Annotated in this window: 761 protein-coding genes, 8 tRNA genes, 3 rRNA genes and 6 pseudogenes (1 of these 778 only partly in view); 353 read left to right on the forward strand and 425 right to left on the reverse strand. The window is 33.4% G+C overall.

The window, feature by feature from the left end:
- Positions 1-502: 502 nt before the first annotated feature.
- The 4 genes from AABD74_RS09500 (at position 503) to AABD74_RS09515 (ending at position 9,982) form a co-directional block, all read left to right on the forward strand.
- Positions 503-1,702, forward strand: coding sequence for a hypothetical protein (locus AABD74_RS09500; RefSeq protein ID WP_406845365.1), 1,200 nt, complete (start codon positions 503-505; stop codon positions 1,700-1,702).
- A 247-nt stretch (positions 1,703-1,949) separates the two neighbouring features.
- Positions 1,950-5,429: an RHS repeat domain-containing protein gene (locus AABD74_RS09505; protein ID WP_406845366.1), complete on the forward strand. Its 3,480-nt coding sequence runs from the start codon at positions 1,950-1,952 to the stop codon at positions 5,427-5,429.
- Positions 5,430-5,441: 12 nt separating this feature from the next.
- The gene (locus AABD74_RS09510; RefSeq protein ID WP_406845367.1) at positions 5,442-9,065 is read left to right on the forward strand and encodes a DUF6443 domain-containing protein; all 3,624 of its coding nucleotides are present in this window, start codon (positions 5,442-5,444) and stop codon (positions 9,063-9,065) included.
- A gap of 206 nt (positions 9,066-9,271) precedes the next feature.
- The gene (locus AABD74_RS09515; RefSeq protein WP_406845368.1) at positions 9,272-9,982 is read left to right on the forward strand and encodes a hypothetical protein; all 711 of its coding nucleotides are present in this window, start codon (positions 9,272-9,274) and stop codon (positions 9,980-9,982) included.
- Between the two features lie 57 nt (positions 9,983-10,039).
- Here AABD74_RS09515 and AABD74_RS09520 read toward each other — a convergent pair whose 3' ends face one another.
- Positions 10,040-11,284 carry a relaxase/mobilization nuclease domain-containing protein gene (locus AABD74_RS09520; protein WP_406845369.1) on the reverse strand — a complete coding sequence of 415 codons (1,245 nt, stop codon included), beginning with the start codon at positions 11,282-11,284 and terminating at the stop codon, positions 10,040-10,042.
- Positions 11,269-11,664 carry a plasmid mobilization protein gene (locus AABD74_RS09525; protein ID WP_406845370.1) on the reverse strand — a complete coding sequence of 132 codons (396 nt, stop codon included), beginning with the start codon at positions 11,662-11,664 and terminating at the stop codon, positions 11,269-11,271. Before AABD74_RS09525 ends, AABD74_RS09520 begins: the two co-directional genes overlap by 16 nt.
- A 608-nt stretch (positions 11,665-12,272) precedes the next feature.
- Here AABD74_RS09525 and AABD74_RS09530 point away from each other — a divergent pair.
- The gene (locus AABD74_RS09530) at positions 12,273-12,950 is read left to right on the forward strand and encodes a DUF6904 family protein (protein ID WP_406845371.1); all 678 of its coding nucleotides are present in this window, start codon (positions 12,273-12,275) and stop codon (positions 12,948-12,950) included.
- 114 nt (positions 12,951-13,064) lie between these two features.
- Positions 13,065-13,499 carry a DUF5713 family protein gene (locus AABD74_RS09535; RefSeq protein ID WP_406845372.1) on the forward strand — a complete coding sequence of 145 codons (435 nt, stop codon included), beginning with the start codon at positions 13,065-13,067 and terminating at the stop codon, positions 13,497-13,499.
- A 109-nt stretch (positions 13,500-13,608) separates the two neighbouring features.
- Here the strand turns inward: AABD74_RS09535 and AABD74_RS09540 are convergent, their stop codons facing one another.
- Positions 13,609-14,025, reverse strand: a complete 417-nt coding sequence (locus tag AABD74_RS09540) for a helix-turn-helix domain-containing protein (protein WP_012025658.1) — start codon at positions 14,023-14,025, stop codon at positions 13,609-13,611.
- A gap of 173 nt (positions 14,026-14,198) precedes the next feature.
- Between AABD74_RS09540 and AABD74_RS09545 the strand changes: the two genes are divergently transcribed.
- From AABD74_RS09545 to AABD74_RS09620, 16 genes and pseudogenes are all read left to right on the forward strand, one after another.
- The gene (locus AABD74_RS09545) at positions 14,199-15,056 is read left to right on the forward strand and encodes a hypothetical protein (RefSeq protein WP_406845373.1); all 858 of its coding nucleotides are present in this window, start codon (positions 14,199-14,201) and stop codon (positions 15,054-15,056) included.
- A gap of 13 nt (positions 15,057-15,069) precedes the next feature.
- A complete protein-coding gene (locus AABD74_RS09550) occupies positions 15,070-15,408 on the forward strand; it encodes a hypothetical protein (protein WP_406845374.1) in 339 nt (112 codons plus the stop codon).
- Positions 15,409-15,436: 28 nt separating this feature from the next.
- On the forward strand, positions 15,437-15,754 hold the full coding sequence (locus AABD74_RS09555) for a hypothetical protein (protein ID WP_406845375.1): 318 nt from the start codon (positions 15,437-15,439) through the stop codon (positions 15,752-15,754).
- A 380-nt stretch (positions 15,755-16,134) separates the two neighbouring features.
- The gene (locus AABD74_RS09560) at positions 16,135-16,698 is read left to right on the forward strand and encodes a hypothetical protein (RefSeq protein ID WP_406845376.1); all 564 of its coding nucleotides are present in this window, start codon (positions 16,135-16,137) and stop codon (positions 16,696-16,698) included.
- Between the two features lie 4 nt (positions 16,699-16,702).
- The gene (locus AABD74_RS09565) at positions 16,703-18,373 is read left to right on the forward strand and encodes a hypothetical protein (protein WP_406845377.1); all 1,671 of its coding nucleotides are present in this window, start codon (positions 16,703-16,705) and stop codon (positions 18,371-18,373) included.
- 180 nt (positions 18,374-18,553) lie between these two features.
- The gene (locus AABD74_RS09570) at positions 18,554-19,471 is read left to right on the forward strand and encodes a tyrosine-type recombinase/integrase (protein WP_406845378.1); all 918 of its coding nucleotides are present in this window, start codon (positions 18,554-18,556) and stop codon (positions 19,469-19,471) included.
- A 10-nt stretch (positions 19,472-19,481) separates the two neighbouring features.
- On the forward strand, positions 19,482-20,357 hold the full coding sequence (locus AABD74_RS09575; RefSeq protein WP_406845379.1) for a tyrosine-type recombinase/integrase: 876 nt from the start codon (positions 19,482-19,484) through the stop codon (positions 20,355-20,357).
- Positions 20,358-20,455: 98 nt separating this feature from the next.
- Positions 20,456-20,968 (forward strand): hypothetical protein, encoded by a 513-nt coding sequence (locus AABD74_RS09580; RefSeq protein WP_406845380.1) that lies wholly within the window; start codon positions 20,456-20,458, stop codon positions 20,966-20,968.
- A gap of 5 nt (positions 20,969-20,973) precedes the next feature.
- Positions 20,974-21,444 (forward strand): transcriptional regulator, encoded by a 471-nt coding sequence (locus AABD74_RS09585; protein WP_406845381.1) that lies wholly within the window; start codon positions 20,974-20,976, stop codon positions 21,442-21,444.
- A gap of 391 nt (positions 21,445-21,835) precedes the next feature.
- Positions 21,836-22,012: a hypothetical protein gene (locus tag AABD74_RS09590; protein WP_406845382.1), complete on the forward strand. Its 177-nt coding sequence runs from the start codon at positions 21,836-21,838 to the stop codon at positions 22,010-22,012.
- 103 nt (positions 22,013-22,115) lie between these two features.
- Entirely contained in the window at positions 22,116-23,801 is a 1,686-nt protein-coding gene (locus AABD74_RS09595; RefSeq protein ID WP_406845383.1) for a hypothetical protein, read from the forward strand.
- Between the two features lie 38 nt (positions 23,802-23,839).
- Positions 23,840-24,397, forward strand: a complete 558-nt coding sequence (locus AABD74_RS09600) for a hypothetical protein (RefSeq protein ID WP_406845384.1) — start codon at positions 23,840-23,842, stop codon at positions 24,395-24,397.
- Between the two features lie 157 nt (positions 24,398-24,554).
- On the forward strand, positions 24,555-25,469 hold the full coding sequence (locus AABD74_RS09605) for a PIN domain-containing protein (RefSeq protein WP_406845385.1): 915 nt from the start codon (positions 24,555-24,557) through the stop codon (positions 25,467-25,469).
- Entirely contained in the window at positions 25,456-28,461 is a 3,006-nt protein-coding gene (locus tag AABD74_RS09610) for a hypothetical protein (protein WP_406845386.1), read from the forward strand. Before AABD74_RS09605 ends, AABD74_RS09610 begins: the two co-directional genes overlap by 14 nt.
- Positions 28,462-28,635: 174 nt before the next feature.
- Positions 28,636-29,430 (forward strand): annotated as a pseudogene (locus AABD74_RS09615) (RHS repeat-associated core domain-containing protein); the annotation flags it as partial.
- Positions 29,408-29,941 (forward strand): hypothetical protein, encoded by a 534-nt coding sequence (locus tag AABD74_RS09620; protein ID WP_406845387.1) that lies wholly within the window; start codon positions 29,408-29,410, stop codon positions 29,939-29,941. The pseudogene AABD74_RS09615 and the gene AABD74_RS09620, both read left to right, overlap by 23 nt.
- A gap of 267 nt (positions 29,942-30,208) precedes the next feature.
- Here AABD74_RS09620 and AABD74_RS09625 read toward each other — a convergent pair whose 3' ends face one another.
- Together AABD74_RS09625 and AABD74_RS09630 are read right to left on the reverse strand one after the other, a co-directional pair.
- Positions 30,209-31,540 carry an IS1182 family transposase gene (locus AABD74_RS09625; RefSeq protein ID WP_406845615.1) on the reverse strand — a complete coding sequence of 444 codons (1,332 nt, stop codon included), beginning with the start codon at positions 31,538-31,540 and terminating at the stop codon, positions 30,209-30,211.
- A 136-nt stretch (positions 31,541-31,676) separates the two neighbouring features.
- Positions 31,677-31,946 (reverse strand): helix-turn-helix domain-containing protein, encoded by a 270-nt coding sequence (locus AABD74_RS09630; RefSeq protein ID WP_406845388.1) that lies wholly within the window; start codon positions 31,944-31,946, stop codon positions 31,677-31,679.
- A gap of 707 nt (positions 31,947-32,653) precedes the next feature.
- Here AABD74_RS09630 and AABD74_RS09635 point away from each other — a divergent pair.
- From AABD74_RS09635 to AABD74_RS09645, 3 genes are all read left to right on the forward strand, one after another.
- Positions 32,654-33,142 (forward strand): hypothetical protein, encoded by a 489-nt coding sequence (locus AABD74_RS09635; RefSeq protein ID WP_406845389.1) that lies wholly within the window; start codon positions 32,654-32,656, stop codon positions 33,140-33,142.
- A gap of 14 nt (positions 33,143-33,156) precedes the next feature.
- Positions 33,157-33,705, forward strand: a complete 549-nt coding sequence (locus tag AABD74_RS09640) for a hypothetical protein (protein ID WP_406845390.1) — start codon at positions 33,157-33,159, stop codon at positions 33,703-33,705.
- A gap of 463 nt (positions 33,706-34,168) precedes the next feature.
- Complete coding sequence (locus tag AABD74_RS09645; RefSeq protein ID WP_406845617.1) at positions 34,169-35,500, forward strand: IS1182 family transposase; 1,332 nt, start codon at positions 34,169-34,171, stop codon at positions 35,498-35,500.
- A gap of 150 nt (positions 35,501-35,650) precedes the next feature.
- Here the strand turns inward: AABD74_RS09645 and AABD74_RS09650 are convergent.
- Positions 35,651-35,723, reverse strand: a tRNA-Met gene (locus AABD74_RS09650).
- 149 nt (positions 35,724-35,872) lie between these two features.
- Here AABD74_RS09650 and era point away from each other — a divergent pair.
- Positions 35,873-36,754, forward strand: a complete 882-nt coding sequence (gene era / locus AABD74_RS09655; RefSeq protein WP_232682320.1) for a GTPase Era — start codon at positions 35,873-35,875, stop codon at positions 36,752-36,754.
- Positions 36,755-37,078: 324 nt separating this feature from the next.
- Positions 37,079-38,386 carry a ribosome biogenesis GTPase Der gene (gene der / locus AABD74_RS09660; protein WP_406845391.1) on the forward strand — a complete coding sequence of 436 codons (1,308 nt, stop codon included), beginning with the start codon at positions 37,079-37,081 and terminating at the stop codon, positions 38,384-38,386.
- Between the two features lie 82 nt (positions 38,387-38,468).
- Here der and AABD74_RS09665 read toward each other — a convergent pair whose 3' ends face one another.
- Positions 38,469-40,343: a hypothetical protein gene (locus AABD74_RS09665; protein ID WP_406845392.1), complete on the reverse strand. Its 1,875-nt coding sequence runs from the start codon at positions 40,341-40,343 to the stop codon at positions 38,469-38,471.
- A gap of 342 nt (positions 40,344-40,685) precedes the next feature.
- On the opposite strand from AABD74_RS09665, the gene AABD74_RS09670 reads away from it, so the two are divergent.
- Positions 40,686-43,442, forward strand: coding sequence for an outer membrane beta-barrel protein (locus AABD74_RS09670; RefSeq protein ID WP_406845393.1), 2,757 nt, complete (start codon positions 40,686-40,688; stop codon positions 43,440-43,442).
- 107 nt (positions 43,443-43,549) lie between these two features.
- Here the strand turns inward: AABD74_RS09670 and AABD74_RS09675 are convergent, their stop codons facing one another.
- From AABD74_RS09675 to AABD74_RS09715, 9 genes are all read right to left on the reverse strand, one after another.
- On the reverse strand, positions 43,550-44,284 hold the full coding sequence (locus tag AABD74_RS09675; RefSeq protein ID WP_232682316.1) for a DUF2490 domain-containing protein: 735 nt from the start codon (positions 44,282-44,284) through the stop codon (positions 43,550-43,552).
- Positions 44,285-44,698: 414 nt separating this feature from the next.
- Positions 44,699-45,244 (reverse strand): hypothetical protein, encoded by a 546-nt coding sequence (locus AABD74_RS09680; RefSeq protein ID WP_232682923.1) that lies wholly within the window; start codon positions 45,242-45,244, stop codon positions 44,699-44,701.
- 227 nt (positions 45,245-45,471) lie between these two features.
- Positions 45,472-48,018: a TonB-dependent receptor gene (locus AABD74_RS09685; protein WP_406845394.1), complete on the reverse strand. Its 2,547-nt coding sequence runs from the start codon at positions 48,016-48,018 to the stop codon at positions 45,472-45,474.
- A 248-nt stretch (positions 48,019-48,266) separates the two neighbouring features.
- On the reverse strand, positions 48,267-48,680 hold the full coding sequence (locus tag AABD74_RS09690; protein ID WP_232682921.1) for an Rrf2 family transcriptional regulator: 414 nt from the start codon (positions 48,678-48,680) through the stop codon (positions 48,267-48,269).
- Between the two features lie 116 nt (positions 48,681-48,796).
- Positions 48,797-49,615: a TPM domain-containing protein gene (locus AABD74_RS09695; protein ID WP_406845395.1), complete on the reverse strand. Its 819-nt coding sequence runs from the start codon at positions 49,613-49,615 to the stop codon at positions 48,797-48,799.
- A gap of 3 nt (positions 49,616-49,618) precedes the next feature.
- A complete protein-coding gene (locus AABD74_RS09700) occupies positions 49,619-50,056 on the reverse strand; it encodes a TPM domain-containing protein (RefSeq protein ID WP_406845396.1) in 438 nt (145 codons plus the stop codon).
- 64 nt (positions 50,057-50,120) lie between these two features.
- Complete coding sequence (locus AABD74_RS09705) at positions 50,121-50,705, reverse strand: LemA family protein (protein WP_232682918.1); 585 nt, start codon at positions 50,703-50,705, stop codon at positions 50,121-50,123.
- Positions 50,706-50,739: 34 nt separating this feature from the next.
- Entirely contained in the window at positions 50,740-51,072 is a 333-nt protein-coding gene (locus AABD74_RS09710) for a MerR family transcriptional regulator (protein ID WP_053470537.1), read from the reverse strand.
- A gap of 46 nt (positions 51,073-51,118) precedes the next feature.
- On the reverse strand, positions 51,119-52,096 hold the full coding sequence (locus AABD74_RS09715) for a peptidoglycan DD-metalloendopeptidase family protein (protein WP_232682917.1): 978 nt from the start codon (positions 52,094-52,096) through the stop codon (positions 51,119-51,121).
- 278 nt (positions 52,097-52,374) lie between these two features.
- Between AABD74_RS09715 and alaS the strand changes: the two genes are divergently transcribed.
- A complete protein-coding gene (gene alaS, locus AABD74_RS09720; RefSeq protein WP_406845397.1) occupies positions 52,375-55,011 on the forward strand; it encodes an alanine--tRNA ligase in 2,637 nt (878 codons plus the stop codon).
- A 292-nt stretch (positions 55,012-55,303) separates the two neighbouring features.
- On the opposite strand, the gene AABD74_RS09725 is transcribed toward alaS, so the two are convergent.
- Complete coding sequence (locus tag AABD74_RS09725; RefSeq protein WP_232682914.1) at positions 55,304-57,049, reverse strand: ABC transporter ATP-binding protein; 1,746 nt, start codon at positions 57,047-57,049, stop codon at positions 55,304-55,306.
- Positions 57,050-57,377: 328 nt separating this feature from the next.
- Here AABD74_RS09725 and AABD74_RS09730 point away from each other — a divergent pair, with 328 nt between their 5' ends.
- The 5 genes from AABD74_RS09730 to AABD74_RS09750 all read left to right on the forward strand — a co-directional run bounded on the left by AABD74_RS09730 (position 57,378) and on the right by AABD74_RS09750 (position 67,635).
- Positions 57,378-58,148, forward strand: coding sequence for a hypothetical protein (locus AABD74_RS09730; protein ID WP_232682913.1), 771 nt, complete (start codon positions 57,378-57,380; stop codon positions 58,146-58,148).
- A gap of 80 nt (positions 58,149-58,228) precedes the next feature.
- Positions 58,229-59,185, forward strand: a complete 957-nt coding sequence (locus AABD74_RS09735; RefSeq protein ID WP_406845398.1) for a GSCFA domain-containing protein — start codon at positions 58,229-58,231, stop codon at positions 59,183-59,185.
- A 230-nt stretch (positions 59,186-59,415) separates the two neighbouring features.
- Entirely contained in the window at positions 59,416-64,530 is a 5,115-nt protein-coding gene (locus tag AABD74_RS09740) for a translocation/assembly module TamB domain-containing protein (protein WP_406845399.1), read from the forward strand.
- Positions 64,514-66,832 (forward strand): BamA/TamA family outer membrane protein, encoded by a 2,319-nt coding sequence (locus AABD74_RS09745; protein ID WP_406845400.1) that lies wholly within the window; start codon positions 64,514-64,516, stop codon positions 66,830-66,832. Before AABD74_RS09740 ends, AABD74_RS09745 begins: the two co-directional genes overlap by 17 nt.
- 173 nt (positions 66,833-67,005) lie before the next feature.
- On the forward strand, positions 67,006-67,635 hold the full coding sequence (locus AABD74_RS09750) for a DUF4230 domain-containing protein (protein ID WP_232682908.1): 630 nt from the start codon (positions 67,006-67,008) through the stop codon (positions 67,633-67,635).
- A 483-nt stretch (positions 67,636-68,118) separates the two neighbouring features.
- Here the strand turns inward: AABD74_RS09750 and AABD74_RS09755 are convergent, their stop codons facing one another.
- From AABD74_RS09755 to AABD74_RS09765, 3 genes are all read right to left on the reverse strand, one after another.
- Positions 68,119-69,894, reverse strand: coding sequence for an aromatic amino acid hydroxylase (locus AABD74_RS09755; RefSeq protein ID WP_406845401.1), 1,776 nt, complete (start codon positions 69,892-69,894; stop codon positions 68,119-68,121).
- A 137-nt stretch (positions 69,895-70,031) separates the two neighbouring features.
- Positions 70,032-70,478, reverse strand: a complete 447-nt coding sequence (locus AABD74_RS09760) for a hypothetical protein (RefSeq protein WP_406845402.1) — start codon at positions 70,476-70,478, stop codon at positions 70,032-70,034.
- 89 nt (positions 70,479-70,567) lie between these two features.
- Positions 70,568-70,978 carry a group III truncated hemoglobin gene (locus AABD74_RS09765; RefSeq protein WP_406845403.1) on the reverse strand — a complete coding sequence of 137 codons (411 nt, stop codon included), beginning with the start codon at positions 70,976-70,978 and terminating at the stop codon, positions 70,568-70,570.
- A gap of 384 nt (positions 70,979-71,362) precedes the next feature.
- On the opposite strand from AABD74_RS09765, the gene AABD74_RS09770 reads away from it, so the two are divergent.
- Positions 71,363-73,513, forward strand: coding sequence for an RICIN domain-containing protein (locus AABD74_RS09770; RefSeq protein WP_406845404.1), 2,151 nt, complete (start codon positions 71,363-71,365; stop codon positions 73,511-73,513).
- Positions 73,514-73,591: 78 nt separating this feature from the next.
- Here AABD74_RS09770 and ilvA read toward each other — a convergent pair whose 3' ends face one another.
- The 4 genes from ilvA to AABD74_RS09790 all read right to left on the reverse strand — a co-directional run bounded on the left by ilvA (position 73,592) and on the right by AABD74_RS09790 (position 78,360).
- Positions 73,592-74,836, reverse strand: a complete 1,245-nt coding sequence (ilvA, locus tag AABD74_RS09775; protein WP_180858554.1) for a threonine ammonia-lyase IlvA — start codon at positions 74,834-74,836, stop codon at positions 73,592-73,594.
- 335 nt (positions 74,837-75,171) lie between these two features.
- On the reverse strand, positions 75,172-75,708 hold the full coding sequence (locus tag AABD74_RS09780; RefSeq protein WP_053470523.1) for a DUF4136 domain-containing protein: 537 nt from the start codon (positions 75,706-75,708) through the stop codon (positions 75,172-75,174).
- A gap of 162 nt (positions 75,709-75,870) precedes the next feature.
- Positions 75,871-77,847, reverse strand: coding sequence for a urocanate hydratase (locus AABD74_RS09785; RefSeq protein WP_406845405.1), 1,977 nt, complete (start codon positions 77,845-77,847; stop codon positions 75,871-75,873).
- 327 nt (positions 77,848-78,174) lie between these two features.
- Positions 78,175-78,360, reverse strand: coding sequence for a DUF5522 domain-containing protein (locus tag AABD74_RS09790; RefSeq protein WP_073418076.1), 186 nt, complete (start codon positions 78,358-78,360; stop codon positions 78,175-78,177).
- Between the two features lie 116 nt (positions 78,361-78,476).
- Here AABD74_RS09790 and AABD74_RS09795 point away from each other — a divergent pair, with 116 nt between their 5' ends.
- The 5 genes from AABD74_RS09795 to hemL all read left to right on the forward strand — a co-directional run bounded on the left by AABD74_RS09795 (position 78,477) and on the right by hemL (position 82,304).
- The gene (locus AABD74_RS09795) at positions 78,477-78,821 is read left to right on the forward strand and encodes a hypothetical protein (RefSeq protein WP_232682901.1); all 345 of its coding nucleotides are present in this window, start codon (positions 78,477-78,479) and stop codon (positions 78,819-78,821) included.
- An 81-nt stretch (positions 78,822-78,902) separates the two neighbouring features.
- Positions 78,903-79,811, forward strand: coding sequence for a 1-aminocyclopropane-1-carboxylate deaminase/D-cysteine desulfhydrase (locus AABD74_RS09800; RefSeq protein WP_232682900.1), 909 nt, complete (start codon positions 78,903-78,905; stop codon positions 79,809-79,811).
- Entirely contained in the window at positions 79,804-80,703 is a 900-nt protein-coding gene (locus tag AABD74_RS09805) for a glucosaminidase domain-containing protein (protein ID WP_406845406.1), read from the forward strand. Before AABD74_RS09800 ends, AABD74_RS09805 begins: the two co-directional genes overlap by 8 nt.
- A gap of 27 nt (positions 80,704-80,730) precedes the next feature.
- A complete protein-coding gene (locus tag AABD74_RS09810; protein WP_232682898.1) occupies positions 80,731-80,982 on the forward strand; it encodes a hypothetical protein in 252 nt (83 codons plus the stop codon).
- A 35-nt stretch (positions 80,983-81,017) separates the two neighbouring features.
- Positions 81,018-82,304, forward strand: a complete 1,287-nt coding sequence (gene hemL, locus AABD74_RS09815) for a glutamate-1-semialdehyde 2,1-aminomutase (RefSeq protein ID WP_406845407.1) — start codon at positions 81,018-81,020, stop codon at positions 82,302-82,304.
- Positions 82,305-82,439: 135 nt separating this feature from the next.
- Here hemL and AABD74_RS09820 read toward each other — a convergent pair whose 3' ends face one another.
- Positions 82,440-83,180 carry a hypothetical protein gene (locus AABD74_RS09820; protein ID WP_406845408.1) on the reverse strand — a complete coding sequence of 247 codons (741 nt, stop codon included), beginning with the start codon at positions 83,178-83,180 and terminating at the stop codon, positions 82,440-82,442.
- Positions 83,181-83,353: 173 nt separating this feature from the next.
- Positions 83,354-83,794: a hypothetical protein gene (locus AABD74_RS09825; RefSeq protein WP_406845409.1), complete on the reverse strand. Its 441-nt coding sequence runs from the start codon at positions 83,792-83,794 to the stop codon at positions 83,354-83,356.
- Positions 83,795-83,981: 187 nt separating this feature from the next.
- On the opposite strand from AABD74_RS09825, the gene AABD74_RS09830 reads away from it, so the two are divergent.
- Positions 83,982-85,001, forward strand: a complete 1,020-nt coding sequence (locus AABD74_RS09830) for a 2-hydroxyacid dehydrogenase (protein ID WP_406845410.1) — start codon at positions 83,982-83,984, stop codon at positions 84,999-85,001.
- A gap of 125 nt (positions 85,002-85,126) precedes the next feature.
- A complete protein-coding gene (locus tag AABD74_RS09835; protein WP_406845411.1) occupies positions 85,127-85,723 on the forward strand; it encodes a hypothetical protein in 597 nt (198 codons plus the stop codon).
- Between the two features lie 440 nt (positions 85,724-86,163).
- On the opposite strand, the gene AABD74_RS09840 is transcribed toward AABD74_RS09835, so the two are convergent.
- The gene (locus AABD74_RS09840) at positions 86,164-86,397 is read right to left on the reverse strand and encodes a hypothetical protein (protein WP_406845412.1); all 234 of its coding nucleotides are present in this window, start codon (positions 86,395-86,397) and stop codon (positions 86,164-86,166) included.
- 100 nt (positions 86,398-86,497) lie between these two features.
- Positions 86,498-88,201, reverse strand: a complete 1,704-nt coding sequence (gene lysS / locus AABD74_RS09845) for a lysine--tRNA ligase (RefSeq protein ID WP_406845413.1) — start codon at positions 88,199-88,201, stop codon at positions 86,498-86,500.
- A 344-nt stretch (positions 88,202-88,545) separates the two neighbouring features.
- Here lysS and AABD74_RS09850 point away from each other — a divergent pair, with 344 nt between their 5' ends.
- The 3 genes from AABD74_RS09850 (at position 88,546) to AABD74_RS09860 (ending at position 91,259) form a co-directional block, all read left to right on the forward strand.
- A complete protein-coding gene (locus tag AABD74_RS09850; RefSeq protein ID WP_232682889.1) occupies positions 88,546-89,301 on the forward strand; it encodes a hypothetical protein in 756 nt (251 codons plus the stop codon).
- 5 nt (positions 89,302-89,306) lie between these two features.
- Positions 89,307-90,008: a lipoyl(octanoyl) transferase LipB gene (gene lipB, locus AABD74_RS09855; protein WP_406845414.1), complete on the forward strand. Its 702-nt coding sequence runs from the start codon at positions 89,307-89,309 to the stop codon at positions 90,006-90,008.
- Between the two features lie 396 nt (positions 90,009-90,404).
- The gene (locus AABD74_RS09860) at positions 90,405-91,259 is read left to right on the forward strand and encodes a nuclear transport factor 2 family protein (protein WP_406845415.1); all 855 of its coding nucleotides are present in this window, start codon (positions 90,405-90,407) and stop codon (positions 91,257-91,259) included.
- Positions 91,260-91,368: 109 nt separating this feature from the next.
- On the opposite strand, the gene AABD74_RS09865 is transcribed toward AABD74_RS09860, so the two are convergent.
- Positions 91,369-92,037, reverse strand: a complete 669-nt coding sequence (locus AABD74_RS09865) for a ribonuclease HII (protein WP_232682886.1) — start codon at positions 92,035-92,037, stop codon at positions 91,369-91,371.
- 171 nt (positions 92,038-92,208) lie between these two features.
- On the opposite strand from AABD74_RS09865, the gene AABD74_RS09870 reads away from it, so the two are divergent.
- The 4 genes from AABD74_RS09870 to AABD74_RS09885 all read left to right on the forward strand — a co-directional run bounded on the left by AABD74_RS09870 (position 92,209) and on the right by AABD74_RS09885 (position 97,341).
- Positions 92,209-94,188: a putative porin gene (locus AABD74_RS09870; RefSeq protein WP_406845416.1), complete on the forward strand. Its 1,980-nt coding sequence runs from the start codon at positions 92,209-92,211 to the stop codon at positions 94,186-94,188.
- A gap of 51 nt (positions 94,189-94,239) precedes the next feature.
- Complete coding sequence (locus tag AABD74_RS09875; protein ID WP_232682884.1) at positions 94,240-95,601, forward strand: pyridoxal-phosphate dependent enzyme; 1,362 nt, start codon at positions 94,240-94,242, stop codon at positions 95,599-95,601.
- 153 nt (positions 95,602-95,754) lie between these two features.
- Entirely contained in the window at positions 95,755-97,026 is a 1,272-nt protein-coding gene (locus AABD74_RS09880; RefSeq protein WP_232682883.1) for a DUF2851 family protein, read from the forward strand.
- A gap of 87 nt (positions 97,027-97,113) precedes the next feature.
- Complete coding sequence (locus AABD74_RS09885) at positions 97,114-97,341, forward strand: PspC family transcriptional regulator (protein WP_007810860.1); 228 nt, start codon at positions 97,114-97,116, stop codon at positions 97,339-97,341.
- An 81-nt stretch (positions 97,342-97,422) separates the two neighbouring features.
- Here the strand turns inward: AABD74_RS09885 and AABD74_RS09890 are convergent, their stop codons facing one another.
- On the reverse strand, positions 97,423-98,874 hold the full coding sequence (locus AABD74_RS09890; protein ID WP_232682881.1) for an amino acid permease: 1,452 nt from the start codon (positions 98,872-98,874) through the stop codon (positions 97,423-97,425).
- A 285-nt stretch (positions 98,875-99,159) separates the two neighbouring features.
- Here AABD74_RS09890 and AABD74_RS09895 point away from each other — a divergent pair, with 285 nt between their 5' ends.
- The 19 genes from AABD74_RS09895 to AABD74_RS09985 all read left to right on the forward strand — a co-directional run bounded on the left by AABD74_RS09895 (position 99,160) and on the right by AABD74_RS09985 (position 116,921).
- The gene (locus tag AABD74_RS09895; RefSeq protein ID WP_406845417.1) at positions 99,160-100,035 is read left to right on the forward strand and encodes a ComEA family DNA-binding protein; all 876 of its coding nucleotides are present in this window, start codon (positions 99,160-99,162) and stop codon (positions 100,033-100,035) included.
- 14 nt (positions 100,036-100,049) lie between these two features.
- Entirely contained in the window at positions 100,050-101,192 is a 1,143-nt protein-coding gene (locus AABD74_RS09900) for an acyl-CoA dehydrogenase family protein (RefSeq protein ID WP_232682879.1), read from the forward strand.
- A 275-nt stretch (positions 101,193-101,467) separates the two neighbouring features.
- Positions 101,468-101,662, forward strand: coding sequence for a 30S ribosomal protein S21 (gene rpsU, locus AABD74_RS09905; protein WP_012024008.1), 195 nt, complete (start codon positions 101,468-101,470; stop codon positions 101,660-101,662).
- A 136-nt stretch (positions 101,663-101,798) separates the two neighbouring features.
- Positions 101,799-102,692: a tyrosine-type recombinase/integrase gene (locus AABD74_RS09910; protein ID WP_406845418.1), complete on the forward strand. Its 894-nt coding sequence runs from the start codon at positions 101,799-101,801 to the stop codon at positions 102,690-102,692.
- A gap of 34 nt (positions 102,693-102,726) precedes the next feature.
- A complete protein-coding gene (hpf, locus tag AABD74_RS09915) occupies positions 102,727-103,029 on the forward strand; it encodes a ribosome hibernation-promoting factor, HPF/YfiA family (RefSeq protein ID WP_042564006.1) in 303 nt (100 codons plus the stop codon).
- 90 nt (positions 103,030-103,119) lie between these two features.
- Positions 103,120-103,193: transfer RNA gene (locus AABD74_RS09920), tRNA-Thr, on the forward strand.
- Between the two features lie 123 nt (positions 103,194-103,316).
- Positions 103,317-103,397: transfer RNA gene (locus AABD74_RS09925), tRNA-Tyr, on the forward strand.
- Positions 103,398-103,512: 115 nt separating this feature from the next.
- Positions 103,513-103,584 (forward strand) — tRNA-Thr (locus AABD74_RS09930).
- A 55-nt stretch (positions 103,585-103,639) separates the two neighbouring features.
- Positions 103,640-104,827 carry an elongation factor Tu gene (tuf, locus tag AABD74_RS09935; RefSeq protein WP_109192121.1) on the forward strand — a complete coding sequence of 396 codons (1,188 nt, stop codon included), beginning with the start codon at positions 103,640-103,642 and terminating at the stop codon, positions 104,825-104,827.
- A 62-nt stretch (positions 104,828-104,889) separates the two neighbouring features.
- Positions 104,890-104,960: transfer RNA gene (locus AABD74_RS09940), tRNA-Trp, on the forward strand.
- 19 nt (positions 104,961-104,979) lie between these two features.
- A complete protein-coding gene (secE, locus tag AABD74_RS09945) occupies positions 104,980-105,177 on the forward strand; it encodes a preprotein translocase subunit SecE (protein WP_008466927.1) in 198 nt (65 codons plus the stop codon).
- A 10-nt stretch (positions 105,178-105,187) separates the two neighbouring features.
- Complete coding sequence (gene nusG / locus AABD74_RS09950) at positions 105,188-105,739, forward strand: transcription termination/antitermination protein NusG (protein WP_007807444.1); 552 nt, start codon at positions 105,188-105,190, stop codon at positions 105,737-105,739.
- Positions 105,740-105,805: 66 nt separating this feature from the next.
- Positions 105,806-106,243 (forward strand): 50S ribosomal protein L11, encoded by a 438-nt coding sequence (rplK, locus tag AABD74_RS09955; protein ID WP_026713295.1) that lies wholly within the window; start codon positions 105,806-105,808, stop codon positions 106,241-106,243.
- A gap of 13 nt (positions 106,244-106,256) precedes the next feature.
- Positions 106,257-106,946: a 50S ribosomal protein L1 gene (gene rplA / locus AABD74_RS09960; RefSeq protein ID WP_012024013.1), complete on the forward strand. Its 690-nt coding sequence runs from the start codon at positions 106,257-106,259 to the stop codon at positions 106,944-106,946.
- 22 nt (positions 106,947-106,968) lie between these two features.
- Entirely contained in the window at positions 106,969-107,469 is a 501-nt protein-coding gene (gene rplJ, locus AABD74_RS09965; protein ID WP_035651992.1) for a 50S ribosomal protein L10, read from the forward strand.
- A 92-nt stretch (positions 107,470-107,561) separates the two neighbouring features.
- Positions 107,562-107,933 (forward strand): 50S ribosomal protein L7/L12, encoded by a 372-nt coding sequence (rplL, locus tag AABD74_RS09970; RefSeq protein ID WP_025572412.1) that lies wholly within the window; start codon positions 107,562-107,564, stop codon positions 107,931-107,933.
- 264 nt (positions 107,934-108,197) lie between these two features.
- Complete coding sequence (gene rpoB, locus AABD74_RS09975) at positions 108,198-112,010, forward strand: DNA-directed RNA polymerase subunit beta (RefSeq protein ID WP_232682876.1); 3,813 nt, start codon at positions 108,198-108,200, stop codon at positions 112,008-112,010.
- A gap of 280 nt (positions 112,011-112,290) precedes the next feature.
- The gene (gene rpoC / locus AABD74_RS09980; protein WP_406845419.1) at positions 112,291-116,598 is read left to right on the forward strand and encodes a DNA-directed RNA polymerase subunit beta'; all 4,308 of its coding nucleotides are present in this window, start codon (positions 112,291-112,293) and stop codon (positions 116,596-116,598) included.
- An 11-nt stretch (positions 116,599-116,609) separates the two neighbouring features.
- On the forward strand, positions 116,610-116,921 hold the full coding sequence (locus AABD74_RS09985) for a DUF3467 domain-containing protein (protein WP_012024017.1): 312 nt from the start codon (positions 116,610-116,612) through the stop codon (positions 116,919-116,921).
- Between the two features lie 333 nt (positions 116,922-117,254).
- On the opposite strand, the gene AABD74_RS09990 is transcribed toward AABD74_RS09985, so the two are convergent.
- Positions 117,255-118,592: an IS1182 family transposase gene (locus tag AABD74_RS09990; protein WP_406844377.1), complete on the reverse strand. Its 1,338-nt coding sequence runs from the start codon at positions 118,590-118,592 to the stop codon at positions 117,255-117,257.
- 197 nt (positions 118,593-118,789) lie between these two features.
- Between AABD74_RS09990 and AABD74_RS09995 the strand changes: the two genes are divergently transcribed.
- Both AABD74_RS09995 and AABD74_RS10000 read left to right on the forward strand, forming a co-directional pair.
- Positions 118,790-119,269 carry a DUF1203 domain-containing protein gene (locus AABD74_RS09995; RefSeq protein WP_232682587.1) on the forward strand — a complete coding sequence of 160 codons (480 nt, stop codon included), beginning with the start codon at positions 118,790-118,792 and terminating at the stop codon, positions 119,267-119,269.
- Positions 119,270-119,978: 709 nt separating this feature from the next.
- Entirely contained in the window at positions 119,979-120,713 is a 735-nt protein-coding gene (locus AABD74_RS10000) for a hypothetical protein (protein ID WP_406845420.1), read from the forward strand.
- 75 nt (positions 120,714-120,788) lie between these two features.
- Here AABD74_RS10000 and AABD74_RS10005 read toward each other — a convergent pair whose 3' ends face one another.
- Entirely contained in the window at positions 120,789-122,381 is a 1,593-nt protein-coding gene (locus AABD74_RS10005; protein ID WP_406845421.1) for a peptide chain release factor 3, read from the reverse strand.
- Between the two features lie 156 nt (positions 122,382-122,537).
- The gene (locus tag AABD74_RS10010) at positions 122,538-123,980 is read right to left on the reverse strand and encodes an alpha-amylase (protein ID WP_232682872.1); all 1,443 of its coding nucleotides are present in this window, start codon (positions 123,978-123,980) and stop codon (positions 122,538-122,540) included.
- A gap of 491 nt (positions 123,981-124,471) precedes the next feature.
- Between AABD74_RS10010 and AABD74_RS10015 the strand changes: the two genes are divergently transcribed.
- From AABD74_RS10015 to AABD74_RS10030, 4 genes are all read left to right on the forward strand, one after another.
- Positions 124,472-125,899, forward strand: coding sequence for a peptidylprolyl isomerase (locus AABD74_RS10015; protein ID WP_406845422.1), 1,428 nt, complete (start codon positions 124,472-124,474; stop codon positions 125,897-125,899).
- Positions 125,900-125,977: 78 nt separating this feature from the next.
- Positions 125,978-126,931 (forward strand): MoxR family ATPase, encoded by a 954-nt coding sequence (locus tag AABD74_RS10020; RefSeq protein ID WP_232682870.1) that lies wholly within the window; start codon positions 125,978-125,980, stop codon positions 126,929-126,931.
- Positions 126,932-127,331: 400 nt separating this feature from the next.
- Entirely contained in the window at positions 127,332-130,103 is a 2,772-nt protein-coding gene (locus AABD74_RS10025) for a bifunctional aconitate hydratase 2/2-methylisocitrate dehydratase (protein WP_406845423.1), read from the forward strand.
- Positions 130,104-130,224: 121 nt separating this feature from the next.
- Positions 130,225-132,489 carry an aconitate hydratase gene (locus AABD74_RS10030; protein ID WP_406845424.1) on the forward strand — a complete coding sequence of 755 codons (2,265 nt, stop codon included), beginning with the start codon at positions 130,225-130,227 and terminating at the stop codon, positions 132,487-132,489.
- Between the two features lie 192 nt (positions 132,490-132,681).
- On the opposite strand, the gene AABD74_RS10035 is transcribed toward AABD74_RS10030, so the two are convergent.
- The 5 genes and pseudogenes from AABD74_RS10035 to AABD74_RS10055 all read right to left on the reverse strand — a co-directional run bounded on the left by AABD74_RS10035 (position 132,682) and on the right by AABD74_RS10055 (position 134,831).
- The gene (locus AABD74_RS10035) at positions 132,682-133,098 is read right to left on the reverse strand and encodes a VOC family protein (RefSeq protein ID WP_232683034.1); all 417 of its coding nucleotides are present in this window, start codon (positions 133,096-133,098) and stop codon (positions 132,682-132,684) included.
- A 67-nt stretch (positions 133,099-133,165) separates the two neighbouring features.
- Positions 133,166-133,738, reverse strand: coding sequence for a Crp/Fnr family transcriptional regulator (locus AABD74_RS10040; RefSeq protein ID WP_406845425.1), 573 nt, complete (start codon positions 133,736-133,738; stop codon positions 133,166-133,168).
- Positions 133,739-133,936: 198 nt separating this feature from the next.
- The gene (locus AABD74_RS10045) at positions 133,937-134,179 is read right to left on the reverse strand and encodes a hypothetical protein (RefSeq protein WP_232683036.1); all 243 of its coding nucleotides are present in this window, start codon (positions 134,177-134,179) and stop codon (positions 133,937-133,939) included.
- Between the two features lie 84 nt (positions 134,180-134,263).
- A pseudogene (locus AABD74_RS10050) lies at positions 134,264-134,398 on the reverse strand (Kelch repeat-containing protein); the annotation flags it as partial.
- A 22-nt stretch (positions 134,399-134,420) separates the two neighbouring features.
- Positions 134,421-134,831, reverse strand: coding sequence for a carboxypeptidase-like regulatory domain-containing protein (locus tag AABD74_RS10055; RefSeq protein WP_406845426.1), 411 nt, complete (start codon positions 134,829-134,831; stop codon positions 134,421-134,423).
- A 177-nt stretch (positions 134,832-135,008) separates the two neighbouring features.
- Between AABD74_RS10055 and AABD74_RS10060 the strand changes: the two genes are divergently transcribed.
- Positions 135,009-136,484 (forward strand): LysM peptidoglycan-binding domain-containing protein, encoded by a 1,476-nt coding sequence (locus AABD74_RS10060; RefSeq protein ID WP_406845427.1) that lies wholly within the window; start codon positions 135,009-135,011, stop codon positions 136,482-136,484.
- Here AABD74_RS10060 and AABD74_RS10065 read toward each other — a convergent pair.
- The 4 genes from AABD74_RS10065 to AABD74_RS10080 all read right to left on the reverse strand — a co-directional run bounded on the left by AABD74_RS10065 (position 136,476) and on the right by AABD74_RS10080 (position 139,715).
- Positions 136,476-136,877 (reverse strand): response regulator, encoded by a 402-nt coding sequence (locus AABD74_RS10065; RefSeq protein ID WP_232683039.1) that lies wholly within the window; start codon positions 136,875-136,877, stop codon positions 136,476-136,478. The genes AABD74_RS10060 and AABD74_RS10065 overlap by 9 nt on opposite strands.
- On the reverse strand, positions 136,867-138,291 hold the full coding sequence (locus tag AABD74_RS10070; protein WP_406845428.1) for a sensor histidine kinase: 1,425 nt from the start codon (positions 138,289-138,291) through the stop codon (positions 136,867-136,869). The genes AABD74_RS10065 and AABD74_RS10070 overlap by 11 nt, the downstream gene beginning before the upstream one ends.
- 382 nt (positions 138,292-138,673) lie before the next feature.
- Positions 138,674-139,090, reverse strand: a complete 417-nt coding sequence (locus AABD74_RS10075; protein WP_406845429.1) for a DUF5958 family protein — start codon at positions 139,088-139,090, stop codon at positions 138,674-138,676.
- Between the two features lie 88 nt (positions 139,091-139,178).
- Positions 139,179-139,715 (reverse strand): hypothetical protein, encoded by a 537-nt coding sequence (locus tag AABD74_RS10080; protein ID WP_232683041.1) that lies wholly within the window; start codon positions 139,713-139,715, stop codon positions 139,179-139,181.
- A gap of 320 nt (positions 139,716-140,035) precedes the next feature.
- Here AABD74_RS10080 and AABD74_RS10085 point away from each other — a divergent pair, with 320 nt between their 5' ends.
- Complete coding sequence (locus tag AABD74_RS10085; protein ID WP_406845430.1) at positions 140,036-141,445, forward strand: APC family permease; 1,410 nt, start codon at positions 140,036-140,038, stop codon at positions 141,443-141,445.
- 241 nt (positions 141,446-141,686) lie between these two features.
- On the opposite strand, the gene AABD74_RS10090 is transcribed toward AABD74_RS10085, so the two are convergent.
- The 7 genes from AABD74_RS10090 to AABD74_RS10120 all read right to left on the reverse strand — a co-directional run bounded on the left by AABD74_RS10090 (position 141,687) and on the right by AABD74_RS10120 (position 147,568).
- Positions 141,687-142,091: an MFS transporter gene (locus tag AABD74_RS10090; RefSeq protein ID WP_406845431.1), complete on the reverse strand. Its 405-nt coding sequence runs from the start codon at positions 142,089-142,091 to the stop codon at positions 141,687-141,689.
- Positions 142,092-142,244: 153 nt separating this feature from the next.
- Positions 142,245-142,706 carry a DUF1810 domain-containing protein gene (locus AABD74_RS10095; protein ID WP_232683045.1) on the reverse strand — a complete coding sequence of 154 codons (462 nt, stop codon included), beginning with the start codon at positions 142,704-142,706 and terminating at the stop codon, positions 142,245-142,247.
- A gap of 156 nt (positions 142,707-142,862) precedes the next feature.
- Complete coding sequence (locus tag AABD74_RS10100) at positions 142,863-143,489, reverse strand: alpha-ketoglutarate-dependent dioxygenase AlkB (RefSeq protein ID WP_232683046.1); 627 nt, start codon at positions 143,487-143,489, stop codon at positions 142,863-142,865.
- Positions 143,490-143,496: 7 nt separating this feature from the next.
- On the reverse strand, positions 143,497-144,273 hold the full coding sequence (gene xth / locus AABD74_RS10105) for an exodeoxyribonuclease III (RefSeq protein ID WP_406845432.1): 777 nt from the start codon (positions 144,271-144,273) through the stop codon (positions 143,497-143,499).
- A gap of 53 nt (positions 144,274-144,326) precedes the next feature.
- Positions 144,327-145,715, reverse strand: coding sequence for an exonuclease domain-containing protein (locus AABD74_RS10110; RefSeq protein WP_406845433.1), 1,389 nt, complete (start codon positions 145,713-145,715; stop codon positions 144,327-144,329).
- 42 nt (positions 145,716-145,757) lie between these two features.
- Positions 145,758-147,017: a Y-family DNA polymerase gene (locus AABD74_RS10115; RefSeq protein WP_406845434.1), complete on the reverse strand. Its 1,260-nt coding sequence runs from the start codon at positions 147,015-147,017 to the stop codon at positions 145,758-145,760.
- A gap of 101 nt (positions 147,018-147,118) precedes the next feature.
- Complete coding sequence (locus tag AABD74_RS10120; protein ID WP_232683050.1) at positions 147,119-147,568, reverse strand: LexA family transcriptional regulator; 450 nt, start codon at positions 147,566-147,568, stop codon at positions 147,119-147,121.
- Positions 147,569-147,665: 97 nt separating this feature from the next.
- On the opposite strand from AABD74_RS10120, the gene AABD74_RS10125 reads away from it, so the two are divergent.
- On the forward strand, positions 147,666-148,439 hold the full coding sequence (locus tag AABD74_RS10125) for a LexA family transcriptional regulator (protein ID WP_232683051.1): 774 nt from the start codon (positions 147,666-147,668) through the stop codon (positions 148,437-148,439).
- 191 nt (positions 148,440-148,630) lie between these two features.
- Here AABD74_RS10125 and AABD74_RS10130 read toward each other — a convergent pair whose 3' ends face one another.
- The 15 genes from AABD74_RS10130 to AABD74_RS10200 all read right to left on the reverse strand — a co-directional run bounded on the left by AABD74_RS10130 (position 148,631) and on the right by AABD74_RS10200 (position 163,780).
- Positions 148,631-149,071: a DinB family protein gene (locus AABD74_RS10130; protein ID WP_232683053.1), complete on the reverse strand. Its 441-nt coding sequence runs from the start codon at positions 149,069-149,071 to the stop codon at positions 148,631-148,633.
- 18 nt (positions 149,072-149,089) lie between these two features.
- Positions 149,090-149,410, reverse strand: a complete 321-nt coding sequence (locus AABD74_RS10135; RefSeq protein WP_406845435.1) for an ArsR/SmtB family transcription factor — start codon at positions 149,408-149,410, stop codon at positions 149,090-149,092.
- The gene (locus tag AABD74_RS10140; protein ID WP_232683056.1) at positions 149,410-149,838 is read right to left on the reverse strand and encodes an SRPBCC domain-containing protein; all 429 of its coding nucleotides are present in this window, start codon (positions 149,836-149,838) and stop codon (positions 149,410-149,412) included. Before AABD74_RS10140 ends, AABD74_RS10135 begins: the two co-directional genes overlap by 1 nt.
- Positions 149,839-149,978: 140 nt before the next feature.
- Positions 149,979-150,740 carry a phosphatase PAP2 family protein gene (locus tag AABD74_RS10145; protein ID WP_406845436.1) on the reverse strand — a complete coding sequence of 254 codons (762 nt, stop codon included), beginning with the start codon at positions 150,738-150,740 and terminating at the stop codon, positions 149,979-149,981.
- Between the two features lie 334 nt (positions 150,741-151,074).
- Positions 151,075-152,793 carry an ATP-binding protein gene (locus AABD74_RS10150; RefSeq protein ID WP_406845437.1) on the reverse strand — a complete coding sequence of 573 codons (1,719 nt, stop codon included), beginning with the start codon at positions 152,791-152,793 and terminating at the stop codon, positions 151,075-151,077.
- Between the two features lie 195 nt (positions 152,794-152,988).
- A complete protein-coding gene (locus AABD74_RS10155; RefSeq protein ID WP_232683059.1) occupies positions 152,989-154,116 on the reverse strand; it encodes a sensor protein KdpD in 1,128 nt (375 codons plus the stop codon).
- A 217-nt stretch (positions 154,117-154,333) separates the two neighbouring features.
- The gene (locus AABD74_RS10160) at positions 154,334-155,413 is read right to left on the reverse strand and encodes a porin (RefSeq protein ID WP_406845438.1); all 1,080 of its coding nucleotides are present in this window, start codon (positions 155,411-155,413) and stop codon (positions 154,334-154,336) included.
- Positions 155,414-155,839: 426 nt separating this feature from the next.
- On the reverse strand, positions 155,840-156,391 hold the full coding sequence (locus AABD74_RS10165) for a K(+)-transporting ATPase subunit C (protein WP_232683061.1): 552 nt from the start codon (positions 156,389-156,391) through the stop codon (positions 155,840-155,842).
- 94 nt (positions 156,392-156,485) lie between these two features.
- A complete protein-coding gene (gene kdpB / locus AABD74_RS10170) occupies positions 156,486-158,543 on the reverse strand; it encodes a potassium-transporting ATPase subunit KdpB (protein ID WP_232683062.1) in 2,058 nt (685 codons plus the stop codon).
- 255 nt (positions 158,544-158,798) lie between these two features.
- Positions 158,799-160,520: a potassium-transporting ATPase subunit KdpA gene (gene kdpA, locus AABD74_RS10175; RefSeq protein WP_406845439.1), complete on the reverse strand. Its 1,722-nt coding sequence runs from the start codon at positions 160,518-160,520 to the stop codon at positions 158,799-158,801.
- A gap of 74 nt (positions 160,521-160,594) precedes the next feature.
- The gene (kdpF, locus tag AABD74_RS10180) at positions 160,595-160,672 is read right to left on the reverse strand and encodes a K(+)-transporting ATPase subunit F (RefSeq protein ID WP_081909388.1); all 78 of its coding nucleotides are present in this window, start codon (positions 160,670-160,672) and stop codon (positions 160,595-160,597) included.
- Between the two features lie 172 nt (positions 160,673-160,844).
- Positions 160,845-161,126: a hypothetical protein gene (locus AABD74_RS10185; RefSeq protein WP_026730398.1), complete on the reverse strand. Its 282-nt coding sequence runs from the start codon at positions 161,124-161,126 to the stop codon at positions 160,845-160,847.
- A gap of 369 nt (positions 161,127-161,495) precedes the next feature.
- Entirely contained in the window at positions 161,496-162,851 is a 1,356-nt protein-coding gene (locus AABD74_RS10190) for a sigma-54 dependent transcriptional regulator (protein WP_232683064.1), read from the reverse strand.
- Positions 162,852-163,170: 319 nt separating this feature from the next.
- The gene (locus tag AABD74_RS10195; protein WP_406845633.1) at positions 163,171-163,470 is read right to left on the reverse strand and encodes a histidine kinase dimerization/phosphoacceptor domain -containing protein; all 300 of its coding nucleotides are present in this window, start codon (positions 163,468-163,470) and stop codon (positions 163,171-163,173) included.
- A 13-nt stretch (positions 163,471-163,483) separates the two neighbouring features.
- Positions 163,484-163,780, reverse strand: a complete 297-nt coding sequence (locus AABD74_RS10200) for a hypothetical protein (RefSeq protein ID WP_406845440.1) — start codon at positions 163,778-163,780, stop codon at positions 163,484-163,486.
- A 348-nt stretch (positions 163,781-164,128) separates the two neighbouring features.
- Between AABD74_RS10200 and AABD74_RS10205 the strand changes: the two genes are divergently transcribed.
- A complete protein-coding gene (locus AABD74_RS10205; RefSeq protein ID WP_406845441.1) occupies positions 164,129-165,358 on the forward strand; it encodes a hypothetical protein in 1,230 nt (409 codons plus the stop codon).
- 136 nt (positions 165,359-165,494) lie between these two features.
- Here AABD74_RS10205 and AABD74_RS10210 read toward each other — a convergent pair whose 3' ends face one another.
- From AABD74_RS10210 to AABD74_RS10225, 4 genes are all read right to left on the reverse strand, one after another.
- Complete coding sequence (locus tag AABD74_RS10210) at positions 165,495-169,034, reverse strand: M1 family aminopeptidase (RefSeq protein ID WP_406845442.1); 3,540 nt, start codon at positions 169,032-169,034, stop codon at positions 165,495-165,497.
- A 4-nt stretch (positions 169,035-169,038) separates the two neighbouring features.
- Complete coding sequence (locus AABD74_RS10215) at positions 169,039-169,923, reverse strand: ABC transporter ATP-binding protein (protein WP_406845443.1); 885 nt, start codon at positions 169,921-169,923, stop codon at positions 169,039-169,041.
- A 117-nt stretch (positions 169,924-170,040) separates the two neighbouring features.
- Positions 170,041-170,247 carry a helix-turn-helix transcriptional regulator gene (locus tag AABD74_RS10220; protein WP_012024053.1) on the reverse strand — a complete coding sequence of 69 codons (207 nt, stop codon included), beginning with the start codon at positions 170,245-170,247 and terminating at the stop codon, positions 170,041-170,043.
- A gap of 2 nt (positions 170,248-170,249) precedes the next feature.
- Positions 170,250-170,765 (reverse strand): DUF2975 domain-containing protein, encoded by a 516-nt coding sequence (locus AABD74_RS10225; protein WP_232683074.1) that lies wholly within the window; start codon positions 170,763-170,765, stop codon positions 170,250-170,252.
- A gap of 173 nt (positions 170,766-170,938) precedes the next feature.
- On the opposite strand from AABD74_RS10225, the gene AABD74_RS10230 reads away from it, so the two are divergent.
- The 6 genes from AABD74_RS10230 to rrf all read left to right on the forward strand — a co-directional run bounded on the left by AABD74_RS10230 (position 170,939) and on the right by rrf (position 178,349).
- Positions 170,939-171,955, forward strand: coding sequence for an LLM class flavin-dependent oxidoreductase (locus AABD74_RS10230; RefSeq protein WP_406845444.1), 1,017 nt, complete (start codon positions 170,939-170,941; stop codon positions 171,953-171,955).
- Between the two features lie 1,078 nt (positions 171,956-173,033).
- Positions 173,034-174,547: ribosomal RNA gene (locus AABD74_RS10235) — 16S ribosomal RNA — on the forward strand.
- 126 nt (positions 174,548-174,673) lie between these two features.
- Positions 174,674-174,747: transfer RNA gene (locus tag AABD74_RS10240), tRNA-Ile, on the forward strand.
- Between the two features lie 169 nt (positions 174,748-174,916).
- Positions 174,917-174,990: transfer RNA gene (locus AABD74_RS10245), tRNA-Ala, on the forward strand.
- A 195-nt stretch (positions 174,991-175,185) separates the two neighbouring features.
- A 23S ribosomal RNA gene (locus AABD74_RS10250) occupies positions 175,186-178,067 on the forward strand.
- 172 nt (positions 178,068-178,239) lie between these two features.
- Positions 178,240-178,349: ribosomal RNA gene (rrf, locus tag AABD74_RS10255) — 5S ribosomal RNA — on the forward strand.
- The 16S, 23S and 5S rRNA genes sit together here with 2 tRNA genes alongside, the layout of an rRNA operon.
- 205 nt (positions 178,350-178,554) lie before the next feature.
- Here the strand turns inward: rrf and AABD74_RS10260 are convergent.
- Complete coding sequence (locus AABD74_RS10260) at positions 178,555-179,568, reverse strand: proline-specific peptidase family protein (RefSeq protein ID WP_406845445.1); 1,014 nt, start codon at positions 179,566-179,568, stop codon at positions 178,555-178,557.
- Between the two features lie 138 nt (positions 179,569-179,706).
- Between AABD74_RS10260 and AABD74_RS10265 the strand changes: the two genes are divergently transcribed.
- The 21 genes from AABD74_RS10265 to AABD74_RS10365 all read left to right on the forward strand — a co-directional run bounded on the left by AABD74_RS10265 (position 179,707) and on the right by AABD74_RS10365 (position 212,688).
- The gene (locus tag AABD74_RS10265) at positions 179,707-180,156 is read left to right on the forward strand and encodes a PepSY-like domain-containing protein (RefSeq protein ID WP_232680982.1); all 450 of its coding nucleotides are present in this window, start codon (positions 179,707-179,709) and stop codon (positions 180,154-180,156) included.
- Positions 180,157-180,237: 81 nt separating this feature from the next.
- Positions 180,238-181,266 (forward strand): LacI family DNA-binding transcriptional regulator, encoded by a 1,029-nt coding sequence (locus AABD74_RS10270; RefSeq protein ID WP_406845446.1) that lies wholly within the window; start codon positions 180,238-180,240, stop codon positions 181,264-181,266.
- An 83-nt stretch (positions 181,267-181,349) separates the two neighbouring features.
- Complete coding sequence (locus AABD74_RS10275) at positions 181,350-182,186, forward strand: helix-turn-helix domain-containing protein (RefSeq protein ID WP_406845447.1); 837 nt, start codon at positions 181,350-181,352, stop codon at positions 182,184-182,186.
- Positions 182,187-182,274: 88 nt separating this feature from the next.
- Positions 182,275-182,820, forward strand: a complete 546-nt coding sequence (locus AABD74_RS10280; RefSeq protein WP_232680987.1) for a YbhB/YbcL family Raf kinase inhibitor-like protein — start codon at positions 182,275-182,277, stop codon at positions 182,818-182,820.
- 295 nt (positions 182,821-183,115) lie between these two features.
- A complete protein-coding gene (locus AABD74_RS10285) occupies positions 183,116-185,269 on the forward strand; it encodes an alpha-glucuronidase family glycosyl hydrolase (protein WP_406845448.1) in 2,154 nt (717 codons plus the stop codon).
- A gap of 185 nt (positions 185,270-185,454) precedes the next feature.
- A complete protein-coding gene (locus AABD74_RS10290) occupies positions 185,455-186,192 on the forward strand; it encodes an SDR family NAD(P)-dependent oxidoreductase (RefSeq protein ID WP_406845449.1) in 738 nt (245 codons plus the stop codon).
- Positions 186,193-186,292: 100 nt separating this feature from the next.
- A complete protein-coding gene (gene uxuA, locus AABD74_RS10295) occupies positions 186,293-187,456 on the forward strand; it encodes a mannonate dehydratase (RefSeq protein ID WP_406845634.1) in 1,164 nt (387 codons plus the stop codon).
- Positions 187,457-187,698: 242 nt separating this feature from the next.
- Positions 187,699-190,305 carry a glycosyl hydrolase 115 family protein gene (locus AABD74_RS10300; RefSeq protein ID WP_406845450.1) on the forward strand — a complete coding sequence of 869 codons (2,607 nt, stop codon included), beginning with the start codon at positions 187,699-187,701 and terminating at the stop codon, positions 190,303-190,305.
- Positions 190,306-190,509: 204 nt separating this feature from the next.
- Positions 190,510-191,619, forward strand: a complete 1,110-nt coding sequence (locus tag AABD74_RS10305) for an endo-1,4-beta-xylanase (RefSeq protein WP_406845451.1) — start codon at positions 190,510-190,512, stop codon at positions 191,617-191,619.
- 283 nt (positions 191,620-191,902) lie between these two features.
- On the forward strand, positions 191,903-193,336 hold the full coding sequence (locus AABD74_RS10310) for an MFS transporter (RefSeq protein ID WP_406845452.1): 1,434 nt from the start codon (positions 191,903-191,905) through the stop codon (positions 193,334-193,336).
- Positions 193,337-193,359: 23 nt separating this feature from the next.
- Positions 193,360-194,394, forward strand: coding sequence for a glycoside hydrolase family 43 protein (locus AABD74_RS10315; protein ID WP_232680996.1), 1,035 nt, complete (start codon positions 193,360-193,362; stop codon positions 194,392-194,394).
- A 285-nt stretch (positions 194,395-194,679) separates the two neighbouring features.
- On the forward strand, positions 194,680-195,690 hold the full coding sequence (locus AABD74_RS10320; protein WP_232680998.1) for a GntR family transcriptional regulator: 1,011 nt from the start codon (positions 194,680-194,682) through the stop codon (positions 195,688-195,690).
- 3 nt (positions 195,691-195,693) lie between these two features.
- Positions 195,694-197,175 (forward strand): xylulokinase, encoded by a 1,482-nt coding sequence (locus tag AABD74_RS10325; protein WP_406845453.1) that lies wholly within the window; start codon positions 195,694-195,696, stop codon positions 197,173-197,175.
- A gap of 8 nt (positions 197,176-197,183) precedes the next feature.
- A complete protein-coding gene (gene xylA / locus AABD74_RS10330) occupies positions 197,184-198,509 on the forward strand; it encodes a xylose isomerase (protein WP_406845454.1) in 1,326 nt (441 codons plus the stop codon).
- Between the two features lie 686 nt (positions 198,510-199,195).
- Complete coding sequence (gene fsa, locus AABD74_RS10335) at positions 199,196-199,852, forward strand: fructose-6-phosphate aldolase (RefSeq protein ID WP_406845455.1); 657 nt, start codon at positions 199,196-199,198, stop codon at positions 199,850-199,852.
- Positions 199,853-200,385: 533 nt separating this feature from the next.
- On the forward strand, positions 200,386-203,553 hold the full coding sequence (locus AABD74_RS10340; RefSeq protein WP_406845456.1) for a SusC/RagA family TonB-linked outer membrane protein: 3,168 nt from the start codon (positions 200,386-200,388) through the stop codon (positions 203,551-203,553).
- A gap of 12 nt (positions 203,554-203,565) precedes the next feature.
- Positions 203,566-205,197 carry a RagB/SusD family nutrient uptake outer membrane protein gene (locus AABD74_RS10345; protein WP_406845457.1) on the forward strand — a complete coding sequence of 544 codons (1,632 nt, stop codon included), beginning with the start codon at positions 203,566-203,568 and terminating at the stop codon, positions 205,195-205,197.
- Between the two features lie 34 nt (positions 205,198-205,231).
- Positions 205,232-206,599, forward strand: a complete 1,368-nt coding sequence (locus AABD74_RS10350) for a glycan-binding surface protein (RefSeq protein ID WP_232681010.1) — start codon at positions 205,232-205,234, stop codon at positions 206,597-206,599.
- 13 nt (positions 206,600-206,612) lie between these two features.
- Positions 206,613-208,811, forward strand: coding sequence for an endo-1,4-beta-xylanase (locus AABD74_RS10355; RefSeq protein WP_406845458.1), 2,199 nt, complete (start codon positions 206,613-206,615; stop codon positions 208,809-208,811).
- Between the two features lie 85 nt (positions 208,812-208,896).
- Positions 208,897-210,525, forward strand: coding sequence for a DUF5597 domain-containing protein (locus AABD74_RS10360; RefSeq protein ID WP_232681015.1), 1,629 nt, complete (start codon positions 208,897-208,899; stop codon positions 210,523-210,525).
- Between the two features lie 255 nt (positions 210,526-210,780).
- A complete protein-coding gene (locus AABD74_RS10365; RefSeq protein ID WP_406845459.1) occupies positions 210,781-212,688 on the forward strand; it encodes a sialate O-acetylesterase in 1,908 nt (635 codons plus the stop codon).
- 294 nt (positions 212,689-212,982) lie between these two features.
- Here AABD74_RS10365 and hmpA read toward each other — a convergent pair whose 3' ends face one another.
- On the reverse strand, positions 212,983-214,194 hold the full coding sequence (hmpA, locus tag AABD74_RS10370) for an NO-inducible flavohemoprotein (RefSeq protein WP_406845460.1): 1,212 nt from the start codon (positions 214,192-214,194) through the stop codon (positions 212,983-212,985).
- An 885-nt stretch (positions 214,195-215,079) separates the two neighbouring features.
- Between hmpA and AABD74_RS10375 the strand changes: the two genes are divergently transcribed.
- Together AABD74_RS10375 and nagB (AABD74_RS10380) are read left to right on the forward strand one after the other, a co-directional pair.
- The gene (locus AABD74_RS10375) at positions 215,080-217,179 is read left to right on the forward strand and encodes an alpha-L-fucosidase (protein ID WP_406845461.1); all 2,100 of its coding nucleotides are present in this window, start codon (positions 215,080-215,082) and stop codon (positions 217,177-217,179) included.
- A gap of 140 nt (positions 217,180-217,319) precedes the next feature.
- Positions 217,320-219,233, forward strand: coding sequence for a glucosamine-6-phosphate deaminase (gene nagB / locus AABD74_RS10380; RefSeq protein WP_232681022.1), 1,914 nt, complete (start codon positions 217,320-217,322; stop codon positions 219,231-219,233).
- Between the two features lie 366 nt (positions 219,234-219,599).
- Here nagB (AABD74_RS10380) and AABD74_RS10385 read toward each other — a convergent pair whose 3' ends face one another.
- Together AABD74_RS10385 and AABD74_RS10390 are read right to left on the reverse strand one after the other, a co-directional pair.
- Positions 219,600-220,313: a LytTR family DNA-binding domain-containing protein gene (locus AABD74_RS10385; protein ID WP_232681025.1), complete on the reverse strand. Its 714-nt coding sequence runs from the start codon at positions 220,311-220,313 to the stop codon at positions 219,600-219,602.
- 74 nt (positions 220,314-220,387) lie between these two features.
- Positions 220,388-221,446 carry a sensor histidine kinase gene (locus tag AABD74_RS10390; RefSeq protein WP_232681026.1) on the reverse strand — a complete coding sequence of 353 codons (1,059 nt, stop codon included), beginning with the start codon at positions 221,444-221,446 and terminating at the stop codon, positions 220,388-220,390.
- Positions 221,447-221,566: 120 nt separating this feature from the next.
- Between AABD74_RS10390 and AABD74_RS10395 the strand changes: the two genes are divergently transcribed.
- The 16 genes from AABD74_RS10395 (at position 221,567) to AABD74_RS10470 (ending at position 248,809) form a co-directional block, all read left to right on the forward strand.
- Complete coding sequence (locus AABD74_RS10395; RefSeq protein WP_406845462.1) at positions 221,567-223,810, forward strand: GH92 family glycosyl hydrolase; 2,244 nt, start codon at positions 221,567-221,569, stop codon at positions 223,808-223,810.
- Between the two features lie 43 nt (positions 223,811-223,853).
- Positions 223,854-225,731, forward strand: coding sequence for a sodium:solute symporter family protein (locus AABD74_RS10400; protein WP_406845463.1), 1,878 nt, complete (start codon positions 223,854-223,856; stop codon positions 225,729-225,731).
- Positions 225,732-225,888: 157 nt separating this feature from the next.
- Entirely contained in the window at positions 225,889-226,854 is a 966-nt protein-coding gene (locus AABD74_RS10405; protein WP_056203439.1) for a glycoside hydrolase family 130 protein, read from the forward strand.
- Positions 226,855-226,862: 8 nt separating this feature from the next.
- A complete protein-coding gene (locus AABD74_RS10410; protein WP_232681032.1) occupies positions 226,863-227,933 on the forward strand; it encodes a carbohydrate-binding family 9-like protein in 1,071 nt (356 codons plus the stop codon).
- A gap of 6 nt (positions 227,934-227,939) precedes the next feature.
- Positions 227,940-229,016 carry a putative glycoside hydrolase gene (locus AABD74_RS10415; RefSeq protein WP_232681033.1) on the forward strand — a complete coding sequence of 359 codons (1,077 nt, stop codon included), beginning with the start codon at positions 227,940-227,942 and terminating at the stop codon, positions 229,014-229,016.
- Between the two features lie 171 nt (positions 229,017-229,187).
- A complete protein-coding gene (locus tag AABD74_RS10420) occupies positions 229,188-230,213 on the forward strand; it encodes an isoaspartyl peptidase/L-asparaginase family protein (protein WP_406845464.1) in 1,026 nt (341 codons plus the stop codon).
- A gap of 164 nt (positions 230,214-230,377) precedes the next feature.
- Positions 230,378-232,690: a beta-N-acetylhexosaminidase gene (locus AABD74_RS10425; RefSeq protein ID WP_406845465.1), complete on the forward strand. Its 2,313-nt coding sequence runs from the start codon at positions 230,378-230,380 to the stop codon at positions 232,688-232,690.
- 240 nt (positions 232,691-232,930) lie between these two features.
- A complete protein-coding gene (locus AABD74_RS10430) occupies positions 232,931-234,781 on the forward strand; it encodes a beta-galactosidase (protein ID WP_406845466.1) in 1,851 nt (616 codons plus the stop codon).
- Positions 234,782-234,836: 55 nt separating this feature from the next.
- On the forward strand, positions 234,837-236,321 hold the full coding sequence (locus AABD74_RS10435) for an alpha-L-fucosidase (protein ID WP_406845467.1): 1,485 nt from the start codon (positions 234,837-234,839) through the stop codon (positions 236,319-236,321).
- Positions 236,322-236,325: 4 nt separating this feature from the next.
- On the forward strand, positions 236,326-238,569 hold the full coding sequence (locus AABD74_RS10440; RefSeq protein ID WP_406845468.1) for a GH92 family glycosyl hydrolase: 2,244 nt from the start codon (positions 236,326-236,328) through the stop codon (positions 238,567-238,569).
- A gap of 12 nt (positions 238,570-238,581) precedes the next feature.
- A complete protein-coding gene (locus AABD74_RS10445; RefSeq protein ID WP_406845469.1) occupies positions 238,582-241,242 on the forward strand; it encodes a glycoside hydrolase family 3 N-terminal domain-containing protein in 2,661 nt (886 codons plus the stop codon).
- Positions 241,243-241,505: 263 nt separating this feature from the next.
- Positions 241,506-244,592, forward strand: a complete 3,087-nt coding sequence (locus tag AABD74_RS10450) for a SusC/RagA family TonB-linked outer membrane protein (RefSeq protein WP_406845470.1) — start codon at positions 241,506-241,508, stop codon at positions 244,590-244,592.
- Positions 244,593-244,609: 17 nt separating this feature from the next.
- Positions 244,610-246,196, forward strand: coding sequence for a SusD/RagB family nutrient-binding outer membrane lipoprotein (locus AABD74_RS10455; RefSeq protein WP_406845471.1), 1,587 nt, complete (start codon positions 244,610-244,612; stop codon positions 246,194-246,196).
- 90 nt (positions 246,197-246,286) lie between these two features.
- Complete coding sequence (locus AABD74_RS10460) at positions 246,287-247,336, forward strand: exo-alpha-sialidase (protein WP_406845472.1); 1,050 nt, start codon at positions 246,287-246,289, stop codon at positions 247,334-247,336.
- Positions 247,337-247,353: 17 nt separating this feature from the next.
- The gene (locus AABD74_RS10465; RefSeq protein WP_406845473.1) at positions 247,354-247,686 is read left to right on the forward strand and encodes an L-rhamnose mutarotase; all 333 of its coding nucleotides are present in this window, start codon (positions 247,354-247,356) and stop codon (positions 247,684-247,686) included.
- Between the two features lie 151 nt (positions 247,687-247,837).
- Positions 247,838-248,809 carry a M20/M25/M40 family metallo-hydrolase gene (locus tag AABD74_RS10470; protein ID WP_406845474.1) on the forward strand — a complete coding sequence of 324 codons (972 nt, stop codon included), beginning with the start codon at positions 247,838-247,840 and terminating at the stop codon, positions 248,807-248,809.
- A gap of 559 nt (positions 248,810-249,368) precedes the next feature.
- Here the strand turns inward: AABD74_RS10470 and AABD74_RS10475 are convergent.
- From AABD74_RS10475 to AABD74_RS10550, 16 genes are all read right to left on the reverse strand, one after another.
- The gene (locus AABD74_RS10475) at positions 249,369-249,533 is read right to left on the reverse strand and encodes a hypothetical protein (protein WP_406845475.1); all 165 of its coding nucleotides are present in this window, start codon (positions 249,531-249,533) and stop codon (positions 249,369-249,371) included.
- Between the two features lie 992 nt (positions 249,534-250,525).
- Complete coding sequence (locus AABD74_RS10480) at positions 250,526-251,170, reverse strand: hypothetical protein (RefSeq protein WP_406845476.1); 645 nt, start codon at positions 251,168-251,170, stop codon at positions 250,526-250,528.
- A gap of 486 nt (positions 251,171-251,656) precedes the next feature.
- Complete coding sequence (locus AABD74_RS10485; protein WP_406845477.1) at positions 251,657-252,295, reverse strand: hypothetical protein; 639 nt, start codon at positions 252,293-252,295, stop codon at positions 251,657-251,659.
- A 23-nt stretch (positions 252,296-252,318) separates the two neighbouring features.
- Positions 252,319-256,020, reverse strand: coding sequence for a DUF6443 domain-containing protein (locus AABD74_RS10490; protein ID WP_406845478.1), 3,702 nt, complete (start codon positions 256,018-256,020; stop codon positions 252,319-252,321).
- 17 nt (positions 256,021-256,037) lie between these two features.
- Positions 256,038-259,445, reverse strand: coding sequence for an RHS repeat domain-containing protein (locus AABD74_RS10495; protein ID WP_406845479.1), 3,408 nt, complete (start codon positions 259,443-259,445; stop codon positions 256,038-256,040).
- Between the two features lie 188 nt (positions 259,446-259,633).
- Complete coding sequence (locus tag AABD74_RS10500) at positions 259,634-260,770, reverse strand: type II secretion system F family protein (protein ID WP_406845480.1); 1,137 nt, start codon at positions 260,768-260,770, stop codon at positions 259,634-259,636.
- Complete coding sequence (locus AABD74_RS10505) at positions 260,760-261,236, reverse strand: type II secretion system protein J (protein ID WP_406845481.1); 477 nt, start codon at positions 261,234-261,236, stop codon at positions 260,760-260,762. The genes AABD74_RS10500 and AABD74_RS10505 overlap by 11 nt, the downstream gene beginning before the upstream one ends.
- Positions 261,218-261,562 carry a hypothetical protein gene (locus AABD74_RS10510; protein WP_406845482.1) on the reverse strand — a complete coding sequence of 115 codons (345 nt, stop codon included), beginning with the start codon at positions 261,560-261,562 and terminating at the stop codon, positions 261,218-261,220. Before AABD74_RS10510 ends, AABD74_RS10505 begins: the two co-directional genes overlap by 19 nt.
- A complete protein-coding gene (locus tag AABD74_RS10515; protein ID WP_406845483.1) occupies positions 261,550-262,833 on the reverse strand; it encodes a hypothetical protein in 1,284 nt (427 codons plus the stop codon). The genes AABD74_RS10510 and AABD74_RS10515 overlap by 13 nt, the downstream gene beginning before the upstream one ends.
- Positions 262,830-263,315: a hypothetical protein gene (locus tag AABD74_RS10520; protein ID WP_406845484.1), complete on the reverse strand. Its 486-nt coding sequence runs from the start codon at positions 263,313-263,315 to the stop codon at positions 262,830-262,832. The genes AABD74_RS10515 and AABD74_RS10520 overlap by 4 nt, the downstream gene beginning before the upstream one ends.
- 7 nt (positions 263,316-263,322) lie before the next feature.
- Positions 263,323-264,438: a hypothetical protein gene (locus tag AABD74_RS10525; RefSeq protein ID WP_406845485.1), complete on the reverse strand. Its 1,116-nt coding sequence runs from the start codon at positions 264,436-264,438 to the stop codon at positions 263,323-263,325.
- Position 264,439: 1 nt separating this feature from the next.
- Entirely contained in the window at positions 264,440-265,633 is a 1,194-nt protein-coding gene (locus AABD74_RS10530) for a hypothetical protein (protein WP_406845486.1), read from the reverse strand.
- Between the two features lie 4 nt (positions 265,634-265,637).
- A complete protein-coding gene (locus tag AABD74_RS10535) occupies positions 265,638-266,525 on the reverse strand; it encodes a hypothetical protein (protein ID WP_406845487.1) in 888 nt (295 codons plus the stop codon).
- 5 nt (positions 266,526-266,530) lie between these two features.
- A complete protein-coding gene (locus AABD74_RS10540; protein ID WP_406845488.1) occupies positions 266,531-267,517 on the reverse strand; it encodes a hypothetical protein in 987 nt (328 codons plus the stop codon).
- A 54-nt stretch (positions 267,518-267,571) separates the two neighbouring features.
- Positions 267,572-268,504: a hypothetical protein gene (locus AABD74_RS10545; protein ID WP_406845489.1), complete on the reverse strand. Its 933-nt coding sequence runs from the start codon at positions 268,502-268,504 to the stop codon at positions 267,572-267,574.
- A gap of 46 nt (positions 268,505-268,550) precedes the next feature.
- A complete protein-coding gene (locus AABD74_RS10550) occupies positions 268,551-269,279 on the reverse strand; it encodes a hypothetical protein (RefSeq protein WP_406845490.1) in 729 nt (242 codons plus the stop codon).
- Between the two features lie 283 nt (positions 269,280-269,562).
- On the opposite strand from AABD74_RS10550, the gene AABD74_RS10555 reads away from it, so the two are divergent.
- Positions 269,563-270,540, forward strand: a complete 978-nt coding sequence (locus tag AABD74_RS10555) for a hypothetical protein (protein ID WP_406845491.1) — start codon at positions 269,563-269,565, stop codon at positions 270,538-270,540.
- Between the two features lie 456 nt (positions 270,541-270,996).
- Here AABD74_RS10555 and AABD74_RS10560 read toward each other — a convergent pair whose 3' ends face one another.
- The 6 genes from AABD74_RS10560 to AABD74_RS10585 all read right to left on the reverse strand — a co-directional run bounded on the left by AABD74_RS10560 (position 270,997) and on the right by AABD74_RS10585 (position 280,352).
- On the reverse strand, positions 270,997-271,164 hold the full coding sequence (locus AABD74_RS10560; RefSeq protein WP_406845492.1) for a hypothetical protein: 168 nt from the start codon (positions 271,162-271,164) through the stop codon (positions 270,997-270,999).
- A 262-nt stretch (positions 271,165-271,426) separates the two neighbouring features.
- Entirely contained in the window at positions 271,427-271,783 is a 357-nt protein-coding gene (locus tag AABD74_RS10565) for a hypothetical protein (protein WP_406845493.1), read from the reverse strand.
- A gap of 52 nt (positions 271,784-271,835) precedes the next feature.
- Positions 271,836-272,102, reverse strand: coding sequence for a DUF4372 domain-containing protein (locus AABD74_RS10570; protein ID WP_406845494.1), 267 nt, complete (start codon positions 272,100-272,102; stop codon positions 271,836-271,838).
- 121 nt (positions 272,103-272,223) lie between these two features.
- Entirely contained in the window at positions 272,224-273,114 is an 891-nt protein-coding gene (locus AABD74_RS10575) for an ankyrin repeat domain-containing protein (RefSeq protein ID WP_406845495.1), read from the reverse strand.
- Positions 273,115-273,141: 27 nt separating this feature from the next.
- Complete coding sequence (locus AABD74_RS10580) at positions 273,142-276,834, reverse strand: DUF6443 domain-containing protein (protein ID WP_406845496.1); 3,693 nt, start codon at positions 276,832-276,834, stop codon at positions 273,142-273,144.
- A gap of 17 nt (positions 276,835-276,851) precedes the next feature.
- Positions 276,852-280,352 carry an RHS repeat domain-containing protein gene (locus tag AABD74_RS10585; RefSeq protein WP_406845497.1) on the reverse strand — a complete coding sequence of 1,167 codons (3,501 nt, stop codon included), beginning with the start codon at positions 280,350-280,352 and terminating at the stop codon, positions 276,852-276,854.
- A gap of 335 nt (positions 280,353-280,687) precedes the next feature.
- Between AABD74_RS10585 and AABD74_RS10590 the strand changes: the two genes are divergently transcribed.
- The 8 genes from AABD74_RS10590 (at position 280,688) to AABD74_RS10625 (ending at position 289,019) form a co-directional block, all read left to right on the forward strand.
- A complete protein-coding gene (locus AABD74_RS10590; protein WP_406845498.1) occupies positions 280,688-281,098 on the forward strand; it encodes a type IV pilin protein in 411 nt (136 codons plus the stop codon).
- Positions 281,098-281,574, forward strand: coding sequence for a hypothetical protein (locus AABD74_RS10595; protein WP_406845499.1), 477 nt, complete (start codon positions 281,098-281,100; stop codon positions 281,572-281,574). The genes AABD74_RS10590 and AABD74_RS10595 overlap by 1 nt, the downstream gene beginning before the upstream one ends.
- A complete protein-coding gene (locus tag AABD74_RS10600; RefSeq protein ID WP_406845500.1) occupies positions 281,575-282,975 on the forward strand; it encodes a GspE/PulE family protein in 1,401 nt (466 codons plus the stop codon). It abuts the gene before it with no gap.
- A 37-nt stretch (positions 282,976-283,012) separates the two neighbouring features.
- Positions 283,013-285,202, forward strand: coding sequence for a type II secretion system protein GspD (locus AABD74_RS10605; protein ID WP_406845501.1), 2,190 nt, complete (start codon positions 283,013-283,015; stop codon positions 285,200-285,202).
- Entirely contained in the window at positions 285,202-286,395 is a 1,194-nt protein-coding gene (locus tag AABD74_RS10610) for a hypothetical protein (protein ID WP_406845502.1), read from the forward strand. The genes AABD74_RS10605 and AABD74_RS10610 overlap by 1 nt, the downstream gene beginning before the upstream one ends.
- Position 286,396: 1 nt before the next feature.
- Positions 286,397-286,918 (forward strand): hypothetical protein, encoded by a 522-nt coding sequence (locus AABD74_RS10615; protein WP_406845503.1) that lies wholly within the window; start codon positions 286,397-286,399, stop codon positions 286,916-286,918.
- 161 nt (positions 286,919-287,079) lie between these two features.
- Complete coding sequence (locus AABD74_RS10620; RefSeq protein WP_406845504.1) at positions 287,080-288,177, forward strand: hypothetical protein; 1,098 nt, start codon at positions 287,080-287,082, stop codon at positions 288,175-288,177.
- Positions 288,178-288,188: 11 nt separating this feature from the next.
- Positions 288,189-289,019 carry a hypothetical protein gene (locus AABD74_RS10625; protein WP_406845505.1) on the forward strand — a complete coding sequence of 277 codons (831 nt, stop codon included), beginning with the start codon at positions 288,189-288,191 and terminating at the stop codon, positions 289,017-289,019.
- Positions 289,020-289,075: 56 nt separating this feature from the next.
- Here the strand turns inward: AABD74_RS10625 and AABD74_RS10630 are convergent, their stop codons facing one another.
- The gene (locus tag AABD74_RS10630) at positions 289,076-289,417 is read right to left on the reverse strand and encodes a hypothetical protein (protein ID WP_406845506.1); all 342 of its coding nucleotides are present in this window, start codon (positions 289,415-289,417) and stop codon (positions 289,076-289,078) included.
- A 246-nt stretch (positions 289,418-289,663) separates the two neighbouring features.
- Between AABD74_RS10630 and AABD74_RS10635 the strand changes: the two genes are divergently transcribed.
- Entirely contained in the window at positions 289,664-290,080 is a 417-nt protein-coding gene (locus tag AABD74_RS10635; RefSeq protein ID WP_406845507.1) for a helix-turn-helix domain-containing protein, read from the forward strand.
- Positions 290,081-290,203: 123 nt separating this feature from the next.
- Here AABD74_RS10635 and AABD74_RS10640 read toward each other — a convergent pair whose 3' ends face one another.
- The 33 genes from AABD74_RS10640 to AABD74_RS10800 form a co-directional block, all read right to left on the reverse strand.
- A complete protein-coding gene (locus AABD74_RS10640) occupies positions 290,204-290,962 on the reverse strand; it encodes a hypothetical protein (RefSeq protein WP_406845508.1) in 759 nt (252 codons plus the stop codon).
- Positions 290,963-290,972: 10 nt separating this feature from the next.
- On the reverse strand, positions 290,973-295,289 hold the full coding sequence (locus AABD74_RS10645; RefSeq protein ID WP_406845509.1) for an RHS repeat domain-containing protein: 4,317 nt from the start codon (positions 295,287-295,289) through the stop codon (positions 290,973-290,975).
- Positions 295,290-295,392: 103 nt separating this feature from the next.
- Complete coding sequence (locus tag AABD74_RS10650) at positions 295,393-300,441, reverse strand: hypothetical protein (protein ID WP_406845510.1); 5,049 nt, start codon at positions 300,439-300,441, stop codon at positions 295,393-295,395.
- A gap of 11 nt (positions 300,442-300,452) precedes the next feature.
- The gene (locus tag AABD74_RS10655; protein ID WP_406845511.1) at positions 300,453-301,055 is read right to left on the reverse strand and encodes a hypothetical protein; all 603 of its coding nucleotides are present in this window, start codon (positions 301,053-301,055) and stop codon (positions 300,453-300,455) included.
- A complete protein-coding gene (locus AABD74_RS10660; RefSeq protein WP_406845512.1) occupies positions 301,042-301,575 on the reverse strand; it encodes an OmpH family outer membrane protein in 534 nt (177 codons plus the stop codon). Before AABD74_RS10660 ends, AABD74_RS10655 begins: the two co-directional genes overlap by 14 nt.
- 338 nt (positions 301,576-301,913) lie before the next feature.
- Complete coding sequence (locus tag AABD74_RS10665) at positions 301,914-304,217, reverse strand: mechanosensitive ion channel domain-containing protein (RefSeq protein WP_406845513.1); 2,304 nt, start codon at positions 304,215-304,217, stop codon at positions 301,914-301,916.
- A gap of 148 nt (positions 304,218-304,365) precedes the next feature.
- A complete protein-coding gene (locus AABD74_RS10670) occupies positions 304,366-305,451 on the reverse strand; it encodes a hypothetical protein (protein WP_406845514.1) in 1,086 nt (361 codons plus the stop codon).
- A gap of 181 nt (positions 305,452-305,632) precedes the next feature.
- Positions 305,633-306,382: a LamG-like jellyroll fold domain-containing protein gene (locus AABD74_RS10675; RefSeq protein ID WP_406845515.1), complete on the reverse strand. Its 750-nt coding sequence runs from the start codon at positions 306,380-306,382 to the stop codon at positions 305,633-305,635.
- Between the two features lie 2 nt (positions 306,383-306,384).
- Complete coding sequence (locus AABD74_RS10680) at positions 306,385-307,128, reverse strand: hypothetical protein (protein ID WP_406845516.1); 744 nt, start codon at positions 307,126-307,128, stop codon at positions 306,385-306,387.
- Positions 307,129-307,198: 70 nt separating this feature from the next.
- Positions 307,199-308,914, reverse strand: a complete 1,716-nt coding sequence (locus AABD74_RS10685) for a hypothetical protein (protein WP_406845517.1) — start codon at positions 308,912-308,914, stop codon at positions 307,199-307,201.
- A 216-nt stretch (positions 308,915-309,130) separates the two neighbouring features.
- On the reverse strand, positions 309,131-310,117 hold the full coding sequence (locus AABD74_RS10690; protein WP_406845518.1) for a hypothetical protein: 987 nt from the start codon (positions 310,115-310,117) through the stop codon (positions 309,131-309,133).
- A gap of 191 nt (positions 310,118-310,308) precedes the next feature.
- Positions 310,309-311,457 (reverse strand): DUF5977 domain-containing protein, encoded by a 1,149-nt coding sequence (locus AABD74_RS10695; RefSeq protein ID WP_232681063.1) that lies wholly within the window; start codon positions 311,455-311,457, stop codon positions 310,309-310,311.
- A gap of 3 nt (positions 311,458-311,460) precedes the next feature.
- Positions 311,461-312,321 (reverse strand): DUF5977 domain-containing protein, encoded by an 861-nt coding sequence (locus AABD74_RS10700; protein ID WP_406845519.1) that lies wholly within the window; start codon positions 312,319-312,321, stop codon positions 311,461-311,463.
- 79 nt (positions 312,322-312,400) lie between these two features.
- Entirely contained in the window at positions 312,401-312,769 is a 369-nt protein-coding gene (locus AABD74_RS10705) for a tail fiber assembly protein (protein ID WP_406845520.1), read from the reverse strand.
- A gap of 25 nt (positions 312,770-312,794) precedes the next feature.
- Positions 312,795-313,946: a hypothetical protein gene (locus AABD74_RS10710; protein WP_406845521.1), complete on the reverse strand. Its 1,152-nt coding sequence runs from the start codon at positions 313,944-313,946 to the stop codon at positions 312,795-312,797.
- 88 nt (positions 313,947-314,034) lie between these two features.
- Complete coding sequence (locus tag AABD74_RS10715) at positions 314,035-319,800, reverse strand: hypothetical protein (RefSeq protein WP_406845522.1); 5,766 nt, start codon at positions 319,798-319,800, stop codon at positions 314,035-314,037.
- 13 nt (positions 319,801-319,813) lie between these two features.
- The gene (locus AABD74_RS10720) at positions 319,814-327,187 is read right to left on the reverse strand and encodes a hypothetical protein (RefSeq protein ID WP_406845523.1); all 7,374 of its coding nucleotides are present in this window, start codon (positions 327,185-327,187) and stop codon (positions 319,814-319,816) included.
- A gap of 332 nt (positions 327,188-327,519) precedes the next feature.
- Positions 327,520-328,695 carry a hypothetical protein gene (locus tag AABD74_RS10725; RefSeq protein WP_406845524.1) on the reverse strand — a complete coding sequence of 392 codons (1,176 nt, stop codon included), beginning with the start codon at positions 328,693-328,695 and terminating at the stop codon, positions 327,520-327,522.
- A 435-nt stretch (positions 328,696-329,130) separates the two neighbouring features.
- The gene (locus tag AABD74_RS10730; protein WP_406845525.1) at positions 329,131-329,481 is read right to left on the reverse strand and encodes a hypothetical protein; all 351 of its coding nucleotides are present in this window, start codon (positions 329,479-329,481) and stop codon (positions 329,131-329,133) included.
- Between the two features lie 22 nt (positions 329,482-329,503).
- A complete protein-coding gene (locus AABD74_RS10735; RefSeq protein WP_232681074.1) occupies positions 329,504-329,905 on the reverse strand; it encodes an EndoU domain-containing protein in 402 nt (133 codons plus the stop codon).
- A gap of 8 nt (positions 329,906-329,913) precedes the next feature.
- Positions 329,914-330,462, reverse strand: coding sequence for an REP-associated tyrosine transposase (locus tag AABD74_RS10740; RefSeq protein WP_406845526.1), 549 nt, complete (start codon positions 330,460-330,462; stop codon positions 329,914-329,916).
- A gap of 89 nt (positions 330,463-330,551) precedes the next feature.
- On the reverse strand, positions 330,552-331,028 hold the full coding sequence (locus AABD74_RS10745; RefSeq protein WP_406845527.1) for a hypothetical protein: 477 nt from the start codon (positions 331,026-331,028) through the stop codon (positions 330,552-330,554).
- Between the two features lie 7 nt (positions 331,029-331,035).
- Positions 331,036-334,173, reverse strand: a complete 3,138-nt coding sequence (locus AABD74_RS10750) for a hypothetical protein (protein ID WP_406845528.1) — start codon at positions 334,171-334,173, stop codon at positions 331,036-331,038.
- A 1-nt stretch (position 334,174) separates the two neighbouring features.
- Positions 334,175-336,355, reverse strand: a complete 2,181-nt coding sequence (locus AABD74_RS10755) for a hypothetical protein (RefSeq protein WP_406845529.1) — start codon at positions 336,353-336,355, stop codon at positions 334,175-334,177.
- Positions 336,356-336,383: 28 nt separating this feature from the next.
- Positions 336,384-336,881 carry a hypothetical protein gene (locus tag AABD74_RS10760; RefSeq protein WP_406845530.1) on the reverse strand — a complete coding sequence of 166 codons (498 nt, stop codon included), beginning with the start codon at positions 336,879-336,881 and terminating at the stop codon, positions 336,384-336,386.
- Between the two features lie 21 nt (positions 336,882-336,902).
- Entirely contained in the window at positions 336,903-337,361 is a 459-nt protein-coding gene (locus AABD74_RS10765; RefSeq protein ID WP_406845531.1) for a CHAP domain-containing protein, read from the reverse strand.
- Positions 337,358-337,645 carry a methyl-accepting chemotaxis protein gene (locus AABD74_RS10770; RefSeq protein WP_091290755.1) on the reverse strand — a complete coding sequence of 96 codons (288 nt, stop codon included), beginning with the start codon at positions 337,643-337,645 and terminating at the stop codon, positions 337,358-337,360. The genes AABD74_RS10765 and AABD74_RS10770 overlap by 4 nt, the downstream gene beginning before the upstream one ends.
- A 319-nt stretch (positions 337,646-337,964) precedes the next feature.
- Positions 337,965-338,210, reverse strand: a complete 246-nt coding sequence (locus AABD74_RS10775; RefSeq protein ID WP_053471137.1) for a hypothetical protein — start codon at positions 338,208-338,210, stop codon at positions 337,965-337,967.
- Positions 338,211-338,646: 436 nt separating this feature from the next.
- Positions 338,647-338,847 carry a hypothetical protein gene (locus AABD74_RS10780; RefSeq protein ID WP_053471136.1) on the reverse strand — a complete coding sequence of 67 codons (201 nt, stop codon included), beginning with the start codon at positions 338,845-338,847 and terminating at the stop codon, positions 338,647-338,649.
- Entirely contained in the window at positions 338,819-338,980 is a 162-nt protein-coding gene (locus tag AABD74_RS10785) for a hypothetical protein (protein ID WP_406845532.1), read from the reverse strand. Before AABD74_RS10785 ends, AABD74_RS10780 begins: the two co-directional genes overlap by 29 nt.
- Positions 338,970-339,686, reverse strand: a complete 717-nt coding sequence (locus AABD74_RS10790) for a DUF3164 family protein (protein ID WP_083598141.1) — start codon at positions 339,684-339,686, stop codon at positions 338,970-338,972. Before AABD74_RS10790 ends, AABD74_RS10785 begins: the two co-directional genes overlap by 11 nt.
- A 34-nt stretch (positions 339,687-339,720) precedes the next feature.
- Positions 339,721-339,996, reverse strand: coding sequence for a hypothetical protein (locus tag AABD74_RS10795; RefSeq protein ID WP_406845533.1), 276 nt, complete (start codon positions 339,994-339,996; stop codon positions 339,721-339,723).
- Complete coding sequence (locus AABD74_RS10800; protein WP_157849152.1) at positions 339,989-340,126, reverse strand: hypothetical protein; 138 nt, start codon at positions 340,124-340,126, stop codon at positions 339,989-339,991. Before AABD74_RS10800 ends, AABD74_RS10795 begins: the two co-directional genes overlap by 8 nt.
- Positions 340,127-340,430: 304 nt before the next feature.
- Between AABD74_RS10800 and AABD74_RS10805 the strand changes: the two genes are divergently transcribed.
- On the forward strand, positions 340,431-341,114 hold the full coding sequence (locus tag AABD74_RS10805) for a helix-turn-helix transcriptional regulator (protein ID WP_406845534.1): 684 nt from the start codon (positions 340,431-340,433) through the stop codon (positions 341,112-341,114).
- 297 nt (positions 341,115-341,411) lie between these two features.
- On the opposite strand, the gene AABD74_RS10810 is transcribed toward AABD74_RS10805, so the two are convergent.
- The 11 genes from AABD74_RS10810 to AABD74_RS10860 form a co-directional block, all read right to left on the reverse strand.
- The gene (locus AABD74_RS10810) at positions 341,412-341,561 is read right to left on the reverse strand and encodes a Fic/DOC family N-terminal domain-containing protein (RefSeq protein WP_406845535.1); all 150 of its coding nucleotides are present in this window, start codon (positions 341,559-341,561) and stop codon (positions 341,412-341,414) included.
- A 17-nt stretch (positions 341,562-341,578) separates the two neighbouring features.
- Complete coding sequence (locus tag AABD74_RS10815; RefSeq protein ID WP_406845536.1) at positions 341,579-341,707, reverse strand: hypothetical protein; 129 nt, start codon at positions 341,705-341,707, stop codon at positions 341,579-341,581.
- 1,006 nt (positions 341,708-342,713) lie between these two features.
- Positions 342,714-343,367, reverse strand: a complete 654-nt coding sequence (locus tag AABD74_RS10820) for a YoaK family protein (RefSeq protein ID WP_406845537.1) — start codon at positions 343,365-343,367, stop codon at positions 342,714-342,716.
- A 1,032-nt stretch (positions 343,368-344,399) separates the two neighbouring features.
- Positions 344,400-345,818 carry a carboxymuconolactone decarboxylase family protein gene (locus tag AABD74_RS10825; RefSeq protein ID WP_406845538.1) on the reverse strand — a complete coding sequence of 473 codons (1,419 nt, stop codon included), beginning with the start codon at positions 345,816-345,818 and terminating at the stop codon, positions 344,400-344,402.
- 34 nt (positions 345,819-345,852) lie between these two features.
- Positions 345,853-346,764, reverse strand: a complete 912-nt coding sequence (locus AABD74_RS10830; protein WP_232681109.1) for an alpha/beta hydrolase — start codon at positions 346,762-346,764, stop codon at positions 345,853-345,855.
- A gap of 15 nt (positions 346,765-346,779) precedes the next feature.
- Complete coding sequence (locus AABD74_RS10835; RefSeq protein WP_232681111.1) at positions 346,780-347,349, reverse strand: flavodoxin family protein; 570 nt, start codon at positions 347,347-347,349, stop codon at positions 346,780-346,782.
- 124 nt (positions 347,350-347,473) lie between these two features.
- A complete protein-coding gene (locus tag AABD74_RS10840) occupies positions 347,474-348,421 on the reverse strand; it encodes an aldo/keto reductase (protein ID WP_406845539.1) in 948 nt (315 codons plus the stop codon).
- 114 nt (positions 348,422-348,535) lie between these two features.
- A complete protein-coding gene (locus AABD74_RS10845; RefSeq protein ID WP_406845540.1) occupies positions 348,536-348,898 on the reverse strand; it encodes a putative quinol monooxygenase in 363 nt (120 codons plus the stop codon).
- A 101-nt stretch (positions 348,899-348,999) separates the two neighbouring features.
- Positions 349,000-350,121 carry an amidohydrolase family protein gene (locus AABD74_RS10850; RefSeq protein ID WP_406845541.1) on the reverse strand — a complete coding sequence of 374 codons (1,122 nt, stop codon included), beginning with the start codon at positions 350,119-350,121 and terminating at the stop codon, positions 349,000-349,002.
- Positions 350,114-350,764 carry a TMEM175 family protein gene (locus AABD74_RS10855; RefSeq protein WP_406845542.1) on the reverse strand — a complete coding sequence of 217 codons (651 nt, stop codon included), beginning with the start codon at positions 350,762-350,764 and terminating at the stop codon, positions 350,114-350,116. Before AABD74_RS10855 ends, AABD74_RS10850 begins: the two co-directional genes overlap by 8 nt.
- Before the next feature lie 27 nt (positions 350,765-350,791).
- A complete protein-coding gene (locus AABD74_RS10860; protein ID WP_406845543.1) occupies positions 350,792-351,577 on the reverse strand; it encodes a helix-turn-helix transcriptional regulator in 786 nt (261 codons plus the stop codon).
- Positions 351,578-351,755: 178 nt separating this feature from the next.
- On the opposite strand from AABD74_RS10860, the gene AABD74_RS10865 reads away from it, so the two are divergent.
- Complete coding sequence (locus AABD74_RS10865; RefSeq protein ID WP_232681118.1) at positions 351,756-352,493, forward strand: hypothetical protein; 738 nt, start codon at positions 351,756-351,758, stop codon at positions 352,491-352,493.
- Between the two features lie 646 nt (positions 352,494-353,139).
- On the opposite strand, the gene AABD74_RS10870 is transcribed toward AABD74_RS10865, so the two are convergent.
- The 17 genes from AABD74_RS10870 to AABD74_RS10950 all read right to left on the reverse strand — a co-directional run bounded on the left by AABD74_RS10870 (position 353,140) and on the right by AABD74_RS10950 (position 369,585).
- Positions 353,140-353,224: transfer RNA gene (locus tag AABD74_RS10870), tRNA-Ser, on the reverse strand.
- Between the two features lie 151 nt (positions 353,225-353,375).
- Complete coding sequence (locus AABD74_RS10875) at positions 353,376-353,774, reverse strand: acyl-CoA thioesterase (protein WP_073487190.1); 399 nt, start codon at positions 353,772-353,774, stop codon at positions 353,376-353,378.
- Positions 353,775-353,779: 5 nt separating this feature from the next.
- Positions 353,780-354,910, reverse strand: a complete 1,131-nt coding sequence (ribB, locus tag AABD74_RS10880) for a 3,4-dihydroxy-2-butanone-4-phosphate synthase (protein WP_232681131.1) — start codon at positions 354,908-354,910, stop codon at positions 353,780-353,782.
- A gap of 2 nt (positions 354,911-354,912) precedes the next feature.
- Positions 354,913-356,376 (reverse strand): LptF/LptG family permease, encoded by a 1,464-nt coding sequence (locus AABD74_RS10885; RefSeq protein ID WP_232681132.1) that lies wholly within the window; start codon positions 356,374-356,376, stop codon positions 354,913-354,915.
- Positions 356,377-356,384: 8 nt separating this feature from the next.
- Complete coding sequence (locus AABD74_RS10890) at positions 356,385-357,077, reverse strand: outer membrane lipoprotein carrier protein LolA (RefSeq protein WP_082356391.1); 693 nt, start codon at positions 357,075-357,077, stop codon at positions 356,385-356,387.
- 7 nt (positions 357,078-357,084) lie between these two features.
- Positions 357,085-359,541 carry a DNA translocase FtsK gene (locus AABD74_RS10895; RefSeq protein WP_232681133.1) on the reverse strand — a complete coding sequence of 819 codons (2,457 nt, stop codon included), beginning with the start codon at positions 359,539-359,541 and terminating at the stop codon, positions 357,085-357,087.
- Positions 359,542-359,554: 13 nt separating this feature from the next.
- The gene (locus AABD74_RS10900; protein ID WP_053471127.1) at positions 359,555-359,929 is read right to left on the reverse strand and encodes a diacylglycerol kinase; all 375 of its coding nucleotides are present in this window, start codon (positions 359,927-359,929) and stop codon (positions 359,555-359,557) included.
- Between the two features lie 13 nt (positions 359,930-359,942).
- The gene (gene tpx, locus AABD74_RS10905) at positions 359,943-360,440 is read right to left on the reverse strand and encodes a thiol peroxidase (RefSeq protein WP_406845544.1); all 498 of its coding nucleotides are present in this window, start codon (positions 360,438-360,440) and stop codon (positions 359,943-359,945) included.
- A gap of 343 nt (positions 360,441-360,783) precedes the next feature.
- The gene (locus AABD74_RS10910) at positions 360,784-361,041 is read right to left on the reverse strand and encodes a DUF6952 family protein (protein WP_008462029.1); all 258 of its coding nucleotides are present in this window, start codon (positions 361,039-361,041) and stop codon (positions 360,784-360,786) included.
- Between the two features lie 66 nt (positions 361,042-361,107).
- Positions 361,108-361,416, reverse strand: a complete 309-nt coding sequence (locus tag AABD74_RS10915) for a thioredoxin family protein (protein ID WP_406845545.1) — start codon at positions 361,414-361,416, stop codon at positions 361,108-361,110.
- Positions 361,417-361,642: 226 nt separating this feature from the next.
- Complete coding sequence (locus AABD74_RS10920; RefSeq protein ID WP_232681139.1) at positions 361,643-362,281, reverse strand: peroxiredoxin; 639 nt, start codon at positions 362,279-362,281, stop codon at positions 361,643-361,645.
- A gap of 125 nt (positions 362,282-362,406) precedes the next feature.
- A complete protein-coding gene (locus AABD74_RS10925; protein ID WP_406845546.1) occupies positions 362,407-364,020 on the reverse strand; it encodes a glycoside hydrolase family 3 protein in 1,614 nt (537 codons plus the stop codon).
- Positions 364,021-364,022: 2 nt separating this feature from the next.
- Positions 364,023-364,469, reverse strand: a complete 447-nt coding sequence (locus AABD74_RS10930; RefSeq protein WP_406845547.1) for a GNAT family N-acetyltransferase — start codon at positions 364,467-364,469, stop codon at positions 364,023-364,025.
- A gap of 193 nt (positions 364,470-364,662) precedes the next feature.
- Complete coding sequence (locus AABD74_RS10935) at positions 364,663-365,004, reverse strand: hypothetical protein (protein WP_053471121.1); 342 nt, start codon at positions 365,002-365,004, stop codon at positions 364,663-364,665.
- Positions 365,005-365,025: 21 nt separating this feature from the next.
- A complete protein-coding gene (locus AABD74_RS10940) occupies positions 365,026-366,564 on the reverse strand; it encodes an MFS transporter (protein WP_406845548.1) in 1,539 nt (512 codons plus the stop codon).
- The gene (locus AABD74_RS10945) at positions 366,551-368,122 is read right to left on the reverse strand and encodes a glycoside hydrolase family 10 protein (protein WP_406845549.1); all 1,572 of its coding nucleotides are present in this window, start codon (positions 368,120-368,122) and stop codon (positions 366,551-366,553) included. The genes AABD74_RS10940 and AABD74_RS10945 overlap by 14 nt, the downstream gene beginning before the upstream one ends.
- A gap of 254 nt (positions 368,123-368,376) precedes the next feature.
- Positions 368,377-369,585 (reverse strand): anhydro-N-acetylmuramic acid kinase, encoded by a 1,209-nt coding sequence (locus AABD74_RS10950; protein WP_406845550.1) that lies wholly within the window; start codon positions 369,583-369,585, stop codon positions 368,377-368,379.
- 325 nt (positions 369,586-369,910) lie between these two features.
- Between AABD74_RS10950 and AABD74_RS10955 the strand changes: the two genes are divergently transcribed.
- From AABD74_RS10955 to AABD74_RS10965, 3 genes are all read left to right on the forward strand, one after another.
- The gene (locus AABD74_RS10955) at positions 369,911-370,465 is read left to right on the forward strand and encodes a LemA family protein (protein WP_232681146.1); all 555 of its coding nucleotides are present in this window, start codon (positions 369,911-369,913) and stop codon (positions 370,463-370,465) included.
- Positions 370,465-371,421 (forward strand): DUF3137 domain-containing protein, encoded by a 957-nt coding sequence (locus AABD74_RS10960; protein WP_406845551.1) that lies wholly within the window; start codon positions 370,465-370,467, stop codon positions 371,419-371,421. Before AABD74_RS10955 ends, AABD74_RS10960 begins: the two co-directional genes overlap by 1 nt.
- Before the next feature lie 322 nt (positions 371,422-371,743).
- Positions 371,744-374,275, forward strand: coding sequence for a DEAD/DEAH box helicase family protein (locus AABD74_RS10965; RefSeq protein WP_406845552.1), 2,532 nt, complete (start codon positions 371,744-371,746; stop codon positions 374,273-374,275).
- Between the two features lie 121 nt (positions 374,276-374,396).
- On the opposite strand, the gene AABD74_RS10970 is transcribed toward AABD74_RS10965, so the two are convergent.
- Entirely contained in the window at positions 374,397-374,630 is a 234-nt protein-coding gene (locus AABD74_RS10970; protein WP_406845553.1) for a hypothetical protein, read from the reverse strand.
- Between the two features lie 339 nt (positions 374,631-374,969).
- Here AABD74_RS10970 and AABD74_RS10975 point away from each other — a divergent pair, with 339 nt between their 5' ends.
- Positions 374,970-375,404, forward strand: a complete 435-nt coding sequence (locus AABD74_RS10975; protein WP_406845554.1) for a DUF6896 domain-containing protein — start codon at positions 374,970-374,972, stop codon at positions 375,402-375,404.
- A 231-nt stretch (positions 375,405-375,635) separates the two neighbouring features.
- Here the strand turns inward: AABD74_RS10975 and AABD74_RS10980 are convergent, their stop codons facing one another.
- The gene (locus AABD74_RS10980; RefSeq protein WP_406845555.1) at positions 375,636-376,445 is read right to left on the reverse strand and encodes a mechanosensitive ion channel family protein; all 810 of its coding nucleotides are present in this window, start codon (positions 376,443-376,445) and stop codon (positions 375,636-375,638) included.
- A gap of 198 nt (positions 376,446-376,643) precedes the next feature.
- Here AABD74_RS10980 and AABD74_RS10985 point away from each other — a divergent pair, with 198 nt between their 5' ends.
- From AABD74_RS10985 to AABD74_RS10995, 3 genes are all read left to right on the forward strand, one after another.
- A complete protein-coding gene (locus AABD74_RS10985) occupies positions 376,644-379,550 on the forward strand; it encodes an FAD-binding and (Fe-S)-binding domain-containing protein (RefSeq protein ID WP_406845556.1) in 2,907 nt (968 codons plus the stop codon).
- A gap of 369 nt (positions 379,551-379,919) precedes the next feature.
- Positions 379,920-381,854, forward strand: a complete 1,935-nt coding sequence (locus AABD74_RS10990; protein WP_406845557.1) for an amino acid permease — start codon at positions 379,920-379,922, stop codon at positions 381,852-381,854.
- A 141-nt stretch (positions 381,855-381,995) separates the two neighbouring features.
- The gene (locus AABD74_RS10995) at positions 381,996-383,090 is read left to right on the forward strand and encodes a DUF695 domain-containing protein (RefSeq protein WP_406845558.1); all 1,095 of its coding nucleotides are present in this window, start codon (positions 381,996-381,998) and stop codon (positions 383,088-383,090) included.
- Positions 383,091-383,156: 66 nt separating this feature from the next.
- On the opposite strand, the gene AABD74_RS11000 is transcribed toward AABD74_RS10995, so the two are convergent.
- Together AABD74_RS11000 and AABD74_RS11005 are read right to left on the reverse strand one after the other, a co-directional pair.
- Positions 383,157-387,086 (reverse strand): starch-binding protein, encoded by a 3,930-nt coding sequence (locus AABD74_RS11000; protein ID WP_406845559.1) that lies wholly within the window; start codon positions 387,084-387,086, stop codon positions 383,157-383,159.
- 419 nt (positions 387,087-387,505) lie between these two features.
- Entirely contained in the window at positions 387,506-388,735 is a 1,230-nt protein-coding gene (locus AABD74_RS11005) for an aminotransferase class I/II-fold pyridoxal phosphate-dependent enzyme (RefSeq protein WP_406845560.1), read from the reverse strand.
- A 366-nt stretch (positions 388,736-389,101) separates the two neighbouring features.
- Here AABD74_RS11005 and AABD74_RS11010 point away from each other — a divergent pair, with 366 nt between their 5' ends.
- From AABD74_RS11010 to lpdA, 4 genes are all read left to right on the forward strand, one after another.
- On the forward strand, positions 389,102-389,560 hold the full coding sequence (locus tag AABD74_RS11010; protein ID WP_053471104.1) for an Lrp/AsnC family transcriptional regulator: 459 nt from the start codon (positions 389,102-389,104) through the stop codon (positions 389,558-389,560).
- Positions 389,561-389,880: 320 nt separating this feature from the next.
- On the forward strand, positions 389,881-390,126 hold the full coding sequence (locus AABD74_RS11015; RefSeq protein WP_232681160.1) for a hypothetical protein: 246 nt from the start codon (positions 389,881-389,883) through the stop codon (positions 390,124-390,126).
- A gap of 30 nt (positions 390,127-390,156) precedes the next feature.
- On the forward strand, positions 390,157-390,405 hold the full coding sequence (locus AABD74_RS11020; RefSeq protein ID WP_406845635.1) for a type II toxin-antitoxin system RelE/ParE family toxin: 249 nt from the start codon (positions 390,157-390,159) through the stop codon (positions 390,403-390,405).
- Positions 390,406-390,788: 383 nt separating this feature from the next.
- Positions 390,789-392,192, forward strand: coding sequence for a dihydrolipoyl dehydrogenase (gene lpdA, locus AABD74_RS11025; RefSeq protein WP_406845561.1), 1,404 nt, complete (start codon positions 390,789-390,791; stop codon positions 392,190-392,192).
- Between the two features lie 762 nt (positions 392,193-392,954).
- Here lpdA and AABD74_RS11030 read toward each other — a convergent pair.
- Entirely contained in the window at positions 392,955-393,329 is a 375-nt protein-coding gene (locus AABD74_RS11030; RefSeq protein WP_232681163.1) for a DoxX family membrane protein, read from the reverse strand.
- A gap of 207 nt (positions 393,330-393,536) precedes the next feature.
- Positions 393,537-394,430 (reverse strand): DUF4349 domain-containing protein, encoded by an 894-nt coding sequence (locus AABD74_RS11035; RefSeq protein ID WP_232681164.1) that lies wholly within the window; start codon positions 394,428-394,430, stop codon positions 393,537-393,539.
- A 182-nt stretch (positions 394,431-394,612) separates the two neighbouring features.
- Between AABD74_RS11035 and AABD74_RS11040 the strand changes: the two genes are divergently transcribed.
- The 3 genes from AABD74_RS11040 (at position 394,613) to AABD74_RS11050 (ending at position 399,596) form a co-directional block, all read left to right on the forward strand.
- Entirely contained in the window at positions 394,613-395,899 is a 1,287-nt protein-coding gene (locus AABD74_RS11040) for an anthranilate synthase component I family protein (RefSeq protein WP_406845562.1), read from the forward strand.
- 299 nt (positions 395,900-396,198) lie between these two features.
- Positions 396,199-397,509, forward strand: coding sequence for a tRNA lysidine(34) synthetase TilS (gene tilS, locus AABD74_RS11045; RefSeq protein WP_406845563.1), 1,311 nt, complete (start codon positions 396,199-396,201; stop codon positions 397,507-397,509).
- A complete protein-coding gene (locus AABD74_RS11050; protein ID WP_406845564.1) occupies positions 397,509-399,596 on the forward strand; it encodes a cytochrome c biogenesis protein CcdA in 2,088 nt (695 codons plus the stop codon). Before tilS ends, AABD74_RS11050 begins: the two co-directional genes overlap by 1 nt.
- 324 nt (positions 399,597-399,920) lie before the next feature.
- Here AABD74_RS11050 and AABD74_RS11055 read toward each other — a convergent pair whose 3' ends face one another.
- Positions 399,921-401,237: an ammonium transporter gene (locus AABD74_RS11055; protein ID WP_232681169.1), complete on the reverse strand. Its 1,317-nt coding sequence runs from the start codon at positions 401,235-401,237 to the stop codon at positions 399,921-399,923.
- A 317-nt stretch (positions 401,238-401,554) separates the two neighbouring features.
- Here AABD74_RS11055 and AABD74_RS11060 point away from each other — a divergent pair, with 317 nt between their 5' ends.
- Together AABD74_RS11060 and AABD74_RS11065 are read left to right on the forward strand one after the other, a co-directional pair.
- Positions 401,555-402,526, forward strand: coding sequence for a Gfo/Idh/MocA family protein (locus tag AABD74_RS11060; RefSeq protein WP_406845565.1), 972 nt, complete (start codon positions 401,555-401,557; stop codon positions 402,524-402,526).
- A gap of 79 nt (positions 402,527-402,605) precedes the next feature.
- Complete coding sequence (locus AABD74_RS11065; protein WP_406845566.1) at positions 402,606-404,141, forward strand: YifB family Mg chelatase-like AAA ATPase; 1,536 nt, start codon at positions 402,606-402,608, stop codon at positions 404,139-404,141.
- A gap of 140 nt (positions 404,142-404,281) precedes the next feature.
- Here the strand turns inward: AABD74_RS11065 and AABD74_RS11070 are convergent.
- The 13 genes and pseudogenes from AABD74_RS11070 to AABD74_RS11130 all read right to left on the reverse strand — a co-directional run.
- A pseudogene (locus tag AABD74_RS11070) lies at positions 404,282-404,500 on the reverse strand (ABC transporter ATP-binding protein); the annotation flags it as partial.
- Positions 404,501-404,746: 246 nt separating this feature from the next.
- The gene (locus tag AABD74_RS11075; protein ID WP_406845567.1) at positions 404,747-405,115 is read right to left on the reverse strand and encodes a nuclear transport factor 2 family protein; all 369 of its coding nucleotides are present in this window, start codon (positions 405,113-405,115) and stop codon (positions 404,747-404,749) included.
- A gap of 35 nt (positions 405,116-405,150) precedes the next feature.
- On the reverse strand, positions 405,151-405,588 hold the full coding sequence (locus AABD74_RS11080) for a hypothetical protein (RefSeq protein WP_232681175.1): 438 nt from the start codon (positions 405,586-405,588) through the stop codon (positions 405,151-405,153).
- 1 nt (position 405,589) lies between these two features.
- On the reverse strand, positions 405,590-406,459 hold the full coding sequence (locus AABD74_RS11085; protein WP_406845568.1) for an alpha/beta hydrolase: 870 nt from the start codon (positions 406,457-406,459) through the stop codon (positions 405,590-405,592).
- Between the two features lie 83 nt (positions 406,460-406,542).
- Complete coding sequence (locus tag AABD74_RS11090) at positions 406,543-407,028, reverse strand: SRPBCC domain-containing protein (RefSeq protein ID WP_406845636.1); 486 nt, start codon at positions 407,026-407,028, stop codon at positions 406,543-406,545.
- 54 nt (positions 407,029-407,082) lie between these two features.
- Positions 407,083-407,583, reverse strand: coding sequence for an SRPBCC domain-containing protein (locus AABD74_RS11095; protein WP_232681178.1), 501 nt, complete (start codon positions 407,581-407,583; stop codon positions 407,083-407,085).
- Positions 407,573-407,899 carry a helix-turn-helix transcriptional regulator gene (locus tag AABD74_RS11100; protein WP_073409874.1) on the reverse strand — a complete coding sequence of 109 codons (327 nt, stop codon included), beginning with the start codon at positions 407,897-407,899 and terminating at the stop codon, positions 407,573-407,575. Before AABD74_RS11100 ends, AABD74_RS11095 begins: the two co-directional genes overlap by 11 nt.
- Positions 407,900-408,055: 156 nt before the next feature.
- A complete protein-coding gene (locus tag AABD74_RS11105; RefSeq protein WP_406845569.1) occupies positions 408,056-408,958 on the reverse strand; it encodes a PhzF family isomerase in 903 nt (300 codons plus the stop codon).
- Between the two features lie 65 nt (positions 408,959-409,023).
- The gene (locus AABD74_RS11110) at positions 409,024-410,211 is read right to left on the reverse strand and encodes a hypothetical protein (RefSeq protein ID WP_406845570.1); all 1,188 of its coding nucleotides are present in this window, start codon (positions 410,209-410,211) and stop codon (positions 409,024-409,026) included.
- A gap of 225 nt (positions 410,212-410,436) precedes the next feature.
- Complete coding sequence (locus AABD74_RS11115) at positions 410,437-410,889, reverse strand: hypothetical protein (RefSeq protein WP_406845571.1); 453 nt, start codon at positions 410,887-410,889, stop codon at positions 410,437-410,439.
- A 54-nt stretch (positions 410,890-410,943) separates the two neighbouring features.
- Positions 410,944-411,897: a hypothetical protein gene (locus AABD74_RS11120; protein WP_232681182.1), complete on the reverse strand. Its 954-nt coding sequence runs from the start codon at positions 411,895-411,897 to the stop codon at positions 410,944-410,946.
- A 5-nt stretch (positions 411,898-411,902) separates the two neighbouring features.
- The gene (locus AABD74_RS11125) at positions 411,903-412,265 is read right to left on the reverse strand and encodes a hypothetical protein (RefSeq protein WP_406845572.1); all 363 of its coding nucleotides are present in this window, start codon (positions 412,263-412,265) and stop codon (positions 411,903-411,905) included.
- A 29-nt stretch (positions 412,266-412,294) separates the two neighbouring features.
- Positions 412,295-413,083 (reverse strand): hypothetical protein, encoded by a 789-nt coding sequence (locus AABD74_RS11130; protein ID WP_406845573.1) that lies wholly within the window; start codon positions 413,081-413,083, stop codon positions 412,295-412,297.
- A 566-nt stretch (positions 413,084-413,649) separates the two neighbouring features.
- Here AABD74_RS11130 and AABD74_RS11135 point away from each other — a divergent pair.
- Together AABD74_RS11135 and AABD74_RS11140 are read left to right on the forward strand one after the other, a co-directional pair.
- Positions 413,650-414,267: a hypothetical protein gene (locus AABD74_RS11135; protein ID WP_406845574.1), complete on the forward strand. Its 618-nt coding sequence runs from the start codon at positions 413,650-413,652 to the stop codon at positions 414,265-414,267.
- Between the two features lie 35 nt (positions 414,268-414,302).
- The gene (locus tag AABD74_RS11140) at positions 414,303-414,743 is read left to right on the forward strand and encodes a hypothetical protein (RefSeq protein WP_406845575.1); all 441 of its coding nucleotides are present in this window, start codon (positions 414,303-414,305) and stop codon (positions 414,741-414,743) included.
- Positions 414,744-414,913: 170 nt separating this feature from the next.
- Here AABD74_RS11140 and lysA read toward each other — a convergent pair whose 3' ends face one another.
- From lysA to gltB, 3 genes are all read right to left on the reverse strand, one after another.
- Positions 414,914-416,137: a diaminopimelate decarboxylase gene (gene lysA / locus AABD74_RS11145; protein WP_406845576.1), complete on the reverse strand. Its 1,224-nt coding sequence runs from the start codon at positions 416,135-416,137 to the stop codon at positions 414,914-414,916.
- Positions 416,138-416,603: 466 nt separating this feature from the next.
- Positions 416,604-418,058, reverse strand: a complete 1,455-nt coding sequence (locus AABD74_RS11150) for a glutamate synthase subunit beta (RefSeq protein WP_406845577.1) — start codon at positions 418,056-418,058, stop codon at positions 416,604-416,606.
- Between the two features lie 174 nt (positions 418,059-418,232).
- The gene (gltB, locus tag AABD74_RS11155; protein ID WP_232681190.1) at positions 418,233-422,750 is read right to left on the reverse strand and encodes a glutamate synthase large subunit; all 4,518 of its coding nucleotides are present in this window, start codon (positions 422,748-422,750) and stop codon (positions 418,233-418,235) included.
- A gap of 416 nt (positions 422,751-423,166) precedes the next feature.
- Between gltB and sucC the strand changes: the two genes are divergently transcribed.
- A complete protein-coding gene (sucC, locus tag AABD74_RS11160; protein ID WP_111377869.1) occupies positions 423,167-424,360 on the forward strand; it encodes an ADP-forming succinate--CoA ligase subunit beta in 1,194 nt (397 codons plus the stop codon).
- A gap of 322 nt (positions 424,361-424,682) precedes the next feature.
- Here the strand turns inward: sucC and AABD74_RS11165 are convergent, their stop codons facing one another.
- From AABD74_RS11165 to AABD74_RS11180, 4 genes are all read right to left on the reverse strand, one after another.
- Positions 424,683-425,147 carry a DUF1456 family protein gene (locus AABD74_RS11165; protein WP_406845578.1) on the reverse strand — a complete coding sequence of 155 codons (465 nt, stop codon included), beginning with the start codon at positions 425,145-425,147 and terminating at the stop codon, positions 424,683-424,685.
- Between the two features lie 212 nt (positions 425,148-425,359).
- Entirely contained in the window at positions 425,360-426,379 is a 1,020-nt protein-coding gene (locus AABD74_RS11170; protein WP_406845579.1) for an aminotransferase class I/II-fold pyridoxal phosphate-dependent enzyme, read from the reverse strand.
- Between the two features lie 2 nt (positions 426,380-426,381).
- Complete coding sequence (locus AABD74_RS11175) at positions 426,382-427,392, reverse strand: dipeptide epimerase (RefSeq protein ID WP_406845580.1); 1,011 nt, start codon at positions 427,390-427,392, stop codon at positions 426,382-426,384.
- Positions 427,393-427,422: 30 nt separating this feature from the next.
- Positions 427,423-428,181, reverse strand: coding sequence for an alpha/beta hydrolase (locus AABD74_RS11180; protein WP_406845581.1), 759 nt, complete (start codon positions 428,179-428,181; stop codon positions 427,423-427,425).
- A 90-nt stretch (positions 428,182-428,271) separates the two neighbouring features.
- Here AABD74_RS11180 and AABD74_RS11185 point away from each other — a divergent pair, with 90 nt between their 5' ends.
- Positions 428,272-428,673, forward strand: coding sequence for an excinuclease ABC subunit B (locus AABD74_RS11185; RefSeq protein ID WP_232681196.1), 402 nt, complete (start codon positions 428,272-428,274; stop codon positions 428,671-428,673).
- On the opposite strand, the gene uvrB is transcribed toward AABD74_RS11185, so the two are convergent.
- The 12 genes from uvrB to trmD form a co-directional block, all read right to left on the reverse strand.
- Positions 428,670-430,661, reverse strand: coding sequence for an excinuclease ABC subunit UvrB (gene uvrB, locus AABD74_RS11190; RefSeq protein WP_406845582.1), 1,992 nt, complete (start codon positions 430,659-430,661; stop codon positions 428,670-428,672). The genes AABD74_RS11185 and uvrB overlap by 4 nt on opposite strands.
- A gap of 503 nt (positions 430,662-431,164) precedes the next feature.
- Positions 431,165-432,106 (reverse strand): alpha/beta fold hydrolase, encoded by a 942-nt coding sequence (locus tag AABD74_RS11195; RefSeq protein WP_406845583.1) that lies wholly within the window; start codon positions 432,104-432,106, stop codon positions 431,165-431,167.
- 91 nt (positions 432,107-432,197) lie between these two features.
- A complete protein-coding gene (locus tag AABD74_RS11200) occupies positions 432,198-432,428 on the reverse strand; it encodes a uroporphyrinogen decarboxylase (RefSeq protein ID WP_406845584.1) in 231 nt (76 codons plus the stop codon).
- 133 nt (positions 432,429-432,561) lie between these two features.
- Positions 432,562-433,650: a 23S rRNA (adenine(1618)-N(6))-methyltransferase RlmF gene (gene rlmF / locus AABD74_RS11205; protein WP_406845585.1), complete on the reverse strand. Its 1,089-nt coding sequence runs from the start codon at positions 433,648-433,650 to the stop codon at positions 432,562-432,564.
- A 109-nt stretch (positions 433,651-433,759) separates the two neighbouring features.
- On the reverse strand, positions 433,760-434,422 hold the full coding sequence (locus AABD74_RS11210) for a thiamine diphosphokinase (RefSeq protein ID WP_232681203.1): 663 nt from the start codon (positions 434,420-434,422) through the stop codon (positions 433,760-433,762).
- A 136-nt stretch (positions 434,423-434,558) separates the two neighbouring features.
- Positions 434,559-435,005 (reverse strand): DinB family protein, encoded by a 447-nt coding sequence (locus tag AABD74_RS11215; RefSeq protein WP_232681204.1) that lies wholly within the window; start codon positions 435,003-435,005, stop codon positions 434,559-434,561.
- A 44-nt stretch (positions 435,006-435,049) separates the two neighbouring features.
- On the reverse strand, positions 435,050-435,532 hold the full coding sequence (locus AABD74_RS11220) for a GyrI-like domain-containing protein (protein WP_406845586.1): 483 nt from the start codon (positions 435,530-435,532) through the stop codon (positions 435,050-435,052).
- A 5-nt stretch (positions 435,533-435,537) separates the two neighbouring features.
- Positions 435,538-436,359, reverse strand: coding sequence for a DUF4249 domain-containing protein (locus AABD74_RS11225; protein WP_406845587.1), 822 nt, complete (start codon positions 436,357-436,359; stop codon positions 435,538-435,540).
- A 35-nt stretch (positions 436,360-436,394) separates the two neighbouring features.
- Entirely contained in the window at positions 436,395-438,776 is a 2,382-nt protein-coding gene (locus AABD74_RS11230; RefSeq protein ID WP_406845588.1) for a TonB-dependent receptor, read from the reverse strand.
- Positions 438,777-438,921: 145 nt separating this feature from the next.
- A complete protein-coding gene (locus tag AABD74_RS11235; protein ID WP_406845589.1) occupies positions 438,922-441,144 on the reverse strand; it encodes an NADP-dependent isocitrate dehydrogenase in 2,223 nt (740 codons plus the stop codon).
- A gap of 281 nt (positions 441,145-441,425) precedes the next feature.
- On the reverse strand, positions 441,426-441,776 hold the full coding sequence (gene rplS, locus AABD74_RS11240) for a 50S ribosomal protein L19 (protein WP_073487327.1): 351 nt from the start codon (positions 441,774-441,776) through the stop codon (positions 441,426-441,428).
- 233 nt (positions 441,777-442,009) lie between these two features.
- Positions 442,010-442,690, reverse strand: a complete 681-nt coding sequence (gene trmD, locus AABD74_RS11245; protein WP_406845590.1) for a tRNA (guanosine(37)-N1)-methyltransferase TrmD — start codon at positions 442,688-442,690, stop codon at positions 442,010-442,012.
- A 766-nt stretch (positions 442,691-443,456) separates the two neighbouring features.
- Between trmD and tnpA the strand changes: the two genes are divergently transcribed.
- The 8 genes from tnpA to AABD74_RS11285 all read left to right on the forward strand — a co-directional run bounded on the left by tnpA (position 443,457) and on the right by AABD74_RS11285 (position 449,437).
- On the forward strand, positions 443,457-443,918 hold the full coding sequence (tnpA, locus tag AABD74_RS11250; protein ID WP_406845591.1) for an IS200/IS605 family transposase: 462 nt from the start codon (positions 443,457-443,459) through the stop codon (positions 443,916-443,918).
- 32 nt (positions 443,919-443,950) lie between these two features.
- Positions 443,951-444,865: an archaemetzincin gene (locus tag AABD74_RS11255; protein ID WP_406845592.1), complete on the forward strand. Its 915-nt coding sequence runs from the start codon at positions 443,951-443,953 to the stop codon at positions 444,863-444,865.
- Complete coding sequence (locus tag AABD74_RS11260; RefSeq protein ID WP_406845593.1) at positions 444,862-445,392, forward strand: NADPH-dependent FMN reductase; 531 nt, start codon at positions 444,862-444,864, stop codon at positions 445,390-445,392. Before AABD74_RS11255 ends, AABD74_RS11260 begins: the two co-directional genes overlap by 4 nt.
- Positions 445,393-445,422: 30 nt before the next feature.
- Positions 445,423-446,295 carry a sugar phosphate isomerase/epimerase family protein gene (locus AABD74_RS11265; RefSeq protein ID WP_406845594.1) on the forward strand — a complete coding sequence of 291 codons (873 nt, stop codon included), beginning with the start codon at positions 445,423-445,425 and terminating at the stop codon, positions 446,293-446,295.
- 50 nt (positions 446,296-446,345) lie between these two features.
- A complete protein-coding gene (locus tag AABD74_RS11270) occupies positions 446,346-446,693 on the forward strand; it encodes a cupin domain-containing protein (protein WP_406845595.1) in 348 nt (115 codons plus the stop codon).
- Positions 446,694-446,902: 209 nt separating this feature from the next.
- Entirely contained in the window at positions 446,903-448,051 is a 1,149-nt protein-coding gene (locus tag AABD74_RS11275) for an MFS transporter (protein ID WP_232681227.1), read from the forward strand.
- 60 nt (positions 448,052-448,111) lie between these two features.
- Entirely contained in the window at positions 448,112-449,044 is a 933-nt protein-coding gene (locus AABD74_RS11280) for a peptidylprolyl isomerase (RefSeq protein WP_232681229.1), read from the forward strand.
- Between the two features lie 93 nt (positions 449,045-449,137).
- Positions 449,138-449,437 carry a cytochrome c gene (locus AABD74_RS11285; RefSeq protein WP_406845596.1) on the forward strand — a complete coding sequence of 100 codons (300 nt, stop codon included), beginning with the start codon at positions 449,138-449,140 and terminating at the stop codon, positions 449,435-449,437.
- Between the two features lie 111 nt (positions 449,438-449,548).
- Here AABD74_RS11285 and AABD74_RS11290 read toward each other — a convergent pair whose 3' ends face one another.
- Both AABD74_RS11290 and AABD74_RS11295 read right to left on the reverse strand, forming a co-directional pair.
- Positions 449,549-449,944, reverse strand: coding sequence for a GreA/GreB family elongation factor (locus AABD74_RS11290; protein ID WP_406845597.1), 396 nt, complete (start codon positions 449,942-449,944; stop codon positions 449,549-449,551).
- A 388-nt stretch (positions 449,945-450,332) separates the two neighbouring features.
- Positions 450,333-450,887, reverse strand: a complete 555-nt coding sequence (locus AABD74_RS11295) for a thioredoxin family protein (protein WP_232681232.1) — start codon at positions 450,885-450,887, stop codon at positions 450,333-450,335.
- A 224-nt stretch (positions 450,888-451,111) separates the two neighbouring features.
- Here AABD74_RS11295 and AABD74_RS11300 point away from each other — a divergent pair, with 224 nt between their 5' ends.
- Positions 451,112-451,447 (forward strand): tRNA-binding protein, encoded by a 336-nt coding sequence (locus AABD74_RS11300; RefSeq protein WP_406845598.1) that lies wholly within the window; start codon positions 451,112-451,114, stop codon positions 451,445-451,447.
- A 639-nt stretch (positions 451,448-452,086) separates the two neighbouring features.
- A complete protein-coding gene (locus tag AABD74_RS11305) occupies positions 452,087-453,172 on the forward strand; it encodes an IS110 family transposase (RefSeq protein WP_406843547.1) in 1,086 nt (361 codons plus the stop codon).
- A gap of 278 nt (positions 453,173-453,450) precedes the next feature.
- On the opposite strand, the gene AABD74_RS11310 is transcribed toward AABD74_RS11305, so the two are convergent.
- The 4 genes from AABD74_RS11310 to AABD74_RS11325 form a co-directional block, all read right to left on the reverse strand.
- Positions 453,451-454,005 carry an alpha/beta hydrolase gene (locus tag AABD74_RS11310; protein WP_232681234.1) on the reverse strand — a complete coding sequence of 185 codons (555 nt, stop codon included), beginning with the start codon at positions 454,003-454,005 and terminating at the stop codon, positions 453,451-453,453.
- Between the two features lie 19 nt (positions 454,006-454,024).
- A complete protein-coding gene (locus AABD74_RS11315; RefSeq protein ID WP_406845599.1) occupies positions 454,025-454,855 on the reverse strand; it encodes an alpha/beta hydrolase in 831 nt (276 codons plus the stop codon).
- 150 nt (positions 454,856-455,005) lie between these two features.
- A complete protein-coding gene (locus tag AABD74_RS11320; protein ID WP_053471040.1) occupies positions 455,006-455,374 on the reverse strand; it encodes a PUR family DNA/RNA-binding protein in 369 nt (122 codons plus the stop codon).
- 69 nt (positions 455,375-455,443) lie between these two features.
- A complete protein-coding gene (locus tag AABD74_RS11325; RefSeq protein WP_406845600.1) occupies positions 455,444-457,222 on the reverse strand; it encodes an ABC transporter ATP-binding protein in 1,779 nt (592 codons plus the stop codon).
- 204 nt (positions 457,223-457,426) lie between these two features.
- Here AABD74_RS11325 and AABD74_RS11330 point away from each other — a divergent pair, with 204 nt between their 5' ends.
- The 3 genes from AABD74_RS11330 (at position 457,427) to yajC (ending at position 460,135) form a co-directional block, all read left to right on the forward strand.
- Positions 457,427-458,533 carry a Glu/Leu/Phe/Val family dehydrogenase gene (locus tag AABD74_RS11330; RefSeq protein ID WP_406845601.1) on the forward strand — a complete coding sequence of 369 codons (1,107 nt, stop codon included), beginning with the start codon at positions 457,427-457,429 and terminating at the stop codon, positions 458,531-458,533.
- Positions 458,534-458,762: 229 nt separating this feature from the next.
- Complete coding sequence (gene nusB, locus AABD74_RS11335; RefSeq protein WP_232681238.1) at positions 458,763-459,674, forward strand: transcription antitermination factor NusB; 912 nt, start codon at positions 458,763-458,765, stop codon at positions 459,672-459,674.
- Between the two features lie 185 nt (positions 459,675-459,859).
- A complete protein-coding gene (yajC, locus tag AABD74_RS11340; protein ID WP_232681239.1) occupies positions 459,860-460,135 on the forward strand; it encodes a preprotein translocase subunit YajC in 276 nt (91 codons plus the stop codon).
- A gap of 439 nt (positions 460,136-460,574) precedes the next feature.
- Here yajC and AABD74_RS11345 read toward each other — a convergent pair whose 3' ends face one another.
- The 4 genes from AABD74_RS11345 to AABD74_RS11360 all read right to left on the reverse strand — a co-directional run bounded on the left by AABD74_RS11345 (position 460,575) and on the right by AABD74_RS11360 (position 464,512).
- Positions 460,575-461,168 (reverse strand): YdeI family protein, encoded by a 594-nt coding sequence (locus AABD74_RS11345; protein ID WP_232681240.1) that lies wholly within the window; start codon positions 461,166-461,168, stop codon positions 460,575-460,577.
- 9 nt (positions 461,169-461,177) lie between these two features.
- A complete protein-coding gene (pepT, locus tag AABD74_RS11350) occupies positions 461,178-462,455 on the reverse strand; it encodes a peptidase T (protein ID WP_406845602.1) in 1,278 nt (425 codons plus the stop codon).
- Positions 462,456-462,575: 120 nt separating this feature from the next.
- Positions 462,576-463,718, reverse strand: a complete 1,143-nt coding sequence (locus tag AABD74_RS11355) for a formylglycine-generating enzyme family protein (protein WP_232681242.1) — start codon at positions 463,716-463,718, stop codon at positions 462,576-462,578.
- Positions 463,719-463,834: 116 nt separating this feature from the next.
- Entirely contained in the window at positions 463,835-464,512 is a 678-nt protein-coding gene (locus tag AABD74_RS11360; protein ID WP_406845637.1) for a DUF6515 family protein, read from the reverse strand.
- Between the two features lie 588 nt (positions 464,513-465,100).
- Between AABD74_RS11360 and AABD74_RS11365 the strand changes: the two genes are divergently transcribed.
- Positions 465,101-466,135 (forward strand): quinone-dependent dihydroorotate dehydrogenase, encoded by a 1,035-nt coding sequence (locus AABD74_RS11365; protein ID WP_232681244.1) that lies wholly within the window; start codon positions 465,101-465,103, stop codon positions 466,133-466,135.
- Here AABD74_RS11365 and AABD74_RS11370 read toward each other — a convergent pair.
- Positions 466,121-466,837 (reverse strand): DUF3307 domain-containing protein, encoded by a 717-nt coding sequence (locus tag AABD74_RS11370; protein ID WP_232681246.1) that lies wholly within the window; start codon positions 466,835-466,837, stop codon positions 466,121-466,123. The genes AABD74_RS11365 and AABD74_RS11370 overlap by 15 nt on opposite strands.
- Complete coding sequence (locus AABD74_RS11375) at positions 466,834-467,448, reverse strand: hypothetical protein (protein ID WP_406845603.1); 615 nt, start codon at positions 467,446-467,448, stop codon at positions 466,834-466,836. Before AABD74_RS11375 ends, AABD74_RS11370 begins: the two co-directional genes overlap by 4 nt.
- A 404-nt stretch (positions 467,449-467,852) precedes the next feature.
- Between AABD74_RS11375 and AABD74_RS11380 the strand changes: the two genes are divergently transcribed.
- The 4 genes from AABD74_RS11380 to guaB all read left to right on the forward strand — a co-directional run bounded on the left by AABD74_RS11380 (position 467,853) and on the right by guaB (position 472,390).
- On the forward strand, positions 467,853-468,719 hold the full coding sequence (locus AABD74_RS11380) for a hydroxymethylglutaryl-CoA lyase (RefSeq protein ID WP_232681248.1): 867 nt from the start codon (positions 467,853-467,855) through the stop codon (positions 468,717-468,719).
- Positions 468,720-468,786: 67 nt separating this feature from the next.
- Positions 468,787-469,338: a hypothetical protein gene (locus AABD74_RS11385; protein WP_232681249.1), complete on the forward strand. Its 552-nt coding sequence runs from the start codon at positions 468,787-468,789 to the stop codon at positions 469,336-469,338.
- Positions 469,335-470,729: a DUF5723 family protein gene (locus AABD74_RS11390; protein ID WP_406845604.1), complete on the forward strand. Its 1,395-nt coding sequence runs from the start codon at positions 469,335-469,337 to the stop codon at positions 470,727-470,729. The genes AABD74_RS11385 and AABD74_RS11390 overlap by 4 nt, the downstream gene beginning before the upstream one ends.
- Positions 470,730-470,917: 188 nt before the next feature.
- Positions 470,918-472,390 carry an IMP dehydrogenase gene (gene guaB / locus AABD74_RS11395; RefSeq protein WP_232681251.1) on the forward strand — a complete coding sequence of 491 codons (1,473 nt, stop codon included), beginning with the start codon at positions 470,918-470,920 and terminating at the stop codon, positions 472,388-472,390.
- 61 nt (positions 472,391-472,451) lie between these two features.
- Here guaB and AABD74_RS11400 read toward each other — a convergent pair whose 3' ends face one another.
- The 16 genes from AABD74_RS11400 to AABD74_RS11475 all read right to left on the reverse strand — a co-directional run bounded on the left by AABD74_RS11400 (position 472,452) and on the right by AABD74_RS11475 (position 490,364).
- Complete coding sequence (locus AABD74_RS11400; protein ID WP_406845605.1) at positions 472,452-473,282, reverse strand: hypothetical protein; 831 nt, start codon at positions 473,280-473,282, stop codon at positions 472,452-472,454.
- A 165-nt stretch (positions 473,283-473,447) separates the two neighbouring features.
- The gene (locus tag AABD74_RS11405; protein WP_406845606.1) at positions 473,448-474,332 is read right to left on the reverse strand and encodes a L,D-transpeptidase; all 885 of its coding nucleotides are present in this window, start codon (positions 474,330-474,332) and stop codon (positions 473,448-473,450) included.
- A 109-nt stretch (positions 474,333-474,441) separates the two neighbouring features.
- Complete coding sequence (locus AABD74_RS11410) at positions 474,442-475,935, reverse strand: S41 family peptidase (protein WP_406845607.1); 1,494 nt, start codon at positions 475,933-475,935, stop codon at positions 474,442-474,444.
- A gap of 35 nt (positions 475,936-475,970) precedes the next feature.
- Complete coding sequence (locus tag AABD74_RS11415; protein ID WP_406845608.1) at positions 475,971-476,555, reverse strand: NUDIX domain-containing protein; 585 nt, start codon at positions 476,553-476,555, stop codon at positions 475,971-475,973.
- A gap of 54 nt (positions 476,556-476,609) precedes the next feature.
- On the reverse strand, positions 476,610-477,881 hold the full coding sequence (locus AABD74_RS11420) for an adenylosuccinate synthase (RefSeq protein ID WP_232681256.1): 1,272 nt from the start codon (positions 477,879-477,881) through the stop codon (positions 476,610-476,612).
- Between the two features lie 93 nt (positions 477,882-477,974).
- Complete coding sequence (locus AABD74_RS11425; protein ID WP_053471018.1) at positions 477,975-478,439, reverse strand: Fur family transcriptional regulator; 465 nt, start codon at positions 478,437-478,439, stop codon at positions 477,975-477,977.
- Positions 478,440-478,623: 184 nt separating this feature from the next.
- The gene (locus AABD74_RS11430; RefSeq protein WP_232681257.1) at positions 478,624-479,166 is read right to left on the reverse strand and encodes a hypothetical protein; all 543 of its coding nucleotides are present in this window, start codon (positions 479,164-479,166) and stop codon (positions 478,624-478,626) included.
- Positions 479,167-479,252: 86 nt separating this feature from the next.
- The gene (locus AABD74_RS11435) at positions 479,253-481,475 is read right to left on the reverse strand and encodes a bifunctional (p)ppGpp synthetase/guanosine-3',5'-bis(diphosphate) 3'-pyrophosphohydrolase (protein ID WP_232681258.1); all 2,223 of its coding nucleotides are present in this window, start codon (positions 481,473-481,475) and stop codon (positions 479,253-479,255) included.
- Between the two features lie 338 nt (positions 481,476-481,813).
- Positions 481,814-482,602, reverse strand: a complete 789-nt coding sequence (locus tag AABD74_RS11440; RefSeq protein ID WP_406845609.1) for a TrmH family RNA methyltransferase — start codon at positions 482,600-482,602, stop codon at positions 481,814-481,816.
- A gap of 193 nt (positions 482,603-482,795) precedes the next feature.
- The gene (locus tag AABD74_RS11445) at positions 482,796-483,881 is read right to left on the reverse strand and encodes a phosphoglyceromutase (protein WP_406845610.1); all 1,086 of its coding nucleotides are present in this window, start codon (positions 483,879-483,881) and stop codon (positions 482,796-482,798) included.
- A 120-nt stretch (positions 483,882-484,001) separates the two neighbouring features.
- Positions 484,002-484,784, reverse strand: a complete 783-nt coding sequence (locus AABD74_RS11450; protein WP_232681264.1) for a hypothetical protein — start codon at positions 484,782-484,784, stop codon at positions 484,002-484,004.
- A gap of 37 nt (positions 484,785-484,821) precedes the next feature.
- The gene (locus AABD74_RS11455; RefSeq protein WP_406845611.1) at positions 484,822-486,153 is read right to left on the reverse strand and encodes a DUF58 domain-containing protein; all 1,332 of its coding nucleotides are present in this window, start codon (positions 486,151-486,153) and stop codon (positions 484,822-484,824) included.
- A gap of 133 nt (positions 486,154-486,286) precedes the next feature.
- Positions 486,287-487,300: an AAA family ATPase gene (locus AABD74_RS11460; RefSeq protein ID WP_406845612.1), complete on the reverse strand. Its 1,014-nt coding sequence runs from the start codon at positions 487,298-487,300 to the stop codon at positions 486,287-486,289.
- Between the two features lie 99 nt (positions 487,301-487,399).
- The gene (locus tag AABD74_RS11465; RefSeq protein WP_406845613.1) at positions 487,400-488,605 is read right to left on the reverse strand and encodes a DUF4350 domain-containing protein; all 1,206 of its coding nucleotides are present in this window, start codon (positions 488,603-488,605) and stop codon (positions 487,400-487,402) included.
- The gene (locus AABD74_RS11470) at positions 488,605-489,372 is read right to left on the reverse strand and encodes a DUF4129 domain-containing protein (RefSeq protein ID WP_406845614.1); all 768 of its coding nucleotides are present in this window, start codon (positions 489,370-489,372) and stop codon (positions 488,605-488,607) included. Before AABD74_RS11470 ends, AABD74_RS11465 begins: the two co-directional genes overlap by 1 nt.
- 11 nt (positions 489,373-489,383) lie before the next feature.
- Positions 489,384-490,364, reverse strand: a complete 981-nt coding sequence (locus tag AABD74_RS11475) for a stage II sporulation protein M (RefSeq protein ID WP_232681270.1) — start codon at positions 490,362-490,364, stop codon at positions 489,384-489,386.
- A gap of 20 nt (positions 490,365-490,384) precedes the next feature.
- Here AABD74_RS11475 and AABD74_RS11480 point away from each other — a divergent pair, with 20 nt between their 5' ends.
- The 7 genes from AABD74_RS11480 to AABD74_RS11510 all read left to right on the forward strand — a co-directional run bounded on the left by AABD74_RS11480 (position 490,385) and on the right by AABD74_RS11510 (position 497,149).
- Entirely contained in the window at positions 490,385-491,128 is a 744-nt protein-coding gene (locus AABD74_RS11480) for an RDD family protein (RefSeq protein WP_406842942.1), read from the forward strand.
- A 108-nt stretch (positions 491,129-491,236) separates the two neighbouring features.
- Positions 491,237-492,082, forward strand: a complete 846-nt coding sequence (locus AABD74_RS11485) for a hypothetical protein (protein WP_232681272.1) — start codon at positions 491,237-491,239, stop codon at positions 492,080-492,082.
- Between the two features lie 68 nt (positions 492,083-492,150).
- Positions 492,151-492,753 carry a trimeric intracellular cation channel family protein gene (locus tag AABD74_RS11490; protein ID WP_232681273.1) on the forward strand — a complete coding sequence of 201 codons (603 nt, stop codon included), beginning with the start codon at positions 492,151-492,153 and terminating at the stop codon, positions 492,751-492,753.
- Between the two features lie 106 nt (positions 492,754-492,859).
- The gene (locus AABD74_RS11495) at positions 492,860-493,807 is read left to right on the forward strand and encodes a FemAB family protein (protein WP_406842943.1); all 948 of its coding nucleotides are present in this window, start codon (positions 492,860-492,862) and stop codon (positions 493,805-493,807) included.
- Positions 493,804-494,904 (forward strand): DegT/DnrJ/EryC1/StrS family aminotransferase, encoded by a 1,101-nt coding sequence (locus AABD74_RS11500; protein ID WP_406842944.1) that lies wholly within the window; start codon positions 493,804-493,806, stop codon positions 494,902-494,904. The genes AABD74_RS11495 and AABD74_RS11500 overlap by 4 nt, the downstream gene beginning before the upstream one ends.
- 3 nt (positions 494,905-494,907) lie before the next feature.
- A complete protein-coding gene (locus tag AABD74_RS11505; RefSeq protein WP_406842945.1) occupies positions 494,908-496,416 on the forward strand; it encodes an O-antigen translocase in 1,509 nt (502 codons plus the stop codon).
- Positions 496,403-497,149: an acyltransferase gene (locus AABD74_RS11510; RefSeq protein ID WP_406842946.1), complete on the forward strand. Its 747-nt coding sequence runs from the start codon at positions 496,403-496,405 to the stop codon at positions 497,147-497,149. The genes AABD74_RS11505 and AABD74_RS11510 overlap by 14 nt, the downstream gene beginning before the upstream one ends.
- 116 nt (positions 497,150-497,265) lie before the next feature.
- On the opposite strand, the gene AABD74_RS11515 is transcribed toward AABD74_RS11510, so the two are convergent.
- Positions 497,266-498,165: a glycosyltransferase gene (locus AABD74_RS11515; protein WP_255669466.1), complete on the reverse strand. Its 900-nt coding sequence runs from the start codon at positions 498,163-498,165 to the stop codon at positions 497,266-497,268.
- Between the two features lie 222 nt (positions 498,166-498,387).
- On the opposite strand from AABD74_RS11515, the gene AABD74_RS11520 reads away from it, so the two are divergent.
- From AABD74_RS11520 to AABD74_RS11530, 3 genes are read left to right on the forward strand one after another with little or no spacing between them, the layout of a single operon-like run.
- Complete coding sequence (locus AABD74_RS11520; protein ID WP_406842947.1) at positions 498,388-499,488, forward strand: glycosyltransferase; 1,101 nt, start codon at positions 498,388-498,390, stop codon at positions 499,486-499,488.
- Between the two features lies 1 nt (position 499,489).
- The gene (locus tag AABD74_RS11525) at positions 499,490-499,894 is read left to right on the forward strand and encodes a sugar 3,4-ketoisomerase (RefSeq protein ID WP_406842948.1); all 405 of its coding nucleotides are present in this window, start codon (positions 499,490-499,492) and stop codon (positions 499,892-499,894) included.
- Positions 499,891-500,976, forward strand: a complete 1,086-nt coding sequence (locus AABD74_RS11530; RefSeq protein ID WP_406842949.1) for a glycosyltransferase family 4 protein — start codon at positions 499,891-499,893, stop codon at positions 500,974-500,976. Before AABD74_RS11525 ends, AABD74_RS11530 begins: the two co-directional genes overlap by 4 nt.
- 183 nt (positions 500,977-501,159) lie before the next feature.
- Here the strand turns inward: AABD74_RS11530 and AABD74_RS11535 are convergent, their stop codons facing one another.
- The gene (locus AABD74_RS11535) at positions 501,160-502,032 is read right to left on the reverse strand and encodes a glycosyltransferase family 2 protein (RefSeq protein WP_406842950.1); all 873 of its coding nucleotides are present in this window, start codon (positions 502,030-502,032) and stop codon (positions 501,160-501,162) included.
- Entirely contained in the window at positions 502,032-502,715 is a 684-nt protein-coding gene (locus tag AABD74_RS11540; RefSeq protein WP_053471180.1) for a cell division ATP-binding protein FtsE, read from the reverse strand. Before AABD74_RS11540 ends, AABD74_RS11535 begins: the two co-directional genes overlap by 1 nt.
- Before the next feature lie 361 nt (positions 502,716-503,076).
- Here AABD74_RS11540 and AABD74_RS11545 point away from each other — a divergent pair, with 361 nt between their 5' ends.
- The 13 genes from AABD74_RS11545 to AABD74_RS11605 all read left to right on the forward strand — a co-directional run bounded on the left by AABD74_RS11545 (position 503,077) and on the right by AABD74_RS11605 (position 526,480).
- Positions 503,077-506,094 carry a tetratricopeptide repeat protein gene (locus tag AABD74_RS11545; RefSeq protein WP_406842951.1) on the forward strand — a complete coding sequence of 1,006 codons (3,018 nt, stop codon included), beginning with the start codon at positions 503,077-503,079 and terminating at the stop codon, positions 506,092-506,094.
- 97 nt (positions 506,095-506,191) lie between these two features.
- Positions 506,192-507,055, forward strand: coding sequence for a PhzF family phenazine biosynthesis protein (locus tag AABD74_RS11550; RefSeq protein WP_406842952.1), 864 nt, complete (start codon positions 506,192-506,194; stop codon positions 507,053-507,055).
- 154 nt (positions 507,056-507,209) lie between these two features.
- Positions 507,210-508,964 carry a TonB-dependent receptor gene (locus AABD74_RS11555; protein WP_232681287.1) on the forward strand — a complete coding sequence of 585 codons (1,755 nt, stop codon included), beginning with the start codon at positions 507,210-507,212 and terminating at the stop codon, positions 508,962-508,964.
- Between the two features lie 170 nt (positions 508,965-509,134).
- Positions 509,135-509,584, forward strand: coding sequence for a hypothetical protein (locus AABD74_RS11560; RefSeq protein ID WP_232681289.1), 450 nt, complete (start codon positions 509,135-509,137; stop codon positions 509,582-509,584).
- A 783-nt stretch (positions 509,585-510,367) separates the two neighbouring features.
- Positions 510,368-512,044 (forward strand): asparagine synthase B, encoded by a 1,677-nt coding sequence (gene asnB, locus AABD74_RS11565; protein ID WP_406842953.1) that lies wholly within the window; start codon positions 510,368-510,370, stop codon positions 512,042-512,044.
- A 313-nt stretch (positions 512,045-512,357) separates the two neighbouring features.
- Positions 512,358-513,974, forward strand: coding sequence for an asparagine synthase B (gene asnB, locus AABD74_RS11570; RefSeq protein WP_406842954.1), 1,617 nt, complete (start codon positions 512,358-512,360; stop codon positions 513,972-513,974).
- Positions 513,975-514,197: 223 nt separating this feature from the next.
- Positions 514,198-516,933 carry a M16 family metallopeptidase gene (locus AABD74_RS11575; protein ID WP_406842955.1) on the forward strand — a complete coding sequence of 912 codons (2,736 nt, stop codon included), beginning with the start codon at positions 514,198-514,200 and terminating at the stop codon, positions 516,931-516,933.
- Positions 516,934-517,288: 355 nt separating this feature from the next.
- Positions 517,289-519,229: a DNA topoisomerase (ATP-hydrolyzing) subunit B gene (gene gyrB / locus AABD74_RS11580; protein WP_406842956.1), complete on the forward strand. Its 1,941-nt coding sequence runs from the start codon at positions 517,289-517,291 to the stop codon at positions 519,227-519,229.
- Positions 519,230-519,337: 108 nt separating this feature from the next.
- The gene (mdh, locus tag AABD74_RS11585) at positions 519,338-520,273 is read left to right on the forward strand and encodes a malate dehydrogenase (protein ID WP_406842957.1); all 936 of its coding nucleotides are present in this window, start codon (positions 519,338-519,340) and stop codon (positions 520,271-520,273) included.
- Positions 520,274-520,500: 227 nt separating this feature from the next.
- Positions 520,501-523,491: a protein translocase subunit SecDF gene (gene secDF, locus AABD74_RS11590; protein WP_406842958.1), complete on the forward strand. Its 2,991-nt coding sequence runs from the start codon at positions 520,501-520,503 to the stop codon at positions 523,489-523,491.
- A gap of 263 nt (positions 523,492-523,754) precedes the next feature.
- Complete coding sequence (locus tag AABD74_RS11595) at positions 523,755-525,095, forward strand: hypothetical protein (protein WP_406842959.1); 1,341 nt, start codon at positions 523,755-523,757, stop codon at positions 525,093-525,095.
- A gap of 11 nt (positions 525,096-525,106) precedes the next feature.
- Positions 525,107-525,688: a DUF6705 family protein gene (locus AABD74_RS11600; protein WP_406842960.1), complete on the forward strand. Its 582-nt coding sequence runs from the start codon at positions 525,107-525,109 to the stop codon at positions 525,686-525,688.
- A 177-nt stretch (positions 525,689-525,865) separates the two neighbouring features.
- Positions 525,866-526,480 (forward strand): acyloxyacyl hydrolase, encoded by a 615-nt coding sequence (locus tag AABD74_RS11605; RefSeq protein ID WP_406842961.1) that lies wholly within the window; start codon positions 525,866-525,868, stop codon positions 526,478-526,480.
- Positions 526,481-526,538: 58 nt separating this feature from the next.
- On the opposite strand, the gene lgt is transcribed toward AABD74_RS11605, so the two are convergent.
- The 6 genes from lgt to AABD74_RS11635 form a co-directional block, all read right to left on the reverse strand.
- Positions 526,539-527,471: a prolipoprotein diacylglyceryl transferase gene (lgt, locus tag AABD74_RS11610; protein ID WP_406842962.1), complete on the reverse strand. Its 933-nt coding sequence runs from the start codon at positions 527,469-527,471 to the stop codon at positions 526,539-526,541.
- Between the two features lie 66 nt (positions 527,472-527,537).
- On the reverse strand, positions 527,538-527,786 hold the full coding sequence (gene yidD, locus AABD74_RS11615) for a membrane protein insertion efficiency factor YidD (RefSeq protein WP_406842964.1): 249 nt from the start codon (positions 527,784-527,786) through the stop codon (positions 527,538-527,540).
- 108 nt (positions 527,787-527,894) lie between these two features.
- Positions 527,895-529,373, reverse strand: a complete 1,479-nt coding sequence (gene cysS, locus AABD74_RS11620; RefSeq protein ID WP_406842965.1) for a cysteine--tRNA ligase — start codon at positions 529,371-529,373, stop codon at positions 527,895-527,897.
- 82 nt (positions 529,374-529,455) lie between these two features.
- Positions 529,456-529,821 carry a four helix bundle protein gene (locus AABD74_RS11625; protein WP_406842966.1) on the reverse strand — a complete coding sequence of 122 codons (366 nt, stop codon included), beginning with the start codon at positions 529,819-529,821 and terminating at the stop codon, positions 529,456-529,458.
- 88 nt (positions 529,822-529,909) lie between these two features.
- On the reverse strand, positions 529,910-530,581 hold the full coding sequence (folE, locus tag AABD74_RS11630; RefSeq protein ID WP_232681302.1) for a GTP cyclohydrolase I FolE: 672 nt from the start codon (positions 530,579-530,581) through the stop codon (positions 529,910-529,912).
- 203 nt (positions 530,582-530,784) lie between these two features.
- Positions 530,785-531,981 (reverse strand): pyridoxal phosphate-dependent aminotransferase, encoded by a 1,197-nt coding sequence (locus tag AABD74_RS11635; RefSeq protein ID WP_232681303.1) that lies wholly within the window; start codon positions 531,979-531,981, stop codon positions 530,785-530,787.
- Between the two features lie 122 nt (positions 531,982-532,103).
- On the opposite strand from AABD74_RS11635, the gene AABD74_RS11640 reads away from it, so the two are divergent.
- From AABD74_RS11640 to AABD74_RS11660, 5 genes are all read left to right on the forward strand, one after another.
- On the forward strand, positions 532,104-533,429 hold the full coding sequence (locus AABD74_RS11640; protein ID WP_406842967.1) for a PDZ domain-containing protein: 1,326 nt from the start codon (positions 532,104-532,106) through the stop codon (positions 533,427-533,429).
- A gap of 150 nt (positions 533,430-533,579) precedes the next feature.
- Positions 533,580-536,213, forward strand: a complete 2,634-nt coding sequence (locus AABD74_RS11645) for a gliding motility-associated C-terminal domain-containing protein (RefSeq protein ID WP_406842968.1) — start codon at positions 533,580-533,582, stop codon at positions 536,211-536,213.
- Positions 536,214-536,232: 19 nt separating this feature from the next.
- The gene (locus AABD74_RS11650; protein ID WP_232681306.1) at positions 536,233-537,162 is read left to right on the forward strand and encodes a type IX secretion system membrane protein PorP/SprF; all 930 of its coding nucleotides are present in this window, start codon (positions 536,233-536,235) and stop codon (positions 537,160-537,162) included.
- Between the two features lie 10 nt (positions 537,163-537,172).
- Positions 537,173-539,302, forward strand: coding sequence for an OmpA family protein (locus tag AABD74_RS11655; protein WP_406842969.1), 2,130 nt, complete (start codon positions 537,173-537,175; stop codon positions 539,300-539,302).
- Between the two features lie 94 nt (positions 539,303-539,396).
- Positions 539,397-539,876: a hypothetical protein gene (locus tag AABD74_RS11660; RefSeq protein ID WP_406842970.1), complete on the forward strand. Its 480-nt coding sequence runs from the start codon at positions 539,397-539,399 to the stop codon at positions 539,874-539,876.
- 104 nt (positions 539,877-539,980) lie between these two features.
- Here AABD74_RS11660 and AABD74_RS11665 read toward each other — a convergent pair whose 3' ends face one another.
- Positions 539,981-540,361, reverse strand: a complete 381-nt coding sequence (locus AABD74_RS11665) for a DUF1573 domain-containing protein (RefSeq protein ID WP_232681310.1) — start codon at positions 540,359-540,361, stop codon at positions 539,981-539,983.
- A 254-nt stretch (positions 540,362-540,615) separates the two neighbouring features.
- Between AABD74_RS11665 and AABD74_RS11670 the strand changes: the two genes are divergently transcribed.
- Positions 540,616-543,249 carry a valine--tRNA ligase gene (locus tag AABD74_RS11670; RefSeq protein ID WP_406842971.1) on the forward strand — a complete coding sequence of 878 codons (2,634 nt, stop codon included), beginning with the start codon at positions 540,616-540,618 and terminating at the stop codon, positions 543,247-543,249.
- A gap of 109 nt (positions 543,250-543,358) precedes the next feature.
- Here AABD74_RS11670 and AABD74_RS11675 read toward each other — a convergent pair whose 3' ends face one another.
- The 6 genes from AABD74_RS11675 to AABD74_RS11700 all read right to left on the reverse strand — a co-directional run bounded on the left by AABD74_RS11675 (position 543,359) and on the right by AABD74_RS11700 (position 554,016).
- A complete protein-coding gene (locus AABD74_RS11675) occupies positions 543,359-543,982 on the reverse strand; it encodes a GyrI-like domain-containing protein (protein WP_232681312.1) in 624 nt (207 codons plus the stop codon).
- Between the two features lie 68 nt (positions 543,983-544,050).
- A complete protein-coding gene (locus AABD74_RS11680; protein WP_406842972.1) occupies positions 544,051-545,364 on the reverse strand; it encodes an APC family permease in 1,314 nt (437 codons plus the stop codon).
- A 177-nt stretch (positions 545,365-545,541) separates the two neighbouring features.
- Complete coding sequence (locus AABD74_RS11685) at positions 545,542-547,776, reverse strand: TonB-dependent siderophore receptor (protein ID WP_406842973.1); 2,235 nt, start codon at positions 547,774-547,776, stop codon at positions 545,542-545,544.
- Between the two features lie 255 nt (positions 547,777-548,031).
- Positions 548,032-548,757: a hypothetical protein gene (locus AABD74_RS11690; RefSeq protein WP_406842974.1), complete on the reverse strand. Its 726-nt coding sequence runs from the start codon at positions 548,755-548,757 to the stop codon at positions 548,032-548,034.
- Between the two features lie 287 nt (positions 548,758-549,044).
- Positions 549,045-551,501, reverse strand: a complete 2,457-nt coding sequence (locus AABD74_RS11695) for a TonB-dependent siderophore receptor (RefSeq protein ID WP_406842975.1) — start codon at positions 551,499-551,501, stop codon at positions 549,045-549,047.
- 193 nt (positions 551,502-551,694) lie between these two features.
- Positions 551,695-554,016 (reverse strand): TonB-dependent siderophore receptor, encoded by a 2,322-nt coding sequence (locus AABD74_RS11700; protein ID WP_406842976.1) that lies wholly within the window; start codon positions 554,014-554,016, stop codon positions 551,695-551,697.
- A gap of 238 nt (positions 554,017-554,254) precedes the next feature.
- Between AABD74_RS11700 and AABD74_RS11705 the strand changes: the two genes are divergently transcribed.
- On the forward strand, positions 554,255-555,415 hold the full coding sequence (locus tag AABD74_RS11705) for an MFS transporter (RefSeq protein ID WP_232681318.1): 1,161 nt from the start codon (positions 554,255-554,257) through the stop codon (positions 555,413-555,415).
- Positions 555,416-555,671: 256 nt separating this feature from the next.
- On the opposite strand, the gene AABD74_RS11710 is transcribed toward AABD74_RS11705, so the two are convergent.
- The 7 genes from AABD74_RS11710 to AABD74_RS11740 all read right to left on the reverse strand — a co-directional run bounded on the left by AABD74_RS11710 (position 555,672) and on the right by AABD74_RS11740 (position 563,260).
- On the reverse strand, positions 555,672-556,148 hold the full coding sequence (locus tag AABD74_RS11710) for a DUF6265 family protein (RefSeq protein ID WP_232681319.1): 477 nt from the start codon (positions 556,146-556,148) through the stop codon (positions 555,672-555,674).
- Between the two features lie 324 nt (positions 556,149-556,472).
- The gene (locus AABD74_RS11715) at positions 556,473-558,791 is read right to left on the reverse strand and encodes a DNA topoisomerase 3 (RefSeq protein ID WP_406842978.1); all 2,319 of its coding nucleotides are present in this window, start codon (positions 558,789-558,791) and stop codon (positions 556,473-556,475) included.
- A gap of 134 nt (positions 558,792-558,925) precedes the next feature.
- Positions 558,926-560,155, reverse strand: coding sequence for a hypothetical protein (locus AABD74_RS11720; RefSeq protein ID WP_406842980.1), 1,230 nt, complete (start codon positions 560,153-560,155; stop codon positions 558,926-558,928).
- 4 nt (positions 560,156-560,159) lie between these two features.
- Positions 560,160-561,080 carry a hypothetical protein gene (locus AABD74_RS11725; protein WP_406842981.1) on the reverse strand — a complete coding sequence of 307 codons (921 nt, stop codon included), beginning with the start codon at positions 561,078-561,080 and terminating at the stop codon, positions 560,160-560,162.
- Between the two features lie 6 nt (positions 561,081-561,086).
- Positions 561,087-562,118 carry a hypothetical protein gene (locus AABD74_RS11730; protein WP_406842982.1) on the reverse strand — a complete coding sequence of 344 codons (1,032 nt, stop codon included), beginning with the start codon at positions 562,116-562,118 and terminating at the stop codon, positions 561,087-561,089.
- A 276-nt stretch (positions 562,119-562,394) separates the two neighbouring features.
- Positions 562,395-562,889, reverse strand: a complete 495-nt coding sequence (locus AABD74_RS11735; RefSeq protein ID WP_406842984.1) for an SRPBCC domain-containing protein — start codon at positions 562,887-562,889, stop codon at positions 562,395-562,397.
- 14 nt (positions 562,890-562,903) lie between these two features.
- The gene (locus tag AABD74_RS11740) at positions 562,904-563,260 is read right to left on the reverse strand and encodes a hypothetical protein (RefSeq protein WP_406842985.1); all 357 of its coding nucleotides are present in this window, start codon (positions 563,258-563,260) and stop codon (positions 562,904-562,906) included.
- A 163-nt stretch (positions 563,261-563,423) separates the two neighbouring features.
- Between AABD74_RS11740 and AABD74_RS11745 the strand changes: the two genes are divergently transcribed.
- Positions 563,424-563,750 (forward strand): hypothetical protein, encoded by a 327-nt coding sequence (locus AABD74_RS11745; protein ID WP_406842987.1) that lies wholly within the window; start codon positions 563,424-563,426, stop codon positions 563,748-563,750.
- Positions 563,751-563,851: 101 nt separating this feature from the next.
- On the opposite strand, the gene AABD74_RS11750 is transcribed toward AABD74_RS11745, so the two are convergent.
- Entirely contained in the window at positions 563,852-565,024 is a 1,173-nt protein-coding gene (locus AABD74_RS11750; RefSeq protein ID WP_406842988.1) for a M57 family metalloprotease, read from the reverse strand.
- A 592-nt stretch (positions 565,025-565,616) separates the two neighbouring features.
- Between AABD74_RS11750 and AABD74_RS11755 the strand changes: the two genes are divergently transcribed.
- Together AABD74_RS11755 and AABD74_RS11760 are read left to right on the forward strand one after the other, a co-directional pair.
- Entirely contained in the window at positions 565,617-565,994 is a 378-nt protein-coding gene (locus AABD74_RS11755) for a GreA/GreB family elongation factor (protein ID WP_232681324.1), read from the forward strand.
- 204 nt (positions 565,995-566,198) lie between these two features.
- A complete protein-coding gene (locus tag AABD74_RS11760) occupies positions 566,199-566,984 on the forward strand; it encodes a DUF5995 family protein (protein ID WP_406842989.1) in 786 nt (261 codons plus the stop codon).
- Between the two features lie 204 nt (positions 566,985-567,188).
- Here AABD74_RS11760 and AABD74_RS11765 read toward each other — a convergent pair whose 3' ends face one another.
- From AABD74_RS11765 to AABD74_RS11805, 9 genes are all read right to left on the reverse strand, one after another.
- Positions 567,189-567,788: an REP-associated tyrosine transposase gene (locus AABD74_RS11765; RefSeq protein WP_406842990.1), complete on the reverse strand. Its 600-nt coding sequence runs from the start codon at positions 567,786-567,788 to the stop codon at positions 567,189-567,191.
- A 350-nt stretch (positions 567,789-568,138) separates the two neighbouring features.
- Entirely contained in the window at positions 568,139-568,549 is a 411-nt protein-coding gene (locus AABD74_RS11770) for a DUF6157 family protein (protein WP_406842991.1), read from the reverse strand.
- A 186-nt stretch (positions 568,550-568,735) separates the two neighbouring features.
- Positions 568,736-568,936, reverse strand: a complete 201-nt coding sequence (locus AABD74_RS11775) for a YqaE/Pmp3 family membrane protein (RefSeq protein WP_232681332.1) — start codon at positions 568,934-568,936, stop codon at positions 568,736-568,738.
- A gap of 150 nt (positions 568,937-569,086) precedes the next feature.
- Entirely contained in the window at positions 569,087-569,461 is a 375-nt protein-coding gene (locus AABD74_RS11780; RefSeq protein WP_406842992.1) for a superinfection immunity protein, read from the reverse strand.
- Between the two features lie 272 nt (positions 569,462-569,733).
- The gene (locus AABD74_RS11785; RefSeq protein ID WP_232681334.1) at positions 569,734-570,753 is read right to left on the reverse strand and encodes a hypothetical protein; all 1,020 of its coding nucleotides are present in this window, start codon (positions 570,751-570,753) and stop codon (positions 569,734-569,736) included.
- Between the two features lie 295 nt (positions 570,754-571,048).
- Positions 571,049-571,498 (reverse strand): hypothetical protein, encoded by a 450-nt coding sequence (locus AABD74_RS11790; RefSeq protein ID WP_406842993.1) that lies wholly within the window; start codon positions 571,496-571,498, stop codon positions 571,049-571,051.
- Positions 571,499-571,552: 54 nt separating this feature from the next.
- Positions 571,553-572,041 carry a hypothetical protein gene (locus AABD74_RS11795; RefSeq protein WP_406842994.1) on the reverse strand — a complete coding sequence of 163 codons (489 nt, stop codon included), beginning with the start codon at positions 572,039-572,041 and terminating at the stop codon, positions 571,553-571,555.
- A gap of 44 nt (positions 572,042-572,085) precedes the next feature.
- Positions 572,086-572,487, reverse strand: a complete 402-nt coding sequence (locus AABD74_RS11800) for a hypothetical protein (RefSeq protein ID WP_406842995.1) — start codon at positions 572,485-572,487, stop codon at positions 572,086-572,088.
- A gap of 172 nt (positions 572,488-572,659) precedes the next feature.
- Complete coding sequence (locus AABD74_RS11805) at positions 572,660-573,232, reverse strand: hypothetical protein (protein WP_406842996.1); 573 nt, start codon at positions 573,230-573,232, stop codon at positions 572,660-572,662.
- 301 nt (positions 573,233-573,533) lie between these two features.
- Here AABD74_RS11805 and prfA point away from each other — a divergent pair, with 301 nt between their 5' ends.
- Together prfA and AABD74_RS11815 are read left to right on the forward strand one after the other, a co-directional pair.
- A complete protein-coding gene (prfA, locus tag AABD74_RS11810; RefSeq protein WP_232681339.1) occupies positions 573,534-574,610 on the forward strand; it encodes a peptide chain release factor 1 in 1,077 nt (358 codons plus the stop codon).
- Between the two features lie 279 nt (positions 574,611-574,889).
- Complete coding sequence (locus tag AABD74_RS11815) at positions 574,890-576,221, forward strand: DUF5723 family protein (protein WP_406842997.1); 1,332 nt, start codon at positions 574,890-574,892, stop codon at positions 576,219-576,221.
- 344 nt (positions 576,222-576,565) lie between these two features.
- Here the strand turns inward: AABD74_RS11815 and AABD74_RS11820 are convergent, their stop codons facing one another.
- The 10 genes from AABD74_RS11820 to AABD74_RS11865 all read right to left on the reverse strand — a co-directional run bounded on the left by AABD74_RS11820 (position 576,566) and on the right by AABD74_RS11865 (position 582,911).
- Positions 576,566-576,922, reverse strand: a complete 357-nt coding sequence (locus AABD74_RS11820) for a hypothetical protein (RefSeq protein WP_406842998.1) — start codon at positions 576,920-576,922, stop codon at positions 576,566-576,568.
- A 37-nt stretch (positions 576,923-576,959) separates the two neighbouring features.
- Positions 576,960-577,313: a hypothetical protein gene (locus AABD74_RS11825; RefSeq protein WP_406842999.1), complete on the reverse strand. Its 354-nt coding sequence runs from the start codon at positions 577,311-577,313 to the stop codon at positions 576,960-576,962.
- A 46-nt stretch (positions 577,314-577,359) separates the two neighbouring features.
- Positions 577,360-577,632: a YtxH domain-containing protein gene (locus tag AABD74_RS11830; RefSeq protein ID WP_232681343.1), complete on the reverse strand. Its 273-nt coding sequence runs from the start codon at positions 577,630-577,632 to the stop codon at positions 577,360-577,362.
- Positions 577,633-577,683: 51 nt separating this feature from the next.
- The gene (locus tag AABD74_RS11835; protein ID WP_232681345.1) at positions 577,684-577,836 is read right to left on the reverse strand and encodes a lmo0937 family membrane protein; all 153 of its coding nucleotides are present in this window, start codon (positions 577,834-577,836) and stop codon (positions 577,684-577,686) included.
- A gap of 35 nt (positions 577,837-577,871) precedes the next feature.
- Positions 577,872-578,516, reverse strand: a complete 645-nt coding sequence (locus AABD74_RS11840; RefSeq protein ID WP_406843000.1) for a porin family protein — start codon at positions 578,514-578,516, stop codon at positions 577,872-577,874.
- A gap of 34 nt (positions 578,517-578,550) precedes the next feature.
- On the reverse strand, positions 578,551-579,120 hold the full coding sequence (locus tag AABD74_RS11845; protein WP_232681347.1) for a DUF4142 domain-containing protein: 570 nt from the start codon (positions 579,118-579,120) through the stop codon (positions 578,551-578,553).
- A 143-nt stretch (positions 579,121-579,263) separates the two neighbouring features.
- Positions 579,264-581,048: a CHASE3 domain-containing protein gene (locus AABD74_RS11850; RefSeq protein WP_406843001.1), complete on the reverse strand. Its 1,785-nt coding sequence runs from the start codon at positions 581,046-581,048 to the stop codon at positions 579,264-579,266.
- A 12-nt stretch (positions 581,049-581,060) separates the two neighbouring features.
- Positions 581,061-581,510, reverse strand: a complete 450-nt coding sequence (locus AABD74_RS11855; RefSeq protein ID WP_232681349.1) for a response regulator — start codon at positions 581,508-581,510, stop codon at positions 581,061-581,063.
- A gap of 21 nt (positions 581,511-581,531) precedes the next feature.
- Positions 581,532-582,083: an AraC family transcriptional regulator gene (locus AABD74_RS11860; RefSeq protein ID WP_232681350.1), complete on the reverse strand. Its 552-nt coding sequence runs from the start codon at positions 582,081-582,083 to the stop codon at positions 581,532-581,534.
- 354 nt (positions 582,084-582,437) lie between these two features.
- On the reverse strand, positions 582,438-582,911 hold the full coding sequence (locus AABD74_RS11865; RefSeq protein WP_406843002.1) for a Dps family protein: 474 nt from the start codon (positions 582,909-582,911) through the stop codon (positions 582,438-582,440).
- Positions 582,912-583,072: 161 nt separating this feature from the next.
- Here AABD74_RS11865 and AABD74_RS11870 point away from each other — a divergent pair, with 161 nt between their 5' ends.
- From AABD74_RS11870 to katG, 4 genes are all read left to right on the forward strand, one after another.
- On the forward strand, positions 583,073-585,256 hold the full coding sequence (locus AABD74_RS11870) for a DUF5723 family protein (RefSeq protein WP_406843003.1): 2,184 nt from the start codon (positions 583,073-583,075) through the stop codon (positions 585,254-585,256).
- Between the two features lie 109 nt (positions 585,257-585,365).
- Positions 585,366-586,193, forward strand: coding sequence for an orotidine-5'-phosphate decarboxylase (gene pyrF, locus AABD74_RS11875; RefSeq protein ID WP_232681353.1), 828 nt, complete (start codon positions 585,366-585,368; stop codon positions 586,191-586,193).
- 255 nt (positions 586,194-586,448) lie between these two features.
- The gene (locus AABD74_RS11880) at positions 586,449-587,249 is read left to right on the forward strand and encodes an ABC transporter substrate-binding protein (protein ID WP_406843004.1); all 801 of its coding nucleotides are present in this window, start codon (positions 586,449-586,451) and stop codon (positions 587,247-587,249) included.
- An 840-nt stretch (positions 587,250-588,089) separates the two neighbouring features.
- Positions 588,090-590,282: a catalase/peroxidase HPI gene (gene katG, locus AABD74_RS11885; RefSeq protein WP_406843005.1), complete on the forward strand. Its 2,193-nt coding sequence runs from the start codon at positions 588,090-588,092 to the stop codon at positions 590,280-590,282.
- Positions 590,283-590,711: 429 nt separating this feature from the next.
- Here katG and purU read toward each other — a convergent pair whose 3' ends face one another.
- From purU to AABD74_RS11915, 6 genes are all read right to left on the reverse strand, one after another.
- Entirely contained in the window at positions 590,712-591,566 is an 855-nt protein-coding gene (purU, locus tag AABD74_RS11890) for a formyltetrahydrofolate deformylase (protein WP_406843006.1), read from the reverse strand.
- Between the two features lie 103 nt (positions 591,567-591,669).
- The gene (locus AABD74_RS11895) at positions 591,670-592,389 is read right to left on the reverse strand and encodes a DUF4197 domain-containing protein (RefSeq protein ID WP_232681356.1); all 720 of its coding nucleotides are present in this window, start codon (positions 592,387-592,389) and stop codon (positions 591,670-591,672) included.
- Positions 592,390-592,561: 172 nt separating this feature from the next.
- Positions 592,562-592,978, reverse strand: coding sequence for a cytochrome c oxidase assembly factor Coa1 family protein (locus tag AABD74_RS11900; protein WP_406843007.1), 417 nt, complete (start codon positions 592,976-592,978; stop codon positions 592,562-592,564).
- 117 nt (positions 592,979-593,095) lie between these two features.
- Positions 593,096-593,965: a hypothetical protein gene (locus AABD74_RS11905; RefSeq protein ID WP_406843008.1), complete on the reverse strand. Its 870-nt coding sequence runs from the start codon at positions 593,963-593,965 to the stop codon at positions 593,096-593,098.
- 380 nt (positions 593,966-594,345) lie between these two features.
- Positions 594,346-594,687 carry a hypothetical protein gene (locus AABD74_RS11910; RefSeq protein WP_232681359.1) on the reverse strand — a complete coding sequence of 114 codons (342 nt, stop codon included), beginning with the start codon at positions 594,685-594,687 and terminating at the stop codon, positions 594,346-594,348.
- Between the two features lie 181 nt (positions 594,688-594,868).
- The gene (locus AABD74_RS11915) at positions 594,869-596,476 is read right to left on the reverse strand and encodes a murein L,D-transpeptidase (protein WP_232681361.1); all 1,608 of its coding nucleotides are present in this window, start codon (positions 596,474-596,476) and stop codon (positions 594,869-594,871) included.
- A gap of 293 nt (positions 596,477-596,769) precedes the next feature.
- Between AABD74_RS11915 and AABD74_RS11920 the strand changes: the two genes are divergently transcribed.
- Positions 596,770-600,210 carry a methylmalonyl-CoA mutase family protein gene (locus AABD74_RS11920; protein ID WP_406843009.1) on the forward strand — a complete coding sequence of 1,147 codons (3,441 nt, stop codon included), beginning with the start codon at positions 596,770-596,772 and terminating at the stop codon, positions 600,208-600,210.
- Between the two features lie 113 nt (positions 600,211-600,323).
- Here AABD74_RS11920 and AABD74_RS11925 read toward each other — a convergent pair whose 3' ends face one another.
- The 3 genes from AABD74_RS11925 to AABD74_RS11935 form a co-directional block, all read right to left on the reverse strand.
- Complete coding sequence (locus AABD74_RS11925) at positions 600,324-601,169, reverse strand: hypothetical protein (protein ID WP_406843010.1); 846 nt, start codon at positions 601,167-601,169, stop codon at positions 600,324-600,326.
- A 148-nt stretch (positions 601,170-601,317) separates the two neighbouring features.
- Positions 601,318-602,178: a hypothetical protein gene (locus tag AABD74_RS11930; protein ID WP_406843011.1), complete on the reverse strand. Its 861-nt coding sequence runs from the start codon at positions 602,176-602,178 to the stop codon at positions 601,318-601,320.
- A 737-nt stretch (positions 602,179-602,915) separates the two neighbouring features.
- Positions 602,916-603,143, reverse strand: coding sequence for a hypothetical protein (locus AABD74_RS11935; protein ID WP_406843012.1), 228 nt, complete (start codon positions 603,141-603,143; stop codon positions 602,916-602,918).
- 203 nt (positions 603,144-603,346) lie between these two features.
- Between AABD74_RS11935 and AABD74_RS11940 the strand changes: the two genes are divergently transcribed.
- Both AABD74_RS11940 and AABD74_RS11945 read left to right on the forward strand, forming a co-directional pair.
- Positions 603,347-603,766, forward strand: a complete 420-nt coding sequence (locus AABD74_RS11940; protein ID WP_406843013.1) for a helix-turn-helix domain-containing protein — start codon at positions 603,347-603,349, stop codon at positions 603,764-603,766.
- A 167-nt stretch (positions 603,767-603,933) separates the two neighbouring features.
- Entirely contained in the window at positions 603,934-604,689 is a 756-nt protein-coding gene (locus AABD74_RS11945) for a Bro-N domain-containing protein (RefSeq protein WP_406843014.1), read from the forward strand.
- A 136-nt stretch (positions 604,690-604,825) separates the two neighbouring features.
- On the opposite strand, the gene AABD74_RS11950 is transcribed toward AABD74_RS11945, so the two are convergent.
- The 4 genes from AABD74_RS11950 to AABD74_RS11965 form a co-directional block, all read right to left on the reverse strand.
- Complete coding sequence (locus AABD74_RS11950; RefSeq protein WP_406843015.1) at positions 604,826-605,212, reverse strand: T9SS type A sorting domain-containing protein; 387 nt, start codon at positions 605,210-605,212, stop codon at positions 604,826-604,828.
- Positions 605,213-605,583: 371 nt separating this feature from the next.
- On the reverse strand, positions 605,584-605,985 hold the full coding sequence (locus AABD74_RS11955; RefSeq protein ID WP_232681373.1) for a secretion protein: 402 nt from the start codon (positions 605,983-605,985) through the stop codon (positions 605,584-605,586).
- Positions 605,986-606,413: 428 nt separating this feature from the next.
- On the reverse strand, positions 606,414-606,779 hold the full coding sequence (locus AABD74_RS11960) for a DUF3244 domain-containing protein (protein WP_406843016.1): 366 nt from the start codon (positions 606,777-606,779) through the stop codon (positions 606,414-606,416).
- 513 nt (positions 606,780-607,292) lie between these two features.
- The gene (locus tag AABD74_RS11965; RefSeq protein WP_232681377.1) at positions 607,293-607,694 is read right to left on the reverse strand and encodes a T9SS type A sorting domain-containing protein; all 402 of its coding nucleotides are present in this window, start codon (positions 607,692-607,694) and stop codon (positions 607,293-607,295) included.
- A gap of 449 nt (positions 607,695-608,143) precedes the next feature.
- Between AABD74_RS11965 and AABD74_RS11970 the strand changes: the two genes are divergently transcribed.
- From AABD74_RS11970 to AABD74_RS11980, 3 genes are all read left to right on the forward strand, one after another.
- Complete coding sequence (locus AABD74_RS11970) at positions 608,144-609,016, forward strand: AraC family transcriptional regulator (RefSeq protein ID WP_406843017.1); 873 nt, start codon at positions 608,144-608,146, stop codon at positions 609,014-609,016.
- A 398-nt stretch (positions 609,017-609,414) separates the two neighbouring features.
- Positions 609,415-610,284 carry an alpha/beta hydrolase family protein gene (locus AABD74_RS11975; RefSeq protein WP_232681379.1) on the forward strand — a complete coding sequence of 290 codons (870 nt, stop codon included), beginning with the start codon at positions 609,415-609,417 and terminating at the stop codon, positions 610,282-610,284.
- A gap of 86 nt (positions 610,285-610,370) precedes the next feature.
- Positions 610,371-610,892: a hypothetical protein gene (locus AABD74_RS11980; RefSeq protein WP_406843018.1), complete on the forward strand. Its 522-nt coding sequence runs from the start codon at positions 610,371-610,373 to the stop codon at positions 610,890-610,892.
- 54 nt (positions 610,893-610,946) lie between these two features.
- On the opposite strand, the gene AABD74_RS11985 is transcribed toward AABD74_RS11980, so the two are convergent.
- The 3 genes from AABD74_RS11985 to AABD74_RS11995 all read right to left on the reverse strand — a co-directional run bounded on the left by AABD74_RS11985 (position 610,947) and on the right by AABD74_RS11995 (position 614,570).
- Positions 610,947-611,915, reverse strand: a complete 969-nt coding sequence (locus tag AABD74_RS11985) for a hypothetical protein (protein ID WP_406843019.1) — start codon at positions 611,913-611,915, stop codon at positions 610,947-610,949.
- A gap of 176 nt (positions 611,916-612,091) precedes the next feature.
- The gene (locus tag AABD74_RS11990; RefSeq protein WP_232681382.1) at positions 612,092-613,057 is read right to left on the reverse strand and encodes a TerC family protein; all 966 of its coding nucleotides are present in this window, start codon (positions 613,055-613,057) and stop codon (positions 612,092-612,094) included.
- Between the two features lie 496 nt (positions 613,058-613,553).
- Positions 613,554-614,570: a glutamine synthetase beta-grasp domain-containing protein gene (locus AABD74_RS11995; RefSeq protein WP_232681383.1), complete on the reverse strand. Its 1,017-nt coding sequence runs from the start codon at positions 614,568-614,570 to the stop codon at positions 613,554-613,556.
- Positions 614,571-614,999: 429 nt separating this feature from the next.
- Here AABD74_RS11995 and AABD74_RS12000 point away from each other — a divergent pair, with 429 nt between their 5' ends.
- The 4 genes from AABD74_RS12000 to AABD74_RS12015 all read left to right on the forward strand — a co-directional run bounded on the left by AABD74_RS12000 (position 615,000) and on the right by AABD74_RS12015 (position 620,276).
- Positions 615,000-617,189, forward strand: coding sequence for a glutamine synthetase III (locus AABD74_RS12000; RefSeq protein WP_232681384.1), 2,190 nt, complete (start codon positions 615,000-615,002; stop codon positions 617,187-617,189).
- 192 nt (positions 617,190-617,381) lie between these two features.
- Entirely contained in the window at positions 617,382-618,560 is a 1,179-nt protein-coding gene (locus tag AABD74_RS12005) for an AIR synthase related protein (RefSeq protein ID WP_406843020.1), read from the forward strand.
- Between the two features lie 143 nt (positions 618,561-618,703).
- A complete protein-coding gene (locus AABD74_RS12010; RefSeq protein WP_232681386.1) occupies positions 618,704-619,060 on the forward strand; it encodes a hypothetical protein in 357 nt (118 codons plus the stop codon).
- A gap of 607 nt (positions 619,061-619,667) precedes the next feature.
- Positions 619,668-620,276: a GNAT family N-acetyltransferase gene (locus tag AABD74_RS12015; protein WP_406843021.1), complete on the forward strand. Its 609-nt coding sequence runs from the start codon at positions 619,668-619,670 to the stop codon at positions 620,274-620,276.
- A gap of 718 nt (positions 620,277-620,994) precedes the next feature.
- Here AABD74_RS12015 and AABD74_RS12020 read toward each other — a convergent pair.
- Entirely contained in the window at positions 620,995-621,618 is a 624-nt protein-coding gene (locus AABD74_RS12020) for a M949_RS01915 family surface polysaccharide biosynthesis protein (RefSeq protein WP_406843022.1), read from the reverse strand.
- A 168-nt stretch (positions 621,619-621,786) separates the two neighbouring features.
- On the opposite strand from AABD74_RS12020, the gene AABD74_RS12025 reads away from it, so the two are divergent.
- Both AABD74_RS12025 and AABD74_RS12030 read left to right on the forward strand, forming a co-directional pair.
- Positions 621,787-624,078, forward strand: a complete 2,292-nt coding sequence (locus AABD74_RS12025; RefSeq protein WP_406845638.1) for a GH92 family glycosyl hydrolase — start codon at positions 621,787-621,789, stop codon at positions 624,076-624,078.
- Positions 624,079-624,387: 309 nt separating this feature from the next.
- Positions 624,388-624,831 carry a hypothetical protein gene (locus AABD74_RS12030; RefSeq protein ID WP_406843023.1) on the forward strand — a complete coding sequence of 148 codons (444 nt, stop codon included), beginning with the start codon at positions 624,388-624,390 and terminating at the stop codon, positions 624,829-624,831.
- Positions 624,832-624,989: 158 nt separating this feature from the next.
- Here AABD74_RS12030 and AABD74_RS12035 read toward each other — a convergent pair whose 3' ends face one another.
- The 16 genes from AABD74_RS12035 to AABD74_RS12110 all read right to left on the reverse strand — a co-directional run bounded on the left by AABD74_RS12035 (position 624,990) and on the right by AABD74_RS12110 (position 639,637).
- On the reverse strand, positions 624,990-626,846 hold the full coding sequence (locus AABD74_RS12035; protein ID WP_406843024.1) for a peptidase M61: 1,857 nt from the start codon (positions 626,844-626,846) through the stop codon (positions 624,990-624,992).
- A gap of 99 nt (positions 626,847-626,945) precedes the next feature.
- The gene (locus AABD74_RS12040; RefSeq protein ID WP_073416753.1) at positions 626,946-627,224 is read right to left on the reverse strand and encodes a DUF2805 domain-containing protein; all 279 of its coding nucleotides are present in this window, start codon (positions 627,222-627,224) and stop codon (positions 626,946-626,948) included.
- Positions 627,225-627,336: 112 nt separating this feature from the next.
- A complete protein-coding gene (locus tag AABD74_RS12045; RefSeq protein ID WP_232681393.1) occupies positions 627,337-628,173 on the reverse strand; it encodes a sterol desaturase family protein in 837 nt (278 codons plus the stop codon).
- A 115-nt stretch (positions 628,174-628,288) separates the two neighbouring features.
- Positions 628,289-628,531 (reverse strand): GlsB/YeaQ/YmgE family stress response membrane protein, encoded by a 243-nt coding sequence (locus AABD74_RS12050; protein WP_232681394.1) that lies wholly within the window; start codon positions 628,529-628,531, stop codon positions 628,289-628,291.
- Between the two features lie 30 nt (positions 628,532-628,561).
- Complete coding sequence (gene aqpZ, locus AABD74_RS12055) at positions 628,562-629,269, reverse strand: aquaporin Z (RefSeq protein ID WP_232681395.1); 708 nt, start codon at positions 629,267-629,269, stop codon at positions 628,562-628,564.
- 33 nt (positions 629,270-629,302) lie between these two features.
- Positions 629,303-629,659, reverse strand: coding sequence for a DoxX family membrane protein (locus tag AABD74_RS12060; protein WP_406843025.1), 357 nt, complete (start codon positions 629,657-629,659; stop codon positions 629,303-629,305).
- Between the two features lie 71 nt (positions 629,660-629,730).
- Entirely contained in the window at positions 629,731-630,642 is a 912-nt protein-coding gene (locus AABD74_RS12065) for an EamA family transporter (protein WP_406843026.1), read from the reverse strand.
- Between the two features lie 214 nt (positions 630,643-630,856).
- Positions 630,857-631,972: a peptidylprolyl isomerase gene (locus tag AABD74_RS12070; RefSeq protein WP_406843028.1), complete on the reverse strand. Its 1,116-nt coding sequence runs from the start codon at positions 631,970-631,972 to the stop codon at positions 630,857-630,859.
- A 56-nt stretch (positions 631,973-632,028) separates the two neighbouring features.
- On the reverse strand, positions 632,029-633,102 hold the full coding sequence (locus AABD74_RS12075) for a peptidylprolyl isomerase (protein ID WP_406843029.1): 1,074 nt from the start codon (positions 633,100-633,102) through the stop codon (positions 632,029-632,031).
- Positions 633,103-633,117: 15 nt separating this feature from the next.
- A complete protein-coding gene (gldI, locus tag AABD74_RS12080; protein ID WP_406843030.1) occupies positions 633,118-633,771 on the reverse strand; it encodes a gliding motility-associated peptidyl-prolyl isomerase GldI in 654 nt (217 codons plus the stop codon).
- A gap of 7 nt (positions 633,772-633,778) precedes the next feature.
- The gene (locus AABD74_RS12085) at positions 633,779-634,783 is read right to left on the reverse strand and encodes a DHH family phosphoesterase (protein WP_406843031.1); all 1,005 of its coding nucleotides are present in this window, start codon (positions 634,781-634,783) and stop codon (positions 633,779-633,781) included.
- Between the two features lie 100 nt (positions 634,784-634,883).
- On the reverse strand, positions 634,884-636,371 hold the full coding sequence (locus tag AABD74_RS12090; protein ID WP_406843032.1) for a rhomboid family intramembrane serine protease: 1,488 nt from the start codon (positions 636,369-636,371) through the stop codon (positions 634,884-634,886).
- A 66-nt stretch (positions 636,372-636,437) separates the two neighbouring features.
- Positions 636,438-637,697: a chloride channel protein gene (locus AABD74_RS12095; RefSeq protein ID WP_406843033.1), complete on the reverse strand. Its 1,260-nt coding sequence runs from the start codon at positions 637,695-637,697 to the stop codon at positions 636,438-636,440.
- Between the two features lie 176 nt (positions 637,698-637,873).
- Positions 637,874-638,257: a RidA family protein gene (locus AABD74_RS12100; protein WP_232681404.1), complete on the reverse strand. Its 384-nt coding sequence runs from the start codon at positions 638,255-638,257 to the stop codon at positions 637,874-637,876.
- Between the two features lie 164 nt (positions 638,258-638,421).
- Positions 638,422-638,727: a chaperone modulator CbpM gene (locus AABD74_RS12105; RefSeq protein WP_232681406.1), complete on the reverse strand. Its 306-nt coding sequence runs from the start codon at positions 638,725-638,727 to the stop codon at positions 638,422-638,424.
- On the reverse strand, positions 638,720-639,637 hold the full coding sequence (locus AABD74_RS12110; protein WP_406843034.1) for a DnaJ C-terminal domain-containing protein: 918 nt from the start codon (positions 639,635-639,637) through the stop codon (positions 638,720-638,722). The genes AABD74_RS12105 and AABD74_RS12110 overlap by 8 nt, the downstream gene beginning before the upstream one ends.
- Positions 639,638-639,952: 315 nt before the next feature.
- Between AABD74_RS12110 and AABD74_RS12115 the strand changes: the two genes are divergently transcribed.
- Positions 639,953-640,663, forward strand: a complete 711-nt coding sequence (locus AABD74_RS12115; RefSeq protein WP_406843035.1) for a hypothetical protein — start codon at positions 639,953-639,955, stop codon at positions 640,661-640,663.
- Positions 640,664-640,803: 140 nt separating this feature from the next.
- Here AABD74_RS12115 and AABD74_RS12120 read toward each other — a convergent pair whose 3' ends face one another.
- A complete protein-coding gene (locus tag AABD74_RS12120; RefSeq protein WP_232681409.1) occupies positions 640,804-641,331 on the reverse strand; it encodes a hypothetical protein in 528 nt (175 codons plus the stop codon).
- A gap of 185 nt (positions 641,332-641,516) precedes the next feature.
- Here AABD74_RS12120 and guaA point away from each other — a divergent pair, with 185 nt between their 5' ends.
- The 10 genes from guaA (at position 641,517) to AABD74_RS12170 (ending at position 655,826) form a co-directional block, all read left to right on the forward strand.
- Positions 641,517-643,046: a glutamine-hydrolyzing GMP synthase gene (gene guaA, locus AABD74_RS12125; RefSeq protein WP_406843036.1), complete on the forward strand. Its 1,530-nt coding sequence runs from the start codon at positions 641,517-641,519 to the stop codon at positions 643,044-643,046.
- A gap of 62 nt (positions 643,047-643,108) precedes the next feature.
- Positions 643,109-645,013 (forward strand): LysM peptidoglycan-binding domain-containing protein, encoded by a 1,905-nt coding sequence (locus AABD74_RS12130; RefSeq protein WP_406843037.1) that lies wholly within the window; start codon positions 643,109-643,111, stop codon positions 645,011-645,013.
- A gap of 93 nt (positions 645,014-645,106) precedes the next feature.
- Positions 645,107-647,224 (forward strand): LysM peptidoglycan-binding domain-containing protein, encoded by a 2,118-nt coding sequence (locus tag AABD74_RS12135; protein ID WP_406843038.1) that lies wholly within the window; start codon positions 645,107-645,109, stop codon positions 647,222-647,224.
- The gene (locus AABD74_RS12140; RefSeq protein ID WP_406843039.1) at positions 647,224-647,625 is read left to right on the forward strand and encodes an OsmC family protein; all 402 of its coding nucleotides are present in this window, start codon (positions 647,224-647,226) and stop codon (positions 647,623-647,625) included. The genes AABD74_RS12135 and AABD74_RS12140 overlap by 1 nt, the downstream gene beginning before the upstream one ends.
- A 387-nt stretch (positions 647,626-648,012) precedes the next feature.
- Positions 648,013-649,974 carry a glucosamine-6-phosphate deaminase gene (nagB, locus tag AABD74_RS12145; RefSeq protein ID WP_406845639.1) on the forward strand — a complete coding sequence of 654 codons (1,962 nt, stop codon included), beginning with the start codon at positions 648,013-648,015 and terminating at the stop codon, positions 649,972-649,974.
- Between the two features lie 217 nt (positions 649,975-650,191).
- Positions 650,192-650,425, forward strand: a complete 234-nt coding sequence (locus tag AABD74_RS12150; RefSeq protein ID WP_073482724.1) for a DUF3820 family protein — start codon at positions 650,192-650,194, stop codon at positions 650,423-650,425.
- Positions 650,426-650,597: 172 nt separating this feature from the next.
- Entirely contained in the window at positions 650,598-652,211 is a 1,614-nt protein-coding gene (locus AABD74_RS12155) for a CTP synthase (RefSeq protein ID WP_232681415.1), read from the forward strand.
- 82 nt (positions 652,212-652,293) lie between these two features.
- The gene (gene yidC / locus AABD74_RS12160; protein ID WP_406843040.1) at positions 652,294-654,207 is read left to right on the forward strand and encodes a membrane protein insertase YidC; all 1,914 of its coding nucleotides are present in this window, start codon (positions 652,294-652,296) and stop codon (positions 654,205-654,207) included.
- Positions 654,208-654,352: 145 nt separating this feature from the next.
- Positions 654,353-655,069 carry a toxin-antitoxin system YwqK family antitoxin gene (locus AABD74_RS12165; protein WP_406843041.1) on the forward strand — a complete coding sequence of 239 codons (717 nt, stop codon included), beginning with the start codon at positions 654,353-654,355 and terminating at the stop codon, positions 655,067-655,069.
- Positions 655,070-655,268: 199 nt separating this feature from the next.
- On the forward strand, positions 655,269-655,826 hold the full coding sequence (locus AABD74_RS12170; protein WP_232681418.1) for a DUF4956 domain-containing protein: 558 nt from the start codon (positions 655,269-655,271) through the stop codon (positions 655,824-655,826).
- Between the two features lie 245 nt (positions 655,827-656,071).
- Here the strand turns inward: AABD74_RS12170 and AABD74_RS12175 are convergent, their stop codons facing one another.
- Entirely contained in the window at positions 656,072-657,949 is a 1,878-nt protein-coding gene (locus AABD74_RS12175) for a PEP/pyruvate-binding domain-containing protein (RefSeq protein WP_406843042.1), read from the reverse strand.
- Between the two features lie 142 nt (positions 657,950-658,091).
- Between AABD74_RS12175 and mnmA the strand changes: the two genes are divergently transcribed.
- The 5 genes from mnmA to AABD74_RS12200 all read left to right on the forward strand — a co-directional run bounded on the left by mnmA (position 658,092) and on the right by AABD74_RS12200 (position 663,074).
- Positions 658,092-659,279 carry a tRNA 2-thiouridine(34) synthase MnmA gene (gene mnmA / locus AABD74_RS12180; protein ID WP_406843043.1) on the forward strand — a complete coding sequence of 396 codons (1,188 nt, stop codon included), beginning with the start codon at positions 658,092-658,094 and terminating at the stop codon, positions 659,277-659,279.
- 43 nt (positions 659,280-659,322) lie between these two features.
- A complete protein-coding gene (locus AABD74_RS12185; protein WP_406843044.1) occupies positions 659,323-660,924 on the forward strand; it encodes a S8 family serine peptidase in 1,602 nt (533 codons plus the stop codon).
- 8 nt (positions 660,925-660,932) lie between these two features.
- Positions 660,933-661,877, forward strand: coding sequence for an NAD(P)H-dependent flavin oxidoreductase (locus tag AABD74_RS12190; RefSeq protein ID WP_406843045.1), 945 nt, complete (start codon positions 660,933-660,935; stop codon positions 661,875-661,877).
- A gap of 20 nt (positions 661,878-661,897) precedes the next feature.
- Complete coding sequence (locus AABD74_RS12195; protein WP_232681424.1) at positions 661,898-662,308, forward strand: hypothetical protein; 411 nt, start codon at positions 661,898-661,900, stop codon at positions 662,306-662,308.
- A 130-nt stretch (positions 662,309-662,438) separates the two neighbouring features.
- The gene (locus AABD74_RS12200; RefSeq protein WP_406843046.1) at positions 662,439-663,074 is read left to right on the forward strand and encodes a Pr6Pr family membrane protein; all 636 of its coding nucleotides are present in this window, start codon (positions 662,439-662,441) and stop codon (positions 663,072-663,074) included.
- Between the two features lie 119 nt (positions 663,075-663,193).
- Here the strand turns inward: AABD74_RS12200 and AABD74_RS12205 are convergent, their stop codons facing one another.
- Positions 663,194-663,631: a DUF4268 domain-containing protein gene (locus AABD74_RS12205; RefSeq protein WP_073482703.1), complete on the reverse strand. Its 438-nt coding sequence runs from the start codon at positions 663,629-663,631 to the stop codon at positions 663,194-663,196.
- Positions 663,632-663,722: 91 nt separating this feature from the next.
- On the opposite strand from AABD74_RS12205, the gene AABD74_RS12210 reads away from it, so the two are divergent.
- Both AABD74_RS12210 and AABD74_RS12215 read left to right on the forward strand, forming a co-directional pair.
- On the forward strand, positions 663,723-664,376 hold the full coding sequence (locus AABD74_RS12210; protein ID WP_232681427.1) for a CoA pyrophosphatase: 654 nt from the start codon (positions 663,723-663,725) through the stop codon (positions 664,374-664,376).
- A gap of 122 nt (positions 664,377-664,498) precedes the next feature.
- Positions 664,499-665,308: a 1-acyl-sn-glycerol-3-phosphate acyltransferase gene (locus tag AABD74_RS12215; protein ID WP_232681428.1), complete on the forward strand. Its 810-nt coding sequence runs from the start codon at positions 664,499-664,501 to the stop codon at positions 665,306-665,308.
- Between the two features lie 152 nt (positions 665,309-665,460).
- On the opposite strand, the gene AABD74_RS12220 is transcribed toward AABD74_RS12215, so the two are convergent.
- The 3 genes from AABD74_RS12220 to AABD74_RS12230 all read right to left on the reverse strand — a co-directional run bounded on the left by AABD74_RS12220 (position 665,461) and on the right by AABD74_RS12230 (position 667,799).
- On the reverse strand, positions 665,461-666,093 hold the full coding sequence (locus AABD74_RS12220; RefSeq protein WP_232681429.1) for a hypothetical protein: 633 nt from the start codon (positions 666,091-666,093) through the stop codon (positions 665,461-665,463).
- Between the two features lie 6 nt (positions 666,094-666,099).
- Entirely contained in the window at positions 666,100-666,594 is a 495-nt protein-coding gene (locus AABD74_RS12225) for an RNA polymerase sigma factor (protein ID WP_007810116.1), read from the reverse strand.
- 143 nt (positions 666,595-666,737) lie between these two features.
- Entirely contained in the window at positions 666,738-667,799 is a 1,062-nt protein-coding gene (locus tag AABD74_RS12230) for a DUF3810 domain-containing protein (RefSeq protein ID WP_406843047.1), read from the reverse strand.
- Between the two features lie 83 nt (positions 667,800-667,882).
- Here AABD74_RS12230 and AABD74_RS12235 point away from each other — a divergent pair, with 83 nt between their 5' ends.
- The 3 genes from AABD74_RS12235 to AABD74_RS12245 all read left to right on the forward strand — a co-directional run bounded on the left by AABD74_RS12235 (position 667,883) and on the right by AABD74_RS12245 (position 670,012).
- Positions 667,883-668,095: a hypothetical protein gene (locus AABD74_RS12235; protein ID WP_232681431.1), complete on the forward strand. Its 213-nt coding sequence runs from the start codon at positions 667,883-667,885 to the stop codon at positions 668,093-668,095.
- Positions 668,092-668,385, forward strand: coding sequence for a type II toxin-antitoxin system RelE/ParE family toxin (locus AABD74_RS12240; protein WP_232681432.1), 294 nt, complete (start codon positions 668,092-668,094; stop codon positions 668,383-668,385). The genes AABD74_RS12235 and AABD74_RS12240 overlap by 4 nt, the downstream gene beginning before the upstream one ends.
- Positions 668,386-668,551: 166 nt before the next feature.
- Positions 668,552-670,012 (forward strand): aminoacyl-histidine dipeptidase, encoded by a 1,461-nt coding sequence (locus AABD74_RS12245; protein ID WP_406843048.1) that lies wholly within the window; start codon positions 668,552-668,554, stop codon positions 670,010-670,012.
- Between the two features lie 322 nt (positions 670,013-670,334).
- Here the strand turns inward: AABD74_RS12245 and AABD74_RS12250 are convergent, their stop codons facing one another.
- The 4 genes from AABD74_RS12250 to AABD74_RS12265 form a co-directional block, all read right to left on the reverse strand.
- Positions 670,335-671,108 (reverse strand): carboxypeptidase-like regulatory domain-containing protein, encoded by a 774-nt coding sequence (locus AABD74_RS12250; RefSeq protein ID WP_232681434.1) that lies wholly within the window; start codon positions 671,106-671,108, stop codon positions 670,335-670,337.
- 447 nt (positions 671,109-671,555) lie between these two features.
- A complete protein-coding gene (locus AABD74_RS12255; RefSeq protein WP_232681435.1) occupies positions 671,556-673,460 on the reverse strand; it encodes a DEAD/DEAH box helicase in 1,905 nt (634 codons plus the stop codon).
- Positions 673,461-673,653: 193 nt separating this feature from the next.
- Positions 673,654-674,232: a non-canonical purine NTP diphosphatase gene (locus tag AABD74_RS12260; RefSeq protein ID WP_232681436.1), complete on the reverse strand. Its 579-nt coding sequence runs from the start codon at positions 674,230-674,232 to the stop codon at positions 673,654-673,656.
- Positions 674,207-674,629: a DUF2809 domain-containing protein gene (locus AABD74_RS12265; RefSeq protein WP_406843049.1), complete on the reverse strand. Its 423-nt coding sequence runs from the start codon at positions 674,627-674,629 to the stop codon at positions 674,207-674,209. Before AABD74_RS12265 ends, AABD74_RS12260 begins: the two co-directional genes overlap by 26 nt.
- A gap of 307 nt (positions 674,630-674,936) precedes the next feature.
- Between AABD74_RS12265 and AABD74_RS12270 the strand changes: the two genes are divergently transcribed.
- From AABD74_RS12270 to AABD74_RS12290, 5 genes are all read left to right on the forward strand, one after another.
- Positions 674,937-676,115: a glycoside hydrolase family 88 protein gene (locus AABD74_RS12270; protein ID WP_406843050.1), complete on the forward strand. Its 1,179-nt coding sequence runs from the start codon at positions 674,937-674,939 to the stop codon at positions 676,113-676,115.
- 12 nt (positions 676,116-676,127) lie between these two features.
- Positions 676,128-676,532 carry a hypothetical protein gene (locus tag AABD74_RS12275; RefSeq protein WP_406843051.1) on the forward strand — a complete coding sequence of 135 codons (405 nt, stop codon included), beginning with the start codon at positions 676,128-676,130 and terminating at the stop codon, positions 676,530-676,532.
- Positions 676,533-676,740: 208 nt separating this feature from the next.
- Entirely contained in the window at positions 676,741-677,172 is a 432-nt protein-coding gene (locus AABD74_RS12280) for a hypothetical protein (protein WP_232681440.1), read from the forward strand.
- Between the two features lie 150 nt (positions 677,173-677,322).
- Positions 677,323-678,099, forward strand: a complete 777-nt coding sequence (locus tag AABD74_RS12285; protein ID WP_406843052.1) for a hypothetical protein — start codon at positions 677,323-677,325, stop codon at positions 678,097-678,099.
- A gap of 2 nt (positions 678,100-678,101) precedes the next feature.
- Positions 678,102-678,791, forward strand: a complete 690-nt coding sequence (locus AABD74_RS12290; RefSeq protein ID WP_406843053.1) for a hypothetical protein — start codon at positions 678,102-678,104, stop codon at positions 678,789-678,791.
- A gap of 52 nt (positions 678,792-678,843) precedes the next feature.
- Here the strand turns inward: AABD74_RS12290 and AABD74_RS12295 are convergent, their stop codons facing one another.
- On the reverse strand, positions 678,844-680,358 hold the full coding sequence (locus tag AABD74_RS12295) for an FMN-binding glutamate synthase family protein (RefSeq protein ID WP_406843054.1): 1,515 nt from the start codon (positions 680,356-680,358) through the stop codon (positions 678,844-678,846).
- Positions 680,359-680,395: 37 nt separating this feature from the next.
- A complete protein-coding gene (locus tag AABD74_RS12300) occupies positions 680,396-681,175 on the reverse strand; it encodes an NYN domain-containing protein (RefSeq protein WP_232681445.1) in 780 nt (259 codons plus the stop codon).
- Between the two features lie 201 nt (positions 681,176-681,376).
- On the opposite strand from AABD74_RS12300, the gene AABD74_RS12305 reads away from it, so the two are divergent.
- From AABD74_RS12305 to AABD74_RS12320, 4 genes are all read left to right on the forward strand, one after another.
- Complete coding sequence (locus tag AABD74_RS12305; protein WP_406843055.1) at positions 681,377-681,826, forward strand: RrF2 family transcriptional regulator; 450 nt, start codon at positions 681,377-681,379, stop codon at positions 681,824-681,826.
- A 24-nt stretch (positions 681,827-681,850) separates the two neighbouring features.
- Positions 681,851-682,375, forward strand: a complete 525-nt coding sequence (azu, locus tag AABD74_RS12310; RefSeq protein WP_232681447.1) for an azurin — start codon at positions 681,851-681,853, stop codon at positions 682,373-682,375.
- Between the two features lie 113 nt (positions 682,376-682,488).
- Positions 682,489-683,211, forward strand: a complete 723-nt coding sequence (ric, locus tag AABD74_RS12315) for an iron-sulfur cluster repair di-iron protein (protein WP_406843056.1) — start codon at positions 682,489-682,491, stop codon at positions 683,209-683,211.
- 239 nt (positions 683,212-683,450) lie between these two features.
- A complete protein-coding gene (locus AABD74_RS12320) occupies positions 683,451-684,674 on the forward strand; it encodes a hypothetical protein (RefSeq protein ID WP_406843057.1) in 1,224 nt (407 codons plus the stop codon).
- A gap of 42 nt (positions 684,675-684,716) precedes the next feature.
- On the opposite strand, the gene AABD74_RS12325 is transcribed toward AABD74_RS12320, so the two are convergent.
- From AABD74_RS12325 to nirK, 3 genes are read right to left on the reverse strand one after another with little or no spacing between them, the layout of a single operon-like run.
- Complete coding sequence (locus AABD74_RS12325) at positions 684,717-685,310, reverse strand: SCO family protein (RefSeq protein ID WP_406843058.1); 594 nt, start codon at positions 685,308-685,310, stop codon at positions 684,717-684,719.
- A gap of 10 nt (positions 685,311-685,320) precedes the next feature.
- The gene (locus AABD74_RS12330; protein WP_406843059.1) at positions 685,321-686,103 is read right to left on the reverse strand and encodes a formylglycine-generating enzyme family protein; all 783 of its coding nucleotides are present in this window, start codon (positions 686,101-686,103) and stop codon (positions 685,321-685,323) included.
- Between the two features lie 16 nt (positions 686,104-686,119).
- Positions 686,120-687,562, reverse strand: coding sequence for a copper-containing nitrite reductase (gene nirK / locus AABD74_RS12335; protein WP_406843060.1), 1,443 nt, complete (start codon positions 687,560-687,562; stop codon positions 686,120-686,122).
- Positions 687,563-687,854: 292 nt separating this feature from the next.
- On the opposite strand from nirK, the gene AABD74_RS12340 reads away from it, so the two are divergent.
- The gene (locus tag AABD74_RS12340) at positions 687,855-689,114 is read left to right on the forward strand and encodes an aminotransferase class I/II-fold pyridoxal phosphate-dependent enzyme (protein ID WP_232681452.1); all 1,260 of its coding nucleotides are present in this window, start codon (positions 687,855-687,857) and stop codon (positions 689,112-689,114) included.
- A 119-nt stretch (positions 689,115-689,233) separates the two neighbouring features.
- Positions 689,234-689,719, forward strand: coding sequence for a hypothetical protein (locus tag AABD74_RS12345; protein ID WP_406843061.1), 486 nt, complete (start codon positions 689,234-689,236; stop codon positions 689,717-689,719).
- A 92-nt stretch (positions 689,720-689,811) separates the two neighbouring features.
- On the opposite strand, the gene AABD74_RS12350 is transcribed toward AABD74_RS12345, so the two are convergent.
- Both AABD74_RS12350 and AABD74_RS12355 read right to left on the reverse strand, forming a co-directional pair.
- A complete protein-coding gene (locus AABD74_RS12350) occupies positions 689,812-690,930 on the reverse strand; it encodes a GTP cyclohydrolase (RefSeq protein WP_232681454.1) in 1,119 nt (372 codons plus the stop codon).
- Positions 690,931-690,973: 43 nt separating this feature from the next.
- Positions 690,974-691,942 (reverse strand): transporter, encoded by a 969-nt coding sequence (locus AABD74_RS12355; protein WP_406843062.1) that lies wholly within the window; start codon positions 691,940-691,942, stop codon positions 690,974-690,976.
- A gap of 124 nt (positions 691,943-692,066) precedes the next feature.
- Between AABD74_RS12355 and AABD74_RS12360 the strand changes: the two genes are divergently transcribed.
- From AABD74_RS12360 to AABD74_RS12380, 5 genes are all read left to right on the forward strand, one after another.
- Positions 692,067-692,354, forward strand: a complete 288-nt coding sequence (locus AABD74_RS12360) for a DUF4834 family protein (protein WP_044048302.1) — start codon at positions 692,067-692,069, stop codon at positions 692,352-692,354.
- Positions 692,355-692,405: 51 nt separating this feature from the next.
- On the forward strand, positions 692,406-694,841 hold the full coding sequence (locus tag AABD74_RS12365; RefSeq protein ID WP_406843063.1) for a YfhO family protein: 2,436 nt from the start codon (positions 692,406-692,408) through the stop codon (positions 694,839-694,841).
- Positions 694,842-694,991: 150 nt separating this feature from the next.
- The gene (locus AABD74_RS12370; protein WP_232681458.1) at positions 694,992-696,275 is read left to right on the forward strand and encodes a glycosyltransferase family 4 protein; all 1,284 of its coding nucleotides are present in this window, start codon (positions 694,992-694,994) and stop codon (positions 696,273-696,275) included.
- 77 nt (positions 696,276-696,352) lie between these two features.
- Entirely contained in the window at positions 696,353-697,822 is a 1,470-nt protein-coding gene (locus AABD74_RS12375; RefSeq protein ID WP_406843064.1) for a polysaccharide biosynthesis C-terminal domain-containing protein, read from the forward strand.
- 339 nt (positions 697,823-698,161) lie between these two features.
- On the forward strand, positions 698,162-698,461 hold the full coding sequence (locus AABD74_RS12380; protein ID WP_053473773.1) for a hypothetical protein: 300 nt from the start codon (positions 698,162-698,164) through the stop codon (positions 698,459-698,461).
- Between the two features lie 94 nt (positions 698,462-698,555).
- On the opposite strand, the gene uvrA is transcribed toward AABD74_RS12380, so the two are convergent.
- Positions 698,556-701,351: an excinuclease ABC subunit UvrA gene (gene uvrA, locus AABD74_RS12385; RefSeq protein ID WP_406843065.1), complete on the reverse strand. Its 2,796-nt coding sequence runs from the start codon at positions 701,349-701,351 to the stop codon at positions 698,556-698,558.
- Between the two features lie 246 nt (positions 701,352-701,597).
- Between uvrA and AABD74_RS12390 the strand changes: the two genes are divergently transcribed.
- The 9 genes from AABD74_RS12390 to AABD74_RS12430 all read left to right on the forward strand — a co-directional run bounded on the left by AABD74_RS12390 (position 701,598) and on the right by AABD74_RS12430 (position 716,147).
- Entirely contained in the window at positions 701,598-704,399 is a 2,802-nt protein-coding gene (locus AABD74_RS12390) for a triple tyrosine motif-containing protein (RefSeq protein WP_311202629.1), read from the forward strand.
- Positions 704,400-704,640: 241 nt separating this feature from the next.
- Positions 704,641-707,679: a SusC/RagA family TonB-linked outer membrane protein gene (locus AABD74_RS12395; protein ID WP_406843066.1), complete on the forward strand. Its 3,039-nt coding sequence runs from the start codon at positions 704,641-704,643 to the stop codon at positions 707,677-707,679.
- Positions 707,680-707,690: 11 nt separating this feature from the next.
- Positions 707,691-709,190 (forward strand): RagB/SusD family nutrient uptake outer membrane protein, encoded by a 1,500-nt coding sequence (locus tag AABD74_RS12400; RefSeq protein ID WP_232681462.1) that lies wholly within the window; start codon positions 707,691-707,693, stop codon positions 709,188-709,190.
- 12 nt (positions 709,191-709,202) lie between these two features.
- Complete coding sequence (locus AABD74_RS12405) at positions 709,203-710,810, forward strand: hypothetical protein (protein WP_406843067.1); 1,608 nt, start codon at positions 709,203-709,205, stop codon at positions 710,808-710,810.
- A gap of 56 nt (positions 710,811-710,866) precedes the next feature.
- Positions 710,867-712,525: a family 16 glycosylhydrolase gene (locus AABD74_RS12410; RefSeq protein WP_406843068.1), complete on the forward strand. Its 1,659-nt coding sequence runs from the start codon at positions 710,867-710,869 to the stop codon at positions 712,523-712,525.
- 71 nt (positions 712,526-712,596) lie between these two features.
- Positions 712,597-713,355: a family 16 glycosylhydrolase gene (locus tag AABD74_RS12415; protein ID WP_232681466.1), complete on the forward strand. Its 759-nt coding sequence runs from the start codon at positions 712,597-712,599 to the stop codon at positions 713,353-713,355.
- Positions 713,356-713,664: 309 nt separating this feature from the next.
- Positions 713,665-714,249, forward strand: a complete 585-nt coding sequence (locus AABD74_RS12420) for an RNA polymerase sigma factor (protein ID WP_406843069.1) — start codon at positions 713,665-713,667, stop codon at positions 714,247-714,249.
- 50 nt (positions 714,250-714,299) lie between these two features.
- Positions 714,300-714,443 carry a hypothetical protein gene (locus AABD74_RS12425; protein WP_406843070.1) on the forward strand — a complete coding sequence of 48 codons (144 nt, stop codon included), beginning with the start codon at positions 714,300-714,302 and terminating at the stop codon, positions 714,441-714,443.
- Positions 714,444-715,076: 633 nt separating this feature from the next.
- Positions 715,077-716,147: a hypothetical protein gene (locus AABD74_RS12430; protein WP_406843071.1), complete on the forward strand. Its 1,071-nt coding sequence runs from the start codon at positions 715,077-715,079 to the stop codon at positions 716,145-716,147.
- Between the two features lie 17 nt (positions 716,148-716,164).
- On the opposite strand, the gene nth is transcribed toward AABD74_RS12430, so the two are convergent.
- Complete coding sequence (gene nth / locus AABD74_RS12435) at positions 716,165-716,821, reverse strand: endonuclease III (RefSeq protein WP_232681469.1); 657 nt, start codon at positions 716,819-716,821, stop codon at positions 716,165-716,167.
- A 98-nt stretch (positions 716,822-716,919) separates the two neighbouring features.
- Between nth and bcp the strand changes: the two genes are divergently transcribed.
- Positions 716,920-717,372, forward strand: a complete 453-nt coding sequence (bcp, locus tag AABD74_RS12440) for a thioredoxin-dependent thiol peroxidase (protein ID WP_406843072.1) — start codon at positions 716,920-716,922, stop codon at positions 717,370-717,372.
- Positions 717,373-717,622: 250 nt separating this feature from the next.
- Here bcp and AABD74_RS12445 read toward each other — a convergent pair whose 3' ends face one another.
- Positions 717,623-719,083, reverse strand: a complete 1,461-nt coding sequence (locus tag AABD74_RS12445) for a TonB-dependent receptor (protein WP_232682780.1) — start codon at positions 719,081-719,083, stop codon at positions 717,623-717,625.
- A gap of 90 nt (positions 719,084-719,173) precedes the next feature.
- Here AABD74_RS12445 and AABD74_RS12450 point away from each other — a divergent pair, with 90 nt between their 5' ends.
- From AABD74_RS12450 to AABD74_RS12460, 3 genes are read left to right on the forward strand one after another with little or no spacing between them, the layout of a single operon-like run.
- Positions 719,174-719,938, forward strand: a complete 765-nt coding sequence (locus AABD74_RS12450; RefSeq protein WP_232682781.1) for an MBL fold metallo-hydrolase — start codon at positions 719,174-719,176, stop codon at positions 719,936-719,938.
- A 12-nt stretch (positions 719,939-719,950) separates the two neighbouring features.
- Positions 719,951-720,454, forward strand: coding sequence for a hypothetical protein (locus AABD74_RS12455; RefSeq protein WP_232682782.1), 504 nt, complete (start codon positions 719,951-719,953; stop codon positions 720,452-720,454).
- A gap of 47 nt (positions 720,455-720,501) precedes the next feature.
- Positions 720,502-720,927, forward strand: a complete 426-nt coding sequence (locus AABD74_RS12460; protein WP_406843073.1) for a hypothetical protein — start codon at positions 720,502-720,504, stop codon at positions 720,925-720,927.
- A 99-nt stretch (positions 720,928-721,026) separates the two neighbouring features.
- Here the strand turns inward: AABD74_RS12460 and AABD74_RS12465 are convergent, their stop codons facing one another.
- The 5 genes from AABD74_RS12465 to AABD74_RS12485 all read right to left on the reverse strand — a co-directional run bounded on the left by AABD74_RS12465 (position 721,027) and on the right by AABD74_RS12485 (position 726,637).
- Positions 721,027-722,100, reverse strand: a complete 1,074-nt coding sequence (locus AABD74_RS12465) for an acyltransferase family protein (RefSeq protein WP_406843074.1) — start codon at positions 722,098-722,100, stop codon at positions 721,027-721,029.
- Positions 722,101-722,118: 18 nt separating this feature from the next.
- Positions 722,119-722,763, reverse strand: coding sequence for an alpha/beta hydrolase (locus tag AABD74_RS12470; protein ID WP_232682785.1), 645 nt, complete (start codon positions 722,761-722,763; stop codon positions 722,119-722,121).
- 214 nt (positions 722,764-722,977) lie between these two features.
- Positions 722,978-723,304, reverse strand: a complete 327-nt coding sequence (locus AABD74_RS12475; protein ID WP_232682786.1) for a hypothetical protein — start codon at positions 723,302-723,304, stop codon at positions 722,978-722,980.
- A gap of 4 nt (positions 723,305-723,308) precedes the next feature.
- Positions 723,309-724,559 (reverse strand): dihydroorotase, encoded by a 1,251-nt coding sequence (locus AABD74_RS12480; RefSeq protein ID WP_406843075.1) that lies wholly within the window; start codon positions 724,557-724,559, stop codon positions 723,309-723,311.
- 149 nt (positions 724,560-724,708) lie between these two features.
- Positions 724,709-726,637 (reverse strand): BatA domain-containing protein, encoded by a 1,929-nt coding sequence (locus AABD74_RS12485; RefSeq protein WP_406843076.1) that lies wholly within the window; start codon positions 726,635-726,637, stop codon positions 724,709-724,711.
- A gap of 269 nt (positions 726,638-726,906) precedes the next feature.
- Between AABD74_RS12485 and AABD74_RS12490 the strand changes: the two genes are divergently transcribed.
- Complete coding sequence (locus AABD74_RS12490) at positions 726,907-728,019, forward strand: lactonase family protein (protein WP_406843077.1); 1,113 nt, start codon at positions 726,907-726,909, stop codon at positions 728,017-728,019.
- Positions 728,020-728,166: 147 nt separating this feature from the next.
- Here the strand turns inward: AABD74_RS12490 and AABD74_RS12495 are convergent, their stop codons facing one another.
- The 4 genes and pseudogenes from AABD74_RS12495 to AABD74_RS12510 form a co-directional block, all read right to left on the reverse strand.
- A complete protein-coding gene (locus tag AABD74_RS12495) occupies positions 728,167-729,519 on the reverse strand; it encodes a DEAD/DEAH box helicase (protein WP_406843078.1) in 1,353 nt (450 codons plus the stop codon).
- Positions 729,520-729,709: 190 nt separating this feature from the next.
- The gene (locus AABD74_RS12500; protein ID WP_406843079.1) at positions 729,710-730,474 is read right to left on the reverse strand and encodes a TIGR02757 family protein; all 765 of its coding nucleotides are present in this window, start codon (positions 730,472-730,474) and stop codon (positions 729,710-729,712) included.
- A gap of 72 nt (positions 730,475-730,546) precedes the next feature.
- Positions 730,547-730,996, reverse strand: a pseudogene (locus AABD74_RS12505) (ABC transporter ATP-binding protein); the annotation flags it as partial.
- A 216-nt stretch (positions 730,997-731,212) separates the two neighbouring features.
- Positions 731,213-731,425, reverse strand: a pseudogene (locus AABD74_RS12510) (ATP-binding cassette domain-containing protein); the annotation flags it as partial.
- Between the two features lie 254 nt (positions 731,426-731,679).
- Here AABD74_RS12510 and AABD74_RS12515 point away from each other — a divergent pair.
- Positions 731,680-731,976 carry a hypothetical protein gene (locus AABD74_RS12515; protein WP_232682793.1) on the forward strand — a complete coding sequence of 99 codons (297 nt, stop codon included), beginning with the start codon at positions 731,680-731,682 and terminating at the stop codon, positions 731,974-731,976.
- Here AABD74_RS12515 and AABD74_RS12520 read toward each other — a convergent pair.
- The 6 genes from AABD74_RS12520 to AABD74_RS12545 form a co-directional block, all read right to left on the reverse strand.
- Positions 731,973-732,275, reverse strand: coding sequence for a DUF6787 family protein (locus AABD74_RS12520; protein ID WP_406843080.1), 303 nt, complete (start codon positions 732,273-732,275; stop codon positions 731,973-731,975). The two genes, AABD74_RS12515 and AABD74_RS12520, sit on opposite strands and share 4 nt — an antisense overlap.
- A gap of 30 nt (positions 732,276-732,305) precedes the next feature.
- Positions 732,306-732,743 (reverse strand): DUF6146 family protein, encoded by a 438-nt coding sequence (locus AABD74_RS12525; RefSeq protein WP_232682795.1) that lies wholly within the window; start codon positions 732,741-732,743, stop codon positions 732,306-732,308.
- 188 nt (positions 732,744-732,931) lie between these two features.
- Positions 732,932-733,495, reverse strand: a complete 564-nt coding sequence (locus AABD74_RS12530; RefSeq protein WP_232682796.1) for a DUF937 domain-containing protein — start codon at positions 733,493-733,495, stop codon at positions 732,932-732,934.
- A 102-nt stretch (positions 733,496-733,597) separates the two neighbouring features.
- Complete coding sequence (locus tag AABD74_RS12535) at positions 733,598-734,548, reverse strand: D-2-hydroxyacid dehydrogenase (protein ID WP_232682797.1); 951 nt, start codon at positions 734,546-734,548, stop codon at positions 733,598-733,600.
- Between the two features lie 167 nt (positions 734,549-734,715).
- Entirely contained in the window at positions 734,716-735,786 is a 1,071-nt protein-coding gene (serC, locus tag AABD74_RS12540) for a 3-phosphoserine/phosphohydroxythreonine transaminase (RefSeq protein ID WP_406843081.1), read from the reverse strand.
- A 92-nt stretch (positions 735,787-735,878) separates the two neighbouring features.
- The gene (locus AABD74_RS12545) at positions 735,879-736,952 is read right to left on the reverse strand and encodes an acyl-CoA reductase (protein ID WP_406843082.1); all 1,074 of its coding nucleotides are present in this window, start codon (positions 736,950-736,952) and stop codon (positions 735,879-735,881) included.
- Positions 736,953-737,103: 151 nt separating this feature from the next.
- On the opposite strand from AABD74_RS12545, the gene AABD74_RS12550 reads away from it, so the two are divergent.
- Entirely contained in the window at positions 737,104-737,454 is a 351-nt protein-coding gene (locus AABD74_RS12550) for a 4Fe-4S dicluster domain-containing protein (protein WP_232682800.1), read from the forward strand.
- 170 nt (positions 737,455-737,624) lie between these two features.
- Positions 737,625-738,785, forward strand: coding sequence for a hypothetical protein (locus AABD74_RS12555; protein ID WP_406843083.1), 1,161 nt, complete (start codon positions 737,625-737,627; stop codon positions 738,783-738,785).
- Positions 738,786-738,986: 201 nt separating this feature from the next.
- Here the strand turns inward: AABD74_RS12555 and AABD74_RS12560 are convergent, their stop codons facing one another.
- A complete protein-coding gene (locus AABD74_RS12560) occupies positions 738,987-741,620 on the reverse strand; it encodes a TonB-dependent receptor (protein ID WP_232682803.1) in 2,634 nt (877 codons plus the stop codon).
- Positions 741,621-741,913: 293 nt separating this feature from the next.
- Between AABD74_RS12560 and ychF the strand changes: the two genes are divergently transcribed.
- The 9 genes from ychF to AABD74_RS12605 all read left to right on the forward strand — a co-directional run bounded on the left by ychF (position 741,914) and on the right by AABD74_RS12605 (position 753,652).
- Positions 741,914-743,008: a redox-regulated ATPase YchF gene (ychF, locus tag AABD74_RS12565; protein WP_232682804.1), complete on the forward strand. Its 1,095-nt coding sequence runs from the start codon at positions 741,914-741,916 to the stop codon at positions 743,006-743,008.
- A gap of 360 nt (positions 743,009-743,368) precedes the next feature.
- Positions 743,369-744,046, forward strand: a complete 678-nt coding sequence (locus AABD74_RS12570) for a TIGR02117 family protein (protein WP_232682805.1) — start codon at positions 743,369-743,371, stop codon at positions 744,044-744,046.
- A 508-nt stretch (positions 744,047-744,554) separates the two neighbouring features.
- The gene (locus tag AABD74_RS12575) at positions 744,555-745,466 is read left to right on the forward strand and encodes a YihY/virulence factor BrkB family protein (RefSeq protein WP_232682806.1); all 912 of its coding nucleotides are present in this window, start codon (positions 744,555-744,557) and stop codon (positions 745,464-745,466) included.
- Between the two features lie 124 nt (positions 745,467-745,590).
- Positions 745,591-746,115 (forward strand): NADPH-dependent FMN reductase, encoded by a 525-nt coding sequence (locus AABD74_RS12580; RefSeq protein WP_406843084.1) that lies wholly within the window; start codon positions 745,591-745,593, stop codon positions 746,113-746,115.
- A gap of 3 nt (positions 746,116-746,118) precedes the next feature.
- Positions 746,119-747,099, forward strand: coding sequence for a transglutaminase domain-containing protein (locus AABD74_RS12585; RefSeq protein WP_406843085.1), 981 nt, complete (start codon positions 746,119-746,121; stop codon positions 747,097-747,099).
- A gap of 82 nt (positions 747,100-747,181) precedes the next feature.
- The gene (gene pncB, locus AABD74_RS12590) at positions 747,182-748,357 is read left to right on the forward strand and encodes a nicotinate phosphoribosyltransferase (protein WP_406843086.1); all 1,176 of its coding nucleotides are present in this window, start codon (positions 747,182-747,184) and stop codon (positions 748,355-748,357) included.
- A 161-nt stretch (positions 748,358-748,518) separates the two neighbouring features.
- Entirely contained in the window at positions 748,519-750,387 is a 1,869-nt protein-coding gene (locus AABD74_RS12595; protein WP_406845640.1) for a DNA topoisomerase IV subunit B, read from the forward strand.
- A gap of 56 nt (positions 750,388-750,443) precedes the next feature.
- Positions 750,444-753,164, forward strand: coding sequence for a DNA gyrase/topoisomerase IV subunit A (locus tag AABD74_RS12600; protein WP_406843087.1), 2,721 nt, complete (start codon positions 750,444-750,446; stop codon positions 753,162-753,164).
- Positions 753,165-753,322: 158 nt separating this feature from the next.
- A complete protein-coding gene (locus AABD74_RS12605) occupies positions 753,323-753,652 on the forward strand; it encodes a hypothetical protein (protein ID WP_406843088.1) in 330 nt (109 codons plus the stop codon).
- Between the two features lie 12 nt (positions 753,653-753,664).
- On the opposite strand, the gene AABD74_RS12610 is transcribed toward AABD74_RS12605, so the two are convergent.
- From AABD74_RS12610 to murQ, 7 genes are all read right to left on the reverse strand, one after another.
- The gene (locus AABD74_RS12610; protein ID WP_232682812.1) at positions 753,665-754,294 is read right to left on the reverse strand and encodes a PolC-type DNA polymerase III; all 630 of its coding nucleotides are present in this window, start codon (positions 754,292-754,294) and stop codon (positions 753,665-753,667) included.
- A 2-nt stretch (positions 754,295-754,296) separates the two neighbouring features.
- Positions 754,297-756,219 carry a DUF294 nucleotidyltransferase-like domain-containing protein gene (locus AABD74_RS12615; protein ID WP_232682814.1) on the reverse strand — a complete coding sequence of 641 codons (1,923 nt, stop codon included), beginning with the start codon at positions 756,217-756,219 and terminating at the stop codon, positions 754,297-754,299.
- A 175-nt stretch (positions 756,220-756,394) separates the two neighbouring features.
- Positions 756,395-756,766: a DNA topoisomerase IV gene (locus AABD74_RS12620; RefSeq protein WP_232682815.1), complete on the reverse strand. Its 372-nt coding sequence runs from the start codon at positions 756,764-756,766 to the stop codon at positions 756,395-756,397.
- An 86-nt stretch (positions 756,767-756,852) separates the two neighbouring features.
- On the reverse strand, positions 756,853-757,428 hold the full coding sequence (locus AABD74_RS12625; RefSeq protein ID WP_406843089.1) for a DUF1572 family protein: 576 nt from the start codon (positions 757,426-757,428) through the stop codon (positions 756,853-756,855).
- 101 nt (positions 757,429-757,529) lie between these two features.
- Positions 757,530-758,102: a pentapeptide repeat-containing protein gene (locus AABD74_RS12630; protein ID WP_232682817.1), complete on the reverse strand. Its 573-nt coding sequence runs from the start codon at positions 758,100-758,102 to the stop codon at positions 757,530-757,532.
- A 67-nt stretch (positions 758,103-758,169) separates the two neighbouring features.
- A complete protein-coding gene (locus tag AABD74_RS12635) occupies positions 758,170-758,391 on the reverse strand; it encodes a DUF6095 family protein (protein WP_406843090.1) in 222 nt (73 codons plus the stop codon).
- A gap of 174 nt (positions 758,392-758,565) precedes the next feature.
- Entirely contained in the window at positions 758,566-759,378 is an 813-nt protein-coding gene (gene murQ, locus AABD74_RS12640) for an N-acetylmuramic acid 6-phosphate etherase (protein ID WP_406843091.1), read from the reverse strand.
- 227 nt (positions 759,379-759,605) lie between these two features.
- Here murQ and AABD74_RS12645 point away from each other — a divergent pair, with 227 nt between their 5' ends.
- Positions 759,606-760,487 carry an outer membrane beta-barrel family protein gene (locus AABD74_RS12645; protein ID WP_406843092.1) on the forward strand — a complete coding sequence of 294 codons (882 nt, stop codon included), beginning with the start codon at positions 759,606-759,608 and terminating at the stop codon, positions 760,485-760,487.
- A 73-nt stretch (positions 760,488-760,560) separates the two neighbouring features.
- On the opposite strand, the gene AABD74_RS12650 is transcribed toward AABD74_RS12645, so the two are convergent.
- Positions 760,561-761,229: a ZIP family metal transporter gene (locus AABD74_RS12650; protein ID WP_053473655.1), complete on the reverse strand. Its 669-nt coding sequence runs from the start codon at positions 761,227-761,229 to the stop codon at positions 760,561-760,563.
- Positions 761,230-761,326: 97 nt separating this feature from the next.
- Positions 761,327-762,091 (reverse strand): class I SAM-dependent methyltransferase, encoded by a 765-nt coding sequence (locus AABD74_RS12655; protein WP_406843093.1) that lies wholly within the window; start codon positions 762,089-762,091, stop codon positions 761,327-761,329.
- Between the two features lie 135 nt (positions 762,092-762,226).
- Between AABD74_RS12655 and AABD74_RS12660 the strand changes: the two genes are divergently transcribed.
- The 3 genes from AABD74_RS12660 to AABD74_RS12670 all read left to right on the forward strand — a co-directional run bounded on the left by AABD74_RS12660 (position 762,227) and on the right by AABD74_RS12670 (position 764,429).
- Positions 762,227-763,390, forward strand: a complete 1,164-nt coding sequence (locus tag AABD74_RS12660; RefSeq protein WP_406843094.1) for a class I SAM-dependent RNA methyltransferase — start codon at positions 762,227-762,229, stop codon at positions 763,388-763,390.
- A gap of 91 nt (positions 763,391-763,481) precedes the next feature.
- Positions 763,482-763,718, forward strand: coding sequence for a hypothetical protein (locus AABD74_RS12665; RefSeq protein ID WP_406843095.1), 237 nt, complete (start codon positions 763,482-763,484; stop codon positions 763,716-763,718).
- An 18-nt stretch (positions 763,719-763,736) separates the two neighbouring features.
- Positions 763,737-764,429, forward strand: coding sequence for an aspartate/glutamate racemase family protein (locus AABD74_RS12670; protein WP_406843096.1), 693 nt, complete (start codon positions 763,737-763,739; stop codon positions 764,427-764,429).
- Between the two features lie 86 nt (positions 764,430-764,515).
- Here the strand turns inward: AABD74_RS12670 and AABD74_RS12675 are convergent, their stop codons facing one another.
- The 3 genes from AABD74_RS12675 to rlmD are packed head-to-tail and all read right to left on the reverse strand — an operon-like array spanning position 764,516 to position 767,311.
- Entirely contained in the window at positions 764,516-765,340 is an 825-nt protein-coding gene (locus AABD74_RS12675) for a DUF6048 family protein (RefSeq protein WP_232682824.1), read from the reverse strand.
- The gene (locus AABD74_RS12680; RefSeq protein WP_232682825.1) at positions 765,312-765,884 is read right to left on the reverse strand and encodes a DUF6452 family protein; all 573 of its coding nucleotides are present in this window, start codon (positions 765,882-765,884) and stop codon (positions 765,312-765,314) included. The genes AABD74_RS12675 and AABD74_RS12680 overlap by 29 nt, the downstream gene beginning before the upstream one ends.
- Before the next feature lie 14 nt (positions 765,885-765,898).
- Positions 765,899-767,311 carry a 23S rRNA (uracil(1939)-C(5))-methyltransferase RlmD gene (rlmD, locus tag AABD74_RS12685; RefSeq protein WP_406843097.1) on the reverse strand — a complete coding sequence of 471 codons (1,413 nt, stop codon included), beginning with the start codon at positions 767,309-767,311 and terminating at the stop codon, positions 765,899-765,901.
- A 333-nt stretch (positions 767,312-767,644) separates the two neighbouring features.
- Here rlmD and AABD74_RS12690 point away from each other — a divergent pair, with 333 nt between their 5' ends.
- The gene (locus tag AABD74_RS12690) at positions 767,645-768,520 is read left to right on the forward strand and encodes a sensor histidine kinase (protein WP_406843098.1); all 876 of its coding nucleotides are present in this window, start codon (positions 767,645-767,647) and stop codon (positions 768,518-768,520) included.
- A 382-nt stretch (positions 768,521-768,902) separates the two neighbouring features.
- On the opposite strand, the gene AABD74_RS12695 is transcribed toward AABD74_RS12690, so the two are convergent.
- From AABD74_RS12695 to AABD74_RS12705, 3 genes are all read right to left on the reverse strand, one after another.
- A complete protein-coding gene (locus AABD74_RS12695; protein WP_232682829.1) occupies positions 768,903-769,889 on the reverse strand; it encodes an aldo/keto reductase in 987 nt (328 codons plus the stop codon).
- Between the two features lie 168 nt (positions 769,890-770,057).
- Positions 770,058-770,945 (reverse strand): cysteine synthase CysM, encoded by an 888-nt coding sequence (gene cysM, locus AABD74_RS12700; protein WP_406843099.1) that lies wholly within the window; start codon positions 770,943-770,945, stop codon positions 770,058-770,060.
- A gap of 1 nt (position 770,946) precedes the next feature.
- Positions 770,947-771,738, reverse strand: coding sequence for a serine O-acetyltransferase (locus AABD74_RS12705; protein ID WP_232682831.1), 792 nt, complete (start codon positions 771,736-771,738; stop codon positions 770,947-770,949).
- A gap of 191 nt (positions 771,739-771,929) precedes the next feature.
- Here AABD74_RS12705 and AABD74_RS12710 point away from each other — a divergent pair, with 191 nt between their 5' ends.
- On the forward strand, positions 771,930-772,631 hold the full coding sequence (locus AABD74_RS12710; protein ID WP_232682832.1) for a DUF1003 domain-containing protein: 702 nt from the start codon (positions 771,930-771,932) through the stop codon (positions 772,629-772,631).
- A gap of 16 nt (positions 772,632-772,647) precedes the next feature.
- Here AABD74_RS12710 and AABD74_RS12715 read toward each other — a convergent pair whose 3' ends face one another.
- Positions 772,648-772,932, reverse strand: coding sequence for a DUF2752 domain-containing protein (locus tag AABD74_RS12715; protein ID WP_232682833.1), 285 nt, complete (start codon positions 772,930-772,932; stop codon positions 772,648-772,650).
- A gap of 104 nt (positions 772,933-773,036) precedes the next feature.
- Between AABD74_RS12715 and AABD74_RS12720 the strand changes: the two genes are divergently transcribed.
- Positions 773,037-773,222 carry a hypothetical protein gene (locus AABD74_RS12720; RefSeq protein WP_232682834.1) on the forward strand — a complete coding sequence of 62 codons (186 nt, stop codon included), beginning with the start codon at positions 773,037-773,039 and terminating at the stop codon, positions 773,220-773,222.
- Positions 773,212-773,763 carry a Smr/MutS family protein gene (locus tag AABD74_RS12725; protein ID WP_232682835.1) on the forward strand — a complete coding sequence of 184 codons (552 nt, stop codon included), beginning with the start codon at positions 773,212-773,214 and terminating at the stop codon, positions 773,761-773,763. Before AABD74_RS12720 ends, AABD74_RS12725 begins: the two co-directional genes overlap by 11 nt.
- 142 nt (positions 773,764-773,905) lie before the next feature.
- Here AABD74_RS12725 and AABD74_RS12730 read toward each other — a convergent pair whose 3' ends face one another.
- On the reverse strand, positions 773,906-774,892 hold the full coding sequence (locus AABD74_RS12730; protein ID WP_406843100.1) for a hypothetical protein: 987 nt from the start codon (positions 774,890-774,892) through the stop codon (positions 773,906-773,908).
- Positions 774,893-774,978: 86 nt separating this feature from the next.
- Here AABD74_RS12730 and AABD74_RS12735 point away from each other — a divergent pair, with 86 nt between their 5' ends.
- The gene (locus AABD74_RS12735) at positions 774,979-776,103 is read left to right on the forward strand and encodes a cysteine desulfurase family protein (RefSeq protein ID WP_406843101.1); all 1,125 of its coding nucleotides are present in this window, start codon (positions 774,979-774,981) and stop codon (positions 776,101-776,103) included.
- A gap of 213 nt (positions 776,104-776,316) precedes the next feature.
- Here AABD74_RS12735 and AABD74_RS12740 read toward each other — a convergent pair whose 3' ends face one another.
- Both AABD74_RS12740 and AABD74_RS12745 read right to left on the reverse strand, forming a co-directional pair.
- Positions 776,317-776,889, reverse strand: coding sequence for an L-threonylcarbamoyladenylate synthase (locus AABD74_RS12740; RefSeq protein WP_406843102.1), 573 nt, complete (start codon positions 776,887-776,889; stop codon positions 776,317-776,319).
- A gap of 40 nt (positions 776,890-776,929) precedes the next feature.
- Positions 776,930-778,006, reverse strand: a complete 1,077-nt coding sequence (locus AABD74_RS12745) for a DegT/DnrJ/EryC1/StrS family aminotransferase (protein WP_406843103.1) — start codon at positions 778,004-778,006, stop codon at positions 776,930-776,932.
- Between the two features lie 253 nt (positions 778,007-778,259).
- Here AABD74_RS12745 and AABD74_RS12750 point away from each other — a divergent pair, with 253 nt between their 5' ends.
- From AABD74_RS12750 to AABD74_RS12785, 8 genes are read left to right on the forward strand one after another with little or no spacing between them, the layout of a single operon-like run.
- Positions 778,260-778,490 carry a phosphopantetheine-binding protein gene (locus tag AABD74_RS12750; RefSeq protein WP_056206255.1) on the forward strand — a complete coding sequence of 77 codons (231 nt, stop codon included), beginning with the start codon at positions 778,260-778,262 and terminating at the stop codon, positions 778,488-778,490.
- 4 nt (positions 778,491-778,494) lie between these two features.
- A complete protein-coding gene (locus AABD74_RS12755; protein ID WP_406843104.1) occupies positions 778,495-779,550 on the forward strand; it encodes a ketoacyl-ACP synthase III in 1,056 nt (351 codons plus the stop codon).
- A 1-nt stretch (position 779,551) separates the two neighbouring features.
- Positions 779,552-780,289 (forward strand): SDR family NAD(P)-dependent oxidoreductase, encoded by a 738-nt coding sequence (locus AABD74_RS12760; protein ID WP_406843105.1) that lies wholly within the window; start codon positions 779,552-779,554, stop codon positions 780,287-780,289.
- A 5-nt stretch (positions 780,290-780,294) separates the two neighbouring features.
- The gene (locus AABD74_RS12765; RefSeq protein WP_406843106.1) at positions 780,295-781,383 is read left to right on the forward strand and encodes an aromatic ring-hydroxylating dioxygenase subunit alpha; all 1,089 of its coding nucleotides are present in this window, start codon (positions 780,295-780,297) and stop codon (positions 781,381-781,383) included.
- Positions 781,373-782,380 (forward strand): 3-oxoacyl-ACP synthase III family protein, encoded by a 1,008-nt coding sequence (locus AABD74_RS12770; protein ID WP_406843107.1) that lies wholly within the window; start codon positions 781,373-781,375, stop codon positions 782,378-782,380. Before AABD74_RS12765 ends, AABD74_RS12770 begins: the two co-directional genes overlap by 11 nt.
- A gap of 2 nt (positions 782,381-782,382) precedes the next feature.
- Positions 782,383-783,018, forward strand: a complete 636-nt coding sequence (locus AABD74_RS12775; protein ID WP_406843108.1) for a sialic acid O-acetyltransferase — start codon at positions 782,383-782,385, stop codon at positions 783,016-783,018.
- Between the two features lie 13 nt (positions 783,019-783,031).
- The gene (locus tag AABD74_RS12780) at positions 783,032-784,201 is read left to right on the forward strand and encodes a glycosyltransferase family 4 protein (RefSeq protein WP_406843109.1); all 1,170 of its coding nucleotides are present in this window, start codon (positions 783,032-783,034) and stop codon (positions 784,199-784,201) included.
- Complete coding sequence (locus AABD74_RS12785; RefSeq protein ID WP_406843110.1) at positions 784,201-785,199, forward strand: glycosyltransferase; 999 nt, start codon at positions 784,201-784,203, stop codon at positions 785,197-785,199. Before AABD74_RS12780 ends, AABD74_RS12785 begins: the two co-directional genes overlap by 1 nt.
- Positions 785,200-785,202: 3 nt before the next feature.
- On the opposite strand, the gene AABD74_RS12790 is transcribed toward AABD74_RS12785, so the two are convergent.
- Positions 785,203-786,222 carry a glycosyltransferase family 2 protein gene (locus AABD74_RS12790; protein ID WP_406843111.1) on the reverse strand — a complete coding sequence of 340 codons (1,020 nt, stop codon included), beginning with the start codon at positions 786,220-786,222 and terminating at the stop codon, positions 785,203-785,205.
- A 117-nt stretch (positions 786,223-786,339) separates the two neighbouring features.
- Between AABD74_RS12790 and AABD74_RS12795 the strand changes: the two genes are divergently transcribed.
- Positions 786,340-787,206 carry a hypothetical protein gene (locus AABD74_RS12795; RefSeq protein ID WP_232682851.1) on the forward strand — a complete coding sequence of 289 codons (867 nt, stop codon included), beginning with the start codon at positions 786,340-786,342 and terminating at the stop codon, positions 787,204-787,206.
- 1 nt (position 787,207) lies between these two features.
- On the opposite strand, the gene AABD74_RS12800 is transcribed toward AABD74_RS12795, so the two are convergent.
- A complete protein-coding gene (locus AABD74_RS12800) occupies positions 787,208-788,284 on the reverse strand; it encodes a glycosyltransferase family 1 protein (protein ID WP_232682852.1) in 1,077 nt (358 codons plus the stop codon).
- 79 nt (positions 788,285-788,363) lie between these two features.
- On the opposite strand from AABD74_RS12800, the gene AABD74_RS12805 reads away from it, so the two are divergent.
- Complete coding sequence (locus AABD74_RS12805) at positions 788,364-789,134, forward strand: Kdo domain containing protein (RefSeq protein WP_406843112.1); 771 nt, start codon at positions 788,364-788,366, stop codon at positions 789,132-789,134.
- Here the strand turns inward: AABD74_RS12805 and AABD74_RS12810 are convergent.
- The 3 genes from AABD74_RS12810 to AABD74_RS12820 form a co-directional block, all read right to left on the reverse strand.
- Entirely contained in the window at positions 789,112-789,900 is a 789-nt protein-coding gene (locus AABD74_RS12810; protein ID WP_406843113.1) for a glycosyltransferase family 2 protein, read from the reverse strand. The genes AABD74_RS12805 and AABD74_RS12810 overlap by 23 nt on opposite strands.
- A gap of 2 nt (positions 789,901-789,902) precedes the next feature.
- The gene (locus AABD74_RS12815; RefSeq protein ID WP_406843114.1) at positions 789,903-790,967 is read right to left on the reverse strand and encodes a glycosyltransferase family 9 protein; all 1,065 of its coding nucleotides are present in this window, start codon (positions 790,965-790,967) and stop codon (positions 789,903-789,905) included.
- A 107-nt stretch (positions 790,968-791,074) separates the two neighbouring features.
- Positions 791,075-791,890 carry a 2,3,4,5-tetrahydropyridine-2,6-dicarboxylate N-succinyltransferase gene (locus AABD74_RS12820; protein WP_406843115.1) on the reverse strand — a complete coding sequence of 272 codons (816 nt, stop codon included), beginning with the start codon at positions 791,888-791,890 and terminating at the stop codon, positions 791,075-791,077.
- Between the two features lie 274 nt (positions 791,891-792,164).
- On the opposite strand from AABD74_RS12820, the gene AABD74_RS12825 reads away from it, so the two are divergent.
- The 5 genes from AABD74_RS12825 (at position 792,165) to AABD74_RS12845 (ending at position 795,652) form a co-directional block, all read left to right on the forward strand.
- Positions 792,165-792,797 (forward strand): PAS domain-containing protein, encoded by a 633-nt coding sequence (locus tag AABD74_RS12825; RefSeq protein WP_406843116.1) that lies wholly within the window; start codon positions 792,165-792,167, stop codon positions 792,795-792,797.
- 142 nt (positions 792,798-792,939) lie between these two features.
- The gene (locus AABD74_RS12830) at positions 792,940-793,149 is read left to right on the forward strand and encodes a hypothetical protein (protein ID WP_406843117.1); all 210 of its coding nucleotides are present in this window, start codon (positions 792,940-792,942) and stop codon (positions 793,147-793,149) included.
- Positions 793,150-793,163: 14 nt separating this feature from the next.
- Entirely contained in the window at positions 793,164-793,607 is a 444-nt protein-coding gene (locus AABD74_RS12835) for a hypothetical protein (RefSeq protein ID WP_232682860.1), read from the forward strand.
- A 10-nt stretch (positions 793,608-793,617) separates the two neighbouring features.
- Complete coding sequence (gene ruvX / locus AABD74_RS12840; RefSeq protein WP_232682861.1) at positions 793,618-794,034, forward strand: Holliday junction resolvase RuvX; 417 nt, start codon at positions 793,618-793,620, stop codon at positions 794,032-794,034.
- 124 nt (positions 794,035-794,158) lie between these two features.
- Complete coding sequence (locus AABD74_RS12845) at positions 794,159-795,652, forward strand: malate:quinone oxidoreductase (RefSeq protein WP_232682862.1); 1,494 nt, start codon at positions 794,159-794,161, stop codon at positions 795,650-795,652.
- A 360-nt stretch (positions 795,653-796,012) separates the two neighbouring features.
- Here AABD74_RS12845 and AABD74_RS12850 read toward each other — a convergent pair whose 3' ends face one another.
- Positions 796,013-798,235 carry an FUSC family membrane protein gene (locus AABD74_RS12850; protein ID WP_232682864.1) on the reverse strand — a complete coding sequence of 741 codons (2,223 nt, stop codon included), beginning with the start codon at positions 798,233-798,235 and terminating at the stop codon, positions 796,013-796,015.
- A gap of 199 nt (positions 798,236-798,434) precedes the next feature.
- On the opposite strand from AABD74_RS12850, the gene def reads away from it, so the two are divergent.
- From def to mazG, 4 genes are all read left to right on the forward strand, one after another.
- Positions 798,435-799,025, forward strand: a complete 591-nt coding sequence (gene def, locus AABD74_RS12855) for a peptide deformylase (RefSeq protein ID WP_232682865.1) — start codon at positions 798,435-798,437, stop codon at positions 799,023-799,025.
- Between the two features lie 62 nt (positions 799,026-799,087).
- Positions 799,088-799,576, forward strand: a complete 489-nt coding sequence (locus tag AABD74_RS12860; RefSeq protein WP_406843118.1) for a DUF5606 domain-containing protein — start codon at positions 799,088-799,090, stop codon at positions 799,574-799,576.
- A 252-nt stretch (positions 799,577-799,828) separates the two neighbouring features.
- On the forward strand, positions 799,829-800,626 hold the full coding sequence (locus tag AABD74_RS12865) for a carbonic anhydrase (protein ID WP_406843119.1): 798 nt from the start codon (positions 799,829-799,831) through the stop codon (positions 800,624-800,626).
- 93 nt (positions 800,627-800,719) lie between these two features.
- On the forward strand, positions 800,720-801,490 hold the full coding sequence (gene mazG, locus AABD74_RS12870; RefSeq protein WP_406843120.1) for a nucleoside triphosphate pyrophosphohydrolase: 771 nt from the start codon (positions 800,720-800,722) through the stop codon (positions 801,488-801,490).
- 1 nt (position 801,491) lies between these two features.
- Here the strand turns inward: mazG and AABD74_RS12875 are convergent, their stop codons facing one another.
- Positions 801,492-802,172 (reverse strand): Crp/Fnr family transcriptional regulator, encoded by a 681-nt coding sequence (locus tag AABD74_RS12875; RefSeq protein WP_232682440.1) that lies wholly within the window; start codon positions 802,170-802,172, stop codon positions 801,492-801,494.
- Positions 802,173-802,370: 198 nt separating this feature from the next.
- On the opposite strand from AABD74_RS12875, the gene AABD74_RS12880 reads away from it, so the two are divergent.
- The 8 genes from AABD74_RS12880 (at position 802,371) to AABD74_RS12915 (ending at position 811,346) form a co-directional block, all read left to right on the forward strand.
- Entirely contained in the window at positions 802,371-804,758 is a 2,388-nt protein-coding gene (locus AABD74_RS12880; protein ID WP_406843121.1) for a heavy metal translocating P-type ATPase, read from the forward strand.
- A gap of 114 nt (positions 804,759-804,872) precedes the next feature.
- Positions 804,873-805,064, forward strand: coding sequence for a cbb3-type cytochrome oxidase assembly protein CcoS (gene ccoS, locus AABD74_RS12885; protein WP_406843122.1), 192 nt, complete (start codon positions 804,873-804,875; stop codon positions 805,062-805,064).
- A gap of 3 nt (positions 805,065-805,067) precedes the next feature.
- The gene (gene ccoN, locus AABD74_RS12890) at positions 805,068-807,254 is read left to right on the forward strand and encodes a cytochrome-c oxidase, cbb3-type subunit I (protein WP_406843123.1); all 2,187 of its coding nucleotides are present in this window, start codon (positions 805,068-805,070) and stop codon (positions 807,252-807,254) included.
- Positions 807,255-807,261: 7 nt separating this feature from the next.
- Positions 807,262-807,456: a CcoQ/FixQ family Cbb3-type cytochrome c oxidase assembly chaperone gene (locus AABD74_RS12895; RefSeq protein ID WP_053473606.1), complete on the forward strand. Its 195-nt coding sequence runs from the start codon at positions 807,262-807,264 to the stop codon at positions 807,454-807,456.
- A gap of 2 nt (positions 807,457-807,458) precedes the next feature.
- Positions 807,459-808,400 (forward strand): cbb3-type cytochrome c oxidase N-terminal domain-containing protein, encoded by a 942-nt coding sequence (locus AABD74_RS12900; RefSeq protein ID WP_232682444.1) that lies wholly within the window; start codon positions 807,459-807,461, stop codon positions 808,398-808,400.
- Between the two features lie 10 nt (positions 808,401-808,410).
- On the forward strand, positions 808,411-809,829 hold the full coding sequence (gene ccoG / locus AABD74_RS12905) for a cytochrome c oxidase accessory protein CcoG (protein WP_232682445.1): 1,419 nt from the start codon (positions 808,411-808,413) through the stop codon (positions 809,827-809,829).
- Positions 809,830-809,842: 13 nt separating this feature from the next.
- Positions 809,843-810,292 carry a FixH family protein gene (locus AABD74_RS12910; RefSeq protein ID WP_406843124.1) on the forward strand — a complete coding sequence of 150 codons (450 nt, stop codon included), beginning with the start codon at positions 809,843-809,845 and terminating at the stop codon, positions 810,290-810,292.
- 352 nt (positions 810,293-810,644) lie between these two features.
- Positions 810,645-811,346, forward strand: coding sequence for a sulfite exporter TauE/SafE family protein (locus tag AABD74_RS12915; protein WP_406843125.1), 702 nt, complete (start codon positions 810,645-810,647; stop codon positions 811,344-811,346).
- On the opposite strand, the gene hemN is transcribed toward AABD74_RS12915, so the two are convergent.
- The 8 genes from hemN to prfB all read right to left on the reverse strand — a co-directional run bounded on the left by hemN (position 811,343) and on the right by prfB (position 819,276).
- Positions 811,343-812,707 (reverse strand): oxygen-independent coproporphyrinogen III oxidase, encoded by a 1,365-nt coding sequence (hemN, locus tag AABD74_RS12920; RefSeq protein WP_406843126.1) that lies wholly within the window; start codon positions 812,705-812,707, stop codon positions 811,343-811,345. The two genes, AABD74_RS12915 and hemN, sit on opposite strands and share 4 nt — an antisense overlap.
- A 125-nt stretch (positions 812,708-812,832) precedes the next feature.
- Positions 812,833-813,303: a hypothetical protein gene (locus AABD74_RS12925; RefSeq protein ID WP_406843127.1), complete on the reverse strand. Its 471-nt coding sequence runs from the start codon at positions 813,301-813,303 to the stop codon at positions 812,833-812,835.
- A 112-nt stretch (positions 813,304-813,415) separates the two neighbouring features.
- Complete coding sequence (locus AABD74_RS12930) at positions 813,416-813,763, reverse strand: hypothetical protein (RefSeq protein ID WP_406843128.1); 348 nt, start codon at positions 813,761-813,763, stop codon at positions 813,416-813,418.
- A gap of 114 nt (positions 813,764-813,877) precedes the next feature.
- Positions 813,878-814,300: a DoxX family protein gene (locus AABD74_RS12935; protein ID WP_053473598.1), complete on the reverse strand. Its 423-nt coding sequence runs from the start codon at positions 814,298-814,300 to the stop codon at positions 813,878-813,880.
- A 121-nt stretch (positions 814,301-814,421) separates the two neighbouring features.
- A complete protein-coding gene (locus tag AABD74_RS12940; protein WP_406843129.1) occupies positions 814,422-816,050 on the reverse strand; it encodes an acyl-CoA carboxylase subunit beta in 1,629 nt (542 codons plus the stop codon).
- A gap of 272 nt (positions 816,051-816,322) precedes the next feature.
- Positions 816,323-817,321 carry a UDP-3-O-(3-hydroxymyristoyl)glucosamine N-acyltransferase gene (gene lpxD / locus AABD74_RS12945; RefSeq protein WP_232682452.1) on the reverse strand — a complete coding sequence of 333 codons (999 nt, stop codon included), beginning with the start codon at positions 817,319-817,321 and terminating at the stop codon, positions 816,323-816,325.
- A gap of 320 nt (positions 817,322-817,641) precedes the next feature.
- Positions 817,642-818,088 (reverse strand): peptide-methionine (R)-S-oxide reductase MsrB, encoded by a 447-nt coding sequence (gene msrB, locus AABD74_RS12950; protein ID WP_406843130.1) that lies wholly within the window; start codon positions 818,086-818,088, stop codon positions 817,642-817,644.
- An 89-nt stretch (positions 818,089-818,177) separates the two neighbouring features.
- Positions 818,178-819,276, reverse strand: a protein-coding gene (gene prfB / locus AABD74_RS12955; protein WP_232682454.1) for a peptide chain release factor 2 whose coding sequence is annotated in 2 segments (ribosomal slippage) — positions 818,178-819,212 and positions 819,214-819,276 — 1,098 coding nt in all. Because the reading frame shifts where the segments join, the coding sequence is not laid out codon by codon here.
- A 348-nt stretch (positions 819,277-819,624) separates the two neighbouring features.
- On the opposite strand from prfB, the gene AABD74_RS12960 reads away from it, so the two are divergent.
- On the forward strand, positions 819,625-820,644 hold the full coding sequence (locus AABD74_RS12960) for a low specificity L-threonine aldolase (protein WP_232682455.1): 1,020 nt from the start codon (positions 819,625-819,627) through the stop codon (positions 820,642-820,644).
- A 221-nt stretch (positions 820,645-820,865) separates the two neighbouring features.
- On the opposite strand, the gene AABD74_RS12965 is transcribed toward AABD74_RS12960, so the two are convergent.
- Positions 820,866-821,186 carry a YbaB/EbfC family nucleoid-associated protein gene (locus tag AABD74_RS12965; RefSeq protein ID WP_053473588.1) on the reverse strand — a complete coding sequence of 107 codons (321 nt, stop codon included), beginning with the start codon at positions 821,184-821,186 and terminating at the stop codon, positions 820,866-820,868.
- 69 nt (positions 821,187-821,255) lie between these two features.
- Here AABD74_RS12965 and AABD74_RS12970 point away from each other — a divergent pair, with 69 nt between their 5' ends.
- From AABD74_RS12970 to AABD74_RS12985, 4 genes are all read left to right on the forward strand, one after another.
- Positions 821,256-823,391, forward strand: a complete 2,136-nt coding sequence (locus tag AABD74_RS12970) for a S9 family peptidase (RefSeq protein ID WP_406843131.1) — start codon at positions 821,256-821,258, stop codon at positions 823,389-823,391.
- Between the two features lie 70 nt (positions 823,392-823,461).
- Positions 823,462-824,502 carry a PLP-dependent cysteine synthase family protein gene (locus AABD74_RS12975; RefSeq protein ID WP_232682457.1) on the forward strand — a complete coding sequence of 347 codons (1,041 nt, stop codon included), beginning with the start codon at positions 823,462-823,464 and terminating at the stop codon, positions 824,500-824,502.
- 381 nt (positions 824,503-824,883) lie between these two features.
- On the forward strand, positions 824,884-825,795 hold the full coding sequence (locus tag AABD74_RS12980; RefSeq protein ID WP_232682458.1) for a LamG domain-containing protein: 912 nt from the start codon (positions 824,884-824,886) through the stop codon (positions 825,793-825,795).
- A 317-nt stretch (positions 825,796-826,112) separates the two neighbouring features.
- On the forward strand, positions 826,113-827,000 hold the full coding sequence (locus AABD74_RS12985) for a LamG domain-containing protein (RefSeq protein WP_232682459.1): 888 nt from the start codon (positions 826,113-826,115) through the stop codon (positions 826,998-827,000).
- 384 nt (positions 827,001-827,384) lie between these two features.
- Here AABD74_RS12985 and AABD74_RS12990 read toward each other — a convergent pair whose 3' ends face one another.
- The 3 genes from AABD74_RS12990 to gcvT all read right to left on the reverse strand — a co-directional run bounded on the left by AABD74_RS12990 (position 827,385) and on the right by gcvT (position 831,599).
- Entirely contained in the window at positions 827,385-828,098 is a 714-nt protein-coding gene (locus AABD74_RS12990) for a YebC/PmpR family DNA-binding transcriptional regulator (protein ID WP_026729302.1), read from the reverse strand.
- 179 nt (positions 828,099-828,277) lie between these two features.
- Positions 828,278-830,308: a S41 family peptidase gene (locus tag AABD74_RS12995; protein WP_406843132.1), complete on the reverse strand. Its 2,031-nt coding sequence runs from the start codon at positions 830,306-830,308 to the stop codon at positions 828,278-828,280.
- A 208-nt stretch (positions 830,309-830,516) separates the two neighbouring features.
- Positions 830,517-831,599 carry a glycine cleavage system aminomethyltransferase GcvT gene (gene gcvT, locus AABD74_RS13000; protein ID WP_232682461.1) on the reverse strand — a complete coding sequence of 361 codons (1,083 nt, stop codon included), beginning with the start codon at positions 831,597-831,599 and terminating at the stop codon, positions 830,517-830,519.
- Positions 831,600-831,973: 374 nt separating this feature from the next.
- On the opposite strand from gcvT, the gene AABD74_RS13005 reads away from it, so the two are divergent.
- From AABD74_RS13005 to AABD74_RS13015, 3 genes are all read left to right on the forward strand, one after another.
- Positions 831,974-832,822: an NAD(P)H-hydrate dehydratase gene (locus AABD74_RS13005; RefSeq protein ID WP_406843133.1), complete on the forward strand. Its 849-nt coding sequence runs from the start codon at positions 831,974-831,976 to the stop codon at positions 832,820-832,822.
- 345 nt (positions 832,823-833,167) lie between these two features.
- Entirely contained in the window at positions 833,168-833,950 is a 783-nt protein-coding gene (locus tag AABD74_RS13010) for a HipA family kinase (RefSeq protein ID WP_406843134.1), read from the forward strand.
- Positions 833,940-834,323, forward strand: coding sequence for a DUF3037 domain-containing protein (locus tag AABD74_RS13015; RefSeq protein WP_406843135.1), 384 nt, complete (start codon positions 833,940-833,942; stop codon positions 834,321-834,323). The genes AABD74_RS13010 and AABD74_RS13015 overlap by 11 nt, the downstream gene beginning before the upstream one ends.
- A 218-nt stretch (positions 834,324-834,541) precedes the next feature.
- Here AABD74_RS13015 and AABD74_RS13020 read toward each other — a convergent pair whose 3' ends face one another.
- Positions 834,542-835,657 (reverse strand): polysaccharide lyase family 1 protein, encoded by a 1,116-nt coding sequence (locus AABD74_RS13020; protein WP_232682465.1) that lies wholly within the window; start codon positions 835,655-835,657, stop codon positions 834,542-834,544.
- A gap of 238 nt (positions 835,658-835,895) precedes the next feature.
- On the opposite strand from AABD74_RS13020, the gene AABD74_RS13025 reads away from it, so the two are divergent.
- Entirely contained in the window at positions 835,896-836,468 is a 573-nt protein-coding gene (locus tag AABD74_RS13025) for a Crp/Fnr family transcriptional regulator (RefSeq protein WP_232682466.1), read from the forward strand.
- Positions 836,469-836,770: 302 nt separating this feature from the next.
- Here the strand turns inward: AABD74_RS13025 and AABD74_RS13030 are convergent, their stop codons facing one another.
- The 4 genes from AABD74_RS13030 to AABD74_RS13045 form a co-directional block, all read right to left on the reverse strand.
- Positions 836,771-837,319: a HutD family protein gene (locus AABD74_RS13030; protein WP_406843136.1), complete on the reverse strand. Its 549-nt coding sequence runs from the start codon at positions 837,317-837,319 to the stop codon at positions 836,771-836,773.
- A 119-nt stretch (positions 837,320-837,438) separates the two neighbouring features.
- Complete coding sequence (locus AABD74_RS13035) at positions 837,439-837,945, reverse strand: GNAT family N-acetyltransferase (RefSeq protein ID WP_406843137.1); 507 nt, start codon at positions 837,943-837,945, stop codon at positions 837,439-837,441.
- Positions 837,946-838,077: 132 nt separating this feature from the next.
- The gene (locus AABD74_RS13040; protein WP_406843138.1) at positions 838,078-838,905 is read right to left on the reverse strand and encodes a hypothetical protein; all 828 of its coding nucleotides are present in this window, start codon (positions 838,903-838,905) and stop codon (positions 838,078-838,080) included.
- 24 nt (positions 838,906-838,929) lie between these two features.
- Positions 838,930-839,460 (reverse strand): DinB family protein, encoded by a 531-nt coding sequence (locus tag AABD74_RS13045; RefSeq protein ID WP_406843139.1) that lies wholly within the window; start codon positions 839,458-839,460, stop codon positions 838,930-838,932.
- A 541-nt stretch (positions 839,461-840,001) separates the two neighbouring features.
- Here AABD74_RS13045 and AABD74_RS13050 point away from each other — a divergent pair.
- The 3 genes and pseudogenes from AABD74_RS13050 to AABD74_RS13060 form a co-directional block, all read left to right on the forward strand.
- Positions 840,002-840,232: pseudogene (locus AABD74_RS13050) on the forward strand (transcriptional regulator); the annotation flags it as partial.
- Between the two features lie 525 nt (positions 840,233-840,757).
- Positions 840,758-841,972 carry an AAA family ATPase gene (locus tag AABD74_RS13055; RefSeq protein WP_406843140.1) on the forward strand — a complete coding sequence of 405 codons (1,215 nt, stop codon included), beginning with the start codon at positions 840,758-840,760 and terminating at the stop codon, positions 841,970-841,972.
- Between the two features lie 6 nt (positions 841,973-841,978).
- The gene (locus AABD74_RS13060; RefSeq protein WP_406843141.1) at positions 841,979-842,542 is read left to right on the forward strand and encodes a hypothetical protein; all 564 of its coding nucleotides are present in this window, start codon (positions 841,979-841,981) and stop codon (positions 842,540-842,542) included.
- Between the two features lie 59 nt (positions 842,543-842,601).
- Here the strand turns inward: AABD74_RS13060 and thrC are convergent, their stop codons facing one another.
- From thrC to thrA, 3 genes are all read right to left on the reverse strand, one after another.
- Complete coding sequence (gene thrC, locus AABD74_RS13065) at positions 842,602-843,891, reverse strand: threonine synthase (protein WP_406843142.1); 1,290 nt, start codon at positions 843,889-843,891, stop codon at positions 842,602-842,604.
- Positions 843,892-844,258: 367 nt separating this feature from the next.
- Positions 844,259-845,182 (reverse strand): homoserine kinase, encoded by a 924-nt coding sequence (locus tag AABD74_RS13070; RefSeq protein WP_232682476.1) that lies wholly within the window; start codon positions 845,180-845,182, stop codon positions 844,259-844,261.
- 206 nt (positions 845,183-845,388) lie between these two features.
- Entirely contained in the window at positions 845,389-847,836 is a 2,448-nt protein-coding gene (gene thrA, locus AABD74_RS13075; RefSeq protein WP_406843143.1) for a bifunctional aspartate kinase/homoserine dehydrogenase I, read from the reverse strand.
- 712 nt (positions 847,837-848,548) lie between these two features.
- On the opposite strand from thrA, the gene hutH reads away from it, so the two are divergent.
- The 4 genes from hutH (at position 848,549) to AABD74_RS13095 (ending at position 852,885) form a co-directional block, all read left to right on the forward strand.
- Positions 848,549-850,063, forward strand: a complete 1,515-nt coding sequence (hutH, locus tag AABD74_RS13080; protein WP_406843144.1) for a histidine ammonia-lyase — start codon at positions 848,549-848,551, stop codon at positions 850,061-850,063.
- A 48-nt stretch (positions 850,064-850,111) separates the two neighbouring features.
- The gene (locus tag AABD74_RS13085; RefSeq protein ID WP_207296872.1) at positions 850,112-850,756 is read left to right on the forward strand and encodes a DUF47 domain-containing protein; all 645 of its coding nucleotides are present in this window, start codon (positions 850,112-850,114) and stop codon (positions 850,754-850,756) included.
- A 30-nt stretch (positions 850,757-850,786) separates the two neighbouring features.
- Positions 850,787-852,130: an inorganic phosphate transporter gene (locus AABD74_RS13090; protein ID WP_232682479.1), complete on the forward strand. Its 1,344-nt coding sequence runs from the start codon at positions 850,787-850,789 to the stop codon at positions 852,128-852,130.
- Positions 852,131-852,474: 344 nt separating this feature from the next.
- A complete protein-coding gene (locus AABD74_RS13095) occupies positions 852,475-852,885 on the forward strand; it encodes a hypothetical protein (RefSeq protein WP_406843145.1) in 411 nt (136 codons plus the stop codon).
- A 7-nt stretch (positions 852,886-852,892) separates the two neighbouring features.
- On the opposite strand, the gene AABD74_RS13100 is transcribed toward AABD74_RS13095, so the two are convergent.
- From AABD74_RS13100 to AABD74_RS13110, 3 genes are all read right to left on the reverse strand, one after another.
- A complete protein-coding gene (locus tag AABD74_RS13100; RefSeq protein ID WP_232682512.1) occupies positions 852,893-853,411 on the reverse strand; it encodes a DUF421 domain-containing protein in 519 nt (172 codons plus the stop codon).
- Between the two features lie 97 nt (positions 853,412-853,508).
- Positions 853,509-854,879 carry a 30S ribosomal protein S6--L-glutamate ligase gene (gene rimK / locus AABD74_RS13105; protein WP_232682481.1) on the reverse strand — a complete coding sequence of 457 codons (1,371 nt, stop codon included), beginning with the start codon at positions 854,877-854,879 and terminating at the stop codon, positions 853,509-853,511.
- A gap of 139 nt (positions 854,880-855,018) precedes the next feature.
- Positions 855,019-857,565, reverse strand: coding sequence for an ATP-dependent Clp protease ATP-binding subunit (locus AABD74_RS13110; protein WP_406843146.1), 2,547 nt, complete (start codon positions 857,563-857,565; stop codon positions 855,019-855,021).
- A gap of 257 nt (positions 857,566-857,822) precedes the next feature.
- Between AABD74_RS13110 and gyrA the strand changes: the two genes are divergently transcribed.
- The gene (gyrA, locus tag AABD74_RS13115) at positions 857,823-860,462 is read left to right on the forward strand and encodes a DNA gyrase subunit A (RefSeq protein ID WP_232682483.1); all 2,640 of its coding nucleotides are present in this window, start codon (positions 857,823-857,825) and stop codon (positions 860,460-860,462) included.
- A gap of 46 nt (positions 860,463-860,508) precedes the next feature.
- Positions 860,509-861,780 carry a lipopolysaccharide assembly protein LapB gene (locus AABD74_RS13120; protein WP_232682484.1) on the forward strand — a complete coding sequence of 424 codons (1,272 nt, stop codon included), beginning with the start codon at positions 860,509-860,511 and terminating at the stop codon, positions 861,778-861,780.
- A gap of 71 nt (positions 861,781-861,851) precedes the next feature.
- Here the strand turns inward: AABD74_RS13120 and AABD74_RS13125 are convergent, their stop codons facing one another.
- Positions 861,852-862,271: an OsmC family protein gene (locus tag AABD74_RS13125; RefSeq protein ID WP_232682485.1), complete on the reverse strand. Its 420-nt coding sequence runs from the start codon at positions 862,269-862,271 to the stop codon at positions 861,852-861,854.
- 420 nt (positions 862,272-862,691) lie between these two features.
- Between AABD74_RS13125 and AABD74_RS13130 the strand changes: the two genes are divergently transcribed.
- Together AABD74_RS13130 and AABD74_RS13135 are read left to right on the forward strand one after the other, a co-directional pair.
- The gene (locus AABD74_RS13130; protein ID WP_406843147.1) at positions 862,692-863,111 is read left to right on the forward strand and encodes a transposase; all 420 of its coding nucleotides are present in this window, start codon (positions 862,692-862,694) and stop codon (positions 863,109-863,111) included.
- Positions 863,112-863,125: 14 nt separating this feature from the next.
- Positions 863,126-863,977: an IS3 family transposase gene (locus tag AABD74_RS13135; protein WP_406843148.1), complete on the forward strand. Its 852-nt coding sequence runs from the start codon at positions 863,126-863,128 to the stop codon at positions 863,975-863,977.
- Between the two features lie 80 nt (positions 863,978-864,057).
- Here the strand turns inward: AABD74_RS13135 and AABD74_RS13140 are convergent, their stop codons facing one another.
- From AABD74_RS13140 to AABD74_RS13165, 6 genes are all read right to left on the reverse strand, one after another.
- Positions 864,058-866,055, reverse strand: a complete 1,998-nt coding sequence (locus AABD74_RS13140) for a DUF349 domain-containing protein (protein ID WP_406843149.1) — start codon at positions 866,053-866,055, stop codon at positions 864,058-864,060.
- Positions 866,056-866,301: 246 nt separating this feature from the next.
- Positions 866,302-867,066: a lipid A phosphoethanolamine transferase gene (locus AABD74_RS13145; RefSeq protein ID WP_406843150.1), complete on the reverse strand. Its 765-nt coding sequence runs from the start codon at positions 867,064-867,066 to the stop codon at positions 866,302-866,304.
- A gap of 65 nt (positions 867,067-867,131) precedes the next feature.
- Complete coding sequence (locus AABD74_RS13150; protein WP_406843151.1) at positions 867,132-867,881, reverse strand: shikimate dehydrogenase family protein; 750 nt, start codon at positions 867,879-867,881, stop codon at positions 867,132-867,134.
- Positions 867,882-867,883: 2 nt separating this feature from the next.
- Positions 867,884-869,278, reverse strand: coding sequence for a tetratricopeptide repeat protein (locus AABD74_RS13155; RefSeq protein ID WP_053473553.1), 1,395 nt, complete (start codon positions 869,276-869,278; stop codon positions 867,884-867,886).
- 160 nt (positions 869,279-869,438) lie between these two features.
- Positions 869,439-870,629, reverse strand: a complete 1,191-nt coding sequence (locus AABD74_RS13160; RefSeq protein ID WP_406843152.1) for an aspartate aminotransferase family protein — start codon at positions 870,627-870,629, stop codon at positions 869,439-869,441.
- Positions 870,630-870,896: 267 nt separating this feature from the next.
- Positions 870,897-872,573, reverse strand: coding sequence for an OstA-like protein (locus AABD74_RS13165; RefSeq protein WP_406843153.1), 1,677 nt, complete (start codon positions 872,571-872,573; stop codon positions 870,897-870,899).
- A gap of 357 nt (positions 872,574-872,930) precedes the next feature.
- On the opposite strand from AABD74_RS13165, the gene AABD74_RS13170 reads away from it, so the two are divergent.
- Positions 872,931-874,802, forward strand: a complete 1,872-nt coding sequence (locus AABD74_RS13170) for an alpha-amylase family glycosyl hydrolase (protein WP_406843154.1) — start codon at positions 872,931-872,933, stop codon at positions 874,800-874,802.
- A 112-nt stretch (positions 874,803-874,914) separates the two neighbouring features.
- Here AABD74_RS13170 and AABD74_RS13175 read toward each other — a convergent pair whose 3' ends face one another.
- From AABD74_RS13175 to rsfS, 14 genes are all read right to left on the reverse strand, one after another.
- On the reverse strand, positions 874,915-876,555 hold the full coding sequence (locus tag AABD74_RS13175; RefSeq protein WP_406843155.1) for an alpha-glucosidase: 1,641 nt from the start codon (positions 876,553-876,555) through the stop codon (positions 874,915-874,917).
- 151 nt (positions 876,556-876,706) lie between these two features.
- Positions 876,707-878,428, reverse strand: a complete 1,722-nt coding sequence (locus AABD74_RS13180; protein WP_406843156.1) for a hypothetical protein — start codon at positions 878,426-878,428, stop codon at positions 876,707-876,709.
- A 16-nt stretch (positions 878,429-878,444) separates the two neighbouring features.
- Positions 878,445-879,731 carry an MFS transporter gene (locus AABD74_RS13185; protein ID WP_406843157.1) on the reverse strand — a complete coding sequence of 429 codons (1,287 nt, stop codon included), beginning with the start codon at positions 879,729-879,731 and terminating at the stop codon, positions 878,445-878,447.
- Complete coding sequence (locus tag AABD74_RS13190) at positions 879,731-880,789, reverse strand: glycoside hydrolase family 130 protein (RefSeq protein WP_406843158.1); 1,059 nt, start codon at positions 880,787-880,789, stop codon at positions 879,731-879,733. Before AABD74_RS13190 ends, AABD74_RS13185 begins: the two co-directional genes overlap by 1 nt.
- Positions 880,790-880,970: 181 nt before the next feature.
- Positions 880,971-882,518 (reverse strand): RagB/SusD family nutrient uptake outer membrane protein, encoded by a 1,548-nt coding sequence (locus AABD74_RS13195; protein WP_406843159.1) that lies wholly within the window; start codon positions 882,516-882,518, stop codon positions 880,971-880,973.
- Positions 882,519-882,528: 10 nt separating this feature from the next.
- Positions 882,529-885,612, reverse strand: a complete 3,084-nt coding sequence (locus AABD74_RS13200; protein ID WP_406843160.1) for a SusC/RagA family TonB-linked outer membrane protein — start codon at positions 885,610-885,612, stop codon at positions 882,529-882,531.
- Between the two features lie 203 nt (positions 885,613-885,815).
- A complete protein-coding gene (locus AABD74_RS13205; RefSeq protein WP_406843161.1) occupies positions 885,816-889,997 on the reverse strand; it encodes a two-component regulator propeller domain-containing protein in 4,182 nt (1,393 codons plus the stop codon).
- Positions 889,998-890,241: 244 nt separating this feature from the next.
- Entirely contained in the window at positions 890,242-891,024 is a 783-nt protein-coding gene (locus AABD74_RS13210; RefSeq protein WP_232682499.1) for a superoxide dismutase, read from the reverse strand.
- Positions 891,025-891,033: 9 nt separating this feature from the next.
- Positions 891,034-891,303 (reverse strand): acyl-CoA-binding protein, encoded by a 270-nt coding sequence (locus AABD74_RS13215; protein WP_232682500.1) that lies wholly within the window; start codon positions 891,301-891,303, stop codon positions 891,034-891,036.
- Positions 891,304-891,957: a phosphatidylserine decarboxylase family protein gene (locus AABD74_RS13220; RefSeq protein WP_232682501.1), complete on the reverse strand. Its 654-nt coding sequence runs from the start codon at positions 891,955-891,957 to the stop codon at positions 891,304-891,306.
- Positions 891,947-892,837 (reverse strand): phosphatidate cytidylyltransferase, encoded by an 891-nt coding sequence (locus AABD74_RS13225; protein ID WP_406843162.1) that lies wholly within the window; start codon positions 892,835-892,837, stop codon positions 891,947-891,949. The genes AABD74_RS13220 and AABD74_RS13225 overlap by 11 nt, the downstream gene beginning before the upstream one ends.
- A 1-nt stretch (position 892,838) precedes the next feature.
- The gene (locus tag AABD74_RS13230; protein WP_232682503.1) at positions 892,839-893,444 is read right to left on the reverse strand and encodes a lactate utilization protein B/C; all 606 of its coding nucleotides are present in this window, start codon (positions 893,442-893,444) and stop codon (positions 892,839-892,841) included.
- A 116-nt stretch (positions 893,445-893,560) separates the two neighbouring features.
- Positions 893,561-895,486: an ATP-dependent zinc metalloprotease FtsH gene (ftsH, locus tag AABD74_RS13235; protein ID WP_232682504.1), complete on the reverse strand. Its 1,926-nt coding sequence runs from the start codon at positions 895,484-895,486 to the stop codon at positions 893,561-893,563.
- A 17-nt stretch (positions 895,487-895,503) separates the two neighbouring features.
- Positions 895,504-895,875, reverse strand: a complete 372-nt coding sequence (gene rsfS, locus AABD74_RS13240) for a ribosome silencing factor (RefSeq protein ID WP_012024667.1) — start codon at positions 895,873-895,875, stop codon at positions 895,504-895,506.
- A 92-nt stretch (positions 895,876-895,967) separates the two neighbouring features.
- On the opposite strand from rsfS, the gene AABD74_RS13245 reads away from it, so the two are divergent.
- A complete protein-coding gene (locus AABD74_RS13245; RefSeq protein ID WP_406843163.1) occupies positions 895,968-896,696 on the forward strand; it encodes a biotin--[acetyl-CoA-carboxylase] ligase in 729 nt (242 codons plus the stop codon).
- A gap of 180 nt (positions 896,697-896,876) precedes the next feature.
- Here AABD74_RS13245 and AABD74_RS13250 read toward each other — a convergent pair whose 3' ends face one another.
- Entirely contained in the window at positions 896,877-897,269 is a 393-nt protein-coding gene (locus AABD74_RS13250) for an SRPBCC family protein (protein ID WP_232682506.1), read from the reverse strand.
- Positions 897,270-897,470: 201 nt separating this feature from the next.
- The gene (gene pyrE, locus AABD74_RS13255; RefSeq protein WP_053473537.1) at positions 897,471-898,115 is read right to left on the reverse strand and encodes an orotate phosphoribosyltransferase; all 645 of its coding nucleotides are present in this window, start codon (positions 898,113-898,115) and stop codon (positions 897,471-897,473) included.
- 7 nt (positions 898,116-898,122) lie between these two features.
- Here pyrE and AABD74_RS13260 point away from each other — a divergent pair, with 7 nt between their 5' ends.
- The gene (locus AABD74_RS13260) at positions 898,123-898,722 is read left to right on the forward strand and encodes an NUDIX hydrolase (RefSeq protein ID WP_232682507.1); all 600 of its coding nucleotides are present in this window, start codon (positions 898,123-898,125) and stop codon (positions 898,720-898,722) included.
- 72 nt (positions 898,723-898,794) lie between these two features.
- On the opposite strand, the gene AABD74_RS13265 is transcribed toward AABD74_RS13260, so the two are convergent.
- The 4 genes from AABD74_RS13265 to AABD74_RS13280 all read right to left on the reverse strand — a co-directional run bounded on the left by AABD74_RS13265 (position 898,795) and on the right by AABD74_RS13280 (position 902,483).
- Complete coding sequence (locus tag AABD74_RS13265) at positions 898,795-899,397, reverse strand: hypothetical protein (protein ID WP_406843164.1); 603 nt, start codon at positions 899,395-899,397, stop codon at positions 898,795-898,797.
- A gap of 36 nt (positions 899,398-899,433) precedes the next feature.
- Positions 899,434-899,769: a cyclic-phosphate processing receiver domain-containing protein gene (locus tag AABD74_RS13270; RefSeq protein ID WP_406843165.1), complete on the reverse strand. Its 336-nt coding sequence runs from the start codon at positions 899,767-899,769 to the stop codon at positions 899,434-899,436.
- A 456-nt stretch (positions 899,770-900,225) separates the two neighbouring features.
- Positions 900,226-900,573, reverse strand: a complete 348-nt coding sequence (locus AABD74_RS13275; protein WP_406843166.1) for a cyclic-phosphate processing receiver domain-containing protein — start codon at positions 900,571-900,573, stop codon at positions 900,226-900,228.
- A 182-nt stretch (positions 900,574-900,755) separates the two neighbouring features.
- Positions 900,756-902,483 carry a M14 family metallopeptidase gene (locus AABD74_RS13280; protein ID WP_406843167.1) on the reverse strand — a complete coding sequence of 576 codons (1,728 nt, stop codon included), beginning with the start codon at positions 902,481-902,483 and terminating at the stop codon, positions 900,756-900,758.
- A 258-nt stretch (positions 902,484-902,741) separates the two neighbouring features.
- Between AABD74_RS13280 and AABD74_RS13285 the strand changes: the two genes are divergently transcribed.
- Positions 902,742-904,103, forward strand: coding sequence for a DEAD/DEAH box helicase (locus tag AABD74_RS13285; protein ID WP_406843168.1), 1,362 nt, complete (start codon positions 902,742-902,744; stop codon positions 904,101-904,103).
- Positions 904,104-904,279: 176 nt separating this feature from the next.
- Positions 904,280-904,726, forward strand: a complete 447-nt coding sequence (locus AABD74_RS13290; RefSeq protein ID WP_232682208.1) for a hypothetical protein — start codon at positions 904,280-904,282, stop codon at positions 904,724-904,726.
- 267 nt (positions 904,727-904,993) lie between these two features.
- On the opposite strand, the gene AABD74_RS13295 is transcribed toward AABD74_RS13290, so the two are convergent.
- The 3 genes from AABD74_RS13295 to AABD74_RS13305 all read right to left on the reverse strand — a co-directional run bounded on the left by AABD74_RS13295 (position 904,994) and on the right by AABD74_RS13305 (position 907,315).
- On the reverse strand, positions 904,994-905,572 hold the full coding sequence (locus AABD74_RS13295) for an alkylphosphonate utilization protein (protein WP_232682207.1): 579 nt from the start codon (positions 905,570-905,572) through the stop codon (positions 904,994-904,996).
- Between the two features lie 166 nt (positions 905,573-905,738).
- Positions 905,739-906,197: a pantetheine-phosphate adenylyltransferase gene (gene coaD, locus AABD74_RS13300; RefSeq protein ID WP_406843169.1), complete on the reverse strand. Its 459-nt coding sequence runs from the start codon at positions 906,195-906,197 to the stop codon at positions 905,739-905,741.
- A 146-nt stretch (positions 906,198-906,343) separates the two neighbouring features.
- Complete coding sequence (locus AABD74_RS13305) at positions 906,344-907,315, reverse strand: D-alanine--D-alanine ligase (protein ID WP_232682204.1); 972 nt, start codon at positions 907,313-907,315, stop codon at positions 906,344-906,346.
- Positions 907,316-907,564: 249 nt separating this feature from the next.
- On the opposite strand from AABD74_RS13305, the gene AABD74_RS13310 reads away from it, so the two are divergent.
- Together AABD74_RS13310 and AABD74_RS13315 are read left to right on the forward strand one after the other, a co-directional pair.
- Positions 907,565-908,185 carry a PASTA domain-containing protein gene (locus tag AABD74_RS13310; RefSeq protein WP_232682203.1) on the forward strand — a complete coding sequence of 207 codons (621 nt, stop codon included), beginning with the start codon at positions 907,565-907,567 and terminating at the stop codon, positions 908,183-908,185.
- Entirely contained in the window at positions 908,175-909,221 is a 1,047-nt protein-coding gene (locus AABD74_RS13315; RefSeq protein WP_406843170.1) for an RluA family pseudouridine synthase, read from the forward strand. The genes AABD74_RS13310 and AABD74_RS13315 overlap by 11 nt, the downstream gene beginning before the upstream one ends.
- A 91-nt stretch (positions 909,222-909,312) precedes the next feature.
- Here AABD74_RS13315 and AABD74_RS13320 read toward each other — a convergent pair whose 3' ends face one another.
- The 11 genes from AABD74_RS13320 to AABD74_RS13370 form a co-directional block, all read right to left on the reverse strand.
- Complete coding sequence (locus AABD74_RS13320) at positions 909,313-910,554, reverse strand: ATP-binding cassette domain-containing protein (RefSeq protein ID WP_406843171.1); 1,242 nt, start codon at positions 910,552-910,554, stop codon at positions 909,313-909,315.
- 188 nt (positions 910,555-910,742) lie between these two features.
- Positions 910,743-911,600, reverse strand: a complete 858-nt coding sequence (locus AABD74_RS13325) for a sulfurtransferase (protein WP_232682200.1) — start codon at positions 911,598-911,600, stop codon at positions 910,743-910,745.
- Complete coding sequence (locus tag AABD74_RS13330) at positions 911,593-911,736, reverse strand: hypothetical protein (protein WP_406843172.1); 144 nt, start codon at positions 911,734-911,736, stop codon at positions 911,593-911,595. The genes AABD74_RS13325 and AABD74_RS13330 overlap by 8 nt, the downstream gene beginning before the upstream one ends.
- 225 nt (positions 911,737-911,961) lie before the next feature.
- Entirely contained in the window at positions 911,962-912,351 is a 390-nt protein-coding gene (locus AABD74_RS13335; RefSeq protein ID WP_232682198.1) for a DUF1398 domain-containing protein, read from the reverse strand.
- A gap of 239 nt (positions 912,352-912,590) precedes the next feature.
- On the reverse strand, positions 912,591-913,427 hold the full coding sequence (locus AABD74_RS13340) for a mechanosensitive ion channel family protein (RefSeq protein WP_232682197.1): 837 nt from the start codon (positions 913,425-913,427) through the stop codon (positions 912,591-912,593).
- 131 nt (positions 913,428-913,558) lie between these two features.
- Positions 913,559-913,996: a thioesterase family protein gene (locus tag AABD74_RS13345; RefSeq protein WP_053473514.1), complete on the reverse strand. Its 438-nt coding sequence runs from the start codon at positions 913,994-913,996 to the stop codon at positions 913,559-913,561.
- 126 nt (positions 913,997-914,122) lie between these two features.
- Positions 914,123-915,355: an RNA polymerase sigma factor gene (locus AABD74_RS13350; protein ID WP_406845641.1), complete on the reverse strand. Its 1,233-nt coding sequence runs from the start codon at positions 915,353-915,355 to the stop codon at positions 914,123-914,125.
- Positions 915,356-915,404: 49 nt separating this feature from the next.
- Entirely contained in the window at positions 915,405-915,752 is a 348-nt protein-coding gene (locus AABD74_RS13355) for a YciI family protein (protein WP_232682195.1), read from the reverse strand.
- A 48-nt stretch (positions 915,753-915,800) separates the two neighbouring features.
- A complete protein-coding gene (locus tag AABD74_RS13360; protein ID WP_232682194.1) occupies positions 915,801-916,253 on the reverse strand; it encodes a carboxymuconolactone decarboxylase family protein in 453 nt (150 codons plus the stop codon).
- Between the two features lie 136 nt (positions 916,254-916,389).
- Positions 916,390-917,409 (reverse strand): saccharopine dehydrogenase family protein, encoded by a 1,020-nt coding sequence (locus AABD74_RS13365; protein ID WP_406843173.1) that lies wholly within the window; start codon positions 917,407-917,409, stop codon positions 916,390-916,392.
- Positions 917,410-917,495: 86 nt separating this feature from the next.
- On the reverse strand, positions 917,496-918,773 hold the full coding sequence (locus AABD74_RS13370; protein ID WP_406843174.1) for a Na+/H+ antiporter: 1,278 nt from the start codon (positions 918,771-918,773) through the stop codon (positions 917,496-917,498).
- A 305-nt stretch (positions 918,774-919,078) separates the two neighbouring features.
- Between AABD74_RS13370 and dnaK the strand changes: the two genes are divergently transcribed.
- The 3 genes from dnaK to pta all read left to right on the forward strand — a co-directional run.
- On the forward strand, positions 919,079-920,962 hold the full coding sequence (gene dnaK, locus AABD74_RS13375) for a molecular chaperone DnaK (protein ID WP_232682191.1): 1,884 nt from the start codon (positions 919,079-919,081) through the stop codon (positions 920,960-920,962).
- A gap of 202 nt (positions 920,963-921,164) precedes the next feature.
- Positions 921,165-922,235 (forward strand): magnesium/cobalt transporter CorA, encoded by a 1,071-nt coding sequence (gene corA / locus AABD74_RS13380; protein WP_232682190.1) that lies wholly within the window; start codon positions 921,165-921,167, stop codon positions 922,233-922,235.
- 51 nt (positions 922,236-922,286) lie between these two features.
- Positions 922,287-922,746: the 5' portion of a phosphate acetyltransferase gene (pta, locus tag AABD74_RS13385; RefSeq protein WP_406843175.1), read on the forward strand. 1,634 nt of this gene lie beyond the right edge of the window; the window shows 460 of its 2,094 coding nt (coding positions 1-460); the start codon lies at positions 922,287-922,289; its stop codon lies beyond the right edge, outside the window.

A 922,746-nucleotide genomic window follows, 5' to 3' on the forward strand; every position in this document is an offset into this window, starting at 1 on the left:
GTCCTCTAATAAAAATTAATGTAGAAATGTTTACTAGTTTATTTGCTGTTTTGTTATTGATGTGGTGTTTAAGCTAAATGTGGAAAAGCGTAATTATATGACAAATTAAATGCTTAGTTTCGCACACTAAATTAAAAAGATTAATCTATATAAATTAAAAAACTCTCAGCACTTCTTACTTGTAATTATTCATTTATACTTTCTATAAGGCAGAATTAACCTTAGAACATTAGGTAACTGCAGGTGACGGTGCTGATTTTGCTTTTGAAAACAATTACAATTTGATGTTGACAGATACATTAAAGAAACAAACATTTGCTTGAAATTGCTTTTGCTGATGAAATGAATATAAAACTTTTGCAGAAAATGGAAGAAATGACACTTTATTTACATAATTGAACAAAATAAACAGATAAAGAATTAAAAAATGAAAATCAAAATTTCAAATTAGTATTTGAAAGACTTAAAAAAAAAATGAACAAAAATTAAATTAAAATTATTTATGAAAATTAAACCACTATTCTTATTTTTTCTTCTCTTTGTAATCTCTGTAAATGCTCAGATTTATACACCACAAGGTACAATTCAAGGAGCATCAACAAATGATAATGTAGGAATTGGAACTAATGCTCCTACTAATAAATTAGATGTAATTGGTAACGGTAGAATATCTACAACACTTACTGTTGGAGTAGGGAGTGTTGTAGGAAATAGATTTATACAATTAACACCAACTACTGATACCTCAATGCCAAATATTCAAGGAATTCTCGCAGGAACGGGGCCAGGAAGTTTTACTTTACAAGGCTTAGGAGGAAACGTTGGTATCGGTTCCCAAACTGCACCAACTGGAAAACTAGATATTTTTACCGGTAGTACAGGAATTTCCACAACAATAGCAGCATTACCTACTGGTATGATTTCATTTGCAAATAATGGTTCAAGCACAGTTCCTACTATCTTTAGTAAAAGCAGTAACTCAATAGGATTCTCAATTTTCACAGGCACCAATGATGCAAACGTAAATCCAGATATGAGATTTGTAGCAATGGAGGAAGATGGTACTGATTTCGCAACTCTTACAAGTCCAGCATTTAGATTCTCTCGATTCAGTACTCCGTTATTTGAAATTCTAAGAAATGGAAATGTTGGAATTGGAACTACATCGCCAATAGCAAAATTTCATGTCGTTGATACAAATGGAGGGATTTTCTTTGATGGGTCAAATGCAGCATATAATAGATTTAAGTCAACAGCGGTTGCTCCGGGTAATCCAAAACCATTATTAATTAGCGCACAATTATCAGGGACAACTCCTGATATATACATTAATACTTCTGGAAATTTAGGTCTGGGAACAATGAATCCTACTTCTAAACTTACCGTTGCAGGGAATATAAATTCTCGAGAAGTTAAAGTAACCGTTGATGCCGGAGCAGATTTCGTTTTTGAAAACAACTACAATTTATTATCTCTTAATGCTCTTGACAAATATATCAGAGAAAATAAACATTTACCAGAAATTGCTTCTGCTGATGAAATGAAAAAGGAGGGAATCAATTTATCTGAAATGAATATAAAACTTTTACAGAAAATAGAAGAATTAACCCTATACACAATTGAGCAGCAAAAAAATACTGAAAAACTAACGAAAATTATTGAAACATTAACCAAAAGATTGGAAGTTGTGGAAGAGAAATAACCTCAAGACACTAACAGCGATTATATTGAAAACATGAGTATGAGCAAGATTTATTTGTGTAAAATGGATGTTTCAATGTTTATAAATCAGTTATTAATAACCAATACTTTGTCAGGAAATGAATTGTCTAAGAGGAAGTCTCTTTAATGGTTTAATGTTTCTGAAAGTGCAATGAAAAAGTAAAGCTTACAATATTCTAGTGAATCTATATTTTTTTATACACTCAAAAATCTATTTATATTTTGCAATGAAAAACATAAAAACAAAACAAATACTATTTTTTACGTTATTATTTTTAATTTCATTAAAAGGCTTTACGCAAGTTACATCTACATATATACCCAAACTTAATATTCCTTCTTCTCCGGAAACATCTAAATTTAATCAGTTTATAGATACTCCGGTTGGATACAATACCGGAATACCTAATATTGACATTAATTTAGGGGAAATCAATATTGATGGTGTTTCTGTCCCTATTTCATTAAGTTATCATTCAGATGGTATAAAAGTTGATGAAAAAGCAACATGGGTAGGTCTAGGCTGGAGTTTAAATGCGGGATATAAGGTATCTCGAAAAGAAAATGGTATTCCTGATGAAAGTCGTTTGTTTTTTCAACTAGATTCAAACTCACTAAATTCAATACAGGGAATTAAAAATTTTTCTGACAATAATCCTCAGACCATACCAAACGCTATGACTCTATCTACAGCGTTAAAAAAAGAGAATACTAATTCTGATTATCGTCCTGATGAATTTAATTATTCAACCTCTAATTCAAGTGCTAAATTTTTGTTTTCGCAATTAAAACAAAAGTTTGTTGCTTTCCCTTCAAATATGGATAAAATAGAGGTTGATTATCAGTTAAGTAAAATTAATACTATTAAAATCACTGATGATAGTGGCATTAAATATTTTTATGGAATAGATGCCAATGCGAAAGAGAGAACAAATCCATTAACCCATAATTTTTATAATTCATGGAATATAAGTAAAATTGAAAATATAAAAAACCAAGTAATTTCTTTTTCATATAACTTATATAATTTACAGAATTACGAAAGACCAGTAGTTTTAATGGATAACCTTTCAACTTCAATAAGTAATGATCAACTAATCAATTTAGAGTCAAGTTATGTTTCTGAAATAAACTATCCAGAAGGTAAAATAGAATTTATTGCTGAGACAAATAGACAGGATTTAAAACAATTTCCAAAATTGAATTCTATTATTTTTAGAAATAAAGCTAATCAGGTAATTAAAACTATAATCTTTAATTATTCTTATTTTACAAATACCTTGGCAAATATTGCAAGTGATAATTTTACTGAAAACAGTGGAAAAAGACTAAAATTAGATGGTATTGATGTATTTAATAATATAAATACAGAAAAACAATCCTATTCTTTTACTTATTACGATGCTAATATTCCTGACAGATTAAAAGGGGGCAGTGATTATTGGGGTTACTACAATGGAACTTTACAAAATGGTGTCCCTTCTCGTGTAAAATATTCTATTAATAGTACTACAGGTCAAGAAAACCCTGATGTAATGGGCGGTTATTATTCGGGGGCTGATAAAAATATAAATACTCAAACTTTTAATACTTTTTTATTAAAAAGCATTACCTACCCAACTGGTGGAAAACAAGAATATGTATATGAAAACAATTTTGGAAAACTTTCCAGTAATACTGATCAGACATTTTTTTGTTTAGCTAACAAGTATCTGCCTGTAAATCAAAAACTACTAAATTATAACATTAACGTTTTTGGGCTTTTTAGTCAAACTTATGCTGATGGCATTTACTTTGGATCCCCTCAGCCCTCAGAAATAGTTACTCTAAATCAATACGAAAAAAAGTATATTTTTAGAACAAGTATTCCTATAAATGACTCAAACGTAAAGAGTATAGGTAAGTTATACACAAATAATCTGTCTCATAATTTTGATAAAACAGTACTTGGTGTAACAAATGCAAGTCAATTAAACATGGGTATTGAAGAAAAAAGATATTTAATAAAAAATGGTGTAAAAACCCTAATATCAGGACCTGGATCATTGAATACAAGTTTACCTAATAATAATGAAAAATATATTTCATATTATGCTGCAGGCTTTTCAATTGATAATTATGATACTTTTGAAATTGAAATCTCATTTATTTATAACAAACTGTTAACTCCGCAGCTTAATAACAAACCATTTAACTTTAACTATAATTTGGACGATGTTAAAAAAGATTTTAATCAGATATACAATGATAATATATACTTAATAGGTGGAGCACGAATTAAAGAAATAAATGTAATTGATAAAAATTCTATAATCAAAAAAAGAGGTTATAAATATTCAGATGATTTTTCAGAAAGTGGTTTGGCTTATTATGTCCCCTCTTTTTCGCAAAGAAGAGTGAAATTCAATCGTTATGTTGATGATCAATGTGGGTTACCATGCGGATATATTGCAGATCGTTATTGGTCTTATAGTTCAGATGGTATCTTTAATACATCCAATGGGAGTAATGTCGCTTATCAATATATAGAAGAACAGATTTATGGGATTGGTAATTCTTATTTAGGAAAAACAGTTTATGAATATTATTTGTCTACACTATCTAGTGATAGTAATTATACTTCATTTAATGCAAATCCCTATTCATTTATCAATACTTTCGACTGGGTTAACAAATCATTGAGGTCGAAGAAAATTTATAATTCTACTGATGCTATAAATCCTTTAGTTAAAGAAGAATACGAATATTTTTTCAATAAGCCAAATATAACAGAAAGTGTAGATGAAATAAGAAATGATTTGGCAATGAATGATATGATTATAGGCCAAGGTGATGATTGCTTAGACTCTATGTTTTATACTTATGAGGCTGCTGCTGTTTCTAAAAAACTACCCTATTTTAAGCATTTTCTAGGATTTAGTTTACCTAAAACAAAAACAACAACGGAATACTTTAATGGAGCTGCGCTAATAAACACTACTAGCTATAATTATAATTTTAATGGAGATTTATTATTATTAAAAAATGAATTGACAACTAACTCTAAAAATGAAAATTTAGAAAAAAAATATTATTATCCAGTTGATTCGGCAGATCCTGTGAATTCTAATTTAGTTGCAGCTAATAGGATTTCAAAACCAATAGATACAGAAACTTATAGAAATGGATCAAAGTTATCTGAAAATAAAACAATTTATGTTAATGACGCCTCAACAGCAGGATTACTATTACCTAAGTACGAGTATGCTGCTAAATTTCCTAATAATTTTCCTAATATTCCTAATGTTGGGACTCTGGAAAATAAAATCACATACAATCAATATGATTCCAATGGAAACATTCAACAATATACGGTTGAAAATGGTGTGTCTGTGACTATAATATGGGGATATGATAAGACCAGGCCTATTGCAAAAATTGAAAATGCTACTTATGCTGACGTCGCATCGCAAGTAGCGAATTTACAATCTTTGTCTGATACGGGTACTGAAGATAATCTTATCTTATCCTTGAATGATTTACGCACTAGTCTTCCCCTTGCTATGGTTACAACATACACTTATATTCCGTTAATCGGCGTAAGTACTATTACCGATCCAAAAGGTGAGAAAACAACCTATACATATGACAGTTTTGGAAGGCTTGAATTTGTAAAAGATTCTAAAGGCAATATCCTTTCGGAAAACGAGTACCATTACAAACAATAAACCAAAAGCATCATGAAAAAAATAATCAAACTCCTTTTGGTTTTGTTTCCAGTTATGTTAATTGGACAGACGCAAACCGAAAATTATATTAAAACGGTTACTTATAAAGTAGCAAGTCTTACAAAAATAACAGCGCCAACTATTCTTCAGGCTTCTCAAAATATAACTTATTTTGACGGACTTGGAAGGCCAATACAGCAAATTGCAAGCCAGCAATCCAATTCTGGCAAAGATATCATTACCCATATCAAATATGATGGTTTTGGAAGACAGGTAGAAGAATATCTTCCTTTTAAATCTTCTAATACCAATATGGACTTTGATCAGACCGCTGAGGCAAACGTATTGGCGTATTATGCAAATCCCACGCTTGCCATCACTGGAAATCCATCACTGGAAGCCACAACGAATCCTTTTAGCAGAAAAGAACTTGAAGCTTCTCCACTTAATCGGGTACTAAAACAAGCAGCTCCCGGAAATGATTGGAAATCAGGGTTAGGACATGAAATAAAAATGGATTACCAAACTAATGGTTTAGAAGAAGTAAAACTACTTACTGCCAATACCAATTGGGATGTAACAGCAGGATTGTACACAATCACTTTTTTAAATAGCGGTTATTATCTTCCTAATCAGCTTTACAAAACCATTACTTATGATGAAAATACTGCTGCTACACCATCTGAAATAAATGGATCAACAATAGAGTTTAAAAATAAAGAAGGGCAGGTTATCCTTAAAAGAACGTATGGGACTGTTGGAACAGGTACAGTAAACGAGAAACATGATACCTATTATGTTTATGATATTTACGGAAACCTGACTTATGTTATTCCTCCAAAAGCTTCAGATCTTATAGGAACATCCACTGGTGTGCAAGCCGACCTGACATCAACAGCGGTTGTAACTACGGCAAGCGGTCCTTTAAACTTAACAGCAAGCAATTCTATCAGGTTATTGCCAGGCTTTAATGCAACAGCCGGAAGTACCTTTAGTGCGGTTATCGATAATACCAATCAGACTATTTTGGATAATTTATGTTACCAATACAAATATGATTTGCGCAATAGACTTGTCGAGAAAAAACTGCCTGGCAAACAATGGGAGTTTATTGTTTATGATAAATTAGACAGACCTGTGGCTACAGGACCTGCTAATTCTCCATTTTCAGACTTGAGTACTACCGGATGGCTCATAACCAAATATGATGCTTTTAACCGCCCGGTTTATACAGGCTGGATGACTTCTACTGCTGCAACAACTCTAGGAAGAAAAACATTGCAGGAGGCTCAGAATAGTGCTGTACTTACCGTACTTAATGAAACTAAGCAAACAAGCGGAACAATAGATGGTATTGATGTTTATTACAGTAATTCTGTAGCTCCAATTTCTTTTAAACTTCTTACCGTTAATTATTACGATAATTATACTTTTCCAAGTAATCCCATAATTACGATACCTGCAACAGTAGAGTCACAACCTGCCTTGACTACTGCGCAGGTAAAAGGACTGGCAACTGCATCCTGGACAAGGGTGCTTACTACCAGTACAGCAATATTGGGAGAAATCAATGCTATCTTTTATGATTTAAAGGCGAGGCCTATTCGTAACTATACGATAAATTATCTTGGAGGTTATATTTGCACTGACAGCAAATTAAAGGATTTCTCCGGACGATTGGAATATACTATAACAAAACATCGAAGATCATCTTTAGATACAGTTGATCTTGTTACAAAAGAGGTGTTCAGCTATTCTGATCAAGATCGTTTACTAACGCAGACACATCAAATAAATGGCGTGCTGCCAGCCGAGCTTATCCTAAGTAACACCTATGATGAATTAGGACAGTTGATTTCTAAAAAAGTAGGCAATACTGCTGAAGCTCCGACTCAAAACATAAATTATACTTATAACATCAGAGGATGGATGACGGGGATTAATGATATCAATGCTTTGGCTAAAGCGGGAGATCCAAAAGATCTATTTGCTTTTAAGCTAAATTACAATACACCAGCAACAGTAATTACTGGTGCAAAATCTTTATATAATGGAAATATTTCGGAAAGCTTTTGGACAAGTGCTTCTGAAACTACACCGGTAACTCGTGCATACGGTTATCAGTATGATGACTTAAACCGCCTTAAAAATGCTGTATTTAAAAGAGGTACTGCTGTGGCAAATAATGCTTATAATGAAACCCTGACTTACGATAAAAACGGGAATATCATAACTCTTTTACGTAATGGGGGAAGCGATGTAACGGCAGCTCCAATAGATAATTTAGTCTACAGTTATGCTAATAATAACAATGCCAATCAATTGATGAAAGTGGCTGACAGCAGTAATAAAACTTTAGGTTTTGTTGACAGTGTGGCAAATACAGTAGACGATTACAGCTATGATGTCAATGGTAATATGACCAAAGACAACAACAAAAACATCACGTTAATTACTTACAACCATTTAAACCTGCCCACCAAAATAACTTTTGCCGCAACCGGAAACATTGTATACCTTTACAATGCTGCTGGGCAGAAAGTACAAAAGATTGTAAACGAAACAAGCAAACCTGTCATAACAACAGATTATTTGGGAGGTTATCAATATGATAATGCTGTATTGAAATTTTTTCCAACTGCTGAAGGATATGTAGAATCTATATTTGGCTCTTATAAATATGTTTACCAGTATAAAGATCATCTAGGTAACGTTCGTTTGAGTTATGATAAAACGTTTGCTATTAAGGAGGAAAGTAATTTCTATCCTTTCGGATTAAAACAAGAAGGTTATAATACTGTTAAAACTGGTGTAGAGAATAAGTATAAGTACAATGGCAAAGAGCTTCAAGACGAGCTGGGGCTTAACTTCTACGATTATGGAGCAAGAAATTATGACCCTGCTTTAGGGCGCTGGATGAATATTGATCCATTGGCTGAAAAAATGAGAAGACATAGTCCGTATAATTATGCATTTGATAATCCCATACGATTTATTGATCCTGATGGTATGGCTCCTAGTGATTGGATAAATTGGATTGGAACAAATGGCCAGCAACATATAACTTATGATAAAGATGTAAAAACTGTAGAGCAAGCTGAAGCTAAAGGTTACGGAAATGTAAAACAAGTTTTTGAATCTGGCACTGCTCATACAGCAGATTACAGTACAATGGTTTCGTTTGCAGCTGATGGAAATATCGTCATAAATAATGGTAAAAAAACTGATATTGATGATGGAGGTGTTACAACTGAAAATGGTACTTATATTTCTAAAAATAAAGGTTTAGTAGATGCATTAGGAGATGAAGTGCCAGGCGCATTACAGAATCTTGGAGATGGTTTAACATTAGCTGCAGTTCCTGTAGGTGCTACAGGAGTTGGACTTCCTTTAGCAACTGAAATGGCTTATGTTGGAGGGAAAATTTCTACATTAGGAACAGGTTTAGAACTAGTAAATGATGCATTTGAAGGTAACTTTAGTTGGAAAAAATTCTTCACAAAAGCAGTAATTGAGGGAGTTTCAGGTGGCCTAGGCGGGAATAGTGTATTTGGTCCAATGGAGCAAATAATTAATGACAACCTTTTTAATGGAGTGGATAAACTTGGAGATTCAATTTTAGATGAGAAAAAATAAATATTCAAAATTATGATTTATATATATTATATTATAGGTACTATATTTATAATTTATACTTTAATAAATTTTAAAAAAAAACCTAATGATACAATTTTTAACAGATACTATAATTCAAAATATGATAGAATAGTTATCATTATAGTATTTGGAATTATTGCATTTATTATATCTTTATTTGTAAAAAAAAATTGAAAAGACACTATATGAGACTGAATTATATTTTACTATTCTTAATAGTATTTTTTTCAAAGAGCTTATATTCGCAAAGAATTGATTTTAAAGATGAAAACTTAAAGAAAGCATTGTTAGAATTAGGTTATGATGTGAATAAGGATAATGAAATTCAAATTTCTGAAATAGATACTATAAGCAAGCTTAAGATTTCAAATAGAAATATAAAAAGCTTAAATGATTTAGTGCATTTCAAAAAACTAAAGACCGTGAATGCAATGAAAAATCAACTTGCAAACTTAGATGTATTTTTCAACAATTCAACTATTGAAGAAATTTACGTAGGAGAAAATATGTTAGGAAAGAAATTGGTAATAAAAAATATGCCAAAATTAAAAGGACTTTATGCTTTTAGAAATGGATTAAATGAACTGGTTTTGATTAACACTCCTAATATAGAGTCGTTGTATCTGCAAGGAAATATGTTCGAAAAGATTATTTTGGATAAACTTACTAAACTAAAAACCTTACAATTGTCCGAAAATGGTAATTTACAGTTGATAGATATCAATAAGAATATTGAGCTAGTTCAGCTTTACCTTAATTCTACTAAAATTGGAAAGTTAGATATTTCTAATAATCTTCTATTGAAAACACTTTATGTTGATAATGGAGTTAATTTATTAAAATCAGAAAAACAGAGCGACTTTAAACCTATGCAGAGTATAAAAGTATCTAATTAGAGGATTGCTGGCAAAAAAACAAACAAATTTAAGGGTGCATCATTGCACCCTTATTTATTAAATTCCTTTTCTCAATTTTCTTTTTTTCTTTTTATTAAACTCTTTTGAAACAAAGTCATTTACTTTTTCACCACGAAGCAGAATATCTGCAAGATTTTCTTTTACATAATTTTTTAATTCAAGATCTTGAAAGTTTTCCGAAGCGGTTGAATTGGACTTTTGGTATTTTCTTTCAAGTTCAAGAATGTTCATTGCACAGCTTTCCTGAATCCCTTTTGCACTGAATTCTTTTCCCAGACTGCTTCCGTTGAAAACGGATCTTGTATTATGATCAACGTAAGTTACTCCGTAAAGCTGTCCTTCTCCGCTTTTTCTTAGTATCATTTGAATGTGTTCCTTTTCTAATATCTTGGATAATTTTTCGGGAGAAATTATGTCTTCGCGAAAGAAAGCCAGTTTGATGGCATTTTTTACATATTTTTTACAAGACTCTTTCTGTGCCTCATTAGATTTAAACTTTCCTTCCAAAAATTTTAAGGTGGGTCTGCTGTAAAATTCACTGGCTTTTATCGGCACGCCTATCGGTTTTAAATTCTGGTCAAGTATCTTGTAAAGCAGTCCGTTGTTTTTAAAAACTCTCGATTCCTCACCTCCTCTGTCAGCATGAACATTATAGAGGTTTAAAACCGCATTGAGTTCAGGCAGGCTTGAATACTTGTAATCAAATAAAACCTTGTTTAAAACTGAATTAATTTCCTTTCTGGACTCTGCTTTTCCGTATTCGACTCTGCCAACACTTATCGGTTTTAAAGAGAAATCTTCTTTCTGTTTTCTTCCTTCGGCTTTTACGAGGCCAAAAAGTTCTTCAATTTCTTTTCTTGCAGGCTCTGATTTTTTAACGCCTATCAGATGCAGATCAATTCTTTTTCCATCTCTCTGAATGTTGTTTGTGACTAGGTGCAGATGAGGATGTCCCGCATCATGGTGCTGATAGATCAAATACGGCTGTTTTCCAAAACCTATTTTCTCCATATAAGTGTCTGCAATTTCAATCAACTTTTCTTTAGAATGATTTTCTGAAGGATCAAAATTGAGTGATATGTGAACGCTGTTCCGTTTTGCATTTTCATTCAACGAAGACAGTTTTAAAAAACGGTTCAGCTTATGAGTAAAGTTTAATTTCTCTAATTCAAGAGGATAGTTCACGGCGTTTATGCACTCAGCCACTCCTTCCTTAACTTTATTTTCGTTATAGTTGAGAATGCTGTTTATCGAACGGCTGGTTTTTATGACTGCAACCATTGTTCCGATATTTTCTGGGTGTGACTGTTGATTGCTTCTAATTTATTGGAAAGTGCTTTTCTTTCCAGATCAAATAAAAACAGCTGTGTCTTAAACTCGGGAATCATTTTCAGCGTATTTACTTTTCTGGCAATCTGGTTGACGTTGTTTCCAATTGAACGGAGTTCTGAAGAAAGCACGACGGTTTCTTCCATTAAATCATCCAATGACTGGTTGCGGTAAGTGCTTGTGATTGGTCTGCTGAATATGTGCCTACGGATATAGTCGCTTAGTTTTCTGCAGGTGCTTGCCTTGAACTGGCTTTCAATTTTTGCATACTCTTTCTCTGTCAGGCGCAGGGTTATCCTGCGTGATCTGTTTGAATTTTCTCTTTCCATCATTTTTCCTTTTCATTGTTATCAAACTCTCTTCTTTTAAGTTTCTCCACCTCCGAGTTCCGAGGCAATAGGTGGCAAGATAGGCGGTTGTCAGACAACCGTACATCTTGCTGATGTCAGGAACGTGGACATCTTTGGAGATTTTTTAAAAGCAGGCTTCTAATTTAGAGAAAATATTTGAATGTATCATGGGCAAAATATGTGCATGATGGCTGTAGGATGTGACAATAGATAAACATTTAAAAAAAGAAAAAGGGAAAAAAGAAAGCAGTCTTTAATTGGACAGGCAGACAGCTGAAGTGCTATAAGTCCCGAAGGGCATTTTTTGAGGAACGAAGAAAAATGTTATGCGCACTTCTCTGGCTGTGTCCAATACCTTGCTTTGCTTTTTTTCTTTTATGTAGTTTTAGCTAGCAAAAGATATAGGTATATGTTGGGTATTTTTTAAAGAAGTGACCAGCAGGCTCAATTTTGATATTTAGAAAACATTTTTAATTTTACGGTAAACCATACAGATTTTCTATATTTTTTATTTAGTATTGTGTCGTTAGGCTACTTTAATGCTCATATTATTATGGAAGAAGTATTCGACAATTTTAAAAATTATAATAATGATATACATAATTCCAACAAAAGGAGGTTTAGGAGTAGAAATTTGGGGGACATCTGAAGATTTAAACAATTTTTATGAAGTTATGAGCAAGTTTTGGAATGATGAAAACAAATTAAACAAAAAAGGATTTAAGAATAGAGATGATTTAATTAGTGGGTTTTCTTATGAAATCCGTAAGGCAAAGGACGGAGATAGATTAAAACGAGACAACAGCCATTTTTCATTTACTCAACAAACTCATTATGGTGCTCAAATATCTTGGGTTCATTTTTTATTTTCACTTGCTTCATTGAAATTTAACATGAGATATAGTGAAACTAATAAACTTGATATTTCACAAATTCTTTTAATTGAATTTTGGCTCGAAAAAGCAATGAAGGACTATGATGAAATTGGAGCTAAGAATTTAATTGGTTTTATAGAAGATGGTCTTTATGGAGGCAATGATTATATATATCAATTTATGAGAAGCATTAATCTTGATTTCTTCCTTTTAGGAGGTGGAAAGCGAGCTTTCAGAAAGCTGCCTGAATTACTAAAAAGAGGTGTGTTTTATACAGAGGAATATAAACGTTATCTAACGTTTTTAGAAACAGACGCTAAGAAGCTAAACTGTGAAATATCTGAACTTGAAATAAATGATGATGATTTTGACTATGAAAATTTGAAATGGTAAAAATGATTACATATTGCTGTTGTAAATGATCTATGGAGTTAGATCAATTAACTTATTAAACCTTATTTTCAATTAGTCGAAACATTTAGCTCAATCTTTTAATTTTTTTAAAATATGAAAAACATTATAATTTTATTAGTCTCTTTGGTTTTTACAAGCTGTCTAAATAAAAATCATTCTTCAGATGGGGAAGTTATTGCTGTTAAACAAAATGATCTGAAAAATGAGAAGATTAGAAATTATAGGATTTTAGAAGAAATGTACAACGATTCTTATTTTCCTCCAAAATCTGTTGACAAGGTCAGAGATGTCTTATTGGAATTTTGTTTCAATATTGAGAAAAGCAAGCCTAAGAATCTTGATCAATTATATGAATTGTCTCATACTGCTACTGAGAAAATTAATAACCTGCAAGATGATTTCTATAGAAATGGGAGCGAACTTGAAACAGGGGCTAGAGAAGCAATCGCGATGGATTTCGATTTTATTTGCAAATCATACGGTTTCAAGGCAGATGTCGAAGAGCTTATTGCAAATAGGGATTGGTAAAGTTAGGATTAACTTGCTTTACAATTAGCTAATAAACTTTTAGCATAAAATAAAAAAAAGAGACTGTAAAGTCTCTTTTTGTGCGAATTAATATATCTTTTATAAAAGCTTACTTGGCTTTTAGTAATTTTTCCAAATATTCAATTTTATCTTGTTCAGATTTCAACAATCTTTCGTAAAGTTTTTTATTTTCTTCGTAAACTTCAACTAGTTTGTCAAGAGGATTAAAATGACAAATATTTTGGTTACCTATTGGTCCTTGATTAATACTATTGTCGCTAAAAGTGTTAAAATAATTAATCACGCCTTCATCAGAAAAATTTTTAATTGCTTCCACGCTTACTCCTAGGGCTTTTGCCACTTCTTTTAATTTTTCATCATCTATTTCTTCACTATTTTCTAGTATCGAAACAGTCTGCTGGTTTGTTCCCATAGCCTGTGCGAGCGCTTCCTGTTTCATGTCTTTCAGTTCGCGGATACGGCTGATCTTGCGCCCCATGTGATTTGGTTTTGTTAATGTACTCATAGCTCAAAGATAATAATTAAGAATAAAAAAGCGGGATTCATGTATGATACAAAAAATCTCATGTACGGTACGGTAAAATTTGATACCGTACCGTACAAGTAATTGCTTACTTGCCTGTGTGTTAAACAAAAATACAATTTTTCAGACAAGTATTAACTAAAATGAGTAAAATTATGAAAGCAATTCAAAACACCGCATCCGACTTGATTTATCGAGTAATTTCACAGAACATCGATCCGATAGGCATTTACTGTTTTGCAGAGAAGAAAAGCAGTTATACTTTTAATGAGCCTTTTCAGAAGCCCGTCCAAAAAGAAAAGCATGTCCATCTTTATCTGCTGGTCATAGCGGAAGAGTTTGAGGATAATATCGGCAATGACCTCACCGATAAAATAAAGAGCAGATCAAGAGGACAGATCACGGTAACCATTCTCATGCACAGCCTGAGAAACATCGTCAAATTATATGGAGACCAGCAGTATTTCTTCTGGAATATTTTTAAGAATGCGCAGAGGATTCATATAGATGCATACAGGTCGCCTATAATCTGGGCTAAGAATCCAGAAAAGAGATATGTGAAAAGCACTTCAGCATACGCAGGAGACAGAAGAAATGTTAGTGAATCGATCTGGGATCTTATCTATAATAACGACCAGTATTTTTCATATGAGGTAAGAATGTGTTCACTTCACCAGATAGTTGAACAGACCTGCCTTTCCCTTATAAGGGTATTTCTGGGATATACCCCGAATCACTTCTCACTGGGGTACTTATTTGAGCTGTGCGAATACTTCACGAGCTTGACTTCGGAATATTTTCCCCGAAACAGCAGTGATGAAAAAAACATGTTCAAGATTTTGAAAAAGAATCCAAACACGCTTCGTTTCAGCAGAAGCATTAGTTATGGTTACGATTACTATGGAATAATGGAAGGCAGATGCCGTGATTTTATGAAAGAAGCGGAAGCCATGATCCAGAAGGAACTTGAGAGGCTTGAGGGAATCCATCAGCAGGAAGTTTTATCTGCATAAAAAAAATGAAGTTATGGAAACCGATAAAATCAAAAAACTGGAAGACATCAGGAGGTTAAGCGGAAAACTGCTTAATACCCTGAAAAAAGCAGAGGATAAAAGAGAGATGTATAATGCAAAAATCAGGGTTTATGGCTATTGCGAACTCGGTTCTGTTGTCAGAAACCTAATGAAGCTGTGCATTATCGCTTTAGATCAGGACAGCGCAGAAGTTCCGCCTACGATTCAAAACCAATACATTGATGTTGGGCTTATACTGGGTATTGCACTGCAGTTATTTCCAGTTGACGAACTTGAATTTTTAAATGAGATTACGGATCTGTTTTCAGAAAATAAAGAAGAAACAGAATAGCCAACATAAAGTTTTAATATTTAATATTATGGAAACTGACAAAATAAAAACACTGGAAGAATTTAAAGATTTTGCATCCTATCATTTTAAACTGCTCAAACCTGCTCAGGACAAAGAGGGGGAATCAATACGTGAGATAAGATTTTATGGTTACGCAGATATGACTTGTCTCGGAGTGAATCTGATTAGAATGTGCCTGAATGTTGTTTATTCGGATGAACTGGATAACAGGGAGATTTATATAGGTTCTGTTCTGGAGCTTGCCCTTCAGCTGATTCCAAGCGCAGAAATAGAAGTTCTGGATGAAATCTACAGAATGCTTGATAAGAGGAATGAAGATAAATGAACACTGGCTTTCCAAATAGTGCCCGAACCGTTTTCATGGACATATTATGTCCATGAGATTGGGAAAAAAGCATAGTATCTTTACCGAATAAAAAACTACGTTCTACGGCTTTCACAGGTATATTTTACCTTTGAAAAAGAAAATAATATCAATTATCTTTACATGATCCTGCCCAAATTTTGGGCAGGATGCGCATTGAAATCTGGTTTATCTTTGCAGTAGAAATCTATTTATAGATTTCTATTCTCATAAATGGCTGTCCCTGTCACAGACGGCCTTTAAAATTAACGCCCATACCGCACTTCCGCCTGAAAGATTATTTCAGGCAGGGCATCGCTGTGCTTATAACAGCGCAGAAATCAATTAAAAAATTAAAGCATATGGAAAGTTTAGAATCACTTTTCCGTTCATTTGAGACTGGCATCAGAAGCGCAAAGGCCTTAAAGCCCAAAGCGTACCTGAAAAGCATCGGACTGGAATATTCAGACCTGAGAATAGGCTTTAATTCGGGACAGTTCCACCACCGCAAGACCCTTAAATCTAAAAAAAGGTTTGAGGAGCTTGGAGTAATAACCAAGAGTGATGCAGGAGTGCGGGATGATTCTCTGACAGCCTATACCGTCTTCGGGCGCTACGGGCTTATATTTCCCCTGCTGGACAGAGAGAACGAGATTGTGAACTATTTTGCGCTCCGTTTTGATCTGGACAGTCCCAAGGAGGAATATTTAAACCAGAAAGGAATCTATCCTGCATATCCTCATCCGCTTACCAGAAAGCTCTATCTGGCACCGACTGTTATTGACTGCGCCAGCCTGATGCAGAGCAGAATACTGGATCAGAGGGAAGCGGTCATTGCGCTTCATGACGGGGAACTGCTCGATGAGCATATTGAAATTATCAAATCATTGAATGAACTGGAATCAATAGTAATCTTTAAGCGGTGAGAAAATGGAGAAGATCAGATTACAAATGCAGGAGGCAAGACCAGATGTTCCCCTTTCAATAGTGGAACTTCCCGAGGGGCACAGTCTGAATGACATGTGGGTCAATTATGGAGCGGAAGGGATATCGAATCTTTTAAAAAGCGCAAAAACGGAAAAAGCAGGCGAAGGACTGCAGATTGTAAACGGCTACAAAATCAGCTACAAAGGCCTTTCGGGGACTTTCTTTGTTCTGGGAAACCTGCCGATGGATTTGGGAAATCTGAGGATTTCGCTTCAGATTGTGGAATACAATACCAACAGAAAGCACAGGCTTAAAATCGACCTGTTCGACTTTGCTGGTATTCAGAGCCAGTGCACGGACTTATCCGAAAAGCAGGGTTTTGATTATGACAGCCTTGAAAAGGATCTGGTAACGCTAACCGATCTTCTGGAACAGCACAGGGAATCGCTTTTCGAGGCTGAAATAAACCCGATTGCGGAACGTTTTGCCGAAAAAGAGCTTACGCCTCTGGCGCAGGAAAATGCTATCGCATTTCTCGCAAAACCCAAACTGCTGGAAAATATAGACAGGCTTCTGGAACAGAACGGCATTGTGGGCGAAGAAGAAAACAGGATCGTACTTTTCATCCTCGCATCCAGCTATAAAATGCCCTACCTGATGCACGGGCTTGTTCAGGGATCAAGCGGAGAGGGAAAAAGCCACCTGATAAACGGCATTGCAGGATGCATGCCTCAGGAGGATGTGATGAATATGACACGAATTACAAGCAAATCGCTCTATCACTACAGGGATAAGGAACTGATCAACAAGCTGATTATCATTCAGGATTTTGACGGGCTTGATGAAGAGGCGCAGTATGCCTTCAGGGAAATGCAGTCTGCCAAGTTCCTGACCAGCTCCACTGTTGTAAAAGACATATTCGGAAACAACAGAGGCAGAATTAAGCAGGTTCAAGCGCACTTTGCCAGCCTTACCACAACCACAAAAGCTGAGGTGTATTACGACAATATGAGCCGTTCGGTGATTTTGGGAGTGGATGAAAGCCAACAGCAGACACTGAGAATTATCAAAAAACAGAACCTGAAAACAGCAGGACAGGCAGACAGCGACAAGGAAGAACAGGCAAAACAGTTTTTAAGAAACGTGATGCGCGTGCTTAAATCCTATGAGGTCGTAAATCCCTTTGCCGATAAGCTGAGCCTTCCGCTGGAAGCCAGAATGCTCAGAAGACTGAACTCGCAGTTCCAGAACTTTGTCTGCCAGATCACAATTCTCCACCAGTACCAGAGAAAAACAGATTTTAAAGGAAGGCTGATTGCCGATAAAGCAGATATAAAATCAGCCGTAGATGTTTTCTTCAGTTCGATCATCATCAAAGTGGACGAGCTTGATAAAAGCACCCGACAGTTTTTTGAGCACCTGAAAGATTTTATAAAAAAGCAGAAAGAAGGAACATCAAAAAAGTTCACGGCAAGAGAGATCAGACAAGGGCTGAATATCAGCAAAACATCAGCTTTCCGCTATATGAACCTGCTTCAGGAGCTTGAATACATCAAGCCTGTTGGAGGCTCATTCAACAGGGGATTTAAATTTATAATCTCCTACTGGGATGATATGGAAAAGCTTAAAAGCAGAATCCGAAAAGAACTGCACAGACAACTTGACGAATTTTAGAGAAATCAAGGAAGTAAAACTCAAAAGTGGAACACCACGGAACGCCAGCGGAACACCAAAGGCATTGAAAACACTGGCAATACGATACTGGTGTTCCGCGTTCCGCGGAGTGTGCAAGCGGACACTTTTTTTAAGCAGAAGATAAACAGCAAAAATCAACATTAAGAAATATAAGATCAAATGAAAAAAACGATACAGAGCAGGGAATTTCTAAAGCTCGCAGTGGCATTCGGAGAATTTGTCAAAGTAAGGAACTACAAGCAGGGACGGTCAAATCTATATAAAAACATCATAACGGAATTTCTGATCTGGCTGGAACAGGCAGGAATCAGCAGAATCCAGAATGTGACTTCTAAAGAATCCGTGAAGTATCTGGATTATCTTTCTTCACGACCAAAGAAAAGAGGAAACGGCATTCTGGCTGAAAAGACAATTAAACTGCATCTTTTTGTTCAGGGGCTTTTTCAGGTTTATCTGCTTGAAAATAAAGAAATCCAGAATACCTATTACATCCCATCCATCACAGGCGGAACACAGAAACCGAGAAACATTCTCACGATTGAAGAAATCAGACTGGTCTATGAGCATGCTGAGAATGAAATGGAAAAAGCTCTGCTATCCATAGCCTATGGTTGCGGACTGAGAAGGTCAGAGATTGCCAGCCTTGATCTGAAAGATGTGAACCTGATTAAAGGAATGCTGGTTGTCAGACAGGGAAAAGGAAACAAAAGACGTGAAGTTCCAATGAGTGATACAGTTCTGCAGTACCTGTCAAAATATGTCAGGGATGAAAGGCCTGAACGGCTGACTGGGAAAAACCAGAATGAGGAAGCCTTTTTCATCAACAGCAGAGGCAGAAGATCAACTGGAGAAAACCTCAATGAGATTTTAAACAAGATGATTGAGCAGACGGGAAAATTCGAGCTTGTACAGAAAGAAATCACGCTTCACTGCCTGCGCCACAGCATTGCCTTTCACCTGGCTGAGAATAACGCAGGAATTGACTTTATACGCAGTTTTCTGGGACATACCCAGATCAATACCACCTACATTTATGCGATTCAGAACAAAAAAAGAAAACCAGTGGTAAACTTTTAAAAACGAAACAATGGAAAACAAGAAACCTGATCTGGAAAATTACCTCAGAGGGATTGTAGCTGAGAAGACAGCGCAGAGCTATCTTTATACAATCAATCACTTTTTAAAGACCAATCCAAAGGCTAAAAGATACCAGTACAAAGACATAGTCAAGCATATGGATAAAGTCAGCCAGAAGCAGTCTAACGTGCAGTACCGAATCAGAATACTCTCAGCCATTAAAAAATATTATGACTATCTGGTAATGTGCGGTTATCGAAATGACCACCCATGCAGAAAGCTTAACATCAAGATAAAGGGCAACCAGACCATTCAGGTGCAGGATCTGTTTAACTCAGCCGAACTTCAGCTTTTAATAGAACGGGAGAACCGCTATAAACATCTTGATATAAGAAACAATGTTCTGATTTCCCTTTTAATCTATCAGGGGCTTTCCAGCGATGAAATAGCAAGGCTGGCTCTAAAGGATATTGATCTTGATAACGGTACAGTTTACATTAAAGGCTCTGCGAATCTCAATAAAAGAACGCTGGAACTTGTGCCTAAGCAGATGATACTGTTTCACAATTATATAAATGAAACACGTCCTGCTTTACTTCGCGGGAGCAGTGATAAATTCATATTGACAAAGCTTGGACAGCCTATTGTAGTGAACAGCATTCACGCCATGATAGAGCCTTTAAGAGCATTATTTCCTGACAGAAAACTAAATCCGCAGACCATCAGAATGAGCGTAATCTGCAATTGGCTTAATGAAAAAAACATTCCATTGGAAAGAGTTCAGGAATTGGCTGGGCATAAGTGGCCAGGAACCACTGAGAAATATATCAAAGTGAACAGCTCGCATCAGAGAGAGCTGATTAATCGATATTTTCCAAATATTTAAAGCAATGAAAATTGATATTAAACTAATCTTAAAGTGTAAATAAATTATACAAAATGTATAATTTATTTGTACATTTGTCTAACGAATAATTTCAGATAATGAATGTAAAAATACTGAAAATTGAAACAGATGATTTAGTAAATGCTGAGATTTTAGATGCAAAATCAGTTAAAGTTAATCTGCCTTCCATAACTGATGGATGGAGATTCAACTTTAAAAAGCATTCAAAAGAAACAGGTCATGAAACTTATATTTTAGTGAGTGAAGAAACTCCAGATATAATTGAAGGGTGTCTGATTTTTGAAATGAAAAGCAAGATTGAACCTTACATGGCTTTTGTTGAAGTGGCTCCGCATAATAGAGGAGACAGCAGAAAATATGAAAAGGTAGCGGGATGTCTGATTGCATTTGCCTGCAGGCTGAGTTTTAAATACGGTAAAGATGATTATCTAGGATATTTGGCTTTTGATGTTTTAGAAGAAGAACAGGAAGATCGGATAAAGCTCATGGCTGTTTATTCAACAAAATATTATGCTCTAAGATTCGGAGAGACAACAATGATTATTCCTCCTGTGGGCGGTGAAAAATTAATTACAGAGTTTTTAAATTAATGGATATGAAAAATAAAGAAATTCAAATTAGTGATATTTGGAATGACAAGAAAAAAGCTGACTTAAAAGAAATTATTAAAGCACATTCTGGCACACAGTCCAAAGAACAGATATTAAAGAATCAATTGCTTTCTATTCAGTTTAAATTGGAAGATTATATTCAGAGTGAGAATGAAACGCAAATTTTGAAAATTCTTGATTTTGTTAAGATGTATTTGAAAGCGCTTAACCTTTCTAAAAAAACATTAGCAGCTCATTTTGAAATGCGAGACAGCAATCTTCATAAGTATCTATCAGGAGAAAGAAAATTAAATGCACAGCTTGCATTAAAGCTCAGCACTTTTTCACATACTAAACCAGATCAATGGTTTAGAGTTGAATTAAAAAATGAAATGATTCAATTGAAAAAAGAAGAATCTGCAAATATTGAAGTGTATAAAAAATATGATTATCGTAATTTATTAGAAGCAGTATAAATTCGTTGTTAAAGATATTAAAGCCCTCTATCATGAGGGCTTTTTTAATTTATACATAAACAATAAATTTAGCAGGGGACAAAATAAATTTTGCTGAATTTGTCCCCTTGCAAATCCTGTCTTTTAAGTAGGTTTGGTTCTTCTAGAATTTGTTGAAAAAATAAAATATAAATATAAAACACTCATTTGTTGTTATTTATCTAGTTGTGTTTGTTGAAATTTATGTGTCCTATTTTATTTTAAGGTGGTTAAATACTTTAGCAGAAACAAATTGTCTGCCTCTATTGTCTTAGTGATATATAGAAAATTCTATGTCCCATCAAGTTATAAAAAAGATAGCTCAATTTGAAACCATAATAGATAAAATTTAATAACAAAAAATACAGGGATTATGACTGCTATAATAATTATTTCGTGTTTGGTATTTGCTTTAAATGTGCTTTTTGCCTGCTTGCCACCAAAAAGAGCTTACGTTGCAGCTAAGTGTTTTAAAATAGTTGCTAGTGCATTTTCAATAGGCAAAGTATGTGATGCCCTTGTTGCTTACTATAAAAGTAAAAAGAAATAGATTGTCATAACCTAAGGGATAACGTTAGAATAAATAATATATATTCGCTGAAAGAAAAAACACATATTTTTATATTTTATTTATTACCAATAAATTTTCTGCTATGATTAATACAGTTCTTAGATTAGAATTTGAACACATTTTTCCTGATGAAGAAAAGAAAGATGTAATAGAATATTTAAAATTAGTATCATCTTTTTCTCTTTTAAATATTATTGGCTTTTCAAATACAATTCCTCAGCCCAATTTTGATAATTTTTTTTCAAGCCAAGAGATTCATCAAGAGATTGTCCAAAGAGTAATAATACATTGTAGAGAGAATAGACTGGGTGAAAAACCTAGAGTTGTTTCACGAGAAGGCAGTCTAATATTAGCAGAAATAATTTTAGCTAATAGAAAACAATTAATTGAAGGAAATGATAAAAGTGATCGAGACCTAGATGAACTGAATATTTTTAAGGCTTTTTTAGTAATAAATAAAGAACTGAATTCTAAACAAAAAACAATCAATTCAGAAGATGATCTTGAAAAGCTTGTGGACATGACTATAGCTATGACATTTTCTACAGGAGACCTAGGGATATTTGAGAACACGGATTTAGAGTTTGGGAAATTATTGTACAGTACAATTGTGAAGTTTGAAGTACTTCAAGCGTTTCTGCAATCAAAAGAAGAGTATAAATATTTAGAGAATGACCTATATCAAAATTTTGCTCAACAAAATTCCTTAGAACTAGCAAAACAGATAAAATATCTTTTTGGGAAATTACTGGGTATGAAATTAGAAAATGGATTTAAATTTCAGGTTTCTGAAAAGGAATCACTGGCCTTTTTAAATTCATTAGTATCGGCAGAAATTAGTAAAGCTGATGATTTTACTAATCTGAAAAACCATCCTCTTTATAAATTAGAAGAAGATGTTTTTTCTATAATAGATTACTTTTTTGTCATTGATAAATTTTTCAAAAGTGTAAAATTCATACTGAAGAATTCTTTTAACAGGCATCATGAATTGAAAGATGAAGATAGAAGATTTTTTGAGTTTTATAACACAAAATTTTCGGAAGACTTTTTAATGAAAAAAATTCTTGATAAAATATTTAATAAATCTTACTTAATAAAAAAAACAAGTATACCAGGTCAAGATAAGGAACCTGATTATTATGTGAGACACAATAAAAGAATTTACCTTTTTGAGAATAAAGATGTCTTAGTTGCTGGGAAGGTTAAAAGTTCAGGAGATGTAAATCAAATTGACCAAGTTTTAAAATCAAAATTTTTAGAAACTAATAAAAAAGCAATTGGAATTGGTCAATTAGTTAACTCGATTGTTCAAATTGTAGAAAATAATTTTAATTATGATACGTATGTAAACAAGCATAAAAATTTTACTATATACCCTATATTACTGGTGCATGATAGAATTTTTGAAATATTGGGAGTTAATTATAAGCTGAACCAATGGTATTTGCAGCTAGTGAAAAAGAAACTTGGAGAGAAATATAATCCAAATTTTATTAAGGATTTGACCTTAATCGATATAGATACATTAATATACTGGTCTCCTTATTTAGAAAAAAATGATTCAAATTTTAGAGATATTATTGAAGATCATTTAAAATGTATGAGTGCCAATAAAAAAGTTAGCCACACAGATTTTGAAAAAGCAAAAATAATTGCAAATAAGAATCTGACTAGAAAAATTTCTCCGATCAGTAGCAGATTAATAAATTATAAATTTCCTGTTGATTCATTACTTGAGAAGTTTAAAGATGTTCTTAAAAACTAATTAATTGTAAAATAGAGAAATTTAGATAAATAGAATAAATGGTAAATAAAATAAAATTCTGTACAATTCTAAGAGAAAGATCATTAGAGCATAAAAAAGCAATTACTTTAATGCTCCAAAATGAACTATATGGGCAAGCTATTTCAATCTTAAGACAGGAACTTGATTCAATGGTCAGAGTTATTTTTCTCATTGAAGAACCTGATTTTTCGATAAGAGAACACTATGTTGAGCAAACATTAGAAAATGTAAAATGGACTTTGCCTAATTCAAGGTCTGCAATTACTGATAGACAAATGGTCGAGCTGTCAAATTTATTATTTGGCTGGACAAAGTCTGTTTATAAACTAGGATGTGCCTTTATCCATCTGTCACCTATGAGTAATTATAGAAACGAAAATCCATTTTTGAATCTTGATGAGGTGGAAATACAAGATATAAAAAATCATTTGCATAATTATCACGGATTTCCCTTAGCAAGTGATTTAAATATGGATACTATTTCACCATATTTGAATAAGGTTTTTATAAAGGTTTCGGATAATTTAGAAGCTTATATCGAAAGTTTTGAAAATGATGCAATAGGAGATATATAACCTAGACTATATAAGGATTTGAATATATTATTCATTCTGTGAAATTATTTCCTTTTAGTTTTTTTGAATGAATTTACTGTAAGTAAAAAATAGTATTATATTAGCAATATCGAAAACAAAATGGTTAATGTTTATTTAATAAAAAGATTATAACTTAATGCTAAATATCACTTTAGATACTTGTGTATGGCTACAACTTCTTCGTATAGACTTTAAAAAAGAAGATAATTATCTTGAAGAGCTTTGTTACTGGATTGAAAACGGTTATTTAAAACATATCGTGCCAACAAATATTATTGATGAATGGAATAGACATAAGATTGAGTATCAAAAAGAAATTGTAAAATACTTTCAAAAAAGAGAAAAAGAAGATATAACTTTATTTAAACACAATTCTGAATTAGCATCTACCTACAACTCTGAAGAGATTGAGAAAAATGTACAAAAAAGAATTGAAAGAATTGATCTTATATTGTCATCTTATTCGGAAAAAGCACCATATGATGATTCTATTCTATTAGAATCTGGTATTAGAAATCTTCAAACAATTGTTCCAAATCACTCTAAAGACAGTTATAGAGATACTGTAAATATCTTAAGTCTCATTTATTATCTTAAAAAAAAACAATACACAAATTCAATCTTTACAACATTAAATTATAGAGATTTTTGCATTGATAGCGGACGCCGATTTGAATTGCATGAAGGTTTAAAATCTGAATTTAAGAATGCAGATTTAACTTATGAGTATTTTGGAGAAAATGCAGATTTTGGTAAAAAACTTTTTAATATTTTACGTAAAGAGCTCAAAGACTATAGCTTTCAAAGTTATTTAAAGGAGAGAAAGGAACAACAAGAATCTGCTTTACTAGAAAATAAAAAGAATACAAGCTCAACTTCTATTTCATCTCCAGATATAGATTATCTTGAAAATATAAGATATATAGATTTAATTCTTTTAAAAAAGGCACCTACTGCATTTGAGCAAGAAATAATTAAAAATTTATTAAATAGACATGAAAGTTACAAACAATACTTTCTAAATAATATAGGGAATAATGATTTGGTTTAATTTTTTAAAGAATGAAGGCTTTTTTGATCCTCAGAATAATCCTGATCCTGTTCAAGTTTCGAATGGATTTGAAATTCCCTATTGGGATTCCTTAACATACCTAGAAAAATTATCAGTTCAAATTAATGAAGGTAAAGAATTAGACCAGATAGACGAATTACTTGCCGTTATTAAAAATGTCTCTGAACATCCTAAAGATAATTTTAAGACATGGTATCGATTTATTAAAATCTTGGTAAATATTCCTAATGAAAAAATACCAGTAGAAGTTTTAAATTTTATTCCTGTTTGGCTTTCCGGAAATTTTGATACGATGCTCCAAACTTCCGAGATATGCGAGAGTCTTTTACCTAAATTTTTGAATGAGGAGCCAACTCATGAAGATATTCTAAAAGCCGAAATAATTCTTGAACATCTTTTTCATGTTGAGAAGACCGAACAGATTAAAAGTAATATATACGGTGAAGGAGAAAGCTATTACTCCAGATTATATTTGTATTTTTTAGCTGAAAAGTTTGAGAAAAATGAACTTATATATAAAGTTGTTAAGTATTGTTCCAACGATTTTATTTTAAATTTAGGTAGAACTTTGAAATTTCTATTATTAGATTATCCTAATGGTATTAATTATTCAATTGTTGATGGAGATAAAAACTATGACATTACAATTTTTATTGATAGAGAAAATCTTTTGGTCAAAACAAGATTAGAAAGTATAGATGAATATAATACGGATGTTATATATAACTGGGAAGATAAAGATGAGATTTCATTAAAAAAAGAAATTATTACAATACTGAAAATCCGTGATATTATTTATAATCCGCAAAATGAAAATGAAGATGTTTTTGAAAGGTTGAAATTTGCATTGAACACAGATTTAACTTCTGCTTTTGGTTTTGATAGTATTCGAAAACTGGATAGCTTACACAGTAATTCAGAAAAATTAGTTACAGTTTTTGGAATAATTTTTAGAGATTTACTTAATGAGAAAGCAAAGATAGATCCCCATGATACAATTATTTTATTAGAGCATTTTTCTAAGGATAAAAAATATAACATTGTTTTTTATAATAGAATAGCACTATATGTAATTTGCGAAAACTGGAATGTACTTAAGCCTCTATTTTGGAAATTATTAAATAAAAATGATGATATTTTTCATTTTTTTTCACGTCATGAATATCAAAAGGAGCTATTTGACTTATTACGAACAAATCAACATTTATTTACATCAGAGGAGAAATTAATATTTAAGGAAATAATTGAAAGAGGAGGTGATGAAGGAACAAATGAAAATGAAAAGCAGAAAGAATATTGGCAACTCAATTGGTATTCAGCATTAAAAGATATAAGTTTCTTTGATAAAAAATATTTGGAACTTTCAAAAGCTTTGAATATAACAAGTGAACACTATGAAACACTTGGAGAAGTAAAAATAAGCAGTGGTTCAGTTTCTCCTCTTTCGAAAGAAGATTTGATGAGAATGACTAATTTTGAAATTGTAGATTATATTAAAACATTTCAACCTGATAAAGGATGGAAAAGTCCAAGTATAAGAGGATTATCTGATACTTTAAAAGTTGCAGTTAGGGAAAATCCTGAAAAATTCGTGCAAGAAATACATTCGTATTTTAAAATTGAGAACATCTACATTTATAGTATTATAGATGGACTTGAAGATGCTTGGAAACAAAGAAATACGTATGATTTAGAAAAAACTCTTCAATATTTTTTATTTATTACTAAAAATGAAGAGTCACACATGCAAGAGAAGAAAAATGAGAATTTCTCGTCAGACTATAGTTTTGATTTGGTTCTAGGGGCTATTTCACATTTTCTTACTGAAGGATTAAAAAATGATAATCATGCTTTCGATACCTACTTAATTTCAATTGTTAAAGATATTATCATAAATGTTATTAAAAGAATAGATGTAGTCAATGATTCGCAAATAAAAAATAGGGATTACGTCAGTTACTTATTTAATTCTCTTGCAGGAAAATCATTAAAGGCACTTATAGAATATTCACTGCGTAGGGCTAGAAATCTTCCTAAGGGAGAGGATAATAAATGGGAAGCAGATGTACAATCTATATTTGAAAGCATGTCAGATAGAGGATTTATTGAAGTTTATATTCTGCAAGGCTTGTACTTCGAACAGTTTTATTTTTTAAATAAAAGCTGGATAATAAATCAAGTCCAAGATCATTATAAATTAGATGAAGATAAATGGCTAGCTTTTATGGGAGGTGTTTTATTTGGGAATCCACCTTTTAATGAAGAATTGTATGGGATTTTCCATCCACATTATGAAAGAGCTATAGAAAATAATGAAAAACTATTAAGTGTACGTAACAATGGTTTAATCAGGCATCTTGCAACATTTTATTTTTGGGAATTTGAAACTTTATCAAGTGAAAGTTTACTTTTGAAATTTTTAAAAATTTGTTCAGATGATATGGTAAGTTCTTTAATTACATTTGTATGGCAACAAAAAGACTATCAAAAAAGTTTATCGGAATTAGAAAAATTTAAATTTCAGACTAGTGTACTAAATCTCTGGGAGCTGTTAAGTGTTAAGTATGAAAATACGTTAAAAAGCGAAGAACAAAAAAATTTAGGTTTATTATCTAAATGGATAGTATTTATTCCAGAACTCAACGAAAAATATAAGGAACTCATCTTAAAATCGTGCGGGAATATTGATAAAGGTCATTTTACCCATCAATTTTTAGAAACGCTTGTTGTTTTAAGAGTTAAAGGTAATCCAATTTTAAATGCGAAGTTAATTGCAGAAATAATTAATGCAATGAGTTTCAAAAATTATATTGACAATATTAATCAAAAGCATATTACGGATTTAGTTTTATTTTTATTTGAACACAATCAAACTAAAATAGCATCTGAATTTTGTAATAAGATGGCTTCAGAGCATCAACAGTTTTTTTTAAGAGATATATATGATTCTAACAATAAAATACGAAAGTAAGTTGTTTATTGGAACATAGAAGGTCTTGCTTTTGTTGTGATATATAAAGTTTCATAATTTCTTAAAAGATAATTGAATAAAATTTATTTTATAAATGACGTTCTTTATATAGAGATTTTTTGCAGGAGGGCATTCGTTGTATAGAAAAATTTTGCAGACCCTTATAAGTTCAAGTATAATGGAAAAGAATTGCAAGACGAGCTAGGACTTAACATGTACGATTATGGGGCACGTAATTATGACCCTGCACTTGGTCGCTGGATGAACATTGACCCACTAGCAGAAAGATATTATGGAATTAATCCATATGCATATGTTTTTAATAATCCAATTGAATTATTTGACCCAAATGGTATGGAGGTTAAATATGTGCGCCAAGAAGGACAAACTCGAAAAGAATTCCGAGAGATGAAAAGGGAATTTAAGAGAGAGAATCGACAACTCATGAAAGATTCAAAAACCCATCGGGATAATTTTAATCAATTAAAAGATTCGAAAAACGTACATAATATTACTTTTAGTAGAAGTGGTGGTTCAGTAACGGAAACTGTAGGGGATATAAATCGAAATGGAGGAAATGGAACAAATATGAATATTGACTTGAGTCAGAAAGGTTCAGAAAATGAATTTGTTGTTGCTCACGAAGTCGGTCATGGAGTAGATATTGATAACGGAGTAGATTCTCCAATTGAAATGCCTAGTGTATCTATAAAGGATAACCCTAATGATGTAGTTCAAAAAACATTTGACACTAATAATCAAAACAAAGAAGTCAATGAGAGAAGCGCATCTCATACTGAAAACATTGTAAGAGGAGAAGTAAGTAATTCAAGGGGAGTTACAGTTCCTTTACGAGAAACATATACTTTGGAAGTACAATATATCAGTCCTTTTTCTGGTAAGGCTGGAGTTAAAAATAAAACTATCAACGTTAAAAATGAAAGTTATGACTATTATAAAAAGAAGTAAGATATTATTTATTGCAATAATTTTTATCGGATGCTCCACGCAAAAACAATCTCGAAACGATATTTGTAAAAAAGTTAATATTGAATCCGAGAATGAATACAGTGGAAATAGTCAAATTATTTTAAATAATTTTTCTGATTTTAATTCAAAATCTAATAAAACACTAGATATAATACGTGTATCTAGTACAACAGGATATGAATATAAGGAGAACTTTAAAAGGATTTTTATCGAAGATGACAAGGTATTTATAATTGAAGACAATAAAACTATTCACGAAGTAAAATTAAATTCAAAGCAATTACAAGAAGCTTTTTTGGAATGTAATGAAATTAAATCATTAATAAATTGTAGTAGTAAAAAATCTCAAAATTATCTATATAGATTTTTTGTAAAGAAAGAAAATAAGATTGTCATGACATTTACGGCTAATAACCAAGTAAAAAATATTGATTCTAATTTAATTAAAAAAGAACTTTTCTTTATTAATTTTTTTGAACAAATAGAATAGTGATTAAAATTATTTGCTACTGCCAAATTATATTTTGAATGTATTTTTCAATCTATCAATTACAAGAAGAGAATTACGTGTATGAATATTTGCTCTAATTTTGTTGTGTAAGTTTAGTAAAACGAAGAGGTTGTCTCAAAAGGACAGCTTCTTTTCGTTTATAAAAAATTAAGATAGCTATAAAAAATTAATTCGGTTTTTCGGAATTCGGCTTTAAAGATGATTTTCCGATTTTTTGACCGATTTTTAGGCAAGAACGGATTGTCTTTACCCTGCAAGTGCCATCTTTTGTAAATTATGGGCAATAGAAAGCAATCCGATTTCTACCTCGGCCTTGTTTTGTCCTCGAAGCATAAATCGTTTAAAACCTTTGTTGTGTTTGATTTGTGCAAATACGGGTTCTACATCATGACACCTTTGCTTTCTGAGCTGTTCTCCCCGTTTTGTTTTAAGTAAATCAAATGCCTTTTGCCTTATTTTGGCCAGTTCAGGATTGTTTTGCGAGGCGGTCACCTGTTTGGTTTTGCAGTCTCTGTCAAAATAATTGTACTTAACAAAGGCTTTTATTTTTCTGGCTTTTAATAAGTTGTAGTTTTCCTGCGAACCATAGCCAGCATCGGCAACTAACTCTTTGGGAACTTTTTTGTATGATTTTTCAAAACTATCAATATGCGGGCTAAGCGTTTTTGTGTCAGTAGGATTCGGATGCAGGCTGTAGTGCAGAATGAACTGCTTATTGGTACTGATCTGCAGATTGTAAGCCGGTTTTAACTGGCCGTTTAGCATATGGTCCTCTTTCATGCGCATAAAAGTGGCATCGGTATCGGTCTTGGAGAACGAGTTTCTGTTTTGAAGAATTTCTTCTTGCTGTTTGTACTTTTCAAGGTTCTTTGGCCAGTTCTTTTTGGCATAATTGAGCTTCTGGCGTACTTTCGAAGGAACTTTTTTCTCTTTCAAAACTGCATTGATCGTGTTGATTGCAGCTTCTACTTTTTCTTTATCAATAGCCCTAAAATCAACAGATTCTGTATTTTTGAGTTCTTCTTTGGCTACACTCTGTGCATAATTCCAAAGTTCTTCCAGCTGTTGTTCAATACGTTCTTTACTCTTTTTAATAGCCTTCCCCCATACAAAAGTGTAGCGGTTGGCATTGGCTTCAATCTTTGTGCCGTCAACAAAGGCAGTCTTAAGGCTTACGATGCCCTCCCTTTCTAGCAAAAGAACAATTTGGGTAAAAATTTCTTTAATCTGCCCATTTAGACGTTGACTTCTAAAACGATTGATCGTATTGTGATCCGGCTGGCTCATACCGCTGAGCCACATAAAATGGATATTTTCTTTAAGGGCCTGTTCAAGTTTTCGGCTTGAATAAATATTGCACAAATAACCATAGACCAACACTTTCAAAAGCATTTTAGGATGGTAGCTTGAAGTGCCTCCTGGTTTGTAATTGCGCATTAAACTTGTTAAATCTAAACCATCAACGATGCCAGAGACTACTCTTACAGGGTGCTTACTATCAATCAGCTCCGATAAATTCGGAGGAAAAAGCACATTTTGGTTGGGAATGTAATCTTTAAAGACTACTTTTGAAGCTATACACACACCGCAATTTAATCAAATTGCAAGAATTAGGAAAGCGAAAGCTTTCCTTTTTTTATGCCACAAAAAAAGCTGCCTCACTTTTGAGACAGCCTCATTTGTTTTTTAACTAATGTTAATTATTATACGCCTTCTAATATTCATTGAAACCAGTAAAGAATTCTTCTAATGTAACATTCATTGCTTTGAGAATCTTAATAAGTGTATTTAACTGAATATTTGCACCAGCTTCATATTTTCCATATTGAGGTCTACTGATATTGTTTTCGTATGCAAAATATTCTGAATTCGTATAACCAGCTTTTTTTCTGAAATGTCTTAATCTAGCACCAATTTTTTTGAGATATAGAGATTCGTCATTTTCTGTTTTTCCCTTAATATTATCACTTTTTTTTAAAGCCATCTTACTACTCTTTTTATAGAGCAAATCAATTAAATGTCTTTAAATTGAGTAACTCTAAATAATACCACTCTTTATAAGGAGATTTTATATATTTGTACCTAATTTAAAATTGAACAATATGGAAAACATTAGCTTTAAAAAAGAGCAATTTGATGAAATGACAAGAGTACTGAAAGCAGACTTGATGGAAAATGCATCCAAAATATTTCAGAAAATAATTCTGTTAAGATTGACAGCAAAGATTATACAGAGCTTCCAGAATTTATATATTGGTAATTGATATTTAATAATAGCAGGTTTTTTTGGATTAATGTATTTATGGCTATTACCATAGAGGGATTTATTTACGTCTTCTTTAGGAGTAAAACACTGCGGCTTTTTTTTTGGCTCGACAAAATTGGTGTTTTAGGCATTACAAATGATATTAGGTTAATCGTATATCCTTTAAAAAGATATTTGCCTGAATGGTTTCTTAATTCGTTGCCAGATGGTTTATGGGTTTATTCCTTTTCAGCCATGCTGTTTCTAGTTTGGAAAGATTTTTTTATTCAGAATAAAATATTATTGATGCTCCCGTTTGTTATGGTTTTAGTTTTGGAGGCGATGCAGTTATTCGAGATAATCAATGGTACGTTTGACATTATGGATGTAGTAACATCGTTAATTATGAATTTAGTATTAATTAAAATTTTAAAAAGTAAAGTACAATGAAAAGAATGATTAAAACCATATTAACATTAGTGGTGGTAGGGATTTTTGCGTTTATGGCGTATGGGAGTGGTAATGATAAGAAATGGGAATCGAACAATAAAGAATTATTTTGTGGTGTACAATTTGAAAATTCAGAATATCTAGAACCAATAGATAAAGAAATTAAAAAGGTAACAATTTTTAATATTGATGGAACTTACGTTTCGTATAAAAATTGGCAAGCCGTTGATGAGAGTTCAAAGCAACAATATAGAGATTCTGGAGTGAACTCAAGTGGTGCAGACAATGATTTTAGTGGGACGTGGGAAATTGTTCAGCCAACAGAGTCTATGAAAGGAGATTATTCGACTCCTGCTGAAACAATGGTAGATACAAATACTCATAATTGTCAAGATCCTACGAATAGAAATACATTTCAGTCAAAAACAGCAATGGATTGGCAAGAAAATTATGACAGAATAAAAACCCTTACGACTAAAAAATAGAAATTTAACTAAGTATGAAAAAAATTATAATATTGATTTGTTTGGCATCATCGCTAAACATCTATTCTCAAAAAGAGGACTTTATAAAAAATATTTTTATATTAAGGTTCTTGGAAGAAGGCATTCTTGTTAATAAAGATATTAAGACTGATGAAAGAATTTATAATTCAGACATTATTGATATAAATATAGATTCTTTAAACGGTTATGGACCAAATATTGTTTTTTATAAGTTTATATTAGGAAAAAATTCGATTAAAAGTTTAGATATCAGAACAGATATAAGTTTACATATGACGTCCTGTCAAGAGTATATTTTGGGTTATAATGTAGAAAATAATAATAGTTATAGAATAAAGGGATTTAATAGCAATGATTTGTTTCTTATGCTTAAAGATATTAGTGCAACTGGATCTAAGCCTAAGAAAATCAAAAAAATTTTGACCGAACTTAATGATCTGCTAATCGGGGTTGATTTTATGTGTGTTTTCAAATCGTTGCAAAAATTTGATTTTAGTTCATCTAGTTTAAAGCCTTGTAGCGACGCAAAGGAATTACATTAATAGTAGTGTGTATCAGATGTGTTGATGATTAATTATCTTCATGCAACATTTGCAATAAATCAACTATTTATAGTATTTCCCACTCCAGCTCTTCGAAGAGTTCTAATGGAAAGGCTGTGCGAAGTCAGAGACATTCGCACCGATAAAGAGAATCTATAAAGAATATAAAGAAACCTCGCCAGTTGGCGAGGTTTTTTGCGTTTTAAACTTATGTAATTGTGCTTGTTTTTTCTGCAGGAATGCCAGCCTTATAGCCTGCTCCTCGAAGAGTTCTCATTGGAATGCTGTGCGAATGTCTCCTGACTTCGCACCTGTAATCTAAATCATGGTAATTGCAGTTTTGCAAAAAAGTATAAAACAAAAAGAGGCTGTCTCAAAAGTGAGGCAGCTTTTTTTGTGGCATAAAAAAAGGAAAGCTTTCGCTTTCCTAATTCTTGCAATTTGATTAAATTGCGGTGTGTGTATAGCTTCAAAAGTAGTCTTTAAAGATTACATTCCCAACCAAAATGTGCTTTTTCCTCCGAATTTATCGGAGCTGATTGATAGTAAGCACCCTGTAAGAGTAGTCTCTGGCATCGTTGATGGTTTAGATTTAACAAGTTTAATGCGCAATTACAAACCAGGAGGCACTTCAAGCTACCATCCTAAAATGCTTTTGAAAGTGTTGGTCTATGGTTATTTGTGCAATATTTATTCAAGCCGAAAACTTGAACAGGCCCTTAAAGAAAATATCCATTTTATGTGGCTCAGCGGTATGAGCCAGCCGGATCACAATACGATCAATCGTTTTAGAAGTCAACGTCTAAATGGGCAGATTAAAGAAATTTTTACCCAAATTGTTCTTTTGCTAGAAAGGGAGGGCATCGTAAGCCTTAAGACTGCCTTTGTTGACGGCACAAAGATTGAAGCCAATGCCAACCGCTACACTTTTGTATGGGGGAAGGCTATTAAAAAGAGTAAAGAACGTATTGAACAACAGCTGGAAGAACTTTGGAATTATGCACAGAGTGTAGCCAAAGAAGAACTCAAAAATACAGAATCTGTTGATTTTAGGGCTATTGATAAAGAAAAAGTAGAAGCTGCAATCAACACGATCAATGCAGTTTTGAAAGAGAAAAAAGTTCCTTCGAAAGTACGCCAGAAGCTCAATTATGCCAAAAAGAACTGGCCAAAGAACCTTGAAAAGTACAAACAGCAAGAAGAAATTCTTCAAAACAGAAACTCGTTCTCCAAGACCGATACCGATGCCACTTTTATGCGCATGAAAGAGGACCATATGCTAAACGGCCAGTTAAAACCGGCTTACAATCTGCAGATCAGTACCAATAAGCAGTTCATTCTGCACTACAGCCTGCATCCGAATCCTACTGACACAAAAACGCTTAGCCCGCATATTGATAGTTTTGAAAAATCATACAAAAAAGTTCCCAAAGAGTTAGTTGCCGATGCTGGCTATGGTTCGCAGGAAAACTACAACTTGTTAAAAGCCAGAAAAATAAAAGCCTTTGTTAAGTACAATTATTTTGACAGAGACTGCAAAACCAAACAGGTGACCGCCTCGCAAAACAATCCTGAATTGGCTCAAATAAGGCAAAAGGCATTTGATTTACTTAAAACAAAACGGGGAGAACAGCTCAGAAAGCAAAGGTGTCATGATGTAGAACCCGTATTTGCCCAGATCAAGCACAATAAAGGATTTAAACGATTTATGCTTCGAGGACAAAACAAGGCCGAGGTAGAAATCGGATTGCTTTCTATTGCCCATAATTTACAAAAGATGGCACTTGCAGGGTAAAGACAATCCGTTCTTGCCTAAAAATCGGTCAAAAAATCGGAAAATCATCTTTAAAGCCGAATTCCGAAAAACCGAATTAATTTTTTATAGCTATCTTAATTTTTTATAAACGAAAAGAAGCTGTCCTTTTGAGACAGCCTCTTGTCTTAGTAGCGGGAACAGGACTCGAACCTGTGACCTTCGGGTTATGAGCCCGACGAGCTGCCTACTGCTCTATCCCGCGATGTTTCGGGTGCAAAGATACGCCGATTTTTGTGAAATCCAACGAAAACTTTAAAAAATGTTTTATTTTCTGTATTGAGTTGATATGACTACCTTTGCACTCGAGACCGATAGGTCGAACTGTACGCAGTAAAATTAAATATTATGCAAATGTCACATAAAGCAGGTTTTGTAAACATAATCGGGAATCCAAATGTTGGAAAATCGACACTAATGAATGCCTTTGTTGGAGAAAGATTATCCATCATTACATCAAAAGCACAAACAACACGCCATAGAATTCTAGGAATTGTAAATGGAGAAGATTTTCAAATGGTACTTTCAGATACTCCAGGAATTATAAAACCGGCTTATGAAATGCAGGAGTCGATGATGAACTTCGTAAAATCGGCTTTTGAAGATGCTGATGTTTTAATTTACATGGTCGAAATAGGAGAACAGAACTTAAAAGATGAAGATTTCTTTAATAAAATCTTTTATGCTAAAATCCCGGTTTTACTATTATTGAATAAAATAGACAATTCAAATCAGGAACAATTAGAAGAGCAGGTTGCTTTTTGGAAAGAAAAGCTGCCAAATGCAGAAATTTTCCCAATCTCGGCTCTGCAGAACTTTAATGTTCCGGAAGTTTTTGGCCGAATTATCGAATTATTGCCAGAATCTCCGGCTTATTATCCTAAAGATCAGTTGACAGACAAACCGGAACGTTTCTTTGTAAACGAAACCATTCGTGAAAAAATCTTATTGAATTACAGTAAAGAAATTCCGTATGCAGTTGAAATTGTAACAGAAGAATTCCATGAAGACGATAATATTATCAGAATCCGTTCTGTAATTATGGTAGAGCGTGATACACAAAAAGGAATTATCATTGGTCATAAAGGTGCTGCGCTAAAGAAAGTTGGAATGGATGCCCGCGTTGATTTAGAGAAATTCTTTGGAAAACAAATTCATATCGAACTTTACGTAAAAGTGAATAAAAACTGGAGAAGTAACGCTAATATGCTGAAACGATTTGGTTATAATCAGTAGTTTTTGTTTAATCGGTTAATCGTTGATTTGTTTAATCGATAACCGAAAAGTTCTTGAAACCAAGGTGCCCTAGCCCTGATGAGAGGGAAAATCCTTTTGTGCCGGGGTTCGGCACAAAAGATTGGAAGGAACAGCGGGAAATAGCTCCTGAAAATTATACAAAAAACAATAAAAACTTAGGTACTTAGAAACTTAGCATCTCAGCAACTTTTTTTAACTACCTTTGCAAAAAATTTAAAGACAGCATTTTGGATTTACGATTTAATATGATTTTGTCAAAAACAGAATCTAAAATCTGAAATCTAAAATCTAAAATTCAAAAAAATGAATAACATTGTTGCGATAGTAGGAAGACCTAATGTAGGGAAATCAACCCTTTTTAATAGGCTGATACAAAGAAGAGAAGCTATTGTAGATTCAGTATCTGGGGTTACCCGTGATAGAAACTATGGTAAAAGCGAGTGGAACGGAAAAGAGTTTTCTGTCATTGATACCGGTGGATACGTTCGCGGATCTGATGACGTATTTGAAGGTGAAATCCGTAAACAAGTTGAGCTTGCTATCGACGAAGCAGATGTTATTATTTTTGTAGTTGATGTAGAAGAAGGTATTACACCAATGGACGAAACGGTTGCAAAGTTACTTCGCAAAGTAACAAAACCTGTTTTATTGGCTGTAAACAAAGTAGATAACGCAATGCGTGAGAAAGATGCGATTGAGTTTTATAATCTTGGTTTAGGGGATTATTTTACTTTTGCAAGTATTTCAGGAAGCGGAACGGGAGATTTATTAGATGCTTTAATTGATGCATTTCCTGAAAAAGAACCGGTTCAGGTTACTGAGGAATTACCTCGTTTTGCAGTTGTAGGCCGCCCAAATGCTGGAAAATCTAGCTTTATCAATGCTTTAATTGGTCAGGATCGTTATATCGTAACTGATATTGCAGGAACTACTCGTGATGCAATTGATACAAAATTTGACCGTTTTGGTTTTGAATTCAACTTGGTTGATACTGCTGGAATTCGCCGTAAAGCAAAAGTTAAGGAAGATTTAGAATTTTATTCCGTAATGCGTTCTGTAAGAGCAATTGAGCACGCTGATGTTTGTATATTGGTAATCGATGCAACTCGTGGTTTTGAAGGACAGGATCAAAGTATTTTTTGGCTTGCAGAAAAAAACCGTAAAGGTGTTGTGATCCTGGTTAATAAATGGGATTTGGTAGAAAAAGATACCATGTCTAGCCGTGATTACGAAGAGAAAATCCGTAAAGAATTAATGCCTTTTACAGATGTGCCAATTTTATTCGTTTCGGCTTTAACAAAACAGCGTTTATTGAAAGCTTTAGAAGCTACAGTTCAGGTTTTTGAAAACAGAAAGCAAAGGATTGCAACTTCAAAATTCAACGAATATATGTTGAAAGTAATCGAAGCTTATCCGCCGCCGGCGACAAAAGGAAAATATGTAAAAATTAAATATTGTATGCAATTGCCAACACAAACGCCTCAATTCGTGTTTTTTGCCAATATGCCGCAATATGTTAAAGAACCATACAAAAGATATTTGGAGAATAAAATTCGTGATAACTGGGATTTCGCAGGAGTTCCAATCGATATTTATATCAGAGAGAAATAAAAAATCCTTTTTGGAAATCAAAAAAAAAAGCAACATTTCAAATTATGAAATGTTGCTTTTTTATTTTTAAATCAAATTAAACTTATACCTGATTCTCATCATAGAAGAAAATTTGCTCTAGTGGTGTACCTCCGTCAGAATCACCATTTTCTCCGTTATGTTTTCTGGTTGAAGAATACAATTTTAAAGTGTAAGTACAACGTACCAAATTATCAAGCGGTGGAGCGTTGAGTGCAGAATTGTCGTTTATTCTTTTAACTAATGTTGTATTTATTATACCATCGGTAACATCTCGGTCTATACTAAGACTGTTACTATTTAGGTGTAAACGACCAGATGCCAGATACGGATGGTACAAAGTATATTTTGCGTGTACGGTACCGTTAATTGGCGTACAAAGAGTAGTTTCTTCAAGCTCTTTAATTGCAAGTCTTCTGTAAATCGGGTTATTATTCATAATGACCGAATTCAATATTTTTCCGCCATCTATAACACCAAACTGATTTGCAGCTTTATTGATTACTTCTCTAATCTCAAAACGGATGGCAAATTTTTCGACAGGGATTTCATTTGCTGGAGGAATAGGCTGTCCTGCGCTAAAAATGTTCGGAACATCCGGAGCTATCGTTAACGCAGCTGTATTCATTGAGATTAATGTATCTTCTTCAATAATATTATATAATATCAAATTAGCAGGAGTAAAACCAACACTTACTAATGCTCTTTCAATTGCATGGTTGACATCGAACCAGCCTTCAGCATCAAAATCAGATTGATCACTAACCACTGAAATCTGATTATGGATAGGAGAATAAACTTTTCGAATTAATTTAGAAACAACGCCAGGAACAAATAAATTAGGATATAGGCCTACTATTTTAGTAAAACCTGCTAAAGGAGGGTTATTAATATCGTCGTTTGGAAGAGTAGCATCACTTACGGAAAAACGATATTCAATCGGATTTCCGGCGGCTGATTTCAAAGCGGCTTGTCCAGTCAGTTTTATTGTTGAATACAATACATTTTTATCAGAACTGGCGTAACCTTCTGCGTCAAAATCTGGCGCACTTGTTCCATAAGAAGAGCTGAATTTAGATCCAATTCCGGTCCATGCACTTGGGAAATTCGGATCATTAGGATCTACAACATTTACATCAGAACATAAATTTACACACAAACAAAAACCAATATTTTTGCGTGCATCAGCTTTAGTTTCATCAACTAATTTTGTGCCGCCTAATTCAGCTTTAAAATAAACATCTGGTCCGCTTTGAAAAGAAAGGAAACTTGGATCAGTTTCTATATTTATCCAGGGCGATAAAAATGTCTTTTTAAAATCGGCCGAAGTATAATCGATTCTAAAATGCCCGTTTGAATCTGTTGTTGCCGTTCCTAAATTATCATCGGTCAAAAAATCGGCATCCATTGCTGTAACTTTCGCATTAGCGATTGGCTTATTGGTCTGGCAGTTCATTAAATGTCCGCAGATAACCCACGCATCAAAAAAGTGGCCGCGAATATAACACCACCATTTATAAGCAATAGCATATTCCCATCTGTATCTTTCATCTTTCGCTTGTTTTTCAAGTTCTAAACGCATCGAAAAAGTCGTAATATGCAGCTGCACTATTTCATCTCTTTTTGGTTTTGGATGTTTTGGCGGAACTGAGCCACAGACAAAATCAATATCGAAGCTTGCGTCTGTATGTTTTTCATCGACTTCAATTTGAAAATTACCTTCTGCATCTGTTTTTGCTTTGTAAGCAAGTAATTCTGCTCTTTGTTTTGCCTCTTCTTTTGAAACAAAACGGAATGTTTCTTTTGCACTAGAGGCTGTATTTGCAGTAGAATCAACATTTCTGTATGGATGGTAAATTAAAATTTCTACTTCAGATACGGCCTCAAGACAATCTTCACATACATATCCTCTTAAGGAACCTTTAAAAATATTTTTCATGGTAATGGGTTTTTAAGTTGCCTACTCTTATCAGTTTTCGACTTTTCTGTCATACTCTGTTTTAGGATTTTCTGAATTCTCCTTTTATTGTTGTCGCAAAGTTTTTGTATTTTGATGAAATAGAAGTAAGGCTAAATACTGTTTTTAAAAGGGCAGTTTTACCCTTTTTTATAGGGTTTAAATTTTTGGTAACCAGTATTTTATGTTTTAAAATAAAAATCTAGGCGTATTTTTAGTTATCTTAATAACTGCAGAAAAGACACGTTATATGAATAAATGTAAAAACTACAATTAAACCTTTTAACTTATTTGTAGTCTAACCATCTAACTAACCAATTTTTTATGACTAAGATTTATTCATCTTTATCGTTTTTATTCCTTTTCGTCTTAACCGCCCATGCACAGAATGATATTACTATTAGAGGAATAATTTTAGATGTAAATACCCAATTACCGCTGGAAATGGCAACGGTTTATTTTACCACAATTAAAGATTCTACTGTTATTGAATATGCCACCACAGATAAAAATGGTGCTTTTCGAATGGATATAAAAAAATATGACAAACCTGTGTTTTTGAAGGTAAGTTATATGGGATATCAAACCTATTTTGAAGAATATAAAGGACTTACAGAAAGTAAAGATTTTGGTAAAATATACATGCTTGAAAATGTAAACGCCTTAAATGATGTGGTTATAAAAACTGAAGCTACGCCCATAACAATCAAGAAAGATACTTTAGAATTTAATGCAGGGTCTTATAAAGTCCGTCCAGATTCTAATGTAGAAACCTTATTGAAACAATTACCCGGATTTGATGTCGATAATGATGGAAAAATTACCGTAAATGGGCGAGAGGTTAATCAGGTTTTAGTAAACGGAAAAACCTTTTTTGATAAAGACGGAGCTATTGCCATTAAAAATTTACCTGCAGATATTATAAAAAAGATTCAGGTTTCTGATTTTAAAACCAAAAAAGAAGAACTGGCAAAGCAGGAATCAACTTCAGATTTTTCGAGTATTAATATTACTATTGATGAAAAGAAAAACAAAGGTTATTTTGGAAAAATAATGGGCGGTTACGGTACAAATGACCGCTATGAAGCCAATGTTAACCTGAATTATTTTAATAATAAACAAAAAATAAGTCTGCTGGCTTCTTCAAATAATATCAATTCAACCGGATTTTCTATGGATGATGTTTTTGATAATATGGGGGGCGGAAGAAACAGTAAAAGCGGCAGCTCAAATTCCGGCGGAAGCGGAAAGGGAATTACACAGTCAAATCTAGTCGGGCTTAACTATTCTGACGACTGGACAAAAGACCTGCTGGCAATGGGAAGTTATAATTTTTCGAATACGATTAATAATAATGACAGCAAATCAAATCAGCTTAGTTTTTTACCAACTGGAAATATTATTACTGAAGCCGATTCTAAAACAAGAAACGAAAGTACCGGAAATAATGTAAATTTTGAATTAGAATATAAAATTAATCCAAGTATGCGAATTGTTGTGGCACCAAAACTGAATCAATCGCGAACAAACAGTAATTTGACTTCATCAAGTTTCTCTGAAGATGAAAACGGAAATGCATTAAACGAAAGTAATTCTAAATCGTATTCTGAAAGTGATAACCTTAATTTTGGTAACACAATTAACTTTAATAAAACCTTTCAAAAGAAATCTCGAAATCTAAGCTTTGTATTTACCAATAATAATACAAGTACGGATTCTAACGGTTTGAATCTGTCTGAAACGATTTTTTATCAGGACAATCAGCCAAATGATGAAAGAAATCAAACGACAAAAAAGAAAAACAGCAGCGATGCCTATTCTGCAGATATTGAATATACAGAACCAATAACTGATTCTTTAAGAGTTAGATTTGGATCTGATTTTGATTGGAATAGTACTGTAAATGATGAAAAGACTTTTAATTTTAATCCTGATACACAGGAATATAGTGATCTAAATTTGTCTCTAACTAATTATACAAGCTCCATGCAAAATTCTGTTACACCAAAAGTTGGAGTTACACTGCAAAAAAATAAGTTTACATTAAATCTTGACAGCCGAACTTCTATCGTAAATTTTGATAATCATTCGTTGTATTTAAATAATGCAACAGATTTAAGTAAAAAATATGCATTGCCATTTGCGACGGCCTTATTTAGATACAAGTTTACGCGTTCTAAAAATTTATCATTTAAATATGATTATTCAAACGCATTGCCGTCTGCAACGCAGTTAATGCCAGTTGTGAACCTTAATAACCCGCTGAATACAATTGTTGGAAATCCTAATTTACATCCGATAGAAAAAAGCAGTGTAAATTTCAATTTCAAAAATTATGATTTCCGTTCACGTTCTGGTTACAGTTTATATTTAAAAGGAGATTATTATGATAATGATATTGTGTCAACTTCTATATATGACGAAAGCGGAAAAAGAAATACAACTTACGTAAATATTTCGGGCGTTTACAATGCCTCTATTGGCGCAAACTGGAATCAGTCGGTAAAAGGCGGAGCGCATACTTTAAGATATGGTTTAGGATTAAACGCGGGCTATTCTTTTGACAAAGGATTTACAAATGCCGTTTTATATAATGCAAAATCGACTTCGATAACACCAAAAGTTTATTTGTCCTATGATTACGGAGAAATATTAACAATTGCACCATCTTATAATTTATCATACAATCAGTCGGAATATGAAAATTATTCACGAGATGCAACTTCAAATGTGGTTCACAGAATCAATTTGCAGACGACAACGTACTGGCCGGAAAATTTAATCTTCGGAAATGATTTTGGATATACCTATAATTCAAATATTTCTGGCGATTTCAAAAAAGATTTTTATCTATGGAACACTAGTTTGTCGTACGGATTTTTAGATAAAAAGCTGTATGCAAAAGTAAAAGTTTATGATGTTTTAAATCAAAATTTAAGTGCGACACGAACGATTTCTGCAACAGCAATCCGTGATGAAGAAAATACCGTTTTAAGGCGTTATGTAATGTTTTCCATGGCTTATAAAATCGGAAACTTCACAGGATCTGAAAAAGGAGGGAAGAGAAGGCAGCGAGAATAGTTTTTTTTTGAAGGTTCAGAGGCTCAAAAGAAGCAAAGAAGCAAAGAGACAAAGAGACAAAGGTTCAAAAGGAACATAGAATAGAAAAAAAATCCTAAATCTAAAATCTAAAATCTATCAATCTTATGATAAAAAGTAAATCGGATAATATCACGGTCATAAAAATCTACACCGCTGGCACGTCTTTGAAAACTTTTTAGATAACCTAATTCTAAGCCGATATTAGAATTAATATGATAGCGAAGTGCAGCGTAAAGACGATTTTGATCAAATGTATTTCGTTTATTATCTTTTCCGTAATTCAATAAAATTTCATCAGAAATTGTTCCTTTTAAGCTTTGTTTTTCCTTTTTCCAAAGATCAAAAGTCGATTGTAACCTATAACGAAACCGGTATGCAAAGGAAAAATTATCAAGCAGTTCTGTTCTTGTCGCTTTCTGTATAAAACGTTCTTCAAGCTGAAATCGATTATGAAAAGTAATTTTTGCAATATCGTTGATGAAAGTAATATCTTGCTGTATGCGATATTCAGGAATCGAAAAATCGGGATCAGCGTTCGGGTCCTGCGTATTTACGTTGAAGTAAGCAAAACCACCACCCAAATCAATAGTTTTTGCGGCTCGGTATCGACCTTGCAATCGTATAACAAATAAATTTTGATGAATTGGATTCACAAAACTACGGTTATCAAATTCAGAATGTAAAGCCCATTTTTCGGTTAAAGGAAGAATATTATAATAACGAATCCAGGTCAGCGTTTGCTGATCTGTTTTTTTTAGATTCTGTGCTGATAAAATAGAACCTGTAAAACCTAAAATAATAATTAATTTATAAATTTTCATTTGCCCAATTGAGGATGCGAATATATACAAACAAGAATTATTTTTTATTGCACTTTTTATTGATTTTGTGATTGTTTTGGTTAATTAATTCAAGTTGCTAGTTTAATAATTCAATAAATAAATTTGATCTAAAAAAGTTTAGAGGCTGTCTCAAAAGTCGAGACAACCTCTTTTTTATTCGGATACCTATCGGAGAAATTTTCCATTTACGCGATTCTCAACAGCTTGATTTTACTTTTGAGACAGCCTCATTTTTTCTGGCAGATTTTATTATTCTGCTGCCAATATTTAACTCCTAACGGAATAACAAAAAAATATCTTGGAGAGATTATATATTGGTAGAAATCAATTTATTCATGTCAATTTTTGTCCCGTAAGGACTACACTTTATTAACTAGCAGCTTGAATTAAGTATTAAATAGAAGAACAATATTTATCATCAAAGACGATAGCTGTTTTATTATCTAAGTTTAAAAATGATTCAAGCTGTGGTATGATTTCCATTTCTAAAAAGCGTACTTCCGGATTGGTTCTATTTTCGTTTTTTATGTCAGCAGTTAATTTAATCTTTTTAATTCTTGTATTATCCACAGATAGAAGAGAATAATGATAATTCATTGATCTGGATTTTGAAATAATATCTGAAACATTATTTAATGAAATAATTTTCTTTTTACCCAGCTGAGTGATTTTGTAGAAAGCACCATCTGTTTTGTCAAAAATAAATGTTGTTTTATTTTTAATCCGGAATTTGTAAATACCATTAAAAACTAAAACAGCGCTTATCAGAATAGAGAGAATAAATCCAATTTTGAAATTATGTAAGTGTGATAATGCAAATCCCGCAGTCAAAACTAAAATTCCTAATACAGACTTTAGAATGATATTTGATTTTTCGTACCAATAAGGATTATATGATATTTGACTTGCTGAAACTGTAAAATTATAATAATTCTGCATTTTAGTATTTTGTTTACATTACTAATATCTTCCGTCCAGAAGAAGAATCATTGTCTAAAAAATATTAAATTTCATTGTTTAGAATGAAATAAAACGCTTCTATAAGTTTTTAAAATAACAGTTTCGGGTAATTGTATTTTGATGAAACATTTTGCAAAAAAAAAACGAGATACGTTTTTAAACGCATCCCGTTAATTTAGTTTTTAGTTTTAATTCTTAATTTATTGTTACAAGCTGTATTTCAATGTGATTCCGTAAGTTCTTTGATCACCTAATACACCAGCATATTGTCCTGCGTTACCTCCTGCCGGCAATAACTGCTCATAGTAATCTTTGTTTAAAAGGTTGCGTCCCCAAAAGTGAACAGATAAACCTTGTGATGCACGGAAACCTAAACGAGCATTAAAAATTGCATATCCTTGTACAACTAAATATTTTGAAGCCGAAGGGCTTGAAGAAAATTCAGAACGAGCATAAGAATCAACAGCAAGGAAAACTTTTCCCGCATTCCCAAAGAATCTTGCATTATCAGAAAGTTCACCACCTAAAGATCCTGCCCATCTTGAAGCACCCGGAAGATTAGTTCCGGAAACATCTTTGAAAGATACCGGAGCTCCGGTTTCTTCTAACGGAAGTGGTGCGTTAGTGAATTTTTTATAAATACCATCTGTATAAGTTACAGCACCATTTATAGTTAAATGTGAACTTATAACAAAGCTTGCATCTAATTCAACACCTTGTACACGTACTTCGTCAGCATTTGCAAGATAACCACGGTTTACACCCAATTCAGCAGCCTGAACATTAGTTTGGAAATCTTTAATATCTGTTCTAAAAGCAGCAATATTGAAGATTGAATTTTTGAAAGGAGAAGTTTTTACTCCCACCTCATAATGATATACTTTTTCAGGTTTGATAACAGCAAGTTCAAGCAGCGGCTGTCCGGCTGAGTTTGTTGGAAGCCCGGCTACGTTTACACCAACCGGTTTGTAGCTTTTTGCAAAAGTTCCGTAAGCATTGATTTTATCCGAAGCCTTAAAAGTAACAGTAATATTTCCGGAAAAGTCTGTATTATCAATAGCTGAATCAAATGCCTGATCAGAATATACTTGTTTTTTTAAAGCAAGTAATGCAGGATCTGTTGTTTGTAAACCTCCATAAGTTGTACGAGCATAGTGAGCATCTTTTTTGTCAAAATTATATCGTAAACCTGGTAAAACATGCAGACGATCTGTAATTGCCCAGTCAAGCTGGCCAAAAACTGCAGCACTAGATGCCCTGATATTTGCATCAGTTTTGATTCCGTATCCTTCAAAAAGACCCGGGGTTTTCCATAAAGAACTAGTTGAACTTTGTGCAAACCTCCATTGTGCACTTCCAGATTCTTCAGTACCATCTGTTTGAGATGTTTGATCGATAAAGAATACTCCGGCAACACCACTGATTTTAGAAGTTAACCGTCCTGCGTAACGAACTTCTTGCGTAATCTGAGTTTGTCTAGTTGGGTTTTGAGACTTAGCCAATACTTGTAATCCTGTAAAATCTCTATCATTTGATGGATCCCAGTTCCAAAAACGCCATGCAGTTGTTGAAGTAAGAGTCCCGCCTCCAATTTTTGTATCAATGTTTAAAGAAACACCTCCCATATCCTGATTAGAACGCCATGGTGTATCCTGATCAATTCTACGATCAAATGCATTTTGGCTTGGAAGCTGGTAATTTAAATCTTTAATAATAGCATCAAATTGACGGTAAGCAGCTCTTTGTGTTGGAGCAACACCGGCAACAACTTGCGCATATCCGTCAGGACGCTGCGTTGTAATATCAGCTGCAAATATAACATTTGTATTTACAGTTGGAGTCCAAAGTAATTGACCTCTAATACCTTGATTGTTTAATGTATTGGTAGATCTTCCAGTTGCAACATTGTCAACTAAGCCATCACGTGACGTACCTGAGAAAGATAATCTACCTGCCACTTTGCTTCCTAAAGCACCAGTAACAGAAGCTTTAGCCTGCAAGAAAGAATAATTTCCATAGCTTACCTCAAAGTCAGCACCCGATGTAAAACTTGGTTTACGAGTTGTAATGTTGAAAGCTCCAGAAGTTGTATTTTTTCCAAATAAAGAACCTTGCGGTCCGCGTAAAACCTCAATTTGTTCTACGTCGATAAAGTCAAGAGTTGTTGCAGCCGGACGAGCGTAGTAAACACCGTCAACATAAAATCCAACTCCCGGGTCGATACCATCATTTGTTAACCCGAACGGAGAACCTAAACTTCTAATGTTGATACCCGTATTTCTTGGATTTGAAGAATAAAGCTGAACCGAAGGAACTAATTCCTTAATACGGTTTACATTAAAGGCTCCGGTTTGTTCTGCCTGTTTTCCTGTAATTACAGAAATTGCAATTGGCACATCCTGAACTTTTTCAATTCTTCTTCTTGAAGAAACTACAACTTCAATAAGTTCATTTTCTTCCTTAAGTGCAACCTGAATTGGATTTACCGGAATAGAAGTTACTTCTATTTCAGCTGTTGTAAAGCCAACATATTGAATTAAAAGTGTAAATGGCAATCTCCCTTTTGAATCGATTGTAAATTTACCGCTGTTGTCTGTTACAGCGCTGTTTGTAGTTCCTTTAACTACCACGTTTACGGCTTCTAAAGGGATGTTTTCGTTTGTTGTAACTACACCTTCAATGTTTTGTGCAAATGATACAGTGAAAGTTAAAAAGAATAATATTGTAAAGATATTTTGTAAAGACGTTTTCATTTTTATATTAAGTATATGTAATTAGTAGAATTTAAAGGAAATTTTTTTAAATCAGCATATACACATTAAAGATGAATTTCTTTTCACAGAAGCTGAAAGCCTTGTTTGTTTATTTTGCAAAAGTTTTGATACACCTGATGGACTAAAATGTACTTTCATGTTAAAAATTTTGTAAATGGTTAGTTAAATATTTTGTGCAAATATAAATATTAATTCTATCGATTTACTAGGAATTAGAAAATATTTTTTTATTTATTTACCAATGAAGCGATTGTGATGCCTTCCATTGCCTTCAAAGTTTTATCTCTAATAAGCATTAAACCTTGACGCAGACTGCATTCAGACTCGGTTTTACAATCAGAGCAAGGCTCATAAAAATTTAAAGAAGCGCATGGCAAAAGTGCAATTGCACCGTCAAATAATCGGTGAATTTCTGCCAAAGTGATGTCATTTTTTGATTTTATCAGATAATATCCGCCAAATTTTCCCTGCTTACTGCTCACAAAACGTCCTCGTTTTAGATCTAATAAAATCTGTTCTAAAAACTTTTTAGGAATGTTAGCGCCATCAGCAATTTCTATAGTTCTAGAAATGTGATTTTCGTCTTGTTCTGCTAAATAAAGTAAGGCCTTAAGGGCGTATTTTGCTTTATGTGATAACATCTATATTTGAATTATAAATTGTAAATTATGAATTATAAATTTAACTAAAATAATTTAGTAAACCTGAAACTTAAATAAAAGAAACCAGAAACAAAGAAAACTTGAAACAAAAGTTTCTACCAGCTTCCGCCAGAACCTCCTCCGGAGAATCCGCCTCCGCCAAATCCACCGCCGAAGCCTCCGCCTCCGCCAGATGAACCACCGCCAAATCCTCCAAAGCCGCCGCCGCTGCTTCTGCCAAGACTGCTTAAAAGAATTACATCCATCAGGCTTGGACCGCCGCCATTGCTGCCAGAATTTCCTCCACCGCCTCTTTTGCTGCGGGAAAGTAAAATTAAAACAATTACAACAATTACGATAAATGGAAGTATAGGAAAGTCTTTTCCTTTAGATTGTTTGCGTTCTCCTTTATATTTGCCTTTAAAAACATCAAAAAGCGCATCGGCACCTTTATCAAGTCCGCGATAATAACTTCCTGCTTTAAATTCCGGGATAATAATGTTTCGGGTAATTTCTCCACCAATTCCGGCTGTTAAACGATCTTCTAATCCGTAACCAGGCGAAATCCAGATTCTTCTTTCGGCTTTAGCCAATAAAATCAAAACCCCGTTATCTTCTTTTGCCTGTCCAATTCCCCATTCATGAGCCCATTTTGGAGTAAGAATTCCAATATCTTCGCCTTTTAAGCTTTCAATAGTAATGACTACAATTTGGGTAGAAGTTGAATCAGAATAACGAATTAGTTTTTCTTCTAACTGCGTTTTTTCAGAAGCGCTTAAAACATTGGCATAGTCATAAACAGAAGTTTGAAAATCCGGTTTTTTAGGAATATCAAATTGAGCAAAAATACTATTGCTAATGAAAAGCGTGATAAACAAAAGAGTAAACTGAAAAATTCTATTGGAATTTAAGATTTTATTTTTGGAATTTTTCATCATTTATCCTTTTGAGATTTCGTTAGATAATTCGTTTGTATCGTCTGCTAATGAAGGAAAATACTTTTTAAGCTGTTCGCCGGCATTTAAAATACCATCAACAATGCCTTGTTTGAAGTTACCGGATCTGAAATGATTCGTCATAACGTCTTTGGTGCAATCCCAAAAATCATCAGCAACTAAATCGTTAATTCCTTTGTCGCCGCAAATCACGAAGTTTTTATCATCAATTGCAAAATAAAGTAAAACACCATTTTTTAGTTTGGTTTCATCCATTCGTAATTCATGAAAAACTTCTAAAGCTCTGTCAAAATGAGCTTTAGAAGTTGTTTTTTCTATATGAACCCTAATTTCGCCAGAAGTGTTTTCTTCAGCCATACGAATAGCTTCAATAATTTCCTGCTCTTCAGCTTTGGTTAAAAAATCTTCTACATTTGACATGGGGAATGATTTTAGAGTTTAGATTTATGATTTTAGATTATTTTCTAAAAATATTGAATTCTTTTTAGAATTTTACTTCAACTGGTTTGTCTGCTCCTGTAGAAGCTTCGAAATATGGTTTTTCTTTGTATTCGCTCAGGAACCAGTTGTTTGGTATTTTTAAGATGTAACCATTATAACCTTGTACAGATTCGTTAAAACGAGTTCTAGCCGTTAAAATTTGGTTTTCTGTACTTGCTAATTCGTCTTGTAATTTCAAGAAGTTTTCGTTTGCTTTCAGAGTTGGATATTGCTCAACCGAAACTAATAATTTTGATAAAGAAGAAGAAACACCGCTTTGAGCCTGGTTGAATTGTGCCAATTGCTCTGGAGTTACATTACTTGGATCAATAGTTACAGAAGTTGCTTTTGCACGAGCTTCGATTACTGCCGTTAAAGTTGATTTTTCAAAATCAGCAGCACCTTTAACTGTATTTACTAAATTACCAATAAGGTCATTTCTTCTTTGGTAAGCTGTTTGTACGTTACCCCATTCTTTATTTACAGCTTGGCTGTATTGCAAAGCACTATTTTTAATTCCAATCGACCAAAATGCGATAATAGCGATAAATACAATAATAATTCCTACAGGGATTAACCACTTTTTCATATTTGTTTTGATTTAAGTTTATTTCTATTTTTAATTACAATTCGTTTTTGATATCGTTTAATTGTGTTTTTATGGTCTCTAATTTACGTATTATTTCGAATTTATCTAACGTTTTCTTCTGACCTTCTTTTAAATGTGTTTTGGCACCTTCAAGTGTAAAACCTCTTTCTTTAACTAAATGATAAATTAACTGCAGGTTGGTTACATCCTCTGGAGTAAACATTCTGTTGCCTTTGGCGTTCTTCTTTGGTTTCAGGATATCAAATTCGCTGTCCCAAAATCGTATCAAGGATGCATTGACATTAAAAGCTTTGGCAACTTCGCCAATGCTGTAATATCTTTTATCTTTTGAAAGCTCAATATGCATGTTTTTTTGTTTCTAATTTATTTCAAAAATAATACTTTTTGTAGTATTAATCTAATGACTGATTTTCCTGGTTTGCCATTTGCGAAATTGCTACGTATTCTGCTGCCGAAATATTTCCGTAATAGAAGTTCAGCGGGTTCACAACTTTTCCATCTTTATGTACTTCATAATGGCAATGCGGCCCTTCAGATCTTCCTGTACTTCCTACATAACCTATAACATCGCCGCGTTTGACATGTTGTCCGGGCCTGCAGTTATATTTGCTCAAATGTGCATACAAACTCTCATATCCAAAACCATGCCTGATGACAACATGGTTCCCAAAGCCCGAAGCTGTGTTGTCAGCCCTTGCCACAACGCCGTCGCCGGTGGCATAAACAGGTGCTCCTGTGTTGGCAGTAAAATCCATTCCGTTGTGCATTTTTCGCACTTTCGTAAAAGGATCGATTCTGTACCCAAAGCCGGAAGCAACACGTTTTAAATTTTCATTTTGTACCGGCTGAATTGCCGGAATCGCTAATAATAAATTTTCTTTTGCACCGGCTAATTTCAATATTTCATCTAATGATTTAGACTGAATGGCCAATTCTTTTGAAAGTTTATCTATTCTTTTTGTCGTGTTCAAAACCAGCTGCGAATTGTTGTAACCTTCTAAAACCTTATATCTTTCAGGATTTCTAAAACCTGCTTTTCTAATAGAATCCGGAATTTCGGCTTTATTAAAATATACTCTGTAAATATTATTGTCACGTTCTTCTAAAGCATCAGCGGCAGCGTCAATTTCGTCCAGTTTTCTATTTAAAATCGAATATTGCAGCTTTAAATTTTCAATTTCACGTGCCTGCAAACGGTCTTTTGGCGTTTCAAAATACGGAGTGTTAATTAAAAGTACAAAAACTAAAAATCCAAACAATGCCGAAGCCACTAAAAACAGTAAAGCATAACCGATTTTGATTCTTTTTCTGGTTTTTATTTTTGTATAAGCCAGATTTTCTGAGTCGTAATAATATTTTACTTTCGCCATATTTTAAAATACGCTATTTTTGCAGCTTGTAAAATCAATTAGTCGAACAAAATTACTAAATGTTTCAGTTGTTGACCGCTTTTTTACAAGAACAGGTTAATTAGATAATTGGGGCAAATTAGATAATTAGATAATGCGCAAAATAAGGAATTTATTGTTGTAAACTATAAGTTTTTTATTTTCAGTTTTAAAATAAACGCATCATCAAATAAACAAATTATCTAATTATCTAATTTTCAAATTAACACATTAAAATGGACACATTTTCTAATTTAAATATGAAATCACAAGACGTACGTAAGCAATTTTTAGACTTTTTTAAAAGCAATGGACACCTTATTGTTCCATCGGCTCCTATCGTTCTTAAAGACGATCCAACCTTAATGTTCAATAACTCGGGAATGGCTCAGTTTAAAGAATTTTTCTTAGGGAACGGAACTCCAAAAAGCCCAAGAATAGCCGATACGCAAAAATGTCTTCGTGTTTCTGGAAAACATAACGATCTTGAAGATGTAGGTTTTGATACCTATCATCATACTATGTTTGAGATGTTAGGAAACTGGTCTTTTGGAGATTACTTTAAAAAAGAAGCAATCAACTGGGCTTGGCAGCTTTTGACAGAAGTTTATAAAATTCCAAAAGAAAATCTTTATGTTTCTGTTTTTGAAGGAAGCAAAGAAGATAATGTCCCATTTGATCAGGAAGCTTGGGATATCTGGAAAACATTAATTGATGAAGACCGAATTATTCTTGGAAATAAAAAAGACAATTTCTGGGAAATGGGAGATCAGGGACCTTGCGGACCTTGTTCTGAAATTCACGTTGATTTACGTCCGGAAGCTGAGAAAGCTTTAGTTACAGGAAAAAGTTTGGTAAACAACGATCACCCGCAAGTAGTTGAAATCTGGAATAATGTATTCATGGAATTCAACCGTAAAGCTGACGGATCTCTTGAAAAACTTCCTGCACAGCACGTTGATACCGGAATGGGATTTGAGCGTTTGTGTATGGCTTTACAAGGAAAAACATCAAATTATGATACAGATGTTTTTACACCGCTTATTGAAAAAGTAGAACAAATTACAGGTTTAAAATATACATCTGATGAAGTAAAAAACATCTCAGAAGAACAAAATAAAACCAACATTGCAATTCGTGTTATTGTAGATCACGTTCGTGCCGTTGCATTTGCAATTGCTGACGGACAATTACCATCAAATACGGGAGCTGGATATGTTATTCGCAGGATTTTGCGTCGTGCTATTCGTTACGGATTTACATTCTTAAATACGAAAGAACCTTTTATCAATAAATTGGTAGAAGTTCTGGCAAACCAAATGGGAGAATTTTTCCCAGAAATTAAATCACAGCAGCAATTAGTTACCAATGTAATTCGTGAAGAAGAAGCTTCTTTCTTAAGAACCTTGGATCAAGGTTTGCAATTGTTAGAAAATGTAGTTGCTGAAACTACAGGAAAAGAAGTTTCTGGCGCTAAGGTTTTTGAATTGTACGATACGTTTGGTTTTCCAAAAGATTTGACAGCTTTGATTTTAAAAGAAAAAGGTTTCTCTTATAATGAAACAGAATTTGAAGTTGAATTACAAAAGCAAAAAACACGTTCTCGTGCAGCGTCTGAAGTTTCAACGGAAGACTGGAATGTTTTGATTCCCGGAAATGTAGAAACATTTGTTGGTTATGATAAAACTGAAAACGAAGTAAAAATTACTCGTATCAGAAAAGTTGATTCTAAAAAAGATGGTATTTTGTACCAAATCGTTTTAGATAATACACCTTTTTATCCAGAAGGCGGAGGACAAGTTGGTGATAAAGGAACATTGGTTTCGGCAAATGAAACAATCGAAATTATCGATACCAAAAAAGAAAATAACTTGATTTTGCATTTTGCAAAACAGCTTCCTGAAAATGTAGAAGCAGGTTTTGCAGCAAAAGTAAATACTGATTTAAGAACGTCAACTTCTAAAAATCACTCAGCTACGCATTTAATGCATTTGGCTTTGAGAAGCATTTTAGGAACGCATGTGGAGCAAAAAGGATCATTGGTAAATCCAAATTACCTGCGTTTTGACTTCTCACATTTCAGCAAAGTTTCTGATGAAGAAATTAAACAAGTAGAAGCTTTTGTAAATGCTCAGATTGAAGCGCAATTGCAGTTGGTTGAACACAGAAATATTCCAATTCAGGAAGCATTAGATAAAGGCGCAATGGCTTTATTTGGTGAAAAATACGGCGATAATGTTCGTATGATTGAATTTGGTGAAAGTAAAGAGTTATGTGGAGGTATTCACGTAAAAAATACAGCAGAGATCTGGCATTTCAAAATTATTTCTGAAGGAGCTGTTGCGGCTGGAATTCGTCGTATTGAAGCAATTACGGGCGATGCGGTGAAAAACTTCTATCTAAACCAGGAAAATACATTAGCAGAAATCAAAGAAACGCTTAAAAATCCACAGGATATTTTAAAATCTGTTGCTTCACTTCAGGATGATAATGCTAAGTTGAAAAAACAAGTTGAGCAATTATTAAAAGAGAAAGTAGGTTCGTTAAAAACTGAATTAGAAAAAGATTTCCAGGAAGTAAACGGAGTAAATTTCCTTGCGAAACAAGTTGACTTAAGCATGGCTTCTACAAAAGATTTGGCTTCGGCTTTAGGAAGTTTAAAACCAGATTCGTTTGTGTTTTTAGCTTCTGTAGAAGATGGGTTACCAAATATTCATTGTTATATCTCTAAAGAATTGGTTGTAAGCAAAAGCCTAAATGCAAATGCAGTTATCAAAGAATTAGGAAAGTATATTGACGGAAATGGAGGAGGACAGCCTTTCTTTGCTTCTGGAAAAGGTAAAAATACAAACGGAATCGCAGAGGCTTTGTCTAAAGCAATTGAGTTTGTAAAGTAGTTTTTTGAGGTTCTAAGAATCTAAGAAACTAAGGTTCTAAGATTTTTAAATTATAGATAAAGTAAGCCCGACAGGTTTTTAAAATCTGTCGGGTTTTGTATTTAATTCAAATTAATAGCGTCCAGCTTTAGCTGGATGTTATTTGAAGTTCAAAAGAAAAGGGCTTTAGCCAAACGTAAAAGTTCGGCTAAAGCCCTTTTGTCTTAATTTATTTTCCCATCCAGCTAAAGCTGGACGCTATTAAAAAACCTTAGAAGAACCTTAGTTTCTTAGCATCTTAGCAACTCAAAAATTATTTACGCTCACCAATCTGCTGGCGCCACATAGCATAATACAAACCTCTTTCAACAATTAAATCATCATGTTTCCCTTGCTCAATGATTTTACCTTGTTCCAGAACAAAAATTCTATCAGCGTGCATTACAGTTGATAAACGGTGTGCAATTAAAACTGTGATTCTGTTTTTATCAGATATATTTCTGATTGTCGCATTAATTTCTTCTTCAGTAATAGAATCTAAAGCTGAAGTCGCTTCATCAAAAATCAATAAATTCGGATTTCTAAGAATAGCTCTTGCAATAGACAAACGCTGTTTTTCTCCACCAGAAACTTTTATTCCGCCTTCACCAATTGTAGTATTTAAACCATCTTCGGCACGTTTTAAAAGTTTATCGCAGCTTGCTCTTTTTAAGGCATCGTATAAATCTTCGTCGGCTGCGTTTGGTTTTACAAACAGGAGATTTTCACGAATTGTTCCAGAGAATAATTGGGCGTCCTGTGTTACAAAACCCAATTGTTTTCTTAAATCTAATAAATCAATTTCTGTAGAATCGATATCATTATACAAAACCTGACCTTCTGCAGGTGTATACAAGCCAACCAATAATTTTACTAAAGTTGTTTTTCCGGAACCAGACGGGCCGACAAAAGCGACGGTCTGACCTTGTTTAATTTCAAAGTTAATATTTTCAACTGCTTTGAATTTAGCTGTTTTGTGCTGAAAACTAACATTTGAAAACAATAATGACTGAATTGCTCCAACATGTTTTGGACTTTTCGGGCGGAATTCTTTTGGAGCGCTTAATAAGGTTTTGAAATTTTCCATTGATACTTTGGTTTCATTCAAAGCAATAATGAAATTTCCAAGTTCCTGAAGCGGGCCAAAAATGAAAAAAGTAAAAAATACCATTGTCAGCAAATCACCCACAATAATTTTTCCTCCAAATAAGAAATAATACAAAGTAAAAACCACGCAGGTTCTTAAAAAGTGAACAGTTGTTCCCTGAATAAAACTTAAGCTTCGAATAAATCGAACTTTTTCTAATTCTAAATGTAGAATTTTAAAAGTGTTTAAGTTTAAACGTTTCTCTTCCTGATACGTTAAGCCAAGACTTTTTACCAATTCGATATTACGTAAACTCTCCGTTGTTGAACCTGCCAAAGCATTGGTTTGATTAACAATTTTCTTAGAAACGATTTTAATTTTTTTACCTAAATAAGAACTTACCAAAGCAATAATTGGTGCTGTAATTAAAAAGATAATTGAAATTCGGAAATCAATTCGGGCGACATACAAAATCACAAATATGAATCCGATGATGGTTTGAAAAATAAGCGAAATAGAAAGTGTAATTAATTTTTCAGAATCAGAGCGAACTTTGGTTAACTTACTCAAAGTTTCACCACTTCGCTGATCTTCAAATTCAGCATAAGGTAAATCCAGAGATTTTTTAATTCCGTCGGTATACATTTGAGCCCCGGTTCTCTGGATCACCACATTGGTAAAATAATCCTGAAAGTTTTTGGTAATTCTGGAAATCATGGCTGCCGCAAGCGAAAGACCCAGCCAGAATGATAAAGATTTGATAAACCCAATTTCGTTTCCTTTGTACTTTGCCAGTCCAACCCCGCAGTCCTGCATTAATTTACCCGTAATAATAGAGTCTGACAAACTGAAACAAATGTTTATAGAGGCCATAATCAAAGCAAAAAACAAAAGCATTTTGTGTTTGATTATATAAGAATATAATAATTTCATAGATATTTTAAAAAAATGGAAGATGCAAAAGTAAGCAAATGTTTGTCTTGATGGAGTTGATTTTTGTTATTAAAAATGTAAATTTTTATTTATTGATCTTTAGCTTATATCGAAGGGATTATTATTCAATAACAAAATGAGCAATTATTGATATTTATTTGAGAAACTATATTTATGATGATAAAGATTATTAGTGAATAGAAATAGAAAATATACCTACTAGTTCTTGAGCTAAAAATACCTTATTGTAATAGTAAAATGACAGGAATAGCTCGTTTTTGTAAGAGGTGTGTGATATGTTTGTTAGTATAAATCTAATACATGCCAAATGAAAAAGAATTTACTCCTTTTTTTAATTTTCACATTCCTTTCTTGTTCAAGTAATGATAGTGATAATACTGAAGATGATACGACAATATTACCTAAATCTATGATATATATTGATCCTGGATTTAGTACTGATACTGTTCTTTTTTCTTACGATAAAAATAAAATTAAAAGTATATCCTATAAAAAGGATAAAATTTATTACCATTATGAGGATAATATAATTGTAGGTAAAACTTACTATAATATTGTTCAAGGAAAAGAAGTTAGAGTTAATGGGGAAACTTATTCTTACACAAATGGAAAATTAGCATCGATTAATTATCTAGACAATTGGGCATCAAATCCTCGTATAATTAATATAAGATCGGTTTACACATATTTATCAGATACTTTAGTTAAAGAACAAAGATTTAGTACAGATTATTTAACTAAGATCGAAGCAGAGGATGATTATTTTTCTTTACTTAAGATAAAAAATGGAAATCTGATTAAAAGGGATTATGTAAATACAAAAACAGGCATCCATTCTTATACATTTACTTATGTTTATGATAATATGAATTCTCCTTTTAAAAATATTTTAGGTATGAGTTTACTTATAAATGATGAAAAATCATCTTTTAATAATCGTTTAAGCAGTTTTTCTGTCACTTCAAGTGCTTACCTTGATATAAAAGACTATGAATATGATGTTAAAGGATATCCAAGCTTAGAGACATATTATAAAGGAGGAAAACAAGTAACAACCATTACAAAATATTTGTATTAATTACCCAGAACCAAATACTTCATGTATTTGGTTTTTTTATTGGTGAAAATTGGTGAAATTCGTATTTAAATTTAGAAAATATGCAATTCAGAACCCAAATCCCAATTTCAAAAAGTAACAATCCAATTGATTATAACTCGAAGATACTTTCTGTTGGTTCTTGTTTTGTAGAAAATATGGCACAGAAATTTGATTATTTCAAGTTTCAAAATGAAACAAATCCGTTTGGAATTATATTTAATCCGGTTTCGATTGAAAAATTATTCAGCAGAGTTTGCAATGAAGATGTATTTACAGAAAAAGACATTTTTTTTCACAACGAACGCTGGCACAGTTTCGAAGTACATTCAGACTTAAGTAATGCTGACCGACAAGAATTATTAGAAACACTAAACAAAGCCATTTCAGAAACCAGCAAAAAGATTAAAGAAGCAACACATATTATTATCACTTTTGGAACTTCCTGGATTTACAGAAATATTGAAAGCACCGAAATAGCTGCTAATTGCCATAAAGTTCCTCAAAAGCAGTTTTTAAAAGAGTTATTATCTGTTGAAGTAATTCAAAAAAGTATTCAAAACACCATAGATTTAATCCAGACTTTGAATCCAAATATCAATTTCATTTTTACTATTTCGCCAGTACGTCACATCAAAGATGGTTTTGTAGAAAATCAATTAAGCAAATCGCATTTATTTACAGCTTTGCATTCTGCGTTGAATACTGAACACTTAAAACTGAACACTGAATACTTTCCGTCCTACGAAATCATGATGGACGAACTTCGTGATTATCGTTTTTATAAGGAAGATATGCTGCATCCCAACCAAATCGCAATCGATTATATCTGGAAACTTTTCAGCGAAAATTATATCTCGCAAGAAAGTATTTCAACGATGCAGGAAGTAGATGAAATTCAAAAAAGCCTCCGCCATCGCAGCTTCAATCCCGAATCAGAACAACACCAAAAATTCCTGGCTAAACTTCAGCAGAAAATGAATCTTTTAGAAGAAAAGATTTCCCATCTTAAATTTTAATTTTTCACTAAGCACCAAATATTATTATAAGATATTTTGGATAAAAAAACTTTGCGTCTTAGCGCCTTAGTGGCTAAAACTCAAAAGTAAGAAATTAACTATTTTACAGCAAAATTTTAGAATAATTCCCAATAATTATGTAAATTGTTAAAGGTTTAAATTTTACATTTTTGTAAGATGCGTAGCCATGCTTTTTTCAGAAGCAATTAAATCCTGTATTTTATTGACCTATGAATAAGAAAACCACCATTCATTATCTAAAAAAAACATTTCGTATACTGCTTTGGTGCATAGTTTCTATAGTTGCGCTTTTATTACTTCTTATAATATTAATTCAGGTTCCTTCAGTTCAAAATTTCGCCAAAGACAAAGCGATCTCTTATCTCCATAAAAAGATAAAAACCAAAGTTTCCTTAGATCATATTTCCATTAAATTTCCGAAAGATGTAGTTCTTGAAGGTTTTTACTTTGAAGATCAAAAGAAAGATACACTGCTGGCAGGAAAACGTTTAGAAGTAGATGTTGATCTTTTTAAACTCGTAAGCAGCGAACTCGAAATCAATTCTGTTTCGCTAGAAAATGTAAAAGCCAATATTTCCCGAAATAAAGACGGTGTTTTCAATTTCGATTATATCATAAAAGCATTCGAATCAAAAGAATCAAAAGTCGAAGATCCAAATGCAAAACCATTTAAAATATCAGTTGTAAAAGCAAATCTGGATAACGTTAAATTTAATTTTAAAGACGATTTTTCTAAAAATGACATTGCCGTAAAACTGACGCATTTTGATACAAAATTCAATAAATTCGATTTGGATAAAATGGATTTTGATATTCCAAATATCAATCTGAACGGATTAAAATTAGTTTTAAATCAGGATGTTGTAGAACAAATTGCTGTTGTTTCGGTAAAAACAGTAGATACAATTTCTAAACGTAAAGACTTCAAATTAAAACTCGGCAAAATCAGTTTGTCAAAAATTGATATTACGTACGATAATAAAGATTCAAAATTAGACTCAGGAATAAAACTCGGAAATTTAGATTTATCCGTTAATGAAATTGACTTAAACAAACAGCTTTTAGATTTCGATACTTTCGAACTAAAAAACCTTAGCGGAAATCTGCGTTTAGGAGTAAAAGACAAACAAATTCAAGCACCAAGTTTAGATACAACAGCGATAAAACAAGCCGGCTGGAAAGCAAAACTCAATAAAATAAACATACAAAATATAGCCTTTAAATTTGATGATATGCAATCGAAACCCACTGCAAAAGGAATCGATTACAGCCATTTAGATTTAAGCAAATTCAATCTTGAAGCCGAGAAATTGTATTATGGCAACGATACCATTTCGGGCAATATAAAATCATTCACAGCAATAGAAAAAAGCGGTTTAAACATTCAGTCCCTAAAAACAGATTTTTTCTATGGGCCTAAAAACGTCTATTTAAATAATTTGTATTTAAAAACACCGCAAACACTTGTACAAGATAAAATTAAGGTTGAATACAAATCACTCGCAGCACTTCAAAAAGACATTGCAAATCTTGCTGTCGATGCCAATTTAAAAGATTCGAAAATCGGTTTTAAAGACATTTTGTTATTTGCTCCCGATTTGCAGAAAACTAATCCGTTTAAAAGTAATCCAAATGCGGTTTTATATATAAACAGCCGTGTGAGCGGAAAAGTAAAAGATTTGAATATTCCGAAATTCGAAATGAGCGGAATAGGAACCACAAAAGTTTCCCTTTCGGGGAAAATAATCGGACTGCCTGATGCTCAAAAAGCGTATTATGATTTGGATATCAAAAAAATAATCACGACTTCTAAAGATATAAATACGTTTGTACCGGCAGGAACAATTCCGAAAAATATTCAGCTTCCATCACAAATAAACCTGCAGGGAAAATTTAAAGGTTCTGTTCAGAATTTCAAAACCAATCTGGCTTTAAACAGTAGTTTCGGAAATGCAAAAGTTGATGCTTTATTTGATCAGCGCATTAAGAAAAAAGAGAAATACGATGCAACGGTTTATTTACTTGATTTTGATTTAGGCCGATTAATCAAAAACGATTCAATTGGAAAAATTACGCTTAAAGCGAAAGTAAAAGGAAATGGTTTAGACCCGAAAACGGCGCAGGCTGAATTGGACGGAATTGTGCAGAAAGCAGTTTTTAACAGATATACCTACAGATATTTAGCTTTAAAAGGAAATATTGCAAACGGATCATTTGCAGTAAAATCAGGAATGCAAGATCCAAATTTAAATTTTGATTTGGCTGCAAGCGGAAACACACAAGAAAAATATCCGTCAATAAAATTAAAACTAAACCTGGATATTGCTGATCTTGAAAAACTAAATCTTCATGCCGGACCAATGAAGCTTCGCGGCAATGTTGATGCTGATATTGCCAATAGTAATCCGAATTTTTTGAATGGAAAAGTGTTTCTTTCAAACGTTCAGATTCTGCAGGATAAAGAGCCAATTGTTTTAGATTCGGTTCGTATTATTGCTTTTTCAGACAATACCCGAAATAATATTAAAATCTCGTCTCAGTTTTTAAAAGCCGAAGTCGACGGAAAATACAAATTGACAACATTGACAGCGGCCATTAAAAAATCATTGTCAAAATATATTGATTTAAAAACTCCAAAAGCAAACGGAGAATCTGACGAGCAGCGTTTGGCTTTTACAGTAACGGTTGATAATGACCCGATTCTTTTTAAACTAATTCCGAAACTGACAGGTTTAGAACCAATTAAAATCACCGGAAAATACAACAACGTAACCGATTCTTTAGAAATAAGAGGAATAATTCCGAGAATTGTGTATGCAGAAAATACAATTTCCGACGGAAAAATTAATATCGAAGCCAAAGAAAATGCTTTAGAATATTCTGTTTCTGTGGCAACGATTGAAAGCGGTTCATTAAAAATTCCGTTTACCAGCTTATCAGGAAAAGTAGAAAATAATATTTTGACTTATGCGCTTGAAGTTCAGGACGCAAAAGAAAAACCTCAATATTTTATTGCCGGAGAATTTAAGGCAGAAGATTCTAAAAACATATTTAAAATTGATGCCGAAAACTTCATTTTAAATTACGACAAGTGGAACATTGATCCTGAAAATGCCATAGAATTTGGAGATAAACGTCTTTACGTCAATAAATTTTTCTTCAATAATAACGGAAATGAATTAAAAATTCAATCGCAGGGAACACAGGATAATGCGCCATTGCAAGTCGATTTTGTAAACTTCAAAATCGAAACCATTATGAATATGGTTAAAAAAGATAAACTGTTGATGCAGGGTTTAATTAACGGAAATGCTGTTGTAGAAAACGTAATGACAACCCCAACTTTTACTTCTGATTTAAAAATTGATGATTTTGCTTTTAGAGGAGAAACAGTTGGCGATATTGAAATAAAAGTTGATAATAAAACCGCTAATTTATTAAATGCAAATGTGGCATTAACCGGAGAAGGAAACGAAGTAAACCTGACCGGAAATTATAAAATGGATGATGGAAACCTTGACTTCAATTTAGATATCAATAAATTGTATGTTAAAAGTATTCAGGGCTTTACAATGGGCAGCGTAACAGACGGAACGGGATATTTGTCAGGAAACTTTAAAATTCTCGGAAATGCATCAAGTCCAAAAGCTGCGGGCGAATTAAATTTTAATGATGGTGGTTTTAGAATCACACAGCTGAATTCATTTTTCAAAACAAATCAGGAAAAAATCACCTTTAATAATGATGTAATTACTTTCGATAAGTTTACGCTTCACGACGAAAACGACAACGAACTTGCTGTAGATGGAACTATTCAATCATCTGATTTTCAGAATTATAATTTTGGGTTAGTTGTTACAGCAAATGATTTTAGGGCAGTACATTCTAAAGAAACTGATAATGATTTGTTTTATGGAGACATGTTTTTAAATACAAAACTAAATATTAAAGGAAATTTAGATAGTCCGGTTGTCGACGGAACAATTAAAATTAATAAAGAAACCAAGTTTACGGTCGTAATGCCGCAATCAGATCCTTCAATCGCAGATCGCGAAGGAATTGTAGAGTTTGTTGACGAGGATAATATGTATTTGAGACAAAGGGTTGATTTACAAAACAAACTGGATCAGTCTGAAGTAAAAGGAATGGATGTTAATGTCGCCATTTCGATTGATAAAGAGGCAGAACTCACTTTGTTAATTGATAAAGCAAATGGTGATTATTTGAAATTGAAAGGAGAAGCAGAATTAGTTGGCGGAATCGATAAATCTGGAAAAACAACTTTGACCGGAAAATATGAGTTTTCGGATGGGGCTTATGAAATGAATTTTAACGGAATTAGAAGAAAATTTGATATTCAAAAAGGAAGTTATATCACTTGGAATGGTGAGCCGACAATGGCAAATTTAAATATTACGGCAATTTATAAAGTAAATGCTGCGCCAATTGATTTGCTTGGAAATCAGCTCCCGAACGATGATTCTGCCGTAAGAAATACATACAAACAAAAGCTTCCGTTTCAGACTTTATTGAAAATGAAAGGGGAATTAATGAAACCGGAAATTTCTTTTGGAATTGTACTTCCTGATGGTAATTACGATGTTTCTTCGGATGTTGTTACATTAACGCAGACTAAACTAAAACAATTAGAACAAGATCCTGCAGAATTAAATAAACAGGTTTTTGCTCTTTTATTATTAAACCGATTTGTGGGCGAAAATCCATTTGCAAGTGAAAGCGGCGGTACAAATGCCGAATCTTTGGCAAGGCAGAGTGTGAGCAAAATTCTTTCGCAGCAATTAAACAATCTTGCCGGAGAATTAATTACGGGATTTGAAGTCAATTTTGATTTAGAATCAACAGAAGATTATTCTTCCGGAACCATGCAAAACAGAACCGATTTGAATGTCGCTGTTTCTAAAAAACTGCTGGATGACAGATTGAAAGTAACTGTAGGAAGCAGTTTTGGCGTCGAAGGCGCAGAACGTGCCAACGAAGAAAGCACCAATATTGCGGGAGACGTGGCACTGGATTATCAGCTTACAAAAGACGGCCGTTATATGGTTCGTGCCTACAGAAAAAATCAATATCAGGTAGCGGTTGAAGGTCAGGTTGTAGAAACGGGTGTTGCTTTTATTATTACAATGAGTTACAATAAATTCAGAGAACTTTTTCATCGAACAGAAAAGGAAAAGGAACTAATAAGAGAAGAAAAAATCCGTAAAGAGAAAGAAAAACAAAAAAAGAAAGAAGTAAAAGAGAAGGGAAAACCAGAAGAAGAACAGCAGGAAAATCAAATTGAAGGCAATGAACAAAAAACATAATCATATAGAAAATCAATATGCAAAGTATTTTTTACTGTTCTGCCTGTTTTTTGTTTTAGGCTGCAGTAATACAAAATATCTGCCAGAAGGAGATTTGCTTTACATTGGAGGTTCTGTAAAAGTCAAAGATTCTTTAATAAAGAAAAAGGAAAGAAAAGCGCTCGAGAAAGAATTAGAAGATTTATTACGCCCAAAACCAAACAAACAAATTTTTGGATTGCGTCCTAAATTATGGATTTACAATTTTGCCGGCGAACCTAAAAAACAAAAAGGAACCAGATATTGGCTTCGTAATAAAGTAGGCGAGCCGCCAGTACTTTTCAGCAAAGTCGATTTAGATTACAATGTTTCTGTTTTACGAAATTTTACCGAAAACCGCGGTTATTTTAAAACCCGTGTCAGTGCCGATTCTACCGTTAGAAATAAACGGGTTACGGCAGAATATACTGTTATACCTAAAAAACAATACATCATTAAAAGCGTGACCTTTCCTGATGATTCTTTGGCAATGTCCAGAATTATAGGAAGATCAAGCCGAAGAAGTTTATTGAAAGTTGGAAAACCGTATGATCTCGATATTATAAAAGCCGAAAGAGAACGAATTGACGCAAGACTTAAAGAGAAAGGCTATTTTTACTTTAACCCAGATTATCTTTTGGCACAAGTAGACAGCAGTAAAGGAGATCATGAAGTAAAAGTCAGAATTATAATAAAACCAGATACGCCGCCAAAAGCCCTTACAGCTTATAAGATTAATAATATTTTTGTGTATCCCAATTATTCTCTTTCGAATGACAGTGCAGTTTATAGAAAAAGAGATATTACCCAATATAAAGATTTCACCATTATAGATACAACTGAAACCTTTAAACCAAGGATTTACGACCGAACAATATATTTTAAAAAAGGAGATTTGTATAACAGAAAGGACCATAATCTAACTTTAAATCGGTTTGTAAATCTGGGGACTTTTAGTTTCGTAAAAAATGAATTTAAACTTTCAGATAGTATTCCAAATGCATTGGATTCGTATTACTATCTAACGCTTCTGCCGAAAAAGTTTATTCGTGTTGAAGTTTTAGGAAAAACAAATTCAGCCAGTTATACTGGAACAGAAGTAAACGTGAACTGGAATAACCGAAACTTATTTAAAGGGGCAGAACTATTTACAGTATCTGTTTTTGGCGGTGCCGATTTTCAGCTTGGAGGCGTAAACAAAGGAAAAAATATTTATAAACTGGGAGCAGAAACAAGTTTAACCTGGCCGAGATTTATAACGCCGTTTAATATTGAAGGAAACAGTGAATATGTACCAAGAACTAAAGCAACTTTGCGATACGAATATCAAAAAAGAACGCAGTTGTATGCACTAAATTCCTTTAATACCTCTTTTGGATATTTGTGGAAAGAAAATATTCGGAAAGAACATCAGTTAAATGTGATCGATGTAACATATGTAAGTCCAAACCATGTTACACCCGAATATTTAGAAGATATTGAGGAAGATGCAGCATTAGGAAAAGTAATTGAAAAACAGTTAATTTTTGGTCCAACTTACAGCTATACCTATACAAATACGATGCAGAAACGCCGAAAAAATACAATCTATTTTAATGGAGAATTAGATTTGGCCGGTAATCTTACAGGTTTAGTTACAGGCGCGAATATTAAGAAAAATGACACGATAAAAATATTTGGTGTTCCGTTTAGCCAATATGTAAAAATCAGATCTGATTTCAGGCATTATTTAAAATTAGGAAAAGAAAGCGAATTAGCCAGCCGATTAATTGTGGGTGCCGGATTTGCTTACGGAAATTCAAATACGCTTCCAACATCAAAACAATTTGTAGTAGGAGGAACTAATAGTATTCGAGCCTTTAGAGCCAGAACTTTAGGGCCGGGAAGTTATGTTATTCCGCCAACAACAAACAACAATTATACTCCAGATCAATCGGCAGATTTAAAACTGGAATTCAATACAGAATATCGTGCAAAATTATTTAGTATCGTAAGAGGTGCAGTATTTTTAGATGCTGGAAATATTTGGCTTTTAAATGCCGACCCAGATAAACCCGGAGCCGAAATCTCAAAAGATTTTATGAAACAAATTGCAGTTGGGGCAGGAGCAGGTTTACGTTTTGATTTATCGTTCCTGATTTTAAGAACAGATTTAGCTATTCCGCTTCGAAATCCTTCCTTACCAGACGGACAACGCTGGGTAATTGACGATATTAATTTAGGAAGCAGTACGTGGAGAAAAGATAACCTGATTTTGAATATCGCCATTGGATATCCTTTTTAGAAAAAGTTTGCCACGAATTTCACGAATTTTCACGAATTTTTTTGAGATTTTAATTTATGAATTGACCCATAAATACAACACATAGAATTAGTGGAAATTCGTGAAATTCGTGGCAAAAAAACTTTAGTAAGCTTCGAAAAAAAGAAGTAAATTCGTCTAAATATTTTACAGGAATGCAAAACTTAGTTAAAAGAATTATTAGTATCGGTATTACTATTTTAGTCATTGTTCTGGCTTTTAAATACTGCCAGTTTAAAAAAGATGACGACTCTACAATCGATTATAATACCAATTTAATTCAGCAGCAAATTTTAAATGTTGGAAAACTGGTGGTTACCGAAGGACATTTCTCTGAAGTAATCACGTATAAAAATCAGCAGAAGTATTTGATGGATATGATTTCATTTGAAAAAAAGGCACTTATTGTGGTAAATGCCAATGTTACCGTTGCCTACGATTTGCATAAAATGAAATACGATATCGACGAAAAAAACAAAACCATTACGATTCTAAATATCCCAAAAGAAGAAATCACGATTAATCCTGATATTCAGTTTTATGATGTCGAACAAAGCAAACTGAATCCGTTTACGGGCGACGATTACAATAAAATCAATAAATCGGTAAAAGCCAATCTGGCAAAAAAAATCGAAAAATCAACCCTAAAAACAAACGCCCAAAACCGATTAATAAGCGAATTGTCTAAGATCTTAATTATGACAAATTCTATGGGCTGGAAACTACAATATAACGGAAAAACTATTGAATCTGAAAGCGAATTAAATCAGGATTTGAAGTTGTAGAGGTTTGCCACAAAGGCACTAAGATGCGAAGAATTTTTTTGTCACTTCTGATGGTTATAGATAAAGGATCAAAATGATTTTAAATTGCCTCCTGCTTTTGCTGGAGGTATGTATGAAGAAATTTAAAAAGGCTTTAGCCAAAAAATGAGTTTTGGCTAAAGCCTCTATAGTTGGCTTTATTTTTTTCCTCCAGCTAAAGCAGGAGGCAACTAAAAAAAGTTTGTGACGGGATAAAGGACTAAAATGATTTTAAATTGCCTCCTGCTTTAGCTGGAGGTATACATGAAGAAATTTAAAAGGCTTTAGCCAAAACTCTTATTTTGGCTAAAGCCTCTATAGTTGGCTTTATTTTTTCCTCCAGCTAAAGCAGGAGGCAACTAAAAAAGTTTGAGACTTTGTAAGATTAAAAAAAACTGCATATATCAGTTTAAATCAGTAAAATCTGCGGGCAAAAAACAAAAAGGCAATAAAAAACTTAGCGTCTTAGTGTCTTTGTGGCAAATGCGGCAAAGAACTATCAAAAATCAAATCCAATCCCCCAGAAATCAAATGCGCAATTTCAGGACGTTTTTCTTTCAATTGATCCAAATAAACCAACACTTCCTGTAAAAGCTGTTTTTCATCTGAATCTTTTAAAAGTTCCGCAATTTCAACAGATAATAACCAATCGTTTGAATGACTATTTTTTAGGTTTTCAAAAATAGATTTCAGCTCCGTTTTAGAACCTTTATTTTTTCTAATATCTCTAACTAACGCATATAAATTCTCCAATTCATCACGTTCATCAGTATGTTTTGCTTTTATTGTTTTAGTTGTTGGCACAATATTGATCAAGTCAAAACTATTTACATCTGCCGGGCCAGAAAATGCCGAAATCACTTTTTTACCAATTGCCATATCGTAATTTCCCCAATCTGGCTGAAACAAAACAGTTTCGCCATGAGTAACCGTACAATTTCTAAAACTGATTAAAATGATTTCTCCGTGTAAGTTTCTAGAGCCCGTAATAATTTCACCTTCAACAATAATATTACCTTCAAATTCCAGTTTTACAGTTTCGTTTTCAACAATACTGTAAGCCTGTAAATCCTTCGGACTCATATCTTCAATTGCCAGATTAAAACCTTTCAGTTTCCCAATCGGACTTCCAAATCCATGTGGGTGCGTTAGAGTTCCGTGTCCTACTAATTCTTTTTCACGGTATGATAAAGCTGTTTTTCCGGTTGTCTGAATATAGACTGGTTTTCCTTCTTCTTCAATAACATTTGTGAAAACTCCGGAAACTTGTAAACCAGTACTCAATTCAATTGTTCCTAAAGCATTGGATTGAATTAATTTTTTAATTCCCGAAAGTCCTCCGGTACGAAGTGCCATTTTATTAGCAAATTCTTCCAGAACTAAACTTAAATAAGAAAAAGTAGGCGTTACATAAAGCTGAGGCTGCAACTGCGTAATATCAAAATTTTGATTGGCTGCAGAAATATCATAAGGGATTTTCTTTACATTATCGGTCATACACCAGGCACTTTCACCAATTGAAGAAAGTAATCCGGCACCATAAATTTTTGGATTTTCAACTGTTCCAATCAAGCCGTATTCAACCGTCCACCAATGCAGGTTTCTAATTTGAGCCATTTCAGACAATTCGCCCATATCATTTTGTAAATCAGCAACCGCTTTTTCGGCCTCATCGATTTTTTCTTGTGGCGTATCTTCGGCTTCTTTTAAAATAGAAAGCAAACGAATCGCTTCATACATTTGATAATCTTTGTGAGATGAGATTGCTTTACAGCCAATTTCACCAAAACGTCTCAAATATTCTGCATATTCAGGATTGGCAATAATAGGAGCGTGGCCGGCACCTTCGTGAATAATATCTGGTGCAGGGGTATATTCAATATGTTCTAATTGACGGATATCTGATGCAATAACCAAAACATTATAAGCCTGAAACTCCATAAAAGCATTTGGCGGAATAAATCCGTCAACGGCAACTGCAGCCCAGCCAATTTCAGTTAGAATACGGTTCATTCCGTACATACTCGGAATAGAATCAATTTCGATTCCTGTTTTACGTAAACCTTCTAAATACGAATGATGTGCAACTTTTGAAAGGTAATCTACATTTTTACGCATAACATATCGCCAAACCGCCTGATTGATTGGTGTATAATCACTATAATCCTGAGGTTTAATAAATTGCTTTAAATGTTTTGGCAATCGTTCTAATAACGGATTTGTTTCTATAGATGCATTCATTTCGAAAACGTTGTAGATTAGAATGTAAAATTACGAATTTAGGTCGCTATTTTTTGCTATTCATCACAAAATTTTTATTCGAAAGTGATTTTTATTGCGCTTTTATAGATTTTTTGAAGTTAGCGGAAAACTAAATTTTAGCAGTCATTATTTTCATAATTAACTTTTTCCAATGTTTTCTCGAAGTTTTCCAGCTCTTTCTTCGTCATTGAGGCTTCTTTCAAGTCGACTGGTAATTGTTTTTTAGCATCAGAACTAATCCATAATCCCGTAAAAGTATTTCCGGTTTTCTTTAAAATTAAAACACCGCTAAAACCGTGTTCGACTAAAACAAATTCATTTTCTTTCTTTTTATTCTGAGTAATATCAAGCTGAATCCATTTTTTTGATTTGTCATATCGATACATAGACGTATACATCAAATCGGCAGTACATGGATTTTCTTCGGTTTTAATATAAACTGTTATTGGAGTTTTTCCATCGACAGTTCCTTTGTATAAATTAAAAGCAGGTGCTTGTGATTGCGCGTTTAAATGATTTAGAAAAGAGAAACAGATTATAAAGAATAGAATAATTTTTTTCATTTTAAATAGTTGATTGGTTTTTGATAGTATTTGGGTCAATCAAATTTATTTAATTTAAAATAGTATCCAAATTTAATTTGTCAGCTATTTTAAGATTTACCCGATGAATTTCGCAACTCATTTTTGGCATTTCTAAAATACTCAATTTTGTGATTGAACATAAAAGCCATATTTGTGGCACGCATTTTTGCTTCTTCGGTAATTACTCCTGCAAACTGCGCATCGATTGTAGTATTGAAAATTTGTATCCAGCGGTCAAAATGAGTTTTATCTACCGGTAATTGTTTGTGCGGAGGAAAAGGTGTTCCCGAATAAGCGCGAACATCAAACAAAATAGTCTGCCAAAAACCATACATTTTTTGCAAATGCGGCTCCCAGCGATCTTGTAATTTATCATTAAAAATAGGACCAATTAGATCATCTTTTCTAACATTATCATAAAAGCTGTTCACCATTTGTTTAATATCCTCTATGGTCGAAATATCTTTAAGCGTTTCCATGTTTTCTAATAAAATTGAAATGCAAAAATACGATATAACTTCAGGTTCGTTCCATGATATTTGTCATTTATGAAATAATTATAAGTTGTATTTGGGAATCAAAAACGATAATTTAATTACTGATTTTAAAAGTTTTGTAAAAACTGAAATTTAAATGTAAGTTTTTTATGGTTTTTAATATTTTAAATAATTGGTTTTTAATTGTTTATAAAAAATAAAGATGTGTTTTTGTTAAGGTAATATTTACAAATGATGTGTATTTGTAAAGTTGTAATTATAACGATTTCGTGAAAATTGATATATTTTTGAATCGTTTTAATAAAAATAATCATAATAAAATGAGAAAAATTTAACTATCAACAAACCACAAAAACCACAAAAAAGATGCGCAAAACTACTCAAAAACCTACAAACCGAGTAAGAGCTTTTATGACACAAGTCATTATTATAATGCTTTTATTTATTACCAAAACAAATGCACAGACGGTTACACCTTTTATAACATCAGGTGATCAAACGAGATTATTACAACAGCAGGCAACTGTAAGTTTCGGAACAAACTCAGGAACAAATCCTTCTACAGTTACAGTTAATGCAGGAACAACGTACCAAACAATGGACGGCTTTGGTTACACTCTTACCGAAGGAAGTGCCGAAGTAATCAGCGGAATGGCACCAACGCAGCAAAACCAATTATTGAATGATTTGTACAATCCTAATACAGGATTAAACGCAAGTGTAATTCGTATTAGTATTGCAGCTTCAGATTTAAGTAACTCTTCGTATAGTTATAACGAAACTTCCGGAGATACTAACATGAATAACTTCAGTTTAAACGGACCGGATTTAACGTATCTAATTCCGATTATCAAAAAAATTCAGCTGATAAATCCGAACATTAAAATTTTAGCAACACCTTGGTCAGCGCCACGCTGGATGAAAACCAACGGTTCCTGGATTGGCGGAAGTCTGCAGACACAATATTATGCCGCTTATGCAAAATATTTTGTAAAATATATTGCGGCAATGCAGGCGCAGGGAATACCGATTTGGGGAATTACTCCACAAAACGAACCTGAAAATCCGCACAACGAACCAAGTATGCTGATGAATTCTACAGAACAAAAGAATTTTATCAATCAACAACTTGGGCCTCAATTGGCTGCAGCTGGATACGGAGGAGTAAAAATTATTGCTTTTGATCACAACTGCGACAATACAGCATATCCAATTGATGTTTTAAATAACAGCAGTTATGTTGACGGAGCGGCATTCCATTTATATTTAGGAAATATTTCGGCTATGTCTACAGTACGAAATTCAACAAACAAAAACGTTTATTTTACAGAACAATACACAGGTTCTGGCGGAAGCTTTGGCGGAGATTTTGGCTGGCACATGCAAAACGTTGTTATTGGGAGTACAAACAACTGGTCTAAAACAGTTTTAGAATGGAATGCTGCAAACAATTCAAGTTTAGGGCCAAGAACTCCGGGTGGATGTAATACTTGTTTAGGAGCGATTACAGTTAATAACAGCACAAGTTATACTAAAAATGTGGCCTATTATATTATTGGTCAAATTTCTAAATATGTAAAACCGGGTGCAGTAAGAATTGGTTCTTCAAGTACAAACGGCAGTATTTTATCTGTTGGATTTAAAAATCCTGATGGCTCAACCGCACTTGTAATTTACAACTCAGGAGGATCAAATACCATAAAAGTAGTTTCAGGATCATCAGCATTTAACTATACAGTTCCGGGATCATCAGCAGTTACTTTTACCTGGGGAGCAGGAACACCACCTCCAACTGGTTTTCCGGGGTATTATAATATTATTTCAAGAAATAGTAATAAAGGACTGGATGTAGCAGATAATTCAACTGCAAGCGGCGGAAGAATACAGCAATATGATGTAACAGGCGGCGGCGGAAATAACCAGCGCTGGAAATTTGTTTCTGACGGAGCAGGGAATTATTACATCATTGTAAAATCAACCGGAATGTATTTGGCAGTTGAAAATAATGGAACAGCAAATGGATTGAAAGTACAGCAAAAAACGTTCTCTAGCTCTAATGAATTTAAATGGACGGTTGCAAGTCTTGGCGGCGGATACTATAAAATTACCAATGTAAATACAGGTAAATCACTTGATGTTGAAAATGTTTCTACAGCAAATGGCGCTAATATTCAGGTTTGGGATTACACGGGCGGACTGAATCAGCAATGGCAGTTTGTTCAGGTTGAATCGACAGCAAAAAAAGCTTTGACAATAACAGAAGATGGTGAAAGCACAAACGATATGGCTATTTTTATTAATTCGGCAAACGATTATTTAAAAATTGATACCAATCATGAAGGGAGTGCCGATGTAGCAATATTCAATATTGCGGGACAAAGCATCTTGAAAAAGAATGTAAACTTTGTAAAAGGAAATCAAGCAGAAATCGAAATTTCAAGACTTCCAAAAGGAGTTTATGTAGTAAGAGTAACGGATAGTCAGGGATCTTATTCTAAAAAAATATTAAAGCAATAATTACAAATCGAGAATTCAATTAGTAATTTTATATTGATGTTTAAAAGGCTGTCTAATTTTTAGGCAGCCTTTTATTTTTTATCCAATAAGTTGTGTAAACAAATCCTGATTATCGTTTAAGTATTGAAATTCAAATCCGTATTGTGTCATTTTCATTTTGATAGGCAGAATATCTTTTTTCTTTTTCAATTCTAAACCAACAATAACAGAACCAACTTCACGGCTGTTTTTCTTTGCAAACTGAAAATAAGTAATATCATCATCCGGCCCTAAAATATTGTTTACAAATTCTTTTAAAGCTCCGGGACGCTGCGGAAACTGGATCATAAAATAATGCATTAAACCTTCATAAAGTAAAGAACGTTCTTTGATTTCGGCAGTTCTTTCAATGTCATTATTACTTCCGCTCACTACGCATACTACATTTTTGCCTTTAATTTTATCTTTATAAAAATCCAAAGCGGCAATTGTTAAAGCACCTGCAGGTTCTACAACCATAGCTTCTTCATTGTACAATCGTAAAATGGTCGTGCAGACTTTACCTTCGGGAACCAAAATAATATCTTCCAGATTATAACGGCAGATTTCAAAAGTTTTATCGCCTACTTGTTTTACAGCCGCGCCATCAACAAATTTGTCGATTGTTTTAAGCGGGGTATTTTTATTTTCTTCAATGGAAGTTTTCATCGAAGGAGCGCCTTTTGGCTCAACGCCGATGATTTTAGTATTAGGACTTAAATGCCTGAAAACTTCAGATAAACCAGAAGCAAGTCCGCCGCCGCCAATCGGAACAAAAACATAATCGATTGGTTTTGTATAACTTTCCAAAATTTCAAGTCCTACAGTTCCTTGTCCGGCAATAACTTTTTCATCATCAAAAGGATGAATAAATGTTTTATGATTTTTAATTGCATCTGCCGTTGCCGATCCGTAAGCATCATCAAAAGTATCTCCCGTTAAAACAATTTCAACAAACGATTTTCCAAACAATTGTACTTGTTTTACTTTTTGTTTTGGAGTTGTTTTTGGCATGTAAATTTTACCTTTTATATGCAGCAGATTACAGGAGTAAGCAACTCCCTGCGCATGGTTTCCTGCGCTGGCACAAACAATTCCATTTGCTTTTTCTTTATCATTTAACGTAGAAATCTTGTTGTAAGCACCTCTAATTTTATATGAGCGAACAATTTGCAAATCTTCCCGTTTTAATAAAATAGTCGATTTAAACTCGTCTGAAAGATTTAAATTTTGGGTAAGGGGCGTCGCGGCAACTACATTTTCTAGCTGCTTTTTTGCGTTAAGTACTTCGTTAAATAAACTCATAATTTGTTTGTTTTTTATTTTTTGCCACAGATTTAAAGGATTTCCACAGATTAAAAAAATCATTATAATCCTTTAAATCTGTGGCAAAAAAATATTTCGTTTTTAATCTTCTTAAAAATAAAAAACCTCCCGATGTGGGAGGTTTTTATAAATTATATTTTACTTATTTATATAACACCTCGCCATCATTGCTGAATTGCAATAATGCTGATAATCGCGATAATAATGTTATTAAAGTTTTTCATTTTTAACTGATAGAGTAACAAATGTACTTATTTTTTTCGAAGTAATAAACAGCAGTTTTGTAAAAAAAACTAAATACTGAAAACTGAATACTACTTTTTAACCGGCGGATATTGAGCTAAAATTTTGTTTACGAACTCAGCAATTTTTTCGTCTTTTTTATCAACGTTTTTAGTCAAAGTTCCTAAACCTTCACCCTGCCAGATCATTTCTTTCTTTTTGGCATCGATTAAATCAATATACAAAGTTCCTTCTGTAGAAGTCGAAACCGTAGTTTGTCCGCCGTACATCATATAAGGATTCCAACCCCAGCCCCAGCCGTAACCCCAGCCAGCGCTAAATTGGTTTACATTTACCTGTTCTCTAGATTTTGTAAAAATGTTTACTAATAAATCAGGATTATCACTTTTTGTGAAACCTTTTGCTGCCATTTCATTATCAATGGCGTGAAGAATACGTCTTTTATCCAAATCTGAAATCTCAACTTTGTCAATTCCGGGCTTAAAGAAAGCATAAGTTTTATAAGGCGCAAAATCGACATTTTTGTCGTAATCAGAATAAACAGTAACACTGCTGCAGGATGAAAGTATCAAAAGCAGAAAAATCGGAACTAACTTGAATGTTTTCATAATTATTAGAAATTTAATGTTCTTGTTCTGTTTGTTTTATCATAAAAGCAGCTTTTACGTTTGTCAGGCTGAGCGAAGTCGAAGCCCTTTTTTGCTTACCAGCCTTCGACTTCGCTCAGGATAACATTGCGTTTATGATAAAATTTTTTTAAAAAACTTTAACTAAAGCAGACTTTCGTCAACAATATTTGGTAAAGTTACTTTTAATAAAGGCTCGACTTGCATCGCTCTTTTTATAGCAAAAATAGCTTCGTCATTTCGGGCCCAGCTTCTTCTTGAAATTCCGTTGTTCACATCCCAAAAAAGCATTGATGCTAAACGCTTTGAAGCCTCTTTAGAACCATCAAGAACCATACCAAATCCGCCGTTTATAACCTCTCCCCAGCCAACTCCGCCGCCGTTATGAATTGATACCCAGGTTGCTCCTCTAAAGCTGTCACCAATTACGTTTTGGATCGCCATATCGGCCGTAAAACGAGATCCATCGTAGATGTTTGAAGTTTCTCTGTAAGGCGAATCAGTTCCCGAAACATCATGATGATCGCGTCCTAAAACAACAGCTCCAATTTCGCCTTTTGCGATCGCTTGGTTAAAAGCTTCAGCAATTTTAATTCTACCTTCGGCATCAGCATAAAGAATTCTTGCTTGAGAACCTACAACCAATTTATTTTCCTGCGCACCTTTAATCCATTTAATGTTATCCTGCATTTGCTGCTGAATTTCACTTGGAGAAGTCTTCGCTAATTCTTCTAAAATCTGACTTGCGATGGTATCTGTTTTTTGTAAATCTTCTGGTTTTCCAGAAGTACAAACCCATCTAAAAGGTCCAAATCCGTAATCAAAACACATTGGGCCCATAATATCCTGAACGTAACTCGGATATTTAAAATCGATATTATTTGCTGCCATTACATCTGCGCCGGCACGTGAAGCTTCAAGTAAAAACGCATTTCCGTAATCAAAAAAGTAAGTTCCTTTCGCCGTATGTTTATTAATTGCTGCTGCGTGACGACGTAATGTTTCCTGAACTTTTTCTTTGAATAAATCCGGATTCTCAGCCATCAAATCATTTGCTTCTTCAAAAGAAATTCCAACAGGATAATAACCTCCAGCCCACGGATTATGAAGCGAAGTTTGATCTGAACCTAAATCAATTTTGATATTTTCCTGATCAAAGCGTTCCCAAACGTCCACCACATTTCCTAAATAAGCAATTGAAACGGTTTCTTTATTGGCTTTCGCCAAAGCTACTCTCGCTACCAATTCATCTGTAGAAGTTACGACTTCATTAATCCATCCTTGTTCGTGACGGATTTTTGTAATTTTCGGATTCACTTCGGCACAAACCGTAATACATCCGGCAATATTTCCGGCTTTTGGCTGTGCGCCAGACATTCCGCCCAAACCAGAAGTTACGAATAAACTTCCTTCCGGATTTTGTTTTATTTTTCTAAAACCATTTAAAACCGTAATTGTCGTTCCATGTACAATTCCCTGCGGGCCAATATACATATAACTTCCCGCCGTCATTTGTCCGTATTGCGAAACTCCAAGCGCATTCATTTTTTCCCAATCGTCCGGTTTAGAATAATTTGGGATCACCATTCCATTTGTAACCACAACTCTTGGCGCTTCTTTGTGCGAAGGAAATAATCCCATAGGATGTCCTGAATACATCGTTAAAGTCTGCTCGTCTGTCATTTCAGACAAATACTGCATCGTCAATAAATATTGTGCCCAGTTCTGGAAAACAGCGCCGTTTCCGCCATACGTTATTAATTCATGCGGATGCTGTGCCACGGCATAATCCAAGTTATTCTGAATCATGTGCATAATCGCTTTTGCCTGCAATGATTTTCCAGGATATTCGTCAATTGGTCTTGCGTACATTCTATAATCAGGGCGAAGGCGGTACATATAAATACGTCCGTATTTTTCTAATTCTTCTGAAAATTCGGGAATTAATTCAGCGTGATGTTTTGGTTCAAAATAACGCAATGCATTTTTTAAAGCCAGCTTTTTTTCTTCAGCCGAAAGGATTTCTTTTCTTTTCGGAGCGTGATTAATAGCCGGATCGTACGCTGCTTTTTGAGGTAATATATTTGGAATCCCTTGTTGTATTTGTTCCTTGAAAGTCATTTTTTTAGAGATGCTAAGTTGCTAAGATATTTTAGTTAGATTAACAACAGATTAATTTTTTGTTTTTTTAATTCTGAGGTTTAAATGTGATCAACATTTAATTGATGCAATTGGAATTTTGAATTTAAAATTTATCTAAATTATCTAATTCCCATATTGTCACATTTTCTAATTAAAAAAAACTAAGGATAACGGATATCCGACCTGTGATAAGACTTGTGGATTTTAATCCTGAATTTTCTTGAATGGATATCCATTAATGATTTTAGAGTTTAGATTGTTGATTTTAGATTTTTGAATTACCTAATTGGCACATTTTCAAATTGACTAATTAGCTTTTTTTCTTATTTCTCCCGTTCTTTTATCAAAACCGTACGGACAATGACGACAGCCGCTTTTACAGCAGTAGCCTCTTTTTAAATGGTGTTTTTCAGTAAAGCATTTGTAACCTTCGGGTGTATAGTAAAAATCTTCGCCTTCGATTAATTTATTTTCATTACTTTGCTCTTTCATAAATCTGCTTCGCGTTCGTTTTTGAATAATATAAAAATCAAAAATATAAATATTTGATTATGATTTTATTGAAATCGAACAATTTTATAGCTACAAATTTATAAATTTTACAGCCAATGTTTCTGATTGTTGCCAAATATTTAATTCCGAAAGGATATCGCGGAATGGCTGTATTTCCGTTTGTAATTGTAAAATATGGTTTTGATAAAGCAAATGCAGTTTTTGTTAATCATGAAAAAATCCATTTGCGACAGCAGTTAGAACTTTTAGTAATTCCGTTTTTTATCTGGTATTTTCTGGAATATTTAATTCGTTTACTTCAATATAAAAATGCGGAAACAGCTTATCGAAATATCAGTTTTGAAAGAGAGGCTTACACCAAAGAAACCGATTTTAATTATCTGAAAAACCGATCCTTTTTTCAGTTTCTACATTACATTAAAGTGGGCAATAAGCAATAGGCTTTAAGCTTTAAGCGTTAAAGATATTAAGACATGAATTATCACTTTCGACTTTTGACTTTCGACTTTCAACTTTAAAAAATGAACCCAGTTTTCAATCAACATATTTCTATTGATTTTCCCAATGATATTTCTTTGACAATAAAGCGAGAAGATTTAATTCATCCGTTTGTTTCGGGCAATAAATTCCGAAAATTAAAATACAATTTACTTCAGGCGAAAGCCGAAAATAAAGAGACTCTATTGACTTTTGGCGGTGCATTTTCGAATCATATTGCGGCGGTGGCTTTTGCCGGAAAAGAGCAGGGTTTTAAAACGATCGGAATTATTCGCGGCGATGAACTTTTTGATAAAATCGAAGAAAATCCAACTTTAAAATTCGCCCAGGAAAACGGAATGAAATTTGAATTTGTTTCTCGCGAAGAGTATCGTTTAAAAAATGAAACTTCCTATATAGAAAAACTAAATGAGAAGTTTGGCGATTTTTATTTAGTTCCCGAAGGCGGAACAAATGGACTCGCCGTAAAAGGCTGCGAAGAAATCTTAACTGATGAAGATGCAAGTTTTAATTACGTTTGCTGCGCTGTTGGAACGGGCGGGACAATTTCGGGATTAATAAATAGTGCTGAGGAAAATCAGAAAATTTTGGGCTTTCCGGCGTTAAAAGGTGATTTTTTAAACGATGAAATTCGTATTTTTGCAAAAAAAGATAACTGGAATTTAATTTCTGACTATCATTTTGGAGGTTATGGCAAGATAAATTTAGAATTAATCGAATTTATCAATGGTTTTTTTGAAGAAACAAAAGTGCCTTTAGATCCAATTTATACAGGAAAGATGGTTTTTGGCGTTATAGATTTAATCAACAAAAATTATTTTCCTGCACATTCAAAAATATTACTCATTCACACCGGCGGATTACAGGGAATTGAAGGAATGAATATAAAATTGAAGCAGAAAAAATTACCAATACTCAAAAAAAATGATTAAAAAAATTGTACTGCTCTTTACAATAATAGTTTTGGCAAGCTGCTCGTCAAGCAAACCGGCTGTCGCTGCGACGAAAAAAACGACGGTTCAGAAGCCAAGAGTAGCGACGACGAAAAAAACAGCTTACAGCAAACCAGCAGTTAAAAATTATCCTTCTACAAATAATACAACTGAGGTTATTCAATCTACTTCAAAAACAGTTGTTACCAGCGATTTAATCAATAATTACATTTTGCAGTTCAAAGATATTGCAATGGGAAATATGAAAACTTACGGAATTCCGGCTAGTATTATTTTGGCGCAGGGAATCTTAGAATCGGGTGCAGGAAAAGGAGATTTAGCGCTTGAAGCAAATAATCATTTCGGAATTAAATGCCATAAAGACTGGCTTGGGGAAAGTGTTCGTCACGATGATGATTCGGCACAGGAATGTTTTAGAAAGTATCCCGAAGCTGCAGAATCATACAAAGATCATGCTTTATTTTTAGTTGGAAAAAACAGATACGCGACTTTATTCACTTACGAAAAAGACGATTATAAATCGTGGGCAAAAGGTTTGCGGGCTGCGGGTTACGCAACAGATCCTAATTATCCCGATAAATTAATTAGTTATATCGAGCGTTATAATCTGCATCAATACGATTGTCAGGTAACCGGAAAAAATTACGTTGCAATAAATAAAACGGCTCCAGCAAGAAAATCATCTTATGATGTGGCTTCTGATCCAAAGCTAAATATGAACTCAAACGATCCGAATTTGTACGAAGTTCAAAAAGGAGATACTTTGTATTCAATTTCAAAAAAATTCAATTTATTAGTTGACGATTTAAAACAAAAAAATAATCTGACAGATAATGCGCTTTCGATAGGACAGAAGTTGAGAGTAAAATAATTATCAATTGTTAGTTGTTAATTATAAATGAAAAAGAAAATCTTATTTGGAATTTTTATTTTTGCAGCGGTTTTAATAATTAGATTTTTTTGCGGAGTTTATATTCATGATGAATTTGCCACAAAACATTTATTTATAAAATATAGACCAACTTGGAAGTGGACGTTTTATTCACCAATTGGAATGTCTGATAGAAAAATAGAAGAGCTTTCAGAAGAAGAACAAATAGATCAAAAATATTTTAATGAGTTTGTTTTAGATCAAGGTTTAAGTAATTAAATCTAAAATATAAACTCTAAAATCTAAAATTAAGAATGTTATATAAAAGAAGTAGTCAGCTTTTTGCTGAAGCAGAAAAAGTAATTCCGGGAGGAGTAAATTCACCAGTAAGAGCATTTAAAGCAGTTGGCGGAACTCCAATTTTTGTAAAAAGTGCCAAAGGCGCTTACTTATATGATGAAGACGGAAACAAATTAATAGATTATATCAACTCTTGGGGGCCAATGGTTTTGGGACACGCTTATCAGCCGGTTGTTGATGCCGTAATCGAAAAAGCAAAACTGGGAACTTCATTTGGAATGCCAACAGAACTGGAAACAGAAATTGCTGCTTTGGCAGTTTCTATGGTTCCGAATATTGATAAAATACGTTTTGTAAATTCTGGAACAGAAGCTTGTATGAGTGCGATTCGTCTGGCTCGCGGATTTACAAAAAGAGATAAAATCATCAAATTTGCAGGCTGCTATCACGGACATTCTGATTCATTCTTGATTCAGGCAGGAAGTGGAGCCGTAACTTTTGGATCGCCAAACAGCCCAGGAGTTACAGAAGGAACTGCAAAAGATACTTTGTTAGCCAAATACAATGATTTAGAGAATGTAAAAACTTTAATCGAAGCGAATAAAGGAGAAATCGCGGCCATTATTATCGAAGCGGTTGCAGGAAATATGGGTTGTATTCCGCCTGCAAAAGGTTTCTTAGAAGGCTTAAGAGAATTGTGTACAGCAAACGGAATCTTATTGATTTTTGATGAGGTTATGACAGGTTTTCGTTTAGCCCGCGGAGGAGTTCAGGAATTGTATAATATTAATGCTGATATTGTAACTTTTGGAAAAGTAATTGGCGGAGGACTTCCGGTTGGAGCTTTTGCTGCCCGCGAAGAAATCATGAATTATTTAGCACCTCTTGGTCCAGTTTATCAGGCTGGAACATTATCTGGAAATCCGTTAGCAATGGCGGCTGGATATGCAATGTTGAAAGCGTTAGACAATGACCGTGAAATTTTTACTCGTTTAGAAGAAAAAACGGCTTATTTAGAAGCAGGAATTGACAGAGTTTTAAAAGCAAATAATGTTGTTTTTACCATCAATAGAGTAGGTTCTATGATTTCTGTTCACTTTGATGGGGATCCGGTTACCGATTTTCAAACGGCTGCAAAAGGAGATAACGAAACGTTTAAGAAATTCTTCCACGGACTGTTGCAGGAAGGGATTTACATTGCACCATCTGCATACGAAACATGGTTTATTACAGATGCTTTAACATATGAAGATTTAGATTTTACTATTAATGCGATCGATAAGGTTTCGAAAACATTTTAATAGCAAAAAAGAGGCTGTCTCAAAAGTCGAGACAACCTCTTTTTTATTCGGATACCTATCGGAGAAATTTTCCGTTTACGCGATTCTCAACAGCTTGATTTTACTTTTGAGACAGCCTCTTTTTTTTGATCTCAATTACATTTTATCTTTTCGGTGATCTTTCATTTTGTCTTTATGTTCTTTTTTAATTGCTGTCCATTTTTTGTATTGATCTGCATTTAAAATAGATTTCATTTTTGCATCATAAGCTTTGTGATCTTCTTCCATTTGTTTTTTCATGGCTTTTTTATCAGCTTCAGTTGGCTGTACACCAGAATCTCTTCTGCTTTTTTTAAGCATTTCCATTTTTGTACTTCTGTCAGATAAAAGTTCACTTACTTGTTTTTGCTGATCAGCATTTAGATTTAAGTCAGTCGTTAATTTTTGTAAATGCGCCTGATTACGTTCCTGTGGTGTTTTATGATCTTTATGATCTCCTTTTCCTCTGCGGCCTTCATGTTCTTTTTTTAGAGCCGTCCATTTTGTGTATTGATCCGCATTTAAAATGGCTTTCATTTTAGCATCGTTGGCTTCTCTTTCGGCGGTAATTTGTTTTTTAAAAGCTTCTCTTTCTTCTGCAGTAGGTTTTGTTTTACTGTCTTTTCTTGAATCTCTGAACTTTTCCGCTTTAGCACTTTTCTCTGCCAAAAGCTGCTTTACTTGTTCCTGCTGTTTTTTATCTAAATTCAAATCAGAAGTTAGTTTTTGTAAATGCTTTTCATTACGCTGTTCGGGAGTTAATTTTTCTCTTTGATCACGTGCTGGTTTCTGATTGATGTCTTGTGCAAAACTTACTATTCCAACGAACAATAAAGCTGCGATAAATAATTTTTTCATTTTTCGTCTTTTTAAAAGGTTTATTGCAATTAGACTTCTACAGATTTAATAAGTTTAATGAGATTGTCAGATTTATCTTTTATTTAACAGAAACTATTAATGAAAATATAATGTGGTTTTAAAAATATTTGAAAATACAAAGAGGCTCAACGGCCTCTTTGTATAAACTATATTTAGTTGCTTTCTTTTTTGTATTCTTTTATTTTTTCTCTGGCTTTGTCTTTATTTTTTTCCTGTAAAGAATGCCATTTTGCATATTGATCAGCGTTTAGAATTGCTTTCATTTTTGCGTCATTTGCTTCTTTTTCGGCTTTTATTTCATTTTTAAAAGCTTCTTTTTCAGCTGCAGTTGGCTTTACATCACTGTTCTTTTTTGCTTCTCTGGCTTCTCTGAATTTTTCTGCTTTAGCACTTCTTTCAGCTAGTAATTGTTTTACCTGTGCTTGTTGATTGGCATCTAAACTCAATTCTGTAGTTAACTTTTTTAATTGTTTTTCGCTGCGCTGTTCGGGAGTTAATTTTTCTTTTTGTTCAGGTGCTGTTTTTTGATCGGTGTCTTGTGCAAAACTTGCTATTCCAACTAATAGTATAGCTGCGATAAATAATTTTTTCATGATTTGTCTTTTTTTAAGGTTATAGTATTTAGACTTTATTAAACTGAATAGGTTTAATTAATATTGTGAATTGTTGTTTATTTAACTTTTTGAGATGTAAATATTTAAAGCTGCAGCTTTCCTGTATATTGAAAATATTTTCTTATTTTTAGAAGACCAATAAAATATTTTCCAAAAACAAATTATTATGAATTCCTCTTTGTTAAACAATAAAATTGCTTTCTTTTCAACGCAGCCTTACGATAAAGCTTTCTTCAATAAATACAATGCTGATTTTGGTTTTGAACTGGATTTTTTCGAAACACAATTAAACACACAAACTGTAATTTTAATTGAAAAAACCAAAATTGTCTGCGTCTTTGTAAACGACATTGTAAACGAAGCCGTAATTAAACAATTGGCAGAAAAAAATGTAAAAATTATTGCATTACGCTGCGCAGGTTTTAATAATGTCGATCTGGAAGCAGCAAAAAAACACAATTTAAAAGTCTGTCGTGTTCCGGCATATTCTCCGCAGGCAGTTGCTGAACATGCGATGGCAATGATTTTGACTTTAAACCGAAAAACACATAAAGCATATAACAGGGTTCGTGAGCAAAATTTCTCTTTAAATGGATTATTAGGTTTTGATTTGTTTGGAAAAACAATTGGAATTATTGGAACGGGAAATATCGGAAAAGCTTTTGCAAAAATTGCTTTGGGTTTTGGCTGTAAAGTTTTGGCTTATGATATTGTAACCAATGAGGAAATGGCTAAAGACGGTGTTTCTTTTGTTGGTTTAGAAGAAATATTTAAATCGAGCGATATCATTTCACTTCACTGTCCGCTAAACGATCAAACAAAGCATGTAATTAACAAAGATTCAATTGCTTTGATGAAAGACAGCGTAATGATTATTAATACTAGCCGCGGCGGATTAATTGAAACTTCCTGCGTAATTGAAGGTTTAAAAGAAGGTAAAATTGGCTATTTAGGAATTGATGTTTACGAACAGGAAGAAAAACTTTTCTTCAGGGATTTATCTGCAGATATTATTCAGGATGATGCAATTCAGCGTTTAATGAGTTTTCCGAATGTTTTGGTAACAGCGCATCAGGCGTTTTTTACCAACGAAGCTTTAACGCAGATTGCATTGGTAACTTTCAATAATATAAAATCATTATTGAAGCAAAATGATATTGAAAATAAAGCGGCATTATTAGTTTAAATTATCCGCTGCATTAAACCTGATAGGTTCTTATCCAGAGACTTCGGGACTGTCGGGTTGCTTGTCGAATATTTTTCGTAATTTAATTACTTGAAAATGAGTATGTAGATTTAAAATATCAGATTATGAAAAATAAAATTCTAATTCTAATCGCAATTCTGGCATTATATTCATGTCAAAGTAAAACGGAATCAAAAAATATTATTAAAACGATTATTCAGGATACATTGTCAAAAACCATTGGAGGAACTGCTGATGTAAGTGATGCTCCTGCAAAAGAAGATAAAGCAGCCAAATTAATTCGAAAGCAATTAAAGGTTCTATTAAAGAACGATCTTCCCGTATTGACAAAAGAAAACAGGTTCTTTTATTACGAAGCTTTTGATTTAAATAACGATCAGAAAAATGAATATTTTGTTGGTTTCTCTAATTCGTATTTCTGTGGAAGCGGGGGCTGTTCTGGTTATATTTTAAATAATAAAGGAAGTTTAATCAATTCTTTCACCGTAACTGATTTTCCTATTTATGTAACGACTTCATCAACTGAAAAATTTTATAATCTTTTAATGAAAAGCGGTGGTTCATTCCATCTTATAAAAATGAAGAATGGGAAATATCCATCAAATCCATCTGTTCAGGAAAAATGGAAAGGTGATCTTCCAAAAGAAAGTACAAAGGTTTTAGATATTTATGATAAGAAGTTGGTGAAGTATTCATTTTAAAAACCTGTCGGGTTTACGATACCTGAAAATGTACACAAAGATATTCAGTAGAGACGCACAGCAGTGTGTCTACGCAATCTAATTCGACAGCAATAAGATATAAAAAACAAACCCCGACTGCTTTTAAAACCAGTCGGGGTGTTATATGATTACCTTTTTAGTATTTTAGAAAGTATTTTTGGATTTCGTCTATTATCCCAAAATGCTATGACAATTAATTCTTTTGTAGTTATTCTATAAAATATATTATAATGTCATAATGTTGAGAATCTAATATCTGGAAAAGTGGTTTTAACGTAAATTTCAGGATTATTCACTAGAAACTTAACTCTTTGTGTTATTTCTGTAACTAACTTTCTTGAATAAGTTTTTGACTTATTTCTTTTATTCCAAATAATTCAATATTTTTCTTCTTTGATTAACAGCTGTATTAGTCCAAATTATTCTGACAGCCATTCTAAATCTTCCGTATCTAAATCTTCTTGAGAAATGACTCTTCCATATTTAATGTCTTCTTCACTTTCTCTCAGCATATCCAATTCATATTGTTCAAATTGATAAACTTCTGAAGTATCTGCATTTTTTAGAAGATTTCTGGTTTTTTCTAACAGGCTGACATCCTCAACATTTTTTAGTTTATCAAATATTTCTAATTTTATTTCTAAAGTGCTCATAATAATACAATTTTCATTAATCAAAGTTATGTAAATAAAACGAAAAACCCGATAAGTTATAAACCTATCGGGCTGTATTTGTAATAAAATAAGACAAAAATTACTCCACCAATTCAACAGTTTTGAACTCGCCGTCAACGACAACTTTAGTCAAACCATGTTTAGATAAGTTTTTCATAGACGCATCCCATTTTTTACCGCTTAAGTTAGCTGTAACTTTTAGCTGCGCTAATTCCATTTTATTTTCGTTTCCTTTCAATAAAGTAATGATTACTTTTTCTTCGTCAGACAATTCAATTTGAGCTTGTTTTTTCTCCGGACGCATTTGCGGGAACAATAAAACTTCCTGAATAGAAGCATTATTTGTTAAATACATAATCAAACGATCCATTCCAATTCCCATTCCAGACGTTGGAGGCATACCATATTCAAGAGCTCTTAAGAAATCTTCGTCGATAATTCCGTTTGCTTCATCATCCCCTTTTTCAGATAAACGCATTTGATCTTCAAAACGCTCACGCTGATCAATTGGATCATTTAATTCAGAATACGCATTTGCAATTTCTTTACCGCAAACCATCAATTCAAAACGCTCTGTAAGATCCGGATTGTCGCGGTGCTCTTTACAAAGCGGAGACATTTCTTTAGGATAATCAGTAATGAAAGTTGGCTGAATATAATTTCCTTCACATTTAGCTCCAAAAATCTCATCAATTAATTTTCCTTTACCCATTGTTTCGTCAACTTCAATTCCCATTCCTCTTGCGGCTGTAAACAATTCTTCTTCTGTTTTTCCTGAAATATCAAATCCAGTAAAATGTTTGATAGAATCGGTCATTGTTACGCGTGCATAAGGCGCTTTAAAGTTGATTGTATGTTCGCCAAAAGTAACTTCGCTTGTACCGTTTACAGCAATCGCACAATGCTCAAGTAAACCTTCTGCAAATTCCATCATCCAGTTGTAGTCTTTGTAAGCTACATATATTTCCATTGCAGTAAATTCAGGATTATGCGTTCTGTCCATTCCTTCGTTACGGAAGTTTTTAGAGAACTCATAAACACCTTCAAATCCACCAACAATTAATCTTTTTAAATATAATTCGTTTGCAATACGCATGTAAAGCGGGATATCAAGCGAATTATGGTGTGTGATAAAAGGTCTTGCCGAAGCTCCACCCGGAATTGATTGTAAAACCGGAGTTTCAACTTCAAGATAACCGGCATCATTAAAATAGTTACGCATAGCGCTAAACAACTTTGTACGTTTGATGAAAGTTTCTTTAACATGCTGATTTACCGTTAAATCTACATAACGCATTCTGTAACGTAACTCAGCATCATTAAATGCATCGTGTACGTTTCCTTCTTCATCAACTTTTGGTAAAGGAAGCGGGCGTAACGTTTTACTCAGGAAAGTAAATCCGTTTACACGGATACATTTTGCACCAACTTGTGTAGTAAACAATTCTCCTTCAATACCAATAAAGTCACCTAAATCAGTTAATTTTTTAAATACCTGGTTGTATAAAGTTTTATCGTCACCTTCACACAAAACATCGCGGTTCACGTACAATTGAATACGTCCTTCGCTATCCTGCAATTCAGCAAAACAAGCTTTTCCCTGATCTCTCACGCTCATCAAACGACCCGCAACGATAACCTTCTTACCTTCTTCAAACGACTCCTTTATTTGCTTAGAAGTATGATTTACAGGAAAAAGATTAGCTGGATAAGGATTGATTCCCAGACTGCGTAAGTTTTGAAGTTTTTCTCTTCTGATGATTTCTTGTTCTGATAATGCCATTTTGTGCTCTTTTTTTAAGTGTGCAAAGATAAAGAAAAGAATGTAGATTTTAGAATGCTGATTTTAGATTTTTTGTTATAGCAATTTATTGTATTTCAATCTTTAAAATGGGTGAAAAATGGGGGATTGGTTTATAGACCACAGATTTTACTAATGGTACGGATTGACCACGGATTTCTTTTTACAGAGAGAAACTTTGTAAAAGTTAAAGCTAAACAATAATCTGCGTTCAATCCGTACCATTAGTGAAATCCGTGAGCCAATTTTCGCATAAACGATTAAACATATCAACAGTTAACCAATTAAAAATAGAGTTCGTATATTTGATAAAAAATTGTACTACGATGAAATTATACAAATTACTTAGTTTTTCTTTTTTAATAGCGACATTAACAAGCTGTACTTTTACTGAAAATATTTACATCAACGATAACGGAAGCGGAAAATTCTCTGTAGATATGGATGGTTCTGCTTTGATGGAAATGGCGGGCGACCAAATTGGAAGCCAGATGGGAGCCGATGCTAAAAAAGACATTGATTCTACTTTTACTTTCAAACAATTATTTGCAGATAAAAAAGACAGCATCGCAAAAATGTCTCCGGAAGCTCAGCAAGAAATTAAAAAACTCGAAAATTTTGTAGTTAATACCAAAATGAGTGCTGAAAAAAAACAGTTTTTAATGACTTTTTCAACCGATTTTAAAAACGTAAACGAACTTCAGGATATTTTACAAACCGCAAGTACACTTCAAAAATTAGAAGGAGGGGCAGCTCCGCCAAACCCAATGGGAAGCGGTTTTGGAAACAATAACAGCAAATTAAACTATACTTATGACGGAAAGAAATTTGCCCGAAAAGCGATAATCGATCAGCAGAAACTGGCCGAAGTAAAAAAAGATTCAGCAGCAGATATGTCTAAAATGATGTTTGCTTCATCAAATTATATTATCAAATATCACTTTCCGAAGAAAATAAAAAAAGTATCAAACCCGAATGCTTTATTCAGCGACGATCGAAAATCAATTACAATTCAATACACTTTCACGGATTATATGGAGAATCCTGACAAACTTAACTTTGAAGTCGAGTTTGAAAAATAATTAAAATGAATACAAAAATTCAACTTCAAGATCTTGGAAACCGGGATTATAAATCGACTTGGGAATATCAGGAAGAACTTTTTAAGGATATTGTCGACTTAAAAATCAAAAACAGAAGAGAAGAACTTGACTTGCCAACACCAAATTATTTGTTGTTTGTTGAGCATCCGCATGTTTACACTTTAGGCAAAAGCGGCGATCTGGGAAACTTATTATTAAACGAAAAACAGCTTAAAGCTAAAGGAGCAGCTTTTTATAAAATCAATCGCGGCGGTGATATTACATATCACGGGCCGGGACAAATTGTAGGTTATCCAATTCTGGATTTAGAAAATTTCTTCACCGATATTCATAAATATTTACGGTTTCTTGAAGAAGCGATGATTCTGACTTTGGCAGAATATGGTTTAGAGTCGGGCAGGAGTGAAGGTGAAACCGGAGTCTGGCTGGGGGTCGGAACTCCGTTTGCACGCAAAATATGCGCAATGGGTGTTCGCGCTTCACGCTGGGTTACCATGCATGGATTTGCTCTTAACGTAAATGTCGATTTAGGCTATTTTGATAATATTATTCCATGTGGAATTCGCGGAAAAGGCGTTACATCATTAAACGTTGAGCTTGGCGTAGAAAAAGTTGACGAAGAAGAAGTAAAGTCTAAAATAATCAAACATTTAACCAATTTATTTGAAGCTGAATTTATTAATTAAGCTTCTGAAATATATAGTATGAAAAATGCTGAAGAAAATAACAATTATAGAATTGCGGTTCCTTCAGCATTTGAAACTGTTTTTTAGCACTTCTATTTCGCCAAAAATAAAACAGCATTTTTATTTTGATAAGGCTGACTGAGCTTCGGCAGAAAGTGTTTCAGAATGGGAAAATCAACTTAAAAATACTTTTAAACTGATTGATGTAGTTTCTGTTTTTCAATAGAAATTTATTTTAAAAAAGAATTATTGCATAAAATCTAAAAATGTCCAGCTAAGGACCAAGATTTTAAATTGACAGCAAATTACAGGAATATCGTGGTTTTCTAATGTTTTTATGGTAAATTTGGTTTTATACTTTAAGATAAGCTTTAACCAAATATAATCTAACGACCTATGAGAAAAATCTACTTTGTATGTTTCCTATTTATGCTTAATGGTCTTTTTGCTCAAAAGAAAGATAAATTAAATCCAATTGCGGTTTATGAAAAAGCTTGGCAGGAGAAAAATAGTGATGCAAGATTAAAACTGATTAAAACAATCTGGCTGGACGATAGTACTTTTGAAGACCCTTCGGCTTCTATAAAAGGACAGGCTGCTTTAAATAATGTTATAAATGAGTTTTATAAAAAGTTTCCTGATGCCGTATTAACATCGGGGGCAAAAGTTGTAAAAGACAATTATGTAACCTGGGACTGGAAAATTATTGATTCAAAGAAAAAAGAGCCTATAATGGGAGGTCGTGATTTTGCCAGATTAAACGGTAAAGGTCAGGTAAGTAAGATTATCGGTTTTTGGAATACAGATGTTACTTTGTTTGAGGCTGAAGTTTTGCAAAATATTGAAGCCGATAATTTTAAGGTTGTCGCGCAATATTATGAATGTCTTTTTAAAACCAGAGATTTTATTAAAATGGCAGCGTTAATAGAAGATGGTGCAATTTACAGTCAGGCAGAAGGACTGCCTTATGGCGGAACGTATGCTGGGTTTAATGAATGGACGAAAATGTATGCAAAATCTAATGAGTTTTTTGACTTGGAAATAGAAAAAGAACCGGTTTATTTTAGCGATGCGACAAAAAATGAAGTGATTATTTATTTTACAATAAAATGTAAAGCAAAAAAATCCGGTAAAACACTTTCTATGCCCATTTCAGAACATTTTGATCTAAAAAACGGAAAAATTACCGCAATTAGACCATTTTATTTTGATACCAAACAATTTGCAGAATTCTTAAAAAGCAGAAAATAGCATACGGGAAGTTTAATAACCGTATACAATGTTATGTTTCTGTTTTTTAAAGTTTTTAGTTAATAAAGAATTTCAATAAAAAAGACTTATCTAATTTGCTAAGTCTTTTTTATTCCTCAAAGAAATTGAGTTCTAATTGATCTGGTAAAAGTCTGAAACTCATTCGGTGGTATTTTGTTGGGCCATATTTTCTAATGGCTTCGCGGTGTTCTTTTGTTGGATAACCTTTATTTTTTTTCCAGTTATACATAGGGAATTCTTCGTGAATTTGATCCATATATTCATCCCGATAGGTTTTTGCCAAAACAGAAGCTGCAGCAATACTCAGGAATTTTGCATCGCCTTTTATAATACTTTTATTTGGTATTGATTTTAGTAATGCAATTTCTTCCTTAGAAAATTGCTTTCCAAAAGTGTTTTTTAGGCCAAGTTTTGCATTCAGCGAGCGGTTTCCATCAACAATAATGTATTCAGGAACATGTTTTAATTTTAAAATACATTCCTGCATTCCTTTCATCGAAGCATTCAGGATATTTATTTCATCAATTTCATCTGGAAACAAATGTGTTACAGCAAAACAAACTGCATGTTTTTCGATAATTGGCTTTAAAAAAAACCTCATTTTTTCAGACAATTGTTTACTGTCATTTAAAATTTCGTGCTCAAAATCTTCAGGCAGAATTATGGCTGCAGCAGTTACAGGTCCTGCAAGACAGCCGCGGCCAGCCTCGTCAGTTCCAGTTTCTAAAACAAATCCCGAGAAATTTTTTGCAAGCATTTTTTTGAAATTTTAAAAGGCAAATATCATAAAATTTTATGTAAAAATATTCGTTTTCATACTGTCTGCTAAGGTAATTGTATAAATTGAAGTGTTTTTTTATTTATACATATTTATCTTTTACCTTTGCTCAACAAATTTTGTCGAAATAATTACATATAAAGCCATCAAATGAGAATATTCATTTTTCTATATCTATTAATTGTACCAGCATTATTGTTTTCTCAGGAAAAACCAAAACCAGCTTCTAAAAATAATTTAGATATGAATACGCAATATTCCAGTATAACAGATACTGTTAAAAAGAAGAAGGCAAAAATTGCAACAATAGATCAGTATCAAATTATTACGCTTGAACATGATACTATTTATGCCGATACTTCGCTGACAATAAAAAGTGCTTATAAACAAAATCATCTTAGAAAAGATCTTTTCGGGCTTTTAGAATTTTCGAATATTGGCCAGCCGTTAAATACATTACAATATAGTTTAACGAGTTTTTCACCGTATCCGGAAATTGGTTTTAGTGCCATGCATTCTAATTATATACAGGCAGACGAAGTTAGATATTACTCTGCGGCGACACCTTTTACTGAACTGTTTTTTAATACAACTATTAATAAAGGGCAAAATGTTGATTCGTTTATAACGCTGAATGTTTCTAAAAATCTTAATTTTTCTATTGCATACAAAGGTTTACGTTCAGAAGGAGATTATATAAACCAATTGGTCAGCGCAGGAAATTTTAGATTTACAACAAGTTACGCAACTACCAGCAGAAGGTATGCACTGAATGCACATTATACGTATCAGGATAATTCGAATGAAGAAAACGGAGGGATTACCACTACGGAAGATTTTGAAAGCGACGATCCCGATTTTAAAAACCGTCAGCGTCTGCAGGTTTATTTAACAGATGCGAAGTCATTTTTAAAAGGAAGACGTTTGTTTTTTGATCATGCTTTTAGAATAAATCCTACACATGGAGACAATAATTTATATATAAACCATCAATTAAATTACGAGAATAAATTTTTCGAATACAACCAGCCAACAGTACTTTCTGCGGTTGACGGAATCGAAGATCCTGTAAAACGTTTTGGTGAATCGTATGTGACCAGTAATATAAACGATCAAACACATTTTGAAAGACTTTATAACAAAGTTGGAGCTGCTTATGAAAATTCTCTTTTAGGAAAGTTTAATTTCTTTGTTGATGATTACAGATCTAATTATCAATACGATAAAATTATTATTTTTAAAGATGGAAGAACTATTCAGGATAATTTATTTCTACAGATTAACAATGTAGGCGGTCAGTACGAATATCAAAAAAATAAATGGAATGGCCGATTCCTGTATACAAGATCTATTACAAATCAATCTCTTTCTGATCTTGATGCAAAACTGCGTTATACTTTAAGCGAGAAGATTCAGTTTGATTTTAGATACAGAAACATTAATAAACTGCCAAACAACAATTATAACTTGTACCAAAGCAGTTATGTATCATACAACTGGTCGAATGATTTTAAAAATGAAAAAATCAATTCGTTAGGGGCCAATATTTATACACCTTGGTTAAATGCCGAAGTTAACTATACTGTTTTAAAAGATCATTTGTATTTTGAAGATGTATCTGATGATGAAGAGGATGCCGTTAGAACCCAAATTATAAGCCCGGCCCAATACGGAAATGCAATTAATTATTTAGAAATAAAGGCGAATAAAGAATTTAAATTTGGAAAATTTGCCTTAGACAATACACTTTTATATCAAAAAGTAGATCAGTCAGATTTGATTTTGAATGTACCGGATTTTGTAACCAGAAATACTTTCTACTATTCAAATCATTATTTCAAAAAAGCATTATATGCTCAGGCAGGAATCGTATTTAATTACTTTACTAAATATTATGCTAACGATTATAACCCGGTAATTGGGGAGTTTTTTGTACAGGATAAAAAAGAAATTGGAAATTATGCCACTTTTGATGTTTTCTTAAACGCAAGGATTCGTCAAACGCGTTTTTATCTAAAAGGAGAACATTTAAATGCTTTATTTTCCAGCAGTAATTATTACTCTGCGCCTAATAATCCGTATCGTGATTTTGTAATCAGATTTGGTTTAGTCTGGAATTTCTTCCAATAAAAAACTGAGCGTAACTTTACTTAAAAAACCAAATATTAAATTTAAATAAAAATGGACTTTTCAAATAATATTTTAGAAACAATTGGTAATACACCATTGGTAAAACTCAACAAAATTGTTGCTGAAATTGATGCGTTAGTACTAGCAAAAGTCGAAACTTTTAATCCTGGAAATTCTGTAAAAGACAGAATGGCTGTAAAAATGATTGAAGATGCCGAAGCTGACGGCCGACTTAAACCAGGCGGAACTATTATTGAAGGAACTTCTGGAAATACCGGAATGGGACTTGCTCTTGTTGCAATTATAAAGGGTTACAAACTGATTTGTGTAATCTCAGACAAACAATCTAAAGAAAAAATGGATATCCTGCGTGCTGTTGGCGCAAAAGTAGTTGTTTGTCCTACAGATGTTGAACCAACTGATCCTCGTTCGTATTATTCAGTTTCAAAGCGTCTGGCAGAAGAAACACCAAATTCCTGGTATGTAAATCAATACGATAATTTGTCAAACTCATTGGCACATTACGAGCAGACCGGACCGGAAATCTGGAAACAAACTGATGGTAAAATTACACATTTTGTTGTAGGAGTTGGAACGGGCGGAACAATTTCCGGAGTTGGAAAATACTTAAAAGAGAAAAACCCGAACATTAAAATTTGGGGAATTGATACTTATGGTTCTGTTTTTAAAAAATACCACGAAACCGGAATTTTTGATGAAAACGAAATTTATTCTTATATAACAGAAGGAATTGGAGAAGATATTTTACCAAAAAATGTTGACTTTTCTCTAATTGATGGTTTTACAAAAGTAACCGATAAGGATGCTGCAGTTTATACAAGAAAGATTGCACTCGAAGAAGGAATTTTTGTTGGAAATTCTGCCGGAGCTTGTATTAAAGGTTTACTGCAGTTAAAAGAGCATTTTAAACCGGATGATGTTGTTGTGGTATTATTTCACGATTCTGGAAGCCGTTATGTTGGAAAAATGTTTAATGATGACTGGATGCGCGAACGTGGATTTTTAGAAGAAAACGTTACGAAGGCTGAAGATGTTATTAAAGATCATATTGATAAAGAATTGATCGTTGTTCGTACAGAAGAATTAGTTTCGCATGCTATCGAACGTATGCGTAAATATAAGATTTCGCAGATTCCGGTTGTTGATATCAACGGATTTGTTGGTTCTGTGGATGAAACGGATTTGTTTAGAAGCTATGTTGCCGATAAAAATGTAGCCGAAAAACCAATAAAAGAAGTAATGGGAAAACCTTTTCCAATTGTAAAATTAGGAACTCCAATCGAAGAAGTTTCGAAATTATTTACAAAAGAAAATGATGCCGTTTTAGTTGATTTAGGAAACGGGAACCATCACATTATTACTAAATATGATATTATTGGCTCAATAAAATAAAAATACGCCTTTATATAAAATCTATCCATAAATCTGATTGTTTTGCAATTAGGTTTATGGATTTTTTCTTCTTGAAATTAGATAATATATTTTTTTTGTAAGAATAATATTAAATTTAGTACTTTTAGCTTTTGTAATAATATAAAATCTAAAATGAAAGAAGACTTTCTTCATTATCTCTGGAGATTCAAAAAGTTTGATACTTTGAATCTTAAAACTACTCAAAATGAACCAATCACGATTATTAAAACCGGCGATTATTTAGAACTTTCGGGGCCGGATTTTTTTAATGCTCATATTAAAATCGGCGATCAAAAATGGGCCGGGAATGTAGAGATACACATAAAATCTTCAGATTGGTATCTGCACAACCATGAAAAAGATGCCGCTTACGAAAATGTAATTCTTCATGTAGTTTGGGAAAACGATACTGCAATTTTTAGAGAAAATAATACTGAAATTCCAGTTCTGGTCCTTAAAGATTATGTAGAAAAAGAAGTTTTAGGTAATTACAATGCGCTGCTTTCTCCTAAAACCTGGATTTCGTGCGAAAAACAAATAAATGAAATCGATGATTTTGTTTTTAAAAACTGGCAGGAAAGATTGTTTTTTGAGCGATTAGAGCGCAAGTCGAGATTTGTTTATAAATTGCTTGAAGAAACAAATCAGGATTGGGAAGCAGTTTTATTTTGCCTTTTGGCGAAGAATTTTGGTTTAAACACTAATGGTTCAGCTTTTCTTCAAATGTCAAAATCAATTCCTTTTTCAATTATAAGAAAAGAAAGCTTTGAAGCAGAAAACCTGGAATCATTGCTTTTGGGAACTTTAAATTTACTGGATGGAGAAAAAGAAGATGTTTATTTTAAAGATTTAAGGTTTAGGTATTTTTATCTGCTGCATAAATATCAGTTAGAAAAATCATTTATAGATCCCGTTCAGTTTTTTAAACACAGGCCAGATAATTTTCCAACAATCAGGCTTTCTCAGCTGGCTAATTTGTATCATAAACATCAAAACTTGTTTTCGAAAATAATTGCTTTAAAATCAGCTAAAAGTGTGTATGAACTGCTAAATGTTTCTGTAAGCCCATATTGGCAGAATCATTATCAATTTGATAAAGAAAGCCCGAAGAAAACGAAAACATTATCCAAATCGTTTCTTGATTTAGTTATTATAAATACTATAATTCCAATTCAGTTTGCTTATTCTGCCATAATGGGAGAATCTGTTTCTGAAGATTTAATAGAGTTTATGAATGAAGTTGCACCAGAAAAAAATGCCATTATCGACAAGTTTACTTCTTTCGGAATAAAATCTAAAAATGCATTTGAAACCCAAACATTACTGGAACTTAAAAATGAATATTGCAGCCACAAAGCTTGTTTAAAATGCGCATTAGGATTAGAGCTGCTTAAAAATAATTAAGCAATTAGAAAATGTATTAATGAGATAATTTGTACTTTTGTCATCCTGAGCGAAGTCGAAGGATAAAGCCTAAAATCTAAAATCAAGATGTCAGCTATTTTAAAACTAAAATTCTTTTTCGAAAAATATGGTTTTCATGTATCGTCAAGGCTTGCAGATAAACTGGGAATGCGTGTAACAAGTGTAAGATTGTTTTTTATTTACATTTCGTTTGTAACAGCTGGTTTAGGTTTTGGAGTCTATCTTACATTGGCCTTCTGGATTCGCCTTAAAGATTTAATCCGGGCAAAAAGAACTTCTGTTTTCGATTTATAGTTCAAAATTTAAGCATAAAAAAGGATCATAAAGTAAATTATAACTTCATGATCCTTTTTTATTTATTTTGTGTTCAGAAAATTATTTTTCCGGATTGTTTAATTTACTGTTTTTCTTACCGTATACAAAATAGATAAGAATACCTAAAGCCATCCAGACAACAAGTCTAGCCCAGCTTTCGTTTGGTAACGAATACATTAAAGCTAAACAAATTACAACTCCTGCAATTGGAACAAATGGAACCAAAGGAGTTCTGAAAGCTCTTGGAGCATCTGGCATTTTTTTACGCATTACCATAACACCAATACAAACTAACACAAAGGCTAATAAGGTTCCAATACTTACCATATGTCCTAAGTCGCTTACAGGAACAAACCCGGCAAACAAACTAACAAATACTAAGAAGAAAAGATTAGTTTTCCAAGGTGTACGGAATTTTGCATGAATTTCACTGAAGAAAGGAGGCAATAAACCATCTTTACTCATTGTATAGAAAACACGGCTTTGTCCCATAAGCATAACCAGCATTACAGAAGTATAACCGGCTAAAATTGCAATAATTAAACCAGTTTGTAAAAAATCATATCCCGTTACGGCAAAAGCAGTTGCAGCAGGTTTTGCATCTCCTGCAAATTTATAATAAGGTACAAGTCCTGTCATAACGTGAGAGAACAATACATATAAAAGCGTACAGATAATTAATGAACCTAAAATACCAATAGGCATTCCTTTTTGTGGATTTTTAGCTTCTTGAGCAGCAGTAGAAACAGCATCAAAACCAATAAAAGCAAAAAATACAGTTCCAGCCCCAGCTGCAATACCTGACCATCCAAACTCTCCAAATACCCCTGTGTTTTTAGGAATGTAAGGAATGTAGTTGGTTGGATCAATAAATTTCCATCCTAATACAATAAATATGATAACAACGGCAACTTTTACAACAACTAATAAGTTATTTATTGTTGCTGATTCTTTTGTTCCTTTAATTAATAATAAAGAAAGTAATGAAACGATAAATATAGCTGGCAGATTTATAATTCCACCTTCAATAACAGTTCCGTTACTAAGTGTTAGTGTTTCCCAAGGAGAACAAATTAAGTCAGGAGGAAGATGAATATTAAATTTAGCAAGCAGTTCAAGTAAATAACGGGACCAGCTTACACCCACTGTAGCGGCACCTAATGCATATTCTAAAACTAAATCCCAACCAATAATCCATGCCATAAATTCTCCCATAGTGGCATATGAATAAGTGTAGGCGCTGCCGGCAACCGGAATCATCGAAGCAAATTCAGCATAACAAAGGCCTGCAAATGCACATCCTACTGCTGCTAAGATAAAAGAAATTGTAACGGCTGGACCCGCATGATCGGCGGCTGCAATTCCTGTTAGCGAAAATAGTCCCGCTCCAATAATTGCTCCTACTCCAAGTGCAACAAGCGAACGTGAAGATAAGGTTCTTTTTAATCCTTTTTCAGATTCGGATGCTTCACCAAGCAGGACCGAAAGAGGTTTAGTTTTCCAAATTGACATATTATAATATTGGTTTATTGTTATTAAGCTCCAAATGTATCGTTTTTTGTAAAAAATAAAAACAATAATCATATTTTAAGTTATAAAATATTTAATTTTTTGATTTTTCCTGTTATCAATGTTCTGCTAAAGCTGTGTTTATTTAATCTCTATTATATCGATTAAGTTAGGTGTATCAATTTAGAAAATAATATTTTTAGTATTTTTCTTAATAAATAAAAATATTATCCCGTATTTTATGCCTTTTATAATATCAATACATTTATAACAACCACAAATTTCAAGATGTTCAAGCAATTTTTTAAATTTACTAGTCAGCAAAGAATTGGTATTTTTTTACTTTTTATAATTATTATCGCATTGCAGTTAATTTATTTCTTTGCTGATTTCAATCAGTCTGAAGTAACTTTTTCTGAAGAAGATAAATGGCTGTCCCTGCAAAAAGAAATTGATGCAGCGAAAGAGATAAAATATAATGAGAAGCAAAAGGTATATACTTTTAATCCTAATTTCATTTCTGATTATAAAGGATACAAACTCGGAATGTCTGTTGAAGAAATAGACCGTTTATTAGCATTCCGAAAAGAAGATAAATATGTAAATTCAGCCGAAGAGTTTCAAAAAGTAACTCAAATCTCAGATTCATTATTAAAGGTAATGTCTCCATTGTTTAAATTCCCGGATTGGACACAAAAGAAAAACGACTTTAAGACGGAGAAAAAAGAATATGTTCAAAAAACATTTTCTAAAAAAGAAAACGTAATAATTAAAGACATAAATGAAGCCAGTCAGGAAGATTTAATTGCAATATATGGTATTGGAGAAGCATTGTCTTCAAGAATATTAAAACAGAAAGAAACTTTAGGCGGTTTTGTTTCTATGGAACAGCTCGAAGAAGTTTGGGGACTTTCGCCAGAAGTTATAACACAGCTAAATAGCCATTTTAAGGTTGTTATACCAGCAGGTTTTAAGAAGATTGCCATAAACGACGCGACATTAAAAGAATTAGCACAATTTCCGTACTTTAAATATTTTCTTGCAAAACAAATTGTCACATATAGAAGTATGAATGGAAATTTCAATAATATTGAGGATTTATCAAAAATTAAAGGTTTTCCTGTTGAAAAAGCAAAAATAATTAGTTTATATTTGGAGTTCTAAAAAATTAGTAAATAATGAATTTTGATTATAACGAAATGCAGTCTATGATTGCCCAATCTATAAAAGACTTTGCAGAAAAGAATATAAAACCCTATATAATGGAGTGGGATGAAGCCCAGATTTTTCCAGTTGATTTATTTAAAAAACTTGGAGAAATGGGATTTATGGGGGTTTTAGTGCCCGAAGAATATGGAGGGTCCGGATTAGGTTATCACGAATATGTTACAGTTGTTGAGGAGATTTCGAAAGTAGATCCTTCAATTGGTTTATCAGTAGCAGCACATAATTCGCTTTGTACAAACCATATTTTGACATTTGGAAACGAAGAACAAAAGAAAAAGTATTTACCAAAACTCGCTACTGCAGAATATATTGGCGCCTGGGGCTTAACAGAACATAATACAGGTTCTGATGCAGGAGGAATGAATACAACTGCAGTTAAAGATGGAGATTTCTGGGTTATTAATGGGGCTAAAAACTTTATAACGCATGCTATTTCTGGAGATGTAGCGGTTGTAATTGTAAGAACGGGAGAAAAAGGAGATTCTAAAGGAATGACTGCTTTTGTTTTAGAAAAAGGAATGGCAGGATTTTCTTCTGGTAAAAAAGAAAATAAATTAGGAATGCGTGCAAGTGAAACTGCCGAGTTGGTTTTTGATAATTGCCGGGTTCCAGATGCAAACAGATTGGGAGAAGTTGGGCAGGGATTTGTTCAGGCAATGAAAATTTTAGACGGAGGCCGAATTTCAATTGGAGCCTTATCATTAGGAATTGCAAAAGGGGCTTATGAAGCTGCATTAAAATATTCAAAAGAAAGATATCAGTTTGGTCAGCCAATCAGTAGTTTTCAGGGAATTTCATTTAAACTGGCCGATATGGCAACAGAAATCGAAGCCTCTGAATTGTTACTGCACAAAGCTGCATATTTAAAACAACAGCACAAACCCGTTACGACTTCTGGTGCAATGGCAAAAATGTATGCTTCAGAAGCTTGTGTGAAAATTGCAAATGAAGCAGTACAGATTCACGGAGGTTATGGTTACACAAAAGATTTTCCGGTAGAGAAATTCTATAGAGATTCTAAATTGTGTACTATTGGAGAAGGAACAACTGAAATTCAAAAATTAGTTATCTCGAGAAATTTGTTGAAAGAATAAAGAATAAAGAATAAAGAATAAAGAATAAAGAATAAAGAATAAAGAATAAAGAATAAAGAATAAAGAATAAAGAATAAAGAATAAAGAATAAAGAATAAAGAATAAAGAATAAAGAATAAAGAATAAAGAATAAAGAATAAAGAATATTATATCTATATATCTTGCTACTTTGATTCTTTTCTCTTTTTTCAAAAAAAAATAATTCATAATTTATAACTAATAATTAATAATTAATTTTTACATTTGCAGCCTTAACGAGAGGAGGTGTCTATATTATGTTAATTATACCAATTAAAGACGGAGAAAATATCGATAGAGCATTAAAGCGCTATAAAAGAAAATTTGATAAAACAGGAACTGTTCGTCAATTAAGAGCACGTACTGCTTTTATTAAACCTTCTGTTGTAAAAAGAGCTCAAATTCAAAAAGCTGCTTACATTCAAACTTTGAAAGATAGTTTAGAAAGTTAGTATTTCGCTTTTCAAAAATAATTACCGTTAGTCATCAAAAAGTTTTAACTTTGATGCTAACGGTTTTTTTTTTTTTTTTTTTTTAATCTTCTTGTGGTTTATATATAATAGGTATAAATCAAAAAAAAACTTTCTTATGAAATCAAATAAAGAAGCTTTTCGTGATTATTTACAGCTGGAAAAAAAATATTCTCCACATACAGTTAATGCTTATTTGAACGATATAAATTTTTTTGAAGAATTTAATAAATCTCGTTTTGAGCAGGAAAATGTTGAGAAGGTTAATTATAGTCAGGTAAGAAGCTGGATAGTTTCTTTAGTCGATCAGGAAATTTCTAATGTTTCTGTAAATCGAAAAATGGCTTCCTTAAAAGCCTTTTATAAATTTCTTTTAAAGATTAAGCAGATAGATGTAAATCCAATGCTTAAACATAAAGCACTTAAAACACCTAAAATTGTCCAGATTCCGTTTTCGGAAAAGGAAATAAATGATTTAATGCTTGGGGTAGATTCTCCTTCTGGGTTTGAAGAAATAAGAGATAAGCTTATTGTTGATCTTTTTTATACAACGGGGATGCGTCGGGCAGAATTAATAGGTTTGATGGTAAAAAATGTTGATTTATCTTCAAATCTTATTAAGGTATTAGGAAAAAGAAATAAAGAGCGAATTATTCCGCTTCTGCCTATTGTTGCAGACCAGATTGATTTGTATTTAAAAGAAAGACTGGGGGTTGGGGAAATTGTGGATTTGGATTATTTTTTTATTTCGAAAAAAGGGTTAAAATTGAGTGAATCGTTTGTGTATCGATTAATAAATTGTTACTTTAGTAGGGTCTCTGAAAAGGTAAAAAAAAGTCCTCACGTGCTTCGGCATACTTTTGCGACTCACTTATTAAATAACGGAGCAGATTTAAATTCAGTTAAGGAGTTATTAGGGCATTCGAGTCTGGCATCTACGCAAGTTTATACTCATAATAGTTTAGCAGAGCTTAAAAAAGTTTATTCAGATGCTCATCCGAGAAATAAATAATAATTCTGAAATGTTTAACCCTAAAATTATTATTATGAAGGTAGATGTTCATGCAGTTAACTTTACTGTCGACAGAAAATTGGTGGATTTTATTCAAGAAAGAATGGATAAACTTGAAAAGTATTACGACCGAGTAGTTTCGGCTGATGTTTTTTTAAAAGTTGAAAGAACAAGTGATAAGGAGAATAAGGCGGTAGAGATTAAGATTAATGTTCCGGGAGATGAATTTTTGGTTAAAAAGCAATGTAAAACCTTTGAGGAAGCAGTTGAACTTTCGGCAGAATCTTTAGAACGTTTACTGGTAAAAAGGAAAGAAAAAATCAGAGCACATATTTAATTGAAATTTTTTTAAAAAAATGTTTTGATTCAAAGATAAAATAGCTACATTTGCAGTCCGTTAGAAATAGCGGACTTTTTTAATGTATTCGCCGATGTAGCTCAGCTGGCTAGAGCAGCTGATTTGTAATCAGCAGGTCGTGGGTTCGAGTCCCTCTATCGGCTCAAAAATATTTCAAATGCAATTTGAAATAGGTTCTTTTAAAATATTGAAAAACAGAAATTTACGACAAAAAAAACAGTTTTGAGATTGATTTAAAGCGGTAAATTTGAAATTGTAAATTATTAGGGGAGATACTCAAGCGGCCAACGAGGGCAGACTGTAAATCTGCTGTGTGAACTTCGCAGGTTCGAATCCTGCTCTCCCCACGATTTTGATTTCAGATTAATGATTTCGGAATTTAGGTTTAAGAGAAAATGAACTCGATTCATTTTTTTTGTTTTAATCTAAAATCAATAATCTAAAATCTAAAATTGAAACTCTGCCGGTGTAGCTCAGGGGTAGAGTGCTTCCTTGGTAAGGAAGAGGTCTCGGGTTCAAATCCCGACATTGGCTCAAGTAAGTAGGAAATTGAAAATTAATATATAACTAAGATTAAAAATTAAGTAAAATGGCAAAGGAGAATTTTAATCGTTCCAAACCGCACTTAAACATAGGTACAATTGGACACGTGGATCACGGAAAAACTACATTAACTGCTGCAATTACAAAAGTATTGTCAGATGCTGGTTACTGTCAAGCAAAATCGTTTGATCAAATCGATAACGCTCCAGAGGAGAAAGAAAGAGGTATTACTATTAATACATCACACGTAGAGTATGAAACTGCTAACCGTCACTACGCTCACGTTGACTGTCCTGGTCACGCGGATTACGTAAAGAACATGGTTACTGGTGCTGCTCAAATGGACGGAGCTATCTTAGTAGTTGCTGCTACAGATGGTCCAATGCCGCAAACTCGTGAGCACATCCTTTTAGGACGTCAGGTTGGTATTCCAAGAATCGTTGTTTTCATGAACAAAGTGGATATGGTTGATGATGCTGAGTTATTAGAGCTTGTTGAAATGGAAATTAGAGATTTATTATCTTTCTACGAATATGATGGAGATAATGGTCCTGTAGTTCAAGGTTCTGCTTTAGGAGGATTAAACAATGATCCAAACTGGGTACCTAAAATTATCGAATTAATGGAAGCTGTTGATAACTGGATCGAAGAGCCAGTACGTGACGTAGCTAAACCATTCTTGATGCCAGTTGAGGACGTATTTACAATTACAGGTCGTGGAACTGTTGCTACAGGTCGTATCGAAACTGGAGTTGCTAACACTGGAGATCCTGTTGAGATCATCGGTATGGGAGCTGAAAAATTAACTTCTACTATTACAGGAGTTGAGATGTTCCGTAAAATCCTTGACAGAGGTGAAGCTGGAGATAACGTAGGTTTATTGTTAAGAGGTATTGATAAAGCTGATATCAAAAGAGGTATGGTTATTATTAAGCCAGGTTCAGTAAAACCACACGCTAAATTCAAAGCTGAGGTTTATATCTTGAAAAAAGAAGAAGGTGGACGTCACACTCCATTCCACAATAACTACCGTCCACAGTTCTACGTACGTACAACTGACGTAACAGGAGTTATTACTTTACCAGCAGGTGTAGAGATGGTAATGCCAGGTGATAACTTAACTATTGAAGTTGCTTTATTAAGCCCAATCGCTATGAACGTAGGTTTACGTTTTGCTATCCGTGAGGGTGGTAGAACAGTAGGTGCTGGACAGGTTACTGAAATCGTAGAGTAATTCTATTATAATACAAAAAAAAGCCAGTTGATTTTCTTAACTGAAATCACTGGCTTTTAATTACGGGCGTAGTTCAAGGGTAGAATAGCGGTCTCCAAAACCGTTGATGGGGGTTCGAATCCCTCCGCCCGTGCAATAAAAAAATATATCAAATGACAAAAGTTACTAATTATTTATCAGAGGCTTTCGAAGAATTAAAGTCAAATGTTACTTGGCCTGCTTGGGCTGAAGTTCAAAAATTGACAATTGTTGTGGCTGTATTTTCGATTCTGTTCGCTTTGGCAACTTGGGGAGTAGACGAATTTTTTGCAAAAGCTTTGGCTGGATTTTTTAACTGGTTAAAGGGATAATTTTTTTGTGATGGCAGATAATAATGTGAAAAAATGGTATGTGGTTAGAGCTGTAAGCGGCCAGGAAAATAAGGTTAAAGCTTACATCGAAACTGAGATTGCCAGATTAGGTATGGGTGATTATGTTTCCCAAGTTTTAGTACCTACTGAGAAAGTGGTTACTGTAAAAGAAGGAAAAAAAATGTCTAAGGATAAAGTTTATTTTCCTGGATATGTTATGATCGAAGCTAACTTGGTTGGTGAGATACCTCATATTATTAAATCTATTACAAGTGTAATTGGTTTCTTGGGGGAGATTAAAGGAGGAGAACCTGTTCCTTTGAGATTGTCTGAGGTAAATCGTATGTTAGGTAAAGTAGATGAGTTAGCTGTAAATACAGATACTCGTGCTATTCCTTTCAGCTTAGGTGAAACAGTAAAAGTGATCGATGGTCCTTTTAATGGTTTCAATGGTACGGTTGAAAAAATCAATGAAGAAAAGCGTAAACTTGAAGTAATGGTTAAGATTTTCGGAAGAAAAACTCCATTAGAATTGAGCTTTATGCAAGTTGAAAAAGTATAATTTTTTGTTACATATAATATCTATCACAATCGCTTCCAATTGATTGTGATATTAAATTTTTTAAAAATGGCTAAAGAAATTAGTAAGGTAGTTAAACTACAAGTTAAGGGAGGTGCTGCGAACCCGTCGCCACCGGTTGGACCTGCTTTAGGAGCTGCTGGGGTTAATATCATGGAGTTTTGTAAGCAGTTTAATGCTAGAACTCAGGATAAACCTGGCAAAATTTGTCCAGTGCAAATCACTGTGTACAAAGACAAATCATTCGATTTTGTTGTTAAGACTCCTCCAGCAGCAGTTCAGTTAATGGAAGCTGCAAAGCTAAAATCTGGTTCTGGTGAGCCTAATCGTAAAAAAGTAGCTAGTGTTACTTGGGAACAAATTAGAGCTATTGCTGAAGACAAAATGCCTGACTTAAATGCTTTTACAGTAGAAAAAGCAATGAGTATGGTTGCTGGAACAGCTAGATCTATGGGTATAACTGTATCAGGAGATGCTCCTTTTTAATTAAGAAAAAGACATGGCAAAATTAACAAAAAAGCAAAAAGAGGCTGCTTCAAAAATTGAAAAGAACAAATTATACTCTCTAAAAGATGCTGCGGCATTATTGAAAGTTGTTGCTTCTGCAAAATTTGATGAGTCTGTTGATATCGCAGTTCGTTTGGGTGTAGATCCAAGAAAAGCGAATCAAATGGTAAGAGGTGTGGTAACTTTACCTCACGGAACAGGAAAGGATGTTAAAGTATTAGCATTGGTTACTCCGGATAAAGAGGCTGAAGCAAGAGAAGCTGGAGCAGATCATGTTGGTCTTGATGATTACCTGCAAAAAATTAAAGATGGCTGGACAGATGTTGATGTTATCATCACTATGCCGGCTGTTATGGGTAAATTAGGTCCGTTAGGTCGTATTTTAGGACCTAGAGGTTTAATGCCAAACCCTAAAACAGGTACTGTAACTATGGATGTTGCAAAAGCTGTTCAAGAAGTTAAAGCTGGTAAAATTGACTTTAAAGTTGATAAAACTGGTATCGTTCATGCAGGAATTGGTAAAGTTTCTTTTGGAGCTGAGCAAATTGTTGACAACGCACACGAAATTATTCAAACATTAATAAAACTTAAACCAACTGCTGCTAAAGGTACATACATTAAAGGTATTCACCTTACAAGCACTATGAGTCCTGCTATTGCATTAGACCCAAAAGCAGTATAATTGGTAGTTAAAAATTTTTAGTATGACTAGAGAAGAAAAATCAATCGCGATTGAAAATTTAACTGCGCAGTTAGCTGGTACAAATATCATTTATGTATCTGATATTTCTGGTTTAAACGCAGAGACAACTTCAAACTTGCGTAGAGCTTGCTTCAAAGCAGGTATCAAATTAGAGGTTGTAAAGAACACTTTGCTTGCTAAAGCAATGGAAGCTTCTGCTAATGATTATGGTGATTTACCTACAGTTTTAACTGGTAATAGTGCTATATTTATTTCTGATGTTGCTAACGCACCTGGAAAAATTATCAAAGATTTCCGTAAGAAATCTGATAAACCAGTTTTGAAAGGAGCATACATCAATTCTGAAGTATATATTGGAGATAATCAATTAGATGCATTAGCTACAATTAAATCTAAAGAAGAGCTTATTGGAGAAATCATTGGATTATTGCAATCTCCGGCTCAAAGAATTATTTCTGCTTTACAAAACAAATTCGCAGGAAGCGAAGAGGGAGCAGAGTAATTATAAATGTAAGAAAGAATACTTTCTTACGGCTTAATTAGCGCACAATAAATAAATTATATTTTTACAAATCATTTTAAACGATAGAAAAAATGGCAGATTTGAAACAATTCGCAGAACAATTAGTTAACTTAACAGTTAAAGAAGTTAACGAATTAGCAACAATATTAAAAGACGAGTATGGTATCGAGCCTGCTGCTGCAGCTGTAGTAGTTGCTGCTGGTGGTGGAGAAGGTGCTGCTGAAGAAGCACAAACTGAATTTACAGTTGTATTAAAAGAAGCTGGTGCTTCTAAATTAGCTGTTGTAAAATTAGTTAAAGAACTTACAGGTTTAGGTCTTAAAGAAGCTAAAGATGTAGTTGATGGTGCGCCAAGTACTGTTAAAGAAGGTGTTTCTAAAGAAGAGGCTGAAGGTCTTAAAAAATCATTAGAAGAAGCTGGAGCTGTTGTTGAGTTAAAATAACAAAACGCAGTTTAGAACTAGGTTTAGACCTTGGATGGAATCATCCAAGGGTCTAAACCATTTTTCGTATAATAAAATATATCAAGTTTTATTATCAAATAGTTTAAAATACGAAAAAGTTTTTGATCAATACGAAGAAAAAAAATATAACTTACTTTATCTGTTTATTTTTAAAGATGTATTGATTATAATAAGAAAGTATAGATTAAACAGTGTGTTTTACACAAAAAAATTACTTTTTTTTAATCAAAATTTTGTCCATTGATGATAACAAATCAGACTGAAAGATTGAATTTTGCCTCTACAAAAAATATTCCTGACTATCCGGACTTCCTAGATGTACAGGTTAAATCTTTTAAAGATTTCTTTCAATTAGAAACGAAATCTGACGAAAGAGGCAACGAAGGGTTATACAATACCTTCATGGAAAACTTCCCAATTACAGATACAAGAAATAACTTTGTATTGGAATTCCTAGATTATTTTGTTGATCCGCCGCGTTATACAATTCAAGAATGTATAGAGAGAGGTCTTACTTATAGTGTGCCTTTAAAAGCTAGGTTAAAACTATACTGTACAGATCCAGAACACGAAGATTTTGAAACAATTGTACAAGATGTATATCTTGGAACAATACCTTACATGACTCCTAGTGGTACTTTTGTTATTAATGGTGCCGAGCGTGTTGTAGTATCTCAATTACACCGTTCTCCAGGGGTTTTCTTTGGACAGTCATTCCACGCAAATGGAACTAAACTTTATTCTGCGAGAGTAATTCCTTTTAAAGGATCTTGGATAGAATTCTCTACAGATATTAACAGCGTAATGTACGCGTATATCGATAGAAAGAAAAAATTACCTGTAACAACTTTATTCCGTGCTATCGGATTCGAAAGAGATAAAGATATCTTAGAGATTTTCGACTTAGCTGAAGAAATTAAAGTTTCTAAAACAGGAATTAAGAAATATATTGGAAGAAGACTTGCTGCGCGTGTTTTGAACACATGGCATGAGGATTTCGTAGATGAGGATACTGGAGAGGTAGTTTCTATCGAGCGTAACGAAATCATCCTTGATCGTGATACAATTATCGACAAAGATAATGTTGAAGAGATCATCGATTCTAACGTAAAATCTATTTTGTTGCACAAAGAGGATAATAACCAAGCAGATTATGCTATTATCCACAACACGTTACAAAAAGATCCAACAAACTCTGAAAAAGAAGCTGTAGAGCACATTTACCGTCAGTTGCGTAACGCTGAACCGCCTGATGAGGAAACTGCTCGTGGTATTATAGATAAATTGTTCTTCTCTGATCAACGTTATAACTTAGGTGAAGTTGGTCGTTACAGAATGAACAAAAAATTAGATTTAGATATCCCTATGGATAAGCAAGTGCTTACTAAAGAGGATATCATTACAATTGTAAAATATTTGATCGAATTGATCAACTCTAAAGCAGAGATTGATGATATTGATCACTTATCAAACCGTCGTGTTAGAACAGTTGGTGAACAATTGTCTCAACAATTCGGTGTTGGTTTAGCACGTATGGCTAGAACTATTCGTGAGAGAATGAACGTTAGAGATAACGAGGTGTTTACACCAATTGATTTGATCAATGCTAAAACATTATCATCAGTTATCAACTCTTTCTTTGGAACTAACCAGTTATCTCAATTTATGGATCAAACGAATCCATTGGCTGAGATTACACACAAAAGAAGACTTTCTGCACTTGGACCAGGTGGACTTTCGAGAGAGAGAGCTGGTTTCGAGGTTCGTGACGTTCACTATACACACTATGGTCGTTTATGTCCGATTGAAACTCCTGAGGGACCAAACATTGGTTTGATTTCATCTCTTGGTGTTTATGCTAAAGTTAACGGAATGGGATTCATTGAAACTCCTTACCGTAAAGTAACTAATGGTGTAGTTGATTTAGAAAGTACCCCAGTTTACTTAAGTGCTGAAGAAGAAGAAGGTAAAATGATTGCTCAGGCAAACATTGAAATGGATGCTTCTGGTAAAATTACAGCAAGCAATGTTATTGCTCGTGAGGAAGGTGACTTCCCAGTTGTTGAGCCATCAGTAGTTCATTATACAGACGTTGCTCCTAACCAGATTGCATCGATTTCTGCGTCATTAATTCCTTTCTTGGAGCATGATGATGCGAACCGTGCGTTGATGGGATCAAACATGATGCGTCAGGCAGTTCCTTTGATCCGTCCTGAAGCACCGATTGTTGGTACAGGTTTAGAGCGTCAGGTAGCTTCAGATTCAAGAGTATTGATTAATGCTGAAGGGCATGGTACTGTTGAATATGTAGATGCTAATATCATTACTATTAAATACGATCGTACAGAAGACGAGAGAATGGTAAGTTTTGATGCTGATGAGAAAACATACAACCTTATTAAATTTAGAAAAACCAATCAAGGTACAAGTATTAACTTGAAACCAATCGTAAGAAGAGGTGACAGAGTTATTCCTGGACAAGTATTATCAGAAGGATATGCTACTCAAAATGGAGAATTAGCTTTAGGTAGAAACTTAAAAGTTGCGTTCATGCCATGGAAAGGGTATAATTTCGAGGATGCGATTGTAATTTCTGAAAAAGTAGTTCGTGATGATATTTTTACATCTATCCACGTTGATGATTATTCATTAGAGGTTAGAGATACTAAGTTAGGAAACGAAGAGTTAACAAACGATATTCCTAACGTTTCTGAAGAAGCTACTAAAGATTTAGATGAAAACGGTATGATTAGAATTGGAGCAGAGGTTAAGCCTGGCGACATTTTGATCGGAAAAATTACACCAAAAGGGGAATCAGATCCAACTCCAGAGGAGAAATTGCTTCGTGCAATCTTCGGGGATAAAGCAGGTGATGTAAAAGATGCTTCATTAAAAGCTTCTCCATCTTTACATGGTGTAGTTCTTGACAAAAAATTATTTGCAAGAGCCGTAAAAGATAAACGTAAACGTACTCAGGATAAAGACGCTTTAGGCGCTTTAGAAATGGAATTCGAAACTAAATTTGTTGAATTAAAAGACAGATTAGTTGAGAAATTATTCTTGATCGTTAACGGAAAAACATCTCAGGGTGTAATGAACGATTTGGGTGAAGAAGTTTTGCCAAAAGGTAAAAAATATACTCAAAAAATGCTTTACGCAGTAGAGGATTTTGCTCACTTAAGTAAAGGTCAATGGGTTGCTGATGATGCTACAAATAAAATGGTTAATGATTTAATTCATAACTATAAAATTAAGCTGAACGACTTACAAGGAGCTTTAAGAAGAGAGAAATTCACTATTACAGTTGGAGATGAATTACCATCTGGAATCTTGAAATTGGCTAAAATCTATATTGCTAAAAAACGTAAGTTAAAAGTGGGTGATAAAATGGCAGGACGTCACGGTAACAAAGGTATTGTTGCAAGAATCGTTCGTCATGAAGATATGCCTTTCTTAGAAGATGGAACACCAGTAGATATCGTATTGAATCCACTTGGAGTACCTTCACGTATGAACATTGGTCAGATTTATGAGACTGTTCTTGGATGGGCTGGTATGAACTTGGGTAGAAAATTTGCTACTCCAATTTTCGACGGAGCTTCTCTTGACGAAATCAATGCCTTGACTGATGAAGCTAACGTACCACGTTTCGGACATACTTACCTATTTGATGGTGGTACTGGAGAGCGTTTTGCACAAAAAGCAACTGTGGGTGTAATTTACATGCTTAAATTAGGACACATGGTTGATGATAAGATGCACGCACGTTCTATCGGACCATACTCATTGATTACGCAGCAGCCACTTGGAGGTAAGGCTCAATTTGGAGGTCAGCGTTTTGGAGAGATGGAGGTTTGGGCACTTGAGGCTTATGGAGCTTCTAGTACACTACGTGAAATCTTAACTGTTAAGTCTGATGACGTTATTGGTAGAGCTAAAACTTACGAAGCTATCGTTAAGGGAGAAACTATGCCAGAACCAGGTTTACCAGAATCATTCAATGTATTAATGCACGAATTGAAAGGTCTAGGATTAGATCTTCGTTTGGAAGAATAATAAAAAATGTAGAGACGTGATTAATCACGTCTCTACATTCGTAATTTATAAAAGTTTTTAAAGATTTATACCCGTAACCCGTTCCGATTTTTTATAACAATGCGAGGCATTTTATAACTAGCACTTCAAATAAGAATTTGAAGTTTAGAGAAGTAACCCGAGGTAGTGTTTTAAGTCAAAAGTTTAAAAGTCCAAAGTCGCTCGTGACTTTATGACATTTGACTTTCGACTAGGATAAGAATCAATTTTTTAATTGCAAAATAAATCAATAGTAAAAACTATGATGAATAACAGAAACAATAAAGATAAGAATCCAGTAAAAAGATTTAACAAAATTTCTATTGGATTGGCTTCGCCAGAATCTATCCTAAAAGAATCAAGAGGAGAGGTTTTAAAGCCGGAAACAATTAACTATAGAACTCACAAACCAGAGCGTGACGGACTTTTCTGCGAAAGAATCTTTGGACCAGTAAAAGATTTCGAATGTGCTTGTGGTAAGTATAAAAGAATTCGTTACAAAGGTATCATCTGTGACCGTTGTGGTGTTGAAGTTACTGAGAAAAAAGTACGTCGTGACAGAGTAGGACACATCAACCTTGTTGTGCCAATTGCTCATATCTGGTACTTCCGTTCTCTTCCAAACAAAATTGGTTATATCCTTGGTCTTCCATCTAAGAAATTAGATATGATCATTTACTACGAAAGATACGTAGTAATCCAGGCTGGTATTGCTAAAAATGCAGATGGAGAATCTTTACAAAGACTAGATTTCTTAACTGAAGAAGAATACTTAAATATTTTAGATACTCTTCCGCAGGAAAACCAATATTTAGATGATTTAGATCCAAATAAATTTGTTGCCAAAATGGGAGCAGAGTGTATTATGGATTTATTGGCTCGTATTGATTTAGATGCTTTATCTTATGAATTAAGACACAGTGCTAACAACGAAACATCTAAACAACGTAAAACTGAAGCTTTAAAAAGATTACAAGTTGTTGAGTCTTTCCGTGAGTCTAACGAAAACCGCGAAAACCGTCCAGAATGGATGATTATGAAAGTGGTTCCAGTTATCCCACCAGAATTACGTCCGCTTGTGCCGCTTGATGGAGGTCGTTTTGCAACTTCAGATTTAAATGACTTATACCGTCGTGTAATCATCCGTAACAACCGTTTGAAAAGATTAATGGAGATTAAAGCTCCAGAAGTTATCTTAAGAAACGAGAAACGTATGTTACAAGAATCTGTAGATTCATTATTTGATAACACCCGTAAAGCTTCTGCTGTTAAAACAGAATCTAACAGACCATTAAAATCATTATCTGACTCATTAAAAGGTAAGCAAGGACGTTTCCGTCAAAACTTACTTGGTAAGCGTGTGGATTATTCTGCTCGTTCGGTAATTGTTGTTGGTCCTGAGTTGAAATTATTCGAATGCGGATTACCAAAAGATATGGCATCTGAGTTATACAAACCTTTCGTTATCCGTAAATTGATTGAAAGAGGTATTGTAAAAACAGTAAAATCTGCTAAGAAAATCATAGACAAAAAAGAGCCGGTAGTTTGGGATATTTTAGAAAATGTAATTAAAGGACACCCAGTATTACTGAACCGTGCTCCTACTTTGCACAGACTTGGTATTCAGGCTTTTCAGCCAAAATTGATTGAAGGAAAAGCGATCCAGTTGCACCCATTAGTTTGTACGGCTTTCAACGCCGATTTCGATGGTGACCAGATGGCGGTTCACTTACCTTTAGGACCAGAAGCTATTTTAGAGGCTCAATTATTAATGCTGGCTTCTCATAATATCTTGAACCCTGCAAATGGAGCTCCTATCACGGTACCTTCTCAGGACATGGTCTTGGGTCTATACTATATGACCAAAGAGCGTATTTCTACAGAAGATCACATTATTTTAGGTCAGGATTTGACTTTCTATTCTGCTGAAGAAGTAAACATTGCATTAAACGAAGGAAGATTAGAATTGAATGCCCGTGTGAAAATCAGAGCAAAAGATTTTAATGACGCTGGAGAATTAGTGTACAAAATTATTCAAACAACTGCAGGACGTGTATTATTTAACGAAGTAGTACCTGAAGCAGCTGGATATATCAATGACGTATTGACTAAGAAAAACCTTAGAGATATTATCGGACACATTTTAAGTGTGACTGATGTACCTACAACGGCAGCTTTCTTGGATAATATGAAAGATATGGGGTATAAATTCGCATTTAGAGGAGGTTTATCATTCTCTTTAGGCGATATTAGAATTCCAGAACAAAAAACGAAGTTAATTGCAGATGCCAGAGAGCAAGTTGAAGGGATCTCAACTAACTATAACATGGGTCTTATCACAAATAACGAACGTTACAACCAAGTTATTGACGTATGGACTTCAGCAAATGCGCAGTTAACAGAGTTAGCAATGAAAAATATTAGAGAAGACCAACAAGGTTTCAACTCTGTATATATGATGCTTGACTCTGGGGCGAGGGGTTCTAAAGAACAGATTCGTCAGTTAACTGGTATGCGTGGTTTGATGGCTAAGCCTAAAAAATCTACTGCTGGTGGTGGTGAGATTATTGAAAACCCGATTCTTTCTAACTTTAAGGAAGGTCTTTCGATCCTTGAGTACTTCATTTCTACTCACGGTGCTCGTAAAGGTCTTGCGGATACGGCTCTTAAAACAGCCGATGCTGGTTACTTAACAAGAAGGCTTCATGACGTTTCTCAAGATGTTATTGTTAACATTGAAGATTGTGGAACTCTTAGAGGTGTTGAAGTTGCTGCATTGAAGAAAAATGAGGAAATCGTTGAATCTTTAGGAGAGAGAATTTTAGGACGTGTTGCATTACAAGACGTTATTAATCCTCTTACTAACGAAGTAATGGTTAAATCTGGAGAGCAAATTACAGAATCAATCATGAGAACTATTGAAGCTTCTCCAATTGAAAAAGTAGAAGTTAGATCTCCATTAACTTGTGAAGCTTTAAAAGGTATTTGTGCTAAATGTTACGGTAGAAACTTAGCTACTGGAAAAATGACACAAAGAGGAGAAGCTGTCGGAGTTATTGCAGCTCAGTCTATTGGTGAGCCAGGTACACAGTTAACACTTCGTACGTTCCACGTTGGAGGGGTTGCTGGAGGTATCTCTGAAGAGTCTAGTATTGTTACAAGATTCAATGGTAGACTTGAGATTGAAGATTTAAAAACGGTTAAAGGTGAAGACAGCGAAGGTAATGCGGTAGATATCGTAGTATCACGTTCAACTGAGTTAAAATTAGTTGATGAGAAAACGGGAATCGTCTTAAATACACATAATATTCCTTACGGTTCTAGTATCTTTGTTAAAGATGGCGAAACTGTTGCTAAAGGAACTGTAATCTGTAAGTGGGATCCTTATAATGGTGTAATTGTTTCTGAATTTACTGGTAAGATTGCTTACGAAGATTTAGAGCAAGGACAATCATTCATGGTTGAGATCGATGAGCAGACTGGTTTCCAGGAAAAAGTAATTTCTGAGGCTAGAAACAAAAAATTAATTCCAACTTTATTGGTTTATGGTAAAGAAGGTGAATTGATTCGTTCTTACAACTTACCAGTAGGTGCACACTTAATGGTTGAAAACGGTGAGAAAATTAAAGCAGGTAAAGTATTAGTAAAAATTCCGCGTCGTTCTTCTAAAGCAGGCGATATCACGGGAGGTTTACCAAGAATTACCGAGCTTCTTGAGGCTCGTAACCCTTCTAACCCAGCGGTTGTATCTGAAATTGATGGTGTTGTTTCTTTTGGAAAAATCAAAAGAGGTAACCGTGAGATCGTTATCGAATCTAAATTTGGTGAGGTTAAAAAGTATTTAGTTAAACTTTCAAGCCAAATCTTAGTACAAGAAAATGACTTCGTAAGAGCGGGAGTTCCATTGTCTGACGGTGCAATTACACCAGATGATATCTTAAGAATTCAAGGACCGGCTGCTGTTCAACAGTACCTGGTAAATGAAATTCAAGAGGTTTACCGTTTACAAGGGGTAAAAATTAATGACAAGCACTTTGAGGTAGTTATTCGTCAAATGATGCGTAAAGTAAGAGTTCAGGATCCAGGTGATACTTTATTCTTAGAAGATCAATTAATTCACACTAAAGATTTCATCGTTCAAAACGATAAATTATATGGTATGAAAGTAGTTGAAGATGCTGGAGATTCTTCAGTATTGAAACCAGGTCAGATTATTTCTCCTCGTGAATTGCGTGATGAAAACTCACTATTGAAACGAAATGATAAAAATCTTGTTGTAGCAAGAGACGTAATTACTGCAACTGCAACGCCAGTTCTTCAAGGTATTACAAGAGCTTCGTTACAAACTAAATCATTCATTTCTGCGGCTTCATTCCAGGAGACAACGAAAGTACTTAACGAAGCTGCTGTAGCTGGTAAAGTAGATGATTTAGAAGGATTGAAAGAAAATGTAATTGTTGGACACAGAATCCCTGCGGGAACTGGTATGAGAGAGTACGATAATACTATCGTAGGATCTAAAGATGATTACAATGAAATGATGGCTAATAAAGAAGAATATATTTATTAATTTAGGAAACTATGAGTAATCCGAAACAACAACAAGAGCAAATTAACATTGAGTTAGACGAAACTATTGCAGAAGGAATTTATTCTAATCTTGCGATTATTAATCACTCATCATCAGAGTTTGTTTTAGATTTTGTCAGCATTATGCCGGGTATTCCTAAAGCCAAGGTAAAGTCAAGAATTGTCTTGACACCACAACATGCTAAAAGATTATTAAGAGCAATAGGTGAAAATATCCATAGATTTGAGGCAGCTCACGGCGAAATCAAAGAAACGGAACAAGCACCAATACCGCTTAATTTTGGTCCGGCAGGACAAGCATAAATTTTAAAGCCCCATTTTAATGGGGCTTTTTTTGCTCTGGGAATAATAATAAATGCAGTTAATCTGATTTAATTTACTTTAATCGACTAAATTTCCTTGTGTGGTTATATTGTTCTAGTTTTGCCCTGCATATAAAAGATTAATTTTTGAAATATAATGACTTAGTAAGGTTGATTTAATTCAAATTAAAAAAAGAGGCTGTCTCAAAAGGACAGCTTCTTTTTTTTGGTAAAAACAAGATTGTCCACTAAAAACATTAATTCAGGTTTTTCGGATTCCACTTTCAAGATAATTTTTTATTTCTTGCTGATTTTAGGTAAAAACGAGCTGTTTTTATCCTGTAAAGGCCATTTTTTGTAAATTATGGGCAATAGAAATCAATCCGATTTCTACCTCGGCCTTGTTTTGTCCTCGAAGCATAAATCGTTTAAATCCTTTATTGTGCTTGATCTGGGCAAATACGGGTTCTACATCATGACACCTTTGCTTTCTGAGCTGTTCTCCCCGTTTTGTTTTAAGTAAATCAAATGCCTTTTGCCTTATTTGAGCCAATTCAGGATTGTTTTGCGAGGCGGTCACCTGTTTGGTTTTGCAGTCTCTGTCAAAATAATTGTACTTAACAAAGGCTTTTATTTTTCTGGCTTTTAACAAGTTGTAGTTTTCCTGCGAACCATAGCCAGCATCGGCAACTAACTCTTTGGGAACTTTTTTGTATGATTTTTCAAAACTATCAATATGCGGGCTAAGCGTTTTTGTGTCAGTAGGATTCGGATGCAGGCTGTAGTGCAGAATGAACTGCTTATTGGTACTGATCTGCAGATTGTAAGCCGGTTTTAACTGGCCGTTTAGCATATGGTCCTCTTTCATGCGCATAAAAGTGGCATCGGTATCGGTCTTGGAGAACGAGTTTCTGTTTTGAAGAATTTCTTCTTGCTGTTTGTACTTTTCAAGGTTCTTTGGCCAGTTCTTTTTGGCATAATTGAGCTTCTGGCGTACTTTCGAAGGAACTTTTTTCTCTTTCAAAACTGCATTGATCGTGTTGATTGCAGCTTCTACTTTTTCTTTATCAATAGCCCTAAAATCAACAGATTCTGTATTTTTGAGTTCTTCTTTGGCTACACTCTGTGCATAATTCCAAAGTTCTTCCAGCTGTTGTTCAATACGTTCTTTACTCTTTTTAATAGCCTTCCCCCATACAAAAGTGTAGCGGTTGGCATTGGCTTCAATCTTTGTGCCGTCAACAAAGGCAGTCTTAAGATTTACGATGCCTTCCCTTTCTAGCAAAAGAACAATTTGGGTAAAAATTTCTTTGATTTGCCCATTTAACCGTTGGCTTCTAAAGCGATTAATAGTATTGTGGTCGGGTTGGCTCATCCCACTAAGCCACATAAAATTGATGTTTTCTTTAAGGGCTTGTTCAAACTTGCGGCTAGAATAAATATTGCATAAATAGCCGTAAACCAAAACTTTTAGAAGCATTTTTGGATGGTAACTTGATGTGCCACCAGGCTTGTATCTATGGATTAGACTTTTTAGATCAAGACCATCAACGATATTGGAAACTATTCTTACAGGGTGCTTAATGTCAATCAGCTCCGATAAATTCGGAGGAAAAAGCACATTTTGGTTGGGAATGTAATCTTTAAAGACTACTTTTGAAGCTACACACACACCGCAATTTAATCAAATTGCAAGAATTAGGAAAGCGAAAGCTTTCCTTTTTTTATGCCACAAAAAAAGCTGCCTCACTTTTGAGACAGCCTCTTTTTTGTTTATATACTTTTATAGTCGTCATTTTATTGAGCAAGAAACGGATTTTAATTGAAAAAAACAGAATGTAATTTTGTTTAAATTAAAGTTTAAAAGTTATGAAAAAATTTAAAATTGTTCCGGTAACAAAAGAATTTGCAAACAAAATCCGTAAAACGAATATTGATAATTTTGGCAATCAAGTTTATGAACAACCAGCATCTGGAAAAGGACCATGCAGGATTTCGTTAAAACCTTTTAAGGTCGGTGAAGATATCAGATTAGTTTTGGCTTACAGTCCTTTTTCACAAAACAATGCTTTTAATCAATCTGGGCCTATATTTATTCATAAAAATGAGGTGGAAGAATATTCAGATATTTATAATTTTCCACCAGAAATAAAAGCTGATAAAGAAAATTTTCCTTTGTCGTTAATTGGTTATAATAAAGAACAAAAAATGATTTTTACAAAATTGGTTGGTGACAATGATGTTGATCAGTTAATTTCTGAAATCTTTGAAACTGAAAAAGATGTTGAATATCTTCATGCTAGAAATTCAGAAGCTTGTTGTTTTATTTGTAAAATTGAAAGAGTATAATCGATGTCAATTGGGATGTAATTAAACGATCATTATATATATTCCCGTAGTTGAAACCACGAGCTGTATTTCAAAATAGAATAAAAAAAAAGTATTTTTCAATTCCTCTTTTTGCTTTGAATATTTTCTTTGTATCTGCTAATACAACCCTATATAAACCAAAAAAAAGAGGCTGTCTCAAAATAGACCGCACCCAAAAAGTTAGACTCTATTTGGGGGCAGTGCAAAAGTCGGAGCAGCCTCTTTTTATTTTACATTTTTTTTGTTCCGTAGGAACATTTCATAGGTAGAAATTATATTATTATCATCGTTTACGTTCCGTAGGAACGTTTGATTTTGACATTGTTTTTTAATAATCTGGCATATCAAAGTTCCTACGGAACCTAAATGTGTCCGACCTCTATTTTTTCTACCTATGAAACATTTTTAATGGAATGAAACCCGATATCAAAAAATAACAAGTTATATTCTTTGTCCCGTAGGAACATTTCATTTGTAGAAACAAGTTAAGTTTACATTAAAAACAAACAAATAATTATAGTAAAAGTGCTGTCTTGACTTTTGAGACAGTCTCTTTTTTATGCCCGTACATAAGTATTTCAATTTATAATTCGAAAATATTTTTATTCCGTCCCAACCTTTTAATACAAAATCTACTCTATATAAGTAAGAGCCATTACTAAAGGTTTTAACTTAAATAAAGTATAGTATGAAAAAGAAATTCACCTTAGAAATAAAAAATCCTTGTTCTGAAAATTTTGATAAAATGATTCCTAATGCAAATGGTTCATTTTGTGATTCATGCATGAAAAATGTGATCGATTTAAGTAAAAAAACGAATTCTGAGGTTGCCAGATTCATTGCCGGAAATAAAGATGCAAACATTTGTGCACGATTAAAAACTACACAGCTTGAAGAACAGTTTGAATACGGCGAAACTTCTAAAATCAGTACTTTAAAATATGCGGCAGTTGCAGCATCTGTTCTACTTGCATCAAATCTTACCGCGCAGGAAAAAGAGCCTGTTAAAATTGAAAAAGTTTGTACAGAGCCTATGTATAGATTAGGTAAAGTAGCTTATAACCAAACTGTAAATGAAGAAGTTTTAATAACAGTAAAAGGAAAACTATTAGAAACAAAAACGCATAAACCTTTTGATAAAGAAACATATCCAGATTTAATGCTCGCTGTTAATGGTTCACAAACTCCTGTGAAAGTAAATCCAAAAACGGGAGAATTTTCTATAACAGCTCAAGTTTTAAAAAACAGTAAAGCGCTAATAGTTACTATTTCAGGAAGTGATTATTATCTTTCAAAAGAAATACCTTTTGCAATAAAATCAGTTAAAAATAATGTTTTATCACAAAATATAATCGTTGATTCAGAAGAACTGACTAAAATTTTTATTGCCGGTGGATTGGGAATTAATTATACAGATCAATAAAACAAAATGTTGAGGGATGTAATGAAAAAGGCTGTCTACCAATAGACAGCCTTTTAATATTTTCTAAAGAAGTGATTAATCAAATTCAGAAGTAAAGTATAATTTCACACTTGGATATTTGCTTTGTGTCATTTGAATTGTAAAATCAGAATCAGCTAAAAATACCAATTGACCATATTTATCATGAGCAAGGAATTTTTGTTTGATTCTTTTAAATTCTTTGAATTCTTCATTTTTAGCATCGTCAGGTTTTACCCAGCAGGCTTTGTGAACCGGGAAGTTTTCGTAAGTACATTTCGCACCGTATTCGTGTTCTAAACGATATTGAATTACCTCATATTGAAGCGCCCCAACAGTTCCTATAACTTTACGATTATTCATCTCTAAAGTAAACAATTGTGCTACACCCTCATCCATTAACTGATCGACTCCTTTTTCTAATTGCTTAGCTTTCATAGGATCGGCGTTGTTGATGTATCTAAAGTGTTCTGGAGAGAAACTCGGAATTCCTTTAAAGCTCATCACTTCACCTTCTGTTAAAGTATCACCAATTTTAAAGTTTCCTGTATCGTGTAAACCAACAATGTCACCGGGATAAGAAATATCAACGATTTCTTTTTTCTCTGCGAAGAAGGCGTTCGGACTTGAGAATTTTAAATTTTTCTTTTGACGAACGTGGTAATAAGGTTTGTTTCTTTCAAAAGTTCCAGAAACAATTTTTATAAAAGCTAAACGGTCACGGTGTTTTGGATCCATGTTAGCATGAATTTTAAAAACAAAACCAGACATTTTTTCTTCTGCTGGATCAACCAAACGAGTTTCAGAATCTTTAGGTCTTGGAGACGGAGCGATAGTAACGAAACAATCTAATAATTCACGAACTCCAAAGTTATTTAAAGCTGAACCAAAAAATACAGGCTGAATTTTTCCATCCAAATAATCTTGACGTTCAAATTTAGGATACACTTCATCAATCAATTCTAATTCTTCACGAAGTTTTTCTGCCGCTTTTTGGCCAACAATTTTATCTAATTCAGGATTATTTTGTACGTCAGAAAAAGCAATAGTTTCTTCGATATTTTTACGGCTGTCTCCGCTGAAAAGATTGATATTTTCTTCCCATAAATTGTAAATTCCCTGGAAATCGTAACCCATTCCAATAGGGAAACTTAGCGGCGTAACTTTTAATCCTAATTTTTGTTCCACTTCATCCATCAAATCGAAAGCATCTTTACCTTCACGGTCTAACTTGTTGATGAAAACAATCATCGGAATGTTACGCATTCTACAAACAGAAACCAATTTCTCCGTTTGTTCCTCAACCCCTTTTGCAACGTCAATTACTACAATTACGCTATCAACCGCAGTTAAAGTTCTAAATGTATCTTCAGCAAAATCCTTGTGTCCTGGAGTATCAAGGATATTGATTTTTTTATCTTTATAATTAAAAGCAAGCACAGAAGTCGAAACCGAAATACCTCTTTGGCGTTCGATTTCCATAAAGTCACTCGTTGCTCCTTTTTTAATTTTGTTATTCTTTACAGCACCGGCTTCTTGAATGGCACCTCCAAATAATAATAATTTCTCTGTTAATGTAGTTTTACCAGCATCGGGATGCGATATAATTCCGAATGTTCTTCTGCGTTGTATTTCTTTTAAAAAGCTCATATTTCGTATAAATAGGTTGCAAAAATACTATTAATTACGGCTTAATAAAAATATTCACTTCTTAATTTGAAAGAGATAATTTTTCAAAACAGTACTTTTTATAAAAAAATAAGGCTGTTTTTTAAAACAGCCTTAAATTGATATTTAAAAAATAAATTATTGGTTAATTGACCAAACAGAATATCCTTTTGGCGGACATTGAATTTTTACCCATTTGTCTGCCTGAGTTGTAGGATACCAAGATGAGTTTCCTGTAAAATCTTTAATCTGCGTATTTGCCCAGTTGGTTTGAATCCATCTTTCCTGCCAAACATCAGAATTATTAATGTAAACAACCAATCCTGGGTTTCCGTTGTAACCGTTTCTTCTTGCCACATATTCGTCATTATCAGAATATAAAATAGAAGTTGTTCCGGTTGCTTTGTTATTATGAATCCAGATAAGATTGTTTAATTTTGCTTTATCCAGCCATTCTTCATAATCTCTGTAGAAAATTGTTGGATATCCTTCGTGAGTTAAAATATAAGAATAGGCCAGCATTTTATTCCAAATTTCATCTGTATCATGATTGGTTACAAAAGTTACCGCTTTATACGGATTTCGTTTCCACATCATATCATCATTTAAAAGTGCCAGATTGTTGCCGTCAAAAGCATCGTTCATTTTGTAATAACAAGCAAAATCAAATACAGAACTATTAGCATTGTTTGCCCACCATTCAAGTGTGTTTACATTGGCATCCCAATATTCTCCAACAGAAAACCCGCCTACGTTTGCATTCCAATCGTGTACAACCCATGGAGCAAAACCTTTTACATAATCAAATCTCCAACCATCAAATTTCATGGTGTTTTTATAATATTTACCAACCCCGTCAGTTCTAAGCCACAACCAATTTTGAACATTTGGAGCAGCGTGGCATAAATCTGGAAAACCTCCAAAAGCACCTTCATCATTATTGCCATAACTGTTTTTGTAAAAGTCATTGTAAGTGCGGGGAAATTTTCCTGAAGCTATTCCAGTAAAATTAGTCCATGTATTTGTTCCTGTAAATGGATTAGCTTCAGACTGACCTCCGCTATTATGATTAATTACGATGTCAGCATATACTTTAAGGTTTTCAGTATGAGCATTTGTAATCAAACTTACTAGTTCAGTTTTAGAGCCAAATCTGGTTTCAGTAGAGCCATTTTGATTGTAATCTCCAAAATCAAAATAATCAGTAGGATCGTATCCCATAGAGAATGCACCATTTTGTGCTTTTGAAGCAGGCGGTAACCATATTGAGCCAATTCCTGCATTACCCCAGGCAGCTACTTTGCCGCTTACGGTATTCCACCAGGTTCCGCCAGCAGGAACATCCCAATAAAAAGCCTGCATCATTACACCTCCGCCCGGATTGTCTACATATTTTCCGGCAGCAGATGATAAAGAGGCTCCGGTACTGAAAGGTTTTCCATCGTGGTGTGTGACATTGATGATTTTAAATTGCTGACTTTCTGCTTTAGAGTCAGCATCATTAGTTTCATTTTGTGTACAAGAATACAAAAAAGCTGTAATTGCAGTAAGAAAACTTAATCTTACAATAGGTTTTTTCATAATAGATTGTGGTTAAAGTTAAATTAATAAAGTTTGTAATTGCTAATTTTAACACTTTAAAAACAAGATATTCTTATTTTTTGCTGCCTGAAATTATCAATAACGCATCTAAAGTAGAGGTTTTTTGATTTGATTTGTTTTTGTAAGAAAATAGTTTTACAACGAAAACGTTGTAGTGTTTAAAACTTTTTTTTACAAGGCTGAAAATCAACTAATATTGTTTTAATTGTTTTTGCGCGAATGGCATTTTATAAAAGAAAAAGATTTGAGAATTGAACGTCCTGCAGCGTATTTAAATACAATCCACATAATTTTTTGTTAATACTATGGCTGATAGTTGTATTATGTAATTGAATTGTTATTTTTGTTCGTTTTATAAAAGAAAACAGAAGTTCATTATTTAGTTTTTCAGAATCGCTTTTGAAAATAAATAATAGTCCAATTAAAATTTAGAATACAGATCTTTACATCCAAAAATTAAATTTAAAATAATGTCATTAAAAAAATTACAGCTAAAAACGATTGATTATAAGGCAGCCTTAACAATGTGTTTTTTATTTTTTTTCAACTCAGTAATTTCAGCACAGGAAATTATTAAGGATGTTGTAGCTGAGAAACCGGCAGAAACTGTACATGGAAAACAAAAAATTGACGGTATCATTGCTACGGTTGGAGATTATATTGTTTTAGATTCTGATATTGACAAAGGTTATTTAGAGATTGCAAGTCAGGGTGGTAATATTAAAGATATTACAAGATGCCAAATGCTTGGTAAACTTTTAGAAGATAAATTATACGCGCACCAGGCAATTCAGGATAGTATTATTGTAAGTGATGCCGAAGTTAGAGGAATGATGGAAGAGCGTTTGAATTATATGATTCAGCAGGTTGGAGATATCAATAAGGTTGTAGAATACTATAAAAAGAGTTCTGTAGAAGAATTTAAAACCTATTTTGCAGATATCTTAAAAGAGCAAAAATTAGCCTCAGAAATGAGAGATAAAATCGTAAAAGATGTGGAGATTACTCCTGAGGAGGTTCGTAATTTTTTTAAAAAAATCCCTAAAGATGAATTGCCGACTTTTGGAGCAGAAATGGAAGTAGCACAAATTGTTGCTGAACCAAAAGTTTCAAAAGAAGATAAACAAAAGGTAATTGACAGATTAAATGCCATTCGAAAAGATGTTTTAGAAGGTTCCAGTTTTGCTACAAAAGCAGTTTTATACTCTCAGGATCCGGGATCTGCACCAAATGGTGGTTATTATAAAATGACACGTAAAACACCTTTCGTAAAGGAATTTAAAGATGTGGCGTTTAGTCTGCAGGAAGGCGAAATTTCTCAGCCATTTGAAACTACTTTTGGTTTCCACATTATAATGGTTGACAAAATAAAAGGACAGGAAGTTGAATTAAGACATATTTTAATTGCTCCGGTAGTTTCTGAAAGTGCTTTGAAAGAAGCAAAAGAAAGAGCTGCTAATATTAGAGCTAAAATCGTAAGCAAGCAAATTACTTTTGCAGAGGCTGCAAGAACAGAATCTGACGAAAAGGAAACTAGAGCAAACGGAGGAACTTTAATAAATCCAAATACTCAGGATACTCGTTTTGAATTAACCAAAATGGATCCAACTTTATATGGTCAGGTTTCAAATTTAAAAGATGATGAAATTTCTCAGCCGCTTTTAAATACGGATGATAAAGGTAAAAAAACGTATAAGCTGATAACTGTTACAAACAGAATTGACGAGCATACTGCTGACTATGCTAAAGATTACACAAAAATTAAAGAATTAGCTTTAAAAGAAAAACAAATCAACGCAATTGCAAAATGGTTTGATACTAAAATTAAAGATACTTATATCAAAATTATCGGAGAGTACAGAGACTGTACGTTTGCTAACAACTGGTTAAAAAAATAATTTTTATTAAATAAAGAAAAAGAGTTAGTTTTATGAATTCATTCAACTAACTCTTTTTAATTTAAAATACATTCATAAATGTCTGACGTAACAGCAATTCATAACTTAGTTCAGAAACGCAACGAATTAAAAAACGAAATAGCAAAAATCATTGTAGGGCAGGATGCCGTTATTGACCAAATTTTACTTTGTATATTTTCAGGAGGACACGCTCTTTTAATTGGTGTTCCTGGTTTGGCAAAAACCTTAATGATAAATACTTTGTCTCAAGCTTTAGGTTTAGATTTTAAAAGAATTCAGTTTACACCGGACTTAATGCCTTCAGATATTTTAGGAAGTGAAATTCTGGATGAAAACAGGCATTTTAAATTTATAAAAGGCCCCATTTTTTCTAATATTATTTTGGCTGACGAGATCAACAGAACGCCGCCAAAAACGCAGGCAGCTTTATTGGAAGCTATGCAGGAACGTTCGGTTACAATTGCAGGACAGAATTATAAATTAGATTTGCCATACTTTGTACTGGCAACACAAAACCCAATTGAGCAGGAAGGAACTTATCCTTTGCCAGAGGCGCAATTAGACCGTTTTATGTTTGCCATTAAATTAGAATATCCAACTTTTGAAGAAGAGGTAAAAGTGGTTAAGCAGACTACATCTGATAATAAAGTAGAAATTAATCCTTTATTTACAGCGCAGGAAATTATCGATTTCCAGCATTTAATCAGAAGGATTCCTGTAGCCGATAATGTTATAGAATATGCGGTAACTTTAGTAAGTAAAACACGTCCGGATAATGCCTTGACAAATGATTTTGTAAAGAATTATCTAGATTGGGGAGCAGGACCAAGAGCTTCGCAAAACTTAATCCTGGCAGCAAAAGCTCACGCAGCTTTCAACGGTAAGTTTTCGCCGGATATTGAAGATGTAAAAGCCGTAGCAGCTGGAATTTTACGTCACAGAATTATTAAAAACTACAAAGCAGACGCTGAGGGAATAACGGAAGAAGTTATTATTAAAAAGCTGATGTAAATTATGATAGAATTGAGATTATAAAAACCTGATAAATTACTATCAGGCTTTTTGCTTTTTATTTAAAAATCATTAAAATTTCAATTCTGCAAAACGGCTAAAGTTGACCCTTAAAATTGTAACTATAACGTTATAATTGTTTATTTAGAACTATTCTTTGTGAAAATAGAGGTAAAATCCCACTTACTTTATAACATCTAATTTCGACTTTGTTAAAGAAAAGATTTTAAAATATCAATAATTCATTTTTTTAATACAAAATTGATATTTTGACAAAAACAAGCAGTGAAAATCGTTTTTTAACAATAATAATTTTTGAAAAGGCGACTTCTATTATATTATTTTTAATTATCGGCTTTAATGCTTAAATTTGCCTCAAAAAAATAAATCTGCCTTAATTATGAATATTTATAAGGATTATATCCAAGAGATTGAAGAACGTAAAAATCAGGGACTTCACCCAAAACCAATCGATAGTGCTGAATTATTAAGCGAAATTATTGCACAAATTAAAGATTTAGATAACGAGTATAGAGAAGATTCTCTTAAGTTTTTTATTTACAATACTTTACCAGGAACAACAAGTGCTGCTGGTGAAAAAGCCAAGTTTTTAAAAGAGATTATTCTTGGGCAGACTGTAGTAAAAGAAATTACACCGGCTTTTGCTTTTGAATTATTATCACACATGAAAGGCGGACCTTCTATCGAAGTTTTGCTTGATTTAGCTTTAGGGAATGACACTGCAATTGCAAAAGATGCAGCAAAAGTTCTTAAAACACAGGTTTTTCTTTATGAAGCTGATACAGACCGTTTAGTAGAGGCATTTAAAAATAATAACGCAGTTGCTAAAGAAATTCTTGAAAGTTATGCTCAGGCTGAGTTTTTTACAAAACTGCCAGAAGTGGCTGACGAAATTAAAGTAGTTACTTTTATTGCTGGTGAAGGTGATATCTCAACAGATTTACTTTCTCCGGGTAATCAGGCTCACTCACGTTCAGATCGTGAGCTTCATGGCCAATGTATGATTACGCCTCAGGCACAGCAAGAAATTAAAGCCTTACAAGCACAACATCCTGATAAAAGTGTAATGTTGATCGCTGAAAAAGGAACTATGGGAGTAGGATCTTCAAGGATGTCAGGAGTAAACAACGTGGCACTTTGGACAGGAAAACAAGCAAGCCCATATATTCCATTTGTTAATATCGCTCCAATTGTTGGTGGAACAAATGGTATTTCTCCAATTTTCCTAACAACTGTAGATGTTACTGGTGGTATTGGTTTAGACCTTAAAAACTGGGTTAAAAAGGTTGATGCAAATGGTAATGTTGTACGTAACGAAAACGACGAACCAATTTTAGAGCAAACCTATTCTGTTGAAACGGGTACAGTTTTAACAATCAATATTAAAGAAAAAAAACTTTATAACGGCGATCAGGAATTAATTGATATTTCTAAGGCGTTTACGCCTCAAAAAATGGAATTCATTAAAGCCGGTGGTTCATACGCAATTGTATTTGGTAAAAAACTTCAAACATTAGCGGCAAAAGTTCTAGGTGTTGATGCTCCTCTTGTATTTGCACCATCAAAAGAAATTTCTATTGAAGGACAAGGTCTTACAGCTGTAGAAAAAATCTTTAACAGAAACGCTGTTGGTGTGCCTGCGGGTAAAGTATTACACGCTGGTTCAGATGTTCGTGTAGAAGTTAATATCGTAGGTTCGCAAGATACTACAGGTCTTATGACGGCTCAGGAATTAGAATCTATGGCAGCTACAGTGATTTCACCAATCGTTGACGGTGCATACCAATCAGGTTGTCACACTGCTTCGGTTTGGGATAAAAAAGCGCAGGCAAACATTCCGAAATTGATGAAATTCATGAACGATTTTGGTTTGATTACAGCTCGTGACCCAAAAGGTGTTTATCATTCAATGACAGACGTAATCCATAAAGTGCTTAACGATATTACTATCGACGAGTGGGCTATCATTATTGGTGGTGACTCTCATACAAGAATGTCAAAAGGTGTTGCTTTTGGTGCTGACTCAGGAACTGTTGCTCTTGCACTTGCTACTGGAGAAGCTTCAATGCCAATTCCTGAATCTGTAAAAGTAACTTTCAAAGGAGATATGAAAGGTTATATGGATTTCCGTGATGTGGTTCATGCTACACAAGCGCAGATGCTTCACCAATTTGGTGGAGAGAATGTTTTCCAAGGTAGAATTATTGAGGTTCACATTGGAACACTTACTGCTGACCAAGCCTTTACATTTACAGATTGGACTGCAGAGATGAAAGCAAAAGCGTCTATCTGTATTTCTGAAGATGATACTTTAATTGAATCATTGGAAATTGCAAAAGGCAGAATCCAGATCATGATCGATAAAGGAATGGATAATGAGAAACGTGTTCTTCAAGGATTAATCAATAAAGCAGATAAGAGAATTGCAGAGATTAAATCAGCAGAGAAACCAGCTTTAACTCCAGATGCAAACGCTAAATATTATGCTGAAGTTGTAGTTGATTTGGATCAAATTTCAGAGCCAATGATTGCTGACCCAGATGTAAATAATGTTGATGTTTCTAAAAGATATACTCACGATACAATCAGACCGCTTTCTTTCTACGGAGGTGTGAAAAAAGTAGATCTTGGATTTATTGGATCTTGTATGGTTCACAAAGGAGATATGAAAATCCTTGCTCAAATGTTGAAAAACGTAGAAGCACAAAATGGAAAAGTTGAATTTAATGCTCCGCTAGTTGTTGCTCCGCCTACATATAATATTGTAGATGAGCTTAAAGCTGAAGGTGACTGGGAAGTTTTACAAAAATATTCAGGTTTCGAATTTGATGATAATGCTCCAAAAGGTGCTGCGCGTACTGAATATGAAAATATGTTATACTTAGAGCGTCCCGGATGTAACCTTTGTATGGGTAACCAGGAAAAAGCAGCAAAAGGTGATACAGTAATGGCAACTTCAACACGTCTTTTCCAAGGAAGAGTTGTAGAAGATTCTGAAGGTAAAAAAGGAGAATCATTGCTTTCTTCTACGCCAGTTGTAGTTTTATCTACAATTTTAGGCAGAACCCCAACATTAGCTGAATATACAACGGCTGTAGACGGTATCAACTTAACTAAGTTTGCGCCTTCTAATAAATCGTTAGTAATGTAATCTTACGATTATTAATATTTCAAAAGCCTGGGTGATAAACTCGGGCTTTTTCTTTTCTGACTCTTCTATTTTTTGTAACTTGTCATGTTCTAAATAAAAAAAACAAAAACAATTATAACTTATGGCTTTTGATATTGAAATGATAAAAAAAGTGTATGAGAACATGCCGGATCGTGTTGATAAAGCACGCGAGATTGTTGGTCGTCCACTTACTTTAACGGAGAAAATTTTGTATAACCACCTTTGGGATGGAAATCCAGTGAAGGCATTTGGAAGAGGAGTAGATTATGTTGATTTTGCGCCAGATCGTGTAGCATGTCAGGATGCAACTGCTCAAATGGCATTATTACAATTTATGCACGCTGGAAAATCTAAAGTAGCAGTGCCTACAACGGTTCACTGCGATCACTTGATTCAGGCAAAAGTAGACGCTGCAACCGATTTGGCGAGAGCAAAAACACAAAGTAACGAAGTTTTCGATTTCTTATCGTCGGTTTCTAATAAATACGGAATTGGTTTCTGGAAACCGGGAGCCGGAATTATTCACCAGGTAGTACTTGAAAACTACGCTTTCCCTGGAGGAATGATGATTGGAACCGACTCTCACACTGTAAATGCAGGTGGTTTAGGAATGGTAGCCATTGGTGTTGGTGGAGCCGATGCTGTAGACGTTATGTCGGGTATGGCTTGGGAACTTAAATTTCCTAAACTAATTGGAGTTAAATTAACTGGTAAATTATCAGGATGGACAGCTCCAAAAGATGTAATTCTTAAAGTTGCCGGTATCCTTACTGTAAAAGGAGGAACTGGTGCAATCGTTGAATATTTTGGAGAAGGTGCAACTTCTATGTCATGTACTGGTAAAGGCACTATTTGTAACATGGGAGCAGAAATCGGAGCTACAACTTCGACTTTTGGCTATGATGCTTCAATGGGGCGTTATCTGCGTTCTACAAACAGAGCAGATGTTGCTGATGCTGCTGATAAAATCGCTCCATATTTAACCGGAGATCCAGAGGTTTATGCAAACCCGGAAAAATATTTTGATCAGGTTATCGAAATCAATTTATCTCAATTAGAACCACACTTAAACGGTCCTTTTACTCCAGATTTAGCTACTCCAATTTCTAAAATGAAAGAAGAAGCAGTCAAAAATAACTGGCCGTTACAAATTCAGGTTGGTTTAATAGGTTCTTGTACAAACTCTTCTTATGAAGATATTTCCCGTGCAGCTTCATTGGCAAGACAAGTTGCAGATAAAAATTTAAAAACAAAAGCTGAGTTTACCATTACTCCGGGTTCTGAAGTAGTTCGTTCTACAATCGAAAGAGACGGGTTTATTGATACATTCCATAAAATTGGAGCAACTGTTTTTGCTAACGCCTGCGGACCATGTATTGGTATGTGGGATAGAGAAGGAGCAGAAAAAGAAGAAAGAAATACTATCGTTCACTCTTTTAACCGTAACTTCTCAAAACGTGCAGACGGTAACCCTAATACATTGGCTTTTGTAGGTTCTCCAGAATTAGTAACTGCAATGGCTATTGCCGGAGATTTAGGCTTCAACCCATTAACAGATAAATTAATTAACGAAGACGGTGAAGAAGTAATGCTTGACGCTCCAACAGGAGACGAGCTGCCTTCTAAAGGTTTCTATGCCGAAGATCCAGGATTTCAGGCTCCGGCTGCAGATGGTTCAGGCGTTCAGGTTGTAGTAAATCCTGCATCAGAACGTTTGCAATTATTGGCTCCGTTTGATGCCTGGGATGGTAAAAACATCACAGGTGCTAAATTGTTAATCAAAGCCTTCGGAAAATGTACTACTGACCACATTTCTATGGCCGGGCCATGGTTACGTTTTCGCGGACATTTAGATAATATTTCTAACAATATGTTAATTGGAGCTGTAAATGCTTACAACCAAAAAACAAAATCGGTAAAAAATCAATTAACAGGAGAATACGATGCCGTTCCTGCTGTTGCACGTGCATACAAAGCAGCTGGAGTTCCATCTATCGTTGTGGGAGACCATAACTATGGTGAAGGTTCATCTCGTGAGCATGCTGCAATGGAGCCTCGTTTCTTAGGAGTTAAAGCAGTATTGGTAAAATCTTTTGCCCGTATTCACGAAACAAACCTTAAAAAACAAGGGCTTTTAGGATTGACTTTCGCAAATGAAGCAGATTATGATAAAATTCAGGAAGATGATACTATTAACTTTACTGATTTAACTGAGTTTGCTCCGGGAAAACCATTAACATTAGAGTTCGTTCACGCAGATGGTACAAAAGATATTATCTTGGCAAACCATACCTATAACGAAGGACAAATTGGATGGTTTGTTGCGGGTTCTGCATTAAACTTAATTGCAGCTGGAAAAGCTTAATCTTAAAATTTATTACATACCAAAAACGCTCTGTGAAAACAGGGCGTTTTATTTGTATTATTAAAGGTTTTCCATTATTTCCTCCAATTAAAAATATTTTATCATCAATCGGGATTCCATTTTACTACTTTGGCAGCCGCCATATTTGAAAACTTATACCGGTAATATCGTAAATGAATTTTTATCCTCCATTTACCGTTCTGCATGAAGTCCTGTTTTATTCCCTTCAGAATCAATGATTATGGCAATAAACCCAGCTGGAATTTGTGTTTTTGGTACAATGATTTTTCCTCCGTTCTGTTCTACTTTGTCAAGAACTATTTGAATTTCAGGATAAGCATTTATGTATACTAATGATCCTTTGTCAGAGGGATGATTAGTATCTGATTTTGTTAAAACGCCTGTTATTCGTCCTGATGTCGCCTGAATAATTTTTGGGTCATAAGGAAAAAATGTCAGTTCTTCATTAGTTTCAGGAAATAGACGAGTAGTCATTTCAATGTCTAATATGGTTTCATAAAATTTTTTAGCTCTTTCTGTGTCTATTACAGGAATTTCAAACCAAGTTAAAACATTGGTTTGTTCATCAATCTTTTTCAGCTTTTTCATAATGTAATTAATTTTTAACAAAAATGAAAAATGAAATTTGAATAGACCTGTGACAAACGTCACATAATTACGACAGGGTTCTGCGCTTTCTAATTCGACGTAATGTTTCTCTTGAAACTCCAAGAAATGAGGCCAATTGTGAAAGTGGAACTCTTTGCAAGATTTCAGGGTGCATGGTTTCTAAATATTGCAACCGTTCTTGTGCTGAATAAAGTTTGAACAAAACAGAGAATTCTTCTTGTTTAGAGGCAAATAGGCGAATACAATTACGCCCCAAAGTTTCTATTTCTATTGCTTGTTTTGCTGCTTGAAATAATCTATCCTTGTCAAAAATTATGGCAGTTAATGGTTCGCAGGCTGCAATGTTAAATTCGGTTTTCTGTCCGCTGCCAAAACTGCTGATATTTGTCGCAATTTCATTTTCAAAGAAAAATCCTGTGTTCTTAACAATACCATTTATTTCGTAATAGCTTTTGCAATACCCATTGTCAATATAAAATAATGAATTACAAACTTGTCCTTGTTTTAGTAGAAATTCATTTTTCCTAAATGCTCGTTTCTCCAATGCAGGCTGCAGCAATTCCCAGCTTTCATCAGAAAAATTTGTCAGCGTACGGATATATTTTAAAAGATTGTTCATTGTTTATACAGATTTGTGTAAAATTCAGGCTAGCGTTTCATCAGGCTGCAGATGATAAAACATCATCCAAATCTAAATCGTTAGGTTTTAGTTCAAATTTAGTGATTGATTTTTTGATAGCAACCGTAAGCTTTATTTTTTCTAGTAATACCTTATGAAAGCAAAATTTGCTCTATGTTATTAAAGGCAGTAAGTTTGTTAATTAGTTTTAACCAAATCTGATTCTGGAGATAAAGTTTTAATACGATTTGGTATTGTATTTTCAAATTCCTCAATGGAAATGCTATAGGTTTTATCAGATGGCATCTTAGAATAATCATTATAAGTATAACCGCCAATAATGTACAATTTATTATTGTAGAAATGCATCGCACCAAATTTTAAAGGAAGATCAACTAAATATTCTTTTAAGATTTTTAATTTTATATCATATGCATACATTTTTTGATCTTCAAAAAAACAGATGATATTATCATGATAAGTAATGGCAGGTCTTTCCAAAACCGAAAAAAGACGGCCTTCTGTCTGCCATTTTTCGGTAATTAAATCAAAAGTCTCAATTTCAGATAAAAGCTTTCCGTTATTTCCTCCAATTATATAAATTTTGCCATCTTTAGAAATGACCCAAAAGAGAAAATAGGGTTTTTGAGTGGAGCTAATAACTCATAACTTAATTTTGATTTTAGCTTAACTCATGATTAGCTTTAATTGTTAATTCAGATAAATCTTCTGTCTTTTGTTTTAAAATAACTTTGAAATTTACTTTTTTAAGTTCATTTACGGTGATTTTTGTTGTCTTGTAACTAATGTGAGAGAATTGTAGGGTGTCATTTTCATGGAAATTAATTTCGGATTTTAAACTAAACTGCCCTTTATTATTAGTTAAAGCGGTTATATTTTTAGATAAATAAAAAATATTTACATCTTGAACAGGTTGATTATTGGCAGAAACAACAATTCCTTTTAACTCTTGCGCAATTGAAAATATCTGAAATAAAAGAAAAATAAAAAGTATTTTTCTTACAAGTTTTAAGGCTAAGTTATTTTTAGTTTTTATGAATTTTATGATTATTCTTAAAAAACTGCGGTTCAAAAAGTTGGCTCAATTTTTATGCCGAGCTTGTTAATTTGAAGTAAATTAGTTGTTAAAAAAGGTTTGTTTTTTAGTTTAAAGAGTTAAATTCGCCTTTTTAGGTAATATATTAGCGCTCTTTTGAGTTTAAAATATTGTCTAAACTTAAAAAGGGTTAATAAACTTTAATAGGTAAACATGGTTTTTAGATTGATTATAGTATTGTTTTTTTTTAGTGTTGGAGTTTTTTCTCAGGAAAAATTTATCAAACATAAAATCTCAAAAGGAGAAAATCTTACTGTAATTGCTAAAAAATATGGATTAAAAGTTAAAGATATTAAAGAGGCAAATCCTGACGCACCTAAAGTTTTAAAACTCAATTCGATTTTATTAATTCCGAATAAAAGCACAAAGACTTCACAAAACACTACCCAATCAATTGCAGACAATACTTCTGGTTCGCATGAAATTTTACAAAAAGAAACGCTTTGGGGAATATCAAAAAAATATAATGTTTCTGTTGAAGATTTAAAAAAAGCAAATCCCACATTAGAAACGGAAGGATTGAAAATTGGCCGGAAAATTATAATTCCAACAAATAGTAATTTGGCAGTTTCTGAAAATACAGTAAAAAATCCAGAACCGGAAAAACAAGAAACAATTCCTTCTGCATATACTGAAATTATTGTTGAAGTAAAGCCCAAGGAAACAAAATTTTCAATAGCCAGGAAATACGGAATAACTGTTGCAGAATTAGAGCGTCAAAATCCTTTTATTAAAAGGAAATTAGCTGTGGGTTACATGCTGAAAATCCGTACTTCAGCAGTAAATCAGGATATAAAAGATACTTCTATTGCTGCTCAAACTCCGGTTGCTGAAAAAAATATTATTAAAAATAATGTCCCAGGAACTGATTTGAAACAAGATGATAGTACATCTGCGGCAACTTCAGAAAGTACAATTAAAGCTGACGGAGGAAAAACAGAAATTGATCCTGCAGCAAATGTTGAAATTGTTGTTGAAGTACAGCCAAAAGAGACAAAATATGCAATAGCCAGGAAATATGGAATAACGATAAAGGAATTAGAACGTCAAAATCCGTTTATAAAAGGGAAACTTCCGGTTGGGTACGTTTTAAAAATAAGGACAACCAAAGAAAAAGCAGATGCTGCCGGCTCTGTAAGTTCTCCTGAACCTCAATTAAATGAAAATCTGGCTCCTGCAGCTCAAATTGCAGACAATTCAGTGATTAAAAAAGATTCCACTTTTGTTTACAATGGTAATCACTCTGATTTAATTGATCGGTTAATTCTAACCGCAACAGAAAATATAGGTACCCGTTATCGTTCTGGCGGAACTACAAAAGCTGGTTTTGATTGTTCTGGTTTAATGTTCTGTACCTTCGGGAATTTTGATATAAAACTGCCAAGAAGTTCTATTGAGCAATCTCGCATTGGGACAAAAGTAGCTGCTACAGAAGCGCAAAAAGGAGATTTGATTTTCTTTAAAACTAACGGAAGGCGTCAAATTAATCACGTAGGAATGGTAGTTGAAAATACTGACGGCGAAATTAAATTTGTTCATTCCTCGACCCATGGAGGTGTTATGATTTCTTCAACTAAAGAAGCATATTACCAAAGAGCTTTTTCACAAATAAACCGAGTTCTAGAATAAAAAATTACTGGTAAGTTGTTTTTTTAATTCTTCGATCGGAAAAGGTTTATTTAAAAAATCCTTTACATATATATTCTTTTTTATACGCTCAATCTCTTCCTGATCTAGAGTTGAAGACATTACGAAAATCTGAATCTCGTTTTTAATTTCTTCATTTAATGTTTCGAATATATCCAGAAATTCAAAGCCATTCATTATCGGCATCTGAATATCTAATAAAATAATTAAAGAGCGGCAGATTCTTTTATTTTTAATAATCCACTGCAAACCTTCAAGTCCGTTATTGGTCACAAAAACCTGATCTATATCCAGAACTTTTTTCAGCAGTTTTCTGGTAACAAGCTGATCAATTAAATTATCATCAATTAATAAAAATGATGGTTTAAGCTCCATAAGAAGTAGGTATTGTTACAATGAATTTACTCCCAATATTGCTTTCAGAAAATACCGAAATATTTCCTTTAATATTTTCTACTGCTTCTTTAACGATATACAGACCTAATCCTGAACCTTTGTTTTTGTTTGTCCCAAAATACATTTCAAAAATATAATCCTTACAATCGTCGTTAATTCCAATTCCATTATCAGCGACTTCAATTTTATTAAAACCTTCATGGATATAAGTTTTGATAGAAATAAACATCTCCTGTTTAGTGTTATCAGCATATTTAATAGCGTTAGAAAGTAAATTGCTGATAATGATTTTTAAACGAAGACCATCACTTTCAATCTGGTCAACTAATAGTTCCTGTTTAAAGGTTATTTTACTGGCATTTTCAATATGCATCAATTGCGAAATAGCTTCATTAAATATCTCCTGCAGACTTACAGGTTCCATAATAATTTGCTTTCTTTTATTCTTAGAATAGTCAATAATATCGCTGATAAATTGATCCTGCTTAGCAAGGCTCTGATGCATTAAACGCAGATAATCTTTTATTTGATCAACATCATCCTCTAATTGTGTAATTTCTATTAAGCCTTTTAAAGAAGTTATGGGCGATCTTAAATCATGTGAGGCGCTGTATACAAAACGGTCTAACTCATTATTTGCTAAAATTAGATTTTCATTTTTAATTTCAATTTCTTTTTTTGAAACAATTAAACGTTTTACCATTATTGAATAATAAGAACAAACACTTAAAATAATAATTAAAGTGAAAATAATATTAGTAATGATAAGTAGGTTTTTGATTTTACGGGTTCCTTCTCCCAGCGTATTCGAAAAATTTCGTTCGTTAATAGTCAGCTTATTGCTAATATTGTTTATTTGATGAAGAAAACTTATTTGATCAGCAGCAGTTAATGTGTTATGCTGTATTTTGGCATTAACCTGAGTTCCAATGATAAAAAGTTTTTCTATTAAAGCATCTCCTTCTTCCCATTCATGAATAGCCTTTGCTAAAAATGGAACTTTTTTAAAATTCACAAATAACCAAACAAGGTCATCTAAATCATCCTTATGATTTCGACCAATTGTAAAACCCTGCCTTGCGACTTTATTATCGCCGGCTTTTAAAAGTGTTTTTCTGGCAATTCCGTCACCTTGAGGAACTTTTAGTTCTTCTGTATATAGTTTAAACTGATTTGGGTCTTTGTTGTATAGATAGGTAATGAGATGAAGCGAAGCATCTTTTTGTCCTTTGGAGTAATGAGATTCGCCGTTTACATATGCTCTGTTTGCAGATAATATTTTGATCGTAAAAAAGTTGATGCAGATTAACAATGCACAGGAAATAAAAACGATCAAAATTAAAATAAAAACATTTGGTAAGCGAAAGCTTTTTAAAGATCGAATCTTGTACATGATTTCCATATTAGTAGGTTAATATTAATATCCGGTCTAAATCAAGCTTGCATAATTTTCTCTTTTAGAATAGTTTTGAGGCGGACTATTTTAAAGGTAGAAAATGAACAATTGTTAATGAAAATACTTAAATTTTAAGACTTATTGAGTCTTTAACCAAATTTAATAAAAAATATGAATCTTTTTACAAGGAGCTGTTTTTTTCTTGTTAATTTTTATGTTTTAGTTTTAAATTTCTGATAGTTAATTGTTTGTGTTTACTTTTGACTATTGAAAACTAAAAGGTTGAATTTAATCATTATTTTGTTTGACACAAAACGTTGTAATGAAGAAATTTTTTTTGTTTAATAAAAAAGGCTGTATAATAGTGTTTGTTTAAGTTTTAAATATCACTATTCCAGTTCATGCAAAAATGACTGCATCCATTTTTGCATTTCGTATTTCTTCTTTCAGTATCTGTTATTTTAAAGATCCAAAGCATTGACGTTATCGTTTTTTTATTTTCAGATTCAGGAAGTTGAACCAACTTTTGTAATGCAATTTTTGTTGGATAAGTTTTTAGAAGTACAATTGGGGTATAAGTTGGTTTTAACGGAATAGTATTTATTGCCGTTTGATAGGTTTCTGTATTATAATCGGTTTTATTTGGAATAGAATTAATAATATAATTATTCAAAGTGATAAAAAGGCTGTGAAAGTCATATCCATTATCATCTAGCAGCAGTTGTAATCCTATTTTAAAATCAATTTTATCTTGTGCAATTTGATTAATAAGTTTTTCTCTAAAATTCAAATCCACGATGCAGTTTTATTTAAGTTTTGAATGCTTTAATTTATTTTTTTTTTTGCTGATTTTGTGTTTAAATCCCCGATTATAAGGCATAATTCTATTTAATTCCGACAATTGTTTCAGAAAAAAAAGAAAAATATTTTTGATCAGACAGTATTTCTCTTACCTTATTTAGTGTTTCAGATTTTATTTCAGAAGTGTAACTATCGCCTAAAAAGCCAATTTTATCATAAGATACTAAAATTGAAATTAGATCAAGGAATGACTCAAAATCTTTTGAAATATAATTTACTACTTCAAAATTTTCTTCATCTAATAAAGCAATTTCATTGGTTTCTTTTATTACAATTAATAAGTCAGAATCACGAAAACCAATACTAACGAAATCTTTATGATCTTCATGATTTTTTAGTGTAAAACCTAAAAACGAAAAATTTTTAAAATTTACATTTTTATTGAATTGCTCCAATAAAATTGCATTTTCTAGAAATACAGCATTGGGTTTTATTGAAATTGAAAAATCAGAACTTATTTGTTCAGCATAATCCTGATCAAAACCCTTTTTTAGAAAATCTTCGATTGTAGGACAGACGTTTTTAATAGCGTCGATTTTGGTTTTTAATGTAAGGCTCATAATGTGATTTAATATTAAAATAAAATTAATCTGTAAAAAATGTTTACATTTTAAAAAGCAGTATTTAGTAGCTAAAGTATTAATATTATTTTAATTTAAAGGAATACTATTATAAAACAAGATTTGATAAAATAATTGTTTTAGAAATAATTAATTATTATGTAGTTTTCAGATTGTTTTTATTACTATCTGCAGACTTAATTCAAATTTATACTCAAGAGGCTGATTATGTTATAAATTTTTAATAATCTAAAATCTATAACAGAAAATCTAAAATTTCAGAAAAAAGTATATCTTTAACCAACCCAAAAGCCAAAAAAATGCAAGAAGAAAACCAAGAACACTTTAAAAGAGAACTAGGATTATTAGACGGAACCATGCTTGTAGTTGGTTCTATGATTGGATCTGGAATATTTATTGTAAGTGCCGATATCGCCAGACAAGTAGGATCTGCCGGATGGCTTACTTTAATTTGGCTGATTTCAGGATTAATTACCATTATTGCAGCCGTAAGTTATGGCGAATTAAGTGCGATGTTTCCAAAAGCCGGAGGACAATATGTATACTTAAAAGAAGCTTACAACAAATTAATTGCCTTTTTATATGGCTGGAGTTTTTTTGCCGTTATTCAAACCGGAACAATTGCAGCAGTTGGAGTTGCTTTCTCAAAATTTGCCGCTTATTTATACGAACCTTTGAGTGATGAAAATATACTTTATGAAATAGGTTCTTTCAAACTAAATGCTGCGCAGTTAGTATCGATTTTTACTATTATTTTATTGACTTATATTAATAGCCGCGGTGTTAAAAACGGAAAAATTCTTCAAACCGTTCTTACGATTATCAAAATTTTATCATTGCTTGGATTAATTGTTTTTGGATTAACGCTTGCAGCAAAAGCTTCGGTTTGGGATGCCAACTGGGCTGATGCCTGGAATACACGTTCGTTTAACAAAGAAACGGGTTCTTGGCTGCCAATTGGCGGAACAGCTTTAATTACAGGAATTTCTGCCGCTATGGTTGGATCATTATTTTCGAGTGATGCCTGGAACGGAGTTACTTTTATTGCCGGTGAAATTAAAAATCCAAAACGTAATGTAGGTTTCAGTTTATTCCTGGGAACTTTTATCGTAACAATTATTTATGTACTAACTAATATTATGTATCTGGCTGTAATTCCGTTAGAGGAAATTGCAACAGCAAAATCTGATCGTGTGGCAGTTGTAGCTTCACAATATATTTTCGGAAATATTGGAACGTTGATTATCGCGATTATGATTATGATTTCGACTTTTGCCTGCAACAACGGATTAATTATGGCCGGTGCGAGGGTTTATTATACAATGGCAAAAGATGGTTTGTTCTTTAAAAAAGCGGCTGTTTTAAACGAAGCAAGTGTTCCTGCCTGGGCGCTTTGGGCACAATGTATCTGGGCTTCTGCTTTATGTTTGACCGGAAAATACGGCGATTTATTAGATTTCGTAATTATCATTGTTTTGATTTTCTATATTCTAACAATCTACGGAATCTTCATTTTGCGTAAAAAAATGCCAGATGCAGAAAGACCTTATAAAGCTTTTGGATATCCATTTTTACCATTATTATACATTATTACAGCAACGGCAATTTGTGTTTCATTATTAATTACAAAATTCTCAACCTGCGGATGGGGAGTATTAATTATGCTTACAGGAATTCCGGTTTACTACTTAACAAAACCAAAAGAGTAAAAATTTGTTTCAAGTTTGAGGTTTCAAGTTTAAACTTTATAAATAATAAAAGCGCCTTGATAACCTCAAGGTGTTTTTTTGTGCAGCAAATTTATAATCAAAAATAAAATTCTTCAAAAAGTCTGGAAAATGTGCCCACGGATTTTATGGATTAAATGGGTTATTATTTTTGAATCGCATAGTAAAAAAGAGACAGCGTAAACCCGTTTAATCCGTAAAATCCGTGGGTAAAATAAAAGAATTAAAGGTTGTTTAAATCGTTGTTAACTCTTTCTTCTGTTGGTCTCAGGAAAATAAGATATATAATAATAAGAAGTCCAAATAATACGAAATCTGGTTTTAAAAACAATATTAAAAAAGCAGCCCCTTCTAAAATTGCCCATCTCATTATAGAAGCTGTCTGATAAATGGGGAACTTGTTTTCAGTTTTTAATTTAGGATCAATTTGTTTTAATTGTGATTTGAATAAAAAAGTACTCAAAACAAAAGCCAAAACAGGGATGAAAACATAGATCAATGATGATGAATCAATATTGGGGATATTTAGTTTTTCGACTGAAAGTTCGCCTAAAAAGAAATAAACAGCAATTGTTCCTGCACAAACTGCAAGGTGAATAATCTGAAGAGTTTTGATTTTTTTGGTCATGATTTGTTTTTTATGCAAGGTAAAACTAAATACATTAGAAATATAAAACTTTATGTTTTCGTGTGTGAAGACAAAAAATGCAGCAGAGAAAAACAAAAAAGGCACTACAATTACGCAGTACCTTAATATGTAAAAATCTATGAATGTTGTAAATTATAAAGCAACAGTTTCAGCAGATGATTTTATAGTTGAATTAATAATAGCTATAGTAAGCGGGTCTGATTCTCCAGAGAAAAAAGCATTTAAAATTTCCTGAAATATCGGATTGGTATTTTCGGCCATCGAAAAAAGAGTCATCGATGAACGCAATTTTCGAGCGTCTAAATCGCCAAAAATCCCGTCAGCTGATTTTCTTTTAAAAGTCAATAAGATTTCAGAAATTTCAATAAGATGTTTTCCTAAAATAGGATGCTCCAGAAATTCTGAAGCTTCTTTTAGATCGGCAATCGCATAAAGATTTGAAGTATCACTAGTGCCCAATCCTTTAATCTGAGGAAAAATAAACCACATCCAGTGTGTTTCTTTTTTTCCTTTTTTGATCTCAGCAAGGGCAGTAAGATAAAGTTTATTTTGCGCATCCAAGAAACGCGTTAAATCATTGTTTGAATAAGCCATTTTGGTATTATATTTTAAAAAAGGGTTGCAAAACTAGTAAAAAAGAAAGGGTCTGCCTAATAAAACCTTCATACAATCAGTATTTTAACTTTTTTCGACAGAATTTTCCTCATCGTTATTAAACGGTAAAAAAACTCATTTTGAATTGTTTATAAATCATACACTACGTTTGGTTTGTCTAAAAGTAAGGTTGATTCTTGGTAAAACATTTCGTGCTGTTTTAGGAATCTGATGCTGCCAAAAACTATTTGTTGTTCCCGCCATGAGTAAAAAAGATCCATGATGGAGCGGAATTTCGACTTGCGGAATTTCCTTACTGTATTTATGACGAAGCCTGAACATTCTCGTTTCTCCAAAAGTGACCGAAGCAATAATAGGATTTGGTCCTGTATTATGTTCTTTGTCGCTGTGCCAGCCCACGCCGTCATTTCCATCTCTGTATAAATTAAGTAAAACGGTATTAAAATCCTGCTGTGTTTCTTTTTCTACGCGGCCTCTAATAGTCAGTAATTCATAGTTCCAGTCGGGTCCTTTTTGATCTGCTCCGGGATTATCTTTATCTTCATACCAAGCAATCATTCTGGGAACTGTATAGGTTTTGTCATAAATTTCCATTTCATATTCTCTCCATTTCGTCTTACGAAGCAGTCTTTCGTAAAAACGATCCGATTCTTCTTTTGTGAAGAAGTTATCGATCAAAATTAATTCAGAATCAGGAATGTCAAACACTTTTTTTCCTGCCAAACCTGTGGTAAATAATTCGGTGTCGTTAAATAATGTCATTTTCCATTTATTTTTTGTCAATCTCAATCCAAACAGGGGCATGATCGCTTGTTTTTTCCCAGCCCCGTACATGACGGTCAATACCGCCTGAGCGTAATTCTTGGGCTATTTGCGGACTCAGTAAAAAATGATCAATTCTTAAACCGGCGTCTCGCTCATAAGCATTTCTAAAATAATCCCAAAAAGTGTAAATTTTCTCGTCAGGATATAATTTCCGAATAGCATCTGTCCATCCCTGTGAAACTATAGCTGCAAAAGCTTTTCGAATTTCAGGTCTGAAAAGAGCATCGTTACCCCATTTTTCGGGTTTGTAAACATCCAGTTCTGTCGGCATAACATTAAAATCGCCAATCAATATTGCTGGAATTTTTAGATTCAATAATGTTTCTGCATGTTCAGCAAGACGATCAAACCATTTCAGCTTATATTCAAATTTCGGACCCGGCAAAGGGTTTCCGTTTGGCAGATAAAGACAGCCAATCACAATTCCATTAATCAAAGCTTCGATATAACGGCTCTGAATATCTTCATCATCTCCCGGAAGAATGCGTGTTACTTCTTCAATTTCCATATTTCGGGCAAGAATCGCAACGCCGTTCCATTGTTTTTGTCCGTGCCAAATGGCATTGTAACCTGCATCATTAATTGCTTTAAACGGAAAATTATCCTGCGGCGCTTTTAATTCCTGCAGACAGACAATATCTGGAGCCGTTTCATCAAGCCAGCGCAATAATACAGGTAAGCGTCCGTTTATTCCGTTTACATTATATGTTGCTATTTTCATGGTGCATTTAATTAATTTGTATTATTAAATTTACTGATTATTAAGCATTTAATCTAAATAGATTTTTTTAGTAACTGTTTGTTAAATAATACTTTACCCGGGTATTTTTCTGCGAAAGCAAAAATCAGCTGTTCAATATATTGATTGCTTTTATAAGTTGTGACATAGTTTTTTATTTCTACGGGATCATGAATCGAAATATCTGATGGAATGTATCCCATACCATAAAAACGACCGTTTTCGATCCAAATACAGCTGCGTTCTTCTTTTGATCTTCCTTTGTCTATAATGGCAAAAGTTGGCCTGTTGTTTAATAAAAAATCAATTGCGTTATCAACTTGTTCATTGTGAAGTAAAACATCAGGTAAGCTTTTTGTATCATTATTTTGAAATAAATCCCCTTCTTCCGGTCTCGTATACTTGCAAAAGCGATGATCAATTTCAAACTGCTCTGCCAGGCTTCGTAGTAAATTAATCCCATCGTACTGGCTGTTAAATTCATGGATACAAACCTGAAATTTGCTCACTTTTCCAATTGCCAGATATTTATAACCGTTTCGGGCTTCGTATTGATAAATTCCAAATTTTGCTTCAAAACGTTTTAAGGCACGATTATAAGTTGGCCAGAGTTTTTTGATTTCGGTACATTCTAATAACAAAGCCATTAATTCAGTAGCGCAGATTTCGAAAGAAATTCCATAAATGTCCCTTAAAAAGTGCTGCCTTTGCGGGTTGATGTTATTACCGCTGAAATGAGAAGCCACACGTTTTTTTAAGTTGATGGCTTTTCCAACATAAATCACCTTTTTTTGTTGATTATAAAAATAATATACGCCCGGTTTTTCGGGTAAATTATTAAAATCATCAGGCGGAAGATTCGGTGGTAAACGTTGATCTTGTGCTGTTTTTTTGATCATTTTATCGATTTCTCCGGCATCGTCCCATTCCAGTAAAAGCGAAAATAATATAGCCGTTGCATCTGCATCTCCGCCGGCGCGGTGTCTGTTTTCTAAACCTATATTTAAGGAGTTGCAAAGATTTCCTAAACTGTAAGAACCTAAACCCGGTTTGATTTTTCTGGCTGCACGAACGGTACAAAGTTTTTTTGCCGACCATTTAAAACCTGCTTTTTCAAGCTGATGATGAACGAATGAATAATCGAAGTTTACATTATGGGCAACAAAAATACGATCAGTAAGCATTTCTAATACTTTTTCTGAAATGTCATCGAAAATAGGTGCATTAGCCACCATTTCGTTATTAATACCTGTTAATCCAAAAATAGAAGGAGGGATGTCCTGCTCTGGATTTACAAGTGTTTCATAACGGTCAAGTACATTTTTGCCATCATGAATAATAATGGCAATTTCTGTAATGCGGCTGCCACTGGCATTTCCGCCTGTGGTTTCAATATCGACTATGGCATACTCCGTATTTCTCATCTGTATATAACGTAAAACCGATTGTTTTTCTGCTGCTTATATTTAAACTTTAACCGTAATAACATCTTTGAGCAAAGTAGAAAATTTGGGAGATAATCTGTTCTGCCTCATTTTCCATTGCCGTCCCAAAGACTGTACACCGAATTTAATTTTATTATTACCATAACTTTGGTTCATTTTATCAATCACACTCATTAAAGGCTGATGTTTAGGATTCGAAGTTTCGAATAAATTAAGCTGTGTTTCACTATTTGGTGTTAACCCCATTACGATTACACCAGCTTTTTTATAACGATAGCCTTTTTTAAAAATAGCTTTAAATCCTTTTTGTGCGGCTTCATTGAGTTCTATCGTTGAATTGGTTGGAAAATTAGTAGTGATGGTAATACTTCGTGAATAGTGTGATTCCTCGTTCTTTAAAAAACTAGTCTGGATAAAAACCGTTACCATATTACAATGACAATTCTGACGTCTTAATTTTTCAGCACAGGAAGCTGTAAACGTGCTGATTCGTTCTGAGATTTCTTCATAAGTAGTATATCTTTTTTCGAAAGACCTTGTAGTGGCAATCATTTTCCGGTCTGCGGCGGCTTCTAATTCCAAAGTTGGTTTCCCTTCTAATTCATGTTTTAACCGAAGCCCGACTACAGACAGTTCTTTTCTTACCCAAGCATCCGGAAGCTGGGTAAATTCATATGCTGTGTTGATTTTTTTTAATTTAAGCCGTTTGGCGTGTTTTCTGCCAATTCCCCATACATCTTCAATTTTAGCCCACTTTAATGCTTTAATTCTTTTTTCTTCTGAGTCAATACAATAAACACCCTGCGTACGATCTGCAAATTTTCGGGCAATTTTATTCGCCATTTTTGCCAAAGCTTTGGTAGGAGCAAAACCTATACTAACAGGAATGCCTGTTCCTTGTGTCACTTCTTTCCGCATTTTTAAACCCAGTATATTCAGATCAAATAAATCGTAACCTGAAAATTTCAGGAAAGCTTCATCAATACTGTAAATTTCGATTTCGGGAGTATAAGTTTGCAGCAGGTTCATGACCCGATTGCTCATATCGCCGTATAACGGATAATTAGAAGAATAAACAAATATGTTTTTTTCTTTAAAAACAGATTCATACTTAAAAGCCGGAATAGCCATTGGTATGCCAAGAGCCTTAGCTTCATCAGAACGTGAAATAACACACCCGTCATTATTAGAGAGAATAACGATAGGTTTTCCTCTTAAATGTGGATCAAATACTCTTTGACACGAAGCATAAAAATTGTTACAATCGACTAAAGCAAACATTTTCTAAATGTGTTTTTTTATTTCTATTTTGTCAGTCTGAGCAAAGTCGAAGACCTTTTGTGTTATAAAGCGCTTCGACTTCGCTCAGTGTGACATTCAACTTAAAAAGATTTAATACTATGAACCACAATTCCCCAAATTACAAAATTATTTTCCGGGGTTACTTTTATAGGCTGGTAATCTTCATTTTCGGCAATAAGCCAGATTATGTCTTTTTCTATTCTGATACGCTTTACAGTAAACTCGCCATCAATTTGGCAAACAGCAATTTTATTGTTTTGTGGTTCCAGGCTTTTATCAATAATCAATAAATCGCCATCATTGATACCGGCATTTTTCATAGAATGTCCTTTTACTCTGGCAAAATAAGTAGTGTATTTATGTTTGATAAATTCTTTGTTGAGATCAATCGATAATTCGATAAAATCATCAGCAGGCGAAGGAAAACCTGCGCTGATACCAACGTCAAAAAAAGGCAGCATTACTTTCGAACTTACATCCGGGATGTACAATTCTATTGATTTTGTGGTATTTATATTGCTCAATTTCATAATCACTTCAAAAAAAGTTTTTTTGTATAAAGCAAAATTAGTACAGATAATAACATTTTTTTATATATTTGCTGTTCTAAATTATAACAAATTAATTATGTCCTTATTTTCAGACAACATCAGAGCATTAAGGGTTAAGCATAAAATATCGCAGGAGAAATTAGCTGGAAACCTAAAGATTACCCGAGGTAGATACGTTAAATATGAAGACGGAACTTCAGAAGCACCGTATGATATTTTAAAGCAGATTGCTTTATATTTTCATATGAGCATTGATTTATTATTGTCTGTCGATGTGCGTAAAATTGACGTGGAAAATTTGATAAAATTAGAAGGCAATCGACTTATTTTGCCAATTCAAGTGGATCAATTTGGAGAAAATTATATCGAAATTGTATCTCAAAAAGCAAAAGCAGGCTACTTAAACGGATATGCCGATCCGGAATACATTGAAAGTTTACAGCAGGTTTCACTCCCGTTTTTAGGACCGGGCAAGCACAGAGGTTTTCCTGTAGAAGGCGATTCGATGCCGCCGCATGAAGATGGTTCAATTATTATTGGCCGTTATGTAGAAAGGCTGGGAGAGGTGATGGATGGCAGGACGTATATTTTGATTACCAAAAATGAAGGGATGGTATACAAACGTCTCAATAAAAATAAAAAGAACGCTTTGGTTTTAGAATCGGATAATAGTTTTTATCCAAATTATGAAGTGAAAGCTTCTGATATTTTAGAGATTTGGGAATACGAATGCAGCATTGGCCGATCAGATAAAAAACAAACATTATCTGAAACCGAAAGCATGAAAGAACTGCTTTTAGAAGTTAAGAGAGAAGTTATGGAGATTAAGAATAATACGACGAATGCATAAAAGTTTATTTTAGCATAAAAAGATTTTTATAAATTCTGAAAAGTGCAAATGGACAAAAAAGTTCTTAAATTTTAACTCCTCTTTTTCTATAATTGCCTGTGACAGACATGGATTTTATCAGCCAATATTTTGCGTTATTTCCATTTGCTGCTTTTCAATATATTTGGTCAAACGATCTTTCCTTTATAAATTTAGTTTCCTTTAACAATCGCCGATGCAATTTGTCCGCAATGATGTGAATTGTGAAAAAGAATAATAGATAATAATTTAATTCTTGGAACTGTTCCTAAAAAAGAAGTTTCTACTTCTTCGAACCAATCCTGATCAGAAGAATTATTTATAACATCTTCGAGTGTTTTGTATCCTTGTTCTATAAATGTATGACTTGTTTGAAGATCATAATCTTTTCCGGTATCAGATTGTCCGATTGTTGTGTTTTCGACATCCGTTTTATTTCCAAAAAACGTTCCCAGAATGTTTGCTGTTTCTCCAATATGTCTGTAAATAAATCCAACCGAAGCTGTTTTTTCATTCAATTGAAAGCGGCTGTTTTCCAGAGTTATATTTTTAAATGTAAGATTACAGACAAAGCGGTTATGATCTAAAAGATCAAGCAAGATTTGTTTTTGCATGATTTCTAATTTTTTAAATTAATCTTTCTTTTTGTTCAAAATAATTTCCAGTCTGCTGAGTTTGTTTTCCCAGAACTGGTCAAAATGACTGATCAGCGCTTTAACATCATCAAATCCTTTTTGATTTAAAACACAATGACGTTCCCGTCCAATTTCCTGGATAGAAATAAAACCCGCCAGCTGCAATATTTTAATATGTTTTGAAACAGCAGGACGGCTCATATCAAAGTTTTCAGCCAGCGCATTTATATTATACGTTTCTTTAGTAAGCAATTGCAGAATTTGCCTGCGGTTTGGATCTGCAATTACTTGTAAGGCATCAAGATTAGGCAGTGACATTATTTTTCATTTAAAAGATTCTCCACTTTCTCCATTTTTTTCAGCCAGCCTTCTGTCATTCCGGTTAGGATTGAAACATTTTCTTCTTTAAATCCGGTATGAAGGAGATGCAATTCGGTACCATTATCTTTTTTTTCCAATGTCCATTCGACAATAGTCTCAAAGATAGTTTCATCATTTCCTGGCCCCCCTTTCCAACTGTAAACAAGTTTTTTGAAAAGAACGATTTCTAATATTTTGCAATGAAAAATTCCATCAAGATTTAAACTTGGAATCGGATTGGTACGAAATGTAAAATGATGTCCTAAAAGAAGTTTAAAATCATTTGGCATGATCCATTGTGCAATTAATTCTGTCTCTGTAAGATACATCCAAATCTCCTCAGGAGTTTGACTGTAAAACCATTTGTGGTTAATTTCTGTTTTCATATTTAAGTAACTTTAAGGTTACACAAATTTATATGTAACTTTTGAGTTACACAAATATTTTTAGATTTTTTTTATGAATACTGTTAAGAGTGAACTACTTAACTTTATTAACCAGATGATAATAAGCGATAAATGAATCTTTAAAAAACCTTCACAAAACTCAAACCATATTGCTGTCCATTATAAAAAGGTGCAATCATAGAAGTTGACTTAATTTCAGATGATGACTTGAATAATTTTTTAGTAATATATGGATTCATCCAATAAGCAATTTTTGTGCTCAAAATGCCAATTCCGGCCCCTGCCGCAACATCGGTTAACCAATGGCGATTGTTATAAATTCTAAATAATCCGGTTCCGGTTGCGACGGCATAACCGGCAATTCCGTACCAAATTGATTTGTCTTTATATTCCTGCCATAAAAATTCGGCTCCGGCAAAAGCAGTGGCGGTATGTCCTGAAGGAAAGGAGTTGTTCGAGCTCCCGTCAGGTCTTTGTTCATGTACAATCGATTTTAAACCTAAAACGGTTGTTGCCATAATAGCATACGAAGTCACAAATATAACAGAACGGTCACGCATATTATTTTTACCTTTTACACCAAATGCATTCAAAGCATAAACAGATGCCGCAGGCGCGTATTGTGAAAAATCATCAATTGTAATTTTCTCATCAATATCTTCGGTAACTTCAGCTTTGATTTGCGAATTGAAACTCAGCAGCTGATCGCTTTCCAGACCTATAACTCCGTAGCCAATTAACACCCCAGGAATAATTAATTGTTTGTAATTGAATTTTAAATGATTTGAAGTGCTGTCAATTTTTGTAATGGAATCATTTTGTTGTGCATTCGCAGAAAATAAACCGAATAGGAATATCAGAGAAATTGTTTTGTAAAACATCTTTCATTATTGTTATAAATTGCAATAATAACGAAGGCATGATCTAACTATTTTTTGCTTAATTGAACCTTAAGCGAATATTAATTAATGGAATATGAATGACAATGAAAATAACAAATTCAATAAACGAGTAATTTTAATATGTTGTGAATTTGATGTTATCTCACATTTTTAAGCCCCGAAGGGACAATTTATATTGTAGGGCCGGATTTCCGGTTAAAATATATTCATATTGCAAAAGGTTCACAGGGACGATTCGTATTGTTTAATAGACAGCCCTGCAATATGGATCGAGCCTGCGGCTTTTTATAATTTTTTCTTTTAACAATTAATCTTATATTTTCAACGAAAACCAAAATGTACTTCCCAATCCCAAATTACTTTCTACACCAACATTTCCATTCTGCGCTTCAATAAATTCTTTACTAATCGCTAATCCCAATCCCGTTCCGGATTTCTGGCTTCCCGGGACTTGAAAATATTTATCAAAAACTTTGTCTTTATACCTTGTGTCAATTCCTTTTCCGGTGTCGATAACCTGAAATACGATTTGGTTGTTTTCTTTTTTTAATTTGATGAAAATGGTACTTTTTTCGGAAGAATACCGAATTGCATTTGACAAATAATTAATCAAAACCCAGCCTGTTTTTTCACTGTCGGCTTTCACGTCTTGCAGATTTTCATCAGCATCAATTATTAGTTTTATCTGCTTTTGATCGGCCTGGACTTTTACGGCTTCAACAGCGTAATTTACAATTTCGTGCGGATTGCTTTTTTCGATGTTCAGCTGAATATTTCCAGTTTCCAACTGCGATAAATTAAGCAGTTCACCTGTAATTTTCAACAGCCTCTGACTATCATCTTTAATACTTTCAACCAATTGTTTCTGATCGTCGTTCATATCGCCCGTTTTACCATTTTCAAGCAATTGAAGGCTTAATTTTATAGAAGCAATTGGTGTTTTTAATTCGTGCGAAACTGTTGCAATAAAATTGGTTTTAGCAAAATCCAGTTCTTTAAAAAGCGTAATATTTCGCAGAATAATCACATCGCCAATATTGATTTCTTTTTCTTCCCCGGTTGGGATTATAGTAATGTTAATAATTTCTTTTTCGAAATAGCTTTCTTTTCCGTGAGCAAAAATTTTAAGTGGTTGTTTTTTAGGAGACTCACCATTTTCTTTTAAAATTAAAGAACGAATCAAATCATTTGATAAAGCTAAATCTGAAGCCGATTTTCCAATAACATCTTCCAGTTTCATTCCAACAATTTTGAGAGCTTCATCATTGGCAAATAAAACGATATGTTTATTATCTAAACCAATAATTGGATCATGCATATTATTAATAAGCGTTTCCAATCGTTTCTTTTCGAAGAATAGTTTGTATAAATTACTATCATTATATTCCTGAAGTTTCTGCGCCATCGTATTAAACGATTTTGCCAAATCTCCATATTCGTTATGATTGGTAAAATGAACGCGTTCAGAATAATTTTTATTCGCAATTTCCTTAATACTCAGCGTTAATTCTTTTATTGGGTTTGCAATATTAGTTGGTAAGTTGATTAATAAATTAAAAGCAATCAAAAAGCATAAGGTTCCCACAATGGCAATCCATAAATTGGCAGTTTCGGCGGTATGTTTGGCGATATCGCTTTTTTGTTTTATGGCATTCATATTGAGTTTCATGATCTCAAAAATATCCTGCCTGATTTGCATTTTTAAAGATTCATCAGAGCTGTTTTTTTCTAAAAGAGCAAAGCTTCTTTCGAGATTATCCGTTTCTTGTTTCTCTCCGGCTTCAGTAACATTTTGGGTTTGTTTATGAAGATTATCTTTAAAAATAATAATTGCATTATCTTTACTAGTATTAATTTCGTCTAAAGACAAAAGCATGTTTCGCGAATATTCAAGCGTATTATAATTCGCTTTCAGAATATTTTCAGTGTCTTTTTTTATAGAAAAAATATAAAAGGCACTCACTAATGTGAGTATTATTATTAGTACAAATAATAATCCAACTCCCAGATTCAATTTGGTTTTAATTCTCATTTTATAAAACATTTAATTTTTTTTGAACCATATGAGTGATATAAGAAAATATAAGGGGATGTATAATTAAGGAAGGAGCAAAAGACTTTGCAGTCTTGCGCCTTCGCGAGCAAAAATCCCAGCAAACTTTGCGTTTAAAAAAATTAACGCCCAGTATTAAATGAACTTATATAACTTATATGGTTTAAAAATTTTTCATGACAGGATAACAAGATCAACATTTGATAAAGACAGTTTGTTTAACAAGCGTCTGAAAATTGTTGTAGACAAAATTACTTTAAATAAATTCAAATGCGGTTTTCCGATACATACAGTTGTAATTTGTTTTTCTTCGACGGTAATTAAAATCGCATCGGCAATATTTTTGTTTTCTAATTTAATTACTTCTGCGCCTAATTGTACGGCGAGTTTAAAATTATTAATTAAATGTCTCTGTTTGTCTAAAGCAATTTTTGTACTGCTTTCCTGCGGAGTTTCTACATACAAAACATACCAGCTTCCGTTGTAATAACTTGCCAGTCGCGCCGCTTTTCTAATTACAATTTTGGCCGTTTTATCATTACTGCTAATACAGGCCAAAAGTTTCTCATGTCGTAAAGCATGAAGATTCGGAACTTCATTTTCTACTTTTCGAACGACCTGACTCGCTACTTCTTTCAAAGCCAGTTCTCGAAGCTGTAAAATTTGTTCCGATTTAAAAAAGTTCGTTAAAGCCGTCTGAATTTTATCCGGAGTATAAATTTTTCCTTCTTTCAAACGCGCAATCAAATCTTCAGATGTTAAATCGATATTTACGACTTCATCTGCCAATCGTAAAACATTATCAGGAATACGTTCCTGAACATCAATGTTTGTAATACGCTTTACATCTTCATTTAAACTCTCAATATGTTGAATATTTACAGCCGAAATTACATTAATTCCAGCCTCCAGAATTTCTAAAACATCCTGCCAGCGTTTTTCATTTTTGCTTCCTTCAACGTTCGTATGCGCCAATTCATCAACAATAACCACTTCGGGTCTAAGATTGATGATGGCTTGAACATCGAGTTCTTCAAGTTCTTTTCCTTTATAAAAAATAGTCCGTCTCGGAATTATAGGCAGACCTGCTAATAATTCATGAGTCTCCTTTCGCATGTGCGTTTCGATGTAACCAATTTTTACATCAATTCCGTTTTTTAATAACGAATGTGCTTCCTCCAGCATACGAAAAGTTTTGCCTACACCGGCACTCATTCCAATGTAGATTTTAAACTTTCCTTTTCGTGATTTCTGAATTAAATCTAAAAAGTGCTGAGCATTATTTTCTTTTTCTTCTTTCATAGTTTTGCCACGAAGGCGCTAAATCACAAAGTTTTTTATTTTTTTAGCCACAGATTACACAGATTACACGGATTAAAAGGATTATTGCATGCTTTGTGTTGTTTATTTGCCACAAATTACACTAATTTCCACGAATTATATTTAATAAAAATTAGTGAAAATTAGTGTAATTCGCGGCAGAAAAAAAATCCTTTAATCTGCAGCAGGAAATATTTTTCTAAAAAGAAATCGCCAGCGAAGTCGTTACAAATGTATTTGTATCCGTTGGAAGATTATCTTTATTTGTGAAGATTTCATCTTTACTAGAAAGATTTCTGGCTTCAATTCTAAACATAACATTATCAGTAACTAAGTAATCAAAGTTAGCTGAAAATCCATAAGTTTTAAAACCATTTGGAGTTTCTGTTGCGATAATTACACCTTTTTCATCACTATAATATTCACCGCGTGCCGCAAGCTGAATTTTATCTGTTGGTTTGTATTGCAGAATCAAAACGGGTGAAAACCAAGTATCATATTTATTACTGCTTTTAGCCGATTGCTGGGATCCAACATCAAAACCGGCCGTAACATTTGTTTTCTCTGTTACTTTAAACTGCCCATAAAAGTTATTAAAATAACGCCATTTTTTGTTAATATCCGGCTGTTCATTTCCAACATAAGTACTCCAGTTCAAAACCACTTTATCTGATGGTTTGTACGTAACCTGAGTTCCAAAAGCAGGCGTCTGATTTCCTTCTGCTTTCTCAATTCTCTGCCAGCCATTTAAGTACATACCAGCCAAATACCATGCTCCAGATTCAGAAGTATAACCAATTTTAACTCCCGTTTCATAATAAGGAGAATTCTCAGCCAGAATACTTCTCGTTAAAGTCTGGCAGTCTTTTCCAATTGCACTTTCAAAACCAATATGCGAAGGCATAATTCCGGCATCAATCCATAAATTATGGTTTTTCGAAATCTTTACCCCAACATTTGCTTCATAAACATTTTTCAATAAACCTTGCTCGGCAGCCATATTATATTCAGCATAAGTTCCGGCCATTAAAGCAAAATTTCCACGAATATTTTCTTTCGAATAATTCACTTTTGCCATACCTAAATTTAGGTTTACCTCGTTGCTTTTATTGTAACTGTAAAAAAATCCCGGGCGTGTATGATCTTCCGGTTTTGCAAAATCATAACTATAATAAGCATCTACATATCCTGAAAACGTAAACGGACTTTTTGATTCTTCTTGTGCATGTAAATTGCTAAAACCAAAAGCGATTAAAGCAGTAAGTATTATTTTTTTCATTTTTGTGGTATTCTATTATTTATTAGTAGATTTTTTAGGAGCTAATCCCGCTATCCGTTTCAATCTTTTTCTGGCTAAAGGAGCCAGAAAAAGGATTTCCACTACTATCGGGGCTAGGGCATTTGGGGTAAAAAGGCGTTTTGTTTCCTGCAAGGTTTTCAAAACCTTGTAGGTATTTAATTTTAAGTTTTACGTTCTGTTTGTCATTTCGACGAAGGAGAAATCACACTAGAAATTCCGCACAGTTAATCGCCAATCTTTGTCGAATTACTAGTGTGATTTCTCCTTCGTCGAAATGACAAGAATGCGCATAGAACAAGAATGAAAATTCGTATCAACTAGTCTATCATACCTGCAAGGTTTTTAAAACCTTGCAGGAGAAAAACTTAGAATCTCAGTATCTTAGAACCTTAGCATCTTAGAGTCTTAGCGAAGCTGATCCAGCGCCACATTCAATTCCAAAACATTAACCGTTTCAGGTCCAACAACAGCGGTATTAATTTTAGATTCAACCAAAGCTTTTACTTTGGTTTCATCCAGTTTTCTTTCTTTAGCGATTCGTTTTACCTGAATCAAAGCACCTTGAGGAGAAATATTTGGATCTAAACCACTTCCTGAAGCTGTAACCATATCAGATGGAATTTCAGATTTTTTCAAGTAAGGATGAACTACTAAAAAAGTATCAATTCTTTTTTGAACTAAAGCCAAATAATCGGCGTTACTTGGGCCTTTGTTACTTCCGGCACTTCCTGCAGCATTGTAATCAACAGCCGAAGGTCTTCCCCAGAAATAATTCGACTTATCGAATTTTTGACCAATTTTTTGATAACCAACAACTTTTCCGTTAACCGAAATAGTTTCTCCTTTTCCTTGATTTGGAGCCAGTTGTGCAATTCCGTAAATTGCTAAAGGATAAATCACTGCAAATAAGATTAAAGTAAGCAGTGTAAGTTTTAATAGTGAAAATATAGTTTTCATTTTTTTTATTTTTAGAGGTTCTAAGGAGCTAAGGTTCTAAGGGACTAAGAAAAAACTTAGCACCTTAGTATCTCAGAACCTTAGTAACTTTTATTTACATAAATAAGGCAACCAGTAAATCAATAACTTTAATTCCGATAAATGGGACAATCAATCCGCCAAGACCATAAATCAAAAGGTTCCTTTTTAAGATGGCACTTGCTCCAATTGGACGATAATCAACACCTTTCAGCGCAAGCGGAATCAAAATTGGAATGATAATCGCATTGAAAATTACAGCTGATAAAATTGCACTTTCTGGACTGTGTAAGCGCATAATATTTAAACCTTGCAAAGCAGGAATTGCTGTAATGAAAAGTGCCGGAACGATTGCAAAATATTTAGCAACGTCATTAGCGATTGAGAACGTAGTTAATGTTCCACGAGTCATTAAAAGCTGTTTTCCAATTTCAACAATTTCAATTAATTTTGTTGGATCATTGTCTAGATCGACCATGTTTCCTGCTTCTTTTGCAGCCTGCGTTCCGCTGTTCATGGCAACTCCAACATTTGCCTGAGCCAAAGCCGGAGCATCATTTGTTCCGTCACCCATCATGGCAACCAGTCTTCCCTCGGCCTGTTCTTTTCTAATGTAATTCATTTTATCCTCAGGTTTAGCTTCGGCAATAAAATCATCAACACCAGCTGCTTCGGCAATAAATTTAGCCGTAAGCGGATTATCTCCTGTTACCATTACCGTTTTGATTCCCATTCTGCGTAAGCGTTCAAAACGTTCTTTCATTCCGGTTTTTATAATATCCTGAAGTTCGATAACACCTTGAACTACATTATCTTTAATGACAACCAGCGGAGTTCCTCCATTAGATGAAATCGTAATCACCTGCTGTGCAGTATCTTCGGGAAAAGCATTTCCTGCCTGCTGCGCAATATTCTTAGCCGCATCCTGCGCGCCTTTTCTAATATTAGTTCCGTCTTTTAATACAACTCCAGAAGTTCTGGTTTCGGCAGTAAATTTGATCGTATGTGAAATGTTATCTGTGAAATGTGAGATGTCATCCTGCATTTTACCATTTAGGTTGATCGTTTTACTCAACTCAATAATACTTTTCCCTTCCGGAGTATCATCTGCAAGCGAACTCAACACAGCAGATTTAATAAAATCATCTAAAGAGATTCCTTTTGTTGGATAAAAATTAGTTGCTTTTCTGTTTCCAATTGTAATTGTTCCTGTTTTATCTAAAAGCAGTACATCAATATCTCCAGCAGTTTCAACCGCTTTACCCGATTTTGTAATTACGTTAGCTCGTAAAGCTCTGTCCATTCCCGCAATACCAATTGCAGAAAGCAGCCCTCCAATAGTAGTTGGAATTAAACATACAAACAAAGCAATGAAAGCCGCAATCGTGATGGGTGCATTTGCATAGTCGGCAAACGGTTTTAGCGTAACGCACACAATCACGAAGATTAAAGTAAATGCGGCTAATAAAATGGTTAAGGCAATTTCGTTTGGTGTTTTCTGACGGCTCGCACCTTCAACCAAAGCAATCATTTTATCTAAAAAACTTTCGCCAGGTTCAGAAGTTACTTTTACTTTAATTTTATCAGATAATACTTTTGTCCCTCCGGTTACAGATGATTTATCTCCGCCGGCTTCCCGGATTACAGGAGCACTTTCTCCAGTAATGGCACTTTCGTCGATAGTAGCCAGACCTTCGATAATTTCACCATCGGCAGCAATTAAATCACCGGCTTCACAAACGAAAATATCGTCTTTTTTTAATGCCGAAGAGCTAATGTTTTTAATTTCTCCGTTTGGCAAAATTTGTCTAGCAGGAGTTTCTTCTCTTGTTTTTCGTAAACTGTCGGCTTGTGCTTTTCCTCTTGCTTCGGCAATTGCTTCGGCGAAATTGGCAAATAAAAGTGTTGCCAATAAAATTAAAAATACAATTAGGTTATAAGTAAAACTACCCTGATCATTTGCTCCCATTAATATGGATATACAAACGGCAAACATAATGGCAGTTCCAATTTCTACGGTAAACATTACCGGATTTTTGATCATCAATTTTGGATTAAGCTTCACAAAAGACTGCGCTAAGGCTTCTTTTACTTGCTTACTTTCAAACAATGATGTGGATTTATTAGTTGTCATTTTCTTGTAAAAAGTTAAATGTTATTTGTTAAATGTTATGCCCTAAAAAACACATAGATTATAGAACATAGCCAGGCGGTTTCAACCGTTGGGACGCAGTGTATATCGCAATCTGTCTCTCCGCAATCCGTTTCCCGTGGTTGAAACCACGGGCTATATTGAATTGCCTAACTATGTGTGAAAACGAGTTTTCTTTTATTCTTTTTTTATAGATTTAAATTCTATGTTTCGATGTGTTTAAAATATCCAGCATTTTTATTTTAGTGTAAAATATTCCGCTAAAGGACCAAGTGCCAACGCTGGGAAGAATGATAAAGCAGCGATAATTGCGATTACAGCAAAAGTCATGATTCCGAAAATTGATGTATCAGTTTTTAAAGTTCCTGCACTCTCTGGAATGTATTTTTTACCTGCCAGTAAACCTGCAATTGCCAATGGACCAATAATTGGAATGAAACGGCTTAACAGTAACACAATTCCTGTAGTAATATTCCAAAACGGATTATTATCTCCCAGACCTTCAAAACCAGAACCATTATTGGCCGCACTTGAAGTGTATTCGTATAACATTTCTGAAAATCCGTGATTACCGGGATTATTTAACCAGCCTGTTGCGTTTCCGTTGAACCAATAACCCATTGCAGTATCATGTGCAGCAAAATAAGAAGCTAAAGCTGTTCCGGATAATATTAATAATGGGTGAAGAATGGCAATAAAAGCGGCAATTTTAACTTCCCTGGCTTCGATTTTCTTCCCTAAAAACTCAGGAGTTCGGCCTACCATTAATCCAGAGATAAATACAGCCAGAATAATGAAAATGTAATAGTTTAAAACACCAACCCCACATCCGCCGTAATAGGCATTCACCATCATAGATAATAATTGCATAGCACCAGAAATGGGCATTGAACTATCGTGCATACTGTTTACAGAACCTGTAGAAATTACCGTTGTAGCAATACTCCAGAAACCTGACATTGCGGGTCCAAACCGAACTTCTTTTCCTTCCATCGCTCCAGTTGTCTGTGCGATACCCATTTTTTCGATAGCAGGATTTCCGTTGATTTCGCTTATAACTGTTGGAACTACCAAGAATAAAAATCCAACGGTCATTACCCCAAAAATAATATTAGAAAGTTTTCTTTTGTTTAGGAAAAAACCAAGAGCAAAAATCATCGCAAACGGAATAATCATCTGTGCCCAAAGCTCAACTTGATTAGTAAAATAAGTTGGATTTTCTAATGGATGCGCTGAATTGGCTCCAAAAAATCCACCACCGTTTGTACCAATATGTTTGATAGCAATAAATGCAGCAGCAGGTCCGCGAGAAACTTCTACATGATCGCCTTGTAAAGTTGTAATAGCATCTTTACCTTCAAAAGTCATTGGAGTACCACTGAAAACTAATATAATAGCTACAACTGCTGAAAGCGGTAATAAAACACGAGTACAGCTTTTGATGAAATAATTGTAAAAATTACCTAATTGCTCTGTCGTTCTTTCTTTCATTGCGGTAAAAATCATTGCGGCAGCAGCCATTCCGATACCAGCAGAAACAAATTGAAGGAACATCAGGAGGATTTGTGAAAGGTAAGAAACCCCGCTTTCGCCTGAATAATGCTGTAAGTTACAATTGACTAAAAATGAAATAGCTGTATTAAATGCCAGATCAGGTGTCATAGATGGGTTGTTATCCGGGTTAAGTGGCAAAGAACCCTGAAATAATAAGACAAAAAAGCAAAGAAAGAACCAAACCATATTAATACTTAAAAGTGCTTTTAAGTGTTGTTTCCAGTTCATTTCTTCGGCAGGATTTATACCACTGATTTTAAAGATAAATTTTTCAATTGGATTGAAAATCGGGTCAAGAAGTGTTTTATCTCCCAAATAAACTTTAGCAATATATTTTCCTAAAGGGATTGCTAAAATAATAGTTAGGATAAAAATACCAATGACGCCTAATAATTCTGTGTTCATATATTTAATATTAGATTGTTGATTTTAGATTTTAGATTTCTTTGAGACAATCTTAAATTCTAAAAATTCATATTTTAAAATTTTTCGGGTTTGATTAATACATAAACCAAATACACGAAAACGGCGATTGAAATAATAAATAGTGCGGTCATGATTTAGATTTTTTCAAAAAATTCAACAGAGAGAAAACAAATTGCAAACAGTAAAACTGCCAGTGCGAGTAAAAGAAAAGTGACCATAGGATGATTATTTTAGATTGTAGACTTTAGATTTTAGATTTTAGATTTTAGATTTTTCCGATTAAACAGTTAACCAATTGAACTTTTATACACCCGAAGCATTGACCTGCTTGATATATTCTGCTTTAAGCGTTTGTGGAAAAAGATGTGAAATATTGCAGTGACGTACTTCCATAAAAGAAGAAACCGAAAAAACATACACATTAGAAATGGCATTTTTAGTTTCGATGCTTCCGGTTATAAACAAACGTTCAGCAAGAGCCAGACATTTCTTAGCTCTCACGATATTGCCGGAAATAATCGATTTTTTAGTGATTTCGGCAAATCGCTCCGCTTGTTTGTAGATTGAGGTAACTTGATTTTTCATTTGAAATGAATTTTTAATGTTCTCTCTCCTTATGCCAAAATATGTTCCGAAAAAAAGAAGTTATAGGTAAAGTGCTGTCAATAAAAGGAATGTAGTTTTATGCTAAAAATCGGGCATAAAAAAAGCCTATCATTTTGATAAGCTTTTCTCGTTTTGATATGTTATTTTCAAGTTCCGGCGAAATGTTATGTTTATAGAAAACAACAAGCACAGATATTAGAGTCCCACCGGGGTAACATATTTTTGGATTGTGTAAGTGTCGCTCCGCTGGAGTTTTTTATTAATGGTAATGGGAATCTATAAATATTACGTTTCTCCAAAGCTTTGAAAATTGATGCTGAAGTTTGTCATTGCTATTACCATTGGAATTTAAATTTTGGAATTTTCAATTCCATATTCTTCCAGCTTTCTATACAAAGTCGCAATTCCAATTTCTAATAATCTTGCCGTTTCAGCTTTATTTCCTTTAGTATAATTTAAAACCTTTTGTATATGGAGTTTTTCAATACTCTGCATGGAGAAAGCTGACATTGGTTTAGTACTTTTTTCAGTTTGATGCTGGATTTCGTAAGGCAGAACATCCGAAGTTAAAGTATTGCCATTACTCAAAATAACCGATCTTTCGATGATATTTTTAAGTTCGCGGATATTTCCCGGCCAGGAATAATTTTCTAGTTTCTGTAGAAAATCATCAGCGATATGTAATGTTTTTTTATTTGTTTTTTCAGAAAACTGCTTAACAAAATGATGAGTCAATACCGAAATATCTTTGATTCTTTCTCTTAAAGAAGGCAGTTTAATTTCGAAGATATTCAAACGGAAATACAAATCAGAGCGGAAACGATGTTCATCACTTTCTGTTTTTAAATCCCGATTTGTAGCGGCTATTAATCTGAAATTTGATTTTTTTGGAGTGGTATCGCCAACCGGAATATATTCGCTGGTTTCTAAAACCCTCAATAGTTTGGCTTGCAGGTCAATTGGCATTTCGCCAATTTCATCCAGAAACAAAGTACCGCCGTTTGCTTCTTCAATAAAGCCTTTTTTATCTTTTAAAGCTCCGGTAAAAGCTCCTTGTTTGTGACCAAAGAGTTCGCTTTCCAGAATTTCTTTACTAAATGTACTGCAGTTTAAAGCCACAAATGATTTTCCTGCACGATTGCTGTTTTCATGAATTGCCTGTGCAAAAACTTCTTTTCCGGTTCCGGTTTCTCCGGTAAGCAAAACAGTCGAATCTGTTTTGGCTACTTTTTGCGCGAGATCAATAACCTGTTCAATTCCTTTCGACTTCCCTATAATGGTACTAAAAGAGTATTTGTCGCTGATACGTTTTTCGAGCTGCTGTACTTTCTTTTGCAAATGTACTTTTTCAACTGCTTTATAAAGAAGCGGGATAATTTTATCGTTATCGTCGCCTTTTACAATATAATCAAAAGCACCATTTTTCATTGCCTGAACGCCATCCGGAATATTCCCGAAAGCAGTCAGCAGAATAACTTCTGTCAGCGGAAAACTTCCTTTTATATTTTGAAGAAAATCAACGCCGTTTCCGTCCGGCAGTTTGACATCACATAAAACGACATCAATATCCGTCTGTTCTAATTTTTTAAAACCCGATTTTAAATCCTTGGCTTCGATAACTTCAAACCCTTCTGATTTTATAATACGCGCCAGCAGACTTCTAAGTTTTTCTTCGTCGTCTATAATTAAAATTTTGTGTGTCATTTGCAGATAAACTAAAACCGAATTGGTGTTTTGATGTACAAATTTAGGTTTTAAATCACTTTCCTTTTTTGATTCAGCGGAAATTCTTGCGAAAATTCGATTTTTAAAATCATTCCGTTATTATTTTTCATTGTTAATTTTCCGTCAAGATCATCTGTTAAGCCGTATTATTAAGCTCATTACGAAAGAGTTTGCTTTTATTGCTGAGGTTAGTGTCAAAACCAATGCCGTTGTCTGAAATTGTCAATAAATATTGATTTTCAGCTTTGGTTTCAAGCGTTATATAAATCATTCCTGTTCGATCTTCGGGAAAAACATATTAGATAGAGTTCGTAATGGCTTCGTTCAAAATCAATCCAAGCGGAACGGCATGTGCAACATCTAATTCCAGCGGATCAATTTTTACATCAAAATGAATCCTCTGTTCAAGCGAAAAAGATTCTCGTAAATATTCGACTAATTCCTTAATATAATTCGGCATATTAATCGTCGAAATATTCTCAGAATTGTACAGTTTCTGATGAATCAATGACATAGAATGTATTCTGTGCGGACTGTTTTTAATTGCAGATAAAGCCATATCATTTTCCAAATAAGCCGATTGCGAGTTTGGCGAGATTTCGCTGTTTCAATCAGTATCGGTTATACAATAATCCAATTGTAATTAGTAATAAAACTAAACTCCAGATCGACACACTATTTATAAGTTTCGATTTTTGTAATTCACTCTCCTGAAGTTTAGATTGATTATTTAAGAGATTGATTTTTTCTTCTTTATTTTGAGTTTCATATTGAATTTTTAACTCTTCAATTTGTTTGTTTTTCGAAATATTATAAAGAGAATCATTCAGTTTTTTAAAGATTTTATAATTGGCAAGGGCAGAACGAAAATCACCTTTTAAAGAATCAATTCGATACAAGGACGTCATTAAAGTTTAAGAGTTGAAACTTTTGTCATATTTATTAGAAAGTGCTAAAACTTTATTAGAGTAATAAGTAGCTTTTTCGAGATTTTTTCTTCCAGCATAAAAAGCAGCAATCGCATAATTTCCTTTTGCGAAGCATTAATTGTAAAGGATTTCTTTCTTTTTTATCTTAATCAGACTTATTATATTTCGTTAAATATGTTTACTGTGTTGAAATATCATTCTTTTTGTTATTAAAATCTGTTTTATCAGCGTTTTCACAAAGTGAATCCGTTTTATCCGTGTGCAATTATTACACTCAAAACTTATCAATTATCTTGTATCTTTAAAACCTCTAATTCTAACCTTAAAATGAAAGTACCACATTCACAAATAAAACCATTTTTATTGACTTTCGTTCTCCTGATTAATTCAGCATTTTTTTGTTTTGGAAATGATTATACTACTAAAACAGATTCTACAAAAACGAAAATTATTTCCTTTAAAATCAAATTAAAATCAGACAATAAAGTCAAATTAAAACCAGCTCCTTTAAAGTTCAACAAACATTTCGCCTATAGTTTTACGCTCGATGATGGGTATCGATCGGCTTACTTAACAGCATTTCCGTTACTGAATGGAGGAAAAATCAGTAGTCCAGATAAAAATGAATGGAAAATTGACCAGGGCGGAGACGGAACAATATCAAAAGGTCTTTTTTATTCGGACGGATTTGGAAATAAAATTCCGTTTAAATTGGCTTTGGCTGTTAACGGCGGTTTAATTCACGATTTACCAGTAAATCGCGGACGTCTTTCGTGGCCGGAAATTAAAGAAATGTACAATGCCGGCTGGGATATTTTGAATCACGGTTTTCACCATGCAACAAAACACGGCACAAATTATTTGACAGAAGTAACCGAAAATACAGCTTCGATACAACAAAATCTTGATTTTACAATGTCGCATTTTGTGGTTCCCGGTGGAGAAGGTGACGCAGGTTATCATTTAGAATATGAAAAAGACGCACTTGCAAATGGCTCTTTTTCAGTTGCATCTTCTGGCGTTGGACCCGTTTTTAATGTTAATTCAAAAGTAAATTTAGATAAAATGATTACGTCCAGAACTTTTGTGCAAAGCTCAAAAGATACTACCAGTTTTAAAACGATGGATCGTTATTTGAAAATAGTAGATTCGATAGTAAAACAGCCAAATCCGGTTTGGTTTAACGAATTTACACACGGAACAGGAAACACAAATTTGTGGAATTTAAGCATGTGTTTTCCTGATTTTAAATATTACATGACAACGCTTGCTAATAAATATGGCACAAAAGGAAACGATTCAATCTGGATGGCGCCATGGCAGGAAGTTTACGAATATATTTGGTTAAGAGACAGGATTAAAGTCGATTACAAACAAAAAAATAAAGAAATAGAAGTTACAATTGAACTGCCGGAAATTCCAGAAAACTTTCGATACAGAGATATTTCATTAGCAGTTGATACTTCTTCAAAATTTGAAATCGAATCGAATAAAGATTTAAACATTAAAGATGACGGAAAAACAACTCACAAACAGATTTTTATTCAGTTGGAGTAAAAGTTTTTTGCCACAGATTAAAAGGATTAGAAGGATTATTTATTTTCAGGATAAACTTTAGCGCAAGCAAAAAAATCATTTTAATCCTTTTAATCTGTGGCAAAAAAAATAATTCGTGGAATTTGTGGCAAAAAAACTAGTCAATTTCCTTTTCGTTGTCCTTTATAAAAGTATCAATATTCATTAAATATGGATCAATAACAATGCGTTGAGGTTTCGTTTTTAGTTTAATTTTGTCCTCAATTTTATTGTTTTTGATATCAAAAGGATAAAGAGACAACTTTCCGTTTTCATCATAAATACCAATATATATAGTGGCATCGTTTGCAATTTGTTTTCGTTCTCCAGTTGCATTTTCTCTGAATTTTTCAGAAACCGCTTTAAAAGAAACCTCATAAAAACCATTTTGTTTAATACTTGAAACCGATTCTATTTTTGACGAATACGTAATAATCTGCTTAAACATTTCATTTAATTTAGCATGCAGTTTTTGATCTGTCACAGCATAAATCTCTTTTAGTAAATCTTCAGAATCAGGAAACGGGTTTGGATATTTATAATGATTGAGAAAATTTTTCAAAGCCAGGTTTACTTTTTCTTCACCAATTAAAATTCTAAGCTGATGCATAACCAGCATTCCTTTGTCATAAGGCAAATGCGGCGTATCGTAATTGGTTTTATACAAAGATGTTTCAGGATCATAACTTCGGCTGCTCAAATATAAATCGAGATGAATTTTTAAAGTTTCGAGCGTTTTTTCCAAACCATGTTCTTTTTCATAAAGCATCAGCTCCGTGTATTGCGCCAATGTTTCGGTCAAAATCCAGCTTCCTTCTTTTTGTTCCGGGCTTATTTGTGAATTTCCCCACCATTCGTGCGACAATTCATGAGCCGTTAATTGATTAATAACATCTTCTTTATCCTTATTTTTGAGATCACTATAGAATCCAAAATTCTCTTTCATAAAAACTGTTGACGGATATGAAGTTGCTGCAAATCCATCGGCGAAAGCAGAAACTTCGGCATAACGAATCGTTTTATACGGATATTTACCAAAATTACCTTGGCAATAATCTAAAGTGTTTTTTACATCCTGAATTAGCTTCTTGATGTTTCTGGAATGTCTTTTATCATAAAAAACTTCAATAGAAATGCCTTTATAATTCGTTTTTTGGATTTGATATTCGGCAGAAGAAAAAGCAAATCGAAACGGAATCCTGCCATTAGATTTATAATGAAAATAATTTCGGTTGTCTTTTTTCCATTTCCCAACTAAATCTCCAACACCAATCGCGGTTTGATTTTTAGAAGTCGAAACCACAGCATCATAATCAACAAAATCATATCTAATTTCCGATTTATCTTCCAGTTTTTTAAGAGGCGTCTGTGGTTTTAAATGTCTTTTTGCCCGCTCTTTTTTATTGCTGATTTCATTCGATTCCTGATAACCAAAAAGTGGAAAGTAACGGCTTATTCGCATAAAAGAACCTTTTTCGATTATAGAATTAAAGGCAGTATGTCCTTTAAACGGCGACCAGGAAGACTCAAAAGAGAAACTCATTTTCATTTTCTGCTTCGGCTTCAAAGGCTTTTCCAATCGATACCAATAATGATGAAATACGGTAACATCATCCAGATTTTTCGAATTCGGAATTTCAACAGAAGTCAGTTTTGAATTTCGATCTATATATAGGAGTAAACTATCAATTGGTTTTTCAGAATTATTGATCAATTCATAAATGCCTTTTACTTCATAGCGATTTTCCTCAGGAAATAAATCGACTTTACTTTTTACAGAAACAATCGTAGGTTGCTCAAGATTGGTATATTTTTTAAATTGAGTTTCATATTTTTCGCTCCAGTTATTTTGATCTTCTTCGGTCAAATATGGATATTCAATATTCGTTTTATAAAAAAGATAACTTCCAAAACCAATAAAAAGAATAATTCCCAATGCAAAAGTTGCTTTTTGAACGGCATTGCAGGAATTTCTTCGAAAGGTTTTTAGGATTGAAGCGTTTCTTTTCCACAAAATTCCAGTCAAAGTAAGAAGCAGTAAAGCCAATCCGAAATTGTACAACATCATAATATGAAAAGGAAAAGTGTATTTTCCGAAACCATTCAAATCAAAATATTCAGTTTTAAAAGCATTTCCAAATCGCAGTAAAGGATGCGAAATTCCTAATTGTTCTCCAATTCCGGTACAAAACAAAATAGAGACAAAAGCAGCAGATGAAAGTCCGATATATTTGTTTTTAATAAAAGTCTGAATCGCAATTACCAAAATAGAGATCAGCAGCAACGGAAATCCGAGATAATAAAACAAAGAAAGATAAAGACCAATTTCTATTGGAGCATTGGCATTTGCAATCTGAAAGGCGCATCCAATCAAAATACTAATGCTGATAATGATTAACGGAATTATAAAAAGCGCTGTTAATTTAGATAGTAAAACTACAAATTGAGAATACGGCGCCGTGTTTTCGAGCATTTCAAATTTTGAATTTTCGCTTCGGTTTAATAATTCACTGCTGTAAAAAAGGAGAATTAAGATCAGAATAAAAGGCAGACGATCCATTATAGTGGAAATCATTAAAGCCGTATCCGTAATTTTTTCTGCTAGTCGGATTCCGCCGTCAATTTCATCCGAAATCTCAATCATTAATAATCCCGAAAGTAAAAGAACAATCAATAAAAACGGAATTCCTTTTAAAACTAAAAAAATATCCATTTTGATATTGCTTTTAAAAATAACAAAATTATGCCTGAAAGTTTTGTACTCGATGCTTTTTGGAATTTCCGAAGAAAGGACTTTCACTTCTTTTGAAACAATTTTAGGCGTTTTTATCTTTTTAGTTTTTGTTTTTCGGAAAGAAAACAAGCGATAGGAAATAAAAAGCAAAGACAGGGAAACCAAAATCCATAACAATCGGTTAAATAAAAAGTTCCCCGAAAGAGAAACCAATTCGGTATTTTTTTCAATTGAAGTCCAATATCGCGTTTGTTCTAAAAACGCCGCTAAACCAAACGGATCTATTTTTGCTGCCAAAGACATGGCTTTCGCCGAAGATGGAGAAGCATTTGCAAATAGGGGTGAATTAGAAAAAATCGAACCCGCTATATATAAGATGTAAATTAATAAACCGCCAACATAAATGAAGAGTTTGCTTTGCGTAAGCCAGGCCAAAGCGGTCAATATCGAAAGGCACAGTAAAATATTCGGGATCACAATTACAAGATATGGCCAGACATAATTTATAATTTCAAAAGGCCCAATTTCGCTTTTAGAAAGCCACAACATTTGATGCCCTGCGATCATTCCTATAATAAACATTCCAAAAGAAACTACGGCGATTGCAAACGCGGTAATAAATTTAGGTGCCAAAAAATGAAACTTAGAAATAGGAGAGGAGAAAATAATGGAATCGAATTTCGTTTCATATTCCTTTAAAAAGCTTTGCGCAACCTGAAGTGTAATCGAAAAAATAGTCATTAACGAAATCAGGCCAATCGCATACGTAAGCACATACGGACTATTTTTGTAAGCACCCGAAAAAGAGAAATTGGCAAAAGCGCTCACAAAAAATCCTAAAACCAAATAAATGATAAATGTGGCATAAAAAGCCCAGCTTCTGGTATTGTTATGCCATTCAAATTGAATTAATTTAGAAAGCATAACACTAATTTTTAAATTGATTTTGAGTTAAAACACTAAAATAAACATCGCTTAAATCTGGCGATATCAATTCGAAGCCAGAATCTGGCCGCCCATCTGAGAAAACATGAATGTTGATTTTCCCTGAATTTAAGTTGGACGAAATAATATTAAAGTTCAATTGATGATCCTTAAGTTCTGCTTTTTCAATCGTCTTCATCCAGATTTTATCTTTCAAAGAATCGATCGCTTCATTTGGTTTTCCTTCCAAAATCAATTTTCCGTTAGAGATAATTGCCATTTTTGGACATAAATCGCGAACGTCTTCTACAATATGTGTCGATAAAACCACAATAATGCTTTCGCCAATTTCACTTAATAAATTATTAAATCGGTTTCTTTCTTCTGGATCAAGTCCTGCAGTTGGTTCATCCACAATGATAATTTTCGGATTTCCAAGTAAAGCCTGAGCAATTCCAAATCGCTGACGCATTCCGCCAGAAAAAGAATGAACCGCTTTATCCTTATGCTGTAATAAATTAGTCTGCTGTAATAAATATAAAATTTGATCGTGACGTTCCTTTTTATCAACGATTCTTTTTAAAACTGCCAGATGATCGAGCAGGCGATAAGCAGAAATTTTAGGATAAACACCAAATTCCTGTGGCAGATAACCCAGATTTTGCCTGATAAACATTGGGTTTTCCAGAATATTAATTCCGTTAAACTCAATAATTCCCGAAGTTGGTTCCTGCAAAGCGGCAATAGTTCGCATTAAAGTCGACTTTCCGGCTCCGTTTGGACCTAATAAACCAAACATTCCGTTTGTAATTTCAAGCGATAAATGGTCAATCGCTTTTGTACCGTTCTCATACGTTTTGCTGAGATTTTGGATTGATAAACTGTTCATTTTTTGATTGATTTAGATGATTGAATTAAACTACGATTTGAAAAATTTAGGCAATAGAATACCTGTCGGCTTCAAAAACCGATTTTTTATGATAAAGAAATAAGATTTAAAAGAAAGCTATTCTGCTACATACTCTAAAATATCGCCAGGCTGACAATCCAATATTTTACAAATAGCTTCGAGAGTATCAAACCTGATTCCTTTTGCTTTTCCAGTTTTTAGAATCGATAAATTGGCAGGCGTAATATCTAGTTTTTCTGCCAACTCTTTACTCTGCATCTTGCGTTTGGCAAGCATTACATCAACATTTACAATTATTGGCATAGTTATATAAATAAGTCTTGTTCGTTCTGAAGGTTTAAACCTTGCTTAAAAATAGCTGCTAAAAAATAAGCAAAAGATCCAAGCATTCCATGTAGTATAATAAAAAGCCAAACTTCATTATCCAGCGAAACAAAGAAGAAAGCAATAAATAATACAATACCCGGAATTAATAAATTCGATAAATAGAAACGCCTTAAATGAGAAACCCCGTAAGGAGTAAATAATTTAGGCTGAAAAAATACTTTAAAAACATTACTGCTCAATAAAAAGAAAAGTCCGTACAAACTCAAAGGAGCCAAAAAATCAAAAAGAATATACGGCAGGTTGTAATCACCAAGCATTAAAGGATGAGAAGTAAAAGGATAACAAACCTGAAAATATTTTCCATTGTCTTTAAATGTCAAAAATAATCCCGTTACCAAAGTAAAAACAGAATATGAGGCTAAAAAGAAATAAACAACCGACAAAAATCGGGTAAAGTAAAATAATATTCTGGATACAATATGAGTTGTTTTCATATATTTAAAAATTAAATTGATATTGCAAATGTATAATTAATTATCGTAAAACAATAATTAATTATTAAAAATTACAAATTTGAAGAGTTTTTAGAATATTATAATTCTATTAACATTAGAAAATAAAAGGCATCCGTATAAATGAACTAATTTTGCCTATTAGCATTTTTTATATGAAAAAACCAATTTCAGTCTCATTATTAGACCTCGCTATCATTACTCAGGATAGCAACGCTTCAGAAACATTTCAAAAAACAAAAGACATAGCACAATTAGCAGATAATTTAGGATACAAACGGTTTTGGCTTGCTGAACATCACAATATGGCACACGTTGCAAGTACGGCGACAGTTGTTTTAATTGGTTATGTTGCCAGTCAGACAAAAAATATCCGTGTAGGTTCTGGTGGTATTATGCTTCCAAATCATTCGCCTTTAGTAGTTGCCGAGCAATTTGGAACTCTTGAAACACTTTATCCAAACCGAATCGATTTAGGTTTAGGAAGAGCACCGGGAACAGATCAGCCAACGGCAGAAGCAATCCGAAAAGACTTTTTTGAGCAGGCACAACGTTTTCCACAAAACGTAAGCAAACTTCAAGAATATTTTTCAACCGAAAACGCAACAGGAAAAGTGCGCGCATTCCCAGCCGAAGGCTTAAAAGTTCCAATCTGGATTCTAGGATCAAGTATGGACAGCGCGGCTTTGGCAGCTGCTTACGGTTTGCCTTACGCATTCGCTGGACACTTTGCACCAAAGCTGATGATTCAGGCATTTGAATTTTATAGAGAAAATTTTCAGGCTTCAGAATATTTAGACAAACCAAAAGTAATGGCTTGTGTTAATGTCATTGCAGCAGATACAAATGAAGAAGCAGAACTATTGTCTACAAGTTTATATCAAATGTTCCTAAACTTAATTAGAAACGATCGTAAAGGTTTGCAGCCGCCAGTTCCGTCATTAGATGACATCATGAACGAGCAAGAACGTTTCCATGTTAATCAAATGACAGCCGGAACCTTCACAGGAAACAAAGAACAGTTAATAACCGATTTGAAAAAGTTCATTGACTACGCAAGAATCGACGAATTAATGGTTACAAGTCCAATCTTCGATCATCAGGCAAAACTAAAAAGCATTCAAATCACAAAAGAAGCAATCGATAGCTTAAACGAAAGTATACATATATAAGCATACATAATATATAAGTGTAAATTTCATTCTCACAACCCGACAGGTTTTGGAAACCTGTTGGGTTTATTTCTATACATATATATATGTATAACATTATAATTGCGCCCCAATTCTTCGTAGAGGCGCACAGCAGTGCGTCTACGTCCTGTATAAGACGAATTGAATCTCCAAAAAAAATCTAATTCACCCATACCTATATATAGTAATGTCCGGCTGAGCGAAGTCGAAGCCCTTTTGAGTTTGGAATTTAAAAAATTTAGAATTTACTTTTAATGGAGCTATTTTCCGCTATCCGTTCCAATCTTTTATTTTGAACTCCAACATAAAAGGATTTCCACTACTATAGGGGCTGGGGCATGAGTTTCCAGAATAAAATTCCCGAAGGAAAAGACAATCTCAGAAGAAAAAACGAAGAAAAAAAAGAAAACTCTTCGTCTTTGCGTCTCTGCGAGATTAAAAAGAACCCCGAAAAAACCAGACTTCGAGACTTACTGCCTTCGCGGCAGAACCGGACCAAGCAGGGCAAAATGGCTAAAAACCGCAATAGAGATAAAACGATGAAAAAAACTTTGCGTTGTAAAAAACGCAAAACCAGCGGTTTATAAAAAAGATTAAAAATAGTTTGCGAAAAGGCTTGCGTAACTGGAATTGTTGTGTACTTTTGCACCCGCAACAGCGAAAGACGTTCCCTGAAACACTGGCAAGAAATGAAAATCAAAACTGAAAAATTTTTCAGAAAAAAGATTAAAAAAAGCTTGTGAGATTTGAAAATGCTTTTTACATTTGCACCCCGCAAAACACGGAAGTTCATTGAGAGACTGGAGGAGAAATTAAGAAAAAAGAAACGAAAAAAAAGTTTCAAATTTTTTTAAATTTTTCTTGCGAGAAACAAAAAGAAGTTTTAGTTTTGCACCCGCTTTGAGAGACAAGCGGAAAACAAAAAGAAATACGTTCGTAGACATATTGAATTGACAGCCGTTCCGATGCAGATCGGAACAAAAGAATAAGAGTAATAGAATCGGTAAGATTAGAATAAACCACTAGAGGAAGCGTCGAATATATAATATTACAATATACGATGAAGAGTTTGATCCTGGCTCAGGATGAACGCTAGCGGCAGGCTTAACACATGCAAGTCGAGGGGTATATGTCTTCGGATATAGAGACCGGCGCACGGGTGCGTAACGCGTATGCAATCTGCCTTTCACAGAGGGATAGCCCAGAGAAATTTGGATTAATACCTCATAGTATAATCAAGCCGCATGGTTTAATTATTAAAGTCACAACGGTGAAAGATGAGCATGCGTCCCATTAGCTAGTTGGTAAGGTAACGGCTTACCAAGGCAACGATGGGTAGGGGTCCTGAGAGGGAGATCCCCCACACTGGTACTGAGACACGGACCAGACTCCTACGGGAGGCAGCAGTGAGGAATATTGGACAATGGGCGCAAGCCTGATCCAGCCATGCCGCGTGCAGGATGACGGTCCTATGGATTGTAAACTGCTTTTGTACGAGAAGAAACATCCCGACGTGTCGGGACTTGACGGTATCGTAAGAATAAGGATCGGCTAACTCCGTGCCAGCAGCCGCGGTAATACGGAGGATCCAAGCGTTATCCGGAATCATTGGGTTTAAAGGGTCCGTAGGCGGTTTAGTAAGTCAGTGGTGAAAGCCCATCGCTCAACGGTGGAACGGCCATTGATACTGCTGAACTTGAATTATTAGGAAGTAACTAGAATATGTAGTGTAGCGGTGAAATGCTTAGATATTACATGGAATACCAATTGCGAAGGCAGGTTACTACTAATGGATTGACGCTGATGGACGAAAGCGTGGGGAGCGAACAGGATTAGATACCCTGGTAGTCCACGCCGTAAACGATGGATACTAGCTGTTGGGGGCAACTTCAGTGGCTAAGCGAAAGTGATAAGTATCCCACCTGGGGAGTACGTTCGCAAGAATGAAACTCAAAGGAATTGACGGGGGCCCGCACAAGCGGTGGAGCATGTGGTTTAATTCGATGATACGCGAGGAACCTTACCAAGGCTTAAATGTAGATTGACCGTTTTGGAAACAGAACTTTCGCAAGACAATTTACAAGGTGCTGCATGGTTGTCGTCAGCTCGTGCCGTGAGGTGTCAGGTTAAGTCCTATAACGAGCGCAACCCCTGTTGTTAGTTGCCAGCGAGTCATGTCGGGAACTCTAACAAGACTGCCAGTGCAAACTGTGAGGAAGGTGGGGATGACGTCAAATCATCACGGCCCTTACGCCTTGGGCTACACACGTGCTACAATGGCCGGTACAGAGAGCAGCCACTGGGTGACCAGGAGCGAATCTATAAAGCCGGTCACAGTTCGGATCGGAGTCTGCAACTCGACTCCGTGAAGCTGGAATCGCTAGTAATCGGATATCAGCCATGATCCGGTGAATACGTTCCCGGGCCTTGTACACACCGCCCGTCAAGCCATGGAAGCTGGGGGTGCCTGAAGTCGGTGACCGCAAGGAGCTGCCTAGGGTAAAACTGGTAACTAGGGCTAAGTCGTAACAAGGTAGCCGTACCGGAAGGTGCGGCTGGAACACCTCCTTTCTAGAGCCTTAGTGTTAGCTATATGCACGCTGAGGGAAAAAGATGCGAAACCTATTGGTTTTAGTCTGAGATTGTATTACTCTTGCTGTTAATTTAAAAAAAATAATGAAAACTTAAGTAAAACAGAGTCTCGTAGCTCAGCTGGTTAGAGTACTACACTGATAATGTAGGGGTCGGCAGTTCGAGTCTGCCCGGGACTACTTTTTAAGAATTGTTAATTATAAATTATGAATTGTAAATTATAAAAACAACAAATTAAAAACTGAAAACTTAAGAAATAAAGGAAATTCTGGAAGCTGGGATTCACCAAAGAAATTAGATAGGAATTTAAATCTAAAATCTGAATTCTACAATCTAAGATTGAAAAATGGGGGATTAGCTCAGCTGGCTAGAGCGCCTGCCTTGCACGCAGGAGGTCAACGGTTCGACTCCGTTATTCTCCACGATTTTAGTCATAAAGATTAAAGTCATAAAGTCCAAAGTGATTTACTTTAAGACTTTAGACTTTAGACCTTGGGCTAAATAAAAGTTCATTGACATATTGAGATAAGAAAATAATAAGAAAGTAGAAAGCGTTTTTTGTTATTTATAACAAAAAACAAAAAAAAACGGTCTTGTTTTAATTAACAAGATTGGTACAATAAGCAAAATAAGGGCGTATGGGGGATGCCTAGGCTCTCAGAGGCGATGAAGGGCGTGATAAGCTGCGAAAAGCTGCGGGGACAAGCACACATTGATTGATCCGCAGATACCCGAATGGGGCAACCCACTATGTTGAAGACATAGTACACCGATAGGTGGGCAAACCCGCTGAACTGAAACATCTAAGTAGGCGGAGGAGAAGAAAACAAAAGTGATTCCGTAAGTAGTGGCGAGCGAACGCGGATTAGCCCAAACCATTGTTGTTACGGCAATGATGGGGTTGTAGGACCACGACATTTTATGCATGCAGAACCGGAACTGACTGGAAAGTCGGGCCATAGAGGGTGACAGCCCCGTATGGGTAATAAATGTAATAGATAGTGGTATCCTGAGTAGGGCGGGGCACGTGAAACCCTGTCTGAATTTGGCGGGACCATCCGCTAAGGCTAAATACTCCTGAGAGACCGATAGTGAACCAGTACCGTGAGGGAAAGGTGAAAAGAACCGTGAATAACGGAGTGAAATAGATCCTGAAACCATACGCTTACAAGCGGTCGGAGCCCTTTCGTGGGGTGACGGCGTGCCTTTTGCATAATGAGCCTACGAGTTAACGCTGCTGGCAAGGATAAGTGGTTAAGCCATGGATCCGCAGCGAAAGCGAGTCTGAATAGGGCGCTTTAGTCAGTAGTGTTAGACGCGAAACCGTGTGATCTACCCATGGGCAGGATGAAGCTGTGGTAACACACAGTGGAGGTCCGAACCGGTTGACGTTGAAAAGTCTTCGGATGACCTGTGGGTAGGGGTGAAAGGCCAATCAAACTCGGAAATAGCTCGTACTCCCCGAAATGCATTTAGGTGCAGCGCTGAATTAAGTTATATAGAGGTAGAGCTACTGATTGGATGCGGGGGCTTCACCGCCTACCAATTCCTGACAAACTCCGAATGCTGTATAATGTTTCTCAGCAGTGAGGGCTTGGGTGCTAAGGTCCAAGTCCGAGAGGGAAAGAACCCAGACCATCAGCTAAGGTCCCCAAATATATGCTAAGTTGAAAGAACGAGGTTTGTCTGCCCAGACAGCTAGGATGTTGGCTTGGAAGCAGCCATTCATTTAAAGAGTGCGTAACAGCTCACTAGTCGAGCGGACGAGCATGGATAATAATCGGGCATAAGCATATTACCGAAGCTATGGATTTACAAGCAATTGTAAGTGGTAGGGGAGCATTCTAACAGGGCAGAAGGTTTTTCGTAAGGAGAGCTGGACTGGTTAGAAAAGAAAATGTAGGCATAAGTAACGATAATGCGGGCGAGAAACCCGCACACCGAAAAACTAAGGTTTCCACAGCTATGCTAATCAGCTGTGGGTTAGTCTGGTCCTAAGGCGAACCCGAAAGGGACAGTCGATGGCTAACGGGTTAATATTCCCGTACTACTAATTACTGTGATGGGGTGACGGAGTGATGAAAGCGCCGCGAACTGACGGAATAGTTCGTTAAAGTACCTAGCTATAGGCTCTGCAGGCAAATCCGCAGAGACTGGTGAAATACGATAGTACTCGGAGTCTTCGGACAAAGAGATAGTGCGCCTAAGGGCTTCCAAGAAAAACCTCTAAACTTCAGGTAATTAGTACCAGTACCGTAAACCGACACAGGTAGTTGAGGAGAGAATCCTAAGGTGCTCGAGAGATTCATGGCTAAGGAATTAGGCAAAATAGACCTGTAACTTCGGGAGAAAGGTCGCCCCGAGCAATCGGGGCCGCAGTGAAGAGGTCCAGGCGACTGTTTATCAAAAACACAGGGCTCTGCAAAATCGTAAGATGAAGTATAGGGCCTGACACCTGCCCGGTGCTGGAAGGTTAAGAGGAGATGTTATCTTCGGAGAAGCATTGAATTGAAGCCCCAGTAAACGGCGGCCGTAACTATAACGGTCCTAAGGTAGCGAAATTCCTTGTCGGGTAAGTTCCGACCTGCACGAATGGTGTAACGATCTGGACACTGTCTCAGCCATGAGCTCGGTGAAATTGTAGTAACGGTGAAGATGCCGTTTACCCGCAGTGGGACGAAAAGACCCTGTGCACCTTTACTATAGCTTAGTATTGACCTTGGATAAATGATGTGTAGGATAGGTTGGAGACTGTGAAGCGGCGTCGCCAGGCGTTGTGGAGTCATTGTTGAAATACAACCCTTTGTTTATCTGAGGCCTAACCCCATAGTGTGGGGGACATTGCTTGGTGGGTAGTTTGACTGGGGTGGTCGCCTCCAAAAGAGTAACGGAGGCTTCTAAAGGTTCCCTCAGTACGCTTGGTAACCGTGCGTAGAGTGCAATGGCATAAGGGAGCTTGACTGAGAGACATACAGGTCGATCAGGTACGAAAGTAGAGCATAGTGATCCGGTGGTTCCGCATGGAAGGGCCATCGCTCAAAGGATAAAAGGTACGCCGGGGATAACAGGCTGATCTCCCCCAAGAGCTCATATCGACGGGGGGGTTTGGCACCTCGATGTCGGCTCGTCACATCCTGGGGCTGGAGAAGGTCCCAAGGGTTGGGCTGTTCGCCCATTAAAGTGGCACGCGAGCTGGGTTCAGAACGTCGTGAGACAGTTCGGTCTCTATCTACTGTGGGCGTTAGAAATTTGAGTGGATCTGATTCTAGTACGAGAGGACCGAATTGGACAAACCTCTAGTGTATCTGTTGTCCCGCCAGGGGCACCGCAGAGTAGCTACGTTTGGAAGGGATAAGCGCTGAAAGCATATAAGCGCGAAACCCACCACAAGATGAGATTTCTTTTAAGGATCGTGGAAGATGACCACGTTGATAGGCTATAGATGTAAAGGCAGTAATGTCATAGTCGAGTAGTACTAATAATCCGTAAGCTTATGTACACCCTTTTCTCCCGACTACGGTCGGGAGAAGAAACTTTCTAAACAAAAACTTACTTTTCTTTATCTCAGTATGTTAAAATATTAGCTCGACGCAGAGCAGTTGATGGTCAAGAGTTGATAGTTGTTGGAGAAATCCATCAACCGACAACCACAAACCAACAACTAAAAACCTTAAGGTGGTTATTGCGGCGGGGCTCACCTCTTCCCATCCCGAACAGAGTAGTTAAGCCCGCCTGCGCAGATGGTACTGCATCATTGTGGGAGAGTATGTCGTCGCCTTTCTTTAAAGAATCCTCATCATTCATTTGATGGGGATTTTTTTTGTTTTACAGATGTTTTGTCCAGAACCAAAATATTTTCTGGAAATCCTTAGTATCTTAAATTCTCCTTGAGTTCTAATCATAATATATGTATAACGTTCATGCAGAACGATCCTGCGGTTGAAACCGCAGGCAATATTTTACAGGATGTTATGATTTGTTTTTTGCTATATTTTTTTATTGTCAATATCATTAATAAATTGAATTACACCATTCATAAAGACTTTTTGATCATCCCACATTGCTAAATGACTGCCGTTTGGGCAATATAAATAACGTCCTTTTTTGACTAATTTACTTTGTTCTTCCATTGCTTTTGGGTCCATTGTGTCATATTTTGCACCAATCATCAGAGTTGGAATTGTGATTTCATGTAAACGATTTTTAATATCCCATTTGGCTAATCTTCCGCTAATGCCAAATTCACTTGGTCCTTGCATCATAGTATAAATTTCTCCATTTAGATGTTTGTTGGCACGGTTTAATCCGTCTGGCCATTCTTGTAATCGGCATAGATGTTCTTTGTAAAAATTTGGGAGTAATAATTCCATATATCTTGGATTGCTAAAATCTTTTTTAGCTTCTAAAGCTCTTATTTCTGCTAAAATTTCGGGTTTCATTTGTTTTGCTAAAACTTCGTCAGCATATTTTCCGTACTCTGGAGCACTGGCCATCATGTTCGATACTAATAACCCTTTCATATTTTGCTGATATTTCAAGGCATACTCCATTGCAAGTATTCCTCCCCAGGAATTTCCCAGAACATAAAAATTTTCTTTGTCGGCATTAATTGCTTTACGTACTTGTTCCACTTCGTCTACAAATCTGTCAATTGTCCATAAACTGCTGTCTTTTGGCTGGTCACTGTAATAAGACCCTAATTGATCGTATTCGTAAAATTCGAAACCTTCCCGTTGAAAAAATGTTTCAAAGCATTCCATGTATTCATGTGTCATTGCCGGACCTCCATGCAATAGCAGAATTTTTATTTTTGGGTTATTGCCAAAGCGTTTTGTCCAAACTTTAAATTCTCCTGCAGGTGTTTTTATCGGTATCATTTTCACTCCTGCAGATTCAACATTACTTTGATCGTAAGTAAAATAATTGGAAAGATTAGTGTTGTTTTCTTTTTTACAAGATGTAATAAGGAGAATAATTGTTAATGCTAGAATATAACGCATGTGCTTATAATTTAATGGTTTAGACTAAGTTACAAATTATAGTGTATATGTTTTAAAAACTTTAAAAATTTCTTAAATAGATTTGAAGCCAAATTTTCTTGCAGTAAATTAGTGAGACTATACTTAAATAAACGAATTATGAAAAATCAAATATTTTTGGCCATAGCATTGTTCACCATAACAATCTCGGCTAGTGCACAGAAGAAAATAGAAGTCACAGAACTGCCAAAACCAGCACAGGAATTTTTAAAAAAACATTTTAGCCATACCACAGTTGTAAGTGCCAAAAAAGATGCAGAATATGGCGAAAAAGGTTTTGAAGTAAAATTAAAAGACGGAACAGAAGTAGAATTTTGGAAAGACGGATCTTATCGAGAAGTGGATGGTGGAGACAAACCAATTCCAACTGCTTTTATTCCGGATAATATCAAAGCTTATGCTGCCAAAAATCATCCAAACGAAAAAATAACGCATATAGACTATGGACACAAAGATTTGGATGTTGATTTAACAAACAAAATCGATTTAGAGTTTACAAAAGACGGTAAAATTCTAAAAGATAAAAAGAATGGTATAAAAGAAAAATAAATACTTTTATTTAACACCAGTTTTTACGAAAGAACATCTTGAGAGAAAATAGTTTATATTTACATTTCTATTTTTTATTTCATGGAAGAGAATAAACATGTAACAATTTATGATATTGCCGAGCGTTTAAATCTGGCAACATCAACTATTTCGCGCGCTTTAAAAGACCATCACACTATTAGTGATAAAACGATAAAGAAAGTGAAAAAAACTGCCGAAGAAATGGGTTTTGTTCCCAACACTTTAGCTGCGGGTTTACGCGGTAATAAAACCAGAACTATTGGTGTTTTAATTCCAACCGTTACACAGCCATTTTTATCGTCCTTAATCAGCGGAATTGAAATTACGGCTCAAAAATCGGATTATACCGTAATTATTATGCAGTCACATGACTCTTATGAAGAAGAAGTAAATATGGCTAAATCCTTATATAGCAATCGTGTAAGCGGTGTAATTTGTTCTTTGGCAATGGAAACCAGAGATACGGCACATTTTCATCAGTTTTCAAACAATAATATTCCGCTAGTATTTGTTGACAGGGTTCCTAAAGATTACAATACTTTTAGAGTTGTTATCGATAATTATACAGCAGGTTACAAAGCAACAAAACATCTTATTGAGCAAGGCTGCATTCGTATTGCACATTTAACTGCCGGTTCAGAATTAGGTAATCTGTACAATGAAAGGAAAAGAGGATATATAGAAGCTTTAAAAGATCATAATATTTCCGTAGAAGAAGAATTGATTATTAATTTGAATTCTGTAACCTACGAAGAAGGAGTAAAGGCCAGCAACGCTTTATTTGATCTAAAACCAATGCCAGACGGATTATTTGCTCCCGGAGATATTTTGGCCGTAAGTGCTGTGCAGACAGCTAAAAAAAGGGGCATTAAAGTCCCGGAAGAATTCAAAGTAATCGGTTTCAATAACGACCCCATTTCGCAAATTATAGATCCTAATTTGTCGACTATAACCCATCCTGCCGAAAAAATGGGAAAAGCAGCAGCAGAAATTATTATCAAAAATTTGAAATCATCTAAAAACGATGATGCAAAAGAAATTACATTCTTAAATACAGAAGTGCTGGCAAGAGAATCTTCTCAGAAATAAATTTAACGCAATTCTAATTATGGCATATCAATTCGTTTGTAATTTGGTAAGCTATTATATTCTTATTTTTTAGAATACAAATTATGAAAACAATTACAATTCCTGATGAAATGAATTTAGAAAAAGCACAGTTGGTGCATGTTGTGGATTACAATAGTTCTAAAGATGTTTCTAAACAACAGATTATACTAAATCAGAATATCATTAGTTTTCTTATTGAAGGAACGAAAGAAGTTATTTTCGATAATGCAGCATCATCTATAGATCCTTCTAAATTTATAATAATGAGATCCGGAAATTGTTTGATGACTGAAAAAAAGATTTCGGAAAATTCAAATTACAAAAGCATACTTTTATTTTTCTCTAATGATACAGTAAATAACTTCATTAGAAAAATGGAATTAGAGAGACATGAATCAATAGTGTCAAAATCTGTTTATGCTTTTGATTATGATGAGTTTATAAAACGTTTTGTAGACAGTTTAGTTGATATTTTCCAACTTTCGGTAACAGTTCAGGGAAAATTGCTTGAAGTGAAGTTTGAAGAAATAATGCTTTATCTAACTGATAAATATGGAACTGATTTTCTTTATTCTCTTGTGACAAACGGCGACCATACTGCTCAAAAATTCATTCGTACTATAGAAAACAGCCATCTCAGCAAACTAACTGTAAAAGAATTAGCATTTTTGTGTAATATGAGTGTTTCAACTTTTAAAAGAGAATTTGAAAAATATTATTCAGAATCTCCTATGAAATGGTTTCAGAATAAACGACTCGAGCATGCACATTATTTACTGAGTCAGGAAAAAAGCCCTTCCGAAGTTTATTTTGAAGCCGGTTACGAAAACTTTTCAAGCTTTAGCCAGGCTTATAAGTTAAAATACGGTGTTACGCCCAGAGATCACAAAAAAGTCTGAACTTTTAGCAACAGTTTTTGATCCTTTCTCTAAAATTTCTTTGGCATCGCCGAACTTAAATTTGCTTAAAATTTTAAAAAGTAGTAAAATGAAAAAGCTAAATTTAATTTTGGTGTTGTCACTAATTTTTACAACAACAATTTTTGCCCAAAAAACATTTACCTTAACCAGTAAGGATTTAGGTGGAGAAATCACTAAGATTCAGGAATTCAATGGATTTGGATGTTCGGGAGAAAATCAATCTCCAGAGTTGTCATGGAAAAATGCTCCAGAAGGAACAAAAAGTTTTGCCATCACGATGTACGATCCGGATGCGCCAACAGGAAGCGGATTCTGGCATTGGATAGTTGTTGATATCCCGGAAAATGTAAATGAATTGGTTACTAATGCTGGAACAAAAAGCAATTTAATTCCAAAAGGAGCTATTCAAAGCATTACAGATTACGGTATTAAAGGATTTGGAGGTCCTTGCCCGCCGGAAGGTCACGGATTTCATCAATATATAATTACTGTTTATGCATTAAAAACCGATAAATTGGGAACTAACGAAAATACAAATCCGGCTGTAGTTGGTTTTAATCTTTGGAATCAAACCTTGGCAAAGGCGAGTATTGTTGCCTATTACAAACGATAAAATCAAATTTATAATATCTAATTTCAGGATTTAGAGTCTGAATTCAACCCCGTTAAAGCAGGATAGTTTTTATAATTATCCTGCTTTTATTTGTTATAGAAATATATTTTAAGAAAAAAAGAGAGCTAAAATTTTTTTCTTAAACAACAATCCTATATTTTTACGCAACCGATTGCAATTGTTGTTTTGTTTATAATAATGTATTTTTTAGATTAAAATTTTATCAAATAATATTATTAATCTGTAAAATGCTGATGCTGTAAAATGAAATTTTTAAGAATAAACTAATTAGTAAATGACTTCAGTAAAATTTGTATTCCTGTTTCTTTCGATTTCTTTTTCGGCTTTAGCGCAAAAGGATTATAAATTATGGCTTCAATATAACAGAATAACAAATTCAACAATTGCTTCAGAATATAAAAACAATATTCAGGGAATTGTTTCTTTGGGAAATTCCGAAACTTCAGGAATTGCTGTAAAAGAATTAGAAAACGGAATTGCTGGTATGCTGGGAAATAAGTTGGAAATTAAAACAGAAATAAAAAGAGAAAATAATCTGATTATTGGTTCTCAACTTTCTTTAAACCCTGATTTACAAAAAGCGCTGCAAGCAGATTTTGATAAAATAAGCAACGAAGGTTTTATCATTAAATCAATTAGTTTTAAAAATAAAAAGCAGCTTGTCATTTCAGGAAAAAATGATGTGGCAGTTTTATACGGTGTTTTTAATTTTTTAAGATTGATGCAGACCAATAAATCAATCAAAAACTTAAGTATTGCCGATTCACCAAAAACAAATATCCGAATCTTAAATCATTGGGATAATCTGGATAGAACTGTCGAACGCGGTTACGCAGGTTTCTCTTTATGGAATTGGCAGAAATTGCCTGATTTTACCGATCAGCGCTATATTGATTACGCGAGAGCAAATGCATCAATTGGCATTAACGGAGCGGTTTTGACAAATGTAAATGCAAACGCATTAATCCTGACACCACAATATTTAGAAAAAGTAGAAGCTTTAACAAATGTTTTTAGACCTTACGGAATAAAAGTCTATTTAACGGCAAGATTTTCAGCACCAATCGAAATAGGAAATCTAAAAACTGCCGATCCAATAGATCCCGAAGTAATTAATTGGTGGAAAAATAAAGCTGCTGAAATTTACAAACGAATTCCTGATTTTGGAGGTTTTTTAGTGAAAGCCAATTCAGAAGGTCAGCCCGGCCCTCAAAATTACGGAAGAGATCACGTTGACGGCGCAAATATGCTGGCAGATGCAGTTGCTCCGTTTGGAGGCGTAATTATGTGGAGAGCATTTGTATATTCAGAACACGATGCAAACGATAGGGCAAAACAAGCTTATGCTGAGTTTCAGCCGTATGATGGAAAATTTAAAGAAAATGTAATCGTTCAGGTAAAAAACGGAGCCATCGATTTTCAGCCCAGAGAACCGTTTCATCCGTTATTTGGAGCGATGCCCAAAACGCCCTTAATGATGGAATTTCAAATCACGCAGGAATATTTAGGATTTAGCACCCATTTGGTTTTTCTTCCAAAATTATTTCAGGAAGTTTTAGAATCAGATACTTATCAAAAAGGAAAAGGTTCGACCGTAGCCAAAGTTATTGACGGCACTTTATATCAAAACAAACTAACCGGAATTGCCGGAGTATCAAACATTGGGAACGATTTAAACTGGACGGGACATCCTTTTGCACAGGCCAATTGGTATGGTTTCGGAAGATTGGCCTGGAATCCCTATTTAGATTCTGAAACAATTGCCGATGAATGGTTAAGATGTACATTTTCGAACGATGAAAATTTCATAAAACCAGTTAAAAATATGATGATAAATTCGCGTGAAGCGGTTGTCAATTATATGACACCGCTGGGTCTGCATCATATTATGGATACAGGACATCATTATGGACCTGGACCGTGGGTTTCTAATTTATCACGCCCTGAATGGAACCCGGTTTATTATCATAAAGCAGATAAAAATGGAATTGGTTTTGACAGATCAAAGTTAGGAACCAATGCTACTTCGCAATATGCGCCCAAAATAGAGAAACTTTTTGATACTGCAGAAACCTGCCCAGAGAAAGATTTATTATGGTTTCATCACGTTTCATGGGATTATAAACTAAAAAACGGACAAACACTTTGGAATGGTTTAGCATTGAAATATCAAGAAGGTGTAAATCAAGTCAAAGAAATGCAGAATGTTTGGAATCAAGCAGAAAAATATGTGGACAGCGAACGTTTCAACGAAGTTAAAATGTTACTAGAAATTCAGCAGAAAGAAGCAAAATGGTGGAGAGATGCCTGTTTATTGTATTTTCAGCAGTTTTCAGGAAAAGAACTTCCTGCAGGAGTAGAAAAACCAACACAAACTTTAGAGTATTTTAAATCATTAAAATTTCCATTTGCACCGGGAAATGGATAATAAATTGAGTAAATGTAATGCGGATGACACGGATTCGCTATCGCGAAGACACGGAAAAAACGGATTTTTTTCAATAAAACAAGATAAAAAAATCCGTGTAAATCAGCGTTTTCGCGATAGCGAATCCGTGTCATCTGTGTACCAAACACCAAGCAGCAATTACCAAAAAAAATATTTTAAAAATTATGAGCAAAAAAACAGCAATTGTAACCGGAGGGAATTCGGGTTTAGGGTTTGCAACCGCAAAGAAATTATGCGATAACGGAATCAAAACCTACATCATAGGAAGAACAAAAGAAAAAACAGAAGAAGCCTGTAACCAAATTGGCGAAAATGCAATTCCGGTTTTATTTGACTTAAATGACATTGCCGGAATTCCCGCTATGATCGAAAGTATCACCAAAAATGGCTCAATTGATATTTTGGTCAACAATGCAGGAATCAATCTCAAAAAAGAATTTACAGATGTAACCGATGAAGATTTTCTATCGATAATTCATACCAATCTTTTAAGTGTTTTTGCCGTGAGCCGGGAAGTGGTAAAAAACATGAAAGAAAATGGAGGAGGAAGCATTATCAACATCAGTTCTATGGCTTCGCAGTACGGAATCCCAAAAGTAATTGCGTATTCGGCAAGTAAAGGTGCGATCGAATCTATGACGCGAGCAATGGCGGTAGAATTGGCTCCGTCTGGCATTCGTGTAAACTGCATTGCACCGGGATTTATTAAAACTAAAATGTCATCAACAGCTTTAGACAATGATCCTGAAAGAAAAAATAAAGTACTCGGAAGAACACCAATGGGCTTTTTGGGAGAACCTTCGGATATTGCAGATGCCGTTTATTATTTCGCTTTAAGCGAATCAAAATATACAACAGGAACCGTTTTGCCAGTTGATGGCGGAAATAGTATCGGGTTTTAATTGTGAAAATGCCACAAAGTCGCTAAGTCACAAAGTTCTATTTTAAAAAACTTTGTGACTTAGCGACTTCGTGGCACAAAAAATAGTCAGTATGATAAAAATGCAGCAAACCATGCGATGGTTCGGGCCAAACGACAACGTAAGTTTAATCGATATTAAACAAGCCGGAGCAACAGGAATTGTAACCGCTTTGCACCAAATTCCCGTTGGCGATGTCTGGACAATTGCTGATATAAAAGAAAGACAGGAAATCATTCGAAATAACGGACTAAAATGGACTGTGGTGGAGAGTCTTCCGGTTCATGAAGAAATCAAAAGAGCTTCAGGAAATTATCTGCAATACATCGAAAATTATAAAATCAGTTTACAAAATCTGGCAGAATGCGGTATCAAAATCATCACCTACAATTTTATGCCAATTCTGGATTGGGTGCGAACGAATCATAATTTTATTAACGAAGATGGAAGTAAAGCCTTGCTATATAATCAGGATGCTTTTACCTATTTTGATGTTTTTCTTTTAAAAAGACAAGACGCCGAAAATGATTATTCTGAAGTTCAAAAACAAAATGCACTGCATTTTGGGAACAAACTTTCGGAACCTGAAAAAGCATTGTTATTTAAAAATGTTCTATTAGGATTGCCGGGAAGTACGATCAATTTTACGGCTGAACAGATTTTATCTTTATTAGATAATTATGCCAATATTGATAACGAAAAACTAAGAGAAAACCTGATTTATTTTTTATCAGAAGTTGTTCCAGTTGCAGAAGAAACAGGTTTAAAACTCGCCATTCATCCAGACGATCCGCCATTTTCGGTTTTAGGACTTCCGAGGATTGTTTCGACAGAAGCTGATTTAAAAGTCATTTTCAGTGCCGTTCCATCAACAGCAAATGGTTTATGTTATTGCACAGGCTCATTAGGAGCAAACCCAGATAATAATCTCGAGAAAATTATAGACGATTTTGGAGACCGAATTCACTTTTTACATCTTCGAAATACCATCCGCAAAAGCGAAACTATTTTCAGGGAATCAGAACATTTAAATGGTGATGCCAATATGGGAGTTATCGTAGAAAAATTATTATTGTTAATGAACAAAACAAAAATCAGCCTGCCAATGCGTCCCGATCATGGGTTTCTACATTCGGTTGACGAAACGAAAGAAACATACCCTGGATATTCTTTGACAGGAAGATTAAAAGGGCTTGCTGAATTGCGAGGTTTAGAAATAGGAATTGCTTATAAATTGAATTTGTAAAACGTTTCGTTTGTCATTCCGAGGAACGAGGAATCGCACCAGGAACTCCGCACAAAATATCGCCAATCTTTGTCGAATCCCGGGTGCGATTTCTCCTTACGTTGAAATGACAAAACTGGGGGTACTGTCGAGAATTTTGACCTGACAGGTTTTTAAAACCTGTCAGGTCTCTGTTGAGAGAAAATCATGTTTGTTTAAACAAGTGAAACGTCTTTTTACAAACAAAGAAAATCTATGATTCTATGTGTTTAAAATTTAAGCTGTTAAATATGTTTTTGTCGCTTTTCCTTCTCGGATTAAGCACAAAATCGTATGCCATAAATCCAGAGAAATACATAGTAAATCAGGCTTCCGCCGAAAATTTCCCTTTGGTTTCAAAAGGAAAAACAGCTTCAATTTTAATAAGCAAAACTGATTTTTCAGGCGTTTTAAAAGTGGCAGGACATCTAGAAAATGACATTTTTCAGGTTTCAGATTTACATCCAAAACGGATTAGTGCAATTTCAGAGGCTCGGGATTTTGTGGTCATTATTGGAACACTCGGAAAAAGCAAAATTATAGATCAATTAGCCAAAGAAGGAAAAATTAATGCAAACGAACTTCGCGGAAAATGGGAAAAATTTACCACACAAATTGTCGAGAATCCTTTTAAAGGAATTAAAAAAGCATTGGTAATTGCAGGCTCGGATAAAAGAGGAACGATTTACGGAATCTACGATTTATCCAATCAAATTGGCGTTTCGCCATGGTATTATTGGGCAGATGTTCCGATTAAAAAACAATCAGAATTACATGTTGTACCTGGAATTCATTCGCAGGGAGAACCAAAAGTAAAATACAGAGGGATTTTTATAAACGACGAAGCTCCCGCTTTATCCGGCTGGGCATTTGAAAAATATGGCGGATTCAATTCGAAATTCTACGATAAAGTTTTTGAATTGATTTTGCGAATGAAAGGCAATTATTTGTGGCCAGCAATGTGGGGCAGAATGTTTTATGTCGAAGATCCGCAGAATGCTGTTTTGGCCAACGAATACGGAATTGTTATGGGAACTTCGCATCACGAACCGTTAACAAGGGCACATGCAGAATGGGGTAAGTCAAACGGAAAATGGGATTTTAATACCAATTCAGAAGCTTTGATTAATTTCTGGAAAGACGGAATTAAAAGAATGGGAAACAACGAAACAATTGTGACTGTTGGAATGCGCGGTGACGGCGACGAACCTATGACCGAAGGAACTGCAATTGGGTTATTAGAAAATATCGTAAAAACCCAAAGAAATATCATTGCAGAAATTACTAATAAACCAGCCGAAGAAACGCCTCAAATGTGGGCGCTTTATAAAGAAGTTCAGGATTATTACGACAAAGGAATGACAGTTCCTGATGATATTACGCTTTTGTTGTGTGATGACAATTGGGGAAATATCAGAAAACTGCCGGAGCTCGATTCAAAACCAAGAAAAGGCGGTTACGGAATTTACTATCATTTTGATTACGTAGGCGGGCCGCGAAATTACAAATGGATCAACACGAACCAAATTGAACGTATCTGGGAACAAATGGATTTGGCTTATCAATACGGCGTTGATAAAATCTGGATTGTAAATGTTGGCGACATTAAACCCATGGAATTTCCAATAGAATTTTTCTTAGATATGGCGTGGAATCCTGAAAAGTTCAATGCCGGAAATTTAGATCAATATTATGTAAATTGGGCAAAAGAAAATTTTGGAGACCAAAATACAAATGATATTGCCGAAATTTTAAAATTATACACCAAATACAACTCCCGAAGAAAACCAGAATTGTTAGATTCAAAAACGTACAGCATCATGAATTATAATGAAGCGGAAAAAGTTGTCGAAGATTATAAAAAACTGGTTCAGAAAGCCAATTCAATAAACAAAAAATTGCAGCCAGAATATAAAGATGCTTTTTATCAATTGGTTTTGTTTCCTGTTTTAGCGAGTTCCAATTTAATTGAAATGTATGTCGCTGCGGCTAAAAATCAGTTATATGCAAGTCAGGGAAGAGCTTCAGCCAATTTATATGCTGAAAAAGTAAAAGAATTATTTGAAAGAGATAGTCTGCTCACGAATTATTATCATACAAAATTGGCCAACGGAAAATGGAATCATATAATGTCGCAGACACACATTGGTTATGATAATTGGCAGCAGCCGGATAAAAATATAATTCCACAAACAAAAACAATCGAGCTTGCAATAAAAGAGGTGACAAAGATTGCTGCGGAGGATTTTCCAAAGTCTGAAACATCGATTAATAAAAATAGAGATTTATATCATGTTCGTGGTTTTGTTGAGGACAACGGTTACATTTCAATAGAAAGTAAAAATTATTCAAAAGCAATAAATTCAGATGCAGTAAAATGGACCACAATTCCAAATCTTGGAAGAACAGAATCCGGAGTAACTTTAAAGCCTTCGAATATTAAACCTATTGAAATTTCAGAACAATCGCCAAGATTAGAATACGATGTTCATTTTTTCAGCAAAGGGAATGTAAAAGTTCATGCATATTTTTCGCCAACGATTAATTTTACGACTCGTGACGGTTTGAAATACGGAATTGCTTTTGATGAAGAAAAACCTCAAATAATCAATTTTAATGCAGATAATTCAGAGAAAAACTGGGCGGAATCTGTTGCAAATAATATCAAAATTATCACATCAGTGCATACAATTGAAAAGGCTGGAAATCATGTTTTAAAATTTTACGGAATTGATCCGGCTTTAGTGCTTCAGAAGATTGTAATTGAGACTGAAGAAGGTAAAATTTTGAAGTCGTATTTAGGGCCGCCGGAGAGTTTTAGAAAAGAGTAATTATTATAAGTTCTGTTTGTCATTTCTCAGGAACGAGAAATCTTCGCAAGTAACTCCGCAACGAGAATTCAATCTTTGTCGAGTTTCCTGCGGAAGATTTCTCCTTCGTCGAAATTGACAAAACTATAAACGCAGCTTAGACCTGACGGGTTTTTAAAACCTATCAGGTCCCTGTTGACAAAATAACTATTAAACCCAAAATATATGAAATTTATTAACCCATGTTTACTGGCAGTCACAGCGGTTTTGTTTGTAAACTGTTCTGCTAAAAAAGGAGTCACTTCATTAAAAGATGTTTATAAAAAGGACTTTTACATTGGTACAGCTTTAAGTGCGGATCAAATTGAAGAAAAAGATGCAAAAGTTGATTCATTGATTAAGAAAGAGTTTAATGCTATAACAGCAGAAAACATCATGAAATCGATGTACACGCATCCACAAAAAGACAAATATGATTTTGCTTTATCAGACAAATTTGTGGCGTACGGCGAGAAAAACAAAATGTTCATTCATGGACATACTTTGATATGGCACAGTCAATTAGCCCCTTGGATGGAAAAAATAGAAGATAGTACCGATATGAAAGCTTTTATGAAAGATCATATCACGACAATCGTTTCAAAATACAAAGGCAGAATCAATTCGTGGGATGTTGTAAATGAAGCTTTGAACGATGATGGAACTTTGCGACAATCTATTTTTTTTAAAATACTTGGTGAAAAATATCTTGTAGATGCTTTTAAACTGGCAGAAAAAGCCGACCCAAAAGTGGAGTTGTACTACAACGATTATAATATTGAAGAACCGGCAAAACGAGCTGGAGCAATTGCTTTAATCAAAAAAATAAAAGCAGCAGGAGGAAAAGTTGACGGTGTTGGTATTCAGGGACATTGGAGACTGCAAAGCCCATCGATAGAAGAAATTGAAAAAAGTATTTTAGAATATTCAGCATTGGGAATTAAAGTTGCTTTTACAGAACTGGATATTACCGTTTTACCAAATCCGTGGGATTTAAAAGGCGCGGATGTAAATCAGAAATTTGAAGGAAGTGCCAAAATGAATCCGTATCCTGAAAAACTGCCTGATTCTGTTCAAACACAGCTGGTAGAACGTTATGCATCAATTTTTAAACTATTTTTAAAGCATAAAGACAAGATTAGTCGAGTAACTTTTTGGGGAGTTTATGATGGACAATCGTGGTTAAACGACTGGCCGATAAAAGGAAGAACCAATTATCCGCTTCCATTTGATAAAGATTTGAAACATAAACAAGCTTACGATAGTATTTTAAAGTTGAAGAAAACGAAAGAATAACGAGTTAAATCAGGTTTGGAATTAAAATATTATTAACAATCGGTTGTTTTTAAAAATATTCTTTAAATAAAGTAAAGTAAATTTGCATGATATGTTTTTTTGTATAATTTTACACAACCGATTGTTTTAAATAAAATTCAACACAATCTTGTCAATTTCGAGGAACGAGAAATCTTCGCAAGTAACTCCACAAGCTGGGTCAGCAAACGAAGATTTCTCGTTCCTCCTTGACAAAAAAGAACTAAGTTTAAAACAAAAAAATTAACTAACCACAAACCACAAAATGAATAACACTTCACAAAAATTATCCATCAAAGAAAAAATTGGATACAGCTTAGGAGACTTGGCGGCCAATTTAGTTTTTCAAACTTTGATGACATATCTGGCTTATTTCTATACCGATATTTACGGATTATCGCCAACAGATTCTTCTATCATCATGTTGATTGTGGGTTTAGTTGCAGCTTTTATTTTCAATCCCATTATTGGCGTTTTAGCAGATAGAACCAGTACTAAATGGGGAAAATTCAGACCGTGGATTTTGGCAACCGCAATTCCGCTTGGAATAGTGGCATTATTAGCATTTTCAACTCCTGATTTTTCGTATAAAGGAAAAGTAATTTATGCTGTTGCAACTTATACTTTGTTGCTGCTTTTTTATGCAGGAAATAACCTGCCGTATTCCGCTTTAAGTGGCGTAATTACAGGCGATATGTCAGAGAGAAACAGTATGTCATCCTATCGTTTTGTGGCCGTTATGTTTGCACAGTTTTTTGTTCAGGTATTTATGCTTGGAATTATTAAAAGTGCCGGAAACGGAGATAAAGCAATTGGTATCGAAAAAGTAATGACGGTTTTAGCGATTATTGGAACTATCATGCTTTTAATTACCTTTTTAACGACAAAAGAAAGAATTATTCCAAAACCGGAACAAAAATCAAGTATAAAAGAAGATTTAAGCGATTTAGTAAAAAACAGACCATGGGTAATCATGCTTTCGCTTACAACTTTGGTTTTTATTACGCTGGCAATGAAAGGCGGTTCGTATGTGTATTATTTTGAAAACTATGTAGATAAGGATCAATTAGCCGTTTTTATTCAGCCTATTTTAGATGCTTTATCGAATATTGGTTTGAATCATTTTGGTAAAGACTCTGTTTCGGCCGGATTCGGATTGTTTAATGCCGGCGGAATTATTTTTATGATTGTTGGAATTACATTTTCTAAAAACCTTGCAGATAAATATGGAAAGCGAAATATATTTGGTTTGTTTTTATTTATTTCAACGCTGTTTATTATCGCTTTTTATTTCTTTCCGCCAACATCAATTAGTCTGATATTTTTCTCTCAAATCTTGCACGGATTTTTTTACGGAATAACAATTCCAATTCTTTGGGCGATGATTGCTGATGTTGCCGATTATTCAGAATGGCTGAACAATCGCCGGGCCACAGCTATTATTTTCTCAGCAATGATGGTAGGCTTAAAAGCCGGATTGAGTATTGGCGGCGCATTGACAACATTATTTTTAGGATATTTTCACTATGCCCCAAATTCTGCAGTACAGACCGAAACTGCAATTAACGGAATCAAATTATTAGTCAGCATATTTCCTGCAATTCCATTTTTAATTGGAGCCGGATTATTGTTTTTCTATAAAATCAATAAACAAATGGAAGTGCAGATTGAAACCGAGTTAAAAGAAAGAAGAATTTAATTATTTAAAACCAAGATATTACTATGTCCGAAGATAGCATTGAACAAATTAATTTCGAGGAAATTAATGAATTGGCGATTTCAAAGCCTTTAGTTTCTCACATTTATACGGCCGATCCGTCGGCGCATGTATTTAATGGTAAAATTTATATTTATCCGTCGCATGATATCGATGCCGGAATTCCGTTTAATGATAATGGAGATCATTTTGGGATGGAAGATTATCACGTTTTTTCGATGGACAGCATTTCATCAAAAGCCGTAGATAATGGTATTGCATTGCATGTTGATGACGTTGCCTGGGCAGAAAAACAAATGTGGGCGCCAGATGCAGCACATAAAAACGGAAAGTATTATTTGTATTTTCCCGCAAAACGTGCCAGCGGAATTTTTCAAATAGGAGTAGCGATCAGCGATTCTCCTTCAGGGCCTTTTATACCTCAGCCAGATGCCATAAAAGGAAGTTACAGCATTGATCCTGCAGTTTTTGAAGACGAAGACGGCAAACATTATATTTATTTTGGCGGAATTTGGGGCGGGCAGCTTCAAAAATACAGAAACAATAAATACGATCAGGAAAATGAAGAACCTGATGGAAATGAACCTGCTTTAGGTCCAATTGTAGCTTTGCTTCGTGATGATATGCTGGAGTTTGCAGAAGATCCAAAAGAAATTAAAATTCTGGATGAAAACGGAGAAATTCTGTTGGCCGGAGATAATAGCCGTCGTTTTTTTGAAGCTTCGTGGGTTCATAAATATAACGGAAAATATTATTTTTCATACTCAACAGGAGATACGCATTTTATTTGTTATGCAGTTGGCGATAATCCGTATGGTCCGTTTACTTATCAGGGAAGAATTTTAAATCCGGTTGTGGGCTGGACTTCGCATCATTCTATTTGCGAGGTTGAAAACGAATGGTATTTGTTTTATCACGATTCGAGTTTATCAAAAGGTGTGACGCATTTAAGAAGCATGAAAGTAACTAAAATTGATTATCTTGAAGATGGTTCGATTGTTACAATTGACCCTTATGGAATAAGAAGATTAATTGATTAAATTCTGATTAAAAAAATTTCACAAAAATTACAATCGGTTGTGTAATTTATGCTGGCTTTTGATATGTATTATTTGCGTGAGAGATAGCAGTGGAAAGCCCGGAGCCTGACGAAAGAAGTGTGAGGACCTGAAACGATCCCGAAGTTTGGGGACGACCAGAAGGGGCAAGCCCAAAGTATATAATTTGAATAAAATAAAAAGATAACAATTTAAATGTAAAAAGTATTTTTTTATAAAAGACAATTAACTATTTTAGCAAGCCATAACAGAACGGAACAGAACGGTATGCTAAATGAAGAACAAGAAAAATTTGTATTTGAAATAAATCATGAAAGTGATATTCCTAAATACCAGCAATTGGTAGATGGAATAACAAATGCCATTGCTGAAAATATATTGAAGAAAGGAGATTTGCTGCCTTCGGTAAATAGTATTTGTAAAACGAATCAGTTGTCGAGAGATACGGTTTTTAAAGCATATACGATTTTAAAAGACCAGAATACAATTGATTCTGTACCAAATAAAGGATATTACGTTTCGGGTAAAACTAGAAAAGTGCTTTTGGTTTTAGACACTTTTAAGGCATATAAAGAAGTTTTATATCATTCGTTTGTGAATAATCTGCCGGATAATGTGATTACTGATGTGCAGTTTCATCATTATAATATTGATGTTTTTAAAACGATCATCAATAACGGAATTGGGAAGTATTATAAATATGTGGTTATGAATTTTGATCACAAAGAAATTGCTTCGGCTTTGTCGTCAATTTCAAAAGATAAATTGCTTTTGATAGACTGGAATATTCAGGCAGATAAAAGTAATAATTATGTCTTTCAGGATTTTGGGAAAGCGTTTTATGAGTCTTTGACAGAAGCAGCTGATTTGTTTAAAAAGTACAAAAAGATACAATTTGTGTATCCTGATTTTACAAATCACCCGAAGGAAACGGTTGATTTTTTTAAGAAATTCTGTGCTGATTTTAATTTTGAATATGAGATTGTTACAGATTCTAAAAAGTTCAATATCGAAAAAGGAATTGCTTATATCAGTGTAAGCGACAGGATTTTGGGACACTTTTTAGAGCAGTGTAAAGAGAAAGATTTTGAACCAGGAAAAGACGTTGGGTTTTTGTCGTATAACGAAACGCCAATGAAGAAATTTATATACAAAGGAATTTCAGTTGTGTCAACTGATTTTATGGAATTAGGAACCAAAGCAGCGGCATTTATTACGCATGAAGAAGAAACTCAGTGTTATGTGCCGACAAAATTAATAATAAGAGAATCATTGTAAATTATGTATTATATCGGATATGATATTGGAAGTTCTTCGGTCAAGGCAGCCTTGGTAGAAGCAGAAACGGGTAAAAAAGTAATCGTTTTGAATGAACCGCAGAACGAAATGGAAATCTTGTCGATTCACCCGGACTGGGCAGAGCAAGATCCTGAAATTTGGTGGCAGTACATTTGTACGGCAACCAAAAGAGCAATTCGCGAAGCTAATATAGATGCATCTAAAATTCAGGGAATTGGTATTTCGTACCAAATGCACGGATTGGTAATTGTGGATAAAGCCGGAAATGCGCTGCGAAACTCAATTATTTGGTGTGACAGTCGTGCGGTTGAAATTGGCAGCAAGGCTTTCGCCGAGATTGGAGAGCAAAAATGTATGGAACATTTACTGAATTCTCCGGGAAATTTTACGGCTTCGAAACTAAAATGGGTAAAAGAAAACGAGCCTGAAGTTTACAATAAAATTGATAAATACATGCTTCCGGGAGATTACATCGCTTTGAAATTAACAGGCGAAGTAACGACTACCAAAAATGGTTTGTCTGAAGGAATGCTTTGGGATTATAAAGAAAATAAAGTAGCTGACTGGCTTTTAGATTATTACGGAATTGACCAATCGCTGACACCAAAAATTGTAGAGAATTTTACGAACCAGGGAATTGTTACAGAGAAAGCTTCAAAAGAATCGGGGCTTCCTGCAGGAATTCCAATCGTTTACAGAGCAGGAGATCAGCCTAATAATGCTTTGTCATTAAATGTGCTTCGTCCAGGAGAAGTTGCAGCAACAGGTGGTACATCAGGCGTTTTTTATGCCGTTACAGAAACAAATTCAGGAAAAAGTACTCGTGTAAACAACTTCGTTCATGTAAATTATGCTGAATCAAATCCGAGAGTTGGAAAATTGCTGAACATAAACGGAGCAGGAATCCAATACAGATGGATGCGAAACAATATCGGAAATGAGTCTTATGAAGAAATGAATGAAAAAGCATCTCAGATAAATGTAGGTTCGCAAGGATTGGTTGTCATTCCGTTTGGAAATGGCGCTGAAAGAATGTTCAATAATAAAAACATTGGATCACATATTTTAAATCTGAATTTTAATATTCATACCAACGCGCATTTATTCAGAGCATCTTTGGAAGCAATTGCATTTTCTTTTGTTTACGGAATGGAATGCCTGAAAGATGATAATGCAACGATTAATGTAATTAGAGCCGGAAATGATAACCTTTTCCGTTCCGAAATTTTCTCTAATACAGTTGCCACATTAATTGGACATGAAATAGAAATTTACAATACGACCGGAGCAGTAGGAGCGGCAAGAGCAGTAGGCTTGACAGATGGTGACTTTGAAAAATTTGGTTCAGGAATTACAACAAACGATCACGTAATGACCTTTTTACCTTTAAAAAATAAAGAGGAATATGAAGCGGCTTACCAAAAATGGAAAAAAGAATTAGAATTAATATTAACAACTAAATAAAAAATCAAATGATAGTTTTAGGAGATAAAGAATACTACAAAGGTATTGGCCAAATTAAATTTGAAGGAAAAGAATCTGATAATCCGTTGGCATTTAAATATTACAATCCAGACCAGATTGTAGCTGGAAAAACAATGCGTGAGCATTTTAAATTTGCAATTGCATATTGGCATACATTCTGCGGGCAAGGAAGTGATCCATTCGGGCCAGGAACACAGCAATTTGCATGGGATCAGTCTTCAGATCCGTATCAGGCTGCAAAAGATAAAGCAGATGCTGCTTTTGAATTTATCAGTAAAATGGGATTCGATTATTTCTGTTTTCACGATTACGATTTGATTGCTGAAGGTGCAACTTTCGCAGAATCAGAAAAACGTTTAGCATTCATTACAGATTACTTAAAACAGAAAAAAGCAGAGTCTGGAATTAAATTGCTTTGGGGAACTTCAAACTGTTTCTCAAACCCAAGATTTATGAACGGTGCAGCTACAAATCCTGATTTTAATGTAGTGGCAAGAGCTGGAGGACAAGTAAAATTAGCGCTTGACGCAACAATTGCTTTAGGCGGAGAAAACTATGTATTCTGGGGTGGTAGAGAAGGTTATATGTCTTTACTAAACACAGATATGGGAAGAGAATTAGACCACATGGCGCAATTTTTAGCAATGTCCAGAGACTACGCAAGAGCGCAAGGTTTTAAAGGAACTTTCTTTATCGAGCCAAAACCAATGGAGCCATCAAAACACCAATACGATTTTGACTCGGCAACAGCAATTGGATTCTTAAAAGAATATGGCTTAGATAAAGATTTCAAAATCAATATCGAGGTAAACCACGCAACATTGGCACAGCACACTTTTCAACACGAATTAGAAGTGGCTGCAAAAGCAGGAATGTTAGGAAGTATAGATGCAAACAGAGGTGATTACCAAAACGGCTGGGATACAGATCAGTTCCCAAATAACATTCAGGAAACTACTGAGGCAATGTTAGTTTTCTTAAAAGCCGGAGGACTGCAAGGCGGAGGAGTTAATTTTGATGCTAAAATCAGAAGAAATTCAACAGATCTTGAAGATGTTTTCTTAGCTCATATTGGCGGTGCTGATACTTTTGCAAGAGCTTTATTGACTGCAGATAAAATTATCACTTCTTCTCCTTACGAAAAATTAAGAACAGAAAGATACAGCTCTTTTGATTCTGGAAAAGGAAAAGATTTCGAAAACGGAAAATTAAACCTTAAAGATTTATACGATATAGCAAACCAAAACGGAGAGTTAACGCTTCAAAGCGGTAAACAGGAATTGTTTGAAAATATCATTAACCAATATATTTAATATTTTATTTAAACACATAGAAACATAGATTTAAATTTTATCATAAGGTTGTTTAAATAAAATCTGGATTTTAACATATAGTCCCGATAGTTATTGGGATTTGTTTAAACAAGTGAAACGCCTTTATCGATAAAGAAAACTATGTATCTATGTGTTTAAAATTTATTAGTGAGAAACTATCTAAGAAATAAAATTAAATTTTAATGTGACAGCTTTAGAAAGTGGCAATTATTCAACAGCTGCCTCATCGATTTTTTTGATTATTTTTTGTGATATAAAATGAGAAATGTGTATTAAGATTATGACTTGTTTTTGAATGAAAATTGAAGAAAAATAGATTAGAAGGTTTAGTTACTATTTTTTGAAAATTGAAGTTTAAAAATAAAGTCAGTTTGATAAAATTATTAAGTGAGTTATTTTTTTATTGAAGGTTTTTTGAAGAGCAGAATCGGTCGAGATGCACATTTTCACTCACTAAAAGTTAGACGCACTGCTGTGCGTTTCTACACACAATCTTGTCATTTCGAGAAACGAGAAATCGCATAAGAAACTCTACAAAGATTGGTGATTTTACATGTCGAATTACTTGTGCGATTTCTCCTTTCAGTCGAAATGACAAACCTCAGATACTCCATTAAAACAATTGCAGACCACACAATAACGACCAACCTTAAACACAAAAACTTATGAAATTTTTTATTGATACCGCTAATCTGGAAGAAATTCGAGAAGCACAATCACTTGGTGTTCTCGATGGTGTAACTACTAATCCGTCTTTAATGGCAAAAGAAGGGATTACCGGAAAAGAAAATATCCTGAAACATTATTTAGACATTTGTAATATAGTCGATGGCGATGTTTCTGCTGAGGTAATCTCTACTGATTTTGAAGGAATGATAAGAGAAGGAGAAGAGCTGGCCGCTTTACATCCGCAGATTGTGGTGAAACTACCTATGATTGGTGATGGAGTAAAAGCTTGTAAATATTTTTCTTCTAAAGGGATAAAAACTAATGTAACGCTGGTGTTTTCTGCAGGCCAGGCTTTATTGGCCGCAAAAGCCGGAGCAACATATGTTTCTCCATTTTTAGGAAGATTAGATGATGTTTCGACAGACGGAATGCACCTAATTGCTGAAATCAGAGAGATCTACGATAATTATGATTATCAAACACAAATATTATCAGCTTCGGTAAGACATACAATGCATATCGTAAATTGTGCCAAAGTTGGATCAGATGTAATGACCGGACCGCTTTCGGCAATTAAGGGATTATTAAAACATCCGCTTACTGACATTGGTTTAAAACAGTTTGTTGAAGATGCTAAAAAAATGAATCTCTAAACTAGAAAAAACATACAACTGTTTAAAGCCCTTTTCGTTCTGAAAAGGGCTTTTTTTATGACTTTTCAACAACCGATTGCCTTTCTGAACTGTTTTTAAGTAAATAATTTTAGAGATGCGCTCGTATTCTGCTTTTCTTTAGAATATTAAGTTAAAATTTCAATTATCCTGTAATTTTAGTATTACTAAAACGATGTAGGGATATTAAAAATATCTTAAATTCTATATTTTATATATTTTTTAATATTTTGAATAAAACATCTTTTAATTCATAATCTTTTAAACTAACAAGTTTTGAAATATGAATATAATTCAATGTTTTAGGTTTATAAATAAACTATGTGTTTTTTTAATCTAATATTTTTTTATAATTCTTAAAAAATATTAACGCAACCGATTGTGTGTTATTGTTTTTTATATATATTTGTTTCAATAATGATTGTAAGTTGTTTTATTCTAAAAATCAGCTTTTACATCAAACCAAAAAAATCAACTAACTAAACCATACTATTAACTAATTAAACTAATTATTTATGACTAACCTTTTAATTACTAAAAGCAAATCAAAATACTTTAAAAATTTAGGGTGCCTAATCCTGATGTTAGTATTTTCTGCTGCGGTAAATGCACAAACCACTGTGTCAGGAACTATTACTGATAGTAACGGACCAATACCGGGAGTAAATATTTTTGTAAAAGGAACTAAAATCAGTTCGGTTTCTAATTTTGACGGAACTTATACCATTAGCCCGGTTCCCGCAAATGCAACTTTATCTTTCAGCTTTATTGGTTATAAAGCAAAAGATGTAGCAGTAGCGAACAAAAGCAAAATAGATGTAATACTAGAAGAAGATGTAAACAGCTTAAAAGAAGTTGTAGTTGTAGGTTACGGCACCATGAAAAGATCAGACTTAACAGGTTCAATTTCATCTGTAACCAGTCAGGCTGTTGCACAATCTGTAACAACTTCGATTGAGCAGGTTTTGCAAGGACGTACGGCGGGTGTAAACGTACAGGCAAACAACGGTGCACCGGGAGCAAGTTCTTCCATTCGTATTCGCGGTATCAGTTCGTTAACCGGATCAAATGAGCCAATTTTTGTAATCGATGGTGTTATTATCGACAATACAACAAGTTCAGTAAACACTAATCCGCTTTCTATGATTAATCCGTCAGATATTGTTTCGATGGATGTTTTAAAAGATGCTTCTGCAACTGCAATTTACGGTTCAAGAGCAGCAAACGGAGTTATTATCGTAACCACAAAACGCGGTAAAAAAGGTGATCTTACTTTAAACTTTGACAGTTATGTAGGATGGCAGGAAATTCCGAAACACTTAGATTTATTAAACCTTAGAGAATACGGAACATTAAAAAATACACGTTCAGATTTAGGAATTGTACAGCGCGACAATACCTTTATTCGTCCTGATTTATTAGGCGAAGGAACAGACTGGCAGAAAGAATTGTTCAACACCGCTTTAATGCAGAGTTACAATTTATCAGCTTCAGGAGGATCAGAAAGTACCACTTACTCTTTAGGAATTGGTTATTTAGACCAGGAAGGTATCGCAATTGGTTCTTCGTTTGATCGTTTTAATTTAAGAGGAGTTGTCGATTCGCAGGTAAAAAGCTTTTTAAAAGTGGGAGTAAACTTTGCCCTGAGTCAATACAACCAAACAACAACTGTTACAGACGATGCTTTAATTATAACAGCTTTAAAACAAACACCAAACGTTGCGGTTCGTAATGCTGATGGAACATTTGATGGGCCTGATACTACAGAATTCGTTCAAAACAACCCAATAGGTTTAGCTTCTATAAAAGACAATCACAATAAAAATTACGCCATTAGAGCTAATACATATGCTGAAATTGGTTTTACAAAAGACCTTAAATTCAAAACACAATATTCATTAGATTATGGCTTTGCAAACAACTATACTTTTAATCCATCTTATACTTTTGGAGCATTGGTAAACGATGTGCGCGAAGGAACAAGAACAAAATCAAACAGTGCATTTTGGAGCTGGAACAATTTATTGACTTACAATAAAACTTTTGGCGTACATACAATTAATGCCATGTTAGGGCAGGAAATGCAGGAATCAAGCTGGGAAAACCTTTACGGATATCGTTCTGGTTACATCACAAACGGTGCTACAGATTTAAATGCCGGAGATGCTACAACAGCCAGAAACTCTAATGCAAGCAGTGTAAGTTCTATCAGCTCTTACTTCGGAAGATTGTTTTATTCTTTCAATGATAAATATTTACTGACTGCGACTTTAAGAAGAGATGGATCTTCAAAATTTGCAGAAGAAAACCGCTGGGGATGGTTTCCGTCAGCCGCTTTGGCATGGAAAATTTCAAATGAAAATTTCTTAAAAGAAAATAAAACTATCAACAATTTAAAATTACGTTTAGGATGGGGAGCAGTTGGTAATCAAAGCGCGCCAAACTACGCTTATACTTCAATTTATGGATCTTCAGCAACAAACTGGGGAACAGGACAATTGGCAGGAAATACCGCAAACCCAGACATTAAATGGGAAACTACTTATTCAAGCAACTTAGGTTTAGACCTTGGTCTTTTTAATAACAGGGTAGAATTAGTTGCCGATGTGTATTACAAAAAAACAAACGACTTACTTCTTGAACTTCCATTGCCGGCTTATGTAGGAACAACTGGTCAGGGATCTACAAGACCGCCGACAGTAAATATTGGATCTCTTGAAAATAAAGGATTTGAGTTCAGTTTGAATACCATCAATATGGAGAGAAAAGATTTTATATGGAAATCAAATGTTGTTTTCTCTATGAACAGAAGCAAAGTTCTGGCACTTAATACAGAATCTGGCGTATTAAACAAAACAATTCAACAAGGTTCTGATGTTACAACAGTTACAAGAACGGCAGTTGGAGAAGCAATTGGGCAATTTTACGGATATAAAGTGATTGGCCGATTTGAAAAAGCAACAGATTTCTATTATAAAGATAAAGACGGAGTGGTAAAACCAACTGCTTTACCAGAAGGAATGGCGATTGGGGAAAACGGTGTTTGGATTGGAGATTATATTTTTGAAGATGTAAATAAAGACGGAATCATCAATGAAAAAGACCGTGATTACATCGGAAATCCGGCCCCTGATTTCACTTTCGGAATCGGAAACACATTCTCATTCCAGGGATTTGATATCAACATTTTACTGACAGGTTCTTACGGAAATGATGTTGTAAACTACCAAAGACGCTGGCTGGAAAATCCTCGTGAAAACACTAATTTATTGAAATCAGCTTTAGGATATGCACAATTAGAATTAATTGATCCAAATGGCCCAAACGATTATCGTAATGTGCAGATTGTGGGCGGAGATCCTTATATGACCAGAATTGCGGCGTCGTCTGCATCATCAGCTTCAAACTACCGTTTTAGCAACCGCTTTGTAGAAGATGGTTCTTATGTGAGAATTAAAAATATTTCGATTGGGTATAATCTTCCTAAAAAATTATTTGCCAAATACGGAATCTCAAATGTAAAAATATATTCAAACGCCCAAAACGTTTTAACATTTACAAAATACAAAGGTTATGATCCCGAAGTTGGATCAATTAATCAGGATGCGCTTTTAAGCGGTATCGATAATGGCCGTTACCCTTCGCCAATTATTACTACGCTTGGATTAAACGTTAATTTCTAAAATTTGCAGACTATGAAAACAAAAAAAATATTTTACACGGTTCTTATGATCGCATTGCCATTTGTCTGGACTAGTTGCAGTGATCTTTTAGATGTTGAACCGGAAGATCAAATCACCAAAGAAAACTTTTATAAGTCAGAAGCAGATTTTCAATCGGCAACAGGCCCGCTTTACAACAGGGTTTGGTTTGACTTTAATGATAAATTCTACTACGGTTTAGGAGACGGACGTTCTAATAACTTATACGCTCCATTTTCTGATTATGTTTACCCGTTTACTGATTTATCTGAAACAGGATTAACAGGGCCATTGGTTTCGGCCTGGGGATCTTTATACAATGTTGTACAGCAGTCAAATAATGTTATTATCGGTATTTCCGGAAGTAAAGTAGATGAAAGCGTTAAAAACAAATATATTGCCGAAGCACGTTTTATGAGAGGAACCGCATATTGGTATTTAGCTTCTTTATGGGGAGATGTAATTATTTCTACAGATCCGAGAGAATTGGTTAAAAATCCAATTGTAAACAAAAATCCATTAAAAGATGTTTACGAATTTGCGATTCGCGATTTAGAATTTGCAGCAAAATATCTGCCTGAAACTGCAGGACAAGCCGGACGCTTAACAAAATACAGCGCCTTTGGAATGTTGTCTCGTGTTTACTTATCATTTTCGGGAGTAAGCGACAACCCAAACAGCGGATCAAGAAATCAGCAATATTTAGATTTAGCAAAAAAAGCAGCCGAAAAAGTAATCAATTCAGGCCCTTATAGTTTAATGACAAACTATGCAGATTTGTTTATGATCGATAACAATAACAATACAGAATCGATGTTTGCACTGCAATGGGTTCCAAACGGAGATTACGGAGTTAACAACACACAACAGGCTTATTTTGCTTTAGGTTCTGATATTACAGGAGATGATGCAGCCTGGGGTTACTGGACAAGAGCTTCTTACGATGTTTTAAAAGAATACGAATCTAAAGACCTTCGACGTAAATCGACCTGGATGGGCGATGATGATTTTTATCCTGAAATCAATAAATCAAACGGAGGTTATACAGTCGATCACGCAAAAGAATTCTTAACAGTAAAAAAAGGAGTTGTAGGTTCTACAAAAGATAATTCAAAAATTACCCGTATGAACTCAGCTTTAAATACTTATATGCTGCGTTTAGGAGAAGTGTATTTAAATTATGCCGAAGCAGCTTTAGGAAACAACGCTTCAACATCAGATGCTGTAGCTTTAGATGGCGTAAACAAACTTCGTGTTCGTGCAGGTCTTGACCCAAAAACAACTTTAACGTATGCAGATATCATTCACGAAAGAAGAGTTGAACTGGCAATGGAAGGGCAGTATTGGTACGATTTAGTTAGAAGAGCATATTACAAGCAGCAAGAAGTGGTAAATTATGTAACAGCACAAAACCGTGGTACAATTCAGCCAATTCTTTACGATACAGCAACAAATACAGTTTCTATAGATCCGTCAAGAAGCAGCAGTCCGCGTTCTATTGGCGTAATCGATGCAACAATTTTCCTTCTGCCTTATCCGGAATCAGAACTGGTACAAAATCCATTGTTGAGAGAAAATCCGGTTCCGTATCAATTTACAGAAGAAAAAATAACAGACTTGTTCTAGTATTTTGAAAAACAACAATCTAAAAAATATTAATATGAAATATATTTTAAATAAAAAGTATTGGGCTCCCATTGCACTGCTGGGAATAATGTTCTTTAGTACGCTATTTACTTCTTGTGATAATAACGATTCAGAGGGCGGAAAAATAACCATAACAAAAGTTTTTCTGGAAGATGTAAACTCAACTGTACCGGATAGAGAAGTTACTTTTGCCCGTTTAGGACAGGCTTTACGTATACAAGGCTCTGGTTTTACAGGTTTAAGAAAAGTCTATATAAATGGCTATTCGACTTATTTTAATGTCGTTTTTGTATCAGATAATTCGATGCTGGTAAATGTTTCTGCCGATACGCCAATTTTAGACGCCGATCCGTCAGTTAGAAATACAATTAGATTTGTAAACGATAATAACGAGACGACATTTTCATTTGAAATCCGCGCAGGAAAACCAGCCATTACAAACATTTCAAACACAATGCCTAATGCAGGAGAAACTATTACTGTTTATGGAACGGGTTTAACAGAAGTAAGCAAAGTTGTTTTTCCGGGCAATATCGAAGTAACATCAGGAATAACTTCTGATGAAGATGGCGAATTTTTTACCGTTGTTGTACCAAATGGGGTTTCAGAAAATGGAGGTTCATTATTTGTTCAGAGTTCAAACGGAGGCGTTTATTCTCCGGCCTATTTCAACTTCAAAAAAGGCATTTTACTAAATTTTGACGGAAAAGGACAGCATGGCTATTGGGGAACTTCAACGAGCATGATCCAGCCGGGAGATTTAGAATCATTAGCTTTAGGAACAGGAAATCTTTCACAAGGAAAATATGTACCGCACCGCCCGGCAAGAATTGCTTCTTTTGAAGCTGCCAAAAACCGCTGCTCAGAAGTTTGGACAGCAGGAAACGGCGTCGATAACTGGAGAACACAATTAACACCATATATTCCGGCAAGCACACCGCTTGACAAAGTAGCATTACAATTTGATGTATATGTTCCGGATGCCTGGAAAGATTCAGGTTTCTTAAAAATATGCATGGCCAATAATTTTAATGGAGGAGAATGGACAGGAGCTGTCTATAATTATGTCCCTTGGATTGTTGACGGAAAATCGGTTGCTTTTCAAACCACAGGATGGACAACAGTTACAATTCCGCTAAATAAATTTTATGCATGGTCTAAAGAAGCATTTACTTTTGAAACAGTTTTAGCATATCGTGAAGCTGCAACGTATCAAAATTTCGGTTTTTACTTTGAAAATTCTGATATAAAACTTTCAAATGTTACAGGAACTGCAAGTGAAGTAGAATTTGCTTCAAAACCAACTTCAGTAAAAGTGTACACAGACAACTGGAGAATTGTATCATTAGATACTCCGGTTTATAATGATTTTGCTAACTAAAAAAAACACCAAAATGAAATATAAATATATATTGCCAGTAATTGCTTCATCCTTAATGCTTCTGGCATCTTGTGATGATAATTTAATGGAATGGGAAAAAGATCCGGAGCATGGCGAGGTAACAGGGGCAGAACTTCCGCTGGCATTAGTCGAAAAAATAAGCCGATATGAACCGCTTAAAACCTACACAGATTTTGTTTTAGGAAACGGAATTGGTGCCGATTTATACCTGACTGACGCAGCGTACCGCAAAATTGTAAACGACAACTTTGATGAGGTTACACCGGGTTATGAAATGAAACACGGTGCAATGGTAAACTCAAAAGGTGAAATTAATTTTACTAAAGTAGATGCCTTTATTGCCGAAACCAAAAAAGCTGGATTAACAGTTTTTGGTCATACTTTGGTTTGGCATTCGAATCAAAATGCGAGTTATCTAAACAGTATTATTGCTCCAACCGTAATTCCCGGTTCAAGTGGAACCAATACATTAGATGTAGCAGGTTTAAAAAACGGAACATTTACAAACTGGGCGAGAAATAATCCAGGAAAAGGAATTTCTATTGTGGCAGATGAAGGTTTAACAAGTACTTCACAAGCCATAAAATTAGAGTCGAGCGCAACATCTTCTGCAGCCTATAATCTGCAGTTAACATCTCCAAACGTATCCATTGTAAGCGGTCATAATTATGAAATTTCTTTCTACATTAAATCAGATGTAACTGGAAAAGGACGTATTTCTTTCAATAACTCATTAACAAACCAATATCCGTATAAAGACTGGTTCAGCACAGGCGGATCGTGGACAGAAGCTTTTGCAACGACATCAACATGGCAGCAAGTTAAAATTAAATTAGCTCCAGGGGATTTCGTTGGCGGAAGTACTAATTTTAAGTTCAATATCGATTTGGGATATCTGCCAAATGTGACGTATTTAATTGATGTAAATACATTAGCGGTTGTAGACCTTGACGCGGCACAAACAGTTACAAATCTGGTAACAAATGGTGATTTTAATGCAGGTATCAGCGGATGGTCAAAATACAATGGCGCAGCAGATGCTTTAAGTGCAGCAGGTGCAGCAGATGCATATGAAGGAAACGGAGCGATGAAAGTCGTAAACGCAGTATCTGATGCAGCTAATCAATGGAAAACACAGATTCATGCTAATTTTACCTCAACCTTAACATCTGGAAAAGCATATACAATTTCATTTATGATTCGTTCTGAAGCAGCTGGCTCTGTAAGATGTTCAACAACAGGAACAACGGCACATTATCAGGGAGATCAGGCAACATCACCAACATGGAAATTAATAGAATGGAAATTTACCGGAAACGGAACTGAAACAGGTTTAAACTTTGATTTAGGAGGAACTGCCGGAACTTATTACATAGACAATGTTTCAGTAACGGATGGATCATCAGGCGGAGGACCAACAGCACCAATTACGATCGATAAAACCGATGCCGAGAAAACAAAAATCATTGGCGATGCAATGGCCGACTGGATTTCTAAAATGATGACACACTACAAAACAAGCGTTTTTGCCTGGGATGTGGTAAATGAACCAATGAAAGAAGACGGAACATTAAGAAATGGAACAGAAGGTGATACCGCAGCCGATTATTTCTCATGGATAAAATACTTAGGAAAAGACTATGCCGTAACAGCCTTTAAACTGGCACGTCAATACGGAAATGCAACAGATAAGCTTTTCATTAATGATTATAATTTAGAATCAAGATTAGACAAATGTGACGGATTGATTGATTATGTTGAATATATCGAAAGTCAGGGCGGAAAAGTCGACGGAATTGGAACGCAGATGCACATTGGTCTAACTACAGATAAAGATAAAATTGCTCAGATGTTCCAAAAACTGGCAGCTACAGGAAAATTGATTAAAATTTCTGAGTTAGATGTTCGATTAGGAACAAATGCTCCAACCGTTGCACAGCAGGCATCGCAGGCCGAAATGTATCAATATGTAGTGGATATGTATAAAAAATACATTCCTGCAGCGCAGCAATACGGTATTACAATTTGGGGAGTTTCTGATAACTCCAAAGAGCATGAATTCTGGCTTCCGGACGAATCACCAAATCTTTGGGATGCAAATTACGTTCGTAAACACGCCTATAAAGGAACTGCTGATGGTCTTGCAGGAAAAGATGTAAGTAAAGATTTTTCAGGAGAGTTGGTTAAGTAAGTTTAGTGTAGTCTTAATCCATAATATGAATCTGTAAAAGGATTTGTATTATGGATTATTTGTTTTTTAATTTAAAAGAATCAGAATGTTTACGTTTCCAAAAAATACAATTGTTATTCTGTTTTTGGCTTTTTTACAATTCGGATATTCTCAGGAAAAAATACCGCATCTTCAAAAAAAAGGAAATAAAACACAGTTCATCGTTAACAACAAACCTTTCATTATTCGGGGTGGAGAATTAGGTAATTCTTCGGCAACCAGTATGGAAAGCATGGAGCCAATTTGGCAAAAATTGACAGATATGAACCTCAACACAGTTTTAACGCCAATTTATTGGGAACTGATAGAAAAGGAAGAAGGCAAATTTGATTTTTCGTTAGTTGATGAATTGATTTTAAGAGCCCGAAAAGAAAATCTAAAACTGGTGTTTCTTTGGTTTGGATCATGGAAAAACAGTATGTCAAGCCACGCACCGGAATGGGTAAAACTGAATCAGAAAAAATATCCAAGAATAAAAGACGACAAAAATAAAAGCCATGAAATTCTAACGCCTTTTAGCGAAGAAAACCTTCAGGCAGATTTAAAAGCTTTCCAGAAACTAATGTCTCATATTAAAGATTTTGACCAAAAAGAGCAAACCGTAATTATGGTTCAGGTCGAAAACGAAATCGGAATGCTGCCAACTGCAAGAGATTATCATCCATTAGCAAATGAAGCTTTCAAAAAAGAAGTTCCAAAAGAATTCATCCAATATCTGCAGAAAAATAAAGAAAAATTAGTTCCTGAATTCTCAGCAATCTGGAAGAAAAACGGATTTAAAGCAACAGGAAACTGGGAAGAAATATTCGGAAAAAGTCTTCAGACAGATGAAATTTTTATGGCCTGGTATTTTTCAAAATTCACCAATACCATTGCCAAAGCCGGAAAAGATGCATACCCAATTCCGATGTTTGTAAACGCAGCCTTAAACGCGCCAGAAAAAAAACCGGGAGAATATCCAAGCGCAGGACCGTTGCCGCACGTAATGGATGTTTGGAAAGCAGCCGGAAACGCCATAGATTTTCTTTCACCAGACTTTTATAATCCGTTATTCAAACAATGGAATGATTTGTTTACACGACAAGGCAATCCGTTATTTATTCCCGAACATCGTTTTGATGAAACTGCTCCGTTTAAAGGTTTATACGCAATTGGACATTATGAAGCCATTGGTTTTTCACCTTTTTCGATAGAATCTGTTACCGATGCCAAAAAAGAACCGCTAGGAAAAATTTATGATTTAGTACAGCAGTTAACACCAGTTATTGAAGCCAATAAAGGACAAGGAAAAATTGACGGCGTTCTATTAGACAAAATAAATAATTCACAGATTATTACTTTAGGGAACTACGAATTTACCTTTAAACACGATTACACCCTAAATTGGTCTGACGGCGCAAAAGCAGATATCTGGCCGACATCAAGCGCAATAATTATAGAAATCGCACCCGATGAATTTTACATCGCAGGTTCAGGAATTGTGGTAACTTTTAAACCTTTAAAAAATAAAACTGCAAACGCCGGAATACTAAAAACAGACCAGGGAAAATTTGAAAACGAAAAATGGAGAACCATCAGACATTTCAACGGAGACCAGACCCATCAGGGAAGACACCTGAGAATTTCAGCAGGAGATTATGAAATTCAAAAAATAAAACTATACATTTATGAGTAGTTTTTTTGCCACGACCCGAGCGATAGCGAACAGGCGAAGCAATTTCACGAATTTTCACAAATTATTTTTAAACAAATAAAAGAATCTGCCTAATCTGCCTAATCTGCGTGAAAATTTTTAGCCACAGATTACCACAGATTAAAATGATTTTTTAAAATTAATCTGTGGTAATCCTTATAATCTGTGGTAAAAAAACAACCAGTGTAAATCTGTACAATCGGTGTCATCCGTGGTCAATTAACATAAACAAGATCAATGAAAAAAATAATACTAGCAATACTTATAGTTTTCAATGCCAATGCTCAAATAAAACTTCCAAGACTTATAAGCGACAGAATGATTTTGCAGCGCGATACAAAAGTCAATATCTGGGGCTGGGCGTCACCAAAAGAAAAAATCGAACTCAATTTCAACCACAAAACATACAAAACCATTACATCCGAAGACGGAAAATGGCTGATTCAGCTTCCCTCACAAAATGCGGGCGGTCCTTACGAAATGACCTTAAAAGCATCCAACATAATCACCCTGAAAAATATACTTTTTGGTGACGTTTGGGTTTGTTCCGGTCAGTCAAATATGCAGCTTTCAATGGAACGGCTTAAATATAAATATCAGGATTATATCGCTAAAGCGGAGAATCCAAATATCAGACAATTTTTAGTTCCCAATCAATATTTTTTTGAAAGAGAAAATACCGATTTTTCCTCAGGAGAATGGATCGCAGCAAACCCAAACAGCGTTTTGAAATTCTCCGGAGTTGCTTATTTTTTTGCTTTAGAAATCTATGAAAAATACAAAATCCCAATTGGAATAATCAATTCCTCTTTAGGCGGTTCTCCTGCAGAAGCCTGGATCAGTGAAGAAAACATTAAAAAATTTCCCGATTATTATCAGGAGTATTTAAGATTTAAAGATGGAAGCCTCGAAAAAAAAATCGACGAAAATGACGATAAAGTAAGTTCAGAATGGGACAAATTATTAGACGAAACAGATCCCGGACTAAAAAACAAATGGACAGCTGAAATCGATAATTCCGATTGGAAAACTATGAATATTCCCGGTTATTGGGCAGACGGTGAACTCGGAAATATAAACGGTTCCGTTTGGTTTAAAAAAGAATTTACGCTGGAAAAAATAAAAGAAAATCAGGCGAAAATTATTTTAGGAAGAATTGTCGATGCCGATTCAGTTTTTGTAAACGGACATTTTGTTGGCACAACTTCCTATCAATATCCGCCAAGAATTTATCCTTTTGATGCCAATATTTTAAAAGAAGGAAAAAACGAAATTACCGTTCGCGTAATCAGTAATTCGGGCAAAGGCGGTTTTGTACCCGATAAGCGTTATGAGTTAATCATTGGCAGCCAAACCATTGATTTAAAAGGAATTTGGAAATACAAATTAGGATCAAAAATGTTACCGCTTCCGGAGCAGACTTTCGTCAGATTAAAACCAGTCGGACTTTATAATGCCATGATTGCGCCTCTAAAAAATTACGCCATAAAAGGCGTACTTTGGTATCAGGGAGAATCGAGTACCAAAAAGCCATCAGAATATCTGGCTTTAATGGAAACTTTAATTGCCAATTGGCGTGCGCAATGGAAACAGGAAAAACTGCCTTTTTTACTCGTTCAGCTTACCAATTATATGGAAACAAAATCAGAACCGGTCGAAAGTAACTGGGCTGCTTTAAGGCAGCAGCAATTAAATACTCTAAAAATTCCAAATACCGGAATGGCCGTAACAATAGATTTAGGCGAATGGAACGATATTCATCCTTTAAACAAATACGATGTTGGGAAAAGATTATCGCTTCAGGCAAGAAAACTGGTTTATGGCGAGAAAAATTTAGTTGCTTCCGGGCCGCTTTTTAAATCAATAAAAAAAGAAGGAAACAAGTTAATTCTAAGTTTTTCAGATGTTGGAACCGGATTGCAAATAAAAAACGGGAATGAATTAAAAGAATTTGCAATCGCCGCAAATGATGGAAAATTTATTTGGGCAAAAGCTGTTATCGATGGTGATAAAGTTATTGTTAGTAGTGATTTAGTCGCGAATCCCGTAAAAGTAAGATATGCCTGGGCAGATAATCCAGTAAAAGCGAATTTATACAATAAAGAAAATTTGCCAGCGTCGCCTTTTGAAGCAGATATTAAATAATTTTATATCCCGAATGAATAATACTTTGCGTATAAGAGACGCACTGCAGTGCGTCTCTACGGATGCTTTGTATTAATAGTATTGTCATTTTTGCACCCATTTTTTACTGTAGAGACGCACTGCAGTGCGTCTACACAACGTATATCGCGAACAAATATCAACAACTGAAAATGTAATTTTCGTTTAAAAGCAATTCAGCATGTTTTACGAACAATATTAATTAACTCATTCTGGTTCGGATTTTGAAGTATTTGAATTAATAATTTTCTATTATAAAACCAGACAATCCTTATCTTAATTCAAATTAATTAGCTGAGGTCCAAATTCTTCGTAGAAAATATTTTCCTGATTTACGTTTAAATTAATAAGTGCTTCATATTGGGTTTTTATAAACATTTCTGGTCCGCAGATATAATATCGGGCTTCTTCTAATAAAATAGAATCTTTGCATTTATGAAGGTCAACGCGACCGTGAATTATTTCATTTGAAATCGTGTTTTCAGGTGTAACAGCATCATAAAAAGTAAAGGTTTCTAAGTTATTTGCCTCATTTTTTAAAGCAGAAATCTGATCTTTGAAAGCATGAACAGATTCGTTTCTGCAGCCGTGAATCCAGATTGTTTTTTTATTTTGAAACGAATTTAAATTTGTTTCCAGCATACTTAACATCGGCGTAAGCCCAACTCCTCCGCTTATTAATACTAAAGGATTTTCAGAATCTTTTTCTAAATGAAATAATCCTGCGGGAGAAGAAATCGAAATAATATCGCCCTCAGATTTAGAATGCATCGTATTAGAAACCAGTCCATTTGGATTTGGTGAAATTCCGGTTTCTTTTTTTACCGAAATTCTGTAATATTCGGGATTAAAATTACTTGATAAACTATATTGTCTTGGCTGTAAAAGATTCAATTCAGGCACAAAAACCTGAACGCTGATAAACTGTCCAGGATGGAAATTGGTAATTTCTTTTCCGTCTTCGGGATAAAGATAAAACGATTTAATTTCAGTCGATTCTTCGACAATTTTTTTAATTACGAATTTTCTCCAGCCATTCCAGCTTCCGGGTTTCGCGATATTTTCTTTATATAAATCTTTTTCAAGATCAATCATAATTTCTGCAAGTTCATGAAAAGCAGCCGTCCATGCTTCAAGAATTTCTGTTGTAGCGGCTTCTCCGGCAACTTCTCCAATAGAAGCAATGAGGTGTGTTCCTACTATTTTATATTGTTCCGGCTGAATATTAAGGCTTCGGTGTTTGGTCCCAATTCCCTTCAATACGCCAATTAAAACTGACGGATCTTCTATATTTTCGGCGTAAGCCAGAACTGCATTTGCCAAAGCAGATCTTTGTTTTCCGTTTGCCTGATTTCCCATATTAAACATATTTCGTAATTCAGGATGATGTTTAAACATTCTGGAATAAAAATAATTGGTCAGGTCTTCGCCGCTTGCACGTAAAATAGGAATCGTAGCTTTAATAAGCTCTTTTTGAAGTGGATTCATTTTAAATAATTTGATTAGGATTTAAAATTGAAATTCTAAGAAATAAAAGATCTTAGAATTGATATCCGCAAATTTAATCCTGCAGGATTGCTTCATTTTATGATTCAAATCATAATGGGGAAGTTTTTTGTTTCAAGTTTCAGGTTTCAAGTTGAGACTAAATTATTTTTTTGACAGAATATATATTCTCATTTTATTCCGCAGAGACGCACAGCAGTGCGTCTACGCAACGAATATTACTTTGTTCCTCCAGCTTTAGCTGGAGGAACAAAAGTTATTAAAAAATGTCTTTAGCCAAAAGTTTAAAATTGGACTAAAGTCTTTCATGTTTTCATATCCTAAACCTCCAGCTAAAGCAGGAGGCAATTCATTTTTTAGAGAATTAAATATTCTCATTTTATTCCGCAGAGACGCACAGCAGTACGTCTACGCAACGAATATTACTTTGTGCATAAGACGCACAGCAGTGCTTCTCTACGATGTATTTTGTGTTGATTTTTATTTTTTTTAATCAGCTCCAGCTTTAGCTGGAGGAAAAAAAGTTATTAAAAAATGTCTTTAGCCAAAAGTTTAAAATTGGACTAAAGTCTTTCATGTTTTCATATCCTAAACCTCCAGCTAAAGCAGGAGGCAATTCATTTTTTTTAGAGAATTAAATATTCTCATTTTATTCCGCAGAGACGCACAGGAGTGCGTCTACGCAACGTATATAACTTTACGCATAAGACACACTGCTGTGCGTCTCTACGATATACTTTGTTTTTGTTTTACAATTAATAATTAACAATTAACAATTCAAATCCGTTGTTGGTCGAAATTCTGCATCGTCAAATTTCAATTTATTGTACATTTATGTTTTATAGACTATTTTAAAGTAAATCAGCAATGAAAAATATTTTTCTTTCCTTATGTCTTTTGGGCGTGATTTCTAACAGTATAAGTCAGGAATTGGCGAATGTCCCAAAACCTTTTGGACCGCTTCCTACGCAAAAACAAATTGACTGGCAGGAAATGGAATTTTATGCTTTCGTACATTTTTCATTAAATACATTTACCAATAAAGAATGGGGTTACGGCGATGAGTCTCCGGAATTGTTTAACCCGACAAATTTAGATGTTCGTCAATGGGCGCGTATCGTGAAAGCGGCCGGGATGAAAGGAATTATTCTGGTTGCGAAACATCACGATGGATTTTGTTTGTGGCCGTCGGCGTATACAGAACGTTCTGTGAAAAATTCTCCGTGGAAAAACGGAAAAGGCGATTTGGTTAAAGAACTGGCAGCAGCCTGTAAAGAATACGATTTAAAATTAGGACTATATCTTTCGCCTTGGGACAGAAACCGTGCAGATTATGGCAAACCGGAATATATTACCTATTTTAGAAATCAGCTGAAAGAATTACTGACAAATTACGGGGATGTTTTCGAAATGTGGTTTGATGGTGCCAATGGAGGTGATGGATATTATGGAGGTGCAAATGAAACCCGAAAAATCAATACGCTTGAATATTATAATTGGGATGAAACTTATAAATTAATTTATAAAATCGCACCTAAAACTTTGGTTTGGGGAGTTGGCCCTTCTGAAGCCAGATGGATTGGAAATGAAGAAGGCCGGGCCGGAAAAACAAATTGGTCTCTTCTTCGTCAAAAAGATGAATTGGCTGGAAAGGTTCATTATACTGAATTTATGTCGGGGCATGAAGATGGAGAAAAATGGGTTCCGGGCGAAGCTGATGTTTCGATTAGACCGGGATGGTTTTATCATTCGGTTGAAGATGATAAAGTACGTTCGCTGGATGAAATGGTCGATATTTATTATGAATCAATTGGACGAAATGCGACTTTATTATTGAATCTTCCGGTTGACAGAAGAGGTTTGGTCCATGAAAATGATGAAGCAAGACTGAAAGAATTAGTTGCAACTATAAAAGCCGATTTTAAAACGGAATTATTATCCAAAACAAAAATTTCTGCGGATAATGTTAGAGGGAATAGTTTAGAATTTGCAGCAAAAAACGTTTCTGATGGAAATAAAAAATCGTATTGGGCAACCGACGATAATGTAAAAACAGCTTCCATTACTTTTGAATTTGACAAGCCTACGGCTATAAACCGGATTTTGCTTCAGGAATATATTCCACTTGGACAGCGTGTAAAAGCGTTTAATGTTGAAGTTAAAGTTGATGGAAACTGGAAAACCGCTGCAAATGAAACAACTATTGGTTACAAAAGAATTTTAAGAATTGACCGAGTTAAAGCATCGGCATTAAGAATCAATATTACCGATTCAAAAGCAAACATTGTAATTTCGAATATTCAGGCTTACAATGCGCCTACTTTTGTGCGTATGCCGGAAATTCAGCGTGATAAAAATGGCAATGTAACCATAAAATCTGAAGATGGAAATCCTGTTTATTATTCGCTTGACGGAAAAAATCCAACGAAAAAAAGCACTTTATATAAAGGGGTGTTTAAATACAACAAAGCGGTTACTATAAAAGCGGCTGCTATTGATACTGCAGAAAATATCAGCAGTGCTGTAAAAACGGCAAAATACGGTGCATCTAAAGAAAACTGGAAAATTGTAACGGCTTCAAGCGGTGATTTAAGCTCTGCAAACCGAATTATCGACGGAAATCCAAATACGGATTGGAGTTTTGGAAATGAAACCAATAAACTACCGCAGGAAATAACCATCGATATGGGAAGCCTTTTATACTTAAACGGTTTTACGTATATACCGCAGCAAGTGGGTAATAATCTTAATTTAATTTCAAATTATGAGTTCTACACAAGTATTGATAATGTGAACTGGACATTGCAGTCTGAAGGTGAATTTTCGAATATTAAACACAACCCAATCGAGCAGGTTAAGACTTTCAAAAAGACCAAAGCCAGATACATTCGTTTCGTTGCCAAGTCAGCGGTGGCGAAGGGATCAACTGTTTCTATTGCAGAAATAAACGTGATCGAAACATTATAATTGCCTTTTGAATTGTAATCTTTTTGCTTAAAGTTTCAAATTTTGTCCTATAGCGAAGCTTATAGGTTATTAGTCGAATTTTTGATTATTTACATTATGTAATATTTAATTTTATACTAAATAATTACAACTACAGGCAAATGATTAAAGAAAGTATAAATTTCAAAGAAGCAGGAAAGTTTGAAGAAACGCGTTTTGAAAAGATACATAATGTAATTTTCGATTCGTCTAAAGAAGCATCTATTTTAGTAGCTCAGGAAATAGCCAATATAATTCAGAGAAAAGAAGAATTAAACGAACCTTGTATTTTAGGTTTGGCAACAGGATCTTCACCCATAAAAGTATATGAAGAATTAGTTCGTCTTCATAAAGAAGAAGGTTTAAGTTTTGAAAACGTAGTAACTTTCAACTTAGACGAATATTATCCAATGGATAAAAAAGACATTCAGAGTTACTGGTATTTCATGCATGAACATCTTTTTAACCATGTTAATATTCTGCCTCAAAACATCAATATTCCCGACGGAAACATCAGCAATGAAGACCTTCAGCAATATTGTATTGATTATGAAATGAAAATTAAAGCTTACGGCGGATTGGATTTTCAGCTTTTAGGAATTGGAAGAACGGGACATATCGGGTTTAATGAGCCGGGTTCTCACGTAAATTCAGGAACCAGAAGCATTACCTTAGATCACTTAACGCGTGTTGATGCGGCATCATCATTTTTAGGAATTGATAATGTGCCTAGAAAAGCAATTACAATGGGAATTGGTACAGTAAAACATGCTAAAAGAATTGTACTTCTTGGATGGGGGATCAGCAAAGCAGAAATTATAAAGAAAACAATCGAAGGTGAAATTTCATCCCGGGTTCCGGCAACATATTTACAGCAGCACAACAACACAACTTTTGTTTTAGATACCGAAGCTTCGTCAGAATTAACGCGAGTAAAAACGCCTTGGTTAGTAAAATCTGTAATCTGGACAGACGAATTAAAGCTGAAAGCAGTGGCTTGGTTAAGCGAATTGACTAAAAAACCTTTCTTGAAACTGACTGACAAAGATTATAACGATAACGGAATGTCTAGTGTTTTAAGCGAAGAAGGAACTGCATACAATTTGAATATTAAAATGTTCAATAAAATGCAGCAGACTATTACGGGCTGGCCAGGCGGGAAACCAAATGCCGATGATACATACAGACCGGAACGTGCTGCTCCGGAAAGAAAAAGAATTATCATTTTTAGTCCGCACCCTGATGATGATGTTATCTCAATGGGAGGAACTTTTGATAGATTGGTAGAGCAGGGACATGATGTTCATATTGCATATCAGACTTCTGGAAATATTGCGGTTTCGAATCAGGAAGCTTTAAAATTTGCTGAAATTACAAAAGCATTAAATGCTGATTCTGCTGAAGCTGAAAAGATTATTGACTTTTTGAAAAACAAAAAAAGTAATGATATCGATTCGCTGGAAGTTAGAAAATTAAAAGGCTTGATTAGAAGAAGCGAATCTCTTGCAGCAACACGTTATTTAGGTCTTCCGGATTCTAATGTAAATTTCCTTGATCTTCCTTTTTATGAAACAGGAACAGTAAAGAAAAATAATCTTGGCGAAGCTGATATTGAAATTATGTGTAATATCATCGAAAGAATAAAACCTCATCAAATATATGCAGCCGGAGATTTAGCAGATCCGCACGGAACACACAAAGTCTGCCTCGACAGTTTATTTGAAGCTTTGAAACGATTGAAACACAAAAGTTTTATGGATGACTGCTGGGTTTGGCTGTACAGAGGTGCTTGGCATGAGTGGGAAACGTACCAAATTGAAATGGCGGTTCCAATGAGTCCGGATCAGGTGCTGAAAAAACGTCACGCGATTTTCTATCACCAGTCTCAAAAAGATGGTGTAATGTTTCAGGGAGATGACAGCAGAGAATTCTGGATTAGAGCAGAAGACAGAAACAGATTAACTGCAGAAAAATATCACGCTTTAGGTTTGGCAGATTACTCTGCAATTGAGGCCTTTAAGAGGTATTTTTTCTAAGAAAATCTTTAAAATATAATAGACTATTTCATGTGGTTTATTTGGTTAGTTACCAAGTTTTGAAATGCAGCCGTGGTTGGCTGCATTTTTTTTATGCTTGTTTTTGAGATTTAACCACAAAGTTTTTTTTACCGCAAAGAGTGCTAAGGTTTACGCAATCCCGATAGCTATCGGGAGCAAAGTTTTTTTTCTCATTTTTTGTCACCCTGAGCGAAGTCGAAGGGCGCAAAGAAGCTCCGCATTTTATGTCATTTCTGAAATGACAAACCTCAACTAAAACGAAAAAACCTTTGTCAAAATTTCAAACTTTGATAAAGGTCTCATTATATAAAAAAGGTCTTCGACTACGCTCAGACTGACAATCGATTAAATTGAAGAATTTAAAATTCTCTGTTTTACATGATCGATATACGATCTTCCAATAACGTATCTAAGTCCTTCAATTTCAATGCTGTTTCCTTCAACGGCATCAATTTTGTCAATTGCGATGGTGTATGAACGGTGAATTCTCAGGAAGTTTTTTTCCGGCAGTAAATCCGTGAAGTCAGATAATGTGCTGTGTATGATGTATTTCCCTGTTAAGGTGTTTATTTTTAGATAGTCTTTCAGGCTTTCGATAACCAAAATTTCGTTGAAGAAAATCTTCTTCATTCTCTTTTTATCGATTTTAACAAAAATAAAAGGACTGTCTGCGTTATTCTCTTGTGGAGAATTGGTTTTATTTTCCAATCTTTTGCTGACTTTGTTCAGCGTTTTCATTAGTCTCGGAAACTCGATTGGTTTTACAAGATAGTCTAAAACATCCAGCTCATAAGTCTCAATTGCAAACTGGCTGTAAGCACTTGTAATTACCAGTAAAGGCGGATTTTCAAGACTTTTTATAAAATTAATTCCGTCTAAAACCGGCATGTTAATATCCAGAAAAATAACATCAACCCTATTATTTTTCAAAAAGTTTAGGCCCTCAATCGGATTACTGAAAGTATCTATTACCTCAAAATTTTCAAGTGGCTCTAAATAGTTTTTTATAACATTGATTGCCAATGGTTCATCGTCGATAATCAAACATTTTATTTTCATTTCTATAATCTTATGTTATTTGAGCGAAATAATTTAGCAGGTAAACTTTATATTATATACGAGGAAAAGCTGTATTAGGTTACTTTAATAACAAGCTTTACAACAAAAATATTCTTTTTATTTTTAAATGAAAGCTTATAGTCACTTTTATTATAACCTAATTCCAGTCTTTTTTTAACATTTTCAATCCCTATGCCACTTGACTTGTTAAAATTATCCTGATGTTGTGTAATTTCTGGCGTTGGATTTGAAATTGTAAAATGCAGAAAATCTTCTTTTACTTTAAAGTCAATGTTGATTCTAACCTTTCCTGTATTTTTGTTCACGCCATGTTTAAAGGCATTTTCAACAAAAGTCAATAAAATTACCGGAGAAATCTCCTTATCGTGAATATCCCCGGAAACTTCCATGTTAACTTCCAGGCGTTCGTCGTTTCTAATTCGTTCCAGATCAAGATAATTCTGAATACAGAGAATCTCGTTTTCTAAACTTTGTTTTTTTCCCTGCGTATCATAAAGCATATAACGCATTAATTCTGAAAGTTTTAAAACAATCTTTGGTGTTTTGTTTGATTTTTCTACAGATAAAGAATAGATATTATTTAAAGTATTGAAGAAAAAATGCGGTGAGATTTGCGATTTGAGAAAAAGCAGTTCTGTTTCTAATTGTGATTTTTCAAGATCGGTAACTCTTTTTTGTTCTTTTAAAAAGTCTAAAGTGATTTTAATCGCCGTCACAAAAGTCATTACATAAAGCTCTCCCATCATCATATCTATCGTGTAATTGAGCGTTAGTTTATCAATTGTCTGCGGACCTTCCGGCCATACATTATGCGTGATTAGCATATAAGTAAGATTGAACTTTATAAGTACCATGATAAAGATGGCTGATAAAACGGCAAGTATATAAAGTACATACTTTTTTCGGTACACCAGATAAGGCATAAAAATCAGGATATTCAAATAACACAGCGTCATGTGAATTGGGAAACCCAGTAAATTGGTTTTTATCGAATACCAATAATCATTAAAATAGCTTCCCCATCTAAAAGTATTAAATAAGAAATAAGTCAGCCAAAAAACCACATGATAATACAATGGGATACGATATAATTTGTTAGAATTGAAATTCATAATATGATATGTTTTTTGTCTTTTTTTGATGTTTATCTAAGTTTATGTGTTATCCGTCTAAATAAGTTTTAATAAAAAAACAGTTTATTTAAATTTAAAGTTAAATTAAGGTTGTTTTATATGAAGAAATTTCTCGTGCCTGCTTTATTTGTAATTCTGGTTACAAGTTGTAAAATAAAATCATACAAAAATAATAATCAAGAAAATATTTTTGTAAATCACGTTGATCCTTTTATTGGGACTGGCGGACACGGTCATACATATCCGGGAGCAACGGTTCCTTTTGGGATGTTACAAGTAAGCCCGGATAACGGAATCTCAAGCTGGGACTGGTGTTCAGGCTATCATTATTCAGATTCTATAGTGTCTGGTTTTAGTCATTTGCACTTAAGCGGAACGGGAATTGGCGATTTGGCAGACATCTTATTTATGCCGACAAACAAAAAAGTCGATTTAACATTAAAAACAACTTCAAGAGATCAATCACCTTATAAATCATTTTACAGTCATGTTAACGAAAAAGCAGCACCGGGTTCTTACCAGGTTTTTCTTAAGGATCCTAAAATCAATGTAGAATTAACTTCTTCACAAAGAACAGCTTATCATAAGTATACATTTGCCAAAAATGACAAACAATCAGTAGTTGTCGATTTAGGATTTGCCATAAATTGGGACAAAACCTTAAAAACCGGAATTACAATTGAAGACCAATACACTATAAGCGGTTACCGATACAGTACAGGCTGGGCAAAAAACCAAAAAGTATTTTTTGTGGCTAAGTTTTCAAAACCTATTTCAGAATCAGTTTTAACGGCTGATAAAGAAATAGTTAATTCTAAAAAAGCAGAAGCAGCAAATACATCAGCACAATTATTTTTTGATCCGAAGAACTCAGATGAATTATTTATAAAAGTAGCTTTATCATCTGTAAGTACGGCCAATGCCAAAGAAAATTTAGATGGAGAAAATGCAGCTTTTGACAATATAAAATCAGAAGCCTCTTCGATTTGGAATAACGTATTAAGCAAAATTAAAGTTGAAACACCGGTAGATTCATTAAAAACAATGTTTTATACTGCGATGTATCACACACAAGTTGCCCCTGTAACCTATAGTGATAAAAATGGACAGTTTAGAAAAGAGGACGATCAAATTGTTACGGCAAAAGATTATACTGCTTATTCGACTTTATCACTATGGGATACTTTTAGAGCCGAAAACCCTTTATTGACTTTATTGGCTCCAGATAAAACTTCAGACATTGTAAACTCAATGTTAACGTATTACGATACGAAAAAAATATTACCGGTTTGGACTTTATATGCGAACGAAACGAACACAATGACAGGTTATCACTCCATTCCTGTAATTGTTGATGCTTATTTGAAAGGTATAAAAGGTTTTGATGCCGAAAAAGCATTCGAAGCCATGAAAACTACCATGATGCAGGACGAACGTGGTTTAAATTTCTATAAAAAATACGGATATATACCTTATAATTTATTAGACGAATCGGTTACGATTACTCTGGAATATGCTTACGACGATTGGTGTGTCGCACAAATGGCGAAAGCTTTGGGTAAAAATGACGATTATCAATTTTTCTTAAAACGTTCTCAGGCCTATCAATATTTATTTGACCCGAAAACAGGGTTTATGAGAGGAAAATCTGAAGACGGAAAATCATGGAACGAACCTTTTGATCCAAAACATTCCAATCATAGGGAACACACTGATTATACCGAAGGAAATGCCTGGCAGCACAGTTGGTTTGTACCACAAAATGTTGATAATTTAATTTCGCTGCACGGCGGCAATGAAATTTTTACCAAACGTTTAGAGCAGTTGTTTACCGAAAGTTCAGAAATTACAGGAAACAATGTTTCGGCAGATATTTCGGGATTAATTGGGCAGTATGCACACGGAAACGAGCCAAGCCATCATATTGCATATATGTTCAACCACGCAGGTCAGCCCTGGAGAACACAATATTGGCTGCGCCATATTTTAGATACACAATACAATACAACACCAAATGGTTTAAGCGGAAACGAAGACTGCGGGCAAATGTCCGCTTGGTATGTTTTCAGCTCAATGGGATTATACCCAATGAACCCGGCTTCTGGAGAATACGAAATTGGAAGTCCGATTTTCGAAAAAGCAACCATTAATCTTGAAAAAGGAAAAACGTTTGTAATTGAAGCAGAAAATGTTTCAGACAAAAATTTTTATATACAGTCAGCTGTTTTAAACGGAGTTGAATTCAATCAAACAGCAATCACACATCAGCAGATTTTAAAAGGAGGGGTTTTACATTTTGTAATGGGGGCACAGCCAAATAAAAACTGGGGAGTAAAAAAATAAACAAAGACAAAAGACGAAACTAACCTAACTAATAAATAATTTAATGGATATTATTGACGTATCGATAATCGTAGCTTATATTTTACTCTCGGTAAGTATAGGGATTTGGATTTCAAGAAAAGCAAAAAAAGGATTAGATGATTATTTTCTTGGCGGAAAAACAATCAAATGGTATTTCTTAGGTCTAAGTAATGGATCTGGAATGTTTGATGTTTCCGGAACTTCCTGGATGATTGGGGTACTTTTTCTATACGGCGTAAAAAGTTTTATGTTCATGTGGCTTTGGCCAATCTGGAATCAGATTTTTGTTATGATGTTCCTTGCAGTCTGGATCAGGAGATCAAAAGTAATGACAGGTTCTGAATGGATTTTAACCCGTTTTGGTAGTGACAGAGCCGGAAAAGCATCGCATATTATTGTGGCTATTTTTGCCATTATTTCGACAATTGGTTTCATCGCTTATTTCTTCGAAGGAATCGGAAAATTTGTAACCATTATTCTTCCGTGGGATTTAACGCTTCATTATGGCGACTTGATTTTATTAACATCAGAGCGTTCTTATGCATTAATCATCATCTTTTTAACTACGATTTATACCGTTAAGGGAGGAATGTTTTCTGTAGTGGCTACAGAGGTTGTACAATATTTAATTATGATTATAGCCGGCGTTTTAATTGCCGGATATGCTTTTATCAATTATACTGATATTCAGATTAATTCGGTTATTACCGAAGAATGGAAAAATGTTTTCTTCGGATGGCAGTTTGAAACCCAATGGAGCGATAAATTCCAAACCTTCAATAACTTAATTGACTCTGAAGGTTATAAAATGTTTGGTGCCTTTATTGGAATGACCTTGTTCAAAGGTTTCTTTGCAAGTGTTGCCGGGCCAACGCCGAGTTATGATTTACAAAGAGTTCTTTCGACTAAATCAGTAAAAGAAGCGGCGTATATGAGCGGTTTCACCAATTTAATTTTGTTCATCCCAAGATATTTATTAATCACAGGAATTGTGGTAATTGCTTTGGTAAACTTAGCACCGGAATTAAATGCAAATGCAGGATTAACAGGAGCCGATCTGGAATTATTAATGCCAAAAGTCGTAAATTTATATATCCCGGTTGGAATTAAAGGAATTTTACTGGCAGGTTTATTAGCCGCTTTCATGTCTGGATTTTCAGCGTTTGTAAATGCTGGACCGGCCTATATTGTAAACGATATTTATAAAAAATACTTTAAGCCGGTTGCGACAAACGAACATTATATTAAAGTAAGTCAGATTTCATCTTTTTTAGTGGTTGGTTTAGGAGTTTTTATGGGATTCTTTGCAGATTCAATCAATTCCTTAACGCTGTGGATTACAAGTGCTTTATACGGAGGTTATGTAGCAGCGAATTTCCTAAAATGGATTTGGTGGCGTTTTAACGGCTGGGGTTATTTTTGGGGAATGTTCGCCGGATTAATCATAGCTTCTCTGCAATTTGTTTTAGGTCAAAGCAAAGGAAGTTTAACCGAGGGATCATTTTTATATGATTTAGCACAAGTGCAGGCTATTTACCTTTTCCCGCTGATATTTGGTTTCTCTATTTTGGGATGTGTTTTAGGAACGTTCTTAAGCAAACCAACAGATATGGAAGTTTTAAAATCGTTTTATACTAACGTAAGACCTTGGGGATTCTGGAATCCGGTTTATAAAGTATTAAAAGCAGAAGATCTGGCTTTCGAAAAAAATAATGATTTCTGGAGAGATATGCTGAATTGCGCCATAGGAATTGTGTGGCAGTCAAGCATGATTTTACTTCCGATATTCTTCATCATCAGAGATTATCCAAAAGCAATTACGGCTTTGATTGTGTTTTTAGTAACGACTACGATATTAAAATTCACATGGTTGGATAAGGTTAGAAAAATTGAAGATTAAGAAAAAAGATTAAAGATAGAGTTTGTCATCCTTGACGAAGGAAGGATCACACACATAACTCGACAAAGATTATCGATTTAGATTGCGGAGTTTCTAGTGTGATCCTTCCTTCGTCAGGATGACAAACAAAAAAATAAAAACAATAAAAAACAAAAAAATGAGCAGTATTCCTTGGCAAGACAGACCCGAAAACAGTAACGATGTAATGTGGAGATATTCTGAAAATCCAATTATCGACAGATATGCAATACCATCATCAAACAGTATTTTTAATAGTGCTGTAGTTCCTTTTGGAGATGGTTATGCGGGAGTTTTCAGATGTGATAATAAAGCGGTTCAAATGAATATTTTTGCCGGCTTTAGTAAAAATGGAATCGATTGGGACATTAACCACGAACCAATCGTAATGCAGTCAGGTAATACTGACATGATTGAATCTGCTTATAAATACGATCCGCGTGTGGTTTTCATCGAAGACCGTTACTGGATTACCTGGTGTAATGGTTACAATGGACCAACAATTGGTATTGGATATACTTTTGACTTTAAAGAGTTTTTTCAATGCGAAAATGCCTTTTTACCATTCAACAGAAACGGAGTTTTATTTCCGCAAAAAATAAACGGAAAATACGCGATGTTAAGCCGTCCAAGTGATAATGGACACACGCCTTTTGGAGATATCTGGATCAGCTACAGCCCGGATATGAAATACTGGGGAGAACACCGTTTGGTAATGAAACCAAGTCCTTTTGAGCAAAGCGCATGGCAGTGTACAAAAGTAGGAGCTGGACCAATTCCTATTTTAACAAACGAAGGCTGGCTGATGATCTATCACGGAGTTATCAATACCTGCAATGGTTTCCGTTATGCAATGGGATCAGCGCTTTTAGATGTAGATTCACCAGACAAAGTAAAATACAGAACACAGCCTTATTTATTAGGGCCAGCAGAGATTTATGAAATGGTAGGAGATGTGCCTAACGTTGTTTTTCCATGTGCCGCTTTACACGATACTGAGGAAGATAAACTGGCCGTTTATTATGGTGCAGCAGATACAGCCGTAGCCATTGCATTTGGTAAATTAAGTGAAGTGATTCAGTTTACAAAAGATAATAGTTTATAGAAAAAAACATGCGTTTAAAATTTCAATGGTTAACAGTTGTTCTAGTTTCTTTTTCGGCTGTGGGTTTTGCACAGTCAAAAAAAAATACGATTATTCCTAAAACATACACAGCGGCAAAAACGACAAGTCCAATCACAATCGATGGAGACGAATCTGACGTTTCATGGAGCAAAGCAGACTGGACAGATCTTTTTGAAGATATAGAAAATGATGTAAAGCCTAAATATGCAACAAAAGTTAAAATGCTGTGGGACGAAACCAATTTTTATATATTAGCAAAGATTGATGAGCCGCATGTTTGGGCAAATTTAAAGCAACGTGACACTATTATTTTTTACAACAATGACTTTGAAGTTTTTATAGATCCCGACAGCGACACTTTTAACTATTACGAATTAGAAATAAACGCCTTGAACACTGCTTGGGATCTATTCTTATCAAAACCTTACAGAGAAAACGATAATGTTGTTTTAAACGACTGGAACATTCCGGGTTTAAAATCAGCAGTTAAAATTCACGGAACACTTAATAATCCAACCGATATTGATCAGGGCTGGGTTTTAGAAATGGCGATTCCGTGGGCATCTTACAAAACATCTTATTTCGATCAAAACGTGCCTGCAGATAAATTCTGGAGAGTCAATTTCTCAAGGGTAAACTGGCAGCATTCAATTGTTGACGGTAAATACGAACGCAAAAAAGATGCTGAAGGAAAATTTCTGCCAGAGTACAACTGGGTTTGGTCGCCAATGGGGGTAATTAATATGCATGAACCTGAAAAATGGGGTTATGTTTATTTTTCTACTAAAGAAACAAAAGATAACTTTACAATTCCGCAGGACGAAAAAGTAAAATGGGAACTTTACAATTTATACAGAGCTCAAAAAGAGTATTTTCAAAAGAATAAAGTTTGGGCAAAATCGCTGTCGAATCTAACAAAAGAAACTATCAGTGTTGATAATAAAATTTTAAAGCCTATCTTAGAAAACCATTCTGCAGGATATAATATTTCAGTAAAAAGTCCTTTTTCAAATCAAACATTTGTTATAAAGCAGGACGGGAAAATAATAACAAAGTAAACCACTATGAAACTACCAAAACTATTACTTTTTTTACTGGCATTCAGCATTTTTTCTTGTGCCAAAAAAGAAGAAACCACATTTAAATTTGGGGTCTGGACAACCGCAGACGCCAAAAAATCAGATGCAGACTACACAAAAGAATTCAAAAAATATAAAGACGGCGGTATTGACGAAGTATTAATTAATACCACAACAGATCCTAAACTTTTAAAAAGATTAGTACCCCTTGCCACTAAAGAAGGCCTAAAAGTTCACGCCTGGATTATGGCCATGAACAGACCCGGAGATTCTGTTGCATTACAACATCCGGAATGGTATCAGGTAAGCAAAGAAGGTAAATCCTGCTTCGATAACCGCCCTTATGTTGATTATTATCAATGGTTATGCCCAACCAGAAAAGAATCAAGAGAACATGTTTTACATTTAGTTGAAGAACTGGCAAAAGTTGATGGAATCGAAAGTGTTCATTTAGATTATATTCGTTTCCCGGACATCTTTTTACCAATTAGTTTATTACCAAAATACAACTTGGTTCAGGATGTAGAATTACCTCAATTTGATTTTTGTTATTGTGACGAATGTGTAAAAGCATTTGAAAAAATCCACCATAAAAATCCAAAAGAAAGCCACAACACTTCTATCGATATGGAGTGGAAAAACTTCAGATTAAATGCAATACAAGCCGTTGTAAACGATGCTTACGCAATTGCGCACAAACACAACAAACAATTAACCGCAGCTGTATTTCCTTATCCGGAAATGGCAGACCATATGGTGCGCCAGCGCTGGGACAAATGGAATATTGACGAAGTATATCCAATGATTTACCACAGTTTTTACAATGAAGAAATTGACTGGGTAGGTTATGCCACAAAACAAGGTGCTGCAGATTTAGAAGGTAAGAAAACGAAAATCAATACAGGAATTTATATTCCGGGATTGAAAAACGATAAAGAACTAAAAGAAGCTATTTTGTTAGCAAAAGAAAATGGAGCAGCCGGTGTTTCATTTTTTGACGGAAATGCATTGTCAGAAAGCAATTTAAAGACAATCAAAGAAACAAAAGCAAGTTTAAAGTAATATTTTTTAAATACATAGAAACATAATATAGATAATTCAACTTTGTCAAAGTTTTAAACTTTGACAAAGTTCATCCGGTATAACTATGTTTGTTAATGCAAGTGAAACGCTTTTTATTCGGTTTCAAAAACTATGTCCCTATGTGTTTAAATAAAACTAAAAGTAAACAGCATGTCAAATAGAAGAGACTTTATCAAAAAAGCAGCTTTAGGCGCAGCAGCCGTAAGTTCTGTCGGTTTTAGCGGATTTGCGAAAGAGAAAGAAAATGAAAAAGAAGGCGTATTAGAATTTCCTTCAAAAAAAGTAAAAAAGCCAGTTGTTATTTCGACATGGAATCACGGCTTGCCTGCAAATCAGGAAACCTGGAAAGAATTAAAAGCCGGAAAATCAGCCTTAGATGCAATTGAAGCCGGAATGAAAATTCCCGAAGCAGATCCAAATGTTCGCAGCGTTGGTTATGGAGGATATCCGGACCGCGAAGGAAAAGTAACTCTTGATGCCTGTATTATGGATCACAACAGTAATTGTGGTTCGGTTTGTTTTTTACAAAATATTATGCATCCAATTTCTGTAGCAAAAAGAGTATTACAAAATACACCGCACGTAATGCTTGCCGGACATGGCGCATTGCAGTTTGCTCTATCAGAAGGATTTAAAGAAGAAAATTTACTAACTCCGGAATCAGAAAGAGACTGGAAAAAGTGGCTGGAAGATTCTAAATACAAACCAGTAATTAATATAGAAAATCACGATACCATAAGTATGTTAATGTTAGATCAGGATGGTAATCTTGCGGGCGGCTGCACAACAAGCGGCGCTGCCTGGAAAATGCATGGCCGCGTCGGTGACTCCCCAATCATTGGCGCTGGTCTTTTTCTGGATAACGAAGTAGGAGCTGCGGCAGCAACCGGTTTGGGCGAAGCTGTAATAAGAACAGCTGGAAGTGCAATGGTTGTCGAATTAATGCGTCAGGGAAAATCACCTTTTGATGCCTGTAAAGAAATTACAGAACGTATTTACAACAAACACAAAAACCACAAAGACATGGAATACCTGCAGGTTGGTTTTATCGCCTTAAATAAAAATGGCGAACATGCAGGTTACAGCCTTAGATCTGGCTTTAATTATGCTGTTTCTGATGACGAAAAAGGCCACAGAATGGAAGATGCTAAATTTAAAATGTCCTGGGATAAATAATTATCACGTTTAGAACTTTGACAAAGTTTAACGACACAGTTTTGTCATCCTGAGGAACGAAGGATCACACAAGTAGATCGACAAAGATTGGCGAGTTGCTTTGAGGAATTCCTAGTGTGATCCTTCGTTCCTCAGGATGACAAACAAAAACCAAAAAACAAAGAATGAAAAAATTACTAGTCCTATTAACCCTAATCATTTCAATTTTCTCGGCTCGTGCGCAGAAAGTTTACACAGAAAGTGATATCCATATCATTCCAAAACCAAGTCAGACTCTTATTAAAACAGGTGTTTTTGAATTTACAAAAGATACAAAGTTTGTAGTAAACGGTGATTTCCAAAAAGATGCTGCAAATGCTTTGGCTTCTAAATTTGAAGTTGCTGCAGGATGGAAACCAGAAACGATAACAAAAGCTCCAATAAGCAATTTTGTTCAGTTTAAAGTAGATCCGAACTTAAAAAATGAAGCTTACGTTTTAGATGTTAATCCGACAAGTATTGTTATTTCTGCAAAAGGAAATGTTGGTTTTTTATATGGTTTAGAAAGCGTTAGACAATTACTTCCTGAAGCTATTGAAAGTAAATATACAATCACTTCTGCAAAATGGCAGATTCCAAGTTTAACGATTAATGATGAACCGCGTTTTAAGTGGAGAGGTTTAATGCTGGATTTATCACGTCATTTCTTTGATAAAAATTATATTCTGGCTACAATTGATCGTTTGGCAATGCACAAAATGAACGTTTTGCATTTGCATTTAGTTGATGATCAAGGCTGGAGAATTGAAATAAAAAAATATCCAAAACTAACAGAAGTCGGCGCTTGGAGAGTAGATCAGGAAAATACAAGCTGGAACGCCAGATTGACTACAAATCCTGACGAAAAAGGAACTTACGGTGGATTTTTTACACAAGAAGAATTAAAAGAAATTGTAAAATACGCAGCTACAAAAGGAATCGAAATTATTCCAGAAATCGAAATGCCGGCTCACGTAAGTTCTGCAATTGCAGCTTATCCAGAATTGGCTTGTTTCAATCAGAGAATTGGAGTTCCTTCTGGTGGATTATGGCCAATTACAGATATTTATTGTGCTGGAAAAGAATCTACATTTGAGTTTTTACAAAATGTAATTGATGAAGTAATCACAATTTTTCCTTCAAAATACATTCATATTGGCGGCGACGAAGCTACGAAAACCAATTGGGCAAAATGTCCGAATTGCCAGAAAAGAATTAAAGATGAACATTTAAAAAGCGTAGAAGAATTACAAAGTTATTTTGTAAAACGCATGGAAAAATACATCAACTCAAAAGGTAAAAAAGTTATCGGTTGGGATGAAATTTTAGAAGGTGGTTTAGCTCCAGATGCAACTGTGATGAGCTGGAGAGGAATGAAAGGCGGAATTGAAGCAGCAGATCAAGGTCATGACGTTATTATGACACCAGAAACTCCTTGTTATTTCAATTTTTACCAAGGTCCTCAAAACGAAGAACCTTTAGCTTTTGATGCTTATAATCCGTTAAGCGAAGTGTACAAATTTGATCCTGTAGTTTCAACAATGACACCTCAGGAAGTTGCACACGTATTGGGCGGACAGGCTAATTTATGGGCAGAACATTTAGCATTGCCAAAAGATTCTGAGTATATGATTTTTCCAAGATTGGCAGCTTTATCAGAGACTTTATGGAGTCCGAAAGAAAAACGCAATTGGAATGATTTTACATCAAGATTATTCTCAATGTTCAAACGTTACGATTATCAGGGTTTAAATTATGCGAAGAGTGCTTATTTGGTTACCGCTTCTTCAACGGCTGATTTGGCTAATAAACAAATTAAAGTCGAGTTGAAAAATGAATTCCCTAATCCAGATATCCGCTATGTTTTTGGAAACCAAAGCATTGATCATCATGCTATAAAATATACTACTCCAATTGAAATTAAAGAAACTACAGTTTTAAAAGCTTCTTTGTTTCAAGACGAAAAACCAGTTGGAAAAACATTTACAGATACTATAGTTTTCCATAAGGGATTTGCGAAAAAAGTGAAATACTTAACGCCTTTTAATGATAATTATAAAGGGGATGCCAATACTATGGTAAACAGTATTAGAGGAAGCAAAAATTTCCATGACGGGCAATGGCAGGCTTGGCTGGTTAATGATATGGAATTGGTAATTGATCTTGAAAAAACAGAAAGCATTGAACAAGTTACAGTTGGAGCTTTAGAAAGTCAAGGTGCTGGAGTTAATTTCCCGATTCAATTGAAAGTATTGATTTCTACTGATGGAATTAAATATACGCAAGTTGGGAAAATAACACGTGCGTATGCAGTAAATCCAGTTCCGGAATTGAAAGATTTCAAAATCAATTTCCAAAAGCAAAATGCACGTTTTGTAAAAGTAATTGGCGGTAACCTGAAGAAAAGCCCGAAAGGAGAAAGCTCTTGGTTGTTTGTGGATGAAATTTTGGTGAATTAAATATTTTTAAACACATAGATACATAGATTTTTTTTTAAAACTTGGTAAAAAAGTTTAGAAAGAAACTAGTTTCCAACACATAGCTTAATGCGAAATGCTTGTGACAGCTTTGTCAAAGTTTGTCACTTCGATAAAGTAAAATTATTAAAGAATAACTCTCTGTAGTATTTGATTATCAAGGCTGTTTACTACTTTAAGATTGCAGTTTTTTAAGTTTATAAATGTATAATCTGAAAAAAAATGAATAAGATATTATTTAAGCTCGGGATATTATTGATTTGCTTGATGCCGTTTTTTAATACGGCGCAAACCAAAGGATTTTCTATATCTAATGGAGAATTTCAAAAAGATGGGAAAATTATAAAAATACATTCGGGAGAAATGCACTATGAACGTATTCCTAAAGAGTATTGGAGACATAGGCTGCAAATGATTAAAGCTATGGGATTGAACACCGTAGCAACTTATGTGTTTTGGAATTATCATGAAATTGAGCCAGGTGTATGGGATTTTAAAACAGGAAATAGAGATTTGGCAGAGTTTTTACGCATTGCTAAAAGTGAAGGATTATATGTAATTCTTAGACCAGGCCCGTATGCTTGTGGTGAATGGGAATTTGGAGGATATCCTTGGTGGCTGCAAAACAATCCAGATTTAGTAATTCGTACCAATAATAAAGCATTTTTAGAAGCTTGCAAAAAGTATCTGGAAAATTTGTATGCAGTGGTAAAAGGAAATTTTGCTAATCAAGGAGGGCCAATTATTATGGTTCAGGCAGAAAATGAATTTGGTTCTTATGTTTCTCAAAGAACCGATATTAGTGCTGAGGATCATAAAGCATACAAAACTGCAATTTACAATATGCTTAAAGAAACTGGGTTCCCAGAACCTTTTTTTACTTCTGACGGTACTTGGCTGTTTGAAGGAGGTATGGTTGAAGGCGTGTTACCAACTGCAAATGGGGAAACAAATATAGATAATTTAAAAAAACAGGTTGATAAATACCACAAAGGGCAAGGGCCTTACATGGTCGCAGAGTTTTATTCTGGCTGGCTGGATCATTGGGCAGAACCATTTATAAAAATTGGATCTGAGGAGATTGCAAGTCAAACTAAAAAGTACCTTGATGCAGGTGTTTCTTTTAATTATTATATGGTACACGGTGGTACTAATTTTGGATTTACCTCTGGAGCAAATTATAATGAAGAAAGTGATATTCAGCCTGATATTACAAGCTATGATTATGATGCGCCTATTAGCGAAGCAGGTTGGGCAACACCAAAGTTCATGGCTATACGTGAAGTAATGCAAAAGTATTCTAAAACAAAATTAGCACCGATTCCAGAGAAAATACCAGTTACAAAATATCCTAATCAGCTTATCAAATCCAGTATGGATGTTTTAAGTTGGATCAAAAAAGAAAAAGCTGTTGTAAATGACCAGCCCTTAACATTTGAAAAGTTAGGTCAGGGAAATGGATATGTTTTATATCGTAAACGATTTACGCAGCCAATTTCAGGTAAATTAAAAATAGAGGGATTGAGAGACTTTGCTGCAGTTTATGTAAATGGAGTTAAGGTGGGTGAATTGAATAGAGTTTTCAAAAATTACGAGTTGACCGTTTCTATTCCGTTTAACGGTATTTTAGAAATTCTAGTTGAAAATATGGGGCGTATTAATTACGGAGCCGAAATAGTACATAATACTAAAGGAATTATTTCTCCAGTATTCATTAATGAATATGAAATTAGTGGTGGATGGGAAATGTATAAAATGCCGATGAATGAAGTGCCAATTATTAAAAATGAGACGATAAAACCAGGACGCCCAGTTTTATATGAATCTATTGTGAACATAAATAAACCAGCCGATACTTTTCTTGATATGTCTGCTTGGGGAAAGGGAATTGTATTTGTTAATGGCCACAATCTTGGACGCTACTGGAAAGTAGGACCACAACAAACGCTTTATGTACCGGGCTGTTGGTTGAAAGCGGGCGAGAATAAGTTTGTTGTACTAGAGCAACTTAATGAAAGTAACAAAACAGAATTAATTTTTACAGATCAACCGATACTTGAAAAATTAAATTGAGATTACCTATTAAACAAGAAAACAAAAAATAATAAACCTAATAAACAGATTAAAGATGAAAAGAGGAATATTCATAATCGCCCTTTTATTTTCAGCTCAAATATTCGCTCAGGCGATTTATGAAGATGAAAGATACGTACCGGAAACAGATCCTGCAGTATTGAAAAATTTAGAAGTTTGGCAGGGCAAAAAATTTGGATTATTAATGCACTGGGGAACGTACAGCCAATGGGGAATTGTTGAATCATGGTCAATATGCCCGGAAGATTATGGATGGTGCGAACGTAAAAAAGGAAGTAATCCGGCCAATTATAACCAATATGTACAAGATTATGAAGGCTTGAAAAAGACTTTTAATCCAACGAAATTTGATCCGGCAAAATGGGCAAAAGCAGCAAAAGCAGCGGGAATGAAATACATGGTTTTTACCACTAAACACCATGACGGATTTAATATGTACGACACTAAATATTCTGATTATAAAGTAACAGATGCAGCTTGTCCTTTCAGTACTAATCCAAAAGCAGATATTTTAAAAGAAGTTTTTACTGCTTTTAGAAACGAAAATATTTCAACCGGAGCGTATTTCTCTAAACCAGACTGGCATAACGAAAATTACTGGGATCCGTATTTTCCTCCTTTCGACAGAAACGTAAACTACGATCCGTCGTTATATCCTGAAAAATGGCAGAAATATGTTGATTTTACACACAACCAAATTTTAGAAATTCTTTCAAATTATGGTAAAGTAGATATTTTATGGCTTGATGGGGGATGGGTTAGAAAAAGAGATCAGCAAAACTTAAAAGAAAACTACGACGAGAAATTTGCTGAAAACGAATCTAAAAACGGTTTCATTAAACACAGAGTTGTAGATCAGGATCCTAAAATGGACGAATTGGTGGTGAAAGCACGCCAAAAACAGCCAGGATTAATTGTAGTTGACAGAGCGGTTCACGGAAAAAACCAAAATTACTTAACTCCAGAAGGTCGTGTTCCTGCAAAAACACTGCCTTATCCTTGGGAATCTTGTATTACTTCTGGAGGTGGATGGTCTTATACTCCAGATGCAAAATACATGACTGGAAGACAAGGAATTCATATGCTGGTTGATATTGTAGCAAAAGGCGGAAACTTATTATTAAACGTTGCGCCAAGCCCGGAAGGAGAATGGCAGCAAGGTGCTTATGATTTATTGCAAGCTTATGCAGACTGGATGAAAGTAAACAGTTCAGCGATTTATGATACTAAACCAATTGAGCCTTTTAAAGAAGATAATATTTGTTTTACACAAAACAAAGACGGAAATGTATTCGCATTTTATTTAGCAAAAGACGGAGAAGATAAAATTCCTGCTGTAGTTACTGTAAAATCTATCAGCCCTAAAAAAGGAACAAAAATTACAATGTTAGGTTCTAAAACTTCTCTAAAATGGACAAAAGAAGGACAAGGATTTAAAGTTCTAATTCCGGAAAGTTTAAGAAATAATTTACCTGCAAAAGAAGCCTGGACTTTAAAAATTGAAGCTATTAACAGATAAAAATATGTTTTCAATATCAAAAATAATATCGAAAACAGCATGTAGTTTTTACATGCTGTTTTTTAGCATCACAAATTTTGCACAACAACCGGCAGATTATGTGAATCCGTTTATTGGAACTTCCAACTTTGGAGCCGCTTTTCCGGGGCCGATTGCGCCGCGCGGTATGGCAAGTATAAGTCCGTTTAATGTTGCCGGGGCAAAAAATACTCCAATGGAAAAAGACAGTCAGTGGCTTTCGAATCCATATGTAAACGAAAACACCTTTTTAACCGGATTTAGTCAGGTTAATTTAAGTGGTGTAGGTTGTCCGGAGTTGGGCGTTATTTTATTGATGCCAACAACTGGAAATGTAGAAATCGATCATTTAAAATATGGATCGACGTATTCTAATGAAGTGGCAAAAGCCGGATATTACAGCGTTGACCTCAAGAAATATAAGGTTAAAGGAGAATTTACAGCTTCAAAACGAGTAGGAGTAAGCAGATTTTCTTTCCCGAAAGGGCAGTCCAACATTTTAATAAATCTTGGTTTAGGATTAACAAATGAAGAAGGCTCGATGATCAAAGTCGTTTCTTCGACAGAAATTGAAGGAATGCGTTCTGTTGGTTCGTTTTGTTATAATAGCCCTGAGGATGCATATCCGGTTTATTTTGTGGCTAAGTTTTCGAAACCTGCTGAAAAATTCGGCGTTTGGAAAAAACCTTCCAAATACAGCGGTGTTGAAGCACAATGGATGGGATATAACGGTAAGGCGAGAATAATGAAAAATACGATCAAAACAGTAGTTGGCGATAGTATTGGAAGTTATTTTACCTATAAATTCGACAAACAAGAAACCGTTGAAGTTAAAATTGGAATTTCATATGTAAGTATCGAAAATGCCAGAGAAAATTTAGAAAAAGAAACCGAAAATAAATCGTTTGATGCCGTTTATAAAGATACTTATAACGAATGGAACGAAGAACTTTCGAAGATTTTAGTTGAAGGTGGTTCAGAAGATGATAAAACGATTTTTTACACGGCTTTGTATCATACGTTAATTCATCCAAATACTCTAAATGATTTCAACGGAGAGTATCCGCAGATAAAAAGAAGCAAAATTGGTAAAACCGATGGTACCCGTTATACCGTATTTTCATTATGGGACACGTACCGAAATATGCATCCTTTAACATCTTTAGTTTATCCTAAGCAGCAGTCTGATATGATAAAAAGCATGTTGAAAATGTATGATGAAAACGGCTGGCTGCCAAAATGGGAATTAAATTCTACAGAAACATTTACAATGGTAGGAGATCCGGCAAGTATAGTTATTGTAGATGCCTGCTTAAAGGGGATTCAGGATTTTGATGTCTACAAAGCATACTACGCCATGCTAAAAGGTGCAGACCAGATTGAAAATAATCCACTGCGTCCGGGGCTTAAAGAATATATAGAAAAAGGGTATTTATCAACTAATTATCCAGGACCTGTTTCGACAACGCAGGAATATAATACTTCAGATTATGCGATTTCTCTTTTAGCGAAAGCTTTGGGTGAAAAAGAAGATTATAAGCGTTTTGCTAAACGTTCATTATCCTATCGAAAATTATTTGACAAAGATTTAAAATTACTGCGGCCAAGAACTGCTAACGGAAAATGGTATGAACCTTTTGATCCTGAAGCAGGGGCTAATTTTCAGACAAATGCAGGGTTTATTGAAGGCAATGCCTGGCAGTATGCTTTTATGGTGCCGCATGATATCAGGGGATTGATAAAATTAATGGGCGGTGATAAGCCTTTTTCAGATCAATTGCAAAAAGTATTTGATACCAAACAATTTGATATGGCAAACGAGCCGGATATTGCTTATCCCTATTTATTCAATTATATAAAAGGAGAGGAATGGAAGAGTCAGGAAATGGTCAAAAAACTGGTACAGGAATATTTTCAAAACAAACCAAAAGGACTGCCGGGAAATGATGATACCGGAACAATGTCGGCTTGGTTAGTATATTCAATGATGGGGTTTTATCCAATATCTCCCGGCGACCCAATTTATACGATCACAACACCAATGTTCGATAAAGTAACGATCAAATTAGATTCAAGATATTATAAAAAAGAAAATATTGTCATTGAAAAAGAAGTCAATACTGACGGAAAAATCAAAGCAATGGAATTAAACGGAAAGCCACTGAACAGTTATTTTATTTCACACGATGATTTTGTGAATGGAGGAACACTGAAAGTGATTCAAAATTAAAACCGCACAACTATGTTACAGCTAAAAATCAAAAAAACAGCCATTATTTTTGTAATGGCTGTAGGTTTTTTTAACCAAACCTATGCACAGAAAAAATACCCGTATCAAGACGCAAAACTACCAGTAGAAGATAGGGTAAAAGACTTGTTAAGCCGTATGTCGCTTGAAGAAAAAGTACGCCAGATGGATATGTACAAAGGTGAATTTTTTAAAGAAAAGGAAGATTTCTCTAAATCAAAATCAGATGCTAAAATTGGAAATTTGGGAATTGGAGCGATTCATGACATTTATCCGCGTTCGGCAAAAATGATTAATGACCTTCAAAGCGAAGTAATTAAAAAGAATAAATGGGGAATTCCTGCGCTGATTATGTGCGAGATGCTTCATGGTTATTTAGATGACGGAAGTACTGCTTTCCCAATGAATATTGGTCTTGGAGCAACCTGGGATGTTAATGTAATGGACAAAGTGGGAAAAGTAATTGCTATGGAAGCAAGAGCACACGGAGTTCATTTTGGTCTTGGCCCAAACTTAGACCTTGGTCGTGAACCACGCTGGGGACGTGTTGCTGAAACTTTTGGTGAAGATGCTTATTTAAACAGCGAAATTGGTCTGGCGATGATCAAAGGAATGCAGGGCGATGATTTAAAATCAGATCGTTCGATTATTGCAGAACCTAAGCATTTTGCTGTTCACGGTATTCCGCAGGCAGGAGGAAATTCTTCTCCAATCTTGGTAGGAGAACGTTCGGCCAGAGAAGACCATCTTCCTTCGTTTGAAAAAGCATTTAGAAAAGGCGGAGCATTGGGAACTATGTGCGCGTATTCTGAATTAGACGGAATTCCTTGTGCCGAAAATCATTGGCTGTTAACAGATGTTTTGAGAAACGAATGGGGTTTTAAAGGAATTGTAGTTTCAGATTTAGGAGCTATTAAATATTTGCAGACGACACATTATGTAACAAGTTCTCCAAAAGAAAGTATAAAAGAAGCGATTGCGGCGGGAGTTGATATGCAGTTTTATGACTTTACAAATGAATTTTGGCAAAACACCATTATAGAATTGGTAAACGAAAAGAAATTGACAATGGCACAGATTGACCGCGCTGCCGGAGGAGTTTTAAGATTGAAATTCTTATTAGGATTATTTGAAAATCCATATACAGATAAAAACCTCATTAAAGAACGTTTTCATACTAAAGAAAATCAGGATGTGGCCTTAGAAGCTGCACATAAATCTATCATTTTGTTAAAAAATGAGAATAATTTATTACCTTTAAATAAAGACATTAAAACAGTTGCTGTTATCGGGCCAAATGCAAATGCTTCAAGACTAGGAGGATATGCGGTTAAGAACAAAGTTGGAACAACTGTTTTAGAAGGAGTACAGCAAATTGTGGGAAAAAACGCAAATGTACTTTATGAAGAAGGTGTGCCTTTGATTGTAAAAGGACAGATTATTCCGTCGAAATATTTATTTACTCCAGATGAATCTCAAAACGGATTAAAAGGGGAATATTTCAATAACAGAAATGTTGAAGGAACTCCGGCATTGACACGTATTGACAGCCAATTAGAGTTTGACTGGCCCTGGTCTCCCGGTGATGGTGTTACTGATGATGATTTCTCAATTAGATGGACGGGTTACATAAAATCAGATAAAGCATTTGACGGCTGGTTAGGTTTAAGTTCTGATGACGGAATCAGAATGTGGATTGACGATCAATTGGTAATCGACAACTGGACAAAAGGTGCGACAAGCATGGTTACAACTCCAAAAAATATAGAAGCAGGAAAAAAATACAAAGTCCGCATTGAAATGTGGGAAGGAGGCTGGGGAGCCAGAGCCCACTTACGCTGGAATTTAGAAAAAGTAAACTTACAGCCTGCAATTGATGCTGCTAAAAAAGCAGATGTTGTAATTGTAGTTTTAGGAGAATCAAACGAATTGGTTGAAGAAAACAGAGATGTTGCTTCTTTAGACTTATATGGAATGCAGCAGGAATTGATTGAAGAAATTCAAAAAACAGGAACTCCTGTGGTTTGCGTATTGTTAAACGGTCGTCCGCTTTCGACAAACTGGATTGCTGAAAATATTCCGGCAGTGGTTGAAGGCTGGTTTCCGGGAGAATTAGGAGGAAGAGCGGTTGCTGATGTTTTATTTGGAGATTACAATCCAGGAGGAAGACTTCCTATAACAGTTCCCAAATCTGTTGGGCAGTTACCTATATATTACAACCAAAAACGATCTGCGATTCACAGATACGTGGCAGAGAGTGAACATCCATTATACACTTTTGGCTATGGATTAAGTTATACGAAATTTGAATACTCAAATCTTAAAATCAATACTACTGAAATTAAAGCTGACGGAGAATTGAAAGTTTCGGTTGATGTTAAAAACATTGGAAGCCGAGACGGAGATGAAGTTGTACAATTATATATTAAAGATGTTTACAGCAGCACTACAACTCCAGAAAAAACCTTAAAAGGATTCAAAAGACTAAATGTTAAAAAAGGTGAAACGAAAAACGTTGAATTTATACTTACACCTGATGAATTATCTCTTTGGAACAGAGAAATGAAGCGAGTTGTTGAACCAGGAGATTTTGAAGTAATGGTTGGAGGAAATTCTACAGATTTATTAAAAACGAATTTCAAAGTTTTGAACTAAAATCTGTAAAATGAATAATATGTTTAACGTTTAAGATAATTAAAAAAGAATGCTGTTAAAAAAACTATAAATTGATTCGATTAATTCGATTAGAGATCAGTAAAATAAGGAGGATTAAGATTACAATTTAAAACGTTTTCGCACCCTAAAATGATAAATGTATTCCCAACACCTTTTCAAACTTGTCATTTGTCGAAATTATATCCTGTTAACAAAATGTATTCTTAAGTTTAACATGTTATTAACTCAAAAAACAACTAAATATGATCAAGAACGTACTAAAATTACTGTTTGTGATATGCTTATTTGGATTTCAAAATCTAGAGGCACAAACAACGGTAAAAGGAACGATAACAGATGCTCAAAGCGGAATTCCGATCCCTGGAGCAAATGTTGTGGTTAAGGGAACAAAAACAAGTACATCATCAGATTTTGATGGTAAATACTCTATTACTGTTCCAAATCAATCTGCAGTTTTGGTTTTCTCTTATGTTGGTTCAGCTTCAAAAGAAGTAGCCGTAGGAAACCAAACTACTATTAATGCCACTTTAGGTGCTGCTACACAACAATTAGGTGAGGTAGTAGTAACTGCTCTTGGTATTAAAAGAGAGAAAAAAGCAATTACTTACTCAGCTCAAAACGTTTCTGTAGATGAGCTTTCAGAAGCAAGATCATTAAACGTTGCTAATTCACTATCAGGTAAGGTTGCAGGTCTTAACTACTCTACAACTTCAAATGGTGTCGGTTCTTCTTCAAGAATTACATTAAGAGGTAACAGATCTCTTAATGGAAATAACCAGCCATTATATGTAGTAGATGGTGTGCCGATTAGTAATGGTACAACGACAACTAACCCTGATATTGATACTGGAGGAACTACACAGCCAGATGGTATTTCAAACATCAATCCGGAGGATATTGCTTCGATGACTGTTTTGAAAGGACCTTCGGCAGCAGCTCTTTACGGATCAAGAGCGAGTAATGGTGTTATCGTAATTACAACAAAATCTGGAAAAGCAGGAAAAACATCTGTTTCGGTATCGTCTAACTTCATGGCTTCATCTGCTTATAATTTGATGAATTTGCAAAATGAGTATGGTCAGGGAACAAATGGAGTTTACAATCCAACTTCTACATCAAGCTGGGGAGGAAGATTAGACGGAAGCCAGGTTTCAAACTGGCAGTTAGTTCGTAACCCAAATTATACAGGGCCGGCTACACAAAGTTATTCTCCACAGCCTAACAACGTTATTGATTTTTACAAAACGGGTTACAATTTAGCTAATACTTTAACTGTTGTAACAGGTAACGAAAAAGCTCAGGGGTATTTCTCTTATACTAACACCCGTGCTGAAGGTATCGTTGGCGGAAACAAATTAGACAGACACAATCTTAACTTAAGATTGACCAGCAAAATCTCTGATAAATTATCATTGGATGTAAAAACTAACTACATCTTTCAGGATATTGATAACTTATTGAGAACAGGTGAAGAATCTATCGGAACATCTGCTTATTTATTACCTCGTAGTATCGCTTATAACGATTATAAAAATTTCGAATATTTTGATGGTGCAGGACAAAGACAATTAAATTATTTTGTCGACGAAACTGGATCTCCAGGAGGAAACCCATTCTGGTCTGCATTACGTGATGATGCCCGTACAGATAAAAGAAACAGATTTATTGGTTTAGCTTCTCTTAAATACGAATTTACAAAAACGTTAAGTTTACAGGGTAGAGCTGGTTTAGACCAAATGACAAACAAAAACGAAAGAAACAGATATGCAACTGTAGCATTCAATAATAACTTAGGTTCATACAGCGAATCTTATGAAACAGTAAGTGAATTGAACGTTGATGCTTTACTTTCTTACAATGAAAAATTTGGAGATTTTTCTGTTGGACTTAATGCTGGTGCCAGTTCATTACAGCAAAATAGTTCAGCTTTAACTTCTGGAGGAGTTTTAAGTAAAAGAAACTATTTTGCTCTAAGTAATGTTTCAACAGTTACATCTACTTCTACAGCTTCAGAAAAAAGAATTAACTCAGTTTACGGGTTTGGTCAAATTGGTTTCAGAAACTATTTATTCTTGGATTTAACAGCAAGAAATGACTGGTCTTCTACTTTACCAAATGATTATTTTTATCCTTCTGTAGGTCTTTCAGCTGTAATCTCTGATATGGTTAAATTACCTGAAGTAATTAGTTTTGCTAAAGTAAGAGCTTCATACGCAAAAGTAGGTAACGATACTGATCCTTATCAAACACAACAAAGATTCTCTTATATAGGAGGAAATGGCGGTATGTTATACGGACAAAGTACAAAAGCAAATCCGAACTTAAAACCAGAGATTTCTTCTTCTGCAGAGTTTGGTGCTGATGTTAGATTCTTCAATAATCGTTTAGGTTTAGATTTTACTTACTTCAATTCATTAACAAATAATCAAATTTTCTACATCAATACTCCTGAGTCTTCTGGATATTCCAGAGCTATCGTAAATGGTGGAGATATTCAAAATAAAGGTATTGAGCTTACACTTACTGCAACTCCTATCCAAACAGAGAACTTTACTTGGGACATAACAGCCAACTACGCTTCTTATAAGTCAAAAATTAAATCTATTGCAGATGGAAGAGAAGAGTTAGTTCTGGGAGAAGGTCGTTTGGTAAGAAGTAAAGTTGTTGTAGGCGGCGAATACGGAGATTTATATATCAAAGGTTTTCAAAGAGATCCAAACGGAAATATTATTGTAAATAGTGCAGGTATTCCATTAGCAACAAACGGTTTTGATGTTCGCGCCGGTAACTTTAACCCAGACTGGACTGGAGGTTTTAAAAATAACTTTAAATACAAAGATTTCTCTTTAAGCTTCTTAGTTGATTTTAGAATTGGCGGCGAGGTTATTTCATACACTCAGGCCAGACAAGCTGGTTTAGGGGTTAGCGATATTACTTTAGCAGGAAGAAGCGGTGGAATTGTTGTTGATGGTGTTGTTTCTAACGGAAACGGAACTTATTCTCCAAATACTACAAGTATTACTGCAGAGCAATACTGGACAGCTATTGGACAAAGAACGCCTATTGCAGAGCCATTTATTTATGATGCAACAAACATTAGATTAAGAGAGCTTGTTTTGGGTTATGCTTTACCAAAACGTTTGTTAGGTGATTCAGGATTTACAAGTATTGATTTTTCATTGGTAGGAAGAAATTTATTCTTCTTTGTGAACAAAGCTAAATATTTTGATCCAGAGGCAGGAGCAGGAACAGGGAACCTGCAAGGTATAGAATCTTTCAACATTCCTTCAACGAGAGATTATGGAGTTAATGTTAAATTTGGATTTTAATTAAATAAAGAGATATCATGAAATATAGTTTTAAAATAAAAACGTTAGGAGTTGCATTAATGGCAGTTTCGATTTTATCAAGCTGTACCAGCGACTTTGATGAAATAAACAAAGATCCTAATTCATTGACTGAAGATCAGTTAGATGCTACGTTAGCAGGGCCTTCATTTGCATCAGCGCTTTATGCTGGTATTCACAATGGGTCTTATTCATCGCCAGGTGTTGATGACCAGGGAACTTGGGGTATTGCTACAGGTATTTTATCTTCTACTTTTATTCAATATTTAGATTGTAGATACGGTACAGAGAGAAATGCATTCGTAAACGGTTACGAAGGCCGTGGATGGACAAGATTTTACACCGTTGCAGTTCCGGCTTTAAACAATGCTATTAAAGCATCTGAAGGAAATGCTGAAGCTTTGGCAGTTCTTAAAATCTGGAAAGTTTTTATGTACAATCAAATGGTTGATGCTTACGGGCCAATTCCTTATACTGAAGCAGGAAACGGAAAAGAAAAAGTGGCGTATGATAGTGTAGAGTTTATCTACACAGACTTTTTTAAATTATTGAATGAAGCAAATGCTACATTATCGTCTACTTCTGCAACAACTGTGGCTTCATTTCAGTCAAACGACAGAGTGTATGCAGGAAGTGTGGACAAATGGAGAGTTTTTGGAAACAGTTTAAGACTTCGTTTAGCTTTGAGAATTTCTGATAAAGAACCTGCAAAAGCAAAAACTGAAGCAGAAGCAGCTGTAGCAGCAGGTGTAATGCAGACAAACGATCAAAGTGCTTATTTCAAAGCGAGCAACATTACTCCAAACAATTTAAATATGATTGTAAACAGCTGGGGTTATGTGATGACCGCTTCTATGGAAAGTATTTTGGTTGGATATAATGACCCGCGTTTATCAAAATGGTTTGCTCCAATCGATACAGGAGTTTACAGAGGTCAGCCTATTGGAGGTTTGCAAGATCAATTTGGAACAACTAAATTTTCAGCTTTCAATAATGATGTTTTGGGTAACGGATCTGCAGGAAATCTTAGTGAATCTAAAAATATTGAAATCTTCATGGCTTCTGAAAATTATTTGAGCAGAGCTGAAGGAGCTTTAAATGGATGGAATATGGGCGGAACAGCACAAAGTTTATACGAAACTGGTATTAGATTGTCTTTACAGCAATGGGGAATTGTTGACAATACAGCAATTAACGCTTACATTGCAGGGTCGACTTTACCAACTTTACCAAACGTTCTTACAGTTTATCCAACTTTAGATTTACTAGATATTCCGGTTAAATTACCTGTGGCTTGGTCTTCAACAGAAGCGAATCAGCGTACACAAATTGCAGTTCAGAAATATTTAGCAATTTTCCCTGAATCTTGGGAATCTTGGGCTGATTTACGCAGAAGTGATGCAAAAGTTATTTATCCGCCGCTTAATACCGACAATAATGATCCGGGAGTTGGAAAAAGCTTAATGAAACGTATCATTTATGTTACAAACGAATACTCTTCAAACAGAGAAGCTGTTGAAGATGGAATTTCGAAACTTGGTGGTCCTGATTCTGGAGGAACTAAACTTTGGTGGGATACAAAATAATTATTTGGTTGAGTAAAGAGACACACAATCTTTACTTAAAATGACAAAAGGAGAGGAAACTCTCCTTTTGTTTTATATAAAAGTCAGATTATGAATTTAAAAAAATATGGATCAATAGTTTTATTAGTTTCTGTTTTTCTTGCTTGTAAATCAATTAAAAACGAACCTAAAGCAGTTAACATTACTCAAAACTATATTGCAGCAAATCCAGTTACAACAGCTAGTCACGCTTCAACATTGGTTGAGTTAGAAAACAATACACTTTTAGCCGCCTGGTTTGGTGGAAAATACGAAGGCGCAAAAGATGTCAGTATTTATATTTCATCTTACAAAGAACAAAAATGGTCGGCACCTAAAAAACTTATCGAACCATTAATTAAAGATGGCGACACGCTGCCTTGCTGGAATCCGGTCTTGTTTAAAAGTAAAAGTCAGAATTTATACTTATTTTATAAAATAGGGAAAAATCCGAGAGAATGGTTTGGTGCCATGATTGTTTCAAAAGATGACGGAAAAACGTGGAGTAATCCAAAATATCTTCCAAAAGGAATTTTAGGACCAATTCGTAATAAACCAATCGAAACTACTCCCGGAATTATTTTATGCGGAAGCAGCACCGAAAGTATTGACGATAATAAATGGCGTGTTTTTATTGAAACTTATGCAGAAGCGACAGACAGCTGGACGATTACGAATATTAATGACAAGAAAAACTTTGATATTATACAGCCGACTTTTTTAGTTCACTCTGATAAAGAAATTCAAATTTTATCCCGAAGCCGACATAATAAATTAATTTCATCATGGTCTGAAGATAACGGAAAAACATGGCAGAAAACAGACAGCATTAATGTTGTAAACTCAAATTCAGGAGTTGATGCCGTAACTTTGTCTAATAAATCTTTTTTATTGGTGAATAATCCACTAAAGATGGGAAAAGACTGGTTTAACGGTAGAAATGTTTTAGATGTAGAATATTCTAAAGATGGCATAAACTGGAACAAATTATTTGATTTAGAAAACCAGCCGGAAGGTGAATTCAGTTATCCGGCGATTATTAAGACTTCTGATAAAAAGATTCATATTTTGTATACTTATAATCGAAAGTTTATTAAGCATACAACATTTGATTTGAAATAAAATTTAAAAACAGAATTATGCAAAAACACTGTCTTGCCTTAGACTTAAATAACCACCCAGATTTAATCGCAGAATATATTGATTACCATAAAAATGTCTGGCCTGAAATTCAGAAAAGCATCAAAGATTCGGGAATTATCAATTTAGAGATTTACAATGCTGGCGATCGTTTGTTTATGATTATCGAAGCCAATGATGATTTCTCATTTACAGAAAAAGCAAAACTTGATGCCGAAAATCCAAAAGTGCAGGAATGGGAAACGCTAATGTGGAAATTCCAAAAAGCCTTACCGCAAGCCAAATCCGGTGAAAAATGGATTTTAATGGATAAAATTTTTGAACTTAAATAAGTTGGCACACGGATGAAACGGGTTTGTTTCGCAAAGGCGCGGATAGACACAGATTTTTTATAAAATTCTATAAATAAAAATCCGTTTTAATCAGCGTTTTCACGAAGTGAACCCGTTTCATCCGTGTGCCAATTTTTAGACAATTATAATTATGAAATTTTTGCAAAAGATCAACTTTGTTTACGGTTTGTTACTTTTTAGTTTTATTGTAAATGCTCAAAAAAGCAACTTGGCCCAGACATTTTATAAACACGATAAATATCTTTCTTCTGATAAATTAGAAGGTCGTTTCGTTGGAACAAAAGGAAATAACGACGCAGCTTTATACATTAAAAAATATTTTAAAAAGTATGGTTTAAAGGAATTTAATAACAACTATTATCAGCCTTTTAAAGTATTTGTAAAAGAGGGAATCAACAAAGCAAAATCCGACAGTGTTTCAACTCAAAATGTTTTAGGATATATTGAAGGTTCTGATGAAAAACTCAAAAATGAATTTATCGTTATTGGCGCACATTACGATCATTGGGGCTGGGGCGGAAGCGGTTCCGGAAGCAAAAAGAAAGATACCATTGCGATTCATAATGGAGCTGATGATAACGCATCCGGAGTTTCGGCTTTGTTATGTATTTTACAAGAAGTTTCTAAGTTAAAAACCAAACCTAAAAGAAGTATCATTTTTATTTCCTTTAGTGGAGAAGAAGAAGGATTAGTAGGTTCGAAATATTTTATAAATCATTTACCCATAAAAAAAGAAGCTGCAAAAGTAATGCTGAATATGGATATGGTAGGAAGATTAAATACCGAAAAACAAATCTATATGGGCGGTGCAGGGACTTTTCCAAACGGAGTCGACCTAATGAAAAAACTAGGCCAAAACAGCGGACTAAACCCAGTTGTATTCGCCGGCGATGTTGGCGGATCTGATCATGTTTCTTTTTACAAAGCTTCGATTTCTGCAGTAGGTTTCCACACAGGCGGGCATCCGCAATATCACACTCCCGAAGATGATATTGATTTAATTAATTTTGAAGGCGGTGCTTTGGTGAGTAAATATATTTATAATGCTTTGGTAAGTATTGCAAATTATGATGAGGAATTGGTTTTTATAAAGCAGGATTAGGAAAATTAAAAAGATGCTTTTTGTTTATTGACCTTGATTGCGTTCTCGAGCAGGGGGGGCTTTTTTATATTCTTTGTCGATTCTCTTTGTGGGTGCGAAGTCAGAGACATTCGCACAGCATTTCCATTAGAACCGCGCTGCGTAAATGTCTCTGACTTTGTGCTGCTTCAAATATACTTAAAAAGTGTAGACATCTCAAAGTTTCCTACCTTAAGATGATTTAGAAATAAGTTTAAACTTAATTTCTTCAGAAAGTCTATTCAAAAAAGTCAGAGACTTTTGAGACGTTTATAATTTCTAAGGACAAAAAAAGTGCGCAAAGTCAGAGACATTTGCGCAGCTTTTCAGTTGAACTCTTCGGGGAGCGGGGTAGATTCCTTCACTGTTGAGGTATTCTTCTTTTGGCGTTTCGAGATTAAAGCGTAAAGTAAAGTAGTTTACGATTGTGTTCTCTTTGTCTAGGAGCGGAAAAATCAGTCCATACCTACCAAATGCTGTGTATGCCGTCAGGTCTTGCTGTCTTACGCCTGCATCGCTCTTTTTAAGCATTCCTAACGCTTCAAATTTGGGATTCTCCATGATGGAATTGTCCAGAATTGAAGCCGATTCTAAGCTCTGCAAAATCCAGACCTCTGTTTTTAAGGTATTCTTTTGGTTTTATCGCTTTGGAACTTCTGATGCCAGTTTCAAAAGACTGGAAAAGCGTTTCTAATGTATTTTTCATAAGTTTTATCTTTTAGTTTTTTTAGGTAATTTTTGGACACAAGAAGACACCCTCGGGTATTGCACCGAATCTGCATTCTGTAATATAATTTGATTTTTTGAGCTTCTTGTTCAGCTTTACAACCCGCTCTTTTTCCACTCCTTAGCTGTCAGAATGGAGAAAAGACTCTTGCAATAATCTTTTCCTTTAGATTTCTTTTACAAAAGTAACTTATGTATTTGAGACTAGAAAATGGGAAAAAAAGCCAAAATTACATAAGCTGATTAACTTATGTAACATACCTGAAAATCAACTTATTATGTTTTATTTTAACAAAACGTTAACTATTTATTTAACAAATAATTAACTTTTAATTTCTTTTTTTTCCAGTTTAATTCCGTTTAGATAACTTAATTGAGTTATATAGAATAAAAAATAATGTGTTTTCTTATAATTAAACACTCAAATACAAGTTGCTTATTTCCTGTTCTCGGATTCCAAGATAGATTTTAGTGGTTGAGACACTCGAATGGTTGAATAATTGAGATAGCAACAGCAAAGCTTGGTCAGAGTATTTATTAACCTCCCAGATTCTTCTGCCTAAGGTTTTTCTCATAAAATGGCTTGAGTACTGACCTCTGACCTGCCATAATGCTTGATTTTAGTTTCACTTTTCTACCTTAATATATGTATCTGAAAGCGGTCGATTCTTCATGCTTTGTAAACCATTGATTTCATTGAGTTTACATAGTCGCTTTCACTTCTTTCAAAAAGTGAAACAAATATCCAGGTGTAAATTGGATTAAGCAAGAAAAATCCTGGATTTCCTGGGCTTACGGATTTTAGGGTCATTTCAGAGCACAAAAAAACGAGGTCGTTAGCCTCGTTCTTTGGATTGTATCAATCGCGTAAATTCTGAAAACTCTTTGTCTGAAAAATTTTCTCTTTTAAAACTAATAGGCAGTCTGAGCGGTTGGAACTGCAATATGTGTTTGAGCTGAGAAAGTTTAAACTTAATTCTCATCTTCTGTAGTATTTGTGCTGTTGCTGATAAAATCCCAGTCTTCTCCGCTCAGACCGTCTTTGGACATGTAGAACAATCCCGCTTTGTATCGGTCATAAATGCTCACATCGGTTCTGTCGTAGTTGAAGTAGTCCTGAATATCTGTTACAATCTGCTCATGAAGTTTTTTGTCAGAAGCGTAGACCACAAAATGGTTGTGACAGCCTTTTCGGTTTGGGAACGGCTCGGTTGTAAAGAATAATCGGATTTCTGTTGATGCTCCGTATTTTTGGTTCAGATAATCATACAGACCATGCATATGCTTAAAACAGCTTGTCTTGTTACGGTCTGTTTTGTAGGCTACCGTAAAGAAAAAACTCCAGTCCATCTGCCAGAAGGTATGTTGCAGACTCTCTTTATCTGCCAAGCAGTCTATAAGGTTTCGCATTGACTGGTTTTCCTGTCTTAATATTTTGTTCTCATCAAACATGATTTCAGAATCAAAATATCTTGCGTGGTCTACAGGAAACAATCTTTTTCCAATACTCATTTTAGTTTCAAAGAATAAGTCTTCATTCTTTTTATAAAATCTATAGATTGTACTTTTGCTTGATTTTGTGCTTATTAAAAATTTCTTTAAATTCTCATATTTCATTTTATTGGTTGATTAGTATCTCGTTATTGGTTAGATACAGGAACTCCATACAAGGAGGTTAGTCAAGCATCTTTACAATAAATACAATCAAACCTGTGAAAGTGAAGCATATTAACACTTTTTTTTCAAAAATATTTTTCTGGCTAGGTAAATATGTGTTCCAAAATGACACACTGGTCATTAGAATTTGAAAAACTGTAGAGTTTTCACTTGGAACACGAATGGTATCGGTTGGTATAAGTACACAATTTTATAGTACGGGGAGGTAATTTGATGTTTAAATCGTGGAATTTAGTACTGAAATAGCCGATACGGGAGGGAGGATGTTCTGAGTACTATTTTTCAAATCCATTGAGATGACCTAGCAGTTGCAGGCTAACATGAATTCTATTTTAACAGTTTGGTACGCTTTAAAGTGCTTTAAAAGCAAAAGCCACTCCGTTATGGAATGGCTTGATAATTCTATTTCTATTGTAATTTCAATATTTATTCCGCAGAGACAGTAATTTGTTTTGTTTCTTCATTAAATGATTCTTTAAGAGATTCAAAAAAATCCTTTTCATTGGGATATTTAATTTTTAATTCATTAAGCTCTTCATTAATTTGTTTTGAATTTAAAATTTTTGATTTTACAAGAAATAAATTGTAATATGCTTCTTGGTCAATTGATTTCTGATTATTTATAAAATTTTGAATTTCTATTATTGCTGTTTCAAAATATTTTTTTTTCTCTTTATTTTTTAATTTTAATTCACAATCCAGTCCTCTAAAATAATTGTATTGCATTTTTTTTTCATACGGTTTTGAGAAATCTTTTTCTTCAAGGGAATCTATAAACACATAAGCTTTATTATATTCCTTCAAAAATGAAAGGGCAGATATTTTAAGTTCGATTGATGCAGTTCTTGTCTCTGGACAATCCAAAGATTTTTGGACATATTTCAATGCCTCGGACAATAACATTTTATTCTTGTCTGTATAAGATTTATCAAATTTATTTTTGGCAATTATGTAATTTGTTTTACAAACATCTTTATTTGTTGTTTGTCCGTTACAACTATACAAAAAGGTTATCATAATTATATAGTTAAAAAATATTCTACGATTATAAAGTGAATGATTCATTTTTTTAATTATTTAAGAGTTTATTAATGCTTTATTGGTGTATATGGCGAATATTGAAAATTATAAGTTTTGGCGCTTTGGTCAATGCGTCCAGTTACTGGAACTGAACCACTACCATCATCTCTAACATTTTGCCACGCTCCTGAGACATTTGCACCAGGAAATATTTTCGGACCTTTTTCTGCATATATATCAGATGCAGGAATAAAAATATCACCTGAAATTGAATTAGCTCTTGCTGGTCCTGTTTGTTGGATTAAAGATTTACTTCCGTCAGGTCCTTGGAGTCCTGTACCATAATCTTTTCCTCCAAAAGTGGTAGTTGCCATACCCGTGACTTCCACATTATCAGTTCCAGTAGCGGTACCTTTTACTCCAATTCCAATATCTATTCCATTAAATGTTTTGGAAAGTTGACCATCAGAACTTATACTTGTGGTGACGTTAGCATTAACACTTATATTCGCTTCTGCTGTGACGGTTGTCATGTGAACAGCGGACATTGTTACTCCTCCTTGTTGTTCGTAATCTGATGCAACAAATCCTGTTTTTGTCGTTGAAGGTGATTGATATGTTCCTACCCATCCTATGTCTTTTACAATTGAGCTATCTTCTTTACCGACATAACTATATCCTTCTGGAGTTTCTGATTCTTTAGTCACATTATTATTCCATGTATATTCTCCTGTTGAAATATTTTTAATCCAATCTAGAGGTCCCATTCCATCAGGGTCAACAAAATGCATAGGATTATCAAAACAATAATTATAGGGAGACCATCGTCTCATTTGTTCCGCAAGTGGGTCAATATTCATCCAACGTCCAAGTGCTGGGTCATAATTCCTAGCCCCATAGTCATACATGTTAAGCCCCAGCTCGTCTTGCAGTTCTTTCCCATTGTACTTATACTTATAACTAGAACTAACAATAGGAGCTCCGTACCCTATTTGTTTTAATCCAAAAGGATAATAATGATTCTCATCTTGTATAGCCAGAGTTTTATCATAACTTAAACGGACATTACCAAGATGATCTTTGTACTGGTAAATATATTTAAAAGAACTTGCTGTAACCGCCTCTACATATCCTTCTGTTGTTGGAAAAAACTTTAATAATGGACTGCAGGTTTGACAATCAGCTTTATATTGATAACCTCCTAAATAATCGGTTGTTGTAATATTTGCCGGAGAAACATTAGTTACAATTTTCTGCACTTTCTCCCCTGCAGCATTGTAAATATAAGCAATATTCCCTGTTGCGGCAAAGGTAATTTTTGTGGGCAGGTTTAAATGGTTATAGGTTATGGCTGTTATATTTTTGTTGTTGTCTTTGGTCATATTGCCATTGGCATCATAGCTGTAATCATCAACGGTGTTGGCTGCGCTGTCTACAAAACCTAATGTTTTGTTGCTGCTGTCAGCAACTTTCATCAGCGTGTTAGTGTTGTTATTATTGGCATAAGTGTAGATTAAATTATCGATCTGTTGAGTAGTTTCGCTGTTTCCGTTACGGGTAAGAGCTGTAATGTTTCCGTTTTTATCATACCATAAAGTTTCATTATAGGCGCTCAATACAGTTCCTTTTTTATAGACACCTTCTTTTAATCGGTTAAGATTGTCGTATTTGTAACCATAAGCCCTGATTACTGGTGTTGCTTCAGAAGTGCTTATCCATTGTGTTTCTGCAATATTTCCGTTATACAATGCTTTTACATCTGGAATTCCAGATGGGATTGTATTGTAATTAATCCTAAAAGCAAACAAATCTTTTGGGTCGTTTGGTTTGGTAAGGGATGTTATATCATTAATAGTTGTAAGCCACCCGCGTATGTTGTAGGTATAATGAATATTCTGGGTCGGAAGGGCTTCTGTATTTCCAACTTTTTTAGAAATTAACTGCCCCAGTTCATCATAGGTATTACTGGCAATAAGTTCAATTGCTCCTGAGTTTATTTGATGGGTCTGGATCAATAATCGGTCCTGGGCTGAATAAGTAAAGACATCTTTGGTCATTAACTCCGTGTCAGCAGCAGTTCTTTTGTGTCTTGTAATATTGTATTCAGACTTACCCGAAAAATCAAGTTTATTGTCTGTATAAGTATAACCGCCTAAATGATTTGTTTTATAAATCCTAATCGGTCTTGCTTTACTGTCATAAAAAGTGGCCGTTGTTTCGCCCAGCGCGGCTGTACTGGTGGTTGGTACCCTTGTCCAGGAAGCGGCTGCAAGGCCTTTTATCTGTGCTGTAGTCAGTACTGTCTGTGTTTCTACATCTGTGGGTACAGTAATGACAGGTGTACTTGGAAAAGTATAATTATCATAATAATTAACCGTAAGGAGCTTGAAGGTTTTTGGTTCTACTGTATTACTGTAATAAGCGGCAATATTGTCCAGAGTTCCTGTAGTTTGTTTAGTTTCGTTAAGCTGGGTAAGTGAAGGACTGTTCTGCGCATTCTGCAGGGTGATCCTTCCTGCAGGCGTAGCTGCTGCAGCTGTTGCCCACCCAGTATATACCGGACGGCTGAAAGCATCATATTTGGTTATGATCCATCCCACAGTACTTAAATCTGAAAAAGGTGAGTTAGCAGGTCCTGTGGCTACAACCCTGTCCAGTTTGTCATAAACGATAAATTCCCATTGTTTTCCGGGTAGTTTTTTCTCCACCAGCCTGTTGCGGTGATCGTATTTATATTGGTAGCATAAATTATCTAAAACAGTCTGGTTTCCATTGTCAATGACAGCTGAAAATGTACTTCCACTCTGTGCATGAAATCCCGGCAGAAGGCGGATAGAATTGAATGCTGTTAAATTCAAAGTGCCACTTGAGGATGTAACCACTGCAGCAGAAGTTATATCAATCTCAGTACTCACGGTGCTTCCAATTAAATCGACAGCTTTTGGAGGGATCACATAAGTCAGGTTTCCATAAATATCATAAACATAATAAGTATCGTGTTTTTGATTCACTGTCCCTGTTCCAACTGCGGCATAGGTTCTTTTTAAAACAGCCTGTCCTTCTTTGTTTTTAAACTCAACCGTTGAACCGTTTGCTTCAGATGGCACTGCAGCTGTGTTTTCATCATAAGTAACGGTTTTATAGAGTTCATTTGCGGTATAAGATCCGCTGTTTACAAAAGCAATTTTATACAACCCAGATGCAGCATCCCATGCTGTAAGGGCTGTAAATAATTTCACTTCATCTGCAATATTGGTCTGGTAGCTCATTTTTATTTCATGTCCCGATCCTGATCTCCAGTCATTGCCTGGTGCGGCTTGTTTCAGGATACGATTCAGAGGAGAAGCTTCCAGTTCTTTTTGGCTGAAAGGGTAATCAGTAGCCTCCATAGCAGAATTCCCAGTGATAGCCAGACTAGGGGTTTTATAATAAGATAGAACATTCGCCTCAGCAGCTGTATCATAAGTCATATTGGTATTAGACGATTTAAAAGGCAGATATTCTAGTGTTTGCCTTCCAAAACCGTCGTATGCGATATGGGTGATGATATCATTTCCTGATTTAGACTGCTGACCTGCTATTTGCTGAATAGGCCTTCCCAGTCCGTCAAAATAAGTGACATTTTGAGAAGCCTCAGAAATTGTGGGTGCGACTATTTTTACAAGAGAAGGTTTCTTATAGGTTACAGTTTTGATGTAATTCTCGGTTTGTGTCTGGCTTATTGCCATAAAAGGAAACAAAACCAAAAGGAATTGGATTAGATTTTTCATGATGCTTTTGGTTTTATTTATGGCTTATAATTGTACTGGTTCTCTGAAAGTATATTTCCTTCATTATCTTTTACAAATTCAAGTCTGCCAAAACTATCATAAGTATAAGTGGTTGTATAACCTTTTGGATCTGTAATAGTGCTAATTCCAATAATTGGAATATAAGTATATGTACTTACCATTGCATTTGCAAGCTCAGGTGCATTTCTAATAGCATTTAATGCGTTTTTTAATGAAGCCTCATTTCCTGAATCAGCAGCTGTTTGGGCAGCACTTATTAAATTTGCGGGAATAGTGCTGTAAGCTGAGTTTTCTATTTTGGCAATAGGATATTCGTTTTTATAACCCCAGATATAAGAAATAGGTGTTCCGTTAGTTTGCTGTTCTTGCAGGATATTACCATTATTATCGTACATATTATATTGAATTAACTCTTCATAGTCTGCCGTTGTACCTTTTTTTAGCATTTTTATATTCTTTGGCAGGTACATATTGTTTGAAGAATTTGTTTCTGTATGGGTTTTAATCGTATAGTTATTAATGCGTGATTGTACTGTAATATCATTAACAGTAGCGTCGGATTTAATTACAGGGTTTAGTACATTACTGTTTATCATACTTGAAATAGTAGCAGCTGTAGTTTCATCTATCCCGGAAGTTAAATCGGAAGGATATTTATTAATTGTTTTTAAAGTCTGCCCAACGCTATTTATTACCTGGGTTTCTGTTAAATTTTTGTGCAGTGGATTATCATACTTAAATACCGATGTAGTTGTAACAGGATTTTGGCCATTAAGGTCATAAATTGTTTCTGTAGTATTTTTAGGGTGCCACCATTCTGATAAGACATCATAAAACCTTATATCTGTACTTGTAGAACCTGGAGCAGTATACAATTTTACACCTTTTAAATTCTTTGTAGTATTTTCCTTTAAATATTCTGTTGTAATTTCTTTAACTTTTACATTGTTTTTGTTATAGTGTTCTTCTTTTAATAATTGTCCATTATTTAGATTAACAATGTTTGGAACTCCTGGTATAAAAAGCTCTAAAGGGATTTCTGTGATATTTTTGTAAAAATATTTTGAGGTGCCTATCGTATTGTTGGAAAGATCCGTGTCTGAAATATTCACTTCATTATACCCAATGACATTTCCCTGAGCAGAACTCCCAAACGGGATTGAACTATCTGAAGTTCTGACCAAATAATCATTTATTTGTTGAAAAATTAAACTTGAATAATATCCTCCTGAATAACCTAATGTTAATAATCTGTCGGTATAAAAGAATTGATATGGGCTAATTAGACGCCCGGTCGAAATATTATTTTTGGAATAAGTATAACTTTTTTGTTTCAAAAACTTACTCTGATCATAGGTCGTTATAAATTTAATTCTAAGCCCAGCGCCTAGTTTTTTGTTTGTAGGAATTTTGTTTATATATCTGGCAGTTGCCTCCATTATTACCGTATAACTAGTGTTATTTTTAGTTCTTAATTTATAAGTTCCTGCAGGCAAAAAAACAGTTACATAGGAGAAAAATGAACCAGGTGTGGTATTTGGTTTTAACCAAGGAGCAAGTGATATTAATTTGTTGCCATTTGCATTTTCTAAAGCCACTGTCATTTGATCAGTTATGTCTTGTGACATGAGATTGTATATGTTAAAGTATAACTGAACTTTAGTAAGTTTGTCTAGTGTAAATGATTTTTCAGTACTATTTCCTGTTTGACCATTAACTAAGGATGATTCTGTAATATAGCTGTCTTCAAATAAAGCTTGATTCTCATCAAAGTAATCATTTGGCTCGTACTCAAAGTTTACGATTCCTCCTGTAGGATATTTAATGCTTTTTAAAATAGCAGCCTGTAATGGTTCGTTTTTTACCTCTCTGTTTGCTCCAGATAAATAAATGTTACCCCCTGAAGTACTTTCATAGAAAGGAGCCAGAACTTTTGTTGATATTGTTGATCCGCGATCTGCTAATGAAATAGGATCCTGCATATTAAGATTTAAAAACTGGTAATCAACTATTGAATTATTAGTTTGACCATTATTATATCCCCAATAATCAATTGAATAAGAAGTTTTTTCGGGTAAAGATGTCGGATTGTATGAAAAAACATAAGGTGGGTTTTTTATAATTTGATTACTGGCATTTGTTGTAGATTCCTGAATAGATTCCAGTTTTAATCTAGATTTTCTCTCTTCATTATCTACAATTGTTACATCACTTCCTAAAGATGTACTGCCCAAATAGCTGTAATTAAAATCAAATTGTTTAATTAATTTTCCATCTATATTGAACAACTTTGTTGTTTTAAGCCTTTTCGGCTTGGGATCTGTGGTAGTAAATGTTCTTATATCGGTTCTGTCTTCTGTTAAAAATTCTACATAGCCGTTAGGGAATAAGATTCTTTTTAAATAAACGGGATTTATTACCTGCATACTTGCAGAATAAAATTTAGATTTTACATTATCAAAATCGTAACGATAAGCGTATTGTCCACCTGACTCAGAGACTGTTCTTAAATAATCCCTCAATTGTTCAGATCTGCTGATTTGACTTATTGTTTTTCCGGGACTTTCGTATTGGAAACTTATATTATCGCCTTCAGGAGTAATAACTTTTGTTAAGTACCAAGCACTGTCAAAAATATCTGGATCATATTCAGAAATTCTATCATTAGTTGGTTCTATAGGATTTATGCCTGATATACTATGATTTGTTGTTGTCTCAATAGCGTTTAAACTGGAAGAACCAAAGTAATATTTCCATCCATTTCCATCAGTTACAGTCCATATTTTGGAGATTGTATCATATGAAAAAATTAAATTGTTTTGATCTACAGAGATAGCTTTAAAAACATCCCCCGTTTGTTTTTCAAATATAAGTTTTCCTGAATATTGAAGGAAATTATAATAAAAAATATCTGGTTCAGGGTCTAAAAATTCATTTTCTATGTTATTATAATAATTATTAATATAATAGTCTGAATTTGCACTGTTTGGTAAAGGTTTTGTAGGATCAGTCCAATCAGGTAAATTTTGTGATGTTGCAGGTGGCAATTGGGTTCGAATATATCCTCCTTGTGAAGCAAAATCATCAAGGCCTCTGGTTTGTCTGGTAATCATTCCGCCTGCATTTAATGCCCAGCCTAATCCGATCCAGCTCGCTTCTTCAGCAACTTTGATACCGGAAGCGTGATAACTTGCAGTTATGGGTAATTCTATTGCTCCTGATTTAACATTAATTAGTGGTATTGAAATGTTAGGAACACCAGTATAATTACTTACAGGCACATCTGCATATTGAGCTAGTGCAGAAGCATTTGGTGATGGGGCAATAATTTTTGATAATTCAGGGCTCTGAGCAATACATAGATTAAAAAACAGTAAAGGCAGAAGCAAAAAGTACTTTTTCATTTAATAGGCTTTTTATATTTGATAGGAAGGTGTTTGTTAATTAATTTGTTTGTGAAATTAACAAGACGAGTTGGTATATTATGTGTTTCTTTTGTGATTTTGTTAACAAATACTTATTTGTTGTCTTGACAAAAATTGAAATTAAATTTTTAATTTTTATTGTTTTATTTATTTTTTTTAGTAAATAGCTACCCAATCGCACTACTCAGTTGAAACATTGGCAAATACATCGCAACCAATAAAACAGCTACTAAAACCCCAACAAAAAGAATAATAAAGGGTTCTAGAACAGTAGTCATAACTTTAGACTGCTGGACCACTTCCTGATTGTACTGCTCGCTTAACTGCTTGAAGACATATTCTGTTTGGTTGGTTTCTTCGGCTACTTTTACGAGGGATATAATTCGGTTATCGAAGAGGGGAGTGTTCTTTAAACTTGAACTTAAACTATTTCCTTTTAAAATGCTATTCTCTACTTGTTCAAGTGCTTCCTGAAGTGGTACAAAACGAATCATTTTTTTTACCATTTGTATACTGTTCAATAAAGGAACTTTAGCAGTAGTAAGTAATGTTACAGCCTGAGTAAATTGCGCGAGATACACTTTTGTCATAAAAGGCCCTAAAACTGGTATTTTTATGAGAAAGTAATGCAATGCTTTTTTGTACTTATGATTGTCCTTAAAAAATTGGGTTGAAAAGATAAAAATAACTATTGCTAAGAAAAAGTAAAGTCCGTATGTTTTTGTCCAGATGGATAATTTTACAATTAACTGTGTCAAAAACGGAAGCTCCATATTATTTTGTTTGAAAATATCCTGAAACATAGGCACTACATAACTCAACATAAAAATTACAACCAGAACCGCTGTACTCAATACAATAGAAGGGTAGGTAAGTGCGGCTATGATAATTCTTTTTTGTTCATTTTTACGTTCAAAAAAACGACCAAGTTCTTCACATACCTGCGCTGTAGTTCCGGTTTCTTCTCCAATTTGAATCGAATAATATTCGTATTCTGTAAATGATTTTGAAGTCATTAAAGCCTCAGAAAACGGTTTTCCGTTTACTACATCATTTAGAATTGTCTGGATTAAATCTTTATCCGCTTTTTTCTTTAACGACTCGATAATCAGTAATAATCCTTCTTTAAAACTAACCCCTGCTTTTAATAAAACAGCAAGTTCGAGGTAAAAGGCCTGTTTCTTTTTGTTATTGAAGCTGTCACCAAAAAGAGTAATTTCTTTTTTCAATAAGGTTTCAATACTATTCTGATTTTTGGATTGAACAGCTTTTCTATTGGGTGTATTCTCTATTTTAAAGGCCATTTTCCTGATTCATAAAAAAGGTTAAATCATTTTTTTTCGAAACAAAAATTTGATAATCCGGTAATTCTGTTTCTGCAAATATTGATAAAGCATCTATTTGTCCGCTGCTTATTTCTTTTCCTTTAAAAAAAGCTTTTCTTGGGGCAATTTTCAATTTAATCGTGTCACTATTTCGCATGCTGAATTTGTCCTGAAAAGAATAAGTTACAGTATCAATTTCTGAAATCATTATTAATAACTGCTTGTCACTATCATACATTATATTATGCGGTTCATTAAAATCCTGCCAAAGTTTTTGTTCAAAAAGTGCCAGAGTACTCGTTTTTTCAAAATTGTTTTGAATAGTATGAATTTGTTTTTGAACAATTCGCAAAACACTAAATGCCATACCGACTACAATAGCAGTAATAATCATAACCACGATCATTTCTGACAATGTAAACGATTTTAATTTTCCTGCTGCCATATTATTTGTTGTTTTGTAATTTCTTTTCTGGAAATGTTATTTACTGCTGAAATCGAAATCATCTTTTTTGCAGATACTGCTTCTAATTGAATGCTGATATTCCAATTTTTATATTCTTCCTGATAGGGCAATTTGATGGTGTTATTTTGAACTTCATATTCAAGTTCATTGATTCGGTTTTCAATATTATGTGTGTTTTTAGAGAAGGTATTAAAAACCAGATTGTTTAATATTAAACTTGCAACGATGAATATAATGACTACTAAAACCGTTGCAACAATGGCTTCGACTAATGTTGCTGATTTTATTTTTTTTAGTATAGCCATTTCAAAACAGTTTTAGGTTCTTGCTCTAAAATTATACCTCCATAAATTGCTGGTACAGTTTCGTTTTCAATAGTGGCATTATAAACATGATTCATAAAAATAGATCCAGCTTGGTTTGCCACAAATTGTTTTGTATAAACTGATCCCGAGACTGTTCCTTTTATTTCAAAATTGCCATTGCAGTATACTTGGCCTTTTATTTTAGAATCTTTTTCTAATACAATTTGGGTCTGAAAATCTGATGTTTCTTTGGTTTGAATATAACTTACGCACCCTCTTAAAATACTTCCTTCATCTATGAAAATTTGGTTTTCTGATAAAGTATTATAATTAGAGTTATCAGCCACACTATTTTTATTGTCCTGAAATAGAAGTAAAGCTGATGGATAGCTTAAATTACATTTTTTACCCAATGTAATTTTTTTAGAAGCAATAGCCTGAAAATTTCCAATTGTTTTATCTTCAATTTCAATAATTGGTGCAATTAAAATTAAGTCATTTAACAAAGCAGTTTTTCTAACTTTAATAGCCGTTTCTGATTTTATTATAATATTTCCAGATATAATTTTGTTTTCTAGTATTATGGCATTTTGAGAATAAAACCCTTTTGTTTTTTCTTTAAAAGAATTTGTAATTTTCATAGCCGAATTTAGATTGATATAATCTTCCTGGCGATCTATTTTATATTCTTTTAGATAAAAAATTACGGCATCAAGAAAAGCTTTTTCCGGTTTTGGCAGTTCAGAAGTACTTTTTTCAATACGTCCGTAAATTAATTGAGTTCCATAGTAACTGTTACCTGCAATATAACCTGAGTTTACACCTTGGGTTGGAAGATAGGCTATACCTTTAATTTTAGTGCTTCCCACTACAGTTAGTGCATTATGTGTCTCCTGTAAAAACAAAGTAGGAGACTTGTCTGTTATAATAAGCGATCCTATTATGGCAATTTTAGTAAATTTCTTCTTTCGGAATTGTGTTATTGTAGTTCCTTTTTGAAATACACCCCATTGTGACAAATGGGTTTTTATAGTTTGATTTTCTTTTTTTATGAAATCAATCGTAAGCGTGTCAGTATTTAATTCTTTTTGTTCTAAAAGTGTCTGCATTCCTATATCAGCAATCTGGATATTTTCAATTGCTCCTTTTGACTGTTCTTTCATATATATAAATGTATATGCATATAAAACAAGACCAGCCAAAAGCAAAGCAATTAATACAGCAATAAAAACTGTAAACTGTAAAGCGCCAGATTTAAGTTTCAGTTTCAATCCTGGAGCATTATAAGATTAAGGTTTCCTTTGTATTTAACATACACAGATTCTTTGTCGCCGTCTTTAAGGAAAATTTCATTTTCTGTATCGCCAATTTTCATATAGTAATTTTTACCTTCAATAATAAGCATGAAAATTTTACTTTTACCCTTTGTATCAGTAATTAAACCTTTATAAACAATATTTGGCCAAACCAAAGGTTCAGGCTGTTTAATAACTTTTACAGTTTTAGTTTTAGTTGTTTTTGCAGAGGAAACTGTTTCAGGATTGTACATCTTTCCTAAAAAAGGATCTCTGTAGTTTACATTAATGGCAAATGATTCTCTTTTATTAACTTTTAAAGGTTTAAAATTAAATTCAGGATTGTTCTCAGTGATTATTTCATTTGAATTTGTAAATGAAAATACCTGAAATAAAACAGCACCCCAAACAAATAAAACGAGTGGTAAAAGAATGTATATGTTTTTTTTGTTTTTCATTAATAACCTATTTTTGGCCCAGTTCTTTTTCGATTTTTTCTATTCGCAAAGCTAAAGCTTTTAATGTTTCGATTTCTTTTGCCTGCTCTTCAATTTTTTTATTTTGCTGAATAGAATAAAGTGTTAATTCTTCGATTTTTTGAAGTAATTTAGAATTCATTTCTCCAAGATTAATTCCATTTTTTAAAACTTCTTCTTCACTTGGAATATTTTCTAAATGGCCTTTTTCTGCAATATGTTTTTCTACTTCTTCAAGTGTTGGTAAATCATATTCTTTTTTGAAAACAAAATCAGACCAGCCCGTTGCCTGAACTTTTATTTCTCTTGCTCCAATTGATCCTTCTACGGCCAGCTTATGTGTTCCTGTTGTAAGAGTACCAATTCCTAAGCTGCCATTAGCGGTTAAAATCATTTTTCTATTACCATATGAATCCCATGCAAATAATGGTCTTGTAATTATAGCAGCAGCAGTTGTTCGAGAATCAAATGTCATAAGAGGATCTGTACCACTGTCAATATTAGGTTCGGTTATAGCCGTTAAATAAAGTGATGCTCTGTTATCACTAATGCGATAACCTTGTAAACTCGGAACAAATTGATTATTGGCACTCGTGCCATTTGCAATTCTTATATAATCTTGGGCAGCATCACTAACACTTAATTTTAATAATGTTTCTGATCCTGTAACAGCTGGTGTCTTAATTTCGAGAGTTGCAGAAGGAACAGAAATACCTATACCTACATTGCCATTTATAATTTGATTTCCATTAAAAGTATTTAACCCTCTCGTCGCTAATTCAACCCAATTTGTATTTGTAGAAGATAAATCACCAGCGACAATTTTTCTAAAAAATAAACGATCATTTACGGCAAAAGAAGAAGCTATTTGAAGTTGATAATTGTTTATAGTACTAATGTGTCTTGCAGCAAATAAATGCTGCCACACATTGCTATTGTCAGGAGCCATCCCAGTCGTTGTTGTGTTTAATCCGTTATAAATACCAGATTTGAGTGGTGCTGAAAAATCTGCTATAGTTGCCGGGGCATGTCCGTCTCCAATTTGCTGCGCATATGTAATGAAGCCAGAAATAACTAAAAGTATTGTAGTTAATTTAAATTTCATATTATTTTTTTGAAGCTATTATAATTTTAAGATTTTTTATTTCTTCGTTTTGTTTCTCATTTTCCTTTGCATTCTCCTTTTTAATCTCAATAATATAAAGAGTCAATTCTTCAATTTTTTGAAGTAATTTAGAATTCATTTCTCCCAGATTGATTCCATTTTTTAAAACTTCTTCTTCGCTTGGAATATCTTTTAGATGACCTTTTTCATTTATGTGTTTTTCAACCTGTTCCAGTGTTGGTAAATCATATTCTTTTTTGAAAACAAAATCAGACCAGCCCGTTGCCTGAACTTTTATTTCTCTTGCTCCAATTGATCCTTCTACTGCTAGTTTATGAGACCCTGTTGTTATTGTACCAATTCCTACATTACCATTAATATCAACTCTCATACGTTCTAATCCTAAAGTGCCAAATACAATATTTCTATTCATATCTGGAATTGTTGAATATCCTGTTAAATCAATAAAAGATTTTGTATTAGAATTTGTACCGCCACCGGCAGAAATTCTTAAGAAACCATCATCTCCTAACGCTGAATTTACTGAATTACTAAAACCTCGAATTTCCCCATATGTTAATGTTCCTGCATTTATTGATGGCCTTTGTAGTGTATTACTTAAACCTCCATTTAAAGTCAAAGATCCAAAAACAGACAATTTACTTACAGGAGAAATGGTACCAACACCAACATTTCCACCAATGGGATTAATAGCAATATTTTTCTGGCCAATACCACCCTTTACAGCTTGTAAATAAGAATATTCATCTGTTGAATTTACTCCAATATTAAGACCTAATCTATAAGATGCACCATCATGTATCGAAATACCATCTGAACTAGATGCACCTGTGCTTGTTGGTACTTTTACCTCAAATGTATTCAATGGAGTTAATGAATTAATACCAATTTTTCTATCACTTGACATTGTTAATGCCGTACCGGTAGTTCCATAATCAAAATCTAGAAATGCTCCATAAGTATTGCTGTCTCGGGATTTAAAATTCCAAGGACCACCAGTATGACGATATGGTTGAAGAACTAAACGAATAATCTGCCCTTCTTGTGTAGGAGATACCTGGGTGCCAATTTTTAGACTAGTATCGAAATTTACTTCCCCAGAAGTCGGAAACGTATTTTGCGAAAAAATTGGATATGTAATAAATAGTAAAGCAATTAGTTTATAGTTTTTCATTTTATTATTTGTTTTGTTTAGATTTTAGGATTAAAATATCTTTTTTCATTTCTGTATTTTCTTTCTTCATATTTTCATTCTCTTTTTTCATTTCAATCATATAGAGAGTAAGTTCCTCAATTTTCTGAAGCAATTTAGAATTCATTTCTCCCAGATTAATTCCATTTTTTAAAACTTCTTCTTCGTTTGGAATATCTTTTAGATGACCTTTTTCAGCGATATGTTTTTCTACTTCTTCAAGTGTTGGTAAATCATATTCTTTTTTGAAAACAAAATCAGACCAGCCTATCATATCTACTTTTACTTCTTTAGAATGAATTGTTCCATTTACATCAAGTTTGTTTGAAGGAGTTGTTGTTCCAATACCAACATTTCCATTACCTTTTATAATAAATGGAATCATATTACTCGCTCCAATATCTCGAACTCTAAAGAAACTACTTCGTGCAGCGTTTTCTGTTGTTCCAAATGAAGTTACATCAATAGTAAAAGCATCAATTTGTTCTGCACTACCTGGTACACTTAAATTTATTTTTGTGGTGTTTAAGGTTTTAGCGGTAAAATCGGTATTGGAGTTATTTAGATTTCCAGAGTGCCAAATTTTATTCCATCCTTTCCATTGACTGGACCATCTTCCGAAATATAATTCATTAGTTCCTACACCATTTACTAAACTGACATAATTATTAACATCAAAACCAAAATTTAACCCCTGATAATAATTGGCACCTAAAGTATTGTTTGTAGGAGAAACAGCAATCCATTGTCCATTTATTCCAGAAAAAGACTCTAGGTTTGTTTCTACATTTTTTGATGGGAAATAAGTTTGTGAATGCGCTATTGTAGAGAATAAGATAAATAGTATTGCAGATATGTTTTTAATGATTTTCATGTTTATTATTTTGAATTAGTTTCTATTTTTATTAATCGGTTTTCTAAATCTTCAAGTTTTTTATTCTCTTTTTCAAGTTCATTTATTTTTTTATTTTGCTTAATGATATAAAGCGTCATTTCTTCCATTTTCTTTAGTAAGGCCAAATTCATTTCAGCCAGCATTAAACCATTTTTCTCGATTTCCTGAGCAGATGGAATTTCAGGCAAATGTTTATTTTCTTTAATATAATTTTCAACTTCCTCCAATGATTTAAGGTTATAATCATTTTCAAAAACATAATCAGGAACTAACGGCCCCAGCATATCAACACGAACTTCTTGCGTATGGATTTTTCCTTTTACGGTTAATTTTTCATCTGGATTTGGAGTACCGATACCTATGTTTCCATTTTGCAAGGCCTTGATAGCAAGAGAAGCTCCATTGGAAGAAAAAACATTCCCTACATATAAATCCCAATCTGATGTCATTGGAAGAAATTTTGAAACTGTTGTGTCATTTCCGGTATTATTTAATGCAGTAAAAGAATTGTTTAAATTTACAGCTGTTACTTTTATATAAACAGTTAGATTATCAGTAGTTACTCCAAAAGTATTAATAGCTCTTATTCTAAATCGAGGATTTGCCGCTTCGGTATTGCAGTCAACCGTAAAGTTAATTGATGTTCCTACATATGGATTATTATTACTACGTCCAACTTCTCTCCAGATTGCTGGGTTAGCATGTGATATTGCGGCTACGTGAGTAGCTGCTGCTGCTATGTTTCCTCTTGTATATGCTATGGATATTTCATAATAACCACCAGCAAGAGATTTTGGACTTACTTTTAAAAATTCAATATAATCTCCGACGACGAATCCTGCAGGAAAAGTGACGCTGGTTTCATATTCTGTAACATACATGCTTTTTTGAAATAATTTGCTTAAAGAGCCAGCTGAAATTTTTGGTTGACAAAAAGTAAATAATATTGTAAGTATGAATAGTTTTTTCATAATGTTTTAAGGGGTATTATAGATAAACAGAAAAATTTGGGATTAAGATATATTCTAATTTATAGTAAAATTAAAAACTGCACTTCTGGTACTTTGATTTCCGGCTTCATCAAACGATTTTACAAACCAATAATATGTTCCGGCAGTCAGGGTTTTATTATACGGACTGGTACCCCTGTCTTTAAAGTTTAAATTAGTCAATGCACTTTCTGTATAAACATAAATACTGTCCCTTTCTATGCTTCCAGAAATAGGGGTTCTGTTCCATTGAAAATCTATGCTTTTATTCGTTGTAGTACTTGCATTTGTCGGAGTAGACAAGATGGGGGTGTTGGGAGCTTTTGTGTCTACTAAAATTGATCTTGAAGTATAAAGGGTTTGTGCGGTTCCGTTACTGGCTCTTACTTTCCAGGTGTATTTACCTTCATCAAAGGTAAAATTAAAAAATGTCGATGCTGAGTTTTGTTCTTTTACTAAAGTACTGTTTTCATCCAGAACTTGAAGCTGGTAGTCTGTCGCACCAATAATAGCATCCCAGGATAATTTTTGTAAAGCAGTTTTTGTAATTAAATTGTTGCTTGGTGTTAATAACACAACTGTATTATTTTGAAAATCATCATTATTTAAAATTTCAAAACTTCTTTTGAAGTATGCAGTTTCATATGCGCTGTTAACCGCTCTTATGCGCCATTCATATTTTCCAATATTTAATTGCTGTGTATAAGAGTTTTTTGTGACCAAAGTGTCAAGTATTATTTGCTGCGGGGAGTCAAAACTTGGAATCGCAATTTGTAATTGATATTTATCGGCACCTTCAACGGTCTCCCATGAGAATGTAATCCCTGTTGAAGATAAAGCTGAATTGTTTGCCGGGGCTGTTAATGATACTTCTTTTTTAGAGATATCATCAACCATTAATATTTCTTCACAAGAAATAAAAGTTAGAAGAACTAGAAATAAAAAATATTTAAATGAAATTTTATGCATGATATTTAGGAAATAGACTTTATATAATTAATAAATGTTTGAAGGATTACATATCAAACAAATCTTTATTGTTTTTCTTTTCACTTATTTTACGTTTAGTGATTCCAGAACAGCTATTGCTTTCGTTTACAATATCAGCGACATTCCAAGTGCCTTTCATGGATTTACCCCAGCAAAAAGAACTTACCTGATATGCAACAATGGTTTCTGGATTGATGTCAATAATGTCTGTTTTTTTTCCTCCTTTGAATAGAGCAATTGTGTATTTTTTGTACTGATTATTTGTTAAATAAAAAGCATCTGACTGTCTGATTTTGGCTATTTCTTCAACAGGAAGGCTTACGGCAAGACTTGAAATAATTTTCAAGTTTTGAGTATCAGTTAATAATTTTAAAATATTAGTATTATAATCGGCATTGATTTCCTGAACTAAACCTGCAATATCTAAAATTTTAATAGTTACCAATTCAGGTTTTATGGGAAGACTATCTATAAAAGCAACCTTTGTTTGATTCTGATTGTATTTGGCTTTAGATTTATAAATTTTATTTAATTTTCGATTGTAAGGAACAACTCCAATTTCTACCCGAATATTATTTTCCAATTTTGGCAAACCCTTTGGTTCAAATATATTTTCATTATATGATAATTTTGATGTTCCGATACTTCCTAATTCGACAACAGAAGAGGAGAATTTATAGTTGTCATTTTTAATTTTAGTTGTCTGGCAGGCACTGCAAATTATAATTATCAAGACAACAATTTTTTTTAACATAATGTTCTTTTTTATAGATGGAAAAATATAATAATTCTATTAAAAAATAATATTTTATAACATTATTTTTAACCGTAATTTTTTAACAAATCTAGTAAAATTGATGTAATAGATTGTTAAAATTAAATCTTTTATTTTTGGCCTAAATTGCAGATTTGTTTCTGATTTTTCGCTTTGATTTTCTTCAGTTTAATTTTGCTGTGTAATAAATTAAAATTATTAAAGTTTCAACTTAAATTGTGAGGTAACATCTTATATTTGGTTTTTAATTTAAAACCTAATTATGAAAAAAACTTTAGCACTTTTGGCTTTATTAGTATGTCAAATTATCAATTGTCAAACATTCTCAACAAATTTAACACCTGTTGGCTGGGAGCATAACATTTTATTTAATTCCGTAACTCGTTATACAGTAACTCAAGAAGGGCCAACAATTAATTTGGCTGGATTGTTTGATGGAAGTATGAATCCTTATTATATGGCAGGAGTTACACCAGCAACTCCAAAAGTTATTCTTATTGAAGGTTTGTCAGGGTATCATACACAAGCAGGAGCATGGGTTGGATGGACAACACGATACTTACCGGCAAGTAGATTTAAGATTGAAGGCTATGATACGTATAATGGGGTAAATGTATGGAGAGTGATAGCTGATTATTCAGATGTTGATTATGGAAATTATAATTTTTCAGTGAAGATTCCAGTTGGCGGTGTTTACAGCAAGTTAAAATTTACATTTTATAATGGCCAGGGAGGAAATGTTGGTCTGTCGGAACTGTTTTTTATTCATCCGGAAGCTACAATTCCATATTCAGGATTATTGACGCAATCGGCTACTAATTGGCAGAATAATGGTACGAATTTATTCTATAATTTAGGCAATGTAGGTATTGGTATAAATGCCCCTCAAAATAAGCTTGATGTAAATGGAACAGTTCATGCAAGAGAAGTTAAAGTAGATGTTACAGGCTGGCCTGATTATGTTTTTAAAAACAATTATAATTTGCCAACTCTTGAAGAAGTAGAAAAACATATCACAGAAAAAGGTCATTTAGAAAATATTCCAAGTGAGGAAGAAGCTATAAAAAATGGAATATCTTTAGGGGAGATGAATGCTAAATTGCTACAGAAAATTGAAGAACTCACACTTTATATGATTGATGTAAATAAGAAAATAAATGTACTTCAGGATAATAATGATAGGCTTATTGAAGAAAATAAGATGTTAGTGAAAAAGATTGAAAGTCTAGAAAAGAAATAGTCTAGAGAATGTTTTTGAAAATATTAGGGGAGTTTAATAGTTTTAAATATAAAAAATATACGAATGTCTACAGCGTCGTGCATTTTTTATGAAAGTCGATTTTGTGTCAACTTATTTTAGGACGAGACACACAAAAAAACTTCGCAGTAATAGACTGCGAGGTTTTCTCTTTTATATACTTTGTCGATACTCTTTGTGGGTGCGAAGTCAGAGACGTTCGCACAGCGTTTCCAGTAGAATTCTTCGCAGAGCGTGGGCGACATTTATGCAGCAAAAACAAGCACGATTACTAAAAGTTTTAAAACGCAAAAAACCTCGCCAGCTGGCGAGGTTTTTTGTTTATATTCTTTGTCGATTCTCTTTGTCGGTGCGAAGTCAGAGACATTAGAACAGCCTTTCCATTAGAACTCTTCGAAGAGCTGGGATTATTGACAACCAATACATCTGATAAATTACCTATTTAGCAACCATTTGAGAAATGAGCACTTCAAATTTGTCGTTTTTATAAGGATTTCCATCATTCCATAAAATTACACCATTGTAAATAGTGTAATTTATAGTGTACAAATATTCTTTGTCTCCTTCGTAAAAACTTATATCGAAAAACCCATTATTCATTTTCATATTAACATCGCCTGTAATTGGTTCTGAAGTGGAGAGTACATTAATTATATTCTCAATCTTTGCTTGATTTGTAACAACTATCTTTCCACTTTTAAGGTTATGAAAACTACAAAAACTTTATTTGTTATTGTAATTTCTTTTACTTTTGAGGTATCAATCTTCCTGTTTTTATTTTCTTGTCCATTACAAGAAACAATTAAAATTAGAAATAAAAATGATATGTATCCAAGTATCTGTTTCATGAGGCTTATTATATTTAACATTATTTTTTAGGTTGTAGAAGAACACTTTGTAACTTCATTGTACTTAGAGACAATGAAGCACCTGCTTTAAAAGCTGAGTTTTTTATTTTCTTTGCCGATGCTCTTTGCGCCACACGAAAGGATTTGTGCGGGAGCGGGGGACATTCTTTTATCAATTCTTTTAAAGCAAAATCCTCTGAAACAAATGGCTGTTCTGTGAAAATTTTTGAATGAACAGGGATATTTGAAAATGCTATGCTGAATTTAACCGATTTCTTCGTGCTATTCTGATTAATAACCATCCCTTCTTTTAATAATTTAGAAGAAATACTAACCAGTGTTGAATCGAAAGAAATAATATTATGCTTTTTCTTCAAATATTTATCGTGATACTTTTTTAGACAACTATTGGATATCGCTTCAAAATAATCAGGATTTATATTTACTAATCGATCCCTGATCGAATTGTATTTTACACCTTGACAGCTTGTATTGGCAATACTTTTGAGTCAATGAATGGTAAAACTCTTCCATTGCTCTCAAACTATTATGTTTGATATTCAGCATGGAAAAAAGTAACAATTGAAACATCGTCTGTCCATGAAGTTTTTTTACCTGTTGATCTACATTGCAGGCAAGTGATAGTTTTTCTAATTCTTCTTTGGGAATGTAGCCTAAAACTTCTTCTAATTTCATAAGTTTGGTTTATACTCAAATATAATAATTTTGAGGTTTCGAACACTTATGGCAAGATGCTCGCGCCAGCAAGGGAACAGATTGCAACGATTACTAGTAGATATAAAATTGAATTGTTGTCTTAATATTTTTCAATATATTCCATCCAATTCTTTGAATATTTTTTTTTAATCTTCTTTAAAGTTTTTTCAGGAATAGGCTCATTAGAATAATCTAGTCCTTTATTTTTTAGATATTCTATAATTTGTTTCTTTTGTTGAAATTCTGTTGATTCTAAATCAAAAATACATTGTCGTAAAGCCTTTAAAATGTAAATATTTTGACCTTTTGAGTCTTTTGACATTGGTAAACTGTAATTAGCTCCTTTTTGAATTAAATAAAGAGCAACGTCCATTTTGTCTAATGTAAGCGATAATCCAAGAGGCAAATCGGTATGTCCTTCATTATAATAATTTAAATCTGCACCTGCATCAATTAGCAATTTTACTTTTTCAAGGCTAGCAGAATCATAATATGAAATAGCTGAAGTTAATGCTGTTTTTCTTGCTTGGTCACCATTTTTTGTTTGAACATTTTCTCTTGAATTTGGATTGCCTTTATATTTCAAAAGTAATTTCAAATATTTTATATCACTACTTTTCGCAGCGCATATCATTGCAGTTTCTCCTGTATAAGAATCTCCTAAATTTGGGTCTGCACCTAAAGTTAATAAAAGATTTACACTTTTATACTTGTTGTTTTTTATTCCTAACATTAACAATGTACTTCCAAATTTTGGTTCTTTGTAATTTGGATTTGTTTTTTTTAAATTTATTTCGTCTTTTATTAATGTGAGATTTTCATCTTCAACAGCCTTAGCTAAATTCCAAACTGGTGTATCTTGAAATAACCTGACGTCATTTCCTAAAAGTTCTCTCTTATTTATTTTACTTTCTCTATTATTTACTTTTTCTTCTTTATTATTACAGCTAACAGCTATAAATAAAACTATCAATATGATTTTGTTTTTCATTACATTTTATTATTTGATGCTATCTAATTAATGAAAGCTTGGAGGGATTAATGCTTGTTTAATAGTATTCCACATACTTTGAATCGCTGTTGGTTGAGATAATGAATCTATAATAGAATTAATACTATGTCCATTATAAATTCCACTTGCATTTCTAGGACTTAAAAAATGTTTTTCTCCACCAGCTGTCGGTACTAACGAAGAATTAACTACTTGTTGAATTCCATTTAAAGGGTCAGTTGACATAATATAAGCATCTGTTTCTGATTTTTTTGTTATACCACCAGTAAACATCGAAACTCCAGCCGCATTAAAAGTAATAGCACTATCGCCAGTTGCTATAGCGTTCGCTTCAGCGAGACCACCACCAAGTGAATGTCCTGTAAAGGTAATTTCGCCATCCAATCCTTTTTCAAGTGCTTTAGCATTTCCAACTGATTGGCTATATTGCTCGGAAGCACCAGCTAATTGAGTTGCATTATTCTTCCAGTCCTTTCCATCTTCTGTTCCTGCTGTTGCATAGGTATATTCTGTTTTTCCATCGACAGTTCGTTCGTATAATGCAGATTTAAAACCTGTTTTTTCATTTCTATAATTTAGATTTGACATTGCGGTAGAAGGTTTCCATCCGCCTTGTAACTCTACTTTATCATTTTTATCAGCATAAACATGTTTTGCCATCAATGCAGCTTCTAATGGAGTTGGTTTAGCCATCATTCCATCAGGGTCAATAAATCTCAAAGGATTATTATAAACATAATTATAGGGAGTCCACCTACGACCTTTCTCTGCCAGTGGATCGATGTTCATCCAACGTCCAATTGCAGGGTCAAAATTCCTTGCTCCATAGTCATACATCCCAAGCCCCAGTTCGTCTTGAAGCTCTTTTCCATTGTACTTATACTTATAACTAGAACTAACAATAGGAGCTCCGTACCCTATTTGTTTTAATCCAAAAGGATAATAATGATTCTCATCTTGTATAGCCAGAGTTTTATCATAACTTAAACGGACATTACCAAGATGATCTTTGTACTGGTAAATATATTTAAAAGAACTTGCTGTAACCGCCTCTACATATCCTTCTGTTGTTGGAAAAAACTTTAATAATGGACTGCAGGTTTGACAATCAGCTTTATATTGATAACCTCCTAAATAATCGGTTGTTGTAATATTTGCCGGAGAAACATTAGTTACAATTTTCTGCACTTTCTCCCCTGCAGCATTGTAAATATAAGCAATATTCCCTGTTGCGGCAAAGGTAATTTTTGTGGGCAGGTTTAAATGGTTATAGGTTATGGCTGTTATATTTTTGTTGTTGTCTTTGGTCATATTGCCATTGGCATCATAGCTGTAATCATCAACGGTGTTGGCTGCGCTGTCTACAAAACCTAATGTTTTGTTGCTGCTGTCAGCAACTTTCATCAGCGTGTTAGTGTTGTTATTATTGGCATAAGTGTAGATTAAATTATCGATCTGTTGAGTAGTTTCGCTGTTTCCGTTACGGGTAAGAGCTGTAATGTTTCCGTTTTTATCATACCATAAAGTTTCATTATAGGCGCTCAATACAGTTCCTTTTTTATAGACACCTTCTTTTAATCGGTTAAGATTGTCGTATTTGTAACCATAAGCCCTGATTACTGGTGTTGCTTCAGAAGTGCTTATCCATTGTGTTTCTGCAATATTTCCGTTATACAATGCTTTTACATCTGGAATTCCAGATGGGATTGTATTGTAATTAATCCTAAAAGCAAACAAATCTTTTGGGTCGTTTGGTTTGGTAAGGGATGTTATATCATTAATAGTTGTAAGCCACCCGCGTATGTTGTAGGTATAATGAATATTCTGGGTCGGAAGGGCTTCTGTATTTCCAACTTTTTTAGAAATTAACTGCCCCAGTTCATCATAGGTATTACTGGCAATAAGTTCAATTGCTCCTGAGTTTATTTGATGGGTCTGGATCAATAATCGGTCCTGGGCTGAATAAGTAAAGACATCTTTGGTCATTAACTCCGTGTCAGCAGCAGTTCTTTTGTGTCTTGTAATATTGTATTCAGACTTACCCGAAAAATCAAGTTTATTGTCTGTATAAGTATAACCGCCTAAATGATTTGTTTTATAAATCCTAATCGGTCTTGCTTTACTGTCATAAAAAGTGGCCGTTGTTTCGCCCAGCGCGGCTGTACTGGTGGTTGGTACCCTTGTCCAGGAAGCGGCTGCAAGGCCTTTTATCTGTGCTGTAGTCAGTACTGTCTGTGTTTCTACATCTGTGGGTACAGTAATGACAGGTGTACTTGGAAAAGTATAATTATCATAATAATTAACCGTAAGGAGCTTGAAGGTTTTTGGTTCTACTGTATTACTGTAATAAGCGGCAATATTGTCCAGAGTTCCTGTAGTTTGTTTAGTTTCGTTAAGCTGGGTAAGTGAAGGACTGTTCTGCGCATTCTGCAGGGTGATCCTTCCTGCAGGCGTAGCTGCTGCAGCTGTTGCCCACCCAGTATATACCGGACGGCTGAAAGCATCATATTTGGTTATGATCCATCCCACAGTACTTAAATCTGAAAAAGGTGAGTTAGCAGGTCCTGTGGCTACAACCCTGTCCAGTTTGTCATAAACGATAAATTCCCATTGTTTTCCGGGTAGTTTTTTCTCCACCAGCCTGTTGCGGTGATCGTATTTATATTGGTAGCATAAATTATCTAAAACAGTCTGGTTTCCATTGTCAATGACAGCTGAAAATGTACTTCCACTCTGTGCATGAAATCCCGGCAGAAGGCGGATAGAATTGAATGCTGTTAAATTCAAAGTGCCACTTGAGGATGTAACCACTGCAGCAGAAGTTATATCAATCTCAGTACTCACGGTGCTTCCAATTAAATCGACAGCTTTTGGAGGGATCACATAAGTCAGGTTTCCATAAATATCATAAACATAATAAGTATCGTGTTTTTGATTCACTGTCCCTGTTCCAACTGCGGCATAGGTTCTTTTTAAAACAGCCTGTCCTTCTTTGTTTTTAAACTCAACCGTTGAACCGTTTGCTTCAGATGGCACTGCAGCTGTGTTTTCATCATAAGTAACGGTTTTATAGAGTTCATTTGCGGTATAAGATCCGCTGTTTACAAAAGCAATTTTATACAACCCAGATGCAGCATCCCATGCTGTAAGGGCTGTAAATAATTTCACTTCATCTGCAATATTGGTCTGGTAGCTCATTTTTATTTCATGTCCCGATCCTGATCTCCAGTCATTGCCTGGTGCGGCTTGTTTCAGGATACGATTCAGAGGAGAAGCTTCCAGTTCTTTTTGGCTGAAAGGGTAATCAGTAGCCTCCATAGCAGAATTCCCAGTGATAGCCAGACTAGGGGTTTTATAATAAGATAGAACATTCGCCTCAGCAGCTGTATCATAAGTCATATTGGTATTAGACGATTTAAAAGGCAGATATTCTAGTGTTTGCCTTCCAAAACCGTCGTATGCGATATGGGTGATGATATCATTTCCTGATTTAGACTGCTGACCTGCTATTTGCTGAATAGGCCTTCCCAGTCCGTCAAAATAAGTGACATTTTGAGAAGCCTCAGAAATTGTGGGTGCGACTATTTTTACAAGAGAAGGTTTCTTATAGGTTACAGTTTTGATGTAATTCTCGGTTTGTGTCTGGCTTATTGCCATAAAAGGAAACAAAACCAAAAGGAATTGGATTAGATTTTTCATGATGCTTTTGGTTTTATTTATGGCTTATAATTGTACTGGTTCTCTGAAAGTATATTTCCTTCATTATCTTTTACAAATTCAAGTCTGCCAAAACTATCATAAGTATAAGTGGTTGTATGACCTTTCGGATCTGTAATAGTACTGACACCAACAAGAGGTTTGTATGCGTAAGTGGTTACCATAGCATTGGGAAGTGAAGTACGTAAATTGTTTATGGCCCCTAAATTGGTTTCGTTTACATTGTTTAAATCTGATATTCCAAGTGCAGCAGATACTTGTGCAATGGATGCATTTTCTATCTTTGCAATTGGCTGGGTTTTATTGTAGCCCCATAAAATAGAAACAGGATTGTCATTTTCTATAGTATATTGAGTAATATTACCAAAATTATCATATTGATAGCTAACCTTTTTTTCTAGCTGATCTGGTAAAACACTTCCTTTTTTTGTATAAATATATTTAGGTAATATCAATGGGTCTGCAAGAACTGCAGAAGTAAAGCTTCCATATTCAATTCTTTTTTCTGATAACTTATTGGAGCCTTTAAAAACTTCTGTTTTTAAAGGTGTACTAACAATATTTTTGGAAAGCAATTCATTTCTGAAAGGCTCATTTACCATGGTTTGATCTTGAGCATAGTAAAATTTTGTTTCTAGAGTTTCTCCTTTTGAATTTGTTGTTGTTTGTGACGATAATTGTAAACTTGTTGGGGTTGTATTGTAGTAATAGTTTTCTGTTTGTGACACACTTTTTCCTTCTAAATAATCTATTGTTGTTTTACTTTTTAATTTATCAAAACCTGTATAGATTTTGAAATATGGTATTTTTGTCGGTGGAGAAAGCTTCTCGAAAAATCTATCAAAATAATGGAAATTTAAATTATCAGCGGCATATAAATTTTTAACATCGTCTAGGCGATAAGGAGGGTTTCCAATCATTAAAGGGTTTTCAAATCTTCTATCAATTTGAATATCATACGAATCGCCTTCAGCATCTACAAGGCTCGTATTTAATTCTTCTACATAACCTTTGTTTGTTTCATTACTTAATCCGTAATAATCAAATATTTCTTCACTAATTATCATATTATTTTTGTATTTCTTATTTGAAAGTAATTTACCACTTTGCCATATTTTGGGTTCTAACTCTTGATAGTACTCCTTTAGATATCCTGTTCTTTGAGAGGGAACAAAACTAAAAACAAACTCTTCTTTTATTTCTTCTGTCCTATTTATTTGTCTTTTAATCACATTTGTATAACCAACATTACTCCCTTGCGTTTTTAATAAAGGAAAAATAGGTTCAGAGCTTATCCTGGTTCCATAATAATTGATGTAATCAGGATTTTCTTGAGTATTGTAACTCCCAGGTTTTATAATGCGTTGTGTCACATATTCTTTATATTCTGGTGCTGTAATTAATTGTCCAGAGCAAATATTATTAGTCCCAATATATTCGTAAGTAGTTTTGTATTGATTAGATTTTTCAATATCTACTATTTCCCTTATACGCAACCCACCAACCTTGATATCGTTAAAATTTTTCTTTAAATATTTTAACTTTAATGTGGTTATATGTCCTGGTCTAAATGGCCAATTTGCCATAATATTTGTTGGAGGACAAGTCATTTTTACGTAAAATCGGTACGTACTATTAGCCATTGAGGTAAGATTATAACTAATCTTATTTGTAGATAAAAGATTAGTATGATTTCTATCAATTGAAGTAGAAGTGTAATCAATAAAAGTCATACCTTCTTTCTTTTGCAAGCCGACTTCAATTTTATAAGGCCATCCGTTAACCTGTGATAATGTTATAGAAGGATTGACATAACTAGTTTCAGCAGAGAAAACAATATTTTCAGAATACACATTTGCAGCACCCTGTATTGTAAATTCATCACCATAAACCGTTCTAATTGTATTTGTATAAGGAGCAGAACCACCCACAATTGGGTTACCTGAGGAAATATCTAGCGATGAACCACCAACAAAATAGTTGTTTTCATAAGAATCGAAGCCGTCATTAGAAATCTCCTTTAATTTCCCACTATACATACTATTCCACGATACCATATTATTTTCAAAAGTGTATACTCTCTCTCCTCCTGTTGGAAATATAATTTTTTTAATTGTAAAAAGTTTGTTGACATCTGAGTTAATATATCTATTACTGGATGAATTATTGTAATATCCCCATAAATCTTTATTTGTAGCGATTGTATTTTTTGCAGGAATTATATTACTGTCATTATATTCAAATTTATATCTTTCGATATTTTTTGATTGATTGTCATTTATGCTCAAAGAATCCAAACGTAAGCGGCTGTTTAAATTTGCATAAGTTGATTCTCCTTTAAAGTAACTTTGGTGAAATTGAATTTTTTTTATTTTATTATTTTTCGAGTCTGACAATATGATTTGAGATAATCTAGGAGCAAGTTTAAGTTCATTACTAGAAACAATCGTGCTAGGAAAATCGACTCTGTCATTTACATATATAAAATCGAGTCTGCCATCTTTAAAAGAAATCGTTTCTATCAACTTTTCAGTAGTGGTATACGTGTCTCCAGTTATATGAGTTTCTTCATATGACGAATAGGGTTTTGCAGGATTAAATGTTATTGTTCTGGATTCAGTAGTTTGTTTGTACTGATTGCTTATGTATGAAAAATCTATAAGTGTGTTTTTTGAAGTTATTATCTTTTTTACAAACCAACTTTGAACAACGCCTTGATTATAATTTGTGTAAATATTTTTATTTTCTTTTGTAGACAATTCTTCAGCACCATCACCCATTATAGCTCTTACACCATCACTTCTTATTATTTCAAAACTTTGTAAATATTTGTTAGCTAATGTTTTATTTATTTTTATATCATCTAAAGGAAAGGTGATAAATGTTCTATCTACTTGATTAAATTTAAAGAGACCACTTTTTCCTAAAACATTATAATAAAAATCATCAGGTCTTAAATCAGAAACAATAACATTGCCATTACCATTAGCATATGGATCATTATATGAATTTATATTAGCATACTCGTTTTCTCGTGCTTTTATTGTGGAAAAACTTGCTGGGAATCCATTATATGGAAAAAATGAAGGGATTGAAGTGTTAGTATAATCTTTTTGAAGCTCCTCTTTAAGAAAGGGAATTCTATATGATTCTGTAAAAAAACCTCTTTCATCTACCTGTCCATTAGGGGTTCGTATAATAGATCCTCCCCAATTTAGTTTTACACCTATACCAATATTTCCAGCCTCTTCATTTACAAATATACCGCTAGTGTTGAAGGAAATATTAATAGGAATCTGTACTCCATCTTGAGTAATAGTATAAACAGGAATTGATACATCGGGTTGTCCCGTATAATATGATACAGGTGCAGCAATCGCTTTAAAAATTGCAGCAACTTGAGGTGTAATGGGATAATTTACTGATTCTTCTAACCGTTGAGCGTCAACAATTCCTGTCAAAGAGAAATAAATTAGTGATAGTAATATAAACTTTTTCATATTCTGTTTTATTTTCTATAAAAATAAAAAATAACTTATATAACTATATTTTTTTTAAAGAAAATTACTGTTAAAATTTTAAAAAAATATATAATGATCTGAATAATAAACTAATAGTGTCTTCAATCGCTCAAAATTGTTAAGGCATAATATAGTACTTTTAATTAATGATAGTATTAGAAGACTTTCTATAATTTTGTCTCGAGTGCTCTGTAATGAAAAAAATAAGTTTTTTCTTTTAAAATAAAAATTACTACCAAATTATTTCTCATTATCAACATCCTTGTTTTCTCAATAAAAAAGATATATTTGTAAAAAATTATTACACTTTTGTTGTGAAGAAAAATCTACTAAAAAAACTGCCGTCTTTCAATCTACAGGAAATGTTGATTGTTCTTGCTATCATAGGAATTTTGCTTTTAATCGCTTTGCCTAACCTTATGCCTTTGATTACAAAAGCAAAAAGTGTAGAGGCACAAGTACAGCTTAAAGCAATATATAATGCAGAGAAACAGTACTATTTTATGTATTCAAAATACAGCCCTAATTTTACCGAAATAGACTTTGAAGCACCAAAAACAACAAAAGAAAACGGAAGTGCTAATTATGTTTATGAAATAGTGCAATCAACAAATAATGAGTTTAAAGTAAAAGCTACAGCAATTACTGATTTTAATGGAAATGGGGTTTTTAATGTTTGGGAAATTGATCAGAATGGTGTTCCAAAACAAATCATAAATGATTAATGTGGTATTTGAAATTACTTTTACTTATTGTATTTGCTCTCGTATTATATCAGGATTTTAAAAACCGTTTAGTTTACTGGTTTTTATACCCAATTATTGGGATTTTAGCATTTGCAATTCAACTACATAATCTGCCTTCGTCAATAGCATTGACCAATTGGGGAGTTAATTTAATGTTTGTAGTTTTAATTTTGGCTGTAAGCTTGATTTATGCCAAGTCTAGAAATTTAGATTTTAAAAATACGATCGGGATAGGAGACGTCCTGTTTTTTCTTTTTATAGCCGGTACATTTTCGATAGTTTCTTTTTTGGTTTTATTTGTCTTTTCCCTTTTATTTTCCTTGATTTTGCATTTAGTTTTAAGTAACAAAAAAGAGCAGTCTACAGTGCCATTAGCTGGTTATATGTCGCTTTTTTTTGGTGTTGTTTATGCAGTTTCTTTTTTTTGGAACGACACATTTTTATACGCTTATTAAATGGAAAATTTTGATGTTTCTATAGAATTCCAGCAGCTTGTAAAAGCAGAACAGGCTTATTATTACAGAATTGTTCCTGTTGGTAAAAATGGGCAGATTGTAGTTTTAAAAACTGATAATTCTGATATCGCAGGTTTACAAAATGAATTAAGCATTCTTCTTAGTTTTCCTGTTCAATTAGAAACAGATTCTACAGAAAATATAAACCGTTATTTAAGTACCAATTATAGAAAATCGTCTAATAACGTTTCTGAGATTCATTATACTTCTGATTTTTTAGAAAAAATTGTATTAAATGCTAAGGAAATAGGGAGCAGTGATATTCATTTTGAACCTTATGAAAAAAACGCCAGGGTTCGTTTTCGTTTAGATGGAAAGTTAAAAGAACAATTTCATATTTCGGTAGAAGAATACCCTATTATTGTAAACAAAATAAAGATTCGTGCCCAGCTCGATATATCAGAAAAAAGGTTACCGCAAGACGGACGTATAACAATGGTTACGGATTATCAGGATTTTGATGTTCGTGTTTCAGTTTTACCAACGCTGCATGGAGAAAAAGTAGTACTACGTATTTTAAGTAAAGATACCAGCGATATCGATATTAATTCTTTGGGCTTTACAGAAAAAGAATTAGAATCTTATCTTGAAAATATAAAACGCCCGAATGGTATAGTTCTTATTTCGGGACCGACAGGTTCAGGAAAAACAACAACTTTATATGCTACCTTAAAAAGATTAAATGTTCCTAATACTAATATTTTAACGGTTGAGGACCCAATAGAATATACGCTGGAAGGAATTAATCAGGTTCAGTTAAAAGAAAATATTGGGCTTGATTTTGCCGCAACTTTAAGAACATTTTTAAGACAGGATCCGGATATTATTATGGTGGGGGAGATTCGTGATGTGAATACCGCAAATATGGCGATTCGTGCTGCATTAACAGGGCATCTTGTTTTATCAACCATACATACAAATTCAGCATGGGCAACAGTATCGAGATTGATCGATATGGGAGTTCCATCATTTTTAATTGCAAGTACTCTTAATATTAGTGTTGCACAGCGTTTAGTACGTAAATTGTGTAATTCTTGTAAAAGTGAAGAGCCAATTGCTGAAGAAATTTTTCCAACTGGTTTTGAAATCCCAAATGACTTAAAATCTCATCATGTTGCGGTTGGATGTGAGCATTGTTATCATACAGGCTATTCCGGGAGAAAGGCGATTTATGAAATTCTGCCAATTGGGTCAGAATTATCTAATTTAATTAAAAACAACCAACTGGATATCAACGATTATTTAGAAGAAAAAGACATTTTTACACTAAAGCGTAATGCATTGTTATTAATAAAAGAGGGAATCACTTCTGTCGATGAAGTTTTTTCATTACTCTTGTAAATTAAAAATATAAAAGTCCTACAACTGACATAAATTCATGAAAAAAATAATTACCCTTTTTTTGCTGATACTTTTCCAGATTTCATATTCACAAGATAATCGGATTTTACAGCTTAAAAATAACATAGAATCCATTTCTGCTGACGCTCCGGGACTTAATGAAAAAGTTAACGTTAACATTAAAGAAGCTTCTTTGTCAAGTTTCTTATTGGCAGTTTCTCAAATTCACAAACTTAATTTTAGTGTAGCAACAAATCTAAACCAGATTACTATTGTAAATAATTTTTCGGATGTTACGGTAGGGGATCTGCTTATATTTTTATGTAAAGAATATAATCTTACTATTGATTTTACAGGAAATATCCTGGCTATAAAATCATACGAAAAACCAGTTGAAATTCAAAAGGTAAAAGAGATTGATGTTGCCCATGATTATGCAAATAATTTACTTTCTCTAAACCTGAAAGATGATAAATTATATGACGTTTTCAGAAAAATAATGGATGTAAGCGGCAAAAATTTGGTTTTTGCCCCTGGCTTAGAAAATCAACCATTAACTGCTTATATAAAAAGTATGCCTTTTGATGCTGCATTAAATAAATTGGCTTTTGCTAATAATTTAAGTGTAACCAAATCAAGAGACAACTTTTATATTTTTGACAAATTAGATGGAAATTTTGTTGTTGAAGGTACAGGAAATCAAAATGGAGAAGTAAGACAAAACAAACCTCAACGCCCAAGAAAATCTAATTTTTTCTTTACTGTAGTTGATGCGGATAAAAAACTCCTAAACGTTGATTTTGAAAATACTCCAATTTCAAGTATTGTTTATGATATAGGTCATGAGCTTGACATTGATATGTTTATATCAAGTCCTTTAGAAAACGCTGGTAACGGGACAGTAAAAGCCAAAAACATCACTTTTGACGAGCTTTTGGCAAAATTGTTTGAAGTAAAAACTGATAGTTATTCAGCACAAAGTAATAACCCGCAGCAGTTTAACAGTAATAGTCAAGCAGGATCTATGGCATCTTCCGGAGGCAGTTATACTTTTAAAAGAAGTGGTTCTGTTTATTATTTTGGAACAAAAGATCAATTAGTGGTGCGAAATATTAAATCGATTCCGTTAATGCACCGTTCTATTGAACTTTTAAGTGATCCGTCAAAAGAGGGCAGGAGTGCAGGCAGGTTAAATAATACGAACAACTATTCAAATTATAGTTCTTTTGATAACAATACTAATAGATCAACATCAAATTCTAATTACTCGAACCAAAATAGTAATTATAATAATAACAGTAGTAATTATTCGTCTTCTAGCAGCAGCAGTGGGCCTTCAGAATCTATTTTGACCATTATACCTGATGAAATAAAAAAAGATCTGGATATTAAAATTGACAAAGAGCTGAATAGCTTTTTGGTTAATGGACCTGCAGCTAACATTGAGCGATTTGAATCTTTTATAAATTATATTGACAAAGCTGTCCCTGTAATTTTAATAGAAGTGATGTTGTTAGAAGTAAATCGAAGCGCGACAGTAGAAACAGGTATTCAAGCAGGAATTGGAGATAAACCTGTTACTACAAAAGGAACTGTTTTTCCGAATGCAGATATTAATTTAGGAGCTTCAACAATTAATAAAATTATTGATGGTTTTAACGGATTTGGTTCTTTAAATATAGGACAAGTGGTGCCTAACTTTTATTTAAGTTTAAAAGCTATGGAAACAAACGGAAACTTAAAAGTACGTTCGTCCCCTAGATTATCTACCTTAAATGGGCATAAAGCTTACCTGTCAATTGGTGAAACAACGTATTATGTTGTCACAAACCAGAATTATTATGGATCACAAATTCCACAGGCTTCAGAAGTTAAAAACTATCAGCCTATCGATGCCGAATTATCAGTAACTATAATGCCTTTGGTTTCTGGTAATGGGCAGATTACAATGGATATTAAAGTGATTCAATCGAGTTTTAATGGTCAAAAAGTAGATAAAGATGCTCCTCCGGGGATTAATTCAAGAGAATTTACTTCCATTATCAGAGTTAAAGACCAAGATATTATAGTATTAGGCGGACTTGAAGAATCTGTAAAAAATGATTCAGGAACAGGAGTTCCTTTATTATCGAGAATTCCAATTCTAAAGTGGCTATTTAGTTCAAGAAAACGAGAAGATTCGAAGAAAAAATTAAGTGTATTGATTAAACCTACAGTTATTTACTAATGGCCGCATTCTCCTTACATACTTTTTTGCTTGGAAAACAATACATTGGCGTTGAGCACTTCACTATAAATAATGAAGATAAAGTTGCTCTATTACTAGTTGAAAAGAAAAAAGAGGGATTAGTAATTAGTAAAAAAGACAGGGTTAGTTATAACGGAAAAATAGCAGAAAAATGGGATACCAAAATACCTTTTTTTGTTGTTATAAATTCAAATCAGGTTATTCAAAAAGAGGTTTTAGGAGTTGAACCATCAGATGAAAAACTATTACATAAATCTTTCCCTAATACAAACTGGGATGAGTTTTATTATGAAATCTGGAGATTAAAAACAAAATCTGTTATTGCTATTGCCAGAAAATCATATGTTACCACTTTGCTGGAAGATTATCAAAATCAAAAAATAATAATTGCAGGAATCAGTCTTGGTGTATGTTCTATAGCGGATATTATTGCATATACTGAGGAAAATAACCTTTATACCAATCATCAAAACATATCTAAAGAAGAGACTCAGATAATCTCTGCGAGTTCTTTAGAATCTGCAATAACCTATACTATAAATGATCTTCAAATTGAGAATAGACAATTACTTGCTTTTTCAGGTATTTTACGATTGATACTAAATAATACTCTTAATACAGGTTCGATCATTTCTTATAGCGATGAGCTATATGATAACTACAATCAGAATACATTTTTTAATAAAGGAATTAAAATAATGGTTGGAGTTATATTAGCAATACTACTTCTTAATTTTATTTTTTTTACACACTATTATAAATTAGCCCAAGAGTCATCTGAAATTTTACTGGTAAATAAATCGTCTATTGAAGATGTCAGTAAAATAAAGCAAAGAATTATAGTAAAAGAAGAGAAAGTGAAAGCTATTGATGGCAGAATGACTTCCAGAAGTTCTTTAATTATCAATGAAATTGCTAATAAAGTACCTTCTTCAATTTTATTGACCGAATTAACTTTTAATCCTCTGGAAAAAAAGATTAAAGCAGAAGAAGCGATACTAACAAAAGATAAAATAATCACTATTTCGGGAACTACAATTGCAAATCAGTCTTTTACTAAATGGGTAGAAGATATTGAAAAGCTGCAATATATTCACAAGGTTTTAATTACACATTTTGGTAAAAATGAAGATAATGAAACTACATTTTCTATAAATTTAACCCTGAAGTAAGATGAAACTGAACAAAAAAAATAAACTGCTGGTAATTGGTTTTTTTATTGTGCTTTATATCTGCTATTCTTTTGCGATTTCTAATACAATAAATTATTATACTGAATATAAAGATAAAGAGCGGGAGATAGCTCAGGATAGTGATATGCCAAAACTCGTGGCTCAGATGGTTCAAAAAGAAAAGCAGCTGGATCAGATTTTGGATAATTACGATGTAAATATTTCAGAATCTTTCCAGAATGATTTATTAAAACAACTGACTTCTTACAGTGATAGTTACCATTTAAAGATCGTTGATTTTAAAGAGCCTCATATTATCTCGCAAAAAGGATTTACTGTTACTAGTTATACATTTTCTCTTGAAGGATCGTTTAATGGATGTCTGGCAGTACTTAACAAGGTAGAAAATAATCCCATGCTTGGAAATATTAAACATTTAAATTTCATTAAAAAGAGAAATTATAAAACAAATACAGACCAATTATTTGTAGAGGTTATTATGCAGAAAAATAAAGGAATTTAAATCTTAATTGTATTTAATACATCATAAAGATTTGCATTGTCACTTGTAACATTTGCAATGAATTTGATATTGATTTCGTATGCAAAAAGTAAAATAAGTTCTGTTATAAAAAAAATATAAGTAACGATAAAGATTTAATAATATAATAAAAATAAAAAAAAATGGAAAAATTATGTAAGCTCTTATTTATAGTAATTATTTTAAATTTTAATTCCCTAAAAGCACAAGGAATTATTACTTCTCCGGATAATAGTGTAAATGCAATTACTTCTTCTTCAAGTGTGATTCCTAAAACAGAATTAGGAGCGATGACATGGACTTCAACAAATGCTTATGGAGCTACGCCGCTTATTTATAGATCAAGACGATTTCCTGACAATGGAACAGGTGATTTTCCTTTTAATCAATATGGTGAATTAATGATTCAGGGGAATTCACATGATAATGGCAATAGTAGTTATAATAAAGGGATTAGTTTTTTAACTTGGGATGGTACAAGTCCATCACCACTAATAAGAATGAGAATTTCTCCAACTGGTAATATTGGAATTGGAATAAATGATCCTTCTGCCAGTCTTGAAATTAAAACTCCAGCTGTAACAGGGGCAGAAACATTATTAAAATTGAGTGTTAGTGATGCTGCCCAAGATTATATAAGAATTGCAAATGGTACGAGTGCCAATAATCAATTCGTTCCAAGTTTACAAGGGTACCGAACCAGTGATAACAGAGCATCACTTTATTTAACAGCTATTACTGAGCCTAATATTGATAGTGGTACAGATCCTCTTATGACATTTGATTCACGAACAACTGCAGCAGCTATAATTACAAGACCATTATTTGCTTGGGATTCATATGGTAATAGAAAAATGATATTAACAGCTAACGGCAGTTTAGGAATTGGTACTCTTACAACAGGTACACATAAGCTGGCTGTAGAAGGTTCAATTGGTGCAAGAGAAATAAAAGTTCAGGCAACTGGCTGGTCTGATTTTGTATTTAAAAAAGAATACAATTTGCCAACATTGGAACAGGTTGAAAAACATATCAATGAAAAAGGACATTTAGAAAATATCCCAAGTGAAGAGGAAGTTTTGAAAAACGGAATTAATCTGGGTGAAATGAATGCTAAGCTTTTGCAGAAAATTGAAGAATTGACTTTATATAGCATTGAGCAACAAAAAGAATTAAATGCTGTAAAAGCTAAATTAGAAAGAATTGAAAATTTACTTAACGAAAAACCAGAAAATAAATAATCCCAATAGATATGAAAAAAAGCCTTTTATTTATAATTGTATTGCTAATTGCGCAAAATATTTTTTCGCAAACAGGAGGAAGAAGATTTTTTAACAAAAGCTTTTATGTTAACAATGTAACTCTTTTAGAGTTAACAGATGATTTGGGGCAATCCTTAAATACAAACAATATCTATAAAGTCCAATTGGTAGTTACAGGAACAGGAACTAAAACTGGTGCTGAATATTTAGTATGGAATGATGTAACTACTGCTTCTTGGCAGATTAGGGCAGTTACTTTGTCTGGAAACTCTTCAAATCACCCTTTGCTTATTGTAGAGAATAATATAGTAAAAGTTTATACAAAACATACTAGTAAATATACCGTTTTGGCATTTGTTGAAGAAATAATTTCTAACGAAGACGATGTAGAGCCTTCAATTTTTGGGTCTTCTTTTCAGTGGCAGAGAGATGGATTATTTTTATCTTACGAAGGTAATGTTGGTATTGGTACAACGGCTCCAACAACTAACAAACTTGATGTTAAAGGTACGATTCATTCTCAAGAAGTAAAAGTTGATATGTTAGGCTGGTCTGATTTTGTATTTAAAAAAGAATACAATTTACCAACGTTGGAACAGGTTGAAAAACATATTGTAGAAAAAGGACATTTAGAAAACATCCCTAGCGAAGAAGAAGTTCTGAAAAATGGAATTAATCTGGGAGAAATGAACTCTAAGCTTTTGCAGAAGATAGAGGAATTAACCCTTTATGCTATTGAACAGCAAAAAAATACTGAAAAGTTAATGAAGATTATCGAAGAGCAGAATAAGAGGTTAGAAGTTCTTGAAAAAGGAAAATAAATGGAATATAGTAATATGACAGAAAGCCGCTTCTATAACGAAACGGCTTTTTTTGTTTAGACGGCTGGCATAGCTTTAAAATCAGAATTTACCTTCTGGCTGATAGTAGTTAAAAGTTCAAATTCATCCATTGGAAAAAGTTGATGTGCAACCTCTAAAATAAGACCGACATTAATTGATGAATTTTTATCTGTTTCTATAACTTTATGTGTCTCTTGATCAATTGCCAAAATGCATAATTTTAGCATATTAGTGATTACGCAGCCTAGTTCGTAATAATTTAGAAAATTGATTTCGGCAGTATAAATGTCTTTTTTATCACTATTAGGTTTTAATGTATTTAAAAATCCGGCTGTTAAATTTTTAAGATCTTCTAAGTTTTCTGTTTCTTTTTCCATAATCTTTGTTTGGCTTTTAATTTTTTTAGATTTCTTTTTGGCGGGTATTTATTAGAAGGATTTTTACTCTTTTACGGGATTTGAATTTTTAATTTGTACTTGTCCGAAAAATTGTATTTTTGTTTTATGTATGCAATTAAATAAGACTGCTTGACGTACAGAATCATTTTGATCTGTATCGTACAGAAATAAATATGTTTTTTACAGATTGCATTATTTTTTATCCCTAATTATTACCTTTGAATTATGAGCACATTAACGAAATCAAACCATATAGGGCGAAAAATAAGCCGTATTCGTGAATTAAGAGATATGAAGCAGGAAGCTTTGGCACAGGCTTTAGGAACTAACCAGCAGGCAGTTTCTGCTATGGAAAACAGTGAAACTATCGACGATGATAAACTTGCAGAAGTGGCAAAAGCTCTTGGCGTTACTGTGGAAGCAATTAAAAATTTTTCGGACGAGGCTGCTATTAATTATTTTAATAGTTTCAGTGATAATAGTATTAATCAGGGACCAATAGGAAATCAAAATATTTGTCACTTCAATCCGCTGGATAAATTATTAGAAGCTTTTGAGGAAAACAAAAAACTTTATGAGCGTTTGTTAGAAGCTGAGAAAGAGAAAAATGCTTATTTAGAGAAATTGTTAGAGAAGAAGTAAGTTTTTAAACAATAATATTGTAACAAAAAGCCACTCCGATATGAAGTGGCTTTTTTATTTTGATTATGCTCACGCCAGCAAGTGGTTGACATCCTCCAATTCATTAGGTTATTCAAACTCTTTTTAATCCTTTATTACAACATTAAAGCCAAAATTTTTTAAAATTTCAATAAAAATTTCAAAATAATCATCTAATCGAACATTTAAAGTTTTTTTCAAAATATTATGATTTAATAATTCAATTGTGTTCGTGTTTAAATTTTTGTCAATATTTGAAACTACCAATGAATCTTCTAAACCATCTAGTGTACTAGCAATATAAGTTTTATTTCCTAAAAGTTGTTCGGCTAAATTATTATATAAATCAAAAATTCCAGAAATAAAATTACCATCAATTACTATATGCTTATCATTTGGTATATACTGAGGAACTCCCGAATAACGTAATGCTGCTCTAGTATATAACAATTGGTTTTTTCGATATTTCAAAAAATCTTTATCCTGATCCCAAAAGAAATAAAGATCTATTAGATCCTGATTATATTCTTTAGCTGTTAAACTAGATTCGTCATAAAAATCAAAGTCTATAGTACATTCAATTTCTATATTGTTTGTGATTCCAAAATTTCTATTGTGCAAAGGAGTAATTTTTAAAAACGAAATGTCCTCAACTTCAAGGTTATTCCTTATCAATTTTGAAGAAATAATAAATGATTCGTCTTTTATTAAATTCCAGTTTTCTATGTTTTTTACATTATATAAATAAAGTAAATAGACTTCATTATTGTCATCATCATCATGATAATAATCAATAAAAACATAATCACATTTAGATTTTAATATTCCTTTATTAAAAATCTCTACTTTTAATTTATTATTCATTTTTTAAATTTTACCAACTAGATCCTGGGAAAAGATGTATAGTACCTGCTTCATAATGTTGCTCAGTATATCCCCAAATTACTTTCCCATTTTTTGTTAATTTAAGAACTCTCCATCTATCCCCAGCAGGAGATTCAGGTACATCATACTCTTCTGCGCCAGCCCATCTAGGATTTTCTCTCCCTTGATATATATTACGAGGCTGTAGGTTTCCTGATTCAGCTTGTGCTTTTGCTTTATTGAACGCTCTAGGAGGATTTTTATTACCTCCATTTCCTCCATTTCCAGAACTTCCGCTGCCTCTTCTAGCAAAGTAGTCCACTAATCCTCGTACCTCTCCACCAGTTGCATATGCTGAACCTAATGCAACAGTACTTCCATGAATGGCAACAGCACCAGCAGGAACAGTCAGAGTTCCAAAAGAAAAAACTTCTGCTCCAACAGCGACTATGTCTTCACCTACTCCTTGAACCATTGTTGTGATGTCGCCACCTAGTCTGCCAAACCTTTCTGCTGCTTCGTATTTAGTACCTGTAAATGCATGTGGAGCTTGTACTAAGCCAAATGTCATATTATTTGTAGCAATCGTTCCAAAATAATTAGCATTAAATACGGCCATTTGTTTTGTAAAATCATTAAAAATATCTTGCCAATCACTTTTAGATTTACCAAATACAACGACTTCGTTTAATTCGCTAGGGTCAGGACAGCAGTCTTCTGTAAATCCTCCATCAGGGTCTATAGAAGAGATCGGGTTATTTCCCATTCCTAAATATGGAGAAGCATATTGCCCATATGGGTCTGTAGACAACCATCTTCCAATTCTTCCGTCCCAAAGGCGGAGTTGAAAAGCTTCCATTCCTGTTTCTGTGTCAAGTTCTTGCCCTTGAAAAGCGTAGCGATAATTTAAAGAGTTACGTGATGGTAACAGCTCTCCGAAAGGGTAATAATCAGCAAATGATTTAATAGCTGGAAGACCACTCTCTTTTTCTATAACAGCTCTAACATTTCCTAGATGGTCTTTGATTTCATAACTAGAAATTCCGCTTGCTTTTTTATAAATTCCTAAACGGTTTAATCCATATATTGCTAATTCTACTTGTGTTATACTACCTCCATTTGGCAAACTATAAACAGCCATTGTATTGCCAGATAAGTCTAATTGGTAATAAGTAGTATTTTGTAATACAAAAGTTGTGGTGTTGTAACTTTCTTTTTTGATGCGCTGTCCTCTCTCATTGTAAAAGAACTTGACTATAGTGTTAGAACCTTTTTTAACTTCGGTTACTAATCCTTGTGTGTTGTAAAAGTAATATAAATTTTCAGAAACATTTTGTTTTAACTGCCCAACTGCATCATAAACATAATTTCCTGCTGATTGGTTTTCAATATCAGTTACATCTGCAGTTACAGCAGCACTTTCAGTTATACTATTTAATTGGTTAGTTCCTGTATTGGTATAGTTGTAAGTAAGTTTATCTACAATTGTACCTGCGTCATTTGTTCTTTGTAGAGTTTGGATATTTCCATTGGCATCATAAGTTAATCCGCCTTCTGCTAAACCAGTAATAGGGCTAATAACGGCTGTACTAGAATTTGTATTACCAAATGTAGCACCAGTTAACCAGTTGTTACGGTTATAGTTGTATAGATATCCTTTTTGATTTGCTGTGCTTCCAGAATAATCACCGGCTATTCCTTTATTTGCCCAACGAGCAGCTTTTATATTTCCGTTATAATCTGCTCCGGCAGTAGGAGAGGAAGTGATGTTTCTACTGGTTCGCAAATAATCACCATTATAGTAGTCAAGCGTTAATCCAAAGACATCGTTTGTATCTCCACCTGGGTCTTTAGAAGCCTCTAAACTAGGGTGGTTGATACTCTTAAGCTGCCCGCCAAGTGTATATACATAATCTAGTCCTTGTGCTCCCTGAGCAATGTTAACTCTTTTTAATTCGCCAGTTTTATAGTAACTATAATCAGCATGGGTTGTAAAAGTAGAATTATTGGTTGACGTTTCTACTTTTGTTAGTACGTTATTTGCATTATAAGTATATTGATGTACAAAAAGCTCAGCGGTTTTGTCTTTTTGAAATAAAACTTTTTTTATATTTCCTTTATAATCGTATTCATAATGGATAGTTTTGGCTCCAATCCCTTCATTGTATTGCACCAGCCATTCTACTCGATCATATGGATCATAACTGTACCAGGTAATTGCTGAAATTGTAGATCCTGGTTTGGTATAAGTAATGGCTACATTTCCGGATAGATTGTTTTGGGTATAATTTGTACTACTAATTCCTGCTGTTACTAATACCCCTGCTAAAGTTAGATTAGTGGGTGTGGTTGGCAATACTACAGATGTTGTATTATTTTCAGGATAATCATAAATTATAAATGATTGTTCAGAACGTGTTCCGGTTATTAGAGAAGTGTTATTAGAGTTTGCGGCAGCGGTAGCCCATATACCGCTACTACCTGTAATTACACCACTTTCTTTTGGTCTCCCTAAATCATCATAGTCGGTATAAGAAACGTTGGTATCTGCCTGAAGCGCAATTTGAGAATAACGTATTTGTTCATCATTTCGGTAAGCAAACTTACTAATACCTTCATCTGGACTAGATGATTCAATTAATTGACCTAATGTATTATACTTATAAGTTGATGCAAAATTTGTAGAAGTCATGTAGGCAGGACTTGCTACTACTGTTGTATTGCTTACGTAACCGTTTGGCTGTATTGATTTTACTAGTTGACCAGTTTTGTTGTATACGTTTACGGCATAATCATAGTAATTTACTCTATAAGTAATACCTAGTGAACCTGCATCGTATGTTGGCGCTCCAGAAGCAATATAAGTTTTGGGGTCTGATGTTGGAGTAGTTATGGCCTGTATCCTATAAGCATTTCCACCTGTTAAAGTTGTTGTTAGTGCTCCAGTTTTTAGATCGTAAATTTTATATAAAGATGATGATCCTATTAAAGCTATTTGGCCACTGGAAATACCAGTAGGTATATGTACATCTACAAAGCCTTGTGTACCAATAAGCGATACTACAGGGTAGGAGGCAGCCCCTCCTGAACGAGCAGAGGCCAATAGTTTTCCTTCTCCATCAGTAAAAGAGACATTTTCATTGCCGTTTGCATCAACACCTACAGACTTATAGAATTTAGTAATTACCTCTTCTTTTCCAGCAGTAATTGTTCCATCATAATAATCGGAACCATAAACATAATACATTTCCTGAGCAGCTGGAACAGTATAAGAATATCCTGTTCTCCATTCTCCATTTATTCTATTCCCGCCCACCACATTTATAACACTACCCGGGTTTAAGGAATCATAATTGGTTTGTGCAAAAGGATGAGTAGCAGTTGCCTGATATAATTCATCAGTATTAATGTCACTATAATAATTTGCCAGACTTGTTGCAGGGCTATTATCAGAAAGCGCTACTATAGATGCTTTAAAACTACTTCCGGAACTAGCCGTAACACTAAAGCCAGGTTTTAAAATGATGGCATTAGAATTAAAGTTAACAGTTAATCCTGTACTTATTGCAGATGAAGCAATAATTTCGTCAATCGCATTTATTGTTGTACTAGATGTAATAGGAGTTGCTATTGTTTGAGTTTTTGATATACTACTTGCATTTATTTCAGCTTGTGTTTTAAAAAAATTGGTTTTATCAAAATTACTCAAGGGAGAAGGAGCTATAAAGGATGTTTTATCTGGTCTCCCAAAATCATCGTAAATAGTTTCCGTACCCCATATTTTATTAGTAACATAATCTTTAGATAAACTAAGATCTGGTTTACTTAAATCATCAAAGTAAGATCGTGTCGATCCTACGGTTATGCCTTTTATATCATAAGTAACTTGATGAATCCAGTGATTGGTTTTGTCTGTAGTTGTATAAGAATAATTACCTGCAGGTTTTGTACATCCAACAATTGCATTTCCGTCTAAATCAGATAAAATTCCATCACCGTTAGTATCAATATTAATGTACCATTTTGTGGTAGGATTAATATTTGCGTTACTATCATCACAGTCCTCATTATTATCAACGTAATAAGCAGGCTGTGTACAGCTAGTCATTGGGTTACTGGCACTGCCATAACCATCTTTATCACCATCATAATACCAAATACTGGTAGTTGAAGAGACACTATCATCACAATCATTTCCATTAGTGACATATTGCCCTGGAGGTTTTGTACAAGCCAACTGATAATCTGTAGGGTCTCCTAATCCGTCATTATCACCATCAAAATACCAACGAATAGGATCAGGACAGTCACCGGGCTCGATAATCATCTGTGTAGCAGTTTCCTGTTTTTGTGTAACTTGGCTATATGTATTATTGTAACATAGTAACAAAAGTGTTAAGCACAATATTTGATATATATTCTTCTTCATATTAATTAAAATATCGATTATTATACACATTCGTTTTTACAACCTTAAACCCACCAGTTGCAATACCGTTTGCTGAGTCATCAAGAATTTCGGTGGATGTTTTAATTAACCTGCCTCCAGCATCATATTCAAACTTAGTAGCCAGGCCATTATTGCCAATTATATAGGTAAGTTCACCCCATTCGTTATACACATAACCAGCTATAGAAGAATATACAGGACGAATCATCAGATCATCAAAATACACTTTTGTAGTATCAAATGATGTAACATAGATACTATAATTTCCGGCTGTAACATTATTGATATAGCCTACTTTTAAAACCCAATTTCCAGCTGTATATGTTTCAGTGAAATTTTCGATTGCTCCATTGTTTATAATTCGGGCTTTCGAAGCGTTTGTCTTTTCTACCCAAACAGAGATTTTATATTTGCCTGTTCTGTGCTGAGGTATTCCATTAATAAGCGTACCGCTTAATAAAACACCAAAAGATGATGTATTTGTAGCTTCTATTGAACGTTTTCCCGTATGAAAATATGCGGTGCTTCTTTTAGCATTAATCATTTGTAATCCCGATTCGAGCCAATTTGTTGCCGGAATATTTATGTCTTCTACACCAGTTATATTTTCAGCACCGGCATAAAACATTTCTCCATATCCAGCATTACCAGTAGCAATAACTTTAGATTCATTGTCTCCCATTTTGGTAGATGTAAAATTTCCATTAATGTCCTTTATTTGTAAAGCTGCTGAATAATGATCATATAAGGTTATTTCTGAAACTTGTTTCCATTTTGAATTTGCTGGCTGTGGTAATCCAACTCCCCAGACAAAACCATCATCACCGTCATTGCTGCTATTATAAGATTCAAAAATACCGTTGTTATCTTTAACTCCATTCCAAATATAAGTCCTATGTTTTCTCCAGACTTTCTCTTTTGCGCCCATTGCTGGTGTCGAAATACCAGTAATATCTCGATACTCCCAAATGTTGCTCCAAGTAGTTATACCCACCCCTGTTTCTTTCCAAGGTTTAATTGGGTCATTCTTGTCAAAAATATAAGAATAATTAGCAGCAATTTGAGCTAACATATTTTTGTTATTGATGTTATCAACCTTCGATCCCATTTCAGCATATTTTAAATACGCTGGAACAACTTTTGTTTTGATAGATTGGCCATCACTTGAAAACGATTTGGTTTCTTTGGCTATTCCAGATATTAAATCATAATCTAAAAATTCAGTGGTATAATTATATCCATTTTTTTGCTCTGTAGATGATTTTAGAATGCTTGGATATTTGATTCGTGTTGATGAATTTACAATCCATTTATCTTTCACTGCAGCTGAATTTGTTGTATAATCTACAGTTTTATAGGTTTGATAGGATTCCTGAGTAACACCAATATTATCAGAATTGTCAATCATTCCATAATAAGAATTACTAATTTTGTTTAATTGCTGTCCCTGTTTATTCAAAGTAACTACTTCTTGTAATTGACCAATTGATGCCAAATTATCTTTAACAATAAACGTACTGATACTAACTTCCTTATCAGTAGAATTTACAAATTTGGGTTGCACGGTCTCGATTATTTCATAAAAATCACCATATTTAATTTTGTTAGGATCCTTACTCTTCATAATATTAAATTTATATCGAGTTTTCCCTTGGGATTCAACACCTTCTTTATGAGAACTCATCGTTATATATTCGTACATAACTCTTGGCGCGGGTAATTCAGAACTGTATGGTAATTCTTTTGCAATGTTTTGAGAATAAGGTATATAGCTAACGTATCCTATGCCGTCTTCATTTTGGCCATACTTATAATCAGTAATATAGTTATTGATACCATCAGAAACTCTTAAATTCTTTACGCGTGGGCCTCCTCCTAAAAAAGGTAAATTATTTAATTTGAGACTTACAGTTATACCAGACCATATACCTCCGCCTCCACCTCCGGTACAGCCTACGCAACTTTGGGTCTCATCTACTATTGTGCCGTCAAATACAACTTGATATTTATTAGGACCTAAGACTGCTGAAATATGACCTGGTCCTTTGTAGGTGTAATTACGTATATTACCAGCTACTACATATTTGTAATAATTAATATTAACAGTTTGTCCTACAGCAATAGGATAATAGTTTTCACTTCCGACTTCAATAGTACTGGTTATAGGATTACTAGTTGAATTTATATTTTTATCTGCTGTGTAATAAAGACTATTTTCACTAGAAAAAGTCAATTCATTAGGTACCGAACTGATAAAATTATTTGACTCATATTCAATATTTATTGTACCTCCTTGTGGTGTAGTAATTTTATTTAAAGAGTAAGTTTCAGGGTTATTTAAAGGGTAACCCCAACCATCTTTTTTATCAATATTAAAACTGACGGTGCTATTTTTATAATCAAATTGATATGGAGGTAAGGTGCTCACTCCATTTTTACCTTTGAAATTAACATTCTTTAATGTTAATCGATTATCTCCGGGAACCAGACTATTGTCGTAATTAAAATCAATAACTTTGATTGATTTTGAAATAGCTTCTGTCCAATTATCATTGCTGTCCAATACATTATCGTATATGTTATATTTCGCATGGTCAATTTTCTGGTAATAATTATTAAGAATATCCGAACCCCGACCATCTTGTGAACCTGTAGAATAATCAATTGTAACATTTAAATTGTTGTCAACTCCGTATTTTTTATCTACATGATCATCAATATTTTTAAGTAATATTATTTTATCTAATTTTAGTTGCTTTTGTGAAGGAACTGTAAATCTATCGTAATAAGTTAAATCTGGTTGTCCAGATGTATGACCGCCATTTACAGATTTATATGTCCAATTTTCTGAAGCAGCATCAGTTCTTTCACTTTTAATAAACAATGCTGTATGTGTTCTTGTTTTTATTTTGTCGAGATAGTATAATTCTTTTCGACCTCTTATCCATGTTTTAGTTTCAGGATTTTCTTCATCTACAATATAATCTTTCTTGTAAGGTGCTTTCCATATGAAGGCATCTGTCCATTTGCCATATTCAAAACTTGTCCAATACCCTAAATCACCATCACCGGCAATTCCGTCTCCATTATCAACAAAATCTGGGCCCGTAATTGCGGTAAGTAACCAATGTGTTGCAAATGGTTGAAATTGTCTCTTTTCTAAGTAGGCTTGATTTTCTTCGGGCCTATTTTTTATTAATCCAAATGTGCGTGTTAAAATTTCATGATTATAAACAGGTAATGAGTAATGGTAAGTTTTTCCATCTAATGTAGTAATTTTAAAAGCACCTATTCCTTGTTTAGGCATGTTTCCTCTGTCTACGGATATATTACTAGCTTGTAAGTAACCTCTTTCTTTTAAATTACTGGAAAAATTTTTGATTTCATTATTTGTGAAATATTCAATAAATTTAGATGTTTTCCTTCTGTTTTTGGCATTAAAGTCAACACCGCTCTCATAGTGCTCAAATATATTTGAATTAGATGCTCTTGTGTTTAAAATTGCATTAGCAACGTTTGTGTTTCCAATATATGTACTTATTTCATTTTCGAAATAAAATTCAGGTTTAGTTTCAAATTTAGCCTGTTCAGGAACAGGTAGAGAAGCAATGTCACTTGCAAAATATTTCATTTTTACGCCATTATCATTTTCTCTATCAGATAATCCAAACAATGCTCCATTTTCGAATATTGTGGAACTCATATTTCCAGACAATCCTTGTGCACTTACATTGTAACCGTCATAATTAGGAAATGTAGGATTATTTGCTGTAATATTTGAGTAAGGCGAAAAACTGTTTTGATCTGTTGGTAATTCATTAATGTCAAAAAATAAAGAGTGATACGGAGTAAAGCTATTACTATTAGAATCTTGAGTAACCACATAAGTTGGATTTGTTGATCGAAGATTATTATAAAAAACTGTAGATTCTTCTTCTGTTTCAAAAAACTCTTGTCCTTGTACTGTATAATAGCAATTTGCCGTTTGCATTCCGCCGCCGCAACGTAAACTATTTGGTGCATACCAACTAACCCCAAATTTTCTTGTATGATAATTTAATGGACCAGAAACAGCATTAATTTCTTTTTTATTTAACCAATACTGATATTTTTGTTTTCCAAAACTTAAACTAAAAACTCCAATAGGGGTGGGCACAACTATAGGAATAATATTTTCTGTATGCCTGGTACTGTAATCACCCATTTTTGCAGTACTATTAAAAGAATTATTAATTCCTATTCCTGAAACTTGCATTGTACTTCGTTTTCCAGATGCATTTGAAGACAATGAGACACCTAAATTAGCAATTTTATAACCTGCAGAAATTCCGCCTGACTGGTTTACACCAACAGAGAGACCTGCACCATTAGAGGTATATCCTGCAGAAATTGATGCACCATTGTTACTGTCCGCATTTATTCCAACACTTAAACCTCCTGCATATTGTGCATTTACACCAAATCCAACACCTTCTGTACCCGCAGTTACGGATGCACCAACGCTAGCACCTGCTCCTACGCCTACACCATATCCTACACTAACATAACCTCCCAAAGCTTGATTACTTCCCCAGTTAAATCCAACACCTACTGTTACGCCATAAGAATAATTTAGTGATATACTGTTAACTGATTCTTGTGAACCAGAATCAAAATAGGATTCAACTATTTTAGAACCATTATAATCATCAGGATAACCATTAACATTTCGTTCTATTGCTCCAGGATTAACATTCCATCCTAAACCTGTCCATGAAGCTTCCTGATCAAGTGCTATACCAGCATGATATGATAAAGATAAGGGATAACCACCTTCAGGGCTAGGTACATTCAAAAGAGGTAAAACATAACTATACTGTCCGGTAATTAAATTAACCATATCGGTTGCATCAACTGGCTCAAAACTTGCAGCTTCAGGGGATTTGGGCCCATTATTAGAAGCAAATAAATTATTAGGTAATAATGTTGGAAAAAATATCAACAAGAAAAAAGTAGCAATTATGCGATGGCGCTTGTGGTATTTGGTCATTGTTTGGTTTTTTAAAAGGCTAATTGAGGTTCGTTTATTAAGGCTTTGGTATTTAATTTGAATTTAACATCTCCTGTTTCAAGACCTAAATCTTCGATTACAAAATTTAGGTAATCTTGTTTCAGATATTTTTCATCACGAGGATATACAATCATTATTGATGTAGAATTACTCATACCATACATTCGGGGATAAATAAAGTCGGCTAGGGCAAGAGTGTCTTTTGTAGGAGTGTAAACATGCAGCTTTTCTTCCATTCCAAAAGCCAGTTCATTGACCATTTGTCCAAATTTTGCTTTGTCCTGTGCAACGCCATTTAATAATTCCTGATTGTTCTTTGACATAGAAAGATTGAAATACATGTATTTACTGTATTGTTTTCTTAATTTTTCTATTTTAGAAGGATTATTATTGTCTGTTAATTCCTGTTTTACTAATAAATCAGTGGGTCTGTATTGTAAAACATAGTCAACATCGGATACGGTTTTTTTGTAATGATAACCGTTATCTTCATCTTGTATATAATCATTCATTTCCTCTTGTGTATCAAATGATTTGGTACAAGAGGAAATGAATAATAATAAAAGAAATACTAAAAGTTTATTTTTCGTCATATTCAGCATTCAGGCCTTTTAATACTTCTTCGGTAAGGTCAGTAGATTCATCTGCATACATGATGTTACCACCACCGCTGGCGCCAAATATGATTTTGTAGTTATGGTCTTTTCCGTATTCTTTGATATAATCGTTGATATCATTGATTACGGTTTGCGTTACTTTTTTGTCTTCTTCCTGAATTTTTTTCTGGATAGCTTCCTGGTAGCCATTAATTTGCTGCTGTTTGTTAGATAACAGCTCTTGTTTTAATTTTAATTCTTTAGGAGATAAAGAAGTTCTTTCTTTTTCGTAATTTTTTAATTCATTCTGCCAATTACTGATTAAAGAATCAACGTTGGCTTTCATTAAAGAAGCTTTTTTGTCAAACTCAGCTTTTGCAACTTTTGTTTTACTGTATCCGGTGATTAATTTGTTTACATCTACATAAACTAATTCTGAACTTGATTTTGCAAAATAGATTGCAATAATACTTAAAAGGACTGCAAAACCTGCAGCATACAAAGGCATTTTTTTCATTTTTGTTTCTTAGGATAATTTTAACAATATTAATCAATTTACTGTTAATTTATAAGTGTAATTTGTCTTTTTTTTAACATTTGTAAGTCGTTGATTTTCTGTTTTTTGTGCTATGTTTTTGTTGTTTAGATTAAGCGGTATTTTTAATTTATTACGTAATGTTATTCGTAAAACATGCAAATATTGATTTTTATATTCATTTTTCTTTACGGGAAACCTCATTTTGGATATTTTTTTTAAAATAATCTTAGTTCTAATCTAACTTCCAGAAACAAAAAAAGAGCAAAATCTAATGACTTTGCTCTTTGCTTTTATAATGGTTGAAATTAAAGAATTTTCTATGTCGAAAAAGCCAACCCCTTAGCTTTAAAACTACTAAACAAAACTTGCTTAGCTGTACTTATAGTTTCTTCGGTTCTGTAAATACTGCACCAAAATTTAATCTGTATTTTGAATTTTCCATCAGAAATAGAATTGTAATAAATTTGAGATGGTTTGGTGTTATTTACTAAAGGAAGACTTTCAAGCGAACTTAAAATAGTTGCATTTATATTTTCGGGAGTTGCATCGCCGCTAATTTCAATAGCAATATCTACCAGTTTAAAATTATCAGTATACGTCCAGTTGGTAATGTTTTGAGATAATAAGTTACCATTTGGGATAATAATTTCGGCACCATTTGGGGCATTGATTTTCGTTGTACGTAATCCCATTGATTTTACTCTTCCAGATTCAGAACTGATATCGATAACGTCTCCAATTTGAATAGGTTTATCAAAAATCAAAATAATACCCGAAACGAAATTGTTTACTACATTTTGAAGTCCAAGACCAAGACCAACCCCTAATGCTCCTAAAAGAATACTCAGTTTATCTAAAGGCATTCCAGAAGCGGCAACGGCTAAAAGATAACCCACAATCAAAACAATAAGTCTTGTAATTAATAATTTAGAATGCTGTCTTTTGTTGATGTTTTCTTCGTTTTCGTCTTCAATTTCTCCAAAAAAGTAAGCAACATAATTCTGTAGTAAATGTGCGGCCCAGACAATAATGAAAAACAAAACGATATTCCCAAAAGTGAAAGTGATGCTTCCAATGGTATTTGGTCGACTTAGTAAAGTACCAATAGAAGAACGCAAAGACTCCCAGATATTTAAATTGGAAGCAATTACCACCAGCCACATATAACTGATTACTATAATGAACGGTTTTTTAAGTGTATCCGATAAATTTTCGTAATCGAAAATCTTTTCAATTCCGCGTTTTATTCTTGTTGTATAAATCTGTAAAAGGATTATTTCCAGAATTATTTTTAAAAGAACACTTAAAGCAACAATCTGCGTCAGCGAAATAAATGCTGTTAGACTCAACATGTTTGAAAGCGAAACTCTTCCGAAAATATTATAAAGAATTGATAATCCATTTAATCCGATGAAAATAATGCTGGCCCATTTAAAAAATCCTTTGATATACAATTGATCTTTTAAACTTTTAATTTGAACTAAGCCATATCGAATTCCCAGAATATTTATAATAATAAAAGAACAGCGTTGAAACAGTCCAACTTCAATAAAAAGATCCAGGAAACATAGCGCAAAAAATAATCCAAAAAGCAGCAGCCAGTTGCGCATTGATTTTCCAGACCAGTCATTCTTAAATAAAATTGTCAGCACACCTAACAAGCCAAGCTGAAGCAGTTCTAAAAATAGGGCAGGAGCATATAAATTTGTAACGACAGCAATATTTAAACCTATTACAATTACAGGTAAAATTACACCCCTGTTTAAATATTTAAAATTAAAAAGGGAAAGATTCTCGGCGTGACCATTAGACTTTAAATATTTCAAATTACGAGAAATATACCATGCTAAAAGTCCCATGAAGAAACATAATGTAATTAACCCGCCGGCTTTATAGCTTAAATAATAAGCAGCAACATTTTCTTCAATTATAACTTTTGCTTTAATGTTGTGAGACACCACTTTTTTTGCTGTAGAATCGGTGCTCCATAACGATGGATACTCTTTTTTAAGAATGCTTATTCCAGACTTTTCGAGTTTTGTCTCTACAGTTGTTAATGCATTAGAAACTGCTATTTTATGTTCTACTGTCAGCCTTTTTTTGACATTTAAAATTTCCTGATTTTTTGTCATCAGGCTGTCTGTTTTTAGATAACTTTTTTTAAGACTGGCTAATTCTGTTTTAAATTGTTTTCTGCGAATGGTATCTTTTATAAGTGTAAATAAAGTTTTGTCTTTACGTAGATCAAGAATTTTATTTTTAATTTTTTCCAGATTTGCATTGCGGTGATCTATCGCTTTATTTTGTTCATTTAATTCCTGTTCGATTTCTTTTAAAACAATGCGGTACATTTGCTGATTTCGCACATTTGGATTAGCACCTTTAAGGCTTGCCAATATTAAATCGAGTTTACTTTCTGTTCTTTTAATTTCCCCAAACAAATGAAAAGTGTTACCTTCAAATTCGGAATCATTAGCAGCTGATTGTAAAACATCTCCGGCTTTTTCAATTGACATTAAGTAGTCACTATCTGTTGCGGTTTCTTCAAATAATTTAGACTTGTTTTCTGTTTTTGAAGCTGCATTCTGTGAGTAAGAAAATGATACAGAAAATAGTATCATTAGTAAGGCGGATAAATAAGAATTTCTTTTTGAAATCATAATTAATTTGGTGATTTAAGGTCTCCAAATTTAATTGTTTTTTGGATAGGAATGGTTTTGTAAATGGGAAATTTGGTTAACGAAAATGGCATAAATATAAAATAATGTTTTAACTTACTAATTCAACATATCTAATATTAGTGATGTTAAATCGTCTAATATCGGCCCTAATTTTTAAATCCCCAGAAAAAACATCTGAGAACACAATATTGGTATTATAGTCTCTGATACGATATTGACTTCCGATACGTTCAAAATAAAAAGTAGGTGGATTTGTTTTCATTACAAAAGTTTCTAAATAACCAATGGAACTGCCATAAAAAAGACCTGTAGATTCTTGATAAGCATATAAATGTGAGTTTGTATCTGGTCCATTTAAATAAACTTTCGCAGCAAATTTCACTGAATTGTCGACTGCAGATATTAATGATATAGAAGGTTCATCTGGAGAACCAACCACTGCACCTAGGGGCGATCTTGTAAGGGTAAAATAAACTCTAAAATTTTTATTATTTGGAATTGTAAAGCATGTTGCCGCACAAGGAACATTGTATAAATTTAATTTAATATCTCCTTTAGTACTTAAATCAGGTGTTCCACTAAAAACGGTCCAATTTGAAATATCTGGTTTATAAACTGTGCCTAAAACAATTAGCATGCGTCTGCTGAATGTTGCACTAACTCCATTATTTAAAATGACATCAAAATCACCTTCTATTATACCTGTAGTTAGATTAACCTGTATTTCGTTGTCGTTAATAAATGTTATATAATTTACAGTTTGTCCTTGTATAGTTACTGTCATTGAAGGAGTAAAGAAAGCTCCTTTAATAGTTAAATTACCAGTAGTATCAGGTAAAAATGTAAGTACAGCATCTCCTATAAATGGAGCCTGGAAGTTTGGCAATGAATACATTTTTAAATTTCCATTCACATCAGTGCCCAAAATCTTATTTGCTTGTAATGAACCAAAAGTTTTATCTATTTTATTATCCACTAAATCTTTTAAGATTTTGCCCTGTCTTGCATCTAAAGATTTTCCTTCTTCAATATAATCGAGTGCGTTGTAATTATCAATTTTGATTTCATTCAAATTACTGAATTGTAATTCACCAGTTGAATTTGTTGTTAAAATTTTGTCAGGTTGATTTTTCTCTAAATCAGCAACTTTTATTCTGTTATATTTTGTGCTCATTTTTTACAATTTCTCCAGTTTCAATATTAATTTTAATATCTCCATATTCATTTTTATTTTATGTATTTGCAATGTTGTTAATTAGTGCTATTTTATATCAGTCCTAAAATCTTGTGTTACTCAATTGAAGGACTGATGATTAACTAATAAATTGTATTAAAAGTTGTTTAGAAGTTTATTTTTAAAATGGAAAAGACATCCCATTTCCTGAATTGTATAGTTTATTAACATCATCTTGACTTAATACCCTATTTTTCCAAATCCCAAGCTCCTCAACATATCCAACATGTCTAAGGCTTGAAGCTGTACTCCAGGTACTGGTACCAATTCTAGTTATGCTTGTTCCCAAATTCATTCCTGAATATTGGCCAATACTTGTATCGTTTATTGTCTGACTAACTGAGTTAATATATATATTAGTGCCAGGAACTGTTTTAGAACCATTATCTGTAACTACAATATGGTACCAATTGTTTAAAGATATAATTCCATTTGGTGTAATGGCACTTTGGTACATAGCATTTGATCCTCCCGAAAATTTGGTTAATGTTGCGGCGCCAAAAGGAGTTAAATGTATTTGCCACTCAGTATCAGTTGCTCCGCCTCTTTTATTTATGATCCAGTTCCCAGTAGATGAAAAAGTAGTCGCATAAAACCAGAATGAAACACTAAAAGGGATGTCAGCTCCATTTCCCGATGTAAAACTAAAATTTGCATTATTTGCAATATCAACATATGCTAGACTTGATGAAGGAAAATTTATTGCGTTTCCTATTTTTCCAGTTACATAATTTGTATTTGTAGCAACTCCATTAGGAGATTTACCAGTTGACTCGGTAACATCTCCATTAAATTTGTAATACGCAGCTAGGTTGTCTTCTAGTTTGGATTTTCTTCTTCCAAATATAGTATTTTGTAATAAGCTTCCCATAATTATACTCCTAATAATAAAATACTATTTGTGTTACCTCTTTTTGTGAAAGTGAAAATTTGTTTTTCAGCAGTTACAGAAGGTGTTCCAAATAACCATGTATGAGGTGCTGTAATTGCCCATGTTACATTTACCCCAGGTAATGTAATACCGTTAAAAATGAAACTGTCAATTAACGAAGATGGAACTGTAACTGTGCAGCTTGTTGTGAAAAGTATTGTTTTTCCATGCCAAGAAGCGGGAATAGCTTGACTTGTACTTATTTCTAATTGACTGTATATATCATCTATTGTAGCTAAAGTATACGAACCATTAGATTTTGAAGGCAGTTTCAACTCAATATTAGTTGTAGATGAATTATCAGAAGTTAGTACCGTAGAATAAATTGATCCTTTTGCAAATACAATTTGATTAGGAGTAATTCTAGTCGCTATCGTGTTTGAACTAATTGATTCATCCGTAACAGAAATAGCAGAAGGCTGTATGTATGTTTTCATCTGTGTAGAAGGAACTAAAACGTTAATACCTTGATAGTCCATATTAACTACAGAACTGAATGGCGAGCCAATAAACTGCATACTTGTATTGGTGGCAGAATTTCCATTCTCTAATACAGATTGTAGGTTTTGTGTTTCTTGAGCAACATCGCTAAATTGCAATTCACCGCTTTCATTAGTTACTAAAATTTTATTTGGTTGATTTTTTTCTAAATCGGCTACTTTTATTCTGTTATATTTTGTGCTCATTTTCGTTGTTTTTTTAATTATTATAAAATCTTTATTATTAATGAAATTAAAATTTCTTTTATATTTTTAATTAGTAAACAATTTTACGATCTCCAGTTGCTGTTTTGTATTCACATCCTACAGGAAGACCAGCGGCAATAGCTGTAGAATTATCTGGATAAGTTGGCATGTTTAACCAAACTAAATACCCATTTTCATCAATGTAACATCTTAATGTTTCGGTTTGTAAATTTGTTCCTGATGTTGTTTTTTGACCAGTTATAAATTGAATTCTCGATTGACCGGCACCTTTTCCAACACCAGCTTTTTGTTTTAAAGTACCTCCATTTAAATTAGGCAGACCAGATGAATTAATATTGTAACTGTAAATATCCTGTGAACCTGATGATGTATTCATCCAGGCTGTAAAAAGAATTGTTCTGCATAATGCTAAACTTCCGCAGGCAAATCCAAAAGAAGCATTTTGACTTATTGCAGAGCCAGAACCATTTGCAAATTTATAGAGACCAGTTCCTGATGAACAAAACAAATCTCCACCTATTCGATCCCAAACAATTCCGTTCCAAAGTAGTAAAGTACTATCCATTTGGGTAAAAGAACCAGTACTATTAGTTTGTTTGTATAAATATCCGTTACTACCTCCTAAAAATGTACTACCTCCTTCTGCAACGTAAACATTATTGTTTAAATCAGAAGTTAATGATACATAATTACGGGAAGTTTCTCCTATATCTACAAAGGAACCAGTACTATTTGTTTGTTTATAAACCTTGCCACCTGTTCCAAAAGTACATGCATAAATATCATTGTTAGGTGTTATTGTAATTCCGGTTCCATAAAATCCCGAAGGTAATGACGCATATAAAACAAAGGCACCGACCCCATTTGTTTGTTTAAATATATTTTTTGCTTGATTAATGTAATAAACATCTCCATTCGGGGATTCACAACCTCCCCACATATTATTTCCAGTGGCTAAGCCTGTAGCATAAACTGAAAAAATACCAGAAAGTCTATCTAATTTATACATAACTGTTCCTGCACATGCATAAACATTATCAGAGTAATTGGAAGAAAAGACACTACTTGGATAGATTGGAAACCCTGCAGACATTTTTCTTATATTATTATGTCCTTGAGAATTACTTGCATTACCTCCTTTTAAAATAAAATCTGTTCCATCAAAACCTGAAGAGGCCGATTCAGAGCCAATACTATTTTCTCTTTTTATAGAATTAAATTGTAAATCTAATTCTGCAATCTGATAACTGTCAATTAAAATTTTTGAACCTGTGTCTGCAATTCTACTGTTACCTAAAGCAGTTCCACTTGCACTATATTTAGGCATAAAATTAGGGCTTCCCGTAATGTCTGATGTTAATACTACAGTGCCATTTTTATCTGGTAAAGTATAAGTTCTTGATGCTGTGTTTGCGTTCGTAAAAAATGAAGTAAAAGTATTTGCAGCATTTCTTAAACCTAATTTACCGGCAAGAAACGTTTTAATTCCCAATACAGTCTGATCGTTTGAAATTCCCAAATACAGCGTATCAAAATAAGTTTTAAGAGTATCTTTAATGTTATCAATTAAATCTTTTAAAACCTTACCCTGTCTGGCATCTAATGATTTACCTTCTTGCGTATAATCTAACGCATTGTAACTATCAGTTTTAATATTATTAACATCACTAAATTCTAATTCACCATTAGAATTTGTTGTTAAAATTTTGTCAGGCTGATTTTTTTCTAAATCAGCAACTTTTATTCTGTTATGATTTGTATCCATTTTGTATGATTTACGGAATATTTATATATTGAATATCAAAATCAAATTGATGAATTTGATTTTTTATTTTGCGAAACATAAATAACTGCTGCTCTTTGTGAGCTTGCAGCATATTGAAGATCGCCATTGGGAGAACCGGAATTACAAGTTTGTAAAAAAAGATTTATTGTAATGAAGGCACCAGTTTTGCATGAATAAAGTTTTTAGCACCAATATCTAAGCTGCGTTATTAGTTGATAAATTAATGACATTGCTTAAGTCCGATCTATTATAAAAAATGTCAACAGCAATTAAACTAATAGCATAGCTGGTATTTTCTACAAAATCGCTAATTATATCACCGGATGCTTTTAACTCTTGTTTATAAACACCATTGACATATACTTCATAAAAATCTATACCATTTTGAGAAGATGGAGTAGTAAATTGAAATTTCATAGAAGTACTATTAATGGTTATTACCGATAAATCAATAACTGCATTTGGTTTTGTAAAATCTGTAACATATCTAACAATGGCTGATCTATTTGTAATAGCCCAGGCAATATCTTTATCCACACCTCCCAAGTAGCTTGTTTGCGCTAAGGGGCTGGCGTAAATCTTAAAACCGGTTTTGTTTGAAGCAAATACAAAGTTATTTAAGGCTGCTGATGACCCACTTCTTAGAATTGCTAGTTTTGGAATGTAGACAGTTTCTAATGAGGTACACCCATCCATACCTGAAAAACTCCACTCAGAGTAAGAAGCTTCTGGAAGAATTATTCGTTTTAGTTTAGGGTTGATTCTAAATGATCCATAACGTCCTTTTAAGTTAGTTACATTTGGTAATGATATCTCTACAAGATTTGTATTAGTAAAAGATTCGTCTCCAGTATTTAGTAATCCGTTTAATTTTATTTTTTGTAATAGCGTGGCTGACCTGAAAACCCGACCTTCATCTGTTACTGCTAAATTCTTTTCGTCAATAAAATAAGTCATATTACTGCTCAGCCAGCTGCTATTTGTTAAGCTGTATGTACCTCCAATAATTGCACATTCAATATTATTATCTAAAATGCGGAACATTTTAATACGACTGGCAGAAATGCCTAATTTAGCCGCTAATAGAGCAGGTGTATTTATAGCATTGCCAATACCGCCTATGTATGTATTTATTTTATAATTGGATTTCCCAAAAATAGTATTTTGTATTAGTGAACCCATTTTATTTTATTTTAAAAACATTTTTAGCCCTTAAATTTGATTGATGATAATTTAATTCCAAATCCGGCATTATAAATCCTATTTTAAATTTAAAAATCTGTTTAGGTTAAATTTATCTATGCCGAATTTGAAAATCTTAAAGATTTAAAAGAAGAAAAATGTTTTAGTTTTTACTTAAATCCAATTTTAATTTAAGGATTTGGATTTTCTCCTTCTTTATAATTATGAGTTAAAATTCCATTTGCGAAATAGGTATGAAATGGATTTAATGTCAAAGGAAAGATTCTTCTCTTCTCTAAATTAATAGTAACTGCTGTAACCGGAATAATTTCATTATTAATGCCATAAAGGTTATCACCAGCCTGAATATCTCCTAAAGGAATAAATCTCCAAGAGCCATTACGTTGAATGAGTTGTAAGTGAGTTGGAGTAGCTTCCAATAATCCGTCGTTGACAATTATTGTTTTATAAGCATCTTTTTGCGTTAATTTAGTGATTGGTGATGTGATTCTTTTTTCTGATAAAGAATTAGAAGACCATTTGTATAATTCATTAGCATTATTGGTATCAATGAGTGTTTCAATCTCAGCAGAAAGAAGCAGTTGATCGAGATGCAATTCTTCAATAGCTTTTTTAGAACCATCTGGAAGTGTAATCAACGTGCCTTCGACAAAACAGCCGCCGCCTGATCCTCCAGTTGAATTATCACCAGTTGTCTGATAAGTTTCATTACTAGGGACAGAAAGGTCTCCGGCTGTATTTCTTGTTGAAACTTTATAATAATAAGTAGTATTAGGGCTTAATGCATTATCTGAATACGTTGTTATATCTGCAGTGTTTATTGACATGTGCGGTGACCATGTACCACCAGAATCTACTTTTCGATATAGCTGATATCCGGTAATTCCGATATTATTATGCGGTACAGACCATGATAAATCTATCGTCATTCCATCAGATGAAAGACTACTTGTAATAGCAGGAATATTAATTACACAAGTCCCTAAATTATTTGCATAAATTTGAACATTTTCTTCCAGCCAGGCAATGGCTTGGTTATTTGCATCAATAACACTGATATTAGATACAAACTGGTTTGCATAAGCAGTAAGAGTAATTTCTGTACCAGCTTCTCCGGCAGAGCAGTTATTTTTTGTTACAGTTTTAGTTTGTTCTGTATTATAATATCTTGTATCAGGAGGACAGCTTATTGTATCTAAAATGGGTGCGATGTAATCTGGATCGGTTGTCACATTTGGTTTTATATCTCCAGTCGAAGTACCATCGTCTTTATAGTATCTTTCTAATAAAGTAAAAGATTTATATCCTGTATTTGCCATATTTTAATAAGTTATTATAACCTTTGCGGTTGAGAGATTATTAGAATAATTAATGTAACCAATATGAGCAACATCGTTTATTGGCAGATTTTTTCCTTGTATAGAAATATTTTTTGAAAAGTTTAATTGCTGGATTTGCTCGCCATTATTATTTATAATGTCTTTCCCTACTTTTTCCATTGTACCACCATGGAAAGTGGTAATTTCTACATCAATATTCCCTGTGGCTTTAGAACTCCACCAAACGGCAGCCATTCTTACCTGAATATTATTTAAATTGGAATAAACTTCTTTTACTTTTTTGAAATTTATTAAGCATGTTTCTGTGCCCGTTAAATCTGTAATATCACCGCCCCACATGATATAAGAATCCTGTGCAGCTGCATTTAAAGGAAGTTCGTTTTTTAGTCCGTAGCCTACCCACTGATTGTCTAAAGTATCAATACCAGTATTTACAAAACCAGTAAAAGTATCTAAATCACTTCCGGCTCCTAATGCCCATCTGTACTTAATCACCATATAATCGAAAGGTTGTAAAGTAGTTGGCGGTTCAATTACACAAGATGGATTTGCTCCACGCCATGCCGTTTCTCTAATACTACAGATACCAGTATTATTAGCATAAGCCTGAGCATTTGCATTAAGCCATGATTCAGCCTGTTCATTTGCATCAGCTATACTTACAGTTGACACAAATTTATTTGCACTAGCGGTTAAAGTAACCAGATTTCCGGTTGTTCCTTTAGAACAATCATTTTTTTTAACTGCTAATGTTTTTTCTGTATTATAATAAACCTCTGTACCCTCTATAGGAGTATAATTTTCTAAATAATTAAAAGGTTTATATGTTGTATTTTCTTCCATACATTATGTTTTAGTTAATAATAATGTTGTCTTTTTGTTTTCTAAAAACCATTAGAAAGTCATTGAATAATTGTTTTTATTATGATGGCTGTGCAGGCCAGACAATAGATGTTAAGTCATCGAGACCAGTTAAATCCCTTAATGCCTGTCTGTAATTTCTCCATTTTGTTTTTTTCTCTTCTGAAAGAGGCGAATCATCTAATTGTGTCCAGTCACTACTAATCAGCAGTACATTTCTGGTTGTTCTTAGATTTTCTAAAATACTATCCTCACTCTGTACGAAAGCAGAATAAGTATGTTTACCATTAATTACCTTATAATTTTTAGATAATGCCTGCTGCCATTCTTCTGCAGTTAATTCAATATTTGGCTGTGGGATATTCTCATGGATTCCTTCAACATAAAAGCCTGTGTATTCTCCATCTTTGTTGTATGTTCCTTTATACATGATTTTTTTATTTTAAATTTTTAGATTAACGCCCAATTGCAAACATGTAACCGTAGTTACCGTCAATAATAGCCTGATATGATGTTTTTGAAAGATTAGCGACATGGTTAAAACCTTTATTTCCAGAGGAGTCTCTTATAGTAGATAATACCACACTAAAAGCCCCTACCGGCCATGCAAGAGGAAAACTGTAGCTTACACTTCCAGATGTTAGATATGCCCATTGTAATATTAACCCATTACTAAGTTTTTGGTAGCCGCTGGTTGTTAACATATCAAAACCAGAATGTCCTGCATCATAATCAGATGCTGTAGAAGTAGAAACAGAGCCATCTGCCATAAGATATTGATTAGAGGTTCCGCCAGTCTTTACGAAGCTTTGGCTCTCAGTCACTTCTGTAAAAGTTTTATTTCCTGCAATGGTTTGATCTGTCGTTAAATCAACATATTTTGAATTTAATTGCTGATCAGTTATCGATATTGAGCTTGCAAACCAATAATCTACTTCAATATTACGATCGCTTATTGTTTCAGAAAACGTAATAACATTAGTGCCATCAACTATTGCATAATCTTTATCTTCTCCTTCTCTAAGTAACTGTCCGTTTTTATAAATTTTCACGCTGTATCTTAGAGGTTTGTTTTGCAGTATAATAGTATCACTGTTAAAAACATCGGCACTAAAATTTTCTTTATACGGAATGGACGATTTTCCAAACATTGAATCAGAATCTCCTAATTCTGGATTCATATTCTGATACCAATAATTTATTTCGATATTTCTGCTTGTAATTTCTCCGGAGAAACTAATTTCGGCAGTATTATAGTTTAATGCATAATCTTCATTTTCTTCTAAAAGCTGTCCGTTTTTAAATATTTTAACGCTGTTTTCAACAGGAGGATTTTCTAACTGGATTAATGTGCCGGTAAAATCATCTCGATATTCTTTATAAGGAAAATAACAGTTTCCTGAAATAATTCCTGAATTTTGAAAAACTGATCTTAAAAGTGCCGGAGTAATATAATGTTCGTTAGATGTGCCAGTTTCGACCATTTGAAAATCGGCTTTGTCATCTTGTTTATGAACGAAATTGTCAAAAATTTCGACGAAGTCAGCATGTGACGGAATATCTCCATTATTGAATTTGCTGTGAAAGTCATTTCTGCTTGTTGCCATGTTATTTAATTTTATTTCTTGCTTTAAATGTTTGTTTAATAAAACCTGAGTCAAATACCAATGAGGTTAGTCATTGGTATTTATGGGTTTAAAGAGTTAGAATTTTTTCTTCGCTGCTGAACATTCCTGAAGAGTTTTCAGAAATTACTTTAAAGTGATGATAGATTCTTTCTCCATCTTCATTTTTAATAACTAATTCATCTGTTGCCAGTTTAGTTTCCTGCAGAGGCAAATTCACATTAATCTCATTAGATGCTATTTCATGAATTTTCTCCCAGTTGCCTTGATTATTCATTTTATATAAATGATATTTACCATTGTGAACTGTTTTTTCCCAGCTAAAAATTACTGGCTTTAAGATTTCTCCGTTTGTTCCGGTTTCAACTCCCGAAGCTTCTAATACTGGAGATTCTGGCGAAACATTATCCGCAATAATAGTTGCCGTAATTTTTGATGGCTGCGAAGGCGCATAATCAATATTAACAATTGGATTTAGTTCAGTCGAGCTCGGATCTGCATATTCAATTTCTTTTGAAACGGTAACTCGGTAAAAAAGACCATCTCCAAAAGGAACAGATTCAAGATCTTCAAATTCATCATACACAGTCCAGACATTATCAAATTCATTAGACAAAGTTTCTTCATCAATTAAAACTTCTTTAACCGGAGTCATGGTTCTTATCGATTGTGCTTCCTGCATCGATTTAGCACGATAGATATTAATTTTCTTAACGTTGAATTCCGGCTGATAAGCATTTAATTCGAATTGAATAGCAGGCTTAATTCCTAAAACCTGATTTTCAAGAATTGGCATAATTCTCTTAATTTCCGGCATTTTAGGCGGAGTTGAAGAAACTAATTTTACAGGTCCTAAAAGATCACTAAATTCACTGAAATTCATCTTAATATCCATTTCACGAACCGCATAGAAATAAATACTCTGCGAATTTCCATCAAGATTAAAATCGGTAAACTGTGTTATATTGTCAGTTTTACTTACGATTTTCATCATTGGGGCAATGTCGAAATTAGTGTCAGTTGGTTTTAAGGTATGACCATTTTTATCTTTAATAGTTTGCTTTTTATTGGTTGGAGTATATTCCTGACCTTTAATATGCTCATAAATAATAGGTACTTCAGTTAAAGGAACAAAAGCGGACTGAATGGCTTGTTCGATAAAATAAACAGCCAGCATATCTGATTCAAGCTCATCACCTTTAGGAATTAAAATTTGATTTAATGAAGTTAAACTCTCAATTTCTAAAGCTTCGATTACAGGTTTTTGTGTCTCATTATGCCATTTGATGAAGTCATTAATTAGTTTTATTAATTCGTCATTATCAGGTAAAGGAAAACCAAAGCCTTCAGGATTGTTTTCCGGAAAAATTTTATAAAGACCGTCTGTTTCAAGTTGATTAAAGTTTAAAAAGTTTTTCCATCTTTCTTTAAAATTAACTTCATCGTTTCCGCCAAGTTTTTTTAGTTCTTCCCGAATCGTATTTATAGTTTCTCTTTTGTACAAAACATTAAAGAAATTCTCTTCATTGGCTCTGTAATGCAATGCACCATAAGGTTTGCGGTCTTTTTTATATTTTGTTGTAAAAGTGAAAGTCGAACGATTATAAAAATCTGGCCTTGTAGCATAATAACTATCACATTTTATCTCTTCAGGCTTTATCGGTTTTTCAATTTTAACCGCATACATCGGACTAGGTATACTAATCTTTGATCTGTATTCAAAATCTGGTCTTACAGCACGCGTACTGATTCCGAAAATAGAGTAGTGTGTACTTTCATTTTCTCTTGGCTGAATGTTTTCCTGAGTAATTCCTGATGCCGAATCTGCGTATAGATATACTTTGTAACTAGGATAATAGTTTACGTCTTGCTGTCCGATAATGATTTCATTATAGTTATCAGCCATTGTTTGATTTACATAATCTCCTAATTTAAAATCGGTATCATTAATATATAAAACCAAATCTCCTGTTTCGCCAATATTTTCTGTTCTAAAAACTTTAAATTCTTTTCGTGATTCTACGTGAATTGTACTTCCTTCTTTTACAGCACTTTTTCTAAACAAACGGACAATACCATTAGACCATTCTACAGAATTTTCGTTTTCTGAATTGAATTGAGGATGTTGAGGTAAATGAAAACCTGTGAAAGTTATTTTATATAATCCTAAGTGTTTATCTGTACTTAATGGAATGAGATCTTCATTTTCATCTAATTTATATGTTCCATCTGCATTCATTTCATAAGTTTTTTCCAAAACTCTTTCAATTACAGCAGGTTTCCAGATTCCTCTTGTTTTTTCCAGTTGTAAATCGTTTGTGTTTTCACTTTTTGGCTGAATAACTTCACGATGGATTTCATTAAAATAAGCAGGATATTCAACTTTAAAATCAATTTCTGGATTATGCCAATTTGAAGCCGTCTGCATATTTTGTACAAGAGTACACAATTTGTTTTCTGGCATCTGAATTGATTTAATCTGATAAGAATCTATTGTCGCACCTCCATCTGAATGAACACTGTCGCTGACTTCTTTTTTCAGGACTTCGATTAATGCATAATCAAATACTACATCAGCACCTACTGTTTTAGTGAAAACTTCAATATTTTTAACAACATAATTTTGATCCCCAATAGTAAGGATTCCTCCATCATATTTTGTCTTATTATCATTGGTTAATGATATTTTGATTTCCTGACCACTGCTAAGAACTTTGTATTCTTTAATTGTAATAATTGAAGTAAGATTATCAGATGTATTATTTTCAATATCTGTAATTGTTGCATATTCTACATCTGGAAGCCCATCTTTGTAATACAGTTTAAAATGATCTGAAAATATTTCTTCATTATCAGGATAAATACTGTTAATGTCTTCTTCAGCTGTTTGTGCAGACATATCTGAGGGAACAGTATAATTTACCAATTCCTGAGCAGAGTAATAATCGAACAGGATTCTAACTAATGTTTTATCCGTTCCTGTAATTTTGCCCAGACGTTCTTGTTCAGACACCGAAGTAAACATTAACGGGCTTTCTTCTGTAATTAAAAGCGAGTTGATATTACCTGGCGGCATTAAATTGTTTGCCGGTTTAATATCTGATTCAATACTTATTTGTCTTCCTGTTGTTGCTCTGGAGAAAATATTAATACCATATCCCTGATAGATATAAGTTTTTTTCCCTACTTCTTCCTGACGGATATTTATAATTGATTTTCCAGATTCGGGAATGATAATTGGAACAGATTCATAATTCGATTCCCCAAGATTTTTATTGACATTTTTGTATTCTAAATCATGCGATAATTCAGGTTTTACCCAATTTTCATGCAGCTCTTTAACTTTGTAATCAACTCCTGCATAAAGTGGAAAAGTAAAAGTACTTCCGTCATACTCTAAAGTAGATTTAAAGAAATCTCTATAGTCTTTACTAATGTCATAATCCATGACATCATCCATAAATAAACTTACATATCTTTTCTTTCCATCAAAACTGTAACCTTCGGGATCTGTAATTTTTGTAGTCTGACTTTCATCAGAATTCATATTTAAACCAGGAACAATTTTATTCAATTGTACAGGAAGTGACTGACGTTCTGTATTTAAAGATGTTGGAATACTCATAGAAAGATGCTGTCTTTCATTTGCTCCCGCGCCATCTAAATCGCCCAAAGTGGTATATTCTGTTAGATAAACAAATTCTCCTGATAAAACTTCGTTATCAATATCAATGCATCCCAAACCTAACATACGCGCAATATGATAGTCATTTGCAGCAATGTTTAAGAGATCCAGATAAGATATTTGTGTAAATCTTTCATCCTCCAATTGTTCCTCTGTTGGAGTTTTTCCGGCGTCAAGATCTCCAAAATTGATTATCTCTGATGCAGTTGGATTATCAGCTTCTTTACTTAAATCAAGATATTGGCTTACAATTTGTTTAATGTTTTTGTCACTGTTATCTGTTCCAGCGGCTGGTCTGTTCCATTTATCTTTATAATTAGCAATATTTACATAATCATCATCATTATATTTTAGCCATTTTCCATGAACTGCATTTAGTTTTGGTTCTAATTGTTCAAAAACTTTAGTGTCATTATCACTTAATGCATACTTTCCTTTTAAAGTCCAGTCTCCGTTTGTATTAGCTTGTGTGATAAAATCTGAATAAAACTCAAAACTTATTGAATTTAAAAGACAGTTATTAGCTTTAAATCGGATGCTTCTTCCATTCTCAGCAACTAAACGAATATTGTCTGCTTGAGATGAAGAATATGTTTTACGATTCGAAACTCTTTTTGCAGCTGTAAAACTGTTTTCAGCAACTGATAATGTTTCTAATCTTACATTACGGGAATCATTTGCAGATGAAAAATTTAATTCAGCAGCAAAAAACAACTCAGATTTATTTTCAATTTCGATCAGATTATTTCCGTAAGCCTCAATAAAATCAGCAGGATTAACCAATGGATCTATCGCAAGTTTAACCGATCTGTATTTTGTCTTATTATGAAAAGTAACATAAATTGATCGTGTTGAATTGGAAGTTTTATAAATCCATAATCCTTTTTGATTATCAACAACATTTGGTTCCTGACTTAAATCCAGAACATGGTTTTTCTTCACGTAAGGAGCTCTGTAAACTTTTACGAAGTCATCTGGTTTATTAAAATTAGATATCGGACCAGTATATAAATCTCCTTTTGGGAGATGTTTTTCGCCTAATTTGCCGGTAAGCATCCAGCGAAGGTGAATACCTTTTGTACTGTCAACTCCTCTCGAACCTGCAGCTGCGATTTGTAAATAAGTTGACTGCAGATTTGTTTTTGTCGGATCAATATCAATTACAGCAGATTCTTTACCAACATTAAAGTTAATGCTGAAGCCAAAAGGATTTTTAATGTTGCTTAAAAAGATTGGAGCTGAAGAATTTCCAAGAGATAATGGTTTTCCTTCAATTCGAATTGCAGCTTCAATTTGTGCCGATCCGGGAATTGTAACTGCATTTTGAAGTTTAAAAATTAAACCATTTAAACTGCTTTCATCATGAATTCTCGTTCCGGCGCTTAAAGTAAGAGGGACACGGCTTTTGTTTCGAAGTACTAAACTTCCGGCTTCCAGCTTTACTTTTACACCTTTCTTTAAAACCGGATAAACAATTTTATTTTCAATAATACTTACATTCGGAATACAGCCTGTTTGTGCAGTAGATAAATCAGTAATCAGTTTGTTTAATTCTACTCCTAAAGTGCTGAAATCAGAAACTCTAAGATAATCAGATTCTAGAGCCGAAGTTCTGCTGTCTTTTAATTTTGGCGTTCTGCCCAAAAAGGTATTTAATGGAGTTGTTAACTCGTTTGCATTGCCGATTTCGCTTGTAACACCATAAACAAAAACCTGAGATTTAAGATTTAAATCAGAAAACAAACCTTTTAATAATTCAGAGTTGTTTACCTGAAGACCATCAGTTACAACAAAAACAATATCAGGAGTAACAGCCAGATTCTTAGCCGCATTTAAACCAGAAGCCCAATAATCAGATTGAATGTAGGCTCTTCCGTTACCAAACAAATTAATCCAGTTTAAAAAATCCTGTGGGTTATCTGCAATTCTTTTCTGGATAACATTATCGGATCTAACAGCAGTATCGCTGTTAGACATTCCGATTAATGAAAGTGTGATGTTGCTTTGAGCCTGAGAATTGATAAATGAAGTCAGCCCGTCTCTAATTTGCTGCGCTTCATTGGTGTTAATCGAACCAGATTCGTCAACAACGATTGCTATATATTTTTCGCAGCCAGAGAGCTGGCTTTCCTGAAGATTTATAGAACTCATTTTTTTCTTGTTTTTAAAGATTTGTATTTTCTAATTCTGATAATTGAACTTCTATGTTTTGCTTGTTAATAGATTCGGTTAATGCTGTTCCTCCATTTTTCCACATTCTGTAATCAAACTGAATGTTTAAATTTTCCTTTGGAATTATTTTGCCACTATGCATAACCAAAACCTGTGAATAATCTTTTGAATGCAAAACTTTATATCCAGCTTTAGGACTTCCTAATTCATCAACTACTGCAATTGAATCTTTGATTTCTTCTAAAGGCATTTTTGGTATATTAAATGGCTCTGGATTACGCACTAAAAGAGCAATTGTATTACCAGTATTGATATCAATAATTTTATTAACCTCCGTGTTTTGTGCCGGATCAAGAGGAGATATTTTTAAGATTCCTTCAATTGCACGGTCAAATGAATGCTGGTATTTTGATGCCATTGAATCACTTAATGCGTTAGCCGTATTTTCTGCGGAAACCAAATGATATAGACTATCAATTTGATCCTGAACTACATTAAGTTTGACATCATATAATGCTCTTTGTGATTGATCTTCACTTAAATAATAACTTTCAATTTGTTCTTTGAAATCTTTGTAACGAGAAGTCTGGAAACCGAATTGGTGTACCAATACGTTTTTGCTTGTGCTGGTAGTTCCATGCTGCGCATCATCAAAAAAGTTATTTACTAAAACGGTATAAAGTTTTGAAGGTTTTAAATCAATTAATTCTACCTCGTATCTATATGATTTTGGTTTTATAGGTTCGCCCCATTCTAAACTACATCTCATCGCTGATTTATCAGTAAGAATATTGTTTATCAATTGAATACCCAATGGAATCCTAGGATCGTTATCGTCTTTCCACTCGAGAATTTCCTCATTTGGTTTTGGATATGCGATCGCTTCATTTTTAAACGGATATTCGATAAGCAAATCAGTCAGCGGATCTTTAATAAAAAGATTTAACTTTCCTTTTATTTCAGGTACGGTTTCAGTATATGGTCCCCAATTTTTAAACATGTGATACGCATAAGGATTTGTAAAAAACAAGGATACTTTACATTGTTGATTTCCATAAAAAGCAGGTTTCGATTGCAATAAACTTCCATCAGCATTTGGGTAAGAACGGTTATAATCTAAGTATTGTCTTAATGAAGTTAATGGCGATTTCGACAATTCTGTTAGTTCATTTTTAACTGGCGGCTGTTCACCTTCAGGAGTTACCGGATCTGGAACTGGATAATGTCCTACTGGTCCTAAAGTTTTAAATCCGTAATAGTATTTAAATTCAGTTGTATCCTTGTCATCCACTTTATCAGTTAAAGTAAAGTCTAAACAATAGGTTGTATTAGGTCTCCAGATGGGCTGAACGGTATTTTCAACTGCAGATTTCATTGCTTCTCTATCTTCTTCAACAGCTTCTATCTGCGGAATAGTTGTGTTATGGAAATAACTTTCTTTACTCAGCCATTCAATACTTTGAATTGAAGTTGTATAATCCAATTCAGGATCTTCTTCAGCATTTCCGTTAGCACAAATTGTCTCATTAACCGAAATTAATTTTGAATTTTTAGGTGTTCTAGTATAATTCACTTTTTCAACCGAAGCAGCTGTTGTTAAACTTGTTATTTCAGTTGTTAAAGCTGATGAAGAAGTAGTTATTGTAACAGTTTGTTCAGGATATAAAGAACAATTATCAAACTGATCTGTAAACAATGAGAAATAAACTCCTTTTTCTTTCAGTTTAGATGAAAGCATTAAAATTTCATTTTCAGAAGGTTCATTTTGAAGATGAATGATCGATGCATTTTCTAAGTCATTTCCTCTCTTAATTAATCTTGTAAGTGCTAGTGCTGAACTAAATACGAATAAATACTGCTCGTTATAAGCAACAACCGAATTATCTGCCAGAGTATTGTTTGATAAATAAATTTCAGAATCAAAAACAGTATCTTGTTTTACAATATCTAATGAATTTCCTGTAATTTGAGCTAAACCAAATTTTTCATTTGAGAACTTAACCGTAACTAAAATTTTTCCGTTTGCAATGACAGCATCGATAATTTCAGATACTGAAGGATCAGAAAGCACTTTTGTATCCATTACAGAAATTGTATTTGTACTGGTGTTAAGATTAAAATGAATAATCTTTTTGTCTTTAGTAACTAAACTAAATTCAGCAGCATTATGCTGTAGAACTTTAATTGCAGTTCCATTGATTGTCGCACGCTGAACAAGAGCACGATCAGTTCCGTTAACCCAGTTAATTTGTGTTTCAGTTTCTAATGCATTAACCCAAAGCAATTCGTTATTTGCAAGAGGCAGTACTTTGTTAAATCCTAAAGAATAACTGTTTAAATATTGTACTCCCGAACTTAAATTCAATTCATCATCAAGTTCAGTAACAGCCATCGCATCAATAGGAGATTCACAGCCAATAATAAGATCAAAATCAATAATAGCATCTCCAATTCCTTTACATTGTTTAGCATTCAGTGCCTGTGTTACCAGTAAAGTATCATTTACAATCTGCATCGAAGTCACAACTCCATTCAATAAGCGTTCCCTTAAAATATCTCCTTTTGAGTCAACTTGCAAAAGAACTGTTGTATCGACTTTTGGATGGAAAGTGATAATGTAAGTATCGTTGAATTTAATTATTTTATCAAATGCATAAATGTTTTTTCCTTTATATCCGTAATAATTTGTAAAGGTTAATTTGCCAGGTGTTTCTGCAGATGGATTATCATTTCCTGCATTGATTTTTAATGCAGCTAATTCAGCTAATAATGAATTATATTTATCAATATCAGTTGGTAATGTAATCGTAGTTTCATCAGTTTGATTGACATAAGTTGTCTCAAATAATGAAGCAATTTCATTTCTGATTTCTTTTATACGCTTTGCATTTGCTGCAACAGGAGTAATAACAATTTTATTTATTTTAGTTTTTTTAATAGCATCACTTTCAACATCAAATAATGTTATATCATTTAGTAATTCGGCTTTAGTGTAAGTCAGTTCTTCAAAAGCTGCTGATTCTTTTGTTTTTCTTATTTCAACAGGTACATAGGTAGTTAGTTTATCACCTTCTTTTTCAATAATTGAGGTATAGGCTTTTATGGTAACTTCTTTGGCATGTGTCGTAAGTTTTAAAACGGGTTCTATTGCAGATTCCGGGAAAATAATTTCTAATTCATTATAATTTTGAAATGATAATGATTTACTATAATTATGCGGGTTTCTTTCGCCTGAAATAGCCATAAAATCACCAGCTTCAATTTTATTGTTTTCTAAAATTTCAGGAAGCTCTCCAATCAATTTAAAAAACAAGCCGTTAATCTTATCTGCTTCATATTGGGATGGTACATAATAGCGCTGTCCAATTTGTTTATTAAGGAAATCGGTATGTTCAGGTTCAAGTTCTTGAGAAACACAGAATAATTTAGATGAGGTGATTCCGAATTGTTCCGGAACGTGCCATCCAGGTTCAGCTGCACTTAAGAATGAAAACGGGTTCGTTCCTAATACACGAATACTATCATATTGATCAATTGCTTTCTGCCATTGTGCCCAAGGCAGATTGCTTAAATCTTCGGATGTATTTAGATCTTTTACAGCTTCAAATGGGTGATAATCTTCCCATGCTGTACCATTCCATGATTTTATTCCAATGGATTCAATTGCATATTGATGTTTTACCTGACGTGGCTTCTTAGCTGTTTTAGGATTATCGTCTTTTGGGGGCATAAAATCGGTATAGTTTTTTGCATCTCCGGTATAACCTCCAATTTTTTGAGACAATTCAGGATTTGGTAATACTCCTTTAGCCATTTTAATATCGATGTACGTATCTAAAGGGATTATTTGTGTAATAAGATCTGCTTTAGGCATTCCATTAGAAAACTTACTAGGATCATAGTCATTATCATCTGTTGATTTGAAATAATCAAGTGCAAAAGCTTGATTGGTAAGCATGTGAACTCCTTTTACATTTTCTAAAGTTCTGTTGTCAACTCCATCACCAAATGTTCCTTTTGGCAGCGGGCTGTAAGGTGTACGATCAACAACTCTGTTAATATCCCATTGAATTTCGACTACAAAGTTTTTACGGACTCTTATAAAACCAATTTTTACACGAACACTCAACTCCAGTTTAGCATAAATTAAGAATGGTTTAAATGATTCTACAGAGAAAATAGTATCTAAAACAATCTCGACATTAATGATCCAAAGTTTAATTTGAATACCTCCGCCGGCTGTAATATATCCACCCATTTGCGGACGCTTGAACGAAATTTTCCCTCCCAATTCTAAGTAAGCCCATAATCTTACTCTAGCAGGACCAAAGCTTTTATCTAAATTGAAATCTAATCTGGCCCCGGCTTCGATTCCCTGAGCCGAAAGCATAATAAAAGCCTTTGCAGTAAATAATGTCAAAATTTCTGCAGTAATCGGGTCTTTTTTAGATCCGATATTTACATACCACGGTTTTTGATTTTTAAAGAAGAATCCTGCCTCTAATAATGCATGAAGTTTAAAGATTTGTCCGCTGTCTTTTGGAATACTAAAATCTGCTCCGGCTGCCAGTTCTAATGAATCATCACCAAATGCTACCATCGCAAAGAATGGAGGATTACTAGGGTCATCTTCAATAAGTCCTAATCGTCCGGCAATAACATTTAATCCTGCTTCTATATAAAACAGAGTAGGCAGGGATAATAAAAGCATTGCTCTTAAAGACAATACATGTCCGCCATCTGCAACAGTTCCAAAAGTAGCTCCAGCTCCAATAGAGAAAGGAGAATCATACTGCATAGAATCTGGAGGCCCGCTGAATTTTCTAATATTAATACCAGGTTTTGGAGCTTTATAAAACTCATACCAAGAATTATCTTTTTTCAATCCTGCGGCTTCTTTTGTAGCTACATATCTAAAACCTAGCAAACCTCTAAAAGCAGAAATAGCAAGAAATCCAAGTGGAATAGGAGTAGGGAGTTCGATATGAGCATCAATTAAGAATGCTGGGTATTTTGGCATAAAACGCATTCCAACACCACCAGAGATTTTTGCTTTTGGAAGTTTTAAACCAACTTCACCTATAAATTCCTGAGATTTTCCAGGTTCAGGAAGCGAAATCATACCATTAATGATTGCCATTGCAGATGCTTCTGTAGCAGTTCCCGGAATGATTAAATCAACTTCTATAGTTTGGATTCTTAGGAAAGAATCTGAATGATCATTTTCGGTACAGTAATAAAATTTCACACCTTCTCCACGAGCATCTACCCCAAGCGGATTGATACTGATAGCTCCGTCAAAGCCCCAGAAATTATATTTACGGCCGTTAATTTGGGTTGAACCAAAACTAATATTGGTAACTGCCATTTGTACCGGCCCAAGATTTACAGAAAGGCTTATAGGAATAGGAATTGAACCTCCTTCAACTTCAATATTTCCATCGCTGTAAATACGAAGTTTTTCAATGTCAAATCCCTGACCTTTCATAAGGTTACCAATTAAAGAATTTTCAGGGAAAGAAACATGACATGAAGTTCCTATATAAAAGTCATCATCTTGTTTTCCTAGTTCGAAACTGTTGAAATCAAATTGTACGAGATCAAATAAGTTTGCTGTCGGTTTATTTTCTTTAGGGAAAGAAGCGGTAAGATTGAAGTCGCCATCATCTTGTAAGTGACCTTCAAGATCTATTTTAAAAGCATCGTTGCCCTTTTTGAATTTTTCAATTTCTAAGGCACCCTTGATATTAGAGCCAATTACTTTGTTTTGTTTAAATGAAATATCAAACTTATTGAAACCAATTTTGAAGCCTTTGTTTGACGAGCCAATTGTTTTCCAAAGTGTATTATCATACAACTCCAATAAAAAGTTCTGATAATCTTTAGCCTCTGTAAAAATATATGTTGTAGAAGGTTCAATAGAGGAAACTACTGAAGAAAGTGTTGTTAATGATAAAGGATAATCAAAAGCATAAGGAGTTTTTTTAGTATTTAATTCTTGTAAAAAAACAAGTAAAGAAGCATAATCAGCAATTTCTTTTTTATTTGCCACACCACTTTGATCTTTTTCGAACATCGTGATTGGGTAATTAAAATTGAATTTGTCATTGAAATAATTGAAAGCACCATTTGCGCTTGGAACTGTCTCCAAATAAATATTTCCCGAAAGACCTCCAGAACCTACTAATAAATCTGAGGCACCAATTTTTAATGTTGGAGTTGTATCTAGTGGATTTTCTTCAATGTTGTTAAACCATGTTGAAGGCAGAGTAACCGAAACGGCACGTGCATATACCCCAACGAAATCGTTTGGACGTCCGTCTGCATCAGCTTCAGGAATATTGGTTTTCTTGCTTAAATCAACTTTTAAAGTATCTAATTGAAGAATTAAACCCGTATTACCAATCATGGCATATTCCGGTTTTAATGATCCGCCTAGTTCTAATTGATAACCAATTCCCTCTTCGGTATCAGCATACAATTGTGCCTGACCAAATGTAAACATTGATTTTTCAGTTCCATTACCATAATTAGAACCATTTGAATTAACTGGTTTTAAGATATTTCGAGGAAATTCAATACCGGCACTTAAAGCTAAGGTTGCTTTCGCCTTTGGTGTAATAATTCTTTTAATATGAGCTTCAATACCATCTGGAACAATAATGTTGTAGAATTCCTGTAGTTTTTGTTTTGTTGCGCTTAAATCTGATTTTAAGATATAAGTTGCAAATAATAATAGCGAAACAGATTCTGTAATTGCCGGATTGTTTTTAATAAGCGTGATTACAGCATTAATAGATTGTTCAGTTCCTTCTGGGAATTCTAATTTTTGTACTCCAGTTAAATTCTCAATATCATTAATATCTTCTAAAAGCTGTTCGTATTTTGTTTTTCCTTCTTCAGCTTCAACAAAAATATTCAGCATGTGAGCCACAACTTGTTCTTCGCTGATGCGGAAAACTTGTAATCCTACCGAATAAAAATCTTTTATTGAAAAAGAAAAATTGCTTGAACTGAATGTTTTAAGGAAAGCTAAAATTTCCCACTGATATTCTAATGTAATTGGGAATGACGAAATAGACGAATCGCCGTCAAGGTCTGGATTAAGTACAAGACCTAAACCAAACGGTAACGGAATAGCAAGTTTTTCGCTTGTTACAATATCAAGACTGTAAAAAGCCGAGTCGCCGCGATATCCTTTTGAATATTGTAAGTTTTTGTAATGAATTTTATTGAAAATGTCATTTAAGCCATTTTCTACAAAGGATAAAAACTCCGGTAAGTCATCTACGGTAATTACCTCAGATAGTCTAGGATAATACCTTGCCGTAGGAATTGGAGTTGCTGGAATTGGATTAGTTGGCATATTCTAATTTGTTTTTGACTTTAATTTTCGTTCGTGTTTTTGCATGATTAAATTCTTGTTTTGACAAACCAAATTGAGCATTCAAATAATGAATCGATTATTTGATGATCAGGTTTATTGTATTTTTTGATTTAGATAATGCCTCGAAAAAAGCAGCTGAAAAATTGTTTTTTTTTTGCAGTATTTTCCTTTTGATAGTGTAAAGATCAGCCTAAAAAAGAGGTTTAAAAAACAGCTGCTTAGTGGTTAAACATTGATGTTCTGGGGCTTTACAGAGTTGTAAAGAGAGTGGATATAGATAGGTTAAGTTTTGTAGAAAGAGGGCGGTAAACTTACATTCTTATTCTCTCTATTAAAGTTGAGGTTATTGCTGTATAAACTCTTATTGCTTGATTTTTTCCATTTGCATTTGTAGCATCGGCAAACTCGGTGCGTCTTCTACAAAAAATTTGCGCAGATACGCCATTTAAGTTTTTTGGACTTGCCGGATTTGCACTATCCCATGCATATAAACCGTTGAACAAACCAACATTTGAATCCCATGCGGCATAAGTACCAGTAAGCATTGCAGTAGTTCCTGTTACATTAAGATTATCTATCAAAACTAACTCGCTTATTGTGCCCGGACCCCAATATGAAGAAGACAGAAGAGCATTAGTGAATTTTATAACAATTTGAAATTTGTTTACTGTTGGCGCTATAGTTCCGCCGCCTGCAACTACGTCACCAGCGCTTCCCATCATTGATAATTTTGCCAAAATACTATTAGACAAACTACCAGCATTGAATGTGCCCAATAGTGTGTCAGTTACTGTGTTTGTTGTAATATAAGGTGATGGAGTGTCTAAAGTCTTTTGTCCACCATTCAATATGATTTTAATGTAACTTCCGTCATCTTCAGTAAGCATATATCTTACTCCGCTTCTTGTTGTCCAGAGTTTTCCAGAACTGTCACGTTCAATAGCCCCATTTTGTGCTGTATTTGTAAAAGTACCAGTAGGTAAAATTAAAGGAGGGTAATTTATAGTACCAGATGCCAATGTAACTTTATTAGTAAAATTCCAAGCTCCGGAAATAGTTTGAGCCTGAGACTTAATCCATGCCCACCAGTTGAATAATTTCAATCGGCTTATTACTTTTATATCTTCTGTTATAGTTGATGCTATTTGCGTTTCTGCATCTGTTGCTAGTGATGCTGTAAGCTTTGTGTTTTCTAAAGTTTTTCCCATTTCAGCAGTCAAAGCTTTCGTTGTTCCTCCTGTTGTAAGATCATTCACTAAAGAAGGCGGAGACACATTGATATTATCAATCATATCTTTTAATACTTTTCCTTGTCTGGCATCTAATGCTTTACCTTCGGTTGTGCAGTCAAGTGCATTATATTTTTCGGTTTGCAGATTGTTTACATCATTAAACTCCAGTTCACCTTTTTCGTTGGTTATTAAAATTTTGTTAGACTTATTTGTTTCTAAATCTGCCACTCTGATTCTGTTGTGATTTGTACTCATTTTTAATTAATTATTACGGGGTTTAAAATTTATAGGCATTTATTAAGGCTTATGGGGGTTACCGTAATTTATTTTGATTAATTTTTGCTTTTAGAGAGGATGTTTTATACCTTCTTTTAGCATGTTTTCAACCAAAATGGATTGTTTTAAAAATTGTGTTAGTGGCGTCACAATAGTTTTATTTTACAGAATTTGTAAAATATTTGGGTAATGATCTGGCTTTCAGGAAAGCCAATAAAAGGTTAGGGAACTTAATTTTTAAGTTCCGGATTGGGTTTTAAAATGGGATTTTTGGATTTATTAGAGCATCATTTTTCTATGAAGGAAAATGATGTTTTTAAGAGAGCTCAAAGACTTTTTTGTCTTTGAGCTTTTTAGACTTTGTGTTCACGAGTGGGGTGCTCGTGCTAGCGATAGGCAGGGTTTTTTATCAGATCATTTTTTCAAAAAATCTCTCCATGCTTCGACAATTACCTTAAAATCAGTTGTAGGAAGAACAAAATCTGGGGTAATATTATTGTTTTGTTCCCATGCTTCTAAATCTTGATATATTTTAGTTTCGTTTCTGTATATTTCAGCAAAATATAAACTCTGAGTTTGTCCTCCTCCTTTATATGCTTCACCAGAAAGGACTTTGTTTATGTTACCTATTAACAGCCTCTCCGCTTCTTCAACGTAATAATGATCATTAATATACGCTGATAACCATGTATTAATTGTAAATATTTGTTTACCGAACCCAGGTCTATTTGTAAGTTGTACTTTGTAGGTCTTTAATGCACTCATATGTTTATATTTATTAATAAAATTATCTTTTTGGCCATAAGGTCTTAATACTTGTTGTTTGATCTATCAAATTTGAATTACCATTTATACAAATAATTACTGTTTTTCCATCACTCATAAGACCTCGATATTGATTTCCAATACCATTATGAACTTTATTTGTATAAGCAACGGAAATATTTTCAATTAGCTCTTGTTTTGACCAGTGTCTCGGAAACATATCATTATCAATTAAATTTCCTAGACCATCTCTTTTAGGAATCCAAACTCCACTTGTATTTTTAATTGATACGTTCGCTGTAAAATAACCTCTGGAATCTGAGGCATCTACAATATTATCAATTCTTCCGAAATTATTAGAGCTAACATTTCCTTCAATGTGATGCCATCCCCCAGCTGGCGCGAGCGTCCCGCTCGTGAACACACAGCATATCAATTAATATCAATTTCTAAAACTGTCTGATCATTATCACCATAATTTCTTGCTGAACTGTATTTCCAGTCCACAGGATTAGTAACAAAGCCTGTTTGAACTGGATTAAAATGAATATAGTTTAGTTTTTGCTCAAAAACTGTTAGAGACCAAATTTCAATAGGCTTATTGTTTTGCTGCCAAAATTGCCTGAATTTTACATTGCTGTTTTTCTTTCCTGCTCTTTCAAACATCCAAAGCATCCATTCTTTTCTGCTTTCTTGCGGATTTTCTTCAATTGTTTTGAGCATTTTTCTAGAAGTAAAACCCTTAAAATCTCTTATTAGACCAGAAGGATCTCCCTTTTCAGATCTAAAAATTAAATGAATATGACTTGGCATAATACAATATCCATAGATCTCCATTCCTTTGTTCTTTCTGCAGTAATCTAATGATTCTACAATACTCCCAAAATACTCTTCTCTTGTAAAAACATCTATCCAGTAAACTGTAGCAAAACTTATAAAGTAAGCTCCGGTTTTATCCCCAAATTTGTACTTTCTGCTCATTTATTGTTTTTTGAGCTAATGTAAGAAATACTTTGCGTTCACGAGCGGGACGCTCGCGCCAGCGTGGGGAATAAAAAGGTTACAAAAAATCAATAAAATCCGATACCTTTTCTTATACAATCAATAGCATATTCACTGTAAGTTTTTATATTATAATCCGATAAATATTCTATCCAATTTAAGCTATCGTGGCTAGGAGAAGCCATATGAATTCTTGGGTTATCTCCTTCATCTAAATAAATAAATAAATAATTATAGCCGGTATTATAATCTAATACAAAAAAAGGGCGAGAAATTGTTTTGTTGGATTCTGTAAAATCTTCTCTGGCAAACTCTTGGAAGTCTTCTTGTGAATCAAAAACCCCATAATCAAATACATTACAATAATTACCAGCTAAAAATAAAAGTTCTCTTAAAATTAATGGGAATTTGTTTCCATTATTCCAATTTTGCTCAAGAGAATTGATTTCTTCTAAAGAAATTCCTTCATTTACCAAGGTATCATCATTTTTTAAATTATCATCATATGGATAATCTTTTAATTTTGTTAAATACTGTATTTTCATTTCTTTATTATTTTATTTTGTTCTTTACCTTTTTCATTGTTTTGAGGTTTGTTTTAGAATAAAAGCTTATTTCTAATATTTTTCCGTCTTTTTTTGCAAGCTCCTTCAAATAAATAAAATAGGATTGACAACTTGGACACGCATATAATGTTGATTCAATATTAATAACAAATCTATTACCTTTATTCCAATGATTTTCTAAAAGATTAAAGATAAATTTAACTTCAGTATCACTTCTTCTATCACGTCCGGTAGACTGAATAGCTTTTTTATTAAAAATTTCAAATTTTGAATAATTTGTAGGTTCTATAAAATTGCCTAAATAATTATTATTAGGAAATATTTTTGAAATCTCATTTGCATCTCCTGACAGATAATGTTCTATAATTCTTTCAGAAGAAGGATTAGTGCCATTAAAAAATTGAATATCTACTAATAGCTTATTTGAAGACTTAAATTTTGTTCTTTTGTATTTGTTTAAACTACTAAAGAAAGGAAAGGCATCTCCATTTTGAATATCTTTTAACCTCTGTAATGATATATTTATATTTTTTATATCAAGAAGATAACTTAAACTATATTTACCAATAGTAGTTGTGCTTTTTATTCTCAGTAAATCAATTTGTGCATTGTTTAGATTAGAATTAACAATTTCCAATATATCAGTTTTGCTAAATTCATCATATTTATTCAATTTTAATTTTTTCTGAAAATCTAAAATTAGCTCTAACTTATTTGGATTTTGAATTAACTTATTAAAAGATGTCGGGCTTATTTGAATTATTTTTCCGAATTCTTTTAAAAAATTTTCTCTCGCTATAGGGTCTAATTTGGACAGAATATTTTTTAGAATTGGTTGATCATAATATCTAATGATTGAACCTATTAAATCAGTGTTATTCAAAAAATCAAGACTTTTTCTTTCAAAAATGATATCTCTAGAAGCTAATTCACTCCATCTATCAATCAATAAACCACCATTAGTATTTAATGATAAAAGAGTATTTTGCGTTGCTTTTTCAAAATCCAAAATAAATAATTCTTGTTTATTTATTGGGGAAGTAGGCAAGCTATTTAATTTTTGCCAAATATTTGAGTTATTATTTCCATAAATTTCAAATAATTTAGCTCTAAAAACTTCTTTAATTTCATCAATATCTCCTGCAAATTTACGTAAGATAATCAAAGCATCAGGGTCGAACCCATCAGGTATTGGACCATCAAGTATTTTTCTAGAAGCATTTTTCAATTGTCTCGATGTGGCATAATCTAATACTCCTGAAAAAATTTGCATAACGTTTACAATAACATCTAATCTAGTGTAAAATTTGCATTTTTCAGGATCATAGCTTTGACTTTCTTGATTACAATAAGTATCCCGATATGTGTTTCCATAAGATAGTAAAATAGATGCAACTGAACTTGAAACTTCAATTAATCCTGCTACACCTTGTGCTAATTCGTATGTTATTAATGCTTGTCCAGGAACAGCTGCTTCCAAACCTAATGCAACTCTTCCTAATGAAGTCAAATGTTTTAAATGTCTAAGTTTTGCTAAATTACCAATTCCAGTAGCTGTCAGAGCTAAATCGAAAGTCAACTCAATAGCAGTAACTAAGTTTTCGGTTGATTTTTTATCATCAATATATTTTAAATAAAATATAGGTAGAATTGCTTTTTGTTCTCCTCCAATATTTGTTGTAATGAATTTAGTGTTTTCAGTATTATCATCTGTATTTTTAATGGTAATTGCTTGAAATAAATCATATGATCCAACTACATATTCTTTTGGAATAGCATTTCCTGTGGCAGGATTAATTTCATATCCATCCTTAGTGATATTAATATTTTTGCCATTAAAATTAAAGTCATAATTTGTATTATTAAACATCCATAAAACTTCAGTAGCTTTATAATCTATATTAATTGGCTTTTTGTTATAAATGTTTTTGTTAATCAAGTTATCTTTAACGCTTCCATCAAGATTATATGGATAAATTGAACTTAATAACCACTTTTGATATAATAAGTTCATCAACTTTTTCAAATTTTCTGCGCCTAAACCTCTATCATGAATCTTAGAATATAGAATCTCATAAAGACTTTGATCTTGAGAATTTCCATTATAATTCACGCTTTTTAAACTTGAAAAGAAATAATCTATTTGATGATTAACATTTGTAATTGAACTTATAATATCTAATACAAATTGCTCTTCATTTACCTCGCCAAATATATTTGAGGTTTCACCTTTAATTGTACCTTCTGCAATATATCGTAAAAGGCTAATTTTATCTTTAACAGGGATTGGGATAAGTCCTTGTGGTGACAGAATTTGTGCTAACCAATATAATTTGTTTTGTTCTTTAGTATTCTGTATAAATAATTGGTTGGAGTATACGCTTTTGTAAAAGGTAACTACACTTTTATAATACTCTTGAAAATCCTCAATAGTTGGATTGTTAAATATTGGTAGTGATGACCATTCTGTATTTTGACTTTCTATATAATCAACGAGAGTAGAATTATTTTCAAAGATTGAAAAGATATCTTTATTTATCCAATGAATGCATAATGCAATTTTAACCAATTGATATGTTTTTTCCCTTTTTTCAGTTTCATCAATAATATCATTTATAAATATTCCTGTCTTGTGTAAAAAGAAATCTTTAGCAACAGGATTTACCTCCATAATCTTTTCATTTTTAACGAAATTTTCGAAAGTAGGAGAAGGGATAATAAGGTTAGAATTTACATCTAATAGTTTGTATCCATTTTCGAATTTCCATTCATAAGAAATAACTTTGCAGAAATCATCATATGGATTTTCAGTATTAAGTTTTGTTGTTTTAAAAATATCTCCGTTAATTGCTTTTTTTAATGTTTTGAAATTTAGTTGAAATTTTTTTATTTCAAAACGATCAATTTTTTTTGCCAAATACTCTAAAAACTTTTCTTTTTTAAAGAACCCTGCAACTGCATATATGGTTCCAGCTTCCTCAGATCTATAATCTTGGGAACTTACATAAATATATGTTTCTAATAATTTAAATTCTACTATATGACCTCTGTCATCATATCTAATATCTGACATCAAATCAGTGTTGTACACACTTTGTCCTTTAAAGTAACCTACATATGCCATCTTAAAAAATATTTAAATTTGATCCAATAAAAAGATCTTGTGCCTGTCTTTCTCCCATATACTCACTATAATCCGTACTAAAATGATATTTCCTATCAAGTGAATAAACAAAAACAGGAATTCCTGGTTCAAACAATACAGTTTTACCTTCAGTATTTTCAGCTACAATCGCAACTTTGTATTTCTGATATTTAATATTTTCAGGAGAAACAAGTTCATTATCATCCTCAAATAAATCAATCAAAAACAAACGAGGATTTTTTGTGTCATCTGTAATTAATGCTTTTATAATATCATTTTCATCTTTCGTTAATCCCAGAATAATTTTATTAGGAGTAGAGCCATCCAGCGTTTTTAATTCCAGTCCCGTAATAGTTTGTGTACTGTCTGTAAACAGTTTCAAATTATAGTAATAAGGATCTGATAATTGATACGTTTTACTTTTTGTAACTGCACCGCTTGCAGAAGCTGTTGTTTTTGTATCTGATGTAGTACTTCCTGTTGCAGATACGGCATTGTTCATAACATCTACGGCTTCTGTAAGATAGGTAACGCGTTCAATAAAAGGTTTCTCTTCTATTCCGGTTTCAATAACATCATTTACAGTAAGAGTTTGTACAATTGAAATTCCCTGCTGTTTTTTATCGTAAAATTCATTGATAAGATTTAGTTTTTCAGAAGTCATTCTCGAATAACTGTCATCGCCGTTTAGTTTTAATAATGGTTCAGCTTTAATTAAACTAAACACATCATCAAAAAAGTTAGCCTGGCCAATTACAACAACCAGATCTCCATTTTCATTAAGTACTTCATCTGCCTTATAAGTATTAACTTTTCCCTGATACAGCAAAATACTAAGCGCAGCAATATTTTTACCTTGAACAGCAGGAGATGTAAGCTGAATTGTTGTTGTCAAATCTGCGTAATTTCCTTCTTCATCTGGTGGTAATAGCAAACCGTCGGCATTAATGAAATTATCTTTTTGTGCATTGGCAACTTTTGCAATTTGTCCGTAAAAAGCAGTATTTTTATTGTTGTCTGTAGTAAATTGTAGATAAAGGTTATTTGTCGTAACTGTATTTACTTGCTCTTGTTTATCAATTAAAACTGGCCAGCCCTCCGTGCTATAAGTTACGGCTGTCATTGGAACAATTCCTTCTGAATTCGCTAATAAGCCTGTTTTAAGATTTTCTGGGTCATCGCCAATTTTGTAATTTCCATAAAAATCATAACTGCGCGTACGATCACTCTGAATATAGATGTACCAATTATTTTTAGTGAAAAAATTATTGATAACACTATTAAAAATTTCTGCACTTTTTTTTGTTGTTTTAGTTCCTGCGCTGACAACATCTACAGAATCTTGCGGAACAAACAAACCATAAAAAGCAGCAATATCAATAAACTGAATACTTTGCTCGCGCAGTAATTTTTGTTGATACGGAGTACCTTCTGTAATTGAAATAGAAGCGAAAGCTTTACGAGCATATTCTAAATCAAACTTAAATTCGCCATTATCAAAATTATGTTTGTAATCGCCATAATTTAAAACAACATCAATTCCGCATTCTCCCTGAGCAAATTTTCCCAACGATTTTCCCATATCAATCATAGGAAGTTCGAAGTTGTCTGTTTCGTCGAAAGTATTATCGGCTTCAACAAATTCAGACTCTTTAAAAAAGAAACTAGAAAGTGGAATTGCTAATTCTGTTGCTTCCTCTTCCTCAGTTGGGTTGTCTTTATAACCAATGTATTTAGCAACAAAATCAGGTTTTTGTATAGGATTGTTTTGATCATCTTTACGATTATCGTGAAAAGCATCAAAATCAATATTAATCTTATTGATAAAATCAGATGTTTGCTCTGTTTGCTGAATTATCATAGGATTAGAACCTACTGTAAAAAAATCACTTCTTTGCAGCCCTCTGTAAATGAAATATTTGATATTTAATCCAGGAAATGGCTGTTTGTAAGGACGAAGAATAAGGTTTACTTTATCAGGACTGCCTGTTTGGGGCTGTACTAAAACAACTCCTTTGCAGATTGCATAAGTCTTTTTGGGAGAAGCTAATGAAAATTTGGAGGTCAGGTTAAACTCGGTACTCGATTGAGGACCAAAAGCTTGTTCGCGGCTTTGCGTAAAGCCTCCTGACTCCACGAAAAAATGAGATTGTGAAGACATATTTAAATGAATTATTTAAAAGTTAATTTTAAACCATCAAAGGCTTATAGATTTTGTAGACGAATCTTAGAAGTAAAAAGACCAGAGCAATAAGAAGAATCCTCCCCAGCCAAATCTGCACCTTTTGCCAAAAAGTTAAGTAATTGACAAACTTGGTAATCGTAATTGTTTTTTCCTGAACATCTTTTACCTGTTTTGATTTCCAGAAAGCGTAGAGTTCCTGTTCTTTTAAGTCACAGTCAACGCTGAGTTTATTGTTATCAAGTCGAACCCTTGGGATTTTTAATGTACGCCCTGGTTCGGCCTGAATAACATTTTTGAGAACTACTTTTCCGTTGATACAATCTAGTAATGCGTTATAAGAGCTGCTGTCTTTGGCTATTTTAAAAACAGTATCGTGCAGCGTTTCTGTAATAGTAATAGTTTGAACTTTATTTTCGTTTTCAACAGGTTTCGGACTTCGGCATGAAATCACGATCAGAATAATCAAAAGTGAAAAAACAAAGCATTTTAGTTTTTTAGTCATAATTAAAATTGGTTTATAAATTTAGTTTTGCAGACGTAAAAAGCCTTTTACGCTTTTTATATCACGTTTTCTTCTGGCTACTTTGTAGCCTTCACGGCCCCCGGCGTCATTTGTGTTTCCTTCGATTGTGTAGATAGTGGTTCCGGTTACTTTTTCAACGAAACCAGTGTGACCTGCGCCGTTGTTAAAATCTATAATGAAAACATCTCCGGGCTGAGGTGTTTTTTTTACCAAAAGCGGTCTCGAATTATATTGATCCAGAACTCCGGCAGTTTTCTTTAAAGGATTTTTGGCATTAATCTGCAGCGCTGCTTTTTGTGTACACCAGTAAACAAAAGCCATACACCAGGCATATCCTTTTGATAAGCCAACGCTTCGTAAATAAATTTCGACTTCGGGGCCGGAGTTGCTGTTTCTGGGAATTTCTTCGACACCAATTTGTGCCGTGGCGATTTCTAAGGTTTTTTGGGTTAGTGTCATGAATTTTTTCCGTTTAACTGTTTAAATTTTTGTAACTCATCAACCAGCTGCTGGTTAATAAGCATAAGTTCTTTGTGTTGTACTTCCATTTTTTTTATGGTATCTGTGGCGGCGGTCAGGCGAGCGGTAATGTCATCAAGAAGATCACGGTAATATTTTACGGCACTTACAGCGTTGTCAAGTTCGGCGGCGCGGTCTTCGGCCAATGATTTTCGCATAGAGAAAAACCAGGTTATAAAAGCGGCAAAAAATGCCGTAAGAGATGGGTATAGAAACTGTTCCATTGAATGTATTAATGTTGAAAATTTGATAAATGTGATTTGGGAAAAACAACAGCAGCATATTGTTTTTTGAAAGAAGCGCAATCTTAAATTTTTGCAGTTAGATTTCTGCCGTCCTTTCCTTTTGTGATTGCAAAGATTGGGTAAAAAAAGCCCTAAAAAAAACGAATGCAAGGTGTGTGAACATTAGTATTCTAGGGCTTTACATAGTTGTACAGAAAGCGAACAAAGCTCATTTTTACGAAGGTAAATGGCTCATCTTTGCACCATAAAAACAATGTTTTTTAGGAGCTCAAAAGATTTCGCTTTTCTTTTATAATAGTTAAGAAGATTTTTCCTGATTGCTCATAAGTTCTTCGATTTTTTTTAATTCTGAAGTAATAGGCGTACAAAGAATTTCATACAAAGTAGTTCGTGAAATTGGGTAAACAGGATAAACATATTTACGCCATACTACCGTAGTAGGAATATCTTCTGTCTTGTGTTTTTGATACAATTCTTTAACAAGTTTGTAGCGCAATAATTTATTTTTTTGAATTCCGAGGCTTCTGTTTGAGGATATAGGCATGATAATGATGTTTATTGAGTGATAGAAAATGAAGAAAGATTTTTTGAAAAGAGAAGAATTATTAAAATGAAGATTTAATCATGATTAAGAATTATTTGAATACGATATAACGACATAAAGATTTACAGCAGCCAAACCATTTAATCTTTTTAAGTAATGGTTTTTCTACTTCAAATGCCATTTTTTTGAACCTCGTTCTGAGGTGCTATTTGTTAAAGATTATTTTTTAACAATTGAGGTCTGTACTCTTCCTATCATGATCTCGTTCCGCAGCTCTAAAGACTGGGAACTTTACAGAAAGAATGGTTTTTGGCTGCTTTTTTGGGTAAAAACCGCCCATCTTCGGTTCCTGTTTTCCTTCAGAAAGAAGCGAAAAACAGGAACCATTTTTTTATGTTTACTTAAGTTTTTATAACGTAGATTTTGAGGGGGTTATTCAGCCTTTGTAAGTGGCAGTTGTGTGTTTTTTAAATCTCGGATTTTTGATTACGATGCTTTCATATTGATTAAAAGCCTGGCGTTCTTTATTGGATAAATCATTTTTGCAGTTCCAGTTTCCAAGTCCGTCTTTAAAAATGGTATGTTCATTAACCTTGTAACTTTCGTGGTCAGTAATTGGCTTTATTTTTACGCTCATTTAAGTATTGTTTAAAAATTATTTTAATTCTGAAATAAAACCATTCACGGAATAAAAGAATTGGTTTTAAATTGGTTGCAATAAGCAGAAGACCTAAAAGAGCCGATGCGTAAATATCATTATTAGGCTGCATGGCTTTGTTCGTTTTGCTGGTTAAAGAAATTAAAAGCATATCCCTGTAAAAAATCTACAGATGACATTGACAACGGAATATTGGTTTTTACACCATTTTCATCAATTCTGTTCGCCTCAATAAACCAGCTTGAGCGAATTGGTTTAAATGAAGAAGCAATAATTTCAACACCATCTGTAAATTCTTCGTTATTAAATTCTTTAGTTAATTTTTGAAGTTCCAAAACGCGTGAACCTTTTAAATTTCCTTTGGCATCTTTTTTTAATAAATTGAAAACAATTTTTACTAACGATGCTGTTTCTTTACTCGTAGAAAGCGACGAAATATAATTCTGCACTTTTTCAATACCAATTGTTACCGTATCGTCCCAACCTTCATTAATGCGATATCCAATCGTGATTTCTTCTTTATCATTAGAAAAAGTATGAGACATCTGCTTTTCTTTAAAACCATAAACCTGATTCTTTAAATCCAGAATAGTTTCAAACAATTGAAAAGTTTCCGTTTTCGCATTTCGCATCATTTCAGAAGTTTCGTGTAATCTCGAAAGCGCTTTCGGAATAGTTTCGGCTACCAGCTTTTTATAAGCATCTCGTTCTTCATTCTTTTTATTTTCAATTCGGTTTAGGGCCTCTTTTAATTGCTGTGCAGAAAATTGAGATAAATCCATAGATGGGTTGATTGTGTTTGTTAATGCAGTGTTCATAATAATTGGCTTTTAGTTTTTATAATAATTTTAGTTATGCAATAAGAATTTCTTCTTTAAACGGATTACCGTAATAGGGTTTAAAATTATAGTGATCGGCAAGTCTTAATACTTCTTTTAATTTGTTTTCTATTGCTTGTGAAACGGGACGGGGAGAAGCGGTTTCATCGTCCAGAATATGCATCCATTGAAAACGTTCCTGATTAATGCAGATTCTTTCTCCGGGCGTAAAAGATTTTGATCTTTCAGAACAATATTGAAGTGCCAGATACAATTGTGCAATTCTTATTTCGATTTGATTTCTACTCATGATTTTTATTTAATAAGGTTCGTAATTTTTTGATGTCAGATTCTATTAAGTTTCTCTCGGGACTATTTGGATTTTCAATCAGCCAATTTTCCAGTTCCTGAATTTTTTCCTTGATTTGATTTGTTTCCATTTTTATGATTTAAGTAATGATGAATAAGGTTTTTTTAATTTTAATGATTAATATTACTAGTCATTCGTAGTTTTATTCTGATTTAGTGTAGTGTTTTTGTTTTTCCTTTTCAATGTTTTTAATATGATATAATTATATGATAATCAATTATTTATTTGTGTTTTTTATTTCGAGTGTAGTTTCTATGCCGCATAAATTTGTATGTGTTTGTCTTGTTTTTAAAATTTATTTTTCTTTACTTTGCAAATATAATGTAAAATAATACATCAAAACAAATTTTTAACGTAAAAAAATACATCTTTTTATGGGGTCGACTGAAAGAATAAGAGAATACCTTGATTATAAAGGGATTACTAAATATAAGTTCTGTAATGATTTAGGCTTTTCTAATAAGTTTTTAGATAATAGCAGCAATATGGGAACGGATAAAGCGTGTAAAATTTTACACCACTACCCAGAGATAAATTCAGAATGGCTTTTAACCGGAAATGGATCCATGATAAAAGAGGATAACACTAATATTGTAATTATGAATAATGACCGAAAAACAATTGATTCGCTGCATGTGAGTCAGGAAATACCATTATATGATTTAGAAGCTGTAGCTGGTTTAAGGGAATTATTTAGCAGTGGAAAGCCGCAAAGAGTTTTGGATACTATAAAAATTCCAAATCTGCCGAAATGCGATGGAGCCATTTCTGTAACCGGAGATAGTATGTATCCGTTATTAAAATCCGGAGATATAATTTTATATAAGGAAACAGAATTTGATAATATCTTTTTTGGAGAAATGTATCTTTTAAGCGTCAAATTAAATGACTGGGAAGAATATATTACCGTAAAATATGTTCAGAAATCAGAGCAGGGATCAGAGTTTGTAAAATTGGTAAGCCAGAATTCGCATCATCAGCCAAAAGATATACATATTTCAAAAATATCAGCATTGGCACTTATAAAAGCCAGTATTCGTATTAATACGATGATGTAATAAGGTTGTGAAATTTATTCTTTAGAAGTTTGATTTTTTAGTTTAGATGTGAAATCTAAACTTTAGGGTATAAAAAAAATTAGTCTTTGAATATTCTAATATTTAAAGGCTTTTTTTGTTTTATTATCACTGGGTAAATGTTTAAAGAAGATTGAATATAAAGCAAAAAAACTCAATAAAAATTGAGGTTTTAAATTCTTGCAGAGAAAGAGGGAATAGGATTTTTTTTAATCACTATATATCAATGTTTTAAATTGGGGTAACCGATTTTACTCCCTTTTAATCGTAAATAATTCATTATTTTTTTGTGGCAGGATTGTCGTTTTTCCTGTCAGCGATTGAAGCCTTAAATAGTTCATCTTGGGTTGTGATGATGTTCTCTATTGCCGAACTCGCTTGTGCTTCCTGCAAGTTGATTGTATATATAAATAATGTTGGATTGGGCAAATTTGTGATTGCTCCTTTTAATTCTGATAAAGCTCTACTTGCTGCAATTGTTTTTTTAGAATAACTGTGTTTCCTATTTCTGCTTGTGGTGGCAATAAGGGTAAATCATTATATGGAATTGCTGAATTGTATTTATTATTACTCATTTTTCAAAGATTTTGAACGAGGGCAATTTTTACCTTTGTTTTGTTTTCAAGGTCAAATATGATAAAAAATCTCCCTTATTTTATTTTCAAGGGCAAATTCTGCCCTCGTTTATTTTTCTCAGAATTAAATTTATATTTTTAATTACAGAACTATCTGCAAGTAGTCAGACATATTGTGTTGTTAAAACTGGCTCCAATATTTTTTGCTTTAACATTACCGTATTCCTGAAGTGATTTTTTTAGCTTTTTAGCATTCATTTTTTTGCTTTGGATTTCACTTTTGATGCTGCTTCTTTTGGGTTTTTGGTTAATTGGTCGAGATTGTTTAACAGGTTTACAATAAAAATTCGGGTGTTGCTTTTGGAAGGAAATGAGGTTTTACCCTAAATGAAAACATCATACACCCAGATTGAAATCCTCATGATGTTTATGGTTGTAAACCGTTTTGCTGTTGTTCTTTTTCCATTTTTCTCGTTTATGATTTGCTTTAGAAATAATTTTTTCCATGCTGTGAATTTCAAATCCTGAAGTTAATAAGTTAGACTCTTTATCAAAAAAGGGATCAATTACTGGGATTAAATTTTCTTTAAGAAATGTTCAGGGAAGCATCTAATTCAAAATCTGATTCAATAATTTTTAATTTACATTTATCTAAATTTTGAATTATTTTGTTCCAATTTTGATGAAATTTATCGAATTCTAATGGATTTGTTATTAGTATAAAATGATTCCTAATTTTAACTAAATCATCTGTTTCTGGAAAGCAGACTAAGTCAATTGGTGTGTAATCATTATTTATTTCAGTTTGGTTTTCTTCTAATTGATTACTATAAGCAGCTTTTTCAAAGTGGGAAGCATGAACAATAGTTTGACCTGATAGTTTTAATTTATTTAATATCTTATAAGAACCATGGTAAGGTGTTATAAAGACTCTTAAAGTATGAAAATGTTAGCTAAAGTATCATTGCAATTCGATTACATTTAATCTCATATATCATGGTATCGATTATTTTGCCCTATTTGAAAATTTCAGTTTTATGTCGTCATATGCCAACCCAATCAATAAAATAGTTCCAACAATTCCCAATACATATAGTTTAACTATGGAATAGAAGATTCCTCCAAAAATTCCGCCCAAAAAAAAGAAGCTAATAATTGTCAAGCGTAATTTTATTGATGAATAAAGTTTTTGTTTTTGATCTTTTAATTTGTAAAAAAAAAGTTGTGAAAGTTCAATTCCTAAATCTGTAAATAACCCGGTTAAGTGAGTGGTGCGAACAGTTGCATTAGAAATTTTCGTTACGAGTGAATTTTGTAATCCCATTGCAAATAACAATAAGAACGCCAAAATATTAGGAGATTCGGAAATTAATTGCTGCCCAAATATTGCTACTGTAAATAGAATGATACTTTCAATAATTACAGGAACTGAATAGATTTGCCTATTATTTCTTTTAGACATAATTTCAACTAAGACACTTGATGTAAATGAGCCTAAGAAAAAAAAGAAAATGTATAAAAAGTAGATAAATCCTTGCCACATATTAAATTTAAAAACTTCATCCACAAAAAAAGCAAAATGCCCAGTTACGTTTGTTGTTAAACGCTGAATAGCTATAAAACTTGCAACATTAACAACACCAGCAACAAATGATAACAATGAAGCAATCCCTAAGTCATGCTTTAAAGTTCTTTTTTCGCCGATGTGCCTAAACATATTATAACTGTTTTTGTTTGAATTTCTGTTTAAAGATACTTATTTCTCTGCTAAATTAATTAATTCAAGTTGTTAGTTTAATAAATAAATTGGCTCTAAAAAAGTTTAATCCCTACGGGCAATGTCATTAAGTTAAGCTTTTAGAAAATAAAATTATTGCAAATCAAATCCGTGTTTATCCGCGTTTTTACGAAGTAAATCTGTTTTATCCGCGTCACAATTAGACGCTTATTTTACTGATTCGCTAAAGCGAAAACGCTGATAAAAATTGATTTTTCTAATTACTTCCTTAATTAAACTGTTAAGTAATTTTATAGATTTCCTCTTAACTTAATGACATTGCCCGTAGGGACTACACTTTATTAACTAGCGGCTTGAATTAATTATTTCTTATCAAATAGGCTTTACCCATAATTTTAATTAACTGCTATAATCTACAGAATATCCTTTTGGCAATCCGTAGGTTTCTACGAATTCCATAAACTCTATTATGGTAATATTTTTTAGTATTCGATTTCCGCCGTTAAGTTTTTTTATTTCAACCTTATATATTATAATAAATAAGTTTTGAAGTGAATTGTGGTTTTATTTCTTTGAAAAAGTGGATTTCGTCTAAGTCTGACCTGAACTTGTTTTAGTAACAATTCGTTTGACTGTATTTATTGACTTTAAAATAATGTCAATTGCATTTTCACATTTTTTTATTTGATTGTCAATCTCTAAATCAATAAAATTGAGTTGCTCATTTAGCTTTGCCAGCTGTGATATAAACTTAATGTTATTATTCAAAATTGAGAATTATAAAAAAAATGATGATAAATCTCTTCATCATCATTTTATAGTTAGTAGGTTATATGGTTAGAAATAGTTTCTGATATTATGAAAGCATTATCCATTTATCAATTGATCATCAAGGGGCACTTCTCACTGATTAACCACAATCAATAACAATAGTTAGTTGTAGATCGAAAAATATTATTTTCCGGCACTTTCATAAACTTCTTTTACCACTAATGATGCTGAGACTATTTTTGGCCAGCCGGCATAAAATGCAAGTTGTGTTAAGACTTCGTCCATTTCTTCTTTAGTTATACCGTGTTGTACGCCTCTGGCCATGTACAGCCCAAGAAATTGTATATCACCAGCCGCAATCATAGCACATACGGTTGCCAGGCTTCTGCTTCTTGATGATAAACCTGAACGAAGCCAAACTTCGCCATACAACAATTCATTGGTATATTTAGCAAAGCCTTTTGATATTGGTGCAATATTCTGTTGGATAAATCCAAGTCTGTTTTCATCACCAGGTAATGCTTCATCTTTATTTAGCCTCAATGGGTCTGTAGATGGCAGTTCAGCTTGCAAAATATTATTGTTCTCAAATAATTCTTTTGCAACACCTACTGCTGAAATTGCATTTGGCCAGCCTGAATAAAAAGCAAGATGAGTGATTATTTCTGAAAGTTCACCCGGCGTAACTCCATTGTCTAAAGCTTTTGCAAAGTAATGAGGCATACCAACAGTATGATTACGGGCTATTAGGCTGGATACAGTAACTATACAGCGGTCGTGTTTAGATAAACCCGGTCTTTCCCATACTTCAGCAGTTAAGGTATCAACAGAATATTTGCTTAGTGATGGCGATACGCTGCCAACAAAGTCGGCAGTTAGACCTGGCTTAGGAGCTGTATTTTCATCGTTATTAATTTTTAGGGCTTTTGCAATTGCTAAACCTACACTTGCAGCTGATTGTGGGTTTTGACCTGTAATTAATCTGCCATGAACAGCAATGTTATTATTCCAGTTAGGAGAATGTTTATAATCTGCTCCATGCTTTATTAAAACATCTTCTAATAAGAATGGAACCACATTCGTTGATTGTACTTCTTCTTCTTCACCATTTGTAAATGCCGCTACGCTTTTACCAGCGATTAAATAAGAACCATCGCTCAATTTTACATTTACTAATGCTGCCGGACCATGACAAACGGCTGAAACAATTTTACCTGATTCGTAAAATTCAGGAACTATTTCTAACACCGCCGGGCTATCTGCAAAATCCCACATTGTACCATGTCCTCCGGCAAAGAATATTCCATCATAATCTGCTGCATTTACTTCATCTAGCTTTAATGTGTTCTCTAAAGCATTTCTAAAATCGGTATCAGCCCAATATTTAGCATTTGCAGGATCATTAAAATCCTCTAATCCATCTAATGGTGCATGACCACCTTTTATAGAAGCAATATCAACTACAACACCTTTTTCTTCAAGTTTTTCCAATGGATGTGTTACTTCACTAAGATTAAAACCAGTCGGAATACCAGTTTCTCCTTTTACATTACAGCTTGTTACTACAAACAACATTTTTGCTGTTCCTTTTCCTTTATTCATTTTTTTAAATTTTAATTGTTTATTTATTATTTAATTACAATACTTCAAAAAAGCGCACCATTTTATTAACCGCCTGCTCTACGTATTCAGGTACATCATACATCGCTATATGAGTGGCACCTTCTACTAATACTAATTCTTTAGGACCATTAGATAACTCAAAAGCCATTTCACTAAAAAGTCTTGTGTCAGCTTTACTGCCTGCTATGATAAGCATCGGTTGCGATAAATAATCTGTAATATGGTCATAAGCAGAGTAAGCCAGCAATTTATCCATACTGGCTGTTAGGAAGCGCCCTTTAGAGCTGGGATGCTGACCTCTTGGTGTTCTGTAATACTCATATCCTTCTCTTAAAAGATCCGGAGTATTCTCATTAATATCTTCAAACCTTTCAGGGACAAATGGAGTATATGACGGAGCTGCTCCATTTATTTCGGCAGTTCTTAAATTAGCCGCTGTTTCTAACATTTTTATAAGTTCAGCGGGAGGAGTTGCTGTACCTAAATAATTTCTGTATCCCTCACCAATCGGAGCTGCACTTACAGTAGCGACTGCTTTAAAACGGCGCTCAGTTTGAGTTACACTAATTGCATATCCGCCGCCAGCACATATTCCATACACACCCATTCTTTCAGCATTAACAAAAGGTAATGTGGTTAAGTAGTCTGCTGCACAACGAGCATCTTCTACTCTTACTGTTGGATCTTCTAACAAGCGAGGTTCACCTTCACTTTCTCCCTGAAAAGAAGAATCGTAAACTAAAACAACATATCCGTGTTTACATAATTTTTCGGCATAAAGACCAATAACTTGTTCTTTTACGCCACCTGCAGGGTGAATTCCAACAAGAGCAGGGTATTTTTTACTTTTATCAAAGCCTTCAGGCAGATGAAGATTTCCAGCAAGTGTATTTGCTCTGTTCTTAAATTTTACTGATTTAAACATAATTATTTTAATCTTTTAATTGATTTTTAATACAAGTCCAGCGACTCTTTTACCAAGTTGTATAGCTGTGTATTTGTCTTCTTTTCCAGGTGTTACTTCCGGAGAATCATTTTCAGCCTGAGCCATAACTCCAATCCAGCTTCCCAGTCGATTTGAGCCATTAGCCTGCATTGGACTCTCTCCAAGACTAACCCATATCATACCATGCTGCATTGCCAAAGTATTTAGGTATTGAAGTGTGCTTAACTTGTCGCCGCTTGGAGTACCTGATACTGTGAACCCGGCAGCAAGTTTATCGCGCCATTTTTGCTGAAACCAACTGCCTACACTGGCATCTGCAAAAGCTTTGAATTGTGCAGAAATATTTCCCATATAAGTTGGACTCCCGAAAATAATAGCATCGCTTGCATCGAGCTTGTTAAATACTTCTTCATTTTTATAATGTCCGTTTATAATGTCGTTTTGGTCGATCGAAATTAAATTTGTTGTAATTCCGGAAACTGATGATACACCTAAATTGACGGCTTCAGCTAATTTTTGCGTATGTCCGTTACCACTATGGTATAGTATTGAAACTGTTTTCATTTTATATGTTTTTCTTAATTAACTTTATGTTATAGTGTGTTTTTGAGCTTAAAAAAACTATGCTTCTATGTGTTAAATAATTTTTTTATGAATTACACCCAGCGGATTCAGAGAGATTAAAAAATTATTTTTTTTTTTGACTTTCCCATGCAGCCTTGGTATCGACACCGGTTTTATGAGCAAAATCTTCAATAAGTCTAATTTCTGATTCAGATAGTTTGATTTCCATTGCGTTTCGGGCATCTTCTATTTGTGAAGTTTTGGTAACACCAATAATAGGAAGTGTATTTTTTGCAATTGCCCATGCAATTGCAACCTGAGCTATAGAAGCATTTTTAGTTTTACCAATTTCTTTCATTGCATTGGTTAAATCTTCCAGTTTTGGAAGTACTTTATTGTAGGTAGTGCCTCTGCCACTGCCTTCAGGAAGTGGATTTTGAATATTATATTTTCCGGATAATGCTCCTTGTTCCAGAACCATATAAGCAAAAAATGTAATATCATTCTTTTTACAGTACTCAATTATACCTGTATCTTCTGAAAAACGATACAAAAGACTGTAGTGATTTTGTACTGCCGAAATCGAAAAGCCTTCTTTTGAAAGTATGTCATTTGCCTGCTTGATTTCTTCTAAATTGTGATTTGAAACTCCAACTTTTTTTACTTTACCACTTTTTAGTAATGGTATTAGGCAGGGAGTCCATTTTTGAATATCAGTAGGATTATGAATCCAATAAATGTCAATATAATCTGTACCAAGACGTTCAAAACTGCTGTTCAGCATTTCTTCAACCGGGTTAGACGATAACCCTGCCATTTGAGGAGTAAACTTAGTAGATAATATTATTTTTTCACGCGGGTAATCTTTAATAAGTTCCCCTAAAATACTCTCTGATGAACCCATGCCATAAACTGCTGCTGTATCCCAAAGTATTAATCCTGAATTAACAGCTTCATCAAAAACCTGCTTTAAATCCTCAGAGGCTAAATTATTTCCAAAAACCTGATCTCCGCCTGCAAAGCCAGTACCCCAGGACCAGGTTCCCAGTGCTACTAATGGTAAATTTTTCATTGTGATTGTTCTTTAAATTGTGTCGTAAATTTACAATCACCGTATGGGTAAATAATTGTATAAAACGGCTAACTTTTTAAAGAATAAGACTGTTTAAAAAAAGCAAACGCCATATTAATACAATGAAATCTTGTTTTTATCGCCTATTGCTATAGGAAAGACTTCTATCAGTTCAAGGGATATTACCATATCCTCAACCGTAACTTTATACTTTTTGAAATGTAGTGCTTGTGTATGTTCCTGATAAGCTTCAACACTGGCATAAGTTTCTAAAATTGTAATATGGGCAGGATTATTTTTGTCCTGTACTGCTGAATATGCCAATACGCCCTTTTCAAGATTTAAGGCATTTTTCATTTGCTCTTTGAGGGCATTTTTATAGTTTTCTAATTGGGTACCATCAACCACAATTTTTGCTATACGCATATATGTTTCATTTGACTGCGCCGATGTCTCTGTTGAAAAACTTAGTGTCATTATGAATAATAGGAATAAGATTAGATTAAATTTGTTTTTTCTATAGTTGATATTATCTTTCATAGTCATCTTTATTAAGGATTTTTAATGTTCGTAACATTTTATAAATGCAGCAATTTTTCCGCATTCTTATAACCTATTTTCTCTTTCGCTTCTCTTGAAATAGTAGCTTTTTCAAGAAATCCTCTGGTGTTTTTATCAATTAAAAAAGGATAATCGCCAGAATAAATAATATTGTCAGCGCCCAATTCTTCAATCACATATTTCAGTTGTGCTTCTGAGAATAATCCGCTTGGGGTAACATAAATATTGTTTTTATAATAATCGGATATTTTGCGGTTTAATTGTAATGTCTTGCCTAATTGGTCATCAAGTCGGTTTAAATAAAAAGGTACTAATTCGCCCCAATGACCTGAAATTAGTTTCAAATTAGGCAGTTTATCAAAAATACCTGAAGCTATTAATCGTACTGTTGCAATACCAGAATCTAAATGCCAGCCATAACCTGCTGTAGCAAACATAGCACTTGCAACAGACGGCCAATTGTCGCTTTTATAATAATACTCGGCAATACTTTTAGGAATTATGGCAGGATGCATGTACAAAGGCACGTTTAACTCCTGGGCTTTGGAAAAAACAGGCAAGAATTCAGGCTCATCAAAAAAACGTCCGTTGAAAGTGCCTGAAAGCATAGCTCCTTTAAATCCTAGCTGCTTCACGGCTCTGTCTAATTCTTCAGCCGCCGAATTTGGGTCAGCAGCAGGTAATATAGCAAAGCCTGCAAACCGTGTCGGGTGCATTTTTATTAAACCAGCCAGCTCATTATTGGCTTCCTGACATAGTTCGATAGCCAATGTACGATCTGTAATATTTTGTGGGCTTCCTGCTCCATAAGAAAGCACTTGTATATCAATACCGCTTTCATCCATAAATTTTATCCTTCTGTTACCCACATCTTCAATATCATCAGATGTAGGCAGCACAATTGCCATCAATTCTTTTTGAACAGGATCATTAGACAAGATTCCTCCGTTTTGTTTACTATTGAATTCTGCTGCTCTTTGGGAGATTTTTTTCAGTACGAAATGTTCTTCAATGGTAATTATTTTTTTTAATGGCTTCATCATTATTTCATAATTGGTTTGCCCAAATACAGATTCGCTATTAATAGCAGAACTTATTCCTAGTACTCCGGCAGTATTTAAAAAATCTCGTCTATTCATCGGAATGTTTTTTTGTTACATTATCTTTTTTTGAGAATACAGCAAAAGCATAATTAAGCTGTATAACTACTAATAAACCAATACTTAAATAAGCATTAATGAAACAACACAGAGCCGCAATAGTATATAGTATTTGTGATTCAATTATTCTGTTTTTAATTGACTTCGTTACTGTTTTTTGTTCATCATCATTTATGCTTAAAATGTTTTTCTTTTTTGCGTAATACCAGTTGATACCTAATAATTGTCCTAATAGACTAAGATTGAACCAATAGATAAAGATTGAAAACTTAAAGTGAATATACTGGCTTAAAAATGCTGTTGTAAAAGGCATTATTGAAATTGCCAGTAAAAAAAATAAATTTATCCAGTTCAGGTTTCTATCACTCTTATTGATATAATGAAACTGAGTGGATTGAGCCAGCCAATATATACCCATAGTAACAAAACTCAAAAAGTAGGTGAGCAGTTTAGGCGTAAGTTGTAGAAATGTAATGATAAGGTCTTTTTCGCTATGCACTAAATCGTTTACAGGAACCTTAATATCTAAAGCAAGAAAGGTTAAGGCGATGGCAAATACACCATCGCTTATGGCTTCAATTCTTTGCAGACGAAATCCTGAGATTAAATTATATTTATTCATTTTACCATAAAAATATGGTAAAAATCGCTATAATTCCGGGTAGATAAATTGTACAAAACGGCTATTCTTTAAAATGACTGTGGCGGAAATGCCAAACATTCTTTTAAAGAATCTGTTGAAATGAGATTGGTCGGTGAAACCATATAATAGTGAAGCTTCAGAAAAAGATTGTTTGCCTTGTATTACCGAGGTCAATACCGCTTTTATACGCTTCCAAAGAACGTATTGCGAGAAGGGTAATTCTACTTGTTCTAAAAACAAATGACGGGTTCTTTCCTGAGACAAATAAATATGATTTGCTACTTTTTCTAAGGTTAAGCTTTCACTTAAATTTTGATTAATAAATTCTTTTGCCTTTATGATTCGATCATCTGTGCTTTCGTTAGTAAGAGGTCTTATAGAAAGGTTAAAAATATTATACAACAATTCATCAGACAAATTTTTAATTTCAGCTGTCGATAAATCAGGCTTGGAAAAATCCAGCTTTAATTTATCTAATTGCTCCTTTGAAAGTATGGTTTCTATATCAATAAAGATTTCTTTATTCAAAATCCTTTTAAGCTGCTTTCCGAGAAAACTTTTACTTTCCACATAATAAACTAAAAAGCTTCCTACAGGTGCAGTACAAGAATGCTTAGTGTATTTATCAATAATGAATCCTTTAAGATTTTTGTATTGTTTATTTTCAATCACACTATCATAAGTAAATTTAGTACTTACAACAATTTGATAGCAACTGTGATAATGTATATCTACCACAGAAATATCGGTATAAAAACACATAACATTTGCCGTATCTATACTAAACTCCATATTTTGCAATTTTTTCAGTAAATATAGTTTTTTATTGTAAAAAGGATGTTTTGATAATGTTTGAAAAAAAAAAATTAATTTTGATATTTGAAATTGGCATTTCAAAATTGAAATCTTTGAGTTAAGGTTTATGATTTAGTTTGGTAAAAAACAAATATTAATTTTAAATTCATTAGTTATGAAAATCAATACCTTATTATTTATGTTTTTTTTTGTTAGTTTCCTTAATGCTCAGATAGGTATAGGTACGACTAATCCTAATGGAATATTAGATATAACTTCAAGTACACAAGGCTTCTTGATGCCCCGAGTTTCATTAACAGCATCTAACAGTGAAAGTCCGGTAACAAACCCTGCAGGAGGCTCAATCATAAATGGAACATTAGTTTATAATACAGCCACAAATGGCAGTGATGCTACTATCGTTACACCCGGTTTTTATTATTGGGACAGCACAAGTTGGGTGCGTGTAAAAAATGATTTATATTATGGTTTATATACAAATTTAGCAGGTCAGACAATAACCAGTTCAACAGGTGCTAAAGTTGCATTTGGAACTACTTTAAGTTCCTCAGGGACATCAATAGTTTACGATTCTACTAATCGGACTTTTACACTTCCGGCGGGAAAAACCTATCGAATAGATTTTGCTGTAGGATGGGTACATTTTAATAATGGGGTATTTCTCCGATTTGCTCTTTATAATGATACTACTAATACAAAAATATCGAGTGTTGCACATTGTGAGGCAGTAAACGGAGGCGCTTTTACCGGAACAACTAGTTTTTTTCATTTAGTAACTGTAGGAACAACTCCATTGGTAGTAAGTGTTAGAACCTCTACAGGAAATACTACAAATACAACCTTAGGAGATACAGAAGTAGGACCTACAATTTCTATTCAATCAATCAATTAATGTATAATTTACTTTAGTAGTGTAAAAAAAAAAGAAGGAATCTGTTGGTTATTGCACCCAAGAATTGGATTTATCAGCAAACTATTTCGGAGATTTATTAAGAAAGAAATTGGTGTTTCTGCACAAGAAAAATATTTAAACTAAAAGTAATAGATATAGTCAAAGAGCGATTTTTTGATATTAATAAATTCATTAAGTGAAGTAGCTTGCTTGTGAATTAAGGTTCTAATATCTACAGCATTTTATATTCAAGCAAAAGGTTGGGAGGTCTCCAAATGAGTACAGAAATTTGAATTAATTTATTATAGGCAGTTATGATTATTAACTGTCTGTTTTTTTGCACTTTGGTTATTATTAAGTTGAAATTTATTCTTTAGTATCCTCGTATCTTCTCTTACTTTTCTATCCAAAACTTTTGTGTAGTGTTGAGTAGTCCTTAAATTTTTAGGAACAAGCTATTGAACACATTCTTAAACCTAATGTTTGCAAATTTTAGCGAGACCCTAAATTTCTATTTTTTCTAGGGTCTCGCGTTTGCTCCTTTAGAGATGGAATTCGATGAATAATTTGGTAAGTCTGTAAAAGCAAAAAACCTCGAAAATCTTATGATTTTCGAGGTTTTGATACCGTTTAGGATTTTTTTCAGCGGAGAAAGAGGGATTCGAACCCCCGGACCTGTTACAGTCAACAGTTTTCAAGACTGCCGCATTCGACCGCTCTGCCATTTCTCCAGTATGTCGCTATCATTTCGTGATTGCGAGTGCAAATATAAGACGGTTTTTCGGTTCTCAAAACTTTTTTTAGACTTTTTTTTGAAACTTTTTTTAAATAATTTTCAAGTATCTAATTATCAGTATTTCCGAAAATAGATTTTAGAAAAAATTAATCCAAGTTGTCCAAAATTGGTGTTGGTTTCTTGTTTTCATCGACAGCAACAAACGAGAAAGTTCCTGAAACTACCGTTTCGCGAAGCTCAGAATACATTTGCTCCATAAAAATATCAACGTGAATTTTACAGCTCGTTCTTCCAACGCTGTCAACTTTTGCCACTAATTCGATTAAAGTACCGGCCGGAATCGCTTTTTTAAAGTCGATTTGACCTGTTGATATCGTAACTACTTTTTTACGACTGAAACGAGTAGCACAAATAAAAGCCACTTCGTCCATTAAATGAAGCGCAGTTCCTCCAAATAAAGTATCATAATGATTCGTTGTACTTGGGAAAACTGCTTTGAAAATATGTGTTTCAGATTTTAAAATTCTTTCTTCTAATGTACCCATAAAGATTAGTAAGTTACGTATTCAGTAATTTCAAGGCCATATCCAATCATTCCAACACGTTTTGTTTGTTCCGTGTTCGAAACCAGTCTAATCTTAGAAATATCAATATCGTGAAGGATTTGAGCCCCAATCCCGTAATCTTTACTGTCTATGATGACTTTCGGCGCTTTTAATGTTCCTTGTGCCTGCAAAGTTTTAAGCTCAGAAATTCTGTTTAATAAATTTACAGCCGTCATATCCTGATTGATAAAAATAACAGCACCTTTTCCATTCTCATTAATTACTTTAAACATATCGTCTAACTGCTGTTCTGCATTATTAGTCAATGTTCCTAATAAGTCATTATTTACCTGCGAAGAGTGAATTCTTGTCAAAATAGGCTCTCCAAGGTTCCATGTTCCTTTAGTTAAAGCAATATGAATTTGTTTATTTGTAGTCTGCTCGTAAGCTCTTAATCTAAAAGTTCCAAAACGGGTTTCGATATCAAAATCTTCTTTTTTAATGATAAGGCTGTCATGCTGCATTCTGTAAGCAACCAAATCTTCAATCGAAACTAATTTTAAATCAAATTTCTTAGCCACTTTTATAAGTTCAGGCAAACGAGACATTGTTCCGTCTTCATTCAAAATTTCGCAGATAACACCAGCAGGTTTGAAACCTGCTAATCTTGCAAAATCAATTGCAGCTTCCGTATGTCCTGTTCTTCTTAAAACACCACCTTGTTTAGCAATCAAAGGAAAAATATGTCCCGGGCGAGCTAAATCATGCGGTTTTGTATTTGGATCAACTAGAGATTGTACCGTTTTAGACCTGTCAGCAGCAGAAATACCGGTTGTAACACCATTTCCTTTTAAATCAACAGAAACCGTAAAAGCAGTTTCCATATGATCTGTATTATTGGTAACCATGGCACGTAAATCAAGTTCCTTGCAGCGGCTTTCTGTAAGTGGTGTACAGATTAATCCGCGTCCGTGTGTAGCCATGAAATTGATCATATCAGGAGTAACTTTTTCGGCTGCGGCTAAAAAGTCACCTTCATTTTCGCGATCTTCATCATCAACTACAATGATTACTTTACCTTGACGAATATCTTCTATAGCTTCTTCAATGGTATTAAGTTGAATTTTTGTTGACATAATTATTGTTTGTTTTGAGCTGGTGAAAACCGCTCGGAAATTTTTTGAAATAGTTGTGATATTGGGGTCGTTATCGCATCAAAATTAATCAATCCGTTATCGTTTGTGGCACGATAAGTTAATAATACTGCTAATGGAGAAAGAATAAACGACGACATCCAAGAACCCATAAAAGGAGTCATTCCGCCTTCCTGCGATAATCTTTTTCCAAAAGTATTAATGAAATGAAAAGTAATAAAAATTAATACCGCAAAAACAATTGGTAAACCAAGTCCGCCTTTTCTGATAATCGCCCCCAGAGGTGCACCAATAAAAAACATTAAAAAACATGCAAAAGCTATAACAAACTTCTCATACAATGCTGTTAAGTGTTTGTTGATATCACGCTGTTTGTCCTTTAAATCTTTTTGGGTTGATTCAATAGAGAAGATGTTGCTGGTAACATTACTGCCTGCCATTTTAAGGACATCAACTTTCTGTTTATTTGTGTATAAAGACAAAAGATCATTTGGTAAAGTCTTTTTCTTTTTTTCTTTTTTATCTGGATTAATTAGAGTGCTTGATTTTCTAAATCCAACACGCTGATTTATATTCTCTGAAAATGATATAATCTCATTATCCAGGTTCTTGTTTAAAGAATCTAAAGTATAACGCAATTCATTAACATTAAGCATGGCATTTGTACCGGCGATACTTTCTTTACTGTCGTCAACTTTGTTTAATTCAGATAAATCGATGTTAATGATATGTGTTTTAAAAGCTCCTTTAATAAAAGGAAGTTTAGCACGGTCTTCATATTTTTTTGGAGTAACATCCTGATAGTAGTAACCATCGTTTAAAACAAGTTTCAAAATACTCGATTTTTCGTTGCTGATTAATTCTCCATCTTTGGCTTTAATAACAGTTTTGTTTTCTCCAAAATTATTAGCCTTTTCGTGAATAGTAACGCCTGTCAGAATATTTCCGTTTTCACCAGATTTTTTGTTTACCTTAATGTTGTAGGTTCCAACATCATTAAATTGACCTTCGGCAATTGCCATAGCAGGTTTTGCCTGTGCGATATTTTTACGGAAGTTCACAAATTTATATTCAGCAAAAGGAATAACATTATTGGCAAACCAAAACGCTACAATACTCAAAACGAATATAAAAATAATTAAAACACGCATTGCTCTTTGAAGTGAGATTCCGGAAGATTTCATGGCAGCAAATTCATAATTCTCTGCTAAATTTCCGAAAGTCATAATCGAAGCTAAAAGAACCGAAAGCGGTAAAACCAGCGGGATAATACGTGGCATAGAAAAAAGCAGGAATTTCACGACCAATATTAAGTCGAGATCTTTACCTGCCAGTTCTGATATAAATAGCCATACTGTCTGCAGTATGAATATGAAAAAAAGAATTACAAATACCGTAGTAAATGTAACTAAAAAAGTTTTTAATAAGTATTTGTCTAGAATTTTCAACCTTCTGATTAATCTAATTTATTGATGTAGTATTTCGGGTATTTACTCGCTACAAAGGTAAATTGATTTTTTGATAATGGCTGATTGGTTTTAAAAGAATTAACGGTTAAAGTTGTTTTTGTTCCGTTTTTTCCAGTTTCAATCAAATTATAGATGTGTTTTGTCTGAACATCAATGCCTAAAAGAATTTCTTTTCTTTGATCTTTTCCGGTAGTTGGTACTAATTTAATGTATTGAATCTTTCTTCCTTTTACATTTTGTACAATATCCATATTGTATTTGTAACCAGAATTAAAGAAAGTAAGCATTTTTGAAGGTGTGATAGCATTGTCGTCTTTTTCGTTTACTTTAGAAACTGTAACTTCTTCGTCTTCAGGAACAATTGTATACGTCTTTTGTCCGTCAAAAATTTTGGTAACACCCATAAAATTCAATACATATTGATTTCCTTTCATGGTTACATTTCCTTTACTATCTTGGTTAATATTCTCTTTTGCATTATTTAGAGAGTATTTAAAATCAATAACAATATTATCGTAGCTTTTTATTTTTGCAGTCACTTCGTTCAATAAATCTTTGGCTTTTTTATCCTGAGCTTGAATAGAAGTGAAACTCAAAAGCAATATAACTGCCATTTGAAAACACTTTTTAGTCATGTTAGTGATAGAATTGTTTTTGATTTCCTGAATGTTTGTTCTCATGATTGGATTAATTTTGTTCATTATTAAAGAATTGATCAAGAGCACTTAAGTCTAAAATGTTCACACTTCTTGCTTTACTGCCTTCAAACGGTCCAACAATTCCTGCTGCTTCCAGCTGATCGATCAAACGACCGGCTCTGTTGTAACCTAATTTTAATTTTCTTTGCAGTAATGAAGCAGAACCCTGCTGTGCATTAACAATAATCTCTGCAGCTTCTCTAAATAAGGTATCTCTTTCGGAAATATCCATATCAAGATTGATGCCAGTTTCTTCTCCAATGAACTCTGGAAGCAAATATGCTGTGGCATACGCCTTTTGAGAACCAATAAAATCTGTAATTTTTTCGACTTCCGGCGTGTCAATAAAAGCACATTGAACACGTGTTACGTCATTTCCATTTGTATACAATAAATCTCCTCGTCCAATTAACTGGTCAGCTCCCTGAGTATCTAAAATTGTTCTCGAGTCAATTTTTGAAGTTACCCTAAATGCAATTCTCGCAGGGAAATTGGCCTTAATTAAACCTGTAATAACGTTTACAGAAGGTCTTTGTGTAGCAATAATTAAGTGAATACCAATAGCACGCGCCAGCTGGGCTAAACGAGCAATTGGAACTTCGACTTCTTTTCCTGCCGTCATAATCAAATCAGCGAACTCGTCGACAACCAAAACGATGTAAGGTAAAAACCGATGTCCGGCTTCCGGATTTAATTTTCTTGCTTTGAATTTCTCGTTGTATTCTTTAATATTACGGACCATCGCATCTTTTAATAAAGAATAACGGTTGTCCATTTCGGTACAAAGTGAATTCAGAGTATTAACCACTTTTGCGTTATCAGTAATAATAGCGTCTTCTGTATCTGGAAGTTTTGCTAAATAATGTCTTTCTATTTTATTAAAAAGTGTAAGCTCAACTTTTTTCGGATCGACCAAAACAAATTTTACTTCTGCCGGATGTTTTTTGTATAAAAGCGAAGTTAAAACTGCATTTAATCCAACCGATTTTCCTTGTCCTGTTGCACCCGCCATCAATAAGTGAGGCATTTTGGCAAGATCGACCACAAAAGTCTCGTTCGAAATGGTTTTTCCTAAAGCAATTGGCAGTTCCATTTCAGCTTCCTGAAATTTCGCAGCGCCAATAACACTTTTCATAGAAACCATAGTTGGAGTCTTGTTCGGAACCTCGATACCAATTGTTCCTTTTCCTGGAATTGGAGCAATAATACGAATTCCTAAAGCCGATAATGACAAAGCAATATCATCTTCTAAACTCTTAATTTTAGAGATTCTGATTCCGGCTTCCGGTACAATTTCATATAAAGTTACCGATGGACCTACGGTTGCTTTAATCTGTGCAATTTCAATTTTGTAGTTACGAAGCGTATCTACAATTTTATTTTTGTTTTCTTCTAATTCTTCCTGATTAATTGTAATTCCGCCAGTCGAATATTCTTTTAATAAATCGATAGTTGGGAATTTATAATTGGATAAATCCAAAGTTGGATCAAATAATCCGAAATCAGCAACCAGGCGAGAAGCAAGGTTTTCTTCAATAATATCTTCTTCTTCGGCTTTTTCAATAACAAATTCTTCTGTGTGTACAGGAGGAGTTTCTGTTACCGGATTTACGTTCATTTGTACAGGTTTTAAAACCGGATTCAAATCAATTTCAGACGAATGATTGATAGTTGGTTTTAAAGCTTCTTTGTTGATTTCGAATTTAGAATCATCTGTTTTTAAATGAATATTATCCAGTTCAGGATCTTCTTCAATTGCAAATTCTTCTAAATTATAAGCGCTTTCAGGTTCTAAATCCTGCTGCGGTTTTTTGATAGAATTTAATTCAGATTTTAATTCATTTTTAGTTGAATCAAAATAAGACTGTATTTTTTCCGGAGATACTTTTATTTTGAAAATCAAATAAACAATCAGTCCAAAAAGTAAGCTCAATAAAGTTCCGGTTTTCCCGATATAATCCTGAAGGAAAAGATTTAATTCATAACCAATTGTTCCTCCTAATTCTGGTGCCGAAGTAGCAAAAAAGCCAAATAAAATAGAAACAACGATAATGGCAAATAAATCCCAGAACCAAGTATTTTTTAATTTTTTGGTCGAAAGTTCTAATGCCAGAAATAATCCGGTTAAAAAGAATAAACGAACAATTATAAAGGAGGCAAGGCCGAAGCCTCTGTAAACAATTAAATCAGCGAGATAAGCCCCAAATTTTCCGAGCCAGTTTTGTACTACTTCGTCACGATCACCAATTTGAGTAACCGCACTTTGGTCTGTCTGCCATTGCCCGTTGATATAAAAAGAAATAAATGCAACTAATAATGCAATAGAAAAGAGTATCAAAAGGCAGCCCAGCACAAATTTTTGCTGCTTGGATAATGTCCAGGATCTAATGCCTGCGACTTTTGATTCGGTTTTTTTGTCTACAGTTTCTTTTTTTGTTTTTGCCATTCTTGCGTTCCGCCTATATAAATTTTGGAATATAAATTATCAAACCAATTGCTATTGCTGTCATGGCGGCAAAAAATACCGCTCCAGCAGCAATATCTTTAATAAACCCAATTCGTCTGCTGTAATCGGGGTGGATAAAATCGGCGATTTTTTCAACTGCCGTATTTAATCCTTCAATGCTTAAAACCAAACCAATGGCTAAGGTTTGACATAGCCATTCGGTTTGAGAAATATGAAAATAGAACCCGGCAATGGTCATAATAATTCCCAATGAGAATTGGACCATAACGCTGTGTTCTGTTCTTATCAATTTTACAGCTCCTTTAAAAGCGTAAGTTACACTCTTTAAACGACCTGTAACAAAGGTATTATCTTTTTGAAACTCCATTTAGTGGAAAATATTATAGTGCTGCTAAAGCCGCTTCGTAATTTGGTTCGTTTGCAATTTCAGCAACTTGTTCTGTATGAGTAATTGTTCCATCAGCATCAACTACAATAATAGCCCTTGAATGTAAACCCGCTAAAGGTCCGTCAACAATTTCTAAACCGTTTGCTTTACCAAAACTTCCTGTTTGAAAATCAGATAAATTAACTACATTTTCTAAACCTTCTGCACCGCAAAAACGTTTTTGAGCAAAAGGTAAATCTCTTGAAATACATAAAACAGTTGTATTTTCTAATCCGCTTGCACTTTGGTTGAATTTTCTAACAGACGTTGCACAAGTTCCTGTGTCAACACTTGGAAAGATGTTTAAAACTAATTTTTTACCAGCGAAGTTACCTAAAGAAGCAACTGATAAATCGTTTTGTACTAATTTGAAGTCAGCCAATTTTGAACCAACTGCTGGTAATTCGCCTGATGTATGAACCGGATTTCCTCCTAATGTGATTGAAGCCATGATTTTTGTTTAAATTAATGAGGCTCAAAAGTAAGGATTAATATTTGAATCTAAAAGTATTTGTTAAGGGTTTAAGGTGAGATTAAGGAGGTGAATTTTTATTTGGTTTCCGGATAGATTGAACGCGGGTGACACGGATTTGCTTACACAAAAATGCAAATCTAAACGGATTTATTTCTATTGTCTTTACGTATGAAACAAAAAAATCCGTTTAAATCTGCGACTTCACGAAGTGAATCCGCGTTATCCGTGTGCCATTTTACTACAACAAAAAAAAGCGTCTCAAAAATGAAACGCTTTCTCAGTCATGTTTTTTTGTTTTTTATTTGAAAAAGAGGTCAATTTATTTATCGATTGAACCTAAAACACGTTTCATAAATGTATTTAAAGCTTCTTTTTTATCTGTTCCCTGAGCTACAAGTTTTTGTACTTCAAGAGCACCGTACATATTCGAAATCAATTCGCCAATTACATCTAATTCTTCATCTTTAAGAGAAGGAATTTCGGTCATAGCTTCAAGAACTTCGATCGTTTCGATGATATAATCCTGATCGTTTTCTTCGATAAATTGTGTTAAATGCTTTATTACTGGTAATTTCATAATTTTTTGTTTAAGCGTTAAATCGTTTTTTTGTTTAATCGATTAAACGAATAAACAAATAATCAATTAAACAATAGCGTTTACTAAGTCGATTAAAACTTCTTGTTTGTTAGTCTGCGTTTCGCCAGCTAACTGTCCGTTTACAAAAGTTGCAAATGTTGGCAGGTTGCTTACATTAGCTAATTTTCTTGATTCAGGAGAATTTTCTGCATCAACCAAAACAAAAGTAATAGCTTCATTTTCTGCTGCTAATTTTTTGAATTTTGGTTTCATAATACGGCAGTTCCCACACCATGAAGCTGAATATTGTACTACTACTTTTTCGTTTTTAGCAACTAAATCTGCTAACGTATCTTCGTTTAAGTCGATTAACATTTCTTTATTTTTTAAGGTTCAAAGTTACAAAGGTTCAAAGGCTCAAAGTTTTTTAAACTGTATAAGAAATCACAACAAATTACATTTGTTGTTTGAGACCGATAAAATTCTTTGGTATTTTTTTTAGAGGAGAATTAAAGTAACAAAGGTTCAATGGGATAATTTTTTAAGCAGCAAAAAAACTTTGCAACTCTGTACCTTTGAACCTTTGTACCTTTATAAAAAATTAGTTTGCGCTTAAGTATTCAGCAGTACTAATTCTGTCAGCAGACATAGCTTCTTTACCAGCTTCCCAGTTTGCAGGGCAAACTTCACCTTTAGTCTGGATATGAGTGTAAGCGTCAACCATTCTTAAGTATTCGTTTACGTTACGTCCTAATGGCATATCGTTTACACTTTCGTGGAAAATTTTTCCAGTTTCGTCAATAAGGTAAGTAGCTCTGTAAGTTACATTTGAACCTTCGATGATAACTGAATCGGTCTCTTCGCTGTAGCTTGTAGATTCGATATCAAGAATACCTAAAATGTTAGCTAAGTTACGGTTTGTATCAGCTAAAATTGGGTAAGTAACACCTTCGATTCCACCATTGTTTTTTGGAGTATTTAACCAAGCAAAGTGAACTTCGTTTGTGTCACAAGAAGCACCAATTACGATAGTATTTCTTTTTTCAAATTCTGGTAATGCAGCTTGAAAGGCGTGTAATTCAGTTGGACAAACAAAAGTGAAATCTTTTGGGTACCAAAACAATAATACTTTTTTGTTGTTGTTTACTGCTTCTTCAAAAATGTTGATTTTTAAATTGTCACCCATTTCTGAGATAGCATCTACTGCAATACTTGGGAATTTTTTTCCTACTAAAGACATATTTTTCGTTTTACGTTAAAAATTTATTTCTGGTGCAAAAGTAGGGTATAAGTTCAGATTCTTACAATAAGACGTGATTATAAAAATTTATAAGTTGATAAATTTTGACTATTTAATGTTTTAACTTATTGGATATCAATATTTACTGGGAGAGTGCCGTTTAAAGAAATTTTATTTAAAAATTGAATTGCTGCTGTTTTTTGAAATTCTTCAAAATCCTGATACGCCTGAACCAATCCTGAAGCCTTTTTTAAATTCGGAATTATTGGTAAAACGTACGGATTTCCGAAAACGTAAACGATGCATTTTTTGGTTTGAAGTAAATCAGAAAGCAGCTCTAAAACTGCATTGTCAATTTCGAAATTATTTGCTGGCTTTGCTTTAGGAACAAATAATGAAATTAAGATTGTTTCGAAATTTTCTAATTGTTTTTTGATAGATGAAATATCCGAAACCTCTAAATTTTCAAAAGCAAATTCAGGTGAAGGTAATTTTGAATTTAAAGTTTTAAAGAAAGTATTTTCGGTATTTTTATATAAATTCAGTTTGGCTAATTTGTTGTTTTTCTGTGCTTCAAATGCCAATTCTGAATTTGAATTATCAATAATGGCTGTGATCGCATTTTGAGCAATCTGTAGATTTAGTTCAGATGTTTTTTCAAAATTTAATTCGCCTGAAGAAGCAGTGTTTCCAGAAAGAATTCCTGCTTTTTCTTTAGCTTTCATGATTCTGTTATAGCTTTCGAATATACGGTCTGGTGATGCATTCTTAAAGATAGCTTCGATTCCTTCGGGAACATTTTCGGCGAAACATAAAATATCATTTCCGGCATTAAAAGCTTCCCATTCCAGCTGACCTTTAGTCTCGTATAATTTAGAAACGCTGTGCATATTTAAAGCATCAGAAATTACCAAACCATCATAACCTAATTTGTCTCGTAAAAGATCCTGAATAACTGCTTTTGATAAGGTTGCCGATGTATCTTTTCCATCATTTAAACTCGGAACGGCCAAATGTCCAATCATAATCGAATCGACATTGCTTTCAATTCCTTTAATGAATGGATACAATTCATTTTCTAATAATTCTTCCAGTGTTTCTTTTAAAACCGGTAGTCCTAAATGCGAATCGACATTGGTATTTCCGTGTCCGGGAAAATGTTTCAGACAGCCTAAAACACCAGCTTCAGACATTCCATTTAAATATTCAACAGCAAAACTGGCTACTTTTTCTTTGTTTTCACCAAAAGAACGATAGCCAATAACGGGATTGTTTGGATTATTATTAATGTCTGCCAAAGGAGATAAATTATATTGGATTCCGGCTGCTTTTAAATCTAAACCTATTTGTTTTCCAACTTCATAAATTAAATTCGATTTGTTTTCAGGCAAAGCACCAAGTGTAATTGCATACGGATATTGCGGTGTTTTTTCGATACGCATTGCCAGGCCCCATTCGGCATCAATACTGATTAAAAGTGGAGTAGAAGCGGCTTTTTGGTAACGAACGATGAGTTCTTTTATTTTTTGATAGCTGTCATCATTAAAAACAACTTTTTTCTTGCTTTCATAATTTGTTGCAGCGCTTGCGCGGCTGTGAAAAAAGGTCAATCCGCCAATATTGTGTTCCTTTATTAAACGTTCGGTTTCCTGGATATTTTCTTCGGTATCGTTAATAAAAACGGCAGGAAAAAAGAATTGTCCTATTTTTTGTCGTAATGCTTCGGCGGTAATTTTCATTATTATAAAGTCTTTTTCATGCAGACGCTGTTATCCATCTTTTCGTAAGGAGGATAATTTGGAATTATAGTATAACCTAATTTTTGGTACAAATTTATGGCTTCGGGCTGGTTTTTCCCGGTTTCGAGAATAGTATAAGTATAGCCAACTTCTTTAGCCCAAATTTCTAATTCGGCTAAAACTTTAGAAGCGATACCTTTTTTTCGATGATCAGGATGAACATACATTCTTTTTATTTCGGTTTTATCGCTTTCTTTTTCGCGAAATGCGCCGCAGCCAACAGGGATGCCATTTTCATAATAAACAATCGTATGTTTTATTTTATCGGTTTTATTAAACTGATTGTAAAACGAATGATCATCACCATCTCTAATCGCTAAATCCTGATCTAATAAAGCTACCAACTTTATAAAATCGGGATCATCTGAATTGGTTCGTTTTATGTTCATGATTTAGAATGCTTAGATTAGTATCGTTTAATTTTCTAACACATAGAAACATAGTATTTAGTTCTTGGAAAAGGCGTTTCACTTTATTTAAATACATTCCGACACTTCGGGACTATGTGTTGAGAAACGAGTTTCTCTTTTCTATTCTTTTCACACAAAAAAATCTATGTTTCTATGTGTTTAAAAGAATGTTTTATTTCAATTTTGCTTTTTTTTGTTTAGCTAATTGTTTTTTGGTTTCAATTGCTTTATCCAAGCGGTTTTTAAAACGGAAGAGTTTTGGAAGCCCTTCGAGTCTGTCTTCGATTGTAATTTCTTCATAAACTACAATAGCTTTTTCTAAAACCCTGATTTCATTGTCGAGATCGTTTTGGTTTTTGTAGATCGTTGCTAATCTATCATAAGGATGGTTTCCTTTAAAGCTTTCTGCGACATTTTCCTCATATAATTCAATTGCTTTTTCAAGATTTCCGGTTTTTTCGAACTCAGCTCCTTTTAAGTTGCGTTCGGCCTGCAGATTTTCATTGATTTCCATAAGTAAGAGTTTGATTTGGGGTTAAACTTCTTCAGATTTTTTCCCAAAATCTTTCGGGAAAATTAAAAAACGTGATAAAATAAGACCTGGAATTGTCGCTATAAAAACCCAAATAAAGAAATTTTGATAGCCTAAATATTGTTGTATATAACCGCTCAACATTCCCGGAAGCATCATTCCTAATGCCATAAATCCGGTTGCAAGTGCATAATGCGCTGTTTTTGATTCTCCTTCGGCAACATGAATTAAATACATCATAAAGCCGGTAAATCCGAAACCGTAACCAAATTGTTCAAAAATAACTACGACGTAAATGTAATAAATTGATGATGGATGAAAGAAAGCTAATAGAATAAATCCTAAAATTGGAAGGTGCATTGCCAGAAACATTGGGAGCATCCATTTCGTAAGACCCTGCTGAGACAGTACAATTCCCCCTAATATTCCGCCCAAGGTTAAAGCAATAAGGCCAAAAGTTCCGTAAATTAAACCAACATCTTCTGTTTCAAGTCCCATTCCGCCTTTGTGAATTGTTGCCTGATTTCCATTCGTAGTAATTAATTCATCGACAAAATGAATTCTTGCTTCATTTACTTTGTTATACTCTTCGCCTTTTTTTGGTTGAGTTTCTAATATAGGTTTTTTCTCTTTTCTGGTATCAGCAGCAATTGGCAATTTCGAATATAAGAGTTGTAATTCTGAGGCCTCAAGTTTTACACCTGCTTTTACTTTAGTATTATATAAGTATAATGCCTTTTTTTCATTTGAGTCGGCAGTTTTTTGTACTAGTTCATATTTAATGGGGTCAACTAAAAAAGGTGTTAACATTTTTAACAACTGTGATTCTCCTAACCTAAAAACCAGAATAAAAATTAAAACTATTACAATTTGTTTTTTCTTAAAAAAGCTGATAAAAATAGTTCCAAAACTTTGATGGTGATGTTCTTTATTTTCTGCTAAATTAATTTCGTTTTTAGGTGTAAAAATGAAATTGTAAATGGTAATAAGAGTCATTAACAGACCAACAAAAATCATGGTATACGACCAGGCTTTTGTATTATCACTGTATTTATGTTCTAAATATCCTGCTAAAAGTATAATTAGTCCATTTCCGGCAATCATAGAGATTCTGTAAAATGTACTTCTTATTCCTAAAAAGAATGACTGTTCTTCTTTTGGTAAAACCAATAAATAAAAACCATCACTTGCAATATCATTTGAGGCAGAAGCAAAAGCTGCAGCCCAGAATATTGCCAAAGTAACAAGGAAAAAATTTTGTAAAGGAATAGTGAATCCAACAATTAAAAAAGCAATAGAAATAAGCAATTGCATCCATATAAACCATTTTCGTTTTGTTCCATAAAGCTCAACTAATGGACTCCATAAAGGCTTGATTACCCAAGGAAGATAGAGCAAACTTGTATACAGACCAATATCTTCATTAGTTATTCCTAACTTTTTATACATCAAAACCGAAACGGAGATGATAATAACATAAGGAAATCCAGAAGCGAAGTTAAGAAGCGGAATCCAGAACCAGGGTTTATTATCTGTTTTCATTAGGCTGAGCAGGTGAATAGATTTTAAAATTCTTTTTTAAGTCGGCAGCAGTTGGGGTGCTTTCGTTTGCAAAATAATCAATAAATGTCACAGCACAAGCTTTATACATATTGATTTTTTCTGCAGGAATAGAAAATGATATAATGCCGTCTTTTTCGACAGCTCTTACTTTGTCAATTATTTTCTCGGCATCGTTTGTATTTACTTTAGAAATATGTTCTCCGCCATAAATTACAATGTAACGCACCTTTGTATTAAGCGGATTTTTGATGCTGAAATTATATTTTAAAGTATCTTTTGTAAAATCTGTAATAACCGGCGTATCAATAATAATACGTTTCAAATTTGGAACTGCAGCAGGAAGCGCCGGATATTTATATTGGTTTTCTTCTAAAAGACGAACAATATCAAAGTTTTTGTCCATGAACCATTTGGCGCTGAAATAAGCACTTCCGGAAACATTTTTAAAACTTCTGGCAAAATCAATCTGGTTTGGAATTTCATAAACAAAATTCCAGCTTTTGTCGCTGTCACCTCTAATTTTATAAGAGGCGTGACCAATATAAACAGCAGTATTATTAGAATTTTCGGCCCACCATTTTACTAATTTCGAATATGATGCTCTTGTATTATTCATACTCCAATACAATTGAGGCAGAATGTAATCGATCCATTTTTGATCCATCCATAAAACAGGATCTGCGTATAAATCGTCGTAATTTGCAGTCGATTGAGTGTCAGAACCTCTTGGGTCAACAGATTTATTTCGCCAAACCCCAAATGGACTGATTCCGAATTGAACCCACGGTTTGCTTTCTTTTATAGTTGTTGAAATAGTGTGTACAAAGTTACTCACGTTGGCACGACGCCAATCGGGAAGACTTAAACCTGCGCCGTATTTTCTGTATGAAGCACTGTCGTTAAAAACTTTTCCGGGAACAGTATACGGGTAAAAATAATCATCAAAATGAATCGCGTCGATATCGTATTTGTCAACGACTTCTTTTACAACTTTCGTTAGATGCGTCTGAACTTCGGGTAATGCAGGGTCGTAATAATATTTTCCACCGTATTCGATCATCCATTCCGGATGTTTAAAAATATCATGGTTCGGACTTAACTGCTGTTTATTTAAATCAAAAGTTGCTCGATACGGATTCAGCCATGCATGAAATTCAAAACCTCTGTTGTGCGCTTCTTCAATCATCCATGCCAAAGTATCGTAATACGGACTTGGAGCCATACCTTCTTTTCCGGTTAAAAATCTAGACCAAGGCGCTAATTCTGTTGGGTAAAAAGCATCGCCCACACTTCTAATCTGAACAATAACAGCATTGTAGTTTAGTTTTTTGTAAGTATTTAAAATTTCTAAATAATCAGCTTTTTCTTTTTCAACAATATCAGCTGCGGTTTTTGGCCAGTCAATATTTACTACGGTTGCAATCCAGACACCTCTAAATTCATTTTTAGGATGCATTATTTTTTCTTGTGAGTTAGATTTTAATCCAAAGAAAAATAAAAGTATGATTGAGTATAGTAAGTGCTGATTTTTATGCATTTTAATCTTTAATTTTAACAAGAACCAAAAATAGTTTGTTTTGCTAGGAATTCAATGAATTCTGCTAAATTTTATTTTAAATGTTTTTTGCCACGAATTACACAAATTTCCACCAATTTTTTATTCTCAAAGCATTAAAAAATAATTCGTAAAAATTCGTGTAATTCGTGGCAATCATTTTTTATAGCCACAGATTAAAAGGATTATTTGGATTAATCTTTTTAATCCTTCTAATCTGTGGCAAACTTATTTATTTAGTCTGGAAAGGAAATTTTTCCCATTGTTACGGATGGAATTCCTTTTTTTGAACCAAAATTATAATTTCCTCCCGCCACGGTTTCATTGGCCAAAACGGCAAACAAAACGGCTTCTTTTGCATCGCCTGAAATTCCAAGAACATCGCTTTTCTCAAATTTACAAGACAATAATTCTTGTAACCATTTCACCAATAACGGATTTCGTGCGCCTCCGCCAGACATATAAACTGTAAACTCTTCGATTGGTGTTTTAGTATTTTGTACAACAAACAAAACTGCTTCGGCAATTGTCTCGGCACTAAGGCGTGTTAAAGTCGCAAGCAAATCTGGTGCCGAAATATTCTCTAAACCTAATTTTACCAAAGCCGAGTTCACAAAATCGTGGTTGAATAATTCCTGGCCAATCGTTTTTGGAAAACTTTTCTGGAAGAAAGAATTGCTTTTTAATTCGCTTAAAAGTTCCTGATTTACAGTTCCGCTTTTAGCAATTTCCGCATCTTTATCGTAACTTTTTTCAGGGAAAAACTGTTTGGTGAAAATGTCTATTAAGGTATTTGCTGTTCCGGTATCGGTTACAAAAACTTCCTCGGCGTTTTGTGAAGCTGGTAAATAAGTGAAATTTGCGATTCCGCCCATGTTAAGCATGATTCGGTTTTCGCCTTTTTTGCTAAATAACAAATAATCGCCATAAACGGCCAAAGGCGCACCTTCGCCACCCGCTGCAATATGTTTCTGCCTGAAATCAGATAAAGTTATAATTCCGGTTTTTACTGCAATATGATCGCCGTCGCCAATTTGTAAAGTCGCATTGGGAAATTTTTCCTGCTGATGCAGAAACTTTGGTGCATGTAAAACTGTTTGTCCGTGCGATGCGATTAAATCAACTTCGCTTGCGGAAATATTCCATTTTGAAAGATAATCATTAATCATTCCGGCATGTAAATCTGCAATCCATTCGTTGAGCAAAACCAAATGCTGAAAATCGATTGTTTTTTTAGCAAACACTTTTCTGATTTCGGTTTTAATTTCTTCGCTGTAATCGATGGTTTCAAATTGTTCGATTTTGACAACTGTGTTTTCGCCTTCGCCAGAAATTTCACAAAGAGCCAAATCGAGTCCGTCGAGTGAAGTTCCAGACATTAAGCCTAGTATTTTTCGGGTCTCTTTTTGAGCGATTTCGTAAAGAGAGCTTATATTTTTATTCATTAAAATGATGTTTTAAAAAAGCATTTTATTTGGAAATGCTAAAATGGGATTTTTTACATATAAATATAAGTAAACTTTGAGATTTATTTTTTTGCGTTGCGTATAATTGTTTTTTAAACACATAGAGACATAGTTTTTCTTTGTGGTTAAAGGCGTTTCACTTTTTTTAAACAAACATAGCTATGTGTAAAATCTTGATTTTATTAATCCTTATTATTCACTCCCAAAAAACTATGTTTCTATGTGTTTAAATAAAAACACAATGCTAAACAAAACTTACTTCCGTTTTTATATATTTGTTTTCAAACTAATTAAAAAATAAACCATGATTGTTGTTATTATCCTTTTTGTTTTCATCATAATCGGAGTGTTCATTTACAATTCCCTTATCGAAAAAAGAAACCAGGTTACTAATGCTTTTTCTTCTATTGATGTAATGCTGAAAAAACGTTTTGACTTGATTCCGAATTTAGTGGAGATTGTAAAACAATATACCAATTACGAACAAAGTACCTTAACTAAAATCGTAGAACTTCGTTCAAGAGCAACTTCAGGTTCTTTAACCGATGCTGAAAAAGCAAGTTTAGATACGGAATTAAGCACGGCTGTAAAAGGTTTAATGGTAACGGTTGAAAATTATCCGGATTTAAAAGCAAATACCAATTTCCTAAACCTGCAAAGTACGTGGACAGAAAGTGAGGAACAAATTGCTGCTGCGAGAAGAACGTACAATGCTTCGGTTACGAGTTACAATAACGCTATTATGATGTTTCCGGGAAATCTGTTTGCAGGAATGCTGAATTATACTAAAATTGATGTTTTAGCAACGCCAGAAGAAGAACGTAAAAATATTAGTGCAAAAGAACTTTTCAATAATTAATGGATTCAGGAATTAGCAACAATTCAGCCTTGCAGGAGGTTTTGAATACATTAGAAGTTGAAAGAAAAAAGATTGCCGAAACCTATAAAACCACTTACATTTTATTTGGTCTCGCCATAGTGATGCTAGTAATTGGTTTATTGATCAGGTTTCCGACTTTAGGTTTTCTGGGATTTGCCGTTTCTGCTATTACAGGCATCGTAATGCATTTTAGAATTGGCGACGATGTTAAGAAATACAAAATGGCTTATAAGACCAATGTTGTAGGATCTGCATTAAAAAATATCAACGAAAGTTTAACGATAACGCCGCAAAGCGGACTTCCTGAATATGAGTTTAGAAGTTCTGAGCTTTTTACAACCGAATCTGATCGTTATAAAACACAGGATTTAATAAGCGGAACAAACGATAAAACTTCTTTTTGGTTTGCCGAAGTTCACGCCGAATACAAAACCGAAACTAGTACAAAAAACGGAACCCGTACAAACTGGCATACTATTTTTAAAGGAATTGTTTTTGTGGCCGATTTCAATAAAAACTTCAATGTTTCGACAGTTGTTCGCCCAAAAGGTTTTGGAGAAGCTTTTGGTTCCTGGTTTTCTAAAAATGTTTTTAGTTTTGGAAACACCGATGTTATCGAATTAGAAAACACCGATTTCAGTAATAAATTTGTAACCTATTCCAGTAACCAAATCGAGGCGCGATATATTTTAACGCCTGCCATGATGGAAAGAATTCTGGACTTAAACGGCAAATGCGACGAAACGATTTCGGTTTCGTTTATACATTCTAAAATGTATATTGCTTTTCCGTTGTCCGAAAATTATTTTGAAGCGCCTATTCATTCTTCGCTTTTAGATCCCGATTTACTTTCCGGCGATCTTTCGATTGTAAAATTCATGCATGATATCGTTCATGAACTGGATTTGAATACTAGGATTTGGGGGAAGGAGTAGATTTCTTTTTATAAAATATTTTTAAGCCGTTTAATAGATTTTGATTTGATCGAGATTTATTGAGCGGTTTTTCTTTTTTATTATTTTGATTGTTCTGAGTATATAAAATATGGATTTAAAGAATTTTAGAGGTATTCTAAAACAATTTAAATAAACAGGTATAATTACTTGTTGTATTATATTGGTTAAATAATATTTTTATAAATATTTTTATTAGAATATTCGTCGGCTTTTATTTCTGATGCTTTTAATGAAATATTCTTAAGAAATTTTTTAGTTGTATTAAAATTCCAACTACTAATCATTTTTAAAAAATTGAATTATGATAAATTTTAAAAAAAGGCTCGAAGGTGTTAAAGCGGATTTAAAAATTAATCCAATTGAAATATACGATACATTAGATAGAGCAAGTGATAAAGGACCACTTAGACCTTCTCAGAATGAAATTTTAAAAGAATGGTTTAACAGTAGGCAAGAACAAAGAGATCATATAATTAAATTGCATACTGGGCAAGGAAAAACTTTAATAGGTCTTTTGATTTTACAGTCGAGAATAAATTCCGGTAAAGGAGCATGTATTTATGTTTGTCCAAATATTTATTTAGTTGAGCAGACTTGCAATCAAGCAAAACAATTTGGAATCCCATTTTGTGTATACGGTGAGGATAAAATTTTACCACAAGAGTTTATTAATGGAGATAAAATTCTTATTATTCACTCTCAATTAATTTTTAATGGGAAAACAAAATTTGGATTAAAGACTAAATCTTTAAAGTTAGATTCCATTGTTCTCGATGATTCTCATTCTTGTATTGATACTATTGAAGATAGTTTCACTGTTAAAGTTTCAAGAGAAGATAATAATGAAATTTATGATGAAATCTTTAATTTGCTTGAAACTTTATTAGAAGATCAAGGATATGCAAAGTTATACGAAATAAAAGATGGAGATAGGGAGCAAGTTTTAAGTGTGCCCTATTGGATTTGGAGAAACAAATTTAAAGATATAACAGATGTTTTATCACATCATAAAGATGAAGAAAAATCTAGTTATAAATTTGCTTGGGATTTAATTAAAGACAACATTGAGGATTGTTTTTGTCTTATTTCTGGAGATAAAATTGAAATAAAACCTTATAGAAATCCAATTGAAAAATATGGTAGTTTCTATAATGCAAATTGTAGAATATTTATGTCTGCAACTACTAATAATGATTCGTTCTTTATTAAAGGTTTGGGTTTGAAAAAAGAAACAATTCTTAATCCGATTGTTTTTAATAATAATCTTTGGTCGGGAGAAAAAATGATTCTATTTCCATATCATATGGACGATAGACTTACTAGAAATGAAGTTATAACTTTATTTAGTGGAAATGATCCAAAACGAAAGTTAGGAATTATTGGTTTAACTACTGGATTTAGCAGAACAAATACTTGGAAAAATGCAGGTGCAACAGTTATAACGTCTAAAAATATTAAAGAAAAAGTAGGCCGTCTTCTTGATGGTCATTTTGATGAGACTTTAGTATTTGCTAATCGATATGATGGAATAGACCTACCAGACTCAAGTTGTAGAGTTCTAATTATTGATTCAAAACCATTTTCTGAAACATTATATGATAAGTATCAAGAAGAGGTAAGATTGGATAGTGATGTAATTGACGTAAAAATTGCTCAAAAAATAGAACAAGGTCTTGGTCGAGGAGTTAGAGGAGAAAAAGATTTTTGTGTAATTCTCTTAATTGGAAATGATATATTAAATGTTGTTTCTAATGATCGATATAGGAAATTTTTTTCAGAACAAACACAAATGCAAATTAAAATTGGACTCCAAGTAACAAAATTTGCGGTTGAAGATGCTGAGAATGATGATGCACAAAACTTGTTGATTAATACAATCAATCAGTGTTTAAAGAGAGATGAAAACTGGAAAGATTTTTATAAGCAAGAAATGGACTCAATAAAAAAATCTCATAAAAATCAAGAAATTCTTGAAATTCTTGAAATAGAGAGAGATTCTGAAGAAGCTTATTCTAGTGGTCAATATTTAGTTGCACAGGGCTTGATCCAGAGTATTTTAGATAATTATGTCGATAAATTTAATATTACAGAGCGTGGCTGGTATCTCCAACAGATAGCTAGATTTCTATTTCCTAAAAATTCAATAGATTCTAATAAATTTCAAATTAATGCACATAGAAATAACAGAAGTTTATATAAACCGAATAATGGAATGGAAATTACAAGATTAACGATAAATGAAGATCGAATTGAAAAAATAAAAAAATGGATTAAACAATGTAATGGCTTTATTGACTTAAAATATAAATTAGATGCTTTACTAGGAGATTTTTTATTTGGATCTAATGCTGATAAATTTGAGCAATCACTTGAACTACTTGGTGAATGTCTTGGTTTTGAGTCAGAAAGACCTGAAAAATACTGGAAAGAAGGTCCGGATAATTTATGGTGTATTGCAAAGGGGAAATATTTGTTGTTTGAATGCAAAAATGAAGTTGATGAAAATCGTGCAGAAATTTATAAGAAAGAAAGTGGACAAATGGCAAATTCAATACATTGGTTTGAAAAAAATTATCCTAAGATGGACTTAACTCCAATAATGATAATTAACACGCGTAAATTGTCAAAAGATGCTTCTTGTGATAAAAGAGTAAAAATTATGAAAAAAAACAAGGTGAATTTATTCCATCGAAACATAAAAGCTTTTTTTAATGAATTTTCATCGCATGATCTTGAGACTGTCACATCATCACAAATTACAGCAATGCTTGCGGCACACAGCTTAACAACAGAACATTTTTTAGATGATACCTATTTGGATAAATTTGTTTAAAATCATTATTAGTAATTCATAGGATTATATATAAAAGACAAGCTTCCTATTAGCGCGGCGTCTGAAAAAAATTAAAACAAAAACCTCGATTTCAAAATCGAGGTTTTGTTTTTTTAAATCCTTACTCCAAATCCAAATAAGGATTTAAAGTTTCAGCTAATTCATTGAGCCAGTAAAAACTATCTCTTAATTTGTTGATTTCGTTTTGAAGTTCTTCCTGTTCGCTCATAACGCCTAATGCGAGTGTGAAATTTACTTGTCTTAGTGTTTTAGCCATTTCTTCAGGTTCAATACTTTCGTTGAAAAAATTCAAAAGCCTGATTTGGGTTTCTTTTGAAAGTGTGTTTGTAATCATAACTAGACATTTTTAGCCAGTGTTGGATTTTTTTTTTTTCAATATCCATCAATAGCAAAGATTATTAAATTCTGAATGTCGTAGTTTAAGAATTGCAAAAGTATAAAAAAAATTAAAGTAAGAAAAATAATATATTTAGTATAGTAAAAAAATAAACTCAAATAAATTTCCAGGCAGTTTGTCATTTCGACCGAAGGGAGAAATCACACTCGTAACCACAAAGATTGTCGATTATGTTTGCGAAATTTCTAGTGCGATTTCTCCCTTCGGTCGAAATGACAAGATTGGAGAATCTCTTTGGAAAATAACATTTTAAGATTTAGATTTGAACTGCAAATTATGATAGAAAAAATCTTAACCGACTACATCACATTTATCAGAAGCTTTGAAGCTTTATTAAAAGATAAATACAAACAAGATATAAATCCATGTTCATTTTCTCGAACCTTCTTTGAAAGATTGGGATCAATTAATGGAATTGAATATCATTTTCACGGAAGTGGCTGTACAGCTAAAAAAGATGAAATTATTTATACCTACGATATTTCAATAAATGAAATTACTTTCACACAATGGGATTTAACAGAACTTATTAGAACTCATCCTGAATATCAGAAATTAAATTATACTGCTGAGTTTATTGAATATGAACTCTATCAACTTATAAATAAAGGAATTTTAGAATGGTTAGCTTACGAAAGAATTGAAGGAAAGGCTTTTGGATGTGTTTTTATGTGTTATAGAGTTGTTGAAGAATCGTTTTTTATTCAATAAATTGCCTTATGAAACCGAGAGTCCTAGCCCTGATGGGAGCGGCATCCTTTTGCACTGGGGTTCGGCGTAAAAGATATAGCGGACAGCAGGAAATTGCTCCTAAAAAATAAAATTCCAATTTTTGTAAGTACACCAAAATCCAAAAGGAGAAATTTATTTTTCATAAGCCTTCGACTACGCTCAGGATGACAGTAAAGTTTAAAGGCAAGGAAAAAGAAAAACCTTAGAACCTTACTTAAGCACAAACTCATTTTCCTTTAAAGTATTCAAAACTTCGGCGATGATTTTAGAACGGCATTCGGCGCTTTTTCTATTGGTTCCGGTTTTTACCCAATAGCGGATGTTTAGCTGAATGATCGCCCCGGAAATATCAGTTATTACGGCTGCATCTTCATGATCTTTTTCGGTTACTTCTTCATTTCGTTTTAGAACTTCTTTTACGAGTTCTATTACTTTTCCATAATCAGAACCGTATTCTAGTCCGACTGTGAAAGTTTGAAGTAGATAACCTTCGCTGTTGTAGTTAATAAGCGTATTTTTAATTAAAAGTGCATTGGGAATATAAATGATTTTAGAATCACTTTTTACTTCGGTATCGCGAAGGTTGAGGTTGATAACTTCGCCTTTTACGCCATTACTTTCGATAATATCGCCAATAGAAAACGGACGTTTGAAAGCGAGCAGAATTCCGGCTAGGAAATTTTCGCCAATATCTTTAAGCGCAAAACCAATTACAAAAGCCGAAATTCCAGCTCCGGCAAGCATACTTTGAGCGATTCCGTCAAGACCAATAATTTTGAACATGAACAAAACCCCAATAATAATCAAAACCGATTTAATTAAACGGGCAATAAAAGTCGCGAGAAGTCGGTCGTGCATTCTGGCTTTGAGTCGGTTTCCTGTAAAAATACCAATTCGGGTTGCAATAAACCACGAAACGAGAATGACAACAATGGCGAGAATAAATTTTGGTGTAAGATCGACAATGCTGTAATAATAGTTTTCTAAATGTTTGAAGACGTCCTGAACGAAATTTTCCATAATTGTAAGGCGTAAAAAGTAAAATATTAAAATTACCCATTTCGTAATTTTGGTGCTTTACAGAATTTGGCTTTAATTTTATAAAATGTTGACGGGCTGTTAAGATAAATCGGCATTTTATACATTTTACGCAGCTATATTTTTATATTTGTTGTCTCAGTTTTTGAGCAATTATTTTTAAAGAAAAGCACCATTTACATGTTGACCCAATCTCATTTAGAGCAATTAGCCGGCGAACTCGAAGGCACACTTTTATACGATGATCTTCATAAAACACTTTATTCGACAGACGCATCAGTGTATCGGATTCGGCCAAATGCGGTGGCTTTGCCTAAATCGACAGCAGATATCAGTAAATTAATTCGCTTTGCGGCGCAGCATAATATTTCGATTACGCCAAGAACGGCCGGAACTTCACTTGCAGGACAAGCCGTTGGCGATGGACTTGTAGTTGATGTTTCGAAACATTTCACCAAAATATTAGGTTATAATGCTGAGAAAAAAACGGTAACGGTTCAGCCTGGCGTTATTCGCGATGAATTGAATTTGTATTTAAAACTATACGGAGTATTTTTTGCACCAATTACATCAACTTCAAACCGTGCAATGATTGGCGGAATGGTGGGAAATAATTCATCTGGAACAACTTCGATTCGTTATGGTGTAACGCGTGATAAAATTGCTGAGGTAAAAGCGATTTTGAGCGATGGAACAGAGGTAGCTTTTGGCGAATTGACTTCGGCGGAATTTATCGAGAAAACCAAAGGTGATTCTTTAGAAAATAAAATTTACAAAAGCGTTTACGACGAACTTTCGGTAAAAGAGAATCAGGAAGAAATTATAAAAGAGTTTCCGAAACCAGAAATTCACAGACGAAATACAGGTTACGCCGTTGATATTTTGTTACGATCAGAATTATTTGGCGGAACAGAACCAACTATAAATCTTGGAAAACTGCTTTGCGGAAGCGAAGGAACTTTGGCCTTTACGACCGAAATTACTTTAAAAGTTGACGATTTACCGCCAGCGCACAGTATTATGGTCGTTGGACATTATCACACCATTCAGGAATCTTTAGAATCTGTTGTGGTGGCGATGAAACATCATTTGTATACGTGCGAAATGATAGACGATACGATTTTGGATTGTACGAAAACGAATCGTGAACATATTAAAAACCGTTTCTTTTTAGTTGGCGAACCCAAAGCGATTATGTTGTTTGAAGTTGCGTCTCACACTTTAGAAGATGCCGAAAATCAGGCGAATGCTTTAATTGCAGATTTAGAAAAACACAATTTTGGTTACGCTCTTGTTAAAATTTACGGAGCTGATATTGATAAAGCCAACGAACTGAGAAAAGCCGGTCTCGGACTTTTAGGAAGTATTGTAGGAGACGATAAAGCGGCTGATTCTATTGAAGATACAGCCGTAGAATTAAGTGATTTACCAGCGTATATTGCAGAGTTTTCGGCGATGATGCTGCGTCACGGACAGGAAGCGATTTATTATGCGCATGCGGGTGCGGGAGAACTGCACTTGCGTCCGGTTTTGAATTTGAAGAAAACTGAAGATTTAAAATTATTTAGAACCATTGCAACAGAAGTGGCGCATTTGGTAAAAAAATATAGAGGCTCGTTAAGTGGTGAACATGGTGATGGAATTGTACGCGGCGAGTTTATTCCGTTTATGATTGGCGAGAAGAATTACGAATTACTGAAAAGAATCAAATTAGCGTTTGACCCGAATTCGGTTTTAAATATCGGGAAGATTGTCAACGCTTTGAAAATGGACGAAAACCATCGTGTAGTTTCAGGAAGAGTAGAACCCGATATCAAAACGTTTCAGGATTTTTCAGACAGTTTGGGTATTTTGCGTGCTGCCGAAAAATGTAATGGTTCTGGCGATTGTCGAAAAATGCCATCAGCGGGAGGAGCGATGTGTCCGAGTTATCGTGCGACACGAAACGAGAAGGAAACGACTCGTGCAAGAGCAAACGCTTTGCGCGAATATTTGACGTATTCTGAAAAAGAAAACAAATTTGACCAGAAAGAATTATATGAAGTTTTTGAGTTGTGTGTAAGCTGTAAAGCCTGCGCCAGCGAATGTCCGAGTAATGTTGACGTTGCGACTCTTAAAGCCGAATTTTTATACCAATATCAAAAAGCAAACGGATTTTCGACTAGAAATAAGATTTTTGCCAATAACGCAAAATTGAACAAAATGGGAAGTAAATTCCCGTCGATTACGAATTTTATTTCGAATCAATTTTTGGTAAAAAAAACAATGGGAATTGCGCCCGAAAGACAAGTTCCGCTTTTGGCAAAAAAGACTTTTAGAAAATGGTATGAAAGTAATAAACCCAAAAACGCAGATTTTCCAAACGGACAATTGTATTTGTTTGTAGATGAATTTACGAATTACTACGACGTAAATATCGGGATTGATGCTTTTGAATTGTTGACGAAATTAGGTTACGAAGTTTTAATCGTAAATCATGAAGAAAGCGGAAGAACCTATCTTTCAAAAGGATTTCTGGAAGAAGCGAAAAAGATAACGGATATCAATGTCAATATATTCAAAGATTTGATTTCGAGTAACACGCCGTTAATTGGAATTGAACCTTCGGCGATTTTGACTTTTAGAGATGAATATTTGCGATTGGCATCGGATAAAGAAAGCGCTGAACGTTTGTCTCAAAATGCTTTTACAATCGAAGAATTCTTCAAAAAAGAAATCATTGACGGAAAAATAACGCCAGATTCTTTTTCTGAAGAAACGAAAGAAATTAAAATTCACGGACATTGTCATCAAAAATCATTGAGTTCTGTTGAAGCGACTTTCGCCATGCTGAACCTTCCTAAAAATAATACGGTTACAATTTATAATTCGGGCTGCTGCGGAATGGCGGGTTCTTTTGGTTATGAAAAAGAGCATTATAAAGTGAGCATGCAAATGGGAGAGGACACGCTTTTTCCAAAAGTACGCAACACTGCCGAAAATGTAAAAATTGCTGCTGCTGGGACGAGCTGCCGCCATCAAATTTATGATGGAACAAAACGTGAGGCGCTGCATCCGGTTAGTATTTTGAGAAATTGTCTGCGTTGAGAAATGGCACGCGGATGACACGGATTCACTTCGTGAAAACGCGGATGAACACGGATTTTTTATTTTAAGTTTAGCCACAGATTAAAAGGATTAGAATGATTTTTATTTCACGCAGATTTTAATTATATCTAATTTAAAATTAAATCTGCGAAATCTGCTTGAAAAATTATTTAGATAAAGATTGAAAAATCATTTTAATCCTTTTAATCTGTGGCAAAAAAACTTTGTGACTTAGTGTCTTTGCAGCAGAAAAAAAACGCCTGTAAAAACAAAATCGTTTTATATATTTGAAATAAGGATAATTTTTGCATTATTTGCAAAATAAAACCATAACAACTGAATTAAATTAATTTATAATACAAAACATATATGGCATTTTCAAGTTTATTCCGAAAGAAAACAGTACAGGATATTCTGAAGCAAGTTGCTCAGAATGAATCAGATGGTCATAATGCACTAGGAAAACATTTGACTACCAAAGATTTAACTGCTTTTGGAATAGCGGCTATTGTTGGAGCGGGAATTTTTAGTACAATTGGAAAAGCCAGCGCAGACGGCGGCCCAGCTGTTATTTTCTTGTTCTTATTTACGGCTTTAGCATGTAGTTTTGCAGCATTTGCTTACGCCGAATTTGCCTCGATGGTTCCAGTTTCAGGAAGTGCTTACACCTATTCGTATGTAGCTTTTGGAGAATTAATTGCCTGGATTATCGGTTGGGCTTTAATTATGGAATATGCCGTAGGAAATATAACCGTCGCCATATCGTGGAGTGACTATTTTACGGGACTGCTCCAGAGCGGCGGCATTCACTTGCCACAATGGATTCAGATGGATTATTTAACCGCTTCAAACGGATTTAAAGATGCCGAAGCACTAATGCGTGGTGGAAAATCTTTTGAAAATTTAAGTGTCGCTTTGCAGCAGGCACACACAGCGTGGACAACTGCGCCAACTATTGGATCTTTTCATTTCGTTACCGATATACCTGCATTATTCATTATTATTTTAATTACAGCTTTGGTTTACAGAGGAATGAAAGAATCTCGTAACGCGAGTAACTTAATGGTTGTTGTAAAACTTTGTGTGGTGCTTTTAGTAATTGCTGTTGGTGTATTTTATGTAGATACAGCAAACTGGAATCCATTTGCTCCAAATGGAGTTGGCGGGGTTTTAAAAGGAGTTTCGGCTGTTTTTTTCGCTTATATTGGTTTTGACGCTATTTCGACAACTGCCGAAGAATGTAAAAACCCGCAGCGAGATTTACCTCGAGGAATGATGTGGGCGATTATTATTTGCACCATTTTATATATTGCTATTGCCTTGGTTTTAACCGGAATGGTAAAATACCGCGAATTAAATGTTGGAGATCCTCTTGCATTTGTTTTCGATAAATTAGATTTAAAATGGATGTCGGGAATTATTGCAGTTAGTGCAGTAGTAGCGATGGCGAGCGTTTTATTGGTTTTTCAAATGGGGCAGCCTCGTATCTGGATGAGTATGAGCCGTGACGGTTTACTGCCAAAGAAATTTTCTACTGTTCACCCAAAATTCAAAACTCCATCTTTTGCTACAATCGTAACAGGTTTTGTGGTAGCGATTCCAGCTTTATTTTTGAATTTGACAATGGTAACTGATTTATGCAGTATCGGAACTTTATTTGCTTTTGTATTGGTTTGTGCAGGAGTTTTGGTTTTACAAAACAAACCTGAAATTCCAAGAGGAAAATTCAAAACGCCTTATATTAACTCGAAGTTTATTCTTCCGGTTTTAATGATCGTTGGATTGTATTATGCTTTTGCTTTCAATAATAAAGCGACAATGGCTTTTATTAATAATGAGCCACAAATTTATGATGCTGCTTCAATCGTAACATCTTTGGATAAATCAGAATCTGAAAAAGTTTTCAAATATTTAGAAAGTATCGAAGTAAACAATAAAACTGCCGAAACTTCGGATTTAGAACATTTATTAGGACAATATCAAGACGACGAAGCGAAATATGCTGAGGTTGTAAAAGGTTTACCAATTGCAGATTCTGCTAAATATGAATCAGGATTTAGTTTATTCAAACACAAAATTCCAATGTGGATATTCTTATTCGTTTTGGTTGGACTAGCAGTTTGGGCTTTTAGAAAAAACCTTTCTTTAATTCCGCTTTTAGGATTAATCTGCTGTCTTTATATGATGGCCGAATTAAGCGTTTGGAACTGGATTTATTTTACAATCTGGTTAATCATCGGATTACTGATTTACTTTACTTACAGTAGAAAAAATAGTAAACTTAATACAGAAAATATAGGGTAAAATTAAAATTGAATACCATAGAAGCCGTTCTGAGTACTTCAGAACGGCTTTTTGCATTCTTGATATTTTATAGAAATATTCCTATGTTTTAAAAACGCTTTTCCTTAAGTTTGTTTCTAGTGAAATTTTAATTAGTAATACATGAGTTTTCTAGATAAAATATTGGGCAAAAAAGAAGCTCCAATACAATCTTATAATGATTTCTGGAATTGGTTTTCAGCAAATGAAAAAGCGTTTTTTAAAACCGTTCAAAGCGGAGAAAATATACATCAAGGTTTTTTTGATAAACTTGCCCCAAAGCTAGATGAAATGCACGAAGGAATTTATTTCCTTGCCGGAATGTTTGACGATCAGACAGCCGAATTGGTTTTAACGTCAGACGGAGCAATTAGAAATATTTATGCAATTGAGGAATTAGTTGCTAATGCCCCTAAAATTGAAGGCTGGAAATTTACAGCTCTAAAGCCGGCTTCAGATATCAATAATATAGGTATTACTTATCAGGATTTTGAGTTCAGTAAAGAAAACCTGAAATTTTACCCTCGCATTCATGAAGAGTATCCAGACGAAATTGATCTGGTAATTGTTTATGATCACTTTGTTGAAGAGAAAAAATCTAATATAGCTAACGGAGTATATATTTTTCTAGATAATTATTTGGGAGAACTGCATTCTGTAACTTTAATTGATAATTTGGTTGTTACAGGCCCAGAAAATGTTTCTGAAGAATTAATTCCGATCGAAAAATTAAAAGATTATTTAATTTGGAGAGAAAAGGAATTCGTCGAAAAATACGAAGGGACAAGACATAATACGGAGAATGATAGTTATGCTAATTTTGAAGGAAAAGGGAAGGATGGTTTGGTAGTTTTGGCATTAATAAATACAACGTTAATTGAGTGGGATAAAAAAGCGTCGCATCCGTGGATTTTTATTGTTGGAATTCCTTTTGAAGATTGTAACAACGGCGGATTGCCAGATGAAAGAACGTATAAATTGCTAGACGAAATAGAAGAGGAAATGATTCAAATTTTGCCAGATTCTGACGGGTTTTTAAATATTGGAAGAGAAACGGCAAACAATAAAAGAGAAATCTTTTTTACTTGCAAAGACTTTAGAAAACCAGCCAAAATTGCCGATGAGTTAATTAAAAAATACAGTGGGGTTTTTGAAATAAGCTACGAACTCTACAAAGATAAATACTGGCAGTCATTTAGACATTTTGAGCCGAGATAAATTGCAAAAAGCCGTTCTGGAATTATTCAGAACGGCTTTTTTATTAAAATTAATAATTTAATAGATTTATTTTTTCACAATCTTTTGCATTGTTTCTACGCCATTTTCTAAACGGATGGTAATAAAATACAATCCAGAGCTTAGACGGCTTACATCAATACTGCTTGTATTAGATTTTCCTTCCTGAACAATACTTCCTTGAGCAGAAATAATAGTGTAATTGCTTATTGCAATAGTAGAGTTTATAAGAAGTGTCTGATCTGCGGGATTAGGGTATAAACGAACAGCATAGGTTTCTTGTGCTTCTTCTTTATCAGCTACATTAATTGCCGTTTTTGCCGTACTTGCTCCCCATGTGTACGAGTAGCCATCAGTTTTACTTAATAAATCGGCAGTTTGATTTGCAGAACCGCTAGAGCCATTATTGAAAATAACATTGATCGATGTTGGTCCAGTGATGGTGTATTTGTAAAAACCATTTGTATCAGCTGTCATTGTTACACCTGGCCAAACAGCATTAGCAACACTTCCCGATGGAACAGCATTCCAATAATATACTTTTGGAGCAGAAGTCCAAGTTGTTGGAGGTTTAAAATATACTGTAAGTGTTGGAACTGCAGTAAAAGTGTAAGTTTCTGTTTTTACAGCTGATGAAACTCCAGACGTATTGACAACAAAAGCCTTTAAAGTTGTATTTGTAGTAAAAGCAAAAGATTTACTGCCAATTGCCGATGCAGAGTTTGTTGTTGGAGTTGTACCGTCTAAAGTATAATATAGGGTGGAAGACGTTTCGTTTGCGGTTAAAATAACATTGACAGTGGTTCCAGTTGTAAATGTTCCTCCTGGTTTAGAATTGGTGAAATCTGGAGCAATAACAGGACATCTGTTCGCAGGTTCAGCACTCAGCCAGCCAGAATCATAATATTTAATTCCTGCTGTAGTATTTAAATCTCCAGTTTTTAGATTTCCATCATTAAACAATAAATTCGAAGCGCTTACTGTTGACGGAAAAGTATATTTATACCAATCTCCACAATCTTGCGTCATTGCAACACCAGGATAAGTTACTGCGGGTGCAGTTCCTGTTGGCGACCAATAATAAATTTTAACTGAAGAACTCCAATTGGATGGTTTCTTAAAATAAACCGTAAAAGCAGCAGGAGTACTAAAAGTATAGGTTTCTGTTTTTATGGCAGAACTAACTCCCGCAGCATTCTTGACAAATGCTTTAAGTGTCGTTGTGCTTGTTATTGTAATTGCTTGTGAACCCACTGCAGAAGCAGAAGCTGTGGTAGGTTCTGTTCCATCAAGAGTATAATAAATTACAGAAGAGCTTTCGTTTGCTGTTAAAGTCAGATTTAAAGTGGTTCCTGTAGTGAAATTTCCACCTGCTTGCGAGAATGTGAAATCGGGAGCGACAGAAGGACATCTGTTTGCAGGTTCAGCACTTAGCCAACCGTTATCATAAAATTTGATTCCACCAGTTGAACTTAAATCACCTGTTTTTAGTGAACCATCATTAAACAATAAATTTGAAGCGCTTACTGTCGATGGGAAAGTATATTTATACCAGTCTCCACAATCTTGAGTCATTGCAACTCCAGGATAAGTTACGGCAGGAGCAGTTCCCGTTGGTGACCAATAATAAATTTTTACGGCAGAGTTCCAATTAGATGGTTTTTTAAAATAAACCGTAAATTCTGGAAGTGTACCAATAGTATATATTTTGGTTACAATATCAGATTGATTGCCGTCTTTATCTACTGCAAAAGCTTTAATTGTTGTAGTTTGCGTAATGTTGATTGTTTTTGTTGACTCCACAACTGGCGAAGCTGTTGTTGGAGTAGAACCATCAATTGTGTAATATAATTTTGGTTTTGGATCTGTGCTGTCTGTTGCTGTAATAGTTACATCTATAGCCGTAGTCGAATTTCCAGCATCTGGTGTAAAAGCAATTTTTGGTGCAACATCTAAGTTTTTTCCAACCCAAACGTGCTGAATTTTAGATTTAGTGGTATTTCCTTTTTTATCGGTCACTTCCACATAATAGTCTAATAATTTTTCTGATATTCCAGCAATTTCAGCAGAATATTGATTTGCTATTACATCTGGAAGCATGTATAAATCAGCTTGCGGATTATTGGTAACATTTCCTTTCGGGAAAACTCTTTCTGCCATAGGCAGCGTTATCCAGCTTCCTACTTCGCTTCCGCCAGCATAAGTTTCATTTTGATTGGAATTCAGATTGTTTTTTCCATCAGCATCAATTCTATATTTTAATTCCGCTCTTTCAATTCCGCTTACATCATAAGCAAAAGTATATACGGTAAAGTCGGCAGAGTTTAAGAAATCTTTATACGCATAAGGCGCTCCATATCCTTTTTCACCAGGATTATAAGGCCAGCGCTGCGGAATAAAAACAGATGGTTTTGTTGCATCAGCTCCTGGATGTGCATCTAAAGTTGGTTTTGCAAATTGCACGCATCTATTAACAGCAAGAGTTGTTTTTATTTCTAAATCTTCAGCTAGTCCATAATAAGCATTTCCACTGTCATAGCCAGCCATTAAAAAGTGCCATGCTTTTTCAGCAGGACTTACTGCAGCGGTTGGATTTACAATTTCGCTCATTCTAAGATTATTGCCTTCCAATTGCTCAGCCATAATTGCATGATTTTCTCCGGCAGTTGTTATCGCCTGATTCATCATATCTTCGGTCCAGCCATTTGGATTAAATTTTTTAGTAACCGGATCAAAGAAAGGCCAAAGCCAATTGGTAAACTGTGGATGTCCAAAATCTCCATCTGCGTTTACCCATGCGCCGTCTTCAACGTGTACAACCGCCGACTCTGGAACAGGATTATCGTATAAATATTGTGGAATTGTAGTTGCAATATTTCCATTAGCAGAAGATGCATGAGAAAAGCCCGTCACCGATTCGTTGTAATAAGACGATCCGCCGCCCCAGGCATTATCGCCATCATGAGCAAATAATACCAATGGCGGTCTTGGCGAAGTCGATGCTTTTGCCACAATTGGAGCAATTAAGGAAGTGCCTATTGCAGCATATCCATCTTCATAACTTTCGTAATCAGCCATTGGAACTACAGTGATTTTATATTCCTGAGCAGTTTCAGGATCAACATATTTCGCTTTATAAGGAAGATAAGAATAAGGTACGGCAAACTGTCCGCCACGGGCATCTTTTTGCGCAGAGAACCAAGTTCCTCCAAGAGTTTCTACCTGATCTGCTTTATTTGGAAGATCACACATGCTTCCGCCAGAGCCATATTTTATTGGATAATCGGCCAAAGTTCTTGACAAATGACTGTTGGCAATTACAGACCATTCGATGCCACATTCAGCTAAAGTTTTTATAATTCTTTCAGAAAAAGCACATTCTGCTGGCCAATATCCTTTAGAATCATGAGTTCCAAATAATTGAGCACTATAGTATTGATGTGCTTTTATCTCTTTCTTTAGAGCCTCGTCGCTCAATAAAGGAGAAAGCGCATGATGCATTGTAAAAGAAACCACCTCCATACGAGAAAATCCGCTTGAAGTTTTCCATCCTTTTGCGTCTTTGATATTCTGTGTCCAAGAATTCGAATATCCCCATTGATTTGCTTGTGCCAATTCATTGACATTTTCCATCAAAGAACCGCCGTAGGTAATTTGTGCTCCCGCTTTGCTTAAATCACGAATAGAATTAATAGCATTTTTTGGAGCAAATTGATAAGCGGCAACCCGATCGCCTGCTCCAAAAATTTCTTCGAGATTGTTAGTTGGGTGAGCCAATCCGTTTTTATCGTTATTGACACCCGAGACTTTCAAGTCTTGAGATTCTTTTACAATTTGGTATCGATTTGGATTTTTCTTACTTATATCTCCCCAATAAGTCGGTTGATGCAGATGCCATAAGTAAGAAGTATGCACTTGTGCTTGCAAAAAAGTAAAGGGAATGCATAAGGCATAAAACAAGAGTAGGTTTTTTTTCATAATTTCGGTTTAGTTGGTTAAATGGTTAAATTTCTGACAAAAGTATGTTTTATTAACACTTGAAATACCTAATAATTTGAAATCCAATTACTACAACGTTTTAGTGTTTAAAACTTTATCAGAAATAATGAGTTAAAAAACATTAATCGTAAAATTTGTTATTTTTTAATATGAAATTGATATTTGTAAATTTTAAACACTTGTAAATGAGTGTTTTTGGTAAATAAAAAATCCGCTTTGAGAAAGATCTCCAGCGGATTCAAAACAATCTAAAAAAATGTGCAAATTTATTTATTGAGAGATGTATTTTATTTATTGTGGATAATTTTTTCTCTCGCGGATTAAGCAGATTATTTTGCTAAAAAAAAGATCAGCCCCATCTGCTACATCTGCGAGGGGAAGTAAAAAAACTTAGAATCTTAGCAACTCAGAACCTTAGAATCTTTTTTTAAAACTCCAAGCTCTTTCATACAAGCTTTCATCATTTCGTAAGTACGTTGAATATCATTATCCAATCCGATAGAAAAACGGATTAAACCATTAGTTAGTCCCATTTCTTTTTGCTCTTCTAACGGAATCTCACTAGAAGTTGAAGTTCCAGGCGCGCTGAATAAGGTTTTATAAAAACCTAAACTTACCGCTAGATAACCTAGATTTCTTTCTTGCATTAACTCCATTAATTCATTGGCTTTTTCCAAAGAACCAACATCAATTGTCAGCATTCCGCCAAAACCATATTCCGGATTAATCATTGTTTTGTACAATTCATGACTCGGGTGACTTTTCAATCCAGGATAAACCGTTTTTAAGCCATCTTTTTCAAATTGATCGGCCAGAAAATGCGCATTATGGCTGTGCTGTTTAATTCTAATATGAAGTGTGCGAAGGTTTTTCATCACACTTGCAGAACGCAAACTATCCATTGTTGGGCCTAAAAGCATGCTTGCACCAGAATTTACATTTTTCAGAGAATTGATAAATTCTTTAGAAGCGCAAGTTACACCACCAACCGTATCGCTACTTCCGTTAATGTATTTTGTCAAACTATGAATCACAATATCAGCACCCAATTTAGCAGGAGAAACTGATAATGGCGAAAACGTATTATCAACAACCAATTTCAAATTGTGCTTTTTAGCAATTTTAGCTAAACCTGCAATATCAGCAACTTCCAATAACGGATTACTAACCGTTTCGCAATACAAAACTTTCGTATTTGGCGTAATTGCAGCTTCTACAATATCAAGTTTAGTAATGTCTACAAAGCTCGTTTCAATCCCGAATCTTGGTGTAAAGTTTTTCAGAAAAGCGTAAGTTCCGCCATAAATAGTTCGGCTCGAAACAATATGATCGCCCGCGCCGCACAATTGCAATAGAGTAGGTGTAATCGCTCCCATTCCCGAAGCCGAAACATTTGCCGTTTCTGTTCCTTCCATCGCAGCCAAAGCCTGATCCAAATACAAATTACTTGGCGAGGAATGGCGCGAATACAAATAACAGCCTTCCATATTACCTTCAAAAGTATCAAACATGGTTTTAGCTGAAAGAAAAGTATAAGTCGAAGAATCAGAAATCGATGGGTTTACGCCGCCAAATTCCCCAAAATATTGCAAATCCTGAATTTTATCTGCTGGGTTGAAGTTGTTCATTATAGTTAGTTTTTTTGTTTTGTTTCAAGTTTCAGGTTTCAAGTTGTTTGAACCTAGTGTTGATTTTTAGGAGCTATTCCTGCTATCCGTTCCAATCTTTTGTGCCTCCCGATAGCTATCGGGACCGGCACAAAAGGATTTCCACTTCTATCAGGGCCAGGACATTCATATTTCAAAAGAAATTCTATTCAAAATAAGATCTAATAAGAAAATTAATCAACTATAAAATGAAAAATTAGAATTTAAAACTATAAAAGTATATTTGTGCTGATTTTTAATCTAAATTTGATGTAAAAAACACAGTTGAATAGATTTTCTTTCTTTTGTGATAAACTATCAACCATCAACCAAAAACCATCAACTATAATGACTTTAGACGAAATAGATAAAAAACTCCTGGTTTTACTGCAAACTGATAGCAAAAAGACCAATAAAGAATTGTCCTTAAAACTTAATCTTTCGGTAACTGCTGTTTATGAAAGAATCAAAAAATTAGAACGAGAAGGAATAATAAAAAACTATGCTGCCTTAGTAGATAAATCCAAAATTGAAAAAGGATTTGTAGTTTTCTGCCATTTAAAACTCATTCAACATACTAAAGAATTCTTAACCAAATTCGAAAGCGAAGTCATAAAACTCAATGAAGTTCTAGAATGCCATCACGTAAGCGGCGATTACGATTATATTCTAAAAGTCTTAGTAAAAGATATGGAAGCTTACAGGGAATTTTTAGTAACTAAACTCACAAGTTTGCAGCATATAGGAAGTACACAAAGTATGTTTATGATTAGTGAGGTGAAGAATTCGACGGTGATTTCGTTTTAGAAGGTTCAAAGGCTCAAAGGTTCAGAGAAGCAAAGGAGCAAAGGTTTTTCTGTAGAGACGCACTGCAGTGCGTCTCACGTCCAGTTTGTCATCCTGAGGAACGAAGGATCACAAGCGAAACTCTACAAAGATTGGCGATTTTGCATGCGGAGCTCCTCGTGTGATCCTGATGACAAGCATGGGTATAAACTTTGTGCCTTTGCGTTTTTGCGAGATTAAAAAAAACAAAAACTTTGTGCTTTCGAGCCTTCGTGTCAAAAACAAGTTTTAACATAATTGAATCATTATAAAACTTAAATTTGAGTTTAAATACAAACAAAATGGAAACGAAGGAATTAAGACGCAAGCTTATAAAGGATTTTGGTAAAATCATTGATGACGATTCAAAATTAGAAATTTTGGAAAGCGTTTTTGATGCCATCAATCACGATGAAAAAGAGTCAATCGTTCCAGATTCACATTACAATAAAGTTGCTGAAGAAAGAGAAAAATATTTGTCTGGAGAAATAGAAGCAAGTACTTGGGAAGAAGCAGAGCAACGACTGAATGCTAAATATGGTTTTTAAAATCAAAATTTTACCATTGGCAGAAAAGAAATTGATGAATCTATTGAATTTTATGAAAGTAGAAGTAAAGGTTTAGGAAAACAATTTCTAACTTATTTAAAATCTTATCTAAAAGTTTTAAAAACTAATCCAGAATTATTTGAAATTAAAAAAAAGCCAGGTTATAGAGAAATGACGTTGGTTAAATTTCCATTTGTTATAATTTATGAGATTATTGGTGCTGAAATAATTATTTATTCAGTATTTCATACTTCAAGAAATCCAGAAAGAAAACCTTAGATTGAAGGTTCAAAGGTTCAGAGAAGCAAAGGAGCAAAGGTTTTTTTGTAGAGACGCACTGCAGTGCGTCTAACGTCCAGTTTGTCATCCTGAGGAACGAAGGATCACACTAGAAACTCCATAAAGTAATTCCGTAAAGCAAGTTGCCAATCTTTACAGAATCCCTCGTGTGATCCTTCGTTCCTCAGGATAACAAGCTTGAGTATAAATTTTGCGCCTCGACGTCTTTGCGAGACTAAAAAAAAATAAAAAAACTTTGTGTCTTAGAGCCTTCGTGGCAGAAAACCTTCCTCCAAAATTTCACACAAAAAACATTGAAAATTAAACTTTAAACAAAACTTTATTGCTTAATTTTGTAACCGCTAAAATAAAAACAAAATACTATGAGTTCATTTGACGTAGTCATTATAGGTTCAGGTCCTGGCGGATATGTATCAGCAATTCGTTGCGCACAATTAGGTTTCAAAACTGCAATTGTAGAAAAATATAATTCATTAGGCGGAACTTGCCTTAACGTAGGTTGTATTCCTTCAAAAGCATTATTATCTTCTTCTCACCATTATGCTGAAATTGCTCATTTTGCAGATCACGGAATTGAAGTTTCTGGTGATGTAAAAATCAATTTAGAGAAAATGATCGCACGCAAACAAGCCGTTGTAGATCAAACCGTAGGTGGAATTAACTACCTAATGGAAAAAAATAAAATTACTGTTTTCAATGGTTTAGGTTCTTTCGTAGACGCAACGCACATTGCAGTTGCAAAAGCTGACGGAACATCAGAAACTATCGAAGCAAAATATACTGTAATTGCTACAGGTTCTAAACCATCATCTTTACCATTCATCAAAATTGATAAAGAAAGAATCATCACTTCTACTGAAGCTTTAGCTTTAAAAGAAGTTCCAAAACATTTAGTTATCATCGGTGGTGGAGTTATCGGAATCGAGCTTGGACAAGTTTACTTACGTTTGGGAGCGCAAGTTTCTGTAGTGGAATTCATGGACAGAATCATTCCGGGAATGGACGGTTCCCTTTCAAAAGAATTGACTAAAGTGTTGAAAAAACAAGGAATGAAATTCTACGTTTCTCACAAAGTAAAATCAGTAGAAAGAAACGGCGATGCTGTTGTAGTTCAGGCTGAAAATGCAAAAGGAGAAACAATCACTTTAGAAGGAGATTATTCATTAGTTTCTGTCGGTCGTCGTCCTTACACAGACGGATTAAACGCTGACAAAGCCGGAGTTAAAATTTCAGAAAGAGGACAAGTAGAAGTAAACGATCATTTACAAACTAGCGTTCCTAATATTTATGCAATTGGTGACGTTGTTCGCGGGGCAATGTTAGCGCACAAAGCAGAGGAAGAAGGAGTAATGGTTGCTGAAATTTTAGCAGGTCAAAAACCGCATATCGATTATAACTTAATTCCTGGTGTAGTTTACACTTGGCCAGAAGTTGCTGCGGTTGGACAAACTGAAGAGCAATTGAAAGCTGCTGGAGTAAAATACAAATCTGGAAGTTTCCCATTTAAAGCTTTAGGACGTGCAAGAGCAAGTGCTGACTTAGACGGATTCGTAAAAATCTTGGCTGATGAGAAAACAGATGAGGTTTTGGGAGTTCACATGATTGGAGCGCGTACAGCCGATTTAATTGCTGAAGCGGTTACTGCTATGGAATTCAAAGCTTCTGCCGAAGATATTTCAAGAATGAGCCATGCGCATCCAACTTTCGCGGAAGCGGTAAAAGAAGCAGCATTGGCAGCGACAGAAAATAGAGCTTTACACGTATAATTTTTTACGTACAATCATATTTAAAAACCGTCAGGAATTATTTCTGATGGTTTTTTTATTTTACAGCAAATTTTAATGCCTAAAAAAATATAAACTTGGAGAAAAATTTTGTAAATTAGATGTGTAATTCAGATGTAATCTTTATGGTAATAAAAATATTACATCTTGATAACTAGATATATAGCTCCAGTTTTTGTTAGGAGCAAGAATCGCAATCTGTTTTTTATTCTTGCGGTTCTATTATTCCTAAAAAAGCTGCTGCAGTTACCAATTTTGATAAAGCCGGATATTTAAGATGGCATAAAATCGCATGATCAGATTACAATTGGGAAAGAAACTTAGATAATGTTACCGCCAAATATTCTCTCAACGATAACCGGTACCATTAGAGTCGATAATAAGGGCTATGGTGTCAAAAAAGACAAGTGGGAACAGAGCATCGGGAAAGCCAAATTTGTCAGAAAAGACAATGTTGGTATGCTCAAAGTCTCATTTTTTGGTCCTTTATTCAGGATGTAATGTTGTTGCAGCAAACAACGATTATAAACATACTCTTGTTGCGGGCGAAAGCTTAAATACATATGAATCTTTCTGGAGAAACTACAATGCCAGAAAGTATTAAAAACAGTTTTTCTTATCAAAACTCAGGAAATTAGAGTATATCATATTCAGACTTGGTTTGGGTAAAATACGATAAATCAAATTAAATAAAAAACCCGGCATTCTAAATGTCGGGTTTATTTGTTTTTATACGATAAATAATTAAGGCGTAAACACAGTTTTATAATTATCCCAATATCTGTAAATCAAGAATAAATTGCCTAGAAAAAGTAATCCGGCAATTGGCAGGCCTTCAGGCGTTAAAAAGTAATTGATAAACAAAATATTGATCGTAATTGGTAAAATCAGAATATTTGCCAAAGTCACAAAACGACCTGTTACAAATGAAAGACCACAAAGCAGCTCAACAGTTTTTGCTAACGGAAGCAAATAAGTTGAAGCAACTAAACCCATATTAAAAGCCTTAAAATTTCCTGTTGTTTCTGGTTCCGGCGCAAGTTTAAAAAAGAACGAAATAGAAGCAAACAGCAGAAGAAGGCCGATCAAAACGCGGACAATAATAGTAGCAATTTTCATAATACTTAGAATTTGAATAGGTTAAATGATATAATTAGTGTGCTGATAATACAAATCAATATTCTTCAAATAAAACGGAAATCTATTTTAAGTCTTATTTTATTGAGAATTTAACAATCAATAATATTCTACTTTGGGATTAGTTTAATGCTGTATCAAATATAATGATTTTTTTATTACGAAATTGTTGTTTTATTAACACTTTTCTTATTTTTTATAATATTTTTTATAAAGAAAGAATCCGCTGATTACAAGTAATATAATTGGCCAAAGATTAATGAAAAAAACTAATATTGCCTGCAAAATATACCATCCGCTTTTTAAAGCATCAATAATCTGGATTCCTAAATTAGGTTTGTACGCAGAACTGTCTTTTTCGCCCGCAGTTATTTCCTGTTTGATAGTTTCATTTTGATAAAGCTGTAAAGTAATTGTGCTGAAATTAACCTGGTCCTGCATCGATAAATTCTCAATGATGCGATTATCATTTTCTTCTTTTTGGTTAGCCAGCGTATTTTCGGCATCAATAACATCATTTATTTTTTTGCCTTTAGAATCAATGGCTTTTTCTACTCTTTTTTCGCTTACAGCACCTCTTTTTTGCGAAAGCTGATTGGCAAGTAACTTTATTGAAACATCATCGGCCTGTATTATTCTGTAATCTAAAAAGTCAATTTGTTTGGCAATAGTTTTAATAATGGTGTCGAGCTTTGTATTTGGAACACGAATTGTAATATTATTTTCTACTGAATATTTAGTAGTTTCAAGTGTACTGTCCTGGCTGATTTTAGTTTTAATCTGATCGTGAATGTTACTTTGTAAATTTGTATAAGTAACAAAACCGCCAAATTTTTGAACAGCATTTTCAATTGCGTAAGTAGATTTGACGACATTTTTAACTTTGAATTTAATATCAGCAGTTCGGATAAATTTCTGTTTGCTGTCTTTTTGTTCGACTGCTGCAGAAGATGAAATAGCAGTACTGTCTGCCGTCATTTTAGAATCTGCTGATTCCTCAGAAGCGTAATCTGCTTTTTTGCAGGAAAATAATAAAATAATAATAGTTAAGGCGGTCAAACCTAATTTTGCAGTTGTTTTCATAAATGTTTAAAATTTGATTAATGAATAAAATGTTTTGATGGTATTAATTTGTTTAATTTGTTAAAATGTTTGTGAATTAATATAAAACCGATGTACTAAAAAGCGTGCCAATAATTTTTATCGAATCTTTTATCGAAGGTCTTTTTTTGTTGTAATTTTGAAATTTAAAAATCCATTCATTTTTGAGAGTTTCTATTACCAAGCCTATTTCAAACCCGGAGCAGTTTAAACAACAGCTTTTAATCTGGGCACAGCAATTTCGTGAAGTCATTTTTTTAGACAGTAATTCTTATCCGCAGCGATATTCAAGTTTTGATTGTTTATTGGCTGTAGATGCTTTTACATCATTAAAAACTGATTTTCACAACGCTTTTGATGACTTAAAACAATATCAGCAAACCACAAGAGACTGGCTGTTTGGTTATTTATCTTATGATTTAAAAAATGATATTGAAGACTTAAAATCAAATAATTTTGATGGATTAGAATTTCCGGATTTGTTCTTTTTTCAGCCAAAAAAAATATTTGTATTAAAAGGAAATCAGCTTGAAATTCAATATTTGCTGCTTTGTGATGATGAGGTTGAAGATGATTTTAATGAGATAGTCGAAAGTCAAAAGTCAAAAGTCGAAAGTGCAGCATCTTTAAAAATTGAGCAGCGTATTTCCAGAGATTTATATGTTGAAAAAGTAACTAAAATGCTTGAACATATTCATAAAGGCGATATGTATGAAGCAAATTTTTGCATGGAATTTTTTGCCGAAAATGCAATAATTAATCCGTTAGAAAAATTTGAGAAACTGAATGAAATTTCGCAAGCACCATTTTCAGTTTTTTTCAAAAATCACAAACAATATTTACTTTCAGCTTCACCGGAACGTTATCTGAAAAAAGTGGGAGATAAAATTATTTCTCAGCCTATAAAAGGAACTTCAAAACGATTTTTAGATTCGGCAGAAGATCAAAAATCAAGAGAATTCCTCGAATCTGATGCAAAAGAACGTGCCGAAAATATTATGATTACAGATTTAGTTCGGAACGATTTATCACATACAGCACAAAAAGGTTCTGTTGAAGTTGAAGAACTTTGCAAAATCTATTCTTTCTTGCAGGTTCATCAAATGATTTCGACCATAACGTCAAAATTAGATCCTGAATATTCTCCGGCAGACGTTTTAAAAACAACTTTTCCAATGGGAAGTATGACAGGTGCGCCAAAGATTTCGGTTATGAAAATCATCGAAAACCTGGAAGAAACCAAACGCGGACTTTACAGCGGTGCTGTTGGTTATTTCACACCAGAAGGTGATTTTGATTTCAATGTCGTTATTCGAAGTATCTTATACAATCAGGAAAAGCAATACGCTTCATTTTCAGTAGGAAGCGCCATAACATCCCTTTCAATTCCCGAAAAAGAATACGAAGAATGTCTATTAAAAGCTAAAGCAATGCACAAAGTTTTACAGTAAAGAAGGTTTGCCACGAATTAAACAAATTTCCACTAATTTTTTTTCTTCAATTTGATGTAAAAAAATATAGCCACAGATTTAAAGGATTAAAAAGATTTTTTTTGTTTCACGCAGATTCTGCAGATTTAATTTAAAATTTAGAAATAAATCATTTTAATCCTTTAAATCTGTGGCAAAAAACTACTCAATCTGAATGAAAATAATTCGTGAAAATTTGCGTAATTCGTGGCAAATAAAAAAAATCACCGCTTAACATTTCATTTAAAAATAGATAAAATTTAATTTGTTACTTTTATCAAATGCTTTCAAAATTTCAAAATCATATCGCATCCAGATTTCCATTTTTAGTCGAGAAAAAGCTTTTTCTTGCTGTTAGCGGGGGCTTAGACAGTATGGTTTTACTACATTTATTGAAACAATTGCCGTATGAAATTGCTGTTTTGCATTGCAATTTCCAGCTTCGCGGTTTAGAAAGTTTCGGAGATCAGAATTTTATTCAGGAATATTGCGATCAAAATAATATTCCCGTTTTTATAACGCAGTTTGATACCGAAGCTTTTGCAAAAGATTATAAACTTTCTACTCAGGTTGCCGCGCGGGAACTTCGTTACAATTGGTTTTATGAACTTCTGGAAGAAAAAAAATTCGATTATATCTTAACAGCGCATCATGCAGATGATAATCTGGAAACTTTTATTATTAATCTAACCCGCGGAACAGGATTAGAAGGATTAACCGGAATTCCAGAAGAAAATGATAAAATAATACGTCCGCTTCTGCCATTTTCAAGAGAAGAAATTCTGAAATATGCCGAAGAAAATAATATAAAATGGAGAGAAGACAGCAGCAATGCATCTAATAAATATTTGCGAAATAAAATTCGCCACGATTTAGTTCCCATTCTTAAAGAAATCAATCCCAATTTTTTAAACGCATTTCAAAAAACACAATCGTATCTGCAGGAATCGCAGGTTATGGTTGAAGATGCGTCGATTATGATTTATCAGCAGGCTGCAAAAGAAGTTGGAGAGGATATTTATTTTGATTTGAATCAGCTAAAAAAACTTTCGAATTATAAATCGTATTTGTACCAATGGCTGAATGAATTTGGCTTTTCGGCGTGGAATGATATTTATGATTTAGTTGATGGACAATCAGGAAAACAGGTTCTTTCGGAAGAATTTAGATTGCTGAAAAATCGGGAAACATTGATTTTAAGCCCGATTTTAGAAATATCTGAAAAAGAAGAATTTCAAATCGATGCGAATGATACAGAAGTTAATTTTCCCTTAAAATTGAGACTTTGTAACGTTGATCACATAAGTATAGATTCAAATAGAACTATATTTGTGGACGCCGAAAAAATCGGGTTTCCTTTGGTTTTGCGCAGATGGAATGAAGGAGATGTTTTTCAGCCTTTTGGAATGAACGGAAAGTCTAAAAAAGTGAGCAAACTTTTTAAAGACGAAAAACTATCACTGATCGAAAAGGAAAAAACATGGATTTTAACATCTGATAATCAAATCGTATGGGTTGTTGGAATTAGGCAGGATGAACGTTTTAGAATAAAAAACACCACAAATAAAATACTTAAAATAGAATTGCAATAATGAACTTTAATCAAAACCATCAAATGATATTTGCTAAAAATATCTGGAATAAAATCACTGTCTTTTTTCTGTTTTTCTTTTTTGCTTTGGCGGGTAATGCTCAAATTTTAGAGCCTGTAAAATGGAGTTCTAAAATTGAAAAAAAAGGAAATAATGCCGTTTTAATTTTTGACGGTACGATTGAAAAAGACTGGCATATGTATTCGCAATTCACTCCAGAAGGCGGACCGCTTGCATTAGAAATAGTCTTTAAAAATCAAAAAGGAAACTATGAATTAATTGGCAAAGCCAAAGAAGGTAAAACCAGAACTGCTTTTAATGATGTTTTTGGTGTAAATGAAACTTTCTTTGAAGGAAAAGCGCATATCGAGCAGGAAATTAAAATTATTAACCCGAATCTAAAAACGGTTGATGTAGATTTTGATTTTCAGGTTTGTAAAGATGTTTGTATCAATTCAAATAAGAAATTTTCTATTGCAGTTCCTTCAACCTTTAAAATGGAAGAAGTTCCGGTTATAGCACCAGCGCAATTAGACGAAACTAAAAGAACTGGTTTAGCAATTGATACCGTTAAAAAAGAAGCAGAAGTAACGAAAGATCAAAAAGTAAAAGCAGAAACTGAAAAAGAGATAAATGAAGAAATTCCTGCTCCGGCACCAGCCAGAAGTTTGTGGTCGATCTTTTTTATTGCGTTTTTATCAGGATTTGCAGCCTTGCTGACACCTTGTGTATTTCCGATGATTCCTATGACAGTAAGTTTCTTTACAAAACAAAGCAAAAGCAGAGCAAAAGGAATTAGAAATGCTATTATTTACGGATTTTCTATTATCGCTATTTATGTAATTTTAGGGCTTATTGTTACTAAAATATTTGGTGCTGATGCCTTAAATGCATTGTCGACAGATGTTTGGTTTAACCTTATTTTCTTTGTGATCTTAATCATTTTTGCCACTTCATTTTTAGGGGCTTTCGAAATCATGCTTCCAAATTCATGGGCAAATAAAGCAGACCAGCAGGCAGATAAAGGTGGAATAATTGGAATATTATTCATGGCTTTGGCTTTGGCAATTGTATCATTTTCATGTACTGGGCCAATTGTTGGAACTTTATTGGTTGAAGCGGCTTCAAACGGAGGAATTGCTCCAATTGTTGGAATGTTAGGATTTTCATCGGCATTAGCTTTACCTTTTATGTTGTTTGCTTTGTTTCCGGGCTGGTTAAATTCATTACCAAAATCTGGCGGATGGTTAAACACTGTAAAAGTTGTTCTAGGATTTTTAGAATTAGCATTGGCATTTAAATTTTTATCAAATGCCGATTTGGTTTTACAATTGCATTTCTTAGAAAGAGAAGTTTTTATTGCAATTTGGATTGCTATTTTCGCTGCATTGACTTTATATTTATTCGGAAAAATTACTTTGCCTCATGATAGTCCGTTACAGCATATTTCTGTTGGAAGATTGTATTTAGGATTACTTACTTTAGTATTTACAATGTATTTAATTCCCGGACTTTGGGGAGCACCATTGAAATTAATCAGCGCATTTCCGCCGCCGCCGCAATATAGCGAAAGCCCGTTTGGAGTAGGAGGATCTGGTAATTCAGGTTTGAGTACTGATGTAAAAGGACTTCCTGAAGGAGCAGAATTAGGCCCGCATGGTATTATGGTTTTTCACGATTACGAAGACGGATTAGCGTATGCAAAAGAAATCCATAAACCAATCATGCTTGATTTTACAGGTTATGCCTGCGTAAACTGCAGAAAAATGGAAAACAATGTTTGGTCTGAACCAACGATTTTACCAATCTTAAAAAATGATGTTGTTTTGATTTCTCTTTATGTTGATGATAAACGCGAATTGCCAAAAGAAGAGCAATTTGTAACTGCTGCCGGAGACAAAATCATTACAGTTGGTGATAAATGGACAGATTTTATGATCTCTAAATATAAAACCAATACACAGCCTTTATATGTAATTACTGACTTAGAAGGTAATAATCTGCACACTTCTAAACCAACAATTAGTTATGTAAGTGCTGCAGAATATTTGAAGTGGTTAAAAGAAGGAATAGCGAACTTTAAGTAAGTTATGAATTGTGAGTTATGAATTAAGAGATATTCTAATTTTTAATTGCTGGCGATTCAAAATATCAGCACCTTCAAAAACATAGCCCGTGGTTTCAACCACGGGAACGTAATCAATATCAAACCTCTATTCTATGCGTCCCGTGGTTGAAACCCGGGCTATGTTTTAAGAAGTTTGTCTTTAGATATTTGTCGATATGAAGCTTTAATCTAAAATCTACACTCTAAAATCTAAAATATTTAAAAGGTTAATTCAAACAAAAAAGCACTCTAAAATATATAGAGTGCTTTTTTTATCAGCAAGTAGTATATAAAAATTAATTTCTTATAAGAATTCTCCGTGTTGAGAGATATCTAAACCTAATTCTTCTTTTTCTTCAGTAACTCTTAGAGGAGTAATTTTATTTACAATGAAGAATAAAATATAAGAACCTACAAAAGCGAAGATTGAAACTATAACTAAAGCAGTTAATTGGTTGATAAATAAAGTTGGAGTTCCGAAGATTAAACCTTGATTATCTCCAACAACAGGGTTAATAGCTTTTGAAGCAAAAACTCCAGTTAATAACATACCTACCATACCACCTACACCGTGACAAGCAAATACATCCAGAGCATCGTCGATTTTTCCTTTAGGGAATTTGCTTACTACAAGGTTACTTACAATTGCAGCAAATGAACCAATGAAGATTGCGTGAGAAATACTAACGAAACCTGCTGCAGGCGTAATTGCAACAAGACCTACAACAGCTCCAATACAAGCTCCAAGTGCAGATAATTTGTGTCCTAAAATTTTATCAAGGAAAACCCAAGCCATTGCAGCAGCAGCAGCAGCAACTGTAGTAGTTCCTAAAGCCTGTACAGCTAAACCATTTGATCCTAATGCAGATCCTGCGTTAAAACCAAACCATCCAAACCATAGTAAACCTGTTCCTAATAATACATAAGTAATTCTCGCAGGGTTAACTTTTTGAATTTTTCTTTTTCCTAAAAAGATTGCTCCGGCTAATGCAGCCCATCCAGCACTCATGTGTACAACAGTTCCACCAGCGAAGTCAAGAACTCCCATTTTAAAGAAAACTCCATCAGGATGCCAAGTCATGTGACATAAAGGTGAATATATAAATATAATGAATAAAACCATGAACAATAAATAAGCCCAGAAACGTACACGTTCTGCAAATGCACCTGTAATTAATGCAGGAGTAATGATGGCGAATTTTGCTTGAAATAATGCGAATAACATAAACGGAATTGTTGGTGCAAGGCTCCATGCTGTACTTGTTCCAACACCTTCAAAGAATAAATTAGTAGATGGATTTCCGATAATTCCTCCAATTGTAGGGCCAAAAGCTAATCCAAAAGCAACAACAACCCATAAAATTGTAACAATTACCATTGCCATAAAACTTTGAAGCATAGTACTGATAACGTTTTTCTTACCTACCATACCTCCGTAGAAAAATCCTAATCCCGGAGTCATTAACAATACAAAAGCAGTTGCAACGATCATCCAAGCCGTATCTCCTGTATCAAACTTTACAGCTTCTGCCGGAATTGGATTATCGGCGATGATGAAATTCGATATAAAGGTTAGTACCAAAATAGTGATAAGAATCACACTTAAAATAATTTTTCGCATAGTTATTTAGTTTTAAAATTTTTGATAAAAGTATAAAATGATTTAATACCCCCTAATAAAATAGAGTCTAATGTTTAATTTTTGTTAATTTTTAAATTTAACCCCCTCAATTTTAAAACTATTTGTTAAAACAGACTTAAAATTTACATTTTGGCAGCGTTTTTTTTTACTTGGTTTTCAAATCGAATATTTTTCCTATTTTTTTAATACACTTTTTTGAGTTAAACTTGTTGTTTGTTATCTAAAAACATCTAATTGTGTTTTTTTGTTGAAGTAAATATAATGTTTTTAACACTTTTTATAATTAAAATTTAAGAATGAAAAATAAAAAAATAAAGTGGGGAATAATTGGTTTGGGAAATATTGCTCATCAATTTGCCACAGATTTATTATTAGCAGCAGATGCAGACTTGCTTGCCGCTGCTTCACGGGATATTTTGAAAGCTGATGAATTTGCAGCAAAATACAATGCAGCAAAAGCATACGACTCTTATGAAGCTCTTTTTGCAGACCAGGAAGTTGATATTGTTTATATAGCAACGCCTCACGATTCGCATGCCGAATTGTCTATAAAAGCATTGGAAAGCGGTAAACATGTTTTATGCGAAAAACCAATTGCACTTTCTTATAAAGATGCAGAACGTATGATTGAGGCTTCTAAAAAACATAATAAATTTTTTATGGAAGCTTTCTGGACACGTTTTATTCCAGCTGTTCAGGATGTTTTGGCAAAAGTTGAAAGTGGAATTATTGGCGAAGCAAATTATATAAAAGCCGATTTTGCTTTTATAGGAAATGATGCAGGAGAAAGCCGGCTTTTTGATAAAAACCGCGGCGGCGGCGCATTGTTTGATATTGGTGTTTATCCATTATTTTTCTCCTATATAGTATTCGGAATTCCAAAAGAGATAATTGCAAAAGCTGTTTATCATAAAAATGGAATTGATTTACAAACTTCAATGATTTTGCAGTATGATAAAGCGCAGGCAGTTTTACATTCTTCTATAGTTTCAGAATCTGATATGAAAGCTATTATCGGTGGAACAAAAGGCCGAATCGAATTAAATTCGCCGTGGTTTATGGCTGATGGGTATTCTGTTTTTAAAAATGAACAAGAAGTTGTTTATAATTTGCCAACTTTAGGGAAAGGATATGCACATGAAATAATAGAGTGTAATAATTGTGTCAGAAATAATCAAATCGAAAGTAAACTTTGGTCACATCAAAATAGTTTGGATTTGAGTAGAATGGTTGAAGAAATTAAAACCCAAATTAAGCTTCCATTTTAGAGCCTTTTATTTGTAATAAAATATTTACATTTAATAATTTTTTTCATTAGTTTTAAAAACAATTAATGAAAGGAATATTATGTTAGTAAAAGTTTACGGAAGTGCTGTTTTTGGAGTTGAAGCCACAACGATTACGATCGAGGTTCATATGGATAAAGGTATTGGTTATCATTTAGTTGGTCTTCCGGATAATGCCATTAAAGAAAGCAGTTACCGAATAGCGGCAGCTCTCAAAAATAATAATTTAAGTTTTCCCGGAAAAAAAATCACCATAAATATGGCACCCGCCGACCTTCGAAAAGAAGGTTCGGCTTATGATCTGCCTCTTGCAATGGGAATTTTAGTAGGTTCAGATCAGATAAAAGCACCGGAAATTGAACAATATATTATTATGGGTGAACTTTCTCTTGACGGAAGTTTACAGCCTATTCGCGGTGCTTTGCCCATTGCCATAAAAGCAAAAGAAGAAGGTTATAAAGGTTTTTTTCTGCCTATTCAAAATGTAAAAGAAGCTGCAATTGTTGCCGGTTTAGATGTTTACGGCGTTTCGAATCTGCAGGAAATTATTGATTTTTTTGCTGGAAAAGGGATTCTTGAACCAACTTTAATTGATACAAGAGTTGAATTTTACAAAACCTTAGATTTTCCAGAATTTGATTTCTCAGACGTTCGCGGACAGGAAAGCATAAAACGCTGTATGGAAATCGCGGCAGCAGGCGGACATAACATTATTTTAATTGGTCCGCCCGGAGCCGGAAAAACAATGCTCGCCAAACGTGTTCCAAGTATTTTACCGCCAATGACTTTGCGCGAAGCACTTGAAACGACTAAAATTCACAGCGTTGCCGGAAAATTGAAAGAAGTTGGGTTAATGAATCAGCGCCCGTTTAGAAGTCCGCACCATACAATTTCTAATGTTGCTTTGGTTGGAGGTGGAAGTTATCCACAGCCGGGCGAAATCTCGATGGCGCACAACGGCGTTTTGTTTTTAGATGAATTGCCGGAATTTAAACGTGATGTTTTAGAAGTAATGCGTCAGCCGCTTGAAGATCGAGAAGTAACTATTTCGAGAGCTAAATTTACGGTTACATATCCGTCATCATTTATGCTGGTGGCGAGTATGAACCCAAGTCCGAGTGGATTTTTTAATGATCCAAGTATGCCCAATACTTCATCGCCGCACGAAATGCAGCGTTATATGAGTAAAATTTCAGGTCCGCTTTTAGACCGAATAGATATTCATATCGAAGTTACTCCGGTTCCGTTTGATAAACTGGCAGACGACCGCAAAGCCGAAAGCAGTGTAGAAATTCGTAAACGTGTAACTGCTGCGCGCGAAATCCAAACGAAACGTTTTGAGGAGGTCGAAAACATCCATTACAATGCACAAATGAGCAGCAAGTTAATTCGCGAATATTGTGCATTAGATGAACAATCAAAAGAACTTTTAAAAAATGCCATGGAACGTTTAAACCTTTCTGCAAGAGCATATGACAGGATTTTGAAAGTTGCCAGAACTATTGCGGATTTAGATAATGCTCCAGTTGTGATTTCGCAGCATATTGCGGAGGCTATTCAATATCGAAGTTTGGACCGTGAGGGATGGCTTGGATGATTTTAGATTTCGGATTTTAGATTGTAAATGTATTGGACACAAAGTATTGTCATTCCGAGGAACGAGGAATCGCACACGCTGAGTACGCACTGTTGTCGAGTTTCTAGTGCGATTTCTCGTACCTCGAAATGACAAAAAACTTAATTCAACTCAATAAAATCCTCAATATGGATTTCTTCCAAAAAATGAACATCATGCGAAACCACAATTAAAGTTCCTTTATATTCATTAATTGCAGCAGTCAGAATTTCGATATTTTGAATATCAAGATTGTTTGTTGGTTCATCGAGAATGATAATATCCGGAGTCTGATTATTAATCGTTAAACAGCAAAGCATTAAACGCATTTTTTCTCCTCCGCTTAAAGCGAAACAAGGTTTGTTCTAGTCATTTTGCGAAAACAGAAATTTATTCAGCTTCATTTTTATATCATGTTCCTGCAAGCCAGAAACATTAAATTTCTGAGCTTGTTCATAAACCAAAATTTGATTTTCAATAAGCGAATAATCCTGATCGATGTAAATTGTTTTAGAATCGGCTTTGTAAACTGTTCCTGTCTTGGGCTGTAATTTGCCAGCAATATTTTTTAAGATTTGAATACCGGATTATTCAAATTTTAAATTGGCATTTTTAGACATTAAATAGGAGGTAAGCTTTTTAATTTTTCCATTTTCCATTTCAAAAACATCGCAAAAAACGGCATCGAGTTTATTTCCGTTTTTCATATTTCCCTGAACGGCGCCTTCGGCAATTATGATATCATTTTCTTCAATTAATTTTATAATCTGAATCGTTGGACTGCCTACAAAATTGTCATTTTCGATTTCCTTATCAAATGCTTCTTTACCCACATGCTGATAAATTCCGGGCATTTCCCAAATTACATCATCTGTAAGGCAAGCAAGAACTCTGTCATGATCGCTTACTCTAAAAGCGGCCATGTATTCGTTTACGGTTTGTTTATTTGGTGTCATGATTAAAATTTTAAACTAAATTAAGAATATTATTTCTAAGATTTAATCCCTAAGAACCATTTCATTGTTTTTAGCTTTTCTGATTCTAATGCAGTTAAATTAGTTTTTTCCAATTCAGAAAATACTTGTTTAATGGTTTCAATTCCGTAATTATCTTTAAGCCAGAAAGGTAATTCTTCTACACTTCTATTCCAGTTTTTTAATATTCTACTGAGGATTGAAGCCGCGCTTTCTTCTGTTTTTGGATTTATTTTTTTCAGAATTATCCCGGCATATTTTTGATCTGTATAAACAGAATCAATTCTTTTTTCATTTTCAAAAATCTGAATAATACCCTCAATAATTACTTTGTTATTGACCTTTGGCAGAATTTGAATCAATTGACGAATGCGCAAATCTCCAACCAGATTTATTTTATCCACGGAATTAAATAGTTCATTTTTTAAATCTTCAGGTGTAGTTGGAAACTTCATTTTATTCTTTGCTTTTTGGATAAAAGAATTTAAAAGAATTCGAAACTGCCGGATGTAAAATTGTACCGTGGTTTTCTGCAGGGAAATAATCAAAATAGACTTTGATGTTTTTACTTTTTGAAGCTTTTATTTTATCGGCCAGTAAATTAGCATCAACTTCCATAACTCGCGGAACTTGGGTTGGAGTAAGTCCTTCTTTACCTACAGCAATGTAAATCTCTGTCTGCTGATTGAAGTTTTCCTGAAAAATTTCAGAGTCCTGATTTAAAACAGAACCATTGTCCCACCATAAACTCGGGCTTACAATTACATATTTATTAAAAAGAGATGGTTTTTTAAATAAGATTTCTGTTTCCAGTAATCCGCCCAAAGATTGGCCAATAATCGTTTTAGAATTGTTTGTATTGTATTTTTTATCAATAAAAGGCTGTAATTCTTTTTCGATAAAAGCAATAAATTTATCTGAATGTCCGGTTGTTGGAAATCGGTTTTTATCATTTTCAATAGTTGTGGGGAAAGTAAAATCCCTTCTTCTATCGACAGTTGCAATACCTACAACAATCGATTTTGGAACCTGATTAATCCATTCAAAACTATTAAACTGTACTAAACCCGAAATATGAATAAAGTCTTCATCGGCAGAACCATCCAATAAATAAATTACCGGGTATTTTTCCTGATCTTTTGGATTATAACCTTCAGGAAGATAAATATTTAAAATTCTATTTTCGCCTAGTTCCTTAGATTGAATTTCATCTATAACCCCTAAAACAAAAGGTTTGGTCTTTTCTGTGATTTTAGATTTGCTGCTTTGGCTAAAAATTAGTGTTGAGGAAAGAAATAAAAAAGTGAGGGTAAAAAAATTGTTCATTATTGAAGTAAAATGATTTGTAAAGACGAAAGTTACAATTTTTATTTCTTGCAGCTTTCGTCTTTTATACCATTTGCAGCGATTTATTTTGTTTTTCCGGCAAAAATATCGTCTAAACCTTCCATTGCAATTGTAAAACCTTCTTTGAAACCCATTTCGATGATTTTCTCCAAATCGGATAATTTATCATGTTTAATTGCAATATCAACGATGGTTGAATTTCCCTGCTCAGAAAAATTCACATTCCAATTTGATCTCGGAAAATCAGTATTTAAGTTTCCTTCGCTGTCGCTAAAAGCATCCAGATATTTAAAGTTGGTTTTTGGACTAATCGAAGTAAAATCAGCAATTGCCCAATGTTCTTCACCTTGCGGGCCAACCATTGCGTATAATCTGCGTCCGCCTTCTTTAAAATCCATGTTTTTTGTTCTGGATTTCCACGGAGCCGGCGCCCACCATTGATCTAAAATTTCAGGTTCTGTCCATGCAGACCAAACGTTTGCTAATGATGCATCAAACTCACGTTTTACATTTATAGTGCTATTTTCTTTGTCTACAGTAAAAAAGATTTGATTTCATATTCTTTAGATTTTAAATTCATTATTACTTTATTGAAACTGTTTTTATTTTCGTGCTTCAAAGATTTTATCCAAACTTTGCATTGTGGCTGTAATTCCTTCTTTAAAGCCCATTTCGATTATTTTTTCTAATTCTTCCAGGCTGTCTCGTTTAATTGCAATATCAACAACTGTTAAATCGCCTTTTTCAGAAAAGGTTAAATCCCAATATGAACTGCCGAAAATTGAATTTGGATTTCCTTCGGCATCGCAAAAAGTTGAAGAATGTTTAAAGTTTGTTTTTGGAGAAATCGAGGTGTATTCAAAAAAACTCCAGCGTTCATCGCCTTCCGGGCTAACCATGGCATATAGTCTTTTTCCGCCTTCTTTAAATTCCATACTTGTTGTTTTAGATTTAAACGGAGCCGGTGCCCACCATTGGTCTAAAATTTCCGGTTCTGTCCAGGCTGACCACACATTTGATAAAGATGCGTCGAACTCGCGTTTTATGTTTACGGTTTTATTTTCTTTGTCTACAGTAAAATTCATTAATAGATTAGATTTCATTTTCTTTAGATTTTAGATTAATTAATACTTGATCCAGCTGACTAAAACGGCTTTCCCATATTTTTTTGAATTGTTCGAGCCATTGGTCAACTTCTTTCATTTTTTCAATTTTTAGCTGATAATAAATTTCCCGGCCTACTTTTTTCTCGTCGAGTAATTCACATTCGTTTAGAATTTTAATATGCTTCGAAACTGCTTGTCTGGTAGTATTAAATTGCTCTGCAATTGCATTTGGTGTTAATGCATTGGCAGAAATTAAAACTAAAATCGCTCTTCGAGTAGGATCGGCAATCGCCTGAAAAATATCTCGTTTCATTTTTTAATATAAATTACGCAACTAATCAGTTGCAAATATAAGCAACTTTTTGGTTGCGCAAAATGTTTTTGCGATTTTTTTATGAAAATGTTTTGTTTGATTGGAATAGAAACGTACTCCTATGCGTTTCTAAGTACTGTAAATAGAGAGATGTTCTTAAATTTCTATTTCGGTTTTGAATACAACAACAGCATCGCCTTTTATTTGAATCAGGTTAGGTTTATCGTTTTGAATCGTAACTCTTACTTTTACAATACCAAGCCGGTCTATTTTCTCTCCTTGTTTTCCGTTGAATTCAAATAGGTTATTTTTAAAATCAACAATCTTGTTTTGTATTAAATAACCACCCAGCGGCCCATTTGCATTACCGGTAACAGGGTCTTCGTTTATGCCAATTGCAGGAGCAAACATTCTGCCATAAGTTAAGATGTCTTTGCTGTCAGAATCAAACGTAAAGACAAAATAACCGTTACAATTAATCTGTTTACTTAAATCGGCTAAATCATTATATTTTGGTAACAAAGCATTAAGTTTCGCTCTGCTTTTAATCCCAATCATAACTTTTGAATGTCCTGTAGAAGCAATCTGAATTGGGCAGTTTTCATCAATATCAGTATTGTCCAGTCCTAATGCGTCTATCATTTTTTTGGCTGTATCGTCATCAAATGCGGGACTGACTTCAAAATTTCCCTGAGTCATTACAATTTGATAATCTCCATTTTCCTTAATGATCTCAAAAGGAAGAATGCCAACTTTAGTTTTCATTTTTAATACGCAAGAATCTAAGTTGTCTTCAAGAGCCTTGGCATACATTGCGGCAATTGTAGCGTGACCGCAGATTGGGACTTCTATACTTGGCGTAAAATATCGTATTACACCATCACAGTCATTATCGTCCGGAGAGAATAGAAAGGCCGTTTCAGAATTATTTAATTCTCTCGCAATCTGCTGCATTTCATAATCCTTTAATCCGTCTGCATTTACAACTACTCCCGCAGGATTTCCTTTAAATTTTTCTTTTGTAAAAGAATCAATTTGATACGTTATGAGTTTTTTCATGGTTTTTGGTTTAAAGGAAAAATGTTCAAAATTGATCTTAAATAATTTTTGAATGCAAATTAGTGCTATCCTCTAAATTTATTTCGAACAATAATATCTTTCAATTTAGCTTTCAGGTCTTCGCCCGTATCATAAACCATTTGCTCGTTGTTTGGAAACGGAACTGCACGTTTATTAAAATACGAAATGTAACTATCATCGCAGGCATTTCGATCACCTTTATAAGTCGAATAAATATTTTCAAAAATATACTCACTGCTTACGGGAAAAGTTTGCAGCAGCTGATTCGTTTTTAAATCAACATAATCTACTTTTGCCGTTACCTGACAAGATTTAAATTGTCTGAACTCATAAATATTGGCACGGAGCATTCTGTAATTGTCAACTTTTATTTCCCTTCCTAAACTATCTTTTACAGGTCTTCCGCGACTGTCAAGAAGTGTTTTTACACCATCCTTAACCTGTTTTTCTTTAATAAATTCTTTCTCTTTAATTTGTTCCGGAGAAATAGCGATTTGTCTGAAATTGATAATCAGACTGTAATCATAATTTACATTTTTTTGTCTCGCATTATGGTAAACCGTCCATTTATCGTCGAGTCCGTAAGTTTTAAAATCTAATAAATCATCCTGAAGCAGCTTCGGAATCACCATATTTGTTTCGTTTTTAGCATAAACATCCACAAAATCAGTTCCTTTAAACTGAGCGTCGTCCATCAGCTTTTTGGTGTTTTTGTAATTTGGGTTTATGCTTTCCAGATAATAAAAATCATCATACGCTTTTCTAAAATCCAGTTTATTGTTTGATTTTAAAAGTGCCGAGGCATTTTCGTATAAATATTTTGAAAGTGCATTTTTACTGCTTACAATTTGGCTTGAATAATTATCAAACGGAAAATTGGCATTTTTTCCCTGTTTCAATAAGGGCAGGGGCAATAAAGGCCTGATTTTTTCCTGACGATTATTCAGTTGTAAATACGTATTGTAAATACGTTCGGCATTTGCCGGATTGGCTTCTTTTGACATCATATCAAGATTGCGCAAATCCCTGTCTTTTGCTTTTGCAAAGGCTTCTTCAAGCAAATACACATAATCTTGTTTTCCTTTAGAATCCTTATTGGTTCTCAAAGCTTCTACAGCACGATCAATTGCACCGTCGTAATTACCATCGCTTATTAAAGCTTGAGTTGTCTTAACGCCGCATGAAGAAAAGGCTAAAAATAATATAGAAAATAAAAAAGTAATTTTTTGCATGGTATTCATTTTTGAAGGTGTAAATATATCTTTTTTAGCTTTCAACAACTATGCCTTTTTAAAATTTTTTAGAAGCAGGGAATTCTGTTTTTCATTATAACCTTTAGTCCCGCTTTCGCCTTTATCTCTCCATTCCATTACGAGGATATCGGCTCTGTCGGGGCTAAGCCAGAACAATAGTTTTCATAAGAAATCAAACAAATTTCGTTTCCTGATTAAAACAATTTATTTATTCAAAATTGCCTCTATTTTGGCTTCAGATTTTTCCTTAATGGGACTGTCAGGATGAAAACTCCAGATGATTAGAAATTTTCCTTTTGCCAGATATTCTTCCGGATGTTCATCCGTTGGCTGACCGTCTTTTCCCCATAAAAGTCCTTGCAGAAATCGATCGCCTTTAAATACGTGATCAAATTCAAAATACATAATAGATCCGCTGTCTGCTCTATTTTTAAAACTTTGAATTTGTTTGCTTTTTACGGTTCCAACAATGTTGCTGTACGTTTCGATATCAGTATAAAAATTGCAAGCCTGGGGAGTAACACAGATCTGACCGTCGTTAGGAGTATAACCTTTGGGAACTTCTCTGGTTTTTAGTTTTAAATCTGCAAGTGTCTGACTGAATACATTTGCCGTAAATAATAAGAATAATGCCGATAGGGGAATCGTAATTTTCATAGGTTTTTAATTTGATTTAGGTTAAGTTTTTTATGGTTTTAGTTTGATATACATTTAAGAGTTTATAAAATTCACAATAATATCATAAACATTATTCCAATTGATAAGCAGTCCGATTGAAAATGAAATTACATTACAGATTATAGAAACTAAAAACGCTTTTTTATAGTCTATTTTTAATAATTTATAGATTATAACCGATTCAATAAGTATTGCAAAACATTCGCTAAATGCGATATAAGGAAATCGAGATGTTATAAAGGCAGGAAAAACAAACCAAACGTAAGGTAAAGTTGAAAATGAAGTTATAAATCCTGTAATTAACAACAACTTATTTGTTATGTTTAGTTTCTTGTATCTGGTTTTAAATAGAAGAAATAAAATAAGGGTTTCGATGAAAATTGTAACCAGAAATGCGAGTAAAAAATGAAATATTTTAGTGTTGGGATAAATTTCAATTACTCTGTCGTCATTTTTAAAAGGATAAACATCGCTTTTGCTTTGTTCTTCATATGCATATTCTTTTACCGAAAACGGTTCTCCATTACTATATTCCAGTAATTCGGTACTTTTATATAAAATGATTCTTGTTTTGGTAAGTTTTACAATTTTATAATGTTCTTCGAGAAATGACATAGGATCGTCATTATCGGTATATCCGCCTTCACTGCCGATGGAAATATTAGCCTTCAGAACATTTTTATCTTCTAACCAATTAAGATTATCTAAATTTTTATTTAAAAGATAGCTTTTCTTGGCAGCCACGATATAAAACATGTTGAATTTATATCCTTTGTGAATACAATCTTTAGAATTTATAATATACGATTCAGTAGAGTGATCTCCTGACACTTGCTTTATGTAGCCAATAAAAGAATAATCAGGAAACTCATCTATGTTTATTATTTTGACGCATTTTCTATAATAATGTGTGTTTTCGGGAACGACATCACAGTAAGATGCTTGAAAAAAGAATAAAAAGAGTACTAAGAAAAGTAGGTTTTTCATGTTTTTTATCCTCTTCTAATTTTCACCTGATAAACAATTTCCCAAAAAATAATAGAAAACACAGCATTGGCAAATATTGCCGTTTTAACCTGATACGGATCGTAATTAAAAAACAGATGCAAATTTGTAAAATTTAAAGCTAAAAATAACGCCAAAGCAGCAATTCCGACAGCGAAAAGTACATTTAGTAAAGGTTTCCATTTTAAGGCTAAAAAAGCATAAATAAGATTTAAAACCGCAAATCCACAGCCTAAAGTGATGTATGGATCTGTTTTTAATTTTTCGCCCAGCAATAATAAAGGGGAAGTTGCAGTAAGATATAAAAAGAAGAGAATTGAATAAAGGAGGATTCGTATTTGTGGTTTCATTTTGTTTGTTTTTAATGGAATGACTTTATTTACAAGCGGGATATTTGCGTTAGTAACGGAACTTTTTTATTTTTAGGATAAATGCAAATACCTACAGTCGTTAAAAGCAACCCAAATATACCAAAGAAACCAATTCCCCAATAATCATTGTTTCGATTTGTTTTATTAAAGTCAGATAGTGATAAATATTTAAAGTTTTTATTTTCTACTTCAACTACATCAATTTTTTCGTAATGAAAGTATTTATCCAAAAATGACATATGTGCCTTTTTACTTATTTTCTTTTGATATTGATCTTTTTCGATAGTGAGATAAATTTCATCTCCCTTTTTTAAATCATTCATTAAATCTTCATAATAAGTTTCATCTAATGCCAAACTTCCAATTTTGAATTCGAAATCGCTTAGATTTTCTAATTTGAAAACCAACGATTTGGATTTTTTACTACGCTTTAATTCGATATCCTCAGATAAAGTTCCTTTGACAGTATACACATCGTTTTTAGTTAAGCTGGTGTCTTTATAAAATTGGCTTGCAATGTAAATAAAGAGAATTCCCAAAAGAATTAGTATAATAGAGAATTTTATTTTTTCCTTTCTGTCGAGTTTTTCATTTAGAATATTATTTTGAGGCTTTTGTTTGACTATTTTCCGTTTTATTTCTTCAAAATTAACATAGCCAAAACTGTTCAATTTAATGATTTCGTTTTTGTTTAAAGTAAGATACAAATACTCATAGTTGCCATATTTACTTTCTTTTTTTCTAACAATCCAGCTATTTATTTCAGTATAAAGCACGGTTCTTTTGTCTAGTCCCAAAAATCTATGCAATTCTATTTTATCAGAATAAATATTGATTTTTGGTAAAATAAGTATCGAATAAAGGATGTAGAAAGAAAAAAGCATAAAACAGCTTCCAATTGCTAACTTGGGATATGTAATGAAGTTATTAGGGTTGTATTTTGAAAAAGAAAGAAAACTTAAAAAAGAAAAAAAGAGGATTCCAAATAAGTAGAAGATTCTATTTAAAGTTTTAAATTTTGAAGCTATTACCAGGTTCGACATGTACAGTGGTTCTTAATTCCTAATTCAAATATAAAGAATATTCTAATGTTTTATTTTGTTCGGAAATTTTTGTACATCAAAAATAGAACTTTTTCAAGCGAGTTGACCTTATTTTAAGTCAAATAAATCTGCTCAAATCTACCTTATCGGTTTTCTCTTTGCAGACAAGGTTCAAATCTATGCTGTCACGTTGTATATATAGTAAATTTTATAGTGCTTTTAAAATAGGTATAAATACGCTGTCTATAATTAATTTTTTGAATTAAATTGTCAATGAATTAGAAACCTGAACAAATTTTTAATCCCAAATTATTTAAATAATGGACAATATTAAATTAAATTTCATCAACAAATCAAATGATATAAATAACAGTAATATTGTTATTTTTCAGCAAAATGTAGCTCAGGAGTTTGGAAAAATTGCTGTTGCATGGAAAGTATTTAAAAACTGTGGTGTAATGGACAATCATCCTTTCGAATATTCATTGGATTTTGGTATTACTGCTGCTGATTCTTACGGGAATTTTTGTCCAATGATTCCTGCTGATGCCGGAAATACGTATGAGTTTGTCGAAAAGGAATTTGATTTTTTTCTTCAGGTTTCGGCAAGAAAGGCAGCCAATCCTTCAGAAATCGAAGTAACTAACTTGCGGCGTACCGGTGCAATTGATGTAAGCTGTTATAGAAATATGAAGCTACTGGCAATAAAAACAAAAGTGAGGCCAGGAGAAAAAGCATATTTTGAATTCGAACCCCGAATTTTTATTGGACTTGCTTCTGAAATAGAAGCGGGTGATATATTAAATTCTGATATTATTTCTACTATTAATACAGAAATTAATTTGCTTGGAATTACGAGTGCAGACATTGTGCTTACTGGAGGCGGAGCAGGTCCAAATTCTGCTCCATTTAATTTTGTTTTAGAAAATGTAAAATAATTTGAAAATTTTTGACTGTTAATTTTTTAAAATAAATGGAATACTCTAAAGAATATATTTGGCATTCAGGTGATTGGAACCGAAACAGCAATAATCAGCAAGTTCCTTATAACGGGGTAAAAATTACAGCTAATGCATATTACGCAGCATCTTCGCGTTCACCGAAAATACAAAAATTAGTTTCGGTTTCTGTAGAGGTAATTGATTATACATATAATGCTGATGGTGCTGCTGTTAAAATAGAGGTTCTTAAGGAAGGGTTTTGGTATGATATTATACCTGAAAACGATAAAATTTCATCATCAGAATCTTATCCTGAATTTACCATAAAAGGTTTAAATGATGGTTTAGGGAGATTAAGATTAGAGACTACTACAGCAGGAGTTTTTCTTAATATTCAATTTAAATATGGTGAACACGAAAGGAAAGTAATGGGGTATATTATGAAAATTCAGGAGGCTTATTATGAAGAATGAGTTTAATGTTTTAAGTTTTCTCCTGCTAGCTGGGCTTCGACTTCGCTCAGCCTGACAGACGTTCATTAATCTAAAATCTATCCTGAGGCTTTGGGACTGAAATCTACAATAAAAAAATCCCGCCTCAATTAAGAAACGGGACTTCGAGTGATATTCTCTTTTTTTTTATTTTAAACTGTTGCTGCAATTTCTTGCGGTAACGGAATTTGATTTTTAAGTAAATCTTCGAATGTTTCGTGAGCACGAATCAAGATTCCTTTTCCGTTCATCCATAGAACTTCGGCTGGTTTGTATCTTGAATTGTAGTTCGAAGACATTGAGAAACAATATGCTCCGGCATTTCTGAAAGCTAAAATATCGCCTTCGGTAATTTCCGAAATTTTGCGGTTGTTGGCAAAAGTATCGGTTTCGCAAATGTATCCTACAACAGAGTAAAAACGCTCTTTTCCTTTTGGATTTGAGATGTTTTCGATATAATGCTGTGAACCGTAAAACATTGGACGAATTAAGTGGTTAAAACCACTATCGATTCCGGCGAAAACTGTTGAGGTTGTTTGTTTTACTACGTTTACTTTTGCTAAGAAGAAACCTGCTTCGCTCACCAAAAATTTTCCTGGTTCGAAAATCAGCGTTAAATCTCTGCCATATTCAGCACAGAAAGAATTGAATCTTTTTGATAATTTTTTACCTAGTTCTTCGATGTCAGTTTCGATATCGTCTTTTTTGTAAGGAACTTTGAATCCGCTTCCGAAATCTAAAAACTCTAAATCTTTGAAGTGTTTTGCTGTATCGAACAAAATTTCGGCAGCATATAAGAATACTTCGATATCTAAAATATCAGATCCTGTGTGCATGTGAATCCCTACGATGCTCATTTTTGTATTCTCTACAATTCGCAATATATGTGGAATTTGATGAACAGAGATTCCAAATTTACTATCGATATGTCCAACAGAAATATTAGCATTTCCTCCCGCCATTACGTGTGGATTGATACGGATACATACCGGAATTTGTGGATATTTTGTTCCGAATTGCTCCAGAATAGATAAGTTATCAATATTGATTTGTACCCCCATTGCGGCAACTTCTTCGATTTCTTCAAGAGAAACTCCGTTTGGTGTAAAGAAAATTTTGTCAGGATCATAGCCAGCATGAAGTCCCAATAAAACTTCCTGAATTGATACAGTATCTAAACCAGACCCCATGTTCTTTAATAACTGAAGAATCGCAACGTTTGACAATGCCTTCATGGCGTAATTAACTCTTAAGTTTTCTACTTTAGAGAAAGCTTTAGTTAACCTATTGTACTGAGATTGGATTTTTTCGGCATCATAAACATATAATGGACTTCCAAATTGGTCTGCTAACTGCAGTAAATCTTTTGCTTGCATTTTTTAAATCATTTTGAGCAAAGTTATTACACTTTTAACTAACTGCAAATTATTTGTAGAAAAATAACAAATTGTAACAAATTGTTTTATTTTAAACAAAAAGTTGCTTATTTTGAATTTCTGTAACCTATTTAAAAGGTGCAAAGGAACAGAGATTCAAAGGTACAAAGGTTTTTTGCCACGAATTACACGAATTTCCACAAATTTTTAATTGTAGATTTTCCGCAAAATGCTAGAAACCACGGGCTATGTTTGAAATTGAAATCGGTGAGAAAATAAAAATTCGTGTAATTCGTGACAAAAAGAATCCATTTAATCTTTTTAATCTGTGGCAAAAAAACAAAACCCCTGAATATAATTCAAGGGTCTGTAAGTAGTTATGTTGTTTATTGGAATAAAGATTAAATAAAATGCAAGAAAAAAAACTTAGAACCTTAGCATCTCAGTATCTCAGAATCTATAAAAATTATAAACTCGGTAAATCTCCTCTTCCTTTAGTAGGCAGGTTGGTAGAGCCCATTAAGAACAAATCTACCTCTCTTGCTGCTTCGCGACCTTCTGAAATAGCCCACACGATTAATGATTGTCCTCTTCTCATATCACCAGCAGTGAAAATGTGAGGAACGTTTGTTTGATAATTATGTGCTTTGTAATTGCTTCTTATATCAGTTTCGATTCCTAATTGCTCACTTAATGTTTTCTCTGGACCTGTAAATCCAAGAGCTAATAAAGCTAAATCGCAAGGCCAGATTTTTTCAGAACCTTCTTTTTCGATTAATTCAGGTCTTTGTCCCGGAGTCATTTTCCATTCTACTTCAACTGTTTTTAATCCGGTTAATTCGCCTTTATCGTTAGAAATGAATTCTTTTGTATTGATCAACCAGTTTCTATCACAACCTTCTTCGTGAGAAGATGAGGTTTTTAACTGCAAAGGCCAGAAAGGCCATGGAGTTGACTCGCTTCTTCCAACCGGAGGTTTTGGTAAAATCTCAAAGTTAGTTACTGATTTTGCTCCGTGTCTGTTTGAAGTTCCAATACAGTCAGAACCAGTATCTCCACCACCAATAACGATTACATCTTTACCAGTAGCTTTAATTTGGTCTGGAATTGATTCTCCGTATAAAACTTTAGTTTGCTGTGTTAAGAAATCCATTGCCTGAACAACGCCTTTGCTTTCGATTCCTTTAGTTGGCAAGCTTCTTCTTTCAGTTGCTCCACCGCATAAAACGATAGAATCAAAAGTGTTTAATTCTGCTACGCTAAAGTTTACACCAACGTTTACATTAGTTTTGAAGGTGATTCCTTCTGCTTCAAGAATAGCCACACGTCTGTCGATGATTCCTTTTTCTAATTTGAAATTTGGAATTCCGTAACGTAATAAACCTCCAATGGCATTGTCTCTTTCAAAAACTGTAACGGTATGCCCAGCTCTGTTTAATTGCTGAGCGGCTGCAAGACCAGCAGGTCCAGAGCCAATAACGGCAACTGTTTTTCCTGTTCTCTTTTTTGGTAGCTGAGGTTTAATCCAACCTTCAGCAAAACCAATTTCAACAATATTTTTCTCGATGTTTTCGATTGATACCGGATCTTTGATGATTCCTAATACACATGCTTTTTCGCATGGAGCAGGGCATAAGCGTCCTGTAAATTCCGGAAAGTTATTAGTAGATTGTAAAATCTCTAATGCACTCTGCCATTCTTCCTGATGCACCATGTCGTTGAAGTCAGGAATTAAATTTCCTAACGGACAACCACTGTGGCAAAATGGAATACCACAATCCATACATCTTGAACCTTGTTCTTTTACTTTATCTTTTGCTAACGGAATAGTAAATTCGTTGTAGTTAGAAACACGTTCTGCTACTGCTAAATTACTTTCGTCGGCTCTGTTATATTCTTTAAATCCGCCTATTTTACCCATGACATTTTAATTAAATCTAAATGATTAAAATTCCAATTCTTAAATTCCAAATTCCAATTTTTTTAACCGCAAAGAGCGCAAAGGCTTTTTTTGATATTCTTTGAGAGTTTTTAAGTTCGCAAAGCTTTGAGGGTTAGTTCAATCTAAAATCTAAAATCTGAATTCTAAAATCATTTATCCCGCTATTAATTCTTCTATTTTTTTCTCTTCTGCAATTCTTTGTAATGCTTTTTTGTAATCTGTCGGCATTACTTTTACGAAGTGCTTTTGTTGATTATCCCAGTCTGCTAAAATTCCTTTTGCTAATGGACTGCTTGTGTACAATGAATGATTTCTAATCAATCGTTTAAGTTTGGTAAGATCTTCTTCTTCCATTGGATCGAATGCAACCATTTCCATGTTACATACTGTTGAATCGAATTTCTTATTTGGATCGTAAACATAAGCTACACCACCGCTCATACCAGCTGCGAAGTTTCTTCCTGTTTTTCCTAAAACCACCACTGTACCACCGGTCATATACTCGCATCCGTGATCTCCAATTCCTTCAACAACTGCTGTTGCTCCAGAATTTCTTACGCAGAAACGCTCTCCGGCAATTCCATTAATATAAGCCTCTCCGGTAATAGCTCCGTAAAGGGCAACGTTTCCAATAATGATATTATCCTCTGGTTTAAAAGTTGCAGTAGGAGGTACTTTTACAATTAGTTTTCCTCCAGACAGACCTTTTCCTAAGTAATCATTACAGTTTCCGTGAATTTTAAACGACAATCCGTTTGTTGCAAATGCACCAAAACTTTGTCCGGCAGAACCTTCAAAATCAACTAAAATAGTGTCATCAGGTAATCCTTGTGCGCCATAAATTTTTGAGATTTCGTTACTCAAAATCGCACCTACAGAACGGTCTGTATTTTTAATTTTAAATGTTACTCTTGTTTTTTCTTTTCTATAAATAGACGGAATCGCTTCTTTGATGATATCAAAATCCAATACGTTTTCAAGCTGGTGATCTTGTTGTGTTGTATTGTGATTTGGAACCGTTTTAGCTTTTTCCGGTTTGTATAGAATTGTAGACAAGTCTAAGCCATTTGCTTTATAATGTTTGATGGCTTTGTTCACATTTAATTTTTGTGACTGGCCCACCATTTCTTTTAAAGTTCTGAATCCTAACTGAGCCATGATTTCTCTTAATTCTTCTGCAATAAAATACATAAAGTTAATTACGTGCTCTGGAGTTCCTTTGAAATTTTTTCTCAATTCTGGATCCTGAGTTGCAATACCAACTGGACAAGTATTTAAGTGACAAGCTCTCATCATGATACATCCAGAAGCTACAAGTGGTGCAGTTGCAAAACCAAATTCCTCAGCTCCTAATAAAGCTGCGATGGCAACGTCACGACCTGTTTTTAACTGTCCGTCACACTCAAGAACTACACGGCTTCTTAAATCGTTTAAGATCAAAGTTTGCTGAGCTTCAGCTAAACCAAGTTCCCACGGAATACCTGTGTGTTGTAAAGATGTTAATGGTGCAGCTCCCGTTCCTCCGTCGTAACCAGAAATTAAGATAACGTCAGCTTTTGCTTTGGCAACACCGGCAGCGATGGTTCCAACTCCAACTTCAGAAACTAATTTTACGTTTACACGCGCTTCACGGTTTGCATTTTTCAAATCGTAAATCAACTGAGATAAATCCTCAATAGAGTAAATATCGTGGTGTGGCGGAGGTGAAATCAAACCCACATAAGGTGTAGAGTTTCTAGTTTCAGCAATCCAAGGCACTACTTTTTCTCCAGGCAGCTGGCCACCTTCACCAGGTTTTGCACCCTGAGCCATTTTAATCTGGATTTCTTTAGCGTTTGTCAAATAGTTGATTGAAACACCAAAACGTCCTGATGCAACTTGTTTGATTGCACTGTTTCTGGAATCTCCGTTAATTTCTTTCTGGAAACGTTTTGGATCTTCTCCACCTTCTCCAGAGTTACTTTTACCACCAATTCTGTTCATTGCAATGGCTAAGTTCTCATGTGCTTCCTGACTGATAGAGCCATAAGACATCGCGCCCGTTTTAAATTTCTTCACAATTTCTGTCCAAGGTTCTACTTCGTCAATAGAAATTGGGTCCAAATTGTTGAATTCAAATAAACCTCTAATAGTCATTAAGTTTGAGCTTTGCTCGTTAACGGCATTTGAGTATTCTTTATAACTTTCCGGGCTGTTTAAACGAACCGCTTGTTGTAATTTAGAAATAGTGGTTGGGTTAAACATGTGTTTTTCGCCACCACGTCTCCATCTGTAAATACCTCCAATTTCAAGAGAAAGCAAGTTTGCAATTTTTGAATTTGGGAAAGCTTTTTGGAAACGTTTTTTCACTTCTTTCTCCACTTCCATTAAACCAATTCCTTCAATTCTAGATGGAGTGTAAGGGAAGTATTTAGAAGTAAATGTTTTATTTAAACCTAAAATCTCGAAAATCTGGGCAGCTCTGTATGAATGTAATGTAGAGATACCAATTTTATTCATGATTTTAACGATTCCTTTTGCAATTGCTTTGTTGTAGTTTACAACTGCATAATCAGCTTTTACTCCGGTAATGAAACCTTGTGCTACCTGATCGTAAATAATTTCGTTTACCATGTATGGATTGATTGCACTTGCACCGTATCCGAACAATAAAGCAAAATGATGAGGTTCACGAGGTTCTGCAGATTCGATTATGATTCCGAATTTAGAACGAACCTGTAAAATATTCAATGAGTGGTGAATGTAAGAACAAGCCAATAACATTGGAATTGGAGCTAATTCTTCGCTCACGCCTCTATCAGAAAGAATGATAATATTGCATCCTTCATTTACTGCTTTGTAAGTTGCCTGAACACATTTTTCAAGTGCACGCTCTAAACCGTTAACTCCTTTTTCTATTTTATATAATGTAGAAATAGTAGCCGATTTAAAATCTACGTGATCAATGTTTCTGATTTTATCCAAATCCTCGTTTGAAATAACCGGATTCTGGATTTTTAATTTTTTACATTGTTTAGATTCAATTTCGAAAATATTGAAATCTCCTCCAACAGCTAAACTAATATCGGTAATGATTTCTTCACGAATACCATCCAAAGGCGGGTTGGTAACCTGAGCAAATAATTGTTTGAAATAGTTGTACAACAATTGAGGCTGGTCTGATAATACTGCCAAAGGTGTATCGTTACCCATAGAACTGATTGCTTCAGCACCTTGTCCTCCCATTGGGTTGATGATTGTTTTTAAATCTTCAATTGTATAACCAAATAAACGCTGTCTTGTCTGGAAATCTAATTTCTCAACCGGAGTAGGGTTATTGGTATAAGGAACTTTTGCTAAAGGCAGTAAGTTAGCGTCTAACCATTCCTGGTACGGACGTTTTGTAACGATTGCTTTTTTAACTTCTTCGTCTTCGATGATACGGCCTTCATTCATATCAACCAAGAACATTTTTCCTGGCTCTAAACGACCGTGCTGAATTACATCTTCAGGATCGATATCTAGTACACCAATTTCTGATGACATGATTACGAAACCGCTTTTTGTTAATGTATAACGAGAAGGACGCAATCCGTTTCTGTCTAGTAATGCACCAATTACGTTACCATCTGTAAACGGAATAGAAGCTGGACCATCCCAAGGCTCCATGATGCAGGCATTAAACTCGTAGAATGCTCTTTTCTCCGGAGACATTGTCTGGTGTTTTTCCCAAGCTTCAGGAACAACCATCATCATCGCTTCTGGCAATGAACGACCTGTCATTAATAAAAGTTCAACCACCATATCCATAGAAGCAGAATCTGATTTTCCTTCTAAGATAATTGGGAATAATTTTTTGATATCGTCGCCAAAAACTTTGCTCTGCATAAGCTCTTCACGAGCACGCATACGGCTTACGTTTCCACGAAGTGTATTGATCTCACCATTATGACACATATATCTAAACGGTTGAGCTAAGTCCCAGGATGGGAATGTATTTGTAGAGAAACGCTGGTGTACAAGTGCTAAACGAGTCACCAGATCCGGATCTTTCAAATCTATATAATAACGGCTGATGTCTTCCGGCATCAATAGACCTTTATATATTATAGTAGTTGTCGATAAACTAGTAAAATAAAACATGTGGCTTTCAGAAGTTTTAGATCCTCTTACGGCATGTTCAGCAATTTTTCTAGCTGCAAAAAGTTTTGCATTAAATTCTTGTTCAGTTAATTCCTGTCCGTTTTTAGAAACGAAAACTTGTTTAACTGTTGGTTCTTTTTCTGCGGCGATCTGCCCTAAATTTTCAACTTCAACAGGTACATCTCTCCAACCCAAGATCTTTAAGTTTTGATCTTTAATAGTTGCTTCAAATGCATTGATACAAAAAGACACCTGGTTTTTGCTTTTTGGTAAAAAAACCATTCCTACTGCATACTCACGCGTTTCCGGGATTTCAAAGTCACATACTTTCTTAAAAAAATCATGAGGGATATCAAATAAGATTCCCGCTCCGTCTCCAGTTCTTCCATCAGAACTAACGGCACCACGATGTTCCAATTTAATTAAGATGTCTAATGCTTTGTGAATAATATCATTTGATTTAATACCATTCAAATTACAAATAAATCCTGCACCACAATTGTCGTGTTCAAATTCAGGCAGATAAAGCCCTTGTTCTTTAACTTTCATTCTTGATATTTTTTCTACAAAAATAAAGATTTCGTTAAACATAATGTATTGAAATTATATTTTTGCTTACATTTTTGTTGTAATATTAGAAAAAGGCTTCTTAATTGACAATAATATTATATTAACCATTGCGAAATGATAAAATGATAATCCAAATTAAAATATATTAAGAAAAATCATCGTAAGGCTAATAAATACGGTGATGTTTTTGTTAAATATCAAACGTTTTAGTGGTTTTGAGTTAACTTTAACAAATCATTTAGTTAACTATTTCTTTGCGTTGTGAAATAATAAACGTTTAATACCTATTAAGTGTCATTTTTTAATAGAAAAAGATTTTACTTTTAAGTTGTATTTTGTTACTTTTGTCGCACTTTTATTCTGAAATAAATTCAGAACCAGACAAATTCTATATTATGAACATACACGAATATCAAGGAAAAGAAATTTTAGCAAGTTACGGAGTACGCGTTCAACGCGGAATTGTGGCTAACAATGCGGTTGAAGCTGTAGCTGCTGCAAAACAATTAACTGCCGAAACTGGTACAGGATGGCACGTAATAAAAGCACAAATTCACGCAGGTGGTCGTGGAAAAGGCGGTGGAGTTAAGCTGGCAAAAAACTTACAGCAAGTTGAAGAGTTAGCAGAACAAATCATCGGAATGCAGTTGATTACACCTCAGACTCCGCCTGAAGGTAAAAAAGTTAACAAAGTATTAGTTGCTGAAGATGTTTACTATCCTGGTGAAAGTGAAACTTCTGAGTTTTATGTTTCTGTTTTATTGAATAGAGGTACAGGACGCAACATGATTATGTATTCTACTGAAGGTGGAATGGATATCGAAGAAGTTGCTGAGCATACTCCACACTTAATCTTTACTGAAGAAATTGATCCATCTGTTGGATTACAAGGTTTTCAAGCAAGAAGAATTGCCTTTAACCTAGGTCTTTCTGGTAATGCTTTTAAAGAAATGGTGAAATTCATCGATGCATTATACAATGCTTACATTGGTTCTGATGCTTCTATGTTTGAAATCAACCCGGTTTTAAAAACATCTGATAACAAAATCTTAGCTGTTGATGCTAAAGTTAATATCGACGATAACGCTTTATACAGACAAGCTAAATATGCTGAAATGAGAGATATCCGTGAGGAGAATCCAATCGAAGTTGAAGCTAAAGAAGTAGGTTTGAATTATGTTGACCTTGACGGTACTGTAGGATGTATGGTAAACGGAGCTGGTCTTGCAATGGCAACTATGGATTTAATTAAATACGCTGGTTTTGAGCCTGCTAACTTCCTTGACGTAGGAGGTACTGCTGATGCAAAACGTGTTGAAACAGCTTTTAGAATTATCCTGAAAGATCCAAACGTAAAAGCTATCTTAATCAATATCTTTGGAGGTATCGTTCGTTGTGACCGTGTTGCTCAAGGTGTTGTTGATGCTTACAAAAACATGGGTGACGCTATCAATGTGCCAATCATCGTTCGTTTGCAAGGAACAAATGCTGAAATTGCAAAAGAATTAATTGACAACTCTGGTATGCCAATTTTATCAGCTGTTCAATTCCAGGAAGCTGCTGACCAAGTTAAAGCTGCTCTTTCTTAATTAAATAAGAAATATCATTATATAGAAAATCCCTTCGATTCTCGGAGGGATTTTTTTTGTAATTATGTCAAAAAACATTCTGTTTGAGAATATTTTTTAAGACAAAGTATATCGTAGAGACGCACAGCAGTGCGTCTACGCAACGTATTTCCCATTATGGATTCACGAGACGTAGACGCACTGCTGTGCGTCTCTACGATATTCTGCGTAAAAAACTCTAATTAAAAATAAGCCACAGATTAAAAAGATTAGAAGGATTTTAAAAATCTGTGTTAATCTTTTTAATCTGTGGCTAAAAATTTTACCGTTCTTTGCGGTTAAATTATTTCTTATTCTTACCGTTTTTGTAAACCACTTTTTCTACAACAGATGGTTTTCCATTTCCTTTTGGGAATGATTTCTTTTTAGGTTTTCCCGCTGCTGAACCCGACTTTGATGAACTTTGGTCGCCTCTATATTTTTCTGAATCTTTTGGAGCAGCTTTAAACTCAGGTCTTTCTTTAGAAGTTTCTTTCTTCGGAATCTCTGCTTTGTGTTTTGCTAAAACATCCGTTGGGTTTTTAGGATTTTCTTTCGTTCCTCTTAAATGAATAACCAATCCGTTTAAGAAGTTTCTCAAAACCTGATCGCCGCATTCCATATAATTAGGATGATCTTCGGCTCTAAAAAAAGCACCCAATTCTGATTTTGAAATTCTAAAATCTACTAATTCTAAAATCTCAACTATTTGGTCATCACGGAGCATCAAAGCCACGCGAAGTTTTTTAAGTATATCGTTATTTGTCATCGTTTATTTTTTGCAAAGGTACGGTTTAAAAACAATTCAGCCGATTTATTTTTTCTGCCACGAATTGCACTAATTTTCACGAATTAATTTTTTTATGTTTTTTGCCACAGATTAAAAAGATTTTAATGATTTTCTTAAGCAATTATAAATCCTCATAATCCTTTTAATCTGTGGCAAAAAAAACGTGCAAATTCGTGGCAATCTTAATAATACTAAGAATTCAAAACCTTAGCAAGTTTATCTAAATCTTCTTTGAGATGATTTGCTGTAATTACAATTCGATTTAGAGGTTCAGCGTTTTTGGTATATTTAAAACTGGCAATAATAATTTTTTTGGTTTTTAATTTTTCAACTAATTCCTTTGATGAAAGATAAATCAAAGGATAGTTCTTATCAAACTTGATATTATTGTTTTTGATTAAAATCGAATCTATGTACTTTAAATTATCCAGCAGTTTTATGTGCTGTGAAGTGTAAATTTCTGCAGCATCAGAAAGGGTTTGTACAAAAGCTGGGTTCATTCCCGCGGCACTTGTAAAAGTTTCCATTTCTTTAATTTCATTGATAAAATCAAAATCGGAAGCAATTACTCCTCCGGTTAATCCGAAAGCTTTTCCCAGAGAAGAAACCATGATTTTTCTTTTGAGAGGGAAATCAACTGATGCGTAAATCCCAGCTCCATTTTTACCTAAAATCCCAAAAGAATGAGATTCATCCAAAATTAAAGTAACTTCTTTATGAGTTGGAATTTGTTTTAAAAATGACAAATCAACAGGATTTGTTTCAAAAGAAGGAACACCGTCAGTAAGAATAGTTATCTTCTCCGATTTTAAATCTAATAAGCGGTTATTTAATTTGCCATTAACGAATAGCGGAAGACTATTTTCAATTCTGATTGCATTGTGCGTATCATTAAAATGAAAAAAACAATCTGTCTGCGTTTTCATTAAATCTATAACCAATTTTCCGGCCAGCATTCCTGAAGAAATTGTAACCGTACTTTCTGAGCCTATGTGAGACGCCAGAAATTTTTCGCCTTCATCGTAAGCCTTTAATTTGATATTGGCAGTTCTGGAACTTCCGTAAGTTGTTCCCCAATTAAGAATGTTCTTAATCACCAAATCCTGAAAATCTTTGTTTGTTGGCAATCCTAAATAAGCCGTTCCGCCAAAATACAAATACTGTTCTTGGTCAATTTCAATAATACGGTCGGGAAATTTTTCTACTATCATTTTTATAGAAGCGTAACTCCGGTTCCGTTAAGCTCAGAATAACTCACAGCACCATTTTTTATGGTTACTCCGGTTGCAATATCTTGTGCTAAAAGTAACGCACCATCCATATCAACATAATCAAGCTGAGGTAATAAATGGGCAATCGCAGAGATTCCAACAGTAGATTCGGTCATGCAGCCTACCATTGTTTTTAATCCCAATTTTTTAGCTTCTTCAATCATTCTTTTCCCAGGAGTTAAACCGCCGCATTTTACCAATTTTACATTTACTCCGTGAAAATGATTATAACATTTGGCAACATCTTCTTCAATAATACAGCTTTCATCGGAAATTACAGGAAGAACAGAATATTTAAAAACTTCTTTATGCGCTTCCCAATTATCTGCTTTCATAGGCTGTTCCAGAAACTCAACGCCCAGTTTTTTTAATTCAATGGCGTTATTAATAGTTTCCTCAACGCCCCATCCGCAGTTGGCATCGATTCTAAAAATAGCATCGGTATGTTTTCTAAGTTCTTTTACAATGGCAATATCTTCTTTGGTACCTAATTTAATTTTATAAATAGGCCAGGGAAGTTCCTGCATTTTTGATACCATTTTTTCAATAGAAGCAATTCCAATCGTATAATCCGTAAGCGGATTTCTTTCGGTTGTATAATTCCATAATTCGTATAACTTTTTACCTTTTTTACGAGCATACAAATCATTATAGGCCAAATCTAAAGCACAAAGTGCAAACATGTCATCTTTTAAAAACGGATGAATTTTTGCCCAAAATACTTCTGGAGTCTCATTTTCTGTATTTTCAATAATGCTTCTGATTTTTTCTAAATCCTGCATCATCATTGGAACCGTTGTTTTGTAATACGGATTTGAAGTTGCTTCCCCAAAACCCGAAAAACCATCACTTTGCAATTCAACAATCAGCGAAGGCTGAAAATCAATTGATTCTCTTGAAATCGTGAAAGTGTGTTTTAGTTTTAGATTATATTCTCTTAAAATTAGTTTCATGATTTTTGTGCTGTTTTTTTATGTTTTTTCTCAATAATTAAGCCAAAGAACCGCTTTTACAAAACCGTCCCGCCACAATTTTTCATTATGTTCGCCGCCTTTTACAATTTTAGATTTGGTAAGATGAAGACAGTAACAACGCTTTGTGTCTAATAATTTTTCCATTTTGGTCATGTCTTTCACCATATTTTCATCTTCTTTATCGCCGCATAAAAAGTAAAATTTGGTTTTAATTTTGGGGATCTTTTCGGTAAAAGTGAAAATATCATTTGTGTACCAAAATGAAGGCGAAAAAATTCCAGCCTTGCCAAATACTTCGGGATATTTTAAAGCTCCATAATAAGAAACCAAACCACCAAGTGAACTTCCAAAGATGATTGTATTCTTAGCCTTTGTTTTGGTTCTGTAGTTTTTATCAATATATGGCTTTAGTGTTTTTACGATAAATTCTAAATAATTATCAGCATTTCCACCACCATATTTTTCGTTTTTAAAAGGAGTTAATTCTTCGATACGTTTTTCATTTCCGTGTTCAATTCCAATAACAATAACCTGAGCTTTTAAACTGTCTAGTTTTTCGTCGACATTCCATTCGCCTGCATAAGAAGTTTTGGCATCAAACAAGTTTTGAGCGTCGTGCATATAAATCACGCTGTATTTTTTGGCTGAAGCCGAATAATTTTCGGGAAGATAAATCCAGATTTTCTTTTTGGTCTTTAATTGAGGTGCGTCAATTTCGAAAGTGGATACATTTTTTGAAGCCGTACTTTGTGCATTTCCGGAAATCATCCAAAGAAATATAAATATGAAAAATCCCCTTATCATTAGATTTTGTGTTTTTAATTTAAAAGCAATATTTTAGCTAAAAATAACAAATTGATGAATACCGAAGCACAAAAGAAAAGTTTACTTTTAGAATTGATTGCCTTTTCTACAGTTGATGGGCAATTGCATAAAAGAGAGTATGATTTTTTGTGGCACGTTGCTCAGGAATTAAATATTAGTTTGGATGTTTTTCATGATTTGTTCCATCAGGAAATTAAACCTGTAGTTGTAAAATCAGAATTTCAGCGTATTCAGCAGTTTTACAGATTGGCTTTAATCATGCACTGCGACGGAATTTTACATGAAAAAGAAGCGATAGGCATTCAGCAGATTGCAATTGAAATGGGATTGAACCCAAGTGCAGTAAAACGCATTTTAGATTTAATGAAAAAGGCTCCAAATGCCATGATAGAGCCTAAAGTTTTATTAAGAGTTTTTCAGGAACAACACAATTAAGGTAATTGTTCCTGTAGTTTTTTGATATCGTCACGCAGTTTTGCAGCCTGCATAAAATCTAATTCTTTAGCTGCTTTTTCCATCGATTTTCGTTTCTCACGAATCATTTTTTCAAGATCAGCTTTAGACATATATGCCGTTTCCGGTTCTGCAGCGACTGACAAAGTGTGACCTAATTCGTATTCTACCAAAGGATTTTTAGTAAAAGCACTTTCTATTTTTTTGTTTAATGCCTGAGGTATTATATTATTTTCGACATTAAAATTGATTTGTTTTGTTCTTCTGTAATTGGTTTCGTCGATTGTTCGCTGCATACTCGCCGTAACTTTATCGGCATACATAATCGCTTTACCATTTAAGTTTCTTGCCGCACGACCAATAGTTTGAGTTAAAGAACGATAATTTCTTAAGAAACCTTCTTTATCAGCGTCAAGAATTGCTACAAGCGAAACTTCGGGTAAATCCAAACCTTCACGAAGTAAGTTTACTCCAATTAAAACATCAAAAATACCTTTTCGTAAATCCTGCATGATTTCGATACGTTCCAAAGTATCCACTTCAGAGTGGATATAACGGCATCGAATGCTGACTTTAGTTAAGTATTTGGCTAATTCTTCGGCCATTCTTTTAGTCAAAGTTGTCACCAAAACTCTTTCTTCTAATTCACAGCGAACCTGAATTTCTTCAATTAAATCATCAATCTGATTTAAACTTGGGCGCACTTCAATAACCGGATCTAAAAGTCCAGTTGGACGAATAATCTGCTCGACATAAATACCATCCGATTTTTGTAATTCATAGTCAGCCGGAGTTGCCGAAACATAAATTACCTGATTTTGTAAGGCTTCAAACTCTTCAAATTTCAAAGGTCTGTTGTCCATTGCGGCAGGTAAACGGAAACCATATTCAACCAGATTTTCTTTACGGCTGCAGTCACCTCCATACATTGCGTGAACCTGAGAAACCGTAACGTGGCTTTCGTCAACAACCATTAAAAAATCACTTGGAAAATAATCTAGCAAGCAGAAAGGTCTTGTTCCGGCTTGTCGTCCGTCAAGATAACGGGAATAATTCTCAATTCCGGAGCAATAACCCAATTCTCGAATCATTTCTAAATCGAAATTGGTTCTTTCTTCCAAACGTTTGGCTTCTAAATGTTTGCCTATTTCTTTGAAATAATCAACTTGTTTGACTAAATCCTGCTGAATCTCCCAAATAGCGCCTTGTAGTACTTCTGGTGAAGTCACAAACATATTGGCTGGGTAAATAGTCAGTCTTTTAAACTTTTCAATAACCTGAGAAGTCTTTGCATCAAAAGATTCTATTTCTTCAATTTCATCTCCAAAAAAATGAACTCTGTAAGCATCATCCGCATAACTTGGATAAATTTCAACCGTATCGCCTTTAATTCTAAAAGTTCCCGGATTAAAATCAGCTTCAGTTCTGGCATACAAACTTTGTACAAGGCTATGCAGCAATTTAGTTCTCGAAATAACCTGATCTCTGGTTATCTCAATTACATTCTTCTTAAATTCAACTGGGTTTCCAATACCATATAAACAAGAAACAGAGGCTACAACCAAAACATCACGTCGACCGGAAAGCAGGGAAGAAGTAGTGCTTAAACGCATCTTTTCAAGCTCTTCATTGATAGATAAATCTTTTTCAATAAAAACTCCTGTTACAGGCATAAAAGCTTCCGGCTGATAATAGTCGTAGTAAGAAACGAAATATTCAACCGCATTATTCGGGAAAAATTGTTTGAATTCTGAATACAGCTGCGCAGCCAAAGTTTTGTTATGTGCCAAAACCAGAGTTGGACGTTGTACTTCCTGAATAACATTAGCGACGGTAAATGTTTTACCAGATCCTGTAACTCCTAATAATGTTTGATATTTTTCTCCGTCGATTACACCTTGCGCCAATTTTTGAATCGCTTGCGGCTGATCTCCTTTTGGACTATATTCTGAAGCTACTTGGAAACTCATTTTTTTATTGATGAAAAGTTGGTTTTGTAAAGATACAAAGTTTGAATGCTATAAAAAAGATAAAAAAGGTGGCGATTTGTATAGTCCCTACGGGACAATTTTAAAATATGATAATCATTTATTTCTACCGATATTAAGAGGCTGTCTCAAAAGTAAAATCAAGCTGTTGAGAATCGCGTAAATGGAAAATTTCTCCGATAGGTATCCGAATAAAAAAGAGGTTGTCTCGACTTTTGAGACAGCCTCAATTTTTTCGAATTTATTTTAAGATACAAGTGAAATTTTTCAACCAAATTTAATAGCCAAATGATAATTTTTCTAACAAATAATTTGCCATTAAGCATATCTCGTAGAGATTAAATATCGGTAGAAAAACAAATATTCGTTTGTACAAATTGTCCCGTAGGGGACTACATTTAAGATACAAGTTTGCCACAAATTTCACGAATTAATTTTTCTATAATCCAATTAAATAAATTCGTGGAAATTCGTGGCAAATGATCTTATTCTAAAAAATCAATAACGGCATCATTTATGATTTTTGGCTGATCGATAGTTAAAAAATGTCCTGCATCTTTTATGATTTTTGTTTTGCTGTTGGCTAAGTATTTTTGTGCCCGCTCTAAACTTTCTTCGGAATTGATAACATCTTTGTCACCAATTAAAACCAAAACGGGATTATTGATTGATTCTAATTCTTTATCTGAAAAAGGTGTCATTTTTAACATACTCGAATTTGATTTGGCGTATTTATTAGCCAAATAAAATTGCCTGTTATAGGTTGGGCTTATTTTTTCCGGATGCGTAGAAAATGCTTTTAATGTTTTGCTGAATTTCTTTTCACTAGGAAAAAGTTTTAAAAGTAAAGCTGATGATGTTTTTCTAGGTTTGTCAATGAATTTAAAAGTTTGTGCCGGACTTAGCAGTACAATTTTATCTATAGAATTTTCTTTTTGAATGGCCAATAATACTGCAATCCATCCGCCTCGGGAAGCCCCAATTATGTCGAATTTCTTTAATTTATAATGATCGAAAATTTTGTTGTACCAAATGACAATTTCTTCTGAAGAAAGCGGCTTTGCTGTTAAATGAGATTTGTTGGGTTCCATTATAAAATCGATGGCATAAATGCGATGATTTTTAGCTAAAGTTTTAATGTTAGGATACCACATTGTCGAACTGGCGTCCATTCCGTGGAGTAAAACTAAATCCTTTCCGTTTTTTGGTCCGGCGATAATGACATGTGCAGTTCCAAAACTTGTTTTTACATTTTCTTCGGTATACAGAATATCCCAAAGTTTTAAAGCCTTGTTATAAGCGGTTTCATATTTTTGTTCTTCGCTTTTGGTTTTAAAAACATAATCTTCAAATTTTGCCTTTTTGGTTGAAGCGCAGCTTGTGACTAAAAATAAGAGTATTGCTAATCTGGAGTATAATTTTGACATGGTTATAAGTTCAATTTGAACTTAAAGTTACGATTATAGAAAAAGGAAATTGTATCAGAATTTTGTTTTAAAATATCATAATTACAATCTGTTATGCTTTTTTGGCTGTCAAATGATAGATTTGAACAAATGATAAAATCGCATTTGGAATAATAATAGGTAAAAGCCATTGATTAAAATCTCTGTAATCTTTTAAAAAGATGCCGTAAACTACAAAACAAATACATCCAAATAAGTTTATGAGTCGTATTGTTTTAAGATCTTTAAGCAAAAAACCTCCAACAATAAAAAAGGAAGCTAGATAACCAATATATTCTGCCATGATCTTGATTTTAAATAGTTTACTAAATTTAGCAAAACCGAATTATATAATCAAGAATTTAGTTGAAAATCAGTAATATAGGGTGTTGTTTTGTTGGTCTAAAATTTTAAATTGTAAGTAGTAAATTTCTAAATTACTTCTTTTTCCATTGCTTAATTTTGCCTTTCATTTCATTATGTGAATGGAAGTTACTTTTTTTGATATTTTTTTCGGCAGTTTCTAAATCGTCATTATATTCTTGTAAATAGTTTTCAGATGAATTTTTGTGATTATCTAGTTTCCAAGATTTTTGTTGAGCTTCATTTAAAAAACTCCACGCCACAATACGGCTATTTTTCTGTCCTTGTGACATTTCAATTGTTTTAACTTCAACAGCATTTACTTTTTTCAAAGTTTTGTAAATCGAAGAAAGATTTTCTTTTTTAGAAACCAAAGTTGTAAACCACAAAACTTGCGAAGCATATTTTGCGCTTTCGTAAATCATTTGGGTTACAAAACCAATTTCGCCGCCACTGCACCACAATTCTGCATTTTGGCCTCCGAAGTTTAAAACTGGATTTGTGTTTCTTTTTTCCTTTGGATTTAGATTGGAAACTTTTCTCGAAGTGCTTTTATTGGCTTCTTCTGCTGATGCGTGAAAAGGCGGATTACACATTGTGAATGTAAATCGGTCTTCGGGAATTATAATGTTTTTAAAGATAAATCGGGGTTCTGTTTGTTGCTGTAAACTGATTGCATCGATTAATCTTGGATTAGCTTCGATAATTTTGCTGCAGTTTTCGATTGCTTTTTTGTCAATATCAGTCGCAACAAAACTCCAGTTGTAAATTGAATTTCCTAATATCGGATAGATTAAATTTGAACCCGATCCGATATCTAATCCTAAAACAGAATTTCCTTCTGGAATTTGATTATTGTTTGTTTCAGCTAATAAATCAGCTATATAATGAATGTAATCTGCACGGCTCGGAATTGGCGGACAAAGATAATTTTTAGGAATATCCCAGTTTTGAATATCGTAATAGGTTTGCAGTAAAGCTTTATTTAGAGTTTTTACTGCGAGAGGATTACTGAAATCAACTGTTTCGATTCCGTATTTATTGATGGAAATAAAAGCTTTTAATTCAGGACAATTTGAAATAAGAAGTTCAAAATCATATCTGGAACGATGAAGATTTCTTGGGTGTAAATTGTCTTTTTGGGAATTGTTTTCTGCTTTCATTTTTATTGATTTCTGTGTATGCTTAAACCGGATTGAAATCCGGCCCTACAAAATGAACCGAGCCTCTGGCTCTTTTCGTTAGGAATGTTTTTATTTGTTTAAAAAGAAATTAATCAAAACATTCCATTAATAACAAATCACCATTTGTGTGATTAATAGTAACTAAACCGTCGTTTGCTACTGAATTGCTGCTTCCGGTTCTGTAACCCATTGTTAGGGTATCATTATTCAATTCGTATTTTAAATTGGTAGAATAAATTCCGTTCACAACACCAATTGGGATTAGTGAAATTGGAGTTTTTGCTGTATACCATTTTTCAAATTTTCTTGGCAGAAGAAATATTTTTGAATGATCGTCGAGAATTACAATTTTAAGTGTATCTCGATGACGAACAATATTAGTAAGATTTGTAATAGTATGATCTGCACGTTTTCCGGTTGCCCAGACTACGTTTACGGCAGGAATTTTTCTTTCAACGAGATAATCGCAGGCTTTTTCAAGATCTGTTTTTTCCTGATCTTCAGTATGTACAATTTCTATTGGATATTGCGATGTTCTGTAAATCTCTGGATCAAAGCCTCTGTCAAAATCCCCTAAAAGTACATCGACTTTAATACCCAATTCAATAACTCTTTCTATTGCCGAATCTAAAACGATAACAAGCGGAGACCATTCTAGCAATTGCCCTAATAATTCAGGATCGCAGGCTGCTCCATTTGCAATTATTAAAGCTGGTTCCTGATCGTCGCGAACTATATGATGTGATGACATGTGAGTTTTTTTGAATGTAGGGCAAAGGTACGGCTTGAATTTTAGATTTTAGAGTGTTGATTTTAGATTTTTTTGCCACAGATTAAAAGGATTAGAATGATTAATCTTTTTAATCTTTTTAATCTGTGGCATATTATTATATATCTAATAATCTTCTATGATAATTGATCTGCCCTACATGATACGCTAAATGTGTCGAAAGATGAACTAAGAAAAATCCTGTTGTCATTTCTTTTTCAAAAACAATCTCAGGATATATTTTGCTTAAATCTTCTTCAGTTAAAATATCCAGCACGTCATTTACAACTATAATTGTATTTTCAATTTTATCGATTAATTCTGATTTTGGAATATCTTTTAGAGAAAATTCTAAAGGACGATTTCGGATATATCCAGTTTTTCCAATTTGGGCTCCAATGTAAGTATTGATGTTTCCAATTAAATGCAGCGCAAGATTCCCGGCAGAATTAGAAATGTTTTTGTCAACGGCCCAGATTTGTTTTTCGAATTCGTATGATTCAATTTCAAATTTGAGTTTGTTTAAATCCCTGTTAAAAAGTATTTTTAGTGTTTCGATTAACATGTTTTTTAGTTGTAAATTAAGAAGAATAATTCATAGCGAAGAGATTAATTCCTGTTTTTTATCGGAATCCAGATTTCTTCTTCCGATTTCGGATCGTCATTTTTGTACTTATGACCCATTACGGCAAAATGTGGTCTGTCGTCAACTAAATATTCTGAATTTGGAAGCCATTCTGCAAAAATTGCATGATAGGTTTTATGTCCTTCTGATGCTGGTCCGTAATGTACAAAAACGGCATATAAGCCATCTGGAATAATTAAAGTTTCCATGTTTAATGGAACATCTTCATAATTTTTGACTTCTACTGCAGCCCATTTTTGAAAAGTTCTGCCCGGGTCAAAATTATCAAAATGCGCGGGAGAAAACACTTCCAGCGAATATAAATTTTCATTAATTGTATTTTTGATTTCTTTTCGTTTTGGCATAAAATTATTCCATAACTGAAATGTTTTGTTTTCGATAAATGACATTTCAATACGTTTTCCGATAAGCTTTTTTTCGTTTAAAGTTTCAATTCTGGCTTCCATATTTATTATTCTATTTTGAATTTTTTTGTCTGGCTTTCACTAAGTGAAAAATAACCTAAGGGGTAATTTGCTTTATCCGTTGTATTGATGATGTTTCCTTTTACGGTTGCGGGCGGCGATTGAAAAGGCCCGCCAACATTACTGCCGGCAATGCTTACCAAAATACTCATATAATTATAGTATTGTTTTGAAATGCCGTAATGCGTTATTTCTATTTCGTCTCCAGCTTTGAGTTCATCGTCATCAGAAACACTAAAGAATTCATTTCCCTGAAAAAACTTATCCTCATCAGCATAAAAATTAGATGTGATTTTGTTTGAGTACACATATTTATATAAATAGAAATTGTCTGCGTCTGCAGGGTCGTTATAATAGGCTCTTATTTCGATATCTTTTCCTGTAAATCCGCCTTCGTTATTTTGTTCAATACGTGTAATTGGTGCTACAGATTTTAAAGTTTCAGAAGCTGTATACGTATTTCCTCCGCTAATTACGGTAAGCATGTAAGTTTCGTTAATTTCAGGAACAAAATTATTGCACACATAACGTCCCGTTTTTGGAACTTCTGTAAAATTAAATTGTACATTTTCACTGTTTTTAATATAAATAACAGCCCCGGAAACAGTTGGGATTACTGATTCAAAATAGCCTGTAGTTGTCGTTAATTTTATTGTCTGCTGTTTTCCTGTGGTGCCTTTCTGCCAGTTTATAGCAGCTTCGACAACTAATTTTGGAGGTGCAGTATCCAGATCAACATCTACAACATCTTCGCAGCCTGTGAAGAAAACCGATGTAAAGAAGACGATTAATGCGATTACTTTTTTCATACTATATTTTTTTATTTTCTTTACAGAAATGAATTTTAAAATTTGAAATTATAACTAACGGCTGGAACTATTCCGAAGATTGATAATCGTACAGCTTCATTTAAACCTGTGTCGGCATTTTGCCTAAAGTTAATTGAGGCGGCATTGCTTCGGTTGTACAAATTATAAATGCTGAAAACCCATTCGCCTTTCCAGTTTCTGCCTTTATTTTTTCTCGGTGTTAAAGTTGCCGAAACATCTAAATGATGATAAGCCGGAAGACGATTTTCATTTCGAAGACCGTAACTAGGAACTGTAATTCCTAAATATTCATATTGCCCGTTCGGATAAGTAACCGGCTGTCCGGATTGCAAAGCAAAGTTAGCTCCAAAAGACCATTTTTCGTTTAAATTATAAGTAGAAGTTATCGCTAAGTTATGTGTTTTGTCGTAAGCAGAACTGTACCATTGACCATTATTGATTCCAATTTCTTCCGGCGTTCTTCCAGGTGTCTGCTGTTCTGATTTTGATAAAGTATAAGAAACCCAGCCGTTAAATCTGCCTTCATTTTTTTTAACCATTATTTCTAAACCGTAGGCACGCATTCTTCCGTTCAGGATAACTTGTTCGATAGCATTATTGGCAATTAAATCGGCACCGTCAATATAATCTAATCTGTTCTGTATTTTTTTGTAAAAAGTTTCGATTTCCAACGAATATGCACCTTCTTTAATATTTCGGAAATATCCTAAAGCAGCCTGATCTGCAATTTGCGGTTTTATATAATTATCACTTGGCATCCAAACGTCTAACGGAGTGGGAGATGAGGTATTTGAAATTAACTGAAGGTACTGCGCCATACGATTATAACTCGCTTTTATGGCTTGATTATCATTTAATTGATATGATATTGAAAGCCTTGGTTCAAAATTATTATAATCCTGAATTACTTTGTTTTTGCCGAAATACTTTGTTGAAGTCGGGGTTCCCTTTTCATAAATCTGCATATCTGAATTGAAAACAACCGGACTATTATTGTCATAATAATTGATGGTTGAAGAACCCAAACGATAAAATAAACTGTAACGTAATCCATATGCCAGCGTTATTCTCTTCGAAAGTTGATTTTCGGCATCTAAATAAATCGAAGGTTCAAATGCATATTTTTTATCCAATTGATCGGGATTAATTCCAGAAGTAGTATTACTTGGTATAATAGTTCCCGGATTAAATTCGTAGTAAATTCCGTTTAAACCATAATTCAGTTTGAACTTATCAGAAATATAATGTTTGAAATCGTATTTGATATTATAGTTTTGAATTCCCGAATCCCATTTAAAACCAACATAGTCCAAGTCAAGTCCGTAATAATAATCGCTATAGATTAACGATAAATTAGAGAATAATTTATCAGAATATAAATGATTCCAGCGCAGGTTTAAAGTTGAATTTCCGTAAATATTAGTGAAACTTTTGTTTAAACTAAAAACATCGCGCCCAAAATATCCCGATAAATATAAATTGTTATTGTCGTTTAATTTATAACTCAGTTTAGCATTTAAATCATAAAAATAAGCAGAGTTGTCTTTGTTGTCTTCTGAAAGTTTTAAAAATAAATGGGCATAAGAGCCTCTTCCGCCAATTAAAAAAGAACCTTTGTCTTTTACAATTGGACCTTCCAGAAGCAATCGGCTTGAAACTAAACCAATTCCTCCATTCATATGAAAATCTTTACTGCTTCCGTCTTTTTGGTAAATATCTAAAACAGAAGAAGCTCTTCCGCCAAAACGTGCCGGAATTCCTCCTTTATATAGTTTTAAATCTTTAATAACATCGGGATTAAAAACAGAGAAAAATCCAAAAACGTGAGAGGAATTGAAGATTGTTGCTTCATCCAACAAAATTAAATTTTGATCTGCGCCGCCGCCGCGAACATTAAATCCAGAAGCTCCTTCGCCGGCATTTGTAACTCCCGGAAGTAATAAAATTGATTTTAAAACATCGACTTCACCTAAAACTACGGGCATTTTTTTTATGGTTGAAATAGAGAGTTTGTTAACGCTCATTTCTGGCGATTTGATATTTATTTTTCCCTTATTATCTGTAATAACAACTTCCTGAAGTTCTTCTCCGCTTTCGCTGATGGAAAAATTGTTTTTGGTATTTTGGTTTAAAGTGATGGTTTGCTGAATAGTTTGATAGCCCACATAACTAATTTCGATTTCATGCTCGCCGCGAGGAACTGTGATAGAATAAAAACCGTATTCGTTTGTTGTAGTTCCTATTTTTAAAGCCGGAATATAAATATTGACGCCAATTAAGGTTTCGTTGTTTTTTGAATCTTTAATAGTACCGCTTAGCGTAAATTTATCCTGAGAGAAAGAATGAAGTGTGGTAAAAATAATGATAAGAAGGAAACTAATCTTTTTTGTAATCATCGTTTTGGTTTTGAGTTACATAGTTAGCAATTCTTACTAAATATTAGAGTCCAACTATTGTTAAACATTAGTTAAGAATAAAAAAGGGCAGCCTGTAAAAGCTGCCCTTTTTGTCTATATTTTAAAAATACACGGAGTGCATTTCTTATTTTATTTTTGCAATAATTGCATTAAATGTTTCACTAGGACGCATTGCTTTGCTTACTAGCTCAGGAGTTGGCTGATAGTATCCGCCAATGTTTTGAGCTTTTCCCTGTGCACCAATTAATTCTGCATCGATTTTAGCTTCGTTTGCTTCAAATTCTGCAGCAATAGGAGTAAAGATCGCTTTTAATTCTGCATCTTTATTTTGAGCAGCTAAAGCCTGAGCCCAATAGAATGCAAGGTAAAAGTGAGAACCACGGTTATCAATTTGTCCAACTTTACGTGCCGGAGATTTATCGTTTGCTAAGAATTTATCGTTTGCTTCGTCAAGAGTTTCAGCTAAAATAATTGCTTTAGAATTATCTAAAGTTTGTCCTAAATGTTCTAATGAAGCACCAAGAGCTAAAAACTCTCCAAGTGAATCCCAGCGTAAATATCCTTCTTCTGTAAATTGCTCAACGTGTTTTGGAGCAGATCCTCCAGCACCAGTTTCGAACAATCCGCCACCGTTCATTAAAGGAACGATAGATAACATTTTTGCAGAAGTCCCTAATTCTAAAATTGGGAATAAATCTGTTAGGTAATCACGTAAAACGTTTCCTGTTACAGAAATAGTATCTAAACCTTTGATGATTCTGTCTAAAGTAAACTCTGTTGCAGCAACCGGGTTTAAAATACGGATATCTAAGTTTGTAGTATCGTAATCTTTAAGATATTTTTGAACTTTTGTGATCAATTCTCTATCGTGCGCTCTGTTTTCGTCTAACCAGAAAACAGCCGGAGTACTAGATAAACGAGCTCTGTTTACAGCTAGTTTAACCCAGTCCTGAATAGGAGCATCTTTTGCCTGGCACATTCTGAAAATATCGTTTGTTTCAACATTTTGTTCCATTAAAACAGTTCCGTTTGCATCAACAACACGAACAACACCGTCACCTTTTATTTGGAAGGTTTTATCATGAGATCCGTATTCTTCTGCTTTTTGAGCCATTAATCCAACGTTAGGAACACTTCCCATTGTTTTAGGATCAAAAGCACCGTGTTTTTTACAGAAATCAATAGTTGCAGTATAAATACCAGAATAAGAACGGTCTGGAATAACTGCAATAGTATCTTGTGCCTTACCATCTTTGTTCCACATTTGTCCAGAAGTACGGATCATTGCCGGCATAGAAGCATCAACAATAACATCAGATGGAACGTGTAAGTTTGTAATTCCTTTATCAGAATTAACCATTGCTAAAGCTGGTCCGTTTTCGATTGCTTTAGTAATATCAGCTTCAACTTCAGCCTGCTCAGGTCTTCCGGCAATTTTTGCGTAGATATCACCTAAACCATTTCTAGTGTCAATATTTAATTCTGCAAATAAAGTTTCGTATTTTTTGAAAAGATCAGCAAAATATACTTCAACGATAGCGCCAAAGATAATTGGATCTGAAACTTTCATCATTGTGGCTTTTAAATGCACAGAAAGTAATACACCTTCTTTTTTAGCCTCTGCAATTGCTTCAGCAGCAAAAGATTTTAATTTTTTTACACTTAAAACAGAGCTGTCAATGATTTCACCGGCTTTAAGCGGAGTACTTGCTTTTAAAACAGTTGTAGTTCCGTCTTTAGCAACAAATTCGATTTTTACATCGTTTGCTTCGTTTACTGTTAATGATTTTTCACTTCCGTAAAAATCACCGCCAGTCATTGAAGTTACTTTAGTTTTTGAGTCAGCAGACCATGCACCCATTGAGTGCGGATTTGCTTTTGCAAAGTTTTTAACGGCTCTTGGAGCTCTACGATCAGAGTTTCCTTCACGTAAAACGGGGTTTACAGCAGAACCTAATACTTTTGCATATTTTGCTTTAATTTCCTTTTCAGCATCGTTTTGCGGATCTTCCGGGAAATTAGGAACGTTGTAACCGTGAGATTGTAATTCAGCAATAGCAGCTTTTAATTGTGGTACAGATGCTGAAATGTTTGGTAATTTGATAATGTTAGCTTCTGGCTTAGTTGCTAATTGGCCAAGTTCTGCAAGAGCATCTCCTGTTTTTTGAGCATCTGTTAAAGACTCAGGAAAATTAGATAAAATTCTTCCTGCCAAAGAGATGTCTCTAGTTTCAATAGCAATACCAGCTGTCGAAGTAAAAGCTTGAACAATAGGTAATAAAGAATAAGTCGCTAATAATGGCGCCTCATCAGTTAAGGTGTAAAAAATTTTTGAATTCTGTGTCATTTTTTTTTTTTTTATAATCGTGTCGTCAAAGAATGGCGATGTAAAAGGTATGAGTCGGCTCAAAATGAGCGGAGCAAATATAATAAAAACAGTCCGAAAACGGTGTAGTTTTATATAGAAAAGGATGAATTATCAGATTGTTATTTCGGGTGCTTTAAATTATCAAATCGATGATTTTGATATTAAAAAATTACAGTTTTGATATTGGCTACAAAAAAGGCATAAAAAAAACTCGTTTCAAATGATATGAAACGAGTTTTTTATAACAGATTGATAAATGATTATCTTCTTTTATCTTTAATCTTAGCTTTTTTACCAGTAAGTTCTCTGAAGTAGAAAATTCTAGCTCTACGAACTGCACCTTTTTTGTTGATTTCGATTTTTTGTAAAGCTGGTAAGTTTACCGGGAAGATACGCTCAACTCCAATAGCTCCAGACATTTTACGAATCGTGAAAGTTTCTGTGTTACCAGAACCTCTTCTTTGAATAACAACTCCTTTAAAAAACTGAGTTCTTGTTTTTTCACCCTCTTTAATTTCGTAGAAAACTGTGATAGTATCTCCAGCTCCAAATTCAGGGAAATCTTTTTTAGCAACGAATTCGTTTTGAACGAACTTTAATAAATCTGCCATGATAATTTTATTATTATAGTTTTAATAGAGTAACATTCACGGATCTCGCCAGAGGTTAGTCTAATTCGGGTGCAAATGTAAAAAATAATTATAAATTATGAATTATAAATTTGAAATTATTTTAAGTTGTTGATAAAATGATGTTTAAGGGCGTTTTTTGTTTCAAGTTTCAGGTTTCAAATTGTTCTTGTGTGAGAACTTGAAACAAAAAAAACTTTAAACTTGAAATAACTTTAGTTTCCTTCTAACAAATCCGGACGTCTGTTTTTAGTATGTTCGTAGGCTTTATCTTCGCGCCATTTGTCAATTTTGGCAAAATGTCCGCTGGTTAAAACTTCCGGAACTTTCCATCCTTTATAATCGGCAGGCCTTGTGTATATTGGTCCTGAAAGTAAATTGTCCTGAAAACTATCGGTCAATGCTGAGGTTTCATCACTTAAAACACCAGGAATTAAACGGATTAACGCATCTGATAAAACTAATGCGCCCAATTCTCCGCCAGATAAAACGTAATCACCAATCGAAATTTCCTTAGTAATAAAATGATCTCTAACACGCTGATCAACACCTTTATAATGCCCGCATAAAATAATTATGTTTTTATACATAGACATTTTATTAGCCATTTTTTGGTTTAATGTTTCGCCGTCTGGAGACATATAAATTACTTCGTCATATTCACGCTGACTTTTAAGATGCGTAATACAATCGTCAATAGGCTGAATTGTCATTACCATTCCGGCACCGCCGCCAAAAGGATAATCGTCTACACTTTTTTGTTTATTAGTGCTGTAGTCACGAAGATTATGAAAATGTACTTCGACCAAGCCTTTATCAATGGCACGTTTCATAATCGAGGCCTCAAAAGGGCTTCTTAATAATTCTGGTAAAAGTGTAACAATGTCAATTCTCATTTTTTCTTCAATAATTTGGGGCAAAGATACGAAGTTAAAAATGAAGATGTAAAATGTATAGTCCCTACGGGACAAAAAATCATGTCGATGCAAATTTTTTCTACCGATATTTTGTTCCTAGCGGAACAATTTTTTTTTGAATGTATAGTATTTATGGATAGGATTTTAATTTTTTCAAAGATTCTATTCTTTGTCTAGATGTGTAGTCCCTAGGGGCAATGTCATTAAGTTAAGCTTTTAGTAAATAAAATTATTGCAAATCAAATCCGTGTTTATCCGCGTTTTTGCGAAGTAAATCTGTTTTATCCGCGTCACAATTAGACGCTGATTTTACTGATTCGCTAAAGCGAAAACGCTGATAAAAACTGATTTTTCTAATGACTTTCTTAATTAAACTGTTAAGTAATTTTATAGATTTCCTCTTAACTTAATGACAATGCCCTCTGGGACATTTGAACCTTGATCTACTTTTTTTTATACCGATATTTTATCCCTAACGGGATATCTTAATTGACTTTAATTGGAATTTATTAAAATGGAATTACGACAGAAAGTTCCGTTAGGAACATAATATCGGTAGCAATTTTTATTCACACACATTTTTTGTCCCGTAGGGACTATAATATTTATGTTATATCAAAAAGAAAGAATATTCCTTCTTTTTAATATATTTGAAAACGATCAAAAATTCCGTTAGGGATAAAATATCGGTAGAAAAATAAATTAATATTCAAAAAAAAATGTCCCGTAGAGACTACACACAATTATGGCAAATACCTACACACAAATTCACGTTCATTTTATTTTTGCTGTAAAATATAGACAAGCAGCTATACATACAAATTGGAAAAATGATTTATATAAATACATTTCCGGAATTATTAAAAATAATAATCATAAGGTTTTAGCCATCAATGGTGTTTCTGACCACGTTCATGTTTTAATCGGAATAAGACCGGCACAATCAATATCTGAATTGATGAAAAGCATAAAGCAAAATTCATCAAAATGGATAAACGAAAATAAATTTACTAACATTCATTTTGAATGGCAGGAAGGCTATGGAGCATTTTCATACAGTAAATCTCAATTAAGTGCAGTTGCTGATTATATAGAGCATCAGGAAGAGCATCATAAAAAGAAAACCTTTAAAGAAGAGTATATCAATTTTCTCGAAAAATTTGAAGTTGATTATGATGAAAAGTTTATTTTTAAGGAATTAATTTAAAATTGGTTTTTTAATTATATCCAAAAACGTAAATGAAAAAAATAACCTTCTTCATTCTTATATTATTATGTGCTTGTAACAAAGAAAAAGCCAAAGAAACTACAAAAGAAGCTCCAAAACAAATTCCAGAAGAAGCGTCCTATTTTAAGGATATCAAAATAAATGACGTTAAATTACCCAAACCATCTTATGGAGATTGGCTGTTTTCTCATCCTGAAGATGGACAGACTTTTGAGCAATATTATAGATCTAAGCACATTGTTCCCACTAAAGAGGAAAATATTATTTACATAAAACCAATTGGAAATTTTAATTCTTTGCAAAAGAAACAGATTCAGCTTGTTAATGAGTATTTAGAGTTCTTTTTTCAATTAAAAACAAAAACATTAGAACCAATTTCTAATGATGTAGTTCCAAACTCAGCAAGAAGAATGTCTACTGAAGGTCATGAACAATTATTAGCAGGATATCTTTTAAATGATGTATTAAAAGAAGAAAAACCTGAAAATAGAATTGCATTAATGGGACTTTCAGAATTGGATTTATATCCTAAACCCGAATGGAATTATGTTTTTGGACTGGCTTCTTACAGAGATAAAGTGGGTGTAAGTTCTATTTACAGATTTCAGGATGGTGAACTTACTGCCGAAAATTTTAATTTGTGTTTGACAAGACTGCTTAAAACAAGTTCTCACGAAATAGGACATATGTTTGGAATACATCATTGTATTAATGCTGATTGTGTAATGAATGGAACTAACAGTTTATCTGAAACTGATAGAAGTACGATTAGATTGTGTTCTGTCTGTCAAAGAAAATTAAATTCATGTATTCAATATGATAATAAAAAGAGATTAACCGACTTAGACAATTTTTTTAAAAGAAATAATCTTATCGAGGAATCTGATATAATGAAAAAAGATATTTCAGTCATTCGAGAAAAATGAAAGCAATAAAAATATTTGCCATAACAGGCAGTACAAGGAAAAACTCAAGTAATTTTAAAATTCTAAAGCATATTTCAGCACATATAAAACCGAATTTTGAAGTTGAAATATTTGAAGATTTAGATCGGATTCCACATTTTAATCCAGATTTAGATACAGAGAATCCGCCGGAAGAAATTCGTTTGTTCAGAAATAAAATAATGGAGGTCGACGGAATTATAATCTGCACACCGGAATATGTTTTTAGCCTGCCCGGAAGTTTAAAGAATGCTTTAGAATGGTGTGTGTCGACCACTATTTTTTCTAATAAAAAAGTGGGATTAATAACCGCTTCAGCATCAGGAGAAATGGGGCATGAACAGCTTTTGTTGATTATGAAAACCCTTGAAGCTAAATTTGACGATAATACGCAGCTTTTAATTCAGGGTATTCGCGGAAAAATCGATGCTGAAGGAAAAATTATAAATGAAGAAACAGAAGTTGCGCTTCAAAATTTTATAAATAACTTTGAGAATCAATTTTTATAGTAGATTTACTTTTCTAAAATTCAGATCAAAATGGTTACAAGAAGAAATTTTATTATAAACACAAGTCTGGCTGCTGTGGCAGTTCTGGCTTTACCATCATTGGCATTTTCTATGAATAAAAAAGAAATAGGTTTGCAGTTATATACATTACGTGAAGAACTTCCGGAAAATGTAAAACAGACTTTAGAAAAAGTTGCTGCATCAGGATATACAAATGTAGAAACGTATGGTTTTTCTATTAAAGATCAATTTTGGGGATTGTCTCCAATTGAATTGAAAAAGATATTAGACGATAACAAACTAAAAGCGGTTAGCGGACATTATAATTTAGGAAGTTATTTGTACGACGGAAATACAGCAGAACTAATTGCGGCAATTGAAGCGGCGAAGATTTTAAAAAACGAATTTTTAACCGTTCCGTGGGTCGATGAACCTTTTAGAAAAAGTATCGAAGATTATAAAAAGATTGCGCAGCGTTTGAATCAGGCAGCAAAAATGTGCAAAGAAGCAGGTTTAAAACTAGCGTATCACAATCATGATTTCGAATTTCAAAAACATGATGGCGTTACCGGATATGAAATTTTATTAAATGAAACTGATAAAAACCTGGTTTATTTTGAACTAGATTTATATTGGGTAGTTCGTTCAGGAAATGATCCGCTAAAATTATTCAAAGAAAATCCGGGACGTTTTAAAATGTGGCATGTAAAAGACATGGACAAAACAAATCCAGCTTTAAATACAGAAATTGGTTCAGGATCAATTTATTTTAAACCTTTCTTTAGAGAAGCAAAACAATCTGGAATGATTCACTTTTTTGTAGAACAGGAAAATAATTATGCTGGAGATTCTTTTCAATCCATTAAAACAAGTTTTGATTTTATTTCAAAAAAATTGATCTAAAACGGAATCATCAAAATGGCTTATTTTTATAAAAATCAATTTTAAAAGTTATGCAGAATATCAAAACAAGCAAAGAATTTATAAAAGGAGACGAAATAGAGTGGGAAGTAGTTGGAGAAGGAATTAAACGAAAAATTCTGGTTTTTGATGATAAAGTGATGCTTGTAAATGTTCATTTTGAAACAGGAGGAATTGGTGTTTTACATGAACATTATCATTCTCAGGTAACCTACATTGCAAGCGGAAAATTTGATGTAACCATAAGCGGAGTTACGCAAACTTTAAAAGAAGGCGATAGTTTTTATATTCCGCCTCACGCAATTCATGGAGTTGTTTGTTTAGAAAGCGGAATGCTTACAGACGTTTTTAGCCCAGCAAGAGAAGATTTTTTGAAATAAATAAAGAAAATCAGTAAATATCTGCGTCTTCGCGATAGCGAATCCGTTTAATCAGCGTCAATTTTTGGAACACTGATGACGCAGATTTGCTATCGCGAAGATGCAGATTTACACGGATTTTATAAAAAAAATAACTTTAATTATAAGTTCAGATTAAATATTGATGGTATTTTTGCAAAATGAATTTATCTAAAACCAACGTCCTGTTTATGGCAGTTTGCACTGGTCTTATAGTTGCAAATCTTTATTACTGCCAGCCTTTGATTGTTTTAATTGCCAACGAATTTAAAATTCCAGAAGCCAGCGCCGGAACTATAACTTATTTAACTCAAGCGGGTTATGCTATTGGTTTGTTTTTTATGGTACCGCTTGGTGATAAATTAGAACGAAAAAAGCAGATTTTAATTACCACTTTTGCTTCAGTAATTGCATTACTTATTGCAGCAACGGCAAAAAGTTTTCTTATTCTGCAAATAGCTTCTTTATTAATCGGAATCACTTCGATTGTACCGCAGCTTATTTTGCCTTTGGCCGCTTCGTTAAGCACATCTGAACAGCGGGGAAAAGTTATCGGAACCATTATGAGCGGTTTATTGGTCGGAATTTTACTTTCCAGAACTTTAAGCGGTTTTATTGGAGAAGTTTTGGGATGGAGATCGATGTTTTACATCGCAGCCATAATTTGTCTTTTAATCTTTTTTGTCATTCAGAGTAAATTCCCGGTAAACAAACCTCAGTTTCAGGGAACTTACGGTCAATTAATAAAGTCTTTATTTACACTTATAAAAACACAGCCTGTTTTGCGAGAAGCTACAGCAATCAACGTTTTCAGCTTTGCTCAGTTTGGAGCTTTCTGGACTACAATGGTTTTATTGCTTTCAGGCGAACCGTTTCATTTTAACAGTGCCACAATTGGTTTATTCGGAATTGTTGGTGCATCGGGAGCTTTGGCCGCGCCTTTGGTTGGGAAAATCGGAGATAAAGGAAATTCAAGAATTGCAGTTGGTTACGGCTGTTTATTAATCCTGATAAGTTTCCTGATTTTTTATTTTTCTATAGAAAGCGTAATCGGAATTGCGATAGGAATTGTTTTTATTGATATCGGAATTCAGGGAGTTCACATCTCAAACCAAACCAGAGTGTATTCACTATTGCCAGATGCCAGAAACAGACTAAATACGGTATTTATGTCGTTTAGCTTTTTAGGAACTGCTGCCGGATCTGCCTACGGATTATTATTGTGGAAACTGGGCGGATGGCACGCTGTAACAATTGGCTGTATGGTTTTATCGGCACTGTCATTAACCGTTTACGGACTGACTTATAAATCATCCCGAAGCGTTGGGACTAAAAAATAAAAAGCACAAATTGATTAAGAAATTAATTTGTAAATTTGCGTTCAATTAAAAAATAACAACATGGAAAACGGAATATACGCTAAATTCAACACAAGTAAAGGTTCGATTTTAGTTAAACTTACACACGACTTAACACCAGGAACCGTAGGGAATTTTGTAGCTCTTGCAGAAGGAAATATGGAGAATAAAGTAAAACCTCAAGGACAAAAATTCTACGACGGATTAAATTTTCACAGAGTAATTCCTGATTTTATGATTCAGGGTGGATGTCCTAAAGGAACTGGAACTGGAGATCCGGGATATAAATTTGATGATGAATTTGTATCAAGTTTAAAACACGATCGTCCGGGAGTTTTATCTATGGCAAATTCTGGACCTGGAAGTAATGGTTCTCAGTTTTTTATTACACACGTTCCAACTCCTTGGTTAGACGGAAAACACAGTGTTTTTGGTCACGTTGTAGAAGGACAAGATGTAGTTGATGCTGTTGCTCAGGGAGATGCTTTAGAAACTTTAGAAATCATTAGAGTTGGAGAAGAGGCTCAAAAATGGAATGCTATTGAAGCTTTTATTGGTTTAAAAGGTGCTCGTTTAAAACGTGAAGCAGCTTTAAAAGCTGAGTCAGAAGCAAAAATGGAACAATTAGCTGCTGGTTTTGATAAAACAGAAAGCGGTTTACGTTACAAAATGATCCAAAAAGGTGAAGGTAAAAGAGCTGAAGCAGGAAAAACAGTTTCTGTTCACTACGAAGGTTCTTTAGAAAACGGAAAAGTTTTTGATTCATCTTACCCACGTAAAAAACCAATCGAATTCAAATTAGGAATTGGACAAGTTATTGAAGGATGGGACGAAGGTATTGCTTTATTACAAGTGGGTGACAAAGCTCGTTTTGTAATTCCATCTGATTTAGCTTACGGACCATCAGGAGCTGGAGGAGTTATCCCGCCAAACGCAACTTTGATTTTTGACGTTGAATTAATGGACGTAAAATAAAGAATTTAGAAGCAATTTAGTATTGTTTTAAATAGCAATCCCATTCGCCTGCCGAATGGGATTTTTTTTATATTTACTATAAAAACAAAGACAATGAAAAATATTTTTATCCTTGCAGCACTTGCTTTATTGGCAGTTTCCTGCGGAACTCAAAAAACACCAGCCGTTGCAGCTACTCCTGCTGAACCTGCAAAAATAGTGGTATTAACTCCTGAATTAGAAGCAGGTAGAGATTTGTATGAAAACAATTGCGCAAAATGCCACAAATTGAAAGATCCAAAGAAATATACAAAAGAAGAATGGGGGCCAATTTTGGTTAGAATGGGCAAAAAAGCTAAGTTAGATGAAACCCAAATGGCATCAATTACAAATTATATTGATTCACAATTGTAATTCTGTATTTAAAAAAGCATAACAAAAAACCTGTTCAAATTATTGAACAGGTTTTTTTGGTTTTCAAATAGATATAAAAAAACACCTTCACAAAATGAGGTGTTTAAAAAGTTAGGAATGATGTACAGCCGTATTGTCTACCGCGATAATTTTTAAAGTTTTGATACCGGCCGGCATTTCCCAGTCAACTTCGTCATTTTCTTTAAAACCAATAATAGCAACACTTAAAGGTGCCAGAATTGAAATTTTTGATTGCTTTATATCTGCAGATGATGGTAAAACAATCTGAACTTTCATTTGCTTCTTCGCTATTACATCTTCAATCGTTACAAAAGAATTGATTCTGATAACAGTGCTGTCAAGTTCGCTTTCTTTGCTTATTACAGCACGGTCTAATTCTTGCGAAAGCTGATTTGCTTCTTTAGTATTTGTCGAATTTTTACTTTTTAAAATCAATTCCCTTAAAAATTGATAATCTGATTTACAGAAAGTGGGTGTTGGTTTCATATCTATATTGAATTTATTGTTATAAAATTTGAATGATTTTTCTTCTTTTATGCTTTCTAAAGCGAGTTACTGCTCAGCCCGTTCTTAAAACAAGATAAGCGACTAAAGTATTTAGTTTGAAAAACAAAAAAATATCTGACCAAAATTTGATTTTTGTCAAATAAATAATGTTTAAATTGATGTAAATCCTCCGCCTGAAAGAAGAATTGAAATAGACGGAGGCCTAATTAATAAAGGCCTTACTATGTGAAATAAATACAGCAGAGAGCGGTTTTTCTGTAAGGGAAAACAACGGGATAAAAACTGTAAATATTGTTATAGTGTTCACAATGAGTGATTTTAATTATGATCTGCAAAGATAAGTAAAGTTTTTTGATTCTTACAAATTTTATTTCCATTTGATATTACACCCAATACTCGGCTTCTGAATTTCATTTAAAATTCGGTTGTAAATCAAGGCATCAATTGCATTTCTTAAATCAGTTCCGCTTAACGGAATTCCGTTTCCGGGTCTTGAATCGTCAAGTTGTCCTCTGTAAAACAATTTGTCCTGATTATCGAATAAATAAAAATCAGGTGTGCAGGCTGCATCGTATGCTTTTGCCACTTCCTGCGTTTCATCAAATAAATATGGAAAATCAATTTTATGCTGTAAAGCAAAATCAGTCATTAATTCAGGAGAATCCTGCGGATATTTTACGATATCATTGCTTGAAATAGCAATAATACCAAGCCCCTGAACGCGGTAATCATTTGAGATCATTACGATTTCATTAATAACATGAAGCACAAACGGACAATGATTACACATAAAAATAACAAGTGTACCTTTTGATCCTTTTAAATCCTCAAACGAATAAATGTTATTCGAATTTGTATCTTTTAGATTAAAGTCTGGAGCAAGTGTTCCAAGCGGAATCATATTTGAAGGAGTGCGTGCCATTTTTTACAGAAAATTAATTCTCAAAAATAGCTTTAATAATCTGTAAATAAAAGAGTATAAGAAGAATTGTTATTCTGCTTAGAGTTTTTTTTGCCACAGATTTTACAGATTAAGATGATTATTAAATTTGAGCACTGATATTAACCGCTGGCATCAAAAAATGATTATAGAATTAGTTGTATTAATTACAAAATTTATAGGTTTGTAAATAAACACTTTTAAAAATGGATTTAAGCTGGAACGAATTTGAAAGAACAGATATGCGGGTAGGAACTATCATCGAAGTAAATGATTTTCCCGAAGCGAGAAAACCTGCTTTTCAACTCACAATAGATTTTGGTGTCGAAATTGGTATCAGAAAATCATCTGCACAAATTACAAAACGCTATCAAAAAGAAGATTTAATAAACAGACAAATTGTAGCGGTTGTAAATTTCCCTAAAAAACAGATAGGAAAATTTATGAGCGAATGTCTTGTTCTTGGCGCTGTAGGAGAGGAGGGAGATGTTATTTTATTGGCTCCGGATTTTAAAATACCAAATGGACTTCGTATAGGATAAGTTTACAGTCGCAGTTTTAAGTTTGCCACAGATTTAACAGATTAAAATGATTTTTAATTTTTGCCACGAATTGCACCAATTTACACGAATTATTCTTTGAACTCCAGCTTTGTGACCTTTAATAAATCAAAGATTTTACAACTTTTAATAAAAACTTTGCGTAACACCTTTGCGTGCTTTGCGGTTAATTTTTAGTCGCAGTTTTTCAGTTTGCCACAGATTTCACAGATTAAAAGGATTTTTTATTTTGCGGTTAAATTTTGCCACGAATTACACTAATTTACACGAATTATTCTTTAAACTCCAGCTTTGTGACCTTTAATAAATCAAAGATTTTACAACTTTTAATAAAAACTTTGCGTAACACCTTTGCGTGCTCCTATGTTTGTCAAGTTAATTTACGATGAGTGATCGTTATGTTTAAATTTGCAATAATTAAGTGAAAAGGAATGAGAGTCCATTGGCGCCTAAATAGTTCAAGAAACATATTCTCGCAAAGAAATTACCTCATTCTTTTTTATCTTTTAGAGTCTGAACAGAATGTAAGGAATTATGCAATGCTTAATATCCAGAATATCCAATCAGGAGAAAAGACGAGGGAAGATTCATCACTTTATAATTAAATTTAAAAAGACAAAGATGAGTAAAGCAGTAAAACAAGTAGCAGGAATTGATGTAGCCCAAAAAGAATTAGTGGTTACCTTAGGTCGTCTTTTAGATGATTTTACTATAGAATTATTTGCCTACAGGATATTTAGGAATAACGATTTAGGCTTTAAGTCGCTGGTTGAATGGACAAATTCACTCACTGACAATCAAATCCCTGTTCGATATGTAATGGAAGCCACAGGTGTGTATCATCAGAAATTTGCCTATTATTTATCTGACAATAACCATGAAGCAAGTATTGTGCTGCCTAATAAAATCAGCAATTATATGCGGACTTTGGAGTTAAAAACTATTACAGATAAAAGCTGCTCACAAGCAATAGCCCAATTTGGGTTAGAGAGAAAATTGGATATTTGGAGCAGGCCAAAAGCTGTTTATAGGGAATTGCAGCAGCTAACCCGCGAAAGAGATCAAATAGTACAGGAAAGAAGCATTATTAAAAATCAAATGCATGCCGAAAATGCAGAAGCGGAGCCAAATCAAAAAAGTATGCAGCGAATGCAGTCAAGAATAGGATTTTTAAATTCACAGGAAAAGGAAATCAAAGAAGACATTGCAGGTCTAATAGCTGCAGATCTTAACTTAAAGCAGACCATCGATAAAATCACTTCAATACCTGGAGTTGGAGAATTGACCGCAGTGATTGTTTTGGCAGAAACAAATGGATTTGAACTCATTAGGAATAAATCACAATTAACAAGTTATGCAGGACTTGATGTAAAGGAGAAGCAATCAGGAACCTCAATAAAAGGAAAGCCCAGAATATCAAAAAAGGGAAATCGAAATTTAAGAAAAGCCATGCATCTTCCAGCATTAACTGCAGTAAAATGGGACGATAACTTTAAAGATATATACGCACGACTGGCATCTAAGCATGGCATTAAAATGAAAGCATTGGTAAGCATTCAAAGAAAAATACTAGAACTTATCTATGTTTTATTCAAAAACCAAACTCTTTACAATAAAAACTATACAACAAAAAATAGCGTGAAAACACAAATGGCTTTACACGCTATAGAGACTAGCTCAAAGACTGTCTTGAAAAAACAAAACTAATAAAAATTAAGATTTTAATTTGGAAATCAACACAGAATCTTTGCGGTTAATTTTTAGTCGCAGTTTTTCAGTTTGCCACAGATTTCACAGATTAAAAGGATTTTTGATGTTGCCGCTCATTTTTGCCACGAATTGCACCAATTTACACGAATTATTCTTTGAACTCTAGCTTTGTGAACTTTAATGAATCAAAAATTCAGCAAGCTTTTAATAAAAACTTTGCGAACTTTGCGTAAAAACCTTTGGCTTACTTTGCGGTTAAATTCGCTTGCATAGCTTTAGTTTTTAGTATCTATTTTCGCAATTAATTGTTCTAATATCAACTGTCCTTCTTCCCAATATCTTAAATCAGAGTCAGAGTTAATGTGCCCTTGTTCACCAATGTTTACAAAAGCACTTCCCCATTTTTCTGCAAAATATTGTTTTCTTTCAAGTGAGGCGTAAGGATCATTTTCGCTTGCCACAACTATTGATGGAAAAGGCAATTTATAAAGCGGCATTGGAGAAAAATTTCTAATAACATCCGGTGTATGTTCAGGTGAATCAACATCGGCTGGAGCCACAAGTAAAGCTCCGATTATGTTTTTATTTGAATGTGTTTCTGCCCAATGCAATACTAGTGAAACAGCAAGACTATGTGCTACTAAAATCGTTGGGCTTTCCAATTTAGAAACGGCTTCATTTAGTCGTGCAATCCAATCTTCGCGAACAGGTTCGTCCCAATTGTCCTGAACCAAACGAATTGAATTTTTAAATTTTTCATGCCAAAAGGTCTGCCAGTGTTTTTCTCCGGAATTTCCTAATCCGGGTAAAATTAATAGTTGTGTTTCCATTGCCGTGGAATTATATTGTTTATTTTTTGGTTCGTTTTTCTTTTACAATTCGGTTGACTTCGTTTACCAGTAACGGAAAACCAGGTTCAGTCATTCCGTGGCCGTAACCGTCTAATTCGTAAAGTTTAGTCTGCGTATGACCGACTAGTTTCATCATTCTTGCCATGTATGCATTTTCTTCATATCGGCCTAACATTTCCAGTTCGCGATCTCCGGTAATTAATAAAAGCGGCGGAGCATCGGCACGAACGTGATACAAAGGTGCAAAAGCATCAATTGTGGGTTGTTTTTCCGGGATTCCGTTTTCTCGTCTAATTTCAAAATGCGTAATACATTGTCCGCTAAACGGAATTAATCCTGCAATTCTGTTAGCATCAATTCCTTCTTTTTGAAGATATTTTTTATCTAAGCCAATCATCATACCCAAATATCCTCCTGCAGAATGACCGGAAACGAATATTAAAGAAGAATCACCGCCATAACTGCTGATATTATTAAAAACCCAGCTTACCGCTGCAGCCGCATCTTCGATAGCTTTTTCTGCTTTTGCTTTTGGAGACAATCTATAATTTACGCCAATAATGGCGAAACCTTTATTTTTTAAAGCTTCAGGAATTTCTTTATTTCCACCTGTTAAACCTCCGCCATGAAACCAGACAATCGTAGCAAAGCCTTTTGTGTTTTTTGGATAATAAATATCCAGAACACATCTTTCGTTAATGTAACTGTCGGATTTATTTATTTCTGAAGAATAATACTGAATATTTGATTTGGTTTCATATTCTAATTTTTGGGCAAATGATGAAATTCCAATAAATAGAAAACAAAGTAAAATAGTTAGCTTTTTCATTTTTAAAAAATTGAATTGCATTAAATAATCTTAAATTCCAAAAATCTAAAATCTACAGTTTACAATCTAAAACCGATAACTTAAATGTATAAAAAAAGTCCAAAAATGCAGCACATATTGGACTTGAACTTTTAGAAAAGTTATATAAGATTAAATATCGTCAAAATCAATATCAGTAAAGCTGGATCTTGGTGTTTCAGCTTTATCAGAACCGTATTCTTTCTTAAAATCTTTTTGATGTCTTTCAGAGATTACTTCTTCACCTTTGTGGTTCAAAACGTATGAAGTCATTTCTTCTAATATTTCGGCAAAAGCACTAAAATCTTCTTTATATAAATAAATTTTGTGTTTTTTAAAGTGAAAAGAACCATCTTCTTCGGTAAATTTTTTGCTTTCGGTAATCGTAATATAATAATCGTCAGCTTTAGTAGCTCTCACATCAAAGAAATAAGTTCTTCTTCCTGCTCGTAATACTTTAGAAAAAATCTCTTCTTTTTCTAACATGTCATTTTCTCTCATAATACGTTCTATCATTTTTGGTAATTAATAGTACTCAAAAATCATAAAAATTTATCGATTACACAACAATTAAAGTAATTCTTTTTCCGAAAGTTGTTTTAAATATAACGATGCATAGTAACCTTCCTGATTTATTAATTGATTATGAGAGCCTTGTTGAATTATTTCACCATCCTCAAGAATGATGATTTTGTCGGCATTTTTGGCAGAAGAAACCCGATGACTGACAATTATTGTAGTTTTATTTTTACAAAATTCAAATAAATTATGTAGGATAGTTTCCTCAGTTTCGGTATCAACTGCAGACAAACAATCATCAAAAAGTAAAATAGCAGGATTTTTTATAATTGCCCTTGCGATCGATACACGCTGCTTTTGCCCGCCGGAAAGAGTGATTCCTCTTTCTCCTAAAATAGTGTCGTATTGCTTGTTAAATGTGATGATATTATCATGAACGACAGCATTTTTTGCAGCTTCAATAACTTCTTCGTCAGTTGCATTTTGATTCCCGAATTTGATGTTGTTTTTAATCGTGTCAGAAAACAAGAAAGCATCCTGAGGAACAATTCCGATGCTGTTTCGCAAATCATTTAAATTTAAAGAACTGATTTCGTTTTGATCAATTGTAATTCTGCCATCGGTAACATCATACAAACGGGAAATCAAGGATAATATGGTAGATTTTCCAGAACCGGTTTTTCCTAAAATTGCCAGCGTTTCTCCCTTTTTTACTGTAAAGCTTACATTTTTTAAAGCTTCAATATTCGTATCTTCATAGGTATAACTTACATTTTCAAAAGCAATTGAACCGTGTATATCTGATGGGTTTTGATTGTTGTTTTTAATCTCCGGTTCAATTTTCAAAAATTCGTTTAAACGCTTTTGAGAAGCCTCTGCTTCCTGAACCATTGACGAAACCCATCCAAGAGAAGCAACAGGCCAGGTTAGCATATTAACGTACAAAATAAATTCGGCAATTGTACCAATATTCGGAATCGTGCCGTTGATATACATAACACCTCCAAAATAAATTACAACCAAATTACTAATTCCTATAAGGGCAATCATCAAAGGCCCAAACAGCGACTGGACTTTTGCTAAATCCAAACTCTTGCGTTTACTTTCTTCCGCAAGATTTATCATGTTATTTTGATGCTGATTTTCTAAAGAATAGGCTTTTATAACTCTGATTCCTGAGAAAATTTCTTGTGTAAAACTAGAAACTTTAGATAAATACTGCTGAAAAGTAGTGCTTCGTTTATTGATTTCTGAACTTAGTTTGAAAATGCAATAAGATAGAATAGGTAAAGGCAGTATAGTGTATAAAGTAAGTAAAGGCGAAACATTATACATATATAATAATACGATTGCAAAACGGATAAATGTATTTATGGTGTACATTACGGCCGGACCTACATACATACGAACTTTAGAGACATCTTCGCTGATTCTGTTCATTAAATCTCCCGTACGGTTTTGTTTGTAAAAATTTTGAGAAAGTTTTTCATATTGTTTAAAAACTTCATTTTTTAAATCAAACTCAATATGGCGCGACATTACGATCAATGTTTGGCGCATTAAAAAGGTCAGGAATCCTCCAACAATTGCACTTCCTGTGATTAAGAGTACGTTATGAATTAATTCCTGCTGATAAAAATCTATAATTATAGAAGATTTTCGATCGGCATCAGATAATTTTAAAAACCGTTCGATAACATCAAAAGAGCGGCTGACAAGTTTTGGAGTAAATAAAAAGAATATTTGTGCGATTATAGTGATTAAAATACCTAAAGAGAAACTGTATTTATATTTGATAAAATATTTGTTTAAATAGCTTAATTCTTTCATTTTTTTAAGAGATTCGATATTGAATTGATTTGAATTTATGAATTATTATTAATTAAAATTATAATAAAATGTAATTTAATCAAAACAATTATATTGTAAAATTGTTATTTTAAAGATAAAAAATTAGCACATGTATATTTTTTGTTTATGTTTGAGTTGTCTTTTTGACAAATTCATAATTTTAAACAACTAAATAGTAACGCTATGGATGCAACTTTCGCAACTGGAAAGGAACTTCAAAAAATGGATCCTGTTTTTGGTCAATTATCTTTTGACGATCACGAACAAATTGTATTTTGCAATGACAAAGATACAGGTTTAAAAGCAATTATTGGTATTCATAATTCGGTTATGGGGCCAGCTTTAGGAGGTACTAGAATGTGGAATTACAATACTGAATGGGAAGCATTAAATGATGTTTTGCGTCTTTCAAGAGGTATGACTTATAAATCTGCAATTACCGGTTTAAATATTGGTGGTGGTAAAGCAGTAATTATTGGTGATGCAAAAACGCAGAAAACTCCTGAATTAATGCGTAAGTTTGGTGAGTTTGTTCACTCTTTAAGCGGAAGATATATTACAGCTGAAGATGTTGGGATGGAAACTAAAGACATGGACACTGTAAGAGATGTAACGCCTTATGTTACTGGAATCTCTGAAGAAAGAGGCGGATCTGGAAATCCTTCTCCTGTAACGGCTTACGGAGTTTATTTAGGAATGAAAGCTGCTGCAAAAAGTCAGTTTGGTTCTGATGTTTTAGATGGTAAAAAAGTTTTAGTTCAGGGAATTGGACACGTGGGTGAAACTCTGGTTGAGTATTTAACTAAAGAAGGAGCACAGGTAACGATTACTGATATCAACGAAGAAAAATTATATCAGGTTGCTTCAAAATACAACGCAGCAATTTATACTGGTGAAGATTTATATACTGCAGATGTTGATATCTATGCACCATGTGCAATGGGAGCAACAATTAATGATAATACAGTAGACAAAATTAAAGCTAAAGTTATTGCCGGTGCGGCAAACAACCAATTAGCCGATGAAAATGTTCACGGGCCAAGATTACAGGAAAGAGGAATTTTATATGCTCCTGATTTTTTGATTAACGCTGGTGGAATCATCAATGTTTATGCTGAATTAGAGCATTATGGTAAAGCTGAAATCATGGCTAAAACCGAAAATATCTACAATACTACTTTAGAAATTATTGATTATGCTGTGAAAAACGGTATGACAACTCACAAAGCTGCACTTACAATTGCTCAAAATCGTATCGATGCGAGAAAAATTGAAAACGCTAAGAAATAATTAGTGTTTAGTGTTCACTTTTTTTAGTGTTCAGTATAGTATTCAGTCTCAGTTTACAGTTTGGTCTGTAAGCTGAGACTTTATTTATCTGTATAATAAGACTGACCACTAAAACCATGACTTTTTTGCGAATTAATTTTAAAATATGCCTTAAAAGTTATACTTTTGCAGACTAATTTTTAAATGTTCTTACAAGGTGGTAAATAGAAGACACATACGCGTTAAAGTAATGCAATCCATTTATGCAATGCACCAAAGCGGTTCTGATAATATGGAAAAAGAAGAGAAGTTTCTTTTTTACAGTATTGATAATATTCAGGATTTATATCTTATAATGCTTTCTTCATTGATTGAAATTTGCAAAAAAGAATCTGTATTCTTGCATCTTTCAAGCAAAAAACATCTTGCTACTGCAGCAGAACGTAACCCGAACGAAAAGTTCATCAAAAACAAAATCTTTCAGCTTCTTGCCGAAAGTAACTCTTTAAGCATTGCCTTAGAAAATCGTAAAATCAATAACTGGTCGTTAAACGACGATTATATCATTTTGCTTTTAAATGATATTAAAGCAAGCGATTTGTATAAAAAATACATGAGCAATAATGTCAATACTTTTGAAGAAGACAAACAATTTATTGCTGATTTATTTGCTGAGGTTATTGTTCCGAATGATAAATTATACGAGTATTTAGAAGATGATAAATTGACTTGGGTTGATGATATTCCGGTTGTAAATACACATATTATCAAACAATTAAAAGCAATCAAAACAGATAACCCAGACGATTTTAGAGTTCCTAAATTGTACAAGGATGTTGAAGACAAAGATTTTGCTAAAGATTTGTTTAGAAGAACAGTTTTAAACGAAGCTGTTTTAGCAAAAGAATATGACGATAAAACGCCAAACTGGGACAGCGAAAGGATCGCCGAAATCGATACGATTATCCTGAAAATGGCAATTTGCGAATTCTTGAAATTTCCTTCAATTCCTGTAAAAGTAACTCTTAACGAATATTTAGAAATTGCAAAAGAGTATTCTACACCAAAAAGTAGTATTTTTATCAACGGAATTTTAGATAACCTTGTAAAAGAACTTACCGCTAATAAAAAGATGGTAAAAGTAGGTAGAGGTTTGATGTAAAATTTTAAAATAATCAATTTTTAAAATCCCAAATTACAATTACCTTTGTGTCACTCTGAGCGAAGTCGAAGAGCATTCCAAGCTGAATTAGAATCGAACAAAATTGAATAAAAAAGTAATGTCACTCTGAGCGAAGTCGAAGAAAAAAAATATTAATAATAAATCAAAAAAACAGAATTTAAATTATGGGACAATTAACTCAATTTGCGCCATTTCTATTAATGTTTGTGGTAATCTATTTCTTTATGATCAGACCACAGCAAAAAAGAGCAAAAAACGAAAAAGAATTTGAAAGCAGCCTAAAAGTAGGTGATAAAATAGTTACTAAAAGTGGTTTTCACGGTAAAATTGCTGAGTTAGCAGAAACTACTGTAGTAATTGAAACGATGTCAGGAAAATTAAAATTAGAGCGCTCAGCTATTTCTATGGAAATGAGTGCTGCTTTGAATAAAAAGGCTTAATTTTTTTACTCAAAAAAAATAAATTCCAATCCCGAAGTTTCGGGAGAAATTCCAAATTCCATCCCGATAGCTATCGGGAGGAGTTTGGGATTTTTTTTGTTTATGCTAAACGACTGGAATGTCTTTGCGAGGAACGAAGCAATCTCACGATGCTTATCACGATGTTCATGTTAGTGTGGTTGCTTCGTTCCTCAATGATAAAAACGCGGATAAAGATTGTGTTGTATATTTCAAATAAAAAGGATAACACAATCTTGTCATTTCGACCGAAGGGAGAAATCGCACAAGAAACCACGCAAAGTTTGTCGTCAATCTTTGTCGATTCACTAGTGCGATTTCTCGTTCCTCGAAATGACAAAAATGCGAAAACCTTTGTCAAAATTTTAAACTTTGACAAAGGTTTAGTATAGCTTGGAATTTGGAATTTAAATATTGATAATTAAATCTGCCTGTATTTATCATTCAAACCAACATTTCCTAAAATCATCGGAATCACTTTTTCAATTCTCGAAAGTTTAGTTTTTTCCTGTTTGGCAGTTTCAATATATTCCAGAAACTCGTATTGTTTATAAGGGCTAAACTTTTCAAAAGCATCTTTTAAAGCCGGATTTTTAACCATTTCTACATTAAGAAGTTCAGAAACTATAGCTTCTTTTTTTGTAGGTTTAATGATTTTTCCCTGCTTTTCATTTTCAATAGCTTCTAAGATATATTCTAATATTTCTTTTTCATTTATTTCTCCTTTTGAAGTAAAACGCCATTGACGCAGTGATTTTGTAACTTCTTCCTGAGCATTGATAAGTTTCTTTTTATCATCTTTCAGGAAAACACCATTAAAGAACCAAATCGCAAAATAATCTTTAAAACCTCCTAAACCAATGACATTCTTTTTCTCGTAAACATAAACCGGACCGCCCCATTTTGTGGTTTCTGTCAGTTCGGTTTTGTCGATAATAGCTTTTAGGAGAAGTAATTCCTCTTCCCATTGGCCGCTATATTTCCACATGCCTTTATTTTCTGACGCTGGTTCCAATTTATTTATTTATTTATTTATTTTAGATTTTTCTTTTACATCAAAAATTCCAGGAGTTGCTGTAAGTTCAGCAATTTTTACAATAACATCAGTCGCTTTTTGAATACTTTCTGCGGGAACATATTCGTATTTTCCGTGGAAATTATGTCCGCCGGCAAAAATATTCGGGCAAGGTAATCCCATGTATGATAATTGGGATCCGTCTGTACCACCGCGAATAGGTTTAATGATTGGTTTGATGTTTAATTCACGCATTGCTTTTTCGGCAATATCAACAATATGCTTTACCGGAAGCACTTTTTCTTTCATATTATAATACTGGTCTCTAACTTCAGCAGTTACAATATCTTCGCCAAATTGTTTTGCAAATTTCTTATTGATTTTTTTGGCAATTTTTCCAATTAAATCTTTTCGTTTTTCAAACTTACTCTTATTATGATCGCGGATAATCAATTCTAAAACTGTTTCTTCAATACTTCCTGTTAAATGATGAACGTGGAAAAAACCTTCGTAACCTTTTGTTTCCTGCGGTGTTTCACCTTTCGGAAGTTCATTGATAAAATCATTTGCAATTAACATCGAGTTGATCATTTTTCCTTTTGCATATCCTGGGTGAACGCTTTTTCCTTTAAAAGTAATTTTAGCTCCGGCAGCATTAAAATTTTCATATTCTAATTCACCAATCTGACTTCCGTCCATTGTATAAGCCCATTGAGCGCCAAATTTTTCCACATCAAAATGATGCGCACCACGTCCAATTTCTTCATCGGGAGTAAAACCAATTCTGATTTTCCCGTGTTTAATTTCGGGATGCTGGATTAAGTATTCCATTGCCGAAACAATCTCTGTGATTCCAGCTTTATCATCAGCACCTAACAAAGTTGTTCCGTCCGTTGTAATAATTGTCTGTCCTTTATATTGTAATAAATCTTTAAAGTAATTAGGAGATAGAATGATGTTTTTTTCAGCATTCAAAACAATATCTTTTCCGTCGTAATTTTCTACAATCTGAGGTTTTACATTTGCTCCGCTAAAATCTGGCGAAGTGTCAAAATGAGAAACATACCCTATTGTAGGAACTTCGTGATCCACATTACTTGGCAGCGTTGCCATAATGTAAGCTTTGTCATCTATCGTAACATCTGTTAAACCAATTGTTTTTAGTTCTTCGACTAATTTATTGGCAAGATTCCATTGTTTTTCTGTACTTGGGGTTGTTTTTGAATTCGGATCTGATTCAGTATCAATTGTTACATAACTGATAAAACGATCTATGATATGTTGCATTTCTTTTTATTTTTAGCAAATATAGACATTTTTTTTAGCAGGTAAATTTGCGGTTTATCTTCAAAAATAAAAAAAAGGATTCTGTATTGAGAATCCTTTTTCATGATAAATTTTTATCTTTTAAATACTTTTTACACATCTAAAACCAAGATGATTGGCAGCAGATCTAACTTCGCCTTTTCCTCTGGTCCCCACCATATATCTTGTACAGTATTGATCTGTACATAAAAATGATCCGCCTCTGTGAACTCTTTTTATCTGCGTTGGATCGTTAGGGTCATTATAAGCATCTGGCCCTTGCGGATTTCTAGCTGTTTTTCCGCTTTCGCTTAATGTTTTGTAATAATCAACACTATACCAGTCGTTTGTCCATTCCCATACATTTCCTGCAACATCATACAATCCGTAAGCATTTGGAGCATATTGTTTAATAGGTGCGATTCCTTTAAAACCATCTTCGCCAGTATCACCATCTTTAATAGGGAAATGCCCTTGGTAAATGTTAGCCTGAAATTTTCCTTTAGGTTTTAAAGTATTTCCCCAAGCGTAAATTTCTCCGGTTTTACCGCCTCTTGCTGCAAATTCCCATTCGGCCTCAGTAGGCAGGCGTTTTCCAGCCCATTTAGCATAAGCTGCAGCATCTTCATATGCAACTTGTACTACAGGATAATTGCCTTTTCCTTTTATAGAACTTTCCGGCCCCAGCGGATGTCTCCAGTCTGTGCCGCCAACGTAAGCCCACCATTGATAGAAATTATTTAAATTTACAGCAGATGGCGTAGGGTTAAATATTACAGATCCTGCAATTAAATCTTCCTCTGCAGCCGTTGGAAACTCTTCTTTGGTTGGTTTTTGCTCAGCAACAGTTATATAACCCGTAGCTTTTACAAATTTTTCAAATTGGTCGTTAGTTACTTCTGCTTCATCCATATAGTAGCCGTCTACATATACACGATGAATAGGGGCAGCATCTTTTGTAACGCCTTTTAAGCTGCATAAACTTTCGTCTTCAACATTACTTCCCATAGAGAATTCGCCTCCGGGAATCCAAACCATGCCTTCGGGAGCTTTTCCTTTTGGTTTGTTTTTATTTTCGATTGTAGGTTTAAAAGCAGATGATTCTGCTGTATTAGGAAGTTCATGACAATCCAAAGCCAATTCTGTTGCTTTTGTTTTAGGTGTAATTAATTTTGTTACACCGTAAGTAATTGAAATTATAGAGATTGTCAGTATGGCAAAAATCCAAAAGGTTTTATTCTTCATTTTTATGGTTTTTTAGCGAGTAATATTTTGTCAGTAAATATATACAAAAAATAAATATATCAAAAAACAAATATAATCCTATTTATCATATAGAGTTAATAAACTATAATAAATTTTTATTTATCTTCTTCGACCAAAACTACTTCATATTTATTTTTACCGTCAACTTGTATGGGTTGATAATATGTTTCACCAAATTTCACATATTTTACATTACCAATTGTAACTTCTTTGCCACCTTCTGGCAAATTATCTACTATTGTTCCTGCCGTTGGCGGTACAACTTTGTAAGTACTGCCATCTTTTTCATAATAAGTTCCACCGTAGTAGTAATTGTTTACTGTTCCTGTATTAACGGTTTGTGCACCGCTCGGAATATTGTTTACTGTTCCCCCAACTGGTGCCGGCACTGCAGTATAACCTCCGTTTGAAGGCGCATACCAAACTCCCTGATCATAATGATATTGGGTGCTTTCTACACTTACTACAATTGCTGTAACGGCCAAAGCAGCCACAAAAAATCCCCAAGGATGCCAAACGGGGCCATAATAAAATGGAGTGTAAGGATGAAAGTAGTACGGATTGTAAGCATGATATCTATAACCGCCATATACATAAGGAGGACGGGCATAAACAACCGTATTTCGTCTAACAACGGTATTTCTGTTGTTGTTTATTGTGATATCTCTGCTTCGGTCTACATTTATTGTATTACCGCTTATATTGGTATTTCGATTACCGGAATTTCTTATGCTGCCTGAATTTCGATTATTTATGCTGTTTCTGTTATTGATATTTGTTGTTGAACCATTGGCAGGTCTGGTAACTCTGGTTCCAGAACCATTAGAGCCAGGTCTTGTTGCGGCAGGTCTATTTACTGTAGGTCTTGACTGATTGGCTGACCTGTTTATCGATGGCCTGGTTTGAGTTCCTCCGCCAGCTCTGTGAACTCCGCCGCCACCGCCGCCTGCGCGACGTTGTGCTATGCTGTCAATAGAAACTAAAAAAAAACGATCCGACTAAACATATTGTTGCTGCTTTTCTTATTGTTTTGTTTATATTTTTCATTTTCAGTATTTTAAGTCAGATAAAGTTATTAAAAAAATGAATGACTGAAGAGGGTTTAAGTGAATATTTTGTAAGTAAAATATTGTTTTAAGTAAAAAAATATTTGAGTAGTACAAAGAAATATAGTAAAATGTTCTCTTGATGTAAAATGCACTTTTATAAAAAGAATTGAATACTAAAGTTCTTTTTAAAGAGTTTGTTAGCTGATATATTTTTGAATATAAAAAATCATATAAAACAGTTTTTTATAAAAAGCCCCCTTTTTAAACTATAATATTTAAATTTGTAGCCAAAATAACAACAACACAACTCTTATGTATAAATTGATAATTCGCCCAATACTTTTTTGGTTTGATCCGGAAGAAGTGCATTACTTTACTTTTTCATTTGTAAAATTCATTTCAAAAATTCCTGGAGTTTCGGCGGTTATAAGATCAATTTATGAAGTAAAGGATTCTCGTTTAGAAAGAGAAGTTTTCGGGATTAAATTTAAAAATCCGGTTGGACTTGCGGCAGGATTTGATAAAGATGCAAAGCTGTATAAAGAATTTTCTGATTTTGGTTTTGGTTTTATCGAAATTGGAACCGTAACTCCGGTTGGTCAGGAAGGAAATCCTAAAAAACGTTTATTCCGTTTAAAAGAAGATCAGGCGATTATTAACCGAATGGGTTTTAATAATGGCGGAGTTCTGGAAGCTGTAGAACGTTTGAAAAAGAATTCAGGCGTTTTAATTGGCGGAAATATAGGGAAAAATAAAGTGACCCCAAACGAAAATGCGGTTGACGATTATATCATTTGTTTTGATGCACTTTTTGACCATGTAGATTATTTTGTGGTAAACGTAAGTTCTCCAAATACACCAAATTTAAGAGCGCTGCAGGATAAAGAACCTTTAACAGCCTTGTTACAAACTTTGCAAAACAGAAATGTCGAAAAGCAAAAAACAAGTAATCAAAAAGTAAAACCAATTCTTTTAAAAATTGCCCCGGATCTTACAAATGAGCAATTATTAGATATTATTGATATCATAAAAACAACCCAAATTGCAGGTGTAATTGCGACAAATACTACTATTTCAAGAGACGGACTTCAGTCTCAAAATCAATCTGAAATGGGAGGTTTATCCGGAAAACCATTAACAAAACGTTCAACAGAAGTTATTCGTTTTCTTTCGGAAAAAAGCAATAAAGCATTCCCAATTATTGGAGTAGGAGGAATTCACTCTGCCGATGATGCCATCGAAAAATTAAATGCAGGAGCAAGTTTAGTGCAGTTATACACAGGTTTTATTTATGAAGGGCCGGCGTTGATAAAAGCAATCAATAAAAAGGTTTTAGGGCAGTTGTAAAAGAAGCGCCTGAACTAGTATTCCGGCAAGAATTGCAATTCCGAAACTGATTAATGTGCCAATTAAAACATATTCCGTTAGTTTTCGGTCTTTGGCTTCTTTTAAATCCCCAAATCTAAAAATAGATTTTGCGGCCAGTAAAAAACCAATCGCTTCAAAATGTCCGGTTAAAATAAATCCGAATACAAATAAGCGCTCTAAAATACCAATATAATTTCCGGCAGCTATCAGCGAGTTATCCTGATGGCTGTTTTCGTTTTCGGGCGCCCAGATTGAAATAACGATTTTGATGAAAATAGAAGTTGGTTTGGTCAGCAGTAAAAATCCGGTTATCAAAATCCAGAATGTGTTATCCTGCCAAAAATAAATGATGCCTTTGTTTTGATAAAGAAGCACAACGCCTATTAAAATCAAAATATGTGCAATTTGATCCACAACAAACCAAGTACGTTTTGTTTTGTTTTTCTGAAAATTGAGTTTGATTAAATCGATGATGCCATGTGTAACCGCAATTAAAACAGCATACGGAATAAAATTCATTTCTCCGGCCAGAATCGCGGCTAAAACTCCGTGCAGTAAAATATGAATATATAAGTAAATGCTCTTGTGTTTTTTACTCTCTTTATCAATTACCCAGGAATTAGGCTGCCAGATAAAATCGCCTAATAAATGCGCCAAAAATAGTTTTATAAATAAAATCATGGGGCTGTAAGTTGTTTTATTTGTGTTCTAAAATAACGATCTAAATTCATAACTAAATCAAACTGGGCGCGTTTTTGTCTTCGGCTTACGGCAGCTTGATTAATACCTAATTTTTGCCCCAGTTCTTCCTGCGAAAGGTTTGGGTTTTCTATTGCTTTTACAATAAATTCAGCTGATTGTACCAGCCAGTTATCCATAAAAGTCAAAGCAAGCTGAATCATTAAGTTCAGCTTTTCATCAAAAGCAGCATCGCCTGTCCGCAAAGCCAAAGTCACTTTTTGTTTTTTTAAAGTCTCAAATAACTCTCCCGAATTGATGAAAGCCGTTCCGTTACTTTCAGATATTTTTTCGGCATTGTGCGTTTTATTCCCAAAACCAATGCTCATTCGTGCATCAGATTTTATGGCTCTTAAATGTGCTTTGATTAAAACAGCGGTCAATAAAGCATCTTCGGGATTTTGAACTTCTATTTGAAATTCGTCACCACGATAAACTTCCCATTCGCCTGGTGTTTTACCAAGCGGAGCCAGGATTTTTTTTAAATCCTCGACCCAATGCTGAGACTCCTGCTGTCTTGAACCAATTATGTCGCCTGTAATTACACTAGTCATAATCAAATATAATTAAAAATAATAAAAATTGTATTACAAATATAAGTAATATTTTTAATTATTACACTTTTTGGTAATATTTTAAAATATTACATTTTTATGTAATAAATATACCTATTACGATATTATGTAATAAAGACAGAAGCACTTATATTTAACTACGATAAACTATCCAGCATTAAAATTTAAAAAAAACTTATATAATTTATAGGGTAAAAAAAATAATTCAGAAAACTTATATTCCTATAATCAAAATTATATAAGCAATACATTTAAATGATCTTATATAACTTATATGGTTTTAAAAAAAACAGCCTAATAAGGTTAAAATAAATAATTCGCAAAGAGTTAATTTTTATTTCTTTAAAAAAGAACCTAACTTAGCTTATACAAAAGAATAAGTTTTGAATAAAGAGATCAAGATTATAGAATGTCCACGAGATGCCATGCAGGGTATCAAAACCTTTATTCCAACAAAAAATAAAGTAACTTATATACAAGCCTTGCTTCGCGTAGGGTTTGATACAATCGATTTTGGAAGTTTTGTTTCTCCAAAAGCAATTCCGCAGATGCAGGATACGGCTGAAGTTTTGGCACAATTAGATTTGTCGCAGACAACCAGTAAATTGCTTTCGATAATTGCCAATACGCAAGGCGCAGCTCAGGCTGCAGAGCATGAAGCTATTCAATATTTAGGATTTCCGTTTTCTATATCTGAAAATTTTCAGATGCGTAATACACATAAAACGATTGCAGAGTCTTTAGTAACTCTTGAAGAAATTCTTGAAATCGCCGATAAAAAAAACAAAGAGGTTGTGACGTACCTTTCAATGGGATTTGGAAATCCGTACGGAGATCCGTGGAATGTTGAAATTGTTGCAGAATGGACAGAAAAACTGGCCGGTATGGGCGTTAAAATTTTATCGCTTTCAGATACTGTAGGAAGTTCTACGCCGGATGTTATTACGTATTTGTTTTCGAATTTAATTCCGAAATATCCTGAAATCGAGTTTGGGGCGCATCTGCATACTACGCCAGACAGCTGGTTTGAAAAAATTGACGCCGCATCAAAAGCCGGATGTATACGTTTTGACGGAGCAATTCAGGGATTTGGCGGCTGCCCAATGGCGACGGATAAATTAACTGGAAACATGCCGACAGAAAAATTGATTTCTTATTTTACTGCTAATAAAAAAATAACCGGACTTAATTCATTAAGTTTTGAAAGTGCTTACAATGAGGCATCTAAATTATTTGGAAAATTTCATTAAAAAAATAATACAAAATAAGTAATATCTGACAAGAAAAGGCGTTTTTATTAATCTTAATTAATTAAAAATGAAACGAAATCTTTTATATAGAATCTCTATAGCACTCTTTTCCGCAGTTTTATTTCTCTCTTGTTCAAGTGATTTAGACTTTGACCAAATCGATGATTTTGTGCTTGAACCCGTTTATGTGGCAAATCTCGCTTACTTTAATGTTACTGCAGATCAAATTGATGATAATGGACAGGGACAGCAAATACCGCCTGATGTTGAAGAATTTGATGTTTTTAAAAAGAAATTTTTTACAGATAATCTGGTAAAAGCCGAACTTAATTTCGAAATTGAAAATACTATAAACAGAGCTTTTGAAATCGAATTGCAGTTTATAGATGCCAATAATCAGCTATTAGAAACTATTGATTTGGCTGTTCCAACCTATACCGGAGGCTCAAACATAATACAATATCCTACAGAAGTTTTTGAGGGAGAACGGTTAAATTTATTAAAAAAGACCATGAAAATTGGTTTTGTAGTAACAACCGTAACAGGATCTGGATCAGGCGATATTTCGGGTAATTTAAAATTTAAATCAGGTGCAACCGTTTATATGAAAGTAAAATGAGAAAAGCACTTTTAATTTTAATGCCTCTGTTGCAGCTTTTTTGTTATTCCCAAAATAAACAAGTGCTGTACAATTTTACGTCAATTCCACAGTCTTCGCTTGTAAACCCAGGGGCCGATGTTTCATATAAATATTATTTTGGCGTTCCGCTTCTGTCCGGAGTTTCTGCAAATATTGGTTCCAGCAGTTTTTCGGCTTATGATTTATTTGCTGATAACGGCGTTGATTTTAATGATAAAGTGCGAAATATTATCAATAAATCATCTGCAAATGATAAAACACAGGTAAACCAGCAGCTTGAAATATTCTCTGGGGGATTTAGAGTAGGAGGAGAGGACAGTCAATCTTATATTTCGTTTGGGGCATATCAGGAATTTGATTTTTTAATGTATTTCCCAAAAGATATTGCCATTTTAGGGGTAGACGGAAACAAGAATTATATTGGGAAATCATTTAACTTGGCCGATTTAAATTTACGCGCCGAAGTGCTTTCTGTTTTCCACGTAGGATTTCACAAAAAACTAAACAAAAAACTGGTTTTAGGCGGGCGGGCTAAAATTTATTCAAGCGGTGCCAATGCGACTTCAACTAAAAACTCGGGATATATTTATACCGGGCAAGGAACGGGAACTAATTTGTACACTCAAATAATCGAATCAAACTTAGAGCTTAAAACTTCGGGCATCGGGAAATTTACAAAAGATGAATACGAAGGAAGTATCCCCAGTGATATTGCACACAATACTTTTTTGAATGGAAGTTTAGGTTTAGGATTTGATGCCGGTATTACTTATAATATTAAAGAAAATCTACAGCTTACTGCCAGTATACTTGATGTTGGTTTTATAAAGCATACTAAAGACATTGAGACGTTGACATATAAAGGTGCTTACAGATATGACGGAGTAAACCCAGGTTTTGATGCTGTAAATGAACCGGAAAATATTTTTGATGAGTTTGATGCGGCTATTCCGCGAGATACGTCTTATAATAAATATACAACCTGGCGCCCCGTAAAATTTAATTCCTCCATTCAATATTCATTTGGCGAATCAAGATACGATGGAGAGTGTAATTGTAAAGGTTCAAGTGAAACAAGATATTTAAATGCTGTTGGCGCGCAGTTGTTTATAATGACAATGCCAATAGAACCTTATGCTGCTTTGACGGCTTTTTATAAACGCAGTATTTTTGAAAAGCTGAATGCCAAAGTCACTTATACATTCGATCCGTATTCAAATAAAAATATTGGTTTAGGACTTTCCGGAACACTCGGAAAATTTAATATTTACGCTTTATTCGATAATGTTTTAGAGTATAAAGATGTCACAAAAGCCAATAGTCTTGCCTTTCAATTTGGTTTTAACTTCATTTTTCAAGATAAAAAATAAAATTCCAATACTTTAAATTCCAATTGAGTAAGGCCTTTATTTTTGCTTTATTGATTGGAATTTGGGATTTAAAATTTGGAATTTAAATCGTAAGACGATTCCTGTAAACTTAAATTTATGAATAAGTTAGTATTTAAGTTAGCAATTTATTCACTATATTTGCACGCAATTCAACTAGAAATTGCACCATGATAGCACACAACTCCAAGATTATCGGCGAAGGTTTAACTTACGACGATGTATTATTAGTACCTAACTACTCGAATGTGCTTCCCCGCGAAGTGAGTATCAAATCAAAATTTTCAAGAAACATAACATTAAACGTTCCAATCGTATCTGCTGCTATGGATACAGTGACCGAAAGTGCAATGGCAATCGCTATGGCACAAGAAGGCGGAATTGGAGTTTTACATAAAAATATGACCATCGAGCAGCAAGCTGGAAAGGTTAGAAAAGTAAAGCGTGCTGAAGCAGGGATGATTATCGATCCGGTAACATTACCAATGAATTCAACTATTGCAGACGCTAAAAACGCCATGAGAGAATTCGGAATTGGCGGTATTCCAATCGTTGACGAAAACAGAATCCTTAAAGGAATTGTTACCAATCGTGACTTACGTTTCGAAAAAAACGGAGCAAGACCAATCGCTGAGGTAATGACAAGTAAAAACTTAGTTACTGTCGCCGAAGGAACTTCACTAGAACAAGCCGAAGTAGTTTTACAAGGCCATAAAATCGAAAAATTGCCAGTTGTAAATGCTAAAAACGAATTAGTTGGTTTAATTACGTTTAGAGATATTACAAAACTGACTCAAAAACCAATCGCTAACAAAGATACTTTTGGCCGTTTGAGAGTTGCTGCTGCAATTGGCGTTACCGGAGATGCAGTTCAAAGAGCTGAAGCTTTAGTTGCTGCCGGTGTAGACGCTATTATTATTGATACAGCACACGGACATACTGAAGGTGTGGTAAATGTATTAAAAGAAGTAAAATCAAAATTCCCTCAAATAGATGTAGTGGTTGGAAACATTGCAACGCCGGAAGCTGCTAAATATTTAGTAGAAAACGGTGCCGATGGTGTAAAAGTAGGAATCGGTCCTGGTTCTATTTGTACTACACGTATCGTTGCAGGTGTTGGTTTTCCTCAGTTTTCAGCGGTTTTAGAAGTTGCTGCTGCTATTAAAGGAACAGGTGTTCCTGTAATTGCTGATGGTGGAATTCGTTATACAGGAGATATTCCTAAAGCAATTGCTGCAGGTGCTGATTGTGTAATGTTAGGTTCATTATTAGCAGGAACAAAAGAATCTCCGGGTGAAACTATTATTTTTGAAGGAAGAAAATTCAAATCATACCGAGGAATGGGTTCTGTTGAAGCAATGCAGACTGGTTCAAAAGATCGTTATTTCCAGGATGTTGAAGACGATGTTAAAAAATTAGTTCCGGAAGGAATTGTTGGTCGTGTTCCTTATAAAGGTGAATTAAACGAAAGTATGCTCCAGTTTATTGGAGGTCTTCGTGCCGGAATGGGATACTGTGGTTCAAAAGATATTCCAACTTTACAAGAGTCTGGGCGTTTTGTTAGAATCACGTCAAGTGGAATCACTGAAAGCCACCCACATAATGTAACTATTACAAAAGAAGCTCCAAATTATTCTAGATAATTTTTAGTTTTTTTAAATATTAAAAAAGGCATAAGAGTTCAATTCTTATGCCTTTTTTGATTTATTTTTTGGAAATTTTAGCAAGTTGACTATAATCACTTTTTGATTTTAAATCGATATTAAAGTCGGTATGCTTTAAGTTAAGATTTAATTCCATGTTTAAAGTATTTTCACTTACAAAATGATTTGGGATATCATAAACTAATTTTCCTGTTCCATTTCCTGAACCACTTGACTCAAAGCCAGTTTTAGTGAATTTCATTGAATATATTTGGATAATATCAAAAAAAGCAGATTTTTCAGTAATACTTTTTAAGTTATACGTTGTTGTAATAACCATTTCGATGTTCATACCGCCAATAGGAAGTGTAAGTGGACTTTCCTGTGAAAAAGATTCACCTGTTTTTAATTTTTTCTCCGGCAGAGCTAGTTGATTAAAAGTGCTTTGAACCATTTGAAAAATACTTTTTTTAAAATTTTCTTCCATTCCTGTACCTACGATCGAATCTAATTTTGGCATGCTTGAAAGTGTGGCATTACCAAACAAAAGGGTTCCGCTTGGAATTACACTTTTTCCGTCTTTATCAGAAGATTTTAGGTATTCTATGGTTATAGGGAAATTTCCGTCTTTACCAATTTTTCCAGTTTTAGAAACAGTTTCTACATTAAATGAACTTTTTATTTTGACAGGATTTTCCGTTCCGTTTTTCTTTAGTATTTCCAGTAATTTTTCAGATCCTGAATATGTCATTTCATAATCTGAAGAATTAGTTACTGTTTGAGTGTAAATAGTTTCAGGTGAGTAACCCGGTTTGAAGTCTAAAATTTCGTTCGATTGTCCATAATTGAAAAATGGTACAATAATAAAAAATAGTAAAAATGATTTTTTCATGTGTGAAAGTTAGTACGATAGATATTTGACGTTTTGTTAAACGAAAGTAGACAAATTATCATCAATGAAAATTTTATTTTATCTAAATTTTTAGTTTTTGATTAAAAACAAAAAAGCAGCTTATAGATAAATTATAAGCTGCTTTTTTTATGAAAAAATATTTTTTTAAAGCGAATTAGTTTGTTCCGCTTCCCTTAATTTTTGATTGTCTAAAATCTTCTGAATAAAAGGTTTTACCTCTTTCTCAATATCAGATTCAGATATATTTAAAGCTTTTGGATCAGCTGTTAATTGCAGCCACGGTTTTGGAGCGTCAAAATTATAATTTCCAAAAACTACAACCGGAGTTCCTTTTACTTTTACATTTTCTTCGTCTTTCAAAATCCATTCATCGGCAAATTTGTAAAGATATTTTGCATCTTTTTCCAATAATCTCAAGCAGGAATGTGATGCCGGATAACCCGGTAATTCATATTGATGAAAACCAACTCCGAGTTTGTTCTCGATATTAAAATTCCATTTTAATTCCCATTCGTCATTAAAAGTACTTGTTGTTTTTTCTGCTTTCCAATTGGTAAAAAACAATCCGGTTGGCGTAGGGGCCTTTTTTCTTCCCATGTTTGTTGGACCCGTACGAACCAACTCACCGTTTTCGTAAGCAGCAAAGGCTTGCGAAGGATAGGAAAAAATAATGATTTTAGAAACTTCTTCTAAAGCAGTAACATGCAATGGAAATGGTAAGTAGTAAACCAAATCTCCGCTAAAATCTGCCGGAATAACTACTGAGTCTAATTTTTTAAAATTTGCTTTGTCAGTTCTGTTTACGGCATAAAGAATATTTAGTTTACTGCTGTTTGTTTCGTTAGTTTTAAGCCAGTCTTTTGTTCTTTCAATCTGGTAAGAAACAGCCGATTTCGGTTTCTTGTATTCAATTGTTTTTTTAGGCTTAGTATTTTTGGTTAAATTGGCGGTGTCGCTTTTTTTACAAGAAACAACTAAAGTTAACATTAATATAAGTAATACGTTTGCTGTATGATATAACTTTTTCATAAGTCGTAATTTTTATAAAAATAAAGTTATAACTATACTCGTCAATATACCTTACACAATTTTTTGAATAGTTTGCTGGATTTTCATTTAACAGATAAAATTGTAAAGATTATTTCTGCTCAATTAATTTCAAAGTATATTCAAACTGCGTATCCTTATTTCGCAAAAAATCATCTAAAGTTTGCCTAACTTCATGATCGGGAATAATTCCTCTTCCAAAAATCTGACTGGCTTTTTTAGGCACGTCCTGCTCTAAATTTACAATCGAAAATTGTGTTTTTATTTTTGTGTTTGGTAACTCATATTCGATAGGAGTGTGGCCGTTGTGTCCGAAATAACCACCCATTGTTTCTTCGCCAATAACAACAGCATTTGTGTTTCCTGCTGCTAAAGAGGTAAATAATGATCCTGCAGAAGCAATTCTCGGGCTTATTAATAGATAAATCTGCCCTTTAAAATTGTTTTTATCAGGTTGTAATAAAAGATTGAATTTTTCGTCCTGAATATATTTACCGTTTTCTAATTTCGGAAACTCGTCTTTTATTTCATCTTCAAAATCTTTTTTTTCTTCCTGTTGTTTTTGAAGTTCATTTTCTTCATAAACAAGATATTCCGGAAATGGAATCTCCTGAAAATTGACATAAGCAAGAGCATTTTCCCTAAATGGTTTTTGCGCTAAATATGAAAAAGTTATTATATCATTTGGATCAGTTCCTCCGCCATTATTTCTAACATCAACGATTAGATTTTTTATTTGTAAATTATCAGAAAGATATTGAAAACAGCTGTCCACATATTTTTTATAAGCCAAATGCTCTTTGTCTTTTGCATTTCTGCCAATTGCAAATGTATTAATGGCAAGTAAACTTGTATTGGGTGAAATAACTTTAAAAGAATATTTACCTTTTATTTTTCCGTATTGTAAGCTGTCAATAGGAAGTGAGTGGCGGTTTTTGAAATTCTCTTTTCGAATTTCATTAGAAACTGCTGCAACAGTTTTTTTTAATTTTTGAGACTTATTGGGAAGGGAGTATTCAACTAAAAAAAACTTTTGAGGTCCATACTCCATTTCGAAATATTTAGCAAACGAACTTCCAATACCAATCGATTTTCCGGTGATGTTATAACCGTCGGTTGTGTAATATTTAGAAAACGCATCTAATATTTGATTGATAGCAATTCTGTTAATTGAATGAATCTGGGAACCTAACGGAATTTCAGTATTCTGAAAATTAATAACTAGTTTATTTTCAATCAATTTTACAGGATAAGGAAAAAAAACATTTCCTGATGAATATTTATTTTGAAAATCATCAGGAAGTGTTGTGCCATTATGAAGGCTGCCTTCGAAATCGGTAATTTTTAAAATAATCTTATAAAAATCCAGCAGTGTTTTGGGCTGTTTTATCTGTGAAAACGCCCAAGAATAAATGCTGTCAATTTGCTGTTTTGTCCGGTATTTATAAAGCCCGGAATTAGCTTTTTCTCTAATATCTTTAAAAATAATAAGATCTTGTTTTAGTTTTTCAATCGGCAGTTTTACATTTTGCGCGATTAGAAGAAACGGAAAAAACAGAAAAAAGAATATTTTAGATTTGAGCATTTTAAAGTTTTTAGAACCTAAAAATACTCAAAAAACTATATCAAACCTTTAATTTTTACATGCTGCAGCAACAAAATTGTTTTAGCATCAGTAATTTCACCAGATTCGATCATGGCATAAGCTTCATCAAAAGTATATTCCAGGACTTCAATATTTTCCTGTTCAGCATCCAGTCCGCCGCCTTCACTTACTTTCATGCTTTCGTCATATTCTCCAACAAAAAGATACAAGATTTCTGTTACAGCACCAGGGGACATATAAGTTTCTACTACTTTTTGTACTTTCTTTATTCGATATCCGGTTTCTTCTTCGGTTTCACGAATAATTGCCTGTTCAGGATTATCCTGATCTAAAAGTCCGGCACAGACTTCAATCATCATTCCTGTTTTATTTCCGTTAAGGAAAGTAGGTAAACGAAACTGACGCGTTAAAATAACGGTCTTTTTATCTGAATTATATAGTAAGATTCCGGCACCGTTTCCGCGATCATAAACTTCTCGGGTATGAATTTGTGCTTCTTCTTTCTCTTTTTTATAACTAAAAGAAACTCGGTTTAAAATATACCAATTGTCTGATAATAACTTGGTTTCTGTAATTTCAATTTCTGGATTTTTTCTCATTTCGAAAATAGTTTCATAAAAAAAACGCCCTGATTATCAGAGCGTTTAAGTGTATTATATTGTTATTGTCTGCTTTCTGTCTGGCCCAACCGATACAATTTTGATTGGCACTTCGATTTCTTTTTCAATAAATTCAATATATTCTTTTAGCTCAATTGGTAATTGATCGTAAGTTGTCAATCCCGTTAAGTCAGCTTTCCAGCCTTTGAATTCCTGATAAACCGGAGTAACATTTTCTGGCTCAATGTTATAAGGAAAGTGAGCAATGTTTTGTCCTTTATAGTTGTATTCTGTACAAACTTTTAAAGTATCAAAACCAGAAAGAACATCGCCTTTCATCATCATTAACTGTGTAACTCCATTGACCTGAACAGCATATTTTAAAGCTACAAGGTCTAACCATCCGCAGCGTCTTTGTCTTCCTGTTACAGATCCAAATTCGTTACCAACTCTTGCCATTGTTGCACCAACTTCGTCAAAAAGTTCTGTTGGGAAAGGTCCGCTTCCAACACGAGTAACATAAGCTTTAAAAATTCCGTAAACTTCTTTGATTTTGTTAGGAGCAATTCCTAAACCAGTACAAGCTCCGGCAGCAGTAGTATTTGATGAAGTTACAAAAGGATAAGTTCCAAAATCAACATCCAATAATGAACCCTGAGCCCCTTCGCACAGAATAGATTTGCCTGCTTTTTGAGCCTGGTGGATATATTCTTCACTGTCAATAAAATCTAATTTTTTTAATTCTTCGACAGCTTCAAAAAACTCTTTCTCAAGTTCAGCTAAATTGTATTGAATCGCAACATCGTAGAAAGCAATCATAGCTTCGTGCTTGTCAGCCAATGCTCTGTAACGCTCGTTAAAATCTTCAAGTTCGATATCACCTACACGTAAACCGTTTCTACCCGTTTTGTCCATATAAGTTGGGCCAATTCCTTTAAGAGTAGAACCAATTTTTGCTTTTCCTTTTGAAGTTTCAGAAGCCGCATCAAGCAAACGGTGCGTTGGTAAAATTAAATGTGCTTTTCTTGAAATGATTAATTTCTTTTTGATATCAAGGTTGAATTTCTCTAAACCTTCAATTTCTTTTTGAAAAACTACAGGATCAATTACAACACCATTTCCGATAATATTTATTGAATCTTTATGGAAAATTCCAGAAGGAATAGTTCTAAGTACGTGTTTAATTCCGTCAAATTCTAATGTATGTCCTGCATTTGGTCCTCCTTGAAAACGTGCAATTATATCATAATTTGAGGTAAGAACGTCAACAATCTTTCCTTTACCTTCATCTCCCCATTGTAATCCTAGTAATAAATCTACGGTCATTCTGTTTTTAATTTGCGTTAGGACAATCAAAACTTGCCCTACTGATTATGTAGTTAATTTTCTTTTTTTTTATTTTTTGAAAAAGTCTTTATTTTAAGACTGTGAGCTCTGCTTTTTGTTTCCGTAGAAATAAAGCGAGTGATTTGTGATTTCAATATCAAATATCTCTTCGATAGTTTTTTTGATGGTTTGAATTCTTGGATCGCAAAATTCAATTACCTCACCAGAATCTGTCATAATGATGTGATCATGCTGTTTATCAAAATATGATTTTTCGTAGTAAGCCTGATTTTGTCCAAATTGATGTTTTCTAACCAAAGCGCAGTCTAACAATAACTCGATCGTGTTGTAAAGCGTAGCCCTGCTCACACGGTAGTTTTTGTTTTTCATTTTGATGTATAGATTTTCTATGTCAAAATGCTCCTCGCTATCGTAAATTTCCTGAAGTATAGCATAACGCTCAGGAGTTTTGCGATGCCCTTTTTGTTCAAGATACATTGTAAAAACATTTTTTACAATTTCTTGATTCTTAGTGTTGTCAGTTGAAATAAGTGTCATATCCTGCAAAGATAATTTTTTATTTTTAATGAATAAAAGTTTCGGGTTTAAAGTTTAACGTTTAAACTGGAATTTGATAGGGGGCAATGCACCAATTTTAGGCTTTTACGCTATTATACTTTACAAAGTTCAATAGAACTTAATTAACATAATTATTTTAATTTAGGATAAAAATAACAGATTTTCAGCTCGTTTTTGACATATACATATACCAGTTCCATTCCCATGTTTTTCCCTGATCGTCAGACATGGCCTGACTCCACACCGGATTATTTTCATCACGGGCATCCCATCTAAATACCTGAATTACATTTCTGCCTTCATAAATATCCTTTGAGAAAAAATGTCCAATTTTATCTTCAAAAGAGCCTACAACGGGTTTGTCTAATGTTCCTGAATTGGAATCGGCCCAGTAAATGCTCCACAATTTTGTTTTCGGATTAAATAATCTAACGGTCATTCCTTCAAAAGGTTCACCATCAAAAGTGGCAAGAAAATTATCAATATTACCAATCCCGTTTAAAATTTTATACATTTCCTGAGTCGATGGAAATTCAATCCATTCTGTGCAACTGGCAAATCTTGTTTTTAATTTTTTGTTACGAATAACTGATTTTCCCTGAAAGAAATCGAAATCATCTTTTGAGGAAGATTTAGAAGCGACAATTAAAAGTTCTCCATTTTCATCAAAAATAACTTCGGGAATTTCTAAGGAATTTGCGTTCATAAAAAAATATTTATATCAATAGTTTAAGTAAAATAGTCACGATGTTGTATTTCTTTTGACTTTAAGACTTTAAACTTTTGACTTATTTAGGTTCTATATTCTCTGGTAACTTTATCAACGCCGTCAATTTTTTTAATGGCATTAATCATTTTTTTCAAAATGGTATTGTTTTGAACAATTACAGCAATTTGACCGTGAAAAATTCCGGCATCAGTACTCAAAGAAATACTCTGAATATTAACGCTCATATTGTTTGAAATTACACGGGTTAATTGATTTGTAAGTCCTAAAACGTCCATTCCGGTAATATTGATAATGGCTTTAAACTCTTCCTGAGAAGAATCTATCCATTTGGCACTCATGATTCTGTATGCGTAGTTTGACTGCATTCCAATTGCGTTTGGACAATCTTTTTTATGCACTTTAATTCCTTCGTTTATCGTTACAAAACCAAAAACATCGTCACCCGGAATTGGATTGCAGCATTGCGAAAGTTTATAATCCAGTTTATCATGCTCCGTTCCAAAAACCAGCATGTCGTAATTACTGCTAATGACTGGTTTATGAATATCTTCGGCAGCGGTATTGTCTTTATTTCTTTTAATTTTATTTTTAAAGAAATTGATAAACGTATTTCCTTTTTGTGCTGCGTAATCTTTTAACTGCTGGTTTTCTATAGCGCCAATTCCAACGCGATAAAATAAATCTAAACTGGTTTTTAATTTAAAAAAGTTAACCAACTCATTTGTAACTTGCTCGTTAAGCGTAATTTTTAAATGTTTAAGTTTTCGGGTAAGTAATTCTTTTCCTTCCTCGCCAATTTTTTTCGTGTTCTCGTTAAGAACATTTTTGATTTTATTTTTTGCTCTTGAAGTGGTTACGTATTCCAGCCAGTTTACCGTAGGTTTTTGGTTTGCCGATGTAATAACTTCAACCTGATCGCCGCTTTTTAATTCATGGTTTAAAGGCACAAGACGTCCGTTTACGCGGGTTCCTCTTGTTTTAATTCCAATTTCTGAGTGAATGCTGAAAGCAAAATCGAGCGAAGTTGCCCCTTTTGGCAATGATTTTATTTCTCCTTTTGGGGTAAATATGAAAATTTCTTTTGAGTACAAATTCATTTTGAAATCTTCTACAAAATCTACCGCATTTGTCTCCGGATTTTCTAAAGCTTCGCGAAGTAAATTCAGCCAGACATCTAAGCCGCTTTCTTCGCTTGCGCCATTTTTATATTTGTAATGTGCCGCATAACCTTTTTCGGCAATTTCATCCATACGTTCGCTTCGAACCTGAACTTCGACCCAGCGTCCTTTGGGTCCCATAACCGTAATGTGAAGTGCTTCATAACCAGTTGATTTTGGAGATGAAATCCAGTCACGCAAACGGCTCGGGCTTGGTCTGTAGTGATCGGTTACGATGGAATATATTTTCCAGGCGATGAATTTTTCATCATGCGGATCTGATTTATAAACAATTCTAAGCGCAAATTTGTCGTACACTTCATCAAAACTTACGTTTTGCGCACGCATTTTACGGCGGATCGAATAAATAGATTTCGGACGGCCTTTTATAATATAATCTATATTTTCAGCATCAAGAGATTTCTTCAAAACATCCGAAATATCTTTGATATAAGCATCCTGTTCTTCTTTAGTTTCTCTAATTTTGCTTACAATATCTTCGTATACAGCAGGTTCTGTGTACTTTAATCCTAAATCTTCTAATTTGGTTTTGATATTGTAAAGTCCCAAACGATGGGCTAGAGGAGCGTAAATATAAAGCGTTTCCGAAGCAATTTTTGTCTGTTTATATTCTGCCATCGAATCCATGGTCTGCATGTTGTGAAGACGATCGGCTAATTTTATCAAAATTACACGTACGTCATCGTTCAAAGTCAGAATCATTTTGCGGAAATTTTCCGCCTGCATGGATGCATTTAAGTCTTTTTGGACTAATGAAATCTTAGTTAAACCTTCAACAAGCTGCGCTACTTTTGGGTTAAATAAACGCTCAATATCTTCAACAGTTATAGGAGTATCTTCGACAACATCGTGTAATAAAGCCGCGGCAATAGAGGTCGCTCCCAGACCAATTTCTGAGGCAACAATTTTTGCAACTGCAATAGGATGAAAGATATACGCTTCACCAGATTTGCGTCTTTGTTCTTTATGGGCATCAACAGCAACATCAAAAGCTTTCCGAATTAATTTTTTGTCGGCAGGGCTTAAAGTCTGGTAACTAATTCGCAGTAATTCCTTGTATTCGTGTGCAATTGCTTTGTTTTCTTTTTCAATATCTATTTCTATCATAACGGCATAGTTCAAGTACTAAAAATAAGAATAAGTTAGAACATATACAAGGGAATGGATTGTTGATTTTAGAGTTAAGATTTTAGATTTTTGAGGGTGAAATTTTGAGATTTTTCGTCTCTGGAAAGGGCTTCGACTTCGCTCAGCCTGACAGCTTATTTAAAAATAAATTCCAATTTTTTATCCAGAAGCTTCGGGACCAAATCCCAATAAAAAAGAGCGCAGCGATTTTTTATAAATCTAAAATCTAAAATCTAAAATCTAAAATCTAAAATCTAAAATCTAAAATCTAAAATCTAAAATCTAAAATCTAAAATCTAAAATCTAAAATCTAAAATCTAAAACCCTCTTTGTCTTTTCGCTTCAAAAATTAAAATAGCGGCAGCGACCGAAACATTCATGCTGTCGATTTCGCCCTGCATTGGGATAATGATGTTTTGTGTTGCGGCTTCACGCCATTTTTGTGTTAGGCCTGTAGCTTCTGTACCCACAACCAAAGCGGTTGGAGTGGTGAAGTTTTGGGTATGATAGGAAGTTGAATTTTGTAAAGTAGCCGAATAAAAATTGATCTTTTTTTCTTTCAAAAATGCAATAATTTCTTCGGTTGTTCCAGTGGCGATTTGGTTGGTAAATAAACAGCCAACGCTGGAGCGCACAATATTCGGGTTGTATAAATCGCTTTTTGGGTCAGCAATTAAAACGGCATCAAGATTTGCGGCATCTGCGGTACGTAAAACGGCACCAACATTTCCGGGTTTTTCAAGAGATTCAGCCACTAAAATTAATGGATTATCAGATAATTTTAAATCAGATAATTTTAAGGATTTGGTTTTGGCTACAGCCAAAATACCTTCGGTTGTATCGCGATAAGCTAGTTTTTGGTAAACTTCTTTGTTGATTTCGATTAACTGAACTGATTGAGTAACTAGTTTGTTAATTTGACTTTCTGTAACTAAATCGGGTAAAAATAAAATGGTTTCAATTTCGTAACCGCCTTTTATGGCTAATGAAATTTCGCGTTGTCCTTCAATTAAAAATGTTCCGGTTTGTTTTCTGGCTTTTGCTTTTTCCTGTAATAAAGCAAGCGATTTTATAAACGGATTTTGAACTGAAGTTATTTGTTTCATTTTTTTGAGTCTCAAAGTTGCAAAGGCTCAAAGGTACAGAGTTTTTTTCTTCCTGCAAGGTTTTTAAAACCTTGTAGGTTTTGAATTGTTATGGTTTTTGCCACGAATTACACGAATTTTCACTAATTATAATTGAACATAATCAAAATAAATTCGTGAAAATTCGTGTAATTTGTGGCAAACAAGAACTCAGTTATTTCTCAAAGACTTCTTTAACTTCAGTTTCAATAGGATGATCTGTTGTGAAATTGTATCCCATGATTTTTGCAAAAGTCTGGGCGAATTGTTTTTGGTAGAATTGCGAATCTGTTTTGATTTCGCCTTTTGGGGCAATTTCTGGTCCCATTGCGGCGAACCAAATTTGCGATGCGCCAACAATATCAGCTCCGTGATCTGTCCATTGTGATTTTATTTTGTCACCGCGGCCGTGATCTACGGTAATAAAAATAGTCGTTTTGTTTTTGTACTGTGGATCATTTTGTACAAAATCCCAGATTTCTTTAATCCATTTATCTACCTGATTAACGGCGTCAAGATATGATCTGTAATGACCATGATGCGCCCATTCGTCAGTTTCGCCGTAAGAAATGTATAATACTTTTGGTTTCTTGTTTTTAAGTTCGTCCATTGCCTCATAATGCGTAAAAACATCAAGGCATTCATCTTCATGAAAAGGTTTAAACGAATTATTTCGCATTTCGTTTAATAATTTTTGAGAGGCTGTAGGTTTGTTTCCGCCCACATTATCAAAAGCAGAAATTACCGGAAAACCACTTCTTTCTTCATTTAAAATTCGGTCAAAAGCGTCCCACGCACCAAAAGCAGCAACTTTTCCTTTTAGTTTAGATTGTTTATTTAGGAATTCCAGAACATTTACGTTTGGATTGGGTTTGTAACCGTTAGAATTTATCTGAACATCAACATTTCCTGTCATGATTTCGCTATAACCAGGATAACTAAACCAATACGGATTTGATGCATCTACTTTACTTCCAAGATCACGATTTCCATAAATTTGTCCTTTTGAAGCAATTTCTGTCCAGAAAAAAGGCATGATTTTTTGGCGAGATGCTGCAAAATCTGAAGCGGAGTATCTTTTATAAATATAAGTACTGTCTCCCTGATTGAATTTTTTATCATTGGCAATCGCCGGGTCTAATCCTTTAAAAACTTCCTGCCATCTAAAACCGTCAGTAGTAATAATGATTATGTTTTCTGTTTTTTGTGCAGAAGATAAAAAGCTGATTAAAATGAATAGAATTTGGACTACTTTTTTCATGTTGGATTGAGTTGCAAGATTTAGAATAAATAAGTTCAAATTTAATTCGTTTTATGAAGAAGATAACTGATTGACATTTTCTTAACTGATTCTTAAAACTGAATGGGTAAGAGTTGTCTTTTATTGCTCAAATAGATGTTTGAATGAATTTTTTAATATTTCTAATAATTTAGAAGGTCTAAATTCTGTTAATTTTATTGTAGATAATACTCTGTCAAATGCGACAAATGTTACAAAGGACTGTAAAACAGCTTTGTCAATGTTTGGATTTTCATAAAAACTTGTGTTTTGAAGAGTCATCACATTTACAATTATTAAATAAATTAGATATAGAAAGAATATGATGAATTTAATATTACTTAAAGATATTATATAATCATTTAACTCTATAAGTTTGAAATGTTGAATTCTTTTTGATCCATTATGGAAGTATACTACCGTTTTGTCAACTACAAATTTTATTTGATTATGTAATAAAAAAGCAAAGATTACTCCAACTGTTAAAACTAGATAGATCCACGTTTCTAAATTAATAACAGTAATTTGATAATATTGGTCTAATCGATAAGCAATCATTGGAATTAAAAATGATAGTGCCAAATAAAGATACAAACTAATTTGTATACTTAGGACAGGAATTGCAATAGCCGTAAATAATGCTAAAATTGTAATAGGTAAATAAATTATTTGGGCAATTATATTAAGAATCCGAGATTGGAACCTTTTATTTATTTGAAAAATAATTATGCAAATTATTATGTACAGAGCTATTTTTAAAAATAAATTATCAATTTTAGAAGAATAATTGATAAGAAGAAGAAATAAGTATCCGAACCCAACAATTAAGACGTTTATTAAGATAATTATTAATGTTGAAAAAAAATCTTTTCCACTACCTTTCATAATATGATTGTCATTAGTTTAGAAATTTATTTTATTTCTACAAAATCCCTCTCGCTTTAATCTCCAAATACTTATTAATAGCATCTAAAGTTAAATTCTCAGGCTGCGTTAAAACCGAGTGGATTCCGTATTTCTTTAATTCGTTTGCGATAAGACGTTTTTCAAACATGAATTTTTCGGCAATTACTTTATCGTAAACTTCCTGAATGGTATCTGTTTTTTTATTGATGATAGCGTTTAGTTCCGTATTCTGAAAAAAGACAACAACCAATAAATGACTTTTTGCAATTCCTTTTAAATAGGGAAGCTGACGGTGTAAACCGTCCATTGTTTCAAAGTTTGTGTACAGAATAATCAAACTTCTTTGGTTGATGTTTTTCTTGATATCAACATATAATCGGCTGTAATCGCTTTCGAAAAAGTCGGTTTTGATGTTGTATAAAGTTTCAAGGATTTTTTGCATTTGCGAACCTCTTCTTTCTGCAAAAACTCTGTTCTCTACTTTTTTCGAAAAAGCAAAAATTCCTGCTTTATCCTGTTTTTTCAAAATTACATTTGATAAAACTAGCGTTGAATTTATCGCATAATCCAATAAACTTAAACCATCAAAAGGCATTTGCATAACGCGCCCTTTGTCAATTGCCAAATAAACAGACTGCGATTTTTCGTCCTGAAACTGATTCACCATCAGTGCATTTTTCTTTGCTGTGGCTTTCCAGTTTATAGTTCTAAGATCATCACCCTGAACATATTCTTTAATTTGTTCAAATTCCATGGTATGACCAATTCGGCGGATTTTTTTAATTCCGTATTGATATAAATTATTTGAAAATGCTATTAAATCGTATTTTCTCAATTGAATATATGACGGATAAGTTGGCACCATTTGATCTTTTGCAAAAGAAAATCTTCTTGAAATTAATCTTAAAGGTGAAGAAACATAAACATTTAAATAACCAAAATGATATTCGCCGCGTTCGGTTGGACGAAGATCGTATCCAATTTCTTTTTCTTCTGATGCTTTTATTCTTTTTGCAATTTTAAAATTACGAACCTGAAATTGAAACGGAATTTCATCAATTATCCTAACCAAAATTGGAAAGGTATAATGATTTTTTATTTGAATGTTTATTGGATTTAAATCTCCGTTTGAAAGCTTTTCCGGTGTAATTCTCTCGGCTTCAATTCCTGTTTTTGCCAGATACAATATTAAAATATCCAAACCTACAAAAGTGATCAAAACCAAAACAATAAACCAAACTGCATTGTATAAATTCGGAAAAATAAAAGCGCAGACAAATAATGCTATAATGCCCAAAAGCACATAGAAGAAGAAATTATTGAGATATAGACTTTTTATGAATTTCACTTTTTTTATAGTTTCAGGTTTCAAGTTTCAAGTTTTCCTGCAAGGTTTTTAAAACCTTGTAGGTATTTTTGACTTAGAATAAATTATACAATTAATACCTACGAGGTTTTGAAAACCTCGTAGGAACAGAGAATTATCTGGGAATCTCTACGGTTTCAATAATTTGTTTGATAATTTCAGAACTTGTAATTCCTTCCATTTCGCGTTCTGGCGCAACGATTACACGGTGCTGTAAAACAGGAATTGCAGCTTCTTTAATATCTTCCGGAGTAACAAAATCACGTCCGCGAATGGCAGCGAAACCTTTTGAAGCATTCAAAATAGCAATCGATGCACGAGGCGAAGCTCCTAAATATAAAAAGGCATTTTCGCGTGTGTTTACTACGATTCTTGCGATATATTCTAATAAGTTTTGCTCAACTCTAATCTGTTTAACTAAAGCTTGATATTGATTTATTTCTGCAGAAGAAAGAAGCGTTTGAATAGCTTCTAATTTTCCGTGATCCTGCAATAAATGCTCTCTCTGAATAATCAGGATTTCTTCATTTAATTTTGGATAATCGATTGTGATTTTGAATAAGAAACGGTCTAATTGCGCTTCTGGTAAACGGTAAGTTCCTTCCTGCTCAATTGGGTTTTGCGTTGCAATTACCAAAAACGGAGTTTCTAATTTATATCCGGAACCGTCAATTGTAATCTGGCGTTCTTCCATAACTTCAAAAAGAGCGGCTTGTGTTTTTGCCGGCGCACGGTTGATCTCATCAATTAAAATTAAATTAGAGAAGATTGGCCCTTTTTTGAATTCAAATTCTGAACTTTTTAAATTGAAAATAGAAGTTCCTAAAATATCAGATGGCATTAAATCTGGTGTAAACTGAATTCGGCTAAAACCAATATTTAATGTTTTTGCCAATAATTTTGCTGTAATTGTTTTTGCAACTCCCGGAACACCTTCTAATAAAACGTGCCCGTTTGATAAAATAGCAACCAAAAGCTGGTCAACCATTTTATGCTGTCCCACAATTACGGTTTCAATTTCTTTTTTAATGGAGTTTACATGCTCTAAAAGCGGTGCTAAATTTATTCGGGTTTCAAAATTCACATTTTCATTTGTGATTTCTGTTTCTGGTGTATTAATATCGTCCATGTTTGGTGTGTTTTTTTAGTTCGTTTATTTTGTTTTTTTGCCACAGATTTAAAGGATTAAAATGATTTTAGAAAAGCTTTTTAAATCTTGACAAATATTTTAATGTATAATTTTTTCGATTGCATTATTAATTCGGATTAAATCCTGTTCAATGCTGTCATGATAACTATTTCGGTGTTCGTTAATTAAAAATACTAGTTCCTGAATATCTTTTTCGTTTTTACCAGTTTTATGATGCAGTTTTTTAACAAACTCGTCATCCAGTTTTGTGGTGTCGATTAAATATTCGGTTCTGATTCTTTCTAAGAAATAAATGATTTTTTTATCAATTATATTTTTATGATCGCCTTCCTGATAGTACAAATTACCAATTGTTTTGGTAAAATCGATTGTCAAATTAGACAGGGGCTGTAAAATAGGAACAATTCGCTGTTTTCTTTTGGCATTAAATATCATAAAAATCAACATGCCAATCAGGAATAAATACCAAGCCCATGCTAAGGCCGGCTGACTTAAAATATATCGAAGCGGTGACCCGGAAATATTTTCATCTGTCTGCAATTTTGTGTACCAAAAAACATCTCCTTTTGGGATATACGAAAGCACATTTTCAGCATATTGATAGCGATCCTTTTTGAGCATATTATAATTTGTAAAAGCAACAGGATGCATGTGCAGAAAGAAATTTCCGTTTTTATAAGGGATTTTTATAAAATTGATATTTTTCTTCTTTTTCGGATTTCCCTGATAACCTAAAACAATTGTGTTTAGCGTATCAATCTTAGAGAAATAATCAGCAATATCACCAGTTGATTTGTATGCTTTTCGGCTCAGTTTTTTATTAGCCATCCAAACAAAAGCACTATCTGTTGGACGGAAATTTGAAGTATACTCAAACTTTAAACTGTCTAATAAAGGTTTGGGAAAATTTGCCATACTTAAAAAGGCATTATTTCCGTGTGAAACGAAATACATAATCTCCTTCATTGACTGATCGTCAATATTGTTTTGTACAGAAATATTAACAAAAGTCCCTTTTGCAGAATAAGTCTCTACTAATGAATCTTCATCGTATTTTGAATCTAAAAATTCATAAGGTGTTACAGCCGAAATTCTTTGAATTTTTTGCTTCTTAAAAATCCCGCCAATTTCTTTATCAAAAACATATAACCCAAAAGGGATTTTGTCATTAACAGAGTAAGTTGGACGCCAGTCAATAGGTTTTGGTTTGTCGTAATCTGAAACCAGAATTAAGATAAAAATAAAAACCAGAACAGAAATGTATATTTTGATACTTTTATTCATTAACTAAAGGTTTTTATTGCATTCTTAAATCTATTTTGTGCTTTGTTGAAAGTGTTTTCATCAATTTCAAATTCGCCATACCAAATATAATTGTACAAATATGACAAGTATGTAAACTCTTCTCTATGAGCAGGTCTTTGAAGCTCGTATAAATAATCTGAATTTGTTTTTTCGATATCCCATTCGATATAATTATTCTGAGCCATTATTTTTAAAAGCCAAAGATAATAGTATCGAATTGCAGCACGTTTTTCGCCAGATTCTAGACTTTCTTTTATTAATTTTTCGAAATCAAGAAGGTGAATGTTTTTTTCGATATCAGAATAATAAACAGTTCTTTTATTAGAGTTTTTGCCAAAAATCCATTGTCCTTCTTTATTGATAATTGCTTTAACGATTAGATAAATCATCAAAATAACTCCTAACGTCAAAATAATCCTGATTAAAATACCCACAAAGTTCAAAGAAGCTTCGGTTGTACTAAACGAAAACAGGCTTCTAAAAATACTGGCAAGCCAGTCTTTAAAACGGTCCCAAAGACCTTTTTCTGGAGCTTTATGTTCGTAAACAAAATCTGGATCGGTATATTTTTTCTGGTAATTTTTTGAAAAAGTCTTGCTTTCAATTGAGTCTGAATCAATTTGAATATCTTTTTCAGTGTATTTTATCGAAGCAATTTTTGGAGGATCTTCCGTCATCAAAGAATCCTGCGCATTCGAAATACTGCAGAAAAGGAAAAAAGATAAAATAAATAAAATTTTATTCATTACTGGTTTAATTAATTCGGTTTGGCTGATAATTTATGTACTTTTTTGTAAACAATAGCAGGATAAACCAAGTAATAAAATGAAATTATTCCTAAAGTAAATAATATAATAAAACAGCTTAACCAATTAGGCATATCGATAGAATATCTCGTAATAAATCCTTCAAGAAAACCTGCACCAATGGTAAAAGGAAAAGTACTTAAAAATATTTTAAAACTGTTTTTAAAACCAATTTTAAAAGAATTAATTCTTGAATAGGTTTTAGGAAACAGGATGGAAGCACCTAAAATAAACCCGGCGGCAGATTCAATTACAATGGCAAAAATTTCCATAGAACCATGAATCCAGATTCCGCGGACACTTTTCCAGAAAACATTTTGCTCGTAAAAGAAATATTGAAAAGAACCCAGCATTAATGAATTTTGAAGAAAAACATAAAACGTTCCAATTCCTGCAAAAATTCCATACATATAACATCTTGCGCCAACATAAAGATTGTTCATCGTAATGCCAATGAAACTTCCCCAGTTCGACCCAGATTCGTAAACAGCTACAGGATTTCCTTTCTTGATATTTTCTAAAGTCATATTGACATAATCGTCGCCTAATATCAATCGAACAAAATTTGGATCGTAGCGTGCAGAAACTACCCCCATTGCAACGGTGGCAAAAAAGAGGATAAAAGCGTATAAAAGATACCTTTTGTATTCAAAAAGCAAAAGCGGCACTTCTATTTTAAAAAATTCTACAATCCTGTTTTTTTCCGTTCGCTTCGTTTTATAAATCTTTTGATAAATCTGTGACGCTAAATGATTTAAATAGATAACTGTCTTACTTTTAGGGTAATAAGTTTGCGCATAGGAAAGATCATTCATTAATTGAATGTACAAATTAGCTAATTCGTCAGGATTTTTCTTAGCTTTACCGAAAATAGCTAGCTCAAATTCCAGCCATTTTTCTTTATTTTGTTTTATAAAGGCAACTTCTCTCATTGAGGGCTAAAATATAAAATATGTCAGAATTATCTATTAACACAACACAAAATGTTAAAATAAATTTTGTCGCCGCCTCTGTAGGTGAGCGATTAGGTGCTTATTTCATTGATGCAGGCATTAAACTTTCGTATATATTTTTGATTATTTGGGTGTTTTTTTACTGGATGGACATCGATAGCTTAATGACAAATTTAGATACCTGGTCAAGAGGGGCCATATTTCTGGTGTTATTTTTCCCGCTGATTATTTACTCTATAACTTTAGAAAGTATTTTTGAAGGACAGTCCTTTGGGAAAAAACTAGTTAAAATTAAAGTTGTAAAAATAGACGGTTATCAAGCAAGTTTTGGCGATTACCTTATTCGCTGGTTTTTTAGAATTATTGATTTTAGTTTATTCAACGGAATCATTGGTTTAATTGCAGTGGCTTCGAGTAAAAAATCACAGCGATTAGGGGATATGGCAGCCGGAACAGCTGTAATTACTTTAAAAAACAAAATTAATATCAGCCATACAATCCTTGAAGATATTGGCGAAGCTTATGTACCGACTTATCCTTTAGTAATTAAATTATCTGATAATGATATGAGAATTATTAAGGAAACATACCAAAGTGCGCTGGCTAAAAATGATCACGAAATTATCTACAAACTGGTTGCAAAAATCGAAAGCGTTACCGGAATCAAAAATCAATCAGGAAATAACAGTGATTTTATTAGGGTAATTTTAAAAGATTACAATTTTTATACACAGCATATGTAATGAATTGCTTAGAGTTAATTCATTGTATTTCTTAGTATTAATTATCCATAAATTTTATAAATTTATCAGACTTGTAAAATCAGGATTATAAATTAAATTCTAAATGATATGATGATTAAAAAATTAACTGCAGTATTATTACTGTTTTTTGTATCTTTTTTTGGTTTTGCTCAAGGCGGAAAAAAATTAGATAAAATTATTAAAAGAGATTATCAGATTATTGAAGGTACAATTAGTAAAATATCTGATAAAACGATTGAATATTCTTTACCCGGAGAAACGCTGGTCATTTCTCTCGATGTTTCGCAAATTGCCAGAATCGATTTTGCAAGCGGGCGTTCGCAGACTTTTGATGTAAGTCAGGGAAATAATGCATCTTCAAATCCTCCGGTTATTGCAGCTGCAGAAACAAAACCTAATACTATTGCTGTACTTCCGGTTCCGTATTTAAATTCAGATACACAGGAAAGCTCAGAAGATATGGCAAAATTTGCCCAGAATGATCTTTATAATAAATTGATCGATAAATCGTCGAATATTTTTCCGCTTACAGTTCAGGATTTAAGAACAACGAATAGTTTACTGCACAAAGCAGGAATTGATCACAACAATATTGATGAAACACCAATTGAAGATCTTGAAAAAATTCTTGGTGTCGATAATGTTGTAGCGGCAAAAGTTTCTTATACCATGAATTCAGGAACAACTGCCACAACTTACAGCAGCGGAGGCGCAAAAGTAAGCGACAATAATAAGAAGGTAAAAACTAATGATGTTTCGACAACAACTGCAAACACACAGGTTTATTACTATTACACGGTTTATTTTGACATGTATAAAAACAACACAAAAATATATTCGCAGACTCGTAAACCGTTTTTGGCGGTAAAAGACAGCTGGGTCGATTCAATTACTTATTTATTGAAAAGAAGCCCTATTTACACAAAAAAATAACAAATTGAGGAGCTGCAATTAATTTAATCTTTGTATCTCTGCACCTTTAATTTTTTGCACCTTAAAAAATGTTTCATTTATTAGATATTATTGGCACGATGGCATTTGCAATGTCCGGAGCATTAACAGCAATGCATAAAAGACTCGATCCGTTTGGGGTTTTTATTATTGCTTTTGTTACGGCTGTTGGCGGCGGAACGCTTCGTGATGTTTTAATTGGAAGAACTCCAGTGGGCTGGATGATGAATCTTCAGTACGTTTATGTTATTATTTTAGGTTTTTTTCTGGCTATTATTTTCAGAAAAAAGTTTGATAAACTAAGAACTTCCCTGTTTTTGTTTGATACCATTGGTTTAGGGGTTTTTACCTTAATTGGCCTTGAAAGAGGAATTGTAACGGGTCTTCATCCTGTAATTTGTGTGGCATTAGGAACTATGACAGCTTGTTTTGGCGGTGTAATTCGTGATATTTTATGTACCGAAATCCCAACGATTTTTAGAAGAGAAATCTACGCAACAATCTGTATTTTTGGAGGAATCGTATTCTTTGGCCTTAAGAAATTAAATTTAGAAGATGATGTTTTGTACCTTGTAACCTCTGTTGTAATAATTTCAGTTCGTTTACTGGCGGTAAAATACAAATGGTATCTGCCGGCTTTTGAACATAAATAAAGATTTTTAAATTTAGCCACAGATTAAATTGATTAAAAAGATTTTCTTTGCTAATTAAAAATCATTCTAATCTTTTTTCCCGATAGCTATCGGGAGTAGCATAAAAATGAAATACACCGTAAAAAAATACGATCAAAACGATTATAAATTGTGGAATGACTTTATTGTTCAGGCCAAAAATGCAACGTTTTTATTTCATCGTGATTTTATGGAATATCATCAGGATCGGTTTGAAGATTTTTCACTTTTAATTTTTGAAGAAGAAAAACTAAAAGCCATTCTGCCAGCCAATAAAAAAGAAAACTCCATTTATTCGCATCAGGGTCTTACTTATGGAGGATTGGTTTTTTCGTCTAAATTAAATGCCGAAAAAACAGAGTCAATTCTAAACTCGGTTTTATTGTTTTTGAAAGAAAACGCAATTAAAACTTTTTATTACAAGCCTATTCCGATTTTTTACTTTCCGGAAGGAAATCAGGAACTTGACTTTTTTTTATTTAAAAGAGGAGCGGTTTTAGAACGGAAAGAAATGAATTTGGCAGCCAATTTAAATTCTCCACTAAAAATCTCAAAAAGTAAATTAAAACATTTTAGAAGAATTGAAAATCTTGATTTGGATATCATTGAAGAAGAAGATTTTGAACCGTTTTGGAATGAAGTTTTAGAACCGAGATTATTAGAGAAGTTTAATGAAAAACCAGTTCATTCAAAAGAAGAAATAGCACTTTTAAAAGAACGATTTCCAAAAAATATCAAACAATTTTCAGTTTATCAAAACGATGAAATTATTGCGGGAATAACCATTTTTGAAACCCAAAATGTTGTAAAATCACAATATGGCGCCACTTCTAAAAAAGGGGAAGAAACGCGGGCATTAGATTTTTTATTCATTAATTTGATTCACCGATACAAACGAAAAGGAAAACATTTTTTTGATATGGGAATTGTAAATGAAGAAAATGAATCCGGTTATCATTCTGGTCTGCTAAAACAAAAAGAAGAATTAGGCTGTAAAGTTTACAATCAGGATTTTTATAAATTGGATATAAAATGATACCGTTTCTAGATCTGAAAAAAATTAATGAACCGTATGAAGCTGCTTTTCAGGAGAAACTGAAACTGGTTTTAGACAATGGCTGGTATATTTTAGGAAAAGAAACAGAAACCTTTGAAAAAGCTTATGGTGAATATTGCCAAACCCAATATTGCATTGGAGTAGGGAATGGTTTTGATGCTTTGGTTTTGATTTTTAAAGGTTATATTGAACTGGGAAAACTCAAAAAAGGCGATGAAGTTATTGTTCCTGCAAATACTTATATTGCCAGTGTTTTAGCCATTTTACAAGCAGATTTAGTTCCCGTTTTGGTTGAACCGAAATTAGAAACCTACAACATCAACCCAGATTTAATTCCCGAAAAAATCACATCAAAAACAAAAGCCATTTTAGCCGTCCATCTTTACGGACAATTAGCCGAAATGGATAAAATAAATGAAATTGCATTGCAAAATGATTTGATAATTGTTGAAGATGCAGCACAATCGCATGGAGCAGAAAGAAATCTACAATCTAAAATCTACAATCTAAAATCTGCAATCGCTTATAGTTTTTATCCCGGAAAAAACCTGGGCTGTCTTGGCGATGGCGGAGCAATTACAACCAACGATCCAGAATTAGTAAAAGTGTTGTTTTCGCTTCGAAATTATGGTTCAGAGCAAAAATATTATAACGAATATATTGGCGTAAATTCAAGATTAGATGAATTACAAGCCGCATTTTTAAACGTAAAACTGTCCAATTTAGATGCCGATAATGAGAAACGAAGAGCAATTGCAAAACGTTATTTAGCTGCAATTAAAAATGATAAAATAGAATTGCCGTTTTGGGATTTTTCAAACAATCATGTTTTTCATTTATTTGTTATAAGAACTAAAAACAGAGATTATTTACAGCAGTATTTGACCAAAAATAATATCCAAACCGTAATTCATTATCCGGTTCCGCCGCATAAACAAAATGCATTTCCAGACTGGAATAACTTATCATTTCCTATTACAGAAAAAATTCACAATGAAGTTTTGAGTCTGCCAATGAGTCCCGTTTTGACAGAAACGGAAGTAAATTATATTATCGAAATTCTAAACCAGTATTAATTCGTGACTGATAGCAAAAAATCATATCAGCAGATTTTAAAAACAACTTCACTTTTTGGAGGCGTTCAGTTTTTTTCGATTTTAATTTCAATAATCCGCACCAAATTAATTGCCGTTTTTATAGGTCCGGCCGGAATGGGAATTATAGCTTTATTAAATTCTACATTAAGTGTTTTAAGCAGTATTTCGGGTCTGGGTATTGAAACCAGCGCGGTCAAAAGTATTTCAGAAAATTTTAATAAAGACGATATTCGGATGGTTTCGATAACGATTCGAATTGTAAAAAGAATTGTTTTTTTTACCGGAATATTAGGAATGCTATTGACTATAATTTTCTCAAAAGCTTTAAGTATTCTCACTTTTGGAGATTCGAGCCAAACGTATTCGTTTATATTTCTTTCCCTTACTATTTTATTCAAACAATTATCTTCTGGACAATTGGCTGTTTTGCAAGGTTTAAGACATTTGAGGTTTTTGGCTAAAGCCAATTTTTATGGAAATTTATTCGGATTATTGTTTTCAATTCCACTCTATATCTATTTTAAGATCGATGCCATAATTCCAACCATTTTGCTGGCATCCGTAACTTCATTGATTTTTTCGTTTTATTATTCAAATAAAGTTAGAGTAGAAAGCAAGAAAGGAGAAATTACAAACGATGTCTTTGTAACCGAAGGAAAATCGATTATAAAATTAGGCTTTATGCTTACCATAAGCAGTGTTTTAACGCTTTTGACAGCTTATCTAATTCAAATTTATATTGGCAAAACCGGAGGCTTGGAACAAGTAGGATTTTATAACGCCGGATTTACATTGCTAAACTCCTATGTGGGAATTATTTTTACGGTTATGAGCACCGATTATTTCCCGAAATTGGCTTCTATAAACTCTGATAATGATAAAGTTAGAGTTAGCGTACAGCAGCAGGCTTTTATTTCGGTTTTAATTATAACGCCCATTATTGTTTTGTTTCTTGCTTTCAGCCAAGTTATTGTTAAGATGCTTTATACCTTAAAATTTGAGGCTATTTTACCCATGATTTGCATTGGAATTTTAGGAATGCTTTTTCGCGCTGTTTCCTGGGCAATGGGATTTATTTTAATTGCAAAAGGTGATTCTAAAATGTTTATAAAAACTGCCGTTGGTTTTAATGTTTTATCTTTAGTAATGAATATTTTAGGCTATTATTTTTACGGATTAGAAGGTTTGGGTTTTAGTTTCTGTCTTTATTTTTTATGTCATTTTATCGGCTTAAAAATCATCACTAAAAAAAGATATAATTTTTATTTTGAAACAGAGTTTTTCCAAATCTATTTGGTTTGTTTGGTAATTTGTATTGCTTCATTTTTACTCCGATTTATCGAAACTTCGGTTTTAAAATATGGGTTATTATCGGTTATGATTTTGATATCTTTCGGTTTTAGTTTGTATCATATTGATAAAAAGATGAATTTAAGCGAAATATTTACGTCATTTGTTCAGCGAAAAAAAGAGAATAATGATTCAGAATAGTTATAGAAAATGCAGGTCATTTTATCATACACTAAAGTTTTACTGGAAAGTAAACTGGATCAAAACGCTGTATTTTAACTTTAAAAAATTCCCTTTTGCAACCGCTAAAAAACTGCCTGTTTTCTTTTACGGAAAAGTAAAATTCACTTCTATTTATGGCGAAATTCAATTAGATGGAAAAATCCAAAAAGGAATGATTGGCTTTGGTCAGCCTTATGAATTGAATACTGTTCATAAAGGCATCGCTGAAATCAATATTTTAGGAAAATTAATTTTTAAAGGAAAATTCCAGTTTGGCAAAGATTGTTTTGTTTTTGTTGGAGAGCATGCTGTTTGCGAACTCGGAAATATGGCTTCTCTCGCTTCAAGCGGAAAAATAATTTGTACCGAAAAAATTGTTTTGGGAGAATATGCCCGTTTCGGCTCTGAATCGCAGATTATTGACACCAATTTCCATGATTTAATTGATACTCAAACCGGAGAAAAACTTAAAAAATCAGCTCCAATTACTATTGGAAATTATAATTTTATGAGCAACAGGGTTTCTGTTTTAAAAGGAACTCAAACACCAAATTTCTGCACCGTTGCATCAAATAGTTTATGTACCAAAGATTATACTTCGCTTGGCGAAAATATCTTAATAGGAGGTGTTCCGGCTAAATTAATCCGAAGTAATATTTCACGCGATTGGAGCGGAGAAAAACAGCAGCTTGATGATTTTTTGACAATTTAAAAATGCGTTTATGGTACGCGGATTTTACGGATTTACTTCGTAAAGACGCGGATTGACACGGATTTTATTTTTTAAATAGATAATAAAAAAATCCGTTTTAATCCGCGTTTTATTAATCATTTAAATAATATACGAAACCGATGCTTTATTTCAAGAAGAATATATTTTGACAGCAGCTTATAATTAGAGGTTTTAAAGTTTAAAAACATTTCAAAATGGATTCGTTTTAAAATAGCTTTATCCTCTTGTTTTGTTCTGTTTAATTGAATAGCTTTCTTGATAATCAAATAAGTAGAATAATTGATTTTTCTGGATCTTGAATCATTTTTGATATGAAAATGAGTCCCTAAAGATGTTGTTGTAATTCGTTTTTTGATTAAAATTTCATCGATATAATCAAAATCATATTTACGTGAAGCACGAATCCATAAATCTAAATCCTCATAAGCCAGATTTTCATCATAACCCTGTAAATCATCAAAAACCGATTTTTTAACCATTGATGAAACAGAGCAAATACTATTTCCACCCGAAAGTACACTCAAATAAATGTCTCCGGTTTCTCTTTTTTCGATTGTTTTTTTGGATTCATCAACCGGAAAAAAATAAAAATAAGAATCGCCTTTTTCATTAATTAGTTCAGCATTTCCGTAAACAATCCCAAGATTTTCAAACCTGTTTTTTTCGAAAGCTTTTAATTGTAATGAAACACAATCGGGTAATAAAATATCATCACAAGCCAAATCAATAATATATTCGCCGTTGGCAAGTTTTAGTGCTTTATTAAAAGATTTTGTACTTCCTAAATTAGTTTCATTTTCAATAAATTGAATTTCCGGATAAGCTGCAATCCAGTTTTTTATAACTTCTCGCGAATTATCAGTACTAAAATCATCTACAATTATCAATTCAATAAAAGGATAATCCTGATTTAGAGCAGATAATAAACTCTGCAAAACAAATTTTTCATGGTTATAGCACAGGCATATAATGCTCACTATTGATTTATCCTGCATATTGTTTATAAAGATTTGTTTAATTTAAAATGGATAAAAATCTATTAAACACATAGAAACATAGATCATTAGCTGTTGTTTTTTAGATCATTAAAAAAGCAAGCTTTCACACATAGACACGCTATGTGACTTGATGCGAAAGTGAAACGCTTTTTTAGAAGGTTTAAACTATGTTTCTATGTGTTAAAAAGATATATTTGATACGAAAATAAGAAATCAAGAATGATATCATCTCACAAAAAAAAGAAAATTGCTCTTATTGGTTATCGCTTAAGCGGAGGCGGAAGCGATAAAGTAATGGCAAATTTGTCTGTTTTTTTTGAAAAACATGGTTTTGATGTTGATATAATTATTGTTCTGGATGAAGTTAATTTTCCCTATTCAGGAAAATTGGTAAACTTAGGATTGCTGAAAAACAAAAGCAACGGATTGTATAATAAAGTCAAAAGATTAAAGGTTTTAAGAGCATATTTAAACCAGAATCAGTTTGATTTTATTATTGATTTTCGTTTTCGTACAAAAATCCTGCAGGAACTTATTTTAGCCCGATTTATATATAATACCAAAACTATTTTTACCGTTCACAGTTTTTTAATCGATCATTATATGCCCAAAAAACCGTGGCTGACACGATTGATGTACAATCATTGTTATACCAATGTGGCGATTACAGATGAAATGAAAATGTTGATTGAAAGTACACATAAACTGCAAAATGTAATTACAATTCACAATCCGGTAAATCTTGAAGAAATTAAGGAAAAACAAGATGAAAAAATAGAATTGGAATTTGATTTCATAATCGCAATTGGTCAATATGAAAATGAAATCAAGCAATTTGATAAACTGATTTTAAGTTACAGCAGATCTAATCTGCCTCAAAAACAGATTCATTTGATAATTATAGGAAATGGTGATGAAACAAAGCTCAAAAAAGCAATTTTAGAAAATAATGTTTCCCAGTTTGTTCATCTTTTAGGCTATCAAAATAATCCGTTTAAATATGTACAGAAAGCCAAATTTTTGGTTTTATGCAGTAAAAACGAAGGTTTTCCAAATGTGATTTTAGAAGCTTTAGCCTGCGAAACTCCAGTTGTATCTTTTGATTGTGATTTTGGGCCAAGAGATATGATTACTTCTTTTGAAAATGGTATTTTAGTCGAGAATCAAAATTGGGACAAACTAACAGAAGCAATGAATTTATTTACGGTTAATGAAAGTTTATATCAGCATTGTAAAAAAAATGCATTAAAAAGTATTGAGTCCTTTTTATTAGAAAAAATTGGACAGCAATGGTTAAATTTGCTTGAGGAACATTCATAATATGACAACAATTCAAGATATTTCAGTACTTAAAATTCCGGTGGTAGAAGACTTGAGCGGGAATTTGGCTTTTATTCAAAACGGAGTCCTGCCTTTTGAATTTAAGCGTGTTTATTATCTTTTTGATGTTCCAAGCAGTGCTTTTCGCGGAGGGCATTCGCATATAGTACAGCATGAAGTTTTGATCGCTTTAAGCGGAAGTTTTGAAGTAACGGTAAATGACGGAAAAGAGAAAAAAAGCTATTTACTCAACAAACCAAATGTTGGATTATATCTTCCAAAAGGAATTTGGAGAGAGCTGGAAAATTTTTCTTCCGGCGCGGTTTGTCTGGTTCTGGCTTCAGATGTTTTTGATGAAACTGATTATATTCGGGATTATGAAACTTTCTTGAATTCTAAAAAATGAAACTGCTTTACATTGTTCCCAAAATAAAAAATACGGGAGGCGTTGCAAGGGTTTTATCGATTAAAGCCAATTATTTTGCTGAGCATTTTAATTACGAAATTCATATTTTATCCCAAAATGAAGGAGACGAAAAACCTTTCTATGATTTTAGCCCTAAAGTCGTATTCCATGATATAGTTTTAAAAGGGAATGCTTTTCATTTTTTAAAATCTTATAAAAAACAAGTCAGTCAAAAGGTAAAGGAAATAAAACCCGATATTATTTTGGTTGCCGATAATGGATTAAAAGCCTTTATTTTTCCATTTATAATCAAAACAAAAATTCCGATTGTTTTTGAAGCGCATGGATCTAAATTTATTGAAGAAAAAAAGCAAAAGAAAGATTATTTTTCAAAATCAATTCGAAAAATAAAATATAGTTTTAAAGACTTTGCTGTTCAAAAATTTACAAAAGTTGTGACTCTTTCAGATGAAAATTTAAAAGAGTGGAATTTGAAAAACGCCATTGTAATTCCTAATCCTTCCTGGATAAAAACTCAAAAAACTGCTGATTTAAAGCGTAAAAAAGTTATAGCAATTGCCCGAAACTCTTATGAAAAAGGCTTAGACCGATTATTGTTGATTTGGGAAAAAGCCAGCCAAAAACACCAAGATTGGACTTTAGATATTTTTACTGATGAAGCTGCGTCTTTAAACAATATTGTCATTGATTTAGGAATGACTTCAACGATAAATGTTTTCAAATTTGTAAAAAATATCGAAGAAAAATATCTGGAATCATCAATTTATGCCATGACTTCCAGAACAGAAGGATTTCCGATGGTTTTGCTTGAAGCTATGGCTTTTGGTTTGCCTTGTATTGCTTTTGATTGTCCTACGGGCCCTGGTGCTGTTATTACAAATGAAGAGAATGGATTTTTAATTCCGGATAATGATTTTGAAATGTATGCTGAAAAACTTTCTTTTTTAATTGAAAATGAAGAAGCAAGACTGGAATTTGGTAAGAAGGGAAAATTGGTTTCTGAAAATTATTCGATGGAGAAAATAATGGAGAAATGGAGACACTTTCTTGAAAGTTTATAAATGATTAAAGTCTCAGCGGGATGTAATATTTATAGAAAAGTAGTTTCCGTTTTTAAGGAAACTCCATTGGGGTGATATTTTTTTAAAAGTATAGATTTCGCTCCGCTGAAGTTCTTTTCGAAATGCTGTAGATTGGCTATAAATATTTTGCTCCTCCGGAGCTTTTTCCTAAACGTTATTGCCCTACAGGTTCTTTGTAACCACATTGTTTAATTCACAAAAGGATCCCAATTTATATATATCAAAAAGAAATAAAGATGGTTTTTCTGAAAGTAAATTTCTTTCGATTTTATCGTGATTTTTTTTGAAAACTGAGGCTGTAAAACGAATTAGTTTTAATTTTTTAAGAACTTCGAAGGCTTTAATTATTTTGCTTTCTTCTGAAGAAATTTTTCCAGAATTATAAAGAAAAACTAAATTTTCTAAAGCCGTTTTTGTCTTCTTTAAAAATACTTCAGAAGTTTCTAAATTAAGATGAAAAGCTGGGTTTTCAATACGAGTCGCTTCAAAATGATTCTTTTTTAAAACAGAGAAAAAACATAAATCTTCGTAACCATATTGTATAATTGATTCATCAAAAGGATATTGAAGAAAAATATCTTTTTTAATTGATAGATTAGAAGTTAAAATTGAAGCCGTTTCTCTTTTTTGCCCATAAATCCAGCGTAAAAGCTGTTCATTGGGAGGTCTTTTATCTTCATAAATAATTCCGCCAAAAAAAACATTCGTTCTTGCTGAAATCGCAGTAATATAATTTTGAATAAAATTGCCGTGGGCCGGAAAAGTATCGCAGTCTAAAATTAAAAACCAGTCATATTTTGCTTTTCGAGCTAAATTATTTATGTTTTTTCCTCGTCCTAAATTAGTTTCATTTACAAAAAATGAGCAATTAGGAAAAGAATTAATTTCTTGATTTTGAATGTTTTCTTTAGAGTTTGAAGCGTCGTCCTGACAAAGAATTTCAAAGTTAATTCCACATACATTACATTGTTTTATAAGTTCGTTAACGAGCGATAAAACATTATAATTATAAACCGGAATTAAAATAGAAAGCATTACACGCTTCTTTGTACCACCTCAAAAATTCTTTCATCTTCACATTTTAATGTTTTCGATGGGAATTTCATTAACAAAGCATAATCATGAGTTGCCATGATAACGGTTTTACCAAGTGCGTTGATGTTTTTTAATACTTCTAAAACCTCAGAACTTGTCTGCGGATCAAGATTTCCTGTAGGTTCATCGGCAAGAATAAATTCAGGGTCATTAAGTAAAGCTCTTGCAATTGCAACACGCTGCTGTTCACCGCCAGAAAGCTGGTGAGGCATTTTGTTAAGGAAATCTTTCATTCCAACTTTATCCAGAACTTCGTCGATTTTGTATTCCATCGCTTCTTTTTCAGTCCATCCAGTTGCTTTAAGAACAAAAAGCATGTTGTCCTGAACAGAACGATCTGGAAGTAATTTAAAGTCTTGGAAAACAATACCAATTTTACGTCTCAAATACGGAATATCTTTTTCTTTTAAAGTTGCCAAATCAAAGTCAACAATATGAGCTTCACCTTCTGTTAAAGGTAAATCTGCGTACAAAGTTTTTAAAAAGCTGCTTTTTCCTGAACCTGTTTTCCCAATGATATAGATGAACTCTCCATGCTGAACATCTAAGTTAATATGAGATAAAATTTTTCTTCCTTCTTGGTATATAGTGACTTCTTTAAGAGATAGTACGGTTTCTGACATAATAAAATTGATTTGAATGGTAAAAGTAATAAGATAACGTTTGTATTCAAAATAAATTTCAATCATTTCTGTGAGAAATTTCAAAAAATAGCCACAGATTAAAGGATTATAATGATTTTATTCCTTTTGCGAAAGCTAATTTTTAATCTGTAAGAATCTGTGAAATCTGTGGCGAACATAACAGGATTATTATTGTAATTGTAAAACAGAAAAATATTTGTAGAAAGTTTGAGAACCAATCTTTTGGCATTTAAGATGCTGTTTAATAATTGCGATTAAAACATTTATTCATAATAAATTCAAGAAACGTTTCGTTATAAACGGTATAAAATGATAAATTTGAATACTAAATATAACTAAAATGCGTAGACTTTCCTGGTTCTTTTTATTCCAAATTATCCTTACTTCGACCATAGTTTCGGCACAAAAATCAGCTATTTATACTTACGATTTAAAGGATTTTGACAAAGCACAGGCTTTATATAACGATAAACAATACGCTTCGGCACAACATATTTTTGAGTATGTAAAAAATAATACAGCGCAAACAGAAGAAGTAAAGTCAGACTGTGCTTACTACATAGCCAATTGTGCTATTAGAACCAATCAGCCAAATGCCGATGCTTTGATGGAAAAATTTGTTGACGATTATCCAACAAGCACCAAACAAAATCAGGCTTATATTGAAGTGGCACAGTATTTCTTCGAGCAGGGAAATTATCCAAAAGCTTTGCAATGGTTTGACAAAGTTGACGAAGGTTACATGAGTAAAAAAGATTCGGATAAATTTAATTTCCAAAAAGGCTATAGTTATTTTAATGCTAAAAATAAAAAAGAAGCCACAACGTATTTTAATAAAGTAGTAAACTCTCCTGAATTTGGTTCACAAGCTAAATATTACTTAGGATTTATGGCATATGAGGGCGACGATTATAAAGAAGCAACGAAGTATTTTGATGAAGTTTCAGGCGAAGAAAAATACAAAGAAAAGCTTTCGTATTATCAGGCTGATATGAATTTCAAACTTGGAAATTTTCAAAAAGCAATCGATTTGGGCCAAAAAGCAATGGCGAAATCAAATGAAATGGAAAAATCTGAACTGAATAAAATTATTGGCGAAAGTTATTTCAACTTAAAACAATATGAAAAAGCAATTCCATATTTAGAGCAATACGCAGGAAAAAAAGGAAAATGGAATAATACTGATTTCTACCAATTAGGTTATGCGTATTATGAGCAGAAAAATTACGAAAAAGCCATTTCTCAGTTCAATAAAATTATTGAAGGAAAAGATTTTGTAGCTCAAAACGCCTATTATCATTTAGGATTAAGTTATTTAAATACAGGTAAAAAGCAAGAAGCTTTGAATGCGTTTAAAAATGCTTCAGAAATGGATTTCAATGCACAGATTCAGGAAGATGCAACTTTAAATTATGCCAAAGTAAGTTATGATATTGGAAATGCTTACCAAACCGTTCCGGGAATTTTACTTGATTTCTTAAAAAAATATCCAAACAATTCAAACAGGGCAGAAGTAGAAAAACTTTTAGTTGACTCTTATATTTCGACTAAAAACTACAAAGAAGCTTTGGTTTTATTAGAAAAAAACAGAAGTGCCGAAAACAAAGCAGCATACCAAAAAGTACTTTTTTACAGAGGAGTTGAATTGTTCAACGAATCGAATTATACGGAAGCCGGAAAGATGTTTAAAAGCGCGATAAGCGAACAAAAAACACCTGAATTTACAGCGCGTGCCACTTTCTGGAAAGCAGAAACAGAATATGTTTCAGATGATTTCCAAAATGCATTATTGACGTACAAACAATTTGCCGGACTTGCTGCAGCAAAATCTACAGACGAATATAAAAACATCAATTATAACATTGGTTACACGTATTTTAAATTGAAAGAATACGATCAGGCGGCGAACTCGTTTCAGGCGCAGATTGATAATTCTCCTTCAGATAAAGCACGTTTAAACGATTCGTATTTACGTTTAGGAGATTCACGTTTTGTGAATTCTAAATATGCTCAGGCAAATGAAGCTTACGGAAAAGCAATGGACGCAAAAAGTGTAGATGCCGATTATGCTCAGTTTCAAAAAGCACTTTCGTATGGTTTTATGTCTAAAAATGATCAAAAAATCAACGAGTTGAATAACTTCCTAAAAATGTATAAAAAATCAGAATATCGTGATGATGCTTTATTCGAATTAGGAAATACATATGTGGCGGATAAAAAGAATGATTTAGCGATTAAAACATACGATCAGTTAATTTCTGAATACAAAAACGGATCTTTTACTTCAAAATCTATTTTGAAACAAGGTTTGATTTATTACAATTCAGATCGTGATGAACAAGCGCTGGCAAAATTCAAGAAAGTGGCGGCCGAGTTCCCAAAAACTCCGGAAGCTCTTGAAGCCGTTTCGACAGCAAGATTAATTTATGTTGATTCAGGAAAAGTAGATGAATACGCAGCCTGGGTTCGAACTTTAGATTTCGTTTCGGTTACAGATGCTGAATTGGATAATGATACTTACGATGCGGCTAATAAACAATACAGTCAAAATAACAGCAAAGCAGCGATTACTGGGTTTGCAGGTTATGTGAGCAAATTTCCTGCCGGATTACATGCTTTAGAAGCTAATTTCAATTTAGCACAATTATATTATGCGGAAGGTTCTGAAACCAAATCAACTCAGAATTATCAGTATGTAATTGACCAGCCAAGAAATGAATTTACAGAACAAGCCTTAAACAGACTGGCTCAGATTTACTTAAAAGCTAAAGATTGTGATAAAGCGATTCCGGTTTTAGTTCGTTTAGAAAACGAAGCCGATTATCCGCAAAATAAAAACTTTGCTCAGGCCAACCTGATGAAATGTTATTATGACAAAAATGATTATGATAATTCGGTTATTGCTGCTGATAAAGTTTTAGCGAATCCAAAAGCCGATGCAAACGTAAAAGCCGATGCACAGATTATTGTTGCACGCGCTGCCATACAAACAGGAAATGAAGATAAGGCAAAAGCGGCGTATGCAAAATTGTCTACAACTTCAAAAGGAGAATTAGCAGCAGAAGCATTGTATTATGATGCTTACTTTAAAACCAAAGAAGGAAAATTTGAAGCTTCAAATACTGCAGTTCAAAAACTGGCAAAAAGCTATTCTACCTACAAATATTACGGAGCAAAAGGATTGGTTTTAATGGCAAAAAACTTCTACGGATTAAAAGACAGCTATCAGGCAACTTATATTTTAGATAACGTAATCAACAATTTTACAGATTATCAGGATGTTGTTGAAGAAGCGAAAAAAGAATTAAGTGCGATTAAGTTAGAAGAGTCTAAAACGAATTCGTCGATCAATAAATAAGAAAAGAGAGTAGAAAAGAAGAAAGATGCAAGAAACAAGATTGAAAAGTCTTTTCTCTTTATTCTTTCCTCTATTTTCTCAACAAAAAATAAGAACAATGAGTTTACCTTTTTATATAGTTGATGTTTTTGCTGATAAAAAATATGCCGGAAATCAATTGGCGGTTTTTTTAGAAGCTGAGAATTTAAGTTCAGAAGAAATGCAGCAAATGGCGCGCGAGATTAATTTCGCAGAGAGCACATTTATTACCAAACTTGATAAAGAAAATAATAAAGCAGAAATAAGAATATTTACACCGGCTCATGAAATGCAGTTTGCAGGACATCCGATAATTGGGACTTCATGGGTTTTGATTAATAAAGTATTTGATAATTCGCCTGAAAGTATAACGTTGAATGTTCCTATTGGACCCATTCAAATTCAGCAATCAGAAGATTTGATTTGGTTGAAAGCAGCACAGCCAAAATTTTGGGATATTTTCTCCAAAGATGATTTTACATTATTCAGTAATCTGAAAAAAGAAGATTTTGAAAATCAATTCCCAATTCAGGAAGTTACAACCGGAAGCGCCTTTGTAATGGTTGGATTAAGCAGTAAAAGAGCATTGGAAAACCTGACTTTAGATAAAGATAAAGCAGATCAATGGATGAAAAATCATTGTAAAACCGACCATAGAGGCTTGTATTTTTATTATTTAGAAGGTTCAAAATTGTTTAGCAGACTTTTATACATTGAGCACAATCAGTTATTAGAAGATGCAGCGACAGGAAGTGCGAGTACATGTTTACAGGCTTTTCTGTTAAAATACCATATACCTAAATTTGAATTAATCAATTATCAGGGAGATTATATAGGGCGTCCGTCTCAGATTTATTTTAAAGGGAAATTAATTGAGAATCAGTTCGATATTAATATTGGAGGAAAAGCTCAGTTTGTTGCTAAAGGAGAGTGGGAAGCGTAGAAATTAGAAAATTGAGAGAATTAGAGAATTAGAAAATTAGATAATTGTAAAATGTAAAATTGTGAAAAGTGAAATGTAAAAAATAAGGTGTAAAAACATTTAACATTTTACAACTCACATCTTACACTATACATTTTTACAAAATAAAAGAAATATGAAAATTAAGTGCCGAAATAAAATTATCGTTTTACTAGTGTTATTGGTCTGCCAGCTTTCGTTTTCGCAGGTTAAGAAGAATGAAAGCATTGGAACTGAAACGGTAAACGTAGTAAAACCTTATTCGCCAACAATATCTGACGCTTTTAAAGTGAAAGAAACACCTTCGCTGGACGATGCGGGAAATCAGCCAAAAGAAACTATTAAATATAGTATTTTGTCTGTTCCGGTGGCTTCGACTTTTACGCCGTCAAAAGGAAATGCACAAGCTGTGGATAAGTCTAAAAAGGAAAGATTATTCAATAATTATGCGACTCTTGGAGTTGGAAATTACGGAACGCTTAATGCAGAATTATTTGTAACTCAGGATTTAGGAAATAATGATTATTTAGCCGGAATGCTGCGTCATCATTCTTCTCAGGGGGGAATTAAAGATGTGAATTTAAACGATGAATTTTACGATACAGGTTTAAATATAGGTTACGGTGTAAACAATCGCGATATGTCTTGGGGTGTTGATGTAGGCTATCAAAATCAAATATACAACTGGTACGGTTTACCTGCAGATTTTGGAATGACGCTGCCGCCGGGAACACAGGAAGATTTAATTAGAGGCATTAATCCGAATCATTCTTATAACACAATTTCTTTAGGCGGAAATGCTGAATTTACGGAAGGTATTTTCAGCAAAATCTCAACTAGATTTACGCATTTTTCAGATAGTTTTTCTTCCTCAGAAAATCGTTTTTATCTAAAACCAACTTTTAAAGTTGATGTTATGGATCAGGCAATCAATACTAATATTATTGTAGATCACGTTAGCGGTTCTTTTGAACATAATTATGCATGGGATAATGTTGAACCTTTAAAATATAGTTTGACAAACTTTGGGATTGAACCAAGTTTTGTGGTTCATGAAAACGACTGGACTTTAGAATTAGGTGCTGGTTTATTTTATGCTTTAGATTCTGAAAACAGCGGAAACAAATTTTATATTTATCCAAAAGTAAACGCTTCATACAAATTAGTTGGCGATTTAATGATTTTCTATACAGGAGTTAACGGAAGTTTAAATCAAAACTCATATGCTGATTTTGTAACTGAAAATCCTTTTTTGTCTCCAACTTTAAATATGAGACCAACCAGTAATCAATATACAGTTTTTGCAGGTTTAAAAGGAAAACTGGCTAATAATGTGAGTTATAATTTGACAGGTTCTTATTTGAATGAAAAAGATAAAGCATTATTTAAAAGCAACGATTATACAGAAGATTTTTCGAACCAAAATTATGCCTTCGGAAATTCACTTAGTGTAGTTTATGATGATGTTAGAACTTTCCGTTTTTACGGGGAATTAAAAGCAGATTTTTCTCAGAGTGTTTCTTTTGGAATAAACGGAACTTTTAACAGTTACAAAACGGATGGATTAGAAGCGTGGAATTTACCTTCAATGAAATTGAGTTCCAATCTTGATGTAAATATTACAGAACAATGGTATGCCGGTTTAAATGTATTTTATGTTGGAGAACGTAAAGACATGCAGTCAAATCTGACTCTGGTAACAGATCCTGTAATTACCACTTTAAAAAGTTATTTTGATGCCAATGCACATTTAGGATATAAATATAATGAGCGTTTAACTTTCTTCTTAAAATTAAATAATATAGGAAACCAAGCTTATGAAAGATGGCTGAATTATCCTGTTCAGGGCTTTCAGGTTTTAGTGGGAGGAAATTATAAATTCGATTTTTAAGCAGGTTTTGCCATGAAATACTAAGGCACAAAAATTATATAAAATATAAAAAGCGCCTTTTTTTTAGCCATGAGTTCGTGAATTTTTTGGAGTAAATTCGTGAATTCGTGGCTATTTTTTTGCGACAGCAGAAAAACCTTTGCACCTTTGTACCTCAGAACCTCAAAAAAATGACTTTCAAACAAAAAATACATTCTCATTATTTACAAATGGTTCAAGACCGAATTGATGTTTTTAAAGACATGATTTCGGGATTGACAGAAGATTCTAAAAACGATGCCAAAGGTTCTGCGGGCGATAAACACGAAACGGCTTTGTCGATGATGCATATCGAACAGGAAAAGCTAACTAATAAACTTAAAGAATCTATTGCGCAAAAAGCAGTTTTAGATAAAATTGATTCGGCTAAAACAACCGAAAATATCATTTCAGGAAGTTTGGTAAAAGCAAACGGAATTTATTTATACGTAAGTGTGGCGCTCCCAAAAATCGCAATTGATGGAATTAATGTTATTGCGCTTTCTCCACAGTCGCCTTTAGGAAATCATTTAATGGGGAATAAAGCCGGATTTAAATTTGAGATTAATAAGACGCATTATATTATTGAAAGTGTTTTGTGATTAATTGTTTTAGGTGTAGTCCCTACGGGACAATTTTATTTTTTGTGTATTTTTTTCTACCGATATTTAATCTCTACGAGATAAACTTACGTGTTATGCTCCTTTAGGAGCTAAATATCGGTAGAAAGCAGAATAATTAAATGATAAAATTGTCCCGTAGGGACTACCCTTAAATATTAAATATCTCGTAGAGATTAAATATCGGTAGTTCCGCAAAGTATGTCATTCCGAGGAACGAGGAATCCCACTAGAAACTCGACAAAGTTTGGAGATTTTATTTTCAAACATTTCCTGCGGTTCAACCGCAGGAAATAATAGGGACGTGCTAATATTGCGTTCCAATGGTTGAAACCATTGGCTATGTTTTTTTTCGATTCCGAGTAACTCTATAAAGTAATTACCAATCTTTGTAGAATTTCTAGTGCGATTCCTCGTTCCTCGGAATGACAAACAGTATGTTAATATCTAATGCAAGATTGAATATAGAATAATTTTTGAACAGCTTTTTCTATTCTGTTTATGAATCTTTCATGGATACTTAAATATCTCAAAATTTAATTCAAAAATTTCTTCAAAATCGTATATTTTACTTGCGTTTTACCTTCAAAATTGAAAATTATAAGTTTCGGGCTTTTTTTTATGCTAAAATTTTACATTTTATATGTAAATTCTTTTTTATGGTTTTAAATTGTAACTTAAATTGATATTTGTGTTTTTCAATTATAACCAATACCGCATCTTTGCCTTATCAAAATAAAATTTAAAAGTTAAAAATATAAAATTATGTGTGGAATTGTATGTGCCTTTGATCTAAAGCAAAAAGCCGAAGTGTTAAGACCTCAAGTATTAGAAATGTCTAAAATCATTCGTCACCGCGGACCAGACTGGAGCGGAATTTACAGCAATGATAAAGCAATTCTTTCTCATGAGCGTTTGGCAATTGTAGATCCAGCTTCAGGAAAACAACCTTTATTTACAGAAGATAAAAAATTGGTTTTGGCTGCAAATGGTGAAATTTACAATCACAGAGATTTACGTAAGCAATTCGAAGGAAAATATAACTTTCAAACAGAAAGTGACTGCGAAGTTATCTTAGCATTATACAGAGAAAAAGGAGTAAGTTTTGTTGATGAATTAAACGGAATCTTTGGTTTTGCGATTTATGACGTTGATAAAGATGAGTATTTTGTTGCTCGTGACCATATGGGAATTATTCCATTATACATTGGTTGGGATCAACACGGAACTTTCTATGTAGCATCTGAGTTAAAAGCTTTAGAAGGATATTGTACAAAAATCGAATTATTTCCTCCGGGACATTATTTATCAAGCAAAGACGGTGAATTTGTACAATGGTACAAAAGAGACTGGGTTGATTATGATGCGGTTAAAGACAACGAAACAAGTATTCCTGAAATCAAAAAAGCGCTTGAAGCAGCGGTTCACAGACAATTAATGAGTGATGTTCCTTACGGAGTTTTACTTTCTGGAGGTCTAGATTCGTCTATTACTTCGGCTGTAGCCAAAAAATTTGCACAAAAACGTATTGAGTCAGATGATACTACAGATGCCTGGTATCCGCAATTACACTCTTTCTCTGTTGGTTTAGAAGGATCTCCGGATTTAGCAGCAGCAAGAAAAGTAGCAGATCATATTGGAACTATTCACCATGAAATTAAATTCACTATTCAAGAAGGTTTAGATGCTGTTCGTGATGTAATTTACAACCTTGAAACTTATGATGTAACTACAGTAAGAGCTTCAACTCCAATGTGGTTAATGGCGAGAGTTATCAAATCAATGGGAATTAAAATGGTTCTTTCTGGAGAAGGTGCAGATGAGTTATTCGGAGGATATTTATATTTCCACAAAGCACCAAACGCAAGAGAATTTCACGAAGAAAACGTTCGTAAATTAAGTAAACTTCATATGTATGACTGTTTACGTGCAAACAAAAGTTTAGCGGCTTGGGGAATTGAAGGACGTGTTCCTTTCTTAGATAAAGAATTTATGGATGTTGCAATGCGCATCAACCCACAAGATAAAATGATCAACAAAGAACACCCAATGGAAAAATGGGTTGTTCGTAAGGCTTTTGAAGATATGCTTCCTGAAAGTGTGGCGTGGAGACAAAAAGAACAATTTTCTGATGGAGTAGGATACAGCTGGATTGATACTTTGAAAGAAGTAGTAGCAAGAGAAGTTTCAGACGAACAATTGGCAAACGCGAGATTTAAATTCCCGTTACAAACGCCAACTTCAAAAGAAGAATATTACTATCGTTCTATCTTTACAGAACATTTCCCAAGCGATGCAGCAGCATTATGCGTTCCTCAGGAAGCAAGTGTAGCTTGTAGTACAAAAATCGCTTTAGAGTGGGATGAAGCATTCAAAAACATGAACGATCCATCTGGTAGAGCTGTGGCAAGTGTTCACGATGATGCCTATGTAAAAGCATAAACACGTTTAATTATTAGAATTAGTATATATATTGCAGAAAGACGTTCTTACTTTAAGAACGTCTTTCTTGTCTAAAATTGTTAAATTCTATATTTCAGTTCTTTATAAAAATATTTCGATAATTATTTAACTTACTTTTTTTATATTTGGCATTCCCCAAAAAAGTTAAATACCTAAGATTTTAATACTGAAAATGTAGGAAAGCAAAAAATAATATTTAGTTTTGCTTTCAGCAGAAAATTTTAATGATTTTTTAATGTTCGGCTTATTTTAAGTCTGAAACAGTAGAATAAAAATAAAAAAATAGAATAGTATGTCTGGATTATTGGCCGTTATTGGTAAAGGAAAAGACCCGCAGCTTGTAAAAGCACTTTCTGAAAGAATGTCGCATCGCGGTCCTGATGAAAGCGATTTGCACATTATGGAAAATGGCAGTATTCTTTGTCATGAAAGTCTTTCTATTATCGATTTAAAATCGGGGAAACAGCCTATTCAGGGAACAGATAAAGCCTGGATGGTTCACGACGGGGAAATTTATAATTATCAGGAATTAAAAAATACCGTTTTAAAAGATCATACTTTTAGAACAAATTCTGACTCAGAAGTAATTGTGCATTTGTACGAAGAATTTGGATATGATTTTTGTAATAAACTAGACGGAGATTTTGCTTTCGTAATAATCGACGGAGATAAATATATTGCAGGAAGAGATCCAATTGGGGTTAAACCTTTATATTATGGTTTAGATGAAAGAGGAAGAATTTATTTTTCTTCTGAAATGAAATCAATTGCAGATCAATGTAAGTCATTCTCGACTTTTCCTCCGGGACATTATTATACAGCAAAAAGCGGTTTTGTAAAATATTATCATCCAGAATACGAAGATCATAAAAATGCCACTCAGTCACTTGATTTAGATTTAATTCGTGAATCCTTAATCGAAGCAACCCGCAAACGATTAATGAGTGAAGTTCCTGTTGGAGTTGTATTATCAGGAGGTTTAGATACCTCTTTAATTTCATCAATCGCATCTAGATTATTAAAAGAAAATGGTAAAAAACTTCCGTCTTTTTCTATCGGATTAGATGCTGATGCTCCGGATAATGTTTCGGCAAGAAAAGCAGCTGAATTTTTAGGAACAGATCACCATGAAATACATTTTACAGTTGAAGAAGGTGTTGCGATTTTAGAAAAAGTGATTTCGCATATTGAAACTTACGATATTATTTCGGTTCGTTCAGGAGTTCCAATGTATTTATTATCAAAAGCAATAATTGATAAGGGAGTAAAAGTGATTCTTTCGGGTGAAGGTGCCGATGAAATTTTCGGTGGTCATTTGTATTTTAGAAATGCGCCTTCGGCAGAAGAATTTCAGGATGAGACTATAGAAAGAGTTCAGAAGTTATTTACGGCCGATTTACTTCGTGTTGATAAAACTACTATGGCAAACGGAATCGAAGCACGAATTCCGTTTTTAGATACAGATTTTTTAGATGTTACCATTCGAATTAAAACCGAAGAAAAACAGCCTAAAACGTATGAAGGAATTGAAAAATACATTTTAAGAAAAGCTTTTGATACTCCAAATGATCCTTATTTGCCAAAAGAAGTTTTATGGAGACAAAAAGAACAATTTTCTGATGGAGTTGGATATAACTGGGTTGATGAATTAATCGAATATTGTGCTTCGCAGGTTACAGACGAGCAATTGGCCGGTGCAAGTGCAGAGTTTCTGTATAATACGCCAACAACAAAAGAAGCGTATTATTACAGATCTATTTTTCACAAATACTATCCACAGGTTAGTGCAGCGCAAACCGTTCGTAAATGGATTCCGAAATGGCAGGAAAATCTTGATCCAAGCGGAAGAGCAAATGCAGCCCACTTACAAGGAAATTTTGAAAATGTAAAATCTGGAGTTGCTGTTTAATATAGAAAATTTCAATAAAAAAATTCCAAATTCCAAATTCCAAATTCCGAATTTCAATTTGGAACTAAAATATAAAAAGCCGAAATGCATTCACAATGTAGTTTCGGCTTTTTTTGTGGTTTCCCGTAAATTGCTAAAAGTAAGTTAATAAGAATAAAACGTATTTCAGAAAAATACTATATTTGATTACCACGAACAATTAAATAACTCTTAAAAACAATTTATGAAAAAACTATTTCTCAGTGGAGTTTTATGCTGCTCATTAGTTTCATTGGGCTCAGTTTATGCGCAAAAAGCGGAAACACCCAAGTACATCACAAATGTCGAAGGTGTCAAAGAATATTCTTTAAATAATGGATTAAAAGTTCTTTTAATTCCAGATGCTTCTCAAAGTAATATGGTAGTTAATATTGTTTACAATGTTGGTTCCAGAAATGAAGGTTATGGAGAAAAAGGAATGGCGCATTTATTAGAACATATGCTTTTTAAAAGCACTAAGAATTTGGGGGATATTAAAAAAATGCTTTCAGACAAAGGAGGAAATGCCAATGGAACCACCTGGTTTGACAGAACAAACTATTATGAAGTTTTTCCGTCAAGCGATGAAAACCTAAAATGGAGCATCGAAATGGAAGCTGACAGAATGATTAACTCTACTATTTTGCAAACTGATTTAGATAAAGAGTTTTCTGTAGTTAGAAATGAGTTTGAAATAGGAGAAAATAATCCTGACGGCGTTTTGCAGGACAGAATTCTTTCTTCGGCTTATTTATGGCACAATTACGGAAACAGCACCATTGGCAGTAAAGAAGATATTGAAAGGGTAAAAGCAAATACACTTCGCGTTTTTTATGAAAAATACTATCAGCCAGATAATTCAACCTTGATAATTGCAGGTAAATTTGATGAACAAAAAGCATTGCAATATGTTGGGCAGTATTTTGGGGCAATTCCGAGACCAAAAAGAGTTTTAGATAAAACGTATACCATAGAACCTGTTCAGGATGGCGAAAAATATGTGGAGCTTAAAAGAGCTGGTGACAGCAAAAATGTTGGTGCTTTATATCATACGGTATCTTATGCAGATAAAGATTATGCAGCGATTGATGCTTTAGGAGAAATCTTAACTGCAGATCCATCTGGTTATTTATATAAAACATTAGTTGAGACACAAAAAGTGTCAAATATTTATTTTTGGCAGCCTTCGGTAAGAGATGCAAGTTTTATCTATTTTGGGGTTGCAGTTCCTAATGATAAAGATGTATATGCAACAAAAGATATTGTAAGAAGTGAGTTGGATAAGATAACCACCACAAAATATACGGATCAGGATGTAAGCAGAGCAAAAGCAAAAATTATCAAGCAAATAGAAGCCGTAAAAAATAATACTATTTCGTATGCTATCAATCTAACCGAAATTATTGGAGCGGGCGATTACAGACTTGGCTATTTATACAGAGATGCTGTTGAGAAATTAACAAAAGAAGATATTCAAAGAGTTGCCGAGAAATATTTTAGACCAAATAATAGAACTGTTGGTGTATTTATTCCATCTAAAGATGAAGTAAGAGTAAAAGCAAATGAATATACTGATGAACAATTATTGGCACTTACTAAAGATTATAAAGGAAAAGCTTTAGAGAAAGAAGCTGCACCATTTGAAGCATCCATTAAAAATTTAAAACAAAATCTTGTTGAAGGAAAATTAACAAATGGTATCAAATACGGTTTAATCAAAAAAGAGATTAAAGGCGGAAAAATTCAGGCAAGTTTTAAATTTCCGGTTAGTAATGAAAAAGATTTAACAGGTAAAAATGATATTGCCGGAATTCTGGCTCAATTATTAAAAACAGGAACAAAAACACAGACTAAAGAACAAATTCAGGATAAATTAGATCAATTGAAATCGTCAATTAATTTTAATTTTTCAAGACAAACATTATCGGTTAGTGTTAATACTTATAAAGAGCACTTTAAAGAAGTAATGGGAATTTTAGCAGATTTATTAGCGAATTCGACTTTTCCTGAAAATGAACTAACTAAAACAATCAGCGAATATAACACCTATTTGGAGTCAAGTTTAAATGATCCGCAAGCTGTTGCATTTACAGAACTTTCGAGAATAACTACTAAATATCCAAAAGGAAGTATTTTTTATACACCAACTATTCAGGAGCAGATTGATGCCTTTAAAAAGATAAAACAAGCTGAAATTGTTGATTTCTATACTAATGTTTTAGGCGGAAATAATGGAATAGGAAGTGTAGTGGGAGATCTAGATGTAAAAACTACAGGAGAGATTTTAGAAAATACATTTGGAAAATGGAATTCTAAATCAAAATACGAACTTGCTCAGCCGGCTTATTTTGAAACACAAAAATTAGATAAAGATATTATTACACCAGATAAAGAAAATGCTGTGGCGCTAGGAAGAATCAGTTTTAAAATGGATAGAAAAAATCCAGATTATCCGGCATTTGTTATGGCAAATGAAATTTTAGGAAGCGGTGGTTTTTTAAGCGCCAGAATTCCGATGAGATTAAGAGAAAAAGAGGGTATTAGTTACGGTGCAGGTTCATTTATTGATGTACCAATTACCAATGATGCGGCAGCCTGGACTTATTATGCTTTCTTAAACCCTACGAAAAAGAATGCTGTTGAAACAGCTGCAAAAGAGGAAATTGCAAAAGCTTTAAAAGACGGATTTACAGCAGAAGAATTAAAATCAAATTTAGTGAGCTGGCAAAATGAAAGAAAAACAAGATTAGGGGTTGATAATACCTTAATGGAGTTAGTAAATACTTATTTGCAATACGGAATAGCTCTTGATGATTATGATCAACTGGAGACTAAAGTAAAAGCTTTAAAAGTAGATGAAGTAAATAAAGTATTGAAAAAATACCTGACTTTAGATAAAATGACCTCTATTTATGCTGGGGATTTTAATAAAAAACAATAAAAAAAAGAAATTCCAAAATTGAGAAAATCCAAAATCCAATTTTGAAATCATTAAAACCGAAATGCATTTGTATTTCGGTTTTTTTTATACAGCTGGTAAAGTTTGGAATTTGGAATTTAAGAAAATTGGAATTTATTGACTTTTAGAATTTGATATTTTTTATGTTATTCCCATTTTTAGAATTTGGAATTTATGAAAATTGGAATTTAAACTTACCTTTTAGATTTATTTTTTGGTTTTTAAGACAATTGTGTTAATAACTTAAGTGCTTTAAGTCGGAATTTTATGGGTATATAGTCTGCGTTTTTATATATTTGCGTGTTAGACAGTAAATACATTTTTTAGAATAAATTATATGAGCGAAGAGATCAAGAAGAACAATTATTCAGCAGATAGTATTCAGGCATTAGAAGGAATGGAGCACGTAAGAATGCGTCCATCCATGTATATTGGAGATGTGGGAGTTCGAGGACTGCATCATTTGGTTTATGAAGTTGTTGATAACTCTATTGATGAGGCGATGGGCGGACATTGTGATACTATTGGTGTTGCAATTAATGAAGATGGTTCTATTACAGTTGAAGATAACGGACGTGGTATTCCAGTTGATTTACATAAAAAAGAAGGAGTTTCTGCACTTGAGGTTGTAATGACTAAAATTGGTGCCGGAGGTAAATTTGATAAAGATTCTTATAAAGTTTCCGGAGGACTTCACGGTGTTGGGGTTTCTGTAGTAAACGCACTTTCGGTTCATATGAAATCGACTGTTTTTAGAGAAGGAAAAATCTACGAGCAGGAATACGAAAGAGGAAAATCATTATATCCGGTAAAACAAATTGGAGAAACAGAAAAAAGAGGTACACGTCAGACTTTTTATCCTGATAATACAATCTTTACGCAAACTACAGAGTTCTCTTATGACACATTATCAGCACGTATGCGTGAGCTTTCTTTCTTAAACAAAGGAATCACAATTACGTTTACAGATAAAAGAGAAGTAGATGAAAAAGGCGAATTTAAAAGCGAAGTTTTCCATTCTGATGAAGGTCTAAAAGAATACATTCGTTATTTAGATGGAAACCGTGAGCCAATTATTTCTCATGTAATCAGCATGGATCACGAAAAAGGTGAAATTCCGGTTGAGGTTGCCTTAATTTATAATACAAGTTACACAGAGAATATTTTCTCTTACGTAAATAATATTAATACACACGAAGGAGGAACGCATTTACAAGGTTTTAGAAGTGGTTTAACAAGAACCCTTAAAAAATATGCAGATGCATCTGGAATGTTAGATAAATTGAAATTCGAAATTGCGGGAGATGACTTCCGTGAAGGATTAACAGCTATTATTTCGGTAAAAGTTGCTGAACCTCAATTCGAAGGACAAACAAAAACAAAACTAGGAAACAGAGAAGTAGTTTCTCCGGTTTCTCAGGCAGTTGGAGAAATGTTAGAAAATTATTTGGAAGAAAACCCAAATGATGCCCGAATCATTATTCAAAAAGTAATTTTAGCAGCTCAGGCACGTCATGCGGCGAAAAAAGCGCGTGAAATGGTGCAGCGTAAAACCGTTATGGGCGGCGGCGGATTACCAGGAAAGCTATCAGATTGTTCAGAGCAGGATCCTGCAAGATGCGAGGTTTACTTAGTCGAGGGAGATTCGGCTGGTGGAACAGCAAAACAAGGTCGTGACCGTAACTTTCAGGCGATTTTACCATTACGTGGTAAGATTTTGAATGTTGAGAAAGCGATGCATCATAAAGTATTTGAAAACGAAGAGATTCGAAACATATTTACTGCTTTAGGAGTTACAGTTGGTACAGCAGAAGACAGCAAAGCACTTAATATTGAAAAACTAAGATATCATAAAGTAATCATCATGTGTGATGCCGATGTCGATGGTAGTCACATTTCTACCTTAATATTAACGTTCTTCTTCCGTTTTATGAAAGAACTTATTGAAGAAGGTCATGTTTATATTGCAGCGCCACCTTTATATTTAGTTAAAAAAGGAAACAAAAAAGAATACGCATGGAACGATGTTCAACGTGATCAGGCGAATGAAAGAATGGGAGGAAGTGCAGCTATCCAGCGTTATAAAGGTCTTGGAGAGATGAACGCGGAGCAATTATGGGAAACTACAATGGATCCAAACTTCAGAACATTACGTCAGGTTACAATTGATAGTCTTGCAGAGGCAGATAGAGTATTCTCTATGTTAATGGGAGACGAAGTTCCGCCACGTAGAGAATTTATCGAAAAAAATGCAGTTTACGCAAATATCGATGCCTAATAAAAATTAACTTTCAATTCGTTTAATTGTTTAAATTTACTTAAACAATTAAGCGAATTGTCATTTATAAAACAAACGAACAAATTAATAACCGATAAAGTAAAAAATATGAAAGTTACCATTGTAGGAGCAGGAAATGTTGGAGCTACTTGTGCAGATGTTATTTCTTATAGAGGAATTGCCAGTGAAGTAGTGTTGTTGGATATTAAAGAAGGTTTTGCCGAAGGGAAAGCGTTGGATATCACACAATGCGCCACAAATACTGGGTTCAATACTAAAGTATCTGGTGTAACCAACGATTATTCTAAAACTGCCGGAAGTGATGTAGTGGTTATTACATCAGGAATTCCGAGAAAACCAGGAATGACAAGGGAAGAATTAATTGGTATAAATGCCGGAATTGTAAAAACAGTTGCCGAAAATGTACTGAAATATTCTCCTGATACTATAATAGTTGTAGTTTCAAACCCAATGGATACTATGACTTATTTAGCTTTGAAAGCTACAGGATTGCCAAAAAACAGAATTATAGGTATGGGAGGAGCTTTAGATAGTTCTCGTTTTAGAACGTATCTTTCTCTTGCTTTAGATAAACCGGCAAATGATATCTCTGCGATGGTAATTGGAGGTCACGGTGATACCACTATGATTCCGTTAACACGTTTAGCATCTTATAACGGAATTCCGGTTTCGCAATTTCTTTCAGAAGAAGTACTACAGAAAGTTGCTGCAGATACAATGGTTGGCGGTGCAACACTTACGAGCCTTTTAGGAACGTCTGCATGGTATGCTCCGGGAGCTTCTGTTGCTTATTTAGTAGACAGTATACTAAACGATCAAAAGAAAATGATTGCATGTTCTGTTTTTGTAGAAGGAGAGTATGGGCAAAACGATATCTGTATAGGAGTACCATGTATAATTGGTAAAAACGGTATCGAAGAAATTGTAGATATTCATTTAAACGATCAGGAAAAGGCTTTATTTGCCAAAAGTGCAGATGCGGTTCGCAGTATGAATGATGCTCTAAAATCGATTTTAGTATAATAAAAACAAGAAAAAAAGGAAAAGGCTGCACTTTTGCAGTCTTTTTTTTGAGATTAATTAATAAATAAATTGGTTAATCTTTTCGTTAATTATATATTTGCTCGATTTAAAAAAAATGTTGTAATTCGTGATCTCGATTTTTTAGTTTTAAAAACTCATGTCAGGGCTTATTTTTAGGGGATTTAAAACCAAAAACAAACATAAAACATAATTAATTTTTAGTAATAATGCAGAATAAAGGACTTATTAAATTTTTCGCAATTCTATTTGCATTGGTAAGTATTTACCAACTTTCTTTCACTTTTGTGGCAAATAATGTCAAAGGTGAGGCTAAAGCTTTTGCAGGAGATAATCCTGATAAAGAGCTAAAATATTTAGATTCTATTGGTAAAGAAAAAGTGTTTAATCTTGGTTTTACAGACTTCACTTATAATGAAGTAAAGAACAAACAATTAAATAAAGGTCTTGACTTAGAAGGAGGAATCAACGTAATTCTTCAAATCTCTGTTAAAGATGTTTTAAAAGGATTAGCAAACAATTCTAAAAACCCGGTTTTTAATAAATCATTAGCTGATGCAACTGCAAATTTAGAAGGAAATAAGACCTATTTAAATAAATTTTTTCAAGCTTTTGAAGCAAACTCAAACGGAACTGTAAAATTGGCTTCGCCAGATATCTTTGCAAACAGAAGTTTACAAGGTGAAGGCGGGATCGATTTTCAAATGACAGATGCGCAAGCTCAAAAAGTAATTAAAAGAAAAGTTGATGAGTCTATCGAAAGTGCTTACAAAGTATTAAGAGAGCGTATCGACAAATTTGGTGTAACACAGCCAAACATCCAAAAATTAGGAGAAACAGGAAGAATCTTAGTTGAGCTTCCAGGTGCAAAAGATGTTGACAGGATTAAAAAATTATTAGGTGGAAAAGCTCAATTAGAGTTTTGGGAAACTTATAAAATTGAAGAAGTTGGTAACTTCTTAGTTGCTGCTAACGAAGCTTTAAAGAAAACTGAAGTTAAAAAAGCAGAAACCAAAACTGTTGCTAAAGATTCATTAAATGCTTTATTGACTGATGCTAAAGATTCAGTTGATACTAAAAAAGGAAACAATCCTTTATTTGACAAAATGATCACTCAAGGCGGCGGTCCGGTTTTAGGATACTTCGCTACAAAAGATACTGCAGCAATCAATGCTTATTTCAAAAGACCAGAAATCAGAATTTTATTGGCTGCTGACCAACACTATGCAAAATTTGTTTGGAGTAAACCAACTACTGTAAAAGATCCTAAAGCAAAAGATTTAGCAAGCGCTAAAGATATTGAAGCAGTTGAATTATATGCTTTAAAAGGTAACAGAGATAACATACCAGCTATGAGCGGTGGAGTTGTAACTGATGCAAAAGATACTTTTGACCAAATGGGTAAACCAGCTGTTTCAATGCAAATGAACAGTCAGGGAGCTAAAGTTTGGGAAGAATTAACAGGAAGAGCTTTCTCTCAAAAAGGTTATATCGCTATTGTTTTAGATAACATCGTATATTCTGCGCCAGGTGTTACAAGCGGACCAATTGCCGGAGGAAGATCTGAAATTACAGGTTCTTTTGATGTTGCTGAAACTAAAGATTTAGCTAACGTATTAAATGCAGGTAAATTACCAGCTTCTGCAGATATTATTCAATCTACTGTTGTTGGACCATCTTTAGGTCAGGCGGCAATTGATGCAGGAACAATTTCATCTGTATTAGGATTCTTATTAGTTTGTGTTTGGATGGTATTCTATTATGGTAAAGCTGGATGGTATGCAAACCTTGCTTTATTATTGAACTTACTTTTCTTGTTCGGAATTATGGCAAGTTTTGGTTTTGTATTAACATTACCAGGTATTGCAGGTATCGTATTAACATTAGGTACTGCAGTAGATGCCAACATTATTATATATGAAAGAGCAAAAGAGGAATTGCGTGAAGGTAAATCATTATCTGAAGCTGTAGCAGCATCTTACGGATGGCATGGTGCAATGCGTTCTATTATTGATGCAAACGTAACTCACGTTTTAACCGGAGCGATCTTGTTCATCTTCGGAACAGGACCAATCAAAGGATTTGCTTTAACATTGCTTATTGGTATTGTAACTTCATTGTTTACTTCTATCTTTATTGCCAGAATTTTCATTGACAGAAACATTGCTGGAAAAGGTGATTTAACTTTCTCTACAAACATTACTAAAAACTGGTTTACTAATTTCCACTTTGACTTTATTAAAATCAAAAAATTCACTTATATCTTCTCTTCAATTGTTGTAGTTGTGAGTTTGATTTCTATCTTCTTCGTTAATGGATTAGATGAAGGTGTTGATTTTGTCGGGGGAAGAACTTTCCAGGTTAAATTCGAAAAACCAGTTGATGCAACTGTAGTTTCTGATGAATTATCTGCTGCATTTGGAACTCCGGTTGAAGCTAAAATTTTAGGTGATGACGATCAGTTGAAAATCACAACTAAATACAAAATTAAAGAAGATGGTGTTGCTATAGATGAGGAAGTAAACCAAAAGTTATATCAAGCATTAACTAAATATTTCCCAAATAGTACTTACGATAAATTTATCAACTCATATGATGGTAAAAAAGTAGGTGTTTTGCAAGCTTCTAAAGTTGGAGCTTCTATTTCTGAAGATATCAAAACAAACTCTTACTGGGCAGTTCTTGGTGCGATGGCAGTTATTTTCTTATACTTAATGATCTCTTTCCGTAAATGGCAGTATTCATTAGGTGCGATTGCAGCTGTTGCGCATGACGTAATCTTTGTATTAGGAATTTACTCTTTATGTTATAAATTTATGCCATTCCACATGGAAATGGACCAGCACTTTATTGCAGCAATTCTTACTGTAATTGGTTACTCTATGAACGATACAGTAATTGTATTTGATAGAATTAGAGAGTTTATTATAGGAAACCGTAAAGGAACTTTCGAAGATATCGTAAACGCTTCTATTAATACTACATTATCAAGAACATTGAATACTTCATTAATGATGATTATTGTATTATTAACAATGTTTATCTTTGGTGGAGAATCAATCAGAGGATTTATCTTTGCCATGTTAATTGGTATTATCGTAGGAACTTATTCATCATTATTTATCGCGACACCAGTATTGGTAGATACGATTTCAAGCGATGATAAACACACAATCGAAGACAAGCATAACAAAGCATAATTAATTGCTTAAACTATATTAAAAAAGATCCGGTGAAAGCTGGATCTTTTTTTTGTATTACAATTTCATAAAAATAGTTTTAAATATGTTAAATCTTACAGTATTAACATTTTAAAATTATTAGATCAATTTTTTGTAATAAAAAAGCTATATATTAGTAAAAGATAAATGTTTGGCCAATATTTTAATCTTTTTTAATGAATGGGATAAGCAAATCCTTTTCTACCCTGCGTAAAGCTAAATGAAAAGGTAATTAAATTGTTATGAATTATAAATTACAAAAATTAAAAAAGCTAAAAAGTATTATACTTTTCGGACTGACATTAATCTTTATTAATTGTCAAGATATTAATGAATCTAATGATGATTTGAGTAGCAGCAGTATACAAACAGTTAGCAGCGCTGAAGCAAAATTTTTTTTAAGCAACAAGGTAAATAATACTTTTTCAAAATCGCTTAAAAATGCAATGGATAAGCTGGAACTTGATAAGATGACCTATGAAGAGCTTAAGGGCAGTGATCAGTTTCTTGCTGTTATTCCTTTCTCAACAAACAACGAGATTCAAAATGACCGAATTTTATTAACGAAGATAAACAATGAAATAAAAGGTGTTATTTTTAGTATGTATTTGGAAAAAAGCACTATTGAGGGAAAGTTTTCGGGAAAAATTATTATCAATTCTCTGGATGGTGAATTTTTGAATGGTTTTAGGGCTGAAAATGATATAATAGTAAGCCGACTTGTCAAGTCTAATTTGTCTGAAAAAAATAATAGGACTGCAAAAGGAATTGGACTTGATAGTTTTAATGCCCAATCTATTGAATTAGATGAAGTCATAATTATGAACAGAACACACGGAATACCAATGGTAGATGAATTTAGCTGGAATTCTATATACGGCGGTGGAGGCAGCAGCGAAGGAGTATCATGGAATTCGACAGGAGGCGGTAGTTCTCCAGTACCATCGCCCGCTCCCTTAAATGCTACTAACCCTTGCGACAAGATAAAAGAACAAATGGCTAATGTTTTATTTAACAGTAAAAAAGATGAGTTAAGTAAAAAAACTAGTCAGAAAGCAGAAACAGGATTTTCACAGAATAAAAATGGGCCTTTTACTTCTCTGGGTGTAGTAGATGCAAATACTTTAAATCTTCCTACTGATCCTAATATAATAGGTTATATGCATACGCATATTGACGAGTTTGAGAACGGTAAATTTGATAATGATGGAAATCCTTATTTAAATAAAGCTATAAAAATGTTTTCCCCAGCAGATGTAGGGGCTTTTTTAACATTGGTAAAAAATGCCAAAACAAACAACATTCCTATAAGTACTGTATATGGTGCTATGGTATCGAGTTCAGGAACTTATGAACTGCGATTTACAGGAAATCCTGATAACATACTTCCAATTAAATGGACAGACTTAAATAATGTTTACAAAACTTATTTTAAAAATGATAGTGCAGAGGTTGGTTTTTTGAAATTTTTAAAAGATAAGGCAAATATAAGCGGGATTGAGTTGTATAAAATAAATAAAAACGGTACAACGACAAAAAAGACTCTGGATGCAAAGAACAAAATAGTAGATATAAATTGCTAAAATAGAATAAAATGAAAAATATAATAACATTGATAATAGTGCTTGTGGGAACATTGTCTTGCAAAGCACAGCAGGTAATAATACCCGTAGAAAAGGCAATAGAATATAGAGATGCTGATAGTGGTGTTCCAGACGGCGTGTATCTTAAAGATATAAATGGTTTGCTTAATAAATACTTAGGGACATGGAAGGGTACAGTTGATAATAAAAATTACACTTTTGTGATAATAAAATATAAAAATAATCTCTCCAGAGGTGTATCTCAAGATGAATTAATGATTCGTTATTTAATAACAACAAGTAATGGAACAGTTATAGAAGACACCAGAAGTTTGTCTGATGATAGTTCTTATGTAATTAAAGGTGATTATTTTAATAAAACGGCTAGTTATTATGTGTCCTCTTATATGGGTAAAAATGCTGATTGCGGGCAAAGTGGTAATCTTTTTATTACTGGTACCAAGTTACCTACCCAGATAAAGCTTTTTTTAATACCTGATAAGGTTATGATCAATATACAAAATTGTCCTGGGCAAAAAGTCGCAGATAAGCTTTTACCAGTAGAGAATGAGGTTTTATTAACCAAACAGTAAATTATTTTATTTTTGATTGTTAAACATGTTTAGATTTTATTTAAATAATTATTGAAAAACATACAATCGAAGACAAGCATAGCAAAGCATAATTAATTGCTTAAACTATATTAAAAAAGATCCGGTGAAAGCTGGATCTTTTTTTTGTATTATATTTAATGAACTTTAAAATAATATATGGGTAGAAAATTACTTTTATGCTTATTACTTCTTTTTTACACATTAAGAATTACAGCACAAGAAGAAAACTCACGATTTTCAATTGGCTTTAATTATGGTTTTGGAAGTGAATTCAATAATAAAGATTACACTTTTGAAAATCAATTTTATAAAGCGCAGTTATATTATAAATTAAAAGAAACGAAACATTTTCAATATGAAATTCTGGTTCAGCCCGAAATTAATTTTGCCAAACATCAATTGTTGAATTTCTATTTTGTTAAACCAGAAACTCCGGATTATCAGGAAAAAAGAGATGAATATACGCAGTTAAAAGATGTGCGGGAATATGTACTGAATCTTGGTTTTTTAATTCGGAAACCAATTAATAAAAACTGTTCTTTTTATGCTTTGGGAAGTGTTGGTCCAATGATAACAGATACGGAAACCGAAAGAATGTCTAAAGGTTTTGCTTTTGCAGACGTTTTAGCGCTTGGTTTTTCTTTTAAGGTACAGAAGATCCAATTTGATATTCGTTCTGAAATACGGCATGTTTCTAATGCAGGATTGAGTAGTACAAATGCAGGTTACAATACTAAAAATATAGAATTTGGGATTTCATATCCATTATAAAAAAGTCCAGTATTTCGAAATACTGGACTTTTATATTTTTAAAGATTTTTATTTAATATTAAGAAGCTGCTAAAGGATTTCTTTGCGCTCTAATAATAAAGAAAAGACCAATTATAATAAAAGGAATACTTAACCATTGCCCGGTTGAGAATAAACCTAATTCTTCTTCAATACCTCCCTGGCTTTCTTTTACAAATTCAACGATAAATCGAACTACAAATAAAAGAACTAAAAATAATCCGAATAAGTATCCTGATTTAAGTCTTGCATTAGTTTTCCAATACAAGAAATATAAAATTGCAAATACAAAAATGTAACAAAAAGCTTCATATAATTGCGTTGGATGTTTTGCAGGAACCTGTGCTAATAAATCAGCAAATTTAGGATCTGTTGCTATTGCATTATAAGCCTCTTTTGGATTTGCAATTTGCGTTGCATTTACCGCTTCTGCCTTGCTGAATTTATCATGTAAAAAACGGATTCCAAAAGCCGATGTAGTTTCATGTCCAATAATCTCAGAATTGAAAAAATTCCCTAAACGAACAAAAATAGCACCGCTGGCAACAGGAATTACAACTCGATCTAAAATCCATAATAACGGACGTTTTAAAATCATTTTGCTGTAATAATACATTGCAAAAATGATTGCAATAGCTGCACCATGACTGGCTAAACCTTGAAAACCAGTAAATTCAAATTTTGGTTCGAATTTGAATGGTAAAAAGATTTCCAGTAAATGATTTCTAAAATATTCCCAGTCATAAAAGAAAACATGACCTAAACGAGCTCCTATTAACGTTGCTAAAACAGTCCAGACAAATAATGAGTCTAATTTGTCTAAAGATTCATGTTCGCGTTCGAAAATCTTTTTCATTAGGAACCATCCTAAACCAAAAGCGATTACGAACATTAAACTGTAATAACGAATCATAAAAAATCCTAAATCTATTCCTTCTGAAGGATTCCAAACGATGTTTAAAGGCTGTGTCATATAGTGTAATGTTTTATATATGTTGTAAAAATAAATATTAAATGTGGAGCAAGTCTTTATAAAAAGTTAATGTTTGTGTGAACATTTCTTCTCAGGAACCGGATCATAACCAGTTCTTCCCCAAGGATGACAGCTTAAAATTCGTTTCATTCCTAAATAGCCTCCGTAAAATAATCCGTGCATTTGCAATGCCTGAATCATATATGTTGAACACGTCGGCTCAAACCTGCATGAGGCTGGTGTAAAAGGTGAAATCGCAGTTTGATAAAAGCGCACCAGTATTACAAACGGATATATTAAAAATTTTGAAAACATATTTTTAGTAATCAATGATAATTAGTGGTCAGTATTTAGTGTTTAGTGTTCAGATTTGTGCTTTGCGTTAAACTGATCACTAAATACTGAACACTTAATACTTTTTTATTAAATACTAAAAGAAGTTCCTTCTTTACCGTCTTTTAGCTGAATTCCTAAAGCAATTAACTGATCTCGAATTTGATCTGAAAGAGCAAAATTTTTGTCTGCTCTTGCCTGATTTCTCATTCCGATAAGCATATTTACCACACCTTCTAATTTATCGTTATTACTGTCGGCTGCTTTTTCATCGCTTAAACCTAAAACATCAAAAACAAAAGCGTTTATAGCTGTCGAAAATAATTTTAAATCTTCGGCAGAAATAGTTTCTTTTCCTTCTTTTAATAAATTGATATAACGAACACCTTCAAATAACTGCGCAATTAAAATTGGTGTGTTAAAATCGTCGTTCATTGCATCATAACAAACTTGTTTCCATGCAGCAAAATCAATCGAACTTGAAGAACCGGCTGTTATTGCTGGTAATGCTTCAAGAGCTTCTATTAATCTTTTATATCCTTTTTCAGCAGCAGTAATAGCATCATCAGAGAAATCTAAAATGCTTCTGTAATGCGCTTGCAGCATAAAAAATCTAGTTACCGAAGCAGAAAAGGCTTTGCTTAAAATAGTATTGTCACCGCTTAAAATCTCTCCTGGTAAAATGTTATTTCCGGTAGATTTTGCCATTTTCTTTCCGTTAAGCGTAAGCATATTGGCATGCATCCAGTAATTTACCGGCGATTGTCCTGTGCAGGCTTCGTTTTGAGCGATTTCACATTCGTGATGCGGGAATTTTAAATCCATTCCGCCTCCGTGAATGTCGAAATGATTTCCTAAATATTTAGTACTCATTGCGGTACATTCTAAGTGCCAGCCCGGGAAACCATCGCTCCAGGGAGAAGGCCATCTCATAATGTGTTCTGGCTCGGCTTTTTTCCAAAGTGCAAAATCCTGTGGATTTCTTTTGTCTGATTGTCCATCAAGATCACGAGTATTGGCAAGCATATCTTCGATATTTCGACCGCTTAAAACTCCGTAATTATTGGTTTCGTTATATTTTACAACATCAAAATAAACAGATCCGTTGGCAACGTAACCAATTCCGGTATCAATGATTTTTTTGATGATTTCGATTTGCTCAATAATATGCCCGGTTGCAGTTGGCTCAATACTTGGCGGTAAAAAGTTGAAAGCTTTTAGAATATCGTGAAAATCAACAGTGTAACGCTGAACAACTTCCATTGGTTCTAACTGCTCTAAACGTGCTTTTTTAGCAATTTTATCTTCACCTTCATCAACATCATCCACAATATGACCAACATCGGTAATATTACGAACGTAACGAACTTTATAATCAAGGTGCAAAAAATACCTGAAAATCACGTCAAAAGACATAAAAGTCCTCACGTTTCCTAAATGCACATTGCTATAAACCGTTGGTCCGCAAACATACATTCCAACATTTCCTTCATGGATTGGTTTGAAATTTTCTTTTTCACCTGAAAGTGAATTGTATATTTTTAGGGGTTGACTGCTATATAGTGGCATATTTATTTTTTTCTGTTTAACCGTTTAATCGTTGATTTGTTTAATCGTGTAAACGTTTTATTGTTTTTTAATTAGCTGCGTTTTATTCTTTTGAAAGATAATATTTTTTTAAACTATTTATCTGATTACAGATTTTTTCAATTTTTTCACGAGATTCTACATATTCTATTTCAGACATATAATTTAAATCTTTTGAAATAATCAAGAGATTTAAAGTTTCCATCGCTGATGAATAGGAAATCGTTAAAAAATGAGCTTTGTCTTTATTTGTATTTCTGGAAGTTCCTTCTGCAATATTAGTAGCGATTGATGACGAACTTCTTTTTATTTGGGAAGTAATTCCGAACAATTCATTTGATGGAAATTTACTAGTTAATTTATAAATATCCAAAATAAAGATTCTTGCATTTTGCCACACTTCTAGCTTTTCAAATGAAAAAAGATACATGGATTTCTGTTTAATTGTTGATTTGTTTAATCGTTTAATCGAAAATTAAGGTTTAGTGACGAAGCGATTAAACAAATTAACGATTAAACTAAAACTGAGTATCTAATTTAATATAGTCTAAAAACTCTCTTTTCGTTTGGGGATTTTTGAATTTTCCACCGAATTCAGAAGTTACTGTACTGCTTTCGATATCTTTAATTCCTCTTGAGTTCACACAAAGGTGTTTTGCATCAATAACGCAGGCAACATCTTCGGTTCCTAAAGCTTTTTGAAGTTCCTGAACAATCTGCATAGTTAAACGCTCCTGAACCTGAGGTCTTTTTGCATAATATTCAACAATACGGTTCATTTTTGATAAGCCGATAACTCTTCCGCTTGAAATATAAGCAACGTGAGCACGTCCTATAATTGGCAGTAAGTGGTGTTCGCAGGTAGAATAAACGGTAATGTTTTTTTCTACTAACATTTCACCATATTTGTAATTGTTGTCAAAAGTTGACGCTTTTGGCTGTTTCGCAGGATTTAAACCACCAAAAAGCTCCTTTACAAACATTTTAGCTACTCGGTTTGGAGTACCTTTTATGCTGTCATCTGTCAAATCCATTCCTAATGTCTGCAGAATATTTTCAACATCTTTTTTAATTTTTTCTATTTTTTCCTCATCAGTTATGTCAAATGCGTCCGCTCTAAGAGGGTTTTTTGCATTACTGCTGAAATGACTGTCACCTATTTCGTCTAAAAAATCTTCGTTATTTATCATTAAAAACTACTATTATAATGGGTATATCTTTTTAAGGCGGTAAAGATAATTAATAAATAGGAAACCTTTTCTATGGTTTTTACTATTTAATCGATCCTTTTTGGATATAATTTAAAATTGGTCTAATTGCGACTTCTTTAAAATACAAAAGACAATAACACAAATGGTTACTGTCTTTTGAAAGTTTAAGTTTAGTCTGTTTGTTATTTGCTGTTGTATACTAAAAGTGCTTCTTTTAAGATATTTACAGCAGTAATTAAATCTTTTTTATTCAAAACATACGCAATTCTAACTTGATTCAATCCCATTCCCGGAGTTGAATAAAACCCTTTTGCAGGGGCAATCATAACCGTTTCGCCATTTAAGCTGTAACTTTCTAAAAGCCATTGAGCAAAATCATCAGAATCTGCTATTGGTAATTGTGCAATACAGTAAAAGGCACCTTTGGGTTTGGTTACAATTACACCTTCAATTTTGTTTAGTTCTGAAATTAAAGTATTACGTCGTTCCTTATATTCTGCAATTACTTCATCAAAATAACTTTGTGGCGTATCAATTGCAGCTTCGCAGGCAATCTGCTCAATTGTTGGCGGACTTAAACGCGCCTGAGCAAATTTCATAACTGTCGCCAGTACTTGTTTATTTTTAGTAATCAAACACCCAATTCTTGCGCCGCACATACTGTAGCGTTTTGAGACTGAATCGACCATGATTACATTTTGCTGTACATCTTCTAAATTCATAACTGAAAAATGTACATCATCTCCATCATATAAAAACTCACGATATACTTCGTCAGCAATTAAATATAGATCGTATTTTTTAATTAAACCGGCTAATTGTTTAATCTCTGTTTCTGAATATAAATACCCCGTTGGATTTCCCGGATTACAAATTAAGATTGCTTTTGTTTTTGGAGTAATCAATTTTTCGACTTCTTCAATACTTGGCAAAGCAAATGCTGTTTCAATAGTTGAAACAAGAGGAACTACTGTTGCACTTGTTGAAGAGGCAAACGCATGATAATTAGCATAAAACGGCTCTGGAATAATAATTTCATCTCCAGGGTCAGTAATTGTGGCCAGTGCAAACAAAAGGGCTTCAGAGCCACCCGTTGTAACGATGATGTCTTCTGAGTTAACATTTACATTTTGACGCTGGTAAAATTGAGCTAATTTTTTTCTGTAACTTTCGTATCCGGCTGACGGACTGTATTCGATAATACTTAAATCAATATTTTTTACCGCCTCGATGGCCACTTCGGGAGTCTTGATATCCGGTTGACCAATGTTTAAGTGATACACTTTGTGTCCTTTTTGCTTTGCGATATCTGCATAAGGAGCAAGCTTGCGTATCGGTGATTCGGGCATGTTTCTGCCTTTGTTTGAAATTGTTGGCATGAGATTTTTTATTGAAGTGCAAATTTGCATTTTTTTTTCGAATTTAACGTAAACAATGCATGGACTTATAAAAATCTAACAATAATAAATATATTTACTAATTTTATAATAAAATATTGTCAATGAAAAAATATATTGTGTTGTTTTTTGGGTTATTGATACCTTTTTGTGCAAAATCTCAGGATAGTTTCATTATCCAAAATAACAAACAAAAGGTGGCAATCCCTTTTAAATTGATAAATAACCTCATTTTTATTCCGATTAAAGTAAATGGAATCGAGCTGAATTTCTTATTAGATTCCGGTGTCGAAGAAACGATTTTGTTTAGCATGGATGAAATGCAGGAGGTTAAATTTAATAATGTCGAAAAAATCAGACTTAGAGGATTAGGATCTGAAAGTGAAATAGAAGGGCTTAAATCGACAAAAAATACTTTTGAAACACACGGATTAAGATCTGATAATCACATGTTGTTTGTGATTTTAGATCAAAGTTTTAATCTTTCGTCTCATATTGGTATTCCGGTAAATGGAATTATCGGTCATAAATTCTTTAAAAATAATATAGTAGAAGTGAATTATGAAAAGCGAAAAGTTATTGTGCATTCAGATAATGAATCTATCAGAAAAAAATTAGATAAAAAATTTAAAGCGATTCCTATTACAATTGAAAAATCTAAGCCTTATATTTACACAACTGCCTTTGTAGATAACGAAGAAATTCCAGCAAAACTATTAATTGATATTGGTAATAGTGATGCTTTTTGGATTTTTGAAAATAATAAAATAAAACTTCCAAAGAGAAATTTTCCTGACTTTCTTGGAAAAGGTTTTAGTGGTGATATTGAAGGGCACCGTGCCAGAATTCAAAAATTTACGATTGATGAATTTGAATTTAAAAAACCAATTGTAGCATTTCCAGATTCTAGCTCTATTCGAAATGTTAAGATGGTTCCAGATCGTATAGGTTCAGTAGGAGGAGAAATTTTAAAACGATTTACGGTAGTATTAGATTATGCTGATAAAAAGCTGTACCTAAAGAAAAACCACAAGTTTAAAGATCCTTTTACTTATAATAAAAGCGGAATTACAATTCAGCATAACGGGCTGCAGTGGGTTCAGGAAACAGTTCATTTAGAAACCGTAAAGGTTGCTGTATCATTAAATGAGGGAGAACCAAATCAAAATAATAATGGTAACTTTAGATATAAATTTTCTTTGAAACCTGTTTATGAAATTGTCAATATCAGAAAACAATCTGCAGCAGAAAAATGCGGATTGCTGAAAGGTGATCTTATTACATCTATAAATGGTGAGAGACCTTATAAATATTCATTACAGCAGATTAATCAGCTTTTAAAATCAGAAGAAGATAAATGGATTACACTCGAAGTAGAACGTAATAGTTTGATTTTGAGATTTAGATTTAGACTCGAAGATGAGTTATGAATTATTGATTAATTAATTTTTTGGATTAAAAAAAATGGGTTAGCTAAGTTTTTTTAACCGCTTTAATTTTGTAAAAAAATAATTATTAAAATTATTTTTTTGTTTAAGCAACATTAATAATTTATTAAGTTTGTCAAAAAATAATAGCTTATGGTCAAAAAATGCAATGATTTCTTACGTGTAGTTTTATTTTTTGTTTTTTTATCATTTTTATCTCAAACAGTAAATGCTCAATGTGCAGGTAATGATACAAGTTTAACAGTTTGTGATATTCCAGACCCTGCTAATCAATCTATAGATTTATTTTCCTTACTAGGATCGGCAACTGCTGGTGGTGTTTGGAACGATGATAATAGCTCAGGCGGTTTAAATACTGCTACCGGTATTTTAAATGCACATGTAATTCGCCAAAGTGGAATTTATCAATATACATATACAGTTAGCGGTGTTAATGGCTGTCTTGATAATTCAGCTACAGTTACAGTAACTATTGGAGGATATGCAGGAAAACCTTCTCCAACAGCAACAGTTTGCAACGAAGATAGTCCATTTAATCTTTTTCAGGCTTTTGATAGTGCTTATTTGGGGCCGCATTCTAATGGGCAATGGCATAATGATACTACAAATCAAAATATAACGGGATCATCTGTTGATATTAAAGATTTAGCAGGTACTTACCAGTTTACTTATACGATGCCGGCTATAGGTACTTGTCCTTCGCCTGCAGCATCAACAGTATTTATAACTGTTTTCCAGGCACCAAAATCGGGTGATTCTCAAAGATTAACATTATGCGCCAATAATGGTTTGTCAGCATACCGAAATTATGATTTGTTTAATTTAATTTCAGGACAAGATCCAGGAGGGACATGGGTAGATAATAGTAATACTGGCGAACTTAACTTTAAAGGCGATCATGTTATTGATATAGAAAAAATATATAATACTATGGGATCTAACGAATATAGCTTTTCTTATAGAGTCAATTCATCAAATCCTATTTGCCCCAATAAACAGACAACAGTTGTAATTAGACTAGAAGAAAAACTTGATTTTAGCGGAGCAGTTTTAGAGGTTAACTCTGATATATGTGAAAGTGAAATTACAACAGCAAATTATACTGTTACTATTACAAGAGGTCCGGCAAATATTCCAAATGGCAGTTATTATGTTAAATATAGTGTTTCAGGGCCAAGGGCAGCGACAGAAACAGCTTTGGCAAATTTTAGCAATGGAGTTCTTATTTTTCCAATCAGACCGGATTTTTTCCAACAAGCCGGAAAATTTACTGTAACCATATTAGATATTTATGCCTTTAATAGTCAAAGATCCTGTATTAATACAATAAATAATTTATCAGACGATTTAATAATTTATCCTATTCCGGATTTAGATGGAGCACTAATTAGTCCTGCTGTAACTTGCCAGGATCAAGATGCTGTAATCCAGATTTCAAATGCTGTAAAACTGGCAGATGGAGATTATGATATAGTGTACAGATTATCAGGAGCGACAAATGTTTCTTCGCAAGTAGCAAGAATCACAGTATTGGGAGGAAATGCAACTTTTGTTGTACCAGAAATATTTAACTCAAGAAGCGGAACTTCTATTGTAACTATTACAGCAATTACACATGTAATTTCACAATGCGTTAATGCAGCCAATTTATCAGGAGAGATTCTTATTAATCCTCTGCCAAATGGGTCACTTTTAAGATTGCAGATTCAAAATGTATGTTTTGGCGAAGAAGTAACTGTCAATGTCTCGGGTTTTCAGACTTTGACCGATGTTACGTTGTCTTATAAACTTTCTGGCAGTAATATTTCTAATGTAGAAACTGTTGCTTTAAATGCTGTAGATGGAAGCGCTGGTTTTATTATTCCATCAAACTTATTGGTAAACTCTGGTTCAACAACAATTTCTATTATTAAATTAAAGAACAATATTACTACTTGCGAGAGTGATGTAACAGGAATATCTGCTGCTTTTATGCTAAATCCTATACCAGCTTTACCAATAGCTGCTGATCAGGCATTTTGTAAAACAGATCAATCGACAATTGCACATTTGCAGCCTCAGGGAAACCAATATAAATGGTATATCTCTGCTGCCGAAGTTACACCTCTTCCAAATACTTATGTTTTAAAATCTGAGGATTATTTTGTTAAGGAAACTTCTGCAGCTGGCTGTGTATCTCCTGCAACCAAAATTACAGTAACAATTAACGATACGCCGGCTCCAGCTTTAAATCAGGATGGACAAAATTTTTGTGGTTTAGACAATCCTACAATTCTTAATCTTTCAAATAATACTGGATCGCCTTCAACAGTTGTTTGGTATGACGCACCAAATAATGGAAACTTACTTTCGCCTTCAACTCCTTTAGTTGATAAAGCAACTTATTATGGGTTTGATTTTTCGCCGGCAGTAAATTGTCTTTCACAAGAAAACATTGCAGTTACGGTTTCATTAATTGTTTGTGATTCTCCGGAATATACATTTTTTGTTCCCGATGGATTTTCTCCTAATGGAGACGGAATTAACGACACTTTTACTATTCCTGACATTGATTTTTTATACCCAAATTATTCGCTGGAAATTTTTAACAGATATGGAAACGGAATGTATAAAGGCTTTAAAAATAAGCCGGCATGGGATGGAATAAATTACGAGCAAAGTGGAATTGGAGGCGGAATAGCACCAAACGGAGTATATTTTTACATTCTCTATTTTAATAAAGACAATAGACCCCCTCAACAAGGACGTCTTTATCTAAATCGATAATTTTTAATATAAATTTCAAATGAAAAAAATAATACTCTATATAAGTTTCTTCTTCTATATGACATCAGTTTCTGCGCAGCAGGATCCTGAATATACGCATTATATGTATAATATGAGCGTGGTGAATCCGGCGTATGCGACAGGAGTTCCTGCTATGATGAATTTTGGAGGATTGTACAGAACACAATGGGTTGGTGCTGTTGGAGCTCCAAAAACTTTTACTTTTTTTGGACACACGGCGATTTCGGATAAGGTCGAAGCCGGACTTTCATTTATATCAGATGATATTGGAGATGGTGCTAAAAAAGAAAACAATATTTATGCTGATTTTGCATACGTTTTAAATTTAGGAGGAAAGAATAAACTTTCACTAGGATTAAAAGCAGGCTTATCATCAATGCAGACTAATTTTAATGGGTTTAAGTTTAATGATCCGGCAACTGACATGGCTTTCGCCGAAAACATAAATGCAACAAAACCTAACATTGGAGTAGGAGCTTATTATTTTAGAGATAATTTATATGTAGGTCTTTCGGTACCTAACTTATTGAAAACAAAATATATTGAAGAAAAGTCTGGAGTAAATGCTTTTGGAGCCGAAAATATTCATACTTTCCTAACTGCTGGATATGTTTTCCAGGTAAATGATATGTGGAAACTAAAACCCGCATTTATGACAAAATTTGTAAAAGGAGCACCTATTTCAATAGATCTAACAGCCAATGTTTTGTACAATGAAAAATTTGAATTTGGTGCGGCTTATAGAATAGACGATTCTGTAAGTGCTTTGTTTAATTTTAATGTAACACCTACTTTAAGAGTTGGTTATGCCTACGATTATACACTTACAAATTTAGGTCAGTTTAATTCGGGGACGCATGAAATTATGCTGCTTTTTGATTTAGATTTATTAGGTAAAGGATTTGATAAATCACCAAGATTCTTCTAAAATGAAAAATATGAAAAAACTACTCGTTATTATATTCGTATTTTCAATACAGTTTATAAATGCCCAAGATCAGGAATTGATTAGAGCAAAGAAATTTTTTGATAGAACTTATTACAGCGAAGCTATTATTTTATACGAAAAATTAGCCGAAGAAAAGCCATCACAAGAAGTTATAAAAAACCTTGCAGATTCTTATTATTATACAAATGATTTAATAAAAGCGCAGCGTTATTATCGTCTGTTATTTCAAAATTATAAAGACAATTTAGACAGAGAATATTATTTTAGATATGCTCAGACATTAAAAGCAACAAATGCATACAATGATGCAAATAATGTTTTAAAAGAATATTATGCAAAATCATCAAATCCTGAAGATGCTGCCAATTTTGAAGAAGATATTAAAACCCTGGAAAATGTTTCGGCAATTGGAGAACGATTTGAAATTAAAAACCTGCCAATAAATACACCAAATTCAGAGTTTGGAGCCGTAAAACACAAAGACAATTTGGTTTTTGCTAGTGTTAAATTGAAGCCGGGAATGTTCGATAAAAAATTTAAATGGGATGGCGAAACCTATTTAAATTTGGTTACAGTTCCGCTAAAAAATATTAATTCTGCAGATTCTATTACATATTATTTTGCTAAGGAATTAAAAACCGGAATGCACGAGTCAAATGCCATTTTTACAAAAGATGGTAAAACAATTTACTTTACCAGAAATAATTCTAAAAACGGAAAGAAAAAGAAAGACGACAAGGAAATTTCAAATCTTCAGATTTTTAAAGCTGAATTAGTTAATGGAAAATGGACAAATATTACGTCACTGCCTTTTAACAGCCCAAATTATTCAGTAGAACACCCTGCACTTAGTGCTGATGAAAAAATATTGTATTTTGCTTCAGATATGCCGGGATCTCTTGGTTCTTTTGATATTTATTCGGTAAACATAAATAAAGGTGCATTTGATACTCCCAAGAATTTAGGCCCGGAAATTAATACAAATAGAAGAGAACAATTTCCTTTTGCTTCTGCAGATAATAAACTTTATTTTTCTTCTGACGGGCATTTAGGTTATGGATCTTTGGATGTTTTTGTTTCTGAAATAAACGGAACTGAATATTCAAAACCAATAAATATTGGACTTCCATTAAACTCAAACTTAGACGATTTTGCATTCAATATCGATTCTGAAACCAAAGAAGGATATTTTGCATCAAATAGAGAAGGAGGAAAGGGCAGCGACGATATTTATCAATTTAAAGAAACTAAAGACTTAATTGTTGAAGACTGCCATCAGTTGATTGCAGGAGTTATTACAGATATTGACACTAAATTGGTTTTAGAAAATGCCACAGTAATACTGCAGGATTCAAATAATAAAACACTGAATACAGCAACAACTTCTGCAGACGGAAAGTTTAGTTTTAGAGCTCTTTGTGAAGCTTCGTATAAAGTCTCGGCTTTTAAAGAAAAATATACAAATGAATCTAAAACGGTAACTTTAGATAATATTAGAAATAAAGAAAATGACGCTTCTTTAGCATTAAAATCTTTGGAAAAAATCAAACTTGAAGAAAAAGAAAACGCCGAAAAGAAAAGACAGCAGGAAATTATTATAGAAGAAGAAAATAAAAAGAAAGAAGCACTTGCCGTAATCGAATTAAAACAAAAAGAAAAGAAAGCGAAGGAAGCTGAAATTGCTGCCGCAGAAATCAAAAAGAACGAAAAAGTAAAACAAATTTTAGAGCAGGAAAAAGATGTTGTAAGAGATAAAGACAGATTAATTATCAAAACTGATCCAATTTATTTTGATTACAATATGTGGTACATTCGTAAAGAATCAAAAGTTGTTTTAGGTAGAGTTGTGGCACTGATGAATAAATACCCGGGAATGGTAATCGAAATAGGTTCGCATACAGATTCTCGAGGCAATGCAAAATTCAATGAAAGTTTATCTCAAAAAAGAGCCAATTCGACCAGAGAATTTATTATACAATCCGGAATTGATGCAAAAAGAGTTTCGGCAAAAGGTTATGGGGAATCTGTACCAATTGTAAAATGTAAAACTGACGATGCATGCTCTGAAGAAGAACATGAATTAAACAGAAGATCTGAATTTGTAATTAAGAATTTATAAATTCTATGAAAACAAATAATTTAATTAAGAAGCCTTTATTTTGGCTTCTTTTTTTTTAATTTTATAAAATAACCTTGAAACAAAATATTAAAATATGAAAAATCTAGTTTTACCTTGTATGCTTGTTATCTGCATTGGATTTCAAAGCTGTAAAAATGAAGAAAAACAAAAACAGGCAGAAGCAGCAAAAGCTGATGCTGAAACAGTTATAAAAACAGAATGCTATCAGGCCGTATATGAAAAAGATACTATTCAATTAAAGCTTAACACTTTAAAAAATGGAAAATTAAGTGGAAATATGATTATGAAAGTTGCGCCTTCAACAGTAAGAACTGGCGAAATTGCAGGCGAATTTCATGAAGATACGTTATTTGCAGATTATACTTTTAAGGATTTAGCAAGTAAAGACAAAACGTTTAAAAATCCTATGGCATTTTTAAAGAAAGACAAGCAGCTTATTTTAGGAAACGGAACAATGCAGACCACGATGGGAGTTACTTATTTAGTAAAAGATAAACCTATCGATTTTGATCGTGTAAAATATAAATTTGAAAGCGCTGAATGTGCTGAATAGTAAATAAGAAAAAAGATTTAAGAAGCAAGATTGGCTTCTCTAAAAAAACTAAAGCCGTTTCTTAATTTTGAAACGGCTTTAGTTTTTTTAAGATTTTATTTTTGTTATAAAACTTCACCTTTAATTTTTAAGGCGACCCTGCCGTCAGGGTAGTTTACAGCATTGGTTTCAACAGTAATTGTTTTACGAATTGGCCCGCTTGTCATATTGTATTTAACATCAATTTTTCCTTTTTTACCAGGCATTACAGCTGCTGCAGGTTTTGTAACAACTATAGAACTAACTGTCGATTCTGCACCAATAATTAAAAGCGGAGCGTCACCGGTGTTAGTAAACTCAAAGGAGCGAACTCCATTATCAGTCTTAGAAATTTTTCCATAATCAATTGTATTGTCCGGGGCTGCAAATTCAATTTTTGGGCCATTTTGTGCATAACCTATTGCGCTAAACAATACGATTGCAATAAAAGAGGCAACATTTTTCATCTTGAAATTATTTTTAAGTTGTAAGTAAATATACATTCTTTTAATTAACACACAAATTATTAATTCGCTTTTTATAGTGTACTTAATTATTTACTTTTGCTGTCAATTACAATTACAAAAATTGAACCAATTTTTCTGTTTAATTGTTTAATCGTTAATTCGTTTAATCGATTGACGATTTAAAAAAGTAAAAATCAATTAAACAGTTAAACAAAAAAACGATTAAACAGTTAAACGATTAAACAACCTAATAAATGACAATTCCAGCACAATTTGACGCTAAGACGATTGAGAACAAATGGTATGATTACTGGATGAAAAACAACTATTTTCATTCAGAACCAGATCATAGAACGCCGTATACTATTGTAATTCCGCCTCCAAACGTCACTGGTGTCTTGCATATGGGACATATGTTAAATAATACTATTCAGGATGTTTTAATTCGTAGAGCACGTCTTAAAGGTTTCAATGCCTGCTGGGTTCCGGGAACGGATCACGCATCAATTGCTACTGAAGCAAAAGTAGTTGCGAAATTAAAAGCAGAAGGAATTAATAAAAACGATTTAACCCGGGAAGAATTCTTAAAACATGCTTGGGAATGGACAGATAAATATGGCGGAACAATCCTTGAACAGCTTAAAAAATTAGGTGCTTCATGCGATTGGGAGCGTACAAAATTTACGATGGATCCGGATATGTCTGCATCTGTAATTCGTTCTTTTGTTGATTTATACAACAAAGGCTTGATTTATAGAGGATACCGAATGGTAAACTGGGATCCGGAGGCAAAAACGACTTTATCTGATGAAGAAGTTATTTACGAAGAACAACAAGGAAAATTATTTTTCCTGAAATATAAAATCGAAGGAACTGAGGAATTTTTAACCATTGCCACAACTCGTCCGGAAACTATTTTTGGAGATACTGCCATTTGTATCAATCCAAACGATGAGCGTTTTACACATTTAAAAGGTAAAAAAGCAATCGTTCCTATTTGCGGCAGAGTAATTCCAATTATCGAAGATGAGTATGTAGATGTAGAATTCGGAACAGGATGTTTAAAAGTGACTCCTGCGCACGATATGAACGATAAAACTCTTGGAGAAAAACACAATCTTGAAATCGTTGATATTTTTAATGAAGACGCTACATTAAATAGTTTCGGATTACATTATCAGGGGAAAGATCGTTTTGTAGTTCGTATTGAAATTGCAAAAGAACTGGAAGAAATTGGAGCTTTGGCAAAAACCGAAACCCACTTAAATAAAGTAGGAACATCTGAAAGAACCAAAGCGGTGATCGAACCAAGATTATCAGATCAATGGTTTTTAAAAATGGAAGAATTGGTAAAACCTGCGATTAAATCTGTTTTAGAAACAGGGGATATTAAATTGCATCCAAAACGTTTTGAAAACACTTATGCGCATTGGTTAAACAATATTCGCGATTGGAATATTTCTCGCCAGTTATGGTGGGGACAACAAATTCCTGCTTATTATTACGGAGACGGAAAAGAAGATTTCGTAGTGGCAGAAAATATAGAAGACGCGTTAAAATTAGCACAAGCCAAAACCAATAACCAGCAACTAACAACCGACAACTTAAAACAAGATGTCGATGCGTTAGATACATGGTTTTCTTCCTGGTTATGGCCAATGTCTGTTTTTGGCGGAATAATGGATCCCGAAAGTGCAGATTACAAATATTATTATCCAACAAATGACTTGGTTACAGGTCCGGATATTTTGTTTTTCTGGGTTGCCAGAATGATTATTGCTGGTTACGAATATGCAGGTGAAAAACCATTTACAAACGTATATTTAACAGGTTTAGTACGTGATAAACAGCGTCGTAAAATGTCTAAATCATTAGGAAATTCTCCTGATCCTTTAGATTTGATCGATAAATTTGGTGCCGATGGTGTTCGTGTAGGATTGCTTTTAAGTGCTTCTGCAGGAAATGATATTATGTTTGATGAAGAATTATGTAATCAGGGGAAAGCGTTCTCTAATAAAATTTGGAATGCTTTCAAATTAATTAAAGGATGGGAAGTTTCAGAAACAATTCCACAGCCAGAATCATCAAAAGTGGCGATCGAATGGTATGAAGCAAAATTGCAGCAGACTTTAGTTGATATTGAAGATAATTTTGAGAAATACAGAATTTCAGATTCTCTTATGGCAATCTACAAATTGGTTTGGGATGATTTCTGTTCTTGGTTCTTAGAAATGATCAAACCAGCATATCAGCAGCCAATTGATAAGGCAACGTTTGATAAAGCAATCGAAATGTTAGAAAGTAATTTAAAATTACTTCATCCGTTTATGCCTTTCTTAACAGAAGAAATCTGGCAGTTAATTGCCGAAAGAACGCCAGAAGGAGCTTTAATTGTTTCAACCTGGCCAGAATTAAAACCGTTCAATGCTGATTTAATTTCTGATTTTGATAATATTACAGAAGTAATTTCTGGAATTAGAACTATCAGAAAAGACAAAAATATTCCGTTTAAAGATGCTATCGAATTAAAAGCAATCAACAGCGAGAATCTAACGACGCATTTTGATTCAATCGTAACAAAATTAGGAAACGTTTCTGCTTTTGAATATGTTTCTGCTAAAGTTGACGGTGCATTATCTTTCCGCGTAAAATCAAATGAATATTTCATTCCAATTACCGGAAATATTGATGTGGAAGCAGAAATTGCAAAACTGACAGAAGAATTGAATTATACAAAAGGATTCCTTAAATCTGTAGAAGCAAAACTTTCAAACGAGAAATTCGTAAATGGAGCTCCGGAAAAAGTTTTAAATATAGAGAAACAAAAACAAGCCGATGCTTTAGCAAAAATTGCTACAATCGAGCAGAGTTTAGCTGGTTTGAAATAAGAATCAGATTATTCTTTAATATAAAAGCTGTCCATTTCGGACAGCTTTTTTGTTTTCGTCAGAATGGACAATAGCATGTTGTTTTGTTCTTTAAAATCTGTCAAATTTATTATTTTACAGGTTCCCTAAGTATAGTTTTTAATTTCTCGGGAGATGTTTTACGAAAGTCTGATAAATAAATCTCGTGATGTAATCCGTTTTTTTGTAAATTGTTTTTGGTAGTAAATTCTTGAATTTTTTTCAGTGTTTGCGGTTCATTTTCAAAAGGCCCAACATGAAGGATCTGCACCACTTTGCCTTCTGTCATTTCATAAAATTCGATTGCTTTAGCTAATTCTATTAGTTTTTTATTAGCCACTGTATCAATAGCGGCTTTGGTTTGTTCTCTAGTTACAAAATCCGGCATTCTGATCATAATTCTGTAATTCCATTCACTGCGAGGTATCTTTACAGGCGCTTCATCCATAGAAATATCTTTGTATTTTTTGTCGTCAAAACTCCATAAGGCTTCTAGTTTTGGAACAACAAAATCATTATTTACTGCCTTTAGCACAAATTTAATAACGTAAGCTGTGGCATATAACGCTTGAATTTTTTCTGAAAACTCTTTTCCTGAAGGATCTCCTTTACCAATAATCGATATATAATTTGTTTTTTCTATATGAAGTATTTCAGGCTTAATTTTAGCAGTATAATATACTTTGTCAGTTTTTGCTAAATCTAATTTGTCCATTTTTTTATGTTTTATATTGCAAATTAAATCACATTAAGTGACAACAGTATGTCAGCAGAAATTCTTCATTATAGTTTCTTCTTCAAAACTAAAAACAAAGGATAAGAAATCACTGTAATTCCCATAATGATAATAAAGCTTTTTGGATCACTGTAAATAAATCCAATCAGTAAGGTAATAGAAGAGATAATAGCAATAATAGTTGTCCACGGATACCAAAAAGAACGATACGGTCGAGGTAAGTTTGGTTCTGAAGTTCTTAATTTTAAAAGTGATAAATAAGCCAGTCCCCAAACAATAATTGAGATAAATGCGGCGAAGGAGAACAGTACTTCAAACGAACCAATACAAATCAAAAATAAGCTAACAAATGATGAAACTAAAAGTGCGACAATTGGAGTTCCGCCTTTGTTCACTGTTGTTCCTTTTTCTATAAAAAAACCGTCACGACTTAATCCGTAAAGAATTCTTGGCGGGATCATCATAAAAGCATTTAAAATACTGATTAAAGAAAATATTGAAATTACAGTAACGATAATAGCACCGTTTTCTCCGAATAGAATTTTAGCAACATCGGCGGCGGCAAGATTTGATTTGGCTAAAATTTCAATTGGTAAAACATGAAAGAAAGCCGCATTTACCAAAACATAAATAGCAGCAACAAGAAAAACGCCGCTGTATAATGATTTCGGAATGTTTTTACTTGGATTATCATTTTCTTCGGCAAAAAAGCAAACACTGTTCCAGCCATTATAAGTCCCGATGATTAACTGCAATGATTTGAAAAATCCAAATAATAAACCAATCTGAAAGAGGGTGTTATCAGTTTTTATGAGCGGAACTTTAACACCGGTATACATAAAACAAGCCACAACCAGGGACATAAAACAAATTACTTTAAGGAAACTCGTAATCTGCTGAATTATACTTCCGTTTTTTACACCGCTTAAATGAATCAATACAAAAGCAGCTAACAAAGAAATTGCCATTACTGTCGAGTAATCAGCAAGAGCCGGAAACAAAATAACAATATATTCGCTGATTACAATGCAATAAAATGCGGGCGGAATAACATTAGTAATATAATCAAACCACCCGGAAAGAAATCCGGCATATTCGCCAAAAGCCCTTTTAATATAATTATAAGATCCCCCGGCCTTAGGTAACATCGTTGCAAGTTCAGCATACGAATTGGCACCCAATAAAACGTACAAACCACCAAAAAGCCAGGAGGCAAGGATGAACCAGTAATTGTTGAGCATTTCTGCAATAGTTCCCGGGGTTCTTAAAATGCCAACGCCAATGGTTCCTCCAATTAATACGGCAATATTAAAACTAAGCCCTAAACTTTTCTTTAATTGGTTTTTTGTAGAATCAGACATATTTGAATTTTAAGTTTTGTAATGGTTTATGCGGACAAAAGTAATTATAAATTGAGACACATTTTTAACAAAATAAAAAACCTCACCTTTTGCAAGATGAGGTTTAAATTTTCCAAAAAAACATTGTAATCTCTAATAATCAGAAAACTTTGAATGGGAAAAATCTAATTCAAAATTTTAGAATTTATAACGTAAACTTGTCATTACCTGTCTTGGCGCAATTGGGTTTACACTGTAATTTTCGTGAACTGTATAATTTAATTCATTTGTAATGTTTGATAATTTGCAAAGAATAGAGAATTTTTTCCAGGTATATCCTGCTGAAACATCGATTGTAGTATAACCTTTTAATGGTATTTCTCTGTGATAAATACCATCAGGATATTTGGTAGTATCAGTGTTGTATTGATCATTCCATCCGCCTAAACGGTCTCCTACATAATTCCCTATTGCACCTACAGAAACTCCTTTAAAAAATCCTTCCTGAAGAGTATAAAAGAAACTTAAATTAGCAGTATTTTGAGGTGTTCTTACCAAACGATCCCCCTCGATAAAACTTCCATTTAATCCAGATGTTTTTGTGTAACGCATATCATTGTAGCTATAACCTGCAATAATGTTTAAACCTTCAACAGGTCTTGCAGTGACATCGATTTCTACACCTTTACTTTTAGTCTCGCCGCTTAATACTTTAAGGTTTGTATCTGCATTTGCTGTTCCGTCAGCTTTAAATTGCGCCATTTGTGCAAAATTGCTGTTTGTAATTTGATAAACTGTAACATTTGTACTTAATAATCCTTTTAAGAAATCAGTTTTAATTCCGGCTTCATATTGGTCAATGATAGAAGGTTTTATAGGCTGTAAATCTACAGTTGTTCCTGTATTTGGCGTAAAAGAGTTAGAATAACTTCCAAATACTGAAATATCTTTTGTTGGCTGATACACTAATCCCACTTTAGGAGAAAATGCATTGTCTAAACGTTTTGGTGTTACAACCGCAACCGCATTTTCCGGCGATGTAGTTTGAACTTTTGTGGTGTTATTGTATACTTCTTTATAAGTAGTAACTTCAGCTTCCTGCCAAGACCAGCGAATACCAGCCAGTAATTTGATTTTTTCTGTAAAAGAAATTAAATCCTGAGCATAGACCCCAAAACGATTTGTTTCTGTTTTTGCAATTTGAGTAGTTCTTGCGTCTGGAATATCGTTTCGTTGTGTTGAAGGATCAAAGTTATAAAGATTGATTGTATCGTAGTTGGCTGGAGAAAAAGCAAATGTATAAGCAGTTGCAAACGAATTTTCCCAGTCTGCTCCGGTAAATATTTGGTGTTTAACGCTTCCTGTATTAAATGTTCCCTGTAAGCTTAGCTGATCACCAAGTATTTGCTCTAAATTTTTATTTTGAACCAATGGTCTGGCCCAGTTTCCGTTAGCATCTACCGTTGCTAATTGAGCAGTAGATTTAGAACTTCTGTCGTAATTTTGAAAAGAAGAATTAAAATTTAATTTCCAATTGTCATTAAAATTATGGTTTACTAAAGCAGAAGCGCTTGCAGATTTTGTATTTCCATTAGACCAAAGTGCTCCATAAAAATTATTGCGTGGTACATCTACAAGTTCTTTTCCAATAATTCCTGTTCCAAAATCCGGAGTCCAGTCAGCACTTAAATAATCTCCCTGTACTGTAATCTGCGTTTTAGCACTAATATCAAAAAGTAATGATGGATTAACATACAAACGTTCGTTTTTTACAACATCTCTAAAACTTTCTGAGTTTTCATATGAACCATTAATTCTAAAAGCAATCGATTTACTTAGAGGACCATAAAAATCGATCGATGGTTTGTAGTAAGCATAACTTCCCATTTGCATAGAAATTTCGCCGCCACTTTTAAATTGAGGTGTTTTTGTCACAAGATTTACGATTCCGCCCGGGGCTACGTTTCCAAATAATAAAGCCGAGCCCCCTTTAAGAAATTCTACTTTATCTAAACCAGAAACGTCTGGAATTGAACCTGCATTATAACGAAATCCGTTTTTAAACATATTGTTGGCAGACATGTCATAACCTCTTGAGAAAAAAGATTCCTGAGCACCGCCGCGCGCAGAACTTACATAAACACCATTAGCATTTTTTAAAACTTCACTTAATCTGATGGCTTGCTGCTGCTCGATAATCTCGGCTCCAATAACTTGTATAGCTTGCGGATTATCCATTGGTTTTAAACCAGAACGAACTGCTGTTACAGGTTTTGGTTCTTTGTTTTTGGTAACAATTACTTCGTTTAATATTTCTCCTTTTTTGTTTTTTACAGTATCGCTTGCTGTATTATTTTCTGTACTGGTATAATCCTGGCTATAAGAAGAAGCAAAGCATATTAAAGCTAAGAGTGTTATTAAATTTTGTCTCATGGTATTTATTTAGATTCAATAAAAATTATCGATTGCAAATATAAAGAGACGGACACCTTAACAAAAAATTATGAAGTGATTATCTTTATTAAAGTTTTATTAGTTTTGTCTTAAGATTGTCTTAAGATATTGCTTTTGTAGTTTTTATTGTTTAAAGAATTGTGTGTGAAAATATGTAATATAAAAACAAAAAACCTTGCTCATAGGAACAAGGTTTGATTGAAGAATAAAATTTTAAAAAAACAGTTTTGAAAATTATTTAACAGCAATTAAGTATGTGGCCATTTTCCAGATTTCATCATATTTTTTACCGTTGTGTTCTCCGGCAGCTTTTTCTGTATAAGCAAATTCTACCATGTAATTTCCTGACCAGATTGGCGTAAAAGAAATTTCACCTTTATCATTTGACCATAATTCTTTTTCCCAGCCGTTTGGGGCGATAACTTTAATTTTTTGTTCTTTTGCAATAGTTCCATTATATAAAGCTGAAACATTTATTACTGTATTTTTTTTCGCAATATCAGCATTTTCAGAAAAAACACTAATTATATTATTGTTTACTGCAGCCACATTTCCTGCTGCTTTGTTTCCAACAACTACAGTTGCACTAGAATTATAATCTAATTTCATTGTGCCATAAACATCTTTTACTGTATGATGCATTACAATAGTATAAACTCCGTCTTCATCTGGAGTAAAAAACGCCTGGTATTTATTGTCTAAAGCTTTTGCAGTAAGTTTTGTTTCTTTTTTTGATGGAGAAATTACTACCAAAGAGAAATCTTTTAAATCAGAAAACCATTTATCTGCTTTTGTAATATCGTTTTCTGAAAATTCTCCAAAATAAACAGAAATTTCTTGTGCTTTCCCTTTTGTTCCGGTTGATTTAGTTTCGATCCAAAGTGCATGGGCAAAAAGCTGAGGTGTTGCAAAAAGCATTAAAAATGCAAATGTTATTAATTTAAAAGTTTTTGATTTCATGATAATAAGATTTAAAATTAATATTGAAAAAATCCTGATAAACGCTCAGGATTTTTAATTTATGGGTTATTATTTTGTGTCACAAATGTACTGTTTAATATTTGTTGAGCAATGTTTATTTAGATTAATTATCGATAGTGGAGTTTAAAAAAGAGACTTTTTTTATTAGTCCCTTTTTTTGATATTTAACTAGAATGAAGAGCTGTCACCCTGAGCGAAGTCAAAGGGTTTTACACTGTGTGGGCTTCGACTTCGCTCAGCCTGACAATGACAAACTCTAAACATTTTTAGAATTTATAAGAAAAACTCAATAAAGCATTTCTTGGTTTTTGCGGATTAACTGTAGACCATCCGCCATTAAAATAATCTTTATTTGCCATATTGTTTATGTTTAAAGCTGCACGAAATTTAGCCGAACTATAAAAAATTGAACCATTGATTACGGTGTATTCCGGCAAAACAAATTTTCCTGTTACCTGGCTGTCCAAAATAATATTGTCGCTGGCATAATTTCCTCCAAAACCAATTCCGAAATTTTCTAAGAAACCTTCGTCAAATTTATAAGCTGCCCAAAGATTTACAAGGTTTTTAGGTCCTGCCCAAAATGGTCTTTTTCCGGTTTCAAGCCATGAATTTGCAGCATCTCCTTTTACTATTTTGCTGTCATTATAGCTGTAGCCTGCTATAATACTTAAGCCTTTTACTGGTGCAGCATTCAGGTCAAATTCAAATCCTTTGCTTCTTGCGGTACCTCCTTGAGTTGTATTTACTACGCTTCCCAGTGCTGCAGTAACTAAATTTTCTACTTCGATATCATAATAACTTACTGTTGCATTTAGTTTATCTGCTAAAAGGTTTGCTTTTACTCCAAACTCTAATTGATTTGCATGTTCTGGTTTGAATGTTTTTGTTCCAGTTGGTTCTTCTGTAACTTCATCATATGTAACGGCTGGAGAAATGTTTCTAAAACCATTCATATAATTTGCAAACACGGCAAGTTTATCTTGTATTGGCTGATAAAGCAAACCAAATTTTGGTGATAAAGCAGTTTGGTCATAATCATCTTTATCTGTTGTTACATCAGCTTCAGTATCAAAATAATCGACACGTAAACTCGCCATTGCAAGTAAACTTGGTGTTATATTAATAACATCAGATGCATAAGCGCTGTATGTGGCTTCTTTACTCGTGTAATTTGTTACTCCCGATGCTGCCAAAACGTTATCTACAGAACTGCGGGTAGGATATCTCGGACTAGCTTCGATACCGGTTTCAGGATCAATATAACTTACAGCTCCCTGTGCTGTTACATTGTATAACCATGCATATCCGCTGCCGCCAAACATTACTTCTTTTGCATAATAATCAAGTCCGGCAACTAAACGGTTACGCATGTTTCCGATTTTGAAATCGCCGACAAAATTCTGCTGGATATCTGTTGTTGTGGTTTGTGACTGCTCTTTAGTAAGGCTTAGACCAAATTCTTTCGTACCATTTTGATTATCATAAATATAAGAGTAATAACCATCAGATTTTGAAGAACCTCTCGAAAAAGTGGTTTGCGATGTCCATTGATCAGAAATTTTGTAATTCATCTGAGCTTGTAAATTGAACCTTGGGTTTTTCATAGTTAAATCATTACTATAAAAAGAAAGGTGAGTATTATAGTTCAGTTCATCAAGATTTGCATACTGCAGCTGAGATTCTCTTCCTAAAAACAACATAGGCGGAGTTGTTTTTTCTTCCTGCATAAACTCAGTATTAATAAGAAAAGATAATTTGTCATTTACTTTGTAAGAAAGGGAAGGAGCGAAAAAAAGTGCTGTGCGGAACCCAGCATCCTGAAAACTGTTTTCTGTTTGATAAGAAGCATTTACCCTAAATAAAATATCATTATTATCATCTAATGGCGTATTAACATCAGCGGTAACTCTGTTAAGGCCAAAACTTCCTGCCGTATATGAAAATTCTCCGCCAAAACCTTCGTATGGTTTTTTGGTCACGGTATTAATAAGACCTCCATAACTAACCAAACTGCTGCCAAATAAAGTTCCAGACGGGCCTTTGATAACCTCAATTCTTTCAACGTTTGCAGGATCAAGGCTTCCATTAGTCAAGCCCGGTAATCCGTTTACGATATTAGCCTGAACTTCAAATCCGCGCAGAGTATAATACGAACCGCCATCGCCGCCGCGGCCTGTAGATTCCCATAATTTTTGAATTCCCGGTACATTTTTTAATGCATCGTCATAAGTTGTAATAGCCTGTTCTTTCATTAATTCAGAAGAAACGACATTGTAAACCTGTGGATTTTCGATGTTTTTAAGAGGCATTTTTGATACATAAGTACTTTGTTTAGGGAATGCTTTTCCTCTCGAATTGGTAATGATAACTTCTTTTAATTGTTTGTTAGAAACTTTCAATTGTAAGCTTAATGCTGTTGTTTCATTGCTTGCAACGGTCACTTCTTGTTCAAGGGTTTCGTAGCCCGTTAAGGAAACCTGAACGGTATATGTATTTGGTTTTACTTTATTGAATTCAAAAGAACCATCTTCATTAGAAACAGTTCCGTATTTTGAGTTTTTAAGAATGATGTTTACGCCAAGTGCCGGCTCGCCGTCAGAGGTTGTAATCGTTCCTTTAATTTTTCCGTTATTTTGCTGGGCATTTACAGCACCAATAAAAATAAAGAACAAGCAGATTGTGTAGAGAAACTGCTTTGTAATTTGGTTAGAATAATTCATGATTTTATTTTTAATTAGTTATCATTATTATTTAGAATAAATAAAAACAAGATAAATTTAGAAATTATAATTTCTTTAACAACATATAGCAGGATTTTAAAAAATCTATTTTCAAAATTTATTGTTAGGAATGTATTTAGTATAAAAAAATAAAACCATTCACCGCAGCGAATGGTTCTACTTAAAATGAAGCCTAAAGTTTAAGCGTTAAATTGACTAATACATTGGCTGGATTTTGTGCCATTCCATAAGAATCCCAGTATTTTGTATCGGTAAAATTATTATACTTTATACCAACTCTCCATGCTGGTCTGTCATAAAATACTGTTGCATTATAAATAGAATAAGAAGGAGCATAAAAACTTTCATTTTCAAATTTATATTGTTTGTCTACATAATTACCTCCAATACCAAACCCTAAATCTTTCAGTTTGTTTTGAAATTTATATGACAGCCAAAAATTCACAACATTTTCCGGAGCACCGCTTGCCTTGTTACCTTCGATAGCAGTATTTGATGATTTAACGATACGATTGTCATTATATGCATAACCTGCTATAATATTTAAACCCGCAATAGGATTAGCAATAAATTCAAAATCAATTCCTTTGCTTACTTGTTTTCCGTCCTGAACATTAAATCCGTCAGGAGTTGTTCTGGTGGCATTATCAATAGTAATGTTGTAATAACTAAGTGTTGTGCTTATTTTTTTATCAAATGCTTCTATTTTTACACCACCTTCGTATTGATTAGCATAAATTGGTTTTAAGATTAATAATGTTCCGTCAGGCTGGTTTACTGGCCCGGAATTTTGAAAACCATTCATGTAGTTCCCAAATAAAGAAACCTGATCTTTCACAATTTCATAGACTAAACCTAATTTTGGGGACAAAGCTGTTTGATTGTAACCCTCAGTATCTTCTAATTTTTTCTGAACAAAATTATCAAAACGAAGACTCAGCATTATAGATAAACGATCTGTAAAACTAACTACATCTGAGGCATATACACTAAAAGTCTGCTCATCCGGAACACCAAATTCTAAATCTTTTAATGCTGCATCGACTTCTTTTTTTCTAATAGGTTCAAAATCCTTTGTGATATCTATTATATCCAGGACTCCTGTTGTAGCATATTTGAAAGTTCCTTTTGTAAATCTGTAATTAATACCGGTTAATAATTTATGTTTAATGCTTCCTGTAGAAAATTCACCATTAATATTTTCCTGAAAATTGGTAAAGTTGTTGTGGATTGGACCAAAACGCGATACTATTCGCTGTACTTCTGTTGGAGAATTCCATACGGTATAATATTGATAACTGTAATCAACTCTTTCATCTACCCATGAAAAAAGCGTTGTCGATTTCCATTTATCAGATAATTTATATTCTGCCTGAGCAAATATTTTTGGAGAAGAAGTTTTAGCATCGGCATCATCAGCAAACAGGCTGGTTCTGTAATCCAATTTTAGATCTGTCGGGTTTGTAAGTCCGGCTGCATAAGAACGTCCGTAAGTTGGTCGGGTATTATTTGTATTATAAATTTCGGTATCTAAACTCAACGTTAATTTGTCTGTAACTTTATAAATAATACTTGGTGCAAACAAGACCGTTTTATTAAAACCATAATCTAAGAAACTGTTTTCTGTGTTTGCAGAAGCATTCATCCTAAACAATACTTTCTTGTCCTGAGTCAGCGGCATATTAAAATCGACTGCAATACGCTGTAACCCAAAACTGCCTCCGGTATATGAAATTTCTGTTTTACTAGCTTCAAAAGGCTTTTTAGTAACCAGATTTACGACTCCTCCAAAAGAAGAAACCGAAGAGCCAAATAACGTTCCCGAAGGCCCTTTTAATACTTCAATTCGTTCTGCATTATCAATAGAAACTGAGCTTCTTCCGGAAAGGGTTTCCATACCATTTCTGGCGTTAACTCCGGTACTGAAACCTCTAAAAGTAATTTCAAGCCCTCCCGAAGGATAAATTTTGGTAGTTGTGCCGGGAGCATTTAGAACAGCGCTTCTTATATCAACCGCAATTTGTTCCTGCAAAAGTTCTTTGTGAATAACATTATATACCTGCGGATTTTCCAAATTTTTCAATGGCATTCTCGCCACATAATCGGTTTTTTTAGACACAATATTTTTCTTGCCGTTTACTATAACTTCTTTCAGTTCTTTGTTAGAAACTTTTAGTTTTAAATTAATTATAGTTGTTTCACTTTCTACAACAATTACTTCATTTTCAAGTGTTTCATAACCTGCTAATGAAACCTGCAGCATATAAGTATTTGCTTTTATGCGGTTAAAATCAAAACTTCCGTCTTCATTTGTAACTGTCCAGTATTTTGAATTTTTTAAAACTATATTAACTCCGGCTGCCTGCTCACCGTCTGATGTTGTGATGGTTCCTTTAATTTTTCCGTTGTTTTGCTGAGCAAATGTAATAAGGAAGGTTAATAGAAAACTAATTGTAAATAGAAAACGAGGTGTTTTCAAATTAAGGTAATTCATTTTTTCTTTTTAAATGGTTTATAATTAATTTTATTTAGAATAAATAAAAACAATACAAATGTAAAAATTATAAATTCGTTAACAAACATTATTTAAGTTCATTTACTAATGATTTGTTATAATTGAATAAAGAAGAAATGAAGGGATAAAAGTCAAAAATTATAAGGTTTTATTAAATATAAAAAGGGCAGTAATTCCCTTTAAAAGCTTTATTTTTGCAATCTGAAAAACAGACTTCATGATTTTACCCTTCTTCAAAAAAATACAAAATACGCCTAGGGGATTCCGTATAGCAAATACTGTGTTTTTTTTTCTTTCCGGATTTGGCTATTCTTCGTGGGTATCGAGAATTCCGCACATACAAGCGCAATTACATTTAAGTGAAGCTGAGTTTGGAGCTGTTTTATTTGCATTTCCAATAGGTTTAATGCTTACAATGCCGTTTACAGGAAAGTTGTTGAATAAGTACAGCAGCCGTTATATTATGCTGTTAGGAGCGATTATGTTTAATATTGTTCTTTCTTTACCGGGTTTAGCGGCTTTTGTGTGGCAGCTGGTTATTATACTTTTAATTTTTGGTGCTTCTCGTAATATTTTCAATTTATCGATTAATGCACAATCTCTGGAAGTGCAGAAATTATATCCAAAATCGATTATAACCCGTTTTCATGCCGTTTGGAGTATTGCTGTTTTTTCGGGGGCAGGTTTAGGTTATGTAATGGTAACACAGCATATTGCACCGGCACATCATTTATTAGGAGTAAGTGTTTTTATGCTGTCTCTTACGGCTTGTTTTTATCCGTTGAGTATTCACAACGAGCCTGTACCGGTTAAAAAGAAGTTCTTTTCGATGCCGGAAAAAAATCTTGTCAAGTTTGCCCTGATTTGTTTTGTATCTATGGCTTGCGAAAATACAATGTATGACTGGAGCGGTATTTATTTTGAAAATATATTGAAAGCGTCGCCAAAATTAACCAGCGCAGCATTTGTGTTTTTTGCCACAGCAGTAACTTTAGGACGTTTGTTTGGTGATTATGGAGTAATGAAATTTGGTACGAAACGAATTTTGCTTTACAGCGGTATTTTAATCACTTCTGGTTTCGCTCTTTGTTTTATTCTACCGTATGCTTACCCAACTATTTTTGGTTATGTTTTAATAGGGTTTGGGGTTTCCTGTGTGGTTCCTCTGGTATTTAGCATTGCCGGAAGATCTTCAAAACTCAGCAGCGGCTCTGCATTAACTTCTATATCTACAATTGGTTATCTTGGGTTTTTGCTAGTTCCCCCAATGGTAGGTTTTATCTCTGAATATTTAAGTATGAAATGGGCGTTTTTAATAATGGCGCTTTTAGGTATACTTATGATTTTTATGGTGAATAAGATCGGGGAGAATGAGTAATTTTGTTTAAGTTACTGAGATTCTAAGATGCTGAGGTGCTAAGGTTTTTTTGCTGTTTTTGTTATATGCATTGTAGATAATTCTTTGCTTAAACCGGATTGAAATCCGGCCCTACAAAATTGATCGAACCTCCGGTTCTTCTAGTATTGTGAAAAATTCCGGAGGAATGAATCGTATTGTAGTGACGGATTTCAATCCGTGGAAACCAATTTGTGATAAATCTGGAAGTTCCGTAGGAACGACAAGTTTTATTAAATTATTTCTTCGTCATAACAAACTTTTCCGAACTCGGTTTCCCATTTAAATTCCCGGAAATTTCAGCAGTTAAAGTATTATTTGCTCCTTTTGTATACGTTATTTTTTGAGGATAATCGTGTTTAGCGTTTTCAAAAACCAATTGTTTGTCTGATTCTGCAGTTGATAGAAAAGCTATAGCTTTCTCTTCATTTTGACCTTTTACGGTTGCGAAATAGGTTAGGGTTTCGCCTTTTTGAGCGAGAACAATAGTTTCAAAATGTAAAGTATCTTTTTCTTTTATAAAATAAGAATAAGCGTTGAAAGTACTGTCGTTTAGTTTTTCCCAGTTTTCGGTTAAAACACCGTCTGGAGATTTGTTTTCCCAGTTTCCGATAAGCCAGTCGGCAATTTTAATTTTATCAGTTTCTGAAGATTCTTTTTTTTGACAAGAAACAACAGCTAATACAAGAGTTAAAAGAGTAATTTTCTGAAACATATTTATGAGTTTTGATTGTACTAAAGTATGAAAAAAATTGGTTGCCACGAATTACACTAATTTTCACGAATTAGTTTTTGAAAAACTGGAAATGTTTTTCCACTCCCGATAGCTATCGGGATAAAAGGATTAAAATGATTTTTTTCACGCAGATTTTGCAGATTTAGGCAGATTTAATTTTGATTCTGAGTTAAATAAATCTGCGCACATCTGCTAAATTTTTTTTAAATCTGCGTGAAAAAGAATTAGTGAAAATTCGCGTAATTCGTGGCAAAAAAACAAAAAAATCTTTTCTAATCCTTTTAATCTGTGGCTTAAAAAAATCTAAACATTTTCCTCTAAAATCGAATACACCAATTCCTTAGTTGGTTTTTGATCTTTTAATTTGGCACGGACTTCATCAAAAGTGACTTTAAAATCACAGCCCGATTTATATTCAGTGCAGCCGTAAGCGGTTTTCCCTTTTAGAATTGTTCCTTTTTTGCATTTCGGACAGATTAAAGAATCTGATGTTTCTTGCGTTGTTTTCTTCGTTTCGGTTTTTTTTGGTTCTAATTTGAGTTTGTAATTTTCCTCAAAACGAATTAAACCTTCAACCGTTCCAGCATCAGTTTTAAAGCCTTTTATATTTACGGTTGAGCCTTTTTGAACCAATCGTAAATATTGGCTTTCGGTAATTTTTTTACCTGAAAAAACATAAGGCAGCACAAAATCACAGCCCGCCTTATATTCGCTGCACCCAAAAGCCGTTTTTCCTTTTATAAAATTCCCTTTCTGGCATTTCGGACAAGTTTCTGCCAAAATTCCATCGGCTTTCTTTTTCTCAGGTTTTACAACAGGTTTCTGAATCGTTGCTGCATGAGAAATATTGGCGTGTCTCGTTTCGCTTCGAACCTCGGTAACCAAAGCTTCGACCATGCGTTTCATATTTCTAATAAAAGCGGCAGCTGTAAAAGTTCCTTTTTCGATATCTTTTAGCTGTTTTTCCCAAGAACCCGTAAGTTCAGCCGATTTTATCAATTCATTTTGAATTGTATCAATTAACTGAATTCCGGTTATTGTTGGTAAAACCTGTTTTTTGTTGCGGACAATATACTGACGTTTAAAAAGTGTTTCAATAATATTCGCACGTGTTGACGGACGTCCGATTCCGTTTTCTTTCATTAATTCTCGTAAATCTTCATCATCAACTTGTTTTCCTGCGGTTTCCATCGCACGCAGTAAAGTAGCTTCGGTAAAATGATTGGGCGGTTTGGTTTCTTTTTGAAGGAAAGACGGTTCATGCGGGCCTTTTTCGCCCACAATAAAACTCGGCAGTAAATCGGGTTCTTTTTCTTTTGCGTTTGTATTGGGCGAAGCCGAAGTATCGAAAACAACGCGGAAACCTTTTTTCAGGATTTCTTTTCCTGTGGCTTTAAACATTACATCTGCTGCTTTTCCTATCACTGTCGTGTTGGCAACGAGACAATCGTCATAAAAAACAGCAATAAAACGTTTTACGATTATATCATAAACCTGCTGCTGATTGTATGGCAGATTAATTTCTATTCCTGTTGGAATAATCGCGTGGTGGTCTGTTACTTTTTTATCGTTGAAAACCTTAGGCGATTTTTTTATTTTTTTTCCTAAAAGCGGTTCTGTTAAATGACCATAATTCGTCAGTTTTTGTAAAATTCCCGGCACTTTTGGGTAAATATCACCTGGCAGAAAAGTTGTATCAACTCTCGGGTATGTAATGGCTTTTTGCTCGTATAAAGTCTGTGCAATTTTAAGCGTTTCTTCTGCCGAAAACCCAAATTTTTGATTGCAATAAACCTGTAAACCCGTTAAGTCAAATAGTTTTGGTGCATATTCGTTTCCGTTCTTTTTATCGACAGAAACGATTTCGAAATCACTTTCTTTGACTTTTTCGGCCAGAATTTCTCCGTCTTCTTTTTTCAGGAAACGACCTTCTTCATAACTAAAAAGTGTTTCTCTGTACAAAGTCTGCAATTCCCAATAGGGTTGTGGTTTGAAATTTTCGATTTCTTTAAATCGGTCTACAACCATTGCCAATGTTGGTGTCTGCACGCGTCCAATAGATAATACTTGTTTGTAACCGCCATGTTTTACGGTATACAAACGTGTAGCATTCATGCCGAGAAGCCAGTCGCCAATAGCTCTTGAAAATCCGGCGTAGAATAAATTATCGTAGTTTTCGGATGGTTTTAAGTTGTCAAAACCTTCTTTTATGGCTTCGGTGGTTAGGGATGAAATCCACAAACGTTTTATTTCGCCTTTATAATGCGCTTCGTTCATTACCCAGCGCTGGATTAATTCTCCTTCCTGCCCGGCATCCCCGCAGTTTATGACCAATTTGGCTTTGTCAAAAAGACTTTTTATGATTTTAAACTGCTTTTGAATTCCCGAATTCTGAACGACTTTGGTTTCGAATTTTTCTGGAAGCATTGGCAGGTTGTTTAAATCCCAGCTTTTCCAGTGCGGTTTGTAATCGTTGGGTTCTTTCAAGGTGCATAAATGCCCAAAAGTGTAGGTTACGGCATAACCATTGCCTTCGTAATATCCGTCGTGTTTGGTATTGGCGCCCAAAACGGATGCGATTTCGCGTGCTACACTTGGTTTCTCAGCAATACAGACCTTCATTTTCTCCTTTCTTATTTAAAGAGCGAAGTTAGGATTTTTTTTGGTTTTGCCACAAAGGGCAAAGGCGCTAAGTTTTTTATACTGTTGTGTTGGTTCTCGCAAAGGCGCAAAGTCGAGAAAGATAAACGTTAAAATTATGCACTTAAAAGCAGCTTATTTATATCATCTAAAAAAAGAAAATATAAAAAGGTTAAAAGCCATAATGAGAAAAATAAAATCGAAAAGAATATATAAGTTCGAGATGATTCTTTTTCTCCTCGTTTTCTTTTTTGAAACGTATTATTAGGCTCAAGCCAGTCAGGAGTAGGTTGATTTCTAACAGTCGAATCCGTTTTCGACTGTATATTATTTAAATTATTTAGGTATTGCGGTTTCGTATTTTCATTTATATAATTTATAAATTCACGTTTGTTTTCATTGTGGAATAGTTTTATTTCCTCAATTTTTTTATCGGTGTGTATGTAACTTATTGCTTCTTTTATTTTTCTTGAAAATTCCGAATATTTATTTTCTACAACATCAACTTGTTTTTTTGACTCGTCTATTTTTCTGCTATTTTCCTGATGCAGTTTTATGTTTTGCTCAATACTCTCTTTAAGCGACCTAATATTGTTTTTCTTGTTTTCTTCAAGTTCAGAAAATTCTTTTTCAAAATCATGAAGTATAATTTGCCGCTGTTTCTTTTTTTCTTCTTTTACAATTTGTATTTCATCATTAAATCCTTTTTCATCTATTGTTTTGTAAAGGTTTTTAGCAACAGTAAAATTTGCAATTTCCTCATGGTCAGTAAAAAAGATAGTGTCAAAATTATTTAATAATTCTAATGATTTTTTCAGGTTTTGCTGCAGTGTGTTTTCATCTATATGAGAATAAACAACCAGATTTGAATTTGATAACCTGAAATTAGAAGGCTCGTCAATGTTTTTAAGATGAAAGCTGAGTTTGTCAAAATCCTTAGGCATATCAACAGTAAAGTCATCAGAATGATTTACCATTATGGTTTTATCATCGATATTTTTGCTGACTAATATTTCATGAAATTCATTGAGTTTGGTAATCGTCAGATTATCTTCTGCAATTTCGTTGGTAAACAAGATACTGGCACCAACAAATGTTCCCCCTCGGTCAGAGTTTTTTTCTTTTGCAAAAGAATATTTAGTGTATGCAATGGCGTTTAATCCGTTTACTGATTCTTTACGAATGGAGTACAGGATACTGTTTTCGAATAATTTTATGGCGTTGGTATTAAGGTCGAAGGTTTTAATTGATTTTGCAATATTTTGATTTCCTAAATAAAAGGTCTGTCTAAAACCATAAGGGTTCCCAAATGTACCAAAAGCCAGCAGGTATATATTTTGTGTCATTAGTTTAAAAGCTAAATTTTAATCGTTCCCAGAAAGTTCCTTCATAATCTAACGAATAGCCTACAATGCTTTCGTAAAGCCAGTTTGACAAAACTTCGGCAGGAGCTAAATTTAAAAGTGTGATTCTTTCTCCGTTCCCATTGTTTTCAATACTGCCAATTGTGAAATAGGTTTTATTCAATTCATAAGAATTTATTCGGGTATTGGTTCTCGGCAGCCTTTCGTTTATAAAGTTTTCCAGTTCATCTTCATTTGAAACATCTGTCCTGCCAGATTTGTCCCATTTAGAAACAACTAAAATTACATTTATCGATTTCAGGTTTTTCCCTTTTCTCTCGAGTTCGTCCAGAAATTCGTTTATTAAAGTATCTTCCAGATGTGCATTGTCATAACTGGTCACGATTATAAATGTCAGCGGAATATTAGCATTCAGGTACGCTTCGATACTGCTGTGATAAGTACCGCCTCTGCTGATATCTTTATGGTTTTCTCCCGATGTTTCCAGAAAAGTCAGGTTTATGGGCGGCACTTTTTTAGACTTATTATTAGGTTCAAAGATTAAGTCGAGTCTCGTAACCTGATCACGGGTAGTTCTATTGGGCAGAATACCTTGTCTTATGTTTTCAAAAAAATCGGCCAGTAAAACCTGGGCTTCTTTTGTATTGGGAGTACCCAGTTTTGGACGTAAAACGCCGGCTTGCGAACTTAAATAATACAAAATAGAAGAAAGAATAACCGATTTGCCTGATTCTCCTACACCAAAAAAGAAAATGAAATTACTTTCCTTATTTTTAATTTGGTTGGTACTGGCATTGGCCAAAGGAACAAAATCAGGTTTTGCATTATTTTGAGCATCATACGAAATTGGTTTTAATGTTTCATTGCTCAGGGTTAAAGGCTTTAAAGTATTGTTATCTTCAGTCATCTTGTTTTAGTTTTTAGCAATTAATACTTTTCCGTTTCTTTTACTGCTGCTGAATATACTGGAGTTATTACTGCTGTTTCCGCTGCCTGGGGTTGCAAGTAATACAATAATCACAATAACAAAGTCTAACAGGATACAGCCCATTAATACAACAAACTGATACATTCCAAAGTTTTTGACGGCATGATCAAAGGCAAAACCAATTTTTCCAACATCTTGTGTTTTGGAGATTTCAGGAGTGAATTTAAATTTATCGTCACCTAAAACGGAATGGGCACGATTTCCAAGTTTATTATATTCCGATAATGAATCATCAATTAGTCCCTGAGAGAGATCGTCTTTTTCTTTTTTTGAAAGCAGTAATAAATCCTGAATCTTTTTATTCCATTTTAATACGGCATTGTTTATATCTGTTTTTAAAGCTTTTTCTTCGGGCGAAAGGTCAGAAATCATATTGTCGACCTGCAGTCCCATTCTTTCTGCCAGATCATCATAATCATTAGCAACCGGAGTCAGGAAATCAACTTTTTGTCCGGTTAATTTTTCGATGTCACGTATTAAAGACTGGGCTCTTGTGCCTATTCCTTTATTTCCGGGATCTTTGATCTGCTCCATCATTTGTTTCTTTTTAATTTCGATATCCTGAGCAGTTTCTTTGTTATACTTATAACTTAGTTTGGACTGAACATCAGCTTCCAGATTATTAAAACGTTCGTTTATATCCCTTAATTCAGTAGTATAAATATCGGTTTTCATGAATCTGGTGTACAAAGCATTAAAATTTGCTATGAAACAAAAGGAGGCAATAAAAAGATAAATCCCTACCAGATTTGAAGTGGTGCGGCCTTCTACTTTTGCAGTTCTGATCATCCAGATTAAAAACAATAATAAGAAAGATAAAACTAAGGCAATTATAAAAGAAGCCGGGCCAAAAATCTGATCTAATCCCAGCCAGGTCTGGTAAAAACTTACACTAATTAATAATACAGCCAGTATAGCCAAAAAAATGTCGGTTACTTGAATTGATTTTTTACTCATTGTTTGTAAAATTTAAGATTATGTATCTGTTTTAGTTTTTGGTTTCAAAAAATACCCGATTCTTTATAGCATAAAAACATATGAACAAATCAGGATATAAATTTGTTATTCAAAACTAAGGGCTTTACAATCAGTAGTTTTACGGAAATCCGTAAATGAGAAAAATTAATTACGGATTTCCTTTTTTAAGTAGTAATAAAGCACTCCCATAAAAAAATGCGTAAAAGTCTTTTTTGACCCTTACGCATTTTTGGCTTTTTATATTTTAAGAATGATTTAATTATTAATCATAGGATTCAAATTATCATCTTTGTTACGTAAATCTAAACCTCCTTCATAGACTGATTTAAGATTGGTTAAGTAAAAACCCCAGCCGTTTGAACAGCCGAGTCTGATATATTGTTTAGAATAATCATCTGTAGGGATATTGTACTGGTGGAGTTCGACCACGGTATAACCGTTTGTTTCGGTTAGTTTTATATCTACCAGACAAGTTTCTTCAAAAGTAAATTGTAATTCGTTTTTTCCGTTGGCAGAAATGATTTTTCCTTTCATGGAATCTTTATACAAATACCAAAGCCAATTATAAATTGTACCTTCTGCAGCGTTTTTGTCTTTACTGATTGGTTCTTGATTTGTATCAAAAAAAGATACTTTTTCGAGAAACCATTTTTCTAATTCATCTGCAATTGTCCAGGCATTATAAATGTCGCTGAGTTTAGCCTTAATCGCTATTTTTTTTGTGAAGGATGTCCAGTCGAAGTTTTCCATGATTAAAATTTTATTTATTCACACAACAAAGTATCAAATTCTAAATGAAGCTGTGTTGCTTCATCACCTACATTAACCCATCTATAATTTCTTAAGATATAAGCATTTCCACTATCTAAAGTTACCCATTCATCAATTCCTCTTGCTCCATTTTTTAAATCATCTTTTGGGAACAATCCAATTGGAGCAGTATAACTTCTATTTTTAGTTAAGTATTTACAATTGCTTGTTTCTATTTCAGATTGTGAAATGTATTTCGATTTTGTTAAAGTGGGAAGTGTATTATTCACTTGTATTGGAGACATTGAAGAAGAACAGGAATTAAGAAATAAAATCGCTCCAATAAGATTTAGGTTGATCAGCTTATTCATTTTAGATGGATTTAATTTATTATCAAATATAAGGTATTTCCTTAATGTTTTTAAGATCATTTTTATGAAAAAGATATCGGTTGAATACAACCGATTGTATACAATCACCTAAAAGTTATTTGTTATTTCTAATTTCGTTTTGAAGAAAAAAATGTAGAAAATAATGAAAACACAATATACGGAGCAAACAACAAAGCTTTTAGAATTACTGAAAAAAGGAAAAGATTTCAAAAAACTAAAACCAGATAATAATCTTGAAAATTCGTTTAGGGTAACGCTAAACGTATCGAGTTATAACGAATTAAATTTAATGGTTTCAGATCTTTTAAAAGCAAGTATTATTTTACTTAATAAAGATGCCCGAAGTATGTCAGTTTTAAAGGATGATGTTAATGTAATGACTCTGCTTGAAATTGCATTGCAGCTTCTGCCAGAAGAAGAAATGGAGTTATTGGATGATTTGCATCAATTTCATTTGCAATTGCTTTAAAAGATGGAGTTTTTGGGAAATATTAATATTTTGAATTGTAAAAAAAGCTGCAAGAATTATTTTCTTGCAGCTTTTTAAGTACGAATAAAAATAACAATCGCCTATAATGAACCTTCTAATTTAAATTTTCCTTTTTTCATAATATTATAATCCGGACTTCTATAAAGGTTTCCACTTGTATCTCGTATGGTAATATATATTTTAAAATTAGAAGTTTGGTTTCCAGTATCTGAATAAAAAGTATCAGCAACAGACATAAAATAACCTGTTGCACCCCAGCCAATAGCATAAGGAGCTCCAACGTCATTTACTTTTGAGTACCACCAAATAATACTGTCTAAATCAGCATTTGCCAAATTTCCTGTATAAGCCCATGTAAATATATTTGGTCCAGACTGTAAATAATCAGGTCCTGTAGCTGTTACTTGCGGTAAGATTACCGGAGCTGCTGGATATAGGTATCTAATAGCTACTAAATCATAAACTGAAAATCCATTCCAGGAATAGTTTGCAGTACCACCATTCATTACTGAATTTGGATCCTGAGCAGGGGTATTTGGGATAACATTTGCCCCATAACTTCCCGGACCTTCATACCTGTTAGGGTCATCCCAGTTTGTATGTCGTAAACCAATACAGTGACCTAGCTCGTGTACCAAATTATATCGTTTACTTCCTTCACTAACGCTTGTATTGCTCCAAAAATCTAAGTTTATTAGAATTTGATTGTAAGGATTATTATTGTTAGGGAATCCTGCCGAAGCTATAACATTATCCTGTAGGACATTCCCATCGCTTTTTATAACTATATCTGCGGTGGGACTGCTACTAGTAATAATATTAAAATGAACTGTAGATCCGCTAATGTTATTGAGATCACTTACGGCATAACTTAAGGCATCTCTCCAATTGTCTTCTCCGCTCGATGGAATAGAAGGATCGACGTAAACAGACATAAATGTAATTTTTAATATTGAAACTAAATTATTTGTAGCTGCGTGCCTGCTTGTGGTATTGTTTTTTGAATATGTTTTAATGTCTTTTGAAAACATTAAATCGCCCTCTACAAGATAAAAATCATCATATTCTTTGATTCTTTCTTTCTTAAAACCTAACGAGGTAAGTTTTGCTACAACAGGCGTTTCTTTTAACTCGCTTTCAATATTGCCTTGATTGGAATTTTCTTCAGAACAATTTTGAAATAAGAACAGGATTGAAATTGCAAACGCAAAAAGTAACGATTTACCGTAATACTGGTTTTTCATTTTTTTCATAATTTTTCAAATTTAATTTTGACTTGTTTAGTTAAATCAGGGAATTTTTTGAAATATTTATTATAAAATCTATTAGTTAAAACCATTTAATTATGAATGATTTACAAATGTTATTTCTTTGGTTGTGTGAAATAATAAATTAACAGCATAAAACTTATAATAAAACCTCATTTTCAAAAATAGCTTCTTTAAAATCAATAATCTTACGGAGAAACCGTAAAGCCGTTTTTACTAATACGGAATGGTATTATTTGTTTTCTTGTTTTTTGTAAGAAAATAAATGTATCTTGCAACAAGATTAGAATTGTAATAATAATGATGACTGCAAATTTTTATTTAGTAAACAGCTGTTTGATGTGCTTGATGTACACATTATTATATTTGCATGATGACACTTTCTTAAAAAACTCAAAAGAGTTTATTCATTATGCCCTGTCGCAACTCTAGGCAGGGATCCTTTTTATTTATTAGTTCGTTTTTTTAACCTCAATTTTCATTCAGGATGCGATATCATTGAATTAGATGGAACTGCAAGATATTCAATGAAGAGTTGTATATCATATTCTATGAAAAGTGAGCAAACAAGAAAGTTATGTCACAAAATATTATTTTAACCACAGGAACATACGATTTAATTAAAGATCACGTAAGAAGAAAAAAAGTAACGCCGCAAGAAGAAGAACTGTTATTAGGCGAATTAAAACATGCGTCTCAGGTATTGAGAAAAAATCTGCCAGAAGATATTGTTTCGGTAAACCGAAAAGTAACTTATAAAGATCACATTAAAAACGAAGAAAAAACAATTCTTCTTGTTGGTCCGGAAAAAGTAAAAGTGAGTAAAAACAAAATTTCGGTTCTTTCTGATGAAGGTATTGCAATGGTTGGTTACAAGGTTGGGGATCTTATCGAATGGCCTGCTAAAAAAGGAAATTTAAAATTAGAAATTTTAAAAGTAGAAGTAGAGGCTTAACATTTTTATTGTTTTCGATTTAAGTATAGTAACATCCCAAAAGAGTTTTCTTTTGGGATATTTTTTTGATGAAGACATCGATCTGTATGCAGATCCGTTTTTTGTATTAAAAATGGAAAAATAACAAGATAATTGCTTCAAAAAAAGGCTTATTAAAAGATTAAAATAATTATATTCGTTCTTCTTAATTTAACAATAACCAACATGAAACAAGCAAATACTATAGACGAAGTAATTCAGCTTTTGGATGAAATAATAGAAAGATCAAAAATAGAGCAAAGCGCTATAGGTTTATTTGCTGCCCTATATCGTGAAGTTACTGTAAAAATAAAAGAAGGTATTCACGATGGTTCTTTTCAAAATGGTGAACGAATGGAGAAATTGGATGTCATTTTTGCCAATCGGTACTTAAAAGCCTATTATCAATATCAAGCCAAAGAGAAACCATCAGAATGCTGGGGATTTGCCTTTCAACAAGCCGAAAAGTTTTGGCCAATAGTTGTTCAGCATTTACTGCTCGGAATTAATGCACATGTGAACCTTGATTTAGGAATAGCCTCAGCTCAGGTCAGTACGGTAGAAAACATCGGGGACTTAAAAGCCGATTTTGACCATATAAATACCATTCTTAGTAATCTGGTAGGAGATGTTGAAAAATGCTTAATCAAAATTTGGCCAACGCTCACGTGGATACTAAAATTTACAGGAAAAATAGACAACTTCTTTATTGATTTTAGTATGGAAACCGCAAGAGACGGTGCCTGGAAATTTGCCAATGAATTTGTGGCGGTTCCTGAAAATGAAAGAGAAGTCTGTATTCAGCAAAGAGATGAAAGAATAACAGAAATTGCCCGATTAGTTTCAAATCCGGGGTATTTTGTTAGTGCCGTTTTCAAATTCATTCGTTTATTCGAAAGAGGAACTGTTGCTCAAAAAATAATTGATATGCAGATAATGGAACAAAAAAAGATTGAATGTGCTGTTGCGTGATTTCAAAAAAGTGATTCCGATATTCGATAGTGCGGATTTGTAATCTGTGTCTGTAAAGATTGTTTTGTTTCTAAATATAAAAAAGCTGCATGATTTTTTGCAGCTTTTGTTTTGATGATTTCTATGTGCTAGCGCGAGTGTCCTTTGCTGTGCGAAGTCTCCCGACTTCGTACCCGTTCTGATATTCCATCGCAATTTTCAAATTCAATACTCATTATATCGCATAAAATTTTTCAAATTCAATGTATCAACAATGAGAACGTCGGCTTTTACGATTTTTAATAAACCAATGTCAGAAACATAATTATTGGCACTAGAATAAATATAATGCGATGCTTTTTCGACAATACCAGCACGAACCGGATTTAAATGAATATAATCTAACTTTGACCACATAAATTTGTTAGTATAAATTTCTTCGGGATGATTACCATATTGCCAAAACTGATAATTTTTGTTTCTGGAATGACTTTCAGTTGCTAATTTAAAACGTTCTAACATCCATTCTCTTCGACTCTCTGGATCAGATTTTATTTTTTCTATGATTTTTACAGCGGTAAATTTTTTAAAATCTCTCAATAAATCTGATAATTCTCCCTTTTCAGACTGCACAATCATATGTATATGATTACTCATAATTACATAGCCATATAAAATCATAGATTTGTTTTTAATGCAGAAATCTAAACATTCTATAACTATGTCTCTGTAGTTTTTTCTTGTAAAAATATCAACCCAATCTACAACTGTTGCTGTTATAAAATGAGGTAAATTTTGATCTCTTATTTTGTATCCGTCGTGCATTTTTTTTTGTTCAAATATAGTTATTTTTCTTACAAATAAATATTTGATAATCTTTATTGCATAATGGGATGGGTATGAAGTTGGGAGACTTTGCACAGCAGTTGCAATATTTATGAAGAAACAATTCGTAGAGTGAGGGTATTGAATGATTTATACAAACTTCATTTGTAAGTTTTATAAAAATCCTAAAGGCGCTGTGCGAAGTCTCCTGACTTCGTATCCGCATGCTATATTCCGTTTGGAATAGTTTTATTTTTCTTTGTGGATTATTGGAGTGGGTACGAAGTCGGGAGACTTCGCACAGCAGTCGTGATATTTAAGAAAGAACACTTCGTAGAGCGGGGGAGAAATTATCGAGCAGATTTCATGGCTTTTACTTTTTTGATTTTGGGATCTTTTAAAAACTTTAGGTATTCATCTGTTTCCATTCCGAAAAGGGCTATTTTTCCATTGTGGTCATTATGAATTCCAAAACCATATGTTTTTGAGAGAGGTGAGGCGCGAAAACAAGCTTGTCCTTTAGAAAAAAAATCTTGTCTGGCTTTTTCGTATTCGTTTTTTGTTAAATCATTTCTATTAGCAAATACCTGAAAAAGAACATCATCTGAGGAATATTTATATGGATTTTTGCTAATTAACTCGTATTGCATTTCTGCAACTGTTTTTTTGTCTTTGCTTGGTGGTTTTGTTCCGTGAGAAGCTTTGCTGTCTTCTGCTGTTTCTATAAAAGTATCAAAATAGTTGGTGGTGTGTATTTTCATCTTATTATAAATTTGCTTTGTAAATATAGATTTTTCTTACGGAATATTTTTACCAACGAAAATAATGTTTTTTATTTAGTGAGCATTATATCATGTCTTGACCGGCAGAGGACTACTTTTTTTCTCTTTATGTAGATTGCGTGTATAAGCGTAACGCTCACGATAGGGAGGACGTTCTTTATTTTTTTAAGATTTGGTTTTTATCGCTTTTATTAGTTTCTTATTACGTTTATCAGCTCTTGAATTCTGTAAAGAAATAACAGCCCAAATTGCTGCAGGAATCCAGCCAATTAAAGTTATTTGCAAGATTAGACAAATAATTGAAGTTAATATTCTTCCTCTCAAGAAGAATGAAGCAAAGGGAAAGAAAATTGCAATTAGTGTCATAATTTTTTTGGTTTGTAAATTTATTTAAACGTTTCACATATATGCGACGTTGTGGAAATAAAGGGTAACGTATTATTTGTTACCGAAAACAAACTTAGTAAAAAAAAAGACTCCCTCAGCTAGCGCAAGCGTCTCGTGTCAGCGAGTGAATTATGAAGCCAAAATTTTTGATTTTTGTTGTTCGAACTCTTCTTGAGATAAAACACCGGAATCTAACAAATCTTTTAGTTTTTGTAAACTATTTAATTTTTCATCAAAAACATTCTTTTGTAAATCGAAGGTGCTTTCTTCTTTCGGATAGGGATTATTGTTTACTACAATTGTTTGAGGTTCGTTATTTGTTGTGCAAGCCCAAACTAATGCAGCTATCCATCCAATGAATGTCCAGCCCAAAAAGAAATTCAATAATATTATTGCAGTGCGATTAGTTTTCTTGCGACTCAGTGCAATAAATGATGGTAAAAAGTAAAGTGCTAAAAAAGGAATTACAATTACAAGTAATTCTGTTGCTCCAATTCTTCCCATAATTGTTTTGTTTAATTAGTTAATATTTGTCTTTAGTTATTGTCTATGTGAATTTAACCTTGCTTGCTGTGCGAAGTCTCCCGACTTCGTACCCGCATGCTATTTCCATTCTATATTTTTTCGTTCAAATAAATTGAATATTTTATTTTAATAAAATACTTGTTACGTAATAATTGCTTATTGGAACAGGTACGAAGTCAGGAGACTTCGCACAGCAGTCTCGACATTTAAGAAAGAATACTCTGGGGAGCGGGGTCACTTCGTAGAGAGTGCTATTCGCCAATTATAATCTCTCTATAAATTCCTATTGGACTGACAGAAACTTTTGGATGATATACTTCGAAAAATTTTTCTAATCCTTCTATAGCTGAGAAAACCCCTCGAAACGCTTTTTCATAAACTTTTTCAACTGAGAGTTCTGTTTCATCATAATATTTAAATTCATCATTTGGATTAGTTCGTTTGTCAATGGGCTGTGGACAAGAGGTAATTATCCCAAAAATTGTAAGTTTTACATTTGGTCTACTTCCGTAAGTGTATATAATATTTTCAAAGTTCCCATTAACTAAGAATTGATTTTTTAAATTAGAAACTATTTGAAAATCTGGAAAATTTTCAAATGGAATAAGTTTAAAATTTAGGCGATTTGGATTAAAGGTTGATAAGAACGTTTTAATCCTCTCAACAAATGTCTCATCTAATAGATTTGTTCCGGACAATTGCTGAATAGTTTCATCAAATTTTTTCTCTGTGATTTTTAATTGATTTATTTCTTTTTGATTATGAGCTCTTTTCAGACTCTTCTTTTTAGCATCTATCTCTTTTTTTAAATTAATTATTTCTGGGTCTGATTCATGTGCGGAGCCAAATATTAGTCTTTGAATTTCATTAAAATTCTCAAGAACGGTAGTAAATCTCTGGTAATCTTCAAATGTACACCAACCGGTTGCTTTGATATATGTGAATTCAGGGACTTTTTCAAGAAAATTATTAAAAGTGCTATCAAATTCATTATTTAATTCTTTTAGAGTATTACTTTCAAATAATTTCGTTTCAATATCATTTAGTAGTTCATGAAAGATTTCTAATTTTTCTGTTTTTATAGTTTTTTCTTTGTCATTAACTCCAGTTTTTCCACTAATAATTTTTATATCAAAACCAATTTCAGCATCACCACCATTTTCGTTTTCAATTGCTCTAGTTATTTCTTGCAACAATCCTCCGCTGAGTTGACTTTGCAAAGATTTTGCTTTGTCATAATCAAAGTAAATAAAGTCTTTTATTGTCTTCATATTTGTTGTATATTTTGGTAAATACCGTCTGACTCATTTTATTTGCCCTTGCTGTGCGAAGTCTCCTGACTTCGTACCCGCATGCTATTTCCATTCTATATTTTCTCGTTCAAATAAATTGAATATTTTATTTTAATAAAATACTTGTTAAGTAATAATTGCTTATTGGAACGGGTACGAAGTCAGGAGACTTCGCACAGCAGTCTCGACATTTAAGAAAGAATACTTCGGGGAGTGGGTTACGAGCTCGAATCTCGTAAGTGTTTAAAAAGGTAAAGTTCTTTATCAAATGTGTTTAATTTTTACAACCGCAGTTAGACTTTTCCTTTTTACCTAGTTTAATTTGTTTTTCAAAAATCTTGTAATCGCAATCACATGCTTTGGAAAGTTTTTCTGCAATTGGACAATCATGAACAGCCGCACAAACTTTTGACCAAAGTAAAGGGAATGACTCTATGATGTTTCCCAGTTTATTTTTTCTATCAACATTAATTGAATGAACACAATCAATTTCGTTGCAACGAAGCCAAGTTTGAGGTTTTTTATCTTCGAACCAGTGATTTGGTAAATCAAATTCTGAGATGTCTATTGAATATTCTCGAGGAGGTACTTCGCTTCCTGTGAAATTACATATTGGTAAACATTTGACATGTCCAGTTTTTGGCTCATCTTCTAAAATTATGCATACATGAGATAATGGTATTCCTGCAAGAACTGCTTTGACAATATCTCCTGCTTTAAGCATGTCTTTTTTTCGTTTCCTTAAATAAAAAAATAAAAATATCATAGGGATATAGTCTTAATATAAATTTTCGTATCCCAAATCTGTTAATCTAAAACATTCAGGGCCATTTTTCCCATCTTCATGAGTAATAAAACCTTTTTCAATAAGAGAATTAATTGCTTCTTCAAATTTTTCTTTTTCTTTAGGATTTAGTTTTTGCAATAAACCAAAATTTAAATTTGCTAACATTAAAATGTGCCCAGCTTTTGAATTTTGTTCTTCAAATTTTTTTAATATTAAATCTTCAATATCATCAGTACTTCTACTATCTAAATATAGATTTCCAAAACCCAAATCTGTTAATCTAAAACATTCAGGACCATTTTTTCCATCTTCATAAGTAATAAAACCTTTTTCAATAAGAGAGTTAACTGCGGGTTCAAATTGGTCACGTTGTTTAGGATTCAATTTTTGCAATAAGCCAAAATTTAGATTTTTTAGCATTAGTATGTGACCTGCTTTAGAATTTTGTTTTTCAAATTCTTGTAATATTAATTCTTCCATGATTTAAAATTATTAATTGTTTCTTTAACTAATTAGGCTATTATTTATACAATTCTTACTAAAATATTATCGCAAAGTTTTTTTAATTCATTTAATTTAGGAACAATTTCCATACTTACTTTTTTATCTAACCATTCTTGAGGTTCTCCCCAAAAGTCTGCTTTATGATAGAGATATTCGGGCAAGCCATCCTTTAATTCTGCAGCAATTGATTTGTTTAAAGCTTCATGCCACAGTCTGCTTAATTCGGTATTATCAATGTAACCTTCATTCTTAATGAATTTTTTGGTCTCCAAAATTGCTTGATTTATTGAAGTTAATGCTTCAGCTAGTTTTATTTTTTTTTCTGAAGTATTAAAATAATTTTTCTCAATCCTATTAATTACTTTTTCAAAAACTAATTTGAATGACTCTACTAAAATTTCTTTTCCTATAATATCTACCATATTTGTGTTTTTTTAATTAACAATGTCTTTTCTTCTTAAGATAATGATTTGTTGTATTTTTAAATTGGTCAGTTGAACAATTTATATAAAAACAAACATCGTATTTTATTTAAATTTATAACTAAGTAAAAACACCTGATTTATAACTAAAATGAGATGAAAAATAATAACTTTATTTAATTTCTTTCAACATTATAAGTAATTCTGGAATTTTGCTGACTTGCGATTCTGTCCAGAAATAATGTTCATTATCTGTATTTCCGTTATCTTTTAAATAAATTGATATTCTTCTAGTACTTTTTTCTATATAAAAACTGAACGTAATTTCTCTTGAATTAAAAATATATGTAACAGATTGCTTTCTTTCAGTTTTATCTTTCAGATTTGGAATGACATATTGTTCAATAAAAACTATAAACTCGTCTACTTCATTTAAATCAATCCAAGAAGATTTGAAATAATTACTACTTCTTCCTGCAAATTGATATATTACAGTCATATCCATTTGTAATGAATTTACTTTTTTGTTTGATTTGAGGTCAATTGCTTCAACTGGAAAGAAAGAAACTACTTCACCTAGTCCAGATTTAAATTCTGCTTTAACATTCCAATCTTTATTAATCTGAGTTATCTCTGCATTATCAATAAATTGTCTGGTTTCAGAATTTGGTTTTTCGTTTTGAGAATAGTTTTTTGATGCGATTAAGAGTAATAAAAGTGTAATTAATATTTTATTGAATTTCATAATATTTTTATTTATTTTTTTAAGTGTTGTCAAATCTAATCCCTTTAAAAACAATTGTATTACGGGAAACCGTAAATGCTCTAAATAAATTCAAAAGCCCTAGCCCTGATAGAAGTGAAAATCCTTTTGTGCTGGGTTCGGCACAAAAGATTGTAACGGATAGCAGGAAACAGCTCCTAAAAAAAACTCATAATTCCACTAAAATTTCCCCCAAAACCACCCTCAAAATTCCCAAAAAATCAACACTAGAATTTTCCACAAAAATTTTGTAATTTTGCAGTCCAATAAAAGGAATTAGAAAATGTTAGATAGACTTCAATATGTAAAGCAGCGTTTTGATGAGATTTCGGATTTGATTATTCAGCCGGATGTTATTGCTGATCAAAAACGTTATGTGCAGCTTAACCAGGAATATAAAAGCATAAAAGCACTGGTTGAAAAGAGAGAAGAATACATTCTTGTTTTAGCAAATATTGACGAAGCAAACGAAATTATTGCTGACGGAAGCGATGCTGATATGACCGAAATGGCCAAAATGCAGCTTGACGAAGCAAAAGAACGCTTGCCGCAGCTAGAGGAGGAAATCAAATTTATGTTGATTCCTAAAGATCCTGAAGATGCTAAAAATGTAATGGTTGAGATTCGCGCCGGAACGGGTGGGGACGAAGCTAGTATTTTTGCAGGGGATTTATTCAGAATGTATACTAAATACTGTGAAGCACAAGGATGGAGAACATCTGTTGTGGATATGAACGAAGGAACTTCTGGAGGTTTCAAAGAGGTTATTTTTGAGGTTTCGGGAGAGGATGTTTACGGAACTTTGAAGTTTGAAGCTGGTGTTCACCGTGTACAGCGTGTTCCGCAGACAGAAACACAAGGTCGTGTGCATACATCGGCAGCTACTGTTATGGTTTTACCAGAAGCAGAAGAGTTTGATGTTCAAATCGATATGAACGATGTTCGTGTAGATTTCTTCTGTTCGTCTGGACCTGGAGGACAATCTGTCAATACTACGAAATCGGCAGTACGTTTAACGCACATTCCAACGGGATTAGTGGCGCAATGTCAGGATCAGAAATCGCAGCATAAAAATAAAGATAAAGCCTTAATCGTATTACGTTCTCGTTTATACGAAATGGAATTAGCCAAAAAACAAGAAGAAGATGCTACAAAACGAAGCTCTCAGGTAAGTTCTGGTGACCGTTCGGCTAAGATTCGTACCTATAACTACGCTCAAGGCCGTGTAACGGATCATAGAGTTGGTTTAACGCTTTACGATCTAGGAAACATCATGAATGGTGATATCCAAAAAATTGTTGCCGAGTTACAATTGGTAAACAATATGGAGAAATTGAAGGAAGCGTCAGAAGTTTACTAACGTAAACTTCTTAGGTTCAAAGATACATAGTTACAAAGGTTCAGAGGTTTCTTTTCTGACGTAAAATAGTAAGCCGAACATTTGTTCGGCTTTTTGTTTTTAAAAACTTTGTCCCTTTGAACCTTTGTCTCTTTGTCACTTTTTTACCAATATTGATCCCTCAAACATAAGCCTTTTCTTAAGAACTCAGAACCTCAGTGACTTAGCATCTCATAACTTTTTGTATTGTCATTTTTTATTTCATATTTGCGCTACTAATCAACCAATTATAGCCAATTTATGAAAAGAACTTTACTTTTATTATGCTTCTTTGGAAGCTTTTTTTATGTCCGGAGTCAGTCTTATTTTGGGTTTCGGGACGATAATTATGCCGGAATTCAGGGAGTTTTATTTAATCCGTCGGCAATTGTAGATTCTAAATATAGGGCAGATGTTACAATTGCCTCAGCAAGTATAACGGGACAAAATGATTTGTATGGTGTTAATTTAGCCGAAATATTTGACGGCGGTTACGATCTGGATACAGATGCAAAAAAGAAATTTAAATCTAACAACAGAGGGAATTTTAATGTCGATATTCTAGGGCCTTCCTTTATGTTGAATATTACACCGCAGCATAGTATTGGTGTTTTTACACGTGTACGCAGCATTACCAATCTGATTGATGTAAACGGACAGCTTATTGATGAGGTAAACAAAGATATTGATGCTTCAAATAGTTTTTTAATATCTGGAGGAAATCCTAACGGTGTCAGCAATTCGTGGGCAGAAATTGGAGCCAGTTACGGAACCATATTGCTAGATCGTGATGAACATTTTATTAAAGGCGGTATTACGGTAAAATATTTAATGGCTGGGGTAAACGGTTATATCAACGGAAATAATTTGAGTGTTGCTTTTAATAAAAATGATGCGAATCCGGCTTTGAGTTCCTATAATTCAACAGGAACTTTGAAAACAGCTGCAAGTTATGATTATGAAAACGGAAAAGATCCGGAGTTTGATATGGCTTCGGCAGGTATAGGTTTTGATTTGGGATTTACTTATGAATACCGTACCAATTGTCATACTTGCATAGGCAACAGATATAAGTTTAAAGCAGCCGCAGCTGTAACAGATATTGGTAAGCTTAATTATAAAAACCTTACTGAAAATACATATGATCTGACAGGAAATGTCACTCAGGAAGATATTGATAATGCAGATGATATTTTTCAATTTTTTGATACTTATTATACCAAAACCTCGTCCAGAAAAGGAGTAAAGGCAAATTTGCCAACGGCATTGCACACAAACTTTGACTGGAATATTAACAATAAGTTTTATTTGAATTTAAGCGGTGATTTTGGTTTAGTTGATGCAAAAAAGATCAACGGAACTGCCATTGCAAATTCGGTTACTTTTACACCCCGATATGAAACCAGACAGTTTAGCTTTTATGTTCCCGTAACCTGGATGGAATACAGCGGAACGCAGATAGGAACCAGTTTTAGAGCCGGACCATTATTTATTGGCTCAGGATCGCTGATTTCAAATTTGTTTTCAAACAATTCGAAAGGGGCCAATGTGTATGTAGGTTTGAAACTTCCAATTTATCAAAATTACAATTAAAGGTTCTGAGGTTTTGAGGTGCTGAGAGGCTAAGGTTTTAAAATGAAAAAGAGATTGTTTCACTTATGTGAAACAATCTCTTTTTTTTGGTTTGAGATTCTTAAGTTTTTACTTCGAAACTAAAAAATCTTAGCATCTTAGAACCTTAGTGCCTCAGAACCTTTATATTAAAAGTATTAACTGTTTAACCGTTTGTTATAGCAGAAACGTATAAACGAGTTAGATACCAAAAAATACTCGTGTGTATTCAAAACATTTATATAGATTAGAGTACATGTATACACCGTTTTTTAATACTATGTGGCTTAGCTTTTCCATAATGTTTAAAATTAAAGTTTAACAAATTACTCTCTGGATGATGATTCTTCTTCTGAAGTTTCGCCGGGTTTTGAAATCAGGTTGGTTATAATAAGCTGAACGATTGATCCTAAAATTCCTTTTAACATCGAATCGCCTTTTCCTACTATAAATCTTTTAGCCAGATATCCAATTCCAATACTGATGACAGATTGTGCCAGATGGCTTTTAAAACCAACTGTTTCGTTGATTTCTTCGACTGTATTTCGAATGAGGTTAAGAGGTTTTAAATTCTCTCTAATATCATCGATATGGTCTTTAATCGCACACCATTCAGTATTCTGACGTTCTTCTAATAATTTAATTCTCTGATTTAACTCATCAATAGTATAAATAGGATCCATAATAGTCTTTTTTAATTATTAATAGTTTTAATCAGTTTTATTTCTCTTTTAAAATACTCGATACAATCGAATTTCCAATGGGAGTTTTTATCAGCCTGTGATGCATTTTGTGCAGTATAATGGCAGCAATTAAATAAAAAAGTGACATAATAAAAAAGCCGAAATAATATTCCCCAAGTTCTTTACCAATCCATAAGCTTAATCCAACATTTAGGAATAAGGTAAAAAATGCAACAACAACGCCAACTGCTATCTTTGATGCTAATGATGAAACACCATCGGCTACTGAATATACTGTTTTGAGTTTTAATAATTCTAAACTTGTTTTTGTATAATTTTCAGCTCTTTCATAAATATTCAAATTCTCGTTTGTTGTTGCATTTGGTTCCATGATGCTGGTATTTATGGTTTGAAAAAATCACTTCTTATTAGTTAGATTATACAGTTTTAGGTTCATCTTTAACTGTATTGAAATCATCTTTTACCTGGTTGAATTTTGCTTTTCCTTCCTCGATGATGTCTTTACCGTTTGAAGTAATTGTGTTTACAATACCATCAAATTTTGTTTTTAAATTATCGCTGTATTCTTTCGATTTATCTTTAATTTTTTTTCTTGTGTTTGAACCTTTATCCGGTGCAAATAATACTCCTAATAGCGCTCCTGCCGCTGCCGCTGCAGCGATTCCTAAAACTGTGCTAGTTGCTTTCATAATATTTGATTTTTAATAGATTAATATATTTTATTTAATGTTGATTAATTTTTAAACCTCCCGGCCTTTGACAGGGCTCAGTAAAATTGCAATAATGGCGAATATTAATAAAACATGGATGATATTTCCGAAATTGTATATAAAAAAACCAAGAGCCCATAGAATAACTAGTATTACTGCGATGGTATCTAATAACTTTGACATGGTTTTTTATTTAATAGGTTAATAATTAACTGTTTTTAGTTTAGTTTATACGAAAGGTATAAAGACAAGCTGCTGTTTTTGGCATCAGGAAACGTATAAGTCGTTCCGGCAACTGTTGTTCTTTCTTTTCCAATAGTTGTAAGACCGTAATTATAACGTAAACCAATGCTTATTGGGTTAAAATCAAATCCAAGACCTGCAGAAACACCCGCATCAAATTTATTTAAATCGTCTGTGTCGATATTCTCATTAAAAAAAATATCGCCGTCTCCGCTGACTTTAGAACTTACCAGATAAGAAGCATATCCACCGGCATGAACATTAAAGTTTTTAGTAATATTTACTCGCACTAAAAGCGGAACCTCGATATAGTTTAATCGGAATTTAGCATTTCCACTTAGCAAAGCATTGTTATATTCTAATTTGGCACCTTTTGTTGTAAACAAAATCTCAGGCTGAATGGCGACAAAATCTGAAACTGGTAATGTTGCGTAAACACCGGCATTAAATCCGTATAATATATTCTCGTCATCAGCATCATCATTATATAAATTCGACATATTGAATCCGCCTTTTATACCAAACTCTGTGTTTGCATTATTGTTCTGAGCGTGCAGCATTCCAAATGAAGCTGAAATAAAAAGGGTCAAGGCACATAAAAAATTGGTTTGCATTTTCATAAAAAAATAATTTAGTTAGTTTTAATCTGGGCTTTTAAATGTTTTCTTTAATAATTCTCTCGGTTTCTCTTAAGAGATCAAATTGTTCAGGCAAATACTTCAATACTAATTCTAAAATTATTTTATCGTTTGTTTCATTCGAAACAGTTTCTAATAACTTAATCTGCTGTTCCAGGTATTCTTTCATAGAGTTCAAATAAACTCTGTCAAAATTTGAAGGATTTGCGGTAACCAATTCATAAGTATCTCTTCTGTGTGTTGCATTAATTTCAGAAATTATAATGAGCTTTTTATTAGCTAATTCTGTTATTTCCTGCAGCAGTTGATTTTGATGTCCTTCGATTTTTTTACCTAAAATCACTATTGAATTTTCTGAACTTTTTTGTTGTGCAATTTGACTTTTTGAAATAATTGTTTTTCCAATATTTGCCGTTTCAATGAGAAAAAAAGCAATTGTTTCTTCTTCCTCATTTTTCGCAAAAGTTTCATTTTTTTTCAGTGTACTTTCTATCAAATTATTTTTTGTGCATGATGGAACACAAATTATAAATAATAAAAAGAGTACTTTAAAAATGGTCACTTTAAGTACGGGGTTAGTTTTCATTATTACTTCATAAAGTATTACATTACAAAGATGCTAACGAATACAACATTTTGCTTTACAGCATAAAAAATAAACGTTATATAATTCCCATAAAGAAATTATATAACGTTTATTATGTAGGTTTTTAGGGTGTTGACGATAATTTAGTCAGGAAGAAATATTGTAAAAACAGACCCTCTGTCCGGCTCGCTGTCGGCCATAATATGTCCTTTATGGTTGTCAACAATTTTTTTACAAATGGCTAAACCAATTCCGGTTCCGGGATAATCTGTTTTTGAGTGTAAACGCTGAAACAAAATAAAGATCGTTTCTTTAAACTGAGGATCAAATCCCATTCCGTTATCAGTAAAAGTTATTTTATGGAATTTCTTGATATTCTGATCCAGTATTTCCGGATAATCTTCAGAGTTAACCCTTATACTTTCAATAGTAATCGAAGGTATAACATTTGGTCTGCTGTATTTTAAAGAATTTCCAATTAAGTTGATAAAAAGCTGTTCGATTTGATATGGAATAACGGCAAGTTTTGGAAGTTTATTAGCCACAATTACAGCGCTTTTTTCTTCGATAACCTCCGTTAGTTCAGATTCGGCATTTTCAAGCAATTCCTCTAAGTTTGTTTTTATAAATTCTTTCTTGGTAGTATTTGTTCTCGAAAATAAAAGTAAATCGTCAATTAATACACGCATTCTTTTTGCCGAAACTTCAATTTTAGAGATATAATCTATTGCACTTTGAGACATAACAGCTTTATCAGCATCAGAAATCCTCGAAATAAAAGTCTGGATTTTTCGCAGCGGCTCCTGTAAATCATGACTTGCCACATGATTGAAAGACGCAAGTTCCTTATTCGTTTTTTCAAGTTCTTTATTACGTTCCTGCAATTCTATATTTAGCAGATGTTCATCGGTAATATCAAAATTAATTCCCAGTAAAATATTACTTCCCTGCTGATCGGTCAATAATTTTCCAGTCGATTTAAAATATCTGATTTCGTGACTGGGTAGTAAGATTTTATAATAAACAAAAGGTAATTGTTTGTGTCTTATAATTCCTTCAATAGAATTAGAAACGGTTTCTTTATCGTCAGGATGTACAAAATCTAAAAAAGTTTCTTTTACAGGAATAAATGCACCTGGCTGGTAACCAAGTAAACGATATTGATTGTCTGAATAATCGATTTTATTGGCATCTAAATCCCATTGCCAGGTACTAAATTTTCCAATAACTTCTGACTCTGAAATTAATCCGTTTGATATTAAAAGTTTTTTATTGAAAACCTTTAAGCGCTGGAAATCTTTACTGATCTGCCTGAAGGCTAAAAGGATAAAAAATAAAGCCGTTAAAAAAAGAGAGATAGAAAAAAGCGGACTTAAAGAAATTTCGTCATCGTAAATTTTAAGTCTGTTTTTTAAATATGTTTTCTCGATGTCGTTCATTTCGTCTACTTTAAAACGAATGTTTTCCATCAGGATTCGTCCCCCAAACATATGATTGTCAAGCCTTCGTTTGTCATATGTTTTGGGATCACTGTATTTTAGACAATTTTCAAAAGAAACAAAACGCTGAATAATGAGTTTAAATAACCTTCGAAGATTTTCCTGCTGGACGGGATTATCTGCGGTTAATTTTTTTAATGTAATAAATGAAGTGTTTACCTTGTCTCGCGAATAAATATAAGGAGTTAAGAAACGGGCATTTCGGGTAATAATATAACCTCGCTGTCCGGTTTCGGCATCCTTAATTGCCGACATTAATCTTTCTAACTGAATGTTTATTTCGTATGTGTGCATAACCACTTTGCTCGATTCATTCAAGTCCTGATTATGTTTATAAGCGATAGAAGACAGAAATAACAGAATGAAAACTGCGATTACAAAAATAACTCTCAAAGAGTTTGAAGAATTAAAATTTGGTATCCATTTCATTTTGGTATACTTTTATTTTAGTCGCAGCAAGAAATTATCACGATTTAACCCAGAGGTATGATAGTGCCAGTTTACGGTCACGACTTCATTAATTATTTTTTTCAGCGTATTAAAATCGCTTGGCTTTTTGATATAAATATTGGCACCCTGAATAAAAGTGTCTTCTATATCATCTTCTGAAGATGAAGTAGAATAAATTGCAATAATTATATTTTTAAGATGTTCTGCTTTTTTAATTTCTATCAAACACTCTTTACCAGTTTTTTTTGGCATATTTAAATCCAGAAACAAAATATCCGGAAGTTTATTATCAAAGTCCATTAAATGCTCCATTAACTGCATTCCGTCGTGAACAAATTCTACGTTTGTTTGTATCTTGATTTCTTCAAAAGCATCCTTAAAAAAAAGACGATCATCCTCGTCATCATCCGCCAGTAAAATATTTAATGCGTTTTTTTGCATTTTAGTGTGGTATTTGTATTTTTATTTTAAATTTTCTCTTCGTTTTTTAATTATTCTTTGAAATGCCGAGGGTGTAATTCCTGTCGTATTTTTAAACTGCGTACTTAAATGCGCAACACTTGAGTAATTTAACAGAAAAGCAATTTCTGTTAAACTCATTTCATTGATAATAATTAATTGTTTTGCTCTTTCTATTTTTTGTAAAATAATAAAATTTTCGATAGATGAATAAGTGACTTCTGAAAAAATGTTAGATAAATAACCATAACTATGGTTGAGCTTTTCTGCCAAAAATACAGAACTTTTATAATTATTACTATCTTCCATAAAGACCAGTTCAATTATAGCGTCCTTAATTTTTTGAACTAAAACACTTTTTTGATTTTCTACAACTTCAAAACCATGCGGACTTAAATTACTTTTTAAAGTTTCGAGAGCATCAGCATCAAAATTATCATCAATCTCGATCTCGCCAAATCCTAAACTAGTAAAATTTATATTTTGTTGTTCCAGGTTTTGTTTTAGATAAAGTGAACAGATGGTATTTATGTCGAACTTTATAAATAGCTTCATTTTTGAAAAAAATTTGGTTAAAGATAAATAAATTATTTGGGGTTACAGCGTTTAATGTTTTTAAAAAATCGATAAACAGTAGTAATAATCATTAAAAACTTCAAAAAAAAAGACCGCCTAATAGATTTAATTACTAGACGGTATTTCCTGATTGAGTCAGAAGGCTTACAAATTTGACAAAATTTGATAGAATTCTTCTTTAGTTTTTCTTTTAACTCATTCCTGTTTTTCTTTTATTTCTGTAGTATTCATGACCGCATTTGTTTTGTTATCGGTTAATGTAAAGCAGCATTTCTCAAATAAATGTGTTACAAGAATTTCGATGCACATTGCATAATTTACATTTGTGCTTATTTAAGCCTGATAACGACGCAAAATCCAAGCCATTTTTTCGTGCTCCTGCAGCAATCCGGTAACAAAATCTGCAGAACCTCTATCGTTTGTTTCATTTTCAAAAACCGGAATATAATCTCTAAATTCCGTAACCAATTGTTCATGGTTTTCTAATAGTTCCTCAAGCATGTGTTTTTGCGAAGCATATTCTTTTGGAGATTCTTTAAGAGTAGAATTTTCGATAAATTCCTTCATTGTACCAATTGTTTTTTCGCCAAGCTGACTAATTCTTTCTGCGACCTCGTCAATCTGTGCTTCTAAAATGCGGTATTGTTCTTCAAACAATTTATGCAGTTCCATAAAACTATTTCCTGAAATATTCCAGTGAAATTTTCTCGTTTTCACGTAAAGTGTCATTTCGTTTGATAAGATCGTAGCTAATATAGTAGAGCTTTTTTTTAAGTTTGAAGTTGATATTCCGATATTTGGAGTCATAATTGTCTGTTTTTTCGGGTTCAGTTCAAAAATAAAAAGGAAGAACCCGGTACATCTTACATAATTTATCAAAGATGTTACATGAATTCAATGTTATCATAACCTGTATATAATTTCAATATTGTAGTTTTGCGCCAACTAAAACTAAAATCCAAAATTTAATGAAAAAACAGTTACTCATTTTATTTATTTTAATTACTTCCGTATCAGCCAAAGGACAATCTTATATTGGTTATTTTCATGACAATTATGCGGGTGTACAAAGTGTTCTTTTTAATCCGGCTTCAATAGCCGATTCCCGTTTTAAAACAGATATCAATTTATTTTCTGTTAGCGGATCTGTACAAAACGATTTGTACGGTGTTAAAATTTTTGATACTTATAAAGATGGATATGACTTTGACAGTCAGTCTAAAATGACTCCAAAAAATGCCAATAACGGATTGGCAAATTTTGACGTTATGGGGCCGTCTTTTATGTTTAACATTGCTCCAAAACATACTATTGCAGTATTTACAAGAGCAAGATCAATAACTAATGCCAATAAAATTAACGGATATCTGGTAGATCAGGTAAAAGATGGTTTAGACGAGGCAGGCGATTTTAATTTTAATTTAGGAAGCCCAAACGGATCTTCAAATGCCTGGGGAGAATTAGGAATCTCGTATGCGGCAGTTTTATACCAAAACAATCAGCATTTTTTAAAAGGAGGTTTAACTGCTAAATATTTACAAGGCGGTGCAAATGCTTATGTTAAGGGAAAAGATGTAAGTGTAACCTATATCGAGAATACAACAAATCCGCAATTGGGAATATTACAATCAAGTGGAGAAATTACTGTAGGTGGAAGCCAGGATTGGGAAAATAATGAAGATTATGATTTTGACTCTGCTTCACGCGGATTTGGTTTTGATTTCGGTCTTGTTTACGAATGGAGACCAGATTACGATCAATATGATTTAAGAAACGCAAAACCTGCAGATAATAATTTTAGAGATTTTAACAAATACAAATTACGTTTCGGATTATCAGTTACCGATATTGGATCTATTAACTACAAAAATTCTAAACTGGATACATATAATGTAAATGGTGTCGTGACTCAGCAAATGATTGATGATGCAGATAATTTATATGATTTCTTAAACGAGCATTATACTAAAGTTTCTACTTCAAAAGGAGTTAAAACAAACCTGCCAACAGCCATTCATGCTGATGTAGACTGGAATATGTATAATAAATTCTATTTGAACCTTAACGGAGACATAAGTATGGTTTCTGCTGATAAACTAAATTCATACGGAATTGCAGACAGAGTAACGTTAACACCTCGCTATGAAAGCAGATGGTTTAGTTTTTATGTTCCCGTAACGTATATGGAATACAGCGGTATGCAGGTTGGTACAGGTTTGCGTACGGGAGTTTTCTTTATAGGTTCTGGTTCTATTTTGAGTAATTTAGTCTCTAAAGAATCAAAAGGGGCAGATTTTCATATTGGGATGAAAATTCCGGTTTACGAAAAGCCGTTTAAAGATACCGATGAAGATGGTATTATTGATAAAGAAGACGCCTGTAAAAAAATAGCCGGGCCTAAAGAAAATAATGGATGCCCGTGGCCAGATGCAGACGATGACAAAGTTTTTGATAAAGACGATGCCTGCCCGGATGTAAAAGGGCCAAAAGAAAATAAAGGCTGTCCGTGGAAAGATTCTGACGGAGATACTTTATTAGATAATGTAGATGCCTGTCCGGCAATTGCCGGTCCGGTAGAAAATAAAGGCTGTCCGTGGCCAGATACAGATGGAGATGGCGTTTTAGATAAAGATGATGCCTGTCCAACTGTTGCCGGATTAGCAGTAAATAAAGGATGCCCTGATTTAGATGCTGATAAAGACGGTGTTTTAGACAAAGAAGACGACTGCCCTCTTATAGCAGGACCAGCAGATAATAAAGGATGTCCTAAAGTAACTAAAGAAACATTAGCACAATTAAAAGTAGAAGCAAAATCTATTTTCTTCAACACAGGAAAAGCCACTTTAGACAATGCTAAAATGGGAGAAACTTCAGGAAGATTAGATGCGATTAAAGAGATTTTAAAGAATTATCCAAATGCTAAATTTGCAATTAACGGACATACAGATAATGTAGGGAATCCAAAAGCAAACCAGAAGCTGTCTGAGGCAAGAGCAAAAGCAGTAATGGATCTTTTAATTGAAAAAGGAGTAAATCCTGCTAATTTAACTTCTAAAGGTTACGGAGCTTCAAAACCGGTAAAAACAAATAAAACTGCAGCAGGAAGAGCAGAAAACAGAAGAACAGAAATTGTTTACTTAGGTAATTTATAAGAGCTGTTGAATATAAAACTAAAAAGCCATTCTTAATTGAGTGGCTTTTTTTATTTTTGCATACTTTCTAAAAAGAATATATTCTTTGAAAAAGAACTAAAAAAACAATATGACAACACAACAACTACACGAACAAATTCTTCAAAAAAAATCATTTTTATGCGTAGGCTTAGATCCTGATTTAACTAAAATTCCGGCTCATTTATTAGAAACAGAAGACCCTATTTTTGAATTTAATAAAGCCATAATTGATGCAACGCATGATTTAACTGTTGGGTACAAACCCAACACTGCTTTTTTTGAAGCATATGGAATAAAAGGATGGATGTCTCTGCAGAAAACGATCAATTACATCAACGAAAATTATCCTGAAATTTTCACGATTGCAGATGCAAAACGCGGCGATATTGGAAATACTTCGAGTATGTATGCAAAAGCTTTTTTTGAAGATTTGAATTTTGATAGTGTTACCGTTGCACCCTATATGGGAAAAGATTCAGTAGAACCTTTTCTTGCTTTCGAAAATAAACATACGATCATGTTAGCCTTAACTTCAAACGAAGGCGCTTTTGATTTTCAAACTTTAAACATAAACGGAACAGAATTATACAAACAAGTTATGGAAACGTCTAAAACCTGGAAAAACAGCCATAATCTAATGTATGTTGTAGGCGCTACAAAAGCAGAATATTTTGCCGATGTCAGAAAAATTGTTCCAGACAGCTTTTTATTAGTTCCGGGAATTGGCGCTCAAGGCGGAAGCTTGTCTGAAGTATGCAAATACGGAATGAATGATAAAATAGGATTGCTGGTAAACTCAGCAAGAGCAATTATCTACGCCTCAAAAGGAGCTGACTTTGCAGAAAAGGCAAGACAAGAGGCTTTATCAGTTCAAAAAGAAATGGAAGAGATTATTCGTTTAAAGTTTCAGGTTTAAAGTTTACTTTGAACACAATTTTAACGCAAAGTTCGCTAAGTTATTTTCGCAAAGGCTGCAAAGGTTTATATGTTTGCTGAATTAAAGTTTTTTAAGTTCTCTAAGTTTAAATAAAGCAAAACTCATACTCTCAGAACTAAAAAAAACTTTTACAAGACTGCAGATAATTTCTTTGTGCACTTTGCAGAAAAAACTTAGCGAACTTAGCGTAAAAAAAAACACCTCAACAAACCTGAAACAAACAAAACCCGAAACATGAAACAACTAAAAGACCAATTCGGCACTTTACATTCTTTTGAGGCGTCTCCAAAGCGTATTATTTCGTTAGTGCCTTCGCAGACAGAATTGCTTTATGATTTGGGTTTAGAAGATAAAATCATCGGGATTACGAAGTTTTGTGTGCATCCATATCATCTTAAATCTACCAAAAAGATTGTTGGCGGAACCAAGAAAATCCATTTCGAAAAAATAAAACTATTACAGCCTGATATTATCATTTGTAATAAAGAAGAAAACACAGAAGAAATCGTAAAACAATTGCAGGAAATTTGTCCGGTTTGGGTTACGAATATAGTTTCTATAGAAGATAATTTCCAGATGATTTCAGATTTCGGGCAATTATTCAACTGCAGAACCGAAGCTCAAAAGTGGAATGATAAACTGACTTTCGCTTTAAGCGATTTCAAAAAATATATTCAGGATATTCCGGAAAAAAAAGCAGCTTATTTTATTTGGAAAAATCCTTATATGGTTGCCGGAAAAGATACTTATATAAATGAGTTACTAAAACTGAATCATTTTAAAAATATCTACAGCGATAAAGGACGTTATCCTGAAATCGAACTTAAAAAAATGCGTTTAGAAGGCGATCCTGATATCGTTTTTCTTTCCTCAGAACCTTATCCTTTTAAAGAAGAAGACGCTTTCGAGATTGGAAGGTTTACGCATCATGCCAAAACCATTTTCGTAGACGGCGAAATGTTCTCCTGGCACGGCAGCCGACTATTAAAGGCTTTCTCTTATTTTAAATTACTGCACGAAAGACTTAGAAATTAGTTTTCTTTTGTTTCAAGTTTCAGGTTTCAAGTTCTTGGAAGCTTAACCGCAAAGTTCGCAAAGTTTTTTACACAAAGCTTTGCGAACTTTGCGTTTGTATAAAACACTCACAAAAAAAACTTAGCGCTCTTTGCGTTAAAAATTATGTTCAAAGTAAAGTAGCCTGAAACTTGAAACGTGAAACAAAATAAACTAAGTTGACATAAAAAATAATGCCGGCATCTTAAGGACGCCGGCATTATTTAACTAACCAAAACCAAAATAATAAATAACCAGTTTATTACATTACAAATGTCCGACATATATCAATCTTAAGCTGTTAAGGTCTTGTTATTACTTTGTTGGATATAAGTTAATGTTAGAGATTTTCATATATAACTTTGCGTGCTTTGCGAAACCTTTGCGCTCTTTGCGGTAAAAATTATGCTCAAAGCAAGCAACCTCAAACAAAGAAAACTTGAAACCTGAAACCAAATTATTACAAAAAAGAATGCCGGCATCTCGAAGACGCCGGCATCATTTAACTAACCAAAACCAAAATAATAAATAACCAGTTTATTACATTACAAATGTCCGACATATATCGATCTTAAGCTGTTAAGGTTTTGTTATTACTTTGTTGGACATAAGTTAAGATTCTTTAAATCGCTATTCTGAGCTTTCTGTAACGTTAAATAATTTTTGACTATTAAAATATAATAACAATCAATTTTGTTTATGAATATCGTAGAGATTAGTTTGTATATTTGATAAAGTGTTAAAAATCAGTGAAATGTGATTTCTTAAAAAAAATAGCATCTCATAGAAAATAGTTAACTTTAATAATAAAAAACAAAAGAAATGAGTGATTCAAACGAAAGTAAATGTCCTTTTCACAACGGACAAATGAAAGAAACTGCTGGTACAGGAACATCTAATAAAGATTGGTGGCCAAATCGTTTAAACTTAAACATATTGCGTCAGCATTCTAGTTTGTCAGATCCTATGGAAAAAGGTTTTAATTATGCTGCTGCGTTTAAGACTTTAGACCTAAATGAAGTCAAAAAAGATCTTTTTGATTTAATGAAAAACTCTCAGGATTGGTGGCCGGCTGATTATGGTCATTATGGTCCTTTGTTTATTCGTATGGCATGGCACAGTGCAGGAACTTACCGTATATCTGATGGTCGTGGAGGCGCGAGTTCAGGCAGTCAGCGTTTTGCACCTCTTAACAGCTGGCCGGATAATGGTAATTTAGATAAAGCACGTTTTTTACTTTGGCCAATTAAGCAAAAGTATGGAAATAAAATTTCGTGGGCCGATTTGATGATCTTAGCAGGTAACTGCGCTTTAGAATCTATGGGATTCAAAACTTTTGGATTTGCAGGTGGTAGAGAAGATGTTTGGGAGCCGGAACAAGATATTAATTGGGGTAATGAAACAACATGGCTGGGTGATGCAAGATACAAAGGAGAGCGCAAACTTGATAATCCGCTGGCGGCTGTGCAAATGGGATTAATTTATGTAAATCCTGAAGGACCAAACGGAAATCCTGATCCACTAGGATCTGGTAGAGACATCAGAGAAACTTTTGCCCGTATGGCAATGAATGATGAAGAAACTGTGGCTTTGACTGCAGGCGGTCATACTTTCGGGAAAGCGCATGGAGCCGGAGATGCAGCCTTGGTAGGAGCAGAGCCAGAAGGCGCAAGTATCGAACAAATGGGGTTAGGATGGAAAAATAGTTTTGGTACCGGAGTAGGAGGAGACGCTATTACAAGCGGTCTTGAAGGTGCGTGGAAACCAAATCCTACAACTTGGGACAATGGCTATTTTCAAACATTATTTAAATATGATTGGAAATTGACCAAGAGCCCTGCAGGAGCGCATCAATGGACTCCAACTGATGAAAGTGCAGCTACAATCGTAGAAGATGCACATGACCCAACAAAAAGACATGCTCCTATGATGACAACGGCGGATATGGCAATGAAAATGGATCCTATTTATGAACCAATTTCAAGAGATTATATGCAAAATTTTGACAAATTTGCTGACGCTTTTGCCAGAGCATGGTACAAACTGACTCACAGAGATATGGGGCCAATTACGCGTTATTTAGGACCTGAAGTTCCAAGTGAAGTATTAATCTGGCAAGATCCTATTCCTGCTGCTAAAAATGAATTAAGCCATAATGATATTGCTGTTTTGAAAGAGAAAATCCGTTCAAGCGGTCTTTCGATCTCACAATTAGTACATACTGCCTGGGCATCAGCGTCTACATTCCGTGGTTCTGATAAACGCGGAGGAGCAAATGGGGCACGTATTCGTTTTGAACCTCAAATCAGTTGGGAAGTGAATTCTTCAAATCAATTAAAAAACGTATTAACAGCTTTAGAAGAGATACAAAATGAATTTTCCAATTCAGGGAAAACAGTTTCTATAGCAGATTTAATTGTTTTAGGAGGATCTGTAGCGATCGAAAAAGCAGCATCAAATGCTGGATTAAGTATAGGGGTTCCTTTTACACAGGGAAGAGGAGATGCAACTTTAGAGCAGACAGATGTGCATTCGTTTGAAGCATTAGAGCCAAAAGCAGATGGATTCAGAAATTATAAAAGTGCTAAAACGAGTGCAATAACAGAAGAACTTTTGGTAGACAAAGCACAATTATTAAACCTTACAGTACCTGAAATGACAGTTTTGGTTGGAGGTTTGAGAGTATTGAATGCTAATTACGACGGTTCTAAACATGGTGTACTTACCACAAATGTAGGAACATTAAATAATGATTTCTTTGTTAACTTATTAGATTTGGGTACAACATGGAAAGCTATTAACGAAACCGGAGAAATTTTTGAAGGGCGCAATCGCGCAACTGGAGAAATAAAATGGACTGCAACCCGTGCAGATCTTATATTTGGTTCTAATTCTGAACTTCGTGCTATAGCTGAGGTTTACGGAAGTAACGATGCCAAAGAAAAATTTGTAAAAGATTTCGTTGCAGCATGGACGAAAGTAATGAATCTGGACCGATTCGATTTACTTAAATAGTTTTAAAAGGTTCAAAGCTTTTATACTTTATAATAAAAATAAAACCCGACAGATTTTATCCCGAAGCTTCGGGGCTGTCGGGTTTGTTTATTTTTAGGTTCAATCCCAATAGCTATCGGGACAGAGTTACAAAGGTTCAAAGTTATCAGAAAAGAAACCATCAGCGAAAACCTGTTCAATCTGTTCAATCTGCAGGCAAAAAAACTATAGAAAACAGCTTTTTCGATCTTCAAAATCAACAGAATTCATAAGCAAAAACTTAGCGTACTTAGCTTTGAAAAAGCATAATAAGAAATCAGCGAAAGCCTGTTCAATCAGTTGAATCTGCGGGTAAAAATCTATAGACAACAGTCTTTGCGATCTTCAAAAAATCAACAGAATTCACAAATCAAAAAAAACTCAGCGTTCTTTGTGCTTAAAAAAAAAGCATTATGAAAATACAACGGTTTTGTTACTGTAAACCATCGTTTTGCGTTCAGAATGCAATTTAATTGCCCTGGCTAAAACAATTCGTTCTAAGTCACGGCCTTTCATAATAAAATCTTCGATTGAATGAATATGAGAAACTCTTGCAATATCCTGTTCGATAATTGGTCCTTCGTCTAATTCTTCGGTAACATAATGACTTGTAGCCCCAATAATTTTTACCCCGCGTTTAAATGCCGAGTGATAAGGTTTTGCACCAGGAAATGCCGGTAAAAAAGAATGGTGAATATTGATAATTCTATTCTCGTAAAGCGAAATTAATTTTGGAGTAATAATCTGCATATAGCGAGCTAAAACGATAAAATTAATCTCGTATCTTTTTAAAAGTTCAATTTGTTTGGCTTCGCCTTCTTCTTTATTGTCTTTTGTAAAAGGCACACAGTGAAACGGAATATCAAATCGTTCTGCAATCGATCTTAAATCATTATGATTGCTGATAATAACCGGAATTTCAACGTTTAATTCCCCAGCGCTGTATCGTCCTAAAATATCAAATAAACAGTGATCATATTTAGATACAAACAATGCCATTTTTGGCTTTTGTTCCTGATTATACAAATCCCATGACATATTAAAATCGGCAGCAAGAGTTTTGTTGAAATCTTCTTTCAGGCTTTCAATCGTAATTTTCGGATTGGTAAATTCGCATTCCAATCGCATAAAAAATACATTTTGCTCCACATCAACATGCTGATCGATATAGGTAATATTTCCTTCAACTTTTGCAATAAAAGTAGTCACCGAGGCGATGATATTTTTTTGATCTTTGCAGTGAATGAGAAAGGTTATTTTTTGCATTTGGTTTTATTGGTTAATCGGTTAATCGTTGATTTGTTTAATCGTTTAATGCTAAATCGTAAATTCGATTATACAATTAAACGATTAAACAGTTAAACGGAAACTATTTTCCGTCCTGCATTGCAAAAACACTTTTTAATAAAGGTGTTGTTCTTGCACTGATATTATTACGGATTTCTTTTTCTTCTACGGCAATCATTTTAAAAACTCCTGCTAGTGCCTGATTAGTTGTATAATCAGTTAGATCAGGATTTACTTTTTTTACTAGCGGAATGGTGTTGTATTTGTTAATGATTTTTGTCCAGACAACATCGGCACCCACTTTTTGAAAAGAACTTTTAATTACCGGATTAAATTTTCCGTATAAAGCTGTTGTTGTACTTCCTTGTAAATAACTAGTTGCAGCACTGTCATTTCCTAATAAAATATTTTTAGCATCTGTAAATGACATATTTTTAACAGCCGAAACAAATATTGGTGTTGCTTCTTTTACAGCATCTTCGGCTGCGCGGTTTAAAACTTTTATTCCTTCGTCGGCCAGTGAGCCAAGACCAACTTTACGCAATGTAGCATCTACTTTTTGTAATTCTTCCGGCATTAAAATTTTTACGGCTTCATTTTTATAAAAACCATCTACAGCGGTTAATTTACTTACTTGTTCAGTAATTCCTTTGTTAAGGGCTTCTTTTAGTCCAGAAGCAATATCAACTCCGCCAACTCCCGGAATCTGAGATGATATTTGAGGTAATTGATTTAAAGTCTGTTGTACCTGCGCACATGACGTTAGAGAAAATGTAACGGCTAATAAAAAAATCTTTTTCATTTATTGGGGTTTTATTAAGGTTCAAAAATACTACTTATTCAAAAATAAAGCCACAATTTATTTAACGACTCGTAACATTTTGTTTTATTATTAACAATTATAATGTTTTAATTTAATACAAAATCAAATAGTAAAAAAACTCAGTATCTCAGCACCTTAGCATCTTTAAAAACTATTTCTTCAATAAATCTATTTCTTCTTTTGTTTTCTCAATATAAACAGACATTTGATCGTATTTCCATTTTCCTCTTTTTGTGGCAACGATAAATAGGGCAGCTTTTCCTTTAGGGCCTTTTATCGGAATTTGTAAATCGCAATTTCCGGTATTGCTGCTTGTGCTTATACTTCCAGATATCATTCCGTCAGTTTCAATTGGATTTCCTAATTTTTCGATTACAATTTTATTGTGCTGTACGGCTGTCATCGACTCTTTAAAAACATCAGAATCTTTCATCATTGATGTTACTCCAAAAAATATTCCGCCAATAAATAAAGCAAAAAGTATTACAAGGCTTAAACAGCCTGTTGGCACAAACCATTTCCAGTTTCTGTCCCACCAATTTTTTTGAGGCTGATAATCATCATTCATAGTAATAAAAGGTTAATTTTTGATTAGGTTAATTTTCTGAAAGATATTAATTTTCAGATGAAACCAAAACAAAAAAATCACCTTATAAACTATAAGATGATTTTTTGTTTTTAAGGTTTAACGATTATTAAAAGCTATCTCTTCTAAGGCCTTTGGATTACTGATTACTTTATTTACTTCTTGTTTTCTCATATTGTCATTATCCCTAATTCCAGTACTTAAAATAAGTTTTTTAGGAATAATTGGTGTTTTATCAAATATAGTAGCATATAGTAAAACTGCTTGTAAAAACCCACCATCGTTTATAAAGTGAAGTATATTTTTACCATAACGAAGATTATCTTTATTATTTTTTAAATATTTATAACCGTTTTTACCTTCATATGCATCTTTAACAGCATCACCAACCCTCAATAAACCTGCATTTTTAATAAAAGCGGCCGCTAAAATGGCATTTTTTTGTAATTCTTTATGATAATCATTATATTCTGAATTTGTATAAGCTAATGGAGACATATTTTGATAGACATATATTGCAACATCTGGACTGTTTTTATGTATTTTTTCCACGATTAATTTTAAGTTTGATCTATATTTTTCAAGATCTGTTAATGCAATTGGTGTCGATTCCTGAAGCACAACAAAATCATAATAATTTCCATCCTTATCTATATTAGAAAAAATTTGGTTCGCTTCTGTTTTATTAGTATAATAAACTTTATCAAGTGAAACTCCCATTGTTACCAATTGCTGCACATTTATATGTTTATTATTAGAATTACACAATTCCTGAAACAGTGTAGGGGCGCTTACAAAATATTCAATTTGACTATTTCCAATAAATAATATACGTGGAGGTCCTATAGCTTTTGGCGGTTTAGGTTTGCTGATTCCATCAGATATAATCCCATCATTTACTGTAGATTTATTGCATGAAATAAATAAAGCTGCTATAATAAAACTAAAAATTAAAACGTATTTTTTCATTTGCAAATGGATATAGGAATCTGCAAATCTCTATTTAATCTATGACCATATATGCCTCAAAATGATTTTAAAGTAGTATTTTAAGACAAAAAAGATGTGGGTTTTACTTCAAGTAACATGTATATATTGGTTTATAGATATAGAAAAATCAGGAAACTCTAAAGCCCAATCTTTCTGTTATTTTTTGTCTCGCAGGTCTTATTAACAAAAAAATCACCTTATAAAATTTATAAGATGATTTAATTTTTTGTTTGAGATAAGCAAATTACTAAAAAAAACATTTTTTTTCAAGCAGAGTAGGGATTGCCTGATTGCCAGAATAGCTTTTGGTTTATCGTAACAAATTTATAACTAAGATTTTTAGGGACAAAAAAGGCAGTTTAAACGTATTGTAAGCAGTAAAGGTTTGGGTTGTAAACAGGATTTATTGTTTTTAAATCTGCCAGTACTGCATGTGTATAATTTTGACCGCCAATAGCTAAATAAAATAAGGATTTAGAAAGATAAAGTGGTCTAAAAGGTATTGTATGCCAGCAATTTGCTACATTCTTAAAAAAATGTTTTACTGCATATTTCAATATCTTCTCTTCCGGACGAACAAAATAAATAGTTGAACTTTTAAATTTAGTCATCATATTAGGAAACATTACAAATTTTGCGCCTTGTTGAATTAGTAGGTTTATTTCAAAAAGTGTCAATCCTTCGATATTCTCTGTTTTCATGATAAATTGATTTTGCAATTAATATTAGTGGTAGTATTACACTGCAAAGTTGCGACAGAAATCGAAATATTTTTAGACTTAAAAGTTTTAAAATTAATAAGTTAGGTTATTTTTTAAAATGAATAATCGGAAATTTATTTAAGTAAATTTCCGATTATCTTTAGTTTATGATTTAATATAATTAGTTTGCAGCTACACCATCAACAGGAAATAAGAAATTATTTAACTCGGTATCTTTTTCATAAACATCCTGATAAAAACTAATTTCTCCGGAATCATGTACCCACGAAGTAAAATAAGTAATATAAATAGGTATTTTATTTGGCAGCTTAAATGTAGTTTCAGTTTTTCCCTCCATTGCTGTATTTATCTTATCAGTTGTCCATTCCGGATAATCTTTAAGTATTGCAATGGCTAATTCTTTGGCTTTGTTTACATTAATACAGCCATGGCTGAAAGTTCTTCTTTCAAAATCAAATAAACTTTTTGCAGGCGTATCGTGCATATAAATATCTTCAGGATTTGGGAAAATAAATTTCACTAATCCAAGAGAGTTATTAGGACCCGGTTTTTGTCTTACCAAACCGTTTACCATTTCCATATTATGATCTGCCAAATAATTAGGGTCAGCAGCTATTTTCATTTTTAATTCATTTTCAACAATACTTTGAGGAACCGTCCAGTACGGGCTGAAAACGATTTTATCAATATTTCCATTAAATATAGTGGTTTTAGTCACCGCAGATCCCACAAAAACTTTAGAGGTAAGTTCCGGTTTTCCGTTTTTTACATACACCAATTCAAAAGAAGGAATATTTACAATAATATATTCTTTGTCTTTTAGAATTTTTGGAGAAATCCAGCGGCAGCGTTCCATGTTAACCATCAAGGTATTAATCTTGTCTTTAAGCGGAATATTCATTTCTTTAATATGATCTTCAGACAAAATGTAATTTGGTTTAAACCCGTTTCTAAGTTTATATTTCATTACACCATCCATTAATTCACGATCATAAAAATTACTTTTTGAATCATGCTCTAAATCACCCAAAATAAATAATCTCGTTCTAACTTGTCCAATTGTAGGTGTATTGGCATCAGGTCGTAAATCTTTATAAGGAGATTCGGCAGCAATGGGTTTCCAGACACCGGATTTATCTATTTCTCTGTATTTTTTAAGAGCATCCTGCAATTTATAGTATTGGTTAAAAAGAAGCTCGTCATTTTTCTCTAATAATGTAGGTTCGGTCATTAAAGAATCTAACAAAGTATCATAAGATATTTCTTTTTTTGGAAGAAGCCATCCTGTTTTTTTAGCAGTTTCGGCATCCAAACCAACATACACACGATTCATGTATATAATATATGCAGTACTCAAAAGCATATCAGAATCTGTTTTTGATGGTTTATCAGTTGATCTTTTTTTAAAAATCTGATCAATTTCATATTTATAAGGAAGCTCAAAAATTAAACCTTCCTCATAAGTATCATTCAATTTGGCGTACAAGGTTTTTCCAAACTCATTGATTTTGTCATCCTCAAACCAAATTGGTTCATAAGATCTGGTTTTGTACAATGACACAACCTCGTTTTGATATTTTTTTAGATCAGAATATCTTTTAAAAAAATCAGCCAGAACTTCATTATCAACTTTTGTATCTGAATTGTTATTCTGATAAGATTTATTCAAACTTATGTTTTCTTCGGGATTACTATTATTATGCTTACTAAAAGATAATATAGTGAAACTAAGAGCTAAAATTATACTTAGTGGATATATTGTTTTCATCTTCATTTCAAATTTTACGTTAGTACTTAGACTTTAAGTTCCGGGTAAAAATTTGGGGTCTTTTCTACACTGCTAAATTACTTTAGGTTACTGATAATGAGTTGCTTTATTACATTTAGATTTTGCAAGATTGCCATGTTGTAGGTTTATATAGTATAAATCAGATGTTTATAAAATTTGTTACCCTAGTTATTAACGAAATCGATATATTTTTTAAAAACATAAAGGTTAGAGCATAAACAAATATTAAAATATTTTGTAAATTGCTCCCTTAAAATTATCATATTCATAAAATGGAACAACAAATACCATATATTCCTAAAAATAAAGTAAGAATTGTCACAGCTGCTTCGCTTTTTGACGGTCATGATGCAGCAATTAACATCATGCGTCGTATTATTCAGTCAACCGGAGTTGAGGTAATTCACCTGGGACATGACCGAAGTGTTGAAGAAGTGGTTAATACTGCCATTCAGGAAGATGCCAATGCCATTGCAATGACATCATATCAGGGCGGACATAACGAATACTTTAAATATATGTATGACTTGCTTCATGAAAAAGGAGCGGGGCATATTAAAATTTTTGGCGGCGGCGGCGGAGTAATTCTGCCAAGCGAAATTTCTGAATTACATGAATATGGAATTACCCGAATTTACGCGCCGGATGACGGCCGTTCTTTAGGACTTCAGGGAATGATTAATGATTTGGTGCAGCAGGCTGATTTTCCTATTGGAGATAAATTAAACGGAGAAATCGATCATATCGAAAATAAAGTTCCAACGGCAATTGCACGTTTAATTTCTGCAGCCGAGAATTTTCCTGAAATTGCAAAACCAGTTTTTGATAAAATTCACGAAAGCAATGCAACGTCTAAAATTCCGGTTTTAGGAATAACGGGAACGGGTGGAGCCGGAAAATCTTCCTTGGTAGACGAATTGGTTCGTCGTTTTTTAATTGATTTTCCTGAAAAAACAATCGGATTAATTTCTGTCGATCCTTCTAAGAGAAAAACCGGAGGGGCGCTTTTAGGAGATAGAATCCGTATGAATGCTATTAATAATCCTCGTGTTTATATGCGTTCGCTGGCGACACGTCAGTCGAATCTGGCTTTATCTAAATATGTTGCTGAAGCGATTCAGGTTCTGAAAGCTGCAAAATACGATTTGATTATTCTGGAAACTTCAGGAATTGGACAATCTGATACCGAAATTATGGATCATTCTGATGTTTCTTTATATGTAATGACACCCGAGTTTGGAGCGGCAACACAATTGGAAAAAATCGACATGCTTGATTTTGCCGATTTAGTGGCTTTGAATAAATTTGATAAAAGAGGCGCGCTTGATGCTTTGCGTGATGTAAAAAAACAATATCAGCGCAACCATAATTTATGGGATAAAAATCCAGATGAAATGCCGGTTTTTGGAACAATTGCTTCGCAGTTTAACGATCCTGGAATGAACACGCTTTATAAAGCAATTATGGATAAAGTGGTTGAAAAAACGAATTCTGAGTTGAAATCGACTTTTGAAATCACAAAAGAAATGAGCGAGAAAATCTTCGTGATTCCGCCACACAGAACCCGTTATTTATCTGAAATTGCAGAGAATAACAGATCTTATGATGAAATCGCACTTTCGCAGCAAAAAGTAGCGCAGAAATTATACGGGATTTTCAAAACTATAGAATCTGTTTCTGGAAAAATTCCTCAAATAAATAAAGCGGGAATTGATGATTCGACTGTTTTGCCAAGCGCAGCTCAGCCACATGACGAAAACAGAATCTTTTTAAATCTTTTACTGAATCAGTTTGATAAAGTAAAAATGGATTTAGATCCGTACAATTGGGAAATTATCCTGAATTGGGATGAAAAAGCAGCGAAGTATAAAAATCCGGTTTACTCATTTAAAGTTCGTGATAAAGAAATCAAGATTGCAACGCATTCTGAAAGTTTATCACATTTACAGATTCCGAAAATTGCTTTGCCTAAATATGAAGGTTGGGGCGATATTCTGCGTTGGAATTTACAGGAAAATGTTCCTGGAGAATTTCCTTTTGCTTCGGGATTATATCCGTTTAAACGTGAAGGCGAAGATCCGTCGAGAATGTTTGCGGGCGAGGGCGGACCAGAAAGAACCAATAAACGTTTTCATTATGTAAGTGCAGGATTGCCGGCAAAACGACTTTCGACAGCATTTGACAGTGTTACTTTATACGGAAACGATCCAGATTTGCGTCCGGATATTTACGGAAAAATTGGAAATGCCGGAGTTTCAATCTGCTGTTTAGACGATGCAAAAAAGCTGTACTCAGGTTTTGATTTGGTTCATGCTTTAACATCAGTAAGTATGACGATAAACGGGCCTGCGCCAATGCTTTTAGGTTTCTTTATGAATGCGGCAATCGATCAGCAATGCGAATTGTACATAAAAGCGAATGAATTAGAAAAAGAAGTTGAGGCAAAAATCAACAAAATATATGCTGGAAAAGGTATTGAAAGACCAAAATACCAAGGCGATTTACCGGAAGGAAATAATGGTTTAGGATTAATGCTTTTGGGCGTTACCGGAGATCAGGTTTTGCCTTTGGACGTTTATAACGAAATAAAAGTCAAAACGTTATCACAAGTTCGTGGAACGGTTCAGGCCGATATTTTAAAAGAAGATCAGGCGCAGAATACCTGTATTTTTTCAACCGAATTTGCTTTGCGATTAATGGGTGACGTTCAGGAATATTTTATTACTAAAAACGTTCGAAATTTCTATTCGGTTTCGATTTCAGGATATCATATTGCCGAGGCGGGAGCAAACCCAATTACGCAATTGGCGTTTACGCTTTCAAATGGTTTCACTTACGTGGAATATTATTTGAGCCGCGGAATGAACATCAACGATTTTGGACCAAACTTATCGTTCTTCTTCTCCAACGGTGTTGATCCAGAATATTCAGTTATTGGTCGTGTGGCGCGCAAAATTTGGGCAAAAGCCATGAAAAACAAATACGGAGCCAACGAAAGAGCACAAATGCTTAAATATCATATTCAAACTTCGGGACGTTCGTTACACGCACAGGAAATTGATTTTAACGATATTAGAACGACTTTACAAGCTTTATATGCTATTTATGATAACTGTAATTCGTTACACACTAATGCTTACGACGAAGCGATTACAACGCCAACAGAAGAATCTGTACGTCGTGCAATGGCGATTCAGTTAATTATCAATAAAGAATTAGGTTTAGCGAAAAACGAAAACCCAATTCAAGGTTCATTCATTATCGAAGAATTAACCGATTTAGTTGAAGCTGCAGTTTTACAAGAATTCGACAGAATTACAGAACGCGGCGGAGTTCTTGGCGCAATGGAAACGATGTACCAACGTTCTAAAATTCAGGAAGAAAGTTTGTATTATGAAACTTTAAAACATAACGGAGATTTCCCAATTGTGGGTGTAAATACGTTTCTGAGTTCAAAAGGTTCACCAACGGTAATTCCGGCAGAAGTTATTCGTGCTACCGAAGAAGAAAAACAATACCAAATTACAATGTTGGATAACCTGCATCAATTTCACGAAGCAAAAGTTAATGAGCATTTAAATAATTTGCAGCAAGCGGCTATTAAAAATGAAAACTTATTCGATCATTTAATGGAAGCTACAAAAGTTTGTTCTTTGGGTCAGATTACTTCGGCGTTGTTTGAAGTGGGCGGGCAGTATAGAAGGAATATGTAGAATTTTATTTCAAGTGTCCGATATTTTCGGACGCTTGTTCAATATGGAAATCCTCTCGGAAATGAGAGGATTTTATTTTAATAAAAAGTTCTCAGATCAAATAGTAAAAGTCGTTAGGCAACGAATCCTTTTTTTATAAATTTTTCTTTAAACGTAAATTTTTCAGCCACTTTAAAAGCTTCAATTATTAACCATATCCTATTGGCAATTACGCAAAAATACTTTCCAGTTCTAAATTCGGTCATTATGCCAACTAATCTATAATCAACTTCAGTTTTGCCTGTTGCAGGATTATCATAAATTAATAAAAACCACAATCCGCATCCACTTATTCCGTGAAATTGTGAAATTATTTTAGCTTTTTTACCAGTATTAACATCAGTACCTTTTCCTTTTACATTCAATATTATGTGGTCTCTTTTGTTGAACTTATAAATTTGATATGGCTTATCATTAATAGGAGGACTACCTAAAAAATATGCTGCGCCTGTATTAAAAGGTTCTCCTTCTTTAGTAACATTGATAGCGGGATAACCAAGTATGCAATAGTTTGTTCCATTCAATAAATTATTGTGATGTCGAAATTTACCTATAGTAACAGGAATGTAAACCTTTGATAAGTAAATGAACGTCTGTTTGTGAAGCTTAATGTATGCTAAATCTATACGTTCATTTTCGTCAATAATTGAATATTTTACTTCGCCACATACAGGTATAAATAATTCTTTAGCAATCTTAATTCTTAAATCTTCATGAGGATGATCTTCAAAAAAACTTGCAACGTGTGATGCTGTTATAATAAAATAATCATCATAAATTTTAGCAAAGACACCAGAGCCATATGGTTTAGGTTTACCATTTTCAATCTTTAAAAATTGAATAGTATGTTTAAATATTTTATTGTTTATTTGCTCTACAACAGCATTATCAGCTTCTTTAGTAAATATCTTTTCAGTCATTATTGTAGAATTTACTGTTTATATTTTTTAGTCCAAATCTCTTGTTAGAGCGAGCGTTATATTTGTAAACTCAAAGCTTTTATAAAGAGTTTAAAAATAAGCTAAGACACGAGCAAGACACTCGCACTTGCAGATGAAGGCAAAATAATTACCATTCAGTTTGTTCTTTCAAATAACCTACAAATAGTCTTCCTAAACTAGTTAACTCAAAGGTTGTATTTAAAAATAAATCAGTATCGTATGAACCATCTATAATTTTTGCATTCCCATTTGGATCGTAAATTAAACCTTTAGAAGTTAAAAGAAAACTGTCAATTACAAGTTCTAGTTTAAATGAAGATTTTTCGGATGTAATACTTTTTAAAGTATTTACAGTTACATTGGATATTTTATTAAAGACTTGATCAAATTCTAATTTGATAGAATTGAAAGGCTCTAAACGAGAATTCAGAGTTTTTAAATTTTCTTCAAGTGAAAGTATTAGATCGTTTTTTGAAGTAATTTCTTCAGATAACTTATTTACAGTTTCTGTTCGTTCTTTATTTATCCTATTGTTTTCTTGTTCTAAATTATGTATTTCTGAATCTTTGTCAGATATCTTTATATTTAAATTGGTAATTCTTCTTTCCAGTTTATTTTTTTCTTTTATTGTATAAATTGCTTTTTTGTCAATGGTTGTCATTATGTATGGTTCTAAAATTTTATAAAAAGAATCTGTAATCATTCTAGAAATTGCCATTAATAAAAAAGTAAGAAGTAGAATTAAGAATGAATATCCGATCACATCAATAATTTCACTCCAAAAATTTTGTTTGCCAAAATAATCAGCAATAAAATTGATTTTATCCTGTAGACTACATTCTTTTTCAAAATTAAAAATAGCATAAGGAATTCTCCAATTATGAATTAGCCAAACACTAATTATTGTCCCAATAAAAGGATTTTTAATTTTTCCATTATAATTATCTAATAGTGAAGTAATTTTATCTATCATATTTTCTTTTTTCAAACTTACATATTTATTGTAGAATAAAAAAGAAGACGAATGAAGGCAATTAATATTAAGTTGTGAAAATGCTATTTTGTTTTGCAGATGCATAATACTTGTTCTAGCAGATGCGTGCACAACATGTGGAGGTTTCCCCTGCTAGCGCGAGCGTCCCGCTCGTGAACGCAAAGAAATGCACGAGCGAGACGCTCGCGTCAGCAGAAGATTAGCATTGTCGAGTTTCTTGCGAAGATTTCTCCTCCGTCGAAATGACAATATTGTGGTTATTTTTAATAAAGTTCTATAAAAAGTTCCGAAAGAACGAAACATATTGTAGGGATGGATTTTAATCCATCATGGCAAAGAAATTCTGTAATCAAAATCCATTTGTTCGCACCAGCAAAATAATAAAACCCCATGAAGTTTGTCATTTCGACTGAAGGGAGAAATCGCACTAGAAGCTCGACAATGCAAATCGCCAATCTTTGCAGAATTACTAGTGCGATTTCTCCTCCGTCGAAATGACAATATTGTGGTTATTTTTATAGAATTATATAAAGAGTTCCGAAGGAACGAAACATATTGTAGGGATGGATTTTAATCAATCATAACGAGAAATTCCGTAATCAAAATCCATTTGCTTACACAGAAAAAAATTAGCAGAAGATTATTCAACAACAATCTCCCCAATACAACTCAAAAACTCCATTTCACTTAAAGGAAACATCTGCAAAACAGTTTCTAAAACTAAACCCACATTAATCAGCTTGATTTTTCTTTTCGGGAACATTATGGATATCATGATCGAGTGCGAGAATGCATAATTTTAGCATATCGGTAATAATGCAGCCTAATTCAAAATAATTTAAAACCTCAATTTGAGCGATATAGTTTTTAGATTCGCTATTTGCAGGTTTTAGTGTGCGAAAATGTATTGCAGCTAATTTTTTAAGTCTCTCTAAAGTTTCCATTTCATTTGTTTCCATAAGGCGTGTATTTAGGTTGTGTTAGATAATTACTTTACAATTTGGTTTTTATAAATTTATTATAAGAAAAATTGTACTTTTGTTTGGTTCGGCGAAGGAAGAAATACATTGTATTTTACCAAACCATTTCTGCTGGTATCGTACTTTACTAAATAAGTTAATTACCAAAGGAAGTTTTCACACTTAATTATTATCTTTGAATTATGAGTACATTATCAAAACCAAATCATATAGGGCGAAAAATAAGCCGTATTCGTGAACTTCGTGATATGAAACAGGAAGCTTTGGCGCAGGCTTTGGGAATAAGTCAGCAAACAATTTCGGCTATTGAAAACAGTGAAACTATTGAAGAAGACAGACTTTCTGAAATAGCAAAAGTTCTTGGTGTAACAGTTGAAGCCATTAAAAGTTTTTCAGAAGAAAGCATGATTAATTATTTTAACACTTTTAATGAAGCGGTATCAGATAGTAGTTTCGGAAGTATTCATAATAACAAATGCACTTTCAATCCATTAGATAAATTAGTAGAATCTTTTGAGGAAAATAAAAAACTTTACGAGCGTTTGCTTCAGGCAGAAAAAGAAAAAATTGAATATTTAGAGAAATTGCTAAAAGAAAAGTAATCGTATCATTCACGATTTAATATATAATATTTTAAGAGCAGTTCTATTAGAACTGCTTTTCTGTTTAAATTTGTCTTTAGAACAAATACTTAAAAATTATTATTAAGCGCTTAATTAATTTATATGTTTTTTCTTACTTTTATAAATAGTCAAAAATGTAAATAATAATGAAACAGGAAGGTGCGATTCAGATATTTGAAGAAAAAAAAGTGAGAACGATTTGGAATCAGGATGAGGAAAAATGGTATTTTTCTATTGTTGATATAATTACTGTATTGACAGAAAGTAAAGATTCAGGTGCGTATTGGCGGAAATTAAAACAACGCCTAAAAGAAGAAGGAAATGAAACCGTGACGAATTGTCACAGTTTGAAACTCGAAGCTGCAGATGGTAAAATGAGATTAACAGATGTAGCAGATACAGAACAACTATTTCGTTTAATACAATCTATTCCATCACCTAAAGCAGAACCGTTTAAGTTATGGCTGGCGCAAATTGCAGCAGAACGACTGGATGAGATGCAGGATCCAGAAATTACAATTGATAGGGCTTTAGAACAATACATGCAGTTAGGTTATTCTGAAAGTTGGATTAATCAACGGTTAAAAAGCATAGAGATTCGTAATGAACTAACTAAGGAGTGGAAAAACAGAGGTGTTAAAGAAGGTTTACAATTTGCCATCTTAACGGATATTATTTCAAAAACCTGGTCAGGAAAAACAACCAAAGATTATAAAATTCTTAAGGGACTAAAAAAAGAAAACCTAAGGGATAATATGAGTAATACTGAGTTGATTTTGAATATGCTTGCAGAAGCATCGACTACAGATATTTCGAGTGTTGTTAAACCCAAAGATTTTGATAAAAGTATGGAAGTAGCCCAACAAGGGGAAATGTTGCAAAAGTTACCCTTAACGAATTAGAATCTAAAACAGGAAAAAAAATCGTTACATCGCTAAATGCTAAAGATCTATTAAAACAGCAAATAGAAGAAAAATAAAAAAAGCAGCTCCATCTTATAGAGCTGCTTTCATTTTTTTTGTGGGGCAAAAAAAGTGGTTAACGACGAAATCCAGGACTTTCGTTTACTGATTTGTCTAACTTAACAGTTTTTGCCTTTTTTGCAACAACTTTAATTTCGTGTTTAGCAACTTTGTCGTTTGCTTTAACTTCTAACACATAAGTTCCGGCTGGTAATCCTTCTAAACTTATTGTTTTTGAAACTTCTAATTTGTTTGCTGCAGAATCTCCCGCATAAAGTAAATTATGATTTACGTCGTAGATAGAAAAAGATGATTTTTCAACTGTGTTTAAGGTAAAGCTAACTACTTTTCCGTTTCCAGTTTGAATGTTTAAAATAAAATCGCCTTTTCCATCAATGGCGTAAGAAAATAGAGTTGCAAAAAAGAAGGCTGCAACTAGCCCGGCTTTGGTAAATTTCGTCATGTTTTTTTAAAGTTATATTACTAAAAGTGGAACGGTCAAAACTACAAATAGAAATTTAATTTTTAGCAAAAAAATCACCTTTTTTGAGGTATAAAATGCTGAATTCAAACTGTTTCTGTGTTTTGTCTGCGCTATGTACGTAAATACGGGGCTTGCGGTTTTAAAAAAGTTGATTTTTTTTAATGCAGTAAAAACCAGGTATATACATTTATTAAGAATAATTTTTCAAAAAAAAATGAAAATTGAAATTTTGAAAAAAAATGGCATAAAAAAAACAGCTCAATAACCACAAAGAGCTGTTTCTAAAACTTGCGTTTTTAACTTTACTAACTATCTAACCTTATTTTATACTTATGAGAAGTATAACTTTTTTAGCGCACTGCTACGCTTGTATTTTTATCAGAAACTGTTTTGTAAACAGATGAAACTGCTTTTGCAGATAATACAGTTGTATCGTCTGTAATTGTAATTTCATGTCTCACTTTTTTTACATTGTCCTCAGCTTCTAAGAAGTAAGTTCCCTCAGGAAATTCTTCCAAGCTAAAGGTTCTTAATATTCCATCTTTACCTGAAGCAGTTTCAGAATAAATTAGATTTCCGTCTTTGTCGTAAATTGCCAGGGTAGCTCTCTGCAATTTATTAATTGCAAATGAGATAAGCTTTCCGTTAGCTTTTATTACATGAAGATTAAAGTCTTCATTTCCATCAATTGCATATGTACTTCCTGTAAAAAGTACTGCACATACTAAACTCAATTTTAAAATCTTTTTCATAACTGTTAGTTTTAAATTATTAGTTTAATTCTCTGATGTAAAATTACTACAGAAGTGCTTGGATTTTAACAACTCTATTTTCTGATTTCGATGCTGTATTCTCATTTACGAAACCGTTATAGGTTAAAATTTAAATTATTTTTATAGTTTTTGTTAATTCAGTTATTATTTTTCAATGAATTTGCAAAACTTTGATTTTACCTTTTTCTTACATTTTATTAATAATAAGAGTTTAGAAAATACTTGTTTGTAAACCTGGTTTTACCAAAAAGTAAAGAGCAAAAAAAAACAGCTCAATAACCACAAAGAGCTGTTTCTAAAACTTGCGTTTTTAAACTTTACTAACTATCTAACCTCATTCTTATACTGTATGCGAGTATAAATTTTTCAGTGCATTCCTGCACTTGTATTTTTTTGCAGGGATCTGCTTAATAAACTGTTGTAAGGGCTTTTGAAGACAAAACAGTAGATTCACTTGTAACCGTGATTTCGTGTCTGGCTTTTTTGAAGTTGTCTTCAATTTCTAAGAAATAAGTTCCGGCTGGAAATTCTTCTAAACTAAAAGTTCTTAAGATTCCGTCTTTACCAGAAGCATTTTCAGAATAAATTAAATTATTGTTTTTATCATAAATACTAATACTTGCCTTTTTAGTCTGATTTAAAGCAAAAGTGATTACTTTTCCATTAGCTCTTAATACATGGAGATTAAAAGCGTTGTTTCCGTCAATTGCATAAGTACTTAATCCTGATAAAAGTACTGCACATACTAAACTCAATTTTAAATTCTTTTTCATACTATTTGTTTTTGATGTTATTATCTCTAATTCTCTGATGTAAAATTACTTCAGTTGTATCTATTTTTTATCAACTCTATTTTCCAATTTCGATGCTGTATTCTCATTTACGAAACCGTTATAGGTTAAAATTTGAATTATTTTAGGTGTTTTTGTTAATTTGGTTGTTATTTTTCAATGTTTTTACAGAATGCTGTTTTGGGATTTTTATATCTATTATATATAAGTATAAATGTTAAGCTATTGTAGAAACCCTAATTCTTAATATAATTTAAATATAAATGCAATCTAAAACATTGCCAGCGGTTTCAACCGCCGGGATGTAATATATAATCTCAATAAAAAATCTGCCAAATCTGCAGAATCTGCGTGAAACTAAATTAAGTACGTTCAAAAAAGTAAAGAGCAAAAAAAAACAGCCCAATAACCACAAAGAGCTGTTTTTAAAACTTGCGTTTTTAACTTTACTAACTATCTAACCTTAGTTTTATACTTATGAGAAGTATAACTTGTTTAGCGTACTGCTACGCTGGTATTTTTATCTGAAATTGTTTTGTAAACAGATGAAATTGCTTTTGAAGATAAACTAGCAATCTCGTTATTTACAGTAATTTCATATCTAACTTTTTTGGCATTGTCTTCAACTTCTAAGAAGTAAGTTCCATCAGGAAAATCTTGTAAGCTGAAAGTTCTTAAAATTCCATCTTTTCCAGAAGCATTTTCAGAATAGAATAAAGTACCTTCTTTATCGTATATAGCTAATTTTGCTTTTTGTGTTTGGTTAAGACCGAAAGTGATCATTTTTCCGTTTTTCAATACATGAAGATTAAAGTCCTCATTTCCATCAATTGCATAAGTACTAATTCCTGATAAAAGTACTGCACACACTAAACTTAATTTTACAATCTTATTCATAGTATCTGTTTTTAAAATTATTATCTCTAATTCTCTGATGTAAAATTACTTCAGCTGTTCAATATTTATATCAACTCTATTTTCCAATTTATGTGCTATATTCTCATTTACGAAACCGTTATAGGTTAAAATTTGAATTATTTTAGGTATTTTGGTTAATTACATTGTTATTTTTCAATGTTTTGTAAATGTTAACATTTTTAAAAAATTCCAATATTCTTACAGAAATAATGAGTGTCTATAAAAATGATTGAATAAATACGATATCTTAAAAAAAACTGTAATAAAAATATGGGGTGTTTAAAAAAAGATGTTTTGGGGATAATTTGTTAGATTATCTTTTTGTTATTTTAATGAAAAATTCTTATTTACGAAACCGTTATAGGTTAAAATTTAAATTATTTTAGGTGTTTTTGTTAAATTTGCTATTATTTTTTAAAGAAATTATCATGAAGACAATCGCCCCAGCTCTTGAAGTGATAACTAACTCATACGGAAGTTCTTTTACCTACACTAAACACGCCGAAAAGACCAATAGCAAAGCTCATTTATGGCATTATCATCCAGAGATTGAGTTGGTTTATATTAACGGCGGGGCAGGAAAAAGACAAATAGGAAGCCATGTTTCCTATTATACAAATGGTAGTTTGATTTTGATAGGGTCTAATTTGCCGCATTGCGGCTTTACGAATGAGCAAACGGGAAACGTAAACGAAACGGTTATTCATATTAAACCTGAGTTTTTAGGGAATGGCTTTTTTGGAGTACCGGAAATGAAAAAAATTCAAAATGTTTTAAGTCAGTCGAAAGGCGGAATCGCTTTTGGCGGAGAAACTAAAAAACATATTGGAAAAAAAATCGAAGCAATGGAAGACCAGCTTCCGTTTGAACGTTTGCTGACACTTTTAAGTATTCTGGATGAATTAGATTCGTCTGAAGAATATACAATGCTCAATGCAGATGGCTTTGCAATGGAACTGCAGACTCAGGATAACGATCGTATGAATGTGGTTTTTAATTTTGTTAAAGATAATTTTCAGCAGTCTATCGCTATAGATGAAGTTTCGAATTTAGTGAGTATGACAACGCCTTCGTTTTGCAGATATTTTAAAAAGATTTCCAATAAAACTTTTACTGAGTTTGTAAACGAATACAGATTGGTGCACGCCTCAAAACTTTTGGCCGAAAAACCTATAAGTATAAATGAGGTTTGTTACGAAAGCGGTTTTAATAATTTCAGCCACTTTAGTAAATCGTTTAAACAATATACAGGTAAAAGTGCCTCGCAATACCGCCACGAACATAAGATTATTATTAGTTAGTGTTTTTTGCCACGAATTACACGAATTAGTTTGTAAAATAATAGGGGTTTTAGCCACAGATTACACAGATTAAAATGATTTTTTTTTAGTTGCCACGAATTACACCAATTTCCACGAATTAGTTTGTGAAGAATGTTTGATATTTTTGCCACAGATTAAAGTATTAAAATGATTTTAGAATCCGTTTATAAGCCATATTGAAAATAAATTCGTGGAAATTTGTGTAATTCGTGGCAGATCATTCTTTAAGAGAAAATCTCCAGAATCCTTTTAATCTGTGGCAGTAAAAAATAACAAATACATAATCCGATTAGTATAAAAGCTGGTCGGATTTTTCATTTAGTTTGTTCAGAAAAAAGGTATATTTACATTCCTTTAATCGAAAAAAAACTATCAAAATGAAGAACCTTAAAATTTTAGTATTCCTTGTTTTTCTGTGTATTTCGTCAATGTCATACGCCGCAAAAGTAGATACTCTACAAATTGCAAGTGCAGCCATGAACAAAACCTACAAAGCGGCTGTAGTTTTACCAAATTCGTATACAAAAAGTAAATCGACGTTTCCGGTAATGTATTTGTTACACGGAGCGTACGGACATTTTAGTGACTGGTTAAAAAATACTCCAAATAAAAAACTGGTTCAGAGTTTATCAGATCAATATAATTTAATCATCGTAATGCCCGAAGGCGAAACTTTTAGTTTTTATCTGGACAGTCCTGTAAATAAAGGAAGCCAGTTTGAAACTTTTATTACACAGGAAGTAATTCAAAAAGTAGATAAAACTTATAGAACCATTAGCAATAAAAGCGGAAGGGTTATTACCGGACTTTCGATGGGCGGACACGGTGCTTTATATCTTTCTGCCAGACATCCTGATTTGTTTTGCGCTGCCGGAAGTATGAGCGGAGCAGTAGATATGAGTACAATGCTTAATCGTGAATCTTCGGCGCAGGTAGTAAAATTAATGCAGCCTGTTTTTGGGGACAGAAGCGACAATTCTGAATTATACGCACAGCATGCCGTTATGGGAATGCTTGATAAATTAAAAGAAAACAAACTGCCTTTAATTATTGACTGCGGAGTAGATGATTTCCTTATAGAACCAAATAGAGAATTACATCGCCGATTAGTTTATAATAAGGTTGAACACGATTATACTGAACGTCCCGGCGCACATACTTGGGAATATTGGGAAAATTCCTTACCTTACCATGTATTATTTTTTAGCAAGATCTTGTTTAAGAATCAGGTTGTTGTGAAAAAATAATGCAAAATTTCATTTCAAAACCCATTTAACAAAATTTTTGGTTTGGTTTTTGGAATGCTTTTATAAACTTAAAAAAAATATATATTATGAAAAAGATACTTACGTTATTCGCTGTTGTTGGGTTATTTGCATTTACGGGTTGTGAAGGACCGGAAGGGCCTCCGGGAGAAGATGCTCCACTTGCTCCAGTTATTGATGTCAATAATGTTAATTTTGCTTTGAATGGAGATGGAGAAGTTATAGATTTTGGTTTTACTCTTTTTCCTGGCGATGTAGTTTTAGCTTACAGAGCGACTGGAGTAGCAACAAATGGAGGAACCATTTGGACTCAAATTCCAGAATCACATTATTACGACGATGGTACTTTATTTTTTACTTATAAATTTAATTTTACCAGAGTGGATTTTGAACTATATTTAGAAGGCTTCGAATTAAATACTGTACCAACTGATATGAGAACTAATCAAAAATTTCGTATTGTAGTTGTTCCGGGTGCAAATCCTGCAATTAGTAACAAATCAGTTAATAAAGAGAATTATTCGGATTACAATGCTGTCATTAAAAAATATAACATTGATGATAGTAAGGTTAAAACAATTAATTTATAATTGAATAAAAAAAGGAAATCGAAAGATTTCCTTTTTTTATGATCGTAAATTAACTTAGCGACGACCACCACTACTATTAATCGAAGGGTCGAAAGGTAATTCTTTTATAGTTACGGTTGAAAGAACCATTGTGTAATTGCTTTTGGGTACTTCTATTGATCTGTCTTCTCCTAATTTTGGCACCAAAGATATAATTAATGCATTTTTTTCTTCTGTAGGTGAAAATTTATATGTTATAATTCGGTCTTTTATAATGTTGTCTTCAAGTGTGTATGACTTTGTATAATTTACTAAAGAAGCAATCCTGATAATATCATTTTCGCATGTCTTTTCAATAGTTGATAATAAAGGGGAGTCACTTAAATGAACATTTACTGTTGGAAAGCCTTCACTTTGTTTGTTTTCTACTAATTTACGGTTGTCATTAAAAAATGTTTTTAAAGAAATTTCGTAAGTAATATTTGGCTTGAATTTATATTCGATAGACATTGCGGAAGATTTTGCGAGATTATCATTAATGATAATGTTGTTTCTTGGAGTTAGGCCTTTATTGTTTTTATTACTGGTTTGAAGTATTAAAGAATTATAATAATAGTTATGATAAGGTTTACCATAACCTCTAATTAAATATTGATTTGTAACAGGGTTGTAGGGATAAGGATTATAACCGTATACACCATAATTTGTATAATACGTTCCGGAAGAATTAGAATAAATATCGACTGTGCAACCACTATTAGTTTTGTTGGCTATCCCATATGAAAAATCAAAAACCATTGTTCCGTCTGAAAGCTTATTGGTTGTTTTTTTATTGTCAATTCTTTTTTCAGGAATGTCATATATAAATATAGGTTTTTTTGGTTTTGAGCCATCAGTAATTTCTGCTTCATATAAAATATCTCCATTAATAATGTAGGTTTGGGTAGGATTTTTACCAGATTGGCTTTTTGATGATAATTCTTCTTTATTATCACATCCTGTAATAATGAAAGTAAGTAACAAATAATAATAAAATTTTCTCATGATAAAATATTTAAAGGTTTATAATGAGATAAATGTATTTATAAAATATGTAATATCTTATTTTTAAAAGTTAAAATATAATATTTATCTTATGATTTTATAATTACATCAAAAAGAAATAAAAAAAGGAAATCGAAAGATTTCCTTTTTTTATGAATATATGTTTTGAAATATTATTACAAATCAGAATCAGTAAGTTCTTTTTCTTTTCCGAATTTAAGCGAAACCAAAATTCCAACTAAAAGCGAAAGCGCAATAAATCCTAACGAAGCCCATTCTGGAACGTGAACCCATTCGTGTAAAAGCATTTTTAAACCAACAAATGCTAAAATAGCTACTAAGCTGTATTCTAAAAAGCTGAATTTTGCCAGCATATTGGCCAGGAAGAAATACATAGAACGTAAACCCAGAATGGCAAAAATATTAGAACTAAATACTAAAAAAGGATCTGAGGTAATGGCTAAAATTGCCGGAACGCTGTCAACGGCAAATAAAACGTCCATAACTTCGATTACTATTAAAGCAACAAAAAGCGGGGTAGCGGCCTTTTTTCCTTTTTCGGTTAAGATGAAAAATTTCTCATGATCCGTATGTGAAGTAATCGGAATAATTTTTCCTAAGGTTTTGTATACAAAAGAATCTTTAGGATTGAAATCTTCTTCTTCTCCTGAAAACAACATTTTTATAGCAGTAAATACTAAGAACGCTCCAAAAACATAAGTTGTCCAGCTAAATTTATTAATCAGCATTACGCCAAAGAATATCATTAAACCACGAAAAACAATTGCACCCAAAATTCCCCAGAATAAAACACGGTGCTGGTACTTTTGCGGAATTTTAAAAGAGGCGAAAATAATTGCAATTACAAATATGTTGTCAACGCTTAAAGATAATTCGATTAAATAACCTGTAATAAACTTCATCGAAGCCACAGCAGGTTTTAATTCGTCGGGATTTGCAATATAATCTGTAGTGTAAAGCCAGTAGATAACGCCTGAAAACAAAAAGGATAAAGTAACCCAGATCAATGTCCATTTACTGGCTTCTTTGGTGCTGATAATATGCGGTGTTTTGTTGAATACGCCTAAATCTAAAGCAAGAATAAAAACTACGGCCAGTAAAAAGAGAGTCCAAACTATCATGATGGTTTTTTTAAATGAATTACAAAGATAAGTTTTGAAGTTTAAATTAAAAAGTAATTATAAGAAAGGTACTTTTAAATTTAATTAATCTTATTAGATGTAAGAGGTAAAAGTTAGAAGGTTCTCGACTTCGCTCGAACTGACAGTTGTTGTTTGTTAGAACTTTGTCAAAATTTTAAACTTTGACAAAGTTTTGGATAAAGATTTTTAACGCAATCTTGTCATTGGAGGAACGAGGAATCGCACTAGTAATTCCGCAAAGAAAGTCGCCAATCTTTGTAGAGTTTTTGTGCGATTCCTCGTTCCTCAGGAATGACAAAACTGTGTGTTTATTGAAAATGATAAAAAAATCTGTTTAAACCAGCGTCATCTGTGTGCCGTTATATGCACCTTAGTTTTAGTGCGGCTGCTTCGTTCCTCCGCAATGACAAACAAGGATATAAAAAAAGTGCCAACAATTACGATGGCACTTTTAAGATATATTCTAAGCTTTAAATTATAGCGCTGATTTAACAGTTTTGATAATTCTTGCAGCAATTTTGTATGGATCTCCGTTTGAAGCTGGTCTTCTGTCTTCTAACCATCCTTTCCATCCTTTTTGAACAGTCATTAAAGGAATTCTGATAGAACATCCTCTGTCTGAAACTCCATAAGAGAAATCGTGAATAGAAGCAGTTTCGTGTTTACCAGTTAAACGCTGTTCGTTGTAAGCTCCGTAAACCGCGATGTGCTCAGCAGTAACAGGACGGAAAGCTTCACAGATTCTTTCATAAGTTGCCTGGTCTCCACATGTTCTTAACACATTGTTAGAGAAGTTAGCGTGCATACCAGAACCATTCCAGTCAGTATCTCCTAGTGGTTTTGGGTGATATTCAATATAGTAACCATATTTTTCAGTCAAACGATCTAAAAGGTAACGGGCAACCCAGATTTCGTCTCCAGCTTTTTTAGCACCTTTAGCGAATAATTGGAACTCCCATTGTCCGCAGGCAACCTCTTGGTTAATACCTTCAAAGTTAATTCCGGCAGCGATACATAAATCAGCATGTTCTTCTACTAATTTTCTTCCGTGAGTGTTTTTTCCACCTACAGAGCAGTAGTACATACCTTGTGGAGCAGGATAACCTCCAACAGGGAAACCTAATGGCAATAAAGTTTTAGTATCCATGATGAAATACTCTTGTTCGAAACCAAACCAGAAATCATCATTATCATCATCAATAGTAGCTCTACCGTTAGAAGGGTGCGGTGTTCCATCAGCATACATAACTTCAGACATTACTAAATATCCGTTAATACGAGTTGGATCTGGATAAATTGCAACAGGAACTAATAAACAGTCAGAAGATCCACCTTCAGCTTGTTTTGTTGACGAACCATCAAATGACCAATTTCCAAGTTCTTCTAATGTTCCTTTGAAATTTTCGTGTTCTTCAACTTTAGTTTTACTTCTAAGATTTTGAGTTGGTTCGTATCCATCTAACCAAATGTACTCTAACTTAATTTTAGCCATAATAATATAAATTTATTTTTTTTTGTTTTTTCGCTGGGTCAAATATAGATTTATTTTTTTAGTCCTAAAAATTAGGGGGCTATTTTGTTTATCAGACAACAATTTTTTTGAGAAGCGCAATTTTGATAGGGGTATATTTTTAAAAAAGCAATTTTGAATACTTAAAAAAAATAAATTCGTAAAAATAAAGGTAAGTTTTTGAATTTTAGGGTTAAGAAATTATGAAAAAATGTTTATTTAATGAATAATACTGAGCTTTTTTGTTATATTTCTTTACATCGTCTTTATTATTCTTTAAAAAAAGGATCATCTGTTGATAAATCTTCGTATAAAATTCTCGGATTTAAGTTTAAAAAAGGGGCTTTTATTGTTTATATTTGTTGTTCATTTTTTTAGTGAAAACTATTACGAATTTTTAAAATTATATACATGTCAACATTACGTTTTCAAGCTTTAAAAGAAGCTTCTACAAGAAAGCCGGTACACTTTGAAGAAATAGATAAGAAATCGAATCTTTTTGGTTCAAATGTGTTTAATGAGAAAGCAATGAAGCAGTTTTTAACTTCAGATGCTTTAAAAGGAGTAAGAGATGCCATTCAACACGGAACGAAAATAGAACGAAAACTGGCAGATTATATCGCCATGGGAATGAAAGAATGGGCATTATCAAAAGGTGTTACGCATTATACACACTGGTTTCAGCCATTAACAGGAACTACTGCAGAAAAACACGATGCTTTTTTTGAAACATCGTATGATGGAAGTGATCCTGTCGAGAAATTTGGCGGTGCACAATTAGTACAGCAAGAGCCAGATGCATCAAGTTTTCCTAACGGCGGAATCAGAAATACATTTGAAGCAAGAGGGTATACAGCCTGGGACCCGACTTCGCCAGCCTTTATATATGGAACAACTTTATGTATTCCAACCGTTTTTATTGCCTATACAGGTGAAGCCTTAGATAATAAAATACCTTTATTAAGAGCATTATCTGCAATTGATGAAGCGGCTACAGAAGTTTGTAAATACTTTGATAAAAACGTAAAAAAAGTAACTGCAACTTTAGGATGGGAACAGGAATATTTCCTGATTGACAAAGCTTTAGCAAATTCACGCCCTGATTTAGTGATGACAGGAAGAACTTTATTAGGACATACATCTGCAAAAGGACAGCAGTTAGACGATCATTATTTTGGATCTATCCCAACTCGCGCCCTTACTTATATGAGGGATTTAGAGCAGGAATGTATGTTGTTGGGAATTCCGGTAAAAACACGCCATAACGAAGTTGCGCCAAATCAGTTTGAGCTGGCACCAATTTTTGAAGAAACAAACCTTGCAGTAGATCATAACTCTTTATTAATGGATGTAATGCAGAGAGTTGCAGAACGTCATGATTTTAAAGTATTATTTCATGAAAAACCATTTAAAGGAGTAAACGGATCAGGAAAGCACAATAACTGGTCGCTGGCAACAGATACAGGGGTTAATTTATTGAGTCCTAGTAAAACGCCAATGAGCAATTTACAGTTTTTGACTTTCTTTATTAATACCATAAAAGCGGTTAACGATTATGAAACTTTATTGAGGGCATCTATAGCAACAGCTAGTAATGATCATAGATTAGGAGCTAATGAGGCGCCGCCGGCTATTATTTCTGTTTTTATTGGAGCACAATTAACAAAAGTTTTATCTGAATTAGAAAGTGTAACAACCGGGAAATTATCTCCAGAAGAAAAAACAGATCTTAAACTAAATGTGGTTGGTAAAATTCCAGATGTACTTTTAGATAACACTGACAGAAATAGAACTTCGCCTTTTGCCTTTACAGGAAATAAATTTGAGTTTAGAGCGGTTGGTTCAAATGCAAACTGCTCGAATGCAATGACAACCTTGAATGCTATTGTGGCAAAACAATTAATAGATTTTAAAAATGAAGTGGAGAACCTGATCGAGTCGAAAGACATGAAAAAGGATGATGCTATTTTTAATGTTTTAAGAGAGTACATCAAACAATCTAAAAAAATCCTTTTTGAAGGCGATGGTTACAGCGAAGCCTGGGAAAAAGAAGCTGCAAAAAGAGGTTTAAGTAATTTTAAAACAACTCCGGAGGCGATAAAAGCTAAAGTTTCGAAACAAGCTTTAAACTTATTCGACGAACTTGGAATTTTTAACCATGTTGAGGCGGAAGCGCGTTATGAAATTGAATTAGAAGAATACACCAAGAAAATTCAGATTGAAGGAAGAGTTTTAGGAGACATTGCCAGAAATCATGTAATTCCAACTGCAATTCGCTACCAAAATACATTAATTGAAAATGTAAAAGGTTTAAAAGAAATCTTCGGAAAAGAATTTGAAACTATTGCAAAAGAACAGATTACTTTAATCAAAGAAATTTCTGGCCATATTGAAGGAATCAATTCTAAAGTTTTGGCCATGACTAATGAAAGAAAGAAAGCAAATCAGTTAACTGATGGTCAAAAAATGGCCGAAGCATATTGCAATAATGTGAAGCCATATTTTGAAGATATCCGCAATCACTGTGATAAATTAGAATTATTAGTGGATGACGAAAGCTGGACATTAACAAAATACAGAGAATTATTGTTTACTAAATAGTTTTTTCGCCACGAATTGCACGAATTTATATTTCAAAAATCATCCTTATTGGATGATTTTTGTTTTTTAGAAATAGAAATTTGTGAAAATTTGTGCAATTCGTGGCAAACTTTTTTGAAACCTATATTTGAATAAGCCAAAGAATTAAAAAAAGGGATTATCTTTGCACCACATCAACACAAACTAATTTTCATGAGTTCAGATTCTAGCAAAAGATATGCACAAAGAGGTGTTTCGGCATCAAAAGAAGACGTACATAACGCTATAAAAAATATTGATAAAGGTTTATTTCCACAAGCATTCTGTAAAATTGTCCCTGATTATTTAACTCAGGACAACGACCACTGTTTAATCATGCATGCTGACGGAGCGGGTACAAAATCATCCTTGGCTTATATGTACTGGAAAGAAACCGGAGATCTTTCGGTTTGGAAAGGAATTGCCCAGGATGCTTTAATCATGAATATTGACGATTTATTATGTGTTGGCGCAACGGATAATATTTTACTTTCTTCAACCATTGGAAGAAATAAAAACTTAATTCCGGCTGAAGTTATTTCGGCAATTATCAACGGAACCGAAGAACTAATCAACGAGCTAAAATCTTTTGGAGTAACAATTCATTCAACGGGAGGAGAAACTGCAGATGTTGGAGATGTTGTTCGCACGATAATTGTAGACTCGACTGTTACAGCTCGTATGAAACGCAGCGATGTTGTAGATAATGCAAATATTAAAGCCGGAGATGTAATTGTTGGATTGGCTTCTTTTGGACAAGCAACATATGAAAAAGGATATAACGGCGGAATGGGTAGCAACGGATTAACGTCTGCCCGCCATGACGTTTTCGGGAAATATCTGGCTAAAAAATACCCGGAAAGTTATGATGCTGCTGTTCCCGAAGAATTAATTTATTCAGGTCAGGTAAATTTAACGGATGAAGTTGAAAATAGCCCAATAAATGCTGGTCAATTGGTACTTTCTCCAACCAGAACTTACGCACCAATTATCAAGAAAATTTTAGATAAATACACACCAAACGAGATTCACGGAATGGTGCATTGCAGTGGCGGCGCGCAGACTAAAATTTTACATTTCGTTCAAAATTTACACATTATAAAAGATAATTTATTTCCGGTTCCGCCATTGTTCAAGTTAATTCAGGAACAATCAAAAACCGACTGGAAAGAAATGTATCAGGTTTTTAACTGCGGTCACCGTATGGAGCTTTACGTTCCTGAAAACATCGTACAAGATATTATTGAAATTTCAAAATCATTCAATGTTGATGCACAAATCGTAGGCAGGGTAGAAGCAGCAGATACTAAAAAACTAACTATTACCAGCGAATACGGAACATTCGAATATTAATTTTTTTGAGGTGCAAAGGATCAAAGGTTCAGAGTTACAAAGTTTTTAACATCTGAATTTTTAGTAGAGACGCACAGCAGTGCGTCTAACATTACGAAAGACGCGCTGCTGTGCGTCTCTACAATTTATAAAACGCCAGTATTATGTACGAACTGCTTTTTTGGAGATATTTAGACGAAATTTACCTAAACCATCATGAGGTTTACGAGGCTCTTGTTGAAAAAGAAGAAGTTGACGGCCTTGAGAAACTTCCTGTTGAGGTAATTATCAATCGTATCAATTCTGTTTTCTCAAAATGGGAAAGAGTCGATGAAAACAGCTGGAAAAATAATGCCGGAAAAGGAGCATTCCAAGTTATTACAACACCGCAAAGCATCAAAATTGACTGTTACGGCACCGAAGGAAAAACCATGAATCAATTAGTAGATTTAATGGAAGAATTCAAATGTCCGCTTTACGATCCGCAGGTTCCGGAACGTTATGATGAAATGAGTGAATAATTATTTTTTGCATATCGAGTAGAAATTGAGAAAAAGTATAGCCCCTCCGGACAATGTCATTAAGTTAAGAGGAAATCTATAAAATTACTTAACAGTTTAATTAAGAAAGTCATTAGAAAAATCAGTTTTTATCAGCGTCTAATTGTGACGCGGATAAAACAGATTTACTTCGTAAAAACGCTGATAAACACGGATTTGATTTGCAATAATTTTATTTTCTAAAAGCTTAACTTAATGACATTGCCCTATGAGACACTTTTGTTCTACCGATATTTTACTCCTAGCGAAGCAAGGCATTCAAAATAAATAATCTGATAGGGATTATAAGGTAGTTTAGTATTTTTGGTTACCGATATTACTCCTAGCGGAGTAAGGCATTAAAAATAAATATCTCGTAGAGAATTAAATATGGGTAGTTTGGTATTTTTTGTTACCGATGTTTTATTCCTAGCGAAGCAAGATATTCAGAATAAATATCTCGGAGAGATTAAATATCGGTAGCTACGATGTATTTATAAGTTTTACATTGTCCTGTAGGGACTACATTTTATAGAAGAATGGCGGTAAAATATTTAAGCCTTAATTTTTTTAATTGATAGAGAAAAATATGAATGCAGTTTCAAATTTCAATTTCACAGATAATATAGTTTTAGAAGACGACTTCGTTTTATTACGTCCTATTCAGGAATCAGATGTAGAAAATTTACTAGAAATTTCTATTAACGAACCCGAAACCTGGAAATATTCTTTAGTTAGTGCAGAAGGAAAAGAGAATTTGATCAATTATATTCAATTGGCAATTAAAGCAAGAGAAAACCAGAAAGAATTTCCGTTTATAGTTTTCGATAAAAAGTCTCAAAAATATGCCGGCTCAACACGTTTTTACGATATCAACTTTGAGTTCAAAACCTTACAATTAGGTTATACTTGGTATGGATCTGCTTTTAGAGGAACCGGACTAAACAAACATTGTAAATTCCTATTATTACAATTTGCTTTCGAAACCCTTGGAATGGAGCGAGTAGAATTTCGTGCAGATAATAATAACGAACGAAGTATTGCTGCAATGAAAAGCATTGGCTGTAAAATCGAAGGTGTTTTAAGAAGCAATATGCCAACACGAGATAGCGATGTTCGTCGTGATTCTATCGTTTTAAGCATTCTAAAAAACGAATGGTTTGATGAAGTAAAAGAAAATCTAAAAAATAAGCTTTAAAAGAGCCGTTAGTTTTTTTCCATATTTGTAGGGTCGGATTTTAATCCAGTTTAAAAGAAACAGAAGGAAAAAAAGAACCATAGGTTCGAGCAATATTGTAGGGCTGGATTTCAATCCAGTTTAAAAGAAACAGAAGGAAAAAAAGAACCATAGGTTCGACCAATATTGTAGGGCCGGATTTTAATCCAGTTTAAAAGAAACAGAAGAAAAAAAAGAACCATAGGTTCGACCAATATTGTAAGGCCGGATTTCAATCCAGTTTAAAAGAAACAGAAGGGAAAAAAGAACCATAGGTTCGACCAATATTGCAGGGCCGGATTTCAATCCAGTTTAAAAGAAACAGAAGGAAAAAAAGAACCATAGGTTCGACTAATATTGTAGGGCTGGATTTCAATCCAGTTTAAAAGAAACAGAAGGAAAAAAAGAACCATAGGTTCGACTAATATTGTAGGGCTGGATTTTAATCCAGTTTAAAAGAAACAGAAGGGAAAAAAGAACCATAGGTTCGACCAATATTGTAGGGCTGGATTTCAATCCAGTTTAAAAGAAACAGAAAGTAAAAAAGAACCATGGTTCGACCTATTTTATTATGCTAAATGAACCGTTCCTACGGAATTTGTCATTCAAACTTGAAATTTATTTCCATTGACTTTTATTATTGGAATTTGGAATTTCAAAATTGAATTTTCCATAACCATTATTGGAATTTCTCATTAATTTATCCATCTTTCAATAACAAATTTTGTTCTTTTCGAAGCCTCACCACCAACTGATCAATATGAGTTTTTATCTTTTGAGGTAATGTATTCCAGTTTTGGTCTTTCTTAAAACTTCTGCAATGATCTAAATCACATTCTACTGCACGAATTACATATTTTTTGTTGTTATAAACCGTAATAATTTTTACACGTCTAATTTCGTCATATTCCGTTTTTGATCCGTAGACAATCACCGGATCAATGTAGCCATCACCATCAAGATCTTTGGTACTGCAATATTTTGTCCAAAACCAAATTGTAGTTTCTTTCGGATTATAATCTTCCAGTAAATCGTTAATTCTCCATTTTTCCAAAAAGCCGCCATGATTATTCATGACACAAATCGCCTGAATTTTAGTATTTAAAGTATCTTTTTTTGAAATATTTTTTTGATTTTCGGTTAAAACCAAATTAGTAACCCCGCTTTTATCCTTGTATTCAAAAGCTCTGTAAATAGGAAAATCAGAAATTTTATCAAGCTCTCTTTGAGTTATTTGTTCTTTGGATAATTTATAACTTTCAATTTTTTGAGAGAAAGCAAATATAGAATTTAGAAGAAACAGGAGTACAGTTATTTTTTTCATTTCGGCAGTTATGTTTAGAAAACCAAAGATATTCAAATGCAGTTGAGTTTAAAATTTAAATTTTTTAAAACTATATTTTATCGTAATTTTCTGAACCAAACAATTACTGAAAAAGACCTGATGAATATTGTACAAAAAACCGCTTTTATTATTGCATTTGGAATTTTAATGTTTGTTTTTACGGCAAATACAAATGCGCAGAAAAAGGGAAACAGCCTTGGAAATTTGATTCAATATGTAGATCCAATGATTGGAACAGCAAAAATGGGACACACATATCCAGGAGCTACAGTTCCGTTTGGGAGCGTGCAGTTAAGCCCGGAAACAGATACAATTGCATACAGCTTAAACGGAAAATACAATGGAGAAGTTTATAAATATTGTGCAGGGTATCAATATGAAGATAAAACAATTGTAGGTTTTAGTCACACCCATTTTAGCGGAACTGGCCACTCTGATTTAGGAGATTTTCTAATTATGCCAACAACCGGCAAATTGCAATTGAATCCCGGTGTTGCTTCAAAACCATTATCAGGTTACAGATCGGCATTTTCTCATGCAGCAGAAAAAGCAGAACCGGCTTATTACAGCGTTCTTCTGGAGGATCATAATATTAAAGCCGAGCTTACGGCGACTACCAGAGTAGGAATGCACCAATATACTTTTCCAAAATCAGATAAAGCACACATTATTCTCGATTTAACTTCGGGAATTTACAATTATGATAAAAAAAATGTCTGGACTTTTGTACGTGTAGAAAACGATACTTTAGTTACGGGTTATCGCCAGACAAACGGCTGGGCGAGAACCAGAACCGTTTATTTTGCAATGTCTTTTAGCAAACCAATTAAAAGTTACGGACAGGCCGCGCAGGAAAAAAGTGTTTACAGAGGCTTTTGGGGAAGATTTGATCAAACGAAAAATTTCCCCGAAATGGCAGGACAAAACCTAAAATTGTTTTTTGATTTTGATACAAACGAAGGCGAAAAAATCAAAATCAAAATGGCTTTATCGCCTGTAAGTTCTGCAGGAGCTTTAGAAAACATGAAAAAAGAAATTCCGGATTGGGATTTTGAACGTGTTAAAAAACAAAGTCAGGAAATTTGGAATAAAGAACTGAATAAAATTCAGGTTGAAACCATTCAAAAAGAAGATTTGGTGAATTTTTATACCGCAATGTACCACGCTTTTTTAGGCCCAACAGAATATATGGACCTTGACGGAAATTACAAAGGTTTGGATATGAATGTACATAAAGCCGATAATTTTAAAAATTATACCAGTTATTCATTGTGGGATACTTATAGAGCTTTGCACCCGTTATTCAACATTGTGCAGCCTGCCAGAAATGCTGATATGATAAGTTCGATGCTCGCACATTCAGATCAAAGTGTTCATAAAATGCTGCCAATCTGGTCACATTATGCAAATGAAAACTGGTGTATGATTGGGTATCATTCCGTTTCTGTAATTGCCGATGCAATTGTAAAAGGAAATATAAATTTTGATGCTGAAAAAGCACTTCAGGCTTGTGTAAATACAGCAAAAGTTCCGTATTTCGACGGATTGGAATATTATATAAAAAAGGGATATGTTCCTGAAGATAAAAACAGTTCATCAGTTTCTAAAACTTTAGAATATGCTTATGATGACTGGGCAATTGCACAGGCAGCGAAGAAATTAGGAAAAACGGATATTTATAATGAATTCATAGAAAGATCAAAGAATTATAAAAACGTTTACGACGAGAAAACAGGATTTATGCGTCCTAAATTAAACGACGGAACTTTCAAAAAAGAATTTGATCCGCTTGATACACACGGACAAGGTTTTATCGAAGGGAATTCGTGGAATTATAGTTTATACGTACCGCAGGATCCTGCCGAGATGATTAAAATGATGGGTGGAAATGATAAATTTAAAGTTCGTTTAGATTCATTATTCAGCATGCACCTGCCAGATAAATATTTTGAAAACACAGAAGATATTACAAGAGACGGAATTATTGGAAATTATGTTCACGGAAATGAGCCTTCGCACCATGTTGTGTACTTGTACAATTGGACAGATTCTCCGTGGAAAGCTCAGGATAAAATCAGAATGATTCTGAAAAAAATGTACCGAAACGGCGCCGATGGTTTAGGCGGAAATGACGATTTCGGACAAATGAGTGCCTGGTATATTTTTAGCAGTTTAGGTTTTTATCCTGTTGCTCCGGGTTCTGATGAATATGCTTTGGGAAGTCCGCTGGTTAAAAAAGCTGTTTTCAATTTAGAAAACGGAAAAATTTTCGAAGTCGAAACGACAAATCAATCGGATAAAAATGTGTTTGTAAGCAAAGTTTTATTGAACGGAAAACAATTGGACAAACCGTTTTTAAAACATGCAGATGTTATTAATGGAGGAAAAATTACTTTTTATATGAGCGCAAAACCTAATAAGAAATATTATCAAAATTAAAGATGACCGCAGATTTGGCGGATGAAACGGGTTTACACTGATGTTTATTTATTGTAGTGATGTAATATTACCAATGTCACCCTGAGCGAAGTCGAAGGGCTTTTGCGATGAAAAAAGGGCTTCAACTTCGCTCAATCTGACAAGAGTACAAAATTAGAATTCGTGAAATTTGCGGCAAAAAATAAACAAAGATCGGGATCGCTCAGCCTGACAAAAGAACAATATTAAAATTCGAGAAAATTTGTGCAATTCGTGGCGGAACAACAAAAAACTTCACGAAATTTGCACTTCAAATAAAGACAATTAAATATGAAAATAAATTTAAAATCAGGAATTGATAAATTGCTTTTCGGAATGAAGCAGAACGATGTTACAGCTGTTTTAGGAAAACCTGATAAAAATTATAAAGATGAAGATGACAATGTGATTTTTGTATACAATGCACACAAAATCAGATTGACATTTTATGAAGAAGAAGATTTAAAACTTGGTTATCTTGTAGCTTCAAGCAATGATTTAGAAGTTTTCGGATTCAAATTAATCGGAAGAAAAATTGCTGATGTAAAGAAAGATTTCGCTTCAAAAGGAATTACTAAATACAATCAGGAAACTTTTGATACTTTCGAAAATTATTTCAATGAAGACAATTGGTTTATTCTTCAAACAGAATTTGATGAGGTAGTAAAGTTTGAAATTGGCGCAATTATCAATAATAAAGATGAGTTTGACTGGAAGTTTCCGGTTAAGAAATAGTAATTTGTCATCCTGAGGAACGAAGGATCACACTAGTTGATCGACATAGATTGTCGACATGCTTTGTAGAGTTCCTAGTGTGATCCTTCGTTCCTCAGGATGACAAAATAAAAAAACCGACAAGTGATTGTCGGTTTTTTTTATGAGTTTAAAAGAAATTACCCTTTTAACCATGCATTTCTAAGTTTGTCTTTTGAAGCATCAGTAGCTTTAAAAGTCTCAGTTTCTTCGTATGGTAATTTTACAGTTCCTTTAATAGTTTCTTCTTTACCGGCACGTTTTATTTTTACAGTAATTGGATCATTTTCTTTCCATTTTTCACTTTCACCAATAAGTTCGTAAATATTTTCTAAAGAATATGCTTTGTTGTTAACTGCTAAAATGATATCTCCGCCTTTTAAATTTAAATTCTTGAAAAAATCGTTTGGTTCAACATCAGAGCGAACTGCAATTTCTTTTGTCTGCTTGTCAATTGTAATGTATGGAGTTTGCCCTTTTAAGAAAACTGCTCCGGCTTTTTTCTCAGTAGATTTAGTTACTCCAACTTTTGCAAGATAAAAATCGTAAGGGATTGGAGTAGTTCCGGCAACATATTTGTTTAAGAAATCTCCAACTTCAGGATAAGTTAATTGTGTAATTTTAGCAAATAACTCATTATCGTTAAACGGTTTTTCAACACCATATTCAGTTGATAATTTGTGCATTAAATCAAGGATTCCTCTTTCACCGTTGCTTTTTTCTCTAATGATAATGTCTATACACATCCCAATCAAAGCACCTTTTTGATACACATTTAAGTATTGGTCTTTATAAGGCTGTTCTAAAACGTTAGCACTCATTTTAGTAAATGACATTGTATCATCTAACTTTTTAGCCTGCTCAATTTTATCAGCAATTCTAGTGTAGAATTCTGCTTCATCAATTAAACCTTGATTAATCTGGAAAAGATTTGCAAAATATTCTGTTACACCTTCGTACATCCATAAATGTTCAGACATTTTTGGGTCATTATAATCAAAATACTGGATTTCTTTTGAGTGAATAGTCAATGGAGTTACAATATGAAAAAACTCGTGAGAAACAACATCTTTCATCGATTCTACCAGTCTTTCTTTTGGCATAGATTCCGGAAGCACAACTGTAGTAGCTGTTGGGTGTTCCAGAGCTCCAAACCCATGTGCATCGTCTTTTGCCATACTTGATAAGTATAATAAAACAGTATACTTTTTAGTTGAATTTACTTTACCTAAAAAGTTTTTCTGAGCCGTCATCATTGTTTTCATTTCTGGCGTAATACTTTCTGCAGTAAATTTTCCTGTTGGAGAATAAACAGCAATTAAAATATCCATTCCGTTAACATTAAAAGTAGTATAATCCGGCTTAGAGTACATAATTGGATTTTCAACCAAAACGGCGTAACGAGGTGTTGTAAAAACGTCACTTGTTTTGCTTGCATCTTCATCATTCATTGATGTTGCTCCCCAAAGTGTTTCAGGATGTGTAATAGTAACTTTGTACGGAATTTCTAATTTGTCTTTGAAATACCCAACAAAACCATGTGTATTTACTAAGAAATTCTCTCCGGCTTTGATGTTTGTTCCTGCAGGTGAGAAAATATCATCATTACCAAATCCGGTTCCTTTTTCAGTGTCAAAAGTGTCATTAACTAAATAAGTAATTTTTTTTAGCGCTTTAGCATTAGAAATAGACCATGAATTATCACCAAGTCTATTTACTGTTAAAGCATTTCCTTTAGCATCATAAGCTTTAAAATCTTCTGAGTATTTTCCGTAGTTATCAGTAGAATAAGTTCCGGGAACTGTTTTTGGAATGCTGTAGATGATTTCATCTGTTTTAATTGGAGGAGGTGTTACAGTTACCAAAACTTTGTCATTTTTTACATCAACAAGATTAATGTTAACGTCTACGACATTTTTTTCAGAAACTGAAGAACTTCCCGTTTTACAGCTCCAAAGCGTTACTGCAAGAGCTAAAGTGTAAAGTATTTTTTTCATTTGATATTGTTTAGTTATGTGTATATGACTTAAAAATCACAAAAATGTTACAATAATTTATAAATATAAAAAAACTCCTGAAAAACAGGAGTTTTGATCTTAGTCTAACTTATTCTTTATGTAATATTTTCCGTCAAGGTCTTCGTCAAAATCATCAATTTTAATTGGTTTGGGTTTCGGCTTATTTGCAATAGCCTTCTTTTTCCACATCTCAAATTTTTCAAGAGGCATTTTCTTTTTCATGATTTCAAGAACTTCTTTTTCTGCCAATCCAAATTCTTTTTTTATGATTTCAAATGGATTTCTTTCTTCTAAGGCTAACGAAACTAGTCTTTCCGTTTGTTCCCAATTCAATTCTTTGCGGTTACTCTTTTTCATCTCGTGAAAATTAATTCAAAATAGAGGGTTAATGATTAATAGATTGATTTTCATTTTATATATCAATATTAATAAAAAAAATAATTAGTTGGTACGCCTAAGTATATTTTTTTTATTGATTTTTAGTGTTTTTTGCAGATCTTGATTTTTGAAACGGAATTTGCAATAAATTTTTCAATTGGTTGTTTTCTTCGGGCAGCATATGAGTATCTACACCGTAAACTAATTTATCTTTTGACAAAGTGATATATGTGCCGAAAAGCCGGTCCCAAACAGAAAATATATTACCATAATTGCTGTCTGTATAAGGAAGAACATAATGATGATGTACTTTATGCATATTAGGAGAAACTATAAAGTAACTTAAGAAAAAATCCAGCTTATCTGGCAGCGAAATATTTGCATGATTAAATTGTGAGAATATAACAGATAAGGACTGATATAAAAATACCATCCACATTGGGCTTCCTGCGATTAATACGCCAAGCGCAGTAAACAGAAAACGAATTACACTCTCACCCGGGTGATGTCTGTTTGCTGTTGTTGTATCAATCCAGGTATCAGTATGATGAATAATGTGAAAACGCCATAAAAACTTTATTTTATGTTCTATAAAATGTACTAAATAGGCACCAACCAAATCCAATAAAAGCAATCCAATAATAGTATAAAGCCAAATAGGCATTTCCGGAAGCCATTGTAAAATCCCGAAATTATTCTCAGTTGTCCAGCTGGCTGTTTTTATTAAAATGAAAGCCAGAATAAAGTTGACAATAATAGTAGTGATGGTAAAGAAAATATTAATTCCGGCATGATGCCATTTTTTGTACTGCATTTGAAATAGCGGAAAAGTATTTTCTATCACCCAAAAAAGTGTAATTCCGCCAACTAAGATAAGACTCCGGTGTGAAGACGGAATAGAGCTGAAATAAGAAATAATTTCGTTCATAACAAATAAGATTTGAGTTGAAATGAAACTTTTTTTGATTTAAACCAAAGAAAAAGAGAAAACCAAATATAAATATATCTGATTTTCTCCTTAAATTTTAAAAATGATTAAATATTTATGCTTTTTTAATCAAGCTGATAATAAATAATAAGACCCATGCACCTCCCACAGCAATTATAATCTGCCATAAAAGTCCGCCGCCGCCAATACCAAATTTACCGGCAATCCAGCCGCCTACAAATCCACCAATAATTCCAACAATGATGTTGCCAATTAAACCAAAACCGGCACCTTTCCAAATTTGACCAGCTAACCAGCCGGAAATTGCTCCTATTAATAAGAAATACAAAAATTCCATAATATTTTTTTTAGTTATAATTAAAATCAGTTATGCTTCTGCATGATTTTGAAGTAATGTTTTATAAATAAACCCGGCTGCAATGGCACCTAAAATTGGAGCTGCCCAAAATAGCCAAACCTGCGAAAGTGGTTCTCCGCCTGCAAAAATTGCCTGAGATAATGATCTTGCAGGATTTACAGATGTATTTGTAATTGGAATACTAATTAAATGAATCAATGTTAGTCCAAGACCAATTGCAATACCGGCAAATCTTCCGTTTGCAAATTTATCTGTTGCACCTAAAATTATTAATAAGAAAAATAAAGTAAGTACAAATTCGGCTATGAAAGCTGCTTGTAATGAATATCCATCAGGAGAAAATGCGCCAAAACCATTAGATGCAAATGCTCCGGCTTTGGTATTATCGATTATAAATCCTGCCTTTCCGGATGCGATTGTATATAATGTTCCCGCAGCAGCAATTGCACCAATACATTGTGCAATAATGTACGGAATAAGATCTTTGACAGGAAATCTTCCTCCAGCCCATAAACCAAATGATACTGCCGGGTTAAAATGCCCGCCTGAGATATGCCCTACGGCATATGCCATTGTCAAAACAGTTAAACCAAATGCTAAAGCAACACCTGCAAACCCGATTCCTAATTCAGGATAACCAGCAGCAAAAATGGCGCTTCCACAACCTCCAAAAACCAGCCAATAAGTTCCAAAGAACTCTGCAAACAATTTTTTCATAATAAAATAATTTTAGATTAATAGATTTGATTGTTAAAAGGTATATAGATACGCCCAAACAATCAAAACAAACTGTAAGGGCAAACGTACAAATAAAATCCATTTTGATAAACCAAAACTCGCTTTTTTATTTTGCAGCATGTATAAATTTGCAGGAAATATAGCAATTAGTAATGCAATAATTCCCCATGCTGCCAAATGTGTTGTAAAAGAAAGCATCAGCAGAATGCCAAATAGTATTTCAGCAGCTCCACTTAAAATATTTATTATATTAGGTTTCTTGAATATTGGAGGAATGATTCTGATGTACATTTCCGGACTTCGAAAATGATTAATACCTGCAAGTATATATAGTATCGCCATTAAATATAAATGCCAGGGTAAAATCATGATAATTAATTGTTTATCACGAATTTATAAAAAAATTAACAATTATTACACTACAAGATCATTTATTTTAATTATTGCAAAAAAACATTATTTTTTTGTTTAAAATTTACATTCATAATAATGATTGCCAAGATGATCAAAATGATTCCAACCCATTGAGAAAGAATTACTTGTTCGTTTAATAAAATATAAGCCATCATTACAGAAACCGGAAGTTCCAATGCAGAAACGATACTTCCTAATCCAATTCCGGTTAATGGAAAACCTAAGTTCATTAAAAGTGGTGGAATAATAGTTCCGAATAAAGATAAAACAATTCCCCATTTCAGGAAAATTGCCAGATTGAAAGGTGTAACCTGAGTAAAAAAACCGAAAGTAAATACAATTACGGCTCCGCCAAGAAGCATATATAAACTGCGTTGTGCAGAAGAAATTCCTGTTGCAACACGGTTTGCAGTAAACATTGTTGTAGTAAATGAAGCTGCAGCGAGAACTCCCCATACAATTCCGCGCCAGTCAAGCACAATATCATTATTGATAATATTAGTAGCTAAAACAGTTCCTATCAGCACAATAAAAACAGCAATGACTTTTTGTTTTGAGGGTAATTTTTTTTCTAAAATCATTTCAAGTAAAACTCCCATCCAAACAGTCTGCATTAATAAAACGATTCCAATTGAAACTGGAATAAATTTAACTGCCAGATAGTAGAACAAACTTGTCATTCCTAACGAGGTTCCGGCAAGCATTAAATGAAATATATTTTTTGAAGTAGCTTTTACAACCTTTTCCTTATTTTTTACTTTTTGAAAAGTGTTGATGATCAAAATACCAATTATTCCAAGTACAAATTGAGAGGTTGTTACTTCTGCTGTTGAATATCCTTCAGAATATGCCATTTTTACAAAAGTGGCTAACATTCCGTAAGTTGTAGCTCCTAAAGCAACTAAAAGCACTCCCTTTAATACGTTATTTTGTGACATTTTGATTGTTTGTTTTAAAAAATTCAAGCCGGCAAAGGTAAGTTATTTTGTTTAAGAATTAATAGAAAATATATGTAAATATTGTCAATGTGTGTGTCTGAGGTGCATTATGGTATTCAAATTTGAAGATTTGACAGAATTGGAGAAATGAAAAAAAGCCGTCAAAATCTACATTTTGACGGCTTTACTATTTTTATAAAATGGATTTAAAGTATTATTTAGCAGGTTGATTTTGATACGTTTCAATTTCAAAAATCAAAGTAGCATTTGGTGGAATAACTCCTCCGGCGCCTTGTTCTCCGTAAGCTAAATTTGAAGGAAGGAAGAAAATTGCCTTTTCTCCATCTGTCATCATATCCAGAGCTTCAATAAAACCGGGAATCATACCGTCTTTTTTACCAACTGTAAAAGGAAAAGCTTTATAACCGCCTTGAGCGTCTCTGTTTGCATCATATTTTCCGTATGCTTTTGCTACATCAGTTATGCTGCTGTCAAAAAGATTTCCATCTTCAAAGTATCCTGCATAATGAAAATAAATTGTAGAACCTGCGGCGCCTTTTACTCCTGTTCCGTTTTTAGTAATTACATACTTTAAACCAGATGCAGTTGCAGTCGCTTTAGCTTTTGTTGCAGCAAAATAAGCAGCTTTTTCAGCTACTACCTTTTTAGCTTCGTCTTTTTTGGCTTCTTGTTTTTTTACATCATCACTAAAGACTTTTACCGCATCAAATTTTTTAGCTGCGGCGCCTTTACGTGTAATTGTAATTTTTGTCATGATATCATTCTGAACAATCTTGTTTACATTGTCCATCCCGGATACTACATGACCAAAAATAGTATGTTTTCCGTTTAACCAAGGAGTATCTTTATGCGTGATAAAAAATTGGCTTCCGTTTGTTGCAGGGCCTGAATTCGCCATTGCTAAAACACCGCCTTTTTCAAATTTTAATTCCTCTACAAATTCATCTTTAAATGCATATCCAGGACCTCCAGAACCATTTCCGTCCGGATCACCGCCCTGAATCATAAAGTCATTAATAACCCTGTGGAATTTTAAACCATCGTAAAAAGGTTTTCCTTTAAGTTTTTCAACTTTTACATAAGGATTTTTTCCTTCTGCCAAAGTAATAAAGTTAGCCACAGTAACTGGAGCTTTTACATATTCTAATGAAACAACAATGTCTCCTTTTGTTGTTGAAATTGTTGCAAAAATACCTTCAGCAGAATTAGCCGCAACAGCTGTTTTAGGTTTTGCTGCAGTAGTTTTTTTTGCTTGTGCCTGAATGTTTAATACAGCCAGACAGAATAAAAATAGAAATTTAAATTTCATTGTGTTTCGAATTTAAGTCTGTAAAACTAATTATAAGAATTTAATTATAAAAATAATTATGGTTTTTCTAATAATTGAACTTCAAAAATAATATTTGCATTTGGCGGAATAACTCCTCCAGCTCCAGTTGCTCCATACGCTAAATGAGATGGAATAAAAAGAACCGCTTTATCACCAAAAGAAAGTTTTTCGATTCCTTCGATAAATCCAGGAATTAAACCGTCTTTTTTTCCTGCCTGAAAAGGAATTGGCTGATATCCGTGCTGTTCTGCTCTTGCAGCATCAAATTTTCCGAAAGTTTTATTAACCTCTTCAATGCTTGAATCAAATAAAGTTCCGTCTTCAAGGAAACCAGCATAGTGAATATAAACCTGAGTTCCTGCTGCAGGTTTTTTTCCTGAACCTTTTTCGGTAATAACATATTCTAAACCAGTTGAAGTTTTTGTCGCTTTTGGTCTTATAGAAGCATAGAAATCTACTTTTTCTTTTTGAGCTCCTGCATACTTGCTTTTTTCTTTAGCTATATCAGCAAAATAATCGTGAAATACTTTTACAGCATCAAATTTCTTAGCTGCTTCACCATTTCTGATAATAGTTACAGCAACGATATTATCACCCTGAACTACTTTATTTACTACCTCTTGTCCTTTTTCAACAACTTGGCCAAAAATGGTATGTTTATTATCTAACCAGGGAGTTTCAACATGTGTAATAAAAAATTGGCTGCTGTTTGTTCCTGGCCCGTTGTTTGCCATTGCTAAAACACCGGCTTTGTCGAATTTTAAATCTGAGAATTCGTCCTTAAATTTATATCCAGTATCTCCAGAGCCGGTTCCCAGCGGGTCTCCAGATTGAATCATAAAATCTGTAATAACTCTGTGGAATTTTAAACCATCAAAAAATGGTTTCTTTTTTAAATTTTCATCCGTTATAAATTCGTTTTTTCCTTCTGCCAATGTTACAAAGTTTGCAACAGTTATTGGAGCTTTTTTATAATCTAATTCAACAATGATGTGTCCTTTATTAGTTTCGATATCAGCATATAAACCATCTGGTAAATTACTGTGGTCATCCTTACATGAATACAATGAGCTTACGGCTAGTAGTAATAATAAAATACTTTTTTTCATTTCTTAAAATGTTTTTTATGGGTTTATTGTATCTTTTTTAATTGCTGTGACTGGTTTTGCTGCTGCAGGTTTTGGAGTTTTTACCGCTGTCGCAGTCGGAGCAGCAGTTGTGCTTTGTGCCGGATCGGGAATAAAATTACGAAGTGTAACGGTACAGATTAAGGATTGATTAGGCCCAATCTTTTTATTGTCTCCGTGGTATCCATACGCAATATGAGATGGAAACAGAAAAGTAACAGTTTCATTCTTTTTCATGTATTTGATTCCATCACGTAATCCCATCATAATATCCTGTTTGTCTACATAATAAGTCTGCGGGCCAAGATCAGATTCTGAATAAATAAGTGTACCGTCGATATTTTTAACTTCTAAATTGAAATAGGCAATATCTCCTTTTTTTGGAGCTGTAGTTTCAGTATTATTTTTTTCATCATAAGAGAACCAATATCCTTTTTTAGTAGCGTAATATTTTACTTTCGGATTGCTTTTGATGATTTTCTTGATGACTTCTTCTTCGCTTGCTACTAACTTTTTATTTCTGTCAGCCGATTTTTTCATAAAAGTACCCGAAGCTCTCGAAATGGGTCTTCGTGCTTCTTCATGGTGTTTACAGCCCACCAATAAAACTGCAAAAAGCAGTGAGTAAATGCTAAGTTTTAAGTAGTTCATATTGGTTTTATAATTTTAGTTTAGTTACTAAATCTTCAAACTTTTTAACTGTTTCTACCATTGTAGACTCAGATCTTCCGCCGGCTGCATTTATGTGGCCGCCCCCATTAAAGTGGTCGCGCGCAAACTGGTTTACGTCAAATCCTCCCTGCGAACGGAAAGAGATTTTAATTATTTTTTCATCTCTATTTTCGATAAAGATAGCAGTAAAAACAATTCCTTTAATGCTTAATCCGTAATTAACGATTCCTTCAGTATCGCCTTTTATATAATGAAAAGAATCTAGTTCTTCCTGGGTAAGAGTAGTGTAGGAAGTTTTATGTTCTTCAAAAACTTTCATGTTCTGCAGTGCACGTCCTAATAATTGCAAACGACTGTAGGAACTGTTATCGTATAATAAAACCGGAATTTGTGTGTTTTCTACTCCTAAATCAATTAATTCTGCAATAATTCTATGTGTGTTTCCTGTAGTTCCCGGAAAACGAAATGAACCAGAATCAGTTAAAATTCCGGTATAAATACAAGTTGCAATGGTTTTGTCAATATCTTCTTTTTTATTTAAAAAGGTAATAAAGTTGTAAACCATCTCGCAAGTCGATCCGTATGAAGTATCAGAATATGTATATGCAGCATAATCGTGCGGTTTTTCATGATGGTCGATCATGATAAATGGAGCAGTTAGTTTAGCTAAAGTGTGTTCCATTTCGCCCGTACGATGAAAAGCATTAAAGTCGAGTGTAAAAATCAACTCGGCTTCTTCTAATATTCCGGTACAGTTTTCAGTATCTTTTTCAAAGATTTTTACTGTTTCTGAACCTGGAAGCCAAGCAAGAAAATCAGGAAAATCATTTGGTGCAATCACTGTTGGCTGGTGATTGTTTTTTAATAAAAAATGGTATAAAGCTAGAGTAGAACCCATGGCGTCGCCATCTGGTCCTCTGTGAGGAATTATTACAATTTTCTTTGGAGCAGCAAGCAATAATTGAATTGCCTGAATATCTTGTATTTTCATAGTGTGCGAATTTACATTTTTTTAATGTAATGCTGAAATCATTTTGTGGATTAACACACTTTTAGGAAAGGAGTCCAATTATCGTTTCTGGTTTTTAAATTTAGCTCTTTGTCTGTGCCTTTTTAATTTGGTTTAAAGTACTGGCAATTTTGAAATTTAGAGCAAGCATTTGTTCATCATATTTAGGGCTGTTTTCAGAGATTTTTTTATATGCTAACTCATATAAGCTGATTCTTAATTCGCAATATTCAATTATTTTTTCATTTTGCTGATGTATTTCTTTCGGCAGATATAATTTATCTAATTCGTTAACCAAAGTGATATTTTCATTCCAGTAATAAATACCACGATCTTTAATCATGTATAAGATACTTTCTCTGTTTTCTTCGATCGAATTTCCATATGGAATACTGTAAGCTTCGAGAGCCATTTTTTCCATATCATTAAATTCCTGCATTCTTTTTTCATATTCCATTACCTGATATATATAGACTTTAGAATTTTTAAAATTTATAAATAAAACAGCAATTATTATTGTAGCAAGTGATGAAATAAGTGCCATGCTGTAATCTTTTCTTTTTCTTATAATGGAAAGTATTAAACCAAATAAAATACCAGAGGCAAAACCTCCAATATGTGCCGCAGCATCTATACCGTCTTTAAAACTGTAAAGAATGTTGATACCAGCCAAAACAGCAATGTTGAGTAATAATTTTAATTTTATTTTAGTTTCAAAAGTTTTAAATAAAAGTACAATAAGTAAAATTCCATACATACCAAAAATGGCTCCTGAAGCACCTGCACTTACCAAATCTTTATTCCAGTATAAACTGCTTAAACTGGCAATAACACCACAGAAAAGATAAGTTGCCAGAAAGGTCCAAATTTTTAAATAAGGTTCTAAAAGAAGTCCTGCATAAGCAAGTGCGATGCAATTTAGAATTAAATGAAAAAAACCGAAATGAATAAAGCAGGAAGTTAGTAATCTCCAGAATTGACCTTCGTAAATCATTGGTCCGTAATTTCCTCCCCAGTCAATAATATTTTGAATTTCAGGTTTAAAAAAATGTACTCCTGAAAAAGTCATGACAAGAAAAACCGCAAGGTTTATGTAAATTAAAACAGGAGTAATCAAATAACCTTTTGAAGGAGTAAAAATCGAAAAGAATGAATAAAACGCTGATATGTTTTCAGGTTCTGTTTTTTCTTTATTTGAAACATTTTCGTTTTTTATTTGCTCCGAAAAATCAGTTTCATTTATTTCAAAATCAGAAATATTTTTAAGTTCTTCAAAATATAGGTCTAAAAAGATTTCTGTGTTTTTTTTATTTCTTCCACGATCATAGATCTGATTTCCGTTTGAAGAACTTGTTATTATAGCTGTATTTTCATCAAAAGAAAATGAAATAGTTTCGTTCCAGATATTTTTATTGTTTTGAGAAACTGCATTTAATTCATTTTCATCAATATAAATAATCCTCCAATTTAGTTTTTTGCAGATGCTGACAGCGTTTAAAATAAATGTTTTTTGAGGTAAATTATTTAAAGGCGTTAATTGAGAGTACGCTGCTGGAAATCCAAAGGCCATTTTAATAGTTTTGATTTAGGTCAAACAATACTACAAAAAAAACTTTTAGTTATCACGAAATATTTGTTACAAATGTTCCAATTCTTTCCCCTTAAACCTTTGGTACAATTTATATTTTGCCCCTTTTACAATTTGTGATTTGTAAATACCAACAGAACCTGATGAAAAATAAGCAATTGTACATCCTATAGCAATAAAAATTCCAGATTCAATACCAAATAATTCCAGTCCCATAATGGTGCAGGCGATAGGCGTGTGGGTTGCTCCGGAGAAAACGGCAACGAAACCAATTCCGGCTAAAAGTGCAATTGGCATCGGGATAAATAAGGATAATGTGCTTCCTAAAGCGGCGCCAACAAAGAATAACGGTGTTACTTCTCCGCCTTTAAAACCTGCGCCTAAAGTAAATCCGGTAAATAAAATTTTAAGCAGAAAATCGTACCATTCACTCGGGTTCGAAAATGAATCGACAATAACAGGAACGCCAAGTCCGGAAAATTTGGTAAACCCTAAACCTGCAATGGCGATCGCTAAAATAATTCCGCCAATAACTGGACGCAGCGGCGGATATTTAATGTTTTTCGAAAATAGGAAACCCCAAAAATGAGTGCTTCGTGAAAATAATAAAGCTGTAAATCCCGAAAGAAGTCCAACAAATACAGTGTAAAATACGTTGTCGATACTAAGTTCAGGAACAATTGGAATGCTGTAATGCGTATGTTTTATTTCCCAAAATTCTACTGTAAAATAAGCTGCATAAGCCACCATAAAAGAAAGTACAATACTTTTTAAATTGATTTTACTGAAATACAAAACTTCCAAAGCAAAAATGGCGCCTGCTAAAGGAGTGCCAAAAACAGAAGCAAAACCCGCGCTGATTCCCAGAATAATTAAAATCCTGCGTTCGGCATTATCGAGTTTGAAAATTTTGGTGAATTGATCCGCAATTGCGCCTCCCATTTGTACGGCTGTGCCTTCGCGTCCTGCAGAACCTCCGAATAAATGGGTCAACAAAGTTCCTAAAAGAACTAAAGGAGCCATTTTAAGCGGAATGATTTTTTTAGGTTTTTCGTATTCTTCGAGCAGTAAATTATTGCCTTTTACTACAGATTCTCCCCAATAATAATAATAAATAGAACCAACTAAAAATCCGCCCAAAGGTAAAAGCCAGATAATATAGTCGTGATGAATTCTAAATTGTGTAACCCACTCTAAAGAAACAAGAAAAAATGCGGATGCAGATCCTGAAAATAGGCCTATTAAAGCACAAATAATAATCCATTTAGGGATGGAAAGCAGGATTTGTTTTGGGGTTTGGGAAGTCATTAACTTTTTGTGATGTTTTTCTAGCCACGAATTTCACGAATTTTCACGAATTAATATGTTTTTAATTGAGACAAACAAAAAGAAATTTTTTAAATCCTTTACCCCAATAGCTATTGGGAGTGGCAAAACAAAAAATAATTAGTAAAAATTCGTGAAATTTGCGGCAAAAAAACTATTTACTGTACAACAGCTGTAAATTCGATTTCAACTAAATATTCAGGAGCAACTAATTTACTGATTTCATAAAAACCGGTTGTAGGTTTTACATCTTTAAAAAAAGCAGAATGCGCTCTCGCAACTTCTTCAAAGGTAGAAACATCAGTTGTGAAAATACGGGTTCTGATAACGTCTTTAATTCCAACGTTTAAGTCTTCTAAAACTTTTTCAACGCGTTCAATAATATTATAGGTCTGCGCATAAGCATCGTCGGCTTTTACTTTGTCGCCGTCAACAATTGCTACAGTTCCCGAAACTTCAACGATATTGCCAATTCTTACAGCGCGGCAGTATCCCATTTTGTCTTCCCACGGCGATCCTGTTAAGATATTCTCTCTTTTCATTTTATGAGGTTTTTTGAATTGTTTTGTTTCGTTTTAAAAACAAATTCAGGTTAATTAATGTGCTGCAATTTATGAAATATGCCCATCAAAAAGAATTATAATGAGTTGAAATCACATTAAAAATCTTTCTTTTTTGTGATATTTCAAAAGAGAGATTTTACGTTTTATTCCGTTTGGTTTTCTTCGTAGATTCGGAGTTTGTTCTGTGTATTTGTCAAATGCTGCTGTAACACCTCAATTTTATTCAGCAAATGATAAATGGCATCAATCCCTTCTAAATTAATATTAAGATCATAATGCATGCGAATCATTTTTTCTATTAAAGGCAGTTGTTCCGGCTGAAGATATTCATCATTTTCTTCGGTAATAATTTCTACTAAACCATAATTGTTGAGTTCAGTTATAAAAGTATTTTCAATTTCGTGATAGATACAAAATTGTTTTATTTGGATTAAGTTCTTGTTACTCATGATTTCTAAGTTTAGATAATTCTGCAAATAATTCTTTTTCTTTTTCAGATAATTTGGTAGGAATTTTTAAATTATATGTTACATATAAATCTCCAAACTGATTGTCCTTTTTATAAATAGGAAACCCTTTTCCTTTTAACTTGACTTTTGTTCCGGTTTGAGTTTCAGCAGGAACTTTAATTTTTACCTTTCCGTCAAAAGTTTTAATATTTATTTCTCCGCCTAAAACTGCAGTATAAAGGTCGAGATTAACATTAGAATATAAATTGTTTCCTTCTCTTTTAAAATCAGGATTATTTTCAATTATAAAAGTGATATACAAATCGCCGTTTGGCCCGCCATTTACGCCGGGTCCGCCATGTCCCGGAATTTTGATAACCTGGCCGTTTTCTACACCGGCCGGAATTGTAATTCGGATATTTTTACCATTTACGGTCAGGCTTTGTTTGTGCGTCGTGTAAGCAGAAGCCAGGTCTAATTGCAGTTCGGCATTAAAATCCTGTCCTCTATATTTGGACTGACCCCGGCTGCTTCGCCCTGAACCATACATAGAATTAAAGAAATCTGAGAAATTACTTCCTGAAAAGTCTCCTCCGCCAAAACCAGAAAAATCCTGATTACCTTGTTGTTGTCTGGAATATTGCTGCTGGTTTGGATCGTAACCAGCTTTTTCAAACTCGTCGGCATGTTTCCAGTCCTTACCATATTTATCGTACTTTTTACGATTTTCAGGATTGCTTAAAACTTCGTTGGCCTCGTTGATTTCCTTGAATTTTTTCTCTGCTTCTTTATCATTCGGATTCAAATCCGGATGATATTTTCTGGCCAGTTTTCTATATGCTTTTTTTATCTCGGCTTCTGTAGCAGATTTTGTAACATCTAAGGTTTTATAATAGTCGATATAATCCATCTTTTTGAATTTTAGGATAAAATAAATTGAGATATTGAAGTTAAGAATAAGTTGTTAACTATCAAAGTGATGTATGGTTTTAAAATAAAAATTAACGCACGTTTTTGGAATTTGGAATTTATCCCGAAGCTTCGGGATTGGAATTTATTTTGATAACAAAGGGAATAATTGGCAGGTTTTTTGATTCCAAAAATTAGCCTAATATATTGTTATAATAGTCTTAAAGTTGTCGCACCAAACTTATTTATGCTATTTTTGTGATGCTAGACTTGAGTTCTGTAAAAATTATGAAGCCGATTCGATAACCATTTTTCAATGAAGCATATTTTATTATTCATACTGTTTTTTGCTGCTGTAACTGTTTCAGCGCAAACTGAATTTGGAACAAAATTCAAGCCTATTCCGGCACCTAAGTTTAGCACAAAGAAAAAAACACCAATTTCGCAGGTCAAAGATCCACAGGCAGAAACTGCAGATGTACCAAGTATTAAAACACCAAATGTTTTTGATAATACGAGTATAACTCCTAAGTCACAATTTCAGATTGGAGAGGAGAAAAGTAAATTTACAATGTCTACAGAAAATGATTTTGCTAACCCAGGCGATCAATATGTGGCAAAGATGGAAAAAGATTTAAATAAAGCTTTAAAAGACGCAGGATTACTTGAAGGCCGCGGTACATTGGTAAAAGCAAATATTTCTCTTGGAGATTTCAAAACCAAATCGGAATATTTTATTGTTAAATTCCGTGATTTTGGTGCAATCGACGGCGATTTGGTAAAAGTTTCATCAAATGATGTGGTAATTAAAGATCAAATCCTGTTAGATTCTAACTATAAAGATGTAAAAATAAATCTGACCCAGGGCTTTAATAAATTAGATTTTGAAGCACTAAATTTAGGTTCTTTGGGCGGAAATACGGCCGAAATTCGGGTTTACGATGATAAAGGCCAATTAATTACAAATGATTATTGGAACAATCTTGCAGCAGGATTTAGGGCTACAATTATTGTTACGAAAGAGTGATTTTTTAGATACTAAGATATTAAGGTTCTAAGATGCTAAGTTTTTTCTAAGCATCTTAGAACTTTATTCTTTTAATATGAAGCTAATACTCTATGAAAAAAACTGAGCATCTTAGCAACTCAGAAGCTTAGAACCTCAGACTAAAACGGATCTGCAGTAACCTTAAATGTCATATCTGCTTTAATCGTTACATCTTTCGTAAGCGTTTCTTTAATTGTAACCTGTGTTCTAATCTTATAACTGTCTGCTTTAATATATTGATCCAGTTTTTTATCGGTACAAATTAAATCAATCGTATTGCTTGACGAATTGATATTGTCCTGATACGCCAATTCTATTTCATCAGAATCTGTTGTTGAAATATATAAATGTATTGATTTTAAAAACGTAAAAGTTTTATCTGAAGGATCTGAAATAGAAAGCTTAAGCGATCTGATTTTTACATCTTTTACCAAACTTGCTTTAGTTTTATTGTTTTCAAATTCGGCTGAAGAATTGGTTGTTACATCCGGTGTGACTATTTCTGTTGGCAGATTAATTGGAGATGTACTTTCAATTTTAATCGAAGTTTCGTTTGAAATATTGAAAGTCAATAAATCATCTACAGCATTACAAGAAGTAAAAAATAGAGATAATAAAAGAGTAAGGGCAATTAATTTTGATTTCATAAATGTTTTTTAGTTTCAAAGGTTCAGGGGAACAAAGGCGCAAAGTAAAAAAAAAATCTTCAATTTTAAAACCTCAGAACCTTTGTACTTTTTCAACTCTGAGCCTAAAATCAGAACTGTGAAAAAAAAATTTTTTTTTCACAGTTCTGATTTTTCAATTTCGAATATAAAAAGTATTTTTGCGCATGCAACACAACGTACTTATTTTAGATTTCGGATCGCAATATACACAGCTTATTGCGCGTAGAGTTCGCGAATTAAATATATTCTGCGAAATTTTCCCTTACAATCACTTTCCTAGTGATTTATCAGCTTACAAAGCAGTAATTTTAGGCGGAAGCCCGTTTTCTGTTCGCGCAGAAGATGCCCCGCATCCAGATTTATCTCAAATTAGAGGTAAACTTCCAATGCTTGCCGTTTGTTACGGAGCGCAATATTTAGCTCATTTTAGCGGAGGTGAAGTTGCCGCTTCTAACACTAGAGAATATGGCAGGGCAAATTTATCTTACATAAAAGATAGTGAAGTTTTCTTTGATGGAGTTTCAGAAAACAGTCAGGTTTGGATGAGCCATAGTGATAGTATCAAAGCACTTCCAACTAATGCTGTAAAATTAGCAAGCACACACGATGTAGAATTTGCCGCTTATAAAATTGAAGGCGAAACAACCTACGGAATTCAATATCATCCAGAAGTTTTCCATTCTACAGACGGATCAAAAATGCTGGAGAACTTTTTAGTAAAAATTGCCGAAGTTCCTCAAAACTTTACACCAAACGCTTTCGTAGAAGAAATGGTGGGAGAGTTAAAAGAGAAATTAGGAAACGATAAAGTAGTTTTAGGATTATCAGGCGGAGTAGACTCTACTGTTGCAGCGGTTTTATTAAACCAGGCAATTGGTAAAAACCTTTATTGTATTTTCGTAAATAACGGACTTTTGCGTAAAAACGAATTCCAAAATGTATTGAATCAATACAAAGGAATGGGATTAAACGTAAAAGGAGTAGATGCCGGAGATCGTTTTCTTTCTGAACTTGCAGGAATCAGTGATCCTGAAACCAAACGTAAAACTATTGGACGTGTATTTATCGAAGTTTTTGATGATGAATCACATTTAATCGAAGACGTAAAATGGTTAGCGCAGGGAACTATTTACCCAGACGTAATCGAATCTGTTTCGGTAAAAGGACCATCTGCAACAATTAAATCGCACCACAACGTAGGTGGATTGCCAGATTATATGAAATTAAAAATTGTAGAACCGCTTAGAATGCTTTTTAAAGATGAAGTGCGGCGAGTTGGAGCTACATTAGGAATAGATCCAGAATTATTAGGAAGACACCCTTTCCCTGGACCAGGACTATCAATTAGAATTTTAGGAGATATTACTCCGGATAAAGTGCAAATTTTACAAGATGTTGATTCTGTTTTTATAGAAGGATTAAAATCTTGGGGATTATACGACAAAGTTTGGCAGGCTGGAGCAATTTTGCTTCCGGTAAACAGTGTTGGAGTTATGGGCGATGAGCGTACTTACGAAAAAGTAGTAGCGCTTAGAGCGGTAGAATCAACAGACGGTATGACTGCTGACTGGGTTCATTTACCTTACGATTTCTTGATGAAAGTGTCAAACGACATCATCAACAAGGTAAAAGGCGTGAATCGTGTAGTTTACGATATAAGTTCAAAACCACCTGCAACAATTGAGTGGGAATAGTATTGTTTTTAAAATTAAGGTCTTACATTTGTAAGGCCTTAATTTTTTATAACCTACTATTTATGAGAGAACTTTTAACGATTTCTCTTGCGTTTATTTTGTCTTTTAACAAAATAGCTGCGCAAGATTCAATTATTGAGCACAAGATTCAAAAAGGGGAAACTGCTTATTTTATTGCCCAAAAGTATAAGGTTTCTGTAGACGAGATTTACAAACTCAACCCCGAATCACAAAACGGAATCAAAGACAACCAAATTATCAAGATTCCCGTTCATTCTCCACAAAAAACAAATCAAGAACAGCAAATTACTCATGTTGTTGGCGAAAAAGAAACTCTGTACGGTTTATCTAAAAAATATAATGTTTCTGTAGAAGCTATTCAAAATGCAAATCCAATTCTTGCAAGCGGACTTCAGGTTGGGCAGGAATTAATTATTCCGCAAAGCACTTCAAATCTTCCAAAAACAGAAATTGCAGCTGCTTCAAAAAGAACACATTTTGTTGTGGCAAAAGAATCTTTATTCAGCATTGCGAGACAATACAATGTTTCGGTTCAGGATTTAGAAAATCTAAACAAAGAATTATTGCAAAACGGACTGCAGATTGGTCAGACAATTGCTATTCCAAACAAAAGAAAAACTTTAGACGGAAAAGTTCGCGTGATTAATCAGGAAACTGTTTTTCATGTGGTTGAACCTAAAGAAACCAAATTTTCGATTTCTAAAAAATACGGCATTACAATCGATCAGCTGGAATCTCAAAATCCGGAAATTATTAACGGATTAATTGTTGGTAATAAATTAGCCATTAATACAAAAGAAATAAAACCGGCAAATGAAAGTGAAGAATTAATGCTGGCTCTTGCCGAAAAACAAGTTGTGGTCGAAAAAACAAAAGCCAAAACTGTTGAAATTGATGATTTAAAAGACAGGCTGGTTATTCAAAAAGAAATGAATGAGAAGATTATTAAAATTAACGATCTAAAAGTTAATTTGAATGATATGAATGGTTCCAAAGAAAATTCGGTTGAAAAACTGCGTTTGGTTTTAGAAGCCAATAAAAATGTTCAGGATATTTTAATGGCAAAATTAGATTCGTTAGTAAACACGATGAATAATGATTTGCTCGAATTAAAACGAATGGATGTTTTAAATGTTGATGAATCAAAACGTTTAGAAAAACAATCATATGAAAGCATCGGAAAAACAAGTGAATTATCGTCTCAGTTAAAAAAGGAACTGGCTGAAAACCGAAAAGCGTATGCCGGTTTAATGAATAAAGTAGAGAAAATCGCTGTTGAAGAAAATCAGGAATACAAGAAGAAAATCCGCGAAAACGAAAAAAATAAAAATGTTACTTCGATTCAGCAAAGACTTTCTTTAGACGAAATTAAACGTTATAAAATCGAACAGGAGCAGGGCGATGCCAAAAACCAGCAGTTAATTTCTAAAATTGATTCGCTGGATACTCAAAAGCAAATCGAAGTAAAACGTCACATCAGCAAAGCTTCTTATTATAGTATGGAAGCCAGAAAATTTGATGATAAACTGGCTTTGGTTAAATTGAAAAAATATCAGGATGAAGCGATTAAAAAATCAGCTCCTGCAGAAACTTCAAAAGCAGTCTCGCTGGAAGAAATGAAACGCGAACTAAAAGAAAATCCGTTTAAAAATGAAAAAAATATAAAGATTGAAGTTTATGATAATCTTAAAGAAGTTTCAAATGGCTATTACTTAGTTTTAGGTATATTTACAGACGCATCGCAGCGAGATAAGTTAATTATGCAACTTATTGATTCAGGTGATTTTAATGCGAGTTTTTTCTTTAATATAAACAGTCTTTCTTATTATGTTTATTCAGATAAGTTCCAAAATATGGAAGAACTTCTGTATCAATGCAAGAAAAAAGAAGAAGATGAGTTATATAAGAACGTTATTATTGCAAAGTTAGAAGTCGATCTTCGATAATTTTTTGAAGAATTGATTGTGGCGTGAATCTTGTATGAGAGAAATTAGTATCTTGTTTTTGAATTAAAAATTAAAATTGTTTTAAGCCTTATTATGAAATATTATTCAACATTATTTTTACTTGTTTTTTTTGTAACCTGTTCGGCTTTTTCGCAAGGAAAAGTGGTAAAATATACAGTTTCAAGTGGAGAAACGGTTAACCAAATTGCCCAAAAATTTAAGGTTACACCTTTTGATATTTATGAATTAAATCCGGATGCACGCAATGGCGTGAAACCGAATACGGTTTTGTTGATTCCAACCGGAAAAAGTACAGACAAAAAAGAAACTGCTGCGGTAAAATCGAGTGTTAACTCAAAAACGGTTACACACGAAGTACAGCCGAAAGAAACATTGTTTGGTCTTGAAAAAAAATATAGTGTTACTGATGAAGCTTTAAAAGCGGCAAACCCTTTTTTGATTACTGATGGTTTACAGCCGGGGCAGACGTTAACGATTCCTGCAAAAGGTGCTGCGCCAAAAAATGCTGCGGTTTCAGACAAAAAACAGAAAGGAAAAGGAACCGAAAAATATGTTTATCATGATGTTCAGGCAAAGGAAACTAAATTTGGAATCGCAAAACAATATGGAATTTCGATTGAAGAATTAGAAAAGAAAAACCCTGAAATTGTAACAAGTTTACCAGTTGGGTATCGATTGACAATTAAAGGAACTGCTCCAAAAACGGAAACTGCTGCACCTGTGGCTGCAGCTGCAAAACCTGAGGAAACTAAAAAAACTGCAGAATCTAAAAAAGCAGTTTCGTATATGGACTATCAGGTAAAACCAAAAGAAACATTTTATAGTTTAGGAAGAGTTTTACACTTAACCCAGGAAGAATTAACAGCCTTAAATCCATCGCTTTCAGAAGGTGTAAAAGAAGGTATGATTTTAAAAGTTCCTGCAGGATATATAGCGCCGGCTCCTATTGTTGTACAATCGCAGCCAGATGAAAAAGCTATAGAAACTTCTGTAGAAAAACCAACTGAAAAAGCGATTGAAAAACCAATTGAAAGCAGAGGAGGAGGAATTAAAATTGTAGATAAAGTAAAATCAGAAACTGTTTCTGCAGATCCTGAAATAGTAGAATTAACTAAAAAAAGAGGTCAAAGCGAACGCAAAAAAGTGATTTTGTTATTGCCATTTAATCTGGCAAAATTACAAAGCGATACAACCGGAACAGCTGCGCGTTTAAAAACAGATAAGTTTTTAAACATGACCCTTGATTTTTATTCGGGAGCAATGATGGCAATAGATTCGGCTAAAACATTGAAATTACCTATTGATGTTTCAATTTATGATTCGCAGGAAACAAAAACTACATCGAATATTTCGAGTTTAATTGCACAAAATAAACTGCAGGAAGCAGATGCTGTTGTGGGACCATTTTACCAAAATAATGCAGAGTCTACTGCAAATTCACTTCGTTTGTATAATGTTCCTGTTATTTCGCCATTATCAAAAGATACTGCAAATCCTATCGATAATTTGTACCAGACAATACCATCAAACGATGTGGTTCGAAATGCAATTTTCGATTATATGAGAGCTAAAAACGGAAACATTGTGGCTGTTGTAGACAAGAAAAAAGAGTCGGTTATCAATTATATCAAACAAAATCAAAAAGGAGTTGTTTTTGCGGCTTTAACAGAAACTGGAGGTTTAGATGTTGCTAATTTAAAGAGCTTATTACTGCCAAACCGAATGAATTATGTTGTAATGGAAACGGGAAATACGGCGATGATCAAAACGACAATAAAAGCATTGACCGATGCCCAAAAATCATGTCAGGTGCAATTGGTTATTTTAGAGCCAAACAGCACGCTTGATACAGACGAAATTAATTTTGATAATTTGGTAAAATTAAAATTAATGTACCCGTCTGTAACTCGTGACAGTGAAGATCAATCAGTTTCTATCTTTAAAAAAGAATATAAATTGAAAAATAAAATCTATCCAAATAGTTATGCAACCAGAGGTTTTGATGTAACTTTTGATACCATGATGCGTTTGGTTCAGGGAAAAACGTATCAGGAAACAGCAGATTTAATGACAACACAACAGGTTGACAATAAATTTCAATTTTATAAAAAAGAAGATGGCGGACACGCAAATAAAGGTGTCTACATATTATATTACGATTCAGACTTAACTTTAAAAGAAGCAAATTAATGACATCAAAAGTAACCTACTTAGGCGATTTAAGGACAAAATCAATTCATATACAATCCGGAAGTGAAATCATTTCTGATGCACCTCTTGATAATAACGGTAAAGGCGAGGCTTTTTCTCCAACAGATACAGTTGCAAATGCTTTAGCAAGCTGTATGTTTACAATTATGGGAATTAAAGCCTGTGATTTAAACGTAGATTTAACTGGCTCAACTGCCGAAGTAACTAAAATTATGAATGCTGAACCAAGAAGAATTGGTGCAATCGAAGTTGTTTTTGAACTAAAAAGCAATGCTGATGAAAAGAGTAAAACTATCTTAGAACGTGCTGCAATGACTTGTCCGGTGTTTTTAAGCCTAAGTTCCGAAATTGAAAAAAATGTAACCTTTAATTGGGAATAATTTTTTTTGCAATATATTTTAAAAGCCGTCAATATTGACGGTTTTTTTATGTAATTCTCATAATTGAAAAAATTAACAAAATATTCATATCAAATTTTGGTTCTTAAATATAATATGAAGTATCTTTGATGTGCAAAAAATATGCATATTTATGCAAAAATAATGCAGTTTCAAAAGTGAAAACGAGAATCGCTTTTTCAATATTATTTGGAATCTCTAAGTGAGATATAAATGATATTCCAAATTCTGCCCTAAATCAATAATTTAAATTTTGTTGTATTCCATTTATAAAGGTTTTATCTTTATATGGTATTGAATGCTATTGTTTTAGCAATGTTTTGACTTGCGTTTTTGCGATGTAAAATAAAATTTTAAGGCTTAAAGCCAATACATAATCCGAAGAATAAAAAAAACTATATCATGTTAAAAAGTAAAATAGACAAAGCAACCGGTTTTGAAAAGCGCTTCGAAAACATCAACACTGTTGTTTTTGAAAATTCAGGTGAAGCTTCAAAAGCTGTTGCGCAGGAAATTGCAGCTTTAATCCAATCCAAACAAAAAGAAAATCAGCCTTGTATTTTAGGTTTGGCAACAGGCTCTTCTCCAAAAGGATTGTATGCTGAACTGGTTCGCCTGCATAAAGAAGAAGGGTTGAGCTTTAAAAATGTAATCAGTTTTAACCTGGACGAATATTATCCGATGGAACCAAACTCTATCAACAGTTATGTTCGTTTTATGAAAGAATTACTGTTTGATCATGTCGATATTTTACCTGAAAACGCGCATGTTCCAGACGGACTTTTGACAAAAGAACAAATTGCAGATTACTGTCATGAATATGAAGCTAAAATTGAAGCTCTGGGCGGAATCGATTTACAAATTCTTGGAATTGGAGGAAACGGACACATTGGTTTTAACGAATCAGGTTCGCTTCAAAACTCGAAAACACGTTTAGTGGCACTGGATCATATTACAAGAGTTGCTGCAAGTAAAGATTTCTTCGGATTAAATAATACGCCAAGAACTGCAATTACACTTGGGGTGAAAAAAATCATGGAAGCTAAAAGAGTTATCTTATTAGCGTGGGGTGAAGGAAAAGCAAATATTGTAAAAAGATCTGTTGAAGACGAAGTTACTAATAGAGTTCCGGCTTCGTTTCTGCAGGAACATGATAATGCTGTTTTTATTTTAGATAAAGAAGCTTCTTCAAAACTAACGAGAATTAATAAACCATGGCTGGTTGAGAAAATCGCTTGGACAGATAAATTAACTCGCAAAGCAGTTTTAGGATTGGCATTAGATCTTAAAAAACCAATTTTAATGCTTACTGATGCTGATTATATCGAAAACGGAATGAGCGATTTACTGGCAGATTCTGGTCCGGCATACGACATCAACATTAAAATCTTCAATAAATTACAAAATACAATTACAGGCTGGCCAGGCGGAAAACCAAATGCAGACGATACAAACCGTCCGGAAAGGGCTGAGCCTGCTAAAAAACGTGTATTGATTTTCAGCCCGCATCCTGATGATGATATCATTAGTATGGGAGGAACTTTCATGCGCTTGCAGGAGCAGGGACATGAAGTTCATGTAGCGTACCAAACTTCAGGAAATATCGCTGTTGCAGATGACGAAGCGTTACGTTTTGCAAGATTCGTGATTGATTACAATGAAAAATTCAACATTAAAAGCGAAGAAGCAGATAACATTTATAAAAAAGCACAAACATTTTTAGAGAATAAAAAGAACAGTGAAATTGATATTCCAGAAGTTCGTTACATAAAAGGATTAATCAGAAAAGGAGAGGCAAGAGCAACAAGTCATTTTGTTGGATTAACCGATGATCAGATTCATTTTATGGAATTACCATTTTATGAAACCGGAACTATTGAAAAGAAACCAATTGGACAAGAAGATATTCAGCTTACAATGGATTTAATTGAAAAAATTAAACCGCACCAAATCTATGCTGCAGGAGATTTAGCAGATCCGCACGGAACGCACAAAGTTTGTCTTGATGCTATTTTTGAAGCTGTAAAAGCCTTAAAACCAAAACCATTTATGGATGACTGCTGGTTATGGTTATACCGTGGTGCATGGCAGGAGTGGGGAATTGACGAAGTTGAAATGGCGGTGCCAATGAGCCCGGATCAGGTTTTGGCAAAACGCCACGGAATCTTCAAACATCAGTCACAAAAAGATGGTGTTGTTTTTCAGGGAACTGATGCAAGAGAATTTTGGCAGAGGGCCGAAGACAGAAACAGCGAAACAGCAGCTTTGTATCAGCAGCTAGGTTTAGCAACTTATGCAGCAATGGAAGCTTTCGTGAGATGGCACTATTAAGATACTAAGGTTCTGAGATGCTAAGATTCTAAGGTTTTTTATCACGAATTCCACAAATTAAATTCGTGTAATTCGTGGCGAGAAAAAAATCATTTAAATCTTTTTAATCTGTGGCAGAAGAAAAATAAAAAAATAGAATAGCTTTGTAAGCAATTAGAAGCAAGAAGGAAGAATGAGCCTGTATTTCTTTCCTCTTGCTTCTTTTTTCTTTAAAAAAATGGAACAAGACAAAAAACTTCTCATAAAATTAGCGCATACCAAAATGCCTTTCGGAAAATACGAAGGGCGTTTTTTAATCGATTTACCAGAATATTATGTGGTTTGGTATCACAATAAAGGTTTTCCAAAAGGAGAATTAGGGCAGCAGTTACAGCTTATTTATGAACTGAAATTAAATGGACTGGAAGAGTTAATCAGGAATATTAAAAAGCAATACCCAAAGCCAATTTAAAGATATTTCTTAAAAAATATTCTAATAAAAGCTTAAAATTATCGATTACAAAACCAAGTAATCAATCTGTTTAAAAATTTGCAAATTATCTCATTCTCTAATTGATAAATTATCTAATTAAATTTGTACTTTTGCCAAGTTTTTTACACAACTACTTACAAACAACAACAGAATGAATCAAACAAAATATATTTTTGTTACAGGCGGTGTGACTTCTTCATTAGGAAAAGGGATCATTGCAGCATCTTTAGCAAAATTGTTACAAGGAAGAGGATACCGTACAACTATTCAAAAATTTGATCCGTATATTAATGTGGATCCGGGGACATTGAACCCGTATGAGCACGGAGAATGTTATGTAACAGATGATGGTGCAGAAACAGATTTAGATTTAGGTCATTATGAGCGTTTCCTGAACGTTCCTACTTCTCAGGCAAATAACGTTACAACAGGAAGAGTTTATCTTTCGGTTATTGAAAAAGAAAGAAGAGGGGAATTTTTAGGAAAAACAGTTCAGGTTGTTCCTCATATTACAAACGAAATTAAAGACAGAATGCAATTGCTGGGTAAATCTGGCGATTATGATATTGTAATTACTGAAATTGGTGGTACAGTTGGTGATATTGAATCATTACCTTATATTGAGTCTGTTCGTCAATTAGTTTGGGAATTAGGAGAAAATAACGGAATTGTTATTCATTTAACATTAGTTCCTTATTTGGCTGCTGCGGGTGAGTTGAAAACAAAACCAACACAGCACTCTGTAAAAACTTTGATGGAAAGCGGAATCAAAGCAGATATTTTAGTTTGTAGAACTGAGCACGAATTGTCTCAGGAACTACGTCAAAAACTGGCTTTGTTTTGTAATGTTAAAAAAGAAGCGGTTATTCAGTCAATTGATGCTTCAACAATATACGAAGTTCCAAATTTAATGCTTGAAGAAGGATTAGATGTTGTGGCTTTGAAAAAATTAGATTTACCTAAAAAAGCATCTCCGGATTTAAAAACATGGAATACTTTTTTACGCAGATTAAAAAGTCCAAAACAAACGGTAAACATTGGTTTGATTGGAAAATATGTAGAAATGCAGGATTGTTACAAATCTATTTTAGAGGCATTCATTCATGCAGGCGCTGCAAATGAAACTAAAGTAAATGTAATTTCTATTCACTCAGAACATATCAATATTGATAACGTTGCTGAGAAATTAGAAAATCTTGACGGCGTACTAGTGGCTCCGGGATTTGGAGAAAGAGGTATTGAAGGAAAAATTGAAGCAGTTCGTTATGCGCGTGAAAATAATATTCCGTTTTTCGGAATTTGTTTGGGAATGCAGATGTCTGTTATCGAATATTCCAGAAATATTTTAGGTTATACCGAAGCCAATTCTACTGAGATGAACGAAAAAACGCCTCATCCGGTTGTGAGTTTAATGGAAGAGCAAAAAAATGTTACAGATAAAGGCGGAACAATGCGTTTGGGAGCTTGGAAATGTGATATTAAACCAAATACGCTGGCACACAGAATTTATGGTGCAACAACCATTTCAGAGCGTCACCGCCACCGTTATGAGTACAATAATAAATACGCAGACGAATTGCAAAAAGCTGGTTTAAAAGCTTCTGGAGTTAACCCAGATACTGGATTAGTAGAAATTGTAGAGCTTGAAAACCACCCGTTCTTTATTGGGGTACAATACCATCCGGAATACAAAAGTACGGTAGCAAATCCGCACCCGATTTTTGTAAACTTCGTAGCAGCTGCCGTAAATGCGCATAAAAAATAATAATTAATATTCTAAGGGGTTGTAACTTTTAAGCTATAATCATAACTAATAACTTCTGACGGATAACTTTTTTAAATAAATAATGGAAGAAAAAAAATTTGACCTTAATTCAATCATTGGTTTTGTATTGATATTTGGAATTTTGATTTGGATTATGTACCAAAATCAGCCTTCTGAGAAAGAAATTGCTGCTGAAAAAGCCAAGAAAGAATTAGTAGCTAAACAAGAAGCTCAGGCAAAAGCTGATAAAGCTAAAACCGTTGCTGCACCAATTACTGCTGCTGCACCAGGTGATACAGTTCAATTAGCACAATTGCAAAAAACTTTAGGCGGATTTGCATATTCTGCTACGCTTCCTTCTGCAAAAGAGTCTTTTACAACTATCGAAAACGAAAAGATTAAGCTTAAAATCGCTAACAAAGGTGGTTATATTGTTGAAGCTGTTCTAAAAGAATTTAAAAAGTTTGAGAAAAATTCAGGACAATTAGTTGAATTAATTAAAGACAATAATTCTAATTTAAACATTCAATTACAAACTACAGATAACAGAACTTTAAACTCTAAAGATTTGTTTTTTGAACCTACATTGACAAAAAATGGTGCAGACCAAATTTTAACAATGCGATTAAAAGCTGGAGCTAATGAATTTTTAGAATATAAATATGTATTAAAACCAAACGATTATTTAGTTGGTTTTGATATTCGTTCCCAAGGATTGAATAGAGTTTTAAATTCTTCTAAACCATTAGATTTACAATGGGATTTAAAAACATACAGAAACGAAAAAAGTATTTCTTATGAAAATCGTTATGCCGAAATTTATTACGAACATGAAGATGGGAAAATAAATTACGCAGGTTTAGGAAAACATGAAGAAGAGACTGTTGAGAAAGTTAGTTTTATAGCTTATAAACAACATTTCTTTACTTCTATATTAGTAACAGACAAACCATTTGCTACATCTAAACTAGAATCAACTAATTTAGTAAATGACGATAAAATTGATACTGTTTTTACGAAACAGTTTAAAACAAATGTTCCTTTAGCATTCACAAATGGTGAAATTGATTATAAAATGCAATGGTATTTTGGGCCGGCAGATTATAAAGTTTTAAAATCGTATGATAAAAATTTCGAAAAAATTATTCCATTAGGATGGGGAATTTTTGGATGGATCAATAAATTAATTTTTGTTCCATTGTTTGGATTCCTGAGTTCAACAATTGGATTGTCATTAGGAATTGCGATTATCATCTTCACAATTATTATCAAGTTGGCCATGTCGCCAATTACATATAAATCGTTCTTGTCTCAGGCTAAAATGAAAGTTTTAAGACCTGATATTACAGAGTTGGGAGAAAAATACAAAAAAGACCCAATGAAAAAACAACAGGAAACAATGAAACTGTACAATAAAGCAGGAGTAAACCCAATGGCAGGATGTATTCCCGCATTGATTCAGCTTCCGTTTATGTATGCATCGTTCCAGTTTTTCCCTGCAGCTTTTGAATTAAGACAAAAAGGTTTCCTTTGGGCAGACGATTTATCATCTTTTGACTCGGTTGTAAAATTACCTTTCCATATTCCATTGTACGGAGATCATATCAGTTTGTTTCCAATTTTGGCAGCAATTGCAATTTTCTTCTATATGAAAATGACCTCTGGAGATCAGCAAATGGCTGCGCCTCAGCAGGAAGGTATGCCGGATATGGCAAAAATGATGAAAATCATGATTTATGTTTCGCCATTAATGATGTTAATTTTCTTTAATAGTTATGGTGCAGGTTTAAGTTTGTACAACTTTATCTCGAACTTAATTACTATCGGAATTATGTTTGTTATTAAAAATTATATCGTAGACAGCGACAAAATTCATGCTCAAATTCAGGAAAATAAATTAAAAGAACCTAAAAAGCCAAGCAAATTTCAACAGCGTCTTCAGGATGTGATGGAGCAGCAGGAAGCAGCAAAAAAGGCTCAAAATAAAAAGAAATAAATTCTAAAAATCCCGATCTAATCGGGATTTTTTATTTTAAAGAGTATGTTTCCTTTTCAAATTGCATATGAAAATTTTAACTTTGAGAGCGGCAAAACATACTTTATGAAACTAATTTTCGTTTAAGTTAAAAATTGTATATAAGATGATTTCTAAAAAAATAATAATTGGGATTTTATTGCTGAATATTTTCTTTGTAAATGCCCAAACTGAGTTTAATAAATTAGATGCTAACGGAAAAAAAGACGGCGTTTGGAAAGGTGTTTACGAATCAAAACGTCCGCGATATGAAGGAACTTTCAGTCACGGAAAAGAAACCGGAATTTTTAAATTTTTTGATGATACAAAAAAAGGCGATGTAATTGCAACACGCGATTTTACAGCTAATGATGGAAGTTCGTATACTATTTTCTATGATCAGAATAAAAATATAGTAAGCGAAGGAAAAGAAGTTGGGAAGGAAAGAGAAGGTGAGTGGAAATACTATCATAAAGCGTCAAAAGTTTTGATGACTTCAGAAACTTATAAAAAAGGTAAATTACAAGGTTTAAGAACGGTTTATTACCCAAATGCCAAAGTTGCTGAAGAAATGACTTATGTGAACGGTTTAAAAGAAGGAAATTATAAAAAGCTAGGGCAAAACGGAACTATTCAGGAACAGTCTGTATTTAAAAATAACGAGTATGAAGGCGATGCTGTTTTTTATGATGCAGATGGAGTTGTAGCTTCTAAAGGGAAGTTTGTAAAAGGAAAAAAAGCCGGAATCTGGCAGTTTTATACAAGAGGGAAATTGACCAAAGAAGTTAATATGAGCGATCCAAAAAGTGCTTATAAAGCCGATTCAAAACCTAAGAACGAATAACATACTTGCCCGCTTTGAGGGCATTTTTTTTGCCGCGAATTACACTAATTTCCACGAATTTTTATTTAACTAAAGCAAAAAATTAATTCGTGGAAATTAGTGTAATTCGCGGCAAACTTTTTCTCAAAATAAATTCGTGAATTCGTGGCTGATTTTTTACTCAATTGTTTAAATTTGATTGAGCTAATATTTTGATTCAATGGATTTAAACGAACTTACAGGAAGATTTTTTTTATTGTTTTTTTCGATTTTGGTTTTGTACTTTTTCTCAAACAGAAAAGATAACGAAACCATAAATCCGTTGATGGTTATTGTTGGTCTCTGTACTTTTTCTCTATGTTACTTATTTACAAAAATTGAAATAGGAGTTGGGATTGGTTTTGGGTTGTTTGCTATTTTCTCCATTTTAAGATTTAGGACACAATCGTTTACTGTAAACGCGATCATCTTTCTTTTTGCAACAATAACACTTTCTATTTTAGATATTATGTATCCTTTTGAGAAAATAGAAATACTCTTATTTTTTCAAATCATCATTATTGGGTTTTATGTTGCAGCGTCTATTATAGTGAACAAAAAATCTTCAAAATACCTCAATACTGTCGATGTGAAAATCCCGCTGATAAACGATTTTTCTTTAGAAAATGGAAATATCCGCAAAGCAGTTCAGGAAAAAATAAACATTCAGGATTTTGATTTTAAAATTGTTTTAGTCAATACCGTTTCTAATGAAATAGATCTTTTAGTTTTTTATTAGTCAGCCAAATTCAGAAGTAAGGCAGCTATAAAATAGTACAATAAGTTTTTTTTCACGCAGATTTTGCAGATTTAGCAGATTTTTTGATAAAGTTTTCTCGAACAATAATCTGCTAAATCTGCAGAATTTGCGAGAGTTTTGCCAACACATTTTATGAATCATTTTAATCCCTTAATCTGTGGCAGAATAAACTTTACATCTTCGCTCCCGATAGCTAAATGTTATTTTTTTTTATTGAATTGTGTCTAATCATTAAAAGGACGAACCTGTTTGATATATAAATCCCGATTTTCACCAACGATTTTAAATTCTATATCTACAGGATGGAAAAGATTTTTCTTCCAGTATCGATACATTTTTTCTTCAATTTTTTTGCTGACAAGAAAAAGCCGGCTCATTACTTTTCGGCTCAATAAAGGTTCATTATTATTGAGATTTGAATTTGAGATATAATCGACATCAAAATCGTCATCGTTAGTTCCAGAGTTTAAATGATAGGCTACAAACTGCTCGCAGATTTCTCCTTTTTCTGGTTTTACAACAGAGTTTTCTCCTTTTTGAATATTAACCGTAATTCCGGAAAAATTTTTCCTAAAAATGTTTCTTGTAATCACAACGCCATTTGCTAATTCATCCGGAAAAGAACGGTGTACTAAAACACCCATTGCAATATTCTGCTGATCGATTCCAAAAAGCTCTCTTTCATTATACGAAGCTTCATTCCATACACTTGCCCAAACTTGCTTAATTGCTTTTTCGAATGTTTTGATGCTGTCTTCTAGAATTCCGGTTTTAGAATCATACAATCCGGCACCGTTAAAATCATCCAGATCTTCGGCATTTGTTGAGGAACGAAATCTGAAATTTTTGAATTTCGCATCTTTAAATGTTACATTCAATTTCGAAATTAACTCAGGATCGACAGGCTCTTTTTTAATGGCATCACGAATTTTTTTTAATTGCTGATTTACCCAAACCGTTGAATCTTTTTTCGAAGAATTCAAAAGCTCTTGTATTAAAGGAGAAATCGATTCTTTCTGAATATGTTTTGTATAAAAATAAAACGGAATAGCGTACGCATCTTCTGGGGTTTTAAATGGAATTTCTTTTGAAATAGCAATCAAATACGACATGTTTTGTGCTTTTGATCCAATGTAATTAACTCCTTTTTTTGAAATTTTAGACAAATCAACTAAATCAGTAATGCTATTATCAATAATTAATTTTTTCTTTTTAGAATTTGTTTTAACAACAATCTTTTTATCAGTCTCTTTTATAAAAAAAGTATCAACCTGAATTTTTAATTCTACTTTTTTAGAAAGTAATCTTTTAATGTTTTCATCTTTTAAGGCTAATGTATATGCCATAATTGGAATTTTTCTGTTTTTGCCTAACAGTACTAAATGGCTCAATGGCGTTTGCAGTTCGTTGACAATAATTCCCCTTACATTGGGTAAAATATCCGGTGTTCCGTCTAAAATAATAATTTCATCAGGATTTGGTTTTACTTTATCCAGCTCTTTGATTTTGTATTGTTTTAAAATACCAACGTTGTTTCCTGAAACAACTTCCTGATATTTTATTTCATTAAAAATATAATCTGATTTTACACACGGAATTTTAAATTGTTTTAAACGAAACCATTCCATCTGCTCAGGATTATTCAAATAAAATTTTAAATTTTGACCAATAAAAATAGATTGAATTACTAAGTTGAAAAAACGCTCAATTAACGGAACGGGCATATGATCTGAAGCAGCGAGTTCAAAAATCCATTTATCAGTTCCTTTTATGTGGTTGAGATTTCCCAATAAAAAATCTCTGTCTTTTAAAGTGCTGCTGTAATTCTCATTATTAAATATTTGCAAGTCGTAATTGTATCTCAGATAATTGGTTACAAAATCATAATGCAGCGGAATCAAAGTACTATTGAAATAATACATTTTTTGTTTTCTTAAATCATAAACGACTTTTACCGATTCGATATTTGAAAATTTATCTGATAAAGGTTTTCCTCTAAATGCTTTATATTCTTCATAATTTGCTAATGATGAAGAATATCTTTGCGCAGTTAAAGACATGAAAATGAAAAAGAAAAATAAGATGTAAATGTATTTTTTCATGACAATTGTATTGAATATTAAAAGTAAGTATTTAAACCATAAGTTTTATCTACTGCGGGATTATATAAACTAATTAAAACCAGTAAGATTTTCTAAAATATGACTTACCTTTGCACCCTTGTAAAATTATAAAGATTTTAAAATGAAACGTGTAGTTGTTGGTCTTTCTGGTGGGGTAGATTCTAGTGTTGCTGCTTATTTATTGCAGCAGCAGGGATACGAAGTTATTGGGCTTTTTATGAAAAATTGGCATGATGACTCAGTTACTATTTCTAACGAATGTCCTTGGTTAGAAGATAGTAATGATGCTTTATTAGTGGCTGAAAAACTTGGAATACCGTTTCAAACTGTTGATTTAAGCGAGGAATACAAAGAAAAAATCGTTGATTATATGTTCAACGAATACGAAAAAGGACGAACTCCAAATCCTGACGTGCTTTGTAATCGCGAAATCAAATTTGATGTTTTTATGAAAATTGCACTAAGCCTTGGTGCTGATTATGTTGCGACTGGGCATTACTGCCAAAAAAGCGAAATTGAGGTTGACGGAAAAACGGTTTATCAATTGATTGCCGGAAATGATATTAACAAAGATCAGTCTTATTTTTTATGCCAGTTATCACAGGAACAATTATCTAAAGCATTGTTCCCGATTGGTGCTTTGACAAAACCTGAAGTTCGCAAAATTGCTGCTGAAATGGAATTAGTAACTGCCGAAAAGAAGGATTCACAGGGACTTTGCTTTATCGGAAAAGTTCGTTTACCAGAATTTTTGCAGCAAAAATTACAGCCAAAAGAAGGTAAAATTGTTCAAATTGATAAAAACGACCCGATTTATAATGTTGAAAAACCAGCTGAATTATCTTTAGAAGAAGATCTAAAAATTGAAGCTCAAAAACTGCATTATCTTCCAACAATGGGAAAAATTATGGGCAAACATCAGGGTGCACATTATTTTACTGTTGGTCAGAGAAAAGGATTGAATGTTGGCGGAACCACAGATCCGTTATTTGTTATTGCTACAGATGTTGAAACTAATACCATTTATACCGGTTTAACAAGCAGTCACCCTGGATTGTTTAAAAAAGCTTTATTTGTTGGAGAATCTGAAGTACACTGGGTTCGCGAAGATTTGAAGTTAAATGCGGGTGAAAAAATGGAAGTTATGGCGAGAATTCGTTACCGTCAGCCGTTACAAAAAGCGACACTTCATCAATTTGAAGACGGAATGTACGTTCATTTTGAAGAACCACAATCTGCAATAACAGAAGGTCAGTTTGTTGCCTGGTATTTAGAAAATGAATTAGTTGGTTCGGGAGTAATTTCTTAGCTTTATACTTTTTTACGAAGGACTTCCTTTTAAAAGAGTATATATGAAACACAGCTTTACTTTTCTTTTACTATTGTTTTCTACTGTAATGTTTTCTCAGGAAGAAGATGCCTGGGTATATTTTACTGGAAAACCAAATGCTCAGGATTTTTTCGATAATCCGTCGCTGACCCTTTCGCAGAGATCATTAGATCGCCGTACTGCACAAAATATTGCATTAAATACTACAGATGCACCTCTTGAAATTACGTATGTAAATCAGGTAAAAGCCAGTACAGGAATAACTGTAATGGCACAGTCGAAATGGTTAAATGCACTTCATGTTAGAGGAACTCAAGCCAATATTACGGCTTTAAAGTCCCTTTCGTATGTTGATAAAGTAGTTTTTGCAAATAAAGCATTGAATGTAACTTCAAAAAAAGTTTCGCAAAATAGTATTGCAGCGGTAAAAAATAAGCTGGAAACTACGATTGATTATGCTTATGGAAATTCTGCAAATCAAATTCAAATGCTTAACGGACAAGTTCTGCATCAGCAGAATTATACAGGGTCCGGAAAAGTAATTGCTGTTTTAGATGCTGGTTATCCCGGTGTAAATACAGCAGAACCTTTTAAACGATTACGAGATAATAATTTAATTTTAGGAGGTTATGATTATGTAAGCAGAAGTACGAATTTTTATGCCGGAGACGATCACGGAACTTTAGTTTTATCTACAATGGGCGGTTACACAGAGAATTCTTTGGTAGGGACTGCTCCAGATGCTTCTTATTATTTATTTATAACAGAAAATGATGCTTCTGAAAATCCTGTCGAAGAATCGTATTGGGTTGAAGCTGCAGAACAAGCTGATGCCTATGGAGTTGATATCATTACAACTTCATTAGGTTATTTTGGTTTTGATAACACCAATTACAGTCATACATACAGCGATATGAATGGCACAACAAATTTTATTACAAAAGGTGCCGAAATAGCTTTTAGTAAAGGAATTATCGTTTTAGCATCTGCGGGAAACGAAGGAAATCAGGTTGAAAATCATGTTGGATCGCCCGGAGATGGAGCTTCAGTTATTACGGTTGGTTCTGTTAACGCTGCAAAAGTTAAAGCCTCTTCCAGCTCTATAGGACCAAGTTTTGATAATCGTATAAAACCAGATATAATGGCGCAGGGTGTTGCCGCTGTTGTTGCAAACACTTCAGGAACTATTGGTACGGCTAACGGAACTTCTTTTTCATGCCCTATTATGGCAGGAATGATAGCTTGTCTCTGGCAGGCATTTCCATCAAAAACAAATCAGGAAATTAAACAAATGATTCTGCGGTCTGCAGATCGATATACAACTCCTGATAATAATTATGGTTATGGAATACCAAATTTTGGGTCGACTTTAAGTGTAGATGTTTTTCAGTCTTCATCAGATTTTTCAGTTTATCCAAATCCGGCAAAATCTAATATTTCTTTTTTGTTTGCTGATGAAACAGCTTCTGTATGTATTTATTCCATTTTAGGACAAAAGCTGATTGAAAAACAAATAACAAACCAAAATCCGGTTCTTTCTGTTGAAAGTTTAACCAGCGGACTGTATTTTTATACTTTTAAGTCTGAAGGTTTACAAAAAACAGGAAAAATAATAAAACAATAATAGTTTTAATGAACAGAATTACACAGCTTTTCAATACAAAATATCCAATTATTCAAGGCGGAATGATCTGGAACAGTGGTTACAAATTAGCATCTGCAGTGAGTAATGCAGGTGGTTTAGGCTTGATTGGGGCTGGATCAATGTATCCTGATGTTTTAAGAGAACATATTCAGAAATGTAAAAAAGCGACTGATAAACCATTTGGAGTTAATATTCCGATGTTATATCCCAATATTGAAGAGATTATGAATATTGTGGTCGAAGAAGGTGTAAAAATCGTTTTTACTTCGGCAGGAAACCCTAAAACCTGGACTTCGTTTTTAAAAGGAAAAGGGATAACGGTTGTTCATGTTGTTAGCAGCAGCACTTTTGCATTAAAAGCACAAGAAGCGGGCGTAGATGCTATTGTTGCCGAAGGTTTTGAAGCAGGCGGGCACAATGGTCGTGATGAAACTACAACTTTAACTTTGATTCCTATGGTTAAAGAAAAAATACAAATTCCTCTTATTGCCGCTGGCGGAATTGCAACGGGGAGAGGAATGCTGGCCGCAATGATTTTAGGTGCTGATGGAGTACAGGTTGGGAGTCGTTTTGCGGCATCGATAGAATCTTCTGCCCACAATAATTTTAAAGAAACGATAGTTAATATAAAAGAAGGAGATACACAATTGACTTTGAAAGAATTAGCTCCGGTTCGATTGGTAAAGAATAAATTTTATAATGATGTTCAGGCTTTGTATGAAAAATGCCCTTCTAAAGATGAATTAATCCAGCTTTTAGGAAGAGCAAGAGCTAAAAAAGGAATGTTTGAAGGTGATCTTGAAGAAGGTGAACTTGAAATAGGACAAATCGCCGGACTGATTCATAAAATTCTTCCTGTAGAACAAATTGTTCAAGAAATGATGTCTGATTTTAGAGATGCATGCAAAGAAAAAGCTACATTTGAGTTTTAATTACCTGTAAGAAATATTTTATGAATTATATTCGTGCCTATATAATAGTATTGTTTCTGGCTTTTGGATTACAACAAGTTCAGAGTCAGTCGTATCATTTTAAAACTTCAGGATTTAGTGTTTTAGAAAAAAATGAAAAAGGAAAGTGGGGGCAGTGGTCTGATCTTGATTTGGTTAATCTCTCTGTAGTTCTTGATACTGATAAGCATAGGATAGTAGTATATTCTCAGGAAATACAGCTTTTTAGTATTCTGGATTACATCGAACGAGAAGAAAACGATACAGATATTGTATATTCTTTTATGTGTAAAGACAATGATGGAAGAGAATGTAAACTTTCTATTATCACACGTAAAAAACAAGATAATCGCAAACAGCTTTATATCAATTACGACGATCATATTATTGTTTATAATATTTTTACGGTGTAACGATGCAGAATTTTTTCAATCGTAAATTTAAAAACATATTTATCATTGACTTTCATTTTGAATGTATCATCAAGAAGGGGAGGTAAAATTATATACTGAAAGAATATTTTGAACCCGAAAAAGTTAGAGTATGAATAGTAAAAATAGAAAATCAAATACCCAAATTTTTTATGCTTCAATTACTGCATTTTTTGCATGGTTTGCTATCATTTTTCAATTCTATCTCACTAAAGGAAGTATTGCTAATTTTTTCAGTTATTTTACAATTCTATCTAATTTGTTGATTGCATTGAGTCTTACGTTTTCGATATTCTTGCCCAAAACAAAAATAGGAGAATTCTTTTCAAGTCTATCAGTGCAAACCGCTATAGCATTGTACATATTTATAGTTGCATTAGTTTACAATACTGTTTTACGCGGAATATTGATTGTAACAGGCTGGAGGTTAATTGCAGATAATATACTGCATGTTTTAAATCCTGTTTTGTATATTTTGTATTGGTTACGTTATTCTGAAAAAGAAAAGTTAAGTTGGAAAGATGGCGTTTACTGGGCAATTTTTCCTTTTTTTTATCTCATTTATTCATTAATTAGAGGTGTAATTACAAACTGGTACCCTTATCCTTTTTTAAATGTGGTACAAATTGGTTATAAAACAGTTTTAATGAATGTAGGAGTTATGATTATTGTATTTTTTATAATAGGGCTGCTATTAATTATTTTGAATAATAAGCTAAAAAAGAATAATGATAGCCAAGACATTTGATTACTGCCGCTTAGTTCATAGATATTTGAAAATAAACCCGACAGGTTTCAAAAACCTGTCGGGTTAGCTATATAAAAAAACTTAGAATCTTAGTATCTCAGAACCTTAGAAACTTTCCTCTAAACTTCAATTTCCTTAATAAACTCATCATACTCCAGATAAAACATTTCAAGAGCATGCATGTTTTCGTTGAAAAAATCAAAAATAGCGTCCCAGTTATTGCGATTGCTAAAACCTACCCCAAGTTTTTCAACCCATATTCTGCTAATGGTTTTACCGCTTTCTAAAGTGTAGTTTTTTTCGAAAACAAGATCTTTAATAAATTCCTCTTCAAGGATATTTTTTAAAGCTTCAATCTTTTCAAAATAAGCATTTCGTTTTTCGTCGCTTCGGTGTTCAATGTCAATTAAAACCTGTGCTTTTTTATTGTCTACATAAAATTTAAAAGAGAAATCCTTGATTTTGGTATCATAAAGAACCCATTTTCTTGGGTACTTTTCTGCAAAAGCAACCCAAAATTCCCTTTTTATTCTTTGTGATTCTTCTCTGCTGTACATTTTTATGGCTTTGTTTTAGAAAACTTGTAGAACCGCATTTTCTAGAGTATATTTATATTTTAATTTGAAAGTACAAAAATAAACTTTGAATATGGATTTTCAAGATTTTTTGCAATATGTTCCTAATTTAATTCCAGTTGAACTTCCGGCGGAATCGGCACATGCGAAAATGGCACCTCTGGAGCGTATTCAGGCATTGAAAAATTTAGATATTAATGCAAAAAAGCCAAGAATCGCTGCTGTTATGATGTTGTTTTATCCTAAAAACGAAAAAACGCATTTGATTTTAATTGTCCGTAATGCATACAATGGCGTTCATTCATCGCAAATTGCATTTCCGGGCGGAAAATATGAACCTGCAGATCGTGATTATCAGGAAACAGCTTTGCGTGAAACCAGCGAAGAAATTGGGGTTCGTCCTGAGAAAATTGAAATTATAAAGCATTTTACACCTATGTATATTCCGCCAAGTAATTTTTTAGTGCATCCTTATTTAGGAATTGCTAAAGAAGAACTTGCATTTTATCCCGATGCCCGAGAAGTAGCCGGTGTTCTCGAATTGCCATTATCAGTTTTTTTAGATGATGAAATTATTATCGAATCCAAATTATCAACCTCTTACGGAAATGATATTTTGGTTCCCGCATTTAATATTCAAAATCATATTGTTTGGGGGGCAACCGCAATGATTTTAAGCGAATTGAGAGATGTTTTAAAACTTACTTTTTCAGAAAAACCACAATAACGTTAATTTAATAATTTGATAATCATTAATATATAGATTTATTTCGTAAATTGTATAACACTATTGCTAAAAGAATAAATTTTGTATGTTTGCGACTTAACCAAAAAACACAAAACAACGTTATGGGATTGTTTAAACGAAATCCTTTTGGGCATATATTATTCATCAAGAAATGGTTAATCCGTATTTTGGGAGCCATGACCCATAGAAGATATAGGGGGTTTAATGAATTACAGATTGAAGGATCTGAAATTATTAAAACACTTCCAGACAGAAACGTTTTATTTATATCCAATCATCAAACTTATTTTGCCGATGTTGTGGCGATGTTTCATGTGTTTAACGCAAGTTTAAGCGGACGTCAAGATACTATTAAGAACATTGGTTATTTATGGCAGCCTAAAATGAATATTTACTACGTAGCTGCAAAAGAAACAATGCAGGCCGGATTACTGCCAAGAATTTTAGCTTACGTTGGAGCAATTACTGTCGAAAGAACCTGGAGGTCAAAAGGGGTTGATGTTACCGAAAAACGTGACGTAAATCCAAATGATACTGAGAATATCCGCATTGCCCTTGAAGACGGATGGGTTATTACTTTTCCGCAGGGAACAACAAAATCTTTTAAACCCGTTCGTAAAGGAACAGCACACATAATCAAACAGCATAAACCTGTCGTAATTCCTATTGTTATAGATGGTTTCCGTCGTTCTTTTGATAAAAAAGGGCTTCGCATGAAAAAGAAAAACATCCTGCAGTCTTTCATCATCAAAGAACCTCTTGAAATTGATTATGAAAACGACACGATCGAAGAAATCGTAGAAAAAGTAGAATACGCTATCGAACAGCACCCTTCATTTTTAAAAGTAATTCCAGCCGAAGAAATCAAAGCACAGGAAGAACTAAATAAATTTAGACAGTGGGAGTACTAATTTTAGATTTCTGATTTTAGATTTTTTTGTTTCAAGTTTGAGGTTTCAAGTTAGAAAAACTTAGAACCTTAACATCTAAGTCCTGAAGTTTCGGGATGGCGCCTTAAAGGAAAACCTTTGAACCTTTGTCACTCTGAACCTTTGAACCTCAATTAGAAATCAATTTTCTTCAACTCCTTATAATTAGCGTATAATCTGCGTAATAAAGTTCCGTACAGCAATCTGTAAAAGCACCAGAATAATCCAAAGAAACCTAATATTACTAAGGTTAAGATTCCAATTGTAGCAAACATTGCTTTTCCGTTTACTGCAAGTTTTTCCCTTAAAAAAGCCATATCAGGATTGTAAACAAAAGCGATGAAGAAACTTAAAATTGAAGTGATTACAATCATTCCCAAATTGTACCAAACATAATACTGAACTGTTTTTCTGGTCCTTAAAATGGCACTCATTAAAGATTTTGTGGCAACGGTTGTAGAAATCGTAGTGTAGTTTTTGTAAAAAATAAACACGAAAATTAATCCAACTAAGTAATTCAAATAAGTCAAGTATTCAAGCGTAACCACAATTTCCGGATGATTTATTTTTCGCAAAACATCATCTGTATTGATAAATAAGTTTGAAAAAGTCCAAAACGAAATCTCCAAAATACTGATAATCAAAATCCATTTGACAATTGAAGATGACTTTTTGTGAATCATTTTATAGATTTCTTTTTCAGAAATTTGTTCAAAAGAATCCGAGTTCTTTTTCCAGTCTTTTTTTAGTAAATCCAGTTCTTTCATAAATTTTTAAGGATTTAGTATTTTTTTAAGTTTCCCTTTAATTCTGTTCATTTTCACGCGCGCATTCACTTCGCTGATTCCTAAGGTTTCGGCTATTTCTTGATAATCTTTGTCTTCTAAATACATAAAAACTAATGCTTTTTCGATGTCATTAAGCTGGTAAACGGCTTTGTACATCAATTTAATCTGTTCTTCCTCTTCATAGTTGTAATCGACATCTTTTACAAAATGCTGATGACTCTCATAATCTACGGTAGATATAGTTCTTTTGGTTTTGCGGTATAAGGTGATAGCAGTATTTAAAGCGACACGATATGTCCAGGTCGAAAATTTACTGTCGCCTCTAAATTTTGGATAAGCTTTCCAGAGCTGAATAGTGATTTCCTGAAACAAATCTTTATGAGCATCTTCGCCGGCAGTATATAATCTACAAATTTTGTGGATTATATTCTGATTTGCCTGCAATTGCGCAACAAATGACTGTTCTAGATTTTCGCTCATAAAAGTATTAGTAGTATTGAAATCTATTTTGTTACAGTTGAATTTATTTTTTTGTCACAGATTAAACAGATTTTAATGATTTTTTATTTTATATAAAGAAAGGTTTATGGATCCTTTTTAATCATTTAAATCTGTGGCAAAATTTATAATTCTCTTGTTCTATAATAATTAATCATTAAATCTATAAACTTGCTATAACTTTCCATTCCATCTTTTTGATTGTTTGATTTTAAGAAACTATCATAAACAAAATGAAAACCCTTATCAATAAAAGTATCATATTGTTTCCAAAAATCCTGACTTTCCTGATAGTTTTTTAAAATCCCCGAATTTACTTGTCTCTTTAAAATTTCGAAAATTTTCTCGTTTTTAAATTTCCAGATTCCAAGGCAATAGCGCAACGCAAAACTATACCCGGAATATTGATAATATAAATTGTCATTTTTTACAGATGCTAAAACGCCTATAAAATTACATTCATTCTCGCTGGCAAAACCTATCTGATGCGCCATTTCATGTGAAGCAGTAACTGGAAAAGAATACATAGGCAATAAATCATTTACCTGTGCTTCATTAGTAAAAGGGTTCAAATAACCGCCAAATCCCATATAAGTTAACGGAACACTAAAAAGTGATTTTTTTACGCTTAAAACGTCATATTTAAAATAAGAATGTTCTTTGGCTAAATTATCATACCCGTTTAAATTCATCTTAAAAACTTCTTCCTGAGAATACGGAAAATTGATTTTTTCGCCTTTATTTTTTGTGATTTTAAACTGAATTTCATTCGTTTTAACAATCAGTCTTTTTGTAAAGGCTAATAAATCAGCATCAGTATATTCCCTTTTGATTTCTATTTTCTCGAAAAGTGGTTTGCGATAATAATTGAAAGCCCAAAGCAAATGAAAGAAAAAGTAAAAAACAGAAATTTTACCTGTAATTTTTAAAAGATGATCTTTCCAATCTGTTCTCCATGTTTTTCGAATTCTCCAAAACCAGCTTATCATGGATAAAATTAAAACTGCGTAAATACAATCGCCAACAGAAAATGAAATTTTGCCTAAAAGTACTCGTGAGAAATGCGAAATTCTGATGTATACATTATTACTGTAAAAACCTTCAACAAAATCAGGAAAAAACGGCAGAATTTTTAAAAAGATAATCTGAACTAAAAGAAATAAAGGAAGGATATATTTTCGTGTCACGGTTTTACTTTTGGGTTAAAAATAATAATTAAAATACTAGTTCGTTTTCTTTTTTGTAAATTTGTTATTCAATAACGAAGAAAATGACACAAATCACTTTAAATATTCCTGATAACGAATTGTCATTCTTTATGCAGTTGATAGAGAAATTTAATTATGAAACCGTAATTAATGAATTTTCTGTAAGCGAAGAAATGAAAAATTTGTTAGACGATAGAAGATCAACTTCAAAAGAAGATGATTTTCTTCCTTGGAACGAAGCTAAAAAACAATTACGTTTCAAATCAGAGAAATGATTTTTAATATTGTTATTGAACCGAGAGCACTTGCAGATATACAAGAAGCGATTGATTACTATGAGTCTAAGCAAAGCGGCTTAGGTGAATATTTTTATCAAGTGATTGATGAGCATTTGGATACATTATCGAAAAACCCTTTTTTTGAAATTAGATATAAGGATTATCGAGGTCTTCCCATTAAAAAATTTCCATTTATTATCTTTTATTTTATTGATGAGAAAGTGAAAACGGTATACATTATGTCTGTTTTTAATACATCATTAAATCCCTCAAAATATCCTCTTTAAGAAGTTTGAATTTTAATTTAAATTTTATTGTTTTAAATTGAGTATTCATATCTATTCAACTTTAGAGCCATTATAATTTGTGCTAATTCGTTTAATTCGTGGCGGAAAAAGCATTTAAACTTTGTAACTTTGAAGCTCTTAATTGTTAAACTTCAAACAAAATATAATGAGTCAGGAAATAAGAAATCTGGAGCCAAAAGCACTTTGGAACAAATTTGCAGATTTAAACGCCGTTCCGCGTCCGTCAAAGAAAGAAGAGCGTGTAATCGAGTTTATGAAAAACTTTGGAAACAGCTTAGGTTTAGAAACTTTTGAAGACGAAATACGAAATGTAATCATCAGAAAACCCGCAACTCCGGGAATGGAAAATCGCAAAGCCATTGTAATGCAAGGTCACTTAGATATGGTTCACCAAAAAAATGCAGATACCGTTTTTGATTTTGATACACAGGGAATTGATATGTATGTTGATGGTGACTGGGTTCGCGCCCGAGGTACAACGCTTGGTGCTGACAATGGGTTAGGAGTGGCAACAATTATGGCAATTTTAGAAAGTAAAGATATTCCGCATCCTGCAATTGAAGCGTTGTTTACAATTGACGAAGAAACCGGAATGACTGGTGCTTTAAACTTAAAGGGAGGAATTCTTCAAGGTCAGATTTTATTGAACCTGGATACGGAAGAAGATGATGAAATTGATATAGGATGTGCCGGTGGAATCGATGTAACGGCTGTAAGAACTTATAAGGAAGAAGAAGTTCCAGAAGGTTCTGTTGGATATACTATTACCGTAAAAGGCCTAAATGGAGGTCATTCTGGAATGGATATTCATAAAGGTTTAGGAAACGCAAATAAAATCATGAACCGCTTATTATTTGATGGTTTCGAAAACTTTGGATTACAGGTTTCTGAAATTAACGGAGGAAGTCTTAGAAATGCAATTCCAAGAGAAAGTACTGCTAAAGTAATTATCTCTCAGATGTTTGATGAAGCGTATGTTTATGATATGCAGGAAATTATTTCTGACATCAAAGCAGAATACAAAACTACTGAACCAAACCTATCTATCGAAATCGTAAAAACTGATTTACCTGAAAAAGTAATGGATCTAGGTGTTCAGGAAGGAATTATCAGAGCGATTTACGCGGCACAAAACGGAGTTTACAAAATGAGCGCGGATATGGCTGATTTGGTTGAAACTTCAAACAATATTGCAAGAGTTGTTGTAAAAGATGGAGAAATTTTGGTTGGATGTTTAACGCGTTCTTCTGTAGAATCTTCAAAATTTGATTTGGCTAATTCTTTACGTTCTGCTTTTGAATTAGTAGGATGCGAAGTTGAACTTTCTGGTTCTTATCCGGGATGGACTCCAAACGTAAATTCAGAAATATTAGAAGTTCTAAAAGATATTTACGAAAAACAAAATGGCGAACAGCCAAAAGTTGTGGCTTGTCACGCTGGTTTAGAATGCGGGATTTTAGGAACAAATTACCCAGATATGGATATGATTTCTTTTGGGTCAACCATTCACGGGGCGCACTCTCCAGACGAAAGAGCCAGTATTTCATCTGCTCAAAAATATTGGAAATTTGTATTAGAAATTCTTTCAAATATTCCGGTTAAATAAAAAAGTAATCAGTGTTCAGTTTAGTAATCAGTAAATCTGTTGACTAAACTGAACACTAAAAAAACTGAACACTGAACACTTTTTTTAATCTCTTTTAGGAGAATTTTTCTTCTCTCTTTTTTCTTCTTTCTTTTCTTTAGCCGTTTTTAACGGTTCTTTTTTTACCGTTTTTTTAGCATCTTGACCTTTTGCCATAATGTATTGATTTTATTTGTTTTACTGTTTTATTATAGTAAATATAGTTTTTTAAAAAATTATAAGACATAAAAAAAATCCCCAATTTTTAAAATTGAGGATTTGTATGTTTTTATAAAAGTAAAATTTAATTCCTTTTTAATACTTTATATTGTTCGTAGCAGCCGCTTATAGCATCTAAAATCTGTAAGTCATTTGCGGTTTGAATAAAAGCGTCAGAATAGTTGCAGCGATGCATGATTTCAGGAATTTCATCCTTGCTGATTCCTAACAGAACTGCTATGGTTTCGCGATCGTATTTAGTTTCTAAAAGATTTCTAATCGTATCGTCTTTTTTCATGTCCTTGAGTTTCTTGAGCTCCCGGCTGTTTTTTCCAAAGAAATTATAAAGCATATCTGCCGGATTAAAAATAGAACCCAATACTTTTCCAAAAGCATTTGGAGAATATTCACCCGCTTCGTAACCCTGGGTAAGTCCTGAAATACTATAACGGTAGTTTTCTTTGGTTGGAATTAACTTCGAATCAATTTCAAGATAACCTGTTAAATTAAATGGAGCAATAATAACTTCTTCAAGCGCAATTGCTTTTTCAGTAAGCTGAATTCGAGTTACTTTATTTTTTATCCAGTCATTTGTCACTCTGATCCTAAGAGATTGAAATCCTAAAAGAGAAAAATGAATTGTATCATTAGGCTGAACATCAATCTCAAAATACCCTTTTGCATCAGATTTTGCGCCGCGTACTTTATTGGTGTTAATGATATTTACATTTGGAAGAGGTTGTTTACTATCATCGTTTATAATGTAACCTGAAACCCTTTGCGGAGTTGTAGGTTCGGCATCTTGTGCAAAACTTACGGCAGAGAATAGTAAAAAAAAGAAAACTGCGAAATATTTCATATCCTGATTTAAAGCACTAAAAGTAGTAAATAGAGATTAAATATTTCGCAGTCTTCGAATATAATTATCAGAAAATTAACAAAGTCAGCAGTAGTGCTTTTGATATTTAAATAAAAAGAGAAAAGGAAGATTAAATTACATTGTTTTTGAATTACAAAACTCATTTTTAGAGATTAAAATTTACCCATTGGGTGTAAAAAAAACATTTAACACATAGAAACATAGGTTTTATATGTGTAAAAGGATATAAAAAGAAACTTGTTTCTAACACATAGCTCTCTATGTTTGTTTTAAATAAGTGAAACGATTTTTTTGAGAGTGCTAAATCTATGTTTCTATGTGTTAAAATTAATTATACTCAACGGGTTAAGATTCTTAATATAAAAAAAATCCCAAATTCCATTTATGTCAGGAATTTGGGATTTTATATTTTAAGATATTAAATTATTAATCTCTTCTTGGTCTTCTTGGTCTTGGCGAATCACCAAAACTTTCAGAACGTCTTGGGGCTCTGTCAGAACTTCCTTCGTTTCTTCTGAAACCACCTTCTCTTGGAGCTGAGTTTCTGTCGCTTCTAAATCCTCCGCCTGAACCTTCACGTCTTGGAGCAGAATTTCTGTCGCTTCTAAAACCTCCGCCAGAACCTTCACGTCTTGGAGCAAAGTTTCCTTCTCTTCTTGGTCCGCCAGAATTACGTCCGCCGCCACGGTTGTTGTGGTCACGTCTTCCGCCTCCGTCATTTTTAGAAATTTCAACATTAATACGACGTCCTTCTAACTGAACGTTGTTTAAAATATCCATTACTTTATCAGTATGCTCAGGATCAGTATTAAAGAAAGAGAAACCTTCTTTTACATCAACTTTGAAAACGTCATCACGACCTAAGTCTAATGTTTCTTTCAGGTAATCTTTAAGAGACATCCAGTCAAAATTATCTCTCGAACCGATGTTTACAAAATAACGAACTGCTCCGTTATTATTGAATTCTCTTGGTTCAGAATCACCTCTTTCACGTCTTTCCCCAGAAGATTGAGTAGATATATCTCTATTCTTTTTGTAGTAAGTAATGAAACGGTTAAATTCTACAGATACCATTTTCTTAATCAATTCTTCTTTAGATAAATCTTCAAGAACATTGTTGATTGCTGGTAAATAGTTGTCAATTTCGTGATCAACCTCAGTATCTTTAATTTTATTTGCTAAGTGCAATAATTGAATTTCGCAGATTTCGATTCCAGATGGAATAGTTTTTTCTTCGAATTTTTGTTTGATGATTCTCTCGATAGAAGAAATTTTACGCAACTCACTTTTTGTAACAATTACAATAGAAGTTCCTAATTTTCCGGCTCTACCAGTACGTCCGGAACGATGGTTGTACGTTTCGATTTCATCAGGTAATTGGTAGTTCACAACGTGTGTTACGTTATCAACGTCAATGCCACGCGCAGCAACGTCAGTAGCAACAAGCATCTGAATTTGTCTTCCGCGGAAAGATTTCATTACACCATCACGCTGTGCCTGAGATAAATCTCCGTGCAATGCAGCGGCGCTGTATCCGTCTTCAATTAATTTCTCGGCAATAGCCTGAGTATCTCTTTTAGTACGACAGAAAACCACAGAGAAAATATCCGGGTTTGCATCTGCCAAACGTTTTAAAGCTTCGTAACGATCACGGGCATTTACTAAGTAAAATTCGTGAGAAACTGTAGATGAACCAGAGTTTTTAGTCCCAACAGTAATTTCTAAAGGATCACTCATGAATTGTTTTGCAATTCTCGCAACCTCCTGCGGCATTGTTGCAGAGAACAACCATGTGCTTTTTTCGTCTGGAGTATCTGATAAAATAGATACGATGTCATCATAAAATCCCATGTTTAACATCTCGTCAGCCTCATCAAGAATACAGTAATCTATATTTTTAATGTTTACCAATCCTCTGTTAATCATGTCCTGCATTCTTCCCGGAGTTGCTACAATAATTTGCGCTCCTCTCTTTATTTCTCTTGCCTGCTCTGTAATACTAGCTCCTCCGTAAACTGCTACTACATTAATACCTTTTTCGTATTTTGAGTAGTTTTTAAGTTCGTTAGTAATCTGTAAACAAAGCTCGCGTGTTGGCGATAAAACTAATGCTTGTGTATTTCTGTTGTCGGCATCAATTTTTTGAATTAGCGGAAAACCGAAAGCTGCCGTTTTCCCTGTCCCTGTTTGAGCCAACGCAACCATATCCGTGTCTTTTTCCAATAATAGGGGAATCGCCTTTTCCTGTACCTCTGACGGATTTTCAAATCCTAGATCTAAAATCGCCTTCAGTAACGATTCATTCAATCCTAATTGTTCAAATTTATTCATATGTGTTTTTAAAATAGGGTGCAAAATTACTGTTAATTATTCAGATATACTAATGCAATTTTAAGATTTATGGATTTGTTATGATTTGATTATCAAAAAGTTATGTTTAGCGTAAAATCATTTTCGAAAGAAATCAAAAAAAATACGTCGTGAAATATCAATTTTGCCCAATAAAATGTTGTATTTTAAACAATTATTTTCTTGTGTTCAGGAAATCAATAAGTTGCTCAGTTGCCTTTGCACGATGGCTGATTTTATTTTTAATTTCTGCAGCTAATTCGGCAAAAGTTTCACTGTAATTTTCAGGCTGAAAAATCGGATCATATCCAAAACCGTGATTTCCGGTTTTATTTAAAATAATATTTCCTTTTGCCAAACCGGTAAAAAGATGCTGCTTTCCTTCTAAATTTAAAGCAATAACGGTCTTAAACTGTGCACTGCGGTTTTCTTCATTTTTTAAAGCTTCCAAAAGCTTGTTCATATTATCATCGGCATTTTTTTGTTCTCCCGCATATCGGGCAGAATAAACTCCGGGTTCTCCGTTTAAAGCTTTTACTTCCAAACCAGTATCATCAGCAAAACAATCATAGCCATATTTTTCGGTTACATAATTGGCTTTTAAAATTGCATTGCCTTCAATCGTATCAGCAGTTTCAGGAATTTCTTCGTGACAGCCAATATCTTCCAGACTTAATAGCTGAATAGATCCGTTTAGAATACTTTGAATTTCCTTGATTTTATTTAAATTATTTGAAGCGAAAACCAGTTTCATGTATTTTATATTTTAAAGTGAATTTTTCGATTAAAAAGATAAATATTATTCCAAATGTATAAGCAAGAATATCTGACCAAAGAAAACCCTGCCCCAATACATATCTTCCAAAAAGTGTTTTTCGAAGCTCAACAATCCATTCTGCCTCATAAAGCTGTAAAAACTCAATGCAGTAACATAGCAAAAGAGAAAATAAAGCTATTATAAAAGCTTTTCTAGTTGGAAAAAATATTCTCACCAAAAAATAAATCATAACGGCATAAAGAGAATCTCCAATCCATAAAGGAATAAAGAAGATTTTTCTTGAAAGGATTCCAAGAAGAATTGTGCAGAGAAAAATTAAGAAATAATAGATTCTGGATTTTTTCAAGTTTAGAAAGACTTTAGTTAAAAGCAAATTTATATTAAATTTTTTATTTGTAGATAAAGTTTGTCATTGCGAGGAACGAAGCAACCGCACTAACAAAAGTTAGAAAGCTGGACGTAATGGTACGCAGATGACGCTGATTTGAACAGATTTATTCTTGTTTTATGTCTTGCAGTTTTGTCGTTCCTAGGAATGACAAGATTGTGTCATGGAAATAAAATAAAATAAAATAAAATAAAATACATTTTTAGGGGACGAAAAATACAAAGGCTGAAATAAGTTTACTTTATTTTATAAATTTATCGGTTCTAAAAACTACCTATCTAAAAATAACCATATGAGTGTAAAATTTTTTACTCTGATTACAGCTTTATTTCTTCTTGGAAATCAGGGTTATTCTCAAAAAGACAATTTGTTTAACGTTAAAAAACAATTGGAGTATTGCGCAGAGCAGGCTTCAAAAACATTAAAGGTAATTCCGAATGACGGTACTTCGCCAAGAATGGTTCTGAATGGGAGCAAAGATTGGAAATTTGTAAATTACAAAGACTGGACAAGTGGATTCTGGCCTGGAGAGTTATGGTTTTTGTATGAAGCGACAAAAGATAAAAAATGGGAGAAAGAAGCCGATAAATTTACACGCTTTTTAACACCTTTGTCTGTTAGTAAAGCTGCAGATCACGATTTAGGTTTTCAGGTTTTTAATAGTTTTGGAAACGGATACAGATTGACTAAAAACAAAGAATACAAAGAAATTATTCTAAAAACAGCCGATACTCTGGCAGCACTTTTTAATCCAAAAGTAGGAACAATTCAATCCTGGCCTCATAATAAAATGGGCGGTCACAATACTATCATCGATAATATGATGAATTTAGAATTGTTATTTTGGGCTTCTAAAAACGGAGGAAATAAAAAATTGTATGATATTGCGGTAAAACATGCCGAGACAACAATGGCAAACCATTTTAGAGCAGATAATACTTCGTACCATGTTGTAATTTATGATTTTGAAACTGGTAAAAAAATAAAAGGAAGAACGGCTCAGGGTTACAGTGATGACAGTATGTGGGCGCGCGGGCAGGCGTGGGCAATTTATGGATTTACAATGGTTTACAGAGAAACAAAAGATCCAAAATTTTTAGACTTTGCTCATAAATTAACTCGTGTTTATCTGGATAAATTAACTACAGAAGATTTGGTTCCGTATTGGGATTTTAACGCGCCAGATATTCCAAATGCTCCAAGAGATGCATCGGCTGCTGCTATTGTTTCTTCGGCACTTTTAGAGTTGAGTTCTTATACGAAAGATAAAATGCTGAAAAACGAATATTTGACAAAATCTAAAAAAATGATTGTATCGCTTTCAGATAATTACCAAAGCCATGATGTTAACTCAGCATTTTTATTGCATTCTACAGGCCATAAACCTGCCGGAAGCGAAATAGATTGTTCTATAAATTACGCAGATTATTATTATCTTGAAGCACTTTTAAGACTTCAAAAACTGAAATAAAAATTTAAAATTATGATTAGGAAAATAAGCCGGATTTTATGTACAGTTATCATGGTGTTGATGCTTGTGGGCTGTAAAAATGCAAAACAAAAACTTCAGGAATATGTAACGACTTATAACAGTGTTGCTGCAAATTTTAAGGCTGAAGATGTTACGCTCACAACTGCCAGAGGTTATATTAATGATGATAAAATCGAATTGCGATTTGAAACTAATTTAGAGCAAAATGCAGTTAATAAAGTAAAGGCCGAGTCGTCGTTTCCAAAACTGCTGAAAGAAATGATTAACAAAGATCAAATTCCTAAGGAACTGGTTGAAGAAGGTATTCAGTTTGATGCTTATTTTTTAGCCGATGATAATACCGTTTTTGTAAAACAAATAATCAACAAAGAATCTCTGGCCGAATTGTTAAAATAATATTCAGATTATATATTTATTAAATCCTCTTTAAGCAATTTTAAAGAGGATTTTTTTTTAGTTATTAAGTTAATTCTTTTCATTCTTTTGTCGGGATAATCTATTTGTAGTCAAATAATTACATTTTAAACTTTTGCTTTTTCATTTTGCTTTTGTGTTAAAAGTTTATTATGTTTGAGTTAAAAATAAACCAAAAACCTAAAAAATTATGAAAAAAATTACCCAAATCGCATTTGCTTTTGCTGTTGCATTATTGCTGGTAAGCTGTAAAAATACCAAGCAAAAAATTCAGGAACATGTAAGTACTTACAATAATTCGTCTTCCATAAAAGGTAACGGAATTACCAGTACTACTGCAAAAGCATTTTTAAATGATAATAAAATTGAAATTAGAATTGAAACAAACTTAGAAGGTGATGAGGCTAATAAGCAGGCCGCTGCCAATTCATTTCCTGATTTACTAAAAGAAATGATTAAGAATGATCAAATTTCTACAGAATTAATTGGCGAAGGCGTAACGTTTGATGTTTACTTTTTGGCCTATAATAATATCATATTAGCTAAAAAAATAGTTGATAAAGAAGAATTAGCAGTTTTAGAAGGAACTGCGGAAGGAAAGAAGAAAACCGCAAAACTTTAATTTAAAAATATTAAATAAAGTATTGAAAATAGCCTCTTTGTAAATCATAGAGGCTATTTTCTTTTTGTTAAGAAAAAATAATTCTTTTGGATTAATTCCAACATTAGGTTATGTTTGTGTAAAAGTCTACTTAATAAAATCTTTAAAACTATGATCAAAAAAATTACCCAAATCACATGCACGATTGCTATTGCTTTGTTTTTAGTAAGCTGTAAAAATACAAAGCAAAAAATTCAGGAATATGTTAATACGTTTAATAATTCGAGTGTGCTTTTTCAAAATGATGTTATCAGCAGCGCAAGTGCAAAAGCTTTTTTAGCCGAAAATAAGGTTGAAATAAGAATCGATACCAATTTAGAAGCAGACGAATCCAGTAAATCTATTTATAGCCAAATGTTTCCCTCTATACTTAGCGAAATGTTGAAAAGCGATGCAGCTTCAATGGAACTAATTAGAGAAGGCGTAACGTTCGAAATGTTTTTTTTAGCTAATAATAGTACAATACTTGCTGAATTGAAAGTTGATGAAAAGGAGTTAAATAAAATATTAAGCAAAAATAACGCAGCTTCTATAGATAGAAAAGAACTTTCAAGTTCTGGTTTGAATCCTGAGATGGAGCAAATGCTGGCCATAATGAACCAGAATATGCCAATAACAAATGAAGACGGAACAAAAATCCTGAAAATTGAAATTAGCGATAAAAATGAATTGGTTTATAAAATTGAAGTGCCAAAACAATATTCTGAATTGCTTAAAGGTGAAGGAGCAAAGGTTTTAATGAAAGAAAGCATTTTAAGAAGCACTGATTTAAAAACTATTCTGGGTTCTATACAGCGTTATAACATTACAACAATAAAATATGTATATCAGGATGCTAAAGGTAAGCTGGTAAATGATATTGTTTTGACAGGAAAAGATCTAAAATAATCATGGATGAAAGATCAACATGGAGAACCGTATTAAGTGTTTTATCTGTTATAATTTTAGGAGGCAGACTGTTGTATACTTGTTCTAATATGAATAAACCCCGTTATGAAAATGATCCTGTTATGGAAAGTTTTCGAAATTCTCAGGAAACGATGAAAGAGAATTTTAGGCAGCAGCGAGAAATTCAAAAGAAATTGTCTAATACTATATTGTATACTAATTATGAAAGTTTAGATAGTTTATCAGCTTTGCAAAAAGACAATTACGGTATTCAAAAACTGGAAAAAGATTCATTAATATACATCGCATTAGATACGCAGATAAAAATACCAAAGGATTTTTATCTTCAAAACAGACATGATGATTCCTTGCGAATGGCGTTTAAATCACCGGATAATCTAAATGTTTTTATTCATGATTTTGAATCTAAAGCAGAAATTGAATCAAGTTTTAAAAATCTAAAAAACGGCGCCAACCTGCAAAAGTTTAAAGTAGAAAATACTATTGGAGACGTTAAGGCGATATCATACAAAATAACCAAAAAAAGTAAAAGGTATAATGGTTATGCTTTATGTTTTAAAAATGATGGATTTCTTAGTTTCTACGAGTTCGAAAGTAACAAACTTCCTCTTGATAAATTAAAAGGACGTGCTATTGAATTCTTTTCTCAAAATATGAAAGAGAAGAAATAAATTTCTTAAAATTAAAAAAGCCTCTTTGAAAACTCAAAAGAGGCTTTTTGTTTTAATTACGTCTCGTAACGTTTGTTAAATTATCAGGAAAATACAATTCTGATAGATTTGTAAATTCATCACCACGCATAAAGATATTAATGTCAACATCTGCAAAAGATGTTTTTCCGGCTGCAGCCAAAAGTTCGTTTGCAGCATGAAGCGTATTTTTATGAAAATGATAAACACGATCAGATTTATCGGTTACAACCAAACCTTTCATCAGCATTTTGTTTTGAGTTGCAACTCCCGTTGGACATTCGTTGTTATGGCAGCGCAAAGCCTGAATACACCCCAGAGAGAACATAAAACCACGTGCACTGTTACACATATCAGCGCCCAAAGCTACGGCATGCAGGATTGAATATCCGGATATAACTTTTCCGCTTCCTATGATGCGTATTTTGTCGCGAATATTTAAGCCAATTAGTGTTTTGTTTACGAAAATCAATGCCGGTTCAAAAGGCATTCCAACACCATCTGCAAATTCTAGCGGAGCGGCTCCTGTTCCTCCTTCGGCACCATCAACGGTAATAAAATCCGGATAAATATCTTCGGCAATCATTTCGTGGCAGATTGCCTCAAATTCAGTTGTATTTCCAATACATAATTTAAAACCAATAGGTTTTCCATTTGATAAATCACGTAATTGTTTCACAAAATGAATAAGTCCTTTAGCATCAGAAAAAGCATGGTGTCCCGGAGGAGAAAGAATCATAGTATGCGGTTCAACCCCTCTAATTTTAGCAATTTGTTCTGTATTTTTAGCCGCCGGAAGCACACCGCCATGTCCAGGTTTTGCACCTTGTGAAAGTTTAATTTCAATCATTTTAACGTTTGGGAGATTGGCTTTTTCCGAGAATTTTTCAGGGCTGAAATTTCCTTCGGCATCTCGGCATCCAAAATATCCAGTTCCTATCTGCCAGGTAATATCTCCGCCTCCGGCAAGATGAAATTCAGTTAAACCGCCTTCTCCTGTATTTTGATAAAAGTTTCCTTTTTTAGCACCAATATTAATGGCACGAACTGCATTTTCGCTCAGCGAACCAAAACTCATGGCCGAAACATTAAATAAAGAAGCTAAATAAGGTTGTTTACAATCTTTTCCGCCCACTAAAACTCGCGGTAATTCTTCATTTACTTTTGCAGGAAAAATAGAATGCTTTATACCTTCATAAGTTTCGGTATTTAAATTTTGCTGTGTCCCAAAAGGGGTACTCGAATCAATATTTTTGGCTCTTTGATAAACAAGAGAGCGCTGGTTTCTTGAAAAAGGTTTTCCATCAGTAGATCTTTCGATAAAATACTGTTGTATTTCCGGAGCAATCATTTCAAATAAATACCTGAAATAACCCAAAACCGGAAAATTCCTTAAAATGGCATGTTTTTTTTGAGTAGCATTATAAGCTCCAATAATCAGTAAAATTGGGATAATAAAAACGAGTAGATAACCTCGATCTGTGTAATGGTAAATTGCAAGAACAATTAGAAACAATAAGAATCCGTAAATGAAGAATTTTTTTCTCATGTTTTGAATAATAATAGTAAATAAGGTAATAATTTAATTAGTTGAACCGTAATCGAACATAGACGTGTTTAATGCCTTTTTTATCCGATTCCCTTTCGTCGATTTCAAGAATATCCGTTAATGATTTCAGCATTGGGGTAAGCTTAGAATAACCATAATTTCTTGGGTCAAATTCTGGTTTTTTCTTTACGATCAAATTACCCACATCGCCAAGAAATGCCCAGCCGTCATCATCTTCAATATCTTCAATTGTAGCTTCGATAAGGTCAATGGTTTGTTTGTCGACTTTGTGAAGTGCTTTTTCGGCAGGTTTTTCTACAGGTTTCTTGGTATCTGCTGCAGTTGCTTTTGGCTTTTTCTTTTGAATAGCACCATCCAGAACCTCAATATAAATAAACCTGTCGCAGGCAACGATAAAAGAACTTGGGGTTTTCTTTTCGCCAATGCCAATTACTTTCATACCAGATTCTCGAAGTCGAATCGCCAGACGGGTAAAATCGCTGTCGCTGGAAACAATACAAAAACCATCTAATTTCCCCGAATAAAGCAAATCCATAGCATCGATAATCAATGCCGAATCTGAAGAATTTTTTCCAACCGTATAACTATATTGCTGAATAGGAGTTATGGCATGCTCCAGTAAAACCGCTTTCCATCCGTTTGCGTTTGGCTTAGTCCAGTCGGCATAAATTCGTTTCGTTGTTGGTGTTCCAAGCTTTGCAATTTCTTCCATCATACCCTTTACATTGCTGTAGGGTACATTATCGGCGTCAATAAGAACAGCTAATTTTAATTCTCTGGAGTTGCTGGCAGGCATTTTTTTAGATATTAGAAATTAAGTACACTCAAAGTTAAAATTAAAATTCGTTTTTATATGAGTTTATTGTTGAATAAGTGTTTTTGACCGTGTTAATTATTTTGGTTATAAATAAGATTTTTGTTAGAAAAATTAATTAAAGATAAATTTGTCTTTTATAATGAATTTAAATACATTTGTAAGGAATTAATCAAAAGGTATATGTTTTCAAAAGCGTGTGAGTATGGAATAAGGGCTTCCATTTTTATTGCAACCAAATCTTCAGAAGGAATTAGGGTTGGAATAAAAGATGTTGCCAAAGAGATTGATTCGCCGGAACCTTTTACGGCTAAGATTATGCAGATTTTAACTAAAAACGGGATCATTTATTCGGCAAAAGGGGTAGGAGGAGGTTTTGAGGTTTCGAAAGAAGTATTAAAATCGATAAAATTAATTCAAATTGTTGATGCAATTGACGGAAATACTATTTATAAAGGCTGCGGAATTGGCCTGAAAGAATGTTCAGAAATTCATCCTTGTCCGGTACATAATCAATTTAAAAAAATACGCGAACTACTTTTGGCAATGCTTACTAATACTACTTTAGAGGAGCTGGCACTTGGTGTAAATGCTGGAAATTATTATTTAAAAATCTTTAATAAAAGCGAATAAATCTTATAATTTAAATATAAAATAATGAATAAAAAAGTCACAATTTCGATGGTAATGCTAATGGGGTTTTTAGCAGTAACTTCTTGCGGAAAGAAAGAAGCAGCTCCTGCTGACGAATCAACAGAAATAAATGAAACAACATCAGATGAAGGTGTAAAACCAGAAGCTGCAGTTGAAAATGTTCTGGTTATTGAAGGAAATGATCAAATGCAGTTTAATAAAAATGAACTGAAAGCAGTTGCAGGAAAACCTATAAAACTTACTTTAAAACATGTAGGGACAATTCCAAAAGAAGCGATGGGGCATAACTTGGTAATCCTTCAGCAAGGAACAGATGAAAGTGCTTTTGCAGCGAAAGCGATCGAAGCAAAAGCTACAGATTATATTCCGGTTTCTGAAAAAGCTTCTATTGTAGCTCATACAAAATTATTGGGCGGAGGTGAAGAAGATACTATCGAATTTACAATTGATAAAAAAGGAACATACAACTTTTTATGTACTTTTCCTGGCCACGTAGCCATGATGAAAGGGGTATTAATTGTAGAATAAATACAAGAACTCTAAACCTGATTTTGGTTTGGAGTTTTTTAAAATATTAATAAAAGATAATTTTGTCTTTTATTAAAAATCAAAATAAATATCAATATTAATTTTTACGAAAAATGGAAAATTTAAAAAACAAAACAATCGGATCATTTGTGGCTCAGGATTATAGAACTGCTGCCGTATTTTCTAAATATAAAATAGATTTTTGCTGTAAAGGAAACAGAACCGTTTCTGAAGTATGCGAGAAACAGGAAATTAATTCTGACGCACTGCTTCAAAATATTTATGATGTTTTGCAGTCAGAAAACAACAGTGGAATAGACTTTAATTCATGGCCTTTAGATTTATTGGCAGATTATATAGAAAAAACGCATCACCGTTATGTTGAAGAAAAAACACAAGTCCTGCTGACTTTTCTAGATAAATTATGCAAAGTTCACGGGGCTAACCATCCTGAATTGTTTAGAATTAATGAATTGTTTATTGGATGTGCGGGAGAATTGTCACAGCACATGAAAAAGGAAGAACTAGTTTTATTTCCTTTTGTAAAAAGAATGGTAAAAACTAAAGACGGGAACGGAATTTTATCACAGCCTTCTTTCGGAACGGTTTCAAACCCAATTGCCATGATGATGCACGAACATGAAAATGAAGGTGACCGTTTTAAGGAAATTGCAGATTTGACTAATAATTATACACCTCCTGCTGATGCCTGCACGACATATAAAGTTACTTATGCTATGCTAAAAGAGTTTGAAGAAGATTTGCACAAGCATATTCATTTAGAGAATAATATTTTGTTTCCAAAAGCGGTTGCGCTGGAAGAAGAATTTGCTTAACTATAATTTTAACTAGAGAAAAACACTGATAAATTCCAGTTGTGGAGTATTATCGGTGTTTTTTATTAGATTGAGCTTAAAAAATTAAACACATAGGAACATAGGTTTTAGAAGAATTATAAAAAGAGAATTTAAAAAAAATCTAGATTTTTACACATAGTTATGTTTGTTTATGCAAATGAAATGCCTTTTTAAGTCTGCAAAACCTATGTCTCTATGTGTTTAAAAAAATATACGTTATGAATCTCCAAAAAACCTGGATAATCTGTTGTTTCTTTAATTTTCTGATCGCCTGCGCATTTGGATTATTAATGCGGTTTATGTTTCTTTTTCCTTTAGATTTTATAAACTACAGTTTTATACTTCATGCGCATTCTCACGTTGCCATGCTTGGCTGGGTTTATATGATTATTTATGTCTTAGTAATTCATTTTTTTATTCCGAAAGAAAAAAGCCGGAAACCTATTTATAATAGATTGTTTTGGTTAACTGAACTTTCTGTAATAGGAATGATGATTGCTTTTCCTATTCAGGGTTACGCATTGTTTTCTATTATATTTTCGACAATTCATATTTTGTTGAGTTACGTTTTCTGTCGATTAATTTGGAAAGATCTTCCGAAAGAGAAAACGCCTTCACAAAGACTTTTAAGCGCTTCGATTTTATTTATGGTTTTTTCTACTTTTGGCGTTTGGTGTTTGGGTCCGGCAGTAACCACATTAGGAAAACAAAGTGCCTTTTATCAAATTGCAATTCAGTTTTTTCTGCATTTTCAGTTTAATGGCTGGTTTTTATTGGCCGTTTTGGCTTTGTTTTTAAAACAGTTTCAGAATAAAATTAAAAAAGCAAGGTTTAAAAAATTCTGTATTATTTTGATTATTTCAATACTATTAACTGTTACATTCCCAATAAGCTGGTTTGTAGAGAGCAATGTTTTAAACTGGGTAAATATTTTTGGAGTTTTATTACAGTTAACAGCTTTTATTTATTTCTGCAAAATGCTCCAGCCCCAAATAAACGATTTTAAGGCTAATTTGAGTAAAGAGGCTAAAATGGTTTACGGTTTGGCATTATGCTCTTTATTTTTAAAAATAGGAATTCAATTGTTGACCATTTTCCCAAATATTGCTGAAGTTTCACACCAAGTCAGGAATTTTGTGATTGGATTTATTCATTTAACCAGTTTAGGGATTATCACAGGTTTTTTATTTGGAATATTGCTTCAAAATAAAATGCTTTCCAGTGATTCTTTGTCTTTAAAAATAGGGGTGAGATGTTTTATTTTCGGATATATCGCAACCGAAGTTTTATTGTTTTTACAGGGAGGATTTTTCTTTTTTAATAATGGAATAATTTTAGGCTATTATCAAAGTATTTTTGTTTTTAGTTTATTGCTGGTTTTAGGATTACTATTGATTACAGCCGCTATTTTAAACAAAAAACAAGAGTCGATTCATTCCTAAAAATCTTCTCTTGTTTTTTACTAATTCAACCTATTCAAAATTTTAAATTTTTTCTGCTTCATTATTTATGGTTTCTATCGTTTTTTCATTGTTTACACCTAAACCTTCTTGTTGAAAAACTAATTCTCCTTCGGGATTAAAAACGCTTATAATATTAGAATGCGAAAAATCTACGGGAGATATTTGTTTGTAATTCACAGCTAAAACAGCTGCAAATTCACGAGTATTTTCTTCAGAAGATCGAAGAAAAAGCCACGGATCCTGATTCATTTTATTTGAAATTGCAAAAGCTTTTAATTTTTCAGGCGTATCAGTTTTTGGGTCAATACTTACTAAAATAAGTTTTACATTCTTTTTGGTATTTTTATTGAGTTTTGCTTCAATATCGCGCATATCTGCTACTAATCTGGGGCAGGCGGCTTTACAGCTTGTGTAAATCATTACCATAACCAGTACATTTCCTCTAAGGCTTTTTAGTTCAATATCATTTCCGTTTTGAGTCGTCCATTTAGAAGGAAGATTATAGATGGATAAATCACTTATTTCCTTTTTTGTTACTGCAGTATCCTTTTTATTTTCTTTACAGCTTTGTAACGAAAACAGCAGAATAAAAACCGCAATTATTATTTTTTTCATTGCAATTAATTTAAAGATTAATTTTTGGTTTTGTAGAACTGGCGCATCTAAAACCAAGATTTCGGGTTGAGTATTGTGCTTTAAGGCTTCCTCTAAAGGCATAACGCATAAATGCAGCATAATCCATTAAATCGGAGGCGTTTACAGAAGCGCTTCCGCAGAATAAATTCTTGTCACTGCTTTTGTCTTTTCTAGATTCTCCCGATAAAAAAATGCTGTTAAAATCTGATGTCCATTCCCAAACCAAACCATGCATATCGTAAACTCCCCAATAATTTTTAAACGTTTTTCCTACTTCATTTTCATACGTTTTTGACTTTTCGTACCAGGATAAAATGTAATTATTGAATTCCTTTTTGGTTCTGGCATCAATTGTTTTTTCATCGGCCATCGCTGCATATTCCCATTCATTCATTGTTGGTAAACGTTTTCCCTGACATTCACAGTATTTTTTTGCAGCAAACCAGGAAACAGCCGTTATGGGCGAATTTGGTTTTGAACTGCCAAAATCAAAATCATTTTCCCAGTAAGATAAATACGTTTTATCAGCAAAAATTCCCTTAATTTTCGATTTACTATAAGCGGGATTTTTTTTAACAAAACTCAAAAAATCAGCATTCGTAACTGGATAAATGTCTAAATAAAAAGATTTTACAGATACAGGTTTTTTAGATGAGGCTCCGTAAAGAGGAACAAAACGTCCCTCTTTTATCAGAGCCATTCTAATTTCCTGAGCTATTGTTATGCCTGTAAGCATCAGGAAAAAGGTAAGAATGAAAATGTGTTTTTTCATGCTTTATTTTTGATTGTTATCGCAGTGCTTTTACCATTTCCGGAGTAACTTCTGTTTTGTTATTGCCCCAGCTGTTGTAGATATAAGTAAGCACATTTGCTATTTCATCGTCAGATAAATTTTGTGCAGGCATTACGTTGTTATATTTTTTTCCGTTCACGCTTACTTCTCCGGTTAAACCGTGTAAAATTGTTTTAATAGCACGTTTTGAGTCTGCATTTAAATAATCTGATTTTGCAAGAGGAGGAAAGGTATTTGGAATTCCCTGCCCTTCGGCTTGGTGACAAGCAAAACAAGTAGTCCCAAAAATTTCTTTTCCAATTTTTATTCTCTCTTCGGCAGTTCGTTTAGGTGTTGCAGTTTTTACAGCTGTACTTTCAGGCATTTTTTGAATCGTTCCGCCTTCAGGCAGATAAATTCCTTCCTGAATAGTTCCTGAATAAATGTTTTTATTTTCTTTTCCTTCCACTTTCAGCATTCCCAGCGCTCCTTTATTAAATGCCCTAAAAATAGAATGATCAACCAGAATAAAAGTTCCCGGAGTTTCTACTTTAAAATCGACAATTGCTGCGCCGCCGGCCGGAATTAAAGTGGTCTGCACATTTTTGTTAATTACATTTCCCCCTTCTACATGAACATGGTCAAATATTTCTCCAATAACATGAAAAGATGATACTAAGTTTGGACCGCCGTTACCAACAAATAAACGGACTGTTTCTCCAACTTTTGCCGTTAACTCGTTTCCGTTTGTCAACGAACCCACTTTTCCATTAAATACAACATAATCCGGGGTTTCTTTTACGGCTTTATTCATGTCGAATGGCTGTAAGCCTTTTGCTCCATATTCACCCTGTGTGTAGAAATCGCCCTGCATAACATAATATTCTTTATCAACAGGAGGAAGCCCGCCTTCTGGTTCAACTAAAATCAAACCATACATACCGTTTGCAATATGCATTCCCACAGGAGCTGTTGCACAATGGTATACATACAATCCCGGATTGATAACCTTAAAACTGAAAACTTTTTCGTGTCCAGGCGCAACAAGCGATGAAGTTGCCCCGCCTCCAGGCCCGGTTACAGCATGTAAATCAATATTATGCGGTAATTTATTATCAGGATGGTTTTTTAAATGAAATTCTACTTCATCACCAACACGAGTTCTAATAAAGCTTCCCGGTACAGAGCCGCCAAATGTCCAATACGTATATTTTACGCCATCAGTCATTGTGCCTTCCTGTTCTTTGATTTCCATGTTTAATTTGAGTTTCATGGCTGTTCTGTTTCCAACTGGTTTTGGAACCATTGGCGGAGCAGTAAGTTCAGCATTCATTTCTCCTTCAGTCATTATATCAGCATAATTTACTGACTCTTCTTTTTTACAGCTTCCTAAAAAAATAGTAAAAAGTAAGCATAACAACATGTTCATTTTAATCGAAATGTTATTTTTCTTTTTCATAAGGTTTGGTTTTATTTAGTTTTAAATCAGGAGTAAAAATAAAAGACTATTTTATCTTTTATTATGATAAAAATCATGTAATACTTACAAATAATACCCTTATATTAAATTAATGTATATAGTTTTGTTATGCTTAACTATTTTAAATTCAATTCTTTAAGCCGATGTAAATTTTTTGTAAATTAATATTTTGATATTTTTTTAATAAAAACAAAAGCCCAACTCTATTTTAGAATAATAATCATTATTTTTGCGACCTGTATAAATAAAATTATTACTTCAAAATATATTTATGGTAAAAGATTTATTCGAAAGAATTCAGGACAATAAAGGACCTTTAGGAAAATGGGCTTCTCAGGCAGAAGGTTATTATGTTTTCCCAAAGTTAGAAGGAGAGTTGGGTCCGAGAATGACATTTCATGGAAAAAATATTTTAAACTGGAGTTTAAATGATTATTTAGGTTTAGCCAATCATCCAGAAGTTCGTAAAGCAGATACAGATGCAGCAATTCAATATGGTGCTGCTTATCCTATGGGAGCCCGTATGATGTCTGGACACACAACTTATCATGAACAATTAGAAAATGAATTAGCTGCTTTTGTTATGAAAGAATCAGCTTATTTGTTGAATTTTGGTTATCAGGGAATGGTATCTATTATTGATGCCTTGGTTACAAAAAACGATATCATTGTTTATGATGTAGATTCTCATGCTTGTATTATTGATGGTGTTCGTTTACACATGGGTAAACGTTTTACTTACAAGCATAATGATCTTGAAAGTATGGAGAAAAACCTGCAGCGTGCTACTAAAATGGCCGAAGAAACAGGCGGAGGTATTTTATTTATTACCGAAGGTGTTTTTGGAATGCGTGGACAGCAGGGAAAATTAAAAGAAATTGTAGCATTAAAACAAAAATACAATTTCCGTTTATTGGTTGATGATGCACACGGTTTTGGTACACTTGGCAAAACAGGTGCCGGAGCAGGTGAGGAGCAGGGAGTTCAGGATGATATTGATGTTTACTTCTCTACTTTTGCAAAATCAATGGCAAATATTGGAGCTTTTGTAGCTGCAGATAAAACAGTTATTGATTACTTAAAATACAATTTACGTTCGCAGATGTTTGCAAAAGCATTACCAATGATCCAGACAATTGGTTCATTAAAACGTTTAGAGTTATTACGTAATTCGTCTGAAATTAAGGATAAACTTTGGGAGAATGTAAATGCATTGCAAAGCGGTCTTAAAGAAAAAGGATTTAATATTGGAGATACCAATACTTGTATTACTCCGGTTTATTTAGAAGGAAGTATTCCTGAAGCTATGATAATGGTAAACGATTTAAGAGAAAACTATGGTATTTTTCTTTCTATTGTTGTTTATCCGGTTATACCAAAAGGAATTATTTTGTTAAGAATGATTCCAACAGCTTCTCATACTTTAGCAGATATCGAAGAAACATTAACAGCTTTTGAAGCTATTCGTGAGAAATTAGTCAGCGGAACTTATAAAGAAATTGCAGAACGTACAACTGTAGATGTTTCGTAATTAATTTAAAAAATAGATTTCCTTAAGTGGGAATTATGTAAAAAAATCCATTTGTTATACGAATGGATTTTTTTTTATTTGAATTAACTTTATATAAACACGAAAATAAATACAGCATTATGAAAAAAGCAGCAGCAATATCGACTCTTATTTTAACAGCTCTTATTTCCTGTAAAAAAGAAACTGCCGCTGCAGAGCCGGTACAAATTACACCAAGCCCTCAAAAAGAGGTAGAAATTGTAGAACCGGCAGGAAATCAATGCTATATTTGGAAAGCAAATGGAAGTATAATTGAAATAAGTTTTAATGTAAATTCTCACCAGGAAGTAAATGGAAAATTAAGTTATAACCTGGCAGAAAAAGATAAAAATGAAGGAACACTGATTGGAAATATGAAAGGCGATACATTAGTTGCGGATTATACTTTTAATTCTGAAGGGGCTTCATCAGTACGAGAAGTTGTTTTTTTACAAAAAGACGGAACTCTTATTGAAGGGTACGGAGATGTTGTACAAACTAATGACAAAGTATCATTTAAAGATAAAACAAAGCTGAAATTTGATCAGAAAAACAAACTGACCAAAGTTGACTGCAAAGTAGAATAATGAATTGCTGTTAATGTGAAAAATCCATTCGTTTTGGGGGCGAATGGATTTTTTTATGTTATTACTGAATTACTGAGACAGCGACTGAAAGCTTATAAATACTTCAAATAAGTCTTTCTCTGACAGTGAATTTTCGGGTCAAAGTTTTTCCAAAGTAAATGAATTGCTGTGTTTTCGGCTAGTTCAGGAGTTCTGATACAATTTTGAATTCCTTTCTCAGAAAAAGTTTTAAAATATTCATCAAAAATAATCGCCGTAACACCTTTGTTTTGGTAATCAGGATGAACTCCAATAAGGTAAAAAACAACATCTTTGCTTTTCTTTCTTGCCTTCAAAAGATGAATAAAACCAAACGGAAAAAGTTTTCCTTTTGCTTTTTGCAGCGCCTCACTAAAACTTGGCATTACAATACTAAAAGCAACTAAATTATCGTCTTTATCAACCACAAATTTTATATATTCCGGATTGATGAAGCTGATGTATTTCTTTTTAAAATATTCTTTTTGAACATCTGAAATCGCCACAAAAGAAGCTAATTTCGAGTAAGATTCGTTAAACAAATCAAACATTTTGTCAACGTGCGGCATTATGTCTTTTGTTTTGTTGAAAGTTAATGCCCTAAGTCCGTAACGTTTTTTAATTAATTCCTGTGCTTTTAGGAAAAAATCAGGTTTTACATTCGAAAAAGGGAAAATACTTTCTATATATTCTTTCTCAATTTGAAAACCTAATTGTTCAAAATGAGTAACATAATAAGGATTATTGTACCAGGTAATCATAGTTCCCATTTGGTCATAACCTTCTGTAAGAACCCCAACTTTATCTAAGTTAGAAAAACCCATTGGGCCTTCGGCATGTTCTAAGTTATGTTTTCTTCCTAATTCATAAACTTTTTCAAGAAGGGCTTTTGTTACCTCGATATCATCAATAACATCAAACCATCCAAAACGAACCTTTCTTTTATGCTGATTATTTACTTCTGCCCAATTTATAATAGCTGTAATTCTCCCAACAATTTCGCTGCCTTTGTAAGCCAGATAAAAATAGGCTTCTGCATTATCAAAAGCAGGATTTTTAGTTTTATCAAAAGATTCTAATTCATCAGCAATAATAGGAGGAACCCAATACGGATTGTCTTTATAAAGAGAGAACGGAAATTTTATATATTCGGTTAGTTCTTTTTTAGTTTTGGCTTCTTTGATTGTAATCATTAAGGTGGTATTAGCTCCTTGTTTAAAGGTTTGATTATTAAATTTATTCGTATTTAGCTTTACGTTTTCTTTCTTTTTCCTGATAATCTATAGTTTCTTTATTCTCAGGATTTTTCTTCGCTTTGTCTCTGTTTTTATTAGCGATTTGTTTTTCCTTGTACCATCCGTCATATCTCCATGAGAAACCAACTCCGCCATATAAAACCGAAGGTGTATTTTTGAAATTAGTACTTATAGAGGCATCAACCTGCATATTTGAGGACAAAAGATAGGCAGCACCACCGCGAACAATGGCATCGCTGTAAAAATCACTTTTGTATCCTTGATTTTCAATAAATCCAGACCATTTGTCATTAAATCCGTGAGTTAAAGTTAAAACGTAACCGTAACTTGGATAATCTGTACCAATATAATCTGCAATAATATTGGTTACAAAAACCCATCTTCCGCCTCCAAATAAGTTTTGAGTCACTAAAGCAATTTTTGGAGAAATTTCGCCATCTGGAGAAAAATAATAAGGATTATCAACCCCAATAAAATTCGCTCCCGCAAAAATAGAAACGGCCGGAATCAATTCACGCCATTGAAAACTGTGATTCGCTTTGTAACTATAAATATTAGCTTCTTTCTTGTAGTTTTTATAAGGATCATAAATCAGGTATTTAGCCCCTAAAACGGTTTGTCTGAAATTATTTTTTTTATAGCTGGTATACGGAGTATCAAAGTTTTCCATTTGATACTGAACATCTAAAATAAATTCAAGCTGTTCAAAAAAAGCACCATATCTAACGGTTAAATCTGTACCAAAGCCGCTAGCGTCATAATCTAATAAGTCGTGTTTTTCTTTAATGCCATAAACACCAATTTCGCCCTGAATAACAGATTTTCCAACCGCATAGGCCGACATTGTTTCGCCCGGACGGTTCGAATTAATCACATCTGTATATTGTGCGAAGAAAAATTGTGGTATTAAAAAAAGGAATGCAAAGAGTAAGTTTTTAATTTTCAACATAAATGTATTTTTTGATTAAAAGCTATAACGCATTTCAAATGTACTATATTTTATTATTTATTTAAGATTGATATTTTAATTTTAAACAACGGATTTACTAATTTTGGAAAAAAATTATACGATCATGCAAGAAGCATCTTTTACAAATTTGTTTAAAACGATAATGTGGATTATTGCGTTTTATTATATTTTTAAATTTTTAGCCCGAATCTTTTTGCCGGTATTGGTAAAAAAAGCGGTTGAAAAAGCAGGAGAAAATTTTCAAAGACAACAACAATACAGTCAGGATAATTCCTGGCAGCAAACCCGTAATAACAATAATGACGAAATAATCATTAATACCGCTAATGCCAAAAAACCTCGTGAAACCAAAAAGGTAGGCGATTATGTTGATTACGAAGAAATAGACTAAGTTTGTATCCTTTAGTATTTAGGATTCATCATTTAACCAAACCAGCCAAAATTGAAAATAGTAAATAAATTCTATCCGCACGCCCTTGTAGTCCTGGGCTTTATTCTCGTTTCCTTAATTTACTTTTATCCTGTTCTGCAGGGAAAACAAATTTTCCAGTCAGATATTGCTCAATATACCGGAATGGCCAAAGAGCAAAATGACTTTAGAGCAGCAGAACATGCAGAGCCTTATTGGACAAATTCTGCTTTTGGCGGAATGCCTACTTATCAGTTAGGAGCAAATTATCCAAACGATTTTGTGGGTAAAATAGATGATGTTTTACGCTTTTTACCACGTCCGGCTGATTATTTATTTCTATACTTCTTAGGGTTTTATGGTTTGTTATTGGTTTTAAAAACAGATCCTTTAAAAGCTTTTATCGGCGCTATTGCGTTTGGTTTTTCTACTTATTTAATTATCATTCTTGGCGTTGGACATAATGCAAAAGCACATGCAATTGCTTATATGCCGTTAGTTATTGCTGGATTTATACTCGTTTTTCAAAAAAAATATATTTGGGGAGGATTACTCACCATGTTTGCGGTGGCGTTAGAGGTTAATGCGAACCACTTTCAAATGACCTATTATTTATTGATTTTCTTATTGATACTTTCAGGTTATTTTGCCTTTACTTTTATAAAAGATAAAGAATACAAACCGCTTTTAATTGCCATTGGAACTTTGGCTGCAGCCGGAATTTTTGCAATTGGAGCTAATGCAGGAAATTTATTAGCAACAAGCGAATATGCAAAATATAGTATTCGTGATAAAAGTGAGTTGACTTTTAATCCTGACGGTTCTAAAAATGAAACAACGGCTTCAATGACAACTGATTATATTACTGAATATAGTTATGGAATTGCTGAAAGTTTGAATTTAATTGCTCCAAGGATTTTTGGAGGTTCAAGTCATGAAAATGTTGGTACAGATAGTCGTATGTACTCTTTTATGATTGAGAAAGGTGTTCCTGAAAGTCAAGCTTTAGATTTTGTGTCAGGTATGCCAACTTATTGGGGAGATCAACCTATAGTTTCAGCTCCTGCTTATGTTGGAGTTGTAGTTTTCTTTTTAGCTGTTTTGGCACTTTTTATAGATGATAGAAAAATTAAATATGTTTTCCTTTCAGGTGCATTATTTACATTAGTGCTTTCTTGGGGTAAAAACTTTTCGCTTCTGACTGATTTCTTTATTGAATATGTTCCAATGTACGATAAGTTTCGAGCAGTATCGTCTATTCAAGTTATTTTAGAATTATGTTTCCCAGTACTTGCAGTTATGGGATTACAATCATTTTTTAAAGCGAAAGATGAACCTAAATTACAGCAAAAAGCTTTAATTCAAACTACTGTTTTCGGACTTGGAGTTTTATTGATTTTGGTATTTGCAAAAGGCTTCTTTCATTTTACAGGAATGAGTGATAAATATTACCTAGAAAGTTATGGTGCGGAATTTATAGATGTATTAAAAGAAGACAGAATGTCTTTATATTCTGCAGATTTACTTCGTTCAGGATTTTTTATAGTTGTAACTTTTGGAGTTCTTTGGTTATTTATTAAGAATAAATTTTCTCAAAGTACAGCATTAATTATTGTTGCAGTTTTAATGATTTTTGACTTGTTTTTTGTAGATAAAAAATACGTTTCGGCAAAAGATTTTGTAAGCCCTGTTCAGATCGCAGCTCCATTTCAGGAAACACCAGCCGATACTCAGATTTTAAAAGATACTTCAATTTATCGTGTATTTGATTTACAAGGACAATTGCAGGGAAGATCTTCGTATTTTCATAAAACTATCGGAGGTTATAGTGCAGTACGACCAAGAAGAATGCAGCAATTGTACGATTACCAAATCGCTAAAAATAATCTGGAAGTACTTAATATGTTAAACGTTAAGTATGTAATTCAAATTGATAAAGATGGAAATCAAATTCCGACCTTAAATCCTGATGCGAATGGAAATGCCTGGTTTGTAAGTGCAGTTAAACTTGTAAATAAACCAGATGATGTCATGAAAGCTTTAGATCATATTGATACTAAGAAAGTGGCGGTTTTTAACGTTCATGAGCATGAAAGTAAATTTCAAAATGCCAGAATGAAGAAACAATGGGATACAACTGGAACAATAAAAGTAGTTCAATACAAACCAAACTATATCAAATACCAATCAGATAATGGAAAAGATGGTTTAGCTGTTTTCTCTGAAATCTATTATAAAAATGGCTGGAATGCTTATATCGACGGAAAATTGACAGATCATTTCCCAGTTGATTATGTTTTAAGAGCAATGGAAATTCCTGGTGGAAAACATACTATCGAATTTAAGTTCGAACCACAGGTTATTAAAACAGGTGGTACAATTAACCTTATAAGTTCAATTGGAATGTTTGTGCTTTTAATTGGAGGTATTTATTTCGAAAGAAAGAAATTTAGTAAGCAGTCTCAGTAATTAGTCTCAGTCTTGCTTTGTGAATCTTTGCGATATTTTGTGTGGCTTTGTGAAATGTTATTTCGCAAAGATTCACAAAGATCTCACCGAGTTTCGCAAAGTCGGTAATAAGCTCTAAATTTGCACTTTAAAATAATAAACCGATTTTCCTTGGAACAAAAAAAGCTCTTAATTATAACCTATTACTTTCCTCCAGCTGGTGGACCGGGAGTACAGCGCTGGCTGAAATTTGTAAAATATCTGCCAGACTTTGGTGTTCAGCCCATTGTTTATGTTCCAGAAAATCCAACTTACCCAATTATTGACGAAGGTTTGGTAAGTGAAATATCTGATAAAGTAATTGTTCTTAAAAACAAAATTTGGGAACCTTACCAGTTAGCTTCTGTTTTCTCAAAAAACAAAACCAAGAAAATCAGTTCGGGAATTTTTCCGCATAAAAAAAAGCAGACTTTTTTAGACAAAGCTTTTCTTTGGGTACGCGGCAATTTATTTATTCCAGATGCGAGGGTTTTTTGGGTAAAACCTTCTGTTTCCTATCTTGAAAAATACATCAAAGAAAATAATATTGATACAATTGTAACGTCGGGACCGCCGCACAGTTTGCATTTAATTGGTCTAGAATTAAAAGAAAAACTAAATGTAAAATGGTTTGCAGATTTTCGTGATCCGTGGACAACGATTGGTTATCATAAAGCGTTACGTTTATCCAGTTATGCAGCTAAAAAACATAAAAGTTTAGAACATAAAGTTCTCAACTCTGCTGATACCATAATTGTAACTAGTAAAACTACAAAAGCCGAATTTCAGGCAATTACGAATAAACCAATTTCAGTAATTACAAATGGTTACGATATTGAGAATGTTGAGAAACAAACGCTAGATACTAAGTTTACGCTTGCTCATATTGGATCATTTTTATCAGACAGAAACCCAAAATTTTTATGGGAATGTCTGGTTGAATTACTTCAGGAAATTCCAGATTTTAAAACGCATTTAGAAATTAAATTAATTGGTGCCGTAAGTCAGGAAGTTTTAGATTCTATTGAGGAATTTAAACTAAACGATTATTTAAACCTGTTAGGATATGTTTCGCATAATGAAGCTATTGCTCACCAAAAAAAGTCTCAGGTTTTACTTTTAATCGAAATAAATTCTGAAGACACTAAAAGTATTATTCCGGGGAAATTGTTTGAATATATGGTCTCTAATCGTCCAATTATTGCCATTGGACCACAAGGGTCTGATTTTGCCGATATTATAAAAGAAACCAATACAGGTGTATTTTTTGATTATTCAGAAAAAGCGAAGTTAAAAAGTGTAATTTTGGACTTTTATAATCAATTTTTGGAAGGAAAATTACAAGCTAATGGTGTTGGTTTACAGCAATATTCACGAAAAAACCTTACTAAGCAATTAGTACAATTGATCAATTAAAATAACAATTTCAAAAACAAAAGGAGAGCAGAAAATCAAAAATCTAAACTCTACAATCTAAACTCTGCAATCAAAAAATGGGTATTGTCTTAAACCAGTCTTTTAAAAACACTATAATAACATATATAGGCTTTGCAATTGGAGCCATTAATACGCTTTATTTATATCCTGTTTTTTTAGGGGCAACTTATTATGCATTAACAAATTATATTACATCTGCGGCAAATGTTATTATGCCTTTGTTTGCTATTGGAATGCAAAATACACTGGTTAAGTTTTACTCTCAGTACAAAACAGAAGAAGAACGGGAACAGTTCTTGTCATTTACGGCCTTATTTCCTATTTTAATGTGTATTCCGTTAGGGCTTATTGGTATTTTCTTTTATGATGATATTACAGATTTTGTTTCTAAAGAAAATCCTGTAGTAAAAGAGTTTATGCTTTTAATTCCTTTTATCGGAATTTGTATGGCATATTTTGAAATCTTTTATGCCTGGGCGAGAGTTCACATGCATTCGGTTTTTGGGAATTTCATTAAAGAAGTGGGTTTAAGATTACTTTCTACCGCTGCTTTAATTGGTCTTTATTTTGGCTGGATTTCATTGGTACAATTTGTTTATGTAACTGCGGCGATTTATTTTTTGGCATTTATTGTAACGATGTTTTATGCGTTTTATATTAAAAAACCAAACTTCCAGATTACCATTCCTGAAAATGTGAAAAGTGTAATGGAATATACTTTTTATATTATTCTTTCGGGAAGTGTTGCTAATTTGCTTTTAGATGGCGACAAACTGATGCTGAACCAATATATGAAAATCGAAAATATCGCGTATTATTCGGTTGCAACTTATATCGCTTTGGTGATTTCAGTTCCAAGTCGTGCGATGCATCAAATCGTGTATCCAATTACGGCAAAATTAATGCACGAAAACAAGCATGATGAGTTGAATTTACTTTATAAAAAGACCTCAATAAATTTACAAATGGTTGGCGGTTTTGTTATGCTCTGCATATTTGTAAATATTAATCAATTGTACGAATTGGTTCCAAAAGAATACAGCGGCGGTATTGAAGTTGTATTTATGATTGGTTTGTCTAAATATTTTGATTTAATTTTAGGAAACAACAATGCGATTATTTTCAATACTAAATATTACCGAATGGTATTGTATTTAGGATTAATGCTGGTTGTTCTAACGATAATTTTAAATATGATTTTCATTCCAATTTTGGGAATTTTCGGATCAGCTTTTGCAACTTTATTATCCATTACATTATACAGTTTAGCGAAGCTGCTTTTCGTTGTAAAGAAACTTCATTTATATCCTTTTACAAAAGAAACGCTTTCCTCAATACTGCTTACATTTGTATTGTTTCTTGTTTTCTATTTTTGGGAATTTCCATTTTTCCAGCTTATCAGCATTGCCTTAAAATCAATTTTGGTAACAATTCTATATGTTTATCTAAACTATAAATTTAATATCTCCCCGGATATTAATAAAGTTATTGATAATATGCTAAGAAAGATCGGAGTCAAAATTTAAGAATTTTTGCTAGTAATATCACGAGATTTAATATTGCTGAATTTCTAACTTGATTATTTAAATGTGCATTTTTTTCATTATCCAAAATAAAAGCTTTGTTTTTATATAACATATTGAAAATGTGAAGGAAATCTTAAAAAATTCGCTCGATTTATTTTGTAATTCAATTTATTACAATTAATTTTATGTAGATTTTTATTACATCTCTTTCATTGATAGTATGAATAATATTTGCATAAAGGCAATAAAAGCGGTGTCTTAATGTTTTTTTTAAATTAAATAGCTATCCCAAATTGTTAAATTTAAGTATCACATGTAGACAAACCCAAACAAATGATTATGAAAAGCAATAAGCTAAGTCAAGAACAAAGTGTACAGGTGTTTTCCAATATGATATCGAACAAAGTTCATAATGGATTTACATTAGAAGAGAGAAATGATGAATTACTTTTTGCAGTTCTTTCTAAAGGAGGAAAAGTAGTTAACCACAGTTTAAATTTCATGATTTTTTGTTTAACCCTCGGATTATGGTCATTTGCATGGCTGTATCTAACATTAGAGGCTTCCAAACAAAAAAAGGTATTAGTCGCCATTGACGAAGATGGTTTTCCTTTTGAAGAAAAATGTTTAGTAGCATAAATATTTTCAGTTTAAAATAGTTTAGCCATAAATTACAATCATCTTAATGAATGTAATTTATGGCTAACTTTTTTTATAGTAATGCTGTTATAGTTTATAATTTATCTTTTAAATAAATTCCTGTAACAGATTCCTTGATTTTAACAACATCTTCGGGTGTTCCTGCGGCTAATAAATGTCCCCCATTTTCACCGCCTTCAGGGCCTAGATCTAAAATCCAGTCTGCACATTTTATTAAATCTAAGTTGTGCTCAATTACAATTATCGAATGTCCTTTTTCGATTAAGGCATCAAATGAGGCCAATAATTTTTTAATATCATGAAAATGCAATCCTGTTGTAGGTTCATCAAAAACAAACAAAGCTTTATCTTTTGTTGCTCCTTTTACTAAAAATGAGGCCAATTTAATACGCTGGGCTTCACCACCGGAAAGAGTAGAGGACGATTGTCCTAATTGAACATATCCTAAACCAACATCTTGCAGTGGCTGTAGTTTTTGAGTGATTTTAGTCTGCTTATTTTTTTCGAAAAAAGCAATTGCATCATCAATTGTCATGGTTAGAACATCGTTGATGTTTTGATTATCAAAAGTAACTTCGAGAATCTCTTTTTTAAATCGTTTTCCGCCGCAGGTTTCACAAGGCAGCGAAACATCGGCCATAAAAACCATTTCAACATTTATTGAGCCTTCTCCTTTACAAGTTTCGCAGCGGCCTCCATCAACATTAAAAGAAAAATGTTTAGCCTGATATCCTCTTATTTTCGATAACTTTTCTTTCGCATACAAATCACGAATGTCATCATAAGCTTTAATGTATGTTACAGGATTTGATCTCGAACTTCTTCCAATTGGATTTTGGTCAACATATTCAATATGTTTGATCTGAGAAAAAGAACCTGATATTTCACTGAACTGCCCCGCTTTTTCAGCAGCATTTTCCAGTTTTTTCTGCATGGCAGGAAATAAAATTTTCTTAATCAGTGTACTTTTTCCGCTTCCTGAAACTCCTGTCACAACGGTTAAAACATCAAGAGGAAAAGTAACATTAATATTTTTAAGGTTATTTTCTCTGGCACCAATAATATCAATATGGTTTTTAAATTTTCGTCTTTTCTTTGGAACAGAAATTTCTAAATCGCCATTCAGGTATTTCGAAGTAAGCGAATCTGATTTTAAAATTTCTGCATAAGTTCCCTGTGCCACTAGTTTTCCTCCAAAAGTTCCGGCTTCTGGGCCAATATCAATAATCATATCGGCAGCTTTCATGATATCTTCGTCGTGTTCTACTACGATAACCGTATTTCCTAAATCACGAAGAGAAAGTAAAACCTTAATCAATCGTTCTGAATCTTTTGGGTGAAGACCAATACTTGGTTCGTCCAGAATATACATCGAACCAACCAAACTGCTTCCTAATGAAGTAGCAAGATTAATACGCTGCGATTCTCCTCCGGAAAGTGTAGCTGAATTTCGGTTTAATGTTAGATAATCTAAACCAACTTCTGTCAAAAAGGACAAACGATTATTAATCTCAACCATCAAACGTTTGGCAATTTGCTGTTCGTAAACATTCAATTCGATATTTTTAAAGAAAGTAACCAAATGTCTAATCGGAAGATCGACTAAATCTGAAACCGTTTTTCCATTGACTTTTACATATGAAGCTTCTTCGCGTAAACGTTTTCCACGACAGGCGTGGCATTTCGTTTTACCGCGGTAACGCGAAAGCATGACACGATTTTGTATTTTATAATTTTTTTCTTCAAGTTCTTTAAAGAAATCGTTCAAACCCTGAAAATATTGATTTCCTTTCCAGATTAAGTCTTTTTGATCTTCTGAAAGTTCAAAATAAGGTTTATGAATTGGGAAATCGAATTTATAAGCATGTTTTACTAATTCATCTTTATACCAGCTCATACTTTCGCCGCGCCAAGGATAAATCGCACTTTGGAAAACGGATAATGAAGTATTCGGCACAACCAAATCAGTATCAATTCCAATAATATTTCCGTAGCCTTCGCAAACCGGACAAGCTCCGTATGGATTATTAAAACTAAATAAATGTACGTTTGGTTCCAAGAATGTAATTCCGTCTAATTCGAAATTGTTAGAATAAGAAAATCTTTTTTCTGAACCTGCTTCCTGAAGGTAACAAATTCCTTTTCCTTCAAAAAAGGCAGTCTGTACGGCATCAGAAAGGCGATTGTAAAACTCTTCTTCTTCCTTAACTACAATACGGTCAATGATTAATAAAATATCTTTATTATCCAGTTTATGTAGTTCTGTTGGGGTAAATTCATCTAAACGAACCATTTCGTTATCGACTAAAATACGGGCAAAACCTTGCTGCAAAAGTATTTTAAGTTTATCTTCAAGCTGACGGCCTTCTTCTAAATGAATAGGAGCGAGCAAAAGCCATCGACTGTCGATTTCAAGTGTTTTTACATCAGAAACGACATCTGTAACGGTATTTTTTTTGACTTCCTGACCAGAAACTGGCGAATATGTTCTTCCAATTCTGGCAAATAAAAGTTTAATATAATCGTAGATTTCGGTAGAAGTTCCTACAGTCGAACGAGCATTTGTTGTATTTACTTTCTGCTCAATTGCAATTGCAGGCGCAATTCCTTTTATGTATTCTACTTTCGGTTTGTCTAAACGCCCTAAAAACTGACGCGCGTATGATGATAAACTTTCAACATATCGGCGCTGCCCTTCGGCATATAAAGTATCAAAAGCTAAACTTGATTTCCCTGATCCCGAAAGCCCTGTAATTACTACAAGTTTGTTTCTCGGAATGGCAACATCTACATTTTTTAAATTATGTACCTGTGCGCCTTTTATTATAATATTTTGCTTCGGGTCGAGTGTAGAAAGATCAATTTGCATAAAAAAAGTCAATTTTTACAAAAGTAATCAATTTTGAATAGAGTTTTGTTAAGGATATTGTCCCAAATCTTAACAGAATTGAGGTGTTTCATTTTGATCAAAACGCAAGATATTATCACAATCTGTCTCCCAGGGTGAAAACATAGTCTATTATGCAAAATCTTTTATTTTACTAAAAATTATTGTTTCACTCTAAAATATGCTATTTTAGAACTGTTTTAGTATTATTTAATATCCTGACCAAATTTGAAAACTAAACTATTTATTTTGTTGTTTTTGATGAATTTCTTGCTGTTCTCGCAGGAACTTCCACCAATTGTAAAATATTCTTCATCTGTTTACGGAGCAGGAAATCAGAGCTGGATGATTTCGCAGGACGATGAAAATTATTTATACTTCGCTAATAACGATGGCCTTTTAGAATATAACGGAACAAGCTGGCAATTGTACCCAGGACCAAATGAAACTATTATTCGATCTGTAAAAGTGATTGGGAATAAAGTATATACAGGCAGTTATATGAATTTTGGTTATTGGACCAGAAATGAAAACGGCAAACTAAAATACACATCACTCAGCGATAAAATTAAAAGTAAAATTTTAGATGATGAACAGTTTTGGAACATCTTAAAATACGATCAATGGATTCTGTTTCAATCTTTAAACCGAATTTATATTTACGATACTAAAACCAGAAAATTTAATATCATCGCACCAAAAAATGGTGTTATAAAATCATTTGCTGCAAAAAATGCTATTTATTTCCAAACCATTAAAGAAGGGCTTTTTGAATTTGAAAGCGGAAGAGCAAAATTAGTTTCAGATAATCCGATTTTAAAGAAATTTACAATTGCGAATGTTTTTACGACAGATGATGGTTTGTTGATTCAAACACAGTTGGACGGAATTTACAAACTGACAGGAAATTCTCTAACCAGAGCTGCTACAGATATAGATGCGGAATTAAAATCAAGTTTCGTATACAGCAGCCAGCGTCTTCAGGATGGCAGTTTTGCTTTGGGAACAGTTTCAAACGGAGTTTTTATTTTATCGGATAATGGAAAACTAAAATATCATCTTACACAAAGTAAAGGTTTGAGCAATAATACAGCTTTGTCGCTTTTTGAAGATAAAGATCAAAATTTATGGGTTGGATTGGATAACGGAATCAACTGCATCAATATTCAATCGCCGGTACATAGTTTTACAGACGATACAGGGGTTTTAGGAACCGTTTATGCGTCGGCTGTTTTTAACGGAATGCTTTACATTGGAACAAATCAGGGATTGTTTTGTAAACCCATGCAGAGTAATGCTGAATTTAAATTTATAAATGGAACAAAAGGTCAGGTTTGGTCGCTGTTTATGTATGATAATGCACTTTTTTGCGGACACGATTCGGGAACTTTTGTGGTGAAAAATGATTCGGCAAAAAATATATTTTCGGGTTCCGGAACCTGGAAGCTTGAACCAGTTCCAACAAATAAAAACCAATTAATTCAGGGAAATTATTACGGACTTTCGGTTTTAGAGAAAGTAAATAATCAGTGGGTTTTTAAAAACAAAATTCAGGGTTTTGATTATTCATCGCGGTATTTTGAAATCACAAAAAATCTTGATGTTTATGTAAGCCATGAATACAAAGGGATTTTTAGATTAAAACTCGATAAAGGGCTTTTAAAAACACATGATTTTTATACCTACAAATCTCCCGAAAAAGGAATCAGTGCCAGTTTAACCACATTTAATAATTCGATTTATTATGCTTACAAAGGAGGGATTTTTAAATTAAATCCTAAAACAAAACAGTTCGAAAAAGATGCTGTTTTGAGTTCGATTTTTGAAAAAGACGAATATACATCGGGTAAATTAATTGTAGATCATTCGAATAAAATCTGGTTGTTTTCTAAAAACTACATTCATTATTTCTCTGCCAGTAAATTGAGCAATCAATTAAAGCAGAATATAATTCCTATTCCATCCTCTTTAACCAATTCGATGCTGGGTTATGAAAATATTACCCAAATTTCAAAATCAACTTATTTAATAGGTACGACAGATGGTTATTATACATTAAATATTGATGATTTAAGTTTTAAAAACTATGATGTTTTTATTACAGATATATTGATAAACAAGCAAAATGAAACGTTTAAAAATGTTGGTATTCAAAGAGAAGGCAGTTTTGATTCTGATGAAAATAACATTACACTTAATTACACCGTTCCGGAATATAATAAATACATTAATTCTGAATATCAATATTTATTAGAAGGTTTTCAGGACGACTGGAGCGAGTGGAGTACAAAGGCGACTGTAAATTTTAAAAACCTTTCGCCGGGAAAATACACTTTTAGAGTAAGGGCTAAATATGCCAATACAATTCTGCAAAATACTGCCGTATATACATTTATAGTTTTAAAGCCTTGGTATTTGACCAATTTAGCTTGTTTTGTTTATTTTCTTTTGGTTTTGGCAATGGCATATTTCATTAATAAAGCATATCGAAATTATTATCAAAAACAGAAAGAAAAACTTATCGAAGAAAATAACCTTTTACTGGAGATTCAGGAACTTGAAAACGAACAGCAGCTAATGAAACTTCGAAACGAACAGCTTTCGCAGGACGTTGATAATAAAAATCGTGAACTGGCGGTTTCGACAATGAGTTTAAACAGTAAAAACGAATTATTAGCCTTCATTAAAGAAGATTTAAAGAAAACTGCTCAAAATGACAGTTCAAATATCAAATCTGTAATTAGTACGATTAATAAAAATATCACCGAAGAAGATTCCTGGAACGTATTTAAAGAAGCTTTTGACAGCGCCGATAAAGATTTCTTAAAACGTATCAAACAAATGCATCCTGTCTTAACGCCAAACGATCTTCGTTTATGTGCTTATCTTCGACTGAACCTTTCATCAAAAGAAATTGCGCCAATGTTTAATATTTCTGTTCGAAGTGTTGAAATAAAAAGATATCGTTTGCGTAAAAAAATGGATTTGCAGCACGAAATCGGTTTAGTAGAATATATTTTGGCTGTATAGTATTTCAAAAAACAGCTCAAAAAAACTATACATTACCACAACATTATGCATTTATTAGGAAATTGCAGTGAAAATGTTAAAGAAATTAACATTCGTAAATTATAGTTATACGGCGGTTTATTTTGTGATATCCTGAATTTACTATTTGTTTTTTTATGATGTATGTTTTTTGTTGAGGTTAAATTTGTTGTTTTCATAAATGGAACAGATAAATTTAGCTTTCAATAAAAACTAACTAATTATGAAATCTAAATTATTACTAATTGTACTATCACTGTGTACATCTTTTGCGTTTGCGCAGTCTATAGATGTAAACGGTACGGTAGTAGATGGGTCGGGATTAGCATTGCCTGGCGTTAATGTAAAAGTTAAAAGTTCGTCTCAAAACACAACCACAGATTTTGACGGATCTTTTAAGTTATCAGGAGTTCCAAAAGGATCTTCAGTTGTCTTCAGTTATATAGGTTACAGAACACAAGAAGTTGTGGTTTCGGGGACTAAAATGACTGTAAAAATGGCCGACGATGCTAAATCACTTGAAGAAGTCGTTGTTATTGGTTACGGCAGCCAGAAAAAAAGAGAAGTTACCGGAGCAGTATCTGTTGTAGACAGTAAAACACTCGATGTTTTAAAACCTGTCCGTATTGAGCAGGCTTTGCAGGGAACAATTTCTGGTGTAAACGTAACAACACAGTCAGGAGCGCCGGGAGCGCCGCTGGATATTCGTATTCGTGGTATTGCTACAAACGGACAAAATGCACCAACAGCTATCATTGATGGCTATGTTGGAGATTTAGGACTTTTGAATCCGAACGATATTGAAACAATAACGGTTTTAAAAGATGCCCAGGCGGCAATTTATGGAACAATTGGAGCAAACGGAATCATTTTGGTAACAACCAAAATGGGTAAAAAGAATTCTAAAACAAAAGTTTCGTTTAACAGCTATGCAGGATTTCAGGAAACATCCAGAAAATTACCAACTCTAAACGCTACAGAATATGCACTTTTATTAAATGAAAGTTATGCAAATGGAGGACGACCGCTTCCTTATCCTAATGTTTCTGGTTTAGGATCGGGTACAGACTGGCAGAAAGAAGTTTTTCAAAAAGGAGCACCTATCATTAATAATGATTTAACAATTACCGGAGGTTCAGACAAAATCACATATTCTATCAGCGGATCGCATTTAGATCAGGAAGGAATTGTTGGCGGAGATAAATCTGGTTTTTTAAGAAACACGGCAAGACTCGGTTTGAGTGCTGATTTAAGCGATAAATTCAAATTAAAAACCAATGTTATTTATACATATTTCACAAGAAGAACATTAAACGAAAACGGACTTGGTTCTGTATTGTTCAATGCACTTAACGTTCCTGCAACGTTAAAACCTTATGATGCAAATGGACAATTTACTTTGGTGCCGAGTACAACAGGATTAGGAACTGAAATTATAAATCCGCTTGCTCAGATTGCAAATACTTATAATGATTATAACTATAAAAAATTAAACGGAAACTTTGGTTTAGATTATAAAATTTTTAAAGGATTTACACTTTCAAGTTCAATAGGTTTTAATACTTCAAACAGCGAATCAAAAACTTTTGCAAAACAAATCAGTTATGGCGGAAAAGTATTTGATGTTCAAAGAAGTTCTGTAACCCAGGGAGCTGTAAATGATAACAACTATTCATTTGATCTTTTTGGTAATTACACTGCACAAATTGCAGAATCTCATAATATTACAGGAACAATAGGTACAACTATTTTTAAAGAATGGGGTAACGGACTTTTTGCAACTGGATTTGATGTACCTAATAACTCTTGGGAATTTGCAGATATTTCTTTAACAAAAGGAGTTTCAGAAACGTTGACAAACAGTTCATACGTTTACGATCAAAGAAGATTATCTTATTTTGGAAGACTTCAATATGATTATAAAAAGAAATATTTATTGTCTGGGATGATTCGCCGTGATTCTTCTACCAAATTTGGACCAGGAAATAAAGTAGGTTATTTTCCATCGGTTACGGGGGGCTGGGTAGTTTCTGAAGAAGGATTCTTCGGACAGCCAAAAGCAATTAGTTTCTTAAAGTTAAGAGCCAGCTACGGAACATTAGGAAATGACCAAATCCCGAATTACGGTTATTTAGGACTTTTAAGTGGAGAAGCAACTTATGTTTTTGATGGCTCTTTAGTAAACGGAACAGCAACAGGACAAGTGCCAAACCCGGACTTAAAATGGGAAGAAGCAGAAAAATTTGATGTTGGTCTGGATTTAAAAGTTTTAAACGATAAAGTTTTCATTGTTGCCGATTATTTCATCGATACCAGAAAAGATTTATTAATCCCGAATATTCCGGTTTCAGGAATCAACGGTACAGGTGCTCCGGGGGCAAGTGCTCCAACTTTAAATGCAGGATCTGTTAGAAATAAAGGTTTTGAATTTGCAATTGATTATAAAGATAAATTCTCAGATGCATTTTCATTTAGCGTAGGTTACAATGTAACGTTCCTTAAAAATGAAGTACTAGAAGTAAATAATGGTACAGGGTTTATTGAAGGTGGAGCTTTTGGAGTAGGACAGCCGGCTCCTGCACGTATGGAAATAGGTAAACCATTGGGTTATTTCTATGGATATAAAACTGACGGAATTTTCCAAAACCAGGCAGAAGTTGATGCACACCCATCACAATTGGCTTTAGGAGCAAACGCAGCACCGGGTGATCTTCGTTTTGTTGATGTAAATGGCGATGGTGTAATTGATACAAAAGATAAAACCAACATTGGAGATCCAATTCCTGATGCTACAATGGGTTTCAATCTTCAGTTAAACTATAAGAACTTAGATTTTGCAGTTTATACATTTGCTTCTGTAGGAAACGATATGGTTCGCAACTACGAAAGAACACTTTCTGATGCAAATCGCTTAAATTATGTTTTAGACAGATGGACAGGCGAAGGCTCAACAAATTCAACTCCAAGAGTTACAACAGGTGCAACAGCAAACAATGTTTTCTCTGAGTATTTTGTAGAAGATGCTTCTTACTTTAGAATTCAGAATATTCAGTTAGGATATTCTCTTGCCCCAAGTGTAGCTCAGAAAGCAGGAATCACAAAATTGAGACTTTATGCAGGAGTAAATAACCTGTACACATTTACTAAATACAAAGGTTTTGATCCGGGAGCTTCAAGTGGAGCGCCAATTGGCGGAGGGATCGATTACGGATTCTACCCAATTCCGAGAACCTATTTAATGGGGCTAAACATTAATTTTTAATTTCAATTAAAATGAAAAAGTATTTCTTTACAACCGTTATAACTCTTGCTCTGTTTTCGACCATAAGTATTTCATGTTCGGATGAGTTTGTAGACCCAACTCCAGAATATTCTATAGATTCTGAAAACTATTTTAATTCAAAAGCAGATTACGATCAGGCTTTGATTGCAGCTTACGATTTGCTTCAGGCTTCTTATGTAAATGTTTTATTAGGAGAAATTGCTTCAGATAATACATTGGCAGGAGGAGAAAGCCCAACAGACGTTATCGGGTTCCAGCAGATTGATGATATGATACACACGCCGGTAAACAGCAATTTAAGAGATATCTGGAACTGGATGTTTGCAGGAGTTCAAAGAGCTAACTATATTCTTGAATTTCAGGATAAAACAGATTTTCCGGAGAAAACCCAGGTTATTGCCGAAGCTCGTTTTCTTAGAGCATATTACCAGTTTGAATTAGTAAAATGGTTTGGCGGTATACCAATGAAAGGCGATGCGAGATTTAAAATTGGTGATGAAAAAACGATACCGCGTTCATCAGTTCAGGAAGTGTATGCTTCAATCGAAGCTGATTTAATTTTCGCATCGGCTAATTTAGCACCAAATGCTTCTCAAAAAGGCCGTGCAACAAAAACTGCAGCTCAGGCATTATTAGGAAAAGCATACTTATATCAAAATAAATTTACTCAGGCTGCTGCAGTACTAGAATCTGTAATTACTTCAGGAAAATATTCTTTAGTAACAGATTATAATTCAATATTTGAAATGGACGGAGAAAACGGAGCAGAGTCTGTTTTTGAAGTACAATATACAGATACTGAAGGTGCAGGATTTGGATGTTTGCAATGTAGTGAAGGTAATGTAGCTGTAGGTTTTAGCGGCGTTAGAAATTTTTCAGGACCGCTTTTCTCTTCAGGATTTAGTTTTAATGTGCCAACTCAGGAAGGTGCAGATGCATTTGAAGTAGGAGACAGACGCAAAGATGCGGCCATTTTAGACATCGCTGCTTTTGCCGCTGCAAATGCTAATTATGATAACGGAAAAGGAGTCAGCTACGGAAAAGGAAATGAAGACACAGGTTTCTTTAACAGAAAATATCTTCCAAGAAAAAGAAGCGCAAATGCACAGGGAGATTTGAATTTAACAAATCCAAATAATTATAGATCAATTCGTTATGCAGACGTTCTTTTAATGGCTGCAGAAGCTTACAACAGAGGCGGAATTGACGACGGAAAAGCAAGAACCTATTTAAACCTTGTTAGACAGCGTGCATTTGGAGATAATAACCATAATGTAACGGCTTCTGGAGCTGCTCTTACAGATTTTATCTGGGCAGAAAGAAGAGTAGAACTTTTTGGAGAAGGACATCGTTTCTTTGATTTAGTAAGAACCGGTAAAGCTGCTGGAACAATCCCTGGATTTTCAGCAAATAAAAACGAATTATTTCCGCTTCCAATAGAAGAAATTCAATTCGCAAACGGAAACTGGTCTCAAAATCCTGGATATTAAAAAAATACTATTATGAAAAAATTACATTATATATTAAGTCTTGTCGTTTTAATGCTATTCTTTAGCTGTTCAAGCGATGACAGCAATATTGATTTAGAAGGTGTCAGCGCACCCGAAAACATATCTGCTTTGACCACAGTAACTCAGGACAACTCCGGTAAAGTAACTTTTTTACCAAAAGGAGAAGGAGTAACGCAATACAAAATAAATTACGGAGACGGATCACCTGAATCGGATTATTTCCCTTCAGGAGGAACCGTAACACACGTTTACAAAGAAGGAACTTACCAAAGCAAAATTATTGCAATGGGAATCAACGGAAAAACAACCGAAGTAACGCAGGAAGTTTTGGTTTCTTTTAGAGCTCCGGAAAATTTAGTAGTAGTAATAACAAACGATTTATCAGTTTCTAAAAAAGTAACCGTAAAAGCAACAGCAGATTTTGCATTGTTTTATGATGTTTATTTTGGAGAAGCAGGAAAACCAGATCCGCTTACTGCAAATAACGGAGAATCGGTTTCATATACGTATCAGCAAGCTGGAGTTTACACCATTCGCGTAGTTTCAAAAAGTGCAGCGATTAAAACAACTGAAAAATCTCAGGAGTTTGAAGCAAAATTAGTTCTTAATCCAACAACTTCAGCACCAACGCCTCCAAACAGAGCAGCCGGAAATGTAATTTCTATTTATGGTTCTAAATACACAAATGTTGCCGGAACAAACTATTTCCCGGATTGGGGACAAGCAGGACAAGGAAGCAGCTGGACAGAATTTGATCTAAACGGAGACAAAATGCTGAACTATATTAAATTAAGCTACCAGGGAATTGCTTTGGCAGATAATGTAACAGTTGACGTTTCTGGAATGGATTACATTCACATGGATGTCTGGACAGCAGATTTACAAAAAATCGAAACTTCATTAATTAGTAAAACAAATGGTGAAAAACCAGTTACAAAAGATCTTACAGCAAATCAATGGACAAGTATTGATATTCCAATTTCGGCATTTACAAGTCAGGGATTAACTGTAGCCGATATTTTCCAATTGAAATTTGTTGGAACACCTTGGGCCGGAGGAACTGTATTTATCGATAATATTTATTTCTACAAAGACAGCGAAACATTAAATACCGCAGCACCAACACCAACAAAACCGGCGGCAGACGTTATTTCATTATTTAGTGATGCTTACACAAATATTGCAATTCAAACCTGGCGTACAGACTGGTCGGCAGCGACACTTGAAGAAACGGCTGTTGCAGGAAATGCAGTTAAAAAATATTCAGATTTAAATTTTGTGGGTATCGAACCTGTAACAACAATTGATGCAACAGGAATGACACATTTCCACGTAGATGTCTGGTCTTCAGATTATACAGAATTCAGAGTTAAATTAGTTGATTTTGGAGCAAACGGAGTTTACAATGGAGGAGGAGATGACAAAGAACACGAACTTAAGTTTACCGCTCCTGCACAAGGACAATGGGTGAGTCTGGATATTCCTTTAAGTGATTTTACAGGATTAACAACCAGAGCTCATATTGCGCAGCTTATTTATTCAGGAAACCCAAGCGGAAGTCATACCATTTATATTGACAACGTTTATTTCCATAAATAAAAGCAGGGATTATCAACGAAATTAAAATGAATTTACATTTTATAAAAAATAACAAAATGAAAAAATATAATAAATACTTCGTATTACTTTTTGCTCTGCTTTCAGCAATAAGTTGTCAAAAAGACGATTACGCTTTTGGCGATTTAGTGGCGCCCTCTAATATTCAGGTAGCAGCTGAAATTATAGGAAAAACTGCCGACGCTCCAAATGGAGACGGATCAGGAACGGTAAAATTGACTGCAAAAGCAGATAATGCTGTTTCTTATAAATTTGTTTTTAGCGATGGCACTTCAGAAAATTCGCCAAGCGGGATTTTTACAAAACGTTTCACAAAAACAGGCGTAAATACCTATACTGTTACAGTAATTGCAAATGGAAGAGGCGGTGTAGCATCAAACACAACACTTGATGTTACGGTATTGAGTAACTTTAGCGATGATGAAGCTGTAGCATTCTTAACGGGCGGTACATCTAAAAAATGGTATTGGTCAGCTTCAGAAGCAGGACATTTAGGAGTTGGTCAAAACGATGCCGATGCAGCTAAAAACTATTATGCAAACTACTATCAGGCAGGACCGTTTGAAAAAGCCGGTTCACCAGCAAGCAGCTGTTTATACGAAAACGTATTGACTTTCTCTTTAGACGGGGAACAATTGAAATTTGAATTAGACAACGGCGGATCAACATTCTTCAACGCAGCCTTTGCAAGCGTAGGAGGAGGAAGCGGACCAGACGACGCTTGTTTAACTTATAACACAAGCGGAGTTAAAACAGTTTCATTAAGCCCGTCAGAATCTGTTGTAATGGCAAATCCAAATCATGCAACACAAACCAGAGGAACAACAATGAACTTCTCAGATGGTGGATTTATGGGGTATTATATCGGTCAAAGTTCTTATGAAATCCTGTCTATTACTGCAAACAGAATGGTTGTAAGAGCTGTAATGGGAGGAAACCCGGCATTAGCCTGGTACCATATTTTTACCACTACAAAGCCAACTCAAAATCCGGCAACAGATTATACAAATCTGGTTTGGTCAGATGAGTTTAATACTGATGGAGCTCCGGATGCGGCAAAATGGAATTACGATTTAGGCAGAGGAAATAACGGCTGGGGAAATAATGAAAAACAAAATTATACCAATGCAGCAACGAACGTAAAAGTACAAGGCGGTAATTTGGTTATTACAGCTAAAAAAGAAGCTTCCGGCGATGCAGATTATTCATCGGCAAGATTAAAAACAGATGCTAAATTTGCTTTTACATACGGAAAAGTTGAGGTTAAAGCTAAACTTCCGAGCGGTGGAGGAACATGGCCGGCAATCTGGATGCTTGGGCAAAACTATGCTTCTCAACCTTGGCCGGCCTGTGGCGAAATAGATATTATGGAGCATGTTGGCAACAATCAAAATGTAATTCTTAGTACACTTCATTATCCCGGACATTCAGGCGGAAATGGTGTTTCAAGCTCTAAAACCTATGCTAATGTTTCGACAGAATTTCATGTTTATAAAGTAATCTGGAGCCCTGCATCTGTAAAAACTTATGTAGACGACGATTTGCTCCATTCAGTTCCAAACGATGGTTCTTTACCTTTTAACAGCGATTTTTTCCTGATATTAAATGTAGCAATGGGAGGTAATCTAGGCGGTAATATTGATGGCGCTTTCACACAGTCTTCTATGGAGATTGATTACGTGAGAATTTATCAATAGAATATGAGTTAATTAATAAGTAATTCTGGAAGGTCAGTTTCGGCTGGCCTTCTTAATTTTAAAATGATACTATGAATAAAATAGTTTTACTATTGTTAATCTGCAGTATTTCGTATGCGCAGGAAACAAAAAGAAAATTGGTATGGGAAGAAAATTTCAATACTAAAAAATTAAACGAAAAAGCATGGAATTTCGAACTTGGCGACGGCTGCCCAAATTTGTGCGGGTACGGAAACAATGAAAGACAAATTTATACTAAAACAAATCACAAGTTTAAAGATGGAAACCTTGTTATTGAAGCCAGAAAAGAAGGAAATAAATACACATCTACAAAAATAACCACAAAAGGCAAAAAAGAATTTAAATATGGCCGAATCGAAGCCAGGGCAAAACTTCCTGTCGGGCACGGTTTGTGGCCGGCTTTCTGGATGTTAGGCGCCAATATTGATGAGGTTAAATGGCCAAAAACAGGAGAAATTGATATTTTAGAATATATAGGAAGAGATCCGCACATGGTCTATACAACCCTTCATACACAGGACAGCCACGGAAATACAATCAATACCAAAAGAACCGAATTTCCAAATATCGAAGAAGGTTATCATATATATGCAATTGAATGGAATAAAGATAAAATCGAATTTTTTGTTGATTCGGCTTTAGTTTATACTTTCAATCCCGAAGTTAAAGATGAAGATACATGGCCATTTGATAAACCATTTTATATTATTATAAATTTAGCAATTGGAGGTAATTTTGGAGGTCCTGAAGTCGATGATACTATCCTTCCTCAAAAATTTTACGTCGATTACGTGCGTGTTTATCAATAAAAAATATAGAATTAAATTTTAACCAAAAAGCAGATGTAAATAACTTAAATATTTAGTTGTAAGTTATTTACATTTGTTTTTGAATTGTTTTTTACAGCGTTTTTTAAACTATTTCTATCAAAAATGGGCTCTGAAGCAAAAAACTTAACGATTAAATGTTAATTATTATTGTTTTTGTTTGCTTATTAAAATAAATATTTGTTAAATTTGGTCACAATATTAACATAACTCAAAAAAGATCACGCCTATAAAATAAAATTACTTTTTAGAAAAATTACTCCAAATTATTAAAACTAAAAAAGTAGTATTATGGCTGATCTGCATATTCCAGACGCTCTATTAGTAAAAAATTATGTTGAAGGCAGTGAAGCTGCTCTTGCAACATTAATAAAAAGGCACGAATCTAAGATATATGGATTTATATATTCTAAGATTGCTGATAGAGATATTTCAAATGATATTTTTCAAGACACTTTTATTAAAGTAATCAAAACTTTAAAAAGTAATTCCTATAACGAAGAAGGTAAATTTCTTCCTTGGGTAATGCGTATTTCACACAATTTAATTGTGGACCACTTTCGCAAAACCAAAAAAATGCCAATGTACAGAGAAACAGAGGAATTCTCAATCTTTTCCATCATGTCTGACGATTCATTAAATATCGAAAGCAGAATGATTGTAGATCAGGTTGAGGTCGATTTAAAAAGGCTGATCGAAGAACTTCCTGAAGATCAAAAAGAAGTCTTGGTTATGAGAATGTACCAGGATATGAGTTTTAAAGAAATCTCAGAATTAACCGATGTAAGTATCAATACAGCATTAGGAAGAATGCGTTATGCGCTTATGAATTTGAGAAAAATAATAGACAAACATCAAATTATTTTAACCAACTAATACTATTTTGAATATTAGTCCGTTATACTAGTATAAAACATTTACATAGTATGGCGAAAATTTACTCAAAAAAAGCATTAGCTTCTAAAGATTTGAAACCTAAAAAAGAAGTTGTTTCTTTTTTATTAAATTATTCACAAGCTTTAACAGTTGTGAAAATTGAAGATAAAAATTTTGAGATTATAGCTAATTAAACAGCCCGCTGCTTTGGTCGGATGTTTATTTCGAAAGAAAAACCAAATGGTCGTTTTGGTTGAAAGCTCACTATTTGTATGCAAATACAGGTAGTGAGTTTTTTTTTGCTTTAAATGCATAAATTTTACTCAGTTGAGACACATTCTGATGTGTATTTTTCCAATACAGATTTCTCCAATCACTTACTATATTTCTTCGCCTTGCCTTAAATGAGCCTGAAATATAATTTTGACTGAAAATTATATTTTTGTTAAAATTTAATATTTTTATTGAAAATATTTCTTTATTCAATAATTAATTTTATTTTAGTTAAAAAATAACCATTAATTCATAAAAATAGAAGAATTTTTCGTATTAAAACATTTGAATCACCCTAATTATGTTCAACCAATAACTAAAAATCTATGAAGAAAAACTACACTGCCTTATTTCGTTTTGTTTGTTATAATTCTTAGTGATATACTAAGAAGTTTGATTTTTATGAGAAATTAAATTTAGAGATGTATTACAATTTTAATCTCTGAATCTTAATTTTTAAGTAAACGCAGGCTGAAGTCCTAAACTATCATCTTTGCGGCAAAATTCACCCAAAAACCTAAAATCTATTTTAACAACCAACACCTAACCGAAATATGAAAACGAACCTAAAGATATTATCAATGCTGTTATTGATAAATGTCGCAGCATTTGCTCAAAAAGATCAAATAAAAGAAGCGCAGTCTTTATACGATAAAGGAAAAAGCGAGGAAGCATTGGCAGCTTTAAAAAAAATAGAATATTTGATCGTAAATGCATCCGATGAAGATAAATCTGATTTCTTTTATATAAAAGGAAATGTATGTAAAGATCTGGCTTCTAAAAATATAGATGCTGTAAATAACTTTGCTCAAGCTTCGAGCGCTTATCAGGATATCCTTTTGTATGAAAATGATTCTCGTAATTACAAGTACGCTTTCAAAGCAAATTTAGCTTTAAAAGGAATGAAATCTACACTTGTAGACGGGGCTTTTAAAGATTATAAAGCTGGAAATTACAAAGAAAGCGCGGGAAAAAGTTATGAAGTATATTTAATTGACAAAAAAGATACATTAAACTTGCTTAATGCGGCCGGGGCGGCTTTAACGGGTAAAGATTATGTCTCTGCAATTAAATATTACGAAGAATTGAGAAAAATAAACTATACCGGTAAAGGAATGGTTTACTACGCTACAAACAAAAAAACTAAAGAAGAAGAAGCTTTTATTTCTGTTAGTGCCAGAGAATCTAACATTCAGGCTGGTCTTTATGAAAAACCAAGAAATGTTTTGCCGCCATCTAAAAAAGAAGAAGTTTTAATCTCTTTGGCATTTTCTTATCTGGAAAGAAATGATTATGCAAATGCATTAAAATACTATGAAAGTGATCTGCAGTTAAATCCAAATTGTATGGACTGCTATATCAATCTTACTTATGTAAAAATGCAGCTCAAAAAAGAACTGGTTAACCAAATGGATCAGCTTGGTAATACTCCTAATGAACAAAAGGAGTATGAAAAATTAAGCGCTCAAAAAGATGATATTGTAAGAAGTACAATACCATACCTTCAAAAAGCCTTAACGATAGAACCTAAAAATCCGGATGTAATTAAATCACTTTTAGGAGTGTACAGATCGCTGGATATGATAAATGAATACAATGCCTTAAAAAGTGGCAGCGGTATGTAAAATAAATAAAGAAGCTGCTATACTTTCTTTTTAGCAGCTTCTTCTATTATAGATTTTTTACCAATTGTTCTGGTAATAATATCTTTTTCTAAACTCCAGCCTCTTGCAGGCGAATATTCACGTCCGTACCAAATAATCTGTAAATGAAGATCGTTCCACGTGTCTTTTGGAAACAATCTTTTAGCATCCTTTTCAGTCTGAACAACATTTTTTCCATTCGAAAGATTCCATCTGTGCATCAGTCTGTGAATATGCGTATCAACCGGAAAAGCTGGAACCCCAAAAGCCTGAGACATGACAACACTTGCTGTTTTATGTCCAACTGCCGGTAAAGCTTCAAGTGCTTCAAAACTCTGCGGAACTTCACCATTATGCTTTTCAATCAAAATTTCAGATAAACCATGAATTCCCTTAGATTTCATTGGCGACAAACCACACGGACGAATAATTTCCTTGATTTCTTCTATAGACATCTTCACCATATCATACGGATTATCAGCCTTGGCAAACAAAAGAGGTGTAATTTGGTTCACGCGGACATCTGTACATTGCGCCGAAAGTAAAACAGCAATTAATAAGGTATAAGGGTCTTTATGATCAAGAGGGACAGGTATAGTAGGGTAGAGTTCTTTTAACGTATTTATAACAAATTGTACGCGAGCTTCTTTATTCATTTCCGTAATTTTAAAGTGTAAAAATAGGGAATTATAAGTTATGAGTTATCTTTGTTTTTAAATCTAAAATCAACAATCTGAAATCTAAAATAAAAAATATGACAACATTAAAAGCAGGCGATAAAGCGCCAAATTTTTCAGGAACAGATCAGGATGGGAAAACACATAAACTGGCAGATTATGCCGGAAAAAAATTAGTAGTATTTTTTTATCCAAAAGCAAGTACGCCTGGATGTACCGCTGAAGCTTGCGATTTGAGAGATAATTTTGAGCGTTTTAAAGCCAATAATTATGAACTTTTAGGTGTAAGCGCCGATAGCCGGAAAGCACAGTCAAAATTTAAAGATAAATATGAATTTCCTTTTCCGTTAATTGCTGATGAAGATAAATCAGTAATCAATGCTTTTGGAGTTTGGGGACCAAAAAAATTCATGGGAAGAGAATATGACGGAATCCACAGAACCACTTTTGTAATCAACGAAAAAGGAATCATTGAAGAAGTAATCGAAAAAGTAAAAACAAAAGAACACGCAGCGCAGATTTTGAAATAGTTTTTTGTTTCAGGTTTCAAGTTTCAGGTTGTTTTGCGTGTAGTTTTACCGCAAAGCACGCTAAGAAAACGCAAAGTTCGCAAGCTTAATCAACACAAAGCTTTGCGAACTTTGCGCATTGTAAATACAATCTATATAAAAAAACCTTAGCGAACTTTGCGTTAAAAAAAATATTCAGTCCCAAAAACCTGAAACCTGAAACAAAGAAAACCTGAAACAAATAAAAAAATCCCAAATAAGGGACTTTTTCTTAAGTATTTTGCTCCAGTTCTTTTTGCGGATGATATCCAAAAAGATGATGCTCTTTTATAATTTCTGCAATACCCGGCGGAAGCATTGGTTCCCAGCCTTTTTTGCCTTGGTTGATCATTTTTAAAACTTCGCGGGAGAAAACTTCCAGATTATGCGGATCGTAATCTGTAATATCAATCACTTTTCCATTAAATTTAAAGAATTTGTACAATTCTTTCATTCTAGGATGAACTTTTAAGTTACTTGAATTCATCAATACGCCATCTTCGTCCAGCATTGGATAAAGGAAAACTTTCATATCCCGATAGAATAATTTTCCAAATGCTTCCAGAATTCCGCCGCTTAAATGACGGTAATATTTCTCATCAAAAATATCTACAAGGTTGTTTACACCCATTGCTAATCCCATACGGGCTTTAGTATAATTGGCAAAATATTCAACTACTTTGTAATATTCCTGGAAGTTCGAAATCATAACCGTCTGACCAAGCGAACAAAGTAATTCGGCCCTGTCCATAAAGTCGCGCTCATCGATTTCTCCGTCAGAACGTAAATTCGAAAGCGTAATTTCAAAAACTACTAACGTATTATCTTTTTCAACTTTATTTTCTTCAAGGAACATTTTCAACGATTTCTCATACATGTCCATATTTACTTTCGTAACCGGACGAAAACTTCCTCTTAAAGCCAAAAGGTTTTTTTTGTATAAAATAGCAGCCGGAAGAATATTTTTCCCTTCAGGATTAAACATTACGGCATCTGTCATTCCATTTTTAACCAGCTGTAAACTCATCAAGCGATTGTCTACATCAGCAAAACGCGGGCCTGAAAAGTTAATCGTATCAATCTCTAACTGATCTTTGTCTAAATGGTCGTATAAATAACGCAGTAAACGTTTTGGGTCATTATATTTATAGAAAGCACCGTAAATTAAATTTACACCTAAAATTCCAAGTGTTTCTTGTTGTAGTCTGGCATCGGTTTCTTTAAAACGAATGTGAAGTATAATTTCGTTGTAAGCTTCGTCTGGTTCAATCTGATATCTAATTCCAACCCAGCCGTGTCCTTTAAATTGTTTCGCAAAATCTATGGTTGCTACCGTATTAGCGTAGCTGAAGAAAAGTTTATTTGGGTGTTTTTCTCTGCTCAAACGTTCTTCGATCAATTCCCCTTCAAATGTGAGCATTTTTTTTAGTCGGTTTTCAGTAACATATCTTCCGTCACTTTCAACTCCGTAAACAGCATCACTAAAATCTTTGTCATAAGCTGACATCGCTTTTGCAATAGTTCCTGAAGAACCTCCAGACCTGAAAAAATGTCTAACTGTCTCTTGTCCAGCACCAATTTCAGCAAATGTTCCGTAAATATTCTCGTTTAAATTAATGCGTAAAGCTTTGTCTTTTATAGAAGGAATCTGTTCGATGACCTTGTCACCTTTGAGTTTTATTTCTGTACCCATTTTATTTTAAATAGATTTGTTACAAAGTTAGTAAATTAGGGTTCTAATGAAAGAGAAATAATCCTATTTTTGTAAAAAAATTAAGTTCAATTGAAGGTCTATTTTTTAGGTACTGGTACTTCTCAAGGCATTCCGATTATCGGAGTTGATCATCCTGTTTGCAAAAGCACTGACGCTAAGGACAAAAGGCTCCGTGTATCCATCTGGATTACATGGGATGAGCATTCATTTGTAATCGATTGCGGTCCCGATTTCAGACAGCAGATGCTTTCCTGCGGATGCCGTAAACTTGATGCCATCTTATTCACGCACGAACATGCAGATCACACGGCAGGATTAGATGATATTCGTCCGTATAATTTCAGACAAGGCGAAATCCCAATTTACGGACATGAACGTGTACTCGATAATTTAAGACGCCGTTTTGATTATGTTTTTGAAACCGTAAATAAATATCCGGGTGCCCCAAGTGTAAAAACCATTGAAGTCAAAAACAATGAATCTTTTGCTGCTGGTGATAAAATAGCAATTCCAATAAACGTTATGCATGGTGATTTGCAGGTTTTTGGATATAGAATCGATGATTTTGCCTATCTAACCGATGTAAAAACAATCGAACAAACGGAGATCGATAAACTTAAAGACTTAAAAGTTTTGGTTGTAAATGCTTTGCGCGTTGAACCTCATGATACACATTTTAACCTGCAGGAAGCGCTTGATTTTATCAATCTTGTAAAACCTGAAAAAGCTTATTTAACGCACATCAGCCATGTTTTAGGTTTTCACGAAGAAGTGCAGAAACAACTTCCTGAAAACGTTTTTCTGGCTTACGATAATTTAGAAATTACAATTTAATTATACCACAAAATGAAAAAATCCTTAATGCTTTACCTTTTTATCCTTGCGATATTAATGAATGTTTTTACTTATATGTTTTACAGCCGTGAAGTGAAATTTGGTGAAGAAAGATATGAGAAAACAACTAAAAAGCTAAGAGACAGTATTAATTTAGTATCGGCTAAATTAGCCGATGCAGATTATTTTTCTTTAGAACACAATGAAAATGCGCAAAACTATTTTGATAACAGTGCTTCTGGAGGAAAAGTAATTTTATTTGAAAAACTAATTCCGGTTGTAACAGAAAAATTATTAGATTTCAATTCAAATCCAAAAGGAAACCCATACACAGGGCAAGATCAGATAGGCCCAAATAAATTTATCATCAATAAAGTAAAAATTTTAAACCACCGCTGGATCATTGCAGATTATAGTAATGGTGAATTATGGGGAGAAGTCTTGTTAAAATACTTTGTTGATAACAATGATAATATTACCTTTGAAGTAAATCAAACTTGGTTATATCAAAAATAGGATTATAAAATCCTTTTTTTTTTGACTAATAATTAAAAATGAGGATTATGAAAAAAATGTTTTTGTTTATGATTATTGCAGCTGTGACATTTTCTTGCGCAAAAAAAGTTTCACAGGAAAGCACAGTTGTTAAAGAACCGCAGGAAAAGAAATTAGTTGGAGGAGATTCTGACGCACACGGATGCAAAGGTTCTGCAGGTTATACCTGGTCAACTCTAAAAAAAGAATGTATCCGAATTTTTGAAGGAACAAAACTAACGCATACAGAAGAAACAGGTAAAACTTATACAACCGCTGCCTACGTAATTTTTGATGGAAATAAAGCCGAACTTTTTCTGGATACGCAAAAAGAATCTATTATTTTAGAAAGAAAATCAGAAGGAGATTCGTGGAATAAAGATGACTATCAATTAATTCCCTGGAAAGGCTATGTCCTGAAAAAAGACGGGAAGATTATTTATACAGGAGAGTAGTTTAGTGTTCAGTGTTCAGTTTTTTAGTATTCAGTTGCAGTTTACAGTTATAGTTCGAAACTGAATACTAAAAAACTGAACACTGAATACTAAAATAAACTAGTTCTTTTTTTTAATCTCGTTCATTCTTAAATTTATAAAGGCTAAAATCTGTCTGCCAAATAACATTGATGGTTTTTCTATCAAGATAAATGAAATATAAGCAATCAGGATTGATACAATAGAAGCTATTAGGAAATGGAATCCAGCATATATTTTTCCGAAAATAAAATAAACTATTTGCTGAATTAAAAAACCCCAAAGGTATATTCCGTACGAAATATCATGCTTAGGCTTAAAATTTAAAATAAATTTTCTGGAAGAAATAAAGATGATTAAGTTACAAAAAGCAATTATTAGAAATAGTTCTTCTGCAGGATTATTTTTAAATAGAAAGCATACAAGAAAAGACAGTATAACTATTGGTAAATTCATTACAAATTTGTTCTGATTTATTGCTAAAAAAGTACCATAAGCAAAAGAAAAAGGGAGATAATAAATTTCAGGATTGGTGCTTAGTCTGCTCAGAATAATATGAGTTGGTAAAAAACTTTCAATAAAAATTGCTATAAAAATAATATTGAAAATAATTGTTCTTTTGTTTTTAAAAAGCAAAAAAGCACACATTAAAAAAAAGTAACACCTTACTTCATAACGCAAACTCCACAAAGAGCCATTAACAATATCCTTATATAAATTATCACTAAAAACTCCTGTTAGTGTATATTTGGTTTGAAAAAGCAGGTTTCTTATTATATATTTAAAATTGTTTATGTCTGAAAAATATTTTGAAATGCTGACATTAGTAAAAACTGGTCCAATTATAAAGACAGTAATTAGTAAAAGAAACAGTAAAGCAGGCAAAATCCGAAACACCCTGGATATTGTAAAATATACAAAATTGTCATTTTTTAGGTAACTATTTGTGACAACTAATCCGCTTATAAAAAAGAAAAGTTTTACAGCAAGTGCACCAGAATAAGTTACAGGCAAAAAGAAACTTAAAGGATCTGTCCAATAAGGGGTTTCTCCATTTAATGGAATTGTATGTCCTACTATAACAATACAAGCTAATAAGATTCTAATTAAATCTAAATTGTTGTTTTCTTTGTTTAAAAACCAAGTTATTTTCATGGACTAAAATCCTTAAAATTAAAGAGCCAGCCAATTCCTGAAATCAAAGAAATTCTGTGGTGCAACGCCGTGACCAACAGGATATTCTTTGTAAGTAACCGGAATATTTAATTTTTCTAAAATTGCCGGAGTTTTTCTAGCCCATTCAATTGGAATAACCTGATCTACAGTTCCATGTGAAGCGAATATTTTTAAGTTTTTAAAGTCATTTTTCTCGAAACCATCTTTGATTATTTCTTCATTAAAATAACCGCTCATCGCCACAACTCTCTGAATTTTTTCAGGATAGGAAAGTGCTGTTGAATAGCTTAAAATGGAACCTTGGCTAAACCCAATCAAAGTTACATTGTTAGCATCAATAGGATAATTTGCTATCAATTCATCAATAAAAGCAGCGATTGTATCTCTTGAAGTTTTAGCCTGCTCGTTGTCTGAAAATTTATTCTGATCAGCATCAAAATTGATTGCGTACCAAGCATAAGCACCATATTGTAAATCATAAGGCGCTCTGGCCGAAATGATATAATAATTATCCGGAAGTTCAGAAGCAAACGAAAACAAATCGGCTTCGTTACTGCCATATCCATGTAATAAAAGCAATAACGGATTTTTATCTAAAATTACTTTTGGCTCTTGTATTTTATATTCTAAAGATAGATTCATTTTTTTAATGTTCAGTGTTCGGTTTTTAGTGTTCAGTTTCAAACTTTGACTAAGCTTGTTTATGTTATTATGAAAAATCTGTTTTTATCTGCGTTTTTGCTTGCAAATCTGCGTCATCCGTGTTCAAAATTTATACGCCGATAAAACAGATTCGCTAAAGCGAAAATGCTGATTTTAACGGATTTCTTTTTTGGAATTTAAACATTGAAATTTCCTAACCTATAGATTTAAACCATTTTTGAAACAGATTTCCAACTAAAGGAATTGGTCTCATCTGGCCTTGAATAGCGTTGAAAATTCCATAAGTCCAAAGAATTGAAATACAAATCCACATTGGGAAAGTGATTAAAAAACTGTCAAAATTACTGATTATAGCTCCGAAAGAAATAAAAGTCAGTGATAAACCTAAAGCCTGACGAATATGAAAAGACGCAAAACTGTTTTTGTTTTCAGAATTCATAGACATTGCAATCAAAACACCAATAATTAGGATATAACTTGTAATGGCGATTGATTTTCCTTCTTCGATTGTATTGTTCATTATATTATTTTGTAACAAGTTTATTTTTATTTAAAATTCCGTATATAGAACCTTTAAGTTCAGTTCCTAAAAAAGCAGAATTTTTAGATTTTGAAAGAATGTTCTCTTTCGTAAAAGTTGATTTTCCTTCTGGAGTAAATAAAGTAAAGTTTGCTTTAGCACCTTCAACAATTGTATTGTTTTCAAGACCAAAAACAGTTCTTCCTGAAGTCAATTTTGTAATTACAGTTTCTAGAGGTAAAACCGTTAATAATGCTCCAAAAGCACTTTCAAGACCTATAGTTCCGTTTTTAGCCGTATCAAATTCCATTTTCTTGAATTCAATATCAATCGGGTTATGGTCTGATGTAATTGTGTCGATAGTTCCGTCGGCAATTCCGTTTAGTAAAGCCTGTCTGTCAACTTCTGTGCGTAATGGCGGCGTAACTTTAAAACGAGTGTCAAAACCGTCTAGTTTTTCATCAGTTAAAACCAAATGATGTACAGAAACACTTGTCGTTACGTTTAGACCTTTTGCTTTTGCTTCTCTAATTAACTGAACTGATTTTGCTGTAGAAATCGTCGGGATATGAAGTTTCCCACCCGTATATTCCAATAAAAATAAGTTTCTTGATATTTGCAGTTCTTCAGCTAAATTCGGGATTCCTTTTAAACCTAATCTTGTCGAAACGATTCCTTCATTGGCAACTCCGTTTCCTTTTAGATTTGGATCTTGCGAATAAGTGATAACCAAACCATCAAAATCCTGAACATATTGCAATGCAATTTTTAGCAGATTAGCATTATCAATACTTCTGTTATAATCTCCAAAAGCAATTGCTCCGGCTTTTTTCATATCATAAAGCTCTGCCATGTCTTTTCCTTCGCTGGCTTTTGTTAAAGCACCAATTGGAAAAATTTCTGTAGCAAAACCATTTGCCTTATTTTTTACAAAATTGACCTGAGATTGATTGTCAATAATCGGGAAGGAGTTCGGCTGTAAAGCAATTGCTGTAAAACCGCTTTTTGCCGCAACATTTAATCCGTTTGCAATAGTTTCTCTGTCTTCATAACCTGGCTCGCCCAGCGAAACACTGCTGTCAAACCAGCCTTGAGAAACATGAAGATTGTCGAATCTTACTACTTCTGCATCATCATTTGGAAGAGAAACTCCTATTTTTTCAATTAAACCATCTGCAATTAAAAGATCAACGGTCTGGTTATGAAACGGACTTTTTGAGTCGATAATTTTGGCGCTTTTGATGATTATTTTCATATGTAGAGAAATTTATTTTTTATTTAAAGATTCCTGTATGTCATTTCGACGAAGGAGAAATCGCATCCAATTTTCCGCTCAGTGCGTTCTCAACATGTGCGATTTCTCCCTGCGGTCGAAATGACATACGAAAACGAACAGTTAGAAATCTACTTCACGAATTTTATAATCGCCATTTCTAATGCTAAAAATAACAGTGCAAAGATAACAAACCATTTCCAAATTTGGCTGTCAGTCCGCTCAGTTTGTAAGGTGTTAAAAATGGTCGAAATCGTATCGGCGGTTTTAAAATCAGAAACTACGTTTGTGTTTACCTGACTCAAATCGCTTTCGGTTCTTTTGTAATTAAAGCTCAAATTTTCAACCCATTCTTTTTTATCAAAAATGCTGTAATTTCCAGCTGTTTCCGGAAAATCATTAAACGTTAATTTGACTTTATTATTCAAAATCTGCTGAATCGGAATAAACGAATCTTCTGTTCCTTTTACCTCCAAAATAGCATCTTTTGTCAGCAAAACATCAACGAAATACGGCTGATTATTTCCAATAGTTAAAGCATTTACACCCGTTTTTTGATTGTTCTGCGCCATTTTATAAAACAACGGAACAATTAACGGCGATTGCTGAAAGTTTGAATTTACTGCATTTATTGGTGCCGAAAATACAGTAATTCCAGCCGTAGGATTTTGAATTGCCGTTACAAATGTACTTTGATCTTCATAAGATAAAACCGCCGGGTATGGACTCAAAATATCAAATGAACTGCTTGTTTTTGGATATTGAAAATTCGTAATTTTATTCTCGAAAACTCCTGAAAATAAAGGGTGATCGAAATTAATTTTGGTAATAAGTTTACTTTCTGTTTTAAGATTATTAAACTGAACCTTTCCAAAATTTCCTAAAAAGGAATTTAAATTTGAAATGGAACTTTTTTCAGAAGGAATTACAACCAAATTTCCGCCTTTAGAAACAAAGGCTTTTAAAGTCGTTTGCAAAGCCTGCGGAATTTCAACTAATTCGTTTAAGATTATTGTATTTTGTTTTTCTAAACTATTATAATCTAAAGAACTGATAGAGTAATTATTATAATTGAATTCGGCAGAAGTATAAATTCTCGACAAGAAATTACTTTTTTCAGGTTCGCCAATGCTGATTACGTTTGTTTTTTTGTTTTTAGAAATGCTGAAAAATAATTTGTTATCGTAAGTTAAACCATTGTCTTCAATAGAAACATAACCGTGAAAAGCTTCTTTTGGAATCGTAAAGCTGATTTTCTTTTTCTTAGTATCAAAATTAATGATTGTTTTGGCAATCAGTTTATTTTGATTGTACAAAGCAGTCGAAATAGGTTTAAAATCTTCACCATAACCGGATAAGTTTACACTTATTTCATAGAAATTTTCTAAAGTCTGATTGATGTAAACGCTGTCAATAGAAACGTTATTTTTTTGCTCGGCTTCGGGAATTATAAAATAGGTTTTTTCTTCAGTATCAATATTTTTAATATCATTTTCAGTTAAACCAACAACATCAGAAATAATAACAATATCTTTTTTATGTACTGATTTATGTGCTTTTACTTTTGCCATAATCGATGAAAGTTCAAATGGCACTGCGCTGTATTTTAGATTCTGTAAAGCACTTTTAGTCGATTTTATATCGGTATTCCAGTAATTTTCGGTATTTGTAAGCAGCGAAAATTGAGCAGTTTCGGGCGTGTTTTCAAGTAATTCCTGAACGGCACGTTTTAGCAATTCTCCTTTTTTGCCTTTTGCCTGCATACTAAACGAATTGTCTAAAATAATATACATTTCGTTTGATGCATTTTTACTGTCTTTGGCTTCAAAAAATGGCTGTGCAAAAGCTGTAATGGCGCAAGTAAGTAATAAAAGGCGTGTGGCAAGCAATAATCGTTTTTTGATTTTAGAACTTTTACGAGTCTGAATTGCCAGTTCTTTTAGGAAACGAACATTGGTAAAATAAGAGGTTTTAAATCGTCGTAATTGAAATAAATGAACCAAAATTGGAACAATCAATAAAAAAAGAAAGTATAGAATTTCGGGATGTTTAAAATGCATTCTGGCTTCGATTTACTTCGCTACGTTTTATTTTTCGCGAAGATACTGGTCAAAAATACAAATTTTTAATTAAACCATAGAGGCAATATTTAGTTAAACCATATAAGTTATATGAGAGATTATAAGCAGGAGTTAATATGTTTTAATTAAATGAACTTATATAACTTATATGGTAGAAATCCTTTTTGAAAAATGTAACTTTTCTGACTTTATTTGTAATGATCTAAAAGATATTATTGCTTATTTTAGCGTATTCAAAAAAACAAACTATGAAAAAAATATATCTAGTATTATTTTCAGCTTTGGCAGTCACAACTGTTGAAGCCCAAAATAAATTTAACCTGTTAGTTGGAACTTATACTAATACATGCCAGAGCAACGGAATTTACGTTTATGAATTTGATGCAAATTCAGGTGAGTTTAAACTTAAAAATTCTTCTGAAAATGTTGTGAGTCCTAGTTATTTATCGGTTTCTGCTGATAATAAATTTATTTATGCGGTAAATGAGAATGGAACACAAAGTACGGTAAGTGCATTTGGATATGATTCTGCATCAGGAAAAATTAATTTTTTGAATAAAAATGATGCATTGGGAGCAGATCCTTGTCATTTAATAAATGATGATAAAAATGTAATTGCTGCCAATTATTCCGGAGGTAATATCGTTGTTTATAAAAAGAATACTGATGGAAGCATTTCTGAAGTACAGCAATTGATTCAGCATGAAGGAAAAGGATCTAATGCAGCACGTCAGGAAAAGGCGCACGTACATATGGTGGTTTTTTCTCCAGATAAAAAGTTTGTGCTTTCTAATGATTTAGGTTTAGATAAAGTTTTTATTTACAAATACAATCCAACTTCTAAAAATGAAATTCTGACTTTAAAAGGCAGTGTTGATGTAAAACCGGGAAGCGGCCCAAGACATTTAACTTTTAGTAAAGATGGTAAATTTGTTTATTTAGTTCAGGAATTAGATGGTACGCTGACAACTTTTAGCTACAATAAAACCGGAAGTTTAAAAGTAATTGCCGAAACCAGTATTTTACCTAAAAGCTTTAAAGGCGGAACGAGCGCAGCGGCTATTAAAATCTCACCAGACGGAAATTTTTTATATGTTTCTGATCGTGCAGATGCTAATGCTGTTTCAGTATATAAAATTCTTAAAAATGGAAATATAGAATTAGTAGAGCAGCAAAGTACTTTAGGAAAAGGCCCAAGAGATTTTGCCATTGACCCAACAGGAAATTACCTTTTAGTTGGTCATCAATATACTAACGATATTGTTATTTTTAAAAGAGATATCGCAACAGGAAAAATTACAGATACAGGAAAAAGAATTCAATTGTGTTCGCCTGTGGGGCTTGTATTTACGAAAATTTAGTTTTTTAAAAAGGTTCAAAGAGACAAAGGTTCAGAGATACAAAGGTTTGAACTAGAGCAAAAGGCTCAAAAGAAAATTAAATTTTCTTTTGAGCCTTTTTATACTTTGTCTCTTTGTTTCTTTGAACCTTTGTCTCTTACAAAGAAACTATTTGTTGTTATCTTTCCTCTTTTTATCTCTCGTTTTCAGCATATTTCGATTGACAGAACCGTGAGTTTTCTTTTTTGTTTTTGAAGGGCCTCCTAAATTGACTTTTTTATTCTTTTTAGATTTTTCGTGAAAAGCTCCGTCTCCTTCGAGTTTTACTTTTTTCATTAAAAACTTAATAGGCTGTTTGTCTTTTTCAGGCTCGATTAATTTTGATGAAACTTCAACTTCTTCAGGAAAATCAGTGATATCCAGTTCCTGGTTCATTAAAACTTCGACTTCAATTTTAAATTCCTCTTCTCTTGGTGTTACAAAGCTAATTGCTGTTCCTGTAGCATCTGCACGACCTGTACGACCAATTCTGTGCATGTATAATTCAGGTTCTTCTGGAAGTTCAAAGTTAATTACGTGCGAGATATTAGAAATATCTAAACCTCTTGCCATAATATCGGTTGTGATTAAACCGCGAAGATTTCCTTCCTGAAATTCTGCCATGGTACTCAAACGATAATTTTGAGATTTATTCGAGTGAATTACACCAAATTGTCCTTCAAAATCTTCTTCAATGCGAGTATGTAGCATATCTGAAATCTTTTTATTGTTTACAAAAACCAAAACACGATCCATGCTTTCGTCATTCTGCAATAAATGTTTCAGCAAGTTTACTTTTGTATTGAAGTTTGGAACGTTGTATGTAATCTGCGTAATTTTTTCAAGCGGCGTTCCCGATGCTGCAAGGGTAACTTCTTCTGGAAAATCAAAATAATCGTTTAATATATCATCAACTTCATCAGTCATTGTTGCAGAGAATAATATATTTTGACGTTTAGTTTTCATCATCGCCAAAAGTGAAGTCAGCTGTGGTCTGAAACCAAGGTTAAGCATTTCGTCAAATTCGTCGATTACTAATTTTTGAGTTTCATCAAAACGAACAACAGCATCAAGTGCTAAATCCATTGTACGACCCGGAGTTCCGACTAAAATATCGACACCTTCGTAAACGGCTTTTTTTTGTGTATTGATGTTTACACCTCCATAAATACCCAATGTTTTAACCGACATATAGGTGGTTAATTTTTCTACTTCTTCTACAACCTGAACTACTAATTCGCGGGTTGGAACCAGAATTACGATTTTTGGCGTATTGGTATTGGTGAATTTGTAAAGTTTTAAAAGAGGCAGTAAATAGGCAAATGTTTTACCGGTTCCGGTTTGCGCAATTCCCATCATATCGCGTCCAGACATGATTACAGAGAAAGATTTTTCCTGAATAGGAGTAGGCGTAACAAAGCCTAATTCGTCAACAGCTTTTTGTAATGATTTTGGGAGATTGAATTTTTCGAAAGTGCTCATTTGCATTAAATTTTGTGCAAATGTACATTAAAATGACGGTTTTTTGTTGATTTTGTAATTTTAGATGTTGTATTTTCACTTTGATTGTCCCTCTGAGCGAAGTCGAAGAGCGTGCCAATTGGAACGTGGGCTTCGACTTCGCTCAGCCTGGCAGCACAAAACCTTAAATAAAATATATTAATTTAAAAGCTTAAAACCCTTCAAAAACGCCTAACCCAAACAAAGCAAAATCATACTTTACAGGATCTGCAGCGTCCATTTCACGAAGTTTTGTATCTAATTCTAATAAAGCTTTTGCGTCGTTTTGCTTTCGCGAAAGAATTCCTAGTTTGCGGGCAACATTTCCTGAATGCACGTCTAACGGACAAGATAATACGGATGGAGAAATAGTTTTCCAGATTCCTAAATCGACGCCTTTTGTATCTTGGCGAACCATCCAGCGTAAATACATATTGATGCGTTTTGCAGCAGAATTATTCAACGGATCTGAAATATGTTTTTGGGTTCGTGGTAAATGATCTATTTCGAAAAATATCTTTTTGAATTCGCTTATGCTTTTTTGCAGACTGTCTTTTTCCTGATTTTTAGCAAAAACCGCTTCGAGTCCGTTGTGGTTTTTGTAAATGTGCTGTAAACCTTTAATGAATCCGCCGAAATCTTTTCCGTTGAAGGTGCGGTGAACGAAGGCTTCTAAATCAGCCAAGTTATCTTCAGAATGAGACATGACGAAATCGTAAGGTGTATTTCCCATTAATTCCATCATTTTATGCGAATTCCTGATAATCATTTTACGATTTCCCCAAGCGATTGATGCGCTTAAGAATCCGGCAATTTCAATATCTTCTTTTTGAGTAAAGAGATGTGGAATCTGCACGGGATCACTTTCGATAAAATCCTGATTGTTATATTGAATAACTTTTTCGTCGAGAAATTCTTTGAGTTCTTTCTGATTCATTTGAAATGAAATGTTCTTGTTTATTCGAGTGCCTTAGCCCTGATGGCCCCGAAGTTTTTTTGGAAATAGCTCCTAATTGCTAATTTGACCGTCGACCATAATTAATTTTCTGTCGGCCATATTGGCTAATTCTTCATTGTGGGTTACGATTACAAAAGTCTGTCCGAATTCGTCACGAAGCTGGAAAAACAATTGATGTAAATTTTCGGCAGAATGTGTATCAAGATTTCCAGACGGTTCATCGGCAAAAATCACATCAGGTTTGTTGATTAAGGCCCTTGCAACGGCAACGCGCTGCTGCTCTCCGCCCGAAAGCTCATTTGGTTTGTGATGAATTCTGTGAGATAAACCTAAATAGTCCAGGATTTTTTTAGCTTCTTTTTCAGTTTCAGCTTTTGGTTTGTTGGCCATAAAAGCAGGAATACAAACGTTTTCTAAAGCTGTAAATTCGGGTAATAACTGATGAAACTGAAAAATGAACCCAAGGTTTAAATTTCTGAAATCAGATAATATTTTGTCCTGCTTGCTTTTCTTCTTAAAATAGCTGTTATAGTAAACAAACACCAAAAATATTGGTAAAAATAAAACTCCGGTTATTACTAATCTTAACGTGTCATCGAAAATTTTCGTTCTGAAAAATAACAAATAAACAACCAGAATTACAGCGTAAATTAAACCTGACCAAGTTATAATTTTAAATGCTTTTTCCTGTTTTGAATTGTCAGTTTCAATATCCTGCAGTTTCAAAATGTTTTTGCCATTAATGGTTAATGATGAATCTGAGTTTCTTTCTGGTACATCTAAGGTTCCCAGAATTTGCAGTAAAGTTGTTTTTCCGGCACCGGAAGCTCCAACAATCGAAACAATTTCGCCTTTTTTAATATGTAAATCAACTCCCTTTAAAACTTCAAGTTTATCGTAGAATTTATGTATGTTTTTTGCGTGTATCATTTATTGAAACTGTTTTTACAAAGAAACGAAGATTATGGTTAGAATCAAATTTCAATATCTTAAATTCCAAATTCCAATTCTTTGCCTCGTTGATATTCATAATAAGAAATAATCTAAAATCTGCAATCTACAATCTACAATTTAAAAATCGGCTCGTTTCTTGATATGGGAATTTTGAAATTAAATTTAATATTGGAATAAAATGAGTTTCATAAATTATTTTTAATTTCGGATAAACTCAAATCAAACTTAAAATGCAGGAATTAAATGTTGTAGAAGATAACAGAATGTCAAAATTAATAATTGGTTTAATTTTGGACGGAATTGGTATGCTGACTTATTCTGTTTTTGGATTTGCTGAATTTGGAGATATAATCTGGGCTCCAATTGCGGCTTTTATAATGACCCGAATGTATAAAGGAAGGGTTGGAAAAGTTGCGGGTGTTTTGACATTTCTGGAAGAAATAATTCCGTTTACAGATGTAATTCCATCTTTTACACTTACGTGGATTTATACTTATTTCTTTTCGGGAGAGAGAATGAAAGTTTAGTCTTTGAATAAAAAACCTAATCCCATGTTTTTGAGCATTTTCTTTTCGAAGTTCCAAAAGAATTTAAACTGCCCAAACACGGTTCCTATTGCAACTAATAGAACCTGATAAATAGGGAAAATTATTAGCAGGCGAATTAAGGTAAACCAGCCTCCAAAATCTTCTTTGGTGATTCCCAGCCAAACGCAAAATGGTTTAGACAGCCAGGCAGAAGCCGATCCTGTAATGGCAAAAACGGTAAGTATTATAATGGCTTGTAGATTTGAGGAGATTCCCCAGCGTTCTTTTAATTTATTCATTGCTATTTGTAATGATTACAAATATAGTAATTATCTTGAAGGAACATACCCCCAAAGTTTTTGTTTGTAAGTATTTTGAAAATAAATCATGTAATTGTAAATTAAGTAGTTTACTTCGTAGCCGTAGTGAATGTCTGGTCGATAATTAATCGACATTTCGTATAAATTTGGATTATAGCGCTGAGGCTGTAATACGCGGCTGTTCCACTCTGTTACATACAAGTTATTTTTGTTTTCAAGATATTCTAATGAATGATAATTTCTGGGATATGCCCTTGATGCCAGCCAGCTGCTAAAACCATTATCGATAATTATTACTTCATATTCCAAAGAATCATTTGCAATTCTAACGGTATCGCTTAATTTTTTGTTTGAAGTATTATTATCTGTACTGGCAATCTTTTGCGAAGCTGTAGAGCAAGCTATTATTGTTAATAATAAAATCAATATGGAAATGCACTTTTTCATAACATTTACTTTTGAGAACTAAAGTTACGAATTTTTTTTGAAGTTGTTAAGATGCTAAGGTTCTAAACTGCTAAGATTAGGAAGTGCAGAGTTTTTAATTGTTTTAGAAATAAAAAAAGCCGTTTATATAATAAACAGCTTTTAATATTTTATTGCTTAGAATCTTAGCGGCTTGGAACCTTAGCATCTTACTTGCTTCCAAACAATTTTCCAAATAGTCCGGCGATGCCTCCTTTGCTTTTGGTAACTGCGAGTGCATCTGCAACGTCGACTTTTCCGTCGTTGTTTTGGTCAAGTCCGAATTGTGTTCCGTATTTTGAAATGGTATCCATGATTCCTGATGCTTGTCCGCTGTTTCCTGAAATCGAATTGATAATGTCCGAAATCTGAAAACTGCTGTCATTAGGATCTTTTGCTTTATTTACTAATGAGCCTAAAATCTGCGGAATTAAGTTTGAAGCTACTCCAGATGAATCGGCACTGCTTAAACCAAATTTTTCGCCTAGGTTTCCTGACAATTGCTGTGTGATTTGCTGTACAACAGGGTTCGAGCTGTCTATAGGAGAATTTCCGTTGAATAAACCGGCTAGTTGTTCACCACCGCCTTCAGAAGCAATTTTTTTTAATCCTTCAAAAATAGAAGAACTGGTTTCGCTTATTACGGCTTCATTGTGTTCGTTTGGGACAGCGCTATTGTTAACAACAGCATCGCCTCCATATTGCTGTACTAATTGGGTTAATTGTTCAAACATAATATTTAAGAGTTTAAATTACACACCAAAACTAATAAAAAAGAAAGGGATTTACTACAAATATATAGTAAATCCCTTTAAAGATAATCTATTTTTTGATTACTAGCTTAACAAAGTAATAATTTGTGATGCTAATTCAGTACCAATTCTGTCTTGTGCTTCTCCGGTTGCAGCTCCAATGTGAGGCGTCAATGAGATTTTTGAGTGCATTAAGATAGCCATTTCTGGTTTTGGTTCGCTTTCGAAAACGTCTAAACCAGCAAAAGCAACTTTACCTGAATCTAAAGCTTTTACTAAAGCTACTTCATCAATAACACCACCACGAGCACAGTTTACGATTCCAACACCATCTTTCATGATTTCAAGTTCTTTCTCTCCAATGATATAACCATCTTGAGCAGGAACGTGTAATGTAATGAAATCTGCTTCTTTAAATAAAGATTCTAAAGATTGAGAAACGATTTTAGTTGTGATTGACTGACCGTCAAAAAACTCAACTTTTACGTCTACTTCAGGAATAAAGCTATCAGCAGCGATAACTTTCATTCCTAAACCAAGAGCCATTTTTGCAGTAGCTTGTCCGATACGGCCAATACCAACAATACCTAAAGTTTTTCCTCTTAATTCAACTCCGTTTGCATATGCTTTTTTCAAACCGTCAAAGTTTGAATCTCCCTCAAGAGGCATATTTCTGTTTGAGTCATGTAAGAAACGAACACCAGAAAATAAGTGCCCAAATACCAACTCGGCAACAGATTCTGATGATGAAGCTGGAGTATTAATTACATGAATTCCTTTGCTTTTAGCATAATCCACATCGATATTGTCCATACCAACACCACCACGGCCGATGATTTTGATACCAGGACAAGCGTCGATAATATCTTTACGAACTTTAGTTGCGCTGCGTACTAAAATTACGTCTACATTATTTTCATTAATAAAGTTAGCTACTTGTTCCTGAGCTACTTTTGTAGTTATAACTTCAAATCCGCCTTTTTCTAAGGCTAGAATTCCACTTTTAGAAATTCCGTCATTTGCTAATACTTTCATTTTGGGTATGTTGTTTATTTGGTTAATCGGTTTAACTGTTTAATCGTTTATACGTTTATTTGTTTAATCGATGAACCAATCTATTATTTTTCTTTTATGATATTTTTCTAAAGGAAACATTTTACGTTTAAACAGTTAATCAAATTAACAATTAAACGTATAAACGATTAAACTTTAGACTCAAGTGCTTTCATCACATCAACTAAAACCTGTACACTTTCGATAGGCATAGCGTTGTAAATAGAAGCTCTGTAACCACCCACAGAACGGTGTCCTGGTAATCCAGAAATGTTTGCTGCTTTCCATAAAGCATCAAAAGTTTCTGTATGATCCGGGTTGTTTAGTAAGAAAGTTACGTTCATTTTAGAGCGGTCTTCTACTGCAGCAGCACCTTTAAATAATGGGTTTCTGTCGATTTCAGCATAAAGTAAATCTGCTTTTGCGTTGTTTAATTTTTCAACAGCAGCGATTCCGCCTTTTTCTTTAATCCATTGTAAAGTTAATAATGAAACATAAACTGAAAAAACAGGAGGAGTATTGTACATACTTTCTGCTTTGATATGTTTAGCATAATCTAACATACTAGGAATTGTTCTTCCGTTTTTACCTAAAATTTCTTCTTTAACTACAACAAGAGTAGTTCCTGCAGGTCCCATATTTTTTTGAGCTCCGGCATAGATTAAATCAAATTTAGAGAAATCTAATTCACGAGAAAAAATATCAGAACTCATGTCGCAGACAACAGGAATGTTTGTTGCCGGAAAATCTTTCATTTGAGTTCCAAAGATGGTATTGTTACTTGTACAGTGAAAATAATCAGCATCACTTGGTATTTCGTAACCTTTTGGAATATGTGTATAATTATCATCTTTTGAAGAGCCTACGATAATAGTTTCTCCAAAAAGTTTAGCTTCTTTAATAGCCGCAGTTGCCCACGTTCCTGAATCAAGATAAGCTGCTTTTCCGTTTTCTTTCATTAAGTTATATGGAGCCATCAAGAATGCAGTACTTGCACCGCCTTGTAAAAACAAAGCCTGATATCCTTTTCCCTGAAGTCCTAATAATTCTAAAGCCAGCGAACGAGCTTCATCCATAACAGCAACAAAATCTTTGCTTCGGTGCGAGATTTCAAGAATAGATAATCCTGAATCATTAAAATTTAAAATTGCTTTTGATGCCTTCTCAAAAACTTCCTGAGGTAAAATACTTGGTCCTGCGCTGTAGTTGTGTTTTTTCATGGTTTTTGTTAATAGTCGAAATTTTAAAGATGCAAATTTCGGCAATAGGAGCTGAAAAAGCGATAAATAATTCGAAATAATTAAACATTTTTTTACTTTGTTGTTAACAAAAACGTTATAGTATCAACGTTATCTGCATAATCCCATAATTGAGGATTTTGTGTTTGACCAAATGCAACACTATTTTTGATCAAATTGTTGCTTACAATACATTGAATTTGTTCTGCATCGGCTTCAAGGCGAGATTTTAAATCCTCGGGATTTTCATAATATTCAAAGAAAACGCTCGAAATAGGCGAGGCGTAGCTTGAATCTTCTTTTAAAGTTAAAAAACCGTTATCCAATAATTTAAAATTACTCATTAAAAAAACCGCTTTATTGTAATCGTAATTATTGGCGTATTTCTCGTAATGAATAACGTCCTGATATTTAAAAACGGCTTGAAAAAAAGCGTCAAATGAATAGCCGCTTGGAACAAAAAGTTTAGATACATTTCGGCATCCTAAACCAAAATATCTAAAAATATCTTCGCCAAGAGCTTCTAATTCTTCGTGAGTTTCTTTTCCGTTTAAAACTGCTGCCGAATTTCTGTTTTTGCGGATGATGGAAGGTTTATCTTTGAAATAATACTCAAAATAACGGGCTGTATTGTTGCTTCCTGTGGCAATTACGATATCAAAATTTTCCAGTTTACCATCCACGAAAGTGATTTTATCTTTTAAACTTTCATCAACAGCAATTAAATACTTGGCTAAAAACGGCAGTAAATGCTGATCGTTTGAGGATGTTTTTACTAAAGCTTTATTTCCGGTGATTAAAACTGATAAAAAATCATGAAAACCAACAAGTGGAATATTTCCTGCTAAAATCAAAGCAACTGTTTTTTCTTTTTTATCATTCTGAGCGAAGTCAGATGAATATTGAGAAATCCATTTGCTGATGTTTTCTTCTGTTAAAGCATCTGCCCAGGATTTTATTGCAAAATATACTTGTTCCGGTGTGTACCATCCATTATGAGATTGTGATAAATGGATTAGTTTTTCGAAATCATCAAAAAAGATATCATTATATAAAACGTCAGATTTTTGCATAGACTGCTCTTCAGAAAACTGACTTAGAAATTTTCCTAATTCAACAAAAACACTTTTTTTTGTTTCTAATGTCATAATGTTTGTTTATGAATTGTTTTGATTGTAATTTTGCACAAAAATAAGCATAATTAAGTCGAAAGTCTTAAAGTCAAAAGAGAGAAATGTCTCTTTCGTACTTTTTTTAACTTTAAGACTTTAGATTTTTAACTTTAAGACAAATAAAAAGATGGCAATTATTATAACTGACGAATGCATAAACTGTGGGGCCTGTGAACCAGAGTGCCCAAATACAGCAATATATGAAGGAGCAGATGATTGGAGATATAAAGACGGAACAAACCTAAAAGGAACTGTAATTTTACCTGATGGAACTGAAGTTGACGCTGATGACGCTCAGACTCCAATTTCTGACGAAATCTATTATATTGTTCCAGGAAAATGTACAGAGTGTAAAGGTTTTCATGATGAACCACAATGTGCTGCTGTTTGTCCTGTTGATTGCTGTGTGCCGGATGATAATCATGTAGAAGATGAAGAAACCTTGTTGAACAGACAGGCGTTTTTACATGGAGAATAATTTCTTTAAAAGTATATTTATATTGAAAAACCTGAGCACTTGCTTAGGTTTTTTTTGCCCTGATATCAGGTATTTGTAAAAGTTAGTTTATTGATAACGAATGTTTTATTTTTCAGGGTGTTGCTTTAATGTTAAAAAAACAATACTTTAGTTGAAAATTTAACAAGCTTATGAGGAAAAGTATACTTTTATTTTTTGTTTTATTTAGTGTTTGTGTTTTCTCACAAAATCAAGAATATTCTATTTTTGTGCGAGATATAGAAACGTTACTGCCTATTGAAAATGCTACTGTTGTAATAATGAAAACCAAACAGATTTTATTAAGCAATGAAGAAGGTAAGGTAACTTTTATGCTTACGGGCGGTTCTAATGTTCAGGTTTCTCAAACTGATTATGAGGATGCAACGGTACGCTGGACATCATTAAATGGAGATCAAAAATTTGTTATTTATTTAAAGAGTAAAAACAATAAACTGGACGAAGTAGTTTTGTCTAGAGAGGATCCGGAAAAAATACTGCAGAAATTAGTTTCAAATTCTACGAAAAAAATCAGCATTTCGCATAGACAAAAAGTATATGTAAGGGAGTTTTTTATGCTCAATAATCAGTATTCTTATTACAATGACGGATTAGTTAATTTTCAGTTCGATAAAAATAATAATGCAACTACTTTGCTTGTTGAACAAAACAGGTCATACGGATTATTAGAAACTGATATAAGTGCTGATTTGAGAGGATATGATTTGAATAATATCATGAAAAATTATTCTGATTTTAAATATTTTGATCCGTTATTGGATTCAAAAGCAAAAAAAGAATATGATTTTGTTATTAGAGGCCACGCTAAAAATAAAGATTATTATGTAATGTATATTACACCTCTCGATAAAGCGAAGGAAGCTGTAGATAATTTTGAGATAGTTTATGATCCTGTAAAAAAACTTATTATGGGTTTTACAATAGATATTACTCCTCAAAATCTTGATAAAATTGAAGAGAAAACAACGGTAAACTCAAAAAATATTACAAAGTCTTCTGTAAGAGTAGATTATAGATTTGACGGACAAGATTATTATCTGCTGAATTCAAATGAAGAAATTGCCTATAACCTTATATTAAAAGATCAGGTAAAGAAAATTCAGGTGAGAAATAGTTTTGTAACTACGAATTTTAACAGACAGAATTTTACTTATAATGAAAGTGATGTTTTTAAAGAGAAATCATTGTTTAATAAAAAAAACAAAATCTTGACAAATTATTGGGATATTTCCGGCTTTGTTGCCACTGATGAAGAAAAGGCAATCATTGCATCTTTGGATTATAAATTATGAGTTATAAGTTATGAAGTTGTTAAACAATTATATAGCAAAAATCCTGAACAAATAAGTTCAGGATTTTTTGTTCTGTATAATTGAAATATTGTCAGGTTGAGCGAAGTCCAAGCCCTTTTTGTTGTTGTATAACTTTCGTTAAAACCAGAATGTGTCCTTCGACTTCGCTCAGGATGACATATCTAGTCAGGATAAGTTGGGTTAGAAATTAAATCCAAGTCTGGCATAGTAATAAGCTCCGCTGAAACCCATTTGTACAGCATCCCAATATCCACCGGCTTCTGTATTTCCTTGTTCGTCTTGTTTCGTTGGATAAACATTAAACAAGTTATTGCTTCCAAGGCTTAATTTTAAGCTTTTAGTAACTTGGTATCCTATAGTTAAATCGGTAACTAATCTTGGGTTGTAAACGTCATCTTCATCAGCATAATCAACTAAAACCACTTTGCTGAAACGAGTAAAAGCTAAACCAGCGTCGAATTTACTTTTGGAATAAGTTAAGTTTAAACCAAATTTGCTGTCAGGTGCAGAAGCTAGTAAAAAGGCTTTTTCACGTTTTCCAAAGAAAGTAGCTTCATCTAAATTGCCATTTTTAACCTTGTCAATTTTCATATCGTTGATATTTCCAACCAAAGTTGCTCCGAAATTTCCAAAATCATATGCTTTTTTCCAGGATAAAACTAAATCCAGACCATGTGTACTTGTGTCAACTCCGTTAGCAAAAAACTGTGCTTCAGAAACACCAAGATTTAAAGAACTTGCATCAAAATATCCGGTAAGAACAATACGGTCTTTTACTTTAATATAATAACCGTCAACCGTTGCAGTGAAATCTCCAAAAGAAGCTGTAAAACCTAAAGAGGCATTTACGGCCTTTTCTTCGTTTAATTTACCAATTCCAAAAGCTCTGGTAATCTCACTGTCGTTTGGTGCGAGTAAAACTTCGGTTGCACCGCTTGCATTAAAGTTTGTAAAACGTAAATTATAATAAATTTGAGCCAATGATGGTGCACGGAAGCCTGTACTCACAGAACCTCTTAAATTAAAGTGATCGCCAAGTTTTAATCTTGAAGCTAATTTTCCGTTTACAGTACTTCCAAAATCGCTGTAATTTTCAAAACGAACGGCTGCGTTTACCATAAAAGAATTAGTTACATCTAACTCACCATCAGCATATAGAGAGAAGTTGGTACGGCTTTCGTTAACTTCGTTTGCCGGGCTGTAACCTGGGAAACCTTGCGAACTTCCCGGTCTGGGATTTCCAGAAACAGGATCGATAGGCGCGCTTTGAGTTGTTGGATCAGTAATTGGCTGTCCGTTTGTGTCGTAGGTTGTGTAAGAACCTTCTTCTCCTGCAAAAATTTCGAATTTCTCTACTCTAAATTCAGTTCCAAAAGCAATATTAAAACCATTAAGAACGCTGTCGTAGTTTTTAGAAATATCAAAATTTGTTGTGTTTTGAAGCAAACTGTGTCCTCCGGCATCAAACTCATGCGGCGATTTTTCTTCAAGCGAAGCATTTATAGTTCCTTTAATATCATACTGGAATTTATTTTTTCCGAAAGTATTGCTTAAATCAAATTTCCATCCTCCCGAAGAAAGGGTTTTAATTCCGGCAGCAACTGAATTATCATTAATTTTTGATGTAATTCTAGGTGTATAACCACCCGGATAAACTGATTCAACTACTCTTTCACCATCATTTCGGGTAAAAGCATATGCATCTGTATCTCTAAAATTACTGCCTCCAAAAGCATAAAATTCTGTTTTATCATCAATTGGAATAGATAAATTGGCAAATAAATTTACGCCGTGCATACTGGCATCTCCAAAACCTTTTCTAAAATCATAAGCAGGTCTTAGAGTTTTGTTTTTATTTAAAAACTCACCCGTAAAGTTTATATAGCCGCCTTTAGTCCCTAATGCCACACCATAATTAGCAGCAACTCTTACAGAACCTCCGTCAAAATCCTGATCCTTTCCATATGAATTTCCATTTCCGTCCTGATCTAATCTGTATCCTTTAGTATTTGGTGTTCCCGGAAGAAAATCTCCTTTTGCATGCGTATTAAAAACACCATAAGTTACAGACCCTGTAAGTTCGTTTACATTATCATTTGTAATAATATTGATAACTCCGGCAATGGCATCAGAACCGTATTGCGCCGACGCACCGTCGCGCAAAATCTCAATTCTTTTAATAGAAGCCGCCGGAATCGCATTTAAGTCAGTTCCTGTATTTCCACGTCCTCTTGTTCCAAATAAATTGATTAAAGACGATTGATGTCTTCTTTTTCCGTTAATTAAAACCAAAGTCTGGTCTGGTCCCATCCCTCTTAAAGAAGCCGGATCTACGTGGTCTGCACCATCAGAACCCGATTGTTTATTAGCGTTAAAAGATGGGGCAACATATTGCAATAACTGATTGATTTCAATTTTACCACTTTGCGTTGTAACATCTTTTACATTAATAACATCAATAGGAACGGCAGAGTTTACAACGGTTCTTTTAGTACTTCTGGAACCTGTAACAACTACATCACTTAAAACCTGCCCGCCGCTTTCGTCTAAATAAACATCCACTTTGTCTCCCGAAGCTGATTTTTCGACTGTTGCAAAGCCTACATAACTAAAAATCAATGTTGCGCCTTCTTTAACTTTGATTTTATAACCACCTTCAAAATCGGTAGAAACGCCATTCGAAGTCCCTTTTTCTACAACATTAACACCCGGAAGCGGTGTACCGGTTTTATCCTTAACGACACCCGAGACTTCTTTTTGAGCAAAAAGAAACGCTGAATTCAGCAGTAATAAAAATAATGCAATCTTTTTCATGGTTGTTGGTTTTTTGTTTGGTTTTTTGTTGATTACTTTTATAAAAGTAATATTTTTTAACAAAAACTTAATAATAAGTTTAAAAATTTTTAAGAATTACCCTAAAATTATATTAATGCACATTTTTACTTCGCTCACGAGGTATTAAATCTTATATTTGCAAAATTTTAAAGCCAAAAAATATCATTTTGGCAGAAACAAAAAGAAACACGTAAATCATAATCCATTAAAATAGAGAGTTAATGGGGACTTTGATAAGTTCAAAGTCCAAATAAAATAAATAGAAACAACAGATGAAAGCAGGAATTGTAGGATTACCAAATGTTGGAAAATCAACATTATTTAATTGTTTATCTAATGCAAAAGCGCAGAGTGCAAACTTTCCGTTTTGTACAATCGAACCTAATATTGGTGTTGTAAACGTTCCGGATCCGAGAATCAACAAATTAGAAGAATTAGTAAAACCAGAGCGTGTACAAATGGCAACTGTAGATATCGTAGATATTGCAGGTTTGGTAAAAGGAGCAAGTAAAGGTGAAGGTCTTGGAAACCAGTTTTTAGGAAACATTAGAGAATGTAATGCTATTATTCACGTTTTGCGTTGTTTTGATAATGATAATATTGTTCACGTTGATGGAAATGTAAATCCAATTCGTGATAAAGAAACGATTGATATTGAGTTACAGTTAAAAGACTTAGAAACAATCGAAAAACGTTTAGAAAAAGTAAAACGTGCTGCTAAAACAGGCAATAAAGAAGCTCAGGCTGAAGAAGCGTTACTTAATAGAATTAGAGAAGCGTTATTGCAGGCAAAATCTGCGAGAACGATCATTCCTCAAAATAGTGACGAAGAGGTTTTAATGGAAGGTTTTCAATTAATTACTGCAAAACCGGTTTTATATGTTTGTAATGTTGATGAAAGTTCTGCAGTAAACGGAAACAAATATGTTGACCAGGTTCGTGAATTAGTAAAAGATGAAGAAGCTGAAGTTATTGTACTTTCAGTAGGTGCTGAGGCTGATATTACGGAGTTAGAAAGCTACGAAGAGCGTCAGGTTTTTTTAGAAGACATGGGATTGCAAGAGCCGGGAGCATCAGTTTTAATTCGTGCAGCTTATAAATTATTAAAACAGCAGACTTATTTTACAGCTGGTGTAAAAGAAGTTCGTGCCTGGACAATCAATATTGGAGCAACTGCGCCGCAAGCAGCAGGAGTTATCCATACTGATTTTGAAAAAGGTTTTATTCGTGCCGAAGTTATTTCATACGATGATTACGTTCAATACGGTTCTGAATCAAAAGCAAAAGAAGCTGGAAAATTTAAAGTTGAAGGAAAAGAATATGTTGTAAAAGATGGTGATGTAATGCATTTCCGTTTTAACGTTTAATTTTTTTTAGAGAATAGAAGAAAGATTATAGAGAATATACTAAAACTGCTGGAGGAATTCAGCAGTTTTTTTGTTATAAAATGAATAACCACAAAGTTTGTCATCCTGAGGAACGAAGGATCATAAACGAAACTCTACAAAGATTAACGACTTAGATTGCGGAAATTCTAGTGTGATCCTTCGTTCCTCAGGATGACAAAAATGAGAATAAAAAAATCCGTTTAAATCCGCGCTTTCGCGAAAGCGAATCCGTAAAATCCACGTGTCATTTCGCAAGCAAATTTACAGTTTGAAAATTTTTGGCTCAAAAATTGGTTACAGAAAAATAACCAATCACTAATCTAAAATAAGCCAATAAAAATGCTAAAAAAAACTTTCAGAATACTAAAATGGACGCTTTTCGGAATCTTTAGTTTTCTTGTCCTTTATGTACTATCAGTTTATCTGATTTCTAAAATTACCGTTAATTCTGATGTTGCTCAGGTCGAAGAGCAAAATGCAGTTCCCATTTATATTCTCTCAAACGGCGTTCATACTGATATTGTAGTTCCTGTAAAAAACGAAATTAAAGACTGGCGAAACGAAATTCAGTTTAACCAAACACAATCAAAAGATTCTTTAATGAATTTTATTGCTTTTGGCTGGGGTGACAAAGGATTTTATCTTGATACACCAGAGTGGTCAGATTTAAAAGTAAGTACAGCCTGCAAAGCCGCATTCGGAATCAGTTCATCGGCAATGCATACTACATTTTTTAAACAATTGAGAGAAGGGGAGGACTGCAAACGTATTTTGATTTCAAAAGAAAATTATCAAAGTCTGGTTAATTATATTTCAGATAGTTTCAGCGATCCAATTCACCCGGAATGGATAGAAGGTCACAGTTACGGAAAGAAAGATGCTTTTTATGAAGCAAAAGGAAGTTACAGCCTTTTTTATACCTGCAATACCTGGGCAAACAATGCCTTAAAAGCAGCAAACCAAAAAGCAAGTTTATGGACTGTTTATGATAAAGGGATTTTTTGTCATTATAAATAAAGTATGAACGTATAGTCCCTCCGGGCAATGTCATTAAGTTAAGCTTTTAGAAAATAAAATTACTGCAAATCAAATCCGTGTTTATCAGCGTTTTTACGAAGTAAATCTGTTTTATCCGCGTCACAATTAGACGCTGATTTTACTGATTCGCTAAAGCGAAAACGCTGATAAAAACTGATTTTTCTAATTACTTTCTTAATTAAACTGTTAAGTAATTTTATAGATTTCCTCTTAACTTAATGACATTGGGTTACGGGACAATTGCTGTATGTCAGTTTTTTTTGGTTACCGATATTAAATCTCTACGGAATTATTCTGTTAGTAATAAATAGGTATTTATGCACCACAGGAAATTCCGTTAGGAATTAAATATTGTCAGCCAATGTTTTTTATACACACGTAAAATATTTCGCATTGGTATATGGAAAAAATGTAAAATTCGATTAAAAAGCAAGAATCCAAAATTTTTCATTATTGCGTAAATTTGAGAGTATCAAAAACTCAGGAGATGAAAAATCAAAATATCATTTCGAAATCATGGTATTTGCTAAAAAATACATTTACGGAATTTAATGATGATAATGCCATCAAATTAAGTGCTGCATTATCCTATTATACCATTTTTGCATTACCTCCGTTATTAATTATCATTATTACAATTTGCGGATTCTTTTTTGGAGAAGAAGCTGTAACCGGACAATTGTACGGACAAATAAACAGATTGGTTGGAAATAATGCAGCCGTGCAGATTCAGGAAGCTATAAAAAATGTACAATTATCTGATAGTAATGTTTTTGTAACTGTTTTTGGTGTTATTATGCTTTTAATTGGGGCTTCGGGAGTTTTTGCAGAAATTCAGAGTTCTATAAATTATATATGGGGATTGCGTGCAAAACCAAATAAGGGTTTAAAAAAGTTTATTCAAAATAGAATAATGTCATTTTCAATGATCGTTTCTGTCGGGTTTTTAATGTTGGTCAGTTTAATGCTCAATGCAACACTTGATGTCTTAAATGCGCGCTTAAAATTGTATTTTCCAGACACAACTATATATCTTTTTTACGTGATAAATTTGATTATTGTTTTTTCGAGTATAACATTGCTGTTTGCTATTATATTCCGAACTTTACCAGACGGAATTATAAAATGGAAAGATGCTTTTATTGGATCATCCTGTACCGCAATTTTATTTATGATTGGTAAATTTGCTATTGGAGTTTATTTAGGGAATTCTACCATTGCAAGTATTTATGGGGCCGCAGGCTCAGTAATTATAATATTAGTCTGGGTTTATTATTCGGCCATAATTTTATATTTTGGTGCAGAATTTACTAAAGTTTATGCAAAATCATACGGAGGTCAGATTTCTCCCAATGATTATTCGGTAGAAATAAAAAAGAAGATTTTTGAAATTGAATAGAAATAAATTTGAAACCATATAAGTTATATAAGTTTATTTAAAAATACTTTGTGTTAATCAAAGAGAAACTAAAATTACCTTATATAACTTATATGGTTTCAAAAACAAAAACAAATACCACAATATGAAAATTATAGCCTTTGGAGGAAGTAACAGCCAGCAGTCGATTAATAAGCGTTTAGCAGCTTATGCAGCAAGTTTGTTTGAGAATGCCGAAGTTGAAGTTTTAGACTTAAACGATTATGCCATGCCGTTATTCAGCGTTGATGTTGAGAAAGAAATAGGTCAGCATGAAATCGCAAAAGCTTTTTTAAGTAAAATTGGTGAAGCTGATATTTTGGTCATTTCAATGGCAGAAAATAACGGAAACTATTCTGTTGCTTTCAAAAATGTTTTTGACTGGAGCTCCAGAATTGTAAAAGATATTTTCCAGCATAAACCAATGCTGTTATTGGCAACATCTCCGGGAGGAAGAGGAGGGGCATCAGTTTTAGGAATCGCTCAAAATCTTTTTCCACGTTATGGGGGCGAGATCAAAGGATCTTTTTCGCTGCCGTCTTTTAACACAAATTTTGACTTAGAACAAAATAAAATTTCAAATCCAGAACTAGATCAGGAATTGAAAAATATTATAAAATCAAGCTTTTAATCAATGAAAACAAGAAAGACTGGTTTTATATTCCTTTTGTTGAATATCATTTTTGCCTGTTCAACATTTGCACAGAAATATAATGAGGTTGATAAAATCGTTTTAAAATATCCCAAAAATTTTAGTACGACAGAAAAGTTAGCAGAAAGAATCAATCAGGATTTCAAATCTGATATTGATAAAGCGAGAGCCATTTACAGCTGGATTGCTTTTAATATTAGATATGATTATAATGCTTTTTTGAATCCGCAGAGGACGCAGGGCTTTTCTTATTCGACTGAAGCCGAAAAACAAAGAAAAATCAAAGAACTGAATGATAGATTATACCAAAAAGCTTTTAGTTCTAAAAAAGCGGTCTGCGAAGGTTTTACTGCTTTGTACCAGCATTTGGCAGAATTGTCAGGTTTAAAATGTGAGATAATTAGAGGCGATTCTAAAATTTCAGTAAGAGATATTGGCCGAAAAAACACTTCTTCAAATCATGCATGGAATATTGTTTTAATTGATAGAAAATGGCGTCTAATTGATGTAACCTGGGGACAGGGATATTTTGACAGCAGTAAGGGTCGAATGGTAACTGATTTTTCATCAATTTACTTTGATACAGATCCGGATTATTTCTTCGCTAAACATTTTCCGGATTCAGGTTCTTATTTAGGAGATAAATTAAACAAGGATGATTTTCTTAACGGACCTTTAATTTACAACAAAACAATCGAGAACGATTTTAAAATTAAATCTCCAAATTCGGGAATAATAGAAGCTAAATATGGAGATAAAATAAATGTTGAAATTAAAAATCTGACGAAATCAGATCAGGTTTTTTATTTAAATAAAAGAAATCAGCCTGTTCTTATTAAAAATGCAAAAGAAAAAAGAGGCGGTTTAGAATTTCAAATCCTTTACGACAATAATATTGGTGATTATATTACAATTTTTGTAAACACAAATAGTATTGTTTCTTTTAAAGTTATTCCGAGATAAAGTCAATATTGTTTATCGATTGAGTTTTCTTCTTTTATTGAATTGCCGTATCTTAGCAATTCAGGACTTGAATTAATATGCCATGGAAACAACTTTTTTGAAATCGATCTTAGATAATGATTTCTATAAATTTACAATGCAGCATGCTGTAATAAGGCTTTTTCCAAAGGCAAAGGTTCGATACGGATTTATAAATCGTGGAAAACACGTATTTCCGGATGGTTTTGCAGATTTACTTCGCCGTTCTGTAGATGAACTGGCCGACCTTCGTTTAACCAAAGAAGAAAAAAATTATCTGTCACATTACTGTCCCTATCTTGATCCGACTTATTTAGATTTTCTGCAGGGATACAGCTTCGATCCGTCAGAAGTACAGATTAGTCAGGAAGGCTCGGATATTAAAGTTACTGTTGAAGGTTTTTGGTACCGGACTATTTTATGGGAAGTTCCGCTTATGGCTTTAATTTCGGAGCTTTTTTATAAATCAAACCATTTAATTTGTTTAAATGATGAAGCCATAAAAAGCCTGACGAAAGATAAAATTGATAATTATAATAAATTAGGAGTTTCTATTTTGGAATTTGGTACAAGACGGCGCCATTCTTATGATGTTCATAGTTTAGTAAACGAAACTTTAGGGATTTTTGGCGGACAAAGTTTTATAGGAACCAGCAATGTGCATTTTGCAATGGTCAATAATAAACGTCCGTTAGGTACTCACGCACATGAATGGTTTATGTTTCATGCTGCGCAGTACGGCTTTAAAATGGCCAATTCGATAAGTCTTGAGCATTGGACACAAGTTTATGGAGGCGACCTTGGAATTGCTTTAACAGACACATATACTACAGAAATATTTTTCAATCAGTTTGATAAAAAATACTCCAAACTTTTTGACGGCGTTCGGCATGACAGCGGCGATCCTATTGAGTTTGCAAAAAAGGTAATTTTGCATTATACCAAAATGGGAATTGACCCAAAATCTAAAGTTATTGTTTTTTCAGACTCGCTAAATTTTGATAAAGTAAAAACAATAGCTGATTTCTGCCGGGATAAAATAAAAATGTTGTTCGGAATTGGAACAAATTTCACCAACGATGTTGGACTTCCGGCAATGAATATGGTGATAAAATTAACCGATACAAAACCCGATAATATACATTGGCAGGGTGTAGTTAAACTTTCTGACGAAAAAAACAAAAATACGGGAACGCCCGAAATGATTGCTTTGGCAAAAGAAGTACTCGGAATAAAATAGTATTTTTTTGTTTCATCGCTTCTTTTTTATATTTTTAGTCCTTGTATTATTTTATAATCAATTTAAATAGAATTTAAACCTATTTTATTGATAACTTTAAAATGATACACTTTCATTTTTTGCAGAGAAATGGTACATTAGCCAAAAATCCAATTCACCTTATGCTAGAGCAAAATCAATATACCGAAGATAATATTCGATCACTCGACTGGAAAGAACATATCCGTATGCGTCCCGGGATGTATATCGGAAAATTGGGAGACGGATCTTCGCCGGATGATGGTATTTACATCCTTTTAAAAGAGGTTTTAGATAACTGTATAGATGAGTTCGTAATGGGCTCAGGAAAAACTATTGAGGTAACGATAAAAGATAAAACGGTTTCTGTTCGTGATTACGGACGTGGAATCCCGTTGGGAAAAGTGGTCGATGTAGTTTCGAAAATGAATACGGGTGGAAAATACGATTCTAAAGCTTTCCAGAAATCAGTTGGTTTGAACGGTGTCGGAACAAAAGCGGTAAATGCGCTTTCAAATTATTTCCGTGTTGAATCTGTTCGTGATGATAAACAAAAAGGAGCAGAGTTTTCTGCCGGAAATTTAGTTCTTGAAGAAGATATAATCGAAACCACAAAGAGAAAAGGAACAAAAGTAACTTTTACGCCAGACGAAACGATTTTCAAAAACTATAAATTCCGTTTAGAATACGTTATTAAAATGGTTAAAAACTATTGTTATCTAAACAATGGTTTGACTATTATTTTTAACGGAGAAAAATACTATTCAGAAAATGGACTTCGTGATTTATTAGAAGAAACAATCAGTGAAGAAGATTTAGAATATCCAATTATCCACTTAAAAGAGCATGATATCGAGGTTGCGCTTACGCATAGTAAAACGCAGTACAGTGAAGAATATCACTCTTTTGTGAATGGTCAGAACACAACACAAGGAGGAACGCACTTAGCGGCCTATCGTGAAGCAGTTGTAAAAACGATTCGTGAGTTTTACAATAAGAATTTCGAAGCATCAGATGTTCGTAAATCTATTGTAAGTGCAATTAGTATTAAAGTTATGGAACCCGTTTTTGAGTCTCAGACCAAAACAAAATTAGGTTCTACAGATATGGGTTCTGATGACGGAACGCCAGCGGTTTCTGTTCGTACTTTCGTTAACGATTTTATCAAAACGAAATTAGACAATTACCTGCATAAAAATCCAACAACTGCAGAGGCTTTACTGCGTAAAATTCTTCAAGCCGAACGCGAGCGAAAAGAATTATCAGGAATTAGAAAACTGGCGACAGATCGTGCTAAAAAAGCTAATCTTCACAATAAAAAATTAAGAGACTGCCGTGCGCATCTTCCAGATACCAAAAATCCAAGAAACTTAGAAAGCACGCTTTTTATTACTGAGGGAGATTCGGCTTCCGGATCAATTACAAAGTCGCGTGACGTAAATACACAAGCCGTTTTCAGTTTGCGTGGTAAGCCTTTGAATTCATACGGAATGACTAAAAAAATTGTGTATGAAAACGAAGAGTTCAATTTACTGCAAGCAGCGCTTGATATCGAAGATGGATTAGAAAAATTACGCTACAACAACATCGTAATCGCAACCGATGCCGATGTCGACGGAATGCACATTCGTTTGCTTTTAATAACTTTCTTTTTGCAGTTTTTTCCTGAATTAATCAAAGAAGGACATTTGTATATTTTGCAGACACCACTTTTTAGGGTTCGAAACAAAAAAGAAACGATTTATTGCTATTCTGAAGAAGAAAGAAAAGACGCTATCGAAAAACTAAAACCAAAACCGGAAATCACCCGATTTAAAGGTTTGGGAGAGATTTCGCCAGATGAGTTTAAAAACTTTATTGGAGACACGATCCGCCTTGATCCGGTTATGATGGATAAACATACTTCAATTGAACAGTTATTATCTTTCTACATGGGGAAAAATACACCGGACAGACAGGAGTTTATTATCAAGAATTTGAAGGTTGAAATTGATGAGCTTGAGGAGGTTTAAAAGATAATAAAAAGAATTATAGAAGAATTTTTTAGTAGTTATACTGAACAAAATATATGAAAGACGAAGAAGAGGATAACATAATTCCAAACGACGACGAAAATAATCAAGATGAAAACCTGATGGATGATAATCAGGATGGAGATGACGAGGATATTATCAACGTAGATGCTAAACATTTTGAAGGACAGCATTTTTACGAAAATCAGGAAGAAGAAGGCGAAGACGTTATTACCAAAGTAACCGGAATGTATAAAGATTGGTTTTTGGATTATGCTTCGTACGTAATTTTGGAACGTGCAGTTCCTGCTATCGAGGACGGATTCAAACCTGTTCAGCGTCGTATTATGCACTCTTTAAAAGAGCTGGATGATGGTCGTTATAACAAAGTTGCCAATGTTGTAGGTCACACCATGCAGTATCACCCACATGGAGATGCGAGTATTGGTGATGCCATGGTGCAGATTGGTCAAAAAGATTTATTAATTGACTGTCAGGGAAACTGGGGAAATATTTTAACGGGCGACGGAGCAGCAGCTTCGCGTTACATTGAGGCACGTTTATCTAAATTTGCTTTGGAGGTTTTGTATTCTCCAAAAATTACAGATTGGGGTGTTTCGTATGATGGTCGTCGTGCAGAACCAAATAATCTTCCGGTAAAATTCCCATTACTTTTGGCACAGGGAGCAGAAGGTATTGCGGTGGGACTTTCTACAAAAGTACTTCCTCATAATTTCAATGAATTAATTGATGCTTCGATCAAGATTTTAAAAGGAAAAGCTTTTACGCTTTATCCTGATTTTATGACCGCAGGTATTGCTGACGTTTCGAATTATAATGACGGAATGCGTGGCGGACGTGTACGTGTACGTGCTAAAATTTCGCAATTAGACAAAAATACACTGGTAATTACACAGATTCCGTTTTCGACCAATACATCGACTTTAATTGACAGTATTTTGAAAGCCAATGATAAAGGTAAAATCAAAATCAAGAAAATTGAAGACAATACTGCTGCCGATGTTGAGATTTTAATTCATCTTTTTCCGGGCGTTTCACCAGATAAAACAATCGATGCTTTGTTTGCTTTTACAGCCTGCGAAACATCTGTTGCGCCTTTAGGATGTGTTATTGAAGATAATAAGCCGTTGTTTATTGGGGTTTCTGAAATGTTGAAAATTTCGACACACAGAACGGTTGATTTACTTCGTCAGGAATTAGAAATTCATTTAGAAGAATTAAAAAATAAGTGGCATTTCTCTACTTTAGAAAAAATATTCATTCGTGAAGAAATGTATATTGATTTCAAATTGTATGGAGACAGAGAATCGCTTTACAAATACTTATACGATCGTTTTGAGCCTTTCAAAAAATCATTTGTCAGAGAAATCACCGACGATGATTTACAACGTTTAACTCAAATCCCAATGATTCGTATTACTCGTTTCGACTCTGATAAAGCCGATGAATTGATTTCAAGGTTAGAAGAGGAAATGAAAGAGGTTGAGTATAATCTGGAGCATTTAACAGATTTTGCAGTTGCATACTTTACCAAATTAAAAGAGAAATACGGAAAAGGCCGTGAACGCCAGACTGAACTTCGTGTTTTTGATAATGTTGAGGCTACAAAAGTAGTTTTGCGTAACACAAAACTATTTGTAAACAGAGAAGAAGGTTTCGTTGGAACCAGCTTAAAGAAAGACGAATACGTAGCTGATTGTTCTGATATTGATGATGTAATTGTGTTTTTACGCGACGGTAAAATGATGATTACAAAAGTCGATGCCAAAACTTTTATAGGAAAAGATATTATACACGTTGCTGTTTTTGATAAGAGTGATAAGCGTACTATTTATAATATGATGTATCGTGATGGTAAATCAGGACCTTCGTATATAAAACGTTTCAACGTTACTGGAGTAACGCGTGATAAAGCTTATGATTTAACAAACGGAACTAATGGTTCGCAGGTTGTTTATTTTTCACATAATCCAAACGGAGAAGCTGAGGTCGTAACCATATTACTACGTCAGGTTGGAACTATCAAAAAATTAAAATTTGATATTGATTTTGCCAAATTAGCGATTAAAGGACGTGCATCAAAAGGAAATTTGGTAACGAAATATCCAATCAAGAAAATTGAATTAAAAGAAAAAGGAATTTCGACTTTACTGCCAAGAAAAGTTTGGTTTGATGATACTGTAAAACGTTTAAATGTTGATGCCAGAGGTGAATTGTTAGGTGAATTTAAACCAAGCGATAAAATCTTAGTTATAAGCCAGACAGGTAAATTAAAAGTGATTATTCCTGAATTATCGACTCATTTTGAAGAAGATATGATTGTTTTGGAGAAATGGAAACCTAAAAAACCAATTTCGGCTATTTATTATGATGGAGAAAAAGAGCGCTATTTCCTGAAACGTTTCCTTGTTGAAAATGAAGGTAAAGAAGAAAGCTTTATTACAGACCATCCAAATTCACAGTTAGAAATTGTATCTACAGATTATCGTCCGGTGGCACAATTAGTTTTTGCGAAAGTAAAAGGAGTTCAAAAAGAAGATTTGCATATTGATGTTGAAGATTTTATAGCCGTAAAAGGTTTTAAAGCTTTAGGAAATCAATTAACTACAGATAAATTAAAGCAGGTAAATTTATTAGACCCGCTTCCTTATGAAGAACCGGTCGAAGAAATTCCTGAAAAACCGGAATTATCAGAAGATGATCCTGTTGAAACAGAATTAGACGACGATGGCCAGATAGGTTTAGTTTTAGACTAAAAAATGAAAAACGCTAAGATTAATTTCTTAGCGTTTTTTATTCCAATAACTTAATAAATTACCTTAAAGTTATATTTTTATAATTTATGACAGACTTCTTATTGCTATTCACCAGCCTAAATTTGTTTTTGAAAAGAATTACAAATTAAAAAAGAAGAATGAAAAATAAATTGGTTTTTTTAATATTACTACTTTGTTCTTGTACCGGCAAAGATGAATTGAATGGTTATGTTTATGATTATGATACAGAACAACCAATTAAAAATGTGTATGTAAATATTAAAGACGATACCACTCAAACAGATAGTACTGGTTATTTTAGTATGAAAGTAAAGTCAAATTTACCTTGTACAATATTTTTGCAAAGAGAAGGTTATGCTTCTAAAAGGATATGCAGAAAACCAGATTCTTTGGGGAAATTTTCAAAGAAAAGTTTAAAGTATAATAGATTTTATATGTATAATAAAGAGAGCGATTTTTCTAAATAGATTCAGAAATAATTAATACTTAAACAGAGAATTCAAATTAATTGCTTTTTTGTCTCTCAATTTCTTTACAATTTTCAGAAACGCTATTGCAGTTATATAAGCATCGCCCAAAGCAGTATGCCGGTCTTTCTTTGAAATATCAAACTTATCTGCAAGATCGTCTAATGTATAATGATCTTTTCGTTCAAACAAATGCGATTTAATTAAAGTTCTTTTATACAAATAAGCCGTATCTAAAGTTTTGTTGGTAAGTTGAGGTAAATTATTTCTTTCCAATGCTTTATTAATCATTGTAACATCAAAAATAGTATGATGTGCAATGATAATAGAATCTCCAAGAAAAGATAAAAATTGTTCTAAAGCCTCTAATTCAGAAGGGTGTTTAATAATAAAATCTCTTAAAATTCCGTGAATCTGGGCTGTAGATTTATCATAATGATCTTGCTGCAGATAAATTTCAAAACTATTTTGAACGGAGATTGTTCCGTTTTGGAGGATCAGGGCGCCAATACATAAAATACGATCATTTTCATAATCGAATCCCGTAGTTTCAGTATCCAGAACAACAAACCGGGTTTCTTCGATAGTGATATTTTCATCGAAGAGATTTTCTTCTTTTTTCCAAAAATTAAATAAACCCATCGCTATACCAAATTTGAAATATTAAAACGTACCGAAATAAGTTCCTGAAGTTCTTTAATCGTTTTAAAAGTACGTTTCAGTTTAATCTTTTCCATTTTTGATAGAGATTCCAAAGCAATAAACTGCCCCGAATCGTGATGCAGAAGTCCCTGCTTTGTTCTAAATTTTAATAAAGCTTTAAACGAATAAGAACACGATAAATATAACTCTCTATTATTTGGTTCTAGTTCTGCCAGTTTTTCAAAACGCTCTGCAGTGTTACTGATCGATTTAACAGAATGTGATAAAATTAAAACACGCGCAGCATCAGTTAAAGGCATTAAAGCTCTTCTTTTAATATCAAAATTGTCTTTGTTTGCACCATCTTGTTCAACTAAAAACTGCCTGAAAAATCCGGTAGGAGAAGGGCTTTGCAATGCACCGCTTACCAAATGCATATAAAAAATAGGATTAGCCTTTACATTTTCAAAAATTGAATCTGATAATTGACTAACTATTTCGGCATCACCATAAGTCTTACTATAATCAAAGAAAATAAAGGAAAGTAAAACTTCATTTTTTCCCGGATTTGTAATCCAATGATGCACCTGATTTTTCCAATCATCAAGGCACATGCACCATTTTGGGTTTGAGGCCATCATTTCGGCAGGGCAGTAATCATAACCAATATCAAAAAGCCCTTTGTTAACCAGCCCGGCAAATTTTAAAAAATATATACGTGTTTCATCTCTAAAAACCTCTGATACATTTTCATAAACAATCGCATTATCCTGATCGGTATGCAGCATTTGTTCACCGCGTCCCTGACTTCCCAGCGCCAGCCATGCAAACTTAACAGGCGGCGGACTGCTCATTTTTTCTAAACAAATTTCGATAACACGTGTGGTGCAGGCTTCATTCAGTTCAGTTATAATTTTAGCAATTAAGGTCATCGGAATATTTTGGTCTAAATATCCCTGAAGCAATTGCATAATTCGGTTTCTGATAGGTTTTATTTCCTTTGTTTTTTTTGCTCTTTTCAAAGCTTTAATTAAAACGGCAGGGTTATTTCCTAAAGCCACCATTACGTCGTGTTTAGATAAAATCCCAACCGCTTTGGTATTAACTGTGCCGTCTTTTGTAAGGCATAAATGACTGATATTACTTTTCATCATTGCCATTTGTGCTTCGGTAACTGTCATTTTTTTAGGATACGTTATAACAGGTTTCGTCATTATGGTTTCGGCAGTAGTTGTTATAGGAAAGTCTCCGGTAACAATTTTATTGCGAAGATCTTTATCAGTCAAAATACCAATAGGAAGCATTTCATCCACGATTAATATAGCGCCTACTTTTTTCTTATTCATGATCCTGGCAATTTCCTTAACTGTTGTTGACGGACTGCAGGTCACAATTTTTTTAGAATATTTAATTGGGGTTAAGTCAAATGAATCATTGCCGGAATGATGGTTTTCATTTAGTAAATCATCATCTCCATATAACTTATCTTTATGAATATCTGAATATGGGTTTCTGGTATTTGATGCATAACTTTCGATCAGGAAATTACCAACATTTCTATTTTCAAGCGCATAAGGTTTAAAAACTGCGATTGGAATAGCATATAGAATACTTTCTTCATGAGCCACAGCTTCCATAATATAATTTTCCTGCGCCAAAAGCGGACGCAATCCAAAAATATCACCTTCGTCGCACATATCCAGAACCGTATTTTTTGTGCTTTTCTTTAATGCTACCGCACCTTTGTGAACCACATAAAAGGAATCGTGTGTTTGATCATTTTCGGCAAAAATAATGGCATCTTTATCTTTATATACAATAGAAATCTGCTCCGAAAGTTTCTCAAGATCCTTTGAATGCAGGAAATTAAACGGCGGATAATTTTTTAGAAAGTCTGCAACTCTTTGCGAAATGGTATTTTTCATTGGGTTAAATTAAAGTTCTAAAATACTATTTAAAATAGAAATGTAAAAGAAACACCTTTAATTATTTGTTTTTGCCGCAAAGGCTCAAAGCCACAAAGAAATTATAACTTAGCGTCTTTGTGTCTTTGTGGCAAAACTTGCCATAAAAAAAGCCCCAATTATGGGACTTTAACTTTTACTCAACTTTGAAAACCTTACCGCGTTGTTTTTCTTCAGAGCCTACCATTCCAAATTCAAACGTATAAGAATCTTTTGCGGTTGTTAAAATCTTCATGCTGATTGCTTTTTCCTCAGCCATATTTTTTGGATGTTTTTTCTGTAAAATGTATTCGCAGTCGCTCACCCAGCGTATTGTAGCGGTATCAGTTTTTCCGTCAAAAGTTTCAATTTCGATACTGTCTTTACGCTCAAAAAAAGTAGTTTTTTTAACACCGTTTACTTCAAACTCAAATTTGAATTTTCCGGTTTTAAAATCTTTACAATTGTGTTCAGCATTGTAACATGATACTAAAGCCAGTACCGGAAATAAGAATAGTATTTTTTTCATTTTTTTATGCTTTAGGCAATATGTCTTAAGCTTTGGGTAATAAGCAGTTTTGCTTATTGCATACAGCTTAAAGCTTATGGCTTTTATTATTTCAATCTTTTTAATTCATCATCAGTAAAGTTCTTGATTTCTTTTTCTTTGGCAAACTTTTCGGCGTTATAATTTCCTGATTTATTCTTCGGAATTGATAAGCTTTCCCAATAGCTCTTTTTTAATTGTTTGGCATAAAAAACAATCTGCCCAACATGATAAGGATAATGTGCCAGCTGTCGATTTATGGCTTCAATAACTGTGTGACCTTCATTTCGAATATAAATAATATCTGAAAGCTGCTCAGGTTTTAAACTGTTCAAAGCATTTTCTAAACAATTCCAGCCTTTGTTCCAAATTTCGAGAACTTCATCTTTAGACTTTAAATCATTTTCAAACTCAGAGTCACGGTTTCTCCATTCCTTTTCACCGTCAGACGTTAAAAAATCTGTCCAGCGCGAAAGCATATTACCTGAAATATGTTTTATAATTGTTGCAATGCTATTGGTCTCTTCATTAACAGAAATAAAAAGCTGATCTGGCTCTAATTGCTCAATTGCTTTTTCGCCTAATGCTTTATAGTATAAAAATTGCTTTTTAACGCTTTCTAAATAAGATTCATCAATTTTCATACGCTGGAATTATTTGTTTTTGCCACGAATTTCACTAATTGCCACGAATTTTTTCATAGAAAATGTTTAAATTTTAATTCGTGTAATTCGTGGCTTCTTTTTTAAACAATTTTAATATCATATTTATCTAAAAGACCCACAATTCCCTGAGTCGAAAATTGTGCTTTTCGCATGGCATTAAATTCAGGATCGATTTTATAATTGTAAGCAGTTCTAAAATCGACTGCTGCTAATTGTGTTTCATTAAAAATAGCGCCATCTAAATTGCAATCATCAAAAACAGAACTTGTTAGATTTGTTCCAACAAAAGTTACTTCACGAAGAGACGAATTTATAAACTTGGTTTTTGGCATTTTTTTGTTTGAAAATATAGCATAATCCAATGTACATTCTTCAAAATGAACCTGAAATAAAAAATCATCACATTCATTAAAAGCAATTCCAAGAAGTTTACAGTTTTTGAAAGTTACATTTTTTAAACTAGTTCCGGCCAAACTTGTCATGGAGAGATTGCAATCAATAAATTCGCAGTCAAGAAAACTATTAGAATTAAAATTACTGTTCGAAAAATCACAGTTTTTAAAAACACAATCCTCAAACTCCCGATGGTTTATTTTTTTATCGATATAAATAACTTTTTCGAATGTTTTTTGAATGTGAATTATTTCTTCCATTTTTTGTTTGGATAAAGATTAAAATTGTAGAGATGATCAAACCCGACTGGTTTATTTAGAAGATTTTTTAGTCATTAAACAAAGCTTTCATAATGATTCTCAATCCTAAAAAAATCAAAAGCATAGAACTCAAACAAGCCACAATCCCAATTCCAAGAACTAAATAATGCCAATTAGTATGCTGATTCATAAAAGCATTATAAATCAACGACGGCCCAAGAAACATTAAAGGCAGAGCACCTGTTAAATACTTAATCCCTTTTCCTAATAATCGTTTGTTTGTACTCATTTATTTTTGTTTCAAGTCTTTTTTTGTTTCAGGTTTCAAGTTTTTTTTTAGTTTCAAGTTAAAAACTTTGTCAAAGAGTATTATTCCATCTTTGCGAACTCAGCCTTCTTTATTTAAACTTTGCGAACTTTGCGAAAAAACCTTTGCAATCTTTGCATTAAAATTCTACAGCAATTAAGCTTTATAATTATCAACAGCATTCCTAACGCTGCCGTATTTTTTTAATAAATCTGATGCCTCTTCATACGAAATAGGAATTTCTCCCATAATCATCTTTACACCGCGATCAACCAGTTTAATATTACTCAACTGCATATCGACCATTTTGTTTCCTTTTACTTTTCCAAGCTGAATCATCGCTGCGGTCGAAATCATGTTTAAAACCAGTTTCTGAGCAGTTCCGGCTTTCATTCTCGAACTTCCGGTAACAAATTCTGGTCCAACTACAACTTCAACTGGGAATTTTGCTGTCAACGCCAGCGGACTTCCCGCATTATTTGTAATACAGCCCGTTAAAATATTATTTTGATTACAAGTTTCTAAACCGCCAATAACATACGGAGTAGTTCCAGAAGCTGCAATTCCTATTACAACATCATTTGCACCAATATTATGTGCTTGTAAATCAATCCAGGCTTGTGTTGCATTGTCTTCTGCATTTTCTACTGCACGTCGAATTGCGGTGTCTCCGCCAGCAATAATTCCGTTTACTAAATCAAACGGAACTCCAAAAGTAGGAGGACATTCTGAGGCATCAACAACACCTAAACGTCCAGATGTTCCTGCACCGATATAAAATATTTTGCCGCCTAATTTTAGTTTAGCAACAACTTGAGCTACCAAAGCTTCAATTTGCGGTATAGCTTTTTCTACAGCATTAGGAACAGTTTTGTCTTCATTGTTAATATTAGTCAGTAGTTCGTGAACTGACATTTTCTCTAAATGTTCGTATTTTGAAGATTGTTCGGTTGTTTTTGTAAAGGTCATTTTTTGTCGAAATAGTTATCCTCCAAAATTAAACTTTTTTATGGCAAATCGGGAAAAAATTAGACAGCAAAGCGGCTAAGTTTTAAAAACTTTTTCAGGTGATTTTGTTTTAGATCAAACCACTTTATAAATCTTGTTAAAAGAACTAAAATATTATACTTGTTAAGTAATGAAAGTTAAATGGATAAATTAGATTTATTACAAGGGATTTGGCAGAATCTCGATTTTTGTGTCTTTGCTCTCGCCTTTTTTTATTTACGGTCAAAATAGAAAATAATTACTTGAAATTGTTTCCAACAGTTTACGCTTCTTATAAGAAAAATGAAAACAATACTTTTAGTTTAAATTACGGAAAAAGAATCAACAGACCTCGTTTTGACTTATTAAATCCGTTTAAGGTTTATATTAATAGTAATAGTTATTCTAAAGGAAATCCGTTTTTGAGACATTCCTTTAGTGATAATTTTGAATTTGCTCATTCTTATAAAGAAGTCCTAAGAACAAGTGTTTTTGTAAATGTAATTACAAATGGTTACGGAGTTTTGTTTACTTCAAATCCTGAAACGAATACACAAATTGTAACACGTGAGAATTATTTTAAAAGCTTAAATTACGGCATTGGAGAAAGTTATTCGGCGAATTTTGCAGAATGGTGGTCAAGTGAAAATTCATTGTACTTTTTAGGTGCAAAAACAGAGTTTATTAAAAATATTAATGCCACTCCGTCAAATAGTTTGCAAATTGATTTTTCGACAAATAATACTTTCATTTTAGGCAAAACAACAAAACTGCAAATTGATTTTAGTTATAGTTCGCCTTTTGAAAGTGGTTTGTATGAAATAGGGTATGCGTCGAGTTTTGATATTGGTTTTAAACAGGATTTGTTTAATAAAACAATGCAGATTGCGTTTTTGGCAAATGATATTTTTAATACGTCTTATTTAAAAGATTTTACTTCGGTTGTAAATGGTGTAAAACAAGTTTACAGCCAAAATGAGAGTAATAGGTTCGTTCGTTTGTCTGTGGTTTATAATTTTGGAAACAAGAAAATAAATGTAAAAGAACGCGCTTTTGGAAATCAGGATGAGAAAAAGAGAACGGGAAACTAAATCAGATAATTAGACAATGTGTCAATTAGAGAATTATCTCATTATCTAATTGACACATTTTCTAATTAATTTATTATAAAAAGAATGCTAATAGAATTCCGAGAACGATCATTGAAACTTTGGCAACATTAAATTTATGTCCTTCGCTGCTTTCAAAAATAATTGTCGACGAAATATGGAATAAAATACCAATTACGATTGCAGTTATTTCGGTATAATAATCGTTTAATATTGGGAGATATTCAGATGCAACAGTTCCAAGCGGCGTCATGATGGCAAAAGTCAGCATGAAAGCAAAAATGGCTTTTTTGTTTAAATCGGCATTAATGAAAAATGTCGTTAAAATCACGGCAATTGGCAAATGATGAATCGCAATTCCTACGGCTAAATCGTGATGATGACTTACCGGAAAACCTTCTAAAAAGGCATGAATACAAAGGCTTATAAATAAAAGCCACGGAATTTGAGACATTTTTGCATGCCCGTGAACGTGTCCGTGTTCAGCGCCTTTGGAGAAAAACTCTAAAACGATCTGAAACAGAATCCCAACCATTATAAACAAACCAATTTTATGATTGTGAGAACTGTAAACTTCTGGCAGCAGATGCATTACGGTTAACGATAACAAAAATGAACCGCTGAATGCGAGCAGTAATTTTAAATTGGTTTTGTTGGTTGGTTTTAAAAACAAAGCCACACTATATCCTAAAAGTACAGAAAATAAGGGTAGTAAATAGTTCATTTTGTTGTTTAATCGTTTTTTGTTGTTTAATCGTTTAATCGTTGTATTTGTTTAATCGGTTTGACGGTTAAACAAATAAACGGTTTACCAATTAAACCTATTTAAAAATCATGATTAATCTTTCGCTTTCGGTTTTATGGAATTTTTTGAGTTTGTAGTCTCCAAAAATATCCAGAAGATAAATTCCGGCTTCATTCATTAAATCCTGAAAATCTTTTAAAGTCAGGGCTTTTACTTTTTCGGTAAAATGAAATTTTCTGCCTTGGTCTTCAAAATCAATTTCTTTAAAAATATGACCGTCTTCAACATATCTTTTGATGTGAAAATCAATTCCGTCAACGGTTTTTACTTCTTGTGGAACCAAAGTTTCAATTACCTGATTCACATTCATAAAGTCAATAACGGCGAATCCGTATTCAGATAAACTTTCTTTGATGGCTTTAAGGGTTGTCAGGTTATCATCGTCACTTTCGAAGTAGCCAAAACTAGTAAAAAGGTTAAAAATAGCATCGAATTTTTCTTCAAAAGGTTCACGCATATCGTGTACTTTAAAATGAAGATGCTCGTTGCTGTTTTTATTGGCTTCGGCAATGCTGTTTTCAGATAAATCAGCACCTAAAACATTAAAACCTAATTGATTCAGGTAAATAGAATGCCGTCCTTTTCCGCAAGCCAGATCAAGCACTTTTGCTTTTTCGGGAAGATTTAGATAATGCGTTAAATTGTCCATGAAAATCTGAGCTTCTCTATAGTTTCTATCCTTGTACAGGATGTGATAATATGGAGTATCAAACCATGATGTAAACCAGTTTTCGGTATTTCTATCCTGATTTGGTGTTGATGAGTTGGGCGCGTCAGACATTTATTCTATTTCAATTAATATAAAGTCCGGCAAATTTAGTGTATTTTTGCCGAAAAATAACTATTTCGCGATGATACCTAAATAAACGTTGGCATCTGCCTGCGATTGGAGTTGTTTTTTAATACAAAAATAAAGATGGAAGAAAATTTTAGAATGATTGCCAAATGTTTTTTTGGCTTTGAGGAGATATTAGAACAGGAATTGCGTACGCTTGGGGCTCAGGATGTTGAAAAAGGAGTGCGAATGGTTAGTTTTAAAGGGGATAAAGGTTTTATGTACAAAGCTAATTTATCGCTTAGAACGGCGCTAAAAGTCCTAAAACCTATTTACTCTTTTAGAGCTAATAATGAGCAGGCACTATATAAAGGAATTTCGGGAATAAACTGGTCTAAATTATTGAATGCCAACCAGACTTTTGTGATTGATGCTACAGTGCATTCTACTTATTTTAACCATTCTGAATTTGTTTCTCAAAAATGTAAAGATGCAATTGTGGATCAGTTTAGAGAAAGAACAGGACAAAGACCAAGCATTGATAAACAATATCCAGATTTAAGAATCAATATTCATATTGATAAAGATCAGGTTTCGGTTGCATTAGATACTTCAGGAAATTCATTGCATCAGCGTGGTTACAGAACGGCAACGAATATTGCGCCTATAAACGAGGTTTTGGCAGCTGGAATTTTATTATTATCAGGCTGGGAAGGACAAAGTCACTTTTTAGATCCAATGTGCGGTTCTGGAACTTTCCTTGCTGAGGCGGCGATGATTGCCTGCAATATTCCGGCAAACATTAACCGTAAAGAGTTTGCTTTTGAAAAATGGAAGGACTGGGACAACGATTTATTTGATCAGATTGTGAACAGTTTGATGAAGAAAACAAAAGAGTTTCATTATACTATAAAAGGTTTTGATAAAGCACCAAGTGCAGTAAGCAAAGCCAAAGATAATATCAGAAATGCGAATCTTGAAGATTACGTAACGATTGAAGACAATAACTTTTTTGATTCTGAAAAAGAAATAGAAGGAAAACTGCATATTGTATTTAATCCGCCGTATGATGAACGTTTGGATATTCATACGGAAGAATTCTACAAAAACATTGGTGATACTTTAAAGAAAAATTATCCGGGAACAAATGCTTGGTTCATCACAGCAAATCTTGAAGCTTTAAAATTTGTTGGATTAAAACCGTCAAGAAAGATCAAACTTTTTAACGGAAGCCTTGAAGCACGTTTGGTTAAATACGAAATGTACGAAGGAAGCAAGAGAACGAAATTTCAGGTTTCTGAATAAATTAGGTACAAAGGCTCAGAGGTTCAAAGGTTCAAAGAAAAACCTTTGTTGCTCTGAGCCTTTGCAACTTTGAACCTTAAAAGAAAAAAAAATGACAAAACTACAAGTAAGAGCTTTTCTATACCAATTAGGAAGTTTCGCGATTCTATTTATTTTAGGAAGATTTATAATTGCAGAATATACAGGATTAACAGGAATCTGGATTCCGATGACATCGTTTGTTGCGGCGACTATTGTTGCGCCTAAATTTCAGGCTGTTAAAACAAAAGACGGCGAAAAACTTTTTATGAAATGGATTTTTATAAAAGGGATTAGAGTTATTGGATAATTTTTTAAAATCAGCAATATGAGGAAAATTGGACTTATTGGCGGTATAAGCTGGGTTTCGACTACAGATTATTACAAACTTATAAATCTGGGAATAAACGAAAAGCTGGGAGGTTTAAACTTCTCTGAATGTTTGGTTTATTCTTTTAATTATGCTGATATTAAAAAGAATAATGACAATAACGATTGGGATGCTACTTTTAAAATGCTTTTTAAAGGCTGCGAATTTTTAAAATCGGGCGGGGCAGAAGCCATTGTTTTATGTGCCAATACAATGCATTTAATTGCAGATAAACTTCAGGAAGCGATAGGTTTACCAGTTATTCATATTGCTGTTGAAACTGCAGTTGAAATTCAAAAACAGCAGCTGAAAAAAGTGGGTTTATTGGGAACTAAGTTTACAATGGAACTGGACTTTTTTAAAGATAAACTGGCTGCACAAGGCATTAAAGCAATAATTCCTGCCAGCGAAAATGATAAAGATTTTATTCATTATACGATTTTTGAAGAGTTAGGAAGAGGAATTGTAACCGATGAAACGAAAAAACGTTATATAGAAATCGCTGATGAACTGATTAAAAATGGTGCCGAGGGAATTATTTTAGGCTGTACTGAAATTCCTTTAGTAATAAAAGAGGGAGATTTGTCGGTTCCTATTTTTGATACAACATTGATACATGCAAAAGCGGCTGTAGAATTTCAATTGTCTTAATAAAAGAATAAGCATAAAAAAGCCACGAATTCAAGAATTTAAAATATTAGATTCGTGAATTCGTGGCTTTTATTTTTTTGTAAAAACTATTTCTTTTTAGGTGCTTGTTTTTGAATTTCGGGCACGATTACCTTTTTCTTGTAAATAGGAATGAAATAAGAAACAGTATAGTTAAAACCTACACCAAAACTTCCGTCATAAGTTCTGTTAAAACCCGGAATGTAAAGGTTGTCAAAGCCCGAAGGTTTATTGTTCATTACTAAAAGCTTCAACTGAACACCAAAACCTACGAATAGATTATCGAAAACTTCTGCTTTAATTCCTCCTGCAACTTCAATCCAGGCAGCACTTAAACCACTGTTTTTTTGATTTGCTTCAATTGCAGGCTTTTCACCCCAATACGGATTTGAATTGTAAATTTTATAACTGTTTAAATCTTGGCTGAAAGAACTGAAACCACCTCGCATACCAATTGTTATTAGGTTTTCCATATCAAGCCAGTTGTCGTACAAATTGTAATCGAAACCTCCTTTAATATAGGTTCCTGTAGCTGTAGAGTTTAATCTGTCGTCATCAGTAGTTTTGTCTTCAAAACCCAATTCGGCAGCTAAATAGTATCTTTTTGTTAAACGCCAGTCACCAGTAAATTCTACGCCTTTATAATCCTTATCATAAAAACCTCTGGTTAATTTGTATAAATCGACACCTACGCGCAAACCGTAACGATCTGTTTTTGGCTTAACAATAGTGTCTGTCTTAACTTCCTGAACGGCTGGTTTTGCGGCTTTGGCTTTTGGTTTTTCGGTAACTATTGGTTTTGTTGCTGTCGAATCTTTTATTTCCTGAGCATTCCCCAAAAGCATTGTAAAAACGAAACAAAGACTAAAATAATATTTCAAGGTGTGTTTCATCTTCCAGTTCAATGTTACGGGTTTTTAAATTTAAAGTCTTCATCCAAACGCCATCTTGTGTATCAGGGTCATCAGTTCTTATATAGCCAGAAGCAGCAGGTTCTGCACTACTTTGCTCATTAAGCAAAAAAGTAGTTTTAAAACCACAGGCCCTGGATACATAAGAGGTTTGACGTGTATAGTTAAATGTTATTATATCACTGTTAGTAACATCCGGATTTGGATCATCAGAGTCTAATATAAATCTATAACTTGTCGTATCTTCATCTACTTTTAGCGGTATCGAAATAGTGTTCCCGTTTGCCAGATATTTTGTTGTAGACGTACCGCTTTCATTAAAAACAATTCCGTTAGGATCAGCGTCAGGGCCAATACCAACAACTCTTAAATTGGTTACACTTCTTGGTGTAGACGGATCTGCACTGCTGTAAAATTTAATTACTAATCTTGGAGTAGTAGGTGTGTTTGCGTCGCAGATATCATCTTTCTCACAGCTGGATAAACCAAATGTAAAGACTAATAAAAGAGAGATTATTTTTTTCATCTAGCGTTTTATAATTATCGAAGTTCTAAAAGTACAACATTTTCAACATGATGCGTTTGTGGAAACATATCAACCGGACGTACGCGGGTTACTTTGTACTTCTCGTCCATTAATGCTAAATCACGTGCTTGTGTTGCCGAGTTACAGCTTACATAAACTACTTTTTTTGGAGCAATTTTTAAAATTTGATCAATTACAGCAGCATGCATTCCATCTCTCGGCGGGTCTGTAATAATAACATCCGGCTTACCGTGTTGTGCAATGAAACTTTCATTAAATACAACTTTCATGTCTCCAACAAAAAACTCGCAATTTGTAATATTATTGCGTTCAGCATTTGCTTTAGCATCTAAAATTGCTTCTGGAACACTCTCTACACCAATTACTTTTTTTGCTTTTTTAGAAACAAATTGGGCAATAGTTCCTGTTCCGGTATATAAATCGTAAACAGTTTCATTTCCTGTTAATCCGGCAAAGTCACGGGTTATTTTATATAATTCGTATGCCTGATCTGAATTGGTCTGGTAGAAAGACTTAGCGTTAATGCTGAATTTTAAACCTTCCATTTCTTCCAGGATATAATCTCTTCCTTTATAAAGTTTAATATCCTGATCGTAAATCGTATCGTTTTGTTTTGCATTTACCACATATTGTAAAGAGGTAATCTGCGGGAATTTTTCGTATAAATGATCTAAAACCAATTCGCGGTTTGCTTTATCATCTTCAAAAAACTGAATCAAAACCATTATTTCGCCAGTCGAAGCAGTACGAATCATTAAAGTTCTTAATAAGCCGGAATGTTCTCTCGGATTAAAAAAGGCTAAATTATGCTCGTTGGCAAATGCTCTGATTTCGTTTCTGATTGCATTTGAAGGATCTTCTTGTAAATGACATTTCTCGATGTCAAGAATTTTATCCCACATTTTTGGAATATGAAATCCTAAAGCATTTCTGTTTCCTAAATCTTCTGTACTTCCAATTTCTTTTTCGGTTAACCAACGGCTGTTAGAAAACGAAAATTCCATTTTATTTCTGTAAAAAAACTGTTTTTCAGAACCCAAAATAGTTTCAAATTCCGGAAGTTCAACTTTTCCTATACGCTGCAAATGATTTTTTACCTCGTTTTGTTTGTAATGCAGCTGCTGGCTGTATTTCATGTTTTGCCATTTACATCCGCCGCAAACACCAAAATGATCGCAGATTGGATCAATACGATGCTCAGATAATTCGTGAAATTTTACGGCTTTTCCTTCGTAGTATGCTTTTCTTTTTTTGAATGTTTGTACATCAACAACATCGCCAGGAACGACATTCGGAATAAAGATTACTTTTCCGTCAGGAGCTTTTGCTACTGAGACTCCCTTTGCTCCGGCATCAAGAACCTGAATTTGATGAAAGACAACTTTGTCTGTATTTTTTCTTCCCATAGCGCAAAAATAAGGCTTTGTAAACTTTTACAAATTTTATTTTCATAATATTTTGTCAAATTATGTAATTTACTAGTTTAATTAACTTTAAAAGTTAACTTTGTTCCTGATATTCAGCCCTAAGCTACAATATATTGTCAATAGTTTTGTTATGTTTTTATGAAATTGTATCATAATCTTTCACAAATTAGCTTTTTGAAAAAAAGTTATGCGTCAAAATTTTTATTTGTCGCTTTGATAGGAATTCATATTCCATTAATTGGAATTTTATTTTTTGTCCTTTTTTTCGAGCATACTATCTCTCCGGCATCAATTCTGATTTTTTCATTGATAATGACACTATTGGCAGCTGCTGTAACTCTTTTGGTTTTAAAACAGCTGATAAGACCTATTTCGCTTGCCTCAAGATCGTTAGATGAATATAGGAATAAAAGAAAATTGTCAATTCTTCCAACAGAATACACTGACGAAGCCGGGCTTTTAATGTGTAATATTCAGGAGTCTATTTATGAGTCTGAAAGTTTTATTAATGAAAAGCAGGATTTAATTTATATGCTTTCGCACGATTTAAAAAACTTTGCCGGAAATCCGCAGGGTCTGGCGAAATTAATCTTAAGTGAAAATCCTTCGGAATCTGTTAAACATCTGGCCGATTTAATTTGCGAATCGACTAATTTGCAATTTCGATATATCGAAAACTTTATTAAGCTGTTAAAAGAGCAAGACCAGGTTTTAAAAATAAATCAGGAAACCAGAACCATTTATTTTGAAAACATTCTTCCTTTCATAAATGAACAGGTTGAACAGCGATTACTGGACAAAAATATAATATTGAATTTGAGTGTTGAAATCGACGAAGCTAAACTTTGGATTGATGAAGGTCTGCTGGTTCAGGTTTTGGTAAATCTAATTAGCAATGCGATTAAGTTTTCTTATTTTGACAGTGATATTAAAGTCAGGATTTATAAAGAAGATTCAAATGTTGTTATTACTGTTGCAGATAGAGGAATTGGTTTTGATAAACATCAGATGGAAGAATTATTTAAAAAATTCACCAAAATGGGCCGTTTAGGAACTGCTAACGAATCCTCAACCGGAATCGGGCTTTATTTATGCAAAAAAATTATCGAAAAAAATAAAGGCCGGTTAAGTGCTGTAAGCGAAGGTAAAAATAAAGGGGCTGAGTTTAAGATTGAGTTTGAAACCTGAGGTTCTAAGGTTCTGAGATACTATCCCGATAGCTGGCGGAACTAAGTTTTTTCTTTTGATTTCAATTGTTTTGTTCATCCATTAATTCCTCGTCGTCACTTTCACGGGAAAGAATTAAAAGGCATACAATTTTTAAATAAAAACTTAAATTTTTCATGGTTTGGTAATTTTGGTCTGGATCTGTTATGAAGATGCCTGTTTTTTTTAAAGGTTGCGCGAATAAGCGAAAAAAAATATCCTACTATTAATGTTCTATGCAAAGAAGAGAACTTTAATCTTATATAAAAGTCGTTAAAAGATATTTAAGCAATAAAATAGGGTAGATATATAAAAAAAGGGAAGTTTGATGAACTTCCCTTTTTTTGAGGTTATTCATTATATTTTACCAAAGATGATGTACGTCTTGTTTTATATATTTTTCGTAAATTTTATTCATTTCCGAAATTTTCTCCGAACTTAATTTTGGTAAATCATATACGGATAAATTAGACAGAATATGGCTTTCTTTTGAAGCTCCGGGAATAATGCAGCTAATTTCGTTAAAACTCAAAATCCATTGCAAAGCGATAGGAGCGAGGTTTGCGGTTTCAGGAAATAAAGCCTTTAATTCTTCAACAGCTTTTAAACCTAATTCATAATCGATTCCGGAAAAAGTTTCGCCTTTGTCAAACGCATCTCCGTTTCTGTTGAAATTTCTGTGGTCTTGCGCGTCAAAAGTGGTTTTTGCATCAAATTTACCCGTTAAAAGTCCGCTTGCAAGAGGAACTCTCGCGATGATGCCAATATCTTTCTTTTTGGCTTCTGAGAAAAATAACTGCGACGGACGCTGACGAAATAAATTGAAAATAATCTGGACTGTTGTTACATTCGAATATTCGATTGCTTTCAAGGCTTCTTCAACTTTTTCGACACTTACGCCCAAGTTTAAAATTTTACCCTGATCTTTCAAACGATCAAACATTTCGAAAATTTCAGGTCGGTAATAAACTTCTGTTGGCGGGCAGTGCAGCTGAATCAAATCTAAAGTTTCTAATCCGGTTCTTTTAAGGCTGTCTTCAACAAATTTCTGAAGCACTTTTGGCTGATATCCATTATTCACATGCGGATTAATCTGACGCCCGCATTTTGTGGCAACATAAATACGCTCAGAACGTGAACGAACCACTCTTCCAACAGCAGTTTCGCTTAATCCGTTTTCATAAACATCGGCAGTATCAATAAAATTTACGCCGTTGTCGATTGCTGTATTAATAAGTTCATCAGCAGTTTTATCATTAAATCCTGATCCCCATTTCCCGCCAACCTGCCAGGTTCCGAGTGAGATTTCTGATATATTAAAGTTTGTTTTTCCTAGTTTTCTGTAAAGCATTTTCTTTTTAAGTTACAAAGGTTCATAGATACAAAGTTGCAAAGGTTTTTTGTAGAGGCGCACAGCAGTGCGTCTTATAGGGAGTTATAAGCTGTTGTAACCAGTTTATAAAAACGTAGTTACGCTAACCCTTTGTCCCTTTGAACCTTTGTCGCTTTGTCCCTCTTTTTAGTCAAATAAATCCGAAGACAAATATCTATCACCGCGATCGCAGATAACGGCTACTATAACTCCAGATTCTAATTGTTCTGCTATTTTTAGTGCCACAGCAACAGAACCGCCGCTGCTCATTCCTGCAAAAACGCCTTCTTCAAGTGCTAATCTTTTGGTCATTTCTCGGGCTTCTTCTTCGCTTACATCAATAAGAGTATCTACTTTTGAAGGATCAAAAATTTTAGGTAAATATTCCTGAGGCCATTTACGGATTCCCGGAATTTGAGATCCGTCGCTTGGCTGTGCGCCAATGATTTGAATAGCAGGATTTTTTTCTTTTAAATAAGTCGAAGTTCCAATGATAGTTCCTGTGGTTCCCATTGCAGAAACAAAATGTGTTACAGTTCCGTCAGTATCGTTCCAAATTTCAGGACCGGTAGTTTTATAATGTGCTTTCCAGTTGTCATCATTTGCAAACTGATTTAACATGATATAACCGCCTTCGGCCACTTTTTTGTCGGCATAATTCCTTGAGCCAATAATTCCTTCTTCAGCAGGCGTTAAAATAACTGTAGCGCCATAGGCACGCATAGTTTGTGTTCTTTCTTTTGTAGAATCTTCCGGTAAAATTAGTTCTATTTCTATTTGAAATAATTGTGCAATCATTGCAAGGGCAATTCCGGTATTACCGCTTGTTGCCTCAATTAATTTATCTCCTTTTTTAATTTCTCCTCTTTCAAGAGCCGAGGCAATCATGTTATATGCCGCTCTGTCTTTTACACTTCCGCCCGGATTATTTCCTTCCAGCTTCAGTAAAAGTTTAACGTTTTTATTTTTAACCAAATTGACAGTTTCCATCAATGGAGTATTTCCAATTAAGTTTAGTAACTTTTGTGGGCCCATTTTATTTTTTTTCTTTTATTTTAACTTCTGTAGTGGTGGTATTGAGTACAATCGAATCTTCAGGAATAGATTTAGTAATCCATGAGTTACCGCCAATAATACTGTTTTTTCCAATAATGGTTTCACCTCCTAAAATTGTTGCATTGGCATAAATGCACACATTTGCTTCAACAGTTGGATGTCTTTTAGAGTTTTTCATTTCTTTGCTTACGCTCAAAGCTCCCAGCGTAACACCCTGATAAATTTTAACGTGTTTTTTAATAACGGAAGTTTGGCCAATAACAATTCCTGTGGCGTGATCTATAAAAAATGGTGAAGCGATATCTGCACCTGCATGAATATCAGTTCCCGTAATTCTATGTGCATACTCGCTCATTAGCCTTGAAAACAGCAATAAGTCTAAATGATACAATTCATGGCTTAATCTGTAGATAGCAATAGCGTAAAAACCCGGATATGCTAAATAAACTTCATCAATGCTGTTTGATGCGGGATCATTTTCTAAAATATATTCGGCATCCTGATTTAGTTTTTCTAAAACGCCCGGAAGTTTTGCTACAAATCTGTCCCAAATCGATTCGCATAAATTTTGAGGTTTTTTGCAGGCTAAAACAGCTATTTCTTTAAAACGGATTTCAAGTTCATCAATACTTTCGTCAAGAGCAGCATTTGAATCAAAAAGAGTGTAGAAAAGCTTCTCGGTAAAATCTTCAGTTTTGGTTTTGATACCGTAGTTTATATTAGAATGGCTCTTTAAAGCCTTAATACTTTGTATGATATTGTCTTTTGTCACAATGGTAAAATTGAGTGGATATTTTAAAACGTTAAAAGTAAGGCGTTTTTTGTAAATAAGTGCATGATTTAACTAAAGAAATTTTGTTTTCAGAATTGTATTTGTGATAAATAAAAGATTGATAATTGGTTATGTTTTTATATAATTCTTAAGAAGTTAATTGTGTAAATTAGCGAATAAAATTTACAAAAATGAAAAATAATTCAACTTTTAAAAGTTCGATTTCTGATATTTCTTTTCCCGAAAGTGAGAAAATTTACGGTAAGTCTATTCATGACCCAATTTTAGGTCTCATAATAAAAGATCATCCTTCATTTTGTGATGATGACTGTATTTCGGTTCAGGAATTGAATGAATACCGTCAAAAATATATTTCTAATTATTTATCGGCAGAAATTGGTACGCTTTCAGATCTTGAAAAAAGTGTTATTTCATCTTTAAAAGAGGATAAATCAATTGTAAGTATTGTTGAAGATGAAGATGAAAAAAGAGACTTTGGACAAAAAATAGCTGATAAAGTGGCAGATTTTGGCGGAAGCTGGACCTTTATTATTTCATTTGTGGCTTTTATTGTTGTTTGGATTAGCTCAAATGTTTATCTTTTATTGAATAAAGGTTTTGATCCGTATCCGTTTATTTTATTGAATTTGATTTTATCCTGTATAGCTGCACTTCAGGCGCCGGTAATTATGATGAGTCAAAATCGTCAGGAAGAAAAAGACCGAAACCGCGCTAAAAAAGATTATATGATTAACCTGAAATCTGAATTAGAAATAAGGATGATTCATGATAAAATTGATCATTTGATTATGCATCAGCAGCAGGAATTAATCGAAATTCAGAAAGTTCAAATCGAGATGATGAATGATATTTTGAATCAGATTAAGAAATAAAAACAGGTCTGAAATATTAAAGATAGAAGTGTTTGTAGTAATAACCCAAGCACATAAAAATAATATTTATCGCTGCAGCTTTCCAGATAATTTTTTGATAATTTCTGGATTTATCTAAGAAATATAAAGCTAGTAAAATTAAAAATAGCAGCGTAGTGTAGACTGCCGGATACATTTTAAAAGCGGCTGAAAACTCTCCTTGAAAAAGTAAGAATAAAGAACGTTGAAAACCACAGCCCAGACACTCAAAACCAAAGAGTTTTTTGAACAGGCAGGGGATCATATATTTTTCTAAATTCACAGGGTAATTTTTTACAATTTTACAAAAAAATATTCGATAACATTTCAGAAGAAAGAAACTTCTATTTTAAAGTTTTATACTTTTGGATTCTTAAACTTTAGAAAATGAAAGCTTTTAAAATTTTAATTATGATTCTTGCCATTTCAGTTGCATTATATGAGCAGGTTTCTGATGATAGAAATATCTATATAATGGTAATTGCAATTGCAGTTTTTATGTATGGAATGATGCAGTTAAGCGCAAAAACGCCGAGTAAAAATCAAGAAAAAGAGGAGCAGGATGTTGACTAAGGGAGATAAAGTTTCGGTCTTAGATGAAGCGATAAACGGAACAGTAGTTTCGGTTAAAAACAATGAAGTTTTGATTGAAACTGAGGATGGATTTATGATGACATTTTTTGTCAATGAGTTGCTTAAAATTCAGGATTCCAGTAATTTAATGAATTCTATTAAAAGAATTAATTTAGAAGAAATTTCGAAAGAAAAAACAGAGCCAAAACCAAGAAGTTTTGTCAGGGAAAAGAAAGATAAACGTGAAATTTCGGCTCCGGAATTTGATTTACATATCGAAAAACTGGTTCCCAATAAACGCGGAATGTCAAATTATGATATCCTGACACTGCAGACAGAAACTGCAAAAAGACATATCGAATTTGCGATTAAAAACCGTATTCCAAAAATCGTTTTTATTCACGGTGTCGGCGAAGGAATTTTAAAAGCCGAACTTGATTTTTTATTAGGCCGTTATGACGGAATTGATTTTCAGGATGCCAATTATCAAAAATATGGCTTAGGCGCAACCGAAGTTTATATTCGTCAAAATAATAAATAAAGAAATCTTATAATCTAAAATTCGTTTATTTTCAACGATAAAAAAACGTCTGTTTTTTGAATCTGATTTAATAAAAAACCGAATCAAAATGCAGACGTTTTTTGTAAGAATAAAAAGTGTTTTTTACTCTTTATAAAATGCTTTAGTTGGTCTCAGTTATTGTACCAAGAACAAAGCTGTCAGCTAAATAAAAACTGCTGTTTCCTTTTTTAAGAGTTACATTTTTTATTGTAATAGTATGCTTATAAGTAATGTTTGTTGTACCTGATGCTACTGTTGTAACTTCAATAGTACCATTATTATCTATTACACCGTTCCATACTGTACTTACGGTAGGAGCTGATGGTACAGGACTTACACAAAAATATGATTCGGTTAATGTTCCTGTATTAGATTTAAAAGTAGTATAAGTTACATTGTTTGCCGTTGCTGTTATTGCTTTAGATCTTGTACCTTCTACTTTTTGGATAAGTGACGGATCCAGATTAGTAACCTGCATGTAAGATGTCGTATTGTAATTTAAAACTTGTTTCTTATCTGTACACTGCAGTGGTTCATTTGTAAAAGTTAAATTTATTGGATCTGGTCCAGAGGTATAATTTCCAAAAACAAATTCTTCCTGGGTTTGAGGCCCTGCAGGTTTTAAGAATGTAATGTTTCTAAAAACAATTTGATGATTATAACCTGTAATTCTTGTACTTCCGTCTGTTGTACTTTTATCACCTGTAACCTGTGTCGATGTAATTTCAATTATACCCGCAGTAGCCTGCCATTCTTCTGTTACATTTGGTGTTCTTGGCGGTATTGTACCACAAATATTGTCGACTGCCACTGTACCGTCATAAGCTCTGTAGACTACTCGGTAAGTTGAATTGTTAATGTCATAAGTAAGCGGTTCGCCTACAGGCGTAGCATCATTTAAAATGCTGTTTGCAGGCATCTGGATTACTAATGATTCTTGAGTTTTTAATTTATAAATTAAAGTTGGAGCAGTCTCGTCTGTACTTGAATTAGGACAGCTCGACGAAGTAAGAACATCTTCAAAATCGATTGTATCTACTGTTAAATCGCCGTCGTCGCAGCCGTTTAACAAAAGAGCCAATATTAAAAGGCTTGCATATTTTTTCATCGTAATTTTATTTGGGTCAAAAATAGTGAAAAATTTGGCAAATGATCTTTTAGATTAGACAATTGATATTTCATAACTTTGCATCAATGAAAAAAGTATATCTCGATAACGCCTCGACAACTGCCATGCGGTCTGAAGTAATTCTGGAAATGACCAAAATTATGACAGAAAATTTTGGTAACCCGTCTTCTACACATAGTTTTGGGCGAAATGCCAAAACTGTTTTAGAACTTTCAAGAAAAAGTATTGCCAGGTATTTAAACTGCTCTGCACAGGAAATTATTTTTACTTCTGGCGGAACTGAAGCAAATAACTGGATTCTGAGATCGGCTGTTGAAGATCTTAAAGCAGAGCGTATCATAACTACTAAAATTGAGCACCATGCCGTTTTATACAGCGTTTTGGCATTGCAGTCAGATTATAATATTCAGGTTGATTATGTAAACGTTAATCAAGACGGAAGTATTGATTTAACGCATCTTTCTAATTTGCTTGCTGATGAAAAGAAAACTATAGTTAGTTTAATGCATGTAAACAACGAAACAGGAACTATTTTAGATTTGGATAGAGTGGGAGTTATCTGTAAGCAATACAATGCGTTGTTTCATTCAGATACCGTTCAGTCAGTTGGAAAAACTGAAATCGATCTTCAAAAAATCCCTGTAGATTTTATTTTGGCAAGTGCGCATAAATTTCACGGACCAAAAGGTGTTGGTTTTGCTTTTATCCGTAAAAATTCGGGTCTACAGCCTTTAATTTTTGGCGGAGAACAAGAAAAAGGCCTTCGTGCAGGTACAGAAGCCGTTCATCAAATTGCAGGAATGGCAAAGGCTTTGTCTCTTTCTTATGAAAATTTAGACGCAGAAAGAAATCATATTTCCAGTCTAAAAAAATATCTTATCGAACAATTAGAGCTTAATTTTCCAGGTTTTAGAATTAACGGAAAAAAAGATGATTTTTATAATATCATCAATATCACGCTGCCTTTTTCTTCGGATAAAACTTCAATGCTTTTATTTAATTTAGATATGAAAGGAATTGCGGTTTCCAGAGGAAGTGCCTGCCAGTCCGGAAGTATAAAACCTTCGCATGTTTTAAAAGAAATGCTTTCTGACGATGATTTAAAATTACCAAATCTTCGAATTTCATTTAGCCACTACAGCACAAAAGAAGATATTGATTGGTTAATTGAGAGTCTTAAAGTTGTTTAGTTTTTTGAGGCTCAAAGGTTCAGAGCAGCAAAGGTTCAAAGGTTTTTTAAAAAGGTGCTAAGGTTCTGAGGTACTAAGATTCTAAGTTTTTTCTAAATTTTAATTGAAAATATTCTTCGACTTCGCTCAGGATGACATTATTGACCTGTCAGGCTGAGCAAAGTCAAAAGCCTTTATTCAAAAAATCTAAAATCTACACTCTAAAATCTAAAATTACTTACGAATAACTTTTACCTGCGAATCGTTTGTTAATTTAATGATTGTTGATGGTTTTCCGGCAATTTTGTCCTGATTTAGTTTTACAACATAATCAACACCTTTAATGATTTCGGGATTAATGTCTTTGAAAGATATTGGCGTAGGCTGCCCTGAAATATTTGCAGAAGTCGAAACCAATGGTTTTTTCATTCTTTCCATTAATTTGAAACAAAAAGGTTCTTTTACCAATCGTATTCCGAGAGATTTATCGGCTGCAATAATATTATGTGCAACGTTTCTGGCTTCGTCTAAAATTAAAGTCGTTGGTTTTTCAGATAAATCCATAATCTGCCAGGCCACTTCGGGAACGTTTTTAAAAACGTTGTAAATCATTTTTTCACCATTCATTAAAACAATCATGCTTTGTGTTTCAGCGCGTTGTTTTAACTTGTAGATTTTGGCAACAGCATCAGGATTAGTAGCGTCACAGCCTATTCCCCAAACAGTATCTGTGGGGTAAAGAATAATGCCGCCCTCTTTAATTACTTCGTAAGCATTGTGAACTTCAATATTTATATCTTGATTCATGACCTTAAATATTTTAATAATAACAGTATAAAACTGTTTATTATGCTGTTTGTGTATTTATAATTTGAATTATATTTTCTAAATCAGTTTCAGAAATTCCCACATATAATGGTAAACATAAAATTCGTGATGCAATAGATTCAGAAACAGGCATTTTTTCTCCTTTTGTATATTCTATAGTATTTAAAGAAGGGTAAAAATAACGTCGGGGAATTATATTGTCATTTGCTAAAGCCTCTGAAACGCGTAATAAAGTTTCTTCCGAATCAAAAATTACAGGATAATAACTATAGTTCCATTCTGTATTTTCTCTTATTTTTAAAGATTTTACAGTATTGAAATTTAAGTTGTTATTATAAAAATCAACTACATTTTTTCTTTCAGAAATGATGTGATTCATATAAGGAAGTACTGCCAGACCTAATGCCGACTGCAATTCAGAAATTTTTGCATTTATCCCTAAACCATGAAAAGCTAAAGGACCATTGTGTCCAAAATTATGGCTGTAATAGAGTTGATGAAAAATGGCCGCATCGTTGCAAAACATAGCGCCGCCTTCTCCTGTATGGAATAATTTAGTGGCATGAAAACTACAAGTGCTTACATCGCCAAAATTAAATACAGACTGATTATTAAATTTTACTCCAAAACAATGTGCGGCATCATAAATAACTTTTAGATTGTGTTTTTTTGCAATATTTTCGATAGTAATAACATCACATGGATTTCCAAAAACATGAGTTGCTAATATGGCAGTTGTTTTTGGTGTTATGGCAGCTTCAATTTTGGTTTCGTCAATTGTTAAATAATCCGGATTTATATCTACAAATACAGGCTTGCAGTTTTCCCATACAATTGCCGCAGATGTAGCAACATACGAAAATGGTGTTGTGATAATTTCACCGCCTTCTCCAAAAAGTTTTAATGCAATTTGAATAGGGATTGTACCGTTATTAGTAATTATCAAATTAGAAACATCAAGAAGATTTTTAAGCTTATCTTCTAATTCTAATGTAAGTTCACCTCTATTTGTTAGCCAAACTTTATCCCATGCACGTTTTACATAAGAATTATATTCTTCTTGCGGGGGTAAAAAAGTTTTGGTTACAGGAATCATTTAATTATGGATTTAATGAGTTTAATTTATCATTACGGATAAACTATTGTTATATTTGCGGGGTAAAATTAGGAAAAGAAACCTTAATTTTTGGTATTAATAAATATTATAACATCGTGTGAAGTTCAACTCGTTGTTAACATACTTGGCTAACAGGGTTTTAAAGGGTTATTGATAAAATTAAAGGAATACTTTTTTGATGTTTTAAAAAATCAATAATAAAGAATAAACAAAAATAAATTATAGGATTACTATGGAAATCAACGCTTTTTTGAAAAATTTTGCAGACATTTTAGATGATACTGATGCAGCTTTAATTACACAGGAAACTGTTTTTAGAGATTTAGATGAGTGGAACTCATTAACAGCTTTATCATTAATTGCAATGGCAGATGAAGAATATTCTGTGAAGTTAACGGGAGATGATATTAAATCTTCAGATTCATTAAATGATATCTTCGAAATAATTAAAAATAAAGGATAATTAAATGGCCGTTTTTTCAATAAATGATATTATAATAAAAGGTATTTCTTGCTGTGTTCCTAAAAATAAGGAACGCAATATTGACTTGGATATATTGACAAAGGAAGAAATTCAAAAATTTATAGATGTAACAGGAGTTGAAGAACGACGTATTGCTGCAAAAGAAATTTGTACGTCTGATTTATGCTGTGAATCTGCCGAAAAATTAATTCAAGATTTAAACTGGCAGAAAGACGAAATCGAAATTCTGGTTTTTGTTTCGCAAACAGGCGATTATATTTTACCAATTTCTGCTGCCATTCTTCAGGACAGATTAGGTTTGTCTACCAATTGTATTGCTTTTGATGTTCCGCTGGGATGTTCAGGTTATGTATACGGAATGTCGATTATTGCTGGAATGATGAAAGCAGCAGGTTTAAAAAAAGGGTTGCTTTTGGCAGGAGATACAATTAGTAAAATTGTTTCAGATAAGGATAAAAGTACATTGCCGCTTTTTGGTGATGCCGGAAGCGCAACTGCATTTGAACTTAGTGAAAATAACGGAAACTGGCTTTTTGATTTAGGTACAGATGGCTCAGGTTATAAAACGATAATTGTACCCGACGGAGGATCAAGAAACAGAATAAACGCAGATTCTTTAGAAATAAAAATTATTGAAGAAGGCATCAGCCGTAATTCCTGTGATTTAGTTCTTGATGGTATGGATGTTTTTGGTTTTGGAATATCGCAAGGGCCTAAAACAGTAAATAAACTGTTAGAAAAATACGCGATTGATAAAGAAAAAATAGATTACTTTATTTTTCATCAGGCAAATTTGATGATGAATAAAATGATTGCTAAAAAGTTAAAACTTCCTGTTGAAAAAGTTCCATATTCGTTACAGCATTTTGGAAACACTTCATCAGCTACAATTCCGTTGACGATAGTAACAGAATTAAAAGATAAAATAGAAAATAAATCTTCTAATTTATTAATGTGCGGTTTTGGTGTAGGATTATCATGGGGAACGGTGTTTGTTGAAGATTGTAAAATAGAGGTTCTGGAATTAATAGAATTATAGAATGATTACATTACAAGATAAAAATATATTAGTTACAGGTGCATCTCAGGGAATTGGCAGAGAAATAGCAATTTCTGCTTCAAAATTAGGAGCAACTGTTACTATAGTTGGGAGAAATGTAAAAAAACTGCAGGAAACTATTTCATTATTAAGCGGTAACGGACATAAAATGCAGGCTGTTGACCTTTCTAATGCTGCAGATATCGATGAATTAATATCGCAAAGTTTACCTTATGACGGTGTTATTTTTAACGCTGGTATTGTAGAATATCTGCCGGTTAAGTTTTTGAACGAAAGTAAAATAAACGCTGTTTTTTCTGTAAACTTTGACAGTAATGTTGTTTTAAGCCAAAAATTAATCAAAAAGAAATTACTCAATAAAAAAGCATCTCTTGTTTTTATATCATCAATTTCCTCAAAATTAGGCGTGGGCGGGACTGCTATGTACGCAGCGTCTAAAGCCGCTTTAATATCTTTTTCTAAAGTATTGGCTACAGAACTGGCTCCGCAGGGAATTAGATCAAACAGTATTTGCCCCGGAATTGTTAAAACAGCAATGACAGAACAGGCAAATGACGCAGCTTCTGAAGAAGAATTAAAAAAAGCTGAATTAGAATATCCGCTGGGATATGGAGAACCATCAGATGTTGCCGGACTGGTTATGTATTTATTAAGCGATATGAGTAAATGGATGACAGGTTCTGACTTAATTATTGATGGCGGATTCACATTAAAATAAAAATTATGAATTCAAACATACCTGCTTTTCATTATTATGATGACGCTGTTTTTGGGCAAGAAAACAATATGCTTTTTAAAAAAGTGTGGCATTTTGTGGGGTTCAGATCAGATTTTTTAAATGATAATGATTTCATTGCTTTAAAAATTGCAGGCACACCGGTTGTGGTTCAAAATGTGAGAGGTGAAATTAAATCATTTTTAAATGTTTGTTCACACCGCTTTTCCATAATTCAGCAAGAAACCTCTGGAAATAGACCTTTAGTTTGTCCTTATCATGGATGGGCATATGATAAAAACGGAATTCCAAGCGGAATTCCGAAAAAGCCTTTGTTTAAAAAATTCTCTAAAGAAGAACTTTGCGAAATGAAATTAAAGGAATTTAAAATTTCATTTTGTGGAGATTTATGCTTTGTTTCCTTAAATGAAGAGATTGAACCTTTAGAAGATTTTATAGGCGTATTTTATGATGAATTAAAAACAATGTCATTAAGTTTAGGAAATAGAATTGACGTTAATTCTATGGAAATAAATGCAAACTGGAAAGTAATTGTCGAAAATACGCTTGAAAGTTATCACGTTGGTTTAGTACATGCCGAAACTCTTGCCAAATTAGAACCTTCGGGATTAGATTTTGCTTTTGATAAAAATAATTCAAGCTGGACCAGTGATTTGAATATAGTAAAAGATAAAGGCGGTTATAAAAAAATCGACACCTATTATTCACCAAGAAGTTACGATATAGAAGGTTACAAACATATACTTGTTTTTCCTAATTTGTTGATATCGAGTACACACGGTATTTCTTTTAATTATTCTTTAATTGAACCAATTACACCAGACAGTACAAAATTTACAAGTTACGTTTTTACAGCGGCTGCAAACGATTCTGAAAAAACACCAATTGTTATTAAAGCTTTTGAAGAATCTTTAATCGGTTTTAACAGACAGGTTTTTGATGAAGATAAAGCGGTATGTCAGCTTGTTCAGCAAGGAGTAAGACATACTAATTTATCAGGAAAACTTTCTGATGAAGAAGAACGGGTACATCATTTTCAAAAACAATATTTAAAATTCCTGGAAAATGAAAGCTAATATAAAAGCCATATCTTATTATCTTCCGGAAGAAATTCTGTCGAATGATTTAATAAATAAAGAGTTTCCGGAATGGGATATTGAAAAAATCAGCTCTAAAACGGGAATCAATTCAAGACATATAAGTGCAAAAGATGAGTTTTCATCTGATATGGCAGTAAAAGCCGCAGAACGATTATTTGCAGAGCATAATATTGATAAATCGACTATTGATTATTTATTGTTTTGTACCCAAAGCCCAGATTATTTCCTGCCTACAACGGCTTGTATTATTCAGGATAAATTAGGACTAAATACTTCAATAGGAGCTTTAGATTTTAACCTTGGATGTTCAGGGTTTGTTTATGGATTAAGTTTGGCTAAAGGTTTAATAGCAGGAGAAATGGCAAAAAATGTTTTGTTGATTACCTCAGAAACCTATTCTAAATTCATTCATCATAAAGATAAAAGTAACAAAACTATTTTTGGGGACGCCGCTGCCGCAACATTAATATCAAGCGAAAGAGGATTTTGTTCTCTCGATAAATTTATTTTTGGAACGGATGGAAAAGGGGCAGAAAACTTAATTGTAAAACAAGGCGGAATGCGTTTTCCTGTATCTAATGAAAATGAAGATATTCAGGATGAATATGGAAACGTTCGAAATGATAAAAACTTGTACATGAACGGCGCAGAAATCTTCAATTTTACAGGAGAATTTGTTCCCAAACTTACTGAGGCTATTTTAGAGAAATCGAACTTAACTAAAGAAGATATTGATTTATATATCTTTCATCAGGCAAATAAATATATGCTTAATCACCTGAGAAAGAAAATAAAAATTCCCGAAGAAAAGTTCTTTATTGCAATGGAAGAATGTGGAAATACAGTTTCATCAACAATTCCGATTGCTTTATATGAAGCTCAAAAGCAAGGGAAATTAATAGAATCCAAGAATTTAATATTGGCAGGATTTGGCGTAGGATATTCCTGGGCTGCTTGTAACTTAATAATTTAAAGATGAAAAATTTAATCATAATAGGAGCAAGAGGATACGGCCGTGAGGTATGTGGACTTGCAAGACAATGTTCGGGCTATAATACTGAATATACTATAAAAGGTTTCTTAGATGATAAATTAGATGCTTTAGATGGTTTTGAAAATTATCCGGCTATCATTTCATCAGTAGAAAATTATGAAATTCAGGATAATGATGTATTTGTTTGCGCACTTGGAGATCTGCAATGGAAAAAACATTATGTCGAAATAATTTTATCAAAAGGAGGTCAATTTATTAATTTGATTCACCCAACGGTAGTTTTTACATCAAACGTAAAATTGGGTAACGGTATAATTATTTTCATGTATTCTAACATTAGCAACGACTGCGTGCTTGATGATTTTGTAACCATTCAGGGATTTGTAGCCATTGGGCATGATTCAAAAATTGGTAAATGGTGCCATATAAATGCCTATAGTTTTACCGGAGGTTATGCTGTTTTAGAAGAAGAAGTATGCTTAAATACTCGATCTACAGTTTTACCTAATATTATCGTTCGAAAAGGCGCAACAGTTGGTGCTGCCAGCCTTGTTATTAAAAACGTAAAAGAAAACACTACTGTTTTTGGGGTTCCTGCAAAAAAAATGGAGTTTTAAAGAAAAGAAATAAATGGATAATAGGAAAAATATTTTAATGATTTGTTCCTGGCTTGATTATGAACTGAGACTAGGCAGCTTTTTTATGGATCAGGCTTTAGTGTTAAGTGATAATTTTAATTTTATTCTGATAAATTTCAGACCGGTAAAATTAAAACCTAAAAATTTCAATAAAATTTTTAAGATCGAAAAAAATATTTATGAAGATAAAGTAACCATTCTTTATCTATATTATCCTGTGTTTAAAATTTTTAAAAGCAATTTCTTTTTGAAGTTAATTGAGAAGAAAGCATTTCGAGTTTTGCGTAAATACTTAAAGAAAGATAAAATTGAAATTGATCTGGTTCATGCACAAAGTGTTTTTGATGCAGTATTTTGGGCTTTAAGTTATCACGAAGAGTATAAAACGCCTTATTTGCTAACAGAGCATAACCAATTTACATTAAGAAATATCAGAAAACCAAAAATTAAAAAACTTGATTCTGCTTTAAAAAACTCAAAGTTTAATTTAGTAGTAAGTAATGATTTAGTTAGACAATTTGCTGCTAATTATTTTTTCAGCGATTTTGTAAACGTTGGTAATATGGTGAATGAGCAATTGTTTAATAATAACAATAGAAAATCAAGTGAGTTTTTTGAGATTACAACCGTTGGAGCTTTTGCACCTATAAAAGATCAAATTACAGCCTTAAGAGCATTGAAAATTATTGACGATCTAAATTATCCAAAAATTAAATTTACCTGGATTGGTATAAATGCTTGGGAAATTGGTTCAGAAGATGAAGTCGATAGTTTAATTTCAAGTTTTAAATTCAAAAATATCGAAATTGAAATTGTCAAATTAGCCTCAAAAACAGAAATTGTTTTGGCTTTGCAAAAGTCAGATGTATTTGTTTTTACAAGTATTTGCGAAACATTTGGGATTTCTCCTTTAGAAGCTTTATTTACAGGTGTTCCTGTAATCACTACTCAATCAGGCGGAGTGAATGAATTTATTAATAAGGAAAATGGAATTATTGTTCCTATAAAAGATTCTAAAGCGATTGCTGAAAATATTTTAAAAATCCTGAATAAAGAATTACAATTTAATTCTGAATTGATATCTAAAAACGCAATATCCAGTTTTGGAACTAAGGCATTTAAAGAAAAAATGATTCCAATTTATAATAGAAGTATAGCTTAATGATGTTTCAAGAAAATAAAGAATTTAAGATGAAAGATCAAAACAGCATCATTTCAAATTGGGAAAATAATGAAACTCACCCGTTGGTTAGTATTATTTGTACCACCTTTAATCACGAAAACTTTATAAAGGAAACTTTAGAAGGCTTTTTAAGTCAGAAGACTAAATTTTCTTTTGAAATAATAATTCATGATGATGCTTCTACAGATAATACGGTTAGTATAATAAATGATTTTGTCTCAAAATATCCCTTAATAATTACACCGATTTTTCAAAAGGAAAATCAATATTCTAAAAAAGAGGTTAATATATGGAGCGATTTTACTTTCCCCATGACACAAGGAAAATACTTAGCCTTATGCGAAGGAGATGATTACTGGATAGATGAATTAAAACTGCAGAAACAAGTTGATTTTTTAGAAAACAATCTTGATTATGTAATTACCTGGACGGATTTTTATACTAAAAAAGAAGCTGAATTAATCCCTAATAATTTCAGCAGTACCTTGCCGGCTGTTTATACAATTGATTTTAATACACTTTTTAAACCTTATTGTACTTATACTTTAACAAGCGTTTTCAAGAAAGATGCAGTTGATCCTTTAGATTACAAAAAATTCCGATACAGTAAAGATAATACACTTTATGCTTTGGCTCTTTGTAACGGAAAAGGAGCTTTCTTGAATTTTCAAGGCGCTGTTTACAGATGGCATTCAGGCGGGATTTATTCTTTGCAGACACCTTTCCTGCAGCGTTATTCATCTTATCTAAACTTAAAAGAGATATTTGAAAACATTCCGCAGTCCAGAACGCAAAACATTAAAAAAGTTTTGAGAACCTTGCTAAAAGCTTCAGCTTTTGAGGCTTTAAAATTGCGTAAAAATAAAGAGTTCAAAAACAGCAAAGATCATGAAAATGCTATAAATGAATTTTTAGATAAAGCAGGATTTTCTTTAAAACTTAAATACTTGTGGCGTTATATTAAATCAAGCATATAACAACTATTTGCCGGTTAACGATTTAAAATAGAGCAGTACTTTATCAACAAAATTTATTTTTTGAAACAATGTGCTTTCGTTATTTTTCAAATGTTTAAAAAATGAACGTTTATACGAGCCCGCATTGCGAATAGTGCGTATTAAATTTTTAGTGATATGTTTTTGAAAAATTTCTTGGTTAAAATATCTTAGTTTTTCATTTTGCGAAAGCAGGAGTTTTGATGCATTAATAGTTTCGATAATTTCTTCTGGAGAAAGACCTTTTTTAAACGAAACAGCATTTAGGTAAAAATCAATTTTAGAATCGGCAGGATTTATTTCAAGTGCAGCCAATTGATTTATTTTTACTTTTTTTACAGATCGGTTTACGTTATCAATTTTTGTTTTACTGATATTGTTATTGTGCTGTCTGTAATTTAATAAAGATTCAGGAATATTATAAAAGTTAGTTTTGGCTAATAATCTGCTCCATAAATCATAATCCTCAACAGGAACATATTCATTATCGAATTTTAGATCGCCTAACACTTCTTTCTTAAACATTACAGTTGGATTCCCGATGTTACAACTGTGTAAAAAAGATACTTTTATAGCATCTGGATTTGTATTATGTTTTATGATTTTATCTTTTTTTGATCCAAAAAAAGTAAACCATGTACCGCAGACTCCAATTTCAGGATTGTTTTTAAGTACTGCAATTTGTTTTTCAAAACGTGTTGGGAGAGCAATATCATCAGCATCCATTAATGCAATATAAGTGCCTTTTGCAGCGTTAATACCTTCATTCCTAAGGTTTGCCGGTCCAACATTTTGTTCTTTGTCGATAATAATTATTCGATTATCTTTAGATTGAAAGCTTTTAATTATTTCTAAACTTCCATCTGTAGATTTATCATTTAAAATGATAAGCTCAAAGTCTGAAAATGTTTGATTTAGAATACTTTCAATACTTTCGTACAAAAATGAAGCTGCATTATAGACAGGAATTATCACAGAAATTTCAGGAAATCGAAGAATTTGCATGGTTTTTGTTTTAAAAGGCAAAGATAAGGTTTGAGTTAAAATTATCTTAAAAAATCAAAAGTAAATTTCATAGATAATTTCGGAATGTTTTTATCTTTGCCCAACAAATTTAAATAAATGAAAAAAATTCAAGTTGGATTTTTAGTGTCGTATGATTATGAATTGCTTAAAATTGCGATTCCACAAGTATATAAAGAATCTGACTCAATTTTTTTAGCAATTGATAAAGAAAGAAAGACCTGGAAAGGAGAATCTTTTGTAATAGAAGACAGCTTTTTTCAATGGTTAAGGTCTATTGATGTCGATTTTAAAATAGAAATATTAGAAGACAATTTTTATCATCCTGAATTGACCAGCATGCAATGTGAAGTTTTGGAACGAAAAATTCTTGCTGAAAAAATGGGCATAGGAAACTGGCTCATACAATTAGATGCAGATGAATATTTTTTTGATTTTAAGGCATTTGTAAAATTCTTAAAATCTAAGAATTATTATCTCGATAATCCTGAAAAAAATCAAATTCAGGTATCTCCTTATTTGATAAACTTATATAAAAGGATAGATGACGGAATATTGTATGTTGAAAAACCTACAAAAATTATGGTTGCCACAAATTTCCCAAGTTACAAGGTAGGAAGACAGACTCGTAAGAGAATAATTTATTATAAAGGTTTAATACTTCATGAATGTATATCCAGAACAAAGGAAGAGCTGGAGATGAAGTTTAATAATTGGGGACATGATATAGATATTAATAAAGAAGAGTTTTTGGAAAAATGGGAAACGGTAAATGAAAGCAACTACAAAAGTATGCGAAACTTCTTTTACATGGAACCTGAAAAATGGAAAAAACTTGCATTTGTAAAGGGCACGACCTTTAATGAAATTGGTAAAAATTTAGATTTTTCAAAAGTACTGCCTTCAGATTTATATATATGGAAGAAAAACTTTGGACAATGGTTTAAACACTTAACAAAAAAGTAGTTTACTTTAAAATTTGATTATAGACTTTTAAATAATCCGAAGCTGCAATTTTCCAATCGAAACTTGCTGCTCTTTTTTTAAGCAAAGTTTCTATTTCTTCCTTATTTCGGTCAAAATTTTCTAATCCGTTAAAAAGTATATTTTTCATATACTCGGGATCGAAATCTGTCCAATAATTGGCTATATCCCCACCAATTTCCGGTAAAGAAGTTTTGTCGGATAAAAATACAGGTTTACCAAAACTCATAGCTTCAATTGGAGGCAGACCAAAACCTTCTCTTATAGAAGGAAAAAGAAAAGCTGTACAGTTTTTCATGTAATACTGCTTGGCTCGATCGCTCACTTTACCGGTTAAAAATACTCGATTTTGTAAACCATTTTCATCGATTAGCTTTCTAATCACTGATCCATATTTTTTATTATTATTTCCTGAAATGATTAAATTAAAATCTTTTATTAACTTCATCATGTTAACGATTGAAACGTAATTTTTTCGTTCAATAAAATCACCTATTGTATAAAAAAAAGGTTTGTCTAAAGGTAGACTGCTTACAAAATTAGAGGTATCTAATAAAGTAGAAATTGGATTTCCGTTATAAATAATATGCTCAGGAACATTAGGAACCTGAAAGTATTGATGAGTCTGTTTTTTTGCAAATTCAGAGATATAAGTTATCTCTGTAGCTCTGTTTAATTTCTCAATGAATAAGCCATTGCGTTTGTGGTTCATGTCTGCAGATATTTCTTCTACAAAATTTACATCATGAATTGTGAGAAGATATTTGGTGTCCGTTCTTGGCTCTAATTTAGAATTTTGATTTACAGAATGCCATAAATCAAATTTTTCCATAGGTCTAAAAGGCTTGTATCTATGAAATGATCTGTATTTATGATATTTAAATTTATCACCAAACTCATTTCTAAGCAAGTCAGGTTTACCAGAATTGAGTTGAATCTCCAGATTATCAAATGAGAGCTGATTTAGTCCTTTAATTAGTTCATAATTAAAAGTACCCAAGCCAGTTGCTCTATTGTTAATATTGTGAGTTTCTAAAAAAACGCTTTTCCTATCTGACATATTTTTTTTAACGAAAATACAATAATAATTTGAAGTCTAAAATTCTATATGTATTTTTGTTACTATGATAAATCAGCTAATGAATTTTAAAGTAAATCCTTCTTTCGAAAATAATGCTCCGTCAATTCTGGACACAATCAAAATGTTCAGTTCATCTGGCGAACTTTTTGGAAACGGAGATCGTAATAAGATAAAATTGTTTGATTTAGATGGTAAAAAGATAAATATCAAATCATTTAAAATTCCGAATATAGTCAACAAAATTGCATACAGATATTTCAGAAAATCGAAAGCCAGACGTTCGTTTGAATATGCCACAATTTTATTAGAAAAAGGAATTGGAACTCCAGAGCCAATAGCATTTCTTGAAAACTTTAATTTGGTTGGTTTAAAAGACAGTTATTATGCCAGCGAACATTTGATTACTGAATTGACTTATAGAGAATTGGTAGAAATTCCAGAGTACCCTGATAATGATAACATTCTAAGACAGTTTACAAAATTTACTTTTGATCTTCATGAAAAAGGAGTGGAGTTTTTAGATCATTCGCCGGGAAATACATTAATTAAAAAAAACGAAAACAATACCTATCGTTTCTTTTTGGTCGATTTAAACCGAATGAATTTTCATGATAATATGAGTTTTGAACAGCGTATGAATAATTTTAGCCGTTTAACGCCTAAAAAAGAAATGATTGCTGTAATGAGTAATGAATATTCTAAATTTTATACCGATAAATCAGAAACAGAAATTTTCGAAAAAATGTGGCAGGCAACTTCTGACTTTCAGGAAGAATTTGCAAGAAAGAAAAGATTGAAAAAGAAACTTAAGTTCTGGAAGAAATCTTAATTTGTTTCTGGATTTTTTTAAGCTCCTGAAAACGAACCGCTACACTTAAAGCATTTAAGTAACAGATAATAATTCCCTTTCTTCCGTCTAAAAATCCGAGTCTCAATAAATATTGGTTTAAAAACTGATAAACAGGACGAATATAGAAATGAAAAAAGCTGGGATTAGTACTTTTTGTTAACTCTTCCTGTGCTTTTAACTGCCCGTAGAAAATCATTTTTTGTTTATAATCTTCGTAATTAGAGTAAGAATGGTGCGTTAATTTGTGCTTTAAATTTCTAATTTCTCCTTTTATGATTAGTTTTTCGTGTACAATTTTATTGTTGTTATAACGTGCATTTTCTTTTCTAAAAAGACGGATAATTTTATCATTCTGCCAGCCGCTAAAGTATAATTTCTTGTTTTCGAAGATAAAATCTCTACGAAAAAAATAGGCTGAAGCACTTTTGAACTGATTTATTTCAGTAATAATTTCTTGCTGTAATTCCAGGCTTAATCGTTCGTCAGCGTCGATAAAAAGAATCCAGGAATTTGAAGCTAAATCTATTGCATAGTTTCGTTGAAGCGCAAAATTATCAAAGACACGCTGTACAATTTTTACATTTTTGTATGTTGATGCGATCTCGAAAGTTTTATCGGTACTAAAAGAATCAACAATTATTATTTCATCGGCGAAAGCCAGATTATCAAGAACCTCACGTATATTAGATTCTTCATTATAAGTGATTAGTAAAGCCGATAAAAGTTGTTTTTGAGACGAAATCATTTTTAGCGGATGTTTTTTTCTACAAACGATTCGATTTTGCCTTTAAAAAATTCAGGTTTAAATTCCTGATACAAAGACAAAGCTTCTTTTTTTAGCATTTTTTCAGATTTCTGCTCAAATAAATCAGATCGATAATCTTTTAAATGAACAGAAAGATGATGAATTTCGTCTTCAAACGTAGCCCAGATTTTCTTTTCAATCCAGGGAGAGAAAATTATAAACGATGGTTTTTCCAGAGCCTTAGCCATATTTATTGCACCGCCGTCGTTCCCTATAATTAAATCGCATCGATTCATAATGGCAATAAACGAACGTAAATCTCCGCCTAATAAATCAAAATATATTTTTTCCTGAGTGGAAGTTTTACAGGCGTTAAAAACAGTTTTAGCATCTTCAATCTGCTTCGGAAAATAATTAAAAAGGATATTTACATCAGCATTATCTGCAATATAATCAACCACTTTCGACATAAATTCCAGCGGATATGTTTTTAATTTTTCGCTTCCTAAAAGACTAATCATTACCGTTTTTCTGTCTTTGCGAACATTATGTTTCTCAAAAACTGCTAAAGCTTCCTGGTTTTCTTTTTCAGAAACAAATAACTTCGGGATTGGATCTATTTCAATTTTTAAATCTAAAGGTTCTATTAATGAAAGTCTTCTTTCAATTGCCAAACCTAAATTAGTTTTAGGAAAAGGTGCAAACGGAACATTATCTGTGTAAAGAAAATTTCTTCCGGGTTTTTTATAAGAGATTTTTCTTTTGGCATTGCTTAAAAACACTAAAATCCAGCTTTCTAATTTTGAATAAGCATCAATAACCAGATCGTATTTTTTATTTCGAATTTGAAAACCAAGTTTCAATAATTCTTTTTTGCTTTTTCTATGTTTTTCTTCAAATAAAATGATGTTGTCAATACTTGAATTACCTTCTAAAACCGGAGTTGTCGAAGCATAAACCAAATAATCTATTTGAGCATCTGGATAAGCAGCACGCAGATTATTGCAAATAATACTGCTCACTAAAACGTCTCCAATCATTTTTTGTTGAATAACAAGTATCTTCATCTAAAAAGGGAATCTTTTAATTGGTTACAAATTGAAGCAAAAAAAATCCAAATTCCAATCATAATCAATTGGAATTTGGATTTTTTAATTTATTTGTTCTTTATAAATTATACCGCAACGTCGTATTCGCGAAGTGCATTATTTAATGAAGTTTTTAAATCTGTAGATGGTTTACGAGTACCAATAATTAATGCACATGGAACTTGGAATTCGCCAGCAGCAAATTTTTTAGTATAACTTCCAGGAATTACCACAGAACGTGCAGGAACAAACCCTTTCATTTCAACTGGTTCGTTGCCCGTAACGTCGATAATTTTTGTTGAAGCAGTCAAACAAACGTTAGCACCAAGAACAGCCTCTTTACCAACGTGAACTCCTTCTACAACAATACAACGGGAACCAATAAAAGCACCGTCTTCAATAATTACCGGAGCAGCTTGTAATGGCTCTAAAACACCGCCAATACCTACACCACCGCTTAAGTGTACATTTTTACCAATTTGTGCACAGCTTCCAACAGTAGCCCAGGTGTCAACCATAGTTCCTTCGTCAACATAAGCACCAATATTTACATAACTCGGCATTAAAATAACACCGCTTGAAATGTAAGCTCCGTAACGCGCCACAGCATTTGGTACTACACGAATTCCTTTTTCAGCATAACCTCTTTTTAGCAACATTTTATCGTGATATTCGAAAATACCAGATTCCCATGTTTCCATTTTTTGAATTGGGAAATACATTACAACCGCTTTTTTAACCCATTCGTTTACCTGCCATGCGTCACCAACAGGTTCAGCAACACGTAATTTTCCTGCATCAACTAATTCGATAACTTCTCTAATAGCGTCAGTTGTAGTTTTTTCTTGTAATAAAGCTCTGTTTTCCCAAGCTTGTTCGATTATAGTCTGTAAAGAATTCATAGTTTAAATTTTTGGCAAAGATAACGTATTTACGGAAAAGCAAAAAAGTAAACGGAGCTGAAAGTGTTATAAATATAACTTTTTGTTTTTAATTTGATAAATTACGTTTTCTGAATATAATTTCGATTTCAATAATATACCACTAAAAGTTTTTTTTATATCATAATATGACAAATGTCAGATTCTTTCCTTTTTCTTCCGGCTACTTTTGCCGGATTAATTCTGAGAAATAAGCATTAAAAATCCAATCCAAAACATATAAAATCTACTAGACATGAATCAGGAAAATCAACTTCGAACCCCAGTTACAGTTATCGATAAAGAAGTAACGTGGGATAAAACGCAGGTAATTATGAGTAAAACAAATGCCTTTGGTATTATTGAATATGCTAATGAAGTTTTTGTTGACGTTTGTGGTTACGAAGATTATGAATTAATGGGGCAGCCGCATAATATTATTCGCCATCCCGATATGCCAAAAGTTATTTTTAAAGTGCTTTGGGAAAATCTAAAAAAAGGAAAGAATTTTCATGCTATCGTAAAAAACCTGGCAAAATCTGGAAGATATTATTGGGTCATTACAGATTTTGATATTGCAAGAGACGAAAACGGCGTAATTGTAAATTATTTTGGAAGAAGACAATCTGTTCCGCAAGAAGTGGTTGCCATGCATATTGAGCCATTGTACAAAAAGCTGCTTCAAATCGAAGCAGCAAGCGGTGTAGAATTTAGCGAGAAATATTTGGTTGGTTTCTTAGAAGAAAAAAAGAAATCGTATGTTGAATATATAAAGGAGTTAATTTATGATCATGAAAAAAATCAGGCAAAGTTTGCTCATTATGAAGAAGAACAAGATGGAGAAGAAGAGGAACACAGAGGTTTTTTCGGCAGATTATTTAATCGATAAAAGAGAATAATTTTTTAGTTTTAAATATTTAGGTTCGGGTTCGTTTTGATTTATTTCAAGGCGGGCCTTTTGGTTTTAAACTTGTTATTTAGAAAGCATATAGATTCAAAAAGCTCTATATTTGTATTGAAAATGCAATATTATGGAAGTGATTAGAATAGAGTTTAAGTCTGAAATTAAAGAAAGATTATTAGAAATGTTGAGTTGTTTTTCTTCGGATGAATTGAAAATAATTTTTGAAGATTCAGATTTTTATGAAAATAAAATAAAAGTGCATGAGGCTTATTCTAAATTAAAAAATGGAACAACTAAATTATATTCAATAGATGAAGTTGAATTAATTATTAGATAAAGAAAAACTTTAGAATGAGTTTAGGAGAGATTTATTTTTATACTCTAGCAGGTTTAGTTTCTATTTTTAGTTTTTTTATTTATCTATTAGTTGAGGATATTAAGCTGTTTTCAATTTTTAAAAAGATGTTTTTAATTGCTGTCATAGTTTTAATTATTGGCACTTTGTTAGTGTTTTTTGATTTGAGTTACTGGTCGAATTCTAAAACGATTTTTATTTACTCATTTCCATTAATTGTTTTATTATTAAATAGAGCATTGTTTTTGATTAACAACGAATTATTTGGAGAACCATTTATTTATATAAAAGGTGGATTTTTGAGTGGTTTTTGGTATAGGAAAGTTATTGATGAAAAACAAATAACTTTCCTCAAGTGGGTTTATTATGCATATTGTACAATTTTGCATTTATCTCAAATATTTCTTTTTTCAACCTTGTTTAGAAAATTCTTTATTTAAAATTAATAAAATGCCAAGAATCCTTTCCATAGACTACGGACAAAAACGCACCGGAATTGCTGTTACAGACGAAATGCAGATTATAGCATCTGGTTTAACTACAATTCCTACTCATACTTTAATTGATTTTCTAAAAGATTATTTTGCTAAAGAAAAAGTAGAAGCAGTTTTAATTGGCGAACCAAAACAAATGAATGGTCAGCCATCAGAAAGCGCGTCTGTGATAAATGGTTTTGTAACTCATTTCTCGAATATTTTTCCAGAAATGAAAGTAATTCGCGGTGATGAACGTTTTACTTCAAAAATGGCATTTCAAACGATGATTGACAGCGGACTTAGTAAAAAACAACGCCAAAATAAAGGCTTGATCGATGAAATTTCGGCAACCATTATGCTTCAGGATTATCTCTCGTCTAAACGTTTTTAAGTGTATTTCTGGTTAAATCTTCATTTTTAGAAAAATTTATAATTTCCTAACTTTTATCATGTAAAAATTAGTTTTTTTTTGCAATTGAAAAAAGTACCTTTGCATTTTAAAACAAATTACTGTTATGCCTGACAATACAATACGTTCCAATAGTGAAGTAGTGCTTATTGGAGCTGGAATTATGAGTGCAACTCTTGGATTAATTTTGAAAGAGCTGCAGCCCGATATAAAAATTGAAATTTACGAAAGATTAGATGTGGCAGCTGCCGAAAGTTCAGACGCCTGGAATAATGCAGGAACCGGACACTCTGCCTTTTGTGAATTAAATTATACTCCAGAAAAAGAAGATGGAAGTATCGATCCAAAAAAAGCAATCAGCATAGCAGAATCTTTTGAAATTTCACGCCAGTTCTGGTCGTATTTAGTACAACAAAATAAAGTTCCTTCTCCGGAAAATTTTATTAAAAGTGTTCCTCACATGAGTTTTGTTTGGGGAGAAAAAAACGTAGAATATCTTAAAACAAGATTCGAAGCACTGCAAAGCAACCCGATTTTTTCTGAAATGACTTTTAGTACAGATTTTAATCAGCTGAAAGAATGGATGCCTCTTGTAATGGAAGGCAGAGAAGAAGGAGAAAAATTAGCAGCAACCCACATGGAAATTGGTACCGATGTAAATTTTGGAGCCTTAACCAGAAGCATGTTTAATTATCTTGAAAAATTAGACGGGGTAACTTTATATTTTAATCACGAGGTTAAAAAACTAAGACAACGTGAAGATAAATCATGGAGAATTAAAATCACAGATTTAGCTACAGGTCAAAAAAGAAAAGCCTATACCCAATTCGTATTTATTGGAGCGGGAGGCGGTTCATTACCATTATTAGAAAAAGCAGATGTTCCTGAAGGTAATGGTTATGGAGGTTTTCCTGTAAGCGGTCAATGGTTAAAATGTACAAACCCGGAAGTTATTGCAAAACACCAGGCAAAAGTTTATGGAAAAGCAAGTGTAGGCGCTCCGCCAATGTCTGTTCCGCATATTGATACACGTGTAATTGATGGTGAAAAAGCACTTCTTTTTGGACCATTTGCAGGTTTCTCAACACGTTTTCTTAAAAATGGATCTTATTTAGATTTGCCATTATCAATAAAAGCAAACAATTTAATCCCGATGCTTTCAGCCGGATTTCACAATATTCCACTAACAAAATATTTAATAGAGCAGGTTCGTCAGTCTCCAAAAGACAGAATGAAAGCACTTCGTGAATATTTGCCAAGTGCACGATCTAAAGACTGGAAATTAGAAAAAGCAGGTCAGCGTGTGCAGGTAATTAAAAAAGGTGAAAATGGCGGCGGAGTTCTGGAATTTGGAACAGAAGTAATTACAACACACGACGGAACTTTAGCCGTATTATTAGGAGCTTCTCCGGGAGCATCAACAGCAGTTGCCATTATGGTTGATTTAATCAGCAGATGTTTTACAAATCAAATTAAAACACCAGAATGGGAAGCTAAAATGAAAACAATGATTCCATCTTATGGTAAAACGCTGAATGATAAACCAGAGCTTTTAGCAGAAATGAGAAAACATACAGCAGAAGTTTTAAAAATTAAATAAAACTTTCGTTTAAAATAGCAAATAGGCTGTCTCAATTTTGAGACAGCCTATTTGTTATTTTACATGTTTCCTTGTTCTGTAAGAACATTTCATTGGTAGAAAATTATATTGTTATAATGGTTTACGTTCCGTAGGAACGTTTGATTTTACATTTTTTTAATAATCTGACTATCAAACGTTCCTACGGAACGCAAATGTGATTGATCTTTATTTTTTCTACCTACGAAACATTCCTATGGAATGTGATAAACCTGATATCAAAAAGTCACCAATTAAGTCACTAAAAACAAACAAAATAATTATAGTAAAAGAGCAGCCTCGACTTTTGAGACAGCCTCTTTTTTATTGATATAAACGATATTAATCGTTGTTTACCGCTTTTAATTCTTTTGTTATTTTTAAAATTTTCTCCGCAAGATTACTCATCCAGATCAATTGCTCAATAACCATCGAAGCTTCCTGCATTTTTGCCTGACGTGTTTCTTTATCCAGTTCATCGTCGGTTGCAAGGCGTGTAAAGTTTTTACGTTTCAATTCTTCAAACTGTAAAGTCACATCTTCTTTATCAAAAAAAGTATCAGTTATAATGGTTTCATTTCTTAAAATAGAAATCGAATGCTCCAGATTTTGTAAAATAGTTTTTATAATATAATTGAAAGATTCGGAAGCCGATGTTGTTTGATGAGATTGGATATAAGTAGATAAAGATGCTAAAGCTGATAAAAGAGAATGATTTAAAACCACCAATTTATTAACCAGCGGCATTGTTTTCTGTTTCGATTTTGGTTCCTGCATCATACGTTGAAAAGAAGTCATTAAATTTCCTATTTCAACAAAAGCATTCTTTCTGGACAATCTGTAAGACGTTGGTATTTCGCCTTTTTTATTATAAAAATCGGCAATTTCTTTAAGATAATTTTTATTTGCCCTGATCGAATTTTCGATATGAATTGGTGTATTAATAAATTCCCAAGCCGGCCATAAAAACTGATTGGCAATAAAAGCCAGAGTTGCTCCCGCAAGCGAGTCTAATATTCTAAACTGAATTACCTCAACCACATTAGGTGTTAAAATTCCGTAAATAAATACCACATACATCGTTACAAATGTTGCACTTATTTTGTAATTAATCTGTGTAAAGGAAATTCCTAAAAGCATACACACAATTGAGAAAATACTCAAAGCAACATGGTTTTGGATTACAGAAACGATTCCAAACGCAAGAAAACCGCCCAAAATAGTTCCGAAGATTCTGTTATAAGAACGCTCCTTAGTTAAACCATAACCTGGGCGCATAATTACTACGATCGTCAATAAAATCCAGTACACATTTTGAAACGGCAGAAATTTTCCGATTATAAAACCAATTAAAATGGTAATCGTTAATCGAAGCGAATGTCTGAATATTGACGAAGAATAACTTAAGTTTTCAATAAGGGTTCTTATAGGATAATATTGTGGTGTTAAGAATTTTTCTAATTCCTTGTCCTTATCTTTTAATTTATAAGACTGCATCGCAAGCGAAAAAGCACGCTGAATAATTTTAATTTTCCCGACCTGATTTTTTGCATATTTCAGCATATTGGTCAGCATCAAAACCCCTTCTGCAGCTTCTTCTTTACCTAAAGTTTTTTCGTAATCAAAAATGGCAAATTCAAGTGCATCTAATTCGTTTTTTAGATCGTCTTTATCTACATAAACAGCAATATGATGTACATTTTTTGAAAGCTTTTTAAGAGTAGATGCCAGTTTATAAGCTACATTTTGATATGTACGCAGCACTTCTGGATGTTTTGCAAACTTTTCATGAAGTTTACTATGGTCAAACGATGTATAGAGCGCCAATTCCTGAATTTCAACCAAAGTAATAAAAACCAAAAGCATTTTTCGATTCTGGCTGGTGGTTCCAGATGTGTTTTGGTTTCCAATCAGCATTTTACGTAAATCCTCATGAATCAAATTGAGGTCAACTTGTATCGCTAATTGTTTTTCTATGATTTTTTGACGATCAGCAGCCGGGCTCCATAAGTCGCCTCTTAATTTTAAATATTTTGCAGTTAGTTTTATACCTTCGGCAATTTGTAATTCTACATATTTATATGGCTGTACAAAATGAAAAATCAGCGAAACTATAAGATATAAAATTCCTCCAGCAAAAATATATCCCGAATATTGAAAAGCTTCCCAGCCTTCGTGTAAATGCCCAAATGATAATGAAATCGATAATAAAGCAGAAAATGAAACCAAAGTGGCACGCTGCCCGTAAACCGAAATCATGGAACATAAAAACAATAAAAATCCTAAAAAAGGATAAAATAAAAGAGGAAAAGGATAAGCAAGATTTACTAATAGATTTACTCCCGAAACAATTATAGAAGCAACAATTAATCCTTTGATTTTGTGGCTTAATGAACTCGGGATATCACTTGGATACGTATAAAAAGCACCAAGGGCAATAGTAAAACCTATTTCAAAATGTCCTAAAAAATTCAAAACTACAACAGGTACAACCGAAGCAATAGTGACTTTTGATGCATTTAAAAAAGAAGTACTGTTTGTGAATTTTGAGATTCGATCAAGCATATTGTAAGGTTTACTAGCAAAGTTAAGAATTGTACGAAATATTTTGGCATAATTATGGCGGAGTTTTCCAAAGCATATAAAAATTTGTTATAATGTGCCTTTACAGCTAATCGTTGACTATTTTTTACTATTTTTGCCAGCTGAAATATGTTAACCTTAATACAGGGTTTTCATTAGATAAAACATTAAATAATTACAAATGATTTTACCAATTGTAGGATATGGTGATCCTGTTTTAAGAAAAGTAGGAACGGCAGTTACGCCAGATTATCCAAACTTAAAAGAGACAATAACAAACATGTACGAAACCATGTATAATGCTTTAGGAGTTGGACTTGCAGCACCTCAGGTTGGTCTTGCTATTCGCATATTTGTTATTGATACAACACCTTTTAGCGACGATGATGATTTACCAGAAAACGAACAGAAAGATTTAAAAGGTTTCAAAAAAACTTTTATCAATGCTAAAATCGTTAAAGAAGAAGGTGAAGAGTGGAGTTTTAATGAAGGATGTTTGAGTATTCCGGACGTTCGAGAAGATGTTTACAGAAAACCAACTGTTACTATTGAATATTGTGAAGAAGATTTTGTAATGAAAACAGAAGTTTTTGACGGTTTAATTGCAAGAGTTATTCAACACGAATACGATCATATTGAAGGTATATTATTTACAGATAAAATATCTTCTTTAAAAAAGCGTTTGATTCAAAAGAAATTAAAAAACATTACCGAAGGCAAGACTTTTCAGGAATACAGAATGAGATTTGCCGCTGCAAAAAAAGGCAGATAAAAGTTCTAAATAATTTAGAACATTAATAAAGACAAAAATTCTTAATACTAATTTTAATAAACATGAATTTAGACAAAATTTTAGCCATTTCTGGGAAACCAGGTTTATATGTATTGAAAGTGCAGACTCGTACAGGTTTTGTGGCAGAATCATTATTAGACGGAAAAAAAATTACAGTAAACTTAAAAAGTAATGTAAGTTTACTATCAGAAATTTCAATTTATACACACGAAGGAGAAAAACCATTGACTGAAGTAATGCAGAAAATTGCTGCTAAAGAAAACAAAGGCCAGGCGATTTCTCACAAAGAAGATAATTCAACTTTAGCAGCTTACTTTAAAGAAATTTTACCGGATTATGATGAAGAAAGAGTTTATCCTTCAGATATTAAAAAAGTATTAAACTGGTACAACACACTTCAGACTAAAGGTTTAGTGACTGATTTAGCTCCGGCTGCTGCCGAAGCTCCGGACGAAACTCCAGCTGTTGAAGAAAAACCAAAAAAAGCACCAGCTGCAAAAAAGCCAAAAGCTAAAAAAGAAGAAAAGTAATTTTTCTGAATTCAAATATCATTATCCTGTTAAGATATTTCTTAACAGGATTTTTTTATTTAAAATTATTAGTGATTTAGGTTTTAAAATATAAATTTGTAAGAAAATTGTTTCAGTAAAATTATTATTTATAGTTTGCGGGTTATTTTCAACTATTTGTAAATAAGTGTTTTACGTATATTTTGTAGATGTTTTGAAACGATTTTCGACTTTGAAAATAAACTTTAAATGATAGGAAAAATGAAAAAGGAAATGAAAAATTTTGTTGTAATAGCAGCTATGGTATTGGCGACAGCCTGCAATAACAAATCAAAAGAGACAGAGCAATCTGTAACTTCATCAGACACAACTAAAACCGAAGAAAACCATAAGAAACATTGGGAATATGAAGGTGAAGCAGGACCAGAGCATTGGTCAGAAATAGACCAAAATGATTGTGGAGGAAAAACACAATCTCCAATTGATATCGTAGAAACTGAAAAAGATAAAACAATAAAACCTATTGATTTTCATTATAATATAAAAACAAAAATTCACGATGTTATCAATAACGGACACACTATTCAGTTTGATTTTGAGCCAGGCGATTATATCGTAATTAACGGAGAACAATATGAACTAAAACAATTTCATTTTCATGAATCGGCAGAACATACTATAAAAGGCGTGCGTTATCCATTAGAAATCCACATGGTTCATAAAAATAAGGACGGAAAATTTGCCGTAGTTTCTATTATGGCACAAGAAGACAAGAAAAACAATGAAACTTTTGAATTTCTGGATAAATACCTGCCTGCAAAAGCTAATGATACTATAAAAGTTAACAAAGACTTTAATATCAATAAGGTTCTTCCTCAAAGCAAATCATATTATACCTATACAGGCTCATTGACAACACCGCCTTGCACAGAAAGCGTACAATGGTTCATTTTTAAAACACCAATAGAGGTTTCTGTTAAAATGATTACAGATTTAAAAAAGATAATGCCGTTGAATAATTTTAGGAGTGTTCAGGAATTAAATAGAAGAAAAATTAAAGAGTCAATCTAAACTAAAAAGAAGGTATTTTACCTTCTTTTTTAGTTTAAGAAAGAGCCGTTTAATCAGCAAATTATTTTAATTTTGGTATCTTAAAATAAAAAAATGAGCAAAGAACTTCAACTCAAAGCCTTCGAAAGATTATTAATTATCATGGATGAACTTCGTGAGCAGTGCCCATGGGATAAAAAACAGACATTGCAGACATTAAGGCATTTAACGATTGAAGAAACTTACGAGTTAGGCGATGCCATTTTGGACAATGATTTAAATGAAGTAAAAAAAGAACTTGGAGATTTACTGCTTCATATTGTTTTTTATGCTAAAATAGGCTCAGAAACCAACGATTTTGACATTGCCGATGTCTGCAACGAAATCTGCGATAAATTAATTCACCGTCATCCACATATTTATTCTGATACCGTTGTAAAAGATGAAGAAGAAGTAAAACAAAACTGGGAAAAACTAAAACTTAAAGAAGGTAAGAAATCAGTTTTAGAAGGAGTTCCGAGAAGTTTACCGGCATTAGTAAAAGCAAGCCGAATTCAGGATAAAGTAAAAGGAGTGGGTTTTGACTGGGAAGAACCGCATCAGGTTTGGGACAAAGTTCAGGAAGAACTAAACGAATTGCAGGTTGAAGTTGAAGCAGGTGATCAGGACAAAATTGAAGCCGAATTTGGCGATGTTTTATTCTCGATGATAAACTACGCCAGATTTTTAAATGTTAACCCGGAAGATGCTTTAGAATGCACAAATAAAAAATTTATTAAGCGTTTTCAATATTTAGAAAGTAAAGCAGGCGAGTTAGGAAAACCTTTAATGGATATGACTCTGGCTGAAATGGATGTTTTTTGGAACGAAGCTAAAAAGCAGTAATCTATTCTGCCATTCGTTTTAATGCTTTTATATTTTTAAGCATAATTTTTTTACCCACTAATTCTATTAATTCCAGTTTATTAAAGTCAGATAATAAGCGGATGCAGCTTTCAGTCGCTGTTCCAATTATTCCTGCAAGTTCTTCTCTGGTAAGCTGTACTTTTAGGGTTTTATCTGCATTTTCTCCAAACTCATTATGCAAATGCAATAAAGTTTCTGCCAAACGCTGTTTTACCGTTTTTTGAACTAAGGCAATTTTATCATTTTCAGATTCTTTCAAATCTTCACATACAGACTGCATCAAATTTAAAGAAAACTGATTGTTGTTGTTAAAGAAATGGATGATTTCAGATTTTGGAATAAAACAAACTTCCATGTCAGCAATTGCTTTTGCAGATAAATTTGCAGGCTCATTGCTAATCATCGAACGCTGTCCTAAAAGTTCTCCGGATTTTACAAGTTTAACGATTTGATCTTTTCCGTTGGCGCTTAATTTAGAAAGTTTTCCAACTCCGTCCTTAACGCAGAAAACACCGTTAGTAACTTCGCCCTCTTCAAAAATAGCTTCGCCTTTTTTAATTGTGTAGGTGGTTTTGCTATTAGCCAATTTTACAACTTCATCTTTATTCAGGGCTTTTAAAGAAGAAAGCTGACGAACAATACATTGATCACATTTATTCATAGCAGGAGTAATTTGGTGTAAAATTAACCAATTCTTGTGGTTTAAAAGTACTTTTACGGCTAAAAATGCGTAGAAAAAGGTATTATTTAGATTTGATAAATTATTTTATTACTTTAGGATTAGATTTCATTATAACATGATAAATGTCATAGTTATAGTTACCGCTTTTATTGAATTTTGCAAATTAAAAAACAAATTATGAGCGAGCAGAGTTGTTTTCATTGCGGGCTGACTATTCCTAAAAATGAAGAAATCAATTTTGATGAAAAAAAGTTTTGTTGTACAGGCTGTAAAACAGTTTATGAAATTTTTAGTCTAAATGATTTAACCTGCTATTATGATTTCGAAAAATCGCCAGGTGCTACTCCTCAAGATATTCAGGGCAAATATGACTTTTTAGACAACGAAGCAATTTTAGCTAAAGTTCTCGAATTTCAGGAAGCAAATACTTCAATAGTTTCATTAAATATTCCGCATATTCACTGCAGTTCATGTATCTGGATTCTTGAAAACCTAAATCGTTTACAGCCCGGAATCAGCACCTCACAAGTTAATTTCCCCGAAAAAAAGGTTCGAATCACCTTCAATTCAGAAACCGTTTCTCTAAAATCAATTGTATACTTATTAAGTTCTATAGGTTACGAGCCTTATATTAGTTTAGAAAATTACGAAACAGGTAAAAATAAAGTAGACAGAAGTTTGACTTATAAAGTAGGCGTTGCTTTTTTCTGTTTCGGAAATATTATGCTGCTTTCATTTCCTGAATATTTCGAAATCAAAGAATTCTGGTTAGACAGCTATAAACCGTTTTTTAGAATTTTAATTTTTCTTTTAGCATTACCAAGTTTTTTATATTCTGCAAGTGGTTATTACGTTTCGGCTTATCACAGTATACGAACCAGAATGTTAAATATTGATATTCCTATAGCTTTAGGAATTATTGTAATGTTCATCCGTAGTACTTATGATATGCTGATGGATCACGGACCGGGATTTTTTGACAGTCTGGCCAGTTTGGTTTTCTTTATGCTGCTGGGGAAAATGTTTCAAACAAAAACCTATAGTTTTTTAAGTTTCGAAAGAGATTTCAAATCCTATTTTCCAATTGCGGTAACGAGGATCAATGCAGATTTTTCTGAAGAAAGCGTACCTATTTATGATGTTCTAAAAGGAAATAGATTGCTGATCCGAAATCAGGAATTAATTCCGGTAGATGGAATTTTAATGAGCGAAAAGGCCGAAATCGATTATAGTTTCGTTACCGGGGAAGCAGTTCCAATAACAAAAAAATCAGGAGATAAAATATTCGCCGGCGGAAAACAAATTGGAAAAGTAATCGAAATGGAAGTGCTGCATTCTGTTTCACAAAGTTATCTGACCCAATTATGGAGCAACGAAATTTTCCAGAAAAAAGTAGAGCAAAAACACAAAACGATTACAGATGCTTTAAGTCGTTATTTTACACCAATTTTACTGCTTATTGCCTTTGCAGGGTTTGGTTACTGGATATTTATCGATGCTAATATTGCCTTTAATGTTTTTACAGCAGTATTAATTGTCGCGTGTCCTTGCGCGCTGGCACTTACGGCCCCGTTTACTTTTGGGAATATTCTCAGAATAATGGGAAAACAAAAAATGTATCTGAAAAATGCTTTAGTAATCGAACAATTAGCTAAAGTTGACACTATTGTTTTTGATAAAACCGGAACCATTACAACCAATAAAAAATCTAATATTTTATATGAAGGAATTGATTTTTCTGATGAAAATTTGCAATTAATAAAAAATGTGCTTCGAGGTTCAAATCATCCTTTAAGCAGGATGCTGTATGACTTTTTACCGGAATATGAAAGAATAAAAATTGATGATTTTCAGGAAATTACAGGAAAAGGAATTTTGGCTTTCGCCGAAGAAAAAGAAGTAAAAATAGGTTCTTCATCATTTGTTGAAAGCGAGGTTTTAGACTCTTCAGAAATAGAACGAACCTCACTTCATATTAAAATCGACAATATATATTATGGAAAATTTATCTTCCAAAATCAATATCGCGAAGGACTTGAAAAATTGTTTGCAACACTTAGCAGAGAATATAATATAAAAGTACTTTCTGGGGATAATGATGGCGAAAGAGAAAATCTCGAAGCTATTTTGCCTAAAAATACCGAACTGGTTTTTAACCAAAAGCCAGAACAGAAATTAGAATTTATCAAGAAACTGCAGGAAACAGGAAAAAATGTTATGATGGTAGGTGATGGCCTAAATGATGCGGGGGCTCTTGCACAAAGCAACGTTGGTGTTTCTGTATCCGAAAATGTAAATGTATTTTCTCCCGCCTGCGATGCAATTCTCGACGCAGGTGAATTTTCACGATTAAATTACTTCTTAAAACTCTCTCATAAATCTATCCTGATTATCAAAATGAGTTTTGGTCTGTCACTTCTTTATAATATTGTAGGACTTACGTTTGCCGTTACCGGAAACCTGCTCCCTTTAGTTGCTGCAATCATTATGCCTTTAAGCACTATTACGATTGTAAGCTTCGTTACTTTTATGTCTAATTATTTAAGTTGTAAGAATTTAGACTAATTTTAAACGATTGTAAGATTATTTTTCTTATTTTTAACATTCTTCTACAACTATGATAATTATCATATTTTAAAAGCCAATCACCTAGTAATTTTGTTAACATAAATTTACGGTATGAGTGTTATTTATCTTTTAATTTCAGTAAGTATTTTCGTAGCAATCTGTTTCTTTATTGCCTTTATTATTGCTGTAAAATCAGGGCAATACGATGATGATTATACGCCCTCGGTCAGAATTCTTTTTGACGACGAGACCAAAATTACATCCCAAAATAATAATTCACCAATCGAAGAAAAACAAGTATAAATTATGGAAATGGAACAGTTTTATTACGACAACAAAATTGTAAAAAAATTCATTTACGCCACCATTCTATTTGGAGTTGTGGGTATGTTAGTGGGGCTGACCCTGGCGGTTATGTACCTTTTTCCCAATATTACAGATGGGATTTCATGGCTTAGTTATGGTCGTTTAAGGCCTTTACACACAAATGCCGTTATTTTTGCCTTTGTTGGGAATGCTTTTTTTGCAGGGATGTATTATTCAATGCAGCGATTGCTGAAAGCCAGAATGTTTAGCGACTTTTTAAGTAATCTGCATTTTTGGGGCTGGCAGTTAATCATTGTCGCTGCAGCCATCACATTGCCATTAGGATATACTTCTTCGAAGGAATATGCAGAACTTGAATGGCCTATTGATATTGCTATAGCGTTAATTTGGGTTGTCATGGGAATCAATATGATAGGGACCATGCTGCGTCGTAGAGAGCGCCATTTATATGTAGCAATTTGGTTTTATCTGGCAACATTTGTAACAGTTGCCGTATTGCATATTTTCAATAATATTGAAATTCCTGTTTCAGGATTAAAAAGTTACTCTGTATACGCTGGTGTTCAGGATGCATTGGTACAATGGTGGTACGGACATAATGCAGTTGCATTTTTCTTAACTACGCCATTTTTAGGATTGATGTATTACTTCGTTCCTAAAATTGCAAATCGTCCTATTTACTCTTATAGATTATCTATTATTCACTTTTGGTCTTTAATTTTTATCTATATCTGGGCAGGGCCGCACCACTTATTATATTCAGCTTTACCAAACTGGGCTCAAAATTTAGGTGTTGCATTTTCAGTAATGCTTATTGCCCCGTCTTGGGGAGGTATGATCAACGGACTATTAACATTAAGAGGTGCGTGGGATAAAGTTCGTGAAGAACCGGTTTTAAAATTCTTTGTTGTAGCGATTACAGGTTACGGAATGGCGACTTTTGAAGGACCAATGTTATCTCTGAAAAATGTAAATGCTATTGCGCACTATACAGACTGGATCGTTGCACACGTACACGTTGGTGCATTAGCTTGGAACGGATTTATGTCGTTTGCCATTATTTACTGGTTGATTCCACGAATGACAAAAACAACATTATTCTCTAAAAAATTAGCAAATTTCCATTTCTGGATTGGTACTCTTGGTATTATTGTGTATACAATTCCATTATACGTTGCAGGTTTTCAACAAGCATCAATGTGGAAACAATTTAATCCAGACGGAACTTTAACGTACGGAAACTTCCTTGAAACTGTAACTGCAATTATGCCAATGTATTGGATGAGAGCAATAGGAGGTAGTTTGTACTTAATAGGAATGCTGACATTGGTTTACAATATTATCATGACAGTTAGAGCTGGTGAAACAATCGAAGATGAATTAGCACAAGCTCCGGCATTACAAAAAATAAGCAGTAATAGATTAAGTGGAGAAAAATTCCATTCATGGTTAGAAAGAAAACCAATTCAGTTAACCATTTTGGCTACAATTGCCATTTTAATTGGAGGTGTTATTCAGATCGTACCAACGATTATGGTAAAATCAAATATTCCGACTATTTCAAGTGTAAAGCCATATACACCATTGGAGCTTGAAGGACGTGATTTATATATTAGAGAAGGATGTGTAGGCTGTCACTCACAATCAGTTCGTCCGTTTAGAAGTGAGGTTGAACGTTATGGACCTCAGTCAAAAGCTGGAGAATTTGTTTACGATCATCCATTTTTGTGGGGATCAAAACGTACAGGTCCGGACTTGTTAAGAGTAGGAGGTAAGTACAATGACAACTGGCATTTTAACCATATGTGGAATCCGCAAAGTACATCTGCAGGATCAATTATGCCAGGTTACAAATGGTTATTTGATAATAAGCCTTTAGATATCTCATTGACTCAAAAGAAAATGAACGCAATGATTTCACTTGGAGTTCCTTACTCGTCAGAAGATGTTGCAAATGCACAAAGAACATTGAGAGAACAGGCAGTTAAAATAGAGAAAAGCCTTGAAAATGATCCTGACTTTGTAAAAAGTTATGAAGACAGCCGTAAAAAAGCTGCCGCAAAAGGTGAAAAATTCATTCCGATGAATGAAAGAGAAATTGTTGCTTTGATTGCATATATTCAAAGACTTGGTACTGATATTAAAGTAAAAGAAACTTCTAAATAACAGCATTATGTTTGAACAGATAAAACACAATATGGAAACGATATCGGGTGTAGAAATTTACCCGATACTTTCCCTCTTGATTTTCTTTTTCTTTTTCGTAGGATTGGGCATTTGGGTGTTTTCTTATAAAAAAGATAAAATTCAGGAAATGAGTAATATACCCTTAGAAGAAGGGCAAGTTATAATCTCAAAAGATAGATAAAAATGAAAAAGTTTTTCCCAGTATATGTTAGAGTACCGTTAATTTTCTTCATTGTATTTGCTTTGATGGAATATTTTATTGATTCAGGCGACAGACCTGCTTTTGTAAAATACCCAATGGTATCAGTTTTTTTATTTGTCTTTCTATTTATTTTGATTGCAATCGAAATTACACTTAGTGCTGTAAATAAAGTGATGTATCAATTAATGTCACCAGAAGAAAAGGCAAAATTAGATTATGAGAATAGTTTAAGTCTTCAGGAAAGCACTTGGTTCAAAGAATTAATGCACAAGCTTACTAAGACAGAACCAATGTCTAAAGAAGCAGATTTATTGATGGACCATGATTATGACGGCATCAAAGAGCTTGATAATAATTTACCGCCGTGGTGGGTTTATTTATTCTATATCTGTATCATTTTTGGAGTAATCTATGTAGTTCGTTATGATGTATTAGGAGCTGATGATCAGGAAATGGAACTTAAAAAAGAAATGGCACAAGCTAAAATTGATGTCGAAGAATATTTAAAAACAGCTCCGGATTTAATGGATGAAAAAACGGTTGTTTTACTGACTGATGATGCAAGTTTGGCTGCAGGAAAAGAAATTTTCGCAATGAATTGTGCCGCTTGTCACAGAGCAGACGGAGGAGGACAAATTGGACCTAACTTAACAGATGATCATTGGATTTTAGGTGGAGGAATTAAAAATGTATTTCATACTATTACCAACGGTGGACGAGATGGAAAAGGGATGGTTTCGTGGAAAACAAATGGTATGAAACCAAAAGAAATTCAAAAAGTGGCGAGTTATATTTTATCATTGCAAGGATCGAATCCAAAAGATCCTAAAGCACCGGAAGGAGATGTTTGGGTAGATGAAAGTACTCCTAAAACAGATGCCGCTGCAGATACAAAAAAAGATACCACACAAGTTAAAAAATAATTAGAATATCATGTCAAATTTACCAGACGAAGCTTTTAGAGATACCATTGGAACTATAGATGAAGGTGGTAAAAGAAAATTTATTTTTCCGAAGAAACCGTCTGGTAAATTTTATGATTACCGCAAAATTGTCAGTTATGTTTTATTGGCAATTTTGATAATAAATCCGTTTATAAAAGTAAACGGAAACCAGTTTATGATGTTCAATATCATTGAACGTCGTTTTAATATCTTCGGCTTTCCTTTTTGGCCCCAAGATTTTTACCTCTTTGTAATTTCAATGCTTATTGGCGTTGTCTTTGTACTTTTATTTACAGTTGTTTTTGGCCGAATATTTTGCGGATGGATTTGTCCGCAGACCATTTTTCTTGAATTGGTTTTTCGCCGAATCGAATATTGGATTGATGGCGATCGTGGTTCACAATCCCGTTTAGCAAGACAGGAATGGAATGCTGAAAAAATCAGAAAAAGATTGACTAAATGGACGATTTTCTTTTTAATCTCTTTTGGAATTGCCAATGTTTTTCTGGCTTATTTAGTGGGAAGTGATTCTTTACTATTAATGGTTGAACAAGGGCCAATTCAGCAGGCAAGTAATTTTATTGCACTACTTATTTTTACCGGAGTTTTCTATTTTGTTTTTGTCTGGTTCCGCGAACAGGTTTGTATCATAGCCTGCCCATACGGAAGACTGCAGGGCGTTCTTTTAGACAACAAATCTATCAACGTTACGTATGATTTTGTGAGAGGAGAAAAAGAAGAAGGAAGGGCAAAATTCAATAAAAAAGAAGACAGAGCATTAACTGGGAAAGGAGATTGTATTGATTGCCTTCAATGTGTTCATGTATGCCCAATGGGAATTGACATTAGAAACGGAACTCAGCTAGAGTGCACAAATTGCACCGCTTGTATTGACGAATGTGATCATATAATGGAAAGTGTAGGATTGCCGAAAGGTCTTATTCGTTATGCATCAGAAGATGAAATCGTTAAAAAAGAACCTTTTAAGTTTACTGCCAGAATGAAAGGTTACAGTGCAGTTCTTTTTATTTTAATGGGTATTTTTGTTGGGATGTTGTTTTTAAGAACAGATGTTCAGGCCGTTATTCTGCGTTTACCCGGACAGCTTTTTCAACATAAAGGAGATAAAATAAGTAATGTTTATACCTATAAAATTGTCAACAAAACCATGAAAGATTATAATGATATTCATTTTGAATTAATCGATCAAAAAGGTGAAATTAACAATGTAGGGAAAGAGCATTTTAAAGTGGCAAAAGAAGCTATTTCGCAAGGAACTTTATTTATAGAAATAGACGAAGTTTTACTGGAGAGTGACAAAACCAATGTGAAAATTGGTGTGTATAATGGCAAAGAATTACTCGAAACCACCACAACAAATTTCTTAGGGCCGCGAAGTTTTAATTAAAATATACAGTATCATGAAAATTAATTGGGGAACCGGAATTGTCATTGCATTTGCTTTGTTTATGACTTTTATATTATACTTTGTTTTTGAAGTACAGTCAAATAGTAAGTACGACAATGATTTGGTTGTAGAAGAGTATTACAAACACGATACCCATTTTCAAGAGGAAATGGCCAGAATTCAAAATGCGCATGATTTACAGCATAAACCTTCAGTAAAGTTTGAAGAAGATGGTGTAAAAGTTACTTTTCCTGCCACTTTTGAAAGTGATAAAATAAAAGGAAATATTTTGTTATACCGACCTTCAAACAAGAAATTCGATTTTAATACAGAAATTGTTTTGACTAATTCTTCATTATTAATTCCGCATAAAAAACTAATCAAAGGTCGTTGGGATGTTAATATGGAATGGCAGTATGAAGGGGAAAAATACCTGACGAAAGAAGTTATCTACGTAAAGTGATTTAGTCTTTTTTGTAGAAAGTTTAGTCCCTACGGGACAATAGAGTATTTGAGTATTTTCTTTTTTACCGATATTTTATCTCTACGAGATATGTTTGAATAATATGCTGTCAAAGGAAAATATCGCTAATTAATTTAAATAAGATCTGCTCCTTTAGGAGCAACATATCGGTAGAAAAAAACATATCAATAATGTAAATGTCCCGTAGGGACTACAGTATTTTACATATATAAAATTTTTACGAGATATGTTAGGAACAACTGATTGGTAGAAAAAATATAAAATTCCATAAAAAAGTGTCCCGCAGGGACACATGATAACCGAAAATTTGACAATAAAAAATAAATAAAAAATGTTATTTTCAGCTTTGATATTAGGTCTTATCAGCAGTCTGCATTGTGTTGGCATGTGCGGTCCAATTGCTATGATGCTTCCAGTTGATCATCGAAATGAAGCTAAAAAAGTAACACAGATTATAACGTATCATTTAGGAAGATTAACCGCTTACTCAGCAATTGGTTTAATCTTCGGATTACTGGGAAAAGGTTTTTTCTTAGCCGGAATGCAGCAAAGAATGTCAATTTTTATTGGGATTGCAATGATTTTAATTGCTCTGATACCTGAAAAAGTATTCGCCAAATACAATTTCTCAAAACCCGTTTACAGAGTTATTTCAAATATAAAAACAAGTTTAGGAAGCCAGTTTAAAAAGAAAAGCTACAAATCTCTTTTTACAATTGGTTTGTTAAACGGATTCTTGCCATGCGGAATGGTATATGTGGCTCTGTTTGGAGCAATTGCCATGCAGAGCGCCGGCTTTGGAGTTTTATATATGTTATTGTACGGATTAGGAACTATTCCGTTAATGACAGTTGTAGTTTACGTCAACTCATTATTAAAATTACCGTTTCGAAATAAAATCCAAAAAGCAATTCCTTATGTTGCTATTATAATTGGAGTATTATTTATTCTAAGAGGCTTAGGTTTAGGAATTCCCTATTTATCTCCTTCAAATATGAGTTTGTTTGTTCAGGGAACTCCTAATTGTCATTAAACCGTCATCGAAAACAAATTAGTTTCCGGTGATTTTCTTTTTAAATGTAAATCAAAAGCCATACAAATATTACGAACAAATGGTCTTCCGGCTTCAGTAATTTTGATTTTATTTTCTTCAATTACAATTAATTGATCGTTTTCTATTTCTTTTAGAGCCATTAAGACTTGGGGTAGTTCTTTAAAATATAAAAAATCTTTACTCCAGGAGGTTTCAAGTTCGCAGGTTAAATTCAAAATGTGTTTTCTAATAATTAGATCTTCATCAGTTAAAATATGACCTTTTACAACTGGAAGCTGATCCCATTCTAACAACTGATAATAATCTTCCAGATTTTTAGTGTTTTGAGCAAAACCGTACCAGCTGTCACTAATGGAAGAAACACCCAAACCAATCATAAGCTGTGTTTTTGATGCACTGTAACCCATAAAATTTCTATGCATTTTTTTGTTATGTGCCGCATGAAATAAGCTGTCAGTAGATAAAGCAAAATGATCCATACCAATTTCATGATAACCATTTAGAGAAAGTAACTGTTTGCCTATTTCATAAAGCTGTCTTTTTTCGGCATCTTTTGGAAGATTTTCATCGTTGAATCCGCGCTGCCCATTTCCTTTAATCCACGGAACGTGAGCATAGCTGTAAAAAGCCAGTCGATCTGGTTTTAAGGAATTTGTTTTCTCAACAGTATCAACAACATCATCTAAAGTTTGGAAAGGTAATCCGAATATAATATCATGTCCGATAGATTTATAACCAATTTCTTTAGCCCAAAAAGTAACCTTGGCAACATTATGAAAAGGCTGAATACGATTAATTGCTTTCTGTACTTTTTCTGAATAATCCTGAACGCCAAAACTCACCCGGCGAAAGCCCAAATCATATAATTTTTTAAGTTGTTCGTAAGTCGTATTATTAGGATGTCCTTCAAAACTAAATTCGTGATTTTCAGCTTTATTTGCGAAGCTAAAAATACCATTAATAAGATGTTCTAAGTTATTGGTTGAAAAAAAAGTAGGCGTTCCTCCACCTAAATGTATTTCTTTAATAAGAGGTTTTTCTGGCAGTAATCTGCAGTACAAACTCCACTCTTTCAAAAGTGCCTGAATGTATTTTTCTTCGACTGAATGATTTTTTGTAATTCGTTTGTTGCATCCGCAAAAGGTACACATACTTTCGCAAAAAGGAAGATGAATATAGAGACTAATTCCGTTTTTTGAATTGCTTTCAGCAAATGCTTTTTGAAAAGATGTTTTCCATTCTTCAACTGTAAAAGCAGTTTCATTCCAATAAGGAACTGTAGGATAACTCGTGTATCTTGGGCCAGGTACATTGTATTTCTGGGTCAATGAAATTTTCATAAAGACGGATTTAGTTTACATCAAAATTACTATTTGAACGACAGACATAAAATGACAAATATCATGTATGAGACAAAAAAAGAGGCTCTTTATGAGCCTCTTTCTACTGAATTAAATAACTAACACTAAATAGAATCCTGAATGATTTTAAGCCATTTTTTGGCAAACATATGATCTTGATACGCACTTATTTGTTTGATGCGGTCATCATCAAAATCATAGAATGGAACTGTAATTTTATTAGAAGTTTCTCTTTCCAGAAATTCATAATCAATTTTTACAATTGTATTTGAGTTTCCTTCTGTAGTTAAAACTAATTTGCAAGATGAAACAGTTCTCAAATCGACATAAGTTGATTCTTGTTGGTTTGGATTGAAATTCATCAAAATAAATTTTCTGTTTTTTTGATCGATTGTTAATGTTTTATTGCTTTGAGATTCAGTCAAATCAAATTCCTGAGGATTGTTTGGGTTGTATTTCTTTTTGATGTCTAAAATTTTTGTTTTGTTTGCTGCGCTCGATCGTGCTGAAAAATATATCGGAATGGCTACTATGACCGCAATCACAATACCAATTATGGTTACACTTGTTTCCATGTTTGTTTTTTTTAATTTGGTAAATAATATGAAATAGTAAACAGTTTCAGGATAGAAACGGTTTAATTACTGGTGAAGAATTGTTTCTTCAGGTTAAAATTTCAAAGTTTAATTACCAGAAAAAATGGAAGGCGTAGAGCATTAATGAGATTTTTTTGCTCTGTGCAGGAAATGGGTTGGTAAAGTTAAAGGCAGTTTTTATTATTTTATACTGCGGAATAACAATAAGTAACGAATCAAACCATTTAATTGATGCAGTATGATCTGTTTTGATATTTGCAGCAAAATGATAGCTTGCCTGAGGCTGAATAAATGCTGAAGAATCTGCAGTTTGTTTAGAAAAATTGGTATCTGTTTTTTGGCTTTCCGTTTTTTGCACAGGAAGTTCGTTTACCTGAGCGGCAAAAAGACCTATAATCAAAAGTGATAGAAAAAGTATGGTTTTACGAATCCAATTCATGGCGGCGAATTTAGTTCATAAAACACAATAAATAAAATTTTAAGTGCTAATTACTTCTTAAAAATGGCTTTATTATTTTATCCTCAACTATTAAAAGTTGAGGATAAAATATTTTTATTGCTGCATTTTAAAATAATAGTCGGCAGAATGTTTTCCTCCTCCGTAAAATAAGAAGAAGATGCAAATGAGTAAAACTACAATTGCAAGAATTAAGCTTTCAGAATGCATGTGTCCCATAAAGTTTACGAGAACAGCTCCAAATAGTATTGGTAATTGAGCTGCAATTGCCCAGCGGGTAAGTAGCCCAAAAACAATCATTATGCCTCCAATCATGTGTGCCGGTGCAATATAATGCAGAAGAAACATTCCGCCTCCGAACCGATCAATTGGAGAAATTAAATCATGTAAATACTGAACGTTTGTTACAAAAGAAACTCCTTTCATAAATAGAAAAACACCCAATATTATACGTACTAAATCTACTGGTAAATAAGTATGGGCGTTTGCCCACTTATTTAAGCTTTTGACATTTTCCATGATACTACGTGATTAAAAATTATATATAAAGTTAATAATTTTTTAATGATATATTTAATTTAAGTATCTGAAAATAAGTTTTTTACTATTTATTTAACACGTTATCTGTTTTAGTGAAATATTAAACCTGAATTACACCCAGATTAAACGGTTTTTGTATAGGAGCGTGGTTGGCAGCCTCGATTCCCATTGAAATCCATTTGCGGGTATCCAGCGGATCAATAATCGCATCTGTCCATAATCTTGATGCAGCATAATAAGGCGAAGTCTGTTCGTCGTAACGTGCTTTTATTTTGTTGAATAATTCTGTTTCTTTGGCTTCGTCAACAACTTCTCCTTTTGCTTTAAGCGAAGAAGCTTCGATTTGCGCTAAAACTTTAGCAGCTTGTGTTCCGCCCATAACAGCAAGTTCTGCACTTGGCCAGGCAAATATTAATCTTGGATCATAGGCTTTTCCACACATGGCGTAATTTCCTGCTCCATATGAATTACCCACAATTACAGTAAATTTTGGCACAACAGAATTACTTACCGCATTTACCATTTTGGCACCATCTTTAATAATACCGCCATGTTCTGATTTTGAACCAACCATAAATCCGGTAACGTCTTGTAAAAATACCAACGGAATTTTCTTTTGATTACAGTTAGCAATAAAACGAGTTGCTTTATCAGCACTGTCAGAATAAATTACGCCGCCAAACTGCATTTCGCCTTTTTTTGTTTTCACCACTTTACGCTGATTAGCTACAATACCAACTGCCCAGCCGTCAATTCTAGCATAACCCGTAATTAAAGATTGACCGTAACCGTCTTTATAAGCTTCAAATTCTGAATTATCAACCAAACGATTGATGATTTCCATCATATCGTACTGTTCGTTTCTTGCTTTTGGTAAAATTCCGTAAATATCATTTTGGTCTAAAGCAGGTTTTTCAGCTTTAATTCGGCTATAGCCGGCTTTATCAAAATCACCAATTTTATCAGCAATATTTTTGATTTTGTCTAAAGCATCTTTATCATCTTTGGCTTTATAATCAGTCACTCCCGAAATTTCGCAGTGTGTTGTTGCGCCGCCCAAAGTTTCATTATCAATCGTTTCGCCAATTGCAGCTTTGACTAAATAACTCCCTGCAAGGAAAATGCTTCCTGTTTTGTCTACAATTAAAGCTTCATCGCTCATAATTGGGAGATAAGCACCTCCGGCAACACAGCTTCCCATAACGGCAGCGATTTGCGTTATTCCCATACTGCTCATTTGAGCGTTGTTTCTAAAGATGCGGCCGAAATGTTCTTTATCGGGGAAAATTTCATCCTGCATTGGCAGATAAACTCCGGCGCTGTCTACCAAATAAATAATAGGAAGTCTGTTTTCGATTGCAATTTCCTGAGCACGCAGGTTTTTTTTAGCTGTAATAGGAAACCAGGCACCAGCTTTTACAGTAGCATCATTGGCAACTACAACACATTGTTTCCCTTTTATGTATCCTATTTTAATAACAACTCCACCAGAAGGACATCCGCCATGATCAGCGTACATTCCTTCTCCGGCAAAACCGCCAATTTCAATATTCTCTGAATTTTCGTCTAACAAATAAGCGATACGTTCACGAGCCGTCATTTTTCCTTCGGCATGTAATTTTTTGATACGTTTTTCGCCGCCGCCCAGTTTTACTTTAGCAAATTTTTGTTTTAGTTCTGAAAGTAATAGTTTATTGTGATCTTCGTTTTTATTGAAGTTTAAATCCATGATATAATATTGATTTTACAAAATAGTGTTGGCTAATTTACAAAATCCATTGAAATAAACCGATTGCTTTGTGAATTAAGAAAAAGTTTATAATCCTGGTTTTTTATTTAAACACATAGAAACATAGGATTTATAGTTTAAAGAAGGGAGTAAAAAGAAACTAGTTTCTAACACATAGCCTAACTATGTTTATTTAAACAAGTGAAACGCCTTTTTGAGCGTACAAAATCTATGTTTCTATGTGTTAAATATATTAAGAATTATAGATTAATTTATTTTTTAGGAGTGCAAACCATTCGTTTTAGCATCGCCCATTGTTTTAAAGCATCACGAGCTTCAACAGCCGGATAACCCAGCATTGTTTTTCCTGCAGGGACGTCTCCGGTAACACCAGATCCAGCACCAATTACAGCTCCGTCTCCAATAGTGGTATGATCTTTTATAGAGGCACTTCCGCCAATAATAACACCATTTCCTAAAGTTACAGAACCTGCTAAACCACTGTTTCCTGCCATAATACAGAATCGGCCTAATTTACTGTTATGTCCAATTTGAACTAAATTATCAATTTTACATCCGTCTCCCAAAACTGTCGAACTAAATTTTCCACGGTCAACACAAGAATTTGCTCCAATTTCAACTCCGTTGCCAATGATTACATTCCCAATTTGTGGAATTTTAACTAAACCTTTTTCAGTACAAGGTCGAAAACCAAAACCATCAGCACCAATTGTTGCGTTTGGGTGAATAATACAATCACTTCCAATATGGCAACGCTCACGAACAACTGTTCCTGACCAAAGAATGGTATTTTTTCCAATGGTACATTCATCCAGAATAGTAACATTTGGATAAATTACTGCATTGGCACCAATTTCAACTTTTGGCCCAATATAACAGCCGGCACCAATTTTAGCACCTTCGCCAATAATTGCTGTTTCGTCTATAGTAGCAGTTCTATGGATGTTATTATGAAAAATTGGAGCAGGCGGAGCAAAAAGTGCCAGAATTTGCGACATGGCCAAATCGGCATTTTTTACTTTTATAAAAGCGCGGTTTTCTCCAGGTTCAATCGAAATGTCTTCGTTGACAACAGCAATTGATGCATTTGATGTCGACCAGTATTTTTCATATTTTTTGTTTCCTATAAACGAAATTTCTGAAGTTGTAGCTTTTTCTAATTGCTCTGTTGCGGTAATGCTCTGCGAAGTTGTGCCGTAAATTACGCCATTAATTACTTCATTAATTTCTTGAATTGAATAGGATCTCATTGACAATTTTTAATCGACTAAGGGTTAATTTTTGCCAAATAAAATAAATTAGATTTTAATTACCTAATATTTTTTTTGCATTTCTTAATAAATATTTAAAATAGAAGTATAAATATTACAAAATTAACATTTTAAATATTAAATTTTTGCGTGTTTTTTAATAAATTGATTTGTGAAGATTATGTTTTTAGGCGAATTATCTTAAAAATTACTTTCGATAAAATAAATTATTTTATTGGTAAGCAGTAACTTACATTTGTTTTGTTAAGTTATTCTGATAAAAAAAGCGATTCACTTTTAAAAGGAATCGCTTCATGAATTTATTCTTTAATTTTTGATAATGAAACAGCATTAATGCAGTATCGTAAACCACTTGGCGGCGGCCCGTCAGGAAAAACATGACCTAAATGCGCATCGCACACATTGCATACAACCTCAACGCGAATCATTCCGTATGATTTGTCGGCATGATAACCAATCGCATTTTCTTTAATAGGCTGCGTAAATGATGGCCAGCCAGTTCCGGATTCAAATTTTTCGCCTGCATCAAAAAGAACGGTTCCACAGCATTTACACTCATAAATACCGGGGTCAAATAAACTGCATAATTCAGAACTAAAAGATCTTTCGGTTCCTTTTAAACGTGTTACCAGATATTCTTCCGGAGTTAAAAGCTGTTTCCATTCTTCTTCTGTTTTCTCCACTCTTTTTTCAGGAGCCGGATTTCCTTTATTTGTAAAATGAATTACATCTGCCCATTTTATCATGATCTTTTCTTTTTAGTTTGAGGTTTCATGTTTCACGTTTCAAGTTTACTGTAAACTGAGACTGAATACTAAAAACTGAACACTGTGACTTATTCCTCCTCTTTTTGTCCCATCATCATTAAATAGGCTTTTAAGAAGGCATCTATATTTCCGTTCATTACACCATCAACATCGCTGGTTTCATAACCTGTACGAACGTCTTTAACTAATTTATAAGGCTGCATTACATAATTACGAATCTGCGAACCCCATTCAATTTTCATTTTTCCGGCTTCGATATCGGCACGCTGTGCTTGTTGTTTCTTTAATTCAATTTCATATAATTGAGAACGAAGCATCTGCATAGCACGCTGTCTGTTATCTTGCTGAGATCTCGTTTCAGAACACTGAATCTGGATTCCGGTTGGTTTGTGAACTAATTGTACTTTCGTCTCCACTTTATTTACGTTCTGTCCTCCGGCACCACTCGAACGAGAGGTTGTAATTTCGATATCAGCTGGATTAATGTCAATTTCGATACTGTCATCAACAAGCGGATAAACATAAACAGATACAAATGAAGTATGACGTTTGGCATTACTGTCAAAAGGAGATATTCTAACCAAACGGTGAACGCCATTTTCTCCTTTTAAGTATCCAAAGGAATAATCGCCTTCAAACTCTAAAGTTACGGTTTTAATACCGGCAACATCACCTTCCTGAAAGTTAAGTTCTTTTATTTTATATCCATAACTTTCTCCCCACATCATGTACATACGCATCAGCATTCCTGCCCAGTCACAACTTTCTGTTCCGCCGGCTCCGGCAGTAATCTGAACCACTGCACTTAAACTATCGCCTTCGTCAGAAAGCATGTTTTTGAATTCGATGTTTTCTATATGAGATTGAGTTATGGTGTATTGTTCATCTAACTCCTCTGTCGAAAGTTCTCCTTCTTTATAAAAATCATAAGCCAGCTGTAGTTCATCTGTAAGACCTACGGCTTTATCATAATCTTCAATCCATTTTTTCTTGTTTCGAAGATTTTTTACAATATTTTCGGCTTCTTTTGGATTGTTCCAAAAATCTGGTGCAAAAGTTTTTTCTTCTTCGTTTGCGATTTCGATTAGCTTGGCATCAACGTCAAAGATACCTCCTCAACGCACCAAGGCGCTCCACAATACCTTTTACTTGTTCGGCTGTTGTCATAAATTAATAACTTGTTTTTTTAGATGTTTTTTGTTGATATTACATTAGGCTGGGTAAAAAAAACTAATGTGTAATTTCGTTCTGCAAAAATAAGATTTAGTTTTTAGAATTCAGCATTAAATTGTTGTGCAAAAAGTACAAACCCTAAAAGACTTTTTTTAGCAGACACAATTGTTTCTTAAAGCAAGAAATCAATTTTCGAATTATTAATGCTAGTTTTATATGTTTTTTATAAATATTACGTTAATTTGGTTCTAAGTAATTCACAAGTTAAAATTTATTAAAACTTGGGATTAATAACAAACAGTAATATGTAATTTTGCTGTCCAAAAAAGATATAGTTTTTATATGGAAATAAATTTAATTAGCGATACCATTACCAAACCTTCATACGAGATGCTGCAGTATATGTTTAACGCTCAGGTTGGAGACGACGTATACAAACAAGATCCTACGGTTATCGAATTAGAGACAAGAATAGCCGATTTTTTTGGTATGGAAGCTGGACTTTTTTTTCCGTCGGGAACTATGGCGAATCAAACTGCAATCAAACTGCATACACAGCCCGGTGAACAATTAATTGCCGATAAATATGCTCACGTTTTTCATTATGAAGGGGGTGGAGTTTCCTTTAACAGCGGCGTTTCGTGCTGTTTGCTGGATGGAGATCGGGGAATGATAAATGCGGTACAGGTGGCAGCAGCGATTAATGATCCTGAATTTTATCATAGTCCGCTGACGAGTTTGGTTTGTGTTGAAAATACGACCAATAAAGGCGGCGGAGCTTGTTATGAATTAGAAGATTTAAGAGAAATAAAAAAAGTCTGTGATGCTAATAATTTGAAGTTTCATTTGGATGGAGCCAGAATTTGGAATGCATTGGTTGCCAAAAGACAAAACCCGAAGGAATTTGGTGCCATTTTCGATACTATTTCGGTTTGTTTATCAAAAGGTTTGGGTGCGCCAATTGGCTCGGTTTTATTGGGAAGCAAAGCAGATATTCACCGAGCATTAAGAATCAGAAAAATATTAGGCGGCGGAATGCGTCAGGTGGGTTATTTAGCCGCAGCGGGATTATACGCACTGGCTAACAATATTGAACGTCTTGCAGAAGATCATCGCAGAGCAAAAGAAATAGGGGCTATTTTAAGTACAAAATCCTGGATTGCATCTGTAGAACCCGTAGAAACAAATATTTTGATTTTTTCATTGGCCGAAGGTTATAGTGATCAGCTTTTGATTGAAAAATTAAAACAAAAAAATATTTTAATAAGTTCCTTAGGACATAACAAACTAAGAATCGTTACCCATTTAGACTATAAAGAAGTAATGCATACTTATGTTTTGGAGATGTTTTCGAAGATTTAGGAAAGAGGGACAAAGGTTCAGAGTTACAAAGAGACAAAGGTTTTCTTTGTCGTACCTAAAAAAAGGAGGCTGTCTCAAAAGTCGAGACAACCTCTTTTTTATTCGGATACCTATCGGAGAAAATTTCCATTTACGCGATTCTCAACAGCTTGATTTTACTTTTGAGACAGCCTCCTTTTTTTTTAACCTTTGTCTCTTTGTAACTCTGAACCTTTGTCTCTTTATTTAAACAAATTATCCATTCCCGGAATCATCGGCATATCCATTTTTGCTACAGCATCAAGTTCACTTTCGTTTACGCTTGTAGCTCTTTCGATGGCTTTGTTTAGTGTTACAATTAAATAATCTTCCAGTTGTTCTTTATCTTCTAAAAGAGAATCATCAACAGAGATTGATTTTATTTTTCTATTGGCAGTAATTGTAATTTTTAATAATCCGTCAGCGCTTTGTTCGTCAATTAAAACAGTGTCAAGGCGTTTCTTTGTATCTTCAATTTTCTGCTGGGTTTCTTTAAGTTTCCCCATCATTCCCATTAAATCCATTTTTTGTTGATTTTTAAATTATTTCATACAAAATTAGTATATTGCTTTATTAAATCAATAGAATATTTTATGAAAAAATTAATTTTGTTCTGTTGCGTTTGTACTACTTTTGCTCCTTCGTATTTAAAAACAAATGCTCAATCAATGCAAGAAAATATACAAGCTCCAAAGGCTAAGGAAATTCCAAAAACATTAAAAAAACACAAAGAAACCCGAATCGATAATTATTTTTGGCTGAATGACAGAGAAAACCCAGAAGTTATTGATTATCTGAATAAAGAAAACGAATATTACCAAAAAATGACCGTTCATACAAAAGGTTTTCAGGAATCTTTGTATGAAGAAATGAAAGGAAGAATTAAAGAAGATGATTCATCAGTTCCTTATTTCTACAACGGATATTTTTATATTACACGTTTTGAAACAGGACAGGATTATCCAATTTTTTCAAGAAAAAAAGGAAGCCTTTCAGCAGAAGAAGAAATTTTGTTCAACTGTAACGAATTGGCAAAAGGCCATGCTTATTTTAAATTAGGAGGGTTGAGTATAAGCCCTGATAATAAATTTGCCAGTTTTGGAACTGATATTGTTGGAAGAAGGATTTATACCATTCAAATTAAGAATCTTGAAACAGGAGAAATTCTATCAGATAAAATCGAAAATGCAACAGGAGGATCTGTCTGGGCAAATGATAATAAAACTATTTTTTATACCAAACAGGATGAAGTAACTTTAAGAGCTGACAAGATTTTCAGACATAAATTAAACACAGATTCTAAAAATGATGTTTTAGTTTATGACGAAATAGATGATACTTTTAATGTTTCGATAAGTAAAGAAAAATCAAAGAAATATATTGTAATTGGTTCATCGAGTACTTTAACCACAGAATACAGAATACTAAATTCAGATAATCCGGATGGAGAATTTGAGGTATTTCAGCCCCGTGTTCGTGGTTTAGAATACAGCATTTCTCATTATGAAGATTCATTTTATATCTTAACTAATAAAGACAAAGCAACCAATTTCAAGCTGATGAAAACGCCTGAAAATAAAACGGGCAAAAAAAACTGGGTTGATGTTATTCCGCATAGGGAAGATGTTTTGTTGGAAGAGATCGAGATATTTAAAAACTTTTTAGTTGTAGAAGAACGCTCGAATGGTTTAAATCATATCCGAATTATGCCTTGGAATGATGAGCCGGATTATTACCTGCCTTTTGGAAGCGAAACATACAATGCTTTTACTACAACAAATATTGATTTCGATACCGATATTCTGCGTTACAGCTATCAATCGCTTGCCACGCCGTCATCTGTAATTGATTTTAATATGAAAACTAAAACCAAAGTAATCTTAAAAGAACAACAGGTTTTAGGCGGAAAATTTGATAAAGAAAATTATGTCGAAGAACGAGTTTGGGCAACAGCAAGAGACGGTGTAAGAGTGCCAATTTCGATGATTTATAAAAAAGGAATGCAGAAAAATGGTAAAAATCCCTTACTTCTTTATGCTTATGGTTCATACGGAATTACAATGGATACTTATTTTTCTTCGACAAGGCTCTCGTTGCTAGACCGTGGTTTTGTCTATGCAATTGCCCATATTAGAGGTGGAGAAGATTTAGGAAGACAATGGTATGAAGACGGGAAACTGTTAAAAAAGAAAAATACCTTTACAGATTTCATCGATTGCTCTAAATTTGTAATAGACGAAAAATATACTTCGCCAGAACATCTTTATGCTGAAGGTGGATCTGCAGGAGGACTTTTAATGGGGGTGATCGTAAATGAAGCACCAGAGTTGTACAACGGTGTTATAGCGCAAGTACCATTTGTAGATGTTATTACAACAATGCTGGATGATAGTATTCCGCTTACAACCGGAGAGTATGACGAATGGGGAAACCCAAACAATAAAAAGTATTACGATTATATGTTGTCGTATTCACCTTATGACAACGTAAAAGCACAAAAATATCCTAATATGTATGTGTCTACAGGATTGCATGATTCTCAAGTACAATACTGGGAACCAGCTAAATGGGTGGCTAAATTAAGAGATTTAAAGACAAATAATAATCAATTGTTTTTAGATACGAATATGGATGCCGGACATGGCGGGGCTTCAGGACGTTTCGAAGCTTTAAAAGATTTAGCAAAAGAATTTAGTTTTTTATTAGATTTAGAAAAAATTAAAAGCTAATTAGATTTTTTTTGTTAAATTTGCAACCTGTCAAGGTGCTTAAAAAATACCTTTGATTAACTATTTTTTTATGAAAGAAGAAATAAACGCTTATAATAATGTTTTAGAATTAATAGGTAATACCCCGCTTATTAAACTAAATAAAATCACCGAAGAGTTAGAAGGAAATTTCTACGCAAAGGTAGAAGCTTTTAATCCAGGTCATTCCTCAAAAGATAGAATAGCGTTATATATTATTGAAGAAGCCGAAAGAAAAGGAATATTATCACCAGGCGATACCATTATAGAAACTACATCAGGTAATACAGGTTTTAGTTTAGCAATGGTAAGCATTATAAAAGGTTACAATTGTATTTTGGCCGTGAGTTCAAAATCATCCAAGGATAAAATTGACATGCTGCGAAGCTTAGGTGCAAAAGTTTATGTCTGTCCGGCTCACGTTTCTGCAGATGATGAAAGATCATACTACAATGTAGCAAAACGATTACACGAAGAAACAAAGGGTTCAGTTTATATCAATCAATATTTCAATCAGCTAAATATTGATGCCCATTACAATACTACTGGTCCCGAAATTTGGGAACAAACAAAAGGACAAATCACACATCTTATTGCTTGCAGCGGAACCGGAGGAACAATTTCCGGAACAGCAAAATTCTTAAAAGAGCAAAATCCAAATATTAGAATCTTAGGAGTAGATGCTTTTGGATCAGTATTGAAAAAATACCACGAAACAAGAGAATTTGATAATAAAGAAATTTATCCATATCGTATTGAAGGTTTAGGTAAAAATTTAATTCCTTCGGCAACAGATTTTGATATCATCGATAAGTTTATGAAAGTTACCGATGAAGAAAGTGCCCATTCAGCAAGAGAAATCACTCGTAAAGAAGGTTTATTTGTTGGATATACATCTGGAGCAGTAATGCAGGCAATTAAACAGTATGCAGAAGAAGGAGAGTTTACAAAAGACAGCAACATTATTGCAATCTTCCCTGATCACGGTTCACGTTATATGAGTAAAGTATTTAGTGATGAGTGGATGAACGAACAAGGATTCTTTGACAGTGTTAATGAAGAAGAAACTCAAAAAATTGAATTTGTAAAATAATAACTATTTTTAAAAATATTAAACTCCATTCGTTCTGCGAATGGAGTTTTTTATGTGAACTTTTACGTTATTTAAAGATTCAGTATAATAGGATAATATTACTTTGAAACATAAAATTCCTAAATGTTAATTATTTTGTTTTGTTTGAATATACCGTATTTATACGTAAGATATTTTAATTGTAATTGAGGTTAATTTATAATTTTAAGAATTGTTTTAGTAGTATAATTAAAATTAATTTTATGTAAAAAATCATCAGTTTTGGTTATTTTAACGATTATTTAGGTATGTTAACGAAAAAATTTCCGACGAAAAACATAATAGTATAGTTTAGCTCTGTATAAATGAAACACTTTATTTATAACCCTAAATTCTGCTATTATGAAAAAATTTCTACTCTCAGTAATGTTTGTAAGTTGTTTAAATGCAACTGCTCAAAATCCAATTCAGGAGTTTAATTTCAATGGGACTTTAAATAATGAATCTAATACAATTTCTTTTATGGGAACAAATGATTTTGTACCCGATAGATCTGGAGCTGCCGGAAATGCTCAAAGATTAAATAATAAAGCACTGGAAGCCGTTGTAGATGATCTGCCGCAAGGTAATAAAGCGAGAACTGTTAGCATTTGGATTAAATTTAATGATATAGCATCGGCAAATTATATCTGGGGTTATGGTTCAGCCTATAATGCTCAATATTTTGGTTTGCTGCAGCAGTCGACAGTCTCTTCTAATTCAGATTTAAGTCTGGCTGGCTGGGGCGCTGCAAATGATCTTATTGTTTCGACTCCAATAGCAAAAGGTGTTTGGTATCAATATACGATAACTTTTGATGGAACAGTTTCTAAAATGTACCGTAACGGAGAGTTGTTAAAATACATAAGCGGTTTAAAACGTTCTACAAAAGGTACTATTTTTAGATTAGGTGAAATAAATACAACAGTTGGTATAAATGCTGATGTGGATGATTTAAAAATCTATGATGTAGCTTTGACTGATGAACAGGCAGCGGAGTCTTATAATAGTTCTAAACCTTTAATAGTTGCTGCAGAAATTACAGCAGCTCCTAAAGCAAAAGGTGCTGCCATAAAATCTAAAACTGCGGCAAAAACTACATCAAGCAATATAATTGTAAGTAAAGATGTAAATATGGGAAGCAAAAATATAGAAGTGTATTCGCAAGGACAAAAAGTAGTAGGGGATAATTCAATGACTATTAACGATCTTCCTGAAGGAACATATTTATTAAGAATTACGAGTGCACCTGCAAAAAAAATAACTTCAAAATAAGGCCATTTAATTAATTTTTTTAATAGTTAGTTTTTTAATATTGTTTAGCAGCAATTAGTTTTTTTGAATTAGGGAAAAAGCCTTTTGAATTCATAAGGCTTTTTTTTGCCGGTTACGCCCATATTTTTTTATATTTTGTGAGAATTCTGTATTTGTGTGTAAGATTTGTTTGTTTATGCTGAATTAAAATTATATTTTTAACAAAATTTATAAAAAAAATATTCAAAAATTTGTAATAGTTGGATTTAGCTGTTCAAATTTGTTGTCAAATAAAGATTTATCATAAAAAGATATCCAGTAAAAAATCTATATAAACTATGAAAAAAATATTACTCACTTTAATGTTTGTAAGTTTTTTAAATGCTAATTCGCAAAATCCGGTTCAGGAATTTAATTTCAACGGAAATTTAAACAGTGCAGATAATACCATTTCCTTTTTAGGAACCCCAGTTTTTGTAAATGACAGAATGGGGACTGCTAAAGGGGCTTTGCGGCTTTCTAATAAAGCTTTTCAGGCCGTTGTAGGCGACCTTCCGCAGGGAAATAAGCCAAGAACAATATCTATTTGGGTTAAATTTAATGCCGTAACTGCAGCCAATTATGTTTTAGGTTATGGTACTGCGGCAAATACGCAATATTTCGGATTCGTACAGCAAGCATCAGCCGGAGGTAATTCTGAGGTAAATCTTGCGGGATGGGGACCAGGAAATGATGTTGCTGCTTTTGTACCGCTTTCAAAAGATATTTGGTACATGTACAGCATTACTTACGATGGCAATATTTCAAAAATTTATCGTAATGGTGAATTACTAAAAGCTGCCGAGGGAATTTCGCGTTCGACGAAAGGTTATATTTTAAGTATCGGAAAATTAAATGCGGCTGCAAGTATCAATGCCGATATTGACGACATTAAATTGTATACGGTTGCCATGACAGATGAACAGGTTATGGAGTCTTATACCAGTTCAAAGCCGGCTAAAACAGTGGCAGCCCCGCCAGTACCAGTTTCAAGTCCGGGAAAAAAAGCTGCCGCAGCACCTGTAAAATTACCAGCTGCAGCACCTTCTGCCGAAACTGCTAAAAGCAGTAAAAATGTTGAGGTTTTCTCTCAGGGTCAAAAAATAATAGGGGCAAACGCTTCTAATATTGGCGATTTGCCAGAAGGAACGTATTTGATCAAAGTAACAAACACACCAAAAAAGTAATTTTATATTTTCTATAAAAAAAAAGAGGCTGTCTCAAAAGTAAAATCAAGCTGTTGAGAATCGTGTAAATGGAAAATTTCTCCGATAGGTATCCGAATAAAAAAGAGGTTGTCTCGACTTTTGAGACAGCCTCTTTTTGATTTTTTATTAGCTTATTACACTAAGCACTACAAATAAGATTACCAGAATAATTACGGCAAATCTTGTGTATTTTGATGTTTGCATATTTGTTTTTGTTTAAAGGAATTATGATCTGATTGCGGCAAATATAATAGTTTATTTTACTTTTTATAATATTTTGCTTTCTTCTGCATAAAATTTTAACAAAACAAAAAAGCCCTGAAAAAAATCAGAGCTTTTAAATTTTTTATTAAAAGAAAAATATTATTCCTCTTTCATAGTATGATAAACGTTCATAACGTCATCATCTTCTTCGATTTTTTCGATTAGTTTCTCAACGTCAGCGATTTGAGCTTCGGTTAATTCTTTTGTGATTTGCGGAATACGCTCAAAACCAGAAGATAAAATTTCTAAACCTCTGTTTTCTAGTTCTTTTTGCAAAGCACCAAAGCTTCCAAAAGGAGCATAAATTAAGATTCCGTCTTCATCTTCAAAAACTTCTTCAGCACCAAAATCAATTAATTCAAGTTCTAATTCCTCGGCATCAAGACCATTATTTGCAATTCTGAAATTACAAGTATGATCAAACATAAATTCAACAGAACCCTGAGTTCCCATTGTACCGTTGCATTTGTTAAAATAACTGCGAATGTTTGCTACAGTTCTGTTATTATTATCAGATGCAGTTTCGATCAAAATTGCAATTCCGTGAGGAGCATATCCTTCAAATAAAATTTCTTTATAGTTGGCAGTATCCTTATTACTGGCATTTTTAATCGCGCGCTCAACATTGTCTTTTGGCATGTTAGCCGCTTTAGCGTTTTGTATAACAGCTCTTAATCTAGAATTGGCGTCAGGGTTAGGGCCGCCTTCTTTAACAGCCATAACGATGTCTTTACCAATTCTGGTAAATGTTTTGGCCATTGCAGACCAACGTTTCATTTTTCTTCCTTTTCTAAATTCGAACGCTCTTCCCATTTCTAATTTTTAGTTTTGTGATGCAAAAATAAAGGTTATTCCTTATTTATCCAAAATCAAAATTTTAATTTTTTTTATTTGTTTCAAGTTTTAGGTTTCATGTTTCAAGTTGGCACAACCTTGCGATCATTGCGGTGAAACTTGAAACCTGAAACAAAAAAAACTTGAAACAAAAATCTTTATTTCGAAAAATTAAAGTCATTAATAATATTCACCGCTTCGTTGAGGTAAGGATTTGTTTTTAAATTATCCATTTGGTATTGATTAATCGTTTTATCGTTAGGATAAGCGCCTAATAAAAACTGATTTACAGAAGAATTGTAAACATCCAGCGGATTATTTTCGTCATTAAAAGTATTGATCTCTGTCCAAAGAGAATTTACGATTTTCTTTTGTTTAAAAACCGCATCCAAAGTCATCGGAATCTCTGCTTTTGGCGTATTTACCAATTGATCTATTTTTAGATTGATCTTTTTAATATCATTAAAATAAAAATTATCAGCCAATCTTAAAGAACTGTTTTTAGCCAGTTTATCAATTAAGCTGCGTTTTACGTAGGGTCTGTATTTTAAGAGCGATTCAATACTGTCGTTTTTCATAGCAGTGGGAAAATCACTTTCTTTTTGATAAACATCTTCATAAAACTCAGGTAAAATTACATCTGGTGTAACCCCAATATATTGATGACTTTTTCCGGTAACCCTATAGAATTTATTGATAGTAATTTTCAGGAAATCAGTATTTTTATTTTCGTCAAGCGAAAGAATCGTCTGCATAGTAGCTTTTCCAAGTGTATTGCTTCCTAACAAAAGCGCACGATTGTAATCCTGCATTATCGAAGAGAAAAATTCACTTGCAGAAGCCGTATTGCTGTTCACTAAAATCACAATTGGACCTCTGTAAATCATACCTTTATAAGGATCATTTATTACTGATTTTTCTTTACTGTGATCAATTACAATCGAAATTGGTCCATAATCAACAAACATTCCAGCCATTTTTATAGCTTCTTCCATCGAGCCGCCGCCATTGTCAATTAAGTCAATAACTAAACCTTTAATATTATCTCTTTCGAGTTTAATGACTTCACGGGCAACATCATCGGCACAGCCTTTTCGGCTGTTTCCATCTAAATCAGCATAGAAACTTGGAATTTTTATATAGCCAATTTTACTTTCTTTACCAATTATAAAACTGAAAACCGAATTTTCTTCATCTTTCATTACTTGTTTCTCAATGTGAACGTCAAAATTTTTGCCCGAGTTTCTTTTCAGCGTAAGCGTAAGACTTCTATTGGCTTCAGATAAAATCATTGTAGAAATAGATTCTAACGAAGCGCAGGAAACCTGAAGTGTTTCTTTATGATTTGAAACAGAAATGATCTGATCTCCCTTTTTAATCTGCCCTGTTTGATATGCCGGACCATTTGGGTCTATTTCGTGAACAATAATTTCATTTTTTTCATTAAGATTTACTGTCATTCCCAATGACAAATGTTCTTTTGATAATGAAGCTACAAAACTCGATTTAGAATCGTCGCTAAAATAAGCGGTATGTGGATCAAAATAAGTACAAAAAAAATTATAAAGGTTTTCGTCTTGTTTCGTTTTAGTTTCTAAAAGTGTGTTGATACGACAAATTTCATTCGACAGAATTAATTTTCTGGATTTTGTTTCAATAGAAGTGAAATTGGTTTTAATAGAATCCAGATTACTACTGGTTTCAGCGATATCATCCAGAATTTGATAGCGCAGTTTTTTACGCCATACTTTCTCTAAATCTTCTTTCTTTAAATAAAAAGGAAAGGATTTTTTGTAGAATCTAATAGTATCTTTCTTTGTGTAATCAAATGCAGTCGACTGGATTTTTTCAAGTACTTCTTTGGTTCTAATTAATCCGTTTATATATCTCGCAGTAATATCAGTCAAAAAACTGCAGTCATTTTGAAGAATCAAATCATCTAAATTATAACGATATTTTGCCGACATTTCATCGTATTCGCTTTTAAAGAAAATGTTTCTTGAAGGATCCAATTCATTGATTAAATTATCAAAAACAAAAACTGATAAACTGTCATCAACAGGTTTTGGACGTAAATGTTCTGTTTGAATAACAGCATTTATTTTGTTGAGAATTTCGCATGTCTCGGCGCTATTTTGACTAAATAGGAAAGTGGTAAACAGAAAAAATAACGACAAAAATTTGTTCATAGGTGAAATGTCAACATTTATATTAAAGTTACGCTAATTTTTTGAAAAAGATTTATATTTTTTCTAAATAATCTTACATATAAATTACAAAGAAGATGCCGCGGATTAAAAGATTTGAAGGATTAATCCGTACAATCATTTTAATCTGCGGCAAAAAAAAATGCATTACCAATTATAGTAATGCATTTCACAATATTTATATTTTTAATTATTTCTTGTAAAAAGGCAATTTTACCACTTTAGCAGGAACATCATTTTTTCTGATTCTGATAAAAATATCACTATCAACAGTGCTGTTAGGAACAGTAACATATCCTAAACCAATTCCTTTATTCATAGATGGAGACATTGTTCCAGAAGTTACAATTCCAATTACTGCCCCAGAACCATCTACAATTTCGTAATCATGTCTTGGCACCGCTCGTTCCTGCATTTCAAAAGCAATTAATTTTCTGGTAACACCAGCTTCCTTTTGTTTTTTAAGAGCCTCAGAGTTTGTAAAATCTTTAGTAAATTTAGTAATCCATCCTAAACCGGCTTCAAGTGGAGAAGTAGTATCATTAATATCATTTCCGTACAAACAGAAACCCATTTCAAGACGTAAAGTATCACGTGCAGCAAGACCAATTGGTTTAATGCCGAAAGCTGCACCAGCTTCAAAAACTTTGTTCCAAACTTGTTCTACTTCGCTGTTTTTGCAATAAATTTCAAATCCGCCAGAACCAGTATATCCTGTTGCAGAAATAATTACATGTTCAATTCCTGCAAAATCACCAACTTCAAAATGGTAATAAGGTATAGTAGATAAATCTATAGACGACAAAGCCTGCATAGCCTCAACAGCTTTTGGTCCCTGAATCGCCAACAACGAATAATCATCAGAAAGGTTTTTCATCTCAACACCCAAGTCATTGTGCGATGAAATCCAGTTCCAGTCTTTTTCAATATTTGAAGCATTTACAACAAGCAAATATTGTTCTTCTTTCATTTTATAAACAATCAAATCGTCTACAATTCCACCTTCATTATTTGGCAGACAAGAATATTGCGCTCTGCCAATAGTCAAAATTGAAGCATCGTTTGAAGTCACTTTTTGAATCAAAGTCAAAGCATTTGGCCCCGTTAGCAAAAATTCACCCATATGCGAAACGTCAAAAACGCCCACACTGTTACGAACCGTTTCATGTTCAGCATTTACACCTTCGTATGTAATAGGCATATTATAACCCGCAAAAGGCAGCATTTTCGCTCCCAAACTCTCATGTATGTGCGTAAGCGCAGTATTTTTCATTGTGTTGTTTTATAAAATTGAGTCGCAAATTTATTCAAAAAATATCAAATTTTAGCAGTCTAAATTATAAATTTCGCAACAATTAGGAGCTATTTCCTGCTATCCGCTATATCTTTTGCTTTTTAAAGAAAAAAGCAAAAGGATGCCGCTGCTATCAGGGCTAGGACTCAACGGTAACAATAAACATCTGCACTTTCGATTTTTTATGTAATTTTAGAGTATAAAGAAGCCAATTTAATTAAATGGTTTATATTTATAAAAATCATATTTTCCACATCCAGTCTGTGTTTGTTTTAACAAGTGAAACGCCTCTCTCGATAAAAAAAACTATCGACTATGTGTTTAAAAATAAAAGTACCAACAAAAGCTGTCAAATGAAATCTCCATATTTAATTACAAAAGAAGAAATAGTAAGAATTTATAAACCAGTAAACCCTCATACACATAAGGGAATTCAGGGCCATGCTGTGATTATCGCCGGAAGTTATGGAAAAATAGGGGCAGCCGTTCTAGCTTCAAAATCCTGTTTAAAATCTGGGTGTGGTCTCGTTACTACTTTTATACCAAAATGCGGTTATCAAATTCTTCAAATTTCAATTCCCGAAGTAATGACTGTTACTGATGAAAGCATAAATTTTATTACAAATATTCATCTGCCATTGATTCCACAAGCAGTTGGAATTGGACCGGGAATAGGGAAGGAACTCGGAACACAAAAAGCCTTATTTGAATTTTTAAGAGTTAACAAAGCGCCATTAGTTTTAGATGCCGATGCCTTAAATATTATTTCTGAAAATTTATCCTGGCTGGAATTAGTTCCCGAAGATACTATTCTGACACCACATTCAAAAGAATTAGAACGCTTGATTGGAAAATGGAATTCAGAATCTGAAAAATTTCAAAAAACAATCGCCTTTTCAGAAAAGTATAAAGTTATTGTAGTCATGAAAGGCGCACGAACATTCACTATAAACAGAAATTCTGTCTACGAAAATACAAGCGGAAACGCAGCTTTAGCAACAGCAGGAAGCGGCGACACTTTAACCGGAATCCTCACAAGTCTCCTGGCGCAAGGCTACGAACCCAAATACGCCTCAAAATTCGGAGTCTATCTTCATGGATTAACAGCAGATATTGCTTTGCGAAAAACTGGTTACGAATCTTTTATAGCCTCAGATATAATCAAGAATTTAGGGAAAGCATTTTTGAGTTTAGAAAAGTAATTTTAACGCAAAGCTCGCAAAGTTTTTTTTTCGCAAAGTTCGCAAACGCAAAGTGGTGCTCCTCATTTTTGTCATCCTGAGCGAAGTCGAAGGAACACAAAGGCTTTATTGTTAGAGCACAACATCCAGTTTGTCATCCTGAGGAACGAAGGATCGCACTAGAACTACACACAGTAACCACAAATTAAATCGCCAATCTTTGTCGAGCTTCTGGTGTGATCCTTCGTTCCTCAGGATGACAAAAATAGCGATGAATCTTTGCGAGCTTTAAAAAGCAAAGCAACTAGAAAAAAATTTAAAATCTACCCTCTACAATCTAAAATCAAAAATCGTAAGTTTGTATTTATGAAAAACAACTTCGATCTCAGAACGGTAAATGTCATGCGTTATATAACGCCGCTGCGCGAAGGCGGTTCTTTACCCGCTTTGGCAGAAGCCGATGACGATTTTAAATACGTATTAAAATTTAGAGGTGCCGGACACGGCGTAAAAGCCCTTATAGCCGAATTAGTTGGCGGACAAATAGCAAGAGCCTTAAAATTACAGCTTCCGGAATTAGTATTTGCTAATCTCGACGAAGCCTTTGGAAGAACAGAAGCCGATGAAGAAATTCAGGATTTACTGCAGGGAAGCCAGGGGTTAAATCTGGCACTTCATTTTTTGTCAGGTGCCATAACTTTTGATCCCGTTGTAACAACTGTCTATGCAAAATTAGCTTCGCAGATTGTTTGGCTGGATGCCTATATTACAAATGTTGACCGCACTTTCAAAAATACAAATATGCTGATCTGGCATAAAGAATTATGGTTAATTGATCACGGGGCATGTTTGTATTTTCATCATTCCTGGAACAATTGGGAACAGCATGCTAAAAGTCCGTTTGCATTGATAAAAGACCATGTTTTACTGCCGCAGGCTTCACTTTTAAAAGAAGTCGATGCCGAATTTAAAGAGATTTTAACGTTAGAAATTTTAGAAGAAATTGTAAATACAATTCCGCTGGAATGGCTGCAGTGGGAAGATGCAGATGAAACACCGGAAAACTTGCGAAACGTTTATTTACAGTTTTTAAAGACGAGATTAGATAATTCAGAAATATTTGTAAATCAGGCTCAAAATGCAAGATAATCACTTATACGAATATGCTGTGATTCGTGTTGTGCCAAGGGTAGAACGCGAAGAATTCCTGAATATCGGAATCATTTTGTTTTGCAAAAAAGCTAAATTTATAAAAGTGCTTTTTCATCTGGATCAAACCAGGATTCAAGCCCTTTCAAACGATTTTGATATCCAACAATTAGAATGCAATCTAACGTCACTGGAGAAAATCGCAAACGGAGCCAAAGACGGCGGCCCAATTGCCGAAATGGATATTCCGTCCCGTTTTCGCTGGTTAACCGCAATTAGAAGTTCGGCAATACAAACTTCAAGACCTCATCCGGGGATGTGTTTAGATTTAGAGAAAACGATTCAGAGATTGTTTGAAGAATTAATTCTTTAAAGAGGTTCAAAGGTTCAGAGGAGCAAAGGGACATAGGTTTTCTTATCTTAAAAAATAATCTCGCAAAGACACGAAGCCGCAAAGTATATAAAAAATAGTGAATTCAGCAATTAAATAAAAAACCATATAAGAACTATAAATTATAATTTAAGCTCAAAACTTAAATAACTTATATCACTTATATGGTTTAAAAAATAAAAACTAAACTAACTCATTTTTTAAAACGAACCGCAGGTATTACCGCCTAAAGTTGCTCCTGCATTAGCCGAAATATCTGCTTTAACAGCTGTTTTGCTAAGTTTTATAATAGAATATGGCGGGGTAAAAGCAGTACCGCTTCCGGCTTGATTTCCGGTTGTATTCGTGAAAACGTTATCAGCTGCGGTAACAGCAGTATAGCCGCTCATTAATTCAATAGGTGTTTTTACACCTTCAAAAACGTTGCTTTCTACACGAATATCAGCTTCAAAACCAGCGGCAACACATTTGTTGCTCACAGTACTGTTGTAGAAGTTATTAACCAAATGTACTTTTCCAAAACGAACTCTTGGCATTCTTTCTCTGCATCCGGGAGCCCACCAACATCTTGCAAAAGTAATTCTCAATTTTCCGCGATCTGCAGTAGCACCATCACTTGAACCAATTAAGTTTGAATATCTGTGATCGTCAGTTCCGCCAGAACCTCCAGCTTTTGGTGGTTTTAAGTACCCAAATTTGGTATACGAAACCGTGATGTAATCTGATTTGTTTTTGATGTCGAAGTTTCCGTCAACACCATCTCTAAATTCGCAGTGGTCTACCCATACATTTTGACAGTCGTCCAAAACTGCATTGTCCCACCCATCAGTATCGTAAGCTCCCGGACCTTCAAAAATAAGATTTCTGATGATCAGGTTTTTACATCTTTTGATACTGATAATACCAGAAGCATCTTTAGTCTGGTTAGTCGAAACCAGTTTTGCGCCGCTCGCACCATAAATTGTTTTACCGGTTTGATCCTGAAATGACAACCTTGTGGTAACTGTAATAGTTCCGGAAACTTTGATGACTTTTACTGAGCTGTTCTCGATAGCAGATTTTAATTGAGCATAAGTAGTAACAGTAGTTTCAGCCGAAGAGCCACCACCGGTTGTACTTCCGTTTTGAGAAGCCCATCCCGGAACTTCAGAGCAGTTCCCAATTTTTGCAGTTAAATTCGTCGAACCTGACTGAACTTCATTTGTTGTTTTGATACTTGCTTCTTCATTTGGGGAAGCAATTTCTTCAGTGTTACATGCCGTAAAACCGAAAGTCAATGTTAGTAAAAACATTGAAAGTGTTGATTGTAGTTTCATAATTAAGGTTTGGTTATTAATAAAGTTTAACAACACAAATCTGACTATAATTTGCAGGAAAAAAGTTGAACAAGTTCAAACTTTTGTAAAAATTTCTGTGAAATTCGTTTTTTTAACAGTTGTTAATTTACAAAAATGCATAAATAGTGTACTTTTACGTAATCGATTACATTTTCTAAACCCCTAATAGATAGTGAATTGAAAAAAACAAATTTATTTCCAACAAAAAACCACAAGCATGTACAACCTACTAAGAAAAAACATTGAGCGAAAGATCCCGCTCACTGATGAAGAATGGAATATTATTGTTTCAAAAGCTGAACTTATTAAACTCAAAAAGAATCAGTTTCTTCAAATTCAGGATTCGAACAACAGTTATGAAGGGTTTATTTTAAAAGGTTCATTTAAAACTTATATTTTAAATGAAAACGGAACAGAAAGTGTGATTTTCTTTTCTTTCGAAAATGAATGGATGTGTGACCTGGAAAGTTTTTATCATCAAAAGCCAACGACTTATAATATTAGGGCCATCGAAGACAGCGAAATTTTGGTTATAAATAAAACCCAAAAAGCGCAGTTATTTGCAGAAGTTCCCAAACTTATTCAGTTTCATGTTTTAATGATTGAGAGTGCTAATGTGGCTATCCAGCAAAGACTGTTAGATGTTTTGAATAAAACATCAAAACAGCGTTATTTAGATTTTAAAGATCGTTACCCGCAAAAAGTCCAGACCATAAACAATAAAAATCTTTCATCATATTTGGGCGTTTCGCACGAGTTTTTATCAAAGATTAAGAGAAGGGTTTCTTAATTTTAAAGGTTCAAAGGTACAGAGTAATAAAGGTTCAAAGGTTTTCTGTAGAGACGCACTGCAGTGCGTCTAACATAAGATTTTTAGCCACTCCCGATGGTTATCGGGATAAAAGGATTAAAATGATTTTTGTTTCACGCAGATTTTGCAGATTCAGGCAGATTTAATTTAATAAATGATCTTTTTAAATCTGCTTAAATCTGCAAAATCTGCGTGAAAAATCTTTGCGCTTCTGCGACTTTGCTAGATTCAAAAAAAACTTTGTACCGTTGTGCCATCGTGGCAAAACAACTTCGATTCTATTAAAAATCCAATAGCCCAAATAGGCATTCATTAGAAAAATGAAGCATTATGTTTTCCTTTTTTTGATTTTCAATGACTAATAAATCATAAGGTTCCAGATCGTATGTTTTTTCATTAATTTTAATAATTGTTGTATGTAAAGAAAATAAAATTATTATTTGAGCATTACAATTCTGATTACTATTTGTTATTTCCAGTTTATGATGGCTTATTTTTTCAGAAACCATCCAATTAAAATCCATACCATTTGTATAAGAAGTCACTTTATCATCTGAATTAAATTCCATGATTACATACTTCTCATATATTTTTCTTTCTTTGTTTACCTCAATATCCAAGCAGTTATCAAGCATAACTAAGTATCGGTAATAGCCCTTAAATTTGGTAAACTCAGAAGGCACTTTCTCTATTGCAGCACTGCTTATTCTAAATACAAAATCTCTATCAGTATAGTTTGCTGTTTTTGGATATATCATATATTCATATGTCAATCCGCCACTCCAAATAGAAGCTTTACTACTTTTTTTAGGTAAAAGCTGTATGTTCATTTATTGAATATTTTAATATGATTTCAAATTTCCAGATACATCTTAAATCCTGTTTAAATAAGCTTACATCACTTATAAAAAAAAACTTAGCGTCTTTGTGCCTTCGTGGCAAAAAAAACTTAAATCTTTTTCTCTAGAAATATAAACTCCAAAGGTTCTTCTGAAACTGTAATATGAATTTCGCTTTGAGGGAATGGTTCTCTTTCGCCCGTATCAACATAACCGTGACGTTTGTACCACGCAATAAGTTCTTCACGAACCGAAATAACCGTCATAATAATACCAGACAAACCAAGAGATTTAGCATGAATTTCGGCTTCAGCCAAAAGCTTTTTCCCGATTCCGCTATTTTGAAGTTCAGGCGAAACGGTCAGCATTCCTAAATACAATTGATGTCCTTTTTCAACCAATAAAACCGAACCAATAATTCTATCGTTCTCCGTAAATTTCAGAATCGTATTTTTTGGATCAAGGAAAATTTGGGTCATTTCCTGTTCGTCGGTTCTTTTTCCTTCTAGTAAATGGGCTTCGGTTGTCCAGCCTTTTTTAGAAGTTTCTCCTCTGTATGCTGAGTTTATTAAGGTTGTTAATGCAGGAATGTCTTGTAAAGTTGCTTTTGTAATCACGAGTAATATATTCTTGAGATTGATTTTTGAAAGATAAAAAAAGCTGCAAAATTGTAGTTGTAGCTTTTAGTTTATAATAAGTGGTTTTTAAAATAGATATTTTAAAAGGAAAGACAGACTTTTATTATTGTTTTATCTAAGTGAATATGCTGCTATGGTTTTTTTGAAAAGAGAAGGCACATAGACTATTTTTTTCTCATTGTCGAGTCCTATATCCGCTGAGTAATATTCCTCTTTTCTGGTATCCGAAAGAATTTCTTTTGAGCCATCTTTATTTACATAATAAACAATTCCAGTCCAGCAACTCACAATAAACTCATTGTCTGCTATCGGCTCAATACCATCTGTATTTTCATCCATGCCTTCTGCCAAAAGTTGTTTAGTCTTTTTATCATTTATTTTGTATAATGATCCATTGTCTAAAAAATACAAATTATTATCGATAAATTTTAGACCATTTGGCTTGTTTAGGTTTTCTAAATAAACAGTTGCAATATCATTTTCTAGTTTGAAAATCTTACCAACTTTTGGATCAGACACATAAACAATTCCTTTTTTATCAATAGTTACATCATTTAATATTTTGGCATCATCAACGGTTATTTTTTTTAGTATTTTTTGTTGTTTTATATCTATAATTACAATTTCTGTAAGGTCGGCTACAAATAACTTATTCTTGAATTTTGCCATGCCTTTTGGAGCATTTAAACCTTGTATCCAATTTAAATTAATGATTTTCCCGTCGGGAGCTAATTTTCCTATGCTTCCTTTTCCGTCACGTTCAGCCGGTGAGCCATCCATTAAAGAGGTGTATAAAATCTGATCTGTTTTGTCATATAATACCGATTCAGGAATTGGCAAAATACTATCAGTTATCCAGATTCTATTTAAAGAATGTTGAGCAATACTCGAAAAACTTATTATAAATAGCAATAAAATATAAAAAATATTTTTTTTCATTTTGATTGGTTTTAAATCTCTTTTCTACAAATAGTTTTCTTTGATAAAATTAAAATGATGAAGTTCGTGTCCTGCAATATGATAAGCCAATGCTCTGACAGTTGCATCATTTGCAGTTCCGGTACCATGTCCCATTCTGTCAAATGCTTCTTCGGGAAGTCCATTAAAAAGGGCAATAGTGGAATTTCTTACGGCTTCATATTCTTCAAAAATATTATCCAAATCCCGTTTATCTGCTTCAGAATAAATAGTATAAGAATCCTGGTCAAACCCAATTAAGTTTAGTTTTTCATTTCTTGCAAATCTCAATGCGCGATAAGAAAAAATTCTCTCGTCATCAATGATATGCACTAATATTTCTTTAATACTCCATTTACTTTCTTCATAACGATGCAATAATTTTTCTTCGGGTAAAGAATATATGAAGTCTTTTATCATCAAAAAATTATCTTTTAGATGTTTTAAAATCAAGCCATCATCAGATAATAGTTTCATATACATTTCGGCATATTCAGGGTATTCACCTTTTTTTGCTTTTGTAATTAATTTCATCATTAATTTATTTTTGATGTTTTATGGGGGGCAAAAAACAAAATACAAACAGGGATAAAAATAACTTATTTTATTTAGTTCAAACTTAATGATTTCACTTATAGAAATCTAATAATGAAATTTATTTTTATGAAAAAAGCTGCAAAATTTATAGTTACAGCATACGAAGTCGGGAGACTTCGCGCAGCGACTACGATTCTTGATAAAGAACACTTTGTGGAGCAGGAGGACTGTGTTTTATAAAAATTGAATTGCCTCCGGCTTTAGCTGGAGGGACAAAGTTAGAGTAGAAAATGGCTTTAGCCTGATCTTTTGTGTATTTTGGCTAAAGCCTTTTATTGTGCAAAACAAAACCCCCAGCTAAAGCTGGAGGCAATTGATTTTAATATTGTGCGCAAATATTGGTTTATTTAATTGTAAGTTTGATAAACAGTAGTTTATATTAATAATGAAAAGCGTATCTTATAAAAGCAGTATTTGTTTTTTACCGAAATTAATTTTCGTTTAAGAATTTTAAATATCTTTGAATTATGAGTACAGCAATAAGATTGCAAAAGCTCTTGGAGTTTCTGTTGAAGCAATTAAAAACTTTTCGGAAGAAGCGGTTTTAAATATTATTGGTAATACTTATCACGATAATGGTATTGTAAATGCAGGACTTAATTATAATTGCACTTTTAATCCTTTAGATAAAGTTGTTGAACTTTACGAACGTTTGGTGCAAGCTGAAAAAGATAAAGTTGAATATTTAGAGAAATTATTAAACGGGAAATAACCGTTTTTAGACATATATATTAATAAAAAGAGATCTTCAAGATTTTTTTTTATGCTTGTTTCTTATGCTGTGCGAAGTCTCCCGACTTCGTCCCCGTTCCAATTAACCACAAAGCAAATTACAATACATTGGAATGGAATATAGGAGCGGGTACGAAGTCGGGAGACTTCGCACAGCGATCGTAATACTTCGTAGAGCAGGGGATTTTTATAAGTATATCTTTTGTAATTATCTGTGCTTTAATTCTGTGCCATGCCATAGTGTATAATTTAAATTATAAGAAACTTTATTATTGAAAATCCGTTCCTATGTCAATTGCTGGCGCGAGCGTCCCGCTCGTGAACGTTCCCAAATGGTTTTTGAATTTCTTTGTGTTCACGAGCGGGACGCTCGCGCTAGCGGAGGCTGTATAGTTAGTTTAAAAAATAAATAATATAATTTTGTTATAACATTTAATTTTATGAATAAAATATTTAGCTATTAAATGTGTTGAATAGTATATATTTGTGGTAATTATTTAAAATTATGGTAAAAAAAGATACTGATAGTGATTCTTTATATTTAAGACAAGCGAATCTTTGTGGTTATAAATCAATAGTTAATGTTGATATTGAGTTCCAAAAAGGATTAAATATTATTATAGGAAAAAATGCAGCAGGAAAAACAAATTTTTTAAAATTTTTAAGTAAAAGTCTTTTGTTAGATTATAATGAGCTTAATAATTTTTCATCTAATTTGTTTTTTAAAAATGGAAAGGACGTTTCGATAAAAGTTTCAGGAAATACAGAATTTGATGAAATTTTTAATAATAAAACATTAAATTCTAAAGTAGATTCTATTTTAACTGTAAACGGAAAAAAGATTAAGGATAAGGGAGATAAAGAAGCAACTTTAAAAGAAAAGCTTATTGAAAACAATATAGTACTTGACAGTACCTTTTTATGTCATGGATTACCTTCTGATTATTTAATAGTTGATAAGCCTTTTTCTTTTAATGCGGAAAAGAAAAAACTTAGTAGTGATGTTTTTAATATTTTTAGGGGCAATAGTGGTAATCCTTATTTCTTAAAATGTCTTGCAATTGATATTGTTTTAGAAGCATATGATCTTGAGAGTTTTGAAATTGATAATATTCATGTAAAATTTAATAGTGTATTCAAAAGGATTGAGACTTTAAAAAATGTTTTAAAGTTGTATTCTCCTATTGAAGACATAAGGTTTAGTAAAAATTATAATATTTTTATCGAAGAAAATAAGGAAAGTTTTACTTTAAATAATTTGTTTTTAGAGTTTAAAATTGAAGGAAATTGGCTTCCTTTTTCTAATTTATCTGATGGAACGAAAAGATTATTTTATATAATTTCTGAGCTTTCAGGTTATGAATCAAAAAAAATACGACCTTCAAATAATGGAACATATTATCCTGAATGGGAAATAAGTAGAATTATATTGATTGAAGAACCTGAGTTAGGGATTCACCCTCATCAGTTTCATAAATTAATGGAATTTTTAAAGGAACAGGCAATTCAAAAACAAATTATAATTACAACACATTCTCCACAAGCCTTAGATGCTCTAGATGAAAATGAATTTAATAGAATAATAATTGCTTTTTCAACAAAATCTCAAGAAGGAACCAAATTAAGACATTTGACAGAAGAAGAGTTAATAAAAGCAAATGCATATATTAAGGAGGATTTCTTAAGTGATTATTGGCTTTATTCAGACTTAGAAAAATAGATTTTGATGAAGATAGGCCTAGTAGGGGAAGCTCCAAATGATACCCAGTCAATTAAGAATTTATTATCTAAAAAATATATTTTAGATGAGTTCGAATTTGTTTTTATGTTACAAAGAACTAATGGAGCAAATTTAGATAGTCAAAAAACTAAAAGATTTTTAAGGATAGAATATGAAGCTCAAAAGCCAGATATTGTAATATTTATTAGGGATTTGGATTCTATTTTACCTAACATGAAAAAGTTATATGAGAGAAAGGATTATTTTACTGGTTCAAACAGTGTAGTTGATAAAAAAGGAATTCCTTTGTTGCATATTTATGAGATTGAAGCTTTAATTTTAACTGATGTTGAAACTTTTAATAGTATTTACGATTCAAATTTAGATGAAGTAGAGGACGTTATGTTAATTTCCGAACCGAAAGAGTATTTAAAAAATGCTTCAAAAAAATATAATGAGTCTCATAATCCACAAATTTTTGATTTGTTAGATTTTGAAAAAACATTGACTTGTAAATACTTTGAGATATTTATAAAAAAATTAGATAAAGCAATAGCTGTGCATAGTTAGTTGTAAAAGTTTTTATAAAAAGCATCTGAGAGTTTCGTTCAGATGCTTTTTTTGTTAATTTATCCCAAGAAGATCTTCAACTCCTCATAACTCCCAATCTTCACACTAATTTTTTCCTTATCCAAAACACTCTCAATTTGAGTTGGAATCGGAAGTGTAATTCCTAAAGCAGGTTCAACAACATCTAAAAACTTAATAGGATGCGCCGTTTCTAAGAAAATACCAATCGCGTGAAGGTGTTTTTCAAGTTCTTTTTTCAAACCTAAATAGCCAACAGCACCGTGCGGTTCTGCGATATAACCGTCTGTGTTATAAATATTTTTTAGAGCAACTAGCGTTTCTTCATCAGTATAACTATAAGAAGAGAAATCTTTTTCAAAAACTTTTAAGTCATTATTGTATAATTCCTGAATTCTAATAAAGTTACTTGGGTTTCCAACGTCCATTGCGTTAGAGATTGTTGCTTTAGAAGGTTTTGGGTCGTATTTTCCGTTTTCTAAGAATCTTGGTACGGTGTCGTTTACGTTTGTAGACGCTACAAAATGCTCAATTGGCAAACCTAATTTTTTTGCCATAATTCCGGCGCAGATATTTCCGAAGTTTCCGCTTGGACAAGAGAAAACTAATGGTTTGTTTTGGTTTTTCAATGCTTTGTAAGCAAAGAAGAAATAGAACATTTGCGGTAACCAGCGCGCAATATTAATAGAGTTTGCAGAAGTCAGGTTTTTGTGCGCTAAAGTTTCATCTAAAAATGCTTTTTTCACCATATCCTGACAATCGTCAAAAACACCGTCAACTTCTAGTGCTTTAATGTTTTGTCCTAAAGTGGTCAATTGTTTTTCCTGAATATCGCTCACTTTTCCTGACGGATATAAAATGACAACATCAACGCCGTCAACGCCTAGAAATCCGCTTGCAACAGCTCCGCCCGTATCTCCGGAAGTCGCTACTAAAACGGTGTTTTTAGCGTCTTTTTTGTCTTTATTGAAATAACCCAAACAACGTGACATAAAACGTGCTCCAACGTCTTTAAATGCCATTGTTGGTCCGTGAAATAATTCTAACGAATAGATTCCGTTTTCAACTTTCACAACCGGAAAATCAAAAACTAAAGTTTCGGCAATGATTTCTTTTAATGTTGAAGCAGGGATTTCATCGCCAACGAATTGTTTTATCGCTTCATACGCAATTTCTTCATTACTTAAACTTCCGATTTTATCAAAAAATGACGGATCTAAAGGTGTGATATTTTCTGGAAAATATAATCCTTTGTCAGTTGCTAATCCTTGTATAACAGCTTCCTGAAAAGAAACTTTTGGGGCATTATGGTTTAAACTGTAGTATTTCATTATTTTAGATTTTTGATTTTAGATTTTAGATTTTTTGGAGAGTAAATTCCAATACTAAAATTCCAAATTCCAATAATTTATGTTTTCAATTATGTGTCGCTTTTGTCAGGCTGAGCGGAGTCGAAGCCCGCGCAACGTATAGACATAAAGTAAATTCTCAAAGTTTGTCATTTCGAGGAACGAGAAATCACACTCGAAACTCCGTATAGAATTTCGCCAATCTTTGTCGACAAACTAGTGCGATTTCTCGTTCCTCGAAATGACAAACGTTGTGTCTTTACTTTGTGCGGGCTTCTCCCGAAGCCTCGGGATCGCTCAGTCTGACAAACTTTGTCTTAATACTTAATTCTTCGTACTTAATACTTTTCTACAAAATCCTAACTCCATCTGGATTTATCTTCGAAACGTGAATTTCATATGGTAAATTCATTTTTTCGTAAACGTCACTCATGGCTTTTGCGATTTGGTCGGCGGTATTTTTTCCTCTGCTTAAAGCGAAAATTGATGGGCCAGAACCTGAAATTCCAGAACCTAAAGCACCATTTTCATAAGCTGTTTGTTTGATTTGATCGAATCCCGGAATTAAAACGCTTCTTAAAGGCTCTACGATTTCGTCATGAAGCGAACGCCCGATCAATTCGTAATCTTTAGTGTAAAGACCTGCAACAAGTCCGCCTACATTTCCCCATTGCATAATGGCGCTTTTTAGGGAAACATTTTGTTTTAAAACTGAACGCGCGTCAGATGTTTTTAACTCAATTTGCGGATGAACCACCGTTGCGTACAATTCCTCAGGACTGTCAATTCTGATAATATCAAGAGGAGCATAGCTTCTTACCAAAGTGAATCCGCCTAAAAGGGCAGGAGCAACGTTGTCGGCATGCGCATTTCCGCTGGCCAATTTCTCGCCCTGCATCGCAAACTGAACCAAATCTTTACGAGAATATGGTCTTCCCAATAATTCATTAATCCCGAAAACCGCTCCGGCAGAACTTGCAGCACTGCTTCCGATTCCGCTTCCGGCTTTGATATTTTTGTAAATTTCGATTTCGAATCCAAAATCTAGTTCGTCCAAAGTTTCCAGCATTGCCAAAGCTGCAACTCCAGAAACGTTTTTCTCGGTTTCCAAAGGCAAATCGGCACCCACAATTTTAGTGATTCGAACTCCTTTTTGATCGACTTTTCGAACAATCATTTCATCGCCCGCATTGTCTAAGCAAAGCCCAAGTACGTCAAATCCGCATGAGAGGTTTGCAATAGTTGCCGGGCAAAATAGTTTTATTTCTTTCATTTCTGGTTGGTTTTGCCACGAAGGCACAAAGTCACAAAGTTTTATTTTTTATTGCTTTGGTTTTTTGCCACTAAGGCACTAAGACGCAAAGGTTTTTTTATTTTTTGTTTTTTGCCACGAAGGCGCTAAGGCACAAAGTTTTTTTATTTTTTGCGTTAAGTCTCAAAGAGAAAACTTAAAAACTTAGCGTCTTAGTGTCTTAGTGGCTAAACATTCCCAATACGAATAACGTCAGCAAAAATTCCTGATGCCGTTACGGCTGCTCCGGCTCCGGCGCCTTTGATTAATAAAGGCTGATCTACGTAACGATCTGTGTAGAAAAGCACGATATTATCTTTTCCTTCCAGGTTGTAGAAAGGATGATCTTTTGGAATGAATTGCAGGCCTACGCTTGCCTTTCCGTTTTCGAATTGAGCGACGTATTTCAGTCTTGAATCTTTGGCTAAAGCTTCGTTGTAAATACCTTCAAAATGAGCTGCGTGTTTGATTAACGATGCAAAGAAATCTTCGTTGTTTGTTGTTGCTAAACATTCTGCTGGCAAGAACGATTCGTTTGCAATGGCGTCAATATCCATTTCGTAACCGCTTTCGCGAATAAGAATTAGAATTTTACGAGCAACGTCGATTCCGCTTAAGTCAATTTTTGGATCTGGTTCTGTGAATCCCTGAACTCCGGCTTCTTTTACAACATCGTGAAAAGAATTATTTTCATCAAAATTGTTGAAAATAAAGTTCAAACTTCCCGATAAAACAGCCTGAATTTTATGTACTTTATCACCAGATGCAATAAGGTTTTTTACAGTGTCAATAATTGGCAATCCCGCACCAACATTGGTTTCAAACAAAAACGGGGCGTTGTACTGGCGTGATAAACTTTTTAGTTTTTTATAATTGTCATAAGCAGATGAGCAGGCAATTTTATTACAAGTTACAACCGCAATACTTTGTTTTAAGAATTGTTCGTACGTTTCAGAAACGCTTGCATTTGCTGTAATATCAACAAAAATACTGTTACGTAAATTCAGTTCTTTTGCTCTTGCGATAAATTCTTCTTTGCTGGCAGTTTCTCCTTTATCTAAATCAGCCTGCCATTCTTTTAAAGAAATTCCGTCTTCATCAAAAAGCATTTTTCTTGAATTTGATAAAGCAATTACGCGGACATTAATTTTTAAATTATCTTTTAAGAATTTCTTCTGGCTGTGGATTTGCTCGATGAATTTTTCACCCACATTTCCAACTCCCATTACAAATAAATTGAGCTGTTTTGTGTTTTCTTCAAAGAAATTTTCGTGTAAAGTATTCAATGCTTTTTTAACGTCTCTTTCGTTAATTACAGTCGAGATATTTCTTTCTGAAGCACCTTGCGCGATTGCACGAATGTTTACGTTGTTTTTTCCTAAAGTGCTGAACATTCTTCCGCTTAAACCCTGGTGATTTTTCATGTTTTCACCCACCAAAGCAATAATGCAAAGGTCTTTTTCTACGTAACAAGGATCGATTTTATTTTGTGCAATTTCGATTTCAAAAGCTTTGTTAATCGCAGCTTCGGCATTATCAGCATCAGAATTTAAAATTCCGATACAAATTGAATGTTCAGAAGAAGCCTGAGTAATAAAAATTACATTGATTTTTTCCTGAGACAATACTTCAAACAAACGTCTTGAAGAACCTGCAACACCAATCATTCCAGGGCCTTCAAGTGTCAGCAGCGAAATATGATCGATATGGCTGATTCCTTTTACAACGGTATCTTTTGATACAACAGTATCAGAAATTAAAGTCCCCTCAGCCTCCGGTTCAAAAGTATTTTTGATCAGGATAGGAATGTTTTTTCTTAAAACCGGCTGAATTGTTGGCGGATACAAAACTTTGGCACCAAAATGCGACAATTCCATCGCTTCCTGATATGAAATGTTCGCAATTGGTCGTGCTTGTTTTACGATTTTTGGGTTTGCTGTAAACATTCCGTTTACATCTGTCCAGATTTCCAGTTGTTCCGCATCGATTGCTCCTGCAATAATTGCCGCAGTATAATCAGATCCGCCGCGTCCTAAAGTCGAAGTAATCCCGTCTAAAGTCTGCGCAATAAAACCTGGAAGAATATTGATTTTTGATTGATTCGAGGCAAAATATTCCTGAATCAATCGGTTTGAAATTTCGAAATTAACAGCTGCTTTTCCAAAATCAGCATTTGTTTTAATTAACTCGCGGCTGTCTTTATAAACCGCATTTTTTTCAGTTTGCTGAAACGCCTGCGCGATGATATAAGACGAAAGCAATTCTCCAAAACTTAAAATAGTATCGGCAGTTCTTGGTGATAATTCGCCTAAAAGGAAACAACCGTCTAATAAAGTTTCAAGATGATTGATAATTCTTTTTACATGACTTAACAAACTGCTTTGCTCACTTACGGGAATGAGTTCTTTAAGTGTGTCAAGATGTTTTTTCTCGATTTCAGCAACAATATCTCTAAAGCCTTCGTCGTTTGCTGCTGCTTTTGCCGCTGCTAATTGTAATAAATCAGTTACTTTACTAAGTGCAGAAACTACAACTACTAATTTGTCATTTTTAGCTTTTTGATTAACAATTTCGAGAACGAGTTTTATATTTTGAGCATTGGCAACCGAAGTTCCGCCAAATTTTAATACTTTCATTTTTGATATTTTTTAATAAGGTGCAAAGCTTTTGAGTAACAAAGGTTCAAGGTTATCAACTGTGAACTGAAACTGAAAACTGCGACTATTTTTTTCTTTGTAAATGTTTTTTATGTATCCAATACCTTTCTTCTTTTGCGAAAAAAGTATAGATAATCTGGATTATATGTAAAAATGTATACCCCTAAGGGGTAGTAGTTGTTGTAGTAGAAATTGTTGCAGCAGCAATTGCAACTCCTGTTTGAGTTGTCATTGTAGATTGATATTTTGCGCTGTTATGTTTCATTTTTGATTTTCCAAAAGTACAGATTTTTATACGAGTTAAAAACTTTGAAGGCTTTTTTACGAATATTTTAATAATTTAAATCCTTAGAATTCAATATTGAGCTTTTGTTAAAATTAAATATGTTAAGTTGAAGTTTTGATATATTTCAAGTTCTGATTTTAAGAAATAAACCAAGAGAAGCAATTGATTTTTGATTAAAATATTTCAGAAACATACACTTTTTTAAATTCTCTATTAAGATTTGATACAAAATTCTAAGGCTTTAAGTTAAAAACATTTTTAATTATCACATCAATTTTGTATGATTAATATTGTGAAATAAATAAAAGTGAGAAACAGGTTATATTGAAATTTTAATTATTGTGATAAAATGTTGCTTTTTAATATTGATTTGTTGAATTTTGACATCTTAAATTAAAAATTGTCATGAGAGAAATCCATTATATAAGTACTGAAACCATAACATTAGAAACCCTGCACGAGATTTTAGCAAATGATAAAATGCTTGAATTATCTGAAGAAGCTAAAGTAAATGTTCAAAAATGCCGTGATTATTTAGATAAAAAAATGGCATCGCATACAGCACCAATTTATGGAATCAATACAGGTTTTGGATCACTTTACAGTGTGAAAATCTCAAATGAAAACTTATCTAAACTTCAGGAAAATTTAGTAAAATCCCACGCCTGCGGAACGGGAGAAGAAGTTCCGTTAGAAATTGTAAAAATGATGCTTTTGCTTAAAATCCAATCTTTAAGCTACGGACACTCTGGAATACAACTGCAGACTTTAAGCCGTTTGGTTGATTTTTACAATAATGATATTTTACCTGTAATTTATGCTCAGGGGTCACTTGGGGCTTCTGGAGATTTAGCGCCTTTGGCACATTTATCTTTACCTTTATTAGGAGAAGGAGAAGTTTATTTTGAAGGAAAAAAAATGGTTTCTGCCGAAGTTTTAAAACATTTTAAATGGGAACCAATTGTTTTACAGTCAAAAGAAGGTTTGGCTTTGTTAAACGGAACGCAGTTTATGAGCGCTTATGGAGCTCACATTTTAATTAAAGCATATAAATATTCGTATTTGGCAGATTTAATTGGAACTATTTCCTTAGAAGGTTTTGATGGCAGAATTGAGCCATTCAACGAATTGATACATTATATACGCCCGCACAAAGGACAGATTGTAACGGCACAGCGCATCACAGAATTTTTAGATGGGAGTGAAATTATCGCTCAGGAAAAGAAACATGTACAGGATCCGTACTCTTTCCGTTGTATGCCTCAGGTTCATGGTGCTTCAAAAGATGCGATTGATTACGTTAGAAAAGTATTTAAGACGGAAATTAATTCAGTTACCGATAATCCAAATATATTTATTGAAGCCGATCAGATTATTTCAGGAGGAAATTTCCACGGACAGCCTTTAGCTTTGGCTTTAGATTTTATGGCAATTGCTTTGGCAGAATTAGGAAGTATTTCTGAAAGAAGAACCTATCAGTTAATTTCTGGATTGCGTAGTCTTCCGGCATTTTTAGTTGATAATCCGGGATTGAATTCTGGTTTTATGATACCGCAGTATACTGCGGCGAGTATTGCAAGTCAAAACAAACAATTGGCAGTGCCGTCGAGTATTGACAGTATTGTTTCGAGCAACGGGCAGGAAGACCATGTGAGTATGGGAGCAAACGGGGCGACAAAAGCCTTACGGGTTTTAGATAATTTAGAGCGTATTTTGGCAATTGAATTATTAAATGCATCTCAGGCAATTGCTTACAGAGAGCCGCTAAAATCAAGTGATTTTATCGAAATGTTTTTAAATAGTTATAGAGAAGTTGTTCCGTTGGTTAAGGAAGACAGAATCTTGCATTATGATATTGAAAATACCGTTTCATTCCTGGGCAGTTTCCAAATAGAAAACGATTTGTTAACAATGGCTTAACATTGTAAAATATTATTGAAGTAATTTTGCCGTATCAAAAATATAAAAATGTCAATAAACAGTATTTTCCAATTTTTAGTGCCGAAAGACAAGAAATTCTTTCCACTTTTTGAAGAAGCTTCAAGCAATTTAATTGAACTAGCTTCTAATTTACACGAAGCGGTTAACCTTCCATTAAAAGAAAGAGAAATTCTTTTTCAAAAGATTGACGAATTAGAACAAAAAGGGGAGGACATTACCCGTCAGACCAATTTGGAATTGAGCAGAAACTTTATCACTCCATTTGACAGAGAGGATATCCATACATTAATTACTTCTATTGATAACGTTGCTGATTACCTTCACGGTGCAGCAAGCCGTATGAGATTGTATCAGGTTGATAAGATTACAAAATCTATCAGAAAGATGACAGAAATTAACCTTGAAGCTTGTCAAAACATTGACAGTGCTGTGAAAGAGTTAAGAAACTTAAAGAATTTTAAAATCATTAAAGATGCTTGCGCCAGAATTAACAAACTGGAAAATAAATCTGATAATGTATATAACAAAGCAGTTTTTGAAATTTTTGAAAACGAAACAGACGCTAAAAATATTATTAAATATAAAGAAGTGTTATCTGTTTTAGAATCAGCAACAGACAAATGTAAGAGTGTTGCGAACATACTAGAATCTATTTCTGTAAAACATTCTTAATTCAATTTTTCATTCTGAAGTTATAATTTTATGACGCTACTTTTATTAATTATAGTATTAGCTTTAATTTTTGATTACATCAATGGTTTTCATGATGCGGCAAATGCTATAGCGACTGTTGTTGCAACAAAGGTTTTAACGCCTTTTCAGGCCGTTCTTTGGGCAGCATTTTTTAACTTTTTAGCTTATTGGGTTTTCGGATTTGGTGTTGCAGATACTGTTGCTAAAACAGCGCATACAATGGAAATTAACCTTGTAGTAATTCTTGCAGGAGTAATTGCGGCTATCTGCTGGAATTTATTGACTTGGTGGTTAGGGATTCCTTCAAGTTCTTCTCATACTTTAATTGGAGGTTTTGCCGGTGCGGCTGTTGCGCATGCTATTGCAGTTCATGGTTTTTCTGGTTATGTTGGAGAAGATGGGGCAACACATTATTGGTATCAAATTGTAAGCTGGTATAAGGCTGGAAAAGATGGTGCAATGCCTTCTGGAGTTCTTATCATTATTGCTTTTATAGTTTTAGCACCTTTATTAGGGGCTTTAGCATCTTATTTAATTTCAATTTGGTTATTAAATGCTTCTCGTAAAAGTATTTGGCCTAAAATATTTACTGCTGCCTTAATGATAGCTACAGTTTGGTTTGTATATACTCAAATGGTTCCTTACGAAGAAATTATAGAGCATGGAAAACCGCGTTTTGATTCTCATTTTTGGAGTGTAGCTTTTGATGCTCATAATATTAAATGGTTTTTAGTAGCCTTTATTATCTTAACTGTAAGTGCATTTTGTTTGATATTTAGCAGTTTAAATCTTCATCAGGCCGATGCAGCTTTGAAAAAAATGCAATTATTATCTTCTGCGGCTTTTAGTTTAGGTCACGGAGGAAATGATTCTCAAAAAGTAATGGGTATTATTGCTGCTGCTGTAGCGGTTTATATTAATACAAATCCTGGAGTTCACATGGATTCTTGGTTAGATGTTGTGCTGCCAAATGATGATTTGGGAATAAAAGGGGTAATGCCGGGATGGATTCCGTTAGCTTGTTATTCTGCAATTGCAGCGGGAACTTTAAGCGGTGGATGGAAAATTGTAAAAACAATGGGATCTAAAATCACCAAAGTAAGTTCGTTTGAAGGTGTTGCTGCTGAAACTGCTGGAGCTTTAACGCTTTATTTTACAGAGCATTTAAAAATTCCGGTAAGTACAACGCATACTATTACAGGATCTATTATTGGTGTTGGATTAACAAAACGTGTTTCTGCAGTTCGCTGGGGAGTTACGGTAAGCTTGGTTTGGGCTTGGATTCTAACTATTCCAATTTCAGCAATATTAGCAGGTTTAGTGTATTTTGTACTAAGTTTGTTTATTTCGTAAAATGATTAATGTGAAATGTAAATCGCATTTTGTCAATATAATATTAAAAGCCGGTTTCAATTGAAGCCGGCTTTTTTATTGCTGTTAACTTATAAATGAAAAAATGTCTGTAAATGATGTTTTTTAAATTTATAGCAGTCATCCTTTATTATTTTATAAATTGATCTTTGCAGGATTATCTAACCAGTAAATTCATTGTCTAAAGTATAGAAATAGATTGAAATGAGTTTGAAAACTGCTAATTACAATTGATATATATCTTCAAAAAAAATAAACTTTCACCGCTATTTTTTCTATTTGCAATTTTTTTACTTTTCTCCTGTAAAGGTGACGATGATGTAAGGATGATTAGTTTAAAAATAGACCGAAAAAAAGTGACCAGCAATCCAAATGAGGAATCAGATATAATTTCATGCTTTATAAAAGAATCTGTTGGTAAATCTTTAAAAGGGATTGATACCAATAAACTAAAATATTATACGGTAGAAAGAAACGATACTATTTTAGTAATCGCCAAGGTTACTGATATGATTGGAATTCAAAAGGCTTCACGAAAAAAAATGTTATTTGCAATACAAGATTGTTTAGCTTCCTCTGAAAGATATTATATGAAAAAGGTTTATATTGATGTAGAAGGGAACTTTAGTACACTATTGGTAAAAACGCCTATGAAATATGATTTAGATGGCAGGTTTGCCAATGAAGAATTGCTTTTGTCATTTTATGGTAAATCAAAAATTCCTTTTAAGAAATAATTTTTTTCTAAAACTTCTGCAGGTTTTTGCGATTATGTTTACGCTTATAATGTGTTTGTTTTAGTTTTTCCTGATCCTTAGAAATTATGCTGATTGTGCCGTCAATCTCTAACATTGCCAATTTTACATTTTTAAAAAATTCGATTCCGTGCTCTCTCATGGCTTCTTTTAATTCTTCATCAGAAATATCTAACTTACTTAAAGCCTTAAAATCTAGTTTTCCATCGTGAATTAATACTTCGGGTTTGTCTAATAACAGATCGCCAAAAACCTTATATCTGCGAGTTAATTTTTTAATAATAAAATTGATTACAAATAAAACTAATGCGGCAACTAAACCCCCGGTAAGACTGGTGTCTGATCCTACCATTGCATTTTGAACGGAGTTACTAATTAGTAAAATCAGAATAATGTCTGCAGTATTTAATTGTGAAAGTTCTTTTTTTCCGAAAATGCGCAAGGCAATTGTCATAAAAAAATATACAGCAACGCTTCGTAAAATAATGTCTAAATAAGGAAAAACCATCATTTTAAATTGTTTAGGTTAAAAAAAAGCTTTGCCAGAGTTAAAAACTTTGACAAAGCTGCTAAATTATTTATTCGGTATTAAGTTTTAAATGAACTTAACTAAGTTTGAAATTCTTTTCAATTGCTTTGATCATTTCCCCGGCAACATCTTTGTTTGTTGCGCCTTCAATTCCTTCAAGACCTGGAGAAGAGTTTACTTCAAGCAATAAAGGTCCTTTTGAAGAACGAATAATATCAACTCCGGCAACTTTTAAATCCATAGCTTTTGCAGCCTTAATAGCGATCTTCTTTTCTTCGGCAGTTACTTTGATGACAGATGCAGTTCCTCCAAGATGAATATTAGCTCTAAACTCGCCCGGCATGGCTTCACGCTGGATTGCTGCAACGACTTTACCGTCAATTACAAAACAGCGAATGTCTTTTCCGTTTGCTTCTTTAATAAATTCCTGAACTAAGATATTAGCATTTAAGCTTTTAAAAGCATTGATAACACTTTCTGCGGCTTTTTTGGTTTCGGCCAAAACAACCCCTTTTCCTTGTGTCCCTTCTAATAATTTGACAATTAGGGGAGAACCTCCAACCATTTTTATTAAATCGTCTGTATCTAAAGGAGAATTAGCAAAACCAGTTGTAGGGATGCCAATTCCGCTATGCAGTAATAATTGCAGAGAATATAATTTATCGCGCGATTGGGTTATTGCTGAAGCAGAATTTAAACAAAAAACTTTCAAAGCTTCAAATTGACGTGTTAAGGCGCAGCCGTAAAAAGTAATGCTTGGACGAATACGAGGAATAATAGCATCAAATTGATTCAGTATTTTTCCGCCGCGATAATGTATCTCAGGTGTTTTGGCATCCAGTTTCATATAGCATTCTTTGATGTTTAAAAAATGCATTTCATGACCGCGCATTTCACCTGCTTCCATGATTCTTTTATTGCTGTACAATTCAGGATTACTGGCTAAAAGTCCAATTCTTAAACCGGAACTGGCTTTTTCTGAGTTTTGATATAATTCTTTTAGAGATTCAGGCGTTGGCTGCCCTAACAGATATTTTTCTTCCGGATCTACCAGCACACGTCCGCTCATGGCTTCGCGCCCTAAAAGCATTCTAAAACCCATTGAGTCGCGATTGGTCAGGGTCATTTCGATTGGCCATTTTGAGTCGCCAATTCTAATGCTGGTCTGAATTACATAACGGTGTTCTCTAAAACCGCTTGAACTTTTTACAATTCTTTTATCAACAAGCGGGGCTTCGCAGTGAATGATGGTTTTGATATTATTTTGAATTGGATTAATGTCAAATTTCACCCAATTGGCATCATTTTTTATAAAGGGAGCTATGTTTATAGCGTGCATTGCCGAAGTTTTGGCACCAGAATCGACGCGGGCCTTAATTGTCGGGATTCCTAATTCTGGAAATGAGCACCATTCTTCGCTGCCTAAAATGACTTTGTGTTGAAGCATACGTTGTTTTTTATTATAGAATTTAAATTCAAAAGTAGCTATTTGCTTTTACTAAAGATAGTAAATTATTCAAAAAAAATACCCGTTAGGTTATGAAAACGTAACGGGTAAATTATTTTTGTTATGATTTTTAACTAATTTATTGATTTGTCGGCTCTTCGGCTTTGTGTATTTCTACTGAAAGTTCTTGAGAGTCGTCTTTTAAATCCATTAAGATTTCATCACCTGAATGTATTTTTGAAGTGATGATTTCTTCGGCTAACAAATCTTCAACATATTTTTGAATTGCTCTTTTAAGCGGTCTTGCTCCAAATTGCTTATCAAAACCTTTTTCTGCAATAAATGCTTTTGCTTTATCAGTTAAGCTTAATTTGTAACCTAATTCAGCAATACGAGAATATAGTTTTTTCAATTCAATTTCGATGATCACATCAATATCTGCTTTTTCTAAACTGTTGAATACGATTACGTCGTCAATTCTGTTTAAGAATTCAGGAGCAAAGGTTTTCTTCAAAGCATTTTCGATAATACTTTTTGAGTTTTCATCGGCCTGAGCTACTTTTGCAGCAGTTCCAAATCCTACACCTTGTCCGAAATCTTTTAACTGACGTGCACCAACGTTGGATGTCATGATAATAATAGTGTTTTTAAAGTCGATTTTACGACCTAAACTATCGGTTAAATATCCGTCATCTAAAACTTGCAGCATCATATTAAACACATCCGGGTGTGCTTTTTCGATCTCGTCTAAAAGTACAACGCAATATGGTTTTCTGCGAACTTTTTCAGTTAACTGACCGCCTTCTTCATAACCTACATATCCCGGAGGCGCTCCAACTAAACGAGAAATAGCAAATTTTTCCATGTATTCGCTCATATCGATACGAATTAACGCATCTTCAGAATCGAATAATTCTTTTGCCAGTACTTTAGCTAATTGTGTTTTACCAACCCCGGTTTGACCTAAGAAAATGAATGAACCAATTGGTTTATTAGGATCTTTAAGTCCGGCTCTGTTACGTTGAATAGAACGTGCAATTTTAAGAACAGCTTCATTTTGCCCAATTACTTTATTTTGGATTAATTCAGGTAATTGTGCTAATTTGTTGCTTTCTGTTTGTGCAATTCGGTTTACAGGAATTCCTGTCATCATGGAAACAACATCGGCTACATTATCTTCTGTAACTTCAATTCTGTTGTTTTTAGAATCTTCTTCCCATTGTTCTTGTGCTAAAGCAAGATCTTTTTCGATGCGTTTTTCATCATCGCGAAGTTTGGCAGCTTCTTCATATTTTTGTTTCTTAACTACCATGTTTTTCATTTCGCGAACTTCTTCTAACTGACGCTCTAAATCCAAAATTTGTTTTGGAACATCAATATTAGTAATGTGAACACGAGATCCGGCTTCGTCCATCGCGTCGATAGCTTTGTCTGGTAAGAAACGCTCAGACATATATCTGTTTGTTAATTTAACACAAGCTTCAATTGCTTCTTGCGTATAAGTAACATTGTGGTGGTCTTCGTATTTGTCTTTTACGTTGTTCAAAATGGCAATTGTTTCTTCAACAGAAGTTGGTTCTACAATTACTTTTTGAAAACGTCTTTCAAGAGCACCATCTTTTTCAATATATTGTCTGTACTCGTCAAGAGTTGTAGCACCAATACATTGTATTTCTCCTCTTGCTAATGCAGGTTTAAACATGTTTGAGGCATCAAGCGAACCTGTTGCTCCTCCAGCTCCTACAATAGTATGGATTTCATCTATAAAAAGAATAATGTCATCGTTTTTCTCAAGCTCGTTCATGACGGCCTTCATTCGTTCTTCAAATTGTCCTCTGTATTTTGTTCCGGCAACTAAACTTGCCAAATCAAGAGTAACAACACGTTTGTGAAAAAGAATACGTGATACTTTCTTCTGGATAATACGCAGGGCAAGTCCTTCTGCAATAGCAGATTTACCAACTCCGGGTTCTCCAATAAGAAGCGGATTGTTCTTTTTTCTTCGGCTTAAAATTTGTGAAACACGTTCAATTTCTTTTTCGCGTCCTACAACAGGATCTAGTTTTCCTTCTTCAGCCATTTCTGTTAAATCTCTCCCAAAATTATCTAAAACCGGAGTTTTAGATTTTTTGTTTGACTTATTGGCTGGATTATTAAAACTGCTTTCCTTTAGACTGTCATCTTGTCCTGAATCGTCATTGTACGATTCGTTTCTTGGCAAGTTTTCTAAGAATTCTTCTTCGTTTGGCGTCATGTTTAAATATTGTTCTTTAGCTATGTCATAATCTATTTTTAGCTTATTCAACAGCTTGGTTGTTGGATCGTTTTCGTTTCGTAAGATGCATAGAAGCAAATGAGCTGTGCTAATCGATGAACTTTGAAATACTTTAGCTTCAAGAAAAGTGGTCTTCAGTGCCCTTTCGGCTTGTCGGGTAAGATGAAGGTTTTTCTTTTCGGCATTTACCTCAACGCTATGGTTGGCTGGACTCAGTATTTCTACTTTCCTGCGTAAATGGTCTAAATCGACTGCCAGGTTATTAAGTATATGAATAGCTTTTCCGTTACCATCTCTTAAAATGCCCAGCATTAGATGTTCAGTACCAATAAAGTCGTGTCCTAAACGAAGGGCTTCTTCCTTACTGTATGTAATAACATCTTTTACTCTTGGTGAAAAATTATCATCCATAATATATAATTGGTATTGTAAATTTAATGAATTACAGTTTGAAAAACAAAAACCATACCCATCGAGAACTACTGTCAGCTAATTGACAAAAAAAATAACAATAAAAGCGTTAAAAAACGCTTAATTTATTAACTAAAAGCTAAAATAAAGTTGTTAATAAATCATTTAAATAAGTGTAAGGAAATAGCTGAAAAAATTTTAAAAAAACGTATCTTGGCACGCTTTGAAACTAAATAATTATTTAAACATAACAACTTATGTCTGAAGGAGAAAAGTTAATTCCTATTAACATTGAAGATGAAATGAAATCTGCTTACATCGATTATTCGATGTCAGTAATTGTATCGAGAGCGCTTCCTGATGTTAGAGATGGCTTGAAACCAGTGCATCGAAGAGTTCTTTACGGAATGTATGATTTAGGTGTAACTTCAAGATCTGCCCACAAAAAATCTGCAAGAATTGTAGGGGAGGTTCTGGGTAAGTATCACCCTCACGGAGATACCTCAGTTTATGATGCAATGGTTCGTATGGCTCAGGAGTGGAGTATGCGATATTTATTAGTTGATGGTCAGGGTAATTTTGGTTCTGTCGATGGAGACAGTCCGGCAGCGATGCGTTATACTGAGGCCAGAATGCGCAAAATCTCAGAAGATATTATGGCAGATATCGAAAAAGAAACAGTTGATTTTCAACTAAACTTTGACGATACTTTATATGAGCCAAAAGTAATGCCAACAAGAGTTCCTACTTTATTGGTAAACGGAGCAACTGGTATTGCAGTAGGTATGGCAACCAATATGCCGCCGCACAATTTAACGGAAGTTATTAATGGTACACTAGCTTACCTTGATAATAATGATATTGAAGTAGACGAATTAATAACACATATTAAAGCTCCGGATTTTCCAACCGGTGGTGTAATATATGGTTACGAAGGCGTTCGTGAAGCTTTTAAAACAGGTAGAGGACGTATTGTAATGCGTGCGAAAGTTGGCTTCGAAGAAGTTGACGGAAGAGAATGTATTATCGTTACCGAAATTCCTTATCAGGTTAACAAAGCCGAAATGATCAAACGTACGGCTGATTTGGTAAATGATAAAAAAATCGATGGTATTGCAAATATTCGTGACGAGTCTGATAGAAACGGTATGCGTATCGTTTATATCTTAAAACGCGACGCTACTCCAAACGTAGTTTTAAATACCTTATATAAGTATACACAATTACAATCTTCTTTCAGTGTAAACAACATTGCATTAGTAAAAGGACGCCCTCAATTGTTGAATCTAAAAGATATGATTCACTACTTTATTGAGCACCGTCATGATGTAGTGGTTAGAAGAACGCAGTTTGAATTGCGTAAAGCAGAAGAAAGAGCACATATTTTAGAAGGATTAATCATTGCTTCTGATAATATTGATGAAGTAATTGCGTTAATTAGAGGTTCTAAAAACACAGATGAAGCGAGAGAGAAATTAATCGAAAGATTTAAATTATCTGACATTCAGGCTCGTGCAATTGTAGAAATGCGTTTACGTCAGTTAACAGGACTGGAGCAGGATAAACTACGAGCTGAGTTTGAAGAATTAATGAAATTAATCGAGCATTTAAAAGCTTTATTAGCAGATGTTAATTTAAGAACTAATTTGATTAAAGAAGAGCTTATTGAAATTCGCGATAAATATGGCGATGCCCGCCGTTCTCAAATTGAATATTCTGGAGGAGATGTAAGTATCGAAGATTTAATTGCTGATGAAAATGTGGTAATTACAATTTCGCACGCAGGTTATATTAAACGTACAAACCTTACAGAATATAAAACACAAAATAGAGGCGGAGTTGGTCAAAAAAGCGCCGGAACAAGAGATCAGGATTTCCTTGAACACATGTTCGTTGCAACAAACCACCAATATATGATGTTCTTTACGCAAAAAGGAAAATGTTTCTGGATGCGTGTTTACGAAATTCCGGAAGGAAGTAAAACTGCAAAAGGCAGGGCAATTCAAAACTTAGTAAACATTGAAAGCGACGATAAAGTAAAGGCTTTCATTTGTACACAAGATTTAAAAGATAAAGACTATATCAATACGCATAACCTTGTAATGGTTACGAAACAAGGACAGGTTAAGAAAACTTCTTTAGAGAAATATTCTAAACCTCGTGTAAATGGAGTTGCCGCTATTACAATTAAAGAAGGGGATGAATTACTTGAAGCTAAATTAACCGATGGAGAAAGCCAAATTATCCTGGCAGTTAAATCTGGTAAATTAGTTCGTTTTGAAGAAACCAAAACACGCCCTATGGGAAGAACAGCTTCTGGAGTTCGTGGAATTTCTTTAAAAGATGATACTGATGAAGTAATTGGTATGGTTACTGTTGCTAAAAATGATGTTGCTGATTCTCAAATATTAGTTGTAACTGAAAACGGATACGGAAAACGTACTAAATTAGTTGATGATGATGGAGAAGATGTTTACAGAATTACAAACCGTGGAGGTAAAGGGGTTAAAACTCTTAATATCACGGAGAAAACAGGAAAATTAATTTCAATTAACGCCGTTACGGATTCTGATGATTTAATGATTATCAATAAATCTGGATTAACAATTAGAATGGCGATTGAGGATTTACGTGTTATGGGACGTGCTACTCAAGGTGTTAGATTGATTAACCTAAAAGGAAAAGATTCTATCGCTGCTGTTACAAAAGTTATGAAAGATGATGCAGAAGAAGTTGTTGTAGATGAAGATGGTAACGTTGTAGAATCTGCTATTGAAAGAGTTAAACCGGATTTAGAAGTTCTTGAAGATGACGGAACTGCTGATGACGATGACGATGACTCTGATGATGTAGTGGAAGACGAAGATGATTCTGAAGAAGAAGAATCTGAAGAATAAAAGTAAAACCACAAGAAAATTAAATTAAATATACAAATTGAACATTATGAAAAGTAAATATGTTATACTAGCGTCAGCTTTACTGATTTCTGTAGCTACATTTGCTCAAAAAGATCAGATTAAAAATGCTGAAAAAGCATTAAAAAGCGGTGATGCGCAAGGGGCACTTGCTCAGCTAAAAGATGCAGAGAACTTAATTGTGAATGCAAAAGATACGGAGCAGGCACAGTACTATTTTGTACAAGGGAATGCTTATTTAGATCTTGCTAACAAAAAAGTTGAAGAAAGTAAAAATTTAAGCGCAGCTGCTGACAGCTATAAAAAATTAATCGAAGTTGAGAAAGCATCTGGAAAACAAAAATATTCTACACAAGCAGCGACTTCAATTACAAATATTAAAGGTTTGTTGATTAATTCTGCAATTGCAGATACTCAGGCAAATAAACATGCTGACGGAGCTAAAAAATTATATGATGCTTACTTGTTAGATAAAAATGACACTATCAACCTGTACTATGCAGCATCTACAGCTGTAAACGCTCAGGATTTCGATACTGCACTTCCGATGTATGAAGAGTTAAAAAAATTAAACTATTCTGGTAAAGGGACTTTATATTTAGCTACAAACAAAGCAAATAACAATGAAGATAACTTTGCTAACGCTAAAGAAAGAGATTTAGCTATAAAATTAGGAACTCACGAAAAACCAAAAACAGAAGCTATTCCTTCAAAAAGAGGTGAAATCTACAAAAATTTAGCGTTGATTTTAGTTCAAAAAGGAAAAATTGAAGAAGCTAAGAAAGCAATTGCTGATGCCAGAAAAACAAATCCGGATGACAGTTCTTTGATTCTTACAGAAGCTAACTTATATCTTGAAACAAAAGATTATGAGCAGTACAAAAAACTAGTTGGAGAAGCGTTACAAAAAGATCCAAACAATGCTGATTTAGTATTCAACTTAGGAGTGTTAAGTGCAAATGCAAAAAACGATGCAGATGCTGAGAAATACTACTTAAAAGCTATTGAAATCAATCCAAACTATACTAATGCATACCTGAACCTTGCGGCATTAAAGTTAGAAGCTGAAAAGCCAATTATTGATGAAATGAATAAATTGGGTACTTCTGCAAAAGATATGAAACGTTATGATATTTTAAAAGCGCAGAGAGAAGGGGTTTTTAAAGGTGTAATTCCTTACCTTAAAAAAGCAAATGAATTAGATCCTAAAAACGAAGATGTTGCTAAAACATTATTAGGAGTTTACAAGGCATTAGAAATGACTGCTGAGGCAAAAGCTTTAAAAGCTACAATGAACTAATATTAGTCATTTCATTTTATAAAAAAACCATCAGCCACAACTGATGGTTTTTTTATGCTTAGTAAAATAGCTTAATTTACTAATGATACAGACAAAGTTATTGTTGTATTTAAAAGTTTTGAAATCGGACAGATTTCTTTTGCTTTTGCAGCAGTTTTTTCAAATTCTTCTGCTGATATTGATGGCACTTTTCCTTTTAAGTCTAAATGAATTAATGTTATAGAACCATCTTCAAAAGTTACTGCAGCTTCTGTAGATAAATCATCTGCGGTAAAACCTGCTTCGTTAAGTAAAAAGCTTAACTGCATTGTAAAACAGCCGGAATGTGCCGCCGCAACTAATTCTTCAGGATTAGTTCCAACTCCATCTGCAAATCTTGTTTTAAAAGACAATTGTGCGTTATCTAATGTTGTACTTTGTGTACTTATAGTTCCTTTTCCTTCCATGCCGGTTCCTTTCCAGTTGGCATTTGCTTTTCTTGTAAATTTCATATTCTTCTTAATTTAAAAATTAGTATTAAATGTTATTTGTTTGATTGTTTGTTAATAGTGGTAACTCAAATATAATCAATATTTTGCAGAATAGTTTTACGAAATTTAATGAGAATGTTAAGTTTTAGGTTTGTTATGATTTAACCGCAAAGCACACAAAGGTTTACGCAAAGCACACAAAGGTTTACGCAAAGCACACAAAGGTTTACGCAAAGCACACAAAGGTTTACGCAAAGTTCGCAAAGTTTTTAAGTAAAGCTTTGCGAACTTTGCGCTTTAATAAATCCCCAATAAATAAATTTCTTTGCGTGCTTTGCGGTTAAAAAAATAAGCATAAAAAAAGGTGCAATGAATTTCATTACACCTTTTATATTTAAATGGTGTCCCGTCCTGAAATAGCGATACACAAAAAAGTATCGCATGGACAATTATTCAAAACGCACACAGAAAGATTACACACTTAGTTTTAAACTTGAAGTTGTTAAAGAAGTTGAGTCTGGGATTTTCTCAGTAACATCTGCACAAAGACATTATGGAATCCAGGGGCGCTCGACCGTTGTAAATTGGCTCAGAAAATATGGTAACTTTGATTGGGAGAATCAAACACCATCAAATATGCCCAAGACACCTGAACAAAGAATTATGGAGCTCGAAGCCAAGGTAAAACTTTTGGAAAAACAAAAAGCCCTGCTTGAAAAACAAAATCATATCTCTGATTCTAAAGCTATTATTTTTGATATGATGATAGACCTGGCTGAAAAGGAATATAATATTGATATTCGAAAAAACTTACCACCCGGACAATCCAATCCTTTAGGAAAAAAAGGCAGGAAAGCATAAGCTTTAGCTGTGGCTTGTTCGGGATAGACAGACAGGTTTATTATCGAAGCATTAAGCGTATTAAACTCAGGAGAACCTTGGCAGAACAGGTTGTAGAGCTTGTAAAAGAACAGCGTAGAGCTCAGCCCCGGCTTGGCACACGTAAACTATATCATATCCTCAATCTAAATCTTAAAGCCTTAAAAGTGGGAAGAGATAAATTTTTTAATATTTTAAAAGCAAATCATTTGCTGATCAAACCTAAGAGAAGTTATCACCTTACCACATGGTCGCACCATCGTTTTAGGAAACATCCCAACCTGATAAAAGAGTTAAATATAAAAAGACCTGAACAGGTATGGGTCTCAGATATTACTTATATCGGCAAACGTGAGAAACCCTGTTATTTAAGTTTAATAACCGACGCTTATTCAAAAAAGATAATGGGTTATGAGGTGTCTGATTCCCTTAGTACACAAGGATGTATTAATGCTTTAAAAATGGCTCATAAGAATAGGGTCTTTAGAACTGAACCATTGATACATCATTCAGACAGAGGCATACAATATTGTTCGGATGAGTACCAGTATTTTTTAAAGAAATGCAGTCTAAAATGCAGTATGACACAAAACTCAGACCCTTATGAAAACGCAGTGGCTGAAAGAATAAACGGAATATTAAAACAAGAGTTTAGGATTGATGCCTATCATCTTGAACTATATTTAATGAAGAAACTGGTAGCTGAGATTATTAATAAATATAACCAGATTAGACCACATTGCTCAAACTATATGCTGACTCCTGATCAAATGCACTTACAGAGAAGTATTAAAATGAAAACTTATAAAACAAAAAACAGAAGTAACTCGGAAGTTACTTCTGTCTAAAAAAATGTATTTTTACTGTTATTAATCCTGTATCGTTATTTTAGGACTAGACATGGTTTCGACTTCGCTCAACCTGACAATTATTCCGGCTGATTTAAGTTTCTTAATTGTTTCAGTTTATCTTTCCATACATCAAGGCTTTCTTTGTGAATAGCAATGTTTTTGCGTACTTCTGTAACAATTGAATTCTCTTTTTTAGCATTTTTAGTATTGGTAAAGAACTGAATGTTATTTTCTAACTGGAAAATTTCGTTCTGAACTTCTTCAATTTTACGCATAATGAAAATCTTTTCATTATCTAATTTTCTCGTGTCGTTACTGTCTGATAACGAATCGATTCTATTAGAAAAACGCATCATTTCAGATTCTTTTTTGCTTAAACTCAGTTTTTCAAAAAGTGCATCTAAAATTTTATTGAATTTGCCTTCAATATGACGTCTTGAAAAAGGCACTTTTCCGTAACTTTTCCAGATTTCAATATGCTGTTTTATAGCATCAAGGTCTGTTTTATGATCGCCTGTAAGCTGATAAGCTCTTAAGATGTCCAAATACGCTTTTTTGTTATCGAATGCAGCAACCTCATCAGCATTTTCTTCAGATTTGTGTTCTTTTAATTTATCAAAATAATGATTACACGCATCTTTAAACTCTTTCCAGATTTTATCTGAGTATTTTTTAGGAACATGGCCAATTTGTTTCCATTCTTCCTGAATTTGTTTCATGATTGGAGTAGTAGAACCAAAATCTGTGCTTTCCTGCAATTCTTTTGCTTTAGCTACAAGAGCCATTTTTTTATTTAAATTATCGTTTTGGTCTTTCTTGATGTCCTTATAAAACGAGTTTTTAAAAGCATTGAAATTTCTAACTGCGGATTTAAACGAAGCCCAGGTTTCCTCATTTACTTCAGAAGGAACTTTTCCGGCAGCGAAAAACTCATTTCTTAATGCTTCTACTTTTTGAATCTGGACAAGCCATTGCGAGTGCGAGTTCACTTTTTCAGTTCCTAAAACCTCAATTTTAGAAATGATATCTTTTTTAGTTTCAAGATTTTGCTGTTCGTTTGCTCTTTGGCTTTCAAATAAAACTTCTCTTTTATCGTGAATCTTTTTAGTCAGTTCGCTAAATGTATTCCAGATAGAATCACGGTGTTCTTTAGAAACCGGACCAATATCTTCTTTCCAAAGTCGGTGTAAATCTTGCAACTCACGAAACGCTTTACTTACATCAGCTTCATTTACAAGTTCTTCGACCCTTGCAATAATTTTTTGCTTTTGTTCTAAGTTATGTTTAAAATCTAAATCTCTTGCTTCGCGGTCTAAATGCAGATAATCATAAAAGTTTTCTACATGAAAATGGTAATTGTTCCAAACGTGATTGTATTTGTCTTTTGGAATTGCTCCGGCATTTTTCCATCTTTCTCTCAAATCATTAAAATGTTTAAGAGTGTCTTTTATATTTGCCTGCGGATTTATAAGTTCTTTTAATTCTTCAACTATAGCAAGCCTGTTTTCTAAATTAGATTTTAGATTAGTTTGTAAATGTTTAAAATGAGCATTTCTTTTCTCTCTAAAAACATTATAATATTCATCAAATTTAGATTTTAAAGGAGAATGATATTCAAATTCTTCATTTGGATCTTCTTTTGAAGCATTAAATTCTTCTCTTTTTTCTTCTATAAGATGGTTGTATTGCAGTAAAAATGATTTTTTAATTTCCTCAATATGATCTTTTACAGACATTGTTTTATCTGTATTAACCAATTTTTTAAGCTCATCTACCAGTGCATCTAAAGAAAAAGTGTCATAATCCTTCATAGGAATATCATGGCGCTCTTTTAGCGTTTCATCTTCACCTTCTTCGGCGTTTGAATTTGTTATGGCATCTAATGCACTTTGATGATCTGATTCTTCAATTTCAGCCGTTTCTTCAACTTCATTTTCAGGATTTGAAAGAGTAGTTTCAGTTACTGTTTCATGTTGTTTTGCAGCTTCTATTGTATCATCTTGTGTAGAATCACTAATATCGATTCCCAATTTTCCGTCTGCTTCTTGCAGGTTATCATTCTTTTCTTCTAACATTTTAAATGTATAAGGTTTTTACTTTAAACAGAGCGAAAGATAGTAAAGGTGTTTCTAACTACAAAATAAATCGTTTGTTTATGCTGTATTTTACGATGAAATTCTTATTCTTTACTCTTGTTTACACCTCTGATATGATAATTTTTATAAATTGTTTGAAGGAAATAAAAATTTTGATTTCCTATTATTTTTAGAAGATTGAGGTTAAACTAACGTTTTTTGATAGAAACTTTTGTTGATTCCTGATTAAAATAAAATCAGCATTCCAACTTCAATTCCCCAATTATAAGACTTATGATTTCCAAAAGCAGCACTTGGGTGTATGTATGCCATATCATTTGCTGTTATTTTCCGGCCAAATTCTACAAAAGCATTATTGGGGTAACCCTTATTTGTATTATTGTATCTAAAAGCGGCATCGGCAGCAAACCAGTTTTTTCCAAAAATGTACATAAAGTAGTTTTCAAAAGATGTTGTATTGATATCACTTCTATTACTTGATCCTGCAAAACTAGATTGGTTTTCTAAAGAACTTATCCATAGCAATTTATTCATAACCAGATATTTTCCATAGAAAACAGCAGGGGCAACAACCCATTTTCCTGACCCTAAAGCAGGATCAACGGCAGAATTTGATATAACACGGGCGCGAAAAGCGACTCCTCCGTTTTTATGTTCTAAGTATGGAATATAGCTGACTCCAACTCCAATATCCCCAATTCCGGTTTTGTTTATAGAAGAAGTATTAGTAGAAATTAAAGGGAGATCGACCCTTAAATTCCATGCCTTATTGGCGATTGGGTGTAGAAACCTAAGCTCGGTTGTATTAAATGAGCCGGAATCAGTATCTAAATATTCATTAAAAAGTAAAATAGTTTTTAGATAATAATGATATCGGGCTTCTGTGTATGGATTCTTCGAAGGCTTATTTGTGTTTTGAGAATCCTGTTGTGCTGAGGAAGCAAGTGAAATAAAAAATAAAATACAGAAGTAAAGTATTGATTTTTTCATAACTGTCTACAAATGAGTAGACCAATTTACAAAAAATACTTTAATTTCCTACATTTTGTATTTTTTTATTTGTTCCAAATTTTCCAGGCTTTCTCTGCCTGAAAAATAAGCATATCGTATCCGTTTTTAATTACAGCCCCTTTTTCTTTAGCATTTTTAAGAAATTGAGTTTCGGCAGGATTATAAATTAAATCGTATGCGATATGTTTCTCTGTAAAAAACTCATAAGGAAGATCAGGACAAGCTTCAATATTTGGACTTGTACCAACTGGTGTACAATTAACTATGATTTGATAATTATCAAAAGTAGTGGCATTAATCAAGTTGTAATCAATGATATTTTCTTTTGCTTCTCTTGAAACAAACGTATAAAGAATACCAAGCTCATCAAGTGCAAACGCAACACCTTTTGAAGCCCCGCCGGTACCAAGGATCAATGCTTTTTTATGATGCGGTTCCAGTAATGGTTTTAATGATTTTTTAAAGCCGTAATAATCGGTGTTGTAACCTTTTAGTTTTCCATTTTTGGTAAACTTAATTGTATTTACAGCGCCAATTAAAGCTGCTTTTTTTGATAGTTTATCTAAAAAAGGAATGACCTGCTCTTTATAAGGAATTGTAACATTTAAGCCTTTCAAATCCGGATTGTTTTTTAGTAATCCGGTAAAGTGGTTAATATCAGCAATGTCAAAGTTTTCGTAGCTGTTGCCTGCAAAAATTTCGTCATTAAATTTTTCTGTAAAATAACCTTTTGAAAATGAGTAACTAATATTACGGCCCAATAAGCCAAAACGCCTTTTTAAAATACCAATCATTATTATTTTCTGTGTTTTTCGATATAATTTCTAACTGTTTTCTTTGTCCATACAACCGGAAACAAATCTTCGATAAGAATATAATTATCAAAGTTTAAACGAAGTCCATTGCTTAAGTGGAATTTTGCTTTTGTATTATCTTGGATCATAAAATATAATCCTGCCAAACGATACTCAATTTCATTTTCTTCAGGAAAATATTCTGATGCCTGAAGCAATGTTTGAATAGCACTTTCGAATTCACCAAGAAATTGAAGAATATCAACCCAATATAACCAGGTATCAAGAGCATAATCTCCAAATTCAACTGCTTTTCTGTATCCGAATTCAGCCTCTTCAAAAAAGTTCATTTGTTTGTTTATCGTTGCATAACGTTTCCAGTACAAACGATTTTGATTGTCGATTGCTAATGCTTTATTGACAAAAAATAATGCTTTTTGAAAGTTTTTTTGTCGAACATGAAAATCTGTAATTGCAATCCAGCCTTTATCTAAAAGCGGATCTTCGTGAACAGTCTGGTTGTAATACTGAAGTGCTTTTACAGCATTTCCTAATTTTTCATAACATTTACCAATACGCAGCAAGGCATACGAAGTCGCGTCGTCTAATTCAATTGTACGATTATAGCTTTCAATAGCTTCATTGTACTTTTTAAGACGTTCGTAAGCTTTTGCTTTTTCCATAAATGCACCTAAAAACTCATCGTCGATTAAGGTTGCATAATCAAAAGCACGAATAGCACTTTCGTATTCTTTTACGCCATAATGCAGTCTTCCAAGCTGGTGCCATGCAATTTCGCTATATGGGTTTTTGTTAATGTAGTCGTTCAGATATACAATAGCTTCCTGATTTTGATCTAAAAATTCAAAACAGTAAACCACGTTATATAAGGCAGATTGATCTTCTAAATCTTCTTCAAGACATTTGATGAAGCTTTCTTTTGCCAGTTCAAGATTATCCATAAAAAGATATTCCATTCCAATCAAGTTGTACACGTCGGCGTAGTCATCAGTATATTGCAGGGCAATTTTAAGTAATTCTACCGCTTTTTCGTGCTGGTCTCTTTTAGAACAAATATTTGCTTTTTGGATATAGATTTCCTCGTTGTTTGGTTCGATTGCATACAACTCGTTTAAAAGCTTCTCAGCGATCTCAAGTTTGTCTTCGTAAACCAGCATTTCTACTTGTACTAATTTTAAGCCTGTAGATTTTGGGTGTTGGTCTAATGCAAGTTTTAAGGCCTTTTTTGCTAAATTAGCCTTGCCTATATCTAAATAATGAAGAATAATTTCTTCAAATTCTTCAGAATCAAAAAAGAGCACTTTGTTAGTTTTTAACATCGACTCAAATTTTGATAAGGATAGGTTATAATCTTCTTCTTCGTTGCTTAATTGCATACTTTGTTTTATTTGAAATTAGCCTGTTATAAATTTAGGCATCCATATAATTGATGTGGGGAAGGAAAATTAATTGTTTTGAACAATTTAATTAACAATGAATTTAGATTTTACGCTCCAAATTTAAATATAATATTCTGATTTTTAACAGATTATTTAGTTATTTGCCCGCTTTTAAAATTTCATCCATAACATTTAAAATTATGGAACAGCCCTCTCTTATTTCTTCTTCAGAAATGGTAAGCGGCGGTGTTATCCGGATAGCACATCCTTCAAACAAAAGCCAAAACAGTATTAATCCTTTATCCTGACAGTTTAAAATAACCTGATTTGTTATATCTGCCGTTTCTGTCATTGCTGCAAGCATTAATCCCTTTCCTCTAACTTCTTTTATCAAAGGATGTACCAAAAGCGATCTGAAGAGTTTTTCCTTTTTTAATGCTTCCTGCATTAAATTTGTCTCAGTTAATTCCTGCAAAGTAGCCAAACAAGCTGACGCAATGACAGGATGCCCCCCAAATGTGGTAATATGTCCCAGTTTAGGATTTTCGGTTAAAAGATCCATTTTTTCAGCCGAAGCAATAAAAGCACCAACAGGCATTCCGCCTCCCATACCTTTTCCCATAACAACAATATCTGGTACAACATCATAGTTTTGAAAACCGAAAAGTTTTCCGGTTCTCCCGAAACCCGGCTGAATTTCATCTACAATCATTAAGGCTCCAACTTCATCACAACGCTTACGGACTTTTTGCAGAAAGTTATTTTCGGGCTGAATAAATCCGGCACCACCCTGAATAGTTTCTAACAGAATGGCAGCGGTTCTGGTGGTTATTTTTTCTAAATCGGCTTCGTTATTAAATGTAATGAAATCTACATCTGGAAGCAGTGGACGAAAAGCTCGTTTGCGTTCTTCAAATCCCATAACACTCATAGAACCCATTGTGTTTCCGTGATAGGCATTGTGGCAAGAAATAAGCTGACTGCGTCCTGTTGTTCGTTTTGCCAATTTTAAAGCGCCTTCAATTGCTTCTGTACCTGAATTTACTAAATAAGTTTTGTTTAGGGATTCAGGCAGGAGTGAGGCCATTAATTTGCAATATTGTACTGCGGGGCTTTGCGAATATTCTCCGTAAACCATTACGTGCGAATATTTGTCTAACTGATCTTTTATAGCCTGATTTACTCTCGGATGCTGATGCCCGAGTGTACAAGCCGAAACTCCGGCAACAAAGTCTAGATATTTTTTATCGTTTGTATCGTATATGTAAGATCCTATGGCGTGCGAAACTTCCATTCCTAAAGGATAAGGAGAAGTTTGTGCCTGGTATTTTATAAAATCTGGGTTCATTTTTTTAAAGGTTCAAAGTGACAAAGGTACTAAGGTTCTCAGGTTTTTGTTTCAGACTCTGAAAACTATGACTGCGACTGAATACTGAAACTAAAAACTACGACTAATTTTACCGCAAAGATCGCAAAGATTTACGCAAAGTTTGTAAGGTTAAAATTAAGATTACATCTTGATGCAAAGATCTCAAAGCTGAAACTGAAAATGTGTTTCAAGTTCTGAAAACTGAGACTGCGACCGTGACTGAAAACTGCGATTGAAAACTGAAAACTATTTAACTTTAGGTTTAGTTTCTGTTTTCACGGCTGGTTTTTTCTTATCGTAATCTAAAGTTTCTTTCCTGACCTTCATAGGAACGTTTTTATCTTTTTCTTCCTGCTCTTTTCCTTCTTTGACTAATTTGTCGTTCATTTCATTTTCTTCGGCAGTAAAAATATCGTCTTTTGATTTTATTCTTTCGTCGCCGCGCCATACAAAACCTCGTAGTTTACGGGCATTTTCAGGTAAATCAGCTTCTGGGAAAATATCTCCGTCAACACGATTAAAAAATGTAATGGTTTCTACGGCATTGTTCTCCAGAATCAGGTTTATTTTACTGCTCACATTCTTATTAATCCCGATTAATTCATTGGCATCATTCCGCATAAAATAAACGACTTCGGTATTTTTGACGACGTCAACATCATGGAGTTTTCCTTCTTTAAATTTTCCGAATAAATTGAGTCCCTTGACCTGATTATACCCCGTTCCTAAAGTGTCCTTGGAAATGAGGAAAGTGTTATTAATAACTTTTAATGAATCTAACTTTCTTGTATTGTTATCACCAATTAAATGCATCACCTCCCCGGTAATCTGGCTGTCGCCGTTCCATAAAATTGGACTTCCAATCAGTTTTGTTAAAGCAGTTTTAGAATTTGAATGTATCGAATCGCATTTACCGCTCATGTCGGTTTTATAAAAGCGGACATTTTTAAACGCTCTTAAAATTCGTTCGCCTTCTTTTCCGGTAACCATTAGTTTTTGTCCGTGAATATAAACAGAGTCGTTTTCGACTAAATTAATAGCAACCGCTCTTTTGGTTACAAACATTGAATCTTTTAGTTTGTAAATCTCGGCATAATGACCTTTTACAAGCCCTCTATTAATAGAATCGGTAATTTTTACATTTCGTGTTGCCGATGCAAATTCAGTGTTTCGATTATAAAATAAACTATCTCCTTCAATGAGTCGGTCGTCGTACTTTATATATGATTTCCGCAGAAAGTGGGCGAGGTTTTTCTTCGTGTCGTAAAACCCTTTTTCAGTATAAATATAATTGGTTTTACTGGTAATTGTAGATGGACCAAGTAAATAAGTATGACCGGAATTACTATAATAATCCAAATGATTTGATTTTATAACATACTTTGGGTTCGTTATGGTAACTTCTGTCAAAAACTGAAATTTTTTCTCGGCTACAAAATACTTTCCAGATTTACTCACTAAAGTATTGTCTTTGTTCACGATAGTGCCTTTTGTATTATAGAAAACTTCTTGGGTATTTCGGTCAAAATTAATAGTGTCTGTTTGCAGAGTTGCATCTGGTGAAGTCATTACAGCATCTCCGGTTGCAAAAGCTTTTTTCATATTTCCGTTATACTCGGCATATTTACTATTTAAAAACAAAGTATCACCTTGTACTAATTGTACATTACCAAAGGCTTTAAGATAATTTTCTTTCTGAAAGTAATACGCTTTATTACAGGTAAGAACTACGCCGTCATGGTTTACTTTTACGTTTCCGGTAAGCAAGACTGCATCAGGTGCTGTAGCTTGATCTACATCTAAATAATCAGAATGTTCTATGTTGATTTTTTTTGGCCCCTGCGCATTTTTTGGTGCTTGCGCAGAAATGATTTGAACACTTAATAAAAGCAGACAAGATATAAAAAAGAGTAATTTCTTCAAGTGATTAAATTTTTGTCAAATTTATAAAAAAGGATACAACCTTAGATTGTTATTAGCATTAATTTATCTTTTTAGGTTCAGAGGTTCAAAGATACAAAAGGGACAAAGGTACAAAGTGGCAAAGGTTCAAAGTTTTTTATGATTTTAAAACCTTTGTCCTTTTGAGCCTTTGTCCCTTTGAACCTCATTTGAATTTATCAACAAAACCATGAACTCTCACGTTGTAGTTAACGATTTCGTTATTGTAAAATGATAAATTGAAATAGCATTCCTCGGAGTTATAAAAAATAAACTAAATTTAGGAATTGGATTTAGATTTCTAATTCCACAAAAAGATACGTTTAGATTTAAAAAACTATGATAAAAAGTAAATTTATTGCTGCGGGAATGGCCGCAGCGATGTTGTTTTCGGGCTGCAAGACAAAAGATTTAAAAATGAGTGAAGTAAAGGAAGAAAATTCAAAAGATCATAAAATTGTTGTTTACCAAGTTTTTACCCGTTTATTTGGGAATAAAAACAAAACGAATAAACCGTGGGGAACTATTGAAGAAAACGGGGTTGGAAAGTTTAATGATTTTACAGATAAAGCGCTTCACGAAATAAAAGATTTAGGTGTAACTTATATTTGGTATACAGGCGTGCCGCATCATGCTTTAGTTCATGATTATACAGCTTACGGAATTTCAAATGACGATCCTGAAGTGGTAAAAGGCCGTGCGGGTTCACCGTATGCTGTAAAAGATTATTATAATGTAAACCCTGATTTAGCAGTAAATCCTGCAAACAGATTACAGGAATTTGAAGATTTAATTGCCCGTACTCATAAAGCAGGTTTAAAATTAATTATCGACATAGTTCCAAATCATATTGCGCGTAAATACGAAGGGAAAAATAATCCCGAAGGTGTAAAAGATTTTGGTGCCGATGATGATATAACTGCCGAATATAAACGGGATAATAATTTCTACTATATTCCAAATGTGCATTTTGAAATTCCAGATGGAGATATTCCTTTAAATGGAGAAAAAAATGCGCTTGTTGATGGTGTTTTTGATGAAAATCCGGCAAAGTGGACAGGAAATGGTTCCCGTAAAGTAAAACCAGATCAAAATGACTGGTATGAAACAGTAAAAGTAAATTACGGTGTTCGCCCAGATGGTTCAAAAGATTTCCCTGAACTTCCGGTTGGTTTTGACCAAAAATCATATCAGGAACATTTTGCGTTTTGGCAGGATAAAGACGTTCCAGATTCGTGGAAGAAATTTAAATCAATAGCTTTATACTGGACAGCAAAAGGTGTTGACGGCTTCCGTTATGATATGGCCGAAATGGTTCCATACGAATTTTGGAGTTATATGAATTCTGCAATTAAAATGAAAAATCCTGATGCTTTTTTATTGGCAGAAGTTTATAATCCAAAGGAATACAGAAATTACATTCGTCTAGGAAAAATGGATTATTTGTATGATAAAGTAGAAACGTATGATAAACTGAAAGATGTTATTCGCGGAAAATCTTCTCCGGATGGATTATCTGATATTCAAAAAGGAATGGCGGATATTGAACATCATATGCTTCATTTTCTTGACAATCATGACGAACAGCGTTTAGCTTCTCCAGAATTTGCCGGAACGCCAGAACGAGGTAAACCTTTAATGGTGGTTTCGACAACTTTAAGTACATCGCCAACAATGGTTTATTTTGGACAGGAAGTAGGAGAGGCGGGAAATGAAAATGCAGGTTTCGGAACTCGTTCGAGAACTTCTATTTTCGATTATATTGGGGTTCCAAATCATCAAAAATGGATGAACGAAGGAAAATTTGACGGCGGACAATTATCTGAGTCAGAAAAAAATCTTCGTGATTTTTATAAAAGATTATTGAATTTTTCCATTAGCAGTTCCGCTTTAATGGGAGATTTTCAAGAGATTCAATCTGTAAACCGCCAAAATAATGTGGGTCATGATGAATCAATTTATTCTTATGTTCGTTGGTCAGAAAATCAAAAACTGATTATAATTGCTAATTTTTCATCTGAAAAAACTAGTACGTTTAATTTGAAAATTCCATCTGATGTTATTTTAAAATGGAATTTAAAAGATGGTGAATATGTGCTTACGGATCAATTGTATTTGGATAAGAAAAACATTTTGACTGTACAAAACGGAGAAGGGACTATTATAGTTGAAATAGCGCCTTCAGAATCATTTATTTTTGAATTGAAATAGTCGACAATTAAACAGTTAGATTTGTTAGTCCTGCAAGGTTTTCGAAACCTTGTAGGTATGGTTCTAAAATAGTTAAGACCTACAAGGTTTCGAAAACCTTGCAGGATGAAAACTAATTTTTATAAATAATATAACTATTTGGTTTTAACTCTTTTTGACCTAATAATATTTTTGCATCCTTTGGTAGTGTTATTACTTTTTTTATACCAAAATTAATTACAACAGTAATTTTCTCATTTTCAAAAGATCGTGTAAATGAAATTTGATCTCCATTAAGTTCCAGATTATCATAGCTGCCATATTGCAAAACTTTTTCTTTATTTCGTAAAGCAGTCAATTTTTTATAGCTGTTAAGAATAGATTTTTTTTGAATTTTTAAAGCAGTTACATTTATTTCTTTATAATCAGGATTGATTTTAATCCAGGTTTTTTCTGTTGAAAATCCTGCAAATGCTTCTGCATTCCATTGCATTGGGCTTCGTGATTTATCGCGATTGTGTTCGTTTCCTTCAAGAAGTGCTTCTTTGTCGTTTTTACCTTGTGCAATTGCCAATTGATAATGGGTTTTACCTTGTATATCGACCATTTCGTTTATGTTTTGGGCGATAATATTATGCATACCAATTTCTTCGCCATAGTAAATAAACGGAACTCCTTTTGCAGTAAGTATTAAAGCAGCAAGGGCAGTAGCTCTGTCTTTATTTCCGTCAGCCAGTCTGTCAATCATTCTGGGCATATCATGGCTTCCAAAAAACAAAGTAGGATAGTTACTCATGTTTTTTTCCATACTTTGCAATTCATCAAAAATACGCTGAGCCGAAAATTCTTTGATACTTCCAAAATTGAAATTAAAAACAACATCCAATAAATCTTGCGATTGATATTGTTTTAAAACCTCGATTTTATCGCTTCCAATTTCTCCTACAATAAAACGGTTATCGTATTCATTTACGGTCGATTTTATAATTTTCATGGCATCTTTTACGCCTTCCTGATCAATGTCGTTTAGATGTTCCTGCTGCCCGTTTTTTATCGGATTATCTTTTGTAATGCCATTTGTAGTCAGGAAATTGATTACATCTAACCTGAAACCGTCTACACCGGCATCAAGCCAAAAACGAAGTATTTTTTGAACCTCAGCAACTACTTTTGGATTTGACCAGTTCAAATCGGCCATTCTTTTATCAAACTTATGATAGTAATATTGGTTGGTTGCGGCGTCTTTTTCCCAAGCTGTACCTCCAAAAAAAGATTCCCAATTATTGGGTTCATCTTTCCAGATATAATAATCGCGATACGGATTGTCTTTTGATTTTCTCGATTCCTGAAACCATTTACAATCTGTAGAGGTATGGTTTAAAACCATATCGATAATTACTTTTATTCCTCTTTTATGGGCTTCATTCAAAAAAATGTCAAAATCGGCTTTAGTACCATACGTTGGGTCTACTTCATAATAATTGGCAATATCATAACCGTTATCCACTTTTGGCGAAGTCAGAAAAGGTGTAAGCCAAATGCCTTTTATTCCTAATTCTTTTAGATAATCTAATTTTTTAGTCATTCCTTTAAAATCACCATATCCGTCTCCGTTACTATCAGCATAACTTGGCATATAGATTTGATAAAAAACAGATTCTTTCCACCATTTTTGATCAGTTGTTTTTTGAGCGATTGCTGGATTTATATTTAGGATTATTAGAAAAATGAATATATAATTTAAGGTATTAGATTTCATAGTATTATTGTCCATTTAATTATCCTCATTTTTGTCATTCCGAGGAACGAGGAATCGCACTAGAAACTCCGCAAAGAAATGTCGCCAATCTTTGTCGAGTGTCGTGTGTGATTCCTCGTTCCTCGGAATGACAAGATTGTGTATAAAACTAAACCGAAAAGGGTTCTTATTTTTTGTCTTGCGATTTATAATCTACCACAATATCGTTAACTAACATTTTTGAACCTTCATAACTTACTTTTCCACCAGAAGGAACTTGAACAATTACAGCGGCGCTTAATGCATCCATTTTTATTTTTGCAGAAACAGAAATATTCTTAGCAATAAAACTTCCAGAAACAGTATTGTATAAATCTACTTTAGCTCCTTTTTCAACCTTTACAGTTACTGTTTTACTTGCTGAATATGGATTATAATACAGATAAGAAGGGTAAGCCTTATCGCTATAAAAATCGGTTGCTAATAAATTTAATTGTAATATTCCGGTAACATTGGTTTCACGGATAATACTTCCGAATATACCAACGTGACCGCTGCCGTAAACACTAAATTGAGATTCCTTCGGATTTTCTCCAGGTACCCAAAGCGGGCCGTCGCCTTGTGCTACAGGGCCTTTTAGATTTTCATATTCTTTATAACTAGATTGCTTTATAATTCCTTCGTAGCCGATAACGCCTTTTGAAACTTCAGCTAGTTCGGGTATTGTTTCATGTTCGTCCGGCATATATTGCGGATAGAAAAAACGAGAAGCATTGGCAGCATTCAACATCCATTTTCCAATTGATACAGCATACGATTGATCATATCTTACCATTGGTATAAGCGGCCAGGCAGCATCATAAGTGTTCATTAAAAAGCCGTATCCGCCGTGATCTACTGTACTGCCAAAAACACCCGAAATATCAATACCATTCCAGTTTCCTACTAATGAACCCCAGCCTTCACGACAAATTGGTGTTCCGTCAAAAGTCCAAGCCAGCATTTTATTTGTGTCGTATTTTGCGCCTTGTTCTGCATTAATTCTTGCTGCTAAATAAGCTCCAAAAGGCATTAAAACTTCATAAGTAGGGTTTTTAGACTGCGATTCTAATGCTGCTAATGCACTTTTGGCTCCTTTTAAGTATTTGGCATCACCAAATTTTTTATAAGCCATGTATAAAACCCATGCATGTCCTGCCGCAGCATCTGGCTGTGTACAGATGTTGTTTGTCATGGGTTTCATTTTGTTGTAATCAAAATAGGAGTATTCGTAATTGCCGTTTAAAATTACATCGGCTTCATAAAATTTATCTGCAATACTTCTGGCGATTTCTGTAAAACCGGGTTCGTTAGGATATTTGTCATAAATAGCATAAAACAGAAGATTCGGATATACATCATACCACCAATCACGTCCATAACCTCCGCCCAATAAAGCAACTTCGGGGCAAGTATTATTCATCATAATATTCCAGTTGGTGTCTTTGTTGAAATAGTTTTTCAACATGCCAACATAGTTTAGGTTTTGCGAATTGTTTTTGTCTATTCCTACTAATGTGGCTCCTAATGTCGCGCCCATTGTTGCGAGGGCTTCATGAAACATTCCTTTATTATGATTTTGACCTTGTCTTACATCTGCAACAGCAGTATATAATCCAACAACTGTTTGCGGGTAATTTTTCTTGCTGTCATCCATCCAGACCATTGGCCAAAATTTACCTTTAGCATTAAAATCGTAAACTGTTTTATCAAAATCTAAAGCCAGTTTTTTATAATCAATAATTTTTAATGGCTGTGGTAAATCAGGCATTTGTGCTACACGGGGTATGTTTTGCTGTTTTACTTGTGCAGCTGCTGTTAAACTTAAAACTAACAGACACGAAGTGCTTATTTTTATAAATGTATTCATTTTGTTCTTTTTTAATTTAAAGCAGTCTTGCCGCTGCTGCTTCTAATACTTTAGGTTCTGTTTCTTCATCTGGTGAAAGTTCAAGACCTTGTTTGATGATTTTTTTGCTGATGTAAATGGAACATAACTGCAATAATGCGATAATACCAATGGCATATCTTAAAGCAAAATCTTCAGATACAACAAAATACAAGGTTAAGAAAGTTCCAGCTCCTAAAAGTCTTCCAAGGTATAAACCGGCTTCATGGTTTAGGATATAAGCAAATTCACCTCTTTTTTCGATTTTAGAAACAATGTCAATTACTTTTAACTGAATAGGGAAGTAGGCTAAATCCATTAAAGGTTTTGCTATAAGCAGTAATAATAAAAAGATTATTACGCCCATTTTGTTAAAAAGGAAACCATTTAAACATGCGCCTAAAGCAAATAGAATTAATCCAACTGAAAATGTTTTGATCCTGTCTGATGGTTTAGAAAAACGGCCTATGAAATAAATAATAATTGCGGCTAAAACAGCTCCGATAGATTGTGCTTTCCCTAATGCGCCTTCTTCACCTAATATTTTAAAAATAAGCATGGCAGGAGCGGTAACTAAAAACCCTTGTGCCAAACCTTTGAAGGCTGCAAGTGATAACAGTTTGTACCAAAGCGGATGAAATTTGAAAAACAAATATTGCTTTTGAACGGGATTTACAAATTGACCTCTATAACAAACCACCGAAGCAATAATGGTAATTACGAAAACAACAGCAGTTATAATTTCATAAGCCTGATGTTTTTGATCTTCGCCTATTTTTGACTGTATAAACAAGCCGATTGCTGCTGGTATTGCAATGGCAATTATGGTATAAATAAAAGTTTCTAATCCGTAATAATAATTTCGATTGTCATCATTTGTTATGGACAAAGCCAGATAATCGCGATTTGACCAATACAAACCAAATGAAAGTCCCATAGTAATCCCGGCAACACCAATCCCGATTAAATCGAGCGTTTTTAAAGACATCATTATAATCATCGAAACGCCGCTGAGCATCATCCCAATTGAATATAATTTTTTGATATTGATATGTTTCAGCAGGAAACCGTTTAATAAAAACGTGAGCGGAATCCCGGTATAAATTGCCAATTGGTATATAACTACTTTTGAGGTATCATTAGAGTTTCGCATAATATAAGCGGCAACAAATATATCGATAACCGGCAATACTAATGCGTAGACTAAGTTGGTGAAAATAAGAATACGAAAATTATGGGTCTGGCTTTTAAAATGATCAATTTCTGATATAAGTTTTTTAAACATTAGCTATTTTTTAAAAGTAAAAGGATTTCTTTAATCGAAAATTGAGCACCGCATACAAATTCATCTGATGCGCCATAATACATGGTAAGTGTGTCTCCGTCTGGCTCTACAATATGACCGTTGGTGAATACTACGTTTCCAAAAAATCCGCTTAATTCATACTCTGTCGCAGGGACCATAATGGGTTCTATGGTTCTTGCAATTACTTTTGAAGGATCTTTTAAATCCATTAAAAAAGCACCCAGACAATATTGATGATTTTCATTGGCTCCGTGATAAATTTCGAGCCATCCTTTTTCTGTTTTTATTGGAGCGGCTCCGGCACCAACTCTTTTACTGTCCCAAAGACCTTTTCTTGTTTTTATAATACATTGATGATTTCCCCAATGGATGCCATCAGGAGACGAGGCAATCCAGATATAATTCCCGCCAATATCTACACTGCTTGGGCGGTGTAAAGCATAAAATAATCCGTTTATTTTTTCTTCAAAAATGGCACAGTCTTTATTATGTGCGGGTAATATCATACCGTGTTTGGTAAAGTTCTTCCAATCGGTTGTAGTACGCAGGCCAACACCAACGCCGTTGTCTGAAACTGAAGTGAAGGTTAGATAATACGTTCCTTCGATTTCGGCAACGCGGCAGTCTTCTATACCAAAAGTTTCTAACATACCTTCTCCAACAAGTGACGGATAATTTTCGGGTTCATAAAAATTATGTCCGTCTTCGCTGCATAATAAACGTAAATGAGATAATGTCGTTAGATAATCAACTCCTTTGTAATTAATTACTCTGGCATCCGTAGCTATTAATTCAGGATCATTTTTTGCTATTTCAATAATTTGAATAGAACCGGTTTCAGTCAATATCGGAAAAGAAATAATATTATCCTTTTGTTTTGGTCTTTCGGCAACACGTACTGCCAGCCAGGTTTTATTTTCATATTGAAATACTCCCGGGTTTAATAAACAGGTAATTTCTAATCCTTCTCTGCTTGCTGGGATGTCTGCAGGTGATAATAATGGGTTATCTGCAAAACGTTTTGCTATATCTTTCATATTTTTTAGTTTTATTTTTATCGTTTTTAATTGCCTCCAGCTTTAGCTGGAGGTTGAAGAATTGATAATAAATTTGGCTTTAGCCGAAATAATTAAGTGTTTTGGCTAAAGCCTGGTCTCATTTCCTTTCCAGATCTCCAGCTAAAGCTGGAGGCAATTAAAAATTGGAAATAGATTTGTTTTAATATCCAGGATTTTGTGTTAAAAGTCCTGCTGAGGCATCTACTTCAGATTGCGGAATTGGATACAGCATATGTTTGTCTAAGAAAATTTTTCCGTGAGCAGTCATTACTTCTTTAGCAATTCCCCATCTTTTTAAATCGGGCATTCTTTGATTTTCAAAACCTAACTCGGCTCTTCTTTCAGAAATTAACCAAGCTTTTACAGTAGCTTTATCTCCAGAATTTGGCCTGTCTGGTAATGTTCCTGCGGGTGGAGGAGGACCAACAGAAGTAACTGGCATCGTTTCAGGTGGGGTAGTTGTCGACTTAGGGTCTATGACTCTAACCGTAACGGTTGTTACTGTATTTCTGGCTCTTGCTCTAATTTGGTTTATAATATCAATAGCGCCTGAATAATTACCAGTTTCATTAAGTGCTTCTGCTTTCCAAAGTAAAACGTCGGCATAGCGAATGAAAACTTTATTGTTTGGAGCATCGTCATCGCCTTTGTTTCCTCCGTCTGTAGTTCCTAAAAGTTTATTAACCCATTGTTCAGAAGTATTTACGGTATATAATTTTCTAGGATCATTTGGTTCAAACGAGGCTAAGAAATCAGTACTTGGAGCAAAAAATCCCCATCCAAGAGGCGCACAAATTCCATTTCCTTTTCTCGGATCTGCTTGCTTAACGTGGTTATAAGAAAAAATTACCTCATTGTCTGCATACTCCTTATTCATATTAAAGTTATCAAAATAATTCGCATCAAGACTATAAAAACCTGTCGTTTCTAATTCTGATACTAAAGTAGTTACGTCCGCCCAGTCTTTGTTGTATAACGCTGTTTTGGCCAAAAGTGCAATAACCGCTCCTTTAGAAACTCTCCATTTTTCTGTACTTGAGGAATATTTTGTGTTTGGCAAAAGTGTTTTTGCTGTTTCTAAATCGGTTTTAATCTGGCTCCATACGGTTTCTTTTGGCGCTCTTACGGCTTTATCAAAAGCTTCCTGATATGTTTTTATAGGAGCAAGAATTAAAGGGACATCGCCAAAATTTGTTACCAATGAAAAGTAGTAGTATGAACGCAAAAAATAAGCTTCGCCCAGTAATTGGTTTTTTCTTTGGGTTGTAATTCCGGTAATTGATTCAATGTCTGGATTTAATAAAAAATTCAATGCAATGTTGGTTCTTTTGATACCTTCATAATTGTATTTCCACAATCCGTTAGGACCTCCATTTGTCGAAGTAAAAGTAAAATTATTGATTTCATCCATCCAGGGCTGGTCGCCGTCTGGAGACCATTTTTTTTCCATGTCATCAGATGCGATATCATCAATAATAATATCATTTTGAAACACTAAACCTCCATTCCAATCCCATTCGGCCAGTTGGTTTAATTTATTTGATAACATATCGTAAGAAGAGGTTACAGAACTTTCTACAGAGGTTAACGTAGGCTTAGAATTTGCCTGTTCCATAGTTTGCGCCCCTATAGGATCTGTGGTAAGTTCATCTTCGCAGCTTGTTAAGGCCAGCGCAATTAGTATCGCTGTTATATATTTATATTTCATGATTCGATTATTAAATTTTAAATTTTAAACCTATAAGTATTGTACTAGATTGAGGATAAGTACCCTGATCTATAAAAGAAGTCGATTCTGGATCTAAACCAGTATACTTCGTAAAAGTCAATAAGTTTTGTCCGGATAGATACAACCTTAAATACGTATCGCCAATTATTTTAGGATCAAACGTATATCCAATTTCAAGATTTTTTAATCGCAGGTAAGAAGCATCTTCTACAAAAACACTTGAAACCTGACTTCCGCCGTTATCATTTAGTGTGTTACGAGGAATTGTGCTGCTTGTGCCTTCGCCATTCCAAGCGTTTAATACTGAAGTGGTAGAATTAAAAGGACGGCTGTCGTAATCTAAAATTTGTTTTAAATCATTGTAACGATCTACACCCGAAACGCCTTGGAAAAGAAACGACATATCAAATCTTTTATATTCGGCATTAAATGAAAAGCCGTAAGTTATTTTAGGAATCGGGCTTCCTATAAATGTTCTGTCATCAGCATTAATTTGTCCATCTCCGTTTAAATCTTTAAACTTAATATCGCCCGGTTTTGCATTGTTTGAATTTGAGTATAATGTAGAATTTATTTCTGCCTGATTTTGATAAATCCCATCGAATTTCAATCCATAATAGGAACTAATAGGCTGTCCCACTACAGTTTTAGTATGGGTTTTATCATCTGTAATCTCAGAAACATATTGCTGCAATTGTTCTACATTATTTTTTAAAGTAGCAATGTTTCCGCTGATGCCGTATTTAAATTCGTGGTCGTTGTTTTGAAAGTTAGTTCCAAATTCAAAACCTTTATTAGTTACAATACCGGCATTAACATAGGTTTTGTTGATTTGGCCAACCGTTGCAGACGGCAGCCCTACGGCTAGTAAAATATCATTGGTTGTTTTATCAAAATAATCGACGGTGAAAGTCAGTTTATTTTCTAATACTCCTAAGTCAAGACCAAAGTTGGTTTGCGTAGTCGTTTCCCATTTTAGGTCAGGATTACCGTAACGAACCACATTTATGATTCCGCCAGTTTCGGTAACAAGGGTTTCATAGGCATTATTAGGGATTTCCTGATTACCAGATTGTCCCCAGCTCGCTCTCCATTTTAGGTTAGAAACCCATTTTGTGTTTTCCATGAATTTTTCTCTGGACATAACCCATCCTCCGGAAACAGAAGGGAAAAACCCCCATTTGTTATTAGGTCCAAAACGAGAAGAACCATCGGCTCTTATTGTACCTGAAGCTAGGTATTTATTATCGTACGCATAATTTGCAGAGGCAAAAAAGGAAATAAGATTCCAGCTTTGTGCAGATCCTGAACTGTTTTTATTGACATCACTTCCGTAATCCAAATAACGGAAAGGATCTGTCGTATTGTTATAATTTGTTCTGCTTCCGCCTACTGCAGACTGGTCGAAACTAACCGTTTCTTCCCCTAATAATGCATTCATACTGTGTTTCTCGGCAAGGGTTTTTGTATAGTTTAAAGTATTGGTAAACGTAAAAGTTGTGGCTTCGCCCCTGTTTTCGTTTAAGCTAGAAGGTCTATTTTGTCTGCCTTGTCCCGGATATAACTCATTTGGGTCGTTGTCATTATCATCTCCATAATTTTCGCCAAAAGCTTTATTGTGGTCAAAAGTGATTTCGGCACCAAAATTACTTCTGAATTTTAATGATTTATCGGCCAGAAAAGCATATTCTGCATAAACATTTCCAAAGGTTTTAAAGGCAGATCGTACATCATCTGTATAATTAACTATCGCAATAGGATTAGAGGTCAGCTCATAATTTCGGCTCCATCCTCCATTAGGATTGTTATTTAAGTAAAAAGGAAGATCAGTATAAGGATCGTCTTGTTTGTACGTTGGATCGTTTACATCTTTATAAATCCCTAAAACAGATGGGCGCAGTAAAGCGTGTCTAATTACTCCGGGAGAATCTCCGCTCGAAGACATTTTATCCTGCCTGCTGCTTGTAATTTGAAAGTTTGTACCCACTTTTAAGCGTTCTGTAATTTCGGTATTGATATTTGCCCTAAAATTGATACGTCTGTAAGTATCTTTATCGCCCACCACAATACCATCTTGACCAAAGTAACCGCCGGAAATTAAATATTGTGTTTTATCAGTACCTCCGCTAGCCGAAATCTGAAAATTATCTGTTCTTCCCGCACCAAATAATTCCTTAAACCAGTTTGTGTTTGATAAAGCAATACCGTTTACCTGTCCGTTAGTTCTATCGATTTGATAAGGGCTTATGGCATTAGCAGGATTATTGTTAGAATTATGCCAAGCCTGATCCATTACAGTTAAATACTGATCTGCGTTTAGCATTTTTGGCAGGTTAGTAGCATAACTAGTTCCTCCATAATATTCTACATCAATATTTGCTTTTCCTTTTGCACCGCTTTTGGTAGTAAGAATAACAACCCCGCCCGAAGATCTTGATCCATAAATGGCAGTTGCGGCGGCATCTTTTAATACTGTCATCGATTTTACATCAGACATATTCAGGAATGAAATATCGCGGGTAGCAACACCGTCTACAACATAAAGTACTTCGTTGTTACCAAGTGTACCTTCACCTCTAATACGTATTTTAAGTCCGTCACCGGGAGCACCGGTATTAGCCGAAACCGAAACACCGGCAACTTGTCCTTGCAGTGCCTGCCCAACATCTGATACTTTTGTTTTAGCTAATTCGCTCATATCTACAGTTGCGACAGCACCTGTTATGACCGATTTTTTTTCACTTGTATATCCTACAATAACAACCTCATTCAAAGTATTTGAATCTGCTGTCAGGGTAACATTTATTTCTTTTCTGCCAGATACAGCTATTTCCTGGGTTTGATATCCCATATAGCTAAAAATCAGGACAGCATCAGGACCCGCATTCGTAATGATATAATTACCATCAAGATCGGTTATGGCATAGTTAGAAGTTCCTTTTACATTGATATTAGCTTGTGGCATTGGCCCATCAATATCAGAAACCACACCTTTTACGGTCTGAGCATTCATAATGCTTCCCAGCATAATTATTCCAAATAGGAACAAATTATAAATATGTTTTTTCATCATAAGATAGTGTTAGTTAGTTTACTGTTTTGATTGTTTTTTTTCATGGTTAAAAAGGTTAGAGATGTTTTTAAAGTTTTACGATAACGATTGAAATAATTATCGTTTATAAAATTAGCTGGTGCATACAAGAAACAGTGTACACTATTTCTTCAAAAGTGTACACTTGTGTTTATTGTGTTGGTATTTAGTTAGTTGTGTTTATTTTAGCTCTTGGTTTTATATTTGAGCTGGTAATTTTTTGGGGTAGTATTATATAGTTTTTTAAACTCGCGGTAAAAATAAGAGCGATTATTAAAGCCAGACGCATAGCAAACTTCAGATACCGTTAAAATATTCTTTCGTAATAATTCTGCAGCATATTTTAATCTGATGGTTCGAATCAAGTCGCCCGGCGTAAAACCAAAAATTTGTTTAATTTTTCTATACAATTGCGAATTGCTGATACCTAATTCTTTTTCGATATATAAACTCTGAAGATTTTCATTATCGATATTGCGGCGAATTAGTTCTATTACTTTTTTGATGAAGTCTTTTTCGTCATTATTAATAGGCAGAGAAGCAAGGTTTTCAATAGGGGTATCTTGCGTAAAATGTCTTGATATTAACTCTTTTTCTTCCAGAAGTTTTTGAACCCTTATTAGTAAATGATCTGGATAAAATGGCTTTGCGATATAAGAATTGGCACCGCTTTCTATTCCTTCAATTCGATGCAGGACAGAATCTTTTGCGGTTAGCATAATAAAAGGTATATGGCAGGTTTTAAGATCGTTCTTGATTATTTTACAAAACTCAATTCCGTCCATAAAAGGCATCATCACATCGCTGATAATAAGGTCAGGAATTTCATTTTCAATAATTTTTAAAGCTTCTAAACCGTTGTAAGCTGTGATAAGTTTATATTTTTGATCTAATAAATCATTAAGAAGCAAATGTATTTCTTTTTCATCTTCAACAACTAATATCGCTTTTCGATCATCTGTAATATGGCTTAATGATGAAATTTTGTCCGGAGTTTCTTCATCTTTAACCGGAGTTTCTTCCAAAATATTTTTTAAATGATTTGAAATTAGAATAGGACTTACTGTACTATCCAGTTCTTTTTCATCAAACGAAGCTTCATTGCAAGGAAGTAAAACAGTAAATATTGTTTCGATATTTTCCTGACTTGAAACAGAAATTTCGCCTCTTAATGCCGTAATTAATTTTTTTACATACGCCAGGCCAATACCGGTTCTAAACATTGTATTATCCGTTTCGGTATTTAATTTAGCTAAGAAAAACTGATCAAATAATGAATCTGATTCTTCTTTCGAAATCCCTTTTCCTGTATTGGTTATGGTAATATTTAATTTTTCTGTGCCAATGTTCTTAATGCTGAATTTTAAGGTTATTTTTCCGTTTTCTGGTGTATATTTAAAAGCATTCGACATTAGATTAAAAACGATTTTTTCGATTTTATCTTTGTCAAACCAGCCCAATAAAACTGGAGGAATATCAAGTGAATAGCTAATGTTTTTTTCGATTGCCCATTCATCAAACAATTCAGCTATTTGTTCGATTAAATTTACCAAATCAAAGTTTTTCACATTTACTTCAATATGATCAAATTCGGCTTTTCTAAACTCTAGTAATTGCTGCGTTAGAAACAATAAACGCGAAGAATTTCGCTGAATCATGTGGATGAATTTCGTGTTTCTTTCGCTGAGGTTTGTTACTTCCGAAAGTTTTTGAATTGGACCAACAATTAAAGTAAGCGGCGTTTGAAATTCATGCGCTATTTCTGTAAAAAAAGTAAGCCTATTTTCATGTATTTCCATTTCCCTTTTCCTAAATAAGATATTTTGGTTTAAGGATTGACGTTTTTTGTAATAACTCTGAATAAAAAACGCAAAAGCCAATAGGAGCAGGGCATAAATTAAAAAAGCAATGTTCGACTGCCAATATACCGGTTTTACGCATATATCAACAGCATGAACCGGTTTAGTCCAGACACCATCACTGTTTGACCATTTTATCCATAAAGAATAGTTTCCTTTAGGAACGTTTGTAAAAGAAATAATTCTTCGATTATCAATAACATTCCAGTCTTTGTCAAAATTCTTTAATTGATAAGCATATTGACATTTTTCAGTATTGATAAAAGTCAGGGCAGTTAATTCAATGTCAAAGAAATTTTGATTATGATTTAAAACAATAGAAGGATGAGAAGTAGAATTTGGAGCAATAACCAATCCTTGATAATAGGGCACTGGCTGATTCTGCCCGCTTATTTTATCAATGAAAAGATCTGGAATCACACTTGACTCTTTTATATTTTGAGGTAAAAAATAATTAAAACCTTTTATACCGCCCATAAATATAAAATCAGATTTTAAATTTTGATAAAAAGCCCCATCAGCAAATTCATTGTTTTGAAGACCTTCGTTTTTAGTGTAATTCGTAAAATTTAATTCGTTGACATTAAAATTAGAAAGACCAAAATTGGTGCTTAACCAAAGATTATTTTTTTTATCACAAACAATTCCGTGAATCGTATTATTAGGAAGACCGTCTTTTACCGTAAAACTTTTAAATACGGGTTTTCCATTTTTTGTTTCCAATAAGTTTAAACCCAGACTAGTTCCTATCCAAAGCCTGTTTTTAGCATCGGTTACCAAACATAAAATATCATTGTTGGATAAACTTTCGGCATCATTTTTATGATTTCTGTAAGCATAAAACCGTTCTGATTTGATATCAAATAAATTTAATCCGCCTAAACGAGTGCCAATCCAAAGTTGATTTTTATTTTTTGGAATTATCGAAAAAACAATATTACTGCTCAATTCATTGCCTTGATTATTATTGGCCGCATAGTTTTTAAAATCAGAAACTTTTAGATTATTTCCTAAATGCTCAATCTTAAAACGAAACATGCCATAACCATTAGTTCCAACCCAGATAAACCCATTTTCATCCTGATAAATAGAATAAACAGATTTAAAATAAGCACAAGCCTCGCTACCTATAATTTCTCTCCAGGTAAATAATTTTGATTTTTTCGAATCATAAACGGCAATACCATCGCCATCCGTACCAATAAAAATTAAATCATTTTGTCCTTTGTGCAAAGAAAAAACTGCATTATTTATGGCACTATTATTTTCGTTGTAATTTTTGTAATCTAGTGGTTTTTCAGGATTTAAATAAAAATTTGAAGAGAATTTAAACAAGCCCTTTCCTTTTGTACCAACCAGAAAAGAATGATCTTCTAATTCTAAAAATGTTCTTACAATGGCACCATCTAATTCTGGAATCTCTGCTTTGGAAACCAGATTAAAAGGTTTTTTTAGCGGACTTATTTTAAAAATTCCGTCGCCATCTGTTCCTGCCCAAAATATGTTTTCGTTTCCCTGAATGAGAACAGTAGTTTTGTTTTTTAAATGTTTTAGCCAATCTTTTTTTACCTCAACACCATTTTGATCTAAAACAGCATATCCTGATTTGTCCAGAACGATAAGACCATCAGAAGTTTTTCCTATAATTTTTTCAATATGGTTTTTATTGAAGGGGACAATTTCATTGTTTAAAGAATATAAATTGCTTTTTCCGGTTAGCGATACAGTAACTATTTTTTGTTTCGAAATTTCATCAAACGACTGAATGTTTTTTGAAATGAGTTGTATTCCTGAAATTGCTTTTTTACCGCTTTTGGCTGTTTTAATGGATAATTTGTAGAGATCATTATTTTCAAATAAAACCAGCAATTCACCTTTTTGTGTAAACTGCATTTTTTTTACCGCTTTTTTAGGAAGGTTTTTTGAATTTAATAATTGAAAAGCATCATCTTCAAAATAGCCAATTCCCCAATTTTTTGCAGCACAAAAAACTCTTTTAGAAGAGTCCAGCGCCATGTTGAATTCAGATTCAGATAATGGAGAGATGTCTTTTCTTGAAAAATAATACCGCTGAAAAACGCCCGTTTTTTTATCAAATCGGTTTATGCCGTGTATGGTGACAATCCAAATATTTCCCTTGCCGTCTTCATCTATTTTTAAAATAACCTGATTGCTTAGGCTGTTTTCATTATTAGCTTCCGGTCTGTAAATTTTAAAATTGCTGCCGTCATATCGGTTTAAACCATCCCAGGTTCCTATCCAGAGTAAATTGTCAGAATCCTGAAAAATAGCATTAATAGAACTGTTAGAAAGCCCTTTATTATTATCCAATTGCTCAGACGAATACTCTATATCAATTGATTTAGAGTTCTGATTATGGATATGTAACGGAGTAGTTTTTAAAAACGAACTCTTTTGAGAATTATTGACAGAAACGGCTTTCTCTCTATTGTCACATGAAAAGAAAATCATCAGAACAAAATATAAGAGAATAGATTTAATTTTCACTGTACTTTTTTTTAATCGTTTCACCCGGCATAGTCATCTTTCGTTTACTCAAAAGTTATATCGTTTCGTTTGTGATATGATTCCTGATTTAAAGAAATTTTTTCACAATGTTTAAAGATATATGAATATGCATTGCCACGCTATGATTTTTGTCATATTTTTTGCCTTTGATTAATAAAGAGCTTATGTTTGAAAAATAAGAACATAAAAAAAGCTGGTACTTTTTAGTACCAGCTTTACTTTTTTATACTTTCTTGACCTTTTTGAGGGCTTCGACATAATATTCGTTTACTTTTTCCCAGTTTATATGTCCATAAAAAGCATCGATATAACTTCCTTTTCTATTTTGATAATCCAGATAATAAGCATGTTCCCATAAATCAATGCCTAAAATTGGCGTTCCGGGAATTAATGCATTTTTCATTAACGGATTATCCTGATCTTCTGTAGTCGTAATTTGTAATTTTCCGTATCTGTCGACAACCAGCCAAACCCAGCCAGAACCAAATTGTTTCTCTGCCTGACCTTTAAATTGATTGGTAAGATTATTAAAAGATCCAAATTCTTTATTAATAGAACCCGCAAGAGTATCTTTTGGAGTCTGCTCTTTTGGGGTCAGAATATTAAAATAAAGCGTATGATTGTAATATCCGCCGGCATTTTGACGAAGTTTTAGATTACTAAGAGGCATTTTTTTTAAAATATCCTCAATAGGCATATTTTCAAACTCAGTTGAAACAATTTCTTTATTAAGATTATTTGTATACGATAAATAGTGTTTTGAATAATGTGTTTCTAAAGTTAAGGAACGTAAAGCTGGACTTAATCCGTCGTAGGTAAAAGGCAGTTTTGTAAGTTCAAATGAACCTGGATCTGCTTTTACGTCATTTGGAGAACCAATCGTTATTTTTTCTTCCTTAGTTGGCAGCGGAACTTCTACAACTTCGGTTAGCTTATTGTTATCATTACAAGAAAATAATAGAAAAAATGAAGCTAAAATGCTAAAACGAGTAATGTTTTTCTTCATAATATTAATTTATTTTGATGTTAGTGAATTAATGATTTCGATGTAATTCTCTTTGGCTTCATCTGTTGATAAATGACTAATCTGCATCCAGGCATTAGTTTTAAAAGCATTTCTCAAATCAAAATTCTCAGACTGATTGTAAACGGCAGTTCCAAAAGTTGCCTGTTTATAAAACGCATAAAGTCTTAGCTGCACATCTTGCGGCAGCGAGGCCTGAGTCATTTTCATTGCAATTTCAACAGCCTCATTGAAGCGTGTATCTAAATCTTTTTCTGCCATTTAAGCTTTTGTAGCAATAATAGTTTTTCCCCCAATTGCTTTTTGGTTTAAAACCACATTAATTGGTGTACCTAAAGGTAAAAATAAATCTACTCTCGATCCAAATTTGATAAAACCAGCATCAGTTCCCTGAATTACCTGCATTCCTTCCTGAGCGTAGTTTACAATTCTACGTGCTAATGCACCGGCAATTTGTCTGTAAAGAATTGCACCAAAAGTATCATTTTCGATTACAACTGTTGTTCTTTCGTTTTCCTCACTAGCTTTTGGATGCCATGCAACCAAAAATTTCCCAGGATGATATTTACTGAATTTTATAATTCCGTCCATCGCATAACGAGTAACGTGAACATTGATAGGCGACATAAAAATAGAAACCTGTAAACGTTTATCTTTAAAATATTCACCTTCATAAACTTCTTCAATAACCACAACTTTTCCATCAACCGGAGCAAGTATGTGATCGCTGTTTCTAACGGCAATTCTTTTAGGATTTCTAAAAAATTGTAAAATAATGATCAAAATCAATAATGCTGCTATTTGAACAAGCATTCTTAGCCAATTGATATCAATAAATCTATCAGCAATTACAAGTACGACAACAGTAAAAACTGTTCCTAATAAAATAGATGGGGCTCCTTCTTTATGAAACATAATATAAAATTTGATAAAATAAAAATATAATTGGTGCTACAAATATAACACTATCTAGTCGATCTAAGATACCTCCGTGTCCCGGCATTATGGAACCGCTGTCTTTAATACCGGCAATTCTTTTAAATTTCGATTCGATCAAATCACCGATTGTTCCAAAAATACTCACGATTAAAGCAATAATAGTCCATATTAAAATAGATTTACTGCTAAAAGCCGGATTAGGCTGTATATATAATTTTGATATTAAAAATCCTGCAAAAGCCGCAAAAAACATTCCGCCTAAAAAGCCTTCAATTGTTTTTTTGGGAGATACGCGTTCGAATAATTTATGTTTTCCCATTGATTTTCCAACCAGATACGCAAAAGTGTCATTTGTCCAGATTAGCACAAACAGACCTATGATAATCTTTGGGTTGTAATCATTTGTTCCAAAAGAAATTTTTACGATAAAAAGAAAGGGTAATGTAATATATCCTAAAAGATATAGATATTTTGAAGAAATGCTTACTTTTTGAACGGAGTCATAAAATAAAAAGATAATACATTTAACAGATACAACTAGTGTAATAGCCAAAAGTACAAGATCTAGCTGCTGGATATTGGTTTCTAAATCAAGATTTGATTTAAAAGTATCGTTTAAATAAGCAGAAGTTTGTTTGTTGTAATGGCTGATTAGTATTACGGTTGTATAGAGTAAAGTTCCAAATAAAATAGCAAAGACTTTATTAAAGTTTACAATATTTGAAAATTCATAAATGGTAATAATTAGAAAAACACCAAAAAGTATGATAAAGCTTTCAGTAGAAAACAAGATTGACGTTAACAACAGAGCAATATAAACAGCACCAGAAAGGGTTCTTTTAAGCGTTTCGTTCATCTTAAAGATCTTCTAAGAGCAATAAATAAAGGTTCTTGGCAACACTTCCGTATTGGGTAAAATCTTCTTCTTTTGCTTTTTCGAAATATTTTATTGTGGTGATATTAGTTGGAATGTCTCGATCGTATTTACGTTTAATGGCAGTTAAACCATCACTTTTCATTGGGAGAATTTGACTTGTTGTGGCAATAATTACAATATTTGCTGGTAATTCGTTTGGTTTATTTTGTCTGATCTGTTTTGAAGAGAAAAGAATAGAACCTTCATCTGAAATTAGATTTTCGCAGCTTGCTAATAAAAATTTAGGTTTTGACGGTGCAATATAGAATAATTTGTTTTCTTCTAATAAATGAAAAAGAGCCGGCTCGTAACACAATACTTCACTTTCAAACCAGTCGTTTTCTTCTAAAATATTTTCGAATTGTTCTGCAGCTTCCTGACTGTTTTCACAATACAAAAATTTACCGCCATTTTTCTTGAAGTTGAAAATGAATTGTTCGTCTAAAGACAAATGACTATTTGGGGCAGGAGTTCCTGCGTACTCACTTTCGTGTTCTTCGTCAGAAGCAGATTCGCCGGAACCAAATATTTTTTTGAAAAAATTCATTTTTTATATGAAATACTTTACATGTTAATTGAAAACGTTCAAAGATAAAAAAATCTTAATTCAAAAGGGTATTTTGAATTAAGATTTTAAAAAATATTGTGTATTTAATGAATAATTTACGAAACGACTTCTTCTAAATTTTTGTCAAAAGTACGTTTTCCGAAAATTGCTTCTAAGTCATCTTTAAAAATAACTTCTTTTTCAATTAATATATCAGCAAGCTGATTTAACTTGTCTTTGTTTTCTTGTAAAATTTCAATAGCTCTTTGGTATTGACCTTCAATTAATTCTGAAATTTCTTTGTCAATAATTTTTGCTGTCTCATCAGAATATGGTTTTGAGAAGTTGTACTCACTTTGTCCAGATGAATCATAATAAGTGACATTTCCAATTTTATCGTTCAAACCATAAATCGTTACCATTGCACGAGCCTGACGTGTTACTTTTTCTAAATCGCTTAATGCTCCAGTCGAAATTCTGTCAAAAGTTACCTTTTCAGCAGCTCTTCCTCCCATAGTAGCGCACATTTCATCAAGCATTTGATCTGTTCTTACGATTTGTCTCTCTTCTGGCAAGTACCATGCAGCACCTAAACTTTGTCCGCGGGGAACAATAGTTACTTTAATAAGCGGGGCAGCATGTTCCAGCATCCAGCTTACAGTAGCGTGACCTGCTTCGTGAATCGCGATTGCTCTTTTTTCTTCTGGAGTAATAATTTTATTTTTCTTTTCAAGACCTCCAATAATTCTGTCAACAGCATCAAGGAAATCTTGTCTGTCAACTGCAGGTTTGTTATTACGGGCAGCGATTAAGGCAGCTTCGTTACAAACATTTGCAATATCAGCACCAGAGAACCCCGGAGTTTGTTTTGCTAAGAAATCAAGATCCAGACCTTCAACTTTTTTGATAGGAGCTAAGTGAACTTTAAAAATTTCAGCTCTTTCGCGAATGTCTGGTAAGTCAACAAAAATTTGTCTGTCAAAACGTCCTGCACGCATTAAAGCTTTATCAAGAACGTCGGCTCTGTTTGTTGCAGCCAAAACAATTACATTAGAGTTTGTACCAAAACCATCCATTTCTGTCAATAACTGGTTCAAAGTATTTTCTCTTTCGTCGTTTCCGCCAGACATGTTGCTTTTTCCACGGGCTCTACCTACAGCATCAATCTCGTCGATAAAGATAATTGCCGGAGATTTTTCTTTTGCCTGTTTAAACAAATCACGTACACGAGATGCACCAACTCCCACAAACATTTCAACGAAATCAGAACCTGATAAAGAGAAAAATGGAACCTGCGCTTCACCCGCAACAGCTTTTGCTAATAATGTTTTACCAGTTCCAGGAGGTCCTACAAGTAAAGCTCCTTTAGGGATTTTACCTCCAAGATTTGTATATTTTTCAGGGTTTTTAAGGAATTCTACAATTTCTTGTATTTCTTCTTTTGCACCTTCTAAACCTGCAACATCTTTAAATGTAGTTTTGATATCTGTTTTTTCATCAAAAAGTTTAGCTTTCGATTTTCCAATATTGAAAATCTGTCCGCCTCCGCCAGCGCCTCCGCCAGACATTTTACGCATAATGAATATCCATACACCAATAATAATGATGATAGGAAGTAAGCTGATTAAAATATCGCTCCAGTTATTTTTTTGAAGGAAATTGAAATCTTTTAGTTTGCCTTCGCCAACTGCTTTTTCAAGTTTTGTTTGAAAGATTTGGTCGTTACCAATCTCTAAAGTATAATGCGGCCCTTTGTTTGGGTTTTTAAAAATATCTTTAGAAACTTTTTCATTTGCCGGATCTTTAAGAGCTGCAGCAGTTAGGTATACTTCAGCTTCGGCTTTGTTATAAACGATAACTTTTTCAATTTGTCCTTTTTCTAATAAAGTATTGAATTTAGAAGAAGTCAATTGAGCAGGTTCGCTTAAATTAGATCCACCGGTTGCAAAACTTATAAATAAAAAAACTAGAAGTATTGCAGTATATATTAACCAGGGACTTATTTTAAATTTACTCGGATTTGGATTATTATCTTTAGCCATTTAGAAAAATTTTTCTTTTAGTATTTGTTTTCGATTGTAGTTATTTTGGCGTCACCCCAAAGGCTTTCGATATTATAGTATTCACGAATGTGTTTTTGGAAAACATGTACCACGATATGCACATAATCCATAAGAACCCATTCTGCGTTATCGGTTCCTTCTACGTGCCAGGGTTTGTCTTTTAAGTCTTTAGATACTGTTTTTTGTATTGAGTTTACAATGGCGTTAACTTGGGTATTTGAGCTACCGTTGCAAATGACGAAATAGTCACAAACCGCTGTGTCTATATCTCTTAAGTCAAGAATGTCGATATCATTTCCTTTTACTTCCTCAATCCCTTTGATTATGTTCGCCAATAGAACATCATTATTAATAGTCTTTTTCGCCATGAATTATTTTATATGAATTTGTAAAGTTACCAAATTTTGTGATTATTTTTGAACCTTAACAAAATATTAAATTAAGATATTTAAATTATTTAATGAAACTAATCAAACTCGATGCCATAGATTCTACAAATGATTTCTTAAAATCGTTGTCAAGTCAGGATGAACTGGAGAATTTTATGGTGGTAACGGCTGAAAATCAGACAAAAGGCAAAGGGCAAATGGGGGCAAAGTGGAGCTCTGAGAAGGGTAAAAACTTAATTATGAGCGTCTTGGTAAAAGATTTTCTGTTTGATAATGAGCAGGTTTTTAATTTGAGTATTGTAGTTTCCTTAGCGGTTTTAGAAACTTTAAAATCGTTAAATATTCCTGATTTATGTATAAAATGGCCAAACGACATAATGTCATACAATAAAAAAATTGGTGGCATACTAATCGAAAATACCCTAAAAAGCGATGGCAGGATAGTGTCAGTTGTCGGAATCGGAATAAATGTCAATCAAACTAATTTTGAAGAACTGCCTCGTGGATCTTCGTTGGCAGTTATCTCCGGAAAAACTTTTGATAAAAACGATCTCACAATTTTAATTACAGAAAAAATAAAAGAAAAAACCGAATTATGGAAAACGACATCTTCCGTTTTCTGGGAAGATTATTTTAATTCGCTGTTCAAAAAAGGAATTCCAATGCCTTTTAAAAACCTTCAGGACAAAAATTTCATGGGAATTATTCAGGGCGTTTCTTCTATTGGGAAATTGCAGGTTTTATTGGAAGATGATTCTGTTTCAGAATTTGAGATAAAGGAGATCCAGATGCTTTACTAGGAGGTTCAAAGGTGCAGAGAGGCAAAGGTTCAAAGATTTTTTGCTTAAAATAAATCTGCAGAATCTGCCAGATCTGCGTGAGAAAAAAATCATTTTAATCCTTTTAATCTGTGTCAAAAAAAAGCCCGACAATTAAATCAGGCTTTTCATTTATAATTCACAATTAATAATTAACCATTATTAAAGTTTGTTCATATTGTTTGCTAAAGTTTCAATAAACTTACTGATTGGACCTTTAACCATCATCGCCATCATAGCGTTGAATTCGCCTTCAAAGAATAATTGAACGGCACTTTCTGAATCAGAAATAGTATCAATATTTGAAGTTAAAGTAAACGGAAGTTTATCACTTGCAGCACCCAGAACAATTTTGTTTGGCGCTGCCTTATCTTTCATTTTTAATTTGATTTCCGGCATACCTTTCAATCCAAAAATAAAAGCATCTTCGCCTGTTACTTCAAATTTAGCGATGTTATCCGGCATTAGTTTTTCAAAATTCTTAACATCAGTCAGTTGATCGAATAAATCCTGAGCTGATTTCTGAACGGTAACTTTTGGACTTTCTAAGTTCATATAATATTTTGTTTTTTTATTTGTATGTAGCAATCAAAATAAATTCCAATTTTTTAAATTCCAAATCCCAAAAAGAGCGAAGCGATTTTTAGAAAATCTAAAATCTAAAATCTAAAATCTAAAATCTAAAATCTAAAATCTAAAATCTAAAATCTAAAATCTAAAATCTAAAATCTAAAATCTAAAATCTAAAATCTAAAATTACTCTTGCCCCCAAGTCGATGGGCTTACGCTCCATTCTTGTAGAGTAGATTGCTGGTCTTCTGTTATATATTGTTTTTGAACTGCTAAATCTAAAAGATTTTCGTAGTTGCTTAATGTAAACAAGTCAACATTAGCATTTTTGAAATTCTCTTCGGCAACATTAAAACCATAGGTAAAAATCGCTGCCATTCCTTTAATATTAGCGCCTTCATTGCGTAAAGCTTCAACAGCAAGTAAACTGCTGTTTCCTGTACTGATTAAATCCTCGACAACTACAACATTCTGGCCTTTTTGAAAAAAACCTTCAACTTGATTTTGTCTGCCATGTTTTTTTGGTTCCGGACGAACATATACAAACGGAAGCCCTAGACTTTCGGCAACTAAAATTCCAATTCCAATGGCTCCAGTAGCAACACCGGCAATAACGTCAGGTTTCCCAAATTGTTTTTCGATGTTCTTGGCAAACTCATCACGAACATAGTTTCTGATGCTCGGAAATGAAAGAATTAACCTATTATCGCAATAAATAGGAGATTTCCAACCAGAAGCCCATGTAAAAGGATTTTCGGGATTCAATTTAATTGCATTTATTTGCAAAAGCAATTCGGCTGTTTTTTCGGCAGTATCTTTATTAAAAATCATAGTACAAATGTATAAAGTTTTTGTGAACGACAAACCACTTTTTTTGACAAATGAAATCTCCCGCGAGACAGATTTTCAATTGTTCTTGTTAGAAAGTATTGATATCGAACAGCTTATCATAAAAATTTTTCAAAATAAAATTCAAAAAGCCATTTTATATCATCCTGACGAAAGTGAGATAATGAAAACCCTTAAAGCCAAAATTCCGGTAAATAAAGCCGGCGGAGGTTTTGTGTACAATAAAAAAGGTGAGGTTTTATTTATCTTCAGAAACGGAAAATGGGATTTACCTAAAGGCGGAATCGAGAAAGGCGAGGACATTGAAGCCACCGCCATGCGAGAAGTTGAGGAAGAAACCGGCGTAAACCAACTTCGTATTGTTCAAAAACTTCAAAAAACCTATCATATTTTCAAACGCAACGGAAAATACAAACTCAAAATCACGCATTGGTTCGAAATGCATTCTGATTTTGAAGGAATTCCGTATGGACAAATCGAAGAAGGAATTGAAAAAGTTGCCTGGCTAAATCCGGAACAGATCAAAGACGCACTTAAAAACTCGTATGAGAATATTAAGCTGTTGTTTCAGGAGGAAAAAATCCAATAATAAAAATTCCAAATTCCAAAGATTATAAAATTGGAATTTGGAATTTAAAAATTTGAGATTTAGATCTTTTTGTTATAATTTATTTAGATCATTAATGTTAATCCATCCTTTTATGATCTTTTTTCCTTTGTAACTACAATATGCTTTTCCGTTTTCAATTTTTTCGACATAAACAATATTATTTTTAATTAAATACATTTTTGTTTTACTAAGGTTAGAGTTTTCTTTAAAAAAGAACGATTTGTTTTTATTTACATATCTAACCTGTATCCAATTACTTTTATTTTCCAGCTCAAACTGTTCAGGCTTATCTGCAAAATGCTGTACATTCCAGCACCCGCCATGTTCTTCTGGAAGTTTTATTTTAATTGTTTTGTTATTAATTATCTCGATTGTTCCTAAAATTACATCATCTCCCTTATCTTCCGGATAATAAGTTTTTACGCTAAATTTTTTCCTCGTAACTTTTCCTTCAATATAAAAAATGCATGAAAATTTCGGGTTGTTTGTTTCTTCATCTAATCCGGTATAATTTTCAAAATAACCAGTCAGCATTTTAGACGATTCATTGTAAGAAAGATTCATTCCAAATTCATATTCGCCCGAAATTAATTTTTGCCCAAATACAAGATTTGAAAATGATATAAGTAAATATGCTAACAGTATGTTTTTCATATTAATTTGTAATAATCGTTGAATAGAAAAAACTTTTTAATCTTTCAAATGGTTAATATAATTATCAAGTAATCCCAAAATTTGTTTACTGGCAACAGGATTAGCTGAATGCACATTGAATTTTAGATTCTTTAAATCTATTCCAGATTCATAAACGAGCCATTTAGCGCAAACATAACCATCTTCGGCAACTTGATCATTTTCATCAAGACCTAAATCATTATTAAAACTAATTAATTCAGAAAGTCCTTTTTCAAGAATTACTTTTTTAAAATCGTGAGAATTTCTAACCACAATGAAATCATCATTAGTTAATTTTTTGTAAACCATATTTACGTCTCTAATATCGTCGAGAAAGAGTTTGTATGTCATCTTTTAGTGAATATAAAAATGAATTTGAATAGCGTCCAGCTTTAGCTGGATGATAAAATTTAAACGTAACAAACAGGCTTTAGCCAAAAAAAAAGCCGATTAGGCTGAAGCCTGTTCGATTGGTATTTTAATTCCCCTAGCTAAAGCTAGGGGCTATTATAAAATCTTTGTGGTTTTAAAAAAACTAAAGTACACGATAAAACAGGATACTGCAAATGCGCCTTTACATAATAAACGGAATGCTTGTAAATCCAATCCGCTCTGCGAAGTGTTTGTAATTGCTGTGCGAAGTCTCCTGACTTCGTACCCGTTTCTATATTCCGTTTCAAAATTATTTTTTACTCTCTTTGTGGACTATTGGAATGAGTACAAAGTCAGGAGACTTCGCACAGTAATAAGAGAGTCTTGCAAATGAGTAACTCGAAGAGCAGATTAAAAGTCAAGATTTTACAAATATTAATTCATTGCTTGACTTCTTAAATGTTTAATATAATTATCAAGCAAACCCTGAATTTGTTTACTGGCAACAGGATTAGCCGAATGCACATTGAATTTTAGATTCTTTAAATCTATTCCAGATTCATAAACCAGCCATTTGGCGCAAGCGTAACCATCTTCGGCAACTTGATCATTTTCATCAAGACCTAAATCATTATCAAAACTAATTAGTTCTGGCAGTCCTTTTTCAAGAATTACTTTTTTAAAATCGTGAGAATTTCTAACCACAATGAAATCTTCATTAGTTAGTTTTTTATAAACCATATTTACATCTCTAATATCGTCGAGAAAGAGTTTGTATGTCATCTTTTAGTGAATATAAAAATGAATTTGAATAGCGTCCAGCTTTAGCTGGATGATAAAATTTAAACGTAACAAACAGGCTTTAGTCCAAAAAAAACCGATTTGGCTGAAGCCTGTTCGATTGGTATTTTAATTCCCCTAGCTAAAGCTAGGGGCTATTATAAAATCTTTGTGGTTAAAAAAAACTAAAGCACTCGATAAACAGGATACTGCAAATGTGCCTTTTCATAATAAACAGAATGCTTGTAAATCCAATCTAGCTGCGCATCAGGATTTTTAGCAAATTCAGCATCAGTTTGTTTTTTAGATTCTAATTCCGCTTTTAGAGCTGGGTTTTCTTTTAAAAGCTGTGCAGCAGTATCTTCAAAAATATATTCTGAATAATGTTCTTTTTGCTGTAAAATAGGATCGAAGAAATTCCAGTTAAAAAACGAATCAATGCCTTCCGGTTCAAAAGCTTCCAAAAGATATTTTACACCTTTTTGATTAGTAGGAACTAAGTAATCTCCTTTGGCGAAAGCCATTTTAACGATTTTAGAAGTTACGGTTGTATTTCTATGTAAATAATGTCCTTCGTAAGCAGACGGAACGGTTTTAAAATCGGCAATTTTGTAGCTTTCAACTTCAATAATTGTATCGTTTTTAAGTTGTGAAAAAGAGATATTATTGTTTTTCAAAAGATCAATAATATTCCAATATCCCCTTGGAACAATATAAGCTGTAGGAATCACAATTTCCTTAACCGATTTAAATTCTTTGATATACGGAACGTCTTTTTTATAAGGTTTACTTCGGTCGTAATACAAACGATTTCCTGTTGTGGCGTCACTTTTTTTGTAACCTGCTTCATATCCTAAAAATGAAAAAGTTGTGGCTTTTGTGCTGTCTAATTCCCATTTTAAAGTATACGATTTTTTAGGCTGATATTGTTCTAAGTTTTTCACTCGAAGTTCTTTGATTTTTTGATAATTGGCATCGGTAAAATCCAAAGTCGATTTCATGTATTCGTACGTCATTTTTACACGTTCGGCATATTTTTTCAGCATGTGTGTTTCGACCACAAAACCAATAGTATTAAATAGGGAAGTGTAACCCGTTGTATATCGCGGACTATCGACAAACTGCCCGAAACCTTTGTCTGGCGTATCTTTAAAAGAATCTACATAAGGCGTTGTTTCGATTTTCTTTTTCTGTAAATCTTTTACCAAAGCAGGCATCATTTCGTTATTCATAAAATCGCCCAAAACAGTTCCCAGTTTATTATGCTGTGTCATAATATAAGTCAGTTTGTATTGATAATCAGAGCCATTACTTACGTGATTGTCAATAAAAACATCGGCATTTATTTTCTGGAAAATCTCGACAAAACTCTTTGTATTTCTCGTATCCGATTTCATTAAATCACGATTCAAATCGTAGTTTCTCGCATTTCCTCTAAAACCATAAATTTCTGGTCCGTCCTGATTTGCACGCGTTGTCGAATTACGATTTAAAGCACCTCCAATATTATAAACCGGAATGCAGACTAAAACGGTATTTTTTGGAGCTTTCAGTTTCCCTATAGCTAAATCTCTGTAAAATTGCATTGTGGCGTCGATTCCGTCCGGTTCTCCCGCATGGATTCCGTTATTGACAAAAAGAACTGCTTTAGTTTTCTGAATTTTGTCGAAATCAAATTCTTTGTCAGGATTAAAAGTTACCATGTGCAAAGGTTCACCAGAATCTGTTAACCCCATTTCTTTAATTTGAATTGTTGGAAAATCATTGGTTAAAAGCTTAAAATAAGCAATAGTTTCCTGATATGAAGCCGATTGATTTCCATTTCCTTTTTCAAAAAAAGTATCGTATTTTTTATTGTTTTGAGCGAAAAGAGTGATTGTGAAAAGTGAAAAGACAATGGTAAAAAGTTTCATGGTTTTGGTTTTATTATGAATCAAATATAGGATTTTTTGTTTCAAGTTTCAGGTTTCAAGTTTGATGTACTTTGTGTTTTTTTAACCGCAAAGAACGCAAGTTTTTTTTTGTATAAGATTTTTAAAACGCAAGGTTCGCAAAGCTTTGCGGATAAAAACTTTGCGAACTTTGCGTAAACCTTTGTGTTCTTTGCGGTAAAAAAAAACTTGAAATAAAAGAAAACCTGAAACTTGAAACCTTTTAATTACTTTTGCAAAATGAATAAAAAACACCATTCTAACAATATACTTTCGAATTTAGGGATTGAGAGCCTAAACGAAATGCAGGAAACAGCTCAGGACATAATCCTGAACGATAATAATGTTTTATTGCTTTCCCCAACCGGATCTGGAAAAACATTAGCCTTTTTGCTTCCTGTTTTAGAATTATTACAGCCTGAAATTTTATCGGTTCAGTGTTTAATTTTAGTTCCGTCGCGTGAACTTGGGCTGCAGATTGAACAGGTTTGGAAAAAAATGGGAACGCAGTACAAAGTGAATATTTGCTACGGCGGACATTCAATCGATACTGAAATCAAGAATTTAAGCAATCCTCCGGCAGTTTTAATTGGAACGCCGGGAAGAATCGCCGATCATATTGACAGGGATACTTTTAGAACAGATAAAATTCAAACGCTGATTTTAGATGAGTTTGATAAATCGCTTCAACTGGGGTTTCATGAACAAATGTCTTTTATTATTGGAAGACTGCCCAAAGTAAACAAAAGAGTTTTAGTGTCTGCAACGTCTGATATTGAGATTCCAAAATATACACGAGTTGTAAATCCAAGGGTTTTAGATTTCATTGTGGAAGAGGAGGAAAAGGCAAATCTTTCTATGAAAATGATTGTTTCTCCTTCTAAAGATAAATTAGAAAGTTTGTTCAATTTAATTTGTTCTTTAAAATCACAGTCGGCTATTATTTTTTGTAACCATCGCGATGCTGCAGAACGTATCAGCGATACTTTAAACGAAAAAGGAATTTACGCCACGTATTATCATGGGGGAATGGATCAGGACGAACGTGAGCGCGCTTTAATTCAGTTTAGAAACGGAAGTATAAGTTACCTCATCACGACAGATCTTGCTGCTCGTGGATTGGATATTCCTGAAATGAAACACGTAATTCATTATCATTTACCATTAAAAGAAGATGAATTTACACATCGTAACGGACGTACAGCGCGTATGCAGGCAACCGGAACGGCGTATATTATTGTTCACGAAAGTGAGAAACAATTAGATTACATTGATTATGGCATGTCAGTTTTGGATGTGAAAAATGTAATTTCTCTGCCAAAACCACCAGAATTTCAAACAATTTATATAAGCGGCGGAAAAAAGACAAAGCTGAATAAGTTTGATATAGTAGGTTTCTTTTCTCAAAAAGGAAAACTGGAAAAAGATGATTTAGGGCTTATTGAAGTAAAAGATTTTGTTTCGTTTGCGGCGGTAAAATTTGGAAAGGTAAAAGAGCTTCTGAAAAACATTAAAGACGAAAAAATGAAGGGTAAGAAGTTTAAAATTGAAGTTGCCCGAAATGTTATAAAGAAAGAAGAAGAAAAAAATAAGAAATTTTAGCCTTTTTAGGATAATATAACTGTATTTGCCTTGTTTTATGTTGTTGTATATCAGTTTTTTATCATTAATCGAACAAGATTAACAATTTTGTGTTAAAAAAATAATGAATTGATAGGTGTTTTTTCAATATTTCTGTGTTTTTTTGTTGCAGTAAAATTGTAAACCCCAAATCCACTATGAAAAAGATTATTACCATTGCCATTTTGTTCTTTAGTTTTGTATCATTTGCACAAATCAAAGTTCTTGAGACAGTTCCTGTTGAGAAATTAGGAAAAGTAAATAACAATTACATTCAGAAAATTGGAGACGAATACACAGTTTATTACACAAGTATTCAAAACGAAGATGATGCTTCAAGTTTGAGAAAATTTACTTTTAAAAATGTTGATAACGATTATACAAATCTTTACAACATTATTATGGGAGGTTTTACCGCTTCTCCTTTGTATGATATTAAATTAGAATTACCAAACAACTACATTTGGCTGCACTATACAGGAAATGTTGTACCAGATAAAGCTACAGTTCAGTTTATGGTATCCAGCAAAGACAGAGATGCTGCAACAAACAGTGTATCTGAGCCATTTGTAAAAGATCAAATCAGCAAATTATTTCAAAAATAGTTTGTTGTCAAAAACAATATATTGAAAAAGGCCGTTCAGTTTTTGAACGGCTTTTTTTTGTTTCAGGTTTTTCTTTGTTTCAGGTTTCAGGTTGCTTAACGTTGTCTTGATTTTAACGCAAAGTTCGCTAAGTTTTTTAATTCAAAGCTTTTGTAAAAGTACAAAGTCCGCAAAGCTTTGTGAATAAAACTTAGCGAACTTTGAGTTAACTTTTGCATGCTTTACGGTTAGATAAGGGAGTAAAAAAACTTAGAACCTTATCACCTTTTAAATTTTCTTTACATATTGCGTAATAATAACAATCTGTTGTCCATCGACTTTTCCTTCGATGTATTCAGCATTTTCGTGGTCTAGACGAATGTTTCTTACGGCGGTTCCTTGTTTGGCAACCATACTTGATCCTTTAACTTTAAGATCTTTAATTAATACAACAGAATCTCCGTGCTGTAAAACAACACCATTACTATCGCGGTGAACCAGTTTATTTTCGTCATCTTCGCCTTCGCCGGTTGCTTGTGCCCACGCCAGCGTATCTTCATCTAAGTACATCATATCAAGTAATTCCTGAGGCCAGCCGGCAGAACGTAAACGGCTTAACATTCTCCAAGCAACAACCTGAACCGGAACGTTTTCATTCCACATGCTGTCGTTAAGACATCTCCAGTGATTTAAATCGACGTTATCTGGATTTTCAATTTGGTCAATACAGGTATTACATGCTAATATTGCTTCGTCAATACCGCCTTTTTGAGTTGGTAATACTTGATATACTTTCAGGTTTTCTTCGGCGCCGCAAAGTTCACATTTAGACCCGCTTCGTTTGCTTAATTCTCTTTCGATACTCATTACTTATTTGTTTATTTTTTTGGCGAAATTACTTATAATCTGCTTCGCTTGCAAGTTTTTGGTTTTAGTCATTGCAAGGAACGAAGCAATCTCATTTGCTAGGTTTTAGCAGAGTGAAAATCATAGTGTGTTTGCTTCGTTCCTCGCAATGACTTTGCGCGTGTTGTTATTTTTGTACTCTTACCGCATCCGGAACCAGCATTTCATATTCACCGCCATTTCGCAATACATCACGAACAATACTAGAACTAATATAAGACGTTTTTGCTGCAGTTAATAAAAATACCGTTTCGATTTTAGAAAGACGTCTGTTCGTGTGTGCAATTGCTTTTTCGAATTCGAAATCGGCTGGGTTTCGTAAACCTCTTAAAATGAAGTTTGCTTTTTGTTTTTTGGCTAAATCTATTGTCAGTCCTTCATAAGTTATAACCGAAATTTTTGGTTCATCTTTAAAGGTTTCTTCAATAAAACGTTTTCTTTCTTCTAGTGAAAACATGTACTTTTTTTCGGCATTGACACCAATGGCAATTACGATTTCATCAAATAAAGAAACTCCTCTTTTGATAATATCTTCGTGTCCAAGTGTAATAGGGTCAAATGATCCTGGAAATATGGCTTTTCGCATTTTTTTTGTTTGAGGTTCAAAGGTTCAGAGTGACAAAGGTTCAAAGGTTTTTCTTTTTGGACGGGACTTCGACTTCGCTCAGTCTGACAGTTGTATAAATTAAGGTTCTGAAATCTTAGAATCTCAGAACCTTAATATTTTAGCAACTATGCCAAGGCTAGTTCGATTGCATTTGTAAATAATTCTTCCAGAGAAATTCCGGCTGCTTTTGCTTGCTGCGGAATCAAACTTTCGGTTGTTAAACCCGGAATAGTGTTCATTTCCAGCATATACGGTTCGTTATCTACAATGATGAATTCGCTTCTTGAGAATCCTTTCATTTTTAAAACTTCGTAAGCACGTTTTGCAGTTTCTCCTACTTTTTTTGTCAGCTCATCAGAGATTCTGGCTGGCGTGATTTCTTGTGATTTTCCTTCGTATTTGGCTTCGTAATCAAAGAAATCATTGTCAGATACAATTTCGGTAATTGGTAAAACTATAACTTCTCCCTTGTAATTAATTACGCCCACAGAAACTTCAGTTCCGTCAAGGAAACTTTCGATGATAATTTCGTTGTCTTCTTTATAAGCAACTTCAATTGCGATAGGAAGTTCGGCTTCAGTTTTTACTTTTGAGATTCCGAAACTAGAACCGGCTTTGTTTGGTTTTACGAAACATGGTAAACCTACTTTTTTAACGATTTCCTGAGTATTTATTTCGTCGCCTTTGTTTAAGTAATAGGAAATTGCTGTTTTGATTCCGTATGGTTTTAAAACAGATAATAAATCTCTTTTATTGAAAGTCAATGCCGATTGGTAGTAATCGCAAGAAGATTGCGGTAATCCAATTAATTCAAAATATGCCTGCATTAGTCCATCTTCGCCCGGAGTTCCGTGAATGGCATTGAAAACACAGTCAAATATAATTTTTTCTCCATTTACCGTTACAGAAAAATCGTTTCTGTCAATTGGGAATTCGGTATCATTTGCGTCTACATAAACCCATTTTTCTTTAAAAATATGAATTCGGAATCCGTTGTATTTTGTTTTGTCAAGATATTGGTACACAACGTTTCCGCTGATAAGCGAAATTTTGTATTCGCTTGAATATCCGCCCATGATGATGGCAATGTTTTTCATTTATATGTTTTGTTTTATATTTTGTTTCAGGTTTTCTTTGTTTCAGGTTTCAGGTTTTCTGCCACGAATTTCACGAATTTTCACGAATTATTTTTTTGAAATCTGTTTAGATCTGCAAAATCTGTGTGCCATTAATATCCAGTGTTCGCTAGGCTTACATGCTTAAGGGAAGACTTTCTTGTTTTAAACAAAATTATCATTTTTTTTGAAATGAAATACTTTATCTTTGCGACAACTAAAAATAAATTTATGAGTTTACGTAAGTATTTAACTAGCCGGGTATTTTTTTTACAAGTGTTAAGTGCGGCTGCTATTATTGCAGTTTTGGGTTATTTGTTTATGCATTGGCTGACTTTTACAACTGATCACGGACACGAAATTGCGGTTCCTAATTTAGCCAGACTGACTGAAGAACAAGTTGAAGAAAAACTAGACGAGCTGGATTTAGATTATGTGCTTTTGGATAGCGTTGATTACCGAAGTGAATATCCGAAATATAGTGTCGTTGAGCAGGATCCGCTGCCGGGAACTAAAGTGAAAGTAGGAAGAAAAATATATATTAAAATTAATTCATCGGGATTTTCGTCGGTTAAAATTCCGGATTTAATTGAAAAAACATATCGTGAAGCGGTGCCGACTTTAAAAGCTTTAGGACTTGAGCCGGGAACAATTACTTATATTCCAAATCTTGGAAAAGATATGGTTTTGGAAATGCGTTATAAAGGCAGAAATTTAAAAGTAGGAGACCGTGTTTTGAAAGCATCTAAAATTGATTTGGTTTTAGGTGACGGAAAAGCGAGTTATGTAGATGACAGTCAGGCTGCAGATAGTTTAGCAGTGCCTGCAGAAACCCCAAAAGATGAACAATAATATTGAAGAAAATTTAGATCTGGAAGACGAATTATTCGAGCATTACAGATTTGAAGTCCCAAAGGGTCAGGCGTTTTTGCGTATTGACAAATATTTGCTGAATTTGATTCAGAATGCTACACGTAACAAAATCCAAAACGCAGCAAGTGACGGAAATATTTTTGTAAATGATGTTCCGGTAAAATCAAACTATAAAGTAAAACCTTTTGATGTGATTACAGTTATGTTATCGCATCCTCCATATGAAAACCATATACTGCCGGAAGATCTTCCGATTAATATTGTGTATGAAGATGATGCATTTTTATTAATCAATAAAGAGCCGGGAATGGTGGTGCATCCGGGTCACGGAAATTATACCGGAACTCTTGTAAATGCTTTGGCACATCATTTTGATAACCTGCCAATGAACAGCAGCGAGCGTCCCGGCCTTGTTCATAGAATTGATAAAGATACGTCTGGACTTTTGGTTGTTGCCAAAACGGAAGCCGCAATGACGCATTTGGCGAAACAATTTGAAGCTAAAACTACAGAACGTGAATATATTGCCCTTGTGTGGGGAAATGTTGTAAATGATGAAGGAACTATTGAAGGAAACCTTGCCAGACATTTAAAAGACCGCATGCAGATGGCTGTTTTTGCTGATCCTGAAATAGGTAAACCGGCAATTACACATTATAAAGTTTTAGAACGTTTTGGTTACGTTACTTTGATTTCATGTAAATTGGAAACCGGAAGAACGCACCAGATTCGTGCGCACATGAAACATATCGGGCATCCGTTATTTAATGACGAACGTTACGGCGGACATTTGATCTTGAAAGGAACAACGTTTACAAAATACAAACAGTTTATTGAAAATTGTTTTAAAGCTTTGCCACGTCAGGCTTTACACGCTAAGACTCTTGGGTTCATTCACCCAAATACGGGAGAAATGATGCGTTTTGATACAGAGTTACCACAGGATTTTCAGGATTGTATTGAAAAATGGCGTACTTACGTGAAGTCACATAATACTGAAGACGAAGAGAATTAATTAGATAATTTGTCAATTAGATAATTTCTTAAACACAAATTCCACTAATTTACACAGATTAATTTTCGTGTAAATTAGTGGAATTCGTGTTTTAATTTAATTCCGAATGATACTTTATTTTACCAATCGATCCCGTTGGATTTGGTAAAAGTTCGAAAACAGAAGTAGGAGCGAGGCCTTGTTCTATTCTATGTGAAACGTATAGAATCGTAACGTTTGTTTCTTGTTTTATCGTGTTGATAAGCTGAATTACCAAATCTACATTTTCGTCGTCCAGACCTTCTACGGGTTCGTCTAAAATTAATAATGGCGGATGTTTTAAAACGGCGCGTACAATTAACGCAACTCTTTGCTGACCGATAGAAAGATCAATAAAACGTTTTTTTCTTAAATGTGTCATTTCAATAACTTCAAGCCACTGTGAAACAATTTGTTTTTGATGCGTTGTCGGCTCGATATAAAGTCCGATTGAATCAAAAAAACCGGAAAGGATCATTTCTTCTAAAGTGTGGCCTTTTTGAAATAAATCGGTCATTGAAGTTGCAAAAATTCCGATTTGTTTTTTGATGTCCCAAACGCTTTCTCCGCTTCCTTTTTTTCTTCCAAATAAATATAAATCCTGACCAAACCCTTTTGGATTATCCCCCGTAATTAAGGATAAAATAGTACTTTTTCCGGAACCGTTTGGCCCAATTAACTGCCAGAATTCACCCTGTTTAATTGTCCATGAAATGTTGTCAAGAATTTTTCTTTCATCATAACTAACCGAAACATTTTCCAGTTTTATTAATACACTTTCGTGGAAGGAATGCAGCTCAATTGCTTTTGGGATTGATGCCGTATTTAAGGTTTTAAAATGATTTTCGGTTTTTAAAATTGGGTATAATTCAAATGTATTGTCGTTAATCTGCGCTTTATTTGGAACAAATTCCAGAACGTCCACAACACGATTTAAGAGCTGAATAATAGCAATTTTATTAGTCAAATCGTTTAAGGAATCTGCCAGAGTTACTCTCGAGGCCTGATCTAAATGGTCAAACGGATTGTCAAAAATGATAAAATCCGGTTTTTGATTAATGCAGTATTTTAAAAATTCTTTTTTACGCTCACCGGATGAAAATGTACGTAATTGCCTGTGTGATTCAGGAGATGCTTCTACGCTGTCGTATTGGTATTCTTTTTCAATGAATTTTTCGATAGCAATATCAGAAAATAAAATACCTTTTTGATTATTAAAAACGGCTAATTCTCCTTTTGCTTCTCCATTAAGTAAACTGTCTATGAATGCTTTTTTATTTACCTGATTAGATAAAAGTATATCCCAATGCTGCATTTTTTATTTTCTATTTTTAAACTGTTGTCTGCATTTTTAACACATAGTAACATAGTTTTTTTGAAACTTAAATAAAGGCGTTTCACTTGCATTAATAAACATAGTATGCTATGTGTTAGAAGCGTGCTTCTTTTTATACTTTTTTAAACACAATAAAAATCTATGTTTTTATGTGTTTAAAAAAGAGATTATTTTGTTTCTTTAGCTGCCATTTCGCGGTCATTTCTTGACCATTCACTCCAGGAACCTACATAAAGTTTTGGAATTTCAATTCCGGCATAATCCAACGCTAATAAAGTATGACAAGCCGTAACGCCCGAACCGCAATGTACAATTACATTTTCTGACGTTTTATTATTTAAAATTTCAGCATATTTTTCAGCTAAAACTTCAGGAGATTTGAAAAGGCCGTTTTCGTCCAGATTTTCACTAAACGGAAAATTTACAGCACCCGGAATATGTCCGGCAATTAAATCTAAAGGTTCTGTAAGACCATCAAAACGATTTTTATCCCTTACGTCAATTACAATATTTTCGCTGTTATTTCGGGCTTTTTCGACCTCTTCAATATCAGCAGTTTTTAAATTCCATTCAGTAATCGGATAATTTCCTGTTTTTTCAAAATTTTCTATTTCTGAATTTACAGGAAAACCCGCTTTGACTGCTTCTTGCAAACCTCCGTTTAAAACCTGAACTTTTTCATGTTTCACAGCTTTTAGCATCCACCAAAATCTTGCAGCAGCATTTGAACCGTTTTTATCATCATAAATTACAACATGAGATGAAGGTGAAATTCCGAGTTTTGAAAGCACTTCCGAAAACTTTGAAAAAGAGGGAAGAGGATGCCTTCCGCCATTTTTTGGATTGCAGTCGACTGTTGCTAAATCTTTGTTCAAATCGACATAACGAGCCCCTTTTAAATGTTCTGCTTTAAAATTTTCCTCGGCATTAATTCCTGCTCTGGCGTCGATTAAAATAATTTCCGAAGAGTTATTCAGCTTTAATAACTCTTCAGCGTTTGTGATGGGAGAAAGTTTACTAGACATTTTTAATGAATTTATTTTTTAGAAGCCCCAGCCAAAGCAATGCATCAAGAATGAATTTGCTTTGTATTTTATTTTCAAATGCAAACGAAAGTGTTTTGTTAATCCCTCCTTCGTAATCAATATTATTGTGTCCCATATTGACATACTGTATTTTGTATTTTTTGTTTGTCCAAACTAAAGGACAATAACCTTTATGCACAAAACTTATATGCGCCTGATCGTTTTTTGCTGTGTAAAAAGCAATTACTTTAAACTTTGTTTTTTCTTTTTTATGCTGAGAAAAACCTGAAAAACTAATAAAAAAAGCAGCAGTAAAATATCTTTTTTGGTTAGTGAATAAATTGGATTAAATTTTGCTAAATTAATCAGGGATTTTTTCAATTAAAATTTCATTTTCTGCGCTGTCAAAATAAGTACAGGTCATTTCGATAATGTCAACTCTCCATTTTGCAATTCCGCATTGACCGGCATGGCGGCAAAAAGTAAGATAGTCTGTTTCTCCATGCTGGTGTTTTACTAAAAACTCTATAAAAAGTTCTTTGTTAACCGTTACAGCTACTAAAATAGGATTGTATTTTTCATCAGAAGTTACAGTGTAATTGTTTACACCGTAATATTCAACGTGTCCGTCATTCACAAATGTATCATAACCTTTTACACCCAGAATAATTAAGTCTTGTATATAATTTGGAAAATCGGCACCGCTTTTAACTTTAGCATGTGCTTCTTTGATTTGATCGATTGTAAACATATTATTTAGTTTTAAGTTAAGGTTTGCCACGAATTACACTGATTTTTATTTACGTAATGCTGAAAAATTCATTCCTGAAAATTCGTGTAATTCGTGGCAAACAAAAAAAATATTGTTTCAAAAATACGATTAATGGTTTTATAGATTGATCGAAAGATTAAATTTACCGCAATACATTTTGAAAAACTAAAGTTATACTCATAAAATTATCAGAAAAAAGAAGCTGCGTCTGTTTTAAACTACTTTTTAAGCGTTACAACTCTTTGCGGATAAGGAATGTCAATTTCAGCTTCGTCAAAACGTTTCTTGATACTTTGCAATAAATCACAATACATTACAAAACCATCTGTAGAGTTTTTTGCCCATGCCCATGCTTTTAATGTTACGCTGGAATCTGCGAGAGCCACAACTCTTGCCACGACCAAAGGTGTTTTTTGTTTTTTATTTTCGGCGGTTCTTGTATCAATAAAAAGCGGATGTTTTGCGATTTCATCCTGCATTATTTCTAATGCTTTTTCGACATTAGATTCATAACCAATTCCTATTTCAACTATTTTACAGCATTTGGTATCGTGCATATTGGTATTAACAATAATCTGATTGCTGATTACGGAGTTGGGAATTATGATTCTGTTGTTTTCGGCATCTTTTAAAACAACTTGCCTCAAATTGATATCCTCAACTGTGCCAACAAAATTATTGATCGTGATTTTGTCATTGATTCTGAAAGGTTTAAAAATCACCAGAAATATTCCGCTGACAATATTGCTCAAAGCCTGCTGTGAAGCTAAACCTGCGACTATCGAAATGACACCTGCGCCGGCTAAAAAGGAATGTCCTATTATTTTAAATTCGGGAATTTGAATTAAGGCAAAAGCAATCCCCAGAATATAAATTACGGTTATAATTAAATGTTTTAGAAACTTAAATCCGGTTGCATCGTATTCTTTATCACTCAATTTTCGATATAAAAAATAGCGGAGTATTTTGTCTGTTACAGCACCCAATATTATTGTGGTAATTAATATTATGGCGACAAAAAATCCAATTCTAAAGTCTTTTATGTAATCGATCATAGCTTTGAGATTTTTTAAATTAATGTGATATAACAGATTCTATCGGCCAATTTTTATTTACTTTTTTCAGATTTATATCCTGATTTTGTATTACGATTATTTTGGCAATAGAGTCTGTTATGTTTTTTGTTTTACAGTCCAACAAAATCATCACTTTTTGGAAAAATGCTTAATGCCTGAATTGCAATTTCGGGTGTTGGAGAAGCCAGTTTTCTAAGTTTAGTGTCCATCCAGGCTCCGTCGACCGTAATGGTTGCGCAAAGTGTATCATCTTCACGTCTAAATTCGTGAATGATGGACCAGCGCGAAGCATCGGCTTTCATTTTTGATGTTTTGGTATGAATAAATATTTTGTCTGAAAGTTTTAATTCTTTTCTAAAAACACATTCTTCCCTAAATAAAACGGGACCAAAACCCTGCGTTTGCATTACTCTTAAAGTCAAGCCGAGTTCTTCGAGAATTTCTATACGATGCTGCGCACCAAAATCGTAATAAGCACTATGACGAACGTGAAAATTTGGGTCAAGATCTGACCAGCGAAAAGAGATTTCCTTAATAAATGAAGCCATTTTTGTATTTGTATTTTAATAATATTTTAAAGCTGTTCTAATATTGTTTTTTGAACATACATTTTTAAAAAATCTAAATTACAAATAAAAAGTGAATGGGACTGACAAAGTAAAAATGAGATTAAACTATATTTTTAGCATATCGATGTTTTGTTTGATGATGTTTTTATCAGAAACGGAACTGGCAAGCTGCAAAGCTTTTTTAAAATGTTCAAGCGCTTTTTTATTGTCAATATCTGTATATAAGTTTCCTAATAAAGAATAATAAAAATGATTTTCGCTTAGGTTTAGTTTTTCAGCTTCGGTAATGGCGGTTTGTTTTCCATTTGTTTTTGCTAAAGCAAATGTACGGTTGAGCGCTGCAATGGGCGAATATTCGAGAATTAATAATTGGTTGTAAAGCTGTAATATATTTTCCCATTTCTCTTTAGAATCTTCTTTTTGAGTATGCCAATAGGCGATTCCGGCTTCGAGATGGTATTTCGTAAGTGTGTTTCCGGTTGAAGCTTTACCCAGAAAATAAGTGCCTTTTTCGATAAGTTCCTGGTTCCAGAGTGTTTCATCCTGGTTTTGATATAATATCGTTTCTCCATCACTGTTTGTTCTTGCATCAAATCTTGAAGAATGAAAACACATTAATGAAAGCAATGCATTTACGGGTGGCAGGTTTGTTGCGGGATTTTCGATTAATAAGAAAGTCAATCGCATGGCTTCGGCACAAACGTCTTTTCGTAAAATAGTGTTTTGAGAAGTTGAATAATAACCTTCTGAAAATAATAAATAAAGCGTTGTTAAGACATTTTCGAGCCTGTTATTTATTTCTGAACTGCTGGGCTGTTCAATTTTTACATTGGCTTCTTTCAGTTTTTCTTTAGCGCGGTTAATTCTTTTGTAAATGACTTCTTTATTGGTTAAAAATCCGTCTGCAATTTCCTGAATTCCAAATCCGCATAATAGATTTAGTGCCAATGCAATTTGCGCTTCGGCAGAATTTACAGGATTACAAACTGTAAAAATCATGGCAAGCTGGCTGTCGAAAATGTTTTTATTGGATAAGTCAATTTCAATTTCTTCAGCTTTACTGGCATTGTGTTTTACTTCGACAGCGATTTTTTGTTCGAAGAGTATATCTCGTTTTAAGTGATTTTTTGTTTTGTTTTTTGCAACGGTATATAGCCATGCAGTTGGATTTTCCGGAATTCCTTTTACGCTCCATAATTCGGTTGCAGCGAGAAATGTATCGCTGGTAATATCTTCGGCGATTTCGATATTTTCAATCCCAAATAAATAACAGAGTACCGAAACTATTTTTCGGTACTCTGTTCTAAATAAATTGGGTAAAAGCTGACTTTCTTCCATTTTATAAAATTCCTTTTTAAAAGAATAAGAAGTTATTTTTTTAAGATTATTATATTCCGGTAACGGCCATTCTAATTTCAACATTTCCGCCCAATTCTAAAATCGGACATCCATTTGCAATACTCACGGCTTCGTCGTAATCTGCAGCTTTTATCATAATCAAACCGCCAATTGCTTCTTTAATTTCGGCATACGGGCCATTGATTACGCTTTTGTTAGATTTTACAATTTTGCCTTCGCCATCCCAGCGCTGTAATGGTTTTGCCAGTTTATCCTGAGCGGCAATTCCGCCCAGCCAATCCTGCCAGAGTTTAAGTGAATCCTGTAATTCCTGCGGAGAAGGCTGTGTTTCTTTAGTAACATAATCTCTTCTAAATATTAATACAAACTCGTTCATGTTATTGTTTTTTTTAATGTCATCAATTCTATGTGATAATTATTTTTATTAACCAAATTGCCCCACTTTGTAAGTTCCCGGTTCGTTAGGGAAAGCAAGGTTAATTCTGTTGTACATATTAATTGTTGTAACAGCTAAAGTTAAATCAATTAATTCCTGCTCTGAAAATTCGCTTACGGCTTCTTTGTAAACTGAATCAGGAACATCACATTTAGTTACGGCTTCGGCCCAGGCAAAGGCAGCTCTTTCGCGATTTGTGTAATAAGGAGCTTCACGCCATGCACTTAGTCCATATAAACGCTGTTCCGTTTCACCTTTATGACGTGCATCCTTATAATGCATATCCAGGCAATAAGCGCAGCTGTTTATTTGTGAAACTCTAAAGTAAACTAATTCTAAAAGAGCTAATTCTACAGCTGATTTTTTTAAATAGCCGCCAATTCCGTAAAGTGTTTTTAAAGCGTCTTGTCCTTTTGCGTGAATGTTAATTCTTGTTTCCATTTTGTATAAAGTTTTAATGTTATACTCTAATAACAATCGAACTTTCAGAATTGGACAAAATATTTTATTTTTTTTGAAATAATTATAAAATCCTAGTGTTTGTTGGGCTTTACAGATATGTTTTTTTTAATAAAAATTATAAATGAGATTCTTCTGCAACAGAAATTGTTATGTCATCTTCATTTAAAGACTTTAAAAAATCATTTGCATCAAAAATTTCCCCGATAACAGTAACACCAGTTTTTGCTATTTTGCCAGAAAATATTCTGTTTACTGTTTCTACAACTAAAGGAGAAGTCACGGCATAAATATCTTGTCCTTGTGCTGTAATTGTTCTTTTGAGATTATCTTTTAAAGCGACAACTTCTAAAGAGAAATGCTGCGAGGATCTGTTCTTTTCGTCAGTAGGTTCCGGTTCCGGGGTATCTTTATTTCGAAGATCGTTTAAAGAGTTTAGACTTAGATAAGTATTGATTGTGTTTACATTTAAATGGCGTGAAATGGTAATAATTTCAGAAAGAGGCAGGCTTACAACTTCTTTAATTCCAATTGGGTTTTTAAAATTCCATTCTATTGGAGAACTTGGTTCCAGCTCTTGTAAGCGATTGTTTTTTAATGTTAATCTGGTATAATGATTTCTGTCGCCAGTTAATCTGGTTCCTTTTGTGGGATGCCATGAATCAAGACCAATATAAATGTTTATTTCGTCAATTTTGTCCCAATCGTGAGTTATTGCCGTGCTTAATAAATCGCCTAATCCGCCATAGAATGCAACGGCAGGAATTATTAAAATTTTGCCTTTGGCTTTTTCAGAAAAATTTTCAAATACATCTAAAACTGCTTTTTGTTCGGCACTCAAATCAATATAATGAATGCCTAATCTTAGAGCCGATTGAATTATAGGTTCTGCAGTATCTAAAAATGGACCGGCACAGTTTATAATTATATCTGCTCCGGAAAAAGCATTATCTAATGTTTTTTCGTCATTAATATTGGCAGTTTTTATTGTTGATTCAGGGTGTTTTTGTTTTAAAGATAGTAATTTTTCTTCATCTCTTCCGGAAAGAACCAATGTATAACCTTGCTGGTAAAGTTCGGCTGTGATGAATTTTCCAGTATGTCCGTAAGCGCCGTAAATTGCAATACTTTTTTTCATTAGCAGTTTTTTGTTAAAGTTAATGAAGCTAATGTAAGTAAAATAGTATTGTATTTTTAAGCGGTATTTTATTTTTGTTTTAAATTTTAATTTACGTTATGTTCTTTTACACTATTAGTATTTAATTTTTTAACGATCCACGGAAGCGTAAGTCCCTGCCCGATAAGAGTAAAAAGTACAACGGCCACAGAAATAAAAATGACAGTATTTCTTTCAGGAAACGGGCTGCCGTCTTCAAGGAATTTTGGGAGTCCAATCGCAATCGCAAGAGATACAATACCACGCATTCCTGACCAGCCTAAAATAATACTATTGTTAAAATCTAAAAGGGCATCTTCACTGACTTTTCTTTTTCCTCCTCGATTTTTTTTAAAGGCTTTTTGAAGATTTATTTTTTGAAGAAATATTCTAACCATTCTAATTAGTAAAGCCACAATTGTAATGATAAAAGCATAACCGATATAAGGCAAAATCATGTGGTTATCAATATCTTTTAAGATATATCTAAAATTAAGACCAATTAAAATAAAAATTAATCCGTTTAATAGAAAGATGATAATATCCCAAAGGCTTCGGGAGCTGTTTTTTAAGTTTTCGGGGAATATTTTTTTGCTGAAACGGGCAATTGCCAGTCCAGAAACTACTACTGCAATTACTCCTGAAACATGAAATTGTTCTGCCACTAAGTAGGCTACAAAGGGCATCAAAAGCATAAAACTAATGGTGACATTGGTATTTTTATGTACTTTACTCAGTATAAAGGCTAAAATTTTTGCAATAACTATCCCTACAAGAAAACCGCCTCCCAATAAAAAAATAAATTGCAGTGCTGCTTTCCAGATAATGAAGGCAGATCCCATTACGGCAGCAACGGCAAAACGATAGGCAACAAGTGCCGAAGCATCGTTTATTAGACTTTCGCCTTCAAGAATCGTAATGGTTTTATGAGATATTCCGAGACCTTTGGTAATGCTTACAGCAGCAACGGCATCGGTTGCAGAAAGTATGGCGCCAAGTACAAATGCCAGCGGCCAGGTTATATTCGGGATCATATAATGTGCGACCACGGCAATCCAAAAGGTAGTAAGAAAAACCAGGGTTATTGCCAGCGTGCTGATTGTGTTTAGATTGGTTTTGAAATCCTTTGGAGAAATATTAAACGAAGCATCATATAATAAGGGCGGCAGAAAAATTAAAAAGATAATTTCGGGATTAATCTGGATTTCGGTCATGGTTGGTATAAAACCAATGGCGATTCCAACAATTACAAGCAGAATAGGGTAGGGAAGTTTTGCTTTATCAGCAAAGGCAGATAATCCTATAACAATGGCAAGTATAAATATAATAATGCTGTAGTTTTCCATTTTTTGGATTTAGAATAACGCTAATGTACTTAATTCAATATTTAATTGAAAATTATTCTGATTTTGGAAATATAAAAAAATCTTTTAGGAAACAGATGCCGCTGCTATTGGGAATAAGTTCCTAAAAATGACATGTAAAATAGTGTTATGCCATGTATGTCAGTCTTGAAAAATGTCATGTTGTCAGATGATTATTGTCGTGCCAATATTAAAACTGACAATTTACTTTGGTTTTTTATCTTGGCACAAAGATTGACTTATGCCACGTGAGTTATGAAATTAAATCAAAATTAAATATATAAAAAATGGGTAAAATAATCGGAATTGACTTAGGTACGACGAACTCTTGTGTTTCTGTAATGGAAGGTAACGAAGCAGTTGTTATCCCTAATGCAGAAGGAAAAAGAACAACTCCATCTATCATCGCTTTTGTTGAAGGTGGCGAAATTAAAGTGGGTGATCCTGCAAAAAGACAAGCAGTAACGAATCCTACAAAAACGATTGCTTCTATTAAACGTTTTATGGGACATACTTTTGCTGAGACTACAGGCGAAGCAAAAAGAGTTTCTTATTCAGTTGTAAAAGGTGACAACAATACACCGCGTGTGGATATTGATGGTCGTTTATATACTGCTCAGGAATTGTCAGCAATGACACTTCAAAAAATGAAAAAAACTGCTGAAGACTATTTAGGTCAAACTGTAACTGAAGCAGTTATTACTGTTCCTGCTTACTTTAACGATGCACAACGTCAGGCTACTAAAGAAGCTGGTGAAATTGCTGGTCTTAAAGTTATGCGTATCATCAATGAGCCAACTGCTGCTGCACTTGCTTACGGATTAGATAAAAAAGGAACTGATCAAAAAATTGCTGTTTACGATTTAGGTGGAGGTACTTTTGATATCTCTGTTCTTGAATTAGGAGACGGTGTATTTGAAGTATTATCTACAAATGGTGATACTCACTTAGGTGGTGATGATTTTGACCACGAAATTATTGACTGGTTAGCTAATGAATTTTTAGCTGAAGAAGGTATTGACTTACGTCTTGACCCAATGTCATTGCAGCGTTTGAAAGAAGCTGCAGAGAAAGCAAAAATTGAATTGTCTTCTTCTTCAGAAACTGAAATCAACTTACCATATGTAACGGCTACTGCTTCAGGGCCAAAACACTTAGTAAAAAAATTATCTAGAGCTAAATTTGAGCAATTAACTGATTCATTAGTTAAACGTTCTATGGAGCCAGTTGCTAAAGCATTAAAAGATGCAGGTTTATCTACATCTGATATCGACGAAGTAATCCTTGTAGGAGGTTCTACCCGTATGCCAAGAATCGCTGACGAAGTTGAAAAATTCTTCGGTAAAAAAGCTTCTAAAGGTGTTAACCCTGATGAGGTTGTTGCTATTGGAGCTGCTATTCAAGGTGGAGTTTTATCTGGAGATGTAAAAGATGTATTGTTACTTGACGTAACTCCTCTTTCTTTAGGTATCGAAACTATGGGTGGTGTATTGACTAAATTAATTGAGTCTAACACAACTATTCCAACTAAAAAATCTCAAGTATTCTCTACTGCTGCTGATTCTCAACCATCTGTTGAAATCCACGTATTACAAGGAGAAAGAGCTATGGCAGTTGATAACAAGACTATTGGTCGTTTCCACTTAGATGGTATCCCGCCAGCACCAAGAGGAGTTCCTCAAATCGAAGTAACTTTCGATATCGATGCTAATGGTATCATCAAAGTTTCTGCAACTGATAAAGGAACTGGAAAATCTCACGATATCCGTATCGAAGCTTCTTCTGGATTAACAGCTGAAGAAATCGAAAAAATGAAAAAAGATGCTGAAGCTAACGCTGATGCAGACAGAATTGCAAGAGAAAGAGCTGAGAAATTGAACGAAGCTGATAGTACTATTTTCCAAACTGAAAGTCAATTGAAAGAATTGGGAGATAAACTTACAGATGAGCACAAAACAGCTATCGAATATGCTTTAACTGAATTGAGAATGGCTCACCAATCTCAAGATCTTGATGCAATCCAAAAAGGATTAGACAATGTAAATGCAGCTTGGAAAACAGCTACAGAAGCAATGTACGCTCAAGGTGGTGACCAAGGTCAGCAAGCTGCTCCACAACAAGAGCAGTCTGGAGACAATGTTGAAGATGTTGAATTCGAAGAAGTAAAATAATTTACTACATAAAGACGCACTGCGGTGCGTCTCTACAATTGAATATGAAAACCGGGTCAGAAATGACTCGGTTTTTTTATGTCTGTTATTTAATGTAGAGACGCACTGCAGTGCGTCTATTTACAAGGTTTTTTACAAAATGATAATTGTCATTTCGCATTCAGATTCTTTTTCGTAATATTACTATTGTAAATTTTTTTGAATGAGAAAGATCAAATACAAAAAGGGACGTAAATTACAACATACTAGTTTAGAGTACACAGGCTCTCATAAAGACCATAAATCAGAAATGCAGCTTTTTGTATATGACGATGCTGATATTGTTGAATATGAAAAGTTTACTGTTCTGGCATTAAATTCTTGTTTTAATTACAACAAAAATAATTGGCTCAACATTCACGGATTAAACGATATTAATCTTATTAAAACTATTGGTGCACATTTTAAATTGGATGATTTTCTGCTGGCGGATATATTAAATACGACTAAAAGGACCAAATTAGAAGAGCAGCAGGATATTTTATTTTTTAGTATAAAATCACTTTTGCCTTCGGGATATTCAGATAATATTAGTGTTGAACAGCTTAGTTTTATTTTGAAAGATGGAGTTTTGATTTCATTTCAGGAAAAGAGAAGTGATTTTTTTACACATATCCGTGAACGTCTGCGTACACATACAGGGATTATACGAAATAAAAAAGTAGATTATCTGCTCTATTTATTGTTAGATTCTGTAATCGAAAATTTCTACATTACGATCGAAGATGAAGAGGAAAAGATAGAAGAGCTGATTAATTTAACCAAAAAAGGAGCTGATCCTGTTATTCTGGAAAAAATTGAAAACCACAGAGATAACTTTAATTTTTTAAAACGTTCTATAATACCGCTTCGGGATTCTTTGTACTATTTTAAAACGATTAAAGATGACGAAACAAATAGTTTAATTCAAAAAGATACATTTAACTTTTTCATTCGACTGCATCAAAAAAGTTTAGAACTTTTAGAGCAAATCGAATCTGATATGAGTTCATTAGAAAGTGCTTCAAACTTTTATTTTTCAGAGCAAAGCCGAAAAATGAATGAGATTATGAAAACGCTGACCATTATTTCGGCCATATTTATTCCGCTTACTTTTATAGTTGGGGTTTATGGAATGAATTTTGAAAATATGCCCGAGCTTAAATTTAAATATGGTTATCACAGCGTTATGATGGCAATGTTTTTCTTAGTTGTTGCTCTAATTGTCTATTTCAAAAAAAGACGTTGGTTTTAGCAGTATTAAAATATAATTCAAATACAGATGTTTAGTTTCAAAATATAAATTATGAGTAAAGCGGTATATATAGCCACAAGCGATCAAAACAGCGGGAAGTCGATAATTACACTCGGCTTAATGAGCATTTTGATTGGTAAAACGGCTAAAGTGGGTTATTTCAGGCCTATAATCGAAGATTTTGTTGATGGAGAGGTTGATAATCATATCGAAACAGTTTTGTCTTATTTTAACCTTGATATTCATTTTGAAGATGCGTATGCCATTACAAAAAGCAAACTTATTAAAAAGAAAAACAAAGGAAAAATAGGAGAGGTTCTGGATTTAATTATCGAGAAATATAAAAAACTTGAAGAACGTTTTGATTTTGTTTTAGTTGAAGGAACGAGTTTTACGGGTGAAGGGACCTCTATCGAATTAGATTTGAATGTTTTAATTGCAAAAAACCTCGGAATTCCAACCATAATTATTGGTTCAGGGATTGGAAAAACGCTGGAAGAGCTGGTTGATA

Origin of the sequence: Flavobacterium soyae (genome assembly GCF_045348165.1) — a bacterium.
Taxonomy (GTDB): Bacteria; Bacteroidota; Bacteroidia; order Flavobacteriales; family Flavobacteriaceae; genus Flavobacterium; species Flavobacterium soyae.

Bases quoted from the DNA above. Each gene is read 5' to 3' on its own strand.
- AABD74_RS09500 (WP_406845365.1), top strand. From the start codon at position 503: ATGAAAATTAAACCACTATTCTTATTTTTTCTTCTCTTTGTAATCTCT.
- AABD74_RS09505 (WP_406845366.1), top strand. From the start codon at position 1,950: ATGAAAAACATAAAAACAAAACAAATACTATTTTTTACGTTATTATTT.
- AABD74_RS09510 (WP_406845367.1), top strand. From the start codon at position 5,442: ATGAAAAAAATAATCAAACTCCTTTTGGTTTTGTTTCCAGTTATGTTA.
- AABD74_RS09515 (WP_406845368.1), top strand. From the start codon at position 9,272: ATGAGACTGAATTATATTTTACTATTCTTAATAGTATTTTTTTCAAAG.
- AABD74_RS09520 (WP_406845369.1), bottom strand. From the start codon at position 11,284: ATGGTTGCAGTCATAAAAACCAGCCGTTCGATAAACAGCATTCTCAAC.
- AABD74_RS09525 (WP_406845370.1), bottom strand. From the start codon at position 11,664: ATGATGGAAAGAGAAAATTCAAACAGATCACGCAGGATAACCCTGCGC.
- AABD74_RS09530 (WP_406845371.1), top strand. From the start codon at position 12,273: ATGATATACATAATTCCAACAAAAGGAGGTTTAGGAGTAGAAATTTGG.
- AABD74_RS09535 (WP_406845372.1), top strand. From the start codon at position 13,065: ATGAAAAACATTATAATTTTATTAGTCTCTTTGGTTTTTACAAGCTGT.
- AABD74_RS09540 (WP_012025658.1), bottom strand. From the start codon at position 14,025: ATGAGTACATTAACAAAACCAAATCACATGGGGCGCAAGATCAGCCGT.
- AABD74_RS09545 (WP_406845373.1), top strand. From the start codon at position 14,199: ATGAAAGCAATTCAAAACACCGCATCCGACTTGATTTATCGAGTAATT.
- AABD74_RS09550 (WP_406845374.1), top strand. From the start codon at position 15,070: ATGGAAACCGATAAAATCAAAAAACTGGAAGACATCAGGAGGTTAAGC.
- AABD74_RS09555 (WP_406845375.1), top strand. From the start codon at position 15,437: ATGGAAACTGACAAAATAAAAACACTGGAAGAATTTAAAGATTTTGCA.
- AABD74_RS09560 (WP_406845376.1), top strand. From the start codon at position 16,135: ATGGAAAGTTTAGAATCACTTTTCCGTTCATTTGAGACTGGCATCAGA.
- AABD74_RS09565 (WP_406845377.1), top strand. From the start codon at position 16,703: ATGGAGAAGATCAGATTACAAATGCAGGAGGCAAGACCAGATGTTCCC.
- AABD74_RS09570 (WP_406845378.1), top strand. From the start codon at position 18,554: ATGAAAAAAACGATACAGAGCAGGGAATTTCTAAAGCTCGCAGTGGCA.
- AABD74_RS09575 (WP_406845379.1), top strand. From the start codon at position 19,482: ATGGAAAACAAGAAACCTGATCTGGAAAATTACCTCAGAGGGATTGTA.
- AABD74_RS09580 (WP_406845380.1), top strand. From the start codon at position 20,456: ATGAATGTAAAAATACTGAAAATTGAAACAGATGATTTAGTAAATGCT.
- AABD74_RS09585 (WP_406845381.1), top strand. From the start codon at position 20,974: ATGAAAAATAAAGAAATTCAAATTAGTGATATTTGGAATGACAAGAAA.
- AABD74_RS09590 (WP_406845382.1), top strand. From the start codon at position 21,836: ATGACTGCTATAATAATTATTTCGTGTTTGGTATTTGCTTTAAATGTG.
- AABD74_RS09595 (WP_406845383.1), top strand. From the start codon at position 22,116: ATGATTAATACAGTTCTTAGATTAGAATTTGAACACATTTTTCCTGAT.
- AABD74_RS09600 (WP_406845384.1), top strand. From the start codon at position 23,840: ATGGTAAATAAAATAAAATTCTGTACAATTCTAAGAGAAAGATCATTA.
- AABD74_RS09605 (WP_406845385.1), top strand. From the start codon at position 24,555: ATGCTAAATATCACTTTAGATACTTGTGTATGGCTACAACTTCTTCGT.
- AABD74_RS09610 (WP_406845386.1), top strand. From the start codon at position 25,456: ATGATTTGGTTTAATTTTTTAAAGAATGAAGGCTTTTTTGATCCTCAG.
- AABD74_RS09620 (WP_406845387.1), top strand. From the start codon at position 29,408: ATGACTATTATAAAAAGAAGTAAGATATTATTTATTGCAATAATTTTT.
- AABD74_RS09630 (WP_406845388.1), bottom strand. From the start codon at position 31,946: ATGGCTTTAAAAAAAAGTGATAATATTAAGGGAAAAACAGAAAATGAC.
- AABD74_RS09635 (WP_406845389.1), top strand. From the start codon at position 32,654: ATGAAAAGAATGATTAAAACCATATTAACATTAGTGGTGGTAGGGATT.
- AABD74_RS09640 (WP_406845390.1), top strand. From the start codon at position 33,157: ATGAAAAAAATTATAATATTGATTTGTTTGGCATCATCGCTAAACATC.
- era (WP_232682320.1), top strand. From the start codon at position 35,873: ATGTCACATAAAGCAGGTTTTGTAAACATAATCGGGAATCCAAATGTT.
- der (WP_406845391.1), top strand. From the start codon at position 37,079: ATGAATAACATTGTTGCGATAGTAGGAAGACCTAATGTAGGGAAATCA.
- AABD74_RS09665 (WP_406845392.1), bottom strand. From the start codon at position 40,343: ATGAAAAATATTTTTAAAGGTTCCTTAAGAGGATATGTATGTGAAGAT.
- AABD74_RS09670 (WP_406845393.1), top strand. From the start codon at position 40,686: ATGACTAAGATTTATTCATCTTTATCGTTTTTATTCCTTTTCGTCTTA.
- AABD74_RS09675 (WP_232682316.1), bottom strand. From the start codon at position 44,284: ATGAAAATTTATAAATTAATTATTATTTTAGGTTTTACAGGTTCTATT.
- AABD74_RS09680 (WP_232682923.1), bottom strand. From the start codon at position 45,244: ATGCAGAATTATTATAATTTTACAGTTTCAGCAAGTCAAATATCATAT.
- AABD74_RS09685 (WP_406845394.1), bottom strand. From the start codon at position 48,018: ATGAAAACGTCTTTACAAAATATCTTTACAATATTATTCTTTTTAACT.
- AABD74_RS09690 (WP_232682921.1), bottom strand. From the start codon at position 48,680: ATGTTATCACATAAAGCAAAATACGCCCTTAAGGCCTTACTTTATTTA.
- AABD74_RS09695 (WP_406845395.1), bottom strand. From the start codon at position 49,615: ATGAAAAATTCCAAAAATAAAATCTTAAATTCCAATAGAATTTTTCAG.
- AABD74_RS09700 (WP_406845396.1), bottom strand. From the start codon at position 50,056: ATGTCAAATGTAGAAGATTTTTTAACCAAAGCTGAAGAGCAGGAAATT.
- AABD74_RS09705 (WP_232682918.1), bottom strand. From the start codon at position 50,705: ATGAAAAAGTGGTTAATCCCTGTAGGAATTATTATTGTATTTATCGCT.
- AABD74_RS09710 (WP_053470537.1), bottom strand. From the start codon at position 51,072: ATGCATATTGAGCTTTCAAAAGATAAAAGATATTACAGCATTGGCGAA.
- AABD74_RS09715 (WP_232682917.1), bottom strand. From the start codon at position 52,096: ATGGCGAAAGTAAAATATTATTACGACTCAGAAAATCTGGCTTATACA.
- alaS (WP_406845397.1), top strand. From the start codon at position 52,375: ATGAAATCACAAGACGTACGTAAGCAATTTTTAGACTTTTTTAAAAGC.
- AABD74_RS09725 (WP_232682914.1), bottom strand. From the start codon at position 57,049: ATGAAATTATTATATTCTTATATAATCAAACACAAAATGCTTTTGTTT.
- AABD74_RS09730 (WP_232682913.1), top strand. From the start codon at position 57,378: ATGAAAAAGAATTTACTCCTTTTTTTAATTTTCACATTCCTTTCTTGT.
- AABD74_RS09735 (WP_406845398.1), top strand. From the start codon at position 58,229: ATGCAATTCAGAACCCAAATCCCAATTTCAAAAAGTAACAATCCAATT.
- AABD74_RS09740 (WP_406845399.1), top strand. From the start codon at position 59,416: ATGAATAAGAAAACCACCATTCATTATCTAAAAAAAACATTTCGTATA.
- AABD74_RS09745 (WP_406845400.1), top strand. From the start codon at position 64,514: ATGAACAAAAAACATAATCATATAGAAAATCAATATGCAAAGTATTTT.
- AABD74_RS09750 (WP_232682908.1), top strand. From the start codon at position 67,006: ATGCAAAACTTAGTTAAAAGAATTATTAGTATCGGTATTACTATTTTA.
- AABD74_RS09755 (WP_406845401.1), bottom strand. From the start codon at position 69,894: ATGAATGCATCTATAGAAACAAATCCGTTATTAGAACGATTGCCAAAA.
- AABD74_RS09760 (WP_406845402.1), bottom strand. From the start codon at position 70,478: ATGAAAAAAATTATTCTATTCTTTATAATCTGTTTCTCTTTTCTAAAT.
- AABD74_RS09765 (WP_406845403.1), bottom strand. From the start codon at position 70,978: ATGGAAACGCTTAAAGATATTTCGACCATAGAGGATATTAAACAAATG.
- AABD74_RS09770 (WP_406845404.1), top strand. From the start codon at position 71,363: ATGCGCAAAACTACTCAAAAACCTACAAACCGAGTAAGAGCTTTTATG.
- ilvA (WP_180858554.1), bottom strand. From the start codon at position 74,836: ATGAGTTTATTTAACGAAGTACTTAACGCAAAAAAGCAGCTAGAAAAT.
- AABD74_RS09780 (WP_053470523.1), bottom strand. From the start codon at position 75,708: ATGAAAACATTCAAGTTAGTTCCGATTTTTCTGCTTTTGATACTTTCA.
- AABD74_RS09785 (WP_406845405.1), bottom strand. From the start codon at position 77,847: ATGACTTTCAAGGAACAAATACAACAAGGGATTCCAAATATATTACCT.
- AABD74_RS09790 (WP_073418076.1), bottom strand. From the start codon at position 78,360: ATGAAAGAGCAAAGTAATGAAAATAAATTAATCGAAGGCGAAGATTTT.
- AABD74_RS09795 (WP_232682901.1), top strand. From the start codon at position 78,477: ATGTTTCTGATTGTTGCCAAATATTTAATTCCGAAAGGATATCGCGGA.
- AABD74_RS09800 (WP_232682900.1), top strand. From the start codon at position 78,903: ATGAACCCAGTTTTCAATCAACATATTTCTATTGATTTTCCCAATGAT.
- AABD74_RS09805 (WP_406845406.1), top strand. From the start codon at position 79,804: ATGATTAAAAAAATTGTACTGCTCTTTACAATAATAGTTTTGGCAAGC.
- AABD74_RS09810 (WP_232682898.1), top strand. From the start codon at position 80,731: ATGAAAAAGAAAATCTTATTTGGAATTTTTATTTTTGCAGCGGTTTTA.
- hemL (WP_406845407.1), top strand. From the start codon at position 81,018: ATGTTATATAAAAGAAGTAGTCAGCTTTTTGCTGAAGCAGAAAAAGTA.
- AABD74_RS09820 (WP_406845408.1), bottom strand. From the start codon at position 83,180: ATGAAAAAATTATTTATCGCAGCTTTATTGTTCGTTGGAATAGTAAGT.
- AABD74_RS09825 (WP_406845409.1), bottom strand. From the start codon at position 83,794: ATGAAAAAATTATTTATCGCAGCTATACTATTAGTTGGAATAGCAAGT.
- AABD74_RS09830 (WP_406845410.1), top strand. From the start codon at position 83,982: ATGAATTCCTCTTTGTTAAACAATAAAATTGCTTTCTTTTCAACGCAG.
- AABD74_RS09835 (WP_406845411.1), top strand. From the start codon at position 85,127: ATGAAAAATAAAATTCTAATTCTAATCGCAATTCTGGCATTATATTCA.
- AABD74_RS09840 (WP_406845412.1), bottom strand. From the start codon at position 86,397: ATGAGCACTTTAGAAATAAAATTAGAAATATTTGATAAACTAAAAAAT.
- lysS (WP_406845413.1), bottom strand. From the start codon at position 88,201: ATGGCATTATCAGAACAAGAAATCATCAGAAGAGAAAAACTTCAAAAC.
- AABD74_RS09850 (WP_232682889.1), top strand. From the start codon at position 88,546: ATGAAATTATACAAATTACTTAGTTTTTCTTTTTTAATAGCGACATTA.
- lipB (WP_406845414.1), top strand. From the start codon at position 89,307: ATGAATACAAAAATTCAACTTCAAGATCTTGGAAACCGGGATTATAAA.
- AABD74_RS09860 (WP_406845415.1), top strand. From the start codon at position 90,405: ATGAGAAAAATCTACTTTGTATGTTTCCTATTTATGCTTAATGGTCTT.
- AABD74_RS09865 (WP_232682886.1), bottom strand. From the start codon at position 92,037: ATGCTTGCAAAAAATTTCTCGGGATTTGTTTTAGAAACTGGAACTGAC.
- AABD74_RS09870 (WP_406845416.1), top strand. From the start codon at position 92,209: ATGAGAATATTCATTTTTCTATATCTATTAATTGTACCAGCATTATTG.
- AABD74_RS09875 (WP_232682884.1), top strand. From the start codon at position 94,240: ATGGACTTTTCAAATAATATTTTAGAAACAATTGGTAATACACCATTG.
- AABD74_RS09880 (WP_232682883.1), top strand. From the start codon at position 95,755: ATGAAAGAAGACTTTCTTCATTATCTCTGGAGATTCAAAAAGTTTGAT.
- AABD74_RS09885 (WP_007810860.1), top strand. From the start codon at position 97,114: ATGTCAGCTATTTTAAAACTAAAATTCTTTTTCGAAAAATATGGTTTT.
- AABD74_RS09890 (WP_232682881.1), bottom strand. From the start codon at position 98,874: ATGTCAATTTGGAAAACTAAACCTCTTTCGGTCCTGCTTGGTGAAGCA.
- AABD74_RS09895 (WP_406845417.1), top strand. From the start codon at position 99,160: ATGTTCAAGCAATTTTTTAAATTTACTAGTCAGCAAAGAATTGGTATT.
- AABD74_RS09900 (WP_232682879.1), top strand. From the start codon at position 100,050: ATGAATTTTGATTATAACGAAATGCAGTCTATGATTGCCCAATCTATA.
- rpsU (WP_012024008.1), top strand. From the start codon at position 101,468: ATGTTAATTATACCAATTAAAGACGGAGAAAATATCGATAGAGCATTA.
- AABD74_RS09910 (WP_406845418.1), top strand. From the start codon at position 101,799: ATGAAATCAAATAAAGAAGCTTTTCGTGATTATTTACAGCTGGAAAAA.
- hpf (WP_042564006.1), top strand. From the start codon at position 102,727: ATGAAGGTAGATGTTCATGCAGTTAACTTTACTGTCGACAGAAAATTG.
- tuf (WP_109192121.1), top strand. From the start codon at position 103,640: ATGGCAAAGGAGAATTTTAATCGTTCCAAACCGCACTTAAACATAGGT.
- secE (WP_008466927.1), top strand. From the start codon at position 104,980: ATGACAAAAGTTACTAATTATTTATCAGAGGCTTTCGAAGAATTAAAG.
- nusG (WP_007807444.1), top strand. From the start codon at position 105,188: ATGGCAGATAATAATGTGAAAAAATGGTATGTGGTTAGAGCTGTAAGC.
- rplK (WP_026713295.1), top strand. From the start codon at position 105,806: ATGGCTAAAGAAATTAGTAAGGTAGTTAAACTACAAGTTAAGGGAGGT.
- rplA (WP_012024013.1), top strand. From the start codon at position 106,257: ATGGCAAAATTAACAAAAAAGCAAAAAGAGGCTGCTTCAAAAATTGAA.
- rplJ (WP_035651992.1), top strand. From the start codon at position 106,969: ATGACTAGAGAAGAAAAATCAATCGCGATTGAAAATTTAACTGCGCAG.
- rplL (WP_025572412.1), top strand. From the start codon at position 107,562: ATGGCAGATTTGAAACAATTCGCAGAACAATTAGTTAACTTAACAGTT.
- rpoB (WP_232682876.1), top strand. From the start codon at position 108,198: ATGATAACAAATCAGACTGAAAGATTGAATTTTGCCTCTACAAAAAAT.
- rpoC (WP_406845419.1), top strand. From the start codon at position 112,291: ATGATGAATAACAGAAACAATAAAGATAAGAATCCAGTAAAAAGATTT.
- AABD74_RS09985 (WP_012024017.1), top strand. From the start codon at position 116,610: ATGAGTAATCCGAAACAACAACAAGAGCAAATTAACATTGAGTTAGAC.
- AABD74_RS09995 (WP_232682587.1), top strand. From the start codon at position 118,790: ATGAAAAAATTTAAAATTGTTCCGGTAACAAAAGAATTTGCAAACAAA.
- AABD74_RS10000 (WP_406845420.1), top strand. From the start codon at position 119,979: ATGAAAAAGAAATTCACCTTAGAAATAAAAAATCCTTGTTCTGAAAAT.
- AABD74_RS10005 (WP_406845421.1), bottom strand. From the start codon at position 122,381: ATGAGCTTTTTAAAAGAAATACAACGCAGAAGAACATTCGGAATTATA.
- AABD74_RS10010 (WP_232682872.1), bottom strand. From the start codon at position 123,980: ATGAAAAAACCTATTGTAAGATTAAGTTTTCTTACTGCAATTACAGCT.
- AABD74_RS10015 (WP_406845422.1), top strand. From the start codon at position 124,472: ATGTCATTAAAAAAATTACAGCTAAAAACGATTGATTATAAGGCAGCC.
- AABD74_RS10020 (WP_232682870.1), top strand. From the start codon at position 125,978: ATGTCTGACGTAACAGCAATTCATAACTTAGTTCAGAAACGCAACGAA.
- AABD74_RS10025 (WP_406845423.1), top strand. From the start codon at position 127,332: ATGAATATTTATAAGGATTATATCCAAGAGATTGAAGAACGTAAAAAT.
- AABD74_RS10030 (WP_406845424.1), top strand. From the start codon at position 130,225: ATGGCTTTTGATATTGAAATGATAAAAAAAGTGTATGAGAACATGCCG.
- AABD74_RS10035 (WP_232683034.1), bottom strand. From the start codon at position 133,098: ATGAAAAAGCTGAAAAAGATTGATGAACAAACCAATGTTTTAACTTGG.
- AABD74_RS10040 (WP_406845425.1), bottom strand. From the start codon at position 133,738: ATGAACAATCTTTTAAAATATATCCGTACGCTGACAAATTTTTCTGAT.
- AABD74_RS10045 (WP_232683036.1), bottom strand. From the start codon at position 134,179: ATGTATGCATATGATATAAAATTAAAAATCTTAAAAGAATATTTAGTT.
- AABD74_RS10060 (WP_406845427.1), top strand. From the start codon at position 135,009: ATGGTTTTTAGATTGATTATAGTATTGTTTTTTTTTAGTGTTGGAGTT.
- AABD74_RS10065 (WP_232683039.1), bottom strand. From the start codon at position 136,877: ATGGAGCTTAAACCATCATTTTTATTAATTGATGATAATTTAATTGAT.
- AABD74_RS10070 (WP_406845428.1), bottom strand. From the start codon at position 138,291: ATGTACAAGATTCGATCTTTAAAAAGCTTTCGCTTACCAAATGTTTTT.
- AABD74_RS10080 (WP_232683041.1), bottom strand. From the start codon at position 139,715: ATGAGCCTTACATTAAAAACCAAAATCGACGCTATTAAAAACGTCTGT.
- AABD74_RS10085 (WP_406845430.1), top strand. From the start codon at position 140,036: ATGCAAGAAGAAAACCAAGAACACTTTAAAAGAGAACTAGGATTATTA.
- AABD74_RS10090 (WP_406845431.1), bottom strand. From the start codon at position 142,091: ATGACCAAAAAAATCAAAACTCTTCAGATTATTCACCTTGCAGTTTGT.
- AABD74_RS10095 (WP_232683045.1), bottom strand. From the start codon at position 142,706: ATGGCTTATTCAAACAATGATTTAACGCGTTTCTTGGATGCGCAAAAT.
- AABD74_RS10100 (WP_232683046.1), bottom strand. From the start codon at position 143,489: ATGACATTATTTAACGACACCGAATTATTTACCACAGGTTTGGCAGGA.
- xth (WP_406845432.1), bottom strand. From the start codon at position 144,273: ATGAAAATAGCAACATATAATGTAAACGGAATAAACGGACGCTTACCT.
- AABD74_RS10110 (WP_406845433.1), bottom strand. From the start codon at position 145,715: ATGAGAAATACGGAGTATGCCATAGTCGATATTGAAACCACAGGCGGA.
- AABD74_RS10115 (WP_406845434.1), bottom strand. From the start codon at position 147,017: ATGTTTGCTTTAGTCGATTGTAACAATTTTTATGCTTCGTGTCAAAGA.
- AABD74_RS10120 (WP_232683050.1), bottom strand. From the start codon at position 147,568: ATGAAATTGAGCAATATAAATACCACAAAATCAATAGAATTGTACATC.
- AABD74_RS10125 (WP_232683051.1), top strand. From the start codon at position 147,666: ATGTCCTTATTTTCAGACAACATCAGAGCATTAAGGGTTAAGCATAAA.
- AABD74_RS10130 (WP_232683053.1), bottom strand. From the start codon at position 149,071: ATGCAAAAACAAATCTTGCTTGATCTTTTAGATCATAACCGCTTTGTC.
- AABD74_RS10135 (WP_406845435.1), bottom strand. From the start codon at position 149,410: ATGTCACTGCCTAATCTTGATGCCTTACAAGTAATTGCAGATCCAAAC.
- AABD74_RS10140 (WP_232683056.1), bottom strand. From the start codon at position 149,838: ATGAAAACAGAAATTAACCACAAATGGTTTTACAGTCAAACTCCTGAG.
- AABD74_RS10145 (WP_406845436.1), bottom strand. From the start codon at position 150,740: ATGTTTTACAAAACAATTTCTCTGATATTCCTATTCGGTTTATTTTCT.
- AABD74_RS10150 (WP_406845437.1), bottom strand. From the start codon at position 152,793: ATGAGAATTAAAACCAAATTGAATCTGGGAGTTGGATTATTATTTGTA.
- AABD74_RS10155 (WP_232683059.1), bottom strand. From the start codon at position 154,116: ATGAAAGAAGAAAAAGAAAATAATGCTCAGCACTTTTTAGATTTAATT.
- AABD74_RS10160 (WP_406845438.1), bottom strand. From the start codon at position 155,413: ATGAAAAAAATAATACTTACTGCTTTAATCGCTTTTGGTTTTAGCAAT.
- AABD74_RS10165 (WP_232683061.1), bottom strand. From the start codon at position 156,391: ATGAAAACTATATTTTCACTATTAAAACTTACACTGCTTACTTTAATC.
- kdpB (WP_232683062.1), bottom strand. From the start codon at position 158,543: ATGACAACTAATAAATCCACATCATTGTTTGAAAGTAAGCAAGTAAAA.
- kdpA (WP_406845439.1), bottom strand. From the start codon at position 160,520: ATGAACACAGAATTATTAGGCGTCATTGGTATTTTTATCCTAACTATT.
- kdpF (WP_081909388.1), bottom strand. From the start codon at position 160,672: ATGACCGCACTATTTATTATTTCAATCGCCGTTTTCGTGTATTTGGTT.
- AABD74_RS10185 (WP_026730398.1), bottom strand. From the start codon at position 161,126: ATGAAAAATCAAGTTACCTCAATCTACAAACAAGCGGAGCGATTTGCC.
- AABD74_RS10190 (WP_232683064.1), bottom strand. From the start codon at position 162,851: ATGACACACAAAATTTTAATTATAGACGACGAAGAAAAACTTAGAAGT.
- AABD74_RS10200 (WP_406845440.1), bottom strand. From the start codon at position 163,780: ATGACGTCCTTGTATCGAATTGATTCTTTAAAAGGTGATTTTCGTTCT.
- AABD74_RS10205 (WP_406845441.1), top strand. From the start codon at position 164,129: ATGAAAGTACCACATTCACAAATAAAACCATTTTTATTGACTTTCGTT.
- AABD74_RS10210 (WP_406845442.1), bottom strand. From the start codon at position 169,034: ATGCTTTCTAAATTAATTCAATTTGAATGGCATAACAATACCAGAAGC.
- AABD74_RS10215 (WP_406845443.1), bottom strand. From the start codon at position 169,923: ATGAACAGTTTATCAATCCAAAATCTCAGCAAAACGTATGAGAACGGT.
- AABD74_RS10220 (WP_012024053.1), bottom strand. From the start codon at position 170,247: ATGCCAATAATTGTAAATGTTGATGTAATGCTTGCCAAACGCAAGATG.
- AABD74_RS10225 (WP_232683074.1), bottom strand. From the start codon at position 170,765: ATGAAAACAACTCATATTGTATCCAGAATATTATTTTACTTTACCCGA.
- AABD74_RS10230 (WP_406845444.1), top strand. From the start codon at position 170,939: ATGAAAAAACCAATTTCAGTCTCATTATTAGACCTCGCTATCATTACT.
- AABD74_RS10260 (WP_406845445.1), bottom strand. From the start codon at position 179,568: ATGCGTTATATTCTAGCATTAACAATTATTCTCCTTATTACATCTTGT.
- AABD74_RS10265 (WP_232680982.1), top strand. From the start codon at position 179,707: ATGAAAAATCAAATATTTTTGGCCATAGCATTGTTCACCATAACAATC.
- AABD74_RS10270 (WP_406845446.1), top strand. From the start codon at position 180,238: ATGGAAGAGAATAAACATGTAACAATTTATGATATTGCCGAGCGTTTA.
- AABD74_RS10275 (WP_406845447.1), top strand. From the start codon at position 181,350: ATGAAAACAATTACAATTCCTGATGAAATGAATTTAGAAAAAGCACAG.
- AABD74_RS10280 (WP_232680987.1), top strand. From the start codon at position 182,275: ATGAAAAAGCTAAATTTAATTTTGGTGTTGTCACTAATTTTTACAACA.
- AABD74_RS10285 (WP_406845448.1), top strand. From the start codon at position 183,116: ATGACTTCAGTAAAATTTGTATTCCTGTTTCTTTCGATTTCTTTTTCG.
- AABD74_RS10290 (WP_406845449.1), top strand. From the start codon at position 185,455: ATGAGCAAAAAAACAGCAATTGTAACCGGAGGGAATTCGGGTTTAGGG.
- uxuA (WP_406845634.1), top strand. From the start codon at position 186,293: ATGCAGCAAACCATGCGATGGTTCGGGCCAAACGACAACGTAAGTTTA.
- AABD74_RS10300 (WP_406845450.1), top strand. From the start codon at position 187,699: ATGTGTTTAAAATTTAAGCTGTTAAATATGTTTTTGTCGCTTTTCCTT.
- AABD74_RS10305 (WP_406845451.1), top strand. From the start codon at position 190,510: ATGAAATTTATTAACCCATGTTTACTGGCAGTCACAGCGGTTTTGTTT.
- AABD74_RS10310 (WP_406845452.1), top strand. From the start codon at position 191,903: ATGAATAACACTTCACAAAAATTATCCATCAAAGAAAAAATTGGATAC.
- AABD74_RS10315 (WP_232680996.1), top strand. From the start codon at position 193,360: ATGTCCGAAGATAGCATTGAACAAATTAATTTCGAGGAAATTAATGAA.
- AABD74_RS10320 (WP_232680998.1), top strand. From the start codon at position 194,680: ATGCTAAATGAAGAACAAGAAAAATTTGTATTTGAAATAAATCATGAA.
- AABD74_RS10325 (WP_406845453.1), top strand. From the start codon at position 195,694: ATGTATTATATCGGATATGATATTGGAAGTTCTTCGGTCAAGGCAGCC.
- xylA (WP_406845454.1), top strand. From the start codon at position 197,184: ATGATAGTTTTAGGAGATAAAGAATACTACAAAGGTATTGGCCAAATT.
- fsa (WP_406845455.1), top strand. From the start codon at position 199,196: ATGAAATTTTTTATTGATACCGCTAATCTGGAAGAAATTCGAGAAGCA.
- AABD74_RS10340 (WP_406845456.1), top strand. From the start codon at position 200,386: ATGACTAACCTTTTAATTACTAAAAGCAAATCAAAATACTTTAAAAAT.
- AABD74_RS10345 (WP_406845457.1), top strand. From the start codon at position 203,566: ATGAAAACAAAAAAAATATTTTACACGGTTCTTATGATCGCATTGCCA.
- AABD74_RS10350 (WP_232681010.1), top strand. From the start codon at position 205,232: ATGAAATATATTTTAAATAAAAAGTATTGGGCTCCCATTGCACTGCTG.
- AABD74_RS10355 (WP_406845458.1), top strand. From the start codon at position 206,613: ATGAAATATAAATATATATTGCCAGTAATTGCTTCATCCTTAATGCTT.
- AABD74_RS10360 (WP_232681015.1), top strand. From the start codon at position 208,897: ATGTTTACGTTTCCAAAAAATACAATTGTTATTCTGTTTTTGGCTTTT.
- AABD74_RS10365 (WP_406845459.1), top strand. From the start codon at position 210,781: ATGAAAAAAATAATACTAGCAATACTTATAGTTTTCAATGCCAATGCT.
- hmpA (WP_406845460.1), bottom strand. From the start codon at position 214,194: ATGAATCCACTTCAAAAAGAGCTTATTAAAGCTACGATTCCTATTTTA.
- AABD74_RS10375 (WP_406845461.1), top strand. From the start codon at position 215,080: ATGAAAAATATTTTTCTTTCCTTATGTCTTTTGGGCGTGATTTCTAAC.
- nagB (WP_232681022.1), top strand. From the start codon at position 217,320: ATGATTAAAGAAAGTATAAATTTCAAAGAAGCAGGAAAGTTTGAAGAA.
- AABD74_RS10385 (WP_232681025.1), bottom strand. From the start codon at position 220,313: ATGAAAATAAAATGTTTGATTATCGACGATGAACCATTGGCAATCAAT.
- AABD74_RS10390 (WP_232681026.1), bottom strand. From the start codon at position 221,446: ATGAATTTCAATTCTAACAAATTATATCGTATCCCATTGTATTATCAT.
- AABD74_RS10395 (WP_406845462.1), top strand. From the start codon at position 221,567: ATGAAGAAATTTCTCGTGCCTGCTTTATTTGTAATTCTGGTTACAAGT.
- AABD74_RS10400 (WP_406845463.1), top strand. From the start codon at position 223,854: ATGGATATTATTGACGTATCGATAATCGTAGCTTATATTTTACTCTCG.
- AABD74_RS10405 (WP_056203439.1), top strand. From the start codon at position 225,889: ATGAGCAGTATTCCTTGGCAAGACAGACCCGAAAACAGTAACGATGTA.
- AABD74_RS10410 (WP_232681032.1), top strand. From the start codon at position 226,863: ATGCGTTTAAAATTTCAATGGTTAACAGTTGTTCTAGTTTCTTTTTCG.
- AABD74_RS10415 (WP_232681033.1), top strand. From the start codon at position 227,940: ATGAAACTACCAAAACTATTACTTTTTTTACTGGCATTCAGCATTTTT.
- AABD74_RS10420 (WP_406845464.1), top strand. From the start codon at position 229,188: ATGTCAAATAGAAGAGACTTTATCAAAAAAGCAGCTTTAGGCGCAGCA.
- AABD74_RS10425 (WP_406845465.1), top strand. From the start codon at position 230,378: ATGAAAAAATTACTAGTCCTATTAACCCTAATCATTTCAATTTTCTCG.
- AABD74_RS10430 (WP_406845466.1), top strand. From the start codon at position 232,931: ATGAATAAGATATTATTTAAGCTCGGGATATTATTGATTTGCTTGATG.
- AABD74_RS10435 (WP_406845467.1), top strand. From the start codon at position 234,837: ATGAAAAGAGGAATATTCATAATCGCCCTTTTATTTTCAGCTCAAATA.
- AABD74_RS10440 (WP_406845468.1), top strand. From the start codon at position 236,326: ATGTTTTCAATATCAAAAATAATATCGAAAACAGCATGTAGTTTTTAC.
- AABD74_RS10445 (WP_406845469.1), top strand. From the start codon at position 238,582: ATGTTACAGCTAAAAATCAAAAAAACAGCCATTATTTTTGTAATGGCT.
- AABD74_RS10450 (WP_406845470.1), top strand. From the start codon at position 241,506: ATGATCAAGAACGTACTAAAATTACTGTTTGTGATATGCTTATTTGGA.
- AABD74_RS10455 (WP_406845471.1), top strand. From the start codon at position 244,610: ATGAAATATAGTTTTAAAATAAAAACGTTAGGAGTTGCATTAATGGCA.
- AABD74_RS10460 (WP_406845472.1), top strand. From the start codon at position 246,287: ATGAATTTAAAAAAATATGGATCAATAGTTTTATTAGTTTCTGTTTTT.
- AABD74_RS10465 (WP_406845473.1), top strand. From the start codon at position 247,354: ATGCAAAAACACTGTCTTGCCTTAGACTTAAATAACCACCCAGATTTA.
- AABD74_RS10470 (WP_406845474.1), top strand. From the start codon at position 247,838: ATGAAATTTTTGCAAAAGATCAACTTTGTTTACGGTTTGTTACTTTTT.
- AABD74_RS10475 (WP_406845475.1), bottom strand. From the start codon at position 249,533: ATGAAAAATACATTAGAAACGCTTTTCCAGTCTTTTGAAACTGGCATC.
- AABD74_RS10480 (WP_406845476.1), bottom strand. From the start codon at position 251,170: ATGAAATATGAGAATTTAAAGAAATTTTTAATAAGCACAAAATCAAGC.
- AABD74_RS10485 (WP_406845477.1), bottom strand. From the start codon at position 252,295: ATGAATCATTCACTTTATAATCGTAGAATATTTTTTAACTATATAATT.
- AABD74_RS10490 (WP_406845478.1), bottom strand. From the start codon at position 256,020: ATGAAAAATCTAATCCAATTCCTTTTGGTTTTGTTTCCTTTTATGGCA.
- AABD74_RS10495 (WP_406845479.1), bottom strand. From the start codon at position 259,445: ATGAAAAAGTACTTTTTGCTTCTGCCTTTACTGTTTTTTAATCTATGT.
- AABD74_RS10500 (WP_406845480.1), bottom strand. From the start codon at position 260,770: ATGGCCTTTAAAATAGAGAATACACCCAATAGAAAAGCTGTTCAATCC.
- AABD74_RS10505 (WP_406845481.1), bottom strand. From the start codon at position 261,236: ATGGCAGCAGGAAAATTAAAATCGTTTACATTGTCAGAAATGATCGTG.
- AABD74_RS10510 (WP_406845482.1), bottom strand. From the start codon at position 261,562: ATGGCTATACTAAAAAAAATAAAATCAGCAACATTAGTCGAAGCCATT.
- AABD74_RS10520 (WP_406845484.1), bottom strand. From the start codon at position 263,315: ATGAAAAACAAAAAAAACATATACATTCTTTTACCACTCGTTTTATTT.
- AABD74_RS10525 (WP_406845485.1), bottom strand. From the start codon at position 264,438: ATGAAATTTAAATTAACTACAATACTTTTAGTTATTTCTGGCTTCATT.
- AABD74_RS10530 (WP_406845486.1), bottom strand. From the start codon at position 265,633: ATGAAAAACTATAAACTAATTGCTTTACTATTTATTACATATCCAATT.
- AABD74_RS10535 (WP_406845487.1), bottom strand. From the start codon at position 266,525: ATGAAAATCATTAAAAACATATCTGCAATACTATTTATCTTATTCTCT.
- AABD74_RS10540 (WP_406845488.1), bottom strand. From the start codon at position 267,517: ATGAAAAAACTATTCATACTTACAATATTATTTACTTTTTGTCAACCA.
- AABD74_RS10545 (WP_406845489.1), bottom strand. From the start codon at position 268,504: ATGCATAAAATTTCATTTAAATATTTTTTATTTCTAGTTCTTCTAACT.
- AABD74_RS10550 (WP_406845490.1), bottom strand. From the start codon at position 269,279: ATGTTAAAAAAAATTGTTGTCTTGATAATTATAATTTGCAGTGCCTGC.
- AABD74_RS10555 (WP_406845491.1), top strand. From the start codon at position 269,563: ATGAAAAAAACTTTAGCACTTTTGGCTTTATTAGTATGTCAAATTATC.
- AABD74_RS10560 (WP_406845492.1), bottom strand. From the start codon at position 271,164: ATGAAAATGAATAATGGGTTTTTCGATATAAGTTTTTACGAAGGAGAC.
- AABD74_RS10570 (WP_406845494.1), bottom strand. From the start codon at position 272,102: ATGAAATTAGAAGAAGTTTTAGGCTACATTCCCAAAGAAGAATTAGAA.
- AABD74_RS10575 (WP_406845495.1), bottom strand. From the start codon at position 273,114: ATGAAAAACAAAATCATATTGATAGTTTTATTTATAGCTGTTAGCTGT.
- AABD74_RS10580 (WP_406845496.1), bottom strand. From the start codon at position 276,834: ATGAAAAATCTAATCCAATTCCTTTTGGTTTTGTTTCCTTTTATGGCA.
- AABD74_RS10585 (WP_406845497.1), bottom strand. From the start codon at position 280,352: ATGAAAAAGTTTATATTACTATCACTAATTTATTTCTCTTTGACAGGA.
- AABD74_RS10595 (WP_406845499.1), top strand. From the start codon at position 281,098: ATGTGGTATTTGAAATTACTTTTACTTATTGTATTTGCTCTCGTATTA.
- AABD74_RS10600 (WP_406845500.1), top strand. From the start codon at position 281,575: ATGGAAAATTTTGATGTTTCTATAGAATTCCAGCAGCTTGTAAAAGCA.
- AABD74_RS10605 (WP_406845501.1), top strand. From the start codon at position 283,013: ATGAAAAAAATAATTACCCTTTTTTTGCTGATACTTTTCCAGATTTCA.
- AABD74_RS10610 (WP_406845502.1), top strand. From the start codon at position 285,202: ATGGCCGCATTCTCCTTACATACTTTTTTGCTTGGAAAACAATACATT.
- AABD74_RS10615 (WP_406845503.1), top strand. From the start codon at position 286,397: ATGAAACTGAACAAAAAAAATAAACTGCTGGTAATTGGTTTTTTTATT.
- AABD74_RS10620 (WP_406845504.1), top strand. From the start codon at position 287,080: ATGGAAAAATTATGTAAGCTCTTATTTATAGTAATTATTTTAAATTTT.
- AABD74_RS10625 (WP_406845505.1), top strand. From the start codon at position 288,189: ATGAAAAAAAGCCTTTTATTTATAATTGTATTGCTAATTGCGCAAAAT.
- AABD74_RS10630 (WP_406845506.1), bottom strand. From the start codon at position 289,417: ATGGAAAAAGAAACAGAAAACTTAGAAGATCTTAAAAATTTAACAGCC.
- AABD74_RS10635 (WP_406845507.1), top strand. From the start codon at position 289,664: ATGAGCACATTAACGAAATCAAACCATATAGGGCGAAAAATAAGCCGT.
- AABD74_RS10640 (WP_406845508.1), bottom strand. From the start codon at position 290,962: ATGAATAATAAATTAAAAGTAGAGATTTTTAATAAAGGAATATTAAAA.
- AABD74_RS10645 (WP_406845509.1), bottom strand. From the start codon at position 295,289: ATGATTATCGAGCCCGGTGACTGTCCTGATCCTATTCGTTGGTATTTT.
- AABD74_RS10650 (WP_406845510.1), bottom strand. From the start codon at position 300,441: ATGACCAAATACCACAAGCGCCATCGCATAATTGCTACTTTTTTCTTG.
- AABD74_RS10655 (WP_406845511.1), bottom strand. From the start codon at position 301,055: ATGACGAAAAATAAACTTTTAGTATTTCTTTTATTATTATTCATTTCC.
- AABD74_RS10660 (WP_406845512.1), bottom strand. From the start codon at position 301,575: ATGAAAAAAATGCCTTTGTATGCTGCAGGTTTTGCAGTCCTTTTAAGT.
- AABD74_RS10665 (WP_406845513.1), bottom strand. From the start codon at position 304,217: ATGATACTATTTTCTGTATCATTTTCTTACTCACAGAATGCAGCTTCA.
- AABD74_RS10670 (WP_406845514.1), bottom strand. From the start codon at position 305,451: ATGAGCACAAAATATAACAGAATAAAAGTTGCTGATTTAGAGAAAAAT.
- AABD74_RS10675 (WP_406845515.1), bottom strand. From the start codon at position 306,382: ATGGGAAGCTTATTACAAAATACTATATTTGGAAGAAGAAAATCCAAA.
- AABD74_RS10680 (WP_406845516.1), bottom strand. From the start codon at position 307,128: ATGAGCACAAAATATAACAGAATAAAAGTAGCCGATTTAGAAAAAAAT.
- AABD74_RS10685 (WP_406845517.1), bottom strand. From the start codon at position 308,914: ATGGATACAAATCATAACAGAATAAAAGTTGCTGATTTAGAAAAAAAT.
- AABD74_RS10690 (WP_406845518.1), bottom strand. From the start codon at position 310,117: ATGGGTTCACTAATACAAAATACTATTTTTGGGAAATCCAATTATAAA.
- AABD74_RS10695 (WP_232681063.1), bottom strand. From the start codon at position 311,457: ATGGCAAATACAGGATATAAATCTTTTACTTTATTAGAAAGATACTAT.
- AABD74_RS10700 (WP_406845519.1), bottom strand. From the start codon at position 312,321: ATGGAAGAAAATACAACATATAAACCTTTTAATTATTTAGAAAATTAT.
- AABD74_RS10705 (WP_406845520.1), bottom strand. From the start codon at position 312,769: ATGTATAAAGGAACATACAACAAAGATGGAGAATACACAGGCTTTTAT.
- AABD74_RS10710 (WP_406845521.1), bottom strand. From the start codon at position 313,946: ATGGCAACAAGCAGAAATGACTTTCACAGCAAATTCAATAATGGAGAT.
- AABD74_RS10715 (WP_406845522.1), bottom strand. From the start codon at position 319,800: ATGAGTTCTATAAATCTTCAGGAAAGCCAGCTCTCTGGCTGCGAAAAA.
- AABD74_RS10720 (WP_406845523.1), bottom strand. From the start codon at position 327,187: ATGCCAACTAATCCAATTCCAGCAACTCCAATTCCTACGGCAAGGTAT.
- AABD74_RS10725 (WP_406845524.1), bottom strand. From the start codon at position 328,695: ATGAGTACAAATCACAACAGAATCAGAGTGGCAGATTTAGAAACAAAT.
- AABD74_RS10730 (WP_406845525.1), bottom strand. From the start codon at position 329,481: ATGAGTGCATTAAAGACCTACAAAGTACAACTTACAAATAGACCTGGG.
- AABD74_RS10740 (WP_406845526.1), bottom strand. From the start codon at position 330,462: ATGAGCAGAAAGTACAAATTTGGGGATAAAACCGGAGCTTACTTTATA.
- AABD74_RS10745 (WP_406845527.1), bottom strand. From the start codon at position 331,028: ATGAAAATACAGTATTTAACAAAATTAAAAGATTATCCATATGATGAT.
- AABD74_RS10750 (WP_406845528.1), bottom strand. From the start codon at position 334,173: ATGGCATATGTAGGTTACTTTAAAGGACAAAGTGTGTACAACACTGAT.
- AABD74_RS10755 (WP_406845529.1), bottom strand. From the start codon at position 336,355: ATGTCTTCACAATCTCATTTTTTCGTGGAGTCAGGAGGCTTTACGCAA.
- AABD74_RS10760 (WP_406845530.1), bottom strand. From the start codon at position 336,881: ATGACTAAAAAACTAAAATGCTTTGTTTTTTCACTTTTGATTATTCTG.
- AABD74_RS10765 (WP_406845531.1), bottom strand. From the start codon at position 337,361: ATGACACTAACCCAAAAAACCTTAGAAATCGCCACGGCACAAATTGGT.
- AABD74_RS10770 (WP_091290755.1), bottom strand. From the start codon at position 337,645: ATGGAACAGTTTCTATACCCATCTCTTACGGCATTTTTTGCCGCTTTT.
- AABD74_RS10775 (WP_053471137.1), bottom strand. From the start codon at position 338,210: ATGCCTATATCCTCAAACAGAAGCCTCGGAATTCAAAAAAATAAATTA.
- AABD74_RS10780 (WP_053471136.1), bottom strand. From the start codon at position 338,847: ATGAGCGTAAAAATAAAGCCAATTACTGACCACGAAAGTTACAAGGTT.
- AABD74_RS10785 (WP_406845532.1), bottom strand. From the start codon at position 338,980: ATGCAGCCTAATAATGATATTTACGCATCGGCTCTTTTAGGTCTTCTG.
- AABD74_RS10790 (WP_083598141.1), bottom strand. From the start codon at position 339,686: ATGAACACTGCATTAACAAACACAATCAACCCATCTATGGATTTATCT.
- AABD74_RS10795 (WP_406845533.1), bottom strand. From the start codon at position 339,996: ATGAGTAGAAATCAAATCGAAATAAGAATTGCACAATTGTATCTGGCA.
- AABD74_RS10800 (WP_157849152.1), bottom strand. From the start codon at position 340,126: ATGGAAACAAATCAAATCAAGGAAAAAATTCAGGAACTGGAAAATTGG.
- AABD74_RS10805 (WP_406845534.1), top strand. From the start codon at position 340,431: ATGGGGTCGACTGAAAGAATAAGAGAATACCTTGATTATAAAGGGATT.
- AABD74_RS10815 (WP_406845536.1), bottom strand. From the start codon at position 341,707: ATGAGTAATAATAAATACAATTCAGCAATTCCATATAATGATTTACCC.
- AABD74_RS10825 (WP_406845538.1), bottom strand. From the start codon at position 345,818: ATGAATAAAGGAAAAGGAACAGCAAAAATGTTGTTTGTAGTAACAAGC.
- AABD74_RS10830 (WP_232681109.1), bottom strand. From the start codon at position 346,764: ATGTTTAAATCAGTAAAATTTAAGAACAGAGCAAATACACTTGCTGGA.
- AABD74_RS10835 (WP_232681111.1), bottom strand. From the start codon at position 347,349: ATGAAAACAGTTTCAATACTATACCATAGTGGTAACGGACATACGCAA.
- AABD74_RS10840 (WP_406845539.1), bottom strand. From the start codon at position 348,421: ATGAAAAATTTACCATTAGTAGCACTGGGAACCTGGTCCTGGGGTACT.
- AABD74_RS10845 (WP_406845540.1), bottom strand. From the start codon at position 348,898: ATGACACTAAGTTTTTCAACAGAGACATCGGCGCAGTCAAATGAAACA.
- AABD74_RS10850 (WP_406845541.1), bottom strand. From the start codon at position 350,121: ATGAATAGACGAGATTTTTTAAATACTGCCGGAGTACTAGGAATAAGT.
- AABD74_RS10855 (WP_406845542.1), bottom strand. From the start codon at position 350,764: ATGAATAAATATAATTTAATCTCAGGATTTCGTCTGCAAAGAATTGAA.
- AABD74_RS10860 (WP_406845543.1), bottom strand. From the start codon at position 351,577: ATGGAGTTTAGTATAGATACGGCAAATGTTATGTGTTTTTATACCGAT.
- AABD74_RS10865 (WP_232681118.1), top strand. From the start codon at position 351,756: ATGAAAATCAATACCTTATTATTTATGTTTTTTTTTGTTAGTTTCCTT.
- AABD74_RS10875 (WP_073487190.1), bottom strand. From the start codon at position 353,774: ATGGGTACATTAGAAGAAAGAATTTTAAAATCTGAAACACATATTTTC.
- ribB (WP_232681131.1), bottom strand. From the start codon at position 354,910: ATGTCAACAAAAATTCAACTTAATACCATTGAAGAAGCTATAGAAGAT.
- AABD74_RS10890 (WP_082356391.1), bottom strand. From the start codon at position 357,077: ATGAGAACAAACATTCAGGAAATCAAAAACAATTCTATCACTAACATG.
- AABD74_RS10895 (WP_232681133.1), bottom strand. From the start codon at position 359,541: ATGGCAAAAACAAAAAAAGAAACTGTAGACAAAAAAACCGAATCAAAA.
- AABD74_RS10900 (WP_053471127.1), bottom strand. From the start codon at position 359,929: ATGGAGTTTCAAAAAGATAATACCTTTGTTACAGGTCGTTTAAAGAGT.
- tpx (WP_406845544.1), bottom strand. From the start codon at position 360,440: ATGGCTTCAATCACATTAGGAGGAAATCCGGTTCATACATCAGGCGAA.
- AABD74_RS10910 (WP_008462029.1), bottom strand. From the start codon at position 361,041: ATGAAATTACCAGTAATAAAGCATTTAACACAATTTATCGAAGAAAAC.
- AABD74_RS10915 (WP_406845545.1), bottom strand. From the start codon at position 361,416: ATGTTAATCGACTTAAACGAAGATACGTTAGCAGATTTAGTTGCTAAA.
- AABD74_RS10920 (WP_232681139.1), bottom strand. From the start codon at position 362,281: ATGTCTTTAGTAGGAAAAAAATTCCCAAGTATTGCAGTAGATGCTATC.
- AABD74_RS10925 (WP_406845546.1), bottom strand. From the start codon at position 364,020: ATGAAAATTACCGCCGAAGCATTACGACAAAAAATAGGACAATTCTTT.
- AABD74_RS10930 (WP_406845547.1), bottom strand. From the start codon at position 364,469: ATGAACATAAAACGAACCAATTCAGATGATCCCGATTTTATAAAGTTG.
- AABD74_RS10935 (WP_053471121.1), bottom strand. From the start codon at position 365,004: ATGGAAATCAATGAAAATCTGCAGGCCGAACGCAACTTAAAAGGAGCT.
- AABD74_RS10940 (WP_406845548.1), bottom strand. From the start codon at position 366,564: ATGAAAACAGATAATAAACCCTGGTTCTGGATTCCGCTTCTTAACTTC.
- AABD74_RS10945 (WP_406845549.1), bottom strand. From the start codon at position 368,122: ATGCATAAAAATCAGCACTTACTATACTCAATCATACTTTTATTTTTC.
- AABD74_RS10950 (WP_406845550.1), bottom strand. From the start codon at position 369,585: ATGAATAAAAATATAAGCTCTCTTTACGAAATCGCTCAAAAAGAGACC.
- AABD74_RS10955 (WP_232681146.1), top strand. From the start codon at position 369,911: ATGATTGTTGTTATTATCCTTTTTGTTTTCATCATAATCGGAGTGTTC.
- AABD74_RS10960 (WP_406845551.1), top strand. From the start codon at position 370,465: ATGGATTCAGGAATTAGCAACAATTCAGCCTTGCAGGAGGTTTTGAAT.
- AABD74_RS10965 (WP_406845552.1), top strand. From the start codon at position 371,744: ATGATAAATTTTAAAAAAAGGCTCGAAGGTGTTAAAGCGGATTTAAAA.
- AABD74_RS10970 (WP_406845553.1), bottom strand. From the start codon at position 374,630: ATGATTACAAACACACTTTCAAAAGAAACCCAAATCAGGCTTTTGAAT.
- AABD74_RS10975 (WP_406845554.1), top strand. From the start codon at position 374,970: ATGATAGAAAAAATCTTAACCGACTACATCACATTTATCAGAAGCTTT.
- AABD74_RS10980 (WP_406845555.1), bottom strand. From the start codon at position 376,445: ATGGAAAATTTCGTTCAGGACGTCTTCAAACATTTAGAAAACTATTAT.
- AABD74_RS10985 (WP_406845556.1), top strand. From the start codon at position 376,644: ATGTTGACCCAATCTCATTTAGAGCAATTAGCCGGCGAACTCGAAGGC.
- AABD74_RS10990 (WP_406845557.1), top strand. From the start codon at position 379,920: ATGGCATTTTCAAGTTTATTCCGAAAGAAAACAGTACAGGATATTCTG.
- AABD74_RS10995 (WP_406845558.1), top strand. From the start codon at position 381,996: ATGAGTTTTCTAGATAAAATATTGGGCAAAAAAGAAGCTCCAATACAA.
- AABD74_RS11000 (WP_406845559.1), bottom strand. From the start codon at position 387,086: ATGAAAAAAAACCTACTCTTGTTTTATGCCTTATGCATTCCCTTTACT.
- AABD74_RS11005 (WP_406845560.1), bottom strand. From the start codon at position 388,735: ATGAACAACTTCAACCCAGCAGATAAAATTCAGGATTTGCAATATTTT.
- AABD74_RS11010 (WP_053471104.1), top strand. From the start codon at position 389,102: ATGACTTTAGACGAAATAGATAAAAAACTCCTGGTTTTACTGCAAACT.
- AABD74_RS11015 (WP_232681160.1), top strand. From the start codon at position 389,881: ATGGAAACGAAGGAATTAAGACGCAAGCTTATAAAGGATTTTGGTAAA.
- lpdA (WP_406845561.1), top strand. From the start codon at position 390,789: ATGAGTTCATTTGACGTAGTCATTATAGGTTCAGGTCCTGGCGGATAT.
- AABD74_RS11030 (WP_232681163.1), bottom strand. From the start codon at position 393,329: ATGAAAATTGCTACTATTATTGTCCGCGTTTTGATCGGCCTTCTTCTG.
- AABD74_RS11035 (WP_232681164.1), bottom strand. From the start codon at position 394,430: ATGAAAACAACTGCAAAATTAGGTTTGACCGCCTTAACTATTATTATT.
- tilS (WP_406845563.1), top strand. From the start codon at position 396,199: ATGCTTTCAAAATTTCAAAATCATATCGCATCCAGATTTCCATTTTTA.
- AABD74_RS11050 (WP_406845564.1), top strand. From the start codon at position 397,509: ATGAACTTTAATCAAAACCATCAAATGATATTTGCTAAAAATATCTGG.
- AABD74_RS11055 (WP_232681169.1), bottom strand. From the start codon at position 401,237: ATGCGAAAAATTATTTTAAGTGTGATTCTTATCACTATTTTGGTACTA.
- AABD74_RS11060 (WP_406845565.1), top strand. From the start codon at position 401,555: ATGAAAAATAAAAAAATAAAGTGGGGAATAATTGGTTTGGGAAATATT.
- AABD74_RS11065 (WP_406845566.1), top strand. From the start codon at position 402,606: ATGTTAGTAAAAGTTTACGGAAGTGCTGTTTTTGGAGTTGAAGCCACA.
- AABD74_RS11075 (WP_406845567.1), bottom strand. From the start codon at position 405,115: ATGACACCAAATAAACAAACCGTAAACGAATACATGGCCGCTTTTAGA.
- AABD74_RS11080 (WP_232681175.1), bottom strand. From the start codon at position 405,588: ATGAAGTTTCCAACTACACCTGAAGATTTAAAAAATGAACTATTTAAT.
- AABD74_RS11085 (WP_406845568.1), bottom strand. From the start codon at position 406,459: ATGAACAATTTTTTTACCCTCACTTTTTTATTTCTTTCCTCAACACTA.
- AABD74_RS11095 (WP_232681178.1), bottom strand. From the start codon at position 407,583: ATGAAATCTAATCTATTAATGAATTTTACTGTAGACAAAGAAAATAAA.
- AABD74_RS11100 (WP_073409874.1), bottom strand. From the start codon at position 407,899: ATGAAACGAGATATTTTTCAGGCGATTGCCGATCCTACTCGAAGAGCG.
- AABD74_RS11105 (WP_406845569.1), bottom strand. From the start codon at position 408,958: ATGAAAAAACTCATAACGTATCAAATTGATTCTTTTACAAAAGAAAAA.
- AABD74_RS11110 (WP_406845570.1), bottom strand. From the start codon at position 410,211: ATGCAAAAAATTACTTTTTTATTTTCTATATTATTTTTAGCCTTTTCT.
- AABD74_RS11115 (WP_406845571.1), bottom strand. From the start codon at position 410,889: ATGAAAATTACGATTCCCCTATCGGCATTATTCTTATTATTTACGGCA.
- AABD74_RS11120 (WP_232681182.1), bottom strand. From the start codon at position 411,897: ATGAAAAACCTACTTTTCTTAGTACTCTTTTTATTCTTTTTTCAAGCA.
- AABD74_RS11125 (WP_406845572.1), bottom strand. From the start codon at position 412,265: ATGAAACCACAAATACGAATCCTCCTTTATTCAATTCTCTTCTTTTTA.
- AABD74_RS11135 (WP_406845574.1), top strand. From the start codon at position 413,650: ATGGACAATATTAAATTAAATTTCATCAACAAATCAAATGATATAAAT.
- AABD74_RS11140 (WP_406845575.1), top strand. From the start codon at position 414,303: ATGGAATACTCTAAAGAATATATTTGGCATTCAGGTGATTGGAACCGA.
- lysA (WP_406845576.1), bottom strand. From the start codon at position 416,137: ATGCAAGCAAAAGATTTACTGCAGTTAGCAGACCAATTTGGAAGTCCA.
- AABD74_RS11150 (WP_406845577.1), bottom strand. From the start codon at position 418,058: ATGGGTAAAATAGGCGGATTTAAAGAATATAACAGAGCCGACGAAAGT.
- gltB (WP_232681190.1), bottom strand. From the start codon at position 422,750: ATGAAAGTTAAAGAACAAGGGCTTTATCTGCCTGAATTTGAACACGAC.
- sucC (WP_111377869.1), top strand. From the start codon at position 423,167: ATGAACATACACGAATATCAAGGAAAAGAAATTTTAGCAAGTTACGGA.
- AABD74_RS11165 (WP_406845578.1), bottom strand. From the start codon at position 425,147: ATGACAAATAACGATATACTTAAAAAACTTCGCGTGGCTTTGATGCTC.
- AABD74_RS11170 (WP_406845579.1), bottom strand. From the start codon at position 426,379: ATGATAGTAGAAAAATTTCCCGACCGTATTATTGAAATTGACCAAGAA.
- AABD74_RS11175 (WP_406845580.1), bottom strand. From the start codon at position 427,392: ATGAAACTAATTTTAAGAGAATATAATCTAAAACTAAAACACACTTTC.
- AABD74_RS11180 (WP_406845581.1), bottom strand. From the start codon at position 428,181: ATGATTTCCGGAAATGCACAAAGTACGGCTTCAAAAAATGTATCCACT.
- AABD74_RS11185 (WP_232681196.1), top strand. From the start codon at position 428,272: ATGAATACCGAAGCACAAAAGAAAAGTTTACTTTTAGAATTGATTGCC.
- uvrB (WP_406845582.1), bottom strand. From the start codon at position 430,661: ATGAGTTTCCAAGTAGCTTCAGAATATAGTCCAAAAGGAGATCAGCCG.
- AABD74_RS11195 (WP_406845583.1), bottom strand. From the start codon at position 432,106: ATGTCAAAATTATACTCCAGATTAGCAATACTCTTATTTTTAGTCACA.
- AABD74_RS11200 (WP_406845584.1), bottom strand. From the start codon at position 432,428: ATGGCAGAATATATTGGTTATCTAGCTTCCTTTTTTATTGTTGGAGGT.
- rlmF (WP_406845585.1), bottom strand. From the start codon at position 433,650: ATGAAAGCAGAAAACAATTCCCAAAAAGACAATTTACACCCAAGAAAT.
- AABD74_RS11210 (WP_232681203.1), bottom strand. From the start codon at position 434,422: ATGTCATCACATCATATAGTTCGCGACGATCAGGAACCAGCTTTAATA.
- AABD74_RS11215 (WP_232681204.1), bottom strand. From the start codon at position 435,005: ATGTTAATCGAAACACTAAAAATACTTTTTAACAGGGATTTAAACAAA.
- AABD74_RS11220 (WP_406845586.1), bottom strand. From the start codon at position 435,532: ATGGAAGCCAGAATTGAAACTTTAAACGAAAAAAAGCTTATCGGAAAA.
- AABD74_RS11225 (WP_406845587.1), bottom strand. From the start codon at position 436,359: ATGAAAAAAGTAATCGCATTAATCGTCTTCTTTACATCGGTTTTCTTC.
- AABD74_RS11230 (WP_406845588.1), bottom strand. From the start codon at position 438,776: ATGATTACAAAAAAGATTAGTTTCCTTCTTATCATTATTTTTACCACA.
- AABD74_RS11235 (WP_406845589.1), bottom strand. From the start codon at position 441,144: ATGACACAGAATTCAAAAATTTTTTACACCTTAACTGATGAGGCGCCA.
- rplS (WP_073487327.1), bottom strand. From the start codon at position 441,776: ATGGCAGATTTATTAAAGTTCGTTCAAAACGAATTCGTTGCTAAAAAA.
- trmD (WP_406845590.1), bottom strand. From the start codon at position 442,690: ATGAGAATTGACATTGTTACACTTTTACCAGAATTATTAAGAAGCCCT.
- tnpA (WP_406845591.1), top strand. From the start codon at position 443,457: ATGGCAAATACCTACACACAAATTCACGTTCATTTTATTTTTGCTGTA.
- AABD74_RS11255 (WP_406845592.1), top strand. From the start codon at position 443,951: ATGAAAAAAATAACCTTCTTCATTCTTATATTATTATGTGCTTGTAAC.
- AABD74_RS11260 (WP_406845593.1), top strand. From the start codon at position 444,862: ATGAAAGCAATAAAAATATTTGCCATAACAGGCAGTACAAGGAAAAAC.
- AABD74_RS11265 (WP_406845594.1), top strand. From the start codon at position 445,423: ATGGTTACAAGAAGAAATTTTATTATAAACACAAGTCTGGCTGCTGTG.
- AABD74_RS11270 (WP_406845595.1), top strand. From the start codon at position 446,346: ATGCAGAATATCAAAACAAGCAAAGAATTTATAAAAGGAGACGAAATA.
- AABD74_RS11275 (WP_232681227.1), top strand. From the start codon at position 446,903: ATGGCAGTTTGCACTGGTCTTATAGTTGCAAATCTTTATTACTGCCAG.
- AABD74_RS11280 (WP_232681229.1), top strand. From the start codon at position 448,112: ATGGAAAACGGAATATACGCTAAATTCAACACAAGTAAAGGTTCGATT.
- AABD74_RS11285 (WP_406845596.1), top strand. From the start codon at position 449,138: ATGAAAAATATTTTTATCCTTGCAGCACTTGCTTTATTGGCAGTTTCC.
- AABD74_RS11290 (WP_406845597.1), bottom strand. From the start codon at position 449,944: ATGAAACCAACACCCACTTTCTGTAAATCAGATTATCAATTTTTAAGG.
- AABD74_RS11295 (WP_232681232.1), bottom strand. From the start codon at position 450,887: ATGGCACGCACTCCTTCAAATATGATTCCGCTTGGAACACTTGCTCCA.
- AABD74_RS11300 (WP_406845598.1), top strand. From the start codon at position 451,112: ATGGATTTAAGCTGGAACGAATTTGAAAGAACAGATATGCGGGTAGGA.
- AABD74_RS11305 (WP_406843547.1), top strand. From the start codon at position 452,087: ATGAGTAAAGCAGTAAAACAAGTAGCAGGAATTGATGTAGCCCAAAAA.
- AABD74_RS11310 (WP_232681234.1), bottom strand. From the start codon at position 454,005: ATGGAAACACAACTATTAATTTTACCCGGATTAGGAAATTCCGGAGAA.
- AABD74_RS11315 (WP_406845599.1), bottom strand. From the start codon at position 454,855: ATGAAAAAGCTAACTATTTTACTTTGTTTTCTATTTATTGGAATTTCA.
- AABD74_RS11320 (WP_053471040.1), bottom strand. From the start codon at position 455,374: ATGAGAGAAAATGACATGTTAGAAAAAGAAGAGATTTTTTCTAAAGTA.
- AABD74_RS11325 (WP_406845600.1), bottom strand. From the start codon at position 457,222: ATGAAAGAATTAAGCTATTTAAACAAATATTTTATCAAATATAAATAC.
- AABD74_RS11330 (WP_406845601.1), top strand. From the start codon at position 457,427: ATGGATGCAACTTTCGCAACTGGAAAGGAACTTCAAAAAATGGATCCT.
- nusB (WP_232681238.1), top strand. From the start codon at position 458,763: ATGCAATCCATTTATGCAATGCACCAAAGCGGTTCTGATAATATGGAA.
- yajC (WP_232681239.1), top strand. From the start codon at position 459,860: ATGGGACAATTAACTCAATTTGCGCCATTTCTATTAATGTTTGTGGTA.
- pepT (WP_406845602.1), bottom strand. From the start codon at position 462,455: ATGCAACATATCATAGATCGTTTTATCAGTTATGTAACAATTGATACT.
- AABD74_RS11355 (WP_232681242.1), bottom strand. From the start codon at position 463,718: ATGAAGAATAAAACCTTTTGGATTTTTGCCATACTGACAATCTCTATA.
- AABD74_RS11365 (WP_232681244.1), top strand. From the start codon at position 465,101: ATGTATAAATTGATAATTCGCCCAATACTTTTTTGGTTTGATCCGGAA.
- AABD74_RS11370 (WP_232681246.1), bottom strand. From the start codon at position 466,837: ATGATTTTATTTATAAAACTATTTTTGGCGCATTTATTAGGCGATTTT.
- AABD74_RS11375 (WP_406845603.1), bottom strand. From the start codon at position 467,448: ATGACTAGTGTAATTACAGGCGACATAATTGGTTCAAGACAGCAGGAG.
- AABD74_RS11385 (WP_232681249.1), top strand. From the start codon at position 468,787: ATGAAACGAAATCTTTTATATAGAATCTCTATAGCACTCTTTTCCGCA.
- AABD74_RS11390 (WP_406845604.1), top strand. From the start codon at position 469,335: ATGAGAAAAGCACTTTTAATTTTAATGCCTCTGTTGCAGCTTTTTTGT.
- guaB (WP_232681251.1), top strand. From the start codon at position 470,918: ATGATAGCACACAACTCCAAGATTATCGGCGAAGGTTTAACTTACGAC.
- AABD74_RS11400 (WP_406845605.1), bottom strand. From the start codon at position 473,282: ATGAAAAAATCATTTTTACTATTTTTTATTATTGTACCATTTTTCAAT.
- AABD74_RS11405 (WP_406845606.1), bottom strand. From the start codon at position 474,332: ATGAAAAAGTTATATCATACAGCAAACGTATTACTTATATTAATGTTA.
- AABD74_RS11410 (WP_406845607.1), bottom strand. From the start codon at position 475,935: ATGCTCAAATCTAAAATATTCTTTTTTCTGTTTTTTCCGTTTCTTCTA.
- AABD74_RS11415 (WP_406845608.1), bottom strand. From the start codon at position 476,555: ATGAGAAAAAATCCAGAAATTGAAATTACAGAAACCAAGTTATTATCA.
- AABD74_RS11420 (WP_232681256.1), bottom strand. From the start codon at position 477,881: ATGACCGTAGATTTATTACTAGGATTACAATGGGGAGATGAAGGTAAA.
- AABD74_RS11425 (WP_053471018.1), bottom strand. From the start codon at position 478,439: ATGACACTTATTTCAACTGACAACACTAAGAATCAAGAAATTGTAAAA.
- AABD74_RS11430 (WP_232681257.1), bottom strand. From the start codon at position 479,166: ATGAACGCAAATTCCTTAGAAATTCCCGAAGTTATTTTTGATGAAAAT.
- AABD74_RS11435 (WP_232681258.1), bottom strand. From the start codon at position 481,475: ATGATAGAAATAGATATTGAAAAAGAAAACAAAGCAATTGCACACGAA.
- AABD74_RS11440 (WP_406845609.1), bottom strand. From the start codon at position 482,602: ATGAAACAAATAACTTCAGTTCAAAATCCGTTTATAAAATCGCTTGCT.
- AABD74_RS11445 (WP_406845610.1), bottom strand. From the start codon at position 483,881: ATGAAAAAAGTAGTCCAAATTCTATTCATTTTAATCAGCTTTTTATCT.
- AABD74_RS11450 (WP_232681264.1), bottom strand. From the start codon at position 484,784: ATGAAAGGTAGTGGAAAAGATTTTTTTTCAACATTAATAATTATCTTA.
- AABD74_RS11460 (WP_406845612.1), bottom strand. From the start codon at position 487,300: ATGGACGATATTAATACACCAGAAACAGAAATCACAAATGAAAATGTG.
- AABD74_RS11465 (WP_406845613.1), bottom strand. From the start codon at position 488,605: ATGAATAAAAGTATCAAAATATACATTTCTGTTCTGGTTTTTATTTTT.
- AABD74_RS11470 (WP_406845614.1), bottom strand. From the start codon at position 489,372: ATGAATAAAATTTTATTTATTTTATCTTTTTTCCTTTTCTGCAGTATT.
- AABD74_RS11475 (WP_232681270.1), bottom strand. From the start codon at position 490,364: ATGAGAGAAGTTGCCTTTATAAAACAAAATAAAGAAAAATGGCTGGAA.
- AABD74_RS11480 (WP_406842942.1), top strand. From the start codon at position 490,385: ATGTCAGAATTATCTATTAACACAACACAAAATGTTAAAATAAATTTT.
- AABD74_RS11485 (WP_232681272.1), top strand. From the start codon at position 491,237: ATGATGATTAAAAAATTAACTGCAGTATTATTACTGTTTTTTGTATCT.
- AABD74_RS11490 (WP_232681273.1), top strand. From the start codon at position 492,151: ATGTTTCATTTATTAGATATTATTGGCACGATGGCATTTGCAATGTCC.
- AABD74_RS11495 (WP_406842943.1), top strand. From the start codon at position 492,860: ATGAAATACACCGTAAAAAAATACGATCAAAACGATTATAAATTGTGG.
- AABD74_RS11500 (WP_406842944.1), top strand. From the start codon at position 493,804: ATGATACCGTTTCTAGATCTGAAAAAAATTAATGAACCGTATGAAGCT.
- AABD74_RS11510 (WP_406842946.1), top strand. From the start codon at position 496,403: ATGATTCAGAATAGTTATAGAAAATGCAGGTCATTTTATCATACACTA.
- AABD74_RS11515 (WP_255669466.1), bottom strand. From the start codon at position 498,165: ATGCAGGATAAATCAATAGTGAGCATTATATGCCTGTGCTATAACCAT.
- AABD74_RS11520 (WP_406842947.1), top strand. From the start codon at position 498,388: ATGATATCATCTCACAAAAAAAAGAAAATTGCTCTTATTGGTTATCGC.
- AABD74_RS11525 (WP_406842948.1), top strand. From the start codon at position 499,490: ATGACAACAATTCAAGATATTTCAGTACTTAAAATTCCGGTGGTAGAA.
- AABD74_RS11530 (WP_406842949.1), top strand. From the start codon at position 499,891: ATGAAACTGCTTTACATTGTTCCCAAAATAAAAAATACGGGAGGCGTT.
- AABD74_RS11535 (WP_406842950.1), bottom strand. From the start codon at position 502,032: ATGCTTTCTATTTTAATTCCGGTTTATAATTATAATGTTTTATCGCTC.
- AABD74_RS11540 (WP_053471180.1), bottom strand. From the start codon at position 502,715: ATGTCAGAAACCGTACTATCTCTTAAAGAAGTCACTATATACCAAGAA.
- AABD74_RS11545 (WP_406842951.1), top strand. From the start codon at position 503,077: ATGCGTAGACTTTCCTGGTTCTTTTTATTCCAAATTATCCTTACTTCG.
- AABD74_RS11550 (WP_406842952.1), top strand. From the start codon at position 506,192: ATGAGTTTACCTTTTTATATAGTTGATGTTTTTGCTGATAAAAAATAT.
- AABD74_RS11555 (WP_232681287.1), top strand. From the start codon at position 507,210: ATGAAAATTAAGTGCCGAAATAAAATTATCGTTTTACTAGTGTTATTG.
- AABD74_RS11560 (WP_232681289.1), top strand. From the start codon at position 509,135: ATGACTTTCAAACAAAAAATACATTCTCATTATTTACAAATGGTTCAA.
- asnB (WP_406842953.1), top strand. From the start codon at position 510,368: ATGTGTGGAATTGTATGTGCCTTTGATCTAAAGCAAAAAGCCGAAGTG.
- asnB (WP_406842954.1), top strand. From the start codon at position 512,358: ATGTCTGGATTATTGGCCGTTATTGGTAAAGGAAAAGACCCGCAGCTT.
- AABD74_RS11575 (WP_406842955.1), top strand. From the start codon at position 514,198: ATGAAAAAACTATTTCTCAGTGGAGTTTTATGCTGCTCATTAGTTTCA.
- gyrB (WP_406842956.1), top strand. From the start codon at position 517,289: ATGAGCGAAGAGATCAAGAAGAACAATTATTCAGCAGATAGTATTCAG.
- mdh (WP_406842957.1), top strand. From the start codon at position 519,338: ATGAAAGTTACCATTGTAGGAGCAGGAAATGTTGGAGCTACTTGTGCA.
- secDF (WP_406842958.1), top strand. From the start codon at position 520,501: ATGCAGAATAAAGGACTTATTAAATTTTTCGCAATTCTATTTGCATTG.
- AABD74_RS11595 (WP_406842959.1), top strand. From the start codon at position 523,755: ATGAATTATAAATTACAAAAATTAAAAAAGCTAAAAAGTATTATACTT.
- AABD74_RS11600 (WP_406842960.1), top strand. From the start codon at position 525,107: ATGAAAAATATAATAACATTGATAATAGTGCTTGTGGGAACATTGTCT.
- AABD74_RS11605 (WP_406842961.1), top strand. From the start codon at position 525,866: ATGGGTAGAAAATTACTTTTATGCTTATTACTTCTTTTTTACACATTA.
- lgt (WP_406842962.1), bottom strand. From the start codon at position 527,471: ATGACACAGCCTTTAAACATCGTTTGGAATCCTTCAGAAGGAATAGAT.
- yidD (WP_406842964.1), bottom strand. From the start codon at position 527,786: ATGTTTTCAAAATTTTTAATATATCCGTTTGTAATACTGGTGCGCTTT.
- cysS (WP_406842965.1), bottom strand. From the start codon at position 529,373: ATGCCACTATATAGCAGTCAACCCCTAAAAATATACAATTCACTTTCA.
- AABD74_RS11625 (WP_406842966.1), bottom strand. From the start codon at position 529,821: ATGTATCTTTTTTCATTTGAAAAGCTAGAAGTGTGGCAAAATGCAAGA.
- folE (WP_232681302.1), bottom strand. From the start codon at position 530,581: ATGATAAATAACGAAGATTTTTTAGACGAAATAGGTGACAGTCATTTC.
- AABD74_RS11635 (WP_232681303.1), bottom strand. From the start codon at position 531,981: ATGCCAACAATTTCAAACAAAGGCAGAAACATGCCCGAATCACCGATA.
- AABD74_RS11640 (WP_406842967.1), top strand. From the start codon at position 532,104: ATGAAAAAATATATTGTGTTGTTTTTTGGGTTATTGATACCTTTTTGT.
- AABD74_RS11645 (WP_406842968.1), top strand. From the start codon at position 533,580: ATGGTCAAAAAATGCAATGATTTCTTACGTGTAGTTTTATTTTTTGTT.
- AABD74_RS11650 (WP_232681306.1), top strand. From the start codon at position 536,233: ATGAAAAAAATAATACTCTATATAAGTTTCTTCTTCTATATGACATCA.
- AABD74_RS11655 (WP_406842969.1), top strand. From the start codon at position 537,173: ATGAAAAAACTACTCGTTATTATATTCGTATTTTCAATACAGTTTATA.
- AABD74_RS11660 (WP_406842970.1), top strand. From the start codon at position 539,397: ATGAAAAATCTAGTTTTACCTTGTATGCTTGTTATCTGCATTGGATTT.
- AABD74_RS11665 (WP_232681310.1), bottom strand. From the start codon at position 540,361: ATGAAAAATGTTGCCTCTTTTATTGCAATCGTATTGTTTAGCGCAATA.
- AABD74_RS11670 (WP_406842971.1), top strand. From the start codon at position 540,616: ATGACAATTCCAGCACAATTTGACGCTAAGACGATTGAGAACAAATGG.
- AABD74_RS11675 (WP_232681312.1), bottom strand. From the start codon at position 543,982: ATGGACAAATTAGATTTAGCAAAAACTGACAAAGTATATTATACTGCT.
- AABD74_RS11680 (WP_406842972.1), bottom strand. From the start codon at position 545,364: ATGTCTGATTCTACAAAAAACCAATTAAAGAAAAGTTTAGGGCTTAGT.
- AABD74_RS11685 (WP_406842973.1), bottom strand. From the start codon at position 547,776: ATGAGACAAAATTTAATAACACTCTTAGCTTTAATATGCTTTGCTTCT.
- AABD74_RS11690 (WP_406842974.1), bottom strand. From the start codon at position 548,757: ATGAAATCAAAAACTTTTAAATTAATAACATTTGCATTTTTAATGCTT.
- AABD74_RS11695 (WP_406842975.1), bottom strand. From the start codon at position 551,501: ATGAATTATTCTAACCAAATTACAAAGCAGTTTCTCTACACAATCTGC.
- AABD74_RS11700 (WP_406842976.1), bottom strand. From the start codon at position 554,016: ATGAATTACCTTAATTTGAAAACACCTCGTTTTCTATTTACAATTAGT.
- AABD74_RS11705 (WP_232681318.1), top strand. From the start codon at position 554,255: ATGATTTTACCCTTCTTCAAAAAAATACAAAATACGCCTAGGGGATTC.
- AABD74_RS11710 (WP_232681319.1), bottom strand. From the start codon at position 556,148: ATGTTTCAGAAAATTACTCTTTTAACTCTTGTATTAGCTGTTGTTTCT.
- AABD74_RS11715 (WP_406842978.1), bottom strand. From the start codon at position 558,791: ATGAAGGTCTGTATTGCTGAGAAACCAAGTGTAGCACGCGAAATCGCA.
- AABD74_RS11720 (WP_406842980.1), bottom strand. From the start codon at position 560,155: ATGACACAAAATATATACCTGCTGGCTTTTGGTACATTTGGGAACCCT.
- AABD74_RS11725 (WP_406842981.1), bottom strand. From the start codon at position 561,080: ATGACTGAAGATAACAATACTTTAAAGCCTTTAACCCTGAGCAATGAA.
- AABD74_RS11730 (WP_406842982.1), bottom strand. From the start codon at position 562,118: ATGAGTAAAAAATCAATTCAAGTAACCGACATTTTTTTGGCTATACTG.
- AABD74_RS11735 (WP_406842984.1), bottom strand. From the start codon at position 562,889: ATGGAAAACTTCGACTGGACATCCTTCACAAAAAAAATAGCGATTAAG.
- AABD74_RS11740 (WP_406842985.1), bottom strand. From the start codon at position 563,260: ATGAATAAGCTGATCAACCTAAATCTTATTGGAGCGATTTTATTTCTT.
- AABD74_RS11745 (WP_406842987.1), top strand. From the start codon at position 563,424: ATGAAAACACAATATACGGAGCAAACAACAAAGCTTTTAGAATTACTG.
- AABD74_RS11750 (WP_406842988.1), bottom strand. From the start codon at position 565,024: ATGAAAAAAATGAAAAACCAGTATTACGGTAAATCGTTACTTTTTGCG.
- AABD74_RS11755 (WP_232681324.1), top strand. From the start codon at position 565,617: ATGTCACAAAATATTATTTTAACCACAGGAACATACGATTTAATTAAA.
- AABD74_RS11760 (WP_406842989.1), top strand. From the start codon at position 566,199: ATGAAACAAGCAAATACTATAGACGAAGTAATTCAGCTTTTGGATGAA.
- AABD74_RS11765 (WP_406842990.1), bottom strand. From the start codon at position 567,788: ATGCACGACGGATACAAAATAAGAGATCAAAATTTACCTCATTTTATA.
- AABD74_RS11770 (WP_406842991.1), bottom strand. From the start codon at position 568,549: ATGAAAATACACACCACCAACTATTTTGATACTTTTATAGAAACAGCA.
- AABD74_RS11775 (WP_232681332.1), bottom strand. From the start codon at position 568,936: ATGACACTAATTGCAATTTTCTTTCCCTTTGCTTCATTCTTCTTGAGA.
- AABD74_RS11780 (WP_406842992.1), bottom strand. From the start codon at position 569,461: ATGGGAAGAATTGGAGCAACAGAATTACTTGTAATTGTAATTCCTTTT.
- AABD74_RS11785 (WP_232681334.1), bottom strand. From the start codon at position 570,753: ATGAAGACAATAAAAGACTTTATTTACTTTGATTATGACAAAGCAAAA.
- AABD74_RS11790 (WP_406842993.1), bottom strand. From the start codon at position 571,498: ATGCTTAAAGCAGGAGATATTGTCAAAGCAGTTCTTGCAGGAATACCA.
- AABD74_RS11795 (WP_406842994.1), bottom strand. From the start codon at position 572,041: ATGGAAGAATTAATATTACAAGAATTTGAAAAACAAAATTCTAAAGCA.
- AABD74_RS11800 (WP_406842995.1), bottom strand. From the start codon at position 572,487: ATGGTAGATATTATAGGAAAAGAAATTTTAGTAGAGTCATTCAAATTA.
- AABD74_RS11805 (WP_406842996.1), bottom strand. From the start codon at position 573,232: ATGAAATTCAATAAAATATTAATTACACTTTTATTACTCTTAATCGCA.
- prfA (WP_232681339.1), top strand. From the start codon at position 573,534: ATGTTAGATAGACTTCAATATGTAAAGCAGCGTTTTGATGAGATTTCG.
- AABD74_RS11815 (WP_406842997.1), top strand. From the start codon at position 574,890: ATGAAAAGAACTTTACTTTTATTATGCTTCTTTGGAAGCTTTTTTTAT.
- AABD74_RS11820 (WP_406842998.1), bottom strand. From the start codon at position 576,922: ATGGATCCTATTTATACTATTGATGAGTTAAATCAGAGAATTAAATTA.
- AABD74_RS11825 (WP_406842999.1), bottom strand. From the start codon at position 577,313: ATGGAACCAAATGCAACAACAAACGAGAATTTGAATATTTATGAAAGA.
- AABD74_RS11830 (WP_232681343.1), bottom strand. From the start codon at position 577,632: ATGAAAGCAACTAGCACAGTTTTAGGAATCGCTGCAGCGGCAGCGGCA.
- AABD74_RS11835 (WP_232681345.1), bottom strand. From the start codon at position 577,836: ATGTCAAAGTTATTAGATACCATCGCAGTAATACTAGTTATTCTATGG.
- AABD74_RS11840 (WP_406843000.1), bottom strand. From the start codon at position 578,516: ATGAAAATGCAAACCAATTTTTTATGTGCCTTGACCCTTTTTATTTCA.
- AABD74_RS11845 (WP_232681347.1), bottom strand. From the start codon at position 579,120: ATGAAAACTAACCCCGTACTTAAAGTGACCATTTTTAAAGTACTCTTT.
- AABD74_RS11850 (WP_406843001.1), bottom strand. From the start codon at position 581,048: ATGAAATGGATACCAAATTTTAATTCTTCAAACTCTTTGAGAGTTATT.
- AABD74_RS11855 (WP_232681349.1), bottom strand. From the start codon at position 581,510: ATGCAAAAAAACGCATTAAATATTTTACTGGCGGATGATGACGAGGAT.
- AABD74_RS11860 (WP_232681350.1), bottom strand. From the start codon at position 582,083: ATGAAGCTATTTATAAAGTTCGACATAAATACCATCTGTTCACTTTAT.
- AABD74_RS11865 (WP_406843002.1), bottom strand. From the start codon at position 582,911: ATGACTCCAAATATCGGAATATCAACTTCAAACTTAAAAAAAAGCTCT.
- AABD74_RS11870 (WP_406843003.1), top strand. From the start codon at position 583,073: ATGAAAAAACAGTTACTCATTTTATTTATTTTAATTACTTCCGTATCA.
- pyrF (WP_232681353.1), top strand. From the start codon at position 585,366: ATGACAACACAACAACTACACGAACAAATTCTTCAAAAAAAATCATTT.
- AABD74_RS11880 (WP_406843004.1), top strand. From the start codon at position 586,449: ATGAAACAACTAAAAGACCAATTCGGCACTTTACATTCTTTTGAGGCG.
- katG (WP_406843005.1), top strand. From the start codon at position 588,090: ATGAGTGATTCAAACGAAAGTAAATGTCCTTTTCACAACGGACAAATG.
- purU (WP_406843006.1), bottom strand. From the start codon at position 591,566: ATGCAAAAAATAACCTTTCTCATTCACTGCAAAGATCAAAAAAATATC.
- AABD74_RS11895 (WP_232681356.1), bottom strand. From the start codon at position 592,389: ATGAAAAAGATTTTTTTATTAGCCGTTACATTTTCTCTAACGTCATGT.
- AABD74_RS11900 (WP_406843007.1), bottom strand. From the start codon at position 592,978: ATGAATGATGATTATCAGCCTCAAAAAAATTGGTGGGACAGAAACTGG.
- AABD74_RS11905 (WP_406843008.1), bottom strand. From the start codon at position 593,965: ATGAAAAAATACGTTTTAATTTTTAGTTTTATTATAGCAGCTTTATTT.
- AABD74_RS11910 (WP_232681359.1), bottom strand. From the start codon at position 594,687: ATGAAAACAGAGAATATCGAAGGATTGACACTTTTTGAAATAAACCTA.
- AABD74_RS11915 (WP_232681361.1), bottom strand. From the start codon at position 596,476: ATGAAAACAATATATCCACTAAGTATAATTTTAGCTCTTAGTTTCACT.
- AABD74_RS11920 (WP_406843009.1), top strand. From the start codon at position 596,770: ATGGAACAACAAATACCATATATTCCTAAAAATAAAGTAAGAATTGTC.
- AABD74_RS11925 (WP_406843010.1), bottom strand. From the start codon at position 601,169: ATGACTGAAAAGATATTTACTAAAGAAGCTGATAATGCTGTTGTAGAG.
- AABD74_RS11935 (WP_406843012.1), bottom strand. From the start codon at position 603,143: ATGGAAACAAATGAAATGGAAACTTTAGAGAGACTTAAAAAATTAGCT.
- AABD74_RS11940 (WP_406843013.1), top strand. From the start codon at position 603,347: ATGAGTACATTATCAAAACCAAATCATATAGGGCGAAAAATAAGCCGT.
- AABD74_RS11945 (WP_406843014.1), top strand. From the start codon at position 603,934: ATGAAACAGGAAGGTGCGATTCAGATATTTGAAGAAAAAAAAGTGAGA.
- AABD74_RS11950 (WP_406843015.1), bottom strand. From the start codon at position 605,212: ATGACGAAATTTACCAAAGCCGGGCTAGTTGCAGCCTTCTTTTTTGCA.
- AABD74_RS11955 (WP_232681373.1), bottom strand. From the start codon at position 605,985: ATGAAAAAGATTTTAAAATTGAGTTTAGTATGTGCAGTACTTTTTACA.
- AABD74_RS11960 (WP_406843016.1), bottom strand. From the start codon at position 606,779: ATGAAAAAGAATTTAAAATTGAGTTTAGTATGTGCAGTACTTTTATCA.
- AABD74_RS11965 (WP_232681377.1), bottom strand. From the start codon at position 607,694: ATGAATAAGATTGTAAAATTAAGTTTAGTGTGTGCAGTACTTTTATCA.
- AABD74_RS11970 (WP_406843017.1), top strand. From the start codon at position 608,144: ATGAAGACAATCGCCCCAGCTCTTGAAGTGATAACTAACTCATACGGA.
- AABD74_RS11975 (WP_232681379.1), top strand. From the start codon at position 609,415: ATGAAGAACCTTAAAATTTTAGTATTCCTTGTTTTTCTGTGTATTTCG.
- AABD74_RS11980 (WP_406843018.1), top strand. From the start codon at position 610,371: ATGAAAAAGATACTTACGTTATTCGCTGTTGTTGGGTTATTTGCATTT.
- AABD74_RS11985 (WP_406843019.1), bottom strand. From the start codon at position 611,915: ATGAGAAAATTTTATTATTATTTGTTACTTACTTTCATTATTACAGGA.
- AABD74_RS11990 (WP_232681382.1), bottom strand. From the start codon at position 613,057: ATGATAGTTTGGACTCTCTTTTTACTGGCCGTAGTTTTTATTCTTGCT.
- AABD74_RS11995 (WP_232681383.1), bottom strand. From the start codon at position 614,570: ATGGCTAAAATTAAGTTAGAGTACATTTGGTTAGATGGATACGAACCA.
- AABD74_RS12000 (WP_232681384.1), top strand. From the start codon at position 615,000: ATGTCAACATTACGTTTTCAAGCTTTAAAAGAAGCTTCTACAAGAAAG.
- AABD74_RS12005 (WP_406843020.1), top strand. From the start codon at position 617,382: ATGAGTTCAGATTCTAGCAAAAGATATGCACAAAGAGGTGTTTCGGCA.
- AABD74_RS12010 (WP_232681386.1), top strand. From the start codon at position 618,704: ATGTACGAACTGCTTTTTTGGAGATATTTAGACGAAATTTACCTAAAC.
- AABD74_RS12015 (WP_406843021.1), top strand. From the start codon at position 619,668: ATGAATGCAGTTTCAAATTTCAATTTCACAGATAATATAGTTTTAGAA.
- AABD74_RS12020 (WP_406843022.1), bottom strand. From the start codon at position 621,618: ATGAAAAAAATAACTGTACTCCTGTTTCTTCTAAATTCTATATTTGCT.
- AABD74_RS12025 (WP_406845638.1), top strand. From the start codon at position 621,787: ATGTTTGTTTTTACGGCAAATACAAATGCGCAGAAAAAGGGAAACAGC.
- AABD74_RS12030 (WP_406843023.1), top strand. From the start codon at position 624,388: ATGAAAATAAATTTAAAATCAGGAATTGATAAATTGCTTTTCGGAATG.
- AABD74_RS12035 (WP_406843024.1), bottom strand. From the start codon at position 626,846: ATGAAAAAAATACTTTACACTTTAGCTCTTGCAGTAACGCTTTGGAGC.
- AABD74_RS12040 (WP_073416753.1), bottom strand. From the start codon at position 627,224: ATGAAAAAGAGTAACCGCAAAGAATTGAATTGGGAACAAACGGAAAGA.
- AABD74_RS12045 (WP_232681393.1), bottom strand. From the start codon at position 628,173: ATGAACGAAATTATTTCTTATTTCAGCTCTATTCCGTCTTCACACCGG.
- AABD74_RS12050 (WP_232681394.1), bottom strand. From the start codon at position 628,531: ATGGAATTTTTGTATTTCTTATTAATAGGAGCAATTTCCGGCTGGTTA.
- aqpZ (WP_232681395.1), bottom strand. From the start codon at position 629,269: ATGAAAAAATTGTTTGCAGAGTTCTTTGGAACTTATTGGCTGGTTTTT.
- AABD74_RS12060 (WP_406843025.1), bottom strand. From the start codon at position 629,659: ATGATTTTACCCTGGCATTTATATTTAATGGCGATACTATATATACTT.
- AABD74_RS12065 (WP_406843026.1), bottom strand. From the start codon at position 630,642: ATGTCACAAAATAACGTATTAAAGGGAGTGCTTTTAGTTGCTTTAGGA.
- AABD74_RS12070 (WP_406843028.1), bottom strand. From the start codon at position 631,972: ATGAAATTTAAATTTCTATTTTTATTCTGTCTGGCTGTATTAAACATT.
- AABD74_RS12075 (WP_406843029.1), bottom strand. From the start codon at position 633,102: ATGAAAAAAAGTATTTTATTATTACTACTAGCCGTAAGCTCATTGTAT.
- gldI (WP_406843030.1), bottom strand. From the start codon at position 633,771: ATGAACTACTTAAAACTTAGCATTTACTCACTGCTTTTTGCAGTTTTA.
- AABD74_RS12085 (WP_406843031.1), bottom strand. From the start codon at position 634,783: ATGAAAATACAAGATATTCAGGCAATTCAATTATTGCTTGCTGCTCCA.
- AABD74_RS12090 (WP_406843032.1), bottom strand. From the start codon at position 636,371: ATGGCCTTTGGATTTCCAGCAGCGTACTCTCAATTAACGCCTTTAAAT.
- AABD74_RS12095 (WP_406843033.1), bottom strand. From the start codon at position 637,697: ATGACTTCCCAAACCCCAAAACAAATCCTGCTTTCCATCCCTAAATGG.
- AABD74_RS12100 (WP_232681404.1), bottom strand. From the start codon at position 638,257: ATGAAAAGAGAGAATATCTTAACAGGATCGCCGTGGGAAGACAAAATG.
- AABD74_RS12105 (WP_232681406.1), bottom strand. From the start codon at position 638,727: ATGAGTAACAAGAACTTAATCCAAATAAAACAATTTTGTATCTATCAC.
- AABD74_RS12110 (WP_406843034.1), bottom strand. From the start codon at position 639,637: ATGGATTATATCGACTATTATAAAACCTTAGATGTTACAAAATCTGCT.
- AABD74_RS12115 (WP_406843035.1), top strand. From the start codon at position 639,953: ATGAAGCATATTTTATTATTCATACTGTTTTTTGCTGCTGTAACTGTT.
- AABD74_RS12120 (WP_232681409.1), bottom strand. From the start codon at position 641,331: ATGAAATCAAAATTAATTGCCCTTACTCTTTTATTATCTCTATTTTTT.
- guaA (WP_406843036.1), top strand. From the start codon at position 641,517: ATGCAACACAACGTACTTATTTTAGATTTCGGATCGCAATATACACAG.
- AABD74_RS12130 (WP_406843037.1), top strand. From the start codon at position 643,109: ATGAGAGAACTTTTAACGATTTCTCTTGCGTTTATTTTGTCTTTTAAC.
- AABD74_RS12135 (WP_406843038.1), top strand. From the start codon at position 645,107: ATGAAATATTATTCAACATTATTTTTACTTGTTTTTTTTGTAACCTGT.
- AABD74_RS12140 (WP_406843039.1), top strand. From the start codon at position 647,224: ATGACATCAAAAGTAACCTACTTAGGCGATTTAAGGACAAAATCAATT.
- AABD74_RS12150 (WP_073482724.1), top strand. From the start codon at position 650,192: ATGGAACAAGACAAAAAACTTCTCATAAAATTAGCGCATACCAAAATG.
- AABD74_RS12155 (WP_232681415.1), top strand. From the start codon at position 650,598: ATGAATCAAACAAAATATATTTTTGTTACAGGCGGTGTGACTTCTTCA.
- yidC (WP_406843040.1), top strand. From the start codon at position 652,294: ATGGAAGAAAAAAAATTTGACCTTAATTCAATCATTGGTTTTGTATTG.
- AABD74_RS12165 (WP_406843041.1), top strand. From the start codon at position 654,353: ATGATTTCTAAAAAAATAATAATTGGGATTTTATTGCTGAATATTTTC.
- AABD74_RS12170 (WP_232681418.1), top strand. From the start codon at position 655,269: ATGGATTTAAACGAACTTACAGGAAGATTTTTTTTATTGTTTTTTTCG.
- AABD74_RS12175 (WP_406843042.1), bottom strand. From the start codon at position 657,949: ATGAAAAAATACATTTACATCTTATTTTTCTTTTTCATTTTCATGTCT.
- mnmA (WP_406843043.1), top strand. From the start codon at position 658,092: ATGAAACGTGTAGTTGTTGGTCTTTCTGGTGGGGTAGATTCTAGTGTT.
- AABD74_RS12185 (WP_406843044.1), top strand. From the start codon at position 659,323: ATGAAACACAGCTTTACTTTTCTTTTACTATTGTTTTCTACTGTAATG.
- AABD74_RS12190 (WP_406843045.1), top strand. From the start codon at position 660,933: ATGAACAGAATTACACAGCTTTTCAATACAAAATATCCAATTATTCAA.
- AABD74_RS12195 (WP_232681424.1), top strand. From the start codon at position 661,898: ATGAATTATATTCGTGCCTATATAATAGTATTGTTTCTGGCTTTTGGA.
- AABD74_RS12200 (WP_406843046.1), top strand. From the start codon at position 662,439: ATGAATAGTAAAAATAGAAAATCAAATACCCAAATTTTTTATGCTTCA.
- AABD74_RS12205 (WP_073482703.1), bottom strand. From the start codon at position 663,631: ATGTACAGCAGAGAAGAATCACAAAGAATAAAAAGGGAATTTTGGGTT.
- AABD74_RS12210 (WP_232681427.1), top strand. From the start codon at position 663,723: ATGGATTTTCAAGATTTTTTGCAATATGTTCCTAATTTAATTCCAGTT.
- AABD74_RS12215 (WP_232681428.1), top strand. From the start codon at position 664,499: ATGGGATTGTTTAAACGAAATCCTTTTGGGCATATATTATTCATCAAG.
- AABD74_RS12220 (WP_232681429.1), bottom strand. From the start codon at position 666,093: ATGAAAGAACTGGATTTACTAAAAAAAGACTGGAAAAAGAACTCGGAT.
- AABD74_RS12225 (WP_007810116.1), bottom strand. From the start codon at position 666,594: ATGAGCGAAAATCTAGAACAGTCATTTGTTGCGCAATTGCAGGCAAAT.
- AABD74_RS12235 (WP_232681431.1), top strand. From the start codon at position 667,883: ATGACACAAATCACTTTAAATATTCCTGATAACGAATTGTCATTCTTT.
- AABD74_RS12240 (WP_232681432.1), top strand. From the start codon at position 668,092: ATGATTTTTAATATTGTTATTGAACCGAGAGCACTTGCAGATATACAA.
- AABD74_RS12245 (WP_406843048.1), top strand. From the start codon at position 668,552: ATGAGTCAGGAAATAAGAAATCTGGAGCCAAAAGCACTTTGGAACAAA.
- AABD74_RS12250 (WP_232681434.1), bottom strand. From the start codon at position 671,108: ATGAAATATTTCGCAGTTTTCTTTTTTTTACTATTCTCTGCCGTAAGT.
- AABD74_RS12255 (WP_232681435.1), bottom strand. From the start codon at position 673,460: ATGAATAAATTTGAACAATTAGGATTGAATGAATCGTTACTGAAGGCG.
- AABD74_RS12260 (WP_232681436.1), bottom strand. From the start codon at position 674,232: ATGAAACTGGTTTTCGCTTCAAATAATTTAAATAAAATCAAGGAAATT.
- AABD74_RS12270 (WP_406843050.1), top strand. From the start codon at position 674,937: ATGAGTGTAAAATTTTTTACTCTGATTACAGCTTTATTTCTTCTTGGA.
- AABD74_RS12275 (WP_406843051.1), top strand. From the start codon at position 676,128: ATGATTAGGAAAATAAGCCGGATTTTATGTACAGTTATCATGGTGTTG.
- AABD74_RS12280 (WP_232681440.1), top strand. From the start codon at position 676,741: ATGAAAAAAATTACCCAAATCGCATTTGCTTTTGCTGTTGCATTATTG.
- AABD74_RS12285 (WP_406843052.1), top strand. From the start codon at position 677,323: ATGATCAAAAAAATTACCCAAATCACATGCACGATTGCTATTGCTTTG.
- AABD74_RS12290 (WP_406843053.1), top strand. From the start codon at position 678,102: ATGGATGAAAGATCAACATGGAGAACCGTATTAAGTGTTTTATCTGTT.
- AABD74_RS12295 (WP_406843054.1), bottom strand. From the start codon at position 680,358: ATGAGAAAAAAATTCTTCATTTACGGATTCTTATTGTTTCTAATTGTT.
- AABD74_RS12300 (WP_232681445.1), bottom strand. From the start codon at position 681,175: ATGCCTGCCAGCAACTCCAGAGAATTAAAATTAGCTGTTCTTATTGAC.
- AABD74_RS12305 (WP_406843055.1), top strand. From the start codon at position 681,377: ATGTTTTCAAAAGCGTGTGAGTATGGAATAAGGGCTTCCATTTTTATT.
- azu (WP_232681447.1), top strand. From the start codon at position 681,851: ATGAATAAAAAAGTCACAATTTCGATGGTAATGCTAATGGGGTTTTTA.
- ric (WP_406843056.1), top strand. From the start codon at position 682,489: ATGGAAAATTTAAAAAACAAAACAATCGGATCATTTGTGGCTCAGGAT.
- AABD74_RS12320 (WP_406843057.1), top strand. From the start codon at position 683,451: ATGAATCTCCAAAAAACCTGGATAATCTGTTGTTTCTTTAATTTTCTG.
- AABD74_RS12325 (WP_406843058.1), bottom strand. From the start codon at position 685,310: ATGAAAAAAATAATAATTGCGGTTTTTATTCTGCTGTTTTCGTTACAA.
- AABD74_RS12330 (WP_406843059.1), bottom strand. From the start codon at position 686,103: ATGAAAAAACACATTTTCATTCTTACCTTTTTCCTGATGCTTACAGGC.
- nirK (WP_406843060.1), bottom strand. From the start codon at position 687,562: ATGAAAAAGAAAAATAACATTTCGATTAAAATGAACATGTTGTTATGC.
- AABD74_RS12340 (WP_232681452.1), top strand. From the start codon at position 687,855: ATGGTAAAAGATTTATTCGAAAGAATTCAGGACAATAAAGGACCTTTA.
- AABD74_RS12345 (WP_406843061.1), top strand. From the start codon at position 689,234: ATGAAAAAAGCAGCAGCAATATCGACTCTTATTTTAACAGCTCTTATT.
- AABD74_RS12350 (WP_232681454.1), bottom strand. From the start codon at position 690,930: ATGATTACAATCAAAGAAGCCAAAACTAAAAAAGAACTAACCGAATAT.
- AABD74_RS12355 (WP_406843062.1), bottom strand. From the start codon at position 691,942: ATGTTGAAAATTAAAAACTTACTCTTTGCATTCCTTTTTTTAATACCA.
- AABD74_RS12360 (WP_044048302.1), top strand. From the start codon at position 692,067: ATGCAAGAAGCATCTTTTACAAATTTGTTTAAAACGATAATGTGGATT.
- AABD74_RS12375 (WP_406843064.1), top strand. From the start codon at position 696,353: ATGGGTATTGTCTTAAACCAGTCTTTTAAAAACACTATAATAACATAT.
- AABD74_RS12380 (WP_053473773.1), top strand. From the start codon at position 698,162: ATGAAAAGCAATAAGCTAAGTCAAGAACAAAGTGTACAGGTGTTTTCC.
- uvrA (WP_406843065.1), bottom strand. From the start codon at position 701,351: ATGCAAATTGATCTTTCTACACTCGACCCGAAGCAAAATATTATAATA.
- AABD74_RS12395 (WP_406843066.1), top strand. From the start codon at position 704,641: ATGAAATCTAAATTATTACTAATTGTACTATCACTGTGTACATCTTTT.
- AABD74_RS12400 (WP_232681462.1), top strand. From the start codon at position 707,691: ATGAAAAAGTATTTCTTTACAACCGTTATAACTCTTGCTCTGTTTTCG.
- AABD74_RS12405 (WP_406843067.1), top strand. From the start codon at position 709,203: ATGAAAAAATTACATTATATATTAAGTCTTGTCGTTTTAATGCTATTC.
- AABD74_RS12410 (WP_406843068.1), top strand. From the start codon at position 710,867: ATGAAAAAATATAATAAATACTTCGTATTACTTTTTGCTCTGCTTTCA.
- AABD74_RS12415 (WP_232681466.1), top strand. From the start codon at position 712,597: ATGAATAAAATAGTTTTACTATTGTTAATCTGCAGTATTTCGTATGCG.
- AABD74_RS12420 (WP_406843069.1), top strand. From the start codon at position 713,665: ATGGCTGATCTGCATATTCCAGACGCTCTATTAGTAAAAAATTATGTT.
- AABD74_RS12425 (WP_406843070.1), top strand. From the start codon at position 714,300: ATGGCGAAAATTTACTCAAAAAAAGCATTAGCTTCTAAAGATTTGAAA.
- AABD74_RS12430 (WP_406843071.1), top strand. From the start codon at position 715,077: ATGAAAACGAACCTAAAGATATTATCAATGCTGTTATTGATAAATGTC.
- nth (WP_232681469.1), bottom strand. From the start codon at position 716,821: ATGAATAAAGAAGCTCGCGTACAATTTGTTATAAATACGTTAAAAGAA.
- bcp (WP_406843072.1), top strand. From the start codon at position 716,920: ATGACAACATTAAAAGCAGGCGATAAAGCGCCAAATTTTTCAGGAACA.
- AABD74_RS12445 (WP_232682780.1), bottom strand. From the start codon at position 719,083: ATGGGTACAGAAATAAAACTCAAAGGTGACAAGGTCATCGAACAGATT.
- AABD74_RS12455 (WP_232682782.1), top strand. From the start codon at position 719,951: ATGAAAAAATCCTTAATGCTTTACCTTTTTATCCTTGCGATATTAATG.
- AABD74_RS12460 (WP_406843073.1), top strand. From the start codon at position 720,502: ATGAAAAAAATGTTTTTGTTTATGATTATTGCAGCTGTGACATTTTCT.
- AABD74_RS12465 (WP_406843074.1), bottom strand. From the start codon at position 722,100: ATGAAAATAACTTGGTTTTTAAACAAAGAAAACAACAATTTAGATTTA.
- AABD74_RS12470 (WP_232682785.1), bottom strand. From the start codon at position 722,763: ATGAATCTATCTTTAGAATATAAAATACAAGAGCCAAAAGTAATTTTA.
- AABD74_RS12475 (WP_232682786.1), bottom strand. From the start codon at position 723,304: ATGAACAATACAATCGAAGAAGGAAAATCAATCGCCATTACAAGTTAT.
- AABD74_RS12480 (WP_406843075.1), bottom strand. From the start codon at position 724,559: ATGAAAATAATCATCAAAAGCGCCAAAATTATCGACTCAAAAAGTCCG.
- AABD74_RS12485 (WP_406843076.1), bottom strand. From the start codon at position 726,637: ATGCATTTTAAACATCCCGAAATTCTATACTTTCTTTTTTTATTGATT.
- AABD74_RS12490 (WP_406843077.1), top strand. From the start codon at position 726,907: ATGAAAAAAATATATCTAGTATTATTTTCAGCTTTGGCAGTCACAACT.
- AABD74_RS12495 (WP_406843078.1), bottom strand. From the start codon at position 729,519: ATGAGCACTTTCGAAAAATTCAATCTCCCAAAATCATTACAAAAAGCT.
- AABD74_RS12500 (WP_406843079.1), bottom strand. From the start codon at position 730,474: ATGAATCAGAAAGAACTCAAAGAATTTCTCGACGAAAAAGTTATTCAA.
- AABD74_RS12515 (WP_232682793.1), top strand. From the start codon at position 731,680: ATGCAGGAATTAAATGTTGTAGAAGATAACAGAATGTCAAAATTAATA.
- AABD74_RS12520 (WP_406843080.1), bottom strand. From the start codon at position 732,275: ATGAATAAATTAAAAGAACGCTGGGGAATCTCCTCAAATCTACAAGCC.
- AABD74_RS12525 (WP_232682795.1), bottom strand. From the start codon at position 732,743: ATGAAAAAGTGCATTTCCATATTGATTTTATTATTAACAATAATAGCT.
- AABD74_RS12530 (WP_232682796.1), bottom strand. From the start codon at position 733,495: ATGTTTGAACAATTAACCCAATTAGTACAGCAATATGGAGGCGATGCT.
- AABD74_RS12535 (WP_232682797.1), bottom strand. From the start codon at position 734,548: ATGAAAGTATTAGCAAATGACGGAATTTCTAAAAGTGGAATTCTAGCC.
- serC (WP_406843081.1), bottom strand. From the start codon at position 735,786: ATGAAAAAACACAACTACAGCGCAGGACCAAGTATTTTACCTCAGGAA.
- AABD74_RS12545 (WP_406843082.1), bottom strand. From the start codon at position 736,952: ATGACATTAGAAACAAAAAAAAGTGTTTTTGTTGAATTAGGAAAATTT.
- AABD74_RS12550 (WP_232682800.1), top strand. From the start codon at position 737,104: ATGGCAATTATTATAACTGACGAATGCATAAACTGTGGGGCCTGTGAA.
- AABD74_RS12555 (WP_406843083.1), top strand. From the start codon at position 737,625: ATGAGGAAAAGTATACTTTTATTTTTTGTTTTATTTAGTGTTTGTGTT.
- AABD74_RS12560 (WP_232682803.1), bottom strand. From the start codon at position 741,620: ATGAAAAAGATTGCATTATTTTTATTACTGCTGAATTCAGCGTTTCTT.
- ychF (WP_232682804.1), top strand. From the start codon at position 741,914: ATGAAAGCAGGAATTGTAGGATTACCAAATGTTGGAAAATCAACATTA.
- AABD74_RS12570 (WP_232682805.1), top strand. From the start codon at position 743,369: ATGCTAAAAAAAACTTTCAGAATACTAAAATGGACGCTTTTCGGAATC.
- AABD74_RS12575 (WP_232682806.1), top strand. From the start codon at position 744,555: ATGAAAAATCAAAATATCATTTCGAAATCATGGTATTTGCTAAAAAAT.
- AABD74_RS12580 (WP_406843084.1), top strand. From the start codon at position 745,591: ATGAAAATTATAGCCTTTGGAGGAAGTAACAGCCAGCAGTCGATTAAT.
- AABD74_RS12585 (WP_406843085.1), top strand. From the start codon at position 746,119: ATGAAAACAAGAAAGACTGGTTTTATATTCCTTTTGTTGAATATCATT.
- pncB (WP_406843086.1), top strand. From the start codon at position 747,182: ATGGAAACAACTTTTTTGAAATCGATCTTAGATAATGATTTCTATAAA.
- AABD74_RS12595 (WP_406845640.1), top strand. From the start codon at position 748,519: ATGCTAGAGCAAAATCAATATACCGAAGATAATATTCGATCACTCGAC.
- AABD74_RS12600 (WP_406843087.1), top strand. From the start codon at position 750,444: ATGAAAGACGAAGAAGAGGATAACATAATTCCAAACGACGACGAAAAT.
- AABD74_RS12605 (WP_406843088.1), top strand. From the start codon at position 753,323: ATGAAAAATAAATTGGTTTTTTTAATATTACTACTTTGTTCTTGTACC.
- AABD74_RS12610 (WP_232682812.1), bottom strand. From the start codon at position 754,294: ATGGGTTTATTTAATTTTTGGAAAAAAGAAGAAAATCTCTTCGATGAA.
- AABD74_RS12615 (WP_232682814.1), bottom strand. From the start codon at position 756,219: ATGAAAAATACCATTTCGCAAAGAGTTGCAGACTTTCTAAAAAATTAT.
- AABD74_RS12620 (WP_232682815.1), bottom strand. From the start codon at position 756,766: ATGAAAAAAATACTATTCTTATTTCCGGTACTGGCTTTAGTATCATGT.
- AABD74_RS12625 (WP_406843089.1), bottom strand. From the start codon at position 757,428: ATGAAAATTGATGAATCTTATTTAGAAAGCGTTAAAAAGCAATTTTTA.
- AABD74_RS12630 (WP_232682817.1), bottom strand. From the start codon at position 758,102: ATGGAAGAAATAATTCACATTCAAAAAACATTCGAAAAAGTTATTTAT.
- AABD74_RS12635 (WP_406843090.1), bottom strand. From the start codon at position 758,391: ATGAGTACAAACAAACGATTATTAGGAAAAGGGATTAAGTATTTAACA.
- murQ (WP_406843091.1), bottom strand. From the start codon at position 759,378: ATGACCTTTACAAAAACAACCGAACAATCTTCAAAATACGAACATTTA.
- AABD74_RS12650 (WP_053473655.1), bottom strand. From the start codon at position 761,229: ATGAACTATTTACTACCCTTATTTTCTGTACTTTTAGGATATAGTGTG.
- AABD74_RS12655 (WP_406843093.1), bottom strand. From the start codon at position 762,091: ATGTCTGACGCGCCCAACTCATCAACACCAAATCAGGATAGAAATACC.
- AABD74_RS12660 (WP_406843094.1), top strand. From the start codon at position 762,227: ATGGAAGAAAATTTTAGAATGATTGCCAAATGTTTTTTTGGCTTTGAG.
- AABD74_RS12665 (WP_406843095.1), top strand. From the start codon at position 763,482: ATGACAAAACTACAAGTAAGAGCTTTTCTATACCAATTAGGAAGTTTC.
- AABD74_RS12670 (WP_406843096.1), top strand. From the start codon at position 763,737: ATGAGGAAAATTGGACTTATTGGCGGTATAAGCTGGGTTTCGACTACA.
- AABD74_RS12675 (WP_232682824.1), bottom strand. From the start codon at position 765,340: ATGAAACACACCTTGAAATATTATTTTAGTCTTTGTTTCGTTTTTACA.
- AABD74_RS12680 (WP_232682825.1), bottom strand. From the start codon at position 765,884: ATGAAAAAAATAATCTCTCTTTTATTAGTCTTTACATTTGGTTTATCC.
- rlmD (WP_406843097.1), bottom strand. From the start codon at position 767,311: ATGGGAAGAAAAAATACAGACAAAGTTGTCTTTCATCAAATTCAGGTT.
- AABD74_RS12690 (WP_406843098.1), top strand. From the start codon at position 767,645: ATGACACTATTGGCAGCTGCTGTAACTCTTTTGGTTTTAAAACAGCTG.
- AABD74_RS12695 (WP_232682829.1), bottom strand. From the start codon at position 769,889: ATGCTTTACAGAAAACTAGGAAAAACAAACTTTAATATATCAGAAATC.
- cysM (WP_406843099.1), bottom strand. From the start codon at position 770,945: ATGGGCCCACAAAAGTTACTAAACTTAATTGGAAATACTCCATTGATG.
- AABD74_RS12710 (WP_232682832.1), top strand. From the start codon at position 771,930: ATGAAAAATAATTCAACTTTTAAAAGTTCGATTTCTGATATTTCTTTT.
- AABD74_RS12720 (WP_232682834.1), top strand. From the start codon at position 773,037: ATGAAAGCTTTTAAAATTTTAATTATGATTCTTGCCATTTCAGTTGCA.
- AABD74_RS12725 (WP_232682835.1), top strand. From the start codon at position 773,212: ATGTTGACTAAGGGAGATAAAGTTTCGGTCTTAGATGAAGCGATAAAC.
- AABD74_RS12730 (WP_406843100.1), bottom strand. From the start codon at position 774,892: ATGAAAAAATATGCAAGCCTTTTAATATTGGCTCTTTTGTTAAACGGC.
- AABD74_RS12735 (WP_406843101.1), top strand. From the start codon at position 774,979: ATGAAAAAAGTATATCTCGATAACGCCTCGACAACTGCCATGCGGTCT.
- AABD74_RS12740 (WP_406843102.1), bottom strand. From the start codon at position 776,889: ATGAATCAAGATATAAATATTGAAGTTCACAATGCTTACGAAGTAATT.
- AABD74_RS12745 (WP_406843103.1), bottom strand. From the start codon at position 778,006: ATGATTCCTGTAACCAAAACTTTTTTACCCCCGCAAGAAGAATATAAT.
- AABD74_RS12750 (WP_056206255.1), top strand. From the start codon at position 778,260: ATGGAAATCAACGCTTTTTTGAAAAATTTTGCAGACATTTTAGATGAT.
- AABD74_RS12755 (WP_406843104.1), top strand. From the start codon at position 778,495: ATGGCCGTTTTTTCAATAAATGATATTATAATAAAAGGTATTTCTTGC.
- AABD74_RS12760 (WP_406843105.1), top strand. From the start codon at position 779,552: ATGATTACATTACAAGATAAAAATATATTAGTTACAGGTGCATCTCAG.
- AABD74_RS12765 (WP_406843106.1), top strand. From the start codon at position 780,295: ATGAATTCAAACATACCTGCTTTTCATTATTATGATGACGCTGTTTTT.
- AABD74_RS12770 (WP_406843107.1), top strand. From the start codon at position 781,373: ATGAAAGCTAATATAAAAGCCATATCTTATTATCTTCCGGAAGAAATT.
- AABD74_RS12775 (WP_406843108.1), top strand. From the start codon at position 782,383: ATGAAAAATTTAATCATAATAGGAGCAAGAGGATACGGCCGTGAGGTA.
- AABD74_RS12780 (WP_406843109.1), top strand. From the start codon at position 783,032: ATGGATAATAGGAAAAATATTTTAATGATTTGTTCCTGGCTTGATTAT.
- AABD74_RS12785 (WP_406843110.1), top strand. From the start codon at position 784,201: ATGATGTTTCAAGAAAATAAAGAATTTAAGATGAAAGATCAAAACAGC.
- AABD74_RS12790 (WP_406843111.1), bottom strand. From the start codon at position 786,222: ATGCAAATTCTTCGATTTCCTGAAATTTCTGTGATAATTCCTGTCTAT.
- AABD74_RS12795 (WP_232682851.1), top strand. From the start codon at position 786,340: ATGAAAAAAATTCAAGTTGGATTTTTAGTGTCGTATGATTATGAATTG.
- AABD74_RS12800 (WP_232682852.1), bottom strand. From the start codon at position 788,284: ATGTCAGATAGGAAAAGCGTTTTTTTAGAAACTCACAATATTAACAAT.
- AABD74_RS12805 (WP_406843112.1), top strand. From the start codon at position 788,364: ATGAATTTTAAAGTAAATCCTTCTTTCGAAAATAATGCTCCGTCAATT.
- AABD74_RS12810 (WP_406843113.1), bottom strand. From the start codon at position 789,900: ATGATTTCGTCTCAAAAACAACTTTTATCGGCTTTACTAATCACTTAT.
- AABD74_RS12815 (WP_406843114.1), bottom strand. From the start codon at position 790,967: ATGAAGATACTTGTTATTCAACAAAAAATGATTGGAGACGTTTTAGTG.
- AABD74_RS12820 (WP_406843115.1), bottom strand. From the start codon at position 791,890: ATGAATTCTTTACAGACTATAATCGAACAAGCTTGGGAAAACAGAGCT.
- AABD74_RS12825 (WP_406843116.1), top strand. From the start codon at position 792,165: ATGAATCAGGAAAATCAACTTCGAACCCCAGTTACAGTTATCGATAAA.
- AABD74_RS12830 (WP_406843117.1), top strand. From the start codon at position 792,940: ATGGAAGTGATTAGAATAGAGTTTAAGTCTGAAATTAAAGAAAGATTA.
- AABD74_RS12835 (WP_232682860.1), top strand. From the start codon at position 793,164: ATGAGTTTAGGAGAGATTTATTTTTATACTCTAGCAGGTTTAGTTTCT.
- ruvX (WP_232682861.1), top strand. From the start codon at position 793,618: ATGCCAAGAATCCTTTCCATAGACTACGGACAAAAACGCACCGGAATT.
- AABD74_RS12845 (WP_232682862.1), top strand. From the start codon at position 794,159: ATGCCTGACAATACAATACGTTCCAATAGTGAAGTAGTGCTTATTGGA.
- AABD74_RS12850 (WP_232682864.1), bottom strand. From the start codon at position 798,235: ATGCTTGATCGAATCTCAAAATTCACAAACAGTACTTCTTTTTTAAAT.
- def (WP_232682865.1), top strand. From the start codon at position 798,435: ATGATTTTACCAATTGTAGGATATGGTGATCCTGTTTTAAGAAAAGTA.
- AABD74_RS12860 (WP_406843118.1), top strand. From the start codon at position 799,088: ATGAATTTAGACAAAATTTTAGCCATTTCTGGGAAACCAGGTTTATAT.
- AABD74_RS12865 (WP_406843119.1), top strand. From the start codon at position 799,829: ATGAAAAATTTTGTTGTAATAGCAGCTATGGTATTGGCGACAGCCTGC.
- mazG (WP_406843120.1), top strand. From the start codon at position 800,720: ATGAGCAAAGAACTTCAACTCAAAGCCTTCGAAAGATTATTAATTATC.
- AABD74_RS12875 (WP_232682440.1), bottom strand. From the start codon at position 802,172: ATGAATAAATGTGATCAATGTATTGTTCGTCAGCTTTCTTCTTTAAAA.
- AABD74_RS12880 (WP_406843121.1), top strand. From the start codon at position 802,371: ATGAGCGAGCAGAGTTGTTTTCATTGCGGGCTGACTATTCCTAAAAAT.
- ccoS (WP_406843122.1), top strand. From the start codon at position 804,873: ATGAGTGTTATTTATCTTTTAATTTCAGTAAGTATTTTCGTAGCAATC.
- ccoN (WP_406843123.1), top strand. From the start codon at position 805,068: ATGGAAATGGAACAGTTTTATTACGACAACAAAATTGTAAAAAAATTC.
- AABD74_RS12895 (WP_053473606.1), top strand. From the start codon at position 807,262: ATGTTTGAACAGATAAAACACAATATGGAAACGATATCGGGTGTAGAA.
- AABD74_RS12900 (WP_232682444.1), top strand. From the start codon at position 807,459: ATGAAAAAGTTTTTCCCAGTATATGTTAGAGTACCGTTAATTTTCTTC.
- ccoG (WP_232682445.1), top strand. From the start codon at position 808,411: ATGTCAAATTTACCAGACGAAGCTTTTAGAGATACCATTGGAACTATA.
- AABD74_RS12910 (WP_406843124.1), top strand. From the start codon at position 809,843: ATGAAAATTAATTGGGGAACCGGAATTGTCATTGCATTTGCTTTGTTT.
- AABD74_RS12915 (WP_406843125.1), top strand. From the start codon at position 810,645: ATGTTATTTTCAGCTTTGATATTAGGTCTTATCAGCAGTCTGCATTGT.
- hemN (WP_406843126.1), bottom strand. From the start codon at position 812,707: ATGAAAATTTCATTGACCCAGAAATACAATGTACCTGGCCCAAGATAC.
- AABD74_RS12925 (WP_406843127.1), bottom strand. From the start codon at position 813,303: ATGGAAACAAGTGTAACCATAATTGGTATTGTGATTGCGGTCATAGTA.
- AABD74_RS12930 (WP_406843128.1), bottom strand. From the start codon at position 813,763: ATGAATTGGATTCGTAAAACCATACTTTTTCTATCACTTTTGATTATA.
- AABD74_RS12935 (WP_053473598.1), bottom strand. From the start codon at position 814,300: ATGGAAAATGTCAAAAGCTTAAATAAGTGGGCAAACGCCCATACTTAT.
- AABD74_RS12940 (WP_406843129.1), bottom strand. From the start codon at position 816,050: ATGGATTTAAACTTCAATAAAAACGAAGATCACAATAAACTATTACTT.
- lpxD (WP_232682452.1), bottom strand. From the start codon at position 817,321: ATGAGATCCTATTCAATTCAAGAAATTAATGAAGTAATTAATGGCGTA.
- msrB (WP_406843130.1), bottom strand. From the start codon at position 818,088: ATGATAAAATGGGCAGATGTAATTCATTTTACAAATAAAGGAAATCCG.
- AABD74_RS12960 (WP_232682455.1), top strand. From the start codon at position 819,625: ATGGAAATAAATTTAATTAGCGATACCATTACCAAACCTTCATACGAG.
- AABD74_RS12965 (WP_053473588.1), bottom strand. From the start codon at position 821,186: ATGGATTTAATGGGAATGATGGGGAAACTTAAAGAAACCCAGCAGAAA.
- AABD74_RS12970 (WP_406843131.1), top strand. From the start codon at position 821,256: ATGAAAAAATTAATTTTGTTCTGTTGCGTTTGTACTACTTTTGCTCCT.
- AABD74_RS12975 (WP_232682457.1), top strand. From the start codon at position 823,462: ATGAAAGAAGAAATAAACGCTTATAATAATGTTTTAGAATTAATAGGT.
- AABD74_RS12980 (WP_232682458.1), top strand. From the start codon at position 824,884: ATGAAAAAATTTCTACTCTCAGTAATGTTTGTAAGTTGTTTAAATGCA.
- AABD74_RS12985 (WP_232682459.1), top strand. From the start codon at position 826,113: ATGAAAAAAATATTACTCACTTTAATGTTTGTAAGTTTTTTAAATGCT.
- AABD74_RS12990 (WP_026729302.1), bottom strand. From the start codon at position 828,098: ATGGGAAGAGCGTTCGAATTTAGAAAAGGAAGAAAAATGAAACGTTGG.
- AABD74_RS12995 (WP_406843132.1), bottom strand. From the start codon at position 830,308: ATGAACAAATTTTTGTCGTTATTTTTTCTGTTTACCACTTTCCTATTT.
- gcvT (WP_232682461.1), bottom strand. From the start codon at position 831,599: ATGAAAAATACTGCGCTTACGCACATACATGAGAGTTTGGGAGCGAAA.
- AABD74_RS13005 (WP_406843133.1), top strand. From the start codon at position 831,974: ATGAAATCTCCATATTTAATTACAAAAGAAGAAATAGTAAGAATTTAT.
- AABD74_RS13010 (WP_406843134.1), top strand. From the start codon at position 833,168: ATGAAAAACAACTTCGATCTCAGAACGGTAAATGTCATGCGTTATATA.
- AABD74_RS13015 (WP_406843135.1), top strand. From the start codon at position 833,940: ATGCAAGATAATCACTTATACGAATATGCTGTGATTCGTGTTGTGCCA.
- AABD74_RS13020 (WP_232682465.1), bottom strand. From the start codon at position 835,657: ATGAAACTACAATCAACACTTTCAATGTTTTTACTAACATTGACTTTC.
- AABD74_RS13025 (WP_232682466.1), top strand. From the start codon at position 835,896: ATGTACAACCTACTAAGAAAAAACATTGAGCGAAAGATCCCGCTCACT.
- AABD74_RS13030 (WP_406843136.1), bottom strand. From the start codon at position 837,319: ATGAACATACAGCTTTTACCTAAAAAAAGTAGTAAAGCTTCTATTTGG.
- AABD74_RS13040 (WP_406843138.1), bottom strand. From the start codon at position 838,905: ATGAAAAAAAATATTTTTTATATTTTATTGCTATTTATAATAAGTTTT.
- AABD74_RS13045 (WP_406843139.1), bottom strand. From the start codon at position 839,460: ATGATGAAATTAATTACAAAAGCAAAAAAAGGTGAATACCCTGAATAT.
- AABD74_RS13055 (WP_406843140.1), top strand. From the start codon at position 840,758: ATGGTAAAAAAAGATACTGATAGTGATTCTTTATATTTAAGACAAGCG.
- AABD74_RS13060 (WP_406843141.1), top strand. From the start codon at position 841,979: ATGAAGATAGGCCTAGTAGGGGAAGCTCCAAATGATACCCAGTCAATT.
- thrC (WP_406843142.1), bottom strand. From the start codon at position 843,891: ATGAAATACTACAGTTTAAACCATAATGCCCCAAAAGTTTCTTTTCAG.
- AABD74_RS13070 (WP_232682476.1), bottom strand. From the start codon at position 845,182: ATGAAAGAAATAAAACTATTTTGCCCGGCAACTATTGCAAACCTCTCA.
- thrA (WP_406843143.1), bottom strand. From the start codon at position 847,836: ATGAAAGTATTAAAATTTGGCGGAACTTCGGTTGCCAATGCTCAAAAT.
- hutH (WP_406843144.1), top strand. From the start codon at position 848,549: ATGAGAGAAATCCATTATATAAGTACTGAAACCATAACATTAGAAACC.
- AABD74_RS13085 (WP_207296872.1), top strand. From the start codon at position 850,112: ATGTCAATAAACAGTATTTTCCAATTTTTAGTGCCGAAAGACAAGAAA.
- AABD74_RS13090 (WP_232682479.1), top strand. From the start codon at position 850,787: ATGACGCTACTTTTATTAATTATAGTATTAGCTTTAATTTTTGATTAC.
- AABD74_RS13095 (WP_406843145.1), top strand. From the start codon at position 852,475: ATGATTAGTTTAAAAATAGACCGAAAAAAAGTGACCAGCAATCCAAAT.
- AABD74_RS13100 (WP_232682512.1), bottom strand. From the start codon at position 853,411: ATGGTTTTTCCTTATTTAGACATTATTTTACGAAGCGTTGCTGTATAT.
- rimK (WP_232682481.1), bottom strand. From the start codon at position 854,879: ATGCTTCAACACAAAGTCATTTTAGGCAGCGAAGAATGGTGCTCATTT.
- AABD74_RS13110 (WP_406843146.1), bottom strand. From the start codon at position 857,565: ATGGATGATAATTTTTCACCAAGAGTAAAAGATGTTATTACATACAGT.
- gyrA (WP_232682483.1), top strand. From the start codon at position 857,823: ATGTCTGAAGGAGAAAAGTTAATTCCTATTAACATTGAAGATGAAATG.
- AABD74_RS13120 (WP_232682484.1), top strand. From the start codon at position 860,509: ATGAAAAGTAAATATGTTATACTAGCGTCAGCTTTACTGATTTCTGTA.
- AABD74_RS13125 (WP_232682485.1), bottom strand. From the start codon at position 862,271: ATGAAATTTACAAGAAAAGCAAATGCCAACTGGAAAGGAACCGGCATG.
- AABD74_RS13130 (WP_406843147.1), top strand. From the start codon at position 862,692: ATGGACAATTATTCAAAACGCACACAGAAAGATTACACACTTAGTTTT.
- AABD74_RS13140 (WP_406843149.1), bottom strand. From the start codon at position 866,055: ATGTTAGAAGAAAAGAATGATAACCTGCAAGAAGCAGACGGAAAATTG.
- AABD74_RS13145 (WP_406843150.1), bottom strand. From the start codon at position 867,066: ATGAAAAAATCAATACTTTACTTCTGTATTTTATTTTTTATTTCACTT.
- AABD74_RS13150 (WP_406843151.1), bottom strand. From the start codon at position 867,881: ATGATTGGTATTTTAAAAAGGCGTTTTGGCTTATTGGGCCGTAATATT.
- AABD74_RS13155 (WP_053473553.1), bottom strand. From the start codon at position 869,278: ATGCAATTAAGCAACGAAGAAGAAGATTATAACCTATCCTTATCAAAA.
- AABD74_RS13160 (WP_406843152.1), bottom strand. From the start codon at position 870,629: ATGAACCCAGATTTTATAAAATACCAGGCACAAACTTCTCCTTATCCT.
- AABD74_RS13170 (WP_406843154.1), top strand. From the start codon at position 872,931: ATGATAAAAAGTAAATTTATTGCTGCGGGAATGGCCGCAGCGATGTTG.
- AABD74_RS13175 (WP_406843155.1), bottom strand. From the start codon at position 876,555: ATGGACAATAATACTATGAAATCTAATACCTTAAATTATATATTCATT.
- AABD74_RS13180 (WP_406843156.1), bottom strand. From the start codon at position 878,428: ATGAATACATTTATAAAAATAAGCACTTCGTGTCTGTTAGTTTTAAGT.
- AABD74_RS13185 (WP_406843157.1), bottom strand. From the start codon at position 879,731: ATGTTTAAAAAACTTATATCAGAAATTGATCATTTTAAAAGCCAGACC.
- AABD74_RS13190 (WP_406843158.1), bottom strand. From the start codon at position 880,789: ATGAAAGATATAGCAAAACGTTTTGCAGATAACCCATTATTATCACCT.
- AABD74_RS13195 (WP_406843159.1), bottom strand. From the start codon at position 882,518: ATGAAATATAAATATATAACAGCGATACTAATTGCGCTGGCCTTAACA.
- AABD74_RS13200 (WP_406843160.1), bottom strand. From the start codon at position 885,612: ATGATGAAAAAACATATTTATAATTTGTTCCTATTTGGAATAATTATG.
- AABD74_RS13210 (WP_232682499.1), bottom strand. From the start codon at position 891,024: ATGAAGAAAAACATTACTCGTTTTAGCATTTTAGCTTCATTTTTTCTA.
- AABD74_RS13215 (WP_232682500.1), bottom strand. From the start codon at position 891,303: ATGGCAGAAAAAGATTTAGATACACGCTTCAATGAGGCTGTTGAAATT.
- AABD74_RS13220 (WP_232682501.1), bottom strand. From the start codon at position 891,957: ATGTTTCATAAAGAAGGAGCCCCATCTATTTTATTAGGAACAGTTTTT.
- AABD74_RS13225 (WP_406843162.1), bottom strand. From the start codon at position 892,837: ATGAACGAAACGCTTAAAAGAACCCTTTCTGGTGCTGTTTATATTGCT.
- AABD74_RS13230 (WP_232682503.1), bottom strand. From the start codon at position 893,444: ATGAATTTTTTCAAAAAAATATTTGGTTCCGGCGAATCTGCTTCTGAC.
- ftsH (WP_232682504.1), bottom strand. From the start codon at position 895,486: ATGGCTAAAGATAATAATCCAAATCCGAGTAAATTTAAAATAAGTCCC.
- rsfS (WP_012024667.1), bottom strand. From the start codon at position 895,875: ATGGCGAAAAAGACTATTAATAATGATGTTCTATTGGCGAACATAATC.
- AABD74_RS13245 (WP_406843163.1), top strand. From the start codon at position 895,968: ATGAAACTAATCAAACTCGATGCCATAGATTCTACAAATGATTTCTTA.
- AABD74_RS13250 (WP_232682506.1), bottom strand. From the start codon at position 897,269: ATGAACTTAGAAAGTCCAAAAGTTACCGTTCAGAAATCAGCTCAGGAT.
- pyrE (WP_053473537.1), bottom strand. From the start codon at position 898,115: ATGATTTTTAATAAAGATACTGCCGAAAAAACAGCCGAATTGCTTTTG.
- AABD74_RS13260 (WP_232682507.1), top strand. From the start codon at position 898,123: ATGTATAAAGTTTTTGTGAACGACAAACCACTTTTTTTGACAAATGAA.
- AABD74_RS13265 (WP_406843164.1), bottom strand. From the start codon at position 899,397: ATGAAAAACATACTGTTAGCATATTTACTTATATCATTTTCAAATCTT.
- AABD74_RS13270 (WP_406843165.1), bottom strand. From the start codon at position 899,769: ATGACATACAAACTCTTTCTCGACGATATTAGAGACGTAAATATGGTT.
- AABD74_RS13275 (WP_406843166.1), bottom strand. From the start codon at position 900,573: ATGACATACAAACTCTTTCTCGACGATATTAGAGATGTAAATATGGTT.
- AABD74_RS13280 (WP_406843167.1), bottom strand. From the start codon at position 902,483: ATGAAACTTTTTACCATTGTCTTTTCACTTTTCACAATCACTCTTTTC.
- AABD74_RS13285 (WP_406843168.1), top strand. From the start codon at position 902,742: ATGAATAAAAAACACCATTCTAACAATATACTTTCGAATTTAGGGATT.
- AABD74_RS13290 (WP_232682208.1), top strand. From the start codon at position 904,280: ATGAAAAAGATTATTACCATTGCCATTTTGTTCTTTAGTTTTGTATCA.
- AABD74_RS13295 (WP_232682207.1), bottom strand. From the start codon at position 905,572: ATGAGTATCGAAAGAGAATTAAGCAAACGAAGCGGGTCTAAATGTGAA.
- coaD (WP_406843169.1), bottom strand. From the start codon at position 906,197: ATGCGAAAAGCCATATTTCCAGGATCATTTGACCCTATTACACTTGGA.
- AABD74_RS13305 (WP_232682204.1), bottom strand. From the start codon at position 907,315: ATGAAAAACATTGCCATCATCATGGGCGGATATTCAAGCGAATACAAA.
- AABD74_RS13310 (WP_232682203.1), top strand. From the start codon at position 907,565: ATGAGTTTACGTAAGTATTTAACTAGCCGGGTATTTTTTTTACAAGTG.
- AABD74_RS13315 (WP_406843170.1), top strand. From the start codon at position 908,175: ATGAACAATAATATTGAAGAAAATTTAGATCTGGAAGACGAATTATTC.
- AABD74_RS13320 (WP_406843171.1), bottom strand. From the start codon at position 910,554: ATGCAGCATTGGGATATACTTTTATCTAATCAGGTAAATAAAAAAGCA.
- AABD74_RS13325 (WP_232682200.1), bottom strand. From the start codon at position 911,600: ATGTCTAGTAAACTTTCTCCCATCACAAACGCTGAAGAGTTATTAAAG.
- AABD74_RS13330 (WP_406843172.1), bottom strand. From the start codon at position 911,736: ATGGGACACAATAATATTGATTACGAAGGAGGGATTAACAAAACACTT.
- AABD74_RS13335 (WP_232682198.1), bottom strand. From the start codon at position 912,351: ATGTTTACAATCGATCAAATCAAAGAAGCACATGCTAAAGTTAAAAGC.
- AABD74_RS13340 (WP_232682197.1), bottom strand. From the start codon at position 913,427: ATGATCGATTACATAAAAGACTTTAGAATTGGATTTTTTGTCGCCATA.
- AABD74_RS13345 (WP_053473514.1), bottom strand. From the start codon at position 913,996: ATGGCTTCATTTATTAAGGAAATCTCTTTTCGCTGGTCAGATCTTGAC.
- AABD74_RS13350 (WP_406845641.1), bottom strand. From the start codon at position 915,355: ATGGAAGAAAGTCAGCTTTTACCCAATTTATTTAGAACAGAGTACCGA.
- AABD74_RS13355 (WP_232682195.1), bottom strand. From the start codon at position 915,752: ATGAACGAGTTTGTATTAATATTTAGAAGAGATTATGTTACTAAAGAA.
- AABD74_RS13360 (WP_232682194.1), bottom strand. From the start codon at position 916,253: ATGGAAACAAGAATTAACATTCACGCAAAAGGACAAGACGCTTTAAAA.
- AABD74_RS13365 (WP_406843173.1), bottom strand. From the start codon at position 917,409: ATGAAAAAAAGTATTGCAATTTACGGCGCTTACGGACATACTGGAAAA.
- AABD74_RS13370 (WP_406843174.1), bottom strand. From the start codon at position 918,773: ATGGAAAACTACAGCATTATTATATTTATACTTGCCATTGTTATAGGA.
- dnaK (WP_232682191.1), top strand. From the start codon at position 919,079: ATGGGTAAAATAATCGGAATTGACTTAGGTACGACGAACTCTTGTGTT.
- corA (WP_232682190.1), top strand. From the start codon at position 921,165: ATGAGAAAGATCAAATACAAAAAGGGACGTAAATTACAACATACTAGT.